806 protein-coding genes, 15 tRNA genes, 3 rRNA genes, 47 pseudogenes and 6 riboswitches (2 of these 877 cut by a window edge) are annotated in these 922,746 nt (G+C 53.4%); of the genes and pseudogenes, 215 read left to right on the top strand and 656 right to left on the bottom strand.

Translation table 11 applies throughout. The annotated features are described in order from the left end of the window. The 11 genes and pseudogenes from cntE to D3H35_RS20390 form a co-directional block, all read right to left on the bottom strand. Nucleotides 1–510, bottom strand: partial view of a staphylopine family metallophore export MFS transporter CntE gene (gene cntE, locus D3H35_RS20445; RefSeq protein ID WP_119150995.1) — the beginning only. 696 nt of this gene lie to the left of the window's left edge; 510 of the gene's 1,206 nt are visible here — the first part of the coding sequence; the start codon lies at nt 508–510; its stop codon lies beyond the left edge, outside the window. 15 nt (nt 511–525) lie between these two features. Further along, nucleotides 526–1,665 (bottom strand): cysteine synthase family protein, encoded by a 1,140-nt coding sequence (locus tag D3H35_RS20440; RefSeq protein ID WP_119150994.1) that lies wholly within the window; start codon nt 1,663–1,665, stop codon nt 526–528. Between the two features lie 16 nt (nt 1,666–1,681). Beyond that, nucleotides 1,682–3,295: a nickel ABC transporter ATP-binding protein NikE gene (gene nikE, locus D3H35_RS20435; RefSeq protein WP_119150993.1), complete on the bottom strand. Its 1,614-nt coding sequence runs from the start codon at nt 3,293–3,295 to the stop codon at nt 1,682–1,684. A gap of 11 nt (nt 3,296–3,306) precedes the next feature. Further along, a complete protein-coding gene (locus D3H35_RS20430) occupies nt 3,307–4,134 on the bottom strand; it encodes an ABC transporter permease (RefSeq protein ID WP_119150992.1) in 828 nt (275 codons plus the stop codon). Continuing rightward, a complete protein-coding gene (locus D3H35_RS20425; protein WP_119150991.1) occupies nt 4,127–5,095 on the bottom strand; it encodes an ABC transporter permease in 969 nt (322 codons plus the stop codon). The genes D3H35_RS20430 and D3H35_RS20425 overlap by 8 nt, the downstream gene beginning before the upstream one ends. A gap of 9 nt (nt 5,096–5,104) precedes the next feature. Then, a complete protein-coding gene (locus D3H35_RS20420) occupies nt 5,105–6,697 on the bottom strand; it encodes an ABC transporter substrate-binding protein (RefSeq protein ID WP_119150990.1) in 1,593 nt (530 codons plus the stop codon). 38 nt (nt 6,698–6,735) lie between these two features. Then, nucleotides 6,736–7,533, bottom strand: coding sequence for a class I SAM-dependent methyltransferase (locus tag D3H35_RS20415; RefSeq protein ID WP_119150989.1), 798 nt, complete (start codon nt 7,531–7,533; stop codon nt 6,736–6,738). Continuing rightward, nucleotides 7,523–8,371: a Rossmann-like domain-containing protein gene (locus D3H35_RS20410; protein WP_199728553.1), complete on the bottom strand. Its 849-nt coding sequence runs from the start codon at nt 8,369–8,371 to the stop codon at nt 7,523–7,525. The genes D3H35_RS20415 and D3H35_RS20410 overlap by 11 nt, the downstream gene beginning before the upstream one ends. After that, complete coding sequence (locus tag D3H35_RS20405; RefSeq protein ID WP_119150988.1) at nt 8,368–9,627, bottom strand: ATP-grasp domain-containing protein; 1,260 nt, start codon at nt 9,625–9,627, stop codon at nt 8,368–8,370. Before D3H35_RS20405 ends, D3H35_RS20410 begins: the two co-directional genes overlap by 4 nt. A 105-nt stretch (nt 9,628–9,732) precedes the next feature. Beyond that, nucleotides 9,733–10,718, bottom strand: a pseudogene (locus tag D3H35_RS20400) (NAD(P)-dependent alcohol dehydrogenase). Between the two features lie 1,237 nt (nt 10,719–11,955). After that, nucleotides 11,956–13,149: an MFS transporter gene (locus D3H35_RS20390; protein WP_119150986.1), complete on the bottom strand. Its 1,194-nt coding sequence runs from the start codon at nt 13,147–13,149 to the stop codon at nt 11,956–11,958. Between the two features lie 186 nt (nt 13,150–13,335). Between D3H35_RS20390 and D3H35_RS20385 the strand changes: the two genes are divergently transcribed. Next, nucleotides 13,336–13,914 (top strand): TetR/AcrR family transcriptional regulator, encoded by a 579-nt coding sequence (locus D3H35_RS20385; RefSeq protein ID WP_119150985.1) that lies wholly within the window; start codon nt 13,336–13,338, stop codon nt 13,912–13,914. Nucleotides 13,915–14,988: 1,074 nt separating this feature from the next. On the opposite strand, the gene D3H35_RS20370 is transcribed toward D3H35_RS20385, so the two are convergent. The 30 genes from D3H35_RS20370 to D3H35_RS20225 all read right to left on the bottom strand — a co-directional run bounded on the left by D3H35_RS20370 (nt 14,989) and on the right by D3H35_RS20225 (nt 65,344). After that, nucleotides 14,989–15,606, bottom strand: a complete 618-nt coding sequence (locus D3H35_RS20370; protein WP_325050114.1) for an SRPBCC family protein — start codon at nt 15,604–15,606, stop codon at nt 14,989–14,991. 128 nt (nt 15,607–15,734) lie between these two features. Continuing rightward, nucleotides 15,735–16,649: a helix-turn-helix transcriptional regulator gene (locus tag D3H35_RS20365; RefSeq protein WP_325050113.1), complete on the bottom strand. Its 915-nt coding sequence runs from the start codon at nt 16,647–16,649 to the stop codon at nt 15,735–15,737. Further along, entirely contained in the window at nt 16,642–17,931 is a 1,290-nt protein-coding gene (locus tag D3H35_RS20360) for an amidase family protein (RefSeq protein ID WP_325050112.1), read from the bottom strand. Before D3H35_RS20360 ends, D3H35_RS20365 begins: the two co-directional genes overlap by 8 nt. Next, nucleotides 17,907–18,155: a hypothetical protein gene (locus tag D3H35_RS34250; RefSeq protein WP_325050111.1), complete on the bottom strand. Its 249-nt coding sequence runs from the start codon at nt 18,153–18,155 to the stop codon at nt 17,907–17,909. Before D3H35_RS34250 ends, D3H35_RS20360 begins: the two co-directional genes overlap by 25 nt. A 161-nt stretch (nt 18,156–18,316) precedes the next feature. Continuing rightward, complete coding sequence (locus D3H35_RS20355) at nt 18,317–18,583, bottom strand: CD3324 family protein (protein WP_119150981.1); 267 nt, start codon at nt 18,581–18,583, stop codon at nt 18,317–18,319. A 331-nt stretch (nt 18,584–18,914) separates the two neighbouring features. After that, the gene (locus tag D3H35_RS20350) at nt 18,915–19,730 is read right to left on the bottom strand and encodes an ABC transporter permease (protein WP_119150980.1); all 816 of its coding nucleotides are present in this window, start codon (nt 19,728–19,730) and stop codon (nt 18,915–18,917) included. Then, nucleotides 19,727–20,731, bottom strand: coding sequence for an ATP-binding cassette domain-containing protein (locus tag D3H35_RS20345; protein ID WP_119150979.1), 1,005 nt, complete (start codon nt 20,729–20,731; stop codon nt 19,727–19,729). The genes D3H35_RS20350 and D3H35_RS20345 overlap by 4 nt, the downstream gene beginning before the upstream one ends. A gap of 195 nt (nt 20,732–20,926) precedes the next feature. Next, nucleotides 20,927–21,901 carry an iron-hydroxamate ABC transporter substrate-binding protein gene (locus D3H35_RS20340; protein WP_119150978.1) on the bottom strand — a complete coding sequence of 325 codons (975 nt, stop codon included), beginning with the start codon at nt 21,899–21,901 and terminating at the stop codon, nt 20,927–20,929. A 139-nt stretch (nt 21,902–22,040) separates the two neighbouring features. Then, nucleotides 22,041–23,699: a helix-turn-helix domain-containing protein gene (locus D3H35_RS20335; RefSeq protein WP_119150977.1), complete on the bottom strand. Its 1,659-nt coding sequence runs from the start codon at nt 23,697–23,699 to the stop codon at nt 22,041–22,043. Nucleotides 23,700–23,828: 129 nt separating this feature from the next. After that, complete coding sequence (locus D3H35_RS20330) at nt 23,829–25,382, bottom strand: malate:quinone oxidoreductase (RefSeq protein WP_267901425.1); 1,554 nt, start codon at nt 25,380–25,382, stop codon at nt 23,829–23,831. Between the two features lie 183 nt (nt 25,383–25,565). Continuing rightward, nucleotides 25,566–26,714 carry a hypothetical protein gene (locus tag D3H35_RS20325; RefSeq protein WP_119150975.1) on the bottom strand — a complete coding sequence of 383 codons (1,149 nt, stop codon included), beginning with the start codon at nt 26,712–26,714 and terminating at the stop codon, nt 25,566–25,568. Then, nucleotides 26,711–27,235 carry an RNA polymerase sigma factor gene (locus tag D3H35_RS20320; protein ID WP_119150974.1) on the bottom strand — a complete coding sequence of 175 codons (525 nt, stop codon included), beginning with the start codon at nt 27,233–27,235 and terminating at the stop codon, nt 26,711–26,713. The genes D3H35_RS20325 and D3H35_RS20320 overlap by 4 nt, the downstream gene beginning before the upstream one ends. A gap of 210 nt (nt 27,236–27,445) precedes the next feature. Next, nucleotides 27,446–37,006, bottom strand: coding sequence for an S-layer homology domain-containing protein (locus tag D3H35_RS20315; RefSeq protein WP_119150973.1), 9,561 nt, complete (start codon nt 37,004–37,006; stop codon nt 27,446–27,448). Further along, nucleotides 37,003–37,209, bottom strand: a complete 207-nt coding sequence (locus D3H35_RS20310) for a hypothetical protein (protein WP_119150972.1) — start codon at nt 37,207–37,209, stop codon at nt 37,003–37,005. The genes D3H35_RS20315 and D3H35_RS20310 overlap by 4 nt, the downstream gene beginning before the upstream one ends. A 96-nt stretch (nt 37,210–37,305) precedes the next feature. Next, nucleotides 37,306–44,913, bottom strand: a complete 7,608-nt coding sequence (locus tag D3H35_RS20305; RefSeq protein WP_158594204.1) for an S-layer homology domain-containing protein — start codon at nt 44,911–44,913, stop codon at nt 37,306–37,308. Nucleotides 44,914–44,946: 33 nt separating this feature from the next. Beyond that, nucleotides 44,947–47,730 (bottom strand): Ig-like domain repeat protein, encoded by a 2,784-nt coding sequence (locus D3H35_RS20300; protein WP_119150970.1) that lies wholly within the window; start codon nt 47,728–47,730, stop codon nt 44,947–44,949. 1,444 nt (nt 47,731–49,174) lie between these two features. After that, entirely contained in the window at nt 49,175–50,281 is a 1,107-nt protein-coding gene (locus D3H35_RS20285; RefSeq protein WP_119150967.1) for a hypothetical protein, read from the bottom strand. Between the two features lie 3 nt (nt 50,282–50,284). Then, nucleotides 50,285–50,995 (bottom strand): S1 family peptidase, encoded by a 711-nt coding sequence (locus D3H35_RS20280; protein WP_158594203.1) that lies wholly within the window; start codon nt 50,993–50,995, stop codon nt 50,285–50,287. Between the two features lie 1,284 nt (nt 50,996–52,279). Beyond that, on the bottom strand, nt 52,280–53,398 hold the full coding sequence (locus D3H35_RS20270) for a response regulator (protein WP_119150964.1): 1,119 nt from the start codon (nt 53,396–53,398) through the stop codon (nt 52,280–52,282). Then, nucleotides 53,391–55,679: an ATP-binding protein gene (locus tag D3H35_RS20265; RefSeq protein WP_233568021.1), complete on the bottom strand. Its 2,289-nt coding sequence runs from the start codon at nt 55,677–55,679 to the stop codon at nt 53,391–53,393. Before D3H35_RS20265 ends, D3H35_RS20270 begins: the two co-directional genes overlap by 8 nt. Next, nucleotides 55,676–56,503, bottom strand: a complete 828-nt coding sequence (locus D3H35_RS32665) for a hypothetical protein (protein WP_233568020.1) — start codon at nt 56,501–56,503, stop codon at nt 55,676–55,678. Before D3H35_RS32665 ends, D3H35_RS20265 begins: the two co-directional genes overlap by 4 nt. Before the next feature lie 198 nt (nt 56,504–56,701). Next, nucleotides 56,702–57,571 carry an oxidoreductase gene (locus D3H35_RS20260; protein WP_119150963.1) on the bottom strand — a complete coding sequence of 290 codons (870 nt, stop codon included), beginning with the start codon at nt 57,569–57,571 and terminating at the stop codon, nt 56,702–56,704. A 37-nt stretch (nt 57,572–57,608) separates the two neighbouring features. Continuing rightward, nucleotides 57,609–58,763: a GNAT family N-acetyltransferase gene (locus tag D3H35_RS20255; protein ID WP_119150962.1), complete on the bottom strand. Its 1,155-nt coding sequence runs from the start codon at nt 58,761–58,763 to the stop codon at nt 57,609–57,611. Next, complete coding sequence (locus D3H35_RS34245; protein WP_325050110.1) at nt 58,738–59,016, bottom strand: hypothetical protein; 279 nt, start codon at nt 59,014–59,016, stop codon at nt 58,738–58,740. The genes D3H35_RS20255 and D3H35_RS34245 overlap by 26 nt, the downstream gene beginning before the upstream one ends. Next, nucleotides 59,013–60,083, bottom strand: coding sequence for a F390 synthetase-related protein (locus D3H35_RS20250; protein WP_325050109.1), 1,071 nt, complete (start codon nt 60,081–60,083; stop codon nt 59,013–59,015). The genes D3H35_RS34245 and D3H35_RS20250 overlap by 4 nt, the downstream gene beginning before the upstream one ends. Beyond that, on the bottom strand, nt 60,080–60,985 hold the full coding sequence (locus tag D3H35_RS20245; RefSeq protein ID WP_233568019.1) for an MBL fold metallo-hydrolase: 906 nt from the start codon (nt 60,983–60,985) through the stop codon (nt 60,080–60,082). The genes D3H35_RS20250 and D3H35_RS20245 overlap by 4 nt, the downstream gene beginning before the upstream one ends. A gap of 5 nt (nt 60,986–60,990) precedes the next feature. Beyond that, nucleotides 60,991–61,986 carry an NAD-dependent epimerase/dehydratase family protein gene (locus tag D3H35_RS20240; RefSeq protein ID WP_119150961.1) on the bottom strand — a complete coding sequence of 332 codons (996 nt, stop codon included), beginning with the start codon at nt 61,984–61,986 and terminating at the stop codon, nt 60,991–60,993. Then, nucleotides 61,983–63,212 (bottom strand): ATP-grasp domain-containing protein, encoded by a 1,230-nt coding sequence (locus D3H35_RS20235; RefSeq protein WP_119150960.1) that lies wholly within the window; start codon nt 63,210–63,212, stop codon nt 61,983–61,985. The genes D3H35_RS20240 and D3H35_RS20235 overlap by 4 nt, the downstream gene beginning before the upstream one ends. Next, nucleotides 63,202–64,203 (bottom strand): beta-ketoacyl-ACP synthase III, encoded by a 1,002-nt coding sequence (locus D3H35_RS20230; RefSeq protein WP_119150959.1) that lies wholly within the window; start codon nt 64,201–64,203, stop codon nt 63,202–63,204. The genes D3H35_RS20235 and D3H35_RS20230 overlap by 11 nt, the downstream gene beginning before the upstream one ends. Nucleotides 64,204–64,543: 340 nt before the next feature. Then, nucleotides 64,544–65,344 carry a DUF6602 domain-containing protein gene (locus D3H35_RS20225; protein ID WP_119150958.1) on the bottom strand — a complete coding sequence of 267 codons (801 nt, stop codon included), beginning with the start codon at nt 65,342–65,344 and terminating at the stop codon, nt 64,544–64,546. Between the two features lie 550 nt (nt 65,345–65,894). Between D3H35_RS20225 and D3H35_RS20220 the strand changes: the two genes are divergently transcribed. The 5 genes from D3H35_RS20220 (at nt 65,895) to D3H35_RS20200 (ending at nt 71,652) form a co-directional block, all read left to right on the top strand. Continuing rightward, nucleotides 65,895–66,485 (top strand): NEAT domain-containing protein, encoded by a 591-nt coding sequence (locus D3H35_RS20220; RefSeq protein ID WP_119150957.1) that lies wholly within the window; start codon nt 65,895–65,897, stop codon nt 66,483–66,485. Beyond that, entirely contained in the window at nt 66,482–69,487 is a 3,006-nt protein-coding gene (locus D3H35_RS20215; RefSeq protein WP_119150956.1) for an NEAT domain-containing protein, read from the top strand. The genes D3H35_RS20220 and D3H35_RS20215 overlap by 4 nt, the downstream gene beginning before the upstream one ends. A gap of 567 nt (nt 69,488–70,054) precedes the next feature. Continuing rightward, nucleotides 70,055–70,561, top strand: a complete 507-nt coding sequence (locus D3H35_RS20210) for a tetratricopeptide repeat protein (RefSeq protein ID WP_233568018.1) — start codon at nt 70,055–70,057, stop codon at nt 70,559–70,561. Nucleotides 70,562–70,582: 21 nt separating this feature from the next. Further along, entirely contained in the window at nt 70,583–71,344 is a 762-nt protein-coding gene (locus D3H35_RS20205) for a hypothetical protein (protein ID WP_233568017.1), read from the top strand. Between the two features lie 29 nt (nt 71,345–71,373). Continuing rightward, nucleotides 71,374–71,652 carry a hypothetical protein gene (locus D3H35_RS20200; protein ID WP_119150954.1) on the top strand — a complete coding sequence of 93 codons (279 nt, stop codon included), beginning with the start codon at nt 71,374–71,376 and terminating at the stop codon, nt 71,650–71,652. Nucleotides 71,653–71,684: 32 nt separating this feature from the next. On the opposite strand, the gene mtnK is transcribed toward D3H35_RS20200, so the two are convergent. The 7 genes and pseudogenes from mtnK to nrdR all read right to left on the bottom strand — a co-directional run bounded on the left by mtnK (nt 71,685) and on the right by nrdR (nt 79,302). Then, nucleotides 71,685–72,917 (bottom strand): S-methyl-5-thioribose kinase, encoded by a 1,233-nt coding sequence (gene mtnK, locus D3H35_RS20195; protein WP_119150953.1) that lies wholly within the window; start codon nt 72,915–72,917, stop codon nt 71,685–71,687. 453 nt (nt 72,918–73,370) lie between these two features. Further along, nucleotides 73,371–73,682 (bottom strand): hypothetical protein, encoded by a 312-nt coding sequence (locus D3H35_RS32660; protein WP_233568016.1) that lies wholly within the window; start codon nt 73,680–73,682, stop codon nt 73,371–73,373. 512 nt (nt 73,683–74,194) lie between these two features. Next, nucleotides 74,195–75,186: pseudogene (locus D3H35_RS20180) on the bottom strand (LacI family DNA-binding transcriptional regulator). A 170-nt stretch (nt 75,187–75,356) separates the two neighbouring features. Then, a complete protein-coding gene (locus tag D3H35_RS20175; protein ID WP_119150952.1) occupies nt 75,357–76,190 on the bottom strand; it encodes a carbohydrate ABC transporter permease in 834 nt (277 codons plus the stop codon). Next, on the bottom strand, nt 76,190–77,032 hold the full coding sequence (locus D3H35_RS20170; RefSeq protein WP_119150951.1) for a carbohydrate ABC transporter permease: 843 nt from the start codon (nt 77,030–77,032) through the stop codon (nt 76,190–76,192). Before D3H35_RS20170 ends, D3H35_RS20175 begins: the two co-directional genes overlap by 1 nt. Nucleotides 77,033–77,122: 90 nt before the next feature. After that, nucleotides 77,123–78,562 (bottom strand): ABC transporter substrate-binding protein, encoded by a 1,440-nt coding sequence (locus tag D3H35_RS20165; RefSeq protein ID WP_119150950.1) that lies wholly within the window; start codon nt 78,560–78,562, stop codon nt 77,123–77,125. 284 nt (nt 78,563–78,846) lie between these two features. Beyond that, the gene (gene nrdR / locus D3H35_RS20160; RefSeq protein WP_119150949.1) at nt 78,847–79,302 is read right to left on the bottom strand and encodes a transcriptional regulator NrdR; all 456 of its coding nucleotides are present in this window, start codon (nt 79,300–79,302) and stop codon (nt 78,847–78,849) included. Between the two features lie 124 nt (nt 79,303–79,426). Between nrdR and D3H35_RS20155 the strand changes: the two genes are divergently transcribed. Beyond that, nucleotides 79,427–79,648, top strand: coding sequence for an alpha/beta-type small acid-soluble spore protein (locus D3H35_RS20155; RefSeq protein WP_119150948.1), 222 nt, complete (start codon nt 79,427–79,429; stop codon nt 79,646–79,648). A 76-nt stretch (nt 79,649–79,724) separates the two neighbouring features. Here D3H35_RS20155 and D3H35_RS20150 read toward each other — a convergent pair whose 3' ends face one another. The 6 genes from D3H35_RS20150 to D3H35_RS20125 all read right to left on the bottom strand — a co-directional run bounded on the left by D3H35_RS20150 (nt 79,725) and on the right by D3H35_RS20125 (nt 84,288). Continuing rightward, entirely contained in the window at nt 79,725–80,306 is a 582-nt protein-coding gene (locus D3H35_RS20150) for a lytic transglycosylase domain-containing protein (protein WP_119150947.1), read from the bottom strand. Further along, nucleotides 80,303–80,899 carry a dephospho-CoA kinase gene (gene coaE / locus D3H35_RS20145; RefSeq protein ID WP_119150946.1) on the bottom strand — a complete coding sequence of 199 codons (597 nt, stop codon included), beginning with the start codon at nt 80,897–80,899 and terminating at the stop codon, nt 80,303–80,305. The genes D3H35_RS20150 and coaE overlap by 4 nt, the downstream gene beginning before the upstream one ends. Before the next feature lie 17 nt (nt 80,900–80,916). After that, a complete protein-coding gene (ytaF, locus tag D3H35_RS20140) occupies nt 80,917–81,606 on the bottom strand; it encodes a sporulation membrane protein YtaF (RefSeq protein WP_119150945.1) in 690 nt (229 codons plus the stop codon). Between the two features lie 161 nt (nt 81,607–81,767). Then, nucleotides 81,768–82,709, bottom strand: a complete 942-nt coding sequence (gene mutM / locus D3H35_RS20135) for a DNA-formamidopyrimidine glycosylase (RefSeq protein WP_119150944.1) — start codon at nt 82,707–82,709, stop codon at nt 81,768–81,770. A gap of 314 nt (nt 82,710–83,023) precedes the next feature. Continuing rightward, on the bottom strand, nt 83,024–83,929 hold the full coding sequence (locus tag D3H35_RS20130) for an IS3 family transposase (RefSeq protein ID WP_233567784.1): 906 nt from the start codon (nt 83,927–83,929) through the stop codon (nt 83,024–83,026). Between the two features lie 35 nt (nt 83,930–83,964). Next, nucleotides 83,965–84,288 carry a transposase gene (locus D3H35_RS20125; RefSeq protein WP_119148149.1) on the bottom strand — a complete coding sequence of 108 codons (324 nt, stop codon included), beginning with the start codon at nt 84,286–84,288 and terminating at the stop codon, nt 83,965–83,967. A 228-nt stretch (nt 84,289–84,516) separates the two neighbouring features. Here D3H35_RS20125 and D3H35_RS20120 point away from each other — a divergent pair, with 228 nt between their 5' ends. Then, entirely contained in the window at nt 84,517–84,759 is a 243-nt protein-coding gene (locus D3H35_RS20120) for a hypothetical protein (protein WP_119150943.1), read from the top strand. 112 nt (nt 84,760–84,871) lie between these two features. Here the strand turns inward: D3H35_RS20120 and polA are convergent, their stop codons facing one another. The 13 genes and pseudogenes from polA to D3H35_RS20055 all read right to left on the bottom strand — a co-directional run bounded on the left by polA (nt 84,872) and on the right by D3H35_RS20055 (nt 100,385). Beyond that, nucleotides 84,872–87,547, bottom strand: a complete 2,676-nt coding sequence (polA, locus tag D3H35_RS20115; protein WP_119150942.1) for a DNA polymerase I — start codon at nt 87,545–87,547, stop codon at nt 84,872–84,874. 76 nt (nt 87,548–87,623) lie between these two features. Then, on the bottom strand, nt 87,624–88,862 hold the full coding sequence (locus D3H35_RS20110; RefSeq protein WP_119150941.1) for an EAL domain-containing protein: 1,239 nt from the start codon (nt 88,860–88,862) through the stop codon (nt 87,624–87,626). Between the two features lie 119 nt (nt 88,863–88,981). Next, nucleotides 88,982–90,793 carry an EAL domain-containing protein gene (locus D3H35_RS20105; protein WP_119150940.1) on the bottom strand — a complete coding sequence of 604 codons (1,812 nt, stop codon included), beginning with the start codon at nt 90,791–90,793 and terminating at the stop codon, nt 88,982–88,984. A 121-nt stretch (nt 90,794–90,914) separates the two neighbouring features. Then, the gene (gene pstB / locus D3H35_RS20100) at nt 90,915–91,712 is read right to left on the bottom strand and encodes a phosphate ABC transporter ATP-binding protein PstB (RefSeq protein ID WP_378125541.1); all 798 of its coding nucleotides are present in this window, start codon (nt 91,710–91,712) and stop codon (nt 90,915–90,917) included. Continuing rightward, nucleotides 91,687–92,574, bottom strand: a complete 888-nt coding sequence (gene pstA / locus D3H35_RS20095; RefSeq protein ID WP_119150938.1) for a phosphate ABC transporter permease PstA — start codon at nt 92,572–92,574, stop codon at nt 91,687–91,689. Before pstA (D3H35_RS20095) ends, pstB (D3H35_RS20100) begins: the two co-directional genes overlap by 26 nt. Continuing rightward, nucleotides 92,571–93,452: a phosphate ABC transporter permease subunit PstC gene (gene pstC, locus D3H35_RS20090; RefSeq protein ID WP_119150937.1), complete on the bottom strand. Its 882-nt coding sequence runs from the start codon at nt 93,450–93,452 to the stop codon at nt 92,571–92,573. Before pstC (D3H35_RS20090) ends, pstA (D3H35_RS20095) begins: the two co-directional genes overlap by 4 nt. An 82-nt stretch (nt 93,453–93,534) precedes the next feature. Next, a complete protein-coding gene (locus tag D3H35_RS20085; RefSeq protein ID WP_119150936.1) occupies nt 93,535–94,476 on the bottom strand; it encodes a phosphate ABC transporter substrate-binding protein in 942 nt (313 codons plus the stop codon). A 159-nt stretch (nt 94,477–94,635) separates the two neighbouring features. Next, a complete protein-coding gene (gene phoU, locus D3H35_RS20080) occupies nt 94,636–95,295 on the bottom strand; it encodes a phosphate signaling complex protein PhoU (RefSeq protein WP_119151248.1) in 660 nt (219 codons plus the stop codon). Nucleotides 95,296–95,325: 30 nt separating this feature from the next. Continuing rightward, on the bottom strand, nt 95,326–96,081 hold the full coding sequence (pstB, locus tag D3H35_RS20075; protein WP_199728552.1) for a phosphate ABC transporter ATP-binding protein PstB: 756 nt from the start codon (nt 96,079–96,081) through the stop codon (nt 95,326–95,328). Between the two features lie 116 nt (nt 96,082–96,197). Beyond that, nucleotides 96,198–97,066: pseudogene (pstA, locus tag D3H35_RS20070) on the bottom strand (phosphate ABC transporter permease PstA). Then, nucleotides 97,063–98,022 carry a phosphate ABC transporter permease subunit PstC gene (gene pstC, locus D3H35_RS20065; protein WP_119151247.1) on the bottom strand — a complete coding sequence of 320 codons (960 nt, stop codon included), beginning with the start codon at nt 98,020–98,022 and terminating at the stop codon, nt 97,063–97,065. The pseudogene pstA (D3H35_RS20070) and the gene pstC (D3H35_RS20065) overlap by 4 nt, the downstream one beginning before the upstream one ends. Before the next feature lie 76 nt (nt 98,023–98,098). Further along, entirely contained in the window at nt 98,099–98,959 is an 861-nt protein-coding gene (locus tag D3H35_RS20060) for a phosphate ABC transporter substrate-binding protein (protein ID WP_378125537.1), read from the bottom strand. Between the two features lie 34 nt (nt 98,960–98,993). Further along, nucleotides 98,994–100,385 carry a stalk domain-containing protein gene (locus D3H35_RS20055; protein ID WP_119150934.1) on the bottom strand — a complete coding sequence of 464 codons (1,392 nt, stop codon included), beginning with the start codon at nt 100,383–100,385 and terminating at the stop codon, nt 98,994–98,996. Between the two features lie 480 nt (nt 100,386–100,865). Here D3H35_RS20055 and D3H35_RS20050 point away from each other — a divergent pair, with 480 nt between their 5' ends. After that, nucleotides 100,866–101,777, top strand: a complete 912-nt coding sequence (locus D3H35_RS20050; protein WP_119150933.1) for a transposase — start codon at nt 100,866–100,868, stop codon at nt 101,775–101,777. Nucleotides 101,778–102,093: 316 nt separating this feature from the next. On the opposite strand, the gene D3H35_RS34240 is transcribed toward D3H35_RS20050, so the two are convergent. The 4 genes from D3H35_RS34240 to D3H35_RS20030 form a co-directional block, all read right to left on the bottom strand. Next, nucleotides 102,094–103,290 carry a methyl-accepting chemotaxis protein gene (locus D3H35_RS34240; protein ID WP_119150932.1) on the bottom strand — a complete coding sequence of 399 codons (1,197 nt, stop codon included), beginning with the start codon at nt 103,288–103,290 and terminating at the stop codon, nt 102,094–102,096. 186 nt (nt 103,291–103,476) lie between these two features. After that, a complete protein-coding gene (locus tag D3H35_RS20040) occupies nt 103,477–104,610 on the bottom strand; it encodes a Gfo/Idh/MocA family protein (RefSeq protein ID WP_119151245.1) in 1,134 nt (377 codons plus the stop codon). Between the two features lie 23 nt (nt 104,611–104,633). Beyond that, nucleotides 104,634–105,596, bottom strand: coding sequence for a sugar phosphate isomerase/epimerase family protein (locus tag D3H35_RS20035; protein ID WP_119150931.1), 963 nt, complete (start codon nt 105,594–105,596; stop codon nt 104,634–104,636). Between the two features lie 160 nt (nt 105,597–105,756). Then, complete coding sequence (locus D3H35_RS20030; protein WP_199728577.1) at nt 105,757–106,830, bottom strand: Gfo/Idh/MocA family protein; 1,074 nt, start codon at nt 106,828–106,830, stop codon at nt 105,757–105,759. A 126-nt stretch (nt 106,831–106,956) separates the two neighbouring features. Between D3H35_RS20030 and D3H35_RS20025 the strand changes: the two genes are divergently transcribed. Further along, nucleotides 106,957–107,832, top strand: coding sequence for an AraC family transcriptional regulator (locus D3H35_RS20025; protein ID WP_119150929.1), 876 nt, complete (start codon nt 106,957–106,959; stop codon nt 107,830–107,832). A gap of 132 nt (nt 107,833–107,964) precedes the next feature. Here D3H35_RS20025 and D3H35_RS20020 read toward each other — a convergent pair whose 3' ends face one another. The 3 genes from D3H35_RS20020 to D3H35_RS20010 form a co-directional block, all read right to left on the bottom strand. Continuing rightward, nucleotides 107,965–108,693 carry a response regulator transcription factor gene (locus D3H35_RS20020; protein ID WP_119150928.1) on the bottom strand — a complete coding sequence of 243 codons (729 nt, stop codon included), beginning with the start codon at nt 108,691–108,693 and terminating at the stop codon, nt 107,965–107,967. 142 nt (nt 108,694–108,835) lie between these two features. Next, nucleotides 108,836–110,638, bottom strand: a complete 1,803-nt coding sequence (gene pnpS, locus D3H35_RS20015; protein ID WP_119150927.1) for a two-component system histidine kinase PnpS — start codon at nt 110,636–110,638, stop codon at nt 108,836–108,838. Nucleotides 110,639–110,668: 30 nt separating this feature from the next. After that, entirely contained in the window at nt 110,669–112,195 is a 1,527-nt protein-coding gene (locus D3H35_RS20010; protein WP_119150926.1) for a fumarate hydratase, read from the bottom strand. Between the two features lie 110 nt (nt 112,196–112,305). Here D3H35_RS20010 and yfbR point away from each other — a divergent pair, with 110 nt between their 5' ends. Then, nucleotides 112,306–112,902, top strand: a complete 597-nt coding sequence (yfbR, locus tag D3H35_RS20005) for a 5'-deoxynucleotidase (protein WP_119150925.1) — start codon at nt 112,306–112,308, stop codon at nt 112,900–112,902. A gap of 58 nt (nt 112,903–112,960) precedes the next feature. Here yfbR and D3H35_RS20000 read toward each other — a convergent pair whose 3' ends face one another. From D3H35_RS20000 to citZ, 7 genes are all read right to left on the bottom strand, one after another. After that, nucleotides 112,961–114,214: an MDR family MFS transporter gene (locus tag D3H35_RS20000; protein ID WP_119150924.1), complete on the bottom strand. Its 1,254-nt coding sequence runs from the start codon at nt 114,212–114,214 to the stop codon at nt 112,961–112,963. A gap of 134 nt (nt 114,215–114,348) precedes the next feature. Then, on the bottom strand, nt 114,349–114,777 hold the full coding sequence (locus D3H35_RS19995; protein ID WP_119150923.1) for a hypothetical protein: 429 nt from the start codon (nt 114,775–114,777) through the stop codon (nt 114,349–114,351). Nucleotides 114,778–114,910: 133 nt separating this feature from the next. Then, nucleotides 114,911–115,777, bottom strand: coding sequence for a protease modulator HflC (hflC, locus tag D3H35_RS19990; RefSeq protein WP_119150922.1), 867 nt, complete (start codon nt 115,775–115,777; stop codon nt 114,911–114,913). Next, nucleotides 115,774–116,811: an FtsH protease activity modulator HflK gene (hflK, locus tag D3H35_RS19985; RefSeq protein ID WP_119150921.1), complete on the bottom strand. Its 1,038-nt coding sequence runs from the start codon at nt 116,809–116,811 to the stop codon at nt 115,774–115,776. The genes hflC and hflK overlap by 4 nt, the downstream gene beginning before the upstream one ends. A gap of 133 nt (nt 116,812–116,944) precedes the next feature. Next, nucleotides 116,945–117,889 (bottom strand): malate dehydrogenase, encoded by a 945-nt coding sequence (gene mdh, locus D3H35_RS19980; protein ID WP_119150920.1) that lies wholly within the window; start codon nt 117,887–117,889, stop codon nt 116,945–116,947. Between the two features lie 723 nt (nt 117,890–118,612). Then, on the bottom strand, nt 118,613–119,905 hold the full coding sequence (gene icd, locus D3H35_RS19975; protein ID WP_119150919.1) for an NADP-dependent isocitrate dehydrogenase: 1,293 nt from the start codon (nt 119,903–119,905) through the stop codon (nt 118,613–118,615). 105 nt (nt 119,906–120,010) lie between these two features. Continuing rightward, nucleotides 120,011–121,126 carry a citrate synthase gene (gene citZ / locus D3H35_RS19970; protein WP_119150918.1) on the bottom strand — a complete coding sequence of 372 codons (1,116 nt, stop codon included), beginning with the start codon at nt 121,124–121,126 and terminating at the stop codon, nt 120,011–120,013. 301 nt (nt 121,127–121,427) lie between these two features. Between citZ and D3H35_RS19965 the strand changes: the two genes are divergently transcribed. Together D3H35_RS19965 and D3H35_RS19960 are read left to right on the top strand one after the other, a co-directional pair. Further along, on the top strand, nt 121,428–122,240 hold the full coding sequence (locus tag D3H35_RS19965) for a hypothetical protein (RefSeq protein ID WP_147355902.1): 813 nt from the start codon (nt 121,428–121,430) through the stop codon (nt 122,238–122,240). A 157-nt stretch (nt 122,241–122,397) separates the two neighbouring features. Beyond that, nucleotides 122,398–123,930: a Ppx/GppA phosphatase family protein gene (locus D3H35_RS19960; protein ID WP_119150916.1), complete on the top strand. Its 1,533-nt coding sequence runs from the start codon at nt 122,398–122,400 to the stop codon at nt 123,928–123,930. Between the two features lie 168 nt (nt 123,931–124,098). Here D3H35_RS19960 and ppk1 read toward each other — a convergent pair whose 3' ends face one another. Beyond that, entirely contained in the window at nt 124,099–126,198 is a 2,100-nt protein-coding gene (gene ppk1, locus D3H35_RS19955; protein WP_119151244.1) for a polyphosphate kinase 1, read from the bottom strand. A gap of 258 nt (nt 126,199–126,456) precedes the next feature. Here ppk1 and ytvI point away from each other — a divergent pair, with 258 nt between their 5' ends. Continuing rightward, nucleotides 126,457–127,575: a sporulation integral membrane protein YtvI gene (gene ytvI / locus D3H35_RS19950; protein ID WP_119150915.1), complete on the top strand. Its 1,119-nt coding sequence runs from the start codon at nt 126,457–126,459 to the stop codon at nt 127,573–127,575. A 9-nt stretch (nt 127,576–127,584) separates the two neighbouring features. Here ytvI and D3H35_RS19945 read toward each other — a convergent pair whose 3' ends face one another. The 12 genes and pseudogenes from D3H35_RS19945 to D3H35_RS19890 all read right to left on the bottom strand — a co-directional run bounded on the left by D3H35_RS19945 (nt 127,585) and on the right by D3H35_RS19890 (nt 141,859). Continuing rightward, nucleotides 127,585–127,983, bottom strand: a complete 399-nt coding sequence (locus D3H35_RS19945; protein ID WP_119150914.1) for an FxsA family protein — start codon at nt 127,981–127,983, stop codon at nt 127,585–127,587. 39 nt (nt 127,984–128,022) lie between these two features. Then, nucleotides 128,023–128,499, bottom strand: a complete 477-nt coding sequence (locus D3H35_RS19940; RefSeq protein ID WP_119151243.1) for an acyl-CoA thioesterase — start codon at nt 128,497–128,499, stop codon at nt 128,023–128,025. 137 nt (nt 128,500–128,636) lie between these two features. After that, nucleotides 128,637–130,253 (bottom strand): diguanylate cyclase domain-containing protein, encoded by a 1,617-nt coding sequence (locus D3H35_RS19935; RefSeq protein WP_119150913.1) that lies wholly within the window; start codon nt 130,251–130,253, stop codon nt 128,637–128,639. Nucleotides 130,254–130,259: 6 nt separating this feature from the next. Then, a complete protein-coding gene (locus D3H35_RS19930; RefSeq protein ID WP_119150912.1) occupies nt 130,260–132,104 on the bottom strand; it encodes a SpoIIE family protein phosphatase in 1,845 nt (614 codons plus the stop codon). Then, complete coding sequence (locus tag D3H35_RS19925) at nt 132,104–132,502, bottom strand: DUF1987 domain-containing protein (protein WP_199728551.1); 399 nt, start codon at nt 132,500–132,502, stop codon at nt 132,104–132,106. The genes D3H35_RS19930 and D3H35_RS19925 overlap by 1 nt, the downstream gene beginning before the upstream one ends. Before the next feature lies 1 nt (nt 132,503). Next, a complete protein-coding gene (locus D3H35_RS19920) occupies nt 132,504–133,052 on the bottom strand; it encodes a SiaB family protein kinase (RefSeq protein ID WP_119151241.1) in 549 nt (182 codons plus the stop codon). 179 nt (nt 133,053–133,231) lie between these two features. Beyond that, a complete protein-coding gene (gene pyk / locus D3H35_RS19915; RefSeq protein ID WP_119150911.1) occupies nt 133,232–134,986 on the bottom strand; it encodes a pyruvate kinase in 1,755 nt (584 codons plus the stop codon). Nucleotides 134,987–135,021: 35 nt separating this feature from the next. Next, nucleotides 135,022–135,986: pseudogene (locus D3H35_RS19910) on the bottom strand (acetyl-CoA carboxylase carboxyltransferase subunit alpha). Further along, entirely contained in the window at nt 135,976–136,860 is an 885-nt protein-coding gene (gene accD / locus D3H35_RS19905; protein ID WP_119150910.1) for an acetyl-CoA carboxylase, carboxyltransferase subunit beta, read from the bottom strand. The pseudogene D3H35_RS19910 and the gene accD overlap by 11 nt, the downstream one beginning before the upstream one ends. Before the next feature lie 113 nt (nt 136,861–136,973). After that, nucleotides 136,974–137,162 carry a glutamate decarboxylase gene (locus tag D3H35_RS19900; RefSeq protein WP_119150909.1) on the bottom strand — a complete coding sequence of 63 codons (189 nt, stop codon included), beginning with the start codon at nt 137,160–137,162 and terminating at the stop codon, nt 136,974–136,976. 236 nt (nt 137,163–137,398) lie between these two features. Continuing rightward, on the bottom strand, nt 137,399–138,001 hold the full coding sequence (locus tag D3H35_RS19895; protein ID WP_119150908.1) for an NAD(P)H oxidoreductase: 603 nt from the start codon (nt 137,999–138,001) through the stop codon (nt 137,399–137,401). Nucleotides 138,002–138,280: 279 nt separating this feature from the next. After that, the gene (locus D3H35_RS19890; protein WP_119150907.1) at nt 138,281–141,859 is read right to left on the bottom strand and encodes a DNA polymerase III subunit alpha; all 3,579 of its coding nucleotides are present in this window, start codon (nt 141,857–141,859) and stop codon (nt 138,281–138,283) included. Nucleotides 141,860–141,988: 129 nt separating this feature from the next. Here D3H35_RS19890 and D3H35_RS19885 point away from each other — a divergent pair, with 129 nt between their 5' ends. The 3 genes from D3H35_RS19885 (at nt 141,989) to D3H35_RS19875 (ending at nt 143,220) form a co-directional block, all read left to right on the top strand. After that, on the top strand, nt 141,989–142,315 hold the full coding sequence (locus tag D3H35_RS19885; protein ID WP_119150906.1) for a YtrH family sporulation protein: 327 nt from the start codon (nt 141,989–141,991) through the stop codon (nt 142,313–142,315). Between the two features lie 9 nt (nt 142,316–142,324). After that, nucleotides 142,325–142,822 (top strand): hypothetical protein, encoded by a 498-nt coding sequence (locus D3H35_RS19880; RefSeq protein WP_119150905.1) that lies wholly within the window; start codon nt 142,325–142,327, stop codon nt 142,820–142,822. Between the two features lie 101 nt (nt 142,823–142,923). Next, entirely contained in the window at nt 142,924–143,220 is a 297-nt protein-coding gene (locus tag D3H35_RS19875; protein ID WP_119151240.1) for a YtpI family protein, read from the top strand. A gap of 2 nt (nt 143,221–143,222) precedes the next feature. Here the strand turns inward: D3H35_RS19875 and D3H35_RS19870 are convergent, their stop codons facing one another. The 5 genes from D3H35_RS19870 to D3H35_RS19855 form a co-directional block, all read right to left on the bottom strand. Continuing rightward, nucleotides 143,223–144,566, bottom strand: a complete 1,344-nt coding sequence (locus D3H35_RS19870; protein ID WP_119150904.1) for a DRTGG domain-containing protein — start codon at nt 144,564–144,566, stop codon at nt 143,223–143,225. A gap of 139 nt (nt 144,567–144,705) precedes the next feature. Further along, a complete protein-coding gene (locus tag D3H35_RS19865; protein ID WP_233568015.1) occupies nt 144,706–146,514 on the bottom strand; it encodes an ABC transporter ATP-binding protein in 1,809 nt (602 codons plus the stop codon). Between the two features lie 147 nt (nt 146,515–146,661). After that, the gene (locus D3H35_RS30895) at nt 146,662–146,811 is read right to left on the bottom strand and encodes a hypothetical protein (RefSeq protein WP_158594202.1); all 150 of its coding nucleotides are present in this window, start codon (nt 146,809–146,811) and stop codon (nt 146,662–146,664) included. Between the two features lie 4 nt (nt 146,812–146,815). Further along, nucleotides 146,816–147,031, bottom strand: a complete 216-nt coding sequence (locus D3H35_RS19860) for a helix-turn-helix domain-containing protein (protein ID WP_119150903.1) — start codon at nt 147,029–147,031, stop codon at nt 146,816–146,818. A 245-nt stretch (nt 147,032–147,276) separates the two neighbouring features. Next, on the bottom strand, nt 147,277–147,876 hold the full coding sequence (locus tag D3H35_RS19855) for a YhcN/YlaJ family sporulation lipoprotein (RefSeq protein ID WP_158594201.1): 600 nt from the start codon (nt 147,874–147,876) through the stop codon (nt 147,277–147,279). A gap of 199 nt (nt 147,877–148,075) precedes the next feature. Between D3H35_RS19855 and D3H35_RS19850 the strand changes: the two genes are divergently transcribed. Next, nucleotides 148,076–149,074, top strand: a complete 999-nt coding sequence (locus D3H35_RS19850) for a ketoacyl-ACP synthase III (protein WP_119150901.1) — start codon at nt 148,076–148,078, stop codon at nt 149,072–149,074. Nucleotides 149,075–149,371: 297 nt separating this feature from the next. Here the strand turns inward: D3H35_RS19850 and D3H35_RS19845 are convergent, their stop codons facing one another. The 6 genes from D3H35_RS19845 to D3H35_RS19815 all read right to left on the bottom strand — a co-directional run bounded on the left by D3H35_RS19845 (nt 149,372) and on the right by D3H35_RS19815 (nt 160,244). Next, nucleotides 149,372–150,277, bottom strand: coding sequence for an IS3 family transposase (locus D3H35_RS19845; protein WP_233567784.1), 906 nt, complete (start codon nt 150,275–150,277; stop codon nt 149,372–149,374). 35 nt (nt 150,278–150,312) lie between these two features. Further along, nucleotides 150,313–150,636: a transposase gene (locus D3H35_RS19840; RefSeq protein WP_119148149.1), complete on the bottom strand. Its 324-nt coding sequence runs from the start codon at nt 150,634–150,636 to the stop codon at nt 150,313–150,315. Nucleotides 150,637–150,917: 281 nt separating this feature from the next. Beyond that, nucleotides 150,918–152,483, bottom strand: a complete 1,566-nt coding sequence (locus tag D3H35_RS19835) for a glycosyltransferase family 4 protein (RefSeq protein ID WP_119150900.1) — start codon at nt 152,481–152,483, stop codon at nt 150,918–150,920. Between the two features lie 50 nt (nt 152,484–152,533). Beyond that, entirely contained in the window at nt 152,534–153,661 is a 1,128-nt protein-coding gene (locus D3H35_RS19830) for a CgeB family protein (RefSeq protein ID WP_199728550.1), read from the bottom strand. An 87-nt stretch (nt 153,662–153,748) separates the two neighbouring features. Further along, nucleotides 153,749–158,950, bottom strand: a complete 5,202-nt coding sequence (locus D3H35_RS19825) for an Athe_2463 domain-containing protein (RefSeq protein WP_411675162.1) — start codon at nt 158,948–158,950, stop codon at nt 153,749–153,751. A 43-nt stretch (nt 158,951–158,993) separates the two neighbouring features. Further along, nucleotides 158,994–160,244 carry an S-layer homology domain-containing protein gene (locus D3H35_RS19815; protein ID WP_147355901.1) on the bottom strand — a complete coding sequence of 417 codons (1,251 nt, stop codon included), beginning with the start codon at nt 160,242–160,244 and terminating at the stop codon, nt 158,994–158,996. Nucleotides 160,245–160,663: 419 nt separating this feature from the next. Between D3H35_RS19815 and D3H35_RS19810 the strand changes: the two genes are divergently transcribed. Next, nucleotides 160,664–161,854: an IS256 family transposase gene (locus D3H35_RS19810; protein ID WP_119150896.1), complete on the top strand. Its 1,191-nt coding sequence runs from the start codon at nt 160,664–160,666 to the stop codon at nt 161,852–161,854. 389 nt (nt 161,855–162,243) lie between these two features. Here the strand turns inward: D3H35_RS19810 and D3H35_RS19805 are convergent, their stop codons facing one another. From D3H35_RS19805 to D3H35_RS19760, 12 genes and pseudogenes are all read right to left on the bottom strand, one after another. Next, on the bottom strand, nt 162,244–162,585 hold the full coding sequence (locus D3H35_RS19805; protein ID WP_119150895.1) for a hypothetical protein: 342 nt from the start codon (nt 162,583–162,585) through the stop codon (nt 162,244–162,246). A 32-nt stretch (nt 162,586–162,617) separates the two neighbouring features. Next, the gene (locus D3H35_RS31420; RefSeq protein ID WP_199728549.1) at nt 162,618–163,250 is read right to left on the bottom strand and encodes a hypothetical protein; all 633 of its coding nucleotides are present in this window, start codon (nt 163,248–163,250) and stop codon (nt 162,618–162,620) included. 39 nt (nt 163,251–163,289) lie between these two features. After that, nucleotides 163,290–163,649, bottom strand: a complete 360-nt coding sequence (locus tag D3H35_RS19795; protein WP_233568014.1) for a nucleoside-diphosphate sugar epimerase — start codon at nt 163,647–163,649, stop codon at nt 163,290–163,292. 126 nt (nt 163,650–163,775) lie between these two features. After that, nucleotides 163,776–164,069, bottom strand: coding sequence for a hypothetical protein (locus tag D3H35_RS32650; protein ID WP_233568013.1), 294 nt, complete (start codon nt 164,067–164,069; stop codon nt 163,776–163,778). Beyond that, the gene (locus tag D3H35_RS32645; RefSeq protein ID WP_233568012.1) at nt 164,057–164,920 is read right to left on the bottom strand and encodes a glycosyltransferase family 2 protein; all 864 of its coding nucleotides are present in this window, start codon (nt 164,918–164,920) and stop codon (nt 164,057–164,059) included. Before D3H35_RS32645 ends, D3H35_RS32650 begins: the two co-directional genes overlap by 13 nt. Nucleotides 164,921–165,282: 362 nt before the next feature. Then, a pseudogene (locus tag D3H35_RS32640) lies at nt 165,283–165,852 on the bottom strand (GT-D fold domain-containing protein); the annotation flags it as partial. Beyond that, nucleotides 165,792–166,229 (bottom strand): hypothetical protein, encoded by a 438-nt coding sequence (locus tag D3H35_RS19785; RefSeq protein ID WP_119150894.1) that lies wholly within the window; start codon nt 166,227–166,229, stop codon nt 165,792–165,794. The pseudogene D3H35_RS32640 and the gene D3H35_RS19785, both read right to left, overlap by 61 nt. Then, nucleotides 166,226–166,951 carry a sugar phosphate nucleotidyltransferase gene (locus tag D3H35_RS19780; RefSeq protein WP_119150893.1) on the bottom strand — a complete coding sequence of 242 codons (726 nt, stop codon included), beginning with the start codon at nt 166,949–166,951 and terminating at the stop codon, nt 166,226–166,228. The genes D3H35_RS19785 and D3H35_RS19780 overlap by 4 nt, the downstream gene beginning before the upstream one ends. Beyond that, the gene (locus tag D3H35_RS19775; RefSeq protein WP_325050101.1) at nt 166,948–167,706 is read right to left on the bottom strand and encodes a glycosyltransferase family 2 protein; all 759 of its coding nucleotides are present in this window, start codon (nt 167,704–167,706) and stop codon (nt 166,948–166,950) included. The genes D3H35_RS19780 and D3H35_RS19775 overlap by 4 nt, the downstream gene beginning before the upstream one ends. After that, complete coding sequence (locus D3H35_RS19770; protein WP_147355900.1) at nt 167,703–168,701, bottom strand: hypothetical protein; 999 nt, start codon at nt 168,699–168,701, stop codon at nt 167,703–167,705. The genes D3H35_RS19775 and D3H35_RS19770 overlap by 4 nt, the downstream gene beginning before the upstream one ends. Before the next feature lie 181 nt (nt 168,702–168,882). Beyond that, the gene (locus D3H35_RS19765) at nt 168,883–169,761 is read right to left on the bottom strand and encodes a glycosyltransferase family 2 protein (RefSeq protein ID WP_119150891.1); all 879 of its coding nucleotides are present in this window, start codon (nt 169,759–169,761) and stop codon (nt 168,883–168,885) included. Nucleotides 169,762–169,947: 186 nt separating this feature from the next. Next, nucleotides 169,948–176,283: a WIAG-tail domain gene (locus D3H35_RS19760; RefSeq protein WP_158594200.1), complete on the bottom strand. Its 6,336-nt coding sequence runs from the start codon at nt 176,281–176,283 to the stop codon at nt 169,948–169,950. A 230-nt stretch (nt 176,284–176,513) separates the two neighbouring features. Between D3H35_RS19760 and D3H35_RS19755 the strand changes: the two genes are divergently transcribed. Then, nucleotides 176,514–176,822, top strand: coding sequence for an ArsR/SmtB family transcription factor (locus D3H35_RS19755; protein ID WP_378125605.1), 309 nt, complete (start codon nt 176,514–176,516; stop codon nt 176,820–176,822). An 8-nt stretch (nt 176,823–176,830) separates the two neighbouring features. Here the strand turns inward: D3H35_RS19755 and D3H35_RS19750 are convergent, their stop codons facing one another. Continuing rightward, a complete protein-coding gene (locus tag D3H35_RS19750) occupies nt 176,831–177,994 on the bottom strand; it encodes a glycosyltransferase family 4 protein (RefSeq protein ID WP_233568010.1) in 1,164 nt (387 codons plus the stop codon). A gap of 281 nt (nt 177,995–178,275) precedes the next feature. Here D3H35_RS19750 and D3H35_RS19745 point away from each other — a divergent pair, with 281 nt between their 5' ends. Beyond that, nucleotides 178,276–178,593 (top strand): hypothetical protein, encoded by a 318-nt coding sequence (locus D3H35_RS19745; RefSeq protein WP_119150887.1) that lies wholly within the window; start codon nt 178,276–178,278, stop codon nt 178,591–178,593. Nucleotides 178,594–178,811: 218 nt separating this feature from the next. Beyond that, the gene (gene asd / locus D3H35_RS19740; RefSeq protein ID WP_119150886.1) at nt 178,812–179,603 is read left to right on the top strand and encodes an archaetidylserine decarboxylase; all 792 of its coding nucleotides are present in this window, start codon (nt 178,812–178,814) and stop codon (nt 179,601–179,603) included. A gap of 453 nt (nt 179,604–180,056) precedes the next feature. On the opposite strand, the gene D3H35_RS19735 is transcribed toward asd, so the two are convergent. From D3H35_RS19735 to pdxR, 7 genes and pseudogenes are all read right to left on the bottom strand, one after another. Further along, complete coding sequence (locus D3H35_RS19735) at nt 180,057–180,833, bottom strand: ABC transporter permease (protein ID WP_119150885.1); 777 nt, start codon at nt 180,831–180,833, stop codon at nt 180,057–180,059. Further along, nucleotides 180,830–181,642 carry an ABC transporter ATP-binding protein gene (locus D3H35_RS19730; RefSeq protein WP_119150884.1) on the bottom strand — a complete coding sequence of 271 codons (813 nt, stop codon included), beginning with the start codon at nt 181,640–181,642 and terminating at the stop codon, nt 180,830–180,832. Before D3H35_RS19730 ends, D3H35_RS19735 begins: the two co-directional genes overlap by 4 nt. 14 nt (nt 181,643–181,656) lie before the next feature. Further along, nucleotides 181,657–182,724: an ABC transporter substrate-binding protein gene (locus D3H35_RS19725; RefSeq protein ID WP_119150883.1), complete on the bottom strand. Its 1,068-nt coding sequence runs from the start codon at nt 182,722–182,724 to the stop codon at nt 181,657–181,659. A gap of 24 nt (nt 182,725–182,748) precedes the next feature. Beyond that, nucleotides 182,749–184,202, bottom strand: a pseudogene (locus D3H35_RS19720) (aryl-sulfate sulfotransferase). Between the two features lie 25 nt (nt 184,203–184,227). Then, nucleotides 184,228–184,764, bottom strand: a complete 537-nt coding sequence (locus D3H35_RS19715; RefSeq protein WP_119150882.1) for a MarR family winged helix-turn-helix transcriptional regulator — start codon at nt 184,762–184,764, stop codon at nt 184,228–184,230. Nucleotides 184,765–185,372: 608 nt separating this feature from the next. Further along, nucleotides 185,373–186,158, bottom strand: a complete 786-nt coding sequence (locus D3H35_RS19710; RefSeq protein ID WP_119150881.1) for a helix-turn-helix domain-containing protein — start codon at nt 186,156–186,158, stop codon at nt 185,373–185,375. A 3-nt stretch (nt 186,159–186,161) separates the two neighbouring features. Next, nucleotides 186,162–187,673 carry a MocR-like pyridoxine biosynthesis transcription factor PdxR gene (gene pdxR / locus D3H35_RS19705; protein WP_119150880.1) on the bottom strand — a complete coding sequence of 504 codons (1,512 nt, stop codon included), beginning with the start codon at nt 187,671–187,673 and terminating at the stop codon, nt 186,162–186,164. 122 nt (nt 187,674–187,795) lie between these two features. Here pdxR and D3H35_RS19700 point away from each other — a divergent pair, with 122 nt between their 5' ends. Together D3H35_RS19700 and D3H35_RS19695 are read left to right on the top strand one after the other, a co-directional pair. Further along, nucleotides 187,796–188,422, top strand: coding sequence for a pyridoxamine 5'-phosphate oxidase family protein (locus tag D3H35_RS19700; RefSeq protein WP_119148086.1), 627 nt, complete (start codon nt 187,796–187,798; stop codon nt 188,420–188,422). Between the two features lie 137 nt (nt 188,423–188,559). Further along, a pseudogene (locus D3H35_RS19695) lies at nt 188,560–189,866 on the top strand (aminotransferase class I/II-fold pyridoxal phosphate-dependent enzyme). A 117-nt stretch (nt 189,867–189,983) separates the two neighbouring features. On the opposite strand, the gene D3H35_RS19690 reads toward D3H35_RS19695, so the two are convergent. From D3H35_RS19690 to D3H35_RS19645, 9 genes are all read right to left on the bottom strand, one after another. Next, a complete protein-coding gene (locus D3H35_RS19690; RefSeq protein ID WP_158594199.1) occupies nt 189,984–191,243 on the bottom strand; it encodes an ABC transporter permease in 1,260 nt (419 codons plus the stop codon). Next, nucleotides 191,236–192,021, bottom strand: a complete 786-nt coding sequence (locus D3H35_RS19685; protein WP_119150878.1) for an ABC transporter ATP-binding protein — start codon at nt 192,019–192,021, stop codon at nt 191,236–191,238. Before D3H35_RS19685 ends, D3H35_RS19690 begins: the two co-directional genes overlap by 8 nt. A 201-nt stretch (nt 192,022–192,222) precedes the next feature. Then, the gene (locus D3H35_RS19680; RefSeq protein ID WP_119150877.1) at nt 192,223–193,476 is read right to left on the bottom strand and encodes an S-layer homology domain-containing protein; all 1,254 of its coding nucleotides are present in this window, start codon (nt 193,474–193,476) and stop codon (nt 192,223–192,225) included. 434 nt (nt 193,477–193,910) lie between these two features. Further along, nucleotides 193,911–194,216, bottom strand: a complete 306-nt coding sequence (locus tag D3H35_RS19670; RefSeq protein ID WP_119150875.1) for a hypothetical protein — start codon at nt 194,214–194,216, stop codon at nt 193,911–193,913. 309 nt (nt 194,217–194,525) lie between these two features. Beyond that, a complete protein-coding gene (locus D3H35_RS19665) occupies nt 194,526–195,431 on the bottom strand; it encodes an IS3 family transposase (protein ID WP_233567784.1) in 906 nt (301 codons plus the stop codon). Nucleotides 195,432–195,466: 35 nt separating this feature from the next. Then, a complete protein-coding gene (locus D3H35_RS19660; RefSeq protein WP_158594198.1) occupies nt 195,467–195,790 on the bottom strand; it encodes a transposase in 324 nt (107 codons plus the stop codon). Between the two features lie 325 nt (nt 195,791–196,115). Next, nucleotides 196,116–197,594, bottom strand: coding sequence for a DEAD/DEAH box helicase (locus D3H35_RS19655; RefSeq protein WP_119150873.1), 1,479 nt, complete (start codon nt 197,592–197,594; stop codon nt 196,116–196,118). A gap of 13 nt (nt 197,595–197,607) precedes the next feature. Beyond that, a complete protein-coding gene (locus D3H35_RS19650; protein WP_119151236.1) occupies nt 197,608–198,384 on the bottom strand; it encodes an SDR family NAD(P)-dependent oxidoreductase in 777 nt (258 codons plus the stop codon). Between the two features lie 90 nt (nt 198,385–198,474). After that, nucleotides 198,475–198,933, bottom strand: coding sequence for a chemotaxis protein CheX (locus D3H35_RS19645; protein ID WP_119150872.1), 459 nt, complete (start codon nt 198,931–198,933; stop codon nt 198,475–198,477). A gap of 192 nt (nt 198,934–199,125) precedes the next feature. Here D3H35_RS19645 and D3H35_RS19640 point away from each other — a divergent pair, with 192 nt between their 5' ends. After that, nucleotides 199,126–200,073 (top strand): zinc dependent phospholipase C family protein, encoded by a 948-nt coding sequence (locus D3H35_RS19640; protein ID WP_119150871.1) that lies wholly within the window; start codon nt 199,126–199,128, stop codon nt 200,071–200,073. A gap of 83 nt (nt 200,074–200,156) precedes the next feature. Continuing rightward, a complete protein-coding gene (locus D3H35_RS19635) occupies nt 200,157–200,990 on the top strand; it encodes a hypothetical protein (RefSeq protein WP_119150870.1) in 834 nt (277 codons plus the stop codon). Here the strand turns inward: D3H35_RS19635 and D3H35_RS19630 are convergent. Further along, nucleotides 200,962–201,861: a glycosyltransferase family 2 protein gene (locus tag D3H35_RS19630; protein ID WP_119150869.1), complete on the bottom strand. Its 900-nt coding sequence runs from the start codon at nt 201,859–201,861 to the stop codon at nt 200,962–200,964. The genes D3H35_RS19635 and D3H35_RS19630 overlap by 29 nt on opposite strands. A 2-nt stretch (nt 201,862–201,863) precedes the next feature. After that, nucleotides 201,864–202,187: a glycosyltransferase family 2 protein gene (locus D3H35_RS19625; RefSeq protein WP_158594197.1), complete on the bottom strand. Its 324-nt coding sequence runs from the start codon at nt 202,185–202,187 to the stop codon at nt 201,864–201,866. 143 nt (nt 202,188–202,330) lie between these two features. Between D3H35_RS19625 and D3H35_RS19620 the strand changes: the two genes are divergently transcribed. From D3H35_RS19620 to D3H35_RS30890, 3 genes are all read left to right on the top strand, one after another. Continuing rightward, complete coding sequence (locus D3H35_RS19620) at nt 202,331–203,404, top strand: tetratricopeptide repeat-containing glycosyltransferase family 2 protein (protein WP_119150867.1); 1,074 nt, start codon at nt 202,331–202,333, stop codon at nt 203,402–203,404. 81 nt (nt 203,405–203,485) lie between these two features. Next, complete coding sequence (locus D3H35_RS19615) at nt 203,486–203,803, top strand: hypothetical protein (protein WP_119150866.1); 318 nt, start codon at nt 203,486–203,488, stop codon at nt 203,801–203,803. Between the two features lie 199 nt (nt 203,804–204,002). Next, nucleotides 204,003–204,389 (top strand): hypothetical protein, encoded by a 387-nt coding sequence (locus D3H35_RS30890; protein ID WP_158594196.1) that lies wholly within the window; start codon nt 204,003–204,005, stop codon nt 204,387–204,389. Between the two features lie 48 nt (nt 204,390–204,437). On the opposite strand, the gene D3H35_RS19605 is transcribed toward D3H35_RS30890, so the two are convergent. Beyond that, on the bottom strand, nt 204,438–205,556 hold the full coding sequence (locus D3H35_RS19605) for a glycosyltransferase (protein WP_233568009.1): 1,119 nt from the start codon (nt 205,554–205,556) through the stop codon (nt 204,438–204,440). A gap of 219 nt (nt 205,557–205,775) precedes the next feature. On the opposite strand from D3H35_RS19605, the gene D3H35_RS19600 reads away from it, so the two are divergent. Further along, nucleotides 205,776–206,087, top strand: a complete 312-nt coding sequence (locus D3H35_RS19600; protein WP_119150865.1) for a hypothetical protein — start codon at nt 205,776–205,778, stop codon at nt 206,085–206,087. Nucleotides 206,088–206,236: 149 nt separating this feature from the next. On the opposite strand, the gene D3H35_RS19595 is transcribed toward D3H35_RS19600, so the two are convergent. The 3 genes from D3H35_RS19595 to D3H35_RS30385 form a co-directional block, all read right to left on the bottom strand. Next, nucleotides 206,237–208,561 carry a collagen-like domain-containing protein gene (locus tag D3H35_RS19595; protein WP_119150864.1) on the bottom strand — a complete coding sequence of 775 codons (2,325 nt, stop codon included), beginning with the start codon at nt 208,559–208,561 and terminating at the stop codon, nt 206,237–206,239. A 467-nt stretch (nt 208,562–209,028) separates the two neighbouring features. Next, a complete protein-coding gene (locus tag D3H35_RS19585) occupies nt 209,029–210,483 on the bottom strand; it encodes a glycosyltransferase (RefSeq protein WP_119150862.1) in 1,455 nt (484 codons plus the stop codon). Next, nucleotides 210,423–211,022 (bottom strand): acyltransferase, encoded by a 600-nt coding sequence (locus D3H35_RS30385; protein ID WP_158594195.1) that lies wholly within the window; start codon nt 211,020–211,022, stop codon nt 210,423–210,425. Before D3H35_RS30385 ends, D3H35_RS19585 begins: the two co-directional genes overlap by 61 nt. Nucleotides 211,023–211,226: 204 nt before the next feature. Between D3H35_RS30385 and rfbH the strand changes: the two genes are divergently transcribed. The 10 genes from rfbH to D3H35_RS19525 all read left to right on the top strand — a co-directional run bounded on the left by rfbH (nt 211,227) and on the right by D3H35_RS19525 (nt 220,313). Further along, nucleotides 211,227–212,552, top strand: coding sequence for a lipopolysaccharide biosynthesis protein RfbH (gene rfbH / locus D3H35_RS19570; RefSeq protein ID WP_119150860.1), 1,326 nt, complete (start codon nt 211,227–211,229; stop codon nt 212,550–212,552). Next, a complete protein-coding gene (gene rfbF, locus D3H35_RS19565) occupies nt 212,549–213,325 on the top strand; it encodes a glucose-1-phosphate cytidylyltransferase (RefSeq protein WP_119150859.1) in 777 nt (258 codons plus the stop codon). Before rfbH ends, rfbF begins: the two co-directional genes overlap by 4 nt. Next, complete coding sequence (gene rfbG / locus D3H35_RS19560; protein WP_325050099.1) at nt 213,307–214,440, top strand: CDP-glucose 4,6-dehydratase; 1,134 nt, start codon at nt 213,307–213,309, stop codon at nt 214,438–214,440. The genes rfbF and rfbG overlap by 19 nt, the downstream gene beginning before the upstream one ends. Continuing rightward, a complete protein-coding gene (locus D3H35_RS19555; protein WP_119150857.1) occupies nt 214,428–215,360 on the top strand; it encodes an NAD-dependent epimerase/dehydratase family protein in 933 nt (310 codons plus the stop codon). The genes rfbG and D3H35_RS19555 overlap by 13 nt, the downstream gene beginning before the upstream one ends. 17 nt (nt 215,361–215,377) lie before the next feature. Further along, the gene (locus tag D3H35_RS19550) at nt 215,378–217,144 is read left to right on the top strand and encodes a thiamine pyrophosphate-binding protein (protein ID WP_119150856.1); all 1,767 of its coding nucleotides are present in this window, start codon (nt 215,378–215,380) and stop codon (nt 217,142–217,144) included. Nucleotides 217,145–217,617: 473 nt separating this feature from the next. Then, nucleotides 217,618–218,826 (top strand): glycosyltransferase, encoded by a 1,209-nt coding sequence (locus tag D3H35_RS19545; protein ID WP_158594194.1) that lies wholly within the window; start codon nt 217,618–217,620, stop codon nt 218,824–218,826. Between the two features lie 50 nt (nt 218,827–218,876). Then, nucleotides 218,877–219,248 carry a hypothetical protein gene (locus D3H35_RS19540; protein ID WP_119150854.1) on the top strand — a complete coding sequence of 124 codons (372 nt, stop codon included), beginning with the start codon at nt 218,877–218,879 and terminating at the stop codon, nt 219,246–219,248. Between the two features lie 31 nt (nt 219,249–219,279). Then, entirely contained in the window at nt 219,280–219,696 is a 417-nt protein-coding gene (locus D3H35_RS19535) for a hypothetical protein (RefSeq protein WP_119150853.1), read from the top strand. Continuing rightward, the gene (locus D3H35_RS19530; protein ID WP_119150852.1) at nt 219,686–220,000 is read left to right on the top strand and encodes a hypothetical protein; all 315 of its coding nucleotides are present in this window, start codon (nt 219,686–219,688) and stop codon (nt 219,998–220,000) included. Before D3H35_RS19535 ends, D3H35_RS19530 begins: the two co-directional genes overlap by 11 nt. A 4-nt stretch (nt 220,001–220,004) precedes the next feature. Next, nucleotides 220,005–220,313 (top strand): hypothetical protein, encoded by a 309-nt coding sequence (locus D3H35_RS19525; protein ID WP_119150851.1) that lies wholly within the window; start codon nt 220,005–220,007, stop codon nt 220,311–220,313. A 208-nt stretch (nt 220,314–220,521) separates the two neighbouring features. Here D3H35_RS19525 and D3H35_RS19520 read toward each other — a convergent pair whose 3' ends face one another. The 4 genes from D3H35_RS19520 to D3H35_RS19505 all read right to left on the bottom strand — a co-directional run bounded on the left by D3H35_RS19520 (nt 220,522) and on the right by D3H35_RS19505 (nt 225,080). Next, nucleotides 220,522–221,343: a class I SAM-dependent methyltransferase gene (locus D3H35_RS19520; RefSeq protein WP_119150850.1), complete on the bottom strand. Its 822-nt coding sequence runs from the start codon at nt 221,341–221,343 to the stop codon at nt 220,522–220,524. A gap of 97 nt (nt 221,344–221,440) precedes the next feature. Beyond that, nucleotides 221,441–222,703, bottom strand: coding sequence for an MFS transporter (locus D3H35_RS19515; RefSeq protein WP_119151234.1), 1,263 nt, complete (start codon nt 222,701–222,703; stop codon nt 221,441–221,443). 190 nt (nt 222,704–222,893) lie between these two features. Beyond that, the gene (locus D3H35_RS19510) at nt 222,894–223,493 is read right to left on the bottom strand and encodes a PadR family transcriptional regulator (RefSeq protein WP_119150849.1); all 600 of its coding nucleotides are present in this window, start codon (nt 223,491–223,493) and stop codon (nt 222,894–222,896) included. A 15-nt stretch (nt 223,494–223,508) separates the two neighbouring features. After that, a complete protein-coding gene (locus D3H35_RS19505) occupies nt 223,509–225,080 on the bottom strand; it encodes an MDR family MFS transporter (RefSeq protein WP_119150848.1) in 1,572 nt (523 codons plus the stop codon). Between the two features lie 206 nt (nt 225,081–225,286). On the opposite strand from D3H35_RS19505, the gene D3H35_RS19500 reads away from it, so the two are divergent. The 4 genes from D3H35_RS19500 to D3H35_RS19485 all read left to right on the top strand — a co-directional run bounded on the left by D3H35_RS19500 (nt 225,287) and on the right by D3H35_RS19485 (nt 228,503). After that, nucleotides 225,287–226,189 (top strand): LysR family transcriptional regulator, encoded by a 903-nt coding sequence (locus D3H35_RS19500; RefSeq protein ID WP_119150847.1) that lies wholly within the window; start codon nt 225,287–225,289, stop codon nt 226,187–226,189. Between the two features lie 31 nt (nt 226,190–226,220). Next, nucleotides 226,221–227,033, top strand: a complete 813-nt coding sequence (locus D3H35_RS19495; protein ID WP_119150846.1) for a histidinol-phosphatase — start codon at nt 226,221–226,223, stop codon at nt 227,031–227,033. 167 nt (nt 227,034–227,200) lie between these two features. Then, nucleotides 227,201–228,145, top strand: a complete 945-nt coding sequence (locus tag D3H35_RS19490; RefSeq protein ID WP_233568008.1) for a cation diffusion facilitator family transporter — start codon at nt 227,201–227,203, stop codon at nt 228,143–228,145. Nucleotides 228,146–228,185: 40 nt separating this feature from the next. Beyond that, on the top strand, nt 228,186–228,503 hold the full coding sequence (locus D3H35_RS19485; RefSeq protein WP_119150845.1) for a hypothetical protein: 318 nt from the start codon (nt 228,186–228,188) through the stop codon (nt 228,501–228,503). Here the strand turns inward: D3H35_RS19485 and D3H35_RS19480 are convergent. The 5 genes from D3H35_RS19480 to D3H35_RS19460 all read right to left on the bottom strand — a co-directional run bounded on the left by D3H35_RS19480 (nt 228,453) and on the right by D3H35_RS19460 (nt 233,720). Further along, nucleotides 228,453–229,568, bottom strand: a complete 1,116-nt coding sequence (locus D3H35_RS19480; protein WP_158594193.1) for a GerAB/ArcD/ProY family transporter — start codon at nt 229,566–229,568, stop codon at nt 228,453–228,455. The genes D3H35_RS19485 and D3H35_RS19480 overlap by 51 nt on opposite strands. Further along, nucleotides 229,565–230,809 carry a Ger(x)C family spore germination protein gene (locus tag D3H35_RS19475; RefSeq protein ID WP_119150843.1) on the bottom strand — a complete coding sequence of 415 codons (1,245 nt, stop codon included), beginning with the start codon at nt 230,807–230,809 and terminating at the stop codon, nt 229,565–229,567. Before D3H35_RS19475 ends, D3H35_RS19480 begins: the two co-directional genes overlap by 4 nt. Then, nucleotides 230,809–232,410, bottom strand: coding sequence for a spore germination protein (locus tag D3H35_RS19470; RefSeq protein ID WP_119150842.1), 1,602 nt, complete (start codon nt 232,408–232,410; stop codon nt 230,809–230,811). Before D3H35_RS19470 ends, D3H35_RS19475 begins: the two co-directional genes overlap by 1 nt. Before the next feature lie 156 nt (nt 232,411–232,566). Next, on the bottom strand, nt 232,567–233,271 hold the full coding sequence (locus tag D3H35_RS19465; protein ID WP_119150841.1) for a pirin family protein: 705 nt from the start codon (nt 233,269–233,271) through the stop codon (nt 232,567–232,569). A gap of 50 nt (nt 233,272–233,321) precedes the next feature. Then, a complete protein-coding gene (locus D3H35_RS19460; protein WP_119148189.1) occupies nt 233,322–233,720 on the bottom strand; it encodes a DoxX family protein in 399 nt (132 codons plus the stop codon). 158 nt (nt 233,721–233,878) lie between these two features. Here D3H35_RS19460 and D3H35_RS19455 point away from each other — a divergent pair, with 158 nt between their 5' ends. After that, nucleotides 233,879–234,187: a winged helix-turn-helix transcriptional regulator gene (locus tag D3H35_RS19455; protein ID WP_119150840.1), complete on the top strand. Its 309-nt coding sequence runs from the start codon at nt 233,879–233,881 to the stop codon at nt 234,185–234,187. Nucleotides 234,188–234,238: 51 nt separating this feature from the next. Here D3H35_RS19455 and D3H35_RS19450 read toward each other — a convergent pair whose 3' ends face one another. From D3H35_RS19450 to D3H35_RS19440, 3 genes are all read right to left on the bottom strand, one after another. After that, nucleotides 234,239–235,216 (bottom strand): hypothetical protein, encoded by a 978-nt coding sequence (locus D3H35_RS19450; protein WP_119148187.1) that lies wholly within the window; start codon nt 235,214–235,216, stop codon nt 234,239–234,241. A 150-nt stretch (nt 235,217–235,366) separates the two neighbouring features. Further along, the gene (locus tag D3H35_RS19445) at nt 235,367–236,065 is read right to left on the bottom strand and encodes a sensor domain-containing protein (RefSeq protein ID WP_119150839.1); all 699 of its coding nucleotides are present in this window, start codon (nt 236,063–236,065) and stop codon (nt 235,367–235,369) included. Nucleotides 236,066–236,210: 145 nt separating this feature from the next. Next, complete coding sequence (locus D3H35_RS19440; protein WP_158594192.1) at nt 236,211–238,190, bottom strand: methyl-accepting chemotaxis protein; 1,980 nt, start codon at nt 238,188–238,190, stop codon at nt 236,211–236,213. 687 nt (nt 238,191–238,877) lie between these two features. Here D3H35_RS19440 and D3H35_RS19435 point away from each other — a divergent pair. The 4 genes and pseudogenes from D3H35_RS19435 (at nt 238,878) to D3H35_RS19420 (ending at nt 243,197) form a co-directional block, all read left to right on the top strand. Then, nucleotides 238,878–239,834, top strand: coding sequence for a M15 family metallopeptidase (locus tag D3H35_RS19435; RefSeq protein WP_119150837.1), 957 nt, complete (start codon nt 238,878–238,880; stop codon nt 239,832–239,834). A gap of 54 nt (nt 239,835–239,888) precedes the next feature. Further along, a pseudogene (locus D3H35_RS19430) lies at nt 239,889–240,571 on the top strand (response regulator transcription factor). Then, entirely contained in the window at nt 240,568–242,049 is a 1,482-nt protein-coding gene (locus D3H35_RS19425; protein ID WP_119150836.1) for a sensor histidine kinase, read from the top strand. The pseudogene D3H35_RS19430 and the gene D3H35_RS19425 overlap by 4 nt, the downstream one beginning before the upstream one ends. Next, nucleotides 242,046–243,197, top strand: coding sequence for a TolB family protein (locus tag D3H35_RS19420; RefSeq protein ID WP_119150835.1), 1,152 nt, complete (start codon nt 242,046–242,048; stop codon nt 243,195–243,197). The genes D3H35_RS19425 and D3H35_RS19420 overlap by 4 nt, the downstream gene beginning before the upstream one ends. A 91-nt stretch (nt 243,198–243,288) precedes the next feature. On the opposite strand, the gene sdhB is transcribed toward D3H35_RS19420, so the two are convergent. From sdhB to D3H35_RS19405, 3 genes are read right to left on the bottom strand one after another with little or no spacing between them, the layout of a single operon-like run. Beyond that, the gene (gene sdhB / locus D3H35_RS19415) at nt 243,289–244,056 is read right to left on the bottom strand and encodes a succinate dehydrogenase iron-sulfur subunit (RefSeq protein WP_119150834.1); all 768 of its coding nucleotides are present in this window, start codon (nt 244,054–244,056) and stop codon (nt 243,289–243,291) included. A gap of 3 nt (nt 244,057–244,059) precedes the next feature. Further along, complete coding sequence (gene sdhA, locus D3H35_RS19410; RefSeq protein WP_119150833.1) at nt 244,060–245,817, bottom strand: succinate dehydrogenase flavoprotein subunit; 1,758 nt, start codon at nt 245,815–245,817, stop codon at nt 244,060–244,062. Nucleotides 245,818–245,831: 14 nt separating this feature from the next. Continuing rightward, nucleotides 245,832–246,503: a succinate dehydrogenase cytochrome b558 subunit gene (locus D3H35_RS19405; protein ID WP_119150832.1), complete on the bottom strand. Its 672-nt coding sequence runs from the start codon at nt 246,501–246,503 to the stop codon at nt 245,832–245,834. A gap of 179 nt (nt 246,504–246,682) precedes the next feature. Here D3H35_RS19405 and D3H35_RS19400 point away from each other — a divergent pair, with 179 nt between their 5' ends. After that, nucleotides 246,683–247,603: a LysR family transcriptional regulator gene (locus D3H35_RS19400; protein ID WP_119150831.1), complete on the top strand. Its 921-nt coding sequence runs from the start codon at nt 246,683–246,685 to the stop codon at nt 247,601–247,603. A gap of 72 nt (nt 247,604–247,675) precedes the next feature. Beyond that, nucleotides 247,676–247,829, top strand: a riboswitch (cyclic di-AMP (ydaO/yuaA leader). Between the two features lie 6 nt (nt 247,830–247,835). After that, nucleotides 247,836–248,462, top strand: coding sequence for a 3D domain-containing protein (locus tag D3H35_RS19390; RefSeq protein ID WP_119150829.1), 627 nt, complete (start codon nt 247,836–247,838; stop codon nt 248,460–248,462). 765 nt (nt 248,463–249,227) lie between these two features. On the opposite strand, the gene D3H35_RS19385 is transcribed toward D3H35_RS19390, so the two are convergent. Together D3H35_RS19385 and D3H35_RS19380 are read right to left on the bottom strand one after the other, a co-directional pair. Beyond that, nucleotides 249,228–250,169, bottom strand: coding sequence for a polysaccharide deacetylase family protein (locus D3H35_RS19385; protein WP_233568007.1), 942 nt, complete (start codon nt 250,167–250,169; stop codon nt 249,228–249,230). A gap of 92 nt (nt 250,170–250,261) precedes the next feature. Further along, nucleotides 250,262–251,600 (bottom strand): annotated as a pseudogene (locus D3H35_RS19380) (TrkH family potassium uptake protein). Between the two features lie 154 nt (nt 251,601–251,754). Between D3H35_RS19380 and D3H35_RS19375 the strand changes: the two are divergent. After that, nucleotides 251,755–253,473 (top strand): CPBP family glutamic-type intramembrane protease, encoded by a 1,719-nt coding sequence (locus D3H35_RS19375; RefSeq protein WP_119150827.1) that lies wholly within the window; start codon nt 251,755–251,757, stop codon nt 253,471–253,473. A 70-nt stretch (nt 253,474–253,543) separates the two neighbouring features. Here D3H35_RS19375 and D3H35_RS19370 read toward each other — a convergent pair whose 3' ends face one another. After that, nucleotides 253,544–253,879: a hypothetical protein gene (locus tag D3H35_RS19370; protein ID WP_147355895.1), complete on the bottom strand. Its 336-nt coding sequence runs from the start codon at nt 253,877–253,879 to the stop codon at nt 253,544–253,546. Beyond that, on the bottom strand, nt 253,879–255,945 hold the full coding sequence (gene uvrC / locus D3H35_RS19365; protein WP_119150825.1) for an excinuclease ABC subunit UvrC: 2,067 nt from the start codon (nt 255,943–255,945) through the stop codon (nt 253,879–253,881). The genes D3H35_RS19370 and uvrC overlap by 1 nt, the downstream gene beginning before the upstream one ends. Before the next feature lie 174 nt (nt 255,946–256,119). On the opposite strand from uvrC, the gene D3H35_RS19360 reads away from it, so the two are divergent. Continuing rightward, on the top strand, nt 256,120–256,266 hold the full coding sequence (locus D3H35_RS19360) for a YqzM family protein (protein ID WP_119150824.1): 147 nt from the start codon (nt 256,120–256,122) through the stop codon (nt 256,264–256,266). A gap of 77 nt (nt 256,267–256,343) precedes the next feature. On the opposite strand, the gene D3H35_RS19355 is transcribed toward D3H35_RS19360, so the two are convergent. From D3H35_RS19355 to D3H35_RS19340, 4 genes are read right to left on the bottom strand one after another with little or no spacing between them, the layout of a single operon-like run. Then, a complete protein-coding gene (locus tag D3H35_RS19355; protein WP_119150823.1) occupies nt 256,344–256,529 on the bottom strand; it encodes a YezD family protein in 186 nt (61 codons plus the stop codon). Between the two features lie 27 nt (nt 256,530–256,556). Beyond that, entirely contained in the window at nt 256,557–257,429 is an 873-nt protein-coding gene (gene cysW, locus D3H35_RS19350) for a sulfate ABC transporter permease subunit CysW (protein ID WP_119150822.1), read from the bottom strand. Nucleotides 257,430–257,441: 12 nt separating this feature from the next. Next, a complete protein-coding gene (gene cysT, locus D3H35_RS19345; RefSeq protein ID WP_119150821.1) occupies nt 257,442–258,278 on the bottom strand; it encodes a sulfate ABC transporter permease subunit CysT in 837 nt (278 codons plus the stop codon). 33 nt (nt 258,279–258,311) lie between these two features. After that, entirely contained in the window at nt 258,312–259,409 is a 1,098-nt protein-coding gene (locus tag D3H35_RS19340; RefSeq protein WP_119150820.1) for a sulfate ABC transporter substrate-binding protein, read from the bottom strand. Between the two features lie 308 nt (nt 259,410–259,717). Here D3H35_RS19340 and D3H35_RS19335 point away from each other — a divergent pair, with 308 nt between their 5' ends. Then, the gene (locus D3H35_RS19335; protein ID WP_119150819.1) at nt 259,718–260,725 is read left to right on the top strand and encodes a globin-coupled sensor protein; all 1,008 of its coding nucleotides are present in this window, start codon (nt 259,718–259,720) and stop codon (nt 260,723–260,725) included. Between the two features lie 101 nt (nt 260,726–260,826). On the opposite strand, the gene D3H35_RS19330 is transcribed toward D3H35_RS19335, so the two are convergent. The 4 genes from D3H35_RS19330 to D3H35_RS19315 all read right to left on the bottom strand — a co-directional run bounded on the left by D3H35_RS19330 (nt 260,827) and on the right by D3H35_RS19315 (nt 264,139). After that, nucleotides 260,827–261,777, bottom strand: a complete 951-nt coding sequence (locus D3H35_RS19330) for an ATP-binding protein (RefSeq protein ID WP_119150818.1) — start codon at nt 261,775–261,777, stop codon at nt 260,827–260,829. A 16-nt stretch (nt 261,778–261,793) separates the two neighbouring features. Next, nucleotides 261,794–263,296 carry a DnaD domain protein gene (locus D3H35_RS19325; protein WP_119150817.1) on the bottom strand — a complete coding sequence of 501 codons (1,503 nt, stop codon included), beginning with the start codon at nt 263,294–263,296 and terminating at the stop codon, nt 261,794–261,796. 121 nt (nt 263,297–263,417) lie between these two features. Next, a complete protein-coding gene (locus D3H35_RS19320; protein WP_119150816.1) occupies nt 263,418–263,840 on the bottom strand; it encodes a GtrA family protein in 423 nt (140 codons plus the stop codon). A 23-nt stretch (nt 263,841–263,863) separates the two neighbouring features. Continuing rightward, nucleotides 263,864–264,139 carry a YuiB family protein gene (locus D3H35_RS19315; protein WP_119151232.1) on the bottom strand — a complete coding sequence of 92 codons (276 nt, stop codon included), beginning with the start codon at nt 264,137–264,139 and terminating at the stop codon, nt 263,864–263,866. 184 nt (nt 264,140–264,323) lie between these two features. Between D3H35_RS19315 and hemQ the strand changes: the two genes are divergently transcribed. Then, the gene (gene hemQ, locus D3H35_RS19310) at nt 264,324–265,070 is read left to right on the top strand and encodes a hydrogen peroxide-dependent heme synthase (protein ID WP_119150815.1); all 747 of its coding nucleotides are present in this window, start codon (nt 264,324–264,326) and stop codon (nt 265,068–265,070) included. A gap of 87 nt (nt 265,071–265,157) precedes the next feature. Here the strand turns inward: hemQ and D3H35_RS19305 are convergent, their stop codons facing one another. Then, complete coding sequence (locus D3H35_RS19305; RefSeq protein WP_119150814.1) at nt 265,158–265,439, bottom strand: hypothetical protein; 282 nt, start codon at nt 265,437–265,439, stop codon at nt 265,158–265,160. Then, nucleotides 265,439–266,632, bottom strand: coding sequence for an NAD(P)/FAD-dependent oxidoreductase (locus D3H35_RS19300; protein WP_119150813.1), 1,194 nt, complete (start codon nt 266,630–266,632; stop codon nt 265,439–265,441). The genes D3H35_RS19305 and D3H35_RS19300 overlap by 1 nt, the downstream gene beginning before the upstream one ends. A 232-nt stretch (nt 266,633–266,864) precedes the next feature. Between D3H35_RS19300 and D3H35_RS19295 the strand changes: the two genes are divergently transcribed. After that, nucleotides 266,865–267,857 (top strand): NAD(P)/FAD-dependent oxidoreductase, encoded by a 993-nt coding sequence (locus D3H35_RS19295; protein ID WP_233568006.1) that lies wholly within the window; start codon nt 266,865–266,867, stop codon nt 267,855–267,857. 315 nt (nt 267,858–268,172) lie between these two features. Here the strand turns inward: D3H35_RS19295 and sda are convergent, their stop codons facing one another. From sda to D3H35_RS19265, 5 genes are all read right to left on the bottom strand, one after another. Continuing rightward, on the bottom strand, nt 268,173–268,316 hold the full coding sequence (gene sda / locus D3H35_RS19285; RefSeq protein ID WP_119150810.1) for a sporulation histidine kinase inhibitor Sda: 144 nt from the start codon (nt 268,314–268,316) through the stop codon (nt 268,173–268,175). Between the two features lie 273 nt (nt 268,317–268,589). After that, on the bottom strand, nt 268,590–269,261 hold the full coding sequence (locus tag D3H35_RS19280) for a YheC/YheD family protein (RefSeq protein WP_119150809.1): 672 nt from the start codon (nt 269,259–269,261) through the stop codon (nt 268,590–268,592). Nucleotides 269,262–269,438: 177 nt separating this feature from the next. Further along, nucleotides 269,439–269,918, bottom strand: coding sequence for a hypothetical protein (locus D3H35_RS19275; protein ID WP_119150808.1), 480 nt, complete (start codon nt 269,916–269,918; stop codon nt 269,439–269,441). A gap of 190 nt (nt 269,919–270,108) precedes the next feature. Continuing rightward, nucleotides 270,109–270,468: an iron-sulfur cluster insertion protein ErpA gene (erpA, locus tag D3H35_RS19270; RefSeq protein ID WP_119150807.1), complete on the bottom strand. Its 360-nt coding sequence runs from the start codon at nt 270,466–270,468 to the stop codon at nt 270,109–270,111. Between the two features lie 114 nt (nt 270,469–270,582). Further along, on the bottom strand, nt 270,583–271,047 hold the full coding sequence (locus tag D3H35_RS19265; protein WP_119150806.1) for a hypothetical protein: 465 nt from the start codon (nt 271,045–271,047) through the stop codon (nt 270,583–270,585). A 286-nt stretch (nt 271,048–271,333) separates the two neighbouring features. On the opposite strand from D3H35_RS19265, the gene mqnE reads away from it, so the two are divergent. Both mqnE and D3H35_RS19255 read left to right on the top strand, forming a co-directional pair. Beyond that, nucleotides 271,334–272,437, top strand: coding sequence for an aminofutalosine synthase MqnE (mqnE, locus tag D3H35_RS19260; protein ID WP_119150805.1), 1,104 nt, complete (start codon nt 271,334–271,336; stop codon nt 272,435–272,437). A gap of 92 nt (nt 272,438–272,529) precedes the next feature. Then, nucleotides 272,530–273,591 carry an NAD(P)/FAD-dependent oxidoreductase gene (locus tag D3H35_RS19255; RefSeq protein WP_119150804.1) on the top strand — a complete coding sequence of 354 codons (1,062 nt, stop codon included), beginning with the start codon at nt 272,530–272,532 and terminating at the stop codon, nt 273,589–273,591. A 40-nt stretch (nt 273,592–273,631) separates the two neighbouring features. On the opposite strand, the gene D3H35_RS19250 is transcribed toward D3H35_RS19255, so the two are convergent. After that, nucleotides 273,632–273,901 (bottom strand): YuzB family protein, encoded by a 270-nt coding sequence (locus D3H35_RS19250; RefSeq protein WP_119150803.1) that lies wholly within the window; start codon nt 273,899–273,901, stop codon nt 273,632–273,634. A 91-nt stretch (nt 273,902–273,992) separates the two neighbouring features. On the opposite strand from D3H35_RS19250, the gene D3H35_RS19245 reads away from it, so the two are divergent. Beyond that, nucleotides 273,993–274,241 (top strand): NifU family protein, encoded by a 249-nt coding sequence (locus tag D3H35_RS19245; RefSeq protein ID WP_119150802.1) that lies wholly within the window; start codon nt 273,993–273,995, stop codon nt 274,239–274,241. Between the two features lie 54 nt (nt 274,242–274,295). On the opposite strand, the pseudogene D3H35_RS19240 reads toward D3H35_RS19245, so the two are convergent. The 8 genes and pseudogenes from D3H35_RS19240 to D3H35_RS19205 all read right to left on the bottom strand — a co-directional run bounded on the left by D3H35_RS19240 (nt 274,296) and on the right by D3H35_RS19205 (nt 282,733). After that, nucleotides 274,296–275,071, bottom strand: a pseudogene (locus D3H35_RS19240) (SDR family oxidoreductase). A gap of 21 nt (nt 275,072–275,092) precedes the next feature. Continuing rightward, entirely contained in the window at nt 275,093–275,803 is a 711-nt protein-coding gene (locus D3H35_RS19235) for a Cthe_2314 family HEPN domain-containing protein (RefSeq protein ID WP_119150801.1), read from the bottom strand. 1,012 nt (nt 275,804–276,815) lie between these two features. Next, the gene (locus tag D3H35_RS19225; RefSeq protein WP_119150799.1) at nt 276,816–277,481 is read right to left on the bottom strand and encodes a hypothetical protein; all 666 of its coding nucleotides are present in this window, start codon (nt 277,479–277,481) and stop codon (nt 276,816–276,818) included. A gap of 313 nt (nt 277,482–277,794) precedes the next feature. Continuing rightward, nucleotides 277,795–279,576 carry a UbiD family decarboxylase gene (locus D3H35_RS19220; protein WP_119150798.1) on the bottom strand — a complete coding sequence of 594 codons (1,782 nt, stop codon included), beginning with the start codon at nt 279,574–279,576 and terminating at the stop codon, nt 277,795–277,797. Between the two features lie 18 nt (nt 279,577–279,594). Then, entirely contained in the window at nt 279,595–280,290 is a 696-nt protein-coding gene (locus D3H35_RS19215; RefSeq protein WP_233568005.1) for a COX15/CtaA family protein, read from the bottom strand. Then, on the bottom strand, nt 280,194–280,526 hold the full coding sequence (locus D3H35_RS32635; RefSeq protein ID WP_233568004.1) for a COX15/CtaA family protein: 333 nt from the start codon (nt 280,524–280,526) through the stop codon (nt 280,194–280,196). Before D3H35_RS32635 ends, D3H35_RS19215 begins: the two co-directional genes overlap by 97 nt. Before the next feature lie 188 nt (nt 280,527–280,714). After that, the gene (locus D3H35_RS19210; protein ID WP_119151231.1) at nt 280,715–281,068 is read right to left on the bottom strand and encodes a thioredoxin family protein; all 354 of its coding nucleotides are present in this window, start codon (nt 281,066–281,068) and stop codon (nt 280,715–280,717) included. A gap of 84 nt (nt 281,069–281,152) precedes the next feature. Next, on the bottom strand, nt 281,153–282,733 hold the full coding sequence (locus tag D3H35_RS19205; RefSeq protein WP_119150797.1) for a stalk domain-containing protein: 1,581 nt from the start codon (nt 282,731–282,733) through the stop codon (nt 281,153–281,155). A gap of 124 nt (nt 282,734–282,857) precedes the next feature. On the opposite strand from D3H35_RS19205, the gene D3H35_RS19200 reads away from it, so the two are divergent. After that, the gene (locus tag D3H35_RS19200) at nt 282,858–284,069 is read left to right on the top strand and encodes a DUF2515 family protein (protein ID WP_119150796.1); all 1,212 of its coding nucleotides are present in this window, start codon (nt 282,858–282,860) and stop codon (nt 284,067–284,069) included. Here the strand turns inward: D3H35_RS19200 and D3H35_RS19195 are convergent. From D3H35_RS19195 to D3H35_RS19150, 10 genes are all read right to left on the bottom strand, one after another. Further along, entirely contained in the window at nt 284,057–285,685 is a 1,629-nt protein-coding gene (locus D3H35_RS19195) for a putative polysaccharide biosynthesis protein (RefSeq protein ID WP_233568003.1), read from the bottom strand. The two genes, D3H35_RS19200 and D3H35_RS19195, sit on opposite strands and share 13 nt — an antisense overlap. Nucleotides 285,686–285,717: 32 nt before the next feature. After that, nucleotides 285,718–286,440: a ThuA domain-containing protein gene (locus D3H35_RS19190; RefSeq protein WP_119150794.1), complete on the bottom strand. Its 723-nt coding sequence runs from the start codon at nt 286,438–286,440 to the stop codon at nt 285,718–285,720. 23 nt (nt 286,441–286,463) lie between these two features. Further along, entirely contained in the window at nt 286,464–286,949 is a 486-nt protein-coding gene (locus tag D3H35_RS19185) for a DUF456 domain-containing protein (RefSeq protein ID WP_119150793.1), read from the bottom strand. Nucleotides 286,950–286,956: 7 nt separating this feature from the next. After that, nucleotides 286,957–287,703 carry a Cof-type HAD-IIB family hydrolase gene (locus tag D3H35_RS19180; protein ID WP_119151230.1) on the bottom strand — a complete coding sequence of 249 codons (747 nt, stop codon included), beginning with the start codon at nt 287,701–287,703 and terminating at the stop codon, nt 286,957–286,959. A gap of 806 nt (nt 287,704–288,509) precedes the next feature. After that, complete coding sequence (locus tag D3H35_RS19175; RefSeq protein ID WP_119150792.1) at nt 288,510–290,597, bottom strand: peptidoglycan D,D-transpeptidase FtsI family protein; 2,088 nt, start codon at nt 290,595–290,597, stop codon at nt 288,510–288,512. 55 nt (nt 290,598–290,652) lie between these two features. Continuing rightward, nucleotides 290,653–291,801, bottom strand: coding sequence for a transglutaminase-like domain-containing protein (locus tag D3H35_RS19170; protein ID WP_119150791.1), 1,149 nt, complete (start codon nt 291,799–291,801; stop codon nt 290,653–290,655). A gap of 10 nt (nt 291,802–291,811) precedes the next feature. After that, entirely contained in the window at nt 291,812–292,267 is a 456-nt protein-coding gene (locus tag D3H35_RS19165; RefSeq protein WP_119150790.1) for a hypothetical protein, read from the bottom strand. 94 nt (nt 292,268–292,361) lie between these two features. Next, nucleotides 292,362–293,936, bottom strand: coding sequence for an ABC-2 transporter permease (locus tag D3H35_RS19160; RefSeq protein ID WP_119150789.1), 1,575 nt, complete (start codon nt 293,934–293,936; stop codon nt 292,362–292,364). Then, the gene (locus tag D3H35_RS19155) at nt 293,933–294,652 is read right to left on the bottom strand and encodes an ABC transporter ATP-binding protein (RefSeq protein WP_233568002.1); all 720 of its coding nucleotides are present in this window, start codon (nt 294,650–294,652) and stop codon (nt 293,933–293,935) included. Before D3H35_RS19155 ends, D3H35_RS19160 begins: the two co-directional genes overlap by 4 nt. Before the next feature lie 4 nt (nt 294,653–294,656). Beyond that, on the bottom strand, nt 294,657–295,040 hold the full coding sequence (locus D3H35_RS19150; protein ID WP_119150788.1) for a GntR family transcriptional regulator: 384 nt from the start codon (nt 295,038–295,040) through the stop codon (nt 294,657–294,659). Nucleotides 295,041–295,242: 202 nt separating this feature from the next. On the opposite strand from D3H35_RS19150, the gene D3H35_RS19145 reads away from it, so the two are divergent. Then, a complete protein-coding gene (locus D3H35_RS19145; protein ID WP_119150787.1) occupies nt 295,243–296,454 on the top strand; it encodes an MFS transporter in 1,212 nt (403 codons plus the stop codon). 482 nt (nt 296,455–296,936) lie between these two features. Further along, nucleotides 296,937–297,299 (top strand): toprim domain-containing protein, encoded by a 363-nt coding sequence (locus tag D3H35_RS19140; RefSeq protein WP_119150786.1) that lies wholly within the window; start codon nt 296,937–296,939, stop codon nt 297,297–297,299. A gap of 169 nt (nt 297,300–297,468) precedes the next feature. On the opposite strand, the gene D3H35_RS19135 is transcribed toward D3H35_RS19140, so the two are convergent. After that, nucleotides 297,469–298,083 (bottom strand): SCO family protein, encoded by a 615-nt coding sequence (locus D3H35_RS19135; RefSeq protein ID WP_119150785.1) that lies wholly within the window; start codon nt 298,081–298,083, stop codon nt 297,469–297,471. 3 nt (nt 298,084–298,086) lie between these two features. Beyond that, on the bottom strand, nt 298,087–298,974 hold the full coding sequence (gene cyoE, locus D3H35_RS19130; RefSeq protein ID WP_119150784.1) for a heme o synthase: 888 nt from the start codon (nt 298,972–298,974) through the stop codon (nt 298,087–298,089). Between the two features lie 279 nt (nt 298,975–299,253). On the opposite strand from cyoE, the gene gerQ reads away from it, so the two are divergent. Then, nucleotides 299,254–299,718 carry a spore coat protein GerQ gene (gene gerQ / locus D3H35_RS19125; protein ID WP_199728548.1) on the top strand — a complete coding sequence of 155 codons (465 nt, stop codon included), beginning with the start codon at nt 299,254–299,256 and terminating at the stop codon, nt 299,716–299,718. Here the strand turns inward: gerQ and D3H35_RS19120 are convergent. After that, nucleotides 299,673–299,996, bottom strand: coding sequence for a hypothetical protein (locus D3H35_RS19120; RefSeq protein WP_147355894.1), 324 nt, complete (start codon nt 299,994–299,996; stop codon nt 299,673–299,675). The two genes, gerQ and D3H35_RS19120, sit on opposite strands and share 46 nt — an antisense overlap. Nucleotides 299,997–300,079: 83 nt before the next feature. Here D3H35_RS19120 and D3H35_RS19115 point away from each other — a divergent pair, with 83 nt between their 5' ends. Then, a complete protein-coding gene (locus D3H35_RS19115) occupies nt 300,080–301,063 on the top strand; it encodes a metal-dependent hydrolase (protein ID WP_119150782.1) in 984 nt (327 codons plus the stop codon). 190 nt (nt 301,064–301,253) lie between these two features. Here D3H35_RS19115 and D3H35_RS19110 read toward each other — a convergent pair whose 3' ends face one another. Further along, a complete protein-coding gene (locus D3H35_RS19110; RefSeq protein ID WP_119150781.1) occupies nt 301,254–301,460 on the bottom strand; it encodes an alpha/beta-type small acid-soluble spore protein in 207 nt (68 codons plus the stop codon). A 93-nt stretch (nt 301,461–301,553) separates the two neighbouring features. Here D3H35_RS19110 and D3H35_RS19105 point away from each other — a divergent pair, with 93 nt between their 5' ends. Beyond that, nucleotides 301,554–301,733, top strand: coding sequence for a hypothetical protein (locus tag D3H35_RS19105; protein ID WP_119150780.1), 180 nt, complete (start codon nt 301,554–301,556; stop codon nt 301,731–301,733). A 27-nt stretch (nt 301,734–301,760) separates the two neighbouring features. On the opposite strand, the gene trpS is transcribed toward D3H35_RS19105, so the two are convergent. Continuing rightward, nucleotides 301,761–302,756 (bottom strand): tryptophan--tRNA ligase, encoded by a 996-nt coding sequence (gene trpS / locus D3H35_RS19100; protein WP_119150779.1) that lies wholly within the window; start codon nt 302,754–302,756, stop codon nt 301,761–301,763. A gap of 514 nt (nt 302,757–303,270) precedes the next feature. Here trpS and D3H35_RS19095 point away from each other — a divergent pair. Continuing rightward, entirely contained in the window at nt 303,271–303,492 is a 222-nt protein-coding gene (locus tag D3H35_RS19095) for an alpha/beta-type small acid-soluble spore protein (RefSeq protein ID WP_119150778.1), read from the top strand. A gap of 100 nt (nt 303,493–303,592) precedes the next feature. Here the strand turns inward: D3H35_RS19095 and D3H35_RS19090 are convergent, their stop codons facing one another. From D3H35_RS19090 to D3H35_RS19080, 3 genes are all read right to left on the bottom strand, one after another. Then, entirely contained in the window at nt 303,593–303,994 is a 402-nt protein-coding gene (locus tag D3H35_RS19090; RefSeq protein ID WP_119150777.1) for an O-methyltransferase, read from the bottom strand. A gap of 1,156 nt (nt 303,995–305,150) precedes the next feature. Then, nucleotides 305,151–305,813: a hypothetical protein gene (locus D3H35_RS19085; RefSeq protein ID WP_119150776.1), complete on the bottom strand. Its 663-nt coding sequence runs from the start codon at nt 305,811–305,813 to the stop codon at nt 305,151–305,153. Nucleotides 305,814–306,014: 201 nt separating this feature from the next. After that, a complete protein-coding gene (locus tag D3H35_RS19080; protein WP_119150775.1) occupies nt 306,015–307,799 on the bottom strand; it encodes a M3 family oligoendopeptidase in 1,785 nt (594 codons plus the stop codon). Between the two features lie 82 nt (nt 307,800–307,881). On the opposite strand from D3H35_RS19080, the gene D3H35_RS19075 reads away from it, so the two are divergent. Continuing rightward, nucleotides 307,882–308,127 (top strand): hypothetical protein, encoded by a 246-nt coding sequence (locus D3H35_RS19075; protein WP_119151227.1) that lies wholly within the window; start codon nt 307,882–307,884, stop codon nt 308,125–308,127. 36 nt (nt 308,128–308,163) lie between these two features. On the opposite strand, the gene D3H35_RS19070 is transcribed toward D3H35_RS19075, so the two are convergent. The 3 genes from D3H35_RS19070 to D3H35_RS30885 all read right to left on the bottom strand — a co-directional run bounded on the left by D3H35_RS19070 (nt 308,164) and on the right by D3H35_RS30885 (nt 309,578). Next, nucleotides 308,164–308,865, bottom strand: coding sequence for a DUF2225 domain-containing protein (locus D3H35_RS19070; protein ID WP_119150774.1), 702 nt, complete (start codon nt 308,863–308,865; stop codon nt 308,164–308,166). 22 nt (nt 308,866–308,887) lie between these two features. Next, nucleotides 308,888–309,289 carry a globin domain-containing protein gene (locus D3H35_RS19065; RefSeq protein WP_233568000.1) on the bottom strand — a complete coding sequence of 134 codons (402 nt, stop codon included), beginning with the start codon at nt 309,287–309,289 and terminating at the stop codon, nt 308,888–308,890. Nucleotides 309,290–309,404: 115 nt separating this feature from the next. After that, nucleotides 309,405–309,578: a hypothetical protein gene (locus D3H35_RS30885; protein WP_158594191.1), complete on the bottom strand. Its 174-nt coding sequence runs from the start codon at nt 309,576–309,578 to the stop codon at nt 309,405–309,407. Nucleotides 309,579–309,706: 128 nt separating this feature from the next. Here D3H35_RS30885 and D3H35_RS19060 point away from each other — a divergent pair, with 128 nt between their 5' ends. Both D3H35_RS19060 and D3H35_RS19055 read left to right on the top strand, forming a co-directional pair. Continuing rightward, nucleotides 309,707–310,975, top strand: a complete 1,269-nt coding sequence (locus D3H35_RS19060; protein WP_119150773.1) for a nucleoside recognition domain-containing protein — start codon at nt 309,707–309,709, stop codon at nt 310,973–310,975. 83 nt (nt 310,976–311,058) lie between these two features. Next, nucleotides 311,059–311,856, top strand: coding sequence for an NAD kinase (locus D3H35_RS19055; protein ID WP_119150772.1), 798 nt, complete (start codon nt 311,059–311,061; stop codon nt 311,854–311,856). Here the strand turns inward: D3H35_RS19055 and D3H35_RS19050 are convergent. The 3 genes from D3H35_RS19050 to lipA form a co-directional block, all read right to left on the bottom strand. Further along, complete coding sequence (locus D3H35_RS19050; protein WP_119150771.1) at nt 311,834–312,919, bottom strand: hypothetical protein; 1,086 nt, start codon at nt 312,917–312,919, stop codon at nt 311,834–311,836. The genes D3H35_RS19055 and D3H35_RS19050 overlap by 23 nt on opposite strands. A 786-nt stretch (nt 312,920–313,705) precedes the next feature. Beyond that, nucleotides 313,706–314,698 carry a YutD family protein gene (locus D3H35_RS19040; RefSeq protein WP_119151225.1) on the bottom strand — a complete coding sequence of 331 codons (993 nt, stop codon included), beginning with the start codon at nt 314,696–314,698 and terminating at the stop codon, nt 313,706–313,708. 233 nt (nt 314,699–314,931) lie between these two features. Then, on the bottom strand, nt 314,932–315,825 hold the full coding sequence (lipA, locus tag D3H35_RS19035) for a lipoyl synthase (RefSeq protein ID WP_119150770.1): 894 nt from the start codon (nt 315,823–315,825) through the stop codon (nt 314,932–314,934). Nucleotides 315,826–315,936: 111 nt separating this feature from the next. On the opposite strand from lipA, the pseudogene D3H35_RS19030 reads away from it, so the two are divergent. Then, nucleotides 315,937–316,982, top strand: a pseudogene (locus D3H35_RS19030) (M23 family metallopeptidase). Nucleotide 316,983: 1 nt separating this feature from the next. On the opposite strand, the gene D3H35_RS19025 reads toward D3H35_RS19030, so the two are convergent. After that, entirely contained in the window at nt 316,984–317,358 is a 375-nt protein-coding gene (locus D3H35_RS19025; protein ID WP_233568059.1) for a sporulation protein YunB, read from the bottom strand. Next, nucleotides 317,301–317,750: a hypothetical protein gene (locus tag D3H35_RS32630; protein WP_233568069.1), complete on the bottom strand. Its 450-nt coding sequence runs from the start codon at nt 317,748–317,750 to the stop codon at nt 317,301–317,303. The genes D3H35_RS19025 and D3H35_RS32630 overlap by 58 nt, the downstream gene beginning before the upstream one ends. A gap of 362 nt (nt 317,751–318,112) precedes the next feature. Between D3H35_RS32630 and D3H35_RS19020 the strand changes: the two genes are divergently transcribed. Continuing rightward, a complete protein-coding gene (locus D3H35_RS19020) occupies nt 318,113–318,568 on the top strand; it encodes a MarR family winged helix-turn-helix transcriptional regulator (protein WP_119150768.1) in 456 nt (151 codons plus the stop codon). Then, nucleotides 318,561–320,033 carry a DHA2 family efflux MFS transporter permease subunit gene (locus tag D3H35_RS19015; protein ID WP_233567999.1) on the top strand — a complete coding sequence of 491 codons (1,473 nt, stop codon included), beginning with the start codon at nt 318,561–318,563 and terminating at the stop codon, nt 320,031–320,033. The genes D3H35_RS19020 and D3H35_RS19015 overlap by 8 nt, the downstream gene beginning before the upstream one ends. 83 nt (nt 320,034–320,116) lie before the next feature. On the opposite strand, the gene D3H35_RS19010 is transcribed toward D3H35_RS19015, so the two are convergent. From D3H35_RS19010 to D3H35_RS18945, 13 genes and pseudogenes are all read right to left on the bottom strand, one after another. After that, nucleotides 320,117–320,791, bottom strand: coding sequence for an NAD(P)H-dependent oxidoreductase (locus tag D3H35_RS19010; protein WP_119150766.1), 675 nt, complete (start codon nt 320,789–320,791; stop codon nt 320,117–320,119). A 22-nt stretch (nt 320,792–320,813) separates the two neighbouring features. Further along, complete coding sequence (locus D3H35_RS19005; RefSeq protein ID WP_119150765.1) at nt 320,814–321,371, bottom strand: NUDIX hydrolase; 558 nt, start codon at nt 321,369–321,371, stop codon at nt 320,814–320,816. A 158-nt stretch (nt 321,372–321,529) separates the two neighbouring features. Next, nucleotides 321,530–322,816, bottom strand: a complete 1,287-nt coding sequence (serS, locus tag D3H35_RS19000) for a serine--tRNA ligase (RefSeq protein ID WP_119150764.1) — start codon at nt 322,814–322,816, stop codon at nt 321,530–321,532. A gap of 15 nt (nt 322,817–322,831) precedes the next feature. Beyond that, the gene (gene serC / locus D3H35_RS18995) at nt 322,832–323,932 is read right to left on the bottom strand and encodes a 3-phosphoserine/phosphohydroxythreonine transaminase (RefSeq protein ID WP_119151224.1); all 1,101 of its coding nucleotides are present in this window, start codon (nt 323,930–323,932) and stop codon (nt 322,832–322,834) included. 1,091 nt (nt 323,933–325,023) lie between these two features. Further along, complete coding sequence (locus D3H35_RS18990) at nt 325,024–325,578, bottom strand: YbhB/YbcL family Raf kinase inhibitor-like protein (protein WP_119150763.1); 555 nt, start codon at nt 325,576–325,578, stop codon at nt 325,024–325,026. 113 nt (nt 325,579–325,691) lie between these two features. Beyond that, nucleotides 325,692–326,594, bottom strand: coding sequence for a helix-turn-helix transcriptional regulator (locus D3H35_RS18985; RefSeq protein WP_119150762.1), 903 nt, complete (start codon nt 326,592–326,594; stop codon nt 325,692–325,694). Nucleotides 326,595–326,680: 86 nt separating this feature from the next. Beyond that, nucleotides 326,681–327,706: a LacI family DNA-binding transcriptional regulator gene (locus D3H35_RS18980; RefSeq protein WP_158594190.1), complete on the bottom strand. Its 1,026-nt coding sequence runs from the start codon at nt 327,704–327,706 to the stop codon at nt 326,681–326,683. Nucleotides 327,707–327,802: 96 nt separating this feature from the next. After that, entirely contained in the window at nt 327,803–328,546 is a 744-nt protein-coding gene (locus D3H35_RS18975) for an MgtC/SapB family protein (protein WP_119150760.1), read from the bottom strand. A gap of 43 nt (nt 328,547–328,589) precedes the next feature. After that, nucleotides 328,590–329,393, bottom strand: coding sequence for a histidinol-phosphatase (locus D3H35_RS18970; RefSeq protein ID WP_233567998.1), 804 nt, complete (start codon nt 329,391–329,393; stop codon nt 328,590–328,592). 29 nt (nt 329,394–329,422) lie between these two features. Continuing rightward, complete coding sequence (locus D3H35_RS18965) at nt 329,423–330,262, bottom strand: sugar ABC transporter permease (RefSeq protein ID WP_233567997.1); 840 nt, start codon at nt 330,260–330,262, stop codon at nt 329,423–329,425. After that, on the bottom strand, nt 330,262–331,572 hold the full coding sequence (locus tag D3H35_RS18960; protein ID WP_119150758.1) for a carbohydrate ABC transporter permease: 1,311 nt from the start codon (nt 331,570–331,572) through the stop codon (nt 330,262–330,264). Before D3H35_RS18960 ends, D3H35_RS18965 begins: the two co-directional genes overlap by 1 nt. Nucleotides 331,573–331,748: 176 nt before the next feature. After that, a pseudogene (locus tag D3H35_RS32625) lies at nt 331,749–332,977 on the bottom strand (sugar ABC transporter substrate-binding protein). Nucleotides 332,978–333,018: 41 nt separating this feature from the next. Beyond that, nucleotides 333,019–333,642 (bottom strand): histidine phosphatase family protein, encoded by a 624-nt coding sequence (locus tag D3H35_RS18945; RefSeq protein ID WP_119150755.1) that lies wholly within the window; start codon nt 333,640–333,642, stop codon nt 333,019–333,021. A 408-nt stretch (nt 333,643–334,050) separates the two neighbouring features. On the opposite strand from D3H35_RS18945, the gene D3H35_RS18940 reads away from it, so the two are divergent. Beyond that, nucleotides 334,051–334,686 carry a hypothetical protein gene (locus D3H35_RS18940; protein ID WP_378125323.1) on the top strand — a complete coding sequence of 212 codons (636 nt, stop codon included), beginning with the start codon at nt 334,051–334,053 and terminating at the stop codon, nt 334,684–334,686. A gap of 78 nt (nt 334,687–334,764) precedes the next feature. Here D3H35_RS18940 and D3H35_RS18935 read toward each other — a convergent pair whose 3' ends face one another. From D3H35_RS18935 to D3H35_RS18895, 9 genes and pseudogenes are all read right to left on the bottom strand, one after another. Then, complete coding sequence (locus tag D3H35_RS18935; RefSeq protein WP_119150754.1) at nt 334,765–334,989, bottom strand: hypothetical protein; 225 nt, start codon at nt 334,987–334,989, stop codon at nt 334,765–334,767. Between the two features lie 10 nt (nt 334,990–334,999). Then, nucleotides 335,000–335,311: a Ger(x)C family spore germination C-terminal domain-containing protein gene (locus D3H35_RS33610; protein ID WP_267901409.1), complete on the bottom strand. Its 312-nt coding sequence runs from the start codon at nt 335,309–335,311 to the stop codon at nt 335,000–335,002. A gap of 2 nt (nt 335,312–335,313) precedes the next feature. Then, the gene (locus tag D3H35_RS35380; protein ID WP_459178253.1) at nt 335,314–335,646 is read right to left on the bottom strand and encodes a Ger(x)C family spore germination C-terminal domain-containing protein; all 333 of its coding nucleotides are present in this window, start codon (nt 335,644–335,646) and stop codon (nt 335,314–335,316) included. An 18-nt stretch (nt 335,647–335,664) separates the two neighbouring features. Further along, nucleotides 335,665–336,176 (bottom strand): annotated as a pseudogene (locus tag D3H35_RS18920) (Ger(x)C family spore germination protein); the annotation flags it as partial. Nucleotides 336,177–336,217: 41 nt separating this feature from the next. Then, nucleotides 336,218–337,284 (bottom strand): annotated as a pseudogene (locus D3H35_RS32615) (GerAB/ArcD/ProY family transporter). A gap of 34 nt (nt 337,285–337,318) precedes the next feature. Further along, the gene (locus D3H35_RS18905; RefSeq protein WP_233567995.1) at nt 337,319–338,848 is read right to left on the bottom strand and encodes a spore germination protein; all 1,530 of its coding nucleotides are present in this window, start codon (nt 338,846–338,848) and stop codon (nt 337,319–337,321) included. A gap of 227 nt (nt 338,849–339,075) precedes the next feature. Further along, nucleotides 339,076–339,243: a hypothetical protein gene (locus tag D3H35_RS30880; protein ID WP_158594183.1), complete on the bottom strand. Its 168-nt coding sequence runs from the start codon at nt 339,241–339,243 to the stop codon at nt 339,076–339,078. A 142-nt stretch (nt 339,244–339,385) separates the two neighbouring features. Further along, nucleotides 339,386–340,231, bottom strand: a complete 846-nt coding sequence (locus D3H35_RS18900) for a TrmH family RNA methyltransferase (RefSeq protein WP_119150738.1) — start codon at nt 340,229–340,231, stop codon at nt 339,386–339,388. After that, nucleotides 340,218–340,883, bottom strand: a complete 666-nt coding sequence (locus D3H35_RS18895; protein WP_119150737.1) for a potassium channel family protein — start codon at nt 340,881–340,883, stop codon at nt 340,218–340,220. The genes D3H35_RS18900 and D3H35_RS18895 overlap by 14 nt, the downstream gene beginning before the upstream one ends. 147 nt (nt 340,884–341,030) lie before the next feature. Between D3H35_RS18895 and sspI (D3H35_RS18890) the strand changes: the two genes are divergently transcribed. Further along, nucleotides 341,031–341,273, top strand: a complete 243-nt coding sequence (sspI, locus tag D3H35_RS18890) for a small acid-soluble spore protein SspI (protein WP_119150736.1) — start codon at nt 341,031–341,033, stop codon at nt 341,271–341,273. A gap of 82 nt (nt 341,274–341,355) precedes the next feature. Here sspI (D3H35_RS18890) and D3H35_RS32610 read toward each other — a convergent pair whose 3' ends face one another. The 6 genes from D3H35_RS32610 to D3H35_RS18875 all read right to left on the bottom strand — a co-directional run bounded on the left by D3H35_RS32610 (nt 341,356) and on the right by D3H35_RS18875 (nt 343,460). Beyond that, nucleotides 341,356–341,724, bottom strand: a complete 369-nt coding sequence (locus tag D3H35_RS32610) for an amidohydrolase family protein (protein ID WP_233567991.1) — start codon at nt 341,722–341,724, stop codon at nt 341,356–341,358. Between the two features lie 29 nt (nt 341,725–341,753). After that, nucleotides 341,754–342,047 (bottom strand): amidohydrolase family protein, encoded by a 294-nt coding sequence (locus D3H35_RS32605; RefSeq protein WP_233567994.1) that lies wholly within the window; start codon nt 342,045–342,047, stop codon nt 341,754–341,756. After that, nucleotides 342,044–342,283 carry an amidohydrolase family protein gene (locus D3H35_RS32600; RefSeq protein ID WP_233567993.1) on the bottom strand — a complete coding sequence of 80 codons (240 nt, stop codon included), beginning with the start codon at nt 342,281–342,283 and terminating at the stop codon, nt 342,044–342,046. The genes D3H35_RS32605 and D3H35_RS32600 overlap by 4 nt, the downstream gene beginning before the upstream one ends. A gap of 425 nt (nt 342,284–342,708) precedes the next feature. Further along, a complete protein-coding gene (locus D3H35_RS18880) occupies nt 342,709–343,038 on the bottom strand; it encodes an S-layer homology domain-containing protein (RefSeq protein ID WP_411675161.1) in 330 nt (109 codons plus the stop codon). Continuing rightward, on the bottom strand, nt 342,995–343,135 hold the full coding sequence (locus D3H35_RS34935; protein WP_411675160.1) for an S-layer homology domain-containing protein: 141 nt from the start codon (nt 343,133–343,135) through the stop codon (nt 342,995–342,997). Before D3H35_RS34935 ends, D3H35_RS18880 begins: the two co-directional genes overlap by 44 nt. After that, nucleotides 343,113–343,460, bottom strand: a complete 348-nt coding sequence (locus D3H35_RS18875) for a hypothetical protein (protein WP_119150747.1) — start codon at nt 343,458–343,460, stop codon at nt 343,113–343,115. The genes D3H35_RS34935 and D3H35_RS18875 overlap by 23 nt, the downstream gene beginning before the upstream one ends. A 568-nt stretch (nt 343,461–344,028) precedes the next feature. On the opposite strand from D3H35_RS18875, the gene D3H35_RS34930 reads away from it, so the two are divergent. The 5 genes from D3H35_RS34930 (at nt 344,029) to D3H35_RS32590 (ending at nt 345,835) form a co-directional block, all read left to right on the top strand. Next, nucleotides 344,029–344,265: an S-layer homology domain-containing protein gene (locus tag D3H35_RS34930; RefSeq protein ID WP_119151220.1), complete on the top strand. Its 237-nt coding sequence runs from the start codon at nt 344,029–344,031 to the stop codon at nt 344,263–344,265. Continuing rightward, nucleotides 344,220–344,378 carry a hypothetical protein gene (locus D3H35_RS30875; protein ID WP_158594187.1) on the top strand — a complete coding sequence of 53 codons (159 nt, stop codon included), beginning with the start codon at nt 344,220–344,222 and terminating at the stop codon, nt 344,376–344,378. The genes D3H35_RS34930 and D3H35_RS30875 overlap by 46 nt, the downstream gene beginning before the upstream one ends. Continuing rightward, the gene (locus D3H35_RS30870) at nt 344,338–344,577 is read left to right on the top strand and encodes a hypothetical protein (RefSeq protein ID WP_119150745.1); all 240 of its coding nucleotides are present in this window, start codon (nt 344,338–344,340) and stop codon (nt 344,575–344,577) included. Before D3H35_RS30875 ends, D3H35_RS30870 begins: the two co-directional genes overlap by 41 nt. Before the next feature lie 242 nt (nt 344,578–344,819). Beyond that, nucleotides 344,820–345,437, top strand: a complete 618-nt coding sequence (locus tag D3H35_RS32595) for an amidohydrolase family protein (RefSeq protein ID WP_233567992.1) — start codon at nt 344,820–344,822, stop codon at nt 345,435–345,437. Nucleotides 345,438–345,466: 29 nt separating this feature from the next. Then, complete coding sequence (locus D3H35_RS32590; RefSeq protein ID WP_233567991.1) at nt 345,467–345,835, top strand: amidohydrolase family protein; 369 nt, start codon at nt 345,467–345,469, stop codon at nt 345,833–345,835. 82 nt (nt 345,836–345,917) lie between these two features. Here the strand turns inward: D3H35_RS32590 and sspI (D3H35_RS18850) are convergent. After that, a pseudogene (gene sspI, locus D3H35_RS18850) lies at nt 345,918–346,159 on the bottom strand (small acid-soluble spore protein SspI). A gap of 146 nt (nt 346,160–346,305) precedes the next feature. On the opposite strand from sspI (D3H35_RS18850), the pseudogene D3H35_RS18845 reads away from it, so the two are divergent. From D3H35_RS18845 to D3H35_RS34925, 5 genes and pseudogenes are all read left to right on the top strand, one after another. Continuing rightward, nucleotides 346,306–346,969, top strand: a pseudogene (locus D3H35_RS18845) (potassium channel family protein). A gap of 87 nt (nt 346,970–347,056) precedes the next feature. Continuing rightward, a complete protein-coding gene (locus D3H35_RS18840) occupies nt 347,057–347,800 on the top strand; it encodes a TrmH family RNA methyltransferase (RefSeq protein WP_325050096.1) in 744 nt (247 codons plus the stop codon). Nucleotides 347,801–347,942: 142 nt separating this feature from the next. Further along, the gene (locus D3H35_RS30865; protein ID WP_158594183.1) at nt 347,943–348,110 is read left to right on the top strand and encodes a hypothetical protein; all 168 of its coding nucleotides are present in this window, start codon (nt 347,943–347,945) and stop codon (nt 348,108–348,110) included. 706 nt (nt 348,111–348,816) lie between these two features. Beyond that, a pseudogene (locus D3H35_RS30855) lies at nt 348,817–349,283 on the top strand (spore germination protein). A 143-nt stretch (nt 349,284–349,426) separates the two neighbouring features. After that, nucleotides 349,427–349,558, top strand: a complete 132-nt coding sequence (locus D3H35_RS34925; RefSeq protein WP_119150742.1) for a spore germination protein — start codon at nt 349,427–349,429, stop codon at nt 349,556–349,558. Nucleotides 349,559–349,699: 141 nt separating this feature from the next. Here the strand turns inward: D3H35_RS34925 and D3H35_RS34920 are convergent, their stop codons facing one another. The 5 genes and pseudogenes from D3H35_RS34920 to D3H35_RS18800 form a co-directional block, all read right to left on the bottom strand. Then, the gene (locus D3H35_RS34920) at nt 349,700–350,062 is read right to left on the bottom strand and encodes a spore germination protein (RefSeq protein ID WP_119150741.1); all 363 of its coding nucleotides are present in this window, start codon (nt 350,060–350,062) and stop codon (nt 349,700–349,702) included. 22 nt (nt 350,063–350,084) lie between these two features. After that, nucleotides 350,085–350,890, bottom strand: a pseudogene (locus D3H35_RS32585) (spore germination protein). 368 nt (nt 350,891–351,258) lie between these two features. Then, the gene (locus D3H35_RS30845; protein WP_158594183.1) at nt 351,259–351,426 is read right to left on the bottom strand and encodes a hypothetical protein; all 168 of its coding nucleotides are present in this window, start codon (nt 351,424–351,426) and stop codon (nt 351,259–351,261) included. 142 nt (nt 351,427–351,568) lie between these two features. Beyond that, nucleotides 351,569–352,414, bottom strand: coding sequence for a TrmH family RNA methyltransferase (locus D3H35_RS18805; protein ID WP_119150738.1), 846 nt, complete (start codon nt 352,412–352,414; stop codon nt 351,569–351,571). Further along, nucleotides 352,401–353,066: a potassium channel family protein gene (locus D3H35_RS18800; RefSeq protein WP_119150737.1), complete on the bottom strand. Its 666-nt coding sequence runs from the start codon at nt 353,064–353,066 to the stop codon at nt 352,401–352,403. Before D3H35_RS18800 ends, D3H35_RS18805 begins: the two co-directional genes overlap by 14 nt. A 147-nt stretch (nt 353,067–353,213) precedes the next feature. Here D3H35_RS18800 and sspI (D3H35_RS18795) point away from each other — a divergent pair, with 147 nt between their 5' ends. Continuing rightward, nucleotides 353,214–353,456 carry a small acid-soluble spore protein SspI gene (sspI, locus tag D3H35_RS18795; protein WP_119150736.1) on the top strand — a complete coding sequence of 81 codons (243 nt, stop codon included), beginning with the start codon at nt 353,214–353,216 and terminating at the stop codon, nt 353,454–353,456. On the opposite strand, the gene D3H35_RS18790 is transcribed toward sspI (D3H35_RS18795), so the two are convergent. The 19 genes and pseudogenes from D3H35_RS18790 to zwf form a co-directional block, all read right to left on the bottom strand. Beyond that, a complete protein-coding gene (locus D3H35_RS18790; protein ID WP_119150735.1) occupies nt 353,453–354,655 on the bottom strand; it encodes an alpha-D-ribose 1-methylphosphonate 5-triphosphate diphosphatase in 1,203 nt (400 codons plus the stop codon). The genes sspI (D3H35_RS18795) and D3H35_RS18790 overlap by 4 nt on opposite strands. Nucleotides 354,656–354,795: 140 nt before the next feature. Beyond that, a complete protein-coding gene (locus tag D3H35_RS18785) occupies nt 354,796–355,659 on the bottom strand; it encodes an S-layer homology domain-containing protein (RefSeq protein WP_119150734.1) in 864 nt (287 codons plus the stop codon). Then, on the bottom strand, nt 355,656–357,101 hold the full coding sequence (locus D3H35_RS18780; protein ID WP_119150733.1) for an Ig-like domain-containing protein: 1,446 nt from the start codon (nt 357,099–357,101) through the stop codon (nt 355,656–355,658). Before D3H35_RS18780 ends, D3H35_RS18785 begins: the two co-directional genes overlap by 4 nt. Further along, a complete protein-coding gene (locus tag D3H35_RS18775; RefSeq protein ID WP_119150732.1) occupies nt 357,074–357,313 on the bottom strand; it encodes a hypothetical protein in 240 nt (79 codons plus the stop codon). The genes D3H35_RS18780 and D3H35_RS18775 overlap by 28 nt, the downstream gene beginning before the upstream one ends. Then, nucleotides 357,295–357,405, bottom strand: a complete 111-nt coding sequence (locus D3H35_RS34915) for an RCC1 domain-containing protein (protein ID WP_158594182.1) — start codon at nt 357,403–357,405, stop codon at nt 357,295–357,297. The genes D3H35_RS18775 and D3H35_RS34915 overlap by 19 nt, the downstream gene beginning before the upstream one ends. Then, a complete protein-coding gene (locus D3H35_RS18765) occupies nt 357,402–357,803 on the bottom strand; it encodes an RCC1 domain-containing protein (RefSeq protein ID WP_199728546.1) in 402 nt (133 codons plus the stop codon). Before D3H35_RS18765 ends, D3H35_RS34915 begins: the two co-directional genes overlap by 4 nt. A 60-nt stretch (nt 357,804–357,863) precedes the next feature. Next, nucleotides 357,864–357,911: pseudogene (locus D3H35_RS34910) on the bottom strand (hypothetical protein); the annotation flags it as partial. Continuing rightward, on the bottom strand, nt 357,908–358,144 hold the full coding sequence (locus D3H35_RS34905) for a hypothetical protein (RefSeq protein WP_411675159.1): 237 nt from the start codon (nt 358,142–358,144) through the stop codon (nt 357,908–357,910). The gene D3H35_RS34905 and the pseudogene D3H35_RS34910, both read right to left, overlap by 4 nt. Next, nucleotides 358,048–358,347: pseudogene (locus D3H35_RS34900) on the bottom strand (hypothetical protein); the annotation flags it as partial. The gene D3H35_RS34905 and the pseudogene D3H35_RS34900, both read right to left, overlap by 97 nt. A gap of 144 nt (nt 358,348–358,491) precedes the next feature. Next, nucleotides 358,492–360,077, bottom strand: a pseudogene (locus tag D3H35_RS18755) (peptide chain release factor 3). A gap of 135 nt (nt 360,078–360,212) precedes the next feature. Beyond that, nucleotides 360,213–361,721 (bottom strand): MDR family MFS transporter, encoded by a 1,509-nt coding sequence (locus tag D3H35_RS18750; RefSeq protein WP_119150729.1) that lies wholly within the window; start codon nt 361,719–361,721, stop codon nt 360,213–360,215. A gap of 82 nt (nt 361,722–361,803) precedes the next feature. After that, entirely contained in the window at nt 361,804–363,357 is a 1,554-nt protein-coding gene (locus tag D3H35_RS18745) for an MDR family MFS transporter (RefSeq protein WP_119151218.1), read from the bottom strand. 54 nt (nt 363,358–363,411) lie between these two features. Beyond that, nucleotides 363,412–364,083, bottom strand: a complete 672-nt coding sequence (locus D3H35_RS18740; protein WP_119150728.1) for a bactofilin — start codon at nt 364,081–364,083, stop codon at nt 363,412–363,414. After that, a complete protein-coding gene (locus tag D3H35_RS18735; RefSeq protein ID WP_119150727.1) occupies nt 364,073–364,771 on the bottom strand; it encodes a hypothetical protein in 699 nt (232 codons plus the stop codon). The genes D3H35_RS18740 and D3H35_RS18735 overlap by 11 nt, the downstream gene beginning before the upstream one ends. A gap of 17 nt (nt 364,772–364,788) precedes the next feature. Next, nucleotides 364,789–365,415 (bottom strand): annotated as a pseudogene (locus D3H35_RS18730) (YhbD family protein). Nucleotides 365,416–365,556: 141 nt separating this feature from the next. Continuing rightward, a complete protein-coding gene (locus D3H35_RS18725) occupies nt 365,557–368,430 on the bottom strand; it encodes a cyclic nucleotide-binding domain-containing protein (protein ID WP_158594179.1) in 2,874 nt (957 codons plus the stop codon). 14 nt (nt 368,431–368,444) lie between these two features. Continuing rightward, entirely contained in the window at nt 368,445–369,143 is a 699-nt protein-coding gene (locus D3H35_RS18720; protein WP_119150725.1) for a hypothetical protein, read from the bottom strand. Nucleotides 369,144–369,307: 164 nt separating this feature from the next. Then, a complete protein-coding gene (locus D3H35_RS18715) occupies nt 369,308–369,928 on the bottom strand; it encodes a cyclase family protein (RefSeq protein ID WP_119150724.1) in 621 nt (206 codons plus the stop codon). A gap of 21 nt (nt 369,929–369,949) precedes the next feature. Further along, nucleotides 369,950–371,501 (bottom strand): annotated as a pseudogene (gene zwf, locus D3H35_RS18710) (glucose-6-phosphate dehydrogenase). A gap of 213 nt (nt 371,502–371,714) precedes the next feature. Between zwf and D3H35_RS18705 the strand changes: the two are divergent. The 3 genes from D3H35_RS18705 to D3H35_RS18695 all read left to right on the top strand — a co-directional run bounded on the left by D3H35_RS18705 (nt 371,715) and on the right by D3H35_RS18695 (nt 373,042). Beyond that, nucleotides 371,715–372,113, top strand: a complete 399-nt coding sequence (locus D3H35_RS18705; RefSeq protein ID WP_147355891.1) for a hypothetical protein — start codon at nt 371,715–371,717, stop codon at nt 372,111–372,113. A 402-nt stretch (nt 372,114–372,515) separates the two neighbouring features. Beyond that, nucleotides 372,516–372,749, top strand: a complete 234-nt coding sequence (locus D3H35_RS18700) for a hypothetical protein (protein WP_119150722.1) — start codon at nt 372,516–372,518, stop codon at nt 372,747–372,749. After that, nucleotides 372,746–373,042 (top strand): hypothetical protein, encoded by a 297-nt coding sequence (locus D3H35_RS18695; RefSeq protein ID WP_119150721.1) that lies wholly within the window; start codon nt 372,746–372,748, stop codon nt 373,040–373,042. The genes D3H35_RS18700 and D3H35_RS18695 overlap by 4 nt, the downstream gene beginning before the upstream one ends. An 8-nt stretch (nt 373,043–373,050) precedes the next feature. Here the strand turns inward: D3H35_RS18695 and D3H35_RS18690 are convergent, their stop codons facing one another. The 7 genes from D3H35_RS18690 to D3H35_RS18660 form a co-directional block, all read right to left on the bottom strand. After that, entirely contained in the window at nt 373,051–373,704 is a 654-nt protein-coding gene (locus D3H35_RS18690; RefSeq protein WP_119150720.1) for a response regulator, read from the bottom strand. Next, nucleotides 373,701–374,750, bottom strand: coding sequence for a sensor histidine kinase (locus D3H35_RS18685; protein WP_119150719.1), 1,050 nt, complete (start codon nt 374,748–374,750; stop codon nt 373,701–373,703). Before D3H35_RS18685 ends, D3H35_RS18690 begins: the two co-directional genes overlap by 4 nt. 29 nt (nt 374,751–374,779) lie before the next feature. Further along, entirely contained in the window at nt 374,780–375,424 is a 645-nt protein-coding gene (gene liaF / locus D3H35_RS18680; protein WP_158594178.1) for a cell wall-active antibiotics response protein LiaF, read from the bottom strand. 148 nt (nt 375,425–375,572) lie between these two features. After that, the gene (locus tag D3H35_RS18675; protein WP_119150717.1) at nt 375,573–376,259 is read right to left on the bottom strand and encodes a PspA/IM30 family protein; all 687 of its coding nucleotides are present in this window, start codon (nt 376,257–376,259) and stop codon (nt 375,573–375,575) included. Nucleotides 376,260–376,263: 4 nt separating this feature from the next. Beyond that, nucleotides 376,264–376,737: a PspC domain-containing protein gene (locus tag D3H35_RS18670; RefSeq protein WP_119150716.1), complete on the bottom strand. Its 474-nt coding sequence runs from the start codon at nt 376,735–376,737 to the stop codon at nt 376,264–376,266. A gap of 3 nt (nt 376,738–376,740) precedes the next feature. Continuing rightward, nucleotides 376,741–377,406, bottom strand: coding sequence for a PspA/IM30 family protein (locus D3H35_RS18665; protein WP_119150715.1), 666 nt, complete (start codon nt 377,404–377,406; stop codon nt 376,741–376,743). A gap of 35 nt (nt 377,407–377,441) precedes the next feature. After that, nucleotides 377,442–377,729, bottom strand: coding sequence for a LiaF transmembrane domain-containing protein (locus D3H35_RS18660; protein ID WP_119150714.1), 288 nt, complete (start codon nt 377,727–377,729; stop codon nt 377,442–377,444). 251 nt (nt 377,730–377,980) lie between these two features. On the opposite strand from D3H35_RS18660, the gene D3H35_RS18655 reads away from it, so the two are divergent. Then, a complete protein-coding gene (locus D3H35_RS18655) occupies nt 377,981–378,718 on the top strand; it encodes a C40 family peptidase (protein ID WP_119150713.1) in 738 nt (245 codons plus the stop codon). A gap of 641 nt (nt 378,719–379,359) precedes the next feature. On the opposite strand, the gene D3H35_RS18650 is transcribed toward D3H35_RS18655, so the two are convergent. Genes D3H35_RS18650 through D3H35_RS18635 form a run of 4 tightly spaced genes read right to left on the bottom strand, consistent with a single transcriptional unit; the run spans nt 379,360 to nt 381,102 of the window. Further along, entirely contained in the window at nt 379,360–379,809 is a 450-nt protein-coding gene (locus D3H35_RS18650; RefSeq protein ID WP_233567990.1) for an MEKHLA domain-containing protein, read from the bottom strand. Next, nucleotides 379,802–380,134, bottom strand: a complete 333-nt coding sequence (locus D3H35_RS18645) for a thioredoxin family protein (RefSeq protein WP_119150711.1) — start codon at nt 380,132–380,134, stop codon at nt 379,802–379,804. Before D3H35_RS18645 ends, D3H35_RS18650 begins: the two co-directional genes overlap by 8 nt. A 3-nt stretch (nt 380,135–380,137) precedes the next feature. Then, entirely contained in the window at nt 380,138–380,419 is a 282-nt protein-coding gene (locus D3H35_RS18640) for a hypothetical protein (RefSeq protein ID WP_147355890.1), read from the bottom strand. Between the two features lie 17 nt (nt 380,420–380,436). Then, nucleotides 380,437–381,102: a Crp/Fnr family transcriptional regulator gene (locus tag D3H35_RS18635; protein WP_119150709.1), complete on the bottom strand. Its 666-nt coding sequence runs from the start codon at nt 381,100–381,102 to the stop codon at nt 380,437–380,439. A 197-nt stretch (nt 381,103–381,299) separates the two neighbouring features. On the opposite strand from D3H35_RS18635, the gene D3H35_RS18630 reads away from it, so the two are divergent. Further along, nucleotides 381,300–381,836, top strand: a complete 537-nt coding sequence (locus D3H35_RS18630; RefSeq protein WP_119150708.1) for a TetR/AcrR family transcriptional regulator — start codon at nt 381,300–381,302, stop codon at nt 381,834–381,836. Nucleotides 381,837–381,981: 145 nt separating this feature from the next. Continuing rightward, the gene (locus D3H35_RS18625) at nt 381,982–383,391 is read left to right on the top strand and encodes an MFS transporter (protein ID WP_119150707.1); all 1,410 of its coding nucleotides are present in this window, start codon (nt 381,982–381,984) and stop codon (nt 383,389–383,391) included. Between the two features lie 150 nt (nt 383,392–383,541). On the opposite strand, the gene D3H35_RS18620 is transcribed toward D3H35_RS18625, so the two are convergent. From D3H35_RS18620 to D3H35_RS18530, 19 genes are all read right to left on the bottom strand, one after another. Continuing rightward, a tRNA-Leu gene (locus D3H35_RS18620) sits at nt 383,542–383,627 on the bottom strand. A gap of 9 nt (nt 383,628–383,636) precedes the next feature. Beyond that, a tRNA-Arg gene (locus D3H35_RS18615) sits at nt 383,637–383,713 on the bottom strand. Between the two features lie 15 nt (nt 383,714–383,728). Next, nucleotides 383,729–383,802 (bottom strand) — tRNA-Cys (locus D3H35_RS18610). Nucleotides 383,803–383,814: 12 nt separating this feature from the next. After that, nucleotides 383,815–383,889, bottom strand: a tRNA-Gly gene (locus D3H35_RS18605). Nucleotides 383,890–383,897: 8 nt separating this feature from the next. Then, nucleotides 383,898–383,972, bottom strand: a tRNA-Gln gene (locus D3H35_RS18600). A 15-nt stretch (nt 383,973–383,987) separates the two neighbouring features. Next, nucleotides 383,988–384,063 (bottom strand) — tRNA-His (locus D3H35_RS18595). 19 nt (nt 384,064–384,082) lie between these two features. Further along, nucleotides 384,083–384,156, bottom strand: a tRNA-Trp gene (locus D3H35_RS18590). Nucleotides 384,157–384,168: 12 nt separating this feature from the next. Further along, nucleotides 384,169–384,252, bottom strand: a tRNA-Tyr gene (locus D3H35_RS18585). Nucleotides 384,253–384,268: 16 nt separating this feature from the next. Then, a tRNA-Thr gene (locus tag D3H35_RS18580) sits at nt 384,269–384,344 on the bottom strand. A 22-nt stretch (nt 384,345–384,366) separates the two neighbouring features. After that, a tRNA-Phe gene (locus tag D3H35_RS18575) sits at nt 384,367–384,442 on the bottom strand. An 11-nt stretch (nt 384,443–384,453) separates the two neighbouring features. Next, a tRNA-Asp gene (locus tag D3H35_RS18570) sits at nt 384,454–384,530 on the bottom strand. A 34-nt stretch (nt 384,531–384,564) separates the two neighbouring features. Next, nucleotides 384,565–384,640, bottom strand: a tRNA-Met gene (locus D3H35_RS18565). A 100-nt stretch (nt 384,641–384,740) separates the two neighbouring features. Continuing rightward, nucleotides 384,741–384,815: transfer RNA gene (locus tag D3H35_RS18560), tRNA-Glu, on the bottom strand. 14 nt (nt 384,816–384,829) lie between these two features. Beyond that, nucleotides 384,830–384,922, bottom strand: a tRNA-Ser gene (locus D3H35_RS18555). Between the two features lie 5 nt (nt 384,923–384,927). After that, a tRNA-Asn gene (locus D3H35_RS18550) sits at nt 384,928–385,003 on the bottom strand. A gap of 33 nt (nt 385,004–385,036) precedes the next feature. Further along, nucleotides 385,037–385,153: ribosomal RNA gene (gene rrf, locus D3H35_RS18545) — 5S ribosomal RNA — on the bottom strand. 152 nt (nt 385,154–385,305) lie between these two features. Next, nucleotides 385,306–388,232: ribosomal RNA gene (locus D3H35_RS18540) — 23S ribosomal RNA — on the bottom strand. Between the two features lie 255 nt (nt 388,233–388,487). After that, nucleotides 388,488–390,040 (bottom strand): 16S ribosomal RNA (locus D3H35_RS18535). The 16S, 23S and 5S rRNA genes sit together here with 15 tRNA genes alongside, the layout of an rRNA operon. A 361-nt stretch (nt 390,041–390,401) precedes the next feature. Further along, on the bottom strand, nt 390,402–391,286 hold the full coding sequence (locus D3H35_RS18530; protein WP_119150706.1) for a nucleotidyltransferase-like protein: 885 nt from the start codon (nt 391,284–391,286) through the stop codon (nt 390,402–390,404). Between the two features lie 163 nt (nt 391,287–391,449). Here D3H35_RS18530 and D3H35_RS18525 point away from each other — a divergent pair, with 163 nt between their 5' ends. After that, entirely contained in the window at nt 391,450–391,824 is a 375-nt protein-coding gene (locus D3H35_RS18525) for a DUF2614 family zinc ribbon-containing protein (protein WP_119150705.1), read from the top strand. 42 nt (nt 391,825–391,866) lie between these two features. Here D3H35_RS18525 and D3H35_RS18520 read toward each other — a convergent pair whose 3' ends face one another. The 8 genes from D3H35_RS18520 to gatC all read right to left on the bottom strand — a co-directional run bounded on the left by D3H35_RS18520 (nt 391,867) and on the right by gatC (nt 399,476). Further along, nucleotides 391,867–393,561, bottom strand: coding sequence for a glycosyl hydrolase family 18 protein (locus D3H35_RS18520; RefSeq protein WP_119150704.1), 1,695 nt, complete (start codon nt 393,559–393,561; stop codon nt 391,867–391,869). 210 nt (nt 393,562–393,771) lie between these two features. Next, complete coding sequence (locus tag D3H35_RS18515) at nt 393,772–394,203, bottom strand: Fur family transcriptional regulator (RefSeq protein ID WP_119150703.1); 432 nt, start codon at nt 394,201–394,203, stop codon at nt 393,772–393,774. A 113-nt stretch (nt 394,204–394,316) separates the two neighbouring features. After that, a complete protein-coding gene (locus D3H35_RS18510) occupies nt 394,317–394,850 on the bottom strand; it encodes a TM2 domain-containing protein (RefSeq protein ID WP_119150702.1) in 534 nt (177 codons plus the stop codon). 18 nt (nt 394,851–394,868) lie between these two features. Continuing rightward, the gene (locus D3H35_RS18505; RefSeq protein WP_119150701.1) at nt 394,869–395,567 is read right to left on the bottom strand and encodes an MgtC/SapB family protein; all 699 of its coding nucleotides are present in this window, start codon (nt 395,565–395,567) and stop codon (nt 394,869–394,871) included. An 84-nt stretch (nt 395,568–395,651) separates the two neighbouring features. Continuing rightward, nucleotides 395,652–396,152 carry a GNAT family N-acetyltransferase gene (locus D3H35_RS18500; RefSeq protein ID WP_119150700.1) on the bottom strand — a complete coding sequence of 167 codons (501 nt, stop codon included), beginning with the start codon at nt 396,150–396,152 and terminating at the stop codon, nt 395,652–395,654. A gap of 101 nt (nt 396,153–396,253) precedes the next feature. Beyond that, nucleotides 396,254–397,696, bottom strand: coding sequence for an Asp-tRNA(Asn)/Glu-tRNA(Gln) amidotransferase subunit GatB (gatB, locus tag D3H35_RS18495; protein WP_119150699.1), 1,443 nt, complete (start codon nt 397,694–397,696; stop codon nt 396,254–396,256). A gap of 15 nt (nt 397,697–397,711) precedes the next feature. Then, on the bottom strand, nt 397,712–399,172 hold the full coding sequence (gene gatA / locus D3H35_RS18490) for an Asp-tRNA(Asn)/Glu-tRNA(Gln) amidotransferase subunit GatA (RefSeq protein ID WP_119150698.1): 1,461 nt from the start codon (nt 399,170–399,172) through the stop codon (nt 397,712–397,714). A 16-nt stretch (nt 399,173–399,188) separates the two neighbouring features. Next, nucleotides 399,189–399,476, bottom strand: coding sequence for an Asp-tRNA(Asn)/Glu-tRNA(Gln) amidotransferase subunit GatC (gene gatC, locus D3H35_RS18485; protein WP_119150697.1), 288 nt, complete (start codon nt 399,474–399,476; stop codon nt 399,189–399,191). A 197-nt stretch (nt 399,477–399,673) separates the two neighbouring features. Between gatC and D3H35_RS18480 the strand changes: the two genes are divergently transcribed. Next, nucleotides 399,674–400,756 (top strand): EAL domain-containing protein, encoded by a 1,083-nt coding sequence (locus D3H35_RS18480; RefSeq protein WP_119150696.1) that lies wholly within the window; start codon nt 399,674–399,676, stop codon nt 400,754–400,756. 87 nt (nt 400,757–400,843) lie between these two features. Here the strand turns inward: D3H35_RS18480 and D3H35_RS18475 are convergent, their stop codons facing one another. Further along, nucleotides 400,844–401,221 carry an ATPase gene (locus D3H35_RS18475; RefSeq protein WP_119150695.1) on the bottom strand — a complete coding sequence of 126 codons (378 nt, stop codon included), beginning with the start codon at nt 401,219–401,221 and terminating at the stop codon, nt 400,844–400,846. A gap of 223 nt (nt 401,222–401,444) precedes the next feature. Between D3H35_RS18475 and D3H35_RS18470 the strand changes: the two genes are divergently transcribed. From D3H35_RS18470 to D3H35_RS18460, 3 genes are all read left to right on the top strand, one after another. Next, entirely contained in the window at nt 401,445–401,840 is a 396-nt protein-coding gene (locus D3H35_RS18470; RefSeq protein ID WP_119150694.1) for a hypothetical protein, read from the top strand. Between the two features lie 120 nt (nt 401,841–401,960). Beyond that, entirely contained in the window at nt 401,961–402,941 is a 981-nt protein-coding gene (locus D3H35_RS18465; protein WP_119150693.1) for an SGNH/GDSL hydrolase family protein, read from the top strand. Continuing rightward, the gene (locus D3H35_RS18460; protein ID WP_119150692.1) at nt 402,938–404,323 is read left to right on the top strand and encodes an MBOAT family O-acyltransferase; all 1,386 of its coding nucleotides are present in this window, start codon (nt 402,938–402,940) and stop codon (nt 404,321–404,323) included. The genes D3H35_RS18465 and D3H35_RS18460 overlap by 4 nt, the downstream gene beginning before the upstream one ends. Nucleotides 404,324–404,494: 171 nt before the next feature. Here the strand turns inward: D3H35_RS18460 and D3H35_RS18455 are convergent, their stop codons facing one another. From D3H35_RS18455 to uptA, 18 genes are all read right to left on the bottom strand, one after another. Beyond that, entirely contained in the window at nt 404,495–404,707 is a 213-nt protein-coding gene (locus tag D3H35_RS18455; RefSeq protein WP_119150691.1) for a hypothetical protein, read from the bottom strand. 198 nt (nt 404,708–404,905) lie between these two features. Then, nucleotides 404,906–406,102: a M24 family metallopeptidase gene (locus D3H35_RS18450; RefSeq protein WP_119150690.1), complete on the bottom strand. Its 1,197-nt coding sequence runs from the start codon at nt 406,100–406,102 to the stop codon at nt 404,906–404,908. A 74-nt stretch (nt 406,103–406,176) separates the two neighbouring features. Further along, complete coding sequence (locus D3H35_RS18445; protein ID WP_119150689.1) at nt 406,177–407,361, bottom strand: Ger(x)C family spore germination protein; 1,185 nt, start codon at nt 407,359–407,361, stop codon at nt 406,177–406,179. A 34-nt stretch (nt 407,362–407,395) separates the two neighbouring features. Beyond that, nucleotides 407,396–407,617 (bottom strand): hypothetical protein, encoded by a 222-nt coding sequence (locus tag D3H35_RS18440; protein WP_119150688.1) that lies wholly within the window; start codon nt 407,615–407,617, stop codon nt 407,396–407,398. A 109-nt stretch (nt 407,618–407,726) separates the two neighbouring features. Then, nucleotides 407,727–409,250 (bottom strand): spore germination protein, encoded by a 1,524-nt coding sequence (locus D3H35_RS18435; RefSeq protein WP_119150687.1) that lies wholly within the window; start codon nt 409,248–409,250, stop codon nt 407,727–407,729. 18 nt (nt 409,251–409,268) lie between these two features. Continuing rightward, a complete protein-coding gene (locus D3H35_RS18430; protein WP_119150686.1) occupies nt 409,269–410,363 on the bottom strand; it encodes a GerAB/ArcD/ProY family transporter in 1,095 nt (364 codons plus the stop codon). A gap of 160 nt (nt 410,364–410,523) precedes the next feature. Next, a complete protein-coding gene (locus tag D3H35_RS18425) occupies nt 410,524–411,006 on the bottom strand; it encodes a hypothetical protein (RefSeq protein ID WP_119150685.1) in 483 nt (160 codons plus the stop codon). A 60-nt stretch (nt 411,007–411,066) separates the two neighbouring features. After that, a complete protein-coding gene (locus tag D3H35_RS18420) occupies nt 411,067–411,390 on the bottom strand; it encodes a hypothetical protein (RefSeq protein ID WP_233567989.1) in 324 nt (107 codons plus the stop codon). A 116-nt stretch (nt 411,391–411,506) separates the two neighbouring features. Further along, nucleotides 411,507–411,653 carry a hypothetical protein gene (locus tag D3H35_RS30830; protein WP_158594177.1) on the bottom strand — a complete coding sequence of 49 codons (147 nt, stop codon included), beginning with the start codon at nt 411,651–411,653 and terminating at the stop codon, nt 411,507–411,509. Nucleotides 411,654–411,675: 22 nt separating this feature from the next. Next, nucleotides 411,676–411,825, bottom strand: coding sequence for a hypothetical protein (locus D3H35_RS31405; protein WP_167747105.1), 150 nt, complete (start codon nt 411,823–411,825; stop codon nt 411,676–411,678). 26 nt (nt 411,826–411,851) lie between these two features. After that, complete coding sequence (locus D3H35_RS18415) at nt 411,852–412,745, bottom strand: hypothetical protein (RefSeq protein WP_119150683.1); 894 nt, start codon at nt 412,743–412,745, stop codon at nt 411,852–411,854. Nucleotides 412,746–412,762: 17 nt separating this feature from the next. Beyond that, entirely contained in the window at nt 412,763–413,707 is a 945-nt protein-coding gene (locus D3H35_RS18410; protein WP_233567988.1) for a hypothetical protein, read from the bottom strand. Further along, nucleotides 413,704–415,149 carry an ATPase, T2SS/T4P/T4SS family gene (locus tag D3H35_RS18405; protein ID WP_233567987.1) on the bottom strand — a complete coding sequence of 482 codons (1,446 nt, stop codon included), beginning with the start codon at nt 415,147–415,149 and terminating at the stop codon, nt 413,704–413,706. The genes D3H35_RS18410 and D3H35_RS18405 overlap by 4 nt, the downstream gene beginning before the upstream one ends. Next, nucleotides 415,107–415,943, bottom strand: coding sequence for a P-loop NTPase family protein (locus D3H35_RS18400; protein ID WP_233567986.1), 837 nt, complete (start codon nt 415,941–415,943; stop codon nt 415,107–415,109). The genes D3H35_RS18405 and D3H35_RS18400 overlap by 43 nt, the downstream gene beginning before the upstream one ends. Beyond that, nucleotides 415,943–416,659 carry an SAF domain-containing protein gene (locus D3H35_RS18395; RefSeq protein ID WP_119150680.1) on the bottom strand — a complete coding sequence of 239 codons (717 nt, stop codon included), beginning with the start codon at nt 416,657–416,659 and terminating at the stop codon, nt 415,943–415,945. Before D3H35_RS18395 ends, D3H35_RS18400 begins: the two co-directional genes overlap by 1 nt. A 162-nt stretch (nt 416,660–416,821) precedes the next feature. After that, a complete protein-coding gene (locus D3H35_RS18390; RefSeq protein WP_119150679.1) occupies nt 416,822–417,451 on the bottom strand; it encodes an MBL fold metallo-hydrolase in 630 nt (209 codons plus the stop codon). A 12-nt stretch (nt 417,452–417,463) separates the two neighbouring features. After that, complete coding sequence (locus D3H35_RS18385) at nt 417,464–418,036, bottom strand: thioredoxin family protein (protein WP_119150678.1); 573 nt, start codon at nt 418,034–418,036, stop codon at nt 417,464–417,466. Between the two features lie 23 nt (nt 418,037–418,059). After that, nucleotides 418,060–418,668: an undecaprenyl phosphate transporter UptA gene (gene uptA / locus D3H35_RS18380; protein ID WP_119151216.1), complete on the bottom strand. Its 609-nt coding sequence runs from the start codon at nt 418,666–418,668 to the stop codon at nt 418,060–418,062. Nucleotides 418,669–418,818: 150 nt separating this feature from the next. Between uptA and D3H35_RS18375 the strand changes: the two genes are divergently transcribed. Beyond that, on the top strand, nt 418,819–419,268 hold the full coding sequence (locus D3H35_RS18375) for a cupredoxin domain-containing protein (protein ID WP_119150677.1): 450 nt from the start codon (nt 418,819–418,821) through the stop codon (nt 419,266–419,268). Between the two features lie 130 nt (nt 419,269–419,398). After that, nucleotides 419,399–419,719 (top strand): dehydrogenase, encoded by a 321-nt coding sequence (locus D3H35_RS18370; protein WP_378125556.1) that lies wholly within the window; start codon nt 419,399–419,401, stop codon nt 419,717–419,719. 65 nt (nt 419,720–419,784) lie between these two features. On the opposite strand, the gene D3H35_RS18365 is transcribed toward D3H35_RS18370, so the two are convergent. From D3H35_RS18365 to yyaC, 8 genes and pseudogenes are all read right to left on the bottom strand, one after another. Continuing rightward, nucleotides 419,785–420,138 carry a hypothetical protein gene (locus tag D3H35_RS18365; protein WP_199728544.1) on the bottom strand — a complete coding sequence of 118 codons (354 nt, stop codon included), beginning with the start codon at nt 420,136–420,138 and terminating at the stop codon, nt 419,785–419,787. Nucleotides 420,139–420,236: 98 nt separating this feature from the next. Next, nucleotides 420,237–420,929, bottom strand: a complete 693-nt coding sequence (locus D3H35_RS18360; RefSeq protein WP_119150675.1) for a PilZ domain-containing protein — start codon at nt 420,927–420,929, stop codon at nt 420,237–420,239. 100 nt (nt 420,930–421,029) lie between these two features. Next, nucleotides 421,030–421,117, bottom strand: a riboswitch (cyclic di-GMP riboswitch). Nucleotides 421,118–421,124: 7 nt separating this feature from the next. Beyond that, nucleotides 421,125–421,810 (bottom strand): annotated as a pseudogene (locus tag D3H35_RS32580) (GGDEF domain-containing protein). Nucleotides 421,811–421,845: 35 nt separating this feature from the next. After that, on the bottom strand, nt 421,846–423,534 hold the full coding sequence (locus tag D3H35_RS18350; RefSeq protein WP_119150673.1) for a histidine kinase N-terminal 7TM domain-containing diguanylate cyclase: 1,689 nt from the start codon (nt 423,532–423,534) through the stop codon (nt 421,846–421,848). A 116-nt stretch (nt 423,535–423,650) separates the two neighbouring features. Beyond that, entirely contained in the window at nt 423,651–424,853 is a 1,203-nt protein-coding gene (locus D3H35_RS18345) for a class I SAM-dependent methyltransferase (RefSeq protein ID WP_119150672.1), read from the bottom strand. 6 nt (nt 424,854–424,859) lie between these two features. Then, nucleotides 424,860–425,516: a DUF6483 family protein gene (locus tag D3H35_RS18340; protein ID WP_119150671.1), complete on the bottom strand. Its 657-nt coding sequence runs from the start codon at nt 425,514–425,516 to the stop codon at nt 424,860–424,862. Then, entirely contained in the window at nt 425,509–426,321 is an 813-nt protein-coding gene (locus D3H35_RS18335; RefSeq protein ID WP_119150670.1) for an alpha/beta fold hydrolase, read from the bottom strand. Before D3H35_RS18335 ends, D3H35_RS18340 begins: the two co-directional genes overlap by 8 nt. Nucleotides 426,322–426,341: 20 nt before the next feature. Then, nucleotides 426,342–426,857 carry a spore protease YyaC gene (yyaC, locus tag D3H35_RS18330; RefSeq protein WP_119150669.1) on the bottom strand — a complete coding sequence of 172 codons (516 nt, stop codon included), beginning with the start codon at nt 426,855–426,857 and terminating at the stop codon, nt 426,342–426,344. Nucleotides 426,858–426,987: 130 nt separating this feature from the next. On the opposite strand from yyaC, the gene D3H35_RS18325 reads away from it, so the two are divergent. Further along, a complete protein-coding gene (locus D3H35_RS18325; RefSeq protein WP_119150668.1) occupies nt 426,988–427,209 on the top strand; it encodes a DUF1128 domain-containing protein in 222 nt (73 codons plus the stop codon). A 300-nt stretch (nt 427,210–427,509) separates the two neighbouring features. Here the strand turns inward: D3H35_RS18325 and D3H35_RS18320 are convergent, their stop codons facing one another. The 4 genes from D3H35_RS18320 to D3H35_RS18305 all read right to left on the bottom strand — a co-directional run bounded on the left by D3H35_RS18320 (nt 427,510) and on the right by D3H35_RS18305 (nt 432,708). Beyond that, nucleotides 427,510–428,136: an SGNH/GDSL hydrolase family protein gene (locus D3H35_RS18320; RefSeq protein ID WP_119150667.1), complete on the bottom strand. Its 627-nt coding sequence runs from the start codon at nt 428,134–428,136 to the stop codon at nt 427,510–427,512. A 792-nt stretch (nt 428,137–428,928) separates the two neighbouring features. Then, nucleotides 428,929–430,515: a UDP-glucose--hexose-1-phosphate uridylyltransferase gene (locus D3H35_RS18315; RefSeq protein ID WP_119150666.1), complete on the bottom strand. Its 1,587-nt coding sequence runs from the start codon at nt 430,513–430,515 to the stop codon at nt 428,929–428,931. Between the two features lie 19 nt (nt 430,516–430,534). After that, nucleotides 430,535–431,524, bottom strand: a complete 990-nt coding sequence (galE, locus tag D3H35_RS18310; RefSeq protein WP_119150665.1) for a UDP-glucose 4-epimerase GalE — start codon at nt 431,522–431,524, stop codon at nt 430,535–430,537. Between the two features lie 2 nt (nt 431,525–431,526). Further along, on the bottom strand, nt 431,527–432,708 hold the full coding sequence (locus tag D3H35_RS18305; protein ID WP_119150664.1) for a galactokinase: 1,182 nt from the start codon (nt 432,706–432,708) through the stop codon (nt 431,527–431,529). A 171-nt stretch (nt 432,709–432,879) separates the two neighbouring features. On the opposite strand from D3H35_RS18305, the gene D3H35_RS34235 reads away from it, so the two are divergent. Beyond that, nucleotides 432,880–433,419: an AraC family ligand binding domain-containing protein gene (locus D3H35_RS34235; RefSeq protein ID WP_325050094.1), complete on the top strand. Its 540-nt coding sequence runs from the start codon at nt 432,880–432,882 to the stop codon at nt 433,417–433,419. Further along, a complete protein-coding gene (locus tag D3H35_RS34230; RefSeq protein WP_325050093.1) occupies nt 433,314–433,763 on the top strand; it encodes an AraC family transcriptional regulator in 450 nt (149 codons plus the stop codon). The genes D3H35_RS34235 and D3H35_RS34230 overlap by 106 nt, the downstream gene beginning before the upstream one ends. 34 nt (nt 433,764–433,797) lie before the next feature. Here the strand turns inward: D3H35_RS34230 and D3H35_RS18295 are convergent, their stop codons facing one another. Then, nucleotides 433,798–434,814 (bottom strand): asparaginase, encoded by a 1,017-nt coding sequence (locus D3H35_RS18295; RefSeq protein ID WP_119150663.1) that lies wholly within the window; start codon nt 434,812–434,814, stop codon nt 433,798–433,800. A 197-nt stretch (nt 434,815–435,011) separates the two neighbouring features. On the opposite strand from D3H35_RS18295, the gene D3H35_RS18290 reads away from it, so the two are divergent. After that, nucleotides 435,012–435,239 carry a hypothetical protein gene (locus D3H35_RS18290; RefSeq protein WP_147355888.1) on the top strand — a complete coding sequence of 76 codons (228 nt, stop codon included), beginning with the start codon at nt 435,012–435,014 and terminating at the stop codon, nt 435,237–435,239. A 22-nt stretch (nt 435,240–435,261) separates the two neighbouring features. Then, on the top strand, nt 435,262–436,134 hold the full coding sequence (locus D3H35_RS18285; protein ID WP_233567985.1) for a LysR family transcriptional regulator: 873 nt from the start codon (nt 435,262–435,264) through the stop codon (nt 436,132–436,134). 72 nt (nt 436,135–436,206) lie between these two features. On the opposite strand, the gene D3H35_RS18280 is transcribed toward D3H35_RS18285, so the two are convergent. Beyond that, the gene (locus tag D3H35_RS18280) at nt 436,207–437,220 is read right to left on the bottom strand and encodes a glycosyltransferase family 2 protein (RefSeq protein ID WP_119150660.1); all 1,014 of its coding nucleotides are present in this window, start codon (nt 437,218–437,220) and stop codon (nt 436,207–436,209) included. A 27-nt stretch (nt 437,221–437,247) separates the two neighbouring features. Further along, nucleotides 437,248–439,056, bottom strand: coding sequence for a phospholipid carrier-dependent glycosyltransferase (locus D3H35_RS18275; protein WP_119150659.1), 1,809 nt, complete (start codon nt 439,054–439,056; stop codon nt 437,248–437,250). A gap of 182 nt (nt 439,057–439,238) precedes the next feature. Here D3H35_RS18275 and D3H35_RS18270 point away from each other — a divergent pair, with 182 nt between their 5' ends. Both D3H35_RS18270 and D3H35_RS18265 read left to right on the top strand, forming a co-directional pair. Beyond that, on the top strand, nt 439,239–439,556 hold the full coding sequence (locus tag D3H35_RS18270; protein WP_158594176.1) for a YtxH domain-containing protein: 318 nt from the start codon (nt 439,239–439,241) through the stop codon (nt 439,554–439,556). An 86-nt stretch (nt 439,557–439,642) separates the two neighbouring features. Continuing rightward, nucleotides 439,643–440,029, top strand: coding sequence for a hypothetical protein (locus D3H35_RS18265; protein WP_119150657.1), 387 nt, complete (start codon nt 439,643–439,645; stop codon nt 440,027–440,029). A gap of 395 nt (nt 440,030–440,424) precedes the next feature. Here the strand turns inward: D3H35_RS18265 and D3H35_RS18260 are convergent, their stop codons facing one another. From D3H35_RS18260 to D3H35_RS18235, 6 genes are all read right to left on the bottom strand, one after another. Beyond that, nucleotides 440,425–441,330 carry an IS3 family transposase gene (locus D3H35_RS18260; RefSeq protein ID WP_233567784.1) on the bottom strand — a complete coding sequence of 302 codons (906 nt, stop codon included), beginning with the start codon at nt 441,328–441,330 and terminating at the stop codon, nt 440,425–440,427. Nucleotides 441,331–441,365: 35 nt separating this feature from the next. Continuing rightward, nucleotides 441,366–441,689, bottom strand: coding sequence for a transposase (locus D3H35_RS18255; RefSeq protein WP_119148149.1), 324 nt, complete (start codon nt 441,687–441,689; stop codon nt 441,366–441,368). 650 nt (nt 441,690–442,339) lie between these two features. Beyond that, complete coding sequence (locus D3H35_RS18250; protein WP_119150655.1) at nt 442,340–442,675, bottom strand: hypothetical protein; 336 nt, start codon at nt 442,673–442,675, stop codon at nt 442,340–442,342. A gap of 88 nt (nt 442,676–442,763) precedes the next feature. Continuing rightward, on the bottom strand, nt 442,764–443,543 hold the full coding sequence (locus D3H35_RS18245) for a sigma-70 family RNA polymerase sigma factor (protein ID WP_119150654.1): 780 nt from the start codon (nt 443,541–443,543) through the stop codon (nt 442,764–442,766). Beyond that, nucleotides 443,540–443,980 (bottom strand): anti-sigma B factor RsbW, encoded by a 441-nt coding sequence (gene rsbW, locus D3H35_RS18240; protein ID WP_119150653.1) that lies wholly within the window; start codon nt 443,978–443,980, stop codon nt 443,540–443,542. Before rsbW ends, D3H35_RS18245 begins: the two co-directional genes overlap by 4 nt. 37 nt (nt 443,981–444,017) lie before the next feature. Further along, the gene (locus D3H35_RS18235; RefSeq protein ID WP_119150652.1) at nt 444,018–444,338 is read right to left on the bottom strand and encodes an STAS domain-containing protein; all 321 of its coding nucleotides are present in this window, start codon (nt 444,336–444,338) and stop codon (nt 444,018–444,020) included. Between the two features lie 182 nt (nt 444,339–444,520). On the opposite strand from D3H35_RS18235, the gene D3H35_RS31400 reads away from it, so the two are divergent. Further along, entirely contained in the window at nt 444,521–444,679 is a 159-nt protein-coding gene (locus D3H35_RS31400) for a hypothetical protein (protein WP_199728543.1), read from the top strand. After that, on the top strand, nt 444,676–445,980 hold the full coding sequence (locus tag D3H35_RS18230) for an NAD(P)/FAD-dependent oxidoreductase (RefSeq protein ID WP_233568056.1): 1,305 nt from the start codon (nt 444,676–444,678) through the stop codon (nt 445,978–445,980). Before D3H35_RS31400 ends, D3H35_RS18230 begins: the two co-directional genes overlap by 4 nt. Nucleotides 445,981–446,031: 51 nt before the next feature. On the opposite strand, the gene D3H35_RS18225 is transcribed toward D3H35_RS18230, so the two are convergent. The 7 genes from D3H35_RS18225 to D3H35_RS18195 all read right to left on the bottom strand — a co-directional run bounded on the left by D3H35_RS18225 (nt 446,032) and on the right by D3H35_RS18195 (nt 453,857). After that, complete coding sequence (locus tag D3H35_RS18225; protein WP_119150651.1) at nt 446,032–446,538, bottom strand: general stress protein; 507 nt, start codon at nt 446,536–446,538, stop codon at nt 446,032–446,034. 90 nt (nt 446,539–446,628) lie between these two features. Next, nucleotides 446,629–447,471: a CheR family methyltransferase gene (locus D3H35_RS18220; RefSeq protein ID WP_119150650.1), complete on the bottom strand. Its 843-nt coding sequence runs from the start codon at nt 447,469–447,471 to the stop codon at nt 446,629–446,631. Further along, nucleotides 447,468–451,121 (bottom strand): response regulator, encoded by a 3,654-nt coding sequence (locus D3H35_RS18215; protein ID WP_119150649.1) that lies wholly within the window; start codon nt 451,119–451,121, stop codon nt 447,468–447,470. Before D3H35_RS18215 ends, D3H35_RS18220 begins: the two co-directional genes overlap by 4 nt. Continuing rightward, entirely contained in the window at nt 451,118–452,275 is a 1,158-nt protein-coding gene (locus D3H35_RS18210; protein ID WP_119150648.1) for a SpoIIE family protein phosphatase, read from the bottom strand. The genes D3H35_RS18215 and D3H35_RS18210 overlap by 4 nt, the downstream gene beginning before the upstream one ends. 209 nt (nt 452,276–452,484) lie before the next feature. After that, nucleotides 452,485–452,808, bottom strand: a complete 324-nt coding sequence (locus D3H35_RS18205) for a YflT domain-containing protein (protein ID WP_119150647.1) — start codon at nt 452,806–452,808, stop codon at nt 452,485–452,487. An 84-nt stretch (nt 452,809–452,892) separates the two neighbouring features. Continuing rightward, entirely contained in the window at nt 452,893–453,267 is a 375-nt protein-coding gene (locus tag D3H35_RS18200; protein ID WP_119150646.1) for a hypothetical protein, read from the bottom strand. A 131-nt stretch (nt 453,268–453,398) separates the two neighbouring features. Continuing rightward, nucleotides 453,399–453,857 (bottom strand): DUF948 domain-containing protein, encoded by a 459-nt coding sequence (locus D3H35_RS18195; RefSeq protein ID WP_158594175.1) that lies wholly within the window; start codon nt 453,855–453,857, stop codon nt 453,399–453,401. 200 nt (nt 453,858–454,057) lie between these two features. On the opposite strand from D3H35_RS18195, the gene D3H35_RS18190 reads away from it, so the two are divergent. The 4 genes and pseudogenes from D3H35_RS18190 to D3H35_RS34895 all read left to right on the top strand — a co-directional run. Next, on the top strand, nt 454,058–454,222 hold the full coding sequence (locus tag D3H35_RS18190; RefSeq protein WP_119150644.1) for a DUF1328 domain-containing protein: 165 nt from the start codon (nt 454,058–454,060) through the stop codon (nt 454,220–454,222). Between the two features lie 310 nt (nt 454,223–454,532). Continuing rightward, nucleotides 454,533–455,576 (top strand): nucleotidyltransferase family protein, encoded by a 1,044-nt coding sequence (locus tag D3H35_RS18185; RefSeq protein ID WP_119150643.1) that lies wholly within the window; start codon nt 454,533–454,535, stop codon nt 455,574–455,576. After that, a complete protein-coding gene (locus tag D3H35_RS18180) occupies nt 455,573–456,757 on the top strand; it encodes a glycosyltransferase family 4 protein (RefSeq protein ID WP_119150642.1) in 1,185 nt (394 codons plus the stop codon). The genes D3H35_RS18185 and D3H35_RS18180 overlap by 4 nt, the downstream gene beginning before the upstream one ends. Nucleotides 456,758–456,773: 16 nt before the next feature. After that, a pseudogene (locus tag D3H35_RS34895) lies at nt 456,774–456,941 on the top strand (glycosyl transferase); the annotation flags it as partial. Nucleotides 456,942–459,360: 2,419 nt separating this feature from the next. Here D3H35_RS34895 and D3H35_RS18170 read toward each other — a convergent pair. Next, entirely contained in the window at nt 459,361–460,209 is an 849-nt protein-coding gene (locus tag D3H35_RS18170; protein WP_119151213.1) for an RluA family pseudouridine synthase, read from the bottom strand. Between the two features lie 132 nt (nt 460,210–460,341). Here D3H35_RS18170 and D3H35_RS30380 point away from each other — a divergent pair, with 132 nt between their 5' ends. After that, entirely contained in the window at nt 460,342–460,737 is a 396-nt protein-coding gene (locus tag D3H35_RS30380) for a hypothetical protein (protein WP_147355886.1), read from the top strand. On the opposite strand, the gene D3H35_RS18165 is transcribed toward D3H35_RS30380, so the two are convergent. From D3H35_RS18165 to D3H35_RS18145, 5 genes are all read right to left on the bottom strand, one after another. Beyond that, nucleotides 460,698–460,955: a DUF2164 domain-containing protein gene (locus tag D3H35_RS18165; protein ID WP_119150640.1), complete on the bottom strand. Its 258-nt coding sequence runs from the start codon at nt 460,953–460,955 to the stop codon at nt 460,698–460,700. The genes D3H35_RS30380 and D3H35_RS18165 overlap by 40 nt on opposite strands. Then, nucleotides 460,952–461,713, bottom strand: coding sequence for a type I methionyl aminopeptidase (gene map, locus D3H35_RS18160; RefSeq protein WP_119150639.1), 762 nt, complete (start codon nt 461,711–461,713; stop codon nt 460,952–460,954). The genes D3H35_RS18165 and map overlap by 4 nt, the downstream gene beginning before the upstream one ends. 88 nt (nt 461,714–461,801) lie before the next feature. Further along, nucleotides 461,802–464,867: a HEAT repeat domain-containing protein gene (locus D3H35_RS18155; RefSeq protein ID WP_158594174.1), complete on the bottom strand. Its 3,066-nt coding sequence runs from the start codon at nt 464,865–464,867 to the stop codon at nt 461,802–461,804. 45 nt (nt 464,868–464,912) lie between these two features. Beyond that, nucleotides 464,913–465,410, bottom strand: coding sequence for a GNAT family N-acetyltransferase (locus D3H35_RS18150; RefSeq protein ID WP_119150637.1), 498 nt, complete (start codon nt 465,408–465,410; stop codon nt 464,913–464,915). Between the two features lie 38 nt (nt 465,411–465,448). Then, nucleotides 465,449–468,274: an adenylate/guanylate cyclase domain-containing protein gene (locus tag D3H35_RS18145; protein WP_119150636.1), complete on the bottom strand. Its 2,826-nt coding sequence runs from the start codon at nt 468,272–468,274 to the stop codon at nt 465,449–465,451. A gap of 138 nt (nt 468,275–468,412) precedes the next feature. Here D3H35_RS18145 and D3H35_RS18140 point away from each other — a divergent pair, with 138 nt between their 5' ends. Both D3H35_RS18140 and D3H35_RS18135 read left to right on the top strand, forming a co-directional pair. Beyond that, nucleotides 468,413–468,799: a DUF4280 domain-containing protein gene (locus D3H35_RS18140; RefSeq protein WP_119150635.1), complete on the top strand. Its 387-nt coding sequence runs from the start codon at nt 468,413–468,415 to the stop codon at nt 468,797–468,799. 1 nt (nt 468,800) lies between these two features. Next, complete coding sequence (locus D3H35_RS18135) at nt 468,801–470,633, top strand: MORN repeat-containing protein (protein WP_119150634.1); 1,833 nt, start codon at nt 468,801–468,803, stop codon at nt 470,631–470,633. Nucleotides 470,634–471,356: 723 nt separating this feature from the next. Here the strand turns inward: D3H35_RS18135 and D3H35_RS18130 are convergent. The 23 genes from D3H35_RS18130 to D3H35_RS18025 all read right to left on the bottom strand — a co-directional run bounded on the left by D3H35_RS18130 (nt 471,357) and on the right by D3H35_RS18025 (nt 498,692). Then, nucleotides 471,357–472,034: a tetratricopeptide repeat protein gene (locus tag D3H35_RS18130; protein ID WP_119150633.1), complete on the bottom strand. Its 678-nt coding sequence runs from the start codon at nt 472,032–472,034 to the stop codon at nt 471,357–471,359. A gap of 66 nt (nt 472,035–472,100) precedes the next feature. Next, nucleotides 472,101–473,765: a hypothetical protein gene (locus D3H35_RS18125; RefSeq protein WP_119150632.1), complete on the bottom strand. Its 1,665-nt coding sequence runs from the start codon at nt 473,763–473,765 to the stop codon at nt 472,101–472,103. Beyond that, on the bottom strand, nt 473,762–475,894 hold the full coding sequence (locus D3H35_RS18120) for a hypothetical protein (protein WP_119150631.1): 2,133 nt from the start codon (nt 475,892–475,894) through the stop codon (nt 473,762–473,764). The genes D3H35_RS18125 and D3H35_RS18120 overlap by 4 nt, the downstream gene beginning before the upstream one ends. A gap of 58 nt (nt 475,895–475,952) precedes the next feature. Continuing rightward, nucleotides 475,953–477,395, bottom strand: a complete 1,443-nt coding sequence (locus D3H35_RS18115) for a putative baseplate assembly protein (RefSeq protein ID WP_119150630.1) — start codon at nt 477,393–477,395, stop codon at nt 475,953–475,955. 58 nt (nt 477,396–477,453) lie between these two features. Beyond that, nucleotides 477,454–478,023 carry a hypothetical protein gene (locus D3H35_RS18110; RefSeq protein WP_147355885.1) on the bottom strand — a complete coding sequence of 190 codons (570 nt, stop codon included), beginning with the start codon at nt 478,021–478,023 and terminating at the stop codon, nt 477,454–477,456. 213 nt (nt 478,024–478,236) lie between these two features. Continuing rightward, nucleotides 478,237–481,119, bottom strand: a complete 2,883-nt coding sequence (locus D3H35_RS18105; RefSeq protein ID WP_158594173.1) for a baseplate J/gp47 family protein — start codon at nt 481,117–481,119, stop codon at nt 478,237–478,239. Between the two features lie 11 nt (nt 481,120–481,130). Next, nucleotides 481,131–481,331: a hypothetical protein gene (locus D3H35_RS30825; protein WP_158594172.1), complete on the bottom strand. Its 201-nt coding sequence runs from the start codon at nt 481,329–481,331 to the stop codon at nt 481,131–481,133. An 18-nt stretch (nt 481,332–481,349) separates the two neighbouring features. Continuing rightward, complete coding sequence (locus D3H35_RS18100; protein WP_119150627.1) at nt 481,350–481,751, bottom strand: GPW/gp25 family protein; 402 nt, start codon at nt 481,749–481,751, stop codon at nt 481,350–481,352. Between the two features lie 42 nt (nt 481,752–481,793). Beyond that, entirely contained in the window at nt 481,794–482,501 is a 708-nt protein-coding gene (locus tag D3H35_RS18095) for a phage baseplate assembly protein V (protein ID WP_119150626.1), read from the bottom strand. Further along, complete coding sequence (locus D3H35_RS18090; RefSeq protein WP_119150625.1) at nt 482,501–483,598, bottom strand: phage late control D family protein; 1,098 nt, start codon at nt 483,596–483,598, stop codon at nt 482,501–482,503. The genes D3H35_RS18095 and D3H35_RS18090 overlap by 1 nt, the downstream gene beginning before the upstream one ends. Before the next feature lie 7 nt (nt 483,599–483,605). Then, entirely contained in the window at nt 483,606–484,232 is a 627-nt protein-coding gene (locus D3H35_RS18085; protein WP_119150624.1) for a CIS tube protein, read from the bottom strand. A gap of 338 nt (nt 484,233–484,570) precedes the next feature. Then, complete coding sequence (locus D3H35_RS18080) at nt 484,571–489,019, bottom strand: serine-rich family protein (RefSeq protein WP_119150623.1); 4,449 nt, start codon at nt 489,017–489,019, stop codon at nt 484,571–484,573. Nucleotides 489,020–489,059: 40 nt separating this feature from the next. Next, nucleotides 489,060–489,506, bottom strand: a complete 447-nt coding sequence (locus tag D3H35_RS18075; RefSeq protein ID WP_233567984.1) for a phage tail protein — start codon at nt 489,504–489,506, stop codon at nt 489,060–489,062. A gap of 9 nt (nt 489,507–489,515) precedes the next feature. Then, complete coding sequence (locus tag D3H35_RS34225) at nt 489,516–489,770, bottom strand: DUF6760 family protein (RefSeq protein ID WP_119151210.1); 255 nt, start codon at nt 489,768–489,770, stop codon at nt 489,516–489,518. After that, complete coding sequence (locus D3H35_RS18065; RefSeq protein ID WP_119151211.1) at nt 489,710–490,090, bottom strand: phage tail assembly protein; 381 nt, start codon at nt 490,088–490,090, stop codon at nt 489,710–489,712. Before D3H35_RS18065 ends, D3H35_RS34225 begins: the two co-directional genes overlap by 61 nt. 233 nt (nt 490,091–490,323) lie before the next feature. Next, a complete protein-coding gene (locus tag D3H35_RS18060) occupies nt 490,324–490,758 on the bottom strand; it encodes a phage tail protein (protein WP_119150622.1) in 435 nt (144 codons plus the stop codon). Nucleotides 490,759–490,899: 141 nt separating this feature from the next. Then, nucleotides 490,900–492,609, bottom strand: coding sequence for a phage tail sheath family protein (locus tag D3H35_RS18055; protein WP_119150621.1), 1,710 nt, complete (start codon nt 492,607–492,609; stop codon nt 490,900–490,902). Between the two features lie 122 nt (nt 492,610–492,731). Continuing rightward, nucleotides 492,732–493,586, bottom strand: coding sequence for a hypothetical protein (locus tag D3H35_RS18050; RefSeq protein WP_119150620.1), 855 nt, complete (start codon nt 493,584–493,586; stop codon nt 492,732–492,734). A 103-nt stretch (nt 493,587–493,689) separates the two neighbouring features. Next, entirely contained in the window at nt 493,690–494,175 is a 486-nt protein-coding gene (locus D3H35_RS18045; RefSeq protein ID WP_233567983.1) for a DUF4255 domain-containing protein, read from the bottom strand. A gap of 109 nt (nt 494,176–494,284) precedes the next feature. Continuing rightward, nucleotides 494,285–496,480: an ATP-binding protein gene (locus tag D3H35_RS18040; RefSeq protein ID WP_119150619.1), complete on the bottom strand. Its 2,196-nt coding sequence runs from the start codon at nt 496,478–496,480 to the stop codon at nt 494,285–494,287. 17 nt (nt 496,481–496,497) lie between these two features. Then, nucleotides 496,498–497,871 (bottom strand): GAF domain-containing SpoIIE family protein phosphatase, encoded by a 1,374-nt coding sequence (locus D3H35_RS18035; protein ID WP_119150618.1) that lies wholly within the window; start codon nt 497,869–497,871, stop codon nt 496,498–496,500. A 32-nt stretch (nt 497,872–497,903) separates the two neighbouring features. Continuing rightward, complete coding sequence (locus D3H35_RS18030) at nt 497,904–498,236, bottom strand: STAS domain-containing protein (RefSeq protein WP_119150617.1); 333 nt, start codon at nt 498,234–498,236, stop codon at nt 497,904–497,906. A gap of 21 nt (nt 498,237–498,257) precedes the next feature. Then, nucleotides 498,258–498,692 carry an ATP-binding protein gene (locus D3H35_RS18025; protein WP_158594171.1) on the bottom strand — a complete coding sequence of 145 codons (435 nt, stop codon included), beginning with the start codon at nt 498,690–498,692 and terminating at the stop codon, nt 498,258–498,260. Between the two features lie 222 nt (nt 498,693–498,914). Between D3H35_RS18025 and D3H35_RS18020 the strand changes: the two genes are divergently transcribed. Next, nucleotides 498,915–500,258, top strand: coding sequence for an ABC transporter substrate-binding protein (locus tag D3H35_RS18020; RefSeq protein ID WP_119150615.1), 1,344 nt, complete (start codon nt 498,915–498,917; stop codon nt 500,256–500,258). Between the two features lie 93 nt (nt 500,259–500,351). Next, nucleotides 500,352–501,008 carry a hypothetical protein gene (locus D3H35_RS30375; RefSeq protein WP_147355883.1) on the top strand — a complete coding sequence of 219 codons (657 nt, stop codon included), beginning with the start codon at nt 500,352–500,354 and terminating at the stop codon, nt 501,006–501,008. On the opposite strand, the gene hrpB is transcribed toward D3H35_RS30375, so the two are convergent. After that, complete coding sequence (gene hrpB / locus D3H35_RS18010; RefSeq protein WP_119150613.1) at nt 500,945–503,467, bottom strand: ATP-dependent helicase HrpB; 2,523 nt, start codon at nt 503,465–503,467, stop codon at nt 500,945–500,947. The two genes, D3H35_RS30375 and hrpB, sit on opposite strands and share 64 nt — an antisense overlap. Before the next feature lie 159 nt (nt 503,468–503,626). On the opposite strand from hrpB, the gene D3H35_RS18005 reads away from it, so the two are divergent. The 3 genes from D3H35_RS18005 (at nt 503,627) to D3H35_RS17995 (ending at nt 506,402) form a co-directional block, all read left to right on the top strand. Next, the gene (locus tag D3H35_RS18005; protein WP_119150612.1) at nt 503,627–504,028 is read left to right on the top strand and encodes a hypothetical protein; all 402 of its coding nucleotides are present in this window, start codon (nt 503,627–503,629) and stop codon (nt 504,026–504,028) included. Between the two features lie 610 nt (nt 504,029–504,638). Then, nucleotides 504,639–505,124, top strand: coding sequence for a hypothetical protein (locus D3H35_RS18000; protein WP_119150611.1), 486 nt, complete (start codon nt 504,639–504,641; stop codon nt 505,122–505,124). Nucleotides 505,125–505,399: 275 nt separating this feature from the next. Beyond that, a protein-coding gene (locus tag D3H35_RS17995; RefSeq protein ID WP_267901423.1) for an IS630 family transposase occupies nt 505,400–506,402 on the top strand; the annotation gives its coding sequence in 2 pieces (ribosomal slippage) (nt 505,400–505,843 and nt 505,845–506,402; 1,002 coding nt in all). A gap of 220 nt (nt 506,403–506,622) precedes the next feature. On the opposite strand, the gene D3H35_RS17990 is transcribed toward D3H35_RS17995, so the two are convergent. The 5 genes from D3H35_RS17990 to D3H35_RS17970 form a co-directional block, all read right to left on the bottom strand. Beyond that, nucleotides 506,623–507,057: a hypothetical protein gene (locus tag D3H35_RS17990; RefSeq protein WP_119150610.1), complete on the bottom strand. Its 435-nt coding sequence runs from the start codon at nt 507,055–507,057 to the stop codon at nt 506,623–506,625. A gap of 1 nt (nt 507,058) precedes the next feature. Next, nucleotides 507,059–507,547 (bottom strand): MauE/DoxX family redox-associated membrane protein, encoded by a 489-nt coding sequence (locus D3H35_RS17985; protein ID WP_119150609.1) that lies wholly within the window; start codon nt 507,545–507,547, stop codon nt 507,059–507,061. A gap of 16 nt (nt 507,548–507,563) precedes the next feature. Continuing rightward, nucleotides 507,564–507,938, bottom strand: a complete 375-nt coding sequence (locus D3H35_RS17980; protein WP_147355882.1) for a hypothetical protein — start codon at nt 507,936–507,938, stop codon at nt 507,564–507,566. 27 nt (nt 507,939–507,965) lie between these two features. After that, nucleotides 507,966–508,994 carry an ABC transporter ATP-binding protein gene (locus tag D3H35_RS17975; protein ID WP_119152606.1) on the bottom strand — a complete coding sequence of 343 codons (1,029 nt, stop codon included), beginning with the start codon at nt 508,992–508,994 and terminating at the stop codon, nt 507,966–507,968. A 747-nt stretch (nt 508,995–509,741) separates the two neighbouring features. Next, complete coding sequence (locus D3H35_RS17970; protein WP_119150606.1) at nt 509,742–510,239, bottom strand: hypothetical protein; 498 nt, start codon at nt 510,237–510,239, stop codon at nt 509,742–509,744. Nucleotides 510,240–511,335: 1,096 nt separating this feature from the next. Between D3H35_RS17970 and D3H35_RS35375 the strand changes: the two are divergent. Next, nucleotides 511,336–512,472: pseudogene (locus D3H35_RS35375) on the top strand (DDE-type integrase/transposase/recombinase); the annotation flags it as partial. 15 nt (nt 512,473–512,487) lie between these two features. After that, nucleotides 512,488–512,955 (top strand): ExeA family protein, encoded by a 468-nt coding sequence (locus tag D3H35_RS35370; RefSeq protein ID WP_459178252.1) that lies wholly within the window; start codon nt 512,488–512,490, stop codon nt 512,953–512,955. Between the two features lie 71 nt (nt 512,956–513,026). Here the strand turns inward: D3H35_RS35370 and D3H35_RS30820 are convergent, their stop codons facing one another. From D3H35_RS30820 to D3H35_RS17905, 13 genes are all read right to left on the bottom strand, one after another. Then, nucleotides 513,027–514,181, bottom strand: coding sequence for an RHS repeat-associated core domain-containing protein (locus D3H35_RS30820; protein ID WP_233567982.1), 1,155 nt, complete (start codon nt 514,179–514,181; stop codon nt 513,027–513,029). A 67-nt stretch (nt 514,182–514,248) separates the two neighbouring features. Then, nucleotides 514,249–514,923 carry a hypothetical protein gene (locus D3H35_RS32575; protein WP_119150605.1) on the bottom strand — a complete coding sequence of 225 codons (675 nt, stop codon included), beginning with the start codon at nt 514,921–514,923 and terminating at the stop codon, nt 514,249–514,251. 167 nt (nt 514,924–515,090) lie between these two features. Next, entirely contained in the window at nt 515,091–515,576 is a 486-nt protein-coding gene (locus tag D3H35_RS17950) for an Imm26 family immunity protein (RefSeq protein WP_119150604.1), read from the bottom strand. Between the two features lie 159 nt (nt 515,577–515,735). Next, nucleotides 515,736–516,074 carry a GIY-YIG nuclease family protein gene (locus tag D3H35_RS17945; protein ID WP_158594169.1) on the bottom strand — a complete coding sequence of 113 codons (339 nt, stop codon included), beginning with the start codon at nt 516,072–516,074 and terminating at the stop codon, nt 515,736–515,738. 47 nt (nt 516,075–516,121) lie between these two features. Beyond that, on the bottom strand, nt 516,122–516,730 hold the full coding sequence (locus D3H35_RS17940; protein ID WP_119150602.1) for an RHS repeat domain-containing protein: 609 nt from the start codon (nt 516,728–516,730) through the stop codon (nt 516,122–516,124). A 207-nt stretch (nt 516,731–516,937) separates the two neighbouring features. Next, nucleotides 516,938–517,318 (bottom strand): hypothetical protein, encoded by a 381-nt coding sequence (locus D3H35_RS17935; protein ID WP_119150601.1) that lies wholly within the window; start codon nt 517,316–517,318, stop codon nt 516,938–516,940. Between the two features lie 11 nt (nt 517,319–517,329). Continuing rightward, nucleotides 517,330–519,012: an RHS repeat-associated core domain-containing protein gene (locus tag D3H35_RS17930; protein WP_158594168.1), complete on the bottom strand. Its 1,683-nt coding sequence runs from the start codon at nt 519,010–519,012 to the stop codon at nt 517,330–517,332. Between the two features lie 7 nt (nt 519,013–519,019). Continuing rightward, the gene (locus D3H35_RS17925) at nt 519,020–519,586 is read right to left on the bottom strand and encodes an RHS repeat domain-containing protein (RefSeq protein ID WP_158594167.1); all 567 of its coding nucleotides are present in this window, start codon (nt 519,584–519,586) and stop codon (nt 519,020–519,022) included. 70 nt (nt 519,587–519,656) lie between these two features. Continuing rightward, the gene (locus D3H35_RS17920; protein WP_119150598.1) at nt 519,657–519,896 is read right to left on the bottom strand and encodes a hypothetical protein; all 240 of its coding nucleotides are present in this window, start codon (nt 519,894–519,896) and stop codon (nt 519,657–519,659) included. 3 nt (nt 519,897–519,899) lie between these two features. Further along, nucleotides 519,900–520,208: a CdiA C-terminal domain-containing protein gene (locus D3H35_RS30370; protein ID WP_147355881.1), complete on the bottom strand. Its 309-nt coding sequence runs from the start codon at nt 520,206–520,208 to the stop codon at nt 519,900–519,902. Between the two features lies 1 nt (nt 520,209). Continuing rightward, entirely contained in the window at nt 520,210–520,572 is a 363-nt protein-coding gene (locus tag D3H35_RS17915; RefSeq protein ID WP_119150597.1) for a hypothetical protein, read from the bottom strand. A gap of 733 nt (nt 520,573–521,305) precedes the next feature. Further along, on the bottom strand, nt 521,306–521,983 hold the full coding sequence (locus tag D3H35_RS17910) for a DUF4291 domain-containing protein (protein ID WP_199728540.1): 678 nt from the start codon (nt 521,981–521,983) through the stop codon (nt 521,306–521,308). A 21-nt stretch (nt 521,984–522,004) separates the two neighbouring features. After that, complete coding sequence (locus tag D3H35_RS17905; protein ID WP_147355880.1) at nt 522,005–522,445, bottom strand: hypothetical protein; 441 nt, start codon at nt 522,443–522,445, stop codon at nt 522,005–522,007. A 113-nt stretch (nt 522,446–522,558) separates the two neighbouring features. Here D3H35_RS17905 and D3H35_RS17900 point away from each other — a divergent pair, with 113 nt between their 5' ends. Genes D3H35_RS17900 through D3H35_RS17890 form a run of 3 tightly spaced genes read left to right on the top strand, consistent with a single transcriptional unit; the run spans nt 522,559 to nt 524,623 of the window. Beyond that, nucleotides 522,559–523,428: a hypothetical protein gene (locus tag D3H35_RS17900; protein WP_119150595.1), complete on the top strand. Its 870-nt coding sequence runs from the start codon at nt 522,559–522,561 to the stop codon at nt 523,426–523,428. Nucleotides 523,429–523,434: 6 nt separating this feature from the next. Next, nucleotides 523,435–523,941 carry a HEAT repeat domain-containing protein gene (locus tag D3H35_RS17895; protein WP_147355879.1) on the top strand — a complete coding sequence of 169 codons (507 nt, stop codon included), beginning with the start codon at nt 523,435–523,437 and terminating at the stop codon, nt 523,939–523,941. A 34-nt stretch (nt 523,942–523,975) separates the two neighbouring features. Next, nucleotides 523,976–524,623, top strand: coding sequence for a DUF4291 domain-containing protein (locus D3H35_RS17890; RefSeq protein WP_233567981.1), 648 nt, complete (start codon nt 523,976–523,978; stop codon nt 524,621–524,623). A 967-nt stretch (nt 524,624–525,590) separates the two neighbouring features. On the opposite strand, the gene D3H35_RS34890 is transcribed toward D3H35_RS17890, so the two are convergent. From D3H35_RS34890 to D3H35_RS17730, 32 genes and pseudogenes are all read right to left on the bottom strand, one after another. Then, nucleotides 525,591–525,677, bottom strand: a complete 87-nt coding sequence (locus D3H35_RS34890) for a hypothetical protein (RefSeq protein WP_411675158.1) — start codon at nt 525,675–525,677, stop codon at nt 525,591–525,593. A gap of 22 nt (nt 525,678–525,699) precedes the next feature. Then, a pseudogene (locus D3H35_RS34885) lies at nt 525,700–526,046 on the bottom strand (DUF4291 family protein). Nucleotides 526,047–526,410: 364 nt separating this feature from the next. Further along, complete coding sequence (locus D3H35_RS17880; RefSeq protein ID WP_147355878.1) at nt 526,411–526,716, bottom strand: hypothetical protein; 306 nt, start codon at nt 526,714–526,716, stop codon at nt 526,411–526,413. Nucleotides 526,717–526,722: 6 nt separating this feature from the next. Continuing rightward, entirely contained in the window at nt 526,723–527,124 is a 402-nt protein-coding gene (locus tag D3H35_RS17875; protein WP_119150592.1) for a hypothetical protein, read from the bottom strand. Between the two features lie 721 nt (nt 527,125–527,845). After that, the gene (locus D3H35_RS34880; protein WP_119150591.1) at nt 527,846–528,145 is read right to left on the bottom strand and encodes an RHS repeat-associated core domain-containing protein; all 300 of its coding nucleotides are present in this window, start codon (nt 528,143–528,145) and stop codon (nt 527,846–527,848) included. A 103-nt stretch (nt 528,146–528,248) separates the two neighbouring features. Next, entirely contained in the window at nt 528,249–528,470 is a 222-nt protein-coding gene (locus tag D3H35_RS30815; RefSeq protein WP_158594166.1) for a hypothetical protein, read from the bottom strand. Next, entirely contained in the window at nt 528,458–528,616 is a 159-nt protein-coding gene (locus tag D3H35_RS30810) for a hypothetical protein (protein ID WP_158594165.1), read from the bottom strand. Before D3H35_RS30810 ends, D3H35_RS30815 begins: the two co-directional genes overlap by 13 nt. Nucleotides 528,617–528,671: 55 nt before the next feature. Beyond that, nucleotides 528,672–528,866, bottom strand: coding sequence for an RHS repeat domain-containing protein (locus D3H35_RS17860; RefSeq protein ID WP_119150589.1), 195 nt, complete (start codon nt 528,864–528,866; stop codon nt 528,672–528,674). A gap of 73 nt (nt 528,867–528,939) precedes the next feature. Beyond that, nucleotides 528,940–529,209 (bottom strand): VCBS domain-containing protein, encoded by a 270-nt coding sequence (locus D3H35_RS17855; RefSeq protein ID WP_147355877.1) that lies wholly within the window; start codon nt 529,207–529,209, stop codon nt 528,940–528,942. Between the two features lie 8 nt (nt 529,210–529,217). Beyond that, complete coding sequence (locus tag D3H35_RS17850) at nt 529,218–530,708, bottom strand: RHS repeat domain-containing protein (protein WP_158594164.1); 1,491 nt, start codon at nt 530,706–530,708, stop codon at nt 529,218–529,220. A gap of 147 nt (nt 530,709–530,855) precedes the next feature. After that, nucleotides 530,856–532,961 carry an RHS repeat domain-containing protein gene (locus D3H35_RS17845; protein WP_119150586.1) on the bottom strand — a complete coding sequence of 702 codons (2,106 nt, stop codon included), beginning with the start codon at nt 532,959–532,961 and terminating at the stop codon, nt 530,856–530,858. A 50-nt stretch (nt 532,962–533,011) separates the two neighbouring features. Next, nucleotides 533,012–535,117 (bottom strand): S8 family serine peptidase, encoded by a 2,106-nt coding sequence (locus D3H35_RS17840; protein ID WP_158594163.1) that lies wholly within the window; start codon nt 535,115–535,117, stop codon nt 533,012–533,014. 60 nt (nt 535,118–535,177) lie between these two features. Continuing rightward, a complete protein-coding gene (locus tag D3H35_RS17835; RefSeq protein ID WP_119150584.1) occupies nt 535,178–539,263 on the bottom strand; it encodes a fibronectin type III domain-containing protein in 4,086 nt (1,361 codons plus the stop codon). Continuing rightward, nucleotides 539,260–542,244, bottom strand: coding sequence for an RCC1 domain-containing protein (locus tag D3H35_RS17830; RefSeq protein ID WP_119150583.1), 2,985 nt, complete (start codon nt 542,242–542,244; stop codon nt 539,260–539,262). Before D3H35_RS17830 ends, D3H35_RS17835 begins: the two co-directional genes overlap by 4 nt. 247 nt (nt 542,245–542,491) lie before the next feature. Next, entirely contained in the window at nt 542,492–544,186 is a 1,695-nt protein-coding gene (locus D3H35_RS17825) for a methyl-accepting chemotaxis protein (RefSeq protein WP_119150582.1), read from the bottom strand. A gap of 126 nt (nt 544,187–544,312) precedes the next feature. Continuing rightward, nucleotides 544,313–545,326, bottom strand: a complete 1,014-nt coding sequence (gene mglC / locus D3H35_RS17820; RefSeq protein WP_119150581.1) for a galactose/methyl galactoside ABC transporter permease MglC — start codon at nt 545,324–545,326, stop codon at nt 544,313–544,315. A gap of 14 nt (nt 545,327–545,340) precedes the next feature. Then, entirely contained in the window at nt 545,341–546,855 is a 1,515-nt protein-coding gene (locus D3H35_RS17815; protein WP_199728537.1) for a sugar ABC transporter ATP-binding protein, read from the bottom strand. A 97-nt stretch (nt 546,856–546,952) separates the two neighbouring features. Beyond that, complete coding sequence (locus tag D3H35_RS17810; RefSeq protein ID WP_119150579.1) at nt 546,953–547,996, bottom strand: galactose ABC transporter substrate-binding protein; 1,044 nt, start codon at nt 547,994–547,996, stop codon at nt 546,953–546,955. A gap of 124 nt (nt 547,997–548,120) precedes the next feature. Continuing rightward, nucleotides 548,121–549,098 (bottom strand): substrate-binding domain-containing protein, encoded by a 978-nt coding sequence (locus D3H35_RS17805; protein WP_119150578.1) that lies wholly within the window; start codon nt 549,096–549,098, stop codon nt 548,121–548,123. Continuing rightward, a complete protein-coding gene (locus tag D3H35_RS17800) occupies nt 549,095–550,864 on the bottom strand; it encodes a sensor histidine kinase (protein WP_233567980.1) in 1,770 nt (589 codons plus the stop codon). Before D3H35_RS17800 ends, D3H35_RS17805 begins: the two co-directional genes overlap by 4 nt. Then, on the bottom strand, nt 550,861–552,537 hold the full coding sequence (locus D3H35_RS17795; RefSeq protein ID WP_119150577.1) for a response regulator transcription factor: 1,677 nt from the start codon (nt 552,535–552,537) through the stop codon (nt 550,861–550,863). Before D3H35_RS17795 ends, D3H35_RS17800 begins: the two co-directional genes overlap by 4 nt. A gap of 1,491 nt (nt 552,538–554,028) precedes the next feature. Next, nucleotides 554,029–554,952 carry an ABC transporter ATP-binding protein gene (locus D3H35_RS17780; RefSeq protein ID WP_119150574.1) on the bottom strand — a complete coding sequence of 308 codons (924 nt, stop codon included), beginning with the start codon at nt 554,950–554,952 and terminating at the stop codon, nt 554,029–554,031. Nucleotides 554,953–554,955: 3 nt separating this feature from the next. Then, nucleotides 554,956–556,806, bottom strand: coding sequence for an ABC transporter permease (locus D3H35_RS17775; RefSeq protein ID WP_119150573.1), 1,851 nt, complete (start codon nt 556,804–556,806; stop codon nt 554,956–554,958). Beyond that, on the bottom strand, nt 556,758–557,855 hold the full coding sequence (locus D3H35_RS17770; protein WP_119150572.1) for a hypothetical protein: 1,098 nt from the start codon (nt 557,853–557,855) through the stop codon (nt 556,758–556,760). The genes D3H35_RS17775 and D3H35_RS17770 overlap by 49 nt, the downstream gene beginning before the upstream one ends. A gap of 84 nt (nt 557,856–557,939) precedes the next feature. Further along, the gene (locus D3H35_RS17765; RefSeq protein ID WP_147355876.1) at nt 557,940–558,176 is read right to left on the bottom strand and encodes an efflux RND transporter periplasmic adaptor subunit; all 237 of its coding nucleotides are present in this window, start codon (nt 558,174–558,176) and stop codon (nt 557,940–557,942) included. Next, on the bottom strand, nt 558,164–558,964 hold the full coding sequence (locus tag D3H35_RS17760; RefSeq protein ID WP_158594162.1) for an efflux RND transporter periplasmic adaptor subunit: 801 nt from the start codon (nt 558,962–558,964) through the stop codon (nt 558,164–558,166). Before D3H35_RS17760 ends, D3H35_RS17765 begins: the two co-directional genes overlap by 13 nt. After that, a complete protein-coding gene (locus tag D3H35_RS17755; RefSeq protein ID WP_119150569.1) occupies nt 558,948–559,640 on the bottom strand; it encodes an ABC transporter ATP-binding protein in 693 nt (230 codons plus the stop codon). Before D3H35_RS17755 ends, D3H35_RS17760 begins: the two co-directional genes overlap by 17 nt. Further along, a complete protein-coding gene (locus D3H35_RS17750; RefSeq protein WP_267901422.1) occupies nt 559,637–560,650 on the bottom strand; it encodes a LacI family DNA-binding transcriptional regulator in 1,014 nt (337 codons plus the stop codon). Before D3H35_RS17750 ends, D3H35_RS17755 begins: the two co-directional genes overlap by 4 nt. Before the next feature lie 132 nt (nt 560,651–560,782). Continuing rightward, the gene (locus tag D3H35_RS33600) at nt 560,783–561,331 is read right to left on the bottom strand and encodes an extracellular solute-binding protein (protein WP_158594161.1); all 549 of its coding nucleotides are present in this window, start codon (nt 561,329–561,331) and stop codon (nt 560,783–560,785) included. After that, on the bottom strand, nt 561,328–562,107 hold the full coding sequence (locus D3H35_RS33595; protein WP_158594160.1) for an ABC transporter substrate-binding protein: 780 nt from the start codon (nt 562,105–562,107) through the stop codon (nt 561,328–561,330). Before D3H35_RS33595 ends, D3H35_RS33600 begins: the two co-directional genes overlap by 4 nt. A 34-nt stretch (nt 562,108–562,141) precedes the next feature. Next, nucleotides 562,142–563,569 carry a HAMP domain-containing sensor histidine kinase gene (locus tag D3H35_RS17735; protein ID WP_119150565.1) on the bottom strand — a complete coding sequence of 476 codons (1,428 nt, stop codon included), beginning with the start codon at nt 563,567–563,569 and terminating at the stop codon, nt 562,142–562,144. Beyond that, on the bottom strand, nt 563,566–564,255 hold the full coding sequence (locus tag D3H35_RS17730) for a response regulator transcription factor (protein WP_119150564.1): 690 nt from the start codon (nt 564,253–564,255) through the stop codon (nt 563,566–563,568). Before D3H35_RS17730 ends, D3H35_RS17735 begins: the two co-directional genes overlap by 4 nt. Nucleotides 564,256–564,554: 299 nt before the next feature. Between D3H35_RS17730 and D3H35_RS17725 the strand changes: the two genes are divergently transcribed. Genes D3H35_RS17725 through nagA form a run of 3 tightly spaced genes read left to right on the top strand, consistent with a single transcriptional unit; the run spans nt 564,555 to nt 567,306 of the window. Continuing rightward, on the top strand, nt 564,555–565,418 hold the full coding sequence (locus D3H35_RS17725) for a MurR/RpiR family transcriptional regulator (protein WP_119150563.1): 864 nt from the start codon (nt 564,555–564,557) through the stop codon (nt 565,416–565,418). Then, the gene (nagB, locus tag D3H35_RS17720) at nt 565,415–566,143 is read left to right on the top strand and encodes a glucosamine-6-phosphate deaminase (protein ID WP_119150562.1); all 729 of its coding nucleotides are present in this window, start codon (nt 565,415–565,417) and stop codon (nt 566,141–566,143) included. The genes D3H35_RS17725 and nagB overlap by 4 nt, the downstream gene beginning before the upstream one ends. Before the next feature lie 5 nt (nt 566,144–566,148). After that, nucleotides 566,149–567,306 (top strand): N-acetylglucosamine-6-phosphate deacetylase, encoded by a 1,158-nt coding sequence (nagA, locus tag D3H35_RS17715; protein WP_119150561.1) that lies wholly within the window; start codon nt 566,149–566,151, stop codon nt 567,304–567,306. 21 nt (nt 567,307–567,327) lie between these two features. On the opposite strand, the gene D3H35_RS17710 is transcribed toward nagA, so the two are convergent. The 7 genes from D3H35_RS17710 to D3H35_RS34220 are packed head-to-tail and all read right to left on the bottom strand — an operon-like array spanning nt 567,328 to nt 571,348. Continuing rightward, on the bottom strand, nt 567,328–568,236 hold the full coding sequence (locus D3H35_RS17710; RefSeq protein ID WP_158594159.1) for a GerAB/ArcD/ProY family transporter: 909 nt from the start codon (nt 568,234–568,236) through the stop codon (nt 567,328–567,330). Nucleotides 568,237–568,274: 38 nt separating this feature from the next. Beyond that, on the bottom strand, nt 568,275–568,454 hold the full coding sequence (locus D3H35_RS33590; protein WP_119150559.1) for a GerAB/ArcD/ProY family transporter: 180 nt from the start codon (nt 568,452–568,454) through the stop codon (nt 568,275–568,277). An 18-nt stretch (nt 568,455–568,472) separates the two neighbouring features. Then, nucleotides 568,473–568,700 (bottom strand): hypothetical protein, encoded by a 228-nt coding sequence (locus D3H35_RS17700; protein ID WP_119150558.1) that lies wholly within the window; start codon nt 568,698–568,700, stop codon nt 568,473–568,475. 2 nt (nt 568,701–568,702) lie between these two features. Beyond that, nucleotides 568,703–569,632 (bottom strand): Ger(x)C family spore germination protein, encoded by a 930-nt coding sequence (locus tag D3H35_RS17695; protein ID WP_459178248.1) that lies wholly within the window; start codon nt 569,630–569,632, stop codon nt 568,703–568,705. Beyond that, nucleotides 569,581–569,889, bottom strand: a complete 309-nt coding sequence (locus D3H35_RS17690; RefSeq protein WP_147355874.1) for a hypothetical protein — start codon at nt 569,887–569,889, stop codon at nt 569,581–569,583. The genes D3H35_RS17695 and D3H35_RS17690 overlap by 52 nt, the downstream gene beginning before the upstream one ends. A 26-nt stretch (nt 569,890–569,915) precedes the next feature. Continuing rightward, nucleotides 569,916–570,989, bottom strand: coding sequence for a spore germination protein (locus D3H35_RS17685; protein WP_119150555.1), 1,074 nt, complete (start codon nt 570,987–570,989; stop codon nt 569,916–569,918). Next, on the bottom strand, nt 570,884–571,348 hold the full coding sequence (locus tag D3H35_RS34220) for a spore germination protein (protein ID WP_119150554.1): 465 nt from the start codon (nt 571,346–571,348) through the stop codon (nt 570,884–570,886). Before D3H35_RS34220 ends, D3H35_RS17685 begins: the two co-directional genes overlap by 106 nt. Before the next feature lie 1,025 nt (nt 571,349–572,373). Here D3H35_RS34220 and D3H35_RS17670 point away from each other — a divergent pair. Beyond that, nucleotides 572,374–573,060: a DNA-binding response regulator gene (locus tag D3H35_RS17670; RefSeq protein ID WP_119150552.1), complete on the top strand. Its 687-nt coding sequence runs from the start codon at nt 572,374–572,376 to the stop codon at nt 573,058–573,060. 1,139 nt (nt 573,061–574,199) lie between these two features. Here the strand turns inward: D3H35_RS17670 and D3H35_RS17660 are convergent. Further along, entirely contained in the window at nt 574,200–575,297 is a 1,098-nt protein-coding gene (locus D3H35_RS17660) for a ParM/StbA family protein (RefSeq protein WP_119150550.1), read from the bottom strand. A 193-nt stretch (nt 575,298–575,490) separates the two neighbouring features. Here D3H35_RS17660 and D3H35_RS17655 point away from each other — a divergent pair, with 193 nt between their 5' ends. The 3 genes from D3H35_RS17655 to D3H35_RS17645 all read left to right on the top strand — a co-directional run bounded on the left by D3H35_RS17655 (nt 575,491) and on the right by D3H35_RS17645 (nt 577,896). Continuing rightward, nucleotides 575,491–576,498, top strand: a complete 1,008-nt coding sequence (locus tag D3H35_RS17655) for a M23 family metallopeptidase (RefSeq protein WP_119150549.1) — start codon at nt 575,491–575,493, stop codon at nt 576,496–576,498. Further along, nucleotides 576,498–576,986 (top strand): bactofilin family protein, encoded by a 489-nt coding sequence (locus D3H35_RS17650; RefSeq protein WP_119150548.1) that lies wholly within the window; start codon nt 576,498–576,500, stop codon nt 576,984–576,986. The genes D3H35_RS17655 and D3H35_RS17650 overlap by 1 nt, the downstream gene beginning before the upstream one ends. 88 nt (nt 576,987–577,074) lie before the next feature. Beyond that, nucleotides 577,075–577,896, top strand: coding sequence for a hypothetical protein (locus D3H35_RS17645; RefSeq protein WP_119150547.1), 822 nt, complete (start codon nt 577,075–577,077; stop codon nt 577,894–577,896). Between the two features lie 47 nt (nt 577,897–577,943). Here the strand turns inward: D3H35_RS17645 and D3H35_RS17640 are convergent, their stop codons facing one another. From D3H35_RS17640 to D3H35_RS17620, 5 genes and pseudogenes are all read right to left on the bottom strand, one after another. Beyond that, nucleotides 577,944–578,216: a DUF1294 domain-containing protein gene (locus tag D3H35_RS17640; RefSeq protein ID WP_119150546.1), complete on the bottom strand. Its 273-nt coding sequence runs from the start codon at nt 578,214–578,216 to the stop codon at nt 577,944–577,946. A gap of 20 nt (nt 578,217–578,236) precedes the next feature. Then, nucleotides 578,237–580,303 (bottom strand): Ig-like domain-containing protein, encoded by a 2,067-nt coding sequence (locus tag D3H35_RS17635; protein WP_119150545.1) that lies wholly within the window; start codon nt 580,301–580,303, stop codon nt 578,237–578,239. 319 nt (nt 580,304–580,622) lie between these two features. After that, a pseudogene (locus tag D3H35_RS17630) lies at nt 580,623–580,940 on the bottom strand (DUF1904 family protein); the annotation flags it as partial. Nucleotides 580,941–581,007: 67 nt separating this feature from the next. Further along, on the bottom strand, nt 581,008–582,279 hold the full coding sequence (locus D3H35_RS17625) for an AAA family ATPase (protein ID WP_119150543.1): 1,272 nt from the start codon (nt 582,277–582,279) through the stop codon (nt 581,008–581,010). An 8-nt stretch (nt 582,280–582,287) separates the two neighbouring features. Beyond that, nucleotides 582,288–583,712, bottom strand: coding sequence for an RtcB family protein (locus tag D3H35_RS17620; RefSeq protein WP_119150542.1), 1,425 nt, complete (start codon nt 583,710–583,712; stop codon nt 582,288–582,290). A 454-nt stretch (nt 583,713–584,166) separates the two neighbouring features. Between D3H35_RS17620 and D3H35_RS17615 the strand changes: the two genes are divergently transcribed. Further along, a complete protein-coding gene (locus D3H35_RS17615) occupies nt 584,167–584,490 on the top strand; it encodes a hypothetical protein (RefSeq protein WP_119150541.1) in 324 nt (107 codons plus the stop codon). On the opposite strand, the gene D3H35_RS17610 is transcribed toward D3H35_RS17615, so the two are convergent. The 11 genes from D3H35_RS17610 to trhA form a co-directional block, all read right to left on the bottom strand. Then, nucleotides 584,474–584,815: a hypothetical protein gene (locus tag D3H35_RS17610; protein ID WP_119150540.1), complete on the bottom strand. Its 342-nt coding sequence runs from the start codon at nt 584,813–584,815 to the stop codon at nt 584,474–584,476. The genes D3H35_RS17615 and D3H35_RS17610 overlap by 17 nt on opposite strands. Further along, nucleotides 584,803–586,710 (bottom strand): hypothetical protein, encoded by a 1,908-nt coding sequence (locus D3H35_RS17605; protein WP_119150539.1) that lies wholly within the window; start codon nt 586,708–586,710, stop codon nt 584,803–584,805. Before D3H35_RS17605 ends, D3H35_RS17610 begins: the two co-directional genes overlap by 13 nt. Before the next feature lie 236 nt (nt 586,711–586,946). Then, entirely contained in the window at nt 586,947–587,810 is an 864-nt protein-coding gene (locus tag D3H35_RS17600; RefSeq protein WP_119150538.1) for a DUF72 domain-containing protein, read from the bottom strand. A gap of 99 nt (nt 587,811–587,909) precedes the next feature. Beyond that, nucleotides 587,910–589,121 (bottom strand): VWA domain-containing protein, encoded by a 1,212-nt coding sequence (locus D3H35_RS17595; RefSeq protein ID WP_119151206.1) that lies wholly within the window; start codon nt 589,119–589,121, stop codon nt 587,910–587,912. 9 nt (nt 589,122–589,130) lie between these two features. Next, nucleotides 589,131–591,479, bottom strand: coding sequence for a DUF5682 family protein (locus tag D3H35_RS17590; protein ID WP_119150537.1), 2,349 nt, complete (start codon nt 591,477–591,479; stop codon nt 589,131–589,133). Then, on the bottom strand, nt 591,437–592,528 hold the full coding sequence (locus D3H35_RS17585) for an AAA family ATPase (protein ID WP_119150536.1): 1,092 nt from the start codon (nt 592,526–592,528) through the stop codon (nt 591,437–591,439). Before D3H35_RS17585 ends, D3H35_RS17590 begins: the two co-directional genes overlap by 43 nt. 100 nt (nt 592,529–592,628) lie before the next feature. Beyond that, nucleotides 592,629–594,299 carry a HEAT repeat domain-containing protein gene (locus tag D3H35_RS17580; protein WP_119150535.1) on the bottom strand — a complete coding sequence of 557 codons (1,671 nt, stop codon included), beginning with the start codon at nt 594,297–594,299 and terminating at the stop codon, nt 592,629–592,631. 24 nt (nt 594,300–594,323) lie between these two features. Beyond that, the gene (locus D3H35_RS32565; RefSeq protein ID WP_233567978.1) at nt 594,324–595,130 is read right to left on the bottom strand and encodes a hypothetical protein; all 807 of its coding nucleotides are present in this window, start codon (nt 595,128–595,130) and stop codon (nt 594,324–594,326) included. 35 nt (nt 595,131–595,165) lie between these two features. Continuing rightward, nucleotides 595,166–595,762: an SWIM zinc finger family protein gene (locus D3H35_RS32560; RefSeq protein WP_233567977.1), complete on the bottom strand. Its 597-nt coding sequence runs from the start codon at nt 595,760–595,762 to the stop codon at nt 595,166–595,168. 124 nt (nt 595,763–595,886) lie between these two features. Beyond that, entirely contained in the window at nt 595,887–596,462 is a 576-nt protein-coding gene (locus D3H35_RS17570) for a ribonuclease H-like YkuK family protein (protein ID WP_119151205.1), read from the bottom strand. 134 nt (nt 596,463–596,596) lie between these two features. After that, nucleotides 596,597–597,232 carry a PAQR family membrane homeostasis protein TrhA gene (gene trhA, locus D3H35_RS17565; protein ID WP_119151204.1) on the bottom strand — a complete coding sequence of 212 codons (636 nt, stop codon included), beginning with the start codon at nt 597,230–597,232 and terminating at the stop codon, nt 596,597–596,599. Between the two features lie 177 nt (nt 597,233–597,409). On the opposite strand from trhA, the gene kduI reads away from it, so the two are divergent. The 6 genes from kduI (at nt 597,410) to D3H35_RS17535 (ending at nt 604,452) form a co-directional block, all read left to right on the top strand. After that, nucleotides 597,410–598,243 (top strand): 5-dehydro-4-deoxy-D-glucuronate isomerase, encoded by an 834-nt coding sequence (kduI, locus tag D3H35_RS17560; RefSeq protein ID WP_119150534.1) that lies wholly within the window; start codon nt 597,410–597,412, stop codon nt 598,241–598,243. A gap of 27 nt (nt 598,244–598,270) precedes the next feature. Then, nucleotides 598,271–599,029: a DeoR/GlpR family DNA-binding transcription regulator gene (locus tag D3H35_RS17555; RefSeq protein ID WP_119150533.1), complete on the top strand. Its 759-nt coding sequence runs from the start codon at nt 598,271–598,273 to the stop codon at nt 599,027–599,029. Further along, entirely contained in the window at nt 598,974–599,771 is a 798-nt protein-coding gene (gene kduD, locus D3H35_RS17550) for a 2-dehydro-3-deoxy-D-gluconate 5-dehydrogenase KduD (protein WP_119150532.1), read from the top strand. The genes D3H35_RS17555 and kduD overlap by 56 nt, the downstream gene beginning before the upstream one ends. Before the next feature lie 38 nt (nt 599,772–599,809). Next, nucleotides 599,810–600,778, top strand: coding sequence for a sugar kinase (locus D3H35_RS17545; protein ID WP_267901406.1), 969 nt, complete (start codon nt 599,810–599,812; stop codon nt 600,776–600,778). Between the two features lie 17 nt (nt 600,779–600,795). Further along, entirely contained in the window at nt 600,796–601,467 is a 672-nt protein-coding gene (locus tag D3H35_RS17540; RefSeq protein WP_119150531.1) for a bifunctional 2-keto-4-hydroxyglutarate aldolase/2-keto-3-deoxy-6-phosphogluconate aldolase, read from the top strand. A gap of 708 nt (nt 601,468–602,175) precedes the next feature. Continuing rightward, nucleotides 602,176–604,452 carry an ATP-binding protein gene (locus D3H35_RS17535; protein ID WP_199728535.1) on the top strand — a complete coding sequence of 759 codons (2,277 nt, stop codon included), beginning with the start codon at nt 602,176–602,178 and terminating at the stop codon, nt 604,450–604,452. A gap of 75 nt (nt 604,453–604,527) precedes the next feature. Here D3H35_RS17535 and D3H35_RS17530 read toward each other — a convergent pair whose 3' ends face one another. From D3H35_RS17530 to D3H35_RS17485, 9 genes are all read right to left on the bottom strand, one after another. Then, on the bottom strand, nt 604,528–604,812 hold the full coding sequence (locus D3H35_RS17530; RefSeq protein WP_119150530.1) for a late competence development ComFB family protein: 285 nt from the start codon (nt 604,810–604,812) through the stop codon (nt 604,528–604,530). Between the two features lie 54 nt (nt 604,813–604,866). After that, on the bottom strand, nt 604,867–605,853 hold the full coding sequence (locus D3H35_RS17525; RefSeq protein WP_119150529.1) for an HD domain-containing phosphohydrolase: 987 nt from the start codon (nt 605,851–605,853) through the stop codon (nt 604,867–604,869). 156 nt (nt 605,854–606,009) lie between these two features. After that, a complete protein-coding gene (locus tag D3H35_RS17520; protein WP_119150528.1) occupies nt 606,010–607,380 on the bottom strand; it encodes a copper amine oxidase N-terminal domain-containing protein in 1,371 nt (456 codons plus the stop codon). 542 nt (nt 607,381–607,922) lie between these two features. After that, nucleotides 607,923–608,135, bottom strand: a complete 213-nt coding sequence (locus tag D3H35_RS17515; RefSeq protein WP_119151201.1) for a hypothetical protein — start codon at nt 608,133–608,135, stop codon at nt 607,923–607,925. A 108-nt stretch (nt 608,136–608,243) separates the two neighbouring features. Then, nucleotides 608,244–609,245: a DoxX family membrane protein gene (locus tag D3H35_RS17510; protein WP_233567976.1), complete on the bottom strand. Its 1,002-nt coding sequence runs from the start codon at nt 609,243–609,245 to the stop codon at nt 608,244–608,246. A gap of 125 nt (nt 609,246–609,370) precedes the next feature. Next, a complete protein-coding gene (locus D3H35_RS17505) occupies nt 609,371–610,147 on the bottom strand; it encodes a hypothetical protein (protein ID WP_119150527.1) in 777 nt (258 codons plus the stop codon). Nucleotides 610,148–610,316: 169 nt separating this feature from the next. Continuing rightward, nucleotides 610,317–611,156 (bottom strand): DegV family protein, encoded by an 840-nt coding sequence (locus tag D3H35_RS17500; protein ID WP_119150526.1) that lies wholly within the window; start codon nt 611,154–611,156, stop codon nt 610,317–610,319. A gap of 1,044 nt (nt 611,157–612,200) precedes the next feature. Continuing rightward, nucleotides 612,201–614,030 (bottom strand): molecular chaperone HtpG, encoded by a 1,830-nt coding sequence (gene htpG / locus D3H35_RS17490; RefSeq protein ID WP_119150524.1) that lies wholly within the window; start codon nt 614,028–614,030, stop codon nt 612,201–612,203. 132 nt (nt 614,031–614,162) lie between these two features. Further along, nucleotides 614,163–614,852, bottom strand: coding sequence for a YceI family protein (locus tag D3H35_RS17485; protein ID WP_119150523.1), 690 nt, complete (start codon nt 614,850–614,852; stop codon nt 614,163–614,165). A 168-nt stretch (nt 614,853–615,020) separates the two neighbouring features. On the opposite strand from D3H35_RS17485, the gene D3H35_RS17480 reads away from it, so the two are divergent. From D3H35_RS17480 to D3H35_RS17470, 3 genes are all read left to right on the top strand, one after another. Further along, nucleotides 615,021–615,701 (top strand): response regulator transcription factor, encoded by a 681-nt coding sequence (locus tag D3H35_RS17480; RefSeq protein WP_119150522.1) that lies wholly within the window; start codon nt 615,021–615,023, stop codon nt 615,699–615,701. Between the two features lie 14 nt (nt 615,702–615,715). Next, nucleotides 615,716–617,044, top strand: coding sequence for a sensor histidine kinase (locus D3H35_RS17475; RefSeq protein ID WP_119150521.1), 1,329 nt, complete (start codon nt 615,716–615,718; stop codon nt 617,042–617,044). Nucleotides 617,045–617,274: 230 nt separating this feature from the next. Further along, nucleotides 617,275–618,729, top strand: a complete 1,455-nt coding sequence (locus D3H35_RS17470; protein WP_119150520.1) for an esterase-like activity of phytase family protein — start codon at nt 617,275–617,277, stop codon at nt 618,727–618,729. Between the two features lie 55 nt (nt 618,730–618,784). On the opposite strand, the gene D3H35_RS17465 is transcribed toward D3H35_RS17470, so the two are convergent. The 3 genes from D3H35_RS17465 to D3H35_RS17455 all read right to left on the bottom strand — a co-directional run bounded on the left by D3H35_RS17465 (nt 618,785) and on the right by D3H35_RS17455 (nt 624,023). Next, entirely contained in the window at nt 618,785–620,491 is a 1,707-nt protein-coding gene (locus D3H35_RS17465; RefSeq protein WP_119150519.1) for a type 2 periplasmic-binding domain-containing protein, read from the bottom strand. Nucleotides 620,492–620,599: 108 nt separating this feature from the next. Further along, nucleotides 620,600–622,207: a response regulator transcription factor gene (locus D3H35_RS17460; RefSeq protein WP_119150518.1), complete on the bottom strand. Its 1,608-nt coding sequence runs from the start codon at nt 622,205–622,207 to the stop codon at nt 620,600–620,602. After that, on the bottom strand, nt 622,188–624,023 hold the full coding sequence (locus D3H35_RS17455; protein ID WP_233567975.1) for a sensor histidine kinase: 1,836 nt from the start codon (nt 624,021–624,023) through the stop codon (nt 622,188–622,190). The genes D3H35_RS17460 and D3H35_RS17455 overlap by 20 nt, the downstream gene beginning before the upstream one ends. 205 nt (nt 624,024–624,228) lie before the next feature. Here D3H35_RS17455 and D3H35_RS17450 point away from each other — a divergent pair, with 205 nt between their 5' ends. Together D3H35_RS17450 and D3H35_RS17445 are read left to right on the top strand one after the other, a co-directional pair. Continuing rightward, complete coding sequence (locus tag D3H35_RS17450) at nt 624,229–625,122, top strand: ABC transporter permease (RefSeq protein ID WP_199728569.1); 894 nt, start codon at nt 624,229–624,231, stop codon at nt 625,120–625,122. A gap of 16 nt (nt 625,123–625,138) precedes the next feature. Then, complete coding sequence (locus D3H35_RS17445) at nt 625,139–626,011, top strand: carbohydrate ABC transporter permease (RefSeq protein ID WP_119150516.1); 873 nt, start codon at nt 625,139–625,141, stop codon at nt 626,009–626,011. A 74-nt stretch (nt 626,012–626,085) separates the two neighbouring features. Here the strand turns inward: D3H35_RS17445 and D3H35_RS17440 are convergent. Beyond that, nucleotides 626,086–628,217 (bottom strand): annotated as a pseudogene (locus D3H35_RS17440) (glycoside hydrolase family 3 N-terminal domain-containing protein). 367 nt (nt 628,218–628,584) lie between these two features. On the opposite strand from D3H35_RS17440, the gene D3H35_RS17435 reads away from it, so the two are divergent. Then, nucleotides 628,585–629,556 (top strand): LacI family DNA-binding transcriptional regulator, encoded by a 972-nt coding sequence (locus tag D3H35_RS17435; protein WP_119150515.1) that lies wholly within the window; start codon nt 628,585–628,587, stop codon nt 629,554–629,556. Nucleotides 629,557–629,631: 75 nt separating this feature from the next. Here D3H35_RS17435 and D3H35_RS32555 read toward each other — a convergent pair whose 3' ends face one another. From D3H35_RS32555 to D3H35_RS17405, 6 genes and pseudogenes are all read right to left on the bottom strand, one after another. Further along, entirely contained in the window at nt 629,632–629,850 is a 219-nt protein-coding gene (locus tag D3H35_RS32555) for a TM2 domain-containing protein (protein WP_233568052.1), read from the bottom strand. A gap of 213 nt (nt 629,851–630,063) precedes the next feature. Beyond that, nucleotides 630,064–630,804, bottom strand: coding sequence for a hypothetical protein (locus D3H35_RS17425; RefSeq protein ID WP_119150513.1), 741 nt, complete (start codon nt 630,802–630,804; stop codon nt 630,064–630,066). A gap of 2 nt (nt 630,805–630,806) precedes the next feature. Beyond that, the gene (locus tag D3H35_RS17420; RefSeq protein WP_119150512.1) at nt 630,807–631,952 is read right to left on the bottom strand and encodes an SPFH domain-containing protein; all 1,146 of its coding nucleotides are present in this window, start codon (nt 631,950–631,952) and stop codon (nt 630,807–630,809) included. Nucleotides 631,953–632,255: 303 nt separating this feature from the next. Further along, nucleotides 632,256–633,353: a Gfo/Idh/MocA family protein gene (locus D3H35_RS17415; RefSeq protein WP_119150511.1), complete on the bottom strand. Its 1,098-nt coding sequence runs from the start codon at nt 633,351–633,353 to the stop codon at nt 632,256–632,258. Nucleotides 633,354–633,526: 173 nt separating this feature from the next. Next, nucleotides 633,527–633,814 carry a hypothetical protein gene (locus tag D3H35_RS17410; RefSeq protein ID WP_119150510.1) on the bottom strand — a complete coding sequence of 96 codons (288 nt, stop codon included), beginning with the start codon at nt 633,812–633,814 and terminating at the stop codon, nt 633,527–633,529. Between the two features lie 69 nt (nt 633,815–633,883). Further along, nucleotides 633,884–635,011, bottom strand: a pseudogene (locus tag D3H35_RS17405) (DEAD/DEAH box helicase); the annotation flags it as partial. Nucleotides 635,012–635,182: 171 nt separating this feature from the next. Here D3H35_RS17405 and D3H35_RS17400 point away from each other — a divergent pair. Beyond that, nucleotides 635,183–636,160, top strand: coding sequence for an RCC1 domain-containing protein (locus D3H35_RS17400; protein ID WP_119150508.1), 978 nt, complete (start codon nt 635,183–635,185; stop codon nt 636,158–636,160). A gap of 47 nt (nt 636,161–636,207) precedes the next feature. Beyond that, nucleotides 636,208–636,729, top strand: coding sequence for a copper amine oxidase N-terminal domain-containing protein (locus D3H35_RS17395; RefSeq protein ID WP_147355872.1), 522 nt, complete (start codon nt 636,208–636,210; stop codon nt 636,727–636,729). Nucleotides 636,730–636,798: 69 nt separating this feature from the next. On the opposite strand, the gene D3H35_RS17390 is transcribed toward D3H35_RS17395, so the two are convergent. The 3 genes from D3H35_RS17390 to D3H35_RS17380 form a co-directional block, all read right to left on the bottom strand. Further along, a complete protein-coding gene (locus D3H35_RS17390) occupies nt 636,799–636,993 on the bottom strand; it encodes a DUF4177 domain-containing protein (RefSeq protein WP_119150506.1) in 195 nt (64 codons plus the stop codon). Nucleotides 636,994–637,006: 13 nt separating this feature from the next. Further along, nucleotides 637,007–637,561 carry an SMI1/KNR4 family protein gene (locus tag D3H35_RS17385; RefSeq protein ID WP_119150505.1) on the bottom strand — a complete coding sequence of 185 codons (555 nt, stop codon included), beginning with the start codon at nt 637,559–637,561 and terminating at the stop codon, nt 637,007–637,009. 168 nt (nt 637,562–637,729) lie between these two features. Further along, nucleotides 637,730–638,182, bottom strand: a complete 453-nt coding sequence (locus D3H35_RS17380; RefSeq protein WP_158594158.1) for an aegerolysin family protein — start codon at nt 638,180–638,182, stop codon at nt 637,730–637,732. A 204-nt stretch (nt 638,183–638,386) separates the two neighbouring features. On the opposite strand from D3H35_RS17380, the gene D3H35_RS17375 reads away from it, so the two are divergent. Both D3H35_RS17375 and D3H35_RS17370 read left to right on the top strand, forming a co-directional pair. Next, entirely contained in the window at nt 638,387–642,910 is a 4,524-nt protein-coding gene (locus tag D3H35_RS17375) for a VWA domain-containing protein (protein WP_158594157.1), read from the top strand. Between the two features lie 17 nt (nt 642,911–642,927). Beyond that, nucleotides 642,928–643,371 (top strand): hypothetical protein, encoded by a 444-nt coding sequence (locus D3H35_RS17370; RefSeq protein WP_119150502.1) that lies wholly within the window; start codon nt 642,928–642,930, stop codon nt 643,369–643,371. Nucleotides 643,372–643,461: 90 nt separating this feature from the next. On the opposite strand, the gene D3H35_RS17365 is transcribed toward D3H35_RS17370, so the two are convergent. From D3H35_RS17365 to D3H35_RS17260, 22 genes and pseudogenes are all read right to left on the bottom strand, one after another. Continuing rightward, the gene (locus tag D3H35_RS17365) at nt 643,462–644,049 is read right to left on the bottom strand and encodes an ABC transporter substrate-binding protein (RefSeq protein WP_233567974.1); all 588 of its coding nucleotides are present in this window, start codon (nt 644,047–644,049) and stop codon (nt 643,462–643,464) included. A 17-nt stretch (nt 644,050–644,066) separates the two neighbouring features. Continuing rightward, on the bottom strand, nt 644,067–645,074 hold the full coding sequence (locus D3H35_RS17360) for an AraC family transcriptional regulator (RefSeq protein ID WP_119150500.1): 1,008 nt from the start codon (nt 645,072–645,074) through the stop codon (nt 644,067–644,069). Nucleotides 645,075–645,177: 103 nt separating this feature from the next. Further along, nucleotides 645,178–646,167, bottom strand: coding sequence for an ABC transporter substrate-binding protein (locus tag D3H35_RS17355; protein WP_119150499.1), 990 nt, complete (start codon nt 646,165–646,167; stop codon nt 645,178–645,180). Nucleotides 646,168–647,124: 957 nt separating this feature from the next. Next, nucleotides 647,125–647,958 carry a bifunctional hydroxymethylpyrimidine kinase/phosphomethylpyrimidine kinase gene (gene thiD / locus D3H35_RS17350; RefSeq protein WP_119150498.1) on the bottom strand — a complete coding sequence of 278 codons (834 nt, stop codon included), beginning with the start codon at nt 647,956–647,958 and terminating at the stop codon, nt 647,125–647,127. A 19-nt stretch (nt 647,959–647,977) separates the two neighbouring features. After that, nucleotides 647,978–649,090 (bottom strand): glycine oxidase ThiO, encoded by a 1,113-nt coding sequence (thiO, locus tag D3H35_RS17345; protein ID WP_119150497.1) that lies wholly within the window; start codon nt 649,088–649,090, stop codon nt 647,978–647,980. Nucleotides 649,091–649,118: 28 nt separating this feature from the next. Then, on the bottom strand, nt 649,119–649,895 hold the full coding sequence (locus D3H35_RS17340; RefSeq protein ID WP_119150496.1) for a thiazole synthase: 777 nt from the start codon (nt 649,893–649,895) through the stop codon (nt 649,119–649,121). Between the two features lie 6 nt (nt 649,896–649,901). Beyond that, a complete protein-coding gene (gene thiS, locus D3H35_RS17335) occupies nt 649,902–650,099 on the bottom strand; it encodes a sulfur carrier protein ThiS (protein ID WP_119150495.1) in 198 nt (65 codons plus the stop codon). A gap of 10 nt (nt 650,100–650,109) precedes the next feature. Beyond that, nucleotides 650,110–650,727 (bottom strand): thiamine phosphate synthase, encoded by a 618-nt coding sequence (gene thiE, locus D3H35_RS17330; RefSeq protein ID WP_119151198.1) that lies wholly within the window; start codon nt 650,725–650,727, stop codon nt 650,110–650,112. Between the two features lie 17 nt (nt 650,728–650,744). After that, nucleotides 650,745–651,758: a ThiF family adenylyltransferase gene (locus D3H35_RS17325; RefSeq protein WP_233567973.1), complete on the bottom strand. Its 1,014-nt coding sequence runs from the start codon at nt 651,756–651,758 to the stop codon at nt 650,745–650,747. Between the two features lie 19 nt (nt 651,759–651,777). Continuing rightward, nucleotides 651,778–652,776 carry an ABC transporter substrate-binding protein gene (locus D3H35_RS17320; protein WP_119150494.1) on the bottom strand — a complete coding sequence of 333 codons (999 nt, stop codon included), beginning with the start codon at nt 652,774–652,776 and terminating at the stop codon, nt 651,778–651,780. Between the two features lie 38 nt (nt 652,777–652,814). Then, the gene (locus D3H35_RS17315) at nt 652,815–653,567 is read right to left on the bottom strand and encodes an ABC transporter permease (RefSeq protein WP_119151196.1); all 753 of its coding nucleotides are present in this window, start codon (nt 653,565–653,567) and stop codon (nt 652,815–652,817) included. Nucleotides 653,568–653,625: 58 nt separating this feature from the next. Further along, complete coding sequence (locus D3H35_RS17310; RefSeq protein ID WP_233567972.1) at nt 653,626–654,375, bottom strand: ABC transporter ATP-binding protein; 750 nt, start codon at nt 654,373–654,375, stop codon at nt 653,626–653,628. Continuing rightward, nucleotides 654,372–655,043, bottom strand: a complete 672-nt coding sequence (gene tenA, locus D3H35_RS17305; protein WP_119150493.1) for a thiaminase II — start codon at nt 655,041–655,043, stop codon at nt 654,372–654,374. Before tenA ends, D3H35_RS17310 begins: the two co-directional genes overlap by 4 nt. Before the next feature lie 255 nt (nt 655,044–655,298). After that, a complete protein-coding gene (locus tag D3H35_RS17300) occupies nt 655,299–656,006 on the bottom strand; it encodes a DNA alkylation repair protein (protein ID WP_119150492.1) in 708 nt (235 codons plus the stop codon). 28 nt (nt 656,007–656,034) lie between these two features. Further along, complete coding sequence (locus D3H35_RS17295) at nt 656,035–656,397, bottom strand: DUF1304 domain-containing protein (protein ID WP_119150491.1); 363 nt, start codon at nt 656,395–656,397, stop codon at nt 656,035–656,037. 105 nt (nt 656,398–656,502) lie between these two features. Then, nucleotides 656,503–656,799, bottom strand: a pseudogene (locus D3H35_RS34875) (M56 family metallopeptidase); the annotation flags it as partial. An 87-nt stretch (nt 656,800–656,886) separates the two neighbouring features. After that, nucleotides 656,887–657,432 (bottom strand): ABC transporter permease, encoded by a 546-nt coding sequence (locus tag D3H35_RS17285; RefSeq protein WP_119150489.1) that lies wholly within the window; start codon nt 657,430–657,432, stop codon nt 656,887–656,889. Between the two features lie 37 nt (nt 657,433–657,469). Further along, on the bottom strand, nt 657,470–658,789 hold the full coding sequence (locus D3H35_RS17280; protein WP_119150488.1) for a hypothetical protein: 1,320 nt from the start codon (nt 658,787–658,789) through the stop codon (nt 657,470–657,472). Next, nucleotides 658,789–659,688, bottom strand: a complete 900-nt coding sequence (locus D3H35_RS17275) for an ABC transporter ATP-binding protein (protein WP_199728534.1) — start codon at nt 659,686–659,688, stop codon at nt 658,789–658,791. The genes D3H35_RS17280 and D3H35_RS17275 overlap by 1 nt, the downstream gene beginning before the upstream one ends. Before the next feature lie 134 nt (nt 659,689–659,822). Further along, a complete protein-coding gene (locus tag D3H35_RS17270; RefSeq protein WP_119150487.1) occupies nt 659,823–661,001 on the bottom strand; it encodes a HAMP domain-containing sensor histidine kinase in 1,179 nt (392 codons plus the stop codon). Then, on the bottom strand, nt 660,989–661,663 hold the full coding sequence (locus D3H35_RS17265; RefSeq protein ID WP_119150486.1) for a response regulator transcription factor: 675 nt from the start codon (nt 661,661–661,663) through the stop codon (nt 660,989–660,991). The genes D3H35_RS17270 and D3H35_RS17265 overlap by 13 nt, the downstream gene beginning before the upstream one ends. Nucleotides 661,664–661,741: 78 nt before the next feature. Further along, nucleotides 661,742–662,464: an aminoglycoside phosphotransferase family protein gene (locus D3H35_RS17260; protein ID WP_119150485.1), complete on the bottom strand. Its 723-nt coding sequence runs from the start codon at nt 662,462–662,464 to the stop codon at nt 661,742–661,744. Between the two features lie 311 nt (nt 662,465–662,775). Between D3H35_RS17260 and D3H35_RS17255 the strand changes: the two genes are divergently transcribed. The 15 genes from D3H35_RS17255 to D3H35_RS17185 all read left to right on the top strand — a co-directional run bounded on the left by D3H35_RS17255 (nt 662,776) and on the right by D3H35_RS17185 (nt 678,802). Continuing rightward, on the top strand, nt 662,776–664,221 hold the full coding sequence (locus D3H35_RS17255; protein ID WP_119150484.1) for a hypothetical protein: 1,446 nt from the start codon (nt 662,776–662,778) through the stop codon (nt 664,219–664,221). A gap of 27 nt (nt 664,222–664,248) precedes the next feature. Beyond that, nucleotides 664,249–665,673: a hypothetical protein gene (locus D3H35_RS17250; RefSeq protein ID WP_119150483.1), complete on the top strand. Its 1,425-nt coding sequence runs from the start codon at nt 664,249–664,251 to the stop codon at nt 665,671–665,673. A 50-nt stretch (nt 665,674–665,723) separates the two neighbouring features. Then, nucleotides 665,724–666,110, top strand: coding sequence for a hypothetical protein (locus D3H35_RS17245; protein ID WP_119150482.1), 387 nt, complete (start codon nt 665,724–665,726; stop codon nt 666,108–666,110). A gap of 3 nt (nt 666,111–666,113) precedes the next feature. Beyond that, complete coding sequence (locus tag D3H35_RS17240; protein ID WP_119150481.1) at nt 666,114–667,061, top strand: hypothetical protein; 948 nt, start codon at nt 666,114–666,116, stop codon at nt 667,059–667,061. Next, entirely contained in the window at nt 667,045–669,402 is a 2,358-nt protein-coding gene (locus D3H35_RS17235; RefSeq protein ID WP_147355870.1) for a hypothetical protein, read from the top strand. Before D3H35_RS17240 ends, D3H35_RS17235 begins: the two co-directional genes overlap by 17 nt. Continuing rightward, a complete protein-coding gene (locus tag D3H35_RS17230; protein ID WP_119150479.1) occupies nt 669,368–670,042 on the top strand; it encodes a DNA circularization N-terminal domain-containing protein in 675 nt (224 codons plus the stop codon). The genes D3H35_RS17235 and D3H35_RS17230 overlap by 35 nt, the downstream gene beginning before the upstream one ends. Nucleotides 670,043–670,097: 55 nt before the next feature. Continuing rightward, nucleotides 670,098–670,916, top strand: a complete 819-nt coding sequence (locus D3H35_RS17225) for a hypothetical protein (protein ID WP_119150478.1) — start codon at nt 670,098–670,100, stop codon at nt 670,914–670,916. Nucleotides 670,917–670,927: 11 nt separating this feature from the next. Continuing rightward, a complete protein-coding gene (locus tag D3H35_RS17220) occupies nt 670,928–671,866 on the top strand; it encodes a hypothetical protein (protein WP_119150477.1) in 939 nt (312 codons plus the stop codon). A gap of 62 nt (nt 671,867–671,928) precedes the next feature. Beyond that, nucleotides 671,929–672,627 carry a phage baseplate assembly protein V gene (locus D3H35_RS17215; protein WP_119150476.1) on the top strand — a complete coding sequence of 233 codons (699 nt, stop codon included), beginning with the start codon at nt 671,929–671,931 and terminating at the stop codon, nt 672,625–672,627. A 25-nt stretch (nt 672,628–672,652) separates the two neighbouring features. Then, nucleotides 672,653–673,108, top strand: a complete 456-nt coding sequence (locus D3H35_RS17210) for a hypothetical protein (RefSeq protein WP_119150475.1) — start codon at nt 672,653–672,655, stop codon at nt 673,106–673,108. Continuing rightward, a complete protein-coding gene (locus D3H35_RS17205; protein ID WP_119150474.1) occupies nt 673,098–674,453 on the top strand; it encodes a baseplate J/gp47 family protein in 1,356 nt (451 codons plus the stop codon). Before D3H35_RS17210 ends, D3H35_RS17205 begins: the two co-directional genes overlap by 11 nt. Continuing rightward, nucleotides 674,450–675,691, top strand: coding sequence for a hypothetical protein (locus tag D3H35_RS17200; RefSeq protein WP_119150473.1), 1,242 nt, complete (start codon nt 674,450–674,452; stop codon nt 675,689–675,691). The genes D3H35_RS17205 and D3H35_RS17200 overlap by 4 nt, the downstream gene beginning before the upstream one ends. A 14-nt stretch (nt 675,692–675,705) precedes the next feature. After that, nucleotides 675,706–676,821, top strand: a complete 1,116-nt coding sequence (locus tag D3H35_RS17195; RefSeq protein WP_119150472.1) for a hypothetical protein — start codon at nt 675,706–675,708, stop codon at nt 676,819–676,821. Next, nucleotides 676,818–677,489, top strand: a complete 672-nt coding sequence (locus D3H35_RS17190; RefSeq protein WP_119150471.1) for a hypothetical protein — start codon at nt 676,818–676,820, stop codon at nt 677,487–677,489. Before D3H35_RS17195 ends, D3H35_RS17190 begins: the two co-directional genes overlap by 4 nt. Before the next feature lie 20 nt (nt 677,490–677,509). Further along, a complete protein-coding gene (locus D3H35_RS17185; RefSeq protein WP_119150470.1) occupies nt 677,510–678,802 on the top strand; it encodes a hypothetical protein in 1,293 nt (430 codons plus the stop codon). 76 nt (nt 678,803–678,878) lie between these two features. Here D3H35_RS17185 and D3H35_RS17180 read toward each other — a convergent pair whose 3' ends face one another. The 3 genes from D3H35_RS17180 to D3H35_RS17170 all read right to left on the bottom strand — a co-directional run bounded on the left by D3H35_RS17180 (nt 678,879) and on the right by D3H35_RS17170 (nt 681,434). Continuing rightward, on the bottom strand, nt 678,879–679,460 hold the full coding sequence (locus tag D3H35_RS17180; protein WP_119150469.1) for a DUF1906 domain-containing protein: 582 nt from the start codon (nt 679,458–679,460) through the stop codon (nt 678,879–678,881). A gap of 39 nt (nt 679,461–679,499) precedes the next feature. Then, nucleotides 679,500–680,390 (bottom strand): carbohydrate kinase family protein, encoded by an 891-nt coding sequence (locus D3H35_RS17175; protein ID WP_119150468.1) that lies wholly within the window; start codon nt 680,388–680,390, stop codon nt 679,500–679,502. Nucleotides 680,391–680,858: 468 nt separating this feature from the next. Then, nucleotides 680,859–681,434: a DUF4256 domain-containing protein gene (locus tag D3H35_RS17170; RefSeq protein ID WP_119150467.1), complete on the bottom strand. Its 576-nt coding sequence runs from the start codon at nt 681,432–681,434 to the stop codon at nt 680,859–680,861. Nucleotides 681,435–681,629: 195 nt separating this feature from the next. On the opposite strand from D3H35_RS17170, the gene D3H35_RS17165 reads away from it, so the two are divergent. Then, nucleotides 681,630–682,268, top strand: coding sequence for a hypothetical protein (locus tag D3H35_RS17165; RefSeq protein ID WP_119150466.1), 639 nt, complete (start codon nt 681,630–681,632; stop codon nt 682,266–682,268). 425 nt (nt 682,269–682,693) lie between these two features. Beyond that, nucleotides 682,694–683,158, top strand: coding sequence for a GNAT family N-acetyltransferase (locus tag D3H35_RS17160; protein WP_158594155.1), 465 nt, complete (start codon nt 682,694–682,696; stop codon nt 683,156–683,158). A 308-nt stretch (nt 683,159–683,466) separates the two neighbouring features. Here D3H35_RS17160 and D3H35_RS17155 read toward each other — a convergent pair whose 3' ends face one another. The 30 genes from D3H35_RS17155 to D3H35_RS17005 form a co-directional block, all read right to left on the bottom strand. Next, a complete protein-coding gene (locus D3H35_RS17155) occupies nt 683,467–684,408 on the bottom strand; it encodes a PDDEXK family nuclease (protein WP_233567971.1) in 942 nt (313 codons plus the stop codon). Between the two features lie 41 nt (nt 684,409–684,449). After that, nucleotides 684,450–685,241, bottom strand: a complete 792-nt coding sequence (locus tag D3H35_RS17150; RefSeq protein ID WP_119150464.1) for a hypothetical protein — start codon at nt 685,239–685,241, stop codon at nt 684,450–684,452. Between the two features lie 220 nt (nt 685,242–685,461). After that, complete coding sequence (locus tag D3H35_RS17145) at nt 685,462–686,136, bottom strand: N-acetylmannosamine-6-phosphate 2-epimerase (RefSeq protein ID WP_119150463.1); 675 nt, start codon at nt 686,134–686,136, stop codon at nt 685,462–685,464. A gap of 35 nt (nt 686,137–686,171) precedes the next feature. Continuing rightward, nucleotides 686,172–687,080, bottom strand: a complete 909-nt coding sequence (locus D3H35_RS17140; protein WP_119150462.1) for a dihydrodipicolinate synthase family protein — start codon at nt 687,078–687,080, stop codon at nt 686,172–686,174. A gap of 100 nt (nt 687,081–687,180) precedes the next feature. Continuing rightward, the gene (locus D3H35_RS17135; RefSeq protein ID WP_119150461.1) at nt 687,181–687,618 is read right to left on the bottom strand and encodes a YhcH/YjgK/YiaL family protein; all 438 of its coding nucleotides are present in this window, start codon (nt 687,616–687,618) and stop codon (nt 687,181–687,183) included. Continuing rightward, nucleotides 687,615–688,739, bottom strand: a complete 1,125-nt coding sequence (locus tag D3H35_RS17130; RefSeq protein WP_119150460.1) for a Gfo/Idh/MocA family protein — start codon at nt 688,737–688,739, stop codon at nt 687,615–687,617. Before D3H35_RS17130 ends, D3H35_RS17135 begins: the two co-directional genes overlap by 4 nt. Before the next feature lie 45 nt (nt 688,740–688,784). After that, nucleotides 688,785–689,621: a carbohydrate ABC transporter permease gene (locus D3H35_RS17125; RefSeq protein ID WP_119150459.1), complete on the bottom strand. Its 837-nt coding sequence runs from the start codon at nt 689,619–689,621 to the stop codon at nt 688,785–688,787. Further along, nucleotides 689,621–690,520, bottom strand: a complete 900-nt coding sequence (locus D3H35_RS17120; RefSeq protein ID WP_199728533.1) for a carbohydrate ABC transporter permease — start codon at nt 690,518–690,520, stop codon at nt 689,621–689,623. Before D3H35_RS17120 ends, D3H35_RS17125 begins: the two co-directional genes overlap by 1 nt. An 85-nt stretch (nt 690,521–690,605) precedes the next feature. Then, the gene (locus tag D3H35_RS17115; RefSeq protein WP_119150458.1) at nt 690,606–691,961 is read right to left on the bottom strand and encodes an ABC transporter substrate-binding protein; all 1,356 of its coding nucleotides are present in this window, start codon (nt 691,959–691,961) and stop codon (nt 690,606–690,608) included. A 275-nt stretch (nt 691,962–692,236) separates the two neighbouring features. Continuing rightward, nucleotides 692,237–693,079, bottom strand: coding sequence for an AraC family transcriptional regulator (locus D3H35_RS17110; RefSeq protein WP_119150457.1), 843 nt, complete (start codon nt 693,077–693,079; stop codon nt 692,237–692,239). 690 nt (nt 693,080–693,769) lie between these two features. Then, nucleotides 693,770–694,468 (bottom strand): transglutaminase-like domain-containing protein, encoded by a 699-nt coding sequence (locus tag D3H35_RS17100; protein WP_119150455.1) that lies wholly within the window; start codon nt 694,466–694,468, stop codon nt 693,770–693,772. 29 nt (nt 694,469–694,497) lie between these two features. Then, entirely contained in the window at nt 694,498–695,265 is a 768-nt protein-coding gene (locus tag D3H35_RS17095; protein ID WP_119150454.1) for a helix-turn-helix domain-containing protein, read from the bottom strand. A 216-nt stretch (nt 695,266–695,481) separates the two neighbouring features. Beyond that, nucleotides 695,482–696,108 (bottom strand): type 1 glutamine amidotransferase family protein, encoded by a 627-nt coding sequence (locus D3H35_RS17090; RefSeq protein WP_119150453.1) that lies wholly within the window; start codon nt 696,106–696,108, stop codon nt 695,482–695,484. Nucleotides 696,109–696,219: 111 nt separating this feature from the next. Beyond that, nucleotides 696,220–697,182, bottom strand: a complete 963-nt coding sequence (locus D3H35_RS17085) for a helix-turn-helix transcriptional regulator (RefSeq protein WP_119150452.1) — start codon at nt 697,180–697,182, stop codon at nt 696,220–696,222. 532 nt (nt 697,183–697,714) lie between these two features. Further along, nucleotides 697,715–698,632, bottom strand: a complete 918-nt coding sequence (locus D3H35_RS17080) for a phosphotransferase (RefSeq protein ID WP_119150451.1) — start codon at nt 698,630–698,632, stop codon at nt 697,715–697,717. A gap of 685 nt (nt 698,633–699,317) precedes the next feature. Further along, a complete protein-coding gene (locus D3H35_RS17075; protein WP_119150450.1) occupies nt 699,318–699,818 on the bottom strand; it encodes an MgtC/SapB family protein in 501 nt (166 codons plus the stop codon). A gap of 62 nt (nt 699,819–699,880) precedes the next feature. Beyond that, complete coding sequence (locus D3H35_RS17070) at nt 699,881–700,786, bottom strand: metallophosphoesterase (RefSeq protein ID WP_119150449.1); 906 nt, start codon at nt 700,784–700,786, stop codon at nt 699,881–699,883. Next, nucleotides 700,787–701,509, bottom strand: coding sequence for a response regulator transcription factor (locus D3H35_RS17065; protein ID WP_119150448.1), 723 nt, complete (start codon nt 701,507–701,509; stop codon nt 700,787–700,789). Nucleotides 701,510–701,550: 41 nt separating this feature from the next. Further along, nucleotides 701,551–703,158 carry a cache domain-containing sensor histidine kinase gene (locus tag D3H35_RS17060; protein WP_158594154.1) on the bottom strand — a complete coding sequence of 536 codons (1,608 nt, stop codon included), beginning with the start codon at nt 703,156–703,158 and terminating at the stop codon, nt 701,551–701,553. A gap of 262 nt (nt 703,159–703,420) precedes the next feature. Then, nucleotides 703,421–704,095 carry an N-acetylmannosamine-6-phosphate 2-epimerase gene (locus D3H35_RS17055; protein WP_233567970.1) on the bottom strand — a complete coding sequence of 225 codons (675 nt, stop codon included), beginning with the start codon at nt 704,093–704,095 and terminating at the stop codon, nt 703,421–703,423. 47 nt (nt 704,096–704,142) lie between these two features. Next, complete coding sequence (locus tag D3H35_RS17050; RefSeq protein ID WP_119150446.1) at nt 704,143–704,985, bottom strand: carbohydrate ABC transporter permease; 843 nt, start codon at nt 704,983–704,985, stop codon at nt 704,143–704,145. After that, nucleotides 704,975–705,847, bottom strand: a complete 873-nt coding sequence (locus D3H35_RS17045; protein ID WP_119151192.1) for a carbohydrate ABC transporter permease — start codon at nt 705,845–705,847, stop codon at nt 704,975–704,977. Before D3H35_RS17045 ends, D3H35_RS17050 begins: the two co-directional genes overlap by 11 nt. 80 nt (nt 705,848–705,927) lie before the next feature. Then, entirely contained in the window at nt 705,928–707,241 is a 1,314-nt protein-coding gene (locus tag D3H35_RS17040) for an ABC transporter substrate-binding protein (RefSeq protein ID WP_158594153.1), read from the bottom strand. Nucleotides 707,242–707,546: 305 nt separating this feature from the next. Further along, a complete protein-coding gene (locus tag D3H35_RS17035; protein WP_119150444.1) occupies nt 707,547–709,808 on the bottom strand; it encodes an MMPL family transporter in 2,262 nt (753 codons plus the stop codon). Continuing rightward, the gene (locus D3H35_RS17030) at nt 709,801–711,141 is read right to left on the bottom strand and encodes an NAD(P)/FAD-dependent oxidoreductase (RefSeq protein ID WP_119150443.1); all 1,341 of its coding nucleotides are present in this window, start codon (nt 711,139–711,141) and stop codon (nt 709,801–709,803) included. Before D3H35_RS17030 ends, D3H35_RS17035 begins: the two co-directional genes overlap by 8 nt. Next, entirely contained in the window at nt 711,138–712,211 is a 1,074-nt protein-coding gene (locus D3H35_RS17025) for an NAD(P)-binding domain-containing protein (protein WP_158594152.1), read from the bottom strand. Before D3H35_RS17025 ends, D3H35_RS17030 begins: the two co-directional genes overlap by 4 nt. 252 nt (nt 712,212–712,463) lie before the next feature. After that, nucleotides 712,464–712,874: a LuxR C-terminal-related transcriptional regulator gene (locus D3H35_RS17020; protein ID WP_119150441.1), complete on the bottom strand. Its 411-nt coding sequence runs from the start codon at nt 712,872–712,874 to the stop codon at nt 712,464–712,466. Then, nucleotides 712,856–713,095: a response regulator gene (locus D3H35_RS17015; protein WP_158594151.1), complete on the bottom strand. Its 240-nt coding sequence runs from the start codon at nt 713,093–713,095 to the stop codon at nt 712,856–712,858. Before D3H35_RS17015 ends, D3H35_RS17020 begins: the two co-directional genes overlap by 19 nt. A 2-nt stretch (nt 713,096–713,097) precedes the next feature. Then, nucleotides 713,098–714,441 (bottom strand): sensor histidine kinase, encoded by a 1,344-nt coding sequence (locus tag D3H35_RS17010; protein WP_119150439.1) that lies wholly within the window; start codon nt 714,439–714,441, stop codon nt 713,098–713,100. A gap of 157 nt (nt 714,442–714,598) precedes the next feature. Then, entirely contained in the window at nt 714,599–715,192 is a 594-nt protein-coding gene (locus D3H35_RS17005) for a CPBP family intramembrane glutamic endopeptidase (protein ID WP_147355867.1), read from the bottom strand. A gap of 356 nt (nt 715,193–715,548) precedes the next feature. Here D3H35_RS17005 and D3H35_RS17000 point away from each other — a divergent pair, with 356 nt between their 5' ends. From D3H35_RS17000 to D3H35_RS16990, 3 genes are all read left to right on the top strand, one after another. After that, the gene (locus D3H35_RS17000; RefSeq protein WP_119150437.1) at nt 715,549–716,154 is read left to right on the top strand and encodes a TetR/AcrR family transcriptional regulator; all 606 of its coding nucleotides are present in this window, start codon (nt 715,549–715,551) and stop codon (nt 716,152–716,154) included. Nucleotides 716,155–716,232: 78 nt separating this feature from the next. Further along, nucleotides 716,233–717,936, top strand: a complete 1,704-nt coding sequence (locus D3H35_RS16995) for an MFS transporter (RefSeq protein WP_119150436.1) — start codon at nt 716,233–716,235, stop codon at nt 717,934–717,936. Nucleotides 717,937–718,033: 97 nt separating this feature from the next. After that, nucleotides 718,034–719,071, top strand: a complete 1,038-nt coding sequence (locus D3H35_RS16990) for an MBL fold metallo-hydrolase (RefSeq protein WP_119150435.1) — start codon at nt 718,034–718,036, stop codon at nt 719,069–719,071. Nucleotides 719,072–720,003: 932 nt separating this feature from the next. Here the strand turns inward: D3H35_RS16990 and D3H35_RS16985 are convergent. The 6 genes from D3H35_RS16985 to D3H35_RS16960 all read right to left on the bottom strand — a co-directional run bounded on the left by D3H35_RS16985 (nt 720,004) and on the right by D3H35_RS16960 (nt 726,055). Further along, a complete protein-coding gene (locus tag D3H35_RS16985) occupies nt 720,004–720,954 on the bottom strand; it encodes a reverse transcriptase domain-containing protein (RefSeq protein WP_158594150.1) in 951 nt (316 codons plus the stop codon). A 2-nt stretch (nt 720,955–720,956) separates the two neighbouring features. Beyond that, nucleotides 720,957–722,138: a hypothetical protein gene (locus tag D3H35_RS16980; RefSeq protein WP_119150433.1), complete on the bottom strand. Its 1,182-nt coding sequence runs from the start codon at nt 722,136–722,138 to the stop codon at nt 720,957–720,959. Nucleotides 722,139–722,399: 261 nt separating this feature from the next. Further along, nucleotides 722,400–723,095 (bottom strand): hypothetical protein, encoded by a 696-nt coding sequence (locus D3H35_RS16975; protein WP_147355866.1) that lies wholly within the window; start codon nt 723,093–723,095, stop codon nt 722,400–722,402. Between the two features lie 449 nt (nt 723,096–723,544). Further along, nucleotides 723,545–724,291 (bottom strand): NADAR family protein, encoded by a 747-nt coding sequence (locus D3H35_RS34215; protein ID WP_325050090.1) that lies wholly within the window; start codon nt 724,289–724,291, stop codon nt 723,545–723,547. Further along, nucleotides 724,275–724,766 carry a CDI toxin immunity protein gene (locus D3H35_RS16965; RefSeq protein ID WP_119150431.1) on the bottom strand — a complete coding sequence of 164 codons (492 nt, stop codon included), beginning with the start codon at nt 724,764–724,766 and terminating at the stop codon, nt 724,275–724,277. The genes D3H35_RS34215 and D3H35_RS16965 overlap by 17 nt, the downstream gene beginning before the upstream one ends. A 596-nt stretch (nt 724,767–725,362) precedes the next feature. Continuing rightward, nucleotides 725,363–726,055 carry a helix-turn-helix domain-containing protein gene (locus D3H35_RS16960; protein WP_119150430.1) on the bottom strand — a complete coding sequence of 231 codons (693 nt, stop codon included), beginning with the start codon at nt 726,053–726,055 and terminating at the stop codon, nt 725,363–725,365. A gap of 744 nt (nt 726,056–726,799) precedes the next feature. Between D3H35_RS16960 and D3H35_RS16955 the strand changes: the two genes are divergently transcribed. Beyond that, entirely contained in the window at nt 726,800–728,332 is a 1,533-nt protein-coding gene (locus D3H35_RS16955; RefSeq protein WP_119150429.1) for a recombinase family protein, read from the top strand. 15 nt (nt 728,333–728,347) lie between these two features. Here the strand turns inward: D3H35_RS16955 and rlmD are convergent. The 6 genes and pseudogenes from rlmD to D3H35_RS34210 form a co-directional block, all read right to left on the bottom strand. Beyond that, nucleotides 728,348–730,062: pseudogene (rlmD, locus tag D3H35_RS16950) on the bottom strand (23S rRNA (uracil(1939)-C(5))-methyltransferase RlmD). Then, nucleotides 730,059–731,009 (bottom strand): diacylglycerol kinase, encoded by a 951-nt coding sequence (locus tag D3H35_RS16945; RefSeq protein ID WP_119150428.1) that lies wholly within the window; start codon nt 731,007–731,009, stop codon nt 730,059–730,061. The pseudogene rlmD and the gene D3H35_RS16945 overlap by 4 nt, the downstream one beginning before the upstream one ends. Next, the gene (locus D3H35_RS32545) at nt 731,006–731,230 is read right to left on the bottom strand and encodes a CbiX/SirB N-terminal domain-containing protein (protein ID WP_233567969.1); all 225 of its coding nucleotides are present in this window, start codon (nt 731,228–731,230) and stop codon (nt 731,006–731,008) included. Before D3H35_RS32545 ends, D3H35_RS16945 begins: the two co-directional genes overlap by 4 nt. Further along, nucleotides 731,218–731,799 (bottom strand): sirohydrochlorin chelatase, encoded by a 582-nt coding sequence (locus D3H35_RS16940; RefSeq protein ID WP_233567968.1) that lies wholly within the window; start codon nt 731,797–731,799, stop codon nt 731,218–731,220. The genes D3H35_RS32545 and D3H35_RS16940 overlap by 13 nt, the downstream gene beginning before the upstream one ends. A gap of 173 nt (nt 731,800–731,972) precedes the next feature. Beyond that, a complete protein-coding gene (locus D3H35_RS16935) occupies nt 731,973–733,562 on the bottom strand; it encodes an ABC transporter substrate-binding protein (protein WP_119150427.1) in 1,590 nt (529 codons plus the stop codon). 94 nt (nt 733,563–733,656) lie between these two features. Then, nucleotides 733,657–734,040, bottom strand: a complete 384-nt coding sequence (locus D3H35_RS34210; RefSeq protein ID WP_325050089.1) for an ABC transporter permease subunit — start codon at nt 734,038–734,040, stop codon at nt 733,657–733,659. Between D3H35_RS34210 and D3H35_RS32530 the strand changes: the two genes are divergently transcribed. Next, nucleotides 733,983–734,126: a hypothetical protein gene (locus tag D3H35_RS32530; protein WP_233568067.1), complete on the top strand. Its 144-nt coding sequence runs from the start codon at nt 733,983–733,985 to the stop codon at nt 734,124–734,126. The genes D3H35_RS34210 and D3H35_RS32530 overlap by 58 nt on opposite strands. Before the next feature lie 463 nt (nt 734,127–734,589). On the opposite strand, the gene D3H35_RS34205 is transcribed toward D3H35_RS32530, so the two are convergent. The 6 genes from D3H35_RS34205 to D3H35_RS16905 all read right to left on the bottom strand — a co-directional run bounded on the left by D3H35_RS34205 (nt 734,590) and on the right by D3H35_RS16905 (nt 741,053). Next, nucleotides 734,590–734,784 carry a hypothetical protein gene (locus tag D3H35_RS34205; RefSeq protein ID WP_325050042.1) on the bottom strand — a complete coding sequence of 65 codons (195 nt, stop codon included), beginning with the start codon at nt 734,782–734,784 and terminating at the stop codon, nt 734,590–734,592. Next, nucleotides 734,756–735,304: an ABC transporter permease subunit gene (locus D3H35_RS34200; protein WP_325050088.1), complete on the bottom strand. Its 549-nt coding sequence runs from the start codon at nt 735,302–735,304 to the stop codon at nt 734,756–734,758. Before D3H35_RS34200 ends, D3H35_RS34205 begins: the two co-directional genes overlap by 29 nt. Further along, complete coding sequence (locus tag D3H35_RS34195; protein ID WP_325050044.1) at nt 735,297–735,584, bottom strand: hypothetical protein; 288 nt, start codon at nt 735,582–735,584, stop codon at nt 735,297–735,299. Before D3H35_RS34195 ends, D3H35_RS34200 begins: the two co-directional genes overlap by 8 nt. A 1,240-nt stretch (nt 735,585–736,824) precedes the next feature. Next, complete coding sequence (locus D3H35_RS16915) at nt 736,825–738,432, bottom strand: response regulator (protein ID WP_233568051.1); 1,608 nt, start codon at nt 738,430–738,432, stop codon at nt 736,825–736,827. 43 nt (nt 738,433–738,475) lie between these two features. Next, entirely contained in the window at nt 738,476–740,263 is a 1,788-nt protein-coding gene (locus D3H35_RS16910; protein WP_158594148.1) for a sensor histidine kinase, read from the bottom strand. A 469-nt stretch (nt 740,264–740,732) separates the two neighbouring features. Continuing rightward, nucleotides 740,733–741,053: a YerC/YecD family TrpR-related protein gene (locus D3H35_RS16905; RefSeq protein WP_119151190.1), complete on the bottom strand. Its 321-nt coding sequence runs from the start codon at nt 741,051–741,053 to the stop codon at nt 740,733–740,735. Nucleotides 741,054–741,239: 186 nt separating this feature from the next. Here D3H35_RS16905 and D3H35_RS16900 point away from each other — a divergent pair, with 186 nt between their 5' ends. Further along, a complete protein-coding gene (locus D3H35_RS16900; protein ID WP_119150423.1) occupies nt 741,240–741,704 on the top strand; it encodes a hypothetical protein in 465 nt (154 codons plus the stop codon). A 181-nt stretch (nt 741,705–741,885) separates the two neighbouring features. Here the strand turns inward: D3H35_RS16900 and D3H35_RS16895 are convergent, their stop codons facing one another. From D3H35_RS16895 to D3H35_RS16885, 3 genes are all read right to left on the bottom strand, one after another. Further along, nucleotides 741,886–742,833 carry a DUF1861 family protein gene (locus D3H35_RS16895; RefSeq protein WP_119150422.1) on the bottom strand — a complete coding sequence of 316 codons (948 nt, stop codon included), beginning with the start codon at nt 742,831–742,833 and terminating at the stop codon, nt 741,886–741,888. Between the two features lie 123 nt (nt 742,834–742,956). Continuing rightward, complete coding sequence (locus tag D3H35_RS16890) at nt 742,957–743,964, bottom strand: inorganic phosphate transporter (protein ID WP_119150421.1); 1,008 nt, start codon at nt 743,962–743,964, stop codon at nt 742,957–742,959. Nucleotides 743,965–743,994: 30 nt separating this feature from the next. Then, the gene (locus tag D3H35_RS16885; protein WP_119150420.1) at nt 743,995–744,609 is read right to left on the bottom strand and encodes a DUF47 domain-containing protein; all 615 of its coding nucleotides are present in this window, start codon (nt 744,607–744,609) and stop codon (nt 743,995–743,997) included. A gap of 298 nt (nt 744,610–744,907) precedes the next feature. Between D3H35_RS16885 and D3H35_RS16880 the strand changes: the two genes are divergently transcribed. Genes D3H35_RS16880 through D3H35_RS16870 form a run of 3 tightly spaced genes read left to right on the top strand, consistent with a single transcriptional unit; the run spans nt 744,908 to nt 749,262 of the window. Continuing rightward, the gene (locus D3H35_RS16880) at nt 744,908–746,308 is read left to right on the top strand and encodes an MBOAT family O-acyltransferase (protein ID WP_119150419.1); all 1,401 of its coding nucleotides are present in this window, start codon (nt 744,908–744,910) and stop codon (nt 746,306–746,308) included. 20 nt (nt 746,309–746,328) lie between these two features. Next, entirely contained in the window at nt 746,329–747,594 is a 1,266-nt protein-coding gene (locus D3H35_RS16875; RefSeq protein WP_119150418.1) for a DHHW family protein, read from the top strand. A gap of 39 nt (nt 747,595–747,633) precedes the next feature. After that, entirely contained in the window at nt 747,634–749,262 is a 1,629-nt protein-coding gene (locus D3H35_RS16870) for a glycosyl hydrolase (RefSeq protein ID WP_119150417.1), read from the top strand. 72 nt (nt 749,263–749,334) lie between these two features. Here D3H35_RS16870 and D3H35_RS16865 read toward each other — a convergent pair whose 3' ends face one another. Both D3H35_RS16865 and D3H35_RS16860 read right to left on the bottom strand, forming a co-directional pair. Further along, complete coding sequence (locus D3H35_RS16865; protein ID WP_233567967.1) at nt 749,335–750,501, bottom strand: DUF3048 domain-containing protein; 1,167 nt, start codon at nt 750,499–750,501, stop codon at nt 749,335–749,337. Nucleotides 750,502–750,593: 92 nt separating this feature from the next. After that, entirely contained in the window at nt 750,594–751,310 is a 717-nt protein-coding gene (locus D3H35_RS16860; protein WP_119150416.1) for a 4'-phosphopantetheinyl transferase family protein, read from the bottom strand. Between the two features lie 978 nt (nt 751,311–752,288). On the opposite strand from D3H35_RS16860, the gene D3H35_RS16850 reads away from it, so the two are divergent. Continuing rightward, nucleotides 752,289–753,479, top strand: a complete 1,191-nt coding sequence (locus tag D3H35_RS16850; protein ID WP_119150055.1) for an IS256 family transposase — start codon at nt 752,289–752,291, stop codon at nt 753,477–753,479. 1,103 nt (nt 753,480–754,582) lie between these two features. Here D3H35_RS16850 and D3H35_RS16845 read toward each other — a convergent pair. From D3H35_RS16845 to D3H35_RS16830, 4 genes are read right to left on the bottom strand one after another with little or no spacing between them, the layout of a single operon-like run. Beyond that, entirely contained in the window at nt 754,583–755,341 is a 759-nt protein-coding gene (locus D3H35_RS16845; protein ID WP_119150414.1) for a phytanoyl-CoA dioxygenase family protein, read from the bottom strand. Between the two features lie 19 nt (nt 755,342–755,360). Continuing rightward, nucleotides 755,361–756,713: an ANL family adenylate-forming protein gene (locus D3H35_RS16840; protein ID WP_119150413.1), complete on the bottom strand. Its 1,353-nt coding sequence runs from the start codon at nt 756,711–756,713 to the stop codon at nt 755,361–755,363. A 50-nt stretch (nt 756,714–756,763) separates the two neighbouring features. Next, the gene (locus D3H35_RS16835; protein WP_119150412.1) at nt 756,764–758,167 is read right to left on the bottom strand and encodes a hypothetical protein; all 1,404 of its coding nucleotides are present in this window, start codon (nt 758,165–758,167) and stop codon (nt 756,764–756,766) included. Next, a complete protein-coding gene (locus D3H35_RS16830; protein ID WP_119150411.1) occupies nt 758,148–759,539 on the bottom strand; it encodes an alpha/beta hydrolase in 1,392 nt (463 codons plus the stop codon). The genes D3H35_RS16835 and D3H35_RS16830 overlap by 20 nt, the downstream gene beginning before the upstream one ends. A gap of 514 nt (nt 759,540–760,053) precedes the next feature. Between D3H35_RS16830 and D3H35_RS16825 the strand changes: the two genes are divergently transcribed. Further along, nucleotides 760,054–762,213, top strand: a complete 2,160-nt coding sequence (locus D3H35_RS16825) for an alpha-amylase family glycosyl hydrolase (protein ID WP_119150410.1) — start codon at nt 760,054–760,056, stop codon at nt 762,211–762,213. Nucleotides 762,214–762,316: 103 nt separating this feature from the next. On the opposite strand, the gene D3H35_RS16820 is transcribed toward D3H35_RS16825, so the two are convergent. The 7 genes from D3H35_RS16820 to D3H35_RS16790 all read right to left on the bottom strand — a co-directional run bounded on the left by D3H35_RS16820 (nt 762,317) and on the right by D3H35_RS16790 (nt 769,422). After that, nucleotides 762,317–763,597, bottom strand: coding sequence for an MFS transporter (locus D3H35_RS16820; RefSeq protein ID WP_119150409.1), 1,281 nt, complete (start codon nt 763,595–763,597; stop codon nt 762,317–762,319). A gap of 23 nt (nt 763,598–763,620) precedes the next feature. Next, nucleotides 763,621–763,893 (bottom strand): hypothetical protein, encoded by a 273-nt coding sequence (locus D3H35_RS16815; RefSeq protein WP_147355865.1) that lies wholly within the window; start codon nt 763,891–763,893, stop codon nt 763,621–763,623. Continuing rightward, the gene (locus D3H35_RS16810) at nt 763,890–764,966 is read right to left on the bottom strand and encodes an alpha/beta hydrolase (RefSeq protein WP_158594147.1); all 1,077 of its coding nucleotides are present in this window, start codon (nt 764,964–764,966) and stop codon (nt 763,890–763,892) included. Before D3H35_RS16810 ends, D3H35_RS16815 begins: the two co-directional genes overlap by 4 nt. Further along, nucleotides 764,963–766,273 carry an alpha/beta hydrolase gene (locus D3H35_RS16805; protein ID WP_158594146.1) on the bottom strand — a complete coding sequence of 437 codons (1,311 nt, stop codon included), beginning with the start codon at nt 766,271–766,273 and terminating at the stop codon, nt 764,963–764,965. Before D3H35_RS16805 ends, D3H35_RS16810 begins: the two co-directional genes overlap by 4 nt. A 261-nt stretch (nt 766,274–766,534) precedes the next feature. Next, nucleotides 766,535–768,334 carry an ABC transporter ATP-binding protein gene (locus tag D3H35_RS16800; RefSeq protein ID WP_158594145.1) on the bottom strand — a complete coding sequence of 600 codons (1,800 nt, stop codon included), beginning with the start codon at nt 768,332–768,334 and terminating at the stop codon, nt 766,535–766,537. 20 nt (nt 768,335–768,354) lie between these two features. Beyond that, complete coding sequence (locus D3H35_RS16795) at nt 768,355–768,894, bottom strand: thioredoxin domain-containing protein (RefSeq protein ID WP_119150404.1); 540 nt, start codon at nt 768,892–768,894, stop codon at nt 768,355–768,357. Between the two features lie 18 nt (nt 768,895–768,912). Further along, the gene (locus tag D3H35_RS16790) at nt 768,913–769,422 is read right to left on the bottom strand and encodes a MauE/DoxX family redox-associated membrane protein (protein WP_119150403.1); all 510 of its coding nucleotides are present in this window, start codon (nt 769,420–769,422) and stop codon (nt 768,913–768,915) included. 450 nt (nt 769,423–769,872) lie between these two features. Here D3H35_RS16790 and D3H35_RS16785 point away from each other — a divergent pair, with 450 nt between their 5' ends. The 4 genes from D3H35_RS16785 to D3H35_RS16770 all read left to right on the top strand — a co-directional run bounded on the left by D3H35_RS16785 (nt 769,873) and on the right by D3H35_RS16770 (nt 774,921). Then, nucleotides 769,873–770,802: a LacI family DNA-binding transcriptional regulator gene (locus tag D3H35_RS16785; protein ID WP_158594144.1), complete on the top strand. Its 930-nt coding sequence runs from the start codon at nt 769,873–769,875 to the stop codon at nt 770,800–770,802. 183 nt (nt 770,803–770,985) lie between these two features. Further along, nucleotides 770,986–772,740 carry an alpha-glycosidase gene (locus tag D3H35_RS16780; RefSeq protein WP_119150401.1) on the top strand — a complete coding sequence of 585 codons (1,755 nt, stop codon included), beginning with the start codon at nt 770,986–770,988 and terminating at the stop codon, nt 772,738–772,740. A 73-nt stretch (nt 772,741–772,813) separates the two neighbouring features. Continuing rightward, nucleotides 772,814–773,761 carry a helix-turn-helix transcriptional regulator gene (locus D3H35_RS16775; RefSeq protein WP_119150400.1) on the top strand — a complete coding sequence of 316 codons (948 nt, stop codon included), beginning with the start codon at nt 772,814–772,816 and terminating at the stop codon, nt 773,759–773,761. 161 nt (nt 773,762–773,922) lie between these two features. After that, entirely contained in the window at nt 773,923–774,921 is a 999-nt protein-coding gene (locus D3H35_RS16770) for an alpha/beta hydrolase (protein ID WP_119150399.1), read from the top strand. A gap of 58 nt (nt 774,922–774,979) precedes the next feature. On the opposite strand, the gene D3H35_RS16765 is transcribed toward D3H35_RS16770, so the two are convergent. From D3H35_RS16765 to D3H35_RS16745, 5 genes are all read right to left on the bottom strand, one after another. Further along, nucleotides 774,980–777,004, bottom strand: coding sequence for a methyl-accepting chemotaxis protein (locus D3H35_RS16765; RefSeq protein WP_119150398.1), 2,025 nt, complete (start codon nt 777,002–777,004; stop codon nt 774,980–774,982). Nucleotides 777,005–777,073: 69 nt separating this feature from the next. Next, nucleotides 777,074–778,732, bottom strand: a complete 1,659-nt coding sequence (locus D3H35_RS16760) for an alpha-amylase family glycosyl hydrolase (protein ID WP_119150397.1) — start codon at nt 778,730–778,732, stop codon at nt 777,074–777,076. Next, nucleotides 778,729–779,565: a sugar ABC transporter permease gene (locus tag D3H35_RS16755; protein ID WP_119150396.1), complete on the bottom strand. Its 837-nt coding sequence runs from the start codon at nt 779,563–779,565 to the stop codon at nt 778,729–778,731. Before D3H35_RS16755 ends, D3H35_RS16760 begins: the two co-directional genes overlap by 4 nt. Next, nucleotides 779,562–780,872 carry a carbohydrate ABC transporter permease gene (locus tag D3H35_RS16750; protein ID WP_119150395.1) on the bottom strand — a complete coding sequence of 437 codons (1,311 nt, stop codon included), beginning with the start codon at nt 780,870–780,872 and terminating at the stop codon, nt 779,562–779,564. The genes D3H35_RS16755 and D3H35_RS16750 overlap by 4 nt, the downstream gene beginning before the upstream one ends. Before the next feature lie 91 nt (nt 780,873–780,963). Next, a complete protein-coding gene (locus D3H35_RS16745; RefSeq protein WP_119150394.1) occupies nt 780,964–782,304 on the bottom strand; it encodes a sugar ABC transporter substrate-binding protein in 1,341 nt (446 codons plus the stop codon). A gap of 442 nt (nt 782,305–782,746) precedes the next feature. Between D3H35_RS16745 and D3H35_RS16740 the strand changes: the two genes are divergently transcribed. Further along, nucleotides 782,747–783,775 carry a LacI family DNA-binding transcriptional regulator gene (locus D3H35_RS16740; protein WP_119150393.1) on the top strand — a complete coding sequence of 343 codons (1,029 nt, stop codon included), beginning with the start codon at nt 782,747–782,749 and terminating at the stop codon, nt 783,773–783,775. A gap of 5 nt (nt 783,776–783,780) precedes the next feature. Then, entirely contained in the window at nt 783,781–785,790 is a 2,010-nt protein-coding gene (locus D3H35_RS16735; protein WP_119151188.1) for a glycoside hydrolase family 15 protein, read from the top strand. Here D3H35_RS16735 and D3H35_RS16730 read toward each other — a convergent pair. From D3H35_RS16730 to D3H35_RS16665, 14 genes and pseudogenes are all read right to left on the bottom strand, one after another. Then, nucleotides 785,775–786,596, bottom strand: a complete 822-nt coding sequence (locus D3H35_RS16730; RefSeq protein ID WP_119150392.1) for an alpha/beta hydrolase family protein — start codon at nt 786,594–786,596, stop codon at nt 785,775–785,777. The two genes, D3H35_RS16735 and D3H35_RS16730, sit on opposite strands and share 16 nt — an antisense overlap. A gap of 344 nt (nt 786,597–786,940) precedes the next feature. Continuing rightward, nucleotides 786,941–788,200, bottom strand: coding sequence for a phosphoribosylamine--glycine ligase (purD, locus tag D3H35_RS16725; RefSeq protein ID WP_119150391.1), 1,260 nt, complete (start codon nt 788,198–788,200; stop codon nt 786,941–786,943). A 428-nt stretch (nt 788,201–788,628) separates the two neighbouring features. Then, nucleotides 788,629–790,176 (bottom strand): bifunctional phosphoribosylaminoimidazolecarboxamide formyltransferase/IMP cyclohydrolase, encoded by a 1,548-nt coding sequence (purH, locus tag D3H35_RS16720; RefSeq protein ID WP_119150390.1) that lies wholly within the window; start codon nt 790,174–790,176, stop codon nt 788,629–788,631. Between the two features lie 16 nt (nt 790,177–790,192). After that, a complete protein-coding gene (purN, locus tag D3H35_RS16715) occupies nt 790,193–790,807 on the bottom strand; it encodes a phosphoribosylglycinamide formyltransferase (RefSeq protein WP_119151187.1) in 615 nt (204 codons plus the stop codon). Further along, on the bottom strand, nt 790,804–791,850 hold the full coding sequence (gene purM / locus D3H35_RS16710; protein WP_119150389.1) for a phosphoribosylformylglycinamidine cyclo-ligase: 1,047 nt from the start codon (nt 791,848–791,850) through the stop codon (nt 790,804–790,806). The genes purN and purM overlap by 4 nt, the downstream gene beginning before the upstream one ends. Before the next feature lie 250 nt (nt 791,851–792,100). Next, nucleotides 792,101–793,623 (bottom strand): annotated as a pseudogene (gene purF, locus D3H35_RS16705) (amidophosphoribosyltransferase). Then, nucleotides 793,605–795,850: pseudogene (gene purL, locus D3H35_RS16700) on the bottom strand (phosphoribosylformylglycinamidine synthase subunit PurL). Before purL ends, purF begins: the two co-directional pseudogenes overlap by 19 nt. Then, nucleotides 795,847–796,538 (bottom strand): annotated as a pseudogene (purQ, locus tag D3H35_RS16695) (phosphoribosylformylglycinamidine synthase subunit PurQ). The pseudogenes purL and purQ overlap by 4 nt, the downstream one beginning before the upstream one ends. A 6-nt stretch (nt 796,539–796,544) precedes the next feature. Beyond that, a complete protein-coding gene (gene purS / locus D3H35_RS16690) occupies nt 796,545–796,787 on the bottom strand; it encodes a phosphoribosylformylglycinamidine synthase subunit PurS (RefSeq protein ID WP_119150388.1) in 243 nt (80 codons plus the stop codon). A 33-nt stretch (nt 796,788–796,820) separates the two neighbouring features. Continuing rightward, nucleotides 796,821–797,714 (bottom strand): phosphoribosylaminoimidazolesuccinocarboxamide synthase, encoded by an 894-nt coding sequence (locus D3H35_RS16685; RefSeq protein WP_119150387.1) that lies wholly within the window; start codon nt 797,712–797,714, stop codon nt 796,821–796,823. A 14-nt stretch (nt 797,715–797,728) separates the two neighbouring features. Then, nucleotides 797,729–799,024, bottom strand: coding sequence for an adenylosuccinate lyase (gene purB, locus D3H35_RS16680; RefSeq protein WP_119150386.1), 1,296 nt, complete (start codon nt 799,022–799,024; stop codon nt 797,729–797,731). 6 nt (nt 799,025–799,030) lie between these two features. Then, entirely contained in the window at nt 799,031–800,260 is a 1,230-nt protein-coding gene (gene purK / locus D3H35_RS16675) for a 5-(carboxyamino)imidazole ribonucleotide synthase (protein WP_119150385.1), read from the bottom strand. Further along, nucleotides 800,257–800,745: a 5-(carboxyamino)imidazole ribonucleotide mutase gene (gene purE, locus D3H35_RS16670; protein ID WP_119150384.1), complete on the bottom strand. Its 489-nt coding sequence runs from the start codon at nt 800,743–800,745 to the stop codon at nt 800,257–800,259. The genes purK and purE overlap by 4 nt, the downstream gene beginning before the upstream one ends. Nucleotides 800,746–800,927: 182 nt before the next feature. Next, a riboswitch (purine riboswitch) is annotated at nt 800,928–801,026 on the bottom strand. Between the two features lie 421 nt (nt 801,027–801,447). Next, the gene (locus D3H35_RS16665; RefSeq protein WP_119150383.1) at nt 801,448–802,857 is read right to left on the bottom strand and encodes an NCS2 family permease; all 1,410 of its coding nucleotides are present in this window, start codon (nt 802,855–802,857) and stop codon (nt 801,448–801,450) included. Nucleotides 802,858–803,006: 149 nt separating this feature from the next. Then, a riboswitch (purine riboswitch) is annotated at nt 803,007–803,107 on the bottom strand. A gap of 114 nt (nt 803,108–803,221) precedes the next feature. Between D3H35_RS16665 and D3H35_RS16660 the strand changes: the two genes are divergently transcribed. From D3H35_RS16660 to D3H35_RS16650, 3 genes are all read left to right on the top strand, one after another. Beyond that, nucleotides 803,222–803,548: a hypothetical protein gene (locus D3H35_RS16660; protein WP_119150382.1), complete on the top strand. Its 327-nt coding sequence runs from the start codon at nt 803,222–803,224 to the stop codon at nt 803,546–803,548. Between the two features lie 94 nt (nt 803,549–803,642). Continuing rightward, nucleotides 803,643–803,813: a hypothetical protein gene (locus tag D3H35_RS30805; protein WP_158594143.1), complete on the top strand. Its 171-nt coding sequence runs from the start codon at nt 803,643–803,645 to the stop codon at nt 803,811–803,813. A gap of 88 nt (nt 803,814–803,901) precedes the next feature. Continuing rightward, nucleotides 803,902–804,348: a hypothetical protein gene (locus tag D3H35_RS16650; RefSeq protein WP_119150380.1), complete on the top strand. Its 447-nt coding sequence runs from the start codon at nt 803,902–803,904 to the stop codon at nt 804,346–804,348. 21 nt (nt 804,349–804,369) lie between these two features. Here D3H35_RS16650 and guaA read toward each other — a convergent pair. The 3 genes and pseudogenes from guaA to bcp all read right to left on the bottom strand — a co-directional run. Beyond that, a pseudogene (gene guaA / locus D3H35_RS16645) lies at nt 804,370–805,471 on the bottom strand (glutamine-hydrolyzing GMP synthase); the annotation flags it as partial. A 113-nt stretch (nt 805,472–805,584) separates the two neighbouring features. After that, nucleotides 805,585–805,876: pseudogene (locus D3H35_RS34870) on the bottom strand (glutamine amidotransferase-related protein); the annotation flags it as partial. 200 nt (nt 805,877–806,076) lie between these two features. Beyond that, on the bottom strand, nt 806,077–806,559 hold the full coding sequence (gene bcp, locus D3H35_RS16640) for a thioredoxin-dependent thiol peroxidase (RefSeq protein WP_119150379.1): 483 nt from the start codon (nt 806,557–806,559) through the stop codon (nt 806,077–806,079). A gap of 153 nt (nt 806,560–806,712) precedes the next feature. Between bcp and D3H35_RS16635 the strand changes: the two genes are divergently transcribed. Beyond that, nucleotides 806,713–807,381, top strand: coding sequence for a winged helix-turn-helix domain-containing protein (locus D3H35_RS16635; protein WP_119150378.1), 669 nt, complete (start codon nt 806,713–806,715; stop codon nt 807,379–807,381). Nucleotides 807,382–808,200: 819 nt separating this feature from the next. Here the strand turns inward: D3H35_RS16635 and D3H35_RS16630 are convergent. The 3 genes from D3H35_RS16630 to D3H35_RS16620 are packed head-to-tail and all read right to left on the bottom strand — an operon-like array spanning nt 808,201 to nt 810,959. Further along, nucleotides 808,201–808,998, bottom strand: coding sequence for an ABC transporter permease (locus D3H35_RS16630; protein WP_119150377.1), 798 nt, complete (start codon nt 808,996–808,998; stop codon nt 808,201–808,203). A 7-nt stretch (nt 808,999–809,005) separates the two neighbouring features. Continuing rightward, complete coding sequence (locus D3H35_RS16625) at nt 809,006–809,800, bottom strand: ABC transporter permease (RefSeq protein WP_119150376.1); 795 nt, start codon at nt 809,798–809,800, stop codon at nt 809,006–809,008. Next, a complete protein-coding gene (locus D3H35_RS16620; protein WP_119150375.1) occupies nt 809,793–810,959 on the bottom strand; it encodes an ABC transporter ATP-binding protein in 1,167 nt (388 codons plus the stop codon). The genes D3H35_RS16625 and D3H35_RS16620 overlap by 8 nt, the downstream gene beginning before the upstream one ends. A 170-nt stretch (nt 810,960–811,129) precedes the next feature. Here D3H35_RS16620 and D3H35_RS16615 point away from each other — a divergent pair, with 170 nt between their 5' ends. Together D3H35_RS16615 and D3H35_RS16610 are read left to right on the top strand one after the other, a co-directional pair. Then, nucleotides 811,130–812,146 (top strand): LCP family protein, encoded by a 1,017-nt coding sequence (locus tag D3H35_RS16615; protein ID WP_119150374.1) that lies wholly within the window; start codon nt 811,130–811,132, stop codon nt 812,144–812,146. A 45-nt stretch (nt 812,147–812,191) separates the two neighbouring features. Next, the gene (locus D3H35_RS16610; RefSeq protein ID WP_119150373.1) at nt 812,192–813,499 is read left to right on the top strand and encodes a glutamate-1-semialdehyde 2,1-aminomutase; all 1,308 of its coding nucleotides are present in this window, start codon (nt 812,192–812,194) and stop codon (nt 813,497–813,499) included. 78 nt (nt 813,500–813,577) lie between these two features. On the opposite strand, the gene D3H35_RS16605 is transcribed toward D3H35_RS16610, so the two are convergent. From D3H35_RS16605 to D3H35_RS16595, 3 genes are read right to left on the bottom strand one after another with little or no spacing between them, the layout of a single operon-like run. Then, nucleotides 813,578–814,822: a WG repeat-containing protein gene (locus D3H35_RS16605; RefSeq protein ID WP_119150372.1), complete on the bottom strand. Its 1,245-nt coding sequence runs from the start codon at nt 814,820–814,822 to the stop codon at nt 813,578–813,580. Then, entirely contained in the window at nt 814,780–814,977 is a 198-nt protein-coding gene (locus D3H35_RS16600) for a hypothetical protein (RefSeq protein ID WP_119150371.1), read from the bottom strand. Before D3H35_RS16600 ends, D3H35_RS16605 begins: the two co-directional genes overlap by 43 nt. 36 nt (nt 814,978–815,013) lie before the next feature. Next, nucleotides 815,014–816,039 (bottom strand): sulfate ABC transporter substrate-binding protein, encoded by a 1,026-nt coding sequence (locus D3H35_RS16595; RefSeq protein WP_119150370.1) that lies wholly within the window; start codon nt 816,037–816,039, stop codon nt 815,014–815,016. 731 nt (nt 816,040–816,770) lie between these two features. Between D3H35_RS16595 and D3H35_RS16585 the strand changes: the two are divergent. Continuing rightward, a pseudogene (locus D3H35_RS16585) lies at nt 816,771–817,412 on the top strand (sulfate ABC transporter substrate-binding protein); the annotation flags it as partial. A 79-nt stretch (nt 817,413–817,491) separates the two neighbouring features. Here D3H35_RS16585 and D3H35_RS16580 read toward each other — a convergent pair. Then, nucleotides 817,492–818,346: an inositol monophosphatase family protein gene (locus D3H35_RS16580; protein WP_119150367.1), complete on the bottom strand. Its 855-nt coding sequence runs from the start codon at nt 818,344–818,346 to the stop codon at nt 817,492–817,494. A 130-nt stretch (nt 818,347–818,476) separates the two neighbouring features. Next, a complete protein-coding gene (locus D3H35_RS16575) occupies nt 818,477–819,280 on the bottom strand; it encodes a sulfite exporter TauE/SafE family protein (RefSeq protein ID WP_119151186.1) in 804 nt (267 codons plus the stop codon). A gap of 664 nt (nt 819,281–819,944) precedes the next feature. Here D3H35_RS16575 and D3H35_RS16570 point away from each other — a divergent pair. Beyond that, complete coding sequence (locus D3H35_RS16570; RefSeq protein WP_119150366.1) at nt 819,945–820,949, top strand: NAD-dependent epimerase/dehydratase family protein; 1,005 nt, start codon at nt 819,945–819,947, stop codon at nt 820,947–820,949. 55 nt (nt 820,950–821,004) lie between these two features. Here the strand turns inward: D3H35_RS16570 and uvsE are convergent, their stop codons facing one another. The 5 genes from uvsE to D3H35_RS16545 all read right to left on the bottom strand — a co-directional run bounded on the left by uvsE (nt 821,005) and on the right by D3H35_RS16545 (nt 824,997). Next, a complete protein-coding gene (gene uvsE / locus D3H35_RS16565; protein WP_119150365.1) occupies nt 821,005–822,021 on the bottom strand; it encodes a UV DNA damage repair endonuclease UvsE in 1,017 nt (338 codons plus the stop codon). Nucleotides 822,022–822,101: 80 nt separating this feature from the next. Continuing rightward, the gene (locus tag D3H35_RS16560; RefSeq protein ID WP_119150364.1) at nt 822,102–822,419 is read right to left on the bottom strand and encodes a hypothetical protein; all 318 of its coding nucleotides are present in this window, start codon (nt 822,417–822,419) and stop codon (nt 822,102–822,104) included. Nucleotides 822,420–822,590: 171 nt separating this feature from the next. Next, nucleotides 822,591–823,766 (bottom strand): D-alanine--D-alanine ligase, encoded by a 1,176-nt coding sequence (locus tag D3H35_RS16555; protein ID WP_119150363.1) that lies wholly within the window; start codon nt 823,764–823,766, stop codon nt 822,591–822,593. An 83-nt stretch (nt 823,767–823,849) separates the two neighbouring features. Beyond that, a complete protein-coding gene (locus tag D3H35_RS16550) occupies nt 823,850–824,476 on the bottom strand; it encodes an amidase domain-containing protein (RefSeq protein WP_119150362.1) in 627 nt (208 codons plus the stop codon). Then, nucleotides 824,449–824,997, bottom strand: coding sequence for a hypothetical protein (locus D3H35_RS16545; RefSeq protein WP_119150361.1), 549 nt, complete (start codon nt 824,995–824,997; stop codon nt 824,449–824,451). The genes D3H35_RS16550 and D3H35_RS16545 overlap by 28 nt, the downstream gene beginning before the upstream one ends. Before the next feature lie 208 nt (nt 824,998–825,205). Between D3H35_RS16545 and acnA the strand changes: the two genes are divergently transcribed. Then, entirely contained in the window at nt 825,206–827,917 is a 2,712-nt protein-coding gene (gene acnA / locus D3H35_RS16540) for an aconitate hydratase AcnA (RefSeq protein WP_119150360.1), read from the top strand. A gap of 205 nt (nt 827,918–828,122) precedes the next feature. Next, entirely contained in the window at nt 828,123–829,193 is a 1,071-nt protein-coding gene (locus D3H35_RS16535; protein WP_158594142.1) for a YlbL family protein, read from the top strand. A 445-nt stretch (nt 829,194–829,638) separates the two neighbouring features. Here the strand turns inward: D3H35_RS16535 and D3H35_RS16525 are convergent. Together D3H35_RS16525 and D3H35_RS16520 are read right to left on the bottom strand one after the other, a co-directional pair. After that, nucleotides 829,639–830,930, bottom strand: a pseudogene (locus tag D3H35_RS16525) (homocysteine synthase). Nucleotides 830,931–831,035: 105 nt separating this feature from the next. Beyond that, complete coding sequence (locus D3H35_RS16520) at nt 831,036–831,779, bottom strand: IclR family transcriptional regulator (RefSeq protein ID WP_119151185.1); 744 nt, start codon at nt 831,777–831,779, stop codon at nt 831,036–831,038. A 268-nt stretch (nt 831,780–832,047) separates the two neighbouring features. Here D3H35_RS16520 and D3H35_RS16515 point away from each other — a divergent pair, with 268 nt between their 5' ends. Next, nucleotides 832,048–833,076, top strand: a complete 1,029-nt coding sequence (locus tag D3H35_RS16515; RefSeq protein WP_119150357.1) for an alpha/beta hydrolase — start codon at nt 832,048–832,050, stop codon at nt 833,074–833,076. A gap of 117 nt (nt 833,077–833,193) precedes the next feature. Then, nucleotides 833,194–834,359: pseudogene (locus D3H35_RS16510) on the top strand (superoxide dismutase). Between the two features lie 5 nt (nt 834,360–834,364). Here the strand turns inward: D3H35_RS16510 and D3H35_RS16505 are convergent. From D3H35_RS16505 to D3H35_RS16480, 6 genes are all read right to left on the bottom strand, one after another. After that, a complete protein-coding gene (locus tag D3H35_RS16505) occupies nt 834,365–835,972 on the bottom strand; it encodes a sensor domain-containing diguanylate cyclase (protein WP_119150356.1) in 1,608 nt (535 codons plus the stop codon). Between the two features lie 192 nt (nt 835,973–836,164). Further along, a complete protein-coding gene (locus tag D3H35_RS16500) occupies nt 836,165–837,241 on the bottom strand; it encodes a Gfo/Idh/MocA family protein (protein ID WP_119150355.1) in 1,077 nt (358 codons plus the stop codon). 107 nt (nt 837,242–837,348) lie between these two features. Next, the gene (locus D3H35_RS16495) at nt 837,349–838,953 is read right to left on the bottom strand and encodes a methyl-accepting chemotaxis protein (protein WP_233567966.1); all 1,605 of its coding nucleotides are present in this window, start codon (nt 838,951–838,953) and stop codon (nt 837,349–837,351) included. 21 nt (nt 838,954–838,974) lie between these two features. After that, a complete protein-coding gene (locus tag D3H35_RS16490; RefSeq protein ID WP_119150353.1) occupies nt 838,975–840,984 on the bottom strand; it encodes a chemotaxis protein CheA in 2,010 nt (669 codons plus the stop codon). Between the two features lie 13 nt (nt 840,985–840,997). Next, complete coding sequence (locus D3H35_RS16485) at nt 840,998–841,426, bottom strand: chemotaxis protein CheW (RefSeq protein WP_119150352.1); 429 nt, start codon at nt 841,424–841,426, stop codon at nt 840,998–841,000. A 24-nt stretch (nt 841,427–841,450) separates the two neighbouring features. Beyond that, nucleotides 841,451–842,002, bottom strand: a complete 552-nt coding sequence (locus tag D3H35_RS16480) for an HD-GYP domain-containing protein (protein WP_119151184.1) — start codon at nt 842,000–842,002, stop codon at nt 841,451–841,453. 232 nt (nt 842,003–842,234) lie between these two features. On the opposite strand from D3H35_RS16480, the gene D3H35_RS16475 reads away from it, so the two are divergent. Further along, on the top strand, nt 842,235–843,218 hold the full coding sequence (locus D3H35_RS16475; protein ID WP_119150351.1) for a tyrosine-type recombinase/integrase: 984 nt from the start codon (nt 842,235–842,237) through the stop codon (nt 843,216–843,218). A gap of 227 nt (nt 843,219–843,445) precedes the next feature. On the opposite strand, the gene folE is transcribed toward D3H35_RS16475, so the two are convergent. From folE to D3H35_RS16435, 9 genes are all read right to left on the bottom strand, one after another. Continuing rightward, nucleotides 843,446–844,039: a GTP cyclohydrolase I FolE gene (gene folE / locus D3H35_RS16470; protein ID WP_199728532.1), complete on the bottom strand. Its 594-nt coding sequence runs from the start codon at nt 844,037–844,039 to the stop codon at nt 843,446–843,448. 9 nt (nt 844,040–844,048) lie between these two features. Next, entirely contained in the window at nt 844,049–844,276 is a 228-nt protein-coding gene (locus tag D3H35_RS16465; protein ID WP_119150349.1) for a YneF family protein, read from the bottom strand. A gap of 113 nt (nt 844,277–844,389) precedes the next feature. After that, a complete protein-coding gene (locus tag D3H35_RS16460) occupies nt 844,390–845,412 on the bottom strand; it encodes an HD-GYP domain-containing protein (RefSeq protein WP_119150348.1) in 1,023 nt (340 codons plus the stop codon). 168 nt (nt 845,413–845,580) lie between these two features. Next, nucleotides 845,581–846,813, bottom strand: coding sequence for a tRNA epoxyqueuosine(34) reductase QueG (gene queG, locus D3H35_RS16455; protein WP_119150347.1), 1,233 nt, complete (start codon nt 846,811–846,813; stop codon nt 845,581–845,583). Between the two features lie 13 nt (nt 846,814–846,826). Then, complete coding sequence (rnhA, locus tag D3H35_RS16450; protein ID WP_119150346.1) at nt 846,827–847,273, bottom strand: ribonuclease HI; 447 nt, start codon at nt 847,271–847,273, stop codon at nt 846,827–846,829. Nucleotides 847,274–847,300: 27 nt separating this feature from the next. Then, nucleotides 847,301–847,903 (bottom strand): signal peptidase I, encoded by a 603-nt coding sequence (gene lepB / locus D3H35_RS16445; RefSeq protein WP_119150345.1) that lies wholly within the window; start codon nt 847,901–847,903, stop codon nt 847,301–847,303. Between the two features lie 2 nt (nt 847,904–847,905). Beyond that, entirely contained in the window at nt 847,906–848,247 is a 342-nt protein-coding gene (locus tag D3H35_RS34190) for a DUF402 domain-containing protein (RefSeq protein WP_325050086.1), read from the bottom strand. Then, entirely contained in the window at nt 848,208–848,495 is a 288-nt protein-coding gene (locus D3H35_RS34185) for a hypothetical protein (RefSeq protein ID WP_325050085.1), read from the bottom strand. The genes D3H35_RS34190 and D3H35_RS34185 overlap by 40 nt, the downstream gene beginning before the upstream one ends. 118 nt (nt 848,496–848,613) lie before the next feature. Next, on the bottom strand, nt 848,614–849,036 hold the full coding sequence (locus D3H35_RS16435; RefSeq protein ID WP_119150344.1) for a GNAT family N-acetyltransferase: 423 nt from the start codon (nt 849,034–849,036) through the stop codon (nt 848,614–848,616). A 411-nt stretch (nt 849,037–849,447) separates the two neighbouring features. Between D3H35_RS16435 and D3H35_RS16430 the strand changes: the two genes are divergently transcribed. Beyond that, a complete protein-coding gene (locus tag D3H35_RS16430) occupies nt 849,448–850,059 on the top strand; it encodes a superoxide dismutase (protein ID WP_119150343.1) in 612 nt (203 codons plus the stop codon). Nucleotides 850,060–850,215: 156 nt separating this feature from the next. Here the strand turns inward: D3H35_RS16430 and D3H35_RS16425 are convergent, their stop codons facing one another. The 9 genes from D3H35_RS16425 to D3H35_RS16390 all read right to left on the bottom strand — a co-directional run bounded on the left by D3H35_RS16425 (nt 850,216) and on the right by D3H35_RS16390 (nt 856,863). After that, complete coding sequence (locus D3H35_RS16425) at nt 850,216–850,422, bottom strand: hypothetical protein (protein ID WP_119150342.1); 207 nt, start codon at nt 850,420–850,422, stop codon at nt 850,216–850,218. A 200-nt stretch (nt 850,423–850,622) separates the two neighbouring features. After that, a complete protein-coding gene (gene mutY, locus D3H35_RS16420; protein WP_119150341.1) occupies nt 850,623–851,735 on the bottom strand; it encodes an A/G-specific adenine glycosylase in 1,113 nt (370 codons plus the stop codon). Next, on the bottom strand, nt 851,732–852,607 hold the full coding sequence (locus D3H35_RS16415; RefSeq protein WP_119150340.1) for an AraC family transcriptional regulator: 876 nt from the start codon (nt 852,605–852,607) through the stop codon (nt 851,732–851,734). The genes mutY and D3H35_RS16415 overlap by 4 nt, the downstream gene beginning before the upstream one ends. A gap of 73 nt (nt 852,608–852,680) precedes the next feature. Continuing rightward, nucleotides 852,681–853,070: a holo-ACP synthase gene (acpS, locus tag D3H35_RS16410; protein WP_119151183.1), complete on the bottom strand. Its 390-nt coding sequence runs from the start codon at nt 853,068–853,070 to the stop codon at nt 852,681–852,683. A gap of 14 nt (nt 853,071–853,084) precedes the next feature. Beyond that, nucleotides 853,085–853,894, bottom strand: a complete 810-nt coding sequence (gene nadE / locus D3H35_RS16405) for an ammonia-dependent NAD(+) synthetase (protein WP_119150339.1) — start codon at nt 853,892–853,894, stop codon at nt 853,085–853,087. A gap of 81 nt (nt 853,895–853,975) precedes the next feature. Next, nucleotides 853,976–854,410: a BrxA/BrxB family bacilliredoxin gene (locus D3H35_RS16400; RefSeq protein WP_119150338.1), complete on the bottom strand. Its 435-nt coding sequence runs from the start codon at nt 854,408–854,410 to the stop codon at nt 853,976–853,978. 102 nt (nt 854,411–854,512) lie between these two features. Next, entirely contained in the window at nt 854,513–854,953 is a 441-nt protein-coding gene (locus D3H35_RS16395) for a DUF3905 domain-containing protein (RefSeq protein WP_119150337.1), read from the bottom strand. 24 nt (nt 854,954–854,977) lie between these two features. Then, a complete protein-coding gene (locus D3H35_RS33585; RefSeq protein ID WP_267901400.1) occupies nt 854,978–855,103 on the bottom strand; it encodes a hypothetical protein in 126 nt (41 codons plus the stop codon). Nucleotides 855,104–855,204: 101 nt separating this feature from the next. Then, nucleotides 855,205–856,863, bottom strand: a complete 1,659-nt coding sequence (locus D3H35_RS16390; RefSeq protein WP_119150336.1) for an ATP-binding protein — start codon at nt 856,861–856,863, stop codon at nt 855,205–855,207. A 209-nt stretch (nt 856,864–857,072) separates the two neighbouring features. On the opposite strand from D3H35_RS16390, the gene D3H35_RS16385 reads away from it, so the two are divergent. Next, on the top strand, nt 857,073–858,341 hold the full coding sequence (locus D3H35_RS16385) for a BaiN/RdsA family NAD(P)/FAD-dependent oxidoreductase (protein WP_119150335.1): 1,269 nt from the start codon (nt 857,073–857,075) through the stop codon (nt 858,339–858,341). A gap of 75 nt (nt 858,342–858,416) precedes the next feature. Here the strand turns inward: D3H35_RS16385 and D3H35_RS16380 are convergent, their stop codons facing one another. The 4 genes from D3H35_RS16380 to xylA all read right to left on the bottom strand — a co-directional run bounded on the left by D3H35_RS16380 (nt 858,417) and on the right by xylA (nt 862,884). Next, nucleotides 858,417–858,794, bottom strand: a complete 378-nt coding sequence (locus D3H35_RS16380; RefSeq protein WP_233567965.1) for a hypothetical protein — start codon at nt 858,792–858,794, stop codon at nt 858,417–858,419. 66 nt (nt 858,795–858,860) lie between these two features. Continuing rightward, a complete protein-coding gene (locus D3H35_RS16375; RefSeq protein ID WP_158594141.1) occupies nt 858,861–859,781 on the bottom strand; it encodes a DUF1835 domain-containing protein in 921 nt (306 codons plus the stop codon). Nucleotides 859,782–859,962: 181 nt separating this feature from the next. Next, entirely contained in the window at nt 859,963–861,459 is a 1,497-nt protein-coding gene (gene xylB, locus D3H35_RS16370; RefSeq protein WP_119150333.1) for a xylulokinase, read from the bottom strand. 111 nt (nt 861,460–861,570) lie between these two features. Then, nucleotides 861,571–862,884 carry a xylose isomerase gene (xylA, locus tag D3H35_RS16365; RefSeq protein WP_119150332.1) on the bottom strand — a complete coding sequence of 438 codons (1,314 nt, stop codon included), beginning with the start codon at nt 862,882–862,884 and terminating at the stop codon, nt 861,571–861,573. 154 nt (nt 862,885–863,038) lie between these two features. On the opposite strand from xylA, the gene D3H35_RS16360 reads away from it, so the two are divergent. Together D3H35_RS16360 and D3H35_RS16350 are read left to right on the top strand one after the other, a co-directional pair. Then, the gene (locus D3H35_RS16360) at nt 863,039–864,199 is read left to right on the top strand and encodes an ROK family transcriptional regulator (RefSeq protein WP_119150331.1); all 1,161 of its coding nucleotides are present in this window, start codon (nt 863,039–863,041) and stop codon (nt 864,197–864,199) included. A gap of 1,249 nt (nt 864,200–865,448) precedes the next feature. After that, the gene (locus D3H35_RS16350) at nt 865,449–865,790 is read left to right on the top strand and encodes an ArsR/SmtB family transcription factor (protein ID WP_119150329.1); all 342 of its coding nucleotides are present in this window, start codon (nt 865,449–865,451) and stop codon (nt 865,788–865,790) included. Nucleotides 865,791–866,182: 392 nt separating this feature from the next. On the opposite strand, the gene D3H35_RS16345 is transcribed toward D3H35_RS16350, so the two are convergent. From D3H35_RS16345 to D3H35_RS16320, 6 genes and pseudogenes are all read right to left on the bottom strand, one after another. After that, nucleotides 866,183–866,899: a hypothetical protein gene (locus D3H35_RS16345; RefSeq protein ID WP_119150328.1), complete on the bottom strand. Its 717-nt coding sequence runs from the start codon at nt 866,897–866,899 to the stop codon at nt 866,183–866,185. Nucleotides 866,900–867,032: 133 nt separating this feature from the next. Next, nucleotides 867,033–868,267 (bottom strand): annotated as a pseudogene (locus D3H35_RS16340) (MFS transporter). Between the two features lie 42 nt (nt 868,268–868,309). After that, nucleotides 868,310–868,555 carry a hypothetical protein gene (locus D3H35_RS16335; protein ID WP_119150327.1) on the bottom strand — a complete coding sequence of 82 codons (246 nt, stop codon included), beginning with the start codon at nt 868,553–868,555 and terminating at the stop codon, nt 868,310–868,312. A 639-nt stretch (nt 868,556–869,194) separates the two neighbouring features. After that, nucleotides 869,195–870,348 (bottom strand): IS3 family transposase gene (locus tag D3H35_RS16330; RefSeq protein ID WP_267901361.1). Its coding sequence is split into 2 segments (ribosomal slippage): nt 869,195–870,096 and nt 870,096–870,348, totalling 1,155 coding nucleotides; the frame shifts between segments, so codons are not numbered across the junction. A gap of 610 nt (nt 870,349–870,958) precedes the next feature. Further along, nucleotides 870,959–871,675 (bottom strand): queuosine precursor transporter, encoded by a 717-nt coding sequence (locus D3H35_RS16325; protein ID WP_119150326.1) that lies wholly within the window; start codon nt 871,673–871,675, stop codon nt 870,959–870,961. Nucleotides 871,676–871,682: 7 nt separating this feature from the next. Beyond that, a riboswitch (PreQ1 riboswitch) is annotated at nt 871,683–871,727 on the bottom strand. Nucleotides 871,728–871,780: 53 nt separating this feature from the next. Further along, on the bottom strand, nt 871,781–872,680 hold the full coding sequence (locus D3H35_RS16320) for a LysR family transcriptional regulator (RefSeq protein WP_119150325.1): 900 nt from the start codon (nt 872,678–872,680) through the stop codon (nt 871,781–871,783). A 126-nt stretch (nt 872,681–872,806) separates the two neighbouring features. Here D3H35_RS16320 and D3H35_RS16315 point away from each other — a divergent pair, with 126 nt between their 5' ends. The 7 genes from D3H35_RS16315 (at nt 872,807) to D3H35_RS16285 (ending at nt 879,276) form a co-directional block, all read left to right on the top strand. Further along, complete coding sequence (locus tag D3H35_RS16315; protein ID WP_119150324.1) at nt 872,807–873,580, top strand: ABC transporter ATP-binding protein; 774 nt, start codon at nt 872,807–872,809, stop codon at nt 873,578–873,580. A gap of 43 nt (nt 873,581–873,623) precedes the next feature. Then, nucleotides 873,624–874,436, top strand: a complete 813-nt coding sequence (locus tag D3H35_RS16310) for an ABC transporter permease (protein ID WP_119150323.1) — start codon at nt 873,624–873,626, stop codon at nt 874,434–874,436. Between the two features lie 46 nt (nt 874,437–874,482). Then, nucleotides 874,483–875,694: an aminotransferase-like domain-containing protein gene (locus D3H35_RS16305; RefSeq protein ID WP_119150322.1), complete on the top strand. Its 1,212-nt coding sequence runs from the start codon at nt 874,483–874,485 to the stop codon at nt 875,692–875,694. A 51-nt stretch (nt 875,695–875,745) separates the two neighbouring features. Beyond that, nucleotides 875,746–877,083 carry an LLM class flavin-dependent oxidoreductase gene (locus tag D3H35_RS16300; protein WP_119150321.1) on the top strand — a complete coding sequence of 446 codons (1,338 nt, stop codon included), beginning with the start codon at nt 875,746–875,748 and terminating at the stop codon, nt 877,081–877,083. A 53-nt stretch (nt 877,084–877,136) separates the two neighbouring features. Next, nucleotides 877,137–878,240: an aliphatic sulfonate ABC transporter substrate-binding protein gene (locus D3H35_RS16295; protein ID WP_158594140.1), complete on the top strand. Its 1,104-nt coding sequence runs from the start codon at nt 877,137–877,139 to the stop codon at nt 878,238–878,240. A gap of 139 nt (nt 878,241–878,379) precedes the next feature. Beyond that, nucleotides 878,380–878,559 carry a hypothetical protein gene (locus tag D3H35_RS16290; RefSeq protein ID WP_147355864.1) on the top strand — a complete coding sequence of 60 codons (180 nt, stop codon included), beginning with the start codon at nt 878,380–878,382 and terminating at the stop codon, nt 878,557–878,559. A 315-nt stretch (nt 878,560–878,874) separates the two neighbouring features. Beyond that, nucleotides 878,875–879,276: a hypothetical protein gene (locus D3H35_RS16285; protein ID WP_119150318.1), complete on the top strand. Its 402-nt coding sequence runs from the start codon at nt 878,875–878,877 to the stop codon at nt 879,274–879,276. 145 nt (nt 879,277–879,421) lie between these two features. Here D3H35_RS16285 and D3H35_RS16280 read toward each other — a convergent pair whose 3' ends face one another. Beyond that, nucleotides 879,422–880,876, bottom strand: a complete 1,455-nt coding sequence (locus D3H35_RS16280) for a DHA2 family efflux MFS transporter permease subunit (protein ID WP_233567964.1) — start codon at nt 880,874–880,876, stop codon at nt 879,422–879,424. Nucleotides 880,877–881,006: 130 nt separating this feature from the next. On the opposite strand from D3H35_RS16280, the gene D3H35_RS16275 reads away from it, so the two are divergent. From D3H35_RS16275 to D3H35_RS16260, 4 genes are all read left to right on the top strand, one after another. Beyond that, a complete protein-coding gene (locus tag D3H35_RS16275; protein WP_119150317.1) occupies nt 881,007–881,579 on the top strand; it encodes a PadR family transcriptional regulator in 573 nt (190 codons plus the stop codon). A gap of 112 nt (nt 881,580–881,691) precedes the next feature. Beyond that, nucleotides 881,692–882,363 carry a response regulator transcription factor gene (locus tag D3H35_RS16270; RefSeq protein ID WP_119150316.1) on the top strand — a complete coding sequence of 224 codons (672 nt, stop codon included), beginning with the start codon at nt 881,692–881,694 and terminating at the stop codon, nt 882,361–882,363. Then, nucleotides 882,353–884,338: a sensor histidine kinase gene (locus D3H35_RS16265; protein ID WP_119150315.1), complete on the top strand. Its 1,986-nt coding sequence runs from the start codon at nt 882,353–882,355 to the stop codon at nt 884,336–884,338. Before D3H35_RS16270 ends, D3H35_RS16265 begins: the two co-directional genes overlap by 11 nt. Nucleotides 884,339–884,553: 215 nt before the next feature. Continuing rightward, nucleotides 884,554–885,798, top strand: coding sequence for a WD40/YVTN/BNR-like repeat-containing protein (locus tag D3H35_RS16260; protein ID WP_119150314.1), 1,245 nt, complete (start codon nt 884,554–884,556; stop codon nt 885,796–885,798). A 206-nt stretch (nt 885,799–886,004) separates the two neighbouring features. On the opposite strand, the gene D3H35_RS16255 is transcribed toward D3H35_RS16260, so the two are convergent. From D3H35_RS16255 to D3H35_RS16215, 12 genes and pseudogenes are all read right to left on the bottom strand, one after another. Continuing rightward, complete coding sequence (locus D3H35_RS16255) at nt 886,005–886,346, bottom strand: hypothetical protein (RefSeq protein ID WP_147355863.1); 342 nt, start codon at nt 886,344–886,346, stop codon at nt 886,005–886,007. 15 nt (nt 886,347–886,361) lie between these two features. Then, complete coding sequence (locus D3H35_RS33580) at nt 886,362–886,484, bottom strand: hypothetical protein (RefSeq protein WP_267901399.1); 123 nt, start codon at nt 886,482–886,484, stop codon at nt 886,362–886,364. A gap of 30 nt (nt 886,485–886,514) precedes the next feature. Next, nucleotides 886,515–886,994, bottom strand: coding sequence for a hypothetical protein (locus tag D3H35_RS16250; protein WP_147355862.1), 480 nt, complete (start codon nt 886,992–886,994; stop codon nt 886,515–886,517). A gap of 182 nt (nt 886,995–887,176) precedes the next feature. After that, a complete protein-coding gene (gene queF / locus D3H35_RS16245; protein ID WP_119150311.1) occupies nt 887,177–887,689 on the bottom strand; it encodes a preQ(1) synthase in 513 nt (170 codons plus the stop codon). Nucleotides 887,690–887,863: 174 nt separating this feature from the next. After that, a riboswitch (PreQ1 riboswitch) is annotated at nt 887,864–887,907 on the bottom strand. A 320-nt stretch (nt 887,908–888,227) separates the two neighbouring features. Next, nucleotides 888,228–888,594, bottom strand: a pseudogene (locus D3H35_RS16240) (ThuA domain-containing protein); the annotation flags it as partial. An 18-nt stretch (nt 888,595–888,612) separates the two neighbouring features. Continuing rightward, nucleotides 888,613–889,637 (bottom strand): annotated as a pseudogene (locus tag D3H35_RS16235) (LacI family DNA-binding transcriptional regulator). A gap of 611 nt (nt 889,638–890,248) precedes the next feature. Further along, nucleotides 890,249–890,615, bottom strand: a pseudogene (locus D3H35_RS16230) (response regulator). Between the two features lie 197 nt (nt 890,616–890,812). Beyond that, nucleotides 890,813–891,322, bottom strand: a complete 510-nt coding sequence (locus tag D3H35_RS32525; RefSeq protein ID WP_233568066.1) for a Gfo/Idh/MocA family protein — start codon at nt 891,320–891,322, stop codon at nt 890,813–890,815. 202 nt (nt 891,323–891,524) lie between these two features. Next, nucleotides 891,525–891,679, bottom strand: a pseudogene (locus D3H35_RS32520) (Gfo/Idh/MocA family oxidoreductase); the annotation flags it as partial. Nucleotides 891,680–891,850: 171 nt separating this feature from the next. Next, the gene (locus D3H35_RS32515) at nt 891,851–892,042 is read right to left on the bottom strand and encodes a hypothetical protein (protein ID WP_233567963.1); all 192 of its coding nucleotides are present in this window, start codon (nt 892,040–892,042) and stop codon (nt 891,851–891,853) included. A 65-nt stretch (nt 892,043–892,107) separates the two neighbouring features. Further along, nucleotides 892,108–893,238 (bottom strand): MDR family MFS transporter, encoded by a 1,131-nt coding sequence (locus tag D3H35_RS16220; protein WP_233567962.1) that lies wholly within the window; start codon nt 893,236–893,238, stop codon nt 892,108–892,110. A gap of 205 nt (nt 893,239–893,443) precedes the next feature. After that, entirely contained in the window at nt 893,444–894,100 is a 657-nt protein-coding gene (locus tag D3H35_RS16215) for an NHL repeat-containing protein (protein ID WP_119150310.1), read from the bottom strand. A 163-nt stretch (nt 894,101–894,263) separates the two neighbouring features. Here D3H35_RS16215 and D3H35_RS16210 point away from each other — a divergent pair, with 163 nt between their 5' ends. Then, on the top strand, nt 894,264–894,509 hold the full coding sequence (locus tag D3H35_RS16210; RefSeq protein WP_119150309.1) for a hypothetical protein: 246 nt from the start codon (nt 894,264–894,266) through the stop codon (nt 894,507–894,509). Here D3H35_RS16210 and D3H35_RS16205 read toward each other — a convergent pair. The 6 genes from D3H35_RS16205 to D3H35_RS16180 all read right to left on the bottom strand — a co-directional run bounded on the left by D3H35_RS16205 (nt 894,482) and on the right by D3H35_RS16180 (nt 900,072). Further along, nucleotides 894,482–895,069 (bottom strand): hypothetical protein, encoded by a 588-nt coding sequence (locus D3H35_RS16205; protein ID WP_147355861.1) that lies wholly within the window; start codon nt 895,067–895,069, stop codon nt 894,482–894,484. The genes D3H35_RS16210 and D3H35_RS16205 overlap by 28 nt on opposite strands. A gap of 241 nt (nt 895,070–895,310) precedes the next feature. Continuing rightward, nucleotides 895,311–895,895, bottom strand: coding sequence for a hypothetical protein (locus D3H35_RS16200; protein WP_147355860.1), 585 nt, complete (start codon nt 895,893–895,895; stop codon nt 895,311–895,313). A 2-nt stretch (nt 895,896–895,897) separates the two neighbouring features. Further along, nucleotides 895,898–896,761, bottom strand: a complete 864-nt coding sequence (locus tag D3H35_RS16195) for a hypothetical protein (protein WP_119150306.1) — start codon at nt 896,759–896,761, stop codon at nt 895,898–895,900. A gap of 181 nt (nt 896,762–896,942) precedes the next feature. Beyond that, nucleotides 896,943–898,022: a Gfo/Idh/MocA family protein gene (locus D3H35_RS16190; protein ID WP_119150305.1), complete on the bottom strand. Its 1,080-nt coding sequence runs from the start codon at nt 898,020–898,022 to the stop codon at nt 896,943–896,945. Nucleotides 898,023–898,056: 34 nt separating this feature from the next. After that, nucleotides 898,057–899,028, bottom strand: a complete 972-nt coding sequence (locus D3H35_RS16185) for an AraC family transcriptional regulator (protein WP_119150304.1) — start codon at nt 899,026–899,028, stop codon at nt 898,057–898,059. Between the two features lie 54 nt (nt 899,029–899,082). Further along, on the bottom strand, nt 899,083–900,072 hold the full coding sequence (locus D3H35_RS16180; RefSeq protein WP_119150303.1) for a Gfo/Idh/MocA family protein: 990 nt from the start codon (nt 900,070–900,072) through the stop codon (nt 899,083–899,085). 265 nt (nt 900,073–900,337) lie between these two features. Between D3H35_RS16180 and D3H35_RS16175 the strand changes: the two are divergent. After that, nucleotides 900,338–901,376 (top strand): annotated as a pseudogene (locus D3H35_RS16175) (sulfate ABC transporter substrate-binding protein). Nucleotides 901,377–905,373: 3,997 nt separating this feature from the next. Here D3H35_RS16175 and D3H35_RS16170 read toward each other — a convergent pair. Next, on the bottom strand, nt 905,374–916,347 hold the full coding sequence (locus tag D3H35_RS16170; RefSeq protein WP_119150302.1) for an S-layer homology domain-containing protein: 10,974 nt from the start codon (nt 916,345–916,347) through the stop codon (nt 905,374–905,376). A 1,000-nt stretch (nt 916,348–917,347) separates the two neighbouring features. After that, a complete protein-coding gene (locus D3H35_RS16160; RefSeq protein ID WP_233567961.1) occupies nt 917,348–918,289 on the bottom strand; it encodes an AraC family transcriptional regulator in 942 nt (313 codons plus the stop codon). A gap of 83 nt (nt 918,290–918,372) precedes the next feature. Between D3H35_RS16160 and D3H35_RS16155 the strand changes: the two genes are divergently transcribed. From D3H35_RS16155 to D3H35_RS16145, 3 genes and pseudogenes are all read left to right on the top strand, one after another. Then, nucleotides 918,373–919,431 carry a Gfo/Idh/MocA family protein gene (locus tag D3H35_RS16155; RefSeq protein ID WP_119150299.1) on the top strand — a complete coding sequence of 353 codons (1,059 nt, stop codon included), beginning with the start codon at nt 918,373–918,375 and terminating at the stop codon, nt 919,429–919,431. After that, on the top strand, nt 919,428–920,291 hold the full coding sequence (locus tag D3H35_RS16150) for a sugar phosphate isomerase/epimerase family protein (protein ID WP_119150298.1): 864 nt from the start codon (nt 919,428–919,430) through the stop codon (nt 920,289–920,291). The genes D3H35_RS16155 and D3H35_RS16150 overlap by 4 nt, the downstream gene beginning before the upstream one ends. A 24-nt stretch (nt 920,292–920,315) precedes the next feature. Further along, a pseudogene (locus tag D3H35_RS16145) lies at nt 920,316–921,196 on the top strand (sugar phosphate isomerase/epimerase family protein). A gap of 156 nt (nt 921,197–921,352) precedes the next feature. On the opposite strand, the gene D3H35_RS16140 reads toward D3H35_RS16145, so the two are convergent. Both D3H35_RS16140 and D3H35_RS16135 read right to left on the bottom strand, forming a co-directional pair. Continuing rightward, entirely contained in the window at nt 921,353–922,615 is a 1,263-nt protein-coding gene (locus D3H35_RS16140; protein WP_119150297.1) for an ABC transporter permease, read from the bottom strand. Continuing rightward, nucleotides 922,608–922,746, bottom strand: partial view of an ABC transporter ATP-binding protein gene (locus tag D3H35_RS16135; protein ID WP_119150296.1) — the 3' end only. Its footprint extends 764 nt past the window's final position; the window shows 139 of its 903 coding nt (coding positions 765–903); its start codon lies off the right edge, out of view; the stop codon is at nt 922,608–922,610. Before D3H35_RS16135 ends, D3H35_RS16140 begins: the two co-directional genes overlap by 8 nt.

Below are 922,746 nucleotides of genomic sequence, written 5' to 3'. Positions count from 1 at the left end.
CGTGATCATAACGACCGTAAAGCCGCTCATGCCTCCCCAGTCCCAAATGCCAATCGCAATCAGCGGGCCGATAATCGTCGGCATATACGTAAACAGCGAATAGAGGGACAGCCCTTGCGACCGCTGCTCCTCCGGCAGCGCGTCAATAATACCTATCTGAAGCGCCATGGAAAAAAAGGCTGTGCATACCCCCTGCATGACGCGCGCAGCAAAATACCCTTCCAAGCCGGAAAAAGGATACAGGACAAGAGCCAAACCGTTCACGACCAGCAAAATGCGAAGCACGATGACAGGCCCATGCTTGTCAATCAGCTTACCGGCCCATGGCCGAAAAAACATGCACGTAAACATATAAGCGCCCATAATGAACCCAATGTCGCTATTGCTGGCGCCCAACGATTCGATTCGGATCGGTATCATGACGTTCAAGATCGAATTGGCGCTGAAGAACAACAACGCAAGGGCATATAGGCGCAGAAAAGGCGCTGAAAAAGCATGGTTTGCGATCATTTGAATAGTAACCTCTTAGTCGATCGTAATGGAGCGCTCCGAATTGGAATGCTCTCGGGCCAATACCTCTTCGTTCATGCGAAGCGTGGAATCCGGAACTTCCAGGCTCTGAATCAAGTCTAATCGCTCGTTCACGCTATCCGCCGGGTGCGTGCTCCAAGGCTGCAATTGCCGCGCCATAGCGCGGATGGACGCTATATCGGCAGCAGCCGCAAAGCCTTGCTCCTCCATCCATTCATCATTGAATAAGGTTGGAATATAGCGCTCCCCGCCATCGGACACCATGCATACGATACATTGGTCCGGCGCAAGCTCCTGCGCCATCTTGAGAGCGACGAGCGCGCAAGCTCCGCTGGAGGGACCCATGAGGATGCCTTCATGACGGGCAAACGCCCGGGCCGCGAGGAATGCCTGCTCATCCGTTATTTTATAGGCGCAATCGACGTATTCCATGTTCAAATTAAGCGGCGTCCAGCTCAAGCCTATGCCGGGTATTCGATAGGAATCGGAACGTCCCCCAAAAATAGCGGAACCGACCGCATCCACTCCGATGATTTGCACGTTCGGCGCAACTCGTTTTAAATATTTCGAAATGCCGCCTAATTGTCCCCCCGTGCTGACAGCCGTTACGAAGGCCGCGATTTTATTCGAGCAGCTATCCACAATTTCGCGAGCCGTGCTATTGTAATGCGCTTCGCTATTAAGAAGATTAAAGCATTGGTCGGGACGATAGGAATTCTCGATTTCCCGCGCCAGCTTGTTGGCCAATGAGATTCTTGTTTTATGATAGCTGCCGGAGTCGTCTTGCTCGGTTACAACGATGACTTCCGCTCCAAACCCTTTTAACAGCGCCAAATTGGCGCTTGTCGTCTTCGGATCTACCAGAATAATTACGCGATAGCCTTTGGCCGCTCCGATCATCGCCAAGGATATACCGAAATTGCCGCTTGAAGACTCGATGATCGCACCCCCGGGCTTCAACAGCCCCCTGCGCTCGGCTTCCTCAACAATATAGATGGCCGCTCGGTCCTTGATGCTTCCTCCCGGGTTGTACCGCTCGTACTTGAGCAGCACTTGGCCTTCATTCGCCTTATTCGTATTTGGAATCCGAATAAGCGGCGTATGGCCGATTGTGTCCAAAATAGTGGCGATCATAGCGGATCACTCCTTCTTAATAAAGACCTTGCTCCAAATCTCCCGCGCATTTGAGCAGCAATTGCGTATGCGGCTGATCGCTTTCATGAATGAGTTCGCTTGCCCTCTTCACTTCGCAGAAGCTTCCATCGTTCATCACTGCGATTTGATGGCAAAAGGATCGGAGAACTCGGACGTCGTGCGAAATCATAAGGATCGAAAATCCGAATTGCTTATGAAGGCGCTGCAGCAACGCCAATATTTGCGCCTGCACGCTCATATCCAAAGCGGATACCGCTTCATCGCAAATAAGAATTTCCGGACTCAGAACGAGCGCTCTTGCAATGGCGATACGCTGGCATTGCCCCGTGCTTAGCTGAGGAGGCCTCCTTGTTTGCATGTCTCCGACAATTCCCACTTCTTGCAGATAGAACCTGGCCATTGCTTCCCGTTCTTTTTCGTTTCCGATCCGCAAGTAACGAAGCGGCTCCTGAACGAGCTGCAAAGCAGTGCGCCCCGGATTAAGACTGGCTCTCGCATCCTGGAACACCAATTGGATGTGCTTGCAAATGTCGCGTTTCGCCCTGCCTTGCAGACGGCTAATGTCGGTGCCGCGATAGACCACGCGTCCTCCGTTCGGAGTCTCCAAGCCCGCGATACATTTGGCCAACGTTGATTTTCCGCAGCCGCTTTGCCCGAGAATGCCGACGATTTCCTTGCTGTTCAACGTAAGATTGACATCGTGCAAAACTCGCTTCTTCCGATTAAACGTCTTTTCCAGCCGAACGATTTCGAGCAAAGGCTTGCCCGAATGCGGCTGCTCGCGATTTCGCGGCCGCTTGGCGATTGAAGATCGCGAAGACAGCAATTGACGCGTGTAGGCAGCCTGGGGCTTCGAGAATACAGCTCTCGTGTCGCCTTCTTCCGCTATAACCCCTTTGTTCAACACAATGACTCGATCGCTCACCGCATTCGCCACGGCAATATCGTGAGTAATCAGAAGAACCGTCAAGCCAAGCTCCTCCTGCATCCTTTTCAACAAATCAAGCACTTCCTTCTGGCTTACGGTGTCCAGCGCGGAGGTCGGTTCGTCCGCAATGAGCACGGCCGGCTTAAGACATAGCGCCAGAGCCAGACAGATCCGTTGACACATGCCGCCGCTGAGCTGGAAAGGATAACAATCGAGAATGCGATGCCCCTCCGCAAAGTTGAGCCTGGTCAGCAGGTTGACGCTTATGGACACGATTTCAGCTTCGGATGAAGCCAGCCGGTGAAAAAGAAGGCTCTCTCGAAAATGCTCTTTTATTTTCATGACGGGATTAAGCGCCTGCTGCGCGTCCTGAAAGAGCATGGCGATCCCTCTTCCCCTAATCCGCTCCCATTGTACGCTCTTGTCGGACATATCCGCGATCAAGGCGGAGCCGATCTTCAAAGCTCCGCCGCCGATCTGTGCGGAAGGGGGAAGCAAACCTGTGACCGCCTTGGCAATCGTCGATTTTCCCGACCCGCTTTCTCCAATCAGGGCAAGGATTTCGCCTTTTTTTAGCTCAAACGCGAGGTTATCCAATATCGTTACGGACTGCCCGTTTTGGCGATAGGCCACTTGCAGGCCGCTGACCTGCAAGATCGTCCCGCCTTCTTTTGTCGACATGTTTGAGCCTCCTACAGCCCCGATTTTTCATAAGGATCCAGCCGATCCCGCAGCCCTTCTCCGATCAAGTTAAAAGCCAGCACCGTCAGAAAAATAAACAAAGCGGGGCCGATCAGAATGTGCGGAGCTTGCATAAAATGATCGCGCCCGTCCGCCAGCATGCTGCCCCATTCGGGAGTCGGCGGCTGCGAGCCCAATCCCAGGAAAGAAAGCGCCGCTATGGACAGAATGAGGCTGCCCAGCTCAAAGGTCGCCAAAATAAGAACCGGACTTAACGCTTTCGGAAGCAGCTCCTTGAAGATGAGCGTTCCGCTCGTTGCCCCGAGAACTTTGGCCGCCGCAAAGGAGGTTTCATTCTTCGCATGCAGCACGACGCTGCGCGTCAATCGCGCAAAGGAAACCCACCATACCGACACGACAGCGATTAGAAGGTGGATCAGGCTGGTGCCGAATAAAGCCGCAATGACCATGGCCAGCACCATAAAGGGAAAGGCTAACAGCACATCGATGAGGCGCATCAGCAGCCTGTCGATGATCGCGCCGTGAAACATTCCGGCGGCCAAGCCGGTCAGCAGCCCGATCAAAAGAGCGGTACATAGCGCGAAGACGGACGAAAGCATCGTGTTTTTCCCTCCGTAAAGCGTTCGGGAAAGGACGTCTCTGCCGAAGCGATCCGTACCCAAAGGGTGTTGGACGGTTGGTTTCTCCAGTCGTTCGGACGCATTTTGCTTCACCGGATCATGAGGGGCAATCCACCGCGCGCCCAAAATAGAAACGGCCAACAGACTTAAGATAAGGAGGCCGAAAATGAAGCTGATCGGATTGTTGGAGTCAGGCATACCGCTCTCCCCCTGCTTCTCCTCTGCGATGGATACGAGGATCGATGAGAGCGTACGCAACTTCGACGAGTAAGTTAATAAGAATTACGATGGATACCATGACCAACGCATACCCTTGAATGACCGGGTAATCTTTAAGCAGAATGCTGTCGAGAGCATACTTGCCGGCGCCCGGCCAGGAAAAAATGCTTTCGGTAACGACGGCGCCGCTAACGAGAGTCGCAAGAGACAGCGCAACCATCGTTATGACCGGCAGCAGCGCGTTGCGCAAGGCATGCCCGACTACCCGTTTTCGATTCAACCCTCTCGATATAGCCGAGAGCACATAAATTTTGCCAAACTCGGACAACAGGTTCGCCCTCACGATCCGTATGAACGGCGGTGCTCCCATAAGGCCCAATGTAACGCCGGGAAGCCATAGTCTAGCAAAGCTAGCTTCGCTGCTTATTTCGTAGACGTTCAACGTCACTGCAAAAAAAGATAATAAGAACAGCGCCATAACGAACGCCGGGGTGGAAGCCAGAGTAACACAGGCGAGTCTGATGACATTGTCGTACGTCTTGCCCGCCTTAAGCGCCGAGACCGTTCCGAAGAACAGTCCCAGCACGACTTGAACGAGAAGAGCGAATACAGACAGCATGATCGTTGCCGGAAGTCTGCCCGCTATTTCCGAGCCGACCGGTCTTCCCGTATGGATGGAAGCTCCCAAGTCCAGTTGCAGCAAGCGCTTGGTCCATTCCCCATATTGTACGATCATGTTTCGATCCAAGCCCCATTGCGCGCGCAGCTCGGCCGCTTTCTCGTCATAGGCTTGCTTGCTTCCGGCGACCTCTCCCGAATGGCTCAGCAGCACTTTAACCGGATCTCCGGGAGCCAGACGAATCAATACAAAGATAATAAGCGTGGCGCAAAATAACGTGATGAAAGCTTCCGGCAGCTTGCGTAAAAAAGACTTGTACATAAATCCCGCCTATTTGGAATCCAAAGTCAGATCCGCATTCACGACGTTCTCAAACTGTCTGAAGTGTTCCTTGAAGCCATGCAGCTTGCTGCTGATCGCCGAAATTTGTGGACGCGGGAACAAGCTGATGACGGGCGCCTGCTGCGCGACCCTCTCGTTAATCTTGAGCGCCAACGAATGGCGCGCCGCCTCGTCGGACGCCTCGGCCAGCTGCGACAACCATTGATTAGTTTCTTCATCGTTATAGCCGCCATAGTTCGCTCTTCCTTCCGGCGCATACTGGCCTGTCAATAAGGACAGTTCATCCCCGAAGGTGCTCCATGCTTCAATCGAGGCGTCCCAATCTCCGGATTCACGCGCCGTTTCGATTAAGCTGTAGTCCCCGTGCTGCACTTCCGCCTTAACGCCGATGCCGGTCCATTGATTTTGCAAAGCTTCGCCCAACGCTTTATCGCCGCCCCAGGTCATTAAGCGCAAAGTAAGAGGTTTGCCATCCTTGTATCGAATGCCGTCGGAGCCCTTCTTCCAGCCTGCCTCATCCAATAGCCGGGAAGCTTCTTCCGGGTCAAACTTGGCGTAAACCGCGTTTCGCGCTTCTGCATAAGCAGGATTGGAGCTTAACCATGTGCTGACCGGAAAGCTCTGCCCTTCCGCAGCCAGAATAACGAGATCCTCCCGATTCAGTCCCCATGACAGAGCTTGCCTGACTCTGACATCCTTCAACTGCGGCCGGCTCAAATTGAGATAAATCGTTTGCGTGTTGGCCGCCGGAACGGCGGAGAGAACCGCCTCCTTGCTGTCTTTGAGCTGAGCCAAGCTCGAAGGGCTAATATTCAATGCGACTTGGCTTCGTCCGCTCAATACGGAAAGCACCCTCGTTTGCTCCTCGCTAATCTCCTCATAGACGACCCGTTGGATTTTCGGCTTCTTACCCCAATAGCTCTCGTTCTTTTCCAGAACCAATTTCTGTTTGGGAATAAACTCGGTCACTTTGTACATGCCGGACAGGTCCATCGTAGGAACGGCATCGTGCTTGGCCGCCGTATTGTGAATAACCGTCTGGTAGTAGGAAAGGTTCAAGGGCACCGACAGATGGCTGCGCTTGGTCTTGACGCGCAGAGTGTAATCGTCCGCTTTGGCGAACGTTAATTCCTCCAGAAACGGCTTCGCTTGCAGATCAAGAGCTTTGGAGCGCTCCAGGGAGGCGATGACCGCATCCGCATCGATCGCTTTTCCGCTCCAGAAGCGCGCTTCAGGTCTTAATTTGATCTCCCACGTAGTCGGATCGACCTCGGTTGCGCTTTCGGCCAGCGAAGGCTCGACCTTGCCCTCGGCGTTAACGATGAACAGCGCTTCCGCCGCGCCGATATTTCTCAGATAGCTGGACGTAAGCGGTTGGACAGGGTCCAGGCTTGCCGCGATTTCCTGGCCTGCGACAATCAGTTCTTGATCGTTCGGTTTGTCCGTGCCTGCGCTTGCTTGCTCCGTCCCCGTCCCGTTGCTAGGCTTACCGGCAGCGTCGTTTGTTGAATTCGTATTGTTGCCGCATGCAGATGTTGTAATAATTACGAATAGAAGCGCTGCGAAAAAAAGATTTTTCATAGTAACCTCCGCTCCACAATGCTGTGGGGATATGATTTTCATAAGGCTTGCGCAATGATTTGCATGCGGGTGCCCAACAAGTCATGACTATAGGTTAGAGGACGATCCCGATCAAAGCTGTCTACATGCGGCGCCGGTTTATCGAAAAGCTGCACGAGACGGAACCCGCTTACAGCGAGATAATGCGCCAGCTCTTGCGGGAATAGAAGCCGGTGTCTCAAATGCTCTTCAATAGGGTCATACCCGGCAACCGTCCAGCAATAGTCCCGCTCCAGCATTTGAGCGGCCAAATCGATGCTAAAGCGCGTTTTAAGAGATACTGTCGTGCCGTTTGCCTCTCTCTGTTCAACCAGCTCTTCCGTAAGCCAACACTGCCCTTCCTTGGTCAGGAAGAAGGCGGCATTTCGCATATCCAGATAGAGGAGCCCTCCTGGGCGAAGATGTTTGCGGAAGCATTGCAAGCTTGCGAGCACCTCTTCATTAGTAAAGTTGTACAAGAAGGTGCTGCCTACGCAATAAAGGGCATCAAACATCTGTTGAAGCGAAAAGTCGGACTGATCGCCGAGTACAAATTTCGATCCGGGATAATGCTCTCTAGCCCATGAAAGCATAGCTTCCGAGTTGTCCAGACCGACGGCCTCGTAACCGACGCTGTTTAGATAAGCCACCTCGCGCCCCGGTCCGGAACCGACGTCCAGCACCTTTTTCCCAGCCTTGTATTCGATCAGCAGCGTATGTATGAAGTGCGCCATGCTGGAGTCATGCTCACCGTTAAACGCCAGATAGAGCGAGGGATTCGTATGCAGGAAGTTATCCGTATCCGTTCTATAATCCATGGGCAGCTTCCTTCCCTTTGCCGCTTGAGTAACAATAGAGCTGCGAAGCGCCGGCGCTGAACTGAGTGAAAGGGAATGGCTCTGCAATAAGCGAAGTAACGCCCTTCGTTCTGAATTGAGCGATAACGGCGCTTCCGGTTTGCGCATAGACGGTCAGAGGAATCCCTCTTACGCGGACGCGCTCCACAATTCGGTCGAACGTCCCGTTGCTCAATGTCATAGCGGTGCAGATGACGCTGTCGGCACGATCCAGCACCCGATCCATATCCTTTTCAACCGCATCTCCCCACTGCGTTTCTTCGAGCTGCAAATCGCAAGGCAGGCAAGTTCCCCCTCGCTGCCGGATGGCCTCGACAAGAGGATTGACCACACCGATAAGCGCTACTTTCTGAGACGCTTTGATGTCGGCCATATCCGCGATTAGGGCATCGCGCAGCTTTGCTTTTTGAATGGGCGTTCCCGCCGGAATATCAACGACTTGGGTACAGTGCTTTTGGTGCGGATAGACGACGCCCAGATAAGCATCCATCGCCGCAATTTGTACGGGGAGTCTCTCATCCCGCAGGACGGCATCGAGTGAAAGCCCGGACAATTGCGCCGCAGCTTCCCAATCCAGTTGATCCGTTGTGTGAGAGCAAGCGCCAAAATACGATTCTACTCTTAACAGCAAATAATGATTGTGATATTTGATCTTGGAGGACGGAAACTGAGTCGTTTGGTAAATGGAAGACGATCCCGTAACCGGCAAGACTTCCGGCTTAGGTCCCAGCTTGCCTTCCAGAATGGCCTCTCGCAGCTCGGACACGGAGTATCGGGAATGGATCGGAACAGATTTCACGCCTCCGCCCCCTTATTCTCAAAGCTGAGGATAATTCGCTTGAGCGCTTCTTCGCCATAAAGTCTTGCATTCGACCCTTCTCTGTCCTGCGTGATAACGTGACCCAGGTAGCAAGCGTTATCGATCGGGGCCGCAATAGACCGACCTTCGCAGTTGTCCACCTTATAGCGGACAATATGCTCATCCGACTCGAGCGATTCAAGCCCCTGAATGCGGGCAAGGGTACCGCTTTGCGGGGGAACGAGAAACATAACCGCCGCGCTGGCCATACCGTCGTCCTTTGTTGCGATAGTTGGTTTTTTGCCTAAGGAAAGTTCGACAAACGCTTGGAGCAAATCGACACACGTAACTCGTTGGATAAGCTCCACAATATAATTTCCGGCCGTTCTTGGATTGATTTCGACGATCCGGGGACCCTCCGCGGTAAGCTTCACTTCCGTATGGGCAATGCCATGATCAAAGCCGACGGCTTTCAGCGCGTCCCGGACAAATTGCGTAACCTCGGTGCGTGCTTCATCGCTCAGCTTTGCCGGGAACATGTGACCGTTTTCGATGAAATAAGGAGTCCCCGTAACGGATTTGTCCGTAACGCCCAGCACGGCGGTCTCGCCATAATAAGAGACGCTCTCTACGCTAACCTCCTCTCCGCTCATATATTCCTCAAGGAGATAAGTGCAGTCTCTTTCCTGATCTCGGAAGTTAAGCGGAAAAGCTTCCAGAGCCTCGTAACCGTCTTGCAATTCCTTCTCATTGCGAATGAGGCTAACAAATGCGCTGGATGCCAGATCAACCGGCTTTAACACTAACGGATAGCCGATCGCAGCAGCCGCTTCTTCCGCTTCGGGCAGGCTATGCGCGAGACGATAGCTCGGGTTGGCAAGACCAGCCCGGTCAAGCGCTTGGCGCATGAGATGCTTTTGCCGTACGGTTTTCACTTCATCCGGAAAAGGACAAGGGAGGCTAAAGGCTTTGGCTACCTCTCTCGCGATCTCGATGTAGTAATCGCAGACCGTAATGACTCCGTCAAAACGATACGGCTGCAGAAGCTTAATCAAGCCAGCGCTGTCATTCGTTTCCGCGACGAGCACCGAGTCGGCATACCGTACCACCGGATGCTTCTCCGTGCTGTGCGCGCTTTGGTAATGCTCGGGCTTGCGGGTAACGAAAGTATAGGTGTGTCCAAGCGAATGAAGGAGAGGCGGCAACAGGTTGCCGCTCGCTCCTACCCAACTTTCGATCATTAAAAGATGCGCCATCGAAAACCTCCAATAACCGTTGTCATAATCGTAATTATTACAATAAGTATTGGAGTGAATATACTATACAATAATATCCAGTGTCAATTGTATAGTTGAAAATGGTTAAATTTTGTTGCGATGCTCCACCGTGATGACGACATTCCCCTTCTTATGCCCTCTGTCCACGTAGCTGTGAGCCTCGGGAATTTGCTCCAGCGGATAGCGCCTATCGATAACCGGCTTTATTTTTCCCGCCTCCATAAGCTCTGCGAGGAAAACCAAATCTTCCGATCTCTCGTTGGACGCCCCGGATATGACTTTTTTGCCGCTCGTCATTGACATCCACAACCCTCGAACAACGTGCGACAGCTCCATAACGGCCAAGAGATAGAAGCCTTGCTTCTTCAACGATTTTTTGCAAGCTGAAAATGAGCTTTTGCCCACAGTGTCAAAAATAATATCGTAAGTTTCGCCGTTTCGAGAGAAGTCCTCTTTCGTGTAATCGATGACTTTGTCGGCTCCCAGCGATCTTGCCAATTCTACGTTCGCGGTGCTGCATATTCCGGTCACTTCCGCTCCGAAGTGCTTGGCGAGCTGTACCGCATAAGTACCTACGCTTCCGGAGGCGCCGTAAATGAGCACTTTTTGTCCGCTTCGGATATTTGCTTTCCTAAGAAAATGCAAGGCCGTGACTCCCCCGACAGGAAGGGCTGCGGCTTCCTCATAGGTCATATTGGCCGGTTTGATTGCCAGCGCCGTATCTTCCGACAGACAAATGTATTCGGCATAAGTGCCGAATCCAAATCCGGTTGATCCGAAAATCAGGTCGCCTTTGCGAAATCGGGTCACCTCTTTGCCAACCTCTTCGACTTCACCGGCCAATTCAATTCCGAGAATTTCTTTTTGGGTTTTCTGAAGCCCAGCACGATTCTCATAGGGAGCTTGAACATCGGAGGCGGATTCATGCCGCGAATTCGGCAGTCGCCCGCCGTCACCGTTGTCGCGTATATTCGGATGGATACTTCCTTGTCCTTGGGCGTCGGTTTTTCCACCTCTTTGAGCTGAAGAACTTCGGGCGATCCGTATTTGGTGCATACCATTGCTCTCATAAGCTTCCTCCGTGTCTTCGTTTGCAATTAGTATATGTGCAGTTCATGGATGGCATAAAGATACTAAAGTATGGGTTTGGAAAATGGAGGGGGGTCAGAGCCGAGGCTGTCCCCGTCCCGGAAGGTCTGTAAAGACCCCTTTATAGTGCGGTCAAGCGCGCAACAGTGGGACGAGGTACCATACATTCGGCGGGAAGTGCAGTCGAGCGCGCAACAGTGGGATGAGGTACCGTACATTCGGCGGGAAGTGCAGTCGAGCGCGCAACAGTGGGACGAGGTACCATACATTCGGCGGGAAGTCCAATCGAGAGCACAACAGTGGGACGAGGTAACGTACATTCGGCGGGAAGTACGGTCGAGAGCGCAATAGTGGGACGAGGTACCATACATTCGGCGGAAGTCCGATCGAGAGCACAACAGTGGGACGAGGTACCGTACATTCGGCCAAAAGTGCGATCGAGAGCACAACAGTGGGATGAGGTACCGTACATTCGACCAAAAGTGCAATCGAGAGCGCAACAGTGGGACGAGGTACCGTACATTCGGCCAAAAGTGCAATCGAGAGTGCAGCAGTGGGACGAGGTACCGTACATTCGGCGGGAAGTGTAGTCGAGAGCGCAACAGTGGGACGAGGTACCATATATTCGGCGAGAAGTGCGGTCGAGAGCGCAACAGTGGGACGAGGTACCGTACATTCGGCCAAAAGTGCGATCGAGCGCGCAACAGTGGGACGAGGTACCATACATTCGGCGGGATGTGTGGTCGAGAGCGCATCAGTGGGACGAGGTACCGTACATTCGGCCGAAAGTGTGATCGAACGCGCATCAGTGGGATGAGGTACCGTACATTCGGCCAAAAGTGCGGTCGAGCGCGCATCAGTGGGATGAGGTACCGTACATTCGGCGAGAAGTGCGGTCGAGCGCGCATCAGTGGGACGAGGTACCGTACATTCGGCGGGAAGTACGGTCGAGCGCGCAACAGTGGGATGAGGTACCGTACATTCGGCGGGAAGTGTAGTCGAGCGCGCAACAGTAGGACGAGGTAACGTACATTCGGCGGGAAGTGCAGTCGAGCGCGCAACAGTGGGACGAGGTACCGTACATTCGGCCAAAAGTGCAATCGAGCGCTCCCTCACATTAATGCTAATTATTGCCGGCACATCCCCCATAAAAGAAATTAAATCATTACCTCAGCACAAAACACGCCTGCTTAACGCTGCCTCCCAAAGTTCGAAAAATCAAACCTTCTTTTTTTCGGTGAAAAAATAAAGCAAAGCTGCAAGCGGCATAACAATTCCAATTAGAGAAGCGAGACTCCAGCCGCCATGGGCATAGGACCAACCGCCCAAAGACGACCCGATGGCTCCGCCAATGAAAAAGATGGACATGAAAAGCCCGTTCAGACGACCTCTTGCTTCACTCCCCAAAGAGTAAATCGCACGCTGTCCGAGCACCAGATTTCCCGATACGGCCATATCCAGCGTAATAGCGGCAATAACGAGCAGCGCGAGAGACGTTGTCGAATGACCTTGAAAAAGATAGGTCAACAAAAAGGACAAGACGGCAACAATCATAGCCAGCCCGGTCAAAAACCCGCTCCAGCCTTTATCCGCTAATCTTCCGGCAATCGGCGCCGCTATTGCGCCTCCCACTCCCGCTAAAGCAAACCACGCAATGCCTTGCTGGCTCATTCCGAAGTCATCCGCCAATCGGAGAGGTGCCACCGTCCAAAAGAGGCTGAACGCTCCAAATAAAAAGGCTTGATACAGCGCCCGGCGGCGCAATACCGGCGTTTGTTTGAGCAGGACGCCCAACGAGACAATTAATTTGCCGTAGTTCATCGTAGGCGAAGGCATACGCTCGGGAAGAACTCGCGACAACAGAACCGTCAACGAAGCTATTACAATCGCCGACAAAGCAAATACGGCTTGCCATCCCCAAATGCTAGTTATAAAGCTTGCCACCGGCCGGGCAAACATAATTCCAAGCAAAAGTCCGCTCATCACGTTTCCGACTACACGGCCGCGCTGCTCTTCGGACGATAAATAAGTAGCATAGGGAACCAATATTTGGGCTACTACCGACCCCAGTCCAATAAACAGCGACGCCGCCAGAAACAATGGCGCAGTGGTCGCGAACGTTGCTCCAAGCAATGCGCATACCGCAACAATTAGCGATATTGCCGCAAGACGCCGATTTTCAATAAGGTCGCTGAGCGGTACGATAAACAGCAGCCCCAGAACATAACCGATTTGAGTTACGGTAACAATTAATCCTGCTGCTGTGGAAGAAAGACCCGTTGCGACGCTGATCGGCCCTACGAGAGTTTGAGCATAATAAAGATTGGCAACGATAAGACCGCATGCGGACGCTAACAAAAACATAATCCAACCCGAAATACGCTTACTCTCGATGACTTGTTTCGTTTGCATTGCCATCCTCCCCTTTCATTTCGGTACTGTCATCATAAATTAAATAATGAACGTACAGTTTAGTAATTTATAATTGAATAATATACTGAACGTTCCGTTTTGTAAATAGGCGATTTCATTTTTCTTTCCGTTGTGCGTTATGTATAATGAACGTATCGTTTTTATTAAATCAAAGGGTGTATCCGTGTGAATGCCAAAAGAGGGCGTCCACGCAATGTTGAAACGCAAAAGTCCATCCTTTCCGCTTCCTACGATTTGTTGCTGGAGAATGGCTTTGGGTCAGTCACCGTAGAGAAAATTGCCGAGCGCGCCGGAGTCAGCAAAGCCACCATCTACAAATGGTGGCCGAACAAAGCTGCCGTTGTAATGGATGGCTTTCTTTCTGCCGCAGCAGCAAGATTGCCCGTCCCCGACACAGGCTCGGTTTTTAATGATATCCTCATTCATGCCGCTAATTTAGCTCGTTTTCTGACTAGCCGGGAGGGCAAAATCATTAAGGAGCTAATAGGCGAAGGGCAATTTGATTCAGGACTGGCGGAGGCGTACCGAACCCGATACTTCCATCCTCGCCGGCTTGAGGCCGGGCAGCTTATAGAACGGGGAATTCAGCGCGGGGAATTAAAGGCAAATCTCGATATCGAATTAAGCATCGACCTCATCTACGGGCCGATTTTCTATCGACTGCTAGTACTAGATGACAATCTGGACGATGCTTATGTTGAAAATTTAGTGAAATATTCATTTGCGGGACTTAACTTCGATTGAATTCAGGAGAAAAGTATCGGCATACAGAGATAGATTCAGTCGCGGTGTTCAGTCCGCCTTCTGTAAGTGGACTGAACACCTGACCACATCGCTGCCAGTGGAGAGATGGGGTTCTGGAACGCCTATAACTCGAACGAAAATCCACTAATTTATAAGGCTTTTCCTAATTGAGTCCTCGTCGATAGCTACGCTGGCGTTCCAGAAATAAAAAAAGTGTGACCAAAAATGTGACCAATTAAATAAAAGAAATAACAAGTTATTGACTCACACTCTCTGTATTAACGGTCCTTGTAAACCATAGCCGATAAAATTATACTGTGTGAGCGACTTATTACGGTACTTAATTGCCAATAGTTTCGCAAAATTATCATCATGTGTTGAAATAATTAAGTTTTGCTTCTTGAAATTGGAGTCACTTATTGCACGAAGGACATCAATGAAGGATAGAATCTTTATGTCGTCCATACTTTGGATTGGGTCATCAAGAAATAACTGATCCCAACTTGAAAAATTCTGTGTTAGCCCTAGACCAAGAAATATGCTCAATGATCAAGAATTACATTACTGGTAACATCCTTTACATTAATACCACTTCTGTCTCCATTCATTCGAATTTCTTTATAATGTGGGTGAGGGTACACAAGTTTATATATCCAATTTACCAGTTTATTATTCTCCAGCTGCTCCGTAATAACTCTCTGTAGGGTATCCAATGCAATTCTGTTAATTGAATTGGTGTCGTTTTTATACTTGCTTAATTTCCTCAAGAGTTCCTGGTTATTTTCCATAGATCCCGTCACTGCAACGTAATCCTCAATAAGTTTCTGTTCGTGCTCACCTGGCAAATAACCCAACAAACTTTCAACAAGGTCTAAAACAGATACAAATCTCAGAATCTATTATCATGGCTAGCTGAATGAGCAGGAAGAGACCATGACTATCGTCAGCCCTATTCGAGCGAACCAACTTTTCATAAGGAAATGACTCGCTTTCTGTCACGGATAAATGCGGCTGCCTGGTCATCGAATGCAGCCGGAGGTAACGTTAGGACGAGACCCCATACTTTGGCTAAATTTATTCACTTCGCAGCTCCTCCACATTTTTGAGAGAATTCAACATCCCTTCCCAGTAACGCCGCATGACTTCTCTCATGTAGACGTCGTCCAGCATTTCCTGATGAATAGCGACGGTTGTTTTTTCGGATTTGGCAGCCAAGGTGTAAATTTGCAGCCGGGACGGCTTGTCCCACTCCGGGCGTTTCCATGTCATGCGCAGCTTATGGTAAGGGATGACCACTGTGATCTTGCCGGATACGCCTTCCTTTGATTCATATTCATGCCCGACCTGCAGCCTTAAAGATGGCACATCCCCGATCCATAACGACAACCCCTTGGGCGATGCGAGAAAATTCCAAACCTGCTCCTTAGTAGCGACTATCGTCTTTCTGACGCCAATTTGCACGCCCGCATCCTTGGTTACTCCGACAGGTATTCGGCCCATTATTTGTTCGTACATGATGGCGAGCCATTCGCTCCACTCCTCTGTAACCGGATAGCTCTCGCGAATATAATTTTTAATTTGTTCATGGGACCATAGCGGATCGACGACCCGCCCAAGATCAATAATCCATTGTTCCCAAGAGGTTCCCGTTGCTTCCTTCAAATCTTGTTTAAAAATGGGGCCCGGCATCATTTCTCCTCCTCGACGCTTCTTTTTTTGATCCATTATACAGCGCAAACACTGACAACATAGGTCAGTGTTTGCAAGCTAGGATCGATAATAATCCGATAGGGATGCCGCGATGTCCGCCATGAATGATTTCAGTTCCTCGGGCTCCGCAACTCGTATCGTCCCCCGAAAGATAATAAATAATAGGGCACTTGCGTGTAGAGCTTCAGCTCATCCAGCCTGAAATGCGCGCTATCCGCCGTTCGTTCCACGAGCGCGTGACCGAGCAGCCAATGTCCGCATAAATCGTCTAAAGCGTGAGGAGTGCCTCGGATGTGCAAGGAAATCAAATGATCATCGAGTTCAGAGCCCGATTCCGAAAGCAAGCTGCCCAACAAAAACTCCCCGGCGGAAAAGGGAAACGGGCGATGAAACTTGTTATCGGTGCGCAACGTATCGCTCATTCGGTCGACGCGGAAGCTTCGTATTTCACCGCGCAGATGACAATAACCGACTGCATACCATTTGCTTTTCCAATGGACGAGCCCGTAAGGATCGACGGTACGCTTGTTTATGACACCGTCATATCCTGACTTGTAGTTGATTTCCAAGCTTGATTGCAAATCTATGCAGCTTTCGATTTCGACAAGCAAAGAGATAAGCGAGGGATCCGTCGGCGGTTGTATGACATCGAGACTAGTCTCGTGACGCTCCATGCGCTCCAATTGTTGCGGATTTGAATATCGCTTTATTTTGGCAACAGCCCGGCTTAATGCCGCTTCGGATGGATAGCCCGCTTCCCGTGCGAACGTTGCTGCTTGGAGGAGCGCTTTTTGTTCATCGGCATCAAAAAACAGGGGCTCCAGCTTAATAGAGTCAGGGATGGAGTAACCGCCGTCACGTCCCATCTCTGGAACGATCGGTACGCCGGAAATGCACAGCGCATCGATACACCGATAAACCGTTCGAATATGGACTTCCAATTCCTCTGCCAGCTGCTTGGCCGTCATTCTTCTTCGGGACTTCAGAAGCCATAGAATAGCCAGCATATTATCGGCTTTAGACATCGGTTATTGCCGTCCTTCCAGCAGACGGCTCCTTGCCTTTGAGATTCGGTTGAATGCGGTGTTGAGTCGCTTGTTCAAAACCGTATGCGATTTTAATTAACGTGGGCTCACTGTAAGCTTTGCCTGAGAATACTGCGCCGAAAGGTCCCTTGGTCGAATCTCCGTCCGAGTCAATAACCCCAACCGATGAATAGCCTGCCGGAACCGATATCAAAGGATAGCCTAATCGTGCGGCAATATACATTCCGTCTACATCTCCAGGCAGCATTAAAGCGTCCAATTGATAGGTATCCAGTACATAGTCAATTCCGTTTGTGTTTGCCGCTTGGGAGTATTGTTGTTTTTTTAGAAGATAATCTTGTTCCGTCAGCGTGTTTTCATTTGACATTATTAGCGTATCTTGTCCATATTTTAATGCCGCATCGGCATGGTTAACATTGTATTCTATTAATTGTTTCAGAGAGTGTACAGGAACCTCGTCCGACAGTTGAGACAAGTAATCGTTAAGGCCCGTTTTAAATTCATAGGTAATGACATCATTGTTCCAATTGTGTTCTTCTATATGAAGTGTAACAGGATCGATGACTGTGGCCCCTTCGCTTTTCAAAACGGCAATCGCCGCCTCCATGATAGAAAGCCGTTCTTCGTCCAATTGCTTATAATAGTGTCTCGGAATTCCTATCCGTGCTTGCTTCAAAAAGGAAGCGTCCAAAAAAGGCTCGTAATCCCGATGAAAACGATTGGCGCTTGCTAATGTAGCCGGGTCGTTCTCGTCACCCCCCGTAAGCGCGCCTAAAATAATAGCGGCGTCAGCTACCGTTCGAGCAATGGGCCCGGGCGTATCTTGGCTTCTCGATATCGGGATGATCCCCGCGCGGCTGACTAAGCCGACCGTCGGTTTGATTCCTACAACGGAATGTTGAGCGGCAGGACCTACAATGGAGCCGGCTGTTTCCGTCCCGATGGAAGCTGCCCCCAGATTGGCTGCTACAGCGGCCGCCGAGCCGGAGCTTGATCCGCTGACAAATAGGTCTGCACCGTAGGGGTTGAGAACTTGACCGCCTCTGGAGCTGTACCCTGCGGGCATCGAGCTGGACATAAAATTCGACCATTCGGTCATATTCGTTTTCCCTAGAAAAACAACGCCCGCCGCGCGGAGTTTCGCCGATACGAAAGCGTCAGCCCCCGCGAACGATTCAGCCAACGCCACCGATCCGGCACTCGTATGCATCCGGTCATTCGTATTGATATTATCCTTTAATAACATCGGAATCCCATGCAAAGCCCCCGGCTTCCCCGTTCTCTTCGCTCTGCGTCCAATGCTCTTGCCAACTCAATCGCATCCGGATTAATTTCCAGAATGGAGTTGATTTCCGGATCATACTCGCGAATACGTTCAAGATAGATTCCGACCAGCTCTTCCGAGCTCGTATGGCCGGTTTCCATCGCTTTTTGCATGCTTTTGATATCCGCTTCCCTAATCCAATCTTTATCGATATAAACCATTGCAGTCACTCCCGGATAATCGAAATGTGGAGCGTTTCCATCCTATCGTAACCAAATTATAGAGCTTACGCTTCGTTTCATATAGGTAAAGAATAATTAATAACCGAGATTAGCGCAGAAAAAGGCTTGCGGATCGGAATCCGGCAAGCCTCGCGTTGGAATTATTTTTTAGAGTACACGATTTTTTTAATGCTATCGTAAGAAAGGCTGAAATCATCCATGAGGTCGCCGATCGTCTTTCCCTCATCGAATTGTCGGCGAATCTCGCTGTTTCGGAGGGAAAGGTATGTTCTGCTGCCTGAATTTTCTCCCCACTTCTTACGAAACCCTTCCGGATTAGGGATGTATACGAGCCGACCCTGGACGTACTTCTGAATTTGCGCGAGCAATTCTTCCGGGAAGACGGTATCCGCTTTAATGTATTTCATATAAAACTCCGCTCCTTAAAATAGAAATGATTTTAAGGTAGCAAAGCCTATACTATAAACTGATTTCTCCAACCTAGTCGGCATGAAAAAACGCGGTCACTTTAAAAGGCTCCATACAAACAACCGCAGTCGTTCATAACATAGACTTTGCATGGAGCCAGCCATTTGCGAGTGATTTGTTCAACTTATCCCTCCATTAGCACGATTAGAGTATGGGATTCTCGAGCTTATCGGTATGTATTCGAGTATATTCCCGTAAATTCCTTCTGTTGTGTAAGAAACGACGAAAAGCCCCAAGCCTATGCAGCTTGGGGCTTAGCGATTAGCCGCACTACGTCCGGCGCATATATGCCCGTACTGTGATAGGCGCAAAGATCGATACAATGACAACCGCTCCGATGAGAGAAATAACAAGGTCCCAGCCCACGGTTCCAGAGTTGGAAAGCTCTCGGACGGCAGAGACGAGGTGCGAGATCGGATTGATGTTAACAAACCACTGAAGCCAGTCGGGCATAGTCTTGACCGGCACGAACGCGTTAGAGAGAAACGTGAGCGGAAACAGAACGATCATCGATATCCCTTGTACGCTTGAGGCGGTACGGGCTATAACGCCGAAGAAGGCAAAAATCCAACTGATAGCCCAAGAACAGAAAATCACAAGAACCGCGGCGATGGCGACGTGATCCAGACCGCCGTCGGGCCGATAACCCATTATATATCCCATGGAAAAAGTAAGCACCGTCGCTATCGTATACCGGATGGTGTCTGCCAACAGAGCTCCCGCGAGCGGTGCAATGCGCGCGATCGGCAATGATTTGAATCTGTCAAACACGCCTTTGTCCATGTCCTCGCGCAGTTGAACGCCGGTAACGATAGAAGTCGTAATCACCGTCTGCACGAGAATCCCGGGAATGATGACGGGCAAATAGCTTTGTACGTCTCCGGAAATAGCTCCGCCAAAAATGTACGTAAACATCAGGGTGAAAATGATCGGCTGCAACGTAACGTCGAACAATTGCTCGGGTGTGCGCCGAATTTTCAATAGACCTCGATAGGCCATCGTCAATGAGTTGCGCACCGTCTGGCCGAAGCTCGTATAGTTTTTCAGTTGAAGATTAGCACCCGGCTTTATTGAAGCTTTTCTCATACTTTTGCCGCCTCCGCTCTGTTGGATTCATCGGACGCCAGTGACGCCAGTGATTCGTCCTCTTTAACGCCATGGCCGGTGATCGTTAGAAACACCTCGTCAAGAGTCGGTTTCTGTACGCTTATCTCGGCCAAATGAATCCCGGCGGCGCGGAGAGCGATAAGCAAGTCGGTAACCCGGTCGGCGTCCGCCATCGGTGCGGTAATCTTTCCCGCTTCCGACGACATACTAGATTGGACTTTGAGCACCTGTTCAATGGTCCGACGGGCATCTTCGATGTCCTGCGGATTCTGGACCTTCAATTGCAGCGACGAGGTGCCGACTGACGTTTTCAATTCATCCACGGTGCCCTCGGCGACGACTTGTCCCCGATCGATAACCGCGATCCGGTCAGCCAGTTGATCCGCCTCGTCGAGATACTGCGTCGTTAGCAGAACCGTCGATCCCGTCTTCACCAATCGGCGGATCGTTTCCCACATCTGCGCGCGCGTTCGAGGGTCCAGCCCGGTTGTCGGTTCGTCCAGGAAAATAAGCGGCGGCTGTGCGATGAGGCTTGCCGCCAGATCCAGTCGGCGACGCATGCCGCCGGAGAAATTTTTCAACGGCCGCTTCGCAGCCTCGGACAAACCAAATTCCTCAAGCAGCTCCTCTGCCTTACGCCGCGCCTCTGCGCGCCCCAGTCCGAGCAGCCGGGAGAAGATGATCAGGTTCTCGGTAGCGCTGAGAGACTCGTCGACCGATGCGTACTGACCGGTTACTCCGATCAATTGACGGACAATCTGCGATTCCTTCGCCACATCGTGCCCGAAAATTCGCGCCGAACCCGCATCCGGTCGAAGCAAGGTCGCCAGCATTCGTATTGTGGTAGTCTTGCCGGCCCCATTCGGACCAAGCACGCCATAGATCGAACCGGCGCGTACATTCAGATTTACTCCATCCACCGCGCGGTTATTGCCAAAAGCTTTGACGAGCCCGTGCGCTTCAACGGCCCAATGATCCATTGCAATTCCTCCTACGTAACTGATTACTTAGGATGGTAAATCATATTTATGAACGGAATGTGAATTAGCGATGAGTTGATCCCCCTTACCCAATACAAAAGGACCGCTGCGACAGATTAATATCCATCTCAGCGGCCCAGCCGCATTTCCCTCCATTATCGAAGGGGCATTTTGCTTTGGTATGGCGATAAAAATTTAACCGAGAAAATGTTGAATGAAAAATTCCAGTTGGTATTCCATGCTTAGCGGATCGTTAAAGTAGAAGGTTTTCGCATCGGCCTCAAAGACGTGCTGATTTTTGACAGCTGGAATGTTCTTGTACGACTGGGTACCCTGGAATGTGTTGTCTTCATCTGCGTTTTTGCTGAAAATGACATAGTCGCCGGAATAATCCTTCAGAACTTCCGTCGATACGGCGAAGTAACCGTCTTTCTTCGTTGCTTCCTTAACCTTCTCAGGCATGCTCAGCCCGAATTGCCCGTAGAGAAGCTCGGTTCCGCGGCCAAAGTTTTCACCATACACATAGAGCTGCTTATTGAAGGTCTCGATGACCGAGACCGTCGCATTCGCACCGATCTTCGCCTTGATCTCTTCTCCGGCTTTCTTCGTCCGGGCGTCGAAATCTTCTACCCATGCCTGGGCTTCTTTTTCCTTGTTCAACAATTTGCCGACTTCCAGCTGCTGCTGCTTGAAATCGACTTTACCGTAGGTATAAGTAACCGTTGGAGCGATTTGCTTGAATTTATCGATGTTTTTAATATCCGAGAGACCGATAATAAGGTCGGGATTCAGCTCGATGATCTTCTCAAGGCTTTCGTCCGAGACGGCCTCCGCGTCCTTCAGCTTCTCTGCGAAATTCGGGTTGTCCTTGGACATTTCATCCACGCCGACCAACGGTACGCCAAGTATCATAACGTTACCCGTCAAAAATCTGGTAAGTACGACGACGCGCTGCGGATGGGTCGGAACTTCTACGGGTCCGTTCTCCGATTGATAAGTAAAGGTAGCCGATTCCGAAGCAGCCGACGCCGATGGAGATGCCGACGGAGCGGTCGAGGAAGACTCGGCGGAAGGGCTGCTTGCATCGTTGTTCTTGTTCGCTTGGTTGCCGCCGCAAGCGCTCAATAGAAGAACAAGGGTTAGAACGAATGGAACGGAAAGCTTTTTCATTAAATGACTCTCTCCCTTTTCAATTGCAATGTTTTAATCGCGATGATCATGATTATGAATATCATTCTCATTTACATAAACTATTATAGAGATGCATAATGCGCCAAACCATGCCTTTTTGTTTGAAGATCGTCTTGGACTATTGACGGCCTGCAAATAAAGCGGCAGCTCGTTGAAGCTGCAAACGAATGGAAACCGGGTTGTAAGGAATCCATTCATCCTTGTCCAGATAATGAACGCAGTTCCGCCGTACGGCGGGAAGCTCGTTCCAGTAGGAGGAGCTGAATATCGCTTCGGAATGCGCAGTGGAACCTTTAACGTCCGGAAAAACAATGGCCAATATCCGATCTCCGGCATAATCCGCAAGCTCCGATATCTCTATGGGAATGGAGTGAAGTCGATCCCCGAGCTTCTCCATCTCCCGCTTGATTTTTGCAGGGGGCTGCAGACCAAGCGATTGATACACAACATATCCGACATTCCGCGCTCCATATACAAGCAATTCCTCCGGCTTAATAACGAGAATCGTTATGATCTCATTCGCGGCTTCGCTTTGCTGCACCAGTGAACGGGCTGCCTGTTCCTCTTTCTCGAAATCCGCTAACCACTGCTCAGCCCGCTCGCTTCTTTGAATAACCTGAGCGATGAGACGAAGGTGCTCCTTCCATCCTATTTCCATCCATGAAATTTCCACAATAGGCGCTACAGCCCGCATATGTCCGGCATTCAGCCCATATTGCTGTAAATGCTGACTGGCCGCAATAATCAGCTCGACGTTGTTGTCGAGCAATACCGACTTCACTTGTTCTACAGAGCTGTCGGCATTAATAAATATCATCGTTTGCGGCGGCTGCAGGCCGGCCGCATTCACATATTCGCTGTTGTCCGAAATGATGACGGCAGGCTCCAATCCAAGCAGCAGCAGATGGCTGGCATATGGCGTAAGCCATACAGCCACTCGTTCGAAGGATCCGCGGTTGTAGACGGAAGGAGGCTCCCCCGTCTGTTGCTTAAAGCGGCGGCTCAAATAAAATTCATCCTTGTAACCGACCTTCAGCGCAATCTCCCTAAGCGTGCCCGATCCGTTAATTAACAGCTCCTTGGCTCGGTGAACGCGAAGCCGCGACAAGTATTCATTGGGCGTGAAGCCTGTAAGCTGCTTAAAAAGAATGGAATAGTGGGAGCGGCTTACACCTGCTATTTCGGCTAGCCGCTCGCGCGTTATTTTTTCGCTGTAGTGGTTCTCCAAGTAAGCAATGCTGCGTTCCATGGACGGCTGCTCGCTTGCCGCATACTTGGACTCTTGCCGGTCGAGCAATTGGAGAATGATTTGGTGAAACACAATTTGATTCTGCACATGGCGAGCTTCGCTTTCCGGAGATCGATGGATGTAAAGCTCCTCCAAGCCGGCCGCAATCGCAGGCTCGTGAGGGAACATTTGAATAGTCGAATTGGAAGCCGCTTCGCTTTTCCGTATCATAGCGCCTGAAGCTGCGGACATCGCCTGCTCTCTGGTGCCGATTACCAGCATATAAGCGTGGAGCGGCTGCGGGCGCTTCGCAATTAGTGCGGCATCGCTATGTGCCGGCAGAAGGATGACGCTCCCTTCCATAAGCTCATATATTTGATCGTCGGCCTTAAGGATACCCTCGCCGCCCGCAATCGCAATCAGCACGGTCAAGCTCTCATTAAATTTATACTCCGGAAGATTCGAGGTGCTAAACAGCGAATGGATCCTCTCAGCTGTATATAGCGGAAAGCGGGACTCCGCCCATTCCGAGGCGACAACGTTGTTCACAACCAAAGCCTCCATTACCCCGTTATAGAAACAGCGGCAGCCATGGACGAGAAAATAAAGTCCTGGACTGCCGCTTTTTTATTGAAGCAAACTAAACAGAAAACAGCTCATTCAGACAAAGAAGCTTTCTTAAATCAAAACCTCGTTGTTTATAATACCGTTCGGCGCGCTATCTGTTGACGGCAAGCTTTCGCTTAGACCAAGCGATCGCGATGTCGAAGTATGATTGTCACGGATAAGCTCCGGGTTTTTCAACAGCGACACGCCGTAAGAAGGAATCATTTCTTTGATTTTCGGCTCCCAAGCTTTAATATGCTGCGGGAAGCATTTTTTTATAACTTCAAGCATGACGGAAACGGCGGTAGACGCACCGGGAGAAGCTCCGAGCAATGCGGCGATCGAACCGTCGGCGGCGCTAATAACTTCCGTACCGAATTGAAGCGTTCCTTTGCCGGCAGCCGTTTCTTTAATAATTTGCACACGCTGGCCTGCGACCAGCAAATTCCAGTCCTCGCTGTTGGCGTTCGGGACAAATTCCCGCAGCTCTTCCATGCGCTGATCTTTCGATAACATCACTTGTTTAATCAAGTAGGTTGTCAATGAAACGTTTTTGACGCCTGCCGCGATCATATTTACGAGATTATGCGGTTTTACGGAAGTGATCAAATCGAACATGGAACCGAATTTCAAGAACTTTGGCGAGAAGCCGGCAAACGGCCCGAAAAACAACGATTCTTTGTTGTCGATCACTCTGGTGTCCAGATGCGGAACAGACATCGGAGGAGCGCCGACCGCAGCTTGTCCGTATACTTTTGCCTTATGCTGCGCCACTACATCCGGTTTTTGACACACCATGAATAGTCCGCTTACCGGAAATCCCCCAATACCTTTTCCTTCGGGAATACCGGATTTTTGCAGCAAATGCAGGCTTCCTCCCCCGCCGCCGATAAAGACGAATTTTGCAGTATGGCGTTGGGCGGTGCCGCTGTCGACATCCCGCACCTTCAATTCCCACGATCCGTCGCCAGTGCGTTTAATATCATCAACTTGATGATTGAATTTAATATCGACATCTTTACTTTTAAGTTGGTCGAACAATATGCGCGTTAAAGCGCCAAAATTGACATCCGTTCCGGATTCGATTCTTGTAGCCGCTATAGGTTTGTCCAATGTCCGGTCTTTCATCATAAGAGGAATCCATTCCGCCAGCTTTTCCGGATCTTCGGAATATTCCATCCCTTGAAACAGGGGATTGTCGACCAGCGCTTCATAACGTTTTCTTAAAAAGGTTACGTCTTGCTCCCCTTTTACAAAACTCATATGCGGCACCGGCACGATAAAGTCTCGCGGGTTGCGAATCACATTGCTGTCTACAAGATAAGACCAGAACTGCCTTGAAACTTGAAACTCTTCATTAACCTTGATAGCTTTGCTAATATCTATGGATCCGTCCGGTTTTTCGACGGTATAGTTAAGCTCGCATAGCGAAGAATGCCCCGTTCCCGCATTATTCCATTCGTTGGAGCTTTCCTCTCCTGCGGTTGCGCGCCTCTCGAACACTGTAATTTTCCAGTCGGGCACTAATTCCTTCAGCAGCGACCCCAATGTCGCACTCATGATTCCGGCGCCGATTAAAATAACGTCTGTTTTCGTTTGTTCGTTGCTCATATTTACCTTCCTTATAGCTTTCGATTTACATACATCTTTTCTGGATCAATGATAGCCTTATCGTAGTTTATCACTATTAGTAATAGAATAAAATAATTGTGCATAACGTTGTGCTATTTTTATTTTTTCATCTTTTCAATATGTTTCCTGTCCATAAAAAAACCGGCAGAGCAGCATCGCTCTTGCCGGGAAGCAAACCTATTCCAAGATTATAATTTTGCCGGTAACAACACCATTTTCATCCTTTGAAAATTGAAGCGCCTTGTAATTTCTGCCATCCCCACTGAAGGAAACGGCATCCGAAATCCCCGTTTGGCCTTCCACAAACAACTCCTCAAGAAGAATCGTAACGGTCCAATCGTCATACTCGTAGTGGATTTTGCCTTGGTCGTCAGCGGTCACTTCTTTGATCGATTCGGGAATAACGGTGCCACCGGGTATTTTTTTCTTCAAAGCTTCTATTTTGTTTGCCAAATCCGCTTCAGCGGCATCGTCAACGGAAGCCGGATCGGTCGGTTCGTCCTCCGACGGTTCCCGCAGCAGCTCCTTCAAATAGGCATCGGCCTTGGCGCGGTCGGCTTTGGCTCTGTCCAGAGGCAGATCGAACAGAAGCGAGATTCCCTTATAGTCGGTTCTGGCGCTTACTTCACCCGTACTCTCATTATAGGCGAACGCTTCGCTGTTGTAGAAGCTGCTGCCGCTGCTGACAGCCAGGTACACCCCTCGGTCGGCGAACATTTCCACTCCGTCGCATTCAATCAGTCTGTACATAATTCCGTCCAACACAACCTCGCTGTAACCGCCGTTCATCGTTGCGATATTGACCTGCCACGGCTTCTGGCCTTTAATGAGCGGAGAAACGAAGAACGGCTCCTTACCGTATTCCGGGTCGCTCGTAGACGGCATTGGGCCGCCATCCTGCCTGGCCACTGATACGACAGCATATGTCCTGTCGGGATAAATATCCTGCGCAGAGCTTTTCAATTCCCTAAGTCCCGCCCCGGAGACAATCCCGTGCAAAGTAAAGCTGTAATCGCCGGAATCGATAGTTTGATTGATTTCGATGGCGTCGCTGCTATCGAATGCTTTGGCCAAAATTTGCTCTCCCAGATGCTCGGCAACCTGCTTGGAGCTGAAAAATTGTGAAGCCGCAAAAGCCGTGACCGACATAACAAGCGTGAATACGGCAACCAATACTGCTGCAGAAATCCTTTTCCTGTAACTGCGCTTGCTTCTGTTATTCTCCTTCAGCTGGCTAATGATGCTTTCGTTCAATTTCTCATCGGGCTCCGCTTCAGGGGCAAGGGCTTGCTTGAGCAATCGGTCCCACTTCTCTGTATCGTTCATAGAGACTCAACCTCCAATAGCTTTTTCATAGCTTTTCGTGACTGGTAAAGCCTGCTTTTAACGGTTCCCGCCGGAATTTGGAGCGCCGACGCGATCTCTTCGACGGACATTTCTGCCGTATAGTACATATAGAGCGGAAGCTTCAGCTTGTCGTCCAGCCTGTCGGCCGCGGCTTGTATCATGCCGCGAAGCTCCTGGGACAGCACAGCCTCCTCCGGAGTTGCTTCTCCTTCAAGCCCGCTAGCATTATCCACAGCCTCGTTGAGCCCGGCTAAGGGTGCAATCCGCTGCCTCCAGGCAAATTTCCGGCGATTGTTTTTGCGCAATCGAATCGCTATAGAGATGAGAAATCCTTTCGGATTTTGATTCGGATCCATTTTATGGCGCACTTCCATAGCTTTAAGGAAAGTTTCCTGATAGAGATCATCCGTATCCGTCTTATTCCCCGCAAGCTTGTAGCAAAATGCGTAGATCGCTTTGCCATGCAGCTTTACAAGATTGCTTAGCTCTTCGATATCCAATTAGCTGCTCCTTTCCGAATGGCCATTCCCTTATATATTGTCATAACTTTGAAATTGGTTTACAACAAAATGGAGTTTCTCGCAGCTCCGACTTTATAAGATTTTCTCTCGTAACTCCTCTCCTGCAGCCATGCAAAAGCAATACAAAAGGGCCGCCAAGACAGATTGTTCATCCGTCTTGGCGGCCCATCCCGTATATGCTCTGTACAATTAGATCAAGCCGGACAAATTCAGCAGGTTCCGAATAATCGCAGCTACCTCAGCCCGTGTCATCTGCTCACCCGGAGAAATTGCCGTGCCTTCGGCGCCGCTTCTGCCCGACACCAAACCCGCTTTGACGCTTGCGGCAATGTCGGCTTTGGCATAGCCCGATATTTCGTCCGCGTCGGCAAAGGAAGCCAGCAGCTGCTGCGCTTCCGCCTCCGTGACGGTTGCTTGAAGTCCGGCCAGCTTCATCGCTCTTGCGATAATGACCATAGCCTGCTCGCGGCTAATGGAATTCTTCCCTCCGAAGCTGCCGTCGCTATACCCGGAAATCAAACCGAATTGATACGCGATTCCAACATAAGGAGCATACCAATCCGCTGCCTTCACATCGGTGAATAGAGCGCTGCCCGTGCTGGAAACCCCCTGCAGCCCCAACGCCTTGACTGCAATCGCCGCGAACTCTGCCCGGGTAATGCTGCGGTTAGGCTCAAACAAGCCTGTTCCGGTGCCATTCAAGATCAATCGGACGCCCAGATCGTTTATGGCCTGCTTCGCCCAATGAGCGGACAGATCGCGGAAATTCGCCTCGGAGGAGACGATCGCGAACGTGCCGCCGCTGGCAAGGCTCTTCATAACGGCAGCCTTTGTTCCGCCGGAGACGCTGAATCGGGTTGGGACAGGACTGACCGTTCCATCTTCCGCAACGCTGACGCCTGCCATCCCCGACGCTTCCGGAGCGGAGGAAGACAGAACGAAGCTCCGTTCCACATAAGCGTCATAGAGACTCGCTTCCGCAACCGTGGAGCCGAGAGCATAGGTCACTTTGAATGCCGTCGGCGGAACGACAAAAGTATACCCTCCATTGGATGCCGCTTGCTCCAATTGCCGAGCCTGTTCCGGAATGGAGATTTCGATCCGAACCCGGACATCCGCCGCCGCAGCCGCTTGTCCCCCCAGCCTTTGGAGAATGGCTTCTTGATAAAGCTGAGCTGCCGGAATGCGATAAGCGACGTTGCCGATATCCACCTTGAGGAACGCTTTCGTATCCGCCATTGCCTTGACGAGCTGCGCGCTCAGCTCCGCTGCCGATACTTCCGACTTCTTGTTGAAAACAACGGCGATTTCCGCGTTGTCTCCATACGTCTGCAGCAGCTTGTTCATAGCCTCTTCATTGACGGAGATCGTTGTCGTTACGCGTCCTCCTTCGGACGACGCCTTTTCCGTACCAACGTTTTCCGCCTTGCCGTTCACCCAAATTTCAGTGTCCGAATCGGTCGGAGGAACCGTTGCTCCGCCGCCGGCAGGGAATCCTCCGCCTCCCTCGCCTCCGGAAACGGCTTCTTTCGTATACACGGCTTGCGCCGCATCGCTGTCGTTTTTGCCTTCAACCTTGACGATCGCTCTTACCGTCGTTGTTTTGGATAAAGTCAATTCGCCGTCATAGACCGGAGATTCCTCCGTTGGCAGACTGCCGTCCAATGTGTAATGGATGACGCCTCCCGCTTCATCGGTAGTCAGCGATACTTGAACCGATTCCTTGAAGGTGCTGTCCGTCAATCCCGACGGCTTCCCGGCTGTATCGGCGTACATGAGCGCCGGTTTGTTCACGGCTATCGTTCGGCTCTCCTGCTGGAGAGAGGCGGTAAGCAGAATGACGCCGCCGTTTCTGACCGTACTCCATACGATGGAGGAATCCTGCGTCAGAACGTAGTCCGACTTCACATCGTAGGCCGTATCGCGTTCATTCAGCTTGACCGCCGCTGCCGCCAGCTTCGCCGTGTCTACTCCGTCGAAGGCAATAAGGCGCGGATAGAATCCCGCTTGCGCCCGCCATACTTGGTCGTCCAAGCCTGCCGGCAGGTCGCCCTCTGTAAGAGCGGCGGTGCCTGCGTTCACGGCTTTCCCTTGAACCGACCGCACGAAATGGCCGCTGCTGTCGCTGTAAGCAATGATTTCCTTGAGCATCTGTCTGTCGCTGTATGAATTTTCGAAAGACGCTTGCTCTTCCGCCTGCCCCGCGATTCCGCCGTAAAACGTCTTTTTGTACACCATCCGTCCGTTAATGCTTCCTTCGACTTGCCCGTAGCTCAGCGCGTTGTTAATGCTCCCTGCCAACGCGTACCCTGCTACGCCGCCTGCCCGGGCGTAGCTTGCTCCCGAAGCTTCGATATTCCCGGCATTAAGGACGCCGCGCAAGCTTCCTTCGTTCTCTCCGGCTATTCCTCCCGCGCTGGCGTTATCGCCCCTCGCTCGAACGGAAGCCGAGGAAAAGCTTTCTTCGACGATTGCCGCCGATCCATTGGTTCCCGCGATTCCGCCGACTTTCACCTGCGCGTCGGCCGCTTCGAGCTCGACGCTTCCGGTTGCATACGATTCGGTAATTCGGGCTCCGTTGTCGCCCGCTATGCCGCCCGCAGCTTGCCCCGTGCCCGCAATAAGGCCATTGAACCGGGAATTTTCGATAGTCCCTTCGTTGCTGCCAGCAATGCCGCCGACAACGCCTCCGTGCGCAAGCAGCTCCCCTTGAACGGAAGCATCGCTAATGACCGACGACGACTTGCCAACGATCCCTCCGACGAGGCCTGAGCCTGTAACGGCTGCCCCGCTCAGCTTAACGTTTTGTACGCCATGCTCATTTTCCGGCACGATGCCCGCCGCCGTTCCGGCTGCGGCTTCCACCGTCACGTTCCGGGCTGTAATATCGCGGACGAGACCTGTTGCTTTTCCGACCGCTCCTCCAAGGAAGCTCTGGCCCTTAACCGTTACATCCTCCGCCGTTACCGTGGAGATGCCTGCCGCCGCGCCCGCAACGCCGCCAACGTAATGGCGCCCGTCGACGCGTAGCCCCCGAACGGTAATCCCGGTCAAGGAGCCTTCGCTTTTTCCTGCCGCGCCGCCAACATAGTCCCCGCTTCCGGCCACTTCTCCGCTTATTGTGATGGTGGATATGACGGCACTCTCCGCGTTTTCTCCCGCCACGATTCCGACATCGCCCCCCGCTTCGATACGGGCGTCTTTGAACGCAATGTTGCTGATAGTTCCTTTGTTGCTCCGCACGAAGCCATAGCGATCGTAGTCCATGCCGTAGTAGCTCATACCGGCGATTGTTTTTCCGTTGCCGTCAAAGACGCCTTCGAACTGCTCAAAGGGAATCCACAACGAGCCTGAAAGGTTCAAATCCGCCTCCAGCCGCAGCTTCGATAACCTAGGCTTTTGCGTCGCGGCTTTATCGTACAAACGGTAGAAGCTCAAATCCTCGTCATTGCTTAACAGAACCGCTGCTCCAAGCTGGCGTTCGCTGAAAATGACAAGCTCGTCAACGGACTCCGCTTCCATGAGGAAGGTCAAGTCGGGAGCGAACGTCCAGTTGGTTATATTCCTCAGCACCGGTTTATCGCCGTTCACTCCCGCCAAATAAGCCCAATGGGCATCGTCTGTGGAGAAATCCCATCCGGCAAGAGGCTGCCGCCCGGAGAAGTCGACCGGCTCAAGACTTTGAGCGGACGTTCCGTGCCCGATTCCGGCTTTGCCCGCATCCGCATAATAAGAGCCGTTTACCTGACCGTCCCTGAAGTTGTAGCCGATGAAGGAGCCTACATAAGAATTCGAGCCATTGGCTACAGAGGCCACGCGCAAAGCGGAGGCGTACGTTTCCGTCAGGCTGCCGTTGTTATACCCTGCGAAGCCTCCGGCATAAGCTCTTGTCGCTCCGTGCGAGCCCTTGGCCTCCACGCTGCTCGTGACGGCGTAAGCTTGCTCGATCGTTGCGCTTTGCTCGATTACGCCTGCAAAGCCGCCGCTTCTGGCGTCGAACGCCGTATTCGCTACCGTCGCGGAAGCGTAAGCTTCTTCGATGACATAACCTTCTATGCTTCCGGCAAAGCCTCCGGCATACGAACCGCTTTTTCCCGATACGGTAACGGATCCTTGCGCATAAGACCGCTTAATCGTTCCGCTGCCGTAGATGCCGGACTGTAGCAGCCCGGCAAAGCCGCCCGCGTACACCGTGTTGTGCGCATTGTCGCAGTATACCGTCACAACCGAGTCGGCGGACGAGTTCCGAATCGTCGTATCGGCCGCTCTGCCTGCAAAGCCTCCCGCATAGGTGGCGGGAGTAACTTGCTGGATGGCCGCCGCGCTGCCGATTGCAATCGCTTTGCCGCCATCCGCCCGCGAATAGACAATCCGTCCGCCTGACGTAAAGCCGACAACTCCTCCCGCATTGTAAATGCCGGAATCGGAAGCCGTAATATCGGAAGCGGCTGTGCCGCCGATAATATCGCCTTCGTTCCAGCCCGCAATACCGCCGATGTTGACCGTTCTGACTCCTGTCGCCTCAAGCTTCGTATCCGAGCTCGTCTCATAAACGGATGAGGACGCATTTTTCCCCGCAACGCCGCCGACCGAAACATCGGCCCGATAGCCCGTTGCCTGAACGCTGATCGTTCCGCCCTCGGACTCGGAAAGCGTAATACCTCGATATACAGGAAGCAGCTTGCCGAAATCGAATGCCGTATCAGAGCCCGTATTTTCGATTATTCCCGCCAAGCCTCCGACATAGCTTTCCTCCGACGTTGTGGACAACGTCAGCTCAGGCGTCGCTTTTCCTTTGTACAAGATGGAGTTCAAGCTTTTACCGGCAAGCCCTCCCGCGCTTACGCCGTCGGCGCTGATGCGAATTGCCCCGGCGAAAACCGCGTTCCGAACGGCGCCGTTCTCCACCGTTCCGACAATGCCTCCCGCGTTTCCGCCGTTGCCCGAGGAAATGACGACATGCTCCACCGTCACATCGGCGACATCCCACTCGGCAATTCCTTTCCCCTTCTTGTCCCCTGCGATGCCTCCCGCATTCCCGTGACCCGTAATGTTCACCGGGTTAACCACGCCAGCATTATCGGCAAGCAGCCTTATGCCGCTGATCGAATGGCCCGCGCCGGAGACGCCGACTGCGCCTCCCGAGCTGCTGCCGGAGCCTGTGCCCTTGATTTGTCCGCCATTCAATGCAATGTTTGCGTCGGCTAACGATCCTGCCGAAGCTTCCCCAATGACCCCGCCGACCGCTGCGCCAACGGTTTCGGAGCGGACTTCTCCCGACGAGTCCACGGTTACGGCGACATCCCGGACGGTTCCGCGACTCTCACCCGCTACGCCTCCCGCACGGTCACCGCCCGATACGTAAGCTCCGTCGGCAAGAATAACTTCCACTTGCGCGATGCTGCCCTTGTTCAAGCCGGCCAAACCTCCGACACTGCCCGTTCCCGTGACGGACACCGGAGCAAGCTTCACGTTGCGAACTTCGCCGCGATTGCCGATAACGCCGAACAATCCGGTAAAATCCTGTCCATCCGCTCTAAGGCCGCTTATTAAATGATTGCCGCCGTCGAAGCTGCCCTGAAAGGCATTCTCTTCGCTGTTCCCGACAGGCGCCCACTGCGCGGACTGGATCGTGACGGGAGCCGTCACCTCGACGACTCTTCCGGCAAAATCAAACTTCGGAAGTCCCGTCACGCTTCCGTTTACGATAGCCGCCAGCCCCGCCAGCTCGGCTTCGGAATCGATATAGAAGCGAAGCTCGTCCTTATGCTGCGTATACCAGCTAATGTTGGTGCCCACATCGGTTTGAGGCGAGCCTCCTCCGCTGTTCGCATCAAGCACCAATTCGGGATAGGCGTACTCCGCTTGAGACGAACCGTACTTCCACAGTCTGTTCTGGCTGCTGAAATCCCAGCCAGACAACGTTTTGAACGCTTCCCTGTCCGCCAGGCTTGCCGATAGAATCGGAGACAGACGCATATAGAGCTTCAGCTCGTAATAGTTTCCTGCCGCAAAGTCCAGAAGGCCGCTGTTAATGCCGAGGCTTTCATCCTTTACATAGTAGCTGTTGTTCAAAAGCTCCTTGTTTGCAGTGTCGTATCTTCCGGCGAACCCCCCGCTGTAGGCGCCGCTCGCTCCGGAAATCCGCCCTGCCGAATAGCTGTCGCCGATAGTTCCGGCCGTGATTCTTCCGAGGAGTCCTCCCGAGAAGGAACTTGACCCTTTCGCCAGCACGTTTTTGGCCGCGTAGCTGCTCGTCACGCTGCCGCCGGCCTGCCAACCGGTCAAACCTCCGACGCATACATAAGCGCCATTGGCGGTCACAACGGATGAAGTGTACGATTTTTCGACGATGCCGCTGTTTTTGCCGATCAAACCGCCCAAATAGGCGTAAGCGGACGACGTTCCGCTAATTTGCGCCGTCACATCCTTGGCGATGTAGGAGGAGCTGACAAGTCCGGTATTTTCGCCGACAAGCCCTCCCGCCGCCACCCGGCTGCCTCCCAGAGTCAAGCCCGCATTGGAGAACGAGTAAAACACCGTTTTCGTATTCAATCCGACCAGTCCCCCGACCGTGTTGCCGCTTCCTTGGGACGACACTCGGAAGCCGTCGGAAATGCTGTTGTTCGCTACAACGGAGCGATTCTCTCCGGCTAGTCCGCCGACCTTGGAATCCGGCGAATTCACCGTCAGGCTGCCCAAAATCCGGTTATTCCGAATCGAGCTGACAGCCGTCTTCGGATCGCCGCTGTCGAGACTGCCGTCCCTGCCGTCATTCAATCCCACGATGCCTCCTAAAGTGGAATTTCCGGCTGTGGAAGCTGCCGTAAGCTGGACTTCCGACATGTAGTTGTCGGCGATAACAGCGGTTTCGGTCCCTTTGTTGTAGCCTGCCAATCCGCCCGCCTTGGCATTAGGGGCGCTCACGGTCATCTTCACGCTGTCGGCATACAGCTTGCGCACGGAAGTGCCTTCATTCCAGCCGACGGCTCCGCCGACGGTTGCGCCGTCCGCCGTTGCGAGAACGTTGATGAGCAGACTTTCGATATTGTTGCTCTGCGCGTCGCCGCTAATGGAGACGCCAATAGCTTTGGCTGCGATGCCTCCGGCGAAGGAGCCGCTCCCGCCGACTTTCAGGACGGAGTACTCTCCGTCATACGCGGCGATTGAGGAGTCCGCAATTTCAACCTCCGTATATCCGGCTATGCCTCCGGCCTTTGAATTGTCGCCATTGGCCGTAATCAGAGGCCTGAGGACGGCGCTATCGGCAATATGGCGCTGCTCTCCCGTCGCTTCCCCCGTTATACCTCCGGCCGTGGAGCCGTTGCCGCTAATCGTAATGACAGGGCTGTCGACAATAACGGATTGCACATCGGACGACCGGCTTTTGCCCGCAATTCCGCCCGCCGCGCTGTCCTCTCCCGTCGCGGCGATCCGGACATCGGCAATGTCCGCGTCCGTGCCGTTCCCGGTAATCGCCGCGTTGTCCAGAAAGCCGACGATTCCTCCGGCGACGGATTGCCGCCCGCTTACGGCAAGCTTTGGAATGCCGCTATCCTCGCCGAACACTTCCGGGTGCACGATGCTGCCGCTGCTGCGGCCCGCGAGCAGACCTGCCATCGTTCCCTGTCCCTCCGAAGAGACGTCGGGATTCCGAATACCCAGACTGTCAAGCACGCCATAGTTGTCTCCGATGATTCCACCAACGATGGCATTCCGCCCGCCTGACATTACTTTGATATTGGCAACCCGGCTAAGGTTGGCTGCCGCAAGCGGAGCGCTGTTCTTCCCGAACACGCCGCCGATGGCGGAATCGTCGCCGTCCGACGCAACGGTCAGCTCGTCCGCGTCATCGAGCGGCAAGACGATATATACGCTGCTCGAACGGTTCTCGCCAACCGCTCCGCCGAGACGGGTATGGTCTCCTTCGGAAGTTACACTGACATTTTTAACACCGAGCGGCGAAGAAGGACTGCCGATGCTCGCCGCCAATGCGGTTTCCCCCGCTATCGCCCCCGCTCTTCCGGGAAGGCCGTCCTGTCCCTGTGCAGCAACGGAAATGTATTGCGGATTGGACGACTCGATAGCGCCCGCCGCATACCCGGCTACGCCTCCCGCACTGCCTGTCGAGGCAATCGAAGCGTAGGCTGCGGCGGTATTTCCCGCTTGAACGTTCTTGACCGTTCCGGCTCCCAAATAGCCGGCAACGCCCCCGGTATAGGTGTATTCTCCGCCCGCCGCGGCAATTTCTCCGGTAAATGCGGCTTCCTCGAGAACCCCTGACGTCTCATAAAACCCGACAATACCGCCGGTAAAAATACCCGACGCCAAATCCGTATTTAGCGTCGCATTCCCATTCACAACGATACGGCGGGCGTATTTTTCTCCCTTGAGGTCGGCTGCCGCGCCCGCAACCTTGCCGATGTACCCGCCGGTGTACAGCGCCTTTTCTCCCGTTACCGTAATATTGCCGGCGCTGAGCACGTTGTCGGCCGCTTTGCCGTAAGCTTGAGCGGCAATAATTCCTCCCGTATAGACGTCCGATCGGCCCGTTACTTCAATGTCTCCGCTGTTCGCATAAGCGCCCGGCAGCGTGCTGTCGAAGGCGACAGTACCGTCCGCCGCGCCGAACAAGCCGCCTGTATATACATGGGAAGCCGCGCTTCCGACTACGCGGAGCGCCGCTTCGTTCTTCAAGCTGAAGCCGGAGGCTGCGGATATGTCTCCGTCCACATAACCCGCTACGGCTCCGGTATACGCGTATTCGGTGCCGCTTGCCGATGCCTCGACAGCCGCCGTTTGCTTGTAATTCCGGCTTAGCGTCAAGCTCCCTTTTACGCGTCCCGCAAGACCGCCGGTATAAACATAATCCTTGGCATGATTGACGACTTGCCCCGTACTGATGAAGTTGAAGTCGACTTCAAAATCGCGCTCGATTAGCGCCGCCAGCGAGCCTGCGTACGACTCCGTTGAGTTGGCGGAGCTCGCTTCCACCTTGCCCGAATTGGCCGTATTGTTGGAAAATGTAGCGGAAGCCGCTGCAGACGCGAGCCGCCCCACTATTCCGCCGCTGTATACGTTCGTCCCTTCTTCGGCCGTGACGCTTCCGCTGTTGACGACGGCCGTATGGCCGTCCGCCATGAGCAGATCGGCGCCGGCCTGACCGAGTATTCCGCCGGCAACCGACGTTGCCGCTGCCTTGGACGAAACGGCTGCCGTATTGGATACGGTTTTCAAAACAAGCTCCCCCGAGTTGATTCCCGCAATGCCTCCGGCGCTGGAGCCGGATACCGCTGCCGCAACCTCAACCGTCCCTTTATTGGCCGCATTGGAAATCGTCCCGCTTGCCGATCCGGCGATGCCTCCTGCAAATACGCCGTTCGTCGCCGTCAAGTTCAGATTGATGAAATTGGTTACATCATAAATATAGCTGTTGCTCCCGCCGCTGCTCGTGACAGTCCCGGCTATGCCTCCTGCATACAGATCCCCCGCAGCGTTAACGTTAACGGTTCCCGACAGGGTGAAGCCCCCTATCGTCGCATTTTCCATGCTGCCGATAAAGCCCGCATAACCGTAGCTTCCGGACACCTTAATATCCGATATCGAGAACGGCCCTCCGCCTTTGGCGATCAGAACCCCTCGAAAAGGGCTCCCGTCCGTACCGATCGGCACCCATGAATAGGGCGACAGCGCCAAATCTCTGTCCACTTCAAGAATTTTCCCTTGAAAATCCGTCGTTCCGTCATTCACAAGCTTGGCGATTCCCGCCAGCTTGGCGGAGAATCTATCGTAAAAGTCGTGTAGTCGGCATAATTCAAATACCAGTCCGTATCGGCATGATCCGTCCAGTTGTCGGCGGATGCGCGTACAAGCATCGTCCCCCAAGCAAGCAGCAGCGCCAGCAGCGCAGCGCTGCCGAGCTTCAAGCTTCTTCGGGATAAAACACTTTTCATGACAAGGTCCTCCTCAGGCTTCGCGTTAATGCTCATCCAGCCTGAAACCCGTACAGAACGGGCTTCAGGCTGTTGATGATAGTCAAGCTATTGGAATTAATCGGGCGTTACGAGCTTATCAAGACGCATCGCAATGGCTGCCGCCTGCGCTCTTGTCAGCAAGCCTGCCGCATCCAGTCCGGCGCCGCTTCCTGCGATGACGCCGTTCTTGATGCATAGGGCTGCCGCTTTGCGGGCCCATTCCGGCAAGGAAGCGCCGTCCGCAAACCGGCTAACAATTTGCTTGGCCTCTTCGTCGCTGATCGAGCTGATTACGCCCGCATATTCGAGCACTCTTCCGGCCATGACCATAGCTTGCAGCCGGGTCACTTTCCCGTTCGGCCTGAACGTATGGTCTTCGTAGCCGGAGACGATCCCCTTCTCCGACGCGATAGCCGCGCTGCGCCAGAACCAGTCCTTGCTGTTCACGTCACTGAAATTTGCCGTCGCGGTCTTATTCATAAGTCCAGCAACCTTGAGCATCACGGTGACGAGCTCTGCTCTTGTGACTTCGCTGTTCGGCTTGAACGTGCCGTTGCCCTTGCCCACAACAAACAGCTTGGCCGCAGCTTCGTCAATGCTCTTCTTGCCCCAGAAACCGGGCTTGACGTCGTTGAACGAGGACTGGCTGCCGATAAAGGCGATGCTGCCGTTTCCTGCAATACTTGCTTCTACGTAGGCCTTGTCACCGACAATGTCCAGCTTCCACGGGACGGTCGTCCAGCTTCCGTCGGAATCCTTCAGAATAACCGCCGTAATATCCCGGGCGACGACATGATCGGGAACCGGCATTCTGACCGTTGTATATCGATCTTCCCTGGCTGGAATATCGAAGGTCGCGCCTTGTCCGAGCAGCGCCGCATGCAAGCCCGCCGCGATCTCTCCAAGCTTCTGCGCGTCGGTATCGGTGTTTTTGGATATTTTCACCTGGAACCCGTTCGCGCCGCTAATGAACGCATTTGCCCTCAGAAGCACGGATGCAATCGGTGTTTCCAATCGAATGTCTTGATCTTCCCGTACATCCTTATCCATATTGAAGATGAAGGAATGCGCGGTTTTATCGTTTGCCGAAATGCCGATCTCCCCGGCACCCAAGTCTTTGCCCTCTATCGGGATACTCACAATGCCTTCGGCTTTCTGTCCGGCAACGGGGTTCCCGTTTACAAGGACGTCCACCGTCTCTTGCGGAGATTCCGGAACTCCGGGAAAGCCGCCTCCGCCAATGCCACCGCCGCCGGTAAATTTCCATACTTGAGCGGCTATTTTCGAGCTTGCTCCCAGCGCCAGCTTGTCGTCGGAGCTCCGCTTGGCGATTACGACGGACACCCCGTCGGCAGCGGGAATAGCCATGCTCGCGGGCAGCAGACTCCATGCCGACAAATCATCGTACAGCTCGGGTACTTCGGCTCCTGTCTTGTAAACAAGCTCCGCGCCGTCCATATTTCCCGCATTGGCAATGTTGATTCTCGTCTTGTCCGCTGCATTGTCGATGATGCTGGAGGATGCCGCGATCGCTTCCAGCTGGCCCGGAACGCTCACCGCCGTCATCGCGCTAAGCACCGCATCTTCGGACACTCGGAAGCTTGCGCTTACGATGCCGGATCCGAACTTGACGGCCTGCAATTCACCTTCTTCGTCGACCCGGACCGCTTCGCCCATATAGATCGAGAAGCTCAGCTTGTCCATATCCTCACCCGGGACAGGCACCTCCTTGTAGCGAGCCTTGCCCGCTCCATCCTTCCCGTCGGGATATCGGAGGAACGCCTCTACGCTCTTGCTGTCCCCGAGCTTCATCGCCGCAGGCTTCCTCAATACAAGAGCTACCGGAGCTTTGAAGCCGTCGTTGGTCACATCCACAACAGCCTCGTTGCGGTTCCCTACTCCATCTACCGCCGCAAAATTCAGCTTCACCTTCGCCTCGTCTCCCGTTACGGGAACCGTTCCGCTGAATGCGCCGTTCGTCTCTACAGGGATGACGGTTCCGTTGACGGTAAGAACCGCGTCGCTGCTCGTCGTTCCCGATACGGCAATGCTGCCGTTCGCCGTCCTGTCGCCGGTCTTCGGCTTGTCGATATAAATGACGGGCGCAGTTGTATCGACTGTCAAATACAACATCGTAATAGAGAAATCGCCTGTATGCTTATTAATAGCTTTCAGCTCTATCCCGTAAGTTCCGTCAGTGGAAAAGTCGCTTAGGTTCAGCACTCCCTTGCTTCCGCCGGCTTTGTTCGCTAGCTCCAATCCCGCGACGATTTTGTCGGAATAGATGGCTTCCACTCTCACATCCTGCTGGTCGGATACGAGCTCGATAGACTGAGCGGTATCCGACGTCAGAACGGCAACCGATTTCCCCGCCGCCCCGGTCGTCCCTGTCAAAGCGGTAAGCTTCGGCTTCTGCGGCGCGGGGAGCAACGTTCTTACGGAATCCACCCGGCTCGCAAAATGCCAATTCTCATTTTTGTCCGCGCTCTTCGGAGGCTTCACGGAGGCTGTCACGCCAACCGCATACACTTTGCCGGTTTCAAGACCTCTATATTTCACAGGCTCGTCTCCAGCGCTTCCCGCAAGGGTGCCGTGATCGACCTCATTCGAGGTGGACATAGCCGTCCAGCCTCCGAGACGAATATGCTCGTAACGGCCTGTAGATGGGTTCCAGTACTTCTGAAGCTCCTCCCCTTCAAGCACAACAGTCCCGAAGTTGGCATACGGCGAGAGCTCGCCGTCTGCGTCATCCCGGAGCGCGTCGATATGGAAGCTTCGCGGATAGTCCTCTTGCCCAGCCTTGACTGCGCCGGGCTTGAAGCTCAGCTCGAAATATCCGTTCCCTGCGGGAACGATTTCCACTTCGCCAGTCGCTTGAGGCGCGAGCGGATCGACGATCCGGAATTTGTCCGCGGAAGTTTTCGTTGCAAAATTCGATACGGACCGCAGCTCCGCTCTCAGGTAATAGTCCCCTTGCTTGATCAGACCGCGCAAGTCCTCCGTGCTTCCCAGTAGAGAAACCTGGCTGACATCGATCGTTGTGCTGCCGACGCCTGTCGCGCCAACCGGCAAATCCTTGGCGATCAGCACGCCGGGGTCCTTGGCCGCAGGAACGTCGTACGTATGGCCGTTGCTGTCCGCAACCGTATCTTTCTGGCCCGTAATCGCGTCCTTCGTCAAATAAAGGTTGACCGTATCCCCTTGCTTGACGTTGCTTGCTTTCCATGAAGCTGTAAACACATTGGCATTGGAGCCGTCGCGGACAAGCTTTACCTCGTCCAATGTAGACGGCAGCGGCACGTCCAGCAGCTTGGATTCGACCGACCGGCTCGAATATAGCGTCCAGCTTCCGCCGCTTATGACCTCTTTCGGAATGGCGATATACGCTTTTCTCCGGTCGTACGTGCCTTCCGACGCGGAGCCCGGGATGAACTGCGTATATCCCGGCAGATGCCCTTTTTCTCTTACGCTGCCCTGCGTTGCCGTTGCCCCGGCCTCGTAGTAGACGACAGGGTAGCTTGTACCTGCAGCCTTATCCTGCAAGATAAGCTCGGGAACCGTGTCTTCGAAGTACTCTACCTCCAGCAAGGCGTTGCCGGTTACGCTTTCCATCGGAAGCACATGGTTTTTGCCCCCGTTCGATACGGTAATGCCGCCGATTCCGATATCCATGGCGCCGTTATCGAGGATGCTGATGCCTTCCCCTGCGCTTCGGTACGTAATCTCGTGAATTTGATCTTCTCTTGACGTCCAGGAAGTAGCGACCGGCTTGATCCCCTGTCCGATTACGACCAGCTTCGGTCTGCCCTCCGGATTTTGCACCTGCAGGTAGGCAAGCCCGTCCGGCAAGCCTTCTCCCGATGTGCCGAATTCAAGATCGCCGCTCCAGTAATACGTAATGCCTACTTGAATCATAATGAAGCCGATTCCGATGCCGACGCCGCCCCAAATTTTATCGTTGTTCAGACCCATGAACACACTTCCTATGGGGATGCCTCCGACGATAGGAACGTCCGACGGAATTTGAACCTTCGCTCCGACGAAGCCTTCGAAATCGATGCGGTTTTTCTCTAAATTTTGACCGACGAAAATTCTGGCGTTGCCGATAATAACGTCCCAGCCGAACACATCCAGCTCCGCCTCGGCCCGCACGAACCACGGAGTCATCCACTGCGCCTCGATCAGCGCCATCGTCAGCATTTCGACCCGCTCCGAGTTGGAGCTTGGCGCGTAGTCGAGCTTTCCTTCCAGCTTGATTCCTGACATTTTCAGCATCAGGTCTATGGAGCCGTAGAAGGTGGCGGGCGGCAGGCCGAAAGAAACGTCAACGCCCGCTTCCAAAGTGAGAGGCACGCCGTCCGAGCCGCCGGCAATCGTATCCGCGAGCTCCCTGATGGCCCCTCTTACGCCCGTCAAATACGTCGCTCCCGCGATCATGATGCCCGGGTCCATGTCTTCTGCGCCAAAAGCGATAACATCGGGCAGTATGCGGCCGTCGGCCACCTGCTTAAAACCGATTTCGGCGTTAATGGTCGCGATGCTCTTCAGCTCCGCATTGAATTTCAGTCCGTACTTGTTGGATATGCCCTCAACGCTCTGCACGTAGTGAGTAACATTGATTTCCCCGCTTACATCACCCGTAGGTCCGGTGCCTTTCACAACCTGCTTCTTCCCGTCGGGACCGGTCGTCTCGGTGTTCTGGGATTTGAGCAGGCCCATATCCTTCTCCAAATTAAACTTCAACGCCGTGTCCACGCCTACGAAGCCTTTGTCGTTAAACAGAACGTCCTTGACCTCGGCTTCCAGCACTTTCAGATTAAGCGTTCCGGCAAAGGAAACTCCGTCCTCGCGGAGCAGGAAATCGCTCAAAGCGAGCGAAAGACCGCTAATGGAAAAGCCGGGAGTAGCATACATGCTGTACTTGTTGAAATAGACGGAATCGATGTTGATTTGCCTAAGCGGATTCATCCGCTCTCTTGCCGCGCCTGCCGCCCATTTCAGCGCGCCGTTCAGGCTGCTGTCTTCCGGATTGGACTCGGCCTTCTTCTTCTTTTCCTCCGCCAGCTTCTGTCTGGCCGCCTCGTCCTGAGCCGCTTGCTCCTCTTCGCTCAGTCTGAAAGACTTCTTGAAGCTGTTATAGAAGTCTAGCGTCCACTCTCCTCTATAGAAGAGGAAGCCGCTATTGGCGATTTTTAAGTCGCCCTCTCCTTTGACTGTAAGAGTGCTTACGAACGGGAGGCCGCTGCTCAAGCCAAGCGCTTCCAGCCGCCCTTTGACGAACACGATGTCCTTCCCTTTGTAAGCGACGGTTTTATTGATAAGGGCGGGCTCGGTTTTCGTATCGACCACATATTCCGCCTGATCGCCGCTGCCGATTTGCTTGATCATCCCTCTAATTTCCACAAGCATTTCGTCTCCGCTTGCCTTGCTTTGCTGAAGCTCCGCCTCGCTTTGGAAAGTTTCGATCCGGTACGCCGCTACGTTCTCGAAATCCAGCAGTCCGGACTCCTCATAGGCGGGGTCGATCGCCTTGCTGGCTGCTACCAGACTTGTTTTGAAGGCTGCGAACGCTGTAACGTCCGCCGCAAGCTGACCGATGCTCGATACGTTGTAATTCGGATACGCGCGATTGATTTCGGCCAGCTTCTCGTCCGTATTCACAACGGCGTTGATGGCGTTCACCCGCAGATCGAGCGTCGTTTTCGTTACCGTAAGAATTTTCGCTTCGCGGATTCTCGCCTTCTGGTTATCCGTCACCAGGAATGTTTGTTTGCTCGTTATGTCATAGATAGAAGCCGCTTCTTCATCGGCTCCCGTCCCGCCCTTATAGTCGATTTGCACCTGGTACTGCCCGAGCGGAAGCTCCGGACCCAAATTCGCTGTCAGGACATTGCCATAATCGTCGACCAAGTCTCCGGTACGGTAAGTAATGCGCATATCTCCCGTAAGTCCTTCGTCCGTAGGCTGGATCAGCACCGAATCCCGGACGGGAACCTTGTACCGCTTCCCTGTCAGCACCTCTTTAAAGAACAGATCGAAATTCGGTTCGATATTGGCATTGCCTGCATGGTATGCTTCGATATTGGACAGGTTGACCGTTATATATTTCTCATCGTCGCGGTACGCTTCCTCGGGGGACAACCCATACACGTATGTAGGCGTTGCCTCTCCCACCGGGGGCAGCAAGATGAATCCCCCTTTCGAAGAAACGTATTCCGCTTTTATTCCTTCGTCCTCGATAGACTCTACTTTTCGTTCGGTCTCCGGGCTTTTGGCCGTAAGCATATATTCTTTGACCGACGGCCACGGATTGCCCTTCGCCTTCACCTTGAACGATGCGGTGACCGATTCCCCGGGCTTGTATTTGGGCTGAATGCCCTGGCTCGCTTCCTCGGGGGTAGCTTCCTTGCGGAACGTGAGCTTGGCCGATCTGTACGGCGTCGTAACGGCTTTGCCGTCTTCGTCCCGGACCACATTGCCCCGTTCGTCCACCTGTACGAAGTCAAGGCCGCCCTCCAATGCAAGCTCCAATTCAATACCGGAATGCTCCATCTGAAAAGACTGCAAATTTTCGACCTCGGCGATAATATCGAAGATGCCTTCGTCTTTATAGGCGCTTCCGTCATCAAGCGTCGCCAGCTGCTCCGCCGTATCCATATACCGGATGGAAAACACTTTGTCCGGCTGAACGAGCTCTCCCAAGCCATACACCGTTTCAAAGCTTTTGGAAGAGCCTGTTGCAATTCTATCGGGATTCCAGTAGAAGGCCACTGCGGAATCGGCCGTTCCATAGTCGTTCGTATCTCTCGTAAAATCGAGATTCGGATTGACCGTATAGTCCCACTTCGTGTTAGCCAGGCTGTTCCAGTGGCCTACGATCATCTCGTCGACAATGTTGACGTTATTCTCCGAGAAGTTGTTCAGTCCGTAGGCAATCACTTGGGTTGCCAACGGATTGGTCGGGCTCAGCTTATCCCTCATTACCCAGTAAGGGGGGAGCTTGTACAGCGCTCTCTCCCCTTCCGCGATGCTAGGGTCGTCCTCGGGGTTGTGAACGAGCTTTCTCTCCACCATAAGAGGCGCGTTGTAGGAAGTGCCGATCTGAAAAGCGGGGCCGTCGTTGCCTCCCACCATCGTGTCCAGCAGCAGCCTGCTGCCTATCTGTACATCGGCGCCGGAATGGTTCACAACCTCGTAGCGAATATTGACGTTGCCGGCATTGTCGCGGTCCGACGAGCGGGTGTACAGCATCAGAATCTGTTTGATGCTGACGCCCTTGATGCGCCACACCGTCTCAATTTGACGCGTTCCGTCGATATTGTCCACAATCCGGGGCTGCTCGACCTCGGAAAAGAAATCCGCTGCGAACTTGTAAGGATTTCCGAAAATGTAATCCGTTCCGTCGATGCGGAAGGTGGTGAAGGAGGTCTGCGGATCATCCCCTCCGAACAGCATATTGACGTTCTGATCCTTTTTCCTGATAGGCTGACCTTCCACCGTGCGAATACCGAAGCGTCCCGACGTATTGTCAACCGTAATCTTGATAAACTCATTCGCTATTTCCGTTACGCCGGATTGCCGCAGCTCCGCCGCAAGCGCCGCCGCAGGAACCATGTTCATAATGAATGCCGCAAGCAGCGTATGAACGATTATCGCAATCAGTCTTTTCCTCATCTTTGTCATAAAGCTGATCTTGCCTCCCAGCCCGGTTTTCATTTATTGGCCCATGTTTGCGATGAAGAATGTCGTAAATTCGCGTTCTCTCTCCTGCGTTCTGACAATAACGGTGTACCAGCCCGTCGCGGGGAATTGTACCGTGAACGTCCGGTTTAGAAGCTCCGACATGGATATGCCCTGAGCGATATATTTCATTTGGCCTTCCCGGTAAAGTCCGCTTTGATAGTAAATATCGTAGGTTCCCCACTCATTCTCCATCGTCGTGCCGCCGACATCCATCAGGTTGTATCTGGATATGTCGAAAGTAACGATATTCGTATCGAACAGCACCTTCTCGGATTGAGCCGCCGACAGAAGCAGCCCGTTGCCGACAATCATCATGCCGTCCTCCGGCAGGACGTAAACTTTCTGCTGGATGGTGGACGTGTTGCCGGCTTCATCTCTAACTGTATAGACAACGGTTTGCGTGCCGACTTGCGATAGATTCAGGCTGCTGGCCTCCACGACAAGGTTGGCGGGCTTCGATGCATTATCGGACACGACGTAACCTCCCAGATCCGTTAAAGCGTTGAAGTCCGCTTTGTTCCGCGTAACGGAGGCAATCGGCCTGTTAAGCTTGATGACGGGAGCCGTGTTGTCCAGTCCCCGGACGACAATCGGCACTTTGTTCACATTGCCCAGAAGGTCGCTAATTGCCAGATACGTTTGCCCGTTGGCCGAATACGTTCTGGAATAGCTGTAGCTTCCGTTCTCGTCGCTGATCAGATTGGAATAACCGCCGTTGCCGTTGCTTGCGGGAGCCGTGCCCAGAAATGCCCGGTTCGGCGCAAGCACGGTGCCGGACACGGTTACTTTCACCTTGCCCTTGGCCACCTTTACGCCATCTATGACCGCGATGCGATCCTCCGGCAGAGGAACGCCGTTCTCGTCGACAAATTCATACGTCACGCTGTCAGGGTCCGACAGGAACGGAGCGAGGTCGGCAATGTCCTCTGTCAGCACCGCTGTATTGCCTGCCGCATCGACTACGGTAAAATGAACCTCGCCGTTTGTCCTGACTATGCCGCCGTTCGTGCCCGAAACGATCTTGAAATCTTCATCCAACGGATTCGCTTTCTCGACGTGCAAGACGACGCCTTGAGCGAGCACCACGTTGTCGTCGCCATCCCTCAACGTTGCGAAGGTTCGGCTTCCGTTCTCCCCGTAAGCATAGGAGCGTACGATTCTCGCTGCGGGCGGAGTTCTGTCAATGTTATCTACCTCCGCGACTACGGAAGCGGTATTGCCCGCTTCGTCCTCAAACCGGAAAGTAAAGGTTCCATTTTCCGCAAAGGTATAGACCGATCTGCCGCTATTGTTCAGGACTCTTACCGGCTCGGACGACGTTACAAGTCTGGCTTGAACGTTGGAGTTGGTTGGCGACAACATGGAATATTCGACGGTTCCTTCGGGCGCGATATCGTCCATGTTGTCGACCACGACCAGAAGAACGGCAGACCGCGTATCGTCACTTAAGTCCGTCAGATCGAAGGAATAAACGCCGTTCTTGGTCACGCGGAATTGATTGCCCCGGATCCGGGCAGGTTCGGCCGGATTCAGCCCGACGGACGGGACGGCTCGGACGCCTGTCGGAACTTTAATGCTCAGAACGAAATCGTCGGATTTGACGGGTCTTAACGTATTGTGCGACGGTATGCCGTACACCGGCTCGTCGGTTGAAGCGGAATCCGTACGCAAGCCGACAGGCTCGCTTTCCTTGCCGTCCGGCGATCTGAACTTCGCTTTAATGCCGATCGTTGCCGGATTGTCATCCGTCAGTCCTCCGACCTCCGCGAAGCTGGAATAGGGGAGCCATCTGCTCCATGTGCTTCCTCCGTCCGAGGACAAGGAGTAACGGTAGCCTTCCTTGATCGCATTTTCCAGGTTCAATCTCACTACCGCCGTATATCCGTCGCCGGAATCTCCGTAGACATAGAGCAACTCCGAATCGGCGGCCGCAGGAGCTTCGGCTTCCGCTTTGCGGGTCACCTTGAATATTCCCGTACTCGCTACAACGCTGTTGCCGGCGGCATCCTCTCCGACAACGTAGAGCACATAGTCGGCTATTTCTCCCGGAGACAAGCCGTTATTGTCAATACTGACCGCGCCATCCTCCGGCAGCTCCGCCCAGCCGGCAGATTCCTTGACCGGAGCCGGCTCGCCGGATTTCAGCCATTGATATTGCTTGAGTGCCACTCCGCTTAAGGAGTCGCTTACCGCAGCTTTGACATTGTGCCGCTCCAGCGGATAGGAAACGCCGCCGGGGCTGAACGTTACTTTGGGAGCCGCATTGTCCGCGCTGTAAAGCTTGGAGTAGGTGTAGTACCTGTTCGCAGCCGCTTCCTTGACTTTCACGTGGACGACATAAGTGCCGTTAAGGGCGGTATTGGCGGGAATGACGTACACCTCTCCGTTCTCAAGTCCGAGAACGGCTTCATAGACAGCCTCGGCGACCGAAGAATATTGGGCCGGAGCTGCGGAAGAGCCGGTTACGGCATATTTCACGCTTTCCACGCCGATTCCTTGAATTCCGAAGTAAACGACAGGACTTTTCATGTAGCTGCCGTCCGTACCCGGATGGAAAGCGGCGCTGACATTGACGGCAGAGTTGACGGTCACGGCATTGTCCATTCTCGCCACCGTCACGTTGCCGGCTTTGTCGATCGCTTTCGCATACAGTTGAAAGACTCCGTCCTCCTGCACATGGTTAAAGGTCGCAATTTCGCCGCTTGCCGGAATATCCAGCCAATCGATTTCCGCCGGCTCTTCCCCTGCTTGACCCATTGGAATTGTTCAACGTCTATGCCGCTATGCTCGTCCGTCACGGCAGCCTGTACGGTGACCTCCGAGGTGTTGTCTCCGCTGACGGCCCCGAAAACGATCTCGGGATTTTGGTTGTCTAGCAGAAGCGTCGCCCTTGCATATACCCAGTTCGAATCGTTGTGCTTGAAATCTTCCAGAGGCCATTGGGCGTAATTTCCCGTCTGCATCATGGCCTGATTTTCCGCATATTTTTGCGCGTCGGCGTCCGAAGCTCCGGCGTTGTTATTTTTGTATTCCGTTTTCCAGCTCTGAAAAGCTTGCGGGTTGGAAGCTTCATAAGATTTCATCTTCTTGTACTGGATGAGCTCCCGCGCGGAATCCCAGGACATGTCCGCCGTCCAGACGTGAAGATACCAAGCTCCGCTGCTTTCGGCCGTCAAAGCGCCTGCCGGAGGCTCGATATCATTCGTCTTGTTGTTGACCACGCGAAGCGCCATGTCATTGCCCGGATACAGTCCGTCTCCGGGCTGCTTGGCAGCCAAGGAAAACCGCTTGACCGCAGCGAAGTTGTCCTCTTCCTTGCCGGTAAACGGATCTTGCGGATCCCGGCTCCAAGTGTAGTAGACGAGCCCCACTTCCGGCGCTCCTCCCGTTCCCGCTCCGGTCATATTGTTCGGACGATAGATTCCTTTGCTCGGCCGCGAGGGTACGCTTTGATCCGGGTCGAGAGAAGGAACTTTAAGCGCCGGATCGTTGGCGTCGATTGTGATTTTGCCGTATTTGGCGTATGCGTCGCCGGTGACGCCTGCCGGGGCATATCGGAACCCGACCTCTGGAAGCGTGTTGTCGATGGATAATTGCGCCCAGTCTATTTTCGTATAAGGCACTGCCATTGAAGGGTTCGCAGCTTCCGTCCTGTCTTTGTTCGCCTTGTCCATCAGCAGGTTGCCGGAATAATCCTGAAGAACTCCCGTGTCCGTTCCTTTGTCCTCGTGGGTTAAGGCGATCACTTTCAGTAGCGGGGCGTCTACGGTCGTTCCGGCCGGAACCGTCAGCTTGAATTTCCATATTTTCGTGTTCGGTCCCGTGCTCTCCTGGGCATCGTACTTGGCCTTCATGCCGTTGTTGAACAGCAAATACAGGCCTTCGGCAGACAACCCTTCTTTGACGATCGTATCTTCCGTAAGCTGTACGGTGAACGGCAGCTCATCCCCTTCGTTCAGGGTTAGCCCCGTCGGAATTTCCGGCGTAATGCCGTTGCCCGTCAACGTATATTGCGGCGGCACGGCATCGACGATAACCCGGTAGCCGTTATTGTCGTAATTGAACGGATTTACTGTCTTGTTTCTTACATAACCGAGACTGTCCGCGCTCGCTCGGTTCATGTTGGTCATGATCAGCGGATTGCCCGCCGCGTCGTGGAAGTCGGCAGCTTCTAGCCTTTCCTTCATGCTGTACAGGACGTTCAGGCTTTTGGATTCCAGTTCTCCGCCGTTCGCAATAGGAATGTTGCCGGTATGGTGATAATCCGAGGCCGTGTATGTATAGGGAAGATTCGTAATATATTTGAATGTGCTCGAATCGGCCGGATTGTATTTGATTGAATTGTCATAGAACCCTTGGGCAGACTCATGCCCTGCGGCTGGCCGTCGGTAGGCAGGCCGTTGCCGCCCGGAACCGTATAGAGCAGATGCTTGTCGTAAATATTGGCCGGAGCAAGCCCGGTCGCTCTTACAGGCTCGCTGAAGTTGTACTGCAAATGAATAGATTCATTTTTTTTCAAAAATAGCTGCTGCTGTCCCGCCGCGTTCTCTCTTTCCGTCCCGTCGGACGTAAACGTATAGTTCGTAATCGAAGGAGATGTAAAATCGCCGAAGCTAAGGACGATGTCTTCCACCTGCGTCCCCGCACCGTGGGTTTCCGTCTGGATGACGATGTAGTCGTCGGCGTCGAACGACTTCCAGCCGGAGTCGACCGTCTTGTCGGGATCGGTAGACCGGGAGATGGCTTCCCACCTTTTTGCCGATCCTGCGCTGTTGTAGTTGCTGTCGTACGTTTCGTCGTAATCGAATTCCGTATAGCTGTAGGAATTGTTGGCGTAAGCCCATATGTAGGCACCGTTATCCGTCGTGGAATTGAGATGAGTTTTGATCCGGAATTTGGCATGTCCTCCTTCCGCCAGCGCCTTGAGAGCGGGAATTCTGGACACTTGAATAACGCCCCAAAAATGCCCGTCGGTCGTATAGACGCCGCCTCCGTTGGGGTAATCCTCGATATCGTCGCTTTCGCTGGACTTGCCCCAAATTCCGGGAAAATTCGACGGATTGCTCCGCTGCTGGGCAAAAACGGGCCACATATTATAGCTGCTCAGAGCCGAGACAAAGTTCTCATCGCCGCCCCACGATACGCTCGTGCCGTTGTTCATAATTTTTGCCATGTACACGAACCGGTCCTCGTATGTTCCGGCCGCCTCGGCTTTCCTTGCCGTAAGCCCCTGCAGCATGCCGGTCAATAGAGACAAGCCCAGCAATAGAGTCGTTGCCTTCTTGGCCAAAGCGCTGAATCGTATCATCCTCTACTCTTCCTTTCCGCTTGCAGATAGATTAGCCTGTTTCAAAACCCGGTTCACCGCTTCGGCGTCAACCGCCAGATGAATGCCGTTCATCGTGCGCAAGGAACCTGAGAGAATTCCCGCCGCTTTGCCGTATCGATCCAGCAACGGCCCGCCTGACATGCCGCTCGCCAAATCGGCGGACATCAGGATGCGGTCTCTGCCGTTGACGGCCGCTCGCGGAGCGTTCACGACGCCTTCGGTAACGATTTTCGTATCCTTCATCGGATAGCCGATGGCGAATACTTTCTCCCCGTGCTTCACCGCGCTTGCGCGAAGAGGCAAATACGGGAAGCTCCTCTGTTTTTCGGATGCTGCTGCGGGCTCGGGAGATATTTTTAGGACCGCCGTATCCGACGCCACATCGTAAGCGATAACCGGGCAAGCCATGACGGAGGCGTCGTTCATGACGCAAGCTACCTGATCCGCCTCCTTCACAACGTGATAAGCTGTGAGGGCTACGCCGTCCGGGCGGATCATAAACCCGGTGCCCGTATCCTTTATCGTCCCATCGGACCTTAGAGCCCGAACATAAAATACCGCCTGCTCGGCATTGGTATATATCCCTTCCGCATCGCTTGTTTCCGACGGATCAGCGCTGGAAATTGAAATATAGCCCAATAGCAGAATTAAACCTGCTGCCGCCAGCATCACCTTTTTGTTTATATGCTTCATGTCGAACCTCTCTTTCAATCTACTAATGGACAGTATATAAAGACGGTCTCTCAAAAATCTCCCAAACTTCGACAAAAGACGAGAAGCCCGGCAAACACGCCTTCGGCGCATCCCTGGCCAATAGCCCAACCATAGCCGGCTATTCCCGCCACTCACGCGCTCCCCGGACCAGCAGCCCAACCATAACCGGCTACTCCCTACACTCGTGCGCTCCCCGGACCAGCAGCCCAACCATTGCCGGCTATCCCTCCCCTCCACTCATGCGCTCCCCGGACCAGCAGCCCAACCATTGCCGGCTATCCCCGCCACTCATGCGCTCCCCGGACCGGTAGCCCAACCATAGCCGGCTATTCCCTTCACTCGTGCGCTCCCCGGACCAGTAGCCCAACCATAGCCGGCTATTCCCGCCACTCACGCGCTCCCCGGACCAGCAGCCCAACCATAGCCGGCTATTCCCTTCACTCGTGCGCTCCCCGGACCAGTAGCCCAACCATAGCCGGCTACTCCCTACACTCGTGCGCTCCCCGGACCAGTAGCCCAACCATAGCCGGCTATCCCCTCCACTCGTGCGCTCCCCGGACCAGTAGCCCAACCATAGCCGGCTATTCTCGCCACTCACGCGCTCCCCGGACCAGTAGCCCAACCATAGCCGGCTATCCCCTCCACTCGTGCGCTCCCCGGACCAGTAGCCCAACCATAGCCGGCTATCCCCTCCACTCATGCGCTCCCCGGACCAGTAGCCCAACCATAGCCGGCTATTCCCGCCACTCATGCGCTCCCCGGACCAGTAGCCCAACCATAGCCGGCTATTCCCGCCACTCATGCGCTCCCCGGACCAGTAGCCCAACCATAGCCGGCTATTCCCGCCACTCACGCGCTCCCCGGACCAGTAGCCCAACCATAGCCGGCTATTCCCGCCACTCACGCGCTCCCCGGACCAGCAGCCCAACCATAGCCGGCTATTCCCGCCACTCACGCGCTCCCCGGACCAGTAGCCCAACCATTGCCGGCTATTCCCGCCACTCACGCGCTCCCCGGACCAGTAGCCCAACCATAGCCGGCTATCCCCTCCACTCACGCGCTCCCCGGACCAGTAGCCCAACCATTGCCGGCTATTCCCACTACTCAAATCCTGTTCTCGCCATTCTCTGAGCGGAGGGGATAATGGTATAAATTCCGAAAAGCACATTTGTTTCCAAAGACCTTACCGACCCGCGAAGTCTGTGACAGCTCAACTCAGCAAAAAAGAGGCGCATCTGCGCCTCTCCATGTAAATCGCGTATGTCAATTCAAATAAGCAGCCACTTTACCGCTCAACTCCGCTGGCGGATCTATACCCAGTTCCTCCCGATAGTGTGCCTTGAAGCCGACATAATGCGCAGCGATTCGTTCCTTTCTCCCGCTCGCCGCATAAATATCGATGAGCAAGCCGTGCATGTCCTCGTTCAGAGGGTAAGCGGTCAGGCAGATATCGATTTGCCGCTCGGCTTTGCTCCATTCCTCTCCGGACATATAAAGCCGAATTAATTGGAGAGCAAGCTTTCTATACTGCTTGTCGTACCCGGCTTCCAACTGAATTTTCCACATATAATCCTTGTGCTCCAGCAGAGGCCCCCGGTACAGGGAGCACAGTCGTTCCAGCTCCGCAATATCCTCCGCCTCGTTTTTCAGCGCCGAAACGGCCCGCTGAAATTCCAGCAAATCGTAATCGGCATGCAGCGTCTTCAGCATATAGCCGTCGTTCGTCTTGACGATATCCATGCCGATCTCCTGACTCTGTACCGTTTTCTTCAAGCGGTAAATCGTATTGTACAAATTCGACGCCGCTCGCTCCTCCGCCATCTCCGGCCACAAGTCGTCGGCCAGCCGCCACTTGCCGACATCCTGATTGGAATAGCAAAGGAAGTAAGCAAACAACTCCTCGGTCTTCCGAGTAGGCCAGTGAATCAGCTCATCTTGCGCATTCCTGACTTCAAAGCCTCCGAAGCACGAAAGAGAAACCTGTCGCGCCGCCTTGACGGCAGCCGGAGCGGAAATCGGACGATCCAGCTTCGTCAGCCGGGCTGCAATACGCTCGACGGCAGCTGGCGTAACCGGCTTCAGAATATAATCGAAGGCATATACGTTAAATGCTTCCAGCGCATATTCCTTATGGGCTGTCGCAAAAATAATCCTCGTCCGTTCGCAGCATTCTCCGATTTTCCGCGCCAGTTCCATACCGCCGAGCTTCGGCATCTCCACATCCAGAAACGCCACATCCGGCTGAAGCGCCGGCAAATGGGCGAGCGCCTCAAGCGGGTTGCTGAAAGCTCCAACAATGTTATAAAGCGGATTTTTTCCGATTACGACTTTCATCAGTTCGAGAATCGGCTTCTCGTCCTCCACAATGACTACATTAAACAACCTTTTTCCCCTCCACGTCGCCGATCTCCGGCTTGCTGGCATGCAAAGGCAAGTACAGGGTGACTTTGGTTCCGCGCCCGATTTCGGAGTCTATGTTCAGAGCGGCTCCCGGGATCGAGCCCAGCCGACGGCGAATATTGAAAATGCCGATACCGCCGACGGATTTATCGCCGCCGCTCAGAAGCAAATAGAGCAAATCGTCGGGAATGCCTACACCGTCGTCCTGAACGGTCACTTGCACGTACCGCTCTCCTTCGCGAATCGTCAGCGCAACCGTTCCTTGCTCCTCCTTGTCGAACATTCCATGGCGAATCGCATTTTCAACAAACGGCTGTATGCATAAGGGCGGGATCATCAGATGCCGCAAATTGTCGTCCACCTCGCATACAAACTCGAACTTTTCTCCGAAGCGGGCTTTCTCGATATCGATATAGGCTTCGATCAATTCGAGCTCCCGGTGCAACGGAACAAAAAGCTCATGGCGGTCCATATCCAGAATGTAGCGCAAATATTCACTGAGCCTTGACAGTAGATAAGCCGCCTTCTCCCCGTCCGAATAACAAAAAGAAATGACGCTGCTCAAAGCGTTGTACAAAAAATGCGGTTTGATTTGCGCTTGATGAAAAGCAAGCTCATTGCGGATTGCCTCGCCTATGGACGTCTTCATCGCCAGCAGCGTCTGAATTCGTGCAATGAGCGTTTCCGCCTCGAACGGCTTGGTCAAATAATCGTTCGCTCCGGCCGCGAAGCCGACCGCAATGTCCTGCGGATGGTCCTTGGCGGTCGCGAACAAAATCGGCAGGTCGAGAATCGAGTATTGCATTCGAAGCATCCGGCAAAGCTCAATGCCGGAAATATCGGGCATCATCACATCCAGAATAACGAGATCGACCCGCAGCTCCCCGTTGATTTTGGCAAGCGCCTCTTTGGCCGATAAAGCTACAATGACATTGCACCGCTGCCTTCTCAGAATATTCAGCAGCGTATGAATGTTGGAAGCCTCGTCATCCACAATGAGGATCGTATGCTCGTGCTCCTCCACAATATCGAGCGATTCGGGGTTCCGGGCTTCGCTGCTTACAAGCCGCTCCTCCCGGTTCCCCTCATAAGCAGCGGGAGGATGTTCGGCGGCAGCGGCAGGCAGCGTAAACGCCATCGTTGTCCCTTTTCCGACCTCCGACCAGTCAATCCGAATGTCTCCTCCCATACGCGAGACCAATTGCGAGCAAATATACAGCCCCACCCCCATGCCCGTATACCTGTCCGTTGGCCACGGCTGCTCGGAGCGCTCTCCATATTCAAATATTCTCAGTCGTTTCTCTGCGGCAATACCGGTTCCCGTGTCTTCCACAAAAATATGCACCATTCCGTCGGCAGCCCTCGCCTTTACGGCAATAACGCCATTCTCCGTATGCTTAATCGCGTTATGAACGAGATTGTACAGCACTTGCCGCAGCCGGTTCTCGTCCGCCTGCACCCATACGGACACAGCGATTCCATTTTCCAGCTTGACAGCCTTGCCCGCCAGCTCAAATTGCAGCACATCGAGCACGATTTGCGCGACGGCCCTCACACCGACGACCCTCATCTGCATTTGCAGCTCACCGTGCTTAAGGCGGGTAACATCGATCAAATCCTGCATCAGCATCGAGAGCTTGATCGCCGTATCTTTTACGAGGCTGAGGTTTTGCATCTGCTTGGCGGTCAAATTGCGTTCGTCGTCATCCAGCAAATAGGAAGTAATATTGAGAATTCCGTGCAAGGGGGTACGAATTTCATGCGACGTATGCATGAGAAACTCATCTTTCGCCTGATTGGAGAGAGTCAATTGCTGCGTCAGCATCTTCGCTTGCTCGAATGCCCTTGTGAAACGGATCGCCAGCAAAATGTTCATCAGCATTACGAAGCCGATCAACGCCAATTTCGAGCTCAGGTTGGAGGAAACGACATTTTCCGAATAGAGCGAGTCCCCGGCCAAGTACACCATCAAAGCGATATTGACGGCGATAAACAATAGCTGCTCCTTGCGTTGGTACGTACCCTTATCGCTTGCCCAGTACAAAACGATCATTCTAACGATCGTATACAGCCCTACGAGGCCCAGGTAAACAAAAAATCCGAACCTGACTTCGTTGTACACCGAATATGGCAAAACCACGATAGCCGCCATGTAAAGAACGATAGGTGCAATGAGCAGCATTTGGGCTTTGGAAGACAGCAGCCTGGTGTTGATGGAGCAGATGAACAGAATGCCAAGCACCGCGCTCAGAAACTCGCTCAAATCAAGCGCCTTATAGACGACTTCAAAAGGAATCCCGGCAGCAGCCTTTGAAACACCTTCTCGCCCAGCAACAATTGAGTCGAGGAAAGAAATAGAAGGTATAGTCCGCAATAGAGATAACTCTTATCCCGCTTATGAAGAACGTACAGGTTGAGATGGTGAACGCCGAACATGATGAAAATAAGAATGCAAGCCATGTCGATGCCGAGCTTGAACGCGTCAAGCTTGGCCATATCGCCCTGCAAGCCGAACTGAATGGAATTGACTACGCCTCCGGTGAAATACATGAAATTGGACACTTGAATAACAATTTCAATCTCTCCCGACCCGGCATGAAAAAAAGTAGTGTAAGGAGTATTTCCCGGCGAATGCATCTCCTTGACGGCAGCCGGCGCTCCGCTCCCTCCCATTCGTTTTCCGTTTATATATAACTCATGCGACATGCGGATGCTGCTTACTTTGATCCCGTAGATTTCGTCGGCAGGCTCCGTGAGAACTTTGAGACGGTAGGTTCCGAATCCTCTTCGGCTCACTCCCTTGTCCTCGCTCTTTCCTTTCCATGTGCCCGGCACCGTCAGATAGGAAGCTTTGCGCGGCACGGGCGATTGAAAATCGGCAGGCTTCAGCAGCTCCCCTTCATAGAATTCCCATTCTCCATCCAGATTGACTGAACCTTGTCCGGGGAAGCCGCTGCCGGTAAGATCCAGCACTCCTTGCCGAGCCGTCTGCATATGCCGGTTCATTGGCACAACTATATCTGTCCATAATGCCGCAAGAAAGGACAGCGCGAACAGAAGGCCCATGAACTTGCCGAAAGAATTCATGAAAATACTCCCTATCCCTGATTTTTCATTTTTGGATCATTTAATTCTAAGTTATCAGCCTCTCAAAAAACTCACAAGACTTGTCCTTCATTCGTTCCCTTCCCGCTAAATCAAAAACGCAGTCCGGATGGACTGCGTTTTTGATTTAGCAAGGGATCCTAGCGGCGGGATCGAACATCGGCAAATTCGATAATCTCCTCAACGCGTTCCCCGCTCGATGAGGCGCTCGAACCACTTCCAAGGAAGCAGCGCCTTCCCCCAAAGCGCAAGAAGCGACCCGCGGCCGATCGGGTAGCGCAGACGAGGAGACCGAGCACCGGCGAGCCGCCCGATCAAATCCGCAACCTGCTGCGGATCGGGTGCGGTTTCGGCCGCTCGGCGCGAATAACGAAGAATCGCCCTAAGTCTGTGTATGTAGGGGGAATTGTCGGAACCACTGATTTGCTCCAGCCCTTTGTCCCAGATCGGCGTCCGATAAGCGCCCGGCTCCACCAGCACGACGCTGATTCCGAACGGAGCCAGCTCATGGCGCAAGCTTTCGCTGAACCCTTCGACGGCAAACTTGGAGGCCGCATATGGCGCATAGCCGGGAAACCCCATTCGGCCGCTAATGCTGCCGATGTTGATTATCAAACCGCTCCGTTGCTGCCTCATGGCGGGAATAACGCTTTGGGTCACGGCCACTAGCCCAAAAAAGTTGGTCTCCATCTGCCGCCGCCAGCTTTCCATCGACACTTCTTCTACGAACCCGCCTACGGCGAACCCGGCATTGTTGACGAGCACGTCGATTCGTCCATGAACGCGGAGCGTATCGGCGACGACTCGCTCAATCGAGAGCGAATCCGTCACATCCAGGCCGTGGATCTCGATCCGTTCGGTTACCCCGGCGCGTTCGGCTCGCTCACGCAGTTCGATCGCCCGTTCAGGGTTTCGCATGGTCGCAATAACGCGATAGTTCTTGCGGGCCAGTTCAACCGCCGTAAGCATGCCGAAACCGCTTGACGTACCCGTAACGATGGCAATACGTTCTCTGGTTGGATATTCCAGTCGATCTGCGCTTTGAGACATTGGGGATCGCTCTCTTCCTTTGCCGTTTATTTCCCTACTATAGCTTAAGCTTGCGCATGAGCGGAACGCCGATACCGTTCAAAAGCCGCTCCAAAAGAGACCAACACCATCGTCTTCCAAGCGGCAAATGCCTGTCAAATACCGCAGAATATTCAATTTCGGCAATCGCCCCGCGATTTCGTTTGAATTGTGCTGCGCCTGCGCTCTCATGGAGCAAATGGCCGGTCTCGCGGGCTTGACGCATCAGGCAAGCCGACAGCATGCGGTATAGCCCGACGGATTGAGGCAGCGTCGTATCATAGCCGAACAAAGGCGTCGTCATAACTCCGGTGCGGCTAAAATATCCCATAACGGCGTCCAATCGCCCGTTTTTGCGCAGTCCGTACAGCGTCAGCGCGCCGGATCGCTTGGCCAAGCGGATAAACTCCTCATTGAATTGCGGATTGTCATATGAATATTTATCCAAATAGAGCATCGCGTACAATTCGACAATCCGTGATATATCATCGTCCGTTATGTCCCCCGCAGAAACAAACTCGTACCCGTTGTCGGAAAGCAGCTCGTAATCCCGCTTCAGAAGCCAGCGAGCTTTGGCATTCCCGAAAGTCGGATCGTTCGACCGGTACAAATAGATCTGTCGGCTGGGCACCAGCTTGCAGCCTTCAGCTCGCAGGTCGGCAATCATCTCCGCATGAAGCGAAGGACATAACGAACGGAACACGATCGCATGCTCGGGGAACGCCTCACGCACCGCGTTCAAAACGGCTTTGGCCTGTTCACCCGAAAGAGGGGGATACAGGTTCGTCGACAAAAGCCAGTTATTGATGTGTACAACTCGGTTCAAATGCGATCTTTTCATAAAATAACCTAACACATCGAGCAGCGCGGACAAGCTTTTTTCCATGACCGGGCGGTTCAATAACTCCAGCTCGCGCTTGGCATAGCGTATATAATGCGTGTACGGAGAGCAAACGTAGCAATTGTCGTACTCGCCGTCGTTGACCGTTATGGGCAGAATGAGATCGTCTATCCGCATAAGAAGCATTGTCGTTCTGACATTGCGGATGTACCGGTCGGTCCCTTCGCGCACGAGCGGCTCCAAATAAGCTCTCGCATAGCGGCCGTCCACCGAGTCCGGCCAATCGATCCGTTCGAGGTTGGCGCGTTCATAGAGGAAGATGCGAGTGCTCAATCTGCCATCTCCTTTCTACGCGTCTTAGCTTTCGAAGCCCCGGCTTATAAGAATAGGCTGCAAAAGCGAGATTCGGGATGCGGCAGTTTAACCTGCGCATCAGCGCTCCAATCGAAGCCGATACTTGCCGTTCAACCTCTTCCCGATCAGATTCGGCAGCAGTTAGAAGCTCGATTTCCAGCTCCTCTCCTCCCTGCTGAACAACCCGGTATTCTTCAATCGCCGGGGAAGCGGCAAGAATGGCGCGTGTCATATAATCGGGGAAAATCGGAGTAAGTCTCCCGTCCGCTGCGCTCTCCATATAAAAGATATCGTCGCACCGCCCTCGATCTGCTCGATCGCCGTAAAGACGGAGCCGCACGGACACGGCGTCGCGGCTTCCGTCAGCACATCGTTCAACCGATAACGGATAATAGGCTGCGTCGTGCGAGAGAAATCGGTAACGATTGGCACGAATTTGCGAGCGGATAGCTCCCCTTGAACATACTCCTTCTCAATATGGACGACATCCTCATTCAAATGCAGCGTTCCGTACCGGCACGTGCTTGCGAGGAATCCTTCCGTGCATTGATATACTTGATGCAACGGCAAGCCGAACGTCTCTTGGATCATTGCAGCGTCAATCGGATCGAGCACTTCGGCGACGGAAATGATTCGATGAGGAATCGTCGTCAATTGCCCCTCGCGCTTTTTCTCGGCGAGCATACGGAGCACGGACGGAGGCGCGGCCCATATTCCGGGCCGATAATCGTTCAGTCGCTCCACATGCCGCTCGATCGGCTCAAGCAGATCGAAATATTCAAACTGCAGCTTGCCGCTCCGAACGGATTCGTACAAATTGCTGTTCGCCCGAAGGAAGAAAGCGACTTTCTCAGCCTTCCACAGCGGACCCGGCAGCAGCTTCGCCAACATAGTGCCGGACCAAGCCGCCTGCTCGCGTTCGCTGACGAGAAACAAGCCGCGGCTCCCCGACGTTCCGGACGACAAGCCGACAGTGATATCTCCGATGCGCGGATGAAAATTACGGGAGCTTTCCGCTTTCAGCGCGACCTCCATCGCAGCCTCCTTTCGGATACCGGCCGTATTGAGACGATCGAAATGTTTCATCATCGCGGCTTTGTCGATTGCCGGAAACTGTCTCCACTGCGTAAGCGGCCGATCCCCCCACAGCTCCCTGTAATAAGGCGAGTTTGCTTGTACGTATCGAAGCTGCCGGAGCACTTGGCGTTCTTGCCAGCGCCCGAACGCCTCGCGATTGGACCACCTTCGCCCGTAACGGACGCGAATGTACTGCATTAGCAAAGCGGCAAGCCCCTTCACATTTGTTCCTCCCCCGTACGCTGCAGAAGCGCCTCTCCGCAATGGCTCGGTATGATTCGAATATGCGGATATTGCCGATGCAAAAGGCAAAGCCGCTCAAACGTATCCGCATAGTGTCTATGATCGGCCATGATGAGCCGGGCTGCCGCATGTGGCTTGCGGCGCTCTTGAAAAGCCCGGCTCGACCAAACCGCATCCGCACACAAAAAGTAATCGCTGGACGCCGTCGACAGAAACAATCCGATCTGCCCTGCCGCATGCCCCGGTACGTCAACCGCGATCAAGCTCCCGTCACCGAGCAGATCATAGCCCGTCAAAAATGGAAAATCGTTCGGCAGCCTGCATCTGTTTGCTTCTTCAATGAACAGAGATCGTTTCTCGAAATTTTCCGGAAGCAGTCCGGGCAGGTATCCGGCTTTGACGGAAGCGAATGAACCGAGATTTTTGACGGCGGCATACGCCTCTTTTTTATATAGAAAGCTGGCATGAGGAAAATCGCGTATGCCCGCTACGTGGTCGGCATGAAAATGGGACAGCACGACATATCGAATGTCTTCCGCTTCAATTCCTTGCCGCCGCAGTTGGTTAACGGCGCTATCTTTTTCGCTGAACGTTACGGGGGTCATCATCCGATACAATAATGCGGGGAACCGCTTCGTCTCGTCAAAAAAACGGGCCGAGTACCCGGTATCGAAAAGGATATAGCCGTGACGCGGATGCCGTATGACGGCAAATCCCGCCGGAAACGGAACGGGCTTCAGCGCGCCGCCGCGCAGCGTCAAAAATTCGGGATGCCGACAAAATCCTGCTGTCAACAATTGCAGCTCAACGAGCGCATCCGAAGCAACCGTCGCTGTCGCAGAGCCTCTCGGCATTATCGTTTGTGGTGTGTTCATCGTCATCTTAGTCACCGCCCTATCGAACTCCACCATTCGGCAAATGCCCGCAATCCTTCATGCAGACCGACTCGCGGAGCATATCCGAGCCGTTCGCGAGCCAACGTAATGTCCAGAGTCTGACTTCTGGACATTACGCCTATCGTGTAACGAGTCAACGCCGGCTCTCCCAACACCGGCAACATACGATGACTCCATTCCAATAAAGCCGCCGCGCCATAAGCAACCGGATAAGGAATAGTCCGTGTGCGGAGGCGGACTCCCATCATGGCGAACAGCTTCTCCAATACGTTGCGCAAAATGGCCGGCTCGCCGTTCGTTATGTTATAAGCTTGGCCGAGCGCCTCATGCGGCGCTTCCCAGCCAAGCAGCATCGCGTCTACGACGTTGTCAACGTACGTAAGATCAAGCCTAACGTTTCCTCCCTTGATAAGCGGAATCCCGCGCGAATCGTTCGCTCTCATGAGGCGCGGAAACAGCGCACGGTCGAGCGGACCGAATATGGCGCGCGGACGCAGAATGAGACCGGGCTGTCCGTCTGCGAACGCCTGGAAAGCAACCCGCTCCGCCAGCAGCTTGGTTGCCGCATACGCATTAATCGGCTTTGCCGGAAGCCGGTCATCCTCGCGAATGTCCAAGCGATCCCGATTGTCGAAATAGATGGTTGGCGTAGAAATATGAATGAACCGCCGCACCTCATGTTTCCGGCAGCCGGCGGCGACATGCTTAGTGCCGCCAACATTGACAGCTTCAAATTCTCGATACGGTCCCCAAGGCGAAGATAACGCTCCGCAATGAAAGACGACCTCTTGGCCTGCGCAAGCGCGAACGACGGACTCCTCATCGCGCAAATCAGCCTGAACGAATCGAACGCCCTGCTTTTCAAGACTTGCGCCGACAGACTCGCTTCGTCCCATTCCGGTTACATTCCATCCCATTCGATTTAATCTCAAGCAGACATGCTGCCCGAGAAATCCGGTAGCCCCGGTTACCAATGCGTTCGTCATGCATCACCGTTCCATTCGATATCGATCGTCGTTGCATGCACAAGCTTAATGCCGCGAGCACGGCTTGTCCGCCATGCGTCAATCAGAACGCGCAGCTGCTCGACGCTAGGCTGCATATCCTTACGGCTGAACACGACATCGCGAGCCGAACGAAACGCTTGGTGCCAGCTGCGCAGCTCGCGAAAGCTGCGAATGCCGCCGATACCGGAAGCAAACATCGCCGGAGCCAGCATAGCGCCGTTCGATGGCTTCGGCGTTAGAACGGCTCCGGACTCCCTCAGCTCTTGCGGCCGAAGAAACGCTTGCACAAGCCCGCCGTCCTCGCCAAAAAGGTGAACGCCGCTCGTTGCGCGCGGGTTGCATTCGAGCGCATACAGTCCGCCGTCTTCCTCTTCAATGAAATCGAAGGCGATTTGTCCCGTAAAACGGATTGCTTTTACAAGCTTTCGAACCCACTTTTGCGCAGCCTTATGTTCGAGCGGCTTAAAATAGACCGTCGCGCCTTGGCCGACGCGGTATTGGCACGGATATGCCGCATGTGCGATCAAATCCCCTTCGTAAGCGACGCTATAGGTGCAAATGTGCCGACCATAAACATGGCGCTGTGCGATCCACGGCGTTTTCGGGACGGCGGCGGATATTATATTTGACAGAACTTGTCTTCTTTTCGCATGGGAATGCTCTTTGGCCAGAAACAGCACCTGCGATGCGAAGCGCGAATACGCGGGCTTCAGAACGAGATCGTCGTTTAGCCGCTCAGCCTCGGCCAGAGCCTGCCATTCCTCGCGCGTCCGAATGAGCTTGGATTGCGGCGTCGTTAACCCGAGCCGCTCAGCCAGCAAGACAAACCTCCATTTGTCGTGCAGTTCCCCTAGCTGTTCGGTTGGAGCCGCCCATACCGTACAATGCCGGCGTAAACGATCTAGCCCTTTGGCTATGAAAAAAATTTCCTCGCAAGTCGGAATGATAACGTCGACCCGCTCGCTTGTTACGATCGATTCGATAGCGTCGAGATAAGACTTCGTATTCTCATTAGGAGGAGGAACTTGAAAGCTGCGCTCTACCGCCCGCGACACGCGGCATAAGTGGTAACGCGCGCTCTCCGCGACGAGCACCCGATGGCCTGCGGAATGGAAGGAACGCGCCAACTCAAGCGTGACCGGCGCTCGTCCTCCTGTGAGCAAAATCGTCAAGCGAATATCGTCGGAGAAGTGTTCAATAGTCAAGGATCATCCCTCCGAGCGACAGCCCGGCAGCCGTACCGATCAACAGCACCCGGTCGCCGCGTCGGACCTTCCCTTGGCTCACCGCTTCATGCAAGCCCATAGGAATCGAAGCGGCAATCGTATTGCCGTGGTTCGGAGTGATGTACACGAGCTGCTCTGCGGAAATGCCGAGCTTCTTTCTCATAAGCCTCATGGCCATTGCGCTTCCCTGATGCGGAATAACGGCTTGAAAATCGGCCATTCGGGAACCGGAAGGGGCCAGCAGTTCATCGACAAAGCCCGGAAGCAGCTTCGAGGCCATTTTGAAAATGGCTTCTCCGTTCATCCGAAATAGAAAGTCGGCTTCCGTCTCCGCATTATGCTCACGCGGATGTATGCGCGTACCGCCGCCGCGTATTTCCGACAGCCTCGCCCCATTGCTGTACGTTCGAATCGAAGCTCCGACGATGCCGGATTTGTCTTCTCCTGCGGAAGGACCGATGACGACGGCAGCCGCTCCGTCTCCGAACAATGCCGCGCTCTTTTTATCGTTCCAATTCAAGCCGACCGATGCGATCTCGGTCGATACGAGCAGCACATGACGGTAACGCCCCGCCTCTATTAAATAAGACATTATATCAAGACCAACAAGGAAGCTGATGCAAGTCGCATCGATGTCGAACGCGGGAACGCCGTACAGCTCTTCGCCAAGCGCCTGTTGGATCAAAGAGGCCGTGCTGGGCAGCGCCTGCTCTCTCGTCCCGCTCGTGCATACGAGACAGTCTATATCTGCAAGGCTTAGTCCCGCTTCCGCAAGAGCCGCCTTAGCCGCTCTCGCTCCCATATAGGATGCGGTTTCTTCGTCGCTTGCAAAATGGCGAACAGCAACATCGGTCATTTTGCGAACCCAGCCTCGCGGCGTCCCAAGACGCAGGTCCATTTCCTCATCTGTCACCATTCGACTAGGCATATATTTTCCGGTACCGAGTATTTTGACGCGCCTCGTCTTCATGACAATCCCTCCGCTTTCCGGCATACGATACAATCTCATTCTAAATGGACGGAAGAATCCTTAAACAGTACCGATTTTTTATAGTACCTCCCCCTATTTCGACAAAAAACGCGAACCTCCTTTTCCAGACTGCGAATGAAAAGAAAAACCTTGGCCGAGTGACGGGCACTCGATCAAGGTTTAAGGTTAAAGCAATGAGTATGGATCGGCTTTCGTTCCATACAAATCAAGCTTGTCGTTAAGCACATTGTAAGTCTCCATGCTCATTGCAGTGACTTTAATGATCGATACTATTTCGATATCTCGGGAAGTTAATGCAACATTTTATTAGCTAAGCTTTCTAAACACTTATGCTCTTCTTGAGAAGTACTCTAGATTGCTTTGATTCAGGAAACCATAATGGTTTTGATTGACTGATCGTACTATTATCCAAAGTACTTAATAAATTCGATACAAAAAAATTAAAAGACTGCTCTCCAGTATCGTACAGCCCAAATTCAGGCTCGATTTGCGTGCTACCGTTCCAATGCAGACCATAAAGCTGGCCATTCATACATAAAGATGTTAATGTTCGTCTTTGCAAATATTGTAGATCAGTTAGGTGTGTGTCTTGTAATCTCTTATTTCGATAGAACTCCGATATTCTAGTAAATAACCGTTGAGCAACTGTAACGGGGCCGATACTACGAAAATTTTGATAGCCAAATGAAAAAATTCCAAAGTAAACATAATCTGAAGTTTGGTCCATTATCTTTTGAACGGTAGACAGATTTTCTAAGGCATCCGTTAACTTCGCCCCCACGCTGAGACTGGTCTTCACTTCTATTACAGCTCTAACATATTGACTCGGGATAATCACAAAGTTAGAACTATTGAATACTAAAGGAGAGGCTTGATCATATATAATAATGTCTAATTGTTTACTGCAAGTTTCACCATCATTAGAGAGGATAAATCCGCTTGATACTACATATTTCTGAGGAATAAATCTTCTCAACACTTCTTGCAGAATGGCTTCTTTATGTGTTCCATCGGATATCCAATGAGCTTTTCCGATAATGTTCCTTACCCGATCTTTTGTAACCTCTAATTCCTTACTGAAACTCTGATAATAATGAGGCAAACTTCTCTCAATCGGCATTTTCAGAACCTCCGAACACCATTTTCAATACTACCCTTCTATCTCAAAATTCTCTTTCGCATAGGCAATTGCCGAGAATTGATAATCAACTTTAGCTACTACTAAATTTCTCCATAATACGACATAATCCTCCCTCCCAATTCCCTAATTTACTCGCAAGTTATGAACAGAGTGTGCATGGCCTATTACAAATTTTATTCCGCCAGCCTCGTTCATTGCCTTCGGATAAGTTCCGTATCGCAAAATGTAACTTAAAGTTCATGCTCCATTCATAATCCAATTGTAAAATTCGGATGTCGACTGTGTCGTACAAGCCGCCGGATTTCTGGGAGAGAGGCGTTGCGCGTCCATCGTGCTGCCTTTTGAAACAGAAATTTTTTTGCGCTTCTATTGATAATGATTATCATTGTCTGAGAGTCGCAATAATTTGTGGTTTTACAAGCTTTGTGAAGGCCATTGAAGCAAGGGGGAATGCCGACAACTGACGCGCCGATCTCGAGATCAGCCCTGCAACCGCCGTTTAACATCAACAAAAAAAGGAGTCTTACCATTGAAGCTATTGAAAAAAACATTCATGTTCGTATTAATTGCTGCCCTGCTGCTAAGCGCGCAGCATCTTGCGCCGGTATCGGCAAGCATTGAGCCCGGTACGGTTATTCCCGACGGTGAATATTCGCTGTCCTATCAATACGTTAAAGACGGCACGACGCAAGTGTCTGCGGCAAACGATTTCATGGTGCCCGACACGGGGAAACTCATTATCTCGGAGGGCAAAGCTTACTTTGAGCACGAGGTGTCGAAAGCCGATTATGCTACTTTTGCCTATCTAGGCTCCCGGAAAGCGGGTGCCGCCAAAGCCGTAATTACAACCGTTGGCGATGCGGAAACCGCTAACGGTCAAGACGGATACGAGCCTGTCGTTGTCCGTGACGCCGCTAATTCCAGCAATGTTGTCGTACGATTGACCATTGTGGATGTATGGAAAAAGCAGGACGTGCTGATGCATATTGACGACAAGGAAAACATCTATAATCTTCCTGTCCGTTACAATCATTGGTACAATGCTCAGCTTGAAATCTATACAACGAATATTACGCTGCCCCCTCTTCGGGCGGCGGCGATGGAAGCTCCGGAAGCGTGACGGTAACGCCAGCCGTGTTCGAAGAACGCTTATCCGCCGGTTACAGCTTATACGATGCCGCAGTGGAGGGCGATTTCGACGGCACCTATCCCGTCGGCTCCAAAGCGGCGCTGCACAGCAAGCTCCAGCTTGGGAAAAGCCTAGTCGAGGAATCTCCCGGCAACAGCGTTCTGCTGGATGCAGCCTACAAAATCGTAGACCAGGCCATTAAGACGTTTGAGGCTTCGCGTATAACTGTCGACAAATCCAGACTGAGCCAATGGCTCGCGACGGCATCGGCCTGGGTGACGGGCAAAGCCGACGGCGGAACCGCCGCATCCGGAATGCCAAGCTCAAACCATTCTTTCGCGGATGGCGAGTACACCCCCTTGATCTTCAAATCGCCTGCCATCGGCTATGAGGGTCCCGTTACTCAAGTCAAAAATCTGATTGTGGAAGCTCAAGCTGTCTTGGACAACGTGCAGGCAACCCAGGCGGCAGTGAACGCTATGTTAAACAAAGCGGTCTCAGGAAGCGACTGGGAGCTGTTTGAAGCTCAGCGTCTGAGCGCATACGATATTGAAATTATGGTGCTGGATTCGATCGGCGAGAATGCCCAAATTTCCCCGCACGCGAGCGATATTAGCCCGCATGCGGTCATGCTTCAGCAGCAAGGCCCCGATTATTATCAGGCTTATGCTAATTTCGTTTTTAATAACAGCAGTCAAACGTTGACCGACAGCTCAATCAGACAAGTGTCGGCTGCGGCTGCTACCGGCTTGTTCGGAAACAATTACACAAGTACGGTTGCGAGAATCGTCAACGTCAAAAAGAATGATCTGCCGAATTTGACGGGGACACCTCAGTACAAGTCGGTAATGGAGCAGGCTTACTCGGAGCAAGAGCAATTGACGCCGGAACCGGCTGAAAACCCGCTGATCGCGACTGTCAAAGTCTATCAGTCGATGGTCAGAAGCCAGAACCGCACCTATAAGCAAACCGATATGCTGTGGCAAGGACTATGGAAGCTGCAATACCCGCTGGAACTGCCGGAAGCTCAGAGGAAAACGGTATTTATCAGCTTTAACAAAGCCTATCTGGACGAGTTGAAATCATTGCTCGCCGAAGCCCGGCAACTGCGTAACAGCGCGTCGGAAGGATCCGGTGCGGGACAGCATTCCGCATATCAAATCGGGAAGCTCCAGGATGCCATCGACTTGGCCGATAAGACGGCAACATGGCTGGCTGCTCCTCGACCGCAAATTTTAACCGCGACGAATAGCTTGCAAGCCGCGATAGATGCCTTTGAAGCTTCAGCCTCGCGCAACGTTTATTTCTCGGCCGTCGACGCGACGAAGCCGGAATTTTCCCGAATGGAAACCTACTTTCAGAAGCCCGCTTTCGTTGCTACGAATGATGACGGCACCTTGAAGGTCACGTTGACGATTGTGGGAAGCTCGTCGGTTCCGGAATTTAAAGTGAAGAATGGCAACGAGTATGTGGAAGCGGCGACAGTCAGCGAGAACGGGGCGAACGATACGCGGGTTGTAGCCTTCACCGTCAACAGCTTGTCCGACTTGTTGGATGCCCAAGTTCGCACGGTTGTGCCAGCGGCAAACTATGATCGCACGCACAGCATCCGCCTGAACTTCAACAATGTCAACAATCAAGCGCTCTATGAGCTGCTTCAAACGGCAACGGCCGCCCATCAAGCCGCTGTTGTAGGCACAGAACCGGGCCAGTATCCGGCATTGGCCAAGACGGCTCTGGCAAACGCCATTGCGCTGGCCAACGAGGAAGCTGTCCGCCTGCCGGCCGAACAGTCGAATTCCGCTGCGGCCCAATTGCTGCTGAGCAGAGCGCTCGACACGTTCAAGGCTTCGTATAATCCGACGCCGGGTACGAATACGCCGGAGCCTGGCACCCCGAATCCAGGCACAGGCTCCGGAGCCGGATACCCGGCAGACGGATACCATCATATGAATTTCAGAATATTGAAGGATGGTTCGGACGCAGCATCCATGGCCTATGATTACGTGGTAAACCAGGCGCTTGTCGAGGTGCGGGGGAGCAGCCGGATCGTCAAGTTTGTCGTTAAGCAAAGCAATGAAATTAAGTATTTTACTATCGGCGGCAGCAGCGAAAGCGTCATCAGCCGGAATTCGGACAAAAACACGCGGGTCGTCTCCTTCTCGCTGCCCTCCTTGACAGGCAAGCTGAGCGGCACCGTCCGAATCGACTGGGACGCATTCAACTATCATCATACGTATGATGTTCAATTTCTGTTCAACGAAGCTTCGGCCGCTTCAGCCGGAAGCTCCCCTTCCGTTCCGGGCGCGGAGTCAAACGGCAATGTCGGGGTCGGCCCGGACAAAGTCGACGAATACAAGGGTGAGACTCCGCCTGTGGATGCGACTTCCGAGGAGAATGCACTACCGGGAGAAAACACTGCCGAGAGCGGCAGCGGCACCCCCTCGATCAAGTTCACGGACACATCCAGCCACTGGGCGCGCTCCAGCATCGAGCAGGCCATTAAGCTTGGCATTGTGAGCGGCTATGCAGATGGCAGCTTCCGGCCCAACAGCATGGTGACGCGCGGCGAATTCGCCGTCATGATCAGCCGGGCGCTGAATCTGGAAGGAGAAGGAGATACCGGCTCGCTGCAAGACTTCGGAAACATTCCAAGCTGGGCGCGGGCGCATGTGGCGCGTGCCGTAGCCCTGGGTATAATTGGCGGCTTCGAGGACGGCACCTTCCGCTCAGGCAGCCAATTGTCGCGCGCGCAGCTCGCAGTCATCATTGCCCGGGCGGCGCAACTGGAGCCGGATGCGAATGCGAAGCCGGACTTCGCGGATACGGTACAAATTCCGGCGTGGGCGCAAAAGGAAATCGCCGCCGCTGTCAAAGCGGGGCTAATTCAGGGCAAAGTCGGCAACAGGTTTGATCCGAATGCGACAGCTACCCGCGCCGAAGCGCTGACGCTCATTATCCGATTGCTCGAAAGGAACGGTTCACCCGTATAGGCAACCACACAATTGCATTGAAAAGCTCAACATCCTTCGGCCCCGCTTATAACGCGCGGGGTCGGAGGATGTTGTTTTTCTGCTCGGACGTAAAGCCGCTGTCCCGGTGGATCTGGCGGGATCGAACCGCTAGCCTCATTGCAGCCAGTTTTAATTGAAACTTGTTTTTGAACAATTGCATCCATCGACATAAATAGAGAATGGATTCGGACATGCGTACATTTTTAATAAACGGGGTATTTCATCCAACCGCTATGTGAGAATCGCACATAACGTAACAAGTGAATGGCTAGCACGAGGAGGAGATTTATCTCTGTTGCTTTACGGGTTGGACAAGAACCTAGATGTCCAACGATCTTTATCGGACAGAGCCGAATGATGCATATTCGACGAATCCCTCATCCGTTCTTGAACCTTTGCCTGGGCGTCGGAATGCCATGCACACAATCCCGAACGTAGAATTTCCTGTTTTGTGTCGATTCCGGCGCCACAGGTACGCCAGATTTTCGACATTCCGCCGGATTTGTCAATGGGAGGTCGATAGCAATGTCAGCTCAAAGCGTCCATATGAAACAATTCGAGGAAGCCAAAATACTCCATTATAAAGGAGTGGACGGAGACAAAAAAGCGGTAATAAAAGCAAACGAGATGCTCTTAAAGCTTCGTGAGGCGGAGCCTGATAATGCACAAATTGAAGCCTATTACGGAAGCACTCTCGTTCTATTAGGCCGGGATGCCGTGAAAGTTTTGGACAGAGCGGATAAAGCGGAAGAGGGATTGGACGCATTGAATAGGGCTGTTTCATTAGACTCAAACCATAAAGAAATTCGGTTGTTGCGCGGGAACATTTGTCTGAGGCTGCCGGAGTCCTTTTTCCATTGCTCGGAAACGGCGATCGAGGACTTCACCTTCTTGCTTGACCGCTATAAAGAGAATTCCGGCTACCTTACTCCAAAGCAAGTGCGCGAAGTACTGCGAAACCTGGCTGCAGCTTACCAAAATGCAGGAAAACCGGACAAAGCGGATACCGTCTTGCAGCGTATCGTTGAATTCGAACGGAAGAAAAAAGGATAAGAAAAGAGAGGAGGATAACCTTTGACATTCGATGAGAGACTCGACAAGATTAAATCGCTGTATAAGGAGGGCGCGAATGGTAACGCAGCAGCCGTACAGGAAGCGAATCGGCTGTCAGAGCGGCTGCGGCTCGATTACCCGGCCAGCCCTTCTGCGGAAGCTTACCATGGCAGCATCATGATTTTAATCGCTCGGGAAAAAACGAATCCGCTTGAACGGTTGAAATGGGCGAAAAACGGCTTAAAGCTTCTCGACAAAGCGGTAGCAGCCGCTCCAAACGACAGCAGGATCCGCTATCTCCGCGGCAAGTCCTCATACAGACTGCCAGAGAAGCATTTCCAACGCACGCGGACGGTCATTGAAGATTATTCCTTCCTGATCAATCAGGAGCTGCTTCAAGAGGGCCATCTCGGGGCTATGGGCGTTGACTACTCAAAGCTAACTTACGATCTTGGCGAGGCGTATCACAGAATCGGGCGGAACGAGGACACGGTCAGATGCTGGACCAAGCTGGAGCAACAGACAGAGGATCCGGAATTAAGGCAACTGCTTAGGCAAAAGCTGCAATCCTTGGAAGGCAAACCTGCGATTGAACACATCCAAGGCAACGAAAGCCTCAAATCGATCTTGTTAGAAAAAGCGGCTCATGCCACCGGCCATTTACTTCTCAAATTGGCGAAAAACGGGATGATAAAAGTTGCTCTCCCAATGGTTCCTAAGAAGGAAAATGAGAGGAAAAAGGAAGCTCGCAGTAAGCGTCACAAGAAGAATAAACAACACTAAAGCGACAAATCGGAAAGGAGGTGAGGAACATGTTATTAAAGGAAGTCCTCAAGGGAGTAAAGAAAGAGATCCTCAATCTCGCCGATGCTGCTTTGACAAGCGGCGCTGCCAATGTCGGCAAAGAACTTTCGAATATGAAGCGCGATGTAAATCAACCGAACGATATAAATCTAGGTGCGATTACCAGTGCCTTGAAGAGCGGTGTCCTAGTGACCGGCCAAGATTTGTTGACGAGGGGACTGGAACGCGTGGGAATCCCCCCGCAGGCCGTGAAATCGAAAGTGTCCGAGGTATCTAAAGAGGAATAATAAAGGAGTTCTGCACATAAAGGCCCTAGCCGTCAATCGGCTGAGGGCCTCTCGCTTTCATCCTCGCTAGCTTTTAAAGCGATATCCAGCAATTCCTCAATTGAGCGGGCGGAGCGGTTCCGTTTGATCAGCGCCGTGCCGATTTGGAGCGCGATCCGCTGTGCCCGTTCGCGGGCAGCGGCATCCTCAATGCGCTCGATGTCCGCGACGTGGATAAAACCATGGACGCGGCACACCATTTTCGCCCCGGCAAAGCCGATTGTGTCCTGCAGTAACCTTGCTACATACAAATCCTGATATCCTCGGGTCTTCGCCATCCGGTCGGCGGCATGCCCATTCCAAAGCTCGCGGAATTGAAGCTCGAATTGTGTCCATAAGTCGCTAACGGTGTCCAGCAGGTAGCGGCGGTAATCGATGCGCTCCTGCGCATCCGTGCTCCAACCCTCTTGGCCTGAATAGTTCAGCAGCAGATTGGCGATAACCGTCCCGATATCAAAGCCCATCGGACCGTAATAAGCAAATTCGGGATCAATGACCTTCATCGAATCAGGCTTGATGAAAATATTATCTGTATGCAAATCGCCATGCAGCAGAGCCTGTGCTTTCGTCAGAAATAGGTCCCGCAGCAGCGCGACCTCGAGATGCAGCTCCGTGTCGGCCCAAATGCGCTCAACAGCATCTCGGATATGAGGCTCGAATATGTTCATCCGGGACTTCTTATAAGGAGCGTCAAAGATGAGATCCTCGGTAATATTGCAAAGCTCCGGATTGATGAATGCTTTCACCCGCTGTTTCTTCTCTTGCAGATCCATGGCCAGGTCCGAGGTGAAGAACAACGTCCGCGCCAAGAATGATCCGATAAGTCCCCCGAAAAACGGATAACGGCCCCGATTCATCAGTCCGCGGCGCATGACGATGTGATCGCTCAAATCCTCCAAGACCAGCAACGCCAATTCCTGCTCGTACGCGTAAACTTTTGGCGACAGATCGGGACAAAGCTCATCTTGAATGCGCAAAGCTTCGTTTTCGATGCGTACTCTGTCCAGTGTCAAGGGAACCGATTCGCCGACTACTTTGACGTAAGGCAACGCCTGCTTCACAATTAAGCCCCGCCCCGATGCCGGGTCCGATATTTGAAACACATGGTTCAGATTGCCGTCTCCGATCTCCCGTGACGTAAGCTGCGCACCGGCTGGGAATACTCCCTCGATGCCGCGTGCATACTCGACCGCTTCCGCTTGTTTTAAGATATGGTAATATCCCAATTCCGCATCCCTCCGAATGTAGATTCCTATCTGGTCAAGTATCTATCGGTGATCACGGGCTTGAGCTGTTCCGTGAGAGCAAGGGCATATTTACGCGCTGCAATGCGGCGGCCTGGCGACAGCCCTCTAACAGCGTAAACTCGTTAATATATATTAATATGCTGAAAACATATTCAAAGTGACATGTTTGGTGCAATCGGTTAAAATCCCGAAAATGAAAAACGCAAGCCCTATTGTCCTATTCATAGCAAATCTGGACTTTGAAGCGACCCCAAGTATTCGTAATGAAAGATCCTCCCTGTTGTTCCAGCCGGTACCGGTCGAAGCCTATCTTTCTGCACAAGCATGCGGCAGTATTTAATGACAGTTTGTTTATGAAGCTCCAGCTCCCTTGCCGCTTCCGGCGGACGAACGATTCGATTGTGACGGATGGCGAAACGCATAAGCTGTCGTTCAATTTTGCAAAACGGACGTGAAACCAGGGCGTTCTGCTTTGTGACTGAAGCCAGATAGGGGCCAGCATATTCCGGAGTATGGCTCGTCGAAAGAGATCGCAATGACTTGATATTGTTGGGACTGTAGAAACAACCCACGGTTCAAATCCAGGCGATACTTCGAGCGGTCTTTGCCGTGCGATCCGTAATCCATGATTTCGAACGCACAGCGGTTTCCTCCCACATTCCACATAAAGTCCACAAAATAAGATCGCCCCCGCCGATCCAGATGCCATTGAATCCACTTTGCATGTTCGATTTCGAAGCTCAAACTAATCGCCTCCTGGATTAAAATAAAAAAGCCCCGATTAACCCTGCGCGGTGCAGGATCATCGGGGCGTGCTTCGCCTCTTTGAGTGAGTAAAATATCGTCTGCCGCCTTTTGTACGATCCTTCGTACAAAATGGCTTCAACCCCATCAAAACCAAGGTCACTTGTACGTTTAATCGTACAAACGTAACGAATTACCCTCATTGTTGCAAAAAAACAGCCCTACAAGGCTGCTCGTTGAATAGTTATGGTGGACCCTAGCGGGATCGAACCGCTGACCTCTTCGCTGCCAGCGAAGCGCTCTCCCAGCTGAGCTAAGGGCCGGGATAATGGCAATAAGTTAACGTTCCATCTTATCGCGACAAAAATTATCTTATCACAGCTCCAAGAGCGAAGTCAACAAAAAAATCATCCATGCGGTGAAGGGAGTTTTCGTCCGGTCGCGACCACGCCGTTGCCATTTACGATTCGGCGATACCAGGTCGAGCGTTGCCGGCGAAACAACTCCCCGCTTTAACCGCTAATGCCCGCCGTAGACTCTCTGACGAGCAGCTCGGCAGGAAAAATTTTGCGGGAGTGCTTGGTTTTCTTATAAATCAAATCGAAAAGAATTCGAATCGTCTCTTCCGCAATTTCCTCGACCGGCTGCCTGATCGTCGTGATGGACGGATTATAATAGTAGGAAATATCCAATCCGTCAAAGCCTGCAACCGAATAGTCCTCGGGAATCCGCTTGCCGGCTTCGAATATCGCTTTGCACGCGCCAATGGCCATGCTGTCGGCAATGGCGAAGATCGCCGTGAACTCCTCCTGCGACTCCAGCAGCTCCTTGGTAACCGCGTAACCGTTATCCATACTGTACCCTTCGATGTCTTCCTTCATGAAGCGCACCAGCCGCTCATTAACACTGACCCCGTTGTCCTCCAGCGCCTTCTTATACCCTCGTACCGCAATCGACCGATACTCACATCGTCCGTTGGCACCGTAATGGTCGCAATTTTTTTATGTCCTTGCTTGCATAAATAATCGACCATCCGGTAGCTTTCCTTGAAGTCGTCGACCACAACGGAGGAGAAGTTATTGAGCTCCGACTCCGCAGACATCCCCGTCGTACTAAGCACGAACGGTACAGTCAATTGATTAAGCTTGTCCACCGAATACGAAAAATGACCCCCGAGAAAAACAATTCCTTTGAGCCGTCTTTCTTTTTCCATTTCAATCGCGACTTCAATCTCGTCCTGCTTCTCGTCGACGCGCTGCAAAATTAACGAGTACTTCTTTCTTTGAATTTCTTGTTCGAACACTTTGATCATCGGGTTAAAGAAGGGGTTGGTAATCCCTTTGATCAGCACGGCAATCGTCTTGGAAGCGGAGAGCTTCAAATTTCTTGCGCTATTGTTCGGAATGTAATTGTTTTCCTTGATGACCTGCATAATCTTGGCTTTCGTCTCTTCATTAATATCGGGATGATTGTTTATCGCCCTGGAGACGGTAGTAACGCCCACCCCGCTCAGCTTAGCAATCTCAATTATCGTGATTCTTTCCACAATGGTTTTCCCCTCAGTCACTTTCTCGAATAACTAACGCTTATCATAACTCGAATTAATTGTCAATAATAGCAAAAAAGCAGGGCATTCCCCGGATCGCAAAGTCACCAAGAAATGAGCCCCGCTCTTTAACCTTTAACAGCTCCAGCGACAACGCCTTCGATAATGTACTTTTGGCAGAAGAAGTAGAAAATGACGATCGGCACAATAGCCAGTACCAGCATAGCCATCATGGCGCCCATATCGATCGAGCCGTATCCGCCCTTCAAATACTGGATCGCGATCGGGATCGTTTTGTACTCGCTGCCTATGACGAGGTACGGCAACAAGTAGTCGTTCCAGACCCACATGACATTCAAGATGGCTACCGTAACGGAAATCGGCTTCAGAATCGGCAGCACGACTTTGAAGAACGCCTGAATCGGGTTGCAGCCGTCGATCATAACCGCTTCTTCAATCTCGATAGGGATGGATTTGACGAAGCCCGTGAACAGGAACACCGCCAAGCCCGCGCCGAATCCGAGATAGATCAGAATGATTCCGTAGGGATTGTCGAGATGCAGCACGTTGACAACCTTGGTCATCGGGAACATGACCATTTGGAAAGGAACGATCATCGAGAATACGAATACATAGAACAGCAATTGGTTGAACTTCGATTTAACCCGGGTAATGTACCAAGCCGTCATCGACGTCAAGAAAACAATAACGAAAACCGAGCAAACGGTAATGAACACGGACATTCCGAACGCGTTCATAAATTTAATTTTCGCGATCCCGCTCACATAGTTGTCAAACTCTACGTAAGTCGTTTTGTTCGGAAACACGAACGGAGTATCGCTGATGTAGAACTTCCCTTTGAAGGAGTTCATAAAAATGATCAAAATCGGCGATATGAAGGCAAGCATGAGCAAAAACATAATGAAAAACGAGAAATTGCCTCTTGATTCTTTTGTATGCATTAATGCTCAATCTCCCTTCTTCTTGTAATAACAAGTTGTACCAAGGAGATTAACGCGACCAGTACAAAGAACACGACTGCCTTGGACTGAGCTACACCTTCAAACCCGGTTCTGCCATAGAAAGTGTTGTAAATATCAAGTGCCAACATCGTAGACTCTTTGGATGGAGCGCCAGCAGTTAGAGCCAAGTTTTGGTCGAAAAGCTTGAACGCGTTCGACAGCGTCAAGAACAAGCAAATCGTAATAGCAGGCATAATCAAAGGAATGGTAACCTTCCGCAAAGTCTGGAAACGAGAAGCGCCTTCGATTGTTGCCACTTCGAGCAAATCCTTCGAAATCCCTTGAATGCCCGCAATGTAGATAATCATCATATAACCGATTAATTGCCAGCTCGTCAGAATGACCAAGCCCCAGAAGCCGTATTTGGCGCTGAACGTCAAGGTAAGATCGTATTTGAACAAAATCCCGTTAAAAATCAACTGCCAAATGTAACCGAGCACGATACCGCCGATCAAATTGGGCATGAAGAATACCGTTCTAAACAGGTTCGTGCCTTTCTTCCCTTTGGTCAATACCATCGCAAAAATAAAGGCAATCAGATTAACGCTGATGACGGACACAAACGCATACTTAACGGTGAACCAAGATGCTTTCAAAAAATCGGTGTCTTCGAACACTCTCGAGTAATTGCTGAATCCTACCCATTTCGAGTCGTTGACCGTCGTAAAGTCGGTGAAGGACAAATATACGCCAAGAAGAAAGGGGACTAAAAATAGCGCTAAAAAAGTTAAGAGCGTCGGCAGCACGAAGAACGCAAAATACTTTTTAATCGACTTTTCCATTTGGTCTGCTCCCATGACTATTTTATGCCACTGTGCACCGTACGGCACGCAGTGGCATAAAATATTAATACTTCATATTATGGTGCTGTCTTATTGCTTGGATTTTGCCAATGCTTTTTCCGATTTCCAGCTGTCTTTTACGATTGTGGAAACTTGATCCCACGTTTTGCCGCCTTGAGCGTACTCAAGCAATGCAGCGCCGAATTTGTTTTTGAACTCTTCGCTTGGGAATGCAGCGAACGTCCAAGCTACGGAAGTCGTGCCTTGTTTAGCCATCCATGCAAGAACTTCTTTAGCTAGAGGATCTGCTGGTTTTTCGTTGTCGTTGATCGTGTTGAAAGGTGCGATGAAGCCGAGATCTTTGGAAACGTAGCTTTTGCCTTTTTCGCTGGAGAACAGCCATTCCAGGAACGCGATCGAAGCTTCTTGCTTCTCAGGAGATACTTTGCTGTTGATCGAGAAGAAGTTCTCGGTACCTACAGCAAGACCTTGGCTTTCTTCGCCTTGTACGCCGGTGTAGATCGGCAGGAACTTGATGTCTTCGGATTTTACAACGTTTCCGTCTACGCCGCTGATTTGTCCCCAAGCCCAGTTGCCGTTTTGAACCATTGCGGATTGGCCAAGCGCGAATTCAGCCATGGAATCCGTAACGGATTTAGCGCCAAGAAGAGCAGGTTTCGTTACAGAGTTGTTGATGTAGAGATCAAAAACGTTTTTGTAGTTCTCGCCGTATTTGAACTGAATTTCGTCAGCAGCCAGACCAGCCAGCACCGTGTTGTCGAATGCCGTGTTGTCTTTGAACTCGTAGTACAGCGGCAAGTTAGCCAAGTGGGACTGCCATCTCCATTGCTCGCCTGCGTTCAGGGAAGTGGAGGAGAATACGCCTTTGATGCCGAGTTGGTCTTTCTTAGCCGTCATGTCTTCAACGACTGCTTTGAGCGTAGCGAAGTTGTTGATTTCGGCAGCGGAATTGATTGTAACCGCTTTATCCGCAAGCGCGAAATATTTTTTCAGGATCGCGTCGTTGTAGATGATGCCGTAGCCTTCAACAGCGTAAGGAACGCCGTAGACGCCTTCGCCGCTTTTAACTGCCAAGCTTTTGTCCGTCAAGGAGTCGTACAGCTTCGTGCCTTTCAGGTCAGCCGTGTAGTCTTTCCAGTTCGCGTAACCGACCGGTCCGTTGATTTGGAAGATGGTAGGAGGATCGGATTTAGCGATTTCCGCACGGAGAGTCGGCTCGTAAGTACCGCTTGCAGCCGTTACGACTTTAACTTTAACGCCTGTTTCCGCTTCGTAATCTTTGGAAATTTTTTCGTAAACTTCAGCGATTTCCGGTTTGAAGTTCAAGAAGTAAATTTCGTCGACTTTAGGCGCAGCCGGAGAAGCCGATGGACTGCTTGTTGTCGATCCCGTTGGAGATGCGGACGGAGACGCGTTCTCCCCATTGTTCTTCTTGCTGCATGCAACGACCAGTACAGCGATCATCGAAATTACGAGCAAAAGACCCAAACTCTTTTTAAGCTTTGCCATTCCCTAATCCCCTCATTCTTTTTGATTTGTTGTTTTGAATGCGTTTACCGGAAACGTTTCCGGTACTTCAGTTGTAGCACATCGCACTATTTTTTACAACGGGTTTCTCCAGATCTTTTTTATATTTTGCAAGAAAATCCCTAAATTATGCAGCTAAAATAGAAAGAGCCCTTGACGCGGCCTGCTTGGCCAAGTAAAGGGCTAATGCTGCTATTCGCTTAGAAAAATAAAGCCCCGACGCCGTAAGCGGGCTTGTCTGTCCGAGCTTCGTCCAGCCGTACCGGCTACATCTTGTTCATCAAATTGTTCAATTCTTTCATGAACATATTGATGTCCTTGAATTGGCGATACACGGACGCGAAACGCACGTAGGCGATTTCGTCTACATGATAAAGCTGCTCCATGAGCAATTCCCCGATGATCCGGCTTTCCACTTCCGCTTGAGCGGTATTGCGCAATTCCCGTTCCACGTCGGAGACGAGAATTTCCAGTTGCCCGACGGAAATCGGCCGCTTCTCGCAAGCTCGCAGCAGTCCTCTCAACAGCTTGTCCCTGCTAAATTCTTCGCGGCTGCCGTCTTTTTTGATGACGATCAGAGGCGTTTCCTCCACGGTCTCGAACGTCGTAAAGCGGCGGGCGCATTTCTCGCATTCGCGGCGGCGGCGGATCGATTTGTTGTCGTTGGCTGGACGTGAATCCAGAACCTTCGTCCCGTTATAATCGCAGTATGGACATCTCATGGCTCGGCAAAAATCTCCCTTCGGCTCGCGTTCGAAAATTTATTTCGATTTCCAACCCTTTCCTCACATGAACATTGCCAATTCGGTCATAATACTGTTACCAACCGCAAGGAGGTGAACAACAATGGCAGCAGGATCCCGCAGCAGCAACACGTTGGTCGTCCCTCAAGCGATCGGCGCCCTGGATCAACTGAAGTATGAAGTGGCGCAAGAACTTGGTATCGCTATCCCTCAGGACGGATATCAAGGCAATATGACCACCAAGGACAATGGTTCTATCGGTGGCGGCATCACGAAGCGCCTGGTTCAAATCGCCGAGCAGCAACTTGCCGGTCAATATCGTTAATGCAATGAATGACGGCATCACTTGATACCCGAAAGCTCCAAAGTCCGCACTCCGGCTTTGGGGTTTTCTTTTGTTCTCATAAGGATGAATCGTACAGCTTGGAATACTTCTTATAATAATACATCACACGTTGGACGTAATGTCTAGTCTCTCCGTAAGGAATATTGCGCAAAGTTTCCTCCGATCCGTCCCACACCTCTTCGTTGAGCCACTGCCTGACTTTGCCCGGACCGGCGTTATAGGCGGCTAGGGCGGCGATCCGATTGCCTTGGAACTGACGGTGAAGATCCCTTATGTACCAGGTTCCCAACTGAATGCCCGCGTGAGGCTCGCTGCGAACATCGTCGATAGACACCCCTTCGAAATGCTCTTTTTTCAAAATCCACTTCGCCGTTTCAGGCATAATTTGCATAATTCCGACGGCGCCCTTCGAAGACACCGCTTCCGGCTTGAAATTCGATTCCACTCTAATAACCGCCGCTACCAGCAACGGATCGACGCCAAACTGCTTCGCACTGCTTCTGATCTCTTCCGTGTACGAGAGAGGGTAAATCATTCGGCCTAGCCATTCCGACTGTATGAAGAGCACTCCCAGCACCAGAAGGACTAACGGAAGGAGGACGCGTTTTCTTTTTATTTTTTTGTTGATACGGTTCATGCCAGCCCTGCTTCCCGCCAGAATCGGTCGATTTGAGCCGCCGTTTCCTCCGGAGCGCCGCCGTTGTCGATGACCACATCGGCGCGTATTTTCTTATCCTCGATATTCATCTGGGCGTTCAGACGGCGTTCCGCTTCTTCAATCGACAGGTTATCCCGCTTCATTAGCCTCGCAAGCTGCTCGCCGCGCGGCACGTAAACAACCATGACTCGTTCAAAATAGGACGCCAGCTGCGATTCGTACAGCAGCGGAACATCGACGACAACGAGCTTGTCCGGCGTTTCGCGCTCGTATTGCGCCAGGCGCTCCTTCATGATCGCCCGAATAGCCGGATGCGTAATGGCCTCAAGCGCTTTCCGCTCGGTCGGATCGGAAAACACGATCTCGCCGAGCTTTCGGCGGTTAAGCGTACCGTCCTCATTAAGAACAGCATGTCCAAACCGCTCCGCAATAAGGGCGAGGGACGGCTGCCCCGGCTCGACAATTTCCCGGGCAATCCGGTCCAGGTCGATCAGCAGCGCCCCGCGCTCAACGAGCAATCCGGCCACGGTGCTCTTCCCCGTAGCGATGCCTCCCGTTAAACCGATGTTCATTTGATCTCTTCCTTTTTTTACAGCAATTTGAATATCCCCATCGCGATCAATATAATGCCGGGCAGCACCGTCAGTCTGTTCACCCAGCTCCAGCCTGCGGCAATAAAGCCGACACGGGTACCCAGCCACAAGAACGTTCCGCTGGCAGCGGCGATAAGCACGGCAGTCAAATTCGGCGGAAAACCGACCAAACCGGCCCCGATCCCCGCACCGAAAGCGTCTAGCGACAGCGCGGTCCCGAGCAGGAAAGCCTCTCCGGCGCTTATGATTCCGGAACGATCCACGTCGGCTGCCGAAGGCTTGCGCAATATTTGTATAATGATTCCGAACAGCTTCAGCTCCAAGGTGATGACCGGCCGTTGCGTCTCCGCGGGCTTCGCCGGCCGATGTCTCTCTTCCGCGTCGCTCGTCGTCTTGTCGCCGTCCTCGTCCTCTCTGTTGCGAAAAAACTGGGAAAGCGCCCAGCCGCCGATCCCGATCAGAATAACGGCTCCGACGATGGAAGCTCCGTGCGGGGACATCCAGCCGGACATAGCCGCTCCCGCCAGCATCGAAAGCAATATAATGAGTCCGGAGCAGGCGGAGATGATGACGATCGATCCCGCCGGTATCCGGATTTTGCGTACACCGTACGTAATGCCTACCCCGAAGCCGTCCAGACTTACGGCAAAAGACAATATTAGCAATGAAGCCAAATGTGCGAACATGCTCTTCCCCCTGCATCAAGATGCGAACACATATCATCCTATGCAAGGGTACGGGTGAATGCCCCGTTGGGCGAAAGAGAAGCGGCCTAAGCCTGAACGCAATAGAGCTTGAAAGCGAAGAGAAGCGGCCTAAGCCTGAACGCAAGAGCTTGAAAATAAGTTTATCGCTTTGGAATCGCGGGGTTGCCTGAGTGCTGCGCCCGCGTGCCGTCGAGCCGATTTTTTACAGCGTTGGGCCTAGAAGGATGGCCGGCCGCTTCAGCGTCCGAAGACATCGGAGCCCGCTGGCACTTCGGACATGTGTGGGTGCCGCGGCCCCCGACGACCGATTTGCGAATCGGCGTGCCGCAAATTCCGCAAGGCTCGCCGGTTCGTCCGTATGCAAGCAGACTATGCTGGAACATCCCCATCTCGCCCTGGCCGTTCACGTACGATTTGATCGAAGAGCCTCCCGCTTCCACGGCGGAGGATAATGTTCGAACGATAGAATGGAAGAGCTTCTCCTTCTCGGCGACTTTGAGCGAATCCGCTGTCCGTTCCGGATGAACGCCTGCCGAATGAAGCGCTTCGTCCACGTAAATATTGCCGAGTCCGACGATAACCTCTTGATTCAGTAGCAGCGGCTTGATCTTCGTCGTCCTTTTTCCCAATGCCCGCTGGAACGATTCGAGGCTGAAGCTTTCATCCAGCGGCTCTATTCCCAGTTTATTCAACGGGGGCCGCTTAAATTCTTCCCCTGGCGCGAATAGATGCATCGTGCCGAATTGGCGAACGTCTTTGTATCGCAGCTCCGTACCGTCGGTAAAATGAAAAATAACGTGCGTATGCTTTTCAACGGGTTCATCGCCCGGGTATACGCCGAATCGGCCTTCCATGCGCAAATGCGAAATAAGCACGATTCCGTCCAGCAGCAGCCGGAGAAATTTCCCGCGCCGTTCCACGGATTGGAAGGTGCACCCTTCCAGCATCGCCGCGAATGCGGCCGGATCGTCCGGCTGTTGCAAAATTCGCGGCAGCGTAACCGTGACGCTGCGGATCGTCTTGCCCGATATTAATTGGTTAAGCGTTCGGCGGACCGTCTCCACCTCCGGCAATTCCGGCATATTCGTCACCTTCCCGTCTGTCGAAAACGTATTGCTCCATTATAAACGATACGAAAAGCCGGAGCCACAGGTTAAACCTGAGACTTCGGCTTCTTGGCCTTCGATCCGTACAGACTTGGTTGGGCTTGGTTGGGCTTGGTTGGGCTTGAGTCGATCGATCGCTTACCAGTTGCTCAGCTGTATTTTGTACATGTAATTTTGAGTAATATCGGGGTTTGGGTGAAGTTAGCTGCAGAATCGGCTAGGCCCCTTAATTCTGGAGTCAGCCCCACATAAAAAGGCGCACGCGTAGCCTAGTTCTGTTTATCATGCTTTTACACAGCTCTGTAAAATGGTGTGCGGTCTTCAAGCTGCATAACCCACTTCGAAAATTCTTCTGGTGGCATACGTTTTAAGCTTCCATGCATCCGCCGGTTGTTGTAGAAGTCCATGTACGTATCAAGTGCAGCGTACGCCTCTTCAAAGGTCATGAAGACTGCTTTGGAGAACAGGTTGTCTTCGAGCACGCTGTGAAAAGACTCGATATAGGCGTTCATGTTTGGTGTACGAGGTGGGATTCTCTCGTGCGTAATATCGAAGGCTTCGCATGTATCTCCAAATAGCGTACTGACGAATTGAGGCCCGTTGTCGGTGCGCACAATAGGGAATGGTCCTGTTTCGCCGACACGCTGGCGTAAGGCTGTCACTAGCGTCTGAACCACATGCTTCGCTTCACACACATGTCCTCTGTACTGGCCGACAGCTACCCGATCGAACACGTCAATAATGGTGGCTACGAAAAAGAATCGTTCCCGCCCAGCCACATAGCCATACTTAATATCCGCCTGCCACAGCTGGTTCGGGCCTGTGATCAGGTGGTTCCTTGCAAGTCTTCTTGGGTGCTTTACTTTCCGTTTTCGTTGCTCCTGCAAGATACCGATCTCTTGACAAAGCCGATGCGCTTTCTTCTTATTCAAGATCAGATCGCATTCGTTTCGTAAGCACTGTGCCAGCAACTTGTAGCCGTACACGTGCTCTTCGCCCTCTACGAGTTCAAGCAGCCATTCCCGAATCTGCTCATCGCTTACCCGTTCTCCCGTCGTCGTGAGGGAGAAACCGGGGAATGGGCGACCTCTGCCACGATCGGTGGACCGGTTGCCCGCATCTGTGTTTGGTGTATGGCTTCGTTTTTTACGCGCGTAGTAGGACGATTCTGCTACATCCAGAATGCGTAGGACCAGTGCTGTCTTTTCGCCCCGCTTAATAAACTGGTCGGCTACTTCGAATTTTTCAGATAAGCGGGGTTCTTCTTTTTTAGAAGCTCGTGGAGAATTTCATTTTCGAGTTCTTTTTCGCCAAGCTTCTTTAAGGCCAGGTTGTATTTCTCTTCGATTTCTTGGAGCCGTTTCAGCTCCTGGATTTGCTCGTCTGTGGAAGGGAGCTGGTCAGGCCCTACCTTATCGCCGTACTCTCTTACCCAGTTACGTATCGTTTCTGGATGGATTTCATATTTGCGACCTAATACCGCAATCTTTACACCGGATAGCGCTTCTCTGACAATCTGCATTCGTTTTTCCTCAAGCACTTTTCCTAATCGCATACTGTCCGCCTCCCCATATAAATAGTCTAATTCAATTGGGGACAGGACTCCAGTTTAATTAGGGGGCCGTGGAGGAATATACCGTTAGTTTGAGTAAAGTCGGGGCTAGGGGACGTTTTTTCAGCATTTAGATGTATGAGTTACATCTAGGTTTTAAGGGGGCACGCCGGACAGGAGATTAACGGTACATCATGCAGTTAAAAGCCTCAGCTGAGCGAAGGGGATAATATGGCTAAGCGCAAAAACGGTACTTTGGCACGGCTGAGCGAAGGGGATAGTACGGATAAGCGCAAGAACGGTACTTTGGCACGGCTGAGCGAAGGGGATAAGACGGCTAAACGCAAAAATGGTACTTCGGCACGGCTGAGCGAAGGGGATAATACGGATAAGCGCAAGAACGGTACTTTGGCACGGCTGAGCGAAGGGGATAATACGGATAAGCGCAAGAACGGTACTTTGGCACGGCTGTGAAAACAGTGGATACGGAGCGCAAACGAAACGCTGCGCGCAAAATACGTCAAAAGGCGTCTCGTTCCTCGGCAAGCTGCACCGAAGCTCGAAACGCCCTCTTTCCAATCGCTTTTTACTTGGCCTCGTACCAGTTGGAGCCATGGCTAACGTCGGCTTTAAGCGGAACGTCAAGCTTCAAGGCAGACTCCATCACTTCCGGAACAAGCTTGCTCATAAGCTCAAGCTCTTCCTCCGGCACTTCGAACACGAGCTCATCGTGCACTTGAAGCAGCATTCGGCTGCGCAATCCGCGCTCTCGGAGCGCTTCATCCATGCGAAGCATCGCGAGCTTGATAATGTCGGCCGCCGTCCCTTGGATCGGCGAATTCATTGCGGTCCGCTCGGCGAACGAGCGCAGGTTGAAGTTAGAGGCGCGAATGTCTGGCAAGTAGCGGCGCCGATCGAGCAGCGTCGAGACGTAGCCGTCTTGCTTCGCTTGCTGCTTGATCGTCTCCATGAAGCGGCTAACGCCTTGGAATACGCTGAAGTATTGCTCGATAAAAGCAGCCGCTTCCTTGCGGGTTATGTTCAAATTTTGCGACAATCCGAAATCGCTGATGCCGTACACGATCCCGAAGTTAACGGCCTTCGCCGACCTTCGCATGTTCGCGTCCACTTGATCCGGCGATACCCCGAATACATCCGAAGCCGTTTTCGTATGGATGTCCATATCGTTGCGGAACGCTTCCTTCAAGCCCTCGTCTCCGGAAATATGGGCAAGCACTCGCAGCTCGATCTGCGAATAGTCGGCGGCCAAAATCCGCCAGCCCGGCTCCGAAGGCACGAATGCCTTCCGAATTTGACGACCTTCCTCGAGCCGAATCGGAATGTTCTGCAAGTTGGGAAACTGGCTCGACAGCCGTCCGGTCGCCGCAATCGTCTGCCGGTAGAACGTATGGATTTTGCCCGTCTCCGGCCGTATTTCCTTCAGCAAGCCTTCGATATACGTCGATTGCAGCTTGGCCAATTGGCGGTACAAAAGAATTTGCCGAACGATCTCATGGTACGGCTCCAGCTTTTCAAGAACTTCCGCGTCGGTGGAATAGCCGGTTTTCGTCTTCTTGACGACCGGAAGTCCGAGCTTGTCGAACAACACTTCTCCCAATTGCTTCGGAGAACCGATGTTGAACTCGAAACCGGCGATTTTGTAAATGGCGGACACAATTTCCTCGATGCGGCGCTGGAACTCGGCTCCAAGCTCTTGGAGAGCTTCGCCGTTAACGGAAATCCCTTGCTTCTCCATGCCCGCCAACACAACAGACAAGGGCTGCTCTACCTCATAGTAGAGGCGATGCATGCTTTGCTTCTCCATCTCCTCAACCAGCAACGGCTTCAGACGGCGTACGGCGTCCGCCTTGGCTGCCAAATGCTTGGCAAGACGTTCGCGATCCGGCACACGGAATTTGGCGCCTTTGCCGAACACGGCCTCGTCGGGCGCAATACTCGCCAAGCCGTGGCGCGATAACAGACCTCCGATCGAAGGATCCGCTTCCGTCGGATCAAGCACATAAGCGGCGAGCAGCGCATCGAACGCCAGCCCGCGAAGCTCGATTCCCGCACGCGCGAGCACGAGCTCGTCGCGGTGCAGATCATACCCCGACTTGGCCGCCGACAATTCGCCCAGCCAAGCGCGGAGCGGCCCTGCGTCGGCCGCTGTCAGCAGCTCCCATGGCACGAAGTAGATTTTCTCGCCCGCCGCGACGGCCAGTCCGATTCCTTCTGCCTGATGCGGATTATCGCCGTTGGATTCAACGATAAGGGAATCAACGTTCGCGGCGAGTGCATCGTTCAGCTCGCCCCAGCCCGCTTCCTCCACGAGTACGATCTCGTAAGCGAGCGGTTCCGATCCGGCCGCCCCGGCATCCTCGCTCACTGCGCCAACCAAATCCAGTCGCTCGATAAGCGACTTGAACTCCAGCTTGCGAAGCGCGCCGACCAGCTCCGCGCTTTGGTATCCGCTGTAGGCGGCATCGTCCAGCGTTTTTTCGAGAGGCACCTCGCGGAAGATCGTCGCAACCTGCTTGCTCATACGAGCGCTGTCCATGTTATTTTCAATATTTTCCCGCAGCTTGCCTTTAAGCTCAGTTACCTTCTCCAGTACGTTCTCTACAGTGCCATACTCGTGCAGCAGCTTAAGCGCCGTTTTCTCCCCGACACCGGGAACGCCTGGAATATTATCGCTGGCATCGCCCATCAACCCTTTCAGATCGATGATTTGAGCCGGGGTCAAGCCATACTTCTCGTTCACGTCTTCAGGAGTAAAGCGCTCGACTTCGCTGACTCCCTTGCGCGTAATCAGCACGGTCACCTGATCGGAAGCGAGCTGCAGCATGTCCTTATCGCCGGACACAATAACGACGGAGCCGCCCTTTTCTTCGGCGACGCGCGACAGAGTCCCGATAATATCGTCCGCCTCGTAGCCAGCCAATTCGAATTGGGAAATGCCGAATGCCGGCAGAAGCTCTTTCAACAGCGGAAATTGCTCGGAAAGCTCGGGCGGAGTCTTCTGGCGGCCCCCCTTGTATTCAGCGAAGCCTTCATGCCGGAAAGTCACCTTCCCGGCGTCGAACGCGACGAGAATGTGGCTTGGCTTCTCTTCCTCCAGCACCTTGAGCAGCATCGTCGTAAAGCCCAGCACCGCGTTCGTATGCAGTCCGCTTCCGTTCGTCAACGGCGGTATCGCATAGAATGCGCGGTTAATTATGCTGTTGCCGTCGATCAGCACCAGCTTGTCCGTTCCGTTACCCATACTCTCGTCTTCACCTCACCGACAGCATCGTAAAGCTTGCCTTCCATATTCCTAATCATACCACAAAAAAACCGGCTCACCCATTGCGGGGCAAGCCGGCTGCGAAAGCAAGCGCGGGCCGCTCGCTCGGGCGGCCGATCAAATAGCCTTGGGCGAAGTCGATGCCCATCGTCCTTACGAGGCGAAGCTCCTCCGGACGTTCGATGCCTTCCGCGACCGTACGGATGTTCATTCTCTTGGCGAAGCGCACGAAAGTGCCAAGCATATATTTTTTCATATCGTCCTCGTCGGCGCGTTGGACGAGCGACTTGTCGAGCTTGATATAGTCCGGCCTCAGCTCTACGATCGACTGAAGAGAAGAATAGCCTGCGCCCGCGTCGTCGATAGCGATCTCGTAGCCTTGACTGCGGTAATGGCCGAGCGTCTTTTTCGCTTCCTCGAAATCGTCGATCGAGTCCCTTTCGGTCAGCTCGAAGACCACTTGGCCCGGCTTAAGCCCTCGTTCCGCCAGCCATTGCATCGTCTGGCCGGATACGAATCCCGGATCCTTCATAATGCCCGCGTTCACGTTGAGAAATATTTTTTGCCGCGCTCCGAGCAGGGGACAAGATCGAATCGCCGTCTCCCTGGCCTTGCGATCAAGCGCGAAGGCATAGCCTTCGCGGTCGGCGAACCGGAACATTTCGAGCGGACCGGCAAAAGGGCTTCCCGGCGGACATCTCGTCAAAGCCTCGTAACCGAACACCTGACCTTCCTTCAATTGAAATATCGGTTGATAGACGCTTCGGATGCCTTGATCCTTCAACAGCCTCTCCATCTCCGCTCGTTGAACCGAGAACGGATCGCTGCGCCCTTCATCGCTCTGAAGCCGAGCCGCGGCAGCAAGGAACGCTTCGTATAGCTTTTCGTCCAGCTTTCTTCGATCGGCGACCCGAATGACAGCCGTACCGAACCCCGCGCCATTGCCTCGCACAAAGCCGTTCCCTGCCGGAGCCGATATGGACATCTCCACGGTAAGCTCATCTTTCAATCGCCGTGCCAATCCATCGATATAGCTGTCCGGATTCGCTCCGGTACTGCCTGGAACTTCCGCATACAGCCACAAGTGCCGACCTATCCGGTTGGCGTACTTCACACTCTCCCCTTCCAGCGTTTGCGTTAACCATTGCTGCCAGAGTACCGGTTCTTCGCTTGACTCGGCCGTAATCCGTTCAGCCAGTCCGCCCTCCAAGCTCAAACCGATCAATCCAACGTTTCCGGACTCCCTAAGCGGGGGGCAAGCCTCGAACATCGCGCCGATTCCGAATGTATGCATGGGAAAGGTTTTCACCCGCTTTCACTGTCGTATGCCGCACGAATTGTCGTAAACTGTCGAAATTTCAGACTATGTTCCACAGTTTACCAACCGTTTGTCATCCTTCTCGTAGACAATCGTTAACGCGGCGTAAAAACAACCTTGTCCCTGTCATCCATCCCTTCCCCGGCGCCTAGCGCTTCCCACGCAAGCGAGCTGCCATTCTTCTCCTTCGCTCGTTTCTTAAGCAGCGCCGAATACTCCGCAAGCTTCTCCGGCGTCCACCCGTCCGCGTTCCGGCAAATGAGGAGCGCCAAGGACAACGAAAGAGCCGCGCCGGACAACGGTTTTCCCGACCGGTCCGAAGACGGTCCCCGTTCGTCGTTAAGAAAGGACGAAATGCCCTTCTCGAAAAAAGCGAGCGTCTCCTCGGCCATTTTGACCGGGTTGCCGTAATAGGTCATGACGATGAAATCGTCCCCGCCGATATGCCCGACGAAGCTTTCGTCCGCACCGTGCTCCTTGACGACGGTCTGAAGCGCTTCGCTCGTGAAACGGATGACATCGTCTCCCCGATGGAAGCCGTACTTGTCGTTGTACCATTTGAAATAGTCCAAATCCGCATACAAAATCGCAAAAGGTCTGCCGTCCTCCAAGCGACGGGTCAGCTCTCTGCGAATCGGCTCGTTGCCGGGCAAGCCGGTAAGCGGGCTCGACGATTGGGCGTCGGCCATTCGAGCGTTTGTCACCCATTCGAGCAAGGAGCGAATCGAGACGATGCCCTCCGTCCTGCCGTTCTTCGTTACGACAACCGCATCGTACAGCTTGTCCGGCTCGCGCGCCATCGCAACCTGGGACAGCTGATCGACAGAGGTCGCTTGGTCGACGACCAGCGGCTGCGTATCCATGATTTTATCGACGGGCCGATTCCAATAAAGCGGCAGCCCGAACTGCCAAGCGAGCATTTGGTGCAGCTTCTCCTTCATGAGCAAGCCAACGGGCCGCTTATCGTCATCGACGATAACGAAGCCGTTCGTCTCGCGATGCCGCTCGAAATGCTGCGCCACCTCCGACACCGGAGTGCGCCGGCTGAACGTCGTCGCCGGCTCCAAAAGCTCGACGAGCGCGCCTGCGCCGGCCGAGCCGTGGTATTTGCTGCGCATCTCCAGCCGGATGCGCTCGGACGCCTCGCGCCGGATCGGCTCCAGCCGCTCGCCGCTTTCGCCGATCCACTCTCCTTGCGCGTAGCCGACACCGTGCGTCATAAGCGCGCGCAGCTGCTCTTCTTGAGCGACCCCTTCCGCCAGCAGAACGATTTTCTCCTTGCGGGCCAGCAGGCATATCGCCTGGAACAAGCTCTCACCCGCGTGGTCGCGCGCATGGGCCGGAAGCCACTCGCCGCCGATCCGGGCGTAATCCGGCTTTAGCTCCACCAATCGTCGGAACGACACCCGGTCCGCCCCGATCCCCGAGAGAGCGATGCGAAACCCTTGCAGCCGATAATGCCTGATCGCCGCAATCAACGTATCGGAGTGCCCTTCGCCTTGATCGACCAGCAATAGCACGACATTCTCCGGACGCAGTCCCGCCGCCTCGATCCGATAGAGCGTATTGCCGGGATACAGCCTTGCGTCATAGATGATTCGGGCGGGGACGGGGATGAACAGCTTGACGTGGGTCAATAAGGGCGCCATCCCGCGAATAGCCGATTCGCGAAATCTCCGATCGGCATCGTAGAGGCTGCCCTGCTTGTCCGCTTGCTCGAAAAAACGACCGGCATCCCAAGCCGCCCCGGCTTGCTCGTCCCACGGAACCGCCTCATATCCGAATACGGAGCCGTCAAGCAAAGAGGCGATCGGCGAATAGCGCACCTCGCTGCTTTGCCGATCGATCGCTTCCTCCAATCGCTCGGGCGATTGTTTGCCGAACCATACGCCGACGTCGTTGTCCATTTGACCCGCCTCCGACTTTTTTCCTATTCCTTACAACCTAACACGAACTTGTCTTGCTTCATTCGCGGCTGTGTAAACGGCAAGTAAAAATTCAAAAAACAAAAAGCCCGGTTGCCCGAGCTTATCCAAACCGTCCCGATATATAGTCGTCCGTCGCGCGTTGAGTAGGATTCGTGAAGATTTTGGACGTCTCCGCGTACTCGACCAAATCGCCCATCAAGAAAAACCCCGTTTTGTCCGACACCCTGGCCGCCTGATACATGTTATGCGTGACGATAACGATGCAGTAATCCTGCTTGAGCTCCGCAATCAGCTCTTCGATCTTGGCCGTGGACACCGGATCGAGCGCGGAGGCGGGTTCGTCCATCAGCAAAATGCTAGGCTGCACGGCCAGCGATCTCGCGATGCATAGCCGTTGCTGCTGCCCCCCCGACAAAGCGAGCCCGGAATTGTGAAGCCGGTCCTTCACCTCGTCCCACAGCGCCGTCTTGCGCAAGCTCGTTTCGACGATTTCGTCCAGCTGCTTTTTACCTCGAATGCCGTGGTAGCGGGGACCGAAGGCGATATTTTCGTAGATCGATTTGTGAAATGGATTAGGCTTCTGCCACACCATGCCGATATTTTGGCGCAGCTTGACGACGTCGGTGCCCGGAGCGTTGACATTGCGATCCCCGATCCAGATGTCGCCTTCCACGCGTACGCCGGGAATGACGTCGTTCATCCGGTTCAACGATCGCAGAAAGGTCGATTTGCCGCAGCCGGACGGACCGATCAAGGCGACGACCTTTTTTTCCGGAAAATCCATGCTGATCTTCTTGATCGCCTGCTTTTCTCCGTAGTAAACGGACAAGTCCTTCGTATAAAAGGCGGTTTCGCTCATGAATGGAACCTCCTCACTTCGTTGCGGTAAATTTGCGATAGATGACCCTGCCCAACCACCGGGAGCCGAAGTTGAACAAGAGAACGATAAGAATAAGCACAGCGGAAGCGCCTGCCGCGATTTCCGGAGCGTCCGGCGCGAGACCTTCGCTGTTAATTTTCCAAATATGGACGGCCAGCGTCTCCGCCGGGCGCATCGGATTCAGCGGCGAGGTCTGGCTGAAAGGGTTCCAGTTCGTAAAGTCGAGGCGCGGAGAGCTCATGCCCGCCGTGAACAGCAGCGCCGCCGCTTCGCCGAACACGCGCCCCGCCGCCAGAATCGTCCCCGTCACGATCGTAGGAAATGCGACGGGCAGCATAATGGAGCTGATCGTCTTCCATTTGGACAGGCCGAGGGCAAGCCCCGCTTCCTTCTGCTCGCGAGGCACTCCGCGAAGCGACTGCTCGGTAATCCGCACCATGAGCGGCAGGTTGAACACTGTAAGCGCGAGCGCGCCCGCCATAAGCGAATATTTCATCTCGAACAGGTTAACGAACACGAGAAAACCGAACAGGCCGACGACGATGGACGGAAACGAGGAGAGCACTTCGACGATAAGACGGATAAAATTCGTCAAACGGTTCGCCTTCGCATATTCGCTCATGTAGATGCCCGCTCCGAGACCGAGCGGAATCGTAATCAGCATAGTGAGCACGAGCAGGAACAACGAGTTGAACAGCTGCGGCCCGATCCCTCCGCCCGCCTTGATATTTTCCGGAGCGGAGGTGAGGAAGTGCCAGCTCACGTGGCTGAGGCCGCGAATGAGCAAGTACCCGAGCAGGGAGGCCAGCACGGCGATGATAAGAACGGCGATGCCGACAATGACGGATATGGCAATGCGATCGGCTGTTTTGGCTTTCATCGTTTAATCCTCCTCTCCAGCATTCGTACGATGAAGATGAATACGAACGTCATGAGAAGCAGGACGAGCGCAAGGCTCCATAGGACGTTATTGTGCAGCGAGCCTCCGACGGTATTGCCCATTGAGAGCGTAATGATGCTCGTAAGCGTCGAAGCCGATTCGAACAGCGATCTTGGAATGTGCGGCGCGTTGCCGATGACCATTTGCACGGCGAGCGCTTCTCCGAACGCTCGGGAAATACCCAGTACGATACCGGTTAGGAGAGCCGGAAGCGTCGTCGGCAGGATCAGCTTGTAGATCGTTTGCCAGCGAGTTGCTCCTAGAGCGAACGAGCCTTCCTTCAAGCCGGCGGGCAGCGTGCTCAGCGCATCGGTGGCGATCGTCGTCACCGTCGGCAAAATCATGACGGACAGGACGATCGCTCCGGCCAGAACGCCGATCCCTTGACCGGGGAAATGATCCCGCAGGAAAGGAACGACGACGGACAAGCCGACGAAGCCGTAGACAACGGAAGGAATGCCGGCGAGCAGCTCGATAGCCGGCTGCAGAATCGAGCGGCCGAGCTTCGGCGCGATCTGGGTCATGAACACCGCAGCGCAAAAGCCGAACGGAGCGGCGATGAGAGCGGCGATGAGCGATGTCGAGAACGAGCCGAAAAGAAACGGCAGCGCTCCGAAAGTCGCGGGCTCGCCTTCGGGATTCCATTTGAGCCCGAACAGCAGCTCCCCTATTCCGACTCCGCCCGACACGAAAGGACTTAAGCCCTTGGATGCGATAAAATAGACGATTGAGAAAATGGTAACGATAAGAATGGCGACACAGCCGAAAACGTACGACTTGCCCCACCATTCCTCGCGGATATGTTTGGGAAGCTTCATAATGCCTCTCCTTTAACAGCAAGCAGAGGCCGACGAATAGTCAGCCTCCTGCCGCTTGGATTAAAGACGGTACATGGAGATCTTATTTTTTCGTTACGGCTCCGGTTACGTCGCGGGTTACTTGCATTTTGCCGATCGGGATGTAGCCGAGCTCGGTTACGTCCGAATTTTGAATTTCATCGGAAAGCACGAAGTCGATCAGCGCTTTGACGGCCGCGTTCGGCTCGCCTTTCGTGTACATGTGCTCGTATGCCCATACCGGATAAGTGCCTGCCGCCACATTGTCGGCCGTTGCTTCAACACCGTCGTATTTCAATGCTTTTACGGAATCGTCCAGGTAGGAAAGCGCCAAGTATCCGATAGCTCCCGGCGTTTCAGCAACCAGCTTTCTAACCGTACCGGAGGAATCCTCTTGGATCGAACCCGGCAGATCTTGGGACGTTTCGCCCAAGGCATACTTTTCGAACGTTTTGCGCGTACCGGAGCTGGCAGGACGGTTGACAAGAACGATCGCTTGATCGGCGCCGCCTACGTCTTTCCAGTTCGTGATTTTTCCGGTGAAAATGTCGACCAGCTGCTGCTTCGTCAATCCGTCAACGTTAGCTTTAGGGTTAGCTACCGCTGCGATCGATACGACAGCCACTTGGTGATCGACGAGTTCCTTTGCTTTATCGGCATCCGCGTCCTTGAACTTCTCTTCGGCGAAAATATCGGAGTTGCCGATATCGGCTTGGCCTGCTTGGACTTGAGTCAGTCCGCCGCCGCTGCCGCCGCCTTGAACAGTTACCGTAACGCCGCTGTTTTTGTCCATGAATTTTTTCGAGACTTGATCGACAAGAGGCTGAAGTGCTGTCGAACCGGCTGCGAGAATCGTACCGCTCAAATCCGAGCCGGCACCGTTGTCCGTGCTTTCCGAAGCGGGGTCGCTTGGGCTGCCGCTTGATTCCGAGTTGTTGCTCTTGCCGCAAGCGGCCAAGGTGAAGGCGAGAACAAGCGTCAACAGCAGGACTAACGATTTTTTCATTTCTGATTTCCCCTCTCTAATGCTCGTGCTTATTTTTTTTGGACCAGGATCACGATCGTTCGATTGCCTCGTCCGGCACAGTTCTTATTCTAGCGAGCCTATTTTAACGTTATGTTTTCAATTTGTTATCGCATTGTAAAATCGTCATTGGGATAACAATTAATTGTTCAAGTCCGGACGTTTGCCCGTCACGAGATAGACGGCGCTCTCTCCGATGTTCGTCGCATGGTCGGCGAACCGCTCCAAGTATCGCCCGACGAAGCTAAGCAGCATCGATTGGCTGATCGTCTTCGGATCCTCGACCATCATCGTGAACAGCTCGCGAATGATCTGGCTGTACAGAGCGTCAACCGTATCGTCGTCCTTCGCCATCTTGTAAGCGAGATCGACGTTTTCCTCCAAATAGGAATTGACGGCGTCCTTCGTCATTTGCACCGTAATTTCGGCCATTCGCGGCAGGTCGATCAAAGGCTTGATAAGCGTTTGGCCGTCCAGTCGCAGCACGACTTTAGCTACATCGACGGACAGGTCGCCCATCCGCTCCAGATCGCCGCTAATTTTGAAAGCCGCCAGAATGCTGCGCAGATCCTTGGCTACGGGCTGCTGCGTCGCGATCAGCTTGGCGCCCAGTTCGGTTATTTTTACTTCGAGATTGTTAAGCTCGAGATCGCTGCCGATAATGGCTTTCGCCTTCGCGATGTCCAGCGTCTTAAGGGCGTTCATCGATTCCGTCAGCGCCGATTCCACTCTGGTGCCCATTTCCCGAAGCAGGCTTTGAAGCTCTTCCAATCCCAAATCGAACTCTCTGCGTTTAACCATCATTGTCGATATCCCCCTCGGTTCCGATCGTTAGCCGAATCGGCCGCTAATATAGTCTTCCGTACGCTTGTCTTCCGGATTGGAGAACAGCTTCTCGGTGTCGGCATACTCGATGACTTCTCCGTTCAGGAAAAAGACGGTTTGATTCGATACGCGCGCGGCCTGGTGCATATTGTGCGTTACCATGACGATCGTGTATTTATCCTTCAGCTCTTGCGCCAGCTCCTCGATCTTGAGCGTCGAGATCGGATCGAGCGCGGAAGTCGCTTCGTCCATTAGAAGAATGTCCGGCTCCACCGCGAGCGCGCGGGCAATGCACAGCCGCTGCTGCTGACCGCCCGACAGGCTAAGCGCGGAACGCTTCAGGTGATCCTTCGCTTCGTTCCACAGCGCTGCGCCGCGCAAGGACGTCTCTACGATTTCGTCCAGCTTCTGGCGGCTCTTAATGCCGTGCAGACGAGGACCGTAGGCGACGTTGTCGTAGATCGATTTCGGAAACGGGTTCGGCTGCTGGAACACCATACCTACCTTTTTCCGCAGCGTCTCGACGTCAACGTCTTTGCCGTAAATATCCGTGCCGGAAATTTTGATGCTTCCTTCAATATTCGTTCCTTGAATCATATCGTTCATCCGGTTCAGCGAGCGAAGCAGCGTGGACTTGCCGCAGCCCGACGGGCCGATGAAGGCGGTAATCGCCTTTTCGGGAATTTTCATGTTTACGTTTTTAAGCGCCTGGAACGATCCATAGAATAGATTCAGGCGCTCGATCTCTATCAAAGCCTGCATAACGGTTTCCTCCGGTCGCATTGGGGTTGTTTTTATTTATTTTCACGCGAATTATATAAAATCCGTGTTAACGGAAAACGCCTGTATTGTAAACGCAGTGTAAAATCGGTCGACAGTTAACGAAGCTTGCGCTCTTTGATCCAGAGCGGTATCCGGAAAACAATGTTGATAGCGAGCACGATGAACAAGAGAACGGCGGCCGCTTTGGCCGATATGTCCGCCGCATCCGGCACGATCGCCTCGGACTGGACGTACCAGAGATGGACCGCGAGCGTCTCGCCCGGAGACAGCAGGTTGAAGTCCCACATCATACCGGAAGTCGTCACGCCGGCCGTCAGAATGATGACTGCGCTCTCGCCGAATGCGCGTCCCGCGACGAGGCATATGCCGGTAACAATCCCGTTCAATCCGGCGGGAATAAGCACTTTGCGGATCGTTTGCAAATGGGTAGCTCCTAGCGCGAACGATGCGCTGCGCAGCTCCTTGGGAACGGCGCGGATCGCCTCTTCCGTTACGCGGGTAAGAACGGGCAAGTTCAAGAACGCCAAGCTGACCGCGCCTCCGATAATAGTGAGGCCAAGCTCGAACATCTCGACGAACAAGGCGATGCCGAACAATCCGAAAATAATCGATGGAACGGACGCCAAACCCTCGACGCAAATGCGGATCAGCCCGATCAGCTTGTTGTCCGGGGCGAACTCGGCCAAATAAATGCCGGAAGCCATTCCGAGAGGAACCGCGATAATAAGCGATATGATCAGCATGTAGAAAGAGTTGAACAACGCGGGACCGATCCCCCGCCTTCCTCGATTTCGCTCGGAAGCCCGAAGACGAAATCCCAGGTCAGCTGCGGCAGACCGCGTTGAAGAATAAGAAACAACAGGCCGATGATGAAAAGAACGACGCAGGACGCGACTCCCCATACGAGGAAAGTGAAGAGACGGTTATTGACTTGGTTGACGCGATTGACTCCTGTCATCTTCATGCTTTCGCCCCCCTCTTCTGCAGCAATCTGACGAAGACTATCATGATCAAGGAAATGACGAGAAGAATAAAGCCCATCATATATAGAGCGTAGTTCCAAGTTGAATCGAAAGGAACGTTCGGAATTTGCATAACGATATTGCTCGTCAGAACCGAAGTCGGCTTGAACAGAGCGTCCGCAAGCTGCGGCGTATTGCCGATTACCATGACGACGGCCATCGTTTCGCCGATCGCGCGGGCCATGCCAAGAATGATCCCGTACAGAATTCCGCTTTTGGCCGATGGAATGACGACTTTGACGATCGTTTGGAATCGGGTCGCTCCGAGCGCGTATGAGGCGTCCCTGAATTTTTGCGGTACGACGCTGATCGCGTCATCGCTGATCCGGCTAATCGTAGGCAGCACCATGATGCTCAGCACGATACCAGCGGCGAGAATTCCGTCTCCCATAACCGTGCCCGTTACGTCGCGAAGCAGCGGAATAAGCAAGGTGAGACCCAAAAACCCGTATACGACCGAAGGAATGCCGACCAGCAAGTCCAGAATTGGGCGCAACAAATTGCGCAGCCATTTCGGAGCCATCTCCGCCAAAAATACGGAAACGAAAATCGAGATCGGAACCGAAATAAGCAGTGTCAGAGCCGTAAGCGCAAACGTACCGAATATGAAAATGAAGGCGCCGTACGTTTCATTCTCCGGAGACCATTCCTTGGATAGAAAAAAAGTCTGGACCGGTACGTCTCGAAATGTCAGGATGCCCGTGCGGAACATGAAGAACAAGATCGAGAACAAGATGAGACATACGAAAACCGCGCTTGCGATACAGACGATCTTGAAAGTTTTGTTATAGAACAAAAGGCGGTTTTTTCGGTCCAGCGTTTTGCCGGAACCGGATTTGATACTTCGTCCGAGCTCGCCGGGTGCGACTATCGGGCTTGCTTGCGCTTGATTGAGCATGTGGACATCCTCCCATGAAGAAGCCAGCTCCCCGATAAGGCGGCGAAGCTGGCTTTTCCTCTCTATCATGCCGTTCTTATTTCTTCATTGCGGACAGCGGAATGAATTTAAGCTTTTTCAGCGAGCCGTTTTGGAACTTGGAGCTTTTGATATAATCGATGAACGCTTTCGTCGCGCCGGTCGGCTGACCTTTCGTCATGTAGTAGCCGTAGCTCCACACTTTGTAAGTTCCGTTGATGACGTTAGCTTCGGTAGCTGCGACATCGTTGACTTTAAGAGCTTTGATTTTGTCGCCCGTCACGTACACGAGATCGATGTAACCGATCGCGTTCGGCGTCGTTTCGACGGCCGTTTTCATATCGCCGCTCGATTTCACTTCTTTGTAGTTGCTGCCCTTGCTCATGAATTCTCCGTTGAGCAGAGCTTTAATTTGGAAGTTGACGCGCGTGCCGGATCCGAATGCGCGGTTGACGACAACGATGTCGGCGTCGGAGCCGCCTACGTCCTTCCAGTTCGTCACTTTGCCGGAGAAAATATCGGCCAGCTGTTTGTTCGTCAAGCTGCTAACGTTTACGTTCTTGTTGACGATCGCCGCGAAAGGAATGACTGCAATCGGAGTAGCGACTTGGCCTTCGAACTTTTTGAAGCCCGGCACGTCCATCGATGCGTCCCAATCGCAAGCGCCGATATCGGCAATGCCTTTGCGCACCGCTTGCGGTCCGGTTACGGAGCCGGCAGCGGAAGCCGAAATTTTTACTTTCGGGTTAAGCTTTTTGAATTCGCTGGCCGCTTGAAGCGTCAGCGGAAGCAGAGCGGAAGAACCGTTGACTACGATTTTGCCTTTCAGGGAGCTTGCCGCTCCTACGGACGATACGGAAGAAGTAAGCAGGGCGACAGCCATAGCTGCTACGGTTAATAGTTTGAAGCTTTTTTTCACGATGTTCGTTTCTCCTCTCGAGTGCCTCGCTGGATTATCGGGTTACCTGTTTCCAGTTCCCGCTTTCATTGACGTACGTTTTTCCGTCTTGCACGATTGCGATCAAACCGCCCGCGCTTACTGCTATTTCCGATACGGAATCGGATACCGTGTACAGCAGCTTGCTCTCTCCCGTCAGCGTATCGACGATAGAGATCAGGTTGGAGCCTGCCGGGCCGGAAGTCAGAACGTAGGCTTTGCCGCCGATAATCAACGATTGCAGCACGTCTTTATCTCCCAGAAGAACTTTCAGCGCTTGGCTTTTGCCAACCGAGCTTAGAACCGAATTCCCATCCGTCGGAACGCTTACGAAGTAAGCGAAATGTCCGTCGTCGGAAGCTTGGAAGAAAACTTTATCTTCCGAATTGGTAGTCAGCTTGACGGGCTTGCCATCCTTTTCCGTCGCATCGAAGCTGTAAATTTGCGGCTCCGTGCCCGTCGTGTCGATAGCGACGTCATCCGCATCGACCGGTTTGTCGGAAGGAGCGGTGACAGCGCCCGGCTTCGTTACGATATAAGTGAACAGGTTGCCGTTGGACGATACGTTGAGGTTCGATTTGTAATCGACTTTATCCTCAAGCACCTTCGTCAGCTTGCCGTCCGCCGTATCGAGCTTGACGATTACGCTGCCTTTATCGCCTTGCAGGAAGTAGATGGAGTTGCTGTCCGCAGACCATACCAGCTCCGGCTTAATATTCGTATCTGCGCTCACTTGCGCCGATGCTTTAGTCGCCAGATCGATCACGTACACAGCTCCGGTATTGTCGGTAAAAGCCGCTTTTTTGCCATTAGGGGATACGACAAGCTCGGAAGCGTTAGGATTGTTCAGAAGCTCCTCGAATTTGCCCGTATGTACGTTGAGCAAGTAATCGACGCGGCCTGCTTCCGTGTCCTTGGAGACGATCAGGCGGTTGACATCCAACCAATCCACACGGTCAGCGTCTTCCAGAAGCTCGCCGGTCGTTTCGATCGAAGCGACTCCGGAAGCGTCAAGCTCTACAGTGCCGCCAAGGCTCTTGATATAAGCATCGAGCTCGATGTAGTTTTTGTATTTCACGTTCGTGACGGGCGCCGTCAGTTTCTGCGCAATGCCGTCTACCGAAATATTGTCGCTGTTCTTCGAAAGCACTACCGTATGTCCATTCAACGTAACCGTTACAATGCTGCCGGCGAACGTAATATCGGCTCCGAGCGCCTCTCCCAAATCGCGAACGCTGGCAAGCGTCTTGCCGTTCTGGGAAATCGTTTCAATCGAAGCTTCGATTCCGTTAACCGAATAGATCGTGCTTTGAACGTTTACCGCGGATGCTGCGTTTACGGCTCCAACCACAGTAACGCCTAAAGCTGCTGCAAGAACGGTCGAGCTGATCGTCTTTTTCATAGACATCGACTTTTGTCACCTTTCCTGTTCTCTAATTTGTTTGCTAGGAAAATTATAGTTTTCCTATGTCAATGGATTGTTAGCTCTCCTCGATTTGAATGTTAATTATTACCGTCAATTGACCGATTTTCTGTCTCTCCCGCCTGCTGTGTTAAGCGAATGTAATTCCCCCCCTTTTGCCGCTCATGCTCGTTGTTTCCTTGCCTGCGCTATCCCCTTCGCTCAGCCGCCATTTCGCCATCCCCGATGTCATCGGCATAGCCCTCTAGCCAAAATGCTTCTGGTTTCGCTAGCGAATAATTCCCCCTGCTAACTTGCCAATTTGTTATCCGCCTTCCTCTTGCCGGATCGCCGCCCCGCCCCTTACTCTCGTTATCCCCTTAACTCAGCAGCGACAAAAAGTATAAACCCCCTCTTGAAATGGAAACATTTGTTTGATACAATAAAAATAAGAACATACGTTCCTTTTTTAGGAGGCGAAACCGTATGAATAACGAGTCTATTCATCCGTTCATGGATAAGGAAGAAGACTGCCAGCTTGCCCTGTTCGCGGCGAAATGGCCGGATGGATTCCGTTGCCCGCATTGCTCGCACCCTCACGCTGCCGTTATTCGAACGCGTCGATTGCCTCTTTATCAATGCCGTTCGTGCCGCCTTCAAACTTCTCTGATTGCGTCGACCATTATGGAAGGAAGCCGCACATCTTTGACAAAATGGTTCCAAGCTATCCACCTTCACTCTCTCCCTTCCGGAATCAGCGCCTCCCGTTTAAGTCGAATTATTAACGTTACTTACAAAACAGCATGGCTCATCTGCCACAAAATTCGGCACGCCATGAGCAGCTCCGAAGATAGCCGTCGGCTTGCCGGTCTCGTGCGCATCAATGCCTCTCTCTACGGTCGGTATGAATCTGCTCATTCCGATTTCCCATCCATGCAAGTTCCGCTGCTGATCGCCGCCTCTATTGGCCCGCATGGCGAACCCGAGCATATGAAAATCAAACTCATGAAAGAATTCGCCCAGCGCAAATCCATTACCATGCAAGGCGTTCATACCTTTATTGAAAATCATTTAAGCGACGACTCTCTTGCGGAAGTTATCGGAACGCAATCCTTTTATCGATTGCGGAAGCTTCGCTGTCCTATTCTTAAGCAAACCGTTCAAGAAGCTAGAGTATGGATACGCGACACTTTCCAGGGAATCGGACCGAAGCATTTGCAAGTATACTTGGATCAATTCATCTGGATGCTCAACGCTAGGAAAACAGCCGAAAACCACCCTTTCGATACGCTGCTCAGTCTCTCCGCTTCGCTTCCGGTCATTACTTATCCGGTATTGATCGGCAAGTATCCGAATTCGGCACAGATCAGATCTCGACCGCAGAGCAAAGCAGCTTAGCTTTATTTTGCTAGGTCGATCCGAGCAATATTAGCGGAAGATGCTTTACTAGGTCGATCTAGTCAATCAGAGAAATTGGTAGGTTTGTTTTTTCTATCAACAATCGCATAAATGGGTTTTCTGGTGGGTTACGTAACTGCTGAGCGAAGGGGATAAGGCTTGTAAGCGAAAAAAACGAATAGGCGGCACGCGAGGCACTATAGCGGAGAATACGGTTAATGCGGTCGATTCGAGTTTGTATGCACATATAAAAAAATACCTTTCTTCCCATCCGAGGATGGAATGAAAGGAGGATCATTCGTTTTATTGATTTGCTTCAAGAGAGATTGGGCGGGTTTCCGTTCATTTGGGCGACGAGTTTTTCGAACTCGACGCCTATTTTGTTTAATAGATCGTTGGCGTCCCTGGATACACCGTTTAACCGGTCCGCCGCTTCCATATTCCGCGTGGACGATTTCCACAGTTGATTGAACGTGTCCTCCGTCTTAACCACTTGCTGAACGCCGTGGTCAGCGCTGCGTTTTCCTTCTTTGACGAGAGACTCCGCCTCTTTGACCGCTTCGGTCATCGAACGGAGAAGCTTCGATATTTGATCGGTCGACTGCTTCGTCTGATCGGCCAGAGCGCGGACTTCGTCGGCTACTACGCCGAAGCCGCGGCCATGCTCGCCGGCCCGTGCCGCTTCGATCGTTGCGTTGACGGCTAGCAAGTTGCATTGGACGGCCAGCTCTCCGATCAATCGAATGATGCTGTCCGCGGAGGCTGTCCGCTGGGTCAGCTCCTCGATGGCACGGTCCTGACGAATGGCGATATCCGACCAGCGCTTGAACAAGTTGTGCATGTCGGACAAATCGTTTCTGCCCTTTTCCGTCGTCTCAAAAATCCGTTCGCTGCACTCCTGCGTATCTTTCGTCGTCACTGTCACCTTCTCGACGGCTCCGCGAATTTCTCCGATCATCGTTTCCGTTCCGCGAACGGTACGTATTTGCTTGTCCGACGTTTCCCGTTGAAGAAGCCTAGACATGTGGAGCAGATCGCTGACGGTAAGAATGCCCGCGAATTTTTGCTGCTTCGTCAAGACGACAACATCGTAAAAGGTTGACTCCTCACGAGACAATGCTCGGTCAATGAGCTCTTGAGGAGCAATGCTCGTATCCGTCATGAAAGGCTTCGCGTCCATAAGCACGGATATCGGCCTCTCCCCATACAGGGACATTCCGTAAAGCGAGCCCAGCATCCTGAAAAATCGATGCTTCATAATGAGACCAACGGGACGACGTCCTTCGTCGCATACTACGACGCATTCCAGCTCGCTTTTTTGCCGGAACAGGCCGACAAGCTCGCTGCACGCTTGGTCGCCGGACACAACTGGACAACCGCGCAGCCAGTCGGCAACGACGACGGGTTGAAACAATTCCCTTTCGATAAGAGCTTCAAGCGGCGGCGGGGTCAGTGACGCTGGTGGAGTCGATATCATCGGCGGCGTCGGTCGTTCAAGTAAAACCAGGCTCATATGAAGTCTCCTCGTATCCTTGAGAAGTAGAAGAAATTACCTTTAAATCAAGGCTAACAAAAGCTTGTCAAACTTCTGTATGCGAATTGTCATCCACATGTAAAACTTTGTCGAATTTTATCGATTAAATAATAAAAACCCGCCGAAACCGCCAGAGGCGGTTTTTGCGGGTTTTGCGAATAGAGCTTACACTTCCTCAATGCTGACCCAGGCGCCTCTTTCGATCGACAGATCGACCGCCTCCAGCACTTCCTGACAGCGAACGCCATCCAGGAAAGTTGGAGTGAACGGCGTGCCTTCCATAATGTGCTTCACAAATTCGTACACGATATGAACGAAGCCGTGCTCATAACCGATCGCATGACCGACCGGCCACCAGTTGCCGGCATATTTGTGAGAGGCGTCTGTCGCATTGATCGTTCGGAACCCTGCCAGGTTAGGCTCGTCCTCGCGGAAATACACTTCAAGCTCGTTCAAGCGCTCAAGGTCCCAACGAATCGACCCCTTGCTGCCGTGAATTTCGAACGTGTTGTGGTTTTTGCGGCCTGTTGCGAACCGGGAAGCGATGAACATCCCCATTGCGCCGTTTTTGAAATCCGCCAAAAAGCCGGTCGCATCGTCGACGGTGACTTCGCCGTATTCCGCCGAACCATTGCCCGACAAGCCTTCGGACGATTCGGGAATCGGACGCTGCTTCACGAACGTCCGGTTATGTCCGATGACTCGGTCAAACTCGCCGATCAAGAAGCGCGCAAGATCGATGCTATGAGCGTTAAGATCGCCATGCGCCCCGGAGCCGGCCACTTCCTTCTTCAAGCGCCAAGCAAGCGGGAAATTCGGATCGACGAGCCAATCCTGCAAATAAGTCGCTCTATAATGATGAATCTCTCCGAGACGGCCTTCGTCGATAATTTGCTTCGCCAGCTGTACAGCTGGAAGGAAGCGGTAATTGAAGCATATCGCGTGCTTAACGCCCGCTTTCTCGGCAGCGGCGAGCATCTCGCGGCCGTCGGCCAAATTCAGCGCCAGCGGCTTCTCGCAGAATACGTGCTTGCCTGCGGCAATAGCAGCCAGCGTAATTTCCTTGTGAGCGTCGGACGGAGCGTTGATGTCGACGATGTCGATATCCTCGCGCTCGACCAGCTTGCGCCAATCGGTCTCGTAGCTCTCCCAGCCGAACTTATCCGCCGCAGCTTTTACGCCCTGCTCGTCGCGGCCGCAGATCGCCTTCATGACGACATCAGCGTTCGTTTCGAAAAACATGCCGACGTCTTTGTAAGCATGGCTATGGGCTTTGCCCATGAATTTGTAGCCGACCATTCCTATGTTAATCTTGTTGTCGTTCACGCCCACCACATCTCACCGACCTTTTCCCTGAGAATAAGGCCATTCAGGAAGTTGGCCGCTTTGGTGAACCCTTCGTTGACGCTCATGAGGCCGTCTTCATGCTCGATGCTGATCGTTCCGTCGTAACCGACGAGGCGGAGCGTGCTGATGAGATCCTTCCAGAATTCATCGTCATGACCGTATCCGACCGTACGGAACACCCATGAACGTTCCAGAATTTCTCCGTAGTTCTTATTGTCGAGAACGCCGTTGATTGCCGTGTTGCGCTTGTCGAATTTCGTATCCTTAGCGTGAACGTGATAGATGGAATCTCCGAGTACTTTGACGCACTCGATCGGATCCATCCCTTGCCAGAACAAGTGGGAAGGATCGAAGTTGACGCCGATGTTGTCGCCTGCTTCCCGGCGGAGGCGAACCGCCGTCTCGGTGTTGTAAACCAGGAAGCCCGGATGCGCTTCGATGGCGACCTTGACCCCGTGCTTGCGCAAAAAGGCGGATTGCTCCTTCCAGTAAGGTATGGCGATTTCGTTCCATTGCCATTCGAGAACGGTAAGGAAATCTGGCGGCCATGGGCATGTGACCCAGGACGGATATTTGGAATTGACCGATTCTCCAGGACAGCCGGAGAACGTAATGACGGTGTCGACGCCGAGCTTTTCGGCAAGCTGTACGGTGGCGACGAAATCGTCGTGGTGCGATTTGGCGATCGCTTGATCGGGATGCAGCGGGTTGCCGTGGCAGCTGAGAGCGCTGATCGTAAGTCCGCGGGATTGTACCGCCTCGCGAATGCGCTCTATCGCAGCATCGTCGTTAACGATCGCCTGAGCGTTCACATGCGAGGTTCCCGGAAAAGCTCCGGTTCCGATTTCTACGGCGAGACAGCCGGCATTTTTAGCCGAGTCCAACGCTTCCTCGAACGACTGCTGTCCGAATAATACGATGAATACACCAAGTTTCACTGAAGACGACCTGCCTTTCGTTGATCGAAATTTACGTTGCGCTTTGGTACGCTTGAAACGTTTGGCGGCGACAAAATGTACGCGTGTCCATTCACATTACTAGTGTATCTGAAAACGTACGCATTTTGCCACCCTAATTTGCTTGTCGTTCCGATTTTCGTTAAACGAAGCTTATCGCTTGGCCTTTATTCGCGGATTCGTAGACGGCTTCGAGAATTTGTTGGACGACGAGCCCTTGCTTGGCTGTGACAACCGGAGATTCATCGTTCAGAATCGCATGGATCCAGGCGCGCGCCTCCTGCTCGGCCGCATCGTTAGGCACGTCCCCGCCCCATGCGGAGCCGAGTTGAACCTCTTTTGTGTAGAGGCGTCCGTGTTCTTCTCCGTTCACGCGAAGGCCGCCCTTCATGTCGGCGCCGGCTTTCGTTCCGCTTAACGACACTTTCGCTTCGTCCACGTCTAGCGTATTAAGAGCCCAACTCGATTCAAGCCAGACGGTAGCGCCGCTCTTCATCGTAATCATGGCAAACGCCGAATCTTCAACCGTAAATTTGGAAGGATCCCACGGTCCCCATTCGTTCGCTTTGCTGCCTTGCTCGGCAAGCTTGCGATACGAGGTGCCAAGCACCGTTTTCGGTTCGTAATTATTCATGAACCAAAGCGCCAGGTCGAGCGCGTGCGTTCCGATATCAATGAGCGGACCCCCGCCTTGTTTTTCCAAATCCAAAAAGACGCCCCAAGTCGGAACGGCCCGGCGTCTGACCGCATGGGCTTTAGCCAAATAAATTTCGCCCAGCTCGCCGTTCCTGCACGCTTCGTTCAGCCATAGGCATTCGCGGCGGAATCGATTCTGGTAAGCAATACTCAGCTTGCGTCCCGTCCGCTCGGACGTATCGAGCATCCGCTGCGCGTCAATCGCCGTCTTCGCCATTGGCTTCTCGCAGAGCACGTGCTTGCCCGCTTCCATAGCGGCAATCGAGATTTCCGCATGCGTGTCGTTGGGCGTGCATACGTGAACGACATGAACGTTCGGATCGTTCAGCAGCTCATGAACGTTCGTGTACACCCTCGCGTCATGTGTTCCGTATTTCGATTTCGCTTCTTCGCCTCTCTCGTAGGCCACATCGAAAAAAGCGGTCACTTGCGCTTCCGGGATTTTGGCGAGAGCAGGCAAGTGTTTTCCCATGGCGATTCCGCCGCAACCGATCATACCAACATTGACTTTATTCAAGATACTTGTCCTCCTTGCGGATTTTATGCATTAATTCTACAATGAGTGTATCATTCATCGAATAAAATCCCATCACTTGTAATGGGATGATTATATGCGATTTTGGCATTCGGGAGGTTTTTTACGACTATGCAGCCCGTTAAGGAAAATATCAAGTACGAGAATCCGTTGCTTTCCTTGAAAATATGGCAAGTTTCCCGCGACACCGAAGGGTTTATTAACTGGCATTACCATCCCGAATGCGAGATACTGCTCGTTCAATCCGGCGAAATGGATGTCGATGTCGGCGACGAGACGTACCACCTCGCTTCGGGCGACGTCGTTCTCGTCGGCAGCTCCCAGCTGCACAGAGATCGAAGCTACGACCGGGCGCTTGAGTATATCGTCCTGCAATTCGACCTGCAATCCTTTTTCGACCAAAGTACGATTCCCTATTTGCAATATTTTAATGAAACCAAGGTGCCCTTAAGCTCCATGAACTACATTTTCAAGGAAAACGAAGAAGCCCGCGCAGCCGCCTTCGAGTGCATCCGTCAAATTCACGAAGAAGCGCAGCAAAAAGAAAGCGGTTACGAGCTCGCCGTTAATCTGCTGATCAAAAAGCTCCTGCTCCTCCTGATCCGCAATGATTCCAAGGGACTGCTCGCTGGACAAGACAGGATGGAGCGGATTCGCCTCAAGCCGGTGCTCGATTTCGTGGAAACGAAAATCGACGAACGCATAGCGGTCGAAGACGCTTGCCGGCTCGCCAATATGAGCTACTATTACTTCGTCAAATTTTTCAAAAAAATAATGGGACTCTCCTTCACCGAATACGTCAACTTTCGAAAAATAAAAAGAGCCGAACAATTGCTGCTCACCCGCGACTTGAGCGTAAGCGAAGTGGGCGACCAAATCGGGATGGCCAATATGGCGCACTTCTACAAGATGTTCAAGCGATTCAACGGCTGCTCTCCGAAAGAGTTTCAACGCAAAATGCTCGAATGGGGACGAGCGACCGTGTGAGCTTGCTCTGCACATGAAACATCGTGTTGCGAGCTTGTCGGCATTATCCCCTTCGCTAAGCGAGTCGCACTTTCGTTCTTTCTCCGTCAGCTCCAAATCAAAATAAGCCATAAGAAAGAAAAAAGCCGGGGCTCAGCGCCCCGGTCCGTTCGTCTTGCGGTTAACGATCAATTTGTAACCGACGCCTCTAATCGATTCGATCTGCACCGTCTGCTGGTTAAGCTCAAGCTTCTTGCGTAGCGAGCTGACGTGTACGTCCACCGTGCGCTGGCCGCCGATATAATCGAAGCCCCAGACGACGTTCATCAAATCGTCCCTCGTAATGACAATCCCCGGCCGTTCGGCCAAGTATAGCAAAACCTCGAATTCCTTCGGTCTCAGCGTAATCCATTGACCGTTCAGGAACACCTCGTATTTGTCCGGGAAAATTTGCAAATCCCCGAGCGCGATTACCTTGTCGCCGGCCGATCCGGCAGTCGGCTTGTTCTCTTCGTTGCGGGAACGGCGAAGCACCGCGGAAGTCCGGGCAAGCAGCTCCGCAACGCCGAACGGCTTCGTAATATAATCGTCCGCTCCAAGCTTAAGCCCCTGCACCACTTCTTCCTCGGCATTGCGCGCCGTCAGAATGATGACCGGGGTTTTGACGTGATTCTGGCGCAGCTTCTGCAGCACCTCGAACCCGTTCATGCCGGGAAGCATCAAATCGAGAAAAATGATGGCATACGTATCGTGAATAGCGCGATGGAGCCCCTCTGCCCCATTGCCGACCACTTCCGTCTCGTACCCCTCCTGAGAGAGATTGTAAGTAACGAGACGAGCCAGCGTCGGTTCGTCTTCAATAATGAGCACTTTATCCGACATCGTGTCCTCCGGTCCGGCGGCTTTCGAATCTCGATCCGCCTATCGCACTCAGCTCAACTTGCTCTACAAGCCAGTTTTATCATATGGATGTAAAGAAAGCGTCATCGTAGTGTTAACGTAACGTAAAAAGGTAAATTAACCGTTACGGCTGGAGCATCGGAAGCTCCAAAATAAATTGCGAGCCTACGCCGACCGTGCTTTCTACCCGTATGGAGCCGCGGTGCAATTCCACCAAATGCTTAACGATCGAAAGCCCCAATCCCGTACCTCCCGAGCTTCGGGATCGGGCTTTGTCGACCCGGTAAAACCGTTCGAATATTCGCGGCATATCCTTCTTCGGAATGCCGATTCCCGTATCGGACACCGTAATCCGCACCCAATCCATCGGCTCGTCGTCGCCTTCGTCCGTCGTAAAAGCTTCGGCTATAACCTTCACCTTGCCGCCATCCGTCGTGTAATTGATTCCGTTCTGAATGAGGTTCATGAGCATTTGCCCGAGCCGATCCTCGTCCGCTTCGATAAACAGCCCTGCTTCCGACGAAATATCGAGGCTTATGTTTTTCTTCGCTGCTTCCGCCGCGAGCAGCTCCTTCATCCGTTCGAGGAACGAATCCATGTCGATCGGCGAAAATTGCAGCGGGGAGCGCCGCGATTCGATCTTGGACAGCTCTAAAATATCGCCGATCAGTCGGTTCAGCCGGTCGCTCTCGTCCTGGATGATCGTCAAGAAGGATCGAGCCGTCTCCCCGTCGTTCATCGCCCCGGCGAGCAGTGTCTCGGCAAAGCCCTTGACGGCGGCGACAGGCGTCTTCAGCTCGTGCGAGACGTTCGCGACGAATTCGCTGCGCATGTTCTCCAGACGGCGAATCGCCGTCACGTCCTGCATGACGAGAAGAAGTCCCGGCTCCTCGTCGTCGCTCATCGTCATCGGCACGAGACTGATCTGAAGCATACGCTCCTCCGGATAATAGACCGTCAGCTCGTCGTACAGCTTGTCGCCGTGCTCCAGCCCTGTCCGAATAAGCTGGACGAGCTCGTAGTGCTGCTTGAACTCCGTGAAGCTTCGTCCGACTCGCTCCTTGCCGGTGTTTCCGAGAAGCTGCTCCGCCTCCCGGTTGTACAGCGTTATGCGGCCGTCGTGGGCGATCATGACGACTCCGCTCGTCATATTGTCCAGAACGCTCTGGAGCCGCGAACCGTTCCGACCGATCTGATCGAGCTGCTCCTGCAGATTCGCGCCCATCGCGTTTAGCGTCCGGGCAAGCTCGCCCAGCTCGTCGCGGCCGCCTTCCGGTATGCGGATTGCATAATCCATATTGGCCATCCGCTTGGCGGCCGCCGTCATCTTCTCAAGCGGCCGCGTAACGCCGAGCGCAACCCGGTAGCTGACGATGGCGGCCAAAGCGAACAGCAACGCGAGGCCGAAGACGAGAGCGAGCCACATGTTGTTCAAGCTCCGCTCGACGTCGCTCAGGCTCATCGATAGACGAATAACGCCGACGACGCGATCGCCGGATTTGAACGACTGGGCCACGTAGAGCATATTTTGCCGGAGCGTCTCGCTCCTTCGAATGCTGCTGCCTTCGCCGCTCTCCAGCGCCTCTCTTATTTCTTCCCGATTTTTGTGATTTTCCATCGTGACGGGATCGTGATCGGAATCGCCGACCACGACGCCGTCCGGACGGATGTAGGTCACGCGCATGCCGGCAATATCCTTGAACCGCTGCGCCTGCTGCTGCAAAAAAGCGACTTGACCCTCGACCTCGGTAGTCTCGGGCCATGGAGCCATCGCGTTCAACACTTGCGTCTCGCGAATCATATGTTCGCGGAGGGCGTCCTGATGATTCTTTTTATAATATTGACCGGTGAACAAGCCTGCCGCCAATACGGATAATCCGATCAGCAGCATAAACAAGGCAGTCAGCTTCAAGCGAAACTTCGTCATCGGGCGCCTCCGTCGGCAAAGTCGGCTTATTTATTTGAATACGGGATCCTTGAATTGGGCTAGCTTTTGCTTGGAGCTCTGCTCGACTTCCGCATGAAGGCTGTTGCCGTGCGAATCCATCGTGACGATTGCCGCGAAGCCTTCCACGTCGAGATGCCACATCGCTTCCGGGATGCCGAATTCCATGAAATCAACGCTTTTAACGCCTTTGATGCATTCCGCGTAATATTGAGCGGCTCCGCCGACGGCGTTCAAGTAGACGCCTCCGTGCTCCTGGAGCGCCGCGAGCGTCTTCGGCCCCATGCCGCCTTTGCCGATAACCGCGCGGATGCCGAATTTTTGAATGATGTCGCCCTGGTAAGGCTCCTCGCGAATGCTCGTCGTCGGACCTGCCGCTTTTACGTGCCATCCGTCGTCGTCCTTCAGCATAACGGGGCCGCAATGGTAAATAACGCCGCCGTTCAAATCGACCGGAGAGTCGTGATCCATCAAATACTTGTGCAGGGCATCGCGGCCTGTATGCATTTCACCGTTCAAAATAACGACGTCGCCGACCTTCAGCTGACGAACGTCTTCCTCGGACAAAGGCGCCTTCAGCACAATTTCGCGTCTGGGAGCCGAAGTATCCTCGGCCGCTTCCGTCTTCATTGGAACGGAGCTGCCTCCCTCGTACGACCATTCCTTAATCTCGTGCGTCGTTCCGTCAAGAACGACGCCTTGCCGGCGGAATGCCCAGCAATTGTAGGCGACGGATACGAAAAAGCTGGCCGGAAGACGGTTGTTTACGCCAACCTTGCAGCCGAGCAGCGTCACGTTGCCGCCGAAGCCCATCGTGCCGATGCCGAGCTGGTTCGCTTTGTCCATGACGTATTCTTCCAGCTGCCTCAGCTCCGGAATCGGATTCACATCGTCCGCGGAGCGGAACAGCTGATGCTTCGCCAGCTCGTAGCCCGTCGTCCGGTCGCCTCCGATGCCGACGCCGATGAACCCTGCGCTGCAGCCCTGACCCTGCGCCTGGTAAACCGCGTGCATAACGCATTTGCGAATGCCGTCCAAATCGCGTCCCGCTTTGCCTAACCCCTCAAGCTCGCATGGCAGGCTGTACTGAATGTTCTTGTTTTCGCAGCCGCCGCCCTTCAGAATCAGCTTCGCTTCGACGACATCCTTTTCCCATTGCTCGAAGTGAATGACCGGCGTTCCCGCGCCGAGATTATCCCCCGTGTTCGCTCCCGTCAGCGAATCGACGGAATTGGTGCGCAGCTTGCCGTCCTTCGTGGCGCGGGCTACCGCATTTTTGATTTCCTGCTTCATGACGATTTGATTGGCGCCGACGGGCGTATGTACGATAAAAGTCGGCATGCCGGTATCCTGACAGATCGGCGACACGTTGCATTCCGCCATCTCGATATTTTGCGCTATTGTCGTAAGGGATAGTCCCGCGCGGGTAGCGCGGTCCTCCTCTTCGCGGGCGGCGGCAATGGCTCTGCGCACATCGGCCGGAAGATTAGTGGACGTCTCGACGATTAACTTGTACATGCTTTCTTCGAAAGTAGACATGATAGATGAAAATGCTCCTCTCTGTACTCAAATGCTCTATACTCATTATAATAACATAGAGTGCGGTTCGGGAGACAAGGCGAGCCGCGATTGGAAGAAGGAGTATGGTCATGGCCTATCATTTTCTAGCCTATCTTTACCGGATGCAATATATCGAACGTTGGAGCCTTATGCGCAACACCTCCCAGGAGAACGTAGCCGAGCATTCCTACCGGGTCGCGCTTCTTACCCATGTTCTTTGCAGCATCGCACGAAATGTATACAAAAAAGACATAGATCCCGACCGGGCGGCGGGCTATGCCTTGTTTCACGATGCGACCGAAGTCATCACGGGCGACATTCCGACGCCGGTCAAGCACCACAATCCCCGCATTCTCGCCAACTTTCGCGAAATCGAGGCTATTGCCGCCGACCGCTTGCTCTCAACGGTGCCCGGAGAGCTCCAAGCGGCCTACGAGCCGCTGCTAAAGCAGCAATCGGACGACCCGGAGCTGATCCGCTACGTCAAAGCGGCGGACCTGCTGGACGCCTATTTGAAATGCGTCAGCGAAATGTCCGCCGGCAACCGCGAGTTTGCAACCGCCCGGCGGCAAACCGAGCAGAAGCTGAACAAGCTCGACATGCCCGAGGTCGAATGGCTGCTGACGCATCTCGCCCCCAGCTTCGAAAAAACGATCGACGAAATATCCGAGGACGAGGAGTTTTAAGGAGCCGAAAGACCGTTTGAGCGGCACGGAAAACTTTGCTTGCATTTGCAAAATCCATTTATTCCGCTGCCGCCCCGTACTGCTCCGTTCGCTTTGCCGCCTGCTGCTTGCGAAGCAATCGGAACGCTCCTATACCGCAAGCGACAATCAGAACCGCGACCACGGTAAACAACGTTTCCCCGTTCGCCCACTCCATCGCGAGCCCGGCCGCAATCGGTCCGATTCCAGCCGCGAGCAAGCGGCTTGCCCCGAAGACGGCGAAGTAAAATCCGCGCCGTTCTTCTTCCGCCATCAGCGAAATTTCCTTTTGAATGTGCGGTCCGTAGATCATCTCACCAATTGTAAAAATAAATTCGGCCGCGTACAGAGCCACGATAGCGGTCGAGTATCCGTAGCCGATCGCAACGATTGAAAAAAGAGCATAGGAGCAGCCGATCAGCTTGTAAGAGCTCATCCGCTCCGTTTTGCGCGCGATCCAAATTTGCAGGGCGATAACGGCCAAGCCGTTGAAGGTCAGCATACCGGCAAAAACAGCTTGCGAATGGTCGAAATGCGCCTGCAAATGAATCGGCATCGCCGTCTCCGCCAGCGTATACAACAAGCTTACTGGCAGACTGAGCAAAGTGATGGCCAACAGCGTCCTTTCCTTGCGGAACAGCAGCTTGAGTCCTCCCTGCCGCCCTCCTCTCAACGAAGGAAGCCCCTTCTCTCCCGAGCTTTTTCGGGCAATGACTGCCGGTGCAGTCTCTTCCATTTTGAACGCAACGAGCAGCGTATAAGCGCAAGTGGCGCCTGCAGCGATAAAAAAGACGATTTGCGGATTCCATCGAAAAAGAGCCAGTCCAAGCATCGGGCCGATGGCGGCGCCAACGTTGAAAGCCGTGTGCAGCAGCGCATACACTTCCGCCCGCCGCTCCGCCGGAACCATATCGGTCATTTGAGCGTTCGAGGCGGGCATGAATAGCGCCTGTCCGATGCCGTTCAGCACCGACACGGCTGCGAACTGCCAGATGGCATCCGCGAACACGTATCCCGCCATGCTCGCCGCCTGCAGCAGCAGCGCGGCAATCATAACGGGCTTTCGGCCGAGCCGATCGCTCATGCCCCCGCCGAACCAGCTGACGAACAAGCCGCACAAAGGCTGCAAAGCGACGACAAGCATCGGCAGCAAGACGGATTCCAGGCGATCGTACAAATAGAGAACGAGAAAGGGCCGTATCATGAATCCGGTAATCGTCGTCAGAGCCGCCCCGATTACACGGATCCAAATCCCGCCGTCATAACGTAAAAGCGATTTTCGTACTAAGTTCATTTGGGCTGATTTCCTTCTGTCTGATCTAGATGCGCCTCACATTATACCATGGCCTATCCAACTAAAAACCCCGGTACCTTTTCCCAATCGGGAAGAGGTACCGGGGTCGTTCTCGCGAAGCTTTTTCGCTTAAATTACACAATCCATGGATTTTTCATCAACCAAATAATGACGATGAAAGCTACGAAAATAATGGAGCTTAGCGTCTGTACGCGGGAAATCGAGCTGCTCGCATCCTGTCCGCCGGACGAAAAAGCGACGATGTTTTTGAGAGGCTTTTGAACGATGCCGGACAGAGCGCCGATGACGAGAAACAGAACGACAATCGTGATCATCCATGCAACGGTATACTCCGCCATATTGGAAATCAAGTAACCGCCGGTCAATAATTGAAGCACAAGCGAGTATTGACCGATCCTTCCTGCCGATATAAGGCCGCTTGCCAATCCTTCTTGGGCTGAACCGGACAGCTTCTTGAACTTGCCGGCCAAAAAAGGCAATAAAGCGTAAATTCCCATTCCAACCGCACCGATTATGTGCAAAAACAACATAATGTCCAACATTAGTAATTCCCTCCACCATTATCCTGCGATTTTGATCCTAGACAAGTTTAGTATACACAAAAACGGAAGGGAGCAAAACCATAGAAAGGCAATCGCCATCACTTGTTCAACCTTTAACGCTCCCTGCCGAAATTTACTTGCCTAGCAAAATCTTCGTGTAAGGAGAGTCGATCGGCATAAGGATGACAGGCTCGTTCTTCAGCGTCGTCACGTAGCTGTCGAGCGTCCGATAAAATTGGTAAAAAGCAGGATCCTTGCCGTAAGCGGCATTGTAGATTTTGGCCGCTTGCCCTTCGCCTTCCGCAATGATCTTCTTCGCCGAAGCTTCCGCTTCCGCCATGAGCTCCGTTGCGTTCCGGTCCGCCTTGGACATGATTTTGCGCGATTCCTCGTCGCCCTCGGACAAATACCGGGCCGCGATCGACTGCCGGTCGGAAATCATGCGGTTATAGACGCTCTGCTTGTTCCCTTCCGGCAAATCCGTACGCTTGATGCGTACGTCGACGATCTTAATGCCGTAATGGTCTCTCTCGAGAGCGGTGGATACGTCATTCGTTATTTCGTCGTTAATATTGCCTCTGGCTGTGTTCTCGCTAATGATGCTGTCGTAATTGATTTCCGAAAGCTTGCGCCGCACCGAGTTGTACACCGCTTCGTCAATGCGCTGAATGCCGACTCCTACCGATTTGGCGGTTCTCAGAAACTTTTCCGCGTCCTCGATTCTCCACACGGTGTAATTGTCGACGATGATCGGCTTCTTATCCTTTGTCAAGATGGAGGTCGGATTGCTCTCGTACGTCATCTGCTGCTTCGGCAACGTCATCGTATTTTCCACGAACGGCATTTTCAGCTTCAGGCCCGGCGTATCCGCAACGCGAACCGCTTCCCCGAACTTAAGCACTACCTTGTATTGGCCTTCCTTGACGATATAGAAGGAGTTCAGCAGCAAAATAAAAGCCGCGAGTCCAATAACGCTATAAATTATCGCTTTTTTGCTCATTTCGCCGTCCCTCCTTGCGATGCTCCGCCCGTACTGCCGGATGCAGTCGGCGCAGCCGCTCCCTTCCCGGATTGAAGCAGCTCGTTAATCGGCAAGTACTTCACCGTGTCTCCGCCGGACGAATCCGAGATGAAAATTTTCGCGTTCGGCAAAATCTTCTCCAACGTTTCGATAATTAGACGGCTTTGAGTAACGTCAGGGTTCAGCTTGTATTGCTCGAAAATGGCGTTGAACTTGGCAACGTCCCCCTGGGCGTTCAGAATGCGAGACTTTTGCTCGGCGGTCGCTTTTTCAATAAGCGCTTGCGCCTCGCCCCTTGCCTTTGGAATCCGATCGTTCTCGTATTTGTTGGCGTTGTTGATCTTCGTGTTTTTCTCCTCGCGCGCGTTCGTTACTTCGCGGAACGCATCCTCCACCTGTCCGCTTGGAGGCTCGATATCCTGAAATTTGATATCTACAATTTGAATGCCGGTCTTGTATTTGGTTTGAAGCTCAAGCAGCTTCTCCCGGACTTTGTCCTGGATGGCGGTCTTCCCGTCCGTAATCGCGTAATCGAGCTTCTCCGAACCGATAACCGAACGAATCGAAGCGCTCGCCGCGTTGCGAAGGAATCTCTCCGGGTCGTCGACGTTATACAAGTAATCGCGAATGCTGCTAATTTTCCACTGTACTACAGCGTCTGCGGACACGATGTTCTCGTCGCCGGTGATCATCATAGCTTCTTCTTCCACAGGCGTAATCTGGTCGCCTACTTGACGGTAGCCGATATTAATCCGCTGCGTCAGCTCGGCCGGAACCTTGATCACCTGCTGAATCGGATATGGCCACTTGAAATGCAGCCCGGCCGTAGCTTCGTCGGTGTATTTGCCAAACGTCAGAATAGCGGCCCGCTCCTGCTCTTGCACCGTGTAAAAAGACGAATAACCGATCATCAACAAAATGACGACCCCGATGCCGATACCGATTTTTCGGAACAAGCCTGGCGGGATTTCATTGACATTGCGTCTCTTCCCGTCGGAATGAATGACTTCCATCTATGTGCCCCTCTCGATATATGGATAATCATTCATACGTCTGGAAACGACTGTCGTTTCAATAATAGGCAAAAAAAAGCCTTGATTCCAGTGCTCACGCACGGAATCAAGACTTTTTGGCTTGTGTTGCTTATTATGCTTTTTCGACGATTTGGATGACGTTGCGAACGGATTGCGCGGATTTCTCCAGCGCGGATTTCTCTTCGTCCGTAAGCTCGATCTCGATGATTTTCTCGATGCCGTCGCCGCCGAGGACAGCCAGAACGCCCATGAACAGGTTGTTGTAGCCGTATTCGCCTTCCAAAAGGGCGATGATCGGCAAGATGCGTTTTTTGTCTTTCAATATGGCTTCCGTCATTTGCACGAGCGAAGCGGCCGGAGCGAAGTACGCGCTGCCGTTGCCGAGCAGGTTGACGATTTCGCCTCCGCCGACGCGGGTGCGAGCTACGATAGCGTCGATTTGCTCTTTAGGGAGCAATTTTTCGACCGGGATGCCGCCGATCGTCGTGTAACGCACGAGCGGCACCATGTCGTCGCCGTGGCCGCCGAGAACGACGCCGCGGACATCTTCGACGGAAACGTTCAGCACTTGCGCGAGGAACGTGTTGTAGCGCGCCGTGTCGAGAACGCCGGATTGGCCGATGACGCGGTTTTTCGGAAAGCCAAGCGCTTTGTTGGCGACATAGGTCATGGCGTCAACCGGGTTGGACAGGATAATGACGTAAGCGTCAGGGGAAGTCGCTTTGATGTTCTCGCACACGGATTTTACGATACCTGCGTTCGTGTTAACGAGGTCGTCGCGGCTCATGCCCGGCTTGCGAGCGATACCGGCCGTGATGATAACAACATCGGAATTCGCGGCATCGTTATAGTCGGAGGTGCCGATAATGTTGGAATCGATTCCTTGAACGGGAGTGGACTCCAGCATGTCGAGAGCTTTGCCCTTCGTAGGGTTCTCAAGCTGCGGGATGTCGAGCAGGACGACGTCGCCTAATTGTTTCTGCGCAAGCATAAGCGCCGTCGTAGCGCCCGTGAATCCGGCGCCCACAACGGTAATTTTCGCACGTTTGATAGCCATCTCGTTGTTACCTCCTCATTCATCCCATCGGCTCAGTACCGATGATTGAATCGTTCCTCCGCGTCCGCTAGCGACGCAATTCCGCTATCCCCTTCGCTCAGTTAAAGCGGCGCAGCTCCCTGGCTCTCTCTCACAAGGTCGGGGGTTATGCGTTTAGTTCCGCTATCCCCTTCGCTCAGCGGAGCGATTTACTGCATGATGTACAGTTAATCAACTTCATAGCTTATTGCTCCCCGATCTAAATGTAAATCATACATCTAAATCAGGTACAAACGCCCCAAGCCCCAACTTTCCGCCAACTAAATGTACTTTTTGCAGCTAACTCCACCCAAACTCCGATATTACTCGAAAATACATGTACAAAATACAGTTGAGCAACTAAGCAGCGGCTGGCCAGACATGTATGGATGATGCAAGGTTCGTTAGTATGTATCAGATGCGTTGGTGTGTAGCGTGCATTGGTATGTGTAGGATGAGTTAAAGCCCGGCAACATACGCCGTGCGATCCCAACAAACAATCCCATTAGCTTGTTTGACAGTGGCTGGCAGAGGCGAAAGCCTCGCCAGTCAAAAGTCAAACCGCGCTTACCCCGCTCGCACCCTGCAATTCGCCGAATCGCACGTCATGCGGGTGTCCAGAGGGCTGCCGCCCTTTGGAGTCCCCCTTGGAAAGGGGATTTAGGGGGTTCGAGAATTTTGAATATAAGGGGGGCAGTATCTCCCTTACATGTTAGCGATAATTTGGTCGGCAAACTCCGAGCACTTGATTTCCTTCGCGCCTTCCATCAAGCGAGCGAAGTCGTAAGTGACGGTTTTGTTGTTGATGGACGTCTCGATGCCTTTGTAGATCAGGTCAGCCGCTTCTTGCCAGCCCAGGTGCTCGAACAGCATAACGCCGGACAGGATGACGGAGCCCGGATTTACGACGTCTTTGTCCGCGTATTTCGGAGCGGTGCCGTGCGTAGCTTCGAAGATGGCATGTCCGGTCGCATAGTTGATGTTGGCGCCCGGAGCGATACCGATACCGCCGACTTGAGCGGCCAGAGCGTCGGACAGGTAGTCGCCGTTCAGGTTCAACGTCGCGATGACGTCGAAGTCGGTCGGACGGGTCAAAACTTGTTGAAGCGCGATATCGGCGATAGCGTCCTTCACGAGAACTTTGCCGGAATCGAGAGCCGCTTTTTGAGCCGCGTTAGCCGCTTCCTCGCCTTGCTCCGCTTTGATAGCGTCGTATTGGCCCCAAGTGAACGTTTGGTCCGCGAACTCTTGCTCGGCCACTTCGTAGCCCCAGTTTTTGAACGCGCCTTCCGTGAATTTCATGATGTTGCCTTTGTGAACGAGCGTTACCGACTTGCGGTTATGCTTGATCGCGTACTCGATCGCAGCGCGGACGAGACGTTTGGAGCCTTCGGACGATACCGGCTTGATGCCGATACCGGACGTTTCCGGGAAGCGAATTTTTTTGACGCCCATTTCTTTTTGCAAAAACTCAAGCACTTTTTTAACGTCGGCGGATTCGGCTTGGTACTCGATGCCGGCGTAGATGTCTTCCGTATTTTCGCGGAAAATGACCATGTCGACTAGCTCGGGACGTTTGACCGGGGAAGGCACGCCGTCGAAATAACGAACCGGACGCAAGCAGACGTACAGATCAAGCTCTTGGCGCAGCGCCACGTTCAGGGAACGGATACCGCCGCCGATCGGAGTGGTCAACGGTCCTTTGATCGCGATGATATACTCGCGGATCGCCGTCAGCGTATCGGCAGGCAGCCATTCGCCGTAAGCGTTGAACGCTTTTTCACCGGCGAAAACTTCGTACCATGCGATTTTTTTCTCGCCTTTGTATGCTTTCTCGACAGCTGCGTCCAGAACGCGCTGGGATGCGCGCCAGATGTCGCGGCCTGTGCCGTCGCCTTCGATAAAAGGAATGATCGGGTTATTGGGGACGTTCAGAACGCCTTCGGTTACGGTAATCGATTGGCCGGATGTCGGCAGTGCGAATTTTTCCAGTTGCATAAGTTTGTTGTTCCTCCCAAAATGTTAATATTTCGCAAGAAACCGGCGCGCATCGCCCCCGCCCAATCGCTAAGGAGCCAGCCCGCCGGTAAAAGCTTTATTCTGTTATCCCCGTTTTGCAATCGGCACGTAATGTTGGCCGACGGGACCGACGTATTCCGCGCGAGGGCGGATCAGACGGTTGTCTTCGAATTGCTCCAGCACGTGAGCGGTCCAGCCCGATACGCGGCTGATCGCGAAAATCGGCGTGAACAAATCCCGAGGAATGCCGAGCATTGTGTAGCAGGACGCGGAATAGAAGTCGACGTTCGGCTTCAATCCTTTTTGGCCGGTTACGAGATCCTCGATCTTAACGGACATCTCGTACAGCGTGCTGTCGCCGTTCAGCTCGCCGAGCTGGCGGGACATCTGCTGCAAGTGCTTCGCGCGAGGGTCGCCGTCTTTGTAGACGCGATGACCGAAGCCCATGATCTTCTGCTTGTTGTTCAGCTTGTTCTGGATGTACGGCTCGACGTTGTCCAGGGAGCCGATATCGTCCAGCATAACCATAACCGCTTCGTTAGCTCCGCCGTGAAGCGGGCCTTTGAGAGCACCGATTGCGGAGACGACGCCGGAATAAATATCCGACAGCGTAGCGACCGTAACGCGGGCTGCGAACGTCGATGCGTTCAGCTCATGGTCCGCGTGAAGAACGAGCGCCTTGTCCATCGCTTCGACCGCCACTTGCGCAGGCTCTTTGCCGCTGAGCATGTACAGGAAGTTATAAGCAACTCCGACGCCCTTCTTGGGAGCGACGGGCTCAAGCCCTTGACGAATGCGCGCGAACGCAGCTACGACCGTCGGCAGTTGAGCTTGCAGCTTCACCGCTTTGCGGACATTCGCTTCGCGGCTCATGTCGTTCGCTTCGCCGTCATAAAGAGCGAGGCTCGAAACCACGGTGCGCAACGCCGCCATGGAGTTGCTGTCTTTAGGATAAAGACGCAGGCTTTCGATGACTTCCGAAGGAACTTCGGCGAATTCGCCAAGTTGAGCGATAAGCCCGTCCAATTCGGATTGCGTAGGAAGCTTGCCATGCCATAGTAGATAAGCGACTTCTTCAAAGGTCGCTTGTTCAGCGAGTTCGTCGATGTTGATGCCCCGATACGTCAGAACGCCATCGATAATCGAGCTGATAGACGATGCCGCCGCTACGATTCCTTCCAAGCCTTTCGTTGCCGTCATGGTTCTCTCTCCTTTTTACGAAAAATAAAAGTCAGCCGATCCCGCCGCACAAGCGGTCACGGGCTGCCTGAAAGTCTGCATGCGCAAGAGCAGGAGCAACTCCCGGCTCAAAAATTCACGCAATACGCAAATTCACGCCACTTTTTCAACCATTTTTAATGATAAGTCATTTTTAAGGCGAATGGAACCGCTTGACGCATAAAATTGCTTTATCGACGTCATAGAAATCCGCTATCTCATGTCCGCCGTATACGTAATTTGCTTAATTTGTCACATTCGATACATTATTATGATGCCCAAGATGACCAAGCCGCGCAAACAGCTAAAGGAAAATGCCGAAATGGAATTTTGGGATTGCCGTTGCGGCGGCCGATTGTTGCGAAACACTAATTTCCCAAACATTACCTTCCGATATAAAATGGAAATGAATAGGGGGAATATTCAAGTGAAATACTTTGTCGTTCTATGGATTGTATTCGCTTTGGCGCTATCGGGATGTTCCAAAACGAAACAATCGGAAGCAAACACCGCCGCTGTACAAAGCACCGAACCTGCAAGCGAATCAAACAAGTCCGAGCCGGCTGAACCATCGAAATCTCCGGACGAAAACAAAAAATCCGGCCAGTCGTTGAAAATTGACAAGGGGCTATCCCGTACGGAAGTGACGCTTCCGGCTTCATTCTTTGACGAAAACTCCAATGAAGAGGAGGTTGCGTTAAAAGCAAAAGAAAGAGGAATCAGCGAAGTTAAAAAGAACGCTGACGGTTCGTATACTTATACAATGTCCGAGGATGCGTACAACAAAATTGTTAAAGAAACCAAAGAGAGCACCCTTGAATACATCAATGGATTAAAAGGAAGCTCGGATTTCCCGTCCATTAAAGATATCGAATATGACGATTCGCTTACTGAATTTACTTTGATTGTCGATAAGACGGCTTTCGAAAAAGGATTTGAAGGAATGGTCGCTATCGGAATAAGCGCGAGCGGGATGATGTACCAAGCTTTTAACGGCGTAAAGCCGGACAAGCTTAAAGTGACGGTTCACGCTAAAGACGTCGAAACCAAAAAAGTTTTTAAGACGACAGTCTACCCAGATGCATTTCAACAATAAAAGCCGGTCGAGGCATTCCAGGAAAGATCGATCCTTCCATTATACTGTCTGAATGTTTATTTCTTTATCGACGTCATAAAGGTTCTTTTGCTCGGGCGCTGCCGAATGGTACAATGTTGCTTAAAAAGCTAACGGAGACAAGGAGTTGAGTGGCGCGATGGGTTCATCTTCTGTGACCGGAATTATCGATATCGGCTCCAACACGGTTCGACTCGGCGTCTATCAGTTGACCGAAGGCGGCGCGCACCGCGTCATTGATCAAGGCCGCTTCGCAGCCAGACTCAGTCAGCGGTTAACACCGGAAGGGCTCCTTCCGGAAGAAGCGGTCGAAGAGCTTGTCGAAGTGCTTCGCCACTATAGGCAAATATGCCTGAAGCACGGCGCTACCCGCATTCGTGCGGTCGCGACGGCCGCCATACGCCAAGCGGCCAATCGGGATAACTTGCTGCGCTACTTAAAAGCCGCAACAGGAGTGGAAGTCGAACTGCTCTCCGGCGACGAGGAAGCGCGGATCGGCAGCGAAGCGATGACAAGAACGATGAACGTCCAGGACGGCTTCGTCGTCGACATCGGCGGCGGAAGCACCGAGCTATCACTGCTAAGGGACGGGCGCCTCGTCTCCTCCGTATCGTTCCCGATCGGTTGCGTCAATACGGCGGGGCGACATGCTCTCGGCGACGATCCTGTCCCTCTAACAAAGCTTCAAGACATGCAGGAAGAGATGCGCGCCCTGCTTCAGCGGCACAGCTGGACGACCCAGCACCCCGGCTTGGCGTTGATCGGACTGGGCGGCACGGTTCGCGCGTTGGCCAAGCTTCGACAACGCGAATCGGATTATCCTTTTCCTCTGCTGCACGGCTATGAGATGTCGGACTCCGAAGTGGAAGACTCGCTCCATAAGCTTGCGGACATTCCGGTGGACAAGCGTCGGAAGCTGCCAGGCTTGTCCAAGGATCGAGGCGACGTCATCGTGCCGGGGCTCGCTCTGCTGCTCGCCGTCATCCGCGAAATCGGCTCCACCCGCCTCATCGTCTGCGGAGCCGGTTTGCGCGACGGCCTCTTTCTGGAAACCTGCGTTCCGCGTTCGCGCCGGGAGACGGATGAGACGGCTGCCGCAGGCGAACGCGTAAACCAAGTGCTGGAAGAAAGCATCCGCAATTTGACCGCATTATATCCTACCGCTCCGGAGGAACATCTGAGCCAAGTAAGCCGTTTGGCCGTCACGATGTTCGACGTCCTCGCTCCGGATCGGGAAATTCCGTCCGACATGAGGCTGCTTCTCGCTTCGGCGGCCCGGCTGTTTCGGATCGGCGCGGTAATCGACTTCAACAATTGCGCTGACCATACGTTTTACATGCTTGTCCATACGCATTGGAACGGTATGTCGCATCGGGAAATTTTGTTGACGGCAGCGATTGCCTCCTACCGCGGAACGAACTCGTTGCGCCGGCAGCTGTCCCCCTACCGCTCCATACTGAGCGAAGGGGATATGGAAGCGGTATCCAAGCTCGGAGCGCTGCTGCAGCTTGCTTCCGCGCTCGACCGCAGCGAGTCGCAGGCGATCCGTTCTCTGGAGATGGTCATCCTATCCGGCAAGCTGCTGTTGGCCGCCTTGGCGGATCATCCTCTTCCCGTCGAGCGGCTGGAGGTCGAGTCGCTCGGCAAAGATTTCCGCAAAGCTTGGGACTGACGCCGAAGCTGCAAATTCGCTGCTAGCCAAAGGCAAAGGCTTTAGTACTATGGCCGGCATGCGCGCTCACCGCCACCTGCCGTTTCGCTTTTCCACCCTATCATGCCGCACGAAAAAAAAGGCCAAGGCACGGGATCATCATCCCGCACCAAGGCCTTTTTTGCGCTATTATTCATTTTCCAAGCCGACCGCCACCGTCTTCCACAACGGAATATCGGCCGCTTCGAATTGGCTCCGCAAAGGAGTGTGCTCGTTTGAGACCCGAACATAGCTTCCGTTGGCAAGCAGCTCCCGGGCTTTCACGTTGTCGTGTAGATTCATTTGGAGCAAATTAAGCAGCATTTGGCTTAAGCCGGTGTCGTACACGGGGCACATGATTTCGATGCGCCGCGTCAAGTTGCGCGTCATCCAGTCCGCACTCGAAATGTACACCTGATCTTGACCCCCGCCGCCCACAACCAGAATGCGGGAGTGCTCAAGAAACCGGTCGACGATGCTGACGACCCGGATGTTCTCGCTCAAGCCGGGAACCCCCGGACATAAGCAGCATACCCCTCTCACGATAAGCTCGATTTTGACGCCGGCCCGGGAAGCCTCGTATAGCTTGTCGATCATCGACTGATTGGACAAAGAGTTCATCTTCGCCACGATGCGAGCCGGACGGCCTGCCTTGGCATGAGCGATTTCCTTGTCGATCAGATCGAACAGCTTCGGCTTCAGGCCGATCGGTGCAACGGCGAAGCTGCGCCAGTCGTGCGGGGTCGAATAGCCCGTCATTTCGTTAAACAGAGCGGAAGCGTCGGCCCCGATATCCGGATGGCAGGTGAACAGCCCCGCATCCGTGTACAGACGGGCCGTGTTCTCGTTGTAGTTGCCCGTTCCCACATGGACGTAACGGCGCAGCGAGCCGCCCTCCCGCCGAACGACCAATGTAATCTTGGCGTGGGTTTTCAGTCCGGCAAGCCCATAGACGACGTGACAGCCGGCCTTCTCCAGCTGGCGCGCCCATGCGATGTTGCGCTCCTCATCGAACCGGGCTTTTATTTCGACGACGACGGTAACCTGCTTGCCGGATTCCGCCGCCTTCGCCAGCGCCTGCACGAGCACGGAACCGGTGCTGACCCGATACAACGTCATCTTGATCGCCAGGACGTCAGGATCGGAAGCCGCCTCCAGAATAAAATCGTTAACGACCTCGAATGACTCGTATGGATGGTAAAGTAGGACATCCCGTTCCCTCAGGACGGACAGCATGTTGTCGGCTTCCTCGAATTCGACCGGATAGACCGGCTCTACCCGAGGATAACGAAGGTGGTCAAGGTTCGGAAGCATATTCGCGAACTTGGACAGAAATCCGAGATCGAGCGGACCGTCGATTTCATAAACGTCGTCCTCCAGTCCCAGCTCATCCTTCAGCAGCTCCAACGCGTGCGAGTGGATGCCGTCCTCGACCTCCAGCCGAACCGGAATACCCCTCTGCCGCCTCCGAAGCTCCTTCTCGATCTCCTGCAGCAAATCCTCCGCGCCTTCCTCGTTAAGCGTGAGATCGGAATTTCGCGTCACGCGGAACGCATGCACCGCTTCGGTCTCGTAGCCACTGAACAGCAGGCCGATCTGCTCCTTGATCAATTCCTCCAGCAGCAAAAAGCTTTGCTTCCGGCTATTGCGCCGTCCCGGAACGGGAATCGTACGCGGAAGAATGGACGGCACCTGAACGATAGCGCAAAACGTCCGCTCGCTCGACATATCCGTCTCCGCCGCATCGTTCTTGCGAAGCACGACGGCCAAGTAAAGCTCTTTGCTGTGAACAAGCGGAAAAGGACGGCTCACATCGACCGCCATTGGAGTCAGCACGGGATAGACGATGTCTTGAAAATACGACTTCATCGAGTCCTGCTGCTCCTCGTTCAAATCCTCCCACGGCTGCAGCAGGACGCCTTCCTTGGCGATCATGCGCATCAGATCTCTGTAGACGCGATATTGCTGCTTGGTCACTCTTTCGGTTCTCTTGATAATTCTCTTAATGAGGCTTTGCGGAGAATAACCGGTGAAATCGGCTTTCTGATAGCCTGCCTTGCGCTGATCGTTAAGGCCCGCTACGCGCACGCTCATGAATTCGTCCAAGTTGCTGGATACGATGGCAAGAAACTGGAACCGCTCCAGCAGAGGAGTAGCGGCGTCTTCCGCTTCCTCCAGCACGCGGCGGTTAAATTCGATCCAGCTCAAATCGCGGTTTATATACTTTTTGAAGCTTCCGCTTTGCCGCATCGCTCCGATCGAACCGGATTGGTGCAGGCGAATCGCCTTTCTCATAAGGAGTTCCTCCTGTTTCGTACAAACCGGATATCTCTTCCTCATTATGTTATCAAATTGTAAAGCCTGCGTTAACCGATCATTAACCCAAAGTAAAATGGACAATCTCTATAAAAAGAATCTCAAAGCTTTCCGAAGACCGAACCCGATAGGGTATAATAGGAAAAAAGAAGAAGACGAATTCCGCGGCAGCGGAAAAAAGGAGGCCGGTGCTTGGACCGGAGGCTTGCGATCGCATGGCGTCTGATTATCGTCGTTGCGATTATCGGAGGAGGTTGCTTCGTCGTCTGGTGGGCGCTTCCGCTCGTGTATCCTTTTATACTCGGCTGGCTGCTCGCTTATGCCTTGAATCCGCTCGTTTCTTTCTTTCACCTCAAAGCCCGATTCCCCCGTTGGCTTGCCGTTACGCTCACGCTGCTCCTCTTCACCGCCGCTATGCTGACGATCGTCTCCGCGCTTGTCATGCGCCTCGTCTCGCAAATCATGAACTTGTCGGGTTCTCTCCAAAGCTCCGTCGCCTGGGTGGAAACGACGTTCAACGCTTTTCTCGCCCGTCCGGACATCCATGATCTAATCGAACGGATCAATACCTTCTATAAGGAAAATCCCAACTATCAGGAAACGATCAACAGCCGTGTCTCCGATACCGCACAGGCTTTGACAGCTGCGGGCACCAGCCTGATCGGCGGTTTTTTGAACGGAATCGTGAGCGTCCTCTCCTCGCTGCCGGAGGTAGCGACTATTACGGTCGTCGTGCTGCTCGCTTCGTTCTTCATAAGCAAGGATTGGCACCGTCATCTGAGCAGACTGAGCGACTGGTTCCCCGAAGGCTTGCGGCGGAGAACCGGCGAGGTCGCGAAGGATTTGAAGCAAGCTCTGTTCGGATACGTACGGGCTCAGCTTATTATGATTTCGATAACGGCGGTCGTCGTCACGTCCGGCTTGTTCATGCTCGGGGTAGAGAACGCTATATCCATCGGGCTGTTAATCGGCTTCGTCGATCTGCTGCCTTACTTGGGTGTAGGAGCGGCGATGATCCCGTGGATCGGCTATGTGTTCCTTGCCGGCGACTGGCAGCTAGGAACGGGACTCTCCGTCCTGTACGGCGTCGTGCTCGTCGCTCGCCAATTCATTGAACCGAAGGTGCTTGCCTCCAGCGTCGGCCTCGACCCGCTGCCCACTCTAATTGCGATGTTCGTCGGATTGAAGCTGTTCGGATTTTTCGGCCTTATTATCGGTCCCGTCTCGATCGTCGTGCTAACCGCTTGTCATCGAGCGCGAGTATTCCGGGATGTCGGCCGATTTATCCGGTTCGGTACGGGAAGACTGTGACGGCTATTTTCAAAAAGGGCCTCGGCGGATCGAAATCGAGCCGGATCTCACCTTTTTCTCCAGCCACCGGTACATGAACAATCGGTAAATCGGGCGCGTAAACGGCAAGAGCAGCGTAATGCCGACGATATCGGACAAAAAGCCCGGCAGTAACAGCAGAAGCCCTCCGGCGAGGACGCACAGTCCGTCAAGCAGGGCAAATCCCGGCATTTGACCGGATTGCAGCTGACGCCGGGCATCCGCCCATATTTTGCTTCCTTCGGCCCGGGCGAACCAGCCGCCGAGAATTCCCGTCAGCAATAGCAGACCGAACGTCGTAATTCCGCCGATCCTCTGAACCATCTCAATGATTCCCCATAGCTCGATAGCCAGAAAAATAATAAAGATAACCGCCAGACGCTTCACCATTATAAGTGCCTCCTTCTGCCGAATATGGGGCGTAATCGCTCAATCGCCCGTATGGGCCAGATCTTTCAATGCGGCATACCAGTCCGGAGCTTCCCGATCGAGCCTTATCGGCCTCCAGCTATCGGATTTGACCCATACGTGACGGGTTCCTCCGCGCACGAGCGCGGCGCCGGGAGGCTCGTCGCCCTCATAAGTAAAGCCGTTAGCCGCTTCAGTCAGATCGCCTCCGACGATACGGGATTCAAAACGGACTCGAACCGCCGACAGCTCGGCCACCCGCGTACATACCGTAACCCAATCGTCGTATCCGGCAGGCTTGCCGAACGAAGCTTCGACATCCGTCACCGGCAACAGCAATCCTTTCTTCTCCATCTCCAAATAGGAAATGCCGGCGCGGCGAACCCACTCCGTTCTGCCGATTTCGAACCAGGTCAAATAGTTGGCGTGATAGACGACGCCCATCCTGTCCGTCTCCTGATAACGAACGCGCAGAGGATGCAAAGACCAAATTTTCATCGATGAAGAACCTTCCTCTCCAAACAGTGCAGCGACGCTCCCCGTGCATACTTCACTGAACGTAAAGCTTAGCTTTCCTTTTATTATACCGATAGCGATGAAGAAAGAAAAAAAGCCGCCTTCGCAGACGGCCGTTATCATTCTTTCCTTTCCATATGCAGGACGAATTCCGCAACGACTTGAGGATCGAAGCGGCTGCCGCTGCCTTCGAGCAGCTTCTTAAGCGCCTTCTCACGGCTTAGCGGCGTTCGGTTCGGCTTCGGCTTCCGCTCGGTCATGACGTCATAGGCGTCGACGACCGCGAGCAGTCTGGAAAACTCGGGAATTTGGTCGTGCTTGAGACCGTATGGATAACCGGTGCCGTCCCAATGCTCCTGCATGGATAAGATCGCCTCCGCAAGCGCCGGCTCTCCCAAGGAGAAAGCGAGGCGATAACCGATCTCGCTATGGTTGCGAACCACCTCCCATTGCTCAGGGGTAAGCTCTTCCTCGTTCGCCAGCAGCTCTTGAGGAATAGCGATTTTGCCGACGTCGTGAAGCCTCGCCAGCATCTTCAGCATGTTCATCTGCGGGGATTGGGGCGGAATGCCCATCCTCTCCGCCAATTCGGAAGCAAGCGTCGCAATCCGTTCCACATGCCGCGGATCCTCGATGCCTTGCTCATACATCGTATCCGATATATTTTCCATGAGCCTTTTTCTCGAATCCCGGCTCTCCAGCATCTTCTTCTTGTACATTTCTTTCTCCGCATGCAAAAACAGCTGCGCATACTCGTCCTGTGGACGGCTGGACGTAGCGGCACCAACCGACATGCTGATCTTGATCGGCTTGCCGTCCGATGCCTGACAAGCCTCGTCCAGCCGATCGATTAGCCCAAGACATTCCTCGCGGTCCGTATTCGGAAGCAGGATGAGAAATTCGTCTCCGCCCCAGCGTGCGCAAATCGCCTTCTCCCCGAATACCGATAGAAGGATTTGGGCGGCCTTAAGCAACAATTCATCGCCCAAGAGGTGACCGAAAACGTCGTTCACCAGCTTTAATCCGTTCATATCGGCCATGATCAGACTGAACGGCCGTTCGCTTCCTTTGCCGTTATGATCCATCCACCGGTCGACGTGCCCCCGATTCCACAAGCCGGTCAGCGGGTCGTGGCTGCTCATGTATTCGAGCCGCTTTTGCGATTTGCGCTGCTCCGTTACGTCGGTCATGACGATCATGATCCGAACTTGCTCCGTCGTGAACGGCACTTGAATTTTTTTATAATCGAGCCGCAGCTTTTTGCCGCCCAAATCGCATTCCGCAGGGAGCTCGTCAAGAAAAGACGACGAATCCTCGACCATGGCGGACAGGAGCAGGCTCTCGGCCTTGTCGCGCATCGATTGATCGTCCGGCCATAGCAGCTCGGTTACGTTCAGCCCGCTTATTTTGCGATCGAATAGCCGCTGGCACTCCGAGCTGGTTTGCCTTTGCACCTTGAGGCTGCCGTCTACGGTAAGAAACCCTTGTCCGACATTGTCCAGCAGCGTCTTCATTTCGGCTTCCATCCGGATCAAGGCGTTGCTCTGCCTATCGCTGATAAGCAGCACCTTGTTCATTTCTTTCAGCAGCTTTTCGTACCGATCCGAAAGCATCGCATAGCCGGGCAAAAGCTCGTTGTCATGATGCTTGGCCGCTTCCATTACGGTTTTTGCCTGCTGCAGCGTTGTCCGTTCTTCGGCAAAGCCGAAAAAAGCATCTTCTTTTCGTTTCGCCACTTTGCGTTATTCCTCCCGTCCGCCACTGCGCCCGGCCAGCCTGAAAGCAAGCAAAGTCATGTCGTCTCTTTGAGGCTCTTGCCCCATATAGATAGCCAGCTCGCGCTCCAACTGACGGCCTTGATCGAGTAAAGGCATTGCGCCAAAAGATTCAATAGCGTTCTTAAGCTTCGTTTTGCCCAGCGATACATTCTTAGGGCCGCCGTTCTGATCGATAACGCCGTCCGTAACCAGATAATAAGCCGAACCGGAGTCGGCCGCGAATTCGTGGTCCGCGTAATCATAGCTCTCGGGCGTTCTCCGGTAGCCGATCGCCTTGCGGTCGCCCTGAACGATCCGTACTCCGTCCTCTCCCGCGACGAGCATGCGGATACCAGCGCCGGAATAAGTCAGCTTGTTTCCTTCTATTCGGCAAAGCCCAAGCTCCAGCCCGTCGTCCGTCAGCCCTTCCGGATCGGTCTGATGCAGCGTGTCCTTCAGCAGAACGTTAAGCTTGGCGAGAACGCGGCCCGGACTCTTCTCTTCGCCGACTGCGGCAATACGATCCAGCAGAGAGACGCTGAGCATCGTCATCAACGCGCCGGGGACGCCGTGACCCGTACAGTCGCCGACCGCCACCCAAGTGACTTCCCCGCTTTTTTTCAGCCAGTAAAAATCTCCGCCGACGATGTCCCGCTGCTTCCAGTAGACAAAATGCTCGGAGAACGCGGCGTTCAAATCGGCCTCGGACGGCAGAACCGTCCTTTGAATTCGATTGGCGTAGCCGATGCTGTCCGTCATCTCGCGGTTTTTGCGCCCCAGCTCCTCCGTGCGCCCTTCGACCAGCATCTCGAGCTCTTCGTTCATGCGAAGCGCTCTTTTGTAGGGGTCGGCAAGCTTCCGGGAGACGTTCGCAAAAAGGAAAACGATCAGAATAAGAGTCACGATCGCCGCGATCGCCGTGTTGACTTTTATCGTATCCAGAAATCCCGTCGTTTCGCTTCGCGGAATTTGAACCCACAACCGCAAATCGGACGAACGAATCGGATAACTGATCATATCGTACATCCGACCGTTCTCGTCCTTCGTTTCGAGCACCAGCTCTCGCCCCGATTCGGACTCGGCGAGCTCGTTGCGCGTTTCTTCGGACAAGTAGGCCGAGACATAGTCTCCCGTCTGCTCGGGATCGCCGGACAATTGTATCTTGCCGTCGACGTCGACGAGCCAGAGACGGCGGCCGCCCCCATTGCCATAAGAAGCGAAGTTTCCCGCGAGCTTCGACAAGCTTAGGCCGACTCCCGCGACGCCTATCGGCTTGTCGGCCGTCCCGATAAGGACATTCGCGAACACAAAGGTGTCTTTGCGCCTGGCGTTCGTATCGACGACGATATTCGTTTTGCGTCCTGCTTCGAGCGTCTCATAAAACCATTTGTCGTCTTCCTTGGACCGGTCCAGCGTTTGCAGCACCTTCCCCGATTCGGACCAATACCGGTTGGAGACGGCGCTGACGATAAAGGAATTCGTATAGTCGTAAGCGCCGGGAATGCGGGACAGCTTCTCAAGAATGAGCCGTCCAAGCTCGTCGTCCGCCTCTCCGCCCCGAACCCACTTGACGACCGCCGGATCGTCGGCAAGCATCTGGGACGTCTCCAGCGCCCGATCGATACGTCCCTCGACTCGGCCCGATACCGCTTGGGCAATCCGCGAGAGATCGCCTGTCTTCAGCTTCTTGATTACTTCGCCCTCGGTAATCCTGTAGGACAAAAATCCGACAAGAGCCGTCGAAAACACGAGAAGCACCGCCGCCAGCAGCATCACCTTAAACACGCTTCCGTCATACAGCGCCAGGCGGCGTTTCTTTTCCTTCGTCATTACTGGGCCGCCTTAGGTAAAATATGAAATGGAAGGCTCAAGTCCTCCTTGAAATCCTCCGCGCATTCGAGCTCGCTTTCGTTCTCCTCGTCGTAGTACCATAGCACTTCGATTTTTTTGCCCGCCAAATGCGCTTGATCCAGCTTTTCCAGCAGCATGACGAAGCATTTGGTGCTCGTCGTGTTGATGTAAGGAAGCTGAAGCTCGATCTCCACCCGGGAATCGGAATTCAATTGGAGCAAATAGAGGTCCACCCACTTGAGCAGCGGCTCGTAGAAAGCAAATGCATTCTCGGGATAAGACTGCCCTCGGATGGCAAGCACGTTCGCTTCCGGGTCGAAGCGCACCTCCGGCGTGCTTCTCGAAGGGGAAAGCGTCATTTGTTCAATGGTCCTCATTCTATACGACCGCCTTTAAGGTGAAGAACGATACGCGATCGTCCAATTTGGTCACCGAATATTCGAGAGGAAGCGCCGCCTTGCGGGCTATATCGATCAAGCCGACGCCCGCACCGGAGGAAGTGCCGTCGAACGGCTGTTTGAGCTTTTCTTTGTACAGTCGCTTAAGCTCGTCCTTCTGAAGGTTTATGATAGGCTCGATATGGGAGATTAACGTCGCCAGATCGCCATTGTCGACCAGATTGCCCGAACAGATGAAGTTGCCGTCCGTCTCTCTGCCGATCGTGACGATACAGGATGACGAGATTTGATCGTAGAGTGCGGATTCGGATTTGCTCGTGCAATAATTTTTGATGTTTTGGGTTTGCTCGATGAAAATGGAAAATATATGATAAATCTCGTTTTTAGGACGCTTGTCCGTCTCCAAGTATGTTTTAACGGCTTCCCCGTATTCCTCGATCAATTGCTGCGATAAGCGACCGGAAAAGCTGATCAGTATGCCGTTGCGACGGAGTACCGTCTGTACTTCAAGCAGCGGATTGTCTTCCAAATACATGCCACTCCCGTCAGTTTGTTTACCGTCATTATAACATGCTGTTTCCCGGAAAATGTGACATTAAGCAACGATTTGCGACAAACTTCTAAGAATTTGATTCAGGCCCGATGCAAAGAGAGCCCCGCGAGTCTGCAATAGACTGGCGGGGCTCCTTCAATCGCAACCGATAAGGATTACAACACTTTCGCTTGGCCGGAATAAATAACTCCGTGCTCGGCGTACAAAGTAACTTCCTTGCCGTCGGACAGCAATTCCAACGCGTTAGACACTCCGACGATAACCGGAATTCCGAGGTTAAGGCCGACGACTGCCGCGTGGCACGTAATGCCGCCGCATTCGGTAATAACGGCTGCCGCTTTTTCGAAAGCAGGCATATATTCCTTGTCGGTGGACGGAGCGACGAGAACCGCGCCCGGAGTCATTTTCTTGACTGCTTCTTCCGGAGTGCGGGCGGTAATAACTTTGCCCGTCGCGCTAAGGGAGCCGATGCCTTGCCCTTGAGCAAGCAGCTCGCCGACGTGGTGAATCTTGATCAGGTTCGTCGTGCCGGAACGACCGACCGGAACGCCGGCCGTAATGATAATCGTGTCGCCGAGACGGACAAGACCGGAATCGAGGGCGCCTTTGACGGCGATGTCGAACATTTCGTCAGTCGTTACCGCAGGCGTTCCGCTAACCGGAATGACGCCCCATACCAATTGCAGGCGGCGTTTCACCTGTTCGTTAGGCGTAACGGCGACGATTGGCGATTTCGGACGGTATTTGGATACCATGCGCGCCGTATAGCCGGATTCCGTGGACGTAACGATAGCTTTGGCATCCAGGTCGAGCGCCGAGTTGGCAACCGCTTGGCTGATCGCTTCCGTAACGGAAGTTTGCTGCGCGTTCGCTTGCTTTTGGAAAATTTCGCGGTAGTGAAGCGCAGACTCCGCACGTTCGGCGATGCGAGCCATCGTCAGTACGGATTCGGTCGGATATCTTCCCGCAGCCGTTTCGCCGGACAGCATGATCGCGTCGGTGCCGTCGAAGATCGCGTTTGCGACGTCGGAAGCTTCCGCGCGAGTCGGGCGCGGATTGCGCTGCATCGAGTCCAGCATTTGAGTCGCGGTAATAACCGGCTTGCCCGCACGGTTGCACTTCTCGATCATTTGCTTTTGTACGAGCGGCACTTCTTCCGCCGGGATTTCGACGCCGAGGTCGCCGCGGGCAACCATCAAGCCATCGGATACTTCGAGTATTTCATCCAAGTTGTCGACACCTTGCTGGTTCTCGATCTTGGAAATAATTTGAACGTGGCGAGCGTCATGGCGCTCCAGCAATTCGCGGATTTCAAGAACGTCGCTAGCGCGGCGAACGAACGAGGCGGCGATGAAATCGATGCCGATTTCGATGCCGAACTTGATGTCGCTGATGTCTTTTTCGGTAAGGCCCGGCATGGAAATCGCGACTCCGGGAACGTTAACGCCCTTCTTGCTCTTGATCGGGCCGCTGTTAACGATTTGGCATTTGATTTCGGTGCCTTGAATATCTACGACGGTCAAGCCGATCAGGCCGTCATCGATTAGAATCGTCGAGCCGACGTGAATGTCGCTCGGCAATTCCTTGTAGGTAACGGGAACGCGGTCTTTGTCGCCGAGAATTTCTTCGGTCGAAAGCGTAATGTATTCGCCTTGGACGAGCTCGATCGGCTCTTCCTTCAGCTTGCCTAGACGGATTTCCGGCCCCTTCGTGTCCAGAAGGATTGCGACGGTCTTGTCCAATTCCTGACAAGCTTGGCGAATCGTTTTGATCCGGTTGCCGTGCTCTTCGAAGTCGCCGTGCGAGAAGTTCAGACGGGCAACGTTCATTCCCGCCGTAATGAGCTTCTTCGTGTTCTCTAACGATTCGCTGGATGGGCCGATGGTGCAGACGATCTTGGTTTTGCGCATGAGTTCTTTTTCCTCCACCTGTGTATATTGCGGGTTTACTCCAATCCTGCCGTGCCGAAACGTCCGACTTTGCGAAACTTCGCGAAGCGGTCGTCGCGTAATTCATCCGGAGACATCGAGATCAGCTCCTGCAGATGGCGCCATAACGCCTCTCTGATCGCTTCGGCTTGCGTCGCCGGATCCCGGTGCGCTCCTCCGAAGGGTTCGGGGATGATGTCCTCGATGACTCCGAATTCAAGCAAATGCTTGGCGGTTATTTTCATCGCTTCCGCAGCCTGATCGGCCTTGGAGGCGTCTTTCCACAAAATCGATGCCGCTCCGTTCGGCGATATGACGGAGTAGATGGCGTTCTCCAGCATAAGGACGCGGTTGCCCAAGCCGAGCGCCAAAGCGCCCCCGCTTCCGCCCTCGCCGATGACGACGCAGATGATCGGAACGCCAAAAACCGCCATTTCGCGCAAGTTACGCGCGATCGCTTCCGACTGGTTCCTCTCTTCGGCCGTATCACCGGGATAAGCGCCTTTCGTGTCGATGAACGTAATGATAGGCCGTCCGAATTTGTTAGCCTGCTGCATGAAGCGCAGAGCTTTCCGGAATCCTTCCGGATGCGGACTGCCGAAAAACCGTTGAATGTTGTCTTTCGTATCCTTGCCGCGCTGATGTCCGACGACCGTGACCGGAACGCCGTTCAGCTTCGCCAAACCGCCGACGATAGCAAGATCGTCCGCAAACACCCGGTCGCCGTGAAGCTCGATAAAATCACTGAAAACGAGATTGATATAATCAAGCGACGTCGGACGGGAATGATGACGGCCAAATGCATAATTTGAGCCGCGGTAAGATTGCCGTAGATTTCTTTCTCTTGTTCGTCATAACGCTGTTCGAGACGGCCGATCTCATCGGTGAAATCGATCTGCTTCTCAGCACCGAACCGCTTCAATTCATCGATCTTCTTGCGAAGCTCGGCGAGCGGCCGCTCGAATGGCAACTCATTGGACATTCGCCGGCTCTCCTTTCCAAGCATGCATGTCTAACAACTTTGTCAGGGTCGCCTTCATTTCCTTGCGGTGGACGACTTTGTCCAGCTGACCGTGCTTAAGATTGAATTCCGCCGTCTGAAAGTTCTCAGGCAGCTTCTGGCGTATCGTCTGTTCGATGACGATACGTCCCGCAAAACCGACGATAGAGCCGGGCTCGGCCAAATTGTAATCGCCGAGACTCGCGAAGCTGGCGGAGACGCCGCCAAGAGTAGGATCCGTGAACACGGAAATGAACAAGCCGCCGTCTTCCTGGAATTTCGCAAGAGCGGCGCTCGTCTTGGCCATCTGCATGAGACTGAGTATGCTCTCTTGCATCCGGGCTCCGCCGGAGGTGGAGAACAACAGAAGAGGGAGCTTCTTCTCCATAGCGTGCTCGATGGCTCTCGTCACCTTTTCGCCGACGACGGAGCCCATGCTGCCGCTAAAAAAATCGAAGCTCATGACGCCGACGACGAGCTCAAAGCCGCCTATCGTCCCGGTTCCTGTGACGATGGCGTCTTTCAGCCCGGAGCTTTCCTTCTGCTGCTCGAGCTTCTTGGCGTAGCCGGGGAACTGCAGCGGGTCTTCCGAAATCAAATCGGCATCAAGCTCAAAAAGACGCCCTTCATCGAGCGTCATCGCAATGCGCTCCCAGGCGTTCAGTCGAAAATGGTGCCCGCAGGTCGAACAAATCTTCAAGTTTTTCTCCAGCTCTTTGCTGAACTGGATCGTACCGCATTTGGGGCATCGATTCATTAAACCTTCCGGAATTTCGCGTTTCGGTCGATCGGGATTGCTTACGCGCTCCGAAGGGATAACGGCATACTTTTTCTTTTGGAACAAATCCTTGAACACAGCGACACCTCACAAGACGCAAAAATGGCGGTCCGTCCATCCGGAAGCGGTCCGCGGTGTTCGGGCGCAGCCAGGCCTCTTCGTTCGTACTGCTCGTTGTCTGGCAGAACGAATTACAGGTGCAGAATCGATCCGAGCACTTCCTGCACTTCCTGCACTTCGCCGGAAGGAACCAATATTTCGTATTGCGGTTTCGTTAAATTAATGGGGCGTACCCGAACAAGAAACCCTTCTTCGGTCAATCGCTTCTGAATCCGCTCGGCGATCTTCGCGGTCGGCGCAATGTAGATGACCGTCCACATGAGCGTTCCCCCAATTTCTCCATCATTCCTGAATGAAACGGACTGGATAATGCAATAACGAAATCATAGCACACAAGTCGCAAGACTAGCAACCGATAGGGGCGGGCTTATCTATTGCATGCCCTTCGGTGGCGCGAACCCGCTGAATCATTCGAATAGAACCAACTGACAATGAAAAGAGCCGCCCGAGGAGAAGGCGGCTCTTTTGCGAAAGAGTTCCGGGTTATGTTCGGGAATCATTTCTCTTCGCTTGAAGCATCCCCTTTGAACTCGGCATAATGCAGTCCGAGGTCATAAGCTTGCGTCAGCAGCCTCTCCGAATGTCCCTCCTTCGAACCCAAGGTGTTGTATAAGATCTCAGCTTTGGAATTTGGGATTCCAACGTAACTAGCTATGCCGACATTGAGGTGATGAGCGATCATTTTGTCGTATTGCCTTTTTTCAAAATGTTCTAGCGAATCGCCTGCGAGCCCCAGCCACAATACCCGTTGATGATGAAGCTTGCTGGAGCCGTATGCAAAACCGTGGTTCCAAACACGGTCGACATACCCCTTCAGCATGGCTGGCATGCTGTACCACCAAATCGGGAAAATAAAGGCCAGCGCGTCGTGTTTTTTCATTCGCTCGATTTCCGTCTCCACTTCAGGCGAATAGGTTTTATGATCAGCCGACCAATCGGGCTCATCGGCTTCCCATAATACAGGGTCAAATCCGCTGCGGTGCAAATCCAGCACTTCCGTCTCGTGTCCGGCATTTTTAAGCCCTTGAACGAAACGATTTGCAACCGCAAAAGTAAAGGAATTTGTTCTTGGATGGCTTACAACGGTTAATACGTTCATAATGACTTCCTTCCCTCTGTATGCCCGGTTTGAATGCTTGTCTTAAAGAAATTATGTCTCATATAATGGATGTATTGAAGTACGTACATTTTTGTGCCCTAGATACCAAAAAGTGCCTTGCCTAGTGGAAGCCATTGCTTCTATGTCCTATAACCCGCTCATTCCGGCTGGTTACTACGGCCCGCGCGGGTTCGTTTTTATATTTTTCCGCACATCGAAAAGCCGCCCGGCAGCGGGCGGCTTTTCAGCGTGAACATATAATTAGGGAAATCTTGCGCGTCATTTTACCCGTACGCTGCCCTCGCCCATCAAGGCTTCGATTGCGCCGAAAAGCTCGGGCGACGGACGAACGCGCAAATCGTCGCTCAAGGCAACCGTTCTTCGGCCTCGCTCGTAGATCAGCACGGCCTGCAACGGACCGGAATGAGAAGACAACAGCGCCTTCAACCGGGTGAGCAATGCGGTTTGCTCACGTGTAGAATCGATGCGAATGTAGACGCGCTGCATGCCCCCTTCCAGCGCGTCGGCCTCCATACTTGTCGCAGCGGATTCCAAGCCTCCGTCTTGAGACGGTTTCGCGCCTGCTCCTTCTCGTGACGGTCTGGCGCCCGCGTCCACGCCGGAAATCCGGCCTCTCAACTGCCGCAAACGCTCGACCTGACGCGTCAGGTCGGGCGCTTCCAGAGGAAGAATGTCGTCGGCGAGCAGCTTGAAGTCGTCGTCGCCTTGCTGCACCTTTGCTCGAACGAGAACGAGCGAGCCTTTCTTCACGAACGAGGAGGCATTCTTCCAGACGGTCGGAAAAGCGACAAGCTCCGTCCCCATGATCCGGTCTTCCATCTCCAAAAACGCCATTTGCTGCCCTTTGCGGGTGACGAACGGCTTCAACGACACGATCATGCCGGCCGTCAATACGGTTGCCCCATCCTGGGCATCCGTCATATCCATCAATCGGTCCAATTTCAACTCGTCCATCAAGCCATCGAATGCGTCCAAAGGGTGTCCCGACAAATATAGCCCCATCAGCTCCCGCTCCAGCTCCAGCGTCTGCTGTGCGGTAAACGGAGCGACCTCCGGCAAATCGACGATCCAGTTCGGCGAATCGCCGAAATCGAACAGCTCGATTTGCAGCTCCTCTTTCTCCTTGCGCCAAGCGGCGGCGGCTTCGACGGTCTCGTCGAGAGCGGCTAGCAGCTGCGCCCGGTGACCGGGCAGCGTATCCAGCGCTCCCGCCAGCAGCAGCGACTCCACGACCCTTTTGTTGCACGCCCGAGGGTCGACCCTTCTGCACAAATCCGTCAAGCTGTCGTATGGCTGCTCGCTCCGTTCCCGAAGCAAGCTGTCGATCGCCTGCGTTCCGACGTTCTTGACCGCAGCCAAGCCGAAACGAATCGCCTCGCCCCTGACCGGAGTAAACAACACGCCGCTCTCGTTCACGTCCGGCGGCAATACGGGAATGCCCATTTTGCGGCAGTCGTCCACGTATTCGGCCGTTTTGCGCTGGTTGCCGATAACTGCGGTCAGCATGGATGCCATGAACGGCACCGGATAATGCGCCCGCAAATACGCCGTCTGGAAGGCCAATACCGCATAAGCGGCCGCATGCGCCCGGCAAAAGCCGTAGTCGGCGAATCGGACGATCAAGTCGTATACCCGGTTCGCCGCCTCTTCTCCATGTCCTTGCTCCAGACTTCCGCGTACAAAGTGCTCGCGCTGCTCGTCGAGAACCTCTCTCTTCTTCTTGCCGACGGCTCGGCGCAATAGATCGGCTTCTCCGAGCGAAAAGCCAGCCATGCCGGAAGCGATCTGCATAATCTGCTCTTGATAGACGATGATGCCGTACGTATCCGCCAATATCGGCTCCAGCGAAGGATGCGGGAAGACGACTTCCGCCTGTCCGTGCTTCGCCCGGATGAACTGCGGTATGAATTCCATCGGACCCGGTCGATACAAGGCCAGAACGGATACGATATCCTCGAACGTCGAAGGCTTCATGTCCTTCAATACCTTCCGTACGCCCGCTGACTCCATCTGGAATATGCCCGTCGTATCTCCCCGTCCAAGAAGCGCGTACGTCGCCGGATCATCGTAAGGGACATCTTCCCAGCGCAGCTCCCGCCCGGTCTCCTCGCGAATCCAGCGCATGGCTCGTTCGATGATCGACAGCGTCCGAAGGCCGAGAAAGTCCATCTTCAGCAGTCCGACCGCTTCGAGATGCTCCATCGAATATTGCGTCAGCGGAACCCCGTCCGTCCCTTCCTGAAGCGGAACGTAATCGGTGAGCGGCGTAGGAGACATGACGATGCCGGCCGCATGCGTCGAAGCGTGCCGGGGCATCCCTTCCACGCGCCGCGCCATCGCGACAAGCTCCCCGGTCGGGCCTCCCCCCTCGGAGAGAGCCCGAAACTCCGTGCTTTCCTTCGCGGCGCGTTCGATCGACATGCCGGGCATTCCCGGAATGAGCTTGGCCGCCTTGTCCACATCCCCGTAGGGGACGTTCAGAACGCGGCCCACATCGCGCACCGCAGCCCGGGCGGCCAGCGTACCGAATGAAATGATTTGCGCCACGTGATCGGAGCCGTACTTCGTCTTCACATACCGAATGACCTCGTCCCGCCGCTCGTCGCTGAAGTCGATGTCGATATCGGGCATCGTCACCCGCTCCGGGTTCAAAAACCGTTCGAATAGAAGCTTGTATTTAAGCGGATCGACGTCCGTAATTCGGAGGGAATACGCAACGAGGCTGCCCGCCGCCGATCCGCGTCCAGGCCCGGTAGCAATGTCGCTCTCCCGCGCAAACCGGATAAAATCCCAGACGATCAGAAAATAATCGTCGAAGCCCATTCGTCCGATAACGTCCAACTCGTATCTAAGACGGTTAACGGCGGTATCCCGGAACTTCCCGTCCCGCCATTCCTCCGTTCCTTCATAACGCGCGGCAAGTCCTTCCTCGCACAGCGCCGCCAAATAAGCCGCCGCCGTTTTCCCTTCGGGCAAAGGCGAAAACGAGGGCAAAATGTGCCGCCCGAAATCGATGTCCAGCGAGCATTTGTCCGCAATCGCAGCCGTATTGGCCACCGCTTCAGGCACATGGCGGAACAGCGCGGCCATCTCTTCGCCGCTCTTCATATACAACTGCGTGGTCGTCATTTTCAGCCGATCCGTATCTTCCAGCGTCTTGCCCGTGCCAATGCAAATAAGCACGTCCTGCAGAGCGCTGTCCTCTTCGCACAAATAATGCGAATCGTTCGTCGCGACGAGAGGAATCCCCGTCTCTTCCGCCAGCCTAAGCACGTCCGCCGTCACTTTTTTCTGGTCGAGAATGCCGTGATCCTGAATTTCCAGGTAATAATCGTCGCCGAACAGCTGCCTATACCGGAGCGCTGTCGACTTCGCATCCTCGTAGCGGCCCGCAAGAAGAAGCTGGGACAGCTCGCTCGCCAGACACCCGCTAAGGACGATCAGCCCTTCCGCATGCTCCTTCAAAGCGTCGAAATCGATCCTCGGCTTGTAGTAGAAGCCTTCCAAATGCCCGATCGAGCTCAGCTTCATCAAGTTCCGGTACCCGGCTTCGTTCTTCGCGAGCAGCGTGAGATGATAGATCGGCTGCTCCTTGCGGGACACCTTCTCGTGCCTCGACCCTGCGGATATATAAGCTTCCATGCCGATAATCGGCTTGATGCCGCGCTCCTTGCACGCTTTGTAAAAAGGAATGGCCCCATACATGACCCCATGGTCGGTCAGAGCCAGAGACGTCATGCCGAGCTCTGCCGCGCGGGCGGTCATCTCCTTGATGCGCGCCGCGCCGTCCAGCAGGCTATATTCGCTATGAACGTGTAGATGAACGAATCCGCACATGCGCTTTTCCCTTCTTTTTCCCCGATTAATTCCGTCTTCATCTATTATAGCACATATGTTCGGTTAAGGAATGGCTGACATAACGGAGCGGACCTGTCCCATACATTAGAATATAGAGGAGGGATCGGGATGGAGCTCGTGTATACGAAAATGGCGTTCAGCTTCTTCATCGCGTTCGGCGTTGTCATGGGAGGGGCATTGCTCGCGGGCGCCGGTGCGGTATTCCTGTGGACGCCGCCCAAGATCGAAATGCTGAAGGTAGCCGGAAACTTGAAAATATGGGCGCTTGTCGCGGCCGTCGGAGGAACGATCGATCCGATGCGCGTCATCGAGTCCAACGTCCTGCAAGGACACCTCTCGCTTGCCGCGCAGCAAATAATATTTATTCTATTCGCTTTTCTCGGAGCGCATATGGGGACAGAGCTCATTCAGTGGATGTGCAAAAGCGGGGGGTGAAGGCGTTCGATGCGCGTACCTTCTTTCGAAAAATTTCAGCGGTTCACGGGAGCCGCGGCCATCTTCGTCTGCGGCTGCATCGTCGGGGCCGCCGCCTTCAACGGCCTTGCGAACGGTCAGCTCGACAAGGCGATCCAGCGCAACTATGAGCTGAGAGACCAGCTCAACGACCTCGATTCGAAGCTGCGGCAAGCGAATCAGTTCAAGAGCAAACAGACGGTCATCAAGACGATCCGTCCGTTCATCGAATCGCCACAAGGAAAAACGGACCTCGACATCGTGACGGAAACCGAGCTGAAAAACCGGCTCAAGAACGACCTCTCGATTTTTCTAGGACGCAGCATCTATACGATCGACTCCGACGCCTTGCTGGCACGCAAGCTATTGGCCCGAAAAATTTACGTCGACATCGGAGGCAAAGATTACGCCGTTTCCGTGAAGACGATTCTCGTCGTCGAACAGGAATTGCAGGTGTGGGCCGAGGCGGAAGTTCATTTGCGCACCTGAACGGCTTATTGGGACGGGCTTTGCCGTTCGTTGCGATGACTTTTTATGGTACAATGGGGATCATTCGAACGACCACTATCAAAAAGGAGCTGCACTTTCGCATGATCAACATCCTTCAGTGGATTCTAGGGGCGCTCATCCTCGTCGCTTCGCTGCTTTCCGTCTATAACAGCTTCCGCTCCCGCCGATCCGTCGACGCCCGCCTTCGCGGCTTGTACGCATCCCGCATGAACATGAGCATGGGGCTCATGCTCATCTTGATCGCGCTTATTCAGATGCTTTTGTTCGAAGGCTCATCGATCCGCGTCGTCGTCGGCTCCGTCTTTTTCCTGCTCGGAATGTTCAACCTGTTCGCGGGAATCCGCAACCACTCTCATTTCAAGAAATTGCCGTCCTAACGTTAGGACGGATCGATCATCTGGGCTGTCAGCATCGCCTTCGCCATGACATCCCCGTCCTGCATAACCTGGACTTCCATTTTCACATAAAAGCGGTTCGATTCGATAATCGTCGGCTGAATCGTAATCGAGGCATCGATCGGAACCGTCCTCAGAAAATAAGTCGTCATATTTTCCACGACGTGCTCTCTCTTCCGCAAATCGGCGACCGCTCGTGCGGCTGCTTGCTGCATCAACGCCGTCAGCACGCCTTCGGAAATCGTGCCCAGCGGCCCCGACATTTGCGGCGTCGCCGCCCCCGTAAACAGCAGTCGGCCTTCTCCGTCCCTTCGCTCGGCGAATCCGCTCCACATAAGCGCGTCGAACGTCTCCCCGAGCTGGGCGGGGCGGTTCGCGAACTGCATCGCCCGCAGCAGCTCTCCGCGCCCGATTACGCCGATCAGCTTGCGCTGCCGGTCGACGACGGGCAGCAGCTCGATTCCTTCGGACACGATTCGATGAGCCGCCGATGCAACGGGCGTGCTCAACGTAACCGTCATCGGCCTCCGCGTCATGAGCTTGTCCAGCGTCTGATCGGGCGTCGAGCCCATGACGTCCTTAGTCGTGACCATGCCGACGACGCGGTTCCATTCGTCCGTTACCGGGAACCGGCTCGCCCCCGTCTCCGCGCTCAGCTTCAGGAAATCCGTCACGGACGCGGAAGGCTTGAGCGATCCGATACGCGCGGAAGGCTCGATCAAATCCGCAATCATCATAATTTTGCGCTTGATGATCCGGTCGTACATCGCCCGGTTGATCATCGAGGCGACGGTGAACGTATCGTGACGGCACGTCAAGATCGGAAGCTGCCGCTCGTCGGCCAGCGTCTTCACGTCTTCGCTCGCGTCGAAGCCGCCCGTAATGAGCACGCCCGCTCCGTGCTCCAGCGCCAGACGATGCGCGCTCTCCCGGTTGCCGACGATAAGCAGGCTTCCCGCGTCGATGTAGCCCATCATTTCGTCCAATTCCATAGCTCCGATGACAAGCTTGTGCAGCGTCTTGTCCAATCCTTCTTCCCCGCCGAGAAGATTCCCTTGAACGATTTCGAGCACTTCGGCAAACGTCAGCTGCTCGGGATTGCCCCGCCGCTTTTTGTCCACCCGGACAGTGCCTATTCTTTCCTTCGTGCTGACGAGACCGAGATCCTCGGCTTCCTTGAGCGCCCGGTAAGCCGTTCCTTCGGACACCCCCTGCTCCTTGGCCATTTGCCGGACCGAAATCTTCGTGCCGATCCGCAGCTCCCGGATATAGCCCATCAGCCGTTCGTGCTTTGTGAGCTCGCCAGAAGCGCCGCCGTTCCCTGACATCCCGCATCCCTCCGAATATTCCGTTACCTCTATCATACTTGGAGCCCGGGAAAATGGAAAATCATTTTGAATCGTTCGCGCTTGGGCTCGTCCGTCCTCGGAAAATGAAAGAGACCCCCGGTATGGGGATCTCGCGCCATCAGCTTTGCAGCTGCTTCAATTGGTAAAACTCTCCGCGCAATTCCATCAGCTCCTCGAACGTCCCCATCTCTACGCAACGTCCTTGCTTCATGACGACGATCCGATCGGCATCGCGGATCGTCGACAGCCGATGTGCGACGATGAACGTCGTCCGCCCTTGCGTAAGCTTCCGCATCGCTTGCTGCACGCGGTACTCGGATTCGTTGTCCAACGCGGAGGTCGCTTCGTCGAGCAGAATGATTTTCGGATCGCGGATGAGCGCTCTCGCGATGGCGATCCGCTGCCTTTGACCGCCGGACAGCCGTCCGCCGTGCTCTCCGATCATCGTATCCAAGCCGTCCGGCAATTGGGCGATGACGTCCTCCAGATGGGTCATCCGGATAATTTCCGCGAGCTTCTCGTCGCTGACGGATGGAAGGCCGTATGTAATGTTTTCCCGTATCGAGCCCGAGAACAGCAGCGTCGTCTGCGGGACGACCGCGAGAGAAGACCGATAGGCGCCCATATCAAGCTCGTCCATCGGCACTCCGTCCAGGAGCACTCTGCCTTCGCCAGGCTTGCTGAAGCCGATGACGAGATTAAGAACCGTCGACTTCCCGGCTCCCGATGCGCCGACGAGTGCGATCGACTCGCCCGCCTTCACGTTGATATTGAATTGCTGAAGCACGTGCCGCTCGGAATTCGGGTAGCCGAAGCTCACGTTCTCGAACGTGAACTGTCCCTTCAACGCTTCCGGCTTCTTTTTTCCCTGATACGCCTCCGTATCCTTCGAGAGCAAAATTTCCGTAACCGAGTAGATCGATTCGAATCCTTTGGCGATATTAGGGTACACGTTCAGCAGCTGCGTAATGGAGCCCAGAATCATCGTGAAAAAAGACTGGTACAGCACGACGTCTCCGATCGGAATCGTCCCTTTGTACGCCAGCATAATCGTGAACGCGAGGCAGAGCACCTGAAACAGCTGAAAAGTAACCCATGCATAAGAGCCGAAATACGCTTCGACGATGTCCAGCTTATAGCCCTTGTGACGCAGCTTCGTTAACGTTTTGTCGATTTTGTTAATTTCCGTCTGCTCGAGACCGTGCGCCCTCGTAATCGGAATCATGCCGACCATCTCGGACACTTGTCCGGACATCGACTCGATCTGCTTGCGGAACTCGCTGTTGGAAGCTTTGATTTTATTACGGAAAAAGGAAACGATGGCGAGCGCCGCCGGAATCGTAAGAACGAAAAATCCGGTTACGAGCAAGCTTCTGGACGACGTAATCGCGACAGCTACAATGACGTTGATAATGGCGGGCACTACCGAAAGCATCATCTGGCGGGACAAAAATTCGATCGCTTCGACGTCCCGCAGCACTTTCGCCTGCAGCTTGCCGGACATCAGCTCCCCATGCGCCGACATCGACAGACGTTGTAGCTTGCGGACAAGCGTGCTCCTCAGCTCCGCCTCCATGTACCGGACGGCTTTGCTCAAATAGCTGATATGCAGCACCTGCGTCGGTATGTTTTGCACGATCACGAAAGCCAGCACGATAATATTGAGCCACAGCGTCGAAGTGCTGTTCTTTTCCGGATGCATCGCCAAGTTAATCAAATTCGCGGTAATAATCGGAATAACATAGACCGGAGAATGCTTAAGCAGAAAAAATACAATCGAAAGCAGCAGCTTGCTCCAGTGCTTGCGATAGAGCAAGAGCAAAAATCGGGAAGGGCGCCGGTCGGTCAACGCCTCATTCTCGAACAAATGCTCCATTCCATAGGAAGGTATCGGTTGCTCCGTTGCCGATTGTGCGGCGGTCTGCATATTGTGTCTCCTTCTTAATGCGCATTAACGAACCCGTCATGGAACGGCCGGTTTGTCGATTTGCTATGGATTTTCTCATATTTTCCCGGGAAATAGAAGCTCTGTACACCAAAAAAGTCGTCGTTTGACGCACACCCGTATTCTGAGCTATGTAGAGAGCCCTTGGCTGTCGCCCGCAGCAGCCGTTACATTCGTCAGTACAGACGGGCCGCGGATCAACGTCAAGAAGCCTTCCGGCGCAGCTCCCCACAGTGGAAGCATAGCAAGAAGGCTAACCAAAGTACGCAATGATTTCAAATGACTAACTCCCGAGCTTGATAAGCTCGACAACCGCTTGCGAACGACCTTTAACATTTAACTTTTGCATCACATTCGAAATATGATTTCTGACTGTTTTCTCGCTAATAAAAAGCTGTTGCGCAATGTCCCGAGTCGTCTTATCCTGCACAAGAAGTTCGAAAACTTCGCGTTCCCGATTCGTGAGAAGGAATTTGCTTTTGTGGTCGCTGCCTTTCAAGGTGTGTCACCCCTCCTTGCCCGGGATTAGATTGTTACAAAGTCAAGGGATACAGTCAACTTTATCATATGAAAGGGGTTATTCTCTGGTGCGAAGGACGAGGGAAATTGGGCTATTGCGATTGAAAAATCTGACACGGTTGCAGCCTTTCAAGGTGTGTCGCCTTCGCGAAAAAGCCGTTTCCGCTTAGACTGTCGTCTGCGGAAACGGCTTTCATGTTGAAAATATCTCATTAGAATTTGTCGTCATTTGCTGTTAGCCGGGAATATCCGTTCCACTAACGCATTGAATTCGGTAATGAACCCTTGAATCGGATGGCCTTGCCTTACTTCGGCTGCGTAATTTTCCATTCGTCCCATAAAATCGGGATTAGCCGAAACGTACACATTGTCGGTCGTTGGAGATACCGTCCGGACATGATCGGCAATTTTGTCCTTTAATGCCTGATCCATGACCGCTCCTTTGCCGTGCGCTTTTTGAGTGACGCCGACATAAGCGTTCCGGTTCGTAATCATAACGTAAGCTTTGTCGATCCCGGGAATGGTAGCCACTTTGTTCGCAACCGCGTCGCTAAGCTCCAGATTCGAGTTGGCATGCATGCCGACGACGTTATTGTTGCCAAGACCACGGCCGCTGACCCGGTTCATTTCGTTAGCCTGATCGTCGGCCAAGTACATGCGGTTCGATTCATTCTGGTAATAACGATTGCTTACATCGTACCGTTTGACGTTATTCGTACGAATGTTTTTGTTGCCGACGTCTCCTGTCTTCTCCATGCAGCCCGTGAGCGACAACGCAAGCGTCGATGAGAGTAGAATGGAAGAAACAACTGATCCTTTACGCACTCGAACTCCTCCTTTTGCGAAGCTCGGCGGTGTCCGCCATGGCATAGATTGCTCGAAACAAGCTATTTTTATACGACTTTCGAGCAATACGGACGATGGAGGGTAATGACTATTGACAGCGCAAATGGCGGAGAGTAAGATGAGCGTAAATCGATACTAGCATCTGGTACTAATACCTAATGATAAGGAGCGAGCTCATATGCCCTTGCAGTCCAATTCCACCATAACGGCTATCGGGAGCTTCGTGCCTTCCGCCGTTATTACGAATGAAGATTTGGAACGAATGGTCGATACGAACGACGAATGGATCGTGCGCCGCACCGGTATTCAGAAGCGTCACCGTGCCGCCGATGACGAGTTCACGAGCCATTTGGCTATTGCTGCCGTACGGGATCTGATCGACCGTTACCGGATCGACATACAAGGCGTGGACGGAATTATCGTGGCTACGACGACGCCGGATATGCCATTCCCTTCCGTGGCTTCCCGCATCCAGCACGCTTTCGGAATGAACGCTGGGCTGGCAATTGATTTGAACGCCGCTTGCGCCGGATTCGTCGCCGCGTTGCAGCTTGCTAACGGCTTGCTCCTCTCCGGCGCGAACCGCAAAGTTCTTGTTATCGGCGCAGAGACGCTGACGAAAATTACGGATTACAGCGACAGGTCCACCTGCATTTTGCTCGGCGACGGCGCGGGCGCCGTTCTGGTCGAGGCCGGTTCGGCCTTGGAGAATGGAGCGTTCCTCGCTTCTTATGCCCGAACGGACGGCAGCGGCGGCAAACATGTCTACTGTTCGGGATTGTCAGACCGTCTCGACGGAGAAGCATTGGCCGGAGAAGGACATATGGTACAAAACGGCCGCGAAGTGTACAAATGGGCTGTAACCCAAGTCCCGCAAGGCGTTCAAAGCTTGCTCGATCAAGCCGGCGTTAGCTTGCAGCAGCTCGACTGGCTTGTCCCGCATAGCGCAAATCTGCGTATGATCGAAGCGATTTGCGAGCGGTTGTCGCTTCCTTCCGAGAGAGCGCTGGAGAGCGTCATCCGGAACGGCAATACGTCGGCAGCCTCCATCCCTCTTGCGCTGGATGCCGCCGTACGGGACGGTCGCCTGCAGCCCGGTCACCTGCTCGCGCTGTACGGCTTCGGCGCCGGCTTAACTCAAGCCGGACTGCTCTTGAGATGGACGATCGGCGGCTAACAAAGGAAGGTTGAGCGGCGCGAAAGCCTGCTCAACCTATTTTTGCGGTATGCAATTAGCTCAGGAATTTAGTGGATGCCGCTTTTGTTAGGATGGCTGCATTTGCTGCGATGGCACATTCGCTCAATTCTGCGAAATTTATGACCATCGGCTGTAAATAGATGCATTTCATACAGGTAACTTGCTTCGACAACCGCTTTTACAGCCGTTAGATGTAATATCGGCTAGGCCCCTTAATTCTGGAGTCAGCCCCACATAAAAAGGCGCACGCGTAGCCTAGTTCTGTTTATCATGCTTTTACACAGCTCTGTAAAATGGTGTGCGGTCTTCAAGCTGCATAACCCACTTCGAAAATTCTTCTGGTGGCATACGTTTTAAGCTTCCATGCATCCGCCGGTTGTTGTAGAAGTCCATGTACGTATCAAGTGCAGCGTACGCCTCTTCAAAGGTCATGAAGACTGCTTTGGAGAACAGGTTGTCTTCGAGCACGCTGTGAAAAGACTCGATATAGGCGTTCATGTTTGGTGTACGAGGTGGGATTCTCTCGTGCGTAATATCGAAGGCTTCGCATGTATCTCCAAATAGCGTACTGACGAATTGAGGCCCGTTGTCGGTGCGCACAATAGGGAATGGTCCTGTTTCGCCGACACGCTGGCGTAAGGCTGTCACTAGCGTCTGAACCACATGCTTCGCTTCACACACATGTCCTCTGTACTGGCCGACAGCTACCCGATCGAACACGTCAATAATGGTGGCTACGAAAAAGAATCGTTCCCGCCCAGCCACATAGCCATACTTAATATCCGCCTGCCACAGCTGGTTCGGGCCTGTGATCAGGTGGTTCCTTGCAAGTCTTCTTGGGTGCTTTACTTTCCGTTTTCGTTGCTCCTGCAAGATACCGATCTCTTGACAAAGCCGATGCGCTTTCTTCTTATTCAAGATCAGATCGCATTCGTTTCGTAAGCACTGTGCCAGCAACTTGTAGCCGTACACGTGCTCTTCGCCCTCTACGAGTTCAAGCAGCCATTCCCGAATCTGCTCATCGCTTACCCGTTCTCCCGTCGTCGTGAGGGAGAAACCGGGGAATGGGCGACCTCTGCCACGATCGGTGGACCGGTTGCCCGCATCTGTGTTTGGTGTATGGCTTCGTTTTTTACGCGCGTAGTAGGACGATTCTGCTACATCCAGAATGCGTAGGACCAGTGCTGTCTTTTCGCCCCGCTTAATAAACTGGTCGGCTACTTCGAATTTTTCAGATAAGCGGGGTTCTTCTTTTTTAGAAGCTCGTGGAGAATTTCATTTTCGAGTTCTTTTTCGCCAAGCTTCTTTAAGGCCAGGTTGTATTTCTCTTCGATTTCTTGGAGCCGTTTCAGCTCCTGGATTTGCTCGTCTGTGGAAGGGAGCTGGTCAGGCCCTACCTTATCGCCGTACTCTCTTACCCAGTTACGTATCGTTTCTGGATGGATTTCATATTTGCGACCTAATACCGCAATCTTTACACCGGATAGCGCTTCTCTGACAATCTGCATTCGTTTTTCCTCAAGCACTTTTCCTAATCGCATACTGTCCGCCTCCCCATATAAATAGTCTAATTCAATTGGGGGACAGGACTCCAGTTTAATTAGGGGCCGTGGAGATATGTGCAGGTATTTGAACGTTCTTCTATTGTTGAGCTTAATATTAAGTCCAACTAACGGTACGAAATACAGGCAATACTACGAATTGAGCATTATGCTCAATAATTAACGGCATGTTTTACACGCAAATGATCAGGTCGACGGTTTGAAGCTTGCCCTCCTACCAGTCCATGACGAAAAGCGCTTGGTTTTCGTGCGGCACAATATTAAGTTGTTTTCTTCCGGCTCTTGGAACGGCGCCGAACAATCGATTTTCTCCGTCCTTGCCCCCGTCCTCTTCGGCTGCGGACGCTGGAGCGGCGCCGACTTTTCCCGGTTGCCGCTCTGCGGCAGCGCCGTCCCGGTCGTGAACGGCATAACCGTCTTCGCGGCTTTGCCCTTCCTTGACGACGCGGCCGCCTCGCGACGACGCCGATCGGACTTCCCATCTCTATTCGGTTCAGCAAATCATCGTTAACGACGACGACTTGATTAAATGAGTATCCGGAGCTGCGAAAGTCGTGCACGGATTGAAAAGGACATTTTTTTCCGTTTTCCAGCAAATAGATCGTAGGCCCGGAGCCCCGAATTAAAAAAGAAGGCGGAAACGGCCGAGCCGGCGGAAGCATGGCGATCAGCGAATCGACTCTGGCGCGGAACGCATCCGCACCAAACTGTCTCTCCGCTTCCTCGGAGCATCGCAGCCCGATAAGACGGAGCCTGCCTTCGTCTGCAAACAGCGTTCGGACACGCTCGGCAAGTGCTTCCGTATCTCCGACCGGTACGAGTAATTCGGCATTGCCGGTTGTCGACATCAATTCCGTCAAACCCCCGGAAGCAAACGCAACAACCGGCTTTTCGAAGAACATCCCTTCCAGCGCCGTCATCCCAAAGCCTTCCGCTACAAGACTCGGAACGACAATCGCGTCGACAGCCGGAATAATCTCGTGTACGTTCTCGACATACCCCAGCCAAGCGAACCGATCGGACATGCCCGAATGTGCGACCGCTTGACGGCAAGCCTCGTAATGAGCTTGATCGATCGGGTTGCCCGCTATAAGAAATCGGGCATGGGGAATCGACTCTGCAACCTTCAGCATCGAGCTCACGAACGGCTCCAGCCCTTTGAAAGGCTGGAAATGAGCGGCCATCACACCGGCAACGCGGTGCTCTTCCGACCATCCGAGATTAGTGCGAAATCGAGCCCGCTTGATCGCCCATCCGGCAGGGAGCAGCTCCTCCCGGTACAGAAAGGGCGGAAACCAAATCATGGAGGGCGAACCGGAGCCTTTGAGCGGAGAAAGCACCGTATCGGATACTCCAGCAATAATATCGGCGTGGGCCGTGATCAAATCGGCGGACGTCTGCCTGTTAGGAGTGTCCGTAATAGTCTCATGAATATTCCAAACGACCGGAATACCCAAACATTTGGCTGCCATCGCAGGCATCAAATGAACGCATGTATTCACCCAAATATACGAAGGGTTCTCCCATGCCATCATCGACAAAAGCCCGGCCCATGAAGGATGCCTGACTAGCGAATCGGCCTCTTCCCTGGTGGAAGGAGGGGCATCGTAGATCGACGGGCATCGGGGAAGGTCCATGACGATGACGCGGATGCCGATGCCTCTCGCTTGTTCGGAAAGCGCTCCTTCCTGCGGTACGACCAATACGCAATGGAATCGGCGCATCAGCTCGCGTACGAATAAGAGCAACACTTTTTCCGCACCGGTAACGTTCACAGGGCTGCAGAGGTGGGAAAACAGGAGCAGCTTCGGCCTGGAATCGCTCATGATCCTTCCCCCATTTTATCGAATGAAGCTACCAGGATAGCAAGGCGCTATCAAGGCGCAAAAGCCATATCCAGCAATTGATGAAAACGGGAGACGTACGTATGCTCCTTCATCGTCCGATACAAGGCGCGCAGCGCAATTTGCTGCCGTTCTTCTTCGTTCTCCAAATAATATTTCGCCTTCTCTGCCAAGTCTTGCGGGGAATCGTACGTGACGATTTCGAGGCCCGGAGCATAGTACAACGAAATATCTTCGCGCCAATCCGTTAGTTGGAGCGTACCGCACGCCGCAATTTCGAACATTCGAGGGTTTGGCGATGCGGGCGGCACCTTGATTTGACTGCGGTTAACCGTGTCGTCGTCATACGCCCTATGGGAATTGAGCACGATTCTGCTGGCGTTGTACTGTTGAGCCGTCTCCCCCGGTTCCATCCATTTGTCCAGCTCGATCTTCGATTGCCACCGCGAATAGTCCGGCAGGCGATCCCACCATAACCCGGACACCTTGACGTTTCGATGCTCAATAAGAGGAAGCGTCTCGTGCAGCCAATTCACGCGATTCCAAAAAGCCGTCCCGATGAAGCGGATATCGCAGCGTTCGGACATTGGCGGATTGCGCGGCCGAAAATGACCCGGAAATACGCCCATCGGCAAATAGTGGACATGGGAGCAGCCCCGCTCCTTGTAGAAATCCACGCAATTCCTTTCCAGCGTGAACACGATGTCGTAGCAGGTAGCCAGAACGGACGTATCGTCGGTATAGTAGGGATCGTCCGTAAACCATACCGCCGTTCGTATGTTCAACGCTCTTACCGCCTGCACTTTCTCGATCGGCATTTCCAGTCCATCCAGCACAAACATAAGATCTGGGCGCGAGTAGGCCGCAATGCCGGCTATGTCTTCTTGCGGAGTCACATACGTGACTTTTTCGGTCACCGCCATCAGCGATTCATGAAGAGCCGCATCCAACGGACTATAAGGATATCCTTTGCCGGTAGCGACGAACATGACATGAATCGGACGTTTCACGGGAACGGGCAGCGCATCGCGGAGGACCGTTTCGCAGCGGCCGTGCCAATGCCCGTGGCCCCAACCGAGACGATAGCCTTCCGGGCTTCCTCGGCTGAACGCCGACGCGCCCAGTTTTTCACGAAACTTTCGCCGTTTTCTGACAGCCAACTCCTATCCCCTCCCTAACACGCTCGCATCCAATATATGCGCTTATGCCGGGATGGACTGGGATACTTGCCCGTCCACGATCGCCCTTTATTGAATTCGATGAACTTGCACGTATTGATCGATCGTATCCTTAACGTTGATAGTAACGGTCGACTTTCTGGTAATTCCGTTGCTATACGTTACCGTAAAAACAAAGGAATACCGGCCATCCTCCAAATCGATTAACTTGAAACCCGAGGGATCGCTGCGCAGCAGCCCTTGCCATACTTTTTTCTGGGAAGGCGGAAATGCGGTCAGAATACCGGCCAGTTCCTGGGATGCTTTCGCCGTAACGGAAATCGGAGTCGTTCCCGAAACGCCAGTATCGGTCGCAACCGCTTCGAGAACAAAAGCCTCGCCTGCCCAAAACCATTCCGCGGGACGTTGATTTGCCGGATGCTTTGCATTATGCCGAATTCGATTCGCTTCCCATTCTTCGGTGTGCTTGACATAGCCCTGAATACCGAGCGCATAAACCGTCAACGTTTTCATTCGGACGACCGGCACCGCTTTGCCGTCGCTAATCGTCTGCTTTACCGTCCAGGTTCCGACCGCCGAGCCGTCGCCGGGCAGAATGAAATCCGGGCCGGCCGAAGAATAAGGATACGTCATCGCCCGAATATCGTTAAGCCGTCTCGTGCCGGACGGATCGAAAGCTTCATAGCGGACGGTAAGCGAGTCCCGCTCGTTATCCCCGATCCCAATCGAACGAATGTGAAGCGTATCGCCTTCGAATGTCGGCATGGAAGAGTTGGAAGAATTGTACGTGAACATCTGAAAATCTCCGAAAGGCGGCGTATTGCTAATGACCTTCATCAAGATTGACTTCGTTTCGACGTTTCCGTTCGGAGTTCGGGCTGTCCATTCAAACGTATAGCTTCCGTCCGGAATCGCTCCCGTCGGAGTAAAGACCGACTCCCATTTTTTCGCGCCTGTTCCCGCTGTCGAGAGCACGTTGCCGGAAAGCGTCAAGCTCTTTTGATAAGAGGTTCCTTTGAATGCGACAACCGTCACCTGGCTGGCATATTCCGTCGTATCGGCTTCCAGCTTCGCTGGATACCCGACGACAATCGTATCCGACAATCCGCTGCCGTCCTCCGCCTTGATGAACGGAACGAGCTGAATCGGCGTTGACACCTTGACCGCAAACTCTCGAAATGTCGTTTTTCCGTTGGAGCCTTTGGCCGTTATCCGATAAATATAGCTGCCATCCGGAGTCGTCGCCGGCACGGTCGTTACGACGTCGTTCCAATCGATGTCGCTCCCCGTTTTGCTGCCCGTATAGTAGGGCACCGTTTTGTTGATAAAATTACCGGCAGGTGTCATCTGAAACAGCAGATTCACTTGATAAGGATATCTCGTCCACAATTCGTACGCTCGCAAGCTCTCGCTTGCGGGTACTCCTCCAGCCGGAGTGAATGCTGCATCTTCCGACTTCAAGCCGGCCCCTAACTGGGGCGGCGGCGCCGCTTCAAGCACGAAGCTTAGCTTGAACGGATCCGACCAGTTCCCTTCCATATCCTTGACGATATATTCCAAGCTGTAAGAGCCCGGCAGCAAAAAATCGGGAATCCGGTAGTACCACTCCCCTCCGACCGCTTGATAGCGAATTTTACGATCGACGATGCCTTTTGCAACGGGATCGCTGACGCTATGATCCAAATCGAAAGATTGATCGATCCACGAGGTTTGATAACACGCGCAGCCATCGTCATACGTCCAATCGAGCTTAGCTTGTGCGACCGGCTTGCGATTGACCAGGATGACCGTCTTGGATTCATTGGAGTAATAGCTATAATTCGCAAGCTGCGGCTCACTGCTCGGCAAATCTTTTATTCGTCTATGGATCGTGTATTCCCCGGTAAAAGGCAAGCTCGTTCGAAGATACTCCTCCGACCATATCGGAGAATCTCCTTCGCTCAATGCATAGCCGACATGTCCCATCGGGTTGTCATAGTAGTTTTCATTCTGAACGTACATCGTTTCCCGCTTGACGATCGGATCGTTTTCCGGATCCGCGTCGGTGGCGAGCAGGTGAAAAGTCTCGTTGGTCAAAACAAGCTGGCTAGCCGTAGGAGGACTCCGGGATGCAATATACTCGACGATCTCCTCTATAATCCGCTCGATAGATTGCCCGTTGTTTTCAATAAAAGCTTCATAAGCCGTTTGACTCTTCATCGCCGAAGCTCCTACTAAAATAACTTTCGCATCGGATAGCGCCTTGGCGCTCTCAAACTCTACAGGTTCGTTAATGACGCTGTCCGATAAGTAAATCAAATATTTGTCGGATGCCGTGCGAGCATAAGGATTCGTCAAAGACTGCCGTACATCCTTATAAATCGTACCGGAATAATAGCCCCGCCACTCCGCGACATGCCGCCAATCGTAAATATGAACCACGACCGTTCGGCTGACCGTTCCCGAATACGAGGTGGAAAAGGTCGTACTGCAGGCCCCGTTCGGAGTGCCCGACGAGCCGCAGCCCGAAGAAGGCGACGTTCCTAGCCGGCTCAGAGTACCGGAATACCCGTCGCCGTCCGAATAAGACTGAGAACCCGGACAAGAACCGCTCCAGGAAACCGTGCCGACTCCCGAACTGTTATAGGTTACGCTTTGCGTATTGGAGCACGAGCCTGTGGCCGTCTTTGTCTGGGTCTCGGTCTTGTCGGATCCGAAATCCCGGCTTCCCCCGTAATCCTGCTTATCGTAAAGGGACAATGTGCCGCAGTACCCTCCTGCGCAATAAGCGAGAGTAGCGGGCGGGGACGAGGTGCCAAAATCTTTATAGGTAGTCGAGGCTTGGCTGTAGGTGTAAGTGTGCATATCCCAAGCGTCCACATCGGGATCGATTCCCTCGGCGCGCAGCTGATTGTTAATGACGACGCCGTTTCCTTTTACGTAATCGATTTTGCTCTGCTCCAGGTTCTTGTCCAGCAAGAAAAAGACGTCGATTTGGGGCCGTACGGTCGGGATGTCCGTGTAAATATCCGAATAAGGAATATAGTTGTTGATCCAAAATTCGAACTTCGCCGTGCTTCGTCTTTTGTCCGCCGGAGTCAAAAATTCCGGGAACGTTTCTTGTCCGAAGTCTTCATCGACGGTTGCGACAATCCGGTATTTTCCGAGCTTGCCGAACGTCGGAGTATAGGCTGTCACCAGACCATCGAACGAATCGATGAGCTGCGTGTACGTTTCGTCGCCGGCGGCATCGTAATACACATTGAAATGTTGCTTCGTCACGGTATCAGAATCTGTGCTAACTGCATCGTAGAACAGCGGAACCGACTCCCCGCGCGCGACTTCGCTCGCATAAGGCGTCATGATAACAGCTGGAGCAAAATCCTCCTGTACCCAAAATTGTTGCCGATACATTTCCGATTCTCTTCCGAGGGAATTGCGCACCTTCAACGTGAGCGCGTATTCGCCCGACTTCTTGAACAAGAACTCTTTGTGGGAGGCACCGTTAATTTTTATACGTTGATCTGCTAGAAGGGCAGTGTCCAATGCTTCCCATGTCCATGTGAAAGAAGTAATCGGGTATGCGGCCAGGACGTAGGGATCGTTCGCGGATGCCGCATTTTCGTCCACGGTTATTTTGCGGTTTTCCTTGAACGTGCCTCCCAGCTTGAACTGGGCCGTAGGAACCGTATCGTGCACATATACGGGATTGGAGCTTACGCAGCCGGGATCCAATGGATCCGTGACCTTGGCCTTCGGCTTCCATTGGATATCGACTCTATGAAGGCCGTCGGCATCGTCTCCAAACACATATTTCCCTTCGAAAAAGGTATCGTCGTCGATTTTTACGCCGTCAACGTAAACGTTTCGTTCCTCGACACGGCTCAAATCCGTTCCATCGCTTGCCGGAAAAGAGACGATATCGAATGCGTGCAAGGGTATGTTCGCAGGACAAATAAGAGGATTCGGCAACGGATCCTCCGGTATTTTGATTTCCGGGATAATGATAGGGGGAACGTCTTCATCCAATGTTATTTTCAGGTCGGTAGAATCTTGACTTCTCGGTTTCGGATTATCGTCCGAATCGTAATACGTCATGGAAGTTAGCGTAAATTGGATGACGTCGTCCTTTTTCAAATTCGTTTTTTTCAGCTGTACCGACACAAGTCTTTTTCTCGCGGTTTGTTTGCCGTTCTCTAGCAGCACTTGGTCTGCCGGATTTTTGGAGGACCAAGTTCCTACCGTCGTCTTTGTGCCGCCGGGGTAGCTGACGTCCAGCTTCAGTACCGTCTCCGTAACATCCTCGCGATAATAATATTTCGCTCTATCGTAACGGTCCCCATTGCCGTCGTACATCGCTTCGTCCTTGATCGTCGCAGCCAAGTCCAATACGTATGTAAAATTCTCGGAAAGCTTTTGCAGCTTGACCTCGGCTTTGATGATTGTCGGAGTGGCTTCGGCTTTCGGCGGAGTCTTGACCGTTTTCGGAATTTCAAACGTTTGATACCACACCTCGTTTTTTGCCGTCAGATGCCACATCCGCCCAATTCCCTTAGACCTCGCAGTCGGGTCCTGCTCGACGTACATGTAGTCGAACATATTGAATCTCTTAAGCTTATCCTCTCCATTGGCCGATCTCTGGATCGAAACGAAGTTGGATTTGATGATGTTGTTTGTGTCTAGGATGGCTTGGTTTCCAGCGTCATATACTTTATCCGTTGAATCACCGAATTTACTAGCAATTAATGGACTTACCTTAGAGACAGCAGTTTTATTCTCTTGTGCTCTAGAGCTGCTCCTCCATGGCTGATAAATCCATGCCCGTGTATCAGGATCCGTTACGGAAGCATCATTTATAAAATATGGGTTAGTGTAAAGCTCCCCTTGGCGATCATAGCCATAGTATCGATATTCTCCCCAGATACCGGAAACATTAAAAGTTGGATGGAATGCTGTCGATGAAATAGGGGCTCCTTTATGAATCTTTGATTCTTCGTCTTGCCAGCCGGCTTTAAATCCTGTAGCAATTCTATTTTCAATCAAACTCTCCATACTAGGTGAACCATCAATATTTGGCTTTATATATGCCACAACACCTAGCTTGGAATATAGCCAAGCATTAAAAGGAAGTATTTTATTCGGAGTAGAACTGTTACTACATTTCGGAAATGGAACTGGCGGCTTTAAATAATAATACTTCTCCTCACACTGCTCATGGAGAGTTTTTGTAGATGCAAAACTAATAGGATCTAATGGATTTGTAAAAATGAGTAGCAGAAAATAGACCAGCACTGTACTGGCCGCCACCTTTAAATGTAACAATCAAACAACCTCCTTATCTATCTGCATACCCACCAATTGATATAATTATTGCCTCAGACGAAGAAGGATCTATCCTCATAGATCGCTTCCCAATCAATTTTTCAAAACCTGACAGTTTTCCTGCACGAAAGCTTATCATTGCTCCATCTATTACCTTCCGCGCTTCAGAGGCTTTATCTTTGTAGACAATCCCAAGAAGAAGATCAAGCGGTTGAGCGGCTCTTTCATACCTGCCTTGAGCTTTCGGAATAACTAACCCATAAGCATTCCCGGTTGCTGTTATCAGTACATCTAAAGGTGAGTTACCATTCCAGGAATCGTTATTATAGTAAACTTGTTGGACATAGCCATTTAGTCTTTCTTCATTTTCAAAGTAAACCAAACGATCATTAAATCGTTCCGTTACACCTTTATAATTAGAGAGTGCATTAGTTAATGTGTCATGAACCTGCTTCATTTCATTATTTGCGAAAATAATAATTTGTGGGTCGGCATATCCATATCCGGGAACGACCGAATAAGGAACTCCTGTGAGATTTACCCTTACAGGTTTTCGTAGAGTTTCATCGTTAAAACGTTCTATGACTGAAATTGCTTCTGCACGGGAAACGGCTTTCTTTGGTTTCCAAGTACCGTCTGGATACCCTGAAAGTATTCCAGATATAAGCGTTTTGGCTGCATCATTTCGTAAATAGTCTTCAATATATTTGTAATCTTTCATCAGCGGAATCCCTAAATCCGCATATTCTTCAACAATAGCAGTATGAAACTCCTCATCCATCCGAATAACAATCCGAGAAGCCCGCTCCCGAGTCAAAGGCTCGTTATAACGCCCTTCATACTCGTCCTTCATTAAGCCGAAAAACTTGGCATAATCGGCATAATTCTTGTACCAAGGCTTCCCTTGCGAGAAGTCGTATCCGTAGCCATCGATCATTCTCGCCCTGACATGATCGGGAAAACGATCCAATGTCGCCTGCGACCACGTCACATTCCCCGCCGAATCCGTCTCCGTAAAAGACAGGAACAGCATCGCTAGGAACTCCGCGACTGTGACCGATTTGTCGGGCTTGAACGTACCGTCGGCGTATCCTTTCACATAGCCTTTTCGAACCGCTTGATCGATCTGCGTCTTAGCCCAATGTTTGCCGCTAACGTCGCTGAACGTCGCAACCGCCTCGGGAGCCTTTGCAATGACCGGAGCCTGCTGAACCACGCTTAAACAAAACGTTATAACCACTACCCAAAACCAACCTTTTTTCACGTCATGACAACCCCTTTTCTTCGAATATAGGAACCCCGCACGGCAAAAAAACCATAAAAAAAGAAGCACGTCCGTCGTCGATGGTTCTCGCCTGCGGGTGCTTCCACGCTTGAATATCCTGTTTTTGTTAATTCATTATAGAGCCAATATCCAAAATCCGTCAATAGCCCCTCTTTTTCCACTTTTTTCGCACCTGCAATACTGTGGCTGAAAGGGATTAGCGCGAAAAAATCACTCTATTCCCTCTGCGTCACCCTCTAAGCTAGACAATAAGAAGACAAAATCGTCTTATTATTCCAGAAACGACCATCAAAAGATGACGTAAAATTGTTTGTGTACCATGTTTTGGAGTCTTACCAAAACAAAAAAAAGTAGGGTATTCTCGGGGTTACGACGCCACCAAGAAGGAGCCCTACTCGATGACTACTATACCCGAAAACATGCTTAACGATCTATTTGAAAATCTTGTCACACAGTTTGTGAAACAGAACATTGAGACGATCATGCGAGCTGAAATCAAACACATGTTGGAGGAGCAGGAAGAACATCAGCGTAATAGCCGGAACGGTTATTACACGCGCACCCTCCACACGAAGTATGGTCACATTGAAGATCTCCAGGTACCACGTGACCGTAATGGCCAATTCCAAACCAGCGTATTCGAGCCGTATCAGCGCCGAGATGGTTGGCTAGAGGAAGCTGTTATTCAGATGTACAAAAGCGGTATGGGCACACGAGACGTCGCCCGTTTCATTGAAAGCATGTTTGGTAGCCAATATTCGCCTACGACCGTCAGTAATATTACAGCGACAGTGTTGGAGGACATTCAAATCTGGCTGCAGCGCCCGCTAAAGAAACGTTACTCGGTTATTTATCTCGACGGTCTTTACGTCAAACTCAAACGCGGCACCGTAAGTGGCGAAGTCGTTTACTTTGCGATGGGGATCGACGAAGATGGTCACCGGCAAATCCTTGGCTTCTACATTGGCGGCCAAGAGAGTTCAAATGGCTGGCGGGAAGTACTCAAAGATCTTTATAAACGCGGGGCGACAGACGTGCTGCTCGGCGTGTTTGACGGCCTGACAGGGCTTGAAGCAGCCTTCCGCGAGACTTACCCGAAAGCCGACGTGCAGCATTGTGTGGTGCACAAAGTCCGTGCTACTTTCCCAAAAATCCGGGTGCAACATCGAACGCAAGTTATCGAGGATATCAAAACGGTTTACACGGCTGAGGACAAAGATCTTGCATTAGCAGCCTTCGACACGGTTTACGCAAAGTGGGGCAAATTGTATCCAAAAGAGATGGAACTTTGGAAGGAGCAACTGCCTACATTGCTGACCTTTTACAAATTTCCCAGCCTCATCAAGGAAGCCATTTACACTTCCAACCCAATCGAGCGGATGAATAAGGAAATCCGCAAGAGACTCAAGCCGATGAATAGTTTAACGAACATGGATGCGGCAGAGAAGATCGTTTACTTGCAGGCAATCGACTACAACGAACGTAACGAAAGTCGCGCCATACGTGGGTTTGCAGATCCTGAAGTGAAGAAGAGGTTAACCGAGATGTTTGAGGCACGATATTCGGACAAGATAACATCCGAGGAGTAGCGCCACAAAAACCAATCTCCCGCGCCTTCGCTTGAGCTGCGCTCTCCGCCAACTCTAAAACCTAAAATCATGTCCATCATCCCGATGGAAAAACCTACTACACAAACTTCTTGACGCTACCCATCAAAACGGTTACCTCAAAAAAATAACGACAAATGTTCGTCTTATTGCGTTTCATATTCGCCGCAACGTGCGAATAGGACGAAAAAATCACCCTATTGTGTTCTAGACCAGCACTTCCACCCGCCCCGCCGCACACCGCCCACCACACGCAACCTATCTACCACACGCCTACTCCTACGCTCGCCCCCAAACAACGTGCGGCCGCGCCTGTTCTCGCTGTATGCTGCGCCAGCTTAATTCATTCGCATCGACACCGCTCGTCTTCCTCACACTTGCTGCTCATAGGCGATTTGGTGGCCATCCTCCAGCCCTTTGGCGAAGCCGTGATTATAGCCTTCGTTGTACGAATGATTGAACCCGGCGGAATCCCCCCCACCCCCGCCTCTGCCGCCAACTCGGCGGCGACCGCCGCGGTCTCTTACGCGCCGACGGCCGAGACTGCGGCGCGATCGCAATCCGCCGCTGCCTTTTCTCCGGCGCAAGCCGCCTTTGCCGGACGCCCGTGCCCGTCCCTTACCCCGGGCTCCCGTTCGCGCTTTGCCCTTGCCCTTGCTCTTGCCCTTGCTCTTGCCCTTGCCCGTGCTCTTGCTCTTGCCCTTGCTTTTCAATTCGCGGCACCTCCAGCCCCCGTTGCTCCTTTTTAATTGCGACTCTCCTCAATTCGCCCGCCAACCAAGGCGCCCCTGCAATCCCTTTCTTCGGAGGACGCCAGCTCATTCCGGTTACCGATCTGAGAAGAGCGTTCTGCATCCCCGTCAGAACCCGGACATGCTCCTTCAGCACATCCGGCGAACGATCGGTCTCCCCCAGCCCGGCCGTTACGTCCGCAACACTGTTCAAAATTTTCGCCAGCGCCTCCTGACTGCGGGCAATCGAGCCAAGCAAGCTCAACTTGATCTCCCATTCCCGCTGCAGCCGGCTCATCCTTTTTGTCTCCCGAATCGAAGCCGTCGAACAGCGAACCCATCGAGCCCATTCCTCCGCCCGAGCCGGATACCTCCTCTTCCGGATGAAGGATGATCTTCATATTGCGGCTCAAGCCGTTGCAGAGCTTCGTCAGCCCCTCGATCACCTCGACGTGCTGCTCGTGAAACTCCAGGCTAGTCGATAACCGATCGCTATGAGCCGCCTGGGATTCATGTGTAAAATGCGCAAGCATCCAGTTCCGCACCTTCTCGGCTTCGGAAGCTTTCGCTTCGAGCATGGCCGCGACGTTCCATTGCATCTTCGCAATGGCATCCAAAGTAAGATGATACGCATCTTCCCGTCTCATCGTCTCGCCTCCTTCCCGCCACCTTATTCCTTATCCGAATTATTCCTCGTCGCTTACGGTAATCGCCTTGACTACGTTGGTGAGACTGTCGGCGACCGCATCCTGAAAATCCGCCAAGCTGTTTAAGTAGGCCACGATGCTTTTGTTCACTTGAGAGGAGCTTCCCAGCAGTCCCGTCAGTCCGTTTAATTGAGGCTGTACGTCCGGCAGCCCTTGAACGATATGGGATAACCGGACGGTCACTTGCCGTTTGGCGTCGAGTATCCGAGCCATCTGTTGGTGCGATTGAGACAAATGTACGACGATTTCCGTCATGAGTTCTTCCATTCCGCCATCGATCCCCCATCCGCGCATAAATCCGCTGCGTTCATCGCTAAACCGCATCGTCTCTATCAGCATATGCGGGCACCCGGCGCTTGCCACATCGGCAACGACAATCATCGGGATGCGAAATCAAGCAACGCATAATCCGCGATTCACATACAAAACCGCCATCCCCAGAGGAACGGCGGCTTTCTTCGTCTCTTATAAAGAATACCGGATTTGAGGAGGCGCGATAATCGGCAACCCTTCCATTTTGCCGGCCAGCGATTCCGGAGTCGTCATCTGACAAGGCTTTGCGTTCAGATTCCACAAAAACAAGGCGGAAGGCGTAACAATACGCCGTATGTGATGCCCTTCTACATGGTAAGCCGCTCCGTCCGGCAGCATGACGACTCCGGCCTGCCACTCGTTATCGGCTCCTCGCCACCGCCGCTCGGCTTCCTCCACCGCGATAATATCACCGACCGGCCATCTGCGCAGATCTACCTGCGACACCCGCGTGACGGGGAGACCGACGACTCCTTCAATCCTTCTGCGCTGCCCGCCCTCGATCCAATAGACATGAGGCCCGAAGCCTTGTACGGCAACCCGTTCCGGGTAAAGCCACGCACTCCCGGGAGCGTTCTTCCTTGTGCCAGCGGATGCTGCAGCACTTTGAAAATCCATTCCTCCGGGCTGTGCCACTTGTCGCTAAAATACGACTCGTTGCGATTGTTGACTACCATGAACTGTTCTCCGAGCGCTTTCATACTGATGCTGCCGTAATGGTGAATGAACGTATCCTCCGCGATAACGAGACTTTTGCCAAGCAGCCTTACCCGAACGCCGAAATCGTCGTCCTCGAAATTTCCGGTCAGGAAGCCTTCGTCAAAATATCCGACCCCTTCGAACAGCTCCCTGCGAAAAAGCAGGCAAAATCCGACCAGCCGATCCGTACGCCGCCATCTCGCAGGATCGTGCAAATTGTACGATCTCGCGAAGCCTGGCATATCTTTCACGGCGGAGTAAGGAACCGCGATTTGCTGTTCCCCGCTAATGTAATTGGTAACGGGTCCGACCATTCCGATCTTCTCGTCGCTGCTCAGGCATGCCAGCATATTATCCAGCCAGTTATCGGTCACCAAAGTGTCGTTGTTTAAAAGAACGATTGTCGTCCCCTTGGCCATCAGCATCCCGACGTTGATCGCTCCGGCGAATCCCCGGTTCGAATCCAGCACGCGGCTGCGAACCCGGCCTCCGAGACTTTGCAAATACGCGGCCGTACCGTCCGCCGAACCGTTGTCCACGACGATAATTTCGTGCGGCAGCCTCGTGCAGGCCGATATGCTCTCGATGCATTGCTGCAAAAGGGTAATTGGTTATAGGTCGGAATAACGATGCTCGTTCCCTCGAATAACCCTCCGAACCGTTGAATGCCGGCCTGTACCCCGTCCCGGTATCCCACGCCGTAACCCGAGCCGTATTCGGCCGCATCGGCCGCCGGTTGGACACTCAGCCTTTTGCTTTGCCGGCCCTTTCTCCGTCCCGCTCCGCGAGATCGGGCTCGCCGCCTTCGAACCGCGGATTGTCGGGAAGACAATTGGAGCGCGATTGACATGGAATCACCTTCTTTCTCGAATGATTGCCTTTCGTTATGTCGGGACAGCCCGGCGATATGATTCGCCAGATGGCCGAAGTCAATCATGACCTTGCCGGTAGCCGCCGCCAAATTGACGCAGATCGGAAGAGCCGCGATTCCCGCCGATACGAGCGCCAGATCGAAGTCGTACCGGCCGGCCTCTTCGATCACCCGCGGCGTGTCGTGAACTCCATTCACGGGTTGAACCGCTCCGACGATGAGAATTCCTTGCCTGATAAGCGCATGCGCCAGTCTGTCGGCTACGTTGCCGACGAGCAATACCCGCCGTCCTCCCATCAGCCTCATAAAGTGTCCATACTCGTGAAGAGAGTAATTCATTACGGAAGACGTGTATCGAAGCGACCGGACGTCGATTCCGTGAGCCCGAAGAGCTTTGAACAATAAAGGCTGGTAATAAGGCCTTCTGGATATGGGCACCCCGACCAAGGACGCATGTCGAATAGCGTGAGCGACCGCCTCCCGGGCCGCAGGATCGGGAATATTCACACCCGCATACGGCAAAAAGTGACCTCCCGCTTGCTGAATTTCTTCGATCGGCAAGACGACTTCCTGCGCAAGCGTCATGAGTTCGCCATCGCCTAGTCGGATGAATGCGTAAGGTCTCTTCTCGCGCAAGCTCGACTCCAATTCCTCCGCCACGGCGTCAGGCCCGAGCAAGGGAACGCCGTGGGTCTGAGCGCCTGTATGCCTGCGGCAACCGCCCCTTCGACCGATAAATCGGGGATGATCAGGTCGCCCGGATGATGCTGTTCCACGAATTTCTCGCCGCCGTCGAATAGACCTTCCGAGTAACCCTGCTCGTAAGTTCGCATCGGCTGCTGAGACTGCTGAGACTGCTGAGGCTGCTGAGGCTGCTCCGGCGACAACGGGCGTTTTTTCGAGACGATTCGCTTCCCGCGCCGTTTCCGAGCCTTTACCGCCCTTTTTCGCCCTGTTGACGGCCGTTTCTTGTTGGGATTCGGCTTCACGCCCAGTCTAGGACGAGCGTTAATCGGCGCCCCGATCGCCGCCCTCACGGAAGAGTCCCCTTGAGCTTAATGCCCGCCTCCTCCATGGAGTCGAAGGTGCCCGCATCCGTCCACCAGCCGCGCAACTCGCAGAATTCGAGCTTGCCCGCAAGCGCGTACGCGTTGTTCACGTCCGTTATTTCCAGCTCTCCTCGCCTTGAAGGCTTCACTCCGTCGATGATGTGAAAGACGCGATCGTCGTAAAAATATAAACCTATCACGCAATAATTAGACTCCGGACGTTCCGGCTTCTCCCGGATATATGCGATCTTTTCGGGAGGCGCGGAGAATGTCGGAACGCCGTAACGTGTCGGATCGTCGACTTTTTTGACCAACACCATCGCCCCTCCGTCCTGATTTTCGAACTGCTTGAAATAGGACGCAAGACTGTCCTCGAACAAATTGTCGCCGAGCAGCACCGCGAATTTTTCTCCCGGCTTCATGAGAGGCCTGGCAAGCTCCAGCGCCTGCGCGATGCCTCCGGCTTCTTCCTGCACCCGGTAAATAATCGAGACGCCCCATTCCAGCCCGCTTCCCAGCACCTGCGAAAACCCGCCAAGCGCCGAACGCGTCGTCACGATAACGAGTTCGCGAATGCCCGCCTCGCGAAGTTTGGCCACTCCGTAACAAATCATCGGATAGTTGCCAATCGGCAGCAAATGCTTGTTCGTCCAACTGGTGAGCGGCTTCAGCCTCGAACCCGTTCCGCCTGCCAATATGACTGCTTTCAACACAAACCCTCCAATGTCTTATCGGATGAGAGCTCTCGGAACTTTTTGCCACTTGTCCGCGAAAATCTGATAATTCCGCTCGACAAGCCGATTCTGGGCATCAGGGTCGGTCTTGAAGCTGGCGCTTCCTTCATGGTGAATGAGCGAGTCGCGGCACATGAGCATTCGATAGCCTTGCTGTTCGGCACGCAGGCAATAATCGTCGTCCTCATAGTGTCCGGGGAAAACCGTTCGTCGAGAAGCCCGATCTTCTCCATCAGCTCCCGGCGAAAAACGAAGCAGACGCCGACAATCCGTTGAATCGGAACCCATTTGTGCGGATCGGACCGATTCACCGCGTCTGCGAGCAATATGAAGGAATCGATATCCGGATAGGTGAGCTCGACCTGCTGCGGTCCGCTAGCGTAGTTCGTAATCGGGCCTACGATTCCGATATCGGCTGCGCTATATAGCGCCAAGGACATATTGCTTAGCCATCTCGGCGAAACGACGGTGTCGTTGTTCAGCAGCACCAGCGTATCGCCGGAGGAAATCTTAAGCCCGCGATTGCACGCGACGGGAAATCCTTCGTTGCGGTTCAAGGAAAGCAGCGTGACTCCCGCCATGCGGCACCAATCCGCCGTTCCGTCGGTCGACCCGTTGTCAACGACGATAATTTCATGCGGAATATCCGTGTAATTGCGGATGGACGCTACACAGCGAATCAACAAGTCCAATCTGTTGAAGGTCGGTATTATAATCGATGCCCGTTTCATCGTTGCGTCCCTCCCAGCACGCTTCGGTTGCGATACGTATCTGCGAATTCAAGCCGGCCGCCGCGCACGGACATCGCTTCTCTCCAAGCTTCCATATGGTCTCCGGCCGATTTCGCCAAAGCGTTCTCCCTCTGAACGGGAGAAACATCCGATACGCGGACCAATCCGATTTTCAAGCCCTTCAGCAATGCCATGGCATGAGCCACGGTAGGAACCGTAAGAACGGCCGCCCCGAGTGTGTTCAAGGCATGGCGCGATAGCGCGAGAGGCAATTGGGAAAAAGAATTCGTTCGCAGCTCGGGACGATCCAGAGTCGCATTCAAAAACTCCTGAAACCTTAAGACGGCGTTGCGGCGGATGAACGTACTATCGTTGTCCGGAGTGTCCGCAAGGGTTATGTCGGCACGGCCGTCCGTCATCTCCAGCATTTCGGCGAGCCTTTCCGCCGGAACGGGAGCGTTGCCGTCTACGAGCAGCACGGTTTCCGCATCCGCTAGATTAGCGCCTAGAGCCCGTCCGACATCGGCGTCCGTCAGCTCCGGCATAAAGACGACGATCGTATTTGCATAGCCTTTGGCCCGATAAAATTTGCCGTCCGCAGGGCCATAGAGAATGACGACGATTTCGTCCAGCGGCAATGCGGTTAGCTGCTCCATAACGGAGTAAAGCGAGTATTCTTCGCCGGCGGTGCATACGACCGCTACCGCTTTTCCTTTCAGCGCAACGGGCGCAACCGGAAATTCACCGATTCCCGCTCCTCGAAAAAAGCCTTTTGCATACGACACTCCATCGCCTGCTCGAATGGATGCGCCGGAATGCGCCGAATGGCTATGTTCCCGAACGATCCGGTTCCAGCCGTCAAAAATCGTTTCCTTGATCTTCCCTGCCGAAAACGGATCGGGAGGGTTCGAGCTTCGCCACTCCGCCCCCGCCGTCACTCCCCGTTCAAAATAGACCGAAGAAAGGACGACCGGGGCAGGAGGAGGACTGAGCAATGTTGCGCCTAGAGAGCGACTCGATTTTCGATTGCGAGAATAACGTCGGCCTGAGCGTCGTTGTGCTTTGTTTTTCGCTCCTTGCAACGCTTTGCGGGGACGCCTTCCAACTTTACCCGCGCTTCGGGGGCGAACGACAGAGCTTCGACTTCGTTGTAGATTGCTTTTGCGTTTCATGCCGTCATCTCACCCTCCATCGATCCCTTGCTCCATCGTCGTAGCCGCCTCGATAGTCCGAATTGTCGATCCACCAATTCATCGCTTCCAAATGATCGCCTACGATGAGCGGCTCGAGCGAACGGGTTCGTTCCCTTTTGACCCGCAACGGGTTCAGCTTTCCGACATTCACATGAATCGATCTGGCAACCTGAAGTCCCGCGCGGATCGCCATCGTCTGTGCAAGCGGAGGCACTGCCAGAGCGGCATACCCGATCGTCTGAAGCGTACGGCGGCTGATTGCGTGAGGCACGGCCGTCATCGATGCACCAGCCAAATCGGAACGGTTCAGCAACGAATTCAGCGCATGCTTGGCGAGAACGACCCCATGAACGACCGTCGTATCCACCGGCCCTGAATAGTCGTTGAGAGCGACATCCGTACCCGATTCGATCTGACGAACGAACGGCCTAAGCTTGACGGCGGGAATGACCATATCCGCATCGATAAACAGCAAAATGTCGCCCTGAGCTTCCCGGGCGCCCATCGAACGGCCTACATCGTGACCAAGCGGCTTGTCGTAGGCAATGACTTTGGCTCCGCTTCTTCTGGCGATTTCCGCCGAGCCGTCCGTCGATCCGTTGGCAACGACGATAACTTCCGTGCGCGGATGTACGCGGAACGCTTCCTGGACCACTCTGCGAATCGTTCTGCGCTCGTTCATGACGGGTACGATAACGGACACTGATGGCGACGGACGGCTAATAACAGCTTCCGTCGTTTCCTCCAAACCGGTATTCGACTTGGGTAATGCCGCTTTTTTTGCCCGAATGCGCTTCTTGGCAAATTTCCCCCGACCGGCTGCCGGGGAGCGGCCCCGACGATTGACGGTCTTTTTGGCCATTGTATCTCCTCCTAAGGCTCGGGCACCGGTTTACATGACATTGTATGTGTAAGGTGTCCCTGCGCAACGGCATATGTACAGGTTGGATTCGCGATTGCTATCCATGAGGTTCCAAAAGAAAAGAGACCTTTCCGCTAGGTAATCCCCATTGGAAAAGCCTCGTTTTCGATTGGTACATCGCTACCGTTACGCTTTTTGCCCGATGGCTACCCATTGGATGAAGCCAACCGGTTCGGGTCCCAGACGTGTCCGTACAATTTCGATGACGGCTTCGTTCTCGCGTTTTACTCGGAGAAAGCAGCTGCAAGAAGGGTGATCGGACATCGCCACGATGACATAAGAATCGTGCGAGAACGGTTCGTCGAACGTTACCGTCAGCTCGGTGGACTCGGATGTGCCATGAAACATGAACGGTTTGGCTCCGAATGCAATCGAGACTCCTGACTGCTGGGCGGCAACCGGCAGGAACGAGAGATGTGCCGGAGCTACGCTGCCTTGCGCCAGCTTCGTCGAATCGACGCTTCCGTCAGCGAGGTGGGCTGTCGTCACGCTTCCTTCCGCGATCGAGGTTGGGGCAGGGCTTTGAATTAGAGAAGGCAATACAACCGGTGCCCGATCCAGCATTTCCTTTACTTCGTCGGACAGCTTGCTCAGATCGACGCTTCCGTCGGCCAAGTGTTGGTTCTGAATCGCGCCTTCGCCCAGATGGGACGAAACGATGCTTCGAACCGCAATTTTATCCGCATTTACCGCGCCGGGGGCGAGATGCTCTAGCCCGACGCTATTCTCCGTCAGCTTCGAGCCGGTGATGCTGCGGTCGGCCAACTGACGAACGCCCACCGATTCCGATGCCAGCTTATCGCCGGTTACGGAACCTTCCGCCAGCTTAGCAGCAGTAACGGCGCCTTCGGCCAGCTTCGCCTCCGTCACGGAACTTTCCGTAAGCTTCGCTTCCGTAACCGAATCGTCGACGATTCTCTCCGTCGCGATTGGAGCCTCCGCATAGCTAATACGTTCTTGCAGCGCTTCGTCCAGCTTCGAGATGCCGACGCTGCCGCTCGCCAGCTTCGATTCGGTCACCGAGCCTTCCGCTAGCTTCGCTTCTGTTACCGAGCTATCGGCCAGCTTTGCCTCCTTCACGGAACCTTCCGCAAGCTTTGCTTCCGTAACGGAATCGTCTGTGAGTCTCTCCGTTGTGATCGGAGCCACTGCGCAGTTAATCTGTTCTTGCAGCGCTTCGTCCAGCTTCGAGATGCCGACGCTGCCGCTCGCCAGCTTCGATTCGGTCACCGAGCCTTCCGCTAGCTTCGCTTCTGTCACCGAGCTATCGGCCAGCTTCGTCTCCGTCACGGAACCTTCCGCTAGCTTTTCTTCCGTAACGGAATTGTTGGCGAGTCTCTCTGTCGTGATCGGTGCCACTGCATAGTTAATCTGTTCTTGCAGCGCTTCGTCCAGCTTCGAGATGCCGACGCTGCCGCTCGCCAGCTTCGATTCGGTCACCGAGCCTTCCGCTAGCTTCGCTTCTGTCACCGAGCTATCGGCCAGCTTTGCCTCCTTCACGGAACCTTCCGCAAGTTTTGCTTCCGTAACGGAATCGTCGGCGAGTCTCTCCGTTGTGATCGGAGCCATCGCGTAGCTAATTCGTACTTGCAGCGCTTCGTCCAGCTTCGAAATTCCGACGCTGCCGCTTGCCAGCTTTGCCTCGGTTACCGAGCCTTCGACCAGCTTCGCTTCCGTCACCGAGCCATCGGCTAGCTTCGTCTCCGTAACGGAACCTTCCGCTAGCTTTTCTTCTGTAACGGAACCATTGATGAGTCTCTCCGTCGCGATTGGAGCTACTGCGTAGCTAATCCGTTCTTTCAGCGCTTCGTCCAGCTTCAAGATTCCGACGCTGCCGCTTGCCAGCTTTGCTTCGGTTACCGAGCCTTCTGCTAGCTTCGCTTCCGTTACCGAGCCATCGGCTAGCTTCGTCTCCGTCACGGAACCTTCCGCTAGCTTTTCTTCCGTCACGGAACCATCGATGAGTCTCTCTGTCGCGATTGGAGCTACTGCATAGTTAATCTGTTCTTGCAGCGCTTCGTCCAGCTTCGAGATCCCAACGCTGCCGCTTGCCAGCTTCGTCTCGGTTACCGCGCCTTCCGCCAGCTTCGCTTCCGTCACCGAGCCATAGGCTAGCTTCGTCTCCGTCACGGAATCTTCCGCTAGCTTTTCTTCCGTCACGGAACCATCGATGAGTCTCTCCGACGCGATTGGAGCTACTGCGTAGCTAACTCGTTCTTGCAGCGCTTCGTCCAGCTTCAAGATTCCGACGCTGCCGCTTGCCAGCTTTGCTTCGGTTACCGAGCCTTCTGCTAGCTTCGCTTCCGTTACCGAGCCATCGGCTAGCTTCGTCTCCGTAACGGAACCTTCCGCTAGCTTTTCTTCCGTCACGGAACCATCGATGAGTCTCTCTGTCGCGATTGGAGCTACTGCGTAGCTAATCCGTTCTTGCAGCACTTCGTCCAGCTTCAAGATTCCGACGCTGCCGCTTGCCAGCTTTGCTTCGGTTACCGAGCCTTCTGCTAGCTTCGCTTCCGTTACCGAGCCATCGGCTAGCTTTGTCTCCGTAACGGAACCTTCCGCTAGCTTTTCTTCCGTCACGGAACCATCGATGAGTCTCTCTGTCGCGATTGGAGCTACTGCATAGTTAATCTGTTCTTGCAGCGCTTCGTCCAGCTTCGAGATCCCAACGCTGCCGCTTGCCAGCTTCGTCTCGGTTACCGCGCCTTCCGCCAGCTTCGCTTCCGTCACCGAGCCATAGGCTAGCTTCGTCTCCGTCACGGAATCTTCCGCTAGCTTTTCTTCCGTCACGGAACCATCGATGAGTCTCTCCGACGCGATTGGAGCTACTGCGTAGCTAACTCGTTCTTGCAGCGCTTCGTCCAGCTTCGAAACCCCAACGCTGCCGCTTGCCAGCTTCGTCTCGGTTACCGCGCCTTCTGCCAGCTTCGCTTCTGTCACCAAGCCATCGGCTAGCTTCGTCTCCGTCACGGAACCTTCCGCAAGCTTTTCTTCCGTAACGGAACCATCGATGAGTCTCTCCGTCGCGATTGGAGCCACTGCGTAGCTAAACCGCTCTTGCAGTACTTCGTCCAGCTTCGAAACCCCAACGCTGCCGCTTGCCAGCTTCGTCTCGGTTACCGCGCCTTCCGCCAGCTTCGCTTCCGTCACCGAGCCACCGGCCAGCTTCGACTCTGATACGGAGCCTCCCGCCAGCTTCGCTTCTGTCACCAAGCCATCGGCTAGCTTCGTCTCTGTCACGGAACCTTCCGCAAGCTTTTCTTCGGTAACAGAGCCATCAACGAGTCTCTCCGTCGCAATTGGAGCCGCTGCGTAGCTAATCCGCTCTTGCAGAGCTTCGTCCAGCTTCGTCTCGGTTACCGCACCTTCCGCTAACTTCGCTTCCGTCACCGAGCCATCGGCTAGCTTCGTCTCCGTCACGGAACCTTCCGCAAGCTTTTCTTCCGTAACGGAACCATCGACGAGTCTCTCCGTCGCGATTGGAGCCACTGCGTAGCTAATCCGTTCTTGCAGAGCTTCGTCCAGCTTCGAGATTCCGACGCTGCCGCTCGCTAGCTTCGTCCCGATTACCGATCCGTAAGCTAGCTTCGACCCGGTAACCGAGCCATCCACGAGCTTCGATTCCGACACCGCTCCATCGGCCAGCTTCGCTTCCGTCACGGAATCGTCGACGAGTCTACCCGTTGTAATGGGAGTCACTGCAAAGCTAATCTGTTCCCGCAAAGTCTCATCCAGCTTAGAACCCCCGACACTGCCGCTCGCAAGCTTAGCGCCGGTTATCGATCCGTCGGCCAGCTTCTTCACGGTCACCGAGCCTTCCGTCAGCTTCGCTTCCGTTATCGAACCGTCTGCCAGCTTCGCTTCCGTCACGGAGCCTTCCCCAAGCTTCGCTTCCGTTACCGCGCCATTCGCCAGCTTCGCTTCCGTGATCGACGCGTTCCGGATATGAATGCCGGCAACCGCACTTGGCTCCAGCAGCTCGGAGTCGATTCTTCGCTCGGCCATTTTGACCATTTCGTACAGGGAATTGTCCAGATGAGTGAAGCCTATCGCGCCTTTGCGAAGGTGGGCGGCTTGCACCGCCTCCGGCTTAAGATGCTCGCTTCCGATCGCTTCCGGCTGCACATGTTTTTCTCCGACTGCTTTCGTTTGCAAATGACCGGCTCCTACAATATCGCCGACCATATGCTCCGCTCTAAAAATACCGGCTTGCAAGTGGCGAGCTCCCACAGCGCCGTCGGCCAAATGCCGGCTTTCCACGGCCAAAGCCTGCAAATGCCCGGCATTCACGCTATCCTCGGCCAGCTTAGACGAATGAACGGCTTCGTCGGCGAGATGACGCTCCTCGACGCTTTGCTCCGCCAGGACATCGCCCTTGACGCTTCCTTCTCCGAGATGAAGAGTCTTTACGGCCTGCGGCAGCAGATGTCTTGAACCGACCGCGCCTTCTCCGAGAGACCGTCCGGTCACCGCGCGATCCGAGAGCGCGAGCGGCTCCACCGCTCCGGCCGCCAGCTTCGACGCCGTTACGCTCGCGTTCGCCAGCTTGGGAGCCGTAACCGACTGATCTCCCAGCTTGTCGGTCGATACGCATTCGGGAGAAAGCTTCAAGGAGGTAATCAAATGGTCCGTTAAATGATGAGAGTAAATCGAACGGGCGCCAAGCTGGCGCTCGCCAACCGCTCCGGGCGCTATGGCGCGGTCGGTTACGGAATCCGACTGAAGCGACAGGAAGCCTACCGAGTCGTCTGCCAGATGTCCTGATTCGACCGAACCGCGAGCCAAATGTCCGCCATTGACCGAGCTTGGCGCCAACTTGGAGCCCAAGACGCTTCCATCCGCCAGCTCCGCCGCGCCAACGGCTCCCTTTGCGATATGATCGCTTCCTACGACGCCGAACGCGACTTGCTTGGACCCGATCAAGCCATCCGTCAAGTGATTGCGCTCGATCGATCTGGCAGCCACATGACGGCCATTCACTGCGTCGGCGCTCAAATGGCGGGATTGCACGGAATTGTCCGCCAGTACCTCCGCCGTGACGCCGCCTCTCGCCAGATGGCGATTGCGCACCGCTTCATCCGCCAGCTTATCGGCGCTGACGCTTTGATCCGCGATTTTGGAAGAGGTGACGGCGTGATCGCCGAGCTTCATCGTCATGACGGACTGGTCGGCCAGCTTTGCCGTCGTCACGCTCTGATCCAGAATATGACGAGCTTCAACGGAGTTTGCCGCGAGCTGCTCGCTTCGAACCGCCCCTTCGGCCAAGTGGTCGGATTGTACCGTCCCGTAAGCCAGCTTGCTTCCTTCGACGGATAGGTCGGCCAACTCCCGGGTTCCGACGGCTCCCTCGCCGAGGTGCTCCGCCGACACGGCCTCCGGGGCCAAATGCTTTCCCTGTACGATGCCAACGGCCACATGATCGGCCAATACGAGCCCCTCCGCCAGATGCTTGGACTCGACCGCGCCCCGGGCAATCTTATCCGTCGTGACCGCGTTATCGCGAAGCTTCAAGGAAGTGACGGCTCCGTCGGCCAGCTTGGAGGTTACGATCGACTCGTTAGCCACGTTTTCGCTTCGCACGCCGCCGCTTTTTATTTTGCCGGATGTAATCGACTGATCCTGAATAAGCTCCGAAGTAATCGACGACAAGCTCAGATGCTTCGGCAGAATAGAGCCGTCCGCAAGCTTATCCGAGCTGATCGTCTTGTCCGCGAGCTTCTCGGAAGACACGCTGCCGTCCCTCAGCTTCTCGCCGGTAATGGAGCGGTCGCGGATTTTTTGGCCCGATATCGCATTTTTCGCCAGATGCTCCCCGATGATCGATTCCGAGGCTATCTTCGAGGTCGTAATCGAGCCGTCCGCGAGCTTGATAGCCGTCACCGCGAAATCCGCTAGCGCGGATGCGGTAACCGAGCCTGCCGCCAGATGAGCCGCCAGAATCGCGAAAGGAGCGAGCTTATCGCTCGTAATCGCTTCGCCTGCGATGTCGTCCGTGAAGACGACAGGCGAGGCGCCCGTCGGCATGCGGTTATCCTCCAGCCGATTCCGGCGTTCGACTGAATCCGAAGACGGTGTGATCACAGCGTCGGACAATACTGTTTCGCGAGCGATCTCGGCACCCGGATGATCCGTAGAGTGTCTGGTTTCCTCCGGTCCGGCGGCGAAAGCGACAGCGACGATTTCATCCGCTTCGCGAGGCGTTGACACGAACTCCCCCTGAACGGGTTGATCGAAATCCAGCTCCGGCACCATGTCGTCCGCCTCGTGCTTCGTGCTGATTTTCGTTGATTTGCCGGTCGGCTGCGGAGCGGCAACCGCCGGAGCGGCCGAATGAACGGCGAGCGGCTTCGGAATCGATTTTTTTATGTCATCCAGCCAATTCAGCTCGAGCCTGTTCGGGTTATCGACGTAATAAAGCGGCCGGCGTTTTCCGGAACGCTGTTGCGGATTTTTCCGTTTCATGTCCCTCTCCTTTCCATTGTTCGAAATCTGAACTATCATATGCATTCACCTATAGGCACGTCACGAGGATGGGCGAATCTTCGGGTGGCCGAGCTTCCGTTTTCAGTTGGGGCGCGATTCGTTATAATGGGGAGAAGCCGGAAGCTTGTCCGAAAAAAAGGAGAGAAACAAACGTGGAAGATCAGCTCCAGGAATTTTGCGAGGAATCTTGTTTTGCATCCGAAGAGGAGCTGGGAGAAGTCAAAAAGGCCATGATCGATTCGGCTGCCGCCGACCAATTGGCCGAATTGTTCAAAGCTCTGGGCGATCCGACCCGCGTCAAGCTGATCGGCGCTCTGCTTCACAAAGAGCTGTGCGTTCACGATTTGACCGTCCTGCTCGATATGAACCAGTCGGCCGTCTCCCACCAGCTCCGTTATTTGCGCAACCTGCGGATGGTCAAACGGAGAAAAAGCGGGAAATCCGTCTTCTACTCTCTTGACGATTCCCACATCGAACAAATTTTCGTTCAGACGCTGCAGCATTTGCGGCATGAATAATAGCGCCGTTACCGGTCGTGCATGCCTTCCTTGGCCAATTCGATCCATCGGTCCGACGTGCGCTGCCATGTAAAAAGCCGCTCGACCCGCTCTCTTCCGCATTTTCCCATCTTTATCCGCAGCTCTTCGTCCTTCAATAGACCGTCTACTTTGTCCGCGAGCTGCTTTCGTATTTCCTCTTTTCGCGCGCTGATCAAAAAGCCCGTTTCTCCGTCCGCCACGACTTCCTTGATCCCTCCGGCCGCCGTGGCGACGACCGGAAGGCGGGAAGCCATCGCTTCGACGTTGACAAGCCCGAACGCTTCTTTCCCTACGGAAGGGACGACCGCAACGTCGGCCTTCTCATACCAGCGATGAATTTGATCGTGAGGCGCATAAGGCTCGAAATGAACATGCTTTTCCCATGGGCGAGCCATCCGCTTCAGCTTCTCGACATAGGCGCTGCCGCGCTTTGAACCGTACCGGGCGCCGCCGACGATGACGACGAGAACGTCCGGATGCTCGCGAACAATATCCTTCATCGCTCCCAGCAGGTGATGAACCCCTTTCTGGGGAACGAGCCTTCCGACGTAGAGCACCACCTTGCGGTTGTTCCAACGACCCTTCCTTAAATCGCTTGACCTCTGCTCGTCATCCTCCGGTTCACTCCGCTCCGAGAAGCGCTCAAGGTCGACGCCGAGATGATTGACTCGAATGCGAGCCGCCGTCCGAGGAACCAACCCCGAAATTACATCCTTTAAAAAATGGCTGTTCACGACGATTCTGTCGGCGGAGGACAAACAGCGACTTCTCGCCTCCGCGGACAGATAGGGCCGCGATATAAAAGTCGTCGAATGCAAATTTAGCCAGATCCGGCTGTCGGGAAAAAGCCTCTTCAGCTTCGGAACCCATAGCGGACGATTTTCCACTTGAATGATATGAGGGCGGAACGCCCTCAAGCGACGGCATACCCGGCGAAAATAGGCCGATTTGCTCGCAGCCGGAAATCTCTCGCACCGAACGCCCCTCCACCGTTCTTGCTTGGGCAATCGACGCGCGGTGCGTCCGTATATTCGCGCGTCGACCCTAGGCACAAGCAGCGGAACGACTTTTTCCACGACCCTCTCCACCGAGCCTCCCATTGCGGAAGGCACCGCATAGGCCCCCGGAGTTACGAAAGCGACTTTCAACATGGCTCGTTCCCTCTCCCCCCGCATAGGTTCACGTTACAGCTTACGCATTCGCGAGGAGCAACGACTAGACTCCCATCAGGCGTTCGATCAGGAACAAAGAGCATCTCTGTCAAACGACATTTCGTTGTTCAAATATGTCGCACCGAACGCCGCATTGGAGATCCTGGGCCTTACCCAACTAACTAGAAAAAGACAAATGGGCTATCATTGGTAGCTCATTTGTTGCAAAATAGTACTATTGCGTGTTACAGCGAGATTGAAATCCGCTTGGAGGAAAACAAATGAAAAATATTTACACTAACATCATATTAACCGCTATGTTGCTTTGCTTAATCATCATTGCAATTAAAGATAAAAATAACATCACGTTGGAGCCAAATCCTGTTCCGGAAGTTGTCGTAAACAGCAGTAGCGAATTTGTTCAAATTGCACCAACAGTAATTGGAATAAAAGATAATGGCACGCATACGGGGATTCAAGGTCAACTTCTTATTTTTGAATTAAAGGGGGATTCAAAAACTTTTACATTTAGAGGCACTCTTAATTACGAGGACTATATGAATCATCCAGAAAAATACGGAATCCCAATTAAGAAGTGATTATTTATTGCACTAATGCAATCAAAGTTCTTTTGATTCCACTAAACCAAACATTTGTTTGTGTTTATAAATTTTCCTGAGCCAAGGGAGAGCTATAAAAGCCTTTAACTTTCTCTAATGCGTTATACCCATCAGGCGTTCGCCCCATCTATTGCACTTTAAGGGACGATGTGTCACACTAGTCGTTGACTATGACACGAAAAGGAGTGGCCGGACGAATGAATCGCCCGCTGCTGCGCTTGATGACGGAATTGTCTTCGCGCAAATTCATATCCCGCTTGGCGGGGACTATCGCCAAATCGTCGTTAAGCAGACGATGGATTCCCCGCTTTGCGGCCTTGTATAAGATCCCGGTGGAAGAAGCCGAGAAACGGTTGGAAGAATACGGCTCGTTGAACGAATTTTTCACGCGGCGCCTGAAGCCCGGCAGACGGCCGATCGACGATTCCTCGGAGGCGATCGTAAGTCCCGTCGACGCTTTGATTACCGCTTGCGGCACAATCGAAGACGGCATGCTCCTCCAGATCAAAGGGCAGGACTACACGCTGGACGAACTGCTGAACGGTTCTCCTCGCACTTCCCAATACCGTCACGGTTACTTTTGGGTGCTCTACCTGAGTCCTACCGACTATCATCGGATCCATTCGCCTTGCGAAGGCGATGTGGTCGAATCCGAACATATTCCGGGACGCGTTTACCCCGTGAACGACTTCGGCTTAAAGCACATGAAGCGCGTCCTGTCGCGCAACGAGCGGCTAGTCACGTACATACGCCATGCTATCGGCGAAGTCGCAGTGGTTAAAGTCGGCGCATTGAACGTAAGCAGCATTCGCTACGTCGAGCCTCTTCCGAAGCATCTGGAGCGGGGCGGCGAGCTTGCGTATTTCGAATTCGGCTCAACGGTCGTCCTGCTGACGGAAGACGGAACTCTCGACCCCCGCACGAACCTGCAAGTCGGAGACAAGGTGCGCATGGGCGAACGGCTCGGCACACTGACGGAAAAAGAGTAGTCTGCTTAATGGATATAAAAGGAAGATTCCAAAGAAAACCGCGCCTCTTTCGCCCAATCCCGTCTGACGGGCCTGTTGATGACCTGCAATAGCTGCAGCTATTCATCCCGCAGAGCCGCGCCGCTCGGATTGAACTGCAGAAAGTACCGTTATTTTTTTCCATTTCGTTGCTGGACACCAAAAACGCCCAAAGTAAATGTACCTTTTACAGATATTATCGTTAGAGCGTCGATCTATCGTCCAAGTAAATGTATGTTTTGCAGTTCAACGTCGGGCTAGGCTGGAATTCCAAGAAAAAACGGCTTCTTCAACCTCTAGACGTCGAAGAAGCTTTGCGTAGGTATCCAATAGGTTTAAGAGGATGAATCTAATAAAGCCCGCCTCCGGCTTCTGGCCGAGGCGGGCTTTTGTCTATCGATGGCTGTCTACGAAGCTCTTTGCCCCGGCCGATCGTTAACGTCTGATCGAAGCCGTGCTTACGATTCCGTACCTGTGCAGCGTCTTTCGTCCGATCCAGCCGACCGCCCGGTCCGTAATAAAGCCCATCAAACCCAAGCTGATCAAGCCGACGAATATCCAGTCCGTTCGGAAAAACAGTCTGGAGTTCCAGATCAAAAAGCCGACCCCTTCGTTGGCCGCAATCATCTCGGCGCCGATGATAGCCATGTAGGAGGTTCCCATAGCCAGTCGGATACCGGTGAAGATGTACGGCGTCGTCGCGGGGATGACGACGTGGAGCAATATTTGCCACTCCGAAGCCCCCATGCTCCGCGCGGAACGAATCTTATCCTCTTCCACGGACAGCACGCCGGTCAACGTATTAATGATGACGATAAATAAGGTTGCGTACATAATGAGCGCGATCTTCGACTGCTCGCCAATGCCGAACCAGACGAGGAACAAGGTAATGAACGCAATAGGCGGAATGAATCGAATGAAATTCAGGAAGGGCTCGGCAAAGACGCGAATAGCGGACACCTTGCCAATAATTAGCCCGATTGGGATTGCCAGCAGACTGCCCAGCGCCCAGCCGGTAAAAACCCGATAAAAGCTTATGCCGATATACTGTACGAGCGAGCCGTCGCTCAGCAGCTCCTGCGCGCCCTTCCATGTTGCAACCGGACCTGGAATGATATCCGACCCATAAGTCCAAGCGCCCGCTTGCCAGACGATGAACGCGAACAGCCACAGCAGCGGGAGCGTTACCCATTTGTTCCGCAACAGATTCATGGATAACTCGCCCCTTCCAATTCGGCGTCGAAGTGCGACTGTATTCTCCGATTCAGCGCGAAAAATTCTCGTGAAGAAACGTCGCGCGGATAGTCCAGCGGCACGTCATAAATGTCCGAGATATGCGCGTCGGGACCCGAGGACATAACCGCGATTCTCTGTCCGAGCAGCAACGCTTCCTGGATGTCATGCGTTACGAAGATAACCGTCTTGCCGGTCTCTCGCCAAATTTGTCCAAGCTCCTTCTGCATCAGCCGCCGCGTCATCGCATCGAGCGCCCCGAACGGTTCGTCCATGAGCAGGATATCGGGGTCATTGGCTAGAACGCGGGCTAATTGCACCCGTTGCTTCATCCCCCCGGACAACTCGCGTGGCAGCTTATTCTCATGGCCGAACAAGCCTACCAGCTTAATGAATCGGTCGGAAATCTCCTTGCGCCGTTCCTTTGGCATTTTCTGCATCTTTAGGCCGAACTCGACGTTCTGGCGAACGGTCAACCAAGGAAACAACGATGAATCGGCCTGTTGGAAGACGACCGCCCGCTCCCGTCCGGGCTTTTCGATCTCTACGCTGCCTACGCGCAGATGCCCCCCGGACTTGGACACGAACCCGGCTATAATATTAAGCAGCGTCGACTTGCCGCAGCCGCTCGGTCCCAGAAGGACGAAAAACTCCCCGCCCTTGATGACCAAGTCGATGTCCTTGATGATATAGTGTACGGAACCGGCCTTGCCGGGCTTAAGCTCCGCATAGCTCTTGTTGAGCCGTTCGATCGTTATCGTTGTCGACGAGGCATCTGCTAGCGCCATGCGCCTTCCCTCCTTTATTGACCGTAAGTGACTCGCTCGGGAATCGCTTGTCGGACTCCGTCCAAAGCCAGCTTGCTCGTCAGCTCGAAATCTTCCTTGATAATGCCTGCGTCGACCATGTACTTCTTCTGGCTGGTCAGGCTGTCGAACGATTCCTGCTTGAAGCCGATCTCCCAGTTGTTCGTAGGGATATCGCGAATCGTCGCTTCTTTCGGCTGTTTCACTTCCTTGAACAAAATATCCGCCGTTTCGTTCGGATGAGCCGTAATGTACTTCGACGCTTCGTCCAAAGCGGCAAGGAAGTTCGCAATGCCTTGCGGGTGATCCTTGATCAAATCGTTCGGCGCTACGATGCCGCCGCCGATTCGCACCTTCGTCTTGGACATGTCCGTCAGCTCGCGGATGCCTTCAACGGCTTTGAATTTGTCCAGCAATGCCGAACCGACAACCCAAGTGGCGTCAATCTCGCCTTTTTTCAACGCGACATACGCTTCGTCGAACCCGCCCTGCCCGATCTGCTTCGTCTCTTCCAGAGCAATGCCATTCTCCGTCAAGTATGCGTCCCACAGATAGGGCAGGAACGTGCCTCGCAGCGTACTAAGCTTCTTGCCTTTGAGATCCTCCGCTTTCTGAATGTCGTCCCGCACGTACAGCTTCCATTGCGATGCCGCAATGTCCGTGTTCGTTCCGGTTGCCGCGATAATGGAATAGTCGCCCTTGCTTACCGCGTTAAGTACCGGGAAGTCCGCTCCCCAAGCGACGTCGACCTGTTTGATGAAGAGCGAATTAATCCCCTCGGCCGGCGTGGCGAACGTTACGATCTCCGCATCGATGCCGTATTTATCGAGGTAGCCTTTCGTCTTCGCAACACGGAGCACCGGATTGGATAAAATATCTGCGATTTTGATCTTGATCGGATCGGACTTGATTTCCTGCGTCTGCGCAGCGCCGGACTCGGCAGGCGCTGAAGGCGAAGCATTCGCAGCCTTATCGTTCTCCTTGCCGCAGGCGGACAACAGAACCGCCAGTGCCGTCATAATGGCGAGTATACCGTAAATGGAACGTTGCTTAACGATTTTCATAGTTTCTCCCTCTACTCTCCGTATTTAGTTGGAATCTGTTTGAGTCGGCGGCTTCTCGTCCGTACTGGCCACGCATAGCGCGCCTTCCTCGAAAGAGCGGGTATCCGCGACGGTCACGACCGAGCTCGCGCCTCTCCCCGCCGCTCCGGGACGCGATAATCGGCGACGTCAATCGGCACGATGGCCTCCTCCTGCGGTTTGGGAAGCTGCGGTACCCACTCGTACGGAACCCGATAAGCTCGATAGACCATATTCGAATTGCGCTTGTTTTTATAAGGGGATACATACTCCCATACCAATTCGTGCGACGAGGTCACTTCGAACACCCGGCCGTCCGCTCCTTCGGTAATGAGCGTATTGCCGTTAGGCAGCCGCTGCGCCGAGCTGATGTAAGGGCTATAGAAGCGATAGGAATCCAGAGGCGCCAAATATCCGGCTTCCGTCGGCGTATATTGCCATTCGATTTGCAACGTTACGGGATTGATCTCAAGCACGCGCGAATGGTCGCGCACAGCGTTCTTCTGTCCGAAAGGCGATGCGGGATTCGGCAAACCGTATCCGGCCCATCCGCCGTTGTCGAACACAAGCAAATTTCCTTCGCCGGGAAGCCCTTTGGGGATGATATGCGCGTGATGCTGACCAATGATCCAGTCGAGATGCTTGACCTCCGGCTTCGAGTAATCCGGGCCGAGCTGCCAGACGATCTTGCCTGTCTGACGATCGGTAATCGCAATAATATTCGATTCTCTGGCATCCCAGATGACGTTGTCGGGGTGAAATCTTTCATCGCCGGCGTCATAAAACTTGTTCGGACCGACCCAGGAAGCGGAGTTGATGTGCATCCAGTCTCCGCCCGTATCGTTGCCGAAGTGACGGCCGTTCGGGTCGCGGAAGAGCACGTTTCTCGCCGCTTCGTCGAAGCCAAGCTCTTCGAAATGATCGCTGACCGCCCATTCCCAGATGACGTTGCCTTCCCAGTCCACTTCGATAATGGTGTCGTCGAGCAGCAGCTTGTCCGAAATTTCGGGTTTCGTGACGTTCTTATGCGCGAGAATTAACGTACGTCCCCCGTTCGTCTTCGGCTCCTGTCCGGGAGCGTAATAACCGACCGGGTTGCCTTCGCGCTGATAATCGTGATGAGCGCGCGCCATCCATTCGGGTTCATATCCCGGGTCTTGGATAAGCTCATAACGGTTGAAGCGCCAGACGACGTTGCCGTCCCAATCGACCTGAACGAGATCGGCCTCATCCTGAAACCCGTATTTCGGATCTCGCTCCTTCGTGCTCCCCGTTACGAAGCCGCCCGGCAATATTTTGTTCGGAAAGCCCCGCAGTCCCTTCCACAGATGAACTTCCTTCCCGCTCATATCGATGAGCAGCGCGCCTACCTCTGCCGCTTGAAAAATGGTATAGCCGCTCCAGGCTTTCTCCGGCAGGTAGACGGTCGTTCCCGTCGGGTAAATCGTTGGATGTCCCATGCTGATCGCTCCTCTTCATCTCTATTTAATAGTTTAGAAACCGATTGGCCGACGGTTTAATTTGCGGTTCTTCGCGCTCTTCCGAACGCTCCGCGTTTTCTTTCGCAAGCTTCAAGATCGTCTCCGAAAAGCTCTCAAGGCTATCCGTTATTTGCTTGTACGCAGCCCTTTGCGAATCGAGCTCCTGCTCCGTAAAGCCTCCGAACAGGAGCGTAATCGATCGCTGACTAATATTTCGGTTGCGTGCCAACAAGCTGCGCCCTTTGTCCGTAATATCGAGCAGCACCGTTCTTCGATCCTCCGCCATTCGGCGTCGCGTCGCGAACCCTTTTTCCTCCAGCTTATCGCACAATGCGGTGATCGCTCCCGAGGTCAGATCAAGCTGTTCCGCCAGATCGCCCAGCTTCTGTTCTCCGTCTCGCACAATCTTGCTCAGCACGAGCATGCCGGGCAACGCCACCCCTTCAATCGCGATTTTGTCGCGTTCCTTAACGAACTTTCTGACCATTCGGCGAAAAAGCCAGTCGATCTCTTCAAGTCGTGACCACTCGTTGTCCACCATACGCTCCTTTCCTTCTTGGCGCCCGACCCCTTAATCGACAAAAAAGACCCCAACTTCCTCCCCTATCAGGAGTGCGTTGCGGCCTTTGGCGGTCCAATCGGCATATGAAATTATTTTAACGCTCATTTAATGAGCGTTGTAATACTGTGAGCTAATATTAAATCCATAATTCACATATGTCAAGTCGGAATTAAAAAAGCAATCCTAGCTTGGCCCAAAACCGGAATCAGTGCTTGACCCATGATGATGTTGGCTGGAGCGCGTAAGAGTGGAAGGCCGTTTTGTACGATTTTTCATACAAGGAACGGTCTTTTTTCAGGCGATGACAGGTGTTTTATATGAAAGATCGTACAACTTTTCGCTTTTTTGGATGCCATCCACGATTTTTGTGTGATTTTTCGTACAACATGCATCGAGTGGAGCAGATTTGGGGGCAACTTGTGTGAAAAATAGTACAAATCACGCCAAGCACTGATTTTGAGGTAGAGCCCCTAGCTTTATGAGAATAAAAAAAGAGGACTCCTGTTACGTACAGGAATCACCCTTTTGCCGGCTGCTTGGCAACCTTCTTAACTTAACTGGGGGGCCTGGCTATCCCTTCGGCCCCCTTAACGGATTTCCGAAGGACTCTTTCCCGTATATTGCTTGAACTGGCGGCTGAAGAAAAAGATGTCCCTGTAGCCGAGCGCGTCCGCCACTTCCGTCACGTTCATGCCCGCATGGATGAGCAGGTGGTGTGCGCGGTCGATACGGCTGCGGATCAGGAAGGTTTGCACCGACATTCCGATCAGCTCCTTGAACTTGATCGAAAAATACCTGGACGACAGCCCGGCGCGCGCAGCCAAATCGTCCACCCTGTGCGGAACTCCCGGATGCTGCTGAATATAGTTGGCGATCTCGTGGATGCTCTCGGTCAATTGGTTGCTCGCCTTTTTTTCCACCGGCTCTTCTCGGTCGTGACGAAGCAGGTGAATGACGAGCTGCTTCAGAATCAGCCTCGCCTCTTCCTCTGCCGCGAAGGTGCGCACGAGAAACAGCCGGACATACCGCGCCAGCAGCTGCTCGAAATCGAACGTATCGCCGAGCGCCCGATATGGCTCCGGCACCATGGAGACCGGCTCCGCGATGTCGAAATGAATGTAAGTAAGCACTAGCGGCTTTTGAGGATTGTGAGTGGCGCTCGTATGGTCTCCCGGACGAAACAAAAAGCAGCTGCCCTTGCCCACTGCATAGGGCACATCGTTCAGAATGACCTCTCCTTCTCCGCTCCAAACGTAAAACAAGTCGTAGTTAGCTAACGGCTTTTCCCGTTTTTGCCATTTCCATCCCGGTTCGCAGACGATTTTCGCAAACGCGGGCTTCAGCAAGAAAGCCGAAGGCGACGCTTCCAGCATCCGTTATCCCTCCCGAATCGTTTCCGCCGCTTCTCGCATGACGGAGATTCCTTCCTCGATCTCTCTCTCTTCCAGATGAGAGAAGCCGAACAGCGCCGCTGGAGCTCCTGCGGTCGAAGAGCTTCCGCTATGGGCATCATAGCCCGTTCCGTCCTTCCATGCAACACCTCTTAAGCGGCATTCCCTCTTGAACTCGCCGTAACTCTCCGAATCTCTGAGCCAAATCGCGTACAAATGAAGGCCCGCATCGGAAGGCGCGATTCGGAACAGTCCCGGAAGATCGGCTTCCAGCCGTTGGCGGAGCATGCTTTCCAGCCGCCCGTACGAACGCCTCAGCCTCTTCATGTAACGGTCGTAGCCTCCATCGGCCATCCAGTCGGCCAAAGCCTCCTGCTCGGCAACTCCAACCGGATAAGGATCGTACAGCTTCTTGGCCGCGAGCATCGGTTCCCGCAGCTGCTTCGGCACGACGGCGTAACCGATCCGCACCTCCCTGCGCATCGAACGGGAGAACGTTCCGATATAGACGACTCTCTCTTCCGTGTCCAGAGCTTTGAGCGGCTCAACGGGACGGCCGCCCCACCGAAAATCGCTGTCAAAGTCGTCTTCCACGATCCATGCGCCGCGCCGGGACGCCCAGGACAGCAGCGAAAGTCTGCGATCGTAGGTTAGGACGGCGCCCGTCGGAAACTGCCGCGTCGGGGTGACGAACAACAGGTCCGCGTCCCAATCCTCAGGAACAATGCCGCATTCGTCGACGTTCCCTTCCACGCACCGCGCTCCCGACATTCTCACGGCTCGCCGGATGCCCGAATAGCCCGGATTTTCTACGACAGCGTTCGTGCCTTCTTCGAGAAGAATTTGGCTCACAAGGGCAATCGCCTGCATGGAGCCGCTAGTTAGCACGATATCACCGGGATCGCACGTTATGCCCCGTTCGCGCCTTAACCGGTCCGCGATGGAGCGGCGCAGCCCCATGCTCCCGGCCGGATCGGAGGAACCGTCCTCCCCGCTCGCGCCGAGCTTCTTCCACCGCGCGGCCGTTACCGCTCGCCATTCCGCCCAAGGGAACCACCGCGAGCCGATGCCTTGGGGAACGAACGACACGCGAATGTCGGCACTCCCAGCCTCGTTCGCACCCCGTTCGGTCAGTCGTTCCTCCTCGTACATAGCCGCAATTCGTTTCCCCCACGACGACAAGCGCGGAGCGGCCGGCGCCGCTCTATCTCCGTCTTCGCAACGGTTATTGTCCGGGCGCTTCGTGCCCGGGCTGCCCGCCACGAACGTACCTTGTCCGATTCCCGCGCGCAAGTAGCCTCCCGAAGCCAGCATATCGTAAGCCAAGCTGACGCTGCCACGCGACAAACCGTATTCGGCAGCGAACGTCCGGGTCGACGGCAGCCGTTCGCCGGGAGCGAGCGTTCCGTCGGCGATAGCTTCGCGGATCGCTTCATACAAAGCGACATGCTTAATGCCGAATCGGGCCAGCTGTCCCGAGTAATCAATCGGAAGCAAAGCGCCTCCCCCTTATGTAACCGTCTAATTGGACCAGTCATTTTAATGTAAATTGGATCTTTTCGCCTGTCAATGAAAGGATTACACTCGATTTCAATACCAATACGGATGGGGGCGCGAACATGCGCAGACAAGAGTTCGAAGTATCGGAGAAAGCGGAATGCGAAGCTTTTCTGAGAGAGAAAAATGACGGGGTGCTGACGTTCATCGGAGGAGAAGACGGATGGCCGAGGGCGGTGCCTCTCAATTACGTTTATTTGGACGACGCGGTCTATTTTCACGGAAGCAAGCAGGGGGAAAAAATGAACGGACTCGCCGCCGATCCCCGCGCGGAATTCGTCGCTTACGAGGCGCACGCGTTCATTCCCTCCCATTTTTCCGATCCTTATCTGGCTTGCCCGGCAACCGTCTTTTTCCGCTCGGTTCGCATTCGCGGAACCGTCGAGCAGGTCGAGGATGCGGCGGAGAAAGCGGCGGCTCTCGGCGCGCTGATGGCCAACATGCAGCCGGAAGGCGGACATGCCCCGATCGACGCGGCAGACCCCAAATATACGTCTTCCTTGCGCGGCGTATCCGTCCTGCGGCTGGACGCGGCGAAAATGACCGGCAAATTCAAATTCGGCCAAAACCTTAGCGCCAAACGGCGGGAGCAAGTGCTGCACGGCTTGGCGAATCGCGATCGTCCGGGAGATGCGGACACCGCGAACAGAGTGCGGGAGCATGCGCCGGAAATCGATCGGAGCACCTGATCGCTCCCATTTGCAAAATTCCTCTCAAAACGAGCCATTTTCGATGACGGTCGCCTCTCGGTTGGTGTATAATATCACCTAATGACTCGTGAGCCCAATCGGACGCGAGAATGAACGATTTTGGAAGGATGGAACGTATGAACCCCCTCGCCCAGCAGTTGAACGAGACGCTCGCCAAGGAAAATCCCCGTGCAGCCGAGATGCTTTCCACGCTCGGAAAAGCGATTTATATGCCAAAACTGGGGATTCTAAGCCAATCCGCCGAAGCGAAGCAGAAGGCCAAAACGTATAACGCGACCATCGGCATCGCTCTGGAGAACGGTCAACCGATGCATCTGTCCGTCATTCAAGATACTTTGTCCGCGTATGAACCTAAGGACATTTACGAATACGCTCCTCCGGCGGGCAAGCCGGAGCTTCGCACCGTATGGCGCGACAAGATGCTGCTGGAAAATCCGACGATCGCAGACAAAGCGATCAGCCTGCCCATCGTCACGAACGCTTTGACGCACGGCCTCAGCATCGTGGCCGATCTGTTCGCGGAAGCGGGCGACGCCGTTATTATTCCCGACAAAAACTGGGAAAACTACGAGCTGACGTTCGGCATTCGCCGCGGCGCCCGCATCGTGGAATTTCCGCTCTACGACGGCGACAACAAGTTCAACGCGGCCGGACTTCGGGACGCTCTGCTCGCCCAGAAGGAGCGCGGCAAAGCGATCGTCGTGCTCAACTTCCCGAACAACCCGACCGGCTACACGCGGGGGCGGAAGAAGGACGCGCTATCGCGGCCGCTCTCAAAGATGCGGCGGACGCCGGCATCAACGTCGTGGCCGTTACCGACGACGCTTACTTCGGCCTTTTCTTCGAAGATTCTTTGCAGGAGTCGCTGTTCGGACAGCTGTGCGGCTTGCACGAGCGCATTCTGCCGATCAAGGTCGACGGAGCGACCAAGGAAGAATACGTATGGGGCTTCCGCGTCGGCTTCATCACTTACGGCGGCTTGTCCGAAGCGTCTCTGTCCGCACTGGAGCAAAAAACGCTCGGAATTATTCGCGCCACCATCTCCAGCGGACCTCATCCTTCGCAGACGTTCGTCCTCCGCGCGTTGAAATCGCCGGAGTTCGCGAAGCAGAAGGAAGAGAAGTTCACGATTATGAAAAATCGCGCCAACAAAGTGAAGCAGCTTCTGGACAGCGGCAAATACGGCAACGAATGGACATACTATCCGTTCAACTCCGGCTACTTCATGTGCCTCAAGCTGTTGACGACGGATGCCGAAGCGGTGCGCCTTCGTCTGCTCGACGCATACGGAGTCGGCACCATCGCCCTCGGCAGCACCGACCTTCGCGTCGCGTTCTCCTGCATCGAGGAGCCGCAGCTTGAGGATCTGTTCGACCGGATCCACCAAGCGGTGCTTGACGTGAAAGCGACCGTGAATTCGTAACAGAAACAGCCGCCTGCGGCGTTCCGAAAATAACGGGCTGCATTCTAGTGGATCCCCCGCTAGAAATGCAGCCCGTTTATTGTTGCTTCGATCCGCCTGCTTTCGCTCGACGGCAGCTCAATCTTCCTCGTCTTCGTTCCGCGCCCGTTTCGAGATCGTCCTTGGAACCCTCCACCCCATCCAGCCCAAGCAAGCCGCAACGGTTACGATTGCTAGCAATGGATTCTCGGCGGCGGACGGGAGAAAAGCAGCAATCGAGAGAAATACGGCTGCCGCCAGTCCCGCGACTCGGCCGACGAATGCCGCGGCCGAAGCCTTCCCTTCCTGCGGAAGCGGCGCAACGAATGCATTCTCGCCTGCTCGAAGCCGCCCCAGCTCGCTCAATTGCATGCCGCCTGCCAATACGGCCACTGCCAGAATAACGGTGTCCACGACAATTCCTTGAGCGGCGACCAGCACGAAAGCTGCCATCAGACAGAGACGGTAGAACGCTCCGAACGTCTCGCCCCTTATGTACGTCAGCGTATACAAATAAGTCCAAGCTTTGCGGCGCTCCCACGCCACAAGCTTGCCGACCCAGGCTGCCCATGGGCGGCGCACCGGCCTCGAAGGCGCTTCGGGCACATCGACGAACCATGCCAGAAACCGAAACCATCTTCTCCGGGCGGCGGACTCCTCTTGGATCAGCCTGTCCCAAGGAACATAGTGCGAAGCCCCAAGCCTCCAGCACGCGGAGCAAAGCGCTGCGCCCGCAATGGCAAAAATAACGGCAGGCACGATCGGACCGAGCAGCAATCCGAAGACCGCCCCGGCCGTAATGGCGAATCGGCCGGAACGAACCGCCAGCCGCAGCCCCGACGATGCAAGTGTGCGCTCTCTCCAACCGGCAATCGCATTCCAAGCGCCCAATGCCGCGAACATGACAGCCAGCAGTCCTAAGGAACGGCTGTCGGCCGCTTTCTCCGTGACGGGAGCGGCAGCATAGACAGGCGCATAAACGGCGAACATCGCTGCCGTCCGCACCGTTCCTTTGACAATCGCCTTATGGATCGACGGCCGCAAATAATGCCGATATATGTTCGTCTCCATAGGAAGGAGAAAGATGGAGTCCGCAGGCATCAAATAGGTGCGCAGCGGAGTCGGAAAAGCGGCGAGCAGCAAGCAAGCGGCTCCGACCCAATCCGCAGGCCAGCTCTCCGGCACGCCCCGCAGCAGCTTCACATAGCCAATCAGGAGACTGAACGCAATAGCGGATGCCACCAGGCCGAACCCGCTTTGCGCCACGTAACGAAAATAAGGAAAAATTTCTTTGCGGAAGGCCGCGGCTCGCTCCTGCCTTATGCGCCCGATGTTCCCTTCTTGACGACGTTCAGGCACGGAAGGCGCCTCCTTCCGCAGCCGTCACCAACAGCTCGAACGCGTCGTCCAACGTCGATTCCGCGTCGGTACAGCCGGCTTGCCGCTTCACGTCGGACGGCGTTCCATGGGCGATGACCTTGCCCCTATGAAGCACGATAAGCCCGTCCGCCCGCCTTTCCAATGCGGGAAGAATATGCGAGCTGAGCAGAATAGCGCAGCCCGCAGCCTGGGCTGCCGCCAACGCTTCGATCAGTCCTCTGGTCGCCAGCGGATCCAGTCCGAGGAACGGCTCGTCAATGATGAGAAGCGATGGCGACGCGAGCAGCGCGTTCATGAGCATGACCTTCTGCTTCATCCCTTTGGACAGCGTATCCGGCAACGAGCCCATCGCTTCGGTCATCCGGAATTTTTCCGCCAGCTCCCTTATTTTCGTCTCCGCCTCGCTGCGTTCCATGCCGTAGGCCATCGCCGTCCATTGAAGGTGCTCTCCTACCGTCAAATGAGGAAACAGATTAGGCTGCTCCGGCACGTAAGCGCATGACGAGCGATAAAGCTCTCGATCCTCTTCCAGCAGAACGCCGTTCACCCGAACCTCGCCCTCGTGAGGAATCATTAACCCTAGAATATGCTTGATAGCGGTGCTTTTTCCCGCTCCGTTCAGGCCGATCAAACCGATCAATTGACCCGGAAAAACCTCGAACGACACCTGATGCAGCACAGGCTTCCGCACGCTGTAGCCTCCGGTCAGCCCGCGAATCGCAAGCGCAGCCGCGCCCTTGTTGTCCACCGCCCCCATTGCCAAGCAACCTCCTTTTTCGTGACCCGCTTTGGCGGCTCGACTTCATTCCCTTATTATACCGGGACGATGGATGCGGCACAAAATATCGAGGCTGCGGCAAAAGTTCTTGCGAGAGCCCGACATGCGATTGGGCGCACAAAGAACATACGAAAAAACCGCCCATTCGGACGGTTTCTCAGATTTTGCTATGTTATTCGATTAGAGCAGAATTTGGATCGTTTTGACGACGTTATTCTCGCCCTTCACGATGACGTTCAAGTTCGGAGCGAGCACACCCGAGCTTCCTGTAATCGCAACGTTGCCGTCAACGTTGTAGACGATCGTCTGCGAAGTGCCGTTCACCTCTTTGGTGAGCGAGATCGTCGCTATTTTCCCTTGCGCATTCAACGTAAAGCTGCCTACTTTGCCCGTGTCAACGAGCTGAACGGCCGCTTCCGCCGGCTTGGTTACCTCGATGAACACGACTTTGTTCTGATAGGTGCGGACAAGCGCCTCATCCCCCGCGACGAGCGCGGATACCGGAGATTTCACGTCCTTGCGGAAAATGAATACGTTGGAGTCCAGAGCGACCGTTACAGTCGTGTTATCCGGCTTTTTGATTGTAATGCTGCCGTTCGCGACGGCTTGGATCGTGCCTGTGATCGCTTGCGCGCTCGTATCCGGCTGTTGCTGATCGACGATGTCGAGAATCGAAGCAAGCTCGGCGCGAGTGATTGGCTTGTTCGGCTGGAACGTTTTGTCCGTGTAGCCGGACACCCAGCCTTTTTCCACCGCAACCGCCACGTAGCCTACGGAGCCTGCAGGGATTTTGTCGGCATCGCGGAACGGCAGCTCCGCATCCATCTTGGTCTTCGCCAGCGCCTCCAGCTTCATTGCCTTCACCAGAAGAATCGAAGCCCACAGACGGTCGGCCGGCTTGTTCGCATCAATGGTAGTAGCGGACTCCGAGAACAAGTCGTTCTCAAGCGCTACCGTCACATAACCTACCGCCCATGCGCTCTTCTTTTTGAACTGATCGAAATCCTTGAAATTGAGCTTGGCGTTCATGTTTTCCGGCTTTTCGGCTTCCGACTGCAATCCGAGAAAACGGACGGCGGCGACGATTGCTTCAATACGGGAAATGTTGTTGCGAGGCTTGAAGCTTCCGTCCTCATAGCCGCTGAATACGCCTTGGGAAGCCAGACGGATAATGTGCTGGTACGCCCATTTCCATTCTTTTTCGCTCAGGTCGCCGAATTCCAGGTTGATCTTGGCACCGGATTTATTGTTGTTTTTGTCGTTTTTGTCGTTTTTGTCGTTCTTGTCATTTTTGGATTTTCCATTGTCGCTGTAGTGCTTCTTGTCGTTATTGGAATGGGCGGAGGCCATTACCGCCGTTCCTGTTCCGGCAAGCATCGTGAGCGCCAGCGTAGCTGCCGCCGTTTTTTTGAGTAGCGTCGATTTCTGTGTCATGGATAACACACCTCTTCCTCGATTTTTACGGTAAAAACCGTTCGCCCATAAGATTCGAGGAAAAATGGCCGTTTCGGACGGTCCTAGTCGAAAGTTGAGACTTATGGCTCACTACGTACCTACTTGTGCAAGCTCTCCGCCCTAGCTTTGCTGGCATGTTGTCCCGGTAACCTTGCATTTCAGTCTCAAGCTTAGCTTGGTTCCGGCCTTCTTTGCTGACTGCCGTCATCGCAAGCTCCCAATCCTCGCTTTGCTGGCATGACCTCCCGGTAACCTTGCATTCAGTCTCAAGCTTAGCTTCGTGTCGGCCTTCTCCGCTGACTGCCGTCACTTCAAGCTCCCAACCCTCGCGTTGCTGGCATGACCTTCCGGCAACCTTGCATTCAGTCTCAAGCTTAGCTTGGTTCCGGCCTTCTTCGCTGACTGCCGTCACTTCAAGCTCCCAACACTCGCTTTGCTGGCATGATGTCCCGGTAACCTTGCATTTCAGTCTTAAGCTTAGCTTCGTGTCGGCCTTCTTCGCTGACTGCCGTCACTTCAAGCTCCCAACCCTCGCTTTGCTGGCATGACATCCCGGTAACCTTGCATTCAGTCTCAAGCTTAGCTTGGTTCCGGCCTTCTTCGCTGACTGCCGTCACTTCAAGTTCCCAACCCTTGCGTTGCTGGCATGACCTCCCGGCAACCTTGCATTCAGTCTCAAGCTTAGCTTGGTGGCGGCCTTCTTCGCTGACTGCCGTCACTTCAAGCTCCCAACCCTCGCTTTGCTGGCATGACCTCCCGGTAACCTTGCATTCAGTCTCAAGCTTAGCTTGGTTCCGGCCTTCTGTGCTCGCTGACTGCCGTCCAACTAACTGCAGAACTTACCGTTAATTGTGTTAATAACTCATTGGAGAATGAGCGAACTGTATAACGTGCAGTTATTTTCTATACAATCGAATTTAAAGAGGATAAATAGTTAATATAACTGTACATTCGGCTAGGCCCCTTAATTCTGGAGTCAGCCCCACATAAAAAGGCGCACGCGTAGCCTAGTTCTGTTTATCATGCTTTTACACAGCTCTGTAAAATGGTGTGCGGTCTTCAAGCTGCATAACCCACTTCGAAAATTCTTCTGGTGGCATACGTTTTAAGCTTCCATGCATCCGCCGGTTGTTGTAGAAGTCCATGTACGTATCAAGTGCAGCGTACGCCTCTTCAAAGGTCATGAAGACTGCTTTGGAGAACAGGTTGTCTTCGAGCACGCTGTGAAAAGACTCGATATAGGCGTTCATGTTTGGTGTACGAGGTGGGATTCTCTCGTGCGTAATATCGAAGGCTTCGCATGTATCTCCAAATAGCGTACTGACGAATTGAGGCCCGTTGTCGGTGCGCACAATAGGGAATGGTCCTGTTTCGCCGACACGCTGGCGTAAGGCTGTCACTAGCGTCTGAACCACATGCTTCGCTTCACACACATGTCCTCTGTACTGGCCGACAGCTACCCGATCGAACACGTCAATAATGGTGGCTACGAAAAAGAATCGTTCCCGCCCAGCCACATAGCCATACTTAATATCCGCCTGCCACAGCTGGTTCGGGCCTGTGATCAGGTGGTTCCTTGCAAGTCTTCTTGGGTGCTTTACTTTCCGTTTTCGTTGCTCCTGCAAGATACCGATCTCTTGACAAAGCCGATGCGCTTTCTTCTTATTCAAGATCAGATCGCATTCGTTTCGTAAGCACTGTGCCAGCAACTTGTAGCCGTACACGTGCTCTTCGCCCTCTACGAGTTCAAGCAGCCATTCCCGAATCTGCTCATCGCTTACCCGTTCTCCCGTCGTCGTGAGGGAGAAACCGGGGAATGGGCGACCTCTGCCACGATCGGTGGACCGGTTGCCCGCATCTGTGTTTGGTGTATGGCTTCGTTTTTTACGCGCGTAGTAGGACGATTCTGCTACATCCAGAATGCGTAGGACCAGTGCTGTCTTTTCGCCCCGCTTAATAAACTGGTCGGCTACTTCGAATTTTTCAGATAAGCGGGGTTCTTCTTTTTTAGAAGCTCGTGGAGAATTTCATTTTCGAGTTCTTTTTCGCCAAGCTTCTTTAAGGCCAGGTTGTATTTCTCTTCGATTTCTTGGAGCCGTTTCAGCTCCTGGATTTGCTCGTCTGTGGAAGGGAGCTGGTCAGGCCCTACCTTATCGCCGTACTCTCTTACCCAGTTACGTATCGTTTCTGGATGGAGTTCATATTTGCGACCTAATACCGCAATCTTTACACCGGATAGAGCTTCTCTGACAATCTGCATTCGTTTTTCCTCAAGCACTTTTCCTAATCGCATACTGTCTGCCTCCCCATATAAATAGTCTAATTCAATTGGGGGACAGGACTCCAGTTTAATTAGGGGGCCGTGGAGCATTTTGCAGATAGTTTGTCTCAAACGGAGATTTTTTTAGAAATAACTGCATGTTCTGCAGGTAGGTTGCCTGGGGGGCGCGGATTACGCGGATTGCGCGGGGGCGCGGATTGCGCGGATTGCGCGGGGGGCGCGAATAGAGAAGCAGCGTGGAGGCGCGGGTGGAGGAAGTGTGTCTTTCTTGAGAAAAAGGCAAAGACGCCTTCATCCCCCACTGTTCGCGTAGGATGAAGACGTCTTTGCCTCAATATTACTTATTCTCGTTGCCGGGACCTTCCTGCGTGCCGGTGCTGCGCTTTTCCTTCAGCCAGCGAGGAGCCCCTTTGTTTTTGCTGTCGCGATGCCGCTCGGATTTGGCGGCTTTCGCCGGTTTCGCTGTCTGCGCCGGTTTGGCCGATTTAGCCGGCTTGTCCGTATGCGCTATTCTCGCCGTTTTCGGCGATCTCGCCGAGAGAGCGTCGATCCCTGCCGCGTCCGGCTTGCGCGATTGGCCAGCCGAATCGGAGCGCTCCGGCTTTCCTGACGGTTCGGAGCCCGCTTGCTCCGCTCGCGGCGGTCTGATCTTGGTCGCTTGCTCCGGTGCGACGACACGTCCTTCGTACAAAGCTTTAGGCTGAAATTCAATGCCCAATTGCTTGCCGAGCTTATCCACGATAAATCGTTCCTGCGTAGAAATGAACGTGATGGAAATTCCCTTCTTGCCCATCCGCCCCGTCCGTCCGGCACGATGCACGTAATGATCGGCGTCGAGCGCCGGCTCGAACTGAATGACGACAGGCAAGCCCGGAACGTCGAGGCCGCGCGCCGCAACGTCCGTCGCTATTAGAATCTTCGTCTGTCCGACGCGAAAACGCCGCAAGGCCTCGCCCCGCTCGCGGCCGGATACGTCTCCGTACAAGGCGCTGGCGGAAATCCCCTCGTATTTCAGCTTGGACAACAGCTCGCCGATCCGGTCCGTGTCGTTCAAAAACAACAAAATAGGCTTCAGCTTCAGATGACGAAGCAGCTTGCGCACAAGATCGACCTTGTCCCGGCGATCGCCGAGAAAGTACCAATGCTCGATCGTCTCCGGCAGTCCGTTCGCCGCGCTTTCCGACGCATGTCCTTCCGCCAGCCAAGCGTTGTTCAGCCACCGGCTTTCCGCTTCCTTCATCGAAGCCGACCGCGTTGCCGATACGAACACGGTCTGGCGGTCGCGGGAGCAGCCGCGCAAAATATGCTCCAGCTCGCTCCGCCCGCCGAGCGAATAGATGCGATCCGTCTCGTCGACGACGACGGTGCGGATCGTATTCAAATTCAGCTTCCGCGAGGAGGCGACGTCTTTGACTCGGCCCGGCGTGCCGACGACGAGCGCCGGACGTCCCTTCATCCGCTCCAGCTGCCTCGCGAGCGAAGCGCCGCCAATCAGCCCTACCGCCTTAATGCCGAGCGGTCCGCCGTACGCTTCCGCTTCGCGAACGATTTGCATCGCTAGCTCCTGAGTCGGCGCAAGCACAAGCGCCTGCGTCTCCCGAAGCGCGGGATCGATCCGATGCAAAATCGGAAGCAAGTACGCAAGAGTCTTTCCCGTTCCCGTAGGGGATACGATAACGCCGTCGCGGCCTTCCAGCATGGAAGGAACGGTTGCGCACTGAACCGCGGAAGGCTCCTTGATGCCGGCCGAAGCCAGCTTTTCCGTAAGCTTGGCGTTAAGCCCCAGCTCTTCGAATGTATTCGTTAGAGAACTCATGTCTCCACTCCTTTTACTTCTTGTCCAGCATTTTGCCCATCAGGGCGTCCGTCCAACGAGGGAATAGCCGATTAATCCGAATGCCTGCGGCCGCGAGCCAAGGCAAATCGACCTCCGGCTTGCGTCGTTCGATAACCGATACGATAGCTCTAGCGACTTTCTCGGGGCGCATCATGAACCAGCCGATATTGCGCGCGTAACTGCCGTCGGGATCCGCTCTGTGGAAAAAAGGCGTATCGATCGGACCCGGATTGACTGCCGATACGAGGATGCCCGATTTGCGAAGCTCCTGGCGCAGAGCTCCCGTCAGTCCGATTACGGCGTGCTTCGTAGCGGAATATCCGCTGGACTTGGCGGTTCCGAGCTTGCCCGCTATGGAAGCAACGTTGACGATATGTCCTTGTCCCGCCTCCAGCATGAACGGCAGCACCGCTTTGGAGCAGCGGACGACGCCCATATAGTTCACATCCATCATATCCTGAAAATGAGCCATTGTCGCCTCCGCGAAAGGAACGAACTCTCCATAGCCTGCATTGTTGAGCAGGACGTCGATGCGTCCGTACCTCCGATGTACTTCGGCCACGACCTCGCTTACTTGCTCCTCCCGCTGAACATCCATGGCGAATACGGCATGCTCGCTACGAATGGACGCGGACAGCTCCGCCAGCTTGTCCGACGACCGCGCCGTCAGAATCGGAATCGCCCCGCGTTCCGCGAGCAGCTTGGCCGTCAAAGCCCCGATTCCGCTCGACGCTCCCGTCACGAGAACGACTCGGCCTTGCAGCGATATTTTCACATAAATACCCCCATCGCCGATTAGCTTATAAAAAGATAAAAAGCCCCTGACCGGGGCGGTAAAACCGTCTTGCCATATCGACCGTCAAGCGATAAGAACTTGAATTTCCATCTCTCCGATACCGTCCATAATGAGAGGTACCGCTAACGCGCGCATTGCCCCGTTGCTGGAGGAAATGCTCGGTTGAACGACTCGCGGAGGCGTTATGTCGACGTGAACGCCTTGGTTGTACAGCATCGTGCTCGCATTGCCGCTGATCATATTGCCAAGCTCGGAAATCGCGCTCTTGCCCATCTCGTCGATCTCCGTAATAACGAACCCGCCCATCATCGCCGATATGATGCGAAGGGCAACTTGCTCGCTCAGTCCGAACACGATATCCCCGGTCATCTGTCCCGTCAGTCCGATCTGAATCCAGACGTGATTCTCCGCGAACTTAATATCCCGTATGGTAAGCTGTCCCGTGCTAGGACGAATTTGAACCATCTGTTCAATGACCATGCGCGCGGATTCCAAAAACGGGTTGATGTACTCAGCCTTCATGTCTGAACGCGCCCCTTTTGTTAAAAGTATCAAAACGCTGGCCGCAACGGATTTCCTTTATTATACTGAAATTGCTCGGACAAGTATACTCTTTTGTAGGATAAACCGGGACTTACGGAGGAGCGAGCCTGCTCACTACGGACTACCGTCTGTCGAACGGACGTGGAAAATGATTTCGAAAGGTGATGAACGATGCCGAGTATTTGGGCTCATATTCAATTCGGACGCGAGCTGCTGGACGACGTCGGTGAAAGCGGTAACATGAAAAAATCCGATTGGAAACGGGCTTTTCAGCTCGGATGCCAAGGTCCGGACTTTTTGTTTTTTCACCATTTTTGGCCGTGGCAGTCTACTACGCTCGTCAATCGGCTTGGAACGCTTATGCACAATACGGACTGCGGGCCCTTCTTGCTCAGCTTGTTCGATTCGGCGCGAAGCCGCCGCGAAGAGGATCCCGCTTCCGCTTACGTGCTCGGATTTCTCCTTCACCATATTCTGGATCGTCACCTTCACCCTTTCGTCTTCAGCCGCTCCGGCTTTCGCAAATGGCGTCACAATCGCTACGAGACGATCATGGATTCGGCCATCATGCATCTCCGATCCGGTATTCATACCGGATCGGTTCCCGTCGCGCCGGAAGTGGACACGAACGGCCTTCTTCCGGGAGAAGGCTTCGCCGAGCAATTTTTGCGGATTTCCGCGCTGCATTATCCGGCGATCGCTTCGCGAATCGATGTGAAGCAGCTTAACGAAGCCGTCGCCGATACGATAAAAGCGCAGCGTCTCTTCTTCGATCCTGCCGGGTGGAAAGGAACCGTTCTGGCCGGTCAGCTCGCTCCCTTCTCCCCTCCGAGGCGAATACCGGATTGGGACGTATTGAACGTCCGCCGCGAGCGGTGGATCGACCCTTGCGATCGTACCGTCTTCCATCAGGAAAGCGCAATGGAGCTATGGGAGCTGGCTCTCGCGGACGGCAGAGCAACGACGGGCGCTGCGCTGGCCTACCTGCGGGCGAACGCCTCCGAAGCGGCCGAGACTCGAGAAGCGTTCGCCGCCCTTCTCGGCAATCTTTCTTATGAGACAGGGCGCTCCTGCGGAACCGCCTGGATTCGCTTCGCCGATTCGGTATTGCCGGAATGACGAACGCTCGTTCAATTTAAATAGGAGTAATCTGTAACCTTTTTCAATCGTTTCCGTCTGAAGCGTAAAAGGAGTGATCAACATTGTCCCCATTGCGCAAAGGCGCTGCTTTAGCCTGTCTCGTTCTTCTCGCCGTTCAGCTGCAAGGCTGCGGAGCGCGCGCTTTATCCGAACCGGCGTTTGGCCCTTCTGCCGAGCCCGCAGCAGCTTCGAAGACACCGTCTGCCGTCAAGCCGGCTCCATTAACGGCTGAGCCGCAAGTAAAACGGGTGTCCATGTCCCCGCCGATCCCGATGCAGCTCGTGAACCTGCCTTTATTCGGCGACCGGGACGGTGAACGAATCGATAAGCTGCTGAACTGGGTAGCGGAAGCCGATCGGCATAAGATCGACGGGGTCGGTCTCTCGTCCCCGCTACACGGTCGCAGCTGGGCCGTCGATCTCGAATATGAAGACGGCGCCACGCTCCAAATCCGCCCCGCCTGGCAATGCGAAAGCACGCAGGACGAGCAAGGGGATACAACCTCCAACTGCCAAGCGGTGGCTGGCAAGGTGTGGATCGCCGGCTCTGACAGAGAAGCTTATTTCGCGGATTCCGCGCCTCTGTTCCGGTTCGTCACCGAGACGTTCCAGGAATGGATGCCCGGCGTCAAACCTGTCGAATACCCGGAGCTTATTCGGCCCGGACAGCCATTCGCGATCAAAGGCCACGGAAGCTTGGCAAGCGAGGCGCACGTCGTTCTCTCGAAAGACAATAAGCCTCTATGGACTTCGGAGAGTGTCGCGGTAATGGATGGAGAATTTGAAATAAACGGAATGTTGCCCGAGAACAGCGTCCCGGAAGGAGCCTATCAGTTGGATGTCAAAAGCGATAAAACGAGCTACGGCTTTACGGTAAACGTGTCGAGCGGATCGTAATGCCGCTCGTCTCCACCGCCGCTCCGCTCCGGACGATGAATTCGCCGGTAACCCCATTCCATCGGAGTCCGGCGGATCGCCGGGCTAACCGGCATCTCCTCACGCCGGCGGCAAGGTCGCCGGACTCCGCTGTTGCTCTAACGACTAACAGCTCCACGGCTTCCGTTCCGCTCCCGACCGCCACTTTCAAGCCGGTTAGAAGCCGCAGAGCCTCTTCGTCCCATTCCTCGTCCGCATAGATCGCAAGCACGAAATCCCGGGTTGCAAGCGCCATCGCATTTTCGAGAGTGTCCGCGATCCGATTCGTATAAGCGCCGAGCGCGCATCGCGCATCCTCCGAATCATCTTCGCACCATGCTACAATCTCGTCCGCATGCGATCCGATCGCTTCCACCGTCCGGTGGGCGACCGATCCCCCGCTTCGGACCATAAGTACCAGCGAAATCGTTGCGGGCTCCCGGTATATAAGTCCGATAATGTCCTCCCCCCATTTTTCCCGCGCCTTGATTCGGTTCAGCCCGAGCAGCTCCATTAAGTTCGTCCCTTGCAGGATGCTCATCGTCATATGACCGAAATGATGAATATAGCAATCTTCGACGACTCGAAGCTGGTACCCTCTATTTCTAACTCGAAGGCATAGATCGTCGTCCTCGAAGTTGCCGAGACCGAACCTTTCGTCGAACCCGCCCACCTCTTCCATAACATGCCGTTTCACCAACAGGCAAAAGCCGACAAGCCGGCGCACCTCGAACGATTGGCCGCGTTTGCTTTCCGCGTACGCCCGGGCGAAGGCGTTCAAATCTTTCAAGTCCGTGTAGCCGACCGGGATCATTTGCTGACCGCTCGCGTAGTTCGTAACCGGGCCGACCATCCCTACCGGGCGCTGCCGCCCAGCACCTCAAGCATCGCCTCCAGCCAGCCGGGAGTAACGATCGTATCGTTGTTCAAAAACAGCACGCAGTCGCCCGAGGAAACTTCCCAGCCCTGGTTGCAGCCTTTGGCGAATCCTTTATTTTCCGAATTGAATATCGCCTTGACGTCCGGTTGGCTCCGCAAAAAATCAGTCGTTCCGTCGCTTGAACCGTTGTCCACCACGATCGTCTCATAGGAAGGTCCCGTGAACGCGCGAATGCTGTCCAGGCACAGCTTCGTAATGTGCAGCTGATTATGCGTCAAAATGACAATGCTCGTCTTCACCGCCGACGCCTCCTTTTTACCGGTATCCCATTGTATGCCGGCGCCCTCTGCTAACGTTCGCAGACATTAGCGGAACAGTCCTCACCCCCCGCCGACCCGATTGAATACAATGGTTCGACAAGCCGATGCAGCGGAGGTGCGGAATGATCAAAATCAGCTTATGCATGATTGTAAAAAACGAAGAGGACGTTCTGGCCAGATGTCTCGACAGCGTCAAAGGCATCGCGGACGAAATCGTCGTCGTCGATACGGGTTCGACGGATCGCACGAAGGAAATCGCCGCGAAATTTACGAATAAGGTGATCGATTTTACGTGGGTGAACAACTTTGCAGCCGCCCGTAATTTTGCGTTCAGCCAAGCGACGAAGCCTTATTTGATGTGGCTCGACGCCGACGACGTCATTCTGGAGGAAGATCGGGCGAAGCTGCTCCGGCTCAAGAGAACGCTTGCGCCCGACGTCGATTCGGTCGTCATGACCTACTGCCTCCAGAAAGACAGCTACGGCAACATTACGTCAAGCTCGCGCCGCAACCGGCTTGTCAAGAAAGCTCGACAATTCCGTTGGATCGGAGCGGTGCACGAGTATTTGGAAGTTTTAGGAAACATTTTTCATAGCGACATCGTCGTTACGCACAGCAGCACCCATCACGACAGCGACCGCAATCTTCGAATTTACGAGGAGATGGAACGGGAGGAACGCGAATTCACTCCCCGGGATTTGTACTATTACGGCAATGAGCTGCTGGACCATGCGCAACATACGCGAGCGATCGAGCAGTACAAGAAATTTCTCGCGACTGGCCAAGGCTGGATCGAAGACAACATCTCGACTTGCGGCAAGCTCGCGGATTGCTATCATCATTTGAACGATCAGGAGCAAGCGTTGGAGCACGCTCTGCTTTCATTCAAGTATGACAAGCCTCGCGCCGATTTTTGCTGCCGGATCGCCTATTACCATTCTTCGAAAAATGAGATCGCCAAAGCGATTTTTTGGTATGAGCTGGCCGCCGGGCTGAAGTGGGATCCCTCTTGTCTCGGATTTTACAACTCAGCTTGCTGGACGTGGCTCCCGCACCTTCAATTGTGCGTCTGCTACGACCGGCTGGGGCAATACGAGAAAGCCAACGAGCACAACGAAAAAGCATTGGCCTTCCGACCCGATGACGCGTCGATGCTGGCCAACAAAAAATATTTGGAGGGCCGGTTGAAAACCTGAATGAAATCCGCTCACGCCCCTGTCTGAATGGGATACGTCCACATATGTTATGGTTATTAATCCCGGAAAGGTGTGTGAGACGTGTCGCAAGCCAACATCCCGAATATTACCCCCGACATTACAGTAACGCGAGACGATGCCATCAATTTATTGCTGTCGTCGATCGCTCTGGAAGAGCTGGGGCTTAGCCATATCATTAATGCCGAGGGAGAAAAAATCCAGTACGCCTTGGGCACGCTTCCCGGCATTAGCTCGCCGCCCGCGACGATCAGCGAGCTGCTCGCCGTGAACGAAAGCGTGCGGCACACCTTGCGCGATATTACGAAAAAGGAATTCGTGCTGCAAGGAAAGCTGGACAGCGTTCTTTCCATACCGAGTTCCAGCGGTTCTACCGGGTGACGGGGGCAACAGGGGCGACCGGAGGGACCGGGGCTGCGGGAGCGACAGGCTCTACAGGGGCGACCGGAGGGACCGGGGCTGCGGGGCGACTGGCTCTACGGGGGCGACCGGAGGAACCGGGACTGCGGGGGCGACTGGCTCTACAGGGGCAACCGGGACGAGCGGCACAGGATTTTCCGATTACTTATACACTTACGATATGAGCAACCAAAGCATCGACATCTTCGAGGCGGTCTCTTTTGCCAGCAACGGCCCTTCCTTCGGAACGGCGATCACCCACGCTCCGGGAACGACCGACATAGTCATTAATACCGCCGGCACTTACTTTATCGTCTGGAGAGCGACTTCCCAGGAATCAAATCAATTCGCGATATGGAGAGGCCTGTCTCCGATTCCGGAAAGCCGCCATTCCGTTGGAATGGACAGCGTCAACAATGCCGGATCGTTCATCGTCGACCTTGCAGCCGTACCGGTAACGCTCACGCTCCGGAATAACTCCTCCTTCACGACGGTCGTCGTATCGGAAAGCTTGGGCGGAAGCGAAACGTCTGTCTCGGCATCCATCAATATTTTCAAAATACGTTAGCCGACAAAAAATGCGGGCCGTTGCGAATGCGGCCCGCTTCGGTTGTTTTTAAGTTGCGGCATCCTCGATGGCGGCCAAAGCTTCCGCCGCTTCCTTATGGGCAGGATCGAGCGCCCGCGTTTCCCGATAGGCTTGCAGCGCGTTTGAGATATCGGAGCTTTTCTCCAGACATCGGCCGATGTAGTACCACGCTTGAAAGCTGCCCAACCCCTTCAAGGTCAAATGCCTGAGGTTGCTCTCGCCAAGCTCCAGACATTGCTTGAAAGCTTCAAGCGCCTCCGAATACTTCTCCTTCCGAAACAAAATAACTCCCTTGTAAAAATGCAAATCCACGTAATCGGGATAAAGCTTAATAGCGCTCTCGATGCCGGGCCAAGCTCCTTCATGACTGTTCAACGCGAACAGCACCGAATATTTCAATTTGTACAGGAGCGAAGGCGGCATCTGGCTGCGATTCAAAAATTGAACGATCGACTTATTGACGTATTCGAAAGATTGCCGATAATCGGCAATGCGATAATATTCGCTGGCGATATGGTAGTCGACCCAAGGGCTGCAATCAGGCTGCTCTTTTTCCTTTAGCAGCAGAGCGAGATTTCTATCGAACTTGTTTTTGTCGGCAGTCACGGCATCCATATACCCGTAATGGTATACGCTGACCGGAAGCAGACACATACGGGGGACATCGCCCAGCACTTCGACGACGTTCAGCTGCTCATGTATCGTATTGCCGAAGCGAAATCCGATTCCGTTGCGGAATAAGCGGTGATGGGCAAGCAAGAACGAACGGTTCGACTCAGGCGGGCTTGCCCCATAATAGTTCACCAATTGCACGAAACCGAGACTGTCTTCCTGCCACTCCAGCACATCCCTCAATCGTGCCGCGCTTAGAGCGTCTGCCTCTTCGTCGGCATCCAGCCACAAAATCCAATCCCCCGTCGCATGTTTTAAGCTTTCGTTGCGGGCGTCCGCAAAGCTCCCGTTCCATGGAAAGGGGTGAACGCTGGCGCCAAAAGAGCGGCAAATGTCTGCGGTGCGATCCGTCGATCCGGTATCGACGACAATCATCTCGTCCACCGCGTCTTTGACGCTGGCCAGACATCGGCCGATCCACTTCTCCTCGTCACGGACGATCATGCATAGCGACAGCCGCTTTTTCGCCGTCAATTTGCCTCTCTCCTTTCGGTAACGTACCAAGCTGCGGGAACATGCGTGTCGATCTTATATAACTATTCGAAGAAGACGGTTCGGATGACTGACGAAGTTCGTTCCGGCTACATCCGCTTCTCTCCAACGAAAATGATCAATTCCGAGCACTCGCCCAATCCGTTAGCGCTCCGCGTTCATACGATGGATTAGTTTTTAACCCTCAAAGGAGATGAAGAAGTGTCACAGGCGAATATTCCGAATATCACACCGCAAATTTCGGTGAACCGTACAGACGTCATCAACCTATTGCTGGCTTCGATTGCGCTGGAGGAGCTGGGATTAAGCCACATCATTAATGCGGAAGGGGAAAAGATCCAACACGTTCTAGGCACTCTTCCCGGCCAGTCGCCGACCCATCCGACTCTGTCCGATCTCCTTACCATCAACGAAAGTGTCCGAAACACCATTCGCGAAATCGCGAAAAAAGAATTTCTTCTTCAGACGAAGCTAGAGAACGTTATTGAGCTCATCAAGCACCCGACTCCGTAACTCCTTCCTGCAAACGACGATTGACCCCGATCGGCTCCGTGCAGCCATAAGGTTGATCGTCTTTTTTTTGCATGCTTGGCGATTGAGGACGAGGGCGCGGGAAATGAAAAAGACGTGCGCCGAAATTCGGTGCACGTCTTCCCCAATCGTTAAGTCATTTCATGGATAGACCATACAACTCCTGGAGTCGTGGAACCGCCGATAGTTAATCCGATCGTCAGCCCGGCCGACAAGTAGAACAAGCCGATGACGTCGCCTGCGTTTAGCTGCAGTTCTCCTGCAATTGTTACGGTACCGGATCCGAGAATGGTTCGAAGGTTAAGCAACAAAGCGATGTTGACGTCAAGAACCGGGAACAGACCGCTAAGCAAGTTCACCGACGATCTTTGGATGGCAAACGCCGGATTTACAGCCGCTCCAAGCTGAACGTTAATGGTAGCTGTCGTAGAATAGTTGATCGTCGCTTCTATTGAGTAACGCCCCGTCGTAGGAACTGTAAAGTTGCCTGTTGTCGTGTTGAACGCTGCGTTTCCGTAGAAGGGGCTAACGACAGACCAGTTGGTCAATTGAACGTTGCCCGGCCCCGCTACGCCGACCGCCGGCAAGCTCGCAGAGAAGCCAGTCGAAGCAAAGTTCGGCCCTGTGGCTCCCGTAGACCCGGTTGATCCTGTCGAGCCGGTCGCTCCTGTGGCTCCTGTGGCTCCCGTAGACCCCGTGGCTCCGGTTGCTCCTGTCGCTCCGGTGGAGCCCGTTGCTCCCGTTGCTCCTGTCGCTCCGGTAGAGCCCGTTGCGCCCGTCGAGCCGGTTGCTCCGGTTGATCCTGTCGAGCCCGTTGCTCCCGTAGATCCAGTGGCTCCGGTTTCTCCTGTCGCTCCCGTTGCTCCCGTTGCTCCTGTTGCTCCTGTTGCTCCCGTCGAGCCCGTTGCTCCCGTCGAGCCGGTGGCTCCTGTCGCTCCCGTTGCTCCGGTTGCACCAGTTTCCCCTGCACCTGTGACACCTGTCGAGCCCGTTGCTCCTGTAGAGCCGGTTGCTCCTGTCGCTCCCGTTGCTCCGGTTGCACCAGTTTCCCCTGCGCCTGTGACACCTGTCGAGCCCGTTGCTCCTGTAGAGCCGGTTGCTCCTGTCGCTCCCGTTGCTCCGGTTGCACCAGTTTCCCCTGCACCTGTGACACCTGTCGAGCCCGTTGCTCCTGTAGAGCCGGTTGCTCCTGTCGCTCCCGTTGCTCCGGTTGCACCAGTTTCCCCTGCACCTGTGACACCTGTCGAGCCCGTTGCTCCTGTAGAGCCGGTTGCTCCTGTCGCTCCCGTTGCTCCGGTTGCACCAGTTTCTCCTGCACCTGTGACACCTGTCGAGCCCGTTGCTCCTGTAGAGCCGGTTGCTCCTGTCGCTCCCGTCGCTCCGGTTTCTCCCGCGCCTGTGACACCTGTCGAGCCCGTTGCTCCCGTAGAGCCGGTTGCACCTGTAGCTCCCGTCGCTCCAGTTTCTCCCGCGCCTGTGACGCCTGTCGAGCCCGTTGCTCCCGTCGAGCCGGTTGCTCCTGTCGCTCCCGTCGACCCTGTCGCTCCGGTTTCTCCCGCGCCTGTAACACCTGTCGAGCCCGTTGCTCCCGTCGAGCCGGTTGCACCTGTCGCTCCCGTCGACCCTGTCGCTCCGGTTTCTCCTGCGCCTGTGACACCTGTCGCTCCCGTTGCTCCGGTTTCCCCGGCTCCTGTGACGCCTGTAGAACCTGTTGCTCCCGTGGAGCCAGTTGCTCCGGTCGAGCCCGTTGCCCCTGTCGCCCCGGTTTCTCCTGCGCCTGTGACACCTGTCGAACCCGTCGCTCCCGTAGAGCCGGTTGCTCCTGTCGAACCCGTGGCTCCGGTTTCTCCCGCGCCTGTGACACCTGTAGAACCCGTGGATCCCGTAGAGCCAGTCGCTCCCGTTGAGCCGGTTGCACCTGTGGCTCCCGTCGAACCAGTCGGCCCGAGCGGCGTTTCGGGAATTTCGATTTGAACGTTGGCGGAGCCTTGAGTCACGATAATATCCAACGTATTGGACAAGAACGTTACGTTGTCGCCAATATCTACCGTTGCGGAACCCGTCGTGCCGATAACGGTAAACAATTCCGTACCGGGTTCGATCGTTCCGGTAGGCCCCGTCGGTCCCGTCGGTCCCGTAGGTCCTGTCGGCCCTAGAGAAATGGGAGTGCTTAAGATCAGCTCCAATTTATTCTGAAGCAGCCACTCCTTTTTCGTAACCTCCCGCAAGGTATCCTGTACGCTAGAGTTCACAGCCAGAATATCGCTGATAGTAACTGGAGGAGAGGTAACGCCCGGCAATGTGCCGAGAACCAATTGGATCTTCTCGCCCTCTGCATTAATGATGTGACTAAGCCCCAATTCCTCCAAGGCGATCGAGGATAGCAACAAATTAATGGCGTCTTCTCTGGTTAAAGTAATGTCCGGTGTAATATTAGGAATATTCGCTTGTGACAATGAATTCTCACTCCTTTTCGTTAAACTAACTTAGTCTATGAAAAGGAAATCAAGCCCGTATGGGATTATGGCAGAGACAAAGCGTCTGTTTTTTTGCCATTGTTTTGTTACTGCTTAGGTTCCCCTTAATTCTAAGAACGGGTAATCCGTCATCCGCCGCAAATAGAAACTGTGGGTGTCTTAAATCGAGCACTCGTCCGTCATCCGCCGCGAATAGAAACTGTGGGTGTCTTAAATCGAGCACTCGTCCGGCATCCGCCGCGAATAGAAACTGTGGGTGTCTTAAATCGAGCGCTCGTCCGTCATCCGCCGCGAATAGAAACCGTGGGTGTCTTAAATCGAGCACTTGCCCGACATCCGCCGCGAATAGAAACTGTGGGTGTCTTAAATCGAGTGTTCATCTGCCATCCGCAGCAAATAGAAACTGTGGGTGTTACTACTCAGGTCACCTAAGTAGTAACATTGTTTTACCCGATGGAACGAATCCAGGCTAACGCCTCGTCGAAATAAGGTTCATCCCGAAAATCCGCCATGAAAATTTCCTCAAAGCCTGCTGTAATTTCTCTATCGTACATCGTTCGAATGCGGCGATACCACGGCATCAAATAATGATAGAATAGCTTCGCCTTGTCGGCCCGGATCCGTTCCTCGGAAAGCCCCCTGCCCTCAAAGCTCCGCAGAACGGCCAAATAATTCCGCACGAACACTTCCCCGAAATTGTATTCTCGCGGCTCGTTGCCCGCATAAGTGAACATCCCGCAGTTCATAATCGCAAATTTCGGATTGCATTCGGTCAATACCGCGTATTGAAAATAAAACTGGTTCAGCGAGGAATCGTTGAATTTGGACGGCTCGGCGACCCGCTGCCAATCTTCCCTGCGAAGGATCGTCGAAGTGATGAATGTAGCCGCATAGCCCGTCGCCGCCAAATAATCGTCCGCTCCTTCGCCAATCGAAATGCGGCCGTCTCCGTTAAGCACGTTCACATGCACGACGCCGCAATCGCCACGGCGATGCAGCAAATTCAGCAGCGGCAAAATCGTTCCGTCCACAAAAAAGTCGTCGTCTCCCTGCAGCTTGATAAACTTCCCGTTAGCAGCGTTGGTCACATGCAAAATGTTGCGATCCGCACCGATATTCCGCTCGTTACGCGAATGCTCCAGATTGCGAAAGCTTCGCGAATACCGTTCGATTACTTCCGAGGTGCCGTCTGTCGATGCGTTGTCCGACACGAAGACCTCCACAAGCTCGGAATCTCCTATTTGCATAAATATCGTGCTAAGGCAGTAATCCAAATTCGCCGCGCGGTTGTACGTCGGAATGCCGATCGTCAGCAAGGGCCGCAGCCGCCGGCGCTCCAGCAGCCGGAATGCCTCTTCCTCGTTTCCGGCTTTTTCCCATTTCCCCGTCTCCGGCACGTACACTTCCGTAATGACAGCGGGATTGCCGCAAGCCGCGCAATAATCGGGCACGTCCTTCGTCACGACGCTGTTCGGCTTTACAACGCTGCCTCTCCCTATTCGCACCGGGCCCAATACGGCGGAGTTCGTACCGATATAAGCGCCCTCTCCGATCGACAGCCTGCCTTCGGATACGTCGGGATGCCCGTTCGCCCATGGGGAAGAACCCGGATAAGGCCGTTCCGCGTCCGATAAATACACGTTGGAGCCTGTCAACACATGACGTTCCAGCACAACCTCGTTAACGGCCTCGATCGTCAAGCCCAGATTGCATTGACAGCCATCTCTGATAACGATAGAGGGAGCTTCCGCTCCGCGGCCTGTCCCGATGACCGACAAGCTGTGGGGCGGGCGCATGTACACTCCGCTGCCGATCGCGATCTTTTCCGAATTTTCCACGATTATCGTCCCCTCTTCCGAATCGCTTGCTCCGCTTCTATCGCGCTGCGAGCTTCGACCCATTCTCCCGTCTCCGGAACGTAAACCTGCACGATAACGGCCGGATTGCCCGCCGCAACGCAGCCATCCGGGATGTCCGCGACGACGACGCTGCCGGGAAGGACGACGCTGCCTTTGCCGACACGCCGATTTCCCGCAATAACGGAATTCGCTCCGATCGTGGCTCCTTCCCCGATCACCAATGCGCCGTCGGTCAACGCGACGCCTTGGGCAAGAACGGGAATGCCGACATCGTCGTATCGGTGGTCGGTATCGGACAGATTGACGTTAGAGCCGATGCGCGCGTTGTTCCCGAGCTCCACCCTGTTTACGGCCGACAAGCTCAATCCCATGCCGCAGACACAGCCGTCTCCGATTATAATTTTCGGTCCGTCGCTGTCATTCAGAGGAACGATATTAAACCAATAGCCCTCTTCAATCGCTACGTTGTCTCCAATCGAGATTTTCTCCGGCCAATAAATATTTCCGCCTTCGCGTATCCGGGAGCCTTCGCCGAATTTGACGAATCTGGAAGTAAAGGCGGCGTTCAAAAATCCGCTCAATCGAACTCCTCCATTCAATGGGGTGCAACAGCTCGCTCTGGTTCCCACTATATTCGACCTAATCCCGCAAAGAGCCACAAATGTGCTTCGGCACAGCCGCGTTGCACGCATAAGGGGTCATACACCGTTCCCCGGCTTCCCGCAGCTGAGTATGATAGGGAATCGATTCCGATCTTTCTCTTCTTGAAGGGGGCTTGTTGCCGCATGGCTTTATCGCGGGATGAATGGCGCCAGACCGTCCTGGAATCCGCCGCGCACTATTACGATTCCGCAGAAAAGCCGCAGCCGTTCCGACCCGGTCTCGACCCGGTACCCGTCAGCGGCAAAGTGTTCGATGCCGAAGAGCTGCAGTTGCTCGTCGACGCTTCGCTCGACTTCTGGTTAACGACCGGCCGCTATGCCGCCCAATTCGAAAAGCAGTTCGCCAATGCGATGGGAACCCGGTACGCGCTTCTGACCAACTCCGGATCAAGCGCCAATTTGCTCGCCTTATCGGCGCTAACTTCTCCCCAGTGGGGAGAACGCCGACTGAAGCCCAGAGACGAGGTCATTACCGCAGCGGCCGGATTTCCGACAACCGTTGCGCCGATTGTCCAGAACGGCTGCGTTCCCGTCTTTCTCGATTCGCATATTCCCACTTACAACCTGGATGCGTCCATGCTTGAGAAGGCTGTCAGCGAGCGAACAAAAGCGATTGTCGTTGCGCATACGCTAGGCAATCCTTTCGATCTGCGCGAAGTGAAGCGAGTCGCCGACAAATACGGCCTATGGCTGATCGAAGATTGCTGCGACGCAGTCGGCGCCGAATACGACGGCCGCAAAGTCGGGACGTTCGGAGATGTGGCGACCGCGAGCTTTTACCCGGCTCACCATATTACGATGGGCGAAGGCGGAGCCGTTCTTACGTCCGATCCGCGAATGAAGAAGATCGTCGAATCGTTCCGCGACTGGGGACGGGACTGCTGGTGCGACCCCGGCAAGGACAATACGTGCGGCAAAAGGTACGGCTGGCAGCTCGGGGAGCTTCCGTGCGGATACGACCACAAATATACGTACAGCCATATCGGCTACAATCTGAAAGTAACGGACATGCAAGCGGCGGTCGGCGTGGCCCAGTTGAAGAAGCTTCCCGGATTCATTCAGCGGCGCAAGGACAATTTCGCTTTTCTCCGCGAGGCGCTCGCGCCCCTCGAAGATGTGCTCGTCCTGCCCGAAGCGACGCCGGACAGCGTGCCAAGCTGGTTCGGCTTCCCGATTACCGTCAGGGAAATCTCTCCGATCAGCCGCAACGAGCTCGTTCAGTTTCTCGAAGCCCGCAAAATCGGAACGCGCCTGCTGTTCGCGGGTAATTTGCTCAAGCAGCCCGCCTTCCGGGACATTTCATGCCGTGTCGTCGGCGGCTTGCCCAATGCGGATCGCATTATGAACGGCACGTTCTGGATCGGTGTCTATCCGGGCTTGACCGACGAAATGCTCGCATTTGCGGCAAGCTCCCTGTTCGAAGCGTTCGGAAGGAGCGTCGAGCCATGAAAGTCGTGTTGCTCGCGGGAGGCTACGGTACCCGAATCAGCGAGGAAACGCATCTTCGTCCGAAGCCGATGATCGAAATCGGCGACAAGCCGATCCTGTGGCATATTATGAAAATATTTTCTCATTACGGCATGACCGAATTCGTCATATGCCTTGGGTACAAAGGGTTTGTGATCAAAGAGTACTTCGCCCGCTACTACTTGCTGGAATCGGACATTACGTTCGATTTCAAAAAAGAAAACGAGATGATCGTCCATCAGCATACCGCCGAGCCTTGGAAAGTAACGCTTGTCAATACGGGGCTGGATACGATGACCGGAGGACGGCTGAAGCGCGTTCAGCCTTATTTGGAGGGCGAATCGTTCATGTTGACTTACGGGGATGGCGTCGCCGATATCGACATCGCCGAGCTCGCGGCGTTTCATAGCCGTCACGGAAAGATCGCCACCGTAACCGCCGTTCAGCCTTCGGGCAGATTTGGGATGCTCGATTTGCAGGAAGACGGCAGCGTCGCCGGCTTTCAGGAAAAGCCGAAGGGGGACGGCGGTTGGATTAACGGTGGCTTCTTCGTCCTTCGTCCCGACATCTTCGATTACATCGAAGGGGACGATACCGTATTCGAGCAAGGCCCTCTCATCAGGCTTGCGCAAGAAGATCAGCTTCAAGGCTACAAGCACGACGGCTTCTGGCACCCGATGGATACGCTCCGGGACAAAACGTATTTAGATGCCCTTTGGAAAACGGGGAATGCGCCGTGGAAAATGGACAAATGAGCGTCAATCCGTCTTTTTGGCGGGGGAAAAAGGTGTTCATGACCGGTCATACCGGCTTCAAGGGTGCTTGGCTTGCCGTCTGGCTTCGCCGGATGGGCGCCGATGTAACGGGCTATGCGCTCCGGCCTCCTGCCGCGTCTAACTTGTTCGAGCTATGCAACCTTGACGAGCTCGTTCCGACCGTTTTCGGAGATGTTCGGGACTCGCAGTCACTTGAGAAAGCCGTCGGACAGGCAGACCCGGACGTCGTGTTTCATCTGGCCGCGCGGCCTCTCGTCCGCGCTTCTTATGACAAGCCGAGAGAGACGTTCGAGGTGAACGTCGTCGGAACGGTAAATATGCTCGAAGCGCTGCGCTTGGCGGCCGGCACCCGCGCCGTTTCCCGGCCTCGCGCATTTGTCAACGTAACGACCGACAAAGTGTATGACAATCGCGATTGGGCGTGGGGCTATCGCGAGAACGACGCGCTTGGCGGCTATGACCCCTATTCCGGCAGCAAAGCGTGCTCGGAGCTCGTCACGGCCTCTTACCGCTCCTCGTTCTGGAATCCGTCATCCTATTCCGAACATCTGACGAGCCTTGCGACAGCTCGCGCCGGCAACGTCATCGGCGGAGGCGATTGGGCCGCCGACCGACTCGTTCCGGATGCCGTTCGAGCGCTGCAGTCCGGGAAGGCGATGAAGGTTCGCTATCCGATGGCGATACGGCCTTGGCAGCACGTGCTGGAGCCTCTATCCGGTTATTTGATGCTAGCCGAGCGCTTGGTCGAGGATGGGCCCCGGTTCGGGGAAAGCTGGAATTTCGGACCGGATAGCAGCGACGTTAGAACGGTGAAGGAGGTGCTCGGCTTAATGGGGGATTGCATCGGAAGCCATTCCTTCTATGAGCTGGAGCCGTCGAACGCGAACCCTCATGAAGCCGGCCTGCTGAAGCTCGATTGCTCCAAAGCCAACCGGCAGCTTCGCTGGACGTCGAAGTGGAGCTTGGATACAACCGTTCGGAAGGTGCTGGATTGGTACGATGCCTATGAGAGACAAGAGGTTATGCTCGCTTTTTGCGAACGCCAGATTGACGAGTATTTGAACGGATGGCGTGATCCCGTATGCGGATCCTGATTACCGGAGCGACGGGATTCATCGGAGCGGCGATCGCGCATCGTATGGCCGCTCTCGACCTTGAGGTTCATATTTTCACCCGGCCCTCGTCCAATCGATGGAGAATCGAGTCGATTGCTCCGAAGCTGATCGAACATCATGTCGATCTTGAGGACGAGGATGCGGTCGTTCGGGCGGTAACCGGAATTCGGCCGGAATACGTATTCCACGCGGCCTGTTACGGAGGGTTCTCTTTTCAGCAGCATGTCAAGCGGGCTTTTCTCTCTAATTTATTCGGCACGATGCATTTGCTAGGTGCTTGCGAGAGGACCGGATTCGAGGCTTTCGTTCATTTCGGGAGCTCTTCCGAATACGGAGTGAAAGATACGCCGATGAGCGAAAATGTGCTGCTGGAGCCGATCGGAGCCTACTCGGTATCCAAGGCGGCAGCGACGCTTTACTGCCGTTCCCGCGCCGTGGAAACCGGACTTCCCGTCGTTACGCTTCGCCTGTTTTCCCCTTACGGCCCTTTCGACGATCCGCAGCGGCTTATCCCTTATGTCGTCAGCAAGCTGCTTCGCCGGCAAACGCCGTCCGTCCTGACCCCCTCGTCGGTTCGGGATTATATTTACATCGAAGACGTGCTGGACATTTGCGAAATTATGCTGGCAGGGCCGGTTCCGTCGGGTGAAATCGTTAATCTGGGCTCCGGCGTGCAGTACTCGATCGGCGAAGTCGTGAGCATCCTCTATCAAATCATCGGAGTCGAGTCGCAGCCTTCCTGGGGATCTCTCGCGCCAAGGCGGACGGAATCGGCGATATGGACCGCAGACACGACCAGAATGAAGCGGCTCTTCTTATGGGAACCGATGTACGACTTGGAGACCGGGCTAGAAAGCACGGTGGAGTGGATTCACTCGCGCATGAACGATTACCTCTGACGTCAGGAGGAACATCCGTGAAATTGTCCGATTACGTTATCGATTTTCTCGCCAGTCGCGGCGTTAATCATATTTTCGAGATGACAGGCGGAGCGATTACTCATCTGCTCGATTCCGCAGGAGCACGACCGGACGTCGAATGCGTCTCCGTCCATCACGAGCAGGCGGCCGCTTTCGCAGCGGAGGCTTACGCCCGGACGAACGGTTCGCTTGGAGCCGCGATGGCTACGAGCGGTCCCGGCGCGCTGAATTTGCTGACGGGAATAGGCAGCTGCTTTTTTGATTCGGTTCCTTGCTTGTTCATTACCGGTCAAGTGAATACGTTCGAGTTCAAATTCGAGCTTCCCATTCGTCAGCTCGGCTTTCAGGAGACGGACATCGTAGGGATCGCAAAACCGATTACGAAGTGGGCCGAGCTCGTCACCGATCCGGGCCGAATTCGGTTCGCCTTGGAAAAAGCTGTTCATACGGCGCAAAAGGGGCGGCCCGGCCCCGTTCTGCTCGACCTTCCGATGAACGTCCAGAGAGCCGACATTGACCCGGAGCGGCTGGAATCGTTCTATGATTCGAATGAATATCGCGAATATGAATCCGCCTTGCCCGTTCTGGACGGCCGGTTGGTCGATCAAGCGATGGATCTGCTTATTCGAGCCGATAGACCGTTGATGCTTGTCGGAGGGGGAGTTCGGGCTTCCGGGGCTGCCGAGCTTGCGCGCACGTTCGCCGATTTTTCCGGTATTCCTTGCGTCTCCTCGCTGTTGGGCTTGGACGCTATCCCCTTCGATCAGAAGCTAAGCTTCGGGCTGATTGGATCGTACGGACATCGATACAGCAACTTGGCAGTGGCCAACTGCGACGTCCTCCTCGTTATCGGCTCCAGACTCGACACGCGGCAGACGGGCACCCGTCCGGAGACGTTCGCTCGCGGGGCCGTCGTCGTCCATGTCGACATCGACGTGGCGGAATTGAACCGCAAAGTCAAAGCCGATCTGGCGATACGCTGCGATGCCAAAGCTTTCTTGAGCGCATTGTGCGATGCCGCACAATCGACGGAATGGCCTGCCTATGCGGCATGGCACGAAGCGCTGAACGGTTGGCGAGACCGCTACCCGACGCGAAACCCTTCCGTCGCTTCGGATGGAATCGATCCGAATCTTTTTATGGAATTGTTGGCGGAGCGCTCGTCGGACGGAGACATCGTCTGCCTGGATGTCGGCCAGCATCAAATGTGGGCCAGCCAATCGTTCCGGCTTCGCCCCGGACAACGGCTGCTTAATGCAGGCGGCATGGGCGCGATGGGCTTCGGCCTTCCCGCCGCGCTTGGCGCGGCTAAGGCGGCTGTCGGCAGCCGCGTGATCGCCATCTTGGGCGACGGCGGCCTTCAGGTCAACATTCAAGAGCTGGATACGGTGCTTCGTCATCGACTGCCCGTCAAGCTGTTCGTCATGAACAACCGGCATCTCGGCATGGTTCGGCAGTTTCAGGATATGTACTTCGACGGACGGCACCAATCTACCGTCGTCGGCTATGGCTGCCCGGACCTCGTCGCCATTGCCCAAGCTTACGGCTGGAACGCTTATCGGCTGGACGGCTGGGAGGCAGCCGACGCGGTTATCGCGCACGCGCTTAGTCAAGAGGGTTGTGTCCTGGTGGACGTCCGATTGGACCTAACTACGACAGTCAACCCGAAGCTGACCGTAGGCCGCCCATTGGAAGACATGTCGCCCTTCCTCGAACGCGACGAGCTTAAGCGAACGATGATCATCGATCCGCTGGATAGCTAATATCCGGCGGAAAGTGATTCCCCTCCGTTGTGATCGAACGTGTCACAACTACTCCCCGACTAACCGCCGACAGCCTCCGTTGTGCTCGAATGCGTCACAACTACTCCTCAGCTACCCGCCAACAGCCTCCGTTGTGCTCGAATGCATCACATTTACTCCCCGTCTACCCACCGTCAGCCTCCGTTGTGCTCGAATGCATCACAACCACTCCCCGACTACCCGCCGACAGCTTTCGTTGTGCTCGAACGCGTCACATTTACTCCCCGACCACCCGCCGTCAGCCTCCGTTGTGCTCGAATGCGTCACATTTACTCCCCGACTACCCGCCGGACAGCCTCCGATATGCTCAAATGCGTCACAAAGAACCCCCGCCATTTTTACTCCATTCCGGCATGCAGCCCGCAAACCCCGCATATGTTCAAGATGTCTATGTTTTTTTTGTCTTTCCACGCGCTCCCGAGGTGGTGGCTGTCTTGAACAAACTATCGCTCCTTGCTGTCTCCTTCAACCAGGAAAATACGATTGAGCGCTGCTTGACGAGCGTGAAGTTCATCGCGGATGAACTCATCGTCGTCGACTTGGGCTCAACCGACCGAACGAAGGAAATCGCTCTATCGTGCGGCGCCAACGTGCTGGACTATTCGGGCAACGGCTTGAATTCGGACGCCCACAATTTCGGGCTGGAGCTCGCCACCGGAGATTGGATTTTGCATACCAGCCCGGACGAATATTTGGACCCTCAGGATCGTTATAAGCTCCGTGATGCCTTATACGAAGAAGACAAGGAATTAATGCTGCTGCCTGTCGTTCTGCATCCTTCCAAAGATGGAACGGCAGCGCAAGGCCGCGAATTCGCCCGCACACGGCTTTTTCGCAACGGCAGCGGCTTCCGATTCACGGGGAAAATTCACGGTATGCTGAACTTTGAAGAAAAAATGGCAAGCGCCGAAGCTCTGAACAAATTCGGCTCCCTGGCCGTCCGTATCCACCACGCGCCGACAACCGGCCTGCTGCAGAAGCACAAGATGAAAGCGGCTAAGAACGACCCGGCGCCCTCAATCGCCAAAAGCCCCTTCACCGCCTATCATATGGCTTGCGAATGCTACCGTGCTCACCTGCACGAAGAGGCGGTTCAGCATCTCAATCAGTCGATTCGCCTGTTTCTCGATCTGGGGTACCGCGTCCCTCCTTCTTTTCTATATAAGCTCAAGTATCACATTTTCGCGCGGTATCTGACGAAGAACGACTCCACTCGCGGCTTGCAGGCGGCATTGCGGATTTACCCGGATTATGCCGAGCTGCATTATGACATGGGACTCATCTGCATGAGCAGACAGGCATACGATAAGGCGGTTAACCATTTCAACGAATGTCTCGCGCTTGGAGAACGACAATCGGAATATTTGGTCCAGCAAGGAACGGGAAGCTATGCCGCTGCGTACAACCTCGGATTATGTCTCGAGAAAAAAGGGCGATACGACGAAGCCGTTCAATCCTATCATGAAGCCGTCCGGATGCGTCACTCCTACTCTCCGCCGCTTCATGCGCTTAACCGCGTAGCCGACAAGCACCGCATCGACGTTATCTCTTCGTTGGCTGAAGATGCAAGACTAAGCACAGAACAGCTGGAAGCTCTCATAAAAGCCGCCCCGGTCAGAGCAAAAGACCCCCTCTTCAACTAACTAAACGCACGTACGGACGCGGTACCAACCTTGAAAGCAGGTGAGCCCTTTTGTCTCAGCCATCCATTCCGAATATAACTCCGCTCATTTCGATATCCAAGGATCAGACGATCTCTCTACTGCTCAGCTCGATCGCGATGGATGAGCTGGCGTTATCGCACTTGATCAACGCGGAAGCGGAGGAGATGCAAGCCTTCGTTCATCATGTCGGCCGGAAGCACCATGTCCATTGCCGAGAGTTCATTCAATTTAACGATTCGGTGTCGCAGTTCATGGAAGGAATAACGATGAAGCAATGGATTGCGCTTAAGCGGCTTGACCGGCTCATTGCCCTAACCGAGGATTGTTCCCCGTACAACAACGAGCCTCCGATCGATAAAGGCGATTTTATCGATGAGGAATTCGACGATGACTGTCTGTAGAAACCGTAGTCGCCGGTAAGGAGGGGAGCGCATGGGTGTCAATGGGATACCTCAAGAGCGAGAGGACGAACGCGAGGCGGCGGCCCGCGAAGAATTGAAAATGTCCGACTTCGCGACGGAGGCGGAACGAAATACGATGAACCGCGAGCGCCTCACCTTTCCGGATAGCCGATCGAGCAAGGAAGCGTTCACCAGGCTGCTGGACGCCGTCGCGACGGAGGAAGCGGCCATTTCCCATCTGATCCATGCGCAAGCCGGTCAAATAGAAGCTTTCACAGGCAGTGAGGGCAACTATCCTACCGCTCCGACGAACCAGCAAATCAACGATTTTCAGAACGGAGTAACCCGGATGCTGGAGCTGCTCGTCGAGAAGCAAAAGCTGCTCGTTCGGATGGTCGAGCTAAGCAAACGTCTGATGGACGAGTCGGGGGACGGATATGGAAGATGAGCATGACATCAACCAACAGCTGTATGCCGCCGCCGAGCGGATGAAAAACAGCATAACGCGGCTGCAGGCTTCCTGCCGACATCTTTCACTTTCCGCGTACGAGTCTCCCCTCCGAATGCTGCTCGCCGAGACGGAGACGATGCTTCTTCGGACAAAGCCGCGCAAAGCGATGGCACCCGCGCCTTACGCCGGTTACGGGAAAACCATAGCCTTGCCTGCGAAGGGAACGTTCACGCTCTTCTTCCCTTCGCCGACGCTTCCCGAATCGATGTTCACCAAAGGTACGACGATAACAAGGAGGTAACCCGATGTCCTTACCGAATGTTCCGAACATCACGCCGACGATCAATGTAACGACGAAGGACGCCGTCAATTTGCTTCTCGTATCCATCGCTTTGGAGGAAATCAGCCTGGCCCACATCATGAACGCGGAAGCGGAAAAAATCCAGTTCATCCTGGGCACGCTTCCGGGAACGACGCATCCCGGCTCCATCGGCGAGGTGCTCCATATTAATAAAGACGTGCGCGCTACCTTGAATGAAGTCGTCCTTAAGGAAGTGCTGCTGCAAATGAAGCTGAATTCGGTTCTTGACGCTTTCCCGCAGCATCTAACATGAGCGGCCGCGAAAATGAAGACTGTGGCGCAAGCCAAAAAATGGCGGACAGGAGGCTGCTCCTGTACCGCCATTTTTTTTGGTCTTGGTTGACTGGAGCCCTCGGTGCCGCCTGACTTATAAGACTCTTTCTCACATCTCCAGCAGCCGTCCGCCACGCCGGTGCGCCTGACTTAATCTGCGCGTTCACGGTCAAGCAGCGGCCAAATCATCAACGCGTGCGCAGCCAGAACGATCCGCCGACGTTGTCCAAATCGGGAGCGCCAAGCCGCTCCCAAACCGGCAGCAGCAAAGCTCTTAGCTCCGAATCCTGGACGATGAATTGGTTGGGGAGAACGATTTCGAACGTTGTCCCTTCCGCCAGCAAAGCCGCAGCCAATACGTATTGTTCGTTATAGTACGTTTTGGCCCAGGCAGCCGGGTAATCATGCGGAAGGAAAATATCGTGAAAATGAACATAGACTCCCGGCTTCAGCCGAGGCAGCACTTCCATGAACACGACCGTCACGTCGCTATTCATGAAAGACCGATGGCTGCTGTCCACGAACAGAAAATCTCCCGCTTCCAGCTCGTCGAACAGCGTCAAATCCGTGTCCTCAAGCGGCTGGCGGATGACCTTGTCGCACAACGCGTCAATTTCCGTTCTAGGCTCCGGGTCTATCGATACCATATACGTACCGAGCTGCCCGTCCCGAACGGCTTGCTTCGCGAACTTGGTCGTGTTGCCCGATCCGATCTCATAATAGCGTTGCGGCTTGCATTCGGACAGCAGCCCGTATAGCGCCAAGGCGTCCAGTCCGGTAAACCATGGATTTCTCCAATAGGGCCGGTCGGAGCGAGCCTGATCCTCCCGCATCGCGATTCGGGAGAGCGGCTCCGCTAACGTCCGAAAGGTGCTCAAGCGCTCGGCGTACATCTCGCGGCCGCGATCGATGATCGCGTGCAGCTTTCCGTGCGGCTTTTTCTCCCAACCGAACCTCGGAGTCGGCGTCACCTTGTAATCCAAGTAAATCGTCTGAAATTCGCGAGTCAAGCTGCCGATCGCCTCCTATAGGTGCGAGAAAAATATCAAAAAGCTTCTCTCATCCTATTCAAAGGCGAACCGGTCGTTCGGGCGGCTGCTGCGCTTTTTACAAAACCGTCCGCCCCTCGGCCTCCCTCTCGCCTTTGGCCGTATTGACGAAAGAAAGCAGGAGCATGCCCATGACGAAAAAGAAAGCGACCGCTAATATCGCGTACCTGCTGGAATCGGTGAACACCTTCACCAAAGCGAAGACGAGCGGGCCGCCGAACGAGAAGAACCGGCTCGTGAACGATAGGAACCCATTGAATTCGGCCGCTCTTCCATTGGGAATCAGTCGGCTGTAGATGGATCTCGCGGTTGCCTGCGAGCCCCCCTGCACCAGACCGACAAGCGCGGCGAGAATATAGAAGTGCGTCGCATTCTGCATGAAAAATCCGAGCACGACGATAACGATATACATCGCCTGAGAGCCGTACAGCATCCGCTTCGGTCCTATCTTGTCCGCCAGCTTTCCGAATAGCCAAGTAGCGGGAAAGCCGATGAACTGTGTCAGCAGCAGAGCGGTAATGAGCGGACCCGTATCTATGCCGATCGTCTTGCCGTAGCTGGTCGCCATAACGATGACGGTATTGACGCCGTCGAAGAAAAACCAATAAGCGATCATGAACTTCCACAATTCCGGGTATTGGCGTATTTCGGAAAAGGTGACCCGAAGACGCGCCAGCCCCTCCCGGACTTTCTTGCCGAAGCGCTCCTGCGCGGCTTTCTTCGTCTCCGTAACGTTGCGGAATAACGGAATCGAGAAGACGAGCCACCATATTCCGACGGATATGAAAGAAATCCGGGACCCGGCCGCGCTGTCGGCGAGTCCTACAAGCTCCGGCTTTTGGATGATGACAATATTAAACGCCAGCAGAACGCCGCCTCCGAGGTACCCCATCGCATAGCCGTTCGCGCTTATCCGTTCTCGATTGCCGGGAGAAGCGACGTCGTTGAGCATAGCGTCGTAGAACGTATTTCCCGCGCCGAAGCCGATCATACCGAGTATGACGATCGCCGATGCAAGCAGCACGTCATCTTTGCCGGGTACGGCGAGAAGAATGCTGGCTGCGGCGCCTACGAACATGAAAAACTTCAAAAACGCCTTTTTGTTGCCCGAATGGTCCGCAATCGCTCCGAGCAGCGGCGACAAGAGCGCGATGACGATCGCGGCCGCCGTCTGGGTGAAGCCCCAGCCTGCGTCGGTTCCACCGATGGCTTCCGAGACGAAGTAGATCGGCATGACCGCCGCCATGATCGTCGTGGCGAACGCCGAATTCGCCCAATCGTACATAATCCATGACTTGACCGCTTTGCGATCGTCCTGCATCTTTTCGTTCGTCCTCCCGCCCGTTTGGGCTATCGTTTGACCGAAAACATTCGACATCCCTTCCGCTATTCCTTTTCGCTTTATAATCCAATTGGGGCGCAGCAGGCGACTTTACAAAAATTTAATAGACCCCGAACGCCAAAATCGCCTAGCACCAGGAAGACATTCCAGATGAAGGCGATTTCGACGGTTATTTTGTTTTCCACTCGTCCTGCATCTTCAGCAGCAGCTCGAATGACATGCCAGCATCCTCGAGCCCCCCCGACTCCGCATCGGCCAGCACGTCTTTTAGCCAATCGCGCTCCGCCTCGCTGAACCGGATAATTCCGCGCATGAGGTGAATGGAGCCTCTGGGGAGATACTGCTGCTTAAGCTCCAGCACGGCATTCATTCTTTCTATCCGGCATTCGCAAGCCTCTAGCTGCTTCGCCGCGCTCTCCGCCACCTTCTGCGAATCCCCATGCCTTACGAATGGAAGAGCGGGAAAAAACGGGTGCTGCGGGTAAGCCGTCTGTTCGAATTGAGCGTGCAGAAGCTTCAGGAAGGCGGCTTTTCCTTTTTCCGTAATACGGTACACCGTTTTGTCCGGCCTGTTGTCGCCCGGAACCGGTATCACTTCCGCCGCCTCGATCATTCCGTCGTCGCGCATCTGGTCGACCGCGTAATACAGCGATCCGTCGCGAATCAGAAATACGACGTTCCAGTTCCGCTCCCGAATGACCTGTCGGATTTCGTAAGGATGCCGATCCCGCTCCATCAACAGTCCCAGGATGAGAAGCTTAGTAGACATGGCTAATCGTCACTCCTAATGCAAGGAAGGCTCTGGGCGCGATGCCCCGTCACCGTGAGGTTCGGAGCTGCCCTTCTGTGCCGGCTTGGCGGTTTCCAGACGCGCCCGTCCCATCAGGATAGCAAATATCAGCGCGATGACAGGCAAGATGATGGACCATTGAAAAATGGAAATGATCGAATCCGCCAGCTTGGATAACAGCGCGCCCACCGCTTCGGCCGATAAGCCCATTTTAGCCTGAACGACCGGATCGAGCAAAGCTTGGCCTCCTTTGATCTCGGCGAGCAAACGCGGATCGAGGTTCGGCAGCTCTTTAATGCCGGCTTGGAACTCATGCTTTTGCAGCGTGCCGAATATAGTAATGCCCAGAGCGGAGCCGATCGTCCGGAAGAACGTAATAAGCGACGACGCCGAGCCCTTGTATTGCGGTTCGACCGAGTTGAGCGTCGAAATATTGAGCAGCGAGAAGGAAACCCCCATGCCGAGCCCGATAATTACCATGTACACGCCGATCAAAAAGCGGCTGGTCGACGTATCCATCTCGAAGCCGAGCAAGAGCGACCCGACAAGCAAGATTAGGCCCGAGACAATCATGACGTCGCGGTACTTGAATTTTCCGGCGACCCGGCCGCCGACTTGGCTGCTCAAGACGACTCCGAGCATCATCGGAATGAGCACGGTGCTCGTCTGCGTCGCCGTTTTGTGGAATACGCCTTGAATGAATATCGGAATGTAGGTTGCGCCTGCGATCATAATCCCGCCGTACAGCAGGCTGATCATCATGCTGCTCGTGAACAGGCGCTTCTTGAACAAGCTCAGCCTTATAATCGGATCCTTCGCCGCTCTCTCCGCCAGCAGGAACAAGACAAGCAGCACGCCGGATGCGACGAACAACGATATCGTTTTTACGGAGCCCCATGCCCAGCCGTCCGAGCCCCCGAGCTCCAGTCCGAACATCAAGGACAGGATCGCTCCCGTCAGCAGCACCGCGCCGGCCCAATCGATGCTTGGCTTGCGCGTGATTTTCGATTCGTGATACGCCCGCAGAATGAACAGAAACGCCAGAATGCCGATCGGCACGTTAATGTAAAAAATCCAGCGCCAGCTCATATTGTCCGTAATCGCCCCGCCCATAATCGGACCGAACACGCTCGATATTCCGAACACGGCTCCGAACAAGCCCATCATTTTGCCGCGCTTCTCGATCGGGAACAGATCGAAAATGATCGTAAATACAATCGGCATTAGAGCGCCGCCGCCTATCCCCTGAATCGCCCGGTAAATAATGAGCTGGTCCATATTTTGGGCGGTGCCGCACAGAATGGAACCGACTACGAACAAAAATAAGCCCAACAGAAAAAAACGTTTGCGTCCGTACATGTCGGACAGCTTGCCTAAAATCGGCGTCGAGACGACCATTGCGATCATGTAGGCCGAATACACCCATACGAAGCTCTCCATGCCGCCAAGCTTCTTGATGATTGTCGCCATCGCCGTCGATACGATCGTCTGGTCGAGCGCGGCCATGAACAGTCCTAGCAGCAGGCCTGCGACGACCATGCGCGAATTGCTTTTTTGAGCGTCCATTTTTCGACTTCCTTCCGTTATCGGATTGGTTTCCGAGTGACTAGTACTCAAATTTGATTACCCAAATCTATAATACTCAAATTTGAGTAACATTCAACCTGTTTTTTTGCTACCCGATTCAAAAAAGCCTATAATAAAAAGTGACAAATCCTTTTTATGGCTTTAATTTAACGTGATAAATAACTTCAATCTCAGGAGGCGATCGATTGAATATTAGCCAACTGGAGACTCTTCTTACGATTTCGAAAACGCTAAGCTTCCGCAAGGCGGGCGAACTGCTTAATTTGACGCAGCCTGCGGTCTCCGCCCAGATCAAAAGCCTCGAGGACGAATTCAAGACGGTGCTGGTCGACCGGAATCATCCGGTCACGCTTACCGACCGGGGGCAAGTATTTCTGGAACACGCGGAGAGCATTTTAGCTATCGTGGAGGAATTAAAGCAGAAGCTTTCCGACCTCGATCAAAATCCGCAAGGACATATCGTTCTCGGCACGACGTCCTCCATCGCCATTCAAATTTTGCCGAGAGTTCTTTCCTATTTTCAGGATCAATTCCCGCTTATTAAGTCGACCATACTATCGATGCCGTCCACCCAAGTGCTTGCAAGCGTGGAGAACGGCTCGGTCGATGTCGGCATCGGCTACTTGTCCGACCGAAACACCCATGTCGAGACGTCCGTCCTCTATTATGACACGTTCGAATTGGTCGTAGCCCCTCGTCATCCTCTCGCTTCCGCGGGACCGGTAACGATAAGCTCCCTCAAGGACGTTCCTCTCATCATGCTGTCGCCCGATACGCTGGGCCGGCGCTTCGCGGATCAAGTATTCCGAAACAACGGCATTCAGCCGAATATAGTTATGGAGTTGAGCAGCAGCGAGGAAGTGAAGCGGATGGCCGAGCTTAACCTTGGCGCCGCTATCGTATCTAAGCTTTCCATCGCCGGAGAGCTCAAACGGGGCACGCTGAAGATGATACCCGTCAGCGCGCTGCAAGCAAGCCACCCTGTCGGCGTCATGACCAAGTCGGGCCGTTACTTGAACAGCGCCATGCGGCAATTTTTGAACGATCTCAAGGGTATGCCTGAACATCAATTCGTAGGCAGCGAATGATACATCCAAGCGAGGAGCGTGAGCATTACCTATGAAATTCGACTTGCACACTCATCATGACCGGTGCGGCCACGCGTCGGGGAGCATTGAAGATTACATCAAGGCGGCAATCGATGCGGGAATGACGATTCTGGGCATATCCGACCACTCCCCTTACTTCGCCCGGGAGGAAGATCACGCCCAGCCCTATATCGCGATGGCCAAATCCGAATTTCCCCGCTATGTCGATGAAGTGCTTCGGTTGAAGGAGCGTTATAAAGACAAAATCGAAATTTTGCTCGGAGTGGAGTCCGACTTTTTTCCCGAGCACATCGACAAGTACCGCGCCGAGTACGAGAAGTATCCGTTCGACTACATTATCGGCTCCGTCCACCAGACAAGAGGCGTCAGCATCTTCAACCGGAACAGATGGAAGGGCTTGAATGCCCGGCAGCAGACGGACGAGAAAATGCATTATTACGAGCTGATTCGCCAATCGGTACACACCGGCTTGTTCCAGGTGCTGGGCCATATCGACGCGATGAAAGGCTATTATCCGGCGTTTCAGGACATTGCGGGAGCGGAAGCGGAGATTGACGCGGCTTTGCAAGCCGTTGCCGAGCATGACATCGCCATCGAGATCAACACGAGCGGCAAGACGAAGGATGTCGGGGGCTGGTACCCTTCCGACGCCATGCTGGAGCGCGCTCTGCATTTTGGCGTGGACGTAACGTTCGGCTCCGACGCCCACATCCCGGACCGGGTCGGCGACGAATGGGAGCTCGTTCGGCGGAGGCTGAAGGAAATCGGCTTTAAGCGCTGGGTATTCTACCGCCGGAAAGCCAAAGTTATCGTAGAGCTGTAGCGGCGAAAACCCGCCGCTTTCCGGACAAAAAAAAGGAACCCGCCATTCGGTGGCGGGTCCAACATATGAAAAAAGGGGGTCTTGCTACTCATTGTACCCCCTCTCTGCGACATTGCCGTAACAGTAATATTTCAATTGTGTAACAAATTCCAAGGAAGGTGTTCTCCGTGATCGCACAGCGAAACGAACCTTATGATTATCATCACTTGGAGCATGCCAAACATCAGACGAAATCCCGTCGAACCTTATGGATTACGCTGCTGCTGACGCTGTTTTTCACCGTTGTCGAAATCGTGGGCGGGATTATGTCCAACTCCCTCGCGCTCTTGTCGGATTCCGCCCATATGGTGTCGGACGTCATCGCGCTCGGACTGAGCATGACCGCCATCTATTTATCGGAAAGACCGTCCGACGCCAAATACACGTTCGGCTATTTGCGCTTCGAAATTATCGCTTCGTTCTTGAACGGGCTGGCGCTGTGCGTCATCGCCGTCGGTATTTTTATCGAGGGAGCCCGCCGCTTCATTCATCCCGAAGAGCTCGAATTCGGACTCATGCTGACGATCGCGTCTATCGGCTTTGTCGTCAATCTGGTGCTGACGATCATTCTGAGCCGCAGTCATCATGAGGAAGAAAACCTGAACATCCAAAGCGCTTTATGGCATTTTATAGGTGATCTACTCAGCTCCGTCGGGGTTATCCTCTCCGCCATTCTCATTTACTTTACCGGATGGCTCAGCTTCGATCCTCTAATCAGCGTCGTTATCGGCTGCATTATCTTCATCGGCGGTGCGAGAATTTTGCGCGAATCGACAGCCATTCTGATGGAGAAAGTGCCGGACAAATTCGATCTGGAGGAAATCAGATCGGCGCTTCGCAAGCTCGAAGGAGTCGAGGACGTTCACGAGATGCATCTGTGGGCCATTTCGACGAACCATTATTCGTTGACAGCTCACATGTTCGTCCGTTCGGACATTCAGCCGTTCTGCATTATCTTGGCCGTGAACGACATGCTGGAGAAGCGATACGGCATCACCCATTCGACGATCCAAATGGAGCATGCCGACATTCATCCGCATGGTGAATACGGCAAACTATTTCAACACCACTAAATGGGCCGCGATAACCGCCGGAAAAGGGCAACACTATCTCATGATATTAATCGTGAGAATGGGGTTGAACGATCTGGGTACTAAGCGATACTGGATTTTCGGTCTGATTCTCGTCTGCAGCCTGGCCGTCGACCTAATAATCGATGTCCTGCAAGGAATCGGACCGTATTATATGCAGCTGAATATGATTCTTCCCTTCAAAATGATGGGAGCTATCGAAACCTCCATCGTGGTCAGCGTGCTGATCGCATTCGTACGCAAGCCGCTTGGCAAGCTCCTCGCAGCCATACTGACCGCCGGGACGAATTCAAGCGGAGGCGGAACGAACCCTGTGCCCCCTCAAGACAGCGATAAGTAACAACACGGCCGGAAGGCCGAATTGAAACGGCAAATGCACGTAAAGGGGGACGACCTTAAGCCCTTCCTCCAAATGCTCCGTCAAGCTGCCCGCCATAACGAGCGACGAACAAAAGACGACGATACCTACCGGCATTATCAGCGTCTTGTAGTTGTCCGTTCGAAACAAGTCCCGTGCCGCCAATATGGCCGCGAACATAAACGCGCCGATCTTGAAAAAGCTCGTAATAACGAGAAGCAGCAGCACAACCGAGTCCATTCTTTGCACGAATTCGGCTAGCCGCAATCGGCTCAGAGATGTGAATAGCGGAAACGTCGCCCGCGAGGCGATCTCCACGCCGAGTACGGAAATATCGACGAACGTCGCGATGCATAGCAGCAGAGCGCTCGCAATCATCGCTCCCATGCCGATTCGAACGGCTTTGAATTTCTTGTTCATATGCGGCAGCAGCATAGTGAACACGACCAGTTCCCCGAATGGAAACGTTATATTCGTCGGGAACAATGCTTTCCACACGGGCTTCCAGCCGTCTCCGAGAATCGGCAGCATGCGGCGATATTCGGACATATCGGAGAAGACGACGAGCAGCAGGATGAAGCTGAAGATGGCGCCCGTGAACAGAAAAAAGACAAAAGCCGTTCTTCCGAATACCTCCAATCCGAAATGGATGACGTAGCCGACGGCGACGACCATGAACAAGTTCAGCGCGGACAACGGCGTCGAATCGTAGGAAGCTGCGGCTAGCAAATCCCCGAAGTCGCGGGTATTTCGGCTTGCGATGTAAACGAAGTACAGCAGGTAAGCGAATCCAATGAGCCACCCCGGAACGGTTCCCGCGATTTGCCTCGCGTAGCCCGTAAGCGGGATGTCCGGGAACATCCGATAAAGCGTCCCATAGACGGCTCCCATATACACGAGCCCGAATAGACATCCCAGCAAAATGACGATCCATGTGGCTTGCTTCGCCTCCATTCCGATGGGAATGACGACAGCGGAGCCCAACTCGAACAGCACGACCCACGAGAAGAGATGAAGCGGGCCCATATGCTCCAACGGGTATTTCATTCCGAAATCTCTCCTTCTTTCGTTTTTTCCAGCAGCGATTTCCCTCGCATGCCGGTTCTCCGAATGACCGCCCGGAACGAGACGTTCACATCCGCTTTCGCAAATGCTTCGCCCCATTCGTCCTTCACTTTTCTCCACTCCTTCGGATGGTAGCGCTCCAAAAACTCGCCGAAGCCGAATATATCCGCCTTGTATTGCTGCGCCGTATAAACCGCACCCAATATGTCCACTTTTGCCGCTTCGGACCAATCCTTCTCCAGCTTTCGGAGAACGCTGAGCTTGTCCAGCGAAATCCCGCATTTGACTTCGCCGACGTTGCCTTCCGCCGTTACGCTAATATCGACCTTGACTTTTCCCTTCTTCATCGTCACTTTACTCGAAGCCTTGCTCCGGACGACCTCGAGAGCGATTCCTTCGCGTTTTCCTTCGCAATTCAGATTCATGACCGTGCTTCGAACCCGATCCGTCGCGAACAAGAATCCTTTTGCAAAACCGTCATCCAACCAGCCTGCAAGCTTCCCTTCCTTGAACATCGCGATTCCCGACAGCTCGATGCGGTGAGAAGGGACCGTTTGCTCCAAGCTTTTCTTATTCGTGGCAGCTTTATCGTCGCCAATCAGCTTAAGGCCTCCGATCGTCGGCTCGGCGCCCGGATTGATCAGCTTCCGAATGACGTCGTCAATTTCGACAACCGTGGATTCGGACCAAATTTGAGACGAGAGGGTGCTTGCTCCTTGCAAAGCGTTCGCCTGCAGCTTTTCCATCGGAACGAGAGAGCTGATCAAATTCAGCGGCGATCCGTCTCGCGCGATAAGCAGCATCGAGGTTAGACGCACCTCGTGCGAGCGCTCGAAAAAGTCGAATATTTCCTCGATTCCGTCCTTCGCCAGCCTCTCTCCAAGCACGACTACCTGGACGTGAGAAAAGAACAGCTGCCTGGGAACTTGTTTCGACGCTCTGCGGATCCCTTCGAACAAGGTGGAAGCCTCTATTTCATAAATCGAGACGGGCGTCGAGTTACCTCCTCCCGAGCCGGAAGTTCGGGACAGCTCTCCAGGCATAACGACTTGAAAAGCCAATTTGTACTTGTCCGAATCCGGCGCCCGATCGATAGCTAGAGCCGTCACGATAGCCAGCTTGTTCAATTCCCGGCTGTTCCAGCATCCGGACAGGGAAGCTGCCGCGAATGCCGTCGCTAGGACGGCCATAGCAAGCTTGAACAGCCGCTTTCCCGGCTTCATCACGTTACCCCGTCTCCTTTGCCGTCCGTATCCGTTCGCGGTCCTTCCCCCGGAGGAGTCTTCACGAGATCCGCGGCGACTTCGTCGGGACGTTCGGTAATGGTCCAATGCGGCGTCCGAATGAAAATATCCTTCATCTGCTTGAAACGAAACGGGACGATAGGCGATAAAAAAGCGACACCGAACGATCGAAGCGAGTTGATGTGCGCGACCAGCATAATCATTCCAAGCACGATTCCGTAAAATCCGAGGAAGCCGGCCGCCAGCATGAACAAAAACCGCAGCATTCGAGCCGTAATAGCGAGGTTATAGGACGGGATCGAGAAGTTGGCGATCGCGGTTATGGCGACGACGATGACCATGATTGGCGAGACGATGCCCGCCTGCACGGCCGCTTCCCCCAGTACGAGCGCGCCAACGATCGACACCGCTTGCCCGACCGCCCGCGGCATTCGTATGCCGGCTTCCCGCAAAATTTCGAAGCACAGCTCCATCGCGAACGCTTCGATCAACGCAGGAAACGGGACCCCTTCCCTGGCCGCCGTCAAATTGATCAGCAGCGCCATCGGCAGCATCTCCTGATGGAACGTCGTCAGTGCGATATAGATCGCGGGTCCGAACAACGAAATAACGAAAGCCATGTAACGCAGCAGACGGATAAAGGAGCCGATATCGTAACGCTGGTAATAATCTTCGGCCGCAGCGAAAAATTGCGAGAGCACCGTCGGCGCAATCAGGACGAACGGCGTTCCGTCGACCAGAATGGCTATCCGGCCTTCGATCAGATTAGCCGCGACAACGTCCGGCCTCTCCGTGTTGTAAATCGTTGGAAAAGGCGAAAACCAGTTATCCTCGATGAACTCTTCGATGTAGCCCGACTCGAGAATCGCATCCGTGTCGATTTTACCAAGTCTCGTTCGTACCTCTTGAACGATCGAGTTTTTGGCAATTCCTTCGATGTACATCATGACGACCGTCGTCTGGGTGATCGTTCCGATTTTGATCGCCTCGAAGCCGAACTTCGGGCTGCGGATTCTTCGGCGGACGAGGGCTACGTTCGTGGCGACCGACTCGGTGAAGCTGTCCTTCGGCCCGCGAATAACGACTTGGGTGCTTGCTTCGGACACTGCCCTCGTCTCTCCGCCGATTGTATTGCCGCTAATGCATTCCGCCCAACCGTCCACAAGCAAAATCGTCTTGCCCGTCAGAAGCTCGAGAAGCATCGTCGTCCAATTCCCGACGATTTCGAATTGGGCTACGGCGAGCGCGTTATCGCACACGTAGCGGAAGATCTCCTCCGGCGATTCCGCATCCGCGGGGGGCTCGGGCAAGGATGGCGTCAACAGAGAACGTATAACGAAATCGTTGACGTTATCCTTGTTCGTCAAGGAATCCAAATAGACGGCCGCGACCGGAAGCCTGCTCTCCGTTCTCAAGGTGAACTTGCGCACGATCAAATCGGGACTGGATGCGAGCTCCGTCCGTATTCGGCTCAAATTCGTTTCCAGTTCGGAATCGAGCTGGCCCGAGCCGCCGGGCACCCCGCGTTGACCGGTCGTCTCCGTGCCGTTCTGCCTGGCTCTTCTGCCTTGCGATCGCATGCTGCCCTCCCCCGGACTCGATATAACGTCCGTCTTGTCAGATTTGTTGACTTCGGATAGTATGTCAAACTTTTCCCGTTTTTACCTATGTATTCCTCAACGACGAAAAAAGCCTTCTCCAGTCAGGAGAAGGCTGCTCGGCATACGGCAATAGCGTTACGGCAAATCAATGAGCATGAACCGCGCTCCGTCTGAGCTGGCGAAGCTCAATTCCGTCACTCCTTCGAGTCGGGCGGCGTCGCGGCGTTCCAATATCGTATCCTCATTCACTCTCAGATCGCCTTCCAGAACGAACAGGAACGCTTTGCGTCCGGACGGCAGGGCGTATTCGAGCTTTTGCCCGGCGGCCGCTTCGGACAAATAAATCGTCATGTCCTGGTGAATATGCGCGACCTTGCCGGTAACGCCGGATGAAGACGCGACCGGCACGAACGCCCCGCGAAGCTCAGCCGGATCGAAATCCGTCGTCTCGTAAGAAGGCGCGAGCCCTCGTTCACCCGGCATGAACCACATTTGCAGCAGCTCCAACGGCTCTTCCTCCGACACATTGAACTCGGAATGATGCACTCCGGTTCCCGCCGTCATTCGCTGGATGCCTCCCCATGTCGTTTTCGCCCGGTTGCCCAAGCTGTCCCGATGCTCCAGGTAGCCTTTCAGAACGATTGTCACGATCTCCATCTCGCGATGAGGGTGCATGCCGAACCCTTCCGATTCGGCGATCCAATCGTCGTTCAGCACTCTCATCGGTCCAAAGCTCATATTGTCTGGATCGTAATAGTCGGCGAATGAAAAACTAAACCTGGACTTCAACCAGCCGTGATCCGCGGAATACCGGTCTTGGGAACGCTGTACGTTAATCATCTTGAAAACCTCCCTTGGTTCATGCAGTTAGATAAAATTGTCGTAGCCGATTAGTCGATCCATAACGAATCCAACGAATAATCGCCAGGACCGATCAAGGCAACCGCGATGGCGATGACGATCAGTACGAGGTTAAACTCATACCCGTTTTGCGTAACCCATAGGCCGTTTTTGCCATGTACCTTGATAATGGCGATAAGCATCGTGCCTACGATCAACAGGGCCGCCAGCGGTGTAAGGAACCCGAAAGCGAACAGCAAGCCGCCTGCAACCTCGGCCAATCCGGCTAGAAAGGCCATCGTTTTACCCGGTTTGATTCCAATCGATTCGAAAAAGCCGCCCGTGCCGTTCAATCCGTAACCGCCGAACCATCCGGCCAGCTTCTGCATCCCGTGACCTACGAATAACAAGCCGATAACGACCCTCAATAATAGTAATCCCCATTCCATAATGAACACTCGCCTTCTTTTTAGTATTGGACTGTGCCGTCCTTATGTTAGTATATTATTTTAAGTCACTTACTTTTGTCAAGTATAAAACTTAATTTAAGTTTTCACTTACTTTCCACAAGTGAGTATGTTACAATATTGAAAGAAGGGGAGTCCTTATGGATTATTCCAAGATGTGCCCCAAATACGAATCGGCTGCTGATTTGCTCGGCAAAAAGTGGACGGGTCTCATTATACGAGTTCTGCTTGGCGGTCCGAAACGGTTCAAAGACATTAAAGGTCAGATCCCCGACATGAGCGACAAGATGCTCACCGACCGTATGAAAGAGCTGGAGTCGCTAGGCATCCTGACAAGAACCGTATACCCGGAAATGCCGGTTCGCATCGAATACGAGTTAACCGAGAAAGGCCGCGGTCTGGAGGAAGTCATTCAATCCATCCAGAACTGGGGCGAGGAATGGATGTAGCACCAAGCCAAAAAGGCCGTTCACCGGAACGGCCTTTTTGCTTGCAAACCTTTAATTCAATTGTTGAAAAATCAATAGAACGAACAAAATAGACACGAGCAAAAAAATAACCGCTAACGCAACATAATAAAGAGGCTTAAACAGTCCAAGCAGCCAGGAAATCGCTGCGATTACCGCTCCGCTGGCTATACTGAGCGGATACGTCAACCCGACTTTCCAAGCGGGATGTCCTCCCGATATGAACAAAACGCAGTAGAACCCGAACAACAGCAGATTCAGGGCAGCGATGGCGATGAGCGCCGTTCGACGACCTCGAACGACGGTGACGGTTGAATCGGCTGCTTGTCGTGGCGCTGCAAGAGGCGCGAACTTCGAGACGCGCAGCAATCCGGCAAGCAGCAACAGCTCCACCCAACCGTTCGCCAGCCCTGCAATGGCCTGAGCGGCGCCCCCGCAGCTTGCCGCTACAGCCCATGAGATGAGATGGATACAAGCAGTCAGCGGAAGCATTGACCACAATCGGACGTTTTTGCGCGTCTCGGAAGCGGCTAGAACAACCATTCGAATCGGATTTCCGCCTGTCCTGCGAGCTACGGTCGGTACGACGGCGGATAGAAACCATAACCATACCGTAATCGCAAGAACGGCGAATATCACTGCGCAATCAATTGTAATATGAACAAAAAACGGTATTTCCAGGCTCGAAAGTACGGAAGTATACGGATTTACATTCCATACAACGAACATCCCGGCGACCCCGGCCCCGGCGGATGCCAGCCAGCATAAGGCCGAACCGATTAACGCCATCGACGCTTCGCGTGCAGACAGCTCCCTCCTTAATCGAAGCACGGCCGTCCAGGCTATCGCTACGACGATCCAGCCGGCTATGCCTTTCAGCCAGATCGAGCTCCCGGAAGTCCATAGTCCCGCTAACGCGATCATTGTCGCTAACCAGATTGCTCCTCCTCGGCGTTCGGGAGGATTGAACGAGCTTTTGCTAGACCTATTGCTTATTTCGGCTGCCGACAATAGCTTCCCTCCGACAAAACATAAGATGGAAAATATTGTACCACGCACTCCGTCATCTGTCCCTACAATAAAACGGTCCCGGAGTCGGAAATTACCCGACTCCAGGATCGCCCCGTCGCCTAAGATCGCGATAATCGATCTATTTATGTCTTATTGATAGCTTTCAGCCAAGCCGGCCGAGCCGTGTGGCTCCGATACGTCGATCGCCTTCTCTTCGCCTGCGATCCAACGGATCCATGCCGCGTACATGCGGCCGAGCCGACGAATCAGATAGGGAGTAAGGAGCAGAAGAACAAGGCCGATTCCACCGATGATGTACGAATAATTCTCGGGCGTTAAATTCGTAAACACCCGATTTAGCAGCCAATCGTCTCCGAACAGCTCGAAGGAAAAGACGCGATCGCTCACAAGATACGCCAGCGGCGTAAGAGCGATGCCCGCGAAGGTCGCCGGAATGACGATTGCCAGCGTAAAAGCTGAGATTGTCGCAGGCAGCTGGGCAACGCCGAACAGCAATCCGCGATAGTTTTGCACTCGGCCCAGCGTAGCGATCCAGCTTCTCCATCCCGTTGCTGCCCGTTCGGAATCGTTGCTTTGAGCCGCTTGAGCTTCCCAATGCTCCGGATCGTGCGCTTCCCCTCTATCCCACGTCGCAGCCAGCTTGCGCTCTCCCGACATCAGCCGTTCGCAAGCCTTCAACGTCGCCGCCAATATCGGTAAACCTATTATGAACGGGGCAAGCGGCAATCCGACGCAAACCCCGACGATCGCTATGACGAACACAGCAATTCCCCGCGGCAGCGACGTCACCATCATCGTCCATGCCGCACGCGCTTTTCGCTTTTTCATCGCTCGTTCACTCCTTCGTTCTATCGCTCTTACCGATTCTATAATGCTATCTTAATCGTTTGGAGAGCGGAACGAAATCGTCTTACGAAGGGGTTGATGCTGGCCTCTGGTCTAGTTTGTCTTTCAAAAATGATTGTCCGCTCTACTACCGGAACCGATTGACCGCACGCTCAAGCTCCGCGATGCGCTGCGTCAGCGATCCCATCGCGTCAGCCACGCCGCGCACCGAATTCGACTGGAATTCGGCTATGCCGGCCGCTTCCTGCGAACGATCCGCACTCGCTTCCGATATCGCCTCGGTCTCTTCGACGAGAGCGGCCAGCTCCTCGATCCTGGCGCCGATCTCTTGTCCTGCCGAAGCGATTTCCCTCAGCTCCGCTTCCATGTCGGCAATGCCTCCGACGATATCTTGGAACGTGCCTCCCGCCTGGCGTACGAGCTCGGTTCCGCTCTGAACTTCGACGAACCCCTCTTCGATCCGCTTCGCCACTGCTTCGATTACGGCGCGAATTTCTTCCACCTTCGAGGAAATAACGGCCGCCGTCTCGTTCGACTGAAGCGCCAGCTTACGAACCTCTCCCGCTACGACCGCGAAGCCCTTGCCTTGCTCTCCCGCTCGGCTCGCTTCTATGCTGGCGTTAAGGGCAAGCAAGTTCGTCTTGTAGGCTATTCCTGCGATCGCGTCCGCCATGCCCCTAATGCTCTTGGACTTCTCGTGCAATTCGCGAGCGTCCCGAACGGAGCTCTCGACCGTCCTTGCGATCGTTCCCATCTGTTCGACGGCTTGCTTCACCGTCTCGTTGCCATCTTGCGCGTGCTTGGTCGCTTGCTCAGCGACGGCTGCCACCGAAGTCGTCCGATCTCCGATCGTCCAGATGCCGTCGCGAATCTGAATCGTGACTTCGGCGCCTCTCTTCATTCCTTCCCGCTGGGAATCGGCTCCGGCTGCCAGCTCTCGCATAGAATCCGCGATCTGGTCGGCTCCGGACGCCGCTTGCTCGGAATTAGCGGACAATTCCTCGGCCGATTCTGCCGTCACCGACGCTGTCGATCTTATTCCGGATACGATAGTTCGAAGCTGGCCCGTCATTTCCTGAAGAGAGCGGGCGATCGAGCCTACTTCATCCGTCCTTCGGGTATCCTTCACGGACAGCTCATCGCTCAATTTTCCTTCTGTAACACCGCCAAGAAACAACTTGAATCGAATGAGCGGCAGCACGATCCGACGTCTGATCATGACGGCGATCAACCCTATCAGCACGACGGCCAACGCTCCGGCAATGCCGCTCATCCGGATGAGCTCGGTGCGTACGGTGGAGCTCGCCTCCGCAGGAACCGAGACGATGAACGACGCCGTTTCCCCCGTCATGAGTCCGTATTGCGAAGTCACGTGACTGAATTGCTTGCCGTTGACCGTTACGGAATCGAATTCGGGCTCGGCCGGAGCCGCATTTTCGCCCAAATAAGCGGGCAGAGCTTCGTCGCTTGCCAACGTCTGCCCGTCCTTCGAACGGATCGCCACTCCGGCGTTCAGAAGCGAGCTTACTCCTTGAAGCGCCGCGTCGTCCATCACTCGGCCGAATAGCAGCAAGCCGGGGGACGGCTTATCCTTCTCTTCGTTAGTAATTCTGGATACGGCGATGACGGCGAGCCCCTTGGACGTTCGAACCATTCCGTACACATCCGGTTTTTTCTTCAACTCCGGAAATAACTCGCCGACAGCGACTTTTTTCGTAAATTCCTCAAGATCTCCCGCCTGTGAGAGCACATTCCCGTCATTATCGAGCGTCACGACAAAATGGACGTTCGGAATAATACCCTTGGAGACATCCACGTTTTCCTTGATCCATTTCGTATCCTTGGCTTCTACCGCGGCGCGGTTGTCCTCCCATTTGGCGTTAGTAATAACGCTGGCGGACAACTGTTCCCCCAGTTGCTCCGTCAGCTTGTGCGCCGAGCTGTCGATCTCCAACGCATGAGACCATTCGATATCCCGAAGGTCGGAGCTCAGCGTCGAATAATATACTCCGCCCAACACCCCCAACGGAACCATTAGCACGACGAACATCATCAGCAACACTTGAGTACGCAAGCTTCCCGCGCCAAATCGGCTCTTTCTGTTCAAATTCCGCATCCCCCTCGATATAAAAGGCCGCCAAGGCGGACCTAGGTCTAAACGTTCAACCTCCACTTCCTAACATTAGACAAAAAGACCCTTTTTTCCTCCCAAGTTTCGATGACATTCGCTATTTTATCTTAAAATTTGCATCTTGACTGGGGCGGGTTTTGATCAGAATGCGCGCGTTTGGCAAACAGTCGCGCGGATGGAGGAAACGTTGCGGAGTTGTGACCATGCACTTCACTGCTCGCTCGGACGGCGGGCTTTCGGCGGGAATTGTGACCAGTTGCGTCACTACTCGCTCGGTCGACGGGCTTTCGGGCGAGAATTGTGACCACTTGCGTCACAACTCCCTCGGACGGCGGGCTTTCGGCGGGAATTGTGACCAGTCACGTCACTACTCGCTCGGACGGCGGGCTTTCGGCGAGAATTGTGACCAGTTGCGTCACTACTCGCTCGGACAGCGGGCTTTCGACGGGAATTGTGACCAGTTGCGTCACTACTCGCTCGGACGGCGGGCTTTCGGCGAGAATTGTGACTACTGAATTTTAACGTTGTTTACAAGTTGGATACATGTCGAGAAACGATAGATACATCTCTCTATTACTCTAGGAGCATCGAAAAGATTCCGGAGGTAGTGAGAGAGATGAAAAAAACGATAGCGTTCGCAGCCGTCTTGGCGGCATTAGCGGTATGGGGACTGTCCACAAATGCTCTGGGAGACAGCAGCCGCCATACTCCCGCATCCCGAGCTCGACGATTGGGCCTGGCGAAACGCCTTCCGATACGCCGACAGATGCTCCCGTCGACGATCCGTCGGAAGAGCCGAATGAAAGCCCGGCTTCCTACCCGTCGGACGACCCCGCCGGCAATCCGTCGGCAAGTCCGTCGGCAAATCCGTCCGACGAGCAGCCTTCCGAGACACCGTCCAAAGAACCGAAACCGCAGACCGATCCGCAAGGCAACAAGGGCGAGAACTCGTCTAACGCCATCCCGGCTTGGGCGGCGAACAGCCTGCCCAGTCTGACGGTCGAACGAAAAAACGGGCTCGCCGTCATATCGAACCCTTCCAGCTTATACGTTCTCGTGAACAAAAAACGAAACCTTTCCTCCTCTTACGCGCCTAAGGATTTGGTCCAGCCTGACATTCCGTTTTCTTTTGACGGCGACTCGCCCAAGAAAAAGCTGCGTAGGCAAGCGGCAGAGGCGCTTGAAAAGCTGTTCGCGGGGGCCGGAAAGGCTGGCATCGAGCTCAAAGGGGTATCGGGCTATCGCTCCTACGCCACGCAAAAAGCGATTTTCACGGCCAACGCCGATAAGAAAGGAGAAGCGGAAGCCAATCGCACGAGCGCCTATCCGGGACAAAGCGAGCATCAGACGGGACTGGCCATCGACGTTTCCAGCGCCGCCGTCGGCTACGCGCTGGAGGAAAGCTTCGGCAAGACGAAGGAAGGCAAGTGGCTCGCGGCGCACGCGTCCGAATACGGGTTTATTATTCGCTATCCGAAGGGTAAGGAGAAGATAACCGGCTACAAATACGAACCGTGGCATATCCGGTATATCGGGAAGGAAGCGGCGAAGGATATAACGGCAAGCGGCCAAACGCTCGAACAATATTTTGATGCTTTGGAGGCATCCGTCGTAAAATAAGGGGATTCCTCATTACGACATTTTCGTCAGGCAGGCAGGTGCACACGAGTGAATATTACGAAACGGATCTTGGTGGCCGACGACGAGCCCGGCATCGCCGATCCTATCTCCTATGCGTTCCGCAGAGAAGGCTACGAGGTGGAGACCGTCTACAACGGGGAGGATGCGTTGAACCGGGCTATCGGCTTCCGGCCGGACGTCATGGTGCTTGACGTGATGATGCCCAAGATGAGCGGCTACGAGGTATGTCGGAAGCTCGAAGATCGCGCAGATATGGGAATTATTTTGTTAACGGTCAAGAACGATATTATCGACAAAATCGTCGGTCTCGAAATGGGAGCCGACGATTACATGACGAAGCCTTTCGATCTTCGCGAGCTGATCGCCCGCGTCAAAGCGCTGCTCCGCAGGCTGGACAAGCCCCGGCCGAACCGGAAAAGCTCGCCCTGGGTCCGATAACGATCCAGATCGCCTCCCGAACCGTGCTTCTGAACGACGATACAATCGATCTGACGCCCAAGGAGTTCGATTTGTTAGCGCTGCTGCTCTCCAATCCGGAACGGGTGTACACGCGCGACGAGCTGCTCGACTTGATCTGGGGCTTCGATTTTGCCGCGGGTACTCGTACGGTGGACATCCACATCCAGCGGCTGCGCAAAAAGCTGGGCAAGCCGGGGAGTCGGCTGCTGCAGACGGTCTTCGGCGTCGGCTACAAAGCGAGCGGTGCCGGCGAATGAACGGCGTCGGCGTAAGCATTAAGCTCAAGAACAGCCTCTTCCTCGCCGCCCTTCTCTTTCTGACCGTGCTCGTCCTTAGCATTCTCGTACTGAACGGAATAAGCAATCATCAGCGGGACAGCATGGAGCAGGAGCTTCTGACCAAAACAAAAACGGCCAACATAAGCGTGAAGCAGGCGTATTTGACAACGGGCTCGAACGATCCCCAGCGGTTCATCCGCAATCGCGGCCAGCAGCTGGCGCTCGATCTTGCGCTTTACTCCGATCTTCACGTCGTTCTTTACGACATGAACGGCAAAAAAGCCGGCGACTCGTTACCGCAGAGCTCCAGCGAAGCAATCGACGGCTCGCTCCGTTATGCTCTAAAAGGGAAAATCGCTTATCAGGCGCAAGGGGAATCCATCTTCTACTTGGCCCCGCTTCAAGGTCCCGACAGCCAAATGGGCGTCCTGCAGTTCGAATATTCGACGGCCGGCGATCGTCTCTTTCATCGAACGATCGCCGGTTTATTCGTGGCGGCGGGAGCGGCCGTACTCGCCGTCAGCTTTGCGCTCGGTTACGTCTATTTCAAGCGATCCGCCACCTCCATTGCCAAGCTTAACCGCGCGGTTGACCGCATACGGGAAGGAGAGTACCCGGAATCCCGGCTGCTGCGAAGGCGGGACGAGCTCGGGAAGCTCGGCCAAGGAATAACGTACATGGGCTTGGAAATCCGCCGCAGCATGGAGGCGATGAAAGCCGAGGAAAACAAGCTCCGCCGGGCGCTAGCCAAGCTTGAACAGCTTGGAGCCGCGCAGAGGCAGTTCATCGGCAATTTCAGCCACGAATTCAAAACGCCGCTAACCTCGATCAAGGCTTATGTCGAGCTGATGGAAATGTACCCGGACGACCGTGACATGCAGACCGACGCCGTCATGCGAATCGGACGCGAAACGGAACGGCTTTACGAAATGGTTGAAAAGGTGCTGCGGTTGGCCTCCCTTGAAAAATACGATTTTGAATTCCATGCGCAAGAGCTCGAAATCAGGGAAGAATTGCTCGCCATTATCGATCGAATGAAAGCGAAGGCGAACCGATTTCAAGTAAAAATTGAGGAAAAGCTTGCTCCGGCTCACATATGGGCGGATCGCGAAAGCTTGAATCACATTTTTATCAATCTGCTCGATAACGCGATCAAATATAACGTGCCTGGCGGTCAAGCGATCGTTACGGGCACGGTGGAAGACCGCCGGGTCGTCGTCGAAGTGAAGGATACGGGCATCGGAATACCCGAAGAAGCTCGCGCGCATCTATTCGAGCCCTTCTACACGGTCAACAAGGACCGCTCCAGACTGACCGGAGGAACCGGGCTCGGCCTCTCTCTTGTCAAAGTTCTCGTCGAGAGGCACGGCGGAACGATCGAATGGCTTGAATCGAAGACCGGAACCGTGTTCCGGGTCATTTTTCCACTGTATACGGAATCGGGGGAAAGCGTATGAACCGAAAAATGAAGAGCTTGGCCGTTCTGTCCGCATTGACAGCCGTTGTCGCTCTCGGAAGCGGATGCGCCGCTCGCGGGCAAGACGCCGGCCGCGAGGTCGTCCAAGAAGTCGGAAACGATATTACGGTGCTCGATAATCCGGAGAGCCTGTCCTACGAGCAGACGCCCGCAAGCGCGATCGTCCGAATCGACGATGTCCGGGGGACGGATTGGCTAAGCGACGAGGCAATCATCGTCAGCAGAGAGAACAAGGACGTCTCCCCCGTTCCGGCGGAAGGCACGACATGGTATCCGAGCAAGCTGTACGTCCGCACGCTGGACAGCGGCAAGGAAACTCCGTTGATCGGCGGGGGCTCGAACGATAATCAGGGCTACGCCCTGTTAAGCCCCAACCGCGCCTATTTGTTCTACAAAACCTTCGATCTTCAGAGCAATACGGGAAAAGGATATATTCTAGACATGGCGACTTCGCAATCGAGATCGTTCACCGGCGCCGATGCCATGGAACTGCAAAACGGCCTTTGGGTCGACAACGATTCCCTTCTGTACTCGGAATTAACCGGCGCGGTCAACGAAGTCTCCGTCGATCATGACGGAGCCCTCGACAGCAAGCTGCTGCTCCAGACGAGAAGCCCGTTTCTGAACAATCTCGCCTATATCGGCAATCGGCTCTATTTTAGCAATGGCAGCGGCTTGCTCCTCGTACACGATTTTCGTTCGGAGAATACAGCCGTCGCCTTGCTGAAAAACGTCGTCTGGATGACGCCTTCCCCTGACGGCTCCCAGCTTGCCGTCGTGCGGCGCGTCAAAAGCGGAGCGATGGAGCTAGTCGTCACGGACGTTAAAGGAAACGTACTGCAAACGCTCGCCCAGGACTTCCAAATCTACGGTGTAGCCTGGTCGCCCGACGGCAGCCGGATCGCTTACTCCGGCCTAACGGAGAATGGGACGGCGCGAGGCGTCTATCTCGCGGACGTCGCTGCGGGCTCCTCTTCCGAGCTGCAAGTCGACGTCAAGTTCATTTCCGATCCGCTTCGCTTCAGCCCTTCCGGAGATCGTCTGCTCATTTCGACGACAGTTCCGGACGAGAACAGAGGAGTCAACCGATTCGTTACTTACTTGGTGGCTGTGAAGCAGCAGGCTTGAGGCAAGCTATAGCAGCAGGAAACGAACAAAAGGGTTGTCCTCGCACGGTTCGATAATGAACCGCGCGGGACAACCCTTTTGTCATTGCATCTTACATGCCAAGCCATTTCTTGAACATATGCTTGGTCGTATCTTTGTTAAGCGCCGCGATCGATGTCGTGAGCGGAATGCCTTTCGGGCAAGAGCGCACGCAGTTCTGCGAGTTGCCGCAGCCTTCGATGCCGCTGTCGTCCTGCATGATCGTATCCAGACGCTCTCCCGCGTTCATCTCGCCCGTAGGGTGAGCGTTGAACAAGCGAACCTGCGAGAGCGGAGCCGGTCCGATGAAAGAGGAACGGTCGTTGACGTTCGGGCATGCTTCGAGGCAGACGCCGCAAGTCATGCATTTGGACAGCTCGTACGCCCATTGGCGTTTCTCTTCCGCCATTCGGGGTCCGGGTCCGAGATCGTACGTGCCGTCGATCGGAATCCACGCTTTTACTTTCTTAAGCGCCTGGAACATCCGCTCGCGATTGATGACGAGGTCGCGAACGACCGGGAACGTCGACATCGGCTCGAGACGGATCGGCTGCTCCAGCTTGTCGACGAGCGCGGAGCAAGCTTGGCGCGGCTTGCCGTTAATGACCATCGAGCAAGCTCCGCATACTTCCTCCAGGCAGTTCGACTCCCAGCAGACCGGAGACGTCTTGCCGCCGTCCGCTTTGACCGGGTTGCGCTGAATTTCCATGAGCGCGCTAATAACGTTCATGTTAGGACGGTAAGGAATATCGAATTCTTCGGTAAAAGGAGCGGCGTCGGGCTTTTCCCGGCGCGTAATAATAAACTTGACCGTGCGTTGTTTCGTTGCCGTGTCCGCCATGGCTTAACCCTCCTTCTTCTTATCCGTGGAGTAGTCGCGAATACGCGGCTTGATCAGGGAAACGTCCACGTCTTCGTAAGAAATTTGCGGGCCTTCCGGGGTCCACTTCGCTTTGGTCGTCTTGAGGTACTTCTCGTCGTTGCGCTCCGTAAATTCCGGCTTGTAATGCGCGCCGCGGCTCTCGTCGCGCATAAGCGCGCCCAGCGTCATCGCTTCCGACAGCTGCAGCATGTTCCAAAGCTGGCGCGTGAATGCGACGCCCGCGTTGTTCCAGCGAGCTGTATCGTTGATGTTGATCTTCGTGTAGCGCTGCTTCAGTTCCTTGATCTTGTCGATCGTCTGCTGAAGCTTGTCGTTGTAACGAACGACGGTCATGTTGTTCGTCATCCACTCTCCAAGCTCTTTGTGAATGACGTACGCGTTTTCCGTGCCGTCCATTTTCAGGATGGACTCGTATTTCGCCGTCTGCTTGGAAGCCTCGCGAGAGAATACCGATTCGCTGACGTCTTCGGCCGACTTTTTGAGTCCTTTGATATATTCGATCGCTTTCGGCCCGGTGACCATGCCGCCGTAGATCGCGGACAAGAGCGAGTTCGCTCCGAGACGGTTCGCGCCGTGATATTGGTATTCGCATTCGCCGCAAGCGAACAGGCCGGGAATGTTCGTCATCTGGTTGAAATCGACCCACATGCCGCCCATCGAATAGTGAACCGCCGGGAAAATTTTCATCGGAATTTTACGCGGGTCGTCGCCCATGAATTTCTCGTAAATTTCGATAATGCCGCCCAGCTTGACGTCCAGCTCTTTCGGGTCTTTGTGCGAGAGATCGAGATAAACCATGTTCTCGCCGTTCACGCCGAGCTTCTCGTCGACGCAAACGTGGAAAATTTCCCTCGTTGCGATATCGCGCGGCACGAGGTTTCCGTAAGCCGGGTATTTTTCCTCCAGGAAGTACCATGGCTTGCCGTCCTTGTAGGTCCAAATCCGCCCGCCTTCGCCGCGAGCCGATTCGCTCATGAGACGCAGCTTGTCGTCGCCCGGAATCGCCGTCGGATGGATCTGGATGAACTCGCCGTTCGCATAGTAGACGCCTTGTTGGTATACAGCGCTCGCTGCCGTACCTGTATTGATAACGGAGTTCGTCGTTTTGCCGAAGATGATGCCGGGTCCGCCGGATGCCAGAATAACCGCATCGGCTTTGAACGTGTTCATCTCCATCGTGCGAAGATCTTGCGCGGTAATGCCGCGGCACACATTGTCGTCGTCAAGGACGACCGAAGTGAATTCCCAGTGCTCGAACTTCTGGACAAGACCCGCCGCTTCCCATCTGCGAACCTGCTCGTCCAACGCGTATAGAAGCTGTTGGCCCGTCGTCGCTCCGGCGAACGCCGTGCGGTGATACTTCGTGCCGCCGAAGCGGCGGAAGTCGAGCAAGCCTTCCGGAGTCCGGTTGAACATGACGCCCATCCGGTCCATCAAGTGAATAATGCCGGGAGCCGCGTCGCACATCGCTTTTACCGGCGGTTGGTTCGCAAGAAAATCTCCGCCGTATACCGTATCGTCGAAGTGCTCCCAAGTGGAGTCGCCCTCGCCCTTCGTGTTAACCGCTCCGTTGATGCCGCCTTGAGCGCATACGGAGTGAGACCGTTTGACCGGAACGAGCGAGAACAGATCGACTCGCGTTCCCGCCTCAGCCGCTTTTATCGTCGCCATCAGGCCGGCCAGTCCGCCGCCGACGACGATAACTTTATTGTTAGCCATGTTAGATACTCCCCTTAACCGAGCGTAACCGACCGAACGGCCAATTCCGCCGCCGATGCGAATTCGTCGCTCCGGAACGCGAACAAGGACAAGATGAACAGCGTCGCTACGATCACGAAGATGCCCATGCAGATGTTCGACGAAATCCGTTGCGCTCGCGGTCCGACCGTAATGCCCCAGCTGACGAGGAACGCCCACAGGCCGTTGGAGAAATGGAAGACCGCCGCGAGTACCGCGATAAAATAAATAGCGAAATAAACCGGCTGATTCACGATGTCATGCATGTGCTCGCCGAGTTGGTCGTACGTCGTATTGCCGAGAGTTACTTGCACCCGCGTCTGCCAGACGTGCCAGAAGACAAAGATGAACGTAATGATCCCGGTAATCCGCTGCAAAGCGAACGCCCAGTTCCGTCCGTAATTGAAACGGCCGACGTTCAGATTGGACGTGAAAGCCAAGTACAGGCCGTACACGCCGTGGAACAGAATCGGCAGCCAAATAATGAACATTTCCAAGAAGAAGATAAGAGGCATCTCATGGAGCTTGTTCACGCTGTCGACGAAACCATCCTTGCCGTGCTCGTAGGCAGAGTAATTCGTCAAGGCATGCTCAACAAAAAACAGCCCCAACGGAATGACTCCGAGAAGCGAATGAAGCTTGCGGGCAAAAAACGAATTTCCACTCATGTCGTTGTGCGATCTCCTTTCGCGTCCGAACGATTGCCGGCGCGACAAATAACCAAACATTGTCTGTTCACCGGTTTGTCACCGCTTTTAAGGTTACTCTATTTTCGCTTATAATGGAACTGCAACTTAATCATAATTTGTTATAACTATTGTGCATATAGAGAGGGCGTCATCCCATCATGCTTGAGGATATGAGAATATTCGCGACGGTTGTCGAGCATACGAGCCTCAACAAAGCGGCCGAACGCCTCAATCTGTCGCAGCCCGCGCTGTCCCGGCGGATCTCCAGACTGGAGGCCGAGCTCGGAGTCGAGCTGTTTCGCCGCATCGGCAAAAGGCTTGAGCTGACGGCGGCCGGACAGCTTACTTACGAATTCGCGTTGGAGCTTCGCCGGTTTCACGGCTCGTATTTGCAGAAGCTGAACGCGTTCAAATCCAATGAAGCGGTAGCCGTCACGATCGGTGCCAGCTTGACCACTCTCCAGACGACGCTGCCATGGCTCATAACCGCCATGACCGCCAAGCATCCCGAACTCGAAATCAAAGCGATAACGGGCAAATCTCACGAAATCGCCTCGCTCGTCAAGGAAAGGAAAATCGATTTCGGATTGGTCGGCTCGACCGTGGAAGACGATCCTTCCATTACTAGCGTTCCCTTATTCGCTGACCATCTCATGCTCGTTCTGCCCCGCGCACATTATATTTTGGAAAGAACGCACTGGGAAATGGCCGACTTGAACGAATTGCCAATGATTCTGTTCACTCCCGGCACTTGGTATCGAACGTTAACGGACGATTTGTTTCGGAGGAACGGCGTGAAGCCCGACATCCGAATGGAAATCGATTCGTTCGAGGCGATCGTCAGGCTTCTGGCCGCCAGTCGGGCCGGAACCTTGCTGCCGAAGTCGTATATCAGGCCCCAGCTGCTCGAAGACAACGATCTTTACGTCGTCAACGTGCGCGGCCTCGAAAGAACGAAACGAACGATCTCCCTCATTCACGGAGATTTGGCATGGTTCGCTCCTTCCGTGCGGTACTTGATCGAGGAAACGACGGCGATGTTCACCCGTGTGTCGCGAGAGCCGAAAACCCCGTCGTGACGAGGGTTTGCGTGTTATTGGATGAACTTACCGGTATCCCCAAACCTTGCTCGTATGGTATTCTTTTTGGCGAATCTAACAAGGCCAAAACCGTAATGGTGCGGGGGAACGTTCTAATCGCGCGGTTTATCCGCGCTTGGGGTGAATCGCAAGCCTTCGGGCTGCGCAGGGTCGACTCCATACCCGAATCCGACAGCTAACCTCGCCGGCCGTATGAGGAGGAGCAATACCTATGATATTGTCCTGGAAAAAGACGTGCTTGAAAACCGCCGCTTTCGTTCTCGGAGGAGCGCTGCTGCTGCCGAGCGTTACCGCGCACGCCGCAACGGCGTACACGGCAACCGACAACGATACGTTCTGGTCGCTCTCCAAAAAATTCGGCGTGCCGCTAACGACGCTCATGAGCGCCAATTCCAAAATCGATCCTCTTAACATCTACGCCGGATTGAAGCTGACGATCCCTTCGACGGTCTCTGCGAAGAGCAATGCGTCCGTATCGGCGCAATCCGTCACGACGGCGGCAGGCAAATCTCTCAGCTATTCCAAAGTTATCGACGTCAAAGCGACCGCTTATTCCGCGGCGGCGGAAGAGAACGGCAAATGGGGCGGCGTCGACTACTTCGGAGATGCGCTGGAGCTCGGTACGATCGCCGTCGATCCGAAAGTTATTCCGCTCGGTACGAAGCTTTATGTGACGGGCTACGATTTTAACGGTTTGCCTGTCGGCGGCTTGGTCGGAACGGCTAAGGACGCGGGCAGCGCCATCAAAGGAAACCGCATCGACATCTTCATTCCGGGCTCCCGCAGCTTCGTCTCCGGGTTCGGCATCCAGAACGTGAAAGTATACGTTCTGAAATAACATCGACAGGACAGTGGGGCTGTCCCGAGGTCTGTATAGACCGAAGGGATAGCCCTATTTGTCCGTTCACCCTACAATGGGACGTGATACCACTCTTTCGGTGGAAAGCGCGTCCGCTCACCCTACAATGGGACGTGATGCCACACTTACGGCGGAAAGCGCGTCCGCTCACCCTACAATGGGACGTGATGCCACACTTACGGCGGAAAGCGCGTCCGTTCACCCTACAATGGGACGTGATACCACTCTTTCGGCGGAAAGCGCGTCCGTTCGCCTAACAGTGGGACGTGATACCACTCTTTCGGCGGAATTCGCGTCCGTTCACCCTACAATGGGACGTGATACCACTCTTTCGGCGGAATTCGCGTCCGTTCACCCTACAATGGGACGTGATACCACACTTTCGGCGGAAAGCGCGTCCGTTCACCTAACAGTGGGACGTGATACCACTCTTTCGGTGGTACGCGTGTCCGTTCACCCAGCAGTGGGACGTGATACCACACTTTCGGCGGAATTCGCGTCCGTTCGCCTAACAGTGGGACGTGATACCACTCTTTCGGCGGAAAGCGCGTCCGTTCACCCTACAGTGGGACGTGATGCCACTCTTTCGGCGGAAAGCGCGTCCGTTCGCCTAACAGTGGGACGTGATGCCACACTTTCGGCGGAAAGCGCGTCCGTTCACCCTACAGTGGGACGTGATACCACTCTTTCGGCGGAATTCGCGTCCGATCTCGCAAGTGGGCTGAGACTGCCTTTGTTGCGCGCTTATCGTTGCGGCAGCAGCACTCCCGGAATCTCATCCGACGTCCCCGGCATTTCCTCCGCCGTCTGCGGAACCTTCGGTACATGCGTCCTCTCCGAAACGTTGGCTTCCCGCTTCTCCGGCACTTTCAGAAGCTCGGGCAGCGTAACCGCTTGGTAGCCGTTGGCCCGCAGCCAATCGATAATGCGGGGCAGCGCCGCAACGGTCCCCGCCAAGCTCTGCCCTTCTCCGCCTCCGGCATGCATAAGAACGATGGAGCCCGGCTTCACGGAACGGGTAACATTCCGGAAAATACGCTCGGCGGGCAATTGACGCCAATCCGACGAGTCCACATCCCAATTGACGACGGTATAGCCGTTCTCCTTCGCCCACTGCAGCTGCTCCGCGTTAATCTCGCCGTAAGGCGGTCGAATCAGCCTGGGCTCGTAACCGACGATTCCCTCGATTATATTTTGGGAGCGGCGTATTTGCCCCTGCATCTCGGACAGCGTCAGCTTCGAAAAATCCGGGTGGTTATAAGAGTGATTTCCTATAGCATGGCCTTCGCGCTGCATCCTCGTTACTAAATCGGGATGCTTGGAAGCCCGTTTCCCGACGACAAAAAAGGTCGCCTTCACGTTCTTCCTTTTCAATACGTCCAAAATTTGCGGCGTAAACCGCGGGTCCGGCACATCGTCGAAAGTGAGTGCCACCTGACGACTGCCTCGCGACGCGTACAGCACGAACACCCCTCGATAGCGCCGTTGCAGCTCTTGCCAATGTCCTCCGGCGGGATGTCGGGAAGAAGGCTTTACTTGGCTTCCATTCTTCATTAGCTCCTTCAAGTTATCCGCCCGGGCTGTCGATACCGTGTGCGCCTCCGCAAGCGCGGCCGGGACCTCTCCCATGCTCCACAATAAAGCCAGACCGAAGACGAGAAGCGACATTCGACCGATTAGATGCACCTATGTATCGCCACCCTCTTCGCCATCTTCACGCGCTCATCTTATCGTGAACGAATGGGAACCTTTTCATACGGTCGTTTTTCGAATTCGGGCTACCCGATAATAATCTTCCCTTCCGCGTATCTGTAGAGCGGCTTTCCCGGTTTCGGCGCTATGGCGTACGATAATGTGAGGGCCCGAGCCTTCCTAGAAACATCATCAGAATGATGACAATTTTTCCGGCGAGCGTAAGCTGTGTCGTCAGACCCATCGTTAATCCGACCGTACCGAAAGCGGACGTCACTTCGAATAGAATCATAAGGAAATGATGGTCTTCCGTCGTAGCCAAAATCATCGTGGCAATCGTAACGAGCGCCAGCGCGAACAGCGTGACCGTCAGAGCTTTGTACACTCGTTCCTTGTTCAGCCTATAGCGGAACATGACGACGTCCTCTTTGCCCCGAATCATGGAGATGACCGCGCCGATCAGGGCGGCGAACGTCGTCGTCTTAATTCCGCCCCCGGTCGATCCGGGCGAAGCCCCAATAAACATGAGCAGAATTATGAAAAATTGGCTGGCCTGACGCAACGAGGCTATATCGACTGAATTGACCCCCGCCGTTCTCGGAGACACGGACTGGAACAAAGCCGCGAGCAGCTTTTCGCCGAATGGAAGAGGCCCCATCGTTCGCGCATTCGTGTATTCGAAAAAAAAGAGGACCAGCGTTCCGACCGTAATTAATGAGGCCGTCATCACAAGGACAACCTTGGAATGAAGCGACAGCCGCCGATTGAGGCGATATTCCGCCAGGTCCGCCAGCACGACAAACCCGATTCCTCCCAGCACGATCATCAGCATCGCCGTCAGATTAACCGCAGGATCGCCTACGTATTCGGTTAAGCTGCGAAAATCGCCCATAATATCGAAGCCCGCATTATTGAAGAAAGAGACGGAATGAAATATTCCAAAGTACAAAGCCTGTCCCGCGCTCATGTCCGACAAAAAACGAAGCGTGAACGCCGCTGCCCCGAAAGCTTCGATAGCGAACGTGTATATGACCACTTTGCGAACGAGCCGCACGATTCCTTCAATGCTGGATTGATTCAACGCCTCCTGCAAAACAAGCCGCTCGCTCAGCGATATACGCCGCTTGAGGAACAATGCGAACAGCGTCCCCATCGTCATGAAGCCGAGGCCGCCGATTTGGATAAGTGCCAAGACGATCCATTGACCGAATACCGAGTAGTACGTGCCCGTATCCACAACGACAAGCCCCGTCACGCAAGTTGCAGACGTCGCGGTGAACAGCGCATCGATAAAGGAGTGGATTGACCGGATGCTGCGGATATGGGAAGCATAAGCAAATAAGTGCCGATCAAAATAATGGCTGCGAAGCCGAGCACCAATATGCGCGGCGGCGATTTCGTAAGCCACCTGATGGATTTCCACATGCGCGTTCACCTCGTTTTTGCTGTAGCCCTCTGCATTATACCCGCATGTCCCGATGCATCACAATCACAGTTTTCTTTTGTTTATCGCCGAACCTATGCTAACCTTAGAAAGAGATTGTTCGTTGCTGTGATTTGATGCCGAGGAGAGATCGAAGTGCCGCGAAGCGGATGGCTGGATATGGACAAAAGGTGGCTGATAGTTGCCTCGATCGGACTTATCGTTTTTTTGATTACTCAAGTGTTCCCTATGTCCGGTGACTTGTTCGCCACGGAAAATCGCGCGACGCTTAGCCGCGATGAAGCCCGGACGAAGACGCTGGAAATCGCCGCCTCCAAATTCGGTCTCCAAGCGAATCAGATTGAGGATATTTCGTTGACGCATATATCGAACGGTCCGGCCTCCGGCTATTTTTCGAAGGAAGGCCTGATGGAGGAGTTCGATAAGAAGTGGGAAAAACGATACCCCATCGAGGTGTACCGTGCGGATATCCAAGTGGCGGAGACGGGCAAAAAGCTGGTTCTTCTGCTTCACATGGGCACCGGGGAGCTCGTCAGATGGAAAGACACAGGAACGCCGCCTTCCGCCGATTTCGGCAATGAGGAACCGGCGGCTACCGCCAAACACGCGGCCGCTTACGCGGAATTCTGGGGCGTCCCAGCGACGGATTGGGAATGGACCGGAAAGATCGATTCGGATGGAGGCGTTCCTTTCCAATCGCGCAAAGCCGCTCTGAGCGAAGCGACGCTAAAAATGACGGTGCATATGCCGTCCGATTATCGGTTGACCGATTCCTCGCTCCCTCCTTGGAGCGGAGGCTCGGTCTTGTACAAAATAGACGTGCCGGAATCGTTCGCTTCTTATATGAAGCAGCAAGAGAACATCGCCAATCGATTGTCTCTTTTCGCGTTCATCCTGCCTGAGCTTGCCATGTTCGTGTTAGCGATCGTGTACGCCGGAATTTGCGGCAGCCAAACGTCGTTCGTACGGGGGATCTTCTTGTCCGCGGTCTTTTTCGTCATCTATGTCGTTATTACGCTGAATATGATGCCTGCTCTGCGAGCTTCCGATCTGGCCGACGGCGGCACAAGCTCCGGCAACGTCATCCCCCTTGTGGTTACAACCATTGTCATCTACCTCGCCATGGCGGGAATGACCTATTTCTCCGCGGTCGGAGGAGACGGTCTGTGGAAATCGATGGGGATAAGCCTCTGGCCGCGTTGGCGCGAAGCCGGGTACGGCGCGGACGTCTTGCGCAGCATGCTGCAAGGGTACCCTCTCGCGGTGCTGCTGCTCGGCGCGCAGTCCCTCATTCTGCTCATATTGGAAAAAACGCTGAATGTGTTCGCTTCGAGCGATCCGTCGCAGTCGACCTACAATATGACCTTGCCATGGATTTTGCCTTTGCTCGCGTGGTGCGCGGGCATCTCGGAAGAAATCCAGAGCCGCTTTTTCGGAATCGCCTTGTTCCGCAAATGGTTCGTCGGGCTCGCGAGAGCGATCACTCGTCGCGAGCCGTCCAGTCGGACCGTCGCGCTGCTGACGACGGCTGCCATCCTTCCCCCGGGGCTCGTGTGGGCGCTCGGGCATGTCGGATACACGATTTATCCGTTCTATACCCGGGTCATCGAGCTGGTGCTGCTCAGCTTGCTGTTCGGTTGGTTCATGCTTCGCTTCGGACTCATGACCGTTATTTTCGCGCACGTTACGCTGGACTCGATATTAATGGGCGTCCAAATGATATTCGACGGACTGCCGGGCGATCTTTGGGCAGGCATGTTCAGCATCGTTATGCCGGCTTTAGTGGGCATTGCGATCTGGGCGCTTCATCGGACGTTCCGGCGGAGGAACGGATCGCCGCTTTCCACGGTATAGCGGAGGAATAGGCAAACACCCGCAAAAAGGAAGCCTCCATCTCCACTGGACAGTGGTTATGGAGGCTTATTTATTGCCCTCTGATTTTAATAAAAGGGTAGAAAGCTATAAATACGATAATTAGAGCCCAATAGCTCGGAATACCGGCTAATCCAAGATATAAACCGCACGGCAGCGATAAACAAAAACCGATAGATTTCAGCATATTATTCCGAAAAGGAATGGAGATTAAGACTAGAACGGCGGGTAAAATTAGCGCAACAAAAATAATAACGACCGTAGATCCATTCAGCGCTTTGGAAGTATAAGGGTTAGCAAAACAAAAAACCAAAGCAAGAATAATAGTTGCAACAGGAGGAAGCCGGTTAAGCAGCCGTTTCATTAAACCTCCCCATTCCTTCGGCATTATTCGGCAGAGCCGCCGTCACTGCCCGTCGTCCCGGAGCTTGCCCCCGCTTCTTCCTTTTCCCTCAATGCCTCCAAAATCCGCTGAGCCAGCGCCTCCCCGATCGATACCTCGCGAAAATCTTCGACGGAAGCTTCGCGTATCGCCTTCAGCGAGCCAAAATGCTTGAGCAGCTGCTTGCGCCGCTTCTCCCCGATGCCTGGGATCGCATCCAGCCGTGAAGCGATCATCGACTTCGCGCGCTTCTCGCGATGGAACGTAATAGCGAAGCGATGCACCTCGTCCTGGATTCGTTGCAGCAAGTAGAACTCCTGGCTGTCGCGCGGAAGCGGCACGACCTCGGGCGGATCTCCGACCAGCAGCTGGGCCGTCCGGTGCTTGGCATCCTTCGCCAAGCCGCACACCGGAACGTCGAGCCCCAGCTCGTTGACCAGAACGTCCAGAGCAGCAGCGATATGCCCTTTGCCGCCGTCGACCACGATAAGATCCGGAAGCGCCATCTCTTCCTTGAGAACCCTCTCGTACCGCCTTCGGACGACTTCCCTCATCGTGGAATAGTCGTCCGGCCCTTCGACACCGCGTACGTTGTACTTCCGGTATTCCTTCTTATCCGGCTTGCCGTCGGTAAACACGACCATTGCCGATACCGGGTTCGTCCCCTGAATGTTTGAGTTGTCGAACGCTTCGATTCGACTTGCGGACGGAATGCCGAGCCATTCGGCCAATCCGTGCGCCGCCTTCACGCTGCGCTCCTCGTCGCGTTCGATAAGACGGAACTTCTCCTGTAGAGCGACGCGCGCATTGTCGCAAGCCATAGCGACCAATTGCCGCTTCGAGCCGCGCTTCGGCACAGCTACCTTGATTTTCAGCCATTTTCGCAAGGAGTCTCCGATTTCGCCGCTCTCGCCCTCCTCCGCCGCTTCATCGGCGGTATCCTCCGAATCGAGCGGCGGCTGCGAAGCCTCCAAGCTCGTCGGAAAGCTCTCCTCCGCCGGCACCTGCTCGCGAAGCCCCGCCGGAGACTCGGCCCCGGACGACTCACCGCTGGCGGCCGCCTCTCCGCCCGTCTCCTCCGGAGGAACCGGAAGCAGCATCTCGCGGGGAAGAGCCGGATTGTCGCTGTAGTACTGCGTCACGAAGCTAAGAAAATCGTCATACGGCTCGCCGTAGTACGGAAAAACGGAAACGTGCCTTTGGATCATTTTGCCTTGGCGCATGTATAGAATTTGCACGCACATCCAGCCTTTGTCGACCGCATATCCGAATACGTCGCGATCCATCGCATCGGCCATCGTGATCGTCTGCTTTTCCATTAGCGCCGAAATAGCGGCAATCTGATCGCGGAATTCCCGCGCCCGCTCGAACTCGAGCCCTTCGGCCGCTTCTTCCATCTTACGCTGCAAATCCCGCTTGATCTCTCCGTGCCCGCCGTTCAAGAACCGGGCGATCTCGCCTGTCATCCGCTCGTACTCCGACGGCTCGACCGGATACTCGCACGGAGCCACGCATTGGCCGAGATGATAATAGAGGCACACCTTGTCCGGCAGCGTGCCGCATTTGCGAAGCGGATACAGGCGGTCGAGCAGCTTCTTCGTCTGTTGAGCGGCGAATGCGTTCGGATAGGGTCCGAAATACTTGGCCTTATCCTTAACGATTCTGCGCGTGACTTCCAGCTTCGGATGCGCTTCGTGCGTAATTTTCAAGTACGGGAACGACTTGTCGTCCTTGAGCAGCACGTTGTACCGGGGGTGATGCTCCTTGATCAGGTTGCACTCAAGAATGAGCGATTCCATATTGCTTGCGGTAACGATATATTCGAAGTCGCGTATTTCCGAGACCAGCTTCTGCGTCTTGCCGTCGTGACTGCCTCGAAAATAAGAGCGAACCCTGTTCTTGAGCACCTTCGCCTTGCCTACGTAAATGATCGTGCCATCGATGTTCTTCATCAGATAGCACCCTGGCTGATCGGGCAGCAGCGCCAGCTTGTTGCGTATATTGTCCATCGCCTTGTCTCTGTCTTGGAACGGAGCTGGCGGACTACCGTCCGAAATCGGCTGATCCGGCATCGGTAGGCACCTCCTTATCGAACATGTGATCTCCCCCCTATTTTAGCACAGCTTGCTCGGCCCCGCTTTACCCGTTAAGCGTTTTCGCAAACTTGTCACCAGAAGGATTCTTTACAACAAAATAAGAAGTTGGGTATACTAGAAGTAATGTCCGACTGTTCAGGAGGCTTCCTAATGTCTAACGCTCAGGATCCACGTCTACACATCAACGAAGAACCGCGCGACGATTTCAAGGATTTGATGTTCGGCTTCGGCGGCATGTTCGGCTTTATGTTTGTCGTGTTTGCAATCGCGGTCATCGTCAAATTCGCTATTCAGTAAGCAACCGAACGAAAAAGTCCGGCACCCGAAAGGGCGCCGGACTTTTTTCATAAACCGATTTTCCATTATCGACAGCGCTACTCCGCTTTCCGGGCAGGCTGCTTGCCTTCGACCGAGCCTTCGTAACGGAACCGTTCCGTCCGTTCGATCTGAACGATCCGTCCGTCGTGAACGACGATCTGCACCGTTCCGTATTTCAAGCCTTCGACAGCTTCCGTAATGCGCACAAGCCAATTCTCGTTTAATTCCACCGGTTTTGCCATAGTGATACTCCTCCTCCAAGTCGCGCCTCAGGCGCCATGATTCTGACTCATCCGGCTTTCCAACAAGCTCTTGATCACCAGCGTGATAACGGCCAACAGCATGAGTATCGATGCCACGGCAAAAGCGGCGGTAAACTGGTATTCGTTGTACAAAATTTCGATATGCAGCGGCAGCGTGTTGGTTTCTCCGCGGATATGGCCGGATACGACCGACACGGCACCGAATTCTCCCATGGCCCGGGCATTACATAAAATTAGCCCGTATAGCAACGCCCATTTGATATTCGGCAGCGTAACCCGGAAGAACATTCGCCATCCGCGCGCCCCGAGACTGACGGCCGCCTCTTCGTCCTGCACTCCTTGCGTCTCCATAAGCGGAATCAGCTCCCTGGCGACGAAGGGGAAGGTGACGAACATCGTGGCAAGAACGATGCCCGGAGTGGCGAAAATAATATTGATGTCGTGCTCCTGAAGCCAAGGTCCGAAGAAGCCTTGAGCGCCGAACAGCAGCACGTAGACGAGACCGCTGATGACGGGCGACACCGCGAACGGAAGGTCGATCAGCGTAATAAGAAGGTTTTTGCCGCGAAACTTGAATTTCGTAATCGCCCACGCGACCGCAACGCCGAATATGGAATTAAGCGGCACCGCGATTGCGGCTGTTACTAAGGTAAGCTTTAGAGCGGACAAAGCGTCTGGATCCTTCAAAGCCTCGACGTAGGCGCCCCAGCCTTTTTTTAACGATTCCACGATGACCGATGCCATCGGAAGCAAGATGACCAGCGCGACGAACAATAGCGCGATTCCGATCAGCAGCCATTTGACCGCACGGGACTCCGTCAGATGCCGGGGGGCCGACTTGTTCTCCAAGGCGCGGCCTGTCGTTACGATTCCTGCCATTGTCGTCCCCTCCTATGCCGATTTGAGACGGCGATTGCTCCACCGCTGCAAAATGTTGATAAGCAGAAGCAAGACGAAAGACATGATCAGCAGGACTAGCGCGATAGCCGTCGCTTGACTGTATTCATACTGCTCGAGCTTGGTGATGATGAGAAGCGGTGCGATTTCCGTCTTGAGCGGCATATTGCCGGAGATGAACACGACCGAGCCGTATTCCCCGATTCCTCTGGCGAAGGCCAGCGCGAAGCCGGTTAGCAGCGGAGGAATCAGATCCGGCAAAATGATCTTGCGGAACGTACGCCACCGATAAGCGCCTAGCGTAACGGACGCTTCTTCCATGTCCGACTCCAAATCCTGCAAAACGGGCTGAACGGTTCTGACGACGAACGGTACGCCGATGAAAATGAGCGCTACCGTAATGCCGAGCGGCGTGTAGGCCACTTTGATTCCGAGCGGTTCAAGCACGGAGCCTACCCAGCCGTTCGGACCGTAGATCGTCGTAAGCGCGATGCCTGCGACCGCCGTAGGCAGCGCGAACGGCAGGTCGACCAGACCGTCGATAATTTTTTTGCCGGGAAACTTGTAGCGAACGAGAACCCAAGCGAGCAGAAGGCCAAATACGAGATTGACTAATGCCGCAGCGAGCGAAGTCAGCAAGCTGACCCGGTATGACGCGACCACCCTGGCGTTCGTGATCGTATCCCAAAATTCCGATAAGGACAGTTCGGTCGTCTTAATGACCAGCGCCGCAAGCGGAATGAGCACGATCAAGCTTAAATAAGTTACCGAAAATCCAAGCGTGAGCCGAAATCCGGGCAGTACCCGGTCTTTCTTTCGCAGCGTTGCCATCTTCTAGCTCGAACCCCTCTCGTCGGCCCTTAGTTAGGATCCCGGCGTATAAATTTGATCGAACAGGCCGCCGTCGGCAAAATGTTTCTTCTGCGTATCGGCCCAGCCTCCGAAATCATTGTCGATAGTCAGCAGGTTAAGCTGCGGGAATTGATCCTTGTACTTGTCGGCGACCGATTGCAGACGCGGACGGTAGAAGTTTTTGGCCGCAATTTCTTGACCTTGCTCGGTATACAAGTATTTCAGGTACGCTTCCGCTACTTCGCGAGTGCCTTTCTTATCGACGACTTTGTCGACGACCGCGACCGGCGGCTCGGCAAGAATGCTGAGAGAAGGCGTCACGATCTCGAATTTGTCTCCGTATTCCTTGAGCGCAAGATACGCTTCGTTCTCCCAAGCGAGCAGCACGTCGCCGATTCCGCGTTCCACGAACGTCGTCGTCGATCCGCGAGCTCCGGAATCGAGAACAGGCACGTTCTTAAACAGCTTTTTCATGAAATCCTCGACCTGAGCTTGATCGTTGTTGAACTTCTTAGACGCATAGCCCCATGCCGCCAAGTAGTTCCAGCGCGCGCCGCCCGACGTTTTCGGGTTCGGGGTAATGACCGAAATTTTATCCTTAACGAGATCGTCCCAATCCTTGATTCCTTTCGGATTGCCCTTGCGGACGAGGAAAACGATCGTCGAAGTGTAAGGCGTGCTGTTCTGTTCGAAGGACTTCTGCCAGTCGGTCTTGAGCAGCCCCTTCTCGGCAATGGCATCGATATCGTAACCGAGCGCCAACGTAACGACATCGGCTTCCAAACCGTCGATAACCGCGCGTCCCTGTTTGCCGGAGCCGCCGTGCGACTGCTTGATCGTGACCGTGCCGCCGGTTTCTTGCTTCCAATATTCCGCGAAGCTCTTGTTGTACTCCTCGTACAGCTCACGGGTCGGATCGTAAGAAACGTTAAGCAATTCCACAGGATCCGGCGTTTTGGCCGGCGTGCTTGCGCTTGGGCTTGCAGACGGGCTTGCTTTCGGACTTTCGGAGGAAGACGGGTTAGCGTTGTTGTTGGATCCGCATGCGGCGAGGACCGTAATGAGCAGGACCGAAATAAGGACGTAATGGATTCGTTTGAACGATTTCATTAATGAAACACCCCTTGTTTGAATTGAAGACAAGGCAGAAAACTTCTTACGACTTACGGCTCCGGTTGTCCGGTCGTAAAAAGATTAATTATTCCTACCCGCTTTATTATTCCTACCTGTTTAGTAGGTAATGGGGTAATCATAGCAGGCGCCCTTTAGCTCTGTCAATAAATAACTATCAAAAATATTTATGTTTATTATTACAAGCGCTTAAGTCGAACGCCCAATTGGAAATTTATAACGCCATAAAATGACATCCTATGTTATGATTTAATTACTCACTTACATAAAAGGAGCCTAGCCCGCAGATGATTCGAGTAACCGGCGCAAGATTGGCGCAACTCCGCTACATCGGGATAACCGACGAGGACATGAGCTTCCTCAAGAGCAAGCATAACGAATTCGCAAAAATAACGAACGCGGTCGTCGACGAGCTCTACAACAAGATAACTCTTCAGCCCGAGCTCGTGAAGCTGATCGAGGAGCATTCCACTATCGATCGCCTCAAAGAAACGCAGCGCTGGTATTTTCAATCTATGACGGCGGGGCTAATCGATGACCAATTCATCGAGAAGCGGATTTTTATCGGAAAAGTTCATTCGCGAATCGGCTTGACGACCAATTGGTACCTCGGCACTTATATCCTGTATCTGGATATCGCTACCGCTCACTTCAAGCGGATCGCACCCGACGATTGGGCGAATATCGTTCATTCCTTGACGAAAATGTTCAACTTCGATTCGCAGCTTGTGCTCGAAGCGTACGAAAGCGACGAAAAAGCGAAGATTGAGCAGCTTGTCGATCAGCAGCAGGAAATTTTGCGCGGAATTAGCGCGGCCATTCAAGACTTGGTAGCTCTTATCGCGGATTTGAACCGCAGCAGCGAGGCGGTCGCCTCCACAGCGATCCAGACAGCGGAGTCGCAGGACAAATCCCATAACCACCTGATCGAGCTCAACAAGGAAATCAAGGACGTCCATCAGATCGGAACGTTCATGCGCGATATGTCGGATCAGACGCACTTGCTCAGCTTGAACGCCGCACTTGAAGCGGCGCGGGCCGGCGACGCGGGAAGAGGCTTCGAGGTCGTCGCGAACGAGGTACGCAAGCTTGCCGCAGGCTCGAAGGATTCCCTCAAGAATATTCAGCAAAAGCTGAAAAAGATTACCGACGTGCTCGCCCTCGTTCAGAACGAATCGGAGCAGACGTCCGTTTATTCGCGGGAACAAGCCGCCAGCTCCGAGGAGCTCGCTTCGTTCGTCCATATGATTCAGAATGTGACCGAACAGCTCGAAGTGCTGAAGCAATCGCACTGAGCGGCATCCGTGTCCGAAAGCAAACTACGAAAAACAGCCTGGAGGCGCCGATTACGAGCGCCTTCCAGGCTGTTTTTGTTGATGGCGCAGCTTGCCTCCGTTCAGCTTCCGCGTTGGTTGCGTCCCCGCACATGAACGACATCGACGAACGGACGAATCCGATCCATCAGCCGTTGGCCCTTATGCACTTCTTCGCCTTCCTTGTGCGTGAAGCTGAAGTGTCTCTCCAACGCGTCCAAATCGTGATTGGACGTGTAGAAGGTCGGCTTGCGGTTCATCCGGTAGTTCAGAATCGGGCCCAGAACGTGATCCCTTACCCACGGGCTCAAATTTTCCGCGCCAATATCGTCGAAGACGAGCAGATCGGTTTCCTTCATGAGAGAAATCGTCTCTTTGAGCTTTTGCGGCTCCAGCATGAGCGCCTTCGCGTCCTCCACGAATTCCGGCATGTAGACGATGACGCCGGAGTAGCCTTCCTTCGCCAGCTTGTGCAGCAAGTAGCCGGCCAAGTACGTTTTGCCCGTGCCGAAATTGCCCATCAGGAAGAGGCCGTTGTTCTGCAAGCCTTCGATGGTCGTCTTGTTGACGTAATCAAAAATCTGGTGCACCGCAATAAAGCGGTCGTCATCCAACGCGTCCATTTCCGTCTCGTCGAAATGCGCGCCGAACATCGCTTCATCGACGTAGAAGCTCGTAATCCGGCGGCGAAGCTGCCTCTGCTGCTCATCGGCCGTAAATTTGGCGCACGGCGTTTTGTGATCGATGATTTGCCAGCGGCCTCCAGCCTCGGCGCAAGTAATGGTCGTCGAATGTCCCTGCATATCGTTAGGGCATCGCTCCAGGCCGGGACATTCCCGGCAATTGCGATATTCCTTCGACATCTGGTACAGCCGGTTCAGGTTCAAATGCAGAACGTGCTCGTCCAAGCCCGGATAACGCTCGCGAAGCTTCACGACCAGCGGGTCCGCGAGCACTCTCGCGGCCGTTCGCTCTCCGTCGACCATCGACTGCATGACGGATAACCGGCGCATCGCCTCTCCCAACGATTCCATCTTCCGTCCCTCCTCCTCAGCCGTCTCCTTTTAGCTTGCGAGCCAGCTCTCTCATCTTCTCTCTTTCTTCCGCCGATACTTCCTGGGTCGGACCGCGATCCGCGACGACCGGCATATCCGGCTTGCGCCGAGTCGTTCGGCCTCTCGAAGAGCCTCCGGAGCTTCCCGCCGCTTGCCCGCTGCCTTCCGTTTCTCCGCGCTTCTTGCGCTCCAGGCTGGCATTGAGCTTATCTTGCTCGCGCACGTAAGCGACGGCCCGGCGGAACGTATCGATGCCTTTGGCCAGCATGTTCGAAGCGACGGAATCGATGAACGCTCCCGTCAGCCTTTGGGCATGCTTCATTCCAAGTACATAATGAATAAGAACGTTAATGACCGGCTCGGGCAGCTTATAATTCAAATCGATCTTCTCGAATATTCGAATGAACGAATCCGGCACGGACCCTGGGAAGTACTTCTCCAGCATTCGCGTATACGGCTCGCGCCTCAGCATCTCATTGTACCTATCCTGCGACACCTCGGCGAGGAACCGCTCGGGCACATTCAGCAAGTACGAAGGATCCAGCGGGTCCGCGGGCTCGTCGCGAGCGGCGTCCGACCGTCCTTCCCCCCTCGCCATGAATCGTTCCCGTTCCTCGTCGCGTTTGCGATCCTGGCGGTAGACAAGGTTGGCGCGGCGATTCATCTCGTCCCATTGCAGCGTTCCATCGTTGTGGAATAAACCGTCTTCGTCCAGCAACCGGCACACTTCCGGAACGTCGAGATCGAATTTATAGGCCAAATAATTGATTTGTCCCATCGATTCCGGCGATAAATGAAGCCTCTCCACGTGTACCCTGTTCGCCGAGCCGCGCGGAAAACGAAGCAGAATGTCGCTTTGACGGATTTTCTCCGGCTTCGCGCTGGAAATCGTTCGTTCCCGGGTCGGCGCGCTTTCCGCGAGAGCCTGCTCCAGCTCGCGGTCGACCGTCCCGCCGCCAATCTGGAACAGCTCGTAAAATGGCACGGTCACTTCTTCCCTGTTAACGAACCGGGCGAGTCCGGCAGGCGCATCCTCCATCAGCTCGCCCCGCAGCTCCATAACCGCCGGTTTGCCTATCTTATCTCTTAAAAGCAGCGTCAAATGCATACTGGCAAAAAACTCGCCGATCGACAGCGGCCGATTCAGCGCGTATTCGTATAACGTTTCTTCGCTGACCGGATCGTGATGGCGATACGCTTGCATCAAGCCGACAGCCTCAAGCTTGGAGGCATTGTCAATCAACGCCTTCCGGCCGCTCGGATTCATCTCCAGATCAAGACCGAGAAACAGCTTTCTCTGGGAATCCGGCGCGGCGTAGCCGGTGCGATCGTCGCCCATCTGATGATAGAGCAGCAAGTAAAGGCCGATCGCAAAAGCCCCGACCATCGGCTGATAGAGTCGGGTGAGCACGGCGCGGTCCAATCCGCTCAACGCGAAATCGCGATAAACCGTGTATCGATGGTTTTCGGTGAACTCGAGAATATTCGACACCCGCATAGCGATTCCGACACTCTTTTCCGTAGAAGGTCTCTCTATTGTAGCATGCCTCTATCGAATTCTGTACTTCTAGATAACGGAACTCTCTTCGCTCCAAAAAGAAAAACCGGCGATGCGAACATCAGCCGGCCGGATGGGTCTCGGGTTGGGGCGTATGGCCGCGAAATACCCAAGCCCGGTACCCCGCGTAATTGACGACAAGCCCGAAGACGAACGAGACGATTTTGGCGAAGATGGAGCCGAATCCCCAATGCTCAAGCAGAAGCAGCACCGCCGTTGCAACTCCGAACGACAGGCCGTTGACGACGATGAATCGAACCATCTCGCCGACCGTCTGCTTGCGCTTGACCCCGAAGGTCCAACGGCGGTTCCAGAAATAGCTGTTCAGCAGGCCCGCCGTGTAAGAGAGCACCTGCGCCCACAACGAAGTCATTCCCGCCGCATACACGAGCGATACGAAAACCGCGAAATCCACGCCGGAGTTCATTCCGCCTACGAGCGCATACTTGACCAGCTTCCGACTTTCTTCCGAGCGAAGCCGCATAACGTCCCTCCGATCGATGAGGTTTAGAACATTTTGTAGCCGCCGAGACGGAGCTTCCGAATGGCCCAGCCGCTCACGTATGCCCCGCCGACGATCGCCAGCATCGGGGGCAGGAAGACGGCGATGAACGAGCCGGCCGTCGTATCCGGATCCCAAAAATGCCAGGCTCCAAGCGGCAGCACGACGATGACGAACGCCCAAAGCGGAAACCACGTCGTCTTGACGAGCATATTCAATATGAAGCCGATGCCGAAAGCGAACACGAAAAACAACAGTGCACCGACGATTTCCTGCAATATTTCCAACACAGCGCATGTCCTCCCAGACGAGTATTCCCTTCTGATTTTACAGGAACGAAATCGGGTGAGTCAACGAACAGCATTGTGAACAAAGCCGCACAATCTCATCCAACCGTTTGCCCCTGTCCGTTCGCGTAAGCTACAATGGTTACAGCGATAATTGGACAAGAGGAGAGATGCGCAAGTGAGTGAAGCTGCTCAAACGCTGGAAGGCTGGTACGTCTTGCACGATTTCCGCGAAATCGACTGGACGGCCTGGAACGATGCGACCCCTGAAGCAAGGAACGAAGCGCTGGCCGGCTTGAATTCCTTCGTCGCCAAGTGCGAAGAGGTCGAGGCAAGCAAGGAAGGAAGCTTGGCCCTATATTCAATCGTCGGCCAAAAAGCCGATTTCGTCTTTATGCATTTGCGCGAGACGCTTGAGGAGCTGAACGAACTGGAAACAGCCTTCAACAAATCCGCCTTCGCCCGCTTCACCCGCAAGACGTATTCGTACGTTAGCGTCGTGGAGCTGAGCAATTACATGGGCCAGCCCGGCGTGGATCCGATGCAGGTTCCGGAAATCGCGGCGCGGCTCAAGCCGATTCTGCCGAAATCGAACCATATTTGCTTCTACCCGATGAACAAGAAACGCGATTTGTCGGACAACTGGTACATGCTTCCGATGGAAGACCGCAAGACGATGATGCGAAGCCATGGAATGATCGGCCGCGGATATGCGGGCAAAGTGAAGCAGATCATCTCCGGTTCGGTCGGCTTCGACGACTGGGAATGGGGCGTCACGTTGTTCGCGGACGACGCTCTGCAGTTCAAAAAGCTCGTGTACGAAATGCGCTTCGACGAAGTGAGCGCCCGTTTCGGAGAATTCGGCCCGTTCTACGTCGGCAACCGGAAATCCCGGGAATCGCTGAACGATTGGCTTCTGTCCTAAAGAAAAGGCAAACTTCGGCATCGCAGCAGAATTACTTTACAGCAAAAAAACCGGCGTTCCCCCTAATTGGCGGGACGCCGGTTTTCGTTATTCGTCATCGTTGTCCAACGTTTCGCGCATCTGCCGTTCCCACTCCGCGCGCCGCTGCTGCTCCAGAAATTCCTCGGTCATCCGGTCGCGCTCCCGGCCTTTTTCCTTAAGCCGCTCGATTCCCGGTACGATTAGCAGGTCTACCTCCGCTTGCACGACAGCCGACAAATCGTAACGGGCTTGCGACTCCAGGTAAGAGCCCACTTCCATCAGCGCGTTGTATCGGTCAAGCTCATCTCGCGTGAGCAAGCCCCGCACCTGCACGCTGCAGTGTCTCATTACAGGAACTTGCCTTTGCGAAGAACGAGCGGAATACCGCCGATGATGAACAGGTAACGCAGGTCAATCGCTTTTTTCAACCAGGCTGCTACGCGGCCTTTATATTTTTTGCCGAATGCGATACCGATCGCTTCGCCTTTGCCGAGGGAAGCTACCGTCCCTTTGTTGCTGTAGGCGAAGCCTTTCAGCGGCTGGTTGCGAATCGACGCCACCAGATTGTGCGCGCAGTTGACGCCGGCTTGCATGGCGATTTGCGCGGTCGGCGGGTAAGGACGTCCTTCCGGATTGAATACTAAAGAGTTGTCGCCGAGAATATAAATGTTCTCATGACCCGGCGCGCGCATGAACTCGTCCACTTTGACGCGTCCGCGCATCGTTTCGAAGCCGGCTTCCTCGATCAAGCGGTTACCGCGAATACCGCCGGTCCAAATAACCGTCTGCGAACGAATTTCTTCGCCGTCGCCGACGATAACGCCGTCGGGCGTGCACTCTTTGATCGCGGTGCCGATGCGGAACGTGACGCCTTTCTTGCGCAATACTTCCATCGCGTATTCGACGAGCTCCGGATCGAAGCCCGGAAGCGCGGTCGGAGCCGCTTCGATGTTATAGATTTTCACGAGCGAAGGATCGACGTCGAACTGCTTGCACAGCTCGGGAATGCGATCCGACAGCTCGCCGATGAATTCGATGCCGGTGAACCCTGCTCCGCCAACGACGAACGTCAAATAATCCGTACGGTGCGGCTCGCGTTTGAAGCGGGCGAATTGATACTCGATATGCTCGCGGATAAGGCGAACGGAGTTGATGCTGCGGATGTTCATGGCGTTCTCTAGAAGTCCCGGAATGCCGAACGTTTCCGGCTCTCCGCCGAGACCGATAACGAGATAGTCGTAAGAAAGCGTGCCGTCTTCCAGAATAACTTTGCGGTCTTGCGGACGAATTTGGACGACCGTCGATTTAACGAAGTCGATTTTGAATTCGTCGATCAGCTTGGAAATGTTGACGCGCGCGTTCTCCGGGTTGTCCGTGCCCGCCGCTGGCATGTGCAGGTGCGTCGTAATATAATGGTAGTCGTGCTTGTTAACCAACGTAACGTCGGCTTCGTTATAGTTCAATTCCTTCTGCAGCCGAAGCGAAGTTAGTACGCCGCCGTATCCTGCTCCCAGAATGACGATCTTTGGTATGCTGCTCATCGGTGATCCCATCCAATCTAAATATTTGTGTGTTTTTATTTGTGAAAAATTACACAATGTCCGCCGCCATTTTGCGCGCTCAGAACTATACATCCAGAATAATAATAGCTTTCACAATAATTTTCAAGGCTCATTTTCACGAATTTGTTTGTACATCTCCACAAAAACTTCAAACATGGCTATAATGAGGACAGTTTCGATCCCGTTTGCGATTATTTTGGAGGTGTACGAGTTGAGCAGCAATACCGAATTGGTTGACGTTGTCATCATCGGGGGCGGCCCTGCCGGCATGTTCGCGGCCTTCTACGGCGGCATGCGCCAAATGTCCGTCACACTCATCGAAAGCATGCCGCAATTAGGCGGTCAACTCGCGGCGCTATACCCGGAAAAGCACATTTACGATGTAGCCGGCTTCCCGAAAGTCACCGCCCAGGAACTCGTCGATAACGTCAAACGCCAGATGGACCTTTTTAAGCCGAACGTCTGCCTGGAAGAGAAAGTGCTTCAGGTTACGAAAAACGATGAACGTCTCTTTGAAATTGTCACCGATAAAGGCATTCACCATTCACGTTCCGTAATCGTCACCGGAGGAGTCGGAGCTTTCGAGCCCAGACGTCTCGAGCTGCCGGAAGCGTCCAGGTATGAGAAAAGCAATCTTCACTATTTCATAAGCGATCTCGAAAAATTCCGCGGTCAAAAAGTAGTCGTAAGCGGTGGCGGAGATTCGGCCGTCGACTGGGCTCTCATGCTGGAGCCGATCGCCGAGAGCGTCACGCTCGTTCATCGCCGCGATAAATTCCGGGCTCACGAGCACAGCGTCGAGCTTCTTATGAATTCTTCAGTAACTATTGCAACACCGAAGGAAATCAGCGCTCTGCACGGGGAAAGCGCCATCGAGCGGGTCACGCTGACGGATGTGAAATCGGGAGAGACGTTCGACCTGGACGTCGACGCAGTTATCGTCAACTTCGGCTTTGTCAGCTCGCTGGGGCCGATCGCGGATTGGGGAATGGCCATCGAGAACGGTTCCATCCTCGTCGATTCGCGCATGGAGACGAATATTGCCGGAATGTTCGCCGCCGGCGACATTACGACCTATCCGGGCAAGCTGAAGCTCATCGCGGTCGGCTTCGGGGAAGCTCCGACAGCCATTAACAATGCGAAAGTGTATATCGACCCGAACGCGAAGCTGTCTCCCGGGCACAGCAGCAATCTGAAATTATAAGGAACAAATAAAAGGGCATCCTACTTCGGAGCAGCCGGATCGTTACCGTCCGGACCGAAGGAGGATGCCTTCTTTGTTATGCCCTGTCTGCAATGGACTCTGCCTCCTAGTCGCGCCTTGTCCTCAATGCGGTTCCGCTGCCGAAGACGAAGGTCGTCGGGAAGATTGGAGCGGGCCCTACTCGCCCTATGAACCCTCTTCCCTTTCCGCTGCCGGTATGACTGCCGAGCCTGAATGGACCGCCGCTTGCCAGCATACCGCCAGCTGCGGCCGCTGCCGAACTCTGTTCAACGTCGCCGTCAACGAGTGGCATCTCTAAACGACCTGTTCTTCCGGCAACGGCAGCTTCCGGCGCCTGATTTCCATACGCAGCATTTGAACGAAATCCCAATCCAAGCTAAGGCGAACCGCGTGGCGATAAGCATCGAGCAATAATTCATCGGAAAGTAAAGGCAACATGACCCACATCCTTTCCCAAATCATGGAGGTTGTTCGTGAAGGCATCATAGCACGCTCCAGACTTTGGGGACAAGGTTCGCGATAATCCACAGAGGGATGTGGATAATATGTGGGCAATCTGTTGAAAGATGCCGAAATCCCGCACTGGACGCGGTCTAATATGTGGATGAAGTTATGCACAGTCCTTCTTGGACAACAGTGAATAAAAAACTTTCATGATCCTTCTTGAGTTGATTAAAGGTTTTAATAGAAATAAATGTCAAATGCCGTAGATTACTGCGGTCGAGTATTGACTTCCAGCATCCAAACGTGTCCTCTGCGGTCGATTCCGTAATCGAAGCCGAGCTGTCCGATTCCCGGGAAGCGGCTCTCCAGAAGGGAAGTCGAGATTTTCGTCAGATTCCGCATTTCTTGCTTCTTTCTTCCAACCGCTCTCTGGGATAAAGACCGGCGAATTCCTTGAGCGGCGGTCACCATCGTGCCGCCCCGGCACAAATTGGTGACGAACAATCCCCTTCTCGCAATTCTTCCGACCATGGAGCGATAAGCCCACGTCCCGCCAGCTTTGACGTATTTTACCCGGTAATCGATCGGTCTGCCCGACACGGTAGCCAAATGAATGCCTTTTTGGATCAAATACGGACGCCCTCTGCGAGTCGCGTCAACGGCCCTTATTAGTCCACTCAAGCTTCCAAAGCTGCGAGTTTGGGATTTATGCTTCAGCGAATAGCGCCCGCCTCCGGCAGTCACCTTCATCAGCCCGTGGCCTCCCGCTCCGCGCACAGGCTTAAGCACGACCATTCCGTGTATGGCGACCATTCGGCGAAGATTCTCCCTGTTGAACAATCTGGAAGGGGGAATGTGCCTCGCCACGTAAGGATTCGCAAGCAACGCGTTCGTCTTTATCCATTTGCTGGCCAGTTGGCGGCCGAGCGATCCATTCATCGATCCGTGCTCCCTTCTCACATTCCTGAGGTATACTTATACATACTCGGGCGAACGGACAGGTTCTTGGATGGATGCCGGATGTCATGAGCCCTAATTGAACATAAGAAAAAACCGCTCAGCCCGAAGGCTGGCGGTTGTTCATCGTCGATTATACAGGACGGCACGCAGAGCGCCCTACTCTTTCCAGCCTGCTACACGCACTTCCGCCTGGATAATAAATTTGCACGATTCCGACGTTCGCAACGTTCGAATCGTCGCGCTGACGTCGTTAGTGTTGACGTCTTGAAAATAGCCGTCCGCATTCAACACGACAGTCTTCACAACGTCATCGAAGTAGTTAATCGGACTGCGGTAGGAAAGCTTCTTCGTATAAATCGTCGGGTTAACTTTGAATTTGTCTCTCAGCCTGAACGTATTTCCGTCGACACTGACCATCCAATGCTCGTATTTCGGCCCGATTACGTCGAATTCCAATTGCTGCGTCCGCCCGTTGGCGGTGACGTACTGCCAGTAGTTTTCAAGCCACGACTCTTCGACGTCGAACAACAGCTTTGCCTTCTGCGAAGGCGGAGGAGCCGCGTTCGCGCTCACTACCGGAACGGACAACCCCAAACATAACAATACCAACAATAAGATCCTGCCCATTTTCCCCATCGAAACCCTCCTGGATAATTGTTCAAGCTTAATCACAATCATACTGAAAATGATATGCGGGCACATGGGGAATGAATACCATATATTGGACGATCAAAAAGACAAAATTTGCGTAAAAAAAACCTTCCGGGCCGTCGATCGCAATCATCGGCTTGGAAGGTTCGCTATTTTTTGGGTCTATGTCCTTAGCTCAGCAAGGCTCGGCAGCCGGATTTCCGGCTTCGGTGGCGGTTCTAAAGCTGGAGCCGCAGCCGCAAGTCGCGCTGGCGTTCGGGTTGTTGATCGTGAAGCCTCCGCCCATGGCGGAATCCTTCCAGTCGATCTCGACGCCGCGCAAATATTTGGAGCTCTCCGCGTCCACGACAACCTTCAAGCCGCGAATTTCGAGCACTTGATCGTCCTCGTGCTGCTCGTCGTCGAAGCCCATTCCGTATGAAAACCCGCTGCAGCCGCCTTCTTTGACGCCGATGCGCAAGAACAGATTCGGAATTTCCTGCTCCGTTAGCATTTCCTGTATTTTATCCCCTGCGGATTCGCTAATGTTGACCATATTCGTTCGCCTCCTGCACTCGGGCTAACTGTCGCCCGTTTGCTTACAGTATACTCCTGTAGGGCAAACACCTCAAGAGACGTTCGCAGGATACAGACAGAAGACGGACTCTTCTTATGCTCCGGCTTCTTCGTCTTTCCATTCCTTCGGAAGTCCGGCCTGCTGGGAGATGGCTTTCAATTCGATTCGGCAGCGAAAGTTGCCCGATTCGTTCTGCAGGAAATCCGCCAGTCTCCGAAAAACTTGGGCCAGCTCCGCTCCGGAGGAATCCGTATCGAGCGTGTAACGGAATTGATCCGCCGACAGCCCCCTTGTTCTTGCGCGGTCGAATTCTCTCTTCTCCGTCTCTTGCAGCCTCTTCCATTCTTTAGAAGGCTCGAATTTATCCGCTTTTCGCACAAGCTGTTCATAGATGTTTTGTTTTTTCAGCCACATGTAATATTGGATCGGATTCGATAATCCCCATGCTTGGCTTAAATCCTTGATCGTATGCGACGCCCGATATTGCTGCAGCGTCTGGATTTTTACTGATTCTTCCAACTGTTCCAATTCATTGAGAGGCAAAATTTCCGGTTTCACTTCATAACACATCCTTTTCAATATCATTTTTGTGTTTCTTATTAACATAGCCATAATTTGTTTATATTTCAAGTTGATTCCCTTTTCTTCTTGTAAATATACCTTTCATTCCCATATTCGTTTTTCTGTTGCCGGAGGACAGACGTAGGATTATAATGTTTACAGTTGCACGACCGGAATTGCACGGGCAAAGCGGGTATTATAAGTTCTTTTTTTCACAATATGCGGAAGCTGCTTGCAGGACTTGCCTCTCGCCGCTTCGAATTGGAATGGAGGCGTTACAAGGATGACGCTCGTTACGTCGAATACCGAACGCCGCATGGCGGATATCGCGGACAAAGTGCGGAACGGAGAACGTTTATCGTTTGAAGATGGAGTATTTCTGTACCGTTCCGACGATTTGCTTACGATCGGACAATTGGCCAACGAGGTCAATTTGCGCAAGAACGGCAAAAAGGTCTATTTTATCGAAAATATGAGCCTTTATTTCACCAATGTATGCGAAGCGCATTGCGCGTTTTGCAACTTCCGCAAAAATCCGGAAGACGAAGGCGCGTACACTCTCTCGCCGGAAGAAATGATTGCCTATGTCGATCAGCATATCCATCCGGGCGTGCGCGAGTTCCATATCGTAGGAGGACATAACGTTAACGTCCCCTTCGACTATTATGTGGAATCGATCCGCGCCTTGAAAATCAAATATCCGCAAGTGACGATCAAAGCGTATACCGCTGCGGAAATCGATTTCTTTTCACGAATTTCAGGCCTTGGTTACGCCGAAGTATTGAAAACGTTAATAGACGCCGGGCTCGAAACTCTTACGGGAGGCGGAGCGGAAATATTGTCCGACGAATACCGCAAAAAAATGCGCGTCGACAAAGCGTCGCTGGATCAATACTTGGAGGTTCACCGCACCGCTCACCGACTCGGATTGCGGACTCATACGACGATGCTGTACGGCTCCGTTGAGTCCATCGAGCAACGCGTCCAGCATATGATCCACATTCGCGAACTGCAGGACGAGACGAATGGCTTTCAGGTGTTCATTCCTCTTTCGATGCAGCCGATCAGTCCGAAAGCGAGCATTCGACGACGCAATTCGGCGTATGACGATCTGAAGGCTATCGCCATCAGCCGTCTTATGCTCGACAACGTTCAACATATCAAAGCGTATTTTATCAACATCGGAACGCAATTGACGCAAATCGCGCTGACGATGGGAGCATCGGACGCGCACGGAACGATCGTTCGCGAACGAATCAGCCATGCGGCGGGCGCTCTGACTCCCGCAGGCATTACTCGCGAGGATTTGATCTGGTTGATCAAAGGCGCAGGCCGAATTCCAGTGGAACGCGATACGTTCTATAACGAGGTTCAAACGTTCGAATGAAGCCAAGCTCGAGGTATGACCCCGTCGGGTAGACGGGGTCTATTGTGTGCCATACTATGCTGTACGCAGCGTTATTCAAAGGAGACATGTTTGTGAGCAATGTCGTTGTTTTGGGCGGGGGCTATGGAGGCTTCAGAGTCATCGATCAATTGATCGAGCTGAACTTGCCGAAAGATGCCAACCTGTTTCTCGTCGATCGCTTGCCTTTTCAGGGAATGAAGACGGAATATTACGCGTTGGCCGCAGGAACGGTGTCCGAGCTGGATATCCGCTCCGCTTTTCCGTTACACCCGCAGCTTCAGACGGTTTTTGGCGAAATTACAGAAATCGATTTCGACACTCGGGCGGTTCATATTACCGGACACGATCCATTGTCATTCGATATTCTGGTTATCGCGCTAGGCTGTACCGACAACTACCACGGCATCCAAGGGGCCTTCGAGCATTCCTGCAGCGTCCAGACGCTCTCGTCTACGCGACGCACCTACCAGCAATTGAACAATACGAATCCGTACGGTCAAATTACGATTGTCGGAGGCGGATTAAGCGGCGTCGAGATCGCCGCCGAGCTGCGCGAAAGCCGTCCGGACTTGAACATTCGCATACTTGACCGGGGCAACTGCGTCATGTCCGCTTTTCCCGAGAAGCTTCAAGGCTTCGTCTCCTCGTGGTTCCGCGAGCATGACGTGGAGATGCGCTCGCATATCTCGATCACATCGCTCGAACAAGGCGTTATTCATAATAGCGACGAAGAAATTCTGTCCGATGTTACGGTATGGACGGCGGGCATTCAGCCAATCGAGATCGTTCAACGGATGGAGCTTCCGAAGGACAAGCAGGGCCGGTTGATCGTGAACGAATGGCATGAGCTTCCCGACCATCCGAACGTTTACGTCATCGGCGATTGCTCCAGCCAGCCGTTCTCCCCGAGCGGACAGCTTGCCGAAGCGCAAGGCAAGCAGGTCGCCCAAGTTATTAACGCCCGTTGGCACGGGAAAGATGTAAAGCTCGGCCGAATCAAGCTTCGCGGAGTGCTCGGCTCTCTCGGCAAAAAAGCCGGCTTCGGCCTGATGGGCAAAACGCCCTTGCTGGGACGCGTACCTCGCATGCTGAAAACCGGCGTATTGTGGAAGAGCAAAAATCATTTTGGATAACAAGAAGTTTCGGACTACGGCGCTTATGTGCAGGGGAATGCTATAAATCGTCCAACAGCTTGTCGAGCGCGGTTCGCTCCTCCTCTTGCTGGCCGATGGCTTCCCGAATGGCATCATACAGCTTATCTGCCGTCTCTGCCACGACGGATTCACCGTTCACGAGAGCATAAGGCGACAAGTAGCATTCTCCGCAATTGCCGAGACAGCCGTATTCGATGACTTCGACATCCGGATCGTTCTCCAGGCGATGCATCACCCGATCCGTTCCGTGATGCATATTGCCGACGCAAAACTCCACGATGTTCATCATTTGTTTTCCTTTCCGTCTCAATGCCAATTGAACGTCCGTTTGAAATCATCCGTTTTTGTACTATAATGAAAGTTGAAAGGAGCTGATGGACATGAGCGATAACGTACAAAGCACAACGCAGTACGATGAAGTGCTCGACGTGCTCGACAAATTGCGTCCGTTCCTGCAACGGGACGGCGGCGACGTCGAACTGGTAGAAGTTGAGGACGGCATCGTCAAACTCCGTCTGATGGGCGCATGCGGCAGCTGCCCAAGCTCGACGATCACGCTCAAAGCGGGCATCGAGCGCGCTTTGCTCGAAGAAGTCGAAGGCATTCAAGAAGTCGTTCAGGTGTTCTGATTTTTATTCTTCAGCAATGAAGCTCGAAAGGTCCTGTCCCAGCGGCAGGGCCTTTTACCTTTTGAGCGTCGTCCGGATCGGGTCCAGACCGCCGGAGACATCGATCGTATTGCCGGTAATAAAGTCCGACTCCGGCAAGCATAGGAACGAGATGACGCGAGCCACATCCTGCCCCGTTCCGGGACGGCCGCGCGGAGATTCATCGTCGTGTATTCCGGAGGCGTCAGCGATCCCCTTCTCCTTGTAGGCTCCGCGAATGTCGCCGGGACAAATCATATTGACGGTAATCCCGCTCCCCGCCTCCTCTACGGCCAACGTCTTCGTGAAGGAGACGAGACCGACTTTGGCTGCCGCATACACGGCTCTGTGCGGCCAGGACCTGGCTTCATGCGCATGCCCAAACCCAAAATGAATAATTCGGCCCAGCCCCGGCTGCGCATTCCGGGTATAACGCGATGGTCGAGGAGCATCGTGCCGACGAGGTTGCCGTTCATCATATAATGAATTTCATCCGTGGAATAATCTCCGAACAAACGTCTCTCCCTAATGAACGGTCCCGCATTGTTAATTAGAATGTCCACTCCGCCCAACTGGTCTTCCACTTCCGTCACGAGCTGGTTCACTTCCTGGGCAACGGAAATATCGGCTTTAACGGCAATAGCCCGCTGGCCCATCTCCCTGATTCGTTCTGCGAGCTGTTCGGCTTCCGTACGGCTCGAGACATAGCTGATCGCGACATCGTGGCCGATTTCGGCAAGCTCTAGAGCCGTCCTTCGGCCGAGACCTTTGGCGCTTCCGGTAATAAGTGCGATTTTGCGGGCAGTCGTCACTTTGGCTTCCTCCCTCCCGATTCAAGACATCGCGCGCAGCCTGCGGCATGAATATTGCAACGACAGTCGCAGAGAATCACTCACCATCGCCCATCCGCAATCCAAATCGGCCATATTCGCATGAATATTTTCCAGGTGGCTTCTATCCGAAGCTTTTTCGCCCACTGCCACGATATCATCCTGAAGCTCGGCGTTCATGAAGTGAATCTCCATGTTGCGTCTTTTGCGCAATCGGCTCATCGGCTCGCGGAACTTCTCTTTGATTTCGTCCAGCTTCGGAAATAGCTCCGAATGAAGCCCGTTCAAGCGCATATTCCGCAATACCGTAAAATATGAAAATTGAGGTTTCATGCGACTCGTATTCAATTCCAAAAAATCGTTCAAAAGCGCTCCAAGCTTATCGAGAAGCGAGAAAACGCGAATGTAAGCGTTCTTATCGAAATAGACGTGACGGTCGTAGTCGAGCTTTTCGTCAGGGGACATTTCGGTCAGCCGGGAATGCTCAATGCGTTCGGCGTAGCGCAGGGCCACGTATTTGCTCTGCTCCAGCTCATCCAACGAGCGGAGTACGCCTTCTGCCCGCACGGCGAATTTTCGGAAATTCGCAGCCTTTTCGGACCTGCGCTTTGCGTAATTGCCTGCGAGCAAGATAAACGATTCGATCGCTTGCACCGTTTCCCGCGTGTGCTCATCCCACTCGGACGGCTGTTCGCCCAAAAGAATTCGCAGCATCTAAGTCCTCCTAGTTCCATCGTCCCCTCATTGTAACGCAAAAAAGGCAACTCTCTCAACTAGTCGGTCAACGCTGCTGCCGACTGCCCACCGTCTACCTCCGTTCTGCTCGTATGCGTCACAATAGCTCTCCGACTTCCCGCCGTCTGTCTCCGTTGTACTCGTATGCGTCACAATTACTCTCCGACTTCCCGCCGTCTGCCTGCGTTGTGCTCGTATGCATCACAATTACTCTCCCACTGCCCGCCGCCTGCCTCCGTTGTGTTCGTATGCGTCACAATTGCTCTCCGACTTCCCGCCGTCTGCCTGCGTTGTGCTCGTATGCATCACAATTACTCTCCGACTGCCCGCCGTCTGCCTGCGTTGTGCTCGTATGCATCACAAACTCTCCCACTGCCCGCCGCCTGCCTCCGTTGTGTTCGTATGCGTCACAATTACTCTCCGACTGCCCACCGTCCACCTCCGTTCTGCTCGTATGCATTACAATAGCTCTCCGACTTCCCGCCGTCTGTCTCCGTTGTACTCGTATGCATCACAATTACTCTCCCACTGCCCGCCGCCTGCCTCCGTTGTGTTCGTATGCGTCACAATTACTCTCCGACTACCCACCTATAGCCTCCGTTCTGCTCGTATGCGTCACAATTACACTCCGACTTCCCGCCGTTAGCCTCCGTTGTGCTCGTATGCGTCACAATTACACTCCGACTGCCCGCCGCCTGCCTCCGTTGTGTTCGTATGCGTCACAATTACTCTCCGACTTCCCGCCGTCTGCCTCCGTTGTACTCGTATGCGTCACAATTACACTCCAACTGCCCGCCGTCAGCCTCCGTTGTACTCGTATGCGTCACAATTACTCTCCGACTGCCCGCCGTCAGCCTCCGTTGTGCTCGTATGCGTCACAATTACTCTCCGACTGCCTGCCGTCAGCCTCAGTTGTGTTCGTATGCGTCACAATTACTCTCCGACTGCCCGCCGTCTGTCTCCGTTGTACTCGTATGTGTCACACCCCCATCTAGTTGCATATAAACCAGTCTTTAGCCTTCTGGCTAAGTCTAAATCTGTAAAAGCGCTGCTTGCTGCCCCCCTCGAGAAGAATCATCTCTTTATCCAACAGCCCTCTCATGATTTTTCGACTGGATTGCCGCCCGAGCTGAAGGTACTCCATCAGTTCCCCAAAGCTAAACGAGCGGTGCAATGTCATTCCTAATCGAATGACTTCACGCTCATATACAGATAAAAGTTCATTTGATCGCGATAGATTCGCTCCGTGTCTTCCAACCAACTCATAGAAAGACTGCAAGCATATCTCTGGTTTCTTATCCAACTCATCCCGGCTAAAAGGAACGTATTTGTATGAATATTTCGCGATAGTCCGAATCTTCATTCGCTCAAAATCAAACCGATCTCGTGTAATTTTTTCCGCATGCGCTACGAACCCATCGCTTTCTAAAGCAAATTCCAACGGCTCATAAAAAGCGTCAATAAATATTTTCACTCCCGAAATGCTAATAATTTCGTGCTCTAACGTAATCCCGTCAAATGTTTTTAGAGCGGGCCATAGAACTTTAAGCATGCGCTTTGTCCCCGATAAATCCCGCTGAAGCATCTCGAGTCGGCGCAGTCCGGCCTTCTTCTTTTGCTCTTCCAGCAATAAAGCGAACTTTTGTTCAAACATCATGATCGATCCCCTCCCGAGAAAAATAAAACGCCGTCCGCTCCATTGATCAGGAGTGAACGGCGTGTGCTTCACGCTTAAAGTATGTTGCTTAAAGTATGTTGCTTAAAGTATGTTGCTTAAAGTATGTTGCTTAAAGCAGATAGTACATGATAATCCGAACCCTGACAAGCGCTTGGAAGGAACTCAGCTTAGGTGGCGGCCGCAGTTAAGCTCGAAATTGTTGAACTCTCGGTTGCACTAGGAGCGGCTAACCACCCATCTCCACCGAGGAAACTCTTCGTGCTCTATCCCTTTCAGCGGAGATCGACCCGCTCTACCCCTTCCAGCTTGACGAGCTGAAATATTCCTTCCAGCGGCGATCGACCAGCTCTACGATATCTTCGCGCGCGAACAGCTCGTCCGGGTAGCCCGGCTTCATGCGTGCGTCGATGACGATTGGCAGCTTGTAGCCGAAGTGGTGGCGGCGAATGTCCGAATTGGCGTAAATGTCGTCCGCCGGGTTAAAGCGGGTAAATACGGTCCACAAGAACGAAGTTTGACCGTCCGCAATGTTGGCATCGTCTGCGACTATGACGAGCGGCCACTCCGTTCCTCGCGCCGACAGCCGCTCAAGCACCCGCGAAGCCAATTGAGGGTCGGCTTCATACGATGCCCCCGAGACGACGAGACAGCCGCGGCAATAAGGCTTAGCCGCATGAATTCCCTCGATAACGCCCTCGTTGTAAACGGCGGGAAGCTCCCGAACAGGCTCGCCTACCCCCATCATAATCGCTTTGCTGCCATGGTTCAGCTTACCGCTCGTATAATCCAGCGTATCGTGCGACGTTTCGTCGAAGACGAACAAATCTTTATGCGGCTCGAACCGTTCCAGAACCCGCTCCATCAAATCGCCGAACCGCGCCAGATCGACAGGCTGATCCGTCAGCATGAGGAACTTCGTCAGCGAAAGCTGGCCTTCCCCCAAAACCCGGAAGCCGGTCGTGAGCGCTTCGCGCGAATAGGCCTCCCGGACAACGGCGGCCGCGAGCGCATGAACGCCCGTCTCCGCGTAAGCCCACAGCTCTTTGACGCCCGGCATGACCTTCGGAAAAGCCGGAGACAGCAGCCGCTGCAAATACTCGCCCAAATAATAATCTTCCTGACGAGGCTTGCCTACGATCGTTGCCGGATAAATCGCATCCTTGCGGTGCCACATATGATTCACGTTAAATACCGGAAAATCGTGGGTGAGCGAATAATAGCCGAAATGATCGCCAAAAGGACCTTCCGGACGTCGCAGGAACGGCGGAACCGAGCCGCTGATGACGAACTCCGCTTCCGCAGGCATACGGTGGCCTCCTTGCGGATTTTGCACCATCGGGAGCTTCCCGCCGATAATGAGCGAAGCCAGCAGCAGCTCTCCCAGCATTTCCGGCACAGGAGCTATTGCCGATGCAATCAGCGCTGGAGGGCCTCCCAAAAATACCGACACCGGAAGCGCTTCTCCGCGCTTTTCGGCTTCGTGGTAATGGAAACCGCCGCCCTTGTGGATTTGCCAGTGCATGCCCGTCGTCGAATCGTCGAACACTTGCATGCGGTACATCCCCAAATTATGATGCTTGCGGTTGTTCGGATGCTCCGTGTAAACAAGAGGAAGAGTAACGAAAGGCCCTCCGTCCTCCTGCCAGCTCGTAATGGCCGGCAAATCCGCCAACGGACGTTCCCGCTTCAGTACTTGCAGAATCGGAGCTCCGTCTTTAGGCACTTCCTTCATCCCGACTTTAAGCAGATCCCAGACCAAATTGCGTTCGCCCCACAACGCTTTCGGCGTGGGAGGCAGTACGCGATCCAAAGCGCCTGTCAACTGCTTCATGAACGCCTCAGGCCGCGGTCCGAAAGCCAGATCGACGCGTCGGCTCGTCCCGAACATGTTCGTCGCTATCGGAAAAGGACTGCCTTTGACGTTCGTGAAGAGCAATGCGGGGCCTTCTTGTTCGATGACCCGGCGGTGAATTTCCGCAAGCTCGAGCACCGGATCGACCGGCGCCTCAATGACGGCCAAATCCCCATCGCGGCGCAAAGTGTCCAAAAAAGGACGAAGCGAAGAAAAACTCATCGATTAACCTCCTGCGGCTTAACGGCGCGACGACATCTGCTTGGCTCGCACTGCCAACAGGCAGAGCGAGCTGAACAGCGCGGATATGATAATGGTGTGCAGTAGACTCGTAAATACGTAAACGTCTTCGTTGTGGAGAGTCGACGTTAGCAGCCAGCCGCTCAACACTTGCGTAACGACAAGCGCGACGGATAATTTCGCGATCGACAGCAGCTCTTTGTTTCCTTCGGTTTTGTTGCGGACGAGGACTAGCAGCAAGACGACGGCGATAAGCATAATGACGGCTCCCAGCCGATGAGCGAACACCGGTCCGGTAGCGTTCGTAAGCTCGGGCACGAGCTCCCCATTGCACAACGGCCAGCCGATACAGCCGCCGGCGGACTGCGTATGGCGAATGTAAGCGCCTAAATAAACGACTCCCATGCAATACACGAGAATAGCCGTCGTCCATCCGAAAATGGAGGCGGGGATACGCGAATAAGAAGTGCGGCGGATCGACCCTTTTCCGTTGTCCAACACCCGTCGCTTCGCCCAAGCGCTAAGCAGCCAAGTGCTCGAAAATGCGATAAGAGAAATGCCGAAATGAGTAGCCAGTACCGCATCCGAAGTCGGCCAGATTACGGCCATAGCGCCGAGCGCAGCTTGCAGGATTGTGAAAAGCAGCGCGCTTCCGGCATAGATAAGCGCTTCCCGGCTCCGGGGCGGATCATCCATGTTGCGACGAATGCGGCGGCCACTAACAAGCCTTCGATTCCGCTAACGGCACGGTGAGAATATTCGACCATGGATTCAAGCGTATAAGCGGGAACGAACTTCCCGTTGCACAACGGCCAATCCGTTCCGCAGCCTCGCCCGGAATCGGTATTCGTTACGGTAACTCCCACCACAAGGACCAAAAACATTCCTATGCAGCTGAGCAGGGTCAAAAGACGATAGTTTTTTGCGGTCATGCTTATCCCCGATTTCTTTGTGAAAGTAGGCGCATGGAGGCCAATTCCCATTATACCCAACCGCAAAAGGCAATACCATGTTCAAAATGTGAACACGAGCATGTTCACCGCTTTGCCATTCTCCTAGCAAAGCATGCAAAAAAGCAGCCTAAGGGAAGGATTCCCTCAGGCTGCTTGCGATTATCCCGTTACCCGTTCACAGGCGCGACGGCTGCGGATACCGCGACGGCGCGATCGAGGAATTGCTCGATTTCGTCCCGCGTCTTGCGAAGCTTGCTGACGAACCGGACAAGCTCCTGACCCTTGCGGAAGGCAATAAAGCTTGGAATGCCCAGAATGTTAAGCTCGGAGCACAGATCCGGCATGTCGTCGCGGTCGATCTCGATAAGAGTCAGACGATCCGCGTACGCTTTCTCAACGTCCGGTATGAACGGATCGATGAAATGGCAGTCTTTGCACCAGGTCGTTTTGAATACGGCGACCGTCAGTCGATCTTCCCCCGTAATGCGGCGGAATTCCTCCTCTTGGCTTACCTTTTGCATCGAAATTCCTCCTTCCGATTCATCCAATACGGTCATTATACTCCTGCTCGAGATCCGTCACAATGCGACGAACGCAAAAGCCTTCTACAAATCCCTCGTTACGCTCAGTACGAAGTCTCCGTAGTCGGACTCCGCTATCGAATATTCCGCATGAAGAAGGCCGAATAGATCGTCGGCGGAAATGTAAGCGTAAGGACCGTCTTGGAAAACGGCGTGCTTCAAAGTTACCGGCTTTCCATTGACGGTCGCCGCAGCAGAGCCGATGTGCAAGACGATTTCCTGAGAGGTTGCTCCGTCCGTGAATCGGATTTCCTTCGTTTTCTTCGTGTAGACGATCGGCTCGTTCCCGAACTGCTCGAGCGAGTAGCGGACCGGCACGTAGACGTTGTCCTGCTCGTCGGCCATCCAAGGAATGCCCCACTCGTCGCTGATCTCGAACGATTGGTCATCGATCGCAAGATCGTTTTTCAACAAATCGTACAGCACGGACTGTTCGTCGAGTCCTCTTACATACTCGTAAGGCTGCATAGCGTCAAGCTCTTGCTCGGTCAGCGCGTTCGACGGCACTTCGACGGCCGGAACGGTCACATCGCCGTTTACGTTCCAAATGTCGAAGCTGCTCCGAATCCGAATGCTTCGAATCGGAGAGTCCTCTTCGGCGAAGTAAGCCGGCGCTATCGTGAGATCGACGTTCGACTTGCGAACATGGAGCGAATCGTCCACGTACAAGTCAGTAACGAGAGAAATTCCTTTATCGAATATTTGCCCCCACTCTTTCTCTTTGCGGAAGTCGGCGAGATTGGTTTGAAACTCTTTCAGCATCGGGAATAGCTCTTCGACTCCGGCATTGATCGCCTCTTCCGTCTCGGCTTCGGTCGGCGGCTCCTCCAGTCCCAGCTGTTCCACGAGCTCCGGAGGAAGCGAGTACAATGCCTTCAGGAACTGGCGAAGCATTTCCTTGAAGCCCGTCTCATCCTTAACGATATTATCCAAATAAGCAGGTATAAGGTCGCCCAGCTCTTCGCCGTTCAGCTCCGCATGAACTTTCGTCAGCGTAGTCGTCGTCCCGTTGACAGGAGCGGCCAGTCTGTCGACAGTTATTTTCGGAGGATTAGGCAAATGGTGGACAAAATAAGTACCGACCGTACGGAGCAAGCTTCTGGACCATTCGGTCAAATCGGCGTCATCGCTCTGAATGTCCGGCAACCCCGCATCCGAGAGCACGCCTTGTAACGATTGCGCGGAGAACGAGTCGATTTCCAGCACGATAGGCTCGGGAGCACCTGCGATATCGAAGCGAATCGCCTTCTCATCCATTCCGAGCGTGATGGGAATGTCGCCTTTGCCTCCGAAATTGACCGCTCCCTTCAATTGGAACCGGTTTTTCGAATCGATAGCCGCATGTTCTACCGTAAACGTCATTTTTTTGAACAGCTCCAGCGCCTTCGCGGCTGCCGGATCTTCCGCCGCTTCCGCGAGAACGACTTTATCGTTCAATTCTAGCTCGATTTCCACTTTGCCGGATTGCTCGGCCGATTTGACCTCCAATTGCTTAAGGATCATATCGTCCAAATTCAGCCCGCCGATAGCTTGGCAGCCTACGAGCAACAAGACCAGCGCCGCCGACAGCCAAAGTCCGATTTTGCGATAATTCCGTTTGCGCATTTCAATTCCCCTTTTCCAATGCCAGCCTTCATCCAACTGGAACAATATGTATGCTTAACATGGATTCGACGGTCGTCCGCAAAATCCTGCCGGCCTGCCGCGGACAAATGACAAGGAGCCGCTCATGAACGAAAAAAAAAGGAAGACCGATCGTGTGAATGCGCTAATGCGAGTTACCGGACGTCTGGCGGCGGGAATGTGGAACGGCTTCCGCGGCTGGTACGACTCGATTCGCCTTACTCGCAACCGGTCTGAGATGCGATTGTCGCACAGCGCCATGATGGAGCTTCGAGAAGCGCTCGATGGCCAAAGATCGCCTTCGGATCAACGACGGGGCTGCGACGGGTGCCTTGATCTCGTGGAACGAATCACTTCGGAGACGACGGCGCTAAATCGCAATAACTTGACCCGCACGCAAGCTTATTGGGATATTTATCAAGCGCATCCCGAGCTTCATTGGGCGCTGCTCGCCCATCTCGTTTCCCGCAACGGAGGCTGGAGCATGACCGATCTGAAAGGACAATGGCTTCCGAAGCTTTTGCCCGCAGACCAACTTCGCTGGAGCTTCGACATGCTTGAAAGCTGCAATTCGCTCATCTTTGGCGACGCTTACCCGCAGCTTCGATTGTATGCCGAGAGCAAAAGACAGGGCATCGGCCTGTTCCGACTGCTGCCGAGCTTTGGCGTATCGGTCTTCATGCAGCCTTGTTGGGAGCGATTCTGGACGGAGCGCAATTCCGTGCTAATATCGACGGCGCTGATCGTGAATGAGCAGCACTATATCCAGAGCCGAGTGGTCGAGAACGAGGTGTTCCGAAAGCGCGTGTTCGATAACGCCGCTTTTCAATCGCAGCCGCTGCTTCAGTTGAACCAGATCGTCTTTCCGCTTAAGCTCGGCACTCGCAGCGTCTCCCTTGCCGGCCGAATATTGGAGCGGTTCGAGAGCCTGGAGGAACGAATCGAATTCGGAAAATGTCTCTATGCGATGCTGTTCGGCTATCCTACGGTTCTGAGAGGGGCTGCGGCATTTGCGAAGGAGGTTGCTCATACCGGTTCGCGCGCCGATTATTGGCCGCACGTGTTCGCAGACAAACAAAAAACCGGCGCGACGGCCGGTCTTTCGAAGGGATGGTACAGCCCCTGTCTGTCCGCCGCATGGCCGGACAAACCGCTGATTGCCGCATCGCGCGGGGATTGGTACTCGAATCGGGAAGCGTTCGCTTATCTTGAGAAATTGCCTTTGCCCCGCATCATCGCGATGAGCCGGGAGCATATGCACGGACAGCGCAAGCTGCAAGCGGCCGCATTGGCGCTTGGAGGACGTTACCCTCTCTGAGGCGTTCTCCCAACGAGCTTGAAAACGGGACCGAGCAGCTTTCTCACCGGACGCGGGTAAGAGGCCATTTCTTCGGCGGTGATGACTCGGAACAATACGAGCAGCGTCGGATACAGCGCAAGCACGCCAACGCCCATAACCGCGCACGAGAAGAAGAAAGCGACTTTATCCGGAGCGCCCGACAGAATCGCCAGCACTCCTTTTTGCAGCAGCCACAACGCCCCGGCTACGATCGCTACGGTGGCTATGTAGCCGGGCCAGGCTTTGCCGATAACGTTAAACGTCGATCTCTTCCTGAGACTAAGCACGTTGAAGAATAGCGCCCAAATAAAGCAAATCGTCGTCGAGAGAATGATGCCGTATACGCCCATCCACGGAGCGAGCGCGAAGCTAAGAATAATCTTGATGATAATGCCGGTGATCGTGTGCATCGTCGCTTTTTTCGGCTTGCCCAGTCCGAGCAGAATGGAGTTGGTTACCATCATCCCGATCTGAAACAGCGTTCCCAGCGTAAGCATGGCGACGATCGAGCTTCCTTCGGGTTTCTCGAACAATAGCCCATTGACGCTGAACGCTCCGACCCCGAGAAGCAGAATCATCGGCATGCCGGTATAGATCGCTATCCTTACCGCGAGGGAAGCTTGATTTCCGACCCGATTATGATCGCCGACAGCGTGCGCCGCCGAAATTATCGGAATAATCGATTGGCTCAGCGCGACCGCCAGAATAACCGGAATTCCCGCGATGGCTTGGGCGTTCATGCTGAGAACTCCCCACCAATGAAGAATAAGATCCGGATCGAAATGTCCCCGCGTCAATGACTTGACCATAATTCCGTCCAGCGTATAGACGAATTGCACCGTTATCGCCGTCATGACGATCGGAATGGAAAGCCGGAACAGCTCGCGATAAATTTCCTTCAGCTTGAGCGACCGCGACGTATCGCGCATAGCCAACGGTTCCAGCCGATCTCTTGCCTTCAGCTTGCGCGCATAATAAAGCATAACCGCAAAAGCGCCGATACTGCCGAAGACGCTGCCGAGTGACGCTCCAGCCGCAATCCCTTCGTCATTATGAGGGCTGCCCGCATAGATGGCGAAGGCGATAGCGACAGCGGCCACAACGCGCAATATTTGTTCCACGATTTGCGATATACCGCCTGCCGCCATGAATTGACGTCCCTGAAAATAACCCCGCATCATGGCAATCATCGGAAAGAGCAGCAGCGACGGGGCGATCGCCCGAATAGCCGTCGCGGCTTCCGGCTCGTCCAGGATCGGACCGGCGATTAGCGGTGCGAGCCCTAACATCCCTAGCGTTATGACAATTCCCGCCGCAGCGCCGAACAGCATCGCGGCTCTGTACACTTGCTGGGCTTCCCCTACCCGGCCAAGAGCGTATCGTTGGGATACCATCTTGCTTATTGCGCTGGGAATGCCTGCCGTCGCCACGACGAGCAGCAGCAAATAAACGTTATTCGCTACACCGAAATATCCGTTACCCGCATCGCTGAGTACGTAATCAAGCGGAACCCGCTGGAAAATGCCAAGACCGCGAGCGACGAGAGCGGCCGCGGCTAGAATAAGTGTTCCTTTGAGCAAAGTATCTTTTTTCAATGGAATGGAGCCTCGATTCGGAAAAGATCAAATCAGTTAATCGGTTCGAGAGGTTGGTGGTGGCCGCGAACCGGCTTCGCGTTAGCTGTGGGAGCCGCCCATTTCGCGCCGTTGGCGATTACCTTGCGGACGAGAGGGTGGTAATAGGTCGGATACGTCTCGTGTCCCGGACGGAAATAAAAGATCTTCCCTTGCCCCCGACGGAACGTACAGCCGCTGCGGAACACCTCGCCTCCTTCAAACCAGCTTACGAAGATGAGTTCGTCCGGCGCGGGAATGTCAAAGTGCTCGCCGTACATCTCCTCCGGCTTCAGCTCGAAGTATTCCGGGATGCCTTCCGCGATCGGATGCGACGGATCGACGGTCCAGATGCGCTCTTTTTCCTTCGCTTCCCGCCATTTGAGGTCGCAGCCGGTTCCCATCAGCTTTTTGAATATTTTCGAGAAGTGGCCCGAATGAAGGACGATGAGCCCCATGCCGTTCATCACCCGCTCGTGAACGCGGTCGACAATTGCGTCGTCCACATCGCCGTGTGCCATATGTCCCCACCAAATAAGAACGTCGGTGTCGTTCAGCACATCCTCCGTCAATCCGTGCTCCGGCTCCGGCAATGTCGCCGTCCTTACGGCGAAGCCTTCCCCCGCTTCATTCAGCCCCGCGGCGATGACGGCATGAATGCCTTCCGGGTAAACGCTGCGCACCTCTTCGTGCTCCTGCTCGTGCCTGAACTCGTTCCATACGGTAACTCGAACCATCCCGGCTCACTCTCCTAACGAAATTAATATGCAATTAGCCAAACGACGAATAAAGCGATCATCGCGGCTTGCAAAATAAACTTCACAACCGTACTGGTGAACAACCCTACGAGCGCCCCCCAGCCGACTTTGATTGCCCGATCCGCAGATGAGCCGTGAATAAGCTCTCCGATCACGGCTCCGGCGAACGGGCCGATAATAAGTCCGAATGCCGGAATAACGAACGGACCGATAAGTATGCCGATCGTGCTTCCCCATATGGATGCCTTGGAGCCTCCGTACTTTTTGACGCCCCATGCGTTCACGACGTAATCCGCCACGAATAGGACGGCCACGATCAACGTCTGGATCGTCCAAAACCAAAATCCGAACGGTCCGAACGAGAAGAATAGCCCATAGACGAAAAATGCCGCATATATCGCCAGAGCGCCCGGCAAAATCGGATAGACCGCTCCCGCCATCCCGACGACGAACAACACGATAATAAGAATCCAGCCAAGCACGTCCATCTCGCTATCACGCCTTCAGCAAATAATTTTGAATCAAATGCGCGACTCCGTCCTCAAGGTTGCTGGACGTCACGATGTCGGCCGACGCCTTCACCTCGTCCTGAGCATTGCCCATCGCCACCCCCAGACCGCAAGCCCGGATCGCCGCGATATCGTTCAGGCTGTCGCCTACCGCCACTGCCTGGGACAGCTCGATTCCGAGCAACCGGCACACTTCCTCCACGGCGGTCGCCTTGGATACGCCGGAAGGATTCACTTCTATATTGAACGGCGACGAGTTGCTGAGCTCCAGCCCGTCCCAAGTCCGAATTTCCGCCAAAATGCCGTCCAGCGCATTCTTGTCTTCGGTGTAATAACCGAATTTGAGCCATTCATGAGCTTCCGGGTCGTTATCGATCCAGCGCTCCTTGTTGTAAATATCTTCAATCGAATACGCCCAGAACCATGTCTCCGGATATCGCTTCGCGAGCGCGTGAAGCTTGGCCACCTTGTCCGAATCCAGCAAAGTCCTCTGGTGAAGCGTATGCGGCTTGCTCCAAATTTCTCCGCCGTTCACGGTAATCATAGGCGTCTGCAAGCCAAGCTGCTCCGCAATCGGAAGAGCGCTTTTGAAGCCTCTGCCCGTCGATACGCACACGGTGATTCCCGCATCGGTCGCCTTTTTCACCCATTCGTGATTCATTGCACTGATCTCGCCGGCTTCGTTGAGCAGCGTTCCATCCAAATCAATCGCCAACAGTCGGTATTGTGTCAAGTAATCGTTCACTCCCTCGAATTCCGTAAGCGGTTCTGTCGATAGTTCGACGACTATGCCTAACATCCTTCGTTCATTATAGCTTTACGTCCTGTAAGAAACCAATATCCCGGAGGAAAAAGAAAATCGGCTTATGTTGGTCAGGCTCCCGACCCGCAGCCCAACTTTTTTTGGTTACTCCCGTTTAGAGCGCAACCGCAACGAGCGACACCGCGATCCCCACATATACCAACGTCCAAACGAACCTCTTTATGGAAGACGGAATTTTTCTTTTCATCGCTTCTACTCCTCCCGATTCGCGGGCGCGCCCGATAATATCCGCCGCCTAAGTTTAAAGTCGAGTTTTTACCCGCAGCCGCTTTTTTTATAATATACAAAAATGTTGTATTGATGAAACTTTTTGAACAAAAAAACTCTCGATCCTGAAGCGGCTGTTTCCGGCTTTGAAGCTTCGTTTCACCCGCATTCGCAAAAATTCCAGCGAGTTGAAAACAACTGTAAAACATGCAGCAATTACGGAAGTGGACCGCTTAAGACGAAGAGTACCTGCAAATTGTACAGTTAATAAATTCAAAATTGACTTTAGTAGCTTTTACCACATCAACTAACCGTACGTTCTACATCCGAATCCCCTTAATGCAACCAGCGAGCTTAGATTTACTGTACGTTCTGCAGGAAAATAAAACCGCAGCGTCAATTCCGATTCAAAAAAAACCTCCATTCCGCTTCAGCGACGGAATTGGAGGTTTTCTTCAGGACGAATGCGACTGCCGAAATAAACCGGGAAACCGCCTTATCCGACTTTTCTACTGCTCAGCGGCAGCTCCGTTCGCTCCATCGCCCTGCTGCTGAGAGGCAGCCTCGTCCGCAGGTACGGTAGACGCCGGAGTCGGCTTGCGCGGCGTGCCCGTCAGCCCGACTTGCTCGTCGTAGGCGTCGAAAATTTTGCGCGCGATCGGAGCCGCTCCCCAGCCGCCGTATCCCCCCTCCGGCACGACAACCGCGACGGCCAGCTTCGGCTTATCCGCGGGCGCGTACGCGATGAATACGGAGTTCTCGACTTTTTTGCCGCCGGCGACGTCTTGCTGGGACGTTCCCGTCTTCCTGTTGAAGGAATAAGGAAAATCCTCGAAACCCTGTACTTTAACTTGGGACATCCCGGCTTCGATCGTCTGCCAATACTGCTTCGGAAAAGTGACCGTGTTCAGCAGTTCCTTCTGGAAAGGCTGAACCAAATTTCCATCGGAATCCTCGATATGATCGACGAACTGCGGTTTAAGGCGCTCGCCCCTGCTTGCGAGCACCGTCGCATACTGTGCCAATTGCAAAACCGTGTACTGGGCTTGCTGGCCGAACGAGGAGTAAATCATCGCCGACTGGGCGCTCCCGTTCTTTTCCTCCTTGAAGTAGTTCAGGTTGCCCGCTTGCTCGCCCGGCAATCCGCTGCCCGTCTTTACGCCAAGGCCGAACTGCTTCATGTAGCCGTCCCAAATCTCTACCGCCTTGGACGGGGACCTCAAGTACAACGCGTTGCCGACCATCGCGGCCATGAAGGCGTTGGAAGACTTGGCTATCGCCGTCGTCGGGACTAGTCTTCCGTTCGGCGTGCTCTTGGCGTTTCGGACTTTCGTCTCGTGGCCTTTGCGCCCGAACCCGAAATAGCCCGGATCTACCCATGAGGAGGAAGGCGTGATCAGCTTCTCGCTTAGCCCTACCAAGATCGTCAGAGGCTTCTGCGTAGAGCCGAGAAATACGAGCGACGACGGATGCTTCGCGCGTTCCTTGTCGTCGTCATAAGGCGGCTGCACCTCGCGGATGGCGCCGTTGCCGATGAAATACTTGATCGAGTTGTAGTCCTTGGAGCTGATGCCCCCTTGCCACAAATTCGAGTTGTAGTCCGGCATGCTCGCCATGGCGACGACCTTGCCCGTATCGACTTCCATCGCTACCGCGTAGCCCGTCGTAGCGTTCCGTCCTTCGTACTCGGTCGTTCCCTTCGGCGCATGCTTCAGCTTGTTCAATTGGTCTGTGATCGCTTTTTGAGCGGCCAATTGAATGTTCTTGTTGATCGTCAAAAACAGATTTTCGCCCTTGACCGGCTTCGTCAGCTGCATGGGCCCGACGATTCGGCTGTCCTTGTTGACCGGATAAGTTTTCAAGCCATTGCGGCCTCGCAGCTCGTCCTGGTACATGAGCTCGATGCCGTCAAAGCCGACCTCTTCGGATTCCAAATACTTCAGCGTCGCATCCTTCTGATCCGTATTGATATCCTTGTACTTGTCGAGGCTCGTCGCGCCCTTCATCTGCTTCATATAGCCGACCAGCTGCACGGCGATTTGATCGTCGCTGTACTGCCGGATGCTTTCCTCGAGGATGTCGACGCCCTTGAACTCTTTTTGATGCTCCGCGAAGTAGGCGATCTCCTCCTTCGTCAAGCCGGACTTGATGCGCCTCGGCTGAAAAGGAAGATGGACCGCCCCGCCGAAGTCCATGTCCTCGAACACCTCTTGGGCGTTGGGCGGATTTTTCGCTTTGTTGCCGTACTTGGCGAATACTTCGAACAGTCTAACCGCAAGCGCCTTGCCGTCCGCTTCCTTCGTTCCCGGCTCAAGCGTGTAATACAGCGACTGAGTCGATGTCGAATAGGCGATAGCCGTTCCTGTAGAGTCGTAAATATTGCCGCGAATCGGCGGAATCGGAACGACCCGCGTACCGATATCGTGTTCCCGTTCTTTGAGCTTGGGGCCTTCCACGAATTGGAGAAACGCCAGACGAACGATCAGCAGCGAAAAGACGAAAAAAGTAGCGAAGAAAAAGACGTTGAGCCGGAAGCTGAAATGCCGGCGATTGCGTATTTCCCTCTTCTGCGCTTCTTCGGTTTTGTTGTTGCCCACTTATTATGAAGCCTCCTTGCTTGCGGGGAATGGCGACGTTGTCGTCTTCGGGCGATCAAGCCTGACGGATATGGGTATCGGCGAATCGCGGAGGATCGAACCAGTCGCCGGTCTTCGCCCAGGTCGGGTCTAGCGGCACCCACGCCTGCCGTTCCTGCAAATAAACTTCGTTCCATGCGTGCGGCCCGTAGCCGCCCTGGCCGTCATAGCCGAGTCCGGTTACGACTCTGGCGTCCAGCCCGACGGAACGCGCCATGGCGGCGTAAAGCCGGGCGTAATCGATGCATACGCCTTTGCGGGTCGCGAACGTCTGCTCAGGGTTCTGCTCCCGCCATTCGTTGCGCTCCTCGTAGGCCGTCACTTTGTCGTCGTCGTATACGATCCGCGAACCGACCCAATCGTAGAGGGCGACAGCCTTCGCTTCGTCTCCTGTCTTGCCTTCCGTAACCGACTTGGCCGCATTTACGATATCGTCCGGCAGTTCGGCATCGATAACGTCATATCTTCTCTGCCATAACTGATCCAGCTCGCCCGTCATCGCCTTGGCAAAAACCGGCAGACGCTCCTCCAGCAAGACGCCTGCGGCGGGACGAATGATCTGGGCGGCCGCTTCCCGATACAAGCCGGATTGTTGAATATAGTCGGTCATCGGCCCTTGAGGCCATAACGCGCAATATCCAAACAGCAGAGCCGTGAACAGCAATGCCCGGCCGGCGCCGAGAGCCGCACCGATAGCGCCGCCTACCGTCCTGCTGACCGAGCCTCCGGACGGAAGCAGCGCCATCGGTATGGAGCCGACTCCGGCCAGAATCCGCACCATAAATCCGGTCAACAGCCGAAGCGCGGCATATAGCAATAGAAACAACGCCGCGAACCGGAACAAAGGAAAATCCCTTAGTCCGGACACGACCGTATAAGCCAATTGAGCAAAATAGGAGGCGTCGGCGGCAGGGCGCTCCATGCCGTGCTCCGCCAAATAAGCCTGCAGGACGGGAGAGGCGGTCGAAGCGCCCCAAGCCGCGACGACGATTGCCGCCACGGCGACGATTGCGCTCGTCAAAAAAAAGAAAAGTTGCTTCGCCGATCCCGAAGCCCCTCTCCACACCCCCTGCAAGAGCGAGACGGCCACGATCGCCACCAAGGCGACCGTGACCAGATTGGCGTCCGACAACGACAGCCCCCACCCGTTACCGCTCAAATTCATCTCTTATCCTCTACTTCGCCGACTTGCGCGCTTGCTCGACGAATTGCTTAACCGCGCCTTCCAATTGCCACGTTCCGAGAGTGCTTCCGTTAAAGCTCACGGACACTTCTCCCGAGCCGGGCTTGCCGGTAAGCTCCAGCTTCGAGCTCTTCACGGTGTACGTGCCATCGCCGTTATCGGTATAAGTCGCTTCTTTCGCTTCTCCAGCCATCGCATTAATAGCCTGGTCCTTCAGCTCCGCGGACACTTTCGACGTCAAATCCGCTCCTACCGCCTTCAGATCGTCGACGCTGTATCCGCCGTATACGACGATACCGACAACGATAGCGGCGATAAGACCCCATTTCACTACCGTCTTGACCACGTTCACGACGATGAAGATCGCTACGACGGCCACAACGATGACAACCCAATGGTCCTGCGCAAACGTCAGCCAGGCGTCCGACGTCCAATTATCGAAATTCATTCGATCTCCTCCATCAAACATCCGTTACGCTATCTGCATACCTTTTCCTATTATACCGTAACGACTTGGCTCTCGTAAAACGTTCGCGACCGCTCTATCTTTTCCGAAGCAGCCGCCCTTCCTTGGAAGCTGATCGCTGCTGGGCTTTCGGATCGACGAGAAACAGATGAAGCGTCTTCGCTCCCGCGAAAAAAGCGGCAACTGCGAGCGGCGTCCCTATGACAATTACAGCCAATAAAATAGTCCACTGATACGAACCGACTCCGGCGGCAATCATCTCATCGTTAATAAGACGGTTGCTTACAGCCGTAGGCACCCAATACGAGCCTATGAGGATAGGAATGTAAAGATAAGCGATGACGCGGTTTCGAAGCGTATACGATTGCACTTGAAGCAGGAAAGCGAACAAAGTCGACAGGACGACATAGAAGAGAACCGTATACGCAAGCAGCTCGGCATCCGATTTCGCATCTCCCGGGTAGTGACCGTTCACGGCGTATCGAACCGCGCCTCCGGCGATGATGCACAGCAAGCCGGCAAAAGCGATGCGGTAAACCGTCGTCCAAATTGCCGCAACACGAGCCAGCAACAGCTTTTTGCGGCCGACCGGGAACATGAGCCACCATGTCAGCCTCGCGCGTTGCTCCGGCAACACGTTGGACAAGGAGCACATGATGTTCGTTCCAATAAAAGCGAAGATCATCAGAGCGGTAACCAGACCGACGGTCCCTTCCCGGCTGCCGAAAGAGAAGTACCCTGCGACAGCGAGCAGAACCGCAAGCGACCTGAGAATGATAATGACCGGCCGAAGCGATGTCGCGTACGCATACCGGGATCTCTCGTAAGCGTAAAGAATGCGAAAACGGCCAGTCTCAGGCGTAAAATGTCCGATCTTCGTTTCGGCCCGCTTGCGAGGCTCGCGCCATGACTTCGCGACATCCCCGATCCGGAAGGCGGCCAAGTCGCTCATTCCTTGAGACGATACGACTGCCCGTGTTAAACGGTACATAACGCTCCCTGCCGCGCCGACTATTAAGGAGTAGACAAGAACCGCTTCGGGAGCCAGCCATTTTTGAACCGCTTCGCCGGAATCCAATACGATGACGAACAATCCGAAAGGGAACAATACGAACAAATACGGGATAAGCAAATAGCGCCGCAAACCGCCGTACATCCATAAAAGGAGAAAGCCAAGACTGACTCCCAGCGGCAAAATCGCAACCGTGAACAAAGCGTACGCTCCGGCCGCGGTCAAGACGCTTCCCGGCGTTGCCGCGCCTATCGACGTCTCCCCGAATAATAACGAAATAATAGCGGCGAGAGTTGCAACAAGCCAGAACGCGATTCCGATCAAGCCCGATACGATCAGCAGAGAAACCATCTTCGCTCGAACCAATTTCGTCCGCGATACCGGCAGCGTCAGCCACCATTCCCGGAACGGATTCGTCCGGAGCGAAGCTGCGTGGGCCATCGCATAAAAGAACGCTATCCCTCCTGCCGCAAGGCCGGCAATCGCGAAGATCGACTCCGGAGTCGCTCCCTCCCGCAGCAAATATAGACCGCCAAGCAAGAGCACAAACGCGAACGACGCCCATAGCGGCCATTTGGACTTGAACGACCGCACCTCCCCGCCCGTCTCCAATCCGAACAAATCGTAGCGGATCTTCATGCGAACACTTCCCTATAGCAGGATTCGACGGATTTGCCCTCCATTCGGAGCGCTTCCGTATCGAAGATGCCTTTGACCGTTCCGCCTCCGAGGAGAACGATTCGGTCGAACAACGACTCCATCTCCCGAATATCGTGAGTCGCGATCAGAAATGTCCGATTGCCGTCCGCAAGCTCCCCGACGACGGCGGATGCGATTCTCTCCCGCGACAGAAGATCGACGCCCGTGAAAGGTTCGTCGAGAATAATCAATCTGACCTGACGAGTCAGGCAGGTAAGCAATTGAAGCCTCGCTTCCTCTCCCCTCGACATCGTACCGATCCGCGAGGAGCGATCGATGCCCAGCTTCTCCACAAGCTCGGCTTCGCGCGATTTGTGCCAATCCGGGTACAGCCCTTCCGCGAACCGGAGCCATTCCCCCGCCGTTAACCAAGCCGGCAGCTTGCCGCGATCCGGCAGGAACGAAAGCTGCGACAACGTATCGACGCTCGGCTTGTTGCCGAATACATTCGCCGTTCCTTTGTCCGGCTCCGCCAAGCCGCACAGAATGCGCATAAGCGTTGACTTGCCGGCGCCGTTAGGACCGAGCAAGCCGGCAAGGCTGCCTGTCTCGATCGTAAAGGATACGTCGTCGAGAATCGACTTCTTCTTCATCTTAACGCTTAACCCGCGGCACTCGATTGCAAGCGAAGCAGCGCCAGTCATAGAGATGGACATAAGCTCACTCCTTTTCTTTGGCAAGCTCGAGCAGTTGATGCAAGGTCAAACCAATGGAAGCGGCCAGCTCTTCCATTTGCCGGACTGCATGCTTCGCCAGAGCGACGCGCGATCGACGGATCGCCTCCGCTTCTTCGGTCACGAACGTGCCTTGGCCTCTGAACGTCACTAACAGATTCATTCGCTCCAGCTCCTGATAAGTTTTCATGACCGTCGTCGGATTCACCCGAAGAGCGGCAGCGGTTTCCCTGACGGATGGCAGCCGGATTCCCGGAGCAAGCGCACCCTTCGCGATCATCGCCCGTATTTGCTCGATGTATTGCTCGTATAACGGCCTGGAAGGATCGATACGAAATTGTTCGGAGCTCCAGACATGCGTCGCAGGCATCGTTCCACCCCTTTCGGTGTATGGTGCATAACCATACACTATGTATGAAGTGTACCACTACTCACCACACACTCGCAAGCGCCACTTTCTTTTTTCGAATTATACTCTCGTCATATCTGCCTGCTTGTTCACGTACAAGTAGGATAGACCGCCGTGGCGGACGAGTGGAAGGGGTTCCCCCTCGCAAGGAGGTTAGCGAAAAATGAAGACCGCCGTATGGCTCTACCTGTTCCTGTTCGTCGCTTTCTTCGATTTGCACGCCCAATACCCGATGCTGACGCCTTTTGCCGTATCGCTCGGAGCCGCTCCGTCGTTCATCGGGCTCGTCATGGGAATGTACTCTCTGACCCATCTGCCGGGGAATATGCTTGCGGGCTACGGAGTAGACCGATACGGAAGCCGTTGGTTCATCGCCGCCAGTTTGACCGGGGCGGGCATTCTCCTTATTTTGCAATCCCGCGTGACCGATCCGTGGCACTTGCTATATATCCGCTCCGCAAGCGGATTCGTGCTTGCGTTCCTGTCGCCTGCTTGCATGGCTCTTCTCGCCAAGCTGGCTCGCGATCATATTCACCAAGGGAAGCTGATGGCAGGCAACGGCCTTGTCCACACGGTCGCCTCGGTTGTATCCCCTGCCGCCGGAGCTTGGCTCGCGGCGACAATCGGATTCGGCGCTTCGTTCGCCATCCTCGGATGGGGACTTCTCTTCACGGGAATCACATCGATTTTATTTATTAAAGAGCCCGTGAAAATTCGACAAACGAGCAGTCTGGAGCAAGGAGGCGTCGATTCCGATCAAGGAGCTTCCGATCTCCGGAAGACTACGTCTGCCGCAAACAAAACGGCCGCAAGCGGAGGCCGGTTTCCTTGGGCGGTATTCGCCATTCCGATTTCTCTTGCTTGCGCGCAAGGCATTCTATCCTTCGAGCTGCCGCTTCGCGCTCGTACTAGCGCGGAAGTGCTGGCTGTAGGGTTGATGTTCTCGGTCGTCAGCCTCGGCGCTCTTGCGACGCTCGTTCTTCTATTCCTGAACAAATACTTGCCCTACATCCGTACGGTAGCCGGATTATCGCTGCTTGCCGTCGCCTACTACGGCCTTGCCTCGGGATGGCCGCTCCCGCTGTCGATGATGCTGTTCGTGATCGGCATGGCCAAGGGCATTATTTTCCCGGCGATGACGTCTTTCCTCATCCAGCTCAGTGGAGAAGCCCGGTATGGGCGGACTTTCTCGTTCCTCTCCATCTCCTTGTCCATCGGGTCCTTCCTCGGTCCGGTATTGGCTGGGGCGGCAAGGGATTCGTTCTCTCCCTTCTTTATTTCCTTCCTCGCTCTCATGCTTGCGATGGCTGTCATTTTTCCCCGGCCCGCATTCCGAGCGGGGTGGAACGGGGATCCAACAGCGCCGCACGCGTAGCGCCTCAAGCCATATCGGCGGGATTAGCGCTCAATCTTCCGTTATTGGGTTAGCGCATATGTCAGCGAGTCGGTCCCGGCATATCATACTATGTAGCCTATGCCCTTTGACCGGCAACGGGACGGCGCGTAATTCGGGGCTGCTTGGAGGGGGAACGCATATGTCGAACATTGTTTCCAGAGGCTCTTCCGCTACGATTGTTCTTGTTTTGTTCATCTTGCTCGTCATCATCCTGAAAGCCTGCTAATCGAATCGCTTCGCAATTCGGATTCCGGCACGGCTACAGCCTCCGACCCCTAAGAGCCGCAGGTCGGTGCCGTTTCCTTGACGGCGCCGATCTTGCTTTTTACGCCGATAACCGATTCGTTCGCTCCATCGAAACGGACAAGTTACGCCAACCGAACATTTCCCCCGCAAAAGTGGTACAATACCGCCAAGGACCTTTTTCGCTATAACTCGACGAAAAACGAGGGGGATTCGATATGGACGTCGCTATTATCGTCGAAGGAAAAAACGACAAAAGCAGGCTATCGAGAGTGCTTTCGCCCGCCGTCCCGGTTCACTGTACATTCGGCACGCTGAATACCGATAAGATTGAGAAGCTCCGCAAGGAGATCGGCCATCGGCAAGTTTACTTATTCACGGATCCGGACTCCTCCGGACGCCGTATTCGCGGCGTTCTTCGAGACGTCTTCCCCGATGCGGAACATATATACACTAGGCGAGGCTACGCGGGAGTCGAGGGCACTCCCGAAGAATATCTGATCCAGCAGCTCGAAAAGGCCGGGCTCGAGGAATACATTCTGTACCCCGAGCCGACCGGCGACCAATGGACAAAGGATTAGCGTCGGCGCCGACACCAGCATTGCAGCAGACTTGGCGCAGTTGCTGAGCGGAGGGGATATCGGCACAAGAACAGGAAGCGGCCTCGATCCCGGAGAATGAGAACGCAACCGCGCGTAAGCGTCCCAACAAAAAAATCGACCGCCCCATTCGCCGGGGCGGCCGATTTTTTTATATCAAGCTTTTGATTTTGTCGACGATATTGCTGACAGGCAAGTTGTCCGCGCCCATCTCGATGTAATCCTTGGCGGAAATCCATTCGCGAACCTGGCCTTTCTTGTCGAGCAGCACGATCAGATTCATATGCGAGAAGCTTTCCGGGCTGTCCTTGGACACCCAAATTTGATATTTCTTCGCGAGCTCCTCGGTCGCCTTTTCGTCGCCCCGCAGAAACTTCCAGCCGCTGTAGTCGGCGTTGAACTGGTCTCCGAATTTTTTCAAGGAATCCACCGTATCTCTGGCCGGGTCGATGGTGACGGACAGCAGCTGCGCTTTGTCGCCGAACAAGCCGGCTTCCTTCAGCTGATTCTGTACCTGTGACAGCATGAACGTCGTCGGCGGGCAGACGTCCGGGCAATTGGCGAAGAAGAAGTACAGCAATCTTACCTTGCCGTTCGTGTTATCCAACGATACCGTCTGGCCGTCCAAATCCGTATAGGAGAATGGGGCTCCCTGCTGCTCGATCGGCAGCTCGGAATCTTTCTTCTGGGACCATAACAAATATCCACCGAGTATTAAACATAATGCCAACACTGCTAACGGAAAGCCATACTTCTTCGGAAACATCCTCTACACTCCGTTCGTGTCCAAAATCATCGTTAGGAACATGACCATCAAATAATTGATCGATAGAAAGAAATCCGCTTTCGCCCATTTCTCGTCATCCTTGGCTCGCAAGCCGGACACCGCATGCACGAGCCAGACAAGGCCCAGAATGACCGAAAACCATAAGAAAAACGCTCCAACATAATCGTAACGGTACATAAGAATGGCAGCCGGAATAAGCAAAACGATATAAGGAAGCATTTGCCACTTGGTTCTCGTCACGCCTTTGACGACGGGAAGGAGCGGGAAGCCCGCTTCCTTATACTCCTCGCGGCGGCGGATCGCGAGCGACCAGAAGTGCGCCGGCTGCCACAGGAACAGCAGCGCGAACAAAATCCACGCTCCGGCGTCCACCTCTCCCGTCACCGCGCAATAGCCGATAACGGGCGGCATCGCTCCTGAAATCCCTCCTACCGAGGTGCTCCAGGTCGAAGTGCGTTTGAGCCACATCGTATACACGACGATATACACGAACATCCCAAGCAAGCCAAGCCACCCGGACAGCGCGTTCACCAGACCGAACAGGACGGCTAGTCCGGCAATGCCGAGCACGATGGCATACCCGAGCACGAAGCCGGGCTTCATACGTCCTTGCGGAAGGGCGCGGTTGCGAGTTCTTGCCATTTTCAGATCGAAGTCGCGGTCCCAGTAGTTATTGAACACGCAAGATGACGCCATCGTCAGCGCGGAGCCGAGCAGCATCCAGACTAGCGTTACCCAGTCGATATCCCATTTTGAAGCGACCCAAAAACCACCGAACGCTGCAATAAGGTTGAGCCGTATAATTCGCGGTTTGGTCAGGGCCACAAGATCTTTAAGCACGGAGTTGGTCCTCCTTCTAGTCTTACACAGCTAGCCATGTAACTGTGTTCAATGATACCCCAAATCGAAAGCCGTTGACAACGTTCGCCCCCGGGTGTTCATGAATTCGCCATTCCCCTGTGAACAACATTCGAACGGTGAATGGCCGATTCCCGATCCGGCGTTTGCTCGCTGTCACCAAATTAGGCGCTCCGAAATAGTATGTATAGCGACAGATGCCCATATCGGCAAAGGAAAGGGAAGGCGAAGCATCCGCTCCATCCCGGATATTAACGGCTAACAAGCCGCCATTCAAAGGAGGAATACCCCATGTACAACAAAATGCCAGTTCAATGGCCTTATTCGCCCGCTATGCCCGGCGCCGCCCCGATGGCAATGCCCGGAACGATGGCAATGCCCGGAACGATGGTATCGCCGGCCATGACGACCGGCATGATCCCTTCCGCCGTGCCTAGCGGCGCTCCGATCACGCCAAGCGGTGTGACATTCCCCGGCGGATTCGGTCAAGAAGAGTCCTATGTGGAAAATATTCTCCGCATGAATCTGGGAAAGACGGCCACTCTGTACATGACTTACGAAAACAACAGCGAGTGGAACGCCAAAATTTTCAAGGGCGTCCTTGAAGCGGCCGGCCGGGACCATATCATCATCAGCGATCCGACGACAGGCAAACGCTATTTGCTGCTCACCGTCAATCTCGATTATATTACGTTCGACGAGCCGCTTAATTACACGCTTCCGTTCGGAACGGGCGGAACAGGCGGACGCCGGTAATCGAACGGACGAAACGTCCACATCCGGAGGCCTTCGCGGCCTCCTTTTACCCATTTGTCCATCTCGCGCCATTCGGAATGCTCTTCTAGCCGTTCCCGCCGAATTCGTTCGGCCGATTGCTCGTCCAGCCCTCGCCAAATTTCCACGAACAAACCGGGTTGAACCTCGCTTGCCAAAAGCTCCGCACTCCCCCACCGATCAGGGGAGGAGACCGCCCATTCCGCGAAATCATTTTGAGCCTCGCCGGAGACGAAGGCATATTCGCAAAATAAAATCATTCGCCAGCCTCTTCCTTTCATATTTTTTCCGCCGTTCGTTCATACTTAAGTTTAGCCTATATTCGGAGGAGGAATCGATTCGATTGGATACGGGCACCCATTTCGTATTCGGACTTGGCTTAGGCGGACTGGCTATGACAGATCCCGTCATCGCTTCTCACCCTTATGGTCCCATCGCCGTACTGATCGGCACCGTCATCGGCTCGAACGCGCCGGATTCGGACTCGCTGCTCCGTTTCAAAAGCAATGCCGATTATATCAAAAACCATCGAGGATTGTCGCATTCGTTTCCGGCTATCGTCGGCTGGACGGGCCTGATTACGGTTGCGCTGTCGCTCGCCTTCCGAAGCATTCCATGGTGGCATATCGGCTTCTGGGTGCTTCTTTCCGTCGTCGTTCACGTCTTCGTCGACCTTTTCAACTCCTACGGCACCCAAGCCTATCGTCCCGTGAGCAAGCAATGGGTCGCTTGGAACATCATTCACATTTTCGATCCGTTTATTTTCTCGGCTCATCTGCTTGCGATCTTTATGTGGATTACGGGAGCAGCCGATCCCAAGGTCGTATTTCCGGTGCTCTATGCTCTGCTTGCCGTCTATTACGGATGGAGAACGCTCGTCCATCGGAGATTGTCGAGGCAAGTCCCTTCGCGGGATGCAAAACGGCGAAAAGGAGATCGGTACACGCTCCTTCCGACTTTGTCGCTATATCGGTGGAACGTCGTAAGGCTGTCGGAAGACGGGACATACGGGGTCGGAGAATGGCACAATAGACGCCTTCAATGGTTCGACGTCTTGAAATGCGACGTTCATCCCGCCGTGGAAGCGTCCAAGCAGCATCCCGACGTCAAAGCGTTTCTTAGCGTCACTCCTTTTCCATGCGGCCACGTGAAGCCACATACTTGGGGGTACGAGGTGCGATGGATCGATATTCGGTACCGTTACCGCAAGCAGTACCCTTTCGTTGCGGTCGTCATGATGGATTTATCGTACGCCCCCCTGCAATCTTACGTGGGCTGGCTTAGCGACGAGCGTCTGGACAAAAGACTGCGCATGAACTCGTACTGACGAGACACCGATTTCGGCACACCGCCAATAATGGGACAGGCCCTCCGGCAAGGGCCTATTATTATGGAAAAAATAAGTGCAATCGTCCTGCCGCCGCCTTTGAACTTCTTGACGTTCCCACAGGATTGGCGCACAATAATAAAAGCCCGAGGCTAGCCCCGGGCTTTCGGTGCGAGGACTCTTGAAGTCCTTAACGGCCACCGGACAGTTGTTGCTCGGCAATTTGGACAAGCTTCTTGGTGATATATCCGCCAAGGGAGCCGGCATCGCGGGACGTTACGTTGCCGTAGTATCCGTCAGCAGGGATTTGGACGCCGAGAGATTGAGCGGCCTCCGTTTTCATACTGTTCAGCGCGGCTTTGGCTTGCGGTACTAATACTTGGTTGTTACCTGCCATGTTGTCATTCTCCTTTCGCCTTGTTGAAGTGGGTGCAAGCTTGCCTTTCTAGTATGCTAGACCCTGAGAAAAATATGCTTCCGGAGGTTCGACATGAACAAGTTTTTAGCGTTAATTTTTGCCTTCGTCTCGATCGTATGGATGGTCGGTACCGCTATCTCCTTGGATTATAACGGTTGGCTCGCTTTATTGTTCTTCGTCCTGACTTGCGCAACGATCGCTCTGGGCTTTATCGTCAAGGCTAAATCATCGAGAAAAGTGCAAAAAAACTAACCGAACGAACATCCAAACGAGCCTGTCCTACCGGCGCGCCGGTAAAAATCCCATTGCGTCCTTCACTCTGCTTAGCGTAGCTTCCGCCACTTCGCGGGCGCGAACCGCTCCGTCTTTCAGAATGTCGTGGATGGCGCCGGACGAGCGAATATCCGCGTACTTGCTCTGGATAGGCTCAAGCGCCGCAACGACAGCCTCGGCCAAGTCTTTCTTGAATGCGCCGTAGCCTTGTCCTTCGTAAGCTTGCCTGATGTCTTCCAGAGATTGTCCGGTGCATTGCGCGAAAATGCTCATCAAGTTGCTGATTTCCGGTTTGTTTTGCGGATCGTATTCCACTTCCCGGCCCAAGTCCGTCTTGGCCCGGGATATTTTTTTGCGAATATCGTCCGGGCTGTCGAGCAGGGCAATATAGCTTCCAACGTTCGGGTTGCTTTTGCTCATTTTTTTCGAAGCGTCGTCCAGCGACATGATGCGGGCGCCTACTTTCGGAATGTAAGGCTCCGGAATCGTTAACGTTTCGCCGAATCGATGGTTAAAGCGACCGGCCAGATCGCGCGTCAGCTCCAGATGCTGCTTCTGATCGTCGCCGACGGGAACCAAATTGGCGTCGTACAGCAAAATATCCGCCGCCATCAACGATGGGTATACGAAAAGCCCGGCGCCGATGGCGTCTTTTCCGGCTGATTTGTCCTTGAATTGCGTCATTCGTTCCAGCTCGCCCATGTACGACAACGTCGTCAACAGCCATCCGAGCTCGGCATGCTGCGTTACATGCGATTGCATGAAGATGGACGCTTGGGATGGGTCGATTCCCGCCGCGACGAACAGCGCCGCCACCGCCTCGCTCTGCTCACGCAGCGCGGCCGGCTCTTGAGGCACCGTAATCGCATGCAAATCGACAACCATGAAGAAGCATTCATGCTCATGCTGAAGAGCGACGAAATTACGCATAGCCCCGATGTAGTTGCCGAGAGTCAGCTTGCCGCTCGGTTGAATTCCTGACAGTACTCGTTGTTTGGTCATGCCGGATCTGCTCCTTTTTTTGGACAAAATAAAAACGGCTCTCATCCGCAAGGGACGATGAGCCGTGGTGCCACCCTTATTCGCTCGACGCTTCAGCCGCGGATTCGCAATGGGAATGCGCGGTTTGATCGTGATCGAGCCTTAACGTTCCGGTAACGGGGAACAGACGGGGAGAATGGGACTTGCATCCGCTCGCAGCCCTTCAAGAGGCGGGGCATTGCCTGCGGAGTGCCGTCTTTACGCTCTCGGCTCCGGGATCCATTCGTCATGGGAGCGCGCCGGTTCGCAGCAGCCACCGGCTCTCTGAAGCGCAGCACCATGAGTACTTGTTCCGTTCATCGCCAATATCGATAATCGAATTGTTGGTTTGTTTGTTACTCATTATACGCCGCGCGTTCGGGATGTCAACCGATGCTCGTTCCGGCTTGAAGGTCGCCTGAGTTGAAAATATTGCTGGTTCATGCATAGCCTTCCTTCCCAAGTCCATACTAACCGACAAAAGGAGGTGAGCGCGATGGCAAGTTCCCGCAGCAGCAATTCCCTCGTCGTCCCCGGCAGCAGACAAGCGCTGGAAAGACTAAAATTCGAAGTCGCACAAGAGCTTGGAATTCAGCTTCCGGCGGATGGTTATTACGGCAATATGTTAACCCGCGATATGGGCTCGATCGGCGGATACATAACCCGGCGCCTTGTTCAGATGGCCGAGCAACAGCTCGCCGGCAGCCCTATGCGCTAAATAGCCGCTAAAAAACCGATTGCCTGCAAAGGCACTCGGTTTTTTTATGGGCATTATTTGATCATTTCGTATGTAAAAAAGTGGAATAGTATCGACGGCGCTACTCTCCGGCAATTTCCCGGTGATCCCGCCGCTTCGGCGTAAACCGGAACATCAGGTTGGCCATGTTGTAGTTGGACTCGAATTGGACGCTTACGTACACTTTGCCGCGCTTGAGTCCGAAGTCGTAAAGGATTTCCCCGTATGTCCATCCGCGCTTGCGCTTTAGAGCGTCTACAGCCATCCTCCTAAGAAGTCGAACATGGGCTTCCGTCATTCCGCCCGAGTGGATGCTCGAATCCTCCTCGCAATCCATCGGCAAATGCCGGATTCCGAATTTTCCGATTGTGTCCTCGCGAATTTGCAATACGATTGTTCCAGCAGTCAGCCCTTTAAGCTCGCCCTCCAATTTCTCAAGGGCGATATCCACTTGCCTTGCGAGAGAGACGTCACTCAAACCCATTATTCTCCTCCTTTAGTCTAATAAATTCCTTTTTTTAAATAAAATTACATTAGTGCTTGAGACTCATTATAGTTCAGTCATCTGAATAATTCAACTCATTTTTTTAAAATATTTGTAATATTATCAATTATTTTGTATTTTTTATGGATTGTTGGCCGCCGAATGGCCTTACTTGAGACGGCTACTACTCGCGTACTTCCCCTCTCGCCAATTAGCCTTACCTGAGACGGTTACTCCCCGCGTACTCCCTCCATTCCGCCGAATAGCCTTACCTGAGCCAGTTACTCCACACGTACTCCCTACATTCGCCGATTAGCCCCACCAGAGACGGTTACTCCTCACGCACTCCCTACATTCCGCCGAATAGCCTTACCTGAGCCAGTTACTCCTCACACGCTTCCTCCATTCCACCAATTAGCCTTACTTGAGACGGTTACTCACCACTCACATTCTCCATTTCATCGATTAGCCCAACCAGAGACGGTTACTCCTCACACGCTCCCTCCATTCCGCCAATTTGCCTTACCTGAGACGGTTACTCCTCACATACTCCCTCCTTTCCGCCGAATAGCCTTACCTGGGCCAGTTACTTCTCACGCGCTCCCTCCTTTCCGCCAATTAGCCGTACCTGAGACGGTTACTCACCACTCACATTCTCCATTTCATCGATTAGCCCAACCAGAGACGGTTACTCCTCACACGCTCCCTCCTTTCCGCCAATTAGCCTTACCTGAGACGGTTACTCCTCACATACTCCCTCCTTTCCGCCGAATAGCCTTACCTGAGCCAGTTACTTATCACGCGCTCCCTCCTTTCCGCCAATTAGCCTTACCTGAGACGGTTACTCACCACTCACATTCTCCATTTCATCGATTAGCCCAACCAGAGACGGTTACTCCTCACACGCTCCCTCCATTCCGCCAATTAGCCTTACCTGAGACGGTTACTCCTCACACACTCCCTCCTTTCCGCCGAATAGCCTTACCTGAGACGGTTACTCCTCACACGCTCCCTCCATTCCGCCAATTAGCCTTACCTGAGACGGTTGCTCACCACTCACATTCTCCATTTCATCGATTAGCCCAACCAGAGACGGCTATTCCTCGCGTACTTCCCCTTTCCGCCAATCCCCCTCGGCAGCCATTCATCCGAAATTTCAACCAAACAACGCGTGCCTTCCCAATGGTTCCAAAACGTATGCATGACATCGCTGCTTCGTTTCATCAACGGGACGGATCAGTCCTTTACTAACCATTTTCTTCAAAATGCTGCGGCAATGCTCCTCGCTAGTCTGCAAACAAGCGCGAGCGTCTTTCATACGGATAGGACGACCGAGCCTTATGGCATAACGAATGATTTCTCGTTCGTAGATGCATAAATCGTAATACCCTGTCGAAGCACTACTCGAAAAACGTCCCAACATTTCGTACATGAATCGACGACAAGCATCCGGCTTTTTGTCCAACTGATCTCGCGAAAAAGGCATAAAACGATAACCGTAAATCGCCATCGTCCTAATTCGCTCTTTCTCGAAATCGAAACGATCTCTTGTAATCGTTTCTGCATGAACGGCAAACCCTTCGCACTCCAATGACCATTCAAATGGCATATAAAAAGCGTCAAGATAAATCCGAACTCCAGACGGCATTACGACTTCATGCTCCATTGCCCAACCATCAAAAGATTTGAATATCGGCCAAACCACAATTTCAAAAAGCTTCTTTTCCCCGGATTTGTTCTTGTTTAACTGCTCTAGTCTCAACGGCCCTGCCGTCCGCTTCTGCTCTTGTACGAACCGCTCCCACTCGGCTTCAAACATACCGGCCCCTCCCTCTTCGGCGAATTTGAAAACAAAAACGCCGTCCGCTCCGAAGAGACAGACGGCGTGTGCTTCACGCTGAACGTATTCATTTCACGCTGAGTATAGAATATTTTACCAAGAATTGCAACTCATTGTTGCATTGGACGTCTCATAGAGGCGTACTTCCGCGTCGCATTTATTAAAATGCTATTCGTCCCGTTATTCCGCCAGCTCCGAGAAAGCGTCCACGTCGGCAATGACACGTTCAACTGCAGCGCGCCAAAAATCCGGTTCGTCCAGTCGCACTCCAAGATGGTGCGAAGCCAATTGCTCGACGGTCATGACGCCTGTATCCCTCAGCAAAGCGTCGTAGCGATCTCGGAACGACTCGCCTTCCTTTTCCGCCACGGCCACAAGACCGGTGCTGAATAAGTACCCGAACGTATACGGGAAATTGTAGAACGGCACATCCGTCAAATAGAAGTGCAGCTTAGCAGCCCAGAAATTCGGATGCCAGCTCGACAACGAATCTCCGAACGCCTCCTTCTGCGCCTCTACCATCATTTTTCCCAGCTCATCCGCCTCCAGCATACCGGCTTTGCGGCGATCGTAGAACCGAGTCTCGAACAAAAACCTGGCCCGAATGTTCATGCAAAAAGCGACGGCGCGCTGCAGGCGGTCATCGAGCAGCGACAGCTTCTCTTCGTCGCTGGCGGCTCGCTTTAACAAAGCATCGCTCACCAAAACTTCCGCAAAAGTGGACGCCGTCTCGGCAACGTTCATGGCATATTCCTGTGCCATCGGCTGCAAACCGTCGACCAAGTAGCCGTGATAAGCATGCCCCAGCTCATGAGCAAGCGTCGAAACGTTGCCCGGCGTACCCGAATACGTCATAAAGATCCGGGTTTGGCGGCTGCGCGGCAATCCCGTGCAAAATCCGCCCGGCCGCTTCCCCGGACGATCCTCCGCTTCGATCCATCTATCGTCGAAAGCTCGGCGAGCAAGAGCCGCCATCCCCGGCGAAAAATGCTCGAAAGCATCGATAATAAGCTCCGCCGCGTCATCATAGGCGATCGTCTCTCCCACCGACGACAGCGGGGCGTCGACATCATGCCAAGCGACTTTGTCTTTGCCGAAGCGGCGAGCCTTCAATTGCAAATATTTCGTCAACGGAGCGATTGCCCCCTCCGTCGCCTCCCACATCGCATCGAGCGTCTCTCGGCTCATCCGGTTGATTCTCAGCGGCTCGCGCAACGGATCCTCCCAGCCGCGCAGCCCATATAGCTTAAGCCGGAATCCGGCCAACCGATTAAGCGTGTCGGAGCATAAATCCGACTGCTCCGCCCACGCCTCTTCCCATTTCGCCGCCATCGAATCGCGAACCTCGGACTTCGGATGGTCCAGCTTATTGGCAGCTTGCCCTGCGGACAGCGTGACGGCGGTGCCGTTCTCTTCCCACGGAATCGCTATCCTTCCCACGATTGTGTTGTAGTGCTCTCCCCAGCCATGGTAACCATCGACAGCCAGTTCGCTGGCGAGTCCTTCCAGCTCGGGCGAAAGCTTCTCCTTCGCAAAATCGCGACGTTCGTTCAATACGAACGAAATAGCCGACCGATCCGGATCCGAGCACCACGCCTCCCATCGATCATCGGGCACGTTCGCGATCTTGGCGTCGTATAGATCTTGAGCTTGCCGGAATTTCGCCGACAGCGTCTGAATCTTCTCCGTCCATGCCACCGCTCTCCTGTCGCTAGTCTGCTGCGCCGTCAAGCAGCCGATGAACGACTCGCCCTCGCGAAGCCGCGACAAAATATCCTGCAATGCCGACGTCCACTCGGTCAGCTCCGTATGGCTCGGCTGCTCGTCGCCTGCGGACCTCAGCCGCTCCAGCAACGCTCCCGTCAATCGCTCCGTCTCCTCCATGAAATTCGCCAATTCAGGCGAAGATGAGCCGCCGGGAAACAGCGACTCCAGATCCCACGTCATGGAATAAGATTTGCTCATGTCCTAATCATCCTTTCGTTGCATGGCGAACTCGTCTATTGTATGTTGAAAGGGTATACGAAATGAGGTGACTGATTCCGCCATGATTCCTTTTCGAAATAGTCTTCCCTACGACATCGTCATGAAAGACGTCTATGTACCCCAATGCCCGTTCTGCGAAAAAAGCCATGTCCTGCTTCCATTGAAGCCTGCGGACATAGCCTCAATTAAAGGCGGAGCCAAAAAGCTGGGCGTCGTTTTCCCCTGCTGCCATACAAGAATGCAGCTGGTGGATGCCGACAACGACTACCTCCTCGCCGACCGCCCTATCAGAACCTCTTTTTCATAAGCGTCCATCCGACCTGCTCGCCGTTCGTCCGGAGGTTCAAGTGCCGCTCTGCTGCATTTCCTCCGGAAGATCCATCCCTTTCCCCGTCATTTCCTCCCGAATCGCCGTCCATTGCTCCCTCGAAGCCCTGATCATCGAAGCGTCCACGATTTTTTTGTCGTGAATGACTCTTGAAAACCAGCGAACCGCTTCATGGAAGTTGCCCAGCCTGCGATTAAGCTCGCCGATCAAATAAAGCAGCCGCGCATTGCTGTACGACACGCTCTCCGTCTCATATACGCGTATGTATGCATCCTTCGCGAACGCGATGAACCGCAGCTCTTGCTCCTTCTGTCCGGCATAACGATACAGCCATGCAATATGATGAAGAAGACCCGCGATGACGCGGTCTCTCTCTCCGATCACTTGCGCAGTCAGCAACGACAGCTTGTAGCATTCCATAGCTTCCTGCTCCGTACGCTCCGTGCCGTAATCCTTCATTTTCCACTGTTTTCCTATTTTCTCGTAATAGGCGTTTTTTTGCGTTTCTTTCAGCTTTTCCCCGAAGCTTTCCGTCGATGCGAACCCGCAGTACGGACATACGCGGACGACGTAAAAATCCGGATTGATCTCTTTGAAATAAGAGCAGAAGTCGGTGTCCGACCGGATCGAGCGTTTGAAGCTCGGTCTGACTCGCGACGTCGAATAGGACGCGTCGCAGCAAATGCAAGTTACCGTTATTTGATAGAGCGGCTCCAAGAGTGCTCCTCCTTCGGGTTCGTTAAGTGTTGACGAAATGATAAGCCGGACCGGACAATCTCTCCAGCATAAGCTGCTGAAGCGGCTCCGGGATCGAAGTGTCGGCCAGCGCCTTGGCCATGCAGCCAAGCCAAGCTTTCGCCCGCTCCGGCGTAATCGGAAAAGGCAAATGGCGAGCCCGCATCATCGGATGCCCATGCTCATCGGAATAAAGGGAGGGACCGCCGAAAAATTGGGTCAAAAATTGGTACTGCTTCTCCATGACGGGCCGAATATCCTCGGGAAACAAGGGCGCCAGCAGAGGATGCGTCTGCACGTTCGGATAAAATTTTTCGACGATTTCCCGAATGACCGCCTCTCCTCCGACTGCTTCGTAAATCGTGTCGTAGCTGGACAGAACATTCACTCCCTTAATAGGCTTCAAGCCCTACCGGGCCGCCTTTCGGATGAATTTATTATAGCACAAAGGTCGAGCTTGCCGATAAAAACAAAAGATCGCCCGGAGGGCGATCGGATGGCGTATAGAGTTGGTCTGCACACTACATTTCTTCTTCGGGACTGCCCAGCGACTCGCGAATGACATAGACGAAAGCGCATACAAGTAAACCTGCAACGATGCCCGCCATAATCATCACTCCCACTTTGGAAAACGGAGCGGCGTCCGACAAGACCGGCGCAAGCTCGTTTTCGTTATTCTGGTTCCATTGTACCATAGTTTTGATAACGTTTCACTTGTTTTTTGCAAACGGTTCCATTTTAAAAAAAGCCTTGTTTCGAAAGGAAGGCACTAAAGTTTGCAACGTCTTCATATATTGGGACAAGACGGTATGGAGGTGAGAGTATGGTGGCAAAAACGACCAAGCAGCCTGCCTTTTCCGGTATATCGAGGATTGGAGCGATGCTTGCGGTCGGGGCGACGGCGGCGACGATCGGGGGCCTTGCGCTGGCGATGCCGCATACGGCGCTGCAAGCTTCATTGCGGGGAGTGTCTGTCTGGTGGGACGTGCTGTTTCCCGCTCTGTTTCCTTTTTTCGTGTTATCGGAGCTTCTGCTTGGCTTCGGCATCGTTCATCTGGCCGGTACGTTGATGGATCCGCTCATGCGGCCGCTGTTTCGCCTGCCGGGAGCCGGAGGGTTCGTCGTCGCCATGGGATTCGCCTCCGGTTACCCTGTCGGTGCGCGCTTGACTTCCAGGCTGATGGAGCAGGGCTTGGTGAACCGGGAGCAAGGAGAGCGGCTCGTCGCGATCACGACGACCTCCGATCCGATTTTTCTGATCGGCGCGGTGTGCATCGGTTTTTTTCAGACGCCTGCTGCGATTCCCGTTCTTGCCATCGCTCATTACGGGGGAGCGATCTTGCTCGGCTTGATCGGTCGCCTGGGAGGATCGGCTTCGAAGGACCTCCCTATCCGCGCGCAGCCTTTGAGAACGCACGGTGCCGGAAGAATCAAAGCCGCGATTGCGGCTATGCATCATGCAAGGCTGGCTGACGGCCGCCCTTTCGGTGCCATGCTGCAGCAATCGATTCAATCGTCGCTCGCCCTGATGTTCGTCGTCGGCGGTCTGGTTGTTTTTTTTTCCGCGTCACTGGAGCTTCTCGTGAACAGCGGCGTACTTACGCCACTCAAGAACGCGGCTGGAAGCATTCTGCACTTATTCGGGCTTCCGTCCGGCATGTCCCCTTCGCTCGTTAACGGCGTCTTCGAGGTTACGCTCGGAGCCCGATCGGCAGCTAGCTCCACGGAAGGAGCCTCCCTTCTGTCGATGGGAGACAGGCTGGCCGCGGCGGCGTTTATCCTCTCGTGGGCGGGATTGTCCGTCCATGCCCAAGTAGCCGGCCTGATGGGGCAGACCGGCTGGCGGTACGGGCCGTTCGCGCGGGCGCGATTGCTGCACGGCGTAATGGCTGTCGTTATCGCCTATTTGATTTGGCCTTACTTCTCGGCGGCCGGCAGCGCAAGCTACCCCACGTGGGCGACGGCGACTCGCTCCGCGCCGGATGCTTTCGTCTGGACGCTTGCCGCGGCGGCGGGAACGCTCGCTCTTCTGGCGGCGGCAGGCGCCGTCGCGTTAGCGGTCGACAAGCTTTCTGGGAGGAAAAGGGACTAAGGTCACGGGATTGTTTTCCCCGTCGTTATTGTTTATGATCGAATCAGATTTATGGATCGCCACGAAGCAAAGGAGCCAATCCGTTGAAATATGCATTGCTTGACCGGGGAGACCCGCTATCGCGCGAATTGGCGGAAAAGTTCCACGCTCTCGCATCCGAACACGGTCTCGAACGAAGCGAAGGGACTCCCGATATCGTCTTGTCGATCGGCGGGGACGGAACTCTCCTGCACGCCTTTCACCGTTTTCGCGCCCGCGTAGACGACATAGCGTTCATTGGCGTTCATACCGGCCACTTGGGCTTCTATGCCGACTGGCAAAAGGACGAGTTGCCCGAATTGGTCGAAATGATCGCTACTTCCGAGCCCAACAAAGTCAGATATCCTCTTATACGCGTTGAAATTACGACCCGAGGCGGAACCTCGGCTTATCTCGCATTGAACGAGTTCACGCTCAAATGCGTGGACGGAACACTCGTAGCCGGTATCGACATTAACGACGAGCCGTTCGAGATGTTCCGCGGCGACGGCATTGTCATTTCAACTCCTTCCGGAAGCACCGGCTACAACAAGAGTCTGGGCGGAGCGGTTATTCATCCGTCCCTTGAAGCGCTCCAAATCGCAGAGATCGCCTCCATCAACAATCGCGTGTACCGGACGCTCGGCTCTTCCGTCATCCTGCCCAAACATCACCATTGCGACATCGTTCCGGACCCGGAGGAACCTCTGTATATCGGCATCGACCATCTGATCCTGCAAATGGAAGGCGTGCTGTCGATCCGCTGCAGCGTCGCCGACGACAAAATCACGTTCGCCAGGTACCGGCCGTTCCCGTTCTGGCACCGTGTCCGCGAGGCGTTCATCGGCTCGGATTCGAGATAGGAGAAGCAGGCAGGCCGTCTTCCGCATGAAGTCTGCCGTTCATCGTCCTCACGAAAGCATCCGGCTCGTCCAGCGTCAGATCAATGATTGTCGCTTCGCGCGGCAAAAACAGCAGTCCTTCGACTCGAATCGGAGCCTTCAATTCGATTCTCACGTTGCCCGATCCATAGAGCGGGCCGATTTCGTCCTTGCTCTTTTTTTCGTCCATAGCCGCTTCTCCCCGTTTCGCGATGGAAGCAATCGACGCTAACGGCACGTCCGCCTGTATGCGCAGTCCGTATCGAAGCTTCAGAACGTCCTCCTCCACTTTTACGGGTTGAAGCGCCGAAGCCCGGTAATCCGCCCATAGCAGCGCAATCAGCCACGCGTCCAAAGCCGTTACGATCCATGCGGCAACGGGCGACCACATCTGCACGAGCAAATGGAGACCAACAGTCTCGAACAGCACAATTTTGGTTATCACCGCCGGGTAAATCCATTGATTGCCGCGATGGTAAGTGAAAAATCCGGCTTCCGCCGTTTGGCTGGCCGGGCGCTTCCTTCTCCAAGAGAAAATCAGAAAGTAGACCATAGATATGTCGTGCAGCATCACAGAAGCTATTTTCCCCGTTCCGGCTGCGTGGACAATACTGGTGCGAAGCGCTTCCGCCGTGTCGGCCGTCTTTCTTTTTTCCGTGCGGAACTGTCGTATGGCCCGGTATACAAGGCGGATCTCGTATCCGATAATGGCCGCTTCAAAGGCGATAATGAAAGCCTCCATGGGAGCGGCGGCCTGCCAGACGGCTGCGCGTGCGGCTGCCGGAAGCGCCAACCAGGCGACAATCGCTCCGATCCCGGGGATCAGAAGAACGCGGGACCGTTTTTTGCCGCTTTTTTTGACCATAAGAAACCAATATAATGCAGGAACGACCAGCATGAAGTCGAACAAAACCGCGTAAACGAACGTCCTGTCTTCCGGTGCGCCGGGTACGACGCGGGCTAAAATTAAATCCGCGAAAACAATTGTCAGAGCTATAGCCCAAAAGGCCGGAACTAAGCGCGTCAGCGGTTGCTTGATGACCATCGGAACGACCTCCACTCTTGTATTTTCCAGCTATATATTCGATTATATCGAACGGTCGGCAGCGAAATCTCGGCTTGCGCGGCTTCAATCTTGTCGAAGTATTGACATTGCGCCAAACTTTCCCCGAGTCCCTTGGTAATCGGTTCAAGGAAATACTGCATGACCGTCCGCTTGCCCGTGATAATCTCCACATTCCCTGAAAGCCCGGAAGTGAGGTCAATGTCTACAATGTAAACAGATTTCCTCATTGGAGTTCGTCTGACAGGTGAGCGGAATAACTGTATTAGATACATCAATTCATCCTGTTGAGATGCGCCGCTGGGATGGAACTGCAAAAAGAGCATTTATTTTTTGTCATTTCGGAGCTTGACGCTAGAAACGCCCCAAACAAATGTAACATTTACAGGTAATATCGTTTGAATCCGATCTATCATCAAAAATAAAGGTATGTTTTACAGTTGATCGTGGGGCTCGGTGCGTATTCGGGTCAGGCGTGGAACGTGGATCATTCGGCGTTGGGATCGACTCCAAAATCGAATCCGGTTCGTCCCCCTCCCCCCACGGCTTATGTGGCATCATCGGTGCGATTTAGCCCACTCCGCGTTAGTCCGGCACGAGAGTCGAGCTCGGCTCGATTTGGCTCGACGACACGCTCGGCTTTGGGTTCCTTCTCGGAAGTCGGTTACGCATCTGCGAGCAAAACGCCTTCGGTATCGTTTAGACGAAGGTATTCCAAACAAAAAAATCCCGACCGGTCTAAGCGACCGATCGGACATATGAATCTTCTTATTCGCCGCCCGGCTTGCCGGGTTCGGGACTGTGCGAGCTTTCCTGGTGATTCGGCTTGCCGCCGTAACGCTGCCTGCGGCGATTTTTGCCGCTTGGCCCCCAACGGCCGCCACCGCCGCTCTTCGCGGCGTCTCCGCGCGGTGCGCCGACGGCCGCTTCTCCAGCGCGCGGCGGCTCGACAACTGCGCGCTCCTGCTGCTGCGGGCGAGGCTGACCGCCGGAAGAGACGTTCCTGTCGCCGCCCTGCTGGCGAGGACCGCGCTCGCGCTGTTGCTGCTGGTAAGAGGGCTTGCCTCCCCGCCCTTCTCCCGCACCGCCGGACGTTTGGCCTCCGCCTCCACCTCCGCCGCCTTGCCTGCGATCCCCTTGCCCTTGGTAGTAGCTGCCGTTCGAGCGTCCGCCTTGACGATTGCCGCCATCCTGACGGTTCCCGCCGCCATAACCGGACTGTCGGCCGTCGGAAGACGACCGTCCGCCCGACTGGGATCCCGCGTTCGCGTTTCTCCGTTCGGCGCTCTCCGCAACCGCTCTGGCGACGGCAGACATGCTCGGCGTGCGAACCGGGCCGCCCGGACGCTCCTTGAGCGGCCAACGCATCAGGATGCCTCCCGTCGTTGGAGCGACGGCGGCTTCCGCCGCCTGCGGCTCCGCGCCTTCGCTAGCCGCGGCCGAAGCGGCGGCCGATTCCAGATCGGTCAATTCCGTTCCGGGCGGCAGAGCCGTCGCATCCAGCTTGGTCAGCACGAAGTAAGCGCATCCGAAATTGCAATATTCGTTAATGTAATCAACCAGACTCGCGATCGTCGAATCTTTGGTCGAGCGTGAGTGTCCTTCCTTAAAGAAGCCTTTGAGCCTGAGTTGGTTGTAACCCCAATCTCCCACGATATAGTCGTAGCGCTCCAGCACCTCGCTGAACCGTTCGCGGAACGCTTCCGGATTCCAGGCGGTTTTATGTTCATGAACGAGCTCGTATGCATTTCCTCCAGCCATGAATATCACGATTCGGTTCTCCTCCCAAACGACCGCCGGAACGATTGACCTTTCCGATCCGTTCGTTTCGTTCGTCTGCCCGTGTCGGCACTGAATGTCTGACCCTGTTTCCAATATACCCGATTTCCGGTAAAATTCAACGAAAAACCTCCGCCGGAAACGAAAGCAACCCGCCGTCGCCAGCCTGAAGGCCGGGAAGGCGGGTTGCCGAAGCTATCGCGGTCCGTGTTCGATCAGCCTTTGGCGCCGGCCGCTGCAGCCGCGGCGGTCTTGACTTGCTCATGCGCGTGATACGAGCTGCGCACCAACGGCGCCGATTCCACGCTGGAAAAGCCTTTGGACTTGCCTACGATTTTGAGCTCTGCGAACTCATCCGGATGCACGTATCGCTCCACGTTCAAATGCGTGGACGACGGCTGCAAATATTGACCGAGCGTAAGGATGTCCACATCGACGGCTCGCAAATCGTCCATCGCCTGATGAACCTCCTCGATCGTCTCGCCTACTCCGAGCATAATGCTCGATTTTGTCGGAATCTGCGGCTGCATTTCCTTGGCTCTGCGAAGAAGCTCCAGGGAACGGCTGTATTTCGCTTTCGCGCGAACGCGATCCGACAGCCTTTCGACCGTCTCGATATTATGATTCAAAATGTCCGGCTTGGCGTCCATTACGATTCGGAGCGACGCCTCGTCCCCCAGAAAATCGGGAATGAGCACTTCCACGCTGCACAACGGCATTCTCGCGCGAATCGCATGAATCGTAGCGGCGAAGATGGAAGCTCCTCCGTCCTTCAGATCGTCGCGCGCTACGGAGGTGACGACGCAATGCCGCAGTCCCATCTGCTCCGCGGCTTCCGCCACCCTCTCGGGCTCCTGGAGATCAAGCTCCGTCGGCAAGCCCGTCTTAACGGCGCAAAAACGGCAAGCCCGCGTACAAATATCGCCCAAAATCATGAACGTGGCCGTTCGGTTCGCCCAGCATTCGTATATATTCGGACAACGAGCTTCTTCGCAAACCGTATGAAGAGTCTTTGTCCGCATCATGTCCTTGATTTCCTTGTAGGAATCGCCGGTCGTCAGCTTGATGCGCAGCCAGTCCGGCTTAGGTTCCTTCGTCCGAGTCCCCATCGATATCCCTCGCTTTCACGTTCCCTTATTATAGCACGATTCGGATAAAAACCAATCTATTGCGAAACCTACGGTGCAAGGAGGCGATCCAACTTGCTGATCCGATGGTGGATGAATCTCGCCCGACAGCCGGGTTTGCTTATTCGAACGATTTTAACGGCCTCGGCTGTCGCATTGGCTGCCGTCGCATCGAGTCCCGCTCCGTCGTCGCACGCCGCCGCGCCAAAACCGCCGGACGCGTTCGCCGAACGAATGAAGCTGTATGCCCGTATAAGCTCTGCCACCCGTATGGACTGGCGCACGCTAGCCGCTATCGATCAATACGAAAGAACGATGGCCCGCGCTCATCCGCGCACCAGACCCATCCGAAAAGACGCCATTTCCGGAATTTTCATTCCGAAGGAGCGATGGAGCGGCGAGTTGAACCCCGATTCGGATGACTCCAAGCCCGGATCAATCCGATTTTTTCACGGGATCGGCCGCGACGGCTCCGGGGACGGAATCGCGGACAGGGACAACGACGCGGACTTGCTTTTTTCGGTCGCTTCGCAGATCGCTAAGTACGGGAACGGCAAGGACGATTTCGCAATCGGGCTGTGGGAATATTACCAGAATACCCGCTCCGTTCAGCGGGTCGAACAGTTCAGAAAAATATACCAAACCTACGGCAAGCTGGAACTGACGCAGCATGCGTTTCCCCTTCCCGTCAGCAGCGTCTACTCGTATCGCAGCACATGGGGAAATCGGCGAAGCTGGGGCGGATACCGCATTCACGAAGGAACCGACATTTTCGCCGGATATGGCGTTCCGGTCCGAAGCACCTGCTTCGGCATCGTCGAAGTAAAGGGCTGGAATCCTTTCGGGGCTGGCGGATCGGCATTCGTGATTTGGACAATCTGTATCATTACTACGCTCATTTGTCCGGCTACGAGAAATCGATCAAGCCCGGAGATGTCGTTCGTCCGGGCCAGGTAATCGGATGGGTCGGCAGCTCGGGCTACGGCCGGCCGGGTACGCAAGGAAAATTCCCGCCCCATCTCCATTATGGCGTCTATCGCGACAGGGGCCTCGTGGAATGGGCTTTCGATCCGTACCCGATGCTTCACCGGTGGGAAAGCGCGGAGAAAAAAGCTCTCAAGGTTGACAGGCAAAAATAAATCAGTGGCCGCTCGTTCCCGCTTCGGCCGATTTCGGCGTCGGCGTTTCGGCCGACGGGAACGAGCCCCCTTCCGGCTTGGAAGGAAGAGTAATCGCGGGCGCGCGCGCCGCATCGCTGCCGACCGGATTGCCGCTGCTGTCGTAATAGTAGGCGGGAACATCGCCGACAATTAGCGCGTAGGAGAGCGGAATGTCCGTCTGTATACTTTCCGGCGCCTGATCGAACGGGATAACGACCGCAATCTCCGTACGGATACGGACGTACACTTCGACGAGCAGCATATTGATGCCCGCGTTCTGCTGGCGGGTTCCGACGTCTACCTTGACAGCCGTTGCGGGATGGAATTTGACGGAGACGCTTGGCCGAAGGACGATAACAAAGGGCTGTTCAACGCGTGACCGATCGGTATGTGCTCCGGTACGCTTGCTTGTTCTTTTAGCACCCGATCCACGACCTCCACCGTACGCGCGATAACCTTCATCTGCTCGCGGTAATCGATGAGAAAGCCCGAAATTTTTCCGTCGTCCTTCATTTTCCATTGAATGAGCTTTCCGGCATCGGCTCCCTGAGCCACTTCCTCCGTAATCGCCTTGTTAATCGCTTCCGTCGCCATTTGATTAATGCGGATTTTGGCCAAAAACAGGAGCGGCTCGCGCAGCTCCCTATCGAAAAAAACAAACGTTTGAACGATAGCAAACATAATAAAAAACAGAAACGCGATAAGTACGTGCTTCCTCCGGAACCGTCTGCGCGGCTTCCTCGCCATCCACCGCTTTGGCGCCTGCCCGCCCCCGGAAGGAAATGAGGACGGTAATCCGCGTCTTCCTCCCCATTTTCGGGGCGCGGCCCTCGGCGCCGGCATACGACGAGACAGATCGAATCCCCTTCCCCACCTTCGCCGCACGGCTTTTCCCGCCTCTCCGCTCGAACGACCGCCTTTAGACGGATCGGCCGCATGGATTTCTTGTTCCATGCTATGCGGATGCAGGTGACGGATATTCGTCCAATGCGCAAAAGAATGCTTTTGGAATAAAAGGAATCGATTGACTTTCCTAAAACAACCGATCTATAATACTTCGCATACGAAATATTTGTATGAGAAACAAAATAGAGGGAGTTGGGAACGCCGTGGATGACCAGCAGCGCGTATTGGATATCTTCAAATCGTTTCGCGAGGTCAATCAAGCCTTTTTTCAGGGCATGCAAAAAGCCGCTCAACACCACGGGGTAACGCCGCTTCAGTTCATGGTGCTCCGAATCTTGAACAATTGCCCCGAAATCCGGTTGTCCGAATTGGCCGAGCAGCTTCATCTCGGGAATAGCACGACCAGCGGAATCATCGACCGGATGGTTAAAGCGGACTTGGTATCGCGAGAACGATCGGATACCGATCGGCGCAACGTTATATTGAAGTTAACGGACAAAGGCAATGATATGTGGAAGCAAACTCACCAAACCCGTTTGGAACGACTTGCCCCCCTTCTGGAGCTGGCCGAGGAAGACCAGGCTCACTTGCAACGCATTCATAACCAGATCGTTCAAATTTTGCACCGAGTCAGAGAGGAAGAAACGAATCATGAGTAATCCGACAACAACCGCCTTGCGAAGAGGACCGATCATGGCTGCGCTAATGATAGCGGCATTCGTAGCCCTGCTTAGCCAAACCTTGCTCAACGTCGCCCTCCCGGTCATGATGAAAGATCTGAACGTCAACGAAAATACGATTCAATGGCTGTCCAACGGGTACATGCTCGTGAACGGCGTCCTCGTTCCGGTCAGCGCCTTCTTGATCGCCCGGTTTACGACCCGAAAATTGTTTCTGGTCGCTACGAGCCTGTTCGCCATCGGCACGATCATCTGCGCCCTTTCCTATAATTTTGGCTTCCTGATGACCGGCCGTCTCGTTCAAGCTGCCGGAGCCGGCATTCTTATGCCGCTCATGTCCATCGTCACGCTGACGATTTTCCCCGTATCCGAACGAGGAAAAGCAATGGGTCTCATGGGAATAGCCATGATTTTCGCACCGGCCGTCGGTCCGACGCTGTCCGGCTGGGTCGTCGAGCATCACTCTTGGCGCGTCCTTTTCTACATCGTATTGCCGTTAGCGATCATCTCCTTGATCTTCGGCGCGTTCTCCATGAAGAATGTCACCAAGACTTCTTCGCCGAAGCTGGATACGCTGGGCGTTATCTTCTCCACAATCGGATTCGGCGGATTGTTGTACGGCTTCAGCGACGCCGGCAGCGCCGGTTGGGACAGCCCCGTCGTCATTACTTGCTTAGTCGTCGGAACGCTTTCGCTCGTCCTGTTCATCTGGCGCGAGCTTGTAGCCGATAAGCCGCTGTTGGAATTCCGCGTGTTCAAATACAGCATGTTCTCGTTGACGACGGGAATCAACGCCATTATTACGATGGCGATGTTCTCGGGGATGATCCTGCTGCCGATTTACTTGCAGAACATTCGCGGCTTCACGCCGGTGGAATCCGGGCTGCTGCTGCTCCCCGGTGCCATCCTTATGGGGATCATGTCCCCGATCACCGGCATCATTTTCGATAAAATCGGCGCTCGTTGGCTATCCGTCGTCGGTTTGATTATCACGACGGTAACGACGTTTGAGTTCAGCAGGCTGACCGTCGACACGACTTATTCGTTTCTCATCGTAATGTACACGCTGCGGATGTTCGGCATGTCGTTGCTAATGATGCCGATCCAGACCGCCGGCTTGAATCAATTGCCGCAACGACTGAATGCGCACGGCTCGGCGATGTCGCAGACGCTCCGTAACGTCGCGGGCGCGCTCGGAACGGCTCTTCTCGTCACTCTCATGACGAACAAAGCCGCTTCGCATGGCAAAGAGCTCGCTATCGCCGGACAAGTAGATCCGGCGGACAAAGCCAAAATGGCGGAAATCGCCCAGCAAGCGACCGTCTACGGCATCAACCACGCTTTCGTAGTCGCAACGTGGATGACGGTGGGCGCACTAGTGCTTGCGTTCTTCATTAAGAAAACGAAACCGCAAGAAGAGCCGCAGAAGGAAAAAGCAGCTTAAGACGCGGCATCCATCCCATAGAAACGAACAGAACTCCATCCCCCTTAGCGGCGGGAATGGAGTTCTGTTTGTTTTTCCGACATTTATGGAATCCACGTTACGATCCGTTCCAGCTCTTGCCTCGTCTTCGGACGCTTCGGATCATGCGCCCGGTAGCCGAAAGCGACCATGACAGACACGTCCAGGTTTCCGCCTTCGAGCAGCCCCTCTTCCTCTAGAATAGCGTGAACCTTGTCAAAGCTGAAGCCTTCGATCGGGCATGAATCGACACCGATCTGAGCGGCTGCGGTCATCATGTTCGCAAGCGCGATATACGTCTGCTTGCACGACCAGTCGAACAGCGCTCTGTCGCTTTCCAGCAGATGAAAGTCCGACTGCTGAAAATCCTTGTAGATTTGCGGGATCTTGGCGAAAATGTCGGGCGGCGTTTTTTTGACGTTGTTGAACAAATCCTCGATATACGGCGAGTCGTAACGAACGTTTCTCCTGGCAAGAATAATGACGAAGTGACTGGCGGTCGGGAGCTGCTTTTGTGCGCCCCACGACACTAGCCGCAGCCTCTCCCGCAGCACCGCATTCTGAACGACGACGAACTTCCACGGCTCGAACCCGGCCGAGCTTGGAGACATCCGGGCCGTCTCCAGAATGAACCGAAAATCGTCCTCGGATACGCGTCTATCCGGATCGAACGCCTTCGTCGAATGTCTGAAATGATGCGCCGCCAGTATCGCCTGCTTGATCGCTTCCTTATCGCTCATGCTTCATTCGCCTCCCGGGATGTTACGCTCGGAACAGTCCGTACCCGCCAAGCGGAACGATCGGCTCCGCGTCCTGCGTCAACCCTTCGGAGCGACCGTTCACGGCAACGTCGACAAGCCAGCGGGTGAAGGGCGCCACGTTCATCGTTTCCATCTCCTCCGGGCTGAAAAAGCCGGCTCCGTCGACCTCTATGCCATCGGGAGTCGGCTCCCCGTCTTCGTATTCCATTCCGAAAGCGATATAAACGTTATGAATCGATCTCGGCTGATCGCGAAGCGCCAGAACGGCTTTCACGGCTGCCCTCACGCCGGATTCCTCCAGAACCTCGCGCTCGACCGTCGCTTGAATCGGTTCGAGCTGCTCGATATAGCCGCCTGGATTCGTCCAATACCCTTTGCCCGGCTCCTGCGCGCGTCGGACGAGCAGCAGCTTGCCTTCCTTGACGACGAGCGCTCCGACTCCGATGCTATAGTTACCCCAATGCACGAATTCGCAACGAGTGCACGCCCGGCGGACGGTTCCGTCCACATTCTTGTCTTCCATTGCCGCTCCGCACGATGAACAGTAATTGACTTGCATACGCGTCACCTCGATGAATGTCTGCCTGCGCCAGACCGTAATGAAAGTATCATAATCCGATTCGCTTGGCGGAACAAGCGAGGCGCAAGAAAACTCTCAGCATCCATCCAAGTTTATTCGAACGATTAGCGATACGCCGTGTTGGCAGCCTAACCTTCCTAAGAACGGGGGGCGCGGATCTCCTCAAGTCCCCCCATATACGGACGAAGCGCCTTCGGCACATAGACCGAACCGTCCTCCCGCTGATGATTCTCCAGCAGCGGGATTAAGATGCGAGGCGTCGCAACGGCAGTATTGTTCAGCGTATGACAGTATTGCAGCTTGCCGTTGTTATCGCGATAACGGATATTCGCCCGGCGCGCCTGAAAATCATGCAGGTTCGACGACGAATGCGTCTCGCCGTAAGCTTGCCGACTCGGCATCCACGTTTCGATATCATATTGCTTGTGCGTCTTCTGCGACATATCGCCGATGCAAACGGAGACGACGCGGTAGGGCAGCTCCAGCAGCCGCAGCACCTCCTCCGCATTCGCGGTCATCTCCTGCAGCATCCGCTCCGACAGCTCGGGGTCGTTCGCGCAAAAGACGACCTGCTCGACCTTCGCGAATTGGTGGACGCGATACAATCCTCTCACATCCCTCCCGGCGGAGCCGATTTCGCTGCGGAAGCAGGACGAGGCGGCCGCCAGTCGGACGGGCTCGGTCAGGTCGATAATTTCGTTCGCGTAGTAGGACACGAGGCTCACCTCCGAGGTTCCGATCAAGTAGCGATCCTCGCCCTCGATCGCGAACGTCTGGTCCCGACCAAGCGGGAAAAAGCCGGTATGCTTGAACGCCTCTCCCCGAGCGAGCATCGGGACATCCATCGGAACGTACCCGCGCTTGTCGAGCACGTCGAGAGCAAGCTGCTGCACAGCTCGGTGAAGATGAAAGCCGACGCCCTTCAACGCATAATTCCGCGTTCCCGCCAGCTTGACGGCTCTCGGAATATCGAGAATGCCGAGCTCTTCCCCTAGCTGCACATGGTCTTTCGGCTCGAAATCAAACGCCGGCAGCTCCCCGACCCGCTTGATTTCTACATTGTCCTCATCCGAACGACCGTCAGGCGTTTGTTCCGACACGGGATTCGGCACAAGCTGCATTAGACGCTCATACGGCGCCTCGACCTCCTCCAATTCCTTTTCGCAGACGTCCAGCCGCTCATTCATTCCGTTAACCGTCCGCTTCGCCTCTTCTCCCCGATTGTGCTCGCCGCTGCGAAGCCATCGGCCGATTTCCTCGGACAAACGGTTCCTCTCCCGGCGAAGCTCGTCGGCTTCTTGCCGCAGCCGCCTGCGGCGAACGTCCAACTCCAGAAGCTCCCGAATGGAGACATCGATTCCCTTCTTGTCGGCGGTGCGCTGCAGCAGCTCGCCATTATCGCGAATATATCGAATATCCAACATTTTTTTGTCTCTCCTCTAGCCGTTCCGCTTTTCGAAATCCAGCATGAAGTCGGCGAGAGCCTTGCACGCCTCGACGGTTACAGCGTTATACGCCGATGCCCGCAAACCTCCGACGCTTCGATGTCCGGCCAATCCTTCGAAGCCGTTCCGTTCCGATTCCCGAACGAATCTTTTCTCCATCTCCTCGTCCTTCATCCGCCACGTGACGTTCATATCCGATCGAAAGAGCTTCTCCACGATGCCCTCGTAAAAGCCGCCGCTTGAGTCGATGACCTCGTAGAGGAGAGCCGCCTTGTACGCGTTACGCTTTTCCAATGCAGTGACGCCGCCTTGATTTTTCGCCCATTCCAGCATGAGCTTCATCATATAGATAGCATGCACCGGCGGCGTATTGTACAGCGACCGATGCTGCGCATACGCAGCGTAATTAAAAATCGTCGGAATGCTGCGTGCGGAGCATTGGGCAAGCAGGTCGTCCCGCAAGATAACGGCAGTCACGCCCGCCGGACCGAGATTTTTCTGCGCGCCCGCGTAAATCAGCGCGAATCTCTTCATATCCAGCTCCCTGCTCAAAATGTCGCTCGTCATATCGGCCACGAGCGGGATCGTCCCCAGATCGGGAAACGTGCTGAACCGCGAGCCTTCGATTGTGTTGTTCGTCGTTATATGGACGTATGCGGTATCGGACTTAGGCGCGATACCCGCCAAATCGGGAAGCCGGCTCCAGCCCGAGTCCTTGCCGCTCGCCAACGCTTCCGCAGCTCCAACGGCTTTCGCCTCGGCAAGCGCCTTCTCGGAAAAGCTGCCCGATAAGACATAACGGCCAACCTTGTTTTCCGCCAGCAAATTCGTCGGCACGAGGGCGAACTGCATGCTCGCCCCTCCACCCATGAACAAAACGCGATACCCGGCTCGAATGCCGAGCAGCTCCAGCAGCAGCTCCTGAGTCTCTTCGTTCAGCCGCTCAACTGTCTTGCTCCGGTGCGACATTTCCAACAGCGACATCCCCTGCCCGGCGTAAGAGACGAACTCCTTTTGCGCTTGCTCCAGCACTTCCAACGGCAGAGCCGCCGGACCCGGATTAAAATTGTACGCCCTCTTCGTTCCTTCGATCATGCTCATTTCCATCCCGTCCTTTTCCGCTAATTTAAACAACAAAGAACGCTCCTCGTCCTATGATTGGGACGAGGAGCGTTCTGCTCGCGGTGCCACCCAACTTGACCGAGCCGCGCAACGAAGCGCGCCAAGGTCCTCTTGGTTCCGCGATAACGGGCGGGGCCGGTTAACTTAGGAAGCTTCCCGCGAACGGGAAGCTCTTGACGAAAACGCCTCCGAGTTGGATTCTCATCATCGGCATGATCCGAATGTACAGCTTTGGTATCATTATAGAGCTTTAACGCTGGTTGTCAACAGGCTATACAGTTCAGACGTCATCGTCCCCACCACCACTGTCGCCATTCCTCCCAATCACTGTGACGACGTACCATTGTTACCCGTCAACGCCGCCATTCCGCCCAATCAGCGGGACCGCGTACCATTGTTACTCCAACAGCGCCGCCATTCCGCCCAATAAGTGGGACTACGTACCATTGTTCCCCCGCCATCGCCGCCATTCCGCTCAATCACTGGGACGACGTACCATTGTTACTCCACCACCGTCGCCATTCCTCCCAATCACTGGGACGACGTACCATTGTTACTCCACCGCCGCCGCCATTCCGCCCAATAAGTGGGACGACGTACCATTGTACCCCGCCATCGCTGCCATTCCGCTCAATCAGTGGGACGACGTACCATTGTTACTCCACCGCCGCCATTCCGACCAATCAGTGGGACGACGTACCATTGTTACCCCGCCACCACCGCCATTCCGACCAATCAGTGGGACGACGTACCATAGTTACCCCGCCATCGCCGCCATTCCGCTCAATCAGTGGGACGACGTACCATTGTTACCCGTCAACGCCGCCATTCCGACCAATCAGTGGGACGACGTACCATTGTTACCTCGCCACCGCCGCCATTCCGACCAATCAGTGGGACCGCGTACCATTGTTACCCGCCATCGCCGCCGATCCGCCTAATCAGTGGGACCGCGTACCATTGTTACCCGCCGTCTCCGCCATTCCGACCAATCAGCGGGGCTAAGAAAAAGGGCCGCCACTGGAATCCGAATTCGGATCCCCATAGACGGCCCTTCTATATTCTTATTTGTTTTCGTAAAACCCGCTAAGCTCCGTCTTCTCGATCACATGAGACTCGACAAGCTTGCTGAACCCTGCATAGCTGACCGAATCGGGAATGTCCAATTTTTCCACGTCGAGCGCGTACAAAATCGTCTTGTATTCGTGATCTCCCGAGCCTGCCGGAGGAGTCGGACCCCCGTAGCCTTTTGGCCCGAATGAATTTCCAAGCTCCTTGCTTCCCTGAGGAAGCTGGTCCGTCCCGGAGACGTTCTCTCCGAGCTCTTTCGTGTCAGCCGGCAAATCGATGACGACCCAATGAACCCATTCGTCGGCAACAGGATGAAGATCGACCGTGAATACCGCGAACGATTTCGTTCCTTTCGGCGCGCCATTCCATGCGAGCGGGAAATTCGTGTTCGCGCCCGTGTACTTTTCGTCGATACGACCGCCGTTTTTGAACGCGGAAGACGTCAGCTCGAATTTTCCCTTTTTGTCCGAGCCTTCGTTATTCGAACAGGCCGCAGCAATCAGCAACAACAGTCCAGCGAGCAAAACTCCGAACCCTTTTTTCATCATTTGTAAAACCCTCCCCCTTTTTTTCTCATTTTACCGAGAGGGAGAGCTGGACGACACAGCTAATCGACAACCATAATCGGCTAATCGACAACAAAGGCGAAGAACGCGGCGGATTAACCTCGCGAACGGTTTCTGTATTCGGATGGAGTATATCCCGAATAAGCGCGGAAATTCCGGGCGAAATGAGTCGCGTCCTTGAAGCCCGTCCTCTCCAATATGACTTGGACGGGATCCGTCGTCGTCCGCAAGTAGTCGCTCGCCTTCCTCATGCGAATCGCGTTCAAATACGACATGACGGAATGGCCCGTATAGACTCGAAAACGCTTGTTCAGCGTCGTTTTGTTCGTGTGGAACGTCTTGGCCAGTTCCTCTATATTCAGCTTCTGCTCATAGAATGAATGGAGATATTCGACGATCGGCAGCACGGGATCTTCCGCCATGCCGGCTATCGTATCGGGAGCGTCGCTCGTCAGCGGATTCATCCTCTTCATGAGCAGCAATAACTCCATCAACAAAGAGCGGCTTTTGCACGGCCAGCTGACCGGCTGCACCGTTAGCGTTTCCCGGATATCGTCCATAATTTGCGTTATTAGCTTTATCATCGACGGATCGACGGGAATACAGCCGTAGTAGCCGTCCAGCCGTTCGAAAAAAGGCTTGAGCAGCCAGCGGTCCTGCACGTCGGTCACGATGTAATCCGCGCCCGGCCCCGCTTCCAGATCGAGCGTGAGCTTATCGTTCACGACGCTCGGATGGAAGCGCAGCGAGACGGCGGCGACGGGAGCTCCGGCGGCATGAAACTTTGCCGCTTCCTTCTCGTTCAAGCCGTATAAGGCCGGAGCGGTAATCGGGTACAGCTTATCGTTGATGGACAGCAGGCCGTTGCCCGCCTGAACGAAAATTAACCGGTAGCAGAACGAAGGCTGTCCGTCCTCCAATGCCGACGTTTCGGGTACGTATTTCATCGGGTGCGGATGACCTGTATACATGGCGTCGCCGTACGTAATGTAGTCCATAGCAAAAGCCCCCTTCTTGAGAAGCGTCGAAAAACTCACTTTCTTAGGCCCGTTCTCTTATGCCTCGCAAGTCCTAGCCCACGCGTCTAAGAAGGAGTGCGCTGCGTCGATTGCCGCTCGATGATTTCCGAAGGGAGCGTTACGCTCTTCTGCACCAAGCTTTGCGGCTTCGTCTCGATCAGATCGTACACGATCCGGAATGCTTCCGCCCCCAGCATCGATGGATTCAAGTTCAATCCCGTAATCGAGGGCGATACTTTATCCAAATAAGTCGCATTATTGAAAGAGAGTATGCCAACGTCTTCCGGCACTCTCAAATTTTTTCTTTGACAATATTTCATCGCAATTAGAGACATGATGCTCTCCATCGTCAGAATTGCGTCAAACCGAACGCCTTCCTCCATGACCTTGTCCAAAGCTTTCGTAATATCGACCTCTTCATTGCTGCTGTACACGACATGAGCCGAAGCCTCTTCGCCGCTCTCTTCAATAGCTCTCTTATAACCGTGCAAGCGGTCGTACATAACGTCCTGCTTCAAATTCGGCGTCAGGAAGAGAATGTCTCGGTACCCTTTCCCCAATAGAAACTTGGTCGCCGTATAACTATCGCGAATATTGTCATTGTGAACGGAGAAGACGTTATGATTCAAGCTGCTACCGATCATCACGAACGGAACATCCTTTTCCTGCATGCTCTTGAGCAGCAGATCCTTATCCGACGACAGGACGCTCGTAAAAATAAATCCGTTCACCTGCTTCAGCTTGAACAGCTTAATCGTATTTTCGATTTGCTCTTCTATGCTCGAATATAATGAAAATTGCACATGGTATTCGAATTTCTTGGCTTCTTCCGCTATTCCGCACAGCACATCGTTGAAAAAGGGGTTGCCGAGCATATCTTTAGGATCTCTCGCAATCGAAAAGCCGATCGTTCCGGATTTACTCTGCGCTAAGGATTGTATCGGCACGTAGTTGATTTGCTCCATGGCGGAGTAAACTTTTGCCCTTGTATCGCTGGCGATGTTGCCTTTATTAGTGATCACCCGGGATACGGTCGCAGGCGAAACGCCGGCAAGGAGAGCAACATCTTTGATCGTAGAGATTTGAATCACCCCGAAACGCAAAAGTTTTCATAAACTTACCATATTTACTTATCTTACTATGATCAATTGGTTTAATCCAGCCGCCGATGCTCCGGTTTGCCCGATTCAACTGCTTGCCGCTTTCGAGTAGCCGGAGAAAGCAGGCAGTTCGATAGACAGCACTTCCTCGAAGGCCGTAATGTAATCGATTGCCCGCACCATCCTGTCCGCCTGCGGCACCTTAACGTTGAAACGAACAAGCACCGTCCGCTTGCGCTCTTCTTTCTCATCGTTCGGTTGAACCGACATTTTTGAAATTTGAATGCCTTGCTCGCTTAATTTCTCGACGAGCTCTCCCAACAAGCCCGGGCGATCGTATATTTCGATACTCATCTCGTGCTTTCTGAATTTACGCAGCAAATACTTCTCCCACTTATTGAATATGAACAAGCTGACTAGCACGAGAAACGTAACTAGAGCCGCCCCGTAATAAAACCCCGCTCCGACGCAAAGTCCGATGGCCGCGACGACCCAGATCGAAGCCGCTGTCGTCAACCCGGATACGTACGAGCCCGTGCGAATGATCGCTCCCGCCCCTAGAAATCCGATACCCGTGATGACCTGGGCGGCCAGCCGGGCAGGATCCATTCGGACGTTCAGCTCCTTCGCAAAATCGCCAAAGCCGTAGATGGACAGCAGCATGATCGTCGCGGAACCGATACAAACGAGAATATGCGTACGAAATCCGGCCGCATGGTTGTTAACTTCCCGCTCGAAACCGATCAGTCCGCCCAGCAGCAAGGCGACCAGAATACGAATGGTCATGTCCAAATAAGTGATATGCCATATCCCGGAACTTGCCATGCTCATGAAGGCTCCCTTCCTCCCTCCCTTGAAGGATTTGAACACCGATCTAAAGATCCAAATAAACAGGCTTTCGCTGTTTGAAAATAACCCATTGTTTATAGCCAATATTCTTCAACATCGCGCGAACCGTCTCCCCGCCGTCCCCTACTCGATCCGGGTGGTGCGCGTCTGACCCGAACGTAATGTCCACGCCGTAATAATGGGCGCGCTCGACCACATCCAGGGAAGGATAGTAGTCTTCGGAGCCTTTCCGGAACCCGCCTGTGTTCACTTCCATAGCTACGCCGCTTTCGGCCAACATTTTGAGCGTTGAGTCCAAGTACGGCGCAATAGATTGCCTAAAAGAAGGGTACCCTCTGTTGAACCTGTCCATATGACCGATAATGTTGACCCATCCGCAGCGAACGGAGAGGTGCAGCAGTTCGGCAACTCGCTCGATTTCCGACCGCCGTTCCTCATCGGAGGCGGCTTTCCAATTCAAGCCCCTCATGATGGCGAACGGGGAAGTGAAGTGGATCGAGCCGATCACGTAATCAAGAGGAAACCGGGTGTATACCTCGCCGTATAAATCGGCGTATTCCTTGAAAACGTCCGATTCTATGCCTACAAGCAGCTCGATTCGGCCTTCGTATTTCTTCTTTAATAACATGATTTCTTCCACATATTTAGGAAATTCGCTTTTGGCCATCGCTAATCTTGGATAAGGATGGTCTTCCTTTGCAAAAAAATAAGGCGAATGGTCCGTGATGCCGAGAACTCGTAACCCATTGGCGATTGCACTCTCTATATAATCCTCCAATGAGCCTACAGCATGGCCGCATCGTTCGTGATGCGTGTGCAAATCAAACATGATTTCTCCTCCGCTCTTCCCAACTCCGACTATCCTTTTTCCGCTCCGGCAGTCAAACCTTCCACCAAGAAACGTTGGAAGAACATGAATACTAGCGTAATCGGAAGGGCAACCAATACGCAGCCCGCAGCAAAAATCGTAAATTGTGTAGAAAATTGGCTGCTTACCATATTATACAATCCGACTGCAAGCGTCTGATTCTCTTTTGTTCGCAATACCATTTGCGCAAAAATAAAATCGTTGAACGCTCCGGCAAACGAGGTTACCGACAAGTATACGATCAGAGGTCTGGACAACGGCACGAAAATTTTGAAAAAGACGATCCAATGGTTAGCTCCGTCTATTCTGGCCGCTTCCTCCAAGCTTCTCGGAATCGTGTCGAAATACCCCTTAACGAGCAAGTACCCCATAGCCGCTCCTGCCGAGTAAACGAATATCAATGCGGAGTGCGTATTCAGCAAGTTCATATTCAGCAGCAATATATAAACCGCGACCATGCTCATGAATGACGGAAACATGCCGAGAACGAACAAACCCGTCATCAAACCTTTGCGTCCGTAAAAACGGAACCGGGAGAAGGCGTATCCCGTCAGCAACACGAAAAAGGTGCTGCATACCATAGAAACGACCGCAATTTTCAAAGTATTGACATACCATTGCGCAAAAGGGAACATCTCGAACAATTCGCGATAATGCCCCAGCGTGAGCCGTTCAGGAATAAGATGCTCGCTATAGAGCGCCGTCCCCGGCCGGAAAGAGGCCAATACGACCCATAAAGCCGGGTAGATGGTTACGACGGCAATAATAAACAAAAGCAGATGGATGACGATAGAGCCCGCCATTTTCTTCAGCTTTCCAGATGTGGCCATCAATGAACATCCTCCTCTCTGAACGACCGTGTACGACGGAAATTCCAAATGGACAACGTTGCTAGAATAATAAATATAATGATGCCGATGACGGAAGCGAAATTGTAATTGCCTTGATTTATTGTCAGGTTATAAAGCCATGTGATCAGAATATCCGTGCTCCCTGCGAATTGGTATTCGCTGTTGGCCGGATTGCCGTTAGTCAACAGGAAAATAGCGCTGAAGCTGTTGACGTTCCCGGCGAACATGCCGATAAGGATCGGCGACAGCGAGAACATAACGCTTGGGAACGTGATCATTCTGAACTTCTGAGCCGCCGAAGCTCCGTCGACTTCCGCCGCCTGATAAAGCTCTTTGGGAATCGTGGTCAGAATCCCGATAATGAGCAGCATGGAGATTGGATAGCCATGCCAGAGATTGACCAATAACACCGTCGCTTTAGCCCAGATCGGATCGGAGAGCCATGAAGGCCCCTGGATGCCAAGCCATTTCAAGTACTGATTGACAGGTCCGAACTGGGAATTAAACATATTGCGCATGATCAAATACGAGACGAAGCTGGGAATAGCGAATGGGAGAATATAGATCGTCCGCCAAAGCGGCTTGAATCGCGTGCTTGAATGCTGAACGAGCAGCGCTACGCCGAACCCACCGAAAAACGTCGTAATTGTCGCTAAAACCGCCCATATGATATTCCAGGTGAATACGCCATAGAACGTTTTTGCCCATTTGCTTAAAGTGAACAGTTCCTTAAACGCATCGAAGCCGATCCAATCTATTAAATTGGCGGGCGGCAGATGCTTCGGAGAAGAGTAATTTGTGAAAGCGATCAAGATCGAAAACACTAACGGCAATACGGTGAAGAAAAACACAAATATGAGCGGCAGAGCAATGATGAGCTGAGGAAACTTTTGTTGGTTCGTATATTGCAAGGTACCTATGAAATTACGCGGTAAAATTCCTTGCTCGCGGGACTTTCCGACGCGATAGGCATCCTTAACGTTCGCGATGTAAGCAATGATAAATAAGAGAAGCGCAAATAACACGATTAACGCCTGAACGATTAGAAAAATCGAATGATCGCCCGGTACCATCTTGTAGACTTTGCCTACGAGCTCCAAATGCTGGCTCTTCTCGCCAAGGGTAGTAATTCCCCATAGCGCATGTCCCAGATTGTTAACGAAGTAATAGAGCCCGCCAGCGTATAGAAAGAGCAATAAAATCCCCTTAGTATATTGACGATTAAAGATCTGCCCTAATCCCATCGCTATGACAGAGAGAACCGCCGCGGTTTTCCTATATGAGTTCATAAGTCGGGAATGCACTCCTTCGAATTAAGCGATCGCCCGCTTGTCGGCGGGCAATCGCCCAATCGTTGTTTATATTCCATTATCGAAGGCTTATTTCTTGCTCTGTTGCTCGATTCCGGATTTAATATCCGCAACGGACTTGTCCAATATTTCCTTCACGTTCCCGCCGTTCCAGATCAATTCCAGCGAAGCGGTCGAAGGGCCCAGATTTGGGTTGCAGGCAAAATGTTAGGCATCGGCTGCGAGTTTTTAATTTGTTCCGTAAACGCTTTTACAATTTCGTTATTTGCGATGGCCGGATCGGAATCCATCCCGTTGCGCGCCGGAATGATTCCGGTTAATTCGAAATTTTTCACCGCCGCTTCCTGCGTGGTCGCGAACTGAATGAACAGCTTGGCGGCATTCGGATATTTGCTGAAGGAGCTTACGTAATAGGCTTTAACCCCTGCAAAGCTGACCGGTTTTTTGCCGTTGGACATCGGAGGAAGCGGAACGGCGCCCACTTCGAAGCCGAGCTTTTCTTTCGTGAAATTACCGAGCTGGGAAACCCCGTCCATATTGATCGGCAGCTTGCCGGTTTGGAAGAGATTCGTTTTTACGTCCGCGGTTGCGTCCGCAGCTTTGATTGGCAGCGCTTCGCGCAAGCTTTGATAAAACTTCATGCCCTCGACGGCCCCGTCGTTGTTCAACCCGATATCCGTAGGATCCGTGCCGTTTGCCCGAACACATAACCGCCGTTGCCGGCAATCCATGAATAGTTGTAATAAAAGTCGCCTACCTGCCACATAAATCCGAATTTGTTATTGCCGACATCGTTATATCCCTTGGCAAATTTAATGATGCTATCCCATGACGCAAGATCTTCTTCCTTCACAAGCTCCTTATTGTAGTAGAGAAGGTAAGTTTCCACGTTGCGCGGATAGCCGTAGATAACCCCGTCCAACGATACGGCGTCAACCAGCTCCTTGGGATAGTTCGCCTTCGTATCTTCCGCGAATATATCGTTAGGCAGTAAAATTCCGGAGGCAACGGCATCGCCAAGCGTATTGTGAGGCATAACCAGTACGTCCGCGCCCAGGCCGGCCGGCCCGTCGGTTTTCAGCTTTTTACGTTGATCGGTCGCCGGAACTTCCTGAAACTCGACGGGGATCTTGTATTTGGCCGTAAACTCTTGCGCAATCGCATCGATGAAAGGCTTCTCGTCCTTGCCTTCCCAAATGATCAATTTGGCGCCCGGTTCCGGAATCAGTCCCTCTTCCTCCGCATTTCCTGCCGTTTGCGCAGCGTCTGCCGTCGGAGTGATTGCGCTCGGAGCCTGGTTATTGGTTTTGTTCGATGAACATGCACTCAAAGATAAAGCCGTAATAAGAGCTGCCGATAGCAGCGCTGTTTTTTTGATTTTCATTGCTGAACCCCTCTCGATTGTTTGATCGCTTAATCAACAAGCTAATCCGATACATGAGCCCCCAGATGATCGGTATGAACGACGGCAGACTCGCATTTTCCGGCGGAATTCATAATGAATTCCACGATCCCCGCATTGTAAACCGGAATCGTATCGCCCGGATTGGCTATCTGCTTCAAATCCGCAGTGGATTGACCATGGCCGAAGACGACAATATGCTCGTCCGTATCGAGATCGGGAGCAATATGAGCATCGTAGAACGATCGAACTCGGGCTCTGACCCCGCTCGGAATCTCCGGCCAAACCGGCCACCATGGCTTGTTTGCATCGTGCGTATGCAAGAACCGCACATCGGAGTAATCGCTTACAATTTCGCTGCAGCTTTTCCATTCATAATCCCGATAATCCGTCCACTGCTCCAGAAACATCTCCGACATTTCCGGAACGAGAATAACCGGCAAGCCGCAGAACCGGCTTAGAGGCAACGCCGAATGAATCGCTCTGCGAAGCGGGCTGGAATAGATGGCCTTGATCCTGATGTTTTGGAAAAAGGAAGGGATTTGCTCGGCTTGCCAATATCCTATCTCAGATAGGTCGCAGTTCGCTCCCCCGCCTTGTCCAATATTCATGGTTGACTGCCCGTGTCGAATAACGTACAGATGCAATTGAAAGATTCACCTCCTTTTCGTTCATTCGTGAAACGTGTTTCATGAAATTTCAATTACGTTTCACAATCATTAAACCACAACTTTCATAAAGTGTGAAGTATCAAAAGGGCATTTTCCGATGATTTTTTGCATTATTTATTTGTATAATGAAAAAATCAACCGAATAATAGGAGGTTTAAGCTAAAATTACAGTCTTTATAAGCGTTTTTTCTGTTATTATTTTCATATAATTTTCTGAAACTATTTCATTAACGATGAATTATCGCTGCAATCTGCTTCAACCGGGCGGCGTTCTTCGAGAGACAACTCGCAATCGTTCTAGCAGTTCTCTTAACATTTTCCTTGCCTTTCGGTAGATTGACACAAGCTCCCCCTTTTCTCCTGAATAAGTTGTGCATGAGGGAGGTGAGTGACATAAAAAAACAATATGAAGAACAAATGATCATCGACGAAATCAATCAGACCCACAAAGATATCAACGACTTGAATGATGCCGCAAGCGCGCTCTTTAGAATTCCCATCTTTTTCAGCCACCAAAACCTGTTCACTCTCGGTCCGCCGCAGCCCCCATTATCCGAGCAGCAACGGTTTATCATTAGGATGTTCAAGGAAATTAAGAAAGTATTGCTATTCCCGAGAACAATACCAAATACGGACCAGTATCCGAATACTACCCTGGAAAATATTCGTCGGATCATTAAATCCAGCTATGGAATGACGGCTGCCCTTTTGAAACCGACAGGGCCTACTGCTCTAGGAGAACCTTATTCTCCTTTCTTGCAAATCGAGCCCTCGATGGCTTATCAATACGGACTGCCGCTGCTGCTGGTCAAGGAGAGTACGATTCTGGCGGGCGGCGTATGGGGGGATGCAGGGCCGCTCGCGCCATTCACGCCTTTAATCTGGTTCTCTAATACAACAACCGTAGATGAATTTTTTGACAGCGTTCAATGGAAGGAAGCCTTGCAGAACTGGGCCGGACAAGTAAGGAGCGGTTACTTTATTCAAACGGGACCTGAATTCCACTATCAATGCGACTAGTAAAACAGAAAAGCGCCAAAGACATCGCTTGTCTTTGGCGCTTCATTTGTACGATTCTCCCCCAGGCCATTCAAGCTCTTATTCCAGTCCGATCCATTTGGCAATCGGGCGAAACAAGGGCATAACCCAGTCGGTCGGACCCGTCAGCTCCGGCATGAACAACAGTGCTATCGAAAGGATGCACGCGCATGCGGTTATCGTTACGACGGCCGCTTTCGCCGCTCTCTCTTTCGCCAGCAAATTCTCCCACAGAACAATAATCGCGCCCGTTACGACAATTCCGGCTGCTGCAAATCCGTGCATAATTGTCCCCCTACTTTTTGCGAACCTGATCTTCGGGAATTCCCTGCGGAATATCCGACTTGCCTATTCTCACCACTCGGGTATAGATTCGCACATCGACCGGCATCCGCTTGAATATTTCCTTCCAATCCGCCTTTGATTTCGCCCATTGGTGGGGAAAATGACGTCTGAATTGCTCGGCGAATCCGAAAGCGTCGACCGCTAACTCTTTTTGAATACGCTCGATCGCCGCATCGGTGTCTTCCTTCAATTGGGATGCCCACGCAGTCTTTACCTTTTCCATGAACGGTAGAGACATACTGGATATATTCGTCGTATTCAAGATCAAATCTCCGGATACGCGCACGTCGATGCGCATCCGCCATTCCCGTCGCTCCCGATGCGAGGAATTAGCTTTGCGCTGGCATCCAGCAGGTTAATGGAGACTTCCCCTTCCGTTCCTTTCAACGGAAAAGAGAAATTTATCGTCTCCATTTCGTTCCGGATGAGCAGCAGCCCTCTCGATTCGGGTTCCTGCAAGGAAGCGATCATCTTATCCTCCTCGAATAGAGCCAAATGGTTGAGCGCGGTAGTCTTGGCAGCGGGCCGATTTCCGTTCTTCGATACAACCGGGGATATGTTCGATAGAACAGCCGAGCGACTATCGCCATCCACCATCCGGGCCAAATTTTTGAGCGTGACCAGCATCCCGATCTTCATGTTGCCCATCTCTCTCAATTCCTCCGACGAGCTGCGCTCAAGCAGCGGCTCCAGTCCCAATACGGTTTCGGCCTCGCCTTCGCTGACATAAGCATAGGCATGCTCGCGGAATTGGAGATACCGCAGAAAAAAATCCATGTACGCCCTTATTCCGTTGCTAGCGGCTGCATGGCCGAAGACGATGACCTCGCTGTGCCCCAGAACAAATGACGGGACAATTTGCGCTGCAGCTTGGCCATCGCTTCAGCGATCGTCTTCCCGGTCGCTTTTCTAACGAAAGTATCCCCTGTCGTATTTCCGCCGCTTCCTCCCGTATTTCCTTGGGGGCCGCCTCCCGCCGCTCTCGGAATGAAGATTTGCGCGGACAGCAAGACATCCCCTTCCTCGGAAAGATCGACCCCCGTCGCCAGAACGATGGCCAGATCGTTGATCTCTCTTCTGTCCCAGCATCCGGTCGACAACAGAAGCAGGATCGATATCGTTAACATACCCACAGATCGCGCGAAGCTTCGCCCAACCCGCCGCGTCCTCATGATTGGCCGTTTCCGACGGTGCGATGCACCCGGCCGTTTCTTATTCTGGCGACAGCGAGCAGCAAGCCCGGAAGAACGATCAGGACGAACAACGTATACAGATTGCCGGACGAGCCCAGAAGGGTGGCGATCTCGCTCTGGTTGGAAATGACCCAGAACGAATAGACCAGATCCAGAAAAGCCAACGGGAAAACAAGCGGCCTGAAGTCGTTGAGATTCAGCCACTGAGCCAACGAAATTGCTTGAACATAGAGGAACACCGACACTTTGACGAAGATGCCCGCGATCCAAATCGCCACGATCAACGCTTCTATATGCTGCAGAAAATCCGCAAAGCTGATATACCTCGCCGCGATCATAACCGGAAACACGAAGCTATCGGTCATATCCCGAAGAGGAACAGACAGACGATATTAACGGCCAGCATCGTGATCGTAATTGCAATAAGAGAATAGACTGACGCCTTCAAAGCCCGCGACCGGTCCGAGACGAATGGAAGCAGAAAGGCAAGAAAAGCGAATTCGCTTAGCCAGCTTGCCGGGGCGATCGCTCCCAGAAGGCTGGGCTTCAACCCTTTTTCCGCGATGGGAAGCAGCTCGTCCGGATAAAGCTCGGGAATGAGCAGCAGCAAGATCACGAAAAGGAAAATCACCGTTAGTGCAACGAGGATAATGCCGCTCCGGCCAATTACCTCGATACCGCTGCGGGCATTGATCGCGCATACGAACAGAAGACTGCCCATAACGACATACAGAGGCGTGCCGGGCAGAATCGTGCTCAGAACGAACTCCCCGTACTCCCTCACGACTACTCCATTCAAATGCGGCATATACAACAGAAAATAAAGTCCGCACAGCTTGCCGGGTATTTTTCCCGCAATGAGGACGCTGGATTGGATCGGAGACAAGCTAGGGTAACGTACGTTCAGGCGATAAGCGATGTAGATGGCCAGCAAGCCGATGAAAATAGCCCACAAGGGCGACATCCACATGTCATGGCCGGCAAATCTCATCGTTACGCTTGGCACGCTCAGCACCGATGTCGCCAAAATAAGAGGATACATAAGCACGGCTAATTGCAGAGACGATATCTTGCCTTTATCGATCATCGCGAATACCTTTTGTCTGAGAAGTTGTCCGAGAGTTCAAACGACTGCCGGAGAGCGCGGGCTTCGTATCGGTAGTCCAAATCGGCGAACGAAGAAAAACGTCCTTCAGTTCCCGGAACCTCGTCGGGGTTACAGGCGACAGATAAGGCAGCCCGAACGAACGAAGCTTGCTCAAATGGACGACGATGAGAATAAAACCGAGCATCACCCCGACCAGCCCGAGCGTTCCCGCAAGAATCATAATAGGAAAGCGAAGAATTCGCGGCGGAATTCCAAGAGAATACCGCGGAATCATGAACGAGGAGATTCCTGTAATGGCGACGACGATGACCATAGGCGCGGAGACAATTCCGGCGGAAGTAGCCGCTTGTCCGATTACCAAGGCACCTACAATGCTGACGGCCGCGCCGACTTGCTTGGGCAGCCGAACGCCGGCTTCCCTTAGCGCTTCGAACGTGATTTCCATAATCAACGCTTCAACCAAGGCGGGAAAAGGGATCTCCTCGCGCGATTTGGCGATATTGAGCAAGAGTACGGTCGGGATCATTTCCTGATGGTAGGTTGTAATCGCTACGTAAGCCGACGGAAGCAGCAGCGACATGACGAAAAAAACATAGCGAAGCCAGCGAATGAACGAGCTGGAGAGTATGTTCTGATAATAATCCTCCGGAGACTGGAGCATCGAGAATAAGCTGACCGGAGCTACGAGGGCAAACGGCGTTCCGTCGATCAGGATGGCGATGCGGCCCTCCAGAAGATTGGCGCAGACGACATCCGGGCGCTCCGTCGACAGCAATTGAGGAAAGGGAGAGACCGGATTATCCGAAATCCATTCCTCGATCGATTCGCTTTCCAGCAGCCCCTCGATTCGCATTCCCTCGATCCGCCTCTTGATTTCGCCCGCCAATGCCGGATCGGCAATTCCTTTAATGTAGACGACAGCGACTTCCGTCCTGCTGTAGCTTCCGACGGTCATTCCTGCTACCTTCAGATCCGGCGTCTTCAATCTCTTGCGAATGAGCGGCAAATTGACGCCCAAGCTTTCGGTAAAGCCGTCGCGGGGCCCTCTGACGGTCGATTCCGCAACCGGCTCCTCGACGGAACGCTGCTCGGGACCGATCATATCGAAAGAGTACGCCGTGGACGCCCCATCGACGAGAACGACCGGATATCCGACGCACAGACGGTCCGCCAGCTCGCCTATTTTTTCGTATTCCTGACAAGAAGAAGCTGGCAGTCGGGAAAATAGCCGCCGAGCCGATTTGTCGTTGCCTTCCCACTCCATGACCAATAATGGAGCTATCACTTGTCTTTCCAACGCCTGCGTGTCGGAAAGCCCCTTGACGGAAACGACTCCGCATTCCGTTCCGTCCTTCATCGAGAAAGAGTGGAACACGATGTCGGAGCAATCCACAAATACGTTCCGCAGTTCGGACATATTGGCTTCCAAGCTATTCGTAAGCGCGATCTCGCTTTTAGCGCTCCGTTCAGCGGCGTTAGAGGGTTTCGTGTGCGCCAAGTCGCTTCTCAACTCCGAACAAGGAATGGGTGGATATTATATCCATTATCCCCAACCGGATTTTCTTTCATGCTTGGCTGAATGGCAGGGGAATGCAAAAGGGCCGGATATGGGCCGGATTCTTTCCGGTGCCATTTCCAGCCCTTCGTTCGTTTTACCATAACGGTTTAAAATAAAACACAGTACCGCCCGTTCAACGGATGGCACTGTGTTCTCATACACCGATGTTAGTAAAAAAATTGATCTCCTGCTTGAATTTTTTCGTATTTCGGTGATTCAAAGACTGCCGTTTTCCCATCTGGAGCCGTAATGGCAATCTGTACACCGTAAAACTGTTTTTCCGAGCCTACCGAAAGAACGGCTTCCGCAGCTCCTTCTTCCACCGTTTTCTCCAAGACAGATTAGCCGTTTTGAACGATTATAACTTTTTGTCCGTACACCCAATTTTTGACAACAATTGCATCGCTGACTTCTCCATTCTTCAATTGCTGACTAGGAAGCTTCTGCCATTCGTCGACAAAACGGCCGAACTTGAGATCACGACTGGTTATTGTCGGCGTTAAACAACCGCTGCCGCTGAGCCTCGAACAGGAGCACCGTCGCCGCCATCGCTACGTTCAGCGATTCCGCACGGCCGGTCATTGGGATAATGAGATTGGAGTCGACCAGGTCGGATACGGCCGTCGACAACCCGCTCCCTTCGTTGCCGAAAACGAGCCATGTCGGACCGCTAAAATCGTATTCGTAGCAAGAGCGTGCCGCTTGGAGGCTTGTGCCTGCAACCGCTATTCCGCGCGACTTTGCTTCCGGAAGCAATTCCTTCAAATCGCCTTCCACTACCGAAACGTGAAAAAGAGCGCCCATCGTGGCTCGCAGCGTCTTAGAGTTGTACAAGTCCGCCGTACCGCGGCCAAGCACGACGGCCGTTGCGCCGCACGCGGCCGCGCCGCGAACGATGGTACCGACGTTGCCCGGGTCCTGCACCCCGTCAAGCACCGCGACGAGAGACCGTTCCTCCGAGAACAATCGATCCGTGTCGACGATCCGTTTGCGCGCGACGGCAAACACCGGCTGCGGGGTGTCGGTTGCGCTGCACTTGGAGATGATTTCCGGAGAAACCGGAATCCATGACGGCACGTTTTCCAAGGAATCGTACTCCTCATCCGACTCCTTGTATCTCAGCAGCTCTTCCGGCAAATCCGCGCCCGCATCATAGACGACATGCTCAAGCGGCCACCCGGCTTGCAAAGCTTCCGCCACCAGATGAACGCCTTCCAGCAAAAAACGTCCTTCCCGCTCCCGGTATTTGCGCTCTGTCAGCTTAACCCAGCCTTTGACGCGCGGATTCGCGACCGATTCGATGTACGCTTCAACCTTCGGCATACGTTTGCTCCAGCTTCATCAAGCGTTCGTTTTTTCCGACGATGACGAGCACGTCCCCTTGCAGAAGCGGAGCGTCGGCTCGCGGAGCGATGTCCATGTCCTCGCCCCTCTTGACGGCAAGCACATTGCAGCCGAACTTGGCGCGAAAATCGAGCTGCTTCAAATTTTTGTTCACAAAAGCGGGAGGAGCCTTCATCTCGACGATACTAAAATCGCCAGACAGCTCGATATGCTCCAAAATGTTCGGCGAAATAAGATGGTGCGCAACTCGCAGTCCCATATCCCGCTCCGGGAACACGACTTTATCGGCTCCAATTTTGCTAAGCACCTTCCCGTGCATGTCGTTCTGGGCTTTGACAACGATATGGGGAACGCCAAGCTCCTTGACGATTAGAGTCGTCATAATGCTCGCTTGAATATCTTGTCCGATCGCGACGACCACCACGTCGAAATTGCGAATCCCAAGCGCCTTCATCGCCTCCTCGTCGGTAGAGTCCGCCGATACCGCGTGAGTGACCTGATGAACGATATCCTGAACGCGCTCCTCGTTGTCGTCCACCGCCAATACTTCATATCCCATACCCGTCAAGTAAGCGGCCACGCTTGAACCGAACCGGCCCAGACCGATGACGGCATATTGTTTTTTCAACACGTCGGGTGATCCTCCTGTTCCTCAATAACGCCTTAAGCCAACGTTTTCTGTTCCAATAGCCACCATTATACCATGCTTGAAGCGGCATAACGGAAGGTCATTGCGGGCAATCTACACGGGAAGTTCTCCAAGGGGGAGGTTCCCGGCTTGCAACTTAATTTACGACAAGCGATTATTCAACGCGTTCACGACAAGACGAACGAAGAGCTTAGGGACGTCGTCGACGATTCCGTAGGAAATGCCGAAGTGACGCTGCCCGGGCTCGGCGTCTTGTTCGAAATCATCTGGACGGGCAGTACGGAGGAGGAACGGCTCAAGATGATCGGCACGCTGCATGACCATCTCCATAACGAGTCGACGGAAGCGCCCGCCGTAAGCTCGCCTTCCTAGAACGACTTAGCGCCCGAAAAGTCTCTCGTTTCGTAAACCGTGACTCCGTCGACTACTGTACACCGGACAAGCGGGCATTCCCTCACCGTATCCACGACGATGAGATCGGCCCGTTTGCCGGGCTCCAGCGATCCGATTTCGGCCCCCGCCCCATCGCAATCGCGGGTTCCAGCGTCGCCATGCGCACCGCTCTCTCCAACGCTACTCCTTCTTTCGCCAAAGCGAACACCGCATGAAGCAGCGAAGCCGGATGATAGTCCGAGCAGAGCAAGTTGGCATCGCCGGCAACAATCGCTTCGGCGGCTTTTAGGTTGCCGTCGTGGGAGCCTCCGCGTACGATATTGGGCGCGCCTACGCACACTCCCATTCCCTGCTTCTTGGCATAGGCAGCAGTCGCTCCGTTGAGCGGGAACTCGGAAATGTCGGCTCCGAAAGCCAGCGACCGATTCACCGCTTCCTCGGAATCGTCGTCATGGGAAGCTACCGCAATCCTCTGCTCCGAGCGAATGCAGTGAGCTCCCTAAGCGCGTTCCAGTCCACCTTCGCCCGTCTCTCCTGAAGCTCCTCCACGATTTTTTCGACTTCATCCAAGCTTACACCCTGATTTTTCATCACGTAACGTTGGAAAGCTCCGGCCGAGCATATTCCTATTCCCGGAGCATGGTCCATCAGCGACAAATAATCGATAGCGCCTTCCTCGATCAGCCTTCTTGCGAGCGGAATTCCCGTAGGCTGGGACACCTCGTAGCGAAGATGGACGCCATGGCGAATCATCGCCGCTCCCGGCTGCAGGAACGAATGAGATCGATCAGCTGCGATACGAGATGCTCTCCCCTAAGACTTAATCCGACGCCAAAAGACAAGGAATGCATCATCGTCGTAATGCCGTGTCCGGCGAGCTTTCTCTCGTATTGAAGAAAAGCCATCTCCATCGGGAACAGCGTCCCCGGCCGAGGCTCGACCTCCTTCTCGATAGTGTCGCAATGAATATCGACGAGTCCGGGAAGCACCCATGCCCCCTCGCCTCTATGATCCGATCTTTCGACTCGTCAATCGTTTCGACAGCGGACGATTTGCTCCCTGCGTAATCCACCGATTGAATGATGCCGTTCTCCGCCACGACGTCAGCCTTGACGACACCGTCCGGCAGCACCACGTTTCCGCCTCTAACTACCAACCGTTTCCCGTTCAATTGCCTCGCCCGCTTCCCCAAATCATTGTGACCTTATTTTACACTTTGCGACGCGTTTAAGACAGTCCGGCACTTTAGAAATAACAGCGCTTTAAAGCACCAAAAAAAGTTCTGCCCTAGTCGAGCAGAACTTGCTTCGCTTAATCCATAAATCCGAGTTTTTGCAGCAATCTCTCTACTGCGACGGCCGCTTGAGCGCGCGTCGCATATCCCCCCGGATTCAATCGGCCGATCCGTCACCGCTTAGAATGCCCGCGGCAACAACGGTTCGCATCGCTCCCTCGGCCCATCCGGCACGCGATACGCATCGGTGAACGAAGCGAGACTCGCTTCAGCGAGCTTTTCCTGCGGCTTTGCGTAGCGAAGGGCATTCGCGATGATGACCGCCAGCTCTTGCCTAGTAAGCGGAGCATTCGGACGGAAGCTTCCTCCGGGATCGCCAGTCAACAGCCCCTTCCCTGTGGCGATAGATACGTCCTTTGCATACCATGAAGGCTCTTTGACGTCCCGGAATGCGCTCGCACCCTGTTCATCCTGTAAGCCCGAGTCCCTTGACGAGCAATGAAGCGAAATTCCGCCGGGTAATCCGCTCGTCGGGTGCGAAGGCTGATTCGGTTTTGCCGCTGAGAAGTCCTTTCGCAGCCAGCTTATCGACGACCCGCTCCGCCAATGGCTGCCCAAGTCAAGAAAGACCGCTTTCTTATAGCCGCCGCATAAGTGCTGTTCCCCGTCCGGCTAACTATCGCATGGTAGACGCCGACCGGTCCTTGAAAAAGCGGGCCGGAGCAAAGCCGGGCTCCCCCTCTCCTTCCTTGCCGTAAAACACGGATGTCCGCTCCAATCGAATCGGGGACGGGCCCGTTGCCGACCGGGAACGAACGGACGACAAATGAATCTCCGAAGTCGTCGATCGTTCGACTCGTCCCGCCGCTAGTTATCGTAAGCTCGAACGTAACGGCCAGTGCACCGAGAAGGGTGATCCGCTGGCCTGCCATGCCGTTTTCAAGCTGCCCCCGGCCCTCCCACGGACCACGGAGGACGAAATTCTCAATACGAATTCCCTCTATCCGGAGGCCCGGAACGATCCTTTTGCACGGGAGCGGCTCATTTTCGTTGTCTCGCTGTGTCTTCCCTTGTCCTGAAAGCGAACGGAGCTTTGGAAGCGGAAGTGAAGGGGAAATTCGTATTGATATCTTCCTCCGTCCGAAGGGCCGGGGGCAGCTTTGAAAACGGCATGGCAGGCCAGCGGAATCACCCTTCTCGGGCACTGGCCGCTTACGTTCGAGCTACATAACTAGATATACGTAACTAGCGGCGGACGAGTCGAACGAGTCGACGACTTCGGAGATTCATTTGTCGTCCGTTCGTTGCGCCGGTCGGCAACGGGCCGGCCCCGATCGATTCCGGAGCGGACACCGTGTTTTACGGCAAGGAAGGAGAGGGGGAGCCCGGCTTTGCTCCGGCCGCTTTTTCAAGGACCCGGTCGGCGTCTACCATGCGATAGTTAGCCGGACGGGGAACAGCACTTATGCGGCGGGCTATAAGAAAGCGGTCTCTTCTTGACTGGGCAGCCATTGGGCGAGCGGGTCGTCGATAAGCTGGCTGCGAAATGGACTTCTCAGCGGCAAAACCGAATCAGCCTTCGCACCCGACGAGGCGTATACCCGGGCGGAATTCGCTTCATTGCTCGTCAAGGGACTCGGCTTACAGGATGAACAGGGTGCGAGCGCATTCCGGGACGTCAAAGAGCCTTCATGGTATGCAAAGACGTATCTATCGCCACAGGGAAGGGGCTGTTGACTGGCGATCCGGAGGAAGCTTCCGTCCGAAATGCTCCGCTTACTAGGCAAGAGCTGGCGGTCATCATCGCGAATGCCCTTCGCTACGCAAAAGCCGCAGGAAAAGCTCGCTGAAGCGAGTCTCGCTTCGTTCACCGATGCCGTATCGCGTGCCGGGGATGGGCCGAGGGAGCGATGCGAAACCGTTGTTGCCGCGGGCATTCAAGCGTGGGACGGATCGGGCCGATTGAATCCGGGGGGATATGCGACGCGCGCTCAAGCGCCGCGCATCGCAGTAGAGAGATTGCTGCAAAAACTCGGATTTATGGATTAAGCGAAGCAAGTTCTGCTCGACTAGGGCAGAACTTTTTTGGTGCTTGCCTTTAAAGCGCTGTTATTTCTAAAGTGCCGGACTGTCTTAAACGCGTCGCAAAGTGTAAAATAAGGTCACAATGATTTGGGAAGCGGGCGAGGCAATTGAACGGGAAACGGTTTGGTAGTTAGAGGCGGAAACGTGGTGCTGCCGGACGGTGTCGTCAAGGCTGACGTCGTGGCGAGAACGGCATCATTCAATCGGTGGATTACGCAGGGAGCAAATCGTCCGCTGTCGAAACGATTGACGAGTCGAAAGATCGGATCATAGAGGCCGAGGGGGCATGGGTGCTTCCCGGACTCGTCGATATTCACTGGCGACACTATCGAGAAGGAGGTCGAGCCTCGGCCGGGACGCTGTTCCCGATGGAGATGGCTTTTCTTCAATACGAGAGAAAGCTCGCCGGACACGGCATTACGACGATGATGCATTCCTTGTCTTTTGGCGTCGGATTAAGTCTTAGGGGAGAGCATCTCGTATCGCAGCTGATCGATCTCATTCGTTCCTGCAAGCCGGAGCGGGCGATGATTCGCCATGGCGTCCATCTTCGCTACGAGGTGTCCCAGCCTACGGGAATTCCGCTCGCAAGAAGGCTGATCGAGGAAGGCGCTATCGATTATTTGTCGCTGATGGACCATGCTCGCGGAATAGGACAATATGCTCGGCCCGGAGCTTTCCAACGTTACGTGATGAAAAATCAGGGTGTAAGCTTGGATGAAGTCGAAAAAATCGTGGAGGAGCTTCAGGAGAGACGGGCGAAGGTGGACTGGAACGCGCTTAGGGAGCTCACTGCATTCGCTCGAGCAGAGGAATTGCGGTAGCTTCCCATGACGACGATTCCGAGGAAGCGGTGAATCGGTCGCTGGCTTTCGGAGCCGACATTTCCGAGTTCCCGCTCAACGGAGCGACTGCTGCCTATGCCAAGAAGCAGGGAATGGGAGTGTGCGTAGGCGCGCCCAATATCGTACGCGGAGGCTCCCACGACGGCAACCTAAAAGCCGCCGAAGCGATTGTTGCCGGCGATGCCAACTTGCTCTGCTCGGACTATCATCCGGCTTCGCTGCTTCATGCGGTGTTCGCTTTGGCGAAAGAAGGAGTAGCGTTGGAGAGAGCGGTGCGCATGGCGACGCTGGAACCCGCGATTGCGATGGGGCGGGGGCCGAAATCGGATCGCTGGAGCCCGGCAAACGGGCCGATCTCATCGTCGTGGATACGGTGAGGGAATGCCCGCTTGTCCGGTGTACAGTAGTCGACGGAGTCACGGTTTACGAAACGAGAGACTTTTCGGGCGCTAAGTCGTTCTAGGAAGGCGAGCTTACGGCGGGCGCTTCCGTCGACTCGTTATGGAGATGGTCATGCAGCGTGCCGATCATCTTGAGCCGTTCCTCCTCCGTACTGCCCGTCCAGATGATTTCGAACAAGACGCCGAGCCCGGCAGCGTCACTTCGGCATTTCCTACGGAATCGTCGACGACGTCCCTAAGCTCTTCGTTCGTCTTGTCGTGAACGCGTTGAATAATCGCTTGTCGTAAATTAAGTTGCAAGCCGGAACCTCCCCCTTGGAGAACTTCCCGTGTAGATTGCCCGCAATGACCTTCCGTTATGCCGCTTCAAGCATGGTATAATGGTGGCTATTGGAACAGAAAACGTTGGCTTAAGGCGTTATTGAGGAACAGGAGGATCACCCGACGTGTTGAAAAAACAATATGCCGTCATCGGTCTGGGCCGGTTCGGTTCAAGCGTGGCCGCTTACTTGACGGGTATGGGATATGAAGTATTGGCGGTGGACGACAACGAGGAGCGCGTTCAGGATATCGTTCATCAGGTCACTCACGCGGTATCGGCGGACTCTACCGACGAGGAGGCGATGAAGGCGCTTGGGATTCGCAATTTCGACGTGGTGGTCGTCGCGATCGGACAAGATATTCAAGCGAGCATTATGACGACTCTAATCGTCAAGGAGCTTGGCGTTCCCATATCGTTGTCAAAGCCCAGAACGACATGCACGGGAAGGTGCTTAGCAAAATTGGAGCCGATAAAGTCGTGTTCCGGAGCGGGATATGGGACTGCGAGTTGCGCACCATCTTATTTCGCCGAACATTTTGGAGCATATCGAGCTGTCTGGCGATTTTAGTATCGTCGAGATGAAGGCTCCTCCCGCTTTTGTGAACAAAAATTTGAAGCAGCTCGATTTTCGCGCCAAGTTCGGCTGCAATGTGCTTGCCGTCAAGAGGGGCGAGGACATGGACATCGCTCCGCGAGCCGACGCTCCGCTTCTGCAAGGGGACGTGCTCGTCATCGTCGGAAAAAACGAACGCTTGATGAAGCTGGAGCAAACGTATGCCGAAGGTTGAAGCGTACATCGAATCGGTCGCGAATCCGCGCGTCAAAGGCTGGGTTAAGCTGACAGAGCGCAAATACGGGAGCGGGAAGGACGTTTTTTGCTGGAAGGCGTTCATCTGGTGGCGGAAGCTTTGCAAGCCGGGTGGCCGCTTGAGCATGTCGTCTATGATGCGGGCGCGGATTTGCCGGAAGAGCTGCTGAGATACAAGGAGTCGGATGAGGAGTACGATTCCTTGGAAAACGTGCCGTCATGGATTCCGGTTTCTCCGGAAATCATCTCCAAGTGCAGCGCAACCGACACCCCGCAGCCGGTGTTTGCCGTCGCGCGCAAACGGATCGTCGACACGGATCGATTGTTCTCGGAGGAACGGTCTCTCGTCGCGGTGCTTGACGGGGTGCAGGACCCGGGCAACGTCGGTACCATCGTTCGCGGCGCGGCCGCGTGCGGCGCAACGGCCGTCGTGCTTGGCCGCGGTACGGCGGACTTGTACAACTCTAAGACGCTGCGAGCCACGATGGGCGCTCTTTTTCACGTTTCGGTAGTGGAAGGCGATTTGAAGGAATTGCTTCCGGAAGCAAAGTCGCGCGGAATAGCGGTTGCAGGCACAAGCCTCCAAGCGGCACGCTCTTGCTACGAATACGATTTTAGCGGTCCGACATGGCTCGTTTTCGGCAACGAAGGGAGCGGGTTGTCGACGGCCGTATCCGACCTGGTCGACTCCAATCTCATTATCCCAATGACCGGCCGTGCGGAATCGCTGAACGTAGCGATGGCGGCGACGGTGCTCCTGTTCGAGGCTCAGCGGCAGCGGTTGTTTAACGCCGACAATAACCAGTCGTGATCTCAAGTTCGGCCGTTTTGTCGACGAATGGCAGAAGCTTCCTAGTCAGCAATTGAAGAATGGAGAAGTCAGCGATGCAATTGTTGTCAAAAATTGGGTGTACGGACAAAAAGTTATAATCGTTCAAAACGGCTAATCTGTCTTGGAGAAAACGGTGGAAGAAGGAGCTGCGGAAGCCGTTCTTTCGGTAGGCTCGGAAAAACAGTTTTACGGTGTACAGATTGCCATTACGGCTCCAGATGGGAAAACGGCAGTCTTTGAATCACCGAAATACGAAAAAATTCAAGCAGGAGATCAATTTTTTTACTAACATCGGTGTATGAGAACACAGTGCCATCCGTTGAACGGGCGGTACTGTGTTTTATTTTAAACCGTTATGGTAAAACGAACGAAGGGCTGGAAATGGCACCGGAAAGAATCCGGCCCATATCCGGCCCTTTTGCATTCCCCTGCCATTCAGCCAAGCATGAAAGAAAATCCGGTTGGGGATAATGGATATAATCCACCCATTCCTTGTTCGGAGTTGAGAAGCGACTTGGCGCACACGAAACCCTCTAACGCCGCTGAACGGAGCGCTAAAAGCGAGATCGCGCTTACGAATAGCTTGGAAGCCAATATGTCCGAAGCGAACTGCGAACGTATTTGTGGATTGCTCCGACATCGTGTTCCACTTTTCTCGATGAAGGACGGAACGGAATGCGGAGTCGTTTCCGTCAAGGGGCTTTCCGACACGCAGGCGTTGGAAAGACAAGTGATAGCTCCATTATTGGTCATGGAGTGGGAAGGCAACGACAAATCGGCTCGGCGGCTATTTTCCCGACTGCCAGCTTCTTCTTGTCAGGAATACGAAAAAATAGGCGAGCTGGCGGACCGTCTGTGCGTCGGATATCCGGTCGTTCTCGTCGATGGGGCGTCCACGGCGTACTCTTTCGATATGATCGGTCCGAGCAGCGTTCCGTCGAGGAGCCGGTTGCGGAATCGACCGTCAGAGGGCCCCGCGACGGCTTTACCGAAGCTTGGGCGTCAATTTGCCGCTCATTCGCAAGAGATTGAAGACGCCGGATCTGAAGGTAGCAGGAATGACCGTCGGAAGCTACAGCAGGACGGAAGTCGCTGTCGTCTACATTAAAGGAATTGCCGATCCGGCATTGGCGGGCGAAATCAAGAGGCGGATCGAGGGAATGCGAATCGAGGGGCTGCTGGAAAGCGAATCGATCGAGGAATGGATTTCGGATAATCCGGTCTCTCCCTTTCCTCAATTGCTGTCGACGGAGCGCCGGATGTCGTCTGCGCCAATCTTCTGGAGGGCCGCATCGCCATCCTGATCGACGGAACGCCGTTTGCCCTCGTAGCTCCGGTCAGCTTATTCTCGATGCTCCAGTCTCCGGAGGATTATTATCAGAACATACTCTCCAGCTCGTTCATTCGCTGGCTTCGCTATGTTTTTTTCGTCATGTCGCTGCTGCTTCCGTGGCTTACGTAGCGATTACAACCTACCATCAGGAAATGATCCCGACCGTACTCTTGCTCAATATCGCCAATCGCGCGAGGAGATCCCTTTTCCCGCTTGGTTGAAGCGTTGATTATGGAAATCAGTTCGAAGCGCTAAGGGAAGCCGGCGTTCGGCTGCCCAAGCAAGTCGGCGCGGCCGTCAGCATTGTAGGTGCCTTGGTAATCGGACAAGCGGCTACTTCCGCCGAATTGTCTCCGCGCCTATGGTCATCGTCGTCGCCATTACAGGAATCTCCTCGTTCATGATTCGCGGTATTCTCTTGGAATTCCGCCGCGAATTCTTCGCTTTCCTATTATGATTCTTGCGGGACGCTCGGGCTGGTCGGGGTGATGCTCGGTTTTATTCTCATCGTCGTCCATTTGAGCAAGCTTCGTTCGTTCGGGCTGCTATCTGTCGCTGTAACCCGACGAGGTTCGGGAACTGAAGGACGTTTTTCTTCGTTCGCCGATTTGGACTACCGATACGAAGCCCGCGCTCTCCGGCAGTCGTTTAACTCTCGGACAACTTCTCAGACAAAAGGTATTCGCGATGATCGATAAAGGCAAGATATCGTCTCTGCAATTAGCCGTGCTTATGTATCCTCTTATTTGGCGACTGGTGCTGACGTGCCGCGCGACTTGCTGGGCCAGCCGAACGCCGGCTTCCCTTAGCGCTTCGAACGTGATTTCCATAATCAACGCTTCAACAAGGCGGGAAAAGGGATCTCTCGCGCGATTTGGCGATATTGAGCAAGAGTACGGTCGGATCATTTCTGATGGTAGGTTGTAATCGCTACGTAAGCCGACGAAAGCAGCAGCGACATGACGAAAAAAACATAGCGAAGCCAGCAATGAACGAGCTGGAGAGTATGTTCTGATAATAATCCTCCGGAGACTGGAGCATCGAGAATAAGCTGACCGGAGCTACGAGGGCAAACGGCGTTCCGTCGATCAGGATGGCGATGCGGCCCTCCAGAAGATTGGCGCAGACGACATCCGGGCGCTCCGTCGACAGCAATTGAGGAAAGGGAGAGACCGGATTATCCGAAATCCATTCCTCGATCGATTCGCTTTCCAGCAGCCCCTCGATTCGCATTCCCTCGATCCGCCTCTTGATTTCGCCCGCCAATGCCGGATCGGCAATTCCTTTAATGTAGACGACAGCGACTTCCGTCCTGCTGTAGCTTCCGACGGTCATTCCTGCTACCTTCAGATCCGGCGTCTTCAATCTCTTGCGAATGAGCGGCAAATTGACGCCCAAGCTTTCGGTAAAGCCGTCGCGGGGCCCTCTGACGGTCGATTCCGCAACCGGCTCCTCGACGGAACGCTGCTCGGGACCGATCATATCGAAAGAGTACGCCGTGGACGCCCATCGACGAGAACGACCGGATATCCGACGCACAGACGGTCCGCCAGCTCGCCTATTTTTTCGTATTCCTGACAAGAAGAAGCTGGCAGTCGGGAAAATAGCCGCCGAGCCGATTTGTCGTTGCCTTCCCACTCCATGACCAATAATGGAGCTATCACTTGTCTTTCCAACGCCTGCGTGTCGGAAAGCCCCTTGACGGAAACGACTCCGCATTCCGTTCCGTCCTTCATCGAGAAAGAGTGGAACACGATGTCGGAGCAATCCACAAATACGTTCCGCAGTTCGGACATATTGGCTTCCAAGCTATTCGTAAGCGCGATCTCGCTTTTAGCGCTCCGTTCAGCGGCGTTAGAGGGTTTCGTGTGCGCCAAGTCGCTTCTCAACTCCGAACAAGGAATGGGTGGATATTATATCCATTATCCCCAACCGGATTTTCTTTCATGCTTGGCTGAATGGCAGGGGAATGCAAAAGGGCCGGATATGGGCCGGATTCTTTCCGGTGCCATTTCCAGCCCTTCGTTCGTTTTACCATAACGGTTTAAAATAAAACACAGTACCGCCCGTTCAACGGATGGCACTGTGTTCTCATACACCGATGTTAGTAAAAAAATTGATCTCCTGCTTGAATTTTTTCGTATTTCGGTGATTCAAAGACTGCCGTTTTCCCATCTGGAGCCGTAATGGCAATCTGTACACCGTAAAACTGTTTTTCCGAGCCTACCGAAAGAACGGCTTCCGCAGCTCCTTCTTCCACCGTTTTCTCCAAGACAGATTAGCCGTTTTGAACGATTATAACTTTTTGTCCGTACACCCAATTTTTGACAACAATTGCATCGCTGACTTCTCCATTCTTCAATTGCTGACTAGGAAGCTTCTGCCATTCGTCGACAAAACGGCCGAACTTGAGATCACGACTGGTTATTGTCGGCGTTAAACAACCGCTGCCGCTGAGCCTCGAACAGGAGCACCGTCGCCGCCATCGCTACGTTCAGCGATTCCGCACGGCCGGTCATTGGGATAATGAGATTGGAGTCGACCAGGTCGGATACGGCCGTCGACAACCCGCTCCCTTCGTTGCCGAAAACGAGCCATGTCGGACCGCTAAAATCGTATTCGTAGCAAGAGCGTGCCGCTTGGAGGCTTGTGCCTGCAACCGCTATTCCGCGCGACTTTGCTTCCGGAAGCAATTCCTTCAAATCGCCTTCCACTACCGAAACGTGAAAAAGAGCGCCCATCGTGGCTCGCAGCGTCTTAGAGTTGTACAAGTCCGCCGTACCGCGGCCAAGCACGACGGCCGTTGCGCCGCACGCGGCCGCGCCGCGAACGATGGTACCGACGTTGCCCGGGTCCTGCACCCCGTCAAGCACCGCGACGAGAGACCGTTCCTCCGAGAACAATCGATCCGTGTCGACGATCCGTTTGCGCGCGACGGCAAACACCGGCTGCGGGGTGTCGGTTGCGCTGCACTTGGAGATGATTTCCGGAGAAACCGGAATCCATGACGGCACGTTTTCCAAGGAATCGTACTCCTCATCCGACTCCTTGTATCTCAGCAGCTCTTCCGGCAAATCCGCGCCCGCATCATAGACGACATGCTCAAGCGGCCACCCGGCTTGCAAAGCTTCCGCCACCAGATGAACGCCTTCCAGCAAAAAACGTCCTTCCCGCTCCCGGTATTTGCGCTCTGTCAGCTTAACCCAGCCTTTGACGCGCGGATTCGCGACCGATTCGATGTACGCTTCAACCTTCGGCATACGTTTGCTCCAGCTTCATCAAGCGTTCGTTTTTTCCGACGATGACGAGCACGTCCCCTTGCAGAAGCGGAGCGTCGGCTCGCGGAGCGATGTCCATGTCCTCGCCCCTCTTGACGGCAAGCACATTGCAGCCGAACTTGGCGCGAAAATCGAGCTGCTTCAAATTTTTGTTCACAAAAGCGGGAGGAGCCTTCATCTCGACGATACTAAAATCGCCAGACAGCTCGATATGCTCCAAAATGTTCGGCGAAATAAGATGGTGCGCAACTCGCAGTCCCATATCCCGCTCCGGGAACACGACTTTATCGGCTCCAATTTTGCTAAGCACCTTCCCGTGCATGTCGTTCTGGGCTTTGACAACGATATGGGGAACGCCAAGCTCCTTGACGATTAGAGTCGTCATAATGCTCGCTTGAATATCTTGTCCGATCGCGACGACCACCACGTCGAAATTGCGAATCCCAAGCGCCTTCATCGCCTCCTCGTCGGTAGAGTCCGCCGATACCGCGTGAGTGACCTGATGAACGATATCCTGAACGCGCTCCTCGTTGTCGTCCACCGCCAATACTTCATATCCCATACCCGTCAAGTAAGCGGCCACGCTTGAACCGAACCGGCCCAGACCGATGACGGCATATTGTTTTTTCAACACGTCGGGTGATCCTCCTGTTCCTCAATAACGCCTTAAGCCAACGTTTTCTGTTCCAATAGCCACCATTATACCATGCTTGAAGCGGCATAACGGAAGGTCATTGCGGGCAATCTACACGGGAAGTTCTCCAAGGGGGAGGTTCCCGGCTTGCAACTTAATTTACGACAAGCGATTATTCAACGCGTTCACGACAAGACGAACGAAGAGCTTAGGGACGTCGTCGACGATTCCGTAGGAAATGCCGAAGTGACGCTGCCCGGGCTCGGCGTCTTGTTCGAAATCATCTGGACGGGCAGTACGGAGGAGGAACGGCTCAAGATGATCGGCACGCTGCATGACCATCTCCATAACGAGTCGACGGAAGCGCCCGCCGTAAGCTCGCCTTCCTAGAACGACTTAGCGCCCGAAAAGTCTCTCGTTTCGTAAACCGTGACTCCGTCGACTACTGTACACCGGACAAGCGGGCATTCCCTCACCGTATCCACGACGATGAGATCGGCCCGTTTGCCGGGCTCCAGCGATCCGATTTCGGCCCCCCGCCCCATCGCAATCGCGGGTTCCAGCGTCGCCATGCGCACCGCTCTCTCCAACGCTACTCCTTCTTTCGCCAAAGCGAACACCGCATGAAGCAGCGAAGCCGGATGATAGTCCGAGCAGAGCAAGTTGGCATCGCCGGCAACAATCGCTTCGGCGGCTTTTAGGTTGCCGTCGTGGGAGCCTCCGCGTACGATATTGGGCGCGCCTACGCACACTCCCATTCCCTGCTTCTTGGCATAGGCAGCAGTCGCTCCGTTGAGCGGGAACTCGGAAATGTCGGCTCCGAAAGCCAGCGACCGATTCACCGCTTCCTCGGAATCGTCGTCATGGGAAGCTACCGCAATTCCTCTGCTCCGAGCGAATGCAGTGAGCTCCCTAAGCGCGTTCCAGTCCACCTTCGCCCGTCTCTCCTGAAGCTCCTCCACGATTTTTTCGACTTCATCCAAGCTTACACCCTGATTTTTCATCACGTAACGTTGGAAAGCTCCGGGCCGAGCATATTGTCCTATTCCCGGAGCATGGTCCATCAGCGACAAATAATCGATAGCGCCTTCCTCGATCAGCCTTCTTGCGAGCGGAATTCCCGTAGGCTGGGACACCTCGTAGCGAAGATGGACGCCATGGCGAATCATCGCCCGCTCCCGGCTGCAGGAACGAATGAGATCGATCAGCTGCGATACGAGATGCTCTCCCCTAAGACTTAATCCGACGCCAAAAGACAAGGAATGCATCATCGTCGTAATGCCGTGTCCGGCGAGCTTTCTCTCGTATTGAAGAAAAGCCATCTCCATCGGGAACAGCGTCCCCGGCCGAGGCTCGACCTCCTTCTCGATAGTGTCGCAATGAATATCGACGAGTCCGGGAAGCACCCATGCCCCCTCGGCCTCTATGATCCGATCTTTCGACTCGTCAATCGTTTCGACAGCGGACGATTTGCTCCCTGCGTAATCCACCGATTGAATGATGCCGTTCTCCGCCACGACGTCAGCCTTGACGACACCGTCCGGCAGCACCACGTTTCCGCCTCTAACTACCAACCGTTTCCCGTTCAATTGCCTCGCCCGCTTCCCAAATCATTGTGACCTTATTTTACACTTTGCGACGCGTTTAAGACAGTCCGGCACTTTAGAAATAACAGCGCTTTAAAGGCACCAAAAAAAGTTCTGCCCTAGTCGAGCAGAACTTGCTTCGCTTAATCCATAAATCCGAGTTTTTGCAGCAATCTCTCTACTGCGACGGCCGCTTGAGCGCGCGTCGCATATCCCCCCGGATTCAATCGGCCCGATCCGTCACCGCTTAGAATGCCCGCGGCAACAACGGTTCGCATCGCTCCCTCGGCCCATCCCGGCACGCGATACGCATCGGTGAACGAAGCGAGACTCGCTTCAGCGAGCTTTTCCTGCGGCTTTGCGTAGCGAAGGGCATTCGCGATGATGACCGCCAGCTCTTGCCTAGTAAGCGGAGCATTCGGACGGAAGCTTCCTCCGGGATCGCCAGTCAACAGCCCCTTCCCTGTGGCGATAGATACGTCCTTTGCATACCATGAAGGCTCTTTGACGTCCCGGAATGCGCTCGCACCCTGTTCATCCTGTAAGCCGAGTCCCTTGACGAGCAATGAAGCGAATTCCGCCCGGGTAATCCGCTCGTCGGGTGCGAAGGCTGATTCGGTTTTGCCGCTGAGAAGTCCTTTCGCAGCCAGCTTATCGACGACCCGCTCCGCCCAATGGCTGCCCAAGTCAAGAAAGACCGCTTTCTTATAGCCCGCCGCATAAGTGCTGTTCCCCGTCCGGCTAACTATCGCATGGTAGACGCCGACCGGGTCCTTGAAAAAGCGGGCCGGAGCAAAGCCGGGCTCCCCCTCTCCTTCCTTGCCGTAAAACACGGATGTCCGCTCCGAATCGATCGGGCCGTTGCCGACCGGGAACGAACGGACGACAAATGAATCTCCGAAGTCGTCGATCGTTCGACTCGTCCCGCCGCTAGTTATCGTAAGCTCGAACGTAACGGCCAGTGCACCGAGAAGGGTGATCCCGCTGGCCTGCCATGCCGTTTTCAAGCTGCCCCCGGCCCTTCGGACGGAGAAATCTCAATACGAATTTCCCCTTCATTCCCTTCCAAAGCTCCGTTCGCTTTCAGGACAAGGACAGACAGCGGCAACGAAAATGAGCCCGCCTCCGTCGCAAAAAGGATCGTTCCGGAGCCTCCGGATATGTCAAACGCCGCTTTCGCAGCCGGGAAGGGGACGACTAAGACCGAGCTCCCGGATTGTTTGACGCCGATCGTCCATACTTTCGTATTCGCGGACGCCGTCTTCGCAAGCCGCATCGCGGACTCTCCGTTCAAGCGATAGATCGCCTCGCCCGAAGCTTCTTCTCTCCCTACGGCTGTATTCCACGAAGAGGACGGCGACAGCCCCGTCATCCAGTCCGGCGGATCGAAAGTCCATATCAAAGGAGGCATACCCGCTCCTCCCGAGCCCGGACTCGTTACGGTCTTATTCGTAACATGAACCGTTGCCGATACCGATTGCCCCAAGTATGTTGCGGTTACGACCGCTTGCCCGGCGGTTATCGCCGTCACGAGCCCTTCGGCGCTCGCCGTGGCGACTGCCGGGTCGGACGATCGGAACGCCGTTAAAGCCGTAACGTCCTCCGTGCCTCCATCCCCGTCGCTCGCCGTCACGAGCAGCTGCTTCACGCTGCCTGCAACCAACGTAAAATCGTAGCTGTTCAAAACGATAACCGGAGCTTCCGGCGAACTAACCACTCTTACGGAGGCAGATAACGACTGACCTCGATAAGTGACGGTAATAGTCGCCTGCTGTCCCGAGCTTAATCCAGTCACCAGGCCCGCCGCGCTGACAGAGACCGACTCCGGAGCGGATGACTGAAAAACGGATAGCGAGGTCACGTCTTCGGTTCTCCCATCCGAATAGTTCGCCGTCACTACTAATTGCCTCGTGTTTCCTTGAACGACGATGAAATCATACGCATTCAAAGAAATAACCGGAGTTTCCGGCGGGCTCGCGACTCTGACCGTTGAGGATACCTTCTGCTTCTCGTATGTCGCGGTAACGACAGTCGTCTGTCCAGCGGTCAGTCCCTTGACGAGACCCGCTGCGCTCACCGAAGCAACCGCCGGATCGGAAGACAGATATGTCGCAAACGCTGTGACTTCCTTCGTGCTTCCGTCCGCATAGCTTGCCGTTACCGCCAATTGCTTCGTGCTTCCTTTTGCCAATGTAAAATCATACGAATCCAGCGTCAAAACGGGAAGCTCCGCCGTAACCGTAACTGTAGCGGACACCTTCCGACCTTCGAATGTCGCGGTAATGGCGGCCGTCTGTCCGGCAGTCAGCCCCTTGACGAGGCCCTCTTCGCTTACCGAAGCGACTGCCGAATCGGAAGACTCGTAGGCTGCGAGCAACGTTACGTCCTTCGTTGTTCCGTCCGTATAATTCGCCGTTACCGTCAGCTGTTTCTCGCTTTCTTTTGCCAACGCAAAATCATGGAGTCCAGCGTCAGGACGGGAACCTTCAGACTCAAACCCGTAACTTGCGTCGGTACATATTGATCGACTCGCTTGCCGTCTCCGAGCTGACCGCTAAGATTGAAGCCCCAAGTCCATACCGTTCCATCGCTTCTAAGAGCGATATTGTGGCGGCTGCCTTTGGCAATGGCGACGACATCGGTCAAAATCGACGTTTGCACGGGCGCCGCGCGCTCGCCATCGTCTTATCGCCGTTCCCAAGCTGGCCGGCATTGTTCTGCCCCCATGTCCATACCGTTCCGTCCTCTTTCAAGCAAGCGTATGGTAGTAACCCGCCGATATAGAGCCGACCTCGCTGATCCCCGCTACCTTCGCGGGTGACAGCCTCTCGGCTGCCGAATCGTCGCCAAGCTGGCCGACCGAGTTGCTTCCCCATGCCCATACCGTCCCGTCATCTTCGAGAATGGCGGTATGGCCAGTGCCCGCCGCAACCGCGATTGCCTTGCCCGAGCCGGGCAAGATCGCTTGAACCGGCTGGGAACGATTATCCTTCGTCCCGTCTCCCAACTGACCGAACGCATTGTAGCCCCACGTCCATACCGTTCCGTCAGAAGCAAGCGCGACGAATGGGCCGTTGCCTCCCGCGATTGCGATTGCCTTCCGACCGGACCCGAAACCGCTCACCTTAACCGGTACGGCGGAGCTCTGCACAGCCGTGCCGTCCCCAAGCTGACCGGCTTCGTTGCTTCCCCAGTTCCATACCGATCCGTCGCTTGTCAAAGCCAATGTACGATAATCGCCGCTGGCGATAGCCGTCACCCCCCGATGCCCGCCACCTTCGCAGGAACGAAACGGTTCGTCTTCGTGCCGTCCCCGAGCTGACCGAAGTCGTTGCGCCCCCATGTCCATACGTTCCCTTCCCCGTCCAGAGCAACGGAATGGCATAGCCGCCGGCAATGTCGACAATTCCGCTTAATCCATCCACTTGACCCGGCGTAAGTCTGTCGCCCGACCCTTCCGCCCCGAGCTGGCCGAATTCGTTCTCGCCCCATGTCCATACCGTTCCGTCCTCTTTCAGAGCAAGCGAGTGGCTCCCTCCCGCAGCAATCGCAATCTTCGGCTCCGCCGGAACACTGGAAGCGAATGCCGCGGGCACCACGCCGCGATTCGTTGCAAGCGATGGCGCAGCCAAAGCGAAAATGACGCATAACGAAAAAACACGTCTCACCAAGCCGAACGTGCCGCTCTTCTTCATTATCGAGCCCCCTGTCGAATGATACAATTTGTATCAAATAGTATCATAATCGACTGTCCTCCTCAATATGCCCTTTCTTTTTCGGAGGATATATCAAAAAAAACCGCCTCCCCTATGAAGGGAAGCGGTCTATACCAACCAATATTAAGGAGCCGTCTCCAAAAACTTCACATCCGGCATCCGCTCCATGGCGGTGCGCATCGCGTACTCGTTCTCGAACAGGGCGACATCGTTATCGTTCTTGTCCTTGACGAGCGTGGAGTTGATTCGGAATTTCGTCGGATCAAGCTTGTCGGCGACGAGCCAGCGCGCAAATTGGAACGAGGTGCGATTCAACTGAATTTCCACGCCGTATTCGTTCTTCATCCGGTATTGGAACACTTCGAATTGAAGGTTCCCGACAACGCCGAGGTACGTATCCTCGAACACACCGACCGAGCGGAACACCTGCACCATGCCTTCCTCCGTCAGCTGATCGAGTCCCTTGAGGTATTGCTTCTGCTTCAAGGCGTTCTTGACCGATACTTTGGCGAAAATTTCCGGCGAAAACGTAGGAAGCTCGTCGAACGTAATGCTGCTTCCTTCGCTTAAGGAGTCTCCGATGCGGAAGATGCCCGGATCGAACAACCCGATAATGTCGCCCGGATAGGCGGTATCGACGATTTCCCTGTCTTGGGCCAAGAACTGCTGCGGCTGCGAAAGCTTGATCTCTTTGCCTACGCGAACATGCTTCACGGCCATCCCGCGCTCGAACTTGCCCGAGCAAATACGCAGGAACGCCAGCCGGTCGCGGTGCGCCGGGTTCATGTTCGCCTGGATTTTGAACACGTAGCCCGAAAACTTCTCGTTCTCCGGATCGATCAAGCCGTCCGTGCTTTTGCGAGGCGTCGGCGCCGGAGCGAGCTGAAGGAAGTTCTCAAGGAACGTCTGCACGCCGAAATTGTTGACGGCGCTGCCGAAGAAGACAGGCGTCAGCTCTCCCCGCTTCACCCGCTCGTAGTCGAACGCATCTCCGGCCACATCCAGCAGCTCAAGATCCTGCGCCAATTGGTCGGCGTGGTAGTCCCCGGCCATTTCGCGGATAATCGGATCGTCATAGCCGGACGTCTTGCGGACCTCGATCGTCGAATGGTCTTTGCCGTTAAACAGCTCAACCTGATTTTTCATCCGGTCGTAGACGCCGTGCAGCTCCCGCCCCATGCCGATCGGCCAGTTCATCGGAACCGAACGAATGCCGAGCACGCGCTCGATTTCCTCAAGCAGGTCGAACGGGTTTTGCCCTTCGCGGTCCAGCTTGTTAATGAACGTGAAGATCGGGATGCCGCGCTTGCTGCACACCTGGAACAGCTTGATCGTCTGCGCCTCGACGCCCTTGGCGACGTCGATAAGCATGACCGCGCTGTCGGCGGCCGTCAGCGTCCGGTACGTATCCTCGGAGAAGTCTTGGTGACCCGGCGTATCCAGAATATTGACCTGCTTGCCGGCATATTGAAACTGCATTACCGAGGAAGTAACGGAAATGCCCCGCTGCTTCTCGATTTCCATCCAGTCGCTCGTTGCATGACGCGCCGCTTTGCGCGCTTTGACCGAACCGGCCGTATGAATCGCTCCCCCGAAGAGCAGCAGCTTCTCGGTCAGCGTCGTTTTCCCCGCATCGGGTGAGAAATAATCGCGAACGTGCGGCGCTTCTCGACTTCTTGCCGCAGCTCGCCCGGTTTCGTTGAACTCATCTTTTGAATTTCCTTCCGTTTTTGAAAATGACAGCTTCCATTATAGCATAACCCGGCGAATAACGTCTTCGTTCTCTGCGCCCTTCATTAGGAAAGCTCCGCCCATCCTCGCGGAAAGCGGAGCTCTTCAAAGCCTTAATGAAGCGATACGGCTTCGGCTGTTTTCTCTTTTGGCGTCAGCACTTCTTTTTTCAAAAACCATACGATGAAAAAAGCCGCGATTACGAAGCCGAGCGATATGACGAAAATGTTCTGGAACGCTTCCGCGAACACCGTCTGCACCTTCGTCAGCAGGTCGGGAGCAATCCCGGCGGGAATGCCTCCGGTCGCAATGTTGTCGGCCGTGCCGGCCGGAAGCTGGTCCGCCAAGTCGGATACGCCGGTTTTGATATGCCGGGCGAGCAAGCTTCCGAAGACGCTCAAGCCGATTGTCGCGCCGAGCGACTGGAACAGCTGAACGGTGCTGAGCGCAACGCCGCTATGCTGCTTCTCCACCGACTCTTGTACGATCAGGTTGTCGCCGCCGAACAGCGCCCCGAGTCCCAGGCCGAGAATGAAAAATGTGATGACGATATAGAGCACCGTCGTGCCGAGGCCGATCTGGGACAGCAGAATGAAGCCGGCGATCGGAAGGGCGAAGCAGACGATGAACAAATTCCGATAAGGAACCTTCGTAATGAGGAAGCCGTTCACGATGCTGGACGGAATCGCTCCCGCCATGAAAGCCAACATGAGATAACCGGCAGCGGTCGGCGTCAGCCCCATGACGTTCTGGGCGAAGAACGGGAACGTTGCGATGCCGCCCATTAGGCCGAGCATAAGAATGAGCACCAGCAGCGAGAGGACGACGACGTTCCGATTGCGGAACAAGTGCAGCGGAATGATCGGTTCCTTCGCTTTGGACTCGATCTTGACGAGCAGCGCGATCAGCGCGGCGGACAGAACGAGCAAGCCGATAATAAGGGGAGACGACCACGCCAGTCCCTGGTTGTCGATCAGCACCGGCGCGAGCAATAGCGATAGCAGCGCCAGTACGAGAGTCACCGCCCCCGCCCAGTCGATCGAGCGTTTCTCTTCCCCTCTCGATTCCCGCATTCCCATGGACAGCACTGCGGCGGCCAGAAGGCCGACCGGAATATTGATCAGGAACACCCAGTGCCAATTCATATGGCCGACGATGGAGCCTCCGACCGTCGGACCGAGCAATTGCGGCAAAATCATCATCGGCCCGAACAGACTTTGGATCTTCGCCCTCTGCTCCAGCGGATACGTATCGCCTATGATGACCAACGCGAGCGGCATTAGCCCTCCGGCACCGATGCCTTGGATGCCCCGCCCGGCGAGCAGCATCGTCATGGAGGAGGAAAGTCCGCACACGATAGAGCCTGTGATGAACAAGGCCATACAGCTTAAGTACACTTTTTTGCGGCCGTACAGGTCGGCCAGCTTGCCGATAATCGGCATGAACATCGTCACCGCCAGCATGTAGACGCCGGCAACCCAGCCGTAGAGCGACAGCCCGTGCAGCTCGCGGATGATCGTCGGCATCGCCGTCGATACGACGGTCTCGTCCAGCTCCGCAAAAATCAATCCGATCAGCAAGCCCGTTAGAACGAGCGCTCTGTTGTTAGTTTTCGCTGTCATATTTACACCTCTCTGCTCTCTTCAATACAGTCTGGAGCTAGAGTAAGACCATTGTGTGAACTCAATATGAACGATGGAAAAATCAATGCGAGGCGTTGTAGGCCTCTTGCTCCGCCGCAGGATCCAGCTTCGATCGTCCCATGAACAAGGACACGACCAGCGCGAGCACCGCCGGAATAATCGCCCAGGCGAACGTGTTGACGATCGACGAGGAGAGAATATCCGTGATTTTATCCAGCGCGTCTTGCGGAATTTGGGCCCGCGTCAACGGGTCCAGCAGCGAATGCGGATCTTGGAAATCAAGGCCTTCCGGCATCGCCAATTGACCTCCGCCTTCTCCTCCGCCGAACTCTCCGGCAAGCTTGTTCAAGAAAGAATGGCTTTGAATAATGCCGAATACGGTAATGCCAAGCGTCATCCCAAGCGAACGCAGGAAATTCAGAGTAGCGCTGGCCGAACCGCGCTGCCTGGCCGCCAAGCCGTGAATCGCGGCGTTGCTCAGAACGGAGAACGAAGCGCCGATTCCGAGGCCGATCAGCACCATGTACAACGTGACGAGCAGACGCGTTGAATCGGAAGTGAGCGTCGCGACGAGTGCCGTCCCCGCCACGAGAATCGCGAAGGTCGGCACCATGATGTTGCGATACGGCAGCTTCGTCAACAGAAACCCGCCCAACGTCGCCGTTACGACGGTACCGAGCATCATTGGCAGCAGAACGAGCCCGGAGTTGGTAGCCGTTCCGCCGAGCACGCCCTGAATAAAGATTGGAATGTACACCGAGGCGACGATGAACGCCGCGCCGCTGAACAGGGCAGCCAGAATGCTCGTCGCGTAGAGCCGCTGCTTGAACAAGCTGAAGGAGATAATCGGCTCGGCCGCCTTCGTCTCCGCGATCAGAAACGAAATCGCGAGAACCGCAAAGCCGGCGAACAAGGAAATGATTTTCCAGGAATCCCAAGCGAAGTTGTCTTTTCCTCCAAGCTCTAGCGCGAACATGAGGCAGACGACGGCCCCGATGAGCGACAGAGCGCCCCACCAGTCGATTTGCTGCTTCGAATGCTCGTGCGATTCCTTGTAGAAGAACGCAATCATAATAAAAGCGATCACGCCAAGCGGAAGATTGATATAGAAAATCCATTCCCAGGCGATATGGTCCGTAATATAAGCGCCGAGCAGCGGTCCGAAAATGCTGGACATGCCGAACACGGCTCCGAACAACCCGCCCAGCTTGCCGCGGTTTTCGGGCGGCACCGCATCGAACATGATCGTGAACGCGATCGGAACGAGAGCTCCCCCGCCGATGCCCTGAATCGCGCGGTATATGGCCAGTTCCGTAATGGAGTGCGCAGTTCCGCAAAGCGCCGATCCGATCATAAACATGATGATGCCGAACACGAAAAATCTTTTTCTGCCATACATGTCGGACAGCTTGCCGAATATCGGCATACCTGCCATTTCCGCGACCATGTAGGCCGAGGTGACCCACACGAACTTATCCATCCCGCCCAGCTCGCCGACGATGTTGCCCATTGCCGTGGCGACTATCGTATTGTCCATCGACGCCATCAGAATACCTAGCAGCAAACCCGCAACTACGATGCCGATGCTGCTTTTTGAGGTTGACTCACTTCGAATGCACTCCCTGTTGTTAACGTTTCTACCCAAGAGTCATTTTGACCCAAGACGTTATTATAGCTTCACTTGGTCTTTGACGATAGCGTTTTTGTGAAGCACGAGCGAATCGCGGTACTCGAGCCGCCCGATTTCGCACCCAGGCCCGATAACGACGCGGTTTCCTCGGACGATTCCGGCCGTCGTATGCTCCAGCTCCACGCTGTCTCCTTCCACGATATCGACGTTCAGCATGGCCTGGGAATGCGGCTTGATCCATTTGGCGAGAGCCGCGGCACGGCTGCGCTTCACAATCAGCGTCCCTCCGCCGATCTCCTTCGCGCGGCACGGACCATACATGCGCAGCTCCAGCCGCTCCGCGCTAAGAAGCCCCTCGACCCGAAAGCCCCCGAACAATCGCAAATCTCCGGATTCGAAGTGGCCTCCCACATCGACGTTCCCCGTCATCTTCATCGTTTCGACGCGGGCGCTTGCTTTCACTTCGATTTCTCCTTGCCCGCGAACCGAGCCCGCGTTCAGAGGCCCTTCTATCCGGCATTCTCCCATAACCTTGACTTCATCCGACCGCAATTCGCCCTTGACGACGAGCTCGCCCGTGCAAGCCAGCTTATCGCAATCGACTGCGCCGTTCAGCACGCTCTCCCCCGTTATTTTTACGCTGCGAAATCGGCCTCCCCCAGAGGAAGTCGTTCCGACCATCTTTAAGTCCTGTCTTGTCTCATCGGCCACCGGACTTCGCCTCCTCTCCCACTTTTGCATCCGGGTGTACGGAAAGATGATCCTTGTACTCGACGCGTCCGATTACGCACCCTTTGCCGACGACGACCCGATTGCCCCTGACGATATCGGCAATCGTATATTCCAGGTCGATGTCGTCTCCTTCAATCGTTCCCGCAAGCAGCTCCGGGGAAAATTTCGGAAACGCCCACCGCCATAATAAATTCCATCTGCTCTTGGACGCTTGCCTTACGCGAATCCACTCGACTCCGACATCCCTCGCTTTTCCTCGACCATGCAGCCGAACGTCAAGCGTACCGGCGCTGAGAAGCCCGTCGACGGTAAAGCCTCCTTCGGCTTCGAAGCGCTCGATTTCGCAATCTCCTCTGACCGTCAGCAGCCCGTTCAAAATAAGATGCTCGCCGCGAAAAGCTCCTTCGATACCGGCCATGCCGTCGACCGTTCCCTTCGTTACTTGCGCGCTTCCGCGAACGGACAGCTTGCCGTCGCAATCCAGCTCTTCGGTGCGCAAGCTGCCCTGAACGCTAATGTGTCCATTCGCGGCGAACGTGCGGGAAACAAGCTCTCCTCCCACCTTGCCGACGCCGTTAATTTTCACATTCCGGTATTGCCCTCCGGCGGAGCTGCTAACCCCGTCAATAATCAAATCCGTCAGTTGATTGTCGTTATTTTCACTCATTCCAGCGTCTCCCCCTCTCACAGCCATTTATCCTTCAACTGCTCCGCCAGCTCCGTTACAGAAAGCCGAGCCGCCACTTTTACCCTTGCATCGAAGATAATGTCGGCGGGACGGTGACAATCGCGAACGAGGATACACCCATTTTGCGAAAAAAGAGGACGTCGCACGGTTTGCCCGCCAACTGCGGGAGCTGCTCCTTGAGCGTTTCGTGGAGCAAATCTCCCTCTTCAAGGCTCATCTCGCCCGTCGAAAGCAGCCTATCGACCGCGAACAGGCAGAGCGCCTCGCTGAACGAATAGACGGAATCGGGCCGTCGGATTTATGATATCGATCCAATACAGATGATGAAACAATGTTTCGTTCTCTCAATGATTCAATGGAAAGCGGCAAGTCGGGAAAAACCGACGTATCCGACAGTTTATCGGCCAGTTCGTCCAACGACAAATCGTCCTTCATATTCACGATCTTATCGATTCGGGCCAAAATAAGCCGCTTCGGAAAAAAAGTCTCCTGCCCGGTAAACGTCGATTTGCGAATGAACCATTCCTCGGGATAAGCTGTTTCCGTTTCCAGCGGTACAGCTGACCGTAGGAGATTCCCATTGCATCGAGCAGATCTTTCTTGGAAATAAGCTCCTGATCCATCATATCTCCTCCATACTTCGGAGTGTAACATAACACTGTTCTATTGTAAATCAAACTGGCGACTCCATACCGTACGCACAAAAGGTCGAGCAAGATTATATCCTCGCTCGACCTTTTTCTCTGTTGTAAAATTTCAAGCCTCTACAACAATCCCTTCAGCCTGTCGGAAAGCACGCGCATCAAACACTTGAGCACATCCATGTTCTGGGCGCATAACGAGAATACTTGCTCCCGATGGAGCTGAAGCAGAACCGTCGGAACGACGGCGGTACAGCTCGCCGACCGAGGACCGCTGTCGATGACCGCCATCTCGCCGAAGCAATCTCCTTCGCCGAGTATGGCGACCGTATCGCCGCCCCGATGAACACGGACGTTGCCCTCGATAATGCCGAATAACGCGTCTCCATACTCGTCCATCCGGACAACCGTTTCCCCCGCCTCGTACGCAACTTCTTCCACGATCCGCGCCAACTGAACGATGTCCTCCTGCGATAGATGAGCGAACAGCCCGATCTTCTGAAGGACGAGCACCCTTCGCAGCAATAAGCCTTGCGCATCCTGCGCTTCCGAAGCCGCGTCCGCCGTCGTCTCCGATAAATTTTCTTTGGCGGCGGCTGCAAGCTCGGCTCCTTCCGGCGGCTCGGCAGCTTCCTCCGGCTCGTTCGCTGCCGGATCGTGATGGTGAGCGAGCACCGTGCGAAGCCTGCGGGACAGCATCTTCATCATGGCCATTGCGATATCGGTTTTGTCGAACAGCGTGTCGTAAAAATCTGCCGAATCGAGCCGCCAAAGCACGCCGTTTTCTTCCGCGATAACGGTGGCGGTTCGCGGTCTGTTGACCAGAATAGCCGTTTGACCGAACGAATCCCCTTGTTTTCTCTCGTCGATTTTCTCGTCGTTCCGATAAATGCCGACCGTTCCGCTCTGTAACAGGTACAACGAATCGCCCGGATCGTTCACTCGAAAAATAACGTCTCCCCGCTCAACGCGAACCGTTCGTAAGGAAGCCGCCACTGCGGACAAGCCGCGGCCCGTCAACTCTCTGAACAACGGATACTTGGCCAGAACGCGCACGCGTTCCATCCTCTCGGCGAGCTCCGCTCGTTCCTCCGGGAGTCCGGTTCCAAGAGTGTGCCTTATGACATCGGCCAGCCATTCGTCCCCCTGCTCAAGAAGCCAAGAAAAGGAGTCGTTAATTTCGGACGATTGCGCCGACCCTTTCGAGTGAACGCCCGGCTCCGCCCCTCTCGCCGTCATGATCCGGGCTAGTTCGATTCGTACCTGGCCTTGCAGAAGCTGATCCATCACTTCCATCGCATTGGCCTGCTGGCGGGCATCCCCTTCCGACCAACTCGAGTACACCGCTTGTATCGTACCCGCTTCGTAAATAAGCTCCAGCAATTGAAAAATGCGGCGGACGATCGTGGATCGAAGCTGGCTCGCCGCTTCCAGCACTTGTTCGTAGGCGGCATTCTCTCCGAGTCGAGCCATCTTTTCCGAGAACCGCTCATACAGCTCCGCTTCCTTGACGATTAGCTCCGTCACCTTCGCCTTGTCCGCTTGCGCATGACCGCTCTTCATACGGGTCATCGCTTCCAGAAGCATCCCTTTCATCTCAAATCCAGAAGCCGAATAATGAGCAAGCAGCTTATCGAGCGCGCCTTGGGTGCCGATTCGCTCGTACACTTTCGGAAGATGCAAAGGAGCCTCTGCCGCTTCCGCAAAATAAGGCTCCAGCAACGGAATGATCAGCGCCTCGTCGTAGGAAGCGAGAGCTTCCAGAGCGTGAGGACGCGTATCGCTGTTCCGCAGCAGAGCTACCGCATAAGACGCAAGCTCCGGCACTTGGAGGCGAGCGGCGGACTGTAGGGCGAATTTGCGAACGAGCGGCGAGCCGTCCTTGAGCAGAGGAATAAGCGGCTTGTAAAAGAGCTTGATGCCGATCTGGCCGAACAACGCCGCCATCGCCATCCTGTCTTCCTCGTCCCGGCTTTCAAGCAACTCCTTCAGCGTCCCGACGGCGCGGAACATCCCTTCGATTCCGTAGTACTTAATCAGTCCGGCTATCGCTCCCGCTTTAATTTCCCTGCCGTCGTCTTCGAGATTGTCCGACAGAAAGTCCAAAAACCGTTCGTCCGCCGTAGCAGCCAGCGTGATCAGCGCCTGAGCTTTGATCGCTCCGGCGGTAGCCGGCAGAAAAGCGAGGAGCTCTTCCTCCATGCGCGGAAACTTCCTTCTCTCCATCTGAATAAGCGTCTCGACGACGACCTCCTCCGCCGGATGGCGGAGAAGCGCCGCCACGCTTGGCATCAGATCGAAGCTTTCCATGCCGCATAGAGTTCGAAGCGAGTAGATCACCTGCTGCTTGTCCGTGCTTTTTAGCGTTTCCGTAAGCAAATCGATACTGGCGGGGTCCATAAAATCCAGCTCGGCATCGTCCATATCCCCGCTTCCGCGGGTTTTCAAGGTGGATAACAGAGTCTTCAAGTAAGCGCCCTTCACTTTAACTGCCGCCACGATGCAGCCGACAAGCAATATCGCGACGACGATACTGAACTGCTCGATCGACAGCAACGGAGAGAGCGCAATCAAGCTAATTCCGGCGATCCCCTTGGCTCCGTTCCGAACGACGCCGTCGAGGAAGCCTTTGGCTCTGTTCCGCCACTCGGCGGGAATCGGAAGCATCACCAATTGGTTGACCGACGAATTGATCGTATCGCCGAGCACCTTGTCGCTGCCTTTGACCGCTACTGCCAGGGCTAGCACGGGCATGAACATCATCGCGACGCTCCCCATGAACAGCGCGGCCGGGAAGACGAGGATAGCCGTCATGACACCGAACCGGGTGAGCAGCTTGCCTGCCGCGAACACTTGCACGGCGAGCGCAAGCAGCCCCGCAAAACCGTAGAAGCTTCCCATGAAGCCGGCCAGCTCGTCATTTTGCAGCGACCCTCGCAAGACAACCTTGAATTGATAGTCGATAAAAGTCAGCGACAGCACGAGCGTGGCGGACATGATAGCCATATATTTCAGGTGAGGAACGTTGGCGAATAGCCCCGATTCGGCTCCGGGCTTCCGCTTGCTTGCTTTGGCAGGGGACGCTCCGCGGATTTTCCCGGGGAAGCCGCGCCTTCGGCCGACAAATCGCTGATTCTCGTAAGAAGCAGTACCATGACCAAGGCCGATATTTGGAGACCGGCATAAAAATAAATTAAATTCGCCGTTCCGACAAGCGGCACGATCAGCTTCAAGCCGAAACCGCTGACGATGCCTCCCGTAATGCCTCCGCTTCCGACCAAACCGATCGTTTTTTTCGCTTTGCGCTGATCCAGCACCGCCGAAGCCAGTTGCCAGAAGCAGACGATCATTAGAAAATTGAACACATCGTAAGCTACGTACATGACCGGAATTACCCAGCGAAATTCCAGCCCCACGCCGATCCGCGAAGCGAGAACAAGCAGCGTCACCATCGGAATCAAGCCGATAATAAGCTTGTCTATCCGAATGCGATGGCTGAACTTCTGGAACAAGTACCCGACAAGAATGAGCGCCGCCGACTGGGGCAAATACATTTTGGACAACAGCCCGGAATCGAAATGCGATAAAAAAAGCGCGTCCGCAGCCGTTCTTCCGACCGTCGACGCCGATGCCACGCAAAACAAATATACGAACAACAAAGCAACCTTGCCCGACTCCCCGCTATTCCAACGCGATAACCATTGTTTCATTAGATAGCCGCTCTCCCTGCTCCGTATAACATCCGATTGTTATTCATTCCACCTCCATGTCTAAATTCCTGCGACTTTCGACTCAATATTGTCCACTTTGACCATTTTACGACAAAAAAAGAGCCGCGCGTCGCCGCACGGCCCTGCTTATCCCTTGCTTCGGTTCAGTCCATCAAGAAAGCCCGCGCCGGAGCCGCATCGATTCCGGTCAGCTTGAGCGGAGCGATAACGAGGTTGTAGTTGCCCGGCTCCACATGCTTGAGACGCAGCCCCTCGACGATAATGATGTCCTTGCGCATCAGCGATCGATGCGTCGGGTACTCCGCTTGCGCGCGTTCGATGCCAAGAGCATCCGTTCCGACGAGAATAGGACCGATCTCGGCGAGATACGCCGCGCCATCTTCCCGCAGGAACGGGAAGTTCAGATCGAAATCCTCGCGCAGCGAGCTCGAAGTCTTGAATAGAATCCGCTCTCCGCGCTGAATGGCGAACGGCAGCAAGTCCTCTTTCGTAATATGATCGACCACGTGGGTCAGATCGAGAACGCGCGCCGGACCGACGAGCTGCTCGAGAGTTACCGTCTCAATCGTCGCTCCGCCCGCTAGCATATGCAGCGGCGCATCGACGTGAGTGCCGCAATGAACGTCCATATCTAGACGGCTTTCGTGCGGCTTGCCTTGGTCGTGATTTTGCACGTTCGTAATTTTCGGCTTTTTGTGCTCGTAGCCTTTCCACACCTGCATGCTCTCTTCGATGGTCATGCTAATATCGATAATGCGGCTCATCGCCCGCACCTCCGTTAGCGGTTATTTCCCGGAATTGGATACCCAAACGACGTTGTCTTCCTCTTGCCCGTTGACCGGCCACCAATGGAAGCCGTCGGCGGCGAGCAGCTTGTCCGCTTCCTCCGGACCCCAGGAGCCCGCCGGATAGAAGGTCAGATCCGAGGAGTCCTCATGCCAAGCCGAAGCGATCGGATCGATCAGCTTCCAAGCGACCGCCAGCTCGTCCCAACGCGTGAAGTAGGTGTGATCTCCGCGAGCCGCGTCGAAAATAAGACGCTCGTACGCTTCCGGAGTATTGATGCCGATCTGGCAGCTTTGGCAAAACTCCATTGCAACCGGCTGGATCGTCATGTCGTTGCCCGGCTTTTTGGCATTGATCTTGATGTAAATGCCTTCCATCGGGTTGACGCGAATAACGAGCAGATTAGGATTCAAATCTTGCTTGTTAGCGAACAACACGTTGTTCGGAACGTTCTTGAATTCGATGACGATTTCGGTCGACTTCACCGGAAGCCGCTTGCCCGTACGAACGTAGAACGGCACTCCCGCCCAGCGGAAATTGTCGACGAGTACGCGAGCCGCGAAGAACGTCTCCGTAACCGACGTCGGATCGACGGAATCCTCGTTGCGGTAGCCTTTCAGCGCTTTGCCTCGTGCAGAGCCATCCGAGTATTGGCCGCGAACGATGCGCGAGCGCACGCCCTCGTCGGCCTCGAACGGCCGGATCGAACGAAGAGCTTTAACCTTCTCGTCGCGAATGTGCTCGGCGTCGAGACGGCTTGGCGGCTCCATAGCGATCATCGTCAGCATTTGCAGCATATGGTTCTGAACCATGTCGCGCAAAGCTCCGGACTTGTTGTAATAAGCTCCGCGCTCTTCGACGCCGACCGTCTCGGCCAGCGTAATTTGCACGTTCGCAATATGGTTTTTGTTCCAGAGAGGCTCGAAGAACGCGTTGGCGAACCGGATAACCTCGATGTTCTGCACCATTTCCTTGCCGAGGTAATGGTCGATCCGGAACACTTCTTCTTCCTTGAATACGAGACGGATCTCTTCGTTCAGGCGCTCGGCGGACGGATAGTCGTAACCGAACGGCTTCTCGATGACCAGACGGTGCCAGCCGGAGCTTTCCAGCATGCCACCGTCGCGCAAATTGCGCGATACGGTGCCGAACAGCTCGGGAGCAAGCGCCAAGTAAAAACAAGCGGTTGCCGGGGATGGAATATTTGGCTTCCAGCTCTTCCGTATGAGCCTTCAGGCCGGTGAACGCATCGATATTGCCAATGTCGAGAGGCTGGTAAGAGAAATGCTCGGCGAACGACTGCCACGCTTCGATCTCGCTCGGCTTATACCGGCAAAATTCTTGAATCGATTCATAGACGTCGTCGCGGAATTGCAAATTCGTGCGCGGGCGCCGTGCAAGGCCGACGATCGCAAAGCGCTCACCGAGCTTGCCTTCCCTGTACAGGCTGTAAAGGGCTGGGAACAGCTTGCGACGAGCCAAATCTCCCGTAGCTCCAAAAATGAAATAGACCGCTTCATGAGCGGCAACTGAGTTGTTTTTGTCCGTCATGGTCCTCAACTTTCCGCTATTGCATTAATATGTAGAGCATAGCTTTGAAATCCATTCTCATGAAGTGTAGTTTAGCATACTCGAAGAGAGAGTGCCACGTTTTTACGTCTTTTTCCAAGCGTATTTGTCGACATTAGGCTCTTGACCATACGCATTCGCCCTCATTCGCATACACTGGGTGCGACAACATCCGATACAGGAGGCGTTAGTGCAATGCTAGAGCCTAGTGTTCCCGTGAGCGAGGAAAATCTCCGTCAGCTGTACGGCCGCGAGATCGTCATTATTTTGAAGGACGGCACTCGTCACTTCGGCGTTCTCACCTCGTGCGGCAAATCCGCCGTCGTACTGAACGGAGACAAGGAAGAAGCCGCCGAGCTCGCGGCTATATCGGCGCTCGATAAACGAAAAGCGGCGCAGCGCTCCAGACGAATATCCCGCCGGACGCGCACCGCATCCGCAGACCATTCCGAGTCGAGCGAAAGCTCTTCCGGTTCGAACGAGAGACCTTACTGGGGACCGATGGGATTGGACGGCATTCGGGCTTCCGGTCCCGATGTCCCTTCGAAGGTCGTCATCCCGCTTGAGCCGATCGACACGGTGATCGTATTATAGAGAATGGCGGCGTTCCTGCCCTTTGCGGGCTTGGAACGTTTTTTCTTTCGGCGGAGAGGAAATGGATGAATAAGGGTGAATAAATAAATATAGAGAAGTCTCCTGCTGCCGCGACGATGTGTGCTGCCCGTTTGTATGAAAAATCATACCCATTTGCTCAGTAATCGCATGGTGCGAACACATTTGTACGAAAAATCATACAAAATCGGGGAATTCCGTGCTTCACGACGCTAGTTTGTATGAAAAATCGCACAAAAGGGACAGACTTGACTCCGCGAGCGGACATTTTGTATGAATAATCGTACAACCATCCTCATCTTCGTCGAAAGCGGCAAGAATGTCTGTCAATCACTGATTATAATATTGAGCCATAAAAAATAAGGAAGGTTTAAGGGGGGACCGATGATGCGAATAACGGCCATTTCGGCGTACGAGTACCAGCGAGTCTACGGTGTAAGCAGCGTGGAGCGAAGCGCTCGGCCTTATGCGGCGTTTCCTTTTCGCGAGAACGATCCGCTGCGGGAGGAACGATCACCGTCCGGCCGAGCCGGCAAGCGGACGGGAGCAAGGAGCAAACGCGGAGACTGCTCCCCGATCGGACGAGAGCGGCAGCCCGCGAAGCCGCCGACATCGTGACGGCGTTCATGGCCATTCGCTCCCTTGCGGCGGGTTCGATAGGCGTCGAAGATGACCCAACGAACAACGGCGTTGGCACCGATTCGATCGAGAAACGGATAAAATTCGGAGCGCTCGGAGAGCGAGTCTCCTTCAAGCCGGAATGGAAGAGCCTTTTCGAGGAAGCGATGTCGAATGAGAACCCGAATCCGGATCGTTGGCTGCCGATCGCCGACAAGCTCGCATCGACTCCCGTAGCCGCTCTCTTCAACATCCCTTCGGAGGTCGGGCTGCTCTTCGAATATAAATTTTAAGCCGCCCTCTATTCGGCCAAGCCGTTGCGGTGCGCATAAATAGCCGCTTGCGTCCGATCCTCGACTCCGAGCTTGCCGAACAGATTGGTCAAATGGTATTTCACCGTTTTGATGCCAATGAACAGATCGTCGGCGATTTCCTGGTTCGACTTCCCTTCCGCGATAAGCTTGAGCACTTCCATCTCGCGGTCGGTCAGCTCTTCATGGGGCTGGCTTGCCGTTTGCGCCGGACGACGGAAACGGTTCATCATCTTCGACGCCACTTGCGACTCCAGCACCGATTGTCCGCGAGCCGCGGCGCGGATCGCGTCGGCGATCTCCGATGCGCGGGACGTCTTGAGCAAATAGCTGAACGCTCCCGCTTCGATAACCGGATACATTTTCTCGTCGTCAAGAAAGCTGGTCAGCACGATTACGCGGCAATCCGGCATCACTTCCAACAGCCGTCGCGTCGTCTCGATGCCGTCCATCCCATCCATGACCAAATCCATCAGAACGACGTCGGGACGATAGTCCTGCGCGAGACGCAGCCCGTCCAATCCATTGCCCGCTTCCCCGACCACTTCGATTCCTTCTTCGGTTCCCAGGACGGCCGCCAGACCGATACGCACCATTTCATGGTCGTCGACGAGCAGCACCCGGACCGGATTTTCTTCTCTCACGTTAGTTCTCCCTCCGCCATGATCGGCACCCGGATTTCGATTCTCGTTCCTTTGCCCGGAGCGCTGGCTACATTCCACGAGCCGCCAAGCTCGTTCACCCGCTCCTCCATGCTGACAAGCCCGTAGGAAGCATGCTTTTTCGCTTCCGGATCGAAGCCTATCCCATTGTCCCTAATACCTAGCCGGACGACCTCGCCCCTGCGGTGAAGGACAATGTCCATTCTGGTCGCTTTCGAATGGCGCAGCGTATTGGAGAGCGCCTCCTGCACGATTCGGAACAGGTGGTTTTCCATCCCTTTGTTGAGAGGCAGATCATCGTCCATGTCGAGCCCGATTTCGACGGGAACCTTCGCTTTCATTTCCTCGATCAGCTCCGGTATCGCCTGGCTGAGCCGCTTGCCTTCAAGATGCACCGGACGCAAATGAAGCAGCAGCGCGCGCATCTCGGACTGGGCGACGGACGCCATCTCCTCGATAAGCTCTACCTGACGGCGTGCTCTCTCGAAATCGTGATCGAGCGTCCTTCCGACAGCCGTCGCCGTCATGGAGATGGCGAACAGCTGCTGGCTGACGGCATCATGAAGCTCTCTCGCCAGTCTTTGGCGTTCCTCGACGATTGCGCTCATACGCGCTTTCGTCTCCAGCTCCGCATTGTTCGTCGACAACCGCTGCAACGAAGCCACTTGCTCCTCCCATTTGCGCCCCAGCTTGGCGAACCGATCGCCGAGACGACCGATCTCATCCTTGCCGAGATCGGGAAGCGCAGCAACCGGCGCTCCTTTTTCCAACTGCGCCATCGCTTCGCTCAGAGCCTCGACCCGTTGCCTGATCGGATAGCCCCGCCAGAAGCCGAAAGCCGCACCCGCGGCGGTGAGTACTCCTATTGCGGTCAATATGTAGGAGATGACGGTCGACCATTCGGTAAAGTCGCCCGCCAGCCCGTTGCTAATAAGCAAATAAATGACTAGCGCACCGATGCACAGAGAGAATAATATTCCTTCTCCCATGTGACGCCATATCATGTTGGTCACTTTACGGGATTCCATCGGTCGCCTCCCTGCGTTTGTCCCGACCGTTACACGGTTCGGATTTTAATATCTCCTACGAGATAAAACAGCTGCAGTTTCAATTGGTGCTCCCGCTCGTCGTAATCGGGCGATCGCCACGAAACCCGCTGAAGGACGCCGCCGTCCTTGGTCGATCCGCGGCCGATCTTGCCGATCAACACGGAAGCCTCGATCTGAAGGCCGTAATCCTCGGGGACAGCCAAATCCAGATCGCCGACCAATCCTTGCAAAATAAGGACCGTTTCTCTCGCCTCCGGAACCGCCCGCGACATATCCATTCGGACTTCACCGACGGCATGCCAGCAGCTAAGGGATTGAAGCACCCACGATTGCTCGTCCAGACGAAGATTCAGAAACAGCTTATGGTTGTTTCCGGGAGAGGATTCTCCAACGACATGCGGCCGCGTTCGGAAGTAATAAATGCCGAGGGATACGAGAATGATGACAGCGAAAAGAGCAAATTGGCTAATAATCAGCGCGATCGTGCTGACCGCAATAAGCAAAATCGACAGCTTGGAGCGATCCAGCCTAAAGCGGTCGATTCCGATCAACAGCAGCAGCACCGCGTTAACTGTCGAGTAGCCTGTCAGATTGCCAACGGCGAGATACAGCCCCGCCGCTATGAACAATAACGCATTGTTAGTAAATTTCATGGTGGGGCGCATCTCCTCGCTGTCAGACATCGGTTGGCGCAAGAAGGCCATACCGGCTCGTCGCAGACGAACCGCCATGGCCTGACGCACATTGAGAATAGTGTATCATATCCTCGGCATTTCGGTCATATTCGCTCGAAAAAACGAATTATTCGCCGTCTGCAGCCGGTGGCGCGATACGGCTTTTCAACGCCGCAAGCTCTTGATCCACGCGGTACGCTTTTTCCGGATCGACCGAAGCCGGCGCCGCTCCGAACGGAGAGCCTGGCAGACGAACGACGTCGGCTTCCGCTTCCAGTTGCATGATTTTTTCTTCCATGCGGTGGAAGCCGTGGCTGGCCTGACCGCTCTCGATCGTGTGCAGAGAGCTGATTTGCGCCATTTGTTTGCGCGCTTTGGCCATTTGGGCCCGCGCCGCCAGCTCGTTGCGTTTGTTGCGCAGCTTGTAATATTCCTCTTTCATTTCGTGAAGCTGGGCCGTCAGCTCGTTCACTTGAGCGCTTGCTTGACCGTGAAGGCCGATCAGCTCATCGGCTTGCTTAGCGAATTGCAGCTTCTCTTCCAGAACTTTGCGAGCATAGGCTTCGTTGCCGTTGCGCAGAGCGTGCTCGGCTTGCGACTCGCGTTCCACCCCTAGGCGCACCGCTTCTTCAAGACGCTGCTTGATCCGGCGCTCTGCGGCCATTTGACGGGCAACGGTCACTTCCGCATCGCGAATTTCCGTCTCCATATCGCGAAGATATTGATTAAGCATAACGATCGGATCTTCCAGTTTATCGAGCAGATCATGTACCGACGCCTTCGTAATATCTTTCATTCGTTGGAATACACCCATTTTGTTATTCTCCCTTCGATTGGTTCTCGATTTTTGTAATTTTCGCTCTCAGTTCTTCGATTTCGCGACGCAGCGCTTTTTTCTCGACATCTTCCATCATCGCATCCAGCCCTTGCGCAGGACGAGGGGTAGACGATGAGGCGGACGAAAAGCTGGTAGGTGCCGTACCCGTAGCCCCGGCGGAGTAAGAACCCGAATGCTGGTTCCCCGGAGGCCAGCCCTGTGTACCGTATTGCGGAGGCTGGTTTGAAGCGCCGCCCCACCCGCCGTTAAAGGGCGGGTTGCCGTCGTAATAAGGATCCCTTGGGATAATGAACCCTGCGATCAAATACACCAGAATGACGGCCCCTCCGGAGAACACGGCTAGAATAACGAGCAGTATCCTCAGCAAGTTAGCATCGACGCCTACGTTCTCGGCAAGCCCGCCGCACACTCCAAACAGCTTTTTATCTCGCGACGAACGATACAATCTTCTCATGCGTTACCCTCCTTGCTTCAGCTTTTGCTTCAATAAATTCAGCTCTCGCTCGATCGTCTCTTGAACGAAGCTTCCCGCGTGCAGCGCCGTCTCCAGTCCCATTCTGCGAAGATCTCGCAAACTGCGCGTCTCCAGCTCGATATCGGAAATCCGGTCGTCGATTTTGCGGAACATTTGCGACGGATCCGTCTGCCCCGGACCGAACCGGGCGTTCAATCGTTGCTGAAGCTTGAGCGATTCCATTCTTGCGACGTAAAATTGACGTCGGTCGTACACCGACCGGTATTCGTTGCGAAGCTCTTGAAGCAGCTGCTCCAGCTCGTTCAGCTCGCTTTGGCTCTGCTGATAGAGCTCCTGGTAACGAGCGGCCCGCTCCTCTTGAGCTACCTTATCCTGCAGGGCCAGCTTGGCAACGTGCTCTTCTCCGGCTTTAAGCGCCGTCAAAGCCTGATGCTCGCGCTTGGCCGCCCATGCGGCGGCATCCTGCCACTGACGATACAAGCTGTCGGTATGTCCGGCGTACTGCCTTTGCAGCTGCTCGCTCTGCACAATCTCCTGGTGCGTCGACCATAGGAATTGATCGATGACTCTAACGGGGTCTTCCGCCTTTTCCAATCTATCGTTCAACGTAGCCACCGTCATGTCGCGCACTCGTTTTATGACGCTCATTGTTCAACCTCCTTGTTTCAGCTCCGATTAATGATTTACAGCGACGATTTCTTGCCCAGCATCGATACGCCGAATATGATCAGCGCGATTGCCGCGACCCAAACGAACAAGAACGACAGCTTCCCGAGGAGCATGATCGCCCCGATTAATCCGAGAATTCCTCCCAGCAGCCGACTTCCGTTGCTCCAGGCGACAACTCCGAGACCGATGACGAGAACCGGTATGAGCAGCCCCATCAGAAATCCGAAAATGCCGAGCTTCCCGAGAATGAGCAGCAACCCGAAGACTATGAGCAGCAAAGCCAATCCGTTTCCTTTTCGCATTCGTTTCACCTCTCTTCTCTCACTTCACAATCTCATTGTAAACCCGAATCAAGGCGAGCATAACGGACTTACGCACGTTTTTGAACCTAGACCGGGGTCGGGGCGTCGGACAGCCCAGCGTCCCAATCCGTTCCGCCCCAAGGGTTTCGGCGATGGCAATCTTTGTGGGTTTCCCCCATGTATCTGCCTATGTTAGCGTAAACGGTACGCGAGACAAGATGCTCGCCAAGCGAAACAGGAGGTGTCGAAACATGAGGAAACAAGCAGGGTGGCTGCTCGCAGCGGGTATTATGATGCTCGGATCTAGCGCATGGCTGGCTCCCCAAGCTTCGGCAGCCGCACCGATCGCCGGCAAACAAACAGTCCAAGCCAAATCGTGGCCGCAGAACCCGGAATGGAATTGGTCGGGCTCGGGCAATAATAATGAAAGCGATCAGAATAGCGGTTCGGGCAGCGAAGGCGGGTCCGACAGCGGAGTGGTAAGCGAAGGCGGGTCCGACAGCGGTTCGGGCAATTCCGGCAGCTCCGGGGAACAAACCGGCGGCTCTTCGACGGCAATCGAGAAAATCATCAAAGCAGGAATGGACTATTGGGGAACGCCTTACGAGTTCGGTTCCGACCGGGATACGGATAAGACGTTCGATTGCTCCGATTTCGTCAAATGGATTTTCAAGCATGCCGCAGACGTTACTCTTCCTTCCGACTCCCGCAAGCAAGGAGCCTTCGTGAAGGAGCACGGCAACGCACAGACGGATTGGCACAAGCTGAAGCGCGGAGATTTGATGTTCTTCATGTCCTATGAAGGTTCGAATGCTTCGGATTACAGCAAAGCATCCAAGTCGAGCGAACGTATAACACACGTCGGTGTTTATCTGGGCGACGGCAAAATTTTGCACACCTATTCCAAAGCGAGCGGCGGAGTACAAACAACCGATATCGAAGGCACGACTTGGGAATATCGTTTCTTGTTCGGCGGCAGCGCGCTCTAACGTATCTAGCGTAAAGCCTTCAGTACCGCGACCCGGCGGTATTGAAGGCTTTTTTGCTTTCGCTGTGCCGCAACACTTTCTCTCATTTTGCGAATAACTCAGTCAGCCCGCGACTCTCACCGAGTACGGTCGAATGTTGGCAGGTGCGGGGCGCTCAATAGTGGGACGAGGTACCATTCTTTCGACGGTTCGCGGGTACCGGGCGCTCAATAGTGGGACGAGGTACCATTCTTTCGACGGTTCGCGGGTACCGGGCGCTCAATAGTGGGACGAGGTACCTTTCTTTCGCCGGTTCGCAGGTACCGGGCGCTCAATAGTGGGACGAGGTACCTTTCTTTCGACGGTAGGCGGGTACCGGGCGCTCATCAGTGGGACGAGGTACCATTCTTTCGGCGGTTGGCTGGTGCGGGGCGCTCAATAGTGGGACGAGGTACCTTACTTTCGGCGGTGGCGGGTACGGGGCGCTCAATAGTGGGACGAGGTACCTTTCTTTCGGCGGTTGGGGGGGGCGGGGCGCTCAATAGTGGGACAAGGTACCATTATTTTTCGATTTTCCAATGCAAAAAAACAAGGCTGCCTTTCAGGTCATTTATGACCTTGGAGACAGTCCCGTCTATTTCTGCATATCCCTTTAGAGACCCCTAGCTAAACAGCTCCGTCCAACGGGGAATCATCGCCGCTTGTCCGGCAAATCGCCCTTCCTCGTCGACCACGTTCCAAATAACAGTCTCCTCGATTCTAAACCTCCGGCCGGATAACGAGATCCGTACTCCGACATAACCGTTCGAAAAACCCTGCTCGCGGACTTCCATAAGCAGTCTGTCTCTGTCTTCTCTAAGCATCGGTTCGGCCGTCAGTCTGGACGGCATCGAAGTAAAAGCTTCCCAATCGGCCTCCCAAAGCTCCAGCGCCTTTTTGTTCCCATAATTCAGCACGGGGTCGGCCTCTGCGCCGTGAGATAAAAGCGCAAATGGCGCTCGATCCAGAGCGGCTGCAGAGCTTTCCCCCTGCTTAAGCTCAATCAGTTCCTTCCCGACCGCCCGGAGATAGCTGCTCAGCAGCAGTCGGCAATGAGATTCCAAATCAACCACGAACGTCCTCCCTATATTTCGCTAACGACTGTTCGTACGCCGAACGGGGCTTGAGCCCCACTTTTTTCTCCATTGGCTCGCCGTCCTTAAACAGAATGACGGTGGGCATTGAAAAAACGCCGTATGTCGAAGCGGTATGGGGTGATTGTTCCACATCGACCTTCAAGATGTCAATGTCGCCGCCGAATAAAGCGTCCAATTCGTCCATAATCGGCTCAAGAGCCTTGCACGGCGGACACCATTTGGCGCCGAAATCGACCAGCGTAATCCCTTCTCGCTTCACCTTCGAATCGAAATCTGCATCGGTTGCCAGAAGAACAGCCATCTGTCATGCCTCCTCTCTTGAAAAAGCCTGTTCGACGATTCGACGGATTTCCTCCGGAGAATCGCGGTGCTCGAACGTTTCGTGCAGCGCCGCCGCATATCGGAGAAGCTGCTTGCCCATGAACCGGATCGTCTCCGTCCCCCGCTCTGTCAACTGCAGCTCGGCCTCCTCCATTCTTTGTTTCAACAAAGCATGCCTTTCCGGTTGCTTCTCTGAGTCGATCCCTTGAATTGCTCTTTCCGCCAGTCGGTATTGAAAAATCCATTCTTGAATTTGTTTATCCATTCCAACGAGCTCCCCTTTCATTCGTTTTCCGCGCCGATCTTCTGCCGAAGCCTCAACGGATTTGTCACGACAATGAGCTTGCGTGACACTTCGACGAGCTCATCGCGTTGCCAGCTTTTCAAAATCCGATTGACCGCTTCCCTTGTCGTCGACAATTCGGCGGCCAGCTCCTCTTGGGAAAGTCGAGCGATCCAGCCCCCCGCCTCCAAAAAATCGCACAGCCGCTCCGCCAATCCCCGCGTGGCCATTTCGCTTAATCGGTCGGACAACGCCGCGTACAGCTCCTGAATTTGGTCGAACACATATACACCGAACGCATCGTACTTGCCAATCCAGCGATGAAGCCGCTCGCTCGTTAGGACGAGCGCTTCCGTACTCTCTTCGGCTTTCAAGAAGGGAGCCGCTTCCGCACCAATCCGTCCGATGCCCGATGCCATCAAAGAGAACAGCCCGCCTTCCCGAATACGGCAAACGGTCCATTCGCGTCCATTGGCATGGGAATGCGTTAGACGAAGACTTCCTTTTAGAACGATTAGCGCTCTCTGCTCCAACTCCTCGACGGGAAAAGGCGAGTCGTCCTTCTTCCATTCGCGCACCGGGCCAAGGTGCTTCCACTCGTCATCGTCGAAAGAATGAGCGAACCCGAACTTCCGCTTGAACTCCCGGAACTGCCCTTCCGTCAATCCAATCACCCGCCTCTTGCTTTCATTGTAACGGATTGCCTGCAAAACGGATGTGATGATGTCACGTAAACCGAAAAACGCTAAAACTTTAGTGAACCCGTCAATAGAAAATTTTAGGCTCCAATCTCTTGACGACAATCGTTTCTTTATGTTATTTATTAATAAATAAATCAATATTCAAGGGGATATCGCTCGCCATGACGCCTAGAGAAGACTCCACGATTAACCGCAAAGAGCAAATTCTGGACGCAGCGGCCGCTCTGTTTGCCGAATTTGGCTATTACAAAACGACGACCGCTGAAGTTGCCCGCGCAATCGGTGTAACTCAGCCCTATGTCTTTCACTTTTTCAAATCCAAGGAAGCCTTGTACCTTGCGGTTCTTGAACGCGCGTCCAGCCTGATCATGCAAGCATTCGCAACGGTCGATGCGCCGGCGGAGCTATTGTCGGAGCGTATGGGGCAGGCCTTCGTCGAGCTCCTCGACGACCACCGCAACGAAATCATGCTCGTCATGATGGCCTATGCGACACCCGAGCCCGCTATTCGTGAGTACACCCGCAGAGAATTCGACCTCGTATTCGAAAGAGTCAAGGAGCGTTTCGAAATAGCTGGCATAACCGAGCCCGAACGAAGCGCGCAACTCTTCTTTGGATATGGACTCATTATTTCGATGTCAGAGGCGTTGAATTTGCCGAAGCTTTGCCCATGGAACGAACGCAGAGGGAAAAAGTAAGATTGAAGCGGCATATGGCTTAGAAGCGACATAGACACTGGAGTGCGGCTTCCCGCCTCTGTTCGGCAAGGCTCGAATTCGCTGCTTTGCCCATTCTTTTCTCGTTATATTTATTTATCAATAAATAATTAAAAGGAGTGGTATTATGTTTACCGTATCTCGTGTTCGATTGCTAGTCGTTACCTGTACGGCTCTCTTCATGGCCATGCTTGACAATTTAGTGCTCGGTGTCGCGTTGCCCTCCATCCAAAAGTCGTTTGACGCGGGCATTTCCGACCTCGAGTGGTTCATGAACGCTTACACGCTTGCGTTCTCCGTTCTGCTCATACCGTTCAGCGTGTTTGGGGAACGATGGGGCCGCAAGCGCATGTTTCTCTCAGGCGTCGTTCTGTTCACCTTGGGCTCGGCACTGTCGGGACTAAGCGACAGTTCCATTCAGCTTATTCTGTCTCGTGCTCTGCAAGGCGTTGGCGGGGCGGCTATCGTGCCGCTTAGCCTAACCCTCGTAAACTCCGCTTTCCCTCCCGAAAAGAGAGCCGCCGCTCTCGGCATATGGTCGGGCATTTCCGGGCTCGGTTTATCCGTCGGACCGCTCGTAGGCGGTCTTATCGTCGAAGGCGCTCCCTGGCAGCTTATCTTTTGGGTGAATGTTCCGGTGGGAGTTCTCGCGTTCTTCCTTGGCCAAAAGTGGTTACACGAATCTCAAGGCAACAAAAGACCGCTCGATCCACTTGGAATCCTGCTGCTTGGTGTCGGCTTATTCGGCCTCGTCTTCGGTCTTGAGAGAGGAAATGCGGAAGGTTGGGATTCCTTCATTGTCATCGGTTCGTTGGCTGGCGGCGTGCTCCTGCTGCTTTGCTTCTATTTGTGGGAACGCGGACGCAAACAGCCCTTCGTCCGCTTCTCGTTCTTCCGCAACGGTAAATATTCAGCCTTAATATTCGCCGGCTTCTGGATGAACGCCGGCGTATTCGGAGCGATCTTCCTATTGACGTTATTCCTTCAGCAAGCTCAAGGATATTCCGCACTTGAAGCAGGCATAAGAGAGATGGCATGGACCGGCTGTACGATGATCGCGGCCCCTCTTGCCGGACTTGCGGTTAACCGATTCGGCACGAAATCGGTGCTATCAGTCGGACTTCTTTTGCAGACGCTTGCACTTCTCGGCTTCGGGCTGTTAATAGCTTCGATTGGCGTCGACTTTCCGTTCGGCTATCAAGCGCCTCTCATGATGATGGCCGGAGCCGGTATGGGCTTAAGCTTCACCCCGCTCTCGCACGGTATTCTCTCCTCCGTTCCCGAAACGTCCGCTGGGGAAGCCAGCGGTATGAGCAATGCAACGCGGGAGCTTGGCGGAGTATTCGGTATCGCCATCGGAGGATTGGTCTTTCAGACCGGTTCAGCGATCCGGACGCCAGCCGAGTTCGGAGACCATGTTGTTCCGGCGCTTCTGACAGGAGCAATAATGATCGGAATCGGACTTGTCAGCGTGCTTGCCTTCACAAGAGCTTCCAGCGGCAAAATCCCGCAAGCTGCCGTGGAAGGAGGATTATAGACAGGATAACCGTGTGATGAAAAAAGCCGGTCTCCATTTATTTGGCGGACCGGCTTCTTATTATTTACTTCCTGCGCACTTCAAGCGATCTATATCGCATTAGCAATAAAAAAACCTCTGGATCTTCATCCAAAGGTTGGTCTTATGTAGTGGTGCCGGTGAAGGGACTCGAACCCCCACTTCCTCTCAGAAAACGGATTTTGAGTCCGTCGCGTCTGCCATTCCGCCACACCGGCATATTCAATTGGCGCGCCCTAAGAGATTCGAACTCCTGGCCTTTTGATTCGTAGTCAAACGCTCTATCCAGCTGAGCTAAGGGCGCGTACTTAGAAAATCGTGGAGGCGCCACCCAGATTCGAACTGGGGGTAAAGCTTTTGCAGAGCTTTGCCTTACCACTTGGCTATGGCGCCATGAAATGAAATTGGAGCGGAAAACGGGGCTCGAACCCGCGACCTTCTCGTTGGCAACGAGATGCTCTACCACTGAGCTATTTCCGCGTATTAAATGGCTGGGGATCTAGGGATCGAACCTAGGAATGACGGAGTCAAAGTCCGTTGCCTTACCGCTTGGCTAATCCCCAACACTTAATTAAAGATGGGGCGATCGAGGGGAATTGAACCCCCGAATGTCGGATCCACAAACCGATGCGTTAACCACTTCGCCACGACCGCCATGGTTATGATAGTTCTTTGGCAGGGGTAGCAGGAATTGAACCCACACTAACGGTTTTGGAGACCGCTGTTCTACCCTTAAACTATACCCCTATAAAGTAAAACTGGTGGAGGATGATGGATTTGAACCACCGAACCCGAAGGAAGAGATTTACAGTCTCCCGCGTTTGGCCACTTCGCTAATCCTCCATGGCTAAAGAAAAAATGGTGCCGGCGAGAGGATTTGAACCCCCGACCTACTGATTACAAGTCAGTTGCTCTACCAACTGAGCTACACCGGCAAGGTGTTGGAAAGGATGTTAATGGTGGCTCGAGACGGAATCGAACCGCCGACACGAGGATTTTCAGTCCTCTGCTCTACCAGCTGAGCTATCGAGCCGTTAAAGAAAGTGGCGGAGCTGACGGGATTCGAACCCGCGATCTCCTGCGTGACAGGCAGGCATGTTAGGCCACTACACCACAGCTCCATGCTGTTAATTCGCACTCTTGTCAAGAGTGAATTGGTTGCGGGGCAGGATTTGAACCTGCGGCCTTCGGGTTATGAGCCCGACGAGCTACCGGGCTGCTCCACCCCGCGTCGTTGTAAGCATCTTCTCTCTTCAAGGCGACATCTCATATCATAACCTAAGTGTCTACCTTTTTGCAACCCCTAATTTTAAGGAATTTTTGAGAAGAAATGGTGACCCGTGGGGGAATCGAACCCCCGTTACCTCCGTGAAAGGGAGGTGTCTTAACCTCTTGACCAACGGGCCGTACAGAAAAATAGTGGCGGAGAGAGAGGGATTCGAACCCTCGAGACGCTTTTGGCGCCTACACGATTTCCAATCGTGCTCCTTCGACCAAACTCGGACACCTCTCCACATATGGCTCCCCGAACAGGACTCGAACCTGTGACAACTCGATTAACAGTCGAGTGCTCTACCAACTGAGCTATCAGGGAACGTTAAACAATTCAGAAAAGCAAAGCTTTTCGGCCTGGCGACGTCCTACTCTCCCAGGACCCTGCGGTCCAAGTACCATTGGCGCTGGAGGGCTTAACGGTCGTGTTCGGGATGGGTACGCGTGGAACCCCTCCGCAATCATCACCAGACCGATCGTGCGACGAAGTCGTCACAAGCCGCATGGCTGCAGGCTGTATAGCTGCGCTATACGTTGCAGTCGTGCGTTGTTTCAAGGCTTGCGCCCTGAAAACCGGATGCGAAAACGAAATGAGCGAGAAAACATCGTCTTACCTGTGCTTGTTAGGATAAGCCCTCGACCGATTAGTACTCGTCAGCTGCACACGTTGCCGCGCTTCCACCCCGAGCCTATCAACCTGGTGTTCTTCCAGGGGTCTTACATACTGGGAAATCTCATCTTGAGGCGGGCTTCGCGCTTAGATGCTTTCAGCGCTTATCCCTCCCGCGCTTGGCTACCCAGCGATGCTCCTGGCGGAACAACTGGTACACCAGCGGCGCGTCCATCCCGGTCCTCTCGTACTAAGGACAGCCCCTCTCAAATTTCCTACGCCCGCGACAGATAGGGACCGAACTGTCTCACGACGTTCTGAACCCAGCTCGCGTACCGCTTTAATGGGCGAACAGCCCAACCCTTGGGACCTACTTCAGCCCCAGGATGCGATGAGCCGACATCGAGGTGCCAAACCTCCCCGTCGATGTGGACTCTTGGGGGAGATAAGCCTGTTATCCCCAGGGTAGCTTTTATCCGTTGAGCGATGGCCCTTCCATTCGGTACCACCGGATCACTAAGCCCGACTTTCGTCCCTGCTCGACTTGTAGGTCTCGCAGTCAAGCTCCCTTATGCCTTTGCACTCTTCGCGCGATTTCCAACCGCGCTGAGGGAACCTTGGGGCGCCTCCGTTACTCTTTAGGAGGCGACCGCCCCAGTCAAACTGGCCGCCTGACACGGTCCCTCCACCCGATAAGGGTGGCAGGTTAGAACTCCGATACGATCAGGGTGGTATCCCAACGGCGCCTCCACCTAAGCTGGCGCTCAGGCTTCCAAGGCTCCCACCTATCCTGTACAGACCGTACCAAAGTTCAATATCAAGCTCCAGTAAAGCTCCATGGGTCTTTCCGTCACGTCGCGGGTAACCTGCATCTTCACAGGTACTAAAATTTCACCGGATCTCTCGTTGAGACAGCGCCCAAGATCGTTACGCCATTCGTGCGGGTCAGAATTTACCTGACAAGGAATTTCGCTACCTTAGGACCGTTATAGTTACGGCCGCCGTTTACTGGGGCTTCGGTTCACAGCTTCGGGTTACCCCTAACCGCTCCCCTTAACCTTCCAGCACCGGGCAGGCGTCAGCCCGTATACTTCGCCTTACGGCTTCGCACAGACCTGTGTTTTTGCTAAACAGTCGCTTGGGCCTCTTCACTGCGGCCCCCTCGTGCTATTCACACTACCGGGGCACCCCTTCTCCCGAAGTTACGGGTCATTTTGCCGAGTTCCTTAACGAGAGTTCTTCCGCGCGCCTTAGACTATTCATCTCGCCCACCTGTGTCGGTTTACGGTACGGGCACCTTCATCTGGCTAGAGGCTTTTCTTGGCAGCGTGAGCACGGGACCTTCGGTACTGCAATTTTCCCTCCCCATCACAGCTTGAGGTTACGTAGCACGGATTTGCCTATGCTACCCTCTTGCTGCTTGGACGAGCTCTTCCATCCGCTCGCGTCCTTGCCCTCCTGCGTCCCCCCATCGCTCGTAACGATTTACGGTGGTACAGGAATTTCAACCTGTTGTCCTTCGACTACGCCTTTCGGCCTCGCCTTAGGTCCCGACTTACCCTGGGCGGACGAACCTTCCCCAGGAACCCTTAGGCTTTCGGCGGATCAGATTCTCACTGATCTTTTCGTTACTCATACCGGCATTCTCACTTCTATGCAGTCCACCAGTCCTTACGGTCTGACTTCAACCCGCATACAACGCTCCCCTACCCAAGCATACTAAGTATGCATGCCATAGCTTCGGTGGTGTGTTTAGCCCCGTTACATTTTCGGCGCAGAGTCACTCGACCAGTGAGCTATTACGCACTCTTTAAATGGTGGCTGCTTCTAAGCCAACATCCTGGTTGTCTTCGCAACTCCACATCCTTTCCCACTTAACACACACTTGGGGACCTTAGCTGATGATCTGGGCTCTTTCCCTCTTGACGACGGATCTTAGCACTCGCCGTCTGACTCCCGAGTATACATACATGGCATTCGGAGTTTGACTGGACTTGGTAACCCTTGGCGGGCCCCGCACCCAATCAGTGCTCTACCTCCATGATGCTTAACCTCGAGGCTAGCCCTAAAGCTATTTCGGGGAGAACCAGCTATCTCCGAGTTCGATTGGAATTTCTCCCCTACCCCCACGTCATCCCAGAGCTTTTCAACGCTCACGAGTTCGGGCCTCCAGTGCGTGTTACCGCACCTTCACCCTGCACAGGGGTAGATCACACGGTTTCGGGTCTACGACCACGTACTTATTCGCCCTATTCAGACTTGGTTTCCCTTCGGCTCCGCCTCTTCAGCTTAACCTTGCACGTGAACGTAACTCGCCGGTTCATTCTACAAAAGGCACGCCATCACCCCTAGATCGGGCTCTGACTTCTTGTAAGCGCACGGTTTCAGGTTCTTTTTCACTCCGCTCCCGCGGTGCTTTTCACCTTTCCCTCACGGTACTGGTTCACTATCGGTCGCCAGGGAGTATTTAGCCTTGGCAGATGGTCCTGCCGGATTCCCACGGGTTTCTCGTGTCCCGCGGTACTCGGGATCCGTCTCGGAGGGAGCAGACTTTCGACTACAGGGTTGTTACCTTCTTTGACGGGACTTTCCAGTCCTCTTCGTCTACCCTGCTCCTTTGTAACTCCATGTGAGACGTCCCACAACCCCTAAGAGCAAGCTCTTAGGTTTGGGCTAATCCGCTTTCGCTCGCCGCTACTGACGGAATCACTCTTGTTTTCTTCTCCTCCGGGTACTTAGATGTTTCAGTTCCCCGGGTATGCCTCCAATGACCTATGTATTCAGTCAAGGGTAACTGCGCATTACCGCAGCTGGGTTTCCCCATTCGGAAATCCCCGGATCAAAGCCCACTTACGGCTCCCCGAGGCATATCGCTGTTCGTCGCGTCCTTCTTCGGCTCCTGGCGCCTAGGCATCCTCCGTGCGCCCTTATTAGCTTAACCTGTTGCAACTGTTAGCGTTAGCCAAAGGCTAATGCTCCGTTGTCAACTTCTTGATTCACAACTTCCGTTGCAAACCAACAGCAAGTAAGGCGAATGATGTCTTTCGCGCATTTCGTTTTCGCTATCCGGTTTTCAAGGTACAAGATGATACCTAATTGAAGGAATTAATCCTTCAAAACTGAACTCGAGCGCAATACGGATTGCCACCTCGCTGACGCGAGCTGTGGACTTTCATAGCCCTTGCGGGCTCCTTAGAAAGGAGGTGATCCAGCCGCACCTTCCGATACGGCTACCTTGTTACGACTTCACCCCAATCATCTACCCCACCTTCGGCGGCTGGCTCCCTTGCGGGTTACCCCACCGACTTCGGGTGTTGTAAACTCTCGTGGTGTGACGGGCGGTGTGTACAAGACCCGGGAACGTATTCACCGCGGCATGCTGATCCGCGATTACTAGCAATTCCGACTTCATGCAGGCGAGTTGCAGCCTACAATCCGAACTGAGACCGGCTTTGCTGGGATTGGCTCCGGATCGCTCCTTCGCAGCCCGTTGTACCGGCCATTGTAGTACGTGTGTAGCCCAGGTCATAAGGGGCATGATGATTTGACGTCATCCCCGCCTTCCTCCGGTTTGTCACCGGCAGTCAACCTAGAGTGCCCACCTTAACGTGCTGGCAACTAAGTTCAAGGGTTGCGCTCGTTGCGGGACTTAACCCAACATCTCACGACACGAGCTGACGACAACCATGCACCACCTGTCTCCTCTGTCCCGAAGGAAAGGTACATCTCTGTACCGGTCAGAGGGATGTCAAGACCTGGTAAGGTTCTTCGCGTTGCTTCGAATTAAACCACATACTCCACTGCTTGTGCGGGTCCCCGTCAATTCCTTTGAGTTTCAGTCTTGCGACCGTACTCCCCAGGCGGAGTGCTTAATGTGTTAACTTCGGCACCGAGGGGTGGACCCCCCCAACACCTAGCACTCATCGTTTACGGCGTGGACTACCAGGGTATCTAATCCTGTTTGCTCCCCACGCTTTCGCGCCTCAGCGTCAGTTACAGTCCAGAGAGCCGCCTTCGCCACTGGTGTTCCTCCACATCTCTACGCATTTCACCGCTACACGTGGAATTCCGCTCTCCTCTTCTGCACTCAAGTCTCCCAGTTTCCAGTGCATCACGGGGTTGAGCCCCGCACTTAGACACCAGACTTAAAAGACCGCCTGCGCGCGCTTTACGCCCAATAATTCCGGACAACGCTTGCCCCCTACGTATTACCGCGGCTGCTGGCACGTAGTTAGCCGGGGCTTTCTTCTCAGGTACCGTCATCGAATGTGCAGTTAACACACCCTTATTCTTCCCTGGCAACAGAGCTTTACGACCCGAAAGCCTTCCTCACTCACGCGGCGTTGCTCCATCAGGCTTGCGCCCATTGTGGAAGATTCCCTACTGCTGCCTCCCGTAGGAGTCTGGGCCGTGTCTCAGTCCCAGTGTGGCCGTTCACCCTCTCAGGTCGGCTACGCATCGTCGCCTTGGTGAGCCGTTACCCCACCAACTAGCTAATGCGCCGCAGGCCCATCCCTAAACCACAGATTGCTCCGTGTTTCCCAAGCCCGTCATGCGACAGGCTTGCGTATCCGGTCTTAGCATTCGTTTCCGAATGTTATCCCGGTCTTAGGGCAGGTTGCCTACGTGTTACTCACCCGTCCGCCGCTAACCTTATCGGGAGCAAGCTCCCTCCAAGATCCGCTCGACTTGCATGTATTAGGCACGCCGCCAGCGTTCGTCCTGAGCCAGGATCAAACTCTCCATTAAAGTGTTACACTTTATTGAAGAACCTCGATGGCTCTTTCAAAGCTGGTCTTACTTTTTGGTCCTTCCGACTCGGCCTAAGCCTCGTCTTCGGGGATCCGTATTACGCTCGATGTTCAGTTTTCAAGGAGCAATCGCTTGGCTTCTCAGCCTCGCTTTTTGTTGCCTGCCGCCCTGACGGCGACTTTTATAATGTATCACATCCGAACCGATTAATGCAAGGTTTATTTTTTCCCAGAACCTTTTTTTTCTCGGCCGGTCTTGCTTCCGCCTCACTCGTTTCGAAGCGGCGAGTAATAACTTATCACAGATCGACAAGGCTCGTCAACACTAAATCGCAATTAATCTTAAAATAAATCGGGAATTAGCCTTTTGCGTGATGTGCCGTATATAGAAGCTTCAATATTCCGGCTCCTCGCTCGCGATTAGGCTGGGCTATTTCCCGAACCAAGCCGCGCATGACGAGCTTCTGAAGAAGCAACGAAAAATCGATCGGCAGCCCCTTCAATTGAGGGTGAAGCTGAAGGGCGGAAACCGTCCATGGCTCATCGCGGCTGGACAATACCCGCAGAATTAACGCGCAAGACGACTTCATTTGGGTCAATACGGAAAATTCGCACGCCAATAGCAGCAGCTGCACTCTCTTTTCAACTGTCTCGACGCTTGTCGTAAGCTCTTCGTAAAGCTTATAGATGCCCGGATTAACCCGCCGCATCTGCTCCCATACCGTCAGCTCGGGATGCATCCCCTTCTCTACCAAGGCGATATGCGCCCAGCAATGAAGAGAATCGAGTATGTTGCTGTAAGCATCCAGAATTTGTCCGTCCTTCAAATCCTGATTGGCTTGAAGATAGGTTCGGATAAATCGTGAAAATTCACAGAGCAGCTTCTGCTCGCGCAAAAGCGCAGGCCAATCGTTCAGCCGAGCCTGCAAATCTTTCAAATACCCGTCCCGGTCGTACAAGATTTCGCCCCCGACCAGCCATGGAATGACGCTGCGGTGATCGCCTCCCACAACCCATCGCTCCAGCCTTTCCGGAGTAATCCGCCTAACCTGGACACGCTCGTCTTGTACCATCCAATGCTCCGTCTCCAGTTCCGCGGGCGCCGTCTTGCAAATGACGAGCACGAGCTTGTCCATTCCGTCGATGAGAGTCTGGAAGGAAAACGGATTCGTAATCAACAACAAGGCTACCGTATTTTCATCGTCTCGAAAGAGATCGGTATACGGCAAATGCTTCTTATCCATTCCAATCACCGCTTTTACCGCTCGTTCGGCGGGAATCCCGCAGCTGTTTCTAGTTGGCCTGACCGCCGAATTTGAGCTATAATGAAAGTCGCAAATACGTAGTTCTACAACACCCCTCCGGTTTCCTGCATGCCGGAACGAACAATGACGGGAGCAACTTACGATGAAATGGAAAGCCAGTAAAATATCGACGCTGCGCACTTGGGCGCTGCTGCTTACTTTGGTCGGAATGGGACTGATGGTGTTCGGAACCGGCGGCATTCTGCTGTTCGGAGGAGTCGTCGGCAAAATTATCGCGGGCATCTTCATGGTGTTCGGTATGATCAGCTGTTTTGCCAGCATGGCTATTTATTTCTGGGTCGGCATGCTGTCGACGAGCGCCCCCGTTCTCGATTGTCCGGAATGCGGAAAAAGAACGAAAATGCTTGGAACGACGGATCGGTGCATGTACTGCCATACGATTTTGACGGTGGACCCGACGCACGCTCCGACGCTCGGAGACGACGAACGGACGGCCGCCGCACCCGCGGCGGAATAAAAAAAAGCGGTTCGAGGCGTTTTGACGCCAGAACCGCTTTTTTTATTGTTTGCCGCTTTGCAGATGCTTGTCCAATAAAGCCCAAATGTCCTCCGAAGCAAAAGATCGGCTCCAGCTTGCGATGCCGGCCAGGTTATATTTTTTGACCAATTCGGCTCGGGCTTGAATGGACTTGTCGTCCTCGAGCCATATTTTTTTGACGACGTCCTTATCTTTATATTCCACGTAATGCTGTCCGGTTTCTTCGTCTACCGTCGGCGTAAGCTTCTTGCTCTTGATCGTCTTGGCAATCGCATCCATTCCATACGCCTTGGAAGAAACCTTCACTCCGCCTTGCCCGTCCGGCGTCTCCGTCCATTCTCGCGCATAGAAGGGGATACCCAAAATCAGCTTCTCGGAAGGCACGTCCTCCTCCTCGAGCAATCGTTTCACCGAGTTCTCCGCCCAAGGAAGCGAAGATACCGAGCCGGCCACCGGACTCGACGCCCAATGCTCGTCGTAAGCCATCAGCATCATAAAGTCAACGACTTGCCCGAGCCTGGCCCGATCCAGGAACAACGACCACATTTCGCTCGAAGATTTGGGCGTGACGTCGATGGACACGACAAGACCTTGCTCGTGCAAAATCGGCGTCATTTCGCGAACGAATTGAACGAGATTGTCCTTGTCGCTAGTCTTCACGTTCTCGAAATCGATATTGATTCCCTGCAGTCGAAACGTCTTGGCGTAAGCCGACAATTGCTGAATCATTCGAAAACGGCTTTCATAGGAAGCGAGCGCCTGCGTCGTCCTGTCCGGATCGAAGCTGTTGTTGAACAACCCCCATACTTGAATGCCTTTGGCTCTCGCCCAAGCCGAATACCCCGCGTCGGCTTTGCTGCGGATCGTTCCCGTCCCGTCCAAAAGCTCGAACCAGGTCGGACTTACGACATTGACCCCCTTCAGCTCCCCAATCTCCTTCGTATCCGGCTGTACGCTATAGATGGCTTCCCAGGTTAAATTGATTCGCTGTCCTTCGGTTTTCCAAGCTACGAACGGCTTATCTTGGTCGTTCTTGCCTGCGGAAGACACTTTCTCCGCTTCCAGCGGTTCGACGTCTTTGGGAGAAACAAAGCCGATCTGGCCTGACTTCGCTTGCACCCGATACCAGCCGTTATCCTCGTCTTTGCTCTCGCTCCATGCTCTCAAAGCTGCACCCGGCTCCAAATCCTCTACGATCGGATAGGACTTGTCCGGACCGCTTCGCAGCTTGGCGCCCTTCTTCTTCCCCTCTTTCACGCTCACACGGGGAATGGTCGAATCAGGCATGAGCAGCGTTACGATACCGGTACCGTCTTCCACCTCCGAGCGAACTCCGAACAACTCCTTCAGAGGAGCGAGCGGCAAATACAGCTTGCCGTCCACTTTCTCAGCGGAAAAACGAAGCGTGAAAGGCTTTCTGTTCAACGTGGCGTCCAAATCGCCGGTCTTAAAATGCAACACTCCCGTATCCGTAGTCAATATGATCGATTCCGTGCCGGATTCGTAGCGCACTCCGTCTCCCAACAGCTTCTGCGCAACCTCGAGCGGAAGGCGAATGCCTTCTCCGTCGCCCCGCGCGTAAGCGCCGGTCCATTCTCCTCGAATCATAATTGCTGACGGTTTCGAACGGTAGTCGGGAGTCGTATGCTCACTGTTCGGAAGATTGGCTGACAGCCACCACGCTGCTCCCGCTGCCATTACGAATAACAAAAACATCAGAGCTATCCAAGGTCCCAGCCTACGGCGGCGTCGGCGGGGATCTGTCAATCTGGTCGAGTTCAATCCTTCACTCTCCTATGCTGATTTCAACTTGTTGGACGATCCTGCTTGTCGAATAGTTGCAAGGGCCGCCTGATTTCCCCCGTATATAACAGGAGCGCGCGAAGGCTATTAGACCCCGCGCGCTCTTGAATTAAATAGTCGATGTTAAGACAGCTTGCCGACGCATGCCGGACAATGCCCGTAAAATTCCATGCGGTGACCGTGGATTCGAAATCCTGTCGCCGCGGCGGCGGATTCTTCCATTTGCTTGACCGGAGGATGCTCGAAATCGACCATCGTGCCGCAGCCGGAGCAAATTACATGATAATGATCGGACAAATCCGCGTCAAACCGGCTTGAATCGTCCCCGTACGTCAGTTCACGGACAAGTCCCGCGTCCACGAACAGCTTCAGGTTGTTGTAGACAGTAGCTACGCTTAAGCTCGGATACTCCGGAGCAAGCGATCGGTAGATCTCGTCAGCTGTCGGATGCGAATACGATTCCATCAAATACTTCAGGATAGCGTAACGCTGGGGAGTCATTCGGACACCGCCGGATTTGAGCTGGTCCACGGCATGCTCTACCTGGGAATCCATGCTCATCACAGCCTTTCATGCTTGTTTAGAATTATTTTACGTTTGTTGTCTCGGCCTTGTCAATGGAAGAAAGCACCCTGACTGCCCGGGCGCTCTCTCGTTTGTCGTCTGCGTCATTCTTTCTTGCCGTTGTCCGCCCATTTGTGCACGAGCCAGAGGACGAGACCGACGCCGATTAGCACCACGGCCGTTATAAGAGTACCCGACGAATGAATAACGTTGCGGCTCCAATCCGAGCCGACGGTAACAACAATGGCCGCAAGCACGACGACGATCAGAACGACGCTGGCCGCAGGTACGCTCTGCCCGGCTCCTTCATGCGCGGGAGGCATGCCGTTCCATCCTTCCTGCGAAGGAAACCCCGGCCGCCGCGCGATTCTTTCGTTGACGAAGTCGGTGCTTTGCAGCGAATCGAACAGACTGTAAAAATAAATGATAGGAAGCAGCAGGCTAAGAAGTACGACGGAAAGATCGTTCTTCCCTTCCGTAGCCATGTAGTATATAGCACAAATATCAAACACTAAAAGCAGCATCATGATGATGCCTTTTACCATTAATCCCAAATACATATGGCCCGTGCCCGGAACGAAAAACGAAAAGATACCGGCCGCCCACTTGCTTTTTCTGCCCGCCACAGGCTCTTGCATAGCCCTAATCCTCCTCCATTATTCCGCCGATACGGAGACGACTCCTTGAACCTGCCGCAAATAGTCGGCAACGGAAAGCAGTTGATCCGCCTTCGGGAGAGTAACTTTTAATTGAACATGTCTTGCCGCGATGCTATCGGAATCGTGGTCCGAGTCGGACAGCCGGATTTTCACAATCTTGATCCCATGATCCGCCAGAAGCTGCTGCAAGCTCTCCAAAGCGGGCGCCTGCGATTCCAGCACCAGCGACAGAGTCGCTTCTACCCGTTGGCGAACGAATCGCTTCTCGACGATGTTCAAGCCCCATAAGGTCAAGAGAACAAGCACGGCCGCGACACCTGCCGGCACGTAAAAGCCCGCTCCGACGCTAAGACCCATAGCCATAACGACCCACAGCGAAGCCGCCGTCGTGAGCCCGCTGATGGAACGCCCGGTGATGACGATCGTTCCAGCGCCCAGGAACCCGATGCCGGTAATGACTTGCGCTGCCAGACGCGCAGGGTCGAGCCTTACGTTCGCTTCGTCCGCGAAATCGGCGAACCCATACATCGAGAGGATCATGATGAGACACGATCCCAAGCAGACGAGAATGTGCGTACGCAGGCCCGCCGCATGATTTTTACGCTCCCGTTCCAATCCGATCAGACCGCCGATCAGTACGGAAAGCATCAACCGCAGCACCATATCCAAGTTGCTAATCATCCAAGGGTCGCGCATGCCTGTCTTCATCCCCGATCGATTTGTATTCATATTAGCATGACGGAAAATTAGCCGACAACGGCTCTTCGGCGGGGTCGGAGCCTAGTCCGAGGTCGTGGAAGAAGAAGCTCGCACGAAGCGGATCATGGCGACTCCCGGCAACGGATGGTAAGTCTCCGATCGATAAAATCCATATCGCTCGTAGAGCCGGATAGCGGGAATGTTGCGGGCTTCCGCAGTCACCTCGTAGACGCTCTGCTTGGCCTGCCGGGGCGATTGCCCATGAAACAATACGTGCTCAAGCAGCCTGCTTCCGATCCGCTGGCGGAACCGATCGGGCCGAACCATGACACGACAAATGACAATCCGGCCATTCGAACCGGAAGACGTCGATAAAGCGCCTGTCAGTTCGCCATCCGAAGCGTCTATCATGCCATAGAAGGTTTCGCGGGACGTTTGCAAATCCTTCACCGTATCCTTAAGAGGCGGCAAATCCGGCACTCCTATTAGCTTGGCCTCTTCCCGGTATGCGGCATGCTGCAGCGACCACAGCTCCTCCGCGATGTCCGGATCGCTCATATCCAAAAGGACGATGCTTGGCATCCTTGTCGCTTCCCCCTTCCCTCTTGCTCCCGAACGCCGCGGAACGAAGAAACGACAAATCCGCTTGCTCGCGGATCTGTCGTTGTCCTCTTGCTTGTTCGCTATGCTTTAAGCCGATCCATGAGCAGCTTATTAACGAGCCCGGGATTCGCTTTTCCCTTCGTTTCCTTCATGATCTGACCGACAAGGAAGCCGATCGCCTTGTCTTTGCCGCCCCGGAAATCCTCGACCGATTGCGGGTTGGCCGCGATGATCGCATCGACGACGGCAATAATGGCTCCTTCGTCGCTAATTTGCACGAGCCCTTCGGCTTCGACGATTTGCTGCGGGGAACGACCGGTTTCGATCATGCCCTTGAAGACGGTTTTGGCGATTTTGTTGCTGATCGTTCCTTTTTCGATGAGCTGGATCATTTCCCCAAGCCCTTGGCCTGTAATCTTGACGTCCTGAAGCTCCAGACCGTTGGAATTCAAGTAACCGAGCAATTCGCCCATGATCCAGTTGGCCGACGCCTTGGCATCGGACGTGTATTTCAAGCTGTCCTCGAAAAAATCAGCCAGCTTCATGGAAGCGGTCAGAACGCCCGCATCGTAGGACGACAACCCGTATTCGGCGACATAGCGCGCCTGACGAGCGTCCGGCAGCTCGGGAATCGACGCTTTCACGCGCGCTTTCCATTCCGCGTCGATATGCAGACGTACAAGATCCGGGTCGGGGAAGTAGCGGTAATCGTGAGCTTCTTCCTTGCTGCGCATGCTGATCGTTTTCCCTTGTCCCTCGTCCCATCGGCGCGTCTCCTGAACGACGCGGCCTCCGCTGTCGAGAACGTCAGCCTGACGGAGCTCCTCGTGCTCGAGACCGCGCTGCACGCCTCGGAACGAGTTCATGTTCTTCAGCTCCGTCCGTGTGCCGAATTCCTTCTGGCCGCGAGGACGAATGCTAATGTTCGCGTCGCAGCGGAGAGAGCCTTCCTCCATTTTCACGTCGGACACGTCGCAGTATTGCATGATCGCTTTGAGCTTCTCCAGATAAGCCTTCGCTTCCTCTGGAGAACGGATATCCGGCTCCGATACGATCTCGACAAGGGGCGTGCCGACGCGGTTGAAATCGGCGAGCGAGCCGTAGCCCCCCTCGATATGGGTCAGCTTGCCGGCATCCTCTTCCAGATGAAGGCGAGTTACGCCGATCCGCTTCGTGACGCCGTTCACTTCGATATCAATCCAGCCGTTCTGGCCGATCGGCTGATCGTATTGAGAAATTTGGTACGCCTTCGGCGAATCGGGATAAAAATAGTTTTTGCGATCGAACTTGCACCATTCCGCGATTTCGCAGTTGATAGCCATTGCCGCTTTCATAGCATATTCCACCGCTTGGCGGTTCAATACCGGCAGGACGCCGGGATGTCCGAGGCAAACCGGACACGTATGCGTATTGGGAGGTGCGCCGAAAGAGGTCGAGCAGCCGCAAAATATTTTCGATTGCGTGTGCAGCTCGACGTGCACTTCCAGGCCGACGACCGTTTCGTATTTGTTCATCGTAGACATGTTGTCGGTTCCCCCTTAAGCCAGCGCCGGCCGCGATTTGTGATGTTCGGTTTGACCTTCGTACGCGTGCGCGGCGCGAAGCACCGTCGCTTCGTCGAAGGGCTTGCCGATAATTTGCAGGCCGACGGGAAGACCGTCCGCCAAGCCGCAAGGCACGCTGACAGCCGGAACCCCCGCCAGGCTGACCGGAATTGTGACGATATCGTTCAAATACATCGTGAGCGGATCGTCCACCTGTTCGCCGAGCTTGAAAGCCGGCGTCGGGGCTGTCGGCCCGATGATCAGGTCGAATTTCTCGAACGCCTGGTCGAAATCGCGTTTGATCAGCGTACGAACCTGCTGCGCTTTTTTGTAGTAGGCGTCGTAATAGCCGGAGCTAAGCGCGTAAGTGCCTAGCATAATCCGCCGCTTCACCTCCGAACCGAAGCCTTCGCTGCGCGAACGGCGGTACAGATCCATCAGGTTGGCGGGATTGTCCGCCCGAACGCCGTAACGGACACCGTCAAAGCGGGCCAGGTTCGAGGATGCCTCGGACGAGGCGAGCAAATAATAAGTAGCGACGGCATATTCCGTGTGCGGCAGAGAGATTTCTTCCCACACGGCTCCCATCGATTCGAACACCTTCAGCGCCTCAAGCACCCGCTCCTTCACTTGCGGATCGATGCCTTGGCCGATATATTCCTTCGGTACGCCGATGCGCAAGCCCTTCACGTCCCCGGTAAGAGAGGAGACGTAATCCGGAATGCTCACGTTCGCGGACGTCGAATCCTTGGCATCGTGACCCGCAATCGCTTGCAGGACGTAAGCCGAGTCTTCAACGTTCTTGGTAATCGGGCCGATCTGATCGAGCGACGAAGCAAACGCCACGAGGCCGAAACGGGACACGAGGCCATAGGTCGGCTTGAGGCCGACGACGCCGCAGTAGGCCGCAGGCTGGCGAATCGATCCGCCGGTATCCGAGCCGAGCGCGAAATAAACTTGCCCGGCAGCGACCGCAGCCGCGGAGCCGCCGCTTGAGCCTCCCGGTACGCGGGTCGTATCCCAAGGGTTGCGAACCGGACCGTAAGACGAGTTCTCGTTGGAGCCGCCCATGGCGAATTCGTCCATATTCAGCTTGCCGACCGTGACCGATTGCGCGGAACGAAGCTTATGGATAACCTCGGCATCGTAAATCGGCGTGAAATTGTCCAAAAATTGGCTAGCGCAAGTCGTGCGCAGCCCTTCCGTCACGATATTGTCCTTGATGCCGGCCGGAAGGCCGAACAACAAGCCGCGCTCTTCGCCGGAAGCCAGAGCGGCGTCCAGCTTTTTCGCTTGGGCGCGAGCGCCCTCTTCGTCCAGCGTCAAAAAAGCGCCGAGCGCCGAGTCCGTCGCCGAAATGCGCGCTAAGGAAGCTTCGACGAGCTCCGAGACGGAAAGCTCTTTATTGTTCAATCGGTTATGTACGTCAGAAATTCGCGAGTCGAAAAGCGACAAAACAGGTTCCTCCTCTTTACTCCAGCACAGCCGGCACTTTGAATTGTCCTTCTTCTTCCTCCGGAGCGTTCGCCATGACTTTCTCGATCGGCCAAGACGGGGCGGCTACGTCCTCCCTCATCACATTGGCGAGCGGAAGCACGTGGCTCGTAGGCTCGACGCCTTCCGTATCAAGCTCGTTCAATTTCTCCGCATACTTCAAAATCGCGTTCAATTGGCCGGCGAACTGTTCCTTTTCCGAATCGGACAGCTCAAGCCGAGCCAAATTCGCGACATGCTCGACGTCTTTGACGGTAATGCTCATCGCCTGCGCTCCTCCCTCATACGTCAACATATTTTAATTCCTTATTATATAAGACAAGCTCTGCGAACTCAATGACGGGAAAGTCGTTACATATCGTCGGAAAACGGGTAATACTATGGTGAAATGGAACCGGCGCGGCAGCCGGGCGATTCCCTCCTTCAAAGGATGGGCAAGCGTACGGACAAGGAGGTACGATCATGAAAATTGCGTCACCGCCTAGATTATTGCGTCGAACGGCTCCGCTTCGGGACTCCGGACTGGTCGAGTTCGCAGCGGAGGATATGGACGCTTACCCGATTCTGCACGATACCGTTCGGGAATTCGCCGGCGAGAACACGCCGGCCGACCAAACCATCTATCGGTACGCCAGCTACCGCGAGCTGCTTGGCCTGTTGAGCAGATTACAAAATCGGATGCGCGCAGAAGAGGCCAATGCCATACGATGCCGCTTCAAGCAAACGGACGGCAAACCGGGCGGCAGCTCTTCGGCATCGAGCGCGGAAGGAAGTTCCGAGTCTTTTTCATCCGAGTGGGAATGGTTGTCGGGGCTGTTCGGTTCGGTTGGCGGACGAAGCGTCTCCGATTACATTCTGCATCGCCATTTTACGACCTATTTGCAGCCTGTCGTGCAGCCGGACGGAACGATCGCAGGCTACGAATGTTTGCTCCGTCCGCTTCCCGAACAGCAACCTTTTCGGCCGGCCGAGCTATTCGAGACGGCTAGAAGCATCGGGCAGCATTCCTTTCTCGATCGGGAAGCCCGCGAAGCGGCCGTCAATTTCAGCGCCTCTCACCTGCCCCAGGGAATGAAACGATTCATTAACTTCTTGCCTTCGTCTCTCATTTCGCCGGATCGCTGCCTGAACGGCACTTTCGAAACGATTCGCAGCTCCGGGACCGACCCTCGCGATCTAGTGTTCGAGGTAGTCGAAACGGAAAGACTGGATCATCCCGAATTAAGCCGGATATTCAATCTTTGCCGCGAGCAGGGCGTATTGCTGGCGCTCGACGATGTCGGCGACGGATATGCTACCTTGGAGACGGTCGAGCGCCTTAAACCCGATTACGTGAAAATGGACCGTCAATGGGTGAGCGGCTGCGATCGGGATCCGGTCAAGCAAGCTTACATTAAAAAGCTGCTTGACCGGGCATCCCGATATCATGGCGTCGTGCTGGCGGAAGGAGTCGAACGCGAAGAAGAATGGCGCTATTTGCGAGAAGCCGGCGTTCCGCTGTACCAAGGCTATTTGTTCGGCAAAGCCGCCCCCGTTCCTCTATAAGCCAATGGAAAAGGGCTGTTCGCAACGGAATCGTCATGCCGGATTCCGATTGTCGAACAGCCCTATCCTATTGCGCGAGAAGCTTGCTTATATCCAAGCCTTCAAGTTGACTTGTCGGATGAACTCTTCTCGGCTAAGCACTTCCTTGCCGCTCTCTTCCGGTTCGGCGGCTTCCTCGCCGTTCATGATCCGGCGGAACAGCTCCTCGTTGCGGGTAGCGAGCGCGAAATCGATAAGCGCTTCTCTCTCGATGCGCTCCGCTTCCTGTCCGAACAAAGTCTCTTCCAGCTCCACGTCGGACGCGGGAACGTAATATTGACGATTCGCCTTCGGTACGCGAATGATATAATCGAACGCACTGTCGTTATTGCGATCGTAGGCAATGAGATACCCGTACTCCTCAAGCGGCAGGTTCTGCTCGAACCGGTCTCCGACTATGATGATTTTATCCCCGAGCTTCAACATAGCGTTGTACCTCCCCCGATATGACGTGGTAATAGTTCTATCCTACTAGAATTGTAGTTATTGTTCACGGTCGAGTCAAACTACTTATTTTCTTGGATTCTTTTATTCACGATCAAGCTAAATATTCACGTTAAATCATGGTCGACGTGATTTTTTTGTGAGAAATCTATTGTTCATCGAATAAGAGCATACATTCCCATTATAATATCAAAGGGGGTGTCACATGACCGAATCCGAATTAATGCAAATCCGCAAGTTTGTACATTTGACTTGTCTCATTAAAGTAGCAATCAATACAATCAACGACTTAAGCGAATCGCGTATATCGTTTAAAAGCATGCCGATCTCTATCACCAAATTGTTTGGCAAGCGAATAAGGAACGATCTTAAGGAGTTACAGAAGGAAATGCGCGCTAACGTAGTCCATGCTTGGTTAGAAGATAACGGCGAGGATGTTGTATATGTGCACACATCGATAAAGGGAGTAAACGGCCGGCACGGAATCAAGCGTAAGATACTTAATGAGGACTTACAGGATAAGATCGAGGATTATGCTAATCAGTTCGGGAAGATGAGCATTGATTCTCCTTATGTGCTTGATCCTGGAGGTTGTCCATAAAAAGCCCCCGTTAAGGGACGTGTTCTTCATTTTATTTATAATTAGCGATTTTTCGATTAAGAAGAAAATTATACCACCCATGCAGAAATAGGGGTATAATGTCGAATCGAGGTGATATTTTTGAAATTTTTATTAAAAGCTTTGACCGCTGGAATGCTATCTCTAATGTTATGGGAAGTTATTTCAAGAGTAGCGTTTTACAGTTCTCCTGCCACGCACGATGATCCGATTCTAGGCAGGATTTTGAGTAAAGGGATCCGTATATCAGGAGAAGAAGGATACTCGATCACAAAATTTAATAGTTTGGGAATGCGCAACGTAGAACTTCATCAGAAAAATGGAAACATGCGCTATTTAGTACTTGGAGACTCATATACCGAAGGACTTCAAGTTAGTGATAAGCAATTATTCAGCAGCTTACTCGATAATAAAAGTAAAACTATTGATGTTATTAATGCCGGAAGGAGCGGCGCTTCTCCTGCAACTTACATACAACTAGCATCATATTATAAGAAAGAAATTGATCCAGACTTTACGATTATTCAATTGAATCAAGATGATTTTTATGGTGATGCATTTAATAAAAATAGCGATTTTTACGTTGAGAAATACCAAGGGCAATACCGCGCCTTAAAGAATGAACATCTTAGTAGAAGTAACATAATCGCCGAAAAGATACCTCAACTAAATTTCATTTCTGAAATCTCCGTTGTCAGAAAAGCGTTCATTAATTTGCAGAACCTTATCCAAAGTTCTCCACCTAAGGATAAAATACAGACATTTGATCATGAAGCTGCATCTTGGATGTTAGAACAAATGAAGCAATCTTATACCAATGTTGTCGTTTTATATATACCTACAATTGATTACTACCATTATGAAAACGATAATTCGTTAGAAGATTACCTTGAAACAAAGTCATCAGAAATCGGATTAGACTTTATCAATATGAGGCTGCCTTTCATAGAAAGTTTTCAGAAAACACAACAACCAGCTCACGGCTTTAACAATACTGTCCCCGGAACCGGACACATAAATAAGATTGGTCATAAATTAATCGCTGATGAACTGAATAAATACTTCAAGCAGGTGTCCAGATGATATTCTCAAGCATAGAATACATAGTATTTTTATGTGTCGTCATTCTTTCAATAGCTCTACTTAAAACAAATCAATTGAAAAAAATTTTCCTATTAGTCGCTAGTTATTTCTTCTATGCCTGGTGGGATTGGAGATTTACAGCTTTAATGTTTCTATTATCTTTTGTTAACTATCAAATTGCCATCCAGATAGAACGAACATCAACCCGCAAAAAGTACTGGCTAATCATTTCAGTTGTCTTTAACTTAGTAATACTTGGGTTCTTCAAATACTTTAATTTTTTCATTGATTCAGCAAACCAATTGTTAAATGAATTTGGGACGAGTTTACCACTGTTATCTATTATCCTACCTGTAGGTATTTCTTTTATTACTTTTGAAGTAATGAGTTATGTTATTGACGTATACAGAGGCGAAAATAAATCATCTAAATCGTTTATCGATCTAGCGTTATTAGTATCATTTTTCCCGCATCTCATTGCAGGGCCTATATTAAAACCAAAGCATTTTTTGCCACAACTAAAGGAAGAAATAAAAATCAGGGCTTCAAATATCATTACTGGATCTCAAATTTTTATTTTTGGATTGATCAAAAAGTTGTTGATAGCGGATAGGCTTGCATATTTTGTTGATCCCGTGTTTGCAAATCCTCAGCAGTATAGTTCTTCTACGGTATGGTTAGCAGTGATCGCATACGCTATTCAAATATATTGCGACTTCTCAGGTTATAGCGATATGGCGATTGGGTCGGCTAAAATGCTAGGATTCGATATTCCCAAAAACTTCAACCTTCCATATCTATCGCGGAATGTGACGGAATTTTGGAGGCGTTGGCATATCTCCCTCTCTTCTTGGTTAAGAGAGTACCTATATTTTTCTTTGGGTGGGAATAGAAAAGGTAAAGCAATGACATATATTAACCTCATCATTGTGATGGTTTTAGGTGGTTTATGGCACGGGGCTAGTTGGAATTTTGTTATATGGGGAATGCTCCACGGTATAGGGCTAGTTGTACATAAGTTATTTATGAAAATAAAATTTGAACGATCTTATATCGCCTATTCATTTTTTTCATGGCTAATTACATTTTTATTTATATGTATAACGTGGGTGTTCTTTCGATCATCTGACTTTTCAGTATCAAGTCAGATTATAAACAAGCTTCTTTTTGTTAGCTCTGGTGGAACAATATGGTATGCAACTTCATTGATTGCAATAATACCTATCGTTATTGCAGCGCACTTCATTGGGAAGAAAATCAATAATTATCTCGTCGTAGATATATTTTCGTTCAAGGGTTTGTTCTTACTTTCTTTCGTGATAGTTGGCATTGTGATTCTTCTCCCAGGCAACTCAAGCCCATTCATCTACTTCCAATTCTAATTATAAATGCGCGGCGGATATTCCGGCACACACCGGGTCCGTCGCGCATTTAGATTAACGCTTTACACTTTTGCGGTTTTTCGCGAGTTCACTTTACACGGAAAATGTAAAGTGATTTGGTTGCAAAAATTACGTCCATTTTGCTGATTAGTTGCAAAAGCATAACGAGGTCTATTTTAGGAATCCCAATCGCCTAAACTCAGGCTCAAGTTTTAGGAGTTGCTGGAGTGCCCCAGTTTTTTCGCCATCTGTGGAAGGAGAATTGTCGGGTTTCAGTCCTTTGGATAGACGCTGTAAATAAAGCACATGATTTGCCCTTCGATAGGCCACTTCTTCTTTCTTCTGCGCTGATTCATTATAGGCTAGTTCCTGTTCTGCTGTCATTGTCCTCCCTAATCTTGTCCATATCCGTACATGGACATGCTGTCTTCATGACTTGGTTATGTCCCTTCGTCCACAACTTCGGTTTATACTCTTTTTAGCATCAATACCAGACCTGTAACGGCGCGACGTTCAAAATCGGTTATAGAGCGCTTAGAAAAATATCACCTTATGCAAATCGAACGTCCTCGGGAACGAGATTCATAGACAAAACAATGTTTCGGGCGATTTGGTAAGCGCCCGGCAGCCGGTCTCGGTAACGACGTACGTATTTTCGAGGCCGACGACGCCAATGCCGGGAAAAGTAAATTTCGGCTCGACCGCGACGACCGTTCCGGGTTCCAGCGGTTCGGAAAAACCCTTGGCGAGCGCCGGCCATTCGTCAATTTCAAGGCCGATACCGTGTCCCAGAAATCGGACCTGGTCTCCCCCGAACCCCATAAAATGAGACGACAAGCCTGCTTCTGCCGCCATATTCAGCGCCTCGAAATACAATTGGTCGGGTCTCGCGCCGGGCTTTAATAAAGCCTCCGTACGCCGAACGATCGCCTCGGAGGTCTCGTATGCGTGCAGAAGCTCCTCGGAGAGCTCTCCTATAACGGCCGTACGAGTCTGGTCGATCGTATATCCGTCGATGCAGCAGCCGATATCTATCAGAATCGGCTCGTCGCGCATGATCGGACGCTTGCTTGAGCTAAGCGGAGCCGCGGGAGACAAGCCTCTGCCGCCCGCCGGCCCGTCGAAGTAGCTCGGTTCGGCGGCCGCTTCCCCGGCGGCGACGACGCCGGTCATGATTTCCTGATTGTAGCCTCTCATTCTCATGAGCCCGATATGTCCCGCTCTCCGCATCGAATTCTCGATAACGGCCATAAGCTCAAGCTCGGTCATTCCTTCCCGCAAGGAAGACAAGCCTTCCCGGAGTGCGGCATCAGCTACTTCTGCCGCTTGCGAGATTTTGTCGATCTCATAGGCGGATTTCACGCTGCGAACGACCCGCAAAGCCGCCGAGGCGTCCATCCAAGACGCTTGAGGAACAGCCTCCGTCAAACGCAAATACAACTGCGCCGGCATAACGTCCAGATCGGCCCCGATGAGTGCCGGCTTCCGGCCGAATACCTCCGGATAATCCTCCGCCAGCTTCGCTCCGAATTGTCGAAACGCCCCGAGCTCGACCGTACGCACGTCAGATTCCTCCAAAGCCCTTGCCAGACTGCGCCGCACATAATACGTCGGCTCTCCGGTCTTTGGTATGAACAAATAACCGGTCTGCATCGACCCAGTAAAATAATACAAGCCTACGTTCTGAGTGACGAGGCACCCTTCCATCCCATGCCGGGCCATCTCCTTCTGCATCCGGATTCGTCGAATAACCGCTTCATCCTTGGACCGCTTCTCCATTCCTCCGCCCCCTTGTGCAATCTATTTACCATTAGATCAAAGCGGAATGATATTCGTCAATCGGAAAGAACTCTTTATTTATTCAGCGCCTTGTCTGCGGGAATTCCGCCCGGCGAATTGAGCAGCCCCGGCCTGATAATTTGGGCATGCACTTCAATTTTTACTTTGACCTCCGAGAACGTCTCATCCCAATTGTCTTTTGCTTTTGCCCAATGTTTCGGATACTTCCGATGATAAGCCGTTCCGAAACCGACGACATCCGCCTTCTGCTCGCGCTGTATTTTCTCAAGCGCTTCCTCTATGCGTTCGGACACGGCTTCCCGGAACCCCGCTTCCAGCTTTTTGAGCAGCTTCCGATTCATCGGATTAACCCTCGTACCGTTCTGTACAATATCCCCTTCCGTATTGACTTTAACGGTCATTTTCCATGTTCCGCCCTCGATTGCAGGCACAAGCCTCACTTTCGATTTTCGGGCATTGATCGAAACGACTCCTTTCTCGATCTCATTCTCAACCGTAACGGTGTGCTGTTGCATTTCATTGCGAAGCCACAATACGCCGCGCGTCTCTTCCTTCGAAATGTTTCCCACCATCTTGCCGTCTTTAAAAATAGCGGCCCCGGAAACATAGGGAATGGTTTCTCTCTCCTTGGACGACTTGGCCTTTGGCAGAATATGAACGAGCGGAAGAGCGGCGTCCCGGGATCCCTCTTTGAGCATGATGCTAAGCTCCTCCATCGTCACGCTCATGCTCAGTTCTTTCTTCATTAACTCCCGAAGCACTTCCGAAGATGATCTTTCGATCGGCGGAAACAAGTCTAACAATTCGGATGCTTCTCCTTTGCTGACAAACATGTATCCTCTTTCTCGCGGCTGGGGATGGCGAATCAAAAAATCGAAATGCTCTATAATGCCTTCCTTCGCAACCTCTTCCCCGAAAATGAACACCTTGCATTGACCCCAAAAGATGGACCTCGGGATTTTCAACTGCAGCTTGGATAAAGCATCGGCGATATCGAGGCCCGTTTCGGATCGGATCGTCGTCTGATGGGCAGCGCCGCCGGTGCTCGCGCCGATCCCTCCTCCGCCTTTTATTTTAGGAATGAGGATTTGCACGGTGACCTTGATCGGATCGTTGTCCGGCTTATCGAAGGCGATCGCGGTTATGATGGAAAGGTCGTTCAGTTCCATTCGATCCCAGCAGCCAGTCGTCAGCAAGAGGACAGCTAGCGATAGCGTCAGCCTAATCGTGTTTTTCATGAGCGGGATTCCCCCTTGGGCAAGAGTCGGAGCGCTATTTTTCTGCAAGGGGTCTTAACGGCTTAAACAAAAGGTCAAAAAATGAAACCAAACCCGGCATATGCGGTAAATCAAAGAAAGTCATGATCCATCCGGCAAAAAGCAGCGAAACGAAAACCGCTTTATCTTTAGACGTCAGCTTCCGTACATTTTTCCACTCGTACCAGACGATGAACGCAATGGCAATCGTAACTCCCCAGAACAGAGCCTTGCTCATGCTTGTTCGGCCTCTTCCCATTTTCTATTCAATCTGGCTGCCAAACGCAGTAGCGTCGGATACATCAGCAAAGCCATTTGCAGAGCGGATATTGCCCCATTGACCAACGTCATCGCGCATCGCCCCTTCGGTTCCCGATTTCACCTTCCTTATCGGGTCCCGGCTTCTGGCCGGGCGGCTGACGGTACTGGTTGTAATGGCCCGTTAAATGCGGACGCTTCCTCATCGCCCACCAAGGCGCCCGAATCAGTACGTCTTTCATTTCGCCGAGCTTCGGCGTCTGAATGGTGGACAAATAGGGAACGCCGAAAGAACGCAAGCTGCACAAATGCAAAACGATCGCGATAAGCCCCAGCATAATGCCGAGCAGTCCCAGCGTTCCCGCAAGAACGATCAATGGAAAACGAAGCATCCGAATGGAAATTCCGGCGATGTAACGCGGAATCATAAACGAAGCGATGCCGGTCAGCGAAACGATGATGACCATCGGCGCCGATACGAGGCCGGCCTGTACCGCGGCCTGACCGATGACCAGCGCTCCTACGATACTAACCGCCGAACCAACTTGCTTGGGCAGCCGCACACCCGCTTCGCGCAGAGCCTCGAAAGAGACTTCCATGATCAGCACCTCGACGAGCGCGGGAAAGGGCACGTCCTCTCGGGAGCTTGCCATACTGAGCACCAAGGAACCGGGGACCATCTCTTGGTGATAAGTCAGCACGGCTACGTAGACGGAAGGAAGCAACAGCGACAGAGCAACGTACATGTACCGCAGCCAGCGGACGACGGTGGATACGATGAACCGCTGATAGTAATCCTCGGAGGATTGAAGCAAGGAAAAAAAAGTGATAGGAGCAACCAGAGTAAACGGCGTCCCTTCGATCAGAATGGCAACTCGCCCCTCCAGCAGATTTCCGCAAATCACATCGGGCCGTTCCGTGCTTAACAGCTGCGGGAAAGGGGAGAACGGGCTGTCCTCGATCATTTCTTCGATATAGCCGCTTTCCAGTATGCCGTCCAGCCGGATTGTTCCCAGCCTGTTTTTAACTTCTTCCACCAACGTTCGATCAACAAGTCCGTCGATGTAAGCAACGACGATTTTCGTACGGGTATACTCGCCGATTTTCATCGTTTCCATTTTCAGACTGGAGCTTTTAATGATGCGCCGAATTTGGGACATATTGACTCTGATCGTTTCGGTAAATCCTTCGCGCGGCCCTCTGACCGACGATTCCGCGCTTGGCTCCTCGATGCCGCGCATTTGCCATTTCGTAAGACCAAGCGCCAAGCCGGATGCTCCGCCCTCGTACAGGAGAATTGGCATACCGTCCAGCAAATAAGCTTCGCATTGTTCAAACGTTGAAACGTCTTGCACTTCCGACACGGTGATTAACCTCTTCAGCCGTTGGTCGAGTCCAACTGTCTCCTCATAGCTGACGCGCAATAACGGAGAAACGACATGCTCTTCGATTCCATCAGTATCCGACAACCCATCGACATAGATCAATAATGCTTCGATTCTGTCTCCAATCAAAAGCGTACGATAGCTGACGTCCGAGCATTCTGCAAAAATGGATCGGAGCGTCTCTTCATTCCGAAGCAATTCCGATTGAAGCGCAGTTGAACGTTGCACACGACTACCCCCTCTGGTTCATGCCGATTGCTGAAATTTATGTCGTATGGCTGCAACAATCAGAAGGACTAAGGGAAGCGCCGTCAGCACGGCGGGAATTTCAAATTCGGCCAGCTTTTCGAGATAATAAGCAAGATGTGGAAAGCTAGGAATATCCCAAATACTAAAGATGACAACCCAAACGGCAAGCGGATATACAACGAAACGATAGCCGCTCAGATTCAGACATTGGGTGAATGATATGACCGAAGCATAAAAGAACACCCCGATTTTTATAAAATTTCCGACTACCCACATCGCGAGCAGAAGCGCCTCCATGTTCTCGAAAAAATCGGCCAAGCTGATATACCGAAACGCAGTCAAAATGGGATACACCTTGTTGCCCGTGTCGGGACCAAGCAAAAACAGAACGAGAAAGTCTACGTACAGCATGCTGATCATAACCGCCGTCAATGAAAGAGCTCCCCATTTCCCTCCGTTATATGGATTGGAGAGACAAGGAAGAAAAAAGGTGACGATAAAGTACTCGCAAGCCCACGCCTGGGGTGTCAGCGTTCCTTTCAAGACGGGTACTAACCCCCTCTCCAGTATCGGAAAAAGGTGTTGGACATCCAAATCAGGGATCAGCATCAGCAAGAAAAGCATCGGACAAATAAAGAGCGGCGTGAAGATCATCGCGCTTCGGGCAAGAAGCTCGGCTCCGCCGCGAACGGCAATCGCCGATAACAGCATCGTCGAGGACATGACTATCAGAATGGGAGTCTTAAATAAAAAATTCCCTACTACGAAATCCCCGTATTGACGCAAGATAACTCCCGTTTCATGAATGAAATAGACGAAAAATACGATTCCGATGAGTTTGCCGGGAATGTTGCCGACGATTTTGACGCTATACTCGATAACGGTTTGACCCGGGTAGAGCTTATGCAGCCTCAGTGCGATGAAAAGGGTTAAAAATCCGGCAAATGAGGCGAATATCGGTGTCAGCCACAGGTCGTTGAACGCATACTGCGCCGTAATGGTCGGCAGAGCGAGAAAGCCGGAAGCGAGTACCGTCGGGTACATCATAAACGCCATTTGCATTGCGGATATGGCTCCGTTATCCTGCTTCATCGTTCAACGAACCTCCTCCGCCGGATGGCAGGCAGCTTGACTTCACCTCTGGTTACTATTTCGCTTTGTTGCTGTTTTCATGCAATGCGCCCACTTTTTGGTGATCCGGAAAGCGAGCAAGCCGAGGCATGCCTCCCCGGCTTCAACCTCTTTGGAATTGTCAATAAACCAATTCCGCCGAACCCATCAAATCCCATTCGATCGGCGCCAATACGCCGAACATTCGCGGATACGCCACATGAACGATCAGCACGACGCCCGGGCGGTACAGAATGGTTTCGTAATCAAAAACCGGATTCTCATAGACGTAAGGAAAGGACTCATTCTCGTTAATAACGGCCAATGCCTCCACTTTCACTCGCTCTTGAAGCGGACTGCCCGGAAGCGGCAGCAGGCTGTCGTCCAACCGCAAGTTGGCCTGCAAATAAGAGAGCGCTGCCGTTTCCGCCTGATCCTTGCTTAAAGAGAGCACTCCCAGCTCCAGCTTATCCCTGTCCAATTGCAGGGCGGCAGCATGAGCGGCTCTGTCGACCGCGCGCTTAGCTTCGTGCACCGTTCCAAGCGCGATCTCTTCATCCATCTGAAGGGCGTGTAGCGTCCACCAGACGACGATCATTAATACGCTGAACACCAGCTTGGCCATGTCGCCTTCCTATTCTCCTCCTCATTCATAAACGCTTATGTCGATAAGCAGCTCGCAAATTTATGCGTTCCCCTCCCTCAATGGGACGTACTCGCTCATTTTCATTCCTCCGGCAGACAGTCTGGCGTCCGACTCGGGAGGTTCGACGCCAATCAGGCGATCAATGCTTAGCAAACTTCCGTAAGGATAGGAAATGGCGAGACGAATGCCGACGCCCCTTGGCAGCGGAGCCGAAGCATTGTTTCCCTCCGCTCCCGTCGTTGTCGTCACCTCGTATTCCAACAGCTCCGAACGGAACCCCGTCTCGGCCAGCCGGCTTCTCGAATCCGCAATCATGCCGCCGTCTATGTAACCGTAACGGCCGCTGGCTCCGATCTCGAGCATATAATCGGCCTCCTGCTGCAGAAGGGCTTGACGAATAACGAGCACGTGCCTGTAAATAGGGGAAAACATCAGCCAACAGAACAGCGCCGAGAATAATACGAAGACGAGAAGCTGCTTCACGGGCTGATGCGGGAAACCCGATCGGACATCCGGTCACCCGATGATTGGATACGTTTCCCCGTCCCTCCGTCGCCTCGAACGGTTCCGTTATAGATCAGCACGACCGTGACGATCAGCATGACCGTCATTAACAATTGCCGCATAAGTATCCTCTCTCTCGTTCGTTTATGGCTGCAGGTTGCCAAGCGTCGTATTGGCTGTCGTTCCGTGAGTTTCGATGCGCGCTCTCGTCCCCGTATTGTCTTGGGCGACGATGGCATTGAACATGAGTGCGACTACGATCAACATCATGACCGTGATCAGAATGTTACGCATAGATGGACCTCCTCTCTCCTCCCGAATCAGGGATTTAATGAGTCGAACAATTTTGCCGCTTCCTGAACCCATGGAAACAAGAAAAGCTGGAAGGTGTATAGGATCGGTATGCCGGCGAGCACGAACAGCAAATAGGAAGACGTCTCTTTGCGGCTTGCCTTGGCCATCTCGATCTTCGCTTTGTAATCCTTGACGATGTCTCGGAGCAATCCGTACACCTCCTCGCTTTCGTGCGTCTTTAGCGTTCGGAGGCATTCGGAGAAAGCGTAAGCCTCCTCTGTGCCAAGGCGATCTTTGAAACGGCGGAGCGCTGCATCCGCATCGTAATACCATTCGTTAAGCAAAAGACCCGTTTCCCCTCTGATCGTACGGGTCAACGGCAAGCATCTCATCAGCTTGCCGTGCAGATGAAGCCGAGAGCCCGTGTAATATAGCAATTGACTGCCGACGATTACAAGCTCTCGACGAATGCGGTCCGTCCGGTATCGTTGAAAGCCGTTAAGCGCCGTGCGGTCAAAAGCTGCGGCTGCGATGAGCAAAGAGCAGCCGATCATCATGTTCCATGATGCCAAAGGCGTTATCCAGCCTATCCGCCCAAGCGAATAAACGCTCAGCCCCGCGGCCGGAAGCAACGTTATCGCCATTCTCTGCGTCGCTAAATACGCGGCGGGCGAAAGACGAATACCGCATCTTGCGAATAGAAGCTGCCGTTCCCGCAATGCCGGGCTATCCCTATCGGTTCTCCACAGCTTCAAAAACCATGGCGGAGCCCCGCCTTTCTTCCACGATTTCAAAGACACTTGCCAGCGATAGCGGCGAACGAAGCCTAGCTTCAGCACGGCGGCGAAGCCGACAAAAGCAAACGCAAGCTGGATAAACCAACTCATTGCCGATAAAAGCGACGATCCGTATTCCGTCATCGCCTCCCTCCTCTTCGCTACATTTTGCGCCGGGACAAATACAGCCCCATTAAGAAAGATCCGAACAGCAATACAACTGCGTTCAGAATCATCGCTCTTCCCGCAGGGTCGAGAACGTAATAGCGGTAACTGCTTTCCGGGTTCATCCGGAAATTGATGACTAAAAATAAAACAAGAAACAAAATCGGCGAAAAATTCGCCAAGCGAATTTCGAGAAGACGATGACGCTCCTGATGATCGGTCAATTGCGCTTTGCGCATATCCGCTATCAATTCTTGCAAATTGTGAGCGACGTTATTGCCTTCCGCCAGCGACACCTTCAGGACGTTGCCGAAATAGTCCGCCCATTCGTGGCCGAACGACAGTACGAACCTCCTCAGGCTAGCTTCGTCGTCCTCTTGAACGGAGAGATTCCGATAAAGCTGCTCGAAAATCGTCTGAACTTCGCTCGTCAGCCTCCGTTCCTCGACCGTCCGTTGGACAGCGGTTCGGACATGCCGGCATCCGCTCACGAGATAACATTGATAGAACAGCTCCACCGCAGGCAAAAATTCAAGCCGAGCCGCCGTTTGTCGGCTGACCAGCCTCATCCACAGCAGTGCGTACGGAAATAATGCCAATACCGCCGCCAGCAGCGCCGACGAACGAAAGGATTGGAAAAAGAGCATTCCTAGCGTCGCGCCGGTCACTCCCAGACAGAAGGACAACGTTACAAAGGCGTCCGTCCGCATGCTCCAGCCTATAGCAGCCAATAGATCGGAAATATGGCTATGAAGCCGAATGAACCGGGTTCGAGGAATAACCGTCGCCCGATGAATAGCCTTGTTCCGATTCGCATGCAGCCTTCGCGCAAGAGCAGCCCGATCGAGCCATGCCCGAATTCCGATCCGAAAGCATACGAACAGGAGGAAAAACAGTGCAGTCAGGAGAAAGATTCCCTGTAGCGGTGCCATCCCTGTCATGAGACGCTCACGCTTCCAAGACCGGCAAGAAAAGCGAAGCCTTCCGAATCCATTCGTTTGATCCGCAGAGCCGACTTCGGGGAGAAAGGTTCCGGGAACGTCCAGCTGTCACAGGCTTCGTCGTAGCGCGCAAGCTCCCTTACTCTGATCTCGCCTTCCAACCATTCGAACTCTCCAACTCTTACAAGTCTGCGCACTCCTCCCGCAATGCGCATTTCGAACCCGATTTGGGTGACGTGCTCGGCGATACGCCTCGCAAGACGAACGGGATTCATGCCCCTGCCGTCAAGCATGCACATATCGGCAATAGCGTCAGGAACATCCTCAAGTCCGCTGACATGAACGGATGTAATGCTTCCCTCATGCCCTCGCGTGCAAGCGCGAACGTAAATATTAGCGTCCTCGTCGCGAATCTCGGCATGGCAAATTCGTTGCGGCGATTGACGAAGAGCCAGCTTGAACGCTTGGCGCGGACCGTGCAGCGGATCGTCCTCCTCGGCTTCGTACTCTACGACGTTCTTGCTCGGAAAATCGCGAGCAAGCATAAGTTCGTAACGGCTCTCGATCGTCACGATTCTCTCCTCGTCCGGCATTGCGGAGATAAGCGCCTTGATTAGATGCGTCTTCCCGGTATTCGTCGCTCCTATGACTACCATGTTCAAGCGGCTTCGCACGATACAGAGCAGCAATTGCCTCATATTCTCGTCGATTGTTCGATATTCCGGCTTGCACAAAGCTTCAAGGTCGAATCGGCGCACCGTGTAAAACCGGATCGTAAGGGTAGGCTGCGCCGTAAACCCGAAGCCCGTCATCGTTACGCGGGAGCCGTCGAGCAAGATGACTTCCGCCCAACGTTTTCGCGGATTGATGCGATCGTTGTTGAACAAGACCAAATTTTGCTGAATCCGTTCGACATGCGCCGCGCTCTGGAACCGGTAAGGCGAAGGCACGGCTCCTCCGTCTCTAATTTCAAAAATGCGGGTTCCGACCACCTGCACTTCTTCCAAGCCTTCGCGATTACGAAATACGAGCTCCAATTCATTCATGCCGATGACTTCCGAGAACAAGGCTTCAGCCAAAGATTGATAGGGCAGCGAGCCGAAAGAAACATGCTGCATACGACGCTTAATGAGCCAATCCGAAATGACCGCCAACATTTCCGCCCTTTCCTGCGGGAAGCCGATTACCGCCCGGTTCAGCTTTTCCGCATATAGCCGACGCTCCTCCTCGCTCCAGCCACGCGGGGAAGAAAGCATGTGCCGTACTTCTTCCGTCAGCGCTCGGAACGACGACAACCCGTCCCCGCCGCTTCGTCCGGGAGCCGACGCTTCGGCGGCCCCGTTCGATACTTGCAGCTCCGCGGCGTATGCGGTCGAGGAAAATCTTTTGGACGAATCCATCATCGTTCCCTGCTGCGATGAAACATCAGCCGTCTTAGCCAAGGGCGCTCCGTTCGCAGCAGCCTCTCGTTCCAGCTCAAACGGCTAAGCATCGGATCCGCAACGGCGTCGAACGCAGCGGCATGATGCTCCTCCGTTGCCAGCCATTCATCCAATCGCCCGCTGTCGAGCTGAAGATGGACGCTGTCCAGCAGCTTCATCTCCGCGAACGATAAACACCCGGTTTCCTTACGTATTTCTTTCATCCCGAATCCTCCCGTTATCCGATTCATATCTTTCAGCAGAATCAATTGAAATTGGTCCGGAGCTATTCCGAACATCGTTCCCACTTGCCCCGTCCACCGCTGAATATCCTCTTGAAAATGGCTTAGATGGCCGGTCGTCACTAAAAATCGCTCATCCGCTTCCTTCATGGCGCAAACCGTAGCCGCGTTATCCCAATAAGCGCTCACGTCCGCAATCGTCAAATCGAAAGCTTGCTTGGACGCTTCGAGCAGCTTACGAATATCGTCCGGCTCGTAATACTCCGCTTGCTCCCGCGCCATATTGCCGAACAGGACGTGCAGCCCCTCCATTCGAGGCAACCGGTACGTATATTGGCGAAGCTTGTCTCCCGTCAACGTTCCCGCTCTTAGCTCGGGCCTTATTCCGTCCAGCGTCACTTCAGGCTTGCCGACGCCTAAGTAAAGATGGGTTTTGGCGCTCTTCAAATTCAGACATAAGTAACCAATCCGCTTGCCTGACAACGCCGCCGCCCGATAAGCCGTCCCGAAAGCCGTTACCGTCGTCCCGATGTTCGGAGTAGAGCCTGTAAAAACAGCCAATCGTCCCGACACTATTCCCCGCCCCTCTCCGGAATTTCGAACGTCGAAGCGTCAAAAGCGATAACCAGCTTTGCCTTGCCCGATTTGCATGCCGTATCGATCTGCAGCCATTGCTCTTCGGTCAAATTGAGGTTGATCGCGTCGATCGTACCGTTCGCATCTCTTCGCGAAGCATACATCCCTTCCTTGTTGCCGTTAGCCATCGACAGCAGGTTCGGATTTTTCGGATCGTCGATTTCCAAATTGGACGCCGTCTTCACTCCGGCTACTACAACGGGATCGGCGAACATTCGCCGCGATGGCATATCTTCGCCGGAGATGTATACGACTGCCCGGTCCCCCGCTCTTATCCCGCTTCCAATCGACCTCACGTAATCCCTTGGGATAAGGAACGTCGCTTGCCCCTTCTTCGGCATTAACCGAAACCGATCCACCTTCCAACGAAGCAGCGGCTCGCTTTCTCCGAGAGGCGCTGCCGTCTCCATGCCGACCGCTTCAAGCAAGTCCGTTACCATCTCATCGGTCACGGCCGCTTTCGGCAGCGACAGCAGCTGCAAGCTCTCCCGGGTTAACGTCGTCCCAGCCGGTATGAACCGGTTCGGAACGACAACGCCGGTCGTTTCGCGTTCCTTTACTTGACGCAGTTGAAGCCAATAAACTCCGTACACTAACATGCCTGATAATACGGCGGCCGATAAGCTGATCGCCGCCTGACGCTTGCGGTTCATTCCTTCACTCCTTCATTCGGGCAAAATAAAAACGCAGACGCTGGAGTTTCCTCCATCGCCTGCGTTCTTCGCAGTGCATGAGCACTTCATATGCAAGTTGTTACTGATGACTATATCAAACGCTTGAATGGGTGTAAATACTTTTTTTTCTAATTCGTGCAATTACATCCTGACATACGGATTTTCCCGCTTCTCTTCCCCGATCGTCGTCTCCGGTCCATGCCCGGGAAGAACGAGAATGGAATCGTCCAGCACGTAAAGCTTCGTTTGAATGGACCGTTCAAGCTGCGGGCCATTGCCTCCTGGCAAGTCCGTTCTGCCGACGGATCGGCGGAACAGCGCGTCGCCCGCGAACAGCAGATCGTCGCACAGAAAGCTTACGCTCCCTGGAGAATGACCGGGCGTATGCAGCACCACGAATGTCTCGCCTAGCAATTCAAGCCGATCGCCGTCGGCCAAGAGATGATCCGGAAGCTGCCCGGTCACCGGCGGAGTCACCTCGGCCCAGCGCAAGGAACCGTTCTTCGCCGGATCGACGAGCCACTCCTTCTCCAAGGAGTGCAAGTACACCGGGGCGCTGAATTTGCGCCTTAGCTCCTCGACTCCTCCAATATGATCGAAGTGGGCGTGAGTCAGCAGAATAGCTTCGAGCTTCAGCCCTTCCAGGCGGCGCAGCAGCTGCGTATCCGCCGTACCGGGATCGATGACGACAGCGGACGTGCGCTCCGCGTTAACGAGCAAGTAGCAGTTCGTCCCCAGAGCTCCAAGACTGAAGCTTTGAAACTTCAACATCGGCTCGGCTCCTTAGACTCGCGACAGAACGTCGCGGAGCTCATTCAAAATAAGCGCTTGATAGCCGGTATCTTCGCCGTAGCGGCGCATCATTTCCTGACGGGCGACCGCGATTTTCTCCTGATAGTCTGGCGCTTCCCGGTCCGGGTTCGCTTGCTTGAAAGCGTTCATGACTTCTTGCACGTACTGTGGACGCGCTCCCCATTTGCCGAGCAGCACGCCGCCCGTATCCGTGAACAGAACGACCGGAATCGCCCGTCCGCCCATCGTCAAATGCTGGTCCATCAGATCGAGATGGTCTTCCATAATGAGTACTTCCGTCGGAATGCCCGCGGTTTCCGTCGCTTGGAATACGACCGGAACGTTACGGACGACGTCTCCGCACCAATCTGCAGCCAGAATAAGACAGCGCAAATCGTCGCGGTTGTTGAGCGACTCGAAAAACTCCTGCAGCTCGCTGTCCGGCCAGGCGAACTTCTCGTGCCACGAAGCGAACGCCTCTTTGTTTTTGGTCATGCTCTCCATAAATTGGCGAGGCTTCAGTCCTTTACCCAGCTTATCGGCCAATTGTTGTCCCGAACTCATGCACGATCCCTCCGATTGAATGATTACAAGCTTTTGCCGCGTTTGCGCAAATACTGAACAACGAAGAAAACAATTAGAATGACGATAGCACACAATATGATCGGCTGCACGTAAGGCGCCGCCTTCTCGTCGATTTGCTCCCATTGATCGCCGAGCGACCAGCCGAGCCAAACGAATAGAATCGACCATGGGATCGAAGCAAGCACGGTCAAAATCGTAAACGTGCTCAGCTTCATCTTCGCCATTCCCGCGGGAATCGAGACGACCTGTCTCATAACGGGTACGAAGCGGCCGGTGAACACGATGATCGTGCCGTATTTGTCGAACCAGCGTTCGGCGATATCAATATGCTTCGCCTTAATATGCAAGTACTTGCCGAATCGTTCCACGAAAGGACGACCCCCGTAGCGGCCGATTGCATACAGCAGCCATTGCTGCAGGATTGCGCCGATGACGCCGCATATAACCGCCCCAAGAAAAGTAATATCCCCTTGGCTGACCAGGTATCCGCCATACCCGAGCACGACTTCGCTAGGAATGACTTCAATCGCCAGTCCGATAATGATTCCCCAATAACCAAGGCTTTCCACCCATTGGAGCAATTGCGACAACCATTCGTGAATCGTATCCATCATGGCTCAGATCATTTCCCCTTTCGCTATGAACCTCTCTATTCTACCATATGAATCCAATCATTCACAAAACGAAAAGGGCTTGTCATGCAAGTACGAGCCCTTGCATACAATCCGGTAGCAGGACAAAGTTGAAGAGGAGAGAGCCGGATGAACAAAGTCGTTATTTTAAGCAGAAAAAAAATTCAGTTTTATGCGATTCTAGCCGTCATTGTCGTAATTGCCGTGTCGCTCATCGGGTGGCAGCAATCGAGGCCCGCATCCGCCCCCGCGCATGACGGAACGCAAGTCTATCAGCTTGTGACGGGAGAATTCAACGCCACGACGGACAGCGGAGAGAAACTTGAATCGTACGGCTTCCATCCGGGCGTCATAATCGTCAAAAAAGGAAGCCCCGTCGAGTTGCGGATTACCGGCATTAACGGCCAAACCCACCCGTTCGTCATTGAGGGCCTCGGCATTACGGGCGAAGTGCGAAAAGGCAAAACGACCGTCGTTCGGTTCACCCCTAAGGAAGCCGGCACTTATTCGATTATATGCCAAACGCACAGCGACTCCAAAAGCGGCGGTCCGATGGTCGGCTACCTGATCGTCCAATAATGGAATAATAGAACGAACAAGCCGTCGGCTCCTTTCAGCCGCGGCTCTTTTTTTCGCGACTCTCGACCGAATCTCTCCTCCCTGTGTCCCGCTGCCCGGATTTCGCATAGGGTATGGCAAGAGAGGCACGGTGATCAGTGTGAAAATGGGACAGGAAAAACATTCCGCACCGCTTCCGACGGCTCGCAGCATCCGACGGGCGTGCAGCAACGAGCTGTACCGGACCGCCAAACGACTAAAGCAATATGTACCGGCGGATAAAATGGAGCAAGCCGAGAAGCTATACGTCAAACGCGTGATCGGTCATTTGCTGTGGATCGCGGATAATCGCAGCAATAGAAAGGCGCTGGCCGACTGGTGGGAAAAAGAAGTGAGTGCGGAAATCGCGGAATTGTGGAACGTGGATCGAACGCGGCTTTCCGAAGCTTTCCGGCAAGCGTTCGGGGGATAGAAATAAACAAGCGGGGCAGACGGCCGACAGCCGTTGCCACGCTTGTTGTGATGCGTCTTTCTCTATTAGCCGATAATGGCGAACGTCTCGACTCCCGCCGGAATGATGCGAGTGCGGAACAGTATGCCTGACGCGCTGAACACTCGCAGCGTGAACGCCACTCTAGTGAGCGTGGCAACGTTAAATCGTACGACGCCGTTGCGGTCAAATCTTGCGGTATCGACCAGCACGCCGCCTCGCGACAGCCGCGCGAAGAAGCCGGTCGTATTGAACGGAACGCCGTTGATCTGAACCCAAACGACAGTCAGTCGCGGAAATATCGGCGCTTGTCTTACGCTCACAGGCTTTGTCAGCTTGGTGCGGATCACTCGAAACTTCTTCGAATCGCCACGAGGAGGCTTAGGAAACTTGACGGCCATTGGAACACCCCTTTCGATAATGCTCCAATGTATGCAAGTGTCCCTCCGTCTTTCACGGACAATCTCCTATCCTCAAGCGTCTATTTTACAATAGATTTCTAGCCGTTGAACGATCTTTGCTTACCCGCTCTTTTCCTCGACTCGACATGGTTCTCCACTTGACGCTTTAGAACGAACGCGCGCAACGAACGCAGCATGTCCGGTTCTTCGAGTGTCATGATTGCGCCAAATATGTAAATATCCTCCACTCGATCCCGTCTCTTCAATTCAAGTCCGCAAGCGAATACAAGTCCGGCGTCCACGATTCCTTTCATCACGGCGCCTTTGCTTATATCGTGCGTTTCCGGAGCTTCGAACCCGATACCGGAGATGCTGATGTTGCGTAGAGGAACGATGAGCGGCTGCTCCAGAACGCGCTCGACTCCGCTCTCCCTAATGTGGGAAATGCTCAAGCTCCCGCTAATTTCGACTCGGGGATGCTCACGCTTCTCTTCGAATCTTTTGCGAATGGCCGGAGGCTGAATCAGGGCGATAGCCCCGTCGTATTTGGCAAATACGATAGATTGAATAGTCTGAATGCCTACCGGAGAGTATACGGTCAGCTTTACGGTTTCTCCCAAATTGAACAGGTCGAATTCAGCCAGCTCGACCTCGAACAGTTCGCCCTCCACATGAGTCATGAGCCCGGTCGATACGAAGTTCTGCTTCTCGACGACCGTCCGGCAATGAAGAAGAGCTGCAAGCGGCAACAATACTTTTTCCTCTGACATTCCTTGTCCGATACGAACCATGCCGCCAGTCCCCTTCCTGCTTGTATGTGAGAAATAAAACAGGCCGCTCATCTTCGATAGAGAGCAGCCTGTTTCGCCTGAAAACCCGCGTCGGGGAAGTTCCGGCAGCCAGGCTGTCATTGTTCCGGGGAACGTTAGACCCTGTGGCTTTGCGTCCTTGCCTTTCGACAAGTTTGCCCTTATCGGTAGTAGCTTTTACGCATGCATTCTTCGATTGACGAGCGGATCGGCCCGTTGCTTGTCGGCGTACATTTTACAATCGGCTGCCCGCATGAGCTGCTCCAGCGTGCGTCCTTCCTCCGGAAATACCGCGTAACCGATACTCATCGACAGAGGATGATGGTTCCATCCGGCGGACAGCTCGATAAGCTTCTTGTTCAGCCGCTCGCCGTACTTTTCCAATGCGGCGGAATCGCCGTACGGACAAAGCACGAGAAATTCATCGCCCCCGATGCGTCCCACGATTTCGCCAAGCGTGGACTGCTCCCGCAGCGTACGCGCAACTTTGCAAAGCAACCCGTCCCCCGCTTCATGGCCCAGCTTGTCGTTAACTCTTTGAACTCGTCCAGATCGATCAGGACGACGGCGAATTTGCGGTTCGAGCGCTCCGCTTTCATGACCAGCTTGGGAAAGCATCGGGCAAGAAAGCGCCGGGTAAAGGCGCCGGTCAAAAAATCCAGGTCGGCCGACTCCTTCAAACGGTCGTAGCTCCGTCCGAGAAACCAACCGAGCACCCCGGCGGCGATCCCGAAGCCGACTCCGGCGCTGCCAGCAAGCCAAGATCCGCCCTCCGAAGCGTCGGCAAGAGCGACAATCAAAAAGACCGTTAGCGTCAGCAAGCCTGCAAGCCCGATTCCGATGATCCGTCCGGATTTGTACATGCTCCTTCACTCCTATCCGCCTTTGCCTGTCGTCGTCAATGGGCAGCTACTACCCGGTTGCGGCCTTCGTTCTTCGCTTTGTATAAAGCCGAATCCGCCCGCGAGAACAGCTCCCGCAAATATTCCTTCGGATCGTCGAAATGCAAATCGGCCGAATCCTCGGAAAGAATGCCCATGCTGATCGTCACGTTAACCTGTTCGTTGCCGGAATGCACGATATTGTCCGATATCGCAGTCATGATGCGGTCCGCCAGCAATTCGGCTTGCTCCCGGTTCGTATGAGGCAAGTATATCGTAAATTCTTCGCCGCCGTAACGAGCCAAAATATCCGTTCGGCGAAGCTTCGCGCGCACGGCGTCGGCTGTTCCCCGAATGACCTCGTCTCCGACCAAATGGCCGTACCGGTCGTTAATTTGCTTGAAATGATCGATGTCGAACAGAAAAACGGAGAACGGAATGTGATATCTCATATTCAGAAGAACTTCATGCTCCATCTGCTGCATAAGGTATCTCCGATTGTAGCAGCCGGTCAGCCCGTCCGTTACCGCCATCTGCTCCAGCTTCTGATTGACCCGGAACAGCTCCTCCTGGATCGTAATCAACTCCAGGTTTCTCTCGTGCAGCGCCTCGTTCTTCCGGTTCATCTCGTCAACCAGCTTGCGGAGCTCGCTTACGTCATGGAAAGTAATGACGCGTCCGAGCAGCGTTCTCCGATCGTCGAGAACGGGAGAAATCAGAATGGAGACGTGCCGGTTCTGATTGTCCTGCAACGCGATCTCAAGCTGCATTCTCTCTTGAGGATGATGGCGGTACTTGTACAAAAATTCGTAGACTTCTCCTTGTGCGCGCAGCGGAGACAGAAATTTCTCCATCTCGAACGTATTGCCCTTGGAGGTAGTAACGAACGGCAAGGCTCCGCGATTCACTTCCAGCACCTTGCCGTTCTCATCCACAACGATAATCCCCATCGTCATATGCTCGAAAATGTCTCTCTGGGCCATACTCAAGATGTCGAACATACCGAAGCGGTAGATGGCCACGACGAAGCAGCAGTCCGACAGCAAAATACCGATCGACATCAGCCCCGGAATGACGGGCAGCCAAGGCGACAGAAAAACATTAATAAGCATATCGAGCACGCTAAACCCCGTCAGAACGAACATCCCGATGACGGCGGTGGCGAGCTGCTTCCGCTGGTTCAGGGAATTAACCGTCTTCAACGCGCTGAACATGTTCAGCAAGGCGGTAAAGAAATAGACGAACTCCGTAATGACGAGCAGCCAGAACAGCGGACCGTACTCACGGTTAAAGTAGTCGTCGCCAATCGATTTCATAAACAGCTCGTTCGGATTCCATATGACGCCGGCTACGCTCAGAAGAGAAGGCAGCATATACAGATAGAATCTGCCGGATTTCAGATGGGAGGCCCGTCCGGTTAAAAAGAAGACAAAGACAAGCCACCCTGGACCGAGAAGCGCCAGGGCGGAAAACGATAGTTTTACGAAATAAAGCTGGTACTCCGCCAATCCCGCCGTCGCGGTCAGGAACTGACCAAGCGGCCAGAGCATCATTATAAAGTGAAAAGCCAAATATACTTTGTGCGTCTGCGTGATCCGATTGAATGCGAGAACACAGATAAATAGAATAAACAAGGCTATGAATAATAAAAAATCAGGCCACGAAACTCCCAAGGCGTTCACCTTTTCGCGTATGGTCTGGAACATATTACAAAATTACACTTTGAGTTTATCATATTGTTCTTTTTTTCGACAACAGCAAAACCAGCCTTTCGACCTGCTTCTTTAACATTTATTAGCAGAAAAGCGACTTTGCTCTTATTTTATTCGGACTTTGGGCGTATTTCCGCCAAACGCTTTTCCATGAACGGAGAAATGCTGAGCAAGTCCCGGAAGACGGCATATTCCGCCGCCGTCTCCTCCGATCGGTCGCCGCTTCCTCTCACGGCCCGGATCAGCAGGTTTTTCGGCGTATGCTCCAAATCGATGAACTCCATAATCTGCGTCCGATAGCCGGCTTGTTCAAGCAAATTAGCGCGAACGGCGTCCGTGACAAGCGCGGCGAACCGCTCCTTCAGAATTCCGTGCTTAAGAAGCGGAGAGAGCGCCGGCTGTTTGATTTGCTTGAACAGCTCATGCTGGCAGCACGGCACGGAGAGAATAACGGAGGCATCCCACGAGATCGCTTGCAGCAAGGCGGCATCCGTTGCCGTATCGCATGCGTGAAGGGTAACGACCATATCGACGGAGGCTTCTCCGCGATAATCGGAAATATCGCCGACGAAGAAAGCCAGCTTATCCCATCCTAAATCGACCGCTAGCTTGGAACATGTTTCGATGACGTCTTTTTTCAAATCCAGACCGATAATCCGTACGGGAAGCCGCTCGCGGACCGCCAGCAAATGATAAAGCGCGAACGTCAAGTAGGATTTGCCGCAGCCAAAATCGACTACCGTCAGTTCTTTGCCCCGCGGCAAGTCGGGCAGGACGTCAGACACCATTTCGAGAAATCGGTTAATTTGGCGGAATTTATCGTACTTCGCTTTGACGACGCGTCCGTCTTCGGTCATGACGCCGAGACGGACGAGAAACGGAACCGGCTCCCCTTCGGGAATAACGTACGCTTTGGAACGATTATGGGATTGCGCGGCGCTCGATGCGGCTTTGATCTTGGAAGTGGCCGCGCCGCGAAGTAAGGTCAGCTCGCCCTTTTTGTTCGCCAGCACCTGAACGTCCGCTTCCGGCGTTTTGAACAGCGCCTGCTTGTAAGCAGCCATCGTCTCGATGAGCTGCGCCTCCGCTTGCTCCGCAGGAACGTTGTCATGGTAGGCTTTGTTCCCTTGCAGACTCTCGAATTGATAGAACGTGCCGTTCTTCATGGCGATGGGACGCACCGTAAGCTTGGCGGCGATGTCGCCGTCCTTGCGGCGAGGCTGGCTGAACGTAGCCTGAAGAAGCTGCCCCTCCGCGACCGTCTTGCCGACGAAGGCGAGCCAGCCCTCAAGCCCTTTTTCTTTTATCGTCATCGTTCATCAAGATCCCTTCAACAGCGAATTCCACTCTCGCAGCCCGCTCTCCAGCTCGAAGCGCGACAAGCCTCCCGCTTCCAGCTCTTCGTCCGTCAGCAGGGCAAGCCTTTGGTAGAAAGAGGTCCCGTCCTCGTTCGAAGCGACCGATACGTTCTGAAGCTCGAACAGCGTATTCTCGGCTTCCGCGTAACGGCCTTCTCTCTCATGCCAATCCATAACCGCACGATAAGTTTCCGGCTCCCAATCGTAGCCGTCGAGAGAAGCGAGCAAGCGATCCACCCGGGGCCTTGTATCCCAGTTGTCCGGGTCAGCGTTTTGTTTGAGCAAAAACAAATTCAGACGAAGCGCCTTCTCGAATCTCGGCACGCTCGCTTCCGTCCGGCCGAGGTCGGACAGAAGCTCCGCCTCCTCCTGTAAAAACGCGGACAAGACGGCAACCGATTCTCCGTTCACGACATCGCCGACGCTTAGCATTTTCAACAAATTGTCGTCGGACAAGCCCATCGCGATCCGACTTTTGAGACGAAGCTCGCGGCTTAAGTAGTCGTCTACCAGCACGAGAGCTTCATCCGGCTTCTTCTGTTCGCGAAGCCCCATAATTACGCCTAGCGCCTTGGCCGACTGAGCGATCATCCGCATCAGGAAATCGCGCTCAAGCACCGCCGGAGCCCTCGTTGGCCGCTATGAAAGAAATCAAAGCATCCGCGAATTCCTGCGGAGCTTCCAGCATTCCCATATGTCCGACGCCTTTGAGCGTGACTTGCGTCAAATGAGGCTTCGGCTTAAGAATCGGAAACCGGCGATCCGGCGTTATAATATCGTCCTTCTCGCCGGCCAGCAGCAGAACCGGGAGGTCGGGCATTTCCAGCACGTTCGTGCGATCGGAGCGCTCGCGCATGCCAAGAGCGCAGCCGATCGCTCCTTGAGGCGCGGTGCCGTAGCCTATTTCCTTCGCGAAATTGATTTTGCCCTTCATCGTCTCCCGGTGATCCTTAGCGAATAGCTTCGGAATCAGCTCGTCCACGAACGGCGAAATACCGCCCGTTCTGATTTGATCGACCGCTTTGAGACGGCCCGTCTTGCCGGGACCCGTATCGGGCAACGAAGTGGAATGCAGCAGTCCGTAGCCGAGCAGACGTTCCCGATGGCGCTGCGCGAAAGCGAGCGTAACGTAACCGCCGAGCGAATGTCCGAAAAGAAATACTTTGGATAGCTGCATCGCATCGAGGAGCACGTCCAAGTCGTCGGCTAGCTGCTCCATTTTGTAGACGCCTTCGGTGGCGGAGGAGCTTCCGTGTCCGCGAAGATCCGGTACGATAACCCGGTATTTTGCCGACAGGATCGGAAGGATTTCTTCGAAATAGCGATGGCTGCCGCAATAACCGTGCAGCAGCACGATCGGCGTGCCGGTGCCCTCGTCCTGGCAAGCCATCGTGGTGGAGGTCGATCTTCTCAAGTTTCTCATCGTACACAACCCTTCTCGTTTTAAGGCCGCAAATGGCGGATAATAGCGTCCGTAATATCGTGCGCCATATTCATGACGCGATAAAGCGAAGTGGATTGCAGCGAGGCATACGGCTTCGGTCCGTACGAGTTCACGATGGCGGCGATGCTGTAGGCTCCGACCGAAGGCAGCCGTTTGCCTACCGATTTGGCAGGCTCCAACGGTCCTTCGGCGACGACGTACAAGCCTATCGTTTCCGTCCGTCCCAGACATGCGTCGATAGCCACGACCGGGCGGCCCAGCGGCAGCGCAGCTGCTACGGAGGGCAGCTTGTCCGCGTCGCACGGTTCCTTGAGCGTACCGATAACGTTCGTCACGCCGCGCTCCTCCAGCATCGTTCCGACAAGCGGCCCCAGACAATCGCCCGAGGAACGATCGGTTCCGATGCATAGGAACGTCAGATCGGATAGTTTGTGCGCGGCGGAAATCCGGCTTATGAAACTCGCGACTCCGTCCGCATTCACTCGTTCCGAATGGCGCCGCTGCGTATCGTTCATTTTCTTTTCCCCTGTTCGACTATCGTTCCAATATTCTCAAGGTTACCATGTTGACGCTCCGAACGCCAATATAACCGCCCTTATGTGGTACAATAGAAAGCATCCCCATTATTCGGAGAGGAAGATGACCGTGGATTTATCGAATCCTACACAAGCGAACGTCGAATATATGATCGAGGCTATTAAAACGAAGCTGCGCATGGCTACCGGAGCCGCGATGCAAGCGTCCAGCTTCAGCATTGGCAAATACGAGGATATTAAGGACATCTACGATATGATCGACTCCAAAGACAGATTCAGCATTAGCGAGGTAGAAGCTATTGTGTCGGAGCTTGGGAAGCTGCGGGGGTAAAGAGGCGCAGAAGATTAAAACAGGACGGAGCAGCGCTGCATCGCTTCGTCCTGTTTTTATTTTTAATTTGCCGGCGTTTTTCGAAAAGCATTCGCCCCCCTGCAGCTTGCCTTCGCCAATCCTGCCCTAGCGACGTATTTGCAAGACTATTTCTCATAGCTCCGGCCTCTCACAGTCGCAGCTTGAGACTTATAAGAAAACTTCTTGCTGCTAGCATCTCGCCCCGTTCAAAGTCGAAGGCTGCTCCTCCAGTCAATTCTGACCTTCCGGAACAGCCTCTTCGCAACAAACAAAATCGCGTTACGCTTCTACCGCTTCAAGCCAAGCTTTCGCAATCAACGCATGTCCCGCCGGGGATGGATGAACTCCGTCTCCCGCCCAATACGCGGGCGTCTGTCTCGCGCTTGCAGCTGCGAACAGTCCGTCGAGCGGCACATAAGCCGCCCGATATTCTCTCGCGAGCTCGCGCACGACCTGAATTTTCGGATCGAGATCCTCACGCCAGCCTTTGCGGTCCTCGGGAACCGGAAGAACGAACGGCTCGATGAGAACCAGCTTCGCATCCAGGCTTTGCTTCGCGTGTTCGATAATTCGCCTGTAGCCGTCCTCGTATGCCTGGGTCGACGTCGCATCTCCGCTATCGTACCTGCGCCATGTGTCATTGATTCCGATGTAGATCGACAGCCAAGTCGGGGCGAGATCCAGGCAATCCTCCTGCCATCTGCGCTCCAGATCGACTACGCGATTGCCGCTAATGCCGCGGTTCAAAAACCGCACGTTTTTCTCCGGGTACTTGCGGCCGAATTCGGCAGCCGTAAACTGCGCGTATCCGTTGCCCAAGCTGTAAGGATCGCCGCGATCCCGTCCGCAATCGGTGATGCTGTCACCTTGGAACAAGACTACCTCATTTTCTTCGATTCGAGTCATCGTATTTTTCCTCCGTCCTTTATGCTCTTCAATGATTGTTTGCCTATCACCATGAAGAAGCAAGTTCCGAGTTGTCCTGCAGTCTAGCGAAAAAGCCATTATGCAAAAGGGGGTTCATGACGAAAACGACCTATACTCCCATATTCGAGTAATCGAGAAGAAATTCCTTCACACAGTATGCATCCTGGCTAGCAACAGTGGGATGAGGTCCCATACTTTCGGCGTAAAACGTGTTTGGATGAGCAACAGTGGGACGAGGTACCTTACTTCCGGCGTAAAACGCGTTTGGACGAGCAACAGTGGGACGAGGTCCCTTTCTTTCGACGAAAAATGTGTTCGGCTGAGCAACAGTGGGATGACGTCCCATACTTTCGGCGAAAAATGTGTTCGGATGAGCAACAGTGGGATGACGTCCCATACTTTCGGCGAAAAATGTGTTCGGCTGAGCAACAGTGGGATGACGTCCCATACTTTCGGCGAAAAATGTGTTCGGCTGAGCAACAGTGGGACGAGGTCCATACTTTCGGCGTAAAACGTGTTTGGATGAGCAACAGTGGGACGAGGTACCTTACTTCCGGCGTAAAACGCGTTTGGACGAGCAACAGTGGGACGAGGTCCCATTCTTTCGACGAAAAATGTGTTCGGCTGAGCAACAGTGGGATGAGCTCCCTTTCTTTCGGCGTAAAACGCGTTTGGATGAGCAACAGTGGGATGAGGTCCCATACTTTCGGCGTAAACCGCGCCTCGACGAGCGCTCTCCCGATCTCAAGACAGCCCCCCTCTCATGCCGATCTAGACAAGCGCCGTCCCGACGAGAAACCGGCGGAACGCTTCTCTTCCTTCCGGTTCGGCTTTGAATACGCCGCCATCCTTCAACACGGCGTAAAACTTGTCCCCGACCGCCGACTTCAGCAGTTGATCCGCATGCGCCGCGCTGTTGCCGGTGCCGTAAGCAGCGACCAGCTCTCCAATCCAGTCAGCATGCTTGCCGAGCGGATGATTTTCCGCGCGAAGCGCTTCGGAATCGAACGGCGCAGCGCCGGTAAGAATCTCGGCGATATCCGCAAGCTCCTGCTGCAGCCTCCCGGGCAGCACGGCGAGTCCCATAACTTCGATCAGCCCGATATTTTCCTTCTTGATATGATGCAGCTCGCGATGCGGATGGAAAATACCGTCCGGATGCTCCTCGCTCGTTCGATTGTTGCGCAGCACAAGATCAAGCTCGAATTCCCCGCCATCCCGAAACCTCGCGATCGGAGTGATCGTGTTGTGCGGAGTGTCGCCCGTAAAAGCTGCAATGCCCGCATCGGGATCGCTATAGGATTGCCATTTGTCCAGAACGGATTTCGCCGTCCGAAGCAACGCCTGCTTGTCGGCCGCACGCAAGCGAAGCACCGACAACGGCCATTGGACGATGCCGAGCCGCACTTCAGGCTCTGCGCTGGCGGCGTACCATTCCGCGACCGGCGCCGTCTCCATCGGAAACACGTGGCGTCCGGCCTGAAAGTGGTCGTGATTCAAAATCGAGCCGCCGACAATAGGCAAATCCGCGTTAGAGCCGATAAAATAGTGCGGCATGCTTTCCGTAAAATCGAGAAGACGCGCGAACGTCTCCGGACTGATCTTCATGGGGACGTGTTCCTCGCGGAAGACGATGCTGTGCTCGTTGTAATAGACGTACGGCGAATACTGGAAGTACCAATTCTCGCCGCTAAGCGACAATGGAAGGATCCGAAGATTCTGTCTGGCCGGATGATCCCGCCTACCCGCGTATCCGACGTTCTCCTTGCAGAGCAGGCATCTCGGATATTTCGCGGGCGGCAGCGTCTTGAGCAAGGCGATTTCCCGAGGATCCTTTTCCGGTCTGGACAAATTGACGGTAATCTCCAATTCTCCGTCGGGCGTCGAGTGCCGCCAGTAGCCGTTCATACGAATCCGATCCATGCGGATGTAGTTCGAGTCGATATTGAACCTGTAAAACCAATCCGTCGCCGCAACGACGCCCTGCTCCCGAACCAACCGCTCGAACTCCCGTCGGGTTTCCGAAGGCCGCGGCATGAGAAGCCCCATAATGCGGGCGTCGAACAGATCGCGAAACGTCAACGTATCATCGTCCATAAGCCCCATAGCCGCAGCCGAGTCAAGCAAAGGCTCAAGCAGCGGAACCGGGCTGTCCGGCAAAGGCTCGGATGCGACTCCCTCCGCTACTTCGGCCGACTCCGTCAACCCGAACAGGTCCAATAGCGAATTGCGGGCGAAATCGATGTCGGCCCCTTCGATAAATCCGGCCCGCAGCGCGTAGTGAACGAGACGCTCAATGCACAGCGCCACGGACTCCTCGGAAGGAAAGGTCCCTACACGTGCTTCTTCTGTAGTCATACGGTCAAGTCCTTCCGTCTTATCTTAAGCCGTAGCCTTTCGGATTTGCGCTATGCCATTTCCATGCGCTGGCGATAATGTCTTCAAGCTTGTCGCGGCGAGGACTCCAGCCAAGCTCGCTGCGGGCGCGGTCGGAAGAAGCGATAAGAATGGCGGGATCTCCCGAGCGGCGCGGCTCGATCTTCGCGGGAATCGGATGTCCCGTCACCTGCCGGGCAATATCGACAACTTGCTTGACGGAAAAACCGTTGCCGCAGCCCAGGTTGTAGACGGAGCTTTCGCCGCCTTCGCGAAGGCGGTCTAGCGCAAGAAGGTGAGCGTCGGCCAAATCGCTGACGTGAATATAATCGCGCACGCAGGTGCCGTCTTCCGTTCCGTAGTCGTCGCCGAATACGGATATGAACTCTCTTTGCCCGAGAGCGACCTGCAAGACGAGCGGCACCAGATGGGATTCCGGCTCGTGATCCTCGCCGATCCTACCGCTCTCGTGGGCACCCGCCGCGTTAAAGTATCGCAGCGACACCGATTTGACGCCGTGAGCGACATCGAACCAACGAATCATTTTTTCCATCGAGAGCTTGGTCTCGCCGTAAGCATTGGTCGGCAGCGTCCGGTCAAACTCTTCGATAGGTACCTTCTCCGGTTCGCCGTAAGTAGCCGCGGTCGACGAGAATACGATGCGTTTAACGCCTGCCTTCACCATTTGCTCTAGCAGGCATAGCGTTCCGTACACGTTGTTGTGATAATATTTGCCCGGGTCCTTCATGCTCTCCCCGACCAACGAATTCGCCGCGAAGTGAATGACCCCGTCGATGTCGTTCTCGGCAAACACCTTCTCCAGAAACTCCGCATCGCGGATATCGCCCTCGTACAGCTTGCCGCCCAGAATCGCTTCCCGATGACCTTGATAGAGATTGTCGACGATAACGACCTGCTCGCCCTTCTCCAACAAAGCCGCTACCGCATGGGAGCCGATGTAGCCTGCTCCTCCCGTTACCAATACTGCCATATCTATTCCTCCTCCTTTATTTCATGAACACCGTCGCCGATGTCGCAAACATAGAAATCCGGGTGAAGCCCTGTCGCCGCTTCGTATTTTTGGCCGACCTCGGTTTGGAACCGTTCGACGGAAGCCTGATGGACAAGCGATACCGTGCAGCCTCCGAAGCCCGCTCCCGTCATGCGGGAGCCAAGCACGCCGGGTACGGCCCGGGCGGCGTCCACCATCGCGTCAAGCTCTGCGCCGGTTACTTCGTATTGATCGCGAAGCGAGTCGTGAGAAGCGTTCATGAGCAATCCGAACGCGGCCAGATCGTTGCGGAGAAGCACCTCCATCGAGCGGGAGACGCGGTCGATTTCCTCGACGACGTGACGGGCGCGCAGCCGGACGGTCTCGTCGGAAATCAGATGAGCGTTCGCATTGAACTGCTCCAAAGTCAATTGACCTAGCAGCGTCAGACCGGGAAACTCGGCGCGAAGCTCCCGCACCGCTTGCTCGCATTGGGCGCGGCGCTCGTTGTACTTGGAATCGACCAATCCTCTGCGCTTGTTCGTGTTGCCGATGACCAGCTTATAGTCGCCGGAACGGAACGGCACCAGCTCGTGCTTCAGCGTGTCGCAATCGAGCAGAATCGCGTGATCCTTCCTTCCGTTCGCAACCGCGAACTGGTCCATAATGCCGCATTTGACGCCGACGAACTCGTTCTCGGCATGCTGCGACCATTGCGCAATCTCGACCGTGTCCGTCCGCTTTCCTTCAAGCGTAAGAAGGGCGAAAGCGGTAACGACTTCTATCGAAGCCGAGGAGGACAATCCCGCTCCGTTCGGAATTTCGCCATGGTAGAGAAATTCATAGCCCGAGCTTAATTGAATTTCTCTTAGAGCAAGCTCCCACACGATACCCTTCGGATAGTTGGTCCAATCGTCCGCTTCCTCGAACGCGATTTTATCAAGGGAAATTTCCCGGGTAATAGAGAAGTTTGTCGAGGCGAACAGAAGCTTGCCGTCGTCACGAGGGCGAATAAGAAGCGTCGTGCCGAACGTCAGTGCCGCCGGGAACACAGAGCCTCCGTTGTAATCCGTATGCTCGCCGATCAGATTCACGCGTCCCGGCGCCAAAAAAACGCGAATTTGCCGGTCGTCGTCCCCGAACTTTTCTATGAACAGCTTTTTAAGTTCCGATACCCGAACCATGATTAAGCCACCTTTTTTTGAAGAGATGAAGGATTGAATTAATTCAAGTATAACGAAAAAAGCGGCGGCGGAAAAATGGCGGGAAGTGCTTTCGATATGGAGAAATGTGACTTTCGGACACGAAACTAAAGTAATCTATGTTAAAATGCAACTAACCGAGGAGGATGCCCTATGCCTGATCCAGCCACCTATCGCGTCGCTTCCAATCCTGTCGGCGTGGAACCGGAAGAGCTGACCGTCCTGTTCGCGGGAGAGAGCCAGACCGCGCCGAATCATCGGGCAGGTCCGAAGGTTGTCGACTACTATTTGCTCCATCATGTTCTTTCGGGAAAAGGAATGTTTCAAGTCGGCGAATTCGAAGCCGAGCTGGAAGCCGGTCATAGCTTTCTTATCTATCCAAGGCAGCTCGTCAGCTATACTTCCGACGAACGCGAGCCGTGGCGCTATCTTTGGATCGCCTTCGCGGGCGAGCGAGCTTCCGCTCTCGTCGAAAAATCCGGGCTGACGGAAGAACGTCCGGTCGTCGACACCGGAACGGACAGCGCCCCGAAGAGCGATGCCGGAGCATCTACGAAGCGTTCAGGGCGCGAGGCCGATCCGCTTCCTTGGAAGCCAACGGGCATTTGCACCTTCTGCTTGCAGCGTTCCGGGAATCGGCGGTCGAAGACTCGGCTTCCCCTCTGCGCCCGGACTCGCATAGCGAGGAACTGACCCGGCAGGTTGCCCAATATTTGTCCGCCCAATATGCGGAGCCCGTTACCATCGAGGGGATGGCGGAGGCTCTGGGCTATAACCGGGCGTATTTGTCCCGGCTGTTCAAGCGGGAAACCGGCCTGTCGCCGGCCACTTTCCTGTCCAAGCTAAGAATCGGTCACGGACGGCGGCTGCTTCGCGAAAGACCCGAGCTGACGGTAGAGCAAATCGCTTCGTCGGTCGGATTTCCCGACGCTCTCTACTTCTCCAAGCAGTTCCGCCGATGGCACGAGCAGTCGCCTACCGAATATCGACAGACGGTTGCAAGATCAAATAAAAAGGGAGCCGTTCCCGACCGATAGCCGTCAGCGGCATGCCATCGAGCAAACGGACGGCTTAAAACAGGGTCTCCTTGTGCCCGGCCACATCGCCCGTATCGTTCACGTACTCCGACGGATAACGGGCCTCCAGGCTCGCCATCGTCTGCGCCGATACTCCGCCGAGACGCTTCAGCAGCGCGATTGCGATTAACGCCCACGGCATTTCCGAGCCGTCGCTGACGTGAATGGCGATGCCGAGTCTTTCGCGTCTCAAGCCGATCGCGAACAAGCCTTGAGCTCCGCTTTTGGCGACGATGTTCGGGTCCGCCAGCAGCAAGCTGGCGAGCCGCCCCTGCCCTTCCACAAGCTCCGGGTGACGGTTCATCGCCTGAGCGACACGGCCTGCGGCTTCAGTCGAAGCCGCAGCCGGCGCCGTATCGAGACAAGCGAGTCTCGCATAGGCAAGCGCGATGCTGCGCAAGGGCACCGCAGCGGCAGGAAGGCCGCAGCCGTCCCGACCGAAGGCGCTGTCGTTCTCGTCCGTATTCGTCCATGACCGAATATGCCGAACGACCTGCTTCTGCGCGGGATGATCGATTCGCGTATAGCCTTCCAGCGGCCATCCGGACAGCTTGCTCCACGCCAGCATTCCGAGATGCTTGCCCGCGCAAGTATGATACAGCTTGCGCGGAGATTCGCCGTCTCTGGCCCACTCGTCCCGCGATTTGGCATTGATGGGCGCTCCAGCCCGGAAAGCGAACGCCTCCTCCGGAATGCCCGCTTTTTTTCGCATTTCGTCCAATGCTTCGACTTGCGCCGGGAACCCCCGATGCGAAGCGGCCAGCATGGCCAGATGCCTGTCTTCCCAATCATAAGCCTCCGCAACGCCTCCAAGCAGCGGGCCTATCGCTTGAAGAGGCTTGCCAGCCGATCGGATAAAGGCCGCAGCGTCCGCGTCTCCGTAAGCTTCCACTATTTTCCGGTTATCCGCCGAAACGACGCAAATCCGTCCCCTGTGAACATTTTCCGGCAGCCCGCCTCTAATCGTCAAAACCAAAGGAACGTCGCCTGCGGTTGCCAATCGTTCTGTCATCGTTCGCTCCCCCTGTGCCCTTATACGTTCTAATGTTCAACCATTGGATAGTTAGATTGATACTCCGTCTCTTCCACTATGCACAAAAGAAAGGCAAACGGCAAATGTCCTCTTCCCCATGGATGCGTTTCCATCGAAAAACCCGATAGATGCCATGAAAAACAAAGGATAACTGACTTTGCCGAAGTGGTGGTAAGATGAACCAACGACAATTGGGGAGGCGAAAAAAAGTGTTGATCGACGACTATTCGGCCTTTAGAATATGGGAATGCGAGCGGCTGGAACGTGAAAGAAAGCTGGGAATCAAGCGGTCCGCAGAACTGTTCGAGCCGCTTAAGGCGGATGCAGGCGCGTCTTCAAAACTTGCATCCTTGCTCAGTAGAATTTTCGGCAAACGAGGACGGGCCGCTCAGACGGGACGGTGACGGGAATTTGGACTTCGTATTTTTGAAATCATTCATCGAAGTGGCAAGATGCAACAGCTTCACGAAAGCGGCGGAAAGCCTCGGCTATGTTCAGTCCAGCGTCACCTCTCACATTCAGAAGCTGGAGACGGAATATGGGGTGCTCCTCTTCGAAAGATACGGAAGAACGGTCCGGTTAACGTCGGCAGGCGAGCAGCTCAAGGAAACGTTCGAGAGGATTTTGCAGCTGTACGACGACTCCTTAGCCGTTATTTCCCGCCAAGTAAAGGGACATCTGGACATTGGAACAATCGAATCTTTAATGGCCTTCTTTCTTCCCCAAGTTTTTCATCGCTTCCGACAAACCTATCCGCAAGTCTGCCTTCAAGCGCTGCCGCTGTCCGAGACGCAAATTTTGCATCAGGTCAAATCCGGCGATTTGGATCTCGGCATCGTGCTCGACCGCCCGATCAAAGATGACGACGTTGAAGCCATCATTCTGCGAGAAGAGCCCCTCGTGCTCGTATCCGCGCCGGACCACCCACTATGCGGGGCGCACCATCTCGAAGTCTCTCAGCTCGTCGGTCAATCGTATGTCGCGACGGAGAACGGCTGCACGTATCGAGCCGCGTTCGAGGGGCTGCTGGGCCGCCACGGCGTCTCCTATCATATCCACCATGAATTCGGCAGCCTCGAAGCGATCAAGCAATGCGTAAGCTACGGGCTAGGTATCGGCTTGCTGCCCCGGATCGCCCTTGAGCGCGAGCTCGCGGAAGGCCGGCTAGTCTCGCTTCCGTTCCGGCACGCGGAAATGACGGTCTACTCCCAGGTTATCCATCACAAAAAGAAATGGTTCGATCCTGCGATCCGTCATCTCGTCGATCTTCTCAAAGAAACGGCCCGATCGGCGGCCTAGCCCCGCCAAAACAAAAAGGGACAGTCGCTAAGGCCAGCCTTGAGCTGCGGCCTTTCGCTTCTGTCCCTTTGATTATTTTCCGGCTGTCAGCACCGGCTTCGGGTCCGACTTCGCACGAGTTTCCTCGGCTCGATCCGCAACCGCTCCGCTCTCGAAGTTCACCTTCTCCGACACCAAGTACAGAGGCCGACGCTTCGACTCCTCGTACGTCCGGCCGATATACTCTCCCAAGACGCCTAGCAAGGACAACGTAATCCCATGGAAGAACAAGCTGATGATGATTAGCGATGTCCAGCCTTTTTGGGTCGTCTCCGTAAACAAGCGCTGGTACAGAACGATTAACAAATAGATAAAGCCCGCCGCGGACAGCAAAAATCCGAGTATTCCCGCGAACTTCAGCGGCTTCGTGGAGAACGACGTAATGGCGTCCAACGAAAGCTTGATCATTTTGCGCAGCGGATACTTCGTCTCTCCGGCGAATCTTTCTTCCCGCACGTATTCGACCGAAGCTTGACGGAAGCCCGCCCAGCTCACCATACCGCGAATAAACCGGCTACGCTCTCGCATTTCGCATAGCGCGTCGCATACTTTGCGATCCATCAGCCGGAAATCGCCCGTATCGACTGGAATATTGACCGACGTCATCGATCGCAGCAAACGGTAGAACATGGCGGCCGTCGTTTTCTTGAACCACGTCTCGCCTTTGCGGGCAATCCGTTTGCCGTACACGACATCGTAGCCTTCCCGCCAGCGCTCGACCATGTCTTTAATAATTTCCGGCGGGTCCTGCAAATCGGCGTCGATCAGCACGACCGTTCGTCCGGAAGAGTAATCCATCCCAGCGGTCACCGCAATCTGATGGCCGAAATTACGCGAAAAATCGACGAGCTTCACCCGGGAATCCGAGGCGCATATGCCGTGGACGATGTCCGCTGTGCGGTCCCTGCTCCCGTCATTCACGAAAATAATCTCATATGTCTCTCCAAGCGATTCGAGTACGTCGGACAGTCGACGGTACGTCGTTTCGATGACTTCTTCTTCGTTGTACATGGGAACGACGACGGACAAAAAACAACCCTTGCTCATGGACCGACCTACCTCCTAAATGCAACCTCAGAATCCCCAGCTCGGGAGCCAGCGAATCCATATGTTCATCCATTCCCGGCTTATCGTAATTCCCGTATAGACCGGATAGAACCAGACGAGCAGCGCGGCCGCCCCTCCGACGACAATCCAAGTCACGCGGTTGCCGTAACGAAATGATTCTTCCACACGCTGCAGCATCCATACCAAGGACAGAATAAGCAACGGCACCATCGGAAAATAGTGATACAAAAACGTAATGCTTCGCGGCGCCACCATCCATGGGACGTAAAAAGACAAGTAGGCGACGGTCAACGTAAGCACAACCCTGTCTCGTCTGCGGACGATTCCGAACCACCACGACGCGATGAACGCCAGCAGCCCTACCCACCAGACGACGGGATTGCCGATTGCGGCGATGCTTTGCGCGTCTCCCGGAGCGAGATCCTTGCCCCCGTAATACCAGACGGGCCTCAGCATAAGCGGCCATGTATACCATTTGGAAGCGTAGGGATGCTGTTCTTTGACCCCTTTGTGATAATGGTACATATTCTTCTGGTATTGCCATAAATCTTTCCAGTTATCATCGACTTTCGTTGCCCGTTCGTAAGGAATGTAAGATACGGTGTACACCGAAGCCGGCAAAGCGACGAAAAACACCGCCGCGGCAACGAGCGTAACCAGCGCCCTTTTTGCTATTCCGCCTTCGCTATCGCTTCTTGCTTCGCCGATTCGGCGTATGAGAGCGAGGAAAAACAAGATCGCAAGCCCCGCCCCGCCGTAGAGGTAGTTCCATTTGACCGACGCCGCCATTCCGAAAAACAAACCGCTCAGCGCAAGATACCCAATCCCCCGCCACAGCCCGCCGTTTCTCCAAGCCGTCTCCCCGAAGCGATACATCGCGTAAAACATGACGATCGTAAAGGTTACGCCGAAAATATCGACATTCGCCATGCGGGATTGGACGACATGGAACCCTTCCATCACAAGCAACAGTGTCGCCAGCGTCGCGTACCGGGTTCGGCGGAAGTAGCCTCGCGCCGCCCAATAGAACAAAGGCACCATCAGCGTCCCGCCTACGGCAGCCATGAATCGCCAGCCGTAAGGCGTCATGCCGAACAGCTTGACCCCAATCGCGAGCAATACTTTGCCCAGAGGCGGATGCGTGTTTTCGTAAGGCTCCATGCCCTCGACGAACTCGTAAGCCGTCCGTCCGTGGTAAATTTCGTCGAAGTACATGCTGTTCCGATAATCCGCCCGTTCGGGAGCCCACTGCTGCTCGTCGAAAAGCTGCTCTCCGCCGCCTTCCGATTCCGCCCCCTTCGTCCCGATCGGTTCTATGCTTTCGACCGGAATCGGCACGGTAACGCCATTCGTATAGAAAGCGGCTTCATACAGCCGATAGCCTGTCCGTTCGGCTGTGAACCGAAAATAACGCGCATCCACCCGCGTATCTTTCTCGTGCTTCCACGTGAACACTCGATTCGTCGAATGCTCGATGCTCTGATAAGGCAACCATGTCTTGCCGTCCAAAGACATTTCGATCTTAGTCTGTCCCTTGGCCCCCGGGCCTTCGTACAGGTTAAGCCTGTCGACTTGTCTCGGCTGGCCGAAGTCGACGACGAAGCCTTCTCCGGACAAATCCGGCTTCCAATACGTTTGGGGACCGGTTCGGTTGCCCAAATCGGTAAATGCCATCAAGGCGGCGGCCAGCGTCAACAGCCCGACGAGAATAAAGTCGACAGGCTTCCAGCGCCGTTCCTCGCGTCGGGAATCGTTGGAGCTGCCGCTCCTTCCCCAGTGCACCGGCGAGGCGCCAGCGTTATTTTGGAATTCCATATCCGTCCTCGCTCTCTTGTCTCACATTATCTTTACTATTGTAGACGAAAGCGCTCCTTGCGGGAAGAGCGCGTTTCATTAGCCGCCTCCGAAGGGTAATAGACCAACAAGACGGCATTCGGGCCGGCAGACTGCCGGTCGAAGCGCCGTCAAGGGTTCAACCGTACAAAGGAGGAATGAACATGGCTGCTAATAAGGGAATGTTCAAGGGAGCTTTGATCGGAGGCGCCGTTGGCGCGGCGACAGCGTTGCTGTTCGCTCCGAAATCCGGCCGCGAGCTGCGGAGCGACATTAAAAACCGGTACATCGACGCACAGGATCGGACGAAGCAATTCGTCTCCGACGTGACTTCAAAAGCGAAAGACACGGTCAGCCAAGTCGGCGATCAAGCATCCGATCTCGTAGGCAAAACGCGATCCGCGATCCGGTCGGCCAAGGACGAGCTGGAGACGTGGAAAGAAGATCGTAAAGAAGAGCAGGCGCAGAAGAGCGGTCATTAAGCGGGCTGTTGGCGGGTTGAACCCGCCATTGGTGCGCGGAGACTGAGCTTGCTGGCAGGTGGAACCGTTATTGCGGCGGAGACTGCGTGTCGCTGGATGGATGGAACCGCTATTGCTGCGCGAAGGCTGAGCGTGCAAGCGGGGATGACGGAGGCGGCGCTTCGGAGGGCGGTATGCCGAAAGTCGGCCTCGTCCCCCTGTTCCGGCGTTCAACGAAGGAGGTGTCGACTATGGCTTATCGCAAATCCAAAGTGTATAGTGATGTCTCGCCAACCGCACGGCGGTACTCACCCGAACGAGGAGACCGGCTGCTTTCGTCGCCCATGCCGCCAAAATCCGTCGAGGAAGCCGACAACGGATCGATGGTGCAGGATCTAGCGGACTTGAAGCGGCTAGGCAAAGATATGGAGCGAGTCAAAACCGGTCAAGAACTGCAAGAAGAAGGTTTCGTTTCCGATCCGATTCAGCATTGAATTGACCGCAACCCACACCACCGCTAAGATAACGTTTAATGAAGATCGTCGACAATTCGGCCGCTTCTATCGGCTTCGTTGTCGGCGATTTTCTATTTGTTAAGTACTATTGCTCCTGCGCTGCTCCCTGCACTTACTGCCTGTGCGTACTGCCTGTACGTGCTTCTTGTACGTGCTTCTTGTACGTGCTGCTTGTACGTGCTGCCGTCTCGTTCTGTCAAATGTGCAGCTCCTCCTCCGTCCCTCGTCTGAAGATTAACTGTAGAATGCACAGTTAATTTTCTAAAAAAACCAAATTTACATAAATTAACTGGAGAACCGGCTAGGCCCCTTAATTCTGGAGTCAGCCCCACATAAAAAGGCGCACGCGTAGCCTAGTTCTGTTTATCATGCTTTTACACAGCTCTATAAAATGGTGTGCGGTCTTCAAGCTGCATAACCCACTTCGAAAATTCTTCTGGTGGCATACGTTTTAAGCTTCCATGCATCCGCCGGTTGTTGTAGAAGTCCATGTACGTATCAAGTGCAGCGTACGCCTCTTCAAAGGTCATGAAGACGGCTTTGGAGAACAGGTTGTCTTCGAGCACGCTGTGAAAAGACTCGATATAGGCGTTCATGTTTGGTGTACGAGGTGGGATTCTCTCGTGCGTAATATCGAAGGCTTCGCATGTATCTCCAAATAGCGTACTGACGAATTGAGGCCCGTTGTCGGTGCGCACAATAGGGAATGGTCCTGTTTCGCCGACACGCTGGCGTAAGGCTGTCACTAGCGTCTGAACCACATGCTTCGCTTCACACACATGTCCTCTGTACTGGCCGACAGCTACCCGATCGAACACGTCAATAATGGTGGCTACGAAAAAGAATCGTTCCCGCCCAGCCACATAGCCATACTTAATATCCGCCTGCCACAGCTGGTTCGGGCCTGTGATCAGGTGGTTCCTTGCAAGTCTTCTGGGGTGCTTTACTTTCCGTTTTCGTTGCTCCTGCAAGATACCGATCTCTTGACAAAGCCGATGCGCTTTCTTCTTATTCAAGATCAGATCGCATTCGTTTCGTAAGCACTGTGCCAGCAACTTGTAGCCGTACACGTGCTCTTCGCCCTCTACGAGTTCAAGCAGCCATTCCCGAATCTGCTCATCGCTTACCCGTTCTCCCGTCGTCGTGAGGGAGAAACCGGGGAATGGGCGACCTCTGCCACGATCGGTGGACCGGTTGCCCGCATCTGTGTTTGGTGTATGGCTTCGTTTTTTACGCGCGTAGTAGGACGATTCTGCTACATCCAGAATGCGTAGGACCAGTGCTGTCTTTTCGCCCCGCTTAATAAACTGGTCGGCTACTTCGAATTTTTCAGATAAGCGGGGTTCTTCTTTTTTAGAAGCTCGTGGAGAATTTCATTTTCGAGTTCTTTTTCGCCAAGCTTCTTTAAGGCCAGGTTGTATTTCTCTTCGATTTCTTGGAGCCGTTTCAGCTCCTGGATTTGCTCGTCTGTGGAAGGGAGCTGGTCAGGCCCTACCTTATCGCCGTACTCTCTTACCCAGTTACGTATCGTTTCTGGATGGATTTCATATTTGCGACCTAATACCGCAATCTTTACACCGGATAGCGCTTCTCTGACAATCTGCATTCGTTTTTCCTCAAGCACTTTTCCTAATCGCATACTGTCCGCCTCCCCATATAAATAGTCTAATTCAATTGGGGGACAGGACTCCAGTTTAATTAGGGGGCCGTGGAGGAACATACAGCTAATCCGCCAACAAACCCCTGTCCTACTTCAAAATGATGCAAATACCTGTACATAGTGCATTCCACTATTCCAGAGCGTACTTCGCGGGAAAAATAACAGTATATTTTACAGCAAAGCAAGGCCTACGGTCCAAAACACACATCCTGACGAATGTATGGGAGTCCCTCCCACTGGCGCGCGTTCTGCACACCTTTATCATCGAATATGCGGGAGCTACTCCCACTGTTGCGCGCTCTAGACACCTTTGTCATCGAATGTGCGGGAGCTGCTCCCACTGGCGCGCGTTCTGCACACCTTTGTCATCGAATGTGCGGGAGCTACTCCCACTGTTGCGCGCTCTGCACACCTTTGTCATCGAATATGCGGGAGCTGCTCCCACTGGCGCGCGTTCTGCACACCTTTGTCATCGAATGTATGGGAGTCCCTCCCACTGGCGCGCGCTCTGCACATAAACGAGAGCTGCCCCTTCGGTCCATGACGACCTTAAGGAACAGCTCCTAATCGCTGAGTGCTTATTGGTTTGAGTCCAGAAAGCGGACGTTAGATGCCGCGCACTACCGCGCTTATTCTCTAACAACAGCCTTTTCTCTCTCGAACATGTCTCTCAAGTCCGTGGAAGAACGAGGCGACTCTAGCAGTTCAAGAACAGATAAAGCCTGCAAGCCGTCCTTCTTCAGTTGATTCTGGTCCAAATGGTAGCCGTACTCTTTGGAAAGTGTAAAGACGACATGGAAGCTTTCCGCCGCTTCAACCGCGTTGCCCAGCGAATGAAAAGCCGCCACCTTGCTGCCGAAGCTAAGCGGATTAGTCCGGGAACTAACAGTGAGATGAAATCCGTCTTCTTTCTCCAAGACATAAATATCGCTGCCCGGACAAGCAATTCGGTATTTTATCGTCATGATTCCCAGCTCCTCTGAACGATAATGTCTAACGTAATACTTATTACCCGTTCAGCAGCCGGTGAAACATCTGCGCCCGTCCCTTCGATTATGCCCCTTCTTCTCCCGTTTGCTCGTTCAGCAGCTCCTTCATCTTCTCAATAGCCCGCTTCTGAATTCGCGAAACGCTCATTTGGGAAACGGATAGACGGTCGGCAATCGAGCGCTGCGACAAGCCTCCGGCAAATACGAGCTGAAGCACCTGTCGTTCCTCCGGCTTCAGCTTCGACAAGGCCTCGTCCAAATCGATCTTCCTCTCCAACGCGGTGAAGTCGTCGGAAGGCGCGCCGATCATATCGCCCAATACCGCCGTATTCTCATCGTCGGAAGTCGGAGTATCCAGCGAGACGTAATGATAGAGGTCGCGTCCCGCCAATATTTCCAACGTTTCCTCGACTTCAAGCTCCAGATGCGCCGCTATCTCCTCTACGTTAGGCGAACGCTCCAGGATCAGGGTAAGCTCGTCGATCGTTTGCTGAACGGCCAACCCTTTCTCCTTGATCCTTCGGGGGACTTGAATGTACCAGGATTTATCTCGCAAATAATTTTTCATATGGCCGATAATGCTCTTCATGGCATAGGGCTCGAACGGCATTCCCAGCTTCGGGTCAAACTGCTTTAGCAGCCTGAATAAGGACATCTGACCGACCTGGAACAAATCGTCGAACAAGTCCGGCCGATTCCGGGACATCTTGTTCGCAGCCATCTTCACAAGCGGCTCAAAATGCCGAATGAGCTGGTCGGCAAGCTCTTCGTCGAAAGTAGTCTGATACTCGATCAGTACGGAGATCGCGTCGTCGGGCAGACGCGCCGATCCGGCCGGGTTCATGCCGTCTCTTTGCTTTGCGCTCTGCGTTTGGCCAACGTAACCGCGGTACCGTTCTCATTGCTTACTTCCACGCGGTCCATGAGAGCTTGCATTAAATACAGACCCAATCCGCCCGACTGGATTTCATCAATCGTTTTGCCGTGCAGCGTTTTACCTTCTCCGATTCCCGAAGGAGAAAAGCTGACTCCCCGGTCGCGTACCGTAATGACCAGTTCCTCCTCCGATGCGACGAACGTCACCTCGACGATTCCGTCTTCCGCGCCGTATGCGTGCAGTACGGCGTTGTTGCACGCCTCGGATACCGCGACTTTCATATCTTCGATTTCCTCGAAAGAAAATTTCATCTTGGTAGCAAAACCGTACAAATTCAAACGGATGATATCGATAAATTCCGCGCGCGCTGGCACCGTCAACGTCACTTGTCCTTCTAGGATCATGATGGTTTGATCACATTCCTTTCTTTAAAATGCTTCGTTATTCCGCAGCCGCCAAAAAAGGAGTAATCCCGGTCATATCGAACAGTTTGCGAATGTGCTCCGGCACGTCCTCTACATCGAACGGCGCTTGTCTCGAATGTCTCGCCTTCAGAACCGAGATGAGAATTCCAATTCCCGTGCTGTCGATATACTTCAATTCGCTCAAATTCAAGGTCAGTCTCCGGTCGGCAAGCCCCATGAGCGGCTCCATCGCCGCACGCATCTGAGACGCCACCTCCAGGTCCAGCTCTCCTCCGACATGGACGATAGTGCGATCTTCCCGGTTATCCGTGCGGAGCGTAAGTTTGTTCGTGCGCATGTATATCCCCTTTCCACTCGTTATGTACGAGGTGCTGTTTGAAGTTCGCCCTAATGATGTTATAACCCGCTTCCGCCCCCAATGAAACAATGCGCCTCTTTTTATTCCTGGTTTCGAAAAGGGGCCGGGCGGGGTACACGTTTATTGTAGCAAACGAACAGGCGGAAAGGAGGTAATGACAAATGACCGAGCGCAATGTGGACATTGAAGAGCGGCGCGTTGAACGTAAATCGGACTCCAGCGTCGTGCTTTCCACCTTTATCAAATACGCCGCTTATTTAATTATCTTTTTCGGGGCACTCTATTTTATCGTCCGGTATATTTTCCCTTGGTTCAAGTGACCGCCGATGCAAGGCCGCTTCCGGATTTATCCGGGGGCGTTTTTATTTGCTACTACGTCAAAGGGGTGGAGAACATCTACTTACATACGGGTTCCTTGTACTGGCCCGCGACATTGCCCGGCCATCGGAGCTATCCGGCGCTTCGGGAGCGAATCCGAACGAAAGCCGTCATCGTCGGGGGAGGAATGTCCGGCGCGGTCTGCGGATACGTGCTCGCCAAGAGCGGCATTCCTGCCGTCCTGATCGAACAGCGGACGGTAGCGTCCGGAAGCACTTCGTCGAACACCGGATTGCTGCAATATTCCAACGATAAAATGCTGTCCGAATTCGCTTGCGAAATCGGAGAGGAGGCTGCCGTTCGTTTTTACCGGGCGTGCAAGCAAGCCGCCGAGCATATCGCCGATATCGCCGAGTCTCTTCCCGGAAAGTCGGAATTCAAGCGCCGCAGCAGCCTGTACTTCGCTTCTAACGCTCAAGACGTCCCGGCGCTTAGAAAAGAGTACGACCTGCTCGTACGCCACGGCTTCGATGCGGACTGGTGGGACGTGGAACGCATAAGCTCCCGTTTTCCTTTTCGCAAGGAAGGAGCTATCGTAACCAGGGGAGACGCGGAAATCAATCCGTTTCGATTCGTACACGGAATGGCGGAAGCGGCGGCCGACAGCGGGCTGCGTATTTTCGAAAATACGGCTATGCTGTCGACGGAAGGCAAGAAAGGCGCTTATCGAATCAGGACGGATAACGGCGAGATCGAAGCGGAGCACATCGTCTATGCGGTAGGCTACACGCCCGAAACCGCCGGAGGCCAATGGATCCGCGCGAATCTGGGCCGATCCTACGCAATCGTCACAAGTCCTCTGCCTTCGCTGGCCGAATGGCATGAGAGGTTCATGCTATGGGAGACGGCGCGGCCGTATTTGTACGCCCGAACGACCGCTGACAATCGGCTGATCGTCGGTGGACTGGACGAGAACGTCCGCACGCCCGTGCTGCAAGCTCAGGACGTACGGACGCGAGCGATGCGATTGCTTGCCGAAATTAAAAAGCTGTTCCCCGGCCTGAAGCCGAAAATCGATTATTCCTGGTGCGCCGCATTCGGCGAATCGGCCGACGGCTTGCCATGGCTCGGGGAGGATCCCGACCGGCCCGGTCAGCACTATTGCCTCGGCTACGGCGGCAACGGGACGATTTACAGCATGCTGGGCGCCCAAATTATCCGCGACCGTATTCTGGGCGAGAATAATCCCGTCGCCGATATCGTGAAGCCGAACCGTTTGGTTGCGGCATCTCGATCAAAATAAAAACAGGGCTGTCCCGCAAGGATAAAAAACCTTGCGGGACAGCCCTGTTGCTTAAGAGCGAATATCCTTGGCCCCCGCGTGGCGGAGCAGCTGCTCCGCCTGCGCTTCCTCGCCGGATTCCGCCAGCAACAAGTAGCTTCCTTCGTTCAATGCAACTCCGCATTGACCCGCCGCTTCGTCCGAAACGCCGATATTCCGAAGAATCTCCGTCGTTCGAACCTCATCGTCTCCGTCCAAGCCGCCGACGATTGTACCGTAAGCGGCGGCTCCTCCGACGTAGCCGTAGCCGAACGTTCCGGTTGTCGTTCCCATAATGGCGGCGGGAAGAACAATCGTATCGCTTTCGATCCCGTCTGCCGCCGACTCTTTTTGCCCTGCGGCGCGGATGGCGGTTAACTCCTCGATGGGCACATCTGTCTCGGAGACGAGCCAGCGAGCGGATTCCGCGTTTTTGACGACGACGCGAATATCGCCTTGCTCCAGGCCGGCTTCGCGAAGCAACCGAATAGCCTCGGCGACGTCGCTTTCCCGGTCGAAAATACCGATGGTCATAGCCACGCTAATCCCCCCTTCCCCTTAAATATACCCCGGCGGAATTGTTTTGAACCGGAGAAGGCGCAGAAGAGAGCAAGCCTTGCGGCTAAACCGTTACGGGTTTTTGCGGTAAATCCGGTTTCGGTCGTCGAACGCGTCGTAGCAGCCGCTCCTTGAGGTGAAGGTTATCGATTCTTTGCTGCCGACTGTCAGAAACCCTCCGGACGCGAGGCTTTCGTGAAACAGCCCGTGAACGCGGTCGCGAAGCTCCCCGTCGAAATAGATCATGACGTTGCGGCACAAAATAACGTGAAACTCGTTGAACGAACGGTCCGTCACAAGGTTGTGGCGGGCGAAGACGATATTTTTCCTTAGCGAAGGCTTCAGCATAACGAGACCGTGCTCGGCGACGTAATAATCGGAGAACGAGGCGAGCCCTCCGGACGCTTGGTAATTTTTCGTATACAGCTTCATCCGGTCGATCGGAATGAAGCCTTCTTTCGCCCGCGAGAGAGCGTCCTCGCTAATATCGGTCGCGTAAATGCGCGTCTTATCGAGGAGTCCTTCCTCGTGAAGCAGAACCGCCATGGAATAAGCCTCTTCCCCGGTCGAGCAGCCTGCATGCCAGATTCGCACGTAGGGGATTTCGCGGAGAATCGGAACGACATTGCGCCGGAACGAGAGGAACATATCCGGATCGCGAAACATTTCCGTTACGGGAATAACCAGATCGCGCAGCAACCGATGGAACAGGACGCCGTCGTGAAGCACCTTTTCCAGCAGAGCGGATACGGTTGGTAGCCCCTCCAGATGGATTCTGTGCCACACTCTCCGTCTCATCGTCGAGTAGGAATAGCGGCGAAAATCGTGCCCGTATTTGCGGAAGATTCCTTCGAGCAGCAGCGCGATCTCGATTTTTTCCGTATCCGGATCGACGTCGTGCGAATGGTTCGTCATCGATACAGCCACACTCTCATCAAGGACAACAGCTGATCGGTATGAACCGGCTTCGCAATGTAATCCGACGCCCCCGCTTCAATGCATTTGCCTCTGTCATCCTTCATCGCCTTTGCAGTAAGCGCGATGATGGGAAGCTTGCTCCACTGGGGATTCTCCCGAATTTTTCGCATCGCCTCGTAACCGTCCATCTCAGGCATCATAATATCCATTAAGATCAAATCGACGTCCGCGTTTTCCTTCAGCTTCTCGATAGCCTCCCTGCCGTTCTCCGCCACCACGACCTCCATCTGACGGTGCTCCAGCACGCTGGACAATGCGAATACGTTGCGGACATCATCGTCGACAAGCAGAATTTTTTTGTGCTCGAACGCCTCTTCCTTCCGATGAAGCTTCCGCAGAAGCTCCCTCTTCTCTTCCGGAAGATCCTCCTCTACGCGGTGGAGAAATAACGTTGTCTCTTCCAGCAATCGCTCCGGCGATTTGACATCCTTCAGTAGGATGGTATCGGAGTACCGATGAAATCGGCGTACCGTTTCTTCGTCCCGTTGACTGTCCGCTCCGTGCAGGATGACCGGCAGCCGCCGCATTGACGGCTTCTTGCGAATTCGGTCGAGCAGTCGGGTTACCCCGCGGTCGGACAGGTCCGCGCTAATGACGACACAATCGAATTGGCCCGTCTCGAGCAACCCCCAGGCGGTCTCGGCATCGGCGACGCCCGTGACGGCAACGTCGTCATAGCCGATCAATTCCGATAGGCTCGCTCTCTCGACGTCGTTTCCTTCCACGAGCAGCAGATGCTTCGGCTTGTTGTCCAGCACGGCGCTGAAGTTAGCGAACACCTCCTCCAGCTGCTCCCGGTTGACGGGCTTCTGCAGATGGTCGATCGCTCCCATCCTCATTCCATGCGGCGATTGTTCCGCAACGGAGACGACGTGCACCGGAATATGCCGGGTTTCGGCATTGTCCTTAAGCGCGTAAAGCACCGTCCAGCCGTCGGCTACCGGCAGTTGAATGTCAAGAATGATCGCATCGGGAATGAACGTGCGCGCGGCTTCGATCCCTTCGTCGCCCCTAAGCGCAATTATTCCCTTATAGCCGCGTGAACGCGCCATTTCGAGCAGCACCCTGGCAAAGCTGACGTCGTCCTCTATGATGAGCAGCACTTTGTCGCCCTTCGAAATCGTATCCCGGTCATCCTCGACTTCCGGTGCAGCCGGAGCGGCGGCCGCCGCTGTCTGTTCTTGCCCCCGTTCCAGCTCCAGAATAGGACTCAAAGCTTTGTCGACCTTCACCTCGCTGAATGTTTCGGGAAGCACGAGGGTGAACGAGCTCCCTTTGCCCGGCTCTGTGCAAAGGCCGATCCAACCTCCCAGCAGTCTTGCAAGCTCGCGGCTGATCGTCAGACCAAGCCCCGTCCCCCCGTATTTGCGGTTCGTTGTGCCGTCGGCTTGTCGGAACGCTTCGAAGACCGATTCACGGTTTTCCGGAGCTATTCCGATTCCCGTATCGGTAACCGTAAACGCCAAATAGGACATACCCTCGATTCGATCCGGCGAACGCAGCTGGTCCTCGGACGGACGGGTGACGGTTACTTCAACCGACCCCGTCTCCGTAAATTTCATTGCATTGGAAAGCAAGTTGCGCAATATTTGGTTCAACCGATGCCCGTCGGTTCGGAACGAATCGGGCAACTCGTCTGCGACGCTAATTCCGAATCCGAGACCTTTCCGCAGTGCCATCGGAGCGTACATATGCTCGATCGATGCGGTAATATCCCCGATCGCCATCCATTCCGGATGAATATCCATCTTGCCTGCGTCTACTTTGGACAAATCCAGAATTTCGTCGATCATCTTCAACAGCTCGGACCCCGACGAATGAATTGTCCGCATATACTCCTGCTGCTTGTCGGTCAAATTGCGTTCCTCATTTTCCGTCAAAAACTCGGACAGAATGAGCAAGCTGTTGAGAGGCGTGCGAAGCTCGTGCGACATATTCGCCAGAAACTCGGATTTGTACTTGCTCGAAAGCGCCAACTGCAGCGCTTGCCGCTCCAGCTCCGAATTGGCTTTGGCAATTTGGCGGTTCTGCATGTCGGTTCTCTTGACGTGCTCTTCCAGCGACATCGTCTTGAGAGTGAGCTCCTGGTTCGTATGCTCAAGCTCTTCCTGCTGCTGGCGAAGGCGATCCTCGGATCGCTTCAGAATGCTCTTCTGCGCTTCCAGCTTATCGTTCGTCTGCCGCAGCTCTTCCTGCTGCGCAATTAATTCTTCGGACTGCGCCTGCAGCTCCTCGGACTGAGTTTGCGATTCCCGCAGCAGCTCCTCGACCCGCTGGCGGGAGCGGATGTGGTTCATGATCGTGGCGAATTTTTCGCACAGCGCTGCGGCCAATTCGTCGTTCTCGGCCGGGATCGGCGCAAGGGAGGCAAGCTCCAGCACGCCGATCACTTCCTCATCGAAGCGAATCGGATAGAGCGCCAGCTGTCTCGGGCGAGCCGAACCAAGCCCGGAGGAGATTTTGACGTAGTCTTCCGGCACATCGTCGAGCTTGAGCGGCGAATATCCCATTGCGCATTGACCTACGAGACCTTCTCCTCGACGGAAGGAGGCGGTCGGTTTAAGCGGGTTTTCCCCGTCGTCCAAGGCGGCATAGGCTCCCGCAAGCGTAAGCTTCTCTCCCGCCCCCAGCGCATCCGTCAAATAAACGGCAGCGTAAGAAGCGCCCAAATAAGGAGCGAATTCAGCGACGAACGACTGGGCGATCTTGTCAGGTTCCGACGTTTGGCGAAGCAGCTCCGGAACCCGCGCCAATTGGCCGTCCATAGCCGCTTGGCGCTTCTGCGCTTCGTTGAATCGGGCTTCCAGCTCGTTCTTGGCGTGAAGCTCGAGCGCGATCCGCTTGAAGATTCCGGCAAGATCGCCGAGCTCGTCCTTGGATCTGACCTCCATGCGCGAAAAGCTCTTCAGCCGGCCTCTTCCGAAGCGCTCCGCCATTTTGCCCAGTTGATTCAGCCCTCTCGTAATGCTGGGGATGACCAGCCAAATGATCAATCCGCCTAGCAAAATACCGAACGCGGTCGAAGCGGCCGTCAATCTTACCGAGTCTGTATACGCTTGTTTGGAGGAAGCAATGTCGGCTTCAAGCGATTTTTGCTCGAAGGTTACGACCGAGTTCAACGAATTGATGAAAGCGTCCTGAAAGCTTCTTCCTTGAGACAAAAGAAGAGCTTTGGCATCATCGACCCGACCATTCTCCGCAAATTCGATAAACCGCTGCAAAAACTCCTCATAGCGGCCTTTGTTGAAGTTCAACTCGTCCAAAATTTGCTGCTCCGAAGGAGAAATGTTGAGCTTGGCGAACTTCTGGATCTGCTCGCTTACGTTAGATATTCTCGTCTGAATATTGTCTGTCGCCTGCTCCGGATTGTCCACGTTGCCAAGCAGAAAATCGTTAATGCTTCTTCCTGCGGAGTTGACCTCCCCCCGTGCATTCAGCACGAGCACAACCTTCAGAAACCGGTTCTCGTAAAAATCGTTCATGCTCTCGTTCATCTTCGAGAGTCTGCCGTAGCTGAGAGAAGTATTGATGACCATGATCAACAGGAGCAGCGAAAATCCGCCTATCAGCTTGGATCTTATTTTCATGATAATCTCTCCCGTACGACTTCTATCTTGATCAAGCAGCGATCATCGGAGCGGCCGTCCAAAGGCTGGCATTGAATAAGCTGGTCGACGCTGTCCTCGTCCTCGCTCGATTGAAGCAAAAACTCGGCCAGCCGGTCGATTTGCGCCAAATCGTCGCCTGGAAACGGTCCGAGAACGCCGTCCGTGTAAAAGTAAAGCTTGTCGCCGGATTCGATCTCGATGACGTCGGACTGCGGCTGCATCGAATCGAACATGCCAAGCGGAGCCGAGGTCGTCCCCAGCCGGATCGGATTGGTTTTCCCCCGCTTGTAGAGCAGTCCCGGCGGATGACCGGCATTCGCGTATTCGAGCCTGCCGCGTTCCAAGTCAATCGTGGCATATATCCCCGTGCAATAATAGGTAATGAGCTCATGGTCGAATTCGAGGCTCAGCAATCGCCGGTTCAACTCGCGGAACACTCGTTCCGGCGACCATAACGTTCGCATCGCCTCCTTCAGCACGGAAGCGACGAACATGCTGACCAATGAAGACGACAGCCCGTGTCCCATCGCATCGATAACAGCGAAGCACCACCGGCCTTCGTCGATTCGATGCCACATGTACAGGTCTCCAGCGAGCTGCTCCGAAGCGCGGAAGAACGCTTTGGCCCGAATAACGTCCCCTTCCATGTCATCCGGGAGCACCGATTCTTGCACCTTGCGGGCAAGCGTCAGCTCCTCCTGCATTTTCCTGTCGTGCTCCTTGTGCCAATCCAGCTCCCGCTTCAGCCTCAGCGCCGTCCGAATCCGGGCGAGAAGCTCCGTCTTGTTGATCGGCTTCGTAACGAAATCGATCGCGCCGGCGTCGAGCGCTTCGGCCAGCTTGCGGGAGTCTCCTATAGCCGTCACCATAATGACCGGTATGTCCCGATAGCGGGCGTCCGTCTGGATGATCCGGCAAGCTTCGATTCCATCCATGACGGGCATCATTAAATCCAACAAAATCAAATCGATCTTCGGAGGAGAATACGAGGAGGGATCGAATGTGCCGTCCAGCACGTCGAACATTTCCTTCGCCGAAGACGCCGTGCTTATTTTCTCATAACCGGCTCTTTTGAGCATTTCTTGAACGACCATAATGTTGGTCGCGTTATCGTCTACGATTAATACCCTCATGATCGTCTATCGACTCCTCGAGAATGACTTGCTAGAGCATACTTCCCTATGAAAAAATCGTCTATCAAAAAGTGTACATGGGCAGGGGCAGGGAGTAAAGGAACCCCTTCAGTAACGGCTCTCCACAGTAACCGCCGCGCAACAAACGCGAATAAGGAATGAGCGGCGGAATTCGCCCTCATTCCTTATTCCCATATGCTCCGAATGCTTTAATGGCGCGCCATGACCAATACTTTCCCTTGATCGAGTGCCGCTTCGTACAGATGCGCCTCGCGAGGCTCGAACCCCATCGATTCAATCTTGCTGCGGAGCTCGTCGCCTCTGGATCGGAACAAATTGGCGATCGAATCGAACATGCCTTCCTCCGACAGCCCTACCTTGTTCGTATCGATCGTGTCCGCCAGACGGTCCGTTCGTTCCTTCCCATGAGCCAGCACGTAAACCTCTTCCCTCGTAAATCCTTGACGGTGCAAATCCTTCACCACGTCGACGGCTTCCAATCCGTTGTTGACAAGCTTGGCGTATGCTCTCATCCTTTGTCTCCTCCTTATGGATCGTCTCTTCCTTTACTTAAACCCGGAATTCCGGAGTGAAACGGTCGATTTCACTTTTTTCCTTCAAACGCCGCAGCAATCTTCGAAGAGATCCAAGGAAACGAGATTGCCCGAATCGTCGACGAATACTTTGAGCGCATCGGTCCCGTTCGTTACTCCCCATCCGTCGTCGGCGACAAAGGCCGGCGCTCCGAGAGCGTCCTCGAGCGATTGTTTGTCCAGCTTCACCTTTTTGCCGTCTATGTCCGCTCCGCTGGCAGCGGCCTTCAATTGGACATAAGACACGGTTCCTTCGCACAAACCGACGTTCTTGCTCTTGCCGTAGCTCCACGTTACGCAGCCCGGCTGCCACTCGTCCCGCTCTTTGCCGGAGGGTTGACCCCACTTCTCGCGACATCGTCCGCCCGATCCCCGACTGCAAGCCCTTCCAGCCGCCATTGGGAAGATGCCTCTGGTATAGAAGCCATCGCGGGAGCAGGGCCGGACGTTGAGCCCCCTCCCGCTCCTCCCAGAACCAATACAAGCATGACTAGCCACGATATGAGCATACGAGCGCCTCCGTCCGTTTCTTATTCGCGTCCGTCCGCCGGGGATGTCCGCGATTGCTGCCAGCCTTTGCGCAAGCCGATCGCCACGCGAGCGCCTATCGTCGCCCAACGCAGCCATGCGGGAGTCGGCGCATCGTCGGCTTGATGAGTCGCAGCGGCTGCTTGCAGATTGAATGCGTGTGCGATTCCTCTGGAAGCATGGCGCGCCGCTCCGGTCGCTTCGCTTAACAGCTCACCGACATCCTTTACCGCATCGAACAGCGGATCGGTGGATTGCAGCTTTCCTCTTATGTCATCCGTTACCTCGGTGACGGTAGCCGCCAGCTTTTTCACGTCGCCTTGCAAGCTTTCGACCGTCATCTTCACTTCTCTCATAGCGGATTGCGTCGCGCGCAGCAGCAGGATCAAAAACACGCACAACGCCATGAAGCTCGCAGCGGCCGCGGCCACGCTCCATGCGATAATTTCATTGCTGCTCAAGAGCATTCCTCCTTCCGGTTGCACAGGCGTCGGCTTGTGCCTATCTAATGTCCCGTTACCCGCAAGAGGAAGACGTTGAACCATCGGCGTCCCATCGATTCAAAGCGGCAGAGGAGGGGTAAGCAACGACTAGCGAGGAGCCCGCAGCCTAATACCTGACGTTGCGGAAGCTCCGGTTCACTACAAAAGGAGGAATTCCTATGCTCTATTGGACAATGGTATTTCTGGTCGTGGCTATCGTGGCCGCTATCTTCGGATTCGGAGGCATCGTCGCGGCCGCAGCCGGCATCGCCAAAGTGCTGTTCTTTATTTTCCTGATCCTGTTCGTCATTTCCTTGTTCACGGGACGCCGTTCGTGGCGTTAACGAATGAGGGGCGGAAGGACAAGCCGTCTGGATAATGATTGCTTTATTTTCCTTAATCCGGTAAAGTAGGCGTTAGCTAAAAGGTACGATTCCATCTTCCGGCCTTCAGGGGAATAGCGCGATCCGTATCCGACGCATCCATTGCAGCCCTCTTCAAGCCATTGAACGACACAACGAACCATGACGCTTCCCTGCGCGCCGCGCGAACCGGGAAGCGTCTTTTTTTCTCCTCGCTGATTCGGACGGAAGGGATCGTGTTAATAGAAAGACAGTCGACCCTTAGGGGAAAGAAACGGAGGCTGATTCGTTCATGAAAGCACTCTTCCTTGCAGGCGGTCTGGGCACAAGGCTCCGGCCATTGACGGAGCATCTTCCCAAACCGATGGCCCTCGTAGGCAATCGTCCTTGGCTGGAGCACTTGCTCCTTCACTACAAAGCCCAGGGCGTCGACGAATTCGTCATCGCCGTGAAACACTATCGCGAATTGATCGAGACTCTTCTCGGAGACGGCTCCAAATACGGAGTACGCATCGATTATTCCGTCGAAACGGAGCTGCTCGGCACGGCGGGAGCGATCAAAAACGCAGAAAAGCTGCTGGCCGATCGCTTTATCGTCGTTAACGCCGACATCATCCATCAGGTCGATCTGGCCTCCGCGCTCCGCTTTCACGACGAGCATGGCGGTGCGGCGACGATCTGTCTGACCGAGGTGGACGATCCGTCGCACTATGGCGTCGTCGATCAAGCCGGCAACGGAAAAATCGTTCGTTTTGTCGAAAAACCAAAAAAAGAAGAAGCACCGACAAATCGCATCAACGCCGGCATATACATTATGGAACGCCGCGCATTGGACCATATCCCCGCCGGGCGGCCGGTGTCCATCGAGAAGGAAACGTTCCCGCTCCTGATTGAAAACGGCAGCGGCGTATACGGCCATCCGATAGGCGGCTATTGGATGGATATGGGCACCAAGGTGCGCTACCGCCAATTGCATTGGGATTTGCTGGACCGCCGCTTTCCGCTTGCGATCGGCGGCAAAGACTCCGACGACAACGGAATCTGGATCGGCGATAACGTACGCGTCGGCCAAGGGGTTCTCTTCGTTCCTCCGGTCATGATCGGCGACGACGTCACGATCGGCGACCGCAGCATTATCGGTCCCTATGCCGTCGTCGGCAACGGAACGCGAATCGGAAGCCACGTGCGCTTATCGCAATCGATCCTGTGGGAACGCTGCAAAATCCGAACGGGCGCCCAGTTGAACGAATGCATTTTCGGAACGGGAATGCAGGTCGGGCCCCACATTTTGCACGAAGCCGTATGCAATCGAACCTTGGAGGTGCATCGCCGATGAACACGACTCGTCAACCCCACATCGCTTATGTCAGTACTTTTGTTCCCAAAAAATGCGGACTTGCCACCTACACCCATCATTTGCGCGAAGCCGTCGGGCTTGCCAAAAACGGATGGTCGCAGGATACGGTCGTCGCCATGTGCAATCCGGACGAACGGGTCGATTACCGGGAAAGCTGGATGTGGCCTGTCGTCAAGCCGGATCCGGAGGAATACCGCAGAGTCGCGGAGACGATTAATCAAAGCTCGGTGGATATCGTCTCTTTGCAGCACGAATTCGGAATTTTCGGAGGCGATGCGGGCTCCCACGTACTGGAGCTGCTTCAACGTCTGAAAAAGCCGGTCGTGACGACGTTCCATACCGTATTCGAGCAGCCTCAGGAACGATATTCGGACGTTCAGCGGGAAATCGCCGAATGGAGCGATCATCTTCTTGTCATGAATCGGAAAGCGATCGGCTTTCTCCATTCCAGCTTCGGCATTCCGCACGAGAAAATATCGTTCATTCCGCATGGAACGCCGATGCCGAACCGGGCTGACCGGACGCTTGTCAGGCGCCGCAACGGATGGGAAAATCGGAAGGTGGCGTTCTCCTTCGGCCTGCTCAGCCGGAGCAAAGGCATCGAGCTTGCGCTCCGCGCTCTAGCGATTGCGGTTCAGGCCGTTCCGGAGCTTATGTACGTCATAGCCGGGCAGACGCATCCCGAAGTGCGCAAGCACGAAGGGGAAGCTTACAGGCAAGAGTTGGGCAATCTTGTAAAAGAGCTCGGGCTGGAGCACCACGTTCAGATGATCGACAGGTACATTCCGGAGGAGGAGCTTGCCTCGCTTATTACGGCAGCCGACCTGTACATTACGCCCTACCCCGGCATGCAGCAAATAACGAGCGGAACGCTCGCTTACGCTGCCGGACTCGGCAAGCCGATTCTCTCCACTCCGTATTGCTACGCGAGGGATTTGGTGCAAGGCCACGACGAAATGCTCCTGCCCTACGGCGACGTAGGCGCCTGGAGCTCGAAGATTATCGAGCTCTTCACCTATCCCGGCATGCTGGAGCGCTGGGAAAAAATCGTCGCGGAAATCGGGCAGAACATGCATTGGCCGCAAATCGGGGCGCAGCATTTGCGGTTATTCAATCAAGTCGTTAACGAGCAGCGGTCTACCATTGCCGATGTCGTCTGACAATAGCTCGCGGCGCATGGGCTCTGCGCCATCGTTCGCTCATCTGCGCCGATTGACGGACGATACCGGATTGCTTGAGCATGCGCTGGGGCGCGTTCCGCGCCGCCGGGAAGGCTACACGACGGATGACAACGCGAGGGCGTTATGGACGGTGACGGAATGGCTGTCCCTTGCCTCGCATCGAAAAAAGACGGATACGATCGTCGGCAGAAGAACGAATGATTCCGGGACGGCGGCGGACCTAGCAAGGGATGACCAGGCAATGGAATTCGGGCCGGACGAGGATCGATCGCGGAACGACAGAGCTATGGAAGTGAGGTCGGACGAGGATCGGTTACGAAACGATAGGGCCATGGAAACGAGATCGGACGAGGATCGGTTACGAAACGACAGGGCCATGGGAACGAGGTCGGATGAGGATCGGTTACGAAATGACAGGGCCATGGAAACGAGGTCGGATGAGGATCGGTTACGGAATGACAGGGCCATGGAAACGAGGTCGGATGAGGATCGGTTACGAAATGACAGGGCCATGGAAACGAGGTCGGATGAGGAACGGTTACGAAATGACAGGGCCATGGAAATGAGGTCGGATGAGGATCGGTTACGAAATGACAGGGCCATGGAAACGAGGTCGGATGAGGAACGGTTACGAAATGACAGGGCCATGGAAATATGTGCGGAAAAAGACGGGAAAATGACTGCGGAGCAGGCGGGCACACTGTCGGCCTTGGCGGAAATTTATATGGCATTCCTATTATGGAGCCAGCACGACGACGGCTGGTGGCATAACAATATCGCTTACGACCGGACTCCAGAGCCGGAAGAGCTTTCCCACGATTGCCAAGGCCGGGCGTTCTGGGCTTGCGCCGATGCGTGGGTGAGGCTGGAAGGGCCGCTTAGAGAAACGGCCCGGATTATGATCGAAAAATCACTTCAAACCATTATGCGCATCGATTCGCTCAGAGGCCGGGCATTCGCCATGGCGGCGTGCGCTCATCTGCTGGATGCCGACGAGTCCGGAACTATCCAGCTTCCGGATGATTGGCGTCAGCTTCTCAAGCAGCAGATGAAACGGCTGGAGCAATTGATGAACGAGGCTTTCCGTCATTTTGCGGACGACAGCTGGCGATGGTTCGAGCCGGCCATGACGTACAGCAACGGAATTCCCGCTTGGGCGCTTCTGCGGACGTACCGGGTCACGCAAAAACCGGAGACGCTCAAAAACGGTCTGGACAGCTTGGCCTACTTGCTGGATACGATGACTGCCGAGGAAGGCTGGCTTCGTCCAGTCGGCAACGACGGCTGGTGCACCAACGAAACGATAAGCCGCTGGGATCAACAGCCGCTCGAAATGTTCAAGCTCGCGCTGGCGCTCGAAGAAGCGGCGCTTGCCGTTGAAGCCGCTCGTTACGACGAATCGCGTCTCGTCGCCAGCGGGGTATCTTCAACGCTCGGCACCTCCGGAGGGAGCGATTCGGCAAACTCGGGCAGCTTGGGCAGTTCGAGACATTCGGGGAGTTCGGGCAGTTTGGGGAGTTCGAGACATTCGGGCAGCCTCGTCGGAGCTTCATGGCCGGGTCTTGTTCAATCGCATCGAGGCTCGGATATGGCCGACACCCGTTATTTGCGGGAAATGCGGGATTTGTGTCTCTCCTGGTTTTATGGTGAGAACGATTTGCAAGTGCCGATGATCGATTGCTCCGACGGCAGCTGTTGCGACGGATTAGCCGAACACGGTCCGAATCTCAACTGCGGGGCGGAAGCCGCCATCTCCTACTTGATGACGGAGGCGATCTGCAGGCGCGAGCGGGCATAGCATGAACAAACAGGCTGGATGGGAGAGGTGGTATCCCGTCCAGCCTGTTTTTATGGATATAAGGCATTTTACTTTATTGGGTCTGCAAAACGCCTACCGCCACCGTTGTGTCCATTCGCATCACAATTTCGCACACTCTACCCGCCTACCGCCACCGTTGTGTCCATTCGCATCACAATTTCGCACACTCTACCCGCCTACCGCCACCGTTGTGTCCATTCGCGTCACAATTTCGCACGCTCTACCCGCCTACCGCCACCGTTGTGTCCATTCGCATCACAATTTCGCACACTCTACCCGCCTACCGCCACCGTTGTGTCCATTCGCACCACAATTTCGCACACTCTACCCGCCTACCGCCACCGTTGTATCCATTCGCACCACAATTTCGCACACTCTACCCGCCTACCGCCACCGTTGTGTCCATACGCGTCACAATTTCGCACACTCTACCCGCCTACCGCCACCGTTGTGTCCATTCGCACCACAATTTCGCGCACTCTACTCGCCTACCGCCACCGTTGTGTCCATTCGCATCACAATTTCGCGCACTCTACTCGCCTACCGCCACCGTTGTGTCCATACGCGTCACAATTTCGCACGCTCTAACCGCCTACCGCCACCGTTGTGTCCATTCGCATCACAATTTCGCACACTCTACCCGCCTACCGCCACCGTTGTGTCCATTCGCATCACTTTTCAACCTATAGCCGCTTAAAACGAATCGGCCGCAGTTCGACGATTACTCATCGAAATACGGCCGCTCCAACCAGATTTTGTTATGTTATTTCCCGCCGCGCAGACGCTTCAACGCTTGGTTGAAATCTTCCGGCAGCGGCGCTTGCACCTGTTGCTTGTCCCCCGTCCACGGATGGCTCCAAATCAGCCTTTCTCCGTGAAGCGCTTGCCGGGACATGACCGTCCGCTTTCCTCCGTACAAGCCGTCGCCTGCCAAAGGATGGCCGATCGCCGCCATATGTACGCGAATTTGATGCGTTCTGCCGGTCTCCAATTGCAAACGCACGAGCGTATGATCCGCAAAACGCTCCACGACCTCATAATGCGTAACCGCCGGATCTCCTGTTTCGCTGACCCGGCGCTTCGTCGAGTGGTGCCGGTCTTGGCCGATCGGCTTGTTGATCGTTCCCTGCTTTTTCTCCAGTACGCCTTCCGCCAAAGCCAAGTACACGCGTTCGATTTTTTTCTCTCGCATCGCCTTATCGAACTGATAGTGAGCGAATTCGTTCTTCGCATACAGAACCGGCCCGGTCGTGTCTTTATCGATCCGATGGATATGGCGAATCCGTACGTCTTGTCCGGACATCTCGTAATATGCGGCCACGGCATGCGCAAGAGTACGGCGCTGCCCTTTTTCGCTCGGATGCACTTCGTAGCCCGCCGGCTTGTTGATGACCAGCGTGAACTCATCCTCGTAAAGAACGTTAAGCTCCATCCAGTCCGACTCGAAATCCCGGCGTTCACGGGGAAACAATTGCAGCCTTAAGTTCGGACCTTGAAGCAGCAATCCCCGTGATTGAGACAGCTTCGATATTAGTTTCGGAGCAAGCGGCAAATGAGGCAAAATCCGCGGCAACGGCGCACCCGCAAGCGTGTCGGGGAGCCGAATCTCCATCCATTCGCCCTTAATCCTGCCAGGCTTTAATAAACCGGCTTGGCTTGATCCTTTCCCGCTTCCCGCACCCGGTTTTCCGCGATGCGCCTGCTGCCTCGACTCCCCCGGTCTGCTTTCGCCCGGCGAACGTTCGTGCCTTCCGTTGCTTCCGCTCTGGCCAGCGCCGCTGCGGTCTACTTGACCGTTCCTATCGGAGCCCACGCCTCTTCGATCTCCAAAACCAGCTCTATCGGAGCTCGCACCTCTCCGATCGCCAAACCCGCCCTTGTCGGAGCCCACGCCTCTCCGATCGCCAAAGCCGCCCCTATCGGAGCTCGCACCTCTCCGATCGCCAAAGCCGCCCCTATCGGAGCTCGCGCCTCTTCGATCGCTGCCGAAGCTCCCTCTATCGGAGCTCGCGCCTCTTCGATCGCCGCCGGAGCTTCCTCTTTCCTGCCTGCCGTCGTTACGGTTCCGTCCGTTCCCTTTCATCGCTTCCTTCACTCCCGTCAAATCCCTCTATTCGCAATTGGCCTCTGCAAAGAATAGAGCTCGTCTTCCACCTCGGACGATTTTCTGAGCACAAGTTCCCGCGCATCCTCGATAGCTTTGTTGTACACGTAAGGGCTCAATTCGCGCAGCATAAAATCGAGCATTTGCTCGGCTGCGAGTTCCCCGATCGTCTCCGAACGCTCTTCCTCGAAATATTGGACGATGCTGGAAACGAGCGCCTTCTTCTGCTCCTTCGGCAGCTTCACGACGATCATGGCGCGTTCTCATCCTGATCCGTAATAATATAAGGCCCGTCGCTCGTGATCGCAATCGTGTGCTCGTATTGAGCAGACAAGCCTCCGTCGATCGTTCTCGCCGTCCATCCGTCTTCGTCGACCTTTACGCCGTAGCTGCCGGTATTAAGCATCGGCTCAATCGTAATGACCATTCCTTCTTTGAGACGAATTCCCCGTCCCGGCAAGCCGTAATGAGGAACTTGGGGCTCCTCGTGCATCGTCGGTCCGATTCCGTGTCCGATGAAATCCCGGACGATGGAAAAGCCGTTCTTCTCCCCATGCTGCTGGATAGCATAGCCGACATCGCCGAGACGGTTGCCGACGCGAGCCTGCTCGATGCCCAGATATAAGCACTCTTCCGTTACCCGCAGCAGCTTATCCGCCAGTTCGGATACTTGCCCGACCCGGTAGCTCCAGGCTGAATCCGCAAGAGCTCCGTCAAGATTGACGACCGTATCGATCGTTACGATATCGCCGTCACGCAGCGCTTCTTTTTTCGGAAATCCGTGGCAAATGACGTCGTTCACGGAAGCGCACGTCGCGTATTCGTAGCCGTGAAAGCCGATCTGCTCCGGAGTAGCTCCCCGATCCCTTATATATTTCTCGACGAATTGATCGATTTCATGCGTTGTAATGCCGGGCTTCACGAGCTTTCGCAGCTCGCGGTGGCACGCCGCCAGCAGCTTGCCGGCTTTTCTCATGCGCGCGATTTCTTGCTTGCCGTGCAAATGTATCATTGCCATTCCCTCCATTCGAACGGGCGGTCGCGAATAGACCGCCCTCCTTCATCATATTCGGCCAATCGGCCTGGCGGAATACGTATCGTTACGAATCGATCCGCATGATCATTTCTTCCAGCAGCCTGATTCGGGCTAGCGAGGCTCGAAGCAAGCCTATTCCTATTTCCGGATATAGGCGAACTAGACGCGTAACCTCGTCCCTCTGCAAGCCGAGCACGCGAACGTCTCCGAAAAACGCTTGCGCCGTCACGGCCGACGGGGATTCGTCCAAGGCGGAATTCGCTCCGCATACCTCGCCCGGACCGACGACGCCGATCGTGCCTTCCCACCCTGCGGCGGAGACGCTCGTTAATTCCACGTTGCCTTCCACAATAACATATAAAGAGGCGTTTTTCTCTCCTCTTTTCAATAGCAGGTCGCCATCGGAAAACTTTTCCTCCGTGGCTACGCTCGCAATCAAGCCAAGCTCCTCCAAAGATAAATCGGCGAAGAAAGCGACTTTTTTCAAAAAGACGACTTTGTTCAGGCGCCCGAGCATCCCTTGCTCTTCCAGCACGGCAATCCCTCCCGTCTTACTGCGATTCAGCTCCGCGGCCATTTCCCGCCACCAATCGTCCGCGCTCGTAGCGGCTTTGTGAGCCGCCTCTTCCGCTTCCTGATCGGACAGGACAATCGCGACAGACTCTTCCGCCTGCAAGGTTGCGGCAAGCCGCTGGGACAAGCGGCGCTCGCCGACTCCTTCGGCCAGCACCTCGAGCCCTCCGCCACGAATCTCTTCGTCTTGGTCGTCCACTGCGCGCCGAATGGCCGCAACGACCTGCTCATCCGTCAATCGTTCCAGCATCGCCCAAATTCCGCCATGCACCGTCTCTCTCAAATCCCGGACGCGCAATTCCGCAAGCTCGGCAAGGTCCGTTCGCCCCAACTGCCGGAATGCCGCGGGAAGCCTCATCGCCTCATCGTTCTCCGCCAGCTTCAGCGTCCCTTGCTCCGCCAGCCAGCCTCGCACGTCATCGTCCGGCAGCAGCTTGGACAGCGCCGCGACCGACGCTTTCCACACTTTAGGGGCCGCATTCGGAAGCGATGCTTTCAGCGCGGCAACGGCTTTGCTTCCCATATCGGACAATGCCTGCTCCGTGACGCGGTACAGCTCCTGGTCAGCGGTCCTTAGCCGCTCCAGCAGCGTCGACAAAACCTGCGTTGCTTGCAGGGAGCCCAAGCACGCGGTGGCCGCCACCCTTACCGATGGGGAAGGATCGTCCAACAGCTTGGCGACTTCCGGTGAAAACCGTTCCAGCCTCAGCTCCGCGACGACACGGCATACATATACCGCCGGCTCTCCGCCTTCCTTCAATATCTTCTCGATAACCTCGAAGCACGCTTCGTAGCTCTGGGCGCTTTCCAGCGAATACATCGCTTTGACCGCCTCGGCCACGACTCCGGGATGCGAATCCAGCAGCTTCATCCGCAGGAAGAAGAAAGCTTGGGAAGGCATATGCTTCATTCCGGCAAGCTTCCGGACCGCTTCCGTCCGAACGTCCGGCTCGGGATCCTCGAGCAGCGAAGCGACGCGAGCCATCGCGTGCAAATCCGCGCCCGCCAAGTTAAGCGCCTTAAGCGCGGCGATCTTGATCCGGTCGTTCGCGTCGTCGATCAACGGAAGCAGCTCAGGCAAGTAACGGACGTCCTTCGTGCGGCCGATAATATCGAGGGCGATTTCCTTCGCTTCCTCGCCGGAAGTCGGAGATCGGAGCATCGCGAGCACCGTCCCCATCGTCTTCGAATTCCGCGCGAACTCGCGGAACGACTCGGCCAGCTCCCGCTCGGCCAGTCCGAGCACTTGAATGCTTTTCACCAGCTCGCGCATATACAGCTGCCGCACGAACCAGGACAGCGCGAGCAGCGCAGCCGCTCCCGCCGCTCCAACGGCAGCCAGCGCCGCGAAGCCGAGCCCGAAGCCGTTATGCAGCAGTTGAAGACCGGCTCCGAGCAATATTCCCCCGCAAGACGAAATGCCTTGGGCGACGTAGCGAAACCCGTCGCGCTGAGCGAGAGGAAGCGTCTTGTAGAACAATTGGTAGGAAGGCTCCGCCGTGTAATAGAGCAGCAAATAAGTAAGCATATAGCCGCCGGACACTGCCGCGACAGCCGCGGGTGAATCGAGAAAAAATAGGGCGGCCGCGAACGAAACGACGTACACCCCGGCAATGGCGGTCAACATGCCGCTTGCGCCAAGCCATGCCATCAATCGTCCCGACACGAGCTGCAGCAAAAACGCCAGCGCGAACAATACCGTTGTGACGACCCCGAACATGCGACCGAAGTCGGCTTCGTTCGGGTATGCGGCGTGAGACGTATTCAAAAAGACGTATTCCATTAGAAAATAAAGCGACGGCATAATCGTCATCATGCCCAGAACGCCAAGAAGAAACGGCGATCGGAGCGTCCTGCGGAAATAATCGAGAGCGGAGCTCCCGCCGTCCTCCGCCGATCCGGCATTCGGACCGCCAGCCGCGGCCCTTAACGTCAGAGGCACAAGATAACGGGCGATCGCTTTGCGGTAGTTGAAGACAGCGGCGGCCAAAAGAACCGGACCGATCGCATAGACGATGTCCGGACCGTACCAGCTGTTCACGACTTGCGTCAGCAAACCGGCGATAACGCCGCCCATCGTCGCCGCCGCGATGAATATCGGCATGAGACGTTTGGCTTGCTGAGTCGGGCATACGTCAACCGCCAAGCTCCACAGAAGAATCGTCTGCTGACGCACGACGAAGCTTGAAGTCAAGAACAGCACGGGATAATAGAAACGCCAATCCTCACCCGTCGCCCGCATGACGAGGAGCGCGGCGGCGTTGATCGCCACGACTCCCGTCATAATGTAGTACATGGCTCGCATGAGCGACGGCTTCGACAGCTTTCCGGCAAGCCAGCTCATGAACCAGGCTTCCAGCGGCAAAATAACGGCTTCCGCCGCATAGACGTACGGCAAAAACTCGCTGCCGAACCTTAAGTTGAACAGTGTCATAAAGCCGTTGTAATTGAGAGCTTCGGCCACGCCGCAAATGAGAAAAACCGGCGCCATGAGCCATAGCTTGCGCCGGTCTTCCGTTCGGATTCCGATTCGGCGCGACCACGTATCCATATTCATAAGACGAGTTCTCTCTTTCTTGCATGGCATCGCCGCCATTAGGCTTCAGGAAATTTTTCGGCAATAAATAAGCCGATCCTCTCCTTCGAAATAATAGTCGGGGCAACGGCCGATCAGCTCAAAGCCGTTGCGCTCGAACAATTTTCGGATCGTGCCGTATTCCGGCAGCGAGCAAGTATAAGTCATCACATAACGAGCAGAGCTGTATTCAAGGAATAGAAACATGGCTTCGATGAGGCGGGAAGCGATTCCTTCGCTTCGATAATCCCGATGAACGACGATGTAGTCCCAGCTGTAGCCGCCGGTCTTCTGTTCGTTCTCCTTCACGCTGTTAACGGCGACGATATCGCCTTGCTCGTTCGTCACGAACCAGAAGACGGCTTCTCCCTCCAAAGCCCGGTAGGGCAGCGTACGGAAATGCTCCTCTTCTCCCGGCGTATGCCGGGTATCGTCGAAGGAGTAAGGCGAGAAGAAGAAAGCGACTATCCGTTCCGCGTCCGCAACGCTGCCAAGACGCTCAATCCGGTATGTGTTCGCTATCATCGGTATACCTCCCTATCGGTTCGGGGCTCGTCGCCGACTTATACGGCCAACGTTCCGTTCCATCCCGATCCGGTTCCTTTCTGGTAGTACTCGTCACACAAATAGAAGTACAGCTTGGCCGCCTTGTCGAGTCTGTTCTGCTTGATAACTTCGACGAACGTTTCCCGGGCATCGTAGAAGCGGCCCTCCTGGCAAAGCTGCAAGCCCCGCTCGAACAGCGGCTTCGTTCTATCTTTCAATTGGCGCGTTTGCTCCGAATCTCCCTCGTAAATGTCGATCAGCTCGATAGCCTCTCCCTGCCCCTCGGGAGTGATCCGCCCGAGTGTCCGGTGACGGAAACGTTCCGGCTCGCGCAACTGCTCGAAAAAAGCGCGGGTCACGAGAATCGAAGCTCCCAAATCGTCCGACAGCTTCTCCAGCGTAGCGGTCAGATGAACGTCATCCGAGATTACGTTGCTTTCCCATCGCAGCTCCTCGCCGATAATGCCGAGCATGAGAGGGCCTTTGTGAATCGCGATTCCGACTTCGACGGGCTCATAGCCCGCCCGCCGCCTGCCTTCGTTGTAATCGACGAGATCGCGGCGAATGGCGACGGCCGTTCGCAGCGCTTCTTCCGCATAGCCCGGAAACAACGCCATGAAGCCGGCGCCCAGATACTTGCTGATCAGACCGTCCTCCTTGCGCACTTGCGAGCCGAATCTGCGGAGGAACGAGTTCATGAAATTGAAGTTTTCCTTCGGCGTGAGCTTCTGGGACAGCTGGTGGAAGCCGCGAATGTTCGCAACCAGAACCGCCATATTCTGCTGTACCTGATCTCCGAGACGAATATCCAGAATGCCCTTTTTGCCCAGCGATTTGAAAAACTGCTGTGGAACGAACCTATAGGAAGCTTCGGAAAATTGCGTAATGTCCGCGATATATTGCCGGATATAACGCGCCATTCGGTTGAACTGCACGCCGAGATCCCCGACCTCGTCGCGGCTGCGGATGCTTACTTCGGTATCCCAATTGCCGTCCGCCATCGCCATGACGCTCCGCCGCAGCTTGCGCACCGAGGACAGCATCAGGAACGTCGCCAGCAAAATAACGACGAGCAGGCCTGACGTAATGTAAACGATATTTTCGATGATGTTCTTGTATATTTTGCGGTTGGCTTGGTAGAGAACGTTCAAGTCGCGGCCCGTCTCGTAAATGCCGACAACCTGCCCGTCGCTATTGTAAACGGGACCGATGGCGTACATCCATTTGCCGTTGGCGTCTTCCCATTGGCCGGAACGGACGACTCCTTCCTGCAGCACGGCCAGATTATCCTCGCTCGTCTCGAACGGCTTGAACATGTTTACGCCGTCGTCGTCGTCCATAAGGATGTAAAGCTGCCCGTCTTCATACTTGTACAATGTGCTGTACAGCCCTTGACGGTCCGCCGAATCTTCTCCTTCGAACAGGAAGTTCATGTTCTTGCGCACCGCTTCGTAATCCGCGCTTCGGTACTCTTGCGGGGAATGCATATTTACCAGCTTGTCTCCGTCGATCAGGTGCTGACCGTTGCGCGCAAGCAGCGACAGCTCTCTTTGCATCTCTACTTCCATTCGGGCGGAAAAGCTGTTGTAAATGAAATTGGACAGCAAAATCATGCAGATGACGACAATTGGAACGGTAATGAACACCATTTTGAAAAAGAGGGAAAAGCGGCGGTTCATCACGTGCACGAAAACGAGCCTTAGCGAAAAGACGAGCAGCGCGGCCGATGCGGCCCCGAAAATCCAGACGAGCCACTTGCCCGTTATAACGCTGCGTTCGTAAGAAAATTTCGACTGAACTCCCGCCAGCCTGCCCCCTTCGTCGTAACGGAGCAGCGCGTCGTTCAGAACGACGGCCAATCCGCCGCCAGCCGTCCAATCGACATCCATAATTTCGTAGCTTTCCGCTCCCGGCGCCGCCGTCTCCAGCGAGACTCCTTCCACGACGACTTTGAGGCTGTTCGGCTTGTTCGGCTCCATGGAAGTTACCGCGTTCAACAGTCTATCGATAAAAATAAGCTTGCCCGACGGATCGAGCGACAGATGCTCGGGGAAGTTTTTGCGCGTTCGATCCATCGTTGGGAGAGGATAGACGATACGGCTATCGCCGTTCTCCGCCACAAGGAATATCGCGCCTCGCTTCGTCGTGTAATAAATTTGTCCCGGCTGTGTGCCAATAACTTCGGACAAATATCGGTTCACCGGAAGCGAGAACTTGAACGTTTCCTTGGCATTCCCTCCCGAAAGCGGAATTTCCATAAGCGCTATGCGATCGGTCTCCGACACGAAGAAGAACAGCGATTCGCCCTGAACCTGCAGCCCCTTCAGCTGTCCGACCCTCTTGCTCTGCCCGTTGCCCTTCCACGAGTACAGCGTTTCGGCGGACTTCCCGTTCGAATCGTACCGTATAATCTGCTCTTCGGTCACATACAAGCCGTAAGCGTCAAGCACGGTGTCGAGAACAAAAATCCGCCCTTCGCCATCGACGGCGACATCGGTAAAATTGCGCCTCGAAACGCTTTTCGAGCCTTGGTGGGTAATGCGCGCCTCCAGCTTTCCGTCGGAGGAAACTTTATCGACTTCTTGCCGGGATTGCGAAATAACGGCCAAGGAGCCGTTCGTCGCGTCGACCGCCCGCGACAAATTGCCCAGTACCGTATCCCGCTCCCACGGGCCCGACGACAGTCCGCCGTTTTGCTGAATCCGGTAGGCGGAAAAAGACGTAACCGCCAACGCGGCCAGCAACAAAAAGATGGCCAGCTTTTTCATATCCGAATCGACCGTCGCTTTCTCGAAATCTATCGCATTCTCAACCATTTCCGTCTCAAGCCCTGATATTTCCATGGTACTATACTTCTCGACATTTTACACTCTCTTTCCTATCTAAAATGACAATTTTCGGGATATGTTGTACTATGAATAATAACGAATACAGTACGGATCGCAGCACTCAAAACATCTCGTCGGGAAAGGGAGATTCAGGTGGGGCAGCTCGTATGCGGAGGCGCGTCTCTGCAATGCTCGTTCGGCGTAGCTCCCAGCACGCTGATGGTTTTGCCGGTGAATCGGGTCATGACTTCTTTGCCGATCGCCAACATTATGGACAACAAGCCTCTCGTGAATATTTTGCCGTTCGGCATGTGCAATTCAATGGCGAACCCTACCGTCGCTGCGGCGACGGCCGCCGCGCTCGGCGTCTTGACTCCGATGCCGTGCGTTCCGGTAACCGCGGCTCCCTGGGTTCCCGGTTCTCCTACCGTCCTCGTAGGCAACATGCCCGCGCTTAATAACCAATCCAAGTGCATGTGCAACTGGGGCGGCGCTATCCAAATCGTGAATCCGGGTCAAATGACCATACAGGTGCCGTGACATGATCGAACAAATTCTCAAGCCGTTCATTAAGCCGATCAAGCGGATGATCATTATGCCGCTCAAGAGAGCCAAGCAGCTTCCGAAGCTTATTTTGCGTTGGCTCATCTCCTGGATGCGCAACGTCATGGGCTCCGGGCTGCGCTCTCTCGATAATTATTGGAAATTGGGTACCTTCTATATTGCGAAAAAGCTAATTGTCATCATTCTGCTAATCTCTCTAGCAATCGTATTCTTCGTATTCATCAAGCCGCCCAAATTCGTGGACAAATGGTTCTCCCGGACGCCGAAGATCGAAGCTTCGGCAGCGGCTGCTCAAGGCTTCAGCGGCCAGGCGAAGATTACTAACGAAGCGGGCGAGCTCGTCTACGCAGGACCCTTGAAAGACGGGCTTTACAGCGGAACCGGCAAGCTGTTCGGACCAGGCGGCCAGCTGCTGTACGCCGGCGACTTCGATAAGGGACTGAAAACCGGAAAAGGCGAGCAGTACGATTCCGAAGGACGTCTGCTCTACCGCGGCGAATTCGCCAACGATCAATATGCGGGGGCCGGCTCCTTGTTCGCCGCCGACGGCAGCCTCGTCTATGAGGGCGCGTTCGCAGGCGGCAAGTATGAAGGCGAGGGCACGTTGTACGCGTCCAAGGATGTCGTCCGCTATACGGGCGCATTTGTCGCCGGCGTCTTTCAAGGCGAGGGCAAGCTGTTCGGCGACGATGGGAAGCCTGTCTACGAAGGGGCATTCAACGGCGGCGTCTACGAAGGAGCCGGCAAGCTGCTGCGAAACGACGGCACCGTTCAGATCGAAGGCAACTTCCTGGGAGGAGTCGCCTCCGGGGAAGGAACGGAATATTATCCGTCCGGCGCTGCGAAGTATAAGGGCGCGTTTGCGCTTGGGCGCTATCATGGAGCCGGGACGCTTACGAACGATCAAGGCGTCGCCATTTACACCGGCGCCTTCGTGAACGGACTGCGAGAAGGGGACGGGCAGGCGTTCCTGCCGGACGGTACCCCTCTCTACGCAGGCAAGTTCAAAGCCGACAGATACGAGGGAATCGGAACGCTGCTCGACGCCGACGGAGGCACCGTATACAAGGGCTACTTCCGAGGCGGCAAAATGGCCGTTCAAGCTTTTCTGGGGCTTGCTCTTCCGAAGCTGCAGGAAGTGCTCGGCCCGGCAGATCCTCCCAAAGAAGAAGAGGCTTCGACAGAGGAAGAAATTCCTTCTGGCGAAGAGGAACCTGCCGCTTCGCCGGACCCTCTTCCATCGCCGGAGCCTTCCGCGACTCCGTCTCCCTCATCGGAGCCGTCGCCTTCGGCATCTTCTTCTCCGGGCGCATCGCCTGCGACGGAAGCGGCGCCGTCCGCATCGGAACCTGCTTCGTCTGCGGAGCCTTCGGCTTCCCCGAGCGGAGCCGCTTCCGCAGCCGCGAATAAAAAAGCCACGGTAACGATTCTCTCGGCGGCAACTGCCGAACCGTCAATCGTTTCGCCGACGGCTGCGGCAACTTCGACGAGCGAGCCATCGCTCTCGGGCGAGACCGTCGCTGTTCCGATGGAGCTTGTCTATTCCGCCAGCCAGTTCTCCTTTAAGCTGATCGCGGACGAAGACAATCCGGAAGCTTACTTCGTATCGGAGATTCGCTCCTGGAACCGGGCGGTTCTCAACGAGGTCGCGGCCCAGATCGAAGCATCCGGCAGCAAGGGAGTAAAGACTCCGCTCGCCGCGGGCAAATACGAGATAGCTTACGAGTGGAATGGGACTCTCGTCATCCTCACCTACAACAAAGAGACTCCGGTTCGTCTCTCGATCAGCCTCATGAATACGACCAAATAACAAACGAGCTCCCGCACATTCGGTCACACTTCCGGCCGAATATACGGGAGCTCGTTCCACTGTTTCGCTCTCGACCACACATTCCTCCGATTGTATGGTACCTCGTACCATTGTTGCGCTCCCGATCACACATTCCGCCAATTGTATGGTACCTCGTACCATTGTTGCGCTCCCGATCACACATTCCTCCGATTGTATGGTACCTCGTACCTCTGTTGCGCTCCCGACCACGCATTACGCCGAATGTATGGTACCTCGTACCACTGTTGCGCGCTCGCCCACGCATTTCGCCGGATGTATGGTACCTCGTACCACTGTTGCGCGCTCGCCCACGCATTTCGCCGGATGTATGGTACCTCGTACCACTGTTGCGCGCTCGCCCACGCATTTCGCCGGATGTATGGTACCTCGTACCACTGTTGCGCTCTCGACCATACAATCCGCCGAATGTACGGTACCTCGTACCACTGTTGCGCTTCCGATCACACTTTCCGCCGATTGTATGGTACCTCGTACCACTGTTGCGCTCCCGATCACACATTCTGCCGATTGTATGATACCTCGTACCACTGTTGCGCTCCCGATCACACATTCTGCCGATTGTATGGTACCTCGTACCACTGTTTGCGCCCCCCGTACACATTTTTTGACGAGCTGATGGCGGACGACTCATACCGCGACAACAAAGGGGAGCCCCGCGTTCAGGGCTCCCCTTCTCATTGTCTACTTCTTGCGGTTGGCGCGGAACAAGCTGCGCAGCGCCCATTTCCGTTCGTGACGGCGCATATAGCGGGGCAGCGTTCGATAAAGCTTGCGGCAATCCTGGAATGCCAAGGCGGCTTCGTCGGCTTTGCCCAGCTCGCCATAGACGAGTCCAAGGCGGTAATAGGCCTCGCAGGAGGAAGAGTTCACTTCCTTGAACTGCCGCAAATACCGCAGCGCCTTCTCCGCATCCTTCTTCGCGTATGCTTCACCAAGCTTCAAGTACGGCTGTCCGTATTTGACCCGGGGGCTGATGTCCAAAGCGCGAAGCATCGCCCGCTCTCCTTCTTCCCATCGGCCAAGCGCAAGCTCGCACGTGCCGAGATCGCTCCAATATTCGGCCGAATGCTCCATCTTGTCTTCCATCCCTGCCAGCACATCGCGAGCTTCAGCGAATTTGCGGCCCTCGATCAGCAGCCTTGCAAGCTCTGACTTGGCCGATACGTCGTGCGGGTTCAGCTCCAGCTGCCGCTTCCATTTCGCGATAGAGCCGCGCCGCCGGAACGGCCGAACAAGGCTCGGCGACAATCCGATAAAGCGCCGCTCCAACGCATACAGAATGACGAGCAGCACGATGAGCGCCAGAAACGGATTACCGAGAAGCCACCACAGAAATCCGAACAAGAAAAATATTTTCACCGTTCTAAACCTCTCTTCCTTTAACGCGCATAGGGACGGAGAAGCCTTCGAAATCCTTGTTCCTTGTTACTTTTCTTCGGATGCCGCCGCTTGCGAGAACGCAATCGCTTCCGCTATGTCGGCAGGAATCGAGGATTCGACGCCGTCGTGCAGCTTCTTGAACGCCCACCAGCGGACGCGCAGCGAGGATATTTCCGCCGTATCCTTCAGCTTCATGCCGATTCGGAACGTTCCTTTGTCGGGATATACAAGAGTTCCGAACGAGACTCCGGGGAGCTCCGCTTCGTACTCCGTATCCTTGAACACGTCAACCGCGCCGTAGTAAACGCGCTCGCCGTCCGAGCCGACGGCGGCATCGGCCTTGGGAGTCTCCTCCAAGCCTACGACAATTGTAACATGTCCGGTTCCAAGGCCGTGAGCAATCTCTTCCGTAACGAAATTGCGTTGTCCTCGTGAGAAAAGGCGAAGCCCGGTTTTGGCGTTTTTCTCGAGCGGAACCTCCAGCATTCCCGTCGCGATCTCGTCGTGGATCGCTTGAGGCTTAGGAATTCCGAGCTTGAAATCGAACGCGTTGCGCTCCGGATGGTAGACAACGTCCAGCTCGGGAGTGCTTCCGTAAGACAAATCGTATGCTTTCGCTTCGGCATAAAACCGGTTTAAGGAAGAGGAACGGCCGTTCAACGTTATTCTCTGCATGAGAGAAGCATTCGGAATATATTCTCCGAAAGGCACCCGCTCGACCTGCTCGATCATATAGGTGGGGCCGAGCTGGAGAAGACCGATTTTGGCCAAGCAAACGTGCTGATCGGCATAGCCTTCGACCGCTTGGTCCAGCGGACGCTCATACCAATCCTTAAGCACTCGCTCCGCCACCGGCTGCTCGATAATGTCCACTCCGTGCGTAACGGTATGGTCGATCGGAATGCGGTTGTCTCCGATGAATAGCTCGAGCGCTTCCGGACGAAGCGTCAGCTTGCCGACCGTGCCGGCCTTATCCTGCACCTTGACGCTGTAGGAATGCCTATATTCGGTCTCCTGGCTGTCGCCCGGTTCAAGAAACCGAACGCTCGAACCGTCTTTGCCGAGAGGATCGAAGCCTTCGGCGGAATAGTCGAAGGCTAGCGATACGCGAGGCGTTTGGAGCGTCTTCTCGACAATGAGAACGACGTCGACAACGTCGCCGGGATTGGCGTATTTCGGCATCCGCTGCGTAACCCGCACATGAGAGTCTTGATAGAGCGTGACGATGTCTTCGAGAAGGCCCGCATGCTCGAAAGACGCGGGCGCCGGCGGCTCTTCCTTCACGAACAGACGATACGACTCCAGGTAACGATTGTACTCGTTCACCTCTTCGCCCCGTACGGAGGAATTGCCGACGGAATGAACCGGCTCCCTCCCTTTCTCGTCATAAGCGGCATAGAGATAGACGTTCTTCTTGTACTCGTTGTTAGTGAACCCTTCGATCATCGACAGCTTGAGGGTGACCGGAGAAGAAATGACGATTTCGCGGCCGAGATAATCGAGCGCGACTCCCATCTCAACCGTAATCGTCTTGTCGTCGACGGGAACGACCTGCATGCCCGCCACGACGCCGCTGCCGAACAACAGCCGGTTAAGCAGCCGCCTTTTGTCGTTGAAATATTTTTGCTCGGATTCGAAGTCTCTTACCGTCAGCAGCTTTCCGTAGAAGTACCGGTTCCTCTCGAAAGGAAACATTCTCGTTTTTTTCACCGTAAAGCCCTCCTCCTTATTCCAACTCGGAATCCAGTTCCAGCCTCGTGTGCGCGTCCATTCGCCGGTCCATATCCGTGTCCACGATCAGCGTGTCGTTCGGCATGTTCCGATCGGCGTATATCGTGAATAGAGATGGCTCGGTCAGCAGCGTGTTGACGCCTAGATAGGTATGTAAATCGAGATACATCCAAGGTTGAAGCCACATCATCCGGACTTCCGTGTACGCCGGGATATGGTCCTCGACCAACGATTTCAGCAGCACGCGTTCCTTGTCGGAATCGGCTTTCCCCGCATGCAGGAGCAGCGTGAACGTGTGAGGATCGTCCCCGTACAAATGATCGGTCAGCCATCTGAGCTCGGCATGCTCCCGCATCGCTTTGTATTGGAATGGCTCGACGATGATAGGCGGAGTGCCGGTAAGCGTCTCGATCAGCGTTACGATCCCCCGCTTCGTTCCCCGGTAATGGTAAAGCTCGGGAGCGGGCCCGGATCAGCCTTCGAACCCATTCGTCGCTCCAGTGCTCGTCGCATGCAATACCGAGCCAGGATGCGAGCCAGCGCAACTGGCTTCCGTTGACGCGCTCGCGATCGAATTGCAAGGCCATTCCTTCGATCTTCTCTTCCATATCGTCGAACAGCGTTCCGAACAGCGACAGGAATCGTTCGAGGAAATCGCTGCCGCTCTCCTCCCGGTAAACGGACGGCAAATGAGAGAGCAGCGTGTCCCTCGGGAAGTAAACCCGCAGCCGCCTTAGCGTCGGCGCGGTTCGTTCGCTGCCGATCCATTCGATCTTCAGCCATAAGTATCGTCCTTGCGCTTCGAAGAACAACGCATCCGCCGGATTGATGACAGGCTCGGACCAGTAAGGCGCTAGTCCCGCGAGTTTCTCGTCGAAAGAGATATCCTTGCCGGATATCCACTCGTTCACGCTTCGAACGGAATGGCCGATCACCCGCTTATCCGAGTCCGAGCTAAAATAGGAAACCCGAATTTGCGTGCCGTCTGGAATGTCCGCGTCCAGCGTGAATTTGTGCCATACCGTCTCGGCTTCCGCGCTGTCGAACGCCGAGGACAGCCATATCCCTTCGGGCGCGCCGATTCCTTCCCAGCCAAGCGTCTGCGGCTGCAATTCCAGAACGGTAATCGTCCGGTTCTCCGCGTTCCAGATGTACATTCGGTCGCTTCCATCGATGAGCAGCCCATCGGTTTTGCCGCGGAAGCCCGCTACCCGCCCGATCAATTCGCCGTCGGCTCCGAAATGAAGGATGAAGCGGTCATCCTCGCTTTCCTCTCCGATGATCCGCGAATCTCCGAGGTACATTTGCCGATTCGAGTCAACCCCCAGCCCGGCGAACGACAGCGGAGGAAGCACCATCCGGGTCAGAAGCCGTCCCTCCAGCCCGAAGACGAACAGCACCCGCCCGCGGCTGTCGAAAGCGTGAATGCCGCCGTCCGGCGAAACGGCGAGAAATACGATTCCTCTCCAATCGCCGCTCGATTCCGGCAAATACGCGGCAAACCGGTCGTCGGTGAATACGGCGTCCATCCCTCCCGACAGGGTCAGCCGGATCAAGGCCAGCGGCACGAGTCCGTTCGCGTCGGGCTCGCACTCTTCCAGCTCGGCTCTAGGCGATAAAACGTAAACGTAGTTATCGTCGGAAGCGGCCGCGAGCGGATAGAAGGGAACCCCGTCCAGCATTCCTCCGCTTCTCTGCCATTTCATTTGTCCGTTGGCCATATCGTATGCGGCTATGGTCGGCTCGCCGACTCCATCGGGAGATGCGTCGGCGACGAACAGCAAGTCGCCGGTAACCGCAAGCTGAGCGGTGCCTCCGAACAACCCGTGGCCGGTTACGAACAGCCTTTCGTGATGCCGGCTTTTTCTGTCGTAGGTCCACAGATCGCCGTCCTCGCTCAGAAGAACGAGACGGCCGAGAGGGCCGACGCAGAAGCCGCTCACCTCGCCGATCCCTTCGAGCGTTTCCAGCTGAAGAGTATCGAGAATGCCGTATTTTTCGCCCTTTCGCACTGTCATTCCATCGGTATCCTCCAGGTTTCGCGCTACGCCCCTGCGACCCCAATGCTCAGACCGGTTAACCGAAAAATAGGTGCTGCCATCTTCCATGTCGAGCCCTCCTCTCTTTTCCGTCGTTCGGCTTCGAAAGCCTTCGAGACTTCACAGGCTACAGCTGTGTACGGCTAATCAATTCGATCCGGTGTTCTCCGGAATATGCAAGTCCGTTCGGAGGCAGCAAAATGTCTCCCCCCGCGTTTTTACGAACGTAGCGTCCTTCGGAATCGAGCCACAAGTCCTGCACGTAAGCGACTCCGTTCATTCGGCTGATGACGCCGAAAATATCGCCTTTGTGCACCGTTCGTCCGAAGGGCCAGCCCTCCGAGCTGCCGGACCTTCCAAGCGGCGTCAGCAATCGGTTCAGCTCGGCAACGATCCTCCGCGCCTCTTCCATGAAATGCGGCTCTACGACGACAGTCGCGTGAACGGTTACCCGTACGTATTCCGGCGCGATGACGTGAACCTCCGTCGTAAGCAGCCTTCGTTCATCCAAATGCCGCGCGACGGTGCCCAGAAAACCAACGCTGGGCTGAGGCGTCTCATCCAAGCCTTGCGGCACGACGACAACGGTAACCGCGCCCGGAGAATCCGGCTTTCCCGGAGCGAAGCCTGGAATGACGTGCGCACGGGCGACCTTCAATCCGGGCGTCTCCATAGCGATAGCCCGGTAGTCGTCGTTCGTCACCGCGCAGTAAGGCTTCTGCCATTCCGCCTGCGCCCGTTCCAGACATTCCCCAAGCGACTCGCCTTCCTCCCCGCCGGAAGCGTATGCCGTATTCGTAACGGATATGCCCAGCGCCCGTTGCACCGGCGACACCCATTCCGTCAGAAGATCAGGCTTAATGTTGCCGCGCTCTCCTCCGCCGACTACACATGTCGTCAAGACGACATTCGAATATTCGTATGCCGCGGGAATCGCGCCGCTCTCGTCGTTGCCGAACCGCAGCTCGCCCGATTCCGTATCGAAGACGAAATGTCTGTCCAACGGACCGGAGCGGTCGAAATCGGCTACCGCCTCCCAATCCTCCCAGACAAGCTCGCCCGCGCTCTCGTCAAACGCTCCGACCTGAAGCCGCATGCCGTCCGCGCGCCGGCACGGCAAATCGTACAGCCTGATCGTCTGAAGAGGCAAGCCGTTGCTTCGGCCGATCATGGCGACGGATGCGAACTCCATCGTATGGCGAATGATTCTGACGGTGCCTGTGCCTTCGCGCGGAATAGCCCCACGCACTCCGTCTCCGAAGCGCACCGTTTGCGGGCCGTCCGCATCCGGCCGTTCCACCCGATACAAGCGATCGTCCGGACCTGCGCCGTCCCAGCTCGCCGTTTCCCGCCATTCTCTCCATCGCCCGTCTTGCCCGAGCACTTGCACGCGCAGCTGCCCGTAACGGGCAAGCCAACTATCGGCAACGAGAGAAAAAGAAGGCGTGCCGGGACTGTCATACGACTCCTGCTCGCTTAACGTATCCTGCTGCGTCGCATTCACCGTATTGAGCAAAATCCGGTGAATGCGGGAGGCAGCTCGTAGCCGGGCTCCTCCAGCGTGCAGCAAATCCAGTATCTCGGCCTGTCGTTCGCCGGATGCACGAGAACCGGCCGCATCCGGGACGTTACCCGAAAAGCAAGCCGTCCGCTGAACGACAGATGTACGGTATCGTCGCTAATGACGTCGAGAGGAAGCCATGACGCCCCCGAAGCTTCCTCGAAGCCGTAGGCTTTCCATGAAATCTTGGCAGAAGGAAGCACCTGCCCGACGTTAGCCGGAGCTTTCCTGTCGTCGCGAGCCGGATCGACAGCGTCACCGTCTCTCCGACCTCCGGTTCCTGATCAAACGCCACGTAAAAGCGGCTGCCTGCATGAGCTTCCCGCCCGAACGCGAAAAAAGCGGTATTCCCTCCGGTATTCGATGCCGTCATATCGCTCGCTTCACGTTCCGTCCTGACGACGATCCGTTCGATGGCAAGGGGCAGCAGATGGATGGCATCCGCCGTCTCGAAGAGCTGATCGTCCGCCAGCAGCTTCGTGCCCCGAGGCAGCAGCAGCCGTTCGCGCACGCCGTCGAAAGACGCTTCCGTAACGGCGGATACCGCCTCCCGCTTCTCCACGCCCAGCAAATCCAAAAACTTGTAATAATTCCGATCCGGTACACGGCTTAAGTAATATTGCTGCATTTCGCTCAACCAAGCGAAAAGCTCGAGAAACGTCATCCCGGGTCGTGCGCGTTCTCATCCGTCCATTCCGGCAAACGAGTCGGGATCCCGCGTCGAGCATCCTGCAAAATAGTCTGGAACGAACGATCGTCCAGCGGCAGACGTGGAAGCATCGATCAGCCCTCCTTTCGGCTTCATTTATTTATCGTTGAAATCGATCGCGAATCGATATGGACAATCTCGTCATCCGATCACTACGTTAACCCGATGCGTTCCGCTCGTCACAATTCCGTGCGGCAAGTCTCCAAGACTGCCCGCCGGTATTTCGGTCGTCACTCCGTTCTCAAGCTTGAACACGTTCAGATGAACTTGCTCCACCCGCTGAACACCGCGAACCGACTGAAGCAGCCCGTAAAAGACGGACGGATGAACCGGCTCGCCGATTTCCCAGCCCTGCCCGTCCGATTTGCCTGTCACCGGATCGAGGAATCGGCTGAGACGTTCCAGACACATCGATTCGGCCGGCATAACAAAATCGGGCGAATCGACCGCGACCGTGGCGGTTACGGACACTTCGAGCAGCACGGGAAGCATGACCGTAAGCCTGCCGCCCGTCGCAACCAAATTCGAAGCTCGTTCGCGAAGCTCGGCTTCCAGCTTTCTCTTCACCGCCGGAAAATGCTCCGACGCCTCGCGTCCGCCGGCCGGCAATACGGCCACGGCCAACGAGCCGGGCTTGCGCTGCATTCGGGCGTCGCGGTTCGGCAGGCATCTTACCTTGACGATGCCCGGGTCGATCTCGCGAACGAGCCATTCCGCATCGGATGCGGATATCGCCCGGCCGCGATGCTTCAATTGCTGCGGCCCGCGCCGAAGAGCGCCGTCGAGCGGCTCGGTGTCGCCGCCGCCGACTGCGGGAGCCGGATTAACGGCCCGTTCGACGAAAGCGATCGGCTGCAGAAGATTCGTTATCGTTCCGGCGGCGGTATTGCCGCGCAGCCCTTCCGTTACCCGATAGGTCGCGCGAATTTTATCTCCGCCGTCCTGAGGAGGCTTCATTCCGCGTGTCCCGTTGCCGAACTGAAGCAGCCCGGAGGCCGAATCGAGCGTGTAATGGCGATCGTCCGAGGTTGAAGCCCCGAAGGAGCGCACCCTCTCCCAGCGAACCCAAAGCCGTTGAATTCCTCCGTCGCTGTCGCGGTATACTTCGTACCGCTCCGGCGCGGCTTCCAGCTGTCTCTCAAGCTCATGCTCGGCGACGTGGCCCGTTTCGTCCACCCAAATTTCTTCCGATATGACCGGAGAGCGCGACAGAACGAATCCCCCTCTGCCGCGTTCCGGATACTCGCCCGTTATCGTCTGCCGCTGAACGACCGCCACGCTGTTGCGCCGTATCGAAGCCGCCGTCGGAACAGCCGCTCCGGCCTCCCCGTATTTGCCGTCTCTGTTCAGAGCGCGCAGCCATACCCGCTCCCTCCCGAACAACGATACCGGGGCAAGCTCGGCGGGACCGACGAACTGCAGCGTTCCGTTCTCGGTAAAGCCTTCCGTGTCGTCGCTCGTCTTGAGCGCCACCCATTTCCAGCCGCCTGCCGCGCTGCGAACGCAAGCTTCCCATTCGATCCAAGGCGCTTCGCCTTCTGCGGGAACTTTGCGGCCGAGCGTGAACTGCAGCCGGATCGGCCCCTTCAACGGAGGACTATCGAAGCCGGCATACAATGCCGGAGAAGGACAGGCGATCGGCACGAACGGCTTGAACGTCGCGCCGCCTTGACGCGCCGTTGCGGTAACGTCGCGCAGCTCCGCGTTGTTAAGCGTAAAGGCCGATTGCGCGATCAACTCGTCCGAGTCGTCGTACGCATAGGAAAAGGCAGGCGCGGACAACCAAGGGCTCATATATTCCACGACCGGAGCCGAGATCGGATCGACAGCCAGCACGCGCGCTCTTATCCAGCGATCCTCGCGTCCGTTCACGTAAGCGGGCGCCAGATCCTCCGGGCAATCGAACTCCAGCCGGTAATCGGTTTCTTCCTCCGGCATTTGCGCGAAGAGCTCGTCATACCTCGCAGTGCCTTGCAGCTTCATCCAATTGTCGCCGTTCCAATACTCCCACTGAACTTTGCGTATCAGAATCCGAGGCAGCGGCTTTTTTTCGAAATCGAACGTTCTCATGACCATTTTCCATTTGATTTCCGGATCGGGCGCCGAGCGCAGAGAACTCGGTACGACGCGCCCCTTGAACGTCATCGTCAATCGGCTGCCCCGTTTGCTCAAAGCTTCCGGACAAGCGGCATAGAAAACCGCATAAGGCAGAAAGTGCTCGCCGAACGGCGCGAAGCCGGCTCCATCGAGCTGCGTATCGTTAAAATAAAGCTCGTCCGCAGGAATGCCCGCCGCGTCAAGCTGCCGGTCATGCGAAGCTCGAAGCGTAATACGATCCATATCGGGCACGGCGCCGAGAGCCTCGGGCGCCGAGACGCCGTCGGCCGCGGGTCTGATCCGGCAGCGAATCCACCTTCCGGAAATACCTCCGATTACCGTCTCCTCGACGGGACCGCTCGATTTTTTGCGCAGAGTCACTTCCCGCCCGGATACGGACATATCCTCGAATGGAATCCATTCGTCTCCTTGCGAATAAGACCATTCCATCCAATCGGAGCGGCCTGCGACGGCGGCAAGCTCGGTCTCGACGTATCTCTTCTCCGCGTTATGCCACTTCAGTATAAGGCGGGCGGGATGGTCAAGGCGGAACAGATCGTCGTGGCGCAAGTAGAAGACGTGCTCCTGCAGGTTGACGCCCTCGACGGAAAACAGCGGAATTTCCGGAGCCGCGTTCGCGGCAAGCGCCTCATCGTATTGTTCGGCAGACAGCACGATCCGGTCGCGGGCCGGATTCACATTGAGCAGATCCGTCAGTTTGGCCGGCGTCACTAGCAAGGCGCTTTCGGTTTCGAACGGAATATCTTCGCCGCCGTCTTCCGCGGCAGCCGCAATAACCGTTCCTCCCGGCACGAATACGGGCTCGCGAACGCCCTCGTTCAACGAAAATACGACATGCGCCTTCGCGGGACGAGCAGGCTGCAACGAAACTTGCAGCAGATCGAGAAAAGAAACAAGATTGTTCAACGGGACGCGGTTCAGCCTTTTGGCATTCTCGCCAAGCATCTCCGCAGCCAGAAAAAAGAGCGCCGTCCGGCATCCGGGTCGTCGGGAGAAAACCGCCATTCCGGCGTATAGTGGGGAACCATCGCTTTCATTTGACGGGTGAGAGCGGATAGGTCCCTCCCGTCTATCGCCGGCGGACGGCTTGCTCCGCCCGGCCTCGCCGCTTCTGTCATCGGTTTGATCTCTCCCGTTTATTTCGTGCCTTCTTCGAGATAGAAGGGGTATACCTGGTTGAATAGATTGTTCGTCGATCGGACGACATACGAAATTTGCAGAAGCATTCGTCCGGGCTCGCTGTCGTCGGGCAGCGCCGTCACTTCGACGTCGGTCACCCTCGGCTCCCATACCGTAATCGCTTCGCAAACGTCGGTCTCCAATAGTCGGAGAGACGTCTCGTCCATCGTTCCGAAGGCGAAGTCCCTCAAGCCGCAGCCGAAGCTCGGGCGCATGACGCGTTCCCCCTTCGAGGTCATGAGGATGACGCGAACCGCTTCCGCGATATCGTCTTCCCCTTCCGAGAGCAAAAATCTCCCGGTCGTCTTGTCAACCTGAACGGGAAACTTCCACCCTCTGCCCAAGAATGATGCGCTCATCGCTGCGCCCCCTTTTTTCCTCTGCGGCTTCGCCGTTGCGGATTAATTGATTTTCACTAACGAGCCTTTGATGTTCACAATGCCGCTGGATTCAAGATTAAGACTCGCGTTCGCCTTAAGTGTCATCTGGGCCGTCGCCTCGACCTTGATTTGCGTGCTCTTGATCGTAATGCCGGTCGTGGAGTCGACGTTGATGTTGCCTTTGTTGTCGATCGTAATTTTGTTCGTGCCGGATTTGAGCGTGAGCGTTCCCGACGAGCCTCCTTCGAGAGTGACGACGGGACCGGTCGAGCCGGCCTTGATTTCGACTTTGTCGTTCTGGTCGACGAATTCGAGCTGCATTCCCTTTTTGGATTTCAGCGTTACTTTGGCGGCGCTCGACGTATCGTCAAAAATGAATTCGTGACCGTGCTTGGAGACGATTTTGCGAATGTTGTTGTTCTCGTCGGGCGTCGGAGGCTTGCTGTTCTTGTTCCAGAGGGAGCCGACGACGATCGGCATGTTCAGGTTGCCCAGCACGAACGCTACGAGCACCTCGTCGTCGACTTCCGGAATGAACACCGATCCCCGGCTTCCCCCGGTCATGAACGTCGTGACGGATGCCCAGTCGGACTCGTGCTCGTTCTCCCTCAACGGGAATTTGAGCTTCACCCTTCCGAGCTTCTCGGGGTCTTTGTTGTTCGTAACCTTGGCGATCATGACGCCGTTAATGATACCGGCCTGCTGCTGTTGCGGCGGATAATTAAACATCAGATCGCGTTCCCCTCTACCGAAAAATTCGTCACATAGCCCCGGTTGTCGATCTTGTGCGTAACGCCCGACAGCCGCAGCGGCTGGTTGAATTTCGGACCCAGTCCGTCAAGCTTGATATGGCGTCCCGCCCGCAGCTCCGGCAGGCCGATGCATTCGCCCTCCCCGGATATTAGGCCCATCGCCCGCTCGTTGAGCATGGAGTTCGCGAGCTTCTGCGCTTCGGACTGCGTCTGGACGTTGCTGTAGACCGTCTCGACCAGATGGCTCGACAATGCGGCCATAATGTTGGCTCCGGTTTTGCCGTTCGTGCCCATAATGTTGACCGACTGGGACACCGCTTGAAACGGAATGCGCGTTGCCGGATCGACGCTGCGGACGATAATTTGGCTAACCTGATTCGATATATCGACGTCTGTCGAATAGCTTTTCAAGTTTTTGCCGTACATGAGCGTAATGACCGGGCTAGCGGATGCGTTCGGTTTTTTGAAATAGAGCTTTTGGCCGATAACGAAAAAATCGTGGTTGTTCGACTCTGCCAGCTCCTTCAAAAAATGAAAATCGCTCGCCTGAAGCTGCTCGATCGTCGGAACCGGAGTCATCGTGTCGTCTACCTGGAGCTGCAGCCCGTATTTGCCGCCGATCTCTTTGACAACATCGCTTACTTTCTTATCGCGCCAAAGGTTTGATTTGACGCTTCGCATCATAAGCATCGATTTGTCCATGCCTCGTACCGTGACGGAAGGCTGCCCCTCCGACGGATAGTCGAGCGAAATGCCGGTTACAATCCCTTGAAAAACTTCCTCAAGCTTGTCCTTGTAGCCTATCTTGATCGTGATCGATTTGCCTACTTCGAGCAAGGAGCCGACCCAGTTGAACGAGCGCGAGACGGCGTTGTAGGCGTTCTCGACCCGAAAGTTGAACGAGTCGGCGCGCGCTTCGATCGTCGTCTCCACCGTTAGCGAGGAGACGGCGATTCGCTGCAAAGTAAGGCTTTGCCCGTCGATGAGAATGTCGAACGCCGGAGCGTAAAAGCTGCCGTATTTCTTCTCCAGCGCATCGAAGGTATATGTGGTCGTATCGAATTTGATAGCCATGATCCGCTCACTCCAGCCTCGGAATAGTCAGCTTGCGCCCGACGGGAAGCTTGCGCGGGTTGTCGATGCCGTTCGCTTCCGCGATCGCCCGCCAGTGCGACGGGTCTTCGTATTCTTCGGCGGCAAGCATCCATAGCTGCTCGTCCTGCTTCAGCGTCTTCTGCTTCGTCCGGTCCGCGCTTTGGCGGGGAACGTTCTGGTATTGCTCCGTCATCGACTGTACGGCTCGAAAAGTGACGTTCAGCGTGGCGCGCACCGGAATGCCGCTATTGAGAAACATCGTAAATCGCTGCGACACTTTTTCCGCCACGCCTTTGAAATCGAGCGAGCCCCAGACGAAGCGGCACAGCGGCGGCGCGTGGAGATCGCGGTCGACGTTCAGCAAACCGGTTACTTTGGCGGTATGCGCTCGGACGTCGGTGCCTTTCTCGTACGTATCGAAAAAGAGGTCCATCGTCAGCGTCGTCGCCTCCCCGCTCACAAACTGGGCGATCGGCGACTGCAAGCCGGGAATCGTCTGCCACGAGAACGTGTTGCCCGATTGCAGCACGTATTCGTTCGGATTGAACAGCACATCGACCGTCTCTTGCGAGTTGCTTTTGATAATGATGATCTTGGCCTTGGTGAGCGACAAGCCGATGGCCTCCTTTCCTGTGTTCGCTTGCAGGCTGCTGGTGGTGCGGGTGATGCTCTTGGTGCCGCTGGTGATGCTCTTGGTGGGTGGTGCGGCTTGGTAATAAGACGACTTGTTCGTCTTATATGGAACAAACTAACTAGTTTGTATGGAATAAGACGACTATTTCGTCTTAATTGGCTGTGGTTGGTGGTTTTTGGATGCTTCGAGCGAGAATAGGGTGAATTGTTCGTCTTAATTCAAGCTCGGGGTGTGCTTCCGGCTACATTAAGGTGAATAATTCGTCTTATTCCGTTCGGTACGATAAGAACGTGTGCTGTTCGAGCAGGCATGCCGCTTCAGAAGCCGCGAAGACGCTGCTCGAACTTCATTTTTTTCATGAGCGATTTGTAGACTTGATCCGCCAGTTGATCCGGATTAAGCTGCGGCAGCGAGCTTAGCGCTTGCTTCAACTGCTCCGCATCGATCTGCGGCGGAGCATCGATCTTGATCTCCCGCGAAGGCTCGGGCTGCGCGGGAGAGGCTTGCGGCGCCGAGCGCCGCAGCTCGAGCGCAGCCGCCGGCGCGCGCGGAGCTTGTGCCGTCGGCGGCTGGCCGCGCCTGCCGGCGGAAGCCGGTGCCGCGTGCGCGAGCTCCGCGTGCGGCGCGGCTTGTTGGGCGGCCGCGGCCGCTTGCTGCGGCGGAGCCGGCGGTTGATGCGGCGCGGCGACTCGGGCGCGAGCCGCAATGGTTGGGCGATCGGCGACAGCTATGGAGGCCGCTGCCGTTTGCCGTTTGTGCGAGAGCATGGCGGTCGCTGTCCCGGCAGGCGATTGGCGATTCTTCGAGAGCATCGATGACTCCGTATCGGGAGTTAACATTCTCATATGCGATAGCGCAATTGACATTGTTGCCATTGGCGATTGCCAATTGTGCGACATTGTTGCCGCTTGTCCGCTGATTGCGGTTTGTTCATCGACCGCTGTTGGACGCAACTGCGAATTCGATGCGGTTGTCCGATCGTTCGACGCCGCTCGTATGTGCGACATTGACGCGGTGGTTTCACCGTTTGCGAACGCTCGATTTTGAAATTGCGATGCCCTATTCTGATCGTTCAACGCTGACCGACTATTCGTGAATGGCGCTGGTTGTCCGCCATTTACGGGTGACCGCCTCTTTGATTGCCGGGCAGTAGTCCGATCGTTCAACATTGCCCTTTTGTGCAACATCAATATGGATGGCCGCTGCTGTGATCCTGTTGCGCTTGTTTGACCATTCGACGCTGACCGCTTGTGCGACATTGGGGCGGATGCTCCACCAATTACGGATGATCGCTGCTGCGACCCCGTTGCGCTTGTTTGGTCACTCGACGCTGACCGCTTGTGCGACAATGGTGCGGATGTTTCGCCGTTCACGGTTGGCCGCTGCTGCGACCCCGTTGTGCTTGTTTGGTCACTCGACGCTGACCGCTTGTGCGACAATGGTGCGGATGTTCCGCCGTTCTCGGATGGCCGCTGTTGCGACCCCGTTTCGCTTGTTTGGTCACTCGACGCTGACCGCTTGTGCGACAATGGTGCGGATGTTCCGCCGTTTACGGATGGCCGCTGCTGCGACCCCGTTGCGCTTGTTTGGTCACTCGACGCTGACCGCTTGTGCGACAATGGTGCAGATGTTCCGCCGTTCACGGATGGCCGCTGCTGCGACCCCGTTGCGCTTGTTTGACCATTCGGCGCTGACCGCTTGTGCGACAATGGTGCGGATGTTCCACCATTTACGGATGACCGCTGCTGAGACAATGGTGCAGATGACCCGCCGTTTACGGATGGCCGTTGCTGCGACAATGGTGCGGATGTTCCACTATTTACGGATGACCGCTGCTGCGACAATGGTGCGGATGTTCCGCCGTTTACGGATGGCCGTTGCAGCGACAATGGTGCGGATGTTCCGCCGTTTACGGATGGCCGCTGCTGCGATCCCGTTGCGCTTGTCCGACCGCTCGTCGCCGCTCGTTTATGCGATAGTGGGACGGATTGACCACCGTTCGCGGATGGCGGCTGCTGCAGCTGCGATGCGCCTATGCGATTGTTCGAGGATATTCGTTTAAGCGTCGTCGGCAAAGGTTGTCCGCCGTTTGCGATTGTCCGCAGTCGAGACTGCGCTGCGATTGCCTGACCGTCGGCGGGCGTGCTGCGCCGAACGCTTATGGCGGACTTTGGTTCGTTTGCGGACATTTTCTGATGCAATAGCGACGCTGAACCATCAAGATTGCCGAACGGCTTCGCCTCCGAGTGAACGTTCGATGCCGTTGCATCGGAAGACCGCTCTAACGACAGCTTGCCGGACGCAGCTCCGTTAGCCGATGGGCGCTTGTGAGCAAGCAAGGCGATCCCGTTGCCGAGCGTCATCCCTCGTCGAAGGACTATCCCTCGAGCGGCACTGCCCGCAAGGTCGAATGCGGATTGCGCTCCCGGCGCTCCTTCGGACTTGGCCGGAACGCTATTGCGACCGCCTCCGCTCGCAGGGAATCGCAAATCCGCCGAAGTGGCCTGATCCGTCGGCCTTTTCCCGGCCAAATGCGAGAAGCGGAGAGCACGTCCCTTCCACCAGGTTTTCGCTGCCGGGTAGATAAAGCTTCCGCTATCATCCTCTGCTGGCTTAGCCGAGTTCTTGACCGTCCCGGCAAGAGCCGGTGTCGAACGACTTTCGGACAAGCTCGCCATGCGTTCGGGCGATAGCGCGCCATCCGAATTTGTAGGAATCGGTCCGCTCGAATTCAATGCCGATCCAATTCCCGCCTCGGGAGCTTCGTCGACATGCGCATCCCTCCGCCCGCGATCTCGCAGCTCTTCCCGTCGCCCCGAAACCTTGCCGGAAGCGGCAGACGAAATGTCCGGCCCCTTAGAAATTGAGGGGGTATTGGCTGCATCGGCGGAATGATGCCTAGTTTGATCCGGCTGGCCCTTTCGTTCGGCCAGTCGATGAAAAACAAGCGGAAGCCTCGGGCTGAGCCCGGCCGTTACGGACAATGGATTTCGCAGATTCGCAGGCATCAAAGTCCGCTTTTCTATCGGGCGAACAAGCTCTCGTTCCTCCGAGAGCCGTCTCGCATTCTTCGACCGAGCGACCACGCCCTTCGGCTGCCGATGCGATAAAAAGACGCGGGAATAAAGCTCCCTGCTCCCTTTTCGAGGCGTATCGACGGTGCTTGTCGACGGACGGGCCGTTAACGGAGCTCTGCCAATCGAATTGCCGGAGACTGTCCGCGAGTCCGATGGCAGGATATGGCTCTCTTCCCCCTGCGGCAAGCTCGAAACGAGCACATCACGCTCCGTTCTCCTGTGCAAGCCAGACTGGGGGGCATCGCTGCCCTTCGCAATAGGCTGACCCGAATCCGGAGCTTGACGCCCGGCTTCCAAACTTGGGCGTTCGTCATGCGATTTCGGTTGCGGCATCGGTCTATTGGCAGCCGAGCTGCCCCCTGTCGGCGCTTGTTGCTCTATAAAAACCGTCTGCCGCCCTTCATGCCGACGCAATTGGAGCTTGAGTGCGACAGTGCCCGCATGCGAAGAGCTCTCCAGGCTTCCCCGGCGCGTTGCCGCCATAGTCCCGGCTTCCGCCAAACGTCGGAATGTCAGCGGAACGGATGGGTGGGACAAAATTTCGTGTCTATTAAGCTTAAGAAAATCAGACTTCCGCGATGAAAGAAGCGTCCGGCGCAGCCACGCCCTGACCGTCGTCAGCGAAGCATCGTTCATTCCTTCGCTTGAAACGCCCTTTGCCCCTTGTTCAGTGGGCAATTCCGTTCGGCCATCGGCGATAATTCCGTCGTCGGAACGATTATCCTGCAAGTCGCGTCGCTCGGTTCGATTCACACCCGAAACCGCAGATTTCCGCTTATTCGCGAACCTATACCGCACGGGAAGGGATGCTTCCTCGCTGCCGCGAAGCAGCCTGTTTATTAAAATCAAAGGGGAAAAAGACGCTCTCGCCTTCCGGGGCTGCTTGTCCTTGCCTATACCGAGGTTCCCTTTAACAAGGCCGACGGGTATAGCAGCGGACAGCTTCCAATTTCCCGATAGTCCCGTTAAGCCCGCTGATTTGGCCGACACGCCTGCAGCCGCTTCGTCTTTCCGTTCGCCGAATGGCGGCTCGTTTGCATCCAATTCCGGCTTCGGCATCGGGGGCGACTGCTGCGAATCCGGCTTCGCCGTTAATGCCGGAAACTGGCGTTGCTGCTTCTTGGCTTGTTTCGCCGAACGCCCCGTATGCTGGCTTGCCTTCGCTTCCGGAGCGACCGGCTTCGCAATCTGCGACCCGGACTCCGTTCTCGCATTCGCCGATTTCGCGGACCCGCGTTCTTGGCCGACTTCACGCTCAACGCCGGATTTTCCGTTTTCGTGCGCTCCGGCAACAGGCCCTTTGACGGCTTGCTCTCTCAACAGCCGCTGCTCGCGAATGATTCGCTCAACCTCTCGAACGACGACGGTTCGGCTTACTACGAGCTTTTCGACGATTTTTTCCCGCTCGACGATTCGCTCCTTGACGACTGCCTTTTCCCGAGGCTTCATTTGCTCCTTCGCCAAAGGCGGCATCGGCTGAACCGGCATCGTTACGTGAACGTGAACGGTACTCGGAGTTGCCTTCACGGGCTTGGTCTTGGCATCCGATTTCGAACGAAAAACGAGAGGAGCGCCGCTCTTGTCGCCGCGGCGAATGGGACCGTATTTGCCGAGAATATCTCCGGCGAACCGCTCGTGGCGCATCGCAAGACCGCCCTTCGATCTTGGCGCTACAGCCGTCCGTCCCATTGTCCCCTCCCCTTTCCATTAACGAAATCAGATCCGTTCCTCAAGCGTGGAAAATAGCTTTTATACCGTTGTGCACAAGCTCGATCGTCTCGATCGCCACTTCGCTGGATGCGGCTTGCAGCGTCGGACCCGACCACTTGACCGGGTACGCGTCGAAAAAGTTCCACCGGCAAAGCTCGCGGCCGTCTTGCTTGTACAAAATAATCGATCCGCTCTTGCGCTTCAGCGCCCCGCGCGAAGCTTGATCGTACCAATTCCACAGTTCCTGCGAGGACGAAATGCCGCGCTTCAGAACGATCGAAGGATGCCTGATCCCTTTGGGAAGCCGGTGTACGAAGCCGTTGTTGCCGCCTTCCCGTATTTCTTCGTATTCGGTTTGCGCCTCGAGGCCGAACACTTCCGAAAATCCGGCTACGAGCATGGAGTCCAGCTCGACGACAAAGCGGAACGCTCCGATCACATCATGGCTTACTGCGTTAACGGTCACGTTCCGTCGTCACCTCTTTCCGAATACGTCGAAGACGTTCTGCTTGCTCTCGGGCTCGTCGTTCAGCTTGCGGTTGATTTTCGATATTTCTTCACACCACCTGCGGCGTTCGCGGTGATCCATGTTCATGACATCGTCGTGGGGCCAGTGAAAATAATAAGCGATGAAGCCTACTTCCTCGTAGATCCGGTCTGCCGGATAACCTACGAGTGCCCCTCCGTTACGGACAAAAAATCGACTTCCACCTCGAACTCGTGATCGCATTTCGGACATGCCGTATGAAGCTTCGGCGGCTCCATCTCGTTGATATGCCGGTACAAGCTTTGGAGATATGTCAAATCGGCCGTGAATAGCTTCTCGATTGTTCTCGTATCGATGTGTCTCAAATCTCCGAGCTTGGTAACGACTCTTGCCAACAAAATGACGGACAAATACCCCGGATTGGACTGCACGCGAGGATCCTTCATCGGCAAAATCTCGTCCGCAGCCGTCGCAAGACGCATGACGCCGCGCTTGTGAAGCGTGCCCTGCTCGTCGACATATCCGCGCGGGAGCTCGAACTCGTATTCCGTTTGAAATGCCATTGTCGTATTGCCTCCTTGTTTCATCAATAACGTTACCGGGTAACAATACTTGAACCCCGACTTTCGAGCATCTGCGGTTACCGATTCCAGCGTCTGCAAGCACGGTCGAAATAGCGTTACCCCGTAACGGTATTGCAAATCCTAACGCTCCGGCAAAAATTGAAGCAAAGGAGGCTGCACCTGATGAGAAGGGACAGCCTCTTTTGCCGGTGCCCCCCTTGCGGGGCGGCGGATTAAGCGGTGCGGGTCATGCCTTCGTGCGCAAGCTCAAGCAGCTCGATGGCGACTTCCGCGCCCGAACCGTTGAAGCTCGGTGCCGTATAGCGAGTCGGCCAAGCTTCGATGACTTGCCAAGTAGCGACGTCTCCGCCTTCTTCGTCGATAGCGATGATGGTGACGGTTTTGCGCTCTACCGTGCCGTTGACGCATTCTTGCAGCCACTCGTACAGCTCCACCGACTCCGTCGCGCCCCATTTGAGCGTGATGTTGCCGTATCGGGCAAGGCCCGGAAGCTTGCGGGGCGTAATAACTTCATTGCCCTCGCGGTATTGCACGACGTCGAACGAAGCGTCGAATCCGGCGACTTCGCTGAATCCGGCTTGCTGCAGTCCTTCGATTTCCACGCGGAATCTAAAATTGCGGTACGGATCATTACGTTCTCCTGGCATGGGTATCCCCTTCCGTTCAATATCTTGGGCCCCGAGCGATCTCGGGCGCCGAAATGGGTGAACTGCGCTAGAAGGAGCCGACTATCGCCGGCTCTTCTTCCAAGCGATTCGAAAGCTAGTATTCGAGTCCGAAAAGACGGTCTATTCCGAGCCTGTCTTCTGCGTAATGCGGAAGATTACGAACTCGGCCGGTTTAACCGGAGCGACGCCGATGACGCAAATAAGGCGCCCGTTGTCGATGTCGTCCTGGGTCATCGTGCTGCGGCCGATGTCGATATAGAATCCTTCGGCCGCGCTCGTTCCCATCAAAGCGCCGTCGCGCCATACGCGAGTCAGGAACGCGTCAATCGTACGTTGGACGCGCGCCCACAGCTGCTCGTTGTTCGGTTCGAACACGACCCAGTTCGTGCCGGTCTTGATCGACTCTTCCAGGAAAATGAACAAACGGCGTACGTTGATATATTTCCAAAGCGGGTTGGAGGATACGGTGCGAGCTCCCCATACGCGAATGCCTTGGCCCGGGAAGGAACGGATCAGGTTGACGCCCTTCGGGTTCAAAATGTCTTGCTCGCCTTTGTTGTATTGCACGTCAAGCCCTACGACTCCGCGAAGAACTTCGTTAGCCGGAGCTTTCTGCACGCCGCGGGACGTATCGGAACGGGAGTAAATGCCCGCTATCGTGCCGGACGGAGGAACGAAGATGTTCCGTTTGTCGAGCGGATCGAACACGGAGAGCCACGGGTTGTACAGCGCCGCGTAGCTGGAATCGAACAGGTCGCGATGCGTAAGAACGTCGGCTACCTTCGTCTTCTCGCGCGGAATATCGAGAACCGCGAAGCGGCTGCCCAAGTTCTCGCAATGAGCGACGAGCGCAAGCTGAACGTTGGCGTCCGTAACGCCCGGAACGGCCATTATGCTGACGACGTCGTTGTCGATGAACGCCTGAATGCCGGTACGGCGGCCCGGGCCGCGGTCTTCGCCCATGAAGTCGGATGCCGCGATGCTTCCTACCGTGCCGTCGCTGCCGCCGCCGAGAACAAACTCAAGCTTGCCTTCCGCGACTCCGGTCACCGCTTCGAAAGGAGCGACTGCGCCTTCGGAAACGATTAGCGATTGCACCTGAACCAAATTGGAACGGGCAGCTACTTTGTCGACGTAGGACGGCGCTTCCGGGTTCAGAGATACTTTGTCGAACTGCTCGACTTCGTCGCCGAACGCGACGATCAGATCGAACTCGCTGGTAGCCAGCAGCTTGGTCGGCAGCAAAGCTGCGTCGACGACATCGCCGTCCAGCTCTTCCGCAAGCTCGATGACTCCGTCTTGCACGCTGACGATGCGGTTCCACTGCGTGTCGCCGCCGGATGTAAACGTAACGACGTCACCCGCGTAGAAACCGTTCGTGCTTTTTACGCGGTAGCGAGTGCCGTTCGCTTCATAGATTTGAGTCTTGGCTTTGCTAGCCGGCGTAACGACGACTTTCACGAGGCTGCCCCATGCTCCGGGGTTTTTGGCGACGATGCTCAGAGCTTCCGCTCCGCGCCCTTCATTGGATGCCGCTTTCGCGTCCGAAGGAGCAACGCGCATGACGAAGCAGCGGGAACCGCCGTTCGCGAAAAACTGATCTACCGAATAAGCCAAATAGCGATAGCTTCCAAAAGCGCTCTCGGACAAATAGCCTCCGAATTGGCGCTGGAAATCGGCCGGGCTCGTTACCAACTGCGGCAACCCTTCTACCGGCCCTCTTTGAGCGAGCCCTATAAAGCCCGCCGTGCTTGTGCTTACGCCTTCGAGCGGTTTGGAGCCGCTCTCGAATTCCTCGACGTACACCCCAGGAGACAAATACTCTGCCATGTTCCCCGGTTTCTCCCTTCATGCAGCCGGATGATCGTCCTCTAGCTCTTAGGTGCGCGCATGTCGGGAAAACCAGTTCCTCCTCTCTGAATTTAGGTTTATCAAATCGCCGACTCGATCGGTCAGGCCCTCAAGAAGACGGGTCCGTCATCCAACCGGCGTAACGCACAATGAATGATGCTTACAGTCGGACGGGAGGGAGCCTCGTTACATTGCCCGCTTCCATCGTCCATACGTCCGTAAAGCGCCTGTCTCCCGAAGAGATTTCCACGCGAACCTGACAGGTCGGCGGAAGCTGTCCGCGAAAAGGAACGATAACGAGTCCGTTCTCGTCGCTGCGGGTTCTTACGGCCGGAGCAGCTTCGCACCCCGGCTCCATACGCCGGATAACGGCCCCCCAGCAGCAAACGGTTGCCGCTTCCGTCGATCCCGTCGACGAAGCCCCATTCTTCAGCCGTTCCGGTTCGTTCCCTCAACACGAAGGAATCGCCGGAAGACAGCCTGACGCCGCCGGGAGCGACCAGAACGGCTTGCGCGCCCCGCTCCGTCTTCTCTTCGGCCACCCGGCCGCGAATGGCCGCTTCGTCATCGATATAAGCCGATACTTCCGCACCCGGGACAGCGTCGCCGGCTGGGTTGCATACCGTAAATACCAACCCTGTCGAAGCCGCCGGGGGCGGATACGCCCTGTTCGGAAGCATGCTGACGGTTACCGTCGGCATGCGCGGGTCCAATCTCGTTAAGTCCAAGGTCCGACGAACTTCCAAATATGTAGGAGAGCCGATAACCAGCGTGCATGCGGAGTCTGCAAAGTCTAGAAAAGCATAGCTTCCGTCCGACGTCTGCACCGGCTTGCGGCCGGTTTCGAGCAGCCGCACGGTTAGCGATGATCCTCCGGGCGGTCGCCCCGTCCACGAATCGATCGGTCTGACCGCCAGCGAGCAGCGGGTTACGAACGTTCGCTCCGCGCGCGTCACGAACCTTCGCCTCCTTTGTCCCGCAAGGTGATGTGCCGTTCGACGACTCGCGGTCCCGGCTTGACCCTGTTCGAATCGAGAAGAACCGGCCCGACGCGGTACATCAGAGAAAGCTTGTAAGGGCTGTCCCGAACTGCCACAGCTGCGTCATCTGCTCCGTGGTGTAGCTCTCGGCGGTAATGCGCAGCTCCTCGTTGTTCTCGGACAACGTCCCTTCCAAATAAGGGCTGCGAAGAACGGAGTTGTCGTACAGAACCTGCATCGCCCGCCCCAGGATCCGATGCTCGTCCAGCGTCCGCGTATGAAGATCGGCCGTGGAATGAGCAGTGACCATGAAGTGAAGATCTACCGCAAGCGAAGGGTATCTGAGCACCCCTCCTTGAGGCACCATCTCGGTACGTCTGGATTCCCCATTCTCTCGAATGCTGCACAAGAAAAGGGACAGCGCAAAGTCGCCTTTGTCGACCGGCGAAGCCATGCCGATCAGATCGGGTCTTGGAACCGGATCGGGCGACAACTGCTCTCTCAGCAGCTTCAGCAAGCTGGCTCCGACGTCCGCGACGACGGTATAACTGCCGATCGGTCTCACCTCTCTCTGCAATCGGCATAATACGAGAAAATCTCGTATTTTTCGCCAATATGTCCATTATACCTGTAAAAATTCTGGGTGACTATCCAAATGTTTCAGATGCTCCTTACTAATACGGAGCGAACGATTCCTTGACGAGAATTTTCCCCATCTTCACCAATTCCTGACGCGCGGAACGGACCAGATGGCTCATTCCTATCGGCTTGTCCTCGGCTGCCGCGAGAAACGCTCCGGCCAGCACGATGTTCTTGATATAGCCCCCCGAAACGTCGAGACGGGAAGCCAGAAACTCCAAATCCAGATCTTCCGACAAAGGCGCCTCCGGCGGCAAATGGGCCCGAAAAATTCGCGCTCTCTCCGTCGCGTCGGGAAACGGGAACTTGACGATAAAGCTCATTCGCCGAATGAGCGCCTCGTCCAAATTCTGTATCAGGTTCGTCGCGAGAATGGATACGCCGTCGTATGCTTCGATCCTCTGCAGCAGATAAGCCGCTTCGAGGTTGGCGTACTTGTCGTGCGCATCCTTCACTTCCGTCCTCTTGCCGAACAGGGCGTCTCCCTCGTCAAAGAACAGAATCGCTCCGCTGTGCTCCGCCTCCGCGAACAGCTCGCTGAGCCGCTGCTCCGTCTCTCCAATATACTTGCTGACGATTCGCGACAGGTCGATGCGATACAGCTCCAATCCCAGCTCCGCCGCCACGATCTCCGCGGACATCGTCTTCCCCGTGCCCGGAGGTCCGGCGAACAGCAAGCTAAGTCCTCTGCCGTACGGCAGCTTCCGGCCAAAGCCCCATCTCTCGAACACTGTTTCGCGGTGCCGAAATCGGCTGCAAGCTTCCTGGAGCAGCGACAAAGGCTCGTCCTGCAGCACAAGATCCGCCCATGAGCGGGCAGGCTCGATACGATCGGCCAATTGGGCGAGCCGGTGGCGGAATTGTCCTCGCGATGCGGCGTCCAGCTCTTCCGGCGTCGGAACGCCTCCGACACCTGCGGCGAAAGCGGCAGCTTGCTGCCAGGCGTCGGCGATCTGACCGGGCGTGAACCGGTATTTGTCAGCCAGCTTGCGATCCAGCCCCTCAGGCCATTCATGCCCTTCCGGAGCTTGCGACAGCTCCGCCCCCCAGAAAGCCGCCCGGATGTTCGCTTCCGGTACGGCGACCTCTCCGGCCAGCCAAGTCGCTCTTTCCGGCAAAGGAAGCTCGGAGGGCTGGCGGCGAACGTTAGACGTCCAAGATAACAACGGTCGGCGCGAATAAGCGGCGTAAGCGCTCAGCGCTTTTTTCCACTCCGGTAAATTCGCAACCTCAGCCCCGCTCGATGCGTGCTCTTCCGCGACGCACAGAGCCGCGCCGGTGAGCAACGCTTCGCGTACGACGCGATGCAGAGCTATCGAGACCCGTTCGGAGTCGGACGGTACGCCCTCCGTCCGGACGACGAGCAGCCGCTGCCCTCGGGAGGCGGCTGCATAGCGCATTCTCAGCTTTTTGCCGCCGCCCGCTTGCCCCCACAAATGAACGAAAGGAACCGAGTCCCCTTCATTCCGCTCGGCCAATGCTTGAAGTCGATCGCGCACGGCGTCTTTCGAAGGAAGCGGCGGAAGCGCATCCTCCGGCTCGAATCCCGATGCTATTCCGGCTAAGCGGGCGTCGATCCTCTCCGTTGCAAGCAAAAAGCTGACGGTGCGCTCGTCAAGCTTTAGAGCGCTTTTGAGTCGGGGACGGGACAGCGAAGCCCCGCCTCCCCCATAAGTATCCTCCTGCTCCAACAGCAACGCTCGGAGCGGTCCGCTGCCCGCAAGCATCTCTCTGACCGCCGTCGCCTGATCGGGGCGATCGCACAAAAGACGGACCGCCAAATCCGGAGTCGGCCATTTGGCGGTTGCGTCGTCATTTAAGTAGGAGAACCATTTTTCGTAGGACCTGCTCGTCTCCGCGGCCAAGCACAGAACGACACACCGCCGCTCAAGCACGGTCAGGCGAAGCCGTCCGCACAGCTGTGCCAGCGGCAGGGATACTCCGGCGCGCATCGCGGCTTCCGCCCGAAGAGCGATCGCTCTCTCGGCGGCTTGCCTGCGCGAGACGGCTTCCTCCCAGCGGCTCGCCCCGTCCTCGCGTGCGGAAAACACCGTTCCGTCGGCGGAAGGATCCGCAAGCTCTTCCTTCGAGACGACAAGTCCTCTTACCGAAAAAAACGCCGGATCGGCCAGAGGCTGACCGCCGCCCGCTTCCAGCAAAGACTTCAACGCCTCGTTCAACCATGCCAGCTCGTCATGCAAATGCTCCTGTCCGTTCCGATAAGCGGTCATTTCCACGAAAATCCTCCTTATCGGCGCATCAGGCTAAGCACGGCGATATCGTCCGACTGCGGCGCTCCGTCCGCGAACATGAAGACGTGCATCAGAAGAGCGTCGATGACCTCCGCGCTCGACATTCCCGGAGTCATCTCCAAAAACTGCTGCAGTCTCTCTACGGTATACTGCTCCTGAACGGCGTTTTCCGCCTCCGTTATGCCGTCGGTGTACAGCAGCAGACGGTCTCCGCTGCCCAGCGTAAGCTTTCCGTCGTGATAGACCGACTCCTCGAACGCCCCTAGAGGCAGACTCTTGCGAAGCTTCACCGGTTCGATCGCCCCGCCCGCGCGCACAACATAAGGCGTGCAATGGCCGCCCTCGCTCATGACGACTTCGCCCGTCGCTACGTTGAACACGCCGCAGACGATAGTGGCGAACAGCGTCATTTCGTCGCGGGACAGCTCCTCGTTGACCATGGTCAGCAGCTCGCCCGGCGACATCCCCGGTCTCATCTTCCCTTTCAGCAGCGTCAGCGTTACGGCCATGAACAATGCGGCCGGAATCCCTTTGTCCGACACGTCTCCCAAAGTGAAGAACAGATGCTCGTCATCGATTTTGAAAAAGTTGTAGAAATCGCCGCCGACTTCCTTCGCCGATTTCAGCAAGGCGCACACGTCGTACGGCTCTTGGGCGGAAGGCATCGTTCTCGGCAGGAAGCTCATCTGAATGCCCCCGGCGACCTGCAGCTCGCTCTCCAGCCGTTCCTTGATCGCCGTCGTCATTCGGAGCGCCTCGAGAGACTGCTCGACCTGCTCGTACAGACGGGAGTTCTCGAGCGCGACCGCCATCGGACCCGCCACTTGCTCGAGAAGAAGCCGATCCGTGCGGGTGAAGCCTCTTCGACCGATTTTATTGATGACTTGCAGCACGCCTTCCACCCGATCCTTGTTCCTTATCGGAACGGTCAGCAGGTTGCGCGTAACGAACCCCGTCTTATCGGCGACGCGGCTCGACCATCTCGGATCGGACGACGTATCGTTCACGATGACGCTTTCCCCGGACTTCGCGACTTGTCCGGCAATGCCTTCTCCCGACTTCAGGCGAATCTCGCGAACTTCCTCGCCTTTGTTGCCCTGAGCAAGCTCGAAATAAAGCTCGCCCGTATCCGGATCCGCAATGAGCACGGAAGCCGCCTCCACCGGCAGCACCTTTTTCGCGCTGTTCATGATGAGCTCCAACTGATCTTGCCGTTTCAACGTCGAGTTCAGCTGCATGCTGATATCGAACAACACCTGGGCTCTGCGAATGCGCGACCGAAGAAGCCCGTACGTCGCCGCCGTCCCGATCCCTAATCCCCCGATTACGCTCGCCGCCCACAGGACGGGCAGGAGATTGCCGCTCATCATGCTTCACCCCTCATCTATAGAAGCGTTTCCCGTCAAAAAAGGGATAGAGCCTCATCCGTTCCCGCCGCCGTCTCCAAAATGCTCAAAAAGCCCGACATTTCGAAAACGTCCCGCACCTGGTCGCTCATGCCCGCGCAGATGAGGCGCCCTTGCAGAGACCGCACCTTTTTGGCCGCTACGAGCACTACCCGAAGACCCGCGCTGCTTATATAAACCATATCCTTGAAATCCAGAACGAACCGGCTGCGTCCTTCCGCCGCCAGCTTCAAAAAAGCGCTCTCCGCTTCCGAAGCGTGAATGCCGTCAAGACGGCCTTCGATCGCCATAACGGTAACTCCGCCGCTCTCTGTCGTCACGATATTCATTAATGGCACCTCCGCCTATTGCTAGTACGTTTTGCGCAACCGAATCCGATTGCGTCCTCCCGGCGTTCTCTCGTATTCCATGCTGTCCACCAGTTGCTTGGCAAAATAGACCCCTAGCCCGCCGATCCTTCTCTCGTCCACGCCGAGAGTAATGTCCGGATCCTCGCTCTCAAGAGGATTAAACGGAACTCCGCCGTCCTCCAGCGACAATTCAATGAAACCGGCCGCCGCATGCACGGTCATGACGATTTCCTGTTCTCCGCCTCCTGGGAACCCGTACGAAATCGTGTTCGTCAGCAGTTCCTCCGCCGCAAGCGTCAAATCCCGTATGATCCGCTCCGGCCATGCCGAACGAGCCCCTATTTCTTCAAGGGAGACATGCAGTCGCTCCAAATCGGCAAGACGGTTCGATAGACGTACGAGAGACGTATTCCATTCCTTCCGATGCTCGTCCAAGCCGGCACCCCGCCATTCGTCTTTTTCGTCATCATTCGCGGATTTTCCACTTCTTTCATCATAGCATAGAAGAAGGAAGTACGAGAATACCGGGAGCTTCGAATAGATAGAGAGAGGAATAAAGTTTTCGTTTTTCTAAATTTAGATATTTTTGGAACGGTAGAGGGCGGGGCGCGTAAAACTCATGTGGAGATTTTTGCGAAAATAGGGAGAGACGCCAAAATGAGTGGTAGATCAAAATGGATCGGCGGATTGGCCGCAGTGCTTCTGGCAGCGGTCGTTACGGGATGCGCCAACGACAAGAAAGTGGAGCTTGATCCGGAGACGATTACGGTTCTCGTCGTCGATCAAGGTACGAGCGCCGCCGGCGTCAAAGTGAACGAGCTGATGGAAAAAAGCAAAGCTTATACCGAAGAAAAAAATAAGGGATTAACAGTCAATCTCGTGAAAGTCGCTACCGACCAATACTTGGACAAAATCAAAGAGCTGAAGCCCGATGTGTTCTGGATTCCGCCAAGCCAATACCGGGATTGGGACAAGGAAATCGGCCTACTCGATTTGACGCCGCTGATGGAGCTTAAGGGAGTGAACGTGGACGACTATTTTCCCGAGTCTCTCTCCGCGATAACGATGGATGGCGATAAAAGGTGGGGTTTGCCAATCGCCGCCTTGAACTACTCGATCGGCTACAGCAAGATTTGGTTCGACAACGCCGGGCTGGCTTATCCATCCGAAGATTGGACATGGGAGGAGTTCGCGGCTGCGGCGGCCAAGCTGAAGGAGGCGAATCGCGATAGGGCTCCGAACGGATACGGGGCGATGATTCCGCTCTATCCAGACATCCTGGAGCCGCTCGTCTTGAGCCGAGGCGGAAGCCTTGTCTCCCCCGACGGAACGACTGCGGCGGGCTATCTCGATGGGGAGCCTGCGGCAGAGGTCATCGATTGGCTCAAGAAGCTCATCGATGATGGAACGATTCCTTCGTTGACGTTCGGCCCCGAGATGGGTACCGCCTTCGAGAAGATCGGAGCGGAGACCGGAATGGCTGTCAGTTCAATGCCTATCCTGATTGAGCATTTCAAGAAAAGCGGTCATCCGGATCAGTTCGGCATCGTCAACTTCCCCAAATTCCAGGATGGCGTCAGAGCCAACTCGCCTTCCGTGACAGCGATCGCCATCTCCAAAAATAGCGAGCATGCCAATGCGGCTTGGACATATATCTACGAAAGCACGATGGAAGACAATCCGGTAACACGGGAATTTTTCGGACTGGGACTTAATTTGTCGAAGAAGGTGTACGAAAAACTCGCTTCGACTGCCGAGCCTTACGTCTCGATCGGATATCGTGACCTGGAATTTGCACAGAACGGAGCGGCCGCCCGCTTACCGGAATGGCCGGCCGCGATAAACGCCAACTATGCTCAATGGCAAAGCCTGTTCAACGACAATGCCGATTCGCGGAAGACGCTAAAGCAGCTCGCCTCCAACATCGACGCGAATCTGGCCGCCGCACGAACGGCCGCCGAAGAGACGGAGCCCGCCGGTGAGGAAACAGCGGCACAATAAGACAAAAAAACGGACGCAGGGCCTGGGCCTTGTGTCCGTTTTTTTGAGGCGGCTCCGGCGGGCGACATTCGATCTCCGCTACTGCTCGCTGATGTGTGGGACGTCGTACCGTTCTTTCGCCGAATCCCGCTCCTGCGCGCCGATGTGTGGGACGTCATACCGTTCTTTCGCCGAATTCCGCTCCAGCGCGCCGATGTGTGGGACGTCGTACCGTTCTTTCGCCGAATTCCGCTCCTGCGCGCCGATGTGTGGGACGTCGTACCGTTCTTCCGCCGAATTCCGCTCCTGCGCGCCGATGTGTGGGACGTCGTACCGTTCTTTCGCCGAATTCCGCTCCTACTCGCTGATGTATGGGACGCGTACCGTTCTTTCGCCGAATTCCGCTCCTGCGCGCCGATGTGTGGGACGTCGTACCGTTCTTTCGCCGAATTCCGCTACTGCTCGCTGATGAGTGGGACGGCATACCGTTCTTTCGCCGAATCCCGCTCCTGCGCGCCGATGTGTGGGACGTCGTACCGTTCTTTCGCCGAATTCCGCTACTGCTCGCTGATGAGTGGGACGGCATACCGTTCTTTCGCCGAATTCCGCTCCTGCGCGCCGATGTGTGGGACGTCGTACCGTTCTTTCGCCGAATTCCGCTCCTGCGCACCGATGTATGGGACGTCGTACCGCTCTTTCGGCGACCGTCAATGTCCCGGAGGCTTCGCGCGACGGGTCGCTTGCGCTTCCAAAGGGTTGTCGGGCCAATAGTGCTTCGGGTAACGTCCTTTCAAGTCCTTGCGAACCTCGAAGTAGGTATTACGCCAAAAGCTGGCCAGATCGCGTGTTACTTGAACGGGACGCTGCGCCGGAGACAACAAATGGAGCGTTAGCGCTACTCGTCCTCCCCCGATCCGCGGCGATTCGGGAAGTCCGAATAGCTCTTGCAGACGCACGGCTAACGCCGGAGCTTCCGGATCGCTGTAATCGATAGGAATACGGGAGCCGCTAGGGACGTTCCAGTGAGTCGGAGCTTCTTCATCCAGCTCTCTTTTTTTGTTCCAAGAAAGCATCGCTTCCAATATGTCCTTCAGATGAAGCCGTTGCAAATCCCCGCGGCTTTTCATTTTGTCGACATACGGTGCCAACCAGTGCTCAAGCGACTCTGCGAGAGTCTCATCTGAGGCATCCGGCCAGGACGTGTCATGCCGCGCCATAAACACAATTCGCTCCTGAAGCTGCCTCGCCGCCTTGCTCCATGGGAGCATATCAAGCCCTTCCTGCCGAATCGCCTCCAGCAGTTTGTCCCGTACGAGCTCGGGCGGCGGATTTTGCAACGGCGTTTCTTCTAATAAAAGCGCACCGAACATGCGGCGAGAACGAGCGCGAACCGACTGGGATTCGCGATCCCAAAATACAATCTTCTCCTCGGCAATCTGCTCTCCGCAATGCTCGGCCAGTTCCGCCCATTGAACCGGAGCGGCGAGACGAATTCGGCTGTCGGCCCCGACATCGTCCACGTCTGCGGCAACAAGCCACTCCTCCCGCGCCAACGCCTGACCTTCGCGCAGTTCCGCGCCTCGACCGCCGCTGAACAAATAGGCTCCGCTCTCGCGCCTTCTGGCGATCCGGTCCGGGTAGGCGAATGCCAGCAACAGTCCGCAAGCGTCCGTATCCGCTGCATAGGGGCTCACTCGAACTTTTCCATCGCCGCCTATTCCCAACTCTCTGCGAAGTCTGCCAATCTCTTGCGAAATGCGCTTCCGCGTCGCGTCGTCAACAACTGTACCCGATGATGGGATTCCTCGCAGCGCCTCGACACGCAAGCGCATATCCGAGCTCGCCTGTCTCCCGCCGCCTCCTGCGAACAAATCTCTCTCGCCGAGCAGCGCCGCCAACTCGCAAGCCAACCCTCCGAGTCCAAGCGGCTCGGCAGCCAGAATCATATGGGCAAGTCTCGGATGTACGCTCGCTTCCGCCATTCGACGCCCATGACCAGTCACCGTACCATCCGAAGCAAGCGCACCCAAGCGGACTAACAGCTCGCGAGCTTGCTGAACGGCAGGCTTGGGAGGCGCGTCCAGCCATTCCAGCTCCGCCGGATCGTTAACGCCCCAGACAGCAAGCTCTAGCAACAGCGGAGCGAGATCCGCCTCCGTTATTTCCGGCGCGCTGCGCGATGGAAGATGCCCTTGCTCCTCTTCGCTCCACATCCGGTAACAGACTCCGGGCTTAACCCGTCCCGCCCGGCCGCGCCGTTGATCGGCGGAAGCGGACGATACCGGCACCGTCTCCAGCCGGGACATGCCCGTACGCGGAGAAAACCGCGATACTCTCGCCAGACCGCTGTCCACAACAATCGTGACCCCTTCAACCGTCAAGCTTGTCTCCGCCACGGAGGTCGACAGCACGATTTTGCGAATGCCGGTCAGAGGAGGGGCAATCGCGCGGTCTTGCGCTTCAGGCGGCAAACTCCCATGCAACAAATGCACCTCTGTGCCGGACGGCAATCCGAACGAGCCTCCGCGAACAATTCTCTCAACCGCACGAATTTCCGACATGCCGGGAACAAATACGAGAGCGTCGCCGTCATGCCGAGCCATCGCCTCGCGAATGACGCGGGCGATCCCCTCTGCTCGATCCTGCCACTTCTTCGGCACAGGCCGATAAAACGTATCGACGGGAAAGCTGCGCCCTTCGCTTACGACAACCGGCGCGTCGCCAAGCAATCGAGCGACAGGCTCGGCTTCAAGCGTTGCGCTCATAATAAGCAGACGCAAATCATCCCGAAGCAACGCTTGCGTCTGCAAGCTTAGCGCGAGACCAAGATCCGCCTGCAAGCTGCGCTCATGATATTCGTCAAAAATAACGAGGCCGACGCCTTCAAGCGCTTGATCTTCCTGTAACATCCGCGTCAGGACGCCTTCGGTAACGACTTCGATTCTCGTCTCGGGACCGACCTTCGAATCCATCCGAACCCGATAGCCCACCGTCCGTCCGACCGGCTCTCCAAGCTGCCTCGCCATATAGTTCGCCGCGCTCCGAGCGGCAAGCCGTCTCGGCTCGAGCATTATCATTTTACGTCCGCCAAGCCAAAGCTCGTCCATTAGGGCAAGCGGCACTCTCGTCGTCTTCCCCGCTCCGGGTGCAGCTACGAGAACGGCTCCGTTGTGACGTTCTAACGCCTCCTTCAAGGAAGGCAGCGCCTGTTCGATAGGTAATGAGGACAACGTTTCTCCTCCTAATCAGCTGTAAGCAATCGCTTTTCCGATGACCTCACTTTACTTGAATTTGCTTTGGCATACAATCATTCTTGCTATGTGAAAACTAATCGCCGCCTTCCGTAATATGTGGTAATATGTAGAAAAATGTCTCAGGGGGATTAGAATATGGGGTTGTTTGGTCTATTTAAAAAGGACAATAATAGTTTCTTGCAAACCGCGTTGTATCATCTCGAAGGATTGCCAATAGCTGAAAAAGTTTTGTGTACTATCACTTTGATGCCCACGGAATTGCAAATCAGCGGTGGCGGCACGAGTTTTGCGATAGATTTAAACCAGATTCGAAATGCGGAATTTAAAACAGATCGCCAGCCCGCTCCTTCCGGCGGCATTTGGGCAACAAGCTACATGCTTATAAATTATATAAACCTAGAAAACTATCTGTTGTCAGTGACATTCAAACTGGATATAGCGGAAGGGAAGGCTAAACAGATAAAAAACGCTCTGAAGATCGTTGATGAACTGAATCTAAGAAGCCAGAATCGACCGAATATTAAAGTACAGCTATAGTTCTGCCTGCCCTAAATGACGTTGATTCGTTAATACGACTCTACAGGACGATTTAGGGCTTCGGCCTTTTTAACTATTTTTTGTAATACAGAGTGTCCATATATGGCTCTAATCTCTAATCCTGTCGCTAACCATATCTATTCTTCAAAATGTCTCTTAACACTAAATTTTGAATTCCTGCCCATTACGTTTTTCAGCCATTTACTCATAGTAGTTTGACTGTTCGTCTATATCAACAAATTCCAGTTCCTCATTTCTCCATTCAGAAGAAATTTGAGGGGCTTATTTAATTTTCACTTGCTTACCTCTGTTGAATTACTGGATCATTCACCACGTATGTCTACCCGATTGTTTAACAATCCCATCAAAAGATTTCCGGAAAATAGATCGATACGTGACATGCGGGTTATTAATGGATCGAGGCGAATCTTCGTCGACAATCCAATGCCGACCAAAAATAGGAACATTCTAAATATATTAGCTTTAGGGCGCTCTTTGCATCAACCGGAATTCGTTCTCGAAAAAACCTAGCAGAGAAAACCTAGTGTTCTTTCTCTAAATTGTAAAATCGCCTATAATCAACCTATACCAAAAAGGAGGTTTGATTACGTTGTTCAAAAAACTGGCACTCTCTCTCGTTGCAGTAGGTCTTCTTTCCGCTGCACCTCTCGCAGCTGGCATTCCGGCTTGGCAAGCGGACGTTACCCATGCGGCAACCTACGCCTACGGCTACACGAAAATAATCGGCTACTATGACACCATCCCTAACGATTTTCTCGCGACGTACGCTTCTCCGTTCAGAGATTACAAGGAAATCACTTATGTCGGAGGAGCCAAATGGCCTGCCACCAAAAGTCATGTCACGGATACGCGCATTCCCGACGGATGGGTCATAACCGAGAAGGGCTCTCCATACAACCCTTACGCTTACGCTCCTCCAAGCTATTCCACTCTTGTTTGCATCAACGGCGCTCCAAAAGGCACAGTTCTGTGGGTACATCCGACTTCCCGCATCCCAAGCGGATGGGCCATCACAGAAATTAGCGATCATATTTTCCCTGAAAAAAGATCGATGCGGATCGTGCGAGTTAATTAAGGAATTACAAGTAAGCGGAATGTCCAGCCCTTTCGCCCCTACTGGGGCCGAAGGGCTTTTCTCTTTTCTCTTTTCGGGCCATACCGAAATCTTATCTTAAATCAATGACTGCCCTTAATTTATAGCTCTCTTTATCTTGGTCAAATACTGCCCAGGCTCCAAACGATTTATGAAATTGACTATATAAGTTGAACTAGAGCAATTCTTCTTACGTGGAAAGAAATCAAGCTCTTGAGGATGTAGAGAAACGGCTAAAGTCGGAACAAAGTCGGCGAATGTTTGAACGTTATCAGATTGTACGACTATCTCTGCTTGGATACAGTCAATTACAAATCGCTACGATCATTGGTCGATCCGAACGAACGGTAAGCACTTATTTGCAATGCTACCATGAATCTGGCTTGGATACGTTGCAAATCAAATTTGCACCGGGACGACGTGAGCAACTGTCGAAGGAACAACAAGATCGACTGAAGCAGACCATTATAGACGCTGTGCCACACGAGGTCGGATTTACGGCCAAATTTAGTTGGACGCTTGAACTGATTTGTGAATACATCAACCGTAAATATGAGATCAGCTATTCCATTCGGGGCGCATCCAAGCTCATGCAGCGGCTAAGCATGAGTTATACCAAACCAACGTACACCCTTGCGGCAGCTAACAAAGAAAAACAAAGTGAGTTTGTCGAGACGACCTTCCCAAGGTTAAAAAAATTACGAGAATGGCGAAATTGATCACTTATTGTTTGAAGATGAAGCCATGATTCGCGATTATCAAGCACTACAGCATACATGGTTTGCCAAGGGTAAGCAGCGGGGCATTAAACCGACTGGCAATCATCGAGGCGTCAAACTCTTTTCGACGGTTGATTACGGTACCGGGCAAATTGTATGGCAGGAAGACGAGGAATACACTGCAGAAAAGTTCCTGGCGTTTCTGAAGGTCGTTATGAAAGCTTATCCTGAAGGCAACATTGTCATGGTACTGGATAATGCACGAGCCCACCATGCAAAACTGCTCAAACCATTCCTGGAGGAGCAGCAAGGCAGGCTGCAACTTGTTTTCCTGCCTCCCTATAGTCCTGAACTCAACATCGTAGAAGGGCTCTGGAAATGGCTAAAGTCGGACGTGGTGAACAACGTCTTCTACCACACGGTCGCCGAAATCAGAAAAAACGTACAAGCCTTTATGGAACAGATCATGAAGGAACCGCAAATGATTATCGACCGGTTGTATATTCGATTAGAGTCGGGAGAATTAGACAAAAATCTTTAGTTCAACTTATATAGTAAGCGTGGATGATTCAATGAATTTTCCGGTTATCTCAAAAAAAAGTCAAGACAAAGGCACATGCCACATGTTAAACATGGACGATGTATTGTTTTTATCTGTCGATCCTCCGAGTACTGTGTTTCACACTCAAGATCGGCAGTTTTTTGAAATCAACCTTAGAGGATTGGAAATTAGAGGAAAAGGTAACTTCAAGAACATTAACTCATGTGGAATTTTTGCTGTAACTGTATTGTAAGTACTTTATAAATTGTTCGACTTCAGAAATGTGCAAATATTTTCCACCCTTCTTTTGGAAAATTGCTGAATTTTTGAATAAGAAAACTTTTCTGTCGCTAATTACTTCATTGAGTAAAAGGCATCGTTCACCGAATTTTCGTTTTTTAATATTGAACAACCAATCAGGACCATTATACAGTATGATCCAACTCCCTGATTTATGAGATAGTAATATTTCTATGTCTTCAGAAATACTTGAGTTAATTATTATTATTGATTCAAAAGCCTTGTCAGGTAAAATTTGTTTTAATTTTGAAAATAAGTAATTTATTGTTGATCTTTTTTTAGCAATCAGCCTAAAATATATTCCAAAGTTAATTCCAAGAGTTATGATTAAAGTGAACAATAAAATGTCGTTCATGCTAAAACTCCTCAAACAATTCGTTTTTCAATTTAATATTTTCTAAAATAAAAGTAACGCAAAGTACAACCAGAACAGATGATATAGATAGATGTAAGGGAGTTGTTTCATTTGGTAAAAAGAAATCAATGATTAATAACAACAGGACTACTGCATTACGTTGCACTGGAAACCGGCTCAGTGGATGGTTTATACCAAAACAACTACATTGATTGTTTTTAATTCCATTTTTAATAATAGTGAATACTGAAAGGAGAATTATAAACGCTATTGCTAATACTTGTTTCCAGTTTTCCATTGTATCATTTGATAAAAATACTACAGAAAGCCCAATTTCAAATATCAGGATAGCCCAAGAAATAATAGGTATCCATATAAAGTGAATCCCGTATGATGCTATCTCCATTTGAAAGTTTTTTATATTTGTGATTTTAGAGTATGAAGAAGAAAAGAATACAAATGAGAGGATAGCACCTAAAAAAAGGGTCACAGGATGTTCTCCTTTCTTAGCAGAGGCTTATATTTATTGGGTAATAGCTCTTTTTGTTGCCATTAATAAAACATTCAAGAAAAATATTTTCTTCACACTCAACTAATAATGTAAAATCGAAATTTTGATCCACACCAGGTATATGTTTCGAATCTCTATAGTTTCTATGTACATAATTGCTTGGAGAACTTATTTGTTGACCCAGGCCATTTACAACTTTAAATTCTGTTAACACGTCTTGATCCGTTGGAATATTTGAGATTTTTATTAATACAGAAAATTTAACTATATAAGGAAAAACCGGTATGGTGATTGAGTTGATTACCTTCCCTAGTATATGACGTTTCTCTTCAATCTTTATTTTGTCGCATACAACTAATTGAACCTGCACATGAGTTCCTCCAATTATTTTCTTCATTTATGAAGCGGGAATTTTATCCTCTACATCTTCATACCATTCCTTTTGTGACATCCACATTTCATAATAATTTCGTTTACTTTTTATTAATTCATCATGTGTTCCAAACTCAACTATTTGCCCTTGTTGTAAAACGCAGATCTTATCAGCTTTTCTAGCGATTCCTACTCGATGAGATATCATTATTGTTGTAGTATTTTTGCAGTATCTCAATACTTCGTTCAAAATACGCATTTCAGAAAGAGGATCCATAGCCGATGTTGGTTCGTCGAAAATAATTAACTCGGGATTATCTTTGACAAACACTCTAGACAAGGCCAATCTCTGCCATTGTCCGCCTGACAGATTAGTTGAATCTTGATCGATATATCCAAGTTTCGTATTTAAGCCACCTGGAAAATGATTATCAAATAACACTCGATTTAGTGCGGATTCTAGTTTCTCGTCATTATTAACGTATGTAATATCGCCTACCGCAATATTATCACGAACATTCGTTTGATATTTAATGAAATCTTGAAACACAGCGCTCGTATTATTGTACAAGCTATTCTCGTCGAATTGGTTTATTGGAATACCATCGTAGAAAATACTGTCGCATTCAACCTTATATAAACCAAGCAATAATTTGACTAATGTCGTTTTGCCTGATCCATTCTCACCAAGTACGGCTATTAATTCTCCCTTATTAATAGTGAGATTAATGTTTTTGAGAGACTCAATTTGGATATTTGGGTATGTAAAACTTAGATTGGATATATCAATTTGTTCATGAAATCTAAAAGGGATTTTTCCATGAGCGGATTTAATAATACTCTTCTCAGCTATTTGCTCTTTCATTTGTTTTGCTTTCACAGAATAATTTAGATTTTCTAACATCCTAATATAATCTTCAATTAAATTAGAGATTACATTAATAATGATCGCAACAGCCATAGTAACTGCAATATAGTCTCCGACCGAAACTAGATCTTTATTTATGAGAACAACTAATAAAATAATAACCACTGCTGAATTAACTATGGTCAATACTTCTTACCCAGATGGGTGAATTTATCCATTTTTTCCAAGCGAATCTTTTTGGAGTCTATTTGTTCCGCTCGTTTGCCCACTTTTGTTTATAGTATTGTGTTGTTGAATATAGTGTTATTTCTTTCTGACTATCCACACCAGTAAGCAAGTTATAATAGTACATAGGTTTTACTAAGCTGGTCTCAATTTCAGTATTTAGTAAAACTCTTTTATTAACTGTTATTAGGTTTATTGTTCCTTTCAGTGCACCTACGATTACTGCTAAAATGCTAAATACAATATATGTTTCGGATAAGTACTTAATAATTGATACTAAAATAATTAATTGAGTTAAAAACTGAAGAAAATTCAAATAATTTTCATATACTTTATTCTCTGCAAATTTTAGAAATGAAAATCTGATTGGAATGAAGGGAATTCTTTAATGAGTAATTCCATTCTTGAATTTTGATCAATCATTTCCTCATCACTTTTTTTTGAGAACCGTATACTCAACTTTACAGTTTGTAAGGAAGAAATAAAGTCAATTATTAGCTTTATTAATTGAAACCCTGCGATCGAACATATACTCAAAGTAATTATGTTTTTATTCATTTCAACTATGGAATTTAGTAATAACTTCGAAAAATAAATATTTGCATAGGAGTAAAATGCGCCTGTTAATGATACTAGTAACATTAACAAAACGGAAAACGGACTAACCTTGTATACCTAATAAAAGATTCAATTATCATTTTAAGAACTTTAATAAAGCTCTTCATTCCTGTTGTTCTCCTTAGTTCTAATTAATGGCATCATAAGAGCCTTTATCATAGGAAGAGTATTAATAATTCCTGCGGTAATAACTTGCCCAACTGTATTGAGTACTAATTGAAATGGGACTAACTGGACTTTAATGCTGCTTTCAAGTTGATTTAATTGAAATGGATATAATTTCACACCTCTTTCATCAAGAAGTTTTGCATGTCTTAAAACTGGATTGTTGGGACTCTCAAAGAAAATTGCGTATGAATATTCCGGAAAATCATTTATTGTTTGTATAACAATTTCAGCATCGCAGACTTCGCAGTAAGAACTAAGAAAAAACATAACACTTCCATTTACTGTTTGTGATAACCAAGACAAATCAACTGGTTTTTCCTCTCGCATTAGGATAACATCGCTAGGTAAAAATGTACCCAACTCATAATCTACTCTTGAGGATTTCAAAAATTTTCTATGCCCTATATTGTTTTCTTCCATAAATAATCCCCCAGTGAATTTATTGGATGTTTCTTTCTAGGAGTGATACACGGACGAAGATATAATTATATTTATATGTGTAGAAATTTTAATCAATTGAATTAGAGTCTTATAAATCCTTTAGGAGGCGCCTGATGGATTTAATGGAAGAGAAGAGTAAAAACTCTTCTCTTCCATTAAGAATGATCAATAATTAAGCGCAGCATCCGGCATTAATCTCGCAAGCACTTGTTGTAGCGACTCCATTTTTAGTACAAGTCATAGTCTTGTAAGATTTTAAAATCTTAGAGTAAGTTGAACTTCCCCAGGTGCAGGCACCACTGACACATGCATTACTCAAATCGGAAAGCGTCTGAGTATAAGTTGAATCTGGACAAGAGCACGCCATTTTTCTCACCTCCTTTCAGCAGTAACGATTTAAGTGCGTGTTGTTACGAGTTGAGAGAAATCAGATTTGTTATACACCACGCCGGATAGTATGATGTTACCGTCTACCACTAAAATCATATAGGGCAACCTATTTATTCCGAATTGAAGTTCCATTCCGCTTTGATTTAAATGTACAACTGGAAATTCCCAGTTGAAATATTTCGACATCTCTTGATTGTCTTCATTATCCCTGTAGAAAATAACACAAAGTCAATATTTGTGAATTCTTGTTTGATTTCTGATAAGCTGGGTGTGAGATCAATGCAGTGAGTACAATGAAGCGATATAAAGAATAAGACTTGTGTCCCCGTTATAGGCAATTTAACCTCAGTAGAATTCCAACTAGAAAACGTACTTTCATTAATAACGTTAATTGGATTTTCTTTTTTTCTTAATAACTCCAAAATAAGTCAACGTCCTTTCATTGCTAAGTGGTAATTATTTATTTTATAATTGGTTATTTCATCCTGATAAAGCCCTTTGCTTTGTTCTTCGATTTTATTAAATATTGAAGAAATAATTCGCCAGAACCACTCTGAATGTTAGTGGAAGCGTCTAACACTGTCTTTATTACCTCAATCCAATCAGATTGGTTAAAGATCATTTCTTGATCGACTCCCACATATTACCACCTAAAGCATTTCCAGTAAATAGCGATTTTTATCGAATATGCAATTTATATCATTTTTTTGTGAATTTTTCCTTATTCTTGCCAAACATTAAGCCGCTGATAGAGAGACTGGATTCAGCCAAGACTCAGGCGTTAAAGAAGCAGATCTGCGAGCAGTATGGGTTATCGGATCGGACGCTACGCCGTTACCTGGCAAAGTATCGTGAGGAAGGCTTCGGGGGATTGCGTCCCAAGAGCAAAGGTCGTCAGGAATCAAGCAACATCGCGCCCGAAGTCATGGAGCAAGCCATCCTCTTACGCCGAGAAGTGCCGGGGCGAAGCGTTGCACAGATCATTCAGATTCTAGAATGGGAAAGCCGGATCCAACCTGGTGAAATTAAGCGCAGCACGTTGCAAGAAAGACTTGCATCGCGCGGTTACAGCACACGTCACATGCGGATATACGCCGAATCCGGTGTGGCCGCAAGGCGCTTCCAGCAACGTCATCGCAATCGGCTCTGACATTCGGATATCAAGTTTGGCCCTTACTTGCCTATTGGACCGGACGGCGCAAAGAAGCAGGTGTTCCTCGTCGTCTTCATTGTCGACGCGACAAGGTATGTGCTGCATGGAGAGTTCTATCCGGTCATGGATAAGACCATTATCGAGGATTGCTACCGTAAGGCAATTCAGAAATACGGCCTACCGGAAGCCGTCTACTTCGACAATGGGAAGCAATATCGCACGAAGTGGATGACGCGCGCTTGTTCCAAGCTTGGCGTACGACTACTATTTGCAAAGCCCTATTCGCCAGAGGCCACAGGCAAGGTAGAGCGTTTTAATCGTGTCGTCGACGGCTTCTTAAGTGAAGCGGCACTTACGAAGCCTCAAACCTTAGCACGATTAAACGAGCTGTTTCACGTGTGGCTCAGCGAGTGCTACCAGAACAAACCGCACTCAGCGCTAGAGAACAGGCGCAGTCCGGAATCAGTCTTTCGCGGCGACAAGAAACCTCTGCGGTTCATTGATCCAGAAGTGTTAGCGAATGCATTCCTGCACTGCGAGACGCGTAAAGTGGACAAATCTGGCTGCATCAGCTTTATGGATCGTAAGTACGAAGTGGGACTTAAATTCATTGGTTGCACGGTGGACGTTGTGTATGACCCGGCCGACACCACGGAGCTTACCATTGAAGAGACGCTCGGACGACTGGAATACGCGGCAGAGCGGCAATGGTTCGCGGTCGTCACCGGCGACTGTGGAACGGGGAAAACGACAACCATTCGGCGATTTACAGCAGTGTTAGATCCGGCGAAGTATAAGGTACTGTATTTGTCGGACTCCAAGCTTACGCCCCGTCATTTCTACAAGGGCCTGCTGGAGCAACTCGGTTGCGAATCGAAGTTCTACCGGGGGGACGCTAAGCGTCAGTTGCATCGGGAGATCGAGCTCATGCGAGGGATTCACCGCTTGCAACCAGTGGTGGTCGTAGATGAAGCTCATCTATTAGATCGCGAGATGCTGGAGGAGGTTCGCTTCTTGCTGAACTTCAAGATGGATGCGCAAAGTCCAATGGCACTCATCCTAGTCGGACAGAGCGAACTGTGGGATCGGATCGGGTTACAAGCTTATGCAGCCATCCGCCAGCGAATTGATTTGCATAATCTTCTGGGCTGACTCCTTGGAAGTTACGTGATAGTACGTTTTTGGTTTTGGTTTTGGTTTTTCGCCCGTATTTCCTTTAATTTTCATATCAGGACCTGGAATAGGGCCATTGCGGCTAAAGCAACATAAACATCTATCTGAGTTGACTTTGGATCTCCAATTGTTTTTAACGCAGTGTAACCTGAGGTGTCTTCAGCAAACTGAAGTATTTTTTGAGCTGTTGATTTTTTAGGCTCCCCAACCCAACCTGCCATCATCGCACTATAATCATAATCAATGGATGATGTAGACTTAGCACTCTGTGGTTGCACCGGCTTGGGTCCTAGTGGTTTTTTCGGACTGACCTCTACCCCAGTGACTTTCAAAACATTATTTTCAACTTTTGTTGTAACTACCACATTTGCATGGGTATAGCTTTCTACCCTTGTTCTTGTATCTACAATTTCTTTTAATGTCTTTTCATAGCTCGCCTCGGACATGATGACTTCATTTGGACTTATGCCGCCTGTAGCTGATCTTTTCGCATAGGCTAAGGTTGATTCTTGCACATATGATGGCAAATTTTTTGTTGAAGCTGCTGCTCCCAAAACATTGTAGGTTTGATTTCCGACCACACCATCTGCCTTTATCCCCACGTCTTTTTGGAACTGTTTAATTGCCGCTTCCGTTTTTGGACCGAATTTTCCGTCCGTACTAACATTATATCCTGCTTTAACCAACATTTCCTGAATAGCCTTTACCGAATCGCCTTTATCGCCTTGTCTAATTGTTGTATGTCCCGTCGGATCGACATACATCATTGGCTCGTTATTTACATACGTGTACAAGTTCAGCGACAAAGGATCGTCCGCTTGCCCCCGATACGTATCCTCACTCAAGAAGCGGGCGATTTTCGGATCGTAGTAGCGGGCGTTCAGGTAGTACAGCTTGTTCTCCTCATCGTACTGGTACCCTGCGTAACGAATCGAGTTGTTCATTGTGCCGGTCTTGTTTGTTATGTTTCCGAACGCGTCGTATTCGTATGTTCCGACAATCGTTCCGGCGGTGTTGATCAGTGCCGTGACGTCGGCATGGCCGTTGTACAGGTAGAAGAATTTGTCTGTGCCTGCCGTGCGGGTGATCAGGTTGATGCCGTACATATTGCGGGCCGTTTGCTTGCCGGCTCCGTCGGTTTCCAGCACCACTTTGTCGTACTCGTACAGATAAGCGGTCGTACCGCTGCTCGTCGTTTTCTTCACGCGCAAGCCGTCGCCGTTGTATTCGTACGTGGAACCACTGCTGCCGGAAGATACCTTCACAAGCTGGTTAAACCCATCGTACTCGTAACGGGCTACGCTGTCCACAACCGGCGCGATGCGCGAGTTCGTATTGTTCTGACCGTAGATGAAGATACCAAACGTTGGCGTCGGTACGTTCGCCGGGTCGATCTTCTTCGTGATTTCCGTCGACTTGGCGATCATATTGCCGTTGTTGTCGTACGTGAAGGTCACTTGCTGCAATTCGCCCGTCGACTTTACTTCCCGCCGTGGCGATCAGACGGTTTTGTTCATTGTACGAATAGTTGAGTACCGTAACCGCTGCGCCTTGCGTCGTTCGCTCGCTGGAACGGTTGCCGAACGCGTCGAACGTGTAGTCGGTCACCTTGCCGCCCGGCTCCGTCACCTTTTTCAGACGGTTCAAGTCGTCGTATTGGTAGTTGGTTTCGCCCTTGTTGGCGCCGTTCACCTTCTCGTTTTTCGTCAACTGATTGCCGGCAGCGTCATACGTGTAGTCGTACGTATCCAGGAGCGTTGCACCTTGATAGTTTTTGAGCGTCTTCAAAGTCTTGTCTTTGAAATAGACGTACTCTTCCTTAGATCCGTTCGCGTACGTTACCGTGTTCTGGCTTCCGTCTGCATAGTAGACATACGTGGATTGAACCGTACTGCCATCCTTGACTTGATACAGTCGTCCGGTTTTGTCATAGACTTTGGCGGTCACGTTCCCTTTCGGATCGGTGGTCGTTTCGCCATAGTAACCTGAGGTTAACCCGTTCCGTCCGTCATGGTGGGCTAGTTGCCTTTGTTAAATTCTATTTTAAAATAAAGAACCCTTGAGGGATAAAGCCCTCAAGGGTTCTAATTCGATCCATTTACTCTTTGTACCTGTCAAGTCCCCGAGTCAGGACTCAAAATACCTTCTGCTTGGAGAAGGTATTTTAACCTTCGAGGTAGAGCAATTTCATTTGAAATACCGTAAGGATAATGTTTTTTTGCTTCCTCTGCACTAACTCTAACTCCTGTTAATTCACCTACCACAGTACCATTATCTTTAGTTAGTGAGAATTCATCAGTAGAAATTTCAGAATAAAAATAAATGTCTCCATAGGACTCAACCGGCTTCCTATCGAATATGACCCAACTGCCATTCTTAATTGCTTTATTGTAACACCACATTATAAGTATTGGTCTCTTATCCTTTACGGCATCATAGTCAAACTCTGAAGCATTCGCAATGGGATGCGTGCGATATACCTCTAAAAGAACCGATCCACCATCAATATTCAAAATCCTACCTACCATACTCCCAAAGGATTCATTTTCCAGGGGAATCGACACTAGATCCCCTATCTGAAACTTTACTCTCTTGGCCATCTGAGCCCGCCCTTTTTTAGTTCATGTTTCCAAAATTCGAAAATCAATTATGATATTTTACGAAAACGAAGCAATTCAACCAATATGCACCTTACAGAACATCAAAATGGACTTACTTTTGTGCGTATCTCCGTGGAGGTATTACTCCTTTTTATCTCTTTAAAAATTGCGAAGCTTTTTTAGGTATTCCGCCGCTTTCATTCCTTTTTTTGTTTCTTTTCCAAGTTCACTCAAATCTATTGGTTTTATCCGGTTTAGTAGTTTACCCTCTTGTTTAATTCTTTTCTCGTAAACTACAGATTCAAGTCCCCTTCCTTCAGAATAAGTCAATCCTGTTAGCCTTTTACCATCTTGCTCAGCTATTCTTGTTTCCAGCCCTTTTTTATTTGGATCTGACTTTTCATGTTGGGTCAATCTTTCATTGATATTCTGCCTCGTTCTCCCAACATATTTGACTTTTTCTTTACCATCTTTGTCAACTTCATAAAGTTCATACACCGTATATTTTGCACCATACTTCGCATCCTTCGCTATTATCCCTTCAATTATACTCTGATTTTTTTGGATTTTTGAAAGTGCCGAGCTGCCAGGAGTTGCAGCATAAGCTGTTGAAGGATTACTAAAGAAGTCGACAGCGGTCCCCGCATAAGGAATAAAGCTAGCAACGAATTCGGCAGTGCTCCGTACGAATAGTTCAGCACCGTTACCGCCGCGCCTTGCGTTGTTTTCTCGCTGGAACGGTTGCCGAACGCGTCGAACGTGTAGTCGGTCACCTTGCCGCCCGGCTCCGTGACCTTTTTCAGACGGTTCAAGTCATCGTATTGGTAGTTGGTATCGCCTTTGTTGGCACCGTTCACCTTCTCGGTTTTCTTCAACTGATTGCCGGCAGCGTCATACGTGTAGTCGTACGTATCCAGAAGCGTCGCGCCTTGATAGTTTTTGAGTGTCTTCAGCGTCTTGTCTTTGAAGTAGACGTATTCTTCCTTGGATCCGTTCGCGTATGTCACCGTGTTCTGGCTTCCGTCCGCATAGTAGACATACGTGGACTGAACCGTGCTGCCATCCTTGACTTGGTACAATCGTCCGGTTTTGTCATAAACTTTGGCCGTCACGTTCCCTTTCGGATCGGTGGTCGTCTCGCCATAGTAACCCATTGTGAGCCCTAATCATAATGATATCTAGCCATAATCGATCTGTTTTAAAGCATTGATGTCTGTACAACAAATTCAAAAAATCTTTATACGGGTATTACATGGGTTAGATGTGTTATTGGTTGAATGATGAGTTCATTCGACACTGGGTAGCCCCACCAATGAAAAAACCTTGAGAGGCATGAAGCCAATCAAGGTAGAAAAAAGCACTTATTTTTCAGAGGTCAGGTTAAACGCTATTTTTTTCGCACACACATAACATCCAAAATCATCGGGATAATCTTCGGGGGCAAAAGCAAAAATGCTATGCCCTTGTTCCACCTGAAATTTCTTGTTCAGTATTTTTGCTTTTTCCCCTTCTAAAATAGAAAGTACTGGTCTTGAAGTATCCGTCTTCCATTCAATAGGCAAAGATACAAAGAAAATATCTTCAAAAACTATCTCTATGTCATGCATATTAGAAATATCGATACTACCTATTATGGTCAGCTTTTGTTTATCGTATTGCAATACTTCAAAGTCTAACCATAGTTGGCTTCCAATGAACGTGTTAATATCTTCAACAACTTTTTTAGTCTCTAATATCTCCATTTTGTCACCCTCTATTTAAGTTGAATATGTGTATCTGCGGCAGCTTGAGCATTATAGGATGGGTTCTGAGGTTTTAAGCTACTTGTAGAATGCCAGTTACCATTCGAGTCCATATACTCCCAACCCTTTCCTTGACCATTTGCATCTGTGCCTTGTTCACGCCTTGCAACTCGATAGATGTCTCCTTGCTTTCCGTATTTAGGGTCAGCAGGATGAATCCGAACTTCATAATCATATCCATCTTGAGACCATTTTTCTTTAAAATTACTTGGTGCTTTATCAAGCCCTTGCCGTTTTAAGGCAGTGTTCAGATAATCATTCGGATTAGTTGAACTACTAAGCTTAGCACTATTACCCGCACCCTGAGAAGTATTCGAACTTCTTCTGTTAGAGGTAAACGAACTTCTGTTGACTACCTTGACAGGAGCAGATACAGACCCGCCTACTTTTATGCTTCTAATACCGGCGTAAGCAGCTACTAAATCAAAATTACCATACTGTTGCTGGTAAAGAAACGAAGCTTGAGCCAGTGACATACCTTGTTTATTTAATCTAATCGATAATTCTAGTAAAGCTGCACCATCTTTAGAGAAATCTAGTTGTTTTCTCTCTCCCTTATTCATTTCTCCATCTTTAAACGCGTAACCCACCAATGCAGAGTACGCAAGGGAGTTGGAGTTCTCCCCGCCTAATGCTTGAGGTGACAAAAATGACGGTAAACTAAATACCGATGTAGTATCCAATACCTTATTCGTATCTTTGTTGTAAATAACCGTACTATTCCTAAGAGTCTTCATCTCAGGTACGGCAAAGCCAAAATCATTTTTTACATAGCTGTTCGTTTGTTTTCCTACTAATGTCACGACCGCTACTTTAGCGGCTTCAATTTCGTTTCCTTTTTTATCTTTCACAGAAGGCGCAACATAAGAATCTACATAGGCGTAAATTGTCCCGCTGCTCGTTTTCTTGCTTCCAGTCATCATCTTGTCGAAGACTTCATTATCAACAATCATTCTGCCATTAACAAGAGTGACACCCGATCCCTTTTGTTTGGGATCAAACGTTACGCTATAGCCCGACACCAGCGTGACTGTGGCTGTCTTTGTTTTAGCATCGTAAACGATTGTTGATCCTGTAGCTCCGGCTATTTCTCGTAAGGACACATCTGTATTCCCTGTCGGATCGACATACATCATCGGCTCGTTATGCACGTAAGAATACAAATTCAGCGACAAAGGATCGTCCGCCTGTCCCCGATAAGTGTCCTCGCTTAAGAAGCGGGCGATTTTCGGATCGTAGTAACGAGCGTTCAGGTAGTACAGCTTGTTCTCCTCGTCGTACTGGTATCCTGCGTAACGGATCGAGTTGTTGGACGTGCCGGTCTTGTTCGTGATGTTTCCGAATGCGTCGTATTCGTACGTGCCGACGATTGTTCCGACCGTGTTGATCAGTGCCGTGACGTCAGCGTGGCCGTTGTACAGGTAGAAGAATTTGTCTGTGCCTGCCGTGCGGGTGATCAGGTTGATGCCGTACGTGTTGCGGGCCGTTTGCTTGCCGGCTCCGTCCGTTTCCAGCACCACTTTGTCGTACTCGTACAGATACGCGGTCGTACCGCTGGCTGTCGTTTTCTTCACGCGTAAGCCGTCGCCGTTGTATTCGTACGTGGAGCCGCCGCTGCCGGAAGATACTTTCACAAGCTGGTTAAATCCATCGTACTTGTAGCGCGATGCGCGTGTTTTGATTGACCTGGCCGTAGATGAAAATGCCAAACGTTGGCGTCGGTACGTTCGCCGGGTCGATCTTCTTCGTAATTTCCGACGACTTGGCGATCATATTACCATTGTTGTCGTAAGTAAACATCACTTGCTGCAAATCGCCGGTCGACTTTACTTCCGCCGTGGCGATCAGCCGGTTTTGTTCATTGTACGAATAGTTCAGAACCGTCACTGCTGCGCCTTGCGTCGTTCGCTCGCTGGAACGGTTGCCGAACGCGTCGAACGTGTAATCGGTCATCTTGCCGCTCGGCTCCGTGACCTGTTTCAGACGGTTCAAGTCGTCGTATTGGTAGTTGGTCTCTCCCTTGTTGGCGCCGTTCACCCTCTCGGTTTTCTTCAACTGATTGCCAGCCGGGTCATATATGTAGTCGTACGTATCCAGGAGCGTTGCACCTTGATAATTTTTGAGCGTCTTTAACGTCTTGTCTTTGAAGTAGACGTCTTCACTTGAGATAGCCTTCCGTTTTTGTCCGTTGCTATCCTGGGAAAACAAAAAAACCTTGAGAGGCAGGAAGCCAATCAAGGTAGAGGTAATTTTTCCTGCTATAATAGTAATTCATAAATTATTCTTCTAACTTATAAACTTTAATTGCAGATTGGTTCCCCTCCTCAAATACATAAATTCTCTCACATTTTGGACAACGCCATACCTCATATTTAGGAAACGGTATTAAAAGCGGATCAACTGAATCCGAACTAGCGATCTGCTCCCATTCTCGGTCTGTATATACCCTTAATTCAATACCACTAGGGACTTCAGAATTTGATAATATTTCACCACATCTACACAGAAAACGAGCCATTTGCTATCTCCTTACTACCCCATCATTTGTCCAAATTTCAACGTGCCCGGGTAAAGTTTTATTGCTATACGTCCCTGCTGCTCGATTTAATATTTGATTAGCTTCTTCCAAAGTTACTCCTGCTTGTCTACCATCAATTATAACTGTCTCTGCCCCCTGTTTAAACCCTTGTTGAATTCTAGTTACACCCGTATTAACATTCGGATTACCTAAAGTTTTTAATTCCGTTCTAACACCATTAACTAAGAAGTCCGGGGTCTTGTTTGCCGCAGTGACAGGTATCACTTCAACATTTTTCCCTTGTGCCAGCAAATCATTTACAACCGATCTTTCTGCTGCTGTTAGTCCGTTTAGGGAACCACTTAGTGTTCCAATCCCCGTGCCCGTACCCGGGTTCCTCCCGAACTAGGGGTTCTTGAGCTTCCTCCTTTCCACCAAAGGCGTTAGGACCTATTAGCATTAATGCAAAGGCATAAGGCATTTCATTTAATTGCGTTCTTTCTATAAAGTTACCAAATTCTTTGCCTTTAAGTTTAGGATACCGATCAAAAATAGCTGTTAAATTTTCTTTAGTTAGATAATATTCACTCTCTTTCACATCATACATACCCATTACAATTGACATTTTATCTAGCGTATCAGGAATTAGTTGCCCCGTTGTTTTAGCACCAAGCATTCTTTGAACTGCTGTAATTTTATTTGTATATTTGACGTCTGGCAGGTAAATATCTCCACTAACAACAACCTCATTGGTTATAGCATTAACAACAACTGTCAGTGTCGCTTCATCATCCCACCTAAACTCTTTCTTAAACTAGTCGCTATTCCAAAACACTCCTTCTGCTCGAGCTAAATCCTTGTTCAACATACTCATAGTCGAGTTAACTCTGTCGGTATGATATGAAAAATTTGAGTTTACAAACACAGTAAAGTCGGAGTCTCTTGAAATACTATTTTTGCTGGCCTGGGAGTACGGTCTTGTTGTTTACAATATCTTGTACGTTCTCAGATGCTTGTTCGCTGCTCATCTTGCTTCCAAAACACATGACCTTCCCGTTCCATGGGCATCTATTCGCAAAGTTGCGATATTTCAAAAATCTGTGAGAAAACGAAGATAACAAAAAACAGGTCGATCATGGTAGTAACTGACCATAATCGACCCGTTCAATGTAACGCAATTCCGTTATTTAGGATATAAAATCCAAGCATTATGTGCGTACAACAGAACTGACGAAACCTTCATTCGTTTATTTCAAGGGTTATATGTGTTATTAATTGAATAGTGGGTTCATTCGGCACTGGGGAGCCCCGCCTATAGAAGTAACCTTGAAAAGCTGAAAACTTGTTCAACTACTTATTCAATTATTCCAAGGATTTTTTGACTCTATCATTTAGGGGATATTCATATTCTACTGGAGCATACTATCTTTAAAAGTTTTTGATTTTATCGCTTCTCCTAACTCAATAACCGTATTAGTAATATCAGTAATATTCACTATCCAGTCGTTTACATAATTATTAACTATATCGCCCTTCAAACCTAATTGAATAGCCCGCTCATCCAATGGATTTCCCAATATATCCCTACAAGGATCCCATTGACATATAACGTTTGAATTTTCCAGCCTCGTTTTCCAATTTTCATACTGCCCATATACCTCCGCTTTGAACGCAGACAGTACAACATTTTCAAGAATTATGTCAAATCCAGTTCTTCTTATATCAATAGCTAATATTCTCTCTTGATTTTCTTTTGTTGCCCACCCTGACCTATACATCATCCATAAAAATGAAGGTTTAATCCATGTCGTTCTACCCAGCTTAAAATGTGAGCCAAATGTACCTAAGCTTACAGCTTCATCAGCAATTTTATAGTTGTATGCTTGGTAAACTCTGATGCTTTTTTCGTCATATTGTGCATGTATCCTTTTGTTTTCAGTAGATTTGTTTTTACTTTTTACACTCATATATTTTCCCCATAAATTCCAAAGTAAGGTCATCAGGCAAAAATAATCCTTGTCTGATGACCAAACCTTAATTGTAACTTCTATTAAGCTGTTTTGTGGCATTCTCTTTAATAATTTCATTTTCTGACTGTGTAAGTTGCATTAATTTCTTTCTTGATTCAAGCGTATTAATGTCACCAAAGCCCAAATGCATTTTACGGCTAGAGCAAATGCTTCATCATATTCTAAATATTCGAATTGGGTGAGAGCAGCGTTGTATAAGCATTCTATTGTCCTTGGTGACTTAACTTTCTGAAACATAGATGCAATATTTTCATGTTGAAAATGCCATGTTTCATTCATTAATTTACAAATACTCTCAGTAATATCTTCTAAAAATAGCTCAAAACGAAATATTGCAATCATTAGATATTCTACATCATCTGCTTCTTGTTCTATATAAGCTTTTTCAAGAAGCTCACGTACATATGCTGGATTCTTAGAAATATCAACCGTAAACTCCTTGAGAAATAAATCCGGTGTTATAGCTCTTTTCATTAACTTGTGTAATAATTCTCTTTCTCCTTTGTCAATTACCCTCACCTGCTCCCTACTACTTTATATTCTACAATATTATCATTAAAAGTATCTAATGCTTTTCCTTTACCTAAACCGATATTAATCTGTCCATCTTCACCGACAGAGTAAACTCAACTATGAGTACGTTGAATAAGGATTTAGCTCGTGCTGAGGGAGTGTTTTGGAATAGTGAACAGTTCACGGGATCGTGGTGGCAAGATCCCAATAAATTAGTAGTTGCGGTAAATGCAATTGCTAACGAAGTTTCAGTAAATGGAAGTATTTCGCTGCCTGAGGTTAAGTACACAAATAAAATTAAGGCTCTTCAACGTGTGTCAGGTGCTCTTATGACAGGTGAATGGGGGGTCGGTGGTCCTCTTCTTGATCTTCAAGGAGCCATACAAGCAATAATGACCAAGTACCACATTGACGGCGATCCGAAAGTTTTGGATAAAGGAAACCTGGAGGCTATCTTAGATCGCTACAGTAAGGGATTAATTGGTCAGAAAGGGGGCGACTTTTTAGAAAGAACCGGAATTGGTTATTTACCATATGAAGCAGTCTATGGTTTGCTTGGACTTACTAGTATGCGTGGAAGGGCTAGTAGTGCGGGTGTGGGAAATGCTGCTCAGGGAACCGAAACGTTTTATAGAACAATGAGTAAAGCAGACTATGAGACGTTCCTGAAAACAGGTAAAGTACCTGCGACAAGTGAAACCTTTATTTCCCCAACAAGATCTTTCTCAGAAGGATATAATGGTGTAATTGTAGAGTTTAAGGTTAAGGCTGGAACTACTAATTCGTTAGCCAATATAGGTGTAAGAGATTCTTCGGCTATTGTGAAAGATGCATATGGTAATATGCCTACTGTCGGTAAGGGTTGGACATCAAATAACGCCTACTTTAAAGGTGAAGATGGACAGATTAATATCGGTTTAGGTAAAGGAAAAGCATTAGATACTTTTAATGATAATATTGTAGAATATAAAGTAGTAGGGAGCAGGTGAGGGTAATTGACAAAAGGAGAAAGAGAATTATTACACAAGTTAATGAAAAGAGCTATAACACCGGATTTATTTCTCAAGGAGTTTACGGTTGATATTTCTAAGAATCCAGCATATGTACGTGAGCTTCTTGAAAAAGCTTATATAGAACAAGAAGCAGATGATGTAGAATATCTAATGATTGCAATATTTCGTTTTGAGCTATTTTTAGAAGATATTACTGAGAGTATTTGTAAATTAATGAATGAAACATGGCATTTTCAACATGAAAATATTGCATCTATGTTTCAGAAAGTTAAGTCACCAAGGACAATAGAATGCTTATACAACGCTGCTCTCACCCAATTCGAATATTTAGAATATGATGAAGCATTTGCTCTAGCCGTAAAATGCATTTGGGCTTTGGGTGACATTAATACGCTTGAATCAAGAAAGAAATTAATGCAACTTACACAGTCAGAAAATGAAATTATTAAAGAGAATGCCACAAAACAGCTTAATAGAAGTTACAATTAAGGTTTGGTCATCAGACAAGGATTATTTTTGCCTGATGACCTTACTTTGGAATTTATGGGGAAAATATATGAGTGTAAAAAGTAAAAACAAATCTACTGAAAACAAAAGGATACATGCACAATATGACGAAAAAAGCATCAGAGTTTACCAAGCATACAACTATAAAATTGCTGATGAAGCTGTAAGCTTAGGTACATTTGGCTCACATTTTAAGCTGGGTAGAACGACATGGATTAAACCTTCATTTTTATGGATGATGTATAGGTCAGGGTGGGCAACAAAAGAAAATCAAGAGAGAATATTAGCTATTGATATAAGAAGAACTGGATTTGACATAATTCTTGAAAATGTTGTACTGTCTGCGTTCAAAGCGGAGGTATATGGGCAGTATGAAAATTGGAAAACGAGGCTGGAAAATTCAAACGTTATATGTCAATGGGATCCTTGTAGGGATATATTGGGAAATCCATTGGATGAGCGGGCTATTCAATTAGGTTTGAAGGGCGATATAGTTAATAATTATGTAAACGACTGGATAGTGAATATTACTGATATTACTAATACGGTTATTGAGTTAGGAGAAGCGATAAAATCAAAAACTTTTAAAGATAGTATGCTCCCAGTAGAATATGAATATCCCCTAAATGATAGAGTCAAAAAAATCCTTGGAATAATTGAATAAGTAGTTGAACAAGTTTTCAGCTTTTCAAGGTTACTTCTATAGGCGGGCTCCCCAGTGCCGAATGAACCCACTATTCAATTAATAACACATATAACCCTTGAAATAAACGAATGAAGGTTTCGTCAGTTCTGTTGTACGCACATAATGCTTGGATTTTATATCCTAAATAACGGAATTGCGTTACATTGAACGGGTCGATTATGGTCAGTTACTACCATGATCGACCTGTTTTTTGTTATCTTCGTTTTCTCACAGATTTTTGAAATATCGCAACTTTGCGAATAGATGCCCAATGGAACGGGAAGGTCATGTGTTTGGAAGCAAGATGAGCAGCGAACAAGCATCTGAGAACGTACAAGATATTGTAAACAACAAGACCGTACTCCCAGCCAGCAAAAATAGTATTTCAAAACACTCCTTCTTTATGTCCTTTTCAAATACTCAAGTTACTCTTCATATGAAAAATTTAGTTTACAAACACAGTAAAGTCGGAGTCTCTTGAAATACTATTTTTGCTGGCCTGGGAGTACGGTCTTGTTGTTTACAATATCTTGTACGTTCTCAGATGCTTGTTCGCTGCTCATCTTGCTTCCAAAACACATGACCTTCCCGTTCCATTGGGCATCTATTCGCAAAGTTGCGATATTTCAAAAATCTGTGAGAAAACGAAAATAACAAAAAAACAGGTCGATCATGTAGTAACTGACCATAATCGACCCGTTCAATGTAACGCAATTCCGTTATTTAGGATATAAAATCCAAGCATTATGTGCGTACAACAGAACTGACGAAAACCTTCATTCGTTTATTTCAAGGGTTATATGTGTTATTAATTGAATAGTGGGTTCATTCGGCACTGGGGAGCCCCGCCTATAGAAGTAACCTTGAAAAGCTGAAAACTTGTTCAACTACTTATTCAATTATTCCAAGGATTTTTTTGACTCTATCATTTAGGGATATTCATATTCTACTGGGAGCATACTATCTTTAAAAAGTTTTGATTTATCGCTTCTCCTAACTCAATAACCGTATTAGTAATATCAGTAATATTCACTATCCAGTCGTTTACATAATTATTAACTATATCGCCCTTCAAACCTAATGAATAGCCCGCTCATCCAATGGATTTCCCAATATATCCCTACAAGGATCCCATTGACATATAACGTTTGAATTTTCCAGCCTCGTTTTCCAATTTTCATACTGCCATATACCTCCGCTTTGAACGCAGACAGTACAACATTTTCAAGAATTATGTCAAATCCAGTTCTTCTTATATCAATAGCTAATATTCTCTCTTGATTTCTTTTGTTGCCCACCCTGACCTATACATCATCCATAAAAATGAAGGTTTAATCCATGTCGTTCTACCCAGCTTAAAATGTGAGCCAAATGTACCTAAGCTTACAGCTTCATCAGCAATTTTATAGTTGTATGCTTGGTAAACTCTGATGCTTTTTCGTCATATTGTGCATGTATCCTTTTGTTTTCAGTAGATTGTTTTTACTTTTTACACTCATATATTTTCCCCATAAATTCCAAAGTAAGGTCATCAGGCAAAAAATAATCCTTGTCTGATGACCAAACCTTAATTGTAACTTCTATTAAGCTGTTTTGTGGCATTCTCTTTAATAATTTCATTTTCTGACTGTGTAAGTTGCATTAATTCTTTCTTGATTCAAGCGTATTAATGTCACCCAAAGCCCAAATGCATTTTACGGCTAGAGCAAATGCTTCATCATATTCTAAATATTCGAATTGGGTGAGAGCAGCGTTGTATAAGCATTCTATTGTCCTTGTGACTTAACTTTCTGAAACATAGATGCAATATTTTCATGTTGAAAATGCCATGTTTCATTCATTAATTTACAAATACTCTCAGTAATATCTTCTAAAAATAGCTCAAAACGAAATATTGCAATCATTAGATATTCTACATCATCTGCTTCTTGTTCTATATAAGCTTTTTCAAGAAGCTCACGTACATATGCTGGATTCTTAGAAATATCAACCGTAAACTCCTTGAGAAATAAATCCGGTGTTATAGCTCTTTTCATTAACTTGTGTAATAATTCTCTTTCTCCTTTTGTCAATTACCCTCACCTGCTCCCTACTACTTTATATTCTACAATATTATCATTAAAAGTATCTAATGCTTTTCCTTTACCTAAACCGATATTAATCTGTCCATCTTCACCTTTAAAGTAGGCGTTATTTGATGTCCAACCCTTACCGACAGTAGGCATATTACCATATGCATCTTTCACAATAGCCGAAGAATCTCTTACACCTATATTGGCTAACGAATTAGTAGTTCCAGCCTTAACCTTAAACTCTACAATTACACCATTATATCCTTCTGAGAAAGATCTTGTTGGGGAAATAAAGGTTTCACTTGTCGCAGGTACTTTACCTGTTTTCAGGAACGTCTCATAGTCTGCTTTACTCATTGTTCTATAAAACGTTTCGGTTCCCTGAGCAGCATTTCCCCACACCCGCACTACTAGCCCTTCCACGCATACTAGTAAGTCCAAGCAAACCATAGACTGCTTCATATGGTAAATAACCAATTCCGGTTCTTTCTAAAAAGTCGCCCCCTTTCTGACCAATTAATCCCTTACTGTAGCGATCTAAGATAGCCTCCAGGTTTCCTTTATCCAAAACTTTCGGATCCCGTCAATGTGTACTTGGTCATTATTGCTTGTATGGCTCCTTGAAGATCAAGAAGAGGACCACCACCCCCCATTCACCTGTCATAAGAGCACCTGACACACGTTGAAGAGCCTTAATTTTATTTGTGTACTTAACCTCAGCAGCGAAATACTTCCATTTACTGAAACTTCGTTAGCAATTGCATTTACCGCAACTACTAATTTATTGGGATCTTGCCACCACGATCCCGTGAACTGTTCACTATTCCAAAACACTCCCTCAGCACGAGCTAAATCCTTATTCAACGTACTCATAGTTGAGTTTACTCTGTCGGCATGATATGAAAGATTTGAGTTTACAAACACAGTAAAGTCGGAGTCTCTTGAAATACTATTTTTGCTGTCCTGGATACGGTCTTGTGTTTACAATATCCTGTACGATCTCAGATGCTTGTTCGCTGCCCATCTTGCTTCCAAGCAACTGATACGGGTTAATTTACCATTCCTAATATCTTCAGCCATTTGGTGAATTAAAGTTTTTGCGGTTTAGTTGCATTAAGATATTGATCCGTTAGGAGTAAAATAGCCATCTGCTTATCGCTGACAACGTGCTATCCGATTCGATCCAATGGCCCGTTGGATCTGTGTATTTAATTGGCTCATTATGAGCATACGAATATAAATTCAGAGACAAAGGATCGTCCGCCTGTCCGCGATACGTGTCCTCGCTTAAGAAGCGGGCGATTTTCGGATCGTAGTAGCGAGCGTTCAGGTAATAGAGTTTATTCTCCTCGTCGTACTGATATCCTGCATAACGAATCGAGTTATTGGACGTGCCAGTTTGTTCGTGATGTTTCCGAACGCGTCGTATTCGTACGTGCCGACAATTGTTCCGACCGTGTTGATCAGTGCCGTGACGTCAGCATGGCCGTTGTACAGGAGAAAAATTTGTCTGCACCTGCCGTGCGGTGTGATCAGGTTAATGCCGTACATGTTGCGGCGGTTTGCTTGCCGGCTCCGTCCGTTTCCAGCACCACTTTGTCGTACTCGTACAGATACGCGGTCGTACCGCTGGCTGTCGTTTTCTTCACGCGTAAGCCGTCGCCGTTGTATTCGTACGTGGAGCCGCCGCTGCCGGAAGATACCTTCACAAGCTGGTTAAACCCATCGTACTCGTAACGGGCTACGCTGCCCACAACCGGCGCGATGCGCGAGTTCGTATTGTCTGACCGTAGATAAAAATGCCAAACGTTGGCGTCGGCACGTTCGCCGGGTCGATCTTCTTCGTAATCTCCGACGACTTGGCGATCATATTGCCGTTGTTGTCGTACGTGAAGCTCACTTGCTGCAATTCGCCCGTCGACTTTACTTCCGCCGTGGCGATCAGACGGTTTTGTTCATTGTACGAATAGGAGCACCGTCACCGCCGCGCCTTGCGTCGTCCTCTCGCTGGAACGATTGCCGAATGCGTCGAACGTGTAGTCGGTCACCTTTCCGCTCGGTTCAGTGACCTTTTTCAGACGGTTCAAGTCGTCGTATTGGTAGTTGGTTTCGCCCTTGTTGGCGCCGTTCACCTTCTCGTTTTTCGTCAACTGATTGCCGCAGCGTCATACGTGTAGTCGTACGTATCCAGAAGCGTCGCGCCTTGATAGTTTTTGAGCGTCTTCAGCGTCTTGTCCTTGAAATAGACGTACTCTTCCTTAGAGCCGTTCGCATAGTTACCGTGTTCTGGCTTCCGTCTGCATAGTAGACATACGTAGATTGAACCGTACTGCCATCCTTGACTTGATACAGTCGTCCGGTTTTGTCATAGACTTTGGCGGTCACGTTCCCTTTCGGATCGGTGGTCGTTTCGCCATAGTAACCTGTAGAGAGCCCCGCCGTCACATCCATGAGGAACGTCGTCGTTCCGATCCCCGGTACCGTCTTCGTCATGACCCGATTCAATTCGTCGTACGAACGGCTGGTGACGCCGTTCCGTCCGTCATCGTAAGCTGGTTGCCGCTGTTGTCATACGTGTACACGACGCGGTTGTCCTTCGCCGGCAGCGTCAAGCTGGAGCCGGTAACCGTCTGCGAGAGGAGGCGGTCATGCGCATCGTACGTGTAAGTTGTCGTGTTGCCGTTACGATCGATTTTCGTCAGCAGTTGGCCGCTCGGCGTGTACGTGTACGTTTCCGTTTTGGCCGGATTGTACGCATAGCCGCCCGCTTTGCCGGTGCGTCCGCCGTCGTCAACGCGGCGCAGCAGCTTGTTGGCCGCATTATATTCATACGTCGCCACTTGTCCGGCCGCGTTTCGTTCGGTTACTCGATTGCCGTTCAGGTCATAGGTATACGTCGTTTTCTCTCCGAGCGCATTGACGACGGAAGATAGACGGCCCAATTCGTCATACGTGTAGCGGGTTGTGTTTCCGTTGCCGTCTGTCTTGGACGCGACGAGGCCCCGATTATCGTACGATTGCGACGTGCTTTTGTTCTCGGGATTCGTCACCGACAGTTGCCGATTGTTCCGGTCATAGGCATACGTCGTCACGTTATTGAGCGCGTCGTACGTCGCGATCTGCGCGTCGTTCTTGTTGTAATGCAGCTTCTCGACCACAACGTTCGTGGCATCGGTGGTCGAAATGAGCCGGTTGCGATCGTCGTAGGCATACGTCGTCCGATTTCCGAGCCAGTTCTGCGCCCACAGCTTGTTGCCGTTCCTGTCGTAGCCGTAGGTGGTCGATTGCTTCTTCTTCGCTCCGCTAACGTCGGTGACGGTTACCTTGGTCTCCACCAACCGATTAAGGAGGTCATAGACAAATTCCGTCGTGTTGCCGTTGCCGTCCATTTCGAATCGCTTGTTGCCGTTTCGGTCGTAACGAGCGCTCGTCGTAATCGCTTCGCTTCCGTCTTCTTTTTGCTCTGTTTGGCTGATCGCTCGCCCTTGCGGGTCGTAGCTCGTCAGCCGCACGATACCGGTCGAATCGGTCGTACGGGTCAACTGTCCCCTGACGTCATACTGGTAGCGCATCGTTAACGCCGCAATCGATTCATCGCCGGGCTCTACGCTTTCCCGCACTTGACCGAATGCATTGTAAGCATACGTCGTTTGGTTGCCGTTGCCGTCCGATTGGCTAATCAGTCGACCAGCTGCATCGTAGGTGTTCGTTTTCAGCGTTTTGACCGGCGTGCTCGAAGCCGCTTGGATCGTCTCGGCTAAAACGCGGCCCGCATCGTCGTAGCGGGTACCGCGAATCGCGCCGCTCGCATCCTGCACGGCCACTTTTCGCCCTGCGCCGTCATAGCTGTATTTCGTCGAAAATTTCAATCCGCGCTCGGCCGCTGCCGGATCGAGCACCGTTATCGGCAAATTGGCGGCATTGTACGCCGTGACCGTACCGTACCCGCTCTTGATTCGCTCGTCGACGGTTGCGCCTGTTCCGGGCCGCATACCCTTCGCCATTCAGCTCTTTAATCACATTGCCGTTCGCATCGTACTGATACGCTTTCGTCACGAGGCTGACAGGTGTCGTCACCCACGCGCTTATTCCGTCCCATCGTTGCTCGTTGAAAACCTCCGTTACGATTTTCACACGACTCAGCTTGTCGTACGTATATTCCGTCCGGGTGGACTTGTTGTCCGAGACTTGCTGCGGGAAGCCGCCTTCGTCTTGCGGCCGCCGCGGTCGTACTGGTATTGGGCGATGCCTCCCAAAGCATCCGTTTGCGCGATCAAAAAGCCGCGACGGTCATACTCGAAGCTGGTTACGTTCCCTTTTGCATCCACCTGCGTAAGCGGCTGACCGGCCCAATCGTACGTCGTGGCCGTGACGAGCTCTGCCGGGTTTCCATTCTCGTCCAGTCCTTCCGTCCGCGTAGATAGCAAATGACCGAGCGCGTCATACGAAAAGCTCGTCACCACGCCATCCGGCGCCGTCTGTTTCTTCAACTGGCCTTCGGCATCATACTCGTACGTCGTAAGAATCGCGGTATCGCCGTCGTCATCGCTCGCGTTTCCGTCCAAATCGCCGTTCCGCACATGTTGTTTTTGGACGACGGGCTTTCCGAGGTGATTGTATTCAAATTCCGTTAATGCGACCTCATCTTTGGCAGTCGACACTTCCTGACGAATTAACGCGCCTTCTTCATCGTACGTTAACTGCGTTTTGCCGCCTGCGCTGTCGGTCGTCCCCGCGACCTGGCCGCTCGCGGTATAAGTAGATTTGGCCCACATCACCCGATCATCCGCCGGAATCGTGTACAGACTGACCGCATCTTTGCCGGTTCGAGAGGCAATCGCGCGCCCGGCTTTGTCGTACACGGTTCCTTTGTAGCTGTATTTGCCGTTATCGAGCGGCGACCACGTGGCCATGAGACGGCCGAGTCCGTCATAGCGGTAATACGTGCTGTTGCCGCGGGCGTCCTTGACCGATTGGACAAGTCCATTCACGTCATAGGCCGTGGACGTACTGCTGCCGTCGGGCAGTCGCTTGCCGACTTCCCGGCCGTTCTTGTCGATCGTATACACGGTGCTGGCCGTATCGGAATCGCTGAAATACGTCGTGACGGTTCTCGTCGTCGAACCGTTCGCCAGCACGCCGTAGGCGACCGTCTCCAGCGTGACGGGCGCATCGCTCGCCGAACGCTTGAACAACGTCTTCTTCAATCGGTTCATCACATCGTATTGATACAAATAAACGGCGCCGTTCGGCTTGGATTCGCTGCTCAGATTGCCGTAAACGTCATAGGTATAGGACGTAACGAAGCCAAGCGCATCCGTCGTTGTTTGGAGCATGCCGTTCGGCCAATAGGTGTAGCGCTCGCCGACGTTATCGTTTTTGTAAGTGTAGGCAGCGGGCGTGTCGTTGAGGCCGTCCTCGCTGCTCTTGTACACGTTCGGCGTCACTTTTTGTACCGGACGTCCTAAAGCGTCGTACTCCGTGAACGAGGTCTCGCCGCCGTCGAGCACCGTTCGGAACAATCGGCCTGCCTTATCATAGGCGAATTCCGTCCGATAGCCGGTCGGGGAAACTTTGGCCGTCAACCAGCCGAGTCCGTTGTATTCGAAGCTGGTCGTATTTCCATCAGGGTCGGTGACCGCCGTTTTGTTGCCCTGCGCGTCGTATTCGTAGGCTGTGACATTGCCTTCCGGGTCCGTTTCGGAGCGCAGCAAGCCTTTCGCCTTGTAGCCGAGCTGCGACGACTCGGCGTCGGTGTAATAGTCGTAGGTCGTAATGGCGAAACGATCCGGGTCGGCCTTCGCGTCGTAGACGTCGGTGCCGTTTAGCGGCTGCGCCTTCTGCAGCAGCTTCGTCATCGCGGCATCGTAGACGTAATAGGTGGCACGCCCCGTTTCGTCCTTTTCGCTGATCAGATTGTTTTTCGTGTCGTAGGCATATTCATATTTGGAGCTGTCGGGATTGATCTGCGTCAAAATGTTGCCGTTCGTCGTATCCCGCACATATTCCGTCTTGTTGCCGTAACGGTCGACGATGATCTTCTCTTCGCCGTATTTGTTCACCCCGGCGGTGTCCAGGTAATACTCGGCCGTCGCGATGCGCCCTTCCGGGTCTTGCGATTTCGTGACGAAGCCGCTCGCGTCGAACCATTTGATCGTCGTACGGCCGGCTGGATCCTTGATCGTCGTGCTTCCGGTCGCATAGGTATAAGCAACGGCATTGCCGTACCGATTTGTCGTTTGCACCGCTTTATGCTGATTGGTCCCGGCGGCGTGCGTATAGTCGACGGTTTCTACTACGTTGCCTGCCCGTCCTTGATCACGTTCAAATAATGGCTGCTGTCGTAGTCGTATATCGCCGTTACTTGCCCCGTCTGGTCTTTGACCTGCTTCAGCCGATTGGACGCGTCGTACTCGTACGTGATCGTCTGGCCGATCGGATCCTTGACCGTTTGCAAATACCCGCTCGCATTGTACGTCAGTTGGAAAATGCGGCCGACGGTGTCCGTAATTTTGCGCGCTTTGCCGACGGCATCGGTCTCGATCGTCAGACGGTTGCCGCTGCGGTCTTCCATCCAGGCCAGATACCCGCTGGGGTTAAACCCGTAGCGGTACTGATCCTTTGTCGTTAACAGATGACTGCCGTCCGCCTGCTTTTCAAGCGTACTTCTCGAATCGTTGGCCGTGTAGGCGTTGCCGTTCTTGACGAACACTTGCGCGCCGCCGCTCGGCAACTTCGCGACTTTCAGCTTCGAGTTCTTGGTGTCGTCCTTCAAGCTGCCTTCGAAGCCGAAGGTCCAGCCGCGGCCCAAGGAGCTGGTCGTCCGATCGTCCTTGGAGTTGTACGTCCGGCTGATGTTGACGACGAAGCCCGGCGCAGTGACGCTCAGGTCGGTTACCGACTTGCCGTAGTTGCCGGTCGCGACGTTCACGCCTTCTTCGCCGTAGTGGATTTGCTCCAGCAGCTCCGGCGACACCTCTTCTGCCAGTGCAACCACGGCGCTGTCGCCCGAAGCCGCGCCGGGCTTTGGACTCGCAGCCGGATCCGAAGCGACGGCGGGCTCGGTATACGTCCCCGCGAGCGAGCCGGCGGCGCTGACGATGCCTTGCGTCGCGACCTTCGAAGCGAGACCCGCGACCGGCTTCACCGTCGCTTTGAGGCGCGCGGCCAGCTCGGCGGACGAAAGGTCCGGGTACAAGCTTTTGAGCAGCGCGGCTGTGCCGGTTACGAACGGCGCGGCCATGCTCGTTCCGCTAAGCGCTGCGTAGCCGCCGCCCGGAACGGTGCTGACGATACCCACGCCCGGCGCGGCGATATCGACCGTCGAGCCGTAGCCGGAGAAGGAAGCCAGCTCGCCTTTGTTGTCGATGGCGGTGACGGACAACAGGTTGGGCAGACGCAGCGAAGCCGGATAAATCGGCTGCGCATCGACGCTCGCCCCGTGATTGCCGGCAGCAGCGACGAACAGCATGCCGCTGGCGGTCATGGCGTCTTGGAGCGCCGGATTGTTGTCTGGACCGCCGAAGCTCATGTTGACGATGGACGCGCCCATTTGCTGGGCGTATTCGATCGCCTCGATCGCGTCCGAGGTGTACCCGGCGCCGTCCGAAATGAATTTGAGCGGCAGCAGCTTCGTCTGGGGAGCGACCCCGCGAATGCCGGCCGCATCCGCCTGCGCGGCGATAATGCCGGCCACATGCGTGCCGTGCTTGTCGCTGCTCGCGCTGTCGAACACCGAAGCGTCCCCGCCGGCAAAATCATACCCGTGAACGTCGTCGACGTATCCGTTGCCGTCATCGTCGATGCCGTTGTCCGGGATTTCGGCGCTGTTCGTAAACACATTCGCCGCCAAGTCCGGATGCGACACGTCCATCCCCGTATCGAGCACGCCGACGAGCACGGAAGGGCTTCCTTCCGTCACGTCCCACGCCCGAACGGCGTCGATATCAACGCCCGGGATACCGACTTGCGAGCCGATCTTTTGCCCCGAATTGGCAATCCCCCACTGCTCGTCAAAATGCTCGTCCTGCGGCAGCGCGGACACATAGAGCTTGTAATTGGGCTGCGCGTACTCGACGTTCGGATCGTTGTTCATCTCCGCAATCGTCTGATCGAGGCTGTCGTTCTCTCCGATCTGCAGCACCTCGAGGCGCGCGCGCTTCGATTTCTTTTTCACGTTCATTTTGTTTAATTTCAACTTTTTCTTGACGTTCGTCTGGGCTGTCTGGCTATTGCCGCCGTTTTTGTACTTGACGATAAGTTCCGTTTTGTGGCGGGGCGCTGGAGCAGCGGGCGCGGCGGCTTGCGCGACGGCGGTTGCGGCGCTCCAGTCGTACGCCGCGGTCGAAGCGATCAGCGCGGAAAGCGCGAGCTTGGTCAAAGCTTTCAAGGGAGCTTTCATAGAATCCTCCATAAAATAAGATAATGGCTTGCTGCTGGGCGGGTGAAATCGTCTGATCCGTTACGTGCGTTCGATGACGCTGTACGTGATGGAGGAGCCGCCCGAAACTTTGGCTTTCATTTGAATGCTGTTGATGACACCCGACCAAGACTCGTCCGGCTGAATAACCTTGTCCGTCGTAAAGACGATTTCGCCCGGTTTGAAGGAAGCGACCGTAATTTGGGTGCCTTTGATTTTGCCTGTTGTTAATTCCTTGGCTGCCGTTAAGGTGGACAGATCGGTAATCTCGATCGCGCCGGGATCGTACGTAACATTCAGCGTGTAGCGGCTGAAATCGGTAATGTCCATCCCGACAAGTCCCATATCCACAACGCCGGCTTTCGTCAGCCACGCGGTAATCGTGTTATTGATAATGAGTCCGCTCCAAGCGCTCGTTCCCGCGACATTCGTCGTCCGAATCCGGTATTTATGCTCGCTGCCGGCGGCGATGCGGCGGTGCTTGAACGTGTTTTTCGTTCCCGCGTCCGTCACCGCGCCGTTTACCTCGACTTCGTATTTCACAGCAGTCGGGTCCGCTTCCCAAGCGAGCGTGACGATTTGCCCTGCGGAGGTGACGGCGATGCCGGTCGGCGCTTTCGGCTTGTCCGGCAGCGTCCGAATGCTGACCGGCGCGCTCCAATCGCCTTCCACCGCTTCGGTTCGGGCGCGAATACGATATTGATGAGGCGAATACGGATCCAGCAACGTGTCGACATAACTCGCATCGGTGAAATTGTCCACGATGACGGCGCCGTCAAGCTCCACATCGTACCCCGCGATGCCGCTGACCGGACTCCATGTCAGAATGACCTTATCCTTTGACGCCGTTGCCGTTAAATTGGCAGGTACTGCGGGCTTAAGGGGCAAGGTCGTAAACCGGCCAAGCTCGCTCCAAGCGCTGGAGCCTGCCGCGCTGAGTGCCCGGATCCGATACGTGTGCGTCGTCTCCGGCACAAGGCTAGCGTGCGTATACGAAGCCGCAGCTGCAGCTGCCACCGTGCCGTCCGCTTCGACTTCGTAGGAAGTCGCCCCTGCGACGGCCGACCAAGTCAACCCAATCGATGTATCGGACAACTGCTCAATCAACCCGCTTGGCGTCGAAAGATTATAAGTCGTCACGTTCTGATACGCGCTCCAAGCGCCCGTACCGCTTTCATTGACGGCGCGAATGCGATACTGGTGCGCCGAACCGGGTGCAAGTCCTGTGAAGGAGACGGTCGTGCTTTCGCCTAAGTTAAGCGGCGGCTTGCCGTCTGCCTCCACGTCGTACGTGAGCGCGTCCAGCGAAGCGTCCCACCTGATCGTGACGGCTTTGTCCGATACGGTTACGGCGATGCCAGTCGGAACGGCCGGGACCGCATTCGTTGTGCTGACCGTTTGCAAAGCGCTCCATGGACTAGCTCCCCCCGCATTCAGTGCGCGAACGCGATACGTATGGCGGCTCAACACAGGCAGTCCGGTTTGACGAAGCGTCAGTTGTTTGCCGGTTGCGATAATTTGGCCGTCCCACTCCACCTCGTAAGCAAAGGCATTCGCGACCGCACTCCACGAAAGCGTAACGGTTTTCGCGGTTGCGACAGGCGCTGCGGTTGTCGGTACGACGGGAGCGACTTGCAACGTGCGAACGAGAACGACTTTGCTCCAAGCGCCCGGTGTGCCGCTTTTGATCGCTCTGACGCGGTATTGGTGCAGCGTGTTCGGCGTCAGCCCGGTATGCTTATAGGACAGCGAGCGTCCGGTAGCGTAGAGCGTCGCTTGATTATCCACTTCGACCTCGTAGTCGGTCGCCTCCGATACGGGCGACCAGGTAAGCGTAACGGACGTGCTGGACGGCTGCGTTTTGACGTTTGCCGGCGCGGCCGGAGGCGCAATCGGCGTTCCGAGCTGGATCGTGTTGGACCAGTCTGTCGGAACCCCCTCTTGATTGACGGCTCTCACTTGAATCCGGTACGTTTTCTTAGTGTCCAGCTTGGTGAGAGCTACCGTTTTGCTGGACAGCGTAAGGCTCGTCGGCGAGTTTACCCACTTACCCTCCGAGCTCCAGTACTTGCCGCCCGCCGTAATCTGATACTTGGTCGTTAAGGCGTTGGTATCCGAAATGGTGAACGAAGCGGATTGACCGACTTGTGTAATCGTAGGTTTGTCCGCTAGCGTATAAGCCTCTTTCGTTACCTTCCGAATAACGCCGCCGCTGTCTTTGACCTCGAATTGAACGTTGTACTTCGTATCCGGCAGTAGACCCGACACGGTGTAGATGTTGCCGGACACCAGAGAGCCGCGGATAAGCGTCTGATTGCCAGGACCGCTCTTATAAATGACGATCGGATTGCCGTCGCCATAGCTCAATCGGCCGTCCTGAATGACAACTGGCTGATCCACGCTGCCCGATGTCAAAGCCGTAAGTGCCGCCGGCGTTGTCGTCCACGTATCGCCGCCGTCGGACGAGGCGAGCAGCCTCAAATTTACGTACGTCGGCGATGCCGCATCTTGTCCGCCGTACACGATATAGAGTTTGCCTTGCGTATCCATCGCGATAACCGGGTTATCCTGGTTATACGTGTTTCCCGTCGTGAGCTTGCTTGGCGCCGTCCAAGTCGATCCGCCGTCCGTGGATCGGATATAACGGATATTCTTTTTTGACGTTTGCGCACTATCCGCTCCGGCCCAGGCGAGATGGACGGTTTGGCCGTCGACGAATACGCTGTAGTTTTGCTGCGGATAGGTGTACACGGATACGATATCCGTCTTGGTCCAAGCGCTTCCATCCCAAACAAGCTTGGAAATCGCGTATCGGCTGCTTTGATTAAACTCGCTAATAATAACAGGCTGATTATTGATGATGGCAATCTTCAGATTTGAATAGCTGTTGCTGCTCGATACAGCCGTTACTTGTTGAACGGTTTGCCAGCCGCCATCTGTGTTTACAGAATAGCGAATACTATAGTATCCGGAAGTATTGATCGTCCAGGCCGCATGAACATTCCCGTCTCGATCCGCTGCCACGGACAAGTTGCCAATTGTTTTGGTTCCAGTCTCCAAGGCAAACAATTCAGAGAAAAGATTGGTATTCTCTTGCACGGCGGCGTCAAAGCTAAAAGCTTTCACATTTGTGCTGCCGGAACGGACGATTCCGATGATCTTCGTTCCGACCGCGGTAATGGCTGGCGCAGAAGTAATTGTGGCATCTACTAACGAGCACAATGGAAGCCACGACTGTCCCTGATCTTTGGATACGAGGAAGGTAACTCCTGTCGCGGCGCTGCCGGTATAGCCGGCAACGACCCACCAGCCATTGGACAGCCTGGTGATCGTCCTTTCACCCGAACCCCCAATGTCCAGCCCCGCAGAAACGACCGCGTTATTGAACACAACGGAAGAAGGACTTACCCAGCCGCTGGACTGGGAGCCGATCGTAAAGCGATAGGGAGCCGCATCCAGCTCGCCCAGCGCTTCCGTTCCGCTCGCTTTGGCGGTCAGGCTGGAGTTCGTTGCAGTAACCTCAAGTGGATAGGCGACCGTCCCTCCCGAAGCTGTAAAAGCGATGGTTCTCTCTAGTGATTGCTCCTTCGTCGCGATGACGACTCTCGCTTTGTGCACGCCTTTTGCTAAAGTCGAAGAAGCGATGGGTTGAAACGTAACGGCAGCCGCACCGTTAACCAAACTAGCAGAAAGCTGCTCACGCGCCTCCGCTTCGTTGTCCAGGTAGAGCTGGACAGACAAAGGACGTTCATAGGCACCTGTAATGGAAGAGGAAATCCTTACACCGTCCGGTGGTATATAATCAAAGGCGCTTGGCCGGACTTGGAATCCAATTGACCCCAATTGAGCGATGGCATTGCTCCCCCAGCCTTGGACTGTACCATTTTCCATTAAAGCCAGTGTATGATTGGATCCTGCCGCCAACTGTTTGACTCCGCTCAGAGATGGAATCGTTGAGGGAGATATTACGTTGCTCGTATGACCCAATCCGAGTTGACCTGTATAATTATAGCCCCATGCTTTGACCGTGCCGTCCTTCATGAGAGCAAAACTATGAGAAGCGCCTGCGGCAATCTCCTTGACTCCATTCAAGGTTGAAACCGCGACTGGCGTTAGTTGACCGATCATATTGCCCAGCCCCAGCTGCCCCGCATCATTCCCCCCCAGGCCTTAACCGAGCCGTCTTCCATTAAAGCCATTGTATAATAGGCACCTGCAGCCAACTGCTTGACTCCACTTAAAATGGCAGGGGAAATGTCGCTCGGGACCGTCTGGTTAATCGTACTGCCTAATCCAAGTTGACCGAAATAATTATAACCCCAAGCTTTAACTGTCCCGTTTTCCAATAAAGCCAACGAAAAGGTCGAACCTGCCGCCACTTGTTTGACTCCGCTTAGTCCCGAAACTGCGGTTGGCTTTGACAAGCTGGTTGTATTTCCTTGCCCAAGTTGGCCCGCACTATTAGTGCCCCACGCCTTGACGGTTCCGTCTTCCATTAGCGCCAGTGAAAAATAAGAGCCGGCCGCTACTTGTTTGACTCCACTTAAAGACGCAATCGTTGTCGCCGCTGATTGACTGTTTGTATGGCCTAGTCCCAGTTGTCCCATGCCATTATAGCCCCATGCTTTGACTGTACCGTCCTCCATTAGAGCTAATGAATGATTAGAACCGCTCACCAACTGTTTAACCCCGCTCAAAGAAGGAATCGAAACAGGCGTCATTTGATTGCTTATGTCGCCTAGCCCAAGCTGACCATAAACATTATCGCCCCATGCCTTAACCGTGCTGTCTTCCATTAAAGCTAGTGAGTGCTTTTCACCCGCAGCCAGTTGCTTGACTCCGCTCAAGGCTGTGATCAGGGCAGGCATTATTTGATAATTCGGGCTGCTTTGCCCAAGCTGACCGTTACTATTATCTCCCCACACGGCAGCCGTGCCATCCTCCAATAAAGCCATAGCAAACTGCCTGCCCGCAATGAGCTGAACGACTCCGCTTAAGGACGGAATAGATGTTGGCGTTGTTTGATCGATTGTATGTCCAAGCCCCAATTGGCCCGAATTATTATTCCCCCATGCTTTGACCGTACCGTCCATCATAAGGGCCAGAGAATAATAAGAGCCTACAGCTAACTGTTTAATACCGCTGAGCGATGGTATCGCGGCAGGCGTGGTTTGGTTGCTTATGTTGCCCTGACCCAGCTGACCGCTGGCATTTAGCCCCCACGCTTTTACGGTTCCGTCTTCCATGAGTGCCAGCGAATGATAGAATCCTGCTGTCAACTGCTTAACGCCATTTAAACCGGGGATCAGGACAGGTACGGTTTGGTTGGACGTGTTGCCCAACCCAAGCTGACCATATGAATTGCTGCCCCACGTTCTGACTGAGCCATCTTCCACCAAAGCCAGCGAATAATTGGATCCTACCGCCAACTGCTTTACCTTATATCCGATTAAAGACACTATTGTGGTTGGGCTTGATGATTGACTTGTACCGAGCAATCCAAGTTGACCGAGAGAATTGCTGCCCCACGCTTTAACACTCCCATCTGCCATAAGTGCAAGCGTGAAATTTTCACCTGCCGCTACCTGTTTTACACCGCTTAAATTTGGAACTGCCTTCGGCGTAGTTTGTTCTGTCGTGTTACCTAGCCCTAGTTGACCATAGCTATTATTGCCCCAAGTTTTGACTGTGCCGTCTTCCATTAGAGCAACAGAGTGCTGCGAGGAGCCTGCAATCTGCTTAACTCCGCTTAAGGAAGAAATCACTGCTGGTATGGACTGACTGGTCTTATTTCCTAGTCCCAATTGACCGCTTGCATTATTCCCCCAAGCCTTTACCGTGCCATTCTGCAGCAAAAAAGCGGAGCTTGAATTTGGTCCCGAGAAGAAAGCTACATCTGTTGTAATAGATAACTGCATATCCAACATATCAGCCTGAATGTTAATACCATTAGCGTTAAAGACGGAATAACTGTTACTAGATACCCCTGTTCCCAATTGGCCCGAATTATTGTAACCCGACACAAATAACTTGCCATCCAAGCCCACTAAGACTGCGCTATTGTTATGTGATGCAAACAAGCCAGCTACAGATAAATTTAGTGAAACAAGAGTCGGAATAAATCTGTGAGTAGCATCATTTAAACCTAATTGGCCATTAGTATTGTTGCCCCAAGACATCAGACTATCGTCTTTAAGGACCGCGTATGAACTATATCCGCCTGCAGCAACATACCTTGCATTATTAATCCCTGAAACCTGTACGGGTGTATTTGATTGAGTCGTATTATTTATGCCGAGTTGACCATTAGTATTGTTGCCCCATGTTCTGACCGTTCCATCTTCCAATAATGCCATTCCATATGTGTAGCCCGCGGCTACTTGGATAACATTCGAAAGCCCTGACACAGCCGCAGGCGCTGACTGGGCAGTCGTCGTTCCTATTCCTAATTGCCCATTGCTATTAGTCCCCCATGTTTTAAGCGTTCCATCGTTCAATAGGGCGATAACGAAATTCTGTCCTACGGCAATTCTCTTGACATTATCGATACCTGATAATGTCATCGGTATGCTTATAGTCGGCAAGGTAAAAAGGACGCTCGTGCTGTTAATCCCCCAACCTCTCAACGTCCCATCTTGCAGCAATGCAATCGCAAACCCGTTACCCGCAGCAATCTGCTTGACGTTCGTTAGTCCGCTTATAGTCGTTGGAGTATAAGTAGTACTCGCATTTCCCACTCCTAGCTCGCCATTGCTATTGTAGCCCCAAGACTTAACCGTCCCGTCTTTCAATAAAGCGTATGAATTGTAACCATATGCCGCCACTTGTTTGACATTCGATAGGCCTGGTACAGTTGCAGGGGTAATCACTTGCGTCGTACCGCTTCCTTGTCCCAATGCCCCGTATCCGCCATCGCTTCCGCTTGACTTAACCGTTCCATCCGGCATGACAAATAAAGTATGACTGGTCCCCGCGGCAACTAACGTAGACAATATCGACGGATCAATCGCCGCCTCGGCCTTTTGAGGCTCGAATCCCCACAAGCCTAACACTTGCAAAAATAAACTAACTGCTAGCAAACAAGAAAGCTTCTTATTCCATCTAAACATCCGACTATCTCCCTCTCATTTCCTAGAAATGACATGATTAGTGATAGTCGTAATCATATATGACCATATTTATTCATTTCAAACACTTATTTCGTCGAATTTCAAATTTATTTGTCGTTTAAAGTCGAATATAAAAAATATTTTTCTATATAATATTTTTTATATGTAATATTATCCAAATAAAGCGTTTTACATATAAAAGGAGCGCTCCCGGCGGGACCGCTCCTCTTTGCATCCGCTTGCTAAACTAAACCCGAAACCCCGCTATCCCTTCCTTAAGCCGCTCCGCCTCGCGGGAGAGCTGAACGGTCGAGGCGATCATTTCCTCCATCGCCGCGTACTGCTCCTGCGTGCCGGCGGACGCTTCTTGCGCTCCGACGGCGATTTGTCCGGCGGAGGCGAGAACGGTAGCCAGCTCGCGGGAAGCGGCGCGCGAACGGGCGGCCATCTCGGACGATCGGCCAGCCATCGCTCCCGCTTGGACGGCGACGTCGCGCACCGCTTCGTCGATGCGGAGAAAAGCTCCCTCGGTTCCTTGGACGATGGCCATTCCGCCCGATACGTCGCGTCTGCCCGCTTCCATCGCCTCCGATACGTCCCCCATGTCCGAGCGGATTCCGTGCAGCATGGCCGATATTTCCGCAGCGGCGTTCGCCGTTCCCGCCGCAAGCTTGCGCACCTCTTCCGCTACGACGGCGAAGCCTCGGCCTTGGACGCCCGCCCTCGCCGCTTCAATAGAAGCGTTAAGCGCCAGTATGTTCGTCTGACGGGCGATAATCGAAATGATGTCGACCGTGTTGTCGATCTCATTCGATTTCGCGTCTAACCGTTCGATCAGCGAAGCCAGCGTTTCCATCCCGCTCCTAATCGATTCCATCTGCGCGAGCGCTTGGCCGACCGACGATTTCCCGGCTTCCGCCGCCGCTTGAGCGCTGGCCGACCGGTCGTTCACCTTAACGGCGGAAGCTTCCATCTCTTCGGCGGAAGCCGCCAGTCTTCGCAGCTCCTCTTCCCCGGCAGCCGCCAGCCGCGTCTGCTCGTCCATGCTGGCCGCAATTTGCTCGATAGCAGCCGACACTCTTTCCGACAATCCGCCGATCTGCTCGCTGTTCGCCCGCAATTGCCCAGACGCGTCGGCCACTTGACCGGCATTGTCGCCGGCTCGCCTTATGAGCTCTCGCAAATTTGCCTTCATTCCGTTGAACGAAGCGGCCAGCCCAGCCAACTCGTCCCTCCCCCGAAATGCAAGATCGCCGTCAGTCAAATCGCCCGCAGCGATTCGTTCAGCGGCAACCGAGAGCCGTCTGATCGGCCGAACAATAATTCGCGACAACGCCCATCCGACCGCGAGCGCCAGCGCTATCGCAACTGCGCTCGACCCGAGCAGCATCCGCTTGGTCAGAGTCACGCGGCCGGCATTGTCCGATTCGGCTCGCTCCTTGAATGCCCGTTCGTTCTCGCGTATGGCAGCTGCCGCTCCGCTAAGCTCGTCGGAAGTCGGAACCGCCCACATGAGCGCCTCCGTCCTGGCCAAGTCGGCCTTCCCTTCGTTAACATAGCCCGTTACCTTATCGGCAAGTCTTGCGAAAGTCGCGTTCGACTCCTTCATTTTGTCCGTCAATTGCCGCGATTGTTCGTCCAGTCCCGCATCTGAAAGCGCCGCAATTTCGACGTTCAACGCTTCCCACGCAGCTCTCAATTCCTTCTCCAATTGCTGGGAGGGAGCCGTCAAATAGCGGAACAGAACCCCCTTCTGCCGCTCCGTCAACGTCTCGATGCCAAAGACGCGATCCGATACGGTCGCCTCTCTCGCGAGCACTTCCCGATACGAATCGTTCACGCGCTGCAAATACAAGTAGGACAATCCGCTTGCGGCAGCGACGGTAAAAGCAATAGCCAAAAAGGCGGCGATCATCTTGCGGCTTACGTTCATCTCCGTCATTCCTCTCCGACAGCCCGGCTGCCTGCCATTCCCGACCCGCTCCGAAGTGCGGGACGATCAAAAGCGGCCGACCTGCGCCGACCGCTTTTTTCTATGCGAGTCAATCTAAGCTGAACGTACGATCGCTTACTTTTTAGCCAAATATTTGCGAATGTCGATCGCGACAGCGACGACGATGATCAAACCTTTAATGACGAGCTGGTAGTTCGGGTTGACGCCGATGAAGGTAAGCCCGTAGTTGATAACGCCGAAAATCATGACGCCCGCCATAACGCCGGGAACCGTTCCGATGCCGCCGGCCGTCGATACGCCGCCGACGACGCACGCCGCGATCGCATCGAGCTCGTACATGTTGCCGTAGTTATTGGAAGCGCCGCCCGATTTGGCTGCTTCGAGCACGCCTGCAAGACCGTACAATGCGCCCGCGAACGAATAGATCATAATCAGGTTGCGCGAGACGTTAATGCCGGATACATGCGCCGCTTGAACGTTGCCGCCGATGGCGTACATGTTTTTGCCGAGCCGCGTCTTGTTGAAGATGACCCAGCAGATAAGCGCTACGATGATCGCAATGATAACCAGATAGTGCAGCTTGAACGGCCCGAGCTCGATGGAACCGGTGCCTAGCTTCGTGAAGCCTGCGCGCAGACCGCCGATCGGTTGGGAATTGTTAGGCGGCATATCGAAGTACAGCGAGTTGGCGCCGTAGACGATAACCATCGTGCCGAGTGTCGCGATGAACGGCGGAACGTTCAGCTTCGAGACGACAAGGCCGTTAATCAAGCCGACAATGAGGCCGACCGCAATAGCGAGCAAAACAGGAACGAAAATCGGCAGCTCGCCAATATTCGGAAAAAACTTCTGCGGATAATCGGCCATTTGCAGCATCGAAGCGGATATAACGGCCGACAGCCCGACGACGCGGCCCGCGGACAAGTCCGTCCCGCCTGTAATAAGGATGAATGCGGCTCCGAGAGCGATAATCGCCTTTGTTGAATTCTGATAGAGAATGTTCTGAAGCGAGCCTAGCGACAGAAAGTTCGTATCGTACAGCGCGATCCCTGCAATAAGGAGCACGAGAACGATGTAGATGGCGTATTGCGTCAGGAACAGGTTTATTTTTTTGGCGCTTGCGTTCATGGTGATCCCCCTCTTTAGGCCGAATGCTGGGCGGCCAGCCGCATGATTTCTTCTTCCGTCGCGGTTTTGCCGTCCACGATGCCGGTTAGTCTGCCTTCGCACATGACCATGATCCGATCGGACATGCCAAGCAGCTCGGGCATTTCCGACGAAATCATAATGATGCTTTTGCCTTGCTTGGCCAAATCGGCGATGATCGAGTAGATTTCGAACTTGGCGCCGACATCGATTCCGCGCGTCGGTTCGTCGAGGAGCAAAATGTCGGGATCGGTGAGCAGCCAGCGCGACAGCAGCACCTTCTGCTGGTTGCCTCCCGATAAATAACGAATTTGCGTGTTGACGGAAGGCGTCTTCGTGCTCAATCTTCTGACACCTTCCTCGGAAACTTCCCGGCGGGAACGATTATTCAGAAATCCGAACTTCTCGTAATTTTTCTGACTTGCGATTACCGTATTTTCAAGCACCGACAGGACGGGAAAAATGCCGGTGACGCGACGTTCTTCGGTCAGGAGTGCGATTTTGTTGCGGATGGCGTCGATCGGCTTGCGAATTTTGATCGGCTGGCCGCGAAGCGACAGTTGACCGGACTCCACGGAGCGAAGGCCGAACAGCGCTTCGATCAGCTCGGTCCGCTGCGCGCCTACGAGGCCGCCCACGCCGAGAATTTCGCCTTTTCGCAGCTCGAACGATACGTTCTTGAACGAATTTCGGTACGGAGAGGTCAGCCCCTCCACCTTCAGCAGCGAGTCTCCCGGTACATTCGTCCGCTCGGGATAACGCTCCGTCAAATCGCGGCCGACCATCTTCGAGATGATCAAATCCGTGGTCAATTCGGCCGCCGGCCAAGTGCCTATTTTCCGGCCGTCCCTCATGATCGTAACGTCGTCGGAAATTCGCAATATTTCTTCCATTTTGTGAGAAATGTAAATAATGGACACGCCGCGCTTCTTCAAGTCGTCGATAATCCGGAACAGCTGCTCGACCTCGTTGCCCGTAAGCGATGACGTCGGCTCATCCATAATGATGACTTTGGCGTTATAGGATACCGCCTTGGCGATTTCGAGCGATTGCACCTTCGAGACCGACAGGCGTCCGACCATTTCGTGCGGATCGATATCCATCCCAAGCTCCTGGAACAGCTTCTCGGTGTCGCGGAACATCTTTTTGCCGTCGATAAATTTCAGCACGCCGAAGTTATGAAGCGGAAAACGGCCCAGCCAAATGTTCTCCATCACATTTCTCCGGGGAACCGGGTGAAGCTCTTGATGAATCATGGCGATGCCGCTGCCGAGCGCCGCCTTCGAATTCGCGAGAACGAGCTTCTCTCCGTTCATGCGGATTTCACCTTCGTCAGGCGTATAGATTCCGAACAGGCATTTCATGAGCGTCGATTTGCCGGCGCCATTCTCACCCATTAACGCATGCACCGTTCCCGGACGCACATTCAGGGTGACGTTGTCCAGCGCTTTAACACCGGGAAACGACTTGGCAATGCCGTCCATCTCGAGCAAATAGGTAGATTTAGTCACTGGTTTCACGCTCCTAACCATGTAAAAGGGTATAAGAAAAGCGGGGGGCGGCGCGCCAACAGCTGCGCAGCTTCCTCCCCGCTTCATTCCCGTTTTTTTATTTTGCGTCGTTCATGTTGTCTTTCGTAATTTTCTTGTACGCGATCCAGACGTACTTGCCGTCCGTGATGTCGTAGCCCGTGTTGTCCTTCGAAGGCGTCTCGCCTTTGGATAGAACGTTCGCAAGCTCGAATGTCGCTTTGCCCTGATTTTTGGCGTCGTTCAGAACCGTTCCGAGCAGCGTGCCGTCGGACAGCGCTTGAAGAGCTGGAGCCGTCGCGTCTACGCCGACGACCGGAAGGAACTTGCCGTCTTTGAAGTAGCCTGCCGCTTTCAGCGCTTCGATAGCGCCGAGAGCCATGTCGTCGTTGTTGGCGAGAACGGCTTCGATTTTCGAACCGTGCGCCGACAGGAACGTCTGCATTTTGTCCTGCGCTTTTACGCGATCCCACATAGCGGTATCTTCCGCCAGCTTCTCAACCTTGATGCCAGCATCTTCGATGGCCTTGATGGAAAATTTCGTGCGAAGCTCGGCGTCTTGGTGGCCCGGCTCGCCTTTCAGCATGATGTATTGGAGAACGCCGTCTTTGTTGGTGTCCATCTCAGGATGCGCTTTCCAATACTCGGCGAGCAGCTCGCCTTCCATCGTGCCGGATTGCTCGGCTTTCGCGCCGACGTAGTATACTTTGTCCCATTTCTTCATATCGTCCGCGCTAGGCTCGCGATTCAGGAAGACGACAGGAATGTCGGCGTCCTTCGCCTTGTCGATAATGACGCCTGCCGCCGTGCGGTCGACCGGGTTGATCGCCATAGCTCCGTACTTTTTGGATACGAACAGATCGACCTTGTCGTTCTGAGTCGGCTGCGAGTTCTGGCTGTCGACGATGTCGAGAGTCGCTTTGCCGCTCGCCGCGCCTTCGATCGCCGCGCGTACGCCGGACATGAACGTGTCATCGAATTTGTAGATGGCTACGCCGATTTTGCTGTTACCTTTGTCGCCGCCGGCCGACTCGCTCGCTTTGTCGTCCGATTTGCCGCATGCGGCCAGAGCCGTAACTGCGAGCGCCCCCACTACCACAAGCGGAATCCATTTCTTTTTCATTACGTGGCCCTCCCAAAACTTCTTTGTTTGATTGCTACGAGCTTATTATCTATCATTCCGCCTCCGATTCGAATTCAAAATTCTCCTCTGTTCTATCGAAATCCTCATCACCTTCAAAATGCAGCTATTGCACGAAAGGAAACAGCATCTTCTGATTGTCCGACCAGAACATGCTCTCCGCGTCGATCACCTTTGTCTCCGTCACCGTGCGCTTTGCGACCTTCTCGCGATTAATCGCATCGACAGCCGTCTTCACGCCCAAATAGCCCATGCTGAACGGATTTTGGATGACGGTCGCCTGAATGACGCCTTCCTGAAGCCATTCGAGCTCCTCCGGCGAGTTGTCGAACGCAACGAGCTTGACCTTGCCTTGCCTATTCATGGCCTCGATCTCACTCGCCGCTTCCGCGGAAGCGGCGGCGTTCAACGCAAGAATGCCGTCAAGCTGCCCTTGCCGCATCAACAGCTCCTCGGTCTTTTTCTTGCACGAGCCTTTTTCCGAGCCGCAATAAACCGTCTCCTCGATCTTAATGCCGGGAGTCGCAGCCCATTCGTCCCGTATGCCTTTCTCGCGCTGGGCGGAATTCCGATCGCCGCTCGAATGGCCGATGATGACGAAGCTTCCTTTGGCGCCGGCCACCTCGCTCATCTTGCGGGCGGCCTGTCTGCCGGCTTCGTAATTGTCGATTCCGATGAAGCTGCGAACCTTCGGAGAGTCGACCTCCGATTCGATCGCTATTACGGATGCTCCCTTGCGGTCCGCCGCCTCGACCGCTTTTGCCAGCTTGACATAGTCTTCCGATGCCAGCACGATGGCATTCGCGCCGTATGCTACGTACTTCTCTACTAACGCCGATTGTTCGGAAGCGTCCGTCTCGCTGTCGGTTCCGTCGAACATCAAGTTCACATTGAATTCCTTGGCTGCCGCTTCCGCGCCCATCTTGACCGTCTTCCAGAACTCGCCCGACCGATCTTTGACGATTAACGCTACGTTGGTCTGCCTTTCCGGAGCGGTACGGATTTCTCCTTTGCGGGAGCATCCGTTCAGCAAGCCAGCCATTAGTACCAGCGAGACAAGCATGCAAGCTCCAATCCGCATCATGACCTCATCTCCTCCTTCAGGCAAGGAAGCCAAATATCGACGGTCGTTCCCTCTTCGCGTTCGCTCTCGATGCGCAAGCCGTATTCCTCGCCAAAATGGAGCCGAATCCGCTCATGCACGTTGCGCAAGCCGATTCCCGACCCTTCCGAAACTTTGCCTCCGGCGTCCTGAGCGAGAAGGCTCGCGAGCTTGTTCTGCGCCATCCCGATTCCGTCGTCTCTAACCCTCATGCGAAGCTTGCCGTCAACGATAGATGCGGTGATGAAAATATGGCCGTCGTCCGCCCCCGGCTCGATGCCGTGGTAAATCGCATTCTCGACAATCGGCTGCAGAACAAGCTTCATCGTCCGGCACTCTAGCGCTTCCTCTTCGGCTTCGATGGTGTAATCGAATTTATTTTTGTAGCGCATGCTCTGAATGATGAGGTAGTTCCGAATATGCTCAAGCTCGTCCGCAACCGGAATAATGTGCTGGCCTCTGGACAAGCTGATCCGGAAAAATTTGGACAAGGAAGTAATCATTCGGATCACTTCGTCGGTCTTGCCCGTTCCCGCCAGCCGTACGACGGAATTGAGCGTGTTGTACAGGAAGTGCGGGTGAATTTGCGATTGCAGCACTTCGAGCTCGCTCTTTCGCTTCGCTTCCTGCTCCTGGATGTTCTGGCCCATAAGCTCCCGGATCCGGGTCACCATAAGGTTGAACCTTCTCGACAGCCTGCCGACCTCGTCGTCGCGCCGGATCGGAATCGTAATGTCGAAGTTGCCGCGCTCGACGAGCTGCATCGACTTCTCCAGCCTCTTGATCGGCTGCGATATTTTCGCCGACATATACCACGTAATGAGCAAGACGAAAATCATGACCGCCCCCAGCAGCCAGCCGAGGAAGCTCGTAATTTCCTTGCGTGTCGTGACGATTTCGTCCATATAGGAAACGCCGACGATTTTCCAGCCTACGTTGCCGACGGTTTGGATCGTGATGAGGCGATCGACGCCGGTCGAATTGTCGAAGAAGCTGCCGAACGAGAAGCTAAGCGCCTGCTCGACGTTCTCATACTTCAATCCGGCGTAAATGAGCTGTTGCTGGGGATGGTAAATGATATTCCCCGCAGACTCGTCGATGATGTAAGCATAGCCTTTTTGCCCCAGCTTTACGCTGCGGGATAAATCATCGATCCGTTTGAAGTTGGCGTCCACGAGAAGAACCGCATTTTTCTCCACGCCGTCGATATTCAGCTTGATCCCTTTGCTCATCGACACGACCCACTTGTATCTGTCTTTGAACAAATTCTGAACGTGGGGAACGGAAAAGCTCAGGTGGTTGGGATTCTCGACTGCGGAACGAAACCAGCTCTGGCTCGTCAGATGGGTGTTCGTCCGCATATCCGCGGCAGGCAGCGCCCCAAGACGCTCCCCGTCCTCCGTGAATACCGCGACCGTGACGAGATCCTCGCGCGTGCTGAATATCGTGTCGAGCTGCTCGGTCAGCTTCAAGCCCTGGAACTCGCCGTCCGCATTCTGAATTTTGCTTTCAATCGCATTGAAGGTTATCGTCAAGCTGCGGATGTAGCTGTCGAGATTGATAGCCACTTGATAAATGACTTGCTGATTGGCAAGAGAAGTGTTGTTTTCCGCCGTTTGGTTGAACTTGTCATAGAGAACTGCGCTTACGAAAAAAACGACGAGAACGGTCATAACGGTGAACGATACGGCGATCAGAAATTGAATGCTCTTGAATCGATAGAGCCGAAACCGCAGCAGCTTTCTCACGTCGCCGATTCTCCTTCCGCCCGGCTGCGATATTCCTTAGGCGACTGTCCAACATGCTTCTTGAAGCTGAAGCTGAAGTAATTCGGGTCCGAGTAGCCGACCTTCTCGGCGATTTCGAACGTCTTCAGGTCGGTGGAAAGCAGCAGCTCCTTGGCCGTTTCCATTCGGATGTGCAGCAGGTAGCCCATGTAGGTCATTTTCGTTTCCTTCTTGAAAATGCTGCTGAAATAGCCCGAGCTAATATGGAGGTGGGCGCACACTTTGGCGATGTTGATCTCGCTGTCGGAATAGTTCGCCTTCGTATATTGCCGCGCCTCCTCCACCAGCGAGCGATAAGCGGTCTGGCGTACGATCGCGATACGCCCCATCATAGCCGCGCACGTGGAGACGACCCAAGCCCGCGCTTCGAGCAGGCTTCCGAACTGCGTCAGCTCCTTGAGCGGATTCATTCCTCCGTCGAACGGTCCGCCTGCGCCGTTGTCCGTATCCTGAGCCGCTTTGAGCATCGTCGTCGCGAGCTGGAGAAGGAACACCTGGGCGTCGAGGATGGATATAGGCTGCACCGCGCTAATGTAAGGAGCGAAAAGCTGTTCGACAATCGCTTCCATCTCGGCGGCATTGCCGACTTTCAGGCATCGAAGAAGCGATTGCTCCTGCAGCTCGTCGTAGCGGACGGGAGCGGAATGGCGCGTCTCCACATCCTCGATGGAGATGACGCGATTGTTGCCGAGCAGCAGACGGTAGTCGAGGGCGGCGATGGCGTCGTCATAGACGTATTTGAGTTCCGTTAGCTTGGCGGTCGCGGCTCCAATGCCGATCGTAACGGACAGCTTCAAGAACTTCTCTACGCTTTGGCGGATCTCCTCGAGCAATGAGAGCGCTTGGCTGCGCACGAGATTGCCGTCGTTCTCCGAGGAGACGCCCAGAACGACGACACGATCATTGTGCTGGAACACGCAGCCCGCTTGGACGCGGTCGACAATCTCTTCGGCGATGTTGCGAACGGCGAAGCTTTGCAGCTCGAAATCGGGAGACTCGCGGAGCGATCTGCCGGCGGAAGGCTCGGCGCCGGAGGAAGCGTTGCCGCTTGCGGCATTATTGGCCTTGTCCAGATGGAGCACGGATACGGTGTAGTGGCTGCCTTGCAGGACAAGACCGTAGTGATCCGTCTTTTCGGCAATGTCCCGCTCGCTCAGATTGCGGGTTACGAGCGTTCCAAGGAATATCTCTCGCAGCAGCGGGAGACTCCTCCGGTAATGGCCTTGAAGCGTATCGATATTCTCGCGTTCCGCCATCTCGGCATCCAGCCTGAGCTTGACCTTGTGCAGCGACTGGAGCAGCTCCCCGGCGGAAAACGGCTTCAGCACGAACTCCTCGACCTGAAGATGTATCGCTTTGCGAGCGTACTCGAATTCGTCGAAGCCGGTAAGGATAATGATTTTCGTAGCCGGATAGGAAGCTCGCAGCCGCTCGGACAGCTGCAGCCCGTCCATGAACGGCATCCGGATATCGGTGACGACGACGTCGGGCTCCCATATCTCGGTCATCTCCAGAGCTTCGCGGCCGTTCTCGGCTACGTCGACAATCTCGAACCCGTTCGCCTCCCATTCGATTTCGCGAAGCACGCCCTCCCGAACGTCAGCTTCATCGTCCACCAGCAGCAGCTTGTACATAACCTGTATCTCCCCGATAAGGATATTGTTGTTATAGCATTCGCCTAAAGCATAACAGAAAACCTATCGGATGGGATATCCGGGAGGTTTTCTGTTGGGCGGTTCAACCCCGCCAATCGCCGAAAGAATGGTACCTCGTACCGCTGTTGAGCGCTCGCCCCCGCCAATCGCCGAAAGAATGGTACCTCGTACCACTGTTGAGCGTTCGTCCCCGCCATTCGCTGAAAGAATGGTACCTCGTGCCACTGTTGCGCGCTCGCCCCCGCCAATCGCTGAAAGAATGGTACCTCGTACCACTGTTGCGCGCCCGTCCCCGCCAATCGCCGAAAGAATGGTACCTCGTACCACTGTTGAGCGTTCGACCCCGCCAATCGCCGAAAGAATGGTACCTCGTACCACTGTTGCGCGCTCGCCCCCGCCAATCGCCGAAAGAATGGTACCTCGTACCACTGTTGCGCGCCCGTCCCCGCCAATCGCTGAAAGAATGGTACCTCGTACCACTGTTGCGCGCTCGACCCCGCCAATCGCCGAAAGAATGGTACCTCGTCCCACTGTTGCGCGCCCGTCCCCGCCAATCGCCGAAAGAATGGTACCTCGTACCACTGTTGAGCGCTCGCCCCCGCCAATCGCCGAAAGAATGGTACCTCGTACCACTGTTGCGCGCCCGTCCCCGCCAATCGCCGAAAGAATGGTACCTCGTACCACTGTTGCGCGCTCGCCCCCGCCAATCGCCGAAAGAATGGTACCTCGTACCACTGTTGCGCGCTCGACCCCGCCAATCGCCGAAAGAATGGTACCTCGTACCACTGTTGCGCGCTCGTCCCCGCCAATCGCCGAAAGAATGGTACCTCGTACCACTGTTGCGCGCTCGTCCCCGCCAATCACCGAAAGAATGGTACCTCGTACCACTGTTGCGCGCCCGTCCCCGCCATTCGCTGAAAGAATGGTACCTCGTGCCACTGTTGCGCGCTCGTCCCCGCCATTCGCTGAAAGAATGGTACCTCGTGCCACTGTTGCGCGCTCGTCCCCGCCAATCGCTGAAAGAATGGTACCTCGTACCACTGTTGCGCGCCCGTCCCCGCCAATCGCCGAAAGAATGGTACCTCGTACCACTGTTGCGCGCTCGACCCCGCCAATCGCCGAAAGAATGGTACCTCGTATCACTGTTGCGCGCTCGACCCCGCCAATCGCCGAAAGAATGGTACCTCGTGCCACTGTTGCGCGCTCGACCCCGCCAATCGCTGAAAGAATGGTACCTCGTACCACTGTTGCGCGCCCGTCCCCGCCAATCGCCAAAAGAATGGTACCTCGTACCACTGTTGCGCGCTCGACCCCGCCAATCGCCGAAAGAACGGTACCTCGTACCACTGTTGCACCTCCGCCCCGCGCCAATCGCCAAATGTGCAGGAGCTCCTCCCATAGCTAGGCATCCCGCAGCGCAAAAAAGCCGCCGCAAGGGATCGATTCCCTTGCGACGGCCATAACTGCTCCTTACGAAGCTTCCTCCGAATTGTCCGGATCGACGGACTTCTTCGGCGCTCCCGGCGATGTCAGCAATATTTTGCCGTCCGCCAGCTCCAGCTTCACCTTGTTCGAATCCTTGACTCCTATCGACTCCAAATATGCGGCTGGAACCTGCAGGCGCCCGGCCTTATCGAGAATCGCATATTCGACGTGCGAATCCTCTTCTTCGGCCGCGATTCCGCGTTCCAGTTCTTCAAGCTCCTCCGCATACGACTTGCGCCGCAGCATCTCGGAGGAAATCTTGCCGTCGCGGATAGCGACGACGCGGTCCACCTTCTTGGCCAGCAGAGGATCGTGAGTAACGATGACGATCGTAATACCGATCGTCCGGTTCAGCTCTCGGAACAGATCCAACACTTGATCGGCCATTCGGGAATCGAGCGATCCCGTCGGCTCGTCAGCCAGCAGCAGCTTCGGCTCGTTCGCGAGCGCAATAGCGATCGCCACGCGTTGCTGTTCGCCTCCGGATAGCTGGTGCAGCTTGTTGTTTTTGCGATGGGTAAGACCGACCGCCTCCAGCAGCTCGAGCGCCCGCATCCTTTTGCGGCGGCCTTGCAGCAAAATCGGCAGCTCTACGTTCTCCAGCGCCGTCAAATACGGAATCAGGTTGCGCGCGTTATTTTGCCAGACGAATCCGACACTCTCGCGCTTGTAGCTTACCAAATCCCGCTCCGACATTTTCAGCATATTTTTGCCGTTGACCGTCAAGGAGCCCGCAGTGGGACGATCCAATCCGCCCAGCATATTAAGCAGCGTCGATTTTCCGCTTCCGCTGTTGCCGATTATCGCCATCAGCTCGCCCGCTTCTACGTTCATATCGAGTCCTTGCAGGGCGAACACTTCCAAGTCGGCCGCCTTGTAAATTTTGACCAAGCCTTCGCATTGAATCATCGGTTAGTCCTCCCCCAGCTTCAGCGCTTGGTGTATACGAATTCGAGAGAGCATGTAACCGAGAATGCCGAGACCGAGCAGCAGCATAATGCCGACGATGATGTACAACCTCACAAAATCAATCTGAGCGAACACGACGCGGAACGGCGGCACAAGCGTGCTAGGGTTGAAGGCGATTTGAAAGTTGGGCACGAAAAGCCGGCCGGTCACGTTGCCGACGATAGCGCCGATCATAATCGCCACCCCCGACGTCAGAAGCTGCTCCAGCGCCAACATTCCGAGCAGTTGCCTTAACGATAGCCCGATCGCCCGCATAATGCCGTTCTGAAGCGTTCTTCCCTTTAACGACAGCATCCAGTAGAGAAGGAAGCCGAAGAACGTAATAATGATGGAAATAAGGAAGCCAAGCGTCAAAATGCCGTTGAGGGCCATTAGGAACGGATCTCTCTTCGCAAGCACCAAATTTTCTTTGGAATTGACGATATCGATTACGCTTAATTTCGATTTCTCAATTCCTTCGTACAGTTGCGTAGTCGAAAAACCGGGCTTCATTTTCAACCATACTTGGTAAGGCTCCAACGCAAGCTGCATCTGGATTCTCGATAAGTGCCCGACGATCAGCATCGGTTTGCCATCTTTCGCATTGGGATCGGCGGCGCTCACGGAGCCGAGAGGCGGATTCGGATTAAACGTCGGAAAATAATCGACGATGCCGTATACGACGAACGGCTTCTCGTTAACTTCGTTCCAGCCAACCAAAATCGTATCTCCTTGCTTCACCTTCATCGTATCCGCAAGCGTACGGGAAATAAGAACGGCGCGCGGATCGGCCGCCATCAAATTCATATACTCGTACAACGGATAACCGTTCAAATAGTCTTTGAACCACGAAGTCATGCCGAAATCATACGTGTCGATTCCGATAAGCTTGGCGAAGCCTTTCGATTCCCCGGCGGTAAACGTCGCGGAATCGTTAACAAACACTTTTGCCGCTTCCTCGACTCCCGGGAGATTCCGGTAAGGATCGAACGGAGGCTCCAGGTAGTGAATGATTTTTATGGCGGAAGCCGTCTCCGTCGTTTTGGTCTGGGCGAACGCCATCGTAGGACCCGATGAAGCAGAAATCGGTGTCGCGTCGCTCTGCCACACCGAGTTCAAGGAAATATCGGCGCCAGCCGCGTAGCGGATTCTCTCTTCGATGTTGTTGTTAATCGTCCGTGCCGCGCCGGCGCTGAACACTCCCGTCGCGATCGTAATGATCAGGAAGACCATCAGAAACTGATACTGGGCAATGGATCGCCCAACTTGAATAAGCGTTGCATACCAAGCCGGAGCCCACCATTTTCGTCCGATATAATAGATTAGACTTAGCAGATAAGGGTATAGCCGGAGCAGCAGCAAGCCGGAGCCGACTATGAACAACGCCGGAATGACAAACTGAAGCGAACCGATCTGCAAATCGTCCGCGTTAAGACCTAGCGAAGTTACGTCTTTCAGCCGCGAACGGAACTCATACAATCCGTAAATGGACACGCCGAGCAATAGAACGTCCAAAAACATTTTGTGCCATAGCGGCGTTTTCGTCATTCTAGCCAATTGCTGCTTATGCCCAACGATGGACGTTCGTGTCGCGAGCAATACAGGGATAAGCATCATTCCGAACGAAACGGCGGCGGCTATTCCTCCGTATGCATAAGCTTTGGAATTCAAATGTACATTCATGCTCGATCGCTGAACGAATTCGAGGAAGCCGTTCGACGTCCCCAGAGCCTGGGCGAGAGCCATGCCGAGAAACGGACCGATCGCTAACGCCGCTCCGCTAATAATAAGGCCTTCGACAGCGAACGCCAGCACGATTTGCCATCTGGCAGCCCCCGGCTTCTCAGCACAGCGATTTCATTCTTCTGCCGATCCACGATCAGATTGGACACCATGAACATATAAAAGCCAAGCATAATAAGTACGGGGACGTTCAGAGACCACATCAGCTTATATAGGTGCTCCGACCGCTCGAAGTAGGTCTCTATCGTCTTCATTGCGGGAACCCAGTAATCAAGCTGGTACTCTTGAACCATCGACTTCGCCTTATCTTGAATAAGCTTGTCGGTGTTTATAAAGTTATCGATTGTACTCAATTCCATTTTGGAATAATCAAGCACGAAAAACCAACTGCTAGCTAAAATCGGCGCTTTGCCGCCTGCCAAGAACTCCTTATCGAACAGCTTGTCATTAACGACGAAGGCTCTGCTGACGTTGGACAAATCCGGCGCTCGGAAGTACAGATCGTCGTCTTGTTTTTTTTCAAAGACGCCGACAGGCTTGATTTTGAAATGCAGATTCAACTTGTCGTCATCCAGCTTTATGACTTGGCCGAGAACAAAGTTGTATTCGATCAACGCCTTCTGCGTCACCATCACCTCGTAGACACCGTCAACGGGCTGATCGGAAGCGAGGCGGCCGTCCTTCAACTTGATGTGATCGTTTAATCCGCTCATCGCCATGAGAGTGGTCGTTGGTTTCTTTTCTCCGACTTCCACCGGCTTCCCCTCTATTTCGAGCTCGAACGCTTTCGTCTGATATTCCGTGGTCAGTTCCTTCACGGGAATAGCAAAGCCCGGTGCCGCTTCTTCCTTCATGAACCGGTTCAATTCGGCAATGACTTGGCGTCTCTTCTCCGGCTTCTCGACTACAAATCCAAGCTTCGTGTAATGAATGGCGGGGTATTGCTTGGAGGCGGTTTGCTGCTCCTCCAAATCTTTCACCAGCATCCGGGACAAAATCGCTTCGGAATAGATAGGCATCGTGCTGACAAGCGCGACGGACATGAGCATGCCCAAAAACAAACTGATGACGAGCCACTTGTTCTGCGCCATCTTGCGGATAATCATAACGAATAAGGCCACTGAAAAGCCTCCCTGACACGCTTGAAAGCGGAATTCTGTCGGACGCTGCTCCGCGGATGGCTCCGCGTATGCGACCGCAGTCTGTTACTGCAGTACGACAATCTGGCCTTCTTCCAGCCCTTTCGATATTTCCACTTCCGTCGATCCCGTAATTCCGATTTCGACATCGATTTCGCGCAGCTTGCTGCCGTCTTCCAGCACGCGGACGAAATCGCGCCCTAAATAGCTTCGAAGTCCGCTGCGCGGAATTTTGATCGCATTATCCCGCTTTTCGGTAATGATGCGGACGTTCGCAAGCGTTCCGATTGTCACGCCCTCCATATTGCCGGAACTTCTATGTACATCGTGTTGGCGTATTTGGCAGCCAAAACTTTATTTTGCGTCACTGGGGCGGACGAAGGAGTTTGAACAACCTTCCCTTTCAGCTTTGTACTTTTAATCGTTATTTCCGCTTCGCTTCCTATAGCTACATTCGTATAATTTTCGCTGCTCGTGTCCAAAGAAAGCGACAATCGAAGCTTGCTTGGATCCGCCACCACGACGAGTTTCTGGTACGCTTCTACGAAATCTCCTTCTTTGAGACTCTCCGCGAACACAACTTCCCCATCGATATTAGCCTTGATCGACTTGCCGTCGAACAGCTTTTTGAGCCGATCGTATTTGAGCTGCTCAATCTCCCGCTGCAAGCCGGCGAGTCTCCTCGCTTCTTCGTCCGCCGGATCGGTATGGGAGAAAGCATACTTAGCCCGCTCCAGCGTAAGCTGCTGCTCCTTCAGCTGAATGTCCATTCCGTCGAGAATAAGCTGAACGAGCACATCGCCCTTTTTCACCGTATCTCCGGGTTTTACGTATATTTTATCGATTCGGCCGCCTTGACCGGCGAACTCGGCGACATCCGTAGAGAGCGATTCCAAAGCGCCGTTTCCTTTGATTTCCTTCGTAATGGTTCCCTTCTCAGCTTTAACGGTCCGGTAGTTTTCCTGAGCCGGCTTGACCAACGGTGGCTTAAGCGCCTCTTCCTCATTAGGAAGCAGCGAGCAGCCGGACAACGCGGTTCCGAGCATGAGAGCAGCCGTCAGGACGGCGATCGATTTAACGTTGCGCGACAATTTGTCCATCCTCCAGTTCGTAGACTTGATCGACAATTTCCATTATGGCGGGATCGTGCGTTGTGAGGACTACCGAAATGCCTTGCTGCTGCACCAGATCCCTGAAAATTTTAATAATGTGAAGGCCTGTGCGGCTATCCAGCTCAGCGGTCGGTTCATCGGCCATAATAAGCTTGGGCTTATGGGCGATTGCGCGCGCGATGGCCGTTCTCTGCTGCTCGCCTCCCGACATTTCGAAAGGGCGATGATGCATACGGGGCTTGAGCCCGACCTGGTCGAGCGCTGCTTCCGCGGCACGCTGCCGGTCCTTGGCGGGATAATCCGCGATTCTAAGCACGAACTCTACATTCTCGTAAGCGGACATGAGAGGAATGAGGGCAAACGATTGGAAAATAAGGCCCATTCGAGTCCGCCGGATTTGATCCCGTTCCCGGTCGGACAACCCGGTCATGTCCCGTCCGTCGAATTCGATAGTTCCCTCTGTCGGCCGGTCCAGAGCCCCGAGCAAGTTAATGAGAGTCGTCTTGCCCGAGCCGGAACGGCCCTTGAAGGCGATCAGCTTGCCGGAAGGAATCGACAAGTCTATTCCTTTGAGCACGGTAACGGCGCCGCTGCCTCTGCCGAAGGTCCGGATAACGCCGGATGCGCGGATAATGTTTTGCGATGCTTCTGTCATGTGTCACCCTCCGAATGAGCTTTCGTGAGTACAGCAACGGATTTTCTCTCCAATAAGACGGGAGGATACCGTTCGCTCGTGCCGCTCCGCCCTTGCTGGAGCTCCATCAGTCTTAGCACCACATCGGAGCTGACATGGTCGCTAGCATGCCGGATTGTCGTCAGCGGCGGATTCAAGTACGCGGTATACGGATCTCCGTCGTATCCCAAGACGGAAATATCGCCGGGTACGGATAGACCCAGCTCGGCCAGCCTCATGATCGCCCCAGTGGCCATCCGGTCGTTGGAGCTGAAGATTGCCGTCACCTCCGCGCCGCTATTCCGAAGCTCCTCCGCCGCTCTTACGCCACTCTCCCAGGAGAAATCGCCTTGCAGCACGCGAACGCTGTCCTGGCTTACTCCTCCTTCGCGAAGCGCCTCGCAAAAGCCGTCCCATCTCTCCAGGCTGACTCGGGCTTTCGGAGGACCGTTAATGTACGCGAAGCACCGGTGGCCTTGGGATAGCAAATAGCGGCCTGCGATTCTCCCTCCTTCCCTATCGTCGGAGACGATTGCGGAGCAATGAGGACCGATAACGCTTTCAAAGTTAACGAACGGAACGCCCAGCTTGAGCGCCTCCTCGATAAGAGGATGTCCCTGCCCGAACGGCGATAGGATGATGCAGCCTTCAAGGCTCCGGGAACCAACGCATTCCGTTAACCGATTCTCGGGATAATCTTCGTAAGGGATCGCGAAAATGAGGCTGTCCTTGCCGAATTTATGAAGCTCCAGCTGCAGCATATCGTAAAAGTTAAGCAAATATTCGGAATGTACGCCGCCTCGAAAGACGGGAGCGAAAATGCCGATCAATCCGCTGCCCTTGCCTACAAGCTGCTTCGCCCCCATATTGGGCACGTAGCCGACTGCTTTGGCCGTCTCGATCACCAGAGCTTTCGTAGAGGCTCTGACTCCGTATACTCCGTTCAACGCCCGGGAAACCGTGCTGGCCGAAAGATTCAGCCTCCGAGCGATTTCCTTGATCCCGGCTTCTCCGGCAGCGCTCTTATCGGGATGTTCGATCGACGATCCCCTCTCTCTATCTATTTTGCAAACGTTTGCGAAAGCTAATTTTTAATTTAGACTATAATACATATTATGTCAATGTTAACTTCCTTCGGCAGTCGATCCTGCTGTCTCCTGCTCGTTCTTCAATCGTATCAATTGTTGATCGAGTTCTAACGCAAGCTCTTTCATTTTTTGCGGAATGTCCTCATCCGAGACGGTAAGAAGGTTTAGGAACTGGGCGGCGAGCACTTCCGACCACGCCTGTCTGAAAAGCGGATTGTTATCGATCGAAGGCTTGACCGCATAATTCAATTCCTCCAGATAGACGCTCTTGGCCGGGTCCTTCGCTTGACCGATCGCTTCGCTGACCGCTTTGCTCGTTGCCAAATACATGTCGGCAAGCTTTGAAGAATCTTCATTGCCGCTTAGAGAGAGATACTCGATGAATTTCCACGCCGCGTCCGGATGCTTGCTTTTGGCCGATATTCCGTAGCCGTCAAAAAACACAGGGTTTGTTCGATTGCCGCCTTCAAAATGAGGAATGGGAGCCACCCCTAGTTTGTCGCTGTTTTCCCCCATAAAAGTCGGCATACGAAAGCCCATGCTGCCGATCATCATACCGATTTTTTTACCGTTGAACTCGCTCATGAGGTCCATTCTGTTTTTCGGGACTTCGAAGCGTCATCGCTGCCTTTCCGGTAAGTTTCGTTCATCCATCGCAGAGCCTTGATCGCTTCGGGGCTGTCCAAATAACCGACGGCCGTCTCTCCATCCGGCGACAGCAGCCCTTGTCCGGCGCTTCCCGCTAGTAAATCCAGTGCTTCGATATCGTAAGGCAGCAAGGAACCTCCGTCCTTGTTTATTTTTTCCGCAATGTCCTGGAACTGCTCCCACGTCCATTCGCCTTGCGGATATGTCAAGTTCGCCGCGTCGAACGTTTCTTTGTTGTACATCACGATGCTCGGATATGCCGCGTAGGGCAATGCGAGAAGCTTCCCGTCGATCGACGCCAAATCGAGAACCCGCTCTGGAATATCCAGAGCTTTCTTGTCCGACACCCTTCTCAAATCAAACAACAAATTTTCTTGCCCGGCTACCTGAACCTGACTGACGGGGAACCCGATGATGTCCGGCGCTTTGTCGCTTCTAAGCAGCTTGAATATATCTTGTTCGGTTACCATCGTCGTTCCTGCCGGCATATAGTCAACGACGACCTTAATGTCGGAATTCAATTCGTTAAAATGAGCGACGGCATTCAGCAGCACTTTCACATAAGGGTCGTCATTGGCCGTCTCTGGGAACAAGGATTGGAAATGAACCTCCGCAGGCTCGGTGCGGCTCCGTTTTTTCGTCTCTGTGCAAGCGGTCATAATCATAACGGAGGCCAGCAATGCGGCCGTCGGCGCTAAAATGAGTCTTTTCAACCTTTTCCCGCCTTCCGGATTCAAATAAATCGGCTTATGCCGGATAGAGATAATAGGCGACCCCTTCCGGCTCATTGCATATCCGAATATCCGCTTGATGGTACGACAAAATCTGCCGGGTTATCGCAAGACCCAAGCCGAATTCCCCGCCTTGACCTGTCTGAAACGGATCGAACAAGCCTTCCATCTCGTTCTCGCCGATCGGCGGGCCGTCGTTGCCAATGCGTACGATCCACGTCGCAGCGTTCGTTCCTTGGTCTGCCGCCGCGACGGTCACTCGGATCTTATGACGCGCATACCTTAATTGATTGTCGATCACATTCTCGATCGCGACGCCCCATTGCTCCGAGTCGCCGATCATCTCGATCGGAGCAAGCTCGATATGCCATAGCAACTCGGGGCGCCGATAGCGAAGCCGTTCGATACAGTCGGAAATAATCTGCGCCAAATCGAATGAGACCAGCTTTCGCTCGCGGGTGAACAAATAGTTTTGCTTGTTCAAATACAGCAAATCTCTGATCCGCTTCTCCAATCGCTGCGATTCATTCACAATCGTCTCCGCGCTGGATGCCAGCGAGTCTTTCGGATAAATACCGTCCAGAATCGATTGCGCATAACTGCGGATGACCATGACGGGCGTTTTTAGCTCGTGAGAAATGTTCTGCAAAAAGAATTGCTGGGCGTTGTCTTGCCGGACGAGCCTCTGGCGCATCGCTTCGATTGCCTGCGCCAACCTCCCCATCTCGTCCTTTCGATTCAGTATGAAGGGCTCGTGCCAGTCCTTCTCGGCCATTCGGCCCGCTTGCTTCTCCATCAGAACTAGCGGGCGCGACAAATAACGGGCAAACCAAAGACAAGGCAGCCAACTGACGAGGATAATAGCGACCATTAGAATCATCAAGCGCCAGAACATGGTCATAACCAAACCGTTCCGATATTTGTCCCACGTGTACGAAACGAGAAAGACGGGCTTCCCCTTCGGCTTCTTAGGCTGCTTGCTGATCACATAGAACAGAGTTCGATTGTCTGACCGAAAAGTGTAGGAATGCATAGTGTCCTTTTGTTTTTGAGCGTCGCCTCTAATGGCGATCTGGAACGATAGCGGAAGATCGCTCCCTAACGGATAAGACTCCCCTTCCGCCAGCAAAGCGAAATGCTGAATGGCCGGTCCGTCTACGGTTTGCGGCGCAATCATGAGCATTTCCTCCTGCAAATCCGTAAGGGGAGGAAGGACGATCGTCGGCAGCAGCGGAAACACTTCGTTGCCTATTCTTAACGGAAACGCGCCTCTCGACGGATCAGAGGCAAACATCGCATGAGACTCTCGCAAAATAGCGGAAATTTGCTGGGTGAAGAAGCTTTTGAGTGTCCAGGGCAACGACAGGGCGAGCATCGCGAAGAGGGATAAGGTCAGCGCCGCGAATACGAGCCAAATCTTCAAGACGAGAGGAATGTTCTTCATGCTTTCGCCAGCCGGTAGCCATAGCCGTATACCGTCTCCAACCGGAGCTCGGGCAGCTTTTTGCGCAAGCGTCTGACCAGGTCGTCGACGACGCGGTCGGAGCCGAAGTAATCTTCGCCCCACAAAGATGCCAGCAGTTGCTCGCGATTAAGCAATTGTCCCGCGTGAGCCGACAGATGCAGCAGCAGATCGAATTCCTTGGAAGTGAGCTCCAGCGCAGTTCCATCCGTATCGAAAGTCATTCTCGCTTGCATATCGACCCGGTACGGAACGAGCGAAGCTATCGGATTACCGTCATCGAAGCCGTTCCCCTCCGAACGCTTCCCGTAGACTCTCTCCAACAGCTTTCTCGTCCGTATAACCAATTCGCGCGGCAAAAACGGCTTGGCCAAATAATCGTCGCTTCCCATCTCCAAGCCGATGACACGGTCGATATCGGCGTCGCGCGCGGAAATGAAAATAACGGGCAGCTTGGCAAAATCCTCTTTGATCTCGCGCATGAGCTGATAGCCGTCGACGCCAGGAAGCATAATATCGAGAATCCACAGGTGAGGCCGTTCCTTCATGGCATCCCTGGCATCCTGACCGTTGTGAAACGTCTCAACCGACCATCCTTCATTGCGCAAATAGGCGGCCAGCACCTGGTTCAAGCTCGGCTCATCCTCGACTAAGAAAATACGATACACCGTCTCTCACCCTCGTCGTCCCTGATCTGTCGGCGCTGCGACTTTCCCCCGTCGCAACACCATCCTAGCAAAAAATTTCGGAGCAATTATCGCAAAATAATGGGAACATTATGGGATTTTTTATTCTAGTATATCCATATTCTCATAAATCAGGAAATAGGGTGCCTTGGTTTTAAATCGCAGTTGCGTATTACCGGACATTTCCGGTATATTAATGTTAGGTTTTATGAAAATAATTTTCTCAATTTGTTTACATTTAAAGAAAATAAATTTTCTTAAGAAAGGAGCCGAAAAGCGACATGAGCCTGCTGAACGCTATTCGGGACAGCTTGACCGACCTGAATCCCAAGGAGCGCGAGTTAGCCTCCTATTTGCTGGAGCGCCCGCAGGAAGCCGCGCGGATGACGATTACGGAGCTTGCGCGGGCAGCAGGCGGCAGCACCGCTACGGTATCGCGATTTTGCCGCACGCTTCGCTTCCAGAGCTTCGCCGAGCTCAAGCTGCAGTTGGCAGGCGAAATCGCCCAGCCTCCGGACTCCGCTCAGTATCAGGATATCGTAGCGGGCAATCCGCTGCCGGACATCGTTTCGGCGATAACGGGCAATCATCTTCGGTCGCTTACGGATACGACGCAAATTCTCGATATCGCGCAGCTTCGCAAAGCGATTGAAGCACTGCACGCAGCCTCGCGGATCGATCTGTACGGCGCGGCGACGTCCGGAATCGTGGCGCAGGACTTTTTCCACAAGCTCATCCGAATCGGCAAGGCGGCCGCGGTGTTCTCCGACTCGCACATGCAGCTGACGTCCGCATCGTCGCTTTCCGCGAGCGACGTAGCTGTCGGCATTTCCTATTCCGGAGAAACTCCGGAGACGATCCACGCATTGAAATGCGCGGCGGATCAAGGAGCGACGACGATCTCGATTACCCGCTTCGGAGCCGGAGGGCTCACGGATCACGCCTCTATCCGATTGTTCACATCCTCCTCCGAAGCCGGGATGCGCCGCGGCGATATGGCTTCGAGGATGGCGCAGCTTCATGTCGTCGACATTTTGTTCACCGGTCTAGTCAGCGAGCATTTCAACGAATATGTCCCGCGTCTGGAGCGGTCGTTCCAAGCCGTCAGACGATATACGGGAAAAGAGGAGAGGACATCCAGATGAACATTCTTACATTCGACTCCGACGAAAAGCTGAACGAAGCCGGAGCCGGCATTATTACGGGCATCGTCCAGACGAACCGCCGCGCGGTGCTCGGACTCGCTACCGGAGGCACTCCGGTCGGCCTATACAAATATATCGTGCGCGATTACGAACGCGGCATGTGCAGCTTCAAGAACGCAACGACGTTCAATCTCGACGAATATGTCGGATTGCCCGACGATCATCCCGAAAGCTATCGCGCCTATATGCGGCAGCATCTGTTCGACCACATCGATCTTCCGATCTCTCAAGCGCACATTCCGAACGGCAACGCTCCCGACCCCGAAGCCGAATGCCGCCGGTACGACGATTTGATCGACAACGCCGGTCAAATCGACCTGCAGCTGCTCGGGCTCGGCCATAACGGCCATATCGGCTTCAACGAGCCGGCTCACGCTCTGATCCGGGCAACCCATGTCGTCGAATTGGCCGAGGAGACGCGCCAAGCGAACGCCCGCTTCTTCGACAGCATCGATCAAGTTCCGCAGCAGGCGCTGACCATGGGAGTAGGTACGATTCTGAAAGCGAAGATGATCCTTCTCGTCGTCAAGGGCGCCGACAAAGCCGACATCGTGCAGCGCGCCCTTAGAGGGCCGATTACGACCGATTGCCCGGCTTCCTTGCTGCAGACGCACCCGCACCTGAACGTGCTGCTTGACCGGGCTGCCGCGTCGAGGCTGGGGTAAGCGTCATGAAAAAACTTATTCTTACCAACGTTCGAGTTGTCACGCCGGAGCGAATACTGGATAACGGATGGATCGCTTATGAGAACGGTCTCGTGTCGGCTATAGGCAGCGGCCCCGCCGATACGGCGGGCTGCGAAGTTGTGGACGGGCGCGGCGGATGGGCGCTGCCCGGCTTCATCGACGTCCACGTTCACGGCGGCGGGGGGCACGATTTCATGGACGCCGAGGAGGACGGGCTTCGCGAAATTACGAAGTTCCACGCCTCGCACGGAACGACCGGCATCGTAGCCACTTCCCTGACGGCATCTCGCGACCAATTGACGGAGGTTCTGGAGCGGGTAAGCCGCTTCATGTCGAAGCCGATGCCTTATTCGCAAGTGCTCGGCGTTCACTTCGAAGGCCCTTTCGTCAACGACAAATGGAAGGGCGCGCAAAATCCGGCCTATATCATTCCTCCTCAGCCGGAATGGCTGGAGGAATGGGTGCGCCGATTCCCGGGCATTATTAAAATTCAGACGCTCGCGCCGGAAACGGAAGGCGCTCTCGATTATATCGAACGGTTGGCCGGTCACGGCATCGTTCCCTCATGCGGCCATACGGACGCTACCTACGATCAAATCATCGAAGCGGCGGATCACGGTTTGCGCCATGCGGTCCATATGTACAACGCGATGCGCCCGTATCATCATCGCGAGCCGGGCACGGTCGGCGCCGTGCTGACCGACGACCGGATCGTCGCGGAAGTGATCGCCGACGGCCACCACGTTCACGCGGCTGGAATCGACCTCATGAGACGCGCCAAAGGGACGGATCGCGTCATTCTCGTCACCGACGCGATGGCTGCCGCCGGCATGCCCGACGGCTCCTACGATCTCGGCGGTCTCCCCGTGACGATGAGCTGCGGCGTCGCCCGTCTGACAGGCTCGGGCAATCTTGCGGGCAGTACGCTTACGATGATCGGGGCGTTCCGGCATATGGTGCGCGAGGTCGGCGTCCCTCTCGCGGATGCCAGCCGGATGGCCAGCGGCAACCCTGCTCGGCAGCTCGGCATCGATACCGTTGCCGGCTCGCTCGAAGCAGGCAAACGCGCCGACGTCCTGCTGCTTGACGACGCTCTGCAATTGGAGCGAGTATGGATCGGCGGAGCCGAAATCGATATTTAAGCAAGCACGCAGCCCGGCGAATCAGGAGCGAACTTCTGCTTCGCCGGGCTTTTTGGCGTTCGATTCCGCTGATTTCGCCCGCTTGCGGAGCCAGGCCGCAAGGACGTAGATGAAGGGCAAGCATTCCACGAACAAGGCGAAGGTCGACCACGAACGATCGAAAAACCGGTTCATTTCAACCGGATTCGGAGCGATGACGATGGACATAACGACAGTAAGTGCGGCCAGCGGCATGGAAAAGATTCGATGCTCCTTAATGGCAAGCGCATGGGAGAACGTCAGCACTCCCGAATAAAACAAGATCGACAGCTTAATGAAGAACGCCGTAAACCAGATCGTTACGATGACAGGATCCAAATTTTGCATAAAATCGCCGATCCTGATAAAACCGGTCAGTTCCAGAAGCGGATAAGTGAGTCCGCCTGCCAGATTAGGTCCGAATACAAGCAAGCTAAGCAGGAAAACGGAAGTAAGAATGTAGGTTCCCGCAATCGAAGCGAACCAGATGGTTCCTCGAACGGAGGCTGCCCGCTTCAGCTCGGGAATGAAAAACAGCAGCAGGAACAGCTCGCCATACCAAGGGGTAATGTTGTATGTCATCTGCCATATCGCCTTCCCCTCGGAAAGACGCCATATTCCGTGCCAGACCGTAGGATTTAGTTCGCCATGCAGGTAGATGGGCAAAATTAGGAACATGAACCCAATCAGGAGAAAACAAGCTTGCGCGAAACGGAAAATGCCCCATGCCCCGATCTGCGAAATGCAAGCGACGGCGAACATAAGCAGCGAAGCGACCGCCCAGGATGGAGTCTTGATCAAATAAGCCAAAGTAAACAAATCGACGAATTCCCTGAGCAAGTAAGCGACTACATGTATAAAGAAGAAAGAGAAAACGAGCATGATACAGAAATGTGTGGGTTTTCCCAGCAAAGTGTGCCCGTATAAGCCAAAATATTCGCCCGGTTTGCTCAAGCCGACGGAAAAGCCCGCGAACCCAAGCCCGTACCCGCAATGGCGGCAAAGAGAATGCTCATCCAGCCGTCCGTCCCGCCGACATGGGCCAGCGGCCCGATCAAGAACGCAACTCCCGACGCAAACACGAAGCTGAACACGAGCGACCAAAGCTGCAGACTGCCGATTCTTCCCATGAGCTTGCCACAGCCTCCCTATCTCTTGAGCTGTATTCGATCCTGAATCGAACCGAACAACGCTTCAATCGGAATATTAGGATTAACGAGATTCGGCGAGAGAGTGCCCGCAATCCCGTAGACATAACATAGCGCCGTCGTAACGAATACGCTCGCGTAAAGCTTTTTGCCCGCTTTTATGCGACGAAGAAGCCCATATTCGTAAGCCGCTATCATCGCAAATGCAAGCGTTAGTTTCCAAATCACTATCAGCCGCTCCCGTCCGATTTTCTGCTGTATACCGCATCCTTTTCCGAACCCGTATCCTTCAATTCGAATCGGACCGTTATCCGCGCGTCCACGCTGTCGGCCAACCTCTCGCGGAGCTGAGGCTGCCATTCCTTCCAAAGCGACGGGAATCTGTATTCGGCGATTTCGCTCCATTGGAAAGGGTCGGCCTGATTATCGCGCGCAAGCGCTACAGCTTCCTCCATCTGATCTTTAATTTCCTCGGATACCGCACGTTGAATGAGCTTGATCGAGTCGGCCTTCGTCACATCCAGCTCAGATTCCGTCGACAGCAGCCTGCCGCTTGCCCGCAGCCCGATCCGAACGATCATTTCGTCCCCTTTTCTCTCTGCGGACACCTTGCGCTCCGTGTCTTGAACAAGGACGCTTATTAGCTTGCCGTCGCTCGGAGAAGGCACCGTCACGATCATCTGCGGCTTGTCATCCGCCAGCCATTGAATTCCCCGAGTACCCCGGTCGCTGAACATCGCAGCTTTTGTTCCATCCTTGATGAGCGCCGCACGCCCGCTGACGATCCATTTTTGACCTTCCATTTTCTCCGTAATGACGGGACCTTGCCGCATTCTCAGCTCAGGCAAATATGCATCGCTCAGACCGTTCCATTCCGAATATAAGAGGTCCTTCAGAATGACCTCCGGCAATATTCCCATGTGCGAAAACTCGCGGATGACCTCGGAAGGAAATCGCTCGAACACCGGCGCCAGCGCCCCAACCTCCTTGGCCTCTCCGGATACGTAGAACAGATTCGTACGGAGCCGGATATAAGACACCCTAACCAGGAAATCCAGAAGGGGACGAAGCCCGTTGGAGGCATAACGGTCGCCGACGATGACGATCCTCATCGGGCCCCACGTAATTCTTCGAGGGAGCTCGTGCTGAATGTTGTCCAAAGCTTCGGCGACGTTACGGCCGGTCCGGCTGATGAGCGAAAAGGCTTTTGCAGAGAATTGGAAGCCGAGACTCCCGTCGATAGACGGTTCGGCAAGTAGAACAGCATCGACAGCTCCGTCTTGCCCTCGTCCGTCAGATCGACCATCATCGCCATGGCGAAGGTTCGGTCGTTCAGCTCCTCCTTGGACCAGCAGCCGGTTATCCCTAACAGGAAGACCGGTGTCAATAATGCAACCGCTATCCACCTCCGCCCCACTCCCCCACCTCCCGCCGGGAAACCGTTCACTCCGCGTTTTGTTTCTGTTTCTGCTGCTGTCTCTGCTTGAGCTTCATCATCGTCGTCCACGGAAGCCGGATTAATACGTCTCCGAGCTTGAGACGGTCCAGCGGGACAAGCGGCGAAAGATAAGGTACGCCGAACGGCTCAAGCGCGATGAGATGCGTCAGGATGAGAATGATGCCGATCAGCAAGCCGAGCAGACCGAACATCCCGGCCAAAATCAGCAGCGAGAACCTTAGCAGGCGTACAGCCAAATTCAGCTCGAAGTGCGGGATAATGAACGAGGAAATCCCTGTCAACGAAACGACGATAACCATCGGCGCGGACACAATCCCCGCCTGTACCGCCGCCTCTCCGATGACAAGCGCTCCGACGATCGATATCGTTTGCCCCATCGCCGCCGGGATGCGCTGTCCCGCCTCCCTCAGCACCTCGAAGGTCAGCTCCATCGCGAACGCTTCGAACACGGCGGGAAACGGAACCAAATCTCGGCTGGACGCCACGCTGATGAGAAGACTGACAGGGATCATCTCGGGGTGAAACGTCGTGATGGCCACGTAGGCGGACGGGAGTATAAGGCTCACGGCAAAAAACAGATAGCGAATAAGCCGAATCCAGCTGGAAAAGAAAAAACGTTGATAATAGTCCTCAGCCGCTTGCAAAAAAGCGACGAGCGACGCCGGCAAAATGAGCTGATTCGGAGTCCCGTTCACCAGAATGACGACTTTGCCTTCGATAAGAGCGGTAATGGCCGCGTCCGGCCTTTCGGTGTACTGACTTTGAGGGAAGGGTGAAAATTTGTTCGTATCCAAATATTCCTCGACCATATTGCTTCCGAACAGGCCTTCTACGTGGATTCCGTTCAGCTTCGCGCCGACTTCCTTGACCAGCCGCGGCTCGCATTTGCTTTTCATATACAAGAGCAGCACCAAAGTCTTCGATTCGGTGCCCAGCTCGAACGAGTCCACCTTCAAATCGGTCGTCTTGATCCGTTGCCGGATAAGCGATAAATTCGTCCAGATGTCCTCCACGAACGCGTCTTGGGGTCCGCGAACCGTCTTCTCGTTCTGCGGCATCGAGATGGAGCGGAGCGATTGCTTCGCAAGCGGCAATATCGCCGCCCGGCCTTGTCCTTGACGGTCAGCACGACTTTGCCTTCCAGCATCGCGGCGATCATATCGTCCTCGTTGTCCGTGACGAAATACGGGGTGGACATCAAATTCAGATCGTCGAACAGACTGCGGCGCCAACGGTCCTTATCAACGCCGTTCGCCCGTCTCTGAAGAGGCCGGAACACGTGGGATTGAAGCATCTCGAGGTCGATAGAGCCTTCCAGATACAGGACGCAGCAGCCGTAACCGTTCGCCTCGAAAGGCTGATACCTCAGGTCGGATCGGCCGTTCATCCGGCTTTTTACGCTTTCCATCAAATCCATAGGCCACCACTTGTTTCCAAGATATGCCCTGTAGCGTGAGCCAAAACGGACGAATTTATTCAAGCGGCCGGCCGGGGCGGATGCGCAACAGCGGGACGAGGTACCATTCTTTCGGCGATTGGCAGAGGCGAACGCCCAACAGTGGGACGGGGTACCACCCTTTCGACGATTGGCGGGAGTTGAGTCGCAATAGTGGGACGGGGTACCATTCTTTCGGCGGTTTGCGGGTCCGGAGGCTCAACAGTGGGACGGGGTACCATTCTTTCGGCGGTTTGCGGGTCCGGAGGCTCAACAGTGGGACGAGGTACCACCCTTTCGACGATTGGCGGGTGCGGAGGCTCAACAGTGGGACGGGGTACCATTCTTTCGGCGGTTGACGGGTGCGAACGCTCAACAGTGGGACGGGGTAACATTCTTTCGACGATTGGCGGATGCGGAGGCTCAACAGTGGGACGGGGTACCACCCTTTCAGCGATTTGCTGGTGCGGAGGCTCAACGGTGGGACGGGGTACCATTCTTTCGGCGATTGGCGGGTGCGGAGGCTCAACAGTGGGATGATGTACCATTCTTTCGACGATTGGCGGGTGCGGAGGCTCAACAGTGGGATGATGTACCATTCTTTCGACGATTGGCGGGTGCGGAGGCTCAACAGTGGGACGGGGTACCATTCTTTCGTCGATTGGCGGGTGCGGAGGCTCAACAGTGGGATGATGTACCATTCTTTCGACGATTGGCGGGTGCGGAGGCTCAACAGTGGGATGATGTACCATTCTTTCGACGATTGGCGGGTGCGGAGGCTCAATAGTGGGATGATGTACCATTCTTTCGACGATTGGCGGGTGCGGAGGCTCAATAGTGGGATGTGTCTCCAAATTTTTCGAAATCGCGCTTATAGTAATTGAACTCCATCGCACCATGGATTATTATGTAAATATAGTTTTCATTAGGTCCTGAAGAACAGGCCGCTTGTTCCAGAGTATTTCAACTGGACATGCGGTCTATTTTATTTTAAAAGGAGCGCCATTATGGAAATGTTAAACCAGCCTTTTGAAGCAGCTTATGAGCGAATGCTGCACAATGCGTTAAAGACCAGTGGGGAGGAACGAAAAAGGAGATTGCTAAAGAAGCATAGTCATTTGGAGAAATTGTTCCTTTTCAATGTGTGGTGGCCTGCTATGGGTAACTTAGACAACTTGCATCCGGAATATGAAATTCGCGATTTCAAAGAGGGGACAAGATTTCTCGATTATACCTATATCCCGAATTCGATCTTCTCTTTAGCAATTGAGTTAGATGGTTTTGGCCCACATTGGCGTGATTTAAGCCGCTGGCAATTTGCAGACAATTTGATGAGGCAAAATCATTTATTGATAGACGGTTGGAAATTACTTAGATTTGCCTACGACGACGTCAATGAGAAACCTCGGATATGTCAACAAACCTTGCTAATGGCCATGAGCAAATGGGGGCAAGGAAAAGAAGCGCTCGTTCTGAATGTGTATGAGAGAGCCATTATTCAGTTTTCGTTAAAGCAGTCAGTAGATTTGACACCTAAACGAGTTTCCGAAGGACTCGGAATCAATATTAAAACAGCAATACGAAATCTACAATCCTTGAGCAAGAAGGGCTTTCTTACTCCGATTCAATCTTTAAGAGGTCGAACGATGAAGTATGTTGCTTCTTCGCAAGTTTTGAGCGATTATTCGGTTTAATTAAGAGCACAGATATAAAATATTGAAGCGCAGAAGCAAGAAAGGCGACGGGGCACCATCCTTTCAGCGATTGGCGGAGGCGAACGCCCAACAGTGGGACACGGTACCATTCTTTCAGCGAATGACGGGGACGGGCGCTCAATAGTGGGACGAGGTACCATTCTTTCGGCGATTGGCGGGGACGGGCGCCCAACAGTGGGACACGGTACCATTCTTTCGGCGATTAGCGGGGGCGGGCGCTCAACAGTGGGACGGGGTACCATTCTTTAGGCGATTGGCGGGGACGGGCGCTCAACAGTGGGACACGGTACCATTCTTTCGGAGATTGGCGGGGGCGGGCGCTCAACAGTGGGACACGGTACCATTCTTTCGGCGATTGGCGGGGACGAGCGCTCAACAGTGGGACGAGGTACCATTCTTTCGACGATTGGCGGGGACGAGCGCTCAACAGTGGGACGAGGTACCATTCTTTCGGCGATTAGCAGGGGCGGGCGCTCAACAGTGGGACACGGTACCATTCTTTCAGCGAATGACGGGGACGGGCGCTCAACAGTGGGACGAGGTACCATTCTTTCGGCGATTGGCGGGGACGGGCGCTCAACAGCGGGACGAGGTACCATTCTTTCGGCGGTTGGCGGGGACGAGCGCTCAACAGTGGGACAAGGTAACATTCTTTCGGCGATTGGCGGAGGCGAACGCCCAACAGTGGGACGAGGTACCATTCTTTCGGCGATTGGCGGGGACGGGCGCTCAACAGTGGGACGAGGTACCATTCTTTCGGCCATTGGCGAGTGTTGAGGCCCAACAGTGGGACGGGGCACCATTCTTTCGGCGATTGGCGGGGGCGGGCGCTCAACAGTGGGACGAGGTACCATTCTTTCGGCGATTGGCGGGGGCGGGCGCTCAACAGTGGGACGAGGTACCATTCTTTCGGCGATTGGCGGGGACGGGCGCTCAACAGTGGGACGAGGTACCATTCTTTCGGCCATTGGCGAGTGTTGAGGTTCAACAGCGGGACGGGGTACATTAACAAAAAGAGGCCAACCAGAAATGTCCGGTTGACCTGCCATACGAACAGCTCCCCTAAGGCCAAATAGACCTTGCGGGGAGCCCTGTCATTCAATCAGCATTCCGCTCGATTAGGACAACGGTTCCGATTGGTTCATTTTGTTGCGGGCAAGCTTCAAATAGCCGTATACGTTCTGAAGCTCGCTGTCTTCCACGAAGCGAAGACGCATGTTTTCCGCAGCTTCGAGAATGTAAGGACGGAGCGCCGCCGCGCCGCCGCCAAGCACATAGAAGCATTGGATGTCAGGGTACTTTTTCCAACGCTTGCGGATGAGATCGACGATTTTTTGCGCCGCGCGGCCGAAGTAGACGTCGACGATCGGACGGATATCGGCTTGCCCTTCCCCAACCCGCTGAATGATGAATTCGCCGCGGCGAATCCGTTGGATAAGCTTCGTCCGGCTCGGGAACCGGTAGCCGTACTGATCCTCGATATCCCGAATGATCGAGTCCAAATAAGAAGCGAGCCCCAACTGCTCGCCGGTGCTGAACTGATTGTCGATGCTCATCCGTTTCACGACCGGGAAGTCCGTCGTCAGCGCGCCCATCTCGCATATGCCGATGACGCCGTGGTACAGCTCTTCGTCGCGCACCTGCAAATTGTCGTGCGTCGCCATGTTGAACAGCGCGGCGGCTCCCTCGATCGAGACGATCGCCCGGCGGATTTTCACGCGAACCGTGCGGCCTCGCAGCTTCGGAGTCGACAGGAACGTCACCTCGTGCTCGCCGACGAGCCGTTCTTCGAATACTTGATGAAAGCGGGCATAAGTGCGCACCGGCAATCCGGTTCCGATCACGTATTCCACTTCGTCGATCGTCTGGCCTGGCTGAAGCGTCTGAGCTACGCTGGTTACGCTGGCGTATGCTAACGCCGTCAAAGCCACGATCAGAGATTGATCGCTAGTCGCCTTGTTGTCCGTCTCCTCAAGCTCCGCATTGTCTTGATCCTCCGACGCAAGCAGCCCGACAAAAAAACGCTGGCTCTTCTTTTTCAGCTTGGGGCTGTAAACCATAACATCCAGCGCTTTCAGCGGAGAATCCTCCTCTTGAAGCACGTGCCTCTCGTACCCCGGGGAGACGATGCTCGGAATAATAACCGGGTCCAGTCCGCCTCCGACGACTACCTTCACGCTGTCGTTCCCGATATCGATGCCTGCCAATCTAATCATGAATACCCTCCTAGCGCGTCGCTCCGGCATAGATTTCCGGACATGCTCTTGCTTATTGCATTCGCTTCATTTCGACAAAATCCTCCTTTTGGCATGTTGATTCTTCCAATATTTTTGCGTAAAAAGAGGATTATGGGCTTATGGAGTAGAAAAAAGTGGAGTTGCATCGTTATATCGAATTAGGAGGAAAGACATGAAGTGGCACCAACGCAAGTTCACGTTCATGGTCATTCCGGACGCGAACAGCTCCGTTATCAGGTTTCAGGTATCATCCGCAGCGATTCTCGCCGGAATCGTTCTTATAGCGGCATTAGGGGCCGCGGCCGTAACCTCCTATCTTATGTATCGCGGAAATTCGGAGCAGATCGGAACGTTGGAACGAAAATTATCCGCGTCCGCGAATGAATCCGATGCGGTTATTGCGGTCAAGGACGATAGGATCGAAGAGCTGCAGTCGCAATTGGCGGGATTGTCCGACCAAGCAAAGGACGTGCAGTCCCGGATGGACGCGCTGGGCAAGCTGGAATCCCAATTGAAAGAAATGGCCGGCATCGGCGGCAAAGATGGAAGCTCGGCAGGAAACGTTCCTTCCGCAAATGACGAAGGGGATTATTCGATGGACGGCGGCGGCACGGGCGGCGAGGAGCTCCCGGTGACGGAAGAGGCGATGGACGATCTCGTGGACGAGACATCGGACTTTTTTGCCGTTCTGAACGAGCAGCTCCGCCTGCTTAAACCGCAGCTCGAAGCGACGCAAAAAGCGGTTCAAACCCACCAAAAGGCATTGGCCGTCACACCGACGATTTGGCCGACGGACTCCCGCCGGGTAACATCCTTGTTCGGAATAAGGCGCGATCCCTTCACCCATAGGGCCAAATATCATGCCGGCATCGACATAGCGGCGGATACGGGCGAGCCTGTGTACGCGGCGGCGGACGGCACCGTCGTCATAGCGGAGAAAGACTCTACGCACGGCAATTACATCATGCTCGACCACGGCAAAGGAATCAAAACCCGGTATTTGCACTTAAGCCTCATCGGCACGAAGGTCGGCGCCAAAGTGAAAAAAGGCGACCTTATCGGAGAAGTCGGCTCTACCGGCCGCAGCACGGGCCCGCATTTGCATTACGAAGTCAACGTCAACGGCAGCAACATCGATCCCCGACCTTATCTTAATGCAGACAGAAGGGAAAATGGCTAATGTTCAAATCGAAAAAAACTAAGCTCGACCCCAATATGACCGATACGCTCATCGGAGAAGGCACTCATTTCGAAGGACGCCTCAAATCCGAAGCCAGCATTCGCATCGAAGGACATATCGTCGGAGATATCGATAGCCAAGGAGACGTAACGATAGGAGAAAACGGCGAAGCGCGTTCCAACATAAACGCCAGACACGTTATTTTGGCCGGTCAAGTGACCGGGAACGTGCAGGCGGCCGGCAAGCTGACGATCAAGGCAACGGGAAAGCTGCACGGAAATTTGTCCGCTATGGAATTGGCTATCGAGCCGGGCGGCGTATTTCTCGGCACGAGCAGCAAGCTTGCGCAGGAGACGCAGCCGGAAGGCGAAGCGAAGCTTTCTTCCATCGACGATCCAAACGCGGCGAGCGCAAGCTCCGCCCCCTCCCCCGCCCAGACCGCAGCAAAGCTTGAGGAATCGACGGCAACCGTGCTGAGAAGCTGGTAACCCGTTAGAGTAATGTCATCGCCGATTTGCGGCGGCTTCCGTCCATCGTGTAATATTTAGAGGACACAGGCGACGGGAGTGAACACCATTGGAAGAATTAAAACACAGCTACGAATTGCTCGGCTTGGAGGAAACCGCTACCCGCGAAGAGGTAGAGAATCGCTACTTCCTGCTCATGAAGCGGGCGAAAAGCTCCGGCACCGACCTGAGCGAGGTTACACAAGCCTACAATCGAATCGTGGGCATCGAATCCGAGAAAGAAAATAAGACCGAAAAGCAAGGCAAGGTCGCGTACTTTTTTTATTACTATAAAATTCATCTGATCGTCGCCATCATCGCCGTTCTGCTCATAGGCGGAACCGTTAAAAGCATGGTCGACAAGCATAACGCAAACGCGAAGCTGCCACCCGTAGACGTCGCCCTCGACTTGTTCGGCGGGTTCTATCAAGCGGATACCGAGCGTCTGGAGCAAAACGTGCTGACTGCGGCGCCCGAGTGGAAACGGGTCAAAACGACTCTTACCTACGTCCCCGCCGAGATGAAATCCCAGCAGGATATGGCTCTTCAGCAAAAAAGCTTTCTCACGCTGATGACAGAGAAGATGGATATCATGATCCTGGATACGAAGAACTTCGAGAACCTGGCTAACCAACAAGCCTTTAAACCGTTGGAAGATTGGGAAGACTGGCTTGCGAGCTCACGGATTTCCGCAGAACGGCTCGTTGCCTTCAAAGCGGAGGAAGACGAGACAGCCCATCCTTACGGCATCAAGCTGTCAGGGAGCACATTCTTCGAAGGAACGGGACTCCCCAAGCAGAGCTATATCATAGCGGTTCGGGCCACCGCCGCTCACCCGGAAGAAGCGAAGAAGCTTCTGGTGCTTCTCGCTCGTTCGGAGCCCGATGCCTAATATTGCAAACGGCGCACCCCTTCGTTCAGGGGCGCGCCGTTTTTCTTTCAGCGGATAATCGTCAGCAGGAAGTAGACGCAAAATGCGTTCAAGACGAGCAGCAATGGAATGCCGACCACGAACGAAGCGTGCTTTGTCTTATGGCGGCGAAGGCGCATTGCAGTCAGCGCGCCCAACGCTCCCCCGGCGGCCGCCCATCCGAACAGCGTTTTTTCCGGAATTCTTCTCCTGCCTTTGACGGCCAGCTTTTTATCGTAGGTCATAAGTGAGTAGGCTATGATGTTCGCAAGTAGTAAGTAGATGGCGATAATTGCCGTCATTCGAATGCTCCTTTAAGCGGCTATATTCCGGTGAACAGAACGTTGAAGTCCGAGCCGCCGTTCTTGAGCTTCAATCCGTTCCAGCCGGCCGCGTCGGTGACGCCCTGCTTGAACGTCATCGCATACACTTTGCCGGGGGACAGACTGTCCTTCAGCCTCAGAATGACTTCGGTAACGACTGCTCCCGTATTGTTCAATTCGTCGTAATCGATGGCAACGGCGGGGCCTTCCTGCTCCTGAATGGCGAAGGAAGTCTCGTTGACGTTTTTGACCGGCTCGCTGAAGAACACTTTAACGGAAGATCGGCTAAGCGCAACAGCCTTCGTAACGAAGGGCGCTTCGTTCGACGTAACCGTCCCTCCGAATTTCATATCGTTCTTCCCTTCATCGGTCAATAACGACTCGACGCCGGTCACCCTTCCGAGATAATAGTGGCCCGGGCTGAACAAGCGCGGATTCGCCTCGCCCGACGTCCTGATCTGCACGGTGACGGTTCTGTCGCTGCCCGCTTTTCGTTGAACGTATCTGCTCCAGCCCGACATCGAGATGTTCGCTCCGTTATCCTGCAGCACAACGAAATTCAATTTGGCGATATCCGAGTCGGTCAAGGCGCGATCGGCGAACACAATCTCCACCGTATTTTCGTCAATGGCGCTTATGCTTTGCAGCCTGATAGGGAGAACAGGGTTCGCGATTCCCCCGAATAACAAGTTCGTCTGCGTGTCCATCACGTTTCCCGCCGCATCCGGAATACCGGAGACGGTTAAGGTATAGACGGTAGCGTCCTTCTGAGCGGACGTCGTCAGCGTAACCGTCCGCCCTTCCCCGTCGATGACGGCTTTGAGCACGGACAAGCCTTTGTCGATTTTGTAGCGTCCCGTCTGAATCGCGAGCTGCGGATCGACCTTCTCGCTGAACCGGACGGAGAGCGTCGCCGAAGGATTGATCTGAACCGAAGATACCTTCGGCTTGGTATCGTCGTTAGTACCGTTGAAGCTCAGGTCGCTCCGCGTATCCATCGCGTTCCCTGCCGCATCCTTGACGTTCTTGACGGTCAAATAATAACGAACGCCTTCCGATTGCGTCGTAGTGGTGAACACGACACTCATCTTGTCGGCCGACAATTGCAGCGTCTTCAGCTTCAAACCGTTGCTTAACGAATAGTTGGAAGGATTCGCGGCGCTCGCTTGATCGAGCTGCTCCGAGAACGTGAGGACGTAAGTCCGGTTGGCCGACTTCGTCAGTCCCGTTATAAGGGGCTTCGCCGTATCCGAGCGGGTCGACGTGAACTCCCATGCTTTGCCGCCCACGTATACGTAATGCTTGCGCGCTTCCGCTTGCGTGCCGGTCGTCAGGATGACGTACATGCCATCGCCGCCGAGCATCGCCTGGTAGACCGGTATGGAAGTTCCTTGCGAATCCTGAAGCAAAAAGAGGCTGGCATCGACCGTTTCGGCCCGTTGCAGCAGATTGATCTTCACCGCTTGATTCGTAATCGGCTCTACGGATCTAACGTTAAGCGGCGATTGCTGCGTCTTCACGAAATACGCATACACCGCGTCGACGAGAACGCCTCGGGTCGCACCTGCCGTATAATCGCTGCGCGAGGCAATGAAGCCGTTGTTCAACGCCGCTCCGACGGACATCCGCGCCCAATTGGACACCTTCCCCGATACGGTGGCGGCGCCGGCCGGCGAGCCGTACGCCCTGACCAGAACGGAAGCCAGCTGCTCGACCGTCACCGTCGCCGCCGGAGAGAACTTACGCGGAGCCGTGCCGACCATAAGTCCGGCTTCCGTAACGGCTTCGATCTCATCGAACGACCATCTTCCCTTCAGCACGTCGCTGTAAGTCGGCTTCCCGGTCGCATTCGGCAGCTCCAGCAGGCGGTGAAGCACCTGCGCGAACTGCTCGCGAGTCATCAACTCGTACAATCGCGGGTTTCCGTCGCCCATGCCGACCAGAATTCCTTGCTTTTTGAGCGCCTCGAATTTCTGCTCGGTCGTCAGCTCGGCCGCCCATGCTGCGGGTATCGCAGCGCCGAGCAGCAGGCTCAGCGCCAATATGGCTAACGCGAATTTCTTCATCACACGACCTCCTTCGATTGCCGCCGGAGCCGTAGAGATGAGACAATAGCGCAATGACGTTCGGACCGGTCGGGTACACTTTTAAACGCGACCCGCCGCCCAAATGTTTCTGCGAAATTCGCAAGCTGCAAAAGTAGTCATTATTCGATAAAATTCCCGCAAGCTACTCCCTCAACGCTTCCCGAAGCTTGCTCGACATGCTTCCTCCTGCGGCTCCGCCAAGCAGCGCCTGTCTGGAACGGGCCAATTGATCTTTCAGCCTCCCGTTCTCCGCCCGCAGCCTTTCCAGCTCTTCCTGCGGGTTCGGTGCGACCGGGACGCCGTTAATGTAATAGGAATCTTCCCGATAAGCGATGAAGGCGAGCTCCGCTTCCGGATAACCCAACGCGCGGATATGCCTGTCGACGGCTTCCGCCATCCGGCCGCGCGTCTCGTCCCCTCTCTCGAACCAGGCAATCTCGACGAAAGGGAAGGAAGGAACGAGCTCTCCTTGCTCCGATACGGCGGTCGTATGCAAGCACTCCAGAATGAAATTGTCCGTTCCGCAGCCGCATAATTCGGCAAGCTCGGATGTCAACGCGCGGCTGAAGGAACGGATTTGATCGGGGGCTACTCCCCGGAATAGAAGATGCGGCATGGCGTATGTCTCTCTCCTTCGATAATAGCGGAACTTTCCTCTATCCTATCATATTCCGACGTTCGGATTAATCCGCCGGAACGAAGCCGAGCGAACGCGAACGGCCTTCGGTCATCCATTCGCGGCTTCGCCCTTTGGAGAAATCCGCCTTCATTCCGGAGATGAGTTCTTCGAGATTCAAGGCGCTCTCGTAATGGAACTGCAGCGCAGCCGAGACATAAAGCTCGCTTAGTTGCGCGAAGGTGAACCCTTCCGTCCGGCGAGCCGCCACGGCGACGGCGTCTGTCTCCACCAGACGGTTCATTCCTTTGCGCGTCAGGTAGGCCAGCCGCAGCGCCTCATCCGGAAGCTTCACCTCATAAGCGCGGTCGAACCGGCCTGCCCGGTTCATAAGCGCGGGGTCGATCTTGTCCGGATAGTTCGTCGTGCCGATCAGGAACAACCCCTCCTTCGATGTAGCGCCATCCAGCGTGTTGAGAAAAAAGGAGCGGCACGACGCCGGCATCGAATCGATATCCTCGATGACGAGCACCATCGGAGCCAGCTTGAGCGCGGCGGCAAACACTTGCTGGATCGACTCGCTGTTCGTGAATTCGGTAATTTGCCAATAGGCGACAGGGGCACCGACGGTTGCGGAGATCGATTTCACGAGCGTCGTCTTGCCGTTGCCTGGTTTGCCGTACAGCAGAATGCCTCTTTTGTAAGGCACCCCGTAAGTTTGGAAGAAGGAGCGATCCTTCGAGAAAAATTCGTCGACGGAGCGATAAAGCTGCGTTTTCAGCGTCTCGTCCATGATGACGTCGTCGCGGGTTACCGGTTGAACGGTCGTCTCGCGGCTTCTGTCCAACCCGTCCCTCGTATCCGTGAACACGAGAATTTTTCGATTTTGAAGCTGACGCGCCTGCATGTCTGCCAGAAATGCCCCCATACACTCGTCGCCCGCCGCGAAAATCAGATTCTCGAAGTTGAGGCCGTACTGAACCTCCCTCGGAACCCGCACGAACGCGACTTTGTGCTTCGAATAGACAAACACGTTGTTGCTTACGGAATGCCGGATGTCATAGCCGGTTTTCTCCGGTTCGGGGTCGCATTCGTAAGAAAACATCCGGGTTTCCACGAGATCGTATACGCTGGCCGCATGTTCGAGCTCCGGGAAGCCGCTGCGGATATCTTCGTCAAGCGCGTCCCATACTTCACTGCTGTCCTCTTGAAAATAAAGACGGAATGCGCAGCCGTATTTGCTCTCCAACAGCTCCGTTATTTTCTTCACGATAGAGGCGTAGTCAAAATAAGTGCGTGTGTCGGACAATCGGTCCGACGTTCTAATCGTTATACTCATCTGCTCTTTTATACTCCTTTGACGGTCGCCATCGGCCGACACTTGGCTACGACAGTCGCAAGTCCGGCGCCGACGACGCTTTCGATAATTTGATCTACGTCTTTGTAAGCTTGAGGGGACTCGTCGATGATCGATTCGAGCCCTTTGTGATTGACGACGATTTCGTCATCCTGTCCGATGCGCAGCGACGATGCGAATTCGTCCACGGTAACGAGCTGCTTCGTCGCATTGCGGGAGCGGACGCGGCCTGCGCCATGGCAGATGGAGTAATAGTTCCGCGCTCCTTCCGGTGAGCCGACCATCAAGTACGAGGAAGTCCCCATGGAGCCAGGGATGAGCGCGGGATGTCCCGTAGACGCATAGGGCGCCGGGTTGTCGGGATGCCCGGCCGGCAGCGAGCGTGTCGCTCCTTTGCGATGCACGAAATACGAAGCGTCACCGTGCCGTTCCTCCCAAGCGTAGTTATGCATAAGATCGTACAGCGTCCGCATTTCAAACGGAGCTCCGAGCGTGTCCTTGAACGCATCGCGTATCGCGTAGCCGATCAGATGGCGATTGACGACGGCGAAGTTGAGAGCCGAATACATGAGATTCGCGTAAGCCTGTCCCGCTTCGCTGTCCAAAGGCGCGAAAGCGAGCTTCGGATCGGCGGTGCCCAGCCCGAGCAGGCGCATCGTCTTCGCGACCTCCGAGCCGCAATATTGGTTGACCGCTCCGCCCCAGGAGCGTGAGCCGGAATGGATCATGACGATGACTTGTCCATCCTGAAGCCCCCACTGCTCCGCAATGCGGCGATTGCCTTCGTCAATGTCTACAGCCTGGATTTCGACAAAATGATTGCCGCCCCCAAGCGTGCCGAGCTGCCGGTGAGACCGGTGCCAGAGCTGCTCCGGTATGCGGTCGAGCCAGCTTTCGTCAAACCGGAAGCGGCTGCATTCCACGTGCGTAAGCGATGTCGCTTTGCGCGGCGTGTACGCGTCCGGGACGTATTTGCCCGGCAAGCCGTGCAGCCCTTTTCTAAGCGCGTCTTCCAGTCGGATATCGGAAAAATAGCCTCGCGCGTGATTTTCGACCGGTAGCCGTTTTTCGATCGCTTTGACGAGCTTGCGCCGCAGCTTCACGTCTTTCAGGTCTTCGGCCTTCAGGTTTGTGACGTGAACCCGCATTCCGCAGCCGATGTCGCTTCCGACGATGGAAGGGGACACGAAAGCCCGCTCCGTCTCCCAAACAGCCGTCGTCCCGATGCAGGTGCCGACTCCGACGTGTGCGTCCGGCGTATAGCTCATGTACCGGATATCCGGTATTTGCAAATTGTTATTGGCCATCTCGAGCGTCCTCGCTCCCATGGCCTCGAATAATTCATCCTTGGCGAATACGTGCAGCTCCCCTGCGGGGAGATCGACTCGCCGGTAGTAATTTTCGTTCTTGCTCATATCAACGTTCCATTCCTCTCTAATGTTCGTTGTCAGGTCAAAGTCCGGCAAAAAGAAAACGCAAAAAGACCGCAAGCCCAATCGCTTACGGTCTTCGTGAACATCTCCGAATATAAGGTTAATACTCTCCGGCGGTCGGCGCTATGCGCCCGACAGGGAGATTATCCTTTCTTTCCGATTGCTCGGGCCCGTAGAGGCCGATGGACGATCGTCGTCTTATTCGGTTGCGGTTGCGTTCTTGCGATGCTGTTGCGAATATCATGTACGGTCACGTCCGTCAGCCTCCTTCCTGTTTAAGATACTGCCTATCATATAGGCGCATGGGAATGGTTGTCAATATGAAAATAGAAAAAATTTATTGCCCCGTTTAGAATCATTTATCGAAACTATTGCATTAGCGAGGAAAGATGCCGTATGATCGACATGAACATACGATTGACAAGGAGACGGTAGAATGGGAATGTCGAAGGCCAAAAAAAGCCGGCTGAAAACGCAAAGAGAAGGAAAGCTTAACCCGGAAATCGGAAGGCTGGAATGGACGCGAAAGCCGATTACGCAAGTAAAACCGAATACGAAGGCTGAACAGCGCCGATCGCAATGCCGCCATAAAGGCAGCCGCGACGGCGCTTATTTTTTTGGAACTGTGAAAATAACGGCTGTTGAGTCCGCAACGAATAAACTACCGCCGAATGGGAAAGAGGGTGCCCCTCATCCATCCTTAGGGGGCACCCTCTTCGTTTATTTAGTCTTCAATACGATGCTCAAAGAGGAGAAATAGGCAAATCCGCTATTACGAATTCCGTATAGCCAATTATTTTGCTGCCTTCCGCAGTGCTGGTCAATTCGTAAATGGCAACGTATTTTTGGTTTTTTTGGACCATAATATTGCTCGGCCCTCCTGTATTCGGGTAATACAAGGACGGGCTAGGCGCTACACTCCAGTAATCGTCGCCATAGTTTGGAGGCGGAGTCGCCGTTACTACGTCAAAATCGCGTACGGAATAGGCGAAGTAGCGATTCGCGGCATTGGCGATTTCTACGTTAAGGGTGTAAGTCGAGCCTATATCTTTCAAGATTGGATTCGTACCGGCTATAACAGGCACAGGCCGGTAGGCTCCTCCGTCTCAACCGGAACGGCGCCTTTAATGTCCGCCGACGTCAGTATGATTTGTTTGTAGCCGACGATTTTGCCGCCTGCCAGCTCATACAAGTCGATAAATTTTTTCGTAATCGGGTCTAATGTGCCGATTTCGCTGCCGCTGTTAACGAGATTCACAGAACCCGGAGGAAGAGCGCCTCTGACTATCGTCGGGACAGGATCGCCTACCGATCTGACCTCAAACTTGAATATGTTGCCGGCTTTGGCCGGGACAACCGTCAGCTTCGTCGAGCCTTCGCTCAAGCCCGGAGCTATCGTGAAATTAATAGGAGCAGGCGCGAACATGGTCGCAATAAGCTTGATCGACGCGAAAGAAAGAAGGTTGCCGTTGCCGTCCAATTCGTAAACGTCCACGAATTTGTTTACATCGCCAAGGAAGGCGACAAGGTCTTGAGTCGTCGAAGTAACGAGCACCTTGCCGGATGTGGAAATCGGAGTGCCGACGGCAGGCAGCACGTTCGTCGCTTTGCTGTTAATGGCGTAATAAACCGTGTTGCCGGAATTGACGGTCAACGCCGCACTGCCCGCGGTGTACACGGACGATTGAACGGTTGAAGCCAACACTGGAGCCGTAATTTTGCCGTAGTCCGCCATGGCGATTTCCGCAAAGCCCACTATTTTCGATTGCTTGTTCAGCTCATAAACATCGATATATTTGCTGTTACCGATGATAAGATCCGTTCCGGACTTGTAGGCCGTCGTTCCGGACGGAGCGGAATCTCCCACTTGCGGCAGTACGGAAATTGGGGAATCGGTCAGCGCAATCTGAAACGTTCCGCCCGCAGCCGCTTTAAGCACAAAGATGGTGCTTCCCGCTTTTTTGCCGTAAGTGGACGAGGTTACCGTAACAGCAGGAACGGAAATGTCGGCTTGCTTCAGCTCGAAGGACTGGTACGATGCGACTTTGCCCTTATCCGTAATTTCGTATACGTTCAAAAACTTGTTTTTCACCGTATCGACGCCCCGGATGTCATTGCCGCTCGTGTACGGGAACGTTCCGGCCGGCAGAGAGCTTCCTATCGTCGGCAGTACCGTCGGTTTTTTAGCTGCCAATTGGTAAACTAGAGCGTTGCCGCTCTTGCTAAGAGTAGCAGTCAGCTTTGTCGTGCCAGCCTTGGAACCGGCCGCGATCGTCGGCTCCTTGAGGGCGGACGCCGTTACGATGGCGTTGTCCACTTTAACTTCGGTGAACGCCACCGCTTTTCCGCTGCCGTCAAGTTCCACAAAGGCAATGTAGTTGTCATTTGTCGGATCCAGGGGGATGTTCTGGCCGAGCGTATAAACAATGCCGCCTTCAACGGACGATCCGATAAGAGGTGGATACGTTACCGGAACGTTACCGGGAAATACCTTTAATTTGTTACCTTTGCCCAAGGTAGCCGTTGCCTTGATTGTCGTTGGCGCAGTCCCTGGCGCGATGACGAGCTTGTTGATCGCCGGAGCGAGATTAGCCGTGTAGTTCGTGCCGATTTCAAGCTCCTTGAATTTCTTTACTTTGAAGGTAGTGCCGTCAATTTCATAGATGTCGACGTATTTGGCCGTTTTCAAATCGACCTTGATGTCCGTTGACGGAACGTAATAGATGGCGGTGGCTGGTACTGTGGTTTCTTGCGTAGGAACTTTTGCCTGTGTTTTCGAGAGCTGGTAGACCAGAAAATCGCCGGAATCCGGCACTGCCGTAACTTTGGTCGTTCCGGCATCAGTGCCGGCGCTGATCGTTGCCGACAGCGCTTCTGCCGGCGTCGGCGCAGTCGCGGCAAACGCGGAGCCTATTAGGGCTATCGCCGCGAATGCTCCCGAGAATGCGGTTGCAATGATAGATTTTTTGACAAAATTCATTTGTTCAGCCTCCAAGTCGGATGAATGATAGCTTTGTTTACTCTTGTTATCGGATTTTTAGTTCTAAAGAATTAGTTAATTTTGTTAATTATTTTTTAGATAGTTCGTTTGGATTAATTCTTTCGACGGATAAGAAGCGATATAATGAGCAGCGGAATCAATGTCCTTGAAGGTTGGGATAAAAAATACGACGCCCAGCACCGGTTATCGGGCAGGCGTCGTATCGCAATGAAAGTCTACAGGTCAAACAAATCCAATTGCTCGGGCGAGGGCTCCGGCTCCGGAAACCCGATCGGCTCCTGACCGAGCATCGCCATCAGCTGCTTCGCATTCTCGGCAGCGTCGCCGCCGGAATTATTGTTAAAAATCACGCATACGTCACGGCTTTGCTCCGCAAGCTCCAGGACGTTATTTCTCCATTCCTCTAACTCCGCTTGGCCGTATCGATACAAATACCGCACCTCCCGCCAGTTCGGAGCGCTGGCCTGACTCCAGCCCGACATGTTGCGGCCGTGCATCCGCACGATCGTCATACCCGGATTCGTCGCCTGCAATACAGTCGGTACCGAGCCTTCTCCAGCCTGCGGTTCGTCGCATACGCTGTGGATCCAATCTTCCCCGGCCATGAACGCCAAAGTCTTCTCCCGATATTCCGGCCGAAACCAGCTCTGATGACGGAATTCCAGTGCGCATGGAATGCCTTCCATCCGTTTCCGGGCTTCCTTCAGCATCTCGACGTTAGCTCTCGTGCAATCGAACCAAGGCGGATACTGGAACAGCGCCGCGGTCAGCTTCCCCGCCTCCAGAACAGGCTGCAACGACTCCCGGAATGCCCCGAACAGCTCGCTTTGATCCGCCGCGACGCCTCCACGTTGATGCCCGGTCAAGCCTTGATATGCTTTGACGACGAATCGAAAATCGTCCGGCGTCTCCTCCGCCCAGCGGCGGAACCGGTCAGACGGCTGAATCGCGTAGAACGAGCTGTCCACTTCGACCGTCGAAAAATGACGCGAATACTCCTTCAGCTTGTCCTTTGCCTTGAGCCGCTCCGGATAGAGCTTGTCATGGTCGCCCCAGCCCGCCAATCCTATCGAAATCACGTCCGTCCAGCTCCCGTTCCGTCATTTTTACCAGATTACCATACCGGGCAAGGAACCGCATTCTCGGCATCGCCATTCTAGTCGCGGGCCGACGGAAGGCTATGATTTCAGCCCATCCGCCAACACTTGCAAGTCCATTCCCTTTAGAGCTCCCTCGATCAGCTCGGGAAGTCGATTCGGAGAACAGCCGAAGCTAGGAATGCCGAACTTGGCAAGCTTCGTGGCGACTCGCTCGTCATAAGAAGGAACGCCCTCATCAGACAATGCCAGCAAGCACATCGTCTTTACGCCCGCCTGGTGCATCTCTCCCAGCCTTCGAATCATCTCCGCCTGATTGCCTCCCTCGTACAGATCGGATACGAGTATGAACAACGTTTTTTTCGGTTCGCGGATGAAGGTCTCGCAGTAGGAAATCGATTTGTTAATATCGGTTCCCCCTCCCAATTGAATGCCGAAAAGCATATCGACGGGATCATGGGCGCATTGTTCGCTCAAGTCGACGACCTCCGTATCGAAAACAACCACTCTGGTATCGAGAGAGGGCATACTGGCAAATATCGAGCCGACGATAGAAGCATAAATGACGGAGCCGGCCATCGAGCCGCTTTGATCGATATCCAATATGACCGTCCACTCCTTGCTTCGACGGGCGCGGTCGAAAAAGTAGATTTTTTCGGGAATGACTATGCCCCGTTCCCGGTCGTAATTGCGCAGATTGCGACGAATCGTCGTCTTCCAATCCAATCCGCTCGCGGACGGCAGAGGAGAATGCTGTCGCCGATTCAGAGCTCCGGTTACGGCGCGGCGAAGCTCCTGCTCCATCCGCTTGACGATTTCCTCGACGACGGAATGAACAAGCCTCCGCGCCGTTTCTTTTGCTTTCTCCGGTATTTGGCCGCGAAGCGACATCAGCGTCGCGACCATTTGAATATCCGGCTTCACTTGGGATAGCAGCTCGGGCTCGAAGAGAAGTTGCTGCAGCCCCTTTCTCTCGATCGCATCCGCCTGAATGACGGACACGATGTCCGGCGGAAACAGAGCTCTAACATCTCCAAGCCACTTCGCGAGCCGGGGCGACGACTTCCCTAATCCCGCCGATCGAGAAGCTCCTCCAGCTCCTGGCGAGGCTAAAGTTCCCCCTCCGGCGGCTTCGGTATCGTCATAAATGGCGGCAAGAGCGGCATCCATAACGGAATCCTCGTCCGTAAGCAGCGGACCGCCTCCCCCGGCCATGGAAGATAAGCTTTCTTCGGCCGCCTCCCCCAGTACGAATCTCCAGCGTCGCAACTTCTCGGCATCGATATCTTTCATAGGCATCGGCTACAAGTCCTCGAAATCAAAATCGTTAAGCTCATCCAGACTCTCCTTCTCCTCTTCGCTAAGCGGCCGTTGCAAGTGCAAGCTGGAGTCTTCCGCTCCCCATAATCCGCCTAACAGATCGGCGACGGCTGCTTTATCTCTGGGCTCGAACGCCGAGAAAGCCCGGCGCAAATAGACCAGAGATCTGCGGAATTGCTCGTCTTCGAGAGATTGAATATACGCGTCCAGATGCTCCCAGAGCAACGGCCGCGACAAGAGTGCGTAACGGTTGCGCATAGACAATCCTTCAAACCAGCCCGCCCCCAGATCGGCGGGGATGCCCGGAGATAACCTTCTGGACACCTCTCTGGCCACTTCCTCCCCCGCCCACGCGTCCTGCTCAAGCAAAATGGCAAAGCTGAAGCCGGATAGCTTCGGATTGCGGTCGTCGCGTGTCGCTAGACGGTTCAATTCCCGGAGCCAGACGTCCCCGTCCACTTCGCCGTCATGCTCCTGGGCTAAGGCATGCAGCATCCGGACAGCCGACAAGACGGGAGCCGCCGCATCGTCGTTGCAGTTAGCCGCTTCGTTGACGGATAACGCTCCGCGCAGAAACAATTGGCGCAACAACGGAACAAGCGATTCCGTCTCATGCTTGCGGATCGAGCTGAACCGGATGATCGTCGAAAGCTCGAAAGCCGCCTCCGCGACGTGCTCGAACGATCCGGCATCGACGGCGAGCGTCTGAAGCAGGCGCTTGGCATCGTTCATCGCCTTCGGAAGATCGCATAAGCAAGCCGCGCGGATTAGTCTTGACGCTTCACCGATATGCGAGATCGACAGCAGCCTCTCATGAATGACGTAGGCCGCCGCTACTTCGAGTGTCTCGCCCTTCAACGTCGATTCCACCGCTTGAATCTCCGTCTCGGGAGACCACTGCAGAGTCCAGTGCTCCGCCCAACTGGCGGCATCCTGTCTCACCGGAAGCTTGCGGGCAAATCGGATATCCAGTATCTCAAGACGATGCAGCAGAATAGATCGGTTCAAATCGAGATAAGCCGCGCTCTCCGATTGAACACGCCTGTTCTCGCGCAAATCCAACTCCAGACTCTGCGCGACGGGCGACTTGTATTTCTCCAGCTTCAGCCGCCGGAGCTCTCTGGCCAAATCATCCTGGATTGGGGTTTGGCTGACGCCTTCCGGCAGCCGGCCTATGACCGTTCCTATATCGACGCGGGCAAGAGCCTCGGCAATGACGGACAATTCTCCTCCGCCTAGACAAACGACAGCTGCGTCGCGGAGATCTTGCCAAGTCGGCTGGCTCCCGCTTCTGAGAGAGGCGAGAGCTTCGGCCATTCTGACCGCCTCAATGACGGATGCCGTCGATCGGTAGGTTCCCCTCTCCCTTAGCCGCGCTGCCAGATTGGACAAATAACGATTGGGAAGCTCGGGCAGCCTGCCTTCCCGCAAGCATTCCCAGAACAGCTGGAAATAAGCTGGAGCCTGATTGCCCGCCCCATAACCGGAGTGGGAAGAAAGCTTATAATACGTATAGGGCATAAGAGTGAGGCGAGTGTCCGTAAATGATAGAGCCGCCAGCTCCCGATCCGTCATGACGTGGTTCGTCCCTGTCAGTACAGACGCGTGGTGCGCGCCCGTTACGACGACGACATCGCCTGGAGCGTGCCCGGCCTCCAGCGTCTCTTGAATTCGCCGGCGCATGTAGGCTTCGCGAATTTCGTTGTAGGCGGCTCCTTGTGGATTGAAAGCAAGCTCATCTTGCTCCGTCAGCTCCCTCATGCGGACGGAAAAAACCGAAATCGTCTCTCTATACGCTTGGTCGCCCGAGTTGTGTTCGAACTGCCGCTCCCAATACGCCTCATAGTCGGGTTCTTCCGATAGCTCGGCGATTCTCCGATACAGCTCGCGTTGCCGGAACGCATACTGTTGCCGATCTTCGGCCCTCGACTCGGAGTCCTCTTCGGACGTCAGTCCGTGCAAGGCCAGCGCGTTGCCGGAAGGCAAATCGATAAACTCGCAGGCTGCTCCGTGGCGATCGGCCCAACGAAAGGCCTGATATTCCGGCGAATAATCCGCAAACGGGTACAACAGCGTTCTCACCGGAAGCTGACTGGTATAGGCAAGCAGCGCAATCGGCGGCACTACGCCCTTGGAAACGATCTGGGAGATGAGACCGCTCGCATCGCTAGGCCCTTCTACCAATATCGCAGAAGGCCGAACCGCATCTAGGAACTCGGTAAGATGATAAGCCCCCGAAGGCGACAAATGACGGATGCCGAAGACGCGAACCTCTCCGCTATCTCCGGTCAATCGTTCATTTCCCGGCAAGCGTTGTATAGGCTCCGCCATTCCGACCCCCGCTTTTTCATGACGTTGTCCAAATATTCCTTCCAGACAAGCCTATCCTTTTCCTCATCCTTCACGATAGCCCCTTGGAGGCCTCCCGCCAAATCCTCCTCCGTTATCGTCCCGGTTCCGAAGCTGCCCGCGAGCGCCATGCTTCCGGTTAACAACGAGATCGCTTCGGCCGTTGAAATAACGCCCGAAGGAGGCTTAATCTTTTCTTTGCCGTCCAACGTAACGCCGCCGCGAAGCTCGCGGAAAATGGTCACGATCTTCATAACGGCCTCTTGCGCCGGCAGCGACGCCTTCAATTCGTAGCTTGAGGCAATTTCAGCCACCCGGCGGCTAACGATATTCACTTCCGTCTCCAGATCCGAAGGTGATGGAAGAACAATGATATTGAACCTGCGTTTAAGCGCTGCGGACATCTCGTTAACGCCTCTATCCCGGGTATTGGCAGTTGCAATAACGGAAAACCCTTTCGAGGCGGCAATTTCTTTCCCCAGCTCGGGAATAGCGATCGTCTTCTCCGACAGAATGGAGATAAGGGCATCCTGCACTTCGGAGGCGCAGCGGGAAATTTCCTCGAACCGGGCTATTCCTCCCGTTTCCATCGCCCGATAAATCGGGCTTTTGATAAGAGCGCTTTCCGAAGGCCCCTGGGCCAGCAGCATAGCATAGTTCCAAGAATAACGGACATGCTCTTCGCTCGTACCGGCCGTTCCTTGAATTACCTTGGAAGAATCTCCGTGAATGGCTGCCGTTAAGTTTTCGGACAGCCAGGATTTAGCCGTACCCGGCTCGCCGATAAGCAGCAGCGATCGATCGGTAAGAAGAGTAGCGATCGCCATTTCGACGAGACGACGGTTGCCTATATATTTCGGAGTAACGGTCGTCCCGCCGACTTTTCCGCCGGTAATGAAGGTCAATGCCGCGCGGGGCGACAATTGCCAGCCCGCAGGCTTCGCCTCATTGTCGTGGGCTCTCAGCGCCTCAAGCTCATCCTGGTACAGCCGCTCCGACGGGAGCCTTAAGACATTTTGTTTTTGATCCATAAGAGCCACCCTTCCTCCTCCAATTGATCGTTCCATTCGTTAGGCTTCGCTTTCAGTTGCTCGGCAATATCCAGCACCTGATCTTGAACGCTCGGATAAGTCAGCTTATCTGCCGCGAACCGGGCAAGGGTTCGGCGTATGCGCCAGGCAAGAGCATTAACGCATTCATTTGATCGTCGTTGAGGTAATATATATTTCCGTGGACACCGGAATACAGCACATGCATGAGCAATTCGGGAGTATCCTTATGGCCGATCCTGTACAAGGCAAGAAGCGCCCGCACGGTATCGTGATCCGTGAAGTCCGGCTCGGCCTTGCATTTATCCGCCAAGTATGCCGCCGCGTTGCTGTCTTGAGGTCTAATTAGGCGACTGACAGAGTTGATGTGATCCGTCTTCACGAACAAGCCGATCCAACGAGAATCCACTTTCTCCCCGGAACCGGATGCGGCTGTTTCTTCATCCTCGGAACTAACGAAGTCGTGGAACACGCGAAGCAAATCGCGCACGACCCCCTTCCTTCCTTGCTCAAAAAAACCGGAGAACGAATCGAAAGCTTCTTCCGGCGGCAGACTTCGAAGCGCCGCGCCAAAGCTGTAGGACAGGAAGTTCCCATTGTGCGAATCCTTGAGCGAGACTGCGAATTTCCGGGCTTCCGGATCATTCAACCGAACGAGTTGCTGCACGGCCCGCTCCTGTATTCCCGACGTCTCGCGGATAGCAAAAGCCGGATCGTTCAGCAAGCTCTTCAGTAACCCAAACATCTCTGATGTCTGTCGTCCTTCAAGCGCTTCGAGCGCCGATTGAAGACGACCGACCGTCTCCTCGTCCTTGCGGCCGTCCTTAATATCTGCCTTCAAGGAGTCCGCCAGCTCGATAATTCGGGCGACCAACCGGACATCTCTGCTTTGCCTAGCCGGTTCGATTGCGATCTCCCTGTCTTTCGAAGCTAAAGCTTCGAAAATTTTGGCCGCCGCCTTTGGAGTATCCAAGCGCGACAAAGAGGCCAAAGCGGCGCGCCTAATTTCCTTGCGCCTATCTCCCGCCAATCCGAGAAGCCGTTCCTCCTGATCAGAGTAGTCGCCAAGCGCGTGGATGGCAGCCAGGCGGACTTCGAACGCCCCTTCTTCCGCCGCTCTCGCGTACAGATCGATCTCGGCATATCCCGATAACCGATGAATCATCTGCAATCTCCGCGAATCTCCCTTTCCCCCGTCCAGCTCCAGCTTGGCATGAAGCACAGGCAGCGCATAAGATCCATAAGAGGGGATAATCGCGTGAATGAGCAGCTCCGGGATCTCCGGGTAGCTCTCGTCAAGCGCGGAAACGGCGGGAATAAGCAAACGAAAATCGCGAAATACTCCTTCTTGGTACGCCGTTTGCAGAACTTCAAGACGTCCCGGCCCTTTTTGAGTCAGAGCGTCCAATACCGGCTTTATTTTCCGATAACCGATATTCGCATATGAGAAATCGTGCCCTCCTTGCAAAGGAACAATCTCTCCGTCCCCGATATCCGTCCTTCCCTGGGTATACGAAATCGAGTTCAACAGCATCGCCAATTCCAAAAGCCTCGAAGCTCCGTCGTCTTCCGCCGGACCGATCGCTCTTTCCACCGATTGGGCTACGCGGGCGAATACGGGCGCTGTTTCTCCTATTTGTCGCAGCGAGGGCACAAGCTTGGTAAGCTTCAGGTCTCCCGGAGCCAGCTTGCCTCCAGCTATGAATAGCCTGCGTACCTCGTGCCGCAGCTCGATAAGCGCGTCCATGCTCATTCCATTGTCTCCCCGATCTCATAATTAAAAAAGCAGTCTGACAATATCCCTATCCGTGATTACGCTTAGCGGCTTGGCAGACAATCTGTTCCGACTCTTGTCATGGCTGAACATGACTGCCATCGCCTGATTTTCCAGATAATCTCGCGCAAGCAGCGGCAATAACGGAGTCGTCGCTTCATGGATCGGACCGCTGTCCTCCAGAGGAAGCTGTTTCCCCTGATGATCCGTCAATACGTAGCGACCTTCTTGAACGGCAATGTCCCGAAATGCGAGAAGCAGAACCGGATGCTTGTCTGACAGCGGATTTTTCATTTGGTTTTTCGCCAGCTTGACGGCATCGGGCACAGAGCGAAGCGCTTGGACTTTCAAAGCTGCGCAATCCTGCGGCTTCGGCTCCCGATAAGAAGCTTCTTCCCAGCGGATCCGAGGGTTGAGCTCTCCAGGATAGATGAATAGCTCTTTGGCTTGAACGACGTGAAAGACGGAATCTTCTTCCTTGATATATTTCGCTGCGCGATAAGGCCGGTATGTTCGAGTCGCGAACACTTTATCCGATCCGGTGCCAGCCCAATAGCCTTGGTCAACGAACTCCCCCCGCGCTTCGTCCGCATAGGAGTGAAACGCTAGCTGTACCAGCTCCACGTCCTGCTGGACGAGCCCGTATTCCCTAAGCTCGGCAAGCTGCCAAGCATGTCCGATTCGTTCCTCCAGCGTCGATTCCGTATCCATCGGGGCTTCAGGGTTGTTCAAGCGTCCGGTTAAGTACTCACGGCTTTTACGAAACAGAGAATGAAGAGTCGTTAGCCGCTCCACGGCTTCCGTATACATCGCGTCTCTGTCGTCATCGGCTTGCAGCGTTAGTATCAGGTCGCGAAAAGCCGCTTGTACCCCGGGATGTAGTAATTGCCCAGTTGCTTGTCCTGTTCCGCCAACATTCGGATCGTCTTCTTATCCACGCTGCCGAGCCCGGACTGTACGAGGCCGGCGACGAGCCGCTCCGCCTGCGCGAGGCCTTCGAGCTGAGCGGCTATTTTCTTCGCAAGCGCGGATTTGTTCGTCTTGCGCTTCGTCGGCTCTCCGACTGCTGTGTCAGCTTCTTTTTTCTTTTCCTCGCGCTTATCGGCCTTGTCCCTTTTGTCCGCAATGTCTTGAGGAATGCCTTCAATCGCAAACTCTTTGCCGGAGCAGTAAGAGTACAAGAGTCCGAGCAGATGCTTGCATGGGAATTGTCTGCTTGGACAAGAGCAACGGAACACCGGGGAATCCGATTTAAGGAAATCGACGGAACAGCGATAAGGCTCGCTTCCGCTGCCTTTGCACTCGCCGAACAACAGCGTTCCGTCGTCCGACTGGCAAAGCAGAGGGAAGTTATTCTTCCTCGCCAAATCTTTACCGTTCTTAATGGCATTGGCGTTAAGCGCCAATTGGTCAACGTAAGCTTCCGTAAGTTGCGTAAGCATTCGATCCCCCGTGTAAAATGTGATACCAATCTACTTCCATATCAAGCGGATCATTTCCTGTCAGCTGATGTCGGAAATAACCCGTCAACGAAAAAAATGTCGACATTCCGTCCAACTCCCGCCCCTACATCACGAGCCGGATCGGCTTCTTCGTATGCCTGTTCGCATAAGAGGAAGCCGCATAAGCTTCCGGCTTCACGCGGGGCGCGTACATGCCCATCGCTTCCACTCTGTCCATCATTTCCTGCACGTACAGAGACGTTTTGTTGACGGCCGGCTCCGTACCCGCGTCAATATCGATGTAGGTCTCCAGCATCGCGCCCTGATAAACGTAAGGCAGCAGCAAATCCTCCATTCGCCCGACCGCGTCGGCATCGAAGAAAGCGGCAACCCTCTGCGAAAAAGACGTCTCCAGCACCAGCTTCTCCCGGATGGAGGTCAGTTCCCTCGGTAACGCCGTCTGCCTGTAGCAAGCCCATGCTCCTTGACCGAGACGATGAATGATAATTCCCGTCACGAACTTCGTATACCCTCTATGCACTTGACTGTCCGTTCCTATGATGAAATGATACGCAGCTTTAGGATTTTGAGAAATGAAAGCCATGATTCTTGCCAACACGTCGCCCGGAGACAGGTTCCGTTCCGCGACGCTCTGAAAGCTCGACTCCCCCGGCACGGACAACCGCTGCTTCGCGCTCATTCTCATCACCTCGCCCTTCCGCATGCTACATCATATGGCGTTCCTCGCGAGACATGAACCCGCAAGTTGGAGCCGACGACGAAAAAGCCGACCCGGCATCGAAGCCCGGTCGGCTTTATTGAATCGCGGCAAATTCACACATACAGCAGGATGGCGAAAAAGTGCATGACGGAGCCAGCTACGACGAACAAATGCCAGACGGCATGGTGATACTTGAAGCCTCTCCAAACATAAAATACGGAGCCTAACGTGTATAGAAGCCCGCCGATAATAAGAAGATTAAGGCCGCCCTGCTGCAGCTCGGCCCGCAACGGCCCCCACGCGAACACGATAATCCAACCCATAGCCACATAAAATAACGTCGAGAGCACCAGAAATTTTTTCGTGAAAAAAGCTTTGAATACGACTCCGCCGATCGCCAGTCCCCACACGACACCGAACAGCGACCAGCCGAGCGGGCTTCTAAGCGCCGTCAGCAGCAGCGGCGTATACGTCCCCGCGATGAACAAATATATACACGAATGGTCGAACGTCTCGAACAAATCTTTCATTTTGCCTTCGGGGAAGGAATGAACAAGCGTAGAGGCCGCGTAGAGCAGAAGCATCGTAACGCCGTAAATGGTAAAGCTAACCACGTGCCATGCGGACTCCTTATAGCTTGCGAATACGATCAGCAGCACGAGCGCCGCAATGCTGAGCAGCGTGCCGATCCCGTGCGTAATGGCGTTCGCGACTTCTTCCTTGCGGGAGTATACGTGAGTATTTGCCATAACCGTTCCGCCTTCCTCCATACGTTCTTTCCTTCCGCTATTGTACCATTTTGTCGGCTCCAACTCTAAATCCTCGGCGCGATTTGCAAAAATACAGTTTGGTTTTCGTGTCATATTGTTCTATAATGTGTGATATATTAAAATCAAACATTTTCGAACATTTGGAGGTTATAAATTATGGAAATTCGCCATTCCACTAACCCGTCCGATGCCAAAAAATACGATACCGCCCAGCTCCGCCACCATTACCTAATCGAAGAGCTGTTCGTCGACGGTCAAATCAAGATGGTCTATTCCCATGAAGACCGCTTGATCGTCGGCGGCGCCAAGCCGACCGACGAAGCGCTCGCGCTCGAAGCGCAAGAAACGCTGAAAACAGACTTCTTCCTCGAACGCCGCGAGATCGGCTTCTTTAATATCGGAAGCAGCATCGCGGTCATTACCGTCGACGGAGAAGCTTACGAGCTCGGCAAGCTCGATACGCTATACGTTGGCAAGGGAGCGAAGGACGTTCGTCTGGCGAGCAAAGACGCGGCTGCTCCCGCCAAAATTTACTTCACCTCCGCTCTCGCACACTCGACGTTCCCGACACGCAAAGTGTCCGTCGAGGAAGCGAACACGCTCCACCTCGGATCGCTGGAGTCCTCGAACGAACGCACCATTCACCAGATCATCCACGAAAACGGCGTGCAAAGCTGCCAGCTTATGCTTGGCGTTACGCTGTTCAAGCCGGGAAGCGTCTGGAACACGATGCCTATGCACGTACACGACCGCCGGATGGAGGCGTACTTGTACTTCAATCTCGGCGAAGATGCGCGTGTCTTCCACATGATGGGGGAGCCGGACGAAACCCGCCATATCGTCGTGGCGAACGAGCAAGCCGTCATCTCCCCCGCATGGTCCGTCCACTCGGGCGCGGGCACGAGCAGCTACGCGTTCGTCTGGGCCATGGCCGGCGAGAATTACACGTTCAAGGACATGGATGCCGTCCCTATGAGCACGTTGAGATAAGAGAAACGACGGAAGGGGCTTGACCTCATGTTGGCCGCCGCAAGACACCAATTTATTATGGAACGTCTTCAGGAGAACGGAACCGTCAAAGTCGTGGAGCTAAGCGACCGGTTCGGCGTTACGCCTAAGACCGTAAGGGAAGATCTCGAAAAGCTGGAGGACGACGGCCTTCTTCGCCGCATACACGGAGGCGCCGTTGCCATACAAGGAAGCGACACTATTTTGCCCCTGCTGCAAATACCGAATACGAAGTTTCCGCTAGAGAAGGAAGCTATCGCGGCCCATGCTCTTCGTTACATTCAGGCGGAGGACGTCATAGCGCTGGACGCGGGCAGCACGACTCTGGAAATCGCCCGCCGCTTGCCGAACGAGCCGCTGACCGTGTTGACGAACGATCTGATGATCGTACGCGAGCTCGTCGGCAAGGAACAAATCCGGCTTGTCGTCCCCGGCGGGTATCGCCAGCATAACGTGCTGATCGGCAACGACGCGCTGGAGTGGGTCACTCGGCTCAACGTGCAGAAGGTGTTCCTGTCGGCGGCGGGCATTCACGAAAAATACGGGCTGTCCGTATTCACCGGGGAGCTTATCGAGCTGAAAAAAGCGTTTATGACAGGGGCTAAGGAAGTGTATGCGGTTGCCGACCATAGCAAATTCGACCGCGCCACGTTGCTTACGTTCGCCTCCTTGCAAGATGTCGATTTGATCATTACGGATGCCGGACTGGACGATGAGACGGTTCGGCGCTACGAAGGGAGCTCGGTCCGAATTGAAAAAGCTGTTTGATTTGACGGGGCGCACGGCAATCGTAACGGGTGCGGGACGCGGACTGGGTCGCGCCATCGCGGCAGGATTGGCGGAAGCGGGTGCCGACGTCGCGCTCGTAACGAATCGGACGCCGGCGGACGAAGCGAAGCGCGAGATCGAGGCTCTGGGACGGAAAGCTATCGTGCTGCAAGCCGACGTCGGCGATCGCGCCAAGCTCGCAGGTCTTGTGGAAGAGACGGTCGTGCAGCTCGGCCGTCTGGATATTCTGGTCAACAACGCAGGCATTATCCGCCGGACGCCCGCTGCCGAGCACTCCTACGACGATTGGCAGGAGGTGCTCGACGTGAACTTGAATTCGGTGTTCGTACTGTCCCAAACCGCCGGACGCGTCATGATCGCCCAAGGATCGGGAAAAATAATTAACATCGCCTCCATGCTGTCGTTCCAGGGCGGCATCAACGTGCCCGGCTACACGGCCAGCAAACATGCGGTCGCCGGTCTGACGAAAGCGCTCGCCAACGAGTGGGCGAGCAAGGGCGTCCAGATTAACGCCATCGCGCCCGGCTACATGAGCACGGACAACACGGAAGCTCTTCGCAACGATCCCGCCCGAAGCAAAGCCATTCTCGAACGAATCCCGGCGGGACGCTGGGGATCGGATGTCGACCTGGTCGGACCGGCCGTCTTCCTCGCCTCCTCGGCGTCGGACTACATGAACGGTCACGTGCTGTGCGTCGATGGCGGCTGGATGAATCGTTAGAACATAGTTGCGCAAAATCGGATCTGGAGGTCTTATACGTGAACGAATCGCTTCTGCTGAACGGACCCGAGGTCGTCACCTTCGGGGAGACGATGGCTTTATTCATGCCCTCTTCTTCCAAAGGAATCGAGCATGCCGCATCGCTGGAGAAGCTGTTCGGCGGCGCGGAAAGCAACGTCGCCATCGGACTGGCCCGGCTTGGACATCGGGTCGGCTGGTTCGGCCGGCTCGGCAACGATCCGCTGGGCCGGTTCATATTGAAAAAGCTTCGCGGCGAAGGCGTCGACGTCTCCAGAGCCGCTCTCTCGGCTAACGGACCTACGGGCCTTATGATGAGAGAGTCGATTGCCGGAAAATCGTCCGTCTATTACTACCGGAAGCTATCGGCGATGAGCGCCATGCAGCCGGATGAGCTTGATGCCGAATATATCGGCTCCGCGACCATTCTGCACGTAACCGGCATTACTCCCGCTCTTAGCGAAAGCTGCCGCCTGACACTGCTTGAAGCGGTCAGGATCGCCCGCTCCCGCGGAGTCAAAATCTGCTTCGATCCGAACATCCGCCTCAAGCTGTGGAGCGCGGACGAAGCGAGAGCGGCGCTTCTGCCGATCGCCGAGCAAGCCGATTATTTTTTGCCCGGCTTGGACGAGCTGAAGCTGCTGTACGGAACGGACGATCTTGGCGCGCTATCCGGTATGCTCGGCAAGCTGCCGGGCGTGTCCGTCATCAAAGGCGGCGCGGACGTCACCTACTTGCTTGAGAACGGCCGCCTGACTGAAATTCCCTATTTCAAAGCGAAGCAGGTCGTCGACACCGTCGGGGCGGGCGACGCCTTCTGCGCCGGATTCCTGTCGGGAGTGCTGAAGCGGAAGCCGCTTGGGGAAGCGGTTCGTCTCGGCAACCTTCTCGGTTCGTTGGCGGTTCAGGCATACGGTGATTGGGAAGGCCTCCCAACGTCGGAGGAAGTCGAAGCCGTGCTCGGCGGCAAAGGTCATGTAGAACGTTAGGAGATGGAGCATACACCATGAAAAAGCTGAAAATCGTCCAGCAAATCGTGAACGAAGGCGTCGTCGCGGTATTGCGCGGCAAGTCGGCGGAGGACGTCGTCGCCATGGCGGAGCAAGCGATCGCGGGCGACATCAAAGTCATCGAGGTGACGATGACCGTTCCCTTCGCCTTGCAAGCGATCGAGACTCTTGCGAAGAAGTATTCCGCCTCGGCCGCCCCCGATTCGGATCGTTACGCCATTATCGGCGTCGGCACCGCGCTCGATCCGGAGACGGCCCGCGCCGCCATACTGGCCGGAGCCGAATTCGTCGTCGGACCGTCTCTGAATCCGGCAACCGTCGCCCTCTGCAATCGGTACCGGGTGCCCATAATGCCAGGCGTCATGACCGTCAAGGAAATTCAAGAGGCGCTGGAGCTCGGCGTGGACATCTGCAAGCTGTTCCCGGGCAACCTCTACTCGCCTTCGACCATCTCCGCCATCAAGGGTCCGCTTCCGCAGGCGAATCTCATGCCTACCGGGGGCGTCAACCTCGCCAATCTTGGCGACTGGATCCGCGCCGGCGCCGTGGCCGTCGGAATCGGCTCGGACTTGACGAACGAAGCTGTGAAGACGGGCGACTACGAGCTCATCCGCCGCAGGTCGGCCGAATATATCGACGCCTATCGAAAAGCAAAAGGCCTTTCCTAAAAGGGAAATCGCCTAAATTAGATTCGACGCGCAGAGGCTGTCTCTTCGGTCATTCAGACCTTGGAGGCAGCCTTTTCCTATTCGGCGATTCTGCCTCTCCTTCACCCGATCGAGCGATTATTCCGACCGACCGGCTTCGGATTTCCGGCAGATGCTGCGAGAGCGCCCGGGACTCCACCCAGCTTCCGCTATGCTCTCAGGGTACCTTGGACTTATTAAACTTCCGCTACGCTCTCAGGGTGCCTCGGACTTCATTAAGCTTCCGATATACTCCCAGAGTGCCTCGGACTTCATTAAGCTTCCGCTATGCTGCCAGAGTGCCTCGGACTTCATTAGACTACCGATATGCCGCCAAAATTCCGATATTCATGCTATAGGTCCGCCCGACTCTAAAAGAAGCCCTGCATTTACTTGCAGAACATACAGTTAACAAAACAGATGGCGGCAAATGAATTTGACGGAAATGCACAACGTACAGCTAATTTACTCGCAAACTCGGTTAATGAGGAATTTCTACATAATTAACTGTATATTATGCATTTATCTTCCTAAGAAACGGGATTATCTTATACAATAACGGTACATTTTGCAGTTACTTGGGCCTATGCCGTCCGAAGCACCGTTTCATGCTAAAAGGAAGTTGTCGAATGATGTCGAATATATAAATACATACATAGGTCAAACCTAGATATTTCGGAGGCAAGTGACGTGTCTATCAAAGCGAAGCTCGCGCTGTTCATCTCGTTGATTGCAACAGCCATCCTATCGTTGAACATATCGATTTACTATTTCTCTTCGAAGGAAGAGCTCCAGGACGGCGCCGAGCAGCAGATGCTGACAATCGCCAAACAGATCGGCACCTCCCTGCAAGCTTCGGAAAAATCCCGTCGGTTCATGGAGGATACAATCGGCGAAAGGCTCCGCGCGGCCGCCATTGCGATCCAGAATGAGCTGGACCCTCGTATCGATCAGGTCCGCAACGAGCAATTGGTCCTTCTAAGCCGCAAGCTCGGCGTCGACCAAATTACGCTGTGGAAGCGCACAGCAGATAATATTATCCCGGTCAAATCGTCGGATCCCAGTGAAATTAACGATACCGGCGCCAAATCGTGGGACTACTGGTATACGGCATTCACCCAGTTATTCGAGCTGCAGCCGGTTACCGTCAGTCAAGGACAGAAGCTGACAAACTTCTGGGCCGGACCGATTCAATACGCGAGCTCCAATCCGGATCAGATAAACAAATGGGGCTACTATTACGACGGCACGACCGACTATATCATCAATCCGTATATCAACGCGCAAACATTCATCGATTTTGAGAACAATATCGGCACGAACGCGCTCGTCCGCAACCTGCTGGCCGATAATCCGGACATACTTGGAATTACAGGCTTCGATCCGGAGTTCTTCGGCATGCCTCCGATCATCAAAATGAAGAAGGGCAAGCTGGTACGGAATTTGGACGTGCGCGACATCGCCTTCGGCGAATATACGTTTAGGGACTTAGAAAACGATATCAATAACGTCCGGTATACGGCCAAGACGGGCGAAATGCTGACGACGACCGAATACTTGAATGGGAAACATGTCATGAAAAGCTTTATTTCTTTGGGCGCGCAGACGAAGTTTGTCGTTGGAGTAAGCTTCGACCTGAAGGCGATTGAAAAATCGTTGAATCACCAGCTGTTTCTCCATTCGACGATCTCGCTCGGGCTTGTCCTCGCCGCATGGCTCGCCAGCTATATCATTGCCGGCTTCCTGATCCGGCCGCTCCGTCAAATATTGCGCAACGTCAACGAAATCGCTCAAGGCAAGTTCGACAAAAGAATGGCTATCCGCAGCCATGACGAGTTAGGCTTGCTCTCCTCCAGGGTCAATACGATGGCGCGTAATCTTCAGACCTATACGGGGCAACTGAAGGAATCCGCAGCCGAGCTAAAGAGCACGAAAGAGTATTTGGAATCGTTCGTCAATCAGACGTGGGATGCAATCCATGTCACCGATTTGCATGGCCAGGTTATTCAGATCAATCATGCGTTCGAAAAAATGTACGGATGGAGCGCCGAGGAAGCGTTAAACAAGCCTCAGCAGGATATTCCGGACGACTTGCTGAGGGAATACGAGGATATTCGCGGCCGAGTATTACGCGGAGAATCGGTCGCCGATCATGAGACGGTCAGACGCAAAAAAGACGGGCAGTCGATCGATGTGAGCATTACGGTATCGCCGATCAGGAACGAGGCCGGGGAAATCGTCTCCATCGCGGAAATATCCCGGAACATTACCGCGCGCAAAGAAACCGAAGAAGTCATCCGCCGATCGGAGAAGCTGTCCGTCGTCGGGCAGTTGGCCGCCGGCGTCGCCCACGAAATTCGGAATCCGTTGACGACCTTGAGAGGCTTCGTGCAATTGCATCAGAAGAAAGGTTCGTTATCCGACATACACCTCGATGTCATGCTCTCCGAGCTTGATCGGATCAATTTCATCGTAAGCGAGTTTTTGGTACTCGCCAAGCCTCAGGTCAGCCACTTTCAGCCGGGGTATCTACAGCACATTTTGCACGATATTATTATGCTTCTCGATTCCCAAGCGAGCTTGTCCAACGTGCGGTTCGAAACGAAATTCGCCTTGAAGGTCCCGTCTCTCATTTGCGATACGAACCAGCTTAAGCAAGTATTCGTCAACATTATGAAAAACAGCATCGAGGCGATGCCGAACGGCGGTACGATTACGATCGAGCTCAACCATATTCCGGATGAGCAAGCCGCTGCGATCCGGATCATCGACAACGGCTGCGGCATCCCCGAAGACGAGCTGCCTCGCCTCGGAGAGCCGTTCTTCACGAAGAAGCCGTCAGGCAACGGACTTGGACTCATGGTCTGCCAACGAATCATAGCCAACCATAAGGGCCACATCCTTGTTAGCAGCCGGCTCGGCAAAGGCACCTGCGTCGAAATCTGGCTCCCGATGAGGAAAAACTAAAAAAACGAACAAGCCTCCAACGCCACCGTCAAAGTGGAGTTGGAGGCTTGTTCGTTCCGCGTATTCGCCAATTTGCTAATGATTCGGATTGCTCCCGATCACCGACGCGGCTTTGGCCAATTCCTTCAGCACGTCGGATTGCAGCTGAGGATCCATGTACTGCGCCTTGATGTACGCTTCCCCCGCCTGGCTGGACGTATACCGGGGAGGCAAATGGTTCAGAGCCAACAGCACGATATCGAGCTGGCATTTGTTGCAGCTGCACGAAAGCGAAGCGCTGCCCAGCATATGGGTCTCGAACGTGGATATGACGATGGGCTCCATCGCATTGAGGACCGACAATTCTTGAGATAATTTCACCGTGTCACTCCTATTCCGCTCGAGTCATTTTTTCATTCATTAATCCGATCTCTATTACTTTACCACGGTATTCATCGCTAGAAAAGAATCCACGATCTCAGGATCGAATTGCTTCCCCTTCTGCTCGGTCAAATAACGGAGGGCTGTCTCGGCATCCCATTTTTCTTTGTAGGGACGCTTGGTCGTCAACGCGTCGAAAACATCGACGACGCTGACAATTCGCGCCTCCAGCGGAATTTGGTCTCCTTGAAGGCGGTGGGGATAGCCGGTACCGTCCCATCGCTCATGATGATGCAGAATGATATTTTTGGCTGTCGCGAGCTCGCTCTCGAACAGCTCGTCATCCAGTTCGGCATAAATCTTGTCCACGATATCTACGCCGATCAGCGTATGCATCTCGATAATTTTTCGTTCGTAGTCCGCGAGAGGGCCCGGCTTGTACAGAATGCCTTCCGGAATCGACGATTTGCCGATATCGTGCAGGATGCTCGAATGGGCGATCCGGGATAAGTAAGACGGGCGGAGCTTTAACCCGAGCCTGTCGTTATGCTTCCGAACGAGCTGCTCGGTCAAGTTCTGAACTCTCAACAAGTGGGATTCGATGCCGGGGTCCCGGATTTCGCACGAGATAGCCAGCACCTTGAGCAGCGAGCCTTGAATTTGTCCCACTCGCTCGTCGTCCAAATAATAGCCCCGATCCAACTGCTCCAGCTCCCGGAACATTCCGACGAAATACGTTGTTCCTTCCATCTCGAACGGAGTAATCGTAATGGAAGAGTGCCACAGCTCCCGGTTCCGCTTATGGTTCGTGAACACTCCGGACCAACTGCTGCCGGAATGAATCGCTTCTTTCATACTCTTGTAAGTCGATGCGGGAGTGTAGGGCGACCTCAGAACCCCAGCCCCCTTACCGATAATCTGATCCGAAGCGTAGCCCGTAATCGTCTCGTAAGCGGCGTTCACCGCCAGAATGGTATGCTCCTCGTCCGTAATAATGACCGCATCCGCCAAAGACAGGAATGTTCGCAGCTGGCTATTCATGACAAGTCCTCTTTTCCGGTCCAAGCCGAATCGTGTTGTCGCTAGAAAAGTTTCACTTCATGATTTTACCATGCAATGAACGGTTACGAACAGAGCGGCCCTCCGTTTCCCGTTAGGAATCGAAGGGCTGCCGCTTTGATGACTATGGTCTATGATTTATTTGGCGTCCGTAACGACGATTTCCCCGTTGTCGAAAAACACCTTCATCTTCATCGTCTCGCTGACGAAGCGGACGGGAAGCAGCGTAATCTTGTTTTGAATGATCGCCGGAGCGTCCAAGACGACAGTTTCGCCGTTCACAGTCGCTTCCTTCCGGTCGATAACGATTTCGATTTTCACATCGTCTTTTTCGAGCGTTACTTTCCTTTCTGCGCCGTTCCAGCCTACCTTTGCTCCCAACGCTTCGGAGATGAAGCGGATTGGAACGAGCGTGCGTCCCTCTTGCTTGAACGGAGCCGCGTCGAGCGTATATTTCGTCTCGTCGACGAACGCGGCGGTCGAATCGATATTCATGATGATCGTCTTGAAATTGCGAACGACATCGTTCACGTAAATCGAATTCGGGTCCCCGAACTTCACCGGCTTGGAAATCACCGTTCCGAATTTCGTTTCGACCTCGATAACGAAGTATTGGCCGTCCTTGATCGAGCCATTGTTGTTGGCGTACAGATCGAACGCGACGTTGCCCCTGAATTTGCCTACAGGCTCTTTCACGTCCTTCTTGAAGCCCGGAGTAACGACGGTTTCACCCTGCTTCATTCCGAGAAGCCAGCCGGTCCCCGCCCGGTTCGTTCTCCAGATGCCCTTGTACGCATCCTTGCCGTTCTCCTCCGTCGGACGTAAAATAACGGCCAGCACCTCAGTCGGCTGCGTGAAATTCAGCTTCAGCTTGAAGTGTCCGTCCGTTGTGCCGTCGGCCTCGAATTTGGCGATGCCGGTCTGATCCGATTTCAGATCGACCCAGCCGAACTCGCGGATGACGACAGGGGCGTAGGAAAGGTCGTTCTCGGCATATGGCGTTACAGCGGATTTCACTATTCCATCACTTGTCGCGATTTCCAGATAATAATATTCGCCGGGCTTCATGCCGTTGTTGTCCGATGCGTACAGCTCCAGTTGAGCGACGCCCTTGAAGCTGCCGAGCGTGGGCTGGAACGTCGTGTTGACGATTTTGCCGTCCTGAACGACCGCGAGCATGTTGCCAATATCCCCGGACGCTTCTTTCCACGTTTTCCAAATGCCGTGGTTCGTATCTTTGCCGTTCGCATCCGCCGTCTTCATCGTAATGCTCTTGATTTCGGTTCCCGCTCCGGCATCGATCAGCAAGCTGAGATGACCGTCGCGCGTCCCATCCGGCTTCGTCGCCGTGTTCAACGATATGCGGTCAAGCTCCTTGTCCAAATAGTAGAATTGTTTGATCTGAAGACCCGTATCCGCCGCCAGAGCGGAGCTTCCTCCCGCAAAGCCGTTCATAATAACCGCACCCAACAATACCGACATCACAATCGCTTTCCTAACTCGCTTCATTTTCCCAATATCCTCCTCAAGGCGTTTCCTTATTTCAGCTTGCTTCTTGCTTACATTGGCAATGATAGATTTTTCCCTTGTCATATGACCAGTGACCGGCATCATGTGATTCGTCATCTGTTCGTTTTTTCTTTCCGGTATTCCAAGAAAGCCTCGCCTCTTTAGCCTCCGTTGTCTGACGAGCCAGTCGATGACCTGCAATAGATACAGCTAATCATCCTACGGAGCCGCGCCGCTGAGATTGAACTGCAAAAGGTACCGTTATTTTTTGCCATTTCGGTGCTGGATGCAAAAAGCGCCCTAAGTAAATGTACCTTTTGCAGGTAATATCGTTAGCGTGCCGATCTATCCTCAAAATAAAGGTATGTATTGCAGTTGAACGTTGGGCTAGGCGGCAGCGTCCAAGCAAAAACGGCTTCGGCGTCCTCTGGAAGTCGAAGAAGCTTTGCATAAAAAAGACAGGCACCGGACCTTTCGGTCGAATGCCTGCCTTTTCTATATGGACAGCTCGTCCATCGGCGTCGTTCCGGCTGTCGCTGACGCTATACGCCGGTTCTGCGCTTCTGGTTATTCTGAACCTTATGAATCTGCGTCTTCATCTTGTGTTCCCCGTCCGCCTGACGCTGCTTGGGCCCTCTCGCCTGCGCTTGCGCTTGCTTCTTCCGCTCCAGCATCTGCTTCATCGCATCGCCCAGACTGACCTTCTTCGGCTCTTCCGCCTCGTCAGCATTCGGCCTGTTTGTATGTTCGCTCATCTTCGTCACCCCGTATTCGACCCCGAAGGAGCCTTATATAGCTCTTATTCTACACCATTCCCGCCAACCTCAACAATCGTCTAGAGCGAAGGAAAGTTTGCCCCCGACTCAAGCAAACCGATAATAAATCAACGTAAAGGCAGCAAGCACGAATAAAAAATTGAGCGACACGAAAATCATCTGGTCCACTCTTCTGCCGTGCATCTCGACCGGCGGCTTGTAAAAGCTGACCCCTTCAATAATAAAGATAATTAGGACAATATGGATCATGAAATGGCCGACCAGCTCGGTCATCCCGAACAGCATTGTCGTCGATACGAAGATCGCCGTCAGAACGATGGACAGAAGTCGGTTGAGAATGCCGACGACAAGAAGGTAGCCGACGACGAATTCGATAAAAGCGGCCATAACGACGAACGCTTCCGGCGCGAAGCCGAACGTCGGCACGCCGTGATGCTCGACGATATCGAGCGCCATCGCCGGAAACACCCATTTTTCGACGGCGACCCAGCATAGCGACAAACCCGTTCCCAGATAGAGGAATGGCAGCCCCCAACGCTCCTTCTTCGTCTTCTCCAGCAACAGCACCCCGACAATCGCCAAATAGAAGCCATAATCGAGCATATGGAACAGCCCGACGTCCGTCGTCAAGCGGACCAACAGCCACAACGTAACAAGGGCGCCGGCCTTCGTAGCCAGATGATACGGAATCAGAAGCAGCGCGATTGCTATCCATAGCAGAATGCGATCCGACTGCGCGGCCAAGTCGAACTCGGGTACGAACAGCGAACCCGACAATACCTGGATCAGCAAGGCGACGGCCAATCCGTATTTCAAAATCCAGACCGAGTAGCTGCGCAGCTCGTCGAGCTTGCGGTCAACCTTCTGCGCAAGCTTCCAATCAGCCAGAACCGGGCGCATCTGGGTCAGTACGGCGAGCAGCACCGCTACGAATACCGCCAGCCCCATGAATAAGGGCGACAGGATATTCACGATTGTCTCTTTTTCCGGCTTCAAATCGGTAAACCACTTCACATGCGCCTCGGCTGCCGGGGCCGCTGTCAATAAGGCGAGCAAGCTCATCGAAAACACGACAAATCCTTTTCGCAAAGGGATCTTCCTTTCCAAGTATTCTCACTAAAGCTTACATCAATGAAAGCGATTTTCAAATGGGAAAATTTAAAAAAGCCCGTCGTCTCGCGGCAGCGGGACGATCGAGCTTGATGAGAGCGTGTCTAAAGCGATTGACCGCTTGCAAGCTTGCGAATTTCCTCGGCAAGCCTGCCGTTAACCGGATAAACCTCTTCCATATATTCCAACATTCGAACGGCGGATTCGGGCGCTTTATCGTAGCCCTGCATCATTCCTCCGATCCGGTCGGCGAAACGAGGATATCTTTTTTCAAGCCGTCTCTCGTTGCCGAACGGATCCGGGTAGTAGTCAACCTTCGGCTCCAGCAGGTGCAGCACGGACAGAACATTGTTCAAGGCGTGGCCTTCGATGAAGCGGGAAGCCGACAGCTTCTCGCCCCTGGCATATCGGCATAGACCGACGTATAGATTGGTCAGAGCTTCGTTCAGGGCGAAATCGACCGACTCCGATGTAAGCTGAGGGAACGGAACTTTCGGATTTACGATTCCGTCATTCTCGTAAGAAGGATGCTTCCAAGCGATCCTTCCTTTCGAATAACCCGCGGTGTCCATGTCCGTCTCTTCGAAAACGGCGAACTCTCCGTAGATGCCGTCCTCGAACAATACCTTGTGTCCGACGTCCGCATTCTTGAAAGAATAGGCGAGCGGATGAGCGTCCTCCAACCAGTCCAGTCGGTCGATGAATCTGTCCTTGCAGCCGGGAGCGGCGATGACGTAGAAGTCGATATCCGAATAGTCGTCCAGTCTATCGGTCTCGGAGCCTACCGACCCAAGCCCCAACAGCAACAGCGCATCGCCTTTTTTCTCAAGCGACTTCCCGATTCCATCGAGCCTTTGAAGCAGACGTTCTTTTCTGGTCATCTTCATCTCTCCTTGAGGTGAGTTGGGCCGAAACGCAAAAAGGATCCAACCGCACGCGTACGCGAGGTTGAACCCTTAAGGTTTCATAGCCTTTTTGTTAGTGATAACGTATCACGCTTAGAAAGCGCTGTCAAGATAGATTCGCTCCGTTAGGCTGCGCCAATTCGGATTAGTCCGTATAGTACATAAATCCGATCGCCCCCGGTCCCGTATGAGCCGTAATGACCGGCGTAGCCGGACATATTCGGACAGGCACGCCGGTCATAAGAGCGATTTGCTTCTGAAGCTTCTCCGCAACCGAGAGGTTGTCCGCATGCGAAATTCCGATGCCGCGAATCGTCTTCCCCTTCGTATCCTGCGCAAACTGCTCCATCAAGCTCTGGATAACCTGAACGTACGACCTTGCCTTCGATACGGGAGAAATGACGCCGTTCTGAAGTCTGGATATCGGCTTGATATGAAACAGACTTCCGATCCATCCGGCGGCTTTCCCGATACGTCCTCCCTTGATCAAATATTCCAGCGTGTCCACGACAACGAATAGCGCTGTACGATCGAAAATATCCTTCAAGCGCTCGACGATAGATTGAACGGAGCTTCCCTCGTTCGCCATACGCGCGGCCTCAATCACCTGAAATCCGAGCGCTTGCGATATCATCTTCGAATCGACGACCTGCACGTTGCTTGTCGACATCTCCGCTGCCATACACGCGGTTTGATAAGTTCCGCTCATCCCGCCGGTCATATGAATGGACAAAATCGTTTCTCCGCCGACACCCAGCCGATCGTAAGCTTCCACGAACGCTCCGACGGACGGCTGCGAAGTTCTCGGCAGCTCCGTGGACAGCTTCATTTGCTCAAGAAAAGTGAGGGGTGAAATCGTGACGTTGTCCAGATACGTCTTGCCGTTCACATCCACTTGAAGCGGAATAACTTCGATACGGTGCTGCTCTAACAGTTCCTTCGGCAAATCCGTCGTTGAATCGGTTACGATAATGATTTTTTGCATAAGGGCTCCCGTCCGTCACTTTAGCGCTTTTTGTCGATTTTGTTTATTCTCGTACATACGCGAACATGCCGATATCGTTCCAACCTTTTTTTAGCATCGCGCGTAACGACGAAGAGGCCGTCCCGTAAGCTCGCTTATGGGATAGCCCGTGCGCTCTCGACAACACTTTCAGCCGAATATATGGTACCTCGTCCCACTGTTGCGCTCTCGACCGCACTTTCCGCCGAATGTATGGTACCTCGTCCCATTGTTGCGCTCTCGACCGCACTTTCCGCCGAATGTATGGTACCTCGTCCCACTGTTGCGCTCTCGACCGCACTTTCCGCCGAATGTATGGTACCTCGTCCCACTGTTGCGCTCTCGACCGCACTTTCAGCCGAATGTATGGTACCTCGTCCCACTGTTGCGCTCTCGACCGCACTTTCCGCCGAATGTATGGTACCTCGTCCCACTGTTGCGCTCTCGACCGCACTTTCCGCCGAATGTATGGTACCTCGTCCCATTGTTGCGCTCTCGACCGCACTTTCCGCCGAATGTATGGTACCTCGTCCCACTGTTGCGCTCTCGACCGCACTTTCCGCCGAATGTATGGTACCTCGTCCCATTGTTGCGCTCTCGACCGCACTACCCGCCGAATGTACGGTACCTCGTCCCACTGTTGCGCTCTCGACCGCACTTTCCGCCGAAAGAATGGTACCTCGTCCCACTGATGCGCTCTCGATCACGCGTCCCGCCGAAAGTAGGGTACCTCGTCCCACTGTTGCGCTCTCGGCCGCACTACCCGCCGAATGTATGGTACCTCGTCCCACTGTTGCGCTCTCGACAACACTTTCAGCCGAATATATGGTACCTCGTCCCACTGTTGCGCTCTCGACAACACTTTCAGCCGAATATATGGTACCTCGTCCCACTGTTGCGCTCTCGACCGCACTTTCCGCCGAATGTATGGTACCTCGTCCCACTGTTGCGATCTCGACCAAACTTTAAAGGGGCGGCCCCGCGGTCTATGAAGACCTTGCGGGACAGCCCCCTCTTCGGAACAGCTTACTTGCCGACCATAATTTTGCAAATATCGTTCGTGAACTCGACGGGATCCTGAATCGGCAGCCCTTCGATCAACAGCGCTTGATGGTACAAGAGGCTCGTGTAGAGAGACAGCTTCTCTTTGTCGTTCTTGTACGCATCTTTCAACGATTGGAACACGTCGTGATTGACGTTGATTTCCAGCACTTTGTCCGCTTTAATATTCTGGCTGTCCGGCATCGCCTTCAATATTTTTTCCATCTCGATCGTGACCTCGCCCTCCGTGGACAAGCATACCGGATGGCTCTTCAATCTCTTGGACGCTTTGACGGCGCTGACCTTGTCCGCCAAGGCGCTCGCCATATGCTCGAAAAGCTCCTTGTTGTCGCTCTCCTCCGCATCCGACTTCTCTTCGCTCGCATCGGCTTCGATTCCGAGATCGCCGCTCGACACCGACTTGAACGGCTTCTCCTTGTACGTCATAACCATCTTGATTGCGAACTCGTCGATGTCGTCGGTAAAATAGAGAATTTCATAGCCCTTGTCGGCCACGAGCTCGGTTTGCGGAAGCTTCTCGATTCGGGCGATCGATTCTCCGGAAGCGTAATAAATGAATTTCTGATCCTCCGGCATTCTCGACACGTACTCGTCCAAGGTAACGAGCTTCTTCTCCGTGGAGGAGTAGAACAGGAGCAGATCCTGCAGCGTTTCCTTGTTCGTACCGTAATCGCTGTATACCCCGTATTTCAACTGCCGGCCGAAAGCTTTGTAGAACCGATCGTACTTCTCTCTCTCGTCCTTGAGCAAGCTGAGCAGCTGGCTCTTGATTTTATTTTTGATGTTCTTCGCGATCAGGCTCAACTGCCGGTCATGCTGTAGCATTTCCCGGGAGATATTCAAGGACAAATCGGCCGAATCGACCATTCCTTTGACGAAGCCGAAATAGTCCGGAAGCAGATCCGAGCATTTGTCCATAATCAATACGCCGTTGGAGTAGAGCTCCAGCCCTTTCTCGTACTCCTTCGTATAATAATCGAACGGAGTTTGCTCCGGGATATACAGAATGGCGTTGTAGACCGCGGCGCCGTCGGCGCTGATATGAATATGCTTGAGCGGCTTGTCGAAGCCGTAACGCTTGTCCGTATAGAAGTTATCGTAATCTTCCTGCGTCAGCTCGTTTTTGTTTTTCCGCCAAATCGGAACCATGCTGTTGACGGTTTCTTCGCCCATTTTGATCGGGAACCGGATGAAGTCCGAATATTTTTTAATAATCGACTTCAAGCGGTATTCTTCCAGATACTCGTCGTAGCTGTCTTCTTCCGTATTCTCTTTGATATGCAAAATGATGTCGGTGCCTACAGAATCCTTCTCGCCCGCAGCGATGGTGTACCCGTCCGCGCCCGTGGATTCCCACTTGAACGCTTCGTCGCTTCCAAGCGCCTTGGTGATGACGGAAATCCGATCGGCCACCATGAACGCCGAATAGAAGCCGACGCCGAATTGGCCGATAATATTGTGGCCGTCCTGCGCTTCATTCTCGTTCTTGAAAGCTAACGAGCCGCTCTTGGCGATAATGCCCAAATTATTTTCCAAGTCCTCTTTCGTCATGCCAATCCCCGTGTCGGAGATGGTTAACGTCCGATTGTCTTTGTCCGCCGTTACCGTAATGTAATAATCTTCTTTGTTGAATACGAGGTTGTCGTCGGACAGCGCCTTGTAATAAATTTTGTCGATGGCGTCGCTCGCATTGGATATGAGTTCTCTTACGAATATTTCTCTCTGGGTGTAAATCGAGTTGATCATCAACTCAAGCAGTCTTTTCGATTCCGCCTTGAACTGTTTCTTAGCCATGAATGGAGCCCCTTCCCTAAAGTTAGCACTCCTTCATTCCGAGTGCTAATCCTTATTATTAAATACCACAACCCAATTTTCAATGTCAATAGGCTGCGGAGCAGGATTGGGAGCTTTCATGGCTTTCATGCGCTAAGACTCGGCCGCGGGAATCAGTATCAGCCTTGGCTCGATCTCGATTTCCTCGTCTGTCTTCGAAAATACGGCCGACGGGCTTTTCATCCCGAAATCGCTGAACGTAATCGTCGTTTTGCCTTCCAATGCGATTTTATCGTCTTCTATCGTTCCTTCCATAGCGAAAGCGATATCTTTCGATATTCCCTTGATGGTCAGCCTCCCCTTCATTTGGAACTGGAACAATTGTCCTGCCTTCAGATCGGATGGCCAATTTTCAATCGTCTCGGAGGCGAAGACGGCTTCGGGATAAGCGCCGGTATCCAAATATTCGGGCCCCTTGATGTGAACGTCGCGACGGGAGTTGCCCGAATCGAGGACATCCAGCTTGACCGTTGCCGAAGCTTTGGAATCCGACGGGTTTTTCAGGCTCAATGACCAATCTCCCGTTACTTCCCCTGCCTTAAGATTGACCTTCTCCTTGGAGGTACTGACTATCAGGTAGACTTCCGAGGACGTATCGACCTTCCATGTCGATACGTCCGCCAACGACAGCGGCTGCGGCGCTTCGCCGGTCTCCTCTACATTCGGCTGGATGACCGGCTTCACTTCTACATGATTGCCCGCATAGTAGTCGTAGCCGACGTAACAGACAGTCAATAACAACCCCGCACCTAGAACCAGCGCAATTCCGAGCTTCCTATTCATTGCCGCCCCCCTATCCGTAATTTGGCTCTTTCAAGCCTAGTATAGAACGGCTCAAACGACGCGGTCATTACAGCCCCATTAGAGTTAAATTAGAACTGCATTAGAGTTGCCTGGACAGCGATACTCGGCCTATCCAATTGTTATATAGTATAAATAGAGGTGAATTAATTGGAAAAAGTGCTAATTATTGAAGACGAACAGCCGCTGGCTCGGTTTCTCGAATTGGAGCTGCGTCATGAAGGATATAGCGTCGAAGTGTGCCATGACGGCCGGGAAGGCTTGGACAAGGCGTTAACGCAGGAGTTCGACGTCATCTTGCTGGATATTTTGCTCCCGGGCATCAATGGCCTGGACATATGCCGGAGCATCCGCATAGCGAAAAATACGTCCATTATTATGATCACCGCTCGGAACGCGGTGCTGGATAAAGTTACGGGACTGGATTTCGGAGCGGACGATTACATGACCAAGCCGTTCGCGATCGAAGAATTGTTCGCCCGGATCCGCTCCTTGAAGAGACGAGCGGTTCCCTCCTTCGCCGCGCATATGCCCGTCTATCGAGTTGGCGACCTGGTCCTGGAGCCAGCCACTCATCTCGTTCGCCGGGCCGACACGCCCATTGCCTTGTCGACTCGCGAATACGAGCTGCTTCTCTATTTATTGACGCGTCAAAATGTGGTCGTGTCCCGGGATCAATGCTTGCAGGATGTGTGGGGATACGAATTTTCCGGAGGAACAAACGTCGTGGACGTCTACATTCGCTACCTTCGCGCCAAGATCGACGACCCGTTCCCAACCAAATTAATACATACGATTCGCGGATTCGGTTATGTGATCAGGCAAGCTTGAGAGGAGGAGCGATCATGTCGTTCAAGTGGAAAATAAGCGCGATGATAACGGCCACGGTAGCTTTGATTCTCATTGCGACCCACATCTTCGTCTACTACAAGATCAAGAGCGTCACGGAAGAGAGAGTCCAAATCTATTTGCTGGAAAAGGGAAAACGTCTAATCGACCGGATCGAAGCGAACCCCGGAGCCTTAGGCAAAGAAGTCGACGAATGGGCCGAAGAGCTGGAAATCGACCAAGCTTACCAAATTATTAATACGAACGGAATCGTCCTCTTCGAGACCCGATCGGTCATCGGACAAGAGCTGATCGGGGAAGCCACCTCCGGCATATGCGCGGAGACCGAAGTCTACTATCCCGGCTCGACGGGTTTAACAATCCGCTTATTCGATAGGGCGGACCGGGAGCTGGAGTTTTTGAAAGATTTGCGGCTTTGGCTGTTGGCAGGCTCCGCGTTCGGAACGCTGCTCGCTTCGGTTCTATCGTATTTCATAAGCAGAGCGGCTATCCATCCGGTACGCAAAACCATCCATCGGCTAAAGCGGATCGACATTCAACAGCTGGATCAACGATTGGAAGAGCCGCAAGCGAGAGACGAAATTTACCATCTGACGCAAGCGTTCAACCATCTGTTGGGCCGACTTGAGCAAGGAGTGAAGCAGTTAAAGCAGTTCGTCGCCGACGCCTCCCACGAGCTTCGCACGCCTACGTCCATTATCGAAGGCCATGCCAACCTAATTAAGCGATGGGCGAAAGAGTCCCCCGAAATTATGGAAGAATCGCTGGGCTACATTACTCAGGAGACAGTGCGAATCAAGACGGTAACGGATCAGTTGATTCAGCTGGCTTTGCTGGAACAGAACGAGCCGATCTTCCGCTTTGAATCGCCCGAAGTCAACGCTATCGTCAGAACGATACAGCTTCGTCTCGTCCCGCTGCATCGGCATGTCGACATTCAGGTTCACGAGCTGCAAGCTCCGGTATTCGCCCATATTCCGCAGGAATATTTCCAGCAAGTCTTGTTGAACGTCCTTAACAACGCCATCAAATACACACCCGAAGGGGGCAACATTCATATTCACGTCAGCAAAGCTTCAGATCAAGCCATCGTCCGCGTCAAGGACACCGGGATCGGCATTCCGCCGGAAGAGCTCTCCCGTATTTTCGACCGTTTTTACCGGGTCGATAAATCTCGAAACCGGGCCCATGGCGGATCGGGGCTAGGCTTGGCGATTACGAAAAAGATGCTCGAAGCGTTCGGCGGAACGATATCGGTGGAGAGCCAGCCGCGACGGGGCTCGGTTTTCGAAATCCGGGTTCCTCTTCTATCCAACGTCAAGTAGGTTCGTGAATTTGCGAGGCGATTGCTAATTCCAAACGGAAAAGTTCGTACTCTGTGCGGAATGACCCTGCCGCTAATTAAGCCGAGCGTCACTTCGGATGTACAAGCCGTGAAGGGATAATCGGGCGTTTTACACAATCGCGCAGTTCGCTTGACATGCCCTAAACACGAAATTGATATAAAAAGGAGGAAGCTAACAAACTTGATCGCGATAAGGGAGATTGAGATTAGATGAAGAAAAAAGGATTGCTTGTCGTCACGACGGCGCTCGCACTTACGGCCGGAACGGGCATCGTATCCGCTGCCGTCCTGAGCGGAAATACGGCGGAGCAAATTAACTATTCGAACAACGGACAGACAGTTAAGCCTTCGTCCCCGGCGGTCAACATCGACGGCCATCTCTACTTGCCGATTCGCGCGCTGGGAGAAACGACGGGCAAATACGTAGACTGGGACGAGTTCCGCAGCGGAGTCTCTCTTACGGACAAGCCCCAGCTGACCGGAAAATACAAGCTGAACGCTCCGAACTTGGCGGACGGCATCAAGATGGGCGTCGGCTCCTCGCTTACGCACTTGCCGGGCGACCCGGACAACGTCTTCTATTCGACGGCCGACCGCGGCCCGAACGGCCAAATCGAGGTGGGCGGCAAAACCGTCCGTACGTTCCCGCTTCAGGACTACACGCCTACGATCTATAAAATCGAAATCAAAGACGGAGAAATCAACATCCTCGACCAATTCCCGTTGAAGGTGCAAGGCACGGATCCCGTCACCGGCAAAGCAAACGTTACGGGCTTACCGAACATCAAAGGCCGCGACGAAGCGCCTTACGACGCCAAAGGGGAGAAAGAGCTCGCTTACGACCCGTACGGTCTCGATATCGAAGGGCTCGCCTACAACCCGAAAGACGACACGTTCTGGATTTCCGACGAGTACGGCCCGTCCATCGTGCACGTCAAACGCGACGGCACGATCATCGAGCGTATCGTTCCGAAAGGCTGGGCCGCGCAAGCTTCCGCTTCGCTCGTGCCGAGCCGCGAGACGCTTCCGGCCGTCTACAACAAGCTTCGCCAGAACCGCGGAGCGGAGTCCGTGGGCATTACGCCTGACGGCAAATACATGTTCATGGCTATGCAGAACGCGCTCCGCAACCCGGACAAAGCGATGGACAATTCCCGCCAAGTCCGCATTATCAAATTCGATCTCGCGACGCTCAACCCCGTAGCGGAGTACGCTTATTTGCTGGAGGACGCCGGCGCCTTCGACAAGCTTGCTCAAGCCGATATCGTCGTCTCCGACTTGGTGGCGGTGAACGAGAACACGCTGCTCATCGATGAACGCGACAAGTTCGCGGGAGACAAGGCGCAGTTGAAACGGATTTATTCGATCGATCTTTCGAACGCGACGAACATCCTCGGCAAGTACGACGATGCCGCTGCCGCCGGCAAGACGCTTGAACAGCTGACCGTCGCCGAGCTGAAAGCGAACGGCATCCTGCCAGCAGCCAAGCGGACCGTGCTCGACGCCGTCGAATTCAAGTTCCCGTACGAGAAGATCGAAGGGCTGTCCCTTGTGAACGGCAACACCCTTGTTATTGTCAATGACAACGACTTCGGTATCGACAGCACCACGCCGGAGAACGGAACGGAGCTGTGGACGTTCAAGCTTCCTTATACGATCAAGTAACCGAAACACCCCGAACGACCATAAGGTCGACCGGGGTGTTGTTCTTTTCATTGCCTTATTTCGATACGGACTGGAACCATTCGTTGACTTCCTTCGTGATTTGCTCGCCGCCGTTCGATTTCCAACTGGAGACGAATTGGTCGAAGGCGTCGACCGTCAATTTGCCATAGATAATTTTATTGAACGTTTCCAGCTCGGATTGCCGCAGCAGGTTCCATTTCTCGATCATCGTCGGCGTCGCCGCGCCGGTGAAGTAGTTCTGCTTGCGGACGTTCAATTGCGACATGACGACTTTGGCGGCATACCAGTTCTCCGGCTTGCGGAATTCGGCGAGCTGCTTCTCGTACGGCGTTGCCGGCGCGTTGCCTTCCGCGAGCTTAACGAGCGATTTCATGTACAGATCCGGAATCCGGGCCGGGCCGGTGATGAACGGGAATTCGTTGTTGAAGTCCTTGATTTTGTCTTTATTGCTGGTCGGCTGGCCGTCTACAACGTCCCAATCGTACCCTTGGGCAAAGCCGTATTCGAATTTGCTGCCGGTCGACGGGTTGGCCAGATTGTCCAGCAGGTAGTTGTAATAGATGAAAATCGCTTCCGGATGTTTGGCGTCTTTATTAATCATGAAGCTGCTGTTAACGCCGGAGTTTTGCCATTTCGTTCCGATCAAGCCATCCGGGCCTGCAGGAACCGGATACGCTTTATATTTTGCGCCTTTAACGTTTTTCAACAAATCCGGAGCCGGCCAGTCCGGAACCCAGTTCGCTCCCGGCAATACGCCCGCGTTTCCTTTGGTCCATATTTCGGCGGATTTGCCCTCGTCCCACAACGCCGAGTCGGGATTAATGTAGCCTTTGTCCATCCATTCCTTCAGCTTCGCGAGCGCTTGCTTCGCTCCCGAATTGATGGAGCCGTATTCCAGATTGCCGTTCGCGTCTTTGTTCCATTGCTCCTCGATCGTGCCATAAGCGCCGAACAGCCAGTCAAGCCCGCCCATCCAGGTGTTCGTATTGTTTTTCAAGGAAATCGCGAGCGGGTAGACGTCCTTCGGAGCCAATCCATCCGGATTCTCGTTCTTGAATTTATCCATGACGTTCTCAAGCTCTGCGATCGTCGCAGGCGCCTTCAGATTCAGCTTCTCCATCCAATCTTCCCGCAGCCAGAGCAATGTATCGTCGTTATCGGTATATTCAAGTATCGGCAGATTCCATTTCTTGCCGTCTTTCGTGAAGGGGTACCACAGCTCCGGGTGCTCGGCGGTATGGTCTTTCCAAATTTTATTGGCGTATTTATCAAACAGCTCGTCGATCGGCATGAACTGGTTGGAATCGATCAATTGATTGGTCAATACCGGATCGGTAGGCACCATGACGAAGTCAGGCAATTTTTCTCCGGAGGTTAGAGCCAATTGAAGCTTTTGCTTATATTGGTCGCCGCCGGCCGGGTACCACGTATCGTTGTACTTAATGCCGAACTGCTCCAGCATCCAGCGGTCATGGACGTTATTGTCCTTCGTATCGCCCTGGGTATACTTCTTTGGCATGATGACGGTGCTAATCTCGATCGGTGGGTCGTATTTGCCTTTGGCGAACGCAGCATCGGATTCGGACAACGTCGCGGATGCGGAAGCCGTCGCTGTCGAGCCCGCAGCCGGCGTCCCGGAGCTCGCCGCGTTCCCGTTGCCGGCATTGTTCCCGTTACAGCCCGCGATCACGACAACCGACATCGCCAAGGGCAGCAGCCATGACTTTCTGAGTGTTCCCATTTTCTCATATCCCCCTAGGGTGCAAGTTCACTACACTGTAACTCTACCAACTGGTCGGGGAGGGTATCTATAAGACAATGTTAGTATTCGTAGGACTCTGTTAGGCTGTTAAATGCCGTCTCTATAGTCCTGCGGCGTGACGCCGAACTGGCGCTTGAACACCTTGATGAAGTACGCGGGATCCAAATATCCGATTTCAGCGCTGATTTCGTACACCTTTTTGTCCGTCGTTCTAAGCAAATGGCAGGCGCGCTCCATGCGGAGCACGGACACGTAATCGCTTATGCCTTCGCCGGTCTCGAGCTTATAGATTTTGGACAGATGCGTCGGATGAAGGTTCACTCGGTCCGCCAATGCTCTCAATGAAACGTCGAGATGAAGATTTTTGTCGATGAACTCCTTGATTGTCCTCACGTACTGGGAGCGTGCATCCTTGGCGTCGTTCGACGTTTCCTCCCTCAGCCTGCCGAGCACGGAGATCGACCACTTGCGAAGCTTGCCGATGGAGGCGAATGCATCTCCGTTCTGCAGCGGCTCCATGTCCGGACCAAGTAGTTTGGCCAACGTATGACCGTTCCGATGAGCTAAATTGGTGAAGGAGGAAGCGATCAAAAACCCAGCCTCCATGCAATGCTCCCACGATTCGGACCACTTATCGTCCAATTCCGCGAACACAGACATAAGCTTCTCTTCCGCGGCGTCCCAACGCCCAGCCTCCAGCAGGTTCATCAAAGCGGGAGGCATATGAATCGCGTCCAATGGCCCTTGCGGCACGATCGTCTCCGAATCGCCGACCCGCATGACGAACTCCCTCTCATCCCCGACGATTTGTCGGAAATAGGCCGCAGCCTGACGATAACGATCCGGCAATTGCTCCGGAAACCGGAATCGTTCCGTAATGACGATGGACAGCGGGCCTTTCAGAAACTGCTTCACCTTCGATTGAAGCTGCATGGCAAGCTTCTCCAACAGGTTTTCTTTCCTGTCGTCTGTGATTTCCCCCTTAAGCTGGAGCAAGAAGGCCAAGTAGCCTAGCTCCTCCTTGACTCCCCACACCTCTGCGTATTCGCCGAAAATCTCCTCCGCGATATTAATGATCGCGTATTCGACAAGCTGCTGACCATTGTTCCGATACTGCCCGAATTCGTCCTCCATTCGGACCAGCAACAGAGAGCATTCCCCGAATCGAAACGGCAGCCTGTAATTTTCGAGCTTCCGGCTCCACTCCTCGTTCGGCAGCCGCTCGCCGCGAAACGCGTTAAGAAGCAGTTGGCCGCGCAGAAGCGGCAAATTTTCTCGCAGCGTAAATTGAGTTCGCTCGTAGGAACTGACGCTTTCCCATTCCGCTTTCAATTGATCGATTGAGGCCTTCACCGCGCCGAACAATTCGTTATCCGTCGGCGGCTTAAGCAGGTAGTCCACCGCTTTGTGCCGGAGCGCCTCTTTCGCGTATTCAAAATCGGAGTGACCGGATAAAATAACGCATTTGATTCTTTTATCGCGCTCGCGGATTTTCTCGATCAGCTCGATCCCCGTCATTTCGGGCATTAGAATATCCGATATGACGATATCGATCGGATGAGTTTCGAGGATTTGCAGCGCCTCGCGGCCGGAATAGGCTTTGTGGACTTGGTCGATGCCGAGCGTATGCCAAGGCTTGTGCATCGACAGGTTGTCTACCCAGTGGGCTTCATCGTCAACGATCATCATTTGCATATCGGAAATCTCCTTGTCGGGGCGGATGTTGTTGACGCTCATCGCCGGCGGGAACTTCCCATACGATTTCCGTACGGAACCCGCCGATGGGCGATTTCGTGAAATAGAGAGAAGAGTTGTTGCCGAATTGGTTAATGATCCGTTGGTTCGTATTCCAAAGGCCGCAGCCCATATCTTCTTGAAGCGGCTCCCTCATTGTTCGATTAAGCGCCTCTTGCTGCTCCGGGTTCATCCCCGGTCCGTCATCGTCGATATAGACCCGGCAGAAGCCGCCCGACATCTCGCCGATAATGCGGATCTCGCCCGATGAATAAGACTTTCCTATCCCGTGAATGACGGCATTTTCCACGAGCGGCTGCAGCATCAGTCGCGGTACTTGCTGCTTCAGCATCTCTTCGGGAATATCAATGCGGTAATGTATTCTGCCGTTGCGCAGCTTCTGGATGTCCAGATAATTGACGATCAGCCGTATTTCGTCGTCAAGGGTTGCCGTCGGCCGCTCCATTCGGGTGATATAGCGGTAGTAAGCGCTTAGATTGTACCCCATCGACACAACGGCCTCCTCGTCTTTCATCTGGGCCATGTTAATAATATAGCCGAGGCAATTGTACAGAAAATGCGGATTGATTTGCGCCTGCAATTGCTTAAGCGTCGCTTCCCGGGCGCGGAGCTTTTCATTAAGCACGTTTTCGATCAGGCCTTGAATTTGCCGCGACATATCGTTAAACCTGTAAAATAGAAATGCGAACTCATTATTCATGTTGGCGTCGATCCGTACTGTGAAATCGCCCCGCTGCACGCTCTGCAAGCCCTTGACCAGCTTTCGGATCGGACGCTGAACGTTCCGGTAGAGCAGGACCGACGCGGAAATGCCGACCGCGAAGAGCAAAACCATCGACAAGTAAAAGAAATTTCGACTGGACGATATCGGCCCCAATATCTGTTCGAGCGGAACGATATCGACCAAGTACCAATTCAAATGAGGAGATCTCACCACGCTTACCAAATACCTTTTACTATCCAATCGAACCACATCTTGCATCGTATCCCTCAAGGTTTGTCCGTCCAAATAACGGATCACCTCATTCGAGAGCTGCTCGGACGCGCTGCGGTTCAGAATCGGCGCATCTCCCCTATGATAGAACAACGGATCCCCTTGCCCACCCGCCTTATACGTATCCAGCATGTTCTGAATGTTGTCGTGTCCGAAGCTCGCATGGACGACCAGGTTGCTCCCCTTAAGCGTGCCCTGCTGGCCGAAAGAATTGGTATAGAACCAATGGAAAGCCTTCGGCTCTCCGGCAGACACGGCCTCTCCGTCCCCGTACGTCCATTTTCCCGTCATGTTTCTTTTCAAATAATCCTCATCGTACTCGACCGTGTTGCTCGTATTGGATATCGCCTCTTTGTTCTGCTCGGAATAAACCGTGTACTCGACCGGCCATATATTCATGACTCCGGACTGAAGCATCATCTTTTCCTGAACTACGTACCTCGTCTGCATTCGATCATAACGATCGTCCCAGAGGTTCAGCCCATTGAATTTCTGCACGTTCGGATCCCTCGAGAACGTAAAGACGAAATCCATGGTCTGGTTGATCCTTGAGTCAATTTGGCTGGAAAGGAATGAGAGCTGCTTGATGTTCGAAGCCTGAAGCTCCTTGCCGATCACCTTGAACGCTACGTTATTGGAATAAGTAAACAAGATGACGATCGGAATGAACAAGACGAGGATCAATAAATTCATCTTGGCAAACAGGCTGAACTTGGAGCCCATTCTATTTTTGACAAACACGATGCCGCCGCTCAGCTTCATATGCCATTCCCTCCCGACGATGTCCCTAACAAAACCCTATCGATCCTAACAATGTCTTATAGTTCGACGCCAGAACGCATTGCTACTATATATTTAGCAGGGATTCACCTCAATAAACAATTGGATTTCAATGGAACGGGGGAGAGCTATGGAAGCAAATACAGCAAGGCAAGCGAACCTCAAAGCTGCCCGGCAAACAAAAAAGATGCGCGGCTACAAGCAGCCGTGGATGCTTCATTTCATGGTGCTGCCGGCCGTCCTGCTGGTTTTCGTTTTTTCTTACGTTCCCATGACGGGCATCGTGATGGCTTTTCAGAATTATAAAGCCTCATTAGGAATAACCGGCTCTCCGTGGGTCGGGCTGCAACATTTTCGCTATATGTTCGAGAACGAATATTTCGTGAAAATTACGTGGAACACCCTGTTGTTTGCTTGCTCCAAAATCGCGATGAACTTGATCGTTCCGTTTATTTTCGCTTTGTTGTTGAACGAGGTTCGCAATATGGGGCTGAAGAGATCGATCCAAACGCTCGTCTATTTGCCCCACTTTCTTTCCTGGGTCACTCTTTCGGGAATTTTAATCGATTTGCTCGCCCAGACCGGCCTCGTCAATCAGTTTCTAACGAGCGCATTCGGCATTAAACCGATTTTCTTCCTGGGCGACGGCACTTGGTTCCGGCTTACGATTATTTTCAGCGACGTCTGGAAGGAGTTCGGCTTCAATACGATTATTTTCCTCGCAGCGCTTTCCGGCATTAATCCGGCGCTGTATGAAGCGGCGGAGGTGGACGGGGCGACCCGCTTGAAGCAAACGCTGCATATTACGCTTCCTTCCCTCGTGCCTATACTCATCGTTGTCGGGACACTGGCGCTGGGCAACGTCCTTAACGCCAACTTCGACCAAGTGTTTAACCTGTACAGCCCAATGATCTATCAGCAGGGAGACATCATCGATACGTTCGTCTACCGGGAAGGACTTCTTAGCGGGCAATTCAGCTTCGCCACCGCAGTCGGTCTATTCAAATCGATGATTAGCTTAATCTTAATTGCCATATCCTATCGTCTTGCTTATAAATTCGCTGGGTACAGGATTTTCTAGAAGGGGGCGACCGCTCATGTACCATAAAACGCTTTCATATCGGCTTTTTAGCGTGTTTAACAACGCGCTTCTTACCATCATCTCCGTTGTCTGCTTACTGCCGTTGTTCCATTTGCTCATGGTGTCCTTAAGCTCGACCGCTCCCGCTAACGCCGGACTGGTGACGTTCTGGCCGATCGACTTTACGTTCGAGGCTTACGCCAAGACGTTCGAGAACGCCAATTTCCTATCATCCCTTTGGGTATCCGTACAGCGGACTCTAATCGGAACGGCGCTCGCCCTGTTCGTCAACTCCATTGCCGCATATGCCCTGTCCAAAGATACCCGCATCTTTCGCGCCCGCAACGTGTACCTGTGGTATTTCGTTATTACGATGCTGTTTAGCGGCGGCCTCATTCCAGGCTATATCCTCATTCTGAAGCTCGGCCTCATGAATACGCTGATGGCGCTTATCCTGCCGGGGCTGGTTGCGGTCTACAACATCATTCTTCTGTTGAACTTTTTTCGTACCGTGCCCAAGGAGCTTGAGGAAGCGGCCTTCATTGACGGAGCCGGCCACTTTCGGAGCTTCGTCTCGATTTACCTCCCGATCTCCTTGCCAGCACTCGCGACGATTTCGTTGTTTACGATGGTGGGACATTGGAATGCCTACTTTGACGGGTTGATCTACATTAAAGAGTCCGAGCGCCTGCCGCTTGCGAGCTTCATGCAAACCATTATCGTTCAAGCGGATATGACGAAATTCAATCCGTCCATGGTCGCCAATCTGTCCCAACGAACGATCCGGGCATCCCAGATATTCATCGGCGCCCTGCCCATTCTGGCGGTCTATCCGTTCCTGCAACGGTTTTTCGTCAAAGGGGTCGTGATCGGCGCGGTCAAAGAATAACCGTCAAAATTAAAGCCCTCGGCGTTCGACTCCGAGGGCTTTTGGCTGTTGTTCTTAAGCTTGATTGCGTTCCTTCACTTCACTAAGCGAAACGGAAGCGAATCGACCTGCTTGCTGTTCGGTCCGACGAAGGCTACGAACGCTCCGGCGTCGCTATAATGCTTGAGATCGGCGTGATAATAGCGAAGCTGGCTCTCCGAAAGAATGAATTCCACCTCGATGCTCTCACCCGGCTGAAGCGCCACCTTGCGGAAAGCTTTCAGCTCCTTGACCGGACGCACAACCTCGCCGGATACGTCCCGTACATAGAGCTGCACGGTCTCTTCGCCCGCGACCGCTCCCGTATTGGTTACCCTCGCCGTGAGCGTTATCGGTTGATCGACCGTCACCGTATCCGAGGAGAGCGCTGCTTCTCCGTATTCGAACGAGGTATAGCTTAAGCCGAAGCCAAAAGGCAGCAGCGGCTCGTTCGGAATGTCCAAATACTGCGACACGTAACGGACCTGGGCGTCGGGAGCGCCCTGGGGCCGCCCGGTATTAAAGGCGTTGTAGTAGACCGGCACCTGTCCGACGCTGTAGGGAAACGACATCGTCAATCGGCCGGACGGATTGGCATCGCCGAATAGCAAGTCCGCTACCGCTCTGCCGCCTTCGGAGCCCGGGAACCACGCTTCGAGCACAGCTTCCGATTCGTCGTATACCCCATGCAAATCAAGCGGACGTCCGTTGAACAGTACGGCAACGATCGGCTTGCCGAGCGATCTCGCTTTGCGGATCAGCTCCAGTTGAACCTCGGGCAGCCGAATGTCCGCCCTGCAGCCTGCCTCTCCGCTCATATCGGAATGCTCGCCAAGAGCGAGAACGATAACATCGGCCTCTTGAGCAGCCGCTTCCGCTTCCTTCCACTGAGCCTCCGTCGCTGCCTCTATATCGCAGCCGTCGGCGAAGAACAGATTTGTCGGCGAGTCGAGCTTCTCCTTCACGGCGTCCGCCAGCCGGACGACATCGTCCTTGGAGCCCGTCCAGGACCAAGGCCCGAGCAGATCGCCGCTGCGGGCGAACGGACCGATGACCGCGATCTTCTGCTGCGGCTGAAGCGGAAGAATCCCTTCGTTTTTCAGAAGGACGCACGATTTGACCGCCAGCTCTCGCGAAGCTTCGCGATGAGCGTCGCAGAATACGATTCCCGCTCCCGTTCCAGGTCCGCGCCCCGGTAAGGATTTTCGAACAGGCCGAGCTTCTGCTTGAGCGTCAGAATGCGCAGCACCGCTTCGTCGATGAGCGCCTCGTCCACTTCCTTCTTCTCCACGAGCCCGGACAGATGCTTCGCGTAACAGGAGGTCATCATCTCGATGTCGACGCCCGCTTGAATGGCTTTGTACGCGGCCTCCGACTCGTCCTCGGCGACGCCGTGCGCGATCAGTTCCTTCACCGCTCCCCAATCGGAAATGAGCACGCCGTCGAAGCCCCATTCCTCCCGAAGCAGCTTCCGCATAAGCGGCGCGCTGCCGGTCGCCGGAATGCCGTCCACCGTATTGAAGGAGGTCATCACCATCTCGCAGCCTTCGTCGAGCGCCGCTTTGTACGCGGGCAAGTAGAACTCGCGCAGTTGCCGCTCCGACAGATCGACGGTGTTGTAATCGCGGCCGCCCTCGGCTGCCCCGTAGGCGGCGAAATGCTTCACGCAAGCCGCTACTCTATCCATGTCGCCGGACAGATCGGTTCCTTGGAACCCGCGGACGAAGGCGCGCGCGAACTCCGCATTCAGATAAGGGTCCTCTCCCGTCGACTCCATGACCCGGCCCCAGCGCGGATCGCGCACGAGGTCCGCCATCGGAGCGTAAGTAACGTGGACGCCCGATACGGACGCCTCCTTCGCCGCGATTTCCGCGCTGCGCTCCGCCAGCTCCAAGTCCCAAGAGCAGCCTATTGCCAGCGGAACGGGGAAGATTGTCTTAAATCCATGGACGATATCGGCCATCATCAGCAAAGGAATGCCGAGCCGGTTGTTTTCCAGATGCGTGCGCTGGACGTTGATGACTTCCTCCGCCCCGGCCATGCCGAGAACGGAACCGGCATTGCGGATCGTCTGCTCCGTAATTCCCAGCGACTCCATCGGTCCCGTAATTAATCCGGCGCTTGCCGCGCCTTCGAAGAAAGGAATCGCCAGCTGTATAAGCTGAGCGACTTTCTCGTCGAGAGTCATCCGTTCGATGTACCCGTTCAACGAAGGATTATTCGCTGAAGAAGCCGGTGATTGTTTGCTATCATTCGTCATGTTATTCGCAACCTCTCTGCATCCCCATGTTGTTATTGAAACGTTTCAATTAGTGCTATAATCGATTATAAATCTGCGTTTTATCGTAAGTCAAACCTTGTTTTTTATCATTTAAGCGTTTATATTGAAGAGAAAACGACTCGGAATCCGCTATTTTTGTGAATTCAATAATATATTTCATTTGCAATTGAAACGTTTCAATTGATGAGAGTCGACCTAATGAAGGAAGCGCGTTGACCTTGCCCTTCGGTTGATTTAATCTGACTAGGCAGGAAACACTAGAGGAGCGAAAATCGTGGTAAGCATTAAAGATATAGCCAAGAAAGCAGGCGTCGCCGTATCGACCGTGTCTTACGCCTTGAATGGAAGCGACAAAATAACGGAGGAAACGACCGCGCGGATCTTGGCGATCGCCAATGAAATGAATTATGTGCCGCATGCGGCGGCCAGATCTCTGAAGAAGCAGCAGTCTCATATGATCGGCATCTTCCTGACCGATTTCGGCGGTCATTTCTACGGAGACCTGCTGCAAGGCGTCAAGGAGGGCCTTAACCGGAAGGGTTTCGATCTCGTCGTTTGCAGCGGACGGCAGTCGCGCCGAATGATTCCGGAGAGAATGATTGACGGCGCTATCATTCTCGATGAGACGTTCGGCGACGAGGAGTTGCTCGAATACGCGAGCCGGGGACACAAGCTGGTCGTCCTGGACCGCGATTTGGATCATCCCAACATCAACCAGGTGCTGCTCGATAATAAAGCCGGAGCTTCCCTGGCAATGGAATATCTCATTGATCAGGGCCATGACAAGATTTACGTTGTTAACGGCCCGAAGGGCTCCTTCGACTCCAAGCAACGCATGCATGCGGTCAAGCAAGCTGTCGATCGCACGCCCGGTGTTACATTCGTCGAGCTCCCCGGAAACTTCGATAAGGCTGCGGGCGAAGCGGCCGCCCGACGGATCGCGGATGAATATACCCGCCCGGCCGCCGTCTTCTGCCTGAACGACGAGATGGCCATCGGCCTCTACGACTACGTTCAGAACAACACTTCGCTGATCATCGGCGAGCATCTTCATCCGATCGGATTCGACAATATCGAGCTCTCCCGGTATGTGCAGCCGAGATTAGCCACCATCGACTACTCCATGCGCAAATGGGGAGCGCTTGCTTCCGAGCAGCTTATCAAACTCATTTCGGGCCAACCGGTCGATCACGAGCGGATTTATGTCACCTTAGTACAAGGCGAATCGGTGAAGACGATCGTCTGATCCAGATTCCTCAAAAAAACAAAAAGCTATCCCTCAGATCTTCGACCTGCTGGGATAGCCTTCTTCATTTCGTATTTAATTTATTCGCTTTCCATACTTGGAATGAAATTTTATATCGGATGAGGCCAAATAAACAATCCCTTCAATAAATCCAATTATAGCCGGAATGTAGGTCCAACAGAATACCAGGTACAAAATCCCCATCCACGTTTTTCCCAAATAAAACTTATGAATTCCCAAACCTCCTAGAAAAATGCCAAGCAAACCCGCTGCAACCTTGCTCTTGGTAGCCACATATCGGGGAACTGGCGGATACTGGGCATGCGGTTGCTGAAAGTTCGGCGGCACTTGATAATATTGCGGCCCAGGCGCAGGTGCTGGTGCTGGCGCTTGAGAAACCGGCAGACTTTCTCCGCAATATTTGCACTCCGCTGCGTTCACAGCTATCGAAGCACCGCAGGATGGACAGTTTCTTCCACTCATATTCAAATCTCCCTTATCAATTTATTATGTAATTATTAGTTGTTCCCGCTGTACAACGAGTCTCCTCGTTTCCTCGATTAACCCTTGAGCGTCAAACGAATGAGGGTTGATCTTGCTCGCTTCAAGCGATGCCAATAAATACTCCAGCTTCTCACTGATTTTATTCTCAGCGTCGTTTACTGCCCTGTTGTTAGTTATTCGCATGAACGGCGTCGATGCCTGAATGCGTTCTTTGAGTCTGGCAAAGGAATCGATAACCGGCTGCATTCCCTCTTCATGCCGTTTGGTTATTAGAATCTCCTCAATTTCCATCAAGCGTACTTGAAGCAAGCCTTTTGCCGTCTGCTCCAACGCTTCTCCGGTCATGTCTTCCGACGCGCTTTTGGAGAAGAAGCCGATAACCGCAAACAGGCAGAGAAACACCGCTAGCGCAAGCAGCTCCCAAACCACGTACCAAATCCCGCTTCCGAAAACAAAAATAACGGATAGAGTATTGGAAACAACGGCGTACAGCAGGGTCAAAAAAATAATAGCCGTCGAGTAAGCGACTCCCGCTTTTCTTAAGAGCGCGCCCGGAAAAACAAGAGCTACGTTGACAAGCATTAGTCCCGACAGCAAGACCAGCAGCATCATAATCGATTTCAGAGGGTCCAGTACGATAAACCATTGAAAAATAGCAAAAAACGAAACAATAGCGGCAAGATCAAAAATGATACATGCCAGCAGCATCATTCTGCTGAATGTTGAAAAGGTATGGCCCCTCATCGTCAGCCCTCCATCTTAGTTCCGCAATCCGAGCAAAACTTCGATCCCGGTGGATTTTCTTTGCTGCAGCCCGGGCATTTCTTCTTCGTCAAGGAGCTTCCGCATTCGGGGCAAAATTTCATGCGCTCGTCCACCAAGGCCGCACAAGAGTGGCAAGGAAGCTTGACAACCGCCAGCTTGTCTCCGCAATTCGAGCAAAATTTAGTACCCTCCGCATTCGGCGTACCGCACTTTTGGCAGGGTGCTGATGTGGCGGGCGGCCGCATCGCTTCGCCGATTCCTTGGCCGAACGTTTGGCCGACGGCTACTCCCGCTCCCGCTCCGAGACCGAGTCCAATACCCGCTGCGGCGATGCTTCCTCCGCCTTCGTTGCCCGCTGCCGTCTCCATGACGTCAAACGAACGCATAACGTTATAACGGCTGTCTCCGATCAAATCGAAGGCCGCTTTGTCCTCCAGTATTCTGTTGATCGTCTCGAAATCTTCATCCGGAAAGTTAATGGATGTCAGGTTGAAGTTGACTATCTCGATTCCAAAGCGTTCAAATTCGCCGGACAGCTGCTGCTTCGAATAAGCCGATATATCCTCCAGCCGAGGCGCAATTTCCAGAACGGAAATTTTCTGATTGATTATGATGTCTGCAATTAGCGTCTTCATCTTCGTAACGATGACACCTTTGAAATAACTGATTACGGTGTCATACTTCACAACGTCCCCATCCCCCACCGCACCGATCAGGGAGGTCAGGAAGACGCGGAAATCCGTGATTCGAATGCCCAGCTGTCCAAAGGCTCGAACCCTTAATCTTACGGCATACTTAGGATCTATCAAGCTGATGGGATCCGACGTTCCCCATAGAACGTCCAGCTTCGACGTTTTGTTGATGAAGAACACTTCCGCCGTGAACGGGGTTCTTCCTCCGAAAGGAAGATTCACAATAGATTGCAGTAACGGAATGTTACTCGTGCTCAGCGTATGAGTGCCCGCCGTAAAAAAGTCGACCGCTTTGCCGCCTTTTACGAAGACTGCGATTTGCCCTTCTCCGACAATAAGCTGCGTTCCGAATACAAAGCTTTCCCCTGGAAATCGATACACAAGCCAATCGCGATTAGCCAGGCCATTAAACTTGATAACGTCAATTATAGCCAATATGGATCACCTCTTAAGTAACAAGCCGTCGTATAATAGTTATAGGTCTTTTTGCGCACATCTTTCAAACCAATTCGACAAAAATGATAAAAATCCTTTCTTCTAATGGGATTAATGTCCAATAAAGTCGAATATCCTTCCGGAGCCTTGACGACTCCCACCCGAACGAAAAACCCCATCCGATTCCCATAAGGGTTCGGACGGGGTTGCTCCTGCTGCGCCAATGTGGCGTGATCCATTATCCCGTTAACGGCTGCGATCGATCAGACCGCCGGGTTATCCTGCACAAATATGCGTTATCGCTTACAGCTTAACGGTTTCCCCGGTTCGGGCCGATTCATAGATAGCTTCGAGAATTTGCGTAACCACTAACGCCTGCTCCGGCTTTACGATCAGCTCACTGTCATTCAGAATCGCTTCAAGCCAGTGACGGGCTTCGCGAGTGCCGTCCGTTTCCTTCGCACCGTTAAAGTAGGCAATGCCTCCTTGCAATTGAGGCGATTCGTCGAACAGACTGCCGTGCTTGGCAGAATTGAAAGTAAGCTGAATGCCGCCGGATGCGCGGCCGGACATTTCGGCGCCGCCTTCCGTGCCGCAGAGAGTGACGGACGCTTCCCTCGTATCCGTCGTATTGAGCGCCCATGACGACTCCAGATAGATGGTCGCTCCGTTATCCATCTTAATAAAGCCAAAAGCCGAATCCTCGACGTCGAACGTTGCCGGGTTCCACGGGCCGAACATATTGCCTTCGAATTTGTCCTTCAATTTGTAGAATGCAGATCCCGTCACCGAAACCGGCTTATAATTGTCCATTATCCAAAGTGCGAGATCGAGAGCGTGGGTACCGATATCGATTAACGGTCCCCCGCCTTGCAGCTTTTTGTCGGTAAATACGCCCCATGTCGGCACCGCCCGTCTGCGGACGGCATGCGCCTTGGCGAAATAGATTTCTCCAAGCTCGCCTGCACTGCTGGCTTTGTGGGCAATGATCGCATCTTCCCTGAACCGATTCTGATAGCCGATGGTCAGCTTTTTCCCCGATTTTCGAGCTGCCTCGATCATTTTGAGTGCATCCGCGCTAGTATGAGCCATCGGTTTTTCGCACATGACGTGCTTGCCATGCTCCAGCGCCGCTACCGTCATCTCGCCATGCATGACATTAGGAGTCAAAATATGCACGACATCGAGGGACTCATCCGTTAGCATTGCCAGATAATCGGTGTATGCTTTCGCATCCGGCGTGCCGTATTTGGCAGCCGATTGAACCGCTCTCTCCTCAACGATGTCGCAGAAAGCGACCAAGTCGCAAAGCTGCCCAAGCTGTTGAAGCGACGGAAAATGTTTCTGATGCGCAATGCCCCCGCAACCGATAAATCCGATTTGCAATTTGCCGTTCTTCATGGATAATTCCCTCCGGTTCCGTTAATTTGCCGAGAGCCTCCTATTGTTTATTCGAATAATATCGCTTTCATTACGATTAGTTCCGGTTGCCAATCACGGCTTGGAGCGGAACCAAGAAAAAAAGCAAAGCCCAAGCCATACTCGGCTTGGACTTTGCTTTTTCCTATCGTCGTTTATTTACCGGCATATTCCGCCGTCGCCGCAGCCAGCATCGCTTCCCAATTGGCGAAACCCGTCTCTCTGGCTACGTGACGGTCAAACAGCTCGTCAGGAATGTTTTTGACGTCTTCTTGCGTCCTGACTTGAAAGTTGCCCTTTTCCAAAAATTCTTCAAAGCTTTTAAATCCGGAATGCTTGCTCATGAACGACTCATTAAACAGCTTCTCTAATGGAACATGATTCGGATCTTCCTGAATCGTTCTTTGACCTTGCAGGTCCTTCAACAGCTCGTCGAACGACATTGGTTTATGCTTTCTCAAGCTACCACCCCAAACTTATATTTTGTCTGCCTAACCGACAGTGACTGCCTCAAAAGGATGATCCTTCACTCTGGGAATCGTCTTGCCTATCGTTTTCTCAATATCCTTGAGGTACGGAACTTCTTCCGCCTCGCAGAAGGAAATCGCGATCCCGCTAAGTCCCGCTCTTCCGGTACGGCCGATTCGATGAACGTAAGTTTCCGGAATGTTGGGAAGATTAAAATTGACCACGTGAGAGAGCTCGTCGATATCGATCCCTCTGGCTGCGATGTCCGTCGCTACCAGCACCCGCGTTACTCCGCTCTTGAAGTTGTTAAGCGCCGCTTGACGGGAGTTCTGGGATTTGTTCCCGTGAATGGCTTGCGCGGAAATATTCACTTTGGCGAGTCCCCGCACAACCCGATCGGCTCCATGCTTCGTACGAGTGAACACAAGCGCCGATTCAATGGACTTGTCTCGAAGAAGATAATTCAACAAACTTTGCTTGTTCCCCTTCTCCACCGCGTACACGCATTGCTCGATCCGGTCAGCCGTAGAAGACGCAGGGGTAATTTCCACCTTCGCCGGATTCACCAGCAAAGCTTTGACCAGCTTGGCTATTTCCGGAGGCATTGTCGCAGAGAAAAAGAGCGTTTGTTTTTTGCCCGGCATTTTGGCGATAATCTTCTTTACGTCGTGGATAAAGCCCATATCCAGCATTCTGTCGGCTTCGTCGAGCACTAGTATTTGTACGTATTGCAAATCGACGAGCCTCTGATTGATCAAGTCGATAAGCCTGCCCGGAGTAGCTATCAGAATATCCGCGCCGTGCTCCAATTCCCGTTCCTGCGCCTTTTGCGAAACGCCGCCTACGATTACCGAACAACGCAAGTCGATATATTGACCGTAAACCTTGAAGTTGTCGAAGATCTGAATTGCCAACTCCCTCGTCGGCGTTAAAATCAACGAGCGTATCCGGCGTTGTCGCGAGGAGCTGCGCTGCTGGTCGCTTAACAATTGAATAATCGGCAAGGCAAATGCGGCAGTCTTTCCCGTTCCGGTCTGGGCGCAGCCGAACAAATCTCTTCCGCTCAGCACGACCGGAATGGCTTGCTCCTGGATCGGCGTAGGCGCCGAATAGTTTTCTTTGCTTAGCGCTTTAAGAATCTCTGGCTTAAGCTTCAGGTCATTAAAAGTCATTTGGTCTCCTTAATATGGAATTCTAATATTCTGAGTCGCGTACGTATTAGTCTTTCGTAGCGTATCCACAATCCGTACCGTTAAGACTTAACAAATAAGTATAGCATGGAAAGTTGATTTAAAGTAGCTTGTTTAAAATTTTATTCATTAACCGGACTCTAATGCTTTATAATGAAACTTGCGCTCAAAGCTCAACAATTAACTTTACTTCAATTAAAAGGAGAACTTGAAGCAATCATGAAATCTAATGTCTCTTTGTGTTTGAAGATGTTTATCTTTTTTGTAACGGGATCTTTCATTCTTTCATTTCCAGCAGTCCACGCTCAGCCTTATACAGCCCCGGCATGGGGCTGGAAAGAAATCGCTGTCGGCTCCACCCACAACCTGGGCATCAAAAACGACGGCACCGTATGGCAATGGGGAAATACGACAACTTATAGCGACAAAGGAGCGGAGACTAATCTAGCCGCCTTCTTACCCGAAAAAGTGCCTGGCCTGCACAATATCAAGGCAGTCTCAGGCGGTCAGATTCATTCTATTGCGCTTGGAAGCGACGGGACGGTGTGGACATGGGGCGGCAACCACGACGGTCAATTGGGCGATGGTTCGAAAATCAGTCGAGCTGCACCGCAGCAAGTATCGGGATTAACGGACGTCGTCTCAATCGAAGCCGATTGGGGACGGAGCTTTGCAGTCAAAGAAGACGGTACGGTATGGGGATGGGGCGGCTTTTATTACAGGGACTCCGACGGAACCGTTCGCAATCCGGATGTGCCCGTCAGGTTAAAAGGCTTCGCAGACATCGTCTCCATATCAACAGGATATGGCAATTTCATGGCACTCAAATCAGATGGCACTGTATGGTTTGGTCTTGGAGAAGTAGAACAGGTCTCGGGGCTGAACGATGTTGTCCAAATTGCCGTGGGGGCGGAGTTCACCTACGGATTAAAGAAAGATGGTACCGTGTGGTATTGGGGATCTGACGGAATGGGTATGGCGGACGGGGTTTCTGTCGCGGATGCAACGCCCCCTCGCATGCTGGAAGGTATTAAGAACGTCGTTTCCGTTCAAGCTTCTGCCGGAGGGCCCTTCTTCTCAAGAATGACGGTACGGTATGGGCAAGCGGTCGAAATTCAGGCGGGCAGCTAGGCAACGGATCTTACAAATCGAGCGACTCTCTTAATCAGGTTATCGGCTTGAAAAAAATATCCCGTATTGCGGCACATGGAATCGGTTATCGCTCCATGGCCGTTAGAGCGGACGGTACGCTATGGTCATGGGGGATCGGGTATACCGGAGACGGTACAAAATGGGATCGTACATCTCCGGTTGGAATTCGAAGCTTTGACAAAGAAATTATAGATAAAGACCCCATTTTCGTCGAAATAGACGGAACGACTTTGCAATTCGAACAACCGCCGATTACGCTTAATAAACGGACGTTGGTGCCACTAAGGGCGATTTTTGAAGCCTTAGGCGCCGATCTGAAATGGAATTCTACAACCTCAACCATTACAGCCAACAAGGGCGCAATTACGATTGAACTTGTTATCGGGAGTTCGACTGCCCTATTAAACGGAAAACATGTTTCCCTCGACGCTCCGCCGACGATACGGAACAATTATACGCTCGTGCCTGTTCGGTTTATCGGCGAAGCGCTTGGAGCAGATGTCCATTGGGATGAAAACAATAAGACTGTTATTCTGAAGACGGCATGATTTATTGAAAAGAACAAGCCTCCAAAACCATTGTTAAAATGGAGGAGGCTTGTTTTTCGCAAAAAGATTTCAAACAATTTTCTCCTTCACTGCCCTTTCAAAAATAATTTCATAGCTGGTCGGCTTTCCATGTCCGTTATAATTGGTCGGCAACACTTGTACTAAGCGCCAACCTGCCTTTGCGTATTCAAGAATAGTTTCTTGATGCGTCGCCTTTGTGAAGAACCCTCCTAATGAGGTTTCAACAAATGTGTATTCGTACATTGTTAACCGCTCCTCATATGAATTCAAAGTCCCCGCTGTCAAAAACATACTCCGAATCATTAGCCTCAAATTTCGCAACGATCAATTCCAGCCATTGCCTGTAGCTGCTCGCCACAATCCTCCGTTCATCCGAATCGTGCCACATCGTTATCACTTGTCCGATCGTTCCATCTTTGGTCGGAGACAGGTCTATGCAATGATGATCCCCGCTCCCATTGTAGGTTATCGGAATCCAAGCCGGGTTCCACCATTCGTTCGCAATTCCGCTTTCGGCATCGACATCCCAACTATCGAACGATTTTTTGTCGTAAAGCTCTTTCCACACTTTCCATTCATCCAAAATACGTTCGGTAGAAAGAAATTCCCAGCCGGCGAAGAGCCATTGTCCCTCGCCATTTTGACCGTTATGTATGTTCAATGATTCCTTTAAGTCGCTTGGAAGCTGCAGCCCTGTCGCTTCTTCAAGAGCGGCAATTTCCGCTTCCGTTGCACCCGCATTCAGGTCGGACAAAATTTCCGGCGCTTCTTCTTCGAGCCAACGTTCCAATCTGATCCATATTTCTTTCATATCTTCTTCTCCCGTTACTTGCGTACCGTCCTCCGCTAGGTAGACCCAGTAGTTAAGGAATAAGGGCTGTAGTGTCCGTCTCTAGGAAAAAAGCGCTGTTTTTCCCCAAATAAGGTCTCTGGTGTCAGCTGCCCTTTAAGCTCGGCCTGCTTGAAGTCGATCCCCGCATTATCCGCGAGTGTAAGGCGGCTTGCTCGCGTCCCAAATGCGAAGCGTGACTCTTCCTATGTGAGTGCCGTCCCGTTTTTCGTATCCGCCGTAGTTGCCGTTCCCAGGGTGAAAGTCGAATCGGAAGTTGGTGTCGTCGTTCTTGGTCCAGGTGGTTTTATTTAGTCGTTTCCCCAGCGGACAATCCCAGGAATACGTGCCGATCAACTTGTCTTCAAGATCGAACAATTGGAAGCTGCCTTCCGTTCCCGATGGGGACCAGCTGCGGCCGCATGCGCAAACCCATAGCTTTTTGCCCGCTTTGATGACGGTTCCGTTGAGCGAGTCGGCGCTAATTTCGGTGCTCCTGTCTTCTAATTTATACAATCTTCCCCATTCAAGCTTAATGTTGCGGATGACTACATCGGTATTGTAATTATCGATAAAAACTTCGACCCATAAGCTGTCTGACATCGGTTCTCCTCCCGAACAATTCGTCGTATTTGGCTGCATCGAAAGAGTGACAGGGAGCTGAAAGCTCTATCCTCGGACTCTTTCAATTACTAATTCTACCATCTCTCACTGTTAATTTCTCGTTAATCAACTGTTCACTTCCTGTTAAAGTTCATTTGACACGATAGGAGGGCTTTGGAAAAAAAGGAAAAAGGGAGCATGAAAATGAGAAAATGGATCGTTTGGAGCATTATTTTTGCAATGCTAATCTCTCTGATGCCTAGTGCATTCGACAGATCGGCTAGCGCGCAAAGCAATGCCGGGCAAGTAAAGCTTTTGTTCGCAAAAACGGTGAAAGGCTGTCCGTCCGGATGCTACGAGTTTAGCGGCGCAGTCGAGGTCGCCAATCTCGCCTATCAGAAGCAAGTCTATATCCACTACAAAACTAATAACGGACAGTGGAGCGACATTCCGGCCGCTTATGCAGGCAAAACGGAAGGCAATTTAGAAGCTTGGACATTTAAGCAGATCATTGCGGATACGACATCTCCGGTTCAATTTGCCATTAAGTATGTTGTGAATGGCCAAACCTACTGGGATAACAATAACAATCAGGACTACCGCATCGGAGGAAGCTCGGCTCCGGACCGCATTCTCGCCAAGTCCTTCGTCGCTTTAGATAATGCCGGATACGGTCCTATGAACTCCTTCTCGGGTCGAATCTATCTGAAAAATATCGCCTACAGCAAACAAGTCAAAATTCGTTATTCCACCGATAACTGGGCCTCCTATCTGGAGCAGCCCGCCGCTTATGCCGGAATGCTTCCAAACAGCAACAATAGTTTGGAATATTGGGATTTCAATGTCAATCTTCCTTCTCATGCAGGAGATGTCAAGTTTGCAATCGCCTATATGGTGAACGGAGTTACTTACTGGGACAACAATTTCAAGCAAGATCACAGAATCGGGAAGCCGGCTCTATTGACGCTAACTTCTCCCGCCGGGCCTGCTCCTGTAGGCTTGCCGACAACCGCCCGCCTTCGCGTTCTCGACACGTTCAATAATCCAATCCGGCAAACGCCGGTTCTTCTGTCCGCAACGGGGCAGGCTGCGCTGCCAGCTTCTGTCACGACGGATATGAACGGCGAAGCCAACGTACCTGTGTCGAACGAAAGGGCGGAAACGACTACAGTTACCGCAACTATCGGCGGAAGCGCCGTATCCGGCTCAACTTCTATTCAATTTGTTCCTGGCATGCCGTATTCGTTGTCGTTGCAAGCCGAGCCGGCTTCATTGTCAGTCGGACAGCTTGCCAATATTAAAGCAACTCTCCACGACCGGTTCGGCAACGGCATACCGGACTATACGCTTCAACTAACAGCGACGGGGAGCCTTGCAGTTCCTGCTTCTGCCGTAACCGACTATTTGGGCGAAGCTGTTTTCCAAGCAAGCAATACGGCGGTGGAAACCTCTGTAATTACTGTATCTACGGCAAGCGGTCCAAAAGCGGTTACGCAAATTACGACCACCGTGCCTGCCGTCGGCATTATGTTTGACAAACCCGCTATTGACCTGTTTGAGGACGAAACCGAACAATTAAACGTCATTTTCACTCCCGATAACAGCTCCAACAAAAAGGTTGCCTGGAGCTCATCGGATTCCACCGTCGCTTCCGTTACATCCGAAGGACTCGTAACCGCTCATGCTGAAGGAACTGCGACGATTACCGCCGTATCCGAAGATGGGGGTCATACGGCAACATCGACAGTAACGGTCAATAGCTCTGTGCCTCAGCCTCCGGTAGTTGGCATGCAAACGTATGACGGATTCGTTGTTTTGAATTGGGCTGCCGACAATAAAATGACCTATACGGTCAAGAGGAAAGGCTTCGGCGAATATAAAGATATTGCTACCGTATCGTCTTCCGTCTATGAGGACAGAAGCATCGTTATTGACGGAGGCTACCATTATACGGTTGTTGTAACCAACCGCAAAGGCGAGAGCGCCGTTTCAAACGAGGTTTACGCAGAAGTAGCCATTCCGGACAGCGATTCAGACGGATTAAACAACAATCTGGAAGCGTCCTACGGAACCAATCCTCAACTGGCAGATACAGACGGGGACGGACTTCCTGACGGCTGCGAAATTATTATTTTGAAAACCGACGCCTTATTACCGGATTCGAACGGCGACGGAACGGCGGATGGACTTGAAGATGCCGATCAAGATGGACTGAGCAATACGGACGAGCTCGCTCTCGGCACGAATCCCTTGCAGCAAGATACGGACAAAGACGGACTATTGGACGGCTTCGAGGTGCACACGTTCGGAACCGATCCTAAGAACCCCGATACAGACGGGGACGGCGTTACGGATGGACAAGAGTTCGTGTTAGGGACTAATCCCCTTGCAGCAGACAGCGATGGCGACGGAACGGCGGATAACGAAGAAAGCTATGCGCAAACGACTGTCGCCTCATTGGATAACGAAACTGCCAATCCGAATAATATCGCAACCCAAGTCGCCGTTTCATTCGAAGGACAGCCCGGAAAAACAACGATTACCAATATGTTCGGCAAAGATTACGGCACAAGCCGCGTTGCCGGATTGGCCAGCGATCCCGTCGATTTCCACACAGACGGCTCCTTCGACCAAGCAACGATCACATTTGCTTACGATGAATCGCTGCTAGGTGCGACTAATCCGAATGACTTGGCTGTTGCATGGTTCGATGAAGACAATCAAAGGATAGAGTTGCTTCCTTCCACTGTCGACACTGTCAATCATACCGTTGCGACAGAAGTAACCCATTTCAGCCAATATCTCCTGATTGACCGGAAAGAATGGTTCGACGCGTGGAGACAAGAGCTGCCTTACAAACGCGGAAGCGGAACGCCGGAAACGCAATATTACGATATCGTATTTGCTATAGACAGTTCCGGAAGCATGGACTGGAACGACCCGACCAACCTCCGTCAGGAAGCCGCCAAAAAATTCGTCCAAGCCTTCTTGTCGGAAGATCAAGGCGCTGTAGTTGATTTGGACAGCTATGCTACGATCAAAATCCATCTGACCAAAAACAAAGATTCCATTAACGGAGCAATTGATTCTATTGACTCTTCAGGTGGAACGAACATCGACAGCGCCGTCAACGCCGGAATTGACGAGCTGCTTTCCGGCTATGCGCAGCCAAGGAACAAAAAGATTATCATTCTTTTGACTGATGGCGAAGGAACTTACTATTCATCTACGACAACTCGCGCTATTCAGAATCAGATTCAAGTGTATACGGTCGGATTGGGATACTCGATCGACACCGTCTTGTTAAATTCGATCGCGCAGCAAACAGGCGGAAAATATTATCAAATTGCTACCAGCGACCAACTGAAAGATGCGTTTGACAGAATCGAAGACGATACGATCGGCCAGATTGATCCGACAGACCTCGATGAGGACGGATTGCCAGATACGGTAGAAACGATCGGTATGCGCACCTACTGGGGAGAAATCATTCATACCGATCCTACGAATCCCGATACCGACGGCGATGGAGTGCTCGACGGCTACGAAGCGGATGAATTTATCGCGCCGCAAGTTCCGTCTCCGTACCCTCCGCAATATGGAGTGACCCGCTATCCTTACTTCACTTTCATTAGCGATCCTCGCTATGCGGACGTCGACGAAGATTTGATTAATGACGATTACGATGACACGCCATACGAAAGCGATCTGCCGGACTTCTCGTTTATTGAAGACTTTTTTGAAGAGTCCGCGCTGGGCCAATCTTTGTCGTTCCTGGCAGAGAAAGCAGGCCATAATAATATCGAAGACGGACTCGTCGAATACGTCAAGAACACGGTGCGTACGCTTCGCTTGTATCGTTTGACGGATGAAGATATTGCAATGTTCTTTGAAGGAGTTATGGTCGGCGTCGATGACAATCTCTTTTTCGGCGCTGCGCAAGGAATAAAAGACTTGACGGTCGGCTACATACCGCCGGAAGACAATTACTATTTCATGCGCGGTAAAACCTACACCGACGCAGCATTCATTGCCGGCTTTGCAATGGCTACCTTTGGGTCCGGCGATGCTGCTCGAGCATCATTTGCATTAGCGGGAATAGCGGGTACAATGGCGCTTGCTACCAGCGCGTTAGCGCTGACAGGCGGAGGAATCGTCGTATCGGGAGCGCTGGCTACCGAGGCCGTTACTGCAGCCGCAGGAGGGCTAGTTCTAGCCGGTGTGGCGCTTGTTACCGAAACAATGTATTTAAGATCGCAAGATATACTGAAAGCGGACTCCGCCAAGCTCTCCAGCGCAGTCGCCAGCGATAACAGCGCGGTATGGTCGAAGATGGCTCCCGTTGAACGCGGGAAATTTTTTAACGATAAGTATGGTCATAATCTGGACGTTCCTCCTTGCAACTGCTTCCCGGTAATGGATCATCTGGATAGTGTGAATAGAATCATTAAAAGCCGTAAAAGCATCGATCAATCCTTGAAAAGCTATACGAGCTTGAAGAAAGCATTAAGGCAGGAGCTTAGAAGGATTAATAGATTTAAGCGCGACCATAGAATGGGTGTTGAAGTAACGGAAGACGCTTACGATTCCAAGACTTTTGAGATCGTGTTACGGAAAGACATTGCGCTGACTCCCCAGCAATGGGATGATATTAATGATGCAAGAAAGTACGCAGAGGAAATTAGCAAGGGGAACAAACCGATTAGCATAAATATTATTTTAGATTAAGTTCAGGAGGGATCCTATTGGAAGAGCTGTACACTATTTATGTTTATAAGGATAAAAAAGATACCCTTCTGGTCATCCCCTATGCCAAAAATGATCAAGGGGTGCGTACAAATGTTAATAAGCCACAAATAATCGAACCTCCTCTCATAATGGAACAGCTTGGGCTAAAAACAAGGGAAGCCTTTGAAGTTGCCATTCAAGAGACATACCTAAAACGAGATCATGTCTATGTTATCGCTCATCTCACAGGCATTAAGAGCTGGAAGAAGCTCCACAAAGAATATTTATTTGTTCGTGCGATCTTAACACCCGATTCGCAGTACATCTTCTACCCGGGCATAGGAGTAACTTCCGACTGGGATGAGGAAAAGGGGATCTCGCTCCCGACGAATGCGACAAATGAGGAAATGGGTACTGCGGTCATGAACACGTTCGAACTGCATCGCCTTTCACGGCTGTAGCTTTCTGTTCCATCCTGATCCGGTCGCCGCAATAAGCGTTCTCGCTTATTGCGGCGATCTCTGCTTTTCTTGTAAATAGGCTTCACCTCTCTAAGCAAGAAGCTTCGAAAGCTTGTCCGCCAATCTGCCGATCGTATTCGCATCTCCGCAATTCCAGGTGAGCTCGTCGACCATATGGACAAGCCCGTTCTTCACAGCCGGAATGTCCCGCCATAACGGGCTCTGTAATGTTTCCTCCAAGGCGCTTCTCGATACCGGGCTGCTCGGCAGCAGCATGAAAATCCGATCTCCCGCATAGCTTTGCAGATCGTCCAGCGTTATTTCCTTATATGCCATTTTGGCGTTTAGCATGGCTTTGACCTGCCCGGTCGGACGGAAGCCGTCGGGATGATAAAGCACAGTAGTTAAGCCGATAGTCCCCATTACGAATAATTGCTTGCCCCGGTGATGGACGAATACCGCAGCCGTCTCTCCTTCTCTAATGAAGGCTCCGAGCTTCTTCCACATCGCCTCTAAGCTTGCGGCATGGCGATCCAGCCACTGCTGTGCCTCCTTCTCCTTGCCCAGCCACCTTCCTAGAGTCGTCAATCGTTCCTGAAGCGAATCGAACGAATTATAGGTCAGCGTTGGGGCAATAGCGGAAATCCGCTCGTATTCCTCTTCGTCCTCTTTGTCCAAAATGATTAAATCCGGCTTCAGCAGCGTGGCGTTTTCAAGATCGAACCGGCCGTTTCCACCGTGCAGCCCCCGCCGACCGGCTGAATGCCCAGCGCCAGCAAATCCTCAATCGTTTCGCCGTAGAACATAATCCGCGAGGGTTTTGCCGGAATAATAACATCGTGCCCAGCCCAATCCCTTACGCGGACTCTCCCCTTCATCGATGCTGCGTATTGCCTTGGAGACATTCCGGTCGTTTGGCGAAATCTGCGATTGAAATAATATTCGTCGGTAAAGCCCACTCTCTCCGCAATATGACGCAAAGATTCGTTAGTCTCCAGCAACAGGCTTTGCGAATGCCGGATGCGAAGCTCAGTCAAGTAATCCAGCGGCTTCTTGCCCGTCAATTCCTTAAATACAGCGGAGTACTGCCCGCTCGGAAGTCCGGACAGCCGCTCCAGCTGGCCGACCGTAATTTTATCGAAATAATGAAGCTGCAAATAGCGAACGGTGCGCTCCACGGCAACCACTGCGCTTGACTCATCTTCGTCCGACGGAAGATGTTGGCGCAGCACGAAATTCATCAGCTTCAGAAAGTCCATGTTTTGCTCAAAATAGGCCATCCCCTCCTGCTGCTCTTCGCCTCTATAGATCGCTTCGGCCATCTCCATCAATTGCGAGGAGGGATACACTCTAAGCTCGTTTCTATGCGGAAAAAGTTCGTCCCGAAAAAGCTTGGGAGAGCCGGATGGGTCCATTCTGGTCACCGAAAATGTAATCTTGCAGCACTCTACAGGCTGATCGTCGCTGCTTTTGAATTGATAAGAAGCTTGCGGAGGCAGCAAAAAAGCGCTGGCTCTGGAAAATAACAGCACCTCGTCATCCTTGTAAAGCTTGCCCTTCCCGTTGCCGCAAACAAGAAGCGTATGGACGTCTGCCGGCTTCTTCGCGTAGACGCATTCCGGCGTGCATGTCACCAGCTCGACTTGCCGCAATTGAAATGAGAGCTCCCGCAGAGGCGCTTTCGCTCTACCCAGAACGTGCATGCCGTTTTTCCCCTCGCTTTAATTGAGAATAATTATCACTTAAAATTATAGTCAAAAAAAAGAAGCTTTTCAATATACATTGAAAGCTTCTTTTTCCTATCGTTTATGGGTTCAGCGCCTTCGGAAGCTCCTGCAGCATCCACTCTCTCGAGAGCGCGTCGCCGGACGCTTTCAAGATGTCAAAGCGGTAAACGTAACCGTTCTTGACCGCGGGAATGCTGTTCCATACGCTTCCCTTCATCAGCTCATTGGTAGATTCCTGGGCCGCAGGATCGACCGGATTCAGAATAAAGATGCGATCTCCCGCGTACTCCTGCATCGTTTCGGCAGATATTTCGATAAAGCCCGTGCCTTGATCGATGAGCTCCTGCACCTTCGCCAGCGGCTTAAAGCCTTGCTCATCATAGAGGAATTGCGGCAATCCGGCTCCCGCCATCACGAACAAGCGATTGCCCGGGTACATCGTAAAGACCGATGCCGTCTCATTCTCCTTAATCGTTTGCTCGCGCAGTCCCGTCCACATCGCCGCTTTTTCCGCATTATAGTTTTGCAGCCAGGCCTCCGCCTCGTCCTTCTTGCCTAACAAGTCGCCAAGAGCTCGCAAGCGATTCTCAAGCGATGCGAAGGAATCGAAGGTGGCAGTCGGAGCAATTTTGGCCAGCTGCTCGTATTGCTGCTCGTCGTTGTTCGAGAAAATGATCAGATCGGGCTGGAGCGCCATCGATTTCTCCAAGTTGATCGGGAATCCGATGTCTTCCGTAGACGTTAACCGATCGTCGTATACCGTGCCGCTGCCCTTCAACGCGCCGACCGGTGTCACGCCGAGTGCCAAAACATCGCCCGTTACTTCCCCGTGATAGATGACTCTCTTCGGATGGGTCGGCACCTCTACTTGATGTCCCGTCCAGTCTGTCACTATGTGGGTAACGGGCTCCGCCGCCTTCGACTCCGGCGAAGCCGTTTCCTTCGCCGCTTCATGAGTCGCTTTGGACTCATCGGCTGCACCGTTTGAATTTTTTCCGCACGCGATCAATAATGCCCCCATCATGATGAGAACCATAAGCACCGGAACGGCTTTCTTTGCTTGCGCCATGCTGTCTCCTCCTCAACCATTGCCCTTTTATCTAGATAATGATAATCATTATCGTTTAGTATCGTAACCATTATTCGGCTTTGTTACAATGGACAAATTTTTTTGGCTTGCAGCTTTTGTACAAAAAGGAGCGCGCTCGACCACGCATCCCGCCGATTGTATGGCACCTCGTCCCACTGTTGCGCTCTCGACCGCACTTCTCGCCGAATGTATGGTACCTCGTCAGACTGTTGCGCTCTCGAACACGCATCCCGCCGAATGTATGGTACCTCTTCCCACTGTTGCGCTCTCGATCACATTTTTCGCCGAATGTATGGTACCTCGTCCCACTGTTGCGCTCCCGTTCACACTTCCCGCCGAATGTATGGTACCTCTTCCCACTGTTGCGCTCTCGACCACACTTTTCACCGATTGTATGGTACCTCGTCCTACTGTTGCGCTCCCGATCACACTTCTCGCCGAATGTATGGTACCTCTTCCCACTGTTGTGCTCTCGACCACACTTTTCACCGATTGTATGGTACCTCGTCAGACTGTTGCGCTCTCGATCACACTTTTCACCGATTGTATGATACCTCGTCCTACTGTTGCGCTCCCGATCACACTTCTCGCCGAATGTATGGTACCTCTTCCCACTGTTGTGCTCTCGACCGCACTTCTCGCCGAATGTATGGCACCTCGTCCTACTGTTACGCTCTCGATCACGCATCCCGCCGAATGTATGGTACCTCGTCCCACTGTTGCGCTCTCGATCACGCATCCCGCCGAATGTATGGTACCTCGTCCCACTGTTGCGCCCTCGATCACATTTTTCGCCGAATGTATGGTACCTCGTCCTACTGTTACGCTCTCGATCACACTGAAATAGGGACCATCCCTATGGTCTTTGCAGACCTTCCGGGACAGTCCCTCCATACTAGCTATCAAGTTAGCTCAGCGAGATTAAAAAACGGCCGCTTAAGTATTAGACAGAGGCAATCGGCTCCGTCGGTACGCCCAATGGTTGGTCGGACCGCGGCCGCCGCCGATATGGATTCCATCTTCAATAGCCGCTTGTATAAAAGCTTTGGCCTGTTGCATAGAGCTTTCTATGTCTAGTCCTTGGGCAAGCCCCGCAGCCAGAGCGGCTGAGAATGTGCACCCCGTGCCATGCGTGTGGCCGGTAGCTATTCGCTTGCTTGCCAGCTCGGTAAAATAACGGCCATCGAACAGCAAGTCTACGGCTTCCGTGCCCGAATCGTGACCACCTTTGATAATGACATGTTGAGCGCCGAAACCAGCGAGACGTCTAGCCGCCTCCTCTTTGTCCGTTCTACCAAGAATGTCCATGCCTGTCAGTTTTTCCGCTTCAGGTATGTTAGGCGTTACAACCGCTGTAAGCGGCAGCAGCGTTCCCGTTAGGGCACGGATGGCCTCTTCCTGCAACAGAACGGAACCGCCCTTGGCGATCATAACGGGATCCACTACAACCTTCGTCCATCCAAGCTCCTGGATAACTCCCGCAACGGCAAGTATAATTTCGCTGCTAAACAGCATGCCCGTCTTAACGGCATCCGCTCCAATATCGCTGCCTATTGCGCGGATTTGTTGCGCAACCGCTTCCGAACTCAGCGGATATACCGCTTGTACCCCTAGGGTATTCTGCGCCGTCACTGCCGTAATGGCAGACATGCCATAGACGCCAAGCTCCTGAAAGGTTTTTAGATCCGCTTGAATGCCTGCGCCCCCGCCGCTGTCGGAACCTGCAATAGTTAGAGCTCGGGCAACTTTTCGTCCTGATTCCTTATCCATGACTACGTTTAACACCTCCTCATCTTCCAAACCGTTCCGGCGAGAAAGCTTGATTATAGGCCGCCGTATTCTTCCCTTCGATACAATCAGCGGCAAGCATGGCGGTAGCCGGGCTGAGCAGTATGCCGTTACGATAATGCCCGACTGCAAAAACAACACGGCTAGAGCCGCTCAAAGCTCCAATCAGAGGAAGTCCGTCCTGCGTGGAAGGGCGCAAGCCAGCCCACCGATGAAAAGGAGTTCTGTCCTCAAGAAAAGGAAAAGCTTGTTTATTCCACTTTCTCAGCCGCTCGATCCCCTTGTCCGTTACCGAAGTATCGAATCCGGCGACATCCTCCGAAGCCCCGCACACGAGCGTGGAATTTTCTTTGGCCACCAGATAGCCCTGATTGCCAAAAACCATATGATGAACCGGTTTCTCGTCTACCTCATAAGCACAAATTTGTCCGCGAATCGGGTACACGGGAATTCGGATACCGAACGTATCGGAAAGCTCTTGTGCCCATGCCCCGGAGCAAACAACCAATTGATCTCCGCTGAACATCCGTTGATCCGTTGACTGTATGAGAATTTCTCGTTGCCACTCGACAATGGTCAGCTTATCCAAATTCTCGTGGATCGTTACTCCCATTAACCGACAGGCTTGCTCAAGCGCTCTTACATAATGCGGAGCATATACATGACTCTCTTCCGGTGTATGCAGAGCTGCCCGTACATTCCGCGATAAATTAGGCTCCAGACGGAATAAAGCATCCCCTTCTATTATTTTGCCGGAAGAACCGTATTGCCCCTGCCAGAGAAGTCTTCCCTCCAGCGCCAGCAAATCCGCCTCATGGTAGGCAATATAAAGACTTCCCGAGTTCGTGTATTCAAACGTCTGACCGGAAGCTTGCTTAACGTTTTGTTGCCACTCGGGATATAGCCGCAGACTTTCCAAACATAGTTGAAAAAAGGCATCGGGCCCTTCCACATTCTCGGAATAGGGTGCGAGCATACCGGCAGCGGCACCGGAAGCCTGCCCCCCGCAACGATTGATTTCCAGAACCGTCACTTGGTGTCCCCGTCTCTGTAATTCAAACGCGCAGGATAAACCGACGACTCCCCCTCCCATCACCACAATGCTCTCTTTCATCCCAAGACCAGCTCTCCTCGCCATTGCGTTATTTCAATTTGTACGCTTCAAAACCGCTGCTTGCCGACGCATACCGCTTCTTCTCGATCCGACCCGATAGATAAGCAAGCCGCCCTGCTTCAATGCCCATTCTCATAGCTTGCGCCATCCCGACGGGGTCCCTCGCTTTGGCTACAGGGGTATTCATCAGTACGCCGGATACCCCAAGCTCCATAGCTTGGGCCACATCGCTCACGGAACCAAGGCCGGCATCTACGATGATAGGCACATTCGCTTCCTCGACGATTAAACCTAAGTTATAGGAATTGAGGATTCCCAGCCCGGTACCGATCGGGGCTGCTCCCGGCATAACAGCCGCAGCTCCGGCCTCTTCAAGACGTTTGCATATGACAGGGTCGTCCGATATATAAGGAAGAACTGTAAAGCCTTCCTTGACGAGTACTTCCGTTGCCTTTAAGGTTTCAATAGGGTCCGGAAGCAACGTACGTTCATTTGCGCTAATTTCTACCTTAATCCAATCGCTCAAGCCGGAAGCGCGCGCCAAACGGGCGATACGGACAGCTTCGTCGGCCGTGCTCGCACCGGATGTATTCGGAAGATAGATATAGGATTCATTCTGCAAATGCTGCAGGATAGAATCATCTTCAGTCGCTTCCAGGTTTATTCGCCGAATAGCAAAGGTCAGCACCTGAGCGCCCGAGGCTTTGATCGCTTCCATCTGAACGTATGGATTAGGAAAAAGACCCGTGCCTATAAAAAATCGGGAAGACAATTCATGCTTGCCAATACGAAAAAAATCCGGCATCGTCTGTTAACCTCCCCCGACAAAATGTACAAGCTCAATTTGCATATGAGGACGAACTACGGTGACCGCCCATTGCTCGGCTGTAAGAACAGCCCCGTCCGCCTCTACAACGATCGGCTTACCGGCCAATCCGTAATGCTCGATTACATCCTGGATCGTATGAGCATCCAACTCCTGCTTCAATCCATTAATAATAAGCTCCATACGCTCACTCCTATCTCTTCAGCTTGCCGAGAAACGCTTCGCAGGTTCCTCTCACATCGCTGCTCCCGACAATTTCGCTAACCGCGCAAATTCGCGTCGCTCCCGCATCGATTACTTCATCCACATTGTTCAGCTTAATTCCGCCAATCGCAACGAAAGGAATTTTAATGAATTGCGCAACCTCCCGCACATACCGGACGCTCACCGGATCTACGACATCCGCTTTGGTCGCCGTTCGGAAGACGGGACCGACTCCGATATAATCCGCGCCTTGGCTCTCAGCCAGCAACGCTTCTTGAAGCGCATGCGTCGATATGCCGATTATTTTGCCGCCGACGATTTTTCTAGCTTCGGGCAAGGGCAGATCCCCCTGACCGAGATGAATCCCGTCTGCATCGACTTCCATCGCGATATCGATGTGGTCGTTAACGATAAAGGTCACGTCATGCTTGCGAGTCAGCTCCCGAAGCGCCCTAGCTTTCCGCAGCAGCTCTTGTTTGCCGCTTGTTTTATCCCGCAGCTGAACGATATCCACTCCGCCGAGAATAGCTTCCTCCATCACCTCGATCAAATCCCGATTCGGGTGGAATTGCTCTCCCGTTATGGCATATAGACGAAAATCCTTCATCATCGCATAACCTCCATTTAAGATCCGATATATCGGGCATACAAGGTTTTGGCTCGAACCACGTCATCCGTCCCCTGAACGAATACGCGGCCATCGGGAAACAGTACGAGTCTTTCGCCATCCGGCAGCTCTGCCCGAAGCAGATAAGCATTCACAGTCACCTTCACAGTCGCAGGCTCCAGCCTTTGGCGCCATAGCTCCAGATCGAGCGGCCCGCTCCCGGCCATCTGCACTGTACCTCGGCCGCATAAGGAAATCGCCGAGTCCTGCTCTGTCGTATTCAGGGCGGGATATACTTTCAACTGACAGCAGGGACAGTTATTCCTCGGCTCCGCAAGCTTCATTTCATAATAGTGGTTGTTCCACAAATCAAAAGTGACCAAGCTGTTTCTTCGCTGTCCGTCAGCATCGACCAGATACTTCAACGCTTCAACAGCCTGATAGGAAGCGACGATGTCGACCACAGGCGAAATCACGCCGATCGTATCGCAGGTTTGCCCGTTGGCATCAGCAGATTGAATCATGCAGCGCAAGCAAGGGGTACTCCCCGGAACCAGAATGGCGCTCATGCCCCGCGAGCTGACGGCGCCGCCGTAAGTAAACGGAATCCCCATACGAAAGCATGCGTCATTCAGTAGAAATCTCGTTTGGAAATTATCGGTGCCGTCCAGAACCAGGTCCATGCCCTGAAGCAGAGATTCGATATTATGAACGGTGACATCCGCCACAATCGCCTCGAGCCGGACATCTGAATTGATCTTGCGAAGCTTCTTCTCCGCAGCAATCGCCTTCGGATAACCGTTATGCACATCTTCTTCGTCGTATAACATCTGCCGCTGTAAATTACTTTGCTCCACATAGTCCCGGTCGACAAAACGCACCAAGCCTACGCCGGCTCTTACCATATGATTGGCCAACACAGTGCCTAGCGCGCCCATTCCGACAATGCATACCGCGCTGCTCTTGAGCTTCCGCTGTCCGTCTTCGCCGATCGGCGCAAACAGCATCTGCCTTGAATATCGTCCGTCCACGCGTCAGACTCCCTTCGCCTTATAAATTGCGGAATGCTTGCTCTGCCTTGACTTCCTTCTTCAATTGACCATGCTCCGTCAGCCAATTCAAGATGGAGCTCCAGGATTGCTCGGATTGGCTGCCGAAAGGCTCCGTCCCCGCATCCATCAGAGGAAGCAAAATAGCCAAGCTTTTTTTCTCGACTTCGGCGTCCAGCGGAAACTCCGTACTTTGCTTATCCAATAAGTTTTGCAGAGCTTCATTCGGGTGGCTCACGGTATACTCTTGCCCTTTGGCAGATGCCGCCAGAAATTTCTTGATCGCATCGCTCTTGCTCTTGAGTCCATCCTCGCTTGCCGTCAGAACCAGTTCGTAATAATCCGGAACTCCATATTGGGAAGGATCGAAGGTAATCAGCTTCTCGCCTTCCTTCTCCAATAACAGCTTCTCATGATTCACATAGCCGCCGATGATAGCGTCCACCTTCTTAGTGGTCATCGCCGGAATCAGATCCCAGCCGACGTCCACATAAGTCAGCTTTGATGGATCTCCGCCGTCCGATTTCACCATCGTATTGACGATAGCTTCATCTAGAGGAATCGAGGGGTAGCCGATTTTTTTGCCGATCAGATCTTTGGGACTATGAATCTCGCTCGATTCAAGCGCCATTAATTGATTGAGCGGATGGCGAACAATCGCACCGACGGATACGATCGGTATGTCTTCGGAGCGCGATATCGCCACCTGCATTTGATAGCTGAGCGCCAAATCGGCTTTGCCTGTCGCCACCAGCTTAAGCGCATCATTCGTATCCGCCGGCGTTTGCAGCTTTACCTTCAAACCCGCTTCCTTGAAATATCCCTGCTCCTCGGCAGCATACAAGAACGTATGCACGGCATTCGGGTACCAGTCCAGCAGCACCGTAAGCTCGGTTTCCGCAGGCTCCGCTTGCTTATTGGAGCTGCATCCGGCTGCTATTAACACCAATGCTAGAGCTGTAGATAACCATGCGCTCTTTTTCCACTGACGAAATTTCATTGTAAAATCCCCTTTAATGACTTTTATTAGATTCATTTCTAGCTTCTGCGGCGAACAAGAGTCGCTTTTTCCACCCACTGCACCGCGAGGAACAACAGAACGCCCATGGCCGACAGCAGCAGCACGCCCGAGAACACCGCTTCGCCGCGCAGCATATTGGATGCTCGCTTCGTGTACATCCCCAAGCCGGTTTCCCCTCCGAGCCATTCCCCCAGCGTAGCGCCTCCAACGCTTATAGCGGCAGCCATCTTCAAACCGGTGAAAAATCCCGGCAGAGCGGATGGAATCTTCCATTTGAGAAAGCGGTCGAGCTTGCCGGCTCCCATCGTCTGCATCAGCTCTCCGATGTCGGGATCTGCAGAACGGAACCCATCCGCCGTATTCACGGCAATGGGAAAGAAGGTGAACAGGATCACAACGGCAACCTTGCTCCATATTTCATAGCCGAACCACATGACCATAATCGGCGATAACGCGATAATGGGAATCGTCTGGGACATGACAATTAACGGATAGATCGTCTTTTTCGCCAAGCCCGAGCTTTCAATCCATACGGCAGCAAGCACGCCAAATACGGCGGAAATCCCGAGCCCAAGCAAAGCCTCCCCGAGGGTGACGACAAAATGCTTCCCAAGCAGCCGTCCGTTGTCCCACATGGAGACCAACACATCCGACAGCTTAGGAATGATGTAATGCGGAATGTCAAAAATCGTCGTTCCGGCTTCCCACCCGGCAGCCAGAAGCAGGACGAAAACGAGCACGGGCACATAGGCCGAAAGACTGCGTCTCATATCCTCCCTCCTTCCGAGCTGCCGGTACCGCGTCCAATCAACCCTAGCAACTGCCACTTCAAGCTAATGAATGCCTCGTCCATCGCTGTTTCATAGCTGCGGGGCGAGGCAATTCCACGGCAAGCTCGCTAAGCGTTGTAATAGGAGATTTCGCAGCTACAAGCACCCGATCGGATAAGAGCAGCGCTTCGTCTACGTCATGAGTGATGAACAACACGGTTTTGCGGTGCTGCTCCCATACTTGCATCAGCCATTCTTGCATACCGACGCGCGTCATCGCATCCAAAGCGCTGAAAGGCTCGTCCAGAAGAAACAGCTCTCCTCCTCCCAGAAGGGAGCGCAAGAAAGATACTCTTTGGCGCATGCCGCCGGACAACTCGTGAGGGTACTTGCGCTCGGTTCCTTCCAGTCCTAGGCCCGGAAGCAGCTCCAGCACCTGACGACGAGCTTCCCGCTTCGTCGTCCCGCCTAGCTCCAGACCTAGAGCCGCATTATCCAGCACGGTTCTCCATGGCATCAGGCAATCTTTTTGGGGCATATAACCGAGCTTGCCAAGCTTGCTTGCCGCTGCTGCCGAGACTCCCTCCGCTCCAATAGCGATCGTTCCGGCTTGAGGGGCCAGCAGTCCGGCCAGCAGCCGGAATAAGGTAGTCTTTCCTACACCGCTAGCCGCAAGAACGCTGACGAACTCGCCTTGTTTAATATCGAAGTCCAGTTCTCGGAACAGAGACGGCGCTCCGGGAAAGGAAAAGCTTAGCCCGCGAACCGATAACGCGATCGGCCTCCCATCCTTCCTGGCTGCACTCAAACCGGCCACTCTTCTTGCCGATAAGCCATATCCCAGAACAAATATTCAAGCTTGGATGCGGCAACGAAACGTTCCTCCAGCTGCGCAAGCTCCTGCTCAGGCAGACCTTCCGCCAAACGATCCATTAGACCGATACACCAGTCGGCAAGCGCACCGAATTCCTCGGAGCCGTACATTAAGATCCACTCCCGATACAACGGATGGTCCAAAGCGCCGGGAAATTTCATGAACGCGGTGCCGATCTCCCGGTAACTCCACATACACGGGAGCAGGACCGCTACCACCTCGGCCAGCGAGCCTTGTGCAGCGGCATCCAGCATATACTTCGTATAAGCGACTGTAGTTGGAGAAGGCCGCGTCTGCTCCAACTGCTCGCGCGTCACGCCGAAGCGCTCCGCATATTGGCGGTGAAGCTCCATCTCCACGTTCAGCGTGGAGTGAAGCAACTCTGCGAACTTGACCATCGTCTCAAGATCTCTGGCCTTTATACTGCCTATAGCGAACATCTTCGCATAATCGATAAGATACACATAATCCTGCTTGAGATAATAGATGAAGCGCCCGGGATCCAGCGTCCCTTCTCTCAATTCCGTCAAAAACGGGTGCCGATGACTCTTTATCCATATTTCTTGAGCTGCACGGTACAGCCTTTCGCTAAATCGACTCACTAACAACCCTCGCCCTCTTTATATGTTTCTATCAACTGCGCGAACAATAGAAAAAAACCATTCGAGAATATACGAATGGTTACGATTCGATACGTTCTCTACGCCAGCATTACCTGGTTCAGATTAACGGTCAGGGAAATAACGTTCCCTATCTCAGCCGGACTCCATCCAGCACCCGTACTCCACTATTAAATTATCCCCACTATAGCTCATAAGCTCATAGTTGACAACGTGAACCAAAAAACGAAAGAGGATTTAACATCTTACATATTTGCGTTTGAAGCCAAGCTGCCCTCTATCGACAGCCTTTTGAATATTTTCGGAAGCATTCAGGAAGCTGTTTTTTTTCTTGTCTTTTTTGACTTCTACCGGGCCTACCGTCTTTGCGGTCGCAACCGCCTGATCGTGGAGCGGCGAATAGGATGTCGCTACGGTGTAAATAAAATTATTCATCGCGTATTTCGTGCGCTCGGGGGAGCTGTGAATCGTATTTTTCACCCTTTCAAGCAGATCGGCCAGCTTGCTCTCGGAAAATTCGCTGTCCGGGCGACTGCCCAACAGCCAGCAGTAACAGCTCCAGCCCGCCGACATTCTCAACTCTTCGCCGCTGGCGATCCATTGATCGGCCACTTTTTGCGCAATGTCTGTTTCCGCCAACGTTACCGCAACCACATAGTCGGACAGCATAAAAAAATAAGCCGCATCGATCCAACGCTCAAAATCCGCTTCCGTCATCGCTTTTGGGTCTGCGATTACGCCGGCAAAGTACATGGCGTCGTAGTTCCCGGTAGCGTAAAGCTGCTCAGCCAACGGCTGATTTAGTTTAATTTTTTTGGCGATTGGCTTCATTTCGCCTGTAGCCGTGCCAAAAAGCGGTTCGTGCGCGCCATTGGATACGTAGATTTTTTTCGTTCGTTCCTTGCCGAGAGCTTCAAGCTCCTGCATAACCGTCTCTAAATTCATTGCTCAGCACTCCTTCTTTTTTGAGGCATCAACTAACAAGTACAAACAGCAAAGCAATAAGCGCGGGCAACCCTTGTGTAACAAGGATGGACTTCTTCGCCGATAAGCCGCCGTAAACGGCAGCTACGAGCACGCAAATAAGGAAGAACAATTGAATCTGACGGCCAAACGCCGAATCGGGATGCACAAGTCCCCATATTAAGCCCGCTGCCAGAAACCCATTGTAAAGCCCCTGATTCGCCGCCAAAGCTTTCGTTTGTTCCGCGAACGGCTTCGTTGTTCCAAATATGCGCATAGCGCGCGGCTTCGTCCACATGAACATCTCCAGAATCAAGATGTACACATGCTCCAGGGCAACGACAGCTACAAGGATTGCGCTAATTAAGGTCATTGGGCTTCACTGCTCCATTTTTAGTATTTTCGATTGTTACCGTATTTTATCATTTTCAAAACGATGCTGTCCCAACCTGAAAATGATAAATTTCAAAAATAGCGATTAAAATTGGAATAACCCAATAGCCCGCTCATCCCCAGGGGAGCTTGCAAGGCATAAATGGACAGCTTGGGGTATCGCATGAGGCCCATAAGACAATGGATACCGCGTATTCAAAACAGAGCAGGGCATTGCTTGGACATGACACCCGCGGCTCTGTCGCCTATTTCTTTTGGATGCCGTATGAACAAGCGGATTAAACCAGTGCACATGTTGAACCAGATTGGCCGCAAGATGCAGGCAGCTATCCCTCGTCTTCCAATGCTGGAGCTCATGCAATAAAATAAACCGCAGTTCGGTCTCCGTAACACAGCGCGAAGCACCTGCAAGCTAGTCCTTTTTCAAGGAATGGCTTGCAGGTGCTTTCTTCCTCTCTATGACACCTAGTCACCCCACACGGTCGGAATGTGCGGCAGAAAGTACCAGCGAAACCGACACCATAACGGCGCTTGACGCCAACAGCCAGATTTTCTGGTCGTACTGTCCATCCATCATCGAAAATAAATCGAAGCTGCCCAGCCGGACGCCGCCTACCAGATTCATCGCGTAAAAACTCGCCGGTATCATATAAGCAGCAGCCGTATTATTCGTTGCCGCCGAAGACAGCATGCCGAGCGAGCCCAGGAAAACAGCCGAAGCGACTGTTCCGAACATAAGCGGAAGCGTAACCTTGCAGTCGTTGAACTTCATATAGAGAACAAATAGACCGATAAGCGCGAGTAAAGCGGCCCCCGAATAGATGAGGCGGATGAGATGAACATAGAGCTGGCTCATCCATTTCGAAGAGACGATCTCCCGGATGTGGGGATTTTGCTCCGGCTGGAAAATCGGCGTCAGCAGGACGATCCCGACAAGAGAAACCCACGATTCGAGCGGAGCCGCGGAAGCTTGACTGTCCAGGCCGGACGTTCCGAACAATACGGGCGTCAACATCAGTATTAACGCCGCCAGAGCCAAATACGGCAGAAAATTATGCCGCAAATTTATTTTGGCGATTGACCATGCCGGCAAACCATTTCTTGACGCCGAATCCATCGAATCTTCCCCTCCTTTTTTGTTCGTAAACAACAATTGTCGCGGCGATCAAGATCAGCGCAAGTCCGGCCATCAGCAAACGGTTGGCGACAAGGCTGTCGAGCTGATCGAGGAAATCTTGCGTCCGTGATAACGAGTTATGGCGCGGCATCAATCGAAGGAGCGAATACCCGCCCGCACTTTCCATAATTCCCTGATTCATATCAATAAACCACCACAACCCTTGAACCGCAATGGCGATCGGCGTATTCGTAAGCTCCGTCAGAAACAGGCCGATCGCAGCGGAGATCATGACGGAGGGCAAAATCCAGCCGAGTTCGTATTGAAGCGGAGCGAAATAATTTAACGTCATCCCGTCGTAAAGCTTCCAGGCGGTAGCGTTCGAAATATAGGACAACGCGATAACGGGAACCATCACGCACAGCAGAATAGCCGAATATCGCGTCGCAATCACTTTCGCGGAAGAGACGCTCCTTGTATAGATCAGCTCGCTGATGCCGGCGCGCTTGTCCTTTAAGGAGACAGCAACCGCGACAAATACAGGCATAACCGAAAGAATAATCAGGATGTAATCTGCGAACAGCCTGGCATAGGCTCCAGTGAAACGATCGCGCTCTTTCGTTAACTTATAGCTTTCGACGGCTTCCTCGTAAGTGATCGGAACGCTTCCGAACCCGATAAGATAGGTTTCGGAATAGCTCGAGCCGCCGCCGATCAGGTTGTTGGCCCGCTTCATGAACGCTTTAAAATCGTCGTAGGCGATTCCATCCTTCGGCGCAACCTGCGAAGGAGCGTCATTCTTGGCAGAGGTATTATCCGGTACGTCAATCGTATAGCGGCCATCGCCTTGGGATTTCAGTTCGCCGCCTTGCAAGGAGAAGCCGGCGTCTTCCGCTCCCCCTTCTGCCGCCTGAAGCTTGTCTGCGGGAATTCCCGTAAGCGCAGAGAGAATGTCGGCCATTTGCCGCTGTTTATTCTCATTCAGCTTCACCTTCTTATAGAAGCCTATCGGATACGCCGTATAGCTGTTTATGCCAAATTCACGATATAGCGATTGAAGCGCTGCAGGCATAATGATTTCGGGAATATCCTTGTTCTGCATGCCGTAGCTTTCCTGTCCCGGTTTCGGCATTTCAATGGCCTGGCCGCTGAAATCAAGCACCTCCTCCGAGCTCGTCATCAGCAGCGCTCCCGCAATAAGAAGGAGAAAGGTAACCGAAAATAGGATTTTTTTGCATTCGCGAAAAAACAGCATCACCGCACACCTCCTGCAGGGTCGGCAGAGGCTCCGTTATGGTACAGGTACCGCATATAAGCGTCTTCAATATTAGGCTCGCATACTTCCGCGTCCGGTACCGGCGTATCGGACCACAGGCGGATATAGGTTTTGTTTCCTTGCGTATGCATACCGGTAACGGCGTATTTCAATTTGAGTCCGGGCACTTCGTTTTTCTCCGCCGCCTTGGTGAACACCTTGCCCCCCGCAGTTTGCAAAAGGGCTGCGACCGTCCCGCGGTACAGCAGCTTGCCGCTGTCAAGTATCGCGATTTCCTCGCAAGTCGCCTCAATGTCGCCGACGATGTGCGTGGACAAAATAACGATTCTCTCCGCCGCCGCCTCGGACAGCAAATTGCGAAAGCGAACCCTTTCTTCCGGATCGAGTCCTGCTGTCGGCTCGTCTACGATCAGAACCTTCGGGTCGTGCAGCAGCGCTTGCGCGATACCGAGCCTACGCTTCATCCCTCCCGACAACGCCTTTACTTTTTTGTTCCGGTGTTCGATGAGGTTGACCCGGTCAAGCAGCATTTCTGTACGCTCTTTTCGCTCACGACCGTTCATCCCAGCAAGCAGTCCCAAGTAATCCATCGCCTCTGCAACGCGCATGGACGGATAGATGGAAAATTCCTGCGGCAAATAGCCGGTTATTTTCCGGATTTCCTTGGCGTTCTCGATCGGGATACCGCATACCGTAACCTTTCCTGCTTTTTTGGATTGCAGCGCGGCAAGTATTTTCATCAAAGTCGTTTTGCCCGCCCCATTCCTGCCCAGCAGACCGAACATCCCCTGCCCGATATCCAAATCGACATTGCACAACGCTTGCTTCTTCCCGTAAAACTTGTTTAATTCCCTGATGGTAATGAGAGGCTCGCTCAAAATCGACAGCTCCTTTTCAAAGTAGTTTTTTCCCCGCCTGAGAGTAGCCTACCTCATCATTTTCAACTTTTTATCCACACGAAAAAAACACCTGACTGCTTTGCGCAATCAGGTGTCCCCTATTATCGCTCCCGCTAAAACACGGCTTTAACCGCCGCACCGCCCGAATCATTATACAACCGGATCGATCCGCCGTGCTTTTCGCATAATACTTTGCAAATGGTAAGTCCCATCCCGAAATGGGTTTTGTCGGAGCTGTCGCTTGACCGGTAAAACGGCTTTGTCGCCTCAAGCAAATCCTTGCCGCTAAACCCATGCCCGTCGTCGGAAACCGTTAAAGAAAGCATCCCCTCACCGGCCAGCGTAACGCGAATTTGGCTTTGGGCATATCTCGCGGCGTTGGAAAGAAGGTTTTCATACACTTGCATGACGAACGATACGTCCACATGGAAGGAATCGTCGTCCGCCAAAGCGTTGTCCACCTGCAGACGATTGCCCGCGCACAGAATTTCTCCGCTGGCATGCAAACGTTCCACGAGCTCTCCGGCAGTGACGTATGCCTTGCAAAAGGCAATATCCTCCAGCTTCTGCAGACGGCTCATGGCATCGACATAGTTTTCCAGCCGCAAAATGTGGGATTTTATGACGGCTGCCGTCGCCGCGACTTTTTCGCTTGACATTTTGCCGTCCGGCACGTATTTCAGAAGCATATCGCTATGTCCCTTCAGGACGGTGAGCGGCGTGCGCAAATCGTGGGAGAAAGCCGCGTTGAGTCGTTTCCTCTCCTCTACCTGTCGCCACATTTCCAGTTGGTTTTCCCGCAAGGCGGCTCGCATTTTTTCGAACGAATCGCACAGCCGGCCCATTTCATCATTCGCCCCGTATGCCACCGAAAAGTCGAGATTGTTTTGCTCTATTTGTCCGGAAGCGGCAGTTAACAAGGCTAGCGGCTTCTTCAGCTTATTCCTGTAGAAAAGAAATGCCGAAACGACGACGCAAACCGAAAATACGACGGGTATCGATGCAGCCGAAACGGCTTGCAGGACGGCCACCTTCCGCTTATCGCTTGCAGACAGCCATGGCGGATCCGTATTGACAACAACTCCGTCTCCCAGACGTTCGCCATCCTTCGTAGTAAGGTAGTAGGTAGCGCCCGTCGTTTCCCCAGCCGAATAAATTCGTTCATTCCAGACAGTTGTCAGATGAAGAATGCCAGCCGACAGGGCCGCGGCGCTCAGCACGCAAGCCGTCACATACAGGACAAACGATGCTTTGAACGATAAATTCCGCAGTCTGGCTGTTATTTGGCCCATTTGTACCCCACTCCCCAGACAGTTTCGATATAAGGCTTCATCCCGGAAGAAGCGAACTTGGCCCGGATGCGCCGTATATGTTCCGCAACGACTGAGCTGCTGCCGCCATTGTCGAAGTCCCATAAGCGCTCGTAGATGCGTTCCTTGTCGAAAATCTGTCCGGCATGCTGCGAGAGCAATTCGATGATTCCAAACTCCTTCTTGGCCAGGCTCACCGTTTCGCCTCTAAAATACAGCAAGCGCTCGGAATAATCGATGACGAGATCGCTGTCGAATTTGACTTTGGACGATTCGTAATGACGACGCTCGCGCCGCAAATGGGCGGCCACTCGCGCTCCGAGCTCGTCAATGGAAAAGGGCTTCACAATATAATCGTCCCCACCGACGCCAAACCCTTTAATTTTATCGCTGTCCTCTACTCTGGCCGTAAGAAATAAAATCGGGCAGGAGACGAAATGCCGGATTTGCCCGCAAACCTGCAGCCCGTCGAAGTCGGGCATATGGATGTCCAGCAGAATAAGATCCGGCTGCTTCTCGGCTTGCCGCACCGCTTCCCGGCCTCCTGCCGCCGTCATGACACGATAGCCAGTGAGTTCAAAGTAATCGCGGAGCATATTGAGAATATCGACTTCGTCATCAACGATTAAAATGCTAGGGGACATAGCAACACCTCAGGCACAGCGTATCATTCATTTTTCAACTTTTTATCAACCTCCGACCTTTTCGATTCGTCGGGGCATTCATTCACCCGCTCTAGCCGTAATAATCACGGATAAATAGTCTTGTATCATTGGTCGGGTAACATTCATTTCGATAAGATATAAGTCTGCCAATGTTTTCTTAAATCGCAGAAGCATTTCTCTATCCTCTGCACCTACCGGAACCGGTGTATATTCCACCAAAAATACCGTTCTTGCAACGTCATACAAAAAATGGCCATGGCACACATTCATGAAGTCTATTACCGTTGTCTGCCCATTGGATAGTAATATATTGCCCGGATGAAAATCGCCATGACAAAGCGTATCTCCATCCTCTAGTGTATCCAAAATCTCCAATGCTTCTTCTTGTTCCGTTAAATGAACCGATGGCGCGTTTAATAGATTCGATTTCAAAAACGATTTGTAATCCGGCACGTTGCTAACTTCGTGCTGAACGATCGTCTTATGCAGCTTTGCCATATATTTTGCGCAGCTCTGGAGATCGCCTGTTCCCAAAACCCAATCCAGCAGAGATTCGCCCTCCACTCGATCATAGATGATGCCCGTTCGCCCTTCGCAGCCAATCATGTCATAGACTTGGGGCTTTGCGAAGCTCATTCCATGGATAGCCTTGGCGTTGTGAAACTCTCTTTCCGCCGCATCTTGAGGATAGCCCGGAACGAAAAGCTTAAGCGCTTTACCTTCCTCCCATTCATATACGGTTGCCGTATTTCCTTCGCCAATTATTTTTCCGTATTTCATTCGTGCCGCCCCCTCCTTTCCTAAAAAAGAAGCCGATTGTCCGAATTCATATCCATCATAATACACTTTGGCCGATTTGGACTTTAAATTGCGTACATCATGCTCCCTCTATGAGTTTATCCCTATGAGAACCATTCCAATTTATGGACAAATGAGCTATACTCTCATAGTATTTACTTGCGAAAAAATAGAATTATGTCGCAAATTGCAGAAATTCGGCACTTCCCCTTTTACCCCCTTACATAACTCATCAGCATAAGCTTCAGAGAAGTTTTACACCGTTTCATAGCCTATGACGGGAGAGATTGGATTTGCGCAACAATGCGGTAGCTTTCCTATGGTTCGGCAGTCTGCTTATTCTTATCGGAGCAGCATTGGGAGCCTGGTCGGCTGCGCCGGCTCTCCGAGCCTCGCATCCCGTCGCATTCGCCGGGCAGACCTATCCCGTAAAAGAGGATGGAGCGGCCATTAGCGCGGGTACAGCGGTGAAACCTTCGGACAAGCCATTGTCCCGGGTCGATTGTCCCAAAGTTTATGTCGACAAAATGTGCGTAGAGCTTCCGCGTCTGGAGTCGACCGTTGAACTATGGCTGAAAAAAACGGAAAATTCCGCTGCGGAGAAGTTCCGTACTCTCGCTCAGGTACCCGCCAATACCCGGCTATATGCCGCCTCAGGCGTATTGCTGTTCGCCGCCGGCTTGCAGCTGGTTTACGAAGGCTGGAGGCGGAGATCGAACAAGTCTCCGTTAAGTCATCCCAGCTTAAGCCGGTTTCAATTGTTGTTGTGGATCGCGGCGGCCGCCGCCGTCTATGCCGCACTGAGCGTTCCGCGTCTGGACTGGCGCATAGGCGTTCTGCCGCAGCACTTCTGGCTTCTGGCATCCGCCTGCGTAACCCGAATGCTCTCGAAGCTGGTCGACTGGAGGAAGCTCGGCAAGCTCGGCGCTCCGATAGACCGAGCGCTGGACGAGCTGAAGGCGTACGCGTTAAGCCATCCGCCCAAGTCCGGCGAAGATCAGCTCCCTTCCGAGGTGAAGGCCCAATTGGACGCCGTTAAGAAGGCCGCTGCCGACCTGCCGGCCGGTACGATCACGCTCGTCCAATTTCAGCAGCAGCTCGACAAGGCTGTCGCCGCGTTGAACGCAAGCATGCCGAAGCCGCCGGACGGGACGTCCGCCGCGCTGCAGGAAACTTTGGCGCCGATGCCCGTTCACAGCTTATCTCTAAGCCCCGCTCAATTGCAGAACTACGCCTCGACCGCGCAAACCGCGATTGACGAGCGAACAAACCAATTGCTGCAAGCTATCGCGAAAGAGCCGCCCGGGTGGGTTAAGCTGCTCAACGATGTCGAAGCTTTGGCGCAGGCCGCCAAAAATGAGAAAACCGATCCAAACGCTTTTTTCACCGCCTTGATCAAGGCGCTTTCGGATTTCCGAACTCAAGGTCCCGGGATTATTAAGCAAGCGGAATCCTTATTCTCCCGTCTGGCGGCCTGGTGGAAAAAAGGCGGAGTGATCGGCTCGCTTCGCGGTCAGAACAGGAAGCTCAGCCTGTCTCGAATCCAATACGCGCTGAGCGTCTGCGCGACCGTCGTCTACTTCGTTATTCAGACCGTTCGCGAAGGCCATCTTCCGGCTCTTCCATTGCCTGCTATCACAACGGTTAGCGCTAGCCAGCTTGTTTATCTTGTTGCCAAATGGCTCGGCCATTCGGCGTCTTTACCTCAAGAACAGCAGCATGGCAAGCTATCCATATAACAATTTGACAAGAGAGGGTGTGTAAGAATGGGTTCAGCATTACCTGTACTACCTGGCGTAAGCATTCAGGTTATTAGGGAAGTCGTGCCGACTCCCATGGATTCTCCCGGCGTGCTCGGTATTCTGGGATGCGTAGGCAACTATACTCCCAAGCAAAAACTCACTATCGTAGGCAGCGTTCAGGAAATAACCGATGCCTACGGAAGCGCTACGCTCGCCTCTATTCCCGAATTGAGGCAAGCATTCTCTGCCGGCTTGAATCAGGTCGTCATTTCCCCCGTCGACCCTTCGACGGCGCTGGCCGCTTACTCTACCATCCCTGTCACCGCCGACAACGCGGGCACGGGACTTGGCGTTACCGCCAAAGTCGCAGGAGCGTGGGGGAACGGGATCAGCGTGCAGGCAACGCCTAAGATAGGAGCTGGAACGAACAGCAGCACGCAGCTCGTAGACGTAACCGTCTACTATCCGGACGAGAATACTCTAGTAGAGGCCTACCGCAACCTGAGCACGTCGGCTTCCGATAGCAACTATTTCATCACCGCTATTAATGCGGCCAGCGGTTATATTGTGCTTTCGCCTATGACCGGGTCGAAAGTCGTCGTGCCGAATACGGCGAATGGCATGATCACGCTGAACAAAGGCAAAGACGCTTCTGTGCAAGCGTTCCAAGACGCGCTGGATCGATTGAAGGATATCGAGGAAGTCGACATGGTTGCCGCCTCTTTGTCCCCCGACCCGTCCAACATTAACAACATCACGCAAATTTATGCGCAAATTTTATCCCATTGCGAATTGATGGCTTCGCAAAATTACCCTCGCATCGGCTTCGGTCAGACGATATCCGCATTGAACGACCGTGCGGACGTAGACAACGCGCAGCTGATGATCGCTCCGCTGATCAGCGAACGATTCGTCTTCTCCGCTCCGGCCGGGTATCTTGGCTCTGTCATCGGAATGGTCGCCGGCATGAATTTCTACGAGTCGCCGACCTACAAGACGGTGCCGAACGTCGTCTCCCTTAACTGGGACTACACGGCATCGGAGCTGACGACTCTCGTCTCCTCCGGCGTATTCGCCATCGATCAGCTTCCGCACAAAGGCATCGTCTGCGTCAAAGGAATTACGACGGACTGCGGTCAACTGAACGTAACCCGCATCGCCGACCTGTGCGTGCGCCAAATCAATCATATCGCGTCCGGTTTTATCGGCTTGCTCAATACCGACGTGCAGCGCCTTGCTTTGAAACAGCTGATCATTCAGACGTTTACCGACATGGAGAACCAGTCTGCCCTCGTCAAGAGCGCGGACGGCAAGCTTCCCGCCTTCGTCGTTGACGTCACATCGACGCCGGCCGACTTCTCGCAAGGAATCGTACGCATTACGGCTGCGGTTCGTCCTGTCCGCGCCATCGATTATATTATCGCAACGCTCACCGTCCAGGCTTCTTAATCTAGCAACGCATCTCATATGAATCGATTCTCAAAAGGAGGCAAGCGACGATGCCGATTTTGCTCACGGCGGATAAAAGCAACGTACTCGTGAACGGCAAAGCGATCGAAGGACTGCAGGAAATTACTTACCGCACCGTCAAGCCTCACATCGATCTTCCTTCGATCGGTTCGGACGAACGGATGGGCATAGCCTATGGAATGACTGAGGTCAGAGGTTACTTGCGCGTTATTTCGGCAAGCGACGATCTCGATCAGCTGTTCATCAACAAAACGCCCTTTCAAATTTTTGCCCAGCTGAAGCATACCGCCTCCACGGGAGACATGACCAAGGAGATTACGCTGGACGATTGTTACATGCACAAGAAGAGCTTCGCTCTAAAAGCAAGCGGCGTAGCGGAAGTCATCTATAAATTCTCGGCCACCAGGGAGAGGTAGGGAATGAGCAAAGCCAGAGGAGCAAGCACGCTTCCCGCTCGCTCCGTCGTCCGGTGGGGTGACGCGACTTACCGGATTGAAGCGCCGACCTGGTTCGCTTGGCAGGATGCCATGGAACGTTCGACACGGACGGATGGCAATGTGGATGCCCAAAGGCTGCTTGAGGAAGCGTTAGCCGTGACGGCACGCGACGAGAATGACCAACGCCTCTCTATCGACAGCATCCGCCTCTTGTCCGCGCTCGACGGCGACAGGCTGCTGGCCGGAACGCTTGAGCTGATTGAGCGGCAGCGCCAGTATTACGCATTCCGCGAGCAGGAGCAGCCGGATGGCTCCATCGCTCTGCTGGGCAACCAGGTGTATTTGAAGCTGCAGAGCTGGACGTTCGGCGAACGGAACGACGTGCTTCGCCGTTCGCTCCGATTGGAGAACGGACAAGCGGCGGTCGACATGGCGCTCTACGAGCGAATGATGATTCTCGCATGCGTCAGAACCGGAGAGGACACGCGGCTTCAACCTTCCGAGCTGTCGGGCTGGACGGTGCCGTTCGGCGAGAAAGTGCTTGAGCTTCTCGATCAACTGAACGGCATAGAGTCTCGCTACGATGAGCTGCTGCAAGCGTGTCTGGACAGCGGACAGCACCATCCCGATCTGGATTTAATCCAGCTATGCCGGACGTTCGGCTGGTATCCCGACCGCGTACTCGGCCTGGATGCGCAGCTTGCGGAGCGACTGTCCGCAGGCGTTCGCATCTTGAAGAAATCGGGCTTGCTTGCGGACGGCCCGGCCGCAAGCCGATTGCCTTCGGCTATGCCCGCCGAAGCTGCGGCCGCGGCTTCTTACAACCCGCAGGGCGGTTACGACGCGGCGCGCTCAAATCCGTTGGGCGATACCGGCATCTGGGAATTGGAAGACGGGGAGGTGACGACAATCCTTGTCAACGAAAGCTGAGGGCCGTTTTCACTTAAACGCGGCTGCCCTACAATTTCTCGATACCGTATATGTGCGCGCCACGCAGCGAGAGCAACGCAGAAGGCAAATCATCGGCGAACCGGTTCACCCTGTGCGGAACGATAGTTTGTTGGCGGACTGGCCTATGTCAGCCGTTAAGCCGCGCCAAGCGGCAGCATCGGCAAATGGGGAATCGAACGCGTATTTCCATGATACGAACTTCTCCCAGCTCCCGAAGGAAGACTATGCATTCGATCCGGATGCGCCTGTCGCTTCCTCTTCGGACGAGTTCCGCGATGAGCTTGCTCATGCGAATTCGTTGGAGATGGAGTTCGAGTTCGAACAGATGGCTCGATCCTCGCAAGATGCTGAATCCTTGGCGGATGGGCTGGTGTTGCCCGGATCGGCACAGGATGCGGCACGTATGCGGCGGGATGCGGGACAAGCCGTTCATGCCGATGGGAATGCGAGGCAAGCCGTTTATGCCGAGTCGGATGCGGTGAAGCGCGAGCCGGGTATGGCGGACGAGGATGGGCATCTGTTACAGCTTGCGCGCGATTCGGCCCATGCGGAACGGAATGCAGTGAACCCCGCGCTGGGCGCGGCGGAAGCGGATGAGCTTTCCTTGCGTGTGGGGCGCGATGTCGCCCGCGCGGAACGGATTGCTGAGAGTCCCGCGGCAGAAGCGGATGAGCTTTCCTTGCGTGTGGAGCGCGATGTCGCCCGCGCGGAACGGATTGCTGAGAGTCCCGCGGCAGAAGCGGATGAGCTTTCCTTGCGTGTGGAGCGCGATGTCGCCCGCGCGGAACGGATTGCTCGGAGTCCTGAGCGGGGCATGGCGGAAGCGGAAGAGCTTTCCTTGCGTGTGGAGCGCGATGTCGCCCGCGCGGAACGGATTGCTCGGAGTCCTGAGCGGGGCATGGCGGAAGTGAAAGAGCTTTCCTTGCATGTGGGGCGCGATGTCGCCTACTCGGAACGGATTGCTGAGAGTCCCACGCCAGTCGCGACGGAAGCGGATGAGCTTTCCTTGCATGTGGGGCGCGATGTCGCCCGTGCGAAACGGATTCCAATGAATTCCGCGCGTGACGCGGCGGAAGCGGATGAACTCACCAGAGTTGCCGTGCAATCCGCCTCCAGCGCCCGCGACAAGCTGCTGCTAGCTATCGCGCCGTCGCTGCGACGTCGTTCTGCGGTACTGCGCGACGCTCAAGACGCTGCCGACGAACAAAGACGCTTTTTCGGAGCCGGTTCCGCTCCCCGCTCAGTTCCGAATGGAGTCGGACAAACCCTTCGTTCGGAACCTTTTGCGGAAACGCCCGGCTCCCGGCAGAAGCAAGCGGACGCAGTCAGCGGCCGAAGCACAATCAATGTACAGCACCGGACAGATTTTGGCGATCAACCGCCCGAAACCTTACATCATACAACGACGGCCTATGCTGAAGGCGATTCGCTTCATCCGGCTCTATCCGATACGGAGAACACGAATTCGTCCAAAGATCCGGACGTTGCGTCAGAAGCGGCTGCTTTATCCAAACCGTCAACGTCTCCCTTATCGGGAACAGCCTTACGGGAAGGACGGTCGGCAATAGCCGGTTCAGCCGACGAAGCCGTCGGAAGCCCAACTGGAAGCTCCTTGGCCGAATCCGGACATACGGTGCAAGATCGTCCGCTTTCTTCTCTGTACAGGGAGCTTCAGCGCTTCACCGCCGCTCAGACAGGCTCGAACGTTCCGCCTCCTTCCAATGACCGCTATCATTCATCCGGAAGCGTAGGCTTCAGAGCGGAGAAGGTTTTGTCGGATGAGCCAAGCTGGAAGCCTTCCAGAGCGCAGGCTCCCGAAATGACTTTCTTATCGGAACGGCCCGCTTGGAGCCATTTCTCTGAAGAAGGCGCGGCAGAACCGAATTTGTCCAACAGGGACAGCGGCGTACCGAGAACTTTTCCCGTGTCTCCGTCGCATTTTGAAGCCGGAACGTTCAACGACGGCAAGTCCGCGACGGGACAATCCAATTACGCTATACCCGGGAATTTCCCGGTTGCGGCAGGGTCGGCATTCCGGGGAGGCACCCTGACAACGATGACGGGATTTTCCGACGAACAAGGGGCCGTAACGATAAGGCGCCCCGGCGGTATTCCGGCTTTCCGGTCGTTAAACGGCATGCAGGAATCCGGACTATCGCAATCGTTCGCAGCGCAAGGCGATTTTACGAGGGGCGCTTCGAGCGACAGCGATTTTACCGCTTTCCCGACCGTCCCCGAACCGGATATCGACCTGCGCGAAACATTGGCGAGGATGCTTCGCGAAGATGCCATGCGGCACGGCATCCGGCTTGAGGGGTGAGGCCGTGTCCGCCGCCAACGCCGTAGTCATCGGCACTGTCGAGCTAGACAAAGTGACGGGAATACTCGTCGAGGAAAAACGCAAGCTTGCCGTTCATCCTTGGCCGGGCTCTACAGGCGACCTGATCCAGGATCTCGGCATGGCCGCCGCCCGCATTCGAATTTATGGAATCGTAAGCGGCGACGGAGCAGGAGACAAGCTTGAACAATTGCGAGCTCTGATCAACAAAGGCGACTCCGTCGATTTTACGGCAAGCGCCGCGATCCCGTCGGACGTAACCCAGGTGATGATCGTGTCCTGTCAAGTTTATCAGCCTCCGGGATTCGTGAACCTGTTCGAGTACGAGCTTGAGCTCATCCGTTACGTCCCCGTTCCCGTTACGGATTCGGGCGGCTTCCATATCGGCTCTTTATCCTCATTGAAAGACTCGATGCATTCGTCGGCGCTCGACGAAATTTCCGGAGCCGTATCCGAACTCGGCACGGCAAAGGGCCGCTTGCAGGACATCGAAGACGTGATGAGCGCCACCAAGGATTCCTTATCGCTGCTTAAGAACGGAATGAATTTATTCAGCGGGTTAAATGTATTGCGTAAAGTCATTTCCACCGGCCAGGAAGTTGTCGAAGCCTCTAAGAAATAACCCTATTTCATAATCCGATTCGCCAAAGCTCGTAAAAAACAGGAGGATGATTTCAATGCCAGATGCAACCACCACTCCCGCCGAAGCAAGCGGAACAGCGGCAACGCCCGCAGCCAACACAGCCGATTCGGGCAATGCAACGGCTCCTGCAGCCAACACAGCCGATGCGAGTAATGCAACGGCTCCTGCAGCTGCCACAGCCGATGTGAGCAATGCAACTGCGCCTGCAGCTGCCACAGCCGATGTGAGCAATACAGCAGCGCCTTCGGCCCTCACAGCCGATGCGGGCAATGCAACGGCTCCTGCAGCGGGCGCCGCTACGACGCCTGACCAACAGCTCAAATCTTTGCCTCAGCTCGGACAGGACATTATCGCCGCAACAAGCGATATGCTGGGCGTCATCTGCAAAAATTGGGACAACACCAAAATTTGGGGCGCTACAGGAGCGCTTGCTCTGAACGACATCGAGAACTATTTCAAAACGACGCTTCAATTGAAAGACGACATCTCCAGCGCCATAACCTCCTTGAAAGGCAAAGTGAAAGGCACGCCGGTCGGCGATGCGCTTCATTCGGTCGTCAGCGGAATTTCCACAGCTCTGAAGCTGGTCGAAAGCAAGATGACCGCCGTCAACAGCACCGCCGACCAAGCCGCCAATTTCAAGACGGTCGTGGATCAATTGCTTCCGAAAGCGACGAGCTTGTTGACCGCCGCAGGCGTGGACGCTGCCAAATTTACGGGGCCGGTTCAAACCGCCGGAAAATTGTTCGACGCAGCCGAAGCCGTCGTTCGCTTTACGAACCAGGTCGAAGGCGTCATCGCCTTTATCGTTCAAAATATCGATCCCGAACCTGACGCTGCTCCGGCCTCTTAAAGAGGCAAACGATGCTTACGCAAATGAAAGTATGCGGTGACGGGCAACCCGACGCAATGCCGGTTTCGGCATTGCGTCTTCACCGTTCGCTTGCTTGGCCGGTCGGCCAGCTTGAAGCGCGGTTGCCGGCATCCTTCCGTGCGCCGTCGGCCGGTACGAGCATCTCGGCGTCCGCCGCATCCGCAGATGGTTGGCAAACCTTGTTCACGGGACAAACGTTGTCCGTCTCGTCGGGACTGTGGGGCGCTCGCCTGCTTGTCGAAGAAGCAAGCGGCCCGCTGACGCGGTCGTTCGTCAACAAAGCTTTCCGTTCCGTTACGGCCGGAAGCATGATCCATGAATTGAGCGGCGATGTATCCTGCTCGGTCTCCGGGCCGGGCACGCTGTTTCCATACAAAACCGTTCTCGCAAACCGGAGCGCGCTTGATCATATTTGCGAGATTGCCCGGTTGTCCGGTTTTATCGTCTATACCGACGTTGAGGGAAAGCTGCATGCAGGGATGGCGCCCGTCACTCCGGCGGGCACCTTGACGGCATCCGATCCGATCGTCGATTTCCGGGCGGAAGCGGAGCCGTTCTGGCAAAATTCGGAGGCGCTGTACGGCGCAGGAGCTCTAGGTTTGCACGGTCCCGGCGCAGAGACGTGGGTGCTCAAGGATAACAGCAGCCTGTCGTCCGGCTCCGGCTCGTCCGAAGCTTTGCTGCCCTCCTTGAAAACGCTGGAAAGCGTAGCGCTTGTCGCGGAGGCGAACGCCCAGTCTTTGAGGGAAGCTCGCGGGCGCATTACCGTCGTCTATGCGGGGCCGCCTCCTGCTGACCTCGGTCAGCTTCTCACGCTGACAGGGTTCCAATCGGGCAACGGCATTGCCAGAGTATACGCCATCGATGTGCGATGGAACGCAGAGGCCGGGCTGCTGACGCAGCTTCAACTGCGCAGCATCGGCGGATAACGACGGATGACGATGAAACGATGCCTCCACTACCTATTACATAACCGTTCAGGAGAATTTCCATGTCCGATCTCGTAGCGCTATTGCGGCAGTTGATCCGTGCCGAGCTTTCCCGGCATACGCCCAGCCATATCGGCATCGTGGAAGCGGTGAAAGACCATGCCGGTCCGGAAGATTCCGTCAATTACTCGTGCGACGTCCGTCTGAGGGAATCGAACGTGGTGCTTGGCGAAGTTCCGATGGCAAGCCCTCTTCTCGGCTCCGTGTCTCCTCCCGCTGTCGGGGATCTCGTCCTTGTGCATTTTGTGGGCGGAAATCCCGATTTCCCCATCATCGGCGGACGATTGTACAGCGATGCGCTTCGTCCTCCCAAGTACGCGCAAGGTCAAAGCGTGTTGAGCCTGCCGCCCGCCGCCGCTGACGGAGCCCGAATCGACATGCTGCTGCAAGGCGGAACAGAAGGAAGCCGGTCTCTTTCCATCAAGCTTCCCGATAAAATCAGCGTCACCATTTCGGATCAGACGATTTCGTTGGCGACCGACTCGTTGAAGCTGACGTTGGACAGCGATGGAAAAAAGGCGAGCATCGAGACCGGGGCGGCTTCCATAAGCGCAGACGCGGACGGCAACGTAGTCGTTCAAGGCAGCTCCTCCGTTCAGATCAAGACGGACGGCAATCTGGAAATCAAATCGAATGGCAATTTAACGCTGAACGCGGTCGGCGAAGTGCAAATCCAGGGAGCGGCGATCAAGTTGAACTGACCGTCGACAGGAAGGAATGGGCGAAATGGCGCAAAACGACTTTCTTATTGATTTATACGTAGCGAATTCGGCCTCCTCCGCTCCGGGTACGATTGATTTGCATGCCTCCGCGGGCGATTTGATAACCGTCTCGGGTACGGAGAACCTGATACAAGCTTTGCGGCTCCGCATTTTAACGCCTCTTGGCGAGCTGGAGCGTCTCGGGCACCCCGATTACGGCAGCCGGTTATTCATGCTCATCGGCCGCCTGCCCGGTCCGGAGGTGAACGCTCTCGCGACCGCTTACATGCGCGAAGCGATTCGCCGCGAGCCGCGCGTCGCATCGATTCTCCGACTGGAAGTCGGATCTCTCCCCGGCTCGCCGGAGTCGCTGCTTATCGAAACGGAGCTGCTGGCCAACGGCCTTTTCGCGCCAGTTCAGCTATCGACCACCATTAAGCTTAGTACAGGCCATATCGAGGTGAAACCGAATGGGGTTTGAAGATGCCGATAATTCCTATGACAAGATCGTACTGGATACGCTTAGCCGCCTATCCCTCAATACCCCGCTAACGGACGTCAATCCGGGAAGCATCGTCCGAACGCTGGTTGAGGCCGTATCGTGGGAGGTGTCGGCCGCCTATGCCAAGATGTCCGCGATATACGATATGGGCTTCCTCGATACCGCAACCGGCGACGCGCTGGACCGGCTAGCCTCCCTGTTCGGAATCAAACGGGCCGACGGACCGGAAATTACCGGACAAACCCTCTTTACCCGCGACGTGCAAGTAACCTCCGACGTCTCCATTCCCGCCGGAACGTTGCTTACGAAAATAAAAGCGTCGAACCGCAAGCAGGTCAAATACCGGACGAGCGCAAGCAGCGTGCTGAAAACCGGCCAACAAACGGTAACGGTTCCTATCGTCGCCGATCTGGGGACAGATTCGGGCTCCGCTTCTTCCAGCGACAGCTTATCGGCTCTCCAGGACAACGAGCTAACAGCAGACGACGTAGGCAACGGTACCGATCAAAATATTATGCAGCTCGCTTCGCCTCTTCCCGGCATAAGGCAAGCTCAGCTCCTATTTCCGACGTCGGTTCGCAAGCAGCGGGAATCCGACGATGAGCTGCGCGCCCGCATACAGGGAGCCATTAATAAGGCTGGCGGCGGCACCGAAGGCGCCATCCGCGAAGCAGTGCTGGCGACGGGGCTCGCCCGGAACGTTGCATTCGGCCCGGCGCCCGGAGCTCCCGCGCCTGAGCCGGGAACGCTGCTCGTATCGGTTGACGCGGACATGAGCAATCCTACGACCGCCGCTGCGATTATGGACGCTATCAACCTCTCGAAAGCGGCGGGCATTCTCATACAGGTGCAGCAGGTTGCCAAGCAGAAGGTCGCTCTGCAGTTCCAGGTGACGCCGACAGACGAGACGGCAGACGAGTCGTCTCTCGACCGCGTTTACCTCCATGCCGCTCAAGCGGCTCAACAGGCGATACAAGCGAACGAGCCCGGCCAGCCTCTCCTGTGGAATCGAATTGCCGCCAACGTTCTGAAGGTGCCGGGCGTGCTGGACGTGAAGGGCGGATTGTCGCCCGTTCAATCGCCGTCCGCAGCCGGTTCGGCGCTGCTTGCCGCAGCGGCTGCGGGCACCGGAGCTTCGCCTGCCGAAAGCTCCGTTCTGGATAGGCTGGATATGCAGCAGCCGGCTCAGTCCGCTCAATTGACGACCGTGAAGGTTCAAGGTCCGTCCAATGCCGAGCTTAATTTCGATGTGGACGACAGCGGCCAATTGGTCTATCGGGCAGCCGGAACTCCGAGCGGCCCGGAGGGAGGCGCGACTCCTTGAGTATTCAGCAGGACCTTATTTTTCGCATGCTGCCTTCCCAGTTTCGCAAATCCGACGAGAGCAGCTTGATCTATCAATTGTGCTGGGCGCTCGGGTTCCCGCTCGGCGGACTTGACCGACTCGGACGGCGCGTGCTGAAATCGCGTTACCTGGACTCCGTCAGCGACATTGCGGATGCCGCTAGGTTGGCGCTTCCGTTCGGCGAACCGCCTTGGCCCCAAGATACGATCGATGAATACCGCGAGCGTCTGCAAAGCTACATTCCGCTTTTTCTGCAAGGCGCGCTTTCGGCGGAGCGCATCATACTGCTGACAGCTCTTGCTTACGGCGGAACCGCGGATACGATTGCTCTGCCCAATCCTTACAATCTGCCCGACCGTCCGGCTAATGAAGCGAACGTGACGACAGGACGCATTACCGCCGTCGTTCGAGACGGGAGCGGCAAGCCGTCGGTCGTCGCGTTCACGGCAGCAGTCATTGAAAGACCGGAGCAGGCGAGGCAGCAATATACGGTTGCTCCGACAGCCGAGCAATCGACATGGGTCATCGACGGCGACGGTTCATTCTCTCCCGTTATCGATATAACGGCTGGCGCGAACCCGCTCGTCGCCCCGATTCTTGCGCAGCGCGACACCGGCTTCTTGCTGCTGGTCAATCGCATCATACCTCCCGGAGGCACTATCCGGATCGATACGGCGGCATCTGCCGTCAGAGATTTCGGCGGCTCGCCAAGCTCGGACGGGCCTGTGCTCATGCCGGACGGGACTGCCCCTCCCCTGCTGTGCGGAACGGGCGCCATACTGGACGATGAACGGAGCAACAAACTGAGCGAATCGGATGGCACGCCATTAAGACTGGTCCATTGGAGCGCGGCGAAGATCGAATCCGCTCCGTTGCTCCCGAAGGGAACGTCGAGCTGGCGGCTTCTCCAGGTGGCTCGGAGCAACGCTGAAAGCCTTGCCGCCGATGTCGCCCCGAATGCCGCAGAAAAAGGAATACTGGTTGCCGATTTGACAACCTCCTTCCCCGATCCAGCAGGCTGCCCGAAAAGCGTCACCTTTCGTTGGGACATTGCGCCGATTCCCGCGAGCTTCACCGTCGCTTATCGCGCAGACCATCAGAGCTCCTGGTATCCCGAAGCTCCGTTGGCTCCGAACGTTTCGTGGCTGCGGAACCAGATCAATCGCCTGAAACCCGCCGGAGTCGCGTATCTCGATCCGGCAAGCGTCATTTTGTAAAGGGGGAAAATCACATGACCCAACCGTTGCCGCCGGGCGCCACGCTGCCCTTAACATTCGCGCCGGGAGACGCGCTCACCGCTGACAGCTTAAATCGGCTGCAGACCGAGCTGCTGAGCCGCATCCTGTCCCACTCCCATGCCGGCAATACGGAAACCGATCAGGAGGGCGTTGTCCTCGGCTCCTCCTCGCTGGCCGACGGATCGGTCGAAGCTCGCCATCTGGCGCCGAATGCCGTTCCTCCCGAAGCGATACCGGACCGAAGCGTCACGCGGGCCAAGCTGGCGGAATCTCTCCATGAGCTGTTAGCTCATTTGGAGCACCAAACCCGGCATTTGAGGGAGCATATCTTCCGCTTGGAGAGCGACATGGACGAAGCCAAGGAAGCGGTTTATCGCGAGAATGACCGTATTGCGCTCCTGAACGAACGGTTGGAGCTGGCTTTGGTCATCGCAGAGGACGCGAGGCTCAAGGAACAAGAAGACGAGCTTCGCATCGAAAACATGGAAAACCAAATTGTCCACCGGGACGAACGGTTCGCCAAGATGGAGGGGGCGGTTGCCGCCCTGACGGAAAGCTTCGAACGCGCGGAACGGGATGCCGAGCGCAGCCGCCGCGACAGCGACGAGCGGCTCGCCCGCATCGAACGGGGCTTCAATGGGCTGCAAGAACGATTTGATCGGCTGGAAGCGACAACGACGGTTCAAATCGCCGAGCTTGTCGAGCATGCGGAGCGCGACGAGGCGACGGACATTGCGTTCCGGGAGTCCGTCGGCGAGATGGTGGATCGATTGGTGCGGACTCCGCTGCCGACAACGTGGGGCTATTTCCGCAATTACCAGGACATCGTCAGCTACGAGGAAGAGTATACGCAGAACATCGATGCTGCGGATATAGTAAGCGGCGCAGACGGGGAAACGGTAGAGCTAAGATTTGTCCGGCCTTACGCGGACAAGTACTATACCGTTCTGATTACGCCGGAACAAAGAGGCGTTCACGCGCTGCCCACTGCGGTTCCGGTCATCTTACACCGCGATGCCGAGACGGTGCGGTTCGGGTTCTGGGACGGCTATCGCTGGCATGCCCGCAACGGAGCTTGGAATATCGCGATTTTCGGGTTGCTGGCATGATTCGGGCGCTGGAAGCTCGTCTGGCCGCTTGGGTAGCCGATCGCCTCGAATCGCTCGGTCAACAGAGCGGATGGCTGGGAACGATCTATACGGACATCGGAGTGCTTAACAACGGACAGGGCAGAAGACTAAACAACAGCGACGTCCTCGTACAAATTCAAGTGGCCGGGCTGGCCCCCGCCGTTGGCGGAACGGCTCCGTCACCCGATCAAGTGGTCGGAACTTGCCGCATTTCGCTAAGGCTTCTAGGTCAGACCTCGCATGAGCTCGGCGGCGACGCGGCGGGCTCAACGGCGACAAGCGAATCTGATGCTAATGCCGAGCAAAGCAACGTTCACGCGATCGATTTGGCCGCTTTTACTTTGCTGGCAGGCCTCAAGGAACCGCCTGTCGCCGCTCCAAGCGGCGCAGCCCCGGATCCGGCCCGCCCTGCGCCGGTCGGCACGATTGCGATACAAGCAGGCACATCGTCCGCAGCGCTAGCTTGGACCGACCTGCGCATGGTATCGACATCCATCGTGCCGTTGAACGACGAAGGCTTGCGCCAATGGGATATTCCGCTTGAAGCGAGCTTCATTTTCAGAATGAGCCCGTTGCGTACGGAATCCGCGTTCATCCGCCGTGCTCCGCAAGCCGTGAACGTTATCAAACCGCCCGAGGGCACTTAACGAAGAGGCAGGTGATCCTTATGGCAGATGCCGTCATTTCGCTGACGGACCAACAGCTCGGCGCACAGCTTACGCTAACGCCCTTTTTACCGACGAACGTCTGGCTGGAAGGTCCTTACGATCTCCTGTTCACGAAGCTTCTCGTAACTTTGGCTGCGCCTGCTTTGCAGAATGCGCCTGTCTCGGCCCACTTGAACGTATCCGTCGGCAGCGACATCCCGCTCCAGAGCTTCACCCTCGGCGGAGGCGCTGCCGTTACGCTGCTTTGCGACGATTTGTCCGTCTTCGCGAATCGGGCGTGGGAGGCATCGCCGATCAACATCGCCGACGAAAGCCGTCGCACCGCGCTTCGGCTCGTATACAGGCCGGACCCTCCCATCAAGGTGCACGACGATACGTATAAGGTGGAAAATTTGCCGTCGCTTACTGTCAATGTAGCGCTGGACGGGCAATGGATGCGTACGCCTTGCACATTCGTCTACCCCGTCCGTCTGGACGGCGTACATAACGATCGGACATTCACGCTCAAATGGCCCTGGGCCGGCGACTCGGGAGCGGCCGATCTGGATTTGACGATGACCGGTCAAATCGCAGGACGTTCCCCGACAGGGTCGGTAAAAACCGCGCACGCTTCCGACGTAACGGTCAGCGAGACGTTCCAGATCGGCCAGACCATTCCGCTGACGAACCCGGACGGCAAACCCGCCGGAGCTTGCTCGCTTGCCGCGATCTGGCTGCGCTTCTCCAAGCTGCCCCAGTCGAAGCTTCGGCTCTGCCTTCAGATCACGACGGTCGATGAGCAGCGCCAAACGCCGGTCGAACGTCCTTACTTGCGCTTCGTGACGAATCTGTCTTCGCTTCCGGACGACTATATCGCGACGGAGGACGGCTTCTGGTTTCGAGCTGAATTGGCTGCTCCGCTGGCGCTTGACGCAGATGCGGCGTCCCGCCCGCTCGCGATAACCGCGCTCGGGTATGGCGACCATGTGCCGCTAAGCCAAGGGCCTGCGTCCGGTCCATGGAAGCAGCCGGCGCTCAGCCGCGACTTTACGGGAGTGCTCGGCTGGAAGCAGAACAAGGACGGCTTCCAATGGGCCGTCGATGCGGAAATCGTCTATAGGCCCGGCGAGCCTTCGTCCTTCGCCGTGACCGTCGGCGACTCCGCAATTACTCTCGCCGTTGCGGGTCCCAACGTATCGGCCGGGGTCGCGACGCCGATTCCCGTCAACGGCGACCGAATCGTTACCGTTTCCTCCGCTTGGCGCGGCGATTACACGTACACGCTGACGCTGAATCGCTCCTTCCGCTATTAGAAAGGGCCGTCCCAGAGGTCTCAATAGACCTCGGGAACGACCCTTTTTTTGTTCAGCATGCCAGATTCTATTGATTCTACTTGGCGCTCCACCAACCTACGTTGCCGATAGCTTCGTCAAGATCGACCGAAAGGCCTGCCGCAGTGGCTCCGTTCTGGTATTGGTATAAGTTCGCATGATTGCTTTTCAAACCGCGGCTCCAGGCGTACGTTTGCCAGAAATGTTTGCTAGCGCCTCGTTTGGCCATTTCTTCGACTACCGCGTAAGAGCCGTAGACACCGATTATGTAACCCGGGATTGCCGCAGCAGCAGCTCTTAGATAGGCTTCAATAGCGGCAAAATGCTGAGGCTGGGCATCGTAATCGACAGCAAAGTAGATAGCGCTGCCGAGCGGCTGGCCGACCAATTTCGCTTGCTGAAGCGCTTCTGCGCCATCGATGCTGCCATTGGCAGCGCCGCCGAGCGATCGTTCCGCCAACGTTTCGAACACGCTGACGATTTGCAAGCCCGCAGCCGTAATGCTCGCCGCCTCCGGCCCGGTAAGCCGTTTTGTTGCCTTCGGTACGAGATACCGCGCCGCGAACCGGTATCCCTCCGCATATAGAGCCGCTGCTGTCTTGGCGTTCAGCTCTACGGAGCAATCGATTCCTTTTGCCATTTCCGACTTCCCCTCTCCTGTTTCTAACCTTTTGCAGCTTCAACCGTAATATTTTTCAAATTCCTTCGTTACCAATTCCTCGCTCAAGCCTTCATACGCCAGCTCGCTTGAAGTAATGCACAGCCCCGCCACAATCGTTCCGAGCTTCAAGCACTCTTCGACAGATTTGCTTTGGAAAGCGCCGTACATAAATCCGGAGAAAAAGCTGTCTCCAGCGCCATTGGCGTCTTTATACGGATAATCCCGAATAATCGGCGTTTCAATCCATTGTCCGTCCTTCGTCAGTGCGGTCGACCCGCCTTTACCATGCGTGCATACAACCAGCTCCTTGCCTCTGGCGATCCATTGCTCCATAACCGGCCGATAATCCGGCATATTGTCCGAGCTCACAAAGATGTAATCGGCCATGTCGATAAAGTCTTCGTGGTACGGATTGCCGACATTATAATCGTGCAGATCCGTCCAGACGGGCTTGTTGTATTTCTTCAAAAGAGGCAAAAGCTGCTTCGTGTAACCGATAATGTTGAGGATGATCGCGTCGCATGTTCGGATCTCTTCCTCAATCACGGCCAGATTCAACTCAAGCTCGGAGGAAGACTGCGTAATAAAAATCGAAATTCTGCCGCCATTCTCATCGAGCAAATTAATATGCCTTTCCGTCCCTTTCGGATCGACGTCGTATAGGAACCGGACACCGGCCGCTTCAAGCTTCTGCACGATTTGTTCCCCGTACCAATCGTTGCCGATGATGGAGTGAAGCGTGTTAGCGACGTTCAGCTTCGTCAAGTTAAGCGCCTTGCTCGCCCCGGTAGAGCCCATTGTCTCGTGATAAGGGGCATAATGAATCGTCTGCGGTTCAGGCTTCGGCAAATTTTGCAAATATACGATCGAATCGAAGGTCGTGCCTCCAAGAATGAATACTTTTTTCATATACTCCCGTCCCTATCTAGCAAAATGTTCGGCCTCCTTTTCGCCGCTTTATTCGAAATATCGTATAAAGTCTCGTTCGAGGCCACCGCTTCCCCACATTTTGTGCGATAAATCGTACAAAACTCAGCCTACGCCGCTCAAACCCAGCCTATTTGTACGATTCTTCGTTACTACTTAGGTTCCCCTTAATTCTAAGGACCGGAAATCCGCCATCCGCTGCGAATAGAAACTGTAGGTGTCTTAAATCGAGCGCTTGCCCGTCATCCGCCGCGAATAGAAACTGTGGGTGTCTTAAATCGAGCGCTCGTCCGCCATCCGCCGCGAATAGAAACCGTGGGTGTCTTAAATCGAGCGCTTGCCCGTCATCCGTCGCAAATAGAAACTGTGGGTGTTACTACTACGGTCACCTAAGTAGTAACGATAAATCGCACAAAGTGGCTCTGACCCTTGAAACCAAAGTAGCTTGCTCTAGACTCTTAGCGAGCCACGGAACCCTCTTGCGGCATAGTAGGATTCAGCTCCATTGTGGTACATGAAGACAGTGTCGTAGCGACAATCGCAAAAAATGGCTCCCCCGAGCTTTCTAATGTTAGCAGGAGTTTTCACCCAGCTCGAAGTTTTCAAATCGAAGCTTCCCAGCTTTTGCAGCTCCCGGTATTGTTCTTCTGTCAGAACCTCAATGCCCATGAAAGCTGCCATTTCAATCGCATTATTTTGTGGTTTATGTTCTTTCCTTGAATCCAGCGCCGCTCGGTCGTAACAAATGCTTCTGCGCCCCTTAGGACTTTCCGCCGAACAATCGTAGAAGATGTATTCGCCCGTCTTAGCGTCATAATCAACAACATCAGGTTCACCACCCGTTCTCTCCATTTCATGGAGCGACCACAGTTTGTCATTATGAGCTTCGAGCTTTGCTAGTACGTTAGCCCATTCCACACCTTGATGGCGGTTCCTATTTTTCTCGAATCGGGCTTTCAATGTTTTGAGTAGATCTTCACTTTGCTCCGGCGATAACTGTTCTATATTGCTTTCATTTTTTGTCATGTGAAATACTCCTTTTAAACAATTATTTATGACTCTTTTAATAGCTATATTATACCTTTCATTTCATATAATTTAGATAAATTTTCAAATATTATTCCCTACTTTAACTGGATTTAACCTTTTTCTGTTAATATTAATTCGATAACGAATACGAGCCGTTCGCTGCGTAATTAGAGTTCGCCGGAGGAGACCATCGTGATTTACAAAGTAGCCAAAACCGAGAAAGAATTTCATGGCATTTACGACTTGAGAGCTGCCTTTTACAAAAAACTGACATCGGATTTGAACAATCCCCATGACGTGTCGGCTTCTTATATGGTAGAAAGAGATGAGCGGCATATCCATCTGATTGCTGTTGAAGATGAGATTGTCATGGGAACATTGTCAATCTGCGTACCGGATGCGAACGGGTTATTGGAGTGCGAAAGGCTCTTCGGAGTAGACCTGTCCCGGTTCAAAACCGGCAACGATATGGAACTGAGAAAATTGGGAATCCGCAATTGCAATAAAATGAGCACCTTGACGATGATCCTCTGCTCCCTCGGCTTCGAATTCGCAGCGTCCTGCAATGCCGGAAGCATATTTAATGTCTCTACCAAGCTGGAGTATAACAACAGGTTTTACGGGAAACTCGGTTTCCACCAAGTGGCGGATGTGAAACACGTCCTCAACGACAGAATTATGAGGCTGGATGTTCAGGAAGTGCTTGCCTCGCAAATGATAATCCCGTTCAGACGAATGGTGTTGGACAAGTACCGCGACACCTTCGAACAGATTCAGGAGGAATATCGCCGGATTGCATCGAGCCCGAGAGCAAGCCTTTCAGTCGTATAGATGGAGTGGGCAAATACCTTAGAAATCTTACTTTCTCCCTTCGTGCAATAAGCCGACAGAGGCGCGTGATCGAAGAAAGTGGGTTTCCTATCATTTCAATCGGAGTAATAAAATTCGAAAAAAGCGCAAGCTCCGAGGCTGTTCCAGCCTGAGAACTTACGCTTTTTTTAAGATCTAGAATCCATGCCTTCTCGAAGATCGCAAGTGCCCTATTGATTTTTTCATACGGTATAATTTTATGTAAAAAGGTTAGCCAGGTGTATGCCTTGCAATGGCAAGCATTTTGATAAGAAAGTCTATGCAAGAAAAAGAGTGTTTAATCATTTGACGAATGTTCATGCAAAGAAGATGTAACGACGTATTCTAAGGATGAGGTTTGAAGACGAGAGTAAAGAAGTTCTATCCACGAGAGAGGGGAATGCTTATTGCTGCAGAGATACATTAGATCGGACCAGGATCAATTGGAAGACTTTATGAAAACCATGTATGTTTCCAGAGGATATGTCTTTGATCCTGAAGGGCCGCATTCCGATATTAGAAGTATTGAACTACTATATTTTGAGACGGGAGGCGGATTCTGGTTATTGAAGGAAGAACAGAGCGTTATTGGGACTATTGGTTTAAAGGGTATTGATTCTGAAAACAGAATTGGTGAAATTAAGAGGTTCTTCGTCTTACCTGAATATCAAGATAAGGGCTACGGTAAAAGCATGATAAGCCAAATAATAGAATTTGCAAGACAAGCTGGATTAATAAAGCTGAGGTTGGACACTGAGAAACAATCTTATAAAGCGATGTCAGTGTTTCGAAGTTTTGGCTTTTATGAGATACCAAAATACAATGATAATGATATTGCTGAAATATTTATGGAATTATCCATTGTGTCATAACGAACTCAATCAATATACATTCAGCTAACGGGCACGATAGTTAAATTAGGTGATTGAGAGCCAACGTTTACTTGATGGCTCTCTCCATTAACATACTGGCTCTAATTTAAGGTAGGGCTTCCTTGTGCGTACAAGAGGATATTTGTGAAATTTTCAGGCGGGCATGACAAGCCTAAGATTCTGTTTGGTTGCTGTTCACTCGGAAATGACAGCTTTCGCCTCAAATCCAATCATTATCCTATTATTTGGACTTCGCTGTTAATCACAATTCTTCCGCCATTTCTGCAACTTGTTTATTCATGTATTCTTCACGAATTTGATAGAGTCTTTCCACTTTCTTTTAATACGGAAAAATCATATGTTGCAATATTGGACCAACCAAATACTTCTTTTAGCCAAGCTAACAATGACTTTTCCTTGCCCTCGACTAATACATTTCCATTACTAAGCAAGGTTCCTTCATCGTTTCTTCCTTTTGCTACAATAGTATCTCCTGCTTTGACAACTCCCCAAAGAAGCATTTCATCAATCTTAGGCAATGACCTTCGTTTAATGTCTTTATTTTGCTTTATTCTGGATGGAGTTTTCTCCATTAAATTGACATAGTAATCGTCATAGTTGGTTAGTGGCAATAGTTTTTCAGCACTTAAAAACACTTCGTTATTAATTTTAAAAGGTGTGAGCTTAAAACAACTCATATCAACGCTATTGCTATTTAGCCAAGCAACGGCAGACAATGTCTGATCATCATAGTCCGAGGCAACAAGAATAATCTTTTGTTTCTTGTTGAAACTAGTTTCAGCGCCATTAACTTTTAAAAATTCATTTAGTTTCCTAATTCCAAGTTCATACGAGGTAAGCTCACCTAGCTCAAACTCACTTCTGTATTTTTCAATGTAGGGTGCATAAACCTTTTTAACAAGATCATCGGCATCTACTATAGTCGCGTAACTTGCAGCATATCGGATAGCCTGAAATTCAAAAGCCTCTTTACGATTTTCAATATCTTTTCGATCTCTTTTAATTTCTATCAATACAATATTCCCGTTATTATCGACAGCTGTAAGATCGCTTCTTCCCAGACTTTCATTCTTCACTTGGCGCCCTACTATAAGCATTGATTCCTCATCATCACAAAGCATATCGATACTATTTCTGAGAAGTTCCTCTATATCATTCTCTTGCATTCCAAGTTCTGCAAACGTAACAGCTTCAACCTTTAATGCTTTTTTATTCGTTATATTGTACATTCCCAGTCCCCCGAATTAATAACATGATCAATATTGAAAGTTTATGGCCTAACAATTTCCGAAGGCCGCTTGAAGCGTGACATCATAACAAGTCCTAAAATTTGAATAACGAGCACAATGATGGACATATCAAGACGATTAACGGCGAACGCTAAAACGGGCGAAGCAATAATTAAGGCAACAGCGCACCAACGTTTGACTCCCTGCTTGGCCAGTTCTCGCCTGACAAAGAGAACGATCATGCTAATGAATAACGTTGCAGAGACAAAAACAGTCGCTCCCAGTAGCAAAATACAAATCTGAATCCACAGACTGGCGCCCTCTCTCACGAGCGAGAAAACAAAAACGATATACAATGTAATCATCACAAACAATAAAATAGGTCCGAAAGGAGCATACAATCTCATAATATAACTGAACCACTCGCTGCTATCTTCATTCTCCCTTATTTTGTCCAACTGCCGACCAAGTTTTTCCACCTCGTTCACAGTCAAAGCTTGTAGAGAATGAAGCAGCATCGGATTAAATTGCTTGTAATAATCCCGAATGACCGTACGCTGCGTACTTGTCAAATACGGACCGCATTCCCCCAACAAAGCATACATTTGCTGCTTGCTCCCTTCATTATCCAGATGAAGAACGCTCGCAATGCTTAGTTCAAGCTTTGTAAAGAGACCTTGCTTTAACTGCGCAATTGTCAGCTCGTTCTGTTGTTTGCGGTCAATCATCCCTTTGAATTGCTTGTACATCCAGACCAGTATGGTGCCAATAATCGAAATGAGAAGTGTCTCGGTCGTATTTGCTTTCAAAAATGCTGCTATTTCCGTCCACATCGTTATGTTCCGCCCCCGCCAACGCTCTTGACAAAAGATTCGAAATTCGACAATATTCCTAATCATTCGCCTAAGTGGCAATAAGTTCCTGCTATTTGTGTTTGGAAAAACATTCGTAGACAGTAAAAGCCTTACGCCCATGCTGCGTGAACAACAAAAAAATAGAGGAGCTTTCGCCCCTCTATTTTCATCTACCGCTAATGGAACTTAAGAATACCATTTACGCTATGATCGTGAATCGTCTCGTAATCTCCAACGGCCGCGTTATGGCTCCGCCTACGACGACGGATGCGGCGCCAAGCGTCAGACATCGTTTGTACATCTCCGGCGTCATCACGTTGCCTTCCGCGATGACGGGGAGGCGGACCGCTTCCAGCACGGCCTTCAGAAAGCTGAAATCCTCATCGTAGAGCTTTCTCCCCGACGTATACTGCGTATAGCCGTACAGTGTCGTCGATACGCAGTCGAAGCCAAGCTTCTCCGCTTCGAGCGCTTCCTCTACGGTAGACACATCCGCCATTAACTGAACGTGCGGGTTCATCTCCCGGCAATACGCAATCAGTTGGCTCAGCTTGACGCCGCCCGGCCGTTCCCTGGACGTAGCGTCCATCGCGATCATTTCGCAACCGCTCTCCAGCAGCTCGTCCAGCTCCTTGAACGTTGCCGTAATGAATACGTCGCAATCGACATAGTTCCGCTTGACAATCCCGATGACCGGAAGCGATACCTCTTGCTTGATCGCGATAATATCGTCTCTCGAATTCGCCCTTATGCCCAACGCTCCACCTTGCTCGGCCGCCAAAGCCAGCTTGCTCATAATGAATGGGCTATGGAGCGGCTCATGCGGCAGAGCCTGGCAAGAGACGACGAGTCCTTCCCTGATTCGATCCAACATCCGACCGACTCCTTTCCGTGCGAGGCCCCGCATCCTTAACGGAGGCTGGAGATCGCCTCTTCAATCTCTACGTTCAAAGCGGCAAGCGATTCGTAGTGCTCCGGCCGTACCGGAAGCAGCGGCAAGCGCGGCTGGCCCGTCTCGATGCCTCGTATGCTCAGAATATGCTTACAAGCGCCGTAGAGCGACGGGTAACCTAGCAGCTTCTTGATGATGGCGTTGATTTTGAATTGCAACGATTGGGCTTCGTCCAGCTTTCGTTGCGAATAAAGCTCGTTCAACGCGAAGAACAACTCCGGCATGATGCCGTACGTGCCGCCGATGCCGCCGGCCGCACCCATCATTCTTCCGGCAAGGAACTGCTCGTCCGGACCGTTGAATACGAGGAAATCTTCGCCGCCGGCTTCCTTGAACTGCTGAAGCTCGAACGTGCTTTCTCCGGACATTTTGACGCCGATCACCTTGTCTTGCTTGGCCATCTTCCTGCACAGATCATAACTAAGCCCGAAGCCGGTCGTCTGAGGAATGTTGTAAATGATGAACGGCAACCGAGTGCTGTCGATCATGTGCTGCCAATGGTTCTCCACCGCCGCTTCGGACAGCCGGTAATAGATCGACGGGACAGCCGATATGGCATCCGCACCCTGCTGCTCCGCATGCTTCGACAACTCGACACTCTCGCGGGTTGAGTTGGCTCCGACATGAACGATGACCGTCAGTTCTCCCTTAACTTCCTCCATGACGGCTTCCAATACGAGCTTGCGCTCTTCGGCCGACTGAAGCATGCCTTCTCCGGAGCTTCCTCCTACGTACAAGCCCTTGACGCCCTTGCCCGCATAGTAGCGCGCTAATTTCTTCACCCGATCGCGGTCTATGTTACCGTCGTCGTCATAAGCCGAATACATCGCGACATAAATTCCTTCGAATGCTGCCAATACCGTCATATGTTCAGTTCTCCATCTCTATAGAAAATAGGGAAGCGCATCCCGCCTCACAAATAAATATTCTCAATATTTTGAATATTCACGATGCGCCCTCTTCGTTTTACAAAGCTATTTTGTATACGATTTTTTTCACGTCGGTCTCTTCTTCTTTATGGGCGCCTACCAAATGCGTATCTTCCGGAAAGCAGACCAGAAAATAACCGGGCTCCAAGTGGCCTTGAAACTTGGATTCCGCCGCGACGTCCCCGAACCAAATGTCCCGCGTCTCGTCGTATGCCGTTTCGTTCGTCATGCAACCGATATGGCTAATCTCCACGTACTCTTTGCCTTCCAGTACGACATGGATATCGATATATTTCTTATGTGCTTCATATTGCTTTTCGCTCAGCGGAACGGTTACGAATTGAGACGTATTCTTCTGGAATAACGTCGAATCCGCATTCCCTAGCTGATTGATCTTCAAATCCTCCATTGCGCCAGACAATCCGGCGTGCCGGAACGCATACAAGTCCGCATTCGCGATTTTGTCGTAAATCATCGAGCTACGGCTTCCTTCTCCGTAATCTCATTGATGCTTACTTTGCGGTCTTCCTGAAGCGACCTTGTGAGGGCGTCCGCCGTCGCGATGGCTGCTCTGGCGGCCGTGCCGTCGAGCAGCGGCTTGAATTCCTCTTCCGCCTCGGCGCCTTGCATAATGCCGTGGAAGTAGACCATTTCCTTCTTCATGATGCCTTGCAGCCAGAGCGGCGGCTTCGCGCTAGGTTTGCCGTACATGATAGCGCCGTCCATCTCCAGTCCTTTGTAGATGCGGGTGCGATCCTCGTCCACTTCTTTGCTTTCATGCAGCAGGAACCGTTCCTCGCCCTCCGGCGTTTTCAATACGACTTTAACGTCCTGCATATCGATCAGAATAGCGCCCTTCGTGCCTTGAATCTTCACGTTGTGGTCGCTCCAGCGGAATGCCGAGCCGTATTGCAACGTCGCAAATCGCTTGTTCGGAAACTCCAGCGAGATGAACAGCATATCGTCTTCGTCGCCGTACCGCTCGCCTTGATGAGCAACGTTGCCGCCGATCATGCTGACCCGTTCCGCCGGTCCCATCAGGAACTGAATAAAGTCCAGCTCGTGAATATGGTGGTAGAGATGGCCTCCCGAAATATGGCGCAGCTTCTTCCAGCTCACCTCGGACTGCGGCTCTTCCCAGCCGTTTCTCTCCGCGTGGCAGAACAACAAATCGCCGATTCGGCCTTCATTAATAAGCCTCTTGGCCGTGCGGACGCCATCCATGAAGTTCATGACATGACCGGCCATGAAGATGAGACCTTTCTCTTTCGTTCTCGTAATCATCTCATTGCAATCTTCGTAAGAGAGGGCAATCGGCTTCTCGCAAAACACATGCTTGCCGTTCTCCGCCGCGCAAAGCACGGGATGCTTATGGTATCCGTTCGGCGAAGCGACGATAACCGCGTCGATATCCGCTCTTTGGCACAACGACTCAACGCTCTTCTCTACGTCGCAGTTCAGCTCTTTGGCAACGGGTTCCGCATTAGCCGGGTCGTATACCGCGACAACCTTTGCCCCTTCTTGGGCATGCAGCAGCCTGCCCAGTCCCGCTCCGAAATAACCTGTGCCTACGATTCCGTATTTAGTTGTTTTCATGACTGATTTTCCTCCCCATGCATGATCGATCATATTGATTTTGGATTACTTCACGGAGCCATCCGATAATCCGCCGGCGATTTTCTTCTGAATGAACATGAAGAATATGACGGAAGGCAGGATGACAATCACCGACGCCGCCATCATTTCGCCCCAATCCAGAATCTCGGAGCCCGTCAAAGAATAGAGGGCTACGGATATCGGCATTTTCGATGACGTATTAATGAGCAGCAGCGCGAACAGAAACTCGTTCCAAGCATTGATGAAAGTATAGATAGCCGTCGCCACGATGCCCGGCGATACGACGGGAAGGACGACCTGAAGGAACACGCGCAGCTTACCCGCTCCGTCTACCTTGGCCGCTTCCTCGATTTCCATCGGAACGGTTTGGAAAAATCCGATCAACATCCACACCGCGTAAGGAACCGAGAAGGACAAATACGTAATGACAAGTCCCGTAAAGCTGTTCGCCAGTCCCAGCTTGATAATGATTATGGTATAGGGAACCGCAAGCAGAATCGGCGGGAACATATACGTCGTGATCAGAAGTTTCGTCATCTTCTTGCCCGTACGAGGGAAAAACCTCACGATGCCGTATGCCCCAAGAGACGAGATGACGATCGTAATCACCGTTGCCGACAAAGAAACGATGAGGCTGTTTTTGATATTGGTGCCGAAATTCAGGTTCGTCATCACTCTCTTGTAATAGTCGAATGTCCACGTTTCCGGAAAAAAGGCCAGCGGATGGCTTGCCATCTCGCCGGACGTCTTAAACGACGAGAGTAAAATCCACAAGAGGGGAAAGACCGCGACAAGGGATGCCAACGCAAGAAAGACATAGAGCAAACTAATGCCGAATCTGCTGCTGCCTACCGTTCTCATTAGTGATCCTCCCTCTCCCATTTGTTAAGAAGCCTGAACAATAGCAAGCAGATTGCCAGCAGGAATACGAGCAGAATAACCGTAATCGCCGACGCGACGCCGAGCTGCTTCATTCCCCATCCCGCTTTGTATGCGAAGATCGGCAGGGTGGTCGTCAAGTTCGACGGACCGCCGCCCGTTATCAGATAAAGCAAGTCAAAGTTATTGAATATCCAGATCGTGCGAAGAATCAGGAGCAGACCGATAACGCCCCGGATATGGCGGATCGTAATCGACCAGAACGACTGCCATGCCGTCGCGCCGTCCATGACGGCTGCTTCGTATTGCTCCATCGGAATCGTCTTCAAGGCGGACAGAATGTTTACCATGAATAACGGAGTGCCGAACCAGATATTGACGAATAAGGCCGCGCCGAATACGAAGCTCGGATCCGCGAAAAAATTCACATTATGGTCGGTAATGCCGATCGTAGTCAACAAGTTGGGCACGAAGCCGTAGACGTCGTTGAAAATCCACTTCCATGAGAAGGCGATGACGATGGCCGGGAATGCCCACGGAATGATAAGCAGCGTTCGGAACAAACCGGAATACTTCGGAATCTTGTTCAGCGCAAGCGCCAGGGCGAAGCCCATCAGCAGCTGTCCGGCGATGGACAACGAAGTCCATTTGATCGAATTGCCGAATGCTATATAGAAATCCGGATTGGTCAATACGAATTTGAAATTATCGAACCATACCCAGTTGAAGCTCGCTCTGAGCAGATGTTTCGACGTGAAGCTGAAATAAATGCTGGACATGATCGGGTAGATCAACAGTAGGACGACAACAAGAATCGCCGGCAATATGAAGAGCCAACCGGTTAGATTCATGTGTCTCAGCTTCAAGACAGTGCCTTTCATTCTCTCTCTCCTTCCTTCGGTGCAGAGAGGAAACGGAGGATAGAGCTATCCTCCGTTATTCCGTTATGCAACATGCTGCAAAAGCTTATTTCGCTGTCTGGAACAGTTCATTCAGTTGCTTCTCGGCGCGGGCGGCAGCGTCCTCCACCTTCTCGTTCTTCAAAACGATATCCTGGAACATCGTTTCGATAACGCTTTGGCTCGTGATGATTCCCGCCTGAAGCGTAGGTCCGTTCTCCATGCCGATAGCCGTGCCTTTATCTACTGCATCGCTGATGACTTTTACGGCATCGTTGAATTTCTTGATCGTCGGATTGTCCAGAAACGCCGGATCCTCCGCGATGTCTTTCATGGCCGGCAGCATTCCTGCAGGCACCGAATGAAGGAATTTAATATACCGTTCTTTCTCGTAGAGGCTTTCCAAGAACGCTTTCGCGATCTCGGGATGCTTGCTTTTCTTCCATACGACCATCGGAATGTTGGACGTCTCGATGCCTCGGTCGGGATCGTCCGCGTTTATTTTCGGAATCGGAGCCGCACCGATCTGATCGAGCAGCGCAGGCGAGTTCGTCTCCACGCCTCCGATATGGAAGCCGCTATTGAAGTCGAATGCCGTCTTGCCTTGGTAGAACAACGTCGACTGGTCAAGCGTCTTGAAATTAATGGAGCCATTCGGCGATACGGACTTGTACAAATCCGTCCAATACTTGATGCCGTCAATAGCCGCTTGGCTTGTCAGGTTCGCTTTTCCATCCTTCGTAATCAGCGTTTCCCCGGCAGAGCGGACATAGAAGTTCAAGAATCGCGTGGCCAGCATATCGCCGTTCCCCATAGGTACGGACAGGCCGTATACGTTCGGCGGGCTGTTCAGCTTCACCGCCGCCTCTTTCAGTTCAGCCCAGGTTTTCGGAACCTGCAAGCCAGCCTTTTCCAATAGGTCCTTGCGGTACCACATGACTTGCGCGTGGGAATAAAGCGGAATCGAATAAGCTTTGCCGTCAAGCGTGCCTTCCTTCAACGGCGCTTCGTAGAAGCGGTCTCTTCCGACATGGTCGATCACGTCGTCGAGCGGAACGATTGCATCCGCATCCAGCATCTCTACGACATGGTTCGGGAGCGCTGTGCTGATGTCCGGCACTTGTCCTGCCAACAGTCCCGTCGTCCACTTCGTATAGAATTCCGACCATGCGAACGTCTCGATCGTAATCTTGACGCCGGGATGTGCGGCCATAAAGTCATCCGCCGCTTGCTTCATGAAGTCGTTCCGCGGACCTTGCGTGAAGGAATGCCATAATACGATTTCGCCTTTCAGCTCCTTGCTTGCTTCCGAACCCGAGCTGACCGGGGTCTGTTCGCCGGCGTTGCTGTCTCCGTTATTCCCGCATGCGACGACGAACGTCGTCAGCAGAGCAATCATTAGTGCCGTCCATTTTCTTTTCATTCGTTACGACCTCTTTCTGTTTTGGATTCGTACAAATCAAACAGATGCAGATCAATCATCCTACCGAAAAATGCTATTTTACAAAATTCGACAATATTCTTGCAAAAAAATCGACCTGCCTCCTCCCACCCTTTTTTGTCTGTTTTTTCGCACTATTACTGGCTTCTTGGGACTTCGTTAACGCTTACACAGATAATGATAACGACAATCTCGGTTCGATTGAACATAGCAATCCGATCATTACTAGCACAAATCGATCACTTTCTATTGAGACCTTACAGTCCCTTGACACGTTCACGGTAAGTGTAGGGCGTAACCCCAAAATTTTTCTTAAAAACGCGGGTAAAATAATTAGGATCCTGTATGCCGACCTTATACGCGATGTCGGATATCCGTTCGTCGGTTTCCACGATTCTTTTGGCGGCGACGGCCATCCGCAGCTCCAACAGAAAATCGCTGGGCGTCTTGCCCGTATGCTGCTTGAACAATCTCCTGAGCGTTGCGGAGCTCATATTCGCCATCTTGCTAAGCTCCTCTATGCTAAGCGACTTATCGTAGTGGGAAATCATGTAATCGGCAATCCATTGGACTCGGTTGTTGCTTTTGTTTTCTTGCGGGACGGACCTCGGAGTCCGTATCGTCGGCGTGCCGGATTGTTCCGAAGAATCGATCAAATAGGCCAAAATCAGCTCTAGGTACCCTCTAAGGAGCAGAAATTTCCCTTGCTTCGAGGAATCCTTTTCCCGAATAATGCAATTGAAGTAATACAGAATTTGAGGATCCTTGCATTGGATCTTCATGTCGTAGCCGACCAGCTTGGACCACATATCGATGTCGCTGGACGGGAACGCTGCCGTAAACCGGATGCTGATGAACGTAAAATCGTCGGAATGCGCCTCGCACGCCAGCTTGCAGCCCTGCGGAATATAGACAACATCGTCCTTCTCCAGCCGATAGACCCTATCGTCGATGACGAACGTCGCTTGACCTTTGCAGATTAATCTAATCATCGCGTACGGAATCGTCGATTCGAAGTATTTCCAATTCACCGGAAAGCTATATCTCTCCGAAAACAAATAGTTCAGACGCAGCGTCTGCAGTACGCTTTGATCCGCCACCTTCGCCCACCTCTTCCTGATGTCGTAGTAACTAGCGATTGGCTTGGCTTGGCTTCGCCGGTTCTATTATGAATTATGTATCACACTTCAGCTTCTCAATCTAGGGGCTCTCGGGGCAATAAAAAATCACATCTCGGTGAGGTGTGATTGATTTTTTTGGAAAGGGTAGGTATTTTTTGCACCTGGAAATCAATGCGATGCTTCAACGTCTGTAAGGGAGTTTTTATCCTTAACTTAGTGCGACAAGCCCAAGAAGAAAAACGGCGAATATTCTTTTCAACGATTACGGAATGTGAGGTACTAAGCGGTATCAAACACAATCTTGCTCTGGTCTCCCGGGATTCAGACATGAACTTTGTTACGAATGAATATGGGATAATTCTTTTGAAGATATAAGACATCTTCGTCGTTTTATCACCAAGCGTGATACAGTAATACCATTTGTGAGTTTGTACAACGAACGTTAACTGGATGTTCCTCCCGAAGCACATTAAGCTCTCGCGCCTTCGCCTGGGCTATTGCCTCTAGCAGGTCGACACCAACCGATTACTGCTTCCCGATGGAAACTCTACTACACCAATCAACCGAACGTCCTCTCGGACTGTAGCTTCCGAGGCCACGGTTTCCGCTTATTTGCACACCTTGGATCGATCTCCTACAGGCTGGCGCAACCGAAATTGTAATACCCAATTATCCTTGCCTTATGCGATTGACATTCCGATTCATCAGATGCCGAACGACCCGGCTATAGATTGTTTTCCTGAGCGGGCTGAGCCCTTGTTGATGAACGGAGAAGAATGCATCGGGACTGTCGTAAATCCCAAAATCCCGAACGATTCCTTCTTTTTGCACGTAGGTATCGTTTTCATTCCAATAAATATCCGGGTTTTGAAAATTATCTGTAGCAACGCCGTAGCCGAAAAATGAACCCGTACACTGTCCGAATTTTTGCTGAAGCTTGGTCAAGTAGGGAATATCCAGTATAAACCCTTCAATATTCAACCACTTGCCTTCATAATGCACTTCAACCCAGCTGTGAACGATCTCCCCGGGCGACAGTTGGTAATACCACCCTTTCATCGCTCCCTTTTGCAGCTTTTTATCAATAGCAAATCCATGCACACGGCAAGGCACTCCCATGGCCCTTAGCAACGCCATAAAAAGCACACCTTTTGTATTACACTGACCATAGCCATTCTGAAATACTTCCGATGCCGGAATATCATCCGCCCTGTTATAGCCGAACAGGATTTCGTCACGGACGTAGTTATAAATGCCAAGAATCTGTTCCTTCCTAGGCATACGATTCCATTTGCGACTGAGAATGACTTGCCGGATCAGTGGATGAGAATAGTTCAGCAATTCAGTTTCCTCCAAGTATGCTCTCATTGGAAACACCTCCTGCGCCAATTGTACGGTTAATGCAGGCAGGAAACTTTCAAAAAGACGCTATCTTTGCGAATATCCTTCGCCGTCATTCCCAGCAGCCGCTTGCTGGTGACGGCTAAATGCGATGGACTGTCAAATCCCGCCGCCATAGCCGCATCCGTAATGCTGAGCCCATTAAAAATAAAATAAGTTGCCTTCTGAAGCTTGTGCAGCAGCATGTATCCGCTAAGCGATATTCCTGTATTTTCTTTAAAGAGATGCGACAATCTGCTGTTGGACAAACCCATTTGCCTGGCGTATAGACTTACGGAGTGTTCGGAGTCGGTGCAATCTTTAATTAGCTGTATAAACTCTCTTACTCTCGGATCAACAATAGTAGTATTTACATGCTCCACGTCCAATAGCTTCATGAGTTGTCCCAGAAAAGAAAGATAGCTGTCCGTATCCTTAACGCCAGGGTACTCTTTTTGCACAAATTCGCGAATGGTCTTCATCATCCCCGGCGGAAATGCATAATATTTCCGATCCTCTATATAACGCTTAAAACTTGCCGCCATCTCAGATGTGCTGTCCATCAGAAGAAGCATCAAAGGATGTCCCGCTCCTTTTAGCCGATGAACCACGTTGGAATTGATAATGATGCCGGAGCAACTCAAGCTTTGTCCCACTACTTCAATTTCAAATTCGTCCTCCAAAGAAATGGTCACCTGTAAAAAAGAATGCCAATGTTTTTCCGCATCAATGGTATTGGATATTACCAGCAAGTGATGCTCCGCCCCATACAAAATCATCATCATCCAATCACTCCATGCTCTACTCTATATGGCCCGCACAACCATGTCTAAATTATATTACTTTTCCCCAGTAATCTCGACTTACCTGACAAAAGACTACTACAACAAAAGCCCGTGCCGTGTGAGGCAGGGCTTCAACTTGCAGGTAAATGCAGCTCTGAAATGTTACTTCCTTTCGAGCGACACACAGCACTCCACATGCCTTGTATTCCTAAACTGTCATTGGATTGAACTCATTAGCTCGTGGAAGTATTTAGGTTCATGAGTTTTATTAAGACGATACCAAGCGTCTAATGTTTTGGGAGAAAATACATCTAGCGCTTTTAAAACATGAACAGAAAATTCTAATGGAGCTACTCCGGATGCAGTGATCAATCTCTCATCGGTGACAGCCGATTCTATGTTGTAATATTCTTCTCCCGTGTAAGAAGGGCAAACCATTTTAAGGTAGGCCAAATCATTGCTTGTGTGCCAATGTGAATCCAGCAATCCTGCTTGAGCAAGTCCTAAGGTAGCGCCGCAAATTGCTCCAACGACTATCCCTTCCTTTAAACACCTCTCGGCCATTTTTAATATGGGTACGTGAATAGCTTCTGTCCATGTATTTCCACCAGGTAAAATCAGTGCATCTACGCTTTTAATGCTGCACTCATCCACTTTGATGTCAGGCATTATTTTCAATCCGCCCATTGTAGTTACTGGAGTCTTTTCTATCCCAACGGTGACTATTTTGGCAGGAGCCAGCCCCTGTCTGAAGTATCTTCCAGAGTTCAGTTCGGCGGCTAAATAACCTATTTCCCAATCGGACATGGTATCAAACACATAAAGATATACGGTATTATTCATTTCTAAGTGCTCCTCATCAAGTTTATTAGGTAACAGCAACCATTCATCTGTAATGAGTGGTTATCCTTATAATAAAACAACTTCACTGACAACTTGCTGTCAGTGAAGCTGTTAAACTTGATAATATTCCATTAACTCTGAAGCAACCGCCACAAGTCTATTCTTTAGATTCTGTGGCTCTATAACTCTAATGGATTTCCCATAAGGAAGAATGATTAACGGAACATGTGTATACAGTGCTTCTTCCTCAAGTAAAAAAATGGCTTGCGTCGATGTCCGCTCCTGCAAATGATGCTCCAAAAACCAATGTATGCATAGATCATCCAACGCCTCTGCCTTGCCACTAATAATTAAAGAAATGTATCCAGATTTACCTGCTACATCTGGTAACAGATTATTCATAAAAAAAGTACGCGCTGAAAATTCATTGGGACGCCTAAATGAGAATGGCGTGCTTGTGATGCTCAGAATTCGTTCTACCCGAAAGCTGCGGATCTCATTCCGCAGGTGGCAGAATGCAATGGTGTACCACTTATTGTTCCAATTAACCACGCCATAGGGGTCTATTACCCTATAGGGGGACTGCTCTTCATGACTGTTACGATAAGAAATTTCTACAGACCATTCATTTGCTACAGCGTGCTCCAATTCCTGCAATACCGGCTGTACAGCGGGATATCCCCTGCGGTTTATTACTTCAAATCCGGCTAAATGATGGCTTAGTAACCTTTCCTGCTCCTGATTCGAATACATTTTCAACTTGGATGTTGCATTTTCTAATGCCTCACTCAAAGGATACCCGGCTTCTTTTGCAAATAGGGCAGCATGAAGCAATGTCTTTTTTTCATCCATACTAAATAACAGAGGAGATTTGATAAAATTGTGCAGCAAGCTATACCCGCCATTGTGCCCGGTGTCGGATATGATAGGGACGCCACTGGCACATAATGCATCCATATACCGATAAACTGTTCTTATATTTATCTCCAACTTTTCCGATATTTGCTTCGCAGTCAATTTCTCTCCCGAATTCAACATCCATAGAATGGTTAGCATATTATCATTTTTTGGCATAACATAACCCTCACCTTTGATTAACACTATAATTAAATTCTAACAAACACTTTAAGTGTTTGCTAATCAACTGTATTCCTTTATTCTGAGCCTAGTAGTGTTGATACACTCCTGAGTTCCTTATTATGTTGACAATCCAGATATTTCGTTGATGACAATTCGTTGAAGTTTCTCAGCACTCCCTACGCACGGGACGCCCCAATTTTGAAAAACGCAGCCCCGACGGACTGCGTGCGTTTATCGTGTATGGTGGACCTTAGAGGGATCGAACCGCTGACCTCATCGCTACCAGCGAAGCGCTCTCTCAGCTGAGGTAAGTCTACTAAACCTTCATCAACATTGCATTTGAGCGAATCTGCCACATCTCATTTTCGAACCATCAATATGACCGACCCCACATGACTGGAGTATGTAATATTGCGATGAATCAAGGCACTATTATCGTAAATTTTTTTTGATAAATAAAGAAAAAGATCACCTATGATAAGGCGATTTCTTCAACTTTCGTTCCCCGTTAGCGGAATGACATTTCTTAATCTGAAAGAGCACGTTTTATGTTCGCTTTTGCTTCATCAACCAACCTTTCATCTTTATCATCAATTGCCTGCATCATTATCAAAATGGGAATATATATGGCAATTAATCGAGATAAGATCTTCGTTTCTTCATCTACATCCCCATATTCTTTGAAAAAGTCAGAACGCGCATCCGGAGGTAAAAAGCTATACACAACATTCAAATCACAAGCAGGATGTCCTATATTGATATCTCCCCAGTCGATAATCCCTGAAACTCTCCCATTCTCATCTACCAGTATATTTTTAAAATGAAGGTCACCATGAAGGAATACATACTTTTGATTCACTCTTTCAGTTCTGAGCTGTTCCAAATAATTTGATATTGCATGATGATACTCTTCTTCACTGAAATGACGGGCAAGATCGGAAATGAATTTATGTATCTTCTCCTTACGCATCGCAATATCAGTCAGATTTCTATGGTCATTTTGAACTCCATTTTCTTGGGCAATTTGCACAGGGAATGCATGTAAGCTTTTTAAAAATTGCGCGAGCGTTGTTGCTGATAGCGCTCGTTGCTTGTCAGTTAATCCGATTGGAAACTCTCCGAATAAATAGGGGTAGCCTAGGAAGGGTGCAGGATAATTATAATCCCCTTCTCCAAAAAATAGCGGTATCGAATATGCAATGGAAAAATAATCTTTAAGCTTAGGCAGTATCTTTCCTTCCATCCTTAAAGAATTAATTGCAACTTCTCTTCTTGGAAAGCGAAATGCATATTCGGCCCCGACAAGAAAAACAGTGTTATCCCAGCCATGTCCTAGTTTTTTTACGCTTTTTGTAGCTAACTGCGGAAACTGACTGCTTATTAATTTATAAGCCAATTCTTCTGATACTTCCCATTCTGCATCCCATTGATTCGAATTTTCCATTTCCCTTTATCGCATCCTTCGCAAAAATAGAAAATCCGCTCACCTAATCTTGAGCCATTTCCCACATCATACCATGGATTTAATATTATGTTTGAGAACTATCTAACCATTTTGTTCCGCTAAACTGCCCGTTCGCTTAATAGCAGTGTCTAAGCGTATACGATCATATCATTACAATCAATGCCTTTGAGCCGCACCGTCACATCTCAATTATTGTTTCAGAATCATCAATATTAAGCACTCCACATGTGTCGATTGTTCAGTTTGAATATCCTCTATACGGTCTGCTTACCATCCAGACTTGCGCCTATAGGGGAACATGATTCTCAAGTAATATTTTGCCTGCGAAACAGTTCAACCGCGGTCATATTGGCATACTTGTGGAACTCCCGATACAAATGGGAATGATCATAATATCCGCTGGATAGAGCCATGTCGATACTCGGGCTTACCCGCTTTCCCCTGAGCATTCGAAGTGCCAACGCTTATTTACACACCTTGTTTCGATCTCCTGCAGGCTGGAGCGACCGAAAAGAAAACAGCAGCAAAAACTTCGACCTGTTATTCTGTCGAAGTCATTGCTGCTGCGTTCTGGCACTATTTTTTATTTTTTCTACCGGCAATTCCGTTAGAATGTCCAATTGGTGGGACACGCTGATGGGATCAAAATTTTTTTGATATCGGCTTACTCAGGCTTGCCCTTTGCACGTACAAACTTAGATTGTTCAATTGCATTCCCGATTCTGACCATAACCATCGATACCAATACGGCAAATACGATTAAAGCGTAAAATCCAGCACCAATCCCAATACCGATACCTCCGACAAATAGAACCATAGCGGCTGAGGTTAATCCTTTGACCTCAAGGCCATTTTTGAGAATAACCCCTGCTCCTAGAAACCCAAGACCCGTTACGATTTGAGCAGCAAGGCGCAACGGGTCCATCATAGTGCGATTGTTCAACGAGCTGAATTTATCTACACTATAAATGGAGATAAGTGTAATTAGACAACTGGCTACACAGACAAACATATAGGTTTTAATACCCGCTGGTTTGCTTTTCGATTCTCGATCCCAGCCAATAATGAAACCAAGGACGGCACTTAGCAATATTCGAAGGTACATCTCGGAATCGTCTAGTAAATATCGCTCGAACCACGAATAAATGGCTTCCACACGCTTCATCCTTTCAAGAAAGAGCGAATCTGCCCGATGTTGTCAGAAAAAAAATGACATGCCGGAAGTTCTCATTTGGAGTAGCTCACCTCATAACCCGGATTCGTTTCGTAGGATGCCGATATCGGATTAAAAACATAATGGTCTACTTTCTGTTCAATCATTCGATGGACGGCAATGCGGATACGTCCTTCTCCGCCGTGCTTATCTTCCTGCCAATTCTGAAACGACTGGAATACAAGGTTATTATGGTTGCCTAGATCGGTGCGCGAACTAACATGCTCGGGCACATGATGTCCAGAATATATCGCTGAGATATTAGCATGCTTGCGGAAACACTTCTGCCACATGTCTTCTCCGTCGTTAGCCCCCTCAGCTCCTGAATATAATTTGGGATTATAGGTATCGCCAGGCTTAGTCCGCTGACCGTTAATGTACATGTAGGAATGAGTAATAATAATAACTTCATAATCTGCATGCTCTGCGAGGATCTGATCCACCCACAACAATACCTCGTCTCTTGGACCAAATTCGAGGGATAGAAATAAATAGTTCTGGTTATTGATCTCCAGCTTAGCATAGCAATTCTCCACTTTACCTTGTTCGAATACGCCACTAAACCATTTTTTATTCTTATATCTTTCCATCCCAAAATAGGTGTTAAACATCCTTAAGCTTCTATCCTGATCTAACAAATTATCATAGTCATGATTGCCTGGGCAAATGAGAAGAGGAATATCCGCTTGATCAATCACCTGCAGCGCGGCAAAGGATTGTTGAAATTGAAGCTCATTCGTTGCTCCTTCATCGACCACATCGCCTATATGTAAAACCATCTTCAGATTAAGCCGCTCGGCCTGACTGACAATCCATTTCGTCATGGGTAGAAGCATTTCCGGATGATACTTGGTAACTATTTGTGTATCGGGAATAATAATAATGGAATAATCGCCCGTTGAAATATGAATATCTTTCAATTACGTACACCTCTCTCTATATTCGGATGGCGTACATCCAATTTTCTTTCTGAATACCGACATAAAATGCTTAGGACTCGTATATCCACACATTTCTGCTATTTCATATACCTTCAAATTCGTATTTTTCAACGTGGTTTTTGCTTTCTCAATTCGCGCTTCCATCAAATAATCAGAGAAAGAAATGCCAGTTTCCGAGCGAAATAAAGAAGATAAATAATTGTAGTTCATATGCACCTGCTCAGAGACATACTGAAGAGATAGTTCTTTTTCCAAATTCTGTTCAATTATTTTTTTGATTCTTTGAATGACGGGATTACTTTCATTTACGAAGGCTTTTTCCGAATCCTGCACCTTCTCAGCTAAATAGGCAGCCTCTATTTTTTTCAAGCATTTAAGAAACTCCACACGATTGATCGGCTTTAATAAATAATCAATCGCCCCGAAACGCAAGGCATCTCGCGCATAAGAAAACTCATCATATCCGCTTAAGATGACAATGGGAATGTGCGGTAATTGATCCCGTACACGTCGAATAAATTCGATTCCGCCCATCTCGGGCATCCGGATATCCGTCACAATTAAATGCGGGATTTCTCTTTGCAGAAAGAGCAAAGCATCCCTCCCATTATTTTCTTCCCCTATGACACGGAAGCCTTGTATCATATCTTCTATAAATGTTTTTAATCCTTGGCGAATTATGGTTTCATCTTCAACCAGCAATACATTAAAAATATTAACCTCCTCCCCTCTGCTCTAGGATGCTAACTTATTTCTTCCACTTGTATAGGGAGGTTAATAGTCATTACACACCCTGTTTTCAACGATTTATCAATATTTATCCCATAGGAATCCCCATACAATAATCTTAGCCGCTGATGAAGATTACGTAAGGCATAACCTTTCCTTTCTCTTCCAAAATGCTCCCTTTCGGAGAAAGTGTCCTTCTTGGCAAATATGGTCTGTTCCAAGCTCTCTATTTGCTCCACCGTCATGCCTTTGCCGCTATCCTGAATAGAAATAAATAATTCGTCGCCACGCTGTAACGCTTTTACATTCACTGTACCTTCGCCTTCAGAAATTCCATGCTCAATTGCGTTCTCAACTAAAGGCTGGAGAATCAACTTAGGTACAAGTACATAGTTCAATTCCATTGGGATATCGACTTCGTAAGCTAATCGATCTCCATATCGAAAAGATTGAATTTGTAAATAGGCCTCTACAAATCTCACTTCTTCCTTTAAATAAACCGGCTTCTCCTTTTTGTCTACCGTATAGCGGAATAGCTTCCCTAAGCTTGAGACGATATCGCTGATCATATATTGTTGCTTCTGCAAGGCAATCATATTAATCAGTTCCAACGTATTGTATAGAAAATGGGGATTAATTTGGCTTTGTAATGTTGATAATTCCGCTTCTCTTTCTCTATCCTTTGTTTCATAAACCTCTTCGATTAAGTTATTTATTTCTTGGACCATATTATTGAATCCATTCGTTAGTTGACCAATCTCATCCTTCGTCTGCACAGTAGCCCGTTCGCTGAATAATCCTTTTTCGACGTTTCTCATTTTACTCTGCAGATGATGTATCGGTTTAATAAATCGATTGGAAGATAATACTGCAACCGCGCAAGCTACGAACAACGAGAGAATCGATATTAGTAATGTATAGGTAACTAGCTGATTAGCATCCTGTTGCAGGTCTGACACGGATAAGAAGCCTAAAATTTGCAGCTTCGAGTTCGAAGATTGCAATGAAATCTTATGATAGGACTTCGTTTGTTTTGAATTCGATTCGAACAATTGCAAATCCGCATTATGATAGCTCGGATAATAGGGGTATCCATCCTGATCAGACACGAAGAATTTACTGTTTTCACTTAAACTTACCGTAGACAATATTCGATCGAACAATTTATTCGTCAGATCAATTTTGACAACACCTAAAGGTCTATGTGTTAATGGCTCTTTAATTAAACGAGCAACAGAGAAAACCATCTCTTGTCTATAAATATAATAACTAGCTTGGTGTGGTGGAATGATGACCATCCCACCATCGGCTTCCTTTACGTAATCCATCCATTCATTCTGATCAGGCTGCCAGTCGTTCCGGACATTCTCAATTAGATTGCTGAACAATCCGCCATCCTCGGTGAATAGAAAATATCCTTCTATTTCTGGTTTATCATAGGTCAAGGAGGAAATGAACAAATTCATTTTTGTAAATTCACCTGTCGTAATGTAAGGATTACTAATGTTGCTATCCGAATGATGCTTTAATATGCTCATTACATTATCATCATAGAATGGGACGATCATCAGCTTATCCATGCTTTTCAAATCGTTGTCCAAATTAATTACGATTTGATTCATAATTTGAAGCGCATACGACTTAGTCGTATTCTCGGAGGAGCTTGTAAATTGCTTATAGGTAAATACTCCGCTTATTAAGAAGGGGATCGTAATTAGTACAAAGAACATCACAATAAACTTAGTCCGCAAAGAGATGAAAATAGTTGGCAGCAATGAGAAGTCACCCACTTATTCCGTCGGTATCTTAGAAGCAATGTGAGGCTTGAATTGCTAATACTCTCATTGTATCAGGTACAATCTACATCGGTTGATTATGAGACGATTACTCCGCGGTAATTAATTGATCCACAAATTGCTTGACGATCAGCTGGGGTCTAGTAATCGCGCTGCCGACAACGACATAGTCCGCTCCCGCTTCCATGGCTTCCTTTGCCTCGTGAGGATTTGATATTCTACCTTCAGCGACAATAGGAATAGCGCAGCTCTCTGATAACCTTTGTACCAAATCAATATCCGGCTTTACCTGTTGAGGACTATAGGGGGTATACCCAGACAATGTTGTAGAAATCAAATCAACACCAAGCTGCTCCGCTTTCCTCCCCTCATCGTAGGTAGAAATATCAGCCATTACCCATGCATTTCTTGTATGAATGTAATCAATCCATTTAACAACCTGTAGAAGCCGATCTTCCCGATCAGTCATATCCAACGCAACAATATGCGCCCCAGCAGCTAAAATTTCCATCACATCGCTTAACTCCGGTGTAATATAGATTTGCGACCCGGGCACATTTCTCTTCGTTAGTCCAATAATCGGGAGGTTTACGGTTTCTTTAATGCTCAATATATCGTCTGCCCCGCACGCTCGAATTCCCACAGCACCGGATTGTTCCGCGGCTTTAGCCATCTTGGCCATAACTCCATCGCCGTACAAAGGGTCTCCTTCAAAAGCCTGGCACGATACGATTAATCCCTTTTGTTTAAACATCGTTTTCATCCTCGACTCACTCCTCGGATCAACTGGAATTGTATTTACTTCCCCCGTTATTTCAACCCCGTTATAGCAATTCCCTCAATAATTTTTCTTTGTGCCAGAAAAAATATGATTAATAACGGTAAAGAGGCAATAACCGAGGCCGACATAATAAGATGCCATTCTGTGCCGCTTTCTGTTGTAAACAAGGAAAGTGCTAAGGGAATCGTATAAAGCTTACTTGAATTTAGATAAATCAACGGTTCAAAAAAATCATTCCACGTATTCAATACGGTGAAAATCGACAGAGTCGCAAACGTAGGTGTAGATATCGGCAATATAATGCGCCAGTATGTCATCCATGGGTTACAGCCGTCTATTTTAGCGGCTTCATCCAGTTCGTTAGGCAACGCGATATAAAATTGTCTGAATAAGAACACCCCGAACATTCCCGCCGCACCGAGCATTGGTGGGAATATAAGCGGTAAATGGGTATCGATAAAGCCTATTTTGGAGAACCAGATAAATAACGGAATGGCTGTCGATTCTGTGGGAATCATCATGCTGCTCAACAGGATAAGGAATATAGCATTACGAAACGGGAATTTAATTTTAGCGAAAGCGTACCCTGCCAAAGAAGAAAATAGACAAGCTCCAATAGTGACAAGCACCGCTATATAAAAACTATTGAACATATACAAATGAAAAGGACTTTTCTGGAAGAGCGTCACGTAATTTTCCCAAGCTATAGGTGAAGGTATCCACTGCGGTGGAAATAAAAATATATTTGAAAATGTCTTTAGAGAGGTGGACAGCATCCAAATAAACGGCACAAGAATGATCGAGGAAATGACTATCAAAATGATATATTTATTTACAATCAGGATTGTTCGATTTAAGCGATTATTGTTCATAATGCACCCACCTTTTTCTTACGCTCCATTGAACCAGTGTCAAAGACAATATGATAACGAAAAGGATAAAGGCAATAGCGGATGCATATCCAAATTCATAAATTTTAAATGCCAGCTGATAAATGTAATATACAAATACATATGTGCTTGTTCCAGGACCGCCGTCAGTCATTACATATACGAGTGCGAATACTTTCAAGGAGCCGATCAGAGTCAGTATAGATACCAGAAATATAGACGGTGAAATAAGTGGCAGCGTAACGTGTATGAAATTTTTCCATTTTGAAACCCCATCAATTTTTGCGGCTTCATAATAGGTCTTAGGCACATCATTTAATGCCGTAATGAAGATAATCATATTCATTCCAAGCCCCTTCAGAAGGCTAACTACAATTAGCGTCGGAAGAGCCAGAGACAGATTGTAGAGCCAAGCAGGACCCTGAATGCCAAGAGTATTAAGAAGACTGTTGATTAAACCATTATCGGTTTGCAAAATGTATTTCCATAGAATCGCCCACACTACAATGGGAATAACATAAGGTGTGAATACAGCCGTTCGAAAAAAACCTACCCCGAAAAATTTCCCCTTCAAAATCAGGGCCAATCCTAACGGAATCAATATCGCTGGCGGAACAAAACCAATTGAATATAACAAGGTGTTCTTCACCGTTGTCATAAATACAGGATCGGCAGTAAACGCTTTCCGATAATTATCGAAGCCAACAAAGGATAACTCTCTTATTAACGACCAATCTGTAAAGCTCATTGCAAATGCCATCAGCATTGGACCTAATAGAAAAACACAATAACCAACAACCATTGGTGAAATAAACATAAGTCCATACCATTTCTCTGTTTTCATTTTCATTCCACCACCTTTTTTTTCAGTTGTTTTAGTAGAAGGCTTTCCTTGGCGAGAAGCCTTCTACTAAAATCCGATCTTTATTTAACTAACGGTGCCACTTCTTTTTCCATCAATTCAAGTACTTCTTTTACCGTTTTATTCTGTGTATACAATAGATCGAGGACTGTCTGAATTTTCACATCAATTTGTTGCCAATTTTCATGAGATCCTAGTACTCTTACGCCCGAATCCATCTTATCAATTAACGCAGCTTGAATACCCGCAGCAGACGGCATCGATCTTCCATTTAAGAATTCATCAGACATTAGTACCGATTTGCGGTTAGGCATGAATAGATTTGTCTGTAATTGGGATGCTTCTTTACTTGTCAAAAATTTAATAAACTCAAGTGCTTCTTCAGGGTGCTGCGTATTTTTCCAAACCGAGTATCCTCCAAGACCAACAGGTGTTGGTGCATCAGCCTGAGGTCCTGTCGGTTTAGGAGCAATATCCCATTCGAAATCCTTGATGTTCATCGCATTATTTACATAGTTATAATCCTGATTGGACATGGCAATTTTACCTGTTTCAAAGGATAATTGATCTCCTGGTTTAATGTGGACATTGTCTTTAAATATCAGATCGTAAAACAATTGAATGGCTTGTTCGCCTTCTTTAGAATTCAGTACAAATTTCGTTCCGTCCTCATTGAAAATATCAGCTCCATAGGACCACAATAATCCCATCAACGAACCGCTCCAATTTTTCCAATCAGGCGTCATCAGTCTTGCTCCATAGATCCCTTTCTTAGGATCAGTCAACGCTTTAGCTGTCTTATAAAATTCGTCGTATGTCCATTTACCTTCTGCGTACAATTCCAGAGGCGTTTTCATTCCTTTTTCTTCAAACAAGGTTTTGTTATAGAACAATACAGTAGGCGGATTCGTATATGGAATACCGTATAACTGATCGCCTCTGCTGTAAATTTCAAGACTTGTCGAGAATAGATCGGCATAATCGTATTCGCTGTCGTTCTTCAACGAAGAGATATCCATCAATTCATCCGCTTTAATAAACTGCGGAATGGCTCGATCGAATAAAGCAATAATGTCAGGGGCAGTCTTGGATGCAGTCATAATAGATATCTTTTGCTGATAGTCGCTGAATGGAATTAGTAGGACCTCAACCTGAATATTCGGGTGGCTGTCTGTAAATTTTTTGATAACTCCCTCAATAAATTTTTTCTTGTTGTCATCTCCCCAGATGCTAAGCTGCAGCTTAACCGGTTTGGATGATTCTGTATTGTCGATTCTACCCTCGTTTTTTGCAGTGTTGTTGCCATTGGAATTGCTGCATCCAAATAAAACTGCAGTTAAGGCAAGAATTAATCCGAACACCAAAAGCTTTTTCATTTTATTTCCTCCCATTAATTAATGGTCTTACTGGTATTTAGTTTAACTAGTATGATGTGCTCAATGAAATCCGTATATCTAGGAAAAGGTATGGTATCTTCAGAAATCATGAGGCTTTACCTCCTGCTTCTTTCATTCTAAGTGTAAACGCTTACCGCGTCCTTGGGCTCCAATACAAAAAAGCCTGACGACATCTGCGCCAAGCCGTTGAGTCATACAATTGTTGAGCAATAAACGTTCCGGCAATTGTGCCGGAACGCTGTTTGCTGTAGACGAGAACGTCCTTGTGAAAGACTGTTCCGTTATTATTCCGGAGGAGTGGTACCCAGTAGCTGAGCCTGTTTCTGTCCCTGCCGGAACTTCGGGAACCACCAGTTCAATCTGCCGAGCAATTTCATGGATGTCGGAACGACGATCGTGCGAACGATGACAGCGTCAATGAATATGGCTAACGCCAAGCCCACGCCGATTTCGCGTACGATTTGCAAGTCCGCAAAGTAGAAGGCACCGAATACCGTAATCATAATCGCCGCCGCTCCGTTAATCATCCCGGACGTTTTCGAATAGCCATGGACGATCGCAGCTTCGTTATTGCCGGACTTATCGTAGTGTTCTTTGATTCTCGAGACGAGCATGACCTGGTAATCGATGCTTAATCCGAATAGCAGCGCAAACACGATGACAGGCGTATTAATATTGAGCGCTGCCTCATGGGTTCCGGGTATGTGCGCGTACTGGAACATGAGGACTAGAAATCCAAGCGTGTTAACGGTGACGAACAGGTTAAGAACAATCGCCTTAATCGGCAAGATGACGGATCGGAACGTAATCAGCAATAGGACAAAGGTAAGGAAAATGCTTATGGCGAGAATCATTGGAATGTTACGAATGAACTGCGCGTCGAAGTCTAAACCGATGGCCGTATCGCCGGTGACATCCATCGTGTACCCCGGACTCATTAGCTTGGATAGATCGTCGCGAAGCCGATGAACGAGCTCCCGCGTTTCCGGCGAACCGGGAGACGCCTCTGGAATAACGTATACGATCGAAGCGCGTTCGTCTTTGCTTACGAGCGTCTGCAGCTGTTGTTGCGCATCCGAGGGAAAACCGTCTCTCTGTATGTACAGGTCATACAGTTGGTCCGTCGTTGCAGCGCTTGCGCTATTGACAGTTGTTAGACTGATGACGTTCTCGACGTGATCAAGCTGCCCGATGCTTCGGCTTATTCGTTCAAGCTCGGCGAGACTTTCCTTCTCGTACATCGTACGATCTTCGTTTCGGATCAGCACCTGAATGGGGAAAATGTTGCCTACGCCGGCGTGGTCAACGATCTTCTCCATCGCCTGCCTTGCCTCGCTGCTCTTGGGCAGCTCCGTGTAAGCGCCGGCAGGTTCGTGAATTTCAATATCGAATACCGAAGGGGCGAACAAGCCCGTGAGCACGATACCGATGAGCAGGAATCTGATCGGATAGGTCATCAGCTTTTTTACGAACGCATTTGGGTTGGCGGCTTGCTTCTTCAAATTCGGCAGTTTGATTTTCAGCAAATCGATCTTCTTCCCTAACAACACCAACATCGCCGGAAGAAGAGTCAGCGCCAAGAGGAGCGAGACGACCGTAACGAGAATACCGCCGACCGCGATCGAACGCGCCAGCATGGAGTTCGGCACCAGCAGGGAGGAGAGGCTGATCGCCACGGTTATTCCTGCGAAGAAGACGGACCGTCCCGTCGTGCCTATCGCGTTCACCGCTGCAACCCGTTTGTCGGAATGAATGGACAGCTCTTCGCGGAAGCGCTGGGTGACGAACAGGGCATAATCGATCGCCACGCCGAGGCCGAGCATCGTGATGATATTCGTGATGAGAATATATAACGGCATATTCACGGCTACGAGGTAAGATCCGGCCGTCGCGACGAGGATGGTGAATATACCGATGATAAGAGGGATGAATGCGGCGACTAAAGACCGGAACACAAGGACAAGAAGAAGAAAGACAATCGGGAGCGCGATGCTCTCTACCTTCGTAACGTTCTGTTTGCCTATCGTATTCAAATCATAAGCAATTCCCGGTGCGCCGGTGATCTGGACGGTAAAGTCGTTCGAATCGGGCAGCTTTGGAATAATGTCACGCTTAATCACTTCTACGTAACGCATGGTCGTTGAATCGTCGGAGGTCATGTTGACGTTGATGATCGCGGCATTCGTGTCGGCAATTAATAATGCGGGGTTGTCGGACGAAAAGGCGCTTTCGATTGTGCTGACCGCCGGATTGTTCTTCATCTCGTTTTCTAATGACAGAATGTACTGCTTGAACGCGGGATCGGAAGGGCGAATATCGCCGCTCTCTACGAGTAAAATCAGCTTCTGCGGAGATTGGTCGTTGAATTGCGTCTTGATGTCTGCCCGTGCGTCTGTCGATTCGCTGTTCATGTTGTTAAATGCGCTGATGGACAGTTGTTGCTCCAATTTGGGACTGAGGAATACCGATCCGAGCAGAATAGCGATCCAAATGCTGACGACGATTCTAGGATACTTGGCTGCAAGAGAGCCTAACGCTTTAAACATCCACTAATTCTTCCCTTCTATTGGCAATCGAATTCGAGGCTTCTTTCCTTACGACTTGCTCATAATCGATCGATGACAGATCGTGGCCTCCGAACGGGTGCAGCATCCAATCCATGAAGATGCGGAGCATTTGCCGCCTTGACGGCATGAAACGAAGGAAGAAGAACAAACGCAGAAGCCAAGGAAACCAGCCTCTTAACTGAATGCCGTAGAGTTCGCCGATCCCCTTGCCGACTCCCATGCTCGCGGCTTGACCGAGTCCTGGATAGCGGAAAGGGCGCAGCGGTTTGCCTAGGATGGATCGGGCAATATTGTCGCCTGTGCGTTTGCCGTGATAGATGGCCCATAACGCATTCGGCGGACACGTTTTACCTGTCCGATAGTGCTTGACATTGGCGATATCGCCCCCAGCCCACAGCTTACTGCTGCCGACGATATGCAGGGAGGAGTCTGTCAGCAGTCGGCCGTCTTTGTCGCGCGGCAGGCTTTCGGAACCTCTCAATGGCGCAAGCTTCTGCCCGACCGCCGCAATTACCGTCCGGCTGGCAATGATCTCGCCGGTCGAGAATCGCGCGCCTTCAGGCTCGATCGCTTCAACCGCTTCCTGGAATCGAATTTCAACGCCGTATTGTCTAAGCTGCGCGGTGGCGTAGTCCGCCAATTTATTGAAGTGCGGCCGAAACTGCGGGAGAAGCGCGGTCCCCGCATGCACCAAGACAATACGCGGTTGATGGCTCCTTAGTACCGAATAATGCTTCTTAGACTTCTGAAACAGTTCTGAGATCGCCGCGCATATTTCGACCCCTTCGAATCCGCCTCCGGCCACAACGACCGTCAGCCATTGGTCGATGATCCGTTCGTCCTCCTCGGCTTCGGCTTGCTCCATGACATCGATGAGATGATTTCGAAGTTTGAGCAATTCCCTCGGGTCTTTCAGCCGGAACCCGTTGTCGGCCGAACCGCTTATTCGTTCGTCATAACTCCGCGAGCCTAATCCGAACAACAGATGATCGTAGGACACGATTACCGAGCGACTTGCTTCGCCGTTAATCCTTACGGTCAACTCGCTTGCCTCCAGATCGACCTCCGCCACCTCTCCCCGTATGAAGCGGACATGAGGAAGAAGATTTCTGAGCGAGGAGCGTTGGTGCTGCAACGGGATAATGCCGCCAAGCACTTCTCCGCTCCATCCGTGGTAAGCGTGATAGTTCTCGGTGCTGATCACGGTAATTTGGACTTCTCCCTTGCGCACTTGTCGGTTGATTTTTCGAAGGATGGACCGGCATGCCCATACCGATACGTATCCGCCTCCGAGTATGACGACTCGAATCATCCTTTCACCTCGTATGTCGGATTGTCATGGGGCAGCTTCTTCCCGAATGAATGAAACGGCGCCAATGAGAACCCGTATCGGCGGTATTTTTGCGCTAAGGTTCCAATATAGTTCGCTTGTTCCAAGGTTGGGTTGCCGATCGAAAAGTGTGCGGGGTGACCCTCAAGCGCAAGCAGCATCGTCTCGGCGAGGCAGGCGTAAGCTAATCCGCTTGGAACGTTGATATCGCCATTAATGACGATTCCGTTGATATCTACCATAGCCCCGTCAACGATCGTAATATCCGGACGGCGAGACAGCAGCGTCGAGTCTGTATTTCGAGGTTGCGTGTCGTCCAGTACCAACGCGCCTTCTTTGAGATGCTCCGGCTGAAGCAGGTTGTCGCTGGAGCTGGTAAGCAGCACGACAATATCGGCTTCGCGCACAACATTCATGTCGTAGGATGTTCGTACGTCGATGTCCCTATTGTCTTGTCTGATGGACTCCGAGAGTTTGTTAAGCCGATTCATATTCCTGGCTACTAGAATGAGATGCTCCGTCAACCGGTTACTCGCGATCATTCTTACCAAGCAGCTGCCGACGCTGCCCGAGGCTCCTATAACTGCAATTGCAGGGGCAGGAGTCGGGCATTGTTCAATAAGACGGACGATGCCCTCGCAGGTCATCACCGCGGTAAGCGCATTTCCGTTCGTGATCGACAGGTTGGTGCGCTTCAGCAGTTTTTGCCCGCCCATCGTGACTGGGGATGTCAGCGCCCCCAGACCGATAATATCCGCTCCCAATGCGGCCGCTTTTTTGATGGCTTCTTCAATCTTGGAGACGACCTTCTTCGGGGGCAATTCCAACATTTGTTTGGCGCTCAGCGGTACCGCCAGCACCCAACCGATGGGTTCGGACATCCGGTCTCTCAGGTAGACGTCCGCAACATGAAGCGGGGGTACCGGCAGCCTCTTTAGTCCCCAATCCAAAACGCGGTTCGGTATATATCGGAACGGCTTCCATGCCCTTGATAAATCCTCGCTGACGCGGGTTCTAGGATGCACTAGAAATGCGAATTTCCGTTGAGTCAAGTTGCACAATCCCCCAGTGAGTAATATGGAATCCTCTTGCGATCTGCTTGAATTTTGACGCTTCGCCAATTTTCCACATTTTTCGCATAACCTACATTAAGCATTATCAAGCTAATCCTCTAAGCTGAGTACTCCTAACTTTATAGGACTATGATTTTTGTGTTTTCTGCAAAAAGAAAGAAGAGGTGCATTAGCCCCCCTTCTAACCCTGCCTGTATGCGACTTTTCTTGACATGCTCTTTCTTCTTTCACTTACTTGAGCAGCAGCTTGTGTATCTTCTCGAAGGCAAAGGCCGTCGTGGACGCTCCGATCTTGTTCAACATACTCGTTATCTGATTGCGAACGGTTGAGATCGAAAGCACATATAAGTCGGCAATCTCCTGATTGCTAAGTCCTTCCTTCTTATGTAAATAGATCGTCTTCTCGCGCGGGGTCAGGTTAAAGGTGTCGAGATAGGATAATTCCTTATACTTGACTAAGGAAAGCATCAACAATTGCATCGACTGATCCGCATCGTGATAAACAAGCCGTATCAGGCTTGCGATTTGACCAACCTTGCTCTTCGATATATAATGCCGGGCACCAGCCACGACGGAACGTTCCATATAGGGATAATTCTCATTGGAAGTGACCATAATGACCTTCACGTGCGAATATAGCAATTGAATTTCTCCGGCAATCCGTATCCCCCCGCATAGTCCTCATCCTCACTCAAATTCAAATCGATGAGCGCAATATCGTAAGGAGCGCGATCCAGTTCCTGCAAGCATTCATTCACGCTCGTAACGGAGGAAATCACCTGCATATCCGATTCCCGATTGATTTTATTCGCGATGAGATACCGCCAAGATTCCTCGTCCTCTGCGTGAATGATCCGAATCATACTTAATTCCCCTTTCGGATATAGATATTTACCTTCGTCCATGCCCCCTCTTCCGACTCAATATGAATCAGACCGTTTTGTGCGGAGATATTATTGAAACAGGCAAATAAACCTACACCAAAGTTACTTGACTTATTCTTCGTAGTAAAATACGGCTCGAACAGCCGTCTGCGATTGTCCTTCGAGATCCCGCAACCGTTGTCCCACAGAGAAATATAAACGTAACGGCCGTAGGTGCCTACCTCAATCCGAATGGTCGGTTCCTCGCATTTGGCTGTCGCATAAATAGCGTTATCGATCAGGCTGTATAGATCATCCGACAACAGCTGTAAATCGCAATGTAAGGTTCCCGCAAACGCAGATGATATCGTAAAATGCATATTTCGTTGATGAAGCAGCATAGCGCACTTTTCTCTCACATTATCCAGCAATTGCTCTACGGTGTGTACTCCTAAGTTTATAGTAACTTTTCGTGTCTTCGTGTTCAGTTTTTCCAACGTGGCTGACATTTCTTTGGCAGATTGCTCAATTAAGTCTATGTATTGGCTTCTTTCTTTCTGGTCAAGCTCCATCATTTTCAGTTCACGCGCTATAAAAAGCATCTTGTTAGCCTCGTTTTTCAGAGAGTGATTCAAAATCTCCACACCGGAGGCAACGAGCCTGCTCTTGGTTTTCCTGCGAATAGAACTCAATCGAACCCCAAAAAAACCAGGGAAAAGGATGTAATACAGATTTAGCATAAAAGCTAAGCTCACGGACAATTGCAATGTAATGCGAAAATACGGCCATTCTCCTCCGACGCCATGTAAGCTGAGAGGCAAAATAAAAGTGAAAAGCGCAAGCCATGGATGGGGAACATAAACAATGATAATCGAAAGGTAATGGCTTTTCTCAAACGATGGCGGTGTACGAATATATTTCAATACGATCAATAATGATCCGGAAATAATATAAAGCAGCCAAAGCCAAAACAAGAACAAGTAGTTGATTTCATAAGAAGGTATAAACGATGTATGCGAGGCATCATACACAAGGGGAAGCAACCCTGTCAGGATCACCATTTTACGAAGAATAGGAGGCATTCGATATAATGAAAACGCAAGCATCAAAAACGCATATACCGGAACATGAAAGAAAATAAAGCTGAACAAAACAAAGATCACGGCGAGCTGTCCGGTGCCAACTAGGACTTCATCCGGCAAATAACTGATACGTAGGATATCGGCCATTACACCGATTGCTACAGATGCTAGAATAACAACAATCCAAAACATATTTTCTTTTTTGAGAAAAAACGAAAAGATTATTGAAAGTATAATTAAAAAGATTAAGACTAATGCCCACATCTGTAGTCCCCATATTCACCAATAGAATAAAATCGATTTTAACAGCAACGAGTAAGATATGACATAAAACGACATTTTCTAGCTCGATTCTATCAAAGATCAGACGATTTGTAATCCATGTGGTGTAAGTGCACTTCAGTTATACCTGTCAAATGTTTTAACATTCACTCTGTAGTCTTATTACTTTGGTTCGTATCAAAGCGGATGTAACAAAGTTGCTCACTGCATGAATGGTAAATGCGCTCCATAGTGTTTGTTGTTCCAAGGTAACTATTCCAGTCAATAGACTCATAACGAATAAGTACAATAGTAGGTAGGGCTGGCCCTTATATTGATCTTTATAGTGAAGCGCAGTAAACAGAAGAGAAATGGTGATATTTGATAGCAAAGATGGGAAAATTGAGTTAATCCATATGAGGAGCACACCTCGGAACAGCAGTTCTTCACCTAACACGGTGACTATGCTAACAGTTAATAGATTCATTCTCTTTTGGCGTAAAAAACAGACTAAATCAACACTGCCTTTTGTCTCGGGAAGGTTTGCCTTTCCAACTACTATTAGAAAAACTAGTAACAGTAAAAGGGGAATTGAACCGATAAGTCCAATCATCATGTCTTTAAATAAAAACTTCAAGGAAAACAATTGCAGCAAATAGTTACCTGTATGAATGCCTTTCCAAAAATAAATAATCAACATGCTGAAGACTATTAAGAAAATGCTGCTAAAGATAGCCGCTCTGTTCATAGACATGGAAGGGTTCACCTTATATCCTTTCTCACTAGCGTTGCATTAATGTTCTCTGAATCCAATTTTAATACGAAAACAGGGACGGAAATAGCCCTCCGTCCCCATCTCGTCCCAAACTGCCTTTCTGACTCACTCAAACCCCTTATAGATCAAGAAACAAACTGCCTCCACATGTGTCGAGTAGACAGTTCAACTTGTTATACCTCTGTGTTATGTGAACCACGAAAGCTCATCGATATCTCATCGTATAAATGTAACTTCCGTTAAAGATTATCGACATCTATTTTTTAGAATATCATTGACCGATGGTCGGTCGGTGAGTTACGATATGAAAAAATTGGAAAGCGATGTGGTAATCGATGGTCAGGACACGTGACGAAGGGTTTAACGAAATTATACAAACGGCCGAACGTCTGTTTTTGGAAAAAGGGTTCGAAAAAACAACGGTTCAGGATATTGTGCAACGAATGGGCATTGCAAAAGGAACGTTCTATCATTATTTCAAATCGAAAGATGAGTTAGTTGATCACCTGCTTGAGCGTTACTCTGATCGCCTTATTCACGTAATGGAAATGACTGCGCGTAACAGTCAAATTGATGCGATTCATAAATTTGAACAGATGGCCAAATCTTTTATTTATTTTGAAGGTTGGAATAGCGACCTCATGAGTTACATCCATCAAAATGAAAGTTTAGTGTTGAATCATTTGTTTGAAATTCGATGTAATAATGAAATTAAGCCACTTGTACAATCTGTTATCGAAGAAGGTGTTGAGGCTGGTTTGTTCAATGTGGAATTTCCAAAGCAAACTGCTTTTATGATCGTAGCGGTATTTGACTGTATTTTTGACGACGACCGTTTACGATCGGGTGTTATTGAACCAGAGGTTCTTGCTGCGATGGAAGACTTTTCAAATCGATTACTAGGGACGAAACAAAAATTTAAATTTTCTAAGGATGAATGACAGTTGTTACAGGCAACTGAGATTGCAGGCAACAATGGTTGCAAAACAACAAAATTATAGAGAGGGAGATGGCGGCGAGTGAACAATTTGAGTAGGGGTAGAATAATATTAACATTTATTGGGATTATTTTAGGATATTTTATCGCACTGCTGGATACAACGATTGTGAATATTGCATTGCCGAAAACGGCTGAATATTTTAATCGTGATGTGGGAGATATTAGTTGGATCATGAATGGATACAATATAGCATTTGCGGTTTTGATGTTAACAGCTTCGCGCATAGCGGATCAATTTGGCCGCAAAAAACTTTTTCTCATCGGACTAATTATGTTTACGTTAACTTCTTTTTTGTGCGGAATCGCATCAACACTTGATCTACTCATTTTGTTTCGTGTGTTGCAAGGCTTAAGTGCGGCCATTATTGTACCCGTCACCATTCCACTTGCCATTCAACTTTTTCCGAAAGAAAAACATGGCACTGTTCTAGGGATCTGGGGAGCAATAGCAGGCGTGGCTAGTGCAAGTGGGCCAGCACTAGGAGGAATTTTGACCGAGTACTTCAATTGGCAGTCTGTATATTTCGTAAATCTTCCGATTGCTATCATTTCGTTTATCGTTTCTTACATATTAATAAAAGAGTCTTACGACAAAACCGCTAGCAAAAACATGGATATTGCAGGAATGTTAACGATTTCAGCCGCCATTTTTTGCTTTACATTAGGATTAATAGAGACATCGGATTATGGTTGGAGTTCCTTCTACGTCTTATCGTTATTCGCAGGATCATTATTGTCACTTACATTGTTTATCGTTGTTGAAAGAAGATCAAAAAATCCGATGCTCCCCTTGTCATTGATGCGCATTTCAACCTTTAGCGCTTCTTCCGCTGCACTATTATTTACTTCGATTGGAATTGCTGCTGGAAGTTTTTTAATCGCCTTTTACTTAATGAGTTTACGTAATATGTCTGTGCTTGAAGCGGGAATGACGATCATTGCAAGCTCTTTGACTGCAACGGTATTTTCGGTAATTTCCGGGCCGGTGTCTGAAAAAATAGGTGGTCGCTTTTTGGCAAGTATCGGTTTGACCATTATCACTGTAACGGTTTATTTATTTGGCAGCTTAGATGCGGATTCGTCTCGCTTTGACGTGGTGTGGCGACTTTCTCTGTTAGGTGCAGGGCTTGGTATATCGGTTGTGCCACTTTTTGGTTCAGCTGTTAACAACATTCCTGCCGATAAGCTTGGGGTCGTTTCAGGAGTTACCAATGTGGCTCGTACACTCGGGATGGTAATCGGTGTCGCTATATTAGCTACGATTCTGAGCAGTAATATGAAGAACGAACTTTCAACTGCTCGTGAAAAAGCTATACAAACGGTTCAAGCTTCGGCACTTGATGCGTCTATGAAAGACGGAATGATTACTAGTATTCAATCAATGAACAATGAATCGCTACAAGAAGGAAACGCCCAGCAAAAGATGACATTAGAGAATGTTTTGGAACAGGTCGATCAACGAGAAAAGGAAGCATTACTCCAAGCACCAAGTCAAAAGCAGGAAACGATTAAAGTAGCTTTTGATCATAATCGAGAACAGATTAAACAGTTGTGGCCAATTATCAATGCTGAAATACGATCGTATATGGCAAAGGGATTTAGCTCAACTTTTCATTTGGTTAGTTTCTTACTTATTCCAGGCATTTTCATCGCTTTCTTCTCAGATAAACGAAGGCAAAAGGTCAAAGGTGAAACCAAGAGAACGGCTGTCATTTCACATTAAATTAAACATGAAACGACGCCGGGGCTGAAAGTCGTTAAAAGTTTATTCAAAGCTCGCGTTTACCGACGCGCAAAATGAATATGAGGAGAGTAAACAGATGGACGATTGGAATCGATCGAGGCGAGCCAAGAACGGCAAATTCCAGAACGAAATCCCAGTGATCGTGAAATTTAGTGCAGGAGACATTGTATCCATGCTTCGTGAATTCCTATCCGCTAAGACTCAGAGAAGGCCGAAGCAGCCGCTTCCTATCGTCCCCCTTCTGCGTGGCACGCTAAGCGACGGAAAAGACAAGATCTTTTGGTTCGGACATTCGGCGTCCTTGCTGCAGATTGGAGGCAAAACGATCCTGCTTGATCCGATGCTTGGCAAGAACCCGTCGCCGCTTCCTTTCTCCCGCAATCGCAGATTCAGCGTCAAGCTGCCAATTACAATTGAGGAACTTCCTCCGATCGATATCGTTGTTCTGTCTCACGATCACTACGATCATCTGGATTCTTCCTCTATCCGCAAGCTTATTCCGAAAACTGGCACTTTCCTCGTTCCGCTCGGAGTCGGCAAGCGAATCAGGAAAAGAGGAGCGTCGCCCGATATCGTCATCGAGCTGGACTGGGGAGAAGAACAGATCGTTCAAGGCATTCGCTTCACTTGCACGCCGGCGAGACATTTCTCGGGAAGAGGGCTGTTCGATCAGGATTCCACCCTATGGTGCTCGTGGGTAATCAAGACGGAGAAGAGAAGTCTCTTCTACAGTGGGGACGGGGGTTACGGTCCTCACTTTAAGCGAATAGGTCGTCAGCACGGACCGTTCGAACTGGCCTTTATGGAATGCGGGCAATATATGGAATGCGGGCAATATGACAAGCGGTGGAGCGGCGTGCATATGCTTCCGGAGGAGACGGTGCAAGCTCATCGTGACGTCCAGGGAGGAGTTCTACTGCCCGTACACTGGGGTGGGTTCGCTTTGGCGCTGCATGATTGGAACGACCCTGCAAGAAGGTTATCGGCCGCAGCCGAAGAGCAGAGCATCCCATACCTTTTACCAAAAATCGGCGAAGCGGTCTATCTGGATCAGATTCCGCTATCTCCACTGCGGGAAGTTTGGTGGCAGAATCCGGGAATAAGAATAGAATAAGGCTTCCATTAGCGGGCGATGCTGACTAAAAAACGATTTTGTTGAACTCAAATAATCCTCGTCCTATCGAGGGGATCAGTGATCGCTTCATGTTTGCTTTTTTGAGCAATCATTAATGATATTTTATCATTTTCTATTTCTATTTATCTCAACTCTTTCTATTTTTAAATTAGTCATAGCATTATTGAGCTCCATAGCTTGAGAGGTTTAGAGGTCAGCTCACCACAAAAAACACATAAAATTCATACGAGTTTTATAGCATCATTATCTCTTATGCAGATGTTATTGAGTAGGGTAGAAGTATTACTAGGAAGTCGACATCACCTTTAAATACACGAAATCCGAACAAAAAAAGTCCAAGCAACATGTTTCCTTGGACTTTTAAAGACCTAATTTAAGTTCAGCGAACCTGTCACATCTCATTTACGAACCATCAATATTACCGTTTCCACATGTGTCGTGTATTCAGTGAGAACAACCTAACGAAGTGCTCTCGCCGACAGTTAATTCTTTAATTACTTTTTCTAATACACTAGCTTTTGTCAATAAGGGATGAATCCTTCTATATTTGCTACAATTCTTTTTGTTTTTCCAACTGCGGCAAGGGAATCAGATATAGCCACATCTTCCGCTGCCAAATTAGTTTGTGCTAAACCATTATCATATTGTCGTAACTGCGAGTAGGCAACAGGAGATCTTAAATATAAAAAGATATAATCTCTAATTTTTATTTCTATAAACTAATTATCATCAACGATTAAGCAACTGCCCCTATTTTATACGGTTCTATTTTGCTGTTCTCCCAAATGTTGCACCTCTTAGACAATAGCTAATCTTCTTTTCAGATAGGCTTTCAGTTGAGAATCTACTCAATAGATGTAAAAACCTTTAGTCCTTCTAGTCACCAACTTACGGTAGGTAGGGTATTTGAATTACAGAGATTCTATCAGTTCATGTAAAGACTTAAAACCTAAGTTAAGTAATTTATCTTGCATTTTTTCTGAGAACATATGGTTATACCCCGTCTTATGAATAGATAAAACAAAGGACTCCATACCTTTTACTCTTTGTATATTATATAAATCTTCATTAGAAAGTTCATCAGCATCAACAATCTTTTTATAATATAACTGTAATGCATCATCGAATAATTTTATAACTTTCTTTTTACCAACACTTAATCTTCTTTTACCGGTTACTAATTTAGTAATACTAATACCAGTAATTCTCACATGATTAGACACATCAAGGCTAATTATTGACTTTTTGTTTGCATTTAATTTTAATTTATAATTCTTTAATTGCAAGTTTATCAATGACTCAATTTCTGAAAACACATGGTCGAGGTCTTCCAAGCTTTTCCTAGAAGAATTCTTAAATGAAATTGTCAAATCGTCCGCGTATCTAGTATAAATTACGTTTTCTAATTTCATTTTTTTTAATTTACCATATAAAATATTATCGAAGGTCTTAAGATAAATATTAGATAATACTGGGGAAGTAATTAGACCTAGTGGCAATCCCTTTTTTCCAAAAATGCAATTACCAACCAACTCGGATGTTTCAAATATTGTATATATCTCTTTTTCCTGACCTAAGTTAAGTTGTTCATGCAATATTCTGACTAGAATTTTGTGATTTATACTATCAAAGTACTTTTCAATATCGTACTTAATAAATATGTCATTATACATATGAGCTTTTGCATTTTTATAAATTGAGCTATAGGCTATATAAGCTTTTGTAAACTTAGAGAATATTAGCTTCTCCTCCAAGAATAACTTAATTTCATTATGTTCTTGACGCTTTTCTTCATTTCCATAAGTAACTATTCTTCTTCTCTTTCCTTTAGTTACTATATATCTGACCATATAGTCTGCCATATTTATCTTTTTCTCCATATTTTCTTGGTAGTACTATTAGATTCATGAAGCAACCCTTTATATTCACGATAAACAGGTTCAAAGGTATTAGATATGCTAAACCTCGTATTATCTCCATTAATATTTATATAGGATAAAGCAAACAGGATATACAGAAAGTAACTTATACTTTCATATAAATTTACCACTTGATTCCTCACATTAAAATCAATAAATCTATCGATTTTTTCAATCGGACCGAACTTTGTTTCAATATTAGGAATTTGTACTTTTAAAGTATTGAAAATTACATCTTTAAATTGTTTTCCAACAATTCTAGTACCTTCTTTAAATAACAATTTTCTTCTATTTGAAGTACTATCAACATTTAGACAAGTCATGTCAACATTAAGAATAAATTCCCTTCTCAATTGATCAACATTAAATAGGGAAATGAGATATGCAAGTAAGTCGTTAGAATCTAAGTTAACTTGAATTTTACTACTCTCCACTAACTGATAATAGTTGCTTGGTCTATCGTAAATATTTGCTTTATTTCTAAAACTTATATTTTTCTCACATAAAACATTAAAACAACTAGATAAGCTGTTTGCTAGCATACCTTTTATTTCATTCTCTATGAAAAATGTATGAAACTTTCTAGAATACTTTGAAATGTGAAATTGATAAGTCCCAGGATTATACTGAATCCGTTTAATATTGTGCTTTGAATAAATTGGATTCTGATAAGCTAATCTCATAAACCCTGAAAAATAATCTTCATCAATTGAATATTCATTTGGTGTCAAAATTATTAGCTTTTCATTAATTGACTCTACTGTCGAAAACATACCAATTTCAGCGGCTGTAGAGTAACTTTCATGAATAATCAGAACAAAGTCGCTGAAAAGACTCGTTAGTAATTCAATTGATTTCAAACTCTTAAGGTTAATATCATTATAATTCAGATGTCGTCTTGAATTATCACTAAACATAAATTTATCTTCAAGGATAATTGATCGAAAATTTTTTCCCACATAGGTACTTTCTAAAAATTTCTGTAACACAATTCTTTTGTCTTTAATAAGATATTTTTCATCATTCAATATTACTTGTTGAGGATTTTTAACAAAATTACTACCACATAAAAAAAAAATCCTGAGAGGATTATTAATTACAACTGATTCATTGAAAAAAAAACTCATTATAGATACCTCCAAGGATAAAAAAAAGCCCTACAAAAAATGAGAATGATTTTATTGACAATACTGTCGATTAGGCCGGTTGACTGCAGCGGAAGCAAAGATTGCTTCTGCAATGGAGACCGGACTAATTGATAGTATCCTCGAAAACAGTGAGCGCGAGCTCCTCATTTTTTTCAATTCTAGATACATTTACCTTAAACTTTAAGGTTACCTTAACGGTATACTAGGGCTTTACCTTTATTTTATCATAAGTTCAATTACTCAAATAGTTATTTTATCAAATAATTCATCAATTTTTTTTGCGATCTTATTGTTTTTATATACATACTCTATCGCTTGTGATGTATCAAATTCAAAACGTTCGAGCTCTTCCTGATATAATTTCTCTTTATAAAATTTGCTAAGAATTAAAAATTTCTTAGCTTGTCTCAATACCCGGATATCTGATCTCGATGAATCAACTAAGTACTCTTTTGTAATGACTAGATTTATTAAAGTTAATAAATCCAAATAACTTATTTTAATATCTGCAGCAGAATCAAAAAAGTTTAATCTTAGAATCTCCAATTTAGACGGTTCGTAGCTGTTCTTTACTATTGACTTATAATAAAAGGACTCTTCATTAATTTTGAAATGAATATCATTAGTCTCTGGTTCCATCACAAACAAAGTGAGGATTTCACAAAATATTCCATATACCGTGTCCTCTGCATCTCTTATCATATTAATAATATCAACATCGGACAAATAGGCTCTACGACCATACTTGTCTCCAAATATTATTTTAGTTTTTCTATTAGATTTCTGAAAAATTATAAAAATATTTTCTGTAATCAAATCCAGTTCAATATCTGGGTAGTATAAATAATTCGAATTATTCATACCATTTAATTGATCAGAATAGAGCTTATCCAATTTAGTTATCCATTCAATATTCTTATATAATGTTTTAACCATATACTCATACACCACTTCGTCTTTTTAAAATATATTTAACACAAGTGAATGAACATTTCTATAAATATAAAATAGTTTATCGTATTGAAAACAATAAATATAATATGAAATATTGAAAATTAAAAATGAACAAAAAAGAATTGTCGACTGCTGCTTTTTGCAGACATTACATTCAAGTCGGCTTTGCATACTTAACCCTTTGTTTAACGGCTCCCTCTTGTCTAAATTCATGGTAGTTGCACAGTAAGTGTAGCCATTGTGATTTTAAAGTACCTTTGTTCACCTTACTTCGTACTTCTAAATCGCTGTAAGCCTAGTTCAAGAGTTTAAGTTATGAAACTATTCATTTAACCTTCTAGCTATTTTTTGTGATTATTTTTGTAGTCCAAGTATTTGTCTGTTCGTTTATAAAAATCGCTCTCGTCAAAACTTAGCCAGATACGACCTGTTTATTGCTTTTCTTCTTCATTTTTATTTTTATGAGCCTCTCTTATCTTTCTAGCCTCAGCCCACTCTTCTGGCGGGGTAAAGTATTCATCATATTCTTTTAAGGCTTCTGGTGACTGCTTCTTTCTCCATTCCCATAAGTACATTAAATAACCTTCACCTGCTCCCATTCTCCAGCCAATGCTGAACGGATGGATATCGGGGAAAACAATCCATTGGGGCAAGAAGAATTCTGGCACATATTCTTCTAAGCTGTTTCTTATTTCCATTAACAATTTGCCTAACATGTTTTGACCTTGACCATTACCACCGTCGCCCCAGTAAGCATCATTCGTAGTATGTTCAACTATTGTACAATCGCCTGTAGATAGAAGAATAGATTTTATACTTGGATGTTGTTCAACTTTAGCAATTAGTGCTTCTCTCATGACTTGAACCTTGTACTCTTCCCAATCTTTGCGAAGAGGCTTATTTCTATCCCGCCCTAATCTTGCAGCTTCCATAGGCGTACTAGCGAGTCGAACTTCTTCCTCATATTCAGTTCCAACAAATTTTTGGGCTTGAAAATAATGCTCTGTCGTTGCCCAATCTTTGTTATTTAAAAATATTGGATACTTTGCGAAATTCGAGAAACAACCATATGGCTTATCGGTTTCATAAAACCTAATAAATCGCTCCTCTGGCTTAAGCTCTTTCATTTCCTTTCTTTCTTCTTCAATTAATTTTTGTATATTATCCGGGGTGTTCAAAATTATCCAACCTCTCTATACCTAGAGTAATTTCACCTTCATGATAAAACTCAATGACGTAATTTGAAGGACAATATGCGAAGGTGTCAAAGTCTACTGCTAAAACGTCATCTAATGCACTAAGAACCTTTTGAAGTTTTGTTTGAAGTACTGGATAATTTCCGCCCCAAATGATGTAGATAGGCGCTTCAGTGTCCAAACGCTTTGACTTTAAGACTGGTATAGAATCTATTGCTATCCGTAGATCGTGTCTACTAGTGGTATTATTCCAATCAATTCTTCCCCAAGATGTGAAAGGATAGGCTGTAGTTAATTCACTCCTTATTCTTTCGCTTGTTCTTTCGGAGAAAATGACAACTTCTTCACCTAGTGCCTCAATACACTCTTCAAATAAAAGCCCGTATGAAATGTTCTGTTTAGACTTTTGCTGCTGTAAAAGCTGTTCCAATCTCCATTTTCTAGAGTTCTGTTCCATTCTACACACCACCAAGCGAAGTTCTTAACCAATTGTACCATATTCTGGGGGTTTCCTTTAGTCGTTTTCGTATTGATGTTTAAGGTCCAAAGTTTATCGGTGTAGTAATCGGTCTTTTGTTGCATGTTGGTGCATCAGGAAAACTACATATTAGCCGCGCAACACCACACCATATTTCAGATGCATAGAAAGAACGAAGCATTCTGTTTTCAGTCATTTGGGACACGTGGTGCATAAGATGAGCTTACGGGTACTCTCGAAAAAATAATTAAAGCCTGATTCACCCTAAAGTGTATCAGACTAATTTCTTACCGAGTATCCTGTAGGGGACTTGATTTATTCTTTTCTTTCAACCATCGCTTGTTTGGCTTGCCAAACAGCAGGTGGTTCATTTTTTTAAGATTTGTATTTTGAATAGTTTTAATAAGATATAATTACTCTCCCCTTTGCTCCAATAGCAACTCCCAAAAAGCAATCGAGTAACATCTATTTAGGGCTTGCTAACTCCAATTTTAGTTCGTTACAGTTCCTATATTAGGACTACCATTCAAAAATTGAACGGTTCTACTCAAAACGGATAGCGAAAAGAAAAACCGTTAGTCAGTTACTAACGGTTGAACGATTCTGATATTATTCCCAAACTTATTTGTCATTGCTTGATTTAAGTAGTCAAGGTATTCATTTAATATCTCCCTTTCCTGACGACACCATTTATCATACTCTGACTTTGCATAAAACGCTTCAGGACGCTTACAGTACTCATTCCAACCTTTCATAAGCTCTACACATACAATCATGAGGCGGGACAAGAAGCTAGTGTATTCTTCGCTCTCAGTTACTCGCCTTAATTCTTTATGGACTTGGGATACAAGGTCTTGTTTAGGAATCCCTCTAGTTTGAACCGTCTTTTCAAACCACAATGTCAACTCACTGAGAGTGATAGACGGATTAGAATCCAATAAGTGAATGTAGTAACGGTTAACTCGATTCGGAGCTTTGTAAACGCTAATGAATTTCTTTTCAATTAATTTCCTAATATTTTTGCTAACCGTCTTGTCATCCACATCTAATTGAAACGCTAGATATTCGATAGAAGGAAACGCTTCATCATTATCGCCAAAACAGTAGAGTAATTCCATAAGAACAAGCTTTTCTTGAGAGCTTAATCCTCGGCATCTTGAGATGCGAAGAGGTAATGGAAAATACTGCTTATTGCTGATGTAATACAAACTATTCTTATCGCTTGCTAATTCAATCATTCTCTCGAAGATGCCTTTCTTAGTGCTCATTTTTTAACCCCCCATATTGATTTACTAAACCTATACGAAAGGGATTACTAGCAGTTAAGCATTAAGCACATTGTATAAAGTTACTATTGTCGCATCTATCTATGACGCACCGACTTTTTGCCCAAATTCTCGGTAGAAATCACTTCGCTCTCTTACTCGTCCCCGTAAAGCGGTTTTCTCCAAGGTATAGGGGGAGGGCAAGCATTCATTAAAAATTTACCGAAATCCAATTACTCATTTTTTCTTGACCTACTCTACTTCCCCTTATATACTCCTGCTTAAAGTTCTTTGAAAACTGAATAGCTTTGCCCCGCTCCCCAATTATCGAATATTGACGCCCTACAAGGCTGCTAGGGAAGCGGGAGGGCGATAAACGGGAATAAGGTCACTTGGGGACATAAGACACTATGAATCAAATCTGAACACTCTAGAGTCAGGTCAAACAAAACAACGCTTCTCAAAGTCCACATGAGGGACAGGAAACGTTCCATTGTCTATATACTTGTTAAAGCTTCATTACAATTAATTGTTATTAGTCCCGCTCGGACTAATTCAACTAATATTTGTTCCAATGACTCTTGTAACGTCTGTATTCCAGTGTATTCGGGTTCCTGATTCATGTTTCCCGCCCTCCCTTCCTGCTACATCGCTATACGATAGGGGAATGAGATAGTTAAGCGGGCTAAATTATGGCGAGAGCACTTCGTATAGGTTCGGTGAAACCATTCCGAGGAGGAACTACCTATGCGGTGTGCAATTTATGCAAGAGTTAGTACAAAAAGAGATGAACAGCGGAACAGCCTTGATAATCAAATTACATATACAACTAATATTGTTAAAGATAACGCTTGGCAGTTAGCGGGGACATACATTGATGATGGGATTAGTGGTACGACCTTCTTAAAGCGGGAAGCTATTCAGCAACTAATACATGATGCTAAGAAAAAGAAATTTGATGTTGTTATTGCCAAGTCTGTTTCCCGCTTCGGTAGAAGTTCTGTAGAGAGTATGACTGTAGCCGATGAGCTAGAGCAGCGATATAATATCCGACTAATCTTCCCTGAGGATAACTACGACACGGCTACAAGCGACACTAAGTTCATGTTCAGACTAAAGGCTATACTTGCAGAAGAAGAAAGTCGCAAGCTATCAGCCCGCATTAAAATTGGCAGGCAAACTGGCGCACGTTTAGGCAAGTATCAGGCTTCACTCACTGCTTTTGGATATAAACGTGGTGATGATGGAAAGCTCACCTTAGATGAGCAATACAGCCCTATAGTCAGGGAAATGTTTGACTTATATCTTTACAAAGGTTGGGGATGGTATAGAATCGCTAGCCATCTAAACTCAAGGAAAGTCCCAACGCCTAGAACTGTATCAGGCGGTAGCAACAAGGGGGCGATGTGGCTTGAAAGTAGTATCCGTGTAATCCTAGAAAATGTAGTTTATACTGGAGCACTCGTTCAGCACCGTGAGGAAACTATGGACTTCATCTCTAAAAAGCGCAAGACTGTTGCTCCTGATAAACAAATTATCGTAAAAGATGCTCACCCCGCCATCATTACCCATGAGGAACACATTGCCGCCTTAGAGAAAATGAGGGCTAAAGGCAAGCATAAATACAACGGTCAAGAAAGTACTTTTGCTCATGTGGCTCGTTGTGCCGATTGCGGCAAGGGAATGATGTATCGGAAAGACCGTCTAGGGAAAGAAGGCGATGCATACGTATGTGGGGGATACGTAAAACATACGTCAGCGTATTGTTCTTCACATATCATCGCTAATAATAAGCTAATGGACACTATAAAAGCCGACTTGCAGGAATTGATAACGAACAATGTAAGAATGGAGCAACTTTACAATATTGCGGGCGGGGAACTTGAATTAAATCAGACCTCGTACACTAAAGAGTTGCAAGGTGTAAACAAGCAACTTGCAAAGCGTGAGGGCGAGTTCCGTTCCTTACTTACCTTATTCCAACAGAAAGCGATAGGTATTGAGCAGTTCAAGTCTACCAACGAGAACATTCAATCTGAACAGAGTCGATTGACTGCACGTAAAACAGAACTCGAAGCATTGATAGAATCTAAGAAAGATACAGAACGCTACTTACAAGACTTCCAACGCCAAGTGAACAAAATAGCGAAACTAGACATTGCTAATGAGCAAGTGCTAAAGCATATTATTCAAAAGCTCATTAATAAGATTGAAGTTCATGCGGATGGTAGCGTTAAGATTATCTACAATATCGCCCGTCCCGCTTCTTTAGGGGCATAAATCAAGCGGGGGACATTAATCCCCCGCCCATTTAAGTAACACTGAACACTCCACATGCCCCGTATGAGGAAACATATCCACCGGCTGAACCTCTACAGTCCGGTAGCCTCCATCCTCCAGCACTCGCAAATCCCTTGCCAGTGTCGATGGGTTGCACGACACATATACTATACGCGCCGGCTTGAGCTGGAGCATCGTGTTCAGCAGCTCCGGGTCACAACCCTTGCGGGGAGGATCGACGACAATGACTTCAGGGGAGATTCCTTCCGCTTGCCACTTGGGCATAACGACCTCAGCGGGGCCGACGGCGAATTCGACGTTGTGGATTCCGTTGAGGAGCGCGTTGCGGCGCGCATCTTCCACCGCTTCTGGAATAATCTCCACTCCGTACACACGGCGGGCGTGCTTTGCGAGGAATAGCGAGATCGTCCCGATTCCGCAATATGCGTCGATGACGGTTTCTTCTCCGCTTAGCCCGGCGTAGTCAACCGCCGCGCGGTAAAGCTTCTCCGTCTGCTCGGGGTTCACTTGAAAGAAGGATCGCGCGGAAATCGCGAACTGGATGCCCCAATTTCGTCGTAGATGACGTCCTCTCCCCATAGCACATGGGTCTCTTCGCCGAATACGACAGGGCTGTTCACCGTATTCACGTTCTGGCAGATGCTCGCAACGCCCGGTACGTTCTGCCGAATGAGCGACACAAGCTCGTCCCTATGCTTCAGATCGCGTCCGTTCGTCACCAGCACGACCATCCGTTGACCTGTCGAAATGGCATGGCGGACGACGACATGGCGAAGCTGACCTCGGCCTGTGACCCGGTCGTATGCGTTAATATCTAGTAGGCTTGCCGCCTCCTTCACCGCGCGAACCGTCTGCTCGTTCTCCGATTGCTGGATGAGGCATTCGTCCATTTCAACGATGTCGTGGCTGCCATGCTCGTAAAAACCGCCGATCAGCCGTCGTCCGCCTTCCGGCGACGCGCCGATCGGCACCTGCGCTTTGTTCCGGTAGCGCCATGGCTCGGACATGCCGATCGTGTCGCGGACGATGACCGGATTTGCACTTCCCGCCGCCGTCCCGTCTGCCGTCAATTTCGAAGGCTCGCCTTCAACGGTTAGCTTCCCGATCCGCACCAGATTGTCTACAACATGCTGCCGTTTCCAGCGAAGCTGCGCGGCATAATCCAGATGCTGGAGCTGGCAGCCGCCGCAGCTATCGTAAATCGGGCAAGGAGCGTCCTGTCTCTCTTCCCCTACTGATATAATTCGAACCATTCGCGACCGTCCGAACGATTTACCGACGCTGACGACTTCCGCTTCCACTCGTTCGCCGGGCAGCGCCCCACGAACAAAGAGGGTATAGCCCTCAACGCGGCCTACCCCCTCGCCTTCATGCGTTAATCCGATTATATCGCTCTCGAAACGTTGGCCTACCGACACAGGCACTCCTTCGAGCTTGGACGCCGTACTTTTGCGATGGCGACCATCCGAACCGCCCCTTACCGTCTTTCCATCGCGGCCGACGCCTCTCGACGATCCCGCACCGAAACCGCTCCTGGTTTCGCCTCTCGACGCGCCCGCTCTCGAACCAGTCCCGCTTTCGCCCTTCGAAGAACCTGTGCCGAATCCGCCTTTTCTTTCACCTCTCGAAGAACTTCCGCCCCCCGTCACTCCCGCCTCCGGCCTAGCCCCTCTAGCCCCGCCCGACGACTTCGAGCCTTTGCCGCTCATAGGTGCAGGCCCCGGCCGCTGCCGTTGCCGCCGCGATAAGTGGACTCGCCGTGCTCGTCCATGATGACGTCGATATGCGACGGGAGAATCGAGAACGTGCAGGGCAGCGTCCCCCCGAACTCGCCGTCCAGGTTAAGCTGCACGCGGTTGTCCGCCTCGACGCGGATACTGCTGCTCTGAAAATAAATAAAATGCGGATCGTGCATAACCCGCTCGCCCCGCATAACCATCGTGGCGATTCGGATGAACTCCGCCAAGTTGCATTTGCGCAGCGCGAGCACGTCGAATACGCCGTCGTTCGTGCTCGCGTCCGGCGCGAGACGATCGAACCCGGCGACGGAATTGCTGTTCGCGATCAGGAACAGCATGAACTCCTCGTCGAATTCGCCGACTCCTTCGGCGGTAATTCGCATCGGAATAGCTTGAAGGCGCGTAATCTTCTCAAGCCCCTTCATATAATAAGCGAGCTGACCGACCATCGTCTTCAGCTTGCTTGGCACTTCATAGGTAAGCTCGGTCAGCGAACCGCCGCCTGCGATATTAATGAAGTACTTATCGCCAGCAAGACCGACGTCCACCGGACGGGTGTACCGCTTCGTAATCAAATCGCAAGCGTCCGACCAGCGCTTCGGAATGCCATGGGCTCTCGCGAAATCGTTCGTCGTCCCAAGCGGCAAAATCGCCAACGCCGGGCGCTTCTCATGACCCGCAAGTCCGCTGACGACTTCGTTAAGCGTGCCGTCGCCTCCCGCGGAAATAACCATATCGAAGCCGCGCTCCACTGCGTCGGATGCGGCGCGAATAGCGTCGCCTTCGCCTTCCGTCGCATGGCAGGACGTTTCGATTCCGCCCCGCTCCAGTCGTTGCAGAATGGCGGGCAGCCGCCGACGAACTTCCTCCCGGCCGGAAGTCGGATTATAAATTAACCGGGCTCTAATGATGTTCACGAAGATCCCCTCTTCTTACTCTCTTTAGCCAACCAATCGGACGCTTGCCGAACGACCCAGTCCGTAATGCGGACATGCGGCATAAGCGCCTTGCCCTCGTAACGGCACTCCAAGCCTTGAAGCTTGCGAGGAATGACGACAGACGTGAAATAACCTTCGCTCAGGAACAACGGAACCGCCAAAATCCGATCCGAAGGCCGCCTCCGCCTCAGCTCCCCCATCGTTCGGGAACTTCATCCAGCCGCAGCATCGCGGTCTCCGCATCGGCAAATCCGCCGCGTCTGCATACTTCGGCGGCAACGCCGTTCATCCCGCGCTCCCACGCCTCTCGAAAACCCGCCGCATCGCTGCCATGCGCAATAAGTAGCAAGCTCTCGCACCCAGCCTCGCCCGCCGAAAGAGCGAGCGCGCGTTCAAGCAGCACGTCGACCAGTTGCTCCGCCTCGTCCATCGGGCTTCCGTACGCAAGCGAAGCCTTCAAGCGAAAAGGCTCCAAATCCGTCTCCGTGCGACAATGAGCATGAGCGCCCAGCGCCCAGCCGATCTCATCCACATGCGTGCTTCCCGATGAGACAAACAGCGGAATCGCCAATATAGACGACGCTCCGGCCGCTTCCAGACGATCGATACCGTCCTGGATAAGCCGCCCGTCCACAAGCTCCAGAAAAGCAGCCTCCGTCGGAACGTCGCTGCCCAGCGCTTCGCGAACCGAGCCCATCGTCTCGTCCACGAGCTCGACCCAGCCGGGTTCGCGAGAGCCGTGACTAATGACCAATATACCCGGTTGCAAGTCCCCAGCTCCCTTTCCTATGTACCGACCGTTCGACTTCTTCACATTCATGCTATCGAAACGTAAAGCCAATGTCAACGACAGCCAAGTGAACGATTCCTCACATCCCCCGTCAACTGTAAAAAACCGCCAGGCGACGATGCGCCGGGCGGTTTTCGCTTCTCCATACCGTCTTATTTGCCGAGGAATTTGTTCAGCTGAGCTTGTTTCTCTTTGACAACGTCGTCCAGACCGTTAGCTTTCAGCTTTTTGTAATATTCTTCGGCTTTGGACGGATCGATTGAGCCGGTATCCAGACCCGGATCGTATTGCTTGCGAATGTTGTTCATGATCGAAGCTTGCGATTTGACAGGCACCGCGTTGAACGTGAAGCCCAGCGCCGGAGAGTTGTGAGCATCCGTGTTGAACGCTTTGAACTGCTCCCATTTGTCCGAAGCTTCCGTATTCCATACATAGTTCAGGAACTGGCTGCCGAGCATCCACGCCGCGCCGATCGAGTAGTTGCCGGTATTATCGTTCGGAGTAATAATTTCGCCGCTGCGGGTATAGTGGTCGCCCTCGATGCCGAAGTTGATCAGGTTATTCAAGTACTTATCGGAATGGAGCAGGTTGATGAACATCATCGCGCGCTCCGGATTGCCGGATGTCGAGGAAATGCCCAGCATAGCGCCGGCCGTATCGCTCGTAGCTACCGTGCGTTCCGTCATGGCGACCTGCTTCAGCTTGCCGGCCAAGTTCGTAGCGTTCGCGAGCTCCGCGTCTTTGCCTGGCTTCAGCGGGGACGGCACCATGAATACGTTGCCTTTTTTCATCGCGTCGTTAACGCCGAGCTGCGTCGTAGCCGCGTCTTTGTTAATGTAGCCTTTTTTGAAAAAATCGCGGGTAATCGCCAACGTTTCTTTGTAGCGCGGTTGGTCGTAACGGGCCAGTACCGTCGTATCCGTGCCGTCCTTCATGACGACGCCGTCGATCGTGTTGTCGCCGAGGTAGTCGAATTTGGAAAAATAGTGAGCGTTGAAGTTCTCGCCGTCGCGCATGAAAACCGGGATCATATCGGGCTTTTTCGCTTTCACTTCGGCCAGAATCGGCTCTAGATCGGCGATCGTTTTGACCGCTTCGATTTTGTCCGTCAGACCGAGCTCGTCGGCGATATCTTTGCGATAGATGATGCCGCCCTGCTCCGCCAGCTCCTTGTTCGAAGGAATGCCGTAGTTGAGGCCGTCGATTTTGGCGCCTTTGAGAAACTGCTCGGGCAGCGTAGCCGTAATATCTTGGCCGTATTGCTCGATCAGATTGCCTTTGGGGCCGTTTGGATCGTTCAGCGCCAGGAACGCTTTCTTCGCAACGTTGGCGGCATGGCCGTTCCAGGCAGCCGTGAAAATAATGTCCATCGGATCGCGGCTCGCAATGGCCAGGTTCATCTTGTTATCCCATTGCCCCCAGTCGACGAAACGAAGATCGAGGGTCGCGTTGATTTTGTCTTTGAGGTATTTGTTGATTTCGGCTTCGACCTTCTGCTCGTCTTTCGGAGTCGTACCCGGCAGGAAGAGCGTCAGGTTGTAGTCGCTCAGCTTGGTGTCCGGCGACGAAGATTCGCTTGCCGTAGGCGACGCGGATTCGCTCGAAGGCGGAACAGGCGACGCTTCGTTGCCTCCGGTTTTGTTTTTGTCGTTGCCGCAAGCCGACAGGATGAGGACAAAGGACATCGCCGTTGCCAGCATAATGGCCGATGACTTGCCGAATTTTTTGCTCGTTTTGAGCATGGGTGTTGCCTCCCTTTTCTAATGAATGAATACGTATGCTAGAACCGGCCGGTAACCGGTAGAAGCCAAGCTTAGCCCTTGACCGCGCCTACGGTCAAGCCTGCCACGAAGTAGCGCTGCACGAACGGATAGAGGAAAATAATCGGCCCGATCCCGACGATGCCCATCGCCATTCTCGCTGTTTCGCTCGGCACCGTGAAGTTCGGATTCGCTTGCATGATGGCCGAGTATGCCTGGGCGTTGGAGCTGAGATACTGGATGTCGAGCAGCGTGCGGTACATCCGGAATTGAATCGTCTGCGGCCCGTCGTCTCGCGAATGAACAATACGCTGAGAAACCAGTCGTTCCAGTAGTTAAGCGTGACGAGCAGACCGACCGAGGCGAGAACCGGAAGCGACAGCGGCAGGACGATCTGGAAAAATGTTCGAAGCTCGCCTGCTCCGTCTATTTTGGCCGATTCGATCAAAGCCGGAGGCACTTGATTTTGGAAAAAAGGTCCGGATCACGAAGACGAAAAATCCTTGCACGAACAACGGAATCATCAATACGAGCATCGTGTTCTGAAGATGAAGGCCTTGCTTGTATACGAGATAAAAGGAACGAGACCGCTATTGAACAAAATCGTGAAAAACATAAGGAAGGAAAAAAGATTGCGATGCTTGAAGTCGCGCCGGAAATCGGATAAGCGTACATAGTCATTATCGTCAAAGAGATAGCCGTTCCGACGACGGTGACGAAGATCGATACTCCGTACGATTTCACGATGGCCATGTAGTCGTTGAACAGGAACTTATAGGATTCGATGCTCCATTTTTCCGGCCAAAAGCTGTATCCGCTTATCAATACCGTCTTCTCATCCGAGAACGATACGGCGATGACGAGCAGCAGCGGGAAAACGCACAGCGCCGTGTAAATCCAGAAGAACGAATTGATCGCAAGGTTGGAGCCAACGGATATTTGGTTGACGTCGAATTTTTCTTTTTGAATGCCGCGGTTGCCATGGACTTGCCTCCTTATTCGAATGCTCTTAGAACAGGGCGTCTTCCTTGCTGATCCGACGAACGATGAGGTTGGACGAAAGAACCAGCACGAAGCCGACGACGGCTTGATACAGCCCTGCTGCGGAAGACATTCCGATATCGCCGGAGACTAGAAACCCTTGATAGACGTAAGTGTCGATAATGAGCGTCTTGTCATAGAGCGCGCCCGCGTTCTGCGTCACTTGGAAGAACAATCCGAAGTCGCGTAGAAAATCCGGCCGATCTGCAGAAGAGTGAGGATAATAATGACGGGCCGGATGAGCGCACCGTAATGCTCCATACTTGTCTCCACTTGGAGGCGCCATCGATGTGAGCCGCTTCGTAATATTCATTGTCGATCCCGATTATGGCCGCCAGATAATCAAATACCGCATAGTACCCGATAAATTTCCAAGTGTTTACTATCGGAAGGATGAGAGGCCACCATTTCGGATCCGAGTACCACATGACTCCTTCGTCGTTGCCGAACATCGGGAGGAACGATTTGTTCATGACCCCGATATCGGGATTCAGGAAGCCGTATACGAGGTACGAGACGATAATCATCGATAAAAAGTACGGGAGGAACATCGTCGTCTGATGGAACTTGGCGAGCAGCTTGCTTCTCATGTTGTGGAACATAAGCGCGATGCCGACGCCTACTATGAGGTTCAGGAGGATGAACACCGCGTTGTAGGCGATCGTATTGCGGTAATTAGCCATGCGTCGCTCGAATTGAACAAATATTCAAAATTTTGAAAGCCAACCAAGGGCTGTTTTTGAAATTTTCGAAAAAGCTCGGGGACTCGTACGTCATGTTCTTGAACGCGATCAGGCCGCCGATCATCGGCACGTAGTTGTTAATGAGCAGCACGATCAGCGCGGGAGCCATCATCAGATAGAAAACGCCGTATCTTTGCCAGTAGCCTTGGTTGAGAGTCTTAACTTTGCGGGCTTTGATCTTGGCGGGCAACGCCGTTTTCGCAACCTGTTCCATCTCCATCAGTCCTTTGTCTCTCGTGTATTTCGTCTCTCCGTGATCTCATTGTACAGGGGGAACGAGCCGCCCATCTATCTACTGGGATGACCTAAATAGCACTTTGGTGACTTTAGGAAAACCTTTTCCGATTACGGCTATTGGGAGTGCGAACGGCGCCGAGGGGTGCTCCCCCAGTTCACGCACACCGCCCCGTTCCCCGCCAAATAAGGCACTCTCGGTTACTATCCACGCCCAGCGACCCCGTTCCCCGCCAAATAAGGCACCCACAGTTACTATCCTCGCCCAGCGACCCTGTTCCCCGTCAAATAAGGCACCCACAGTTACTATCCACGCCCAGCGGCCCCGTTCCCCGCCAAATAAGGCACCCACAGTTACTATCTCGGGCGGATGAACGGGAGAGCGGCGAAATAAGACACCCACAGTTACTATCTCGGGCGGATGAACGGGAGAGCGGCGAAATAAGACACCCTCGGTTACTATCTTCGGACGGATGAACGGGAGAGCGGCGAAATAAGACACTCTCGGTTACTATCTCGGGCGGATGGACGGGGGAGCCGCGAAATAAGGCACTCTCGGTTACTATCTCGGACGGATGAACGGGAGAGCGGCGAAATAAGACACTCTCGGTTACTATCTCGGACGGATGGACGGGGAGCGGCGAAATAAGGCACTCTCGGTTACTATCTCGGACGGATGGACGGGGGAGCGGCGAAATAAGGCACTCTCGGTTACTATCTCGGGCGGATGATCGGGGTGAGCGGCGAAATAAGACACCCTCGGTTACTATCTCGGGCGGATGGACGGGAGAGCGGCGAAATAAGACACCCTCGGTTACTATCTTCGGACGGATGAACGGGAGAGCGGCGAAATAAGACACTCTCGGTTACTATCTCGGACGGATGGACGGGGAGCGGCGAAATAAGACACCCTCGGTTACTATCTTCGGGCGGATGAACGGGAGAGCGGCGAAATAAGACACTCTCGGTTACTATCTCGGACGGATGGACGGGAGAGCGGCGAAATAAGGCACTCTCGGTTACTATCTCGGACGGATGGACGGGGGAGCGGCGAAATAAGGCACCCTCGGTTACTATCCGCGTCCACTGGCGGCATGCCCCGCCCAATAAGGCACCCTCAGTTACTATCCTCGCCCGCCACCCGCCAATAGCCCCGCCCACCACCAGCCCGAGCCAAGAACAAAAAAACCCGTCTCTCATCGAGACGGGCGGCGCGAGCATTGCTATCAATGCAGCGTCTGGTGCTTCTTGCGATAATCCTGCGGCGTCATGCCGGTCATTTTCTTGAACAGCTTAGCGAAATAGGAAAAGTGCGTATAGCCAATCCCTTCGGCGATATGGCTCACCTTGTCGTTCGTATCGATTAGCAGCCGCTTCGCCCGTTCTATTTTCGCTTGCGCGATATAGTCGGTCAAGGAGAGCCCCGTCTCCTTGCGGAACATCCTCGATAAATACGCCGGATTACGGTATACCGCGCCGGCAATATCGTCCCGCCCCAATTCCTTATGGATATTGTCCTGGATGAACGATTGAATTTTAGCAATGACGGCAGATGCGTCGCGATGGCGATCCTGGAACGCCTGCCCCGCCTTCTGCACCATCTTGACCGCCCACGCTTGCATGTGCAGCGGCGTCCGGGCGAACTGTCCGTCGTTCATCTCCTGCACCGCCAGCGCGTCGTAGATCGAAACCCCTTTGCGATGCGCCGCCTGGAACAGCATATGAACGAAGCCGAAGTAGAACAGCTCAAGCGTCTCCCGGCTGACGCTCTCTTCCTGAAAACGGCGCAGCGTCTCATTAACCGCAAGAACGAGCTCATCGATGCTTCCGTTATCGAGCAAAATGCCCCATTCCATGAAGGAAGGCAAGCTCGGCCCGGCTGCGCTCCCGCCTAACGCTTCCCCGCTCTCCAGTCCGTCTACCACCGTCTGCGGATTGGAAATATTGGCGCGCTCCAGCTGCGACAGCCGCTCGACCGAACCCGCAATTTCGCCGATCCGGACCGTGTCGCCCACATAACAGGATACGCGGCAATGAAAATAATCGTTGGAAGCTCTTACGTATTGCAGGCATGCCGTCTTCAGCGCATCCCGGTCAGCAAGCGCCCCGTCGGGCAAATAGACGAGCACGAGATTGACGTCGTTGCGATCCTGGAGCACGGCCCCCTTCCGGTCGCCCAATATAATTTCGGCAGCCGCCTTGCGCACGGCATATTCCATGATGCTCTCGTCGCGAGCGTCCAGCTCGACGTCCCATTGCTCGATGCTGAGCAGCACCGGCAGCACGCGATCGCCTGCGGACAGCGGGATATCGTACATCGCGAACTCCCGGTCAAGGCGATCTTGTCCGGCAGGCCCTCTCCCGGCCAGCACCTCCTGCCAGAACTTCTCCACCAGAATCGGCAGCTGATTTTTCCAATGGCGACGATACTTCTCAAGCATTTCCTCGAATGCCTGCCGCTCCTGCCTCCGCTCGATTTCCTCAATGGCTCGCTTCACGATTTCTTTTAACACATCATGATCGACCGGCTTGAGAACATAATCGAAGCAGCCGTATTGAAGAGCCTCTTGCGCGTATTCAAACCGGGCGTGCCCGGTCAAAAATACCGTCAGCGTCGCCGGAGCCGCTTCCCGGATATAACGAAGCAGCTCGATTCCGTTCGCTCCCGGCATTTCGATGTCCGAGATGACCAGATCGACCTTATTCTCCTGCAGCTTCCGCTTCGCCTGGTCCACGTTCTCCGCTTCGAGGATGACCGATATCGGCAGATCGCTCCAGTCGATTCCTTGCGTAATCCCTTTCAACGCGTAAATCTCGTCGTCCACAACCAGCATCGTCAGCAAAACGTTGCCCCCTTTCCGTATCATTCGCCGCTTTTTACAGTAACGGCTCATCCCTGCCGACCGGGAGCTTGAAGGCAGCGGGCAGCCAAATTTCGACGACAGCTCCCCCCTCGTCCGCATTGCGGAACACGATTCGGCCCGCGTCCCCGTACAGCATGCGAAACCTTCGAAGGATGTTCCAAATTCCAAGATGCTGCTCTCCGGTTCCTGCCAAATACGCGTCGCTTCCCAAATCCCGAAGCATGTCTTCCGGAAACCCCGGTCCGTTGTCGCTCACCGTAATGACTACGTAGCTTCCGAGCTCGTCTTCGCCGTCCTCCGACCGAATCGCAATCCGGAACAAGCTCCCGTCCTGCACTCTCTTGTTAAACGCATGAATAACGGAGTTTTCGACGAACGGCTGAATCGTGAGCGGCGATATTTCCGCTTTCAGGTGCTCCGGCTTCACGTCGATTTCGAAATCTAGCTTCGTAACGTAGCGCACCTTCTGGATTTCCAGATAATGACCGATATGACGGATTTCGTCCTCCAACGACACGACCGGACGGTTGCTCTGCATGAGAAACCGGAAATAATCGGCCAGATGGAGCGATAGCTTCTGCACCGACTTAAAGTCTTTTAGCGCTGCCAAATTATAAATAATGTTAAGGGAATTCATATAAAAATGCGGGTTGATCTGCACCTGCAAATGCTTGTACTCCGCCTTCTGCACCCGAAGCTGCTCCTCGTAGACGTCGATCTTCAGCTTTTCGATCTGCTCGGCCATCTGGTTGAACGATCCCGACATGAACGCGAATTCGCTGCTCTGGTTCGTCGGCAGACGAATGTCCAGCCGCCCTTGCCCCAGCTTGCGCATCCCTCGGATCAGTTCGACGAGCGGCTTAAACACAACCCTCTGAAGAAATAGCAGATAAAAGGACAGCAGCAAAGCGACAAGCAGCGGAATCCAGATGTAAAGCACCTTTTGGAAAAAAGGCAAGCTTTTCAAAATATACGATTCAGGCGTAATCAGCACGTAATTAAGGTCGGCGTATTGCGAATGCTTGGCCATGACCAAGTAATTTTCCCCTTGGGAACGAACGATCTTGTACGAATCGTTCATCCTCGTGACCGCGTCGAAAAAGTCGGGATCCTCCATGGGCTTGAACACGCGACTCGTCAATGAAACGCCTGACGAATCGAGAAGAAGCGCAGCTCCGGACGGGCCGACGTCGAAATTGGAGAGCACGCGCATCATGCTGTCGGAAGGAACGAGCGCGCCCGCATAGACGTTCAGGTCCAAATCGACCGCCTTGAGCAAATAATGATAGCCGCCCTCTACCGTTATCGATTCCCAGCGGTAATCGTGCTCGATCGGCCCGGTCAGATGAGTGCGGGACCATTCGTTAAGCGTCGTTTCCTTTTCTTCCGAGTTCGTGTTGTATTGGGTCGCGAAAATAATCGATTGTTCTTTGCGGGGGTACAGAAACAGCGTATCCAATATTCCGTATATGCTGGTCGAATCCAGCAAGGAATCGAGCGCGTATCGGTTAAGCAGCCGCAGCTTGGCCAGGATGTATTCGTCGGAGTCGGAAGGATACGATTGGATGATCGGAATATCGGGATCCCGGGCGAGGCGCAGCAGATAGTAGCGGTATTCCTTCAGTATTTTGTCGTTCTCGTTCACGCTGACGGCCAGCAGCTTGTTGTAGTTGTTCGAAATTTGATTGCGAACGACACCGGTTGCGTACACGTTGTTGTAAATAAGAAAAGCAACCAAAGGCGCGATGATCAGCGCAAAACCGAAGACGATTTTGAACCGCACCGACTGCCAAAAACTCATCCTCATTACCCCCCGTTCTCCTCGTATTGCAATCGCTTTCCAATTGCTTTTCTAGCATACCTTACCTTTTTGTCGATGGGCAACAAACAAATACGCCTTCGGCGTCCTTTGTGCGTCGAAGCTTTAAGGAGTTTGATAACTTATGCATTCCGGTATACTCAAGAAAACTTTCGCCCCTGCTGTCTGACGGGCCAGTTGATTAACTGCACTAGATACCGCTATTGATCCTGTAGAGTCACACCGTTAGGATCGAACTGCAAAAAGTACCGTTATTTTTTGTCATTTCGGAGCTTAACGCTAAAGCCGTCTTAGATAGATGTACCTTCTGCAGGTAATATCGTTAAAACACCGATCTACCATTCAAGTAAATGTATGTTTTGCAGTTGAGCGTCGGGCTAGGCTTGCGCGGAGTTGAACACTTAACAAAAAACCGGCAGGCCATAAGCCCTGCCGGTTCCATATGCTCCGTCTAGCTTTGCGTCTCCGCCGTCTCGTTGCCGAATCGTCCGAGACGCTCGAGCGTCAGCTTGTACCCGTCGTTGCCGTAGTTCAAGCACCGCTTCACCCGCGATATGGTAGCCGTGCTGGCTCCCGTCTCCGACTCGATCTGGTTATAAGTATTGCCTTTGCCGAGCATCCGCGCCACTTCCAGCCGCTGCGACAAAGACTGCATCTCGTTCACCGTGCACAAATCGTCGAAAAACACATAGCACTCCTCGACGCTCTTAAGAGTCAGAATCGCTTCGAACAATTGGTCGATCGATTTATCGTTAAGCTTCTTCAATTGCATCATGTCACCCCGAATGGTTGGAAGTCCGGCTCCCCATCTATTCATTTTACTGCGATCGCGAGCATACTTCAAGCGACGGCGCATTCATGCATTACCGAGGTAAAATGGTTCCGGTCCCGGGCTAACGTCCATTCGGAAGGCGGGCGGGCTACATATCCTATAGGCAGAAAGGGTGTGACTGCCAAAATGAACGACTATCCGCATCGCGGACTTGGCGGATGGCAGCAAGGGCCGGGCCTCGGAGGAGAAGCGTTTCCCGGCATTGGGGAATCGCTCTCCGGCCCTCCCGCCCTCGCGAATCCGCAAGTGCTTCCGGCCGCCCAAGCCGCTACCAAAGCGGCGGGAGGCTTCTCGTTAGCCAATCTTAGCGATTTGAAATCCGTCATCGACCGCATGGGAGGCATAGAAGGCGTACTTTCGACGGTGGGCAAGGTGCAGAAATTCATGTCCACCATGCAGCAAGTAGCGCCGATTATCAAGCTGTTCATGAACAAAGGAAAATCCAGCAAGACCAAGGACGATGACGACGAAGACGACGATGCGGCGCCCAGACGCCGCAGAAGAAGAGTCGGTTCCGGCAAATCGCGGCGGAATCGGCGAATTCGGCGGAATCGGCGGCGTCGGCAGCGGCGCAGAGCCGGACGTCGCTAATAATTGGCGGCGCGCAAAGCCGTCGGCCCGAAGACAGCTTCGCCGGCTGACGGCTCCGCACGCCCGTTCGACTCCAATCGTCCCCGTAGCCTCGGCGACTTTTTCGTTCGCCCCGACATACAAAGCGGCCGCCAACCGGATATTCCCCGGGCAGCAGCCGCTTGTTTGCGTTCGTCTATCGTTACTGCGATTCGTATTCCTCGAAAGGGTCGGGAATAACGATCACATGAGCTTCGGCGTCGCTGACTCCCGTATACAAGGATGCGCTCCCATCCTTATTCCGGACAAGTCCGCCGCTGAACAGCACGTCCTTCAAATCCGGCCGTTTGGCCGGACCGTCCAAAAACATGTCCCGCGCGGCGATCAGCTTAACCGCCGTGTACGAGCGGTCAGCCGGATCGTAAGCGAATGTCATCGGGTAGTAATGCCGGATATTGTTATGTTCCATACAGGCGATGTGGCCGAGCACCCCTATCTTTCCGTTCGAGAGCAGATGGGCTTCATTCGCCCCTCCCCATTCGTCGGGCAGGAACATTTGGCGCATCAAATCGGCTCGATCGATCGCTTCCTCGGCCAGCTCCGACAAATCGTCGATTTCCGCATAACCGATCATCGCCCGGGCTCCCTCGACGAACATAGGCCGCGTGAAAATGCCGATTTTGCCGTTCTCCAATTCGATAAGCCGAATGTCCTTCATTGTAAGCGGCCCTTTGGCGAATGGCTCCAGGCTGCCGATCCTCGTCCCTCGATAAAAGACGGTACGCCAAGATGTGACGTAGTGGGGATCGTTCCCGTCGAAGTATACCTCCACTCCGCCGAATACGATCTCTCCATGTACGAAGGCAACGAACGGATCCTGGAGAGCGAATACCGGTGCGCCGTTCCGAGGCACCCACTCTCCGTTACGGTTCACGAAAAAGATAACCTCGGACTCCTCTTTGGATCGGTCCTCGACTCTTCCGGCGATGACGGGCTCTCCGTCATCCATGAACGGAGCCGTAATATTGTAGACGTCGCGGGCTCCCACTCCGGAAAAGATCAACTTCGTCCCGCGCGAATTGGGCTGCTCTTTCCGAAATCGCTCCAACAGCTTCGCGCATGAGCTCGCTTGTTCGGTATATGCCAGCATTGTCGCCCTCCATACCCGCAGATGGTTCCGAGAATCGTCTCATCATTATATAGTAGCGCAATCGGAGGCTGTGGATTCAAATTCCTTAGCCTATTTTTTTCCCGTTAGTCCGTCTTACCCCAATTAATGCATGAATAAGCTAAGCACACCGTAGACTGCAGCCGACAGAATGGCGACGACCGGAATGGTAATAATCCATGTCACGATAATCCGTCCGGCCACATGCCATTTGACGCTGGAAAACCGCTTCGCAGCGCCGACGCCCAGAATCGACGAAGTAATCGTATGCGTCGTGCTCACCGGCAAATGGGCTAGCGTAGCCGTCAAAATAATCGAAGCCGAGGCAATATCCGCGGAGAACCCGTTGATCGGCTCGATTTTGAAAATTTTGGTTCCCATCGTTTTGATGATTTTCCAGCCGCCGATCGACGTTCCCGCCGCCATAGCAAGAGCGGCGGACAGCTTGACCCAGAACGGGATAGAATCCATATCAGGGTGAAGCTCTCCCACGACGAGCGCCATCGTAATGATGCCCATCGCCTTCTGCGCGTCGTTCGTACCGTGGGTGAACGACTGCAGCGCCGCCGTCAGCACCTGTCCGGAACGAAATACCTTGTTCACGTGATGCGGACTCGTGTTCGCGAAGACATGCTTCAAAATAAACATGATGATGTAACCGATAACGAAGGCGATAATCGGCGACATGACCAGCCCGAGGACGATCTTCGAGAACCCGCCGTAATTGATGCCGTCCCAGCCTTGAGAAGCAATCCCTGCCCCGGCTAACGCTCCGATAAGCGCATGAGAGGAGGATGACGGAATTCCCCATAGCCAGGTCAGCAAATTCCAGACGATGGCGGCGACCAAAGTCGCGATGACGATGGTCAGGCCGTGTTCCCCCATCTTGAAAGGATCCACGATGTCCTTGCCGATCGTCTTGGCGACTCCGGTGAACATAAGCGCTCCGACGAGGTTCATGACCGCCGCCAATATAATCGCCCGCCGCGGCGTCAGCGCGCGCGTCGACACGGAGGTCGCGATGGCGTTCGCCGTATCGTGGAATCCGTTGATAAAGTCGAAGCCAAGAGCAAGCGCGACGATTATGACTACCAATATCATTGTCGAATCCATTGTTTTTTGTTCCGTCCCCGCTTATAAATGTCAGGAATTACGCATGATGATCGATTGCAGCGTATTGGCGACGTCCTCGCAAGAGTCGGTCGTCTGCTCGAGCCGTTCGTACAGTTCCTTGTATTTGATCAGCTCGATCGGGTCCTTGACGTTCTGGAACAAATTTTTGACGCCCTGCCGCATCAATTCGTCCCCTTCGTTCTCGAGCTCGTTGATTTTCACGCACGGCTCCTGCATCGCAAGAAGCTTTTTCTGCGTCAGCAAATAGATCGCTTTCTTGATTTCCTGGGCGCTTCGGCGAAGGCAGTCTCCGAATTTGCGAATATAAATGTCGGGCTTCGTAATTTCGTACATATCGAACCTCGAGGAGCAAGCCTCGACGCCATCGAGCACATCGTCCAATTTCTTGATGAGCTCCATGATGTCTTCGCGCTCGATCGGGGTAATGAACGTTTTGTTGAGCTCAAGGATAATCGTATGCGTTAACCGATCTCCGCGGTGCTCGAATTCCTTCATTTCCTTGGCGAATGCGGAAACATCGCTCAAGTCGCCGTTAACGGAAGCGGCGAACCGATCTGACGTCTCGACGATGACATCGGCCATTTCCTCCAGCGTCTTGAAAAAAATATCTTTTTTTCGAAACACGTACAGCCCTTCTTTCCCGATTGGATGACTGATTTTACATGGCTTTAACAGGGCAATCCCCAATTTTAACCTTACTTAGTTTATCACAGCGCGAACGAGCTTGGTATAGCCTCCCACCGCATCGTTTGACACTTTTTTTAAGTTTGCCCCGTGCGGTAATTCATAATCCTGTTTTCAAGCGCTTTCGCGTGCGGGGAATACCGTCAGACATCGACCTTTTTTTCAAAAAGTTCCCTGAGCCGATAGTATCTATGGTAAAATTCAAGCATAAAAAAATCCTCAAGGAGGACGTATTCGCTTGGTTTTTTCCAGCATTCTCTTCTTGTATTTCTTCTTCCCCGTCTTGCTACTGGCTTATTTCGTCGTCAAAAACACTAAATTCCGCAACTGGATTCTCATTGTGTTTTCCTTCGCGTTCTACGCCTGGGGCGAACCCGTATGGGTGTTCCTGCTGGTCGCCGCCTCCTTACTTGGGTATTTGGCCTCCTTGTACGTGGACAAGCATCGAGGAACCCGCAAAGGCAAGCTGGTCTTTATCGTTTCGATCTGCCTAATTATCGGTATGCTCGGTTATTTCAAATACACCGGTTTTCTTATCGATAATGTAAACGAATTACTCGGTCTCGAAGTAGCGCGGCCCAATATCGCGCTTCCGATCGGGATTTCCTTCTTTACCTTTGAAATTATCTGCTACATGTCGGACGTGTACAAAGGCGCTATCCGGGCGCCTCGTTCCCCAATGAAAATGTTTCTGTACGTCTCGTTCTTCCCACATTTGATAGCGGGTCCCATCATTAGGTTCACCGATATCGAAGCGCAGATGGACAATCGCAAAATATCGCTCGCGAATTTCAGCAGCGGGGTCAACCGATTCGTGATCGGCCTCGGCAAAAAGGTAATTCTGGCCAACTCGGTAGGCGAAATCGTTCCGAACCTTCTAGGTCCGAACGGCTCGGATTCCTTTCTCGGAGTCTGGTTCGGAGTTTGCTTGTACGCGTTGCAAATTTATTTCGATTTCTCCGGCTATTCGGACATGGCCATCGGACTTGGCAAAATGTTCGGATTCACGCTGAATGAAAATTTCAACTATCCTTATATATCCAAGTCGGCCGGAGAATTTTGGCGTCGCTGGAATATGTCTCTCGGCGGCTTTTTCCGCGATTACGTCTACATTCCGCTCGGGGGCAACCGGAAGCGGTACATTCGCAACGTCACCGTCGTCTGGTTTTTAACCGGACTTTGGCACGGCGCAAGCTGGAATTTCATCATCTGGGGACTTTACTTCGGGCTGCTTATCGTGCTAGAACGCTATTTCCTGCTCAAATGGTTTTCCAAGCTGCCCGCTTTCTTTTCCAACCTGTATTTTCTCGGCGCCATGCTCGTCGGTTGGGTCTGGTTCTATTTCACCGATATTCACGAAGCGCTGATGACGCTTCGCATCATGTTCTTCCTCGAAGAGCGTCCGATCGTATCGACGCAAGCGTTCCTCTTCTTCCGCGAGAACATGTTCCTGTTCTTCCTGGCCGCGATTTCTTGCACGCCGCTAATGAAGAACGCAGTCAGCTATTTGGCAGGCAACCGCCGGACGTCGCCTCTTGTTAACACGATCGGCCCTGTCTATAACTTGGCCGTGCTTGCGCTATGCACGATTCTGCTGGTCGGAAGCACTTATAACCCGTTTTTATACTTCCGTTTCTAGGCAGAGGAGAGAGAGCAAAAATGAGTTCAAGCAATCATCATAAATGGAACATCGCGCTATTCCTCATTCCGATTGCTGCCATGGCGGTGCTCAACTTAACGAAGCCCGGCGGATCGTCCGACATCTCGACGCTAGAGCAGCGGGAAGTGCAGGCATGGCCTGCATTCTCGATGGATAAGCTCGTTCACGGCAAGCTGTTCAAGGAATACGACAACTACTTTTCAGACCGGTTTGTATTCCGCAACACGTTTGTCGAGCTTGGCAGCTCCGCGAAGGAGCTCAAAGGGCTGAAGGGAGACGACGTATCCATAGTCGTCCAGAAGGGCGACACGGGCGAGCAGATGAGCGGCGGCGGTGCTTCAGCCGTACAGCTCGACGATTCCGGCCAGCTGATGACCGGCAAATCGTCGTCTAAGTACTTGGTCGTGAAGGATAGCGCCATGCTTCTTTACCACTATTCTCCGGTTGCCTCGGAAGCATACGCGAAGGCGATCAACCATCTGGACTCGCTGGTCGATTCCAGCGTCAACGTCTATTCGATGCTCGTGCCTTCCCAGGTCGAGTTCGTCGAGTCCGAAAAGCTGCGCAAGCTGTCCGACTCGCAGAAGAAAGCTTTCGAGCATGTATATTCCCTTTTGGGGGATGGAGTGAAGCCGGTACCCGCCTACGATTCGGTAGCGGCACACAAGAATGAATACGTCTATTTCCGGACGGACCATCACTGGACTGCGCTCGGCGCGTATTACGCCTATGAAGCGGTTGCCAAGACGATGGGCTTCGCTCCCGTTCCGATCGGCGCCTACGAGAAGAAGGAGATGCCTGGCTATCTCGGCACGTCGTACGCCGCCACTCTCAGCGCTGCATTAAAGAATCATCCCGACACGATCACCGCTTATGTTCCTGCCGTCAAGAACGAATACAAAGTATTCAAAGACGGGAAGAACGGGAAGAAGCGCGAGCTAGTCGAAGGAAAAATTCCGAAGGACGGACGCGGAGGCTATGCGGTATTTCTCGGCGGAGACTTCGCGATGAGCCGCATCTCGACGGACGTCGGCAACGGCAAGAAGCTCTTGGTCGTCAAGGACTCGTACGCCAACGCCCTCATTCCGTTCCTGCTATCGCACTTCGAGGAAATCGAGCTCGTCGATCCTCGCTATTTCAAAGGCAATCTCGTTGCCGAAATCAAGGAGCGGGGAATTACCGACGTGCTCTTCGTTAATGGCCCCGTCGTTACGACCTACACCGGAATCGCCAAGCTCGTCGAAGAAAGACTTGCCGCCGGGTAAGAAGACGGCAGCACTGTTCGCCCCGAAGGAGGAGGCCGCTTGAACGGAAGCAGCGCAACGAAACGGTTCGGAACATGGGCGATCGCGGCATTGCTGGCGTTGACGTTAGCGCCTTCGACCGATACTCACGCAGCCAAGGCCCCCGCCAAAATAAACGTATGGAAAGTATACGAGGAAGCGAATAAGGCGAAGGACAAGAAGGACTTCAAGACCGCCGTCGCCAAATACTTGCAGATCGCTCTTGAGTTTATCGCGAAGAAGGAATTCAACAACGCGGCGCTCATGTACAACAAGGCCGGCGATTTGCAGTCGCAATTGGCGCTTTACGACGATGCCGTGAAATCGTGGGATCTGGAAGCGGCCAATTGGACCAAAGCGAACAAGACACAAGAAGCGATCGCCGCAGCCCGCAAAGCGGACTGGATACGCAGCCGGTTCGAGCTGTACGTCGCGGACGAGTCGGCCGCCGGTTCCGTCTATCACGGCGTCAAGTACGAGCCCAGGAACGGCACGCTTCTCGGCGCCTATGCGGAGAACGACCCCGCCGTTCATAATGCGAACGGCGGGGATAAGTTCTACATGACCGATTTTCCCGCCTTGACCGGGAAGAAGCACGCGATGTACTTGCTGTACACGACCTATGGCCTGAACTTCTTCGAATCGTACAAACGGCATATCGATATCGCCCGCAAGGAAGGCGTCGCCTTGCAGGTCGCCCTGCAGCCGATGAAAGGGCTCGGAGCCGTTCAGGACGACGAGTATTTGCGAAGCTTGGCGCGCTCTGCCCGGGATGCCCAGATTCCTATCTTCCTTCGCTTTGCGAACGAAATGAACGGCAGCTGGGTGAAGGAATGGTACTCGGCGGATCCGAAGCCTTATATCGAGAAGTTTCGCATCGTAGCCAAGGTGTTTCACGAGGAAGCGCCTAACGTTGTCATGGTATGGTCGCCGAACTACTTTCCGCCGGACAATATTACGAAATATTATCCGGGCGACGACGCGGTAGATTGGGTTGGCGTCAGCATGTATCAGACGTTCAACGGCAGTCTTGATCCGTTAAAGAAAGGCATCGACCGCTCCAGCTATATCGAGAAATTCGATCATATTTACAAGCTTTACGCCAAGAAGAAGCCGATCATACTATCCGAGGGGGCCGTGTCGTATACCGATCCCGTCCTTCATTCCGACCGCAACGCGTGGGCCGCTTACCAGACGAAGGTGTTCTACGAGAGCATTCCGCTGCTCTACCCTGGAGTCAAGGCGGTCGTCTGGTTCGATGCCACCAAGAAGGAAGAAGGACGTTTGAATTCCTATCTGTTGTCGAAAAGCCCGTCTCTTCTCGGAGCCTACAAGCAATCGGTACAGAACCCGTACTTCTTAAGCGGCGTAACGGAGAATTCGAAGGTTGCGTACAAATCGCTAGCCTCGGGAAAGCTGGCCGCGAAGCCTCAGACGATAGCCGCCTATGTCAAGACGGTGTCTCCTATACTCGGCAAGGTCGAGTATTCGATGAACGGCAAGCTCGTCGCTGCGGCCAAGACTGCTCCATGGACTCTTGCGTACGATTTCACATCTCTCAAGGGCAAGACGGTCGAGCTAGCCGTGAAGGCGTTCGACGACAAGGGCGCAAGCGTCTCTTCCCGAACGTTCAAGCTGACGATTCAATAATTAAGAACGGGCCGTTCCTGCGGAGGACAAAAGACTCCCCAGGAACAGCCCGTTCTTTTTAATGAATTAAGTTTACTGATAAGTAACGTGACTGGAAATCGGCTTCGAATTCGGGACGACATGGAAATAAGTAACTCCAGGAATCATCGGAAGCTCCTTGCCATCCTTCATAAGGCGAACCGCATCTCCTTGGCTATGCTCCCAAGTGCAAGAAATAACCCGGCCTTGCTGGAAGACAAGCGCCTCTCCGCCGCCGTTCAAGTCGATTTCCAGACGGCCGTAAGAATCGTACGTCTTGTGCTTGGTCGCAATGACGACGAGATTGGTCGCGGTAAGCTGTTCGTTATTGTTCTTGTCGACATGAGGCTGTCCGTTAATGGAGCGCTTGTACTTGCTCGCAGACGCATCGTACGTGTAAGACACTTTGTAATCGGACAGCTCAAACTTGATGCCGATCTCGGAAGCCGGCGCAGCGCCGCTCAAATCCGGATTGGAGTCGAATATCAGCTGCGGAAGCGGCACGTTCGTCTCGATCTTGCGGTGCTCGGCTCCCGCGCGGAGCTTCTCCGCGGTGGAATACAGATTGTGTGGAGCTTTGCGAGATTTGTCCCGGTAGAAATAAGCGCCCGCGTTGTTGATCTCGTCCAGATCGGGAATTTTCTTATTGCGCTGCAAGATTGCGAGCGCGTCGTTGCTTGCCCCCGCATGGACGAGCACCCCGCCGTAAATCTGCCCCAGCTCGATTAAATAAGGACGAATACTGCGAATCGGACCGATCGGATCGGAGGATTCGTTGCTCTGAAAAAAGCCGACAAGCCTTGTAATGCCGCCTTCCGCGAGAATTTCCCATACCATATCCGCATGGCTCAGTCCCGATTGCGGCCTTGCCGGCTTCAAGTTGTTGATCATGACCGTCAACGGACGCTTGTTGACCGGCTGCTCGATAGGCAGCCCCGTAAGCGGAGCGGTGAAGGCAAGCGCCGGCGAAGAGGATTCCGACGGAGCAGGCGATGCGCTTTCCGTAGGCGCTCCCGACGAGCTTGCGCTTGGAGGCGCATTGACCGGCTTCGAATCTCCGCCGCAAGCGGTGAGACCCGCTACGGCTAATGTCAGAGCTGCGATAGCGAGGGGAATCCGGCGCACCAGCGGCGCAAGCTGCGGCTTGCCCGATAAGGCGGATTGGGGCATCTGCGTCTGTTCAAGAATTGGGTTGCGGTTTTTGCGATAGCGAGGCGTCATGCGTTCCCTCCGTCTTCGTCTTATTCTTCCATTAAACCACATAGGAAGGAAGTTTGTCTTGATGCCACCTTTGCCGATTCGGCGTTGACGAGCTACCCTTCGGCCCGAACGATCGGTAGGTCGAAAGAATCGAGCAGTCGCTCCAGATCGACAATGTCGACGGCTTCCGCCGACATTCGGCTTTTCGCGCACGACGTAAGGACGTAGCCGGGGTCCAGCGGATACTGCCTGAGGTGCCATTGCTCCCCGTCGATGATCCCGGTTCCTCCAAGACGTTCGGAGAACACGACGGAGAAGCTGTCCAGCGGCTTGCTGAGGCCCGACCCTATCGCTTTCACGTAGCTTTCCTTCGCCGTCCAAATCCCGTAAAAAAGCAGCTGTCTGCTAAGCTCATCCCGCTCCATCCTCAGGCAGCCGACCTCCTCCGGCGAAAAAAATCGGTCGGCTATGGCGATATCCGCAGAGTCGATCTTCTCGATATCGACGCCGACAGGCTCATCGTCGATCGCGCAGACGACCCACTCGCCGGAGTGGGACAGATTATAGTGAAAGGCGGAAGCCTTCTCCGGATAGCTGACGTAGGGCTTGCCGTAAGAGTTCGTCCCGAATCGGAGCGCCTCAGGCGGATACTTGAGCTTGTCCGATGCGAGCCGCCTGACAAGCAAATCGCCTAGAAGGCCTCTAATGAGATCTTCCCGGCGAATAAATTTCCGCAGCCGCTCCGCTTTCTCATGCGGCAGCAAGCTCAGGAGCCCAGGCAACCGCTCGATCGGAAATGACGATATTTTTACGGCGAACAATTGCGCCAACGACGATTCCTCCCCCGACGATTATTCATCTGCTGTCCCATAGAAGTAAAACCCGCTTCTATTCGGATTGCATACTATTGATGTAAAACCTGCTTCCATGTGAAATGCATACTATCGATGTAAAACTCGCTTCCATGCGGAATACATACTATCGATGTAAAACCCGCTTCCATGCGGAATACATACTATACAGTTCGGCGTCAGCTTCGAAAATCCTATCCGTTCTCGCAAAAACTCCGGCAATATCATCCAAGCAAGCGCCTTCGGCGTTTTTCGTCCCTATTCCCGACTCCGACCGCATAATAGTCGCGTTGAGACGCTCTAGGCCAATTTCTCTCACTTCAACATTTGCCCCAACGAGCGCCCGTCCAGCCAGTTCTTGTTCTAGCCTTTTCAACCGTTCTTTCGCACTCCGATACCATCTGCCGAATAAGACACCCTCAGTTACTTTTGGCGGCTGATGGCGGAGGAGCGCTTGAAATAAGGCACCCTCAGTTACTATTGGCGGCGGGATGACGGGAGAACGCTTGAAATAAGGCACTCTCAGTTACTATTCGCGTCGGATGGCGGAGGAGCGCTTGAAATAAGGCACTCTCAGTTACTATTCGCGTCGGATGGTGGGAGAGCGCATGAAATAAGACACTCTCAGTTACTATTGGCGTCGGATGGTGGGTGATCGCTTGAAATAAGACACTCTCAGTTACTATTGGCGTCGGATAGCGGAGGATCGCTTGAAATAAGGCACTCTCAGTTACTATTCGCGTTGGATGGTGGGAGAACGCTTGAAATAAGGCACTCTCAGTTACTATTCGCGTCGGATGGTGGGAAACCGCTTGAAATAAGACACTCTCAGTTACTATTCGCGTCGGATGGTGATGACGTAAAATTGTTTGTGTACCATGTTTTGGAGTCTTACCAAAACAAAAAAAAGTAGGGTATTCTCGGGGTTACGACGCCACCAAGAAGGAGCCCTACTCGATGACTACTATACCCGAAAACATGCTTAACGATCTATTTGAAAATCTTGTCACACAGTTTGTGAAACAGAACATTGAGACGATCATGCGAGCTGAAATCAAACACATGTTGGAGGAGCAGGAAGAACATCAGCGTAATAGCCGGAACGGTTATTACACGCGCACCCTCCACACGAAGTATGGTCACATTGAAGATCTCCAGGTACCACGTGACCGTAATGGCCAATTCCAAACCAGCGTATTCGAGCCGTATCAGCGCCGAGATGGTTGGCTAGAGGAAGCTGTTATTCAGATGTACAAAAGCGGTATGGGCACACGAGACGTCGCCCGTTTCATTGAAAGCATGTTTGGTAGCCAATATTCGCCTACGACCGTCAGTAATATTACAGCGACAGTGTTGGAGGACATTCAAATCTGGTTGCAGCGCCCGCTAAAGAAACGTTACTCGGTTATTTATCTCGACGGTCTTTACGTCAAACTCAAACGCGGCACCGTAAGTGGCGAAGTCGTTTACTTTGCGATGGGGATCGACGAAGATGGTCACCGGCAAATCCTTGGCTTCTACATTGGCGGCCAAGAGAGTTCAAATGGCTGGCGGGAAGTACTCAAAGATCTTTATAAACGCGGGGCGACAGACGTGCTGCTCGGCGTGTTTGACGGCCTGACAGGGCTTGAAGTAGCCTTCCGCGAGACTTACCCGAAAGCCGACGTGCAGCATTGTGTGGTGCACAAAGTCCGTGCTACTTTCCCAAAAATCCGGGTGCAACATCGAACGGAAGTTATCGAGGATATCAAAACGGTTTACACGGCTGAGGACAAAGATCTTGCATTAGCAGCCTTCGACACGGTTTACGCAAAGTGGGGCAAATTGTATCCAAAAGAGATGGAACTTTGGAAGGAGCAACTGCCTACGTTGCTGACCTTTTACAAATTTCCCAGCCTCATCAAGGAAGCCATTTACACTTCCAACCCAATCGAGCGGATGAATAAGGAAATCCGCAAGAGACTCAAGCCGATGAATAGTTTAACGAACATGGATGCGGCAGAGAAGATCGTTTACTTGCAGGCAATCGACTACAACGAACGTAACGAAAGTCGCGCCATACGTGGGTTTGCAGATCCTGAAGTGAAGAAGAAGTTAACCGAGATGTTTGAGGCACGATATTCGGACAAGATAACATCCGAGGAGTAGCGCCACAAAAACCAATCTCCCGCGCCTTCGCTTGAGCTGCGCTCTCCGCCAACTCTAAAACCTAAAATCATGTCCATCATCCCGATGGAAAAACCTACTACACAAACTTCTTGACGCTACCCGGATGGTGGGAGATCGCTTGAAATAAGACACTCTCAGTTACTATTCGCGTCGGATGGCGGAGGATCGCTTGAAATAAGGCACTCTCGGTTACTATTAGCGGCGGATGGTGGGAGAACGCTTGAAATAAGGCACTCTCGGTTACTATGGCGGGCGAATGGAGCGGACAGCGCCGGAATAAGGCACTCACAGTTACTATTCGCGTCGGATGGTGGGCGAGCGCTTGAAATAAGGCACTCACAGTTACTATTCGCGTCGGATGGTGGGCGAGCGCTTGAAATAAGGCACTCACAGTTACTATTCGCGTCGGATGGTGGGCGAGCGCTTGAAATAAGACACTCTCGGTTACTATTCGCGTCGGATGGCGGAGGAGCGCTTGAAATAAGGCACTCTCGGTTACTATTCGCGTCGGATGGTGGGAGAGCGCATGAAATAAGACACTCTCGGTTACTATTGGCGGCGGATGGTGGGAGTTCGCTTAAAATAAGGCACTCTCAGTTACTATTCGCGTCGGATGACAGAGAAGCGCTTGAAATAAGACACTCTCGGTTACTATTGGCGTCGGATGGTGGGAGAGCGCTTGAAATAAGGCACTCTCAGTTACTATTCGCGTCGGATGGCGGAGGATCGTTTGAAATAAGGCACTCTCGGTTACTATTGGCGGCGGATGGTGGGAGAACACTTGAAATAAGACACTCTCGGTTACTATTGGCGGCGGGATGACGGGAGAACGCTTGAAATAAGGCACTCTCAGTTACTATTCGCGTCGGATGGTGGGAAAGCGCATGAAATAAGACACTCTCAGTTACTGTTGGCGGCGGATGGCGGGCGAGCGCTTAGAATAAGGGAGCTCTAAGCAGTATCGAGAATTTCATACTTCCTTATCTATGAACGAAAACAGACAGTCCCTGCACCATTCTCATGGCGAAGGGACTGTCTGTTTAACCGTCTAATCAGCTATTGCCGAGAAGCAATCGCATTCCTTAAAAAATTTGATCGTTGTAACCCAGAAGTCTTCTTCTTCTCGCGTCCGAACGCTGGATCAGTTCCATCGGCGCGCGATATGCGGCGTTATTGTCGTGCGACATATGCGGCACGATGAATTTTTGGCGGTAAATGATTTGTTGCACGAAGCGAGGAGAATCGCTGCGGTTAGGAGCGCCGCGATGCCATACTTGGCTGTTGAACACTAGGCAATCTCCCGCTTTCGCCAATACGGATACCGGCTCGCGTCCTTTGTACAAATCGATGTCCTCGGAGAAGTTCAAGCGCTTGCCCGCCCGGTGAGAGCCGGGCACCACTTGGGTCGGGCCGAGATCTTCCGTAATATCGTCCAAATAATAGAGGGCGTTAACCAGATAGACAGGCATTGGGATGCGCTCATCGATCTCAAGCCCCTCCGGCAGTGGGAAGAACAACGCTTCGTCCACGTGCCATTTGCTTACGCCGGTATCCTTGAGCGTCCGCATTCCGTTCATGCTGCTAAGCTGGACATCGGGCCCGATCACTTCCTCGATAAAATCGACAACTCCAGGAAAATCGACCAACGTTTCGAAAATTCCTCCTTTTTCGAACATCGGTCCTTGAAGCATGACTTCCTGGCCTTTTCCGTCGAACGCTTGCTGAATGCCCGCTTTAACTTCGCTGATTTGGTCTTGGTTCAAAACATTGCGAAACAGCACATATCCGTCCTTATGAATTTGCTCCAATTCGTTCGCATAGCGGCTGGCAGTCGTTTGCATTATTCATCCACCTCTTCGGTTATTTTTGGGAAATCCTCACTTTTTTCATTCGTTCGCTCGTCATCGAATCGTTCGTAATAACGATTTTTTGCGGAATTTTCCACGCGGGCAGCTTATCCTTGCAAAATTCCCATATCCGTCCGCGCAGTTCCTTCAAGCTCTCTTCTCCTTGGAGCTTGACGGTCGCCTTGACGATCTGTCCGGTAATTGCGCTCGGTTCCCCGCTGACGGCGACCTCTTCGATGTTGGCGATCAATTGAAGAACGCTTTCCACCTCTGCGGGGTATACCTTCTCCCCGCCTACGTTGATCAAATCCGACCGTCGGCCCAAAATCCGGAGGAAGCCCCCTTCCTCTACGGCCATATCGCCCGTCATGAGCCAACCGTCCGAAGTAAAAGGGTCCGGTGCGTTCAAATAACCCAGCATCGCGGTTGCCGTTTTGATTTCGAGCATTCCGTCAACGATTCGGTACTGAACTCCATCGTCCGCGAGGGAAAAATGAAGGGAATCGTCGGTACGCGATTTGGTGCGGAGGACGCCCAACTCAGACATGCCGTACGCTTGAACCGTCCGAACGGAAGGAAACCGTTCCTTCCAAGCCGTTAGCGTGCTTTCCGGCATGACCTCCGAGCCGTAAGAGACGACCTCCAGGCTCGAGAGATCGAATTCGGCGTGCACACCGCTCAGCAGCAGCAGGTTCATGAACGTCGGGGAAACCGGCAACGCCTGAATTCGATGAGCTTCGATCGTTCGGCACACCTCATATGGCGACCGATCTTGCAAAATATACAGACAGCCTCCTCCCGCAAGAGACTGCAGCATCGTGTTCAATCCGCCAATATGATCGAACATCATGAACGGAATCGTTCGTTTTGCGCTTCTCGCCAAGCGAAACTTCCACAGAAGCCGACCTGCGTGATGAACGGCCGCTTTGCTTTTTCCCGTGGACCCGGACGAGAACAAGACAAGCCCGGGGGCTCGCTCCTGCCGAAGATGATCGAGCCATCGGTTGACTGGCGGTTCAGCGTCAAGCGAGATTACTTCTATGCCGTCTTCGCCGGCCCGGACTCTCGTTCGGGCTTCCGCTACTCCCAGCATTTCCGTTCTCTTCGCTTCAGGGATATTTCCGTCCATCGGAACGATGATGGACGACAGCTTGATCAGGGCGAACAAGGCTGCGATCGTATGCGGAGAATAATCCCCTTCCAGCGAGACGACGCTATGGGCTATCCCATCCTCCGCTTCCAAGCGCTTCTCGAATTCGGTTATACGATCAAGCAACCACCCGTACGAATAGGTCGCATCCTTCCACCCAATGGCCGATTCGGCTCTGCGTTGCTCGAAGCCTTCTAACAAAAAATCAAAATGCATGCTCTGCCTCCTTCCTACCTGGCAGCAGCCGGAAGAACGTATCGTATCCGTCAGACAGCTTCCGGCATCCGATCAAGGATGAAGTCCACGAAGCTCTCAACCGTTCGGAACGGACCGTCCGGAAGCGCAGGCGACTGCTCCTCCGACAAGGTCAGCCCGATGCCGAGCTCCTCCATGATCCCGTGCTCCACGACGGTCAACAGAGAGACGAGTCCCAATGAATCCAAGTTCCCGTTCCTGCCGTACAGCGGAGCCCTTAAGCCAAGCTCTACCGGAATCCGGCCGTCGTGGAACCTGTTGATCTCGAGGCAACTCTCCAGTACGATGCGCTCCAGTGCTTCCTTCTGTTTGGCGGAACTGCCGTCCTCTTGGGCATGACGCTTGTCGAATAGCCCAACATTCCGCGTCTCGGACCAAATCCGCTCGTACAGTCGGTACTCCCGCTCGGACAAGCTCGTCACGAACGAACCCAGCATGCTTGCCAGCTCTGCCTTCGACTTGTTTTTAACCTCATACAGCTTCAACATTTTGTGCGCTTTTTCCCACTGCTCGATAATTTCGCTGAATTCCGCCGCGATCGATACATAGACCGAGCCGTGCGAACTCGCGACATCCTGCAAGAGATCGCGGAAAAAATATCGGCTCCATCGCATATCGAACAAAAAGCCGGAAACGGAACCCGCAGCGTCATCAGCGGTCGTCGTCAGATGAATTCGCTTAAGCAGCTGCAGCGTGACGGCATGTCCGAAATAATAAGTGCGGTCGCCTTCCTTGAGCTCCGTTCCGCTCAAGAATTCATACGAATGGGTCGCAAGCGTGCGAAGAAGCTCCTCCTTGTACAGCTCAGGAGTCAACTGCCGCTTGGCCTTTACGTCAAGGGAACTGTAAGAGAACAGCTCTTCCTTCCGTTTGGCATCCGCCAGCTCGGGAATGCTTTTGTTGCCTTTCCAAAAATCATGGAAAGCTTGCATGGACAATGGCCCGGAGTAACGAGAAGGAACGGGATCGTACACGAGCACATGATCGTCTTCGATGCCGTATACGGCAAGCCAATGATCCACCAGATACAAGCGGGAATTCGGCTCCGTCAGCTTCTCAATATACTTTGGATTCAGGTAGTCCTCACAGTAAGGAAGAAAATAACTGGTGCCGGTCACGAGGAACATTTCCTCTTCGTTGGTCCGTTGCCGGATTCGATCCAGTCCTTCTTCAAAACTCGAAAACTCCACCTTCTCGGTCATCGTCCAAATCGGATCGTCGTACTCCAGCCTGTTGAAATACCATCTTATATGTCCCGTGCTGCAATAAGCTGGCAAGCCGTAAAAGCGGGAGTTCGCCACTAAGCTCAGGCTGCTCGTCGACCCTTGCCGCTTCAGCACCTCATGGATCAATGGAAGATTGCATGGATAATAAAAAGGGATTTCTAGCGTCGGCTTAAAATTCGAGACTTGCATGGCTTCTCCTCTCTGGCTCCTCGCGATGAACACCTTCCCATCGCTCGACCTTGCAATGCAGAGTGGTGTTTTCCGAAGCCCGAAAAGACCGGTTTGCTATCCCGTTGCCTTCCGCGTCCAATTCGAACTTGCGGAATCCCCTCGTGAATCTGAAGTTGAAGCCGCTATCCCTCGGAACGAGAAATCGGCCTTCATAGCGATTGCTTCCGACGGACAACAGCTCCATGCCCATCCCGCCGTAAATGGTGGAATCGTCCGGCGTGTCTTCAGGTACTTCGACGCTCATTCGTACTTCGACGCCTTCCGACAGCGCCGAGACGACCTCATACCGCTTCGAAGCTTGAATGCCGTTGGAAGTCAAGGTTACCGTCGTCGAGCCTTCCTTCTTCGGAACGATGGTACCGTCCGGTTTTACTTCCAGAACTTCCGGATCTTCGACGGCATATGTCCCGTTCAACTCGCTCATGGCGAATCCGCTGTCGAAATGGACGATAGGATTAATCCTGACCGTCATCCCTTGCAGTCCGACGACATCTCTGCCGCGCAGCTCCAGCGACGTTGCTTTTCCCGTATTCCCGAACATGAACAAGAGAGGAATATGCACTCTCGCTCCCCAATCCGTTTCTTGGTGAGCCGCTTCCGGCTGCTCCAAATACGCGATGTCGTCGCCGTAGCGAAAGCCGTTTTGCAACAAAATATCGACGGCATCCTTCACATGACTAGGCAGAAACAAGCCTTCCGCATCCCCGATATCCATCCAGACTCGAAGCGGAGGATGCCCTCCGTAAGGCTCAAAGATAAGCTCCTCATGCAGCTCGAACTCTTCCTTCTTGCCCAGCCGTGCTTTGACAAAGTAGGGCGAAAGCATGATCAGCTTGCCGAAAACGTCCGGGTTTCGGAACCCGATGTGATAAGTGCACAAGCCTGCGGCCGACGAACCGATCAACCCCGTGTTTTCCGGTCCTTGCAAAGTCCGGTAACGGGAGTCGATATAAGGCTTTACGTCGTTCAGAATAAAGTCTTCATAGTCCAGACCCGAGCAGCTGATGTGTTCTATCTCATCCTTCGGTCCCGTGAAGTGATAGTATTCATTGGCAGTAACCGGACGGACGTGAGCGATTGCCACGATAATAATTCCGTCCATCAAGCCTTCGGCGATAAGCCGATCGGCCGCCTTATGAATGTTCCACGATTCGGTTCCAGGTTTCGCAGGATCGAATGCCCGTTGTCCCGCATGCATGTACAATACGGGGTAATGCCGTTGTTCGCCCCCTTCGTATCCGGGAGGCAAGTATACGAATAATCTCCTTTCGTTGTTCAATTTGCGCGCATGGAAGTTGTGAATGGTCTCGATGGTGGAATTAGTCCACAATCTCGCGTCCCTCCTCAGTCGTACCTCAGTCGTACCTCAGTCGTACCTCTCTCTTCCTAATCTCTTTCTTTCTCTTTCTCTTTCTCTTTCTCTTCTCCACCTCCGCACCCAACCGATCGAAAACAAACAACCCCGCTTCTCTGATGAGAAACGGGGTTGTTTTTAAAACATGGGGATGTTTTAAAAATCATGGCCCTCATGCTGTCGGTTCGAGTTTAGTTGATTACAACTATTATGATAGGTATTCGGCATTATTTTGTCAACATTATTCTTTATTGACATAATCTATGATCGTTCTATAAAATGTACCTGAAACTCTAATTCGAGGGCGCTGCTTTTCGAGAGTTCGTGTCGAAAACATCCCCGGCAACTCCTCCAGGAGATGCCGGTTTTTTTGCGCTCATAAGGGGAGGCGGTCGTTACAATCGCGGGCAGAAGGGCAGCAGAAGTGAGCTTTCAACAGCTTTAAGCTCTTCCAAAAACATTTCATAAGGCGAAAGGTGGATCCTCATTTATGTTCAAAAGCGTTAGACGTACGATCGTCGCGGCATTCCTTGCAACCGCTCTCTTTGCCGGCCTGGCATTGCCTGGAGCGCCTGTTTCGACAGCGTTCGCGTCGCCTGATACGGATGTCTCGAACAAGCAAAATTTTAGTACGGACGTCATCTATCAGATTTTTACCGACCGGCTGTACGACGGCAATTCCGGAAACAACCCAAGCGGCTCCTCCTTCGACGGCACCTGCACGAACCTCAAGCTCTATTGCGGCGGCGACTGGCAAGGAATTACCGACAAAATCAACGCCAACTATTTCTCGAATATGGGAATCACGGCGCTGTGGATTTCCCAGCCTGTCGAGAACATTTACTCCGTCGTTAACTATTCCGGAGTGAACAACACCTCTTATCACGGCTATTGGGCTCGCGACTTCAAGAAGACGAACCCTTATTACGGAACCGTGACGGACTTTCAAAACCTGGTCTCCGCGGCCCACGCCAAAGGGATCAAAATCGTTATCGACTTCGCTCCCAACCATACGTCTCCGGCTATGGAAACGAACTCTGCGTTCGCAGAGAACGGCAAGCTGTACGATAACGGCACGCTGCTCGGCGGATACACGGGCGACACTAACGGATACTTCCACCATAACCTGGGGACGGACTTCTCTTCGCTCGAGAACGGCATTTACAAAAATCTGTACGATCTCGCCGACATCAACCATAACAACAGCACAATCGACACTTATTTCAAGGATGCCATCAAAGTATGGCTCGACCTCGGCATCGACGGCATTCGAGTCGACGCGGTGAAGCACATGCCTTTCGGCTGGCAGAAAAACTGGCTGGCTTCGATTTACAGCTATCAACCCGTCTTCACTTTCGGCGAATGGTTCCTTGGCGTGAACGATGCCGATCCGAACAACGTCCAATTCGCCAACGAATCCGGCATGAGCCTTCTCGACTTCCGGTTCGCTCAGAAGGTCCGCCAAGTGTTCCGCGATAACACGGACACCATGTACGGCCTCGACTCCATGATTTCTTCCACGGCGACGGATTACGCTCAAGTGAGCGACCAAGTTACGTTCATCGACAACCACGATATGGACCGCTTCAAATCGGGCACCGTCAGCGATCGCAGAGTCGAGCAAGCTCTCGCCTTCGGCTTGACCTCGCGCGGCGTTCCGGCTATTTACTACGGGACGGAGCAATACATGGCAGGCAGCGGCGATCCGGGCAACCGTGCAAGAATTTCGTCGTTCTCCGAATCGACGACGGCGTTTAACGTCATTAAGGCGCTGGCTCCTCTGCGGAAGAGCAACCCGGCTATCGCGTATGGCACGACCCAGCAGCGCTGGATCAGCAACGACGTCTACGTCTACGAGCGCAAATTCGGCGATAGTGTCGCCGTCGTCGCTATCAACCGCAACGGTTCGTCTTCGACTTCCGTCAGCGGCCTGATCACTTCTTTCGCAAGCGGTACGTATACGGACGCGCTCGGCGGCTTGCTCAACGGCAACAGCATCACGGTCGGCTCCGGCGGCGCCGTCTCGACGTTCACGCTGGCAGCCGGCGGCGTAGCCGTATGGCAATCGACTCCTACTCAAACGACGCCGGTTGTCGGTCATGTCGGTCCTGTCTTGGGCAAACCCGGCAATACCGTCACAATCGACGGCAGAGGCTTCGGTTCGACGAAAGGCACCGTTTATTTCGGAACGAACGCCGTAACCGGTGCTAACATCGTGTCGTGGGAGGATTCGCAAATCAAGGCGATCGTTCCTTCCGTCACGCCAGGCAAATATGCAGTCAAGGTTCGCACTTCCGGTTCCGTGGACAGCAACTCGTATAACAGCTTCAACATCTTGACGGGCACTCAGGTTTCCGTACGCTTCATCGTTCAGAACGCTTCGACCACTTACGGTCAGAACGTCTACCTCGTCGGCAGCGCATCGGAAATCGGCGGCTGGGATACTTCGAAAGCGATCGGCCCGATGTTTAACCAAATTATTACCGCTTACCCGAACTGGTATTACGACGTCAGCGTACCGGCCAACACCGCCCTACAGTTCAAATTCATCAAGAAGAACGGGGCTACGGTAACGTGGGAAGGCGGCTCGAACCATACGTTCACTACTCCTTCCAGCGGCACTGCAACGGTAACGGTCAGCTGGCAATAAGCAAGCCCTCGTTAAATCGGATACGATGAGCGGCATCCGGAGCAAGCGGCAACTGCCCGCACGCTTGCCCGGACTGCCGCTTTTTCCGTTTTTGTATCGCTCGTCAATTGTAGGTTCGTATCGTCTTCAGGAAGGTAACCGCAACAAGAGCGATGAGGAACAACGTTACTCCTTGCGCTCCAAGCATGAACTTCGCACCCACATGATCGGCAAGCGCAGATGAAGCGACAAGTCCGAGCGAAGGAGCCACCCCGGTAATCGCGCCCAAAGTTCCGTATATTCTGCCTTGCATATCGGTTTGAACCTCGGATCTTAAGATGATCTGGATCATCATCGTGCAAAAGGCGAACAGCATTCCGCACAATAGGATGAACGGCAATGCGGTATGAGCGTAAGGGACGATCGATATGAGGTAAAAGACGGGACCGAGCGTAAGCAGTCCGGAAAAGATCCACCATCCCCTATGACCGAGCTTGGAGCCGAAAGCCATAATGAGCCCCGCGCCAATCATATAGCCGAGCGGAATGCACATCTCGAGCAAGCCGAAGGCGACGGGACCGGCCTTCCATTCCTTGACGGCGATGACCTGAATCAGCATCAAGGAAGACATGACGAACAGAATAAGCAACGGATTCAAGATGACGATCGAACGGGTCAATCGATCACGACGGATATAGGAGAAGCCGCCAACCAAATCTTTCAGGAACGTCGATTTCTCTCGCCGCTCCCTGCTGAACGACGGGAAAGCGCCGGCCGCCACTACGCAGACGGCGGACATGAAGAAAGTCGCGGAATTAAAAATCATCGCCCAAAATCCGCCGAAAGAGGCGATCGCGACACCCGCAAGCGCAAGTCCCGAGATGCGGGCTACGTTGTCCATAAGGTATACCGCGCTCGTCGCTTGCCCGATTCGTTCTTTTCCGACGAGTTGACCGATCGACGCATGGAAGGCCGGAGCTTGAAAAAGGCTGGAAAAGGCCGACAGCGCGACCAGAACGATCATGACACCGAACGAGCTATCAAGATAAAACAAGCTGAACGCCAGCGTGCACGCAATGCTTCCCCTGAACAGATCGGCCGCGAGCATCAGCTTCCTGCGGTCGATTCGATCCGCCACCGTTCCGGCGACCGATCCGAACAATACGCTGATCGCCGTATGGCAGATCAGCACCGCCGCCATCTGCTTGGCGCTCCCTGTCGTCTGCAGCACCCACAGACTGAGAGCGACCCCGCTGAAGCAGTCTCCGAACACGGAGATGAAATTGCCTGACAGGATGAACAGGAAAGGGTTGTTTTTCCATACCGGCCTGTTCGCGTCCAAGCCGCTGCTTATCGATGCCGTTTCGATGCTGCTGTCCGACTCAAGCGAGCGTGAAAATTCCAAAAGACCAGCCCCTTACAAATTAGTTATTCCGACCAACGTTCAACCTCGTAATCGATCGCTGCGTCGCCCGGAAGCTTCAAGATGCGAAAAGGAGCTTCCTTGCCGTTCCGTCCCGCCTCCTGGACTCCCGTATCCGTCGTTATCCGAAACCGGAACGCGATATCCCTTGGAAGCCGTAATTCTCCACCGTAAACACCGTCGTTATCCGCCAGCCGATTCACCTTGAGCTTCCCGATGAGCAAGTACGGACTATTGCGCCCGTCCTTGGGAACTTTAACCCGGAGAGACAAATTCACATATTCGGGCAGCTCTTCCACCACCGTGATCGTTTGGGAATCCGACAGCCCCCTTTTACGAAACGAACCTGTGTAGTCCCTGGCTTTTTCGGAACAAGCGTACCGTCTGGCTGGACTTCGAGTATTTCCGGGAATTCTACTTCGTAGGTTCCTTGCAAGACCGTCTGAGCGAAGCCGCTGTCATAGGAAATCAAGGGATTCAATCGATACGTTGCTCCCTTGAGTCCAATTTGCCCCCGCCCATGAAGACGAAGAGATACGGGACGCCCTACTTTCCCGAACATGAATAACAAGGGGGATTGAAGCCGCTCCGCCCAATCGTGCTCGGTATGCGCTGCATCCGGGACTTCGCAGTAGGCGAGTCCGAATCCCGGAATAAATCCCTCGCCGATCAACTCGTCGACTACCTCTCTCACATGCCGGGTCAGAATGTGCGCTTCGATCTCCCCGATATCAATCCATAACTTGAGATCGTTAAAGCCATAGCTTCTGTAGAAAGGAAACTCCTCCAACGAGTTCAGATCCAATCGAACGAAATGCGGGGAAACGATACCCAGCTTGGAAAATACGGCCGGGTTGCGAAACCCGATATGATAAGTAACGAGTCCGCCTAACGAAGAGCCCATCATACCTGTGTGACTTCTGTCCGGCAACGTTCTGAAGCTGCGGTCGATAAAAGGCTTAAGCTCGTCGATGATGAACCGCTCGTACAGAGTCCCCCTGCATTCGGCATCGGGAGCGCCTGGAATGCCTCCAGTCGCGTCCAAGGGGAACGTGAATTCATGAAGCCTCTCGTCCCCCTTATTGTCGATGCCGACAATGATGATTTCCTCCAGCCGTCCCTCCGCTATCAAGCGGTCCGCCGTCTCGTGAACAAGCCAGGAGGCTTGAGAAAACGAACCCGGATCGAACAGACCTTGGCCATCGTGCATATACAAAACCGGATATCGACGGTTGGTATAGTCCGAGTAACCCGGAGGCAAATAAATTCGTAGGTCCCGTTTGTTGGAGAGTTTCGCGGAGAAGAAATCCTCGATCCGTCTCACTTCGCCTCTTGCTTCGGATAGGATCATGGATGCTCCCATTCCTCTACCTTGTAGCGAAGATCCAAATCCTCCGACGTTGAGAACCGCCTTATTACATTGCCCTTCTCGTTCGACCGGAAGCCCTTGGACACATTGACGGCGAAGATCAAATCCCTCGGCAGCCGGAAGGTCCCCTTGTACAGACCCTTCTTGATTCTTGGAATTTCGAAGCCCACGTACACGCGGTCTTCATCCCTCGTTTCGGCCGCCACCTCGACTGTCACATCCACTTCAACCATTTCCGACATCTCGGGAACAACTTCCAGTGTCACCCTCTTGCGCAATCCTTCGAACTCAACTTCAATCTCGGCGGTGCCGATCGATTTCGGACGGATGGTGCCGTCGGGATCGACGGTCGCAATAGCCGGATCGAGCGCTTTGTATTCCGCCCTCAGCAGGCTCGTTTCGAATCCGCTGTCATAGCGGGCATTCGGATATAATCTTGTAGCGGGACCTATTAATCCAACCTTTGTGCGACCATGTACTTCCAGACTTCGAGGAGCTCCGATTCGACCAAAAAAATACAGCAGCGGCGAATGAAGGCGATCCGCCCAGTCCTTCTGTGAGTGGCCCGCCTCCGAATCGAGCAGGAACGCCAGATCAGCTCCCGGAACAAAGCCGTTATCGATTAGCTCCTCGGCTACGTCTCTTGCGTGCGCTACCGTCATAAGCCCTTCGGCTCCGCCCATATCCAGCCACACCCGAATAGGAGGATGAGTATCGAATTTCAAATAGAGCGGAGTTTCCACGAACTCCGTTCCCTCCGTTCGCGCAAGGACAAAGAACGGAGACAATATGCCGACCATTCCGAATACGTCGGGGCGCCTGAATCCGATATGATAGGAGGCGACGCCACCCGCCGAAGAGCCCATAATAGCGGTATTCTCCCTGTCGGGCAGCGTTCGGTACCGGCTATCGACATAAGGCTTGACTTCCTCGACGAAAAATCGCTCGTATCGTTCGCCGATAGACCCGTCTCCGAATACCGATCGGATACCCGGGTTATCATGAAAATATTCGAGCAAGCGAGCGTGGGTAATCGATGCGGCGGCGACGACGATCACTTCCCGGAGTTTATCCTCCCCGATCAGCCGGTCGATCGTCTTGTGCACTTCCCAGGATTCGCCGAATTGATCTCCCGCAAATACGTGCTGCCCGTCGTGCATGTACAGAACCGGGTAACGCGTCTCCGTCGAGGAATCGTAGCTGGGCGGCAAGTAGACATACAAGTCCCGTTCATTGTCCAGACAAGTTGAATGAAAACTAGAAATGACTTCGATGGTTGAAGTGGTCAAGCCGATCGCCTCCGAAAATTTCAAAATTAAAGCTATTTGTACCTCAACCGCAACTTAACCGGTTAAGTTGTTTTCAGTATAGGAGGTAGATATTCGAGTGTCAATCATTTTTAGCCAGAATTGGCTTCAAACAAGAAAATTCGCGCCTCATTTGTCTCTGTTGTCGAACGAGCAGTGCACCTTGCTTCTAATAAAACAGCTTCTGCACCCGAAAAAATACCTCCCCTTTGGCTGAAGGGGAGGTATACGGGCGGTTCGCCCTCAATTCGGCGTCTCGTACCATTGGGATTGCGTCGTGTACATCTCAGCATATTCCCCGTTAAGCGCCAGAAGCTCGTTGTGTGTCCCTTGCTCGATCAAACGTCCGTCCTTCAGGACGAGAATATGATCGGCGAAGCGGCAGCTGCCCAGACGGTGGGAAACCATGAACGTCGTCTTCCCTTCCGTCAGCTTGGCGAACTGTTCGAACAGCTGAGCCTCGGCAATCGGGTCCAAGGCGGACGTCGGCTCGTCCAGCACGATAAATTCGGCATCCTTGAAGAAAGCCCGGCCAAGAGCGACTTTTTGCCATTGTCCGTAAGACAATTCGTGGCCCTCGTCGAACATCGGGCCGAGAAGGGTATCGAACTTGCGCGGCATCCTGTCGATAAACTCGCTCGCGCCCGCTTTGGCCGCAGCGACTTCCGCCCATGCCCGATCCTCCAGCCGGTCGAGGTTGCCGAAGCCGATGCTGTGCTGAACCGAAAATTGAAACCGGACGAAATCCTGGAACACGACGCTGAATTTGTTATACCGGGCGCCATCCTTGTCCGCCCGTTCGCCGTCGATCGATACATGCCCTTGCTGCGGCTCGTATAAAGCCATGATGCATTTGATCAGCGTGCTCTTCCCTGCTCCGTTACTCCCCACGATAGCTACCTTCTGCTTCGGCTTCACATCGAAGCTGACGTTCTTGAGCACAGGCTCCGAATGGCCGGGGTAAGCGAACGTCAAATTCCGTACTTGAATTCCCTCCTCACGGGTTTCGCCCGTTGTTTCGGAAAGCGCAGAATCCGATTTTTCGGGCATGGATAGAAAAGCGAACCATTCGTTCATGAACAGCAGCTCTTCGTGGATTCGCGACATATTGACGACTGCGATGATCAACTGATGTCTCGTCGTCGCCAACGCCTGATTCAAAGCGGCAAAGCTCCCAAGCGTCAACTGGCCTCTGTAAGTCAGCAAAAGCAAATAAAACGTAATACACAAAGTCACAATTCCGGATATCAGCTCCGCTCCGAATTGCTTGAGCAAAGACCTTCTTTCCAACGCAATCTGCTCTCCCGCATTATCCCAATAGAGCTTTCGCCACCTCATCTTCATGAACGGAAACAGCTCGAAAACTCTCATTTCCTTCGCCGCTTCCCGTTCTTTCAGCAGCTCGGACAAGTAGTCGACTTTGCGGCTCTTCTCCGTCTGCTCGACCATCTGCCTATATTTTTGTTTGCCGATCTTGATGTTGATAAGCAGAATCGGAATGACGAGAAGCACCATTCCTACCGCCAGCGTGTAATGCAGATTGGCCAAAATAACGAGAAACCCCGCGATCGTAAACACGCTTTGCAGCAGTTGGAACAAATATTCGAGTATCGAAATGCCGCGATATTCTACGCCCTTCGAAACTCTTTGCAGTTGATCGTAATATTGCGGCTGGTCAAAATAGACGAGAGGCAGCTTGGAGCACTTGTCAATCACGATCCGGTTCAATTCGTAATTCGCTTTTTGCTTCGTGGCGGCCATCACGTAGGTTCCGCAAGTTCTTAGCCCGTTGTCCAGAGCAAGCGCCGCGCCCTGCAAGCCGACAATATACACCGCATGGTTCCAACTGCCGGGCTCGTTATTAATCATGCTTACGACCCCGTCGATCAACTGCTGCGTCAAATAGAGCTGTAAGGAAGGAATAGCTGCCTGCAGCAGATGAATGAAGATTGAAACCGTGAACAACCCCGGCGCTATTTTCCACAGCATGGGCAGAATGCGAACGAACAAATTTTTCAATTGCGGGATCGTGGATTTATCCATGCGCGGAACCCTTTCCTTCGTCATGCCAATTTGCGATTCGCCTTTTTGCCGGTTGCAATCAAATGGTTAATATGCAGCGCTTCATGGAATATTCCTTTGGAGAGCACCTTGCCCTCTGCCGACAAATAATAAGCGAACGGAACCCCCGGCACCTCGAACGGGGCCAAATCGTCCACAAAGGCCGCTTCGAATGCGTTCGCGTACGGCTCCAGAATAGACGCTCCCTCCTCCTCCGAAGCAACCATAAATAAAGCGTAATCGTAATTCGCATTTGCCCGTTGAAATTGGTCGATAACGGGATACACCCGCTTACAAGCATCACAATCGCTCGCTGTGAAAAAGACGAGCGTTCCTCCCGAGCTGACGCTGCCTGCTCCCAACCGGCGGCGCTGAAACGCTTTCATGTTGGGGAACGGAAACGAAACGCCGACCTGTATGCCGCGATCCGAAGCCGGCAGAGAAATCCGGTATATTCTTTTGGCCATGGCCAAAACGATGTAAGCCAGCAAAAATACGACGAGCCATAACAAAACGTAAGAAGCCGCAAAAAACGGCGACACGAACGTTCCCCCTTCCGCTTAAAGAGTCATTCCCGTCTTCTTGTGGCCGGCTATTGCGGACAGTAGAACGTAAGCCGCCAATATACCGCAAGAAGTTAGCACCATGTACAAAACCTCCGCGGCTCCGAGCGAAAATAAATCCCGCTGCGAAGGATACGCGAGCAAGCCAATGGAGAGAGCGCCGCAAACTCCGATTCGGACAAAGGTAAGCGCTCCGAAATTTTCGGAAACCGCCTTGCCGAAGCAGTGGCATTCGATATTTTGCCCCTTCGCCTTCCAGGCGGCCCACGCAAACGAGATCAGCAAACCCAGCAGCAGGACGATGCCTGCCGTACGAGTGCCCGGCCACGGCAGCAGGGCGGCGACCGCCGCTTCCGCAGCCGGGACGACGATGACGGCAAGCTTGACGTTAATGCGCGCAAGACCAAGCTCAGCAACGCTTTCGCCGAAACGGCGCCAATCGAACGCCTTGGAAATCGCCGAAAACAAAAACAGACAGCAAAGAAATACTGCAATGAATACCGACATGGCGCAAGCTATTCCTCCCGTTCGCGATAATTGGGAATAACAAAGGGATAGAGTCTCCTCTATCCCTTTATCTCGCTAGATCGAGCAACAACCTGCATAAACGTTGCTGCCGTCGGAATAATGATTCCATTGCACTTTCTTACCGTTGGGGCATTTCTTCGTAGAGTCGCACCAATAGTACAAGTGAGAAGGCATTATTGTCCCTCCTTCCTAACGAGTATTCGTAAGCGCCGTTTATTTGTTCTTAAATCAAATGACAGCGTTTACAATACTTATTTTACCATAAAAGATTCGTTGTGTAAACTGACTAATTCGATAAATTAAAATTTTCTGATTTATAACTTCTAATTTCGTAATCGTTCAAAACAACGCATAGCGGCGCGAATTGACAGGCCGCTTCATGCCCTATTATGATGATGGTACTTTTTCACGATGCGGAGCGCGATGCAAATGACGAAAAAAACGACCCTCAGGGACGTCGCCAAGGAAGCCGGGGTTTCCGTGGCGACCGCAAGCTACGTTCTTAACAACGTAACGAACCAGACGATCCCGACCGAGACGAAAAAGCGGGTATACGAAGCGGCGGAGAAGCTCCAGTACGTGCAGAACTTAACCGCGCGAGCCCTTTCGCTCGGGAGGACGAACTTGCTCGGAGTTCTACTCGTCGGAGACGAGAGCGACCTCATCTCCAAGCATATAAGCTACGGCAAGTTTATCGACCGGCTGGAGCGGTTAAGTCTGGAGCAGAACTACCATCTAATCGTCGCCAGAATCGACCCCCGGCAGCCGAACTTCGATATTATTCTCGAACGCAAGCTGGACGGCGCCTTCGTCATTGATGCGGCCGAAAGCTCTTTCTACGCCGTATCCGAGAAGTTCAAATTCGGATCGCCCGTCGTTCTCGTCGACAGCGCAATTGCAGATCCGCTGTTTCGCCATGTGACTCCCGATTTCGGCCAATTATTCGGCATTATTAGCCAGCTCTGCGGCGATCAACCTTACGTCATCGCTCATGAAAAGTATCATAACCAGACGTTGACGGATTCGCTTTATGCAGCGAGCGGCGTCGGCAGCGATCGCGTTTACGCCATAGCCAGAGACTCCGGGAGCCTCACCGCATTTGCGCGCGAGCACCGTAATAAGCCTCTCGTCGTCTTCAACGAATTTTTGGCGCTTCACCTCATGAAAGACTGCGATCCTTCTAACATGGTCGTTGTTTGCACGTCCGACTGCCCCGACTTTTTACCCAGGAGCGTCCGGCGGATCGTTCCGATGGCAGATAAAGCGAAGACCACCTTCGAATTGATGCATGCGCTGCTTGGCGAACCCTTTTCCGCCTCCGATCGTATGCTTCCCTTTGCAGCCATGGACCCGGAATAGACGCCTTCCATTGTCAACTGTTAAAGTAAGCGCTATAATGAGGTCAGAGTACAACTTAAAGGCAATGATACCTAATCTATAAGGTACAACCTCGGCGGGCAAGCTGATGGGGTTGTACTTTTTTGCGTGTAGGGACGCTAGCGGCCGCCCGCCACACATTCACGACTGGGAGAGATGCGGATCATGTTAAAACAAGCGATTTATCACCGTCCGAAGCAGAATTGGGCTTACGCCTACGACCGCGCGACGCTGCACCTGCGTATTCGTACGGGACGCGGCGACGTATCGGCCGTTAACGCCAATTGGGGAGACAAATACGCCTGGAAGGAAACTTCCAAGATAGAGCCGATGAAGCTATTCGCTTCCGACGATCTGTTCGACTACTGGGAGATCGCAGTTGTGCCTCCATATCGTCGGATGCGCTATGCATTTGAATTTATTAGCGGCAAAGAAACTCTCTATTTGACGGAAAAAGAATTTACGGAACAATTGCCGGATGAGCCATGGACGTTTTTCGATTTCCCTTATATTAATCCGGTCGACGTGTTTCAGCCGCCCGCTTGGGTCAAGGACGCCGTGTTTTATCAAATTTTTCCGGAACGGTTCGCGAACGGCGATCCTTCGAACGATCCAGAGAACGTAGAGCCGTGGGGCGGCACTCCGACTCCGAAAAATTTCTTCGGGGGAGATCTGCAAGGAGTTATCGACCATCTCGACCATCTGGAAGAGCTCGGCGTCAATGCAATTTATTTCAATCCGATTTTCGAAGCAACGACCAATCACAAATACGATACGCGGGATTACTTGAAGGTCGATCCGCAATTCGGAACTAACGAGCTGCTGAAGGAATTGGTCGACAAGTGCCACGCCCGCGGCATCCGCGTGCTGCTCGACGCCGTATTCAACCATTCCGGCAAGACGTTTCCTCCATTCGTCGACGTCCTCGAGAAGGGCGCCGAATCGAAATACGCCGGCTGGTTCCACGTCCGCGAATTCCCGTTGCGCTTCGAAGACGGCGTTCAGACTTACGACACGTTCGCATTCGAGCCGATCATGCCTAAGCTGAATACGGAAAATCAAGAAGTTCGGGAGTACCTGTTTGAAGTAGCGCGTTACTGGATCGAGGAAATTGGAATCGACGGCTGGCGCCTCGACGTTGCGAACGAAGTTGACCACCGGTTCTGGCGCGACTTCCGCGATGTCGTCAAGAAGGTCAACCCTGACGCTTACATTCTCGGCGAAATTTTTCACGATTCGATTCCGTGGCTCAACGGCGACCAATTCGACGCCGTTATGAACTACCCGTTCACGGAAGCCGTGCTCGACTTTGCCGCACGCGGAACTCGCGACAGCAAACAGTTCGCCGATCTCATCGGCTCTCTGCTCGCTTCTTACCCGCAGCAAGTGAACGAAGTCGCCTACAACCTGCTCGGAAGCCATGACACTCCGCGCTTGCTCACACTGTGCGAGGAAGACAAGCGCCGGATGAAGCTTGCCAGCGTCATCCAGTTCACGTTCGCGGGAACGCCGTCCATCTACTACGGCGACGAAGTGGGCTTGACCGGAATCAACGATCCGGGCTGCCGGAAATGCATGGAATGGGATGAAGAGAAGCAAGATCGCGACCTGTTCGGATTTTTCTCCGAATTGGTTCGTATCCGTCGGAACAATCGGGCATTGCGGGACGGCTCCTACGAGCTTCTATCCGCCGAATCCGGCAAGCTGACGCTCGCTTACGCTCGGGAAGCGGACGGCGAACGTTTCGTCATAGCGGTGAACGCCGGCAAACGCAAAGCTTCGTTAAAAGCTCCGCTGTCCGGAGAACTGATCGGCAACGCATCCATCGTATTCGGAGAAGCGGAAGTCAGCATCAATGGCAACAAATTGAACGTAGCGCTTCCTCCTTTCGGATATGCGATTATCCGTTTGAACAAATAGAAAAACTTTCCTAAGAAAAGTGGTTGGGCCGATTATTCAGCCCAGCCACTTTTCGCTAGAGAGGAGAATTCCGATGGAACTGCAAACCGTCGGCCGAATTCATCACGAAGGCTACCGCCATTCGATCTGGTACAACGATAACGAGAATCTGAATTGGAACGACGATCACCATTCTCGATACAAATTGGTGCTTGTGCTCGAAGGGTCGGGCTTGGTGGAACATGCCTCCTCCACTTATCCTATCATCGCCCAGAGCATTTTTTGCTTGAATGAATCGGAACAATTGCGACTGACATCGGGGTCCGGCTTGATTATGAAATCTCTCTATTTTCATCCCCATGTCGTTAATTCGAAGTTTACCTTGCACGACAGCGACGCTCAAAATCGTCTGGAGAGGGACGATCTATCGACGTCCGATATCCATGACGTTTGGTGTCTGGGACCTTTCTTCGACCGACAGGAGCCCTTCTACGGCTGTACGCCGATAGATTCGGCGGTTGCGCGCCATGCATTCAAAATCATGGAGTCCATCAATGGCCAATTAACAGATCAACCGGATTTTCATTGGCCGTGCAGAAGCCGCTCTTATTTGTTGGAGCTGCTGTTCCTCGTAAGCAGAATCTATCGGGAAGCGGAATCTTTTCCGGACCGGATTCCACCCGTCTTGTCCTCCAAACCCGATTCGTCGGAACAATTGGAATCGATCGTCAGATATGTGCACACCCACTACAGGGAGAAATTAAAAATAGACGACATTTGCAAAAAATTTCATACTAACAAAACGACGTTAAACAATCAGTTCAAACAGTATGCAGGCATCTCCGTGATGGGTTATCTAAACCAAATCCGCATGCAAATGGCCAGCTCCATGCTTCGAAATACTTTGCTCCCAAAGCACGAAATTATGGAGATGGTCGGCATCCACGATTCCGCGCACTTTTTACGCAATTTCCGCAAATTTGCCGGTTACTCCCCTTCCGAATATCGAAAATCGTTTTGTTGGATGCTTCAAAATCGTTGAACGCCCTGCCAGCGGGCGTTTTTATTTTGCCTGCTCCCGCCGATGCTCGTTTATTTCCGATATGCAACGGATTATTTCCAATATGCAATATTCGCATCGGGTCTTCTTTTCTACTATGAATATTGAACCTAAATATACCTATTGAGAAAAGGGGATTTTCCATGAAAAGAACGACCGCGGCGCTCGCAGCCATCCTGCTGCTATCGTCAACCGCACTGCTTCAAGCATGCAACTCCAAAGCTTCTGAATCGAAAGGAGCCGCTCCTACGGAACAAGCTTCTAAATCCAACGCACCGGAGACGTCGAAGGCCAGCGCTCCTGAACCGTCCAAGAAACCGGCTGCTGCGCCTAATCCCCTGCCCTCCTATATGCCGGAAAATTCGACCTTGTTATCGAAAACAAACAGCGTGTACCGAGTCAAGTTCGATAGTGCCGCTCTTAACAAGGAAGTACGATTCAACATCTATTTGCCGCCGAATTACGATACGGCTCAAACGTATCCGACCCTTTACTTGCTTCACCCTCTCATCGGCTCGGAGAACAGCGTTCTGTCTGCCACGGGAATATCGGCTTCCGCCGACAAACTCATCGCTGACGGAAAGGTTAATCCTCTCATTATCGTCGCTCCATTGCTGGAAAACAGTTACGGCTTGAATGTTACAGACGAGATGGCCAAATCATGCAGCGCCTGCACCGTAGGCAATTACGAAGACTATTTGACCAAAGATCTGATCGGCTTTGTCGACGGCCATTTCAGCACTGTCAAAGAGAAGAGCGGGCGTTACATCGGCGGCTTCTCCGCAGGAGGCTGGGCCGCTCTCTACAACGCTTTCACGCATCCGGATCTGTTCAGCAAGGTCGGCGGACATAGCCCCTACCTTCCACTGGACGAATGGAAAGAAATTTATACGACCCCGGAATTAAAAAAGCAGAGAGATCCTTTGCTTCTGGCCGCGACAGCCGATATTAAAGATCTTTCCGTCTACTTGGATAGCGGTGAGCAAGATCAGTACCAAGGCTATATAAGCACCGAGAAGCTGAATGGCATTCTGCAAAACAAGAAGGTCAAATCGGAATACCATCATTTCCCTGGCGGACATAACCAAGAGTATTGGGATTCTCAATCGGACAATCTATTAACGTTCTACGCCGGCAAATAAACGAACAAATAAAGGCCCCGCTTCCGGTTAAGGAAGACGGGGCCTTTATTTGTTATGTTTACTTGTTGCCGCCGAATACGTCCAGTTGCTCGATCAAGCGCTCGGAGAGCGATTCCAACTGATTCGAGAGGTCGACAAGCTTGTTGCTGACCGCCAATTGATCGGTTGTCATTCTCGCTACTTCCTCCGACGATGCCGCCGATTCTTCGGATACAGCGCTTACCGTTCCGATCGACTCGACAAGAACTTTCTGCGAAGAATCCAATTCAATGATCGACTCGGTCGACACGGCAAGCTCTTGAACGAATAGATTCATTTCGCTCTTCACTCCGCCGAATATTTCAGCCGCTTCAAGAACGGCCGCGTTCTGCTGCGCCAGAACGGGAGATACCGAGCCCAGATCCACGACCGTGGCGTCGATCTCCTGTTGGATGACGTCTGTAATCGTATGAACGACTCCGATTGATTCCTTCGATTGCACGGCCAGGCGACGAATTTCTTCCGCTACGACAGCGAAGCTTTTTCCGGATGCGCCGGCTCGCGCCGCTTCGATGGAAGCATTGAGCGATAGGATGTTCGTCTGCTTCGAAATTTCGTTCATCATATTAAGAATCGTGTAAATAGATCCTGCGCTTTCCTTCAGCTTGCTTACTCTTTCAACCAACGAACGGGATAATTGCTCGGTCGCCTCCGTCTTGCCGATCAGTTCCCTCATGTAAGCGGAGCCTTGATCGCTGACGGCTTGCACGCGTCCGGCCGTCGACTCCAGCCTGCCGTTCGTATCGGTCGCCGCACGCATTTTTCCGCCGATCGTCTCGGTTTGAATGATGCCCCGTTCCGCTTCGGCCGCGAGGCTTGCGGCCCCTTGAGCGATTTGAGTCGTTACGGAAGCGATATCCCCGGCCGTCGAAGACGTTTCGAGCGAAACGGCCTTCAGCTCTTTCGCCGAACGCACCAACTGCTGCGCCGATTCGTTCGTACGACCGACGATGGAGGCGATTTGCTCCATCATGCGGTTGAAGTTGCGAGACAGCCGGGCGATTTCATTCTGGCCCCGGTAATCCATTCGAACGGATAAATCTCCATTCTCGCCTTTCTCCATCAGCACGCACAGCTTCTCTAGAGGCTTGCCGATAATACGGATGAGCACGTATCCGATGAGGAGAGCGGCGACCGCCGCGGCGATAATCATCCATACCGTCAACGAAAGAATCGTTTTCGAATCGCGCTCCAATTCGTTAAGCGGAACCGATCCGATCATCTTCCAGCCCGTCGTCTCGGAGGTATGATTCAATACGAGCATATTTTTCCCCAATGGCGGAGGCGTAGTATCGATCAACTCGGGCGAAGCCGCATACACGATCTTATTATCCTCGGTAACGACCATCATTTGGCCGGTATCGCCAAGCTTGAAGTTGGCAAAAGCATCGGACAGAAGCTTGCTGCGAAGCTCGATTAAGAGCAAATATTCCGCTTCCGGATTTTTAAGATTTTTTAGAAGACGCCCTACAGTCAACGACGGCTCCGTGGAGTAACCGAATAACCCTTTGTTCATCATAGGGACAAAGACGACGTTGCCTTTGGCATCCATCATCTTCTTCAGCCACGCTTCGCTCGGCCCCTCTATCAGCAACGCGGATGCGCCCGTCGTTGAAAGCGCATTATTAATATTCAAATCTTTGGGTATGATTCGAATCGTAAGTATGTTCGGTTCTGCGGATATCATGCTGTTCATTCTATCCGTTATTTTATCTTGTGCGGCTCTCTTATCGGGAACCGAAATATCTTTAGCGGAAACGGCGACCAACAGCTCGCGAAGCGATGTGTCCACCATGAACTGACGCGTCAGTCCCGCGTAAGTCGACAAGAGAAAATCGAGCTTGTCCGTCGATTGCTGCAACGTTTGCTGGGAAGCGACGGATACTTTGTCGCGAATGATCTTCTTGGACTTTCCGTACGAGTTGAAGCCGAGTACGGACACGATCAAGATGATGCTGACGAATACGATGCCGAACAATTGAACGCCAATGGATTTCCGCTTTTGCAACAACGCTTTTCCGATTTTAGAAATGCTGGCAGACATACCGATGTCTCCTTTTTCTTATCGGGATTTAGACAAAGGCCGGTTCCTATCAAGGAATCCGGCCTTTCTCTATTGAAGAATTACCGTGCTGTAAGGAGGCAATTCCAACTGCCCTGCATTTAAGGACGTTCCTTCTTCGCTGAAGTGCTTCAGCGTGGAGAACGGAACGGTACCGTTAGCGTTCAAATCGACTTTTGTCGCTTTGCCCGTCAAATTATGAACGACTAGCAAAGTTGATGACGAATCGACTCGCAGATAGCCTAGAACTCCGGATTCATCGATCGGGAACGACTCGATGCCCCCATTGCCGAGCGTAGGCTCTTCATTACGCCAGGAGATCAGTTTCTTATAGTGATTCAGCAGCGATTTGGGATCTTGCAGCTGTTCCTCGACTGACAAAGTCGTTTCGTTGCTCTCGGTCGATTCCCAGCTTGTCTGGCCATCCGATTTGCGATCCGCGGCCCAGATGATCGGCTCGCGAATCAATTCGTCCGGCTTGATCCCCTTCATCCCTATCTCTTCTCCGTAGTAGAGGAAAGGGTTTCCGGGCATCGTCAGGAGCAAAGAAGCGGCCATCTTCGCGTGATCGGCATTTTCGCCGAGCTCGCTCATGATCCGATTCTGATCGTGATTGCTCAAGAACGGAGCATCCACGAATTGCCCTTCGGATTGCTTGCTGTAGTAGGCTAGCATTTTGCTTAACACCGATGAGATGGCTCCCGCCTGCTCGGTTTTGGCCGAGTCGATGAGCAGCTTGGCCGCATCGAAATTAAAGCCGGAATTAAGAGCATGATTGAGGAAAGGCCCTACGACAGTTAAAGAATCCCAAATTTCGCCGATCAAATAGGCATCCTTGTTAACCTCGTCCATTCCTTTTCGGAACTCTTGCCACCAGGCCTGGTTCTTCTTCGACGTCTCGGGATCGCTCGTCGACGATTGGAAATCCTCATAGACGTGCTTTGCCGCGTCGAGCCTCAGCCCGTCCATACCGAGCTTAAGCCAGAACTGGCCGGCTTTCACAAGCTCTGCACGCACCTCCGGATTATCCATATTCAAATCGGGCATTCCGTCCGTGAAGACGCCCAAATAAGAATTTCCGCCAGCGGACGTATGCCATACCTGTTGGCCCCAAGGGCCTAGTGCTGAAGTATCACTTCCTTTTTCAGCCCAAGTGTACCAACTGCGGTATTTGCTGTCAACGTTTTTTGCCGAGTCGATGAACCAAGGATGCTTGCTGCTCGTATGGTTCAGCATCAAGTCGATAATGACCTTGATTCCCCGCTTGTGCGCTTCGTCAACCAGTTTTTTGGCATCGTCCAGCGTTCCGTAATCCGGGTTGACCGAATAGTAGTCCGTGACGTCGTAACCGTGATAGGTAGGCGACGGAGTGATCGGCATGAGCCAAAGCCCTTTCACTCCTAATTGCTGCAAGTAATCGAGCTTGTTCGTTACGCCCTGCAAATCGCCGATGCCGTCGCCGTTGGAGTCGCTGAACGAGCGGACGAAAATTTCATAGAATACGCCGCTGCTGGTGCCCATAGCCGGAACGTTCGTATCGATGACATAAGGCTTTGCCGATGGCGTTGCGTTGTCTTTCGTTGCCTGTGATGACGGAGAAGCCGCAGGCTGCTTCTCGTTATTGCCCGAGCAGCCTGCCAGCACAGCAGCCGCCATCGTAACGACGAGCGCCAGATTGCCGACTCGACCGGCAAGCGGACGTTTGCTCATCCTTTGTCAGCTCCAGACGTAAGTCCTTCGACTAACATTCTTTGGAAAGCAATGAACAGTGCAACAACCGGAATGGCGACAAGCACCGATCCCGCCGCGAATACTGTAAACTGCGTCGACTGCTGCGTATTGACCATGTTGTACAAGCCGACTGCCAGCGTCTGTTTATTCTCTGTCCGAAGAATCGTCTGTGCGAAGATAAATTCGCTGAATATGGAGGCGAACGATGTAACAGCCAAATAAACGATCAGCGGTCTCGACAGCGGCAGCAATATCCGGAAAAAGACGCCCCAGTTGCTTGCACCGTCAATTATGGCAGCTTCTTCCAAGCTTTTCGGAATCGTATCGAAATAGCCTTTGACCAGCAAATAACCGACGGCTGCGCCTGCAGACGAAACGATAATAAGCGCGCTGTGCGTATTAAGCATATCTACGGTCAATAGCAAAACGTATACGGCCGTCAAACTGAGGAAGGAAGGAAACAGACCGACGATGAACAGACCGCTCATAATCGTTTTGCGTGATTTGAACCGAAAACGCGAGAATGCGTAACCGGACAGCAGTTGGAAAAATACGGTCAAAACCATCGTAATAAGCGAGACTTTCAACGAGTTAACGTACCACTCGCCGAATTTGAATTTGGTGAACAGCTCTTTATAGTGAATAACCGTCCATTTCTCGGGAAACATCGTTTCGCTGTACAACGATGTCCCTTCCCGGAATGAAGATGTGACAATCCAAATTGCAGGGTACAGCGTAAAGATGGCAAGAAGAATCAACAGCAAATAGCTGACAGCCTGACCAAGCTTTTGTTTTGCACGATATCCGTTCATCGCAACATATCATCCTCTCTGAACGAACGTGTGCGCCTAAAGCTGACGAGCGCAAAGAACGCTATAATAATAAACAAGAAGATGCTGACTACAGCCGCGAAGTTGTATCTGGCGTTCGTGACGGACAAGCCGTACAACCACGTAATGAGAATATCGGTATGTCCCGCAAATTGATACTGGCTATTGGTCGGACCACCGTTGGTCAACAAGAATATAACGTTGAAGTTATTAATGTTGCCCATAAACTGACTGATTACGATAGGCGCCAAAGAGAACATAACGCTCGGGAACGTAATCGATTTGAACTTGAAAAATGCGGATGCGCCGTCGACTTCCGCAGCCTCGTACAAATCCCGCGGGATCGTGACCAATATACCGATAACCAACAACATGGATAACGGGAAGCCCAACCAGAAGTTAACGAGTATGATCGTCGCCTTGGCCCATGTGGGATCGGACAGCCACGGCGGTCCGACGATGCCGAATTTTAATAGCAGAGCGTTAATCGGTCCTACTTCGTCGTTGAACAAGTTACGCATAATAAGAAGCGATAGGAAGGAAGGAATGGCGAATGGAACCATGTAAATCGCTCTGAACAGCGATTTGAGGCGTATTCCCTTCTGTTGAACGAGCAATGCAACGGCGAAGCCGCCGAAGAAAGTCGTAAACGTCGACAGAACGGCCCAAATCATCGTCCAGCTAAATACACCCAGGAACGTATGCGCCCATTGGCTTAGTCCCAGCAAATCTTTGAAAGCGCGGAACCCTTGCCAATCGACAAGATTCCCTGGCGGTTCATGGGTTCTGTTGTAATTCGTAAAGGCAATCAATACGGAAAAGATGATAGGCAACACGCTGAAGAAGAAGACGAAGATCAACGGAAGCGTGATGATAAGATGAGGAAATTTCTTGTCCACGATGAACTTCAACGTATCGGCAATACCGCTAAGCGTCTTCCCTTCCTCGCGAAGCTTGCCCCCCTTGTACGCATCGAGAATATTCATAATTAGAAAATACACGGTAAGCAGCGCAACGAAGATGGTAATTAGTCCTTCTATCATCAAAAAGATAGAATGATCCCCGGGAATTTTCTGGTAAACTTTACCTACAAGAACAAGCTTTTGTTTCGTTTCCCCTAGCGTAATAATGCCCCAGAGGCCGTGATATAGATTTTTGATCGCATATACGATTGCGAGCACGTAAAAGACGAAAAAGGATAGCCCTTTCACATACTGTCTGTTATAAAGTTGTCCCAACCCCATAAAGACAGTCGAGAGAGCTGCTGCCGTAATCCGATGCTGGCGCAAGTTCGGACTCTCCTCTCATTAGACAATCACCCGTAAGCTTCTACGGGTGATTGTCACCAATCATTTTATCAAACCATTTGAATCCGAGTTATTACTTGGATTGGGAAATGAGCGTTTTCATATCCGCAACGGATTTGTCCAGAGCGGTTTTTGCGTCAACGCCATCATCCCAGATTGGCGAGAAGAGGTTGCCCATCGTTGCAGTCCAGAACGCAGCCGTTTCTGGAATCGAAGGCATAACTTCTACGTTTTTGAATTGCTCGAGGAAGCCTTTAACAAGCTCGTTGTCTTTGATAGCTGGATCTTCTTCCAAGCCTGCGCGGGCAGGAACTACGCCAGCGATTTGGTACAATTTAACGGCAGCATCTTGGCTGGATACGAAGTGCGCGAACAATTTCGCAGCATTCGGGTATTGAGTAAAGGAGCTTACGAAGTAAGCTTGAACGCCGGCGAAAGGCTTAGGAGCTTTGCCGTTTGGCATTGGAGGCAATGGAACTACGCCGACATCAAAGCCAAGTTTTTCTTTCGTGAACGTTCCGAGCTGCCAAATTCCGTCCAAATCGATTGCCAGTTTTTGTTTTTGGAACAGCTCCGTTTTGTAATCGGACGTAGCGGTTGCCATTTTGATTGGCAATACTTCTTTCATGCTTTGGATGAATTTGATACCTTCAATAGCGCCTTCGTTATTCAGACCGATATCCGTAGGATCCGTTCCGTTTTTACCGAACAAGTAACCGCCGCTGCCTGCAAGGAAGCCCCAGTTAAAGTAGGAGTCGTCAAGTTTCCACATGACGCCGTATTTTTTCTGGCTGGCATCGGTAAATCCTTTGGAGAATGCTTTGATCGCATCCCAGGAAGCGAGATCTTCTGGTTTTACGAGCGATTTGTTATAGAAGAGCGCCGAAGTTTCCATGTTACGCGGGTAGCCGTAGAGGATGCCATCCGTAGTCGTAACCGCATCGACGGACTGTTTAACGAAGTTTGCTTTCGTGTCGTCCGCAAAGATATCGTTTGGCAGGATTACGCCTGCTTGTACCGCTCTGTCCAAGTTGTCGTGCGGAAGTACGAAGACGTCGGCGCCAACGCCGGCAGGACCGTCTTTTTGAATTTTGTTCAGCGCGTCGGCGGAACCAACTTTTTGGTATTCGACTTTTACGCCGTATTTCTCTTCGAACTCTTTACCCAGTGTTTCGACATACTTTTGTTGCTCTTGCGCGGACCAAACGACCAGTTTCGCGCCGTCTTCCGGTTTCGGCTCATCTGCCGGAGCTTCGGAAGCTGGAGTCGTGGAAGCAGGTGCAGACGAAGTTGGAGATGCCGCAGGGCCGGATGCAGAAGGAGATGCATTGGTGTTCGAGTTGCCGCCTCCGCAAGCTGCGAGCGAAAGCGCGAGCAGCGACAGGGTGGAGATTGTAGCCAATTGCTTTTTCATTCTTTTTTGTCCCCTCTCTTTAACTCAATCGGATGTACGTTTTGCGCAAACGTTTGAATAGCTGGTGAAAGCGTTAGTTGAAACTCACAACTTAGGCCAGTTTTCAATCGTTTGGAAGCGCTTAACGTCTTGCATCTTTACTATACACCATTTCGATCGATTGTAAATACGTTTGCACAAGCTAATTTCCAGATTTTTTTCCCGCATCTCTTTCATTTTCTCTAAATATCTCGTCAATACTACAAAATTCATGTATAGCATAAAAATGTTATTTCCTATTATAAATGATGCTTTGCCAGATGCATTTTCCCCCTTGTGCTTCGATTGTGCAAACTCCCGTTTACAACCTCTTAATGTTCATGTAACATATATTTTGTATTTAGTCGGCTTTTCCCTAGATGTTATAGCTGTTCAAACGGTTGCATAAAAAGTGGAGGTCCTTATGGCGGTCACTATTAAAGATGTTGCCAAGAAAGCCGGCGTCTCTCCTTCCACCGTATCGCGCGTATTGTCGAACCACCCTCGTATAAGCAGGGAGACGACGCGCAAAGTGAAAGAAATCATGGAAGAGATGGGCTATCATTCGAATATCATGGCTCGCAGTCTGGTTTCGAATAAGACGTACACGCTGGGAATGGTTCTGCCCCGGCCCGCGGAAGAATTGTTTCAAAATCAGTTTTTCGCAGAGAATATCAGAGGTATTACTACGCAAGCCTCTCGCAACGGCTTCGACGTGCTCATGACTGCCGGCCATTCCGAGCAAGATGAACTGGAAGCGGTTACCAGGCTTGTCAAAGGCCGTCGAGTGGACGGCATCATCTTGCTGCAATCGCGCAAGAACGATCCGATCATCGTATTTTTGAAAAAAGAAGAGTTTCCTTTCATTCTGATCGGCCATTACGGCGACGACGATATTTTGTGCGTCGACAACGATAATATACAAGCTTCCTTCGATGCGACCATGCATTTGATTTCGCAAGGTCACGAAAGGATCGGCTTCGTTAGCGGCCCGCCGAATTTGACCGTATCTCAAGATCGTTTAGAAGGTTACCGGAAAGCGCTTGCAGAAAATGGTCTCCGCATGCTCTCCGAGTGGATCGTCGAAGGTGAATTTTTGCAGGAAAGCGGCTACCGGGCCATGTCTTTCTTCATGAATTTGCCGGAGAGGCCTACCGCGTTGGTCGTTATCGACGATATCGTCACTTTCGGCATTTTGCGCGGACTTACCGAGCTTGGCTTCAAAGTCCCGCAAGATCTTAGCCTGGTCAGCTTCAACAACATCACGTTGGCCGAGCTGTCTTCCCCGCCGCTTACGAGCATCGATATCGGCATTTATCAGTTGGGCTACATGGCCTCACAGCTGCTCATTCGGCAGATTCAAGGCGATAAGCCTCAGTTGCTGCGCACGATCGTGCCGCACAGGCTTTTCGTTCGCGAATCTTCCCTCAATCTAAAACGCAATTGGAGTTGAACATTATGTCATCCTATCTCGAAAAGAAACCCTATCTTGTTGATGCCGTTGTCGGAAATTCCCGTTTTCTCGCTTCCTTGCTCCATACTGGCCGAATCGTGCGGTTCTGGTGGCCGCACGTCGACTTCCCTCAACACGCGGATACGCTCAGAAGCGGCATTCGTCTCGCAGGCCACGAGCGCACCTCGTGGTTCGACGGCACCGGGGACGGTTGGAACCATTCGTCGGCATACGTACCGAAAACCAATATTTTTTCCGTTACGGCCGAATCGGGAAGCATTCCTGTAAAAGTGCAATCCGAGACGTACGCCGTTCCGGGAGAGGATCTTCTCATCCTCGATTATCAGCTGACGAATACGAGCGACCAAGCGATCTCTTTCTCGTTCTCGTTCTATTCCTCGATTGCCGTCGCCGAGAGTCCGTTCTACCAAACGACGCAGTTCCATCACGGATCGGATTCCATCGTCCATTTCCGCCACGATCACTATTTTGCTGTCTCGAGCGCAAACGTGTGCGCCAAATATCAAGCCGGGCACGCCTGGGACAATGCGAACAGCGGCTCGCTCAACGGCGACGATATTCAAATGGCTTCGGACAGCGCAATGGATTGGTCGTTCGACAATGTCGCTCCCGGACAAACCGTTCGCCATACCGTTTACCTCGCTGCCGCCCACAAGCTTGACGATGCGGCAGCCCTGCTCGGCAAAGCCAAGGAAATCGGCATCGACGCTTGGCGCGAGAGCACGTCCCGTTACTGGATCGACTTTGTCGCGACGGCTTCTTCTTGCCCGATCAATCGTCCCGATCTTCAAGAGCTTTACGAGCGCTCCGTGCTGACGATGAAGCTGATGTCCGACGAAAAAACGGGAAGCATTATTGCCGCTCCCGAATTCGACGAGCGCTTCTCGGTTTGCGGCGGCTACGCCTATTGCTGGGGACGCGATGCGGCCTTCATTACGACCGCTCTGGACAAAGCGGGCTTGCTCGATATGTCCACCCGTTTCTACGAATGGACGCTTACCGCACAAGACTCCGACGGAGCTTGGCAGCAGCGCCATTATCACGACGGCTCTATCGCTCCGTCGTGGGGTCTCCAAATCGATGAAGGCTCATCTATCCTGTGGGGGATGTACCAGCACTATTTGGCTCTTCCGGCAAACTCTCGCGAGGAGTTCCTGAAGCTGGTCTGGGATGCCGTTCGCAGCGGAGCCGAGTTCCTCACCAGTTCGATTAACGAAAGCAACGGCTTGCCAATCGCCAGCAAAGACCTGTGGGAAGAACGCGAAGGGCAGCACACTTACTCTTCCGCAGCCGTCTATGCAGGTCTTAAAGCGGCGGCGTCCTTTGCAGGGCTCGTTCGCGAGTCGGAGCTCGAAGCCAAATGGGCGGGCATTGCAGACGGCATCTCCAAGCAAATCGTTTCCTTGTGCTGGAACGAAGAGCAAGGCGTATTCTACCGCGGCGTTCAATTAACCGTGGACAAATATAAATACGAGCAAGCCGCAAACGCCGGCCTGCCCGTATCGGAAATCGTCGACGGAAAAGGATATTCCCGCTATCGTCTGGGTTTCGACCCAATCGTCGATGTCAGCTTGCTAGGCATTTCCGTTCCATTCGACGTCGTCTCGCCAGACAATCGTCAAGCAGTGCTGACCGCGGACGCTGTCGAACGCGCCTTGACCGTGCCTGGAGTAGGAGGCATCAAGCGCTACGAGGACGATAACTATATCGGCGGCAACCCATGGATTTTGACGACGCTCTGGCTGGCGCAATATCGCGCCCGCAACGGTCAAGTATCCGAAGCCGAGAAGCTTCTCGAATGGTCCGTCGAGCACCGCACGTCAAGCGGCCTGCTTCCGGAGCAAGTCGACAAGAACAGCGGAGAAACCGCTTGGGTAGTTCCGCTGACTTGGTCTCACGCTATGTTTATTCTTACCGTTCACTTGATTGCTGACGCTCGTAATGCGGAAAGCAGCCATGCGCAAAACGAGCCGTCCGCTCAAATACTCCAATGATGCCAATTTTGCTGCCGTTCGTCATGACCGCCGAGCCAATCGGCGGTTGAACGGATCAGCTCTTGCTTATGCTCGCCTCGAGTATACGTATGATCGGCTTGAAAAATAATGTTCTTGTCGCAGCGGCCTTCTCCTCGCAGCCAGAACGTTTTCTCGAGAAGAAAGCTGTAATCCGCCGGTATGACGTCGTCGCTCGTACCGTGTGCGATGAATACGTCTCCGTGAAATTTCTGCGCTTCCTGAAAAGGCTGATGCTGCTGCAACGATTCGAAGAAGTCCGGCTTGAGGGTATACCCCGAATAGTCGGACTTTCCTTTTGTTACGGCTTCGTCGTACGTTTTGCGGCCTACTATGCGAACGATGTCGTTAAACGGATAGCCGACCGGCGACCAGAGGGCGAGCGACTTGATTCTACGATCGCGAGTCGCGGTCAGAAGCGCTGCCGCTCCTCCCAAGCTGTGCCCCAGCAGCGTGATGCGCAGAGGGTCTACGATGTCCAGACCGAGCGCATAATCGAGGACCGAACGCGTTTGCGAGATCATCGACTCGAGCCCATGCTCGCCGTATACCCCTTCGCTTTCCCCGCATCCGGCAAAATCGAAACGAATGACGAGAAAGCCCCGATCCGCAAGCTCGCGTCCGGTCAACACGAATAAACGGTCTACCCCGATACGGCTTCCTACAAAGCCGTGATTAATAATAACGAGAGGCAGCTTTCCGACCGGCAGCTTGCTATCTGCTGCCGGGTAATGAATCGTCGCTGCCAAGGTCAAATCTTCATGCCTGATATTCAAAGGTCTCTCCATAAGGGAGGCCTCCTTTCGTGCTTTCATTTATAATTATTTAATCCTTTAATTCCGATAAAAATACTATGTATTAACATTATCATCACAGCTTTGCTCTGTCAATAGTTGCGCTAAAGTTTTGGGATTCTGGGAAAAGTAACGATATGCTGAAAAAAGAGGAGGCTTGTCTCATGAAATCGTTCGTGGATTGGTTGTCCCAGCATACGCTGACAGCGTTGTTAATAGCCGGAACCGTATATGCCGTCTGGTTCGTCATCGCTCATCGCAAATCCATCTTTTACAAAGAATGAACCGCCAAAACGGATGTTGTCCGTTCGGCGGTTCATTATGTCGTAGCGCATTCGCTAAACCAATGCTTTGGCAGCGATGTCGATTCGGTTGTGCTTGCCCTTGAACGTAATCCGTTCGGCGGCCTCATAGGCCTGCTCTCGCGCCGCCTTGATGTCGGGGCCTCGGCCTACTATGCCGAGCACTCGACCGCCGTTAGTAACGATCTCTCCGTCCTTGACAGCCGTTCCGGCATGGAATACAAGCGCATCTCCCGCCTCGTCCAGCCCTTTAATCGGCAACCCCTTAGGATAAGAGCCAGGATAGCCTTCCGATGCGAGTACGACGCATACAGCCGCGTCATCGCTCCAGGCAATGTCGATTTCGTTCAAGCGACCGTTGATGGAAGCGAGGAAAATATCGAGCAGGTCCGTCTGCAGCCTAGGCAGAACGACTTGCGTCTCGGGGTCGCCAAAGCGCGCATTGAATTCGATCGTCTTCGGACCGTCCTTCGTAATCATCAAGCCCGCAAACAGAACGCCGCGGAACGGTCTTCCTTCGGACACCATTGCCTTGGCCGTCGGAATGACGATGTTCTCAATCGCTTCGTCAATAATAGCCTGGTCAATGTGCGGCAACGGGGAGTAAGTGCCCATACCGCCTGTATTCGGTCCTTTGTCGCCGTCGAAGACAGGCTTGTGGTCTTGAGCGGGCGACATTGGACGAACGGTCTCGCCATCGACGAACGCGAGAATCGACATCTCCTGGCCTTCAAGAAACTCCTCGATAACGACTTTGTCCCCAGCCGAGCCGAAAGACTTGTCGACCATCGTCTCCTGCAGCGCCTTCTCGGCTTCCTCGCGGCTGAAGCATACGGTGACGCCTTTGCCTGCGGCCAAACCGTCCGCTTTGATGACGATAGGAAGCTCTTGCTTCCGCAAGTAGTCCAGCGCCGTCTCGTAGTCGGTGAACGTCTCGTATTTAGCGGTTGGAATGTCGTACTTTCGCAGAAGGTTTTTCATAAAAATTTTGCTGCCTTCGATCTCAGCGGCGTTGCGTCGAGGGCCGTATACGGGAATGCGCTTGGCTTCGAACGCATCGACGATTCCCGCTGCCAGCGGATCGTCAGGACCAACAACGACGAGATCGATCGCGTTATCCTGCGCGAATTGCACGAGCCGATCGAACTCCAATTCCGTAATATCAACGTTTTCCGCCAATTGTGCCGTTCCTGCGTTTCCAGGAGCGCAATAGATCCGCTTCACTTTGTCGCTGCGCTTCAGCGACCAGATAATGGCGTGCTCCCGGCCGCCCCGGCCGATGACGAGAATTTGCATGGTAATAGTTCCTCCCGCTAATAGGTCGCAGCCCCCTATAGTTTGGAGCGCGCGATTGAGTGTTTGTTGCAGTAATAGAGCGATTTTATCGCGTTATTGGGGCTCGGGCGGATCGTGCGAATACGATAAGATGATTTGTTCGTCTTATCTGCTCGCCATCGGAGCGCCGGCGGTATTTTGGGATGTATAAGGTGAGTTTGTCGCTTTATTCGGACGTGAAGTGAAGACTTGGGAGGATACAAGACGAAAAATTCGTCTTATTTCGCTCCTCGCTCTCCTCCTATTCCGAGTAGCATGCCATTCCGCACATTACCTACACTCCATGCGATCCTAAAACCTGCACACCGCACTAGCCAACTCGTCTCCGCCCATGTGAACTCGAAAGGCAGGACAACGCTTGCCGCGTCTGCCCTGCCTGCGAACGATGATTAGTGCTTGAAGTGACGAACGCCCGTCAGCACCATCGCGATTCCATTCGCATTAGCGACGGCAATCGATTCGGCGTCCTTGATCGACCCGCCCGGTTGGATGACCGCGGTGATGCCGGCTTGGGCAGCCAGCTCCAGCGTATCTCCCATCGGGAAGAACGCGTCCGATGCGAGCACCGCTCCGCGTGCCTTCTCGCCCGCTTGCTCAATGGCGATGCGTGCCGCACCTACGCGGTTCATCTGGCCGGCGCCCACGCCAACCGTCATGTTGTCGGACGCGAGCAAGATCGCGTTCGACTTGACGTGCTTGACGACTTTCCACGCGAACAGCAGCTGCTTAAGCTCTTCCTCCGTCGGCTTGCGGTCGGTTACAACCTGAATGTCCGCCTCTGACAAGCTGTGAACGTCGCTCTGCTGAACGAGCATGCCGCCTTCGACGCTCGTGACGAGCCAATCGGATTTCCGTTCGGATGCCGAAGCTACTTCTCCCATGCGCATCAAACGAATGTTTTTCTTCTTCTTCAAAATTTCAAGCGCCTCCGGAGTGAAATCCGGCGCGATGACGATTTCGAGGAAAATGTCGTTCAGACGAGCAGCCGTCTCGGCTCCGATTACGCGGTTGGCCGCCACGATGCCGCCGAAGATGGACGTTGGATCCGCTTCGTACGCCTTCACGTAAGCTTCATCGATGTCGCGACCGATGCCTACGCCGCAAGGGTTCATATGCTTGACCGCGACGACTGCCGGCTCGTCGAATTCCTTGACGATGGCCAGCGCCGCATTCGCATCGTTAATGTTGTTATAGGAAAGCTCTTTGCCATGAAGCTGCTCCGCCGTTGTGATGTTGCCCGAGGAAGCCAGCGGCTTGCGATAGAACGCCGCGTTCTGATGCGGATTTTCGCCGTAACGAAGCTCTTGCACCTTCTCGTACGTCACCGTCAATTTTTCCGGCAGCGGGTCGTCAAGCTGCTTGGCGAAATATTCGGAGATGAGCGAGTCGTATGCCGCCGTATGACGGAACACCTTGGCTGCAAGACGTTTGCGAGTCTCGAGCGTCGTATCGCCGCCGGCGCGAATCTCATCCAACACATTGGCGTAATCGCCCGCGTCGACGACAACCGTTACGAACGCGTGGTTTTTCGCCGCGCTGCGCAGCATCGTCGGCCCGCCAATGTCGATGTTTTCGATAGCGTCTTCATAAGAAACGTCCGGCTTGCTGATCGTTTCCTTGAACGGATACAAGTTAACGACGACGAAATCGATATAATCGAGCCCAAGCTCTTCCATCGCTTTGCGGTGCTCCGCATCGTCGCGTACGGCAAGCAATCCGCTGTGAACCGCCGGGTGCAGCGTCTTCACGCGCCCGTCGAGAATTTCTGGAAAACCCGTTACTTCCGAAATACCGATGACGGGCACGTTCTCTTTTTCCAGCAACGTCTTCGTGCCGCCCGTCGAAATGACTTCCACGCCTAACTGAGCGAGCTCCCGGCAAAACTCCACAATGCCCGTTTTGTCGGATACGCTGACCAGCGCCCTACGATTCGCCACTCTAGCCCCTTCTTTCTTATGAGTTATGGATGGTAACTTTGCGGTCTTCTAAGAGAACTTTTCCTTCCGCGATCAAACGCACCGTATCCGGCAGCAATACATGCTCTTCCGCCTGAATGCGGGCATACAGCGTATCTTCCGTATCGTCGCCCAGTACTTCGACCGCTCGCTGAGCGATAATCGGGCCGGTATCCATGCCTCCGTCCACGTAGTGCACGGTCACGCCAGTCACTTTGACGCCTGCTGCGAGCGCCTGTCTGGCCGCATGAAGGCCCGGAAAGGACGGCAGCAGCGACGGATGAATGTTAATGAGCTTACCGTAATAAGGCTCCACCAGCACCGGCGTAATAAGCCGCATGTACCCGGCCATAACGATAAGATCGATGCCGAGTTCAAGCAGCTTGTTCAAAATTTCCTGTTCATACGCTTCACGTGAGGGATAATCCTTCGGGTTGAACGCGAATGTATCGATTCCTAAGGATTCGGCGCGCTCCACCACTTTGGCCGAAGGCTTATCGCACACTAGAAGCTCGATTGCGGCGGGAATGCGGCCGTCTCGGGCCGCCTCCGCCAGCTTCTGAAAGTTGCTGCCGCTGCCCGAGGCCATCACGGCAATTTTGAATGCGCTCATTTCCACTCGACTCCATCGAACGTTACGATTTTGCTTCCTTCCGTCACTTGCCCGATCAAGTAAGCTTTCTCGCCCAGCTCTTTAGCGATGGACAAAGCTTGCTCCGCTTGTTCCGCAGGAACGACTAGCACCATGCCGACACCCATGTTGAACGTCGTATACATGTCGCGGTCGGTAATGGAGCCATCGCGCTGCATGACGTCGAAAATCGCGTGAACCGGCCAAGAGCCGCTCTTAATGTCGACATTAACGCCTTCCGGCAGCACGCGCGGAATGTTCTCGATGAAGCCGCCGCCGGTAATGTGCGCCATACCTTTGATCTGAATGGATTCAAGCAGCTTCAAAATCTGCTTTACATAGATGCGGGTAGGCTCGATGAGCACTTCGCCAAGCGTCTTGCCATCGAGCTCCGGCAGCTTCTGATCCAGGGAATAGCCTTGCTGCTCCAGCAGCAGGCGGCGTACGAGGGAGAAGCCGTTGGAGTGGATGCCGCTCGAAGCGAGCCCGATGACCGCGTCTCCAGGCTTGATCGTCGATCCGTCGATCGCTTTCGGTTTGTCTACGATACCTACGGTGAAGCCGGCGATGTCGTATTCGCCATCCTGGTACATGCCCGGCATTTCCGCCGTTTCGCCGCCGATCAACGCACAGCCTGCTTGTTCGCAGCCGTCGGCTATGCCTTTGACGATCGCTTCGATCTTCTCCGGAACCAGCTTGCCGCAGGCCAAATAGTCGAGGAAAAACAACGGCTCGGCGCCTGTTACGATGACGTCGTTCACGCACATGGCGACGGCGTCGATGCCGATCGTATCATGCTTGTCCATCTGGAACGCGAGCTTCAGCTTCGTGCCGACTCCGTCCGTTCCCGAGACGAGCACCGGCTCCTCGTACTTGTCCTTGTTGAGCCCGAACAGCCCGCCGAATCCGCCGAGACCGGTCAGCACTTCCGGACGGAACGTTCTTTTGACGTGCTTCTTCATCCGTTCGACGGCTTCGTTGCCCGCGGCTATGTCGACGCCGGCCTGTTTGTACGCTTCGGACACTGTGGTTCCTCCTAGATAAGTCGCTATTAACTGCAAAGGTTACATCTAATCTTGCTGGAAGGCTATCGTTCGTGCGGCGAACGGTAAAATGTACATCTAATTTCGGCTGATTCGATGAAAAGAGGGGGCTGCGACGACAATAAGTGCACATTATGCAGTTAAGTCGGCGGCCCAGTCTCTTTTCGAGTAAATTAGCTGTACAAAATACAGTTCGTCACTCGTTTGTTGGTGCTGTTGGTGCACACTTGCGTCAGTCGCAGCTGCAGGAGGTCGCTTTGGCGTGCTCGAACTCCACCTGGGTCGGGTAATCGTTCGTGAAGCAGCCGAGGCACAGGCCGCGGTTCTTCTCGCCGTCATGCCCGCCTACCGAGTCGATCAAGCCTTGATCGCTCAGGAAATAGAGAGAATCCGCGTTGATCGCCTTGCGGATCTCTTCGACCGTCTTGCTCGATGCGATCAGGTCGCGTCGATCAGGCGTGTCGATTCCGTAGTAACAAGGGTTGGCAAAAGGCGGCGAAGTAATGCGCACGTGAACTTCGAGCGCTCCCGCCTCCCTCAGCAGGTTGACGATGCGCAGCGACGTCGTGCCCCGGACGATAGAATCGTCGATCATAACGACGCGCTTGCCTTCGACGACTTTGCGCACGGCGGACAGCTTCATCTTGACACCCTTCTCGCGAAGCTCCTGAGAAGGCTGGATGAACGTCCGGCCCGTATATTTATTTTTGATAAGGCCGAGCTCGTAAGGGATGCCCGTTTGCTCCGCATAGCCGATAGCGGCCGAAATGCTGGAGTCCGGAACGCCGGTGACGATATCCGCGTCGACGAACGATTCGACGGCAAGCTGCCGTCCCATCCGCTTGCGCGAAGTGTGCAGGTTGATCGTGCCGATGTCGCTGTCCGGACGCGCGAAGTAAATGTACTCCATCGCGCAGACGGCGCGCTGATTGTTCTCCGACGCATAACGATCCTCGTGAAGGCCGTCTTTGTCGAGCACGAGCAGCTCGCCCGGCTGAACGTCGCGTACGTATTCCGCGCCGATCGTCTCGAACGCGCACGTCTCCGACGAGAAAATATAAGCGTTGCCCAGACGTCCCATCACCATAGGACGCAGACCGTTCGGATCGCAAGCCGCGATCAGCTTGTCCTTCGTCATAATGAGGAAAGCGAAGCCTCCGACAAGGCGGGAGAAAGCTTCCCGAACCGCTTCGACAAGCGGCTTCGGAGACCGCGCGATCAAATGCGCGATAACTTCGGTGTCGCTCGTCGTCTGGAAGATCGAGCCCGATTCCTCCAGCTCGCGGCGAATGATCGGCTCGTTCACGAGATTGCCGTTCGTGCATACCGCGAGGTCGCCCTCGCGATATTTGAACACCAGCGGCTGCGCGTTCGCCAGCTTGCTCGCGCCCGCTGTCGAATAGCGCACGTGACCGATCGCGTTCGTGCCCGTCAAGGAGACGAGGCGGTCGCGGTCGAACACTTCCTTCACGAGTCCCATTCCGCGATGATAGTGGAACTCGCCTTCGTTCGACGTGCAAATGCCGCAGCTTTCTTCGCCCCTATGCTGCAGGGCGTGCAAACCGTAGTAAGAAAGGGACGCCGCATCGGGATGTCCGAACACCCGAACACGCCGCATTCTTCCTTAAGCTTGTCGAAAATATCGTCCCGACCGTTGCCTTCGTTGTAGTAGTCTCCGGTCCACAAGCGCGGCACCTTCGTCCCCCCGTTCGTTACGCGTGATGTTTCGGTTGCGATTATTTTTGCATCCGGCATGGGATTGCTTCCTTCCATTCATGGCGAAGCTCGGCGACGGCAGCATCGATAGCGACGTGTCCGCCGACCGAAATCGTCAGGCGATCGCCGCCGACCGTACCGATGCGGGCGAACGCCACGCCTTGCTCCGACAGCCAGGCGGACAGCTCATCCGCGCGCTCCGGCTTGGCCGACAACAGAATGCGCGATTGCGATTCGCTGAACAACGCGAGGTCGGGACGAAGAGCAGGCGTCCATTCGACCATGGCGCCAAGACCGCGCTCGAAGCTGGATTCAGCCAACGCGGCGGCAAGTCCGCCTTCGGACAAGTCGTGTGCCGAAGCGACGATACCGCGCTGGATCGCGCCAAGCACCGCGCCTTGAACCGCTTTTTCCGTCGCGAGGTCAAGCTCGGGCGGACGGCCTTCCGTTACGCCGTGAACGGCGTATTGGAATTCGCTTCCGCCGATTTCGGCTTTCGTCTCTCCGAGCAGGAAGATAACGTCGCCGGCAGCTTTGAACGATTGCGTCGTAATATGATCGGTGTCGTGAACGAGGCCGACCATGCCGACGACCGGCGTCGGGTAGATGGCGCCCTTCACGCTCTCGTTATAGAGCGATACGTTGCCGCCAATAACCGGCGTCTCGAGGAAGCGGCAAGCTTCGGCCATGCCGTCGACCGCTTTCTCCATTTGCCAGAACACTTCCGGCTTCTCCGGCGAACCGAAGTTCAGGTTGTCGGTAATCGCAAGCGGCTCGCCGCCGGAGCAGACGATATTGCGTGCCGCTTCCGCGACCGCGATACGCCCGCCGACTTCCGGATCGAGATAGACGTAACGGCCGTTGCAGTCCGTCGTCATGGCAAGACCTTTGCGCGTGCCGCGAATCGTGACGACGGCGGCGTCCGAGCCGGGAACGACCGCGGTCGACGTGCGAACCTGGTAGTCGTATTGGCTGTAAACCCACTCTTTCGACGCGAGAGACGGGGAGCCGAGCACTTTTTTGAGCGCGCCGGTCAAGTCCGTCACTTGCTCGTAGCCGTTCGTATCGATGGAGCCGTTTTTCAAATAATATTCAGGAACTTTGGACGGCTTCTCGTAGATCGGGCAGTCGTCGACAAGCGCTTTGACCGGCATGTCCGCTACTTGCTCGCCTTGGTGGAACAAGCGGAGACGTCCGTCGTCGGTTACTTTGCCGACCTTCGCGCAGTGCAAGCCCCAGCGCTCGAAAATCGCCTTGGCTTGCGCTTCGTGATGCGGCTCGGTAACGAACAGCATCCGCTCCTGCGACTCGGAGAGCATCATTTCGTAGGCGGTCATGCCTTCTTCGCGTTGCGGCACCTCGTCGAGGTACAGCTCCATGCCGTTGCCGGCTTTGCTCGCCATCTCGGCGCTGGAGCAAGTAAGTCCCGCCGCGCCCATATCTTGAATTCCCAGCACGATGCCGGAATCGATCAGCTCAAGCGTCGCTTCCATAACGAGCTTCTCCATAAACGGATCGCCGACTTGAACGGCGGAGCGCTTCGCTTCGGAAGCCGCCGTCAAATCCTCGGACGCGAACGTCGCTCCGTGGATGCCGTCGCGGCCGGTGGCCGGTCCGACGTAGAACACCGGGTTGCCGACGCCTTTGGCGACGCCGCGCTGAATTTTGTCGTGGTCGATGAGGCCGACGCACATCGCGTTGACGAGCGGGTTGCCTTCGTAAGCTTCGTCGAACATAACCTCACCAGCAACCGTCGGGATGCCGATGCAGTTGCCGTAGCCCGCGATTCCGCTAACGACATTGGAGAACAAGTAGCGAACGCGCTCGTTGTCCAGCTTGCCGAAGCGAAGCGAGTTCAGCATGGCAACCGGACGCGCGCCCATCGAGAAGATGTCGCGGATAATGCCGCCCACGCCCGTTGCGGCCCTTGATAAGGCTCGACCGCGGATGGATGGTTGTGCGATTCGATCTTGAACACGACCGCCTGGTTGTCGCCGATGTCCACGATGCCCGCGCCTTCGCCGGGTCCCATAAGAACCTTCGGTCCGCTGATCGGGAACCGCTTCAGCAGCGGCTTCGAATTCTTGTATGCGCAATGCTCCGACCACATAACGCTGAAAACGCCGATCTCGGTGTAGTTGGGCTGACGGCCCATAAACCCGCAAATAAGCTCGTACTCGCTGTCGGACACGCCGAATTGCTTGTATATTTTTTGCTCAGCGATCTGTTGAACCGTCGGTTCCTTCGCTGCCGTCGTCTGGCTCATTGTGCTGCCTCCTTCGCCCTGCTGCCGAGAAATGCGTTCAATACCGACGAGAACATGCGCGCGCCGTCAGCCGATCCGAGCAGCTCGCTAACCGCGCGCTCCGGATGCGGCATCATGCCGACGACATTGCCTCTCTCGTTGCAAATGCCGGCAATGTTGTCCAGCGAGCCGTTCGGATTTTCTCCCGCATAGCGGAATACGATCTGGTTGTTCGCCTTCAGGCTGGCCAAAGTCTCTTCGTCGCAAATATAGTTGCCTTCTCCGTGAGCGATCGGAATTTGCACAACGTCACCCGCCTTGTAGTCGTTCGTAAAAGCGGTCGTTGCGTTCTCGACGACGAGGTCGACGGGATGGCAACGGAATTTGAGGTTGTTGTTCCGAATGAGAGCGCCCGGTAGAAGCCCCGCTTCAGTCAAAATTTGGAATCCGTTGCAGACGCCAAGAATGAACTTGCCTTGCTCGGCCGCTTTGCGAACCTCTTCCATGACCGGCGCGAAGCGCGCGATAGCGCCGCAGCGGAGATAGTCGCCGTAGGAAAATCCCCGGGAACGAGAATCGCATCATATTGAGACAGATCGGTGGCCGTGTGCCACACGTAATCGACAGGCTGCTGAACGACGTCCTCGACCGCTTTGAGCATGTCGATGTCGCAGTTGGAGCCCGGAAACACGAGAACCGCGAATTTCATGAGCTCCTAGTCCTCCAGTTCGTAACGGTAGTCTTCGACGACGGTGTTCGCGAGCAGCTTTTCGCACATCGCTGCCAGACGTTCCTCCGCGTGCGCGCGGTCGTTCGTGCCCAGATCGATTTCGAGGTATTTGCCGATGCGAACCTTGCCGACTTCGTCGAAGCCCATCGTGTGCAATGCGCCCTGCACGGCGTTGCCTTGCGGGTCGAGCACGTTCTGCTTGATCGTTACGTAAACTTTGGCTTTCATGTGTGGGGTTCTCCTCCCGTATATGAGAAAAATTTAGTTCGCGCGATCTCCCGCAAGTCTGCGGTAAATATCCTTGTAACGAGCGCTCGTCGTTTCGACGACTTCATCCGGAAGCCGCGGCGGCGGGCTGTTCTTGTCCCAATCCGAGTTCGCGAGATAAGCCCGAACCGGTTCTTTGTCCATGCTGTCGATCTCGATGTCGAGAGCGTATTTCTCCTCCGCCCAGAAGCGCGAGGAGTCCGGAGTGAACAACTCGTCGATCAGAATGATATCGTCGCCGATAAGTCCGAATTCGAATTTGCAATCCGCGAGAATGATGCCCCGCTCGGCGCAGAAGTCGCGGCCGAACGCATACAGCTTAAGACTACGGTCGCGCAGAGCTTCCGATAGCTCCGCTCCTACACGGCGCGCCATTTCCTCGAACGGAATGTCCTCGTCGTGTCCGATGTCGTTTTTGCCCGCCGGAGTGAAGATGGGCTGCTCCAGCTTGCCGTTCTTGCGAAGCCCTTCCGGCAGCTTGATGCCGTTCACTTCGCCGTTTGTCTGGTATTGCCGCCAGCCGCCGCCGGTAATATATCCCCGAACGACGCACTCGATGTCGATCCGTTTCGCTTTCCGGGTCACCATGATGCGGCCTTCGAGCTTTTCCGGTGCCGTTACGAGGTCGCCCAGCTTGTACGCATCTGTGTGGATGACGTGATTCTCTTGCAAGGCGGCCGTTTGCTCGAACCAATAAGCGCTCAGCCCGTTCAGAACCCGGCCCTTATCCGGAACAGCCGGGTCGAGCACGTAATCGAAAGCGGATATGCGGTCGGTCACGACGATCAGCAGTTGGTCGCCAAGGTCGTACAGCTCGCGAACCTTGCCTTTGTGAATAAGAGGCGCGTTAACGAGCCCTTCTGCGGTGGACAATGCTTCCGTTGCCATTGCGACAAGCCCCCTTATTTCAAGCCGAGACGATCGAAAATGGTGTCGACGTGCTTCAGATGCCACGTAGGGTTGAAGCAGTCGGAGATTTCTTCGGCGGACAACAGCTCGGTAATTTCCTTGGTCGACTCGACGATTTCGCGGAAATCGCGGCGTTCTTCCCAAGCTTGCATCGCGCGCGGCTGTACGGTGTCGTAAGCTTGCTCGCGGCTGAACCCTTTGTCGATCAGCTTCGTCAGAACGCGGCCCGAGAACGGGACATTGTAAGTGCTCCGCATATTGCGCAGCATGTTCTCCGGGAATACGGTCAAGTTTTTCACGATGTTGCCGAACCGGTTCAGCATATAGTTGAGGAGCATGGTAGCGTCCGGCAAAATAATGCGTTCGGCGGACGAGTGCGAAATATCGCGTTCGTGCCACAGCGGAACGTTCTCGTAAGCCGTCAGCATGTGGCCGCGAATGACGCGCGACAAGCCGCTCATGTTCTCGCAGCCGATCGGGTTGCGCTTGTGCGGCATTGCGGACGAGCCTTTTTGCCCTTTGGCGAACGGCTCCTCCACCTCGCGGAATTCGCTCTTCTGCAAGCCGCGGATTTCGGTCGCGAACTTATCGATGGAGGTTGCGATCAGCGCCAGCGTCGCCATATATTCCGCATGACGGTCGCGCTGGAGCGTCTGCGTCGAGATCGGAGCCGGCGTAATGCCCAGCTTCTGGCAAGTAAACTGCTCGACCAAAGGATCGATGTTCGCGTACGTGCCGACCGCTCCGGACATTTTGCCGAATTGAACGCCGTCCGCCGCGCGCTCGAAGCGCTCCAGATTACGTTTCATTTCCTCGTGCCATAACGCCAGCTTCAAGCCGAAGGTGGTCGGTTCCGCGTGAACGCCGTGGGTACGGCCCATCATCGGAGTATCTTTATAACGAATCGCTTGCTCCCGCAGGATGGCGATAAAGTTCTCGATGTCTCGCTTCAGAATAACGTTTGCTTGCTTGAGCAGGTAACCGAGAGCGGTGTCGACGACATCGGTTGAAGTGAGGCCGTAATGGACCCATTTGCGCTCGGCGCCAAGGCTCTCGGATACAGCGCGGGTGAAGGCGATAACGTCATGGCGCGTTTCAAGCTCGATCTCGTAAATGCGGTCGATGTCGAACTTCGCGTTCTTCCGAAGCTCCACGGTGTCTTCCTTCGGAATGTGGCCGAGCTCCGCCCAAGCCTCGCATGCGCACAGCTCGACTTCGAGCCAAGCCTGGAATTTGTTCTGTTCCGTCCATATTGCCCGCATTTCGGGGCGGCTGTAACGATCAATCATGATGGCTTAAACCCTCCATATTATCGACTCTTCAATCCACGCGAGCGCCGCATCGACGCTGCCGGCCAGTACGTTAAAATGACCCATCTTGCGCTTGTTCTTCGCTTCCGCCTTGCCGTATAGATGCAGCTTTGGAGTAACCCCTAGCTTCTCGGCCTCATTGCAACCCGTTGCAATTCGATCCATAAGCGTGTCCATATGCTCCCCTAGAAGGTTGACCATGACGACCGGAGTCATCAAAGCCGTATCTCCGAGAGGCAAATCGCAGATGGCCCGGATGTGCTGCTCGAACTGCGACGTTCGGCACGCTTCCATCGTGTAATGCCCGGAATTGTGCGGCCTCGGCGCCAGCTCGTTCACGAACAGCGTTCCGTCCGAGGCCAGGAACATCTCCACGGCGATCAGACCGACGACTCCGAGCGTCTCGGCAATCGAGATCGCCATCCGCTCGGCCTCTGCCCGAACCGATCCCGGTATGCGCGCCGGAACGATGGACAGATGCAGTATATTATCAACGTGCTCGTTCTCGGCGGGAGGGAACGTTCGAATTTCGCCCGATGGCCTCCGCGCCGCGATGACGGAAATTTCCTTGTCGAATACGATAAATTTTTCGAGAACGAGCTCGGTTCCCGTTCGGCTCGCTTCCGGCCAAGCTTTCTCTAGGTCGGCTTCGGAACGAAGCACCCATTGGCCTTTGCCGTCGTACCCGCCGGTGGCGGTTTTCAGCACCGCAGGCAGACCGAGACGAGCCGCCGCTTCGCGCAGTCCTTCCAGACTGGCGATCTCCGCGTAAGGCGCGACGCGCGCCCCCGCGGCTTCGATCGCTCTCTTCTCGCGAAGGCGATGCTGCGTCGTGTATAGGAGCGCGCTCCCTTGCGGAACATACGACTCCTTCTCCAGCATCGAAGCAACGTCCGCATTCACGTTCTCGAACTCGTACGTGATGACGTCCGAACGGCGCGCCAATTCGAGCGCGGCTTCCCTACTGTCGTAATCGGCCACGATTTGCTCAGCCGTCTGGCCGCACGGGCTGTCCGGCGTCGGATCGAGCGTTACGAACCGGTAGCCCATACGGCTGCCCGCGTGCGCGAGCATCCGTCCGAGCTGTCCTCCGCCGAGAATTCCAATCGTCGACCCCGGCAATATCTTCTTCGAAGGAGCTGGTACGGCGCAGCCCTCATCCGTGCAAATTTCCCCGCCCTCGAACAGACCGTCCAACCGCTCTATTCCGCTCATGACGGCAGCTCCGCGTTATCAAGCACGTCTTGCGTAATCCGTTCGCGACGCGCCGCCACGCGGGCTTGCACCTCCGAATCGAACGAGCCGATCATCTGCGCGGCCAGCAAGCCGGCGTTCGTAGCGCCGGCCGCTCCGATGGCGACGGTCGCCACCGGGATGCCGCCCGGCATTTGCACGATCGACAGCAACGAATCAAGCCCGTTCAGCGCTTTCGACTGAACAGGCACCCCGATGACGGGAAGGACGGTTTTGGCCGCTACCATCCCCGGCAAATGCGCGGCGCCGCCGGCGCCCGCGATAATGACTTTCAAGCCGCGTTCCGCGGCGGTTTCCGCATATTCGAACATCAGGTCCGGCGTTCGGTGAGCCGAAACGACTTTCTTCTCGTATGGCACGCCAAGCTCGTCCAGAATGTCGCAAGCCTTCTTCATCGTTTCCCAGTCCGACGTGCTTCCCATGATGACGCCGACAAGTGCCGACATGATTCCACCCTTCCCTGTGTTCCATCTTGGCTTTCTTTATGAACCTCGACATGAAAAAAGATCGATAGGGATAACGTCAGTATTCCCAAATCGACCCTCGAGTTCTCCGCTTCCGCTCGACAATCCCCGGGATGCCGACAAGAGGAAGCCCGAACCCGTTACGGTCCGCGCTTCGATATTGGCGTCGTCTGAGATTGCCGCGTAGTCCGGAAATTAGGGTTTCCGGGTAGAGACGTTCGGGCCGATTCCCGACCTATACGCGATAGTTATCACCGTGCTAAGAGACAGGTCAAACTGCCTTTTATGAACGCTTTCTAGTGTACCTCAGCGCGATTCGCCTGTCAAACAAATACGAACGCTAATATAACATTCAAATATTAATGTTCGGATTTGGACACAACCATTTTCATTTGCCATTTAAATCGTGAAACGACAAGGAAATTCAGGCCGTTCGGGCTTCTTTTTTCCTTGCTATACATTGAAGCGTTGGCGTTCCGACGTACGGCCTGTGATGCCGGTACAGCCGCACGGGAATTTCCATCACGCTGTTCTACAGCGAATATACGATTAATATCGAACGGTGTAAAGTGTCCCCTACCCAAAACAGCAACTTTCCGTGCATAGTTAAAACCCCGCTCCGCCTTCGATGTCCGAAAGCGAAACGGGGTTGGGAGCTCCCAAGTTATTTCATCGCGATACCGATTAGCCTTGTGAACCGATAAACGCGTAACGAGCGACAACGAGAATCGCCAAAATCCACATCAGCCAGTGAACTTTGTATTTCCCTTTTCCGAACAGGTTGACCATGGTTGCCAGAACGACGTAGGATACGATACCGAACGAAATTCCGTTAGCGATATTGTACGTGAATGGCATAAGCACGATGGTCAAAAACGAAGGAATCGCGATCGTATAATCTTGGAAATCGATATTTTTGACCGACTGAAGCATGAGCAGTCCGACAATAATCAATGCGGCCGCGGTAGCGGAGCCCGGAATGAGGTTCACGATCGGCGCAAGGAACAGGGCGAGCAAGAAGAACACGCCGGTAGATACCGCAGTCAAGCCCGTACGTCCGCCTTCCGCAACGCCTGCGGCGCTTTCGACATAAGCCGTCGTCGTGCTCGTACCGAGAAGTGCGCCGCCGCTGACGGCTACGGCATCGACGAGCATCGCTTTGCCGACGCGCTTGTTGCCCTCTTCCGGATTTTTCATCAGACCGGCGCGGTTGGCCGTTCCGACCAGCGTTCCGAACGTATCGAACAGCTCGACGAAAGTGAACGTGGCGACAATGGAGATTAGACCTGTCTGGAATACGCCGTCCCAATCGAAATTGGCGAAAGCGACTTCACTCAGGTTCGGAATCCAAGGAGTAACATCGGTATTAATCGTAGTGGACACATAATCCGAGCCAAGAATAATGCCGATTAGCGTCGTTCCGAGAATACCGAACAGGATAGCTCCTTTGACTCTCAGCACCATCAGGATGGAGATGAGAATCAAGCCGATCAGAACCAATTGAACGCCCGGAGATTCCAGAGAGCCCATGTGGAACACCGTTTCAAAGAAAGCGACGTCCGTAAACTTTCCTTTGGCGATATCGCTTCCCGCCTCGACTCCGACGGTCAGCAGTCCGCTGTTTTTCAAGCCGATAATGGTGATGAACAATCCGATTCCGACCGTAATCGCGTGCTTTAGACCTTCCGGCATCGCAACGAGCAGCATCTGACGAACTTTAGTAACGGTAAGCAGAATGAAAATGAGCCCCGAAATAAAAACGGCGGTCAGAGCGATCTCGAACGTTACGGGCTTTCCCGTAGCCGACGAGCTCAAAATGACGGAAGCAAAGTAAGCGTTGAGCCCCATTCCCGGAGCGAGCGCTACAGGGAAGTTGACGAAAATCCCCATTGCGATCGTGAAAATTCCCGCTGCCAGCGCGGTAGCCAGGAAGATCGGGTACCATTCTCCGCCCGTCGCCCCCGAGCCGAACGCGCTCAGCGTATTCGGGTTTACTGCCAAAATGTACGCCATGGTCATAAATGTAGTTAAACCGGCCATGATTTCCGTGCGTACGTTCGTTCCCAGTTCCTTCAGCTTAAAGAAACGCTCCATGGTTTCGACAAGCTCCTTCCAAAATTTTAGGATCATAATGGAAAACCAAGACAGAACAAACAAAAAACCCAGAAGATATCGATATCCCCTAGGTTCCGCACAACCGGGAAAAACCATGCAGGCCGAAAAGAGCGCGCTTCTCTCCGCTGCAAGCTTCTTCCACTTTCCGTAGCCAGATCATTTGCGGTGACCTCGTAGAGACTTCCGGGCCTATCCCCGGAATTATACGAAAAGATCTATTCAGTTGTTGACTTTCCACAACTCATTCTAGGACCAGGTGCTTATTCTGTCAATCGTTTTTCACGAATATTGTAAACGTTTTACTAAATTCAATGTTCGGAAAATACTGGACATTCACAGGCGATTGCTTCAACAAACAGAAGAGAGACTGCCCGGCAAAACCCGAACGATCGGGTTGGCGTCCGACGCCCGACTACGTTGCCGCTCGGTTGTTCGAGAACGGCTTACCGGAATTCGCATGCGCTCGTTTGGTCGCGTAACCGGCTCCGGTTGGGCTACTCGGGCGGCGAACTTCCGCATGGAGGAATTAACCGGCTTGGGTTGGGCTACTCGGGCGGTGAACGTGCGCATGGAGGAATTAACCGGCTACGGTTGGGCTACTCGGGCGGCGAACTTGCGCACGGAGGAATTAACCGGCTTGGGTTGGGCTACTCGGGCGACGGACGTGTGAATGTGGAAATAACCGGCTTGGGTTGGGCTACTCGGGCGGCGAACGTGCGTATGGAGGAAATAACGGCCTGGGTTGGGCTACTCGGGCGGCGAACTTGCGCACGGAGGAATTAACCGGCTTGGGTTGGGCTACTGGATCGGCGGACGTGCGCATGGAGGAAATAACCAGCTCCGGTTGGGCTACTCGGGCGGCGAACGTGCGCATGAAGGAAATAACCGGCTACGGTTGGCTACTCGGGCGGCGAACGTGCGCATGGAGGAAATAACCAGCTCCGGTTGGGCTACTCGGGCGGCGGACGTGAGTATGAAGGAAATAACCGGCTACGGTTGGCTACTCGGGCGGCGAACGTGCGCATGAAGGAATTAACCGGCTTGGGTTGGACTACTCGGGCGGCGAACGTACGCATGGAGGAATTAACCGGCTACGGTTGGGCTACTCGGGCGGCGAACGTGCGCATGGAGGAATTAACCGGCTACGGTTGGGCTACTCGGGCGGTGAACGTGCGCATGAAGGAATTAACCGGCTACGGTTGGGCTACTCGGGCGGTGGACTTGCGCATGGAGGAATTAACCGGCTACGGTTGGGCTACTCGGGCGGTGAACGTGCGCATGAAGGAATTAACCGGCTACGGTTGGGCTACTCGGGCGGTGGACTTGCGCATGGAGGAAATAACCAGCTTGAGTTGGGCTACTGGATCGGCAGACGTGCGCATGGAGGAAATATTCGGCTGCAGTCGAGGTAAATGCGGCGAAGTAAAAGTCCACGCAAAAAACCGCCGGATTGCCCGGCGGTTTCAATAGCCACTTCGCTGTCTGCCAGAGTTATTCCCACTCGATCGTGGCCGGCGGCTTCGACGTGATGTCGTAAACGATCCGATTCACGTTCTGCACTTCGTTGACGATCCGAACGGAAATTTTCTCAAGTACGTCCACGGGATGCGCGCCCAATCGGCGGTCATACCGTCGATGGAAGTAACGGCGCGGATTCCGACCGTATACGAATACGTCCGTCCGTCTCCATGACACCGACGCTCTTCATGCCCGAAGCGCCGTGAAGTATTGCCACACCTCGCGGTCAAGACGGCTTTCGCGATCTCTTCGCGCAGGATGGCGTCGGATTCGCGCACGATTTCGAGCTTGTCCTCCGTTACTTCCCCAAGCACGCGAATGGCAAGTCCAGGTCCCGGGAACGGTTGACGCAGACGATTTCCGCCGGCAAGCCGCATTCTTCGCCGACCTTGCGCACTTCGTCCTTGAACAAAGCTTTTAACGGCTCGATGAGTTTGAACTTCATGTCTTTCGGCAGCCCGCCTACGTTATGATGCGACTTGATCGTCTGGGCGGTAGCCGTGCCACTCTCGACGATATCCGTGTAGAGCGTGCCTTGCGCAAGATAAGCGAAGTCGTCGAACTTGACCGACTCCTCTTCGAACACTCGAATGAACTCCGTTCCGATGATTTTACGTTTTTGCTCCGGATCGGATACGCCCGCAGCTTGCTCATAAACCGTTCCTTGGCGTCGATTTTCACAACGTTCATATCGAACTTGCCGACGAGGTGTCCATAACGCCTTCCGCTTCGCCTTTGCGCAGCAAGTTATGGTCGATGAACATGCAAGTGAGCTGGTCGCCGATCGCACGATGAATCAGCGCGGCCACAACGGACGAATCGACTCCGCCGGACAATGCGCACAGCACTTTATCGGTACGACCTGCTCGCGGATTTCGCGAACCGTATCCTCGATGAAGGACTCCATGCTCCAATCGCCCGTGCATCCGCATATGCGATACAGGAAGTTTTGATTATTTCGTTGCCGTAGACGGAATGACGCACTCAGGGTGAAACTGCACGGCAAACAGCTTGCGGGATACATCGCTCATCGCCGCGTGCGGAGCATGCTCGTGCTTGCGTCGACGGAGAAGCCCCCGCAGAAGCTCAGACATGTCTCCGTGCTCATCCACCACGTGCTTGCATCCAAATCTCATGCACACTCGGAGCCAGACGAATCAACGTCAGCCTTTGCCGCTATTCCGCTTAGCTTATGGGCAGCCTCAACCTTGCCGCCCAATTGATCGGTAATAAGCTGCATACCGTAGCAGATGCCGAAAATCGGAATACCGAGATCGTAGACGCCCGGATCGACCTTAGGCGCATCCTCGGCATAGACGCTGGACGGTCCGCCGGAGAATACGATTCCCTTCGGTTGAAGCTCGCGAAGCTTGTCCACGGAAGTATTGTAAGGAAGCAGTTCGCTGTAGACGCCAAGATCCCGGATCCGGCGGGCGATAAGCTGATTATATTGGCCCCCGAAATCGAGCACGACGATCATTTCATGCGCTTTGTTAGTCACTTGATAATCCGATCCTTCCTGCAATTGAATGAAGCTATTATAGCTTTACGGCTCCGACAGCGTCAAGGCAAACCGCGCCCCCCAGACAGGCTGAAGCCGCTCACTGCCGCGTTTTCGCCATGGCGATTTCAGTTGCCTCCCAGTTGTACGTGCCGGCCTTCAAAATACATTCCGGCCCCTTACTTCGTCGCCTTTGCAGCCTCAAGCACCGCTTCGATATGCCCCTTGAGCTTAACGTTCCTCCACTCCTTCGCCAGCTTGCCTTTTTTGTCGATCAGGAACGTGGAGCGCACGATGCCCATATATTTTCGCCCGTACAGCTGCTTCTCCTGCCACACTCCATAGGCGTTAGCCGCTTTCAGCTTCTCGTCGGCCAACAGCAAATAGGGCAAGCCCTGCTTTTCGATAAAGCGCAAGTGGGACTTCACCGGGTCCGGACTGATCCCGATCAGCACGGTATCCGCCTCCTCGAAGGCGGAGTGAGCGTCCCGGAACTCGCATGCTTCCTGCGTGCATGTAGGCGTCTGATCCTTCGGATAGAAAAAAAGAATCACCTTGCGCCCGCGAAAATCGCTCAGCTTGACCGTCTCTCCGTTCGAGGCCGGCAGCTTGACGTCAGGAGCTTTTTTGCCTATCTCGATTGATTTGATCGATTCCGTCATAATAAGGCTCCTTTCTGCATCGTTACGCGTGACAAAAAACGAATTTCCATTTATAGTTGTTTTCAAAGAAGAAGCGCGTGAAGCACACCGCTCCGTCCCCGCCTTGGGGATGGGCGGTGTTTTTTTGTATTTTTTTTCGAGGAGGGGCACAGGATGTTTGAAAACCGGCATGCGGAATGGATAGAGAGGCAAGCGAAAAACAGATCGGGCGAGTCTCTGCGGCGGCTTCGGGAGGGACATTCCCACAACGAGAAACTGTTCGCGGAACAAATCTGGTGGCCAGTCATCGGCAGCTTTGAATGTCTGCTTGCCGAGCATGAAGTTCGCAATTATCGGGATGGAAGCTACTTTTTGGACTTTGGCTATGTCCGCCCTCCCTACAAGCTCGATTGGGAAATCGACGATTTCAGCTCGCACGCCAAAAACATTAACCGCCGAAACTTCGACTACGAAAAAGAAAGGCAAAATCAACTCATGCTCGACGGCTGGCAAATTTATCGGTTCTCGCTTGATGCGATCAAGGAACGGCCGAGACATTGCCAGCAATTCGTCCTTCAAGTGCTGGGCAAGCTGTATGGCGGAGCTTCCTCCCAGCCGAACGACATTCCGCTAACTTCACAGCAACGGGACATCATGCGAATGGCCGCGATTGTTCGGCGTGCAATTACTCCCTCGGAGATATGCCGCACGATGAACGTTCATCCCCAAACGGCGCGAAAGCGGCTGTCCGAGCTCGTTCAAGCGGGTCTGCTTGAGCCGGCCTCGGGGGACATTCGCGTGCGCGCCTACAAGCTTGGGCCCAAGGCGGCACAGCGATATTAGTTTGTAAACACCTCGGTACTCCATCGCGCTATCTAGCGTGACAGTGCACGTGCATGCTATCGTCAATAGCTCATACCGTACTGCTGTCTTGGGTACGGACCGCCTATACTGCCACCTAGCTCGTATGTCGGCTATAGCGCATCTCCAAAGTAATCACGCATACCGGCATCCATTGCGCATTCCCAAAGTAATCACGCATACCGGCATCCGTTGCGCATCTCCAAAGTAATCACGCATACCGGCATCCGTTGCGTATCTCCAAAGTAATCACACATACCGCCATCCGTAGCGTATTTCCTGGTAATAACACGATTTTTTCGTCCTATTTCTCTACGGAGCTTCAATCCGGACGGGATAAGACGAAAAAACCACCTTATTTCCACATTTTATATAAAAAGACGCTTCACGCCGCAATATTAGACGAATTTATCGTCTTATTGCTATACAAATGGGCCCCACTGTCCCAATAAGACGAATAAATCGTCTTATTGAGAGCGAGAGATGCCGAGCACCCCTCACGGATTCGAAGCGACTACCGATCCCCCGCATCCAAACTCCGCAATTCTCAACCGCTACCCGCAGCTGTCGCACCGGAACCCTCCGCAGTCCACAGCCGCTAACCCGCACCTACCGCGGCCGGAACCCTCCGCAGTCCACAACCGCTAACTCGCACCTACCGCGGCCGGAACCCTCCGCAGTCCACAGCCGCTACCCGCACTTACCGCGGCCGGAACCCTCCGCAGTCCACAACCGCTAACTCGCACCTATCGCGCCGGAACCATTCGCGGTCCTGGGCTACCCCTAGCTATCGCACCGCGATCAAGAACCTGCGCCGCGATAGCGATGAACGCCCCGGTTCCAGACGGCCAGTCCGATCGCAGCGGCGACGATGCCGACGGCCGGAGTGATAAGCGACAGCCACAGGTCGCCATGCCGGTCGAGGAAGAACGACGCCGGGTAGACTCCGACGAAAGCGAACGGCAGCACCCACGTCAGCAGAAAGCGAATCGCCTTGTTGTAAATCTGGACGGGATAGCGTCCATAGTTCTGAATGTTGAACATGAGCGGGATGATCCCCGTCGGCGCGTCCGAATAGAACGACAGCGCGGCCAGAGTCGTGTAAAGTCCAGCGTAAATGAGCATGGAGCCTGCGATCATCACGATAAGGATGAGCGGATCGTACCAGTCAAAGGGCAGTCCCAGCGTATTCCAGGACATCGCCATAATAGCGAGCCCGACCAGAGAGCCGATCAGCGACGGGGGGTCCACGTTTTCCAGCATGATCTGAGCCAGCGAATGGGCCGGCCTCGTCAAAATGCGGTCCATTTCTCCTTTGACGATATAGCGGTCGCCGAAATTCCACAAATTGAAAAACGTGCCGAATATGCCGAACGGAATCATGTAATACCCATACACGAACACGACCTCCGCCTCGCTCCAATCGCCAAGAGACGGGGTATGCTGGAACACGATAAAGATGAAGATCAGATTCATTGCCGAGAACAGAAGATCGGACAGCACTTCAACCCAAAAGTCGGCGCGATACGTAAGCTTTGTTTTCAAATAATTGGCTATATACTCGCGAAACAACGACATCGTAAAAGAAACGCGGCTCATTCTCCGCTCACCCTCCCTGCACGAACAGACGCTTGCGAGCCGCCCGCCACATCGCCAAGATCGGCACAATCAGCACCAAGAACCATACGACCTGCACGAGAAGCGCCTGCCATACGTCGGCCCCGGACAGTCTGCCCGTAAAGACGGAGCTCGGCAAATAAGTAATCGCTTGGAACGGAAGCCACTCCAAGAGCGGCTTCGCCCACAGCGGAAAGAACGAAATCGGAACGACGACGCCGGACAGCAGGTCAACCATTACTCGCTTCATGCGCATGAGTCCTTCGTTGTTCTCCACGAAAAAGGCGAACAGGCCGGTCATAATGTTGATCTGCGAGTTAATGAGAAAGCTGAACCAAATCATGACGAAAAAGACGATCCAGCGTACCGGCTCGGTCGGGAGCGTCACCGGAAACAGCAGCGACACGATGATCATCCCCGGAATCATGAACAAGCCGAGCCGGAAAATCCCTTCGCCGAACCCTTGCATCATTTTCACCATTAAGTAGTTGTAAGGCCTCGTCATCTGGACCGCCACGCTTCCGTCGCGTATTTCGTTCGAAATTTCCCGATCCAGGTTGTTAAAATAAAAAGCCCGGGCCATCCACGATACCGCCACATACGTCGTCATCTGGGACACCGTGAATCCGGCAAGCGTCTCCGCGTTGCCATAGATCGCCTGCCACATGAAATAATACGCGCCGATGTTGATGGCATAAATAATGATCCCGCTATAATAGTTGACGCGATAAGCGAGCATCATGAGAAACCGCATGCGGATGAGCTCCAAATAAGCGCTAGCCACGTTCGCCAGCCCCCGTCCCCGAACCCGCCCCGGCTGCGGCCGCTGCGCTCGACGTCCCGGCGCCGCCCGCTTCTCCCGATTCGCCGTCCGTTCCCGATTCTGCCGAATCCGCCGCGCTGTCGCCCAAACCGGCGGCAATCTCGACTTCCTTAGGCGCTTCCGCGCTTCCCGACGAGTAAATCTCGCGCACGATCTCGTCCGTGTTCGTCTCGAAAATTTTAATATCGCTAATTTCGATAGCGCCGACGACGCGGGACAACACCTCGGATACGTTCATGTCGCGCGGAATCCACACCTTGGCCGTCACTTCGTTTTCGAGCGTCCATCGAAGCCCGTCCAATCCGTCGGTCAACGCCGCCACCTTCGGAAGCCGCACCGGGTCTGTGAACTGGAACTGCACCTCGCGCCCCTTGCCCCATCTCGTCTTAAGCTCCTCCAACCCGCCGTCGTAAATAATGCGCCCGTCGTCAAGCATAATAACGCGCGAGCACAGCGCCTCAATATCCTGCAAATCGTGGGTCGTCAGCAGAATCGTCGTTCCATGCTCGCGATTAAGCCGCTTGAGAAACTCGCGGATTTCCGTCTTCACGACGATATCGAGCCCGATCGTCGGCTCGTCCAGAAACAGAATGGACGGGTTGTGAAGCAACGCCGCCACCAGCTCGCAACGCATCCTTTGCCCGAGACTGAGCTTGCGCACCGGACGGTTGAGCAGCTCTTGCAGCTGAAGCGTCTCCACCAGCTCGTCCAACCGGCTGCGGAAATCGGCTTCGCTAACCTGATACACTTTGCGGAGCAGCCGGAAGGATTCGATAACACCGATGTCCCACCAGAGCTGGCTGCGCTGGCCGAACACGACGCCGATGCCCCGAACGAACGTCTCCCTTTCCTTGTACGGAACGTAGCCGTTGACGAGAAGCTTGCCGGACGTCGGCACCAAGATGCCCGTCAGCATCTTGATCGTCGTCGATTTTCCGGCGCCGTTCTCGCCGATATATCCGCAAATCTCGCCCTGCGGAATTTGAAAGCTAATATCCTTAACGGCGGTCACCTCGGTATGCTCCCGCTTGAACAAATCCTGCAGAGCTCCCTTTAAGCCTTCGCGATTTTTCTGAACCTTGAACTGTTTGCGCAAGTCCTGTACATCGATGGCCAGCATCGTATCGATTCCCCTCGTTTCGACGAAACTTGATTCAAGCCCTGTTGAATCTTTATAATCCTAGAATATGCGACCTATTTTATTTCTCAAACGTCAATAATAAGTAATCTTACCTCACAAACCTCCCTGTCGTAAAACGAAGAGGATTTATACCGAAAGGAACAACATCCATGAAAAAAGGTTGGAAAGTGGCGCTGACCGCATTGCTCGGAGTTTTGGTCGTCTTTTTTTGCGTCGTCGGCTGGTGGGTTTACCAGAGCAAGCACCAGTTGGATCAGATGCAAAAATCGAAGGAAGAGTCCCGTTTCGGTCAATTCGAGACAAAGGAGGACGAGAAGCCTCCCGAATGGGAAGGAACCGAACGCGTGAACATTCTTCTCATGGGCGGCGACGAAAGAGGACTGCGCAAAGGAGAAGTGGCTCGATCCGATTCGATGATGGTCGTGTCGATCGATCCGGAAAGCAAAAAAATTCATTTATTCTCCGTCTTGCGGGACACTTACGTAAAAATACCGGGACATGACCGGAACCGCATCAATACGGCTCTCGCGCTGGGCGGACCGGACCTGGCGATGAAGACGATCGGCGACCTGACCGGACTGAACATTCAATATTATGTATATGTCGATTTTCAAGGGTTTATCAAATTGGTGGACGCCATCGGCGGAGTCGACTTTTATGTCGAGAAGAACATGAAGTATTCCGACTCGGCTGACGGTCACGTGTACGATATCGATTTAAAAAAAGGGCAGCAGCATCTCGACGGGGAAAAAGCGCTCCAGTACGTCCGCTTCCGGCATGACGCGATGAGCGACTTCACGCGGACGGAGCGGCAGCGCGAATTCATGAAGACAATAGCCAATAAGCTGCGGCAAGGGACGAACCTGGTTCGGCTTCCCGACATTCTCGGGAAAGTGACGCCGTTCGTGGAGACGAATTTGTCCGGGAACGACATGCTGAAGCTGGCCAGCCTCGGGTACAAATCCCATCAAGCCGGCTCGGCACAGCTGCCTCCGATGGAGCTCGTCACCGACGAAAAGGTCGGCGGCTCCTCCGTGCTCGGCATCAAGGACGAGGACGCGTTGAAAGGCTACGTTCAATCGGTGCTGATGAAGGATGAGGCGGAAGCCTCCGCATCTCCTTCGTCATCGCCTTCCTCTTCCCCATCGGCATCCGCAGGACGTTAAAATTTTACCGCAATGGCTATGTCGAATGAAAGGACTAACAAACGAATGCAAAGAATAAAATCGGAGCAATTGTACGGCGAAGCGTTGAAGCATATCGTAGGCGGGGTAAACAGCCCTTCCCGTTCGTTCAAGGCGGTCGGGGGAGGCGCTCCTGTATTCATGTCGCGGGCGGAGGGCGCTTATTTCTGGGATGCGGACGGCAATCGTTATATCGATTATTTGGCCGCTTTCGGACCTATTATTACCGGACACGCCCACCCCATCGTCACATCGGCCATCGTGCAGGCCGCCCAAAACGGCACATTGTACGGCACGCCGACGGAGCATGAAATCGAGCTTGCGGCCGAGCTCAAGCGCGCGATCCCGTCGATGGACAAAGTAAGGTTCGTCAACTCCGGCACCGAGGCGGTCATGACGACGATCCGGGTGGCGCGCGCCGCGACCGGACGGAGCAAAATCATCAAGTTCGCCGGCTGCTACCACGGCCACTCCGATCTCGTGCTCGTCGCGGCGGGCTCCGGGCCTTCGACGCTCGGCATTCCGGACAGCGCCGGAGTGCCCGCCAGCATCGCCGGCGAAGTCATTACCGTCCCCTATAACGATCTGGACGGCTTGAAGCTTGCGCTGGAACGATGGGGAGACGAAGTCGCAGCCGTTATGGTCGAGCCGATCGTCGGCAATTTCGGCATGGTGATGCCGCATGAAGGATTTCTGGAAGAGCTGTGCCGTATGACTCGCGAAGCCGGAGCCCTCGTCATCTACGACGAAGTCATCAGCGCTTTCCGGTTCCACTACGGCTCGACCCAGACTTTTCAGGCGTTCCCGGATCGCGAGGCGATCCGACCCGACCTGACCGCGTTAGGCAAAATTATCGGCGGAGGCCTTCCGATCGGAGCCTACGGCGGACGCGCGGAGGTTATGGATCGCGTCGCCCCGCTAGGTCCGGCATACCAAGCCGGCACGATGGCCGGCAACCCGGCTTCCGTCATGGCGGGGCTAGCTTGCCTGGAGGTGCTTCGCGGCGACGGAGTCTATCCGCGAATGGAGGCGTTGGCGACCCGGCTCGCGGACGGGCTCCGGCAATCGGCCGAACGGCACGGCATTCCGCTCACGGTTAATCGAATCGTCGGAGCGTTCTCCACCCATTTTTGCAATCACCCGGTTACGAATTACGATGAGGCTCAAGACACCGACGGCGAAGCGTTCGCCCGCTTTTTCCGCCTTATGCTGGACCGCGGTATCTACCTCGCACCGTCCAAATATGAGGCTTGGTTTCTAACGACCGCCCATACGGACGAGGATATCGACGCAACTCTCGAAGCCGCCGAAGCAAGCTTCCAAGAGATGTCGTAATCGACGACTGGCGCCGAACGGCAAAAAGCTCCATCTCCCTGCGAACGGGAGATGGAGCTTTTTTTATCGCTGTTGAGCTTATTTGGCCGGGGTAGCAGGCGCCGCTTCTTCGACCGGAGCTTCAGGAGGCTTCGCATTCGCTACCTCGACGCCTTTGGCGTTGATCAAGGTTGCTTTGCCGTTCACGACGACACGGGCCAAGCCGTTAGTGAAATTGCCGGCTTCGTCGAACTTCGGAGCGATGACCGTCTCCCCTTTGAGGTTCAAGTAACCGTACTTGTCGTCCTTCAGGAAAGACGCCAGCCCTTCGTGGAAATCTCCGGTTTCCGAGTATGGCGTCTCAAGAACCGTTTTGCCGTTCTTATCGATGTACGATACGACTCCGTCATTCTCAACGGCGGCCAAGCCGTCGCTGAAGGAGAACGCTTTGGCGTATATCGCTTCGATCGCCAGCTTTCCTTGCGGATCGACGAACCCGAACGAGCCGTCCGACTGAACGAGCGCCAGACCTTCCTTGAAATCCGACGCGCTCTGATAGAGCGGCTGGATGACGACTTTGCCCGTCCGGTCGATGAAGCCGTAGCTTCCTTCGATTTGGACGGCTGCAAGCCCTTCGGAGAAATAAAACGCATCTTCGAACTGAGGCTTGATCACTTCCTTGCCCGTATGGTCGATGTAGCCGAACAGATCGCCGGACCGGACTAGAGCAAGCCCTTCGGAGAAGTCGAACAGCTCGTCGTAGACGGGAGAGAGCACCGTTTTCCCGGCGGCGTCGATGTAGCTGGACTTGCCGCCGGTCTCGACGAGCGCAAGCCCGTCGGAGAAATCGTACCCTTGATCGAATTGAAGAGGGATAGCTTGGCTTCCCTTAATGTCGATATAGCCGAATTTGCCGTCTTTGCCGACAAGCGCCAAGCCTTCGCTGAATTCATCGGCGGAGTCGTATTCGCCGGCTTTTAGCACCTGCTCGCCGAACGCGTTCACGAACCCTTCTTTGCCTCCCGAAGCGTATACGTGCAGCGGACGTTCGAAGCTTAGCGTACGTTTCGATTCGTTCCATGTAATTTTGGCGCCAAGAGCGGCTGCTACGGAGTTTGCAGGCACCCACAGCTTGCCGTCCGTCAGCTTAGGAGCGGCGGAAAGCGTGTAAGCTTCCCCGTTCACGACAGCTTTCGCCGAACCGGCCGTCAGCTGAAGCGTACGGCTGCCAAAGGAAATCGAAGCCGTTCTCGTCGCTTTGTCCCAAGCGATCGAGGCGCCAATCGTTTCCCCGAAGCCTCTTAGCGGCAATTGCAGCGTCCCCCGGTCGATACGGGAGCCCATTCCGCTTGTTTGGCGATTTGGTCCACGTTCACGACGATCGGGCTCTCGGCCGCCGAGGCCGACCCGCCGAGACCGAAGCTGGCTACTTGCACGGCGACCAGAGCTGCGGCGGCAAGCTTAACGATGTTACCGGATGAAGTACGGGAATGAGTCATAATGGATGTTCCTTTCGAATTGGAATGAGCTATCGATTATTTTTTAAGATAGATCTGGTCGAACGTGCCGCCGTCGGCGAAGTGAGTCGTCTGAGCTTTATCCCAGCCGCCGAAATCGTTGATCGTAATCAGGTTCAGCTTGGGAAATTGCTTCTCGAACTCTTTGGCTACTTTGGTGTTGATTGGACGGTAGAAGTTTTTGGCCGCAATGCGTTGGCCTTCTTCCGTGTACAGGTAATCCAGATAAGCGGTAGCTACTTGGCGAGTGTCGTGCTTGTTGACGTTCTTGGTAACAACGGCAACCGTAGGCTCGGCCAAAATGCTGAGCGAAGGCGTTACGATTTCGAACTTGTCTCCGTATTCCTTCTTGGCCAAGTAAGCTTCGTTCTCCCATGCCAGCAGAACGTCGCCGATTCCTTTGTCTACGAAAGTCGTCGTGGAGCCCCGGGCACCGGTATCGAGCACCGGAACGTTGGCGAACAGCTTTTTCAGGAAATCCTTCGCTTTGTCTTGGCTGTTGTTGTTATGCTTCAAAGCGTAGCCCCAAGCGGCCAAGTAGTTCCAACGAGCTCCGCCCGACGTTTTCGGGTTCGGGGTAATGACCGAAACGTCCGTTTTGACCAGATCGTCCCAATCTTTGATTTTTTTCGGATTGCCTTTGCGAACAAGGAAAACAACCGTCGATTTGTAAGGCGCGCTGTTGTTGGCCAGACGTTTTTGCCAGCCTTTGGCGATAAGTCCTTTTTTCTCGATTGCTGCGACGTCGTATTCGAGAGCAAGCGTAACGACGTCCGCCTCAAGGCCGTCGATAACCGAACGCGCCTGGGCGCCGGAGCCGCCATGGGATTGCTTGATCGTAACCGTCTGACCGGTTTTCTTCTTCCAATACTTCGCGAATGCGGCGTTGTAGCCGACGTAAAGCTCGCGGGTCGGATCGTAGGATACGTTAAGCAGCGTTACGTTTTTCTTCTCCGATTTTTTCGTAACGGCGCCGAATACGGTGGACGTCGTCAGAACGAAGGCAAACAGGGTAAGTACGATCAAGCGAAAAGAATTTTTCATGCGATGACTCTCCTCTTTTTTTATGGTTTGAAAAGCGAAGGAGGCCTCTCCGTCATCCGTGCGACGGCATAAAAATGCCGTTGATTCGCACGGATGAAGTCAAGGCCTCCGGTGATCCGGTAGGCGATGGAAGCATCATCCATTTGGGATGAATTCATCATATTCCACACTATTCCTAGTTGTCAACTATGATTTTATTGTTGACAGATTTGCCCAATAGTTGCTACAATCGCTTCGCATAACCTAAACCAATTTATACAATTGGAATTATCAACTTTATGAGAGAAGGGAATCATTCGCATGAACCCGCGCCTGATCCGCAAGTTATCGCTTACCGCCGTATTGTCTCTATCGGTCACCGCGTTCGCCGCGTGCTCGTCCGGCAGCAAATCGAACGGCGGCGCCGAAGAAGCCGCACCTACCCAGTCCGACTACACGAAAGCCGTCGAGCTGGTGAACGCCTCGACAGACGGAACCGAGCCGCTGTACGCCGAATTGAATGCCGGCTTCGTTCTAAGCTGGAAGAGCCGCACCGGGCAGACGGTAACGGTTCGCCAGGAGACGGGAGCTTCTTCCGAGCAAGAGCAAGCTATCATTAAAGGCGATTCCAAAGCGGACGTAGTCACGCTCGGCATAGGCACCGATATCGACGCGATCCAGACGGCCGGCGTCGTCGGGAAGGCTGGCAGCAACGTTACGATTACAATAGCTCGCCTTTCTATACGGCGGTTGCATTCGTCGTACGCAGCGGCAATCCGAAAGGCATTCTGGAATGGGAAGACGTTGTCAAGGACGGCGTCGCTATCGTTACCGCGAATCCGTCCGCTTACTCCGACGCCCGCTGGTATTATGCCGCGCCGTGGGCCTACTCGCTGGACGCAAATCCGGACGATCAAGAAAAAGCGAAAGCTTTTGTGACTGATTTTCACAACCGAGTAAAGACGCTCGCCAAATCCGACGCCGATGCCCAGAAGGCTTTCCTAGACGGCAACGAAGGCGACGTATGGGTCACAACCGAACAAAAAGCGCTCCAGCTTGCCGAATCGGCAGGCAAAGGAAAAATCGAAATCGTCGTCCCTTCCGTCACGCTGACGGTCGAGCCGATCGTATCGGTCGTCGACCGGAACGCGGACGACAAAGGAATTCGCGAAGTCGCGAACGCCTATACCGATTATCTGTTCACCGAGGAAGCGCAGACGTCCGCCGCCAAATTCGGCTTCCGCTCCCGTTTCGCCTCCGTCGCCGAACAGAACGCAGGCAAATTTCCGGAAGTCTCCTTGCTGACCGTGGACGACAATTTGACCGGATGGGAAGATTTGCAGCAGGCTTTGTTCTCGGACAGCGGCTTGTTCAAGCAATTGCCGGCGAAGTAAAGCGCGCATGCACAAAAAAACGGGGCACCCCCGCCTTCGACTCCGGTCGTCGGCAAGGGCTGCCCCGTTCTTTATTCGGTTACTTCGCCGCCGAAGCTTTCTTCAGCTCGGAGACAAGCTCGTCGTGAACTAGCGAATTGGTGGCGACGATGTCGCGGACGCCGAGGTGATACGGTTCCCCGGCCAAGTCCGACATCCGCCCGCCTGCCTCCTCGACGAGCAGCGAGCCCGCTGCGATATCCCAAGCGCTCAGGTTATGCTCCCAGAAGCCGCTCAACCGGCCCGAAGCTACATAGGCAAGATGAAGCGCAGCGGAGCCCGAGGAGCGAAGATTTCTTACCTTGGGAGCGATGGCCCCGATTTCCCGAAGATTGGCCGGAAGCGCAGTGAGATGCTCTGCCGGAAACCCTGTCGCCAGCAAGCTCGTCCCGAGCGTCCCCTCTTTCGAAGCCTCTACCTTGCGGCCGTGCACGTAAGCTCCCTTGCCCCGCTCGGCGATGAAGAGCTCGTCGCGAGACGGATCGTAGACGACGCCGACGATGACTTGGCCGCGATGGGCCAGCGCGATGGACACCGAGTAGAAAGGAAAGCCGTGCACGTAGTTAGTCGTTCCGTCCACCGGATCGACGATCCACAAATATTCCGCATCGCTGACATCCTGCAGCGCTTTCGCCGCGGCTTCAGGCCCCGGTTCCACTCCTTCTTCTCCCAAAAACGAATGATGCGGAAAATGAGTCCCGATCAGGTTGCGGATCATCCGCTCCGAGCCTTTATCTACTTCCGTAACGAGATCGTGCATCGAATATTTCGTATCGAGCTGCTTGACGCTGCCGATCTTGGATTGAATCCATTCTCCGGCTTTGGCCGCACAATTGATGGCAACCGCCGTAAAGCTCTTGCTGCCGACGACTCTCTCCGGCGCATTATCGACCATTATTCATCCCTCATATCTATGGTTTGGTTCCTTCTGGATCGGACAAGACTTCGGAAACTCCCGATAGCATATACGAAACAGCAGCTTTACGGTTGCGCGATTGTTCCTCTGCGTGCATAATTGCGCTTTTTCACCATTCCCGAATTCCTTTCAGAATCAGGTAAATCGCCATTATAAGCAGAGTAACCCTCAGCAGCCACATCAGCTGACGGCCGCTCATCCGGGAAGCGACAACCGCTCCGACGCGTCCTCCAACGATTGCCCCTGGTGCGAGCGCGGCGAAGAGCGACCAGTCGATATTGCCGTGCCATGCATGGACCCCGGAGCCCAGGACAGACGACAGCAAAATAACGAACATGGACGTAGCGGTAGCAATATGCGGCGGAAAACGAAACAGCAGCACCATTAGAGGGACGAATAGCGAGCCTCCTCCGATGCCGAACAAGCCGGACACCAGTCCGACCCCGCATCCGATCAGCAACGCGAGCGGTATGCTATAGCCGTACGTATGCTCCCGGCCCGAGCCCTCTGTGAACGTGCGGGTTATTTTCCAGCGGATATTCAGCGGCTTCATCCGTTCCCTGGCAACCATAAGTCCGAACATAACGAGCATGAACGCTCCGAACGCCAGTTGAAACGGCCCTTGGGCGATCCGGTTAGTGAGCAGAGCGCCGATCATGGCCGCGGGACCGCTTGTCGAGAAAAACAGCCAGCCGCTGGCGAAATCCACTTTCCGTTGCTTCTTGTACGTCCAGGTTGCCGACAAAGCCGTAAAGATGAGAACCGCGAGCGAGGTTCCGACAGCCGTCTGGGACGACACCGCTTCGCCGAGCAGCGAAGGTCCGATAAGCACGAGCACCGGCACGGTAATAATGCCGCCTCCGAGCCCGACGATGCTGCCGAATATGGCAGAGACGACCCCAATCGCCAGCATGACAATCCATACGAGTACCAATTGTTTCAACTCCAACTGTTCAACTGCTGATGACTAGCTCCATTCTACGCCATCGGGCCCGTTTATTCCAACATTCTCCTCGAATGGGCTCCCGTCTTTCGGCGAAAAGTGTGCTCAGAGGCACTACAGTGGGACAGGATACCATTCTTTCGACGAAAAGTGTGCTCAGAGGCACTACAGTGGGACGAGATACCATTCTTTCGACGAAAAGTGTGCTCAGAGGCACTACAGTGGGACGAGATACCATTCTTTCGGTCAAAAGTGTGCTCAGACGCGCTTCAGTGGGACGGGATACCATTCTTTAGGTCAAAAGTGTGCTCAGACGCGCTTCAGTGGGACGGGATACCATTCTTACGGCGAAAAGTGTGCTCAGACTCGTTTCAGTGGGACAGGATACCATACTTTCGACGAAAAGCGTGCTCAGAGGCACTTCAGTGGGACGGGGTACCATTCTTTAGGTCAAAAGTGTGCTTCGGCGGGTGACAGGACTGCTGCGACGATCCTCTCACGCACGCCAAGCTGGTCGAGCAGTTGTCCGACGTTTTGCGCTGCAACTTTTGACTCGTAAATCTCCATTAATCCCCTCTCCCTTCCTGCAAATGCTAGAATAATATAAAGCTTTTATTCAAGGGAGAGTTGCGGCATGAGAATTCTCATTATTGGCGGCACCGGCTTCATAGGTCCGTATGTCGTGAAGGAGCTTCACGAAGAGGGACATACGCTTGCGATGTTTAATCGCGGCCATGCTCCTCTCGAACTATCGGATGTCACGGTTATCCAAGGCGACATCGAGAGTTTGGCCGATTACAAGTCCGAATTTCAACGATTCGCGCCCGATGTCGTCGTCCATATGATCGCCTATACCGAAAGGGACGCTCATACTGCCGTTAGCCTTTTCGCCGGCATAGCCAAGAGAATCGTCGTACTCAGCAGCATGGATGTGTACAGAGCGTACGGCATCGTCATCGGATTGGAGGATGCTCCTCCGCTGCCAATCCCGCTTGACGAGCAGTCCCCTTTGCGGGAGCGTCTTTACCCCTACGGCGGAGATTACGAGAAAATACTGGTGGAACGTGTCATGCTTAATCAGGCCGCTCTTTTGCCTGCGACCGTTCTTCGACTGCCGATGGTTTACGGCCCCGGCGATCCTTCGCACCGGCTGTACAAATACGTGAAGCGCAAGCTCGACAATCGTTCCGTTCTCGTCTTGGACGAAGGTTTTGCCCATTGGCGCGCTTCGAGAGGCTACGTCGAGAACGTTGCCCATGCCATTGCGGTTGCCGCAGTAAGTCCTGTGACGGGAAACCGTGTCTATAACGTAGGAGAGGAAGACGCGCACACCGAGAAGGAATGGGCGCATGCTATCGCCCGTACCTTGATGTGGGAGGTTGAGGTGTATACCGCAGCCAAGTCGGAATTGCCTTCGGAGCTGGCTAATCGGCTCCTTCGCACGGAACAGGATTGGATCACGAACACTTCCTTGATCCGGAAGGAATTGGGTTACAAAGAAATTGTCGCGCCGGAAGCGGCTCTTCTGGCGACGGTTCAGTGGGAGGCAGCCAACCCGCCGGCTGCGCTGCATCCGAAAGATTACCCCCTGCTGAACTATGAAGACGAGGATTCGTTTCTGTCGAATTGCTTAAAATAAATCGTCTTTGCAAGGCTGCTCATTCCGGCTCCGGCAACAGGTACAATGATACGCTTTACGCCATAATCTCGACGCTCGCTCCGTCGACGATTTTCACGGGGCCGCCGGCAGCCTCCAATACGCGCAAATCGTCCATCAGCTTGAACAGCGCTTCGTCCTTGCGCTTCGCCTCGATCATGACGTCGATAGCCGGCGTCTCCCCTGCAATTGCAAGCATAAAGCTCATAAGCGGTCCCGGATCGACATAATCGGCATGTCCTCGCGGGTCGCTGGCGCTTTTGGGACTCGAAACATGGATCTTCGGAGGCAGCTTATCGGAGCCGGCGGCATGTCCGGGGTCCGCATTCCAGGCTTGCTTGTCCCATGTGCGCTTAATACGCGGCCAAAGCTCTTCCATCCGCTCCTCGCCGGGATTGACCGCATGATGATGAATGTCGAGCACCATCGGCGCTCCTGTCGATTCGCATATATTCAACGTCTCCAGCGCGGTAAACGTCTTGTCGTCGTTTTCCACCGTGAGCCGCGCCGCGATTCTCGGTTCGAGCAGCCGAAAATGATTGACGAACCGTTGGCCCGCCTTCTCCTTGTCTCCGTAGCTTCCGCCGACGTGTATGTTGCAGGTCGAACGCTCGTCCAACCCCATTAGCTCGAGCATGCTCACATGATGCTCCAAATCCTTGATCGAGTTGGCCAGCACTTCCTCGCGGGGAGTGCTCAGCACCGTGAAGTGGTCCGGATGAAACGAAGTCCGAACGCCGTTCTCCCGCACGAATACCCCTACCTCCGCGAAGGCGTCGGCCAACACGGGATACGGGTTCCAATCGCTTAATCGTTCATGGGTCTTCAAGGGAATGAACTTGGAGGTGAACCGGTACAACCGAATGTCCATATACCGGTTATGCTTCAGAATCCGCAGCGTATTGTGCAGATTTTCCTCGGCAAGCCGTTCAAGACGGCGCAATGCCGCCTCTCGGTCGGGGAGCTTGACGAAGTTAGTCAACGTCATCGTGCGCGAGGGAGATGCGTTCTCCAATTGCATAGTCATGGCGACGTATCCGAATCTGACGAGCATGAGGCAATCCTCCCGACGCCGGCTCGTCAAGGGCACTGGAAGGAATCCCGATCCTGCGACCATGAAGCCGGCTTGTCGGATTACTGTTGCTCTCCGAAAAACATTTCATACGCGAGCGCCGTTTGCACCCGGGACTCTTCTTCCGTCAGCTTGCGCACAAGCTCCATCTCGACTTGCGTCACTTCCTCGCCTTGGAAATTGATTTCCGCGATGGAAGCCAGAATCTTTACGATCGCGACGGCTTTGTTGTCCGGCGAATAGGCGATGACCTTCTGTCCTGTCGGGAATACTCGGAACTGCTTCTTAACCATTTTGCCGCGTCCGTATTCGAGCAGCTCGTACAGCTCCTGCTCCGACTTGAATTTGCACACCGAATTGAACTCCGTCTGAAAGCCCACGGAAATTCCTCCTCGTCTATCGTTTGGTTTGCAGTAATTATAAACTTCCGGCGGGGGAAAGAAAAGGCCGCTGCCAAATCTCCCCTGCTTGGCGAAACGAAAAGAAAATAGCCAGGAGCGTGTCCCTGGCTATTTTCGCTATCGGCGGTTAGCGGCACCGCTTATCGTTCCTTACTCTGCGCCGCCGGTATAGTCGATGCTTTGACGCTCCTCGTGACGCTCGATGGCCAAGCCGATCAGATTGTCGAGCAGCTGGCGGTAAGACATGCCCGACTCCTTCCACATGAGCGGATACATGCTGAACGGAGTAAAGCCCGGCATCGTGTTCACCTCGTTGATGAACAACGCGCCGTCGCTGCGGCGGAGGAAGAAATCTGCGCGGCAAAGGCCGGAGCCGTCAATCGCCAGAAAGGCTCGAACGGCCATGCTTCGCAATTGCTCGGCTGTTTCTGGGGGAATCTCAGCCGGGATAACCATCGCCGATTTGCCGTCGATATATTTGGCCTTGTAATCGTAAAATTCATTCGAGCTGCAAATTTCGCCCGGAACCGAAGCGATCGGCTCATCGTTGCCCAGCACGCTAACTTCGATCTCGCGCGCGTCGACAAATTCCTCGACGATAACTTTGCGGTCGAAGCGAAGCGCAAGCTCCACCGCCGACGCAAGCTCCTCCCGATCCCGCGCCTTGGAAACGCCGACGCTCGAACCGAGATTCGCCGGCTTCACAAAGCAGGGGTAGCCGAGCTCTTCGACTTCATTCAACCGCGCTTCGCGATCCGACTTCCACCCGAAGCGGTTGAAATGTCGAAATCCGACCTGCGGCAATCCGGCGTGGGCGAACATCGTTTTCATCGCAACCTTGTCCATCCCGACGGAAGAAGCCAGAACGCCTGCTCCGACATAAGGAAGTCCCGCCATTTCGAACAACCCCTGGATCGTTCCATCCTCGCCAAACGTTCCATGGAGCAACGGGAACATTACGTCGATCGGACGGCCCTCATCCGCCGCAACGCCATTCGTCAAAGCCTGCTCCGACATCCCTTGCAGCAAGACGGGGAACAGTTCTCCGGTTCCCGGCCCTTGGCCTTTGTCCTCGCCCGTTTCGGATGCGCCGATTTCCGCCGCCCCTTCATTGGCGAATTGCAGCTCCGCAACCGACGCCGGAGGAGCTGCGAGAAGAGCTCCCGCGCGCCACTGGCCCGTTTTTGTAATATAGAATGGAATCAGTTCGTATTTGTCGAAATCGAATGCCTTCAGTACCGCCAACGCGGTTTGCAGCGATACCTCGTGTTCCCCGGAACGTCCGCCGTATACGAGACCGACGCGGATTTTGTTACCTTTGTTCATGAGCGACCTCCGCAACATTTCGTTAAAATTACGCATGACGCGCACTGCGAATCCAAACACTCATCGGGATGCTTCGCAGCACATTAGAATTCGTCCGCAATATGAAAAAAACGGTATTGAGTCCGGTCCGTCCATGCGTACGAATCCCGGTAATCCCAAAATCGATGCCGGCTGCTGACCGTGTTGGCGTTGACCAACGGCTGCCCTTCCGGATTGAATGCGGTAACGATCGTGCTATGCTGAAACCGGCCGGTTCCGTCCCAATCGTAGCAAATGACGTCGCCTAACCGAAGATAACTCGGTGAAGAGACGACATCCGCACGCATCCCGTTAACGCGCGGAACGGACAGCATATGCGACAAGCTGTTCGATACCGCCCAGCTATAGCTCCACTGCTCTTGGCCGTTCGCCTTCCCTTTGTACCACCAGCCCGAATCCCTTTTCCCAGTATAGTTCATCGGCGCTCCCCCTGCAAAGAGACACTGGGACACGTAGTTGGTGCAATTAACCTCGAATTCCTCGTAGGACGGGCTCGGCTCGTTCCACCATCTTTCGGCGAAAGCGACGGCGGCTTCTCTGCGGTAAGGGACTCCGCTGCGAGCTTCGCCGTTCCAGCCGCCTGCCGCTCCCGACCGGACGCCGGAATAAACACGCGACCCGAATCGGTACAAAGCGTCCGGATTCATATAGGGAGCGGAAGGAAGCCCCATCCGTTCTCCCTGCTCCCCGCCGCGTCGTACAGCTCTTCTTCGATTGAATAAGAGGCCGGACGTCTCTCTGTCGCAAGCGGCAAGATCGAGTCTATGCGCCACTTGCCGGCTCCGCTCAGAACGAATCGAATCCGTTCGCGTTCGACCCTCTCTTCCAGCCACGGCTGGCCTCTCTGCTCGAAAGAACGCACCGAATGAACCGCCACGTCGGCGACTGCTCCGCGCCCTGCCGAGTTGGACCGCTCGATGCGCGCCCGCATTTCGCTGCGTATCGATTTGATTCCCTCGAGCGCTTCCCGCCGGGCGAATGCTTGAATCTTCGCCGACAGCCGGGCTCGATGCCCGGAATCGGAAACCTGCTCCAGCTTATCAGGTTCGCCGCGAAGCCCTGCCTCGTTAATCGCGTTAACGTACTCGAACAGCGTTTGCTTCCAGCCCGCCATATTTCCTTTTTTGTCCGGCACCTGATCGTCTCCTCCCCGTCCATCGATCGCTTCCGGGCATAGATCGTGTCGGTTCATCCTATGCTTGGGCCCGCTTTTTCATGACCTTCCGTCCGAGTTGAACGCCGCAGGGATGAAACCCCCACTCGATGCGGCATTCTAAGGCGGAAACGGGGGAAAAAGGCTTTACGAAAGTTACTGCGAGCGAGTATACTAGTATCGATGATGTTATTTTGAAATTAGGTTTCATCTGATGAAACTAACACCTTTTTAGGAGGCGACCCCTTTGTCTAAACTTCCTTATCAAGTTCAGGCCGACCTGCAGTCATCCGGTCAATCGTACCGGTACTACCGTCTGCAAGCGCTCGAAGAGCAAGGTCTCGGTCCTGTATCCAAGCTGCCTTTTTCCATTAAAGTGCTGCTTGAAGCCGCCATCCGCCAACACGACGGACGCGGAATTACGAACGAACACGTGAAGCAGCTGGCCACCTGGGCGGAGGGCCGCGAAGACAAGGAAATCCCGCTCATTCCCGCTCGTATCGTCCTTCAGGATTTCACCGGCGTTCCCGTCGTCGTCGATCTCGCGGCGATGCGCGAAACCGTTAAGCAAGCCGGCGGCGATCCTAACCGGATCAATCCGCTCGTACCGGTCGACCTCGTTATCGACCACTCCGTCATGGTCGACGCGTTCGGCACCGCGGACGCTCTCAAGACGAACATGGACATCGAATTCGAGCGCAACGGGGAACGCTACCGCTTCCTGCGCTGGGCGCAAACCGCATTCGACAACTTCCGTGCCGTCCCTCCGGCGACGGGTATCGTTCACCAGGTCAACCTGGAGTATCTCGCATCCGTAGCCGCCACGAAATCGAAAGACGGCGTAACGGAAGTTTATCCGGACTCGCTCGTCGGCACCGACTCCCATACGACGATGATCAACGGTCTCGGCGTCGTAGGCTGGGGCGTCGGCGGCATCGAAGCCGAAGCTTGCATGCTCGGCCAACCGCTCTACTTCGTTATGCCTGAAGTTATCGGCTTCAAGCTGACCGGCAAGCTTGCGGAAGGCGCTACGGCGACCGACCTCGCGCTGACGGTAACGCAAATTCTTCGTAAAAAAGGCGTTGTCGGCAAATTCGTCGAGTTTTTCGGACCCGGCCTGTCCAACATCAGCCTCGCGGACCGCGCGACGGTCGCCAACATGGCGCCGGAATACGGCGCGACGATCGGCTTCTTCCCGATCGACGAAGAAGCGTTGAACTACCTGCGCCTCACCGGCCGCGACGAGAAGCAAATCGCGCTCGTCTCCGACTACTACAAAGCGCAAGACATGTTCCGCACCGACGAGACGCCGGATCCGGTATTCACCGACGTCATCGAGCTCGACCTGTCGACGATCGTTCCGAGCCTTGCAGGCCCGAAACGTCCGCAAGACCGCGTAGAGCTGACGAACATGAAAAAAGAATTCAACGAAATTATCCGCACGCCGATCGACAAAGGCGGTTACGGTCTTTCCGAGGATAAAATCGTCGAAACCGTAGCGGTCTCGCACCCGAACGGTCAAACGAGCAGCTTGTCCACGGGCGCCGTCGTCATCGCGGCCATTACGAGCTGCACGAACACGTCCAACCCGAGCGTTATGCTTGGCGCCGCCATCGTCGCCAAGAAAGCGGTCGAGCGCGGTCTGAAAAAGCCGGGCTACGTGAAAAGCTCCCTAACGCCGGGCTCGCTCGTCGTTACCGAATATTTGACCAAATCCGGCTTGCTCCCTTACTTGGAGAAAATCGGCTTCTACGTCGCCGGTTACGGCTGCGCGACTTGTATCGGCAACTCCGGCCCGCTTCCGGACGAAGTCAGCCAAGCGATCGCCGACAACGACATGACGGTAGCCGCTGTCATCTCCGGTAACCGCAACTTCGAAGGACGCGTTCACGCGCAAGTCAAAGCGAACTACCTCGCTTCCCCGCCGCTCGTCGTCGCTTATGCGCTGGCCGGTACGGTCAATATCGATCTGGCCGTCGATCCGATCGGCTTCGACGACAATAACGAAGCGGTTTACTTGAAAGACATCTGGCCGACGAACGAAGAAATTCAACAGGCGTTGAACTCGTCTCTGAACCCGGCCATGTTCCGTGCGAAATACGAGAACGTCTTTACGCAGAACGAGCAATGGAACCAAATTCCGGTTCCGGAAGGCGATCTGTACGAGTGGGACGAACAGTCGACCTACATCGCGAATCCGCCGTTCTTCACCGATCTGGGACCTACTCCGGGCGACATCGGCGACATTAACGGCGCGAGAGTGCTTGCGCTTATGGGCGATTCCGTCACGACGGACCACATCTCTCCGGCCGGCAACATCAAGGCCGACAGCCCGGGCGGCAAATACTTGCTCGATCACGGCGTAGACAAAAAAGACTTCAACTCCTACGGCTCCCGCCGCGGTCACCACGAGGTGATGATGCGCGGAACGTTCGCCAACATTCGTATCCGGAACCAAGTCGCTCCGGGCACCGAAGGCGGCGTAACGACGTACCTGCCGACGGAAGAAGTCATGTCCATCTATGACGCTTCGATGAAATACCAAGCAAGCAAAACGAATCTCGTCGTCATCGCCGGCAAAGAGTACGGCACGGGCAGCTCGCGCGACTGGGCGGCGAAAGGAACGTTCCTCCTCGGCGTCAAAGCGGTCATCGCGGAAAGCTTCGAACGGATTCACCGCGCGAACCTCGTCGGCATGGGCGTTCTGCCGCTGCAATTCCAACCGGGCACCGGATGGAAGACGCTCGGTATTACCGGACGCGAAACGTTCGAAATCAACGGCCTGTCCAACGACGTTCAACCGGGCCAGACGATTACCGTTACCGCCAAGCGTGAAGACGGAACGACTTTCGAATTCCCTGCCATCGTCCGTCTGGACTCCTTGGTCGATGTCGACTACTATCGCAACAGCGGCATTCTGCAGACGGTTCTTCGTCAAATGCTTGCAGGTCAACAATAAGATAAGCTCAAGCCTCATCGTTAAGAGCCTCTCCTTCCTTCGGGCGGGAGAGGTTCTTTTGCGTCAATCGCGCCTTCGGCCGAGGTCGGTTCGTTCCTTTCCAATACACCGTCCGTTTCGCTTCCGAGGCGCCAATCGGTTATAATGAAACCTGCTCCACTCCATCGATTGCCAAATGCCCGACGATAACCGGAGGTGCCCTTCCTTGTCCGAAAATCAACACCCGAGCCATAGTCAGTCCGCATTTCGCCGTTACCGTACGGCGATCGTTATCGGAATTTTAATCGTCGTCTTTTTGGTCGCCAACTCGATTTCTTGGCCTTATGTCCTATACGGGCCGGGCTCCGCGGAGCCCGTTCACCCGCGCGTGGAAACCGGCAAGAAGCTCGACGAGAAGGGCTCGCTCCTGTTCACGACCGTCTCCACCTACTCCAAACCGAACGTCTTCTCTCTCATCTATGCTTGGTTGAATCCCCGCATGGACATCGAAACGGAGGAAAAAGCGACGGGAGGAGCGGTCAACTACACCGCTTATCGCAATCTGCTCGCCTATATGCGCGACAGCTCGGAGTCAAACGCGCTGCTCGCGGCCTACAACGTCATGAAGAAGGAAATCGACGTCAAGGAAGAAGGCGTCATCGTCTACACGCTGCTGAAAGAATCCAAAGCGGCCGAGCACGGCTTGCAGGAAGGCGACATCATCACATCCGTAGACGGAAAATCGACCTTGAACGTAACGAGCATGATCGATGCTCTCTCATCTAAAAAAGCCGGCGACAACGCCACGCTCAAAGGCACTCGCGGAGGCAAGCCGTTCGAAGCGACCGTCCCGCTCATCGCCATGCCGGGCGAGCAAGACCGGGCAGGCGTCGGCTTCAAGCAGCAGACCGTCCTGAAGGTGACTCCTCCCGATCCGGTCAAATTCGATTTCAACGATACCGGAGGACCGTCGGCCGGACTCATGATGACGCTCGAAATCGTCGCCCAGCTGACCGGGGAGGACCTTTCCCGCGGCTACCGGATCGCCGGAACCGGGACGATCGCCCACGATGGGACGGTCGGCCAAATCGGAGGCATTCAATATAAGCTGATGGCGGCCGACAAGCAGAAGGCCGATTATTTCCTCGTTCCTTTCGATTCGTCGATCGGGCTGGCAGACTTGGATGATCCGAAGCTAACGCCGGCTCAGCGCGCCGCGATGCTGAACGCCATTCAGAACGGGCATTCCAACTGGACTCTGGCTCAGCAGACGGTCGCCGATCTCGCCTATCGTTGAAGCTTGTGCCGGTCGGCTCGCTTAGTCAAGCGCTGGATTTCTTGAAAAGCTTGAAAGAAAAGCCTTTATAACGGCGACGGAAGAGCAGGTTATTCGTCAATGACGAGGCGCAAGCTGGCACGATTAACCGCAATTATACTTATAAGCGCGGCGCTCCATCGCTCCTCCTCTGACGACGGCAAGAGCCGCTGCGCCAGTAAGCGATTCAGCAACGCATACCAAGCCCGGCATGGCCGGTATGGCTTAGCGAAGTACCGGATGGGAAGCCGCATTGGAGTCCTTGAAAGCTTATTTGACGAAGGATTTGAAGCTGTCCGAGGAGGATGCGGGCTACGTGGATACCCTGCGCCGAAGCGCGTGCAGGAGCGAATCAAAGCCAAGTAATCGAATGCAGCAAGGGCACCGGCCGAGAAATCGGCGGTGCCCTTGTTGTTATGCCTATGAATTATTGCTGGCTCGCTTTGAGAGCTTGGTCGAGGTCGTACAAAATATCGTCGATAGCTTCGGTTCCTACCGACAAGCGGATCAGTCCCGCGGTTACGCCCGTTGTAGACTGCTCGTCCGGAGACAGCTGCTGATGCGTCGTGCTGGCCGGGTGGATAATGAGCGATTTCGAATCGCCGACGTTAGCCAAGTGGGAGAACAGCTGTACCGAGTGAATCAGCTTCTTGCCCGCTTCCACTCCGCCCTTGACCTCGAACGTCAGGATCGCGCCTTGACCCTTCGGCAAATACTTTTTGGCAAGCTCGTACGAAGGATGACTTTCCAGTCCCGCATAGCTGACCGATTCGACGGCCGAATGCTCCTGCAGAAAACGGGCTACCTTGAGCGCATTCTCGCTATGACGCTCCAACCGCAAATGCAGCGTCTCAAGCCCTTGAAGCAGCAGGAACGAGTTGAATGGGGCGATGGCTGCGCCAAGGTCGCGCAGAAGCTGGACGCGCGCTTTGATAATGTAAGCGATCGGTCCGACGGCATCGGTATAGACGACGCCGTGGTAGCTTGGATCCGGCTCCGTCAGTCCGGGAATTTGCCGCTTGCGGCCCAATCGAATTTGCCGCCGTCAACGATGACGCCGCCGATGGAAGTGCCGTGACCGCCGATGAATTTCGTCGCGGAGTGAACGACGATATCCGCCCCGAACTCGATCGGACGCAGCAAGTAAGGGCTAGGGAATGTATTGTCGACGATAAGAGGGATACCGTTCTCGTGCGCGATTTTCGCTACCGCTTCGATATCGAGAACGTCGCCTTTCGGGTTGCCGATCGTCTCCGCGAAGATCGCTTTCGTCTTCGGCGTGATGGCGGCGCGGAAATTTTCCGGATTCGACGGATCGACGAACTTGACGTTAATGCCAAGCTTCGGAAGAGTCGTGGAGAACAAATTATAAGTTCCGCCGTACAAGCTGGTAGCCGATACGATCTCGTCTCCGCTGCCGGCGATGTTGAAGATCGAGTAGCTGATAGCCGCTTGGCCGGATGCCGTCGCGAGCGCGGCGGCGCCGCCTTCGAGCGCTGCGATCCGCTGCTCGAACACATCCTGCGTCGGGTTCATAATGCGCGTATAAATATTGCCGAATTCCTTGAGCGCGAACAAATTGGCTGCGTGATCCGTATCGCGGAAGCCGTAAGAAGTCGTTTGATAGATCGGAACCGCGCGGGAACCCGTCGTAGGATCGATTTGCTGACCTGCGTGAATAGCAAGTGTCTCTGGCTGCAAGCGGCGTTGCTCTGACATTGGGAAATCCTCCTCGTGATAAATCCGATTAGTTTAGTTGGAATTATAAATTACTTGTAGTGTAGCAGTCCGTCCCTTATTCTGTCAATCCTTGTTTTTCAAATTTTACCCCAGCATAGCGCCCATCCGACGGGCCGCCTCCATAATGTAGGAAGCATGCTCCTTCATCACTTCGTAAGTAAGCCTATTCGAAGGGCCCGACACCGACAACGCGGCGACCAGCTTGCCGGAGCGGTTGAATATCGGAGCCGCGACGGCCGCCGCCCCCGGCTCCCGCTCCTCGATGCTCGTCGCGTACCCGGCCGCGACAATCTCGTCGAGCTGCTTTTCGTAGCCGGAACGATCGACGGCTGACGGCCAGCTAGGATCCGTCAGAACCAATGCGCGAACGGCCGGATCCGCAAAAGCGAGCAGCACTTTGCTGGAGGCGCCCACCGCCAACGGCAGACGGGCTCCGACCGGGGCGACCCGCCTGATCGCTTGGGTGCTTTGCACCGCCTGAATGCGGACCCGTTCCGTCCGATCCCTCACGTACAGCGTGATCGTCTCCCCGAGCCGATTCATCAGCCCTTCCATCTCCGGAAGCAGCATAACCGCCGGATCGTCGGATCGGGTAAGATGCGCCGAAAGCTCCAGCATGCGAAGCCCGAGACGATATTTTTCCGTTGCTTCGTCCCGAATAAGAAAGCCTTTATCCTCCAACGTCGCGAGAAGCCGGTGCACGGTGCTTTTGTGCAAGCCGATTCGCGCCGATATTTCCGTCAATCCCCACTCTTCCTTCGCCGTGAAACAAAGCAGCACGTCCAGCGCTCTTTCGACAGCGCGTACCGTTCGCTTCTCTTCCTCCACTTGCGAATCGCCTCCGATCTTGTTTCTGCCGCTCTGTTCACTTATCCGCTCGTCCGAGCTCATTCGGCCGGAAGTTTCACTCTATGAAACAACATTACACCTAGTATAACGGATCGCGATGTCAGAGTAAATCCGTGACGCCTTCTGTTACAATTTGATTACGCGCCTCTTACAAATCGACGGGACTCATTGACGCTATAGGACTTGCGGCATACGATAGAGTCACATCCTATTATTAAAGCGTTTGCATGAAGCGAGGCGATTCCTCATGACAACACTTCCAATCTCTCTTCCTCTTGCCGGCGCGGCTCCGCTTGCGACTCCAAGCGTACCGACGGAACGAAGCTTTCTGCACCGGGCGTCGCGGATCGCATTGTATGTGTCGCTATCTATCGTTAGCCTTTTGGTCCTCTTATTCGTAGCCTTTCATGCCTATATCGCCTGGAGTTTATCCCACCCCAAGGTTGCGTCGCTCGCCGCTAATCCTTTTTCCGCTAAAAATTTGGAATATTCAGACATTATTTTCGCGAGTTCGGACGGTTCGATGAATTTGGACGGCTGGTGGGTTCCTTCGAAAGACAGCCGGAAGACGGTCGTCCTAAGCCACGGCTACGGCGCCAACCGCGAAGAATCGTGGGTTCCCATGTATGATTTGGCCGATTTTCTGCACGGTCTGGAGTACAACGTACTGATGTTCGATTACGGTTTTGCCAGCGCTTCGCACCGCATGGCTGCAACGGGCGGCCGGTTGGAATCTCTGCAGCTTCTCGGCGCGATTCAATATGCGCGGGACGCAGGTTCGGACGAGATCGTCGTATGGGGATTTTCCATGGGGGCCGGCACCGCTCTTCAAGCTGCGCTTCGGCATGCTCCCGTAGATGCCATGATACTGGACAGTACGTTTTTGCCCGACGAAAATACGATTTACCACAATATGCGCAATCAAATCAGCATTCCCAAATATCCGTCGGTCGACCTTATCCGCTGGTTTTTCCCAATCATGAGCGGCGGAACGAAGCTCGACCAAATTCCGGCCGAGGAAGCCCAGCAAACCGCGTTCGATTTTCCAATCTTCCTCATTCATGGAACCGCGGACGAGAAAGCTCCCGTCTATCTGTCGGAGAACGTCGCCAAAGCGCAAAAAAATCCCGACTCCCGCCTATGGGTCGTCCCGGACGCGCTTCACGAAATGATATTCCGGATGCATCCCGAGGAGTATACGGCCCGGACGACCGATTTCCTGTCGCATGTACATGCCGCCTACTTGGCGAAAGCGGCCCAGCCTCACGTCGCCTAACAATCCGCAAATAGGTTGATTGTCATAAGCTCACTCCCCCGGTCATACATTCGGTACGTAAACGTATCGGACGAACGAGAGGGGGATTTTTTCATGCTGCCGGTTTACGGCGTTCAAATGCCGTTGCGTCTGCTGGAGGAAATCGTCGATTGGAAAACGAAAGAGCTTGGGAGCGTAGAGGTCATTCGGGAAATTGTCCCTGCCCTCGAGCCGCCGTACGCGCACTTGCTGCAGCAATGGGAGACGACGTTCGCCCAGACGCTGGAGGAAGCGCGTTCGGCTATGAAGGAGGCTCTAGCCTCCCCGGGAAGCGGATGGGGGTATACGTTGGCGGGCGGCTGGGAAAATCGGCTGCCGCGGCTCGCGTACGATTCGGAATGCCAATCCAATGAATTCGCGCTTCATCTTCGCCTTCTTCGGGAGCAAAGCCCCTCCGTGCAGGCTTCGGCGGCGGCTAATGCCGTCCTCGAGCATTTTCGACGGGAATCGCATGATTTCGTCGGATCGTTGGCGAGCCTGGAACGGACGCGCGCGGTGCCATGGCTCGTAAGACCGGATTCGAACGATGAGGACCCTCCGGAGCACGGAGGTCCGGAGCCAGCGGATTCGCCGCTTCGCCCCGCCGATGGCTCATGGTCGAACCCGACGGAAGGAGCGGTCGTACCGATCGGCGGGCACAAGCTCCCGCCTCTTCCTTATGCCTACAACGCCTTGGAGCCGTGGATCGACGAGAAGACGATGCGAATCCACCATGACAAGCACCATCAAAGCTACGTGGACGGATTGAATAATGCCGAACGAAAGCTGGAGGAAGCCCGCAAGACGGGCAATTTCGATCTCGTTAAGCACTGGGAGCGCGAGCTGGCCTTCAACGGCGCGGGTCATTATTTGCATACGATTTTCTGGGACGTCATGTCCCCGCGGGCGGCGGAAAGCCGACCGGCCCTCTGGCGGATGAAATCGCACGGAGCTTCGGCAGCTACGAGGCGTTCAAGAAACAATTTTCCGAAGCGGCAGCCAAGGTCGAAGGGGGAGGCTGGGCGATTCTCGTCTGGAGTCCTCGGAGCAGGCGACTTGAAATACTAACGGCGGAGAAGCACCAGAACCTGTCGCAATGGGATGTCGTTCCGCTGCTCCCCCTCGACGTATGGGAGCATGCGTATTATCTCAAGCACCAGAACGATCGGGCGGGCTACATTAACGACTGGTGGAACGTCGTATACTGGCCCGCCGCGGCCGAACGCTTCGCCAAAGCCCGTCAGTTGCAATGGGCACCTTACTGAGAGATTTACTGAGGCTCGCTCTTCCCCTTCTCCGCCCGATAGATGACCGTTCGATTGCGGCCATTCTGCTTCGCATCGTACAACGCTTCGTCTGCTTGACCGAACAAAGAAGCCGCATCTTGGGCGGAATAAGGGAAGGAGGAAATGCCGAGCGACAACGTGACCGGCTTCCCGATCGGATTGATCTCGTCCCTCATGTGAAGCCGAATCCGCTCCGCCACCAGAAACGCCATTTCTTCGTCCGCGTAAGGCATGAGGAGCGTGAACTCTTCTCCGCCGTAACGGCAGCCATAGTCGATTTCGCGTTTTTCGCTATTGAGCCATACGGCCAGAAATCGAAGAACGTCGTCTCCCATTTGATGACCGTACGTGTCGTTAACGGATTTGAAGTGGTCCAGATCGAGCATGACGACCGCGAAGGGCACCTTCTCCTCTATCCATTGCGAAACGATGGCATCCAGGAACCTGCGGTTCGCAAGTCCGGTCAAAGGGTCGGTATTGACTTCCAGGGAGAGCTCCTGCGTTCTCCTCCCCATAATTCGGAACGCCTCCGACACCGTCCTGTACAATTCATTGGCTTCGTAGTTCCAATTTTTTGCCGGAGGAATCGCAGGGGCGACTCCTTCCCCCCTGTTGAATTTGGACGCCCAGTAGGCAAGCCTGTTAAGCGGATAAGTCAGTCGATGAGAAATCCAAATAACCAGCAGCAAAAGCAGAATGACTAGCGGAGCCGAAATTGCCGCCATATGAGCGACTATTTCCGTTGCGCTCTTCGTCACGTTGCTGGCGGGCGTCTGCGATACGATACCCCATCCGACAGACGGAACGATGGAAAATCCGGCCAAATATCGCGTTCCCTTCGTGTTAGTAACCGCTGTCTGTCCGTTTTGCCCCGTCATTATTTTTTTGACTACAGGGTTTTCCGTCACTTTTTCGCCAATTCGGCTCATTTCCGGATGGTAAATCAATATGCCGGAAGAGTCCACTACGTAATAATAAGAACCGTTCTCCGTTTGCGCTTGATTTCCGAGTATATTCTGAAAAACATTCGGCTCCTGAAGATAGATCGTCCCGGCTATAAAGCCGCGATAATGGCCCGTCGAATCGAAGATAGGGTGGCTGACCAGTACGATTAGCCTTTTCGTTGTAGTTGTGGTGTACGGCTCCGAAATGAGGGGAGTTTTCAGCTTAAGCGCTTGCTGCGCCGCGTCGGAAACGAGCCGCTCACCCACTACAGATTTCTTTTCCGGAGATCTCGCCGCTAACCTCCCTTGCTCGTTTACAAGCGCGACCGAATTAAAATAAGGGACAGACTTTTGGAAAAAGTCCATTTCGGTTTGAATCGTTTTTTCGTTATCGTACGAATCGGCAAAATGGGCGGCAGCGGTTTTCATGGCGTCTTTCATCGAAAGAATGATTGTATTCGTCGTTCTGCTCATCTCGTTTGCGGTAATTCTATTGAGGTCGAGCGTATTATTATATAGGGATCTCTTCTGCGTTTGATAACCTACCAACGTATTGAAGGCAAAGGTGGCAGCCACGGATAAGAGGACTATCGCGGATATAATAACGGATAGCTTAATACCTTTCGCTCTAATTCTCGAGGCGCTCATCGAGACTCTCCCGTTCCTAATAGGTTTATAAGTATAAATTCGACAAAATATAATATCGAAATCATTTTAACATAATATTTTTGTCGAATGTAGGGAGTGAGATTGTTCGTCACCGCAACACCTCGACTCAACAGCAAATCAGGGGCAGCTCTCCCGGGAGCTGCCCCTGATTGCTATGACAAGATGAGAAGTCTACAAGCTCCAATCCAGCTTCACTTCGCCGCCGGTACGGGACGATTCGTAAATCGCGTCGATGATGAGGTTGCTCCGCAGCCCCGTAACCGCGCTGGTCCAAGGCTCTTTTCCTTCGCGCACGCACTCTAGGAAATGACGGCTAAGCCGCACGCGCGCACCCTCGTCTTCAACCGGCGTTACGAGTGCTTCATCGACCGTCGCGTTGTCCCGCTCCGTCAAATATTTGCCTTGGTCGCCTTTCAGGAATGCGCCGCCCTCGGAGCCCATCAAGTGAAGGAACGGCGCGCTGTCCGTGTCCATATGCACCGCCCAGCTCACTTCGAGCGTCAACGAGCTGCCGTCATCCATCTTGATGATCGCGGTCGCCAAATCCTCCACGTCGTATACGCCGTTCCAATCCGGCTTGCCCCAATCGCCGATCCCTTTTTTCTTGGGACCGAACTCCGCGTAGGTAGAACCGTACACGGATACGGGCTTCGGTTCGCCCATCAGGAAGAAGGCGAGATCCAGCATATGAACGCCGATATCGATCAACGGGCCGCCGCCGGATTGCGATTGCTGCGTGAACCACGTCCCCCAGCCGGGAATGCCTTTGCGGCGATACCAGCCGGTCTTCGCCGTATAAATCCGTCCAAGCTCTCCGGCTTCGATCTTGCCCTTCACCTGGAGAGGAAGCGACTCCCACCGCATCTGATGGGCTACCATGACCGTCTTGCCTGTGCGTTGCTGCGCTCTTACGATTTCCTTGGCGGCGTTCGAATCGAGTCCCATCGGCTTTTCGACCAGAACATGCTTCCCATTCTCCAGCGCAAAAATCGTAAGCGGAGCGTGAGCCATATTCGGCACGGCGACGATAACCGCATCGACGTCGTCCCGCAGAATGAGCTCCTCAGGCGTATTGGCTACGACGGGAATGCCATATTCGCTAGCGCGCTGCTCCGCCAGCGGCAAGTAGGCGTCCGTAACCGCAACGAACTCGCACAGCTCCGTCAGCTTTCCGAATTCCTGCAAGTGAACGTTTCCGATATTGCCTGCACCGATTAATCCAAGTCGGATTTTGGTTGCTTGTGCCATGAACGAAACTCCTCCTGTTAGAAGCTTTGATTATAGTATTTATCTTAACAGGAGAAGCGATTCCGGCATCACATTCGTTTTGGCGCTGTTCTTATGGTCTATTGTCCTTAACCGTTCGTATTAACCTTAAACACGGACACCGCATGCTGCAAATCTTCGGCGAGGAGCGCTAGAGATTGAGCCGCCGCAGCCGTTTCCTCGCTTGCGGAAGCCGCTTCCTCCGTCGCCGCGGATATGCTTTCCACCGCTTCAAGCACGGTGGACGCTTGCGCGGCCTGCTCCTCGCTTGCGGCCGCGATCTCGGTTACCTTGTTCCCGGCATCGTTGACGAAAGCGGCGATCCGACGGAACGATTCTTCCGTCTGCGTCGAGAACGAGGTGCTTTGCTGAACCGCAATAACGCTTTGGCGCGTATTTTCCTGCATGCCCTTGATGATGCCGGTAATTTGCTTCGTCGCATCGCTGCTGCGCTCCGCCAGCTTCCTGACCTCGTCGGCGACGACCGCGAAGCCGCGCCCCTGCTCTCCCGCCCGAGCAGCCTCGATTGCCGCATTAAGCGCCAACAAATTCGTCTGGTCGGCGATGTCTTCGATAACCTCGATAATCTCGCCGATCTTCTGCGAATCGTCTTCGAGCCTGGACATCGTGCCGCTTACTTCTCTCATGCTGTCCATCGAGGATTGGATAACCTGGGCGCCCTCGCGCGCCTTATCGATCGTCGCTTCCGACAATTCCGAAGCCTGTTCCGTATTTTGCGCGACGGAATGGATAGCCGTGGACAGCTCCTGAAACAGCTCGCTGATCATCTGCGCAGAAGAAGCCTGGTTCGCGTTGCCGCTCGCAATTTCTTCTGTGCTCGCCGATATTTGCTGCGATGCCGCGGACACGCTCTGGGCGTTTCCGAGAATCGAGCCGACGATATTCCGCAAATTGCGAACCATCGCGTCTATAGCGTTGCCTAGCTTGCCGATCTCGTCCTTCGTGCCGAGCCCGATCGTCTCGCGCAAATCTCCGTCGGCTACCTTCGTCACGAGAGCAACGACCCTGTTGAGCGGACCCGAAATAATTCTCGAAATAAAATAACCGAATACGATGCTCAGAACGAAGGCGAAGCCGACAATGATGAACGTAATCAACCGCGAAGTAGAGTACACTTTCGCTCCGTCGTCTCGCGCCTTTTTCGCTTCGGATACGTTAATCTCGACAAGCTTGGACAAATACCCCTTGGTCATGCCTGAAGCCGTGTTATAGTCGCCGTTGATCAGGCTCTCCATCTCGTCCAGCTTATTCTCTTGGTAAAGCGCAATTCCGCGCTCGTAATAATCGCGGTACTCAACCATGCTGTCTTCGAATTGCTTCAGTCCCGCTTTAGACGCGGCGCTCATATCCGTCGCGCGGAAATCTTTGATAGCATCGTCAATCTTGTCGTATTCCTGCTTGTACGATTCCATGACATCCTTCTGCATGAATGGATCGCTCGCCATGTAAAGCTTCCGCAATTGAACGCGAAGCTCGTTGAGGCTCACTTGGGCCCCCATCAACGATTGCACCGAAACAAGCTGATTGTCGTACATATCCTCGAGGTTGTCATTCAACGTTCCAAGCTTGCTTATTCCGAACAAACCGACGAAAGCCATCAGCACCGCAAGCACCAAAAACGAAGAAATCAGCTTTACGCCCGTTTTTAAGTTATAGAACCACTTCATTCTCATGCACCTCTCCGATTGTTATTTTCAGACACTCCTGCCGGCCATCTTCATAATTCCGCCGATCTCCAGAATAAGCGCAACCTTCCCGCTCCCCAGGATCGTCGCTCCCGCGATTCCTTCAACTTGTCCGATGTATCCGCCCAGCGATTTGATGACGACGTCCTGATTGCCGACCAACCGATCGACGGCAAGCGCCATGCGTTTGTCCGCCCGTCCGATTACAACGATCGGGATCTGCTTCCTGCTTCCCGCTTGGCGAGACAGCCCGAATTGATCGTGCAGCCATGTAATGGGAATAACTTGTCCTCGAAGCGTTAGAACGGGAACTCCATTTACTCTCGCGATTGCTTTAGGATCAATCCGGACGATCTCCGACACATTGCTCATAGGCAAAATGAAGGTCTGATCCCCAACCTCGGTCAACAAGCCTGTGATGATCGCGAGCGTCAGCGGCAGCCGGATTTTGAACCTCGTTCCTCGTCCCCGCTCCGTTTCGACATCGATGATTCCGTTCATTTTCTCGATTCCCGCGCGGACGATATCCATTCCGACGCCCCGGCCGGAAATATCGCTTACGCTGGATGCCGTAGAAAGGCCGGGATGAAAAATGAGATCGACCGCCTGCCGCTCCGAATAAGCCTCCGCTTCCGCAGCGGAAATAACCCCGGTGTCGACCGCCTTCCGCAGCAAGCGGCCTCCATCGATGCCCGAGCCGTCGTCCGCAACGACGATAACAACCTGATTGTCTTCGTGATAAGCGCTTACCGTAAGCTTTCCGCACTCGGACTTGCCCGCCGCCCGGCGGTCGGCTGGATCCTCGACGCCGTGATCGATGGCGTTGCGAATAAGATGAATGAGCGGATCCCCGATTTCCTCGATAAGCGTACGATCAAGCTCCGTCTCTTTGCCTTCTATCAAGAACTCGACTTCCTTGCCAAGCGAGTGGCACAAGTCGCGAACCAATCTGGGAAACCGGCTGAACAGCTGATCGATAGGAAGCATCCGCACCTTCATGACGCTTTCCTGAAGATCTCCGACAACGCGCGCGAGATGATCCGAGATTTGCTCCAGCTCGGTTACCGCTTCATTGGTGCCGAACTTTTGCCCCAATGCCCGTTCAACTTGAATGAACCGGGTTTGGTCGATTACGAGCTCACCGACCAGATTCATCATATGATCCAGCCGGTCGACGCTGACGCGAATCGTCTGCCCGCGCGATTTCGCTCCGGCCGTCGTAATCGCTATAGGCTCCTCCGAAGTCGAGAGCTCCTCCTTGGCACGCCGATCCTTGGCCGCCAATCGCTCCGCTCCGCACTCAAGCAGCTCGACTTCGTCTACATCTACCCAAGATCGAGCTTCTGCGGCCAACTCGTCGGGAGAGATTCCGCTCGCTACGAGCCACAGCGCAGGACTTTCTTCCCGCTCGTCCGCATCTCCATATTCGGCGTCCGACCAAAGCACGATACCGCACTCTCCGAGAAGGCCGGATATGACCGCCGATCTCGCCGTCTTCATCACGCATTGCTGCGAGAGCGATGTCCGCAGCATATATATTCGATCGCCAACGTCCAGCCTTTGGCGAGCCAATCTATACTCCTCGTCCGACAGCGGGAATTTATCCGGAAAGGTACGGGTGCCAGTCGTTGTTGCCGAATAACCGTCCTTGTCCCGGAGACTGTCTACAAGATCGTCGATCGCCGCCTTCTCCTCGCTCTGTTCCGCTATTTCCTCCTTCAGCTTTTTCATTCGATCCACGCAGCGAAAAAATAGGGTAGCAAGCACACGGGTCACCGTGAGCTCCCGGTTTCTCACCTTCTCGAGGACGTGCTCCATTTCGTGAGTGAGCCGCTTCATTCTTTCGTAGCCCATTGCGGCCGAAGAGCCCTTCAACGTGTGAGCCGCGCGGAATAACCGTTGAATTCCTTCAACGGATTCCCCATCGCGCTCAAGAAAAAGAACTTCCTCTTCCATCAGCCGCAGTTGATCGTCCAGTTCCTCCAAGTAGAGCGACCGATAGGCCGTCATGTCGTACATCACGAACCTCCCCCTATTCTTTCAGAAGCACCTCGCCCAATCGAAGAATGCCGACCAAATCTTCGCCCGAGAAGCCAATCCCGGCGAAAAACACTCCGCTAATCCCCCCTACCCGATCGGGAGGAGGCTGGATATCCGAAAACCGCACGACTTTGTTCACGTTGTCGACAATAATGCCGACGGACTCCTCCCTATGATTGACCACGACGATCCGGGTCGCTTTGCTCGCGTTCTCCTCTGCCAGCGACAACAAGGAGCGAAGACTGATAACCGGCACGATTTTGCCTCTTAAATTAATGACCCCCCTAACATACCTTGGACTGCTCGGAACTTGAGTAATATCTTGCATTCTAATGATTTCATGTATTTCCGAAATAAGGATGGCGTATTTTTCTCGCCCCAAACTGAATTCCACGTATTGATCCTGATCGGAGCCGTTCATTGTGCGCGTTCTCCTCCCGTTCCATTATCCGAATATGTCGTACATTCGGCCAAGCTCTTCCGCTAAGCGGGAGAAGCTCTCGACGATGGCCTCGTCGAATTGGGTACCGGCATGCTTGCGCAGCTCCTCGAGCGCTTCGCTCACGGTCTTCCCTTGGCGATAGGGCCGGTCCGACATCATGCTGTCGAAGGCGTCGACGACAGCGCATATTCGCGCGCCGTAAGGTATTTCCTCCTTATGCAGCCCGCTCGGATAGCCTTGCCCATCCCACCTCTCGTGATGATGGAGGACAAGATCGATGATCTCGCCTCGCAATCCCATGCTTTCCAAAATATCCGCGCCGATTCTCGGATGCCGCTTCATCTCATCCCATTGCCGCTCATCAAGCGGGCCGGACGCGTCCAAAATGGCGAGCGAAACTAACAGCTTGCCTACATCGTGCAGGAGACAGCCTCTGACTAGCGCTTCGATATCTTGCTCGCTCATCCGCAAGGATCGGGCCAGCTTCTCTCCCAGTAGCGAGACTCGGACGCAATGACGGTAGGTTTCTTCATGGCGGTCACGAAGCAATTCCATCCATCGGACCGCCGGGGAATCCCAACCGGCTAATTCGAGCGCCGCTTTACACTTTCGAATAGTCCTTGTCGTGCGTTCTTCCGCGTATCCCGGCATCTAGTCCCCCTTGTCCCCCATCGCCATTCAGCGATATAGTTTATATCGCCGAATTCTAAATTTACCGGCTGCAAAGTTGTACATGTTTGCTGTCGTACAATTATAGTTGTGCGACTCGATGGGAGGAGGCAAATCCATGGAATTTGAAGGAGACGACCCGAACAAAAACGATTACGATTCACCGAATGCCGCAAGCTATGCGGAAGAGGAGCTCGACGACGATCGCACGGTGGAGTTATTTCTTTCCTTGCTGGGAAGATCGCCGCACACTCTTAACAATTACAAGAGAGCGATTAAGCAATTTCGGGAGCACATCGCATGCAAGCGGCTAAAAGACGTGACATGGAGGGATTTGGAGGAATACAAGCTGGGACTTATTCGGGGCAAAGCGAGCCGCTCGGCGAAGCCTCTCGCTTCGGCGAGCGTAGCGGCGCTCATCGCCCCTCTCAAATCGTTATTCAAATGGGGCAGCGATCCGAACGTAGCGCTGTTCCCGCGGAACCCGACGAGTTCCGTCAAGCTTCCGCAAGTCAAGGTGACAAGCACGCACCACTTCCTGACACGCAAAGAAACCGGCCACTTGCTCGATCGGCTGCGCCAGAGCGGCACCCGAGACTTTTTGATCGGCCTGAGCCTTGTAACGCTTGGATTGCGGGTATCGGAGCTGGCAGCCATCCGATGGATAGATTTCCGCTCGGATGCGGCGGAAACGTCCATTTGGCTGAACGTCGTTCGAGGCAAGGGAGGGAAAGAACGGAACGTAAAGGTACCCCGGGAGCTTTGGAGGTGGTTGTCCGATTACCGTGCATTGACGAATGCGGCCGGTCCGACCTGCGAGCCGGAAACGAGGGTATTCCCTATTTCGACCCGTCAAATCGAAAGAATTATTAAGCAGGCAGCCGCCCAATGTCTAGCCAAGTCGCCGACGCCCCATTGGCTAAGGCACACTAACGCTACTCTTGCTCTGCTGAGGGGGGCGTCTTTGCAGCAAGTTCAAGAGACGCTCGGACATACGCATATCAACACGACTCAACGCTACTTGCATACGGTCGATCAGCTTAAAAAAACGGCAACGGACTTTGTTGAAGAAACCTTGCTGGAGCTATTGGAGGGGACTTAAAGAGACAGGAAACAATTAACGGAGACGGGAATAATGTCATTTTTTGTTGATTAATCACTTTTTATTTCTTATACTGGGTCTACCGGAGTGCAGAAGCGCCATAAAGTAGTACATATGTCGCACAACTATAATTGTACGACCCATTTATTCGACATAATGTACCTGTATCGTATAGAAAAGGACTATTACCGATTTCATTTCGGGAATAGTCCTTCTCTATTGCTCCTCTACTCTCTAATAAGAGATAAGAACTCCGAGCGCAATGCCGCGCTCTGACGGAACTGGCCGCGCACCGCGGAAGTGACCGTCTTGCTGCCCGGCTTCTTCACCCCTCGCGCGCACATGCACAGATGCTCGCCCTCGACGACGACCATCACACCGTGCGGTTGAAGCACTTCCTCCAGAATGTCGGCGATTTGCGAAGTAATCCGCTCCTGCACCTGCAGCCGTCGCGTAATCGCCTCCACGAGCCGGGCGAGCTTGCTAAGCCCTGCTATCTTGCCGCTTGGAATATATCCGATATGCGCCTTGCCGAAGAAAGGCGCCATATGATGCTCGCACTGGCTGTAATAGACGATGTCCTTGACGATAACGAGCTCTTCGTGCTTCTCGTCGAACGTCACTCCCAGCACGTCGCGGGGGTCGACGGAATAGCCCGCGAAAACCTCCTCGTACATTCTCGTTACGCGGGCCGGCGTCTCCAGCAGTCCTTCGCGCTCGACGTCTTCCCCGATGAGCTTCAAAACCTCTTTCATGTGATACTCGATTTGCTCGCGATTATCGCCAACCTGCTTATTAACGTAATCTTTGGCTCCCGCCACGGTCATCACCTACCTGCGAGGTTTCTGATTTTGGTTCTTCATCATTTGCTGAGCTTTCTGGAGCTGTTGCTTGTTCATATTGTAGCCCATTTGCTTCGCCATCTTCTGCAGCATATCGGGATCGTTCTGCATCTTGGTCATCTGATTGCGCAAATAGTACACGCCGAAGAAGAATCCGCCGACAACGCCGACCAACAGCGTCACGATCGGGATAATAATTTGCCAAACCGTACTCATAAATAAAGCCCTCCCGGATAAGTTCAACTAGAAAGACCCCGGCAGGCGATTCCCTACACGGGGCTGTTGTCCTATGATAGCATGGCCGATTGAGAAGGCGCAACGCCAGCCGCTCAGTTCAGGACCGATTCGATAAACAGCGTCGGATGCTGCGCCAGATCGATCTCCTTCGCTGCGGAACTATCGCCGTCCTTATCAATAATTCGAACGACGGGACGGCCCGGAAGCCCTCGATGCTGGCCGACGACGATGCCGATCAACCGGTTGGACAATCGGACGGAAACGCCGTTCGGGTAAATAGAAACAATCCGCATGAAATGAACGAGCACCTCGTGGTCCAGCTTCGTCTCGGACATGGCGTTCAGTCTCTCGCACGCCTCATGGGGCAGCAGCGAACGGCCCGGCGTCTCCTGATGGAAAAGCAAATTGTCGTAATAATTGGCGACAGCCACAATCTTGGCGTACAGATGGATTTCGTCGCTCCCTATCCCCCTCGGCTCGCCCGTACCGTCCACCGCTTCGTGATGCTGGAACGCGACATGGGCGATCAGCAGGCTGTACTCCCATTTGTGCTTGAGCAAATCGAACCCTCTCCAGGAATGGTGCATTCGCCCCTCCTGCACTTCGGGAGCGTTCAGCTTGCCGATGTCGTGGAGCAAAGCGCCGATGGCGAGCTCCTTGAGCTGGATCATGTTCAGTCCCATATTGAGGCCGATCATGCTTGAGATCATGCACACATTCATCGCGTGAAGGAACATCGCGTTGTCCGCCGTGCGGATGTCATCCAAATGAATAAGGACGGATTGGTTGGTCAGCACGTCGTCCAGCATCTGATCGACCGTCTGGCTGATCGCTTTCGCGCTGAATGTTTTGCCCGAACGAAGCGCCTCGAACGTCTCCGACATTTGGTGGATGACGGCTCTCTTCGTTTCTTCCGAGAGAACCTCCTCGGGCGTTATATCCCGGTACAGCGGGTCGTCGATATATACTGTCGTAACTCCAAGTCTTTTTAGCGTACTGATCATAAAGACGGTCAGCTGCACTCCGATCGAGAGCAGCACCGTGCCATTCGCCGAAAAAATCGATTTGCCAAGCGTATGTCCAGGCTCCACCAGTTCGATATCGACGAGTTTCATTGGCAATCTCTCCTGCCTCTTGAATCATGATGTTAACGTCATTGCTGCCTTCCCTTCTTATTTCGGTATTCGAAGGGTAGAAATGAACGGTCATGCCGGCCGCCGTTAAAAATACCTCCGTGCGGCAAAGCCCGTAACGGAGGTTAAGGATGAACGAGAAATTGCGCTTCACTTCGCCGCTTCGTTCGCGCGCTGTTCCTCGGCAATCGGCGTAACGCCAACGCGATCCGCATCGTCAACGATTGCCGCCAAAGCGCGCTTCACGGCAGCCAGAACCGCTTCATCCCGTTCCGGCGAGCTCGCTTCCAGCGCTCCTGCAAGCGCGTCCCGCGCCCGCTCGCCGCCGATCCGGCCGAGCGCCCAAGCCGCGGTCGCCCGCAGCTCCGGCCGCGGATCCTCGCGCAGCACCCGCGCTACATCCGGCACGGACTCCCCATCCCGGAAATTGCCCAGCCCGATTAGCGCGTTCCTCTGAATCGGCTTGCGGCCGCGCCAAGCCGCGGAGCTTGCGCCGAACTTCGTCTTGAACTCCTTGTTTCCCATCGTCAGGAGCGGTCTTAACAACGGCTTCACCGTCTCCGGATCGGGCAGCAGCTCCTCGTGGCGTCTGATGTCGATTCCTTTGTTCTTCGGACAGACGATCTGACAAGTATCGCAGCCGTACAGCCGATTGCCGATCTTGCGCATGAGCTCCTCTTCCACCAGCCCTTTCGTCTGGGTGATGAAAGAGACGCAGCGCTGCGAGTTGAGCTGCCCCGGTCCGACAAGCGCTCCGGTCGGACAAGCGTCGATGCAAATCGTGCAATCGCCGCAATCTTCCTCTACCGGCTTGTCCGGCGGCAACGGCAAATTCGTGATCATTTCGCCGAGATACACCCAGGATCCCAGATCGGGGGTAATGATCATGCTGTTTTTGCCGCTCCAGCCAATGCCGGCGCGCTCCGCTACAGCCCGATCCGACAATACCCCCGTGTCGACCATCGACAACGATCTCGCGCCCGGAACCCGTTCCTCCAGCCAGGCGGCAAGCTTCTCCAATCTTCGCCTCAGAACGAGGTGGTAGTCTTCTCCCCACGCGGATCGTGACAATATCCCTCTGCGCAGCCCCGGCTCCGATACGGGCGCCCCCTTCAGCTTCGAGGGATATGCGACGGCAATCGCCACGATCGACCGGGCTTCCGGAAAAGACAAGGCCGGATCCGTCCTTTTGGCCAGATCCGGCTCTTCGAACCCCGATTCGTATCCAAGCTCGCGATGCCGTTCCAATCTTTCCTTCAACAATAGAAAAGGGTCCGCCGACGCCACTCCGATCCGGTCGATTCCCATTCCGGGCGCGGCTGCGATCATCTCGTTTTTCAAATCCCGCCAAAACGAGGCATCACCCCGAAGCGGAGCGGCCATCGGTCTTCCCTCCTTAATGCGCGTTTCTTAGCCGCGCGACTGCTTCGCGCGCCATCTGGTCGCACCAATTGTTCAGCTCGTTGTCGCTGTGTCCCTTGACCTTAACGTACTCGACCTGATGGTTCTTCATCAGCTCGGCAAGCCGCTCCCACAAATCCCGATTTTCCACCGGCTGCCCCTTGCTGTTGCGCCAGCCGTTCCGGATCCAGCCTTTCATCCACCCTTGCTGGAAGCAATTCACCAAATACGCGGAATCGCTGTGCAGCTTCACCTTGCAAGGCTCTTTCAAAATGGACAACGCTTCTATGGCGGCCAACAGCTCCATCCGATTGTTCGTCGTCATCTTCTCGGCGCCGGACAGATCCTTCCGGTGCTCTCCGAACATAAGGACGGCTCCCCATCCTCCGGGACCCGGATTTCCGGAGCACGCGCCATCCGTATAGATCGTAACTTCCTTCAACGTTAATATCCCTCTCTTCACGAAAAGCTATAGCTTCGACCAACGAACGATCGGCCAAACAACCGCTTCCGCACGTCCCTGAATTAACTTTTCCGGCACTTCCTTGAACATCCGGCTGTCCTTGCTCTGTCCCAAATGGCGGTTGTCGCCCATTACGAAATAATGTCCCGCGCCGACTGTGAGCGGACCGAAATCTCCGTCCTCGATCGGCGAATCCGTATAAGGCTCGATCTGAAGCTCCCCATTAACGTACAGCTGCTCATTGCGTACTTCCAACGTGTCCCCGGGAATTCCGATAACCCTTTTGACAAGATATTTCTTGCGGCCGTCTCCGATGCTCGGATCTTTGAGAATAACGATGTCGCCCCGCTTCGGATGCCCGAGCTCGTAAGAAATCTTATTGACGAAGAGCCATTCCTTCTCGAACAGCGTCGGCTGCATCGAGTGCATCTTGACGGTCGACAGCTGAAAGACGAACGTCTGAATGACGGCAACCAGAGCGGCGGCAATTAGAAGCGCTCTCAGCCAGTCCCACAACTCCTTGCGCCAGCCGCTCAGCTCTCGCTTGGGAGCGGCCGATCTCGTTCTCCGGTTAACCGGCGTAGGGAGGGATTCCGCTTCCTTATTCATCGTTATTCAACGACTCCTTTGCGAGTGGTTTCTCTTTTCCATTCCTCGTAATAGCTTTTAACCATTCCGTCATCGAAAGGAAAAGCTCTGGCCGCAATTCGGCTCCTTAGTCTCGCAAGTCCTTCCTCCACTTGAGCCTGCACGTTGTCTCCGTACCGGTACTCCAGCTTGTGCTTGGCGAATTCGTCCCGGTCAAGCTCCTGCACGGTTCCGTCGGGAAGCAGCACAACGTCCAGATCATAATCTATATAAGTCAGCACATCCCCGTAGCGGTAATAAGGCGAAGCCAAATTGCAATAATACCTTACCCTTTTTCCTCCAGCAGAGCGACGATGTTGAACCATTCCCCCGGGATAAAAAAGGATACGGCCGGGACGCGGCTGGTCCACTCTTTGCCGTCCGATTCGCGAATCGGAGTATGGTCGTTCAAAAACACCGCTGCCGCTTCCGTTTCAACGCTCGGATACAATTTGCCGGGAGGAATCTCCCAATTTTTCATCCATACCCGATGCAGCGAGCCGTCGTGCTTGAAGCTCTTAATGATGCAGCGAGAATATGCCGAATCCGTCAGCCCGTCCCTCTCCATAGCCATTCCACCCGCCGCTTTCTCGTTGACCCTGCAAACATTCCATATCAATAAGAAAAGCATATCTGACGGCCAAAATCAATGGCGCGCAAATATGCTTTCAATAAGAAGCATCCGAATGGTCTCAGCCTGCCACGATAGCTAGCGGACGCGCCAGATTGGCGAAATCCTTCAGGCTGATTCCAAGAGCCTCATAGAAGGGCTTAAGCAGCTCGTTATGCTTGTCCCCCGCAATAAGTACCTTGAGTACGTTGCGCTGACGGAACCGGTTGTTGATCGACGACACCAGGGCTCGTCCGATCCCACGTCCGCGACAATCCGGATCTATGGCTATACGGTACATATAGCCTTTCTGTTGATCGATCGTTCCGATCAGTACGCCTACGATGCCGGATTCCGTCTCTGCGACGAGTACGAGATCGCTATCCCAAGACAATTGTCTTGCGAATGCTCCCATCGTTTCCTCGCAGCATTCTTCCGACAATACATTCTCCAGAAGCTCGGCAACGGACCGATAGTCCGACAGTTGGAAAGAACGAATCTGCATGATGCATAATCTCCCCGGACAAAAAGTTAACGTACGCTTAATGCACTTATAATATTACGACAATTTTTCGAAAATTACTTCCCCTTTTGTTAAGAAAACATAAATTTTTTTGAGATAAATGGTCGTAAAAACGTGAAAACGCTTTATATAAAGCGCTTACTTAGGATTAATGACATGAAATGATGATAAATCACTGAATTTAGCGCATTTTGGGATATCTCCGTTTCGGAAATCTTGCTGGGCATAGTTCTTACCCATCTGGAAAAACTAGTTCCGTTCTCCCGCCGGTCGTGCCTTTTCCGACCTTTTCATCACCGTTCGACTTTACAAACATCTATGTTGATTTAATCGAACAAATAGGTGATAATGACGAGAGAGTTCTAACCACATATTAGCAGGAGGTAATTATCAATGGCACATGAATTGCCCGCTCTTCCTTACGCAACGAACGCGCTTGAGCCGTATATCGACCAAGCAACGATGGAAATCCACCACGGCCGTCACCACAACGCTTATGTGACGAACCTGAACAAAGCTTTGGAATCCGCTCCCGAGCTTGCCGACAAAAGCATCGAAGCTCTGATCGCCGACCTGAACGCCGTTCCGGAAAGCATCCGTACCGCGGTTCGCAACAACGGCGGCGGCCATGCCAACCACTCCCTGTTCTGGACGACGATCGCTCCGAACGCCGGCGGCGCTCCTACCGGCGCCCTCGCTCAAGCTATCGAAAGCGAGCTCGGCGGCTTCGAGAAATTCAAAGAAACGTTCGCTGCGGCTGCCGCTACGCGCTTCGGCTCCGGCTGGGCATGGCTCGCTGTCTCGAAAGACGGCAAGCTGAAAGTATACAGCCTTCCTAACCAAGACAGCCCGATCTTCGAAGGCGACACGCCGATTCTCGGACTGGACGTTTGGGAGCATGCCTATTATTTGAACTATCAAAACAAACGTCCCGATTACATCGCAGCTTTCTGGAACATCGTCGATTGGAACAAAGTCGGCGCTCTTTACGAAGCGGCGAAGTAATTCGGTTGCTAATCAAAAAAAGTGGCGGAGCAGGGGTAATCCCCCTTGCTCCGCCACTTTTTTTGATTTGTCTTGTAGACTCGTTAGAGTATTCTTACATCCGTATGTGTGGGAACTCGTACCAACTTTTCGAGTACTTAAGTCACGGCTCCGCCTTCACAAAGCTTCGATCGGCTCGTCGGCGAAGCTCAGATGAACGACCCGGATTAAATAATAACTCCCGTTCACGAGTATATATTCCTCTGTCAGTTCTTCTATAACGCCCGTTTCAACCGGTTTGTCGTCAATCCATACCGTTACAGGCTCTCGTTGGTCTCTGGCGCGAGCCGCTTGCACGAGCCCGATGTACGCCGTCTTGTTCAAGATGGTCTTTTCCTCCTCATTTGTTTACCTACAGATTATTGTAGAGGCAAATGGTTTGGAAAGTTCTAGGAAATAAATGGCGTTGACGCAAAAAGTGTTAGGAAATAAAAAACGGAATTAACAATGCTCATATTCGGACTATTGACGGGGCTACAAATAGAAAAGACCGCCCCAAAATCGTTGCGGTCTCTTCGTTCCATTCAATAAAAGTCCCGATTGAAATAATCGCTGACGAGCTTGCGAAACACGTTCGGCCACGCGAGCAGATCGAAGTCCTCCGGGCCCACCCAACGATAGTCGTCCGCCTCTCCCGGAAGAAGGGAGGCGTCTTCCGCGACGGCCGTCCATACCTTCAAATACCAGTGCAAGTGCGAGAAGACATGCTCGGCATCGGCCACAACATCTTTCGGCTTCACAAGCAAGCCTTCCGCGGCCAACGAGCCGGCCAGCCACACACCGGCCGACTCGGAGGAAGCCCAGACCGACTCGTTCGGCGCTTCGACGTGAGGCAGCTCCCACAGACGCGCCAGCAGCCCCGTCGCCGGTCTTCTGCGGACGAGCACGCGTCCGGCGTGCTCCCTTGTCCCTTCGATAAATACCGCCAGCCGGTATACCTTCTTCGGAGGCTTCGCTTTCGTTTTGATCGGAAGCTCGTTCTCTCTTCCCGCCATTCTTCCCTCGCAATGCTCCATTACGGGACAAGTCAGACAACCGGGCGATTTTGGCGTACATACTAAAGCACCAAGCTCCATCAAAGCCTGGTTGAAATCCGATGCGGCGCCCTCCGGAATAAGCCTTTTTGCAAGGGCTTCCATTCTTACCCGAGTCGCCGGCTTCGCGATGTCCTCCTCCAGACAGAAGAAACGCGACAGCACCCTCATCACATTGCCGTCCACCGCCGGCTCCGGTTGATTGAAGGCAATGCTCAATATGGCGCCCGCCGTATAAGGGCCTACGCCCTTCAGACCGGATACCGACTCCTTGTCCGCCGGAACCTCTCCCCCGTAGCTTGCCGCCACTTCGCGAACAGCCGCTTGAAGGTTCCGAGCTCTCGAATAATAGCCCAGCCCTTCCCAATGCTTCAGCACGTCTTCCTCGGGAGCGTCGGCCAAGTCGATAAGAGTCGGAAAACGTTCCACAAAACGAGCAAAGTACGGGATGACGGTATCGACCCGCGTCTGCTGGAGCATAATTTCCGATACCCAGATATGGTAAGGATTTCGGCTTCTGCGCCATGGAAGATCTCTCCGTACTTTTCGATACCAGCCCAACAGCTCCGAACTGAAAAAAAGCTCTTTGTCCTTCTCGCTCAAGGTTTTCCTTTCCCAGCCGCCGGCTCCGGACCGGACGCTGTTATCGCGAGCGCCTGCTTCCGGTACCTGCTCGGCGTCAAGCCCGTATGCACCTTGAACATTCGCGAAAAATAGTAAATTTGCATTCCTACCCGGTTGGCCACGTCGGATACGTTGCACTCCGGTTGTACGAGAAGAGCTTTGGCCAGTTCCATCCGGCGCTGGTTCACGTACTGAATCGGAGAATAACCGAGCAAGCCTTTGAAAAAGACGATAAAATAGTTCGGATGCAAATACACTTGCCCGGCCAAATCCTCGACGGTAATGTTGTCGGACAAATGGTCTTCGATATATTTCAGGACGATATCGATTTTTTGAAGATCCTGCGAGCCCTTGGGATCGTCCACTCCATCCGGCAAAAGCTCCAGAAAGATGCCGATCAAATCCAGCATGACTCCCTTCATTCGGATCCGGGCTGTGACCTTGTCCGAAGCTAGCCCTTCGATTATTCGCTCGAACAAACGGGATACTTCCTCCGGATTCTCAACGCAAACGTGAAAAGGGATTTGGAGCGTCCGGAAAATTTCCCTGTCCCCATAGCTCGAGCGAAAGTGGCACCATTGAAGCCTCATCCGAGAGCCCGGCTCCAAGACAAGCCGATGCGGCATTCCGGACAGCTGCATACAGAACACGCCCGGCTCCAGAACGACTTCCTCGCCTTGCGAATACAGCTTCCCCCGGCCTTCCTTCACGAACAGGAGCCGATTGCAATCATACACGACGTCGCGCGCCTTCAACGAAGCCTCATCCACGATGCTGTCCGCGGCGGAAGCTACCTCGATTTGCATCTGTTCCAGGTGGTTCAGCAAGATAGTGAAATAATTGATTGTCATGTTCGCTCCCCATTGTCATTCCCCAAATGGTATCTAGGCTGTTCAATCCCACTCCTTCTTGCTTAAGAGCCCCCTAGCGTTCTATAACGGCAGTGGCGGCGGCCATGGACTTCTCGTGTGTGATCGCCACGTGAAACGAGCAGCCCGTTCCCTGCCAGCCCAGACGATCCAGCGCGGCATCCGACAATCGGCAGACCGGCTTGCCGCTTCCGTCGGGCATGATCTCGATGTCCTGAAACCCGACCAGACCGCCGATCCCGCAGCCGATCGCCTTGGTCACCGCTTCCTTGGCCGCGAATCGTCCCGCGATGAATTCGAGCGCTCTCCGCGCAGGCAGCGCGAAGAAGCGCTCTCTCTCCTTCAATGTAAGTACCCTCTCCGCAAATCGGTCGCGGATGGCGCTATTCAGCAGCTTCTCCATTCTAGCCGTCTCGACGATATCCAGTCCGATGCCTGCAATCATCCTCTTGCCGCGCGTCAAATGCCCGGAATCGTGTTCCGCTTATGCTCCGTGCGCAGGTAATGCTTCTCCAGCGTCTCGCGTGCTTGCGCGGCGATTTCCTTGCCTTCCAGGTAATCGCTGTTGTCGTCGTAGCTGACGCCGAGCTCGCTCTCGTCCGTCTGACCTTCCCACAATCCGGCCGTAGGAGCTTTGTCGACGATCTCGGACGGCACTCCGAGGCGTCGGGCGATTTGACGGATTTGGCGTTTGTTCAAGGTGCTGAGCGGAGTAATGTCGACCGCTCCGTCCCCCCACTTCGTGAAAAATCCGGTAAGCGCCTCCGAAGCGTGATCGGTGCCGACGACGAGCAGGTTCAGATCGAACGCAAGCGCATATTGAACGACCATGCGCGTGCGCGCTTTGACGTTCCCTTTGCCTCCGCGGCTAATATGACGATGAATGCCCAGCGCTTTGAAGCCGTACTCCGTCTCAAGCACGATTTCGCTAACGGCATCTTCGATATTCGTCTCCACTTTGCGGTCAATATTGAACGCTTCCGCGACCGCATAGCTATGATCGATATCCTCTTGTTCACCGTAGGGCTGGAACACTCCGAGCGTCAAATACTCTTTGCCCGTCTCCGCGGACAGCTCGTCCGTCGCTCGCTTGCAGAGACCCGCAGCAACAGCGCTGTCGATTCCCCCGCTGATCGCGATCAATAGACCGGACGCTCCGGCTTGCTTCACGTAATCTTTCAAAAACGCCACGCGGCGCGCTATTTCTTCATCCTCGTCAATGGTCGGCTTCACGCCGAGCTTGGCAATAATATCCTGCTGCAAGCTCATCCTGTCCAGTCCTCCGCATAATAGAATAGAAAAACATCCCGACGGCTCGACACGCGAGCCTTCCGGGATGGCGTTCGTATCTTACCGGCAGTAACGATCGAACGCGGCCGTCAAGTCGGCTGCAATTTCCTGCGCGCTCCGGTTTTCTATTTGATGGCGTTCGATAAAATGAACGAGTTCTCCGTCCTTCATAAGAGCGATGGACGGCGAGGAAGGCGGGTAAGGCGCGAAATATTCGCGAGCTTTGGCGGTCGCTTCCTTGTCCTGACCGGCGAACACCGTGTACAAGTGATCCGGAGTTACGTCGTTGGTCAAAGCCGACGCGACTCCCGGACGGCATTGTCCCGCCGCACAGCCGCATACGGAGTTGACGACGACGAGCGCCGTTCCTGCCGCTTCGGGAAGCTTGCTTTCCACATCCTCCGGCGTTCTTAGCTCCTGAATTCCCAATCGAGTCAACTCGTCCCTCATAGGTTGAATCATATCCGTCATATATCGTTCGAAAGACATCGACATATCATGCGCCTCGCTTTCCAAAATGTTCGGTATTGGCGGGTATTTCCGCTATTTCTTATTATACTCTGCCAGTACCCGAAATAAAAGAGACCCCCTGGGGGGTCAAGGCTCGTCGAGCACTTCCGGCACGGGGAAAAACTCATCGTCCGGGTCGCCCAAATTATCCGTATAAACCTCGTCCGACGAGGAGGTCTGGTGCGTCGGATGCATGAATACGCCGGAAAAGGGACGAATGCCCCGCTCGAATCGATCCCTGTTCTCGCTAGTACGGAAGCCGATATCTTTGTAAGGATGCACCCATTGATCCCCGGACATGACGGCCGGATCCGTATTCTCGCTCCACTGCTCCAATGGAGATTCGGCCGATTCGTAATCATGGTCTCCGATAACGACCCCGTACTCATTGACGAAAGGGGCTCTCGGTCCTCGGCCATGGCGATGCTCGGGCAAAAACTCGATTTCGAACGGATCCAATTCCGAATTGCCGCCTTCGACAGGTTTCATTCCTTCGTAGGAGGAACGATTCTCTTCGTTATTGTTCATAGGCACCGTCGCTTCAATCAAGCCTCAGGTCGAGGGCCGATTGGGTCCGTCCAGTTTCTTGTCAAACCCGGGCGACTCCGGAGAACGGCCGCGCTGCGCCGGACGAGCGCTTTGCCGTCCGGATGCGGAAGGTCTTTGCGGTTTGGTCATGGAAACATCCTCCTTGGCACGCAGTGGACTTGGTAGGTCTTCCGTAGTATGTCCCGCCATACGTCCGTTATCCGCCTGCGCGCGAAGATGTTGCCGGCAAGCTAAGCTTTTTCCGGCTTGCAGAACGACACGATGATGGTCGTTCCTTCGCCGACGAGCGACTCCACTTGGATTTTGCCGTTGTGTCTCTCGATTATACTAAGGCAGAGCGACAAACCGAGCCCCGTTCCATTCGTCTTGGTCGTAAAGAAAGGCTCGAATAAGCGTTCGCGCTTTTCTTCCGGAATTCCGACCCCGTTATCGATAATGCGAAGCTGGACGGTATCGGCCAAATCCAACGTCTCGATGCGGAGCAATCCCTTGTCGTCCATCGCTTCCATGCCGTTGCGCGCCAAGTTCAGGATGAGTTGCTTGATTTCCTTGCTGTTAAGCTCCAGCTTCTCAACCTGCTCGCACATTCTAAGCTCGACGATCTGGCCCCGCATATTAGCGTCCGCCCAAATCAGAGGAAGCACCTCTTGCAAAATTTCGTTGAGGCTTCCGTACTCCTTCTGTACGATTCTATTCTGGGCCAGCGACAGAAAATCGTTGATAATGCCGTTAGCCCGATCCAGCTCCTCCATAACGATACGAAAATAGGTTTGCTGCTCCGAAGGGCTTCGCTCTCCCAGCAGCTGCAAGAAGCCGCGGATGACCGCCATCGGATTGCGAATTTCATGGGTAATGCTGGCCGCCATTTGCCCGACCAGACTGAGGCGTTCCATGCGATCGACTTCTTCCTTCAGCCGCTGAAGCTCCGATACGTCGTGACCGATGAACAGAACTCCGTTCGACGCCGATTGTCTTCCGGGTCCTTTGACCGAGCGGGTTTCAGCAAAGTATACTTTCCCTTCGCTCTGAATCATTTCCGAAATCCGGTCTTCGCCGTTAAGAACCCGTTCGATAGAATCGATGTTAATTTGCCCGCCCAAAAGATGCCTCAGATCCGAAAAACGTTTTCCTATAAATTCTTCCGTTCCCTCAATTTTAAGCATATCCCTGATATAGTCGTTTGCGTGAGTAATCGTTCCCCGGTCGTCGAAAAACAAGACCGCCAACGGCGTAGAATCGATGAACTGCTGCAGCCGCCTCGTCTCTTGCCTGTATTGCTGCGAGACGTCCTTCAGTTGGGTTTGCAGCTGTACGCGATCGAAGCCGAGCTCGATAAAATGCACGCCTGCCGCCGTAGAGAAAAAAAAGATGGAACCGAATACGAAAATCTTGACGACTGCTGAGGAAAGGCTGGAGCCGTCCGTGAAGTCGATGTGCGAGCTGACCGATATGAGCATGAAGACGAGGACAAAGCAGGAAATCCAATAGGTGATTCGAAGACGCTTGCTTCTATTGCCGCGACCGAAGGAACGAATTCGACTGAAAATAAGAGGCAAAACCACCGCTAAAAAGGCGGCAAAAAGAATAAACTCGAACGGCTCGCGCATTTGCGCCAGCCGAACCGCGATGTAGGTGATGCTTAGGATCACGGCCGCCGGAAAACCTCCGTACAACGAACCGATGATGAGCGGCACGTGCCGTAAATCGTATCTCAATCCGCTTTCCGGAAAAACGATTGAAAAATGCATGCAAAGAAGCATAGTGACGGCGCAGGACATCCCTATGAAGAACGGAACGTATTTGGAACGTTCCGGGCGATCGTACCAGACAAGCACCAGGAAGACGGGAAGAAGTACGATGAGAAGTTGCAGCAGCGTTTCTTTGAGCAATTGCGGAAACCTCCCGGCTCAAGGCACATCTTACCAACATTTCAACTAGATTAAAGCACATCTATCAACTACTTACAATAAAACGATGTAAGATTGTGTAACAACTGGGCATATCGGCTCGGAATTTGTTGAATCTGTACCGTTAGTGTGAAATGCGTGCCGACGTGCGCTACAATGGTAGTAAATACGGTCGAAAGCGTGTGAATAAGTTGAATACGGACGTTATTATTATCGGCGGAGGCCCATCGGGTCTGATGGCCGCTATAGCTTCGGCGCGCAGCGGCGCAAGAACCGTTCTAATCGACAAAGGCGACAAGCTCGGCAGAAAGCTCGGCATATCGGGCGGAGGACGCTGCAACGTCACGAACAATAAGGAATCGGCCGAAATGATCCGGTTCATTCCGGGCAACGGGCGTTTTCTCCACAGCGTGCTGTCCCGGTTCGGGAGCCGGGAAATTACCGATTATTTCGAAGGCTTGGGCATCGCCTTGAAGGAAGAAGATCACGGAAGGATGTTTCCCGCGAGCGACAAAGCCAAGACGGTCGTGGACACGCTCGTGCGCGAGGTCGTGCGTTCCGGCGTCGAGATCGTCGTGAATCGAAAAGTGAACAAAGTGCTGTACGGGGACGGCAGCGTCCAAGGCGTTCGGCTATCCGACGGAGAGACCCTCTCCTCGCGCTGCGTCGTCATCGCTACCGGAGGCAAATCGGTGCCGCAAACAGGCTCGACCGGCGACGGATACGCCTGGGCCGAGGAGGCCGGCCATACGATTACGGAGCTGTTCCCGACGGAAGTGCCGATCACGTCCGACGAGCCGTGGATTCGAAGCCGGGAGCTGCAAGGGCTGTCGCTTCGCGACGTTAAGCTTACCGTGCTCGACGGCAGAGGGAAGCCGGTCGTCTCCCATGAGGGGGACATGATTTTCACTCACTTCGGGTTGTCGGGACCGGCGGCGCTTCGCTGCAGCGGCTTCGTCTCCACGGCGCTGCGCAAAGGCAAAGGACCGGTAACCGTCGCCATCGATCTGCTTCCCGCAATCGGCGAACGGCAGCTGGAGGACAAGCTGGGAGCCGCCGCCCGGTCCGATCCCCGCAAAGCGGCGAAGACGCTTCTTCGCGCGTTGCTGACGGAACGGATCGTTCCCGTTGTCCTTCGCCTCGCGGAAGCGGACGGCGAAGCGGATGCGGGCAACGTGTCCAAAGCCGCATGGCAGGCCATCGCCTCGATCTGCAAAGCGCTCCCTGTCGCGGCCAACGGAACGTTATCGCTGGAGGAAGCTTTCATTACGGGAGGCGGAGTTCACTTGAAGGAAATCGATCCGCGTACGATGGGCTCGAAGCAGATGCGCGGGTTGTTTTTTTGCGGGGAAGTGCTGGACATTCACGGATATACGGGCGGCTATAACATTACCGCTGCGTTCGCCACCGGCCGGGCGGCCGGTTCCGCCGCCGCGGAAGCGAGCTTGGCGGAGGACTGAAGGTCTTCCGTTCACATGGCAAGGGCTGTCTTTGCTGCGCTTGCCGCGCCGCTCGGACAGCCCTCTTCCATTTGACTAGCGTGCATCGAAGTGATCGTAGGAGCCGTCATCCGGAATGAAAGCTTCCTCTTCTCCCGACCGCGGCAGAGAGGACCGTTCCCGGTAACGGTCCTCCCAATCCTCGTTGACCGTATGGGCGGGAATGGGGATGTCGTCGATCCCGTAGGCGAGATTGGTAATCGTAACCGTCTCCGCAGGCGCATGCTCCATCAGCTGTCCTCCATGGCTCTGCACCACTTCGAGAGCCGAGGTCAAATCTTCTTTATGTACGTGAATGTGCAAACGTCCGCCTTCGTGAAGCTGCGGGTCGTATCCTAGCTCCTCCAACGTATCGCTTGCCATTCTGGCCTGATCTTCGTCGGGAAACTGAAACAAGAGGGCGGCATGGTTCAACTTCGGTCATCTCCGTTCGGCGGATGGCCCGCGCTCGCTCAGCCTGATGCGCTGCGGACCTCCCGTCTAGAGTGTCCGCGAACCGGTAAATGTATGCACTTCCGCCATCCCCTTCTCAGCCTTCCGGGTCCCCTCCAGCACCTCTCTCCCGAACGGTTCCAGCTTAGCCGAATAATCTGGGGGCGCCCCGAGCTTGGGCAAGCCATAGACCTTCGTCCCGCCGGATTCCAAGCGCAGCAGCGCGGACGGCCCGGTTGCCAGACGCTCAACGATTCGCCAGTACTGCAAATCACCCATTCCGAATAACGGCGCTTGCTCCGATACCGACCGGAACAACTCGGCGAGAGGAAGCCCGTTCCGTTCGTCGCCGGACAGCGCGCGAAGGGTCAGCCTCTCGACGATGCCGAGTCCGTCTTCTCCGGGATATCGAAGCAGGTGAAACCGAAGCGCATCCGCCGTTTCCGGCAAAAGCTCGCCATCCGCTTGAAGCCAATGCTCTATCCGTTCGGGCGACAGAGAGCAATAAGCTTCCCAAGCCCGGGCGCCCGCTTCCAGCTCCGTTGCGGAGATTTCGCTCTTTCTCTGCCATGACTCCTCCATCCGCGCCGCGTCGCACGGCCCATAAGGCAGCGGAACGATAAACGCTTTCCAACAGTAAGGAACGAGCAAGGACGACACCGCCATCCATATGGCCTGATCGAACAAATCCGGATCCAACCAAATCGCCAGCGTCCGCCCCGCTTCGACAGCTTCGATTGCCTGTTTTTGCTGACGCTCGCACCCGAGCGAATAGTCCGCGCCCGGTATTCCGTACGCTTCCTCAAGCCAAGCGGCCCGAGTCGATCTTGCCGCATCGTCCAAGAGATCGGCGCATAGCGGTCCTGCTGTGTAAATTTCCCGCCATACGAGCCTCTCCCCTCGAATGCCAGCCTCTCCCAACGCCCGAAGCGCCACATCCCCGTTCAAAATATGCAGAAGCTTATCCATCCGTTTGGCCGTCTCCCTTCTCGCTCTCTCAAGCATCCTTGCGAAAGAATGGAAAAAGCCTCCTCCCGGTTACCGGCCGGGAAATGCGGAGGCTTGGACGGAAAAGGGAGGCAACCCTTTTACCTTAATGGTCATTTTATCTCATTCGTCCCTATTTGCCTAGTTGCCAAAAGCGGGGACATTACTTGCGATAGGCAAGCAAAGCTTCGTTAAGCGGCTTCGTTGCGCCATACACATCCTGGTAAACCCGGAACAGCACGGCGTAACGCTCGGCAGCTTCCGGATCCGGCTTGAACGAACGGGCAGGCTTCACGAACTTGTCGGCGCAAGCTTCCAGACTCGGGAACCATCCGCAGCCGAAAGCTGCCAGCATGGCCGCGCCGAGCCCGGGGCCCTGCTCGTTCTCGAGGGCGACGACCTCCGCGTTGAAGATGTCGGCTTGCATTTGCAGCCAAGCCGGATTTTTGGCGCCGCCGCCTATAGAGACGATCTTATCGACCGTCTTGCCCGCTTTGCGGAACAAGTCGACCGACTCGTTCAGCGAGAACGTGATGCCTTCGAGCACCGCGCGCGCAAAATGGCTGCGCGTATGGCTGCCGTCCATGCCGATGAAGCTTCCGCGTATGACGGAGTCGGCGTGGGGGGTTCGTTCGCCTACCAAGTATGGAGTGAACAGCAGCCCGTTCGAGCCCGGAGCGATTTCACCGATCCCGCCTAACAATACGTCGTAGCTCTCGCCTTTCGCGAACGTATTGCGGAACCAGCTAAGCGAATAGCCCGCCCCGAGCGTCACACCCATGGCGTAGAAGCCGTCCGGCTTGCCATGGTTGAAAAAATGTACTTTGCCTTTGTAGTCCGCCGATGCGTCTACCTCGTACGTCAGAATAACTCCGGAGGTTCCGACGCTGCACAGCGTAACGCCCGGCGACAGAATACCCGCGCCGATTGCGCCGCATGCGTTGTCCGCGCCGCCCGCGTACACCTTCGTCTCGCCGGACAGGCCGGTCGACTCCGCCGCTTCGACAGTAAGAGTGCCGACATAACCGCTTGCTTCGACCAACGGCGGACAGAAGCTTTCCGGCAGATCGAAGGCGGAGAGCACGTCCTTGCTCCAGCTCTTGGACGCAATGTCGAGCAGCAGCGTGCCCGCCGCATCGGACAAATCCATATGCGTGTTGCCGGTCAAGCGCAAGCGGACGTAGTCTTTGGGCAGTACAAAGACGCGAGCTTTCTCGAACGTTTGCGGCTCGTATTGACGCACCCACAGTATTTTCGGAAGCGTGAAGCCTTCCAGCGCCGGATTGCGGGTAACGGACAAAAGCTTGGATCCGAGCGCTTTTTCGATCTCACGGCATTGCTCGGTCGTTCGCGTATCGTTCCATAGAATGGCTCGCCGAACCGGCCTGTTATTTTCGTCAAGCAGCACCAGCCCGTGCATTTGCCCGGAAAAGCTGATCCCCTCGATATCTTCCGCGCCAACGCCGGCCTTTGCGGTCAACTCCTTAAGAGATTCGACCGTTCCGGTTACCCAATCCTCCGGCTCCTGCTCGCTCCATCCGGTTTTGTCGTGATATAGCGGATATTCGCGGGTCGCTTCGGCTTTTACCGAACCGTCCTGACCGACGAGAAGCGTCTTGACCGCGCTCGTGCCGAGATCGACGCCAATGACGTACTTCACGGAATTTCCTCCTCGCAAGTTTCTTATATTGTCTGAAACGCGCCGGCTCTATCGTAAAACCGCCCCCGCCGGTTTTCGTGCCGGGGAGGCGGAATCGTTCGGATGCTCGCTTTACACGCTGAAAATAACATCGTTGAGAGTCGACTTGATTTGCTCCAACCGTCCGGATTCGTTCTTGATCGTGCCCAGCTTGAGCGCGTAAGCTTCGAGCGATTTCAAATCCGCTTTGCCGGAGACGATGTCCGCGCCGATGCCTTCGCGGAAGCTGCGGTAACGATTGTCGACGATATCGTCGAGCACGCGGTCCTCGATCAGCTTCGCCGCCGCTTTCAAGCCGCGCGCATAAGTGTCCATACCCGCGATGTGAGCGAAGAAGAGATCCTCGTCTTCGAACGACGAACGGCGAACTTTGGCGTCGAAGTTGACGCCGCCCCGGCCGAGACCGTCGTTTTTGAGTATTTCGAACATCGCGAGCGATGTCGAATACAGGTCGGTCGGGAATTCGTCGGTATCCCAGCCCAGCAGCATGTCGCCTTGGTTCGCATCGATGGAGCCGAGCGCATCGTTCAGACGGGATACGCGCAGCTCGTGCTCGAACGTGTGGCCGGCTAGAGTCGCATGGTTCGCTTCGATGTTCAGCTTGAAGTATCGTTTGAGATCGTACTTTTGCAGGAATTGCAGCGCCGTAGCCGCATCGAAATCGTATTGGTGCTTGGAAGGCTCCTTTGGCTTCGGCTCGATCAGGAATTGGGCGTCGAAGCCGATTTCCTTCGCGTATGCGACGGCCATGTGCAGCAGACGGGCCAGGTTGTCGAGCTCAAGCCCCATATCGGTCGTCAGCAACGACTCGTAGCCTTCGCGGCCGCCCCAGAACACATAGTTCTCGGCGCCGAGCTCTTTGCCGACTTCGAGACCTTTCTTGATCGAAGCAGCGGCGTATGCGAATACGTCCGCATTGTTGGAAGTGCCGGCACCGTGAACGTAGCGAGGATTGCTGAACGCATTGATCGTGTTCCAAAGTAGCTTTTTGCCGGTCGATTTTTGGAAGTCCTTCAATTGCGCGACAATGATGTCGAGGTTTTTGTTCGTTTCGGCAAGCGTAGCGCCTTCCGGCGCGACGTCCGCGTCATGGAAGCAATAGAACGGAACGTTCAGCTTCTGGAGCAGCTCGAAGTTCGCTTCGACGCGGTGCTTCGCTTTATCGAGCGGGGACAGCGAATCCCAGCTGCGGACAGCCGTGCCCGCGCCGAACGGATCGACGCCGGAAGCGGTGAATGTATGCCAGTAAGCGACGGCGAAGCGAAGATGCTCCTCCATCGTTTTGCCCAGAACGACTTCTTGCGGGTTGTAGTGCTTGAATGCAAAAGGGTTTTTGGAGCCGCGACCCTCGAATTGAATGTTCGGTACGTTGTTGAAATAAGCCATTGGCGAGGAATGCCTCCTTGAAAACGATTTATTGTTTTGCTATGACACCAGAATAGCATGCCCTTACTTAGTTTGTCTATTCAATAAACTAAGTATTTGACAACTAATTTGTGGTATGATGGATGCATCCTACTTAAGAACAAGGAGCTGCCGAATGACGACGATTACCGGCGATCAGGCCCTTATCAAACGAATCAACACAGCCGTGGTGCTGGAAGCCATTCTAAGGGCAGCCCCGCTCTCTCGCGCGCAAATTTCGGAATCGACGGGCTTGAACAAAGCGACCGTATCCAGCCTCGTGCAGGATTTGATCGACAATTCGCTCGTCCGGGAAATCGGCCGCGGGGAGTCCAGCGGCGGACGCAAGCCGGTTATGCTCGAATTCATAGCCAGCTCGGGCTACTCGATCGGAATCGACCTTGGCGTTAACTATATTCGCGGAGTGCTGACCGATCTCCGGGGCAGCGTCATTGCCGAACGAACGGCGTCTCTTCGTCAAGTGGAGCCCGAACCGGTGCTGCTGGCATTGTTCCGCTGCATTGACGATTTGATCGCGGCTGCACCTGACAGCCGGTACGGTATCGTCGGCATCGGAGTCGGCGTTCCGGGACTCGTGGACGAGAGCGGGACGGTTCTGTACGCCCCTAATCTCAAATGGCGGGAAGTCGCCCTGCGCAAAATGGTGGCGGAACGCTACGCCGTTCCCGTAACCATCGATAACGAGGCGAACTGCGGCGCGCTCGGCGAACGCAAATACGGAGCGGGCCGGCGAATCGGAAATTTGGTGTACGTGAGCGTCGGGATCGGGATCGGGACGGGGCTGATTTTGCAAAAGGAGCTCTACAAAGGAGCTTCGGGGTTCTCTGGGGAAATGGGGCATTTGTCGGTAGAAGCGTTCGGCAAGCCTTGCGGCTGCGGCAATCGCGGCTGCTGGGAAATGTACGCTTCTGAGCAGGCGCTGTTGAGCAAAGCATCGGAGCTGGGCTTGAACGACTTGGAAAGCTTGCTCGCCTCCGCCGAGGGCGGACGCGAAGATGTTCGGGCGCTGTTCGGGGAAGTCGGCGAATACTTGGGCGTAGGCATCGCCAATATCGTCAACGTGTTCAACCCCGATGCGGTCATCATCGGCAACCGCATGAACAAGGCGCGGCCATGGATCGAGGACCATATCCGCAGCACCGTCGTTCAGCGGGCGCTCGGCTTCCATCTGCGCAAGGTGCAGCTGCTGTTCGCCGAGCTGGGCGAACGCTCCGCCATGATGGGAGCGGCCGAGATGGCGACCGCCGGCTTCTTCATCCAGTTGAAGTCAGCTTAACCGACTATTCCCTCGCTAATCCGGATTTCTGCGGGGGTTAGTCGCCCCTTCCGCGAATAGAAACCGAGAGTGCATTATTTCAAGCACTCTCCCACCATTCGCCGCCAATAGTAACTGTGAGTGCCTTATTCCGGCGCTGTCACCTCCATTCGCCCGCCATAGTAACTGTGAGTTCCTTATTTCAAGCGCTCGCCCACCATTCGCCGCCAATAGTAACTGTGAGTGCCTTATTTCAAGCGCTCCTCCGCCATCCGACGCGAATAGTAACTGAGAGTGCCTTATTTCAAGCGCTCTCCCACCATCCGACGCGAATAGTAACTGTGAGTGCCTTATTCCGGCGCTGTCCCCTCCATTCGCCCGCCATAGTAACTGTGAGTGCCTTATTCCGGCGCTGTCCCCTCCATCCGACGCCAATAGTAACTGTGAGTGCCTTATTTCAAGCGCTCTCCCACCATCCGACGCCAATAGTAACTGTAAGTGCCTTATTTCAAGCGCTCTCCCACCATCCGACGCCAATAGTAACTGTGAGTGCCTTATCACAAGCGCTCGCTCACCATTCGCCGCCAATAGTAACTGTGAGTGCCTTATTCCGGCGCTGTCCCCTCCATTCGCCCGCCATAGTAACTGTGAGTGCCTTATTTCAAGCGCTCTCCCACCATTCGCCGCGAATAGTAACTGTGAGTGCCTTATTCCGGCGCTGTCCCCTCCATTCGCCCGCCATAGTAACTGTGAGTGCCTTATTTCAAGCGCTCCTCCGTCATCCGACGCCAATAGTAACTGAGAGTGCCTTATTTCAAGCAATCCTCCGCCATCCGACGCCAATAGTAACTGTGAGTGCCTTATTTCAAGCAATCCTCCGTCATCCGACGCCAATAGTAACTGAGAGTGCCTTATTTCAAGCGCTCGCTCACCAGCCGCCGCTAATAGAAACCGAAGGTGCCTTATTTCAAGCGCTTGCCCGCTATCCGGCGTCAATAGAAACCGGGGCCCGACTACCTACTCCCTCGCTGAACTGGAGTTTCTGCCAGAGTTAGTTGCTCTCGACCGCCTATTCCTCCTCTGTTCTTAATTTCCACCGTACCGGGGCAGGCTCCCTCCGGCATCCAACAATTGGAATCCGGGGAGTCTGATCGCTGTCTTCCAAATCAAAAGGTACTTTATGCCGCATAATTTCTATGCTATAAATTAGTAAATACGCAATTAATTAAGTAACGTACAATTTAAGCAATATGACACAGGCAGGTGCGGCATGAAGAAAAATAAGGCGCTCGCGGAGATGGCCGAGCTGTTGAAGCTGCTGGGAGATACGTCTCGACTCGCCATATTGGCGCTGCTTCAAGTTAGAGAGCTTTGCGTCGGGGAGATGGTGCAAATGCTCGAAATTAGCCCGTCCAACGCAAGCCAGCATCTTCGCAAGCTAAGAACAGCCGGGCTTGTACGCGAAGATAAGCGCGGGCAATGGGTTTATTATTCTCTCAATCTGGACGAATTTCCGGATCTGAAGGTGTTCTTGTCCCAGCTTCCCGGACGCCAAGAAATCGAAGAAGCGATGACTCTCTCCCTAACTGAGGGCGGAGGAATCCCGCTGTAAAACCGCAAAGCCGTTGAAGCAAGCTTGAAAGCCTGAATGGCATAAAACTACTTCAACGTCGTTCGTCCCTATTCATGGCCTTGGCTCCGGCCTCGCATAATAGTCGCCGTTGTGTCGCTGCAGTCAGATTTCGCCCACTTCCGCAGCCAAAAACGCTCCCCCACCGCTCTCTAGCTCTCTAATCCGGTTTCGTCCACTTCGAGCGGCACTTTTGAACGGAGTAAGTTGAACCCGCCCTCTCCAAGCGAGCAAAATCGAATTGGAGCAACAGCTCGATACTACGGGAGAGCGTCAGCCCGGCAAAATCGGACTACCCATCCTTTGGGCGAAAGAAGACTACCCGGAACCGATGAACGGTTCCGGGTAGTCTTCTTTACACTATGGCTTATTCCTTATCGGCCGCCTCTATGACCTTTGCCGCCACCGTTGCCCTTGAAGCCTTTGCCGTTAACGATGTTCTCCGCATCGGCGGCTGCTTCCGCCAAGCGCTTATCGGCTTGCTCCTGCGTCAGCTTACCGGCTGCAAGCGCTTCGTTGATGCTTTTTACTATGGCTGCTTTCTGAACGTCGATCAGTTTTTGCGAGTCTACGCCTTTTTCCTTGGCGATGTCAGCCAGAGATTTGCCCGCGGACAGCTCGGTTTTCAATTGAGCTTCCGTGAGACCAAGAATAGTCGCAGCTTCGGCGGAAGTAACAGTGTTCTTCAATCCGAACGCGCCGCCCTTGCCCGCGTTCAGTTTGCCATCCAATTGATTGTCCAAATTATTAGCGAACCGAGTTTTCTCTTCGGCTTGTTTTTTCGTAAAGTCATCGGTTAGAGCTTGCTTCAGACTGTCCCGAGACACGCCTTGCTCTTCGGCGATTTGCGCGAGCGTCTTGCCCTCTTCCGCCTTCGCTTTGAAAGCGGCAGCATCCAGCTTCAACAGATCCAGGACAGTTTGGCTTACCGCTTCCCGTCCGTGGTCTCCTCCTCGCCCGCCTTGCTGAGCGATCGGAGCGTTCGCCTTCTCCGTCTTCGCGGCCGTTCCGCTTGTCGCGGCATATGCGCTGAGCGGAATCATGAGGGCGAGAGCCCCGGTCAATGCCATAATCCTGACGTGCTTTTTCATTTAAATCCTCCATTCCGGTTCGAAGTATGGTTACAAGAACCAGTATGGACAACGATGCTTAACCTAACATTAGGCTCCGCTGAATATCGCCTGAGTGTTATAAGCCCCCGGATTAATCGAGTCGCAGTTCGCGTTACGCCGCTTTTTCCCGTTTTTCGGTGTCCGACGGCAGCAACAGAGCAAGCAGCCCCAATAACGGGAGGAAGCTGCTGTACAGCATGACGCTGCTCAGCCCGAACTTGTCCGCCGCGTTGCCCAGCACGACTGCGCCGATTGCGCCCATTCCGAAGGCCAGTCCCGTCGTCAGGCCGGATACCATCCCTACCTTCGACGGCATTAAAAATTGCGCGTAGACGACGGCAACGGAGAAGCCGGACAAAAGAATGAAGCCGAGCACCGCAATGACCGGATATACCCACATAAGCGGAAGATGCGGCAAAAGCAAAGCAAATGGCGCTCCACCGCTCATCGAAAAAACAATCATATTTTTCATGCCGAACCGATCCGCCATTAAGCCTCCGAAGAATGTCCCGAGCACCCCTGCGGCAAGAAACAGGAACAGCGGAATTTGCGCCTGAGCCGTCGTCAAGCCGTAATCTTCCTTCAAGTAGAACTGGTAATAGGCGCTAATACCCGTATGGTACCACGACCTTGCAAACACCAGGAAAACGAGCATGCCTAGCGCGAACTTGACGCGTGGATGATTAGCTTTTTCGCCCATGCCCACGGCTGTTCTGCCCGCCATGCGCCCCACCCGCTTCTGCTCCCAGACGGCAAGCTGCTTCTTGTACCAAGGCACGACTCCGAGCAAAACCGCGATAGCCAGCCCCGCGAACAGCGTTCCCCATATCGCGCCGAACTGGCCCAAAGGAGCGAAAATGAACAAGGTCATGAGCGGAGCGAGCATGCTGCCTGCGTTGCCTCCGACCTGGTAGACTGATTGAGCAAAGCCCCGACGGCCCCGGCAGCGAAATAAACGACACGCGACCCCTCCGGGTGAAAAATAGCCGAGCCGAGACCGATGAACACGACCGCCAGCATAACGTACCCGAATTGCGGCGCGAATGCGATGCCGATCATACCCAGCATACTAAGCGCCATGCCGATCGGCAGCATGTACGGCTGAGGACGTCTATCGGAATAAGCCCCGACGACGGGCTGCATGACCGAAGACGTCATATTGAGCATAAAGCCGATCCATCCAACTTGAGCGTAAGACAAGCCCAACGAGTCCTCCAAAATAGGATACATGGCAGGAACGACGGCTTGCATGGAATCGTTGAGCAGATGCACGAGACTGATCGCAAGCAATATCGGCAATATCGTAACGGCCGTTGCCTTGCCGCGAGATTCGGCTATTGATGACAATGCTGTTCCCTCCTAGACGACCGTAGACGAAAGACGAACCGACTATTCCCCGGACCGGACGATTTGAGAATACAGTCTATTGTCGGAAGCTCCATCCGTCAAGGGCGAAATAGCGCGGAATTCGGCTTTATTCCGATGGTTTGCGCGTCTGGATAGCCATATAACCGCAGGATCGAAATTGTACGCCCGCCCAGCGCTGCTGAACGAAAGTCCGCCCTTCCATTTTCCGATCGACAGGCTGACCTTATAGTTCCCGTACTTAAGCAGCCGCTCCAAAAAATCGTTCAAACCCTCATGATCATTGTTCCGAGCCTGCAGCCAATAGCACCTCAGTGGGACGACGTACCTTACTTTCGGCGATTGGTGAGCTAGGGCACTCATCGGTGGGACGAGGTACCATACTTTCGGCGATTGGTGAGCTAGTGCGCTCATCAGTGGGACGCAGTACCATACTTTCGGCGATTGGTGAGCTAGGGCGCTCAACAGTGGGACGCAGTACCATACTTTCGGCGATTGGTGAGCTAGTGCGCTCATCAGTGGGACGCAATACCATACTTTCGGCGATTGGTGAGCTGGGGCGCTCATCAGTGGGACGAGGTACCATACTTTCGGCGATTGGTGAGCTAGTGCGCTCATCAGTGGGACGCAGTACCATACTTTCGGCAATTGGTGAGCTAGGGCGCTCATCAGTGGGACGCAGCACCATACTTTCGGCGATTGGTGTGTTCGGACGCTCATCAGTGGGACGAGGTACCATACTTTCGGCGATTGGTGTGTTCGGACGCTCATCGGTGGGACGAGGTACCATACTTTCGGCGATTGGTGTGTTCGGACGCTCATCAGTGGGACGAGGTACCATACTTTCGGCGGGAAGTGTGATCGAAAGTGAACCTCTGTCAAGAAAATAGACACTTAGAATCGAGAAAATTAGGCCGGATTTGAAAACGCCCGTTCGTAACTGTTCGGCGATAAATAGCCAATGGTTGAATGAATTCGTTCACCATTATAGAAACATGTAATGTACTCAAAAATCTGTTTCTTCGCGTCCTCACGCGTCCTGAATTTTGTAAGATAAATGAGTTCTTTCTTGAGGACGCTATGGAACGATTCAATGCAGGCATTGTCGTAGCAGTTGCCTTTTCGGCTCATGCTTCCTTCCATCTTGTACTGCTTCATTTTCTTCTGGTATTCGTGTGAGGCGTATTGGCTTCCCCGATCGGAGTGATGGAGTAATCCGGCTCCTGGCCGACGCTGGGCGTAGGCACGATCTAGCGCCTTAATGACGAGATCTTTGGTCATTCGATCCGACATGTGAAATCCAACAATTTTACGGCTGTACAGGTCCATGACGCTCGCTAAATACAACCAGCCTTCATTGGTCGGGCAGTAAGTAATATCAGTAACCCACGCCTGATTGGGAGCCTCAGGTATGAACTTCCTGTTCAGCGTATTATCATGTACGGGCAGGTTGTGTTTGGAATTCGTGGTAGCTTTATATTTCTTGACGGTACGGGATTTTAACCCCATTACCTGCATCAAGCGAGCAACGCGTTTCTCGGATACAACGACTCCCCGAGTACGAAGGGCAGCTGTTACTTTCGGGCTGCCATACAGGCGTCTGGAGCCAAGAAATATACGCCTAATCTTCTGCTCCAAATCTTCTCTGCGTTTGCGGCGCTCAAGCCGCTTGTCGTAGCTTTTTTGCCATGCGTAGTAACCGCTTCGGGAAACCTTAAATACAGAGCACATCTTTGCGACACGGAGCTTAAAGCGGTATTTGTAGATAAACGGAAAAATCAGCGCCGGTCTTTTGCAAAGTAGTGCATTGCCTTTTTTAAGATTTCATTTTCCTCCTGCAAGTCACGAAGTTGTTTCTGCAAATCGCGTAGCGCCTTATCCTCAGGCTTTAGATTACCGCTTCCTGGGAAAGCCTGCATACCATCCTGTTTGAGCTCGGCAATCCAACGATATAGTGAGTTTTCATGGACGCCTACCTCACGTGCTACCTGCGCAATCGGCTTGCCTTCTTGAATCATCTGAACCGTCTGCATCTTAAACTCTCTGTCGTATTTCTTCGTCATGTCGGACACCTCGAATGAAAGTAATTATATTCTCCCATTCTCGATTCTTCGTGTCCACTTTCTAGTCTAACAGCAAGGGCACTCATCAGTGGGACGAGGTACCATACTTTCGGCGACTGGTGAGCTAGGGCACTCATCAGTGGGACGCAGTACCATACTTTCGGCGATTGGTGTGTTCGGACGCTCATCAGTGGGACGAGGTACCACACTTTCGGCGATTGGTGAGCTGGGGCGCTCATCAGTGGGACGACGTACCATACTTTCGGCGAGAAGTGCGGTCGAGAGCGCAACAGTGGGACGACGTACCATACTTTCGGCGGTTGGTGAGCTAGGGCGCTCATCAGTGGGACGAGGTACCATACTTTCGGCGATTGGTGTGTTCGGACGCTCATCAGTGGGACGAGGTACCTTACTTTCGGCGATTGGTGAGCTAGGGCACTCATCAGTGGGACGCAGTACCATACTTTCGGCGATTGGTGTGTTCGGACGCTCATCAGTGGGACGGGGCACCATACTTTCGGCGATTGGTGAGCTAGGTCGCTCAAGCGCCTCGCCCCTCACAATGAAACAGGGTTGAGCGGAATCCCCTCCGCTCAACCCTGTTTTCCAGCTACCCCTTAGAGGACAGTCCTTCCACCTTACTTTCATCTTCGAACCGAAAGCTTCTCGCAATATAAATAACGGGGGTGCACGCAACGGAAATGACGAACTTGATCAAGTAGGTCGTCAGCGCGATTTGCCACCAGACATCCCATGGATAGCCTTCGGCTCCCGCAAACGCGATGGTGCAAAATACAAGCGTGTCCACCAGCTGGCTTAATCCGATGCTGCCGTTCAACCGGAGCCACAGCTTGTTGCGCTCCGGGTACTTGCGCTTCAGACGGCTGAACACTTGAACGTCAAGCGTTTGGCTGACGGCGTAAGCGGCCAGGCTACCCAGCGCAATCCGAGGCATCAGCCCGAATATCGTCTCTAACGAGCCTTGGGCGAAATCGGATTCGGCCGGCGTGAACTTCAACGCCATTTGCATGATGACGGTCGACATAATGAGAATGAAAAAGCCGAACCATACCGCTTTCTTCGCTTCCTTCTGCCCGTACTTTTCGTTAATAAGGTCGGTCGTAAGATAGATCGTGCCGTAAATCGTGTTGCCGAGAGTCATGACCAGCCCGAACATCTCGATCGTCTTCACGACCTGAATGTTGGCCAGCACGACTGCCGCGCCGATCCAAGCATACAGCCCGTTTTTGCCGAACAGACGGTAACAGGCGAGAAACAACGCAAAATTGACGAGGACGAACAACGCTCCCCATCCAAAATTGTACATGCCGAAAACCTCCTTAGTTTTGTTAACGCGGGAGTTCGCGAACCGCGGCCCTCTGGGGCGTTTCAAACGTTCATCATTATAGCACAAACGACCATTTTTCGGAGCTTAAATCACTTTGATCCGCCGAAAATACTCCACCTGCTGCATCACTTCCTTCACGAACGCCTCGCTCGCCGCAGTCAGCCGCTTTTTATCGTGTACCCAATAAAGCTGAACGACGGGATCCTCCTTGATCGGAATCGGCACAATTTGACCGGTCGTCACGTAAGGGTCGTTCTTCAAAGCCACGTCCATATAGAAGCAAATAGCCATCCCTTCGGCCGCGACGCATTTTACCGCCTCTGTTCCTTTGGAGTGAAACAGCTCGCGCGGCTTGCCGTAACGGTTCAGCAATTCGCTCATATGCTCGGACACGCCGATGATCGGATGCTGAAGAATTTCCGTGAAGGACAGGCTCTTCTTGTCGGCCAGAGGCGACTTGGCCCCGACGCAAGCCATCACCTTGCAAGACAAAAAATGCTCCGCCACCAAATGCTTGTGGCTGTACCCTCCGCTGTTCGTCACGCCCATAAGTCCCAAATCAAGCTTACCGCTCAACAACCGCTCTTCAATGCCACCCGAATGCTCTTCCACGACTTCCATTTCCACGTAAGGATACTTAGCCGCAAAATTGGATAGAGCGCGGGGCAAAATACTGGTGCATACGCCGGAGATAGCCCCGATCGACAGCCGATCTTCCAGCAATGTGGAGTGAACCTTGGCCGTTTCCTTCAAGTCTTCGAGCTTCGACAGAATGTCCTGAGCCTTAGCGATAATCGTCTTGCCCGCCTCCGTCGGAAACGTGCCCGCCCTCGTTCGGTTGAACAGGCTGACGCCAATCTCCCGCTCCAGCGTGACGATGGCATGGCTAATATTCGGCTGGGAAACGTGCATCTTCTCTGCGGCGATGGATATGGAGCCCGTCTCGGCTACGACTAGCAAATATTGCAATTGCTCGATTCTCACTATGCCGCCCCCATAAATATCATTTATACAAAAATCAATATTTCATATTTTACATCATAATCATTTATGTGCGTTAATAAGACTATGATTTTATTCCGACCATTCCAATGAGATTAAGGTGATTCGATGACAGATGCAGGAGAATTGGTCGTCCGTTCCCTAAACAAATCGTTCGTTCGCGACGGAGACGAGCTGCGGGTCCTATCCGGTATCGAATTCAAAGTAAAGCCCGGAGAGTTCGTCAGCTTGATCGGCCCAAGCGGGTGCGGAAAAAGCACTTTGCTCAAAATCGTCGCCGGTCTCGATCTCGACCATCAAGGCACCGTTCATTTGAGCGGAAAACCGGTGGATCGCCCGAGCCGGGACAAAGGCTTTATTTTTCAGGAGCATCGCTTGTTTCCTTGGTTGAATGTAGAGAACAACATTGCCGCCGACCTGCGGCTTAAAGATCCCGAAGTACGCAAAAGAGTAGATGAAATGATCGCGCTAGTCAAGCTGACCGGGTTCGAAAAGGCTTATCCGCGAGAGCTGTCGGGAGGCATGTCCCAACGGGTTGCGATAGCAAGAGCGCTGGTGCGCGATCCCGGGGTGCTGCTGCTGGACGAGCCGTTCGGAGCTTTGGATGCGTTCACCCGCCATCACATGCAGGAAGCGCTGCTCGACATCTGGCAGAAGAACGGCACGACGATGCTGCTCGTCACCCACGATATCGACGAAGCGGTCTATTTGTCCGACAGGATCATCGTCATGGACGCCCGGCCGGGCAGCGTGAAGGAAATCGTCCCGATCGACCTGCCTCATCCGCGCAACCGGGTGGGCCCCGCCTTCCAGGAGCTTCGCGCAAAAGTGCTCTCCGTGCTGGAGCGCTCGTTGCCGGTCAAGGACGATTGGGCGATCTGACGCGGCGGCAAGCAACAGCGCAGTTCAGGAAAGGGGTACTTCATTGACGACATCGACATCGAGAAAACGCAGCAAAACGAATAAGGCGGCCCGTTCCGCAGTACGGCGATTTTGGATAGGAGCGATCGTGCCGGCCGCGGTATTGGCCTTCTGGCAGCTCGCATCCGCCAACGAATGGATTTCGCCGCAATTGTTCCCTGGGCCGCTGTCCATTTTCCGAGACTTCTACGATTTGCTGGTTTCGGGGGAGCTGGCCAATCACTTGAAAATAAGCGTGTACCGGGCGGCGCTGGGATTCCTGATAGGAGGCTCGTCCGCACTCGTCATCGGCATGATCGTCGGCCTGTTCAGCCGAGCGGAGCAAATGCTCGATCCGACGATCCAGATGCTTCGAACGGTGCCTTTGCTGGCCATTACCCCCCTCTTCATTCTGTGGTTCGGCTTCGGCGAATTGTCCAAAGTGCTGCTCATTTCGGTCGGCGCCTTCTTCCCGCTCTACGTCAACACGTTCCTTGGCGTTCGCAACGTGGACGCGAAGCTGTTCGACGTCGCGAGAGTGCTGGAATTCAGCCGCTTCAAGCAGATTACGAAGCTCGTACTGCCCGCGGCGCTGCCTAACGTGCTGCTCGGATTGCGGCTGTCGCTCAGCATGGCGTGGCTGTGCCTCGTCGTGGCGGAGCTCATGGGCGCGGACCGGGGCATCGGCTTCCTGATTCAGGATGCCCGCTCCTTCATGCGCACCGGCGTCGTATTCGTCGGCATCTTCATCTTCGCCGCGGTCGGCAAGCTGACCGATTCGCTCGTCCGGCTGATGGAGAGAAGATTGCTGAAGTGGCAAGACAGCTACAAAGGCTAACAGCCATTACCGTTCCCAAGAGAACGAGAGAAAAGAGGACAACCCCATGACTCATACTCCCGCCAACACCCAACCATACCCATTCGCAAAAAGAGTGCCGGCTATTCCGCCCATCGGAGCCGCACAAGCCTCCAGCCGGTCGGATACGATTCCGCTGTCGTTCGGCGCTCCTCATTCCGATACGTTTCCTTACGATGCTCTGAACGACGCGGCGTCCGAAGCGATTCTCTCGCAAGGGCGGGACGCCCTTCAATACGCCGGAGCAAGCGGTCCTTCCTTCTTGTTGGACTGGATTGCGGCTCGTTCTGCACGCCGCGCTATCAACGTCGAGCCGAGCCAGGTTCTTCTGACTTACGGCTCCCAGCAAGCGATCGATTTCGCCGCCAGAACGCTCCTCGATCCGGGAGATCACGCTTGGGTCGAAGCGCCGACGTACTTCGGAGCGGTGAGCACGTTTCGTACCGCCGAGGCGGTGCTGACCTCGTTCCCGATCGACGCGGACGGCTTGCAGACGGACGAAGTGGAGGCGGCGTTGAGAGCGGCCGTTAAAACGGGAAAGCCGATTCCCAAGCTTTTGTACGTGATGCCGAACTTCCACAATCCCGGCGGAGTCAGCCTCTCGCTGGAGCGCCGCAAGAAGCTGGCCGAGCTTGCTGTGGAATTCAACTTCTTCATTCTTGAGGACGATGCTTACACGGAATTGGCTTTTGAGGAGCAGGCGCTTCCGTCCATTTATTCCTTCGCGCCGGAGAGGGTCGTCTACTTGAGCACGTTCTCCAAAACGATCGCGCCGGGCATCCGGCTCGGCTGGGCGATCGGCTCGCGGGACGTCATCTCCCGGATGAATACCTTCTTCCAAGGCAGCAAGGCGAGCGTATTCTCGCAGGAGATCGTCGCCCAATTGCTGAAGAAGCTGCCGTTCGAGGAGCATATCGCCAAGCTGAACGGCTTGTACCGCGCCAATCGCGATGCGATGGTCTCCGCACTGAAGCAATATTTCGGCGACGATGTGCGGTTTGAAGTGCCGGGAGGCGGATTTTTCGTCTGGCTTGAATTCCGAGAGGACGTGGACACCAGCCAATTCGTCCAAGACGCCTACGAGCGAGGAGTCAGCTTCATTCACGGGAAGCAATTTTTCGTGAAGCCGGAAGGCGCCCGCTTCGCCCGACTTTCTTTCAGCTACTGCGACGAGGAACGGATACACAACGGCGTGAAGCTGTTGGCTGACGCTTACTACGCATACGTCGACAACAAATAAATCCTTCTTTGAACCTGCGGAACCAACACAAACGATTGGATGTGGACACCTATGAGCAGACCTAACGAACAAATGAGCCTGGGAGCGTTCCTGTTCAGCTTCGGCCATCATTTTGCCGCATGGCGATATGAGGGAACGAAGACGGACGGCGTCATCGATATGAATTTTTACAAAGAAATCGCAAAAACCGCCGAACGAGGCAAAATGGACATGCTGTTTCTGGCGGACGGCCTCTCCCTTCCGGACAAGGCAGACGTCGCTTCGAACGTCAGCGCCGTCTATCCGGAAGCGACGACGGTCATTACGGCCCTCGCCGGCGTCACCGAGCGGATCGGCCTTGCGGCCACCTTGTCGACTACGTTCAACGAGCCTTTCAACGTAGCCCGCCGTTTCGCGACATTGGATCACTTATCCGGAGGACGGGCGGCATGGAACGTGGTCACCTCGACCAAAAATTCGGACGCCCGCAATTTCAGCGGACGCGACCTGCCCGAGCACGGCGTCCGGTACGAGCGGGCGGAAGAGTTTCTGGACATCGTAACCGGCCTCTGGGACAGCTGGGAAGACGAAGCTCTCTTGTTCGACAAAGCAAGCGGCGCGTTCGCCGATCCGTCCCGGATTCATCAAATCAGCCATGAAGGGACCGCGTTCTCGGTCAAAGGTCCGTTGAATATTCCCCGCCCCCCGCAAGGCAAGCCGGTTATCGTTGAAGCCGGCACCTCGCCTTCCGGGCAGCGGCTGGCCGCAAAAACCGCCGATGTGGTGTTCACGGCCTGCGAGGATAAGGAAGAAGCTCGTCGGTTCTACGCCGGACTAAAGGCGCAGCTGCCGGAGTTCGAACGAGAGCCTCACGAGCTGAAGGTGATGCCGGGCGTTCTAACGTTCATCGGAGACACGGAAAGCGAAGCGATCGAGAAGGAAGCCGAATTGAGCGAATTGATTTCGCCCGATGCGGTCGTTGCGAATTTGTCCCGGATGGTGAACGTCGATTTGAGCGGTTATCCGATCGACGGACCGTTCCCCGATATTCCTCTGAAGGGAAATTCAAGCCGCGCCTTCATGGTTGCCGACCTGGCCCGTCAACGAAATCTTACTCTTCGGCAGCTCGGCTTTCATTTCTCCGTTGCCCGGGGCCATCTGGTTTTGCGAGGCACCCCCGAACAAATCGCCGACCAAATGGAAGATTGGTTCGTATCGAAAGCGTGCGACGGCTTTAACGTGATGCCGCCCTATTTGCCCGGCGGGCTCGGCGAATTCGTGGACAAGGTCGTGCCTTTGCTGCAACGCAGGGGCGTGTTCCGGACGGAGTATGCCGGACGCACGCTGCGCGACCATCTCGGCTTGAATAGACCCGCGAACCGGTTCCGCCGGTTGCCGGCCCCTTACTGACTGGACAGCCAGACCCTATAGATGCAAGCAAACAACAAGAGGAGGAACTACCCGTGAAACCAAAACAAAGCTACTATCCAAAAGCGCGAATCGGCATTGCCGCACTCGTTCTAGTATTGACATTGACGCTGCTCGCCGCATGCGGCAAATCCGACAACTCGGCCGGCAACGGCTCGACGAGTCCTTCCGCTTCCCCGTCTGAATCGAGCTCCGGCGGCGCAAGCCCTTCCGCCGAGCCGTCGAAGAGCGCCGAAGGCGTCACGGTTAATCTGGAAGCAAGCCAGATCGGCCCGATTCTGATCGCCAAGGAAAAAGGCTGGTTCGAGGAAGAATTCGCCAAGTACGGAGCAAAAGTTAACTATCAAGCGCTGCAAAGCTCCTCGCAATTTCTCGAAGGAATCGTCTCGGGCAGACTCGACTTCGCCCGGATCGGCTACATCGGCACGATTACCGGCCAAGCGGCGAACATTCCGTTCGTTACCCTCAGCGAGGGCAGCGACGGCGCAGGCGACGGTATTATCGTGCAGAAGGACAGCAAAGTCAAATCGATCAAGGATTTGAAAGGCAAGAAAGTCGCCGTGTCCAAAGGCAGCAGCTCCTGGGGACTGCTTCTCCGGGCTCTTGAGAAAGAAGGGCTTAAAGTCTCCGACATTCAATTAATCAACCTGCAGCCGGACGAAGCGCAAGGCGCTTTTCAATCGGGCCAAGTCGACGCATGGGGCATCTGGGAGCCCTTCCGCAGCAATCAGGTCAACAACCAAGGCGCAACGGTTATCGCCAACTCGCAATTGATCGGAGCGTATACGCCGGGTTATAATATCGCCCGAAAAGCGTTCGCTGATGAGCATCCCGAGCTGGTCGTCGCGTATCTGAAAGCATACGAAAGAGCTCTCCAATGGGAAAATCAGAACTTCGACGAAGCGGTCAAGCTGCTCGCGGGCATTAAGAAGCTCGATGAGGCGACGGTCAACATTTCTTTGAAAAACAATGTGCCTCTGAACAGCCCGGTATCCGACGAAGCGAACAAAAGCCAGCAAAAAACGGCCGACATTCTGCTGAGCCTCGGGGAAATCAAAGAGCAGCTGGACGTGACCAAGGTTGTCGACAACTCGTTCATCACGAAAGCGCTGGAAGAGTACAAAACAGAGAACCCTTAAACAGCCGGGAGTTTCAATAACAAGCCAAAGCACCTTCAGCGAAGACGCCGAAGGTGCTTTGCTGTCATTTGGATGCTTCTGGAGCTCTTGCCCGATTTGCGTCGAATGCGCCGTCCGAGAGCTCTGGAGCCCGATTTCATTGGAGCGCTGGGAGCCTCAGTCTTATTCTCCGCAGTCCGAAAAGTCGGACTATACAACTGCCAACGGTCAAGCGGTGTTGGCGGACGTGCGAACGGAGGAATTAACCAGCTGGGGTTGGGCTACTGAGTTGGCGGACGTGCGAACGGAGGAAATAACCGGCGGTGGTTGGGCTACTTAGTCGGCGGACGTGCGAACGGAGGAATTAACCGGTTATGTTTGGGCTACTGAGTCGGCGGACGTGCGAATGGAGGAATTAACCGGCTGGGGTTGGGCTACTGAGTCGGCAGACGTGCGAACGGAGGAATTAACCGGCGGTGGTTGGGCTACTTAGTCGGCGGACGTGCGAATGGAGGAATTAACCGGTTGGGGTTGGGCTACTGAGTCGGCGGACGTGCGAACGGAGGAATTAACCGGCTGGGGTTGGGCTACTGAGTCGGCGGACGTGCGAACGGAGGATGTAACCTGCTAGGGTTGGGCTACTGAGTCCGCAGACGTGCGAACGGAGGAATTAACCAGCTGGGGGTGGGCTACCGAGTCGGCAGACGTGCGAACGGAGGAATTAACCAGTTGGGGTTGGGCTACTGAGTCGGCGGACGTGCGAACGGAGGAAATAACCGGCTGGAGTTGGGCTACCGAGTCGGCGAACGAGCGAACGGAGGAATTAACCAGCTGGGGTTGGGCTACTGAGTCGGCGAACGAGCGAACGGAGGAATTAACCAGCTGGGGTTGGGCTACTGAGTCGGCGGACGTGCGAACGGAGGAATTAACCGGTTGGGGGTGGGCTACCGAGTCGGCGGACGTGCGAACGGAGGAATTAACCGGCGGTGGTTGGGCTACTGAGTCGGCGGAGTGTATATCGGCTGAGCGTCAATCTGTTCGATACACTTTCGGCTAGAACGTCGCGGCTCGACGCTTTCTGCCGCCGAAGCGGATCCAACTGCTAGCGAACGATACAATGAAAAAGAACGCCGGGACGCTCACTGCGCCCTCGGCGTTCTTTGCGTTGCATCCGCAGCAGCGGGCCGAACGACGGCTTGCAATCAAGCCGCGTTCCGAACCTGCTCCGCCGCGCCTTTTTTCGCTTTGCCGATTAGCAAAGCCAGAGGCAAAGCCACGACCGCGACAATCGTCGCGACGACGTATACGTCGTTCACGCTCATCGTGAACGCCATGGAAGCGATATGGACTTTGTCCGTATCTCCGGCCATAGCCATGTCCGTCGCGTGGCTCGTCGAATAAGAAGCGAGCATCGTTGTAAACACCGCGATGGCGAACGAGCCGAACACGTTCCGGGTCCAGTTCAGCACCGACGAGGCGTGGCCCGACAGCTCAGCAGGAATGCGCTCCATAGCCGCGTTGCTGGAGGGCATCATGACAAGCGCGATTCCTAAGTTCCGTACGGTCATCCACCATACAATGTACGAATGAGGAACGTCTATGCTCAGCCAGCTCAGCGTCAACGTGCCGACAGCAAGCAGAACTATGCCTGCGGACATGAGCCAGCGCGGACCGATAACGCCGTAAAGCTTGCCGACGATCGGCATAACCAGCGCCATCACAAGGGAAGCAGGAAGCAAGATCAAGCCCGTATCCATTGCCGAGACGTGTTGAATGTTCTGCAGAAAGACCGGCGTCAGGAACGTTCCCGAGTATAGGCTGATCGTAAGAATGTTTGTGATGACAAGGCTAATCGTATAACGTCCGTTGCGGAATACGCGAAGGTTAAGCAGCGGCGACTTTGCGGTCAGCTCGCGGAAAATGAAGGCGATGAGCGACAGAACTCCGAGCGCAAGGAGACCGATGACCTTGGCGGAGTCCCATCCCCAGTTGTGGCCTTGGCCGAGGGCAAGCAGCAAGGAAGAACTGCTCACGATGACGGTAATAAATCCGATCGCATCGAAGCTTTTCGGTATGCTTAGACGATAATAAGGAATATAGCGGGCAACCAGCAGCACGGCGACGATTCCGATCGGGATGTTCATCAGGAACAGCCACTCCCAAGCGAAATTTTGCAGCAGCCAGCCGCTGAGCGTCGGTCCGAAAGCGGGAGCGAGCATGGCGGCGAGCCCCCATAGCGCGACGGCCATCGCCTGCTTCTCCTTCGGAATGACTTGATAAATAACGGACATCGTAGCGGGCAGAATCAATCCGCTGAACGCGCCCTGCAATACCCGGAACGCAATAAGGGAATGAATGTCCCATGCCGCCGCGCACAAGGCGGATGCGAGCGTGAAGCCGATCAACGAGTACAAAAACAACCTTTTGTAGCTGAATCTCTCTCCCAAATAGCCGACAATCGGCGCCGTCGTTCCCATAGCCAGCATGAATCCCGTCAGCGTCCATTGTACGGTGCCAAGCGACGAATCGAAATGCTCGACCAAAATCGGCAGCGCGATATTAATCGTCGCGGATGCCAGCACGACTAAAAAAGAGCCGACGAAAATTGCAACCATAATCGGCCAATAACGTACATTTTCTAAGCTTGGTTTACTCACAGTGTTCCTCCATCTCCCATTGCCTTTATGTCTATATTTACATATACTAATTGGGAATTAATTATACTATCGGAGTGTTGTATGTGTCAATTCTGACATATGAAATTTCGGCTCTGAAAGGCGGATCGATATGAATACCTTATCTTACGGCCTGCTAAGCCTTTTATCTCTAAATCCGCAGTCGGGTTACGATCTGATGCATCGGATTCAGCCGTTCTGGCCCGCCAAGCATAGCCAAATCTACCCGTTGCTCTCCTGCTTGGAGAAGGAAGGACTCGTTCAATTCGAGACGGTAGCCCAGACGGACAAGCCGGACAAAAAAGTATACTCCGTAACCGAATCGGGCCGCGATGCGCTGCGCAAATGGCTGTCCGAGCCGACCGACGCTCCCGCTCTGCGAGACGCGCTTATGTTGAAAATTTTTTGCATCTCCCTATCCAACCCCGACGCCGCCCGAGCATTAATCGAGGAACGCGCCGGCTATTACCGTTGCAAGCTGGACATTTTCAAGGAGAAGCTGGAGACTATTCGAGAGAAAGCGTCCCTTGAAGAAGAGGATGCCCCTGTATTCGGTTCCCCCTATTTCGGCTCCTATGTGCTCGTCCAGCGCGCCCTCTCGTCCAGCCGATCGGACTTGAATTGGTGCGAATGGGTCGTCAGCTTGCTCCCTCCCGGCAAAAAGCCGGAGACCGAGCATTTGTGACATCCGTCACCTTTTTTGTCACTATGGTCATAACTTGATTAGCGGCACTGCTATTCGTTCCGTTCCTATGTTACTCTTGGAGCAGATACCGATAGGAGAGCGGGGGCACCTCATGATACGGGTACTGGTTGCCGATGATCAGACGCTGTTAAGAGAAGGTCTGCAGACGATAATCAATTTAGAGGACGATATGAGAATCGTAGGACTGGCCGGCAACGGACAGGAAGCGGCGGACATGGCGGCGGATGTAAAACCGGACCTTATTCTGATGGATATCAAGATGCCGGTCATGAACGGAATCGACAGCATGCGGTCGATCAAGCGCGAGCTTCCCGGCATTCTCGTTATTATGCTGACTACTTTTATCGAAGACGAGCTGATCGTAGACGCTCTCGCCGGCGGCGCCGACGGGTTCCTCCTCAAGGACATGGCGGGGGATCATATCGTTCAGACGATTCGCGAAGCGTTCAACGGCCCTCTCCTGCTTCCCCCTCGCATCTCCGCCCAACTGACGGCTCGTCTCCTCTATTCGCCGCCTCGGAGCCAGGAGCCTTTTCACGAAAAAGCTCTTAAACAGAACGGTCTCGTCTTCAAGGATCAAGAGCGCAAGATGATCCTGCTTATGATCAAGGGGCATACAAACAAGCAAATCGCGGCCGCTTTGCATATGAGCGAAGGAACGGTCCGCAATTATATAAGCGTTATCTATGACAAAATAGGCACCAACGATCGCTCGCAGGCGATTCTGAGTCTGAAGGAGTTCCTGTTGAATCATGAAACGTAGCCGCCTTTCCTCCTTGCTGTGGTTGCTCGTCGTCATCGGCGTTCTCGGACTGTTTCTCCCTTCTATTTTCAGCTTCAAAGAGAATCAGGTCGACCAAGCTCGAACGCAGACCGCCTTCTTCTCGAAAAATTGGAAAGTGTTCTACGGTGCGGAGCCCGGTCCGAATTCGAAATGGCTGCCTTTCGACAGATCCGAGCAAGGCAAGCTGACCGGGTACAAGGGTACTGTCTGGATTCAACGGACGCTGCCTAAGCTGAATTGGGCCGACCCCCACTTGTTTTTGTCCGGAATGAATCACTTCGAGGCGAGGCTGGACGGCGTTCTTGTATACCGTTATCAAATGGATCGGGAGAGAAGCTGGAACCACTTCCTGATGACGCAGCATCCGATTTCTCTATCGCCCTCCGATGAAGGAAAACTACTTTCCATTAAAATGGAATGGGACGGTTTGCCGTTCGGATGGGGATTATGGGCGTATGCGGGAAACCCCGATCAAATTATCGTAAATATGCTGCGGCTAGATTTTTTCTACTATATTTATTCCATTCTATGCATCGGGGCAGGATTGACCGGAGCCGTCCTTTTCTTCAAGAAGCGCTTCGACAAGCTGTTCCTCTGGTTCTCGATTCTCGCTCTGTCGGCCGGCTTCGGAATGCTGCTGCTGTGCCAATCTCTGCAGTGGCTCGCGAACGTGGAGCCTCTCTATTACTGGAGAGACCTATTTTTGCCATTGGGCGTCTTTGCGTTCACGGCCTTTTATGGCGAGGCGCTCGGCGGAGCCAGACGGCTATCGTTCCGAATTGCAAAAGGTGCTTTGTCGGCTTTCGCCGCGCTCGCGTTCGCCGTCGCTCTATGGAGCCCTTATTGGTACTGGACGCTGCTAGTCGACAGCTTGCCCTTCATCACATTGGCTGCGTTAAGCGTCGTAACCTTTAACCTTTTGCGCCCTTCCGCCAAAAGCGTGAGCTCCGATAATAGAAAATGGCTGCTTCGAGGATATGTCGTTCTGCTGGTTGCCGGCCTGGTCCATATGACCGCCAGCATGCTGCCCAGCTTCATGGAAAGCGTCGCCCAAGCCGCTCCCCACTTGTTCAACATGGCTGGAAACATGCTTGCCAACGGGCTGCTGCTCTTCATGCTTTGCATGGTAATGGTGCTTGTCAATTACGTGCGTAATGTGTACCGGGTGTCCGAACGGAACGCGGAAGAGCTTCGCGAGAAAAACGCCGAGCTCGAAAGATTTCACAGAGATCTGGAGACGCTCGTCGAAATCCGGACCAGCGAGCTGGAGCTGGCGAACCGATCTCTGTCGGCGACGCTGCGTGAAAAAGCAGAGACGCTTGCAGAGGTGTCCGTGCTCGAGGAAAGAAACCGCATCGCACACGAGATGCACGACGTAGTCGGCCATACCTTGACGGCGGCGATCGTGCAACTGGAAGCCGCCAAGAAGCTTGCCGTTCGCGACGGCAACCTGTCGATGGAGAAGCTTGGGACGGTAAGCAGTCTCGTGCGCAAAGGATTGGACGATATCCGGCGGACGGTCCGCGTGCTGAAAACCGACGAAATGAGCTTTCAGTTGGACAGCGCCCTGCGCGAGCTGATCAAGGAAACGATCGAGACGATGGAAGTGGACGTAAGGGCCGACATTCAATTGCCGCCCGTCCTTGGCAAGCTATCCGAAAAAGTGGTGTATCACGCCCTGCAAGAAGGACTAACGAACGGAATACGGCATGCTCGCTGCAGCCGATTCAGCTTCGAGCTCCGGCCTGAGGAAAATATGCTTTTGTTCCGCTTGTGGAACGACGGTATCCCGTTCGGCGATTCCAAGCCCGGCTTCGGGCTTACTTCGATGATGGAACGGGTTCATCTCCTAGGCGGAACCGTCTACATCGGCTCCGCATACGGAATCGAAGGCCATGCGAACGGATGCGAGCTCATCCTGACTCTTCCGATTACCGACCCTCTGGCTAGTTAACGTGTGAATGAATAACGCCGTCGCGGCAAGATGCGTGGGTCAACCTGCGCAGTCTGCCGGATGGCGTTATTCTTTTTTCAGGCTTCGATAGCGGAGGTTTCCGAAATATTGGGTAATACTAGGTAGATTAGGCGAAGCCGGAAAATACGAATTCGGAACGATGAAACTCCCCTTGTTTGAAATTCGTCTAATGTCATACACCAAAGGAGTGACGCATGATGAAAACGACATTGCAAATAACGGGCGCCTGCCTGCTTGCAATTGCCCTGCTTGCCGGATGCAGCTCGAACTCGGAATCGGCATTGCCGTCCAGCTCGTCGACAGCCATAACCGCCTTGCCTACGCAGCCGGCCGCGAGCGAGCCGTCTAACCCTGCGGAAGGAACGGAGGCCGCATCGCCGGAACCGACGGCGACTCCTTCAACTTCCCCGATAGGGTCCATTCCTTTAAGCACCGTAACGGCGCTTAGACTCGCGACGCCTCTTAGCGGCTGGGCCGGCGGCGAGAACTGGATCGCCCGCACCGACGATGGAGGCAAGCATTGGAAGAAGCAATACACCCACAAAGGTATGACGAAGCAACTGTTCGCTCTCAACAGCCGCACGGCTTGGGCCACAATCGGCTCGACTGACGCCCAAAAGCTTACGCTTCTGAAAACGAAGGACGGCGGAAGCCGGTGGACGACCGCCGGTACGGTTCCGAACGACGGATTTCTTCACTTCGTTTCCGAAACCGAGGCGTTCAGCGCAAACGCAATAACGATTGACGGCGGGAAGTCTTGGAAAACGCTAGGCGCTCCCGATCATGCGATTGGCGACGTCTATTACCACGACCGCAATAACGGCTGGGCGGTCAGCGCCGTCGAAGGCGCTGACTACTTCGAATTCCAGCGAACGACGGATGGCGGGAAATCGTGGAAAACCGTGTTTACGCGCAAAACCTCCGTAATCCCCAGCGACTCGGTCATCCGTTCGGCCGGCAAGAACGACGCATGGATCGAGCTCATTGGAGATTCCGGCATGACGCAGACGTCGTATTCTCTGTTTCACACTTCCGACGGCGGCGGGAAGTGGCAGCCCGTCCTCGCCAACTCGGGCGCCGGATCCGGTCCCGCCCCCGGCTTTGCGATGGACGAGAAAACCGTTCCGCGCAACGGCGGCAATTCGCCGGGCGAGCTTTATGTCGTTAATACGACTACCGCCTTCATGGGAGGCCAATGCCAAGCATGCGACGACGGCAACACGATGGGAAAAACGACGGACGGCGGCAAAACGTGGACGAATCTGAAAGCGGAGTACCCCGGTTACGGAGCTCAGCACATAGCCGCTGCGGACGCCAAGCACGTCTGGTGGATCAACACCGACCCGGCCGCACCTTCCGTCATGTACACGACAGCGGACGGCGGCGTCAGTTGGAAAACAACGTATACGTTCGCGACGCCGAAGCCTTCAGGCAAATGAGCTTCCGAAGCTGGTCGAGAGCGGCAGCGGGAACAAGAGCTTTCCCGTCGCCGCTTTCGTTCTCTCCGCACCTTTCGCTCGTCCGCCAACCCAGTAGCCCAACCACAGCAGGTTATTTCATCCATTCGCTCGTCCGCCAACTCTGTAGCCCAACTACAGCCGGCTATTTCCACCACTCGCTCGTCCGCCAACCCTGTAGCCCAACCTCAGCCGGCTATTTCCTCCACTCGCTCGTCCGCCAATTCAATAGCCCAACTACAGCCGGCTATTTCCACCACTCGCTCGTCCGCCAACCCAGTAGCCCAACTACAGCCAGCTATTTCCACCACTCGCTCGTCCGCCAACCCCGTAGCCCAACTACAGCCGGTTATTTCATCCATTCGCTCGTCCGCCAACCCTGTAGCCCAACTACAGCCGGTTATTTCCTCCGTTCGCGCGTCCGCCAACTCTGTAGCCCAACTACAGCCGGTTATTTCCTCCACACGAACGTCCGCCAACCCCGTATCCCAACTACAGCCGGTTATTTCCTCCACACGAACGTCCGCCAACCCCGTAGCCCAACCTCAGCCGGCTATTTCCACCATTCGCTCGTCCGCCAATTCAATAGCCCAACTACAGCCGGCTATGTCCTCCACACGAACGTCCGCCAACCCTGTAGCCCAACTACAGCCGGCTATTTCCACCACTCGCTCGTCCACCAACCCTGTAGCCCAACCTCAGCCGGCTATTTCCTCCACTCGCTCGGCCGCCAATTCAATAGCCCAACTACAGCCGGCTATTTCCACCACTCGCTCGTCCGCCAACCCAGTAGCCCAACTACAGCCAGCTATTTCCACCACTCGCTCGTCCGCCAACCCAGTAGCCCAACCACAGCCGGTTATTTCCTCCATTCGTACGTCCGCCAACCCAGTAGCCCAACTACAGCCGGCTATTTCCACCACTCGCTCGTCCGCCAACTCTGTAGCCCAACCACAGCAGGTTATTTCCTCCATTCGCTCGTCCGCCAACTCTGTAGCCCAACCACAGCAGGTTATTTCCTCCGTTCGCGCGTCCGCCAACTCTGTAGCCCAACTACAGCCGGCTATTTCCACCACTCGCTCGTCCGCCAACTCTGTAGCCCAACCACAGCCGGTTATTTCCTCCGTTCGCGCGTCCGCCAACTCTGTAGCCCAACTACAGCCGGCTATTTCCACCACTCGCTCGTCCGCCAACCTCGTAGCCCAACTACAGCCGGTTATCCCCCTTTCGCACGTTCGTCAACCCAGTAGCCTAACAACAGCTGGTTATTTCCACCACTCGCTCGTCCGCCAAACAAAAAACAGCCTTCGTCCGTTATTAAGCCGGATGATGGCTGTTTTTGTATGGTTACTCTCTCTTCTTAGCGGTTGTCGACTTTCTCGGGGTATATGTCGTGGTTCAACAAGCGATGCTCGGCCATCTTCTCGTACTTTGTGCCGGGCCGTCCCCAATTGCAATAAGGATCGATTGAAATGCCGCCGCGCGGAGTGAATTTCCCCCACACTTCGATGTATCTCGGCTCCATCAAGGCGATCAGGTCGTTCATGATGATGTTCATGCAATCCTCGTGAAAATCTCCGTGATTACGGAAGCTGAACAAGTACAGCTTGAGCGATTTGCTTTCCACCATCCGGATGTCCGGAACGTACGAAATATAAATCGTAGCAAAATCGGGCTGCCCGGTCATCGGACAAAGACTCGTGAACTCGGGACAATTGAACTTGACGAAATAATCCCGGCTCGGGTGCTTATTGTCGAACGTCTCCAACACCTCGGGCGAGTATTGAAACGGATACTTCGTTCCTTGATTGCCGAGCAGCGTAATGTCTTTCAGCTCCTGCCCGCTTCGTCCAACGCTTGCATTCTCAGACATAAAAAAATCTCCTCCCTTTTCTGCCGACGCGCGTCCTGCGCGTTCCGGCGGCGAAAAGAAGAATGAGATTTCGGGAAACTGCCCTACTAAGGAATGAAGCCCTGAAGAAAAAAACGAAACGAACCGCTTCTACCGTGCAAATTAGCACGGTGTGACAGAGGGCAGGAAAGTGCGTTTTCCTTAGTTTTTTATCGAGGGAGTTCGCGAACCTCGCCCGGGCTGCGCCAATCGGCGCGTTTGATCCCGGAATTTCTTCTTCCATTGTTGCTTTCGTAGAATAACACAGGTTCGGTCCGGTGTGAATGCTTCATGCCTAATCCAGCTTGAAGTCCTCCAGTCCGATCGGCAGCGGCGCAGGACGCTCGCAGATGCTCCGCATTCTCGGCGTAACCGTGCGTAAGCGGAATGTCCTGCCACTCGCGTTCGCCTCTACGCTTCAGTGAGATCGGGCCGTCGCCTAGGAACGTATCAGACGCGTTGCCGACTGCTCGGAGGAGACGGTGAAATTCTGGAGCCCGTCTACTAGAGCGTTATGCTAAATGTTCACGACGTACTCTACGCCGTCGTTGCCCGGATGGGCGACCCACTGGCCGTCGGTCATGAACTGCCAGTCGGTATTCTCGCGGAACGAATCGCACATGCCGCCATGGCAACCTGCGATGCCGACCCCGCTCTGAATGGGCCGCGGACACGTTGTTGACGTATTCCTGCTCGATGCGGCCCATCGTCCATACCGGAACGATCAGATCCAGTGTTTTCAAATGATCCCCATCGTCGAACGACTCAAGCGTGTCGGATACTTTAACCTCGAACCCTTCCTTCTCCAGAACGCCGCGAAAAATGTCCCCGACCTCCCTCGGCTGATGGCCGTTCCAACCGCCCCATACGATCAACGCTTTTTTCATGCCGGGTGTTGTCCCCTTCTATTGGCCGCTTGAGCGGCGTACGATCAATTCCGTATGCAATAGCTCTCGAATCGCGCTCGGCTCTCCGGACTCTTCTCCTTCTATCCGATCGAACAGCTTGTCCGCCGCCAATTTCCCCATCTCGTAAAAAGGGACTTTAACCGTAGTAAGCGGAGGCTCCGTCATAGCCGCTGCATCCGAATTATCGTAACCGACGATGGGCAGATCCTCCGGCAGCCTAACGCCCCGTTCACGCAAGCCTTGGATCAAGCCGACGGCCATCCGGTCGTTAGCTACGAACAGAGCATCCAGGCGCGACAGATCGGCATGTACCTTCGCCGCAGCCACATACCCGCTTTTTCGGCTGTAGTTGCCCTCGTATAAGATGCTCTCGTCATATGGAATTCCGGATTCCTCCAGCGCCTTGCGGTACCCGGACAGCCGATCCGAGCTGTTCGAATATTGCGGCGAGCCATTCAAAAACCCGATGCTACGAAAGCCCTTATCGACAAAATGCTTCACCGCGAGCCGACTTCCCTCTGCGTGATCGGCCGCTACGACGGATACGCGCGGATCGTCGATGCGCTGATCCATGACGACAAAGGGAAACCCTTCCTCCCCCAGCTTCACTATACTCGACGTCTCCGCCGGAAGGAGCTTGCTCCAAGCACGATGCAGGCATCGATTCGCTGGGTCCGGAATAACGAAGAATAATCGTATGGCTCCCCCGGATCGCGGAAGAGCAGCAGGAGTCCGTATCCTCGCGCCCTGGTCGCCTCGCCGATTCCGCTAAGAAGCTCCGAAAAATAATAAGTGGAAAAAAGGCTTACCTTAGGAACGTGCGGAAGTACGACGCCAATGTTGCCGCTTCGGCCTCGGGCGAAGCTGGAAGCGACGGCGTTCAACTGATATTTTAATTGGTCCGCCGCTTCAAGAACCCGCTTCCGGGTCGACTCTTTCATCGGACCGACGCCGTTCAACACTCTGGATACGGTCGCTTCGGATACGCCTGCCAGCTCGGCCACTTCTTTGCGCGTTGCCATCGATATTCGTTCTGCTCCTTTTATTATCGCAACAAACCGACTTAATGTACACGTGTACATTATGCTCTGAGCCGCTGCTAGTGTCAATGGCTTTTAGGAGGACTTGTATATTGTAACGCTAATCCTAGCACGAAGCGTACCGCCAGATTTCTCTACAAGCTAACTTTCATGCACGCCAATCATCTGCCGCCGACAGATCCAACTGACAGTCTGCCAACGACCAACCCGCCAACTCGCACGCAAATCGACAATGACGTCGTCTGGCTAAATGCAAAACCTACCATTATTTCCGGACAAATCCGAACAAGAGACGCATTTAGCTGCAAAAGGTACATGTAGTTTCGCTGCGGCAGCCTATCTGCATCAGAATGGCACTAATTAGATGTATGCTCTACAGGTAACGCCGTCGATAGAACATCCGACTCCCGCTTAGCTGTATGTTGTGCAGGTAATTGTTTACTCGGCTGCTTTGGGACTGAGTGGAGGACGAGTTCATAGTTACCTGACTGCTGCTTCGAGACTGAATGAAGGACGAGTTCACAATCACCTGACTACTGCTCGGGTACAAACGCTAGACGAGACTAAAGAGCTTCGACAAACGACGAACGCAATCAGCGCAACGCTTTGCCGATTGCCTCGCAGACTCTTTCCTTTTGCGCGGCGGCTTGACTACGAAATCGCTCGCTCCCGCTTTGATCGCATCGATGACGAGCCCCTTCTGTCCCATGGCCGAACACATGACCACCCGAGCTTGCGGATCGAACTTTTTGATTTCGATTAACGCGGCAATTCCGTCCATCTCAGGCATAGTGATGTCCATCGTGACCAAATCGGCTTCAATTGCTTGTACAGCTGCACGGCTTCCGCTCCATTTCCGCCTTCGGCAACAACCTCGAACCCGTCTGAGACGAGCATTTCCCGCAGAACCATTCTCATGAATGCCGCATCGTCGACGACCAAAATTTTCGCTTTCACCATATCGCCCCTATCCCTAAATATCGATCTTATTCGATGTCATTTTTCATGCTCCCCGCATTTTATCAAAAGCGTTCTGATCAAATTCTAAACATTATCGACTCTACCCAATAAAAAAAGAGCCTTCGGATGCCAAAAAAACGCTCCAGAAAGGGCTTTTTTTGTTTTTCATTTTTTACGCGAGCGAGAAATAAATTTTTTTACTCGAAGATCAAGAGAATGTCTCCAATTCCGCCTATTCCCCAGCGTATTTCAAGCCCCATTGGCACGGATCGAGTCAAGGTTTCCATGATCCGCAGCGTCTCGTCAAGCGGCATTGCAGCGCTCTCCGTTCGTCCTTCCCGCAAGCATGCCATCGCTTCGACCGCTTGATAGGAATGTCCGGTGAACGTACGGTCGTCGTCCTCTACCGTCACCGGCTCTTCACCATTCACATATAGCGTCGCCTTCCGCGCGAACAGAAACTGCGGAACGTGAATTTTCCCCTTCGTTCCGTATATCCATGCCTCGTTGCTCATTTCGAGCTGAACCGAGCCGTGCAAGGAAGCGGCAGCACCGCTCTCATATTCGAACAGCAGCGAAAAAACGCTCGTCCACCCCGTCTCGCCGATATGCACGGTGCTCATGATCCGCGCAGGCTGCGCGCCGAATACCATCGAGGCAAAAGAAAACGGATAAATGCCCGCATCCAGCAGCGTCCCCCCGCCCATCTCCTTGTTTAGCAGACGTCCTTCGGATTCCAGCCTGCGTCGAAGCCGAATTCGCTTTGACCAGCTTCACTTCGCCGATGATCCCGCTTTTCAGCCATTCCCTGACTTGGCGAATCGGCGAAAGATAGCGGGTCCACATCGCTTCCATGACGAACAAGCCTCGCTCCTTCGCGTACTCGACGATTTCCTTCGCTTCCGCGGCGTTAATCGTGAACGGCTTCTCGCAGAGGACGGATTGCCGCCTCGCAGAAGCGTCATCACATTCTCCTTGTGAATCGTATGAAGAGTTCCTACATAGACAATCTCCGCTTCCGGATCGTTCGCCAGCTCCTCGCAGCTCCCGTAAAACCTCGGAATTCCGTGTTTTGACGCGAACGCCTCCGCTTTCTCCCTTCGAGCGTCCCGCTACGGCGACAATTTCGGCGCCGCCCCGCGAAGATCAAGTCGGATGCGAACGTTCCGAAATGCCTCCGGCCCCATGATTCCCCATTTTACGTTGCGTTCGGCAGTCATTAGTCAGTCTCCTCCCTAGGATTGCTGCTGAGCCATCACTTGGCGATGTCCGGGTAAAAACAGCAGCGTCAGCAAATTGGCGCAGCGATGACGAAAAAACAGAATGAATATCGCCTGCATGCCGTGTACGTACTCGATTTTCGTTCCGTTAACGATGTAGTGGTTTGAAAATCGTTCCGAAAATCGCCACGCCGACCGTCTGGCCAAGCGACCGCAGCAGCGAGTTCGTCGATGTAGCCACACGCGCATTTGCCAGCCGACGGCCGACTGGATCATAACTGTGGAAGGAGTCGTGACAAAGCCCATCCCGAAACCAGCACGGCCAATATTCCGACCCAGTGCCAATAGGACGATCCAAGCTGAAGCGCTGTCAGCCAGCCGGTTCCGGCCAAGACGAGACAGGAGCCGACGATGACGCTCGTTTTGACACCGATCCTGTACATCCATCGTCCGACAAGGGTCGAGGCGATCGGCCAAGTGATCGACATCGGCATAACGAGCAGTCCCGAGCTTGTCGCCGTATGGCCCAGCACCGTTTGAATCCAGATCGGGGAATAGATCATCACTCCGGTCGTAATGCTGAAAGCCAAAAATCCGCTCAAGTTCGATACGTTCATAACCCTCATTCGGAACATGGAAAGAGGCATCATCGGCTCCTCCGCATTCCGTTCGATAGCGATGAACAGCGCCAGAAATACGACAGCGACGACTACGAGAACAAGAATGAACGGCGAATTCCACGGATGCGTTTCACCGATGCTAAGGAGCGCGTACATAAGAGCCGAAATCGCAATGGTGAACGCTGCGGCTCCCCAGTAGTCGATTTTCTTCTTCTTTCTTTCGAACCTTTCATGCAAAAATCCGTTCACCAAAACGAGCGCTGCGACGCCAAGCGGAATGTTGATGTAAAAAATCCACCGCCACGATATTTGATCGACGAAGTATCCCCCGACCAGCGGCCCCAGCAGCCCCGCAACCGACCAGACCGAGGCGAACAGCCCCATCATTTTGCCCCGCTTCTCGCCGGTGAACAAATCCGCCACGATCGTAAAGCAGACCGGGTTGAGAGCTCCCGCTCCGATGCCTTGCAAGGCGCGGAACCAAATCAAAGCGATCATCGAATCCGCGACCCCGCATAACGCGGAGCCCAGCACGAATAAGACGATACCGGTCGCGAACACCATTTTGCGCCCGAATAGATCCGTTAGCTTGCCAAAAATCGGCGTGGTGACGCATGTCGTCAACGTGTAGATGGAGAACACCCAGCTAATAAGGCTTGTTCCTTGCAAATCCTCAACGATGTTGGGCATGGCGGTGCTGACGACCGTCACGTCCAGCGCTCCGATAAACAGAGCGATCATTAGGCCGATAACGACCGGTTTGATGCCAGTTAATCTGGTCACGGAAAAGAGAGCCTCGTTTCGATCCTTATTTTCGACACTTTTTATACATTTGTGTATATTAAGTATTATCGGGACTATCGGCCAGTCTTGTCAATCTTAACATTATCGTTATTCCACAAAAGCTTGGAGGCAGGCAAAAGGCTCCGTCATCCTGTTAGGACGACAGAGCCTCTCGTTCTTGCAATGAACCCAGGCATAGGCGCGTTTAGCTGCCAAGGGTTGTTCCGCTCGGCCAACTATTATAAGCGGTCATTGCTCCAGTCGTTATATTCACCTTAATCAATCGACTGCCGGAATAGGGGGTGAGCCATATATGGGTACCGTCAAAAACGCCTCCAACAAATTGATCGCTGCCTTTTGACCCACCCGGCCAACCGCTATATCCCGTCATTTCGCCTGTAGTCGCGTTAACTTTGATAACCTGATTTGCACTATATGGAATTAGCCATATGTTAGTTCCGTCAAAAACGCCTCCGGCAAATGCGTTGCTCCCCTTAGTGAAGCCCGCGGGCCAATTGCTATATCCCGTCATTTCCCCGGAGGACGGATTGACCTTCATCAATCGGTCGGCATTGTAAGGGATCATCCATATACTCGTGCCGTCATAAACTCCGCCGATAAAGCCAGACGATCCCTTTGTAAGTCCGCTTGGCCAAGCCTGGTATCCCGTAAAAGCGGTCCCCGCCACTTCATTTCCAGGAATGGAGCCGCTATATCCGATCCCGTCATGACCGGAAATGTTTGCAGCCGCTGCAACGTCCGATATGCCGCCAATACTTGCGCTGAACTTGCCCGGAATACTGCCTATTGCAAAAAGAATAATCAAAACGATAATCGATAATTTTCTACTTATCCCTGTCACTGTTCTTCCGACCTTTCGCGTAGAGAGCCATTCGTTGTTGGAAACCGCCCGCGCGGGTTTTATGGGAAGCTTAGACGCATCGCCTTCTACAATAGCCGGCTAGTCGGTTATTTCATCTGCCCGCCGCACAGATTACTATATTACAAAAAGGGATGGTCAAGTAGTGGACCTTGTAACTAGCTTTTTCATATTACAAAATAGTATTTTAAGTAAAAAAAATGCAGAGAAGCACAACTCCCTTCAACCCCAGGAAACAACAGAAAAAGCAGCCATCACAGAGAAATCTCTGCAACAACTGCTTTCTCGGTTCGGAGCCGCATCGCAAACCGCGATCTTCCTGAATAGGGAGGCTAACTTCCCTGGAATGGTTCAAACGTATTCTTATCCGTTGCTTGCCGCCGGCGTTTGAGTTTGGCCTTGATTGTTGCCTTGCCCGCGTGGACCGCCCATTCCTCCGCCGCCCATGCCGAAGCCGCCGTTGCCGAGAGAAATGGTCACCGCTTCCTGGGTGCCGTCCTTCAGATCGACGTTTAGAACGTCCCCTTCCTTCAGATCCGCGAGGGCGATCTCCGTCTCCGTCGCTTGGTTGTTCTCGAACGACCGCTTGACGATCTTCGTCGCGTCTGTCACTTGAATGTCAACAGTCTCTTCCGTGAACATATTGTCCATGTTGAAGCCGCCGCGTCCTCCGCCGCTTTGTCCATCCCCTGACGGTGGCTGCTGGCCGTTGCCGTCTGCCGGAGGTTGCTGGCCGTTGCCGCCTGCTGGAGGCTGTTGCCCATTTCCATCTGCCGGAGGCTGCTGACCGTTGCCGCCGCCGTTTGCTCCGCCGCCCGGTCTTCCTTGTCCCGGAGTGAACGAGGATTTATATACCGTAATCGTCTGCCCGCTCACGCTTTTCACTTTTCCCAACAAGTCCGCCTGCATCCGGTTTTGTCCTCCGGCGCCTTGCTGCCCTCCGTTATTCATCTGCGTCGGCGCTGCCGCCGCGCCTCCGTTGCCGTCATCCTTCGAACCGCACCCTGCCAATAGCAGCAGCGCAAGCGCCGTTCCGCCGCAATGGCCCCTTTTTTCATCATCGGCTCTCTCTCCTTTGATTTCCGATATTTGTATTCTTCGAACGAACTACGAATTCGGAACGGAAAAAGTAGCGCAGCTTTTACCATTTTTATAACAAATCTCAATAGTGTTTCGCTTTGGTTCGACTCGTTCACGCCGCCGACGATTTCCTTGGCCCGCCATCGCCGTCGTTCAAAACGTGCCCGGCTCTGCGAACGAGGAAGATGACCCTTGCGCAGGCAATAAACAAGCCTATGACCAGAAGAACGACAACGGCGGTCAGCCAGACTGACGTTACGTTTAGCTTGAAAGGCAACAGAAAAAGAAAGGCCGCGCTAAACCCGAAGACGGCACGCCATCCGTTGCGAGCCGATCTAGCCAAGACCCGATTTTCTCGCACGATCGCAAACAAGCGAATTCCTTCGCAAATTCCGTACAGCATCGCCAGCTCCAACATGGCTTCCGCCGAGGCCAACAGCAATGGAGCTGCTCCGAACGTGTCGTACGAAAGCAGCGACAGACTCGGCTGAAGTCCGACAAAGCGCGGCAAAGACCATAGCATTAGAGCAATTGCCGCCATCCGGCCTATGGCGAAGGGGCGGCTGGCGGAGCCTGCGCCCGACAACCCGAGAACGAGCAGCCCGTAACCGATAACGTCGGGCAGCAGGTCGAAAGTTCCAAGGCGAAAATCGATCAATTCCAGCGCAAGCCCCCACGCCATTCTCGAATAGGCCATCTTCATGGCGCCTCCTCCCTCTTCGCCCGCACGAAAGATCGCATCTCGGCCTCGGTCGGGTAAGGATCATAATTCGCGAAGATGATTTTCTCCGATTGGCGACCGTCCGCCTCCTTAAACTTCGGCCGGAGCAGAACGTTGTACACATCCATCGCATTCACTTCCGGAGAAGCGGATAAGTCAAAGCGGTATTGAATCGACAACGTATCTCCGGCATCCAATTTCAACGGCACTCCAGCGTCCGCCGGTCGGAATGTCGGCTCGCCCGCCGTCTTGATTTCGATTCGCAAAGCCGGCCCGAGCCGTTTGAGCCATGAGGAGGTTACCCCGGTCAAAACAGCCGGACGTGTCGCATGTCCGCTATTCGAACCGGAATGATCAGTAGAGCCTTTGCTTGACGTAAACTCGAACGGGGCCTCGTCGCCTGCCTCCTGCAAATATTTCTCCCGGTAAACGATTATTTCCCCGATCTCCTCACGACGCATAGTGCCATCGTTGAAACGGACGTCGACGGACCGAATTTTCAGAGGCTCTCCGTCTTCGCGCCGATCTTGCTCCGAGCTCGGGATGTCGAAATGGCCTATCAACGAATAAATCGTTTGATGACGAAGGCTCGCCCGTGTGGAAGGAGGATAGAACCTCAGCCCCGGCAGCTCCTCGATCCTCACATCCACGATCTTCCGTTTGTCACGATTGTTCGCCGCATAAAACAAATTGAAGGTTGCTCCCGGCAAGTCTGCCGTTTCAATGTAATGGCGAAGAAATGCTCCCTCGGGCAGCTGACCGGATCGATAAAAGAAATAATTGCCCAGCCATCCCGCGACGACTAGAGCAGCCGTTGCCAAGTATACGTATCTCGCTTTCATCTAAAGCCTCCAATAAATCCTAATGAAAAAGGACCGCCCGGCGGACAGCCAAAGTGCACTTGTATACTTCTCCCAGATTAAGCCAAAATTCTTTCATTCGTCTATCGAATTTTGACGCGATAATGAAAAAGGAACCGCGCCAACGCAGCGCGATTCCTCGACAACCGAAGCTATATGCGATTCAGGGCAGCTCGACCGACACTTCGCGCCGGGCTTCCGCCGAGCGGAGAACGCCGTCGATAATCGCTTGTTGAATCAGAATTTGTTCGCCGGGAATCGGCGCAGATCGTCCGTCCCGCACAGCCTCGGCGAAATCGCGAACCTTCTCGTCGAACAGATTCAGCGAGTGCCCGATGAGCGGAACGGCTGTCGACGTATGCCCGCCGAAATCGTCGTGGAACAGCGTCATCTCGCCGATCGCCCCATCCCAGACTCCTGACCACGGCCCCGAGCCGGCCGGCGTTACTTTGAGTCCGGCGTCCGTGCCAAGGAACATCGTCGCGCCTAATGTATCCATGTGCATCGCCCACGATATTTTGAACTGGAGCACCAGTTCGTTCTCGAATCGAACCATCGCGACGCCGAAATCCTCGACCTCGAATTTGTCCGCTTCCGGATGGTAGAGAGAATTCGTGCCAAAATGATTCGAGGTGAACGCCGATACCGACACCGGGCGAGGATAGCCTAACGTATTGAGCGCCATGTCGAGCGAGTAGCAGCCGATGTCGGCCATTGCCCCCGCTCCGGCAAGCCGCTTGCTGACAAACGTTCCGCGCGGCATTCCGCGGCGGCGGCCGCCGCCCGTCTCCACGTAATAGACATTGCCGAGCCGCCCCGACTGAACTATATCCTGCAGCTTCTTCATATTCGGGTCGTACCGAGGCTGGAAGCCGAGAGTCAGCATGCTTCCCGCCGCTTTCTGAACCTGCACCATCTCCACCGCTTCCGCGAGCGTTACCGACATCGGCTTCTCCAGCAGCACATGCTTGCCCGCCCGCAACGAGTCGATCGTCGTCCGGTGATGGGACACATTCGGCGTACAAATGCTGACTCCGTCCAAGCTTTGCGCAAGCAGATCGGTATGACTGTCGAACGCAGCCGTATGTTCCAGACCGTGCTTGTCGACGAATTCCCGGGCTTTGCCCGGAATGACGTCCGCGACCGCCGCGATTTCGACGAACGGAAGCTTGCGGTACGCCGACACGTGCGCTCCTGCGATGCCGCCGCTGCCTATGATTCCGATTTTCACTTTTTTGCTCATAGCGGATTTATCCTCCACGGACGAACGCCTCGGCCTACCGGACGCCGTGATGGCGCCGATAAGCGGACGGCGTCATGCCATATTTTTTTTTGAAAACGGGATACAAATAATTCGGGGTCGAGTACCCGTGATCGAGAGCGATGTCTTCAATCGGACGGTCCGTCTGCAGCAGCTCCGAGCAAATTTTCTGCAGCCGCGCGTGCTCCAGCCAGTCATGAAAGGTCGAATTGCCCTCGCTCCGAAAAATCCGCTGAAGCTGACGGGGGCTCACCCTTACCTTTTCCGCGACGTCCTCCAGCGTGAGAGGTCTGGCCTCATTGTCCTCGATGAACTGAGTCGCGAGCCGGAACCGGTGATCCTTCATATCGCGCTCCGGAATATTGCCCGAATCGCCAGGGGCGGCGTGCACGCGAGCGGCTCTCAGCAAAATCTGAAGAACCGTCTGTTTCATCGTCGTATAAAAACCGACCGGCTGCTCTTCCCATGCGCGATAAGCGTCCAAAAAGCAGTTCATCGCTTGGTAACGGTCCAGCGCAGGCTCAGGAGGCATCGTTTGCAGCAGCCGGACGCATTCCTCCGCTTCTCTTTCCTCCAATTTATCGCCCCACTCCGCCTCCGCCGCTCTGTCCAGTTCAACGATTTCGCAATGCAAGCACAGCTCGAACATGGGGTCTTCGTCATCCGAGCGCTGCTCATGTATGACGTCCGGGCCGGTCAGGTAGAACAGCCCTTCGCCAAGCTCGTATTTCCGGTCCTGTATCGTTACCGTTCCTTTGCCTTTCGGAATGAAGTGAAACTCAAACTCCGAATGCTTATGGAAACCGATCACTTGACCGGGCTCAAATGCCATCAGGTGACAGCGAAGCACACGGATGCCGTACCGTCCCCATCTGAACTGCAAATCCAGCCGGTCCAGCGCATTCCGCTTGCGCGCCATTCTCGCAAACGGAAAAGGCGCGCCGGTTTTTTTTCGATTTTGAAGGTCGTTCCGGTGCGGTTCCGTCATTTGCTTTCACTGCCTCCTTAAAGCCTTTTTATTATTAATATCGGACGAATGAGGCTACGCTTCAAGCTCGGAAAGGAGGATCGGACGGCCTTCGGCTACCGAGCGGTTCGATGCCTCCATCAGCTTCGTCAGATCGACAGCCAATTCGACGTTGCGGGCAGCCTCCGTTCCCTCCAGAATATGGCCAACCCACTGACTGAAGGCAAACGGCAGACGATCGGCGGCCGGCACCTCGATCCAGCCTTCGCCCTTGCGGGAGCTGCGAACGAGCACCTTCTCTTCGGGGAAGCCGAACAGCAGCGTCCCGTCGGTCCCATGAAGCTCGATGGAGAACGGAGAATGGCTGTTCACGAAGCCCGCTTCCACGACGCCGATGGCCCCATCAGGATACGAAAGCACCGCCACTGCATTGTCCTCGACTTCCCGTCCGCTCACGTAACCGTAGTTGGCGTGAACGCTTTCAGGAAGGCCGAGAAACAGCCGTACGAGGTACATCGGATGACAGCCGAGATCGACGAGTGCACCGCCGCCGCATTGCTCCTTCGAATAGAAGTGGGCCGGCAGCCAGTTAGCGGTCGAGCCGTTATGAGACAGACGGACGCGGGCGAGCGTCAGCTTGCCGAGCAGCCCTTCCCCTACAACGCCGGAAATGGTCTGCGTGTAAGAATCGTATAAACGAGGCAGCGATACGGCGAATTTGACGCCCGCCTGCTTGACTGCCCCAGTAATTTCATTCGCTTCCGCGAGCGTAAGGGCAACGACCTTTTCCGTAAAAATATGTTTGCCCGCCTTCGCCGCCTTGACCATCACGTCTTTATGAATATTCGTCGGAGCGTCCACGACAACCGCGTCGATGTCTTCGCGGGCCAGCAGTTCCTCCAACGAAGCGACAAAGGGTACGCCGTATTTGGCGGCTTTCTCCGCTCCCCGATCCGGCCGTTCGTCCCAAATCGCCGCGATCTCGGTCTGCGGATGCTCAAGCACTTGCCGGGTGTAATCTTCCGCATGCACATGCCAATAGCTCAACATACCAATTCGAATCATCTTTTTCGCCTCTCCTTCAAATATACGACACATGGCAAAGATAGCATGTATTTCAGCGCTGATTTAATGCAATTTGATGTCAATATTTATATAAGATTACGACATTAGAAGGAAATCCTCTTTCAATAAATGCAAGCGACAAGTCCTGAAACGAGCTTAAGAAATTAAAAATGATTGTACCCTTTTTAAATACATGTTTACAAGTCGGAATACTGTGTATTATGATGTACCCATAACAAATACTTCCATTACGGAGGAATGCCGCATGTCCAAGTTCAAACGCTTCAAGCTAGCTACCCTGCTGATCGCCGCGGTCGCATTGGTGTTCGGGTCAACCCATCCCATCGCGAATAACACGGTCGACGCAGCAGCCAAGAAGAAGAAAGTTACTCTTCTTAACGTTTCTTACGACCCCACACGGGAACTATACGAGGAATATAACAAAAAGTTCGCCGCCTACTGGAAGAAGAAAACCGGACAGACGGTGGAAGTCAAGCAATCCCACGGCGGCTCCGGCAAGCAAGCGCGCTCGGTTATCGACGGAATCAAGGCGGACGTCGTAACGCTCGCGCTGTCGCTGGACATTACCCAAATTCAAAAAGCCGGCTTAATCGACGCCAAATGGGAAGACAAGCTTCCTTACCACAGCTCTCCTTATACCTCCACCATCGTTTTCGTCGTACGGAAGGGCAATCCTAAAAAAATTAAAGATTGGAACGATGTTGTCAAAGACGGCGTCGAGGTCATTACCCCGAATCCGAAAACGGGCGGCGCTCCTCGCTGGACTTACCTGGCGGCTTGGGGATACGCGCTGAAGCATAACAAAAACAGCGAAGCCGCAGCAAAAGATTTCGTAACGAAGCTGTACAAAAACGTTCCGGTGCTGGACTCCGGCGCGCGGCTCCACGACAACGTTCGCGGAAAGAAAAATCGGAGACGTGCTGCTTACTTGGGAAAACGAGGCTCATCTGATTCTCAAGGAGTTCGGCAACAACTATGAAATCGTCACTCCTTCGTTCAGCATATTGGCGGAACCTTCCGTGGCGGTCGTCACGAAAAACGCCAACAAGAACGGCAACTCGGAAGTGGCGAACGAATATTTGAAATACTTGTACACCAAGGAAGGACAACGTCTCGTGGCGAAATACTACTATCGCCCTAACGATCCTGCCGTTGCCAAAGAATACGCGAAGCAATTTCCGAAGCTGGAGCTGACGTCGATCCGCGCGTTTGGCGGATGGGAAGCCGCTCAGAAGAAGCACTTCGCCGATGGCGGAATTTTTGACCAGATTTACTTGAAGTAATATCGGTCTCTTGCAGAAAGCCTCCAACTCCACTAAAAGTGGCTTTGGAGGCTTTTTTTTCGTTTCATGAGGCGGACGGTTTGCGCTTGCGGCCACTCATGGGAGAGGAGATTCACGCCGAGCTCGTTTCGCGATATTTTCGGTAATGATAGTTTGTCGGTTGCTGCATGTGTCGAGATTTAGAGAATGCTGGCGGTCAGAGTATTGGATGGGAACGGTGCGTTATAGGGAGTCCGTGCAGTGGTGGTGGGAGTTTGTGCGTGGCGGGGAGTCCATGCGTGGTGGGAATCTGTGCGTGGCGGGAATTTGTGCGTGGTGAGAATCTGTGCGTGGTGGAAGTCTGTGCGTGGTTGGGAAGTTAGTGACACCCTTCCGTCGTCGGATTCCGGAAATGGAAGAAGCCGCCGAAGCCGCCTGATTATTTACCTGTATAATGTACATGTAAGTAAGTTCAACTCCATGGAGTTCGATCATTAGCTGCATTTCGTACATTTAGTTATGCTCGTAAAGCCCCGCACCACAACAAATGGCCATATTACCTGCACGTAATGCGGTTATTTTTTCATATCGGCTGCTTCTGACGGGATTTAGCTGTATGAAGTGCATCTAGCTATGCAAAGCTCCCTTGCTCCTGAAGTGACATGACAGCTAAGAGTATGCAATGCTTACCCGAGTACCGCCAGCAAAAGAAGAAAAGCTTGATCAAGGCCGATAAACGGCCTGACCAAGCTTTTCGCGTTGCCATTTTTAACGTCGCGACTATCAGCTCATCGTTCTTTTGACCAGCTTGTACACCATGTTGCCGATCTTGTAATAATCCTTCAAATCCGTCAGCACTTTGGTCATCGTCTGTCCGATCATCGACTTGAGGATGGCGATGCCGATTTCCAGCCGGTATACATCCCATATCGCTTCAAGCACGTCGCCGACGTTGTACCCGGATACGACGAGCATGACGCCCCCCATCTCAAAGCCCAATCCTTCGACCGATCGGAGCAAGGAAGCGGCATCCGCTACGCTTACGTTGTTCGAGCGCATCGTCGTTAGCGTAACGATGATCGCAATGTCGTCATCGTCGAGAATTTTGCGTTCAACGTCGGACAAGGAATCGTACATCGCCTTTTGTTCCTTCTTCGATACTTCCCGAATGATTCGGTAAGTCTCCGCCAAATCCCCGTCGGTGGCCATGCGCAGTCCCGTCGATAGATCGGCAAGCGAGATCATTCCCGAATCAAGCATCCCCTTGGCAATATCCTTCAAAGACCAACGCTTTGTCTTGTATAGGTCGGTGAGCACCCAAGACGGATAGCTTCTCGTCGCCAGCATCGCACCTGCGAGATCGACCAAACCCGTAAATCCGCCGCGGTGCAAATATTCGATGATCCAGTACGAGCTATTCCCGTAGGTATGCAGCACCGTAGCCAACTCACGCGAAGTTACCCCCAGCCCTTTCAGAATCGCGACCGCGTTCGAGGATTCGTAGTTCGTGTACTTAAGGTAGTCCAAAAGCGGATAACCGTTCTTAACCATCCAATAGAGCTTGTTTTCCAATGTACGGCCTTTCATGAAAAGGTAGGCGCGTTCAGCGGTGTAGCCAAACTCTTTTAGAAAGACGACAATGCTGTCGTCGAGCGCGTTGTCACTCTCCAGCACGTTTAGAATATCGGCGCCGGAGAAGCCCCGCTCTTTCATCGCAAGCGCGATCTCGACAGGCGCAGCTTTAGGCGCAACGGTTTTCACAATCGTGTAAACCTGGCGAGCATAAGCTTTGCTGTTCACATATCCGTAGATAATCATTGCGTCTACAATCTCGGCCGGACGGGTGTAGCCCAAGGCAACCAGCAGCTCCACATGTTTTTCGGTGCTAAGCTCTATGCCTTGAAGACGCGGATAAACCGAATATACCGTCCGGATCGTGCTTTCCAGATCGTAGCCGAGCGATCGGAGAAAATGGGTCAAAAACAACTGTCGGTTCAGTCCGAGCTGTCCCTGGCGTTCAAGCTCGGTGGCAACGTCCCGCGCGGACATGCCATTCGACTTCTTCAGCGAGAAATACTCGAGCAGAACGTTGTCTCCGTAAAAGGCCATCACCGCTCTCGTGTACTCTTCTTTCGGAATGCTCGTATTTGAGAAGGCGGTCAAGGCTGCCTGCGCGTCCAGACCGTAGAACCATTTCAGCGCGCTTATGATATCGCTCATTATAAACTTGCCGTACATAAATCGTACCAGTCCGGAAGGCGTATCCGAGACGTCAAGCGGGTTCAGAATTTTTGCCAGATAGATAAAGTTGCTGTCCGTCGTGTACACTTTGCCCGTCGCCAATCCGATCTCGATCAGCCGATAGTGCGGCTTCAGAAGCTCCGTCGTTTCGGCAACGGTAAGCCCGTACTGCCCCTTCAAATAAGCGACGATATCCGTCAGCGAGCTGCGCGCTTGGCGCATGAACGCGATCGCACCTTCCGGCGTATGAATGTCGTTGAGCGTAAGAACGGCTTGCAGCAACGAAGAATCCGTGCTTTGTCCAATACCGTAAACATTCGTCAACGCCGTTCCGACCGCGCTTTCGTCGTACGCATTCCTGCTCTCCAAAATTTGCCGCAACTCTTCTTCAATGATATTGAGCTGCTCCTTCAGGGCGCGCGCGATCTCTTCCATCCGAATGCCGGCCAGCCGCATGTTTTCTGCGATGACGGCGGGATCCGTGTAGCCCGCCGCAATCAGAGCCCTGACGATCGCATCCGCCGATTGATTATACACAACGCTGACACTTTGGAGGATGACAGGAAGCTCGTACAATTGCGATTCGATCAATGCTTTTGTCGCCTCTCCAGGGGTCAGGAAATAATGCAATTGAACCGCTTTTACGATGTCGACCAGCGTAACGCCCGAATTTCTTAAATAAGGAATCGCGTCCGCAATGCTGCTAACGCCGCCAGCTTTGATGTAATCCAGAGCCGTTGCGCCCGCGCTCTGCTCGTACACGCTCGAAACCGCCCATTGGACGACTTCCAAGCTTCCCGCTTGGAGAGCGACAAGCTCGCGGATCGCTTCGCCCGCCGGAAGGCCGTACTGTTCCTTCGCTGCCGTCACGATATCGTGGGTGGTGTAGCTCATCCGCCGCAGAAGATCGACCGCATCCTCGAGCTTGACGATTCCCGCGTTCGCGAGCATTTCGGCCATCGTCTCTTCCGTCGGCTTGCCGAATTCGTCGGCAACGGCGGCAATAATGTTCGAAAGGCCGAAGTAACCCGACTTTTGCAAAGCGGTAATCGCAGCGCTTGCTTTCAGATGATAGTATTTATTCGCTATCTTTGCGGACTTAGGCAAATCGTAGCCGTTTCTCCAAAGCTCCGGTATCGCCTCCTCAAAGCTGCCTTGTCCGAGCGCGCCGAGCGACTCGACGATCACTTGCTCGATCGGCTGATCGTACACGTAAGCCACTTCGGCTTGAATTTGCGGCTTCGTGTAGAAGCCCGAGCCGATCAGCACGGCGGATGCGTTCCCGCTGGCAAGGCTGTAATAATTTTTTCCGGCTCGCACGATGTCCCTAAGTTCGAAATGATTGTTTCTCAGGAGCGTAACCGCCTCGCCGAACGTGGCGATTGCGCTGCCTTCGAGCAAGGCGGCCGTCGTCTCGTCCGTCGGCTTGCCGTATTCCAAAGAAACGGCGGCAACAATATCCGGCAGACTATAGTGGCCCGATTGCTGCAAGGCGAGACTCGCCGCGCCGTCCCCAAGACGATAATATTCCTTGGCGATGTACGCGAGAGCGTCCAGCTTGTAGTCTCTTCCCCAAAACACCGGAATAGCTTCCTCAAAGCTGCCTTGTCCGAGAGCGGCGAGCGACTCGACGACCGCCCGCTCGATCGGCTGATCGTACACATAAGCCACTTCCGTCTGAACCTGAAGATTCGTATAGAAGCCCGAGCTGATCAGCGCGGCAGACGCGCTCCCGCCGGAAAGCCCGAAATAGCTTTTGCCGACGCGCACGATGTCTCTAAGATTGAAGTGGTTGCTTCGCAAATAAGAGACAGCGGCGCCGAGCGTGGTCAAGCCTTTGGCTTGCAAGGAATCCGCAATGCTTTCTTTCTCTCCGGTCTCGTAAATAGTCGAAATGGCTATCGTGATCGCGGAAAAAGTAAACCGATGCGAATCCGTCAAAGCCTGGAACGCCGCCCCCCGAAGAAATTCCGTAGTTGTCCTTGGCCATTCTGACCATTTCCGCCAAGGAAAGCCCCGCTCCGTAGGCGATTTCGATCGCTGCCTGAAAATTTGCCGTTCCGTCCGCGATCTGGCGTTGATACACCGTGTCCAGCATCGATTGCTTATACACGGACGAAATCGTCGTCAATAGCACGCCGGGCGAGCTGATGTTCATCGCCGAGATTCGTTTCGCCGTTTCGCCGGGCGATAAACCGAACGCGTCTTTGACGGCGCCGACGGCTTCCGCGAACGAGTAGCCTTTTCTGCTCAGGTAAGTCATCGCGTCTTCGAGCGTCGTAATGCCCTGCTCCTCGAGCACCCCGACGACCGTTTGGCCCCTGTCTTCGCCGTATGCCGCAGTCACCGCGTTCAAAACGTCGCCAATATTGTTGGGGTACGCTTTGGCGAGCAGACCGGATGTTTTGCCGGAAGCCAGTCCGTAATGTTCCTTTAGCCCTCGGGCTATCGCCGCGATGCCGAAGCCGGCGTTCCTGAGAAACATAATGCCGCTTTCCGGAGTATCGCTGCCAGAGGCGGACAGCAGTCTGGAAATCGACACCTGCTCCGCCGAATACATTTCCTTAAGTAAGCTCACGGTCGCTTTCAAATTGCCGTACAAATTCGTCAGGAACATGAGTCCCGTCATCACTTCATCCATGCCGTATCCGCCGCGAACGAGCGCGGGACCGACAACGTCCGCATTCCGGTAGTACGGGAACCGCGCGGTTATCGTCTTAATGGCGGTGACGGCCGTCGCATTCTGACTTTTCAACGTCTTGATCCACAGCTCGGCCGGATCTCCGCCGAAGACAAAGGCAAGCGCGTTCGCGACATCCTGATCCTCGTATCGAGACTTCAGCAAGGCGGCAGCCTCGACATCCTGCTTGCCGAGCTCCGTGCGCAACGTGAGAGCGATAGCGTTGAGCGGGTACGGCTCGAGCCGCTGCACGATTTCATCGTCCGCAAGCTGCACGCTCTTCAGATAGGCGGCAACTTCGCTTGCGGCGATGCCGTTGCGGCTGAAGCTCCATATCCAATCGTTCCAGCCCATCGTATCAAAGGCGGCCGCAATATCCGTGAACGGATAGCCCGAATTTTTCAAGGCGGCGGTCAAATAAGGCAGAGCGTCCATCCTCACGACGTCGAAATGAACGACCAAGCCTTCGATAAGCTCGGTAAGCGTAAAATACTGCGATTGACTCATCGCCGCCGTAATGTCCTCGATCGTCGTACCGCGGAACAAATATTTGGAATCTGCGGCGATTGTCTTGACGCTGCACGGACAGCCTTGCTTGGAGAAAACATCGCTCCGTTCCAGATCTATCCAATCCCGCAGCGTTATACCGAGTCTTTTGATCATCGATTTGCCGATATCCAGACTGCTCCAGCGGTTCGCGTCCGACATCGCCTTCGCGAACTCCTTCGCGCCGATTTCGTCTTCTTCCGTTTGGACGAAAGCTGTCATCAACGCCTTCAGCACGTCGTCGGCTGCGTAGCTTTCGTTGCTTTGGATCATGACGGTCACGGCATCTTTTAACGTAAATTCATTGCCTGCGGCAACAGCGGCCGAACGAATCAAACGCAAGCTTTCGTCCGAAGGCAATTTCGATTCTCTCAGCAGGTTATACGTAACGATACGATTTCCTTTGTAGACGTTGATCAAGAAATAAGATACGACCGCTTCGCCGTCATAGCCTCCGGCGATGAGCACGGAAGCCATCGCGTTCGATTCCGTCGCAGTTGCCCCATGTTGCAGAGCGGCGATCGCCGAGGCGATATTCGCGCCGTATACCTCTCGCAGCAGGCCAGCCCGCTCTGCGATAGCGACGCCGTTCGACGCCAGCCCGGACATCGCCGAAGCAAGCGCGCTCGGAGAGCTTCCCCAAGCGTCGGCAACATGCGCGGCAGCGACCTTGACGTCAACACCGCTCGCCAGAAGCGCGGACAAGACGACCTTAGGCGCGTCTCCTGCGGCATGGACGGCTTCGGCAACCGGCCCGGCCGGAATGTCTACGGCCAGCATGGCGTTCGCCGCCGAGCTTCCGTCGAACAAGCCTCTGACAACAGCGTACAGCTTGGTCGGCTCAAGTCCGGCGCCATGAAGGGCGATTGCGGCTTCCGACGCGTTCGCGAACGGATCGCTCGCGCCAAGCGCCGTGCCGATGTCGGCTGCCGCATAACCGGCTCCGATCAGCCAAGATGCGATTTCCGTTCCGCTTGCCGAATAGCGTTGACGAGCAAACGTCTCGGCTTCCGACGCGGTGAATCCGGCGGACGCGACCGCCTTTATCGTGTCCGCGTTCGATAAGCCGAAGACGGATTGCACGGCGTTCCCTACCGCGCTAATATTCGAGCCGTTGCCTTTCAGCATGGCTGCCGCACCGTCTGCGGACGCTCTGAACGTCTCGTTCAGCACCGCCGCAATATCGGAGGCGGATACGCCGGCCTGTTTGAGCGACAGGGACACTTGCTTGGCTTGATACCCTTTGTCGCGAAGCTGCGGCGCAATATCGGAAGCCTCATAGCCGGCGGCGATCATCGCGCCGGTTAAGTCTGTATAGGAGCTTTGTACCTGAATGTCGTTAAGCGAAGCGAACAACATCGAAGCGTCAGCGTCCATTTGGAACAACAAGGCGATGAATCCGGCCGTGTCGAGTCCATATTCGTTTTTGACCGCCCTCGAATAGTTCCACCGCGCGAAACCCGCTTCGCGAAGCAATTTAATCGTCTCCAGCGCCGTTTTGCCGTAAGTCTCGCGGAGCGCCTTCGCGAGAGGATCGGCATATTGATCCGTCGGAAAGCTTCGCACGAAGCCTTCGAACGTTGCGACGTTGGCCGCCTCGAACTCCCCGAACGGGACAAGATATGCGCCATTGACAGCCTGCACCCGGTTAACGCCGCCGAAGGCGACTCGAACCGCCGATGTCGACGTAATGGCGGCTCCCGAGGCGTTCCAGGTCAATTCCACCTTCGTCGGTTCCCCGTTAACCCGAGCAGCCCGTACGCCGCTTTGCCATTGATTGTTGATCTTGACGGAGAACGGAGCATTCTCTTCAACGAGGCTTAGCGCTTTATCGAAGCTAAGCACGATTTTCCGGCCGCCCGGATCGGTTGCGGCCGTTAGGAGCGCCGGAGGCAGACTGACGTGTTCGACGACGAGGTCTCCTCCCAGATCGTACCCGTCTTTGGCAAGCCGAACGCGATAATTCGAATTGTACGGGAAAGGAATACCGACTTGGTAAGTCCGCCCTCCATCCGTCGAAACGAATGAATTCGGCTGGAAACCGGAGACGTTGATATTGCTATACAACTTGATCGAAAGTCCCGGCAGCGGCGTCGACATGACGAGATCGAAACCGTTCTCGTTCACTCGCGCCGCTGCGGCGGATGCCTTGATTGGGACGTATAGCTGGTTCGAGTTCCATCTGAAGTCATACGCTTTCTTGTTCAACTCTACCCGGTAGACGCTTCCCTCCGCCAAATTCGCCCGAACGAGGTAAGTACCCGCCTCGGACCCCGTCGTTACGCTCGTTACGGCAATTTCGGCATCGGTGTCGTCAACGGAATAAATTGAAATATTTTCCGCTTGCAGCTCATTCGGTCCAGCGTTCTGGAACCGTATCATGAAACCGTCGCGCGTCGCCGATTCCAACTTTGGATAAACCGCGAGCGGCTCAAACACTTCAATCGGCCCCTCCGATTGGCGGTCGGGCTCGATAAGCTCCACGGTGTAGACCTTGCCTACTGCCATCGACATCAAAACCTGAAAGTTCTGTTCGTCTGTCCAGCCGTTATTTTCGTCTACCCTGTGGTATATGCCATAGACATTATTCGGTGTAATAACCTGTCCCTGGTCGTCCGTTATTCTCAGCCATTCCTTGGTCAAGCCGGGCATCGGCGCGCTGAAATGGAGCTTGAAGCCTAAATAATAAGCGTCCGATGTAGTCATCGCGACAAGCGGCTCAGGCTCGGGAAGCGGAGGAACCGGCACGACGAACGGCATGCCTTCGCCGAAATCGTAGCCTTGTCGAACGATGTGCAAGCTGTAGTCTTCACCTTCGATCAGAGCGGCGCGCACGGTGTAAGTCCCGCCGCCGTCCGTCGTTTCGACCGCGCTAATGGAGACCGTATTCCCAGCTCCATCCAGCAGAATGACATTGGATGCGCTTAGGCCCGGCACAGGCGAATCAAGCGCCACGCGGAAGCCTATCGATTCCGGATCGGCGATCGACTTGCCGACCTTGATCGGCACGTATGCGCTAAGCGCGGAACCGAATACGTAACCCGGCGCGGCCAAGACGAGCGAATACGTCTTCCCGCCTTCGAGCTCCGCTTCAAGCCAGTAACTGAAGCCCCCGTCGTTCGATATCGCTGTATTGATCGCAACGACGTTTCCTGTACTGTCCTTGAGTTGGAACGCATCCTTCGATAAACCTGCGACTCCCGGAGTCAGGCCGATCCGAATGCCAGTCGGCGCTGCGGACAGAATCTCGCTTGCAATCGTCGTTGGCAAAGTAACCGATAAGGAAGGCTCAATGACGTAGCCCGCGCGAACGAAAGCAATATGATAGGTTTCGCCGCCTCGGAAGTTCGCTTGCACCCGGTAAGTCTCGCCTTCGTCGTCCGTGACGACTCCCAGCACCGGAATCGCGTTGCCGTCGCCGTCGAGAATGGAGAAGTTCCCGGCGTTCATGGACAGAACGGCCGGATTCATTCCGATGACGAATTCGGACAAGCCCGCGCCAAGCAGCGCAGCATTCGCGAACACCGGCACTTCCGCAAAAACGGGATTGCCGAAATCGTAACCGGCTTTTAACGGAACAACGGTGTAGCGTTCGCCGCCCCAGAAGCTGGCTTCGATCTTATAAGTAAAGCCCCCGTCCTCGGTGGAAGCGATCAGCACTGGCAAGACGCGGCCATCCGATGCGCGCTTCAGCCTGAAATCGCCCGCCCGCAAATCCGGCACAGCTTCGCTGAAATGAAGCAAGAAGGCGCTCTTGTTGTCGCTGGCCATGCCGCCGTAACCCGTCTGAACGGATTTGATGAACAAGGAGAGCGGCGCGCCGAAATCATAACCGGCTTTCGCAACCTTCAAAGTATAGGTTCGATCGGTTTGCAACGACGCGCCGATTTCATAGCTGTAGCCGCCATCCCACGAAGCGAAGCTTACAGTCGGAACCGCATTGCCGCTATCGTCAAATAAAACGATATCCGTATAATTTAAAGACGTCTTGGAGCTTAGGTTCAGCGTCATTCCGCCGATCGAAATGCGATCGAGCGCTGCCGAACGGGATTTCAAGGAAAGCGTTTGAGTCGACCGTACAAGATATCCCGCTTTTTCTATCGACACCGAATAGGCATGCGCGCCGGACAAAGGAACTTCAACCTTGTAGGTCAAGCCTCCGTCGGTCGACTGCAGCGACTGAACGGCAACGGTCCCTCCCGTTTCGTCCTTCACGCTTATATCGGAAGGCGCCAAATCCGGTACCGGCGGAAACAGCCTGAGCACAAACCCGTCCTGGTTCTCGCCCGTCATCCAGGCGTCGGACTTGATCTGCATGCCGATTGCAAGCGGATCGCCAAAATCAAATCCCGGATATGTCACCGCAAGATAATACGTTTCATCGGCCTCGAAATCGCCGAGCAAGCTGTAGTACGGTCCGCTATCATATGCTAAAGCGGCTGCGACCGTCTTTCCTTTGCTGTCCGTCAGCTTCACGTTCGCAATGGTCAACTCCGACGGTGTCGGATTGATTCCGAATATGATTTGGCCGGCGAACGTGCCGAACAACCATATCGATCCGAGAGACGGAATGCTGAACGCAATCGGAGCCGCGAGGTTATAGTCTTCGCGGTTCAAATCGAGCGAGAGATCGTTGCTCCCGAAGGATCCGAATCGGACTTGATACGTCAAGCCTTGATCCTTGGTCGATATAGAGACCGCATAAAGATTCGGCGGTATTATCGTGCCGCTGCCGTCGCGAAAAACGAGCTGGCTCGGCTTCAAATCCGTAACCCGTTCGCTGAACGTAAGCTTCATGCCGTCTTGCTTAAGCTCGGATATCGTCGCCGTAATCGTCTTCGTAACGGCGAACGTAATCGGCTTGTATTGTTGATAAAGCGCGCCAGGCTTAACCTGCAGCGTGTAAAATTTGCCCGGCGTCAGCGAAGCGGTCAAGACGTAGCTGCCGCCTCCATCATTCGTCGCCGCAGAGACGATTTTCACGTCGGCTCCTGAGGCGTCGCGAATGACGAACTGATTTTTCAGCAAGCCCGGCAGCGGAGCGTCGAACGCAACCGTAATGCCCGCCGCCGAAGCATGGGACACGGAATACCCGGCCGGCACCGCGAACGACACGGGAGACATCGCATGACCGGCGACGTTAAGCTCCACCGTATAAGTCGTCCCCTGCTGCAAAGCATCCTCGCCGGCGAATTTAAAGAGATAATTCGCTCCTCCATCCAGTGTCTGATACAAATACGGATTGAAAATGTTTCCTGAGGCGTCTTTGAATACAATCATGTTGCCGTAATCCTGTATTCGCGGCATCGGAGGATCGAACGACATGGAAACGTCGCCGCCCGACGTTACTTCTCCAATCGAGCCCTTCACGAAGATCGGGACATGGAAGACAATCGGGCTTCCGAACTTGACGTAGTCCTTCCGAATCGAGAGCGTGTAGTCTTTATTGCTTGTTAACTTCACGCTAACCCTATAAGTCGCTCCCCCATCCAATGTCGTAAGCGATAGGCCGTCGACGCGAACTCCTTGATCGTCCCGAAGGTCGAGATCGGCGGGCAATAAACCCGGCACAGCTTGCCCGAAAACGAGATCGAAGCCGTTATTCGAAATATTGGCGATTTCCTTCGCTTCCGCATCGATCGTCACGCCCGCCTCGAACGCAACGCCTTCAGCCGGAAGATGCCCGGTCAGCTTCAGCTTGTATTGTCCGCCCGTCAATTCCGCAACGAGCCGATAAGTTCGGCCGCCGTCCGTCGTCGTCGCGGATTGAATTCCGACCTCCTCGCCGGTATCCGCGCGAGTGATTACAAATTGATAAGGCTGAAGTCCGTCCAGCGGAAAATTAAGCGATACGCGCAGTCCCGTGTTCGTTACTTGATCTGCCGATATCGTCGCCAAGACAGGGACGTTAAAAGGAAACGAAGTCCGGCCGAGCGAAGCGGTTACTCTGAGCGTATAGTCGCCCGGCGTCAAATTCGCCGCTACCTGGTAGCTCGCTCCTCCGTCGGAGGTCGATACGGCAATGCCGTTCACGACCGTTCCGTTGCTCCGCTTCACTTCGAAGCCGTTCACGGTGTTGATCGCCGTCGGCGGATTCAGGACGAACGTGAAGCCTCCGTACGAAATATCGGTAACCTTGTACTCGGGCTCTAGCGTGATCGATTTCGACTCGCCGAAATCGTACCCTTCCTTCACGACGCTAACCGTGTTCGACTGTCCTCTCAGCCCGCCGTAAGAGACGATGTAGTACCCTTGAAAGGAATACCATGCTACGTTCTCCACAGGCACGCTCTCGCCGGAAGCGTTCACGATCCGGAAGTTGTCGGCGGTGAGCCCCGGCACGGCCGGACTCAGTCCGGCGAGGAAATTGTTCGGACCGACGCCGACGTACGATTGCGCGAGCGTCGTGCGAATCAGAAAGACCGGCGCTCCGAAGTCGTAGCCTTCATGGGCAATGGCCAGCTTCAAGCGCTGGTATTGCATCGCGGCCGATTCGAGATAGTAGCTGTTGCCCCCATCCGCCGTCGTCGCCGCATCGATAACGATCGAGTTGCCGTCCGTATCCGTGAGTTGGAAGTCGCCTAACGCCAATCCGGGAACCGGAACGTTAAAATAAACGATGATCCCGGCATTCGACGGCTCGAACGTCGTGTATTTCGAGACGGGTATGGCTTCGGGAACCGCAGCAATTCCTTCAATATAATGGTCATCGTCTATATCGATCCGGTAATGGTAATTGCCTGCGGCGGACAAATCCGCTTGAAAAACAATGGATCGCCCGCCGTCCTCCGTCTTGACGGCGTCTACCGGAATCGGATTGCCCGATTCGTCTTTCAACTCGTAGGAAACGAAAGGCAGCTTCGCGACGGCATTCGGCAAGCGGAGCTTGAAGCCCGTTCTCGCAACCCATGCGGTCTCGGCTTGCAGCCGCGTCGGCTCCACGGTCAATTCGACCGTTCCATTCGCGAACGAATACCCCTCTTTATCGAGCTTCAGCGTATACGTCCCGCCTTTGGCGAGTCTCGACCAAACCTCGTACTCGGCCCCTTCGCGAATCGGGCTGAGCATATCGACGCCGATCTCGGCCGCGCCGTCTGTCAGCACGAAGTTCAACGCGTCGAGCTCCGGAACTTGCTTATCCAAGGAAATGACGAAGCCCGCCGTCGAAATGCGGCTAATCGTCGGTTGAACGTTGATATCGCCAACGGGAACGCTAATCGTCAACGATGCGCCGAAGCTGTAGCCCGTTTTTGCAATTGCGATCTCATAGCTTGTCCCTTCGGCTAAAGCCGCTTCGACCGAGTAAGAAGCGCCTCCGTCTTCCGTCGTTGTGCCCGTCGCCTGAACCGGAGCGCCCCCGCCGTCCGGAACGATCGTGAAGTCCGATGCGGTCAGTCCCGCGACCGGCGGATTTAACGACACGGCAAAGCCTTCCGTATCCGATGCTGTTATCGCCGCGTTAACGGCAATAATTTCCGGATCGGAGACCGGCACGAAAATCGTGATGGCATCGCCGAAGCTGTAGCCGGTCTTCGCGATCGACAGCGTGTACGTTTGCCCTTCGGATAGCTCTGCGTCGAACACATACGACCCGCCGTCTCCGGTGGAAGACTCTCCGAAGGAGATTGGCGTATTGTCGATTTTGTTAACGAGCGTAAAATTCGACGACGTTAATCCTGCGACCGGGCCGTTCAACGCCAGAGTAAATCCTTCCGAGCTTATGCCGTAAACCGATGCGGTTACCGACACGAGCGGCGGCGGCGTCACGGGAACCGTGAACGCCGTTTCGGCTCCGAAGCTGTACCCCGTCTTGGATATCGAAAGCTTATAAACAGCGCCTTCGGTCAGAACGGCCGGGATGCGATAAACCGTTCCCCCGTCCAACGTCGTCGGAGTTGCTACGGCAACCGGCTGGTTGGCGGCGTCCCGCAACGTTATATCCGATGCGGAGAGCCCCGCCACCTGAACGCTTAAAGCGAGCCGGAAGCCCGTTGCGCTCGACTGGCTGACGCTCGCGACGACGGCTATGTCAGGCGTCGGCGTCGGTTCCGGAGATTGCGTCGGCTCTGGCGAGGATGTCGGTTCCGGGGATTGCGTCGGCTCCGGTGTCTGCGTTGGAGTTGGCCCCGGCGTTCCTCCCGTTCCCCCGCCCCCAGCTCCTTGCGAGCCTCCGTTCGTCGTCACTTCCTTTTTCGCCGGTTCTTTCTCGAACGACACCTTGTCCGAATCGACAATCGCCGTCTCTATCGTTCCCGCTCCTGTGACGTCGGTTGCTCCGTGAAGAGTCATATTGACGACGTTAACTCCGCTTTCAAGCCGAATCTTGGAACCCGTCACCTCCTCGCCCACCACGATGCTCTCGATCGAGCCCGAAGCGACGGTCAGCTTGACGTCATCTTTGATTTCGACGTTCTTGAACTCCCCGGACAGCGTCACTTCCCCGGAAGAAGAAATCGTAATTCCCGCGATGCCGCTGTTCGGCGATTCGATTGTGGCATCCGTCCGGACGTCCATCTGTTCGATGACGGTCGTTCCGCCTACGACGATGCGTATCCGCCCGTCGGTCTTCTCGATAACGACGGCACCCAATTCGGAATTATCGATGTGAACGCTGTTCTGGCCGCCGCCATTCACGAACGTTTTCCCGCGCACCACTACATTTTGCAGGAAGACGTCTCCTTCTCCGACGGATTTGCCGATCGTTAAATCGCCTTTGACGATTACATTCCTAAGCGTAGTGCCCGGCGCATTGATCTCCAGATTGCCGCCTACCGTAAACTCGCCCGAGGACGGTCCGTAAGCTCCTGCCGTCGTCAAAGCGCGCGCGTTCGGCACGATGCCGCCGTTAGCGGCCGGAACGGACCGCTTCCGTATGCCGTCCAAAAGCGAGACGGCTTCGGCGCGGGTAAGCGGCTTGAGCGGGCGCACGGTGCCGTCCGGATAGCCTTGAAGAAGCCCGGATGCGATGGCCGCCTCCAATGAAACGAGACCGTATCCCGGCACATCGGTGTTGTCCTTAAATGCGCCCAGCGCGTTCGCCGCTTCGTCGGCGATCGTCGGGACGAGCTGCGTCAGCATCGTTACCGCTTCGACCCGCTGCAACGGCTTGTCGGGACGGAACGTGTTGTCCGGAAACCCGCGAATGTAACCGGCCTGCGCCGCCGCTTTCACGTCGGAAGCGAACCAGGCGTCGATCGGCACGTCGCTGAACGCCGCTTTTCCGTCGCCGACCAGAGCGAACAGCCGATTGACGAGCGCGACGAACTGAATGCGCGTAATGATCTCATCGGGACGCGAGGTGCCGTCCGGGAACCCTTTGAGCAGCCCCCGATCGACCCATTCGGTCATAGGCTCTTTCGCCCAATGTCCTAACAGATCCGCCGGCACGTCAAAGCCCGGCAATGAAGCTGCCGCTTCCGCCCGCGCGCCTTCCCCCGCCGGAGCAAAGAGACCGACGATAAGGCTTGCGATCAGCATCCATTTCAATAGAAAGCCGTTCCATTTACCTCTAATAATTCTTTTCACCAAACAAGCTCCTTCCGCTTCTATAAAATCTATTGAATGAGCACAAAGTCTCGCAAAAGAGATTCCGAGATATTACCATTGTGAAGCTCGCGAATAAAAGAATAATAAAAAAATAAGCGCCCAAACGCAGAAAACCGCGAAAGCTCAAGCTTTCGCGGTTTTTGATTTCTGTCGAAAATATTTATTTTCCGCCGTCGAACGGTGGAAGCTTGACGCAAACGATCGGAATCGGAGCTCCGAGCATTGCGGCCATTGCAAGAAATTCCGATACGGCAAGACACCTTTATGGCTGACGCCTGTATAGTTCTCGACCATATCCGTGGTCAACAGATACACTTCGCCATTCGTCCCAAACGCGATGCTCTCCCGTGGCTCCCTCTCGTGTAACTGAACCGCTCGCTGCTTAAATTTCCGTTGTGCAGCTTCCTCAGTCGCTCATCAGTGGGACGCCGTACCTCTCTTTCGCCCAATAGCTTCCTCAGTCGCACATCAGTGGGACGCCGTACCTCTCTTTCGCTCAATAGCTTCCTCAGTCGCACATCAGTGGGACGCCGTACCTCTCTTTCGCCCAATAGCTTCCTCAGTCGCTCATCAGTGGGACGCCGTACCTCTCTTTCGCCCAATAGCTTCCTCAATCGCTCATCAGTGGGACGCCGTACCTCTCTTTCGCCCAATAGCTTCCTCAGTCGCACATCAGTGGGACGCCGTACCTCTCTTTCGCCCAATAGCTTCCTCAGTCGCACATCAGTGGGACGCCGTACCTCTCTTTCGCCCAATAGCTTCCTCAGTCGCACATCAGTGGGACGCCGTACCTCTCTTTCGCTCAATAGCTTCCTCAGTCGCACATCAGTGGGACGCCGTACCTCTCTTTCGCCCAATACACTGTGCCGTTCAAGCGCTAAACCGCTATGAAAACAAAACCGGAACTTCATGCAATCGAGACTGGAACCGTACAAGAGGCTTGCGGCACCGATGCCGCAAACCTCCTTTTATTGTCCGCCTACTTCCGAGCGGCGTTGCGCCATTCCGAAGGGGACATTTTCTTCAGCTTCTTGAACGTCCGGCTGAAATAATAAATATCGTTAAAGCCCGTTTCGTGCGCGACCTCGGATATCGTCATCCGCATGCTCCGAAGCATGCTCTCCGATTTGTTGATCCGCACGAGGTTGATGTATTCGACCAACGATTTGTCCGTCAGTTGCTTGAACAATCTGCTGAAGTGGAATCGGCTAAGACCGACCAAGTCGGCGAGCCGCTGCACGGTCAGCTTTTCCTTGTACCGCTTGTCGATCTCAAGGAATACCGGAGCCAGCCGTTCAAGCTCCTTGATCCGGTAATCGTACTCTTCGCGGTTGCGCACAGTCGCCACATGGCCACGCACGAGCAAGGAAAGCAGCCGGTACAGATGGGACTTGATCGCCAGCTCGTAACCGATTTCCTCCCGCTCTAGCTCGTCGTGGATCGCCATCATGCAACCCGCAATTTCCCCGTCGCTCGCGATCTTGTTGTGGAACAGGATCCGGTTCTCTGTGATCGGGGATATGAACTTGCGTTCCACCGCGTCTTCCGAATGGCTGTGCAACAAAGAGAGATCCACGATCATCGCATAATAAGACAAATCCACGTCGTTTGCGATACCGTAGTGCAGCTCGTTGCTGTTCACGACGCAGAGATCGCCCGCATTGAACGTATATGGAACCGATCCGCATTCGATCGTGGCTTTCCCGGAGACGAAATACAAAAATTCGATATGCTCGTGCCAATGATGGGGGAACAACAAAGACCCGACTTCAACCGGACTCGTCCATCGCGGGTGGATTTTGATCGGAAACGCCGGGTTCGGCATCGGCATTGGCTCGCGCAGCAAAGCCAGGTTGTTCACTTCCATCGCATAATCCTCCGAAATCGCACGATCATGCAAATGATGAGCATGCTTATTCATGGTTCGCCCTGTTTTTCCTATTATAATACGAAGTAGAAAGCAAGGTGCAACAATACTTCAATTCGGGAGAGTGTCGACAAGCTATGGCTTCCCTTCGCATCGGCGTCATCGGTACGGGATCTATCTCGGAATTGCATTTGAACGCCTACTCGGCGAATCCTTCGGCCAGCCTCGTCGCCGTCTGCGACATAAACGGCCAACGCGCATCGGACGTCGCAGCCAAATACGGCGCAGGCAAAATTTATACGGATTACCGCGAAATGCTCGCCGACCCAAACATCGACGCCGTCAGCGTGTGCACGTGGAATAACACGCACGCGCCGATCAGCATCGCGGCGCTCGACGCCGGCAAACACGTGCTCGTGGAGAAACCGCTCTGCCGCACCGTCGAAGAAGCGCTTGCGATAGAACAAGCTGTTCGCCGGTCGAGCAAACTGCTGCAAGTCGGTTTCGTCCGCAGATACGATCCGAACGTAGCCATGCTGCGAAGGTTCATCGACGACGGCGAGTTCGGCAAGCTCTATTTCGCCAAAGCGTCGACGATCCGCCGACTCGGCAATCCCGGCGGCTGGTTCTCCGATACCGAGCGCTCGGGCGGCGGCCCGCTCATCGACATCGGCGTCCACATCATCGATTTGTGCTGGTACTTGATGGGCAGGCCGAAGGCGACGACGGTCAGCGCCAATACGTACCGCCAACTGGGCAACCGGGCGCATATCGAGAATTTGTCATTCTACAAAGCGGCCGACTACGACGCATCGAAAAACACGGTCGAAGATTTGGCGAACGCGATCATCCGGTTCGAGAACGGAGCATCGCTCATGGTCGATGTCAGCTTCACCCTGCACGCCAAGAAGGACGAGAGCGTTGTCCGGCTGTACGGAGACAAAGGCGGCTTTGAAATCGATCCAGAGATCGCTATCGTAACGGAGAAGCATAACACCATTTTGAACATCGAGCCGCAGACCGACTATTCTCGCCTTAACATCCAAGCCGCGTTCCAAAACGAGATCGACCACTTTGTTCGCTGCGCGCTGACGGGCGAGACGCCGATCAGCCCGGTCGAGGACGGCGTCGCGATCATGCGAATTCTTAGATCCATCTACGAATCGGCGGAAAAAGGCGAGGAAATCAAGCTATGAAGCTCGGCGTCAGCACGTACAGCTTCTGGCAGGCGATGGAGAAAGGCGAGATGGACGTCGTGCAAGCGCTCGGCCACATTGCAGCAATGGGTGGCGAACATGCCGAGATCGTACCGCTCGGTTTCGATCTGACGGCGAATCCGGAACTGATTGCGGCCATCCGTGGCAAAGCCAAGGAAGTAGGCATCGAGCTGTCCAATTACGCGGTCGACGCGAATTTCGCCGGACTGGGCGACGAAGAGTACGAGGCGGAAATCGAACGTGTCAAAAGGGAAGTCGACATCGCGGCCGCGCTCGGAGTTTCGCTCATGCGCCATGACGTCGCGCGATCGGATGACCGATCGATCGGGCGTTTTCTCGCAGATTTGCCGCGACTGGTGGAAGCGTGCCGCCGAATCGCCGACTACGCGGCACCGCTCGGCATTACGACAAGCGTAGAAAACCACGGCTACTACGTCCAGGCAAGCGACAGAGTGCAAGCGATTGTCGGCCTCGTCGACCGTCCGAACTTCCGCACGACGCTCGACGTCGGCAACTTCGTCTGCGTCGACGAAGATCCGGTCGTCGCGGTTCGAAACAATATCGCGATCGCCTCCATGGTGCACGCCAAAGATTTCTACCGCAGGCCCGCTTACGAGAATCCGGGCGAAGGCTGGTTTCGTTCCGCCGGCGGTGCTTATTTGCGCGGTGCCATCGTCGGCCAAGGAGACCTGGATATCCGTTCCGCTCTGCGCATCGTCCGCGAATCGGGGTACGACGGTTTTTTATCCATCGAGTTTGAGGGCATGGAGCCTTGCGTGCAAGGAACACGGATCGCGCTGGATAACGTTCGAAGATTTTGGGAGGAAGCAGCTCTTTAACCAAGCTAAGGAGGATACTACCACATGTCAAGCATCGTAAAACCATGGAAAATCGGCGTCATCGTGGACAGTTTCAGAGTCGGGGTTCGTGAAGGTCTCACCAAAGCGCGCAACGTCGGCGCCGACGGCGTGCAAATTTACGCGGTATCGGGGAGATGGATCCCGCGAACTTGTCGCCTTCCGCGCGCAAGGAATGGAAAGATTACATCGCTTCGCAAGGGCTCGATATTACCGCGCTCGTCGGAGATCTCGGCGGACACGGCTTCCAGGACCGGGCTGCGAACGCCGCCAAAATCGAGAAATCCAAACGTATACTCGACCTCGCCATGGATCTCGGAACGAACGTCGTAACGACGCATATCGGCATCGTCCCCGACGACCGGAACGGCGAAATCTACGCAGCGATGCACGAAGCGTGTGCGGAGCTCAGCCGTTACGCGACCGCGATGAACGCCTACTTTGCGATCGAGACAGGCCCCGAGACGGCAGCGCGGTTGAAAGGCTTTTTGGACGGGCTTGGCTCCAATGGCGTCTCCGTCAACTTCGATCCCGCCAATATGGTCATGGTCACTGGAGACGATCCGGTTCAAGGCGTCTATACATTGCGCGATTACATCGTGCACACGCACGCCAAAGATGGCGTTCGGCTGCGAGAAATCGACCCGCGCTTCGTCTACGGCTCCCTCGGCTTCGAGCCTATGGACCATGGCAAGCTTGCCGAGCAAGCGGAATCCGGCGACGCTTTCCGCGAATTGCCGCTCGGCGAAGGCGGCATCGATTGGGACCGCTACCTTGCCGCGCTGCGCGACATCGGCTACGACGGTTACTTGACGATTGAACGCGAAGCCGGCGACGATCCGGAAGCCGACATCGGAGCGGCGGTGCGGTTTTTGCGAGGGAAGTGAGCGGCGATTTTACAGGGAAGAACGCAACGCCACTACGTGAAATTAAAAATGCACTCTTGATGTAATTTCAAGAGTGCATTTTTACTTGCTAAATCCCTTTATAAATTATGTTTTCAATTTAAGGGAAACTCACAGCTGCTCTTATACTCCAATAAATTAAACCTTATAAGCCTTCATAGCCTTCACAAGCTCCTTCATCGAAGGACGCTTACCGTACATGAGCACGCCGGTGCGGTAAATTTTTGCGGACAGCCAGCCGATGCCAAGTATGGCGACGATCAGGATGGCGATCGATGCGACGATTTCCCACCAGGCCGGCTCGGCGAGACCGATGCGCAGGAACATCAGGAACGGCGAGAAGAACGGGATGTACTGGCAAACCTTGATCAGAATATGGTCGGGATGCGTCAGGCCGAACATCGCGACGTAGAAGCCTACGAGCGTCAGCATCGTAATCGGCAGAATCGCTTGACCGAGATCCTCGGTGCGGCTGACGATGGAGCCTACGGCTGCGAACAGCGTCGAGTACAAGAAGAAGCCCGCAAGGTAAAAGAATACCGCGTAGACGAGAAGCGTTGGATCGATCGTGTCGAGATGGATGCCGAACTTTTCAAGCGAATCTGCGTTCTGCGGCATCGTCAGATTGATGACCAGCGCGCCGATCAGAACGGCGAGTTGAATAATGGCGACGATGAACGTGCCGAGTATTTTGCCCCACATTTGCTTCAAAGGCGAGACGCTCGTTACAATGATTTCCATGACGCGCGAGCTTTTCTCCGCCGTAATTTCCGTGGCAATAAGCTGACCGGTAATCATGACGGCCATGAACAGAAGAATGATCATCGCATACGTAAGGCCGATAGCGATGCCTTGCTCTTCTTCGGTTTTGCCCTTCTCGCCGTCGAAGCTGACCTTCTGGGTATCGAGCGAGATCGGAGCGAACAATTGCTTCTTCTGGGCATCCGTCAAGCCGACATCCTTCACGATCAGGTCGGTCTTTATCTGTTGAAGAGCCGCAGCCAACGAAGAAGAAGTGCCGCCTGAGAATGCATCCTTCGAATTATATGTCGCTTTCGGGAATCCGATCTCCGGGTCCTCCGTAAAAGTCAGATAGCCGCCAATGTCGCCGTCTTGAAGGGCGCTCTTCAGTTTGTCCGCGGAAGCTACGGAAACCAGCTCGACTCCAGGCTCAGGCAGCTTGGTATAATAATCCTTCAACCCTTGCACGATAACGGCTTGCTCGCCCTCGGCGTAGCCGACCTTCGTCGCTTTGTCGCTGCCGCCCAGCTTATCGATCAAATAAGGCAAGTTGCCCACAACGACGAGAAGCACAGCTAGTATAACGGTCATAATAATAAAGGATTTGCTGCGCAGCTTGTTGCGCATCGTGAATGACATTACGGTCCACATGCTATTCATGGCGCTCACCTACCGTTTTGATAAAGATTTCGTTAAGCGTCGGTTCCATCAGCTCGAAGCGGCGAATCGGGCCTTGTGCCAGAGCATGCTTCAGAATATCCTGAGCGGCGCTCTCCGATTGAATCTTCAGC

Source organism: Cohnella faecalis, from assembly GCF_003570905.1.
GTDB classification, from domain to species: domain Bacteria; phylum Bacillota; class Bacilli; order Paenibacillales; family Paenibacillaceae; genus Cohnella; species Cohnella faecalis.
The sequence above is the reverse complement of the archived record's forward strand: the minus strand, read 5'-3'. Positions and strand labels throughout refer to the sequence as shown.

Excerpts from the sequence above, each read along its gene's own strand:
- D3H35_RS20440 (WP_119150994.1), bottom strand. The coding sequence starts at position 1,665 with ATGATCGCCACTATTTTGGACACAATCGGCCATACGCCGCTTATTCGG.
- nikE (WP_119150993.1), bottom strand. The coding sequence starts at position 3,295 with ATGTCGACAAAAGAAGGCGGGACGATCTTGCAGGTCAGCGGCCTGCAA.
- D3H35_RS20430 (WP_119150992.1), bottom strand. The coding sequence starts at position 4,134 with ATGCCTGACTCCAACAATCCGATCAGCTTCATTTTCGGCCTCCTTATC.
- D3H35_RS20425 (WP_119150991.1), bottom strand. The coding sequence starts at position 5,095 with ATGTACAAGTCTTTTTTACGCAAGCTGCCGGAAGCTTTCATCACGTTA.
- D3H35_RS20420 (WP_119150990.1), bottom strand. The coding sequence starts at position 6,697 with ATGAAAAATCTTTTTTTCGCAGCGCTTCTATTCGTAATTATTACAACA.
- D3H35_RS20415 (WP_119150989.1), bottom strand. The coding sequence starts at position 7,533 with ATGGATTATAGAACGGATACGGATAACTTCCTGCATACGAATCCCTCG.
- D3H35_RS20405 (WP_119150988.1), bottom strand. The coding sequence starts at position 9,627 with ATGGCGCATCTTTTAATGATCGAAAGTTGGGTAGGAGCGAGCGGCAAC.
- D3H35_RS20390 (WP_119150986.1), bottom strand. The coding sequence starts at position 13,149 with ATGCAAACGAAACAAGTCATCGAGAGTAAGCGTATTTCGGGTTGGATT.
- D3H35_RS20370 (WP_325050114.1), bottom strand. The coding sequence starts at position 15,606 with ATGATGCCGGGCCCCATTTTTAAACAAGATTTGAAGGAAGCAACGGGA.
- D3H35_RS20365 (WP_325050113.1), bottom strand. The coding sequence starts at position 16,649 with ATGTCTAAAGCCGATAATATGCTGGCTATTCTATGGCTTCTGAAGTCC.
- D3H35_RS34250 (WP_325050111.1), bottom strand. The coding sequence starts at position 18,155 with ATGGTTTATATCGATAAAGATTGGATTAGGGAAGCGGATATCAAAAGC.
- D3H35_RS20355 (WP_119150981.1), bottom strand. The coding sequence starts at position 18,583 with ATGAAATACATTAAAGCGGATACCGTCTTCCCGGAAGAATTGCTCGCG.
- D3H35_RS20350 (WP_119150980.1), bottom strand. The coding sequence starts at position 19,730 with ATGAGAAAAGCTTCAATAAAGCCGGGTGCTAATCTTCAACTGAAAAAC.
- D3H35_RS20345 (WP_119150979.1), bottom strand. The coding sequence starts at position 20,731 with ATGGATCATTGGGCCGTTGAAGCGCACGGGCTCGTCAAAGCTTTTGGC.
- D3H35_RS20340 (WP_119150978.1), bottom strand. The coding sequence starts at position 21,901 with ATGAAAAAGCTTTCCGTTCCATTCGTTCTAACCCTTGTTCTTCTATTG.
- D3H35_RS20325 (WP_119150975.1), bottom strand. The coding sequence starts at position 26,714 with ATGAACGATACAGAGAAGTGGGACCGATTGCTCAAGCAAGCCCTTGCC.
- D3H35_RS20310 (WP_119150972.1), bottom strand. The coding sequence starts at position 37,209 with ATGAAAAGTGTTTTATCCCGAAGAAGCTTGAAGCTCGGCAGCGCTGCG.
- D3H35_RS20305 (WP_158594204.1), bottom strand. The coding sequence starts at position 44,913 with ATGACAAAGATGAGGAAAAGACTGATTGCGATAATCGTTCATACGCTG.
- D3H35_RS20300 (WP_119150970.1), bottom strand. The coding sequence starts at position 47,730 with ATGGGTCAAGCAGGGGAAGAGCCGGCGGAAATCGATTGGCTGGATATT.
- D3H35_RS20285 (WP_119150967.1), bottom strand. The coding sequence starts at position 50,281 with ATGATACGATTCAGCGCTTTGGCCAAGAAGGCAACGACTCTATTGCTG.
- D3H35_RS20280 (WP_158594203.1), bottom strand. The coding sequence starts at position 50,995 with ATGAAGCATATAAACAAAAAGGTGATGCTGGCGGCAGCAGGTTTAATT.
- D3H35_RS32665 (WP_233568020.1), bottom strand. The coding sequence starts at position 56,503 with ATGAATTCTTTCGGCAAGTTCATGGGCCTTCTGTTCGCGCTGTCCTTT.
- D3H35_RS20260 (WP_119150963.1), bottom strand. The coding sequence starts at position 57,571 with ATGTCTCAAAGCGCAGATCGACTGGAATATCCAACCAGAGAACGTATT.
- D3H35_RS34245 (WP_325050110.1), bottom strand. The coding sequence starts at position 59,016 with ATGACACGCGCCATTCTTGCCGCTTCCCCGGCGATTGAAGAATACCGG.
- D3H35_RS20245 (WP_233568019.1), bottom strand. The coding sequence starts at position 60,985 with ATGACGATGAACACACCACAAACGATAATGCCGAGAGGCTCTGCGACA.
- D3H35_RS20240 (WP_119150961.1), bottom strand. The coding sequence starts at position 61,986 with ATGACGAACGCATTGGTAACCGGGGCTACCGGATTTCTCGGGCAGCAT.
- D3H35_RS20230 (WP_119150959.1), bottom strand. The coding sequence starts at position 64,203 with ATGAAGACGAGGCGCGTCAAAATACTCGGTACCGGAAAATATATGCCT.
- D3H35_RS20225 (WP_119150958.1), bottom strand. The coding sequence starts at position 65,344 with ATGCCGATTGAGAGAAGTTTGCCTCATTATTATCAGAGTTTCAGTAAG.
- D3H35_RS20210 (WP_233568018.1), top strand. The coding sequence starts at position 70,055 with ATGAAACAATTCGAGGAAGCCAAAATACTCCATTATAAAGGAGTGGAC.
- D3H35_RS20200 (WP_119150954.1), top strand. The coding sequence starts at position 71,374 with ATGTTATTAAAGGAAGTCCTCAAGGGAGTAAAGAAAGAGATCCTCAAT.
- D3H35_RS20175 (WP_119150952.1), bottom strand. The coding sequence starts at position 76,190 with ATGCATACAAAAGAATCAAGAGGCAATTTCTCGTTTTTCATTATGTTT.
- D3H35_RS20170 (WP_119150951.1), bottom strand. The coding sequence starts at position 77,032 with ATGGAAAAGTCGATTAAAAAGTATTTTGCGTTCTTCGTGCTGCCGACG.
- D3H35_RS20165 (WP_119150950.1), bottom strand. The coding sequence starts at position 78,562 with ATGGCAAAGCTTAAAAAGAGTTTGGGTCTTTTGCTCGTAATTTCGATG.
- nrdR (WP_119150949.1), bottom strand. The coding sequence starts at position 79,302 with ATGAGATGTCCATACTGCGATTATAACGGGACGAAGGTTCTGGATTCA.
- D3H35_RS20155 (WP_119150948.1), top strand. The coding sequence starts at position 79,427 with ATGGCAGCAGGATCCCGCAGCAGCAACACGTTGGTCGTCCCTCAAGCG.
- D3H35_RS20150 (WP_119150947.1), bottom strand. The coding sequence starts at position 80,306 with ATGAACCGTATCAACAAAAAAATAAAAAGAAAACGCGTCCTCCTTCCG.
- coaE (WP_119150946.1), bottom strand. The coding sequence starts at position 80,899 with ATGAACATCGGTTTAACGGGAGGCATCGCTACGGGGAAGAGCACCGTG.
- ytaF (WP_119150945.1), bottom strand. The coding sequence starts at position 81,606 with ATGTTCGCACATTTGGCTTCATTGCTAATATTGTCTTTTGCCGTAAGT.
- mutM (WP_119150944.1), bottom strand. The coding sequence starts at position 82,709 with ATGCCGGAATTGCCGGAGGTGGAGACGGTCCGCCGAACGCTTAACCAA.
- D3H35_RS20125 (WP_119148149.1), bottom strand. The coding sequence starts at position 84,288 with ATGCGATTAGGAAAAGTGCTTGAGGAAAAACGAATGCAGATTGTCAGA.
- D3H35_RS20120 (WP_119150943.1), top strand. The coding sequence starts at position 84,517 with ATGGCTAAGCGCAAAAACGGTACTTTGGCACGGCTGAGCGAAGGGGAT.
- polA (WP_119150942.1), bottom strand. The coding sequence starts at position 87,547 with ATGGGTAACGGAACGGACAAGCTGGTGCTGATCGACGGCAACAGCATA.
- D3H35_RS20110 (WP_119150941.1), bottom strand. The coding sequence starts at position 88,862 with ATGCATACATTCGGAATCGGCGCGATGTTCGAGGCTTGCCCCCCGCTT.
- D3H35_RS20105 (WP_119150940.1), bottom strand. The coding sequence starts at position 90,793 with ATGGACAACGACGTCGGCGTATGGTTCGGCAAACAATCGCCCGAGCGA.
- pstA (WP_119150938.1), bottom strand. The coding sequence starts at position 92,574 with ATGAAAGCCAAAACAGCCGATCGCATTGCCATATCCGTCATTGTCGGC.
- pstC (WP_119150937.1), bottom strand. The coding sequence starts at position 93,452 with ATGAAGCTTCCCAAACATATCCGCGAGGAATGGTGGGGCAAGTCGTAC.
- D3H35_RS20085 (WP_119150936.1), bottom strand. The coding sequence starts at position 94,476 with ATGAAAAAATCGTTAGTCCTGCTGTTGACGCTTGTTCTCGCCTTCACC.
- phoU (WP_119151248.1), bottom strand. The coding sequence starts at position 95,295 with ATGGTTAAACGCAGAGAGTTCGATTTGGGATTGGAAGAGCTTCAAAGC.
- pstB (WP_199728552.1), bottom strand. The coding sequence starts at position 96,081 with ATGCAGGCTTTGATAGAGATCGAGCGCCTGAATCTATTCTATGGATCG.
- pstC (WP_119151247.1), bottom strand. The coding sequence starts at position 98,022 with ATGCTCAATCAAGCGCAAGCAAGCCCGATAGTCGCACCCGGCGAGCTC.
- D3H35_RS20055 (WP_119150934.1), bottom strand. The coding sequence starts at position 100,385 with ATGTCTATGAAAAAGACGATCAGCTCGACCGTTCTTGCAGCAGCTTTA.
- D3H35_RS20050 (WP_119150933.1), top strand. The coding sequence starts at position 100,866 with ATGAATAACGAGTCTATTCATCCGTTCATGGATAAGGAAGAAGACTGC.
- D3H35_RS34240 (WP_119150932.1), bottom strand. The coding sequence starts at position 103,290 with ATGAGCCTGGTTTTACTTGAACGACCGACGCCGCCGATGATATCGACT.
- D3H35_RS20040 (WP_119151245.1), bottom strand. The coding sequence starts at position 104,610 with ATGGTCGGCTACAAATTCATGGGCAAAGCCCATAGCCATGCTTACAAA.
- D3H35_RS20025 (WP_119150929.1), top strand. The coding sequence starts at position 106,957 with ATGCAGCCCGTTAAGGAAAATATCAAGTACGAGAATCCGTTGCTTTCC.
- D3H35_RS20020 (WP_119150928.1), bottom strand. The coding sequence starts at position 108,693 with ATGTCGGATAAAGTGCTCATTATTGAAGACGAACCGACGCTGGCTCGT.
- pnpS (WP_119150927.1), bottom strand. The coding sequence starts at position 110,638 with ATGACGAAGTTTCGCTTGAAGCTGACTGCCTTGTTTATGCTGCTGATC.
- D3H35_RS20010 (WP_119150926.1), bottom strand. The coding sequence starts at position 112,195 with ATGTCTACTTTCGAAGAAAGCATGTACAAGTTAATCGTCGAGACGTCC.
- yfbR (WP_119150925.1), top strand. The coding sequence starts at position 112,306 with ATGGCCTATCATTTTCTAGCCTATCTTTACCGGATGCAATATATCGAA.
- D3H35_RS20000 (WP_119150924.1), bottom strand. The coding sequence starts at position 114,214 with ATGAACTTAGTACGAAAATCGCTTTTACGTTATGACGGCGGGATTTGG.
- D3H35_RS19995 (WP_119150923.1), bottom strand. The coding sequence starts at position 114,777 with ATGTTGGACATTATGTTGTTTTTGCACATAATCGGTGCGGTTGGAATG.
- hflC (WP_119150922.1), bottom strand. The coding sequence starts at position 115,777 with ATGAGCAAAAAAGCGATAATTTATAGCGTTATTGGACTCGCGGCTTTT.
- hflK (WP_119150921.1), bottom strand. The coding sequence starts at position 116,811 with ATGGAAGTCATTCATTCCGACGGGAAGAGACGCAATGTCAATGAAATC.
- mdh (WP_119150920.1), bottom strand. The coding sequence starts at position 117,889 with ATGGCTATCAAACGTGCGAAAATTACCGTTGTGGGCGCCGGATTCACG.
- icd (WP_119150919.1), bottom strand. The coding sequence starts at position 119,905 with ATGCAACTGGAAAAATTCGCACTGCCGACATCCGGCCAATCGATTACC.
- citZ (WP_119150918.1), bottom strand. The coding sequence starts at position 121,126 with ATGACGGCAACGAAAGGCTTGGAAGGAATCGTAGCGGCGGCATCGTCT.
- D3H35_RS19965 (WP_147355902.1), top strand. The coding sequence starts at position 121,428 with ATGACCAAGCCGCGCAAACAGCTAAAGGAAAATGCCGAAATGGAATTT.
- D3H35_RS19960 (WP_119150916.1), top strand. The coding sequence starts at position 122,398 with ATGGGTTCATCTTCTGTGACCGGAATTATCGATATCGGCTCCAACACG.
- ppk1 (WP_119151244.1), bottom strand. The coding sequence starts at position 126,198 with ATGCGGCAAAGCGGAAGCTTCAAAAAGTATATAAACCGCGATTTGAGC.
- D3H35_RS19945 (WP_119150914.1), bottom strand. The coding sequence starts at position 127,983 with ATGGTGAAGCGTCTGGCGGTTATCTTTATTATTTTTCTGGCTATCGAG.
- D3H35_RS19940 (WP_119151243.1), bottom strand. The coding sequence starts at position 128,499 with ATGAAAATTTGGTCTTTGCATCCTCTGCGCGTTCGTTATCAGGAGACG.
- D3H35_RS19930 (WP_119150912.1), bottom strand. The coding sequence starts at position 132,104 with ATGACGAAGGAAAAGAAACGCCGCCTGGCGCTGTATGACGGAAGCGTG.
- D3H35_RS19925 (WP_199728551.1), bottom strand. The coding sequence starts at position 132,502 with ATGAGGACCATTGAACAAATGACGCTTTCCCCTTCGAGAAGCACGCCG.
- pyk (WP_119150911.1), bottom strand. The coding sequence starts at position 134,986 with ATGCGCAAAACCAAGATCGTCTGCACCATCGGCCCATCCAGCGAATCG.
- D3H35_RS19900 (WP_119150909.1), bottom strand. The coding sequence starts at position 137,162 with ATGTGGACGGTCATCTACATTGCGCCGACCGCGAAGATCGCCGAGCGG.
- D3H35_RS19895 (WP_119150908.1), bottom strand. The coding sequence starts at position 138,001 with ATGAACGTATTAACCGTTGTAAGCCATCCAAGAACAAATTCCTTTACT.
- D3H35_RS19890 (WP_119150907.1), bottom strand. The coding sequence starts at position 141,859 with ATGTGCGGATTCGTTCATCTACACGTTCATAGCGAATATAGCCTGCTG.
- D3H35_RS19885 (WP_119150906.1), top strand. The coding sequence starts at position 141,989 with ATGGAGCTCGTGTATACGAAAATGGCGTTCAGCTTCTTCATCGCGTTC.
- D3H35_RS19880 (WP_119150905.1), top strand. The coding sequence starts at position 142,325 with ATGCGCGTACCTTCTTTCGAAAAATTTCAGCGGTTCACGGGAGCCGCG.
- D3H35_RS19875 (WP_119151240.1), top strand. The coding sequence starts at position 142,924 with ATGATCAACATCCTTCAGTGGATTCTAGGGGCGCTCATCCTCGTCGCT.
- D3H35_RS19870 (WP_119150904.1), bottom strand. The coding sequence starts at position 144,566 with ATGTCAGGGAACGGCGGCGCTTCTGGCGAGCTCACAAAGCACGAACGG.
- D3H35_RS19865 (WP_233568015.1), bottom strand. The coding sequence starts at position 146,514 with ATGCAGACCGCCGCACAATCGGCAACGGAGCAACCGATACCTTCCTAT.
- D3H35_RS19850 (WP_119150901.1), top strand. The coding sequence starts at position 148,076 with ATGCCCTTGCAGTCCAATTCCACCATAACGGCTATCGGGAGCTTCGTG.
- D3H35_RS19840 (WP_119148149.1), bottom strand. The coding sequence starts at position 150,636 with ATGCGATTAGGAAAAGTGCTTGAGGAAAAACGAATGCAGATTGTCAGA.
- D3H35_RS19835 (WP_119150900.1), bottom strand. The coding sequence starts at position 152,483 with ATGAGCGATTCCAGGCCGAAGCTGCTCCTGTTTTCCCACCTCTGCAGC.
- D3H35_RS19810 (WP_119150896.1), top strand. The coding sequence starts at position 160,664 with ATGACTACTATACCCGAAAACATGCTTAACGATCTATTTGAAAATCTT.
- D3H35_RS31420 (WP_199728549.1), bottom strand. The coding sequence starts at position 163,250 with ATGAGACGGGAAGATGCGTATCATCTTACTTTGGATGCCATTGCGAAG.
- D3H35_RS19795 (WP_233568014.1), bottom strand. The coding sequence starts at position 163,649 with ATGCTGATAGAGACGATGCGGTTTAGCGATGAACGCAGCGGATTTATG.
- D3H35_RS19775 (WP_325050101.1), bottom strand. The coding sequence starts at position 167,706 with ATGAAACGGGCATCGATTATAATACCGACCTTCAACAGATTGGACTTG.
- D3H35_RS19765 (WP_119150891.1), bottom strand. The coding sequence starts at position 169,761 with ATGGCCAAAAAGACCGTCAATCGTCGGGGCCGCTCCCCGGCAGCCGGT.
- D3H35_RS19760 (WP_158594200.1), bottom strand. The coding sequence starts at position 176,283 with ATGAAACGGAAAAATCCGCAACAGCGTTCCGGAAAACGCCGGCCGCTT.
- D3H35_RS19750 (WP_233568010.1), bottom strand. The coding sequence starts at position 177,994 with ATGTTGAAAGTCGCTTTCGTAACTCCGGGGGCCTATGCGGTGCCTTCC.
- D3H35_RS19745 (WP_119150887.1), top strand. The coding sequence starts at position 178,276 with ATGAAAAATATTTACACTAACATCATATTAACCGCTATGTTGCTTTGC.
- asd (WP_119150886.1), top strand. The coding sequence starts at position 178,812 with ATGAATCGCCCGCTGCTGCGCTTGATGACGGAATTGTCTTCGCGCAAA.
- D3H35_RS19735 (WP_119150885.1), bottom strand. The coding sequence starts at position 180,833 with ATGAATCTGTTGCGGAACAAATGGGTAACGCTCCCGCTGCTGTGGCTG.
- D3H35_RS19730 (WP_119150884.1), bottom strand. The coding sequence starts at position 181,642 with ATGGCGCTAGCAGATGCCTCGTCGACAACGATAACGATCGAACGGCTC.
- D3H35_RS19725 (WP_119150883.1), bottom strand. The coding sequence starts at position 182,724 with ATGAAAATCGTTAAGCAACGTTCCATTTACGGTATACTCGCCATTATG.
- D3H35_RS19715 (WP_119150882.1), bottom strand. The coding sequence starts at position 184,764 with ATGGTGGACAACGAGTGGTCACGACTTGAAGAGATCGACTGGCTTTTT.
- D3H35_RS19710 (WP_119150881.1), bottom strand. The coding sequence starts at position 186,158 with ATGCTGGAAGCGTCGCCTTCGGCTTTCTTGCTGAAGCCCGCGTTTGCG.
- D3H35_RS19700 (WP_119148086.1), top strand. The coding sequence starts at position 187,796 with ATGCGCAGACAAGAGTTCGAAGTATCGGAGAAAGCGGAATGCGAAGCT.
- D3H35_RS19685 (WP_119150878.1), bottom strand. The coding sequence starts at position 192,021 with ATGGGGGCGGTGGACAACAAGGGCGCGGCTGCGCTTGCGATTCGCGGG.
- D3H35_RS19680 (WP_119150877.1), bottom strand. The coding sequence starts at position 193,476 with ATGACACAGAAATCGACGCTACTCAAAAAAACGGCGGCAGCTACGCTG.
- D3H35_RS19660 (WP_158594198.1), bottom strand. The coding sequence starts at position 195,790 with ATGCGATTAGGAAAAGTGCTTGAGGAAAAACGAATGCAGATTGTCAGA.
- D3H35_RS19655 (WP_119150873.1), bottom strand. The coding sequence starts at position 197,594 with ATGAGTTCTCTAACGAATACATTCGAAGAGCTGGGGCTTAACGCCAAG.
- D3H35_RS19645 (WP_119150872.1), bottom strand. The coding sequence starts at position 198,933 with ATGAAGGCTGAGTACATCAACCCGTTTTTGGAATCCGCGCGCATGGTC.
- D3H35_RS19640 (WP_119150871.1), top strand. The coding sequence starts at position 199,126 with ATGCCGAGTATTTGGGCTCATATTCAATTCGGACGCGAGCTGCTGGAC.
- D3H35_RS19630 (WP_119150869.1), bottom strand. The coding sequence starts at position 201,861 with ATGGTCGGCCCGGTTACGAACTACGCGAGCGGTCAGCAAATGATCCCG.
- D3H35_RS19620 (WP_119150867.1), top strand. The coding sequence starts at position 202,331 with ATGATCAAAATCAGCTTATGCATGATTGTAAAAAACGAAGAGGACGTT.
- D3H35_RS30890 (WP_158594196.1), top strand. The coding sequence starts at position 204,003 with ATGAGCAACCAAAGCATCGACATCTTCGAGGCGGTCTCTTTTGCCAGC.
- D3H35_RS19585 (WP_119150862.1), bottom strand. The coding sequence starts at position 210,483 with ATGGGTCGAAGCTCGCAGCGCGATAGAAGCGGAGCAAGCGATTCGGAA.
- rfbH (WP_119150860.1), top strand. The coding sequence starts at position 211,227 with ATGGCTTTATCGCGGGATGAATGGCGCCAGACCGTCCTGGAATCCGCC.
- rfbF (WP_119150859.1), top strand. The coding sequence starts at position 212,549 with ATGAAAGTCGTGTTGCTCGCGGGAGGCTACGGTACCCGAATCAGCGAG.
- D3H35_RS19555 (WP_119150857.1), top strand. The coding sequence starts at position 214,428 with ATGCGGATCCTGATTACCGGAGCGACGGGATTCATCGGAGCGGCGATC.
- D3H35_RS19535 (WP_119150853.1), top strand. The coding sequence starts at position 219,280 with ATGGGTGTCAATGGGATACCTCAAGAGCGAGAGGACGAACGCGAGGCG.
- D3H35_RS19530 (WP_119150852.1), top strand. The coding sequence starts at position 219,686 with ATGGAAGATGAGCATGACATCAACCAACAGCTGTATGCCGCCGCCGAG.
- D3H35_RS19525 (WP_119150851.1), top strand. The coding sequence starts at position 220,005 with ATGTCCTTACCGAATGTTCCGAACATCACGCCGACGATCAATGTAACG.
- D3H35_RS19515 (WP_119151234.1), bottom strand. The coding sequence starts at position 222,703 with ATGCAGGACGATCGCAAAGCGGTCAAGTCATGGATTATGTACGATTGG.
- D3H35_RS19510 (WP_119150849.1), bottom strand. The coding sequence starts at position 223,493 with ATGTCTACTAAGCTTCTCATCCTGGGACTGTTGATGGAGCGGGATCGG.
- D3H35_RS19505 (WP_119150848.1), bottom strand. The coding sequence starts at position 225,080 with ATGGACGCTCAAAAAAGCAATTCGCGCATGGTCGTCGCAGGCCTGCTG.
- D3H35_RS19495 (WP_119150846.1), top strand. The coding sequence starts at position 226,221 with ATGAAATTCGACTTGCACACTCATCATGACCGGTGCGGCCACGCGTCG.
- D3H35_RS19485 (WP_119150845.1), top strand. The coding sequence starts at position 228,186 with ATGATATTAATCGTGAGAATGGGGTTGAACGATCTGGGTACTAAGCGA.
- D3H35_RS19480 (WP_158594193.1), bottom strand. The coding sequence starts at position 229,568 with ATGAAATACCCGTTGGAGCATATGGGCCCGCTTCATCTCTTCTCGTGG.
- D3H35_RS19475 (WP_119150843.1), bottom strand. The coding sequence starts at position 230,809 with ATGAAGCCGGGAAAGCGGCTGTTCAAGCTTGCTATGGCCGTCCTAGCG.
- D3H35_RS19470 (WP_119150842.1), bottom strand. The coding sequence starts at position 232,410 with ATGCGATCGCAAGGCAGAAGAGCCAGGCAGAACGGCACGGAGACGACC.
- D3H35_RS19465 (WP_119150841.1), bottom strand. The coding sequence starts at position 233,271 with ATGATTAACGTACAGCGTTCCCAAGACCGGTATTCCGCGGATCACGGC.
- D3H35_RS19460 (WP_119148189.1), bottom strand. The coding sequence starts at position 233,720 with ATGGAATGGGGATTACTATTATTGAGGGTCGTTATCGGCTTGTTATTC.
- D3H35_RS19455 (WP_119150840.1), top strand. The coding sequence starts at position 233,879 with ATGGATTATTCCAAGATGTGCCCCAAATACGAATCGGCTGCTGATTTG.
- D3H35_RS19445 (WP_119150839.1), bottom strand. The coding sequence starts at position 236,065 with ATGAAAAAGCGAAAAGCGCGTGCGGCATGGACGATGATGGTGACGTCG.
- D3H35_RS19435 (WP_119150837.1), top strand. The coding sequence starts at position 238,878 with ATGGGGACTGTCCACAAATGCTCTGGGAGACAGCAGCCGCCATACTCC.
- D3H35_RS19425 (WP_119150836.1), top strand. The coding sequence starts at position 240,568 with ATGAACGGCGTCGGCGTAAGCATTAAGCTCAAGAACAGCCTCTTCCTC.
- D3H35_RS19420 (WP_119150835.1), top strand. The coding sequence starts at position 242,046 with ATGAACCGAAAAATGAAGAGCTTGGCCGTTCTGTCCGCATTGACAGCC.
- sdhB (WP_119150834.1), bottom strand. The coding sequence starts at position 244,056 with ATGGCGGACACGGCAACGAAACAACGCACGGTCAAGTTTATTATTACG.
- sdhA (WP_119150833.1), bottom strand. The coding sequence starts at position 245,817 with ATGGCTAACAATAAAGTTATCGTCGTCGGCGGCGGACTGGCCGGCCTG.
- D3H35_RS19405 (WP_119150832.1), bottom strand. The coding sequence starts at position 246,503 with ATGAGTGGAAATTCGTTTTTTGCCCGCAAGCTTCATTCGCTTCTCGGA.
- D3H35_RS19400 (WP_119150831.1), top strand. The coding sequence starts at position 246,683 with ATGCTTGAGGATATGAGAATATTCGCGACGGTTGTCGAGCATACGAGC.
- D3H35_RS19390 (WP_119150829.1), top strand. The coding sequence starts at position 247,836 with ATGATATTGTCCTGGAAAAAGACGTGCTTGAAAACCGCCGCTTTCGTT.
- D3H35_RS19370 (WP_147355895.1), bottom strand. The coding sequence starts at position 253,879 with ATGCCGAAGGAATGGGGAGGTTTAATGAAACGGCTGCTTAACCGGCTT.
- uvrC (WP_119150825.1), bottom strand. The coding sequence starts at position 255,945 with ATGCCGGATCAGCCGATTTCGGACGGTAGTCCGCCAGCTCCGTTCCAA.
- D3H35_RS19360 (WP_119150824.1), top strand. The coding sequence starts at position 256,120 with ATGTCTAACGCTCAGGATCCACGTCTACACATCAACGAAGAACCGCGC.
- D3H35_RS19355 (WP_119150823.1), bottom strand. The coding sequence starts at position 256,529 with ATGGCAAAACCGGTGGAATTAAACGAGAATTGGCTTGTGCGCATTACG.
- cysW (WP_119150822.1), bottom strand. The coding sequence starts at position 257,429 with ATGGCAGGAATCGTAACGACAGGCCGCGCCTTGGAGAACAAGTCGGCC.
- cysT (WP_119150821.1), bottom strand. The coding sequence starts at position 258,278 with ATGGCAACGCTGCGAAAGAAAGACCGGGTACTGCCCGGATTTCGGCTC.
- D3H35_RS19340 (WP_119150820.1), bottom strand. The coding sequence starts at position 259,409 with ATGAAATCGTTCAAACGAATCCATTACGTCCTTATTTCGGTCCTGCTC.
- D3H35_RS19335 (WP_119150819.1), top strand. The coding sequence starts at position 259,718 with ATGATTCGAGTAACCGGCGCAAGATTGGCGCAACTCCGCTACATCGGG.
- D3H35_RS19330 (WP_119150818.1), bottom strand. The coding sequence starts at position 261,777 with ATGGAATCGTTGGGAGAGGCGATGCGCCGGTTATCCGTCATGCAGTCG.
- D3H35_RS19325 (WP_119150817.1), bottom strand. The coding sequence starts at position 263,296 with ATGCGGGTGTCGAATATTCTCGAGTTCACCGAAAACCATCGATACACG.
- D3H35_RS19320 (WP_119150816.1), bottom strand. The coding sequence starts at position 263,840 with ATGCGGCTTCGCTCGGAAGAAAGTCGGAAGCTGGTCAAGTATGCGCTC.
- D3H35_RS19305 (WP_119150814.1), bottom strand. The coding sequence starts at position 265,439 with ATGAGACACTGCAGCGTGCAGGTGCGGGGCTTGCTCACGCGAGATGAG.
- D3H35_RS19300 (WP_119150813.1), bottom strand. The coding sequence starts at position 266,632 with ATGAGCAGCATACCAAAGATCGTCATTCTGGGAGCAGGATACGGCGGC.
- sda (WP_119150810.1), bottom strand. The coding sequence starts at position 268,316 with ATGTTGCCTTTACTTTCCGATGAATTATTGCTCGATGCTTATCGCCAC.
- D3H35_RS19280 (WP_119150809.1), bottom strand. The coding sequence starts at position 269,261 with ATGAATGGATCGCTCGGCCGCCAACTGGCCAGCAAATGGATAAAGACG.
- D3H35_RS19275 (WP_119150808.1), bottom strand. The coding sequence starts at position 269,918 with ATGGGGAAAATGGGCAGGATCTTATTGTTGGTATTGTTATGTTTGGGG.
- erpA (WP_119150807.1), bottom strand. The coding sequence starts at position 270,468 with ATGGTCAACATTAGCGAATCCGCAGGGGATAAAATACAGGAAATGCTA.
- mqnE (WP_119150805.1), top strand. The coding sequence starts at position 271,334 with ATGACGCTCGTTACGTCGAATACCGAACGCCGCATGGCGGATATCGCG.
- D3H35_RS19250 (WP_119150803.1), bottom strand. The coding sequence starts at position 273,901 with ATGATGAACATCGTGGAGTTTTGCGTCGGCAATATGCATCACGGAACG.
- D3H35_RS19245 (WP_119150802.1), top strand. The coding sequence starts at position 273,993 with ATGAGCGATAACGTACAAAGCACAACGCAGTACGATGAAGTGCTCGAC.
- D3H35_RS19235 (WP_119150801.1), bottom strand. The coding sequence starts at position 275,803 with ATGCTGCGAATTCTTTTGGGCGAACAGCCGTCCGAGTGGGATGAGCAC.
- D3H35_RS19225 (WP_119150799.1), bottom strand. The coding sequence starts at position 277,481 with ATGATGTTTGAACAAAAGTTCGCTTTATTGCTGGAAGAGCAAAAGAAG.
- D3H35_RS19220 (WP_119150798.1), bottom strand. The coding sequence starts at position 279,576 with ATGAGTTTTTCTTCGCTTCGTCCTTTTTTGGACACTTTGCGCCGCGAT.
- D3H35_RS19215 (WP_233568005.1), bottom strand. The coding sequence starts at position 280,290 with ATGGATGATCCGCCCCGGAGCCGGGAAGCGCTTATCTATGCCGGAAGC.
- D3H35_RS32635 (WP_233568004.1), bottom strand. The coding sequence starts at position 280,526 with ATGACCGCAAAAAACTATCGTCTTTTGACCCTGCTCAGCTGCATAGGA.
- D3H35_RS19210 (WP_119151231.1), bottom strand. The coding sequence starts at position 281,068 with ATGCAAAAGGTAAGCCAAGAGGAGGAATTCCGCCGCATTACGGGGGAA.
- D3H35_RS19205 (WP_119150797.1), bottom strand. The coding sequence starts at position 282,733 with ATGCGCAAACGGAATTATCGCAAAATCGGACTTTGGCTGTCGGCGGCG.
- D3H35_RS19200 (WP_119150796.1), top strand. The coding sequence starts at position 282,858 with ATGAACGAAAAAAAAAGGAAGACCGATCGTGTGAATGCGCTAATGCGA.
- D3H35_RS19190 (WP_119150794.1), bottom strand. The coding sequence starts at position 286,440 with ATGGTTCGAGTTACCGTATGGAACGAGTTCAGGCACGAGCAGGAGCAC.
- D3H35_RS19185 (WP_119150793.1), bottom strand. The coding sequence starts at position 286,949 with ATGGACGTGCTTGGCTGGATTCTTATTATCGTGTTGTTCGTCGTCGGG.
- D3H35_RS19170 (WP_119150791.1), bottom strand. The coding sequence starts at position 291,801 with ATGAATTTGAGCGGTAACGGGTGGGGGCTGTCGTTGTCGGACGCCAAT.
- D3H35_RS19165 (WP_119150790.1), bottom strand. The coding sequence starts at position 292,267 with ATGAATTTCGATAATTGGACGTCGGACGCCTGGCTGACGTTTGCGCAG.
- D3H35_RS19160 (WP_119150789.1), bottom strand. The coding sequence starts at position 293,936 with ATGAAGATCCGCTACGATTTGTTCGGATTGGAGACGGGCGGGGAGGTG.
- D3H35_RS19155 (WP_233568002.1), bottom strand. The coding sequence starts at position 294,652 with ATGTCCATCTCTATGACTGGCGCTGCTTCGCTTGCAATCGAGTGCCGC.
- D3H35_RS19150 (WP_119150788.1), bottom strand. The coding sequence starts at position 295,040 with ATGCCTGCGACGCATGTCTGGAGCTCCGAACAATTTCGTATCGATCCT.
- D3H35_RS19145 (WP_119150787.1), top strand. The coding sequence starts at position 295,243 with ATGAAGACCGCCGTATGGCTCTACCTGTTCCTGTTCGTCGCTTTCTTC.
- D3H35_RS19140 (WP_119150786.1), top strand. The coding sequence starts at position 296,937 with ATGGACGTCGCTATTATCGTCGAAGGAAAAAACGACAAAAGCAGGCTA.
- D3H35_RS19135 (WP_119150785.1), bottom strand. The coding sequence starts at position 298,083 with ATGTTTCCGAAGAAGTATGGCTTTCCGTTAGCAGTGTTGGCATTATGT.
- gerQ (WP_199728548.1), top strand. The coding sequence starts at position 299,254 with ATGTACAACAAAATGCCAGTTCAATGGCCTTATTCGCCCGCTATGCCC.
- D3H35_RS19120 (WP_147355894.1), bottom strand. The coding sequence starts at position 299,996 with ATGATTTTATTTTGCGAATATGCCTTCGTCTCCGGCGAGGCTCAAAAT.
- D3H35_RS19110 (WP_119150781.1), bottom strand. The coding sequence starts at position 301,460 with ATGGCAGGTAACAACCAAGTATTAGTACCGCAAGCCAAAGCCGCGCTG.
- D3H35_RS19105 (WP_119150780.1), top strand. The coding sequence starts at position 301,554 with ATGAACAAGTTTTTAGCGTTAATTTTTGCCTTCGTCTCGATCGTATGG.
- trpS (WP_119150779.1), bottom strand. The coding sequence starts at position 302,756 with ATGACCAAACAACGAGTACTGTCAGGAATTCAACCGAGCGGCAAGCTG.
- D3H35_RS19095 (WP_119150778.1), top strand. The coding sequence starts at position 303,271 with ATGGCAAGTTCCCGCAGCAGCAATTCCCTCGTCGTCCCCGGCAGCAGA.
- D3H35_RS19090 (WP_119150777.1), bottom strand. The coding sequence starts at position 303,994 with ATGGGTTTGAGTGACGTCTCTCTCGCAAGGCAAGTGGATATCGCCCTT.
- D3H35_RS19085 (WP_119150776.1), bottom strand. The coding sequence starts at position 305,813 with ATGTTTGAAGCCGAGTGGGAGCGGTTCGTACAAGAGCAGAAGCGGACG.
- D3H35_RS19080 (WP_119150775.1), bottom strand. The coding sequence starts at position 307,799 with ATGAGCAAATCTTATTCCATGACGTGGGATCTGGAGTCGCTGTTTCCC.
- D3H35_RS19075 (WP_119151227.1), top strand. The coding sequence starts at position 307,882 with ATGATTCCTTTTCGAAATAGTCTTCCCTACGACATCGTCATGAAAGAC.
- D3H35_RS30885 (WP_158594191.1), bottom strand. The coding sequence starts at position 309,578 with ATGGTACAATGGAACCAGAATAACGAAAACGAGCTTGCGCCGGTCTTG.
- D3H35_RS19060 (WP_119150773.1), top strand. The coding sequence starts at position 309,707 with ATGGTGGCAAAAACGACCAAGCAGCCTGCCTTTTCCGGTATATCGAGG.
- D3H35_RS19050 (WP_119150771.1), bottom strand. The coding sequence starts at position 312,919 with ATGGTCATCAAGCAACCGCTGACGCGCTTAGTTCCGGCCTTTTGGGCT.
- D3H35_RS19040 (WP_119151225.1), bottom strand. The coding sequence starts at position 314,698 with ATGGCTGGAGGAAATGCATACGAGCTCGTTCATGAACATAAAACCGCC.
- lipA (WP_119150770.1), bottom strand. The coding sequence starts at position 315,825 with ATGGGGACTCGGACGAAGGAACCTAAGCCGGACTGGCTGCGCATCAAG.
- D3H35_RS32630 (WP_233568069.1), bottom strand. The coding sequence starts at position 317,750 with ATGGCGAGGAAGCCGCGCAGACGGTTCCGGAGGAAGCACGTACTTATC.
- D3H35_RS19015 (WP_233567999.1), top strand. The coding sequence starts at position 318,561 with ATGAGTAATCCGACAACAACCGCCTTGCGAAGAGGACCGATCATGGCT.
- D3H35_RS19010 (WP_119150766.1), bottom strand. The coding sequence starts at position 320,791 with ATGAGCGATAAGGAAGCGATCAAGCAGGCGATACTGGCGGCGCATCAT.
- D3H35_RS19005 (WP_119150765.1), bottom strand. The coding sequence starts at position 321,371 with ATGCAAGTCAATTACTGTTCATCGTGCGGAGCGGCAATGGAAGACAAG.
- serS (WP_119150764.1), bottom strand. The coding sequence starts at position 322,816 with ATGTTGGATATTCGATATATTCGCGATAATGGCGAGCTGCTGCAGCGC.
- serC (WP_119151224.1), bottom strand. The coding sequence starts at position 323,932 with ATGATCGAAGGAACGAAGAGGGCGTACAATTTTAATCCGGGTCCGGCG.
- D3H35_RS18990 (WP_119150763.1), bottom strand. The coding sequence starts at position 325,578 with ATGATGAAAAAAGGGTTCGGAGTTTTGCTCGCTGGACTGTTGTTGCTG.
- D3H35_RS18985 (WP_119150762.1), bottom strand. The coding sequence starts at position 326,594 with ATGGACTACATTACGTACGGCGACGCCATGTATACAGGTCATCCGCAC.
- D3H35_RS18975 (WP_119150760.1), bottom strand. The coding sequence starts at position 328,546 with ATGAGCATGGCAAGTTCCGGGATATGGCATATCACTTATTTGGACATG.
- D3H35_RS18970 (WP_233567998.1), bottom strand. The coding sequence starts at position 329,393 with ATGTTTGATTTGCACACGCATCACGAACGATGCGGCCATGCTGTAGGC.
- D3H35_RS18965 (WP_233567997.1), bottom strand. The coding sequence starts at position 330,262 with ATGGCCACATCTGGAAAGCTGAAGAAAATGGCGGGCTCTATCGTCATC.
- D3H35_RS18960 (WP_119150758.1), bottom strand. The coding sequence starts at position 331,572 with ATGAACTCATATAGGAAAACCGCGGCGGTTCTCTCTGTCATAGCGATG.
- D3H35_RS18935 (WP_119150754.1), bottom strand. The coding sequence starts at position 334,989 with ATGCACGGATTTGCAGCAGCCGGAATTGTCGTAACGGGCGCGATTATT.
- D3H35_RS35380 (WP_459178253.1), bottom strand. The coding sequence starts at position 335,646 with ATGGTGGATGGCGATAGTCGCTCGGCTGTTCTATCGAACATATCCCCG.
- D3H35_RS18900 (WP_119150738.1), bottom strand. The coding sequence starts at position 340,231 with ATGCCGAAGGTTGAAGCGTACATCGAATCGGTCGCGAATCCGCGCGTC.
- D3H35_RS32605 (WP_233567994.1), bottom strand. The coding sequence starts at position 342,047 with ATGATTCGCCATGGCGTCCATCTTCGCTACGAGGTGTCCCAGCCTACG.
- D3H35_RS18875 (WP_119150747.1), bottom strand. The coding sequence starts at position 343,460 with ATGGCAGGCCAGCGGATCACCCTTCTCGGTGCACTGGCCGTTACGTTC.
- D3H35_RS30875 (WP_158594187.1), top strand. The coding sequence starts at position 344,220 with ATGGTATGCAAAGACGTATCTATCGCCACAGGGAAGGGGCTGTTGACT.
- D3H35_RS30870 (WP_119150745.1), top strand. The coding sequence starts at position 344,338 with ATGCCCTTCGCTACGCAAAAGCCGCAGGAAAAGCTCGCTGAAGCGAGT.
- D3H35_RS34920 (WP_119150741.1), bottom strand. The coding sequence starts at position 350,062 with ATGATCCGACCGTACTCTTGCTCAATATCGCCAAATCGCGCGAGAGAT.
- D3H35_RS18805 (WP_119150738.1), bottom strand. The coding sequence starts at position 352,414 with ATGCCGAAGGTTGAAGCGTACATCGAATCGGTCGCGAATCCGCGCGTC.
- D3H35_RS34905 (WP_411675159.1), bottom strand. The coding sequence starts at position 358,144 with ATGGGGCGAGAACGAATTCGGCCAGCTCGGGGCGGAAGGGTCGGGCGA.
- D3H35_RS18750 (WP_119150729.1), bottom strand. The coding sequence starts at position 361,721 with ATGACAGCGAAAACTAACAACAGAGCGCTCGTTCTAACGGGCTTGCTG.
- D3H35_RS18735 (WP_119150727.1), bottom strand. The coding sequence starts at position 364,771 with ATGAGTGAAAATAACGACAATCAACTGACGGATTTGATTATTGACGGG.
- D3H35_RS18725 (WP_158594179.1), bottom strand. The coding sequence starts at position 368,430 with ATGTCCGCCACGCTCGTGCTGTCGCTGACTTTTATCGACTATCAATTC.
- D3H35_RS18720 (WP_119150725.1), bottom strand. The coding sequence starts at position 369,143 with ATGAAACAATGGTTATCGCGTTGGAATAGCGGGGAGTCGGGCAAGGTT.
- D3H35_RS18715 (WP_119150724.1), bottom strand. The coding sequence starts at position 369,928 with ATGAGCCGCATTATCGATATTAGCATGACCATCGAAGAGAGCATGCAG.
- D3H35_RS18705 (WP_147355891.1), top strand. The coding sequence starts at position 371,715 with ATGCTAGAGCCTAGTGTTCCCGTGAGCGAGGAAAATCTCCGTCAGCTG.
- D3H35_RS18700 (WP_119150722.1), top strand. The coding sequence starts at position 372,516 with ATGATGCGAATAACGGCCATTTCGGCGTACGAGTACCAGCGAGTCTAC.
- D3H35_RS18685 (WP_119150719.1), bottom strand. The coding sequence starts at position 374,750 with ATGGAATCCCGTAAAGTGACCAACATGATATGGCGTCACATGGGAGAA.
- liaF (WP_158594178.1), bottom strand. The coding sequence starts at position 375,424 with ATGAAATTTACTAACAATGCGTTATTGTTCATAGCGGCGGGGCTGTAT.
- D3H35_RS18675 (WP_119150717.1), bottom strand. The coding sequence starts at position 376,259 with ATGGGTGTATTCCAACGAATGAAAGATATTACGAAGGCGTCGGTACAT.
- D3H35_RS18670 (WP_119150716.1), bottom strand. The coding sequence starts at position 376,737 with ATGAGAAGATTGTATCGTTCGTCGCGAGATAAAAAGCTGTTTGGAGTG.
- D3H35_RS18665 (WP_119150715.1), bottom strand. The coding sequence starts at position 377,406 with ATGAGCGTCATAAAACGAGTGCGCGACATGACGGTGGCTACGTTGAAC.
- D3H35_RS18660 (WP_119150714.1), bottom strand. The coding sequence starts at position 377,729 with ATGCGAAAAGGAAACGGATTGGCTTTGCTGCTCATAGTCTTCGGGTTG.
- D3H35_RS18655 (WP_119150713.1), top strand. The coding sequence starts at position 377,981 with ATGAGGAAACAAGCAGGGTGGCTGCTCGCAGCGGGTATTATGATGCTC.
- D3H35_RS18645 (WP_119150711.1), bottom strand. The coding sequence starts at position 380,134 with ATGGCTGTTCTTCTGGCAACCGATGCAGATTTCGATTCGAAGGTGAAG.
- D3H35_RS18640 (WP_147355890.1), bottom strand. The coding sequence starts at position 380,419 with ATGGATAAACAAATTCAAGAATGGATTTTTCAATACCGACTGGCGGAA.
- D3H35_RS18630 (WP_119150708.1), top strand. The coding sequence starts at position 381,300 with ATGACGCCTAGAGAAGACTCCACGATTAACCGCAAAGAGCAAATTCTG.
- D3H35_RS18625 (WP_119150707.1), top strand. The coding sequence starts at position 381,982 with ATGTTTACCGTATCTCGTGTTCGATTGCTAGTCGTTACCTGTACGGCT.
- D3H35_RS18530 (WP_119150706.1), bottom strand. The coding sequence starts at position 391,286 with ATGGATAAGAAGCATTTGCCGTATACCGATCTCTTTCGAGACGATGAA.
- D3H35_RS18525 (WP_119150705.1), top strand. The coding sequence starts at position 391,450 with ATGAAATGGAAAGCCAGTAAAATATCGACGCTGCGCACTTGGGCGCTG.
- D3H35_RS18520 (WP_119150704.1), bottom strand. The coding sequence starts at position 393,561 with ATGTTTTTGTTATTCGTAATGGCAGCGGGAGCAGCGTGGTGGCTGTCA.
- D3H35_RS18515 (WP_119150703.1), bottom strand. The coding sequence starts at position 394,203 with ATGGATTCCCAGGTAGAGCATGCCGTGGACCAGCTCAAATCCGGCGGT.
- D3H35_RS18510 (WP_119150702.1), bottom strand. The coding sequence starts at position 394,850 with ATGCAAGAGCCTGTGGCGGGCAGAAAAAGCAAGTGGGCGGCCGGTATC.
- D3H35_RS18505 (WP_119150701.1), bottom strand. The coding sequence starts at position 395,567 with ATGCGCGACCCTTGGATGATTAGCAACTTGGATATGGTGCTGCGGTTG.
- D3H35_RS18500 (WP_119150700.1), bottom strand. The coding sequence starts at position 396,152 with ATGCCAAGCATCGTCCTTTTGGATATGAGCGATCCGGACATCGCGGAG.
- gatB (WP_119150699.1), bottom strand. The coding sequence starts at position 397,696 with ATGTCTACGATGAACAAATACGAAACGGTCGTCGGCCTGGAAGTGCAC.
- gatC (WP_119150697.1), bottom strand. The coding sequence starts at position 399,476 with ATGAGCATTACCGTCAAAGACGTCGAGCATGTCGCGAATTTGGCTCGG.
- D3H35_RS18480 (WP_119150696.1), top strand. The coding sequence starts at position 399,674 with ATGAAAATTGCGTCACCGCCTAGATTATTGCGTCGAACGGCTCCGCTT.
- D3H35_RS18475 (WP_119150695.1), bottom strand. The coding sequence starts at position 401,221 with ATGTTGAAGCTCGGGGATAAAATCATCATAGTCGGAGACCGGTTCGAG.
- D3H35_RS18470 (WP_119150694.1), top strand. The coding sequence starts at position 401,445 with ATGACCGAATCCGAATTAATGCAAATCCGCAAGTTTGTACATTTGACT.
- D3H35_RS18460 (WP_119150692.1), top strand. The coding sequence starts at position 402,938 with ATGATATTCTCAAGCATAGAATACATAGTATTTTTATGTGTCGTCATT.
- D3H35_RS18455 (WP_119150691.1), bottom strand. The coding sequence starts at position 404,707 with ATGACAGCAGAACAGGAACTAGCCTATAATGAATCAGCGCAGAAGAAA.
- D3H35_RS18450 (WP_119150690.1), bottom strand. The coding sequence starts at position 406,102 with ATGGAGAAGCGGTCCAAGGATGAAGCGGTTATTCGACGAATCCGGATG.
- D3H35_RS18445 (WP_119150689.1), bottom strand. The coding sequence starts at position 407,361 with ATGAAAAACACGATTAGGCTGACGCTATCGCTAGCTGTCCTCTTGCTG.
- D3H35_RS18440 (WP_119150688.1), bottom strand. The coding sequence starts at position 407,617 with ATGAGCAAGGCTCTGTTCTGGGGAGTTACGATTGCCATTGCGTTCATC.
- D3H35_RS18430 (WP_119150686.1), bottom strand. The coding sequence starts at position 410,363 with ATGAAGCAGGATAACGGAGCCATATCCGCAATGCAAATGGCGTTTATG.
- D3H35_RS18425 (WP_119150685.1), bottom strand. The coding sequence starts at position 411,006 with ATGGCCAAGCTGGTGTTCAGCGTATTAATGATCGTCGTCTGGTGGACG.
- D3H35_RS18420 (WP_233567989.1), bottom strand. The coding sequence starts at position 411,390 with ATGCTCGAGATCGGAGCCAGCGGCCGTTACGGTTACATAGACGGCGGC.
- D3H35_RS30830 (WP_158594177.1), bottom strand. The coding sequence starts at position 411,653 with ATGCGGCAATTGTTAATGACGGTCATGCTGATCGTCACGGTCGTGCTG.
- D3H35_RS31405 (WP_167747105.1), bottom strand. The coding sequence starts at position 411,825 with ATGCGTAACATTCTGATCACGGTCATGATGTTGATCGTAGTCGCACTC.
- D3H35_RS18415 (WP_119150683.1), bottom strand. The coding sequence starts at position 412,745 with ATGACGGAATACGGATCGTCGCTTTTATCGGCAATGAGTTGGTTTATC.
- D3H35_RS18410 (WP_233567988.1), bottom strand. The coding sequence starts at position 413,707 with ATGACAGGGATGGCACCGCTACAGGGAATCTTTCTCCTGACTGCACTG.
- D3H35_RS18395 (WP_119150680.1), bottom strand. The coding sequence starts at position 416,659 with ATGAACCGCAAGCGTCAGGCGGCGATCAGCTTATCGGCCGCCGTATTA.
- D3H35_RS18390 (WP_119150679.1), bottom strand. The coding sequence starts at position 417,451 with ATGTTGAAGTTTCAAAGCTTCAGTCTTGGAGCTCTGGGGACGAACTGC.
- D3H35_RS18385 (WP_119150678.1), bottom strand. The coding sequence starts at position 418,036 with ATGAGTTCGGGACAACAATTGGCCGATAAGCTGGGTAAAGGACTGAAG.
- uptA (WP_119151216.1), bottom strand. The coding sequence starts at position 418,668 with ATGGATACGATTCACGAATGGTTGTCGCAATTGCTCCAATGGGTGGAA.
- D3H35_RS18375 (WP_119150677.1), top strand. The coding sequence starts at position 418,819 with ATGAACAAAGTCGTTATTTTAAGCAGAAAAAAAATTCAGTTTTATGCG.
- D3H35_RS18365 (WP_199728544.1), bottom strand. The coding sequence starts at position 420,138 with ATGGCCGTCAAGTTTCCTAAGCCTCCTCGTGGCGATTCGAAGAAGTTT.
- D3H35_RS18360 (WP_119150675.1), bottom strand. The coding sequence starts at position 420,929 with ATGGTTCGTATCGGACAAGGAATGTCAGAGGAAAAAGTATTGTTGCCG.
- D3H35_RS18350 (WP_119150673.1), bottom strand. The coding sequence starts at position 423,534 with ATGTTCCAGACCATACGCGAAAAGGTGAACGCCTTGGGAGTTTCGTGG.
- D3H35_RS18345 (WP_119150672.1), bottom strand. The coding sequence starts at position 424,853 with ATGACGATAAAAGAAAAAGGGCTTGAGGGCTGGCTCGCCTTCGTCGGC.
- D3H35_RS18335 (WP_119150670.1), bottom strand. The coding sequence starts at position 426,321 with ATGAGAAACTTGAGAAGATCGACCTCCACCACGATGGCTTGCCAGGAC.
- yyaC (WP_119150669.1), bottom strand. The coding sequence starts at position 426,857 with ATGAACGATACGCAGCGGCGCCATTCGGAACGAGTGAATGCGGACGGA.
- D3H35_RS18320 (WP_119150667.1), bottom strand. The coding sequence starts at position 428,136 with ATGACTCGAATCGAAGAAAATGAGGTAGTCTTGTTCCAAGGTGACAGC.
- D3H35_RS18315 (WP_119150666.1), bottom strand. The coding sequence starts at position 430,515 with ATGACTACAGAAGAAGCACGTGTAGGGACCTTTCCTTCCGAGGAGTCC.
- galE (WP_119150665.1), bottom strand. The coding sequence starts at position 431,524 with ATGGCAGTATTGGTAACGGGAGGAGCAGGCTACATCGGCTCCCATGCG.
- D3H35_RS18305 (WP_119150664.1), bottom strand. The coding sequence starts at position 432,708 with ATGGTTCGGGTATCGGAACTTAAAAAGCTGTTCATAGAAAAGTTCGGG.
- D3H35_RS34235 (WP_325050094.1), top strand. The coding sequence starts at position 432,880 with ATGCCTGATCCAGCCACCTATCGCGTCGCTTCCAATCCTGTCGGCGTG.
- D3H35_RS18295 (WP_119150663.1), bottom strand. The coding sequence starts at position 434,814 with ATGACAGAACGATTGGCAACCGCAGGCGACGTTCCTTTGGTTTTGACG.
- D3H35_RS18290 (WP_147355888.1), top strand. The coding sequence starts at position 435,012 with ATGAACCAACGACAATTGGGGAGGCGAAAAAAAGTGTTGATCGACGAC.
- D3H35_RS18280 (WP_119150660.1), bottom strand. The coding sequence starts at position 437,220 with ATGAGCAAGGGTTGTTTTTTGTCCGTCGTCGTTCCCATGTACAACGAA.
- D3H35_RS18275 (WP_119150659.1), bottom strand. The coding sequence starts at position 439,056 with ATGGAATTCCAAAATAACGCTGGCGCCTCGCCGGTGCACTGGGGAAGG.
- D3H35_RS18270 (WP_158594176.1), top strand. The coding sequence starts at position 439,239 with ATGGCTGCTAATAAGGGAATGTTCAAGGGAGCTTTGATCGGAGGCGCC.
- D3H35_RS18255 (WP_119148149.1), bottom strand. The coding sequence starts at position 441,689 with ATGCGATTAGGAAAAGTGCTTGAGGAAAAACGAATGCAGATTGTCAGA.
- D3H35_RS18250 (WP_119150655.1), bottom strand. The coding sequence starts at position 442,675 with ATGACGATAAAATACCGAATTGCTTGTCCGGGCAGCGATATTTATGTC.
- D3H35_RS18245 (WP_119150654.1), bottom strand. The coding sequence starts at position 443,543 with ATGAACCCGGCCGGATCGGCGCGTCTGCCCGACGACGCGATCTCCGTA.
- rsbW (WP_119150653.1), bottom strand. The coding sequence starts at position 443,980 with ATGATCCTAGAAGGACAAGTGACGTTGACGGTGCCAGCGCGCGCGGAA.
- D3H35_RS18235 (WP_119150652.1), bottom strand. The coding sequence starts at position 444,338 with ATGCGCACGAACAAACTTACGCTCCGCACGGATAACCGGGAAGATCGC.
- D3H35_RS31400 (WP_199728543.1), top strand. The coding sequence starts at position 444,521 with ATGACCGAGCGCAATGTGGACATTGAAGAGCGGCGCGTTGAACGTAAA.
- D3H35_RS18220 (WP_119150650.1), bottom strand. The coding sequence starts at position 447,471 with ATGACGAACCATTCGCACGACGTCGATCCGGATACGGAAAAAATCGAG.
- D3H35_RS18215 (WP_119150649.1), bottom strand. The coding sequence starts at position 451,121 with ATGAAAATAAGATCCAAGCTGATAGGCGGATTTTCGCTGCTCCTGTTG.
- D3H35_RS18210 (WP_119150648.1), bottom strand. The coding sequence starts at position 452,275 with ATGAGGGTATTAATCGTAGACGATAACGCGACCAACATTATGGTCGTT.
- D3H35_RS18205 (WP_119150647.1), bottom strand. The coding sequence starts at position 452,808 with ATGAGAGCATACGCCAAGCTTGTCAACAACGGATTGGAAGCCGTCGAC.
- D3H35_RS18200 (WP_119150646.1), bottom strand. The coding sequence starts at position 453,267 with ATGGCGGCTGGAAGGGCTTGCAGTCGGGGATCGGGCGGACGATGTCGC.
- D3H35_RS18190 (WP_119150644.1), top strand. The coding sequence starts at position 454,058 with ATGCTCTATTGGACAATGGTATTTCTGGTCGTGGCTATCGTGGCCGCT.
- D3H35_RS18185 (WP_119150643.1), top strand. The coding sequence starts at position 454,533 with ATGAAAGCACTCTTCCTTGCAGGCGGTCTGGGCACAAGGCTCCGGCCA.
- D3H35_RS18180 (WP_119150642.1), top strand. The coding sequence starts at position 455,573 with ATGAACACGACTCGTCAACCCCACATCGCTTATGTCAGTACTTTTGTT.
- D3H35_RS18170 (WP_119151213.1), bottom strand. The coding sequence starts at position 460,209 with ATGGAGATTCGGCTCCCCGACACGCTTGCGGGTGCGCCGTTGCCGCGG.
- D3H35_RS18165 (WP_119150640.1), bottom strand. The coding sequence starts at position 460,955 with ATGATCGTCGTGAAGCTGCCGAAGGAGCAGAAGAAGGCGCTCGTTTCC.
- map (WP_119150639.1), bottom strand. The coding sequence starts at position 461,713 with ATGATACATTTGCACGGCAAGCAAGAAATCGCGCGCATGAGAAAAGCC.
- D3H35_RS18155 (WP_158594174.1), bottom strand. The coding sequence starts at position 464,867 with ATGAATATGGATACGTGGTCGCGCCGAATCGGAATCCGAACGGAAGAC.
- D3H35_RS18150 (WP_119150637.1), bottom strand. The coding sequence starts at position 465,410 with ATGATAGCGAACACATACCGGATTGAGCGTCTTGGCAGCGTTGCGGAC.
- D3H35_RS18145 (WP_119150636.1), bottom strand. The coding sequence starts at position 468,274 with ATGGAAATATCAGGGCTTGAGACGGAAATGGTTGAGAATGCGATAGAT.
- D3H35_RS18135 (WP_119150634.1), top strand. The coding sequence starts at position 468,801 with ATGATCGAACAAATTCTCAAGCCGTTCATTAAGCCGATCAAGCGGATG.
- D3H35_RS18120 (WP_119150631.1), bottom strand. The coding sequence starts at position 475,894 with ATGGAAGATGGCAGCACCTATTTTTCGGTTAACCGGTCTGAGCATTGG.
- D3H35_RS30825 (WP_158594172.1), bottom strand. The coding sequence starts at position 481,331 with ATGACAGAAGCGGCGAGGCCGGGCGGAGCAAGCCGTCCGCCGGCGATA.
- D3H35_RS18100 (WP_119150627.1), bottom strand. The coding sequence starts at position 481,751 with ATGAGCGCATCATTCTTGGGCAGAGGGTGGAAGTTTCCCGTTCAGGTT.
- D3H35_RS18095 (WP_119150626.1), bottom strand. The coding sequence starts at position 482,501 with ATGTTTAATTATCCGCCGCAACAGCAGCAGGCCGGTATCATTAACGGC.
- D3H35_RS18090 (WP_119150625.1), bottom strand. The coding sequence starts at position 483,598 with ATGGCTATCAAATTCGATACGACCACATATACCTTCGATGCGCTGGAG.
- D3H35_RS18080 (WP_119150623.1), bottom strand. The coding sequence starts at position 489,019 with ATGGGACGGACGGCTGTAGCGCCAAGATCGAAGGGCGGTCTTGCGATG.
- D3H35_RS34225 (WP_119151210.1), bottom strand. The coding sequence starts at position 489,770 with ATGCGATCACGAGTTCGAGGTGGAAGTCGATTTTTTGTCCGTAACGGA.
- D3H35_RS18065 (WP_119151211.1), bottom strand. The coding sequence starts at position 490,090 with ATGGCATTTCAAACGGAATACGAGTTCGAGCTCCCGCGCGGATATGTC.
- D3H35_RS18060 (WP_119150622.1), bottom strand. The coding sequence starts at position 490,758 with ATGCCAGGAGAACGTAATGATCCGTACCGCAATTTTAGATTCCGCGTG.
- D3H35_RS18055 (WP_119150621.1), bottom strand. The coding sequence starts at position 492,609 with ATGGCAGAGTATTTGTCTCCTGGGGTGTACGTCGAGGAATTCGAGAGC.
- D3H35_RS18040 (WP_119150619.1), bottom strand. The coding sequence starts at position 496,480 with ATGACCGCTTATCGGAACGGACAGGAGCATTTGCATGACGAGCTGGCA.
- D3H35_RS18035 (WP_119150618.1), bottom strand. The coding sequence starts at position 497,871 with ATGATGAGCGGCAATCTCCTGCCCGTCCTGTGGGCGGCGAGCGTAATC.
- D3H35_RS18030 (WP_119150617.1), bottom strand. The coding sequence starts at position 498,236 with ATGAATATCGTGACGACAGAGAGCGGCGGAGTTACCGTTATGGCGATC.
- D3H35_RS18020 (WP_119150615.1), top strand. The coding sequence starts at position 498,915 with ATGAGTGGTAGATCAAAATGGATCGGCGGATTGGCCGCAGTGCTTCTG.
- D3H35_RS18005 (WP_119150612.1), top strand. The coding sequence starts at position 503,627 with ATGGGGTTGTTTGGTCTATTTAAAAAGGACAATAATAGTTTCTTGCAA.
- D3H35_RS17990 (WP_119150610.1), bottom strand. The coding sequence starts at position 507,057 with ATGAACGACATTTTATTGTTCACTTTAATCATAACTCTTGGAATTAAC.
- D3H35_RS17970 (WP_119150606.1), bottom strand. The coding sequence starts at position 510,239 with ATGGAAGAAAACAATATAGGGCATAGAAAATTTTTGAAATCCTCAAGA.
- D3H35_RS17950 (WP_119150604.1), bottom strand. The coding sequence starts at position 515,576 with ATGGCCAAGAGAGTAAAGTTTCAGATAGGGGATCTAGTGTCGATTCCC.
- D3H35_RS17940 (WP_119150602.1), bottom strand. The coding sequence starts at position 516,730 with ATGGGTTACTATGGCGAGACGACCACCGATCCGAAAGGGAACGTGACG.
- D3H35_RS17935 (WP_119150601.1), bottom strand. The coding sequence starts at position 517,318 with ATGGAGATATTAGAGACTAAAAAAGTTGTTGAAGATATTAACACGTTC.
- D3H35_RS17920 (WP_119150598.1), bottom strand. The coding sequence starts at position 519,896 with ATGGCTCGTTTTCTGTGTAGATGTGGTGAAATATTATCAAATTCTGAA.
- D3H35_RS17915 (WP_119150597.1), bottom strand. The coding sequence starts at position 520,572 with ATGCTTGGTGCTAAAACAACGGGGCAACTAATTCCTGATACGCTAGAT.
- D3H35_RS17910 (WP_199728540.1), bottom strand. The coding sequence starts at position 521,983 with ATGAAATTATTAAAGAGAATGCCACAAAACAGCTTAATAGAAGTTACA.
- D3H35_RS17900 (WP_119150595.1), top strand. The coding sequence starts at position 522,559 with ATGAGTACGTTGAATAAGGATTTAGCTCGTGCTGAGGGAGTGTTTTGG.
- D3H35_RS17890 (WP_233567981.1), top strand. The coding sequence starts at position 523,976 with ATGACCTTACTTTGGAATTTATGGGGAAAATATATGAGTGTAAAAAGT.
- D3H35_RS17855 (WP_147355877.1), bottom strand. The coding sequence starts at position 529,209 with ATGACGAAGACGGTACCGGGGATCGGAACGACGACGTTCCTCATGGAT.
- D3H35_RS17850 (WP_158594164.1), bottom strand. The coding sequence starts at position 530,708 with ATGCGGCCCGGAACAGGCGCAACCGTCGACGAGCGAATCAAGAGCGGG.
- D3H35_RS17840 (WP_158594163.1), bottom strand. The coding sequence starts at position 535,117 with ATGAAAGCTCCCTTGAAAGCTTTGACCAAGCTCGCGCTTTCCGCGCTG.
- D3H35_RS17835 (WP_119150584.1), bottom strand. The coding sequence starts at position 539,263 with ATGATCGGTCAACTAACGCCAGTCGCGGTTTCAACCTTGAATGGAGTC.
- D3H35_RS17830 (WP_119150583.1), bottom strand. The coding sequence starts at position 542,244 with ATGTTTAGATGGAATAAGAAGCTTTCTTGTTTGCTAGCAGTTAGTTTA.
- D3H35_RS17825 (WP_119150582.1), bottom strand. The coding sequence starts at position 544,186 with ATGACGGAGATGAACGTAAGCCGCAAGATGATCGCCGCCTTTTTGGCT.
- mglC (WP_119150581.1), bottom strand. The coding sequence starts at position 545,326 with ATGAACGCAAGCGCCAAAAAAATAAACCTGTTCCTGACGCAATACGCC.
- D3H35_RS17810 (WP_119150579.1), bottom strand. The coding sequence starts at position 547,996 with ATGAAAAAGAAATGGATTCCGCTTGTGGTAGTGGGGGCGCTCGCAGTT.
- D3H35_RS17805 (WP_119150578.1), bottom strand. The coding sequence starts at position 549,098 with ATGATGCGGATTGGAGCTTGCATGCTTGTCTCGCTGGTACTAATGGCT.
- D3H35_RS17795 (WP_119150577.1), bottom strand. The coding sequence starts at position 552,537 with ATGTACAAGCTGCTGCTGGTGGACGATGAAGCTGACGTTCGGGAGGGC.
- D3H35_RS17780 (WP_119150574.1), bottom strand. The coding sequence starts at position 554,952 with ATGATTCAATGCGAAGGCTTGGTCAAAATTTACAAGGCGGCCGACTTG.
- D3H35_RS17765 (WP_147355876.1), bottom strand. The coding sequence starts at position 558,176 with ATGGAGGGCGTGACAATCGGAACGCTTGCGAACGTCCGCATCATTACC.
- D3H35_RS17755 (WP_119150569.1), bottom strand. The coding sequence starts at position 559,640 with ATGACAGAAGCATCGCAAAACATTATCCGCGCATCCGGCGTTATCCGG.
- D3H35_RS33600 (WP_158594161.1), bottom strand. The coding sequence starts at position 561,331 with ATGAGCGAGTTCAACGGTAAAAAAATCGGTATGATGATCGGCAGCATG.
- D3H35_RS17735 (WP_119150565.1), bottom strand. The coding sequence starts at position 563,569 with ATGAAGAACATTCCTCTCGTCTTGAAGATTTGGCTCGTATTCGCGGCG.
- D3H35_RS17725 (WP_119150563.1), top strand. The coding sequence starts at position 564,555 with ATGAGCCTGCTGAACGCTATTCGGGACAGCTTGACCGACCTGAATCCC.
- nagB (WP_119150562.1), top strand. The coding sequence starts at position 565,415 with ATGAACATTCTTACATTCGACTCCGACGAAAAGCTGAACGAAGCCGGA.
- nagA (WP_119150561.1), top strand. The coding sequence starts at position 566,149 with ATGAAAAAACTTATTCTTACCAACGTTCGAGTTGTCACGCCGGAGCGA.
- D3H35_RS33590 (WP_119150559.1), bottom strand. The coding sequence starts at position 568,454 with ATGGGAAGAATCGGCAGTCTGCAGCTTTGGTCGCTCGTGTTCAGCTTC.
- D3H35_RS17685 (WP_119150555.1), bottom strand. The coding sequence starts at position 570,989 with ATGCCGCAGAACGAGAAGACGGTTCGCGGACCCCAAGACGCGTTCGTG.
- D3H35_RS34220 (WP_119150554.1), bottom strand. The coding sequence starts at position 571,348 with ATGGATTTGATGGAAAGCGTAAAAAGCCGGATGAACGGCCGATCCGAC.
- D3H35_RS17670 (WP_119150552.1), top strand. The coding sequence starts at position 572,374 with ATGGAAATGTTAAACCAGCCTTTTGAAGCAGCTTATGAGCGAATGCTG.
- D3H35_RS17660 (WP_119150550.1), bottom strand. The coding sequence starts at position 575,297 with ATGATTAGATTGGCAGGCATCGATATCGGGAACGACAGCGTGAAGGTA.
- D3H35_RS17655 (WP_119150549.1), top strand. The coding sequence starts at position 575,491 with ATGAAGTGGCACCAACGCAAGTTCACGTTCATGGTCATTCCGGACGCG.
- D3H35_RS17650 (WP_119150548.1), top strand. The coding sequence starts at position 576,498 with ATGTTCAAATCGAAAAAAACTAAGCTCGACCCCAATATGACCGATACG.
- D3H35_RS17640 (WP_119150546.1), bottom strand. The coding sequence starts at position 578,216 with ATGACGGCAATTATCGCCATCTACTTACTACTTGCGAACATCATAGCC.
- D3H35_RS17635 (WP_119150545.1), bottom strand. The coding sequence starts at position 580,303 with ATGAAGAAATTCGCGTTAGCCATATTGGCGCTGAGCCTGCTGCTCGGC.
- D3H35_RS17625 (WP_119150543.1), bottom strand. The coding sequence starts at position 582,279 with ATGAGTATAACGATTAGAACGTCGGACCGATTGTCCGACACACGCACT.
- D3H35_RS17620 (WP_119150542.1), bottom strand. The coding sequence starts at position 583,712 with ATGAGCAAGAACGAAAATTACTACCGGCGAGTCGATCTCCCCGCAGGG.
- D3H35_RS17615 (WP_119150541.1), top strand. The coding sequence starts at position 584,167 with ATGGGAATGTCGAAGGCCAAAAAAAGCCGGCTGAAAACGCAAAGAGAA.
- D3H35_RS17605 (WP_119150539.1), bottom strand. The coding sequence starts at position 586,710 with ATGAATTTTGTCAAAAAATCTATCATTGCAACCGCATTCTCGGGAGCA.
- D3H35_RS17595 (WP_119151206.1), bottom strand. The coding sequence starts at position 589,121 with ATGAAAGATATCGATGCCGAGAAGTTGCGACGCTGGAGATTCGTACTG.
- D3H35_RS17590 (WP_119150537.1), bottom strand. The coding sequence starts at position 591,479 with ATGGCGGAGCCTATACAACGCTTGCCGGGAAATGAACGATTGACCGGA.
- D3H35_RS17585 (WP_119150536.1), bottom strand. The coding sequence starts at position 592,528 with ATGGATCAAAAACAAAATGTCTTAAGGCTCCCGTCGGAGCGGCTGTAC.
- D3H35_RS17580 (WP_119150535.1), bottom strand. The coding sequence starts at position 594,299 with ATGAGCATGGACGCGCTTATCGAGCTGCGGCACGAGGTACGCAGGCTA.
- D3H35_RS32565 (WP_233567978.1), bottom strand. The coding sequence starts at position 595,130 with ATGTATACGGAAGCCGTGGAGCGGCTAACGACTCTTCATTCTCTGTTT.
- D3H35_RS32560 (WP_233567977.1), bottom strand. The coding sequence starts at position 595,762 with ATGCTTACGCAACTTACGGAAGCTTACGTTGACCAATTGGCGCTTAAC.
- D3H35_RS17570 (WP_119151205.1), bottom strand. The coding sequence starts at position 596,462 with ATGAGCGCGAAGCAGCGGTTGTCCGTGCCGGGGGAGTCGAGCTTTCAG.
- trhA (WP_119151204.1), bottom strand. The coding sequence starts at position 597,232 with ATGGCAAATACTCACGTATACTCCCGCAAGGAAGAAGTCGCGAACGCC.
- kduI (WP_119150534.1), top strand. The coding sequence starts at position 597,410 with ATGGAAATTCGCCATTCCACTAACCCGTCCGATGCCAAAAAATACGAT.
- D3H35_RS17555 (WP_119150533.1), top strand. The coding sequence starts at position 598,271 with ATGTTGGCCGCCGCAAGACACCAATTTATTATGGAACGTCTTCAGGAG.
- kduD (WP_119150532.1), top strand. The coding sequence starts at position 598,974 with ATGAGACGGTTCGGCGCTACGAAGGGAGCTCGGTCCGAATTGAAAAAG.
- D3H35_RS17540 (WP_119150531.1), top strand. The coding sequence starts at position 600,796 with ATGAAAAAGCTGAAAATCGTCCAGCAAATCGTGAACGAAGGCGTCGTC.
- D3H35_RS17525 (WP_119150529.1), bottom strand. The coding sequence starts at position 605,853 with ATGAATAGCCAGCTGCGAACATTCCTGTCTTTGGCGGATGCGGTCATT.
- D3H35_RS17520 (WP_119150528.1), bottom strand. The coding sequence starts at position 607,380 with ATGAAGCGAGTTAGGAAAGCGATTGTGATGTCGGTATTGTTGGGTGCG.
- D3H35_RS17515 (WP_119151201.1), bottom strand. The coding sequence starts at position 608,135 with ATGAGCGAACATACAAACAGGCCGAATGCTGACGAGGCGGAAGAGCCG.
- D3H35_RS17505 (WP_119150527.1), bottom strand. The coding sequence starts at position 610,147 with ATGACCAGAAAAGAACGTCTGCTTCAAAGGCTCGATGGAATCGGGAAG.
- D3H35_RS17500 (WP_119150526.1), bottom strand. The coding sequence starts at position 611,156 with ATGCAAAAAATCATTATCGTAACCGATTCAACGACGGATTTGCCGAAG.
- htpG (WP_119150524.1), bottom strand. The coding sequence starts at position 614,030 with ATGGCTAAGAAACAGTTCAAGGCGGAATCGAAAAGACTGCTTGAGTTG.
- D3H35_RS17485 (WP_119150523.1), bottom strand. The coding sequence starts at position 614,852 with ATGAATAGGAAGCTCGGAATTGCGCTGGTTCTAGGTGCGGGGTTGTTA.
- D3H35_RS17475 (WP_119150521.1), top strand. The coding sequence starts at position 615,716 with ATGTCGTTCAAGTGGAAAATAAGCGCGATGATAACGGCCACGGTAGCT.
- D3H35_RS17470 (WP_119150520.1), top strand. The coding sequence starts at position 617,275 with ATGAAGAAAAAAGGATTGCTTGTCGTCACGACGGCGCTCGCACTTACG.
- D3H35_RS17465 (WP_119150519.1), bottom strand. The coding sequence starts at position 620,491 with ATGGGAACACTCAGAAAGTCATGGCTGCTGCCCTTGGCGATGTCGGTT.
- D3H35_RS17460 (WP_119150518.1), bottom strand. The coding sequence starts at position 622,207 with ATGCAAATGATGATCGTTGACGATGAAGCCCACTGGGTAGACAACCTG.
- D3H35_RS17455 (WP_233567975.1), bottom strand. The coding sequence starts at position 624,023 with ATGAAGCTGAGCGGCGGCATCGTGTTTGTCAAAAATAGAATGGGCTCC.
- D3H35_RS17450 (WP_199728569.1), top strand. The coding sequence starts at position 624,229 with ATGCGCGGCTACAAGCAGCCGTGGATGCTTCATTTCATGGTGCTGCCG.
- D3H35_RS17445 (WP_119150516.1), top strand. The coding sequence starts at position 625,139 with ATGTACCATAAAACGCTTTCATATCGGCTTTTTAGCGTGTTTAACAAC.
- D3H35_RS17425 (WP_119150513.1), bottom strand. The coding sequence starts at position 630,804 with ATGAGGGGCCATACCTTTTCAACATTCAGCAGAATGATGCTGCTGGCA.
- D3H35_RS17415 (WP_119150511.1), bottom strand. The coding sequence starts at position 633,353 with ATGAAGAACGGCAAATTGCAAATCGGATTTATCGGTTGCGGGGGCATT.
- D3H35_RS17410 (WP_119150510.1), bottom strand. The coding sequence starts at position 633,814 with ATGTCGTTCGACGAGCTGTTGAAGGACCTGCAAGGTCAAAGAACGATT.
- D3H35_RS17400 (WP_119150508.1), top strand. The coding sequence starts at position 635,183 with ATGAAACTTGCGCTCAAAGCTCAACAATTAACTTTACTTCAATTAAAA.
- D3H35_RS17390 (WP_119150506.1), bottom strand. The coding sequence starts at position 636,993 with ATGTACGAATACACATTTGTTGAAACCTCATTAGGAGGGTTCTTCACA.
- D3H35_RS17385 (WP_119150505.1), bottom strand. The coding sequence starts at position 637,561 with ATGAAAGAAATATGGATCAGATTGGAACGTTGGCTCGAAGAAGAAGCG.
- D3H35_RS17380 (WP_158594158.1), bottom strand. The coding sequence starts at position 638,182 with ATGTCAGACAGCTTATGGGTCGAAGTTTTTATCGATAATTACAATACC.
- D3H35_RS17375 (WP_158594157.1), top strand. The coding sequence starts at position 638,387 with ATGAGAAAATGGATCGTTTGGAGCATTATTTTTGCAATGCTAATCTCT.
- D3H35_RS17360 (WP_119150500.1), bottom strand. The coding sequence starts at position 645,074 with ATGCACGTTCTGGGTAGAGCGAAAGCGCCTCTGCGGGAGCTCTCATTT.
- D3H35_RS17355 (WP_119150499.1), bottom strand. The coding sequence starts at position 646,167 with ATGGCGCAAGCAAAGAAAGCCGTTCCGGTGCTTATGGTTCTCATCATG.
- thiD (WP_119150498.1), bottom strand. The coding sequence starts at position 647,958 with ATGGATAAGGAATCAGGACGAAAAGTTGCCCGAGCTCTAACTATTGCA.
- thiO (WP_119150497.1), bottom strand. The coding sequence starts at position 649,090 with ATGAAAGAGAGCATTGTGGTGATGGGAGGGGGAGTCGTCGGTTTATCC.
- D3H35_RS17340 (WP_119150496.1), bottom strand. The coding sequence starts at position 649,895 with ATGCCGGATTTTTTTCGTATTGGCAAGCATGAATTGTCTTCCCGATTT.
- thiS (WP_119150495.1), bottom strand. The coding sequence starts at position 650,099 with ATGGAGCTTATTATTAATGGATTGAAGCAGGAGTTGGATGCTCATACG.
- thiE (WP_119151198.1), bottom strand. The coding sequence starts at position 650,727 with ATGAAGGATTTTCGTCTATATGCCATAACGGGAGAGCAATTCCACCCG.
- D3H35_RS17320 (WP_119150494.1), bottom strand. The coding sequence starts at position 652,776 with ATGAAATTTCGTCAGTGGAAAAAGAGCGCATGGTTATCTACAGCTCTA.
- D3H35_RS17315 (WP_119151196.1), bottom strand. The coding sequence starts at position 653,567 with ATGAGACGCAGTCTTTCGGCCTATGTGCCCGTGCTCGTTTTCGTCCTG.
- D3H35_RS17300 (WP_119150492.1), bottom strand. The coding sequence starts at position 656,006 with ATGAATTTAGAGACGGTTATGCAGGAGCTTGAAGCTCTCGGCAAGGAA.
- D3H35_RS17295 (WP_119150491.1), bottom strand. The coding sequence starts at position 656,397 with ATGACCTTAATTAGCGCAATCCTTGTAGCTGTCGTTGCCCTGGAGCAT.
- D3H35_RS17285 (WP_119150489.1), bottom strand. The coding sequence starts at position 657,432 with ATGTTGACGCCCGTATTGTTCGGAACGTCCGGCCTGGACAGTCAAGCT.
- D3H35_RS17280 (WP_119150488.1), bottom strand. The coding sequence starts at position 658,789 with ATGCTGTTTTTTCGCGAATGCAAAAAAATCCTATTTTCGGTTACCTTT.
- D3H35_RS17270 (WP_119150487.1), bottom strand. The coding sequence starts at position 661,001 with ATGGGCCAAATAACAGCCAGACTGCGGAATTTATCGTTCAAAGCATCG.
- D3H35_RS17265 (WP_119150486.1), bottom strand. The coding sequence starts at position 661,663 with ATGTCCCCTAGCATTTTAATCGTTGATGACGAAGTCGATATTCTCAAT.
- D3H35_RS17260 (WP_119150485.1), bottom strand. The coding sequence starts at position 662,464 with ATGAAATACGGAAAAATAATTGGCGAAGGAAATACGGCAACCGTATAT.
- D3H35_RS17250 (WP_119150483.1), top strand. The coding sequence starts at position 664,249 with ATGGGTTCAGCATTACCTGTACTACCTGGCGTAAGCATTCAGGTTATT.
- D3H35_RS17245 (WP_119150482.1), top strand. The coding sequence starts at position 665,724 with ATGCCGATTTTGCTCACGGCGGATAAAAGCAACGTACTCGTGAACGGC.
- D3H35_RS17240 (WP_119150481.1), top strand. The coding sequence starts at position 666,114 with ATGAGCAAAGCCAGAGGAGCAAGCACGCTTCCCGCTCGCTCCGTCGTC.
- D3H35_RS17230 (WP_119150479.1), top strand. The coding sequence starts at position 669,368 with ATGCCATGCGGCACGGCATCCGGCTTGAGGGGTGAGGCCGTGTCCGCC.
- D3H35_RS17225 (WP_119150478.1), top strand. The coding sequence starts at position 670,098 with ATGCCAGATGCAACCACCACTCCCGCCGAAGCAAGCGGAACAGCGGCA.
- D3H35_RS17220 (WP_119150477.1), top strand. The coding sequence starts at position 670,928 with ATGCTTACGCAAATGAAAGTATGCGGTGACGGGCAACCCGACGCAATG.
- D3H35_RS17215 (WP_119150476.1), top strand. The coding sequence starts at position 671,929 with ATGTCCGATCTCGTAGCGCTATTGCGGCAGTTGATCCGTGCCGAGCTT.
- D3H35_RS17210 (WP_119150475.1), top strand. The coding sequence starts at position 672,653 with ATGGCGCAAAACGACTTTCTTATTGATTTATACGTAGCGAATTCGGCC.
- D3H35_RS17205 (WP_119150474.1), top strand. The coding sequence starts at position 673,098 with ATGGGGTTTGAAGATGCCGATAATTCCTATGACAAGATCGTACTGGAT.
- D3H35_RS17195 (WP_119150472.1), top strand. The coding sequence starts at position 675,706 with ATGACCCAACCGTTGCCGCCGGGCGCCACGCTGCCCTTAACATTCGCG.
- D3H35_RS17190 (WP_119150471.1), top strand. The coding sequence starts at position 676,818 with ATGATTCGGGCGCTGGAAGCTCGTCTGGCCGCTTGGGTAGCCGATCGC.
- D3H35_RS17185 (WP_119150470.1), top strand. The coding sequence starts at position 677,510 with ATGGCAGATGCCGTCATTTCGCTGACGGACCAACAGCTCGGCGCACAG.
- D3H35_RS17180 (WP_119150469.1), bottom strand. The coding sequence starts at position 679,460 with ATGGCAAAAGGAATCGATTGCTCCGTAGAGCTGAACGCCAAGACAGCA.
- D3H35_RS17175 (WP_119150468.1), bottom strand. The coding sequence starts at position 680,390 with ATGAAAAAAGTATTCATTCTTGGAGGCACGACCTTCGATTCGATCGTA.
- D3H35_RS17170 (WP_119150467.1), bottom strand. The coding sequence starts at position 681,434 with ATGACAAAAAATGAAAGCAATATAGAACAGTTATCGCCGGAGCAAAGT.
- D3H35_RS17155 (WP_233567971.1), bottom strand. The coding sequence starts at position 684,408 with ATGTACAATATAACGAATAAAAAAGCATTAAAGGTTGAAGCTGTTACG.
- D3H35_RS17150 (WP_119150464.1), bottom strand. The coding sequence starts at position 685,241 with ATGTGGACGGAAATAGCAGCATTTTTGAAAGCAAATACGACCGAGACA.
- D3H35_RS17145 (WP_119150463.1), bottom strand. The coding sequence starts at position 686,136 with ATGTTGGATCGAATCAGGGAAGGACTCGTCGTCTCTTGCCAGGCTCTG.
- D3H35_RS17140 (WP_119150462.1), bottom strand. The coding sequence starts at position 687,080 with ATGACGGTATTGGCAGCATTCGAAGGAATTTATGTCGCGATGTATTCG.
- D3H35_RS17135 (WP_119150461.1), bottom strand. The coding sequence starts at position 687,618 with ATGATTTACGACAAAATCGCGAATGCGGACTTGTATGCGTTCCGGCAC.
- D3H35_RS17130 (WP_119150460.1), bottom strand. The coding sequence starts at position 688,739 with ATGAAAACAACTAAATACGGAATCGTAGGCACAGGTTATTTCGGAGCG.
- D3H35_RS17125 (WP_119150459.1), bottom strand. The coding sequence starts at position 689,621 with ATGAGAACGGTAGGCAGCAGCAGATTCGGCATTAGTTTGCTCTATGTC.
- D3H35_RS17120 (WP_199728533.1), bottom strand. The coding sequence starts at position 690,520 with ATGAAAGGCACTGTCTTGAAGCTGAGACACATGAATCTAACCGGTTGG.
- D3H35_RS17115 (WP_119150458.1), bottom strand. The coding sequence starts at position 691,961 with ATGAAAAGAAAATGGACGGCACTAATGATTGCTCTGCTGACGACGTTC.
- D3H35_RS17100 (WP_119150455.1), bottom strand. The coding sequence starts at position 694,468 with ATGAGAGCATACTTGGAGGAAACTGAATTGCTGAACTATTCTCATCCA.
- D3H35_RS17095 (WP_119150454.1), bottom strand. The coding sequence starts at position 695,265 with ATGATGATGATTTTGTATGGGGCGGAGCATCACTTGCTGGTAATATCC.
- D3H35_RS17090 (WP_119150453.1), bottom strand. The coding sequence starts at position 696,108 with ATGAATAATACCGTATATCTTTATGTGTTTGATACCATGTCCGATTGG.
- D3H35_RS17085 (WP_119150452.1), bottom strand. The coding sequence starts at position 697,182 with ATGCCAAAAAATGATAATATGCTAACCATTCTATGGATGTTGAATTCG.
- D3H35_RS17080 (WP_119150451.1), bottom strand. The coding sequence starts at position 698,632 with ATGGAAAATTCGAATCAATGGGATGCAGAATGGGAAGTATCAGAAGAA.
- D3H35_RS17075 (WP_119150450.1), bottom strand. The coding sequence starts at position 699,818 with ATGAAGCGTGTGGAAGCCATTTATTCGTGGTTCGAGCGATATTTACTA.
- D3H35_RS17060 (WP_158594154.1), bottom strand. The coding sequence starts at position 703,158 with ATGAATCAAATCGTAATTAATTTGGACAACGATTTGAAAAGCATGGAT.
- D3H35_RS17055 (WP_233567970.1), bottom strand. The coding sequence starts at position 704,095 with ATGAAAACGATGTTTAAACAAAAGGGATTAATCGTATCGTGCCAGGCT.
- D3H35_RS17050 (WP_119150446.1), bottom strand. The coding sequence starts at position 704,985 with ATGAACAATAATCGCTTAAATCGAACAATCCTGATTGTAAATAAATAT.
- D3H35_RS17045 (WP_119151192.1), bottom strand. The coding sequence starts at position 705,847 with ATGAAAACAGAGAAATGGTATGGACTTATGTTTATTTCACCAATGGTT.
- D3H35_RS17040 (WP_158594153.1), bottom strand. The coding sequence starts at position 707,241 with ATGAAAAAGCTTTTGGTGTTCGGATTAATTCTTGCCTTAACTGCAGTT.
- D3H35_RS17035 (WP_119150444.1), bottom strand. The coding sequence starts at position 709,808 with ATGTTTAAAGCGTTAGGCTCTCTTGCAGCCAAGTATCCTAGAATCGTC.
- D3H35_RS17030 (WP_119150443.1), bottom strand. The coding sequence starts at position 711,141 with ATGATTCGAGTCGTCATACTCGGAGGCGGATACGTATCGGTATGGGCA.
- D3H35_RS17015 (WP_158594151.1), bottom strand. The coding sequence starts at position 713,095 with ATGATTCGGATCATTCACGCAGAGGACGAGGAATCTTGGCGGTATCTC.
- D3H35_RS17010 (WP_119150439.1), bottom strand. The coding sequence starts at position 714,441 with ATGTGGGCATTAGTCTTAATCTTTTTAATTATACTTTCAATAATCTTT.
- D3H35_RS17005 (WP_147355867.1), bottom strand. The coding sequence starts at position 715,192 with ATGTCTATGAACAGAGCGGCTATCTTTAGCAGCATTTTCTTAATAGTC.
- D3H35_RS17000 (WP_119150437.1), top strand. The coding sequence starts at position 715,549 with ATGGTCAGGACACGTGACGAAGGGTTTAACGAAATTATACAAACGGCC.
- D3H35_RS16990 (WP_119150435.1), top strand. The coding sequence starts at position 718,034 with ATGGACGATTGGAATCGATCGAGGCGAGCCAAGAACGGCAAATTCCAG.
- D3H35_RS16985 (WP_158594150.1), bottom strand. The coding sequence starts at position 720,954 with ATGGCAGACTATATGGTCAGATATATAGTAACTAAAGGAAAGAGAAGA.
- D3H35_RS16980 (WP_119150433.1), bottom strand. The coding sequence starts at position 722,138 with ATGAGTTTTTTTTTCAATGAATCAGTTGTAATTAATAATCCTCTCAGG.
- D3H35_RS16975 (WP_147355866.1), bottom strand. The coding sequence starts at position 723,095 with ATGGTTAAAACATTATATAAGAATATTGAATGGATAACTAAATTGGAT.
- D3H35_RS16965 (WP_119150431.1), bottom strand. The coding sequence starts at position 724,766 with ATGGAACAGAACTCTAGAAAATGGAGATTGGAACAGCTTTTACAGCAG.
- D3H35_RS16960 (WP_119150430.1), bottom strand. The coding sequence starts at position 726,055 with ATGAGCACTAAGAAAGGCATCTTCGAGAGAATGATTGAATTAGCAAGC.
- D3H35_RS16955 (WP_119150429.1), top strand. The coding sequence starts at position 726,800 with ATGCGGTGTGCAATTTATGCAAGAGTTAGTACAAAAAGAGATGAACAG.
- D3H35_RS32545 (WP_233567969.1), bottom strand. The coding sequence starts at position 731,230 with ATGGGGGAGCTGAGGCGGAGGCGGCCTTCGGATCGGATTTTGGCGGTT.
- D3H35_RS16935 (WP_119150427.1), bottom strand. The coding sequence starts at position 733,562 with ATGCTCAAAACGAGCAAAAAATTCGGCAAGTCATCGGCCATTATGCTG.
- D3H35_RS32530 (WP_233568067.1), top strand. The coding sequence starts at position 733,983 with ATGTTCGAAGCTCGCCTGCTCCGTCTATTTTGGCCGATTCGATCAAAG.
- D3H35_RS34200 (WP_325050088.1), bottom strand. The coding sequence starts at position 735,304 with ATGGCTAATTACCGCAATACGATCGCCTACAACGCGGTGTTCATCCTC.
- D3H35_RS34195 (WP_325050044.1), bottom strand. The coding sequence starts at position 735,584 with ATGGAGATGGAACAGGTTGCGAAAACGGCGTTGCCCGCCAAGATCAAA.
- D3H35_RS16915 (WP_233568051.1), bottom strand. The coding sequence starts at position 738,432 with ATGCTGGTTGTGGACGACGAGATTTACGCGTTGAAAGGGATTACGCAA.
- D3H35_RS16910 (WP_158594148.1), bottom strand. The coding sequence starts at position 740,263 with ATGAGTTTTTGGCAGTCGGTGCGGTTCAAAATCGTCTTCGGTTTTGCG.
- D3H35_RS16905 (WP_119151190.1), bottom strand. The coding sequence starts at position 741,053 with ATGCAATTGAAGAAGCTTAACGATAAATCGATCGACCAATTGTTCGAA.
- D3H35_RS16900 (WP_119150423.1), top strand. The coding sequence starts at position 741,240 with ATGAACGACTATCCGCATCGCGGACTTGGCGGATGGCAGCAAGGGCCG.
- D3H35_RS16895 (WP_119150422.1), bottom strand. The coding sequence starts at position 742,833 with ATGCTGGCATATACCGAACAAGCGAGCTCATGCGCGAAGCTGTTGGAG.
- D3H35_RS16890 (WP_119150421.1), bottom strand. The coding sequence starts at position 743,964 with ATGGATTCGACAATGATATTGGTAGTCATAATCGTCGCGCTTGCTCTT.
- D3H35_RS16875 (WP_119150418.1), top strand. The coding sequence starts at position 746,329 with ATGAGTTCAAGCAATCATCATAAATGGAACATCGCGCTATTCCTCATT.
- D3H35_RS16865 (WP_233567967.1), bottom strand. The coding sequence starts at position 750,501 with ATGACGCCTCGCTATCGCAAAAACCGCAACCCAATTCTTGAACAGACG.
- D3H35_RS16850 (WP_119150055.1), top strand. The coding sequence starts at position 752,289 with ATGACTACTATACCCGAAAACATGCTTAACGATCTATTTGAAAATCTT.
- D3H35_RS16845 (WP_119150414.1), bottom strand. The coding sequence starts at position 755,341 with ATGCAAACGACTGCCAGCCGCTATGCGAACGAATTGGAGCAAATTCAT.
- D3H35_RS16840 (WP_119150413.1), bottom strand. The coding sequence starts at position 756,713 with ATGCATTTTGATTTTTTGTTAGAAGGCTTCGAGCAACGCAGAGCCGAA.
- D3H35_RS16835 (WP_119150412.1), bottom strand. The coding sequence starts at position 758,167 with ATGCAAGTCTCGAATTTTAAGCCGACGCTAGAAATCCCTTTTTATTAT.
- D3H35_RS16825 (WP_119150410.1), top strand. The coding sequence starts at position 760,054 with ATGTTCAAAAGCGTTAGACGTACGATCGTCGCGGCATTCCTTGCAACC.
- D3H35_RS16810 (WP_158594147.1), bottom strand. The coding sequence starts at position 764,966 with ATGATCCTATCCGAAGCAAGAGGCGAAGTGAGACGGATCGAGGATTTC.
- D3H35_RS16800 (WP_158594145.1), bottom strand. The coding sequence starts at position 768,334 with ATGGATAAATCCACGATCCCGCAATTGAAAAATTTGTTCGTTCGCATT.
- D3H35_RS16790 (WP_119150403.1), bottom strand. The coding sequence starts at position 769,422 with ATGTCGGTATTCATTGCAGTATTTCTTTGCTGTCTGTTTTTGTTTTCG.
- D3H35_RS16785 (WP_158594144.1), top strand. The coding sequence starts at position 769,873 with ATGACGAAAAAAACGACCCTCAGGGACGTCGCCAAGGAAGCCGGGGTT.
- D3H35_RS16780 (WP_119150401.1), top strand. The coding sequence starts at position 770,986 with ATGTTAAAACAAGCGATTTATCACCGTCCGAAGCAGAATTGGGCTTAC.
- D3H35_RS16775 (WP_119150400.1), top strand. The coding sequence starts at position 772,814 with ATGGAACTGCAAACCGTCGGCCGAATTCATCACGAAGGCTACCGCCAT.
- D3H35_RS16770 (WP_119150399.1), top strand. The coding sequence starts at position 773,923 with ATGAAAAGAACGACCGCGGCGCTCGCAGCCATCCTGCTGCTATCGTCA.
- D3H35_RS16765 (WP_119150398.1), bottom strand. The coding sequence starts at position 777,004 with ATGTCTGCCAGCATTTCTAAAATCGGAAAAGCGTTGTTGCAAAAGCGG.
- D3H35_RS16760 (WP_119150397.1), bottom strand. The coding sequence starts at position 778,732 with ATGAGCAAACGTCCGCTTGCCGGTCGAGTCGGCAATCTGGCGCTCGTC.
- D3H35_RS16755 (WP_119150396.1), bottom strand. The coding sequence starts at position 779,565 with ATGAACGGATATCGTGCAAAACAAAAGCTTGGTCAGGCTGTCAGCTAT.
- D3H35_RS16745 (WP_119150394.1), bottom strand. The coding sequence starts at position 782,304 with ATGAAAAAGCAATTGGCTACAATCTCCACCCTGTCGCTGCTCGCGCTT.
- D3H35_RS16740 (WP_119150393.1), top strand. The coding sequence starts at position 782,747 with ATGGCGGTCACTATTAAAGATGTTGCCAAGAAAGCCGGCGTCTCTCCT.
- D3H35_RS16735 (WP_119151188.1), top strand. The coding sequence starts at position 783,781 with ATGTCATCCTATCTCGAAAAGAAACCCTATCTTGTTGATGCCGTTGTC.
- D3H35_RS16730 (WP_119150392.1), bottom strand. The coding sequence starts at position 786,596 with ATGGAGAGACCTTTGAATATCAGGCATGAAGATTTGACCTTGGCAGCG.
- purD (WP_119150391.1), bottom strand. The coding sequence starts at position 788,200 with ATGCAAATTCTCGTCATCGGCCGGGGCGGCCGGGAGCACGCCATTATC.
- purN (WP_119151187.1), bottom strand. The coding sequence starts at position 790,807 with ATGAGCGCATTCAAAATTGCCGTGATGGCCTCGGGCAGCGGCAGCAAC.
- purS (WP_119150388.1), bottom strand. The coding sequence starts at position 796,787 with ATGAAAGCCAAAGTTTACGTAACGATCAAGCAGAACGTGCTCGACCCG.
- D3H35_RS16685 (WP_119150387.1), bottom strand. The coding sequence starts at position 797,714 with ATGGCAACGGAAGCATTGTCCACCGCAGAAGGGCTCGTTAACGCGCCT.
- purB (WP_119150386.1), bottom strand. The coding sequence starts at position 799,024 with ATGATTGATCGTTACAGCCGCCCCGAAATGCGGGCAATATGGACGGAA.
- purK (WP_119150385.1), bottom strand. The coding sequence starts at position 800,260 with ATGAGCGGAATAGAGCGGTTGGACGGTCTGTTCGAGGGCGGGGAAATT.
- purE (WP_119150384.1), bottom strand. The coding sequence starts at position 800,745 with ATGTCGGCACTTGTCGGCGTCATCATGGGAAGCACGTCGGACTGGGAA.
- D3H35_RS16665 (WP_119150383.1), bottom strand. The coding sequence starts at position 802,857 with ATGGAGCGTTTCTTTAAGCTGAAGGAACTGGGAACGAACGTACGCACG.
- D3H35_RS16650 (WP_119150380.1), top strand. The coding sequence starts at position 803,902 with ATGAAGGAATTAACCGGCTTGGGTTGGACTACTCGGGCGGCGAACGTA.
- bcp (WP_119150379.1), bottom strand. The coding sequence starts at position 806,559 with ATGACGGAATCGATCAAATCAATCGAGATAGGCAAAAAAGCTCCTGAC.
- D3H35_RS16635 (WP_119150378.1), top strand. The coding sequence starts at position 806,713 with ATGTTTGAAAACCGGCATGCGGAATGGATAGAGAGGCAAGCGAAAAAC.
- D3H35_RS16630 (WP_119150377.1), bottom strand. The coding sequence starts at position 808,998 with ATGAGCCGCGTTTCTTTTACGATGTCGTTGTTTCGCGAGTATATAGCC.
- D3H35_RS16620 (WP_119150375.1), bottom strand. The coding sequence starts at position 810,959 with ATGCTGGCCATCGATGTACAGGACTTGCGCAAACAGTTCAAGGTTCAG.
- D3H35_RS16615 (WP_119150374.1), top strand. The coding sequence starts at position 811,130 with ATGAAAAAAGGTTGGAAAGTGGCGCTGACCGCATTGCTCGGAGTTTTG.
- D3H35_RS16610 (WP_119150373.1), top strand. The coding sequence starts at position 812,192 with ATGCAAAGAATAAAATCGGAGCAATTGTACGGCGAAGCGTTGAAGCAT.
- D3H35_RS16605 (WP_119150372.1), bottom strand. The coding sequence starts at position 814,822 with ATGGGCTCCCGTATCGACCGGGGGACGCTGCAATTGCCGCTAAGAGGC.
- D3H35_RS16600 (WP_119150371.1), bottom strand. The coding sequence starts at position 814,977 with ATGACTCATTCCCGTACTTCATCCGGTAACATCGTTAAGCTTGCCGCC.
- D3H35_RS16595 (WP_119150370.1), bottom strand. The coding sequence starts at position 816,039 with ATGAAAAATTCTTTTCGCTTGATCGTACTTACCCTGTTTGCCTTCGTT.
- D3H35_RS16580 (WP_119150367.1), bottom strand. The coding sequence starts at position 818,346 with ATGGTCGATAATGCGCCGGAGAGAGTCGTCGGCAGCAAGAGCTTTACG.
- D3H35_RS16575 (WP_119151186.1), bottom strand. The coding sequence starts at position 819,280 with ATGCTGGCGATTGGGGTCGTCTCTGCCATATTCGGCAGCATCGTCGGG.
- D3H35_RS16570 (WP_119150366.1), top strand. The coding sequence starts at position 819,945 with ATGAGAATTCTCATTATTGGCGGCACCGGCTTCATAGGTCCGTATGTC.
- uvsE (WP_119150365.1), bottom strand. The coding sequence starts at position 822,021 with ATGCTCGTCAGATTCGGATACGTCGCCATGACTATGCAATTGGAGAAC.
- D3H35_RS16555 (WP_119150363.1), bottom strand. The coding sequence starts at position 823,766 with ATGAACAAAGGTAACAAAATCCGCGTCGGTCTCGTATACGGCGGACGT.
- D3H35_RS16550 (WP_119150362.1), bottom strand. The coding sequence starts at position 824,476 with ATGGGGCTTCCTTCCGCTCCCTATATGAATCCGGACGCTTTGTACCGA.
- D3H35_RS16545 (WP_119150361.1), bottom strand. The coding sequence starts at position 824,997 with ATGAACCGACACGATCTATGCCCGGAAGCGATCGATGGACGGGGAGGA.
- D3H35_RS16515 (WP_119150357.1), top strand. The coding sequence starts at position 832,048 with ATGACAACACTTCCAATCTCTCTTCCTCTTGCCGGCGCGGCTCCGCTT.
- D3H35_RS16505 (WP_119150356.1), bottom strand. The coding sequence starts at position 835,972 with ATGAGCGCCTCGAGAATTAGAGCGAAAGGTATTAAGCTATCCGTTATT.
- D3H35_RS16500 (WP_119150355.1), bottom strand. The coding sequence starts at position 837,241 with ATGGCACAAGCAACCAAAATCCGACTTGGATTAATCGGTGCAGGCAAT.
- D3H35_RS16495 (WP_233567966.1), bottom strand. The coding sequence starts at position 838,953 with ATGAGAATGAAGTGGTTCTATAACTTAAAAACGGGCGTAAAGCTGATT.
- D3H35_RS16490 (WP_119150353.1), bottom strand. The coding sequence starts at position 840,984 with ATGTACGACATGACGGCCTATCGGTCGCTCTACTTGGAGGAACTGGAC.
- D3H35_RS16485 (WP_119150352.1), bottom strand. The coding sequence starts at position 841,426 with ATGAACGGCTCCGATCAGGATCAATACGTGGAATTCAGTTTGGGGCGA.
- D3H35_RS16480 (WP_119151184.1), bottom strand. The coding sequence starts at position 842,002 with ATGGAATTGCTTCGTGACCGCCATGAAGAAACCTACCGTCATTGCGTC.
- D3H35_RS16475 (WP_119150351.1), top strand. The coding sequence starts at position 842,235 with ATGGAATTTGAAGGAGACGACCCGAACAAAAACGATTACGATTCACCG.
- D3H35_RS16465 (WP_119150349.1), bottom strand. The coding sequence starts at position 844,276 with ATGAGTACGGTTTGGCAAATTATTATCCCGATCGTGACGCTGTTGGTC.
- D3H35_RS16460 (WP_119150348.1), bottom strand. The coding sequence starts at position 845,412 with ATGAAACTCGTCGATATCGAACTGGTGGAGCCTGGACATACGCTTGGC.
- queG (WP_119150347.1), bottom strand. The coding sequence starts at position 846,813 with ATGGCCGCTCCGCTTCGGGGTGATGCCTCGTTTTGGCGGGATTTGAAA.
- lepB (WP_119150345.1), bottom strand. The coding sequence starts at position 847,903 with ATGAATAAGGAAGCGGAATCCCTCCCTACGCCGGTTAACCGGAGAACG.
- D3H35_RS34190 (WP_325050086.1), bottom strand. The coding sequence starts at position 848,247 with ATGGTTCAACATCGTCGCTCTGCTGGAGGAAAAAGGGTAAGGTATTAT.
- D3H35_RS34185 (WP_325050085.1), bottom strand. The coding sequence starts at position 848,495 with ATGGCTATGGAGAGGGACGGGCTGACGGATTCGGCATATTCTCGCTGC.
- D3H35_RS16435 (WP_119150344.1), bottom strand. The coding sequence starts at position 849,036 with ATGCAGATTCGTTCTTTCCAACTGTCGGACTATCGGTCCGTTGCCGAG.
- D3H35_RS16430 (WP_119150343.1), top strand. The coding sequence starts at position 849,448 with ATGGCACATGAATTGCCCGCTCTTCCTTACGCAACGAACGCGCTTGAG.
- D3H35_RS16415 (WP_119150340.1), bottom strand. The coding sequence starts at position 852,607 with ATGACAATCAATTATTTCACTATCTTGCTGAACCACCTGGAACAGATG.
- acpS (WP_119151183.1), bottom strand. The coding sequence starts at position 853,070 with ATGATTGCAGGCATCGGACTGGATATCGTCGAGACGGCTAGAATGGAG.
- nadE (WP_119150339.1), bottom strand. The coding sequence starts at position 853,894 with ATGAGCTTGCAGCAGGATATTATTGCCAAGCTCGGCGTGAAGCCGACC.
- D3H35_RS16400 (WP_119150338.1), bottom strand. The coding sequence starts at position 854,410 with ATGTCGATGTCTTTCGAACGATATATGACGGATATGATTCAACCTATG.
- D3H35_RS16395 (WP_119150337.1), bottom strand. The coding sequence starts at position 854,953 with ATGAACAATAACGAAGAGAATCGTTCCTCCTACGAAGGAATGAAACCT.
- D3H35_RS33585 (WP_267901400.1), bottom strand. The coding sequence starts at position 855,103 with ATGACCAAACCGCAAAGACCTTCCGCATCCGGACGGCAAAGCGCTCGT.
- D3H35_RS16375 (WP_158594141.1), bottom strand. The coding sequence starts at position 859,781 with ATGGATAAGCTTCTGCATATTTTGAACGGGGATGTGGCGCTTCGGGCG.
- xylA (WP_119150332.1), bottom strand. The coding sequence starts at position 862,884 with ATGGCTTATTTCAACAACGTACCGAACATTCAATTCGAGGGTCGCGGC.
- D3H35_RS16360 (WP_119150331.1), top strand. The coding sequence starts at position 863,039 with ATGACGACGATTACCGGCGATCAGGCCCTTATCAAACGAATCAACACA.
- D3H35_RS16350 (WP_119150329.1), top strand. The coding sequence starts at position 865,449 with ATGAAGAAAAATAAGGCGCTCGCGGAGATGGCCGAGCTGTTGAAGCTG.
- D3H35_RS16345 (WP_119150328.1), bottom strand. The coding sequence starts at position 866,899 with ATGAAAAAGCACGTCAGGATTATGGCATTGACCGGGGCTCTCGCCCTC.
- D3H35_RS16325 (WP_119150326.1), bottom strand. The coding sequence starts at position 871,675 with ATGTACAATTTTGGATGGGGAGCGTTGTTCGTCCTCGTCAATTTTGCG.
- D3H35_RS16315 (WP_119150324.1), top strand. The coding sequence starts at position 872,807 with ATGACAGATGCAGGAGAATTGGTCGTCCGTTCCCTAAACAAATCGTTC.
- D3H35_RS16305 (WP_119150322.1), top strand. The coding sequence starts at position 874,483 with ATGACTCATACTCCCGCCAACACCCAACCATACCCATTCGCAAAAAGA.
- D3H35_RS16300 (WP_119150321.1), top strand. The coding sequence starts at position 875,746 with ATGAGCAGACCTAACGAACAAATGAGCCTGGGAGCGTTCCTGTTCAGC.
- D3H35_RS16275 (WP_119150317.1), top strand. The coding sequence starts at position 881,007 with ATGAATACCTTATCTTACGGCCTGCTAAGCCTTTTATCTCTAAATCCG.
- D3H35_RS16270 (WP_119150316.1), top strand. The coding sequence starts at position 881,692 with ATGATACGGGTACTGGTTGCCGATGATCAGACGCTGTTAAGAGAAGGT.
- D3H35_RS16265 (WP_119150315.1), top strand. The coding sequence starts at position 882,353 with ATGAAACGTAGCCGCCTTTCCTCCTTGCTGTGGTTGCTCGTCGTCATC.
- D3H35_RS16260 (WP_119150314.1), top strand. The coding sequence starts at position 884,554 with ATGATGAAAACGACATTGCAAATAACGGGCGCCTGCCTGCTTGCAATT.
- queF (WP_119150311.1), bottom strand. The coding sequence starts at position 887,689 with ATGTCTGAGAATGCAAGCGTTGGACGAAGCGGGCAGGAGCTGAAAGAC.
- D3H35_RS32525 (WP_233568066.1), bottom strand. The coding sequence starts at position 891,322 with ATGGGCGGGGGGACGCTGCTGGATGCGGGCATTTATCCGTTTTCTTTT.
- D3H35_RS16205 (WP_147355861.1), bottom strand. The coding sequence starts at position 895,069 with ATGAATAACGGAGGGCAGCAAGGCGCCGGAGGACAAAACCGGATGCAG.
- D3H35_RS16200 (WP_147355860.1), bottom strand. The coding sequence starts at position 895,895 with ATGGCCTATTCGAGAATGGCGTGGGGGCTTGCGCTGGAATTGATCGAT.
- D3H35_RS16195 (WP_119150306.1), bottom strand. The coding sequence starts at position 896,761 with ATGAAAGCGAGATACGTATACTTGGCAACGGCTGCTCTAGTCGTCGCG.
- D3H35_RS16190 (WP_119150305.1), bottom strand. The coding sequence starts at position 898,022 with ATGAGCAAAAAAGTGAAAATCGGAATCATAGGCAGCGGCGGCATCGCA.
- D3H35_RS16185 (WP_119150304.1), bottom strand. The coding sequence starts at position 899,028 with ATGACGGAACCGCACCGGAACGACCTTCAAAATCGAAAAAAAACCGGC.
- D3H35_RS16180 (WP_119150303.1), bottom strand. The coding sequence starts at position 900,072 with ATGATTCGAATTGGTATGTTGAGCTATTGGCATGTGCATGCGGAAGAT.
- D3H35_RS16160 (WP_233567961.1), bottom strand. The coding sequence starts at position 918,289 with ATGAATAAGCATGCTCATCATTTGCATGATCGTGCGATTTCGGAGGAT.
- D3H35_RS16155 (WP_119150299.1), top strand. The coding sequence starts at position 918,373 with ATGGCTTCCCTTCGCATCGGCGTCATCGGTACGGGATCTATCTCGGAA.
- D3H35_RS16150 (WP_119150298.1), top strand. The coding sequence starts at position 919,428 with ATGAAGCTCGGCGTCAGCACGTACAGCTTCTGGCAGGCGATGGAGAAA.
- D3H35_RS16140 (WP_119150297.1), bottom strand. The coding sequence starts at position 922,615 with ATGAATAGCATGTGGACCGTAATGTCATTCACGATGCGCAACAAGCTG.